This window comes from Variovorax sp. BGA-UO-ETr-C22 (assembly GCF_059567965.1).
This window is the reverse complement of the sequence record NZ_JCAQPA010000011.1, coordinates 1047611-1943825: the sequence shown is the minus strand read 5'-3', so window position 1 is coordinate 1943825 and position 896215 is coordinate 1047611. Positions and strand designations below refer to the sequence as shown.

Below are 896215 nucleotides of genomic sequence, written 5' to 3'. Positions count from 1 at the left end.
CCGCATCGCGCCGGTCGCCCATTACCCCGACCTGCTGCTCGAAACCCTGCGCGCCAGCGCGCCGCCGGCCACGGCCGAGCCCACGGTGGTGGTGCTCACGCCCGGCATGTACAACAGCGCCTACTTCGAGCACGCGTTCCTGGCCCAGCAGATGGGCGTGGAGCTGGTCGAGGGACAAGACCTGTTCGTCAAGGACGACTTCGTCTACATGCGCACCACGCGCGGCCCGGTGCGGGTCGACGTGATCTACCGCCGCGTCGACGACGACTTCCTCGACCCCGAGGTGTTCCGCCCGACCTCCACCCTCGGCTGCGCGGGCCTCATGCGCGCCTACCGCCAGGGCAACGTCGTCATCTGCAATGCCGTGGGCACCGGCGTGGCCGACGACAAGTCGATCTACCCCTACGTGCCGAAGATGGTCGAGTTCTATCTCGGCGAGAAGCCGATCCTGAAGAACGTGCCGACCTACATGTGCCGCAACAAGGACGAGCTGCAGTACACGCTCGACAACATGAAGGACCTGGTCGTCAAGGAGGTGCATGGCGCCGGCGGCTACGGCATGCTCATCGGCCCGGCCGCCACGCAGGCCGAGATCGAAGACTTCAAGAAGGCCGTCATCGCCAAGCCCGACGGCTACATCGCCCAGCCCACGCTGAGCCTGTCGACCTCGCCGACCTTCGTCGACGCCGGCATTGCGCCGCGCCACATCGACCTGCGCCCCTTCGTGCTCTCGGGCAGCGAGGTGCAGATGGTGCCCGGCGGCCTCACGCGCGTGGCACTGAAAGAAGGGTCGCTGGTGGTCAACTCGTCGCAGGGCGGCGGCACCAAGGACACCTGGATTCTCGAAGCGGACCGCACGGCCAAGCCGAAGGCGGCCACGCAGTCGCAAAGCCAATCGCAGTAGGAGCACAAACGATGCTGTCCCGCACCGCAGACCACCTCTACTGGATGTCGCGCTACACCGAGCGTGCCGAGAACACGGCGCGCATGCTCGACGTCAACTACCAGACCTCGCTGCTGCCGCAGTCGGCCGAGGTTGCCAAGTACGGCTGGCAGGGCGTGCTCTCGATCAGCGAATTGCTGCCCTGGTACAGCAAGAAGTACGACCAGATCACGCCCAACGAAGTCATGGAGTTCATGGTCAAGGACGAGAGCAATCCGTCGTCGATCGTCTCCTGCCTGAAGGCCGCCCGCGAGAATGCGCGTGCCGTGCGCGGCGCGCTCACCACCGAGGCCTGGGAAACGCAGAACACCACCTGGCTCGAAGTGAACCGCATGCTGCGCGCCGGCGACTTCGAGCGCGACCCGGGCCAGTTCTTCGAGTGGGTCAAGTTCCGCTCGCACCTGTCGCGCGGCGTCACGCTGGGCACCATGCTCCAGGATGAGGCGTTCTACTTCTCGCGCCTGGGCACCTTTTTGGAGCGTGCCGACAACACGGCGCGCCTGGTCGACGTGAAGTTCCACGCGCTCAACAGCGAGTTCTTCGGCGCCGCCACCGAGGAAGACCAGGAGTACGACTTCTATCACTGGAGCGCGATCCTGCGCAGCGTCTCGGCCTTCGAGGTCTACCGCAAGGTGTATCGCGACGTGATCAAGCCCGAGCGCGTGGCCGAGCTGCTCATTCTTCGCGCCGACATGCCGCGCTCGCTGCACGCGAGCCTGGTCGAGGTGGTCAACAACCTCGCCAAGGTGCAGAACGAGCAGAGCGCCGAAACCCAACGCCGCGCCGGCAAGCTGCTGGCCGACCTGCAGTACGCACGCGTCGACGAGATCCTGGCGACGGGCCTGCACGCCTACCTCACGCAGTTCCTCGATCGGGTGAACGAGCTGGGCGGGCGGATCAGCCAGGACTTCCTGGTGCCGGCGCACTGACGGTGCATTGAATCGACGTCCTGCGGGCCCAGGCCGGCCCCGGGACCTCGCACCCCCGGCGGTAGCATTCGAGTTCGATCTCGATCCAAGTTGCTGACCGCAGGGAGTTCTCATGAAGAAATCAATGCTTGCCCGTGATGGCAAGTGGAAGGCCGCCGCCTTGGCGGCTGTCGCGTTGCTCGCCGGCTGCGACCAGGCCGCCTCACCGAAAGAACAAGCCTCCGCGCAGGCATCGACGGCCGTCGTCGTCGATGCCGCCACGGGATTGCGCTGGCTGCGCTGCGCGCTGGGGCAGACCTGGCAGGGTGGTCGCTGCGTCGGCGAGGCCGAAGCCCTGAGCCTGATGGACGCGCAGGAACGCGTGCAGGCGCTCAACGCCAAGGGCCATGAAGGCATCTCGCAATGGCGGCTGCCCACCATCGTGGAGCTGGCGGCGCTGCGGCGTTGCGACCATGGCCTGGTCGACGAGACCTTCACGCTCGAGCTGAGTCCCGAACGGGAGCCCGTCACCGTGCCCCGGTGGTGCGCCCGCCAAACCTCCGTTCCCACCATCGACAGCGCGCGCTTTCCCGATACGCCGCTGCGCAAGTTCTGGTCGGGCTCGGGCAGCGAGGCTGCGCAGCACTTCTATGCCGTGGACTTCAGCAATGCGTGGATCGGCCAGAACGAGGCGGCCGAGGCCACCCACGCCGTGCGGCCGGTGGCCGACCACTGACCTCCCGCTACTTCGAGAACGACTCCACCACCACCGGAATCTCCGGCGCCTGCCACCGGTAGCTGTCGCCCAGCACATTGCGTTCGGCCTTCTGCCCGCTCCAGCGGATGCCCAGCAGGTCCATCAGGCTCCAGCCGGCCCAGTCCGCGCGAAAGGGCTGCTGCGTGGCGGCGTCGGTGGGCAGCGGCTCGCGGTTGCGCCAGACGACGGCCGGGATGCGGTAGCCCGAGGCGGTGGCGGGGCTGTGGCCTGCGCGGTTGCTGCCGTGACCGACTTCCTGACCGTGGTCCGACAGGTACATCCAGGCGCGGTAGTCCTCCGGCTTGCCGGTGCTGCGGGTCTGCTGCAGCAGTTCCGACACCACGAAGTCGTGGTACAGCAGAGCCGCGTCGTACTCCTGGCGGAAGTGGCGCACCCAGGCCGAGCGGCCGTCCTTCACGAGGCCGTTCTCGACCGCGTCGACGCTGTCGTCGAAGGGGTTGGCGTTCTCGGGAAAGCGCAGGCTGTAGTGCGGGTGCGCGCCCATCAGGTGGACCACGATGAGCTTGCGCTCGGTGCTGGTGTCGGCAAAGGCCTCCTGCACGCAGTCGAGGATCTCGCCATCGAGCGAGGCGCTGGCGCGGCCCGGCGTGCGGTTCACCATGTCGACCACGTCGGCGTAGCGCGCGTGCTGCTGCTCGATGGCCAGGTCGTCGTGGTTGCTGATCCACCAGACCTTGTAGCCGGCGGCGCGCGCCAGGGCCAGCAGGTGGGGCGGGCTGTCGCCGTTCCCGTTGTTTCCGTCGTTTCCATTCGCGGGTTGGCCGAAATGGAACATGTTGCGCAGCGCGGGCAGGGTGCTTGCGTCCACCGACCACGCGTTGCGCAGCACGGCCATGCGGTCACCCTCCTGCGCCTTGTGCGCCTGCAGGCGCGGCGTGGTCGGGCGGCCGTAGCCGTACAGGCCCATGTTGTCGCGGTTGATGCTGTCGGTGATGACGAGCACGACGGTGGACGGTCCCTCGCGCGTGATCACCGGGGCGATCTGCCGGGCCTGGGCCATCTGCGCATCGCGGGTTTTTTCCTGGTCGGCCCAGGCGGCGCGCTGGTCCTGCAGCGACTGCGACCACTGGGTCCAGAAGACGACCGGGTGCAGCCGGCGCCAGGGTTTGCTCGCGTAGGCCACGCAGGCGACCAGCAGGATGAGCAGCAGCAGCGAGCGCACCCAGAACGGCCGCCGCGCACGCGGCGCCGTGGCACCGCGTCGCGCGAACAGGCCCGCCAGCAGGCCCGCCGCCACGAGTGCGGCCGACCAGACGACGGCGGAGCGCCAGTGCATGCGCAGGTACTCGGCGCTTTCGCGTGCATTGGTGTTGGCCGCGGCGCCCAGCACCATGGCGCTGTCGGGCGCGGCCTGGTAGGTGTCGAGCAGGTAGGCGCGGACCACGGCGTCCAGGCCGAAGCCCATGACCCAGAGCCACACCAGCGCCGTGCGCCAGCGCCGCAGGCGCGCGCTGTGCAGCGGCCACAGCAGCCAGAGCACGGGCGGCGCGGCGAGCACTGCGAGCTGGGCAATGCGGCGGCCGTCGTGGCCCAGGGCGATGAGTGCCAGCAGCGTTGCGCCGACCACGCCACAGGCCAGCAGGGCGCTGGAGGGAGGACGCGGGGCGTCGATGGCGGGATGTGTCAAGCGCGGCGCGGGGAGTCGAGGGCGGGCGAATTCTGCCCCGCACCCTGCGGCGACACGGCCAGTGTCCCGACCCTTGCGGGGTCTTTGGAGTGCGGCTCAGGGATATCCCCGCGGAACTTATCGGCGCTCAGCGTCCCAGAGGGGGCTTCGACCGGCATTTGCCGGACCTCCCGTGTCTTCTCGAAAGGAACCCTCGCCCCATGGCCCGATTCAGCCGCCGACTGCCCGCGCTCCTGCTCGCATTCTTCTTCTCGTGGATGGTGCTGCCGTCCGCCTTTGCCGCGCAGCCGCAGATGGTCAGTGTCGCGGTCAAGACCCTGAACATGCGCACCGCTCCCAGCCAGCGCGCCGAGGCGCACTGGACCGTGAGCCGGGGCTATCCGCTGCGCGTGATCGGCCGCAAGGGCGACTGGCTGCGCGTCACCGATTTCGAGAACGACAAGGCCTGGGTCTTCCGTTCGATGACGAACAAGACGCCGCACCACGTGGTGAAGGCGAAGACCGCGCAGCTGCGCCGCGCACCCGGCGCGCGCAGCCCGGTCGTGAAGAAGGCCGTGTACGGTGACGTGCTGCGCACCCTCGAGCGCCGTGGCGACTGGGTGAAGGTGCGCCACGAAGGCGGCGCCACCGGCTGGGTGCTGAAGCGCTCCCTCTGGGGCTGGTAAGCGCGCGCCCGCTCAGGTCGCGGTGGCCTGGCGCACGGCGCGCTCCCAGCGCGCCATCGATTCCTCGGCCTGTGCGCGGCCCATGGTCGGCATGAAGCGGCGCTCCACCTTCCACAGCTTCGAGAGCTGGCGCGCGTCGGTGTAGACGCCGGTCGACAGCCCCGCGAGGTAGGCCGCGCCCAGCGCGGTGGTCTCGACAACCTCGGGCCGCACCACCGGAATGCCCAGCAGGTCGGCCTGGAACTGCATCAGCAGGTCGTTCACGCTCGCGCCGCCATCCACGCGCAGCTCGGCCACGGGCTTGCCGCCCGCGGCCACCGCGTCGCGGCTCATGGCCTGCAGCAGCGCGGCGCTTTGGTACGCGATGCTTTCCAGCGCGGCGCGCGCGATGTGCGCGACCGTGGTGCCGCGCGTGAGCCCGGTGATCGTGCCGCGCGCGTCCGCGTCCCAGTAGGGCGCGCCCAGGCCGGTGAAGGCCGGCACCATCATCACGCCGCCGGCGTCGGGCACGCTCTCGGCGAGCGACTGCACCTCGGCGCTGCCCTTGATGGCCTTGAGGCCGTCGCGCAGCCACTGCACCACGGCGCCGCCGACGAACACGCTGCCTTCCATCGCGTACTGCGGGGTCGCGTCGACCTGCGCGGCGCTGGTCACGAGCAGGCCGTTGTGCGAGGGCTGGAACGCGCCGCCCGTGTGCATCAGCAAAAAGCAGCCGGTGCCGTAGGTGTTCTTGGCCATGCCGGCCTCGAAGCAGGCCTGGCCGAAGAGGGCGCTCTGCTGGTCGCCGGCCACGCCGCCGATGGGCAGCGCGTGGCCCAGCAGCGCGGCGTCGGTGTCGGCAAAGTGCGAGCTCGAGGGCTGCACCTTCGGCATCAGCGCGGCGGGAATGTCCAGTGCCTTCAGCAGGTCGGCGTCCCAGTCGTTCGCGTGCACGTTGAAGAGCATGGTGCGCGAGGCGTTGCTCACGTCGGTCACGTGCACCTTGCCGCCGGTGAGCTGCCACATGAGCCAGCTGTCGACCGTGCCGAAGGCGAGTTCGCCGCGTTCGGCCTGGGCACGCGCGCCGGGCACGTTGTCGAGCAGCCAGCGCAGCTTGGTGCCCGAGAAATACGCGTCGATCACCAGGCCGGTTTTTTCGCGGATGGTGTCGCTCAGGCCCTGCTCGCGCAGCTGCGCGCACAGCGGCTCGGCGCGGCGGTCCTGCCAGACGATGGCGTGGTGCACCGGCTGGCCGGTGGTGCGGTTCCACAGCACGGTGGTCTCGCGCTGGTTGGTGATGCCGATGGCGTGGATGTCGGCGGGCTGCAGCTTCGCCTTGGCCAGCACCTCGCGCGCGGTGGCCAGCTGGCTGCGCCAGATTTCCATGGGGTCGTGCTCGACCCAGCCCGGCTGCGGGTAGATCTGCGTGAGTTCCTTCTGGGCGATGGCGACGATGCGGCCTTCGCGGTCGAACACGATGCTGCGCGAGCTGGAGGTGCCCTGGTCCAGGGCAAGCAGGTAGGTGGTCATTCGATGAGTCTGATGGGGTTCAGTTGTCGCGCGCGATCTCGAGGCGCACCTGCGCGGCATGCAGCAGGTCGGGGAAGGGCGGCGGCGGCGCGGCGTCGGTGAACAGGCGGTCGATCTGCGAGAGCGTGCCCAGCTGGATCATGGCCGGCCGGTTGAACTTGCTCGCGTCGGCCGCCAGCCACACCTCGCGCGCCTGGGCAATGATGGTCTGTGCGACCTTCACCTCGCGCAGGTCGAAGTCGCGCAGCGAGCCGTCGGCCTCGATGCTCGACACGCCGATGAGCGCGATGTCGACCTTGAACTGGCGGATGAAGTCGATGGTGGCCTCGCCCACCACGGCGCGGTCGCGCGGGCGCACCGAGCCGCCGGCCACGATCACCTCGCAGGCCGTGTTGCCACTCAGGATGGTCGCCACGTTCAGGTTGTTGGTGATCACGCGCAGGCCCGTGTGGCGCATCAGCGCCTTGGCGATGGCCTCGGTGGTGGTGCCGATGTTCAGGATCAGCGAACAGTCGTTGGGCACCAGCTCGGCCACGCGGCGCGCAATGCGCGCTTTTCCGTCGGCGTTGAGCGTTTCGCGCTGCTGGTAGCCGATGTTCTCGGTGGTCGAACTGGGCACGCGCACGCCGCCGTGGAAACGCGTGAGCAAGCCCGCATCGGCCAGCCGCTGCACGTCGCGCCGCACGGTCTGCAGCGTGACGCCCAGCATGTCGGCGAGCTGTTCGACGGTGACCGAACCGCGCGCGCGCACGGTGTCGAGGAGGTTGATCTGGCGCGGGTTGGAGTTCACAGAGGCGTCGTGGAAAGCGGAAAGACTGGGGTCGAGGGTACAGGCCGCGTCACTTTAAAACGAAAGAAAACGAAGCCGAGTAAGGGAAAACTCGGAGGAAAATCGCGCCAAAAGGAATCCAAATGAAAAAACGCGAAAATACAATCTCGGCCTTTGCTGACAAAAGTCACGAACCTACGGACCTCCAGCCTGTGACCGATTTCTCCTCTCCAGCGGCCGAACCCGCCACCGATTGCGATGTGCTGATCGTCGGCGGTGGCATCAACGGCTGCGGCATTGCGCGCGACCTGGCCGGCCGGGGCTGGCGCGTGGTCCTGTGCGAGAAGGACGACCTGGCCTCGCACACCTCGTCGTCTTCCACCAAGCTGATCCACGGCGGGCTGCGCTACCTCGAGTACTACGAGTTCTCGCTGGTGCGCAAGGCGCTGCAGGAGCGCGAGGTGCTGCTCAAGAGCGCGCCGCACATCATGTGGCCGCTGCGCTTCGTGATGCCGCACGACCCCTCGATGCGCCCGGCCTGGATGATCCGCATCGGCCTGTTCATGTACGACCACCTGGCCAAGCGCGAGGTGCTGCCGCCGTCGCGCGGCATCGACCTGCGCCAGCACCCGGCCGGCGCGCCGCTCAAGGCGCAGTACAAGCGCGGTTTCGTGTACTCCGACGGCTGGGTCGACGACGCGCGGCTGGTGGTGCTCAATGCCATCGATGCGCGCTCGAAGGGCGCCGAAGTGCTCACGCGCACGCGCTGCATCCATGCGCAGCGCGGCGCCGACGGCTGGGTCGCGACGCTCGAAGGCCCCGATGGCGCGCACCGCACCGTGCGCGCGCGCGCCGTGGTGAACGCGGCCGGCCCGTGGGCCGAATCCTTCCTGCGCGGCGTGGCCCAGTCGGCGCGCGGCGAGGCGCTGGCCACCAAGAGCCTGCGGCTCGTGAAGGGCAGCCACATCATCGTGCCGCGCCTGTTCGACCACGACCACGCCTACATCTTCCAGAACCCCGACAAGCGGATCATCTTCGCCATCCCCTACCAGGGCGCGTTCACGCTGATCGGCACCACCGACATCGAGATCAGCGGCGACGACCCCGGCGCCGCGCGCATCGCGCAGGAAGAAATCGACTACCTGTGCACCCAGGCCAGCCGCTACTTCGACAAGGCCATCGTGCCGGCCGACGTGGTGTGGACCTACTCGGGCGTGCGCCCGCTGCTGGACGACGCCTCGGGCGACCCCTCGGCCGTCACGCGCGACTACCTGCTCGAATCGAACACCACCGCCGCGCCGCTGCTGTCGGTGTGGGGCGGCAAGATCACCACCTTCCGCAAGCTGGCCGAGGATGCGGCCGACGAGGTCGGCAAGATGCTCGGCCAGTCGAACGCCCAGCGTCCGGCCTGGACCGACGGCGCCTTCCTGGCCGGCGGCGACCTGTCGGCCTGGATCGGCGCGCCCAAGCGCCCCGACGACGACTTCGGCCGCTTCGTGGCGGCCGTTCAGGCGAAGTACCCCTGGCTCGACGCCCAGGTCGCGCTGCGGCTGGCGCGCGGCTACGGCGCGCGCGTGGCCGAACTGGTCGGCGAGGCGCAGTCGCTGGCCGACATGGGCGCCGAGGTGGCGCCCGGCCTGTACGAGCGCGAGCTGCGCTTTTTGCAGGCGCGCGAATGGGCCGTGAGCTCGGACGACGTGCTCTGGCGCCGCACCAAGCTCGGCCTGCACTACACGCCCGCCGAGCGCGAGCAGGTGGCGATCTGGCTGCAGGCCAACGCAAAGAACAACAACGACACCGTGGAAGTGGAGGTGAGCTGATGCAGCTGACTCTGGAGCGCGTCACCAAGAAGGTCGGCGCGCAAACCTGGCTCTACGAGCAGAGCATTGCGCCCAAAAGCGGCGCGGTGACCGTGCTGCTCGGTGCCACGCAGGCCGGCAAGACCAGCCTGATGCGCCTCATGGCCGGGCTCGACACGCCGAGCACCGGGCGTGTGCTGGTGGACGGCAAGGACGTCACCGGCACGCCGGTGCGCGAGCGCAATGTCGCGATGGTCTATCAGCAGTTCATCAACTACCCCTCGCTCAAGGTGGCCGACAACATCGCCTCGCCGCTGAAGCTGCGCGGCGAATCGAACATCGACGCGCGGGTGAAGGCGCTGGCCGACAAGCTGCACATCGGCATGTTCCTCGACCGCTACCCGCAGGAGCTGTCGGGCGGCCAGCAGCAGCGCGTGGCGCTGGCGCGCGCGCTCGCCAAGAACGCACCGCTCATGCTGCTCGACGAGCCGCTGGTCAACCTCGACTACAAGCTGCGCGAAGGCCTGCGCGAAGAACTCACGCAGCTCTTCGCCACCGGCGACTCGACCGTCATCTACGCCACCACCGAGCCCGGCGAAGCGCTGCTGCTGGGCGGCTACACGGCCGTGATGGACGCCGGCGAGCTGCTGCAGTACGGCCCGACCGCCGAGGTGTTCCATGCGCCGCAGTCGCTGCGCGTGGCGCGCGCCTTCAGCGATCCGCCGATGAACCTGCTGGCGGGCACTGCCGCGGCCGGTCGCGTGCAGCTCGCGGGCGGGCCCGCGCTGACGCTGGCCCTGCCGGAAAGCGTGTCGGGCACGGTCACGGTCGGCCTGCGCGCGAGTGCCTTGAACGTGAACGCGGGGGAGGGCGACATCGCCTTGCCCGGCAAGGTGGAGCTGGCCGAAATTTCGGGCTCCGACACCTTCGTGCACGTCGACACGGCGGTGGGCGAACTGGTGGCGCAGCTCACCGGTGTGCACCGCTTCGAGCTGGGCGCTTCGATCACGCTGTACTTCAGCGCATCGCAGGCCTATGTGTTCGATGCCAGCGAAAAGCTGGCACTGGCGCCGGCTTGGCGCAAAGGAGCTTGAGATGGCACGCATCGATCTCGACCTGGCCCACGCCTACCGCGCCAACCCCACGCAGGACAGCGACTACGCGCTGCTCCCGCTGAAGATGAGCTTTCGCGACGGCGGCGCGTACGCCCTGCTAGGCCCCTCGGGCTGCGGCAAGACGACCATGCTCAACATCATCTCGGGCCTGCTCGTGCCTTCGCAGGGCAGCGTGAGTTTCGACGGCCGCGACATGACGCGCGCCACGCCGCAGGAACGCAACATCGCGCAGGTGTTCCAGTTCCCGGTGATCTACGACACCATGACCGTGGCCGAGAACCTCGCGTTCCCGCTGCGCAACCGCAAGGTGCCCGAAGACCAGATCAAGAAGCGCGTCGGCGAGATCGCCGAAATGCTCGACATGAGCGGCCAGCTCAACCAGCGCGCGGCGGGCCTGGCGGCCGATGCCAAGCAGAAGATCTCGCTGGGCCGCGGTTTGGTGCGCAGCGACGTGTCGGCGGTGCTGTTCGACGAACCGCTCACCGTGATCGACCCGCACCTGAAGTGGCAGCTGCGCCGCAAGCTCAAGCAGATCCACCGCGAGCTCAAGCTCACGCTGATCTACGTGACGCACGACCAGGTCGAGGCGCTGACCTTCGCCGAAGAGGTGGTGGTCATGACGCGCGGCAAGGCCGTGCAGGTGGGCAGCGCCGAGGCGCTGTTCGAGCGGCCGGCCCACACCTTCGTGGGGCATTTCATCGGCTCGCCGGGCATGAACTTCTTGTCGGCCCACAGCGCCAACGGCGCACTCGAAGTGGCGGGCACGCCGCTGGTGCCCACGCGCGAGCTGCCGCCCGGCGCGCTCAAGATCGGCATCCGGCCCGAGTACCTGCGCCTGTCGAATGCGGGTGCGGCCGGCGCCGTGCCGGCGGTGGTGAAGCAGGTGCAGGACGTCGGCACGCACGCGATGCTCAGCGCCGAAGTCGACGGCGGCGTGGTCAAGGTGCGCATGCATTCGGACGAACAGCCGCCCTCGGTGGGCGACACGGTGTGGCTGCGGGTGCTCGACACCCACACCTGCTACTACAAGGACGAGGAACTGGTCGCATGAACCCGACGAACAAGCCGATCAACCAGAAGGCGTGGTGGCTCGTGCTGCCGGTGCTGATCTGCGTGGCCTTCTCGGCCATCGTGCCGCTGATGACGGTGGTCAACTACTCGGTGCAGGACATCATCTCGCCCGATCGGCGCGTGTTCGTCGGCACCGAATGGTTCGCTGCCGTGATGCGCGACGACGAGCTGCACCAGGCGCTGTGGCGCCAGCTGGGCTTCTCGCTGTCGGTGCTGCTGGTCGAGATTCCGCTGGGCATCGCGCTCGCGCTGTCGATGCCGGCCACCGGCTGGAAGTCGTCGGCGGTGCTGGTGGTGGTGGCGCTGTCGCTGCTCATTCCATGGAACGTGGTGGGCACCATCTGGCAGATCTACGGCCGTGCCGACATCGGCCTTTTGGGCCACGCGCTGCAGGTCATGGGCATCGAATACAACTACACCGGCAGCGCGACCGACGCCTGGCTCACGGTGCTGGTGATGGACGTGTGGCACTGGACGCCGCTGGTGGCCTTGCTCTGCTACGCCGGCCTGCGCTCGATTCCCGACGCCTACTACCAGGCCGCGCGCATCGACGGCGCCAGCAAGTTCGCGGTGTTCCGCTACATCCAGCTGCCCAAGATGCGTGGCGTGCTGATGATCGCGGTGCTGCTGCGCTTCATGGACAGCTTCATGATCTACACCGAGCCCTTCGTGCTGACGGGCGGCGGGCCGGGCAACGCGACCACCTTCCTGAGCCAGTACCTCACGCAGAAGGCCGTGGGGCAGTTCGACCTCGGGCCGGCGGCGGCGTTCTCGCTGATCTATTTCCTGATCATTTTGTTGTTCTGCTTCGTGCTCTACAACTGGATGCAGCGGGTCGGTACGCAAGAAGTGGAGAAAGAACAATGAACGAAAAACGCTTCCACAAGCGCAGCATCTTCTTGCTGCTGTACATCCTGTTCGCGCTGTTGCCCATCTACTGGATGGTCAACATGAGCTTCAAGACGAACGAGGAGATCCTGTCGAGCTTCTCGTTCTTCCCGCAGCAGCTCAGCTGGGCCAACTACGCGCGCATCTTCACCGACGAGTCGTGGTACTCAGGCTACATCAACAGCCTGATCTACGTGGCGATCAACACGGTGATCTCGCTCACCGTGGCGCTGCCGGCGGCCTACGCGTTCTCGCGCTATTCGTTCCTGGGCGACAAGCACGTGTTCTTCTGGCTGCTGACCAACCGCATGACGCCGCCCGCGGTGTTTTTGCTGCCGTTCTTCCAGCTGTACAGCACCGTGGGCCTCATGGACACGCACCTGGGTGTGGCGCTGGCGCACCTGCTGTTCAATGTGCCGCTGGCGGTGTGGATTCTCGAAGGCTTCATGAGCGGCATCCCGCGCGAGATCGACGAGACGGCCTACATCGACGGCTACTCGTTCCCGCGCTTCTTCCTCACCATCTTCCTGCCGCTCATCAAGGCCGGCGTGGGCGTGGCGGCGTTCTTCTGCTTCATGTTCAGCTGGGTCGAGCTGCTGCTGGCGCGCACGCTCACGAGCGTGAACGCCAAGCCCATCGTGGCGACGATGACGCGCACGGTGAGCGCCTCGGGCATGGACTGGGCGACGCTGGCCGCGGCCGGCGTGCTCACCATCGTGCCTGGCGCGATCGTGATCTGGTTTGTGCGCCACTACATCGCAAAAGGCTTTGCGATGGGCCGCGTCTAAGGAGACCGAGACATGTTCGACTGGATGGTCTGGACCACCCCGGTGGCCGTTTTCTTCAGCTGCATCGCGCTCATGCTGGTCGGCATGACGGTGTGGGAATTCAAGTCGCCCACCACGATGCGCCGCGGCTGGCTGCCCATTGCCACCACGCGCGGCGATCGGCTCTTCATCGGCCTCTTGTCCGCGGCCTACGTCAACCTGATCTTCGTCGGCCTGGCCGGCAAGGTGCAGGAGTGGCTGAGCCTGGAGGCCGAGCCCTCGATCTGGATCGGCTTCGTGCTGTCGATGCTCGTGCTGGCGCTCGTGATGCGCAAAGGCTAGCCCACCGATTTCGTCAACGCGTCCGGCTCTCCGCCTCCCCGGAGCCGCGATGAAAAAACCGGGGAAGCACAACCGAGGAGACACATTCATGAAGATGCGCTACACGGCATTGGCAATGGCGGCGGCGATGGTCGCCGCGCACGGCGCATGGGCCGCAGAGCCCGAAGCCAAGAAATGGATCGACAGCGAGTTCCAGCCGTCGACCCTGAGCAAGGACCAGCAGGCGGCCGAGATGAAGTGGTTCATCGACGCGGCCAAGAAGCTGCAGGCCAAGGGCGTCAAGGAAATCTCGGTGGTGTCGGAGACCATCACCACGCATGAATACGAATCGAAGACGCTGGCCAAGGCCTTCGAGGAAATCACCGGCATCAAGGTCAAGCACGACCTGATCCAGGAAGGCGACGTGGTCGAGAAGCTGCAGACCTCGATGCAGTCGGGCAAGTCGATCTACGACGGCTGGATTTCCGACTCCGACCTGATCGGCACGCACTACCGCTACGGCAAGATGATGAACCTCACCGACTACATGGCCGGTGCGGGCAAGGAGTACACCAACCCCGGGCTCGACCTCAAGGACTTCATCGGTACCAAGTTCACCACCGCGCCCGACGGCAAGCTCTACCAGCTGCCCGACCAGCAGTTCGCCAACCTGTACTGGTTCCGCGCCGACCTGTTCGATCGCAAGGACCTGAAGGACAAGTTCAAGGCCAAGTACGGCTATGACCTGGGCGTGCCGCTGAACTGGAGCGCCTACGAGGACATCGCCGAGTTCTTCAGCGTCGACGTGAAGACCATCGACGGCAAGCCGATCTACGGCCACATGGACTACGGCAAGAAGGACCCGTCGCTGGGCTGGCGCTTCACCGATGCGTGGCTCTCGATGGCCGGCACCGCCGACATCGGCACCCCCAACGGCATGCCGATCGACGAATGGGGCATCCGCGTGGCCGACGACAAGTGCACGCCCGTGGGCGCGGCCGTGTCGCGCGGCGGTGCGACCAACTCGCCGGCCGCCGTGTACGCGCTCACCAAGTACATCGACTGGATGAAGAAGTACGCGCCCAAGGAAGCCATGGGCATGACCTTCGGCGAAGCCGGCCCGGTGCCCGCGCAGGGCCAGATCGCCCAGCAGATCTTCTGGTACACGGCCTTCACGGCCGACATGACCAAGAAGGGCCTGCCCGTGGTGAACGAGGACGGCACGCCCAAGTGGCGCATGGCGCCCGGCCCGAACGGCCCGTACTGGAAGCAGGGCATGCAGAACGGCTACCAGGACGTGGGTTCGTGGTCGTTCTTCAACGGCCATGACGCCAACAAGACCGCCGCCGCCTGGCTCTACGCCCAGTTCGTGACCTCCAAGAGCGTCTCGCTCAAGAAGACCATCGTGGGCCTGACCCCGATCCGCGAATCGGACATCCAGAGCAAGGCCATGACCGACATGGCGCCCAAGCTGGGCGGCCTGGTCGAGTTCTACCGCAGCCCGGCCCGCGTGGCATGGACGCCCACCGGCACCAACGTGCCCGACTACCCCAAGCTGGCGCAGCTGTGGTGGAAGAACGTGGCCGAGGCCGTCACGGGCGAGAAGACCCCGCAGAAAGCCATGGACAACCTGGCCGACGAGATGGACAACGTGATGGGCCGCCTGCAACGCGCCGGCATGGCCCACTGCGCGCCCAAGCTCAACGCCAAGGGCGACCCGAACAAGTGGCTCAGCGACCAGCACGCCCCGTGGAAGAAGCTGGCCAACGAGAAGCCCAAGGGCGAGACCATCGACTACAACAAGCTGCTGAGCGCCTGGAAGGCCGGCAAGGTGCGCTGATCGGCGCTTCGCCAGCAGCAATTGCAAACAAGGGCCGCGCCGCGAGGTGCGGCCCTTTTTCGCTTTCTGGCGCCTTGGTTCGTCGGATTCACGCGACGCCATGACCTATGGCAGATGCACCTTTGAAAAGGTTCGCTTACATTCGACGGCCCCCGCCACGGCCCGCCAGTGAATCCAAGTTCTTCCAGCCCCACCGCCAGCCCTCCTGCCACCCCGAGCGCGCGTGTCAAACGCGTCCTGCTGATCCAGTACTCGCAGACCGGGCAACTCGACCGCGTGGCCGGGCAGATCGCCGCGCCGCTGCGCGCCGACCCGGGCATCGAACTGCGCGTGGAAACGTTGCGGCCGCTGCAGCGCTTTCCCTTTCCCTGGCCCTTCCTGACCTTCTTCGACGCGTTCCCCGAGTCGGCCCACCTGAAGCCGGGCCCGCTGGCGCCGCTGACGCTCACGGGCGACGAAGACTTCGACCTCGTCATCCTGCCGTACCAGGTCTGGTTCCTGGCGCCTGCGCAGCCGGTCGTGGCCTTCCTGCAGCACCCCGTGGCGGCACGGCTGCTCAAGGGAAAACCCGTGGTCACGGTCATCGCCTGTCGCAACATGTGGCTGCTGGCCCACGAAAAGCTCAAGGGCCTGCTCGCCGCCACCGGCGCGCGCCTGATCGACAACGTGGTGCTCACCGACCCGGGCCCCACGCTCGCCACCTTCTTCACCACGCCGGCCTGGCTCATCTGGGGCCGCAAGCGCGGCTTCTGGGGCATGCCCGACGCGGGGCTGAGCGAGGAACAGATCCGCGGCTGCGGCCGTTTCGGCCGGGCCCTGCGCGACGCGCTGCACGCAGGCCGCGAGCAGGGCGATGCGCCCTTGCTGGCCGGGCTGGGCGCGGTGCGCGCCCAGGCGCGGTTGCTCATCAGCGAGAAGGCCGGCACGCGCAGCTTCTACCTGTGGGGCAAGCTGATCATGGCGGCCGGCGGGCCGGGCGCGGCGGTGCGCAAACCGCTGCTCTTGCTGTACGTGCTGTTTCTGCTGGCACTGATCGTCACCGTCGTGCCGGTGAGCCTGACGCTGCAGGCCCTGCTGCGGCCGTTGTTCCGAGGGTGGCTGACTAAAATGACGGCTCAATTCGAGCGCCCGTCGGGCTCTGCCACGGACCGGCTCCCTCTCTATGACGACTGATGTTTTCCTGACCCGCACCGCTGCCTTCCTGCCTTTTTCTCCGGTCAGCAACGAAGACATCGAAGAAGTGTTGGGCCGCATCGGCGGCAAGGTGTCGCGTGCGCGACGCCTCATCCTGCGCAGCAACGGCATCCAGTCGCGCCACTACGCCATCGACCGTGCCACCGGCCAGCTGGCCATGACCAACGCACAGCTCACCGCCGCGGCCATCCGCGCGCTGGGCGACGACATCGGCCAAGTCGACTGCCTGGTCACCGGCACCTCGCTGCCCGACCAGCTCATGCCCAACCACGCGGTGATGGTGCACGGCGAACTGGGCTGGCCCCGGCTCGAGGTGGTGGCCTGCGCCGGCATCTGTCTGGCCGGCGCGGCGGCGCTCAAGCATGCGTGGCTGTCGGTGCGCGCGGGCGACGCGCGGCGCGCGGTCGCCACGGGCTCCGAGCTGGCCTCGGCTGTGATGCGCGGGATCAACTTCGAGGCCGAGCTCGAGCACAAGCTCGAAGCGCTCGAAGCGCGCCCCGAGATCGCCTTCGAGAAAGACTTCCTGCGCTGGATGCTGTCCGACGGCGCCGGCGCGGTGCTGCTGGAGCGCGAGCCGCGCGGGCCGCTGTCGCTGCGCGTCGAATGGATCGAGCTGTCGTCGGCGGCGCACGAGCTGCCGGTGTGCATGTATGCCGGCGCCGACAAGAACGAACAGGGCGGCCTCGACGGCTGGGCCCGCACCTCGCCGGCCGACTGGCAGCGCGACTCGACCTTCGCCGTCAAGCAGGACGTGCGCCTGCTCAACGACAACATCGTGCGCGCCACGCTGGCCGAGCCGCTGGCCGCCATCATCGAGCGGCGCGGGCTCAAGACCGACGACATCGACTGGTTCCTGCCGCACCTGTCGTCGCACTATTTCGTCGAACCCGTGGCAGCGAGCCTGGCGTCGCTGGGCCTTCCGATTCCGCGCGAGCGCTGGTTCAGCAACCTCGCGACCAAGGGCAACACGGGCTCGGCCTCGCCGTACATCATGCTCGACGAGCTGTTCCGCTCGGGCCGCATCAAGCCGGGCCAGAAGCTCCTGATGTTCGTGCCCGAAAGCGGCCGCTTCTCGAGCGGCTTCATCTACCTGGAGGCTGTGTAGCCATGGACCTCGATGCCGTGCCGCAAGAGGGCAACGCAACCCTCGCAGGCCATTCCAAGCTGATGTACGCCCGCGACGCGCAAGGCCGCGTCGTCACCACCACCTCGAAGGGGTGGGAGGCGGAAGAGATCGTCACCAGCCACGCGGTCGATGTGCTCATCGAGCAGGCGCAGGAGGCCAAGGCGCGCGTGAAGGCCGGGCTGGCCTCGCCGCTCGAATACTGGATGTACGAGCGCCGCATGGACGTGGCGCTGCTCTCGCAGACCAGCGGCTTCTGGCAATGGCGCGTGCGCCGCCACCTGCAGCCGCGCCATTTCGCCGCGTTGTCGCCGGCCCAGCTCGCCCGCTACGGCCAGGCGCTGGGGCTGCCCGTTTCCACCCTGCAAGGCCTGCCGTGAACTTCCAACACCAACAGGCGGCGCACTGCGAAAGCGGCGTCATCTCCAGCCTCATGCGCCACCACGGCGCGCCGATGAGCGAGGCGATGGCGCTCGGGTTGTCGTCGGCGCTGTCCTTCGCCTACCTGCCGTTCATCAAGCTGTCGGGCCTGCCGCTCATCTCGTACCGCATGCCGCCCAAGGCCATCATCAAGGGCCTGCTGGCGCCGATGGCTGCGCGCTTTCGCTTCGAGACCTTCCGCAGTCCGCAGGCCGGGCAGCAGCGGCTGGACGCGCTGCTGGCCGACGGCCAGCTCGTGGGCCTGCAGACCTCGGTCTACTGGCTGCCGTACTTTCCGCCGAACATGCGCTTTCACTTCAACGCGCACAACCTGCTGGTCTACGGCAAGGACGGCGACGACTACCTGATCAGCGACCCCGTGTTCGAGGAGCCCGTGCGTTGCGCCAGCGAAGACCTGTCGCGCGCGCGCTTCGCCAAGGGCGTGCTGGCACCCAAGGGCCTCATGTACTACCCGCAGGCCATCGAGCGCAAGGCGGTCGACGCCGCCTCGGTGACCCAGGCCATCCGCAAGACCGTGCGCAACATGCTCGCGCCCGTGCCCATCGTGGGTGTGCGCGGCATGCGCACGTTGGCCAAGCGCATGCAGAAGCTGTCGCCCAGCGATCCGCGCAGCGTCGACTTCATCGGCCACCTGGTGCGCATGCAGGAAGAGATCGGCACGGGCGGGGCGGGCTTTCGCTTCATCTACGCGGGCTTCCTGCAGGAGGCCGCGCAGCTGCTCGACAAGCCGCAGCTGACGCAGATGTCCGAACGCCTGATCGCCATCGGCGACGGCTGGCGCGCGTTCGCGCTCAAGGCGGCGCGCATGGTCAAGGGTCGCGAGCCGGTCGATCCGGTCGCACTCGCGGGCAAGCTGCGCGAGCAGGCGCAGCAGGAAGAAACCTTCTTTCGCGACCTCAAGGCCGCCGTCGCCTGATGCTCGAGCTTCACCAGCTCGGCTACCGTTACCCGCACGCTGACAAGGCCGCGCTGGCCGACGTGTCGCTCGCCGTGCCGCGCGGTTGCGTGCTGGGCCTGCTGGGGCCGAATGGTGCCGGCAAGACCACGCTGATCTCGCACCTGTCGGGCGCGCTCGCGGTGCAGTCGGGCGACATCCGCATCGATGGCCAGCCGTTGCAGCAGGTGCGCGCCAAGGCGCCCACGCGCATTGCCGTGGCGCCGCAGGACCAGGCCTTCTACCCGATGCTCACCGTGGCCGAGAACCTGGCCTGCTTCGCCGCGGCCGGCGGCCTCTCGGGCGCGCGAAAGAAGGCGCGCATCGACACCTGCACGCAGTTCGCGCAGCTCGAACAGTTCGCGGGCGTGCGTGCCGAGCGGCTCTCGGGCGGCCTCAAGCGCCGGCTCAACCTCGCGATCGCCTTGCTGCCCGAACCCGAGCTGATGCTGTTCGACGAGCCGACGGTGGGCGTCGATCCGCAGTCGCGCGCCTTCATCCTCGATGCCATCAAGAGCCTCGCGCAGGCCGGCGCGGCGGTGATCTACGCCTCGCACTACATGGAAGAGATCGAGGCCATCGCCGACCGCGTGGCCATCCTCGACCAGGGCCGCGTGCTGCGCGAAGGCCCGCTCGACGCGCTGCTGTCGCAAAGCGCGATGCTGCTGACCCTGGCCGCCGACGGGCTCGACGCGCAGAGGCTCTCGCGCTTCGGCACGGTGGAGCAGGGCGCGGCGCACTGGCGCATCCACCTGAACGCGGGCACCGGCCCCGGCCCCGTGCTGGCCGCGCTCGAAGCCGAAGGCATCGAGGTGCGCCAGGCCGAGTTCGGCCGGCACGACCTCGAGCAGCTGTTCATGGCGCTCACGCACCGCTCGCTGCGCGACTGACCGAACGCCATGCTCCTAGCGCTCATCAAGAAGGAACTGCTGGCCCTCGTGCGCGACATGCACGGGCTGGCCGTGCTGTTCGTGATGCCGATGGTCTTCATCGTGCTGATGTCGCTCACGCTGAAGGACATCTACCGTCCGCCGCTGGCCGAGCTGAGTTACGCGGTCGATGCGCGCGACAGCGGCACGCCCGCCAAATGGCTGCTGCAGATCTGGCAGCGCAGCCACGGCGCGCCGCAGCCGCTGGGCAGCGACTGGCAGGCGCGGCTGCGCAGCGGCACGCTCAAGTACGTGATCGTGCTGGAGCCGGGCCTGTCGGACGAACTGGAATCGGCCGCACTCTCCACGCGCGCCCACATCCGCCTGCTCGCCGAACCCGGCATCGACGCCAACCTGTTCAACGCGCTGCGCGCCGAACTCATAGGCGCCTCGGGCGAACTCAAGGCGCGGCTCGCGCTGGCGGTGCCCGGCACGGCCAGCCCTGCGCCCGACGCGTCCATCCAGGCGATGGTGCAGGCCGAGCGCTTTGCCACCGCCGGCCCGCGGCCCACGTCGGTGCAGCAGAACGTGCCGGCCTGGCTGGTGTTCGGCATGTTCTTCGTGGTGGCCTCGCTGTCCAGCCTGTTCGTGCAGGAGCGCGGCTCGGGCGCGCTCGGCCGACTGCAGAGCCTGGGCGTGTCGCGTTCGATGCTGCTGACCTCCAAGGCCTTGCCCTACCTCGGCGTGAACGCGCTGCAGGCGCTGCTGATGCTGGCGGCGGGCATCTGGTTCATGCCGCTGATCGGCGGCGATGCGCTCTCGCTCGCGGGCATCCACTGGGGCGGCCTGCTGCTGTCGCTGGCGGCCGTGAGCCTGGCGGCGGTGAGCCTGTCGCTGGCGGTGGCCTGCCTCGTCAAGAGCCATGCGCAGGCCGCCACGCTCGGGCCGATGGTGAATGTGCTGATGGCGGCGGCGGGCGGCATCATGGTGCCCAAGTTCGTCATGCCGGGCTTCATGCAGCGCATGGTCGAAATCTCTCCCATGAACTGGGGGCTCGAAGCGCTGCTCACCGTGCTGCTGCGCGGCGGCGGCGTGGCCGAGGTGCTGCCGCAGGTCGGCCGGCTGGTGGCGTTCGCGGCCCTCATGTTCTTCGTGGCTGTCTTTCTGTTTCGCAGGCGCGCACCGTGACGAGCACCGTTTCTTCTCCTGAATTCATCGCCCGCCTCAAGGCCCTTGTGCTCGAGGCTGTCGAAAAAGACGCGCCGCCCGGCGGCCTCGGCGACGACGAGCCGCTGTTCGGCCCCGAGGCGCGGCTGGACCTCGATTCGCTCGACGCGCTGCAGGTGTCGATGGCGATCCAGCAGCACTTCGGCCTCCGCATGCCCGACAGCAAGGACACGCGGCGTGCCATGACCTCGATCGCGCACCTGGCGGAACACCTGGTGCAAGCGGGCAAGGCATGAGCCTGATGCCGGTGTACCTGGCCGGCATGGGCCTGGCCTGCGTGCTCGGCGACGATGTGCCGTCCGCGCTCGCGGCGCTGCGGCGCGGCGGCGTGCCGCCCACGCCGGTGACGGTGGCCGAGGGCCTGCAGTGGCCGGTCTACACGCTGGCGGTGCCGCCCGGTGACTGGGCGCAGCGCGTGCAGCACACGGTGCGCCGCGTGGTCGCGCAGACCGGCGAGGGGCTGGACCGGCAGGGGCCTCTGTTCGTGGCCTCGTCGTCGCTCGACATCGGAGCCATGGAACATGCGCAGCACGACGCGCGGCTCAGCGGCGACCTGCAGGATTTCGCCGACATCGCCGCCGCCGCGCTCGACTGGCAGGGCCCGGTCTTCACCGTCTCGACCGCCTGCACCTCGGCGCTCAACGCGATGCTGGCAGCGGCCGACATGGTGCGCGCGGGCGAGGCGCGCGAGGCGCTGGTGATCGGCGCCGAACTCGACAACCGCTTCACCGTGGCCGGCTTCGGCGCGATGCAGCTGCTGGCGCCCGACAGCGCACGGCCCTTCGGTGCGGGGCGCCAGGGGCTGGTGCTCGGCGAAGCGGTGGCGGCGCTGCGGCTCGGATCGCTGCCCGCGCGCTGGGCGCTGCTGGGCGGCGCCAACGTGGTCGACGGCCGCAACCCCTCGGGCACCGAGGCGAGCGCGGTGCGCGCGATGTGCCGCGACACGCTGGCGCGCAGCGGCCTGCAGCCCGCGGACATCGACCTCATCAAGGTGCAGGCCGCCGGCAGCCCGGTCAACGACGCGATCGAGGTCGAGGCGCTGCGGCAGGTGTTCGCGCCGCTGCCGCCGCTGGTGTCGCTCAAGTCGGCGATCGGCCACACGCTGGGCGCGGCCGGGGCGGCGGAGCTGGCCCTGCTGGTCGGCTGCATCGAAGGCGGCGCCTGGCCGTCGGTCGGTTACGCGCTGGACGAGACGCTGGGCATCGCGCTGAGCGACGGGCCGCCGGCGCGGCTGCGCCACATCCTGCTCAACGTGGTGGGCTTCGGCGGCGGGCATGCGTCGCTGGTGCTCAAGGATTGCAACGCCGCATGACCACACCGACTTGGCGCACTGTCGCGCACGTCGTGGCGCATCCGCCGCCCGACGACTGGCGCGACGCGCTCGCGACCCGCCTGGGCCGCCGGCCGCGCCGCGTCGGCCTGTGGACCGAGCTGGCGATGTACGGCGCGCTGCGCTGCCTCGACGCGGCCGGCGAAGCCGCGCTGCCGGCGGGCGCGCGCCTGCGCGTGACCAGCCGGCGCGGCGCATGGGAGGCCACGCGCGCGGGGCTGGCGCAGCTCGACGCGGGCTTGCCGATGCCCTTCACCTTCATGCAGGGCCAGCCCGCGCTGATGCTGGCCGAGGTCGGCCGCAGCCTCGACTGGCAGGGCGATGCGAGCTTCATGCTGTGCCGCGATCTCGCACGGCCGCTGGCGCTGTCGCAGCTGGGTGCGGGGCGCGACGGGTTGCTGTTCGGGGTGGTGGAGGAGACGTTCGGCGACGTGCCGCCGCGCTCCGAATGGTGGCGGCTGGTGCCAGCCGATCAAGCGGCGATCGAGCGCTGAAGGTTCTCGCGCGCTCGCGCTTCGAGCAGTGCGTGCAGGCGCGGCGTGGCGTAGATCGCCGGGCGAGCTAGAAAGCGCTGGAGGATCGCGCGCCGGCGCGGCAGGCGAATCTCCTCGGGAACGAAACCGTATTCCGCATGCACCTGGCGCTCGTACTCGTCGAAGCGCGCGCGCTCGGCGCCGAGGATCGACAGGTCGATGTCGATCAGCAGTTCGGCGTCGCGGCCCTCGGGCACGGCGTCGTGGCGCGTGGCCATGACGAGCACGTGGACGCGTTCGGCCGACGCATCGCTCGCGCCGGCCGCCTGCAGTGCCTGTCGCGCCCAGTCGGCGCTGCGGGCTTCGTTGTCGTGCGCATGCACGTCGTAGATCGCATCGTGGAACCACAGCGCCAGCGCGACTTCGCCGGGGCGTTCGGCGAGCGCCTGTTCCCGGTCGAACCACGCGAGGCATTCGCCCAGGTGCTGCATCGTGTGGTAGTGGCGCTGCGGCTCGCCGTAGCGGCGTTGCAGTTCGAGCCGCAGCGCGTCGTCGGGCGTGGCCACGCCGAGCGCCTGCCAGGCGGCGTTCCAGTTCGCGTGCAGCGCCTGCGGTGTCATCGCGGTTACTGCTCCATCGCGGCCTTGACCTCCTGGCCGAGGTCGAGCACCGACATCGCGTAGTAGCTGCTCCAGTTGTAGCGCGTAATCACGTAGAAGTTGCGCGTGCCGGCGACGTAGGTCGGCGGCGCGTCGAGGCCGTTCTGCAGCTCGATGAGCGCCAGCAGACCCTTGTGCTTCAGGCCTTCGCCCTCGGGCACGGCACCGGCCGCCACGAAGCTGTCGGCGCTGAAGGTCGGCAGGATGTCGGGCGCCAGCAGCAGCGCCTTCTTCAGGCGCGCTTCCTCGAAATGCACCGGATAGATCGACGGCATGCCCGGCGTCCAGCCGAAGCCCTTGAAGTAGCTCGCCACCGAGCCGATCACGTCGACCGGGTTGTTCACGAGGTCGATGCGGCCGTCGCCGTCGAAGTCGACCGCGTACTTGGCGATGCTGCTGGGCATGAACTGCGGCATGCCCATGGCGCCGGCGTAGCTGCCCACGGGCGTGAGCGGGTCGTCGGCGGTGCGGCTTTCGGTGCTCAGGAAGCTTTCGAGCTCGCCGCGGAAGAAGGCGATGCGCTCGGCCGCGCGCGGGTGGCCCTGCGGGAAGTCGAAGGACAGCGTGGCCAGCGCGTCGATCACGCGAAAGTTGCCCATGTTGCGGCCGTAGATGGTCTCGACGCCGACGATGCCGACGATGATTTCCGGCGGCACGCCGTAGGTGGCCTCGGCGCGCGCGAGCGTCTCGGCGTTGGCGCGCCAGAAGCGCACGCCGGCCGCGATGCGCACCGGGTCGATGAAGCGGCTGCGGTAGGTCTGCCAGTTCTTCACGGTGCCGACGGGGCCCGGCAGCATCAGGCGCGGCACGTTGGGCAGAAAGCGCGCGGCACCGATGGTGGCGCGCACCCAGTCGCGGTCGAGGTTGCGGCGCTGGGCGACGTCGTCGGCGAACGCCATGGCGTCGTCCCGCGTGGCGTACGGGGTGCTGCCGCGCACCGGCGTGACGGCGGGGCGGCCATTGGCCTGGGGCTTCTGGGCCAGGGCGCCCGTGGGCCAGGCGACGCAGGCGGCGAGGAGGGCGGTGGCGGCCACTGCGGCGCGCAAGGGCGTGGGAAAGGCGTGTGACATGGGCACGATTGTGCCGCCCGTGCGCATGCGCACTTTCGGGGGACACATGTGGTTGCAGCCGCGCTTCAGGCGCGCGGCGGCGTGGGCGGCCAGGGCAGCCGGCGGAACTCGGCGCGCAGCGCGGCGAGCGAGGCCGATGGGCCGGACGCGGCGGGCGCGTAGCGCTGGGCTTCGAGCTTCAGCAGCCAGTCGCGCACGGCCTGCGCGGCGGGCCCGAAGCGGGCGTCGGCGGCCTGGGCCATCTGACGCGGCGGCGCCGTCTCGGGCAGCGGCAGGCCGGCCTTGGCCAGGCGCGCTCGGGCCCGGCCCAGCAGGCGCAGCCACGGGTCGTGCCGGCTGCGCTCCCACAGCGTCCAGCCGGCGCCGGCCAGGCTCGCGGCCACCAGCAGGTACAGCAGCACGTAGCCCAGGTCTTCCAGGCTCGGGGCGTTGAAGCCGAGGGTCTTGAGCAGGTCGAGCTGGCGGCTCTGCGTGTAGTTGAGCACCCACTGGTTCCAGCCGTTGTTCACGGCCTCCCAGGCGGCGCGCAGGTTCTGCACCAGCGTCGGGCTCATGACGCCGATGGCGCCGGCCAGCAGGCCGGGCTGCGGCGTGAGGCGCTGGAACTGCCCGATGCGCCCGGGCGCGACCGAGCCGGTCGGGTCGACGCGCACCCAGCCCGCACCTTCTTGCCAAACTTCGGCCCAGGCGTGCGCGTCGCTCTGGCGCACCACCCAGTAGTTGTCGACGTTGTTGAGCTCGCCGCCCTGGTAGCCGGTGACGATGCGCGCCGGAATCTGCAGATTGCGCATCAGCACCACGAAGGCCGAGGCGATGTGCTCGCAGAAGCCTTCCTTGCGGTCGAACCAGAACTCGTCGGCGGTCTCGTCGCCGTACACGCCGGGCTCCAACGTGTAGGTGTAGCCGCCGGTGCGCAGGCGTCGCAAGGCGGCCTGCACGAAGGCGTTGGCATCGGCGCCGGCCAGCGCGGGGTCGGCGCGCATCTGGGCGGCGAGCGCGGCGGTGCGCGGGTTGCTGCCGGGCGGCAGCACCAGGTAGGGCTGGAGCCGGCCACCGGTGCGCACGATCGGGCCGCTCTGGAACTGTGGATGGCTCTCGGCGCGGTAGCGCACGAGGTCGGTGATCGGCCGGTTCACGAACCACTGCAGGTCGGGCGTGCCGGTGACCTCGTAGCCGGGCACCTCGGGCGCACGTGGCGCAGCGTCGAGCGTGAGCAGCCACGGGCGCTGGCTGGCTTCGAGCGTGACCTCGTAGCGCACCGGCTCACCGCGCGTGCGCAGGTTCGGCATCGCCTGCCCGCTGCGCGCCCAGGTCGGCAGTGCGGTCCACTCGCGGCCGTCGAACTGCGCCAGCACGGGGCCGCGGAAGTACAGCTGGCTCTGCGGCGGCGCGCGGTTGTCGTCGAACTTGATGCGTGCCGCGATGCTCCCGTCGAGCGCCAGCTCGGCGATGGTGCCGACCCGCATCGTGTTCGACAGGCCGGTGCGCCCGGCCATGGCGTCGCCGGGCGTGCCCCACAGCGGTGCGAAGCGCGGGAACAGCAGGAACAGCGCGAGCATCACCGGTGCCCCCGCCAGCGCCATCCAGCCGGCCATGCGCGCGGCCTGCATCAGCGGCGGCCGGCCCACCGGCATGTGGGCGTTGACCAGCGCCGTCAGCAGGCCCAGCAGCGCCAGCAGCATGGTGAAGGCGGTGAGCAGCGACTGCGAATAGAAGAAGTTCGTGAGCATCGCGAAGAAGCCCAGGAAGAAGACCACGAAGGCGTCGCGCCGGGCGCGCAGCTCCAGCGTCTTGAGCGCCAGCAGGCACACGACCAGCGTGACGCCCGCGTCGCGGCCCAGCAGCGTGCGGTGGGTGGCGTAGGTGGCGGCCAGCGCCAGCGCCAGCAGCGCGATGCGCCACCACTTGCTGGGCAGCGGGCGCGCCTGTACCGCCAGCGAGGCGCGCCACAACAGCACCATGGCGGTGATGGCCGAGCACCACCACGGCAGCTCGTCCACCTGCGGCAGCAGGATGAGGCCGATGACGCACAGCAGGAACAGCGTGTCCCGTGCGTCCCTCGGCAGCGCGGTGAGTTCGCGTACGACCCGGTTCATGCGGCGACCCCGTTCATGCGCACAGCGCCAGCGCTTCGAGGCAGGCGCGCCGGTGCGCCTCACCCTGCGACGGTTTCACCGTGCGGCCGGCGACGCGCACGCCGTAGTCGACGCCGAGCCGGTCGGCCATCAGCACCCAGGCGCACAGGCGCGACAGGCGGGCCTCGGTGTCGGGCAGCGCGGCGGCGTGCGCGTCGAGCCAGAGCTCCTCGCGCTGCGTGTGCTGCGTGTCGCGGCTCACCAGGTCTTCGGAGCCGTTGGCCTGCGCGCGGGCGGCCTTCTTCCAGACCACGAGCTTGAGCGGATCGCCGCGCCGGTAGGCCCGCACACCGTCGTATTCGCCGGCGTTCTGCGCCCGCACCGCGGCCGATGCGGCGGCGGGCCCCGAGAGCGGCTCGCCCGCCGGCAGCGGCGGCGGGTGGGCCTCGGGCGTCGGGTACACGAGCAGCTGCGCGGCCGGGCGCCAGACGGTCCAGACGCGGAAGGTACCGAGCGGAAAGCGCGTCTCGGCGGTCAGCGGCGGCACCGGGTGCAGGCCGCGCCGCTCGGGCTGGAAGGCGATCTCCACCGTGGCCGTGCCTTCGGCGGGCACGTCGGTCCAGGCCCACTGGCCGCTGCCGCGCACGGCCATGCCGATGCCGTAGCGCACGCTGCGCCGTTCGTTGTGCAGCACCACGCGCAGCACCGCCGCGGCGCCCGCGAACTGCGCTTCGGGCGGCACCATGCGCAGCGCCAGCCCGCGCAGCGTGGCGTGGCACACATGCATGCCCACGGCGACACTGCCCGCCAGCAGGAAGGTCAGCAGGTAGCCCAGGTTGAGCTGGTAGTTGATCGACGCCACCAGCAGCACCAGCAGCGTGGCCGCCAGCGTCCAGCCGGCACGCGTGGGCACGATGTAGACGTTGCGCTGGGTGAGTTCGAGCGTGTCCGACGGGGCCCGGCGCGAGAGGAACCAGCCGTCGATGCGCGAACGCAGGACGCCGACAGGGTTCACGGCAGCGGCACCGCGGCGATCATGGCGCGCACCTGTTCGACGGCGCCGCGGCCGGCGTCGCCCACGGGCGTGAGGCGGTGCGCGATGGTCTGCGGCAGCACGGCCTGCACGTCGTCGGGCGCCACGTAGTTCCGGTTGGCCAGCAGCGCCTGCGCCTTGGCGGCGCGCAGCACGGCGATGCCCGCGCGCGGCGACAGGCCCTGCAGGAACCAGCGGCCCGAGCGGGTCGCGGCAATCAGGTCCTGCAGGTAGTTCAGCAGCGGCTCGGCCGCATGCACCTGTTGCACGCGCTGCTGCAGGGCGGTGAGTTCGCCGGCGGTCAGCATCGCGGGCAGGCCGGCGAGCATCTCGCGGCGGTCGGCGCCGGCCAGCAGCTGGCGCTCGGCCGCGCGGTCGGGGTAGCCCAGCGAGATGCGCATCAGGAAGCGGTCGAGCTGCGACTCGGGCAGCGCGAAGGTGCCGAGCTGGTCCTGCGGGTTCTGCGTGGCGATCACGAAGAAGGGCGAGGGCAGGGGGCGGGTCTCGCCCTCGACCGTGACCTGCTTTTCTTCCATCGCCTCGAGCAGCGCGCTCTGGGTCTTGGGGCTGGCGCGGTTGATCTCGTCGGCCAGCAGCACCTGCGCGAAGATCGGCCCGGGGTGGAACACGAAGGCCTGCTGGCCCCGGTCGTAGATCGCCACGCCCGACAGGTCGCCCGGCATCAGGTCGGCCGTGAACTGCACGCGCGAGAACTGCAGGCCGAAGGTGTGCGACAGCGCATGGGCCAGGGTGGTCTTGCCGACCCCCGGCACGTCCTCGATCAGCAGGTGCCCGCCCGCCAGCAGACAGGCCACGCAGTCGCGCACCTGGGCCTCTTTGCCAACAATCACCGTGTTAAGCTGACTCAGCAAAGTGGCTAGCTTCGCAGCAACGTCCATATTTGTATCCATATGCAAACGATACCGTAAGACCTTGCGGCCCCATGCTGCGTGAGGTCTAGACGCGACGACACGAGACACGGCGAGAGATGGGCAAGACAGGCTACTTCACGCATCGCGACTTCTGGAAGCACGACATGGGCAACGGGCATCCCGAATGCCCCGAGCGGCTGGATGCCATCGAAGACCGGCTGCTGTTGACCGGCGTCGGCGACGCGCTGGCGCGGGGCGAGGTGCCCCTGGCCACGCTGGAACAGATCACCCGGGCCCACAGCCACGCGCATGTCGAACACCTCGAGGAGCTGCAGCAGCGCCTTGTGGCCGATGCGCCCGCCGGCGGCCCCGACCATGCGCAGGTCGACCCCGACACCGTGCTGACCCGCTTCACCCTGCTGGCCGCGCGCCGCGCCGCGGGTGCCGCCGTGGCGGCCACCGATGCCGTGATGGCCGGCGAGATCGAGAACGCCTTCTGCCCCGTGCGCCCGCCGGGCCACCATGCCTGCCGCGAGCAGGCCATGGGCTTTTGCTTCTTCAACAACGTGGCCATTGCCGCGCTGCACGCGCTCGAGGTGCACGGGCTGGACCGCGTGGCCATCGTCGATTTCGACGTGCACCACGGCAACGGCACCGAGAACATCCTGTCGAACGATCCGCGCGTGCTGATGGTCGGGTTCTTCCAGCATCCGTTCTATCCGTACAGCGGCACCGAACACCCGGCGTCGAACATGCTGAACCTGCCGATCCCGGCCTACACCAAGGGCATGGACGTGCGCGAGCTGGTCGAGGCGATCTGGATGCCCCGGCTCGAGGCCTTCAAACCGCAGATGGTGTTCATCAGCGCCGGCTTCGACGCCCACCGCGAGGACGAACTGGGCCAGCTCGGCCTGAACGAAAACGACTTCGCCTGGATCACTGGCCGCGTGCGCGATGTCGCCAAGCGCCATGCGCGCGGGCGCATCGTCTCGCTGCTCGAGGGCGGCTATCACCTCGATGCCCTGGCGCGCAGCGTGGAAGCGCACATCCGCGTGCTGGCGGACCTGTAACCCGGTTGGCGCCCGCGGGGCGCCCTGTTTCTTTCACCGATGAATTTCAATTTCGACGACTTCCTCCAGCGCCTGCGACAGGTCGACGCGCACGGCCTGGGCATCGAACTCGCCGTGCTCGTGGCCTGCGTGGGCGTGGCATGGGCGGTGTGCAAATGGTTCGGGCGCGACCAGCCCAAGGATTCGATCTGGTTCGGCGAGCGCACCTTCGACGGCCTGCTGTTCCCGCTGCTCGCGCTGGTGCTCACCGGCATTGCGCGTCGCCTGGCGCTCGACCTGCTGCCCGTGGTGCTGGTGCTGCGCATCGCCGTGCCGGTGTTCCTGTCGCTGGCGGTCATCCGGCTGTTCGCGCGGGTGCTGCGGGCCGTGTTTCCCACCTCGAGCCTGGTGCGGCTGATCGAGCGCACCATCTCTTGGCTGGCCTGGATCGCCGCCGTGCTGTGGATCGTCGGGCTGCTGCCGCCGGTGCTGGCCGAACTGGACGACATCACGCTGGCCTTCGGCAAGACCCGCGTGAGCCTGCAGACCATCATCCAGGGCGCGCTGTCGGCGGGGCTGGTGCTGATGATCGCGCTGTGGATCTCCAGCACCATCGAAAAACGCATCCTGCGCGAGGCCGTGAGCGACCTGTCGATGCGCAAGGTGGCGTCGAACGCGGTGCGCGCCTTCCTGCTGCTGATCGGCCTCTTGTTCGCGCTGTCGGCGGTGGGGGTCGACCTCACGGCGCTGTCGGTGCTGGGCGGCGCGCTCGGCGTGGGCCTGGGCTTCGGCCTGCAGAAGCTGGCGGCCAACTACGTGAGCGGCTTCGTGATCCTGCTGGAGCGCTCGATCCGCATCGGCGACAACGTGAAGGTCGACACCTTCGAAGGCCGCATCACCGACATCAAGACGCGCTACACGCTCATCCGCGCGGGCAACGGGCGCGAGGCGATCGTGCCGAACGAATCGCTCATCACCGGCCGGGTCGAGAACCTGTCGCTGGCCGACCGCAAGTTCAACATCACGACCAACATCGTGGTCGGCTACGAGAGCGACGTGGCGCAGGTGCAGGGCATCCTGTGCGACGCCGCCAAGGCCCAGCCGCGCGTCATGACCGACCCGGCGCCCATCGCCTACCTCGTCACCTTCGCGCCCGACGGCCTGGAATTCAGCCTGAACTTCTGGGTCGCCGACCCTGACAAGGGCAAGGACAACGTGCGCTCGGCCATCAACATCGCCATCCTCGAAGGACTGCGCGCCGCCCGCATTGACATTCCCTATCCGCAGCGGGTGCTGCGAGTGGAATCTTTGCCGGCGGGAGTGGCCGCAGCGCCTCCCGCTGTTTTATAATCACGGAAAAGCACGATCGTTCTTTTTTGGCCCTCGAGGCCGACAAGAAGAATGGAGAGGCAGCCAAGGCCGGCGTCCTAAAATGGCAGGCTGCTCTCGAAGCCCCCCTTTTTGCAATCCAATGGAGTCAAGTCAATGAAGGTTCTTGTGCCTGTCAAACGGGTCGTCGATTACAACGTGAAGGTGCGCGTCAAGAGCGACGGCACCGGGGTGGACATTGCCAACGTCAAGATGAGCATGAACCCCTTCGACGAGATCGCTGTCGAAGAAGCGGTTCGCCTGAAGGAAAAGGGCATCGTGACCGAAGTCATCGCCGTCTCGTGCGGCGATGCCAAGTGCCAGGAAACCCTGCGCACCGCGATGGCCATCGGTGCCGATCGCGGCATCCTGGTCGAGACCGCTGAAGAGCTGCAGCCGCTGGCCGTGGCCAAGCTGCTCAAGGCGCTGGTCGACAAGGAACAGCCCCAGCTCATCATCCTCGGCAAGCAAGCCATCGATGACGACGCCAACCAGACCGGCCAGATGCTGGCTGCCTTGGCCGACCTGCCCCAAGCCACCTTCGCCTCGAAGGTCGACCTCGCAGCAGACAAGGTCACCGTCGCACGTGAAGTAGACGGCGGCATGGAGACCTTGACGCTCACGCTGCCCGCGGTCATCACGACCGACCTGCGCCTGAACGAGCCGCGCTACGTCACCTTGCCCAACATCATGAAGGCCAAGAAGAAGCAGCTGGACACCTTCAAGCCCGAAGACCTGGGTGTGGACGTGAAGCCCCGCCTGAAGACCCTCAAGGTCAGCGAGCCCCCGAAGCGTGGCGCAGGCATCAAGGTGCCCGACGTTGCCACCCTGGTGGACAAGCTCAAGAACGAAGCCAAAGTGATCTGAGGAAGAAACGAACATGACCGCACTCGTCATTGCCGAACACGACCACGCCAGCATCAAGCCGGCCACCCTCAACACCGTGACCGCAGCCCTGGCTTGCGGTGGCGACGTCCACATCCTCGTGGCCGGTGCCAACGCCGCCGAAGCCGCCAAGGCCGCCGCGCAGATCGTCGGCGTTTCCAAGGTGATCGCCGCTGATAGCGCATCGCTGGCCGAGAACCTCGCCGAGAACGTCGCAGCGCAAGTGCTGGCGATCGCCGGCAACTACAGCCACATCCTGTTCCCCTCGACCGCCAACGGCAAGAACGTCGCGCCGCGCGTGGCCGCCAAGCTCGACGTGGCGCAGATCAGCGACATCACTTTGGTTGTCAGCCCCGACACGTTCGAGCGCCCGATCTACGCCGGCAACGCCATCGCCACCGTGCAGAGCACCGACGCCACCAAGGTGATCACCGTGCGCACGACCGGCTTCGACGCAGCAGCCGCCACCGGTGGCAGCGCCACCGTTGAAACCGCCGAAGGCGTGGCCGACAGCGGCAAGAGCGCCTTCGTCGGCCGTGAAGTCACCAAGAGCGACCGCCCCGAACTCACCGCCGCCAAGATCATCGTCTCCGGTGGCCGCGCGCTGGGCAGCGCCGAGAAGTTCAACGAAGTGATGACGCCGCTGGCCGACAAGCTCAACGCGGGCCTGGGCGCCAGCCGCGCCGCCGTGGATGCAGGCTACGCCCCGAACGACTGGCAAGTGGGCCAGACGGGCAAGATCGTCGCGCCGCAGCTGTACATCGCCGCGGGCATCTCGGGCGCCATCCAGCACTTGGCCGGCATGAAGGACTCGAAGGTCATCGTCGCGATCAACAAAGACGAAGAAGCACCGATCTTCTCGGTGGCCGACTACGGCCTCGTGGCCGACCTGTTCACGGCCGTGCCGGAACTCGTGAAGGCGCTCTGATCGCTTCAACGCATTGAGCCAGAAGGCATCGTTCGCGATGCCTTTTTTACATCTGCCGCCCCCCACCGCGGCCCCTGGAGAGAAGACATGAGCTACACCGCCCCCCTCAAGGACATGCTGTTCGACATCGAACACCTGGCCAACATCGGCGAGATCGCCAAGCTGCCCGGCTTCGAAGACGCCGGCCTCGAAACCGCACAGGCCGTGCTCGAAGAGTGCGCGCGCTTCAACCAGGACGTGGTGGCGCCGCTGAACGTCGAAGGCGACCGCAACCCTTCGTCCTTCAAGGACGGCGAAGTCACCACCAGCAAGGGCTTCAAGGACGCCTTCGCGCAGTACGTGTCGGGCGGCTGGCAGGGCCTGCAGCATCCGGCGGACTTCGGCGGCCAGGGCCTGCCCAAGACCATCGGCGCGGCCTGCGGCGAAATGCTCAACTCGGCCAACATGAGCTTCGCGTTGTGCCCGCTCTTGAGCGACGGCGCCATCGAGGCGCTGCTCACGGCCGGCTCCGACGAGCTCAAGGCCGTGTACCTCGAGAAGCTCGTGAGCGGCCAGTGGACCGGCACGATGAACCTCACCGAGCCGCAGGCCGGCAGCGACCTGGCCATGGTGCGCAGCCGCGCCGAGCCGCAGCCCGACGGCACCTACAAGGTGTTCGGCACCAAGATCTTCATCACCTACGGTGAGCACGACATGGCCGAGAACATCGTGCACCTCGTGCTGGCCCGCGTGAGCGGCGCGCCTGAAGGCGTGAAGGGCATCAGCCTGTTCGTGGTGCCGAAGTTCATGGTCAACGCCGACGGTTCGCTCGGTGCGCGCAACGACGTGCACTGCGTGAGCATCGAGCACAAGATGGGCATCAAGGCCTCGCCGACCGCCGTGCTGCAGTACGGCGACAACGGAGGGGCCGTGGGGTACCTGGTGGGCCAGGAAAATCGCGGCCTCGAGTACATGTTCATCATGATGAACTCGGCCCGCTATGCGGTGGGCATGCAGGGCATCGCGATCGCCGAGCGCGCCTACCAGCACGCCGTGGCCTACGCGAAAGACCGTGTGCAGAGCCGCCCGGTCGATGGCTCGATCAACGCCAGCGCGCCGATCATCCATCACCCCGACGTGAAGCGCATGCTGATGACGATGCGCGCCTACACCGAGGGCTGCCGCGCGATGGCCTCGGTGGCCGCCGCTGCGTACGACGCCGCGCACCACCACCCCGATGCCGAGGCGCGCAAGCAGAACCAGGCCTTCTACGAATTCATGGTGCCGCTGGTGAAGGGCTACAGCACCGAGATGAGCCTCGAAGTGACCTCGCTCGGCGTGCAGGTGCACGGCGGCATGGGCTTCATCGAGGAAACCGGCGCGGCGCAGTACTACCGCGACGCCAAGATCCTCACGATCTACGAAGGCACCACCGCGATCCAGGCCAACGACCTCGTGGGCCGCAAGACCGCGCGCGACGGCGGTCGGACCGCCAAGGCCATCGCCGCGCAGATTGAGAAGACCGAGGCCGAGCTCGCCAAGAGCGACAGCGCTGCGGCCGCAGCGGTCCTCAAGCGCCTGACCGCCGCGCGCCTGGCCTTCATCGACGTGGTCGACTTCGTCGCCGGCCAGACCAAGGCTTCGCCCAACGCCGTGTTCTCGGGCAGCGTGCCGTACCTGATGCTCGCGGGCAACCTCGTGGCCGGCTGGCAGCTCGCGCGTTCGCTCATCGTGGCGCAGGACCAGGCCTCGCACAACGTCGACGTCGCCTTCATGCAGGCCAAGATCGCCACCGCGCGCTTCTACGCCGAGCACATCCTGAACAAGGTGCCGGGCATCCGCGACAGCATCGTGGAAGGCGCCGAGAGCGTCACGGCGCTGGCGCTCGAAGCGTTCTGACGCACACGCCGCTGTCGCCGATCTGACGAGCGGCAGCGGCCCCTTGCTCTTATAAAACCGAACCCCTTCCCGGAGACGACATGTCCAAGCTGCCTTCTGTTCTCGCGAACCTCCCGCTGCCGATCATCGGCTCGCCGCTCTTCATCATCAGCAACCCCAAGCTCGTGATCGCGCAATGCAAGGCCGGCGTGGTCGGCTCGATGCCGGCGCTCAACGCCCGCCCGGCCGCCCAGCTCGAAGAGTGGCTGATCGAGATCACGGAGGAGCTGGCGGCCTACAACAAGGCCAACCCGGACAAGCCGGCCGCGCCCTTCGCCATCAACCAGATCGTGCACAAGAGCAACGACCGCCTGGAGCACGACATGGAGATGGTCGTGAAGTACAAGGTGCCGATCGTGATCACCTCGCTGGGCGCACGCACCGACGTGAACGACGCGGTGCACAGCTACGGCGGCGTGACCTTGCACGACATCATCAACAACAAGTTCGCGCAGAAGGCGATCGAGAAGGGCGCCGACGGCATCATCGCCGTGGCGGCCGGTGCCGGCGGCCACGCGGGCGTGAAGAGCCCGTTCGCGCTGGTGCAGGAAATCCGCCAGTGGTTCGACGGCCCGATCGCGCTGTCGGGCTCCATCGCCTCCGGCGGCGCGGTGCTCGCGGCGCAGGCCATGGGCGCCGACTTCGCCTACATCGGCACCGCCTTCATCGCGACCGAAGAAGCGCGCGCGAGCGAGGAGTACAAGCAGGCCATCGTGGACGGCAACTCGGACGACATCGTCTATTCGAGCCTGTTCACCGGCGTGCACGGCAACTACCTGGCGCCCAGCATCGTCAAGGCCGGCATGGACCCGGCCAACCTGCCCGAAGGCGACGTGACGACCATGAACTTCGGCGGCGGCGAAGGCAGCAAGGCCAAGGCCTGGAAAGACATCTGGGGCTCGGGCCAGGGTATCGGCGCGATCACCGAAGTGGCGAGCGCGGGTGCCTTCATCGAGAAGCTCAAGCGCGAGTACCAGGAAGCACGACAGCGATTGGCACTTTGAACAGTTCGCACGCACCGGCATCGACCTCCGCTGCGAGCGGTGGCGGCGGGGCCGTGCCTGCGCGGCAGGGGCGCATGCCGCTGCTCGACGTGGTCAAGGGCCTGGCCTGTGCGCTGATCGTGGGGCACCACCTGGCGCGCTACGGCCCGATGCCGGCCGGCGCGCAGGTGCTGGCGCCCGATTTCTTCGGCTGGCTGGCGAATGACGGTCGGCTCGCGGTGCAGGTCTTTCTCGTGATCGCCGGCTTCCTGGCCACGGCGAGCCTGGCGCCCGACGGCGTGCTGCGCGTGGACCGGCCGTTCTCGCGGATCTTCCAGCGCTACGGCCGGCTGGTCATGCCGTACCTGGCGGCGCTTACGGTGTGCGTGCTGGTGGCCGAGGTGGCGCGGCCATGGCTGGGTGAAGAGGTGGTGCCGGCAGAGCCGAGCCTCGGTCAGCTGCTGGCGCACGGGCTGCTGCTGCAGGACCTGCTGAACTACGAGTCGCTGTCGACCGGTGTCTGGTACGTGGCGATCGACTTCCAGCTGTTCGCGCTGGCGCTCGCACTGGTCGGGCTGCCCGCCGTGCTGCGACAACCCACTTCGGCCGCGCGCTGGGCGCCGGTGGCGCTGGTGTTCATCGTGGCCGTGGCGTCGCTCGCGCTGTTCAACCGGCAGGCGCGGCTGGACGAAACGGCGTTCTATTTCTTCGGCGCCTACGGGCTCGGCATGCTGGCCTTCTGGGTCGGCCGCGCCACGCGCACCAGCACCTGGTGCAGCGCCGTCGCGCTGCTGGCGCTGGTGGGGGCGGGCGCGCTCGCCATCGACTGGCGCAGCCGCATCGCCATTGCGCTGGTGACTGCGCTGTTGATCGCGGTGGCGCAGCGCCAGCGGTGGCTGTCGCCCGCGCACTGGCCCGCGGTGGCCGTGCCGCTGCAGCAGCTGGGGCGCATTTCGTATTCGCTGTTCCTGATCCATTTCCCGGTGCTGCTCGCCGTGAACGCGCTGGTGGCGGGCCTGGGGCCGCACGGGCCGTGGGTCGACCTGCTGGGCATGGTCGCGACTTTCGGCCTGTCGGTGGGCGCCGCGGTGCTGCTGTACCGCGGGGTCGAAGCCCGGCCGGCCTCGCTGCGCAGCGTCTGCACACTTTTTGCCGCATTGCTCGTCAGCGGCCTCATCGTGTCGTACTGAAGCGCGCCGCACCCGCTGCGGTGCGGCCCTTTTTCTTCCCATTCCTTTGCAAATCTGTTGCCTTCGGGCTTCAGAGCGGGCAGTCTGCGCGAACTGCCCCTGTTGTGTATGATTGTGAATCTTTCAGTAAATACTGAAAATACACAAAATCAAGGAATGACAGAACCATCGCCGCCACGATCGCCGTTGAAGGCTTTCACGTCGCCCGACATCGGCAGCGTGGTGCAAGGCGTCGCGGCGCTCGCGTGGCTGCCGCAGGCGGCGCTGCTGGCGATGGCGGTGCAGGGCCTGGCCAGCGGCGAGGGCATGGCGGCCGTGCTGTGGCCGGCGGTGGGCATCCTCTTGCTCGGCCTGCTGCGCGCGGGCTGCGAAGCCTGGGGCGTGCGCCGCACCTTCGGACGCGCGCGGGCGCAGCTGACGGGCTTGCGTGCACAGACCGCGTCCGCATTGGCGGCGGGTTCGCCGCTCGACCGTGAACGCGCGCCTTCCGGCCTTGCGGCCAGTGTGCTCGCCGAACAGGCCGAGGCGCTGGTGCCGTACCTCGTGCGCTACCAGCCCGCGCGCTGGCGCGCGACGGTGGTGCCGCTCTTCCTGCTCGCGGCGGTGGCCTGGTTCTCGTGGGCCGCGGCGCTGGTGCTGCTGGTGGCGGCGCCGCTGATTCCGATCTTCATGGCCATCGTCGGCTGGCGCGCCAAGGCGGCCAGCGAGGCGCAGATGGTCGAGATGGGCGGCATGAACGCCTTCCTGCTCGACCGCCTGCGCGGCCTGGCCACGCTGCGCGCGCTCGACGCGGTCGATGCCACTGCCGACCGGCTCGGCGCCTCCGCGCAGTCGCTGCGCCAGCGCACGATGGCGGTGCTGCGCATCGCGTTCCTGTCGTCCGCCGTGCTGGAGCTCTTCTCCGCGCTGGGCGTGGCGCTGGTCGCGGTCTACATCGGTTTTCATCTGCTGGGCTCGCTCGGTTTCGGCGCCTGGGGCCAGCAGCTCAGCCTGGGCGAAGGCCTGTTCGTGCTGTTGCTGGCGCCGGCCTTCTTCGAGCCGCTGCGCGAGCTGTCGGCGGTCTGGCACGACCGCGCGGCCGGCGAGGCGGCGCTGCAGGCGCTCGATGATCTGCAAGGCGGCGCGCTGCCGTTGCCCGGCGCGGGCGTCGCGGTCACGCGTGCGGCGACCGGCGTCGCCGGGGCAGGGGCCGCGCCGGCGGTGACGGTCCACGGGCTGCATTTCTCCTGGCCCGGCGAGTCGACGCCGCTCTTCGATGGCTATGAATTGCGCATCGGCGCCGGCGAGCATGTCGCGTTGGCCGGCCCCAGCGGATCGGGCAAGACCGCGCTGCTCTCGCTGCTGGCCGGGCTGATGCCGGCCACGCGCGGCGAGATCGCCATCGGCGGCGTGCCGCTCACCGAACACACGGCCGCCGCATTGCGCCAGCGCACGGCGTGGATGGGGCAGAAGCCCCACGTCTTCGCCGGTTCGGTCGAAGCCAACGTGGCACTGGGCCGTGCCGACATCGGCGCGCCCGAGGTCGCCGAGGCGATGCGTTTCGCGGCGCTCGACGACGTGGCGCAGGCCCATCCCGGCACCGCGCTGGGCGAGGGCGGCAGCGGCCTGTCGGGCGGCGAGGCCGTGCGGCTGGCGCTGGCGCGCGTCGCGGTGCATCCGCATGCCGACCTGATCCTGGCCGACGAGCCCACGGCCCACCTGGACACCGCCACCGCCGCGCGCGTGGCCGACGCACTGGTGGCGCTCGCCCGTGGCCGGACCTTGATCGTCTCGACCCACGACCCGGTGCTGGCCGCGCGCATGGACCGCACCGTGAACCTCGGCCCCGAGCCGCTGGTGGAGAAGGCCGCATGAGCCGCCACGCCACCCGTTCCCCCCGCTGGCGCGACCTGCGCCTCGTGCTGCGTCCCTTCCTCGCGACCCAGCCGCGCGCCTTGCTGTTGGGCTGCCTGCTCGCGGCCGTCACCGTGCTCGCGGGCATGGCGCTGCTGGGCCTGTCGGGCTGGTTCATCACCGCGACCGCGCTCGCCGGCTTGCATGCGGCCACGGCCTTCACCTTCGATGTCTTCATGCCCTCGGCCGGCATCCGGCTGCTGGCGCTCGGGCGCACGGGGTCGCGCTACGGCGAGCGGCTGGTCACGCACGACGCCACCTTCGCCGTGCTCGCCGAGCTGCGCGTGCGGCTGTTCCGCGGCTGGGCACGCCCCGAGGCCGCGCGCGACCTGCTGATGCGGCCGGCGCGGCTGCTGTTCCGCCTCACGGCTGACATCGACGCGCTCGAGTCGCTCTACCTGCGCCTGTTCGTGCCTGCTGCTGCGGCGCTCGGCGCGGCGCTGCTGGCGGGCATCGTGCTCGGCTTCATGCATGTGGGGATGGGCGTGGCGATCGCGCTCTGGCTCTGCGCCGTCGGCTGGGGGCTGGCGTTCCTCATCGCGCGGCGTGCACGGCAGCCGGCGCGGCAACGCGCGCATGCCGTGGAGGCGCTGCGCGCGCGGGCTGTCGACCTGGTCGCAGGCCAGGCCGACCTTGCGATGGCAGGCCGGCTCGACGCCCAGCGCACCGCGCTGATGAATGCCGATGCGCACCTCGCGCAGGCCGATCTCGCACTGAACAAGCTCGAAGCCGCGGCCGGTTTCGCCTACGGCAGCGCGGGCACGCTGACGCTGGTCGGCGTGTTGCTGGCCGTGGGCGCGCTGGTGAGCGAGGGCGTCATCGGCGCCCCCGGCGCGGCGCTCGCGCTGCTGATCGCGCTCACTGCCACCGAACCCTTCGCGGCGCTGCGGCGTGGCGCGCTCGATGCGGGGCGCACGTGGCTGGCCGTGCGCCGGCTGGCGCCACGGCTCGACCCTTCAGTGGAAGAGGGCGCGCGCGCCTCTCGCACCGCACAGACGGCGGCCGTGCAGGTCGACCAGCTCACCGTCATGCACCCCGGCAGCCTGCTCGAAGTGCTCAGCGGCGTGTCGTTGCATCTGAACGCGGGCGAACGCGTCGCGCTGGTTGGCGCCAGCGGCGCAGGCAAGTCCACGCTGCTTTCCGTGATCGCCGGCGACCTCACGCCGCGCGCCGGCCAGGTGCAGGCGCAGCCGGCCTGCCTGCTGACCCAGCGCACCGAACTTTTCCAGGACAGCCTGCGCGACAACCTGCGCCTGGCCGATCCGCAAGCGAGCGACGAGCGCCTGTGGGCCGTGCTGCACGCCGCCGGCCTCGACGCCGACGTGCGCGCGCTGGCCACCGGCCTCGACACGCGCCTGGGCGAAGGCGGCCTGGGCCTCTCGGGCGGGCAGTCGCGCCGGCTCGCGCTCGCGCGGCTGCTGCTGCGCCCGGTGCCGCTGTGGCTGCTCGACGAACCGACCGAGGCGCTCGACGCCGCCACCGCGCACGACGTGCTGCAGCGCCTGGCGCAGCAGGCCGGCCCGCGCACGCTGCTGATCGCCACGCACCTGCGCCGCGAAGCCGCGCTGGCCGACCGCCTCGTGTGCATGGTGCAGGGTCGCATCGTCGCCGACCTGCGCCGTGGCACGGAGGCCTTCGAGGCTGCGCTGCGCGGCCTGCGCCCCGATTGATGAGTTGACCGACCGAGCAACGAACGAACAGAGAACACATAAAGGAAGCCCCCATGGACCTTGACATCGTCGCGCTCTCGCGCCTGCAGTTCGCCGTGACGGCGCTGTACCACTTCCTGTTCGTGCCGCTCACGCTCGGACTGTCGATCATCCTGGCCATCATGGAGACGGTCTACGTGATGACCGGGCGCGTCATCTGGCGCGACATGACCAAGTTCTGGGGCGTGCTGTTCGGTATCAACTTCGCGATGGGCGTGGCCACCGGCATCGTGATGGAGTTCCAGTTCGGCATGAACTGGAGCTACTACAGCCACTACGTCGGCGACATCTTCGGCGCGCCGCTGGCCATCGAAGGGCTCATGGCCTTCTTCATGGAAGCGACCTTCGTGGGCCTGTTCTTCTTCGGCTGGGACAAGCTCTCCAAGGTGGGCCACCTCACGGCCACCTGGGCCGTGGCCATCGGCTCCAACTTCTCGGCGCTGTGGATCCTCATCGCCAACGGCTGGATGCAGAACCCCGTGGGCGCGGCCTTCAACCCCGCGACCATGCGCATGGAAGTGACCGACTTCGCCGCCGTGCTGACCAACCCCGTGGCGCAGGCCAAGTTCGTGCACACCGTGTCGGCCGGCTATGTGTGCGCCGCGGTGTTCGTGCTCGGCGTGTCGGCGTGGTACCTGCTCAAGGGCCGCCACATCGAACTGGCCAAGCGCTCGATGACCGTGGCCGCGTCCTTCGGCCTGGCCGCCGCGCTGTCGGTGGCGGTGCTGGGCGACGAGAGCGGCTACCTCTCGGGCGAACACCAGAAGATGAAGCTGGCCGCCATCGAAGGCATGTGGGAGACGCAGCCCGCGCCCGCCGCCTTCACCGTGATCGGCTTCCCCGACCAGAAGGCGCGCGAGACGCACTACGCGATCCACATCCCGGCGGTGATGGGCCTCATCGGCACGCGCTCGCTCAACACCGTGATGCCCGGCATCGACGAGCTCGTGAAGCGCGCCGAGGCCCGCATCCGCGAGGGCCTGAAGGCCTACGACGCGTTGCAGAAGATCCGCGAGGCCGGCGGCGCCGACAAGGTCACGCAGGGCGTGCGCGGCGACTTCGAGGACAACGGCATCAACATGGGCTACGCGCTGCTGCTCAAGCGCTACGTGGACGACCCACGCCAGGCCACCGACGAGCAGATCGCCAAGGCCGCGTGGGACACCGTGCCGCAGGTGGCGCCGCTGTTCTGGCTGTTCCGCGTGATGGTGGGCATCGGGATGCTGCTGATCCTGCTGACGGGCACCTTCTTCGTGCTGTCGGCGCGCCGTGCGCTCGACCGCCACCGTTGGCTGCTGAAGGTCGCGGTGTGGGCGATTCCGCTGCCGTGGATCGCCATTGAATCCGGCTGGCTGGTGGCGGAGTTCGGCCGCCAGCCCTGGGTGATCGAAGGCGTACTGCCGACCGCGGTGGCCGTGTCGAACCTGGGCGTGACGACCTTGCTGATCACGCTCGCGGGCTTCATCGCGATCTACACGACGCTGCTCATCATCGAGATGAAGCTGATGCTCAAGGCCATCCGCAAGGGCCCTGAGGTCGAGCATGCGCCCACCGAGGGTGATGCGCGCTCGCACATTCCACCGGCGCGTGCCGCCACGTCTTCCTCTTCTGCCTCGACCGGGAGCGCCGCATGATCCTCCACACACTCCTCGACTACGACACCCTGCGCTTCATCTGGTGGCTGCTGATCGGCGTGCTGCTGGTCGGCTTCGCGGTGACCGACGGCTTCGACCTGGGGGCCGGCATGCTGCTGCCCTTTGCCGCGCGCAACGACATCGAGCGGCGCGTGGTCATCAACAGCGTGGGCCCGGTGTGGGAGGGCAACCAGGTGTGGCTCATCCTGGGCGGCGGCGCCGTCTTTGCGGCCTGGCCGCAGCTGTACGCCGTGTCGTTCTCGGGCTTCTACCTGGCGATGTTCGTGATCCTGTCGGCGCTGATCCTGCGGCCGGTGGCCTTCAAGTTCCGCAGCAAGCGCGAGTCGCCGCAGTGGCGCGCGCGCTGGGACGGCGTGCTGTTCTTCAGCGGCTTCGTGCCGGCGCTGATCTGCGGCGTGGCCGTGGGCAACGTGCTGCAGGGCGTGCCGTTCCGCTTCGGCGCCGACATGCACATCTTCTACGACGGCAGCTTCTTCGGCCTGCTGAACCCCTTCGCCATCCTCTGCGGGCTGGTGTCGGTGGCGATGCTGGTGATGCACGGCGCGGCCTGGCTGCTGCTCAAGACCGCCGGGCCGGTGGCCGAGCGCGCACGCAGCTACGGCATGGTCGCGGCGGTGCTCACGCTCGTGTTCTACGCGCTGGCCGGCGTGTGGCTGGCCATGGGCATCGGGGGCTTTCGCATCAGCAGCGTGGTCGACGCGGTGGGCCCGTCGAACCCGATGCTCAAGACCGTCGAGCTGCATGCCGGTGCCTGGATGGGCAACTACGCGGCGCACCCCTGGACCATCGCCGCGCCGGCAGCAGGCTTCGTCGGCACGCTGGGTGCATTGCTCGGGCTGGTGCTGCGCCGGCCGGGGTTCGCGCTGCTCACGGCGGCGCTGGGCATCGCCGGCATCATCCTGAGCGTGGGCGCGTCGATGTTCCCGTTCATCCTGCCCTCGTCGATCGATCCGCGCGCCAGCCTCACGGTGTGGGATTCGTCCTCGAGCCACCTGACGCTGTTCATCATGCTGGTGGTCACCGCGATCTTCATCCCGATCATCGTGGCCTACACCACCTGGGTCTACCACGTGCTGTGGGGCAAGGTCGACGAGCAAGCCATCCGCGACGAGAGCGGACACGCCTACTGAAACGGGAAGGAAAAAGACATGTGGTACTTCGCCTGGATCCTCGGCCTGCCGCTGGCCGCCGCCTTCGCCGTGCTCAACGCCATGTGGTACGAGCTGATGGACGACGAGGCCATCCGCAAGGAAAAGCTCGGCACGCCGGAAACCCCGCAGGGGCAGGAACGGCTGTGAAGGTGTAGCTCTTCGTCCCGCGCGGCTCAGTCTTCGCCCGCGGGGCCCTTGCTCTTCTTTGACGCACCGCCCGTGAGGCGGTCCTTGAGCGTCAGCACTTTCGTCACCGTCGCGCCCATGCCCATGAGCTGCATCGCAGTCTCGGGCGCCAGCCGCTGCACGTCGTCGAACCATTTCATCAGCCGGTCGATCAGGTCGTGCATCTCGCGCATGCGGGCCTGCGCGTGGCGCTCGGCATCGCTGGTGGGCGATTCGAGCAGCGCGTTGCGCAGCATCGAGAGCGTGGGCTCGATCTCGCGGCGGCGGCGCTCCTCGGCCAGCACGCGGAAGATTTCCCACACGTCCTTGGGCGCCTCGAAGTACTCGCGGCGATCGCCCGCGTGGTGGCGCAGGTGCACGAGGCGCCAGGCCTGCAACTCCTTCAAGCCCATGCTCACGTTGGAGCGCGAGAACTCCAGCAGCTCGGCGATCTCGTCGGCATTGAGCGCGCGCTCCGACAAGAAGATCAGCGCGTAGATCTGGCCGACGGTGCGGTTGATGCCCCACTTGCTGCCCATCTCGCCGAAGTGGGCGACGAACTGGCGGTTGAGGGGAGGGAGGTCGGGTGCGGAAGCCATGCGGCGGATTGTCGCGCCGGATTGCTGGACGTACGGAAGTTTCCGAAAACCCAGCAAGGCAGCGGGGTGCATGAATAACTAGTTTCGGTGATGGGTGAGAAACAAATTATTTACAAAAATAAACGTTTCCTGACGGTTTGCCCATTTCTGGTGCATTCGACCTCCCATTTCAAGGTTTTTCTCCCCATGAACAAAGCACATCGCAGCCTCTGGAACTCGTCGTTGGGGGCCTGGGTGGCTGTTTCCGAGAACACCCACGCCCGCGGCAAGAAGAGCCACCGGGCGGTGGCGCGGGCGGCGGGCGCGGCGTCGCTGCTGATGCTGGCCGGGGCGTCGTTCGCGGGGGGCGATGGGGGCGGAGGGGGTTTCCTTATCAACGGCAGCTATGGCGCGGGGCACACGGCGGGCAACAGCACGACCGGTGAAGGCGGTCATGGGGGGCAGGGCGATCAGTCCGCCGCGGGTGCCGCCGGGGGCGCCCTCGGTGCCAACGGAACGAACGGGGCTGCGGCGTCGAGCGGCAACAACCCGGACAGGCTCGACGGCAGTGGTGGCGGCGGCGGCGGTTCCGCCCGGACCGGCTCCGCGCCTGTCACCACCTCGATCAAGGCCGGTAACGGCGGCAACGGGGGGACCGGCGGCTACGCCGGCTCAATAGACCCTGGCGGTGCAGGCGGCGGCGGCGGTGGTGGCAGTGTGCTCGCCACCCAATCGTTCGAAGTCAAGACGACGGGGGTGCTCCTCGGCGGCGATGGCGGCAACGGCGGCGATGCGTTCACAGGCACTTCGTCCCTGAAGGGGACTGGCGGCGGCGGCGGCGCAGGCGTGCTGGTGGTGCCTGTGGGCGGCGTGACGATCACCAACGCCGGCTCAATCGCGGGCGGCAACGGCGGCAAGGGCCTGGCCGCCCGAGGAACCCATCCGATTGTGAACGTGACGGTCTATGGCGGTGCCGGCGGCAACGGTGAAGGCGGCGCGCAGGGCGGCACGCAACTGGGTGCGTATGCGCAGGGCGGCGCGGGCATCGTCGGCAGCAATCTCACCATCGTCAACAGCGGCATCATTTCCGGTGGACTCGCAGGCGACGGGGTGACCCGCGCCAATTCGCTCCAGCTGGGCGGCAGCAACAACTCGCTCACGCTCCAGGCAGGCTCCGTGCTCAACGGCGGCGTGGTCGCCCAGGGCACGGGCAACACGCTGCGCCTGGAAGGTACGAACATCGAGGACGACGCGTTCCAGGGCTTCTCGCGCATCCATGCCGCCAGCGGCAGCCAGTGGGCGCTGACAGGCGCGTTCCTGCCCACGGGCAATCTCGCGATCACCGTTGACGGCAGCGGCGCGACGCCCGCGCAGTTGGCGATGAACGGCTTCATCTCCGGCATCGGCAGCCTCACGGTCGACGGCGGCGGCACACTGGCGCTGGGCAGTCCCAACGCGTACCTCGGCGGAACCACGATCAAGACAGGCACCACGGTGCAGATCGGCACGGCCGGCGCGCTCGGCGCCGGCACGGTCACGCTCGACGGCGGCACGCTGGCCGCCACCTCGAGCCTCGACCTGACCAACAACCTGACCTTCGCGACCGGCCAGCGCAGCACGGTAGCCGCCGCAGGCGGCAAATCACTCGGGATCGGTGGCAGCCTGTGGCTGGGCGCCGGGGCGACCGCCGTCTTCGGTAGCGCCACCGAGAACGGCACTGTGCGCCTGGGCAGCGGCACCACCACCGTCACCAGCAATGCGGCGGTCGTCGTGGCCGGCGGCACGCTGCAGGTGTCGGACGCGGCGCGCGCCGGCACGATCCTCGCCACCGTGGCGTCGACCACCGTGGAGGCGGGGGCCACGCTCGACCTGAACGGCTACACCATCACCATCGGCAACCTGCAGGGCGCCGGCACGCTGAACACCCGGACCGGCGCCGGCTCGGCCCAGGCCACGACGGTGCGGTCCGGCAACTTCTCCGGCGCGATCACCGGCACGGGCCAGCTCGTGAAAACGACGGCGGGCACGCTGACCCTGACGGGCGCCAGCACCTACACCGGCGGCACGACCATCAGCGCGGGGACGCTGCAGATCGGCGACGGCGGCAGCCTCATCGGCAACGTGGTCAACCACGGCACGTTGGCTTTCGACCGCACCGACAGCAGCACCTTCTCCGGCGCCATCAGCGGCGCGGGCGACGTGACGAAATGGGGCGCCGGCACGGTCACGCTCTCGGGCAACAACACCTACCAGGGCGGCACCACCGTTCGCGGCGGCACGCTGCGGTCCGGCACCGCATCGGCCCTGTCGCAGAACACGGCGTACACCGTGCTTGGCGGCGTGCTGGACCTGGGCAGCTTCAACCTGCGTGCATCGAGCCTGTCGGGCACCGCAGGCACCGTTCAGCTGGGCAGCGCCACCCTGACCGTCGGGTCGGCCAACGCCAGCACCACCTTCGCAGGCAGCATCGACGGCACGGGCTCGCTGGTCAAGGAAGGCTCCGGCACCTTGACGCTCTCGGGCTCGAACACCTACACCGGCGGCACGACGGTCAGCGCGGGCACCTTGCAGATCGGCAGCGGCGGCAACAGCGGCAGCATCACTGGCGACGTCACCAACCACGCGACGCTGGTCTTCAACCGCGCCAACGGCACCGCTTTCGCGGGCAACATCAGCGGCGTCGGCAGCGTGACGAAAACCGGCACGGGCATGCTGGTCTACACCGGCAGCGCCACGCACGCCGGTGGCACCACCATCGACGGCGGCACCCTGCAGATCGGCAATGGCGGCACTGTCGGCAGCATCACCGGTAACGTCAGCAACAACGCGGCACTGGTCTTCAACCGATCGAACGATGCGGCTTTCGCGGGCAACATCACCGGCAGCGGCAACGTGACGAAGACCGGCGCGGGCACGCTGGTCTACACCGGCAATGCCTCGCACACCGGCGGCACGACCATCGACAGCGGCACCCTGGAGATCCGCGACAGCGGCAGCATCGTCGGCAACATCGCCAACAACGCCGCGCTGGTGTTCAACCGCAGTGCCGACACCACCTTCGCCGGCAACATCAGCGGCACCGGCAGCCTCCTGCAGAAGGGAGCACGCAAGCTGACCCTGACCGGCGACAACACCTTCACGGGCACCACCACCGTCGTGGCCGGCAACATCCTGCAGATCGGCGCGGGTGGCACCACCGGCAGCATCGCAGGGAACATCGCCAACGACGGCGACCTGGTCTTCGACCGCGCGGACAGCCTGAGCTACGCAGGCGTCATCAGCGGCTCCGGCACCCTGTCCAAGAACGGCGTGGGCGTGCTGGAACTGACGGGCGCCAGCACCTACAGCGGCGCGACCGAGGTCAACGCCGGCACGCTGCGCGTGAACAACACCACCGGCAGCGCCACGGGCACGAGCACGGTGCAGGTCAAGAACGGCGCCACGCTCAGCGGCGGCGGCAGCATCGCGGGCCAGGTCACCATCGCCAACGGCGCGACGCTCGCACCGGGCAGCAACCTCGGCACGCTGACCACCGGCATGCTGCGCTTCGACCCGGGCGCCTTCCTGAGCTACGAGCTGGGCCAGGCGGGCGTGCCGGGTGGCCCGCTCAACGACCTCGTCAAGGTCAACGGCGGCCTCGTGCTCGACGGCACGCTCACCGTGGCGCAATCGGCCGGCGGCACCTTCGGGCCCGGGCTGTACCGCTTGATCAGCTACACCGGTTCGCTGGTCGACAACGGCCTGAACATCGGCACCGCGCCTGCGGGAACGGCCACGGGCGACCTGTACGTGCAGTCGTCGGTGCTCGGCGAGATCAACCTGATCAACAGCAAGGGCGTGTCGCTCGGTTTCTGGGACGGCGCGGGCGGCGACGCCACCCAGTACAACGACGGCAAGATCGGCGGCGGTTCCGGCACCTGGCGCATCGGCCGCTCCGGCCTCAACGACCCGTCCGACAGCTGGACCGGCGCCAACGGCAAGACCAACACCGGCTGGCAGCAGAACCAGTTCGCGCTGTTCGGCGGCGCGGCCGGCACGGTCCGGGTGGACAACACCGGCGGCGCGATCAGCATCGATGGCGCGCAGTTCTCCACCAGCGGCTATCTCGTCACCGGCGACGCGCTGACGCTGGGCAACGCCAACACCGTCATCAAGGTCGGCGACGGCACGGCCTCGGGGGCGCAGATGCAGGCCACCATCGCGTCGGTGCTGACCGGCGCGGGCGGCCTCACGAAGGACGACCTGGGCACGCTGATCCTGAAGGGCGCCAACACCTACACCGGCGGAACGCTCGTGCGCGCCGGCACGCTGCAGGGCGACACCACCAGCCTGCGCGGCGCCATCGTCAACGACGCCCGGGTGGTCTTCGACCAGGTGGCCGGCGGCAGCTTCGCGGGCACGATGAGCGGCGCGGGCAGCCTGCGCAAGATCGGCGGCGGCGAGCTGCTGCTCACCGCGGCCAACAGCTACAAGGGTGGCACGCAGGTCGATGGCGGCAGTTTGAACGTGGGCGCCACCGGCGCGGTCGGAACCGGCCCGGTGTCGGTGAGCGGCGGCGCTGGCTTGTTTTTCAGCGGCAGTGCGCAGGCGGAAAGCCTGCAGATCACGGCGGGCAATGTTCCGCAGGCCAGCGGCGGCTTCGTCCAGTTCCAGGACAACGCCTCGGCTGGCAACGCGATGCTCGTCGCGGGCGCCACCGGCTCGATCGAATTTCGCGGCAACGCGACAGCGGGCAACGCCACCATCGAGAACCGCGGTGGCGAAGTCACCGTCTCGTTCGACGCCACCGCAGGCAAGGCTCACATCACCAACTTCGCCGGCGGCTGGACCAACCTCTGGGACAACGGCTCGGCCGGACAGGCGACGATCGTCAACGAGGACCGCGGCACGTTGGACATTCAGCACGACGCGACGGCCGCTCAGGCGCGTGTGGTGAACAAGGCGGGTGGCACGGTTCGCATCGCCCGACTCGCGGCTGCTGGTACGAGCATCGGCGCATTGGAAGGCGCCGGCCGCGTGCTGCTCGGCGCCAAGGCGCTGACAACGGGCGCTCTCAACACCGACACGGAAATCTCGGGTGTGATCTCCGGTGTCGGTGGCTCGCTCGTCAAGGTCGGCACGGGCACGCTCACGTTGTCGGGCGAGAACACCCACACCGGCGGAACGGCGCTGCGCCAGGGTCGCCTGAACGTGGGCCACAGCCAGGCACTGGGCACCGGCACGCTGTCGATGGACGACGACACCACGCTGGGCTTCAGCGCGAACGGGCTGACGATCGCCAACACGATCAAGCTGACGGGCAACAACGACCCGGTCATCGATACCGGTGCGTTCAGCGGCACGCTGAGCGGTGCGATCAGCGGTGGCGGCTTCATCACCAAGCAGGGCACGGGCACGCTGACGCTGTCGGGCGTCAACACCTACACCGGTGCGACGAACGTGGCGCAGGGCACGTTGAAGGCCGGCGCGGTGAAAACGCTGAGCGCGGCCTCGGCGCACAGCGTGGCCGCGGGGGCCACGCTCGACCTGGCGGGCTTCAATCAGACCGTGGCATCGCTGGCGAACAGCGGCACCGTGTCGCTGGCCGCTGTGATCGCAGGTACGACGCTGACCGTCAAGGGCGCCTACGTTGCCAACAACGGCGTGCTCAAACTGAGCACGGCACTCAACGGCACCGGTCCCTCCGACCGCCTCGTGCTCGATGGCCCCAGCGCCGTCGCCAGCGGCAAGACCCAGGTGCAGATCAGCAACCTCGGCGGCCTGGGCGCACTCACGAGTGGCAACGGCATCGAGGTCATCACCGCACAGAACGGCGCGACCACCACCGCGCAGACCACCAAGGACGCCTTCTCGCTGGCCGGCGGCCACGTCGACGCAGGCGCCTACGAGTACCGCCTGCATGCCGCCGATGCGAAGGGTGCAGGCGAGAGCTGGTACCTGCGCTCCACCACCGACGCGGTGGCGCCGGGCCAACCGGTGGGCGTGCCCGTCGTCACCTACCGCCCGGAAGCCGCGCTGTACGCCGCGCTGCCGGGCCAGCTGCGCCAGGGCAACCTCGCGATGCTGGGCGACGTGCGCAAGCGCGTGGGCGACGACGATGTGAAGGGCACACCGAGCGGATCGGACCGCCGCGCCTGGGCCCGCGTGCTCTCCACCGACATCGATATCCGGCAGGGCGGCACCGTCTCGCCCGTCAGCAAGGGCCGCCTCACCGGCTTCCAGGCTGGCACCGACCTGCTCGCCACGCCGAACTGGCGCGCCGGCCTGTACGTCGGCCAGCTCGACGGCGATGCCCGCGTGAGCGGCTTTGCCAGCGGCATCCGCCACCTCGCGGTGGGCCGCAACGACCTGCGCAGCCAGTACGTCGGCGTGTACGGCACCTACACCGCCGACAGCGGCTTCTATGCCGACGCCGTGGTGCAGTCGGGCCGTCACCGCTACACGGTCGAGCCGATGCTCGGCGCGGGCGTGGGCGGCAAGGGGAACAGCCTGCTGGGCTCGATCGAAGTGGGCCAGTCCTTTGCGATCGGTGGCAGCGGCTGGCGCATCGAGCCGCAGCTGCAGCTGATCCACCACCACATGGACCTGGGCAACTCGGCCATCGTCGGTGCCATCGCGCAACCCCAAGCCGACAGCGGCTGGATCGCCCGCGCGGGCGTGCGGGTCAAGGGCCAGATCGACACCGGCCTGGGCGTGCTGCAGCCCTACGGCCGCGTCAACGTCTACAAGACCTCGAGCGGCACCGACATCGCACGCTTCGTGAACGGCGCGACCACGACCGACATCGCGGCACCGACCGGCGGCACCAGCACCGAACTCGCAGGCGGCTTCACGTTGGCGCTGAGCCAGGCGACCAGCCTGTACGGCGAAGTCGGCAAGCTGTGGTCGTCGGGTGGCGATGCCAAGGTGAAGAGCTCGATCAACGGCTCGCTCGGCGTGCGGGTCAAGTGGTAGGCGGGTAGCTTCAGGCCTCGGGGTCGGGTCCAGGACGCCGCCGGTACGACCCCGGCGCCCCACCGGTCCAGGTCTTGAAGGCGCGCTGGAATGCCGCGCTGTCCGAGAAGCCCAGCTCTTCGGCCAGTGCCGCCAGTGGCACGGTGCTGGTGTTCAGGCGCACGATGGCCACGTCGCGCCGCAGCTGGTCCTTGAGCGACTGGAACGAGGTGCCCTCGGTCGCCAGGTGGCGCTGCAGGGTGCTCACCGACATGTGCAGGCTGCGCGCGGCCGTGGCCAGGTCGGCCCAGGCCGGACGGTGCTGTTGCAGCACGGTGCGCACGCGCGCGCTCACGGCCAGCTCGCCCAACGGCGGCAGGATCACGTGGGCCGGCGCGGCGGCCAGAAAGTCGCGCATGGCCCGCGCGTCGCGGCGGATCGGCGTGGCCAGCGCGCTGGCGTCGAACCACACGGCCGACAGCGGCTGGCCGAACTGCAGCGGCGCGGGAAACACCTTGTTGTAGCGCGCCGCGTAGGGCGGCTGCTCGAAGCCGAAGTCGAAGCGACGCGCCGTCAGCCGGCCGCCGTGCAGCCAGGCAAAGAGCCGCCAGTACACGCGCAGCATCAGCTCGTGCAGGAAGTTCAGCGGCGCGCTCGGCATGCCCTGCACCCGCAGGCCGAAGCCCGCGAGCGGCCCTTCGTGCAGCAGCACCATCTCGAGGTCGTCCTGCAGCAGGCTGAAGGTGCGGGCCACGCGCCGCAGCGCCACTTCGAGCGTGGGGGCGCCCATCGTGGCGCGGGTCATGAGCGCGAAGCTGCCGCAGCGCAGGCGGCGCGACAGGAAGCACAGGGCCTCGTCGTCCAGCCGCTCCATCAGCAGCGCGAACAGCGCCACGTACTGCTCGGCCGTGACCCGCGCGCCCGGCGCGTCGAGCAGGGCGGGGGCGATGCCTGCGTCCTGCAGCGCGGTGTCGATGCAGATGGGCGCGTTGTTGCCGCGCGCGCGCACGCCCGAGAGCATGCCCTGGACGAACACGATCGGGATGGTGACGGGCGGTTGCAGCATGCGTGAGCGGATCAGACCCGGTGGCGGCGCGGGTGTCGATTGAGGTTTTCTGCCATGCGGGCGATGCGATGCGCAATCGCCGCGGCACGGCGCGGTTTCTACCATGCGCCTACACAAGAACCGAACGGAGACAACCGCCATGTACCTGACCCAGTCGCTGCACCGCAGCGTGCAGCAGCACCCCGACCGGATCGCCGTGCGCGCCGCCGGCCGCACCCTGAGCTTTCGCGCCTATGCCGAGCGCGTCGCGCGCCTGGCGGGCGCCCTGCAGGGGCTCGGCATGCAGCAGGGCGACCGCGTCGCCATGCTGGCGCTCAACTCGGCGCGCTACCTCGAATACCAGATGGCCGTGCCCTGGGGCGGCGGCGTGCTCAACCCCTGCAACATCCGCTGGTCGGCGGCCGAAATTCTGTACTCGCTGGACGACTCGGGCTCCACGCTGCTGCTGGTGGACGACACCTTCCGCCCGGTGGTCGAGCAGATGCGCGGGCAGGCCACCAGCCTGCGCGAGGTGATCTATTGCGGCGACGGCCCGACGCCGCCCGGCATGCTCGGCTACGAGGCGCTGCTGGAGGCCGCCTCGCCCGTGCCCGACGCGGGCCGTTGCGACGACGACCTGGCCGGCATCTTCTACACCGGCGGCACCACGGGCTTTCCCAAGGGCGTGATGCTGAGCCACACCAACATGGGCAGCTCGGGGCTGGCCCTGCATGCCGAAGGCTTGGCCGCGCCCGACGGCTGCTACCTGCATGCCGCGCCGATGTTCCACCTGGCCGACATGGGCCTGGCCGCGCCGCACTGGCTGGAGGGCAACACGCACGCGATCATTCCGGCGTTCAGCCCCGAGGCGGTGCTGAACGCCATCGAGCAGGACCGCGTCACGCACGCGCTGCTGGTGCCCACCATGATCCAGATGCTGGTCGACCATCCCGCGATGCGCGAGCCGCGCGACCTCAGCAGCCTGAAGTGCATCACCTACGGCGCCTCGCCGATCTCGGAGGCGGTGCTGACCCGCGCGATGGCCGCCTTTCCGGGCGTGGACTTCGTGCAGGCCTACGGCATGACCGAGCTGTCGCCGCTGGCCACCGTCAACCCGGCGCGCAACCACACGGCCGAAGGCCAGCGCCGGGGCAAGCTGCGCTCGGCCGGCCGCGCCAGCTACTGCACCGAGGTGCGCATCGTCGACGGCGAGGGCGTCGAGGTGCCGCGCGGCACCGTGGGCGAAGTCGCGGTGCGCGGGCCCAACGTGATGCAGGGCTACTGGAACCAGCCCGCGCAGACGGCCGCGGCCGTGCGCGGCGGCTGGATGCACACCGGCGACGGCGCCTACATGGACGACGACGGCTACATCTTCGTGGTCGACCGCCTGAAGGACATGATCATCAGCGGCGGCGAGAACATCTATTCGGCCGAGGTCGAGAACGCCATCAACCAGCACCCGGCCGTGGCGGCCTGCGCGGTCATCGGCATCCCCAGCGAGGAGTGGGGCGAGGCCGTGCATGCAGTGCTCGTGCTCAAGCCGGGCCAGCAGCTGGCGGCCGACGCGCTCATTGCGCATTGCAAGGCGCTGATCGCCAACTACAAATGCCCGCGCAGCGTGGCGGTGGTCGAGGCGCTGCCGCTGTCGGGTGCGGGCAAGGTGCTCAAGACCCGCCTGCGCGAACCGTTTTGGCAAGGGCGCCAACGAAGCGTAGCCTGACGGATTTCGAACTCTCTCTTCCTTCCCATTCATTCATTTCAGGAGCCTCTCATGAGCCAGGATGTCCACGTCGTCGGTGTCGGCATGATCCCCTTCACCAAGCCGGGCGCGAACCAGCCCTACCCGCAGATGGCCGCGCATGCGACCAACGCCGCCTTGAAAGACGCCGGCATCGGCTATGAGCTGGTGCAGCAGGCCTACGTCGGCTACGTGTACGGCGATTCCACCGCCGGCCAGCGCGCGCTGTACGAAGTGGGCATGACCGGCATTCCGGTCGTCAACGTCAACAACAACTGCTCCACGGGCTCGACCGCGCTGTTCCTCGCGCGCCAGGCCGTGGCCAGCGGCGCGGCCGACTGCGTGCTGGCGCTGGGCTTCGAGCACATGAGCCCCGGCGCGCTGGGCGCGGTGTTCAACGACCGCCCGAGTCCGTTCGATCACTTCGAGTCGATCACCGACGAGCTGGTCGGCAACGAGCAGGTGCCGCTGGCGCTGCGCTACTTCGGCGGCGCGGGCCTGGCGCACATGCAGCAGTACGGCACGCAGATGTCGACCTTCGCGAAGATCCGCGCCAAGGCCAGCCGCCATGCGTCGAACAACCCGGTGGCGCTGTTTCGCACCGTCGTCACCGAAGACGAGGTGATGGCCGCGCCCGTCATGTGGCCCGGCGTGATGACGCGGCTCATGGCCTGCCCGCCGACTTGTGGCGCGGCGGCGGCCATCGTCTGCTCGCCGCGTTTCGCCGAACGCCACGGGCTGGACCGCAGCGTGCGCATCAAGGCCCAGGCCATGACCACCGACCGCGCCATCACCTTCGAGGCGCGCGACATGCGCGAGGTGGTCGGCTTCAGCATGGCGCAGGAGGCCGCGCAGAAGGTCTACGACGCGGCCGGTGTCGGCCCGCAGGACATCGACGTGGTCGAGCTGCACGACTGCTTCGCGCACAACGAACTCATCAGCTACGAGGCGCTGGGCCTGTGCCCGGTGGGTGGCGCGGAGAAGTTCGTGGTCGATGGCGACAACACCTACGGCGGCAAGGTCGTCACGAATCCGTCGGGCGGTCTGCTGTCGAAGGGCCACCCGCTCGGTGCGACGGGGCTCGCGCAATGCACGGAGCTGGTTCAGCAATTGCGCGGCACGGCCGACAAGCGCCAGGTCGAAGGCGCGCGGATGGCGCTGCAGCACAACCTCGGGTTGGGCGGCGCCTGCGTGGTCACGCTGTACGAACGCGTCTGAGGGCAGCGCAGATGATCGACAAGAAATGGATCGGCCATGAGTTGCCCGCGTCGGTGCTGCCCATCGAGCGCAGCCGGCTGCAGTTCTTCGCCAAGGCCATCGGCGAGACCGACCCGGTCTACACCGATGCCGCCGCCGCGCGCGACGCCGGCTACCCCGACCTGCCCGCACCGCCGACCTTCCTGTTCGCCGCCGAGCTGGACTCGGGCGCGTCGGACCAGTTGCTCACCGACCTGCAGATTCCGTTGTCGAAGCTGCTGCACGGCGAGCAGAGCTTCAGCTACCACCGCCCCGCCTGCGTGGGCGACACGGTGACGGTGCGCTCTACCATCAGCGACATCTACGACAAGAAGAACGGCGCGCTCGAATTCGTCGTCAAGACCTCGCGCGCCACCAACCAGCGCGACGAACTCGTGGCCGAGCTGCGCACGGTGATCGTCTGCCGCCACTGAAGAAAGAACGAGCGATGACCCTCCGCTACGACACCGTCCAGGTCGGCGACGAACTTCCCGCGCTGCAACTCCCGCCGGTGAGCCGCACCACGCTCGCGCTCTTCGCGGGCGCCTCGGGCGACCACAACCCGATCCACATCGACACCGACTTCGCGCGCAAGGCCGGCATGCCCGACGTGTTCGCGCAGGGCATGCTGGGCATGGCCTGGCTCGGCCGGCTGCTCACGCAATGGGTGCCGCAGGCGCAGCTGCGCCGCTTCGACGTGCGCTTCCAGGGCATCACGCACCTGGGCCATGCCGTGCGCTGCACCGGCCGCGTGGTCGAGAAGCTGGAGAACAACGGTGAGCGCTGCGTGCGCGTGGAAGTGCTCAGCGCCAACCAGCACGGCCAGACGCGCATCGCGGGCGAGGCGCTGGTGGCGCTGCGCTGACCCCTTGAACGAACGAATGAAAGAAGAGAGAAGAGACATGACACCCAAACTCGAAGGCAAGGTCGCCCTCATCACCGGCTCGGGCCGCGGCATCGGCCGCGCGATCGCCCTGAAGCTCGCCAGCGAAGGCGCGCGCGTCGTCGTCAATGACCTCGACGCCGCACCGGCCGAAGAGACCGTGCAGGCCATCCGCGCCGCGGGCGGGCAGGCCGTGGCCTGCGTCGGCAGCGTGTCCGCGCCGGACTTCGCCGAGCGCTTCGTGGGCACGGCGGTGAACGAGTTCAAGGGCCTGGACATCATCGTCAACAACGCCGGCTACACCTGGGACAGCGTGGTGCAGAAGATGACGGACGAGCAGTGGTACGCCATGATCGACGTGCACCTGACGGCGCCGTTTCGCATCCTGCGCGCCGCGCAGCCCGTGATCCGCGCGCTGGCGAAAACCGAGGGCGAAGCGGGCCAGCGCGTGGTGCGCAAGGTGGTCAACATCTCGTCGGTGGCCGGGCTCTTCGGCAATGCGGGGCAGGCCAACTATTCGACCGCCAAGGCCGGCATCGTCGGCATGACGCAGACGCTGGCCAAGGAGTGGGGCCGCATGAACGTCACGGTGAACTGCGTGGCCTTCGGCTTCATCCAGACGCGGCTCACGGCCAGCACGGCCGAGGCCACCACCGCGAACATCGAGGGGCGCGAGATCAAGGTCGGCGTCAACCCCGGCCTGCTGGCGATGATGGAACAGTCGATCCCGCTGGGCCGCGGCGGCACGCCCGAAGAGGCGGCCGGCGCGGTGTACCTGCTGTGCGCGCCCGAGTCGGACTACGTGAGCGGCCAGACGCTCATGTGCACCGGCGGGCTCACGGGGATCTGAGATGCAGTTCGAAGAAGGCATTGCCTGGGGCGTGCAGGACGGCATCGGCCGCATCGTGCTGAAGCGGCCCGAACGCGCCAACTCGGTGTCGCTCGCAAGCAGCCATGCGCTGGCGCGCGCCATCGACGAGGTGCTCGAAGCGGCGCCGCGCGCCATCCTGCTGACGGGCGAGGGCCGCGTGTTCTGCGCGGGCGGCGACATCGACAGCTTCGTGGCGGCCGGCGACAAGCTGCCCGAGCTGGTCGACGCCATCCTCGACCGGCTGCATCCCGCGCTGCTGCGGCTGGCGCAGAACCCGACGCCGCTGGTGGTGGCGGTGAACGGCACGGTCGGCGGCGCCGGCGTGGGGTTGGCGCTGTGCGGCGATTTCGTGCTCGCCACCGAGTCGATGAAGCTGCGCACCGGCTACGCGGCCATCGGGCTGTCGCCGGACGCGGGGAGTTCGTATTTCCTGTCGCGGCGCATCGGGCCGGTGCGCGCGCAGCAATGGCTGATGCTGAGCGACCCGATCGACAGCGCGCGCTGCCTGGCGGCTGGCGCGGTCGATGCGTTGTACCCCGATGCCGAGCTGGCGGCGGCTGCGGAAGCGCTGGTGACGCGGCTGGCGAACGGTGCCACCGCATCGTTCGCGGGCATCAAGGCGCTGTGCGGTGGTGCCACCGCGCGCCCGATCGAAGAACACTTCGAGATGGAACACCGCCTGCTGCGCCAACGCGCGGGCAGCGCGGACGGGCGCGAAGGCGTGAAGGCCTTCACCGAGAAGCGCGCACCGCGCTTCTCGGGCCGCTGAGCCCGGCGGGCTCAGCTCTTCTTCTTGAAGAGCTTCGTGAGGCCCCACAGCGCGGCACCGCCCGCCACCACGGCGACCTTCGCGAACTTGGCCAGGAAGGCGAGGGCGACCGCGAACAGGCCCAGCTTCTTCGCGGCCGCGCCGGCCACCAGCGCGGCCAGGCCGTAGGCGGCGACCTTGTCGGTGGACGAATTGAAGTCCGCGTACTTCTTGCCGTCGTCGTACTGCAGCGCGCCGAGCAGCTTGGTGGCGTCGGGCTTGTACTTCTCGAGGTCGTTCGCGTTGGTGATGAGGTTCAGGCTCAGGTAGCCCTCGCGGCCCAGCGCGTAGGTGTTGTAGTTGACGCCGGGGTTGCCGCCGTCGCTGCCCTTCTTCTTCGACAGGGCCGACCACACCAGCCGGTGCGTCGCGGCGTCGTACTGCGGCTTCTGCGCCCAGCCCGTGACCTCGATTCCCGGGATGCCGCGCTTGGCGCGTTCCTCGTTCGCGGCCTCGGTGCCTTCCTTCAGGCTCGTGAGCAGTTCGTCGGCGTTCCAGTCCTTGGCGTCGTCGTCCTTGATGTAGCCTTCTTTCACGAACTTCACGACCGCCATCCAGTCGCCGTCGTCGGCGGGAAAGATCGCGCCGATGAAGGTGTCGTCGGTGCGGTTGCCCATGCTGCGCATGAGCTGCGCGGCGGCGGGCGTCGGCACCCAGACGTAGCCGGCGGGCAGCTTCAGGTGGGCCTGGTCGCGCAGGGTGATGTCGGCGGGGCCGGCTTTCTGCACGGCCTTGGCGGCCTTGAAGGCGGCTTCCTGTTCGGCTTCGAGCGAGCTCGCGGTCGAGGCGGTGGGGGCCGTGGTGGGGGATGCGGCGTTGCTGATGTGGGTGGCCGTCAGGGCGCACGCGAGCAGCAAGCCGGCCGTCAGGCGGGCAGTATGAATACGCAAGTTCTCTCTCCTCGGTTGTTGTCGTTTCTGGTGAGACGCGAGGAGTTTATCGGCGCGCAAAGCCGCGCCGGCCGTGGGTTTCAGGGCCAGGGCGTGGGCGGCGGAATCTCGCACACGGGCTCGACGTCGATGCTCTTGAAGTCGGCCGGTGAGACGATTTCCAGGTACTCCATGTCGGGCGAATAGTCGAAGAGAAAGTGGCGGATGCCGGGGCGCTGGTGCACCACGTCGCCGGCCTCGACGCGCGTCTCCTGGTCCTCGTACATGAAGCGGGCCCAGCCCTTGAGCATGATGACGATCTGGAAGTCCGCCTCGTGGCGGTGCCAGCCGGTGCCCGCTTCCGGTGCCATGTTGGCCTTGACCAGGTGCGCGATCACCTTGCCGTGGGTGGCGGCCGCAATGCCGAGGTCGCGGTACAGGAAGAAGTCTCGCAACCCGCCCGAGACGTACTCGGTGTCACCGGGCTTGACGTGGGAGAACTGGGTGGCGGTTCGGTCCAGCATGGGCGCTCCTTCGCGGGGGATGATGCTGCGATGCAGCATGCATAAACCGTTCCTGCGCACGGCCCATTGCTTGACGGCCCGTGGGCCGCTCCAGATACTCAACCGCATGGTTCACTCAGATGCACTGGACGCCGTGTTTGCGGCCCTGTCCGACCCGACCCGCCGCAGCGTGCTCGAAGCGCTGGGCGAGGGCGGCCTCAGCGTGACCGAGCTCGCCGAACCGCACGGCATGTCGCTGACCGGCTTCATGAAGCACCTGCGCGTGCTCGAAGGCGCCGGCCTCATCTCGCGCACGAAGGCGGGCCGCGTCGTGCGCTGCGAGCTGTCGCCGGGCCCGATGCAGGAGGCCGCCGTGTGGCTCTCGCGCTACGAGAAGTTCTGGACCGGCCGCCTCGATGCCCTGGCGCGCTTTCTCTACCACCAGGAGGACACCGAATGGCGAAACCTTCCCCCGGCACCAACGCCGGCCCCGGCACCGATCGCCCCTCGCTCACGCTCCGGCGGCACTTCCGCGTCAGCCCCGCCAAAGTCTGGCGCGCGTGGACCGACCCGCAAGCGCTGAAGCACTGGTTCGGCCCCGAGGAGATCGTCGACGTGCCGCTGGCCGAGGTCGACCTGCGCGTGGGCGGGCGCTTTCGCGTGACCATGTTGGCGGCCGACGGTGAGACGCACGACGTGAGCGGCACGTACCTCGAGGTCGTGCCCGAGCGCCGGCTGGTCTTCAGCTGGGCCTGGCGCAGCACGCCCGAGCGCGAGTCGCGCGTCACCGTGCAACTCGAACCCGATGCGGGCGGCTGCGAGCTCGTGCTCATGCACCAGCAGTTCTTCGACGAAGCGGCGCGCGACGGCCACAACCATGGCTGGACCGGCTCGCTCGTCAAGCTCGAGCGTTGGCTGGCCGGCGGCGACACCGGGTGACCGAACAACCGACGGCGATCGCCGATACGCTCGACGCGATCTACCGCAGCGAGTCGCGGCGCATCTTCGCCACGCTGGTGCGGCTGCTGGGCGATTTCGACCTGGCCGAAGAAGCCCTGCACGACGCCTTTCGCGCCGCGCTCGAACAATGGCCGCGCGAAGGCGTGCCGGCCAACCCGCGCGCCTGGCTGGTGTCGGCGGGGCGCTTCAAATCCATCGACGGCATCCGTCGGCAGGCGCGCTTCACGGCGTGGGACGACGCCACCGCCCACACCGACACGCTGGCCGACCCTGCGCCCGCCTGGCACGAGGCTGACCCCGATGCCGACGCGCTCGAGGACGACCGCCTGCGCCTGGTCTTCACCTGCTGCCACCCCGCGCTCGCGCCCGACGCCCAGGTGGCGCTCACGCTGCGCGAGGTCTGCGGGCTGGCGACCGAGGAGATCGCGCGCGCCTTTCTCGTGCCCGCGCCCACCATCGCGCAGCGCATCGTGCGGGCCAAGGCGCGGATCCGCGATGCGGGCATTCCATACCAGGTGCCGGGTCTGGCCGAGCTGCCCGAACGGCTCGACGCCGTGCTGCGCGTGGTGTATCTCGTGTTCAACGAAGGCTACGCGGCCTCGTCGGGCCAGAGCGTGACGCGCGCCGACCTCTCGGCCGAGGCGATCCGGCTCGGGCGCTTGGTGGCCGAGCTGCTGCCCGACCCCGAGGCGCTGGGCCTGCTCGCGCTGATGCTGCTGCACGACGCGCGCCGCGCCGCGCGCACCTCGGCGCAGGGCGAGCTCGTGCTGCTCGACGCGCAGGACCGCAGCCTGTGGCACCGCGGGCAGATCGGGGAGGGCGCGGCGCTGGTCGAGCGTGCGCTGCTGTCGCGCCGCTTCGGTCCGTACACCTTGCAGGCCGCCATTGCCGCGGTGCACGCCGAAGCACCCGAGGCCGCCGCCACCGACTGGCCGCAGATCGTCGGCCTGTACGACGTGCTGCTGCGGCTCGACCCCTCGCCCGTGGCCGAGCTCAACCGCGCGGCGGCCGTGGCGATGAGCGATGGGCCGGCGGCCGGGCTGGCGCTGATCGACGCGCTGCTCGCGCGCGGCGAGCTGGCGAAGTACCACCTGGCTCACGGCGCGCGTGCCGAACTGTGCCGGCGCCTGGGCCGTACCGATGACGCGCGTGAGGCTTATCTGCAGGCACTGTCGCTGGTCCGCCAGCAGCCCGAGCGGCAGTTCCTGGAGCGGCAGCTGGCCTCGCTGCCTGACACGAAAAATTTTTGACAGCCCTTGTCGATTCCGGCCGTCGCCGTTCGACCAGTGATGTCCTCACTCACATCTGCAAGGAGATTCCGCATGAAATACCTCTGCCTCGTTCATTGCGACGAAGCGGTGCTTCGCGCGCTGCCGCCCGACGAGCGCCGCGCGCTCAATGCCGACTCGATGGCCTACGACCGCCTGCTCGAAGCCGCCGGCCACTTCATCGCCGCCGAGGCGCTGAGCCCGGTGCGCGCCGCCAAGGTCGTGCAGGTGCGCCAGGGCCAGCGCTCGCACGTCGACGGCCCGTATGCCGAAGCGCGCGAGCAGCTGTGCGGCTTCATCCTGGTCGAGGCACGCGACCTGAACGCCGCGATCCAGCTGGCGGGCCGCATTCCGATGGCGCGCTACGGCGCCATCGAAGTCCGTCCCATCGACGTCATGGAAATGATCGAAAACCCCGAGGGGAATGCCGCATGAGATACCTTTGCCTGATCTACGGAACCGACGCGCAGACGAGCCACTTCTCGGCGCAGGACATGGACCACTACATCAACGAACACATCGACTACGACGCCCATCTGCAGGCGCTCGGCAAGCTCGTCGTGGCCGAGGCCTTGCAGCCGGCCGGCACGGCGGTCACGGTGCGCATGCGCAACGACAAACTCTCGGTCACCGACGGGCCGTTCGCCGAAACCAGCGAGCAGCTGGGCGGCTTCTACCTGGTCGAGGCCGACAGCGAAGAAGAAGCGCTGCAGCTCGCGGCCGGCATTCCCTCGGCGCGCTTGAGCAGCATCGAGGTGCGCAAGGCCTGGTCGGCAAGCGACAGCGGAGCCGGCCCATGAGCGGCGCACTCGACCGGGCGGCACCCGCCCGCGCCACGGCGCGCGAATGGACCGGGCTGGCGGTCATCGCGCTGCCGTGCATGCTCTATTCGATGGACCTCACGGTGCTGAACCTGGCGATCCCGTCGATCAGCGAAGACCTCAAGCCCACCGCCTCGCAGCTGCTGTGGATCGTCGACATCTACGGCTTCTTCGTGGCCGGCCTGCTGGTCACCATGGGCACGCTGGGCGACCGCATCGGGCGGCGCCGGCTGCTGCTGATCGGCGCGGTGGCGTTCGGCGTGGCCTCGGTGCTGGCGGCCTTCTCGACCAGCGCGAACATGCTGATCGCCACGCGCGCGCTGCTGGGCGTGGCGGGGGCGACGCTGGCGCCGTCCACGCTCTCGCTGATCCGCAACATGTTCCTCGACCCGGCGCAGCGCACCGTGGCCATCGGCGTGTGGATCTCCAGCTACTCGGCCGGCGCCGTCATCGGCCCGGTGCTGGGCGGCGTGCTGCTGCAGTTCTTTCCGTGGGGTTCGGTGTTCCTGATCGGCGTGCCGGTGATGGTGCTGCTGCTGGCGCTCGGGCCGTGGCTCTTGCCCGAGTACCGCGACCCCGACGCGGGCGCGCTCGACCTGGCCAGCGTGGCGCTCTCGCTCGGCGCGGTGCTGGCGGCCATCTACGGCATCAAGCAGGTGGCGGAGCACGGGCCCGATGCGGTGTCGCTGCTGGCCATCGCGGCCGGTGCGTTGCTGGGCTGGCTGTTCGCGCGCCGGCAGGGGCGGCTGGCCAACCCGATGATCGACCTGCGCCTGTTCAAGCTGCCGGCCTTCAGCGTCTCGCTGGGGGCCTACATGCTGGCCTGCTTCGTGATGTTCGGGCTCTTTCTGTACAACGCCCAGTACCTGCAGCTGGTGCTCGGCCTGCCGCCGCTGGCGGCGGGCCTGTGGAGCATGCCGGGCGCCGGCGCCTTCATCGTCGGCTCGATGATCGTGCCCGCGCTCACGCGGCGCCTGTGCCCGGCCTACGTGATGGGCGGCGGGCTGGGCGTGGCGGCGCTGGGCTTCGGCATGCTGGTGCTGCTGCCGGCGCAGGGCGGGCTGGCCTGGATGGTGACGAGCGCGGTCATCTCCTCGCTCGGCCTGGCGCCGGTGTTCACCCTGGCCACCGACCTGGTCGTGGGCAGCGCGCCGCCCGAGCGTGCGGGCGTGGCCTCGGCCATCTCGGAGACCAGCTCCGAGTTCGGCGGGGCGCTGGGCATCGCCATCCTCGGCAGCGTCGGCGCGGCGATCTACCGGGCGGCCATGGCCGACGCCGTACCCGCGGGCCTGGCCGATGCGGCGGCGGTCGAAGCCGCCCGCAGCACGCTGGGCGGAGCAGTCGCGCTGGCCGGGGAACTGCCCGGTACCACCGGCGCCGCGCTGCTCGACACCGGGCGTGAGGCGCTGCTGCGCGCCCTGCGGCTGGTGGCCGGTCTGTGTGCCGTGGTGCTGCTGTTCGTCGGCGTGCTGGTGGCGGTGCGGCTGCGCGGGGTGGGCGCGTCGCATGCGGAAGAGGTCGCCGTACCCCCGGGCGGCGCCGCATTGCCGGAGCGTTGACGAGCCTCCATACTGGGGCTTCCACGACGCATCCCACGACCGAACGGAGGCCCCATGAGCAACGAACTGCGCAAGAAGCTGCATGACCTGGCGGAACTGTCCGACAGCACCTCCGACCCGCAGACCAAGGCCATCGTCGAGGCGATCCGGCTGCAGACGGCGGTGTTGAACGAGCGGCTGTTCAGCATCGAGCTGCAGCTCGGCGCACTCGCCAAGCGCATGGAAAACACCACCGACTGAGTCGGCTGCCGCTTTGTGGGGATAATCCCCGGCATGAGCGGCAACACCTTCGGAACTCTCTTCGCGGTCACCAATTTCGGCGAGTCGCACGGCCCGGCCATCGGCTGCGTGATCGACGGCTGCCCCCCGGGCATGGCCCTGAGCGAGGCCGACATCCAGGGCGACCTCGACCGCCGGCGCCCCGGCACCAGCCGCCACGTCACCCAGCGCAACGAGCCCGACGCGGTGCAGATCCTGTCCGGCGTGTACGAGGGCAAGACCACCGGCACGCCCATCGCGCTGCTGATCCAGAACACCGACCAGCGCAGCAAGGACTACGGGCAGATCGCCCAGCAGTTCCGCCCCGGCCACGCCGACTTCACCTACTGGAAGAAATACGGCATCCGCGATCCGCGCGGCGGCGGGCGCTCCTCGGCACGACTTACCGCACCCATGGTTGCCGCCGGTGCCGTTGCCAAGAAGTGGCTGGCCGAAAAATACGGGATGGTGTTCCGCGGCTGCATGACGCAGATCGGCGAGATCGCCATTCCCTTCGAGAGCTGGGACCACGTCCCGAACAACCCCTTCTTCGCCCCCATCGCCGACGTGAGTGCGCTGGAGGACTACATGGATCGCCTGCGCAAGGCCGGCGATTCGTGCGGCGCGCGCATCCGCGTCACCGCCACCAACGTCCCCGTGGGCCTGGGCGAGCCGCTCTTTGACAAGCTCGACGCCGAGATCGCCTACGCCATGATGGGCATCAACGCGGTGAAGGCGGTCGAAATCGGCGCCGGCTTCGACAGCGTCACGCAGCGCGGCACCACGCACGGCGACTCGATCACGCCGACCGGCTTCCTCAGCAACAACGCGGGCGGCATTTTGGGCGGCATCAGCTCGGGGCAGGACCTCGAAGTGAGCATTGCGATCAAGCCCACCAGCTCGATCATCAGCCCGCGCCAGTCGATCGACGTGAACAACAACCCCGTTGAAGTCATCACCAAGGGCCGCCACGACCCCTGCGTGGGCATCCGCGCCACGCCCATCGCCGAAGCCATGCTCGCGCTGGTGGTGATGGAACACGTGCTGCGCAACCGCGCGCAGTGCGGCGACGTGAACCCGCCCGTCGAGAAGAGCGAAGCTGCGTCGCCGCAGTCGTCCTTCCTCTAGGGCTTGCTGACACTGTGCAAGGGGTCGCGAAGCTCGCCACAGCCCGCCCATCAAGGCGCGTGACGCCGTGCGTGCGTCCGCACGCACAAGGAACGCAACGCCGAGGGGCGGGCTGTGGCGAGCTTCCCTTCGGGTTGCTTCGCAAAGGGGCCGTCTGCGGCGTTGCCCGCGCTTGCAAGGCTTCGGCCTTGCTGCGCGCGAGCGCCTTGCAGCCAGCCCCTTTGCGAAGCAACGCGATCCCCTTGCACAGTGTCAGCAAGCCCTAGGTCGACGCCGCCACCTGTGGCCGCCGGGCGCGGCCACCTGTTGGCATTCGCTGGCCTGTCGGCCAGCTACTTCGCGCACATCGGTTTCTTCAATCCGTACCTGCCGCTGTGGCTCAAGGACCTGGGCCTGCCGATCTTCACGATCAGCCTGCTGGCCTCGGTGCAATCGATCACGCGCGTCTTCGCACCCTATGCCTGGGGCGCGCTCAGCGACCACACCGGCCAGCGCGTGAAGCTGCTGCGCTTCAGCGCCGCGGTGGCGCTGGCCAGCTCCTTCGGCCTGTGGTGGCATGGCGGCGCCTGGTGGCTCGCGCTGGTGCTGCTCGTGATGTTCACGCACACCAGTTCGATGATGTCGCTCACCGAAGCGGCCATGGCGCAGATCGTCGCGGGCGACTGGGGCCGCTACGGGCGCATCCGCCTGTGCGGCTCGGCCGGTTTCCTGGTCACCGTGTTCGTCGCGGGCGAGTGGTTCGAGCGCTTCGGCATGAAGCACTTTCCGTACTGGGCCGCCGGCACGCTGGCCGTGGTGCTGCTCGCGACCATGAAGCTGCCCGACCTGCGCGAGCCGCCGGCCGCGCACGACGCCGTGAAGGAGCCCATCGGCCCCGTGCTGCGCATCCCCGCCGTGCGCTGGTTCTTTGCCTCGCTGTTCTTCCAGGTGATGTCGCACTTCTCGGTGTACGCGTTCTTCTCGCTGTACCTCGATTCGATCGGCTACGGCAAAAGCACGATCGGCCTGCTGTGGGCGCTGTCGGTGGTGGCCGAGATCGTCTGGTTCTTCCTGCAGGGCCGGCTCATCGGCCTGTTGCCGATGCCGCGCTGGATGCTGGTGTGCGGCATCGCGGGCGTGGCGCGGCTCGGCCTCACGGCCGGGCTCGGCGGCTTCATCGCGGCGCTGGTCATCGCGCAGTGGCTGCATGCGCTGAGCTTCGCGGCGCACCACACGGCCTGCATCGCCGTGGTGTCGCGCCGCTTCCCCGGCCACCTGCGCGGACGCGGGCAGGCGCTGTTCACGGTGATCGGCTACGGCTTCGGCGGCGTGCTGGGCGTGCTGCTCGGCGGGGCGGTGGCGCAGGAGCTGGGGTATCGCACGATGTTCGCGCTGGCGGCGGTGCTGGCGGTGGCGGGGACGCTGTGTGCGTGGCGGATGGTGAGGCTGGAGCGGGCGGCAGTTCGCGCCGTCTAGCGTTCACGCAAAAGAAAAGCGCGTTGCACCGCAAATGCGGCGCAACGCGCCGTGCGCGAATGTGAACGGCGCCGGCACGTGCCGGCGCCGCACAATCAGGGCACCAGACCGATCTGGAGGTAGCCGGTGACCGGGTTGGTGCGTGCACCCACGACGACCGACAGCGTGCCGTCCTGCATCGCGAAGTAGCGGTCGGTGCCGCCAAGATTGACGCCCTTCAGCGCGGGAATCGAAGCGCTCACTGCATTGAGGCCGTAGCTGATGTTGGAGGCGGTGCCGTCAGCCTTGATCAGCGCTGCGGTATACGTCGTCGCGTCGAAGCCAAAGGTGCCCCAGGTGCCCTTGTTGTCTCCACCGCGCGCCGTGGTGTTGAGCCACGTCGACGAATCGATAAGGCCGATGCGGAATATGGAGTCGTTTGGCGCAGCGGAGTTGATGCCCGCCGCGATGTAGACCTTCTTTCCGTCCACCAAGATGACCGACAAGGCGCCCTTGTCGTTCGCGTTGGCCACGTTCACGGTGCTCCACGAACCGGCGGACGAACCAGCCGAAATCGCGTAGGTTGCGATCGAGGCAGGTGGGCAGGCTGCAATGGAGGTGATGGCAATCTCATTGCACATAAGCAGCGATGTGCCGCCTCCCGTCACTTGAACCTGACGGATCTGCGAGTCGACCACACCCGGCCGCATATTGATGCCGAAGCGGATGTAGATCCCGTCGAGCGCACTCTGGGTCGCCACGACGGCGCGGGACCCAATGAATGGCTGGACAGCGTAGCTGCCCGGGACCTGCGCAACCTGAAACGGGAACGAGCCCACCACGGCGTCGGTAACCAGCCTGAACCGGCTGTTGTTTGTCGCCGCCGTATTGCGCGAACTCTTGAAGACATAGGTTCCCGGCTGCGCAGCATCGGCGCTGAACGAGTCCGACACGGCGAGGCCGGTTTCGTCGGTCATCGCGTAAGACATCGTGTCGAAATTGAGCGCGAGCGTCTGCTGGCTGCCGTTCGTTGCGAACACCTTGTAGGACTGGTTCCGGGCATCGCCGGGCGACACGTTGAACACAACGTCCTTGACCTGCGCGCTGTTGGCGGAGGCCTTGGCCGTGACGGTGAACACGCTGGCAGCGGTGGTTTCATTGGCGAGCTGCGCGGACCACTTCAGGCTCGAGATGTCCGTCTTGCGCAGGCTCACGGAACCGGCCGGCGACGAACTGCTGCTCCAGTCGGCGCCGAGGTTCGGAACCACGGCGACCGTGTCGCCGGGCTTGACGGCGTACTGGCCGCTGCCATTCGCCTCAACGGCGTTGCCATTGACGGTCACGCTGACGGCGAGCGCGACAGGCGTGGGCGGAAAGATCGGAAAACCGCCTCCTCCGCCTCCGCCCCCACCACCTCCGCATCCCCCCAATCCCCCCGCCAAGATGGCCGTTCCGGCCATCCAATAAAACGATTTCATTACAAAATTCCCTTGATTATTTGAATGTCCCGATCGCTGAAATTGCGACCAATGACATACAAATCGTAAGTGAAATGCTATGAAGTTTCGGGATGTACGAGCGAGGGTAATCCTTTAGGGTGCGGAGGCGGCGGCTCCTGTTTGCTTCCTATTTCTTCTTGCGCTTCGGGGTGCTGTTGCTGCTCTTGCCGCCCCCCACCTCCTTCTCGAACACCGCAAAGTACTCCGAAGCCATCTTGCGCAGCGAGCGCCCGATGTTCGCGTAGTCGTACTCGTTGAGGTTGGCCAGCGACACGCGCCCCGACGGGTGCTTGCCGCCGAAGCCGCGACCGGGCAGCAGCACGATGCTGGTTTCGGCGGCGATGCGGAACAGCGCCTCATTCGGCTGCAGCTTCGTGAGGATCCACTTGCCGAAGCGCTCGCCGTGCATCTGCGTGGCGATGTCCTGCAGGTCGAGCAGGTGGTAGTAGCTCACCGAGTTCGGGTCGGGCTGCAGCGGCAGGCCGAGCTCGCGGTACAGCGCTTCCTTGCGCCGCGAGACGATGTGCTTCATCGACTTCTTGTAGGTCTCGCCTTCGTCCATGAGGCAGAACAGCGAGAACATCACCATCTGCGCCTGCACGGGCGTGGAGAGGCCGGCCGTGTGGTTCAGCGCCACGGTGCGGCTGTCGGCCACGAGGCGGTCGATGAACTTCAGCTTGCGCGGCTCGGTGGTGATGGAGCTGTAGCGCGCGTCGAGTTCCTTGCGCTTGGCCTCGGGCAGGGCGGCGATCTTGCGGTCGAGGATGTTGTCCTCGTGCGTGGCGACCACGCCCATGCGCCAGCCGGTGGCGCCGAAGTACTTCGAGAACGAATACACCAGGATGGTGTTTTGCGGGCAGATCGCGAACAGCGACAGGAAGTTGTCGGCGAAGGTGCCGTACACGTCGTCCGTGAGGATGATGAGATCGGGCCGCTGCTTCACGATGTCGGCGATGTAGCCCAGCACCTCGTCGCTGATCTTCACCGACGGCGGGTTGCTCGGGTTGCACAGGAAGAAGGCCTTGACCTTCGGGTCGAGCAGCTTCTGCAGCTCCTTCTTGGTGAACTGCCAGTTGTTCTCGGGCGGCGCATCGATCAGTGCTTCGATGAGCTGGTAGTCGTTCAGGTGCGGGATCTCGATGTAGGGCGTGAAGATCGGCATGCCCAGCGCGATGGTGTCGCCGGGCGACAGCAGGTGGTTCTCGCGCAGGCTGTTGAACAGGTAGGTCATGGCGGCGGTGCCGCCTTCCACCGCGTACATGTCGAACTTGCCCACGAAGGGGTGGGTGCCGATCATTTCCTTGTGGATGTACTGGCCCACGACGATCTCGGTCAGGCGCAGCATGCGGTCGGGCACCGGGTAGTTGCAGCCCAGGATGGCCTCGCACATCTCGTAGATGAAGTCGCCGGCCGACAGGCCCAACTGGTCGCGCACGTAGGACACGGCGGCCTCGATGAAGCGCACGCCGGGCTCGCCCTCGTGCGACTTGGCAAAGAGCTCGAAGCGCGCCTCGATGCCCTCGCGCTGCGGAAAGCCGCCCACGTCCGCCATGTAGATGTACGAGCGCTCGGCCTCGGTCATGGCAAAGAGGCCGAACTGGAAGAAGCCGTGGCGCGGGGTGGTGGCCAGGAAGTTCGGGTTGCCGCGGCCGGCGTTGAGCATGAGGCGGTCACTCTGTCGTGCGACCTGGATCAGCGCATCCTTCAGTTCGAACGGGCTCAGGCCGCCCAGCTTTTTCACGTCGCCGAAATCCATGGAGTACTCCTTGGTTGATAAAAAGAAAGAAGAAAGAAGAAAGAAAAGGGAAGGCGCGGTGCTCAGACCAGTGCCACGATCAGCGGCCCCAGCAGCGTGAGGAACACGTTGGCCAGCGCGTAGGTGATGGCGAAGGGCACGGTGGGAATGGCGTTCTCGGCCTTGCCCAGCACTTCGCCGAAGGCCGGGTTGGCGCTGCGCGAGCCGCTCAGCGCGCCCGCAAACACGGCCGTGTTGTCGTAGCGCAGCACGTAGCGCCCGAACAGCATCGTGAGGATCATCGGCACGAGCGTGACGACCACGCCGACGCCGAAGATGGTCAGGCCCAGCTCCTTGATGGTCTGCACGGCCTGCAGGCCCGACGTCAGGCCGACCACGACCACGAAGCCCGCCAGGCCCAGGTCTTTCAGCAGCTGCACCGCGCTGGGCGGCAGCGCGCCGAAGGTCTGCTTCTTCGCGCGGTACCAGCCGAACAGCAGGCCCGACAGCAGCGCGCCGCCGCCGGCGCCGAGCGTCAGCGGAATGGCGCCGATCTTCACGCTCAGCAGGCCGACCAGCAGGCCCACCACCAGGCCCGCGCCCAGGTACACGAAGTCGGTCTTGGCGCTGGGCACGATCACGTCGCCGACGAGGGACGCGACGCGCTTCACGTCCTGCTCGGCGCCGAAGATCGACACCAGGTCGCCCACCTGCACCACGGTGTCGGGCTTCATCGGCAGCACCTGGCCCATGCGACTGAGCTGCACCACGAAGATGCCGTGGCGCACGCCGCCGGCGGTGGCCTGGCGGATCTGGTCGACGGTCTTGCCGCCGAAGTCCTTGTTGGTGAGCACGATCTCGCGCTTGTTCAGCGTCAGCTCCATGCCGTCGACGGCGTCGACCTCCTTGCCCAGCAGCGGCGCGCTCGCCACCACGGCGTCGCGCCGGCCCACGGTGAGCACGTAGTCGCCCTGGCGCAGCACGAGCGTGGGGCTGACCTCGACGAACTTGCCGTCGCGCTTCACGCGCTCGATGGTGATGGTGGTGGCCGGGTTGGCGTTCTCGATGTCGGCCACCGTGCGCTGCGGATCGCTCGTGAGCTGGTAGATGCGCCCGACCAGCGAGGGCGCGGCTTCTTCCTGGTCGGGGCCGAGCATCTTCACGCCGGCCTGCATCGCGGTCTCGGCCGCGATCGCGTCGTCGCGGATGCTGCGGCCCATGAGCTTGGGCAGGATGTTGACGCACACGATGATCGCGCCGAACGAGCCGAACACGTAGGTCACGGCGTAGCCGATGGCCACGTTGCCCTGCAGTCGCGCCGTCTCGGCCGCGGCGAGCCCGAGCTTGCCGATGGCGTCGCCCGCGGTGCCGATGATGGCGCTCTGCGTGAGGCCGCCGGCCGCCACGCCCGCCGCCAGGCCCTTGTCGAGCCCGAACAGCTTGGCCATGACCACCACGGTCGCCAAGCCCGTGGCCGCCATCACGGCGGCCAGGATGATCTCCTTGATCGACTGCTTGCCCAGCGAGCTGAAGAACTGCGGCCCGCTCTCGAAGCCCACGGCGTAGATGAACAGCGCGAACAGCACGGCCTTCACGCCGCCGTCGATCTGCACGCCGACCTGGCTGACGATCACCGCCACCAGCAGCGAGCCGGCGACGCCGCCGAGCTGGAACTTGCCGAACTTGATCTTGCCGATCCAGTAGCCGACCGCCAGCGAGAGGAAGAGCGCCATTTCGGGCGACTTCTTGAAGAGTTCATGCAACCATTCCATAGAGGAAGTCCTTTCAAGGCATCAATGAGAAGAAGAGAGAAGAGAAGGGCGTGGAGCGTCTCGGGTCGTTGTCTTACTTCGCGTGCTGCACCAGGCCGGCCAGGGCCACGATCAGCGGGCCCATCAGCGGCAGCACGACGTTCGAGATGGCGTAGGTGATCGTGTAGCCCAGCAGCGGCGTGGCGTTGCCCGCGGCGTTCTGCACGGCGCTGAGCGCGGGCGTGCTGCACTGCTGGCCGGCGATGGCGCCCAGCAGCACCGGCGCCTCGAGCTTGAGCAGGCGGTGGCCGACGAACAGCGAGATGCTGGCCGGCACCACCGCGACGGCGATGCCCACCAGCGGGAGCGCAACGCCGAACTTCTGGACCAGCGCCAGCGCCTGCGGCCCCGAGGCCAGGCCCACGCAGGCGATGAAGGTGGCCAGGCCCAGGTCCTTCATGAGCGCCAGCGCGTCGGCCGGCACGCTCAGGCGGTGCGGGTGCTTCGACTGGTACCAGCCGAAGGCCAGCCCCGTGAGCAGCGCGCCGCCGCCGGTGCCGAGCGAAAACGGAATGCCGCCGAGCTTCGCGCTGAAGCTGCCGATGAACACGCCCAGCAAAATGCCCGCGGCGGCGAAGCTGATGTTGCTGCGCGTGGAGGCGATCACGCGGTCGCCGACCTGCGCGATGGCGCTCGCCACCTCGGGCGCGGGGCCGTAGAGCTTGAGCACGTCGCCGCGCTGCAGCGTCAGCGCGTTCACGAGCGGCATCGCGTGGCCGTCGCGCGCCACGCCGATCACCTGCACGGCGGACGGCAACTCGTTTTCCAGCATGCGCAGCCCGCGGCCGAACCATTCGCGGCGGTTGGCGACGACCTCGGTGGTCTCGACCACGGTGTCGAAGGCGGTGGTGTCGGCGAACTCGCGGCCCAGCAGCTCGCCCACGTTGACGAGCGCGCTGCGCCGGCCGATGGCCAGCACCTGGTCGCCCACGCGCAGGTGCAGTCCAGGCTCGACCGCGAGGCTCTGGCCGTCGCGCACCACGCGCTCGATGCTGGCCTGCCGCCCGAGGATCGACGTCAGTTCGCCGACCGAGCGGCCACGACCCACGGTGACGCGGAACACGCGCCCGACCATCTCGGGCGTGGCGCTGGCGGCGTCCGGGTCGTCGGCGCCGCCGCCCATGGTCTTCCAGAGCTTGTCGGCTTCGGCGCGCAGGTTCACGCGCAGCAGCAGCGGAAACACCTGGCTCGTGACCACCACGATGGCGATGAGCCCGAAGACGTAGGTGATGGAGTAGGCCGTGACCACGTTGGCCTGCAGCTGCGCGATCTCGGCGGCGGGGAGCGAGAGCTTCGAGATCGCGTCGGTCGCCGTGCCCACCACCGCCGATTCGGTGGCCGCGCCGGCCATCAGCCCGGCGGCCGTGCCGCGGTCGAGCGACAGCAGCACCGTGGCGCCGAGCACCAGCGCGAGCACCACCACCACCTCGACCAGGCACAGCAGGCCCAGCCGCAAGCCCTTGGCGTCGAGGTTGGCGAAGAACTGCGGGCCGCCCGCGTAGCCGAGCGCAAAGATGAAGAGCATGAAGAACACGTTCTTCACGCTGTCGTCGAGCCGGATGCCCAGTTGGCCGACCACCAGCGCGGCAATCAGCGTGCCGCAGATGCCGCCGAGCTGGATCGGGCCGAAACGGATCTGGCCCACCGCGTAGCCGATGCACAGCACCAGAAACAATGCGATCTCCGGACTGTTTCTGAGTATTTCCACAAGGTGGCCGAACATCTGCCGCGATCCCTCCGGGTTATTTGTTCATTCGAGCGCGTCGGCGGATCGCAACGAAAAAAGGAGCACTGCATCCATTGGCATCAACGGCTGGCGAGTGGTGGGGCTCCAGCGAAAACTTTATTTTTCGTTTTGCGAATTGCCGATTCTTTGCATCTTCGATGACGATAAATCAACATCTATGACAATTGTCAAAATCAGAAAAGAATTGAGCGAGCGGCAATAGAAACGAGGCCGTTTGAATTACAAATTACGCGCTGCACGGAATCCTCCGTCGCAGTCAGCTCTGACCGCACGAACCTGTCCGGCCTCGGGTTTCCGATAACTCAAGTTGCTTGATTTAGTCGGTCGACTGCTCGATAGTCCCCCTCGTCCGAATGCCTTCCCGCTCGTTGGCGGGTGGTCATCCGGTTCCATAGCAAGTACGGCAGGCGCTGTGCGCCCGCCCCCCTGAAGGAGACAACCTCATGTTCATCAGCCCGCGCTTCGTTCCCGCCCTGGCCGTCCTGGCCCTTGCCGCATCGGCCACGTCCACGGCCCTGGCCGCCGACCCGCCCGTCATCGGCCTGGTCACCAAGACCGAGACCAACCCCTTCTTCGTGAAGATGAAAGAGGGCGCGCAGGAGGAGGCCAAGAAGCTCGGCGCCAAGCTGCTGTCGGGGGCTGGAAAGGCCGACGGCGACAACGCGGGCCAGATCACGGCGATGGAAAACATGATCGCCGCCGGCGCCAAGACCATCCTCATCACGCCCAGCGACGCCAAGGCCATCGTGCCGGCGATCAAGAAGGCGCGCGACAAGGGCATCATGGTGATCGCGCTGGACAGCCCGGCCGATCCGCCGGACGCCACCGACGCGCTCTTCGCCACCAACAACTACACGGCCGGCGTGCTCATCGGCGAATACGCCAAGGCCGCGATGGCCGGCAAGACGCCCAAGATCGTCGCGCTCGACCTGCTGCCGGGCCATCCGGTGGGTGCGCAGCGCCACAACGGCTTCATGAAGGGCTTCGGCCTGCCGGCCAACGACGCCAAGTCGAACGAGCTGTCCAAGTCGCCCGAGATCGTCTGCATGGCCGACAGCTTCGGCGACCAGGCCAAGGCGCAGACCGTGATGGAGAACTGCCTGCAGAAGGCGCCCGACGTGAACCTGGTCTACACCATCAACGAGCCCGCCGCGGCCGGTGCCTACAACGCGCTCAAGCGCGCGGGCAAGGAAAAGGGCGTGATGATCGTTTCGGTCGACGGCGGCTGCCAGGGCATCAAGGACACGGCCGCCGGCATCATCGCCGCGACCTCGCAGCAGTACCCGCTGAAGATGGCCGCCATGGGCGTGGCCGCGGGCGTCGAATTCGCCAAGACCGGCAAGAAGGCCTCGGGCTACGTCGACACCGGCGTGACGCTCATCGCCGGCAAGAGCGTGGCCGGCGTCGACAGCAAGGACACCAAGACCGGCACCGAGCTGTGCTGGGGCAAGAAGTAAACGGCCCCGGTCTATAGGGAGGCACACCGATGGCGAAATCTCCGACGCACCACATCCCGTGGGGCGCCCTCGGGCCGTGGCTGGCCCTGCTCGGCGCCTGCATCTTCTTCGCGACGCAGTCCGAGCGTTTTCTCACGGGCGGCAACCTGTCGCTGATCCTGCAGCAGGTGATGGTGGTGGGCGTGATCGCCATCGGCCAGACGCTGATCATCCTCACGGCCGGCATCGACCTGTCGTGCGGCATGGTGATGGCACTGGGCGGGATCATCATGACGAAGTTCGCCACCGAGCTCGGCATGCCGGTGCCGCTGGCCATCCTGTGCGGCATCGGCGTGACGACGCTTTTCGGCCTGCTCAATGGCCTCCTGGTCACGCGCATCAAGCTGCCGCCGTTCATCGTGACGCTGGGCACGCTGAACATCGCGTTCGCGATCACGCAGCTGTACTCGTCGTCGCAGACCATCACCGACCTGCCCGCCGGCCTCACGGGTCTGGGCACCACCTTCACCATCGGCAGCGCCGAGGTGGCGTGGGGGTCGGTGCTCATGCTGGCGCTCTATGCGCTCGCGTGGTTCGTGCTGCGCGAGACGGCGGCCGGCCGGCATGTCTACGCGATCGGCAACAACGCGGAGGCCACGCGGCTGGTGGGCATTCCCACGCAGCGCGTGCTGCTCGCGGTGTACGTGGCGGCGGGCGTGTTCTACGGCATCGCCTCGCTGCTGTCGGTGGCGCGCACCGGCGTGGGCGACCCGAACGCGGGCCAGACCGAGAACCTCGATGCCATCACGGCCGTGGTGCTCGGCGGCACCAGCCTCTTCGGCGGGCGCGGCATCGTGCTGGGTTCGCTCATCGGCGTGCTCATCGTGGGCGTGTTCCGCAACGGGCTCACGCTGATGGGCGTGTCGTCGATCTATCAGGTGCTGGTGACGGGCGTGCTCGTGATCCTGGCGGTGGCGGCCGATCAACTCTCGCGCAAGGGAGCCCGCTGATGAACACCGTGGCCAATCCCAAGATCGTGATGCAGGCCAAGGGCCTGGTGAAGCGCTACGGCCAGGTCACCGCGCTCGACGGCGTCGACTTCGAGCTGCGCGAAGGCGAGATCCTCGCGGTGATCGGCGACAACGGCGCGGGCAAGTCGTCGCTCATCAAGGCGCTGTCGGGCGCCATCGTGCCCGACGAAGGCCAGATCCTGCTCGACGGCGCGCCGGTGCATTTCCGCAACCCGCTCGATGCGCGCCGCGCCGGCATCGAGACGGTCTACCAGGACCTCGCCGTCGCGCCCGCGATGACCATCTACGAGAACCTCTTTCTCGGCCGCGAACTGCGCCGCCCCGGCTTCCTGGGCAATGTGCTGCGCATGCTCGACAAGAAAAAAATGCTGCTCGAAAGCACGGTGCGCATGGCCGACCTGAAGGTCGGCATCCAGTCGATGACGCAGGCCGTCGAAACGCTCTCGGGCGGCCAGCGCCAGTGCGTGGCCGTGGCGCGCAGCGCGGCCTTCGCGCGGCACGTGGTCATCATGGACGAGCCCACTGCCGCGCTCGGCGTGAAAGAGGGCAACATGGTGCTCGAGCTGATCCGCCGTGTGCGCGAGCGCGGCCTGCCCGTGGTGCTCATCAGCCACAACATGCCGCACGTGTTCGAGGTGGCCGACCGCATCCACGTGGCGCGCCTGGGCAGGCGCGCGGCCGTGCTCAATCCGAAGAAGATCAGCATGAGCGACACCGTGGCCGTGATGACCGGTGCCATGACCGCCGACCAGTTGCCTGCGGAGGCGCATGCTTGATACCGATGCCCTCGAGCGCCCGTCGGCCTTGCTGCGTCCGCGCGGCTCCAACCAGGTGGGCATGCGCCAGTTCAACGAGCGCGTGGTGCTGCAGGCGCTGCGCGTGCACACCAGCCTGCCCAAGGCCGACCTCGCGCGGCTCACGGGCCTGAGCGCGCAGACCATCGGCCTCATCACCGCGCGGCTCGAGGACGACGGCCTCATCGTCAAGCAAAGCCGCGTGCGCGGGCGCATCGGCCAGCCCTCGGTGCCGCTGGCGCTGAACCCCGACGGCGCCTTTGCCATCGGCGTGAAGCTCGGGCGGCGCGGGGCCGAGTGGCTGCTGATCGACTTCGCGGCGCGGGTGCGCGAGCACCACGCGATCCGCTACGAATTTCCGGACGCTGCGGCGCTGCTGCCCGTGATCGCCGAGCACATCCACCGCCTGCGCGACGGGCTCGGGCCGCTGGCCGCGCGCAACGTGGGCGCGGGGCTGGCGGCCCCGTTCCAGCTTGGCGGCTGGCACCGCACACTGGGGCTGTCGAAGGCGCAGTCGGACGAGTGGAACCAGATGGACCTGCTGGCCGAGGTGCGCGCGCGCACCGACGTGCCCGTGGGCTTCGCGCGCGACACCGTGGCGGCCTGCGTGGCCGAGCTGGTGACGGGGCGCGGGCACGACCTCAAGAGCTTTCTCTACATCTTCGTCGACACCTTCGTGGGCGGCGGGCTGGTCATCAACTCGCACCTGCACACCGGTGCGCACGGCAACGCGGGCGCGCTCGCGTCGATCCCGATGCGCACCGAGAAGCCCTCCGAAGGCCTGTCGACGCAGGTGGTGGCCGAGGCGTCGCTGTGGGAGCTGGAGCAACGCCTGCGCGCCGAAGGTCTCGACGCCACGGCGGCCTACGACGACCGCGCGCTCGAAGCGCCGTTCGCCACTGCCACGCAGGCCTGGCTCGGCAGCGCGTCACGCGCGCTGGCGCATGCCATCGTTAGCAGCACGGCCGTGCTCGACCTGGCCGACGTGGTGATGGACGGCTCGATGTCGCGCGCGCTGCTCGACGCATTGCTGGTACAGACCCGCACGGCACTCGCGCAGTGCAACTGGGAAGGCCTGTGGGCGCCGCAGCTGCATGGGGGCCGGGCGGGGGCGCAGGCGTGTGCGCTCGGCGGCGCGATGCTGCCGCTGCACGCCAACTTTGCGCCGGACCACGATGTGTTTTTGAAGGCGGGGTGAGCCGCTCAAAAGCTCAGAGATTTGCTGAGGCGTGCAGGTCGCGCGGCAGTCGCAGCGTGCTCGCGCGTGCGCCTGCGGGGCACGGCCCGTCGGAGTAGGCCGCATCGCCCTCGGGCATGACGCACTTGTGCACCTCGACGACGGCAGGCACGGACTTGGCTGCGGGGGCGATCACTGGGGGCTCGAAGTGCGTGTTCGTCAGCGTGGCAGGTTCCTTGGATGTGCGGGTCACCGCATCCGGGAGCGTTTCGCGGGCGGCCGATCTGTCGGGCTCGGCCTCGACCGGAACGACTGCCGTGGTCAGGAGCGCAGCACGCGCCGCGCTCTCGTGCACCAGGTCTTTCAAGGTCACATAGAAGAGCGACATCGCCACCAGCGCCACGCCCAGGCACGGGGCCCAGTACCGCCGGGGGTCACCTGCAGGCGGGCGGGCCCGCGGAGTCAGCGCCGCGGCCATGCCAGGCCTCCGTTCTGCAACACGCCGGCCAGCTTCGCGATGCCGCCGGTGCCGCTTGCGGCCCGGCCGATCAGCGCGCCGCCGGCGGCGCCTGCGATGACTCGCATCAGGAACGACCGGCAGCGGCCCGCGGCCAGCAACAGCAGCACGCCGGCGCCGAGCACGACGAGGTGTTCGCCGGGGTAGTCGGCGCGCGCCGCATCCACCTGCTTGATCTTGTCGATCGTCTGTTCCAGGTCCATGGCTGAAGCTCCTTGTCGTGTTCAGCCGTTCTTACCGGTGGGCGCCGGGCTCCGCTGTAGGCCGGCACCATGCGCGGTGACGGAATCCGCCGCGAAAACGCCGTGGAGAAAGCCGCATCGCACGGGAAGCGGGGCGCTCTCGATAATGCAACCCGCTTGTAGAGAACCCCACAGAAGCACAGAAGTAGAGAAACGCGAAATGAGTGCAGCAGATTTTCTTTTCGCCCCCGAGGTGCAAAAGCTCTTGATGGTCGCCTACGCGGCGCCCCAACAACCTCTGTCTTCCAGCGAGCTGGTCCATCGCTCGAAGCTCGACACGGCCGATGCGGAGCGCACCCTGGCGCATCTCGTCGGCAGCGGCATCCTGAAGAAGCAAAAGCCGAAGGCCGAGGAGGCCGAGACCTTCTCGATCGACCGCGCGTTCGTCTTCCACGACGAACTGCGCAATATCGCGCTCAAGTCGTTCGCCGCGGCCGAGCCGGTTCGCGCGATGCTGCGCGGCAAGTTCAAGGCCTCGGTCGTGCGCGCCTTCGTGCTCGCAGAGGACGAAGACGGCACCCTGGAGCTGCTCGTCGTGCACGGCCAGTCGATGCCCGACGAAGCCACCCTGGCGGCCGCCTGCCGGAAGCTCTCGAAGAACATCCACCGCCACCTGAAGGTGCACGTCATCTCGAACGCGAAGTTCAACGGCCTCACGCCGCGCGATGCGCTCATGCCGAAACCCGCGGCGCTCGAGATCATCAAGCCCGGGGATACGAAGGCGCCGCTGCCCGTCGAGAAGGTCGGCCTCTTGCAGAGCGCGAGGAAGAAGTTGGCGACGCTGTCGCGTTCGTCGGCGTGATCGCCTGGCTTTTGTCCTGTGAGGCCAGCGGCCGTTGCAGGCCGCGACGGACCCCGACGTGTTCCTGAAGGCCGCCTGAGCCGGGGGAGGAGGGCGTGCTGGGGGACAATCGAAGCAACCCCCTCGACATCACAGCATCCCACGACCATGTCCCGCCTCGACGACCCCCGCCACGACGCCGAAGTCGGCTCCCGCGACAGCACCCTCGACACCACCCGCATCGACGACGTGCGCATCGGCGCCGTGCGTCCCCTTATGACCCCCGCGCTGCTGCAGGAGCGCGTGCCCGTGCGCGACAACACGCTCGCGCTGGTCGAAGGCAGCCGCGCGGCCATCGCCGACGTGCTGCACGGCCGCGACGACCGCTTGGTGGTCGTGGTCGGCCCGTGCTCCATCCACGACCACGACCAGGCCATCGAGTACGCGCAGCGCCTGAAGAAGGTGGCCGATTCACTGCAGGACGACCTGCTCATCGTGATGCGCGCCTACTTCGAGAAGCCGCGCACCACCGTCGGCTGGAAGGGCTACATCAACGACCCGCACCTGGACGGCAGCTTCGCCATCAACGAAGGCCTGGAGCGCGCGCGGCGCCTGCTGCTGGAGCTGACCACGCTGGGCCTGCCGACCGGCACCGAGTTCCTCGACCTCTTGAGCCCGCAGTTCATCGCCGACCTGATCGCCTGGGGCGCCATCGGCGCGCGCACCACCGAGAGCCAGAGCCATCGGCAGCTGGCCTCGGGCCTGAGCTGCCCGGTCGGTTTCAAGAACGGCACCGACGGCAGCGTGAAGGTGGCGGCCGATGCCATCCTGGCGGCCCGCGCGCCGCATGCCTTCATGGGCATGACGAAGATGGGCATGGCCGCGATCTTCGAGACGCGCGGCAACGACGACTGCCACGTGATCCTGCGCGGCGGCAAGGCGCCCAACTATTCGGCGGCGGATGTCGCTTCGAGTTGCGAGGCGCTGCTGGCCAACGGCCTGCGCCCCCAGGTGATGATCGACGTCTCGCACGGCAACAGCAGCAAGCAGCACCAGCGCCAGATCGTGGTGGCCGAGGACGTGGCCACGCAGATCGTGGCCGGCGAGCGGCGCATCACCGGGATCATGATCGAGAGCCACCTCGAGGAAGGCCGGCAGGACCTGAAGCCCGGTGTGCCGCTGAAGCATGGCGTGTCGATCACCGATGCCTGCATCGGCTTTGCGCAGACGGTGCCGGTGCTCGAGGGGCTGGCGTCGGCGGTGAAGGCGCGGCGGCGGTTGGCCAAGGCCTGAGGCTGACGCGGGGGCTGGGCGACTCCCTGCCGTCTGCGCCCGGGCGGGTCCGGGCAACGCTTTGAGCCGGCCCGCATCGACTTCCTGAGGCTGCCCAGCCTCGGGCGCCACCAAGCCCTGCGCTTGTTGCGACCACTTCCCCACCCGCTATCGACCACACCAAGGCCTCCGCTTCGCGGAGGCAGGGGCGTCTTGACTGTGGCGGAAATGTAAACAATGCAAACAGTTTTCCAATTGTTACGAGAACTAGATCACGAAACTTGAGCCGAGGCGCCGTGAATCCGAGGGCAAACGGGCCGGTTGTGGGGCATCCTTGCGCCACTTTGTAGTCAAAACGTATGCAAAATGATTACAAAATGCCGACCTGTCAGGTCTTATTGATTACATTTGGAGTGCTTTCATGCTCAAGCTCGCAGTCGCCGCGGCGGCCACCGCCACCCTCGTTTTCGCATCCGGTTCGGCCCTGGCTGACACCGCCGGTGCCAGCTTCCAGGTCAAGATGACCATCGTGCGCAGCTGTGCGGTGACGGCCGGCAGCGCCTCCGACATCAGCCTGGGCACCTCCGTGCAGCCCACCGCCACCAACCAGACGGGCAACAACACCATCTCGGTCACCTGCTCCAAGACCACGCCCTACACCGTCGGCCTGCTGCCTTCGTCCACCAACGGCGGCACCACCGACGGCACGGGTGCCATGTCGTCCGTCGCCAACTCGGCCACCAACACCGACAAGGTGCCCTACGCGCTGTACTCCAACGCGGGCAACAGCACCGTGTGGGGCAACACCACCGGCACCGGCGCCAATGTGGTCGGCGGCACGGGCACCGGTGCGGCGATCACGCACACGGTCTACGCCAAGAACACCAACGCCAACTTCACCCCGGACAGCTACGCCGACACCGTCACGGTGACGGTCACGTACTGAGCCCGTACCCGTACTGAATCGTGAGACGTGCACTTGCCATCCTCGGACTGTGGGGCGCATGCCTGCTTGGCGGCGGTGCGGTCCAGGCGGCCGGCCTGCAGGTCTCGCCGGTCACCCTGACACTGGCGCCGACACGGCAGGGCGACGGGCTCTGGCTCAGCAACACGGGAACGGCGCCGCTGGACGCGCAGATCCGCGTCTTCCGCTGGACGCAGGTGGACGGGCAGGACCGCATGGAGCCGGCGGACGGACTGGTCGTCAGCCCGCCCATGCTGCAACTGCCCACCGACGGGCGGCAACTGGTGCGCGTGATCCGCAACGGCCCGCCCCCCGCGGGTCCGGCGGAAGAGGCCTACCGCGTGCTGGTGGATGAGCTGCCCGTGCCCCAGGCGGCGGGTACCGCGACGGATGGCAAGAAGAGCAACCTGAACTTCGTGATGCGGCACTCGCTGCCCATCTTCGTGTCCCCGGCGGGCGCGGAGCCGGCCCCCGCGCAGTTGCGCTGGAGCCTGCGGCGCGAGGACGGCAAGGCCGTGCTGGAAGTCAGCAACAGCGGCGGGGTGCATGCCCAGCTGGCGGACCTCGTGTTCACCGGCGCGGACGGCCGCGCCGTCGCCGCCTACACCGGCTTGCTGGGCTACGTGCTGCCCGGCGCCACCATGCGCTGGCCGCTGAAGACGTCGCCCGCCGCCCTGGCTGGCGCGGGTCGCTGGCAGGTCATGATCGATGGCAGAACGACGGACGCCAACCTCGCGCCGCTGGCGCGCTGAGCGGGCCGGGTTCGCTGCGAGGGCCTTGCTGGCTCCGTTTGCACTGGCCCTGACCACGCTCCCCGCCCACGCAGCGCCCGCCGCGCAGTCCGTGCCGGGGGCCATGACGCTGTACCTGGAGGTCAGCCTCAACGGCATGGCGCGCGGGCTGCACCCGTTTCGCCTGCAGGCCGGGGCCTTGTCGGCCTCCCGCGCGGTGCTGCGTGAGCTGAGTTTTTCCCTGCCTGACCACGGCGGCGAATGGCTGCCCCTGCGCGACCTGCCCGGGCTCTTGGCCGACTACGACGCCGCGCGCCAGCAACTGAGCCTGACCGCGCCGCTGGCGATGCTGCAGCTGCCCACGGCCACGGTGGGGCAGGCGGCAGTCACCGCGCAGCCCTTGAGCACGTCCACCGGCCTGCTGCTGAACTACGACCTCTATGGCACCCAGGGCCGGGGCGGCAGTGCCAGCCTGAGCGCCTTCGGCGAGCTGCGCGCCTTCCGCGGCGCCAGCGTGCTCAGCACCACCTGGCTGATGCAGCGCACGCACGACACCCAGGGCTGGAAGGACCAGTCCGTGCGCATGGACAGCACCTGGAGCATGGCCTTCCCCGACAGGATGCTCACCCTGCGCGTGGGCGACACGCTCACCGGCGCCGTGCCCTGGTCGCGCGCCACGCGCATCGGCGGCATCCAGCTGTCGCGCGACTTCGGCCTGCAGCCTTACCGGCAGACCGCGCCGCTGCCCAGCTTCATCGGTTCGGCCACGATGCCTTCGGACGTGGAACTGTTCATCGACGGCATCCGCCAGTACAGCGGCCAGGTGCCGGCGGGGCCCTTCCAGCTCAACGCGCTGCCGCGCATCAACAGCACGGGCACGGCGCAGGTGGTGGTGACCGACGCGCTGGGCCGCGCCGCCACGCTGAGCTTCTCGCTCTTCGACAGCAGTCGTCTGCTGGCGCCCGGGCTGAGCGACTGGACGGTGGACCTGGGCGTGGTGCGCCGCAACTACGGCCTGCGCTCCTTCGACTACGGCAAGCAGCCGGTGCTGACCGGCACCTGGCGCCGCGGCCTCAGCGACAGCTTCACGGTGGAGGCGCATGGCGAAGTGACGCGCGGCCTGGCGCTGGCCGGCGCCGGGGGCGTGTGGCAACTGGGCGCGGCGGGCACGCTGTCGGCGGCGCTGGCGGGCAGCCGGCACGACGCCGACGCCCCCGGCGGCAGCCGCAGCGGCACGCAGACCAGCCTGGGCTACCTGTGGCGGCAGGAGCGCCTGTCGGTGGGTCTGAACGGCTCGCGGACCCAGGGCGACTACCGCGACGTGGCCACGGCCTACGGCTCGGCACCGGCCAAGGGCAGCGCCAGCGCGAGCGTGGGCTATGACATGGGCGGCCTGGGCAACGTCAGCGTCAGCTACCTCTACCTGCGGCCGGTGGGGCAGAACGCGTCGCGCTATGCCAGCGTGAACTGGTTCCGTTCGATCGGGCGCACGACCTCGGTCTCGGTGGGCATGAACCAGAACCTGGACAAGCGCAGTGACCGCGGCATCTTCGTCGGCCTGAGCTGGTCGTGGGACGCGCAGACCAGCGTGAGCGCCGGCGTGCAGCGCAGCGGCGACCAGGGCACCGTGGGCACCGTCAGTGCGCAGCACTCCCCCTTCGGCGACGGCGGCTGGGGCTGGCGCGCCACCGCGCGCACGGGCGGCGGCACGACCGGCGGGCAGGCCGAAATCAACTACCTGGGGCCCTACGGCCGCGTGCAGGCCGGCGTGAGCGAGATGGGCGGCGGCCGCGCCAGCCGCTACGCCTACGCCTACGCCGGCGCCAGCGGTGCGCTGGTGCTGATGGGCGCCGGGGTGCTGGCTGCGCGGCGCATCGACGACGCCTTTGCGGTGGTGGACACCGACGGCGTGGCCGGCGTGCCCGTGAAGCTCGAGAATCGCCCGGTGGGGCAGACCAACTCGCGCGGGCTGCTGCTGGTCGTGCCGGTGAACGCCTACCAGAACAACAAGCTGGCGATCGACCCGATGGACCTGCCCGCCGACGTGCGCATCGAGCGCGCCGAGAGCCTCATCACCCCGGCTGGCCGGTCGGGCGCGCGGGCGCATTTCGGCATCACGCCCGTGCGGGCCGCCCACGTGGCATTGATGGACGCGCAGGGCCAGCCCTTGCCGCTGGGCAGCCGCGTGCAGGTGAACGGCCAGGAGGGCGGGCAGGGTGGCGGCGCGGTGGTGGGCTACGACGGCTGGGTGTACCTGGACACGCTGGACGTGCGCAACACGCTGGCCGTGCGCACGCCCGACGGCGCGGTGTGCCGGGCGCAGTTCGACTGGCGGCGTCCCGAGGGCGGTGGTTTGCAGAAAGAGCGGTTGACATGTGGACGTTGAGATTCGTGAAACTGGCGCTGGCCTTCTCATGCCTGCTGGGCATGGGCGCGGCGCATGCCGACCCGAGCTGCTGGGTCGCCAGCCAGCCCAGCTTCGCCTTCGGCACCGTCACGGCGTCGGCGGCGACGGACACCACCGCCACGGTCGGCTTCGCGTGCCAGAACGACACCGGCCAGACCATGTACTTGAGCTACTGCGTGTACGTTTCCCAGGGCAACGAGATCGCCGGCTACGCCCCGCGCTACATGACCAACTGGAACGGTTCGCAGATGGCCTACAACATCTATGCCGACGCGGCCCGCAGCGGCATCGTCGGCCCGCCGCCGGGCGGTGGCACCTACGCCAGCGCGGGTGGCACCTTCGTGCTGCCGGCCAGCGGCGGCAACGTCGCGTTGAACATCCCGCTGTATGGCCGCGTGCCGTCCGGGCAATCGCTGGCGGCAGGCAGCTACCAGGCCAACATCTACAACTCCGAGGTCGTCTGGGGCATGAAGAGCGGCAACGCGCCCGACAGCTGCACCGCGAGTTCGGCCAAGTACGTCGGCAGGACGAACTTCTACACGCAGGTCACGGCCCTCTATTCCAACGCCTGCACCGTTAGCGTGGCGGCCACCGATCTGGACTTCGGCAGTGCCAGCTCGCTGAGCGCCGCGGTCAACGGCACGGCCGCCATCACGATGGCCTGCCCGCCCAGCACCGCCTGGAAGGTGGGACTGAGCAATGGCGTGAACGTGGCGGGAACACAGCGGCGCATGGCGGGCGGCACCGGTGACTACATCCAGTACGAGCTGTACCGCGATGCCGCGCGTTCGCTGCGCTGGGGCAACACCGTCGGCACGGACACGGTCGACGGCAGTGGCAATCCCGGCAGCAGCATTCCGGTCTATGGGCGGGTGCCGGCCCAGACCAATGTGACGCCGGGCAGCTACAGCGACACGATCACCGTCACCGTGACCTACTGAATAATCGCCATCGCTTCGGGCCCGGGCCGCGCATCAGATCGGCGCGTAAGTCCCCGTGCCGTCCGGCCAGGCCGTCAGCACCTCGTACCCGTCGGCCGTGACCGCGACCATGTGCTCCCACTGCGCGGACAGCGAGCGGTCCTTGGTCACGACGGTCCAGCCGTCGGCCAGCTGCTTCGTTTCGGCGCGGCCCGCGTTGAGCATCGGCTCGATGGTGAAGACCATGCCCGGCTCGAGCACCAGGCCCGCCCCGCGCCGCCCGAAGTGCAGCACCTGCGGTTCGTCGTGGTAGATGCGGCCGATGCCGTGCCCGCAGTATTCGCGCACCACGCTGAAGTGCTCGCGCTGCGCGACCGACTGGATCGCGTGGCCCACGTCTCCCAGCGTCGCGCCGGGCTTCACCTGGCGGATGCCGGCGCACAGGGCTTCGTAGGTCGTCTCCACCAGCCGGCGCGCGAGCACGCTGGGCTCGCCGACGAAGAACATGCGGCTGGTGTCGCCGAACCAGCCGTCCTTGTTGACGGCGACGTCGATGTTGACGATGTCGCCCGCCTTCAGGATCTTGTCGGCCGAGGGAATGCCGTGGCACACCACCTGGTTCACCGAGGTGAGGATGGTTTTCGGATAGCCCAGGTAGCCCACGTTGGCGGGAATGGCGCCTTGCACCTTCACGATGTGTGCGTGGCAGAGGCGATCGAGCGCTTCGGTGCTCACGCCGGGCACGACGTGGGGCTCGATCATCGCCAGGACCTCGGCGGCCAGCTGTGCGGCGCGCCGCGCCATCACCAGCTCTTCGGCGGACTTGAGTGGAACGTCGTGTGCCATCAGTGCTGCTTGCCGTTCGCGGGGGCGCGGGGCTTGCCCGGTGGCGCCGCAGTGACTGTCGCGGCAATGTCCAGCCCGCCTGAAAGCTCGGCCTGGATCAGCAGCTGGCAGACCTCCCGGTAATCGAGGTCGGGATGCATCTCGGTCAGCATGCCGACCCGCATCCAGTGCTCTGCCTGCGCATTGATCGACCGGCTGAGGGCGTTGCCCGCCACGCGCAGGTTCTCGTGCATCAGGTCTGAAATCTTGACGATGCCCATGGGCCACCTCTGTATGAAACGTATATGAATTGTATGCGTTTCATATGGTCGGGTGTTGGGGGCCGGTCTACGCGCTCTTGTCCCGCGCGATCAGCAGGTTGCGCGCTTCCACCAGCAGCGGCTTCACGGTCTCGAAGGTCGCGGCGCTCGGGTTGATCACGCTCACCCAGTACATCTTTGCGTACACCGGGTGCGGCATCAGCCGGTCGAGCGCGGTGTAGTCGATGTCAATTGGCGGCTGCTCGCCGAACAGCGCGCGAAAGCTCTCCTTGCCCACGCCGACGTTCAGGCGGAACACGCCGGGCCGGTTCAGCTTCGAGGCGCTGTCGAAGTCGTTGTCCTTCGTCACGATCGTGGCGAAGGGGAACTTGTTGTCCGCGCCGTGGAAGAAGAAGGTGTTGTCGTCGGCCACTTCGAAATGGCCGCCGCCGAGCATGTCGATGAGGTGTTGGGTGATGTCGTCTTCGGTCATGGAGATTGGATGAGGTCAAGGCTTCCAGCGCCGCAGGCCGAGTTCGTCGGCCAGTGCCTGGTAGGCCTTGATGCGCGCCTGCACGTAGTCGTCGAGTGCGGCGCCGGTGAGCGCGAAAGGATAAAGGCCGTGCCGTTCGCGCAGGGCCGCGTAGCTTGGCGCGGCCGTGGCCTCGGCGAAGGCGGCGGTCCAGGCGCGCACGGCGGCGTCGGGCACGTTGGCGCTCAGGTAGACGCCGCGCACGGTCGGCCAGACGATGTCCGCGCCTTGCTCGCGCGCGGTGGGCACGCCCGTGAGCGCACCGCCCAGCCGCGCTTCGGACAGCACCGCAAGCAGGCGCAGCGGCGCGCCGCCGGCGATGGCCTGCAGCGCCTCGGCGGCGTCGCCCGGGAACGCGTCGACGTGCTTGCCCTGCAGCGCGCCCAGCGCATCGCCGCCGCCTTCGAAGGACACGAAGCGCATCGCCTTCGGCGCGCCGCCGGCCGCGCGCACCAGCAGCGCGGCCTTCACCCAGTCCTGGCTGCCGACCGTGCCGCCCGCGCCGAAGACCACGCGCGACGGGTCCTGGCGCAGCGCGGCGATCAGGTCCTGCAGGCGGCGGTAGGGCGAGTCGCGGTGCACGGCGACCACGCCGTAGTCGGTGCCCAGCGTGGCGATCCAGCGCACGGCCGAGGGCGGGTGCGGCCCGAAGCGGCCCTGCGCGAGGTTGAGCAGCGAGCCGCTGGAGAACGCGACCAGCGTGCCCGGCCCGCCGAGCTGGCCGCTCGCGATGCGGTCGAAGGCCACCGCGCCGATGCCGCCCGGCAGGTAGCGCTGCGCGAGCGGCGTGCGCGCGGGGCGCACGGCCTGCAGCGCATCGCGCGCCAGCGCGCAGGTCAGTGCGAAGCCGCCGCCGGCCTTGGCGGGAATCACGCATTCCGCCGGGCCTTCGGACACATCGCCCGCGGCCGCCGTCGCCTGCAGCGCGACAGGCGCGAGCCACGCGGACAGCGCGCGCAGCGCATGGCGACGGGTGAAGGCAAAGGGGCGTGGCATCGAAGGGAAGGAGGGGGCGGTTCACCCCGCAGGCCGGGGCCACCAGATGATGGCATGCAGGCCCGGCCCCGCGCCGCGTGCTTCGAGCCGCAAGTCGCCGCGGTGCCGCTGCGCGATGGAACGCACGATCGCCAAGCCGAGCCCGAAGCCGCCCTGGTCCGCGCGCGTGCCGCGCCGGAAGCGCTGGCCCAAGGTGGCGCGCTCGTCCTCGCTCAGGCCGGGGCCGTCGTCCTCCACGTTGAGGCTCCAGCCCGCGGCGTCGCCGGCAGCAAACAGCGTGATGGTGCCGGCCGCCGGCGTGTAGGCGATGGCATTGGCCACGAGGTTGCTCAGCGCCTCGCGCAGCAGGCCCCGGTCGCCCACCGCGTGCAGGTCGGGCGAGGGCGCGTGGATGCCCAGGTCGATGCGCTTGGCGCGTGCCAGCGGCAGCAGGTCGACCGCCACTTCGCGCAGCAGCTCGGCGGTGTCGAATTCGGCCGGCGCCACGGCCACGGTGTCGCTGCGGCCCAGCGCCAGCAGCTGCTGTGCGCTGCGCGTGGCGCGGCCGATCTCGGCGCCGAGCGCGTCGAGCGCGGCGCGCACCTGCGCGGGGTCGTCCTCGCGGCGCGCGTAGTCGGCCTGCATCTGCAGCGTGGTCAGGTGCGTGCGCAGCTGGTGCGAGGCGTCGTCCAGAAACTGCCGTTGTTGTGCGACCAGTTCCTGCGTGCGCGCCATCTGCTGGTTCACGGCGGCGACCAGCGGGCGCACCTCGGCGGGCAGGTCGGTCTCGGCGATGCGCGTGAGGTCGTCGGGCGTGCGTGCCTGCACCTCGCGCGCCAGCCGCGACAGCGGGCGCAGCGCCGCCGCCAGTGCCAGCGCGGTGCCGCACAACAGCATCGCGAGGATCAGCCCGTCGCGCAGCGCGGCGCTGCGCACGAAGCGGCTTGTGAAATCCTGGCGCGAGCGCGTGCTCTCGCCGACCTGGATCAGCACGCTGCGCCCGGTGCTGCCGGCCGGCGCGCGGTCCAGGTCGCGCCGGTAGGCCGCGAGCCGCACGGCCTCGCCGAAGTAGGTGGCGTCGTAGAAGGCCGGCACGCCCATCGCCGGCTCGACGGGCGGCGCGGGCAGGTCGGCGCTGCCCAGCTCCACCAGCCCGTCCGAGGTCGCGACGCGAAAGAACACCTGCCCGCTGGCCGTGAGCTCGAAGAACTCGAACATCGTGTACGGCAGCTCGACCGACAGCCCGCCCGAGGCCGTGGAGATGTTCGCGTCGATCGACTTGAGCGCGCCGAGCAGCGAGCGGTCGTACGCCGCGTTGGCGGCGGCCAGCGCGTCGTGCCGCGTCATCCACAGCTCGATGCCCGTCACCAGCAGCAGGGCGGGGAACAGCAGCAACGCGAGCCGCTGCCACAGGCTGGTGCGGCGCAGGCGGTCGGTGAAGCGGCGCAGCGCGCTCACTCAGTCCGCTTCCAGCACGTAGCCCAGGCCGCGCAGCGTGACGATGCGCACGCCGCTGCCATCGAGTCGCTTGCGCAGCCGGTACACCAGCACCTCGATGGCTTCGAGGTGCACCTCGTCGTCGTCGGAGAACACGCGGTCGAGAATCTGCTGCTTCGACAACGGCTCGCCGCTGCGCTGCACCAGCGCGCGCAGCACCGCCTGTTCGCGCGGCGACAGCGCGAGCGCCTCGCCGCCCAGCGTGAACTGCCGGCGCGCGCCGTCGTACACCAGCGGCCCGCAGGCCAGGCGCGGATGCTCCACGCCGCGCGCGCGGCGCACCAGCGCGTGCAGCCGCGCTTCCAGCTCGGCCAAGGCGAAGGGCTTGGCGAGGAAGTCGTCCGCGCCCGCGTTGAGGGAGGCGACGCGCTCGTCCAGCGAATCGCGCGCCGTGAGGATCAGCGCCGGCAGCCGCTGGTCGCGTTCGCGCAGTCGCTGCAGCACCGTGTGCCCGTCCATGCCGGGCAGGCCCAGGTCGAGCACCAGCGCGTCGTGGTCGCGCTGCTGCAAGGCCCGGTCGGCCAGCCGGCCGTCGTCCACCCATTCGACCTGGATGCCCGCATGCTCCAGCGCCTTGCAGAGCCAGGTGCCCAGGGTGTGTTCGTCTTCGGCCAGCAGGATGCGCATGGCGCCGATGCTAGGGCCTGCCTGCCTCAATCAGGCTTGATGTTTGCCCGGGCGATGACCTTTTGCCAGCGATTCTGTTCTGCGGTGATGAACTGCGCGAACTGCTCCGGCGTGCCGCCCACGGCCTCGGCCGCATCGGCCGTGAGGCGCTGCATCGAGTCGGGCGATTTCACGGCCTTCATGGTCTCGGCCGAGAGCTTGGCCATCTGCGCGGGCGTGATGCTGGCCGGCGCGAGCATGCCGTACCACTGCGTCATCTCGAAACCGGGGAAGCCTTGCTCGGCCACGGTCGGCACGTCGGGCAGTTGGGCGAGGCGCTTGGCCGAGCCGGTCGCGATGCAGCGCACCTTGCCGGCCTTGATGAACGGAATGATCGCCGCCGCGCCGATGGCCGAGGCATCGAGCCGGCCCGAGAGCAGGTCGGTCACCATCGGGCCGGTGCCGCGGTAGGGCACGTGCAGCATGAAGACCTCGGCCGTCATCTTCAGGTACTCGAAGGCCAGGTGGCCGGCGCTGCCGTTGCCGGCCGAGCCGTAGCTCAGCTTGCCGGGCTTGCTCTTGGCATAGGCGATGAACTCCTTGAGGTTCTTCGCCGGCACGTCGGGGTGCACCACGTAGAGGCTGGGCACCTTGGCCAGCAGGCTCACGGGCTTGAAGTCCTTGTTCGCGTCGTAGGGCAGCTTGGCGAAGATGTAGGGGTTCACGGCCAGCGTGCCGATGTGGCCGAGGATCAGCGTGTGCTGGTCGGTGGCGCGCGCGACTTCGCTCATGGCGATGTTGCCGGCCGCACCGGGCTTGTTGTCCACGAACACGCTCTGGCCCAGCGTGCGCGACAGCTCGGCGGCGGTGGAACGCGCCACGATCTCCGAGCTGCCGCCCGGCGCGAAGGGCACGACGAAGCGGATCGACTTGCTGGGCCAGGCATCTTGCGCGCAGGCCATCGAAGGCAGCAGACCGCCGAGGGTGAGGGCGCCGCCGGCTTGCAGCCAGCGGCGGCGGCTCAGGGGAACGTCGGTGGGGAAGCGGTCGGACATGGCTTGTCTCCAGTATTTTTTGGATGGAAGCCCGCATCCTGCCGGGCGGATGCTGTCGGAATGCTGTCAGTGCCTCAGATCAGGTTGCGCATCGCCTGCGCCGTCTCGCGCAGCACGGGCAGCACGCGCGCCACCGCGTCTTCCGAACTCTCGTGCCCCATCGGCATCGTGATGTTGAGCGCGCCCACCAGCGTGCCGTGGCGGTCGCGCAGCGGCACGGCGATGCCGCGCGAGTTCAGGTCGAGCTGCTGCTCCGACAGCGCCCAGCCCTGGGCGCGGATGCGCGCCAGCTCGAGCTTCATGCGCTCCATGCTCGCGATGGTGTGCGAGGTGAACACCGTGAGCTGGCGCGTGGCCAGCCAGTCGTTCAGCTCGGCGTCGCTGCGCAGCGCCAGCATCAGCATGCCCGAGGCCGTGACCTGCGCAGGCACGCGCGCGCCGAGCACATAGCCGGTGCTCATGCTGCGGTTGGGGCCGTTGCGCGCGATGTAGACCACCTCGTCGCCGTCCATCACGCTGAGGTAGGCGATCTCGTTGGTGCCCGCCGCCACGCGTTGCAGGAAGGGCTGCACCACGCGCGGCAGCCGGGCCGATTCGAGGTACGACTGCCCCAGGCGCAGCACGCGCGGCGTGAGCCAGAAGAGCTTGCCGTCGCTGGCCACGTAGCCCATGTGCTGCAGGGTGAGCAGGTAGCGCCGCGCGGCGGTGCGCGTCATGTTCGTGCGCTGGCCGGCCTGGCTGGCCGTGAGGCGCGGGTTGGCGTCGTCGAAGGCCTCGATGATGCTCACGCCGCGCTCCAGCCCGGCGATCCAGTCGCGCTTGTCCAGGCCGGCGGGCGGCGTCGAGTCGTCGGGGCTGGTGCTGTTCATGGGCGGAAGTGTGCCCGCGTCCGGTGCGGCGGCGGGGTCCGAATGGCTAAGTAAAAACCCGCAATTTGATCGATTAGCGAACTTAAAAGATCGATCATCGAGCGTTTGATGCTCCGTATGCCAGCAGGCCGAGCGCGAAGGGACTATAAAGCCCGCTGTTCCGCCCCGAAACGAGCGATTGACGAACGGAAGCACGCCCATGAGCCCATTCATCACTGGCAGCACCCAGGCCTACCTCATCCCCGGCGACCCGGTCCGCAACGTGCGGCTGCCGCGCATGTTCAACGCGGCCTTCGCGCGCTACGGCATCGACGCGGTGCTGGTGCCCATGCAGGTGCCGGTGCGCGACTTCGCGGTGTTCATGAAGTCGGCCTTCCTGGCGCGCAACGTGCGCGGCATGGTGATCGCGCCGCCGCACAAGCCGCGCGTGGTCGACCTGCTCGACGGCTGCGGCCTGTTCGGCCGCGTGGCGGGCTCGGTCAACGTGGTGCGCCGCACCGAGGGCGACCAGCTCGAGGGCGACCTGTTCGACGGCGAAGGCCTGATCGGCGCGCTCGACCGCTGCAACGTGCCGTTCCGCGGCAAGCGCGTGCTGATCCTCGGCGCGGGCGTGAGCGCCGCCGCCATCGGCGTGGCGCTGGCCGAAGGCGGCACGGTGAATGGCGCCGAGCACATCGCCTTCTTCGACACCGCCTCCGGCAAGGCCGCGGGCGTGGCCGCCAAGCTCGACGCTTTCTTCGATGCGACCGTGGTCGCAGTCGACAGCAACGCGCCCGAGGGCTACGACCTCGTGATCAACGCCACGCCGCTGGGCCTGGCCGAAGACGACGCGCTGCCGTTGGACGTGGCGCGCATGGAACCGCATGCGGCGCTGTTCGACATCCTGCTGCGCAACCAACCCACGCCGCTGGTGCGTGCGGCACGTGCGCGTGGGCTCAATGCGCAGGCCGGCTTCGAGATGCTGGTGCAGCAGATGCCGCACTACTTCCGCTACTTCGGTCACATCGACGCGGCGGATGCGATGCAGGCCGACGCCGACTTCCTGCGCGAGCTCATCTATCCGCCGGCGATGCACGCCGAGATCGCGCACCCGCTGCGCTACCAGTCTCCGAGCGTGGCCTGAGCCCGCACCTTCTTCCTGAACGAAACGACGCCCATGATCTCCGGCAAGACCACGCTCATCGCCCACATCGGCTACCCCACCGAAGCCTTCAAGGCGCCGATGATCTACAACCCCTGGTTCGACAAGCAGGGCATCGACGCGGTCGTCGTGCCGATGGGCGTGAAGCCCGAGGACTACGCGGTGTCGCTCGCGCAGATCTTCAAGTTCTCGAACCTGCGCGGCGCCTTGGTCACGATGCCGCACAAGGTCACGACGATGTCGCTGGTCGACGAGGTCACGCCCACCGCGCGCGTCGCGGGCGCCTGCAACGCCGTGCTCAAGCGGCCCGACGGCAGCCTGCTGGGCGACCAGTTCGACGGTGCGGGCTTCGTGCGCGGCGTGGAGCGCAAGGGGCGGCTGTTCAAGGGCACGCGCGTGCTGGTGTCGGGCACGGGCGGCGTGGGGTCGGCCATTGCGGCGTCGATCGCTGCGGCCGGCGCGGCCGAGCTGATGCTGTTCGACATGAGCGACGCCTCCGCGCAGGCGCTGGCCGCGCGGCTGCGCGAGCACTACCCGCAGATGAAGGTCACCACCGGCTCGAAGGACCCGGCCGGCTACGACGTGGTCGTCAACGCCACGCCGCTGGGCATGAAGGACACCGACCCGCTGCCCTTCGACGTGGACCGCATCGCCCCCGAGACCTTCGTCGGCGAGGTCGTCATGAAGACCGAATACACGCCGCTGCTGCAGGCCGCCAAGGCCAAGGGCTGCCAGGTGCAGGTCGGCACCGACATGCTGTTCGAGATGATCCCGGCCTACCTCGAGTTCTTCGGCTTCGGCACCGCCTCGCCCGAAGAGCTTCGTGCCGTGGCCCAACTGAAATACTGAAAACACCGGACCCCGCATGAGCATTTTTGAAGGCTTCCTTTCCACCTCCGAGACGCTGGGCGCCTTCAGCGACCGCGCCTTCGTCGACGCCATGCTGCGCTTCGAGGCCGCGCTCGCGCGCGCACAGGCGGCCGAGGGGCTGATTCCCGAGAGCGCCGCGCATTCGATCGTCGGCAGCTGCAAGGTCGAGCTGTTCGACGTGGCCAAGATCGTGCGCGAGAGCGGACGTGCGGGCAGCGTCGCCATCCCGCTGGTGAAGGCGCTGCGCGAAGCGGTGGGCCTGTTCAATGCCGAGGCGGTGCCCTTCGTGCACTTCGGCAGCACCAGCCAGGACGTGATCGATAGCGCCATGGCGCTGGTCACGCGCGAAGCCGTCGCGCTGGTCGAGGCCGACCTCGCCAAGGCCGCCGACGCACTGCTGCGCCTGGCGGTGCAGCACGCCGACACGCCGATGCTCGCGCGCACGCTGATGCAGCCGGCCTCGGTCACCAGCTTCGGCTTCAAGTGTGCCGGCTGGGCCGCGCCGCTGGTGCGCAGCCGCACCCGCCTGCGCGCCGCCGCGAAGCACGCGCTGCAGCTGCAGCTCGGCGGCGCCGTCGGCACGCTGGCGCAGATGAAGGGGCAGGGCGCCGCGGTGCGCCAGCGCATGGCCAAGGAACTCGGCCTGGGCGACCCCGGCGCCACATGGCACACGCAGCGCGACGAATGGGTCGCGCTTGGTTGCGAACTCGGCCTGCTCACAGGCAGCCTGGGCAAGGTCGCGGTCGACATTTCGCTGCTCGGCCAGTACGAAGTGGCCGAGGTCGCCGAGCCCAGCGAACCCGGGCGCGGTGGCTCGTCGGCGATGCCGCACAAGCGCAACCCCGTGGCCTCGATGGTCGCCATCGCTGCCGCGCACCGCGCGCCGCAGCGCGTGGCCGCCTTGCTCGGCGCCATGCCGCAGCAGCACGAACGCGCGCTCGGCGCCTGGCAGGCCGAGCTGGCCGAATGGCCGCAGCTGTTGATGTCGGCGCACGGCAGCGTGCGCGCCATGGCCGGCGCGTTGCCCGGCCTGCAGGTGGACGCCGCGCGCATGCGCGCCAACATCGATCGGCTGCGCGCCGAGCTGCCGCGCGACGCGGCCGACGAATGGTTCGATCCCGCACTCGCCGTGAATGCGGGGCAGATCGCTGTGGCAGAGGTGAAAGCCCTGCAAGCCCAACTCTCATCCGACAAGGAACTCTCGCCATGACCGCCCCCGACACCCCGAGCAATCCTTACGAAGACGGCCTCGTCAACCGCCGCCGCGTGCTCGGCGACGCGTGGGTCGACAAGTCGCTCGCCAACCGCAACGGCTTCAACGCCGAGTTCCAGGAACTCATCACGCGCCACGCGTGGAACGACATCTGGGGCCGGCCCGCGCTGGGCGACAAGACGCGCCGCTTCATGGTGCTGTCGATGATGCTGGGCATCCATGCCTACGAAGAATTCGCGATGCACGTGCGCGCCGCGCTCGACGGCCCGCCCGAGTCGCGCCTCACGCCCGACGAGATCAAGGAAGTGATCATGATGGCCGCGATCTACTGCGGCGTGCCGGTGGCCAACCACGCCTTCGGCATCGCGACGAACATCCTGCGCGAGAAGGGCCTGCTGCCGCCAGTGGCGGCGCAGTGAGCGCGACGGAAGGCCGGGGCGGAAAGGGCCGCTTCGACGTCGGCTTCACCTTGCTACTGCCGCTGCTGCTTGCGGCGCAGCCGGTCGCCACCGACAGCTACCTGCCGGCGCTGCCCGCCATCGCGGGCGAGCTCGGTTCGGCCAGCACCAGCCTCACGCTGTTCGTGCTGGCCTTCGGCTTTGCGCAGCTGCTGTGCGGTCCGCTGGCCGACCGCTTCGGTCGCCGGCCGGTGCTGCTCGCGGGCCTGGGCTGCTACGCCATCGCGGCCTTCGGCGGCGCGTTCGCCGGCAGCGTGGCGGTGCTCGCGGGCTGGCGCACGCTGCAGGGCTTCTCGATGGCGGCGATCCTCGTGTGCGCGCGGGCCGCGGTGCGCGACCTGTACCCGGCGCACGAAGGCCCGCACGTGATGGCGCGCGGCCTCACGGGGCTGGGCGTGGTCGGCCTCATGGCGCCGCTGCTCGGTGCCTGGCTGGTGCAGGGCGCGGGCTGGCGCTGGGTGATGGTGGCGATGGCGCTCTATGCCGTGGTGCTGTTCGCGCTGTGCTGGCGCTCGTTCGGCGAAACGCGCCGGCCGTGGGGCGAGGGCGAATCGTCCGCGCCGCGCGGCAGCACGCGCGCCGTGTTCGCGAGCCGCGCCTTCCGCGCCTGGGCCTCGGTGGCGGCCGCCACTTATGGCGGGCTGTTCTGCTTTCTGCTGCTCTCGCCGATGGTCTACATCGGCTACCTCGGCTGGTCGCCCGCGTGGTACGGCTGGATTCCGGCCGGAGGCTCGCTGGTCTACATCTTCAGCACCACGATGTGCCGCAGCCTGCTGCGCCGCTTCGGGCCGATGCGCACCGTGCGCCTGGGCGCGGTGCTGAGCATCACCGGCGCCGTGATCCAGGCGCTGGGCTGCTGGCTGATGCCGCACAGCGCGGTGCCGCTGCTGGCGGGCCACGCCGTGTACTGCCTCGGCCACGGCATCCACCAGCCCTGCGGGCAGGCCGGTGCCGTGGGCGACCTGCCGCACCTGGCGGGGCGGGCCGTGTCGTGGTCCGGTTTCGGCATGATGATGGTCGCGTTCTGCGTGGGGCAGGTCGCCGCGCTGTTCGTCGACACGCGCTTTTCGTACGGCGCCTGGCCGATGGTCGTGCCGATGCTGATGGCCGGCACCGTGCTGCTGGCCATCGCGTTCCTGTGGCTGCCGCGCCTTGCGCAACCTGCTTCTCCATCCTCCCCCCAGAAGGACTCCACACCATGACCACTTCCTCCCCCCGCCTGAATGTCGTGCGCGAAGGCGACGGCCCCTTCGTCGTGCTCAGCCATGCGCTCGGCTGCGACTTGCACATGTGGGACGGCGTGGCCGCGCAGCTCGCGCGCGCCCACACGGTGATCCGCTACGACCACCGCAACCATGGCGGCTCCGAGGTGGTGCCCGGCGTGCTGCGCGTGGAAACGCTGGCGCAGGACGCGTCCGAGCTGATCGCGCGCGAGACGGGCGGCGAGCCCGTGCACTTCGTGGGCCTGTCGATGGGCGGCATGACCGCGCAGGCGCTGGCGGTGCGGCACGCCGCGCAGCTCAAGACCGTGGTGATCGCCAATTCGGCCGCGCACTACCCCGACCAGGCCCCGTGGCGCCTGCGCGCGGAAACCGTGGCCGCCAAGGGCGTGGCCGCCATCGCCCCGGGCGCCGTGGCGCGCTGGCTCACGCCGGCCTACGCCGCCACGCCCGAGGGCGCGGTGGCCGCGCGCACCTTGCACGACACGCTGGTGCGCACCGATGCGCAGGGCTACATCGAGAGCTGCAACGCCGTGGCCGCCATCGACTTTCGCGACAGCAACCGCCGCATCGCCACGCCCACGCTGGTGATCGGCGGGCTGCAGGACGAGGCCACGCCCCTGGCCATGTCCGAGGCCATGGTGGCGCAGATCCCGGGCGCGCGGCTGGCGACCATCGACGCCGCGCACCTGAGCGCGGTGGAGCGCCCGGTCGAGTTCGCGCAGATGCTGATCGATTACTGGCGCAGCCTCTGAAAAAACGCCCGGCCCGCACCCCCGTGTGGGCTAGGTGTAACCCCTATTTCGTGCGAATGATGATCGGTGGCGTGCGATCATCGATCAGGTGGGGCTGATTTGCGTTGTGGCGCGCCCGGGCTCTTTCTACAGTCCATCCCCATGCACCGCGCCATTGCCACCGTCTCGCTCAGCGGCACCCTCCGCCAGAAGCTCGAAGCCATTGCGGCCGCGGGCTTCGACGGCATCGAGCTGTTCGAAGCCGATTTCGTCAACTTCCGCGGCACCGCCGCCGAGCTGCGCGGCCTCGTGGCCGACCTGGGCCTGTCGATCGACCTGTACCAGCCGTTTCGCGACTTCGAAGGCATGCCCGAAGCGCAGTTCCACCGCAGCCTGGAGCGCGCCGAACGCAAGTTCGACCTCATGGAAGCCATGGGCGCGCCGCTGGTGCTGTGCTGCTCCAACACCTCGCCGCTGTCGGTGAACGATCCGGCGCGCGCCGCCGCCCAGCTGCACGAACTGGCCGAGCGCGCCGCGGGCCGCAACCTGCGCGTGGGCTTCGAGGCGCTGGCCTGGGGCCGCCACACCTCGCGCTACGCCCAGGCCTGGGACATCGTGCAGCGCGCCGACCACCCGCACCTCGGGCTGATCCTCGACAGCTTCCACACGCTGTCGCTGAAGGACGATCCGGCGGGCATCGCCGCGATTCCGGGCGAGAAGATCTTCTTCGTGCAGATGGCCGATGCGCCGCTGTTGTCGATGGACGTGCTGCAGTGGGCGCGCCACCACCGCTCGTTCCCGGGGCAGGGCGATTTCGACGTGGTCGGCTTCTTCGAACAGGTGCTGCGCGCGGGCTACACCGGGCCGCTGTCGCTGGAGATCTTCAACGACATCTTCCGCGAGACGCCGAACCGCCGCACCGCCGTCGATGCGATGCGTTCGCTGCTGTACCTCGAAAGCGAAACGCGCGAGCGGCTCGCCAGCGGGAATACCCCCGTGCAGCCGCAGCGCGTGGAGCTGTTCAACCCGCCGCCCGCGCCGGCGCTCTCGGGGCTGTCGTTCATCGAGTTCGCGGCGGACGAGGCTTCGGCCGCCACGCTCGGCGCGCTGCTCGGGCAGCTGGGCTTTCGCCGTGTGGGGCGCCATCGCTCCAAGGCCGTCACGCTGTACCGCCAGGGCGGCATCCACTTCATCGTCAACGCGCAGCCCGATTCGTTCGCGCGCCAGCGTTTCGAGGCGCACGGCACCTCGGTGTGCGCGCTGGGCGTGCGCTGCGCCGACCCGCTCGCGGCCGTGGGCCGCGCCAGCGCCATGCGCTCGCAGCGCCACGACAGCCCGGTCGGGCCGAACGAGCTGCGCGTGCCGGCCATCGTGGCGCCGGGTGGCAACCTGATCCATTTCGTGCCCGAGGCGCTGGGCGCCAACGGGCTGTACGAGACCGACTTCATCCTCGAGGACGCGGGGCCGGGCGACAGCGATGCCGGCCTTACGCGCATCGACCACGTCGCGCTGGGCCTGGCGCTCGACCAGCTCGACACCTGGGTGCTGTTCACGCGCGCCGTGCTCGGCCTGGAGCCCGGCGAGAGCCTGGAGCTGGCCGACCCCTTCGGGCTGATCCGAAGCCGCGGCGTGGCCAATGCCGACCGCAGCCTGCGCCTGGTGCTGAACGTGTCGCTGAGCCAGCGCACGCGCACCGCGCGCACGCTGAGCGTGACCGGCGGCGGCGCCGTGCACCACATCGCGCTCGATTGCGAGGACATCTTCGACACCGTGGCCCGGCTGCGCGCCAACGGCACGCGCTTTGTGCCGATCTCGGACAACTACTACGACGACCTGGCCACGCGCATCGACGTGGCGCCCGAGCTGCTGGCGCGCATGCGCGAAGCGGGCGTGCTGTTCGACCGCTCGGCGGCCGGCGACTACCTGCACATCTACACCGAGAGTTTCGACGGTGGCCTCTTCTTCGAGGTCGCGCAGCGCGTGGGCGGCTACGACGCCTACGGCGCGCTCAACGCACCCGCGCGCATGGCGTCGCAGGCGCAGCAGCCCCAGCAAGACTGATCCACAAGACCGATTTTTTCCCTCGCATCCGACACCTTCGTCACACCACTGGAGACAACCCATGGCCCACCCATCCGCCAAAGAGCCGCAAGGCAAGCACCAGTCGAGGAAAGCCGCCGCCAGCGGCTGGATCGGCTCGGCGCTGGAGTACTACGACTTCTTCATCTACGCCACCGCCGCGGCGCTGATCTTTCCGCAGATCTTCTTTCCCAAGGGCGACCCGACCACGGCCATCATCGCGTCGCTCGCGACCTACGGTGTGGGCTATGTCGCGCGCCCCATCGGCGCCTTCGTGCTCGGCCATTGGGGCGACACGCACGGGCGCAAGCAGGTGCTGGTGCTGTGCATGTTCCTGATGGGCTTCTCGACCGTGGCCGTGGGCCTCTTGCCGACCTACGACCAGGTCGGCCTGCTGGCCCCGGCGCTGCTGGTGTTCCTGCGCCTGGTGCAGGGCTTCGCGGTGGCCGGCGAGATCTCGGGTGCGAGTTCGATGATCCTGGAGCACGCGCCGTTCGGGCGCCGAGGCTTCTTCGCGAGCTTCACCTTGCAGGGCGTGCAGGCCGGCCAGATTTTGGCAGCCGCCGTGTTCCTGCCGCTGGCGCACTACATGCCTGAAGAGTCCTTCAACTCGTGGGGCTGGCGCATTCCGTTCCTGCTGAGCTTCATCGTGATCGTGGCCGGCTACATCATCCGCCGCGAGGTCGACGAGACGCCGGCCTTCGCCGAAGTCGACCAGAAGGGCGAAGTGGCCAAGGCGCCGATCGTCCAGGCGCTGACCGACAGCTGGGGCGACATGCTGCGCGTGATCTGCATGGCGCTGATGAACGTGATTCCCGTGGTCGCCACCGTGTTCGGCGCGGCCTACGCGGTGCAGGCCGCCTACGGCATCGGCTTCCAGAAAGACGTGTACCTGTGGATTCCCGTGCTGGGCAACATCCTGGCCGTGCTGGTGATCCCGTTCGTGGGCAACCTGTCGGACCGCATCGGCCGCAAGCCGCCGATCATCGTGGGCGCCCTGGCTTCGGGCCTGCTGTCGTTCGTGTACCTGTACGCCATCAGCATCAAGAACGTGCCGCTGGCCATCTGCATGTCGCTCTTGATGTGGGGCATCGTGTACCAGGGCTACAACGCGACCTTCCCGAGCTTCTACCCGGAGCTGTTTCGCACCCGCAACCGCGTGTCGGCCATGGCCATCTCGCAGAACATCGGCACCACCTTCACCGCGCTGCTGCCGGCGCTGTTCGCCGCCGTGGCGCCTCCGGGCTCGACCAACATCTGGTTCACCGTGGGTGCCATCACCTTCGCCGTGACCGTGCTGGCCGCGCTGGCCGCCATGAGCGCCCGCGAGACCTACCGCGTCCATATGCACGACCTGGGCAACCCGAACGCGGTGCCGGTCGACAAGGTCGAGTACGACCGGCTGCGCGAAGAAACGCTGGCCAGCGCCCGCACGGAGCGCGAGCGCCGCAAGGCCATGGCCTGAAGACCCCGCGCGCACAAAGGGGTTGTGGCGCCATGAAGAATGGCACCATGACCGCCCATCTCAAGATCGATTTCGTTTCCGATGTGTCCTGCCCCTGGTGCGCCGTGGGCCTCGGCTCGCTCGAGGCCGCCCTGAAACGGGTGGCGCCGGAGGTCACGGCCGAACTGCATTTCCAGCCCTTCGAGCTGAATCCGCAGATGCCGCCCGAAGGCCAGGACACCTTCGAACACCTGAACCAGAAGTACGGCTCCTCGCGCGAGCAGCAGGCCCAGGCCCGCGAGGCGATCCGCCAGCGCGGCGCGGCCGTCGGCTTCGAGTTCAGCGCCGGGGGCCGGCCCCGCGTGTACAACACCTTCAACGCCCACCGCCTGCTGCACTGGGCCGAGCTGGAAGACCCGGCCAAGCAGGTGGCGCTGAAGAAGCTGCTGCTGAAGGCCTACTTCACCGACAGCCAGAACCCTTCGGACATCGAGGTGCTGGTGCGCGCGGCGACCGAGGCGGGGCTCGACGCGGCGCGGGCCCGCGAGATCCTGGCCGGCGACGAGTTCGCGCAGGAAACCCGCGAACGCGAGCGCCTGTACACCGACGCCGGCATCCATTCGGTGCCCGCGATCATCATCAACGACCAGCACCTGATCTCCGGCGGCCAGGCGGTCGAGGTGTTCGAGCGCGCGCTGCGGCAGATTGCGGGCGCGGAGCCCAGCCGTACCGCCACGGCCTGAAGGCGAAGGGCCGCGGCCCCGGCGTTTCGTCCTGAAACGAAGCTGACCTTCAGCTTTACCTGAGCGCGGCCCGAGGTCGGTCAACCGCCTACATCGCGAAGCGGTTGAAGGGCGCATGATCGACCGCATGCCGTTTCCGAAGCTGCACCGCTCGCGCGCGATCGCCGTGACGCTGGCCGCCGTGCTGGCGCTCACCGCCTGCTCCACCGGCCTGCTGCGCCCCGAGGGCCTGCCGCTCACGGCGTTGGGCCATGCCGCCGACACGCCCGCTGCGCAATTGCGCTGGCTGGACCGCGTGAGCTGGGGCGCCAACGCCGGCAGCCAGGCCGAACTGGCGCGCGACGGCCTGCCGCGCTGGATGGGCCGCCAGCTGCGCCCCGCGCCGCGCCCGCTGCCCGCGGCGGCGCAGGCGCAGATCGACGCCATGGCCATCTCGCGCACGCCGCTCGATCAGCTCGTCTTCGCGCTCGACGCCCGGCGCAAGGCCGCCGATGCCTTGCCCGACGAAGAAGCGAAGAAGGCCGCACGCACGGCCTACCAGCAGGAACTCAACACCCTCGCGCGCGAGGCGCAGCAGCGCTTCCTGCTGCGCGCGCTGTACTCGCCGAACCAGCTGCAGGAGCAGATGACCTGGTTCTGGATGAACCACTTCAGCGTCAGCATCCGCAAGGACCTGGTGCGCGCGATGGTCGGCGACTACGAAGAGAACGCCATCCGCCCGCATGCGCTCGGCAAGTTCCGCGACCTGCTGGGCGCCACCGCGCGGCATCCGGCCATGCTGCGCTACCTCGACAACGCGCAGAACGCCGCCAACCGCATCAACGAGAACTACGCGCGCGAGCTCATGGAGCTGCACACGCTGGGCGTGGGCGGCGGCTACACGCAGGCCGACGTGCAGGAGCTGGCGCGCGTGCTGACCGGCGTGGGCGTCAGCGTGCAGCCGCCCGACGCGGCGCCGCCCGCGGTGCGCCCGGCCGTGCGCGCCGACTACGTGCGCCAGGGCCTGTTCGAGTTCCACCCGAACCGGCACGACTACGGCCCGAAGACCTTCCTGGGCCAGCCCATTCAAGCGCGCGGCCTGGCCGAGGCCGACGAGGCGCTCGACCGCCTGGCGCGCGCGCCGGCCACCGCGCGCTTCATCTCGCGCAAGCTCGCCGTGTACTTCGTGGCCGACGAGCCGCCGCCCGCGCTGGTCGAGCGCATGGCCGCCACCTTCACGCGCAGCGGCGGCGACATTGCGGCCATCTTGCAGACGCTGTTCGAATCGCGCGAGTTCGCGGCCTCGCTGGGTCGCAAGTTCCGTGACCCCGTGCACTACGTGGTGGCGGGCGTGCGGCTGGCCTACGACGAGCGCGTGGTGCTCAACACCACGCCGATGATCGGCTGGATCAACCGCATGGGCGAGACCCTGTATGCCCACGAGACGCCCGACGGCTACCCGCTCAACGAGGCCGCCTGGGCCAGCGCGGGGCAGATGAACACCCGCTTCGAGATTGCGCGCGCCATCGGCACGGGCGGCGCCGTGCTGTTTCGCACCGACGACAAGGCGCCGCTCGAGAAGCCGCCGTTTCCGCCGCTGGCCGAGTCGCGCGCCGTGCATGCGCTGCAACCCGGCCTGAGCGCCGACACGCAGCAGGCGCTCGCACAGGCGAAGAACCCGCCGGAGTGGAACACCTTCCTGCTCGCATCGCCCGAGCTGATGCGGCGCTGAAAAGAGGGACCGCCATGCAACGTCGACACCTGCTGCAACTCATCGCCGCCACGCCGCTGGCCGGCGCCGCCGCGCGCGTGGTTGCCGCGCCCGCGGCCGAGGGCACCAAGCTGCTCGTCGTGTTCCTGCGCGGCGCCTACGACAGCACCAGCCTGCTGGTGCCCACCGCGAACAGCGACTTCTATTACGCCTCGCGGCCCAACATCGCCATCCCCCGGCCCGGCACGCCCGACGGTGCGTTGCCGCTGGACGGCGGCGACTGGGGCCTGCACCCCGCGCTCGCGCAGAGCGTGCTGCCGCTGTACCAGCGCAAGCAGGCGGCCTTCATCGCCTTCGCCGGCACCGACGACCTCACGCGCAGCCACTTCGAGACGCAGGACGCCATCGAGCTCGGCGTGGCCCCCGACAACGCGCGGCGCGACTACCGCTCGGGCTTTCTCAACCGGCTGGCCGGCGTGCTCGGCGCCGGGCCGCTGGCCGACGTGTCGCCCATCGCCTTCACCGACCAGCTGCCCATCGTGCTGCGCGGCGACGACGCCAAGGCCGCCAACATGGCGCTCGCGGGCGTGGCGCGGCAGGCCCTCGATGCGCGGCAGAGCCAGATCATTGCGTCGATGTACCGCAACACCGCGCTCGCGCAGCCCGTGGCCGAGGGCTTCCAGGTGCGCGACGAGGTGGTGCGCGCCATGCAGGCCGAGATGGACGCCGCCAGCCGCAACGCCATGAGCCCCAAGGGCTTCGAGCAGGTCGCGCGCCGCATGGCGCTGCTGATGCGCGAGCGCTACGACATCGGCTTTGTCGACGTCGGCGGCTGGGACACCCACGTGGGGCAGGGCGCGGCCAAGGGCTACCTGGCCAACCGCTTCGAAGAGCTGGGCCGCGGCGTGGCCGGCTTCGCGCAGGAGATGGGCGAGCCCGCCTGGCGCCAGACCGTGGTGGTCGTCGTCAGCGAGTTCGGCCGCACCTTCCGCGAGAACGGCAACCGCGGCACCGACCACGGGCACGGCACCGTGTACTGGGTGCTCGGCGGCGGCCTGGCCGCGCAGGCGGGCGGGCGCGTCGTGGGCGAGCAGCAGCCGCTGACGCAGGCCACGCTGTTCCAGAACCGCGACCACGCGGTGCTCAATGAGTACCGGGCGGTGCTGGGCGGGTTGTTCCAGCGGATGTACGGGCTGTCGACGGCGCAGGTGGCGCGGGTGTTCGGCGGTGCGACGACGAAGGACCTGCGGCTGGTCTGACGGCCCCGAGGGCAACCCTCATTCCCGATCTTTTCCGGACGCGTCGTTCGTCCCCGCTACCGCGCGGCCGCACGGACAAGCGTCGCCGCATTTACTTGTTTTCGGGGATGGTCCCGGCGCACGGCAATTACAAAAATAGACATTCAGAAACAATTGGGCGCTCCAGCCGGAGAGCGGGTTTCTCCAAAGAGGCGTCGGATGCTTTCCAAGCGAGTGAGTTCTTACGGGCGCTGCAGCGCCATGGCCGGTGTGATCGTGCTGCTGGCGGCCTGCGGCGGTGGTGGGGGAAGCGGCGGTGGCGCGGGTTTCCTGCCGATCGTCGCGCCGGCACAGCCGCAGCCCGAGCCGGCGCCTCCCGTGGTCGTGACCCACACGGTCGGCGGCACCGTCACTGGCCTCACCGGCAGCCTGGTGCTCCAGAACAATGCGGGCGACGACCTGAAGCTCACGGCCGATGGCAAGTTCACCTTTACCACCGCGCTCGTCGAAGGTGCGGCCTACGAGGTCAGCGTACGCACCCAGCCGCTGTGGCAGTTCTGCACCGTCAGCAAGGGCAGCGGCAAGGCGGCGGCCGACGTCGGCGACGTGGCGGTCGCGTGCTCGGCGGTGCAGGCGCAAGTGTCCACGTTCGCCGGATCGGGTACCACCGGCTCGGTCGATGGCAACGGGACCGCCGCATCGTTCTACCTCCCGTACAGCGTGGTCGTCGGCAAGAGCGGCGGCCTGCTCGTGTCCGACGTAGGAACCAATCTCGTGCGAAAGATCTCGCCTGCCGGCGATGTCTCGATCTTTGCGGGCGGCGGTGCCGGTGGTGGCTCGGGGGATGGCAACGGCACGGCCGCATCGTTCGCGGGGCTGGCCGGTCTTGTGCTGGATGCTACGGGCAATGCCTATGCAACGGAATTCAACGGCAACCGCATCCGCAAGATCACGCCGGCAGCTGACGTGACCACGTTCGCCGGGAACGGCAACAGCAGTTCGCTCGATGGTCATGGCACTTCCGCCACGTTCAATGCACCTGCGTCGGTCGCTACAGATGCCGCCGGCAACCTCTACGTGACCGAACTCTTCGGCGCCGTCATTCGCAAGATCACGCCTGCTGGCGACGTCACCACGCTGGCCGGTTCGGGTGCGCTGGGTTTCGCCGACGGCACCGGGAGCGCGGCGTCTTTCAATATGGCCTATGGCATCGCGGTCGACGCGGGCGGGACCGTCTACGTTGCCGATGGCGGCAACAACCGCATCCGCAAGATCACGCCCGGTGGCGTGGTCACGACGCTGGCGGGTTCGGGCCAGGCCGGGGCGGCCGACGGGGCCGGCAACTCGGCATCTTTCCACCAGCCGAGCGGCCTGACGGTGGACAGAGACGGCATCATCTACGTGGCCGACACGGGCAACAGCCTGCTGCGCAAGATCACGCCGGCGGGCGTGGTCTCCACGATCGCCGGCCAGCCTGGTGTGCTGGGCGCGCAGAACGGCATCGGCACAGCAGCCACGTTCAAGCAGCCTTATGGGGTGACGGTGGATGCCGCTGGCAATCTGTACGTGGCCGACACCTTCAACAACCTGATCCGCAAGGTCACGCCGGTTCGCACGCCCTGATACCGAGGCATCGCGTCAGCCTCGGTGAGGGCAGGGGCCGCCATGCGACGGCCACGCCACCGAGAATCGGCGCATGCCTCACGCCGTCTCCCTCCTTCGCGCCGCGCGCCTCGCGCGAAGCGCCAAGCCTTTTCTTGCCCGTGGCGGTTTCAAGCGCGAGCGCTGTGCGGGCTGCCGCCTGGTGCCCAGCCACTGCATGTGCGCCGTGCGCCCTCCGGTGGCCACGCGCGCGGGGGTGTGCCTGCTCATGGCCGACATCGAGCCGCTCAAGCCCACCAACACCGGGTGGCTGGTGGCCGATGTGGTGGCCGACACCTTCGCCTTCGGCTGGGCCCGCACCGAGACCGATCCCGCGCTGCTGGCGCTGCTGGGCGACCCGCAATGGCAGCCCTATGTGGTGTTCCCGGGGCAGTACGCGGCGCCCGAGCGCGTGGTGCTGGGGGTTCCTTCGTCGCCTGATCCGGCCGGTGGCGGTGTCGCGAAGCGTCCGCTCTTCATCCTGTTCGACGCCACCTGGGGCGAGGCCCGCAAGATGTTTCGCCGCAGTCCCTACCTCGACCGGCTGCCGGTGCTGAGCCTGCAGCCCGAGCAGATCACGCAGTACAAGCTGCGCAACTCCGGCCGCGGCGACCATTTCTGCACCAGCGAGGTGGCGGCGATGTGCATGGACCTGGCCGGCGAGCAGGCTGCGCAGCAGACGCTGGACGCTTACCTGGGCGTGTTCACGCACCACTACCTGTGCGCGAAGAACCAGCAGCCGGTGGCGTGGGACGGCGCCGCGCACCAGCGGCTGCGCGAGGTGGCCGCGCGGCGCGATCAGGCCGCCTGAGACGGCCCGCTTCAGCGCAGGTCGAACAGCGCCGCCGCGTTGCCCCAGGCGATGCGCTGCGCCACGGCGGGCGGCAGGTCGCCCAGCCAGGTGCGGTAGCCGCGCATGATCTCGTCGTAGGCGCTCCAGCGCTGGTTGACCCAGGTGTCGGAGCCGACCATGAAGCGATCGGGGTGCTTGAGGATCAGCGCGCGCCACTCGGGGCACAGGCGCCCGCCCTCGCAGGTCAGGCCGGGGCGGTACGAGAGTTCGCCCATCAGCAGCGGGTAGCGCTCCAGCATCGCCTGCACGCGCTCGACCGGCGTGCCGCCGATGCCGGTGTGGGCCCAGATGAGGCGCAGCGCACGGCCCTTCGACGGCGCGTTCGCCATCAGCAGGTCGACGGCCACGTCGTCCACGTGCGCGAGCACGGCGAGTTTTTTCTCTTCGGCCAGCGCGATCAGCTTCTTCGCCACGGGGCCGTTGGCGTTGGCGCTTTCGTACAGGTGGAATTCGCCGAGCCCGCGGTAGGGGCCGCTGGCGGTGCCGCGCGCCAGTTCGGCCAGCACCATCTCGTGGATGCTTTCGTCGCGGAACCAGTTGTTGTAGTCGTCGCGGTTGCGGTACAGGCGCACGAAGGGCACCACGGTGACGCCGGCGGCGCGGGTCTCGCGCGCGGCGGCCAGGGTCTGCGTGCCGGCATTGGGCCGCGAGTTCGCGATGATGGCCTTCACCTGGTTGCGCTGCATGCGCGCGAGCGCCTCGGTGGGCGGGAAGGGGCCGGCGGTGCCGTCCCAGGCTTCCTGGTTGTAGTGCAGGTGGGTGTCGAACAGCGGGCCGTCGTACGGCGCGGCGGTTTGCCCGTGGGCTTGGGACAGGGCCAGGGCCGCGCAGGCGGCGATGCGGGCAATGAAGCGCATGGGGTTCTCGCGGTGAGGGCCAGGGAGCCGGATTACATCACCCCGGATCACCGCATCGGCACAGCCGCGCCCTTGTCGCCGGGCGCGACCTCGAGGCGATCGCGCGGGCCGGCGTCAGCTGCCGGCCGGGTGCGTCGTCGCCTTGCGGCTGCCATCCAGCGAGTACAGCTGCGGGCGGTCTTCCACCGCGACCGCCACTGCCTCGGTGCCGTGCTCCGCGGCGCGCGGTTGCCGGTACAGCTCGTTCTCGAGCCGCCGGGCACGTTCCGCGTACATGCGGGCGAGGGCGCTGTGATGCTCTGCGGCAGCCTGGTGTTCGATGCGTGCCATCTGCGCCTCTTCGAGCAGTGCCGAGGCACGTTTCAAATAGGCCGTGTGGGTGGGCCGAAACAAGAAGTCGAACATGGTTTCACACTCCTTTCCGCTGCAACAACGGTGCAATCATTGTGAACGAATGGCCTCAAAACGCCATCGATTCCTGTGGCTGCGACGCATCGAAGAAGCGTTCTGTTTCACTTGAGTCAGACAGAATCGGTGGCGAAGAGAGAGGGTTCGATCACCGATGAGCAATGAGGTTCGTTTTTGTCTGGAATACCGGCTTGCCGAAGGCGGGCCCGCGCATGCCGTGCAGACCGCGTGGATGGTCGATTCACCGGCCACGCGTGCGCAGATCGAGGAAATGATTGTCAACGCGCGCGCGATGAATGCCGCGCAGGCGAAGTGGTGGGTGGAGGAGCGCCAGGGCGGCGACGCCCCGCGCTGAAACGGCCCGGCGGGCCTCAGTCGCGCATGTTCGCGAACTTCACCAGCGTCGCGTACTTGGCCGTGTCCTCGCGCATGATCTGCCCGAGGTCTTCCTTGCCCGTGGCGGGAATGGAGCCGCCTTCTTCCAGCCGCCGGCGGATCGCCGGGTCGGCCAGGCCGGCCTGCAGCGCCGCGCGCAGGCTCTGCACGATGGGCGCGGGCAGGTCCTTCGGGCCCGCGAGCGCGAACCAGCCGCTCAGTTCATAGCCCTTCAGCTGCGGATGCTCGCCGAGCGCCGGCACCTGCGGAAGACCAGGGAAGCGCTTGGCCGACGACACACCCAGCGGCACGATCCGCCCGCCCTGCAGGAACGGCGCCGCGGCGGTGGGCGACACGATCGCGAAGTCGAGCGTGCCGCCGACCAGGTCGCTCGTGAGCGGCGCAGTGCCGCGGTAGGGAATGTGCGTGAGGAACAGGCCCGCGCGCTGCTTGATCTGCTCGCCCACGAAGTGCAGCGTCGAGCCCACGCCCGAGCTGCCGTAGCTGTACTTGCCGGGGTTGCGTTTGGCCAGGGCGATGAACTCGTCGAGGTTCTTCACGCCCACCTTCGGGCTCGCCACCAGCAGCACGGGCGCGACGGCGAGCAGGCTGACCGGGGTCAGGTCTTTCACCGGGTCGTAGCGCTGTCCGGGGTTCACGAGCACCGTGGCCGCCATCTCGTTGCTGGAGCCGGCCAGCAGCGTGTAGCCGTCGGCCGGGCTGCTCACCGCGCGCTGCGCGGCGACCACGCCCGCGGCGCCGGTCACGTTCTCGACCACCACCGTCGCGCCGAGCTTGGCCGACAGGATGTCCGCCGCCACGCGCGCGGCCATGTCGACCGAGCCGCCCGGCGCGTAGCCGACCAGCAGCTTGATGGGCTTGGCGGGGTAGGTACCCTGCGCGAACGCGGGGGCGGCGGCACAGAAGGCGGCGGCGCCGAGCGCGCTCAGTGCCACGCGGCGCGAAACGGAAGAAGCAAGACGGGTCATCGCGGTTCCAGTACGGGGAAGTGGGAAAAGGAAAAAGCCCGCTCAGGCCTGCGCGGCGAGGAAGCGGCGCACCAGCTGCACCCAGTAGCTGGCCGCGATCGGCAGGATCGCGTCGTTGAAGTCGTAGCCAGGGTTGTGGACCATGCAGCCGCCGGTGCGGTGGTGCTCGCCTTCGCCGTTGCCCACGATCAGGTAGCTGCCGGGGCAGCGCTCGAGCATGAAAGAGAAGTCTTCGCTGCCCGTGAGCGGCGCCAGCGGTGGCAGCAGGCCGTCGTCGCCCAGCCAGTCATGCGCGACCTGCCGTGCGAAGCGGGTGGACTCTTCGTCGTTCACCAGCGCGGGGTAGCGCCAGTGGTAGTCCACCTCGGCCTTCACGCCGAGCGTGACGGCCTGCGCCTGCGCCAGCTCGGTGATGCGCTCGCGCAGCATGGCGCGGATCTCGGGCCGGTAGGCGCGCACCGTGAGGCGCATCTGCACGCTGTCGGCAATCACGTTGGGCGCGTCGCCGCCGTGGATCGCGCCCACTGACACCACCGCCATCTCGCGCGGGTCGACGTTGCGCGACACGATGGTCTGCAGCGCCACGACGATGTGCGCCGCCGCCACCACCGGGTCGGCCGACAGGTGCGGCGCCGAACCGTGCCCGCCGCGCCCCGTCACCGTGATCGTCACCGAGTCGGACGAGGCCATGAACGAGCCTTCCTTGAAGCCGAACTTGCCCGCCGGAAAGCCGGGCATGTTGTGCAGCGCGAAGATGGCGTCGCAGGGAAAGCGATCGAACAGGCCTTCTTCGACCATGCGGCGCCCGCCGCCCAGGCCTTCCTCGGCCGGCTGGAAGATCAGGTGCAGCGTGCCGTCGAAGCCGCGCTCCTGCGCGATGACGCGCGCGGCGGCCAGCAGGATGCTGGTGTGGCCGTCGTGGCCGCAGGCGTGCATCTTGCCGGGCACCTGGCTGGCGTAGGGCAGGCCGGTGGCTTCCTGGATCGGCAGCGCGTCCATGTCCGCGCGCAGGCCCAGGCGCCGCGTGCCCGTGCCGCATGTCAGCGTGGCGACCACGCCGGTGCCGGCCAGGCCGCGGTGCACTTCGTAGCCCGAGTCGGCCAGGCGCGTGGCCACCAGCTCGCTCGTGACGTGCTCTTCGTAGGCCAGCTCGGGGTGGGCGTGAATCTGGTGGCGCAGGCCGACCATCTCGGGCGCGACCTCGCGCACGGCGGGCAGCACGCTCTCGAGGGCGGCGGCGTTGTCGACGGTGTAGGTCGTCATGGGGGAATCTGTCTCCTTGCTGTCTTGCGGCGAGTCTAGGAATTCGCTGCCCGCCGGGGCAGACAGGCGCCGCCATGCGGGGGCGGGCGCAGCCTGTCGCTGCGGACGGCTGCGGATAATCGGCCGCCATGAAGCTGCACCAGCTCCGCTATCTCGCCGCCGTCGCCTCCGAAGGCAGCATCCGCGCCGCCGCGCGGGCACTGGGCGTCACCCAGGCCACGGTCACGCAGGGCCTGCGCGAACTCGAGGCGCATGCGCAGGTGGCGCTGTTCACGCGCCACGGCGGCGGCATCGCGTTCACGCCGGCCGGCCTGGAGCTGCTGGAGCATGCGCAGCGCGTGCTGGCCCAGCTGCGCCAGGCCGAAGACACGCTCTCACGCCACCGCGACACCGGTGCGCAGCAGCGCCTGACCGTGGCCATCACGCCCTGGATCACGCAGACCCTGCTGCCGCGCGTGGTGTCTCTGTTTCGCGAAGAGCTGCCGCACGTGCAGCTCGAGATGTTCGACGGCCTGTCGGCGCTCAGCTATCCGCGGCTGCGCGAAGGCAGCCTCGACCTGCTGATCGGCCGCATCGGCCCCGACGAGGCCATGCAGGGGCTGCAGGCGCAGCCGCTGTTCCGCTACGACATGACGGTGGTGGCGCGCCGCGGCCACCCGCGGGCCGGTGCGCAGTCGATGGCCGAGCTGCTGCAGGACGACTGGGTGCTCAACTTCACGCCGGGCGAGGGCGCGAGCTTTCTCGACAACCTGTTCCGCCAGCACGGCCTGGCCGCGCCCGTGCAGCGCATCCAGCTGGCCCATTCGCCGTCCATGATGCTGGGCCTCGTGCGCAAGACCGACATGCTCACCTTCTGCCCCTGGCCGCTGGTGGAAACCGAGAGCCTGCGCCATGCGCTCGTGACCTTGCAGCTGCGCGAACGCTTCCACAGCAACGTGGTGGGCATCGTGCGCCGCGCGCAGGAGGCGCCGTCGCACGCGGCGGCGCGCTTCATCGCGCACTTCCTGGCGCAGCTGCCGGCGTGGCAGGCCTCGGACGATCCGGAGCTGCGGCGGGTGCTGCACTCGGTGGATTTCATCGAGGCGGCGCCTCACCCGTGATAGTCGCTCCACGACATGCGCACCATGCCCGGCGGCGTGGGCGCGCCGGCTGAGGCCAGCGTCACCGGCGGGTCGTCGTCCACGCGGCTCCTGGCGCGCGAATCCCAGTCGTCGAGAAAGACCTGCTGGTAGTACTGCGCCACGTCTTCGTTGTGGATGATCAGCCCGGCGTCGCGGTTGCGCAGCACGCCGTCGCCCGACCAGTTGGTGCTGCTCACCAGCACCGCCTGGCCGTCCACGATGATGCCCTTGTTGTGGATGCTGCCCTGGACGCGGAACACGTCCTGGTTGCAGCCCGCCTCGACCAGCTTGCGGATGTTGTCGGCCGCGCTGGTGCTGCCCAGGATGATGCGCAGGTCGAGGTCCGGCTCGGTGCTGCGCTGCGCCAGCTTGCGCAGCAGCGCGCGAAAGTCGGCGTCCTTGTCGGCATCGCTCCAGGTGATGTAGGCGAACTGCAGGTACAGCGAGACCTGCGCGCTGTCGATGAGCGCGTTGATGTGCGGCAGGTAGTTGTCCGGCGTGAGCACGGGCTGCACTTTCACCGTGGTCTTCACCGCGGGCAGCCGCGCGGGTTCGACCGGCACCACCGGCCCCGCGAAGGCCACGGCCTGCTCCAGCAGGTGGTCCAGCGGCACGAACACGTCGGGCAACGTGAGCTTGGGCGCCACGTCCAGCGCCGCGTCGGCGGCGCCGTCGGCTTCTTCCTTCTCCGAAGCCTTGAGGTCGTGCAGGATGTACTTCTCGAACACCTTCGAGAGCGCGGCGTCGCTGCAGATCACGTGCCATTCTCGGTTGCCCTTGCTGAACATGCCCTTGGCCTGCGCGGGCGTGGCCACGGGGTCGATGTCGGGCTGGCTGCGCTTGCTCCAGTTGCCGCTCGACAGCCAGAAGGCCTTGTGGTCGCGCACCGCCACTTTCTCGTGGTACGCGCTGGCGAAGCGGCGGCCCTTGCCGCACTGCACGAGCCAGGCGGTGAAGTCGGCCTCCTGCTGCAGCTTGCGCAGCTTCTTGCGGATGACCTGTTCTTCTTTCGTCATGCCGTCGTCCCAGCTCAGCGCCGCCGCGATGCCGCCGTCGCGCACGAGGTCGATGAAGACCTGGGCGACGTGGTCGGCGTTGAAGTCGTACATCGCCACCGACAGCGAGCGCGTGGTGCCTTCGAGAAAGGGCCGCAGCACCGGCCACCCCGCATCGGGGCCGACGTGGCACAGGAAGGGCTGCTTCACGTTGTAGACCTTGTCGATGGGCTGGCCTGCAGGCGGCTTGTAGACGAGGCCGACGGCCGCTTCGGCGAGCGCGTTCACCGTGTCATCGAAGTCCGCGCTGGCGGCCAGCTGTCGCGCGGGGTCGGCCTGCATCACGCAGACGCGGTAGGGGCCCAGTTGCCGGGGCGCGCGCTCGGCCACGGGCACCTCCGACAAGGGCCGCTTGCGGTCGACCAGCACGATCACGGCGGGCTCGCGCAGGAACCGGCCGTCGACCAGCGGAAAGCCCGGCTCCGCCGCCACGTAGCCGGGCAGGGCGGCCAGCTGCGCCTGGTGGGTGGCGATCACCGTCCGGACCGCCGCGCGCGCGGCATCGTCGAGCACTTTCATGGAAGCTCCTTGGGCTGGTTTGTGGTGCACGCGCATGCGGGCGCCTGCCGGCATGGCATGCGCGAAGGCAGCGACCCGGGCGGGTCGCGTGTCAGGAGATGTTGGGCAGCCGGCGCGACAGCTCGACCGACTCGACGGCCGGGTCGGCTTCGAGCTGCTGGAGCTTGTCGAGCGGAATCTCGGCCGAGAACAGGCCCGGCGAGATGTCGGCGCGCGCGGCGATGTAGTCCGGTCGCTCGGCGCCCTCGCACAGCTTGACCAGCACGACGACGCGCTCGCCCGACACCGGCGCGGGGGCGGCCGAAAAGTCGAGCTTCTTGAGCGAGCGCAAATCGATGGGCATGAGAGGGCAGATGGGGGCGGGAACACAGATTACACCCCCCGCTCGGGTTCGGCACAACCGCACCGGGCGTGGGGGTCATGGCTGGATCGTCAGATCGCGCCGCTGCTGGCGCGGCCGTCGCCGCGCTGCGGGTCCCAGCCGGCCGGCCCCGCGCCGGGCTTGACGCCCGCCTTCAGTTTGGCGCGGATGTCGGCGATGGCCAGCTTCTTTCCCGCTTTGTGGGCCTTGGCCAGCATCAGCGCGACCAGCCCCGTCACTGCCGGCGCCGCCATGCTGGTGCCCGACTTCTTCACCATGCCGTCCTTCGTGCGCGACTGCGCGGCCTTCACCTGCACGCCGGGGGCGCTGACCTCGGGCTTGGGCCGGCCGTCGCGCGTCGGGCCCGCGCTCGAGAAGCTGGCGGCGGGCTCGCCTGTCTTGCGGGCGTCGTACGCACCGACCACGATCGACAGTTTTCCTGTCGACAGCGAGCCCAGCAGGTGCGACTTCACCGGCTGGCCGAAGTACGACTGGCCGCTGTCCAGGCGCTCGAGCCACGCATGGAACGGTACGTCGTCGGCGGCCAGGGCGTGCAGCCGCACCTTGAACTCGCCGTCGGGCCAGTTGGGTGCGAGCCAGATGCCGATCACGTTGTCCTTGTTGTTCGGGTCGGTGATGCGGCTGCTGAGGAACGCGGCGATCTCACCGTTGCCTGCGCCGAGCGGAAAGTTCTCGCCCGGCGCGACGCTCGCCAGCACCTCGCCGTCGGGGCCCAGCAGCTCGGCGCGCAGGCGCTGGCTGCCGCCGTACCAGAGCTCGAACTCGCCGCCCTTGCCGTTGACCAGGGTCCACGACACGTCCAGGTGCCCGTTGCCGGGCACCGTGCCCGCCGTGTGCGTGTTGTCTTCCTGCGAATTGCCGGCCGCCAGCACGATCGCGCGGTTGGGCTTTTGCGACACCAGCGCGTCGAAGCCCTGTTCGACCAGCGAGGTGCCGTCGTGCGGGCCGCCGTTGGTGCCCAGGCTCAGGTTGACGACGCAGGGCCTGTCGCCGGCGCGGTCGAAGATGAACTTCACCGCTTCGAGCATCTGCACCGAATCGCCGAAGGAGCTGAACACGGCGTTGTGGCCGGTCCAGGCGATGTCGCGGGCCGACATCTCGACGAAGATCAGGTCGGCCTTCGGTGCCACGCCGGGTTGCAGCGACCCCCGGCCGTTGCCGCCGGCGATGTCCATCACATGCGTGCCGTGCGAACCCGGGCTGCCCGGCATGCCCGCACCGGGGTCGTAGCCCAGCGCCTTGTACGGGTCGGCCTTCTTCAGCGCCTTGTCGATGTCCGCCGCCTCGAAGAGCCGGCCGTAGCCGTAGGGACTGTTCGCCTTGGCCGGCGCGCCTTGCTGCCACAGGGCCAGCAGGCGCGTCTTGCCGTTGGCCTTGACGAAGTTCTGGTGCGCGAAGTCGCCGCCCGAATCGACCACGCCGATCACCACGCCGGCGCCGCCCGCCGTGCCGGCGAGCGCGGGGTTGTCGGCCTGCACGCCCATCGAGGCGATGGTGTTGTTCAGCGCCGGCAGCACGGGCTGCGAAGCCTTCATGCTGAGTACGGCCGGATGCTGGCGGATGGCCTCGGCCTTGCCCAGCGGAATGCGGCCCGTGACGAGCACCGTGCCGTCGTCGGCGGTGCCGATGTCGGAACCCGCATCGACGTCGGGAATGTCGGCCCACTCGGCATGGCTGGTGACGCGCGCCACCACCGGCACCGAGTCGCCGTCGGCGGACGAGATGGGCATGCTCTGCTTGCCCGCGCGGCGGTTCATCACCGCCAGTTGGAGGCGCGGGTCCATCGAGGTCTCGACGTCCATCGGCAGGCGCTGCAATTGCGCGAGCCCGAAGGTCGACACCGGCGAGAGCCGCGTGCACAGCGCGTCGGCCGTGCCGGCGAGCGCGGCGGTGAGGGCAGGGGAGGCTTCGCCCGGCAGGTGGCCCGCGGCGGGCGCGTCGGCGTGGGCCGACTGCGCCACCATCGCGGCGGCCATCTCCGGTGGGAGGTCGACCCAGCTGTTGAGCAGCTTGATCTGCCCGGTCACGTGGAGCCGCACGCTGCCGGACGACAGCGCCGGCGTCAGCACCCCGTGCGGCATCCTGGGGACTTTCGTATCAGCGGGCGAGGGCTTCTTCGCGGCGACGCGCTTCTTGGCTGGGGCCATCGGTCGGATCTCCTTGCGCAGGGGGACGGGTGGGTACCGCGAGGTGTAGCAGATTGCCGTGTCATCTGTCACCCCGGCTTGGGCAAGGAGGCGGTCAGAATCGCCGCATGAAAGTGGTGTTCAAGCTTCTGTTCGCGTACCTGGTGGCGAGCCTGGTGTCGACGGGCCTGGCGCTGGTTCTCTTTCCGCCGCACGCGCATGTGCCTGCGGTGGTGGTGCTGCTCGCGTTTCCGCTGGTGCCGTGGACCTTGCTTGGCAACCTCGCGAGCGAGGGATTCAGGGCCAGGGAGGTGTTGCCGCTGCTTGTCTTTGTGTTGGCGTTTGGTGGCGTGGCCTGGCTGATGTTGCGCGCGTCATCGAAGGCCGCGCAGCGATAGCAACGCCGGGCTCACTTCGCGCCGATCTCGAAGACATCGCCGTTCGTCGGCGTCGCGTTCTCGTGGTAGATGTCGTAGAGGTACTGCGCCAGGTCGGCCGGCGCCACGTCCGGCGGAATCGCGAGCTGGGCGAGGCCCAGTTTTCCGTCGGCACCGACCCAGTGGCTGCGCCAGCGGGCATCGGTCATTTCGACGCGCAGGGTGCGGCCGAACACGTTGAAGAGGTGGCGCATCGTCGGGGCTCCGGGCATGCATGAAAAGAGATGAGGGGACAGCCACTGTAGCGCCCTCGTCGTATGCACAATGGGCCGAATCGCCCGTCACATCCACTCCAGAGTCCGCATGGCAGACCCCAACGTACGCAAGACCTACGAAGCGGCCGTGGCCGAGCTGGGGCCTGCCGCTGCGCGGATGCTGGCCGATGGTGTGAATGAAGAACAGGTGGCGCGCTGGATCTTCGCGCAGCGGGACGATCTCAAGCTGCATTACCGCGCGCTGACGCCCTCGCACGAGCTGCAGGCCCTCGAAGCCAGGTCGCACAGCCGCTACGGCAACACGCTGGGCCCGTCGATCGAGCAACTGCGCAGCGCGGGAAAGTCGTGGCGGGACATCATCGATTCGGCGGCACGGCCGGGGACTCACTACCGCCAGGGCGATTGATCGTTCGTTCGCTACGTGCCGCTGCGCCAGCGGCCAGAGCTCGCGCAGACCTGCGCCGGTTCGCTGTTCACCCGGACCTGTTCTTCATCGAGCTGCGACGCGGTGACCGGATCGACATCGAAGCCGATGCCGAGCAGGCGCGCCACCTGCGCGTCTTCGATCGACAGTTCCCAGGTCAGAAACAGCTGCGTGCGATCGAGCGAAGACGGGAAGTCGGCCGCGTCGAAGCCGTGGTCGCTGCCGCGTGGCACCACGGCGTGGGGCTGGCCGGTGTCGAACAGCAGGGCCGTGCCCCGGGTGAGCGGAATGCGATGGCCCGTGACGGGGAAATGCACGTCCAGGCCCTTGTCTTCGCTGAGGAACAGGTTGCAGAAGGCCGCGCCGCCGTACTGCGCGCCGTCGTGGTGGTAGCGGGCGCCGCGGCAGGCCATCAGGGCGACGTCGCTGGCCGGCAGCAGCGACGCGGGCAGGCCCAGCGTGCCGAGCCAGCCGGACATCGCCTGCACGCACTGCGCGTAGTCGGGCCAGCGCGTGCGTGCGCGGGCCAGCGGCATGGGCTCGACATCGCCGGGTTCGAGCGGCACGTTCGTGGCGATCTCCCGCTGCCAGTCGGCCACGAGGCGCGCCGGGGGCTCGGGCACGTCGAGCTGGGCCGCATGCACGATGCCGCTCACGCTGCGGCTGCGCAGCGTGTCGCCGTGCCAGAAGTAGGAGGTCAGCAGGTCGTGCATGCGGGGGCTTTCAAGGCACGGAGGGTACACGCGGCGCGGCGCCGGGCACCGGGGAGCGACGGCCGATGCGGCATACTCCCACCCCCTCCCAACTCGCCAGAATTCCGCTGAATGGACAAGGAAGTCGACCCCTCCGTGCTCGCCGCCATCGATGAGATGCGGCTCTCCGGACCGCGCCTCACGCCGGTCGAAATCGTCGCCAAGATGGGGGTGTTCGACGCACGCGACAAGCCGTTCGAGCACGCCTGGCTCGCCACCGGCGACAACGTCATCGCCACCATCTGGGGCGAGTACGTGAGCGTGGCGGCCGGTGGCCGCTGGTTCTACCTGGAATCGCTCGACGCCCAGCGCCGCCCCGGCGGCGGCGTGCGCAGCGCCCAGCAGGCGCAGCGCGCCAAGGACCGCCTGGCCCTGCTCAAGCGCACCTTCGACGCCGGCCAGGGCTTCCGCGCCGTGCTGCAGACCAACCGCGTGGCCATTGCCGAGCTCGAGAGCAACAAGAGCGCCAAGGTATCGACCCGCGTGCGCGACGACGCCGAATGGCACGTCGCGAGCTGGGAACCCGAGCAGCAGCTCGCCGTGCTGGTGCGCGGTGCGCGCGGCTGGGTGCCGACCGAGGCCGACATCACGGCCGCCAAGGCCCGTGGCGGCGTGCCGGCGGCCGACGACGCCGACGCGGCCCCGGCCGGCCCGACCACGACGGACGCCGTGCAGGCCGCCGCCATGGCCTATGTCATGGGCCATTTCAAGGGCTACGGCTACAACGCGGAAGACGTCACCAGCAAGGCGCTGGGCTACGACATCGAGGTGTCGAACGCCAAGGGCGCGATGCTGCTCAAGGTGGTCGTGAAGGGCACCGCCCCGGCGCTGCCGACCTTCGCGCTCACGCCCGACGAAAGCATGTGCGCCGTGCGCGAGCCGCTGTGGCGCCTGCTGGTGGTGGCCGACGCGGGCAGCGCGACGGCGGCGCACAAGATCTACAAGCCGACCGAAGTGGACCAGGCGCCGGGCTTCCAGCGCAAGGCCTGACGGGCCTCCCAGGCCACGCCGCGGCTGCACCAGTGCGCCGCGGGCGTTTCCAAATTCTTACAACTGAGCCCCCGGAAACCCGTCGTTTCCAACGGTAAAGTTCCGCCGTCCGGCGCGAACAGTTCGTGCCTTCGCCCCTCTGTTCGCCCCCTTTCATGTCCAACCTCATCGTGCACGGCGGTACGCCCCTTCGCGGCCGCATCATTCCCTCCGCCAACAAGAACGCGGTGCTGCCGGTGCTGTGCGCCACCTTGCTCACCGGCGAGCCGCTACGGCTGCACGGGGTGCCCGACATCACCGACGTGCGCAAGATCCTCGACATCTTCCGCACGCTGGGCAGCGAGGTCCGCATGGACCACGAGAGCGGCACGCTCGAGCTGCACCACCGCGCCACCACCTTCGATGCGGCGCTCCACCGCCTGCCTGAGGAAATGCGCTCGTCGATCATGCTGGTGCCGCCGCTGCTGGCGCGCTTCGGCGTGGCGCGGCTGGAGGACAACGTCAAGGGCTGCACGCTGGGCGTGCGCGAGATCGATCCGCACGTCGAGGTGTTCCAGCGCTTCGGCGGCCAGGTGGAGCGCACCGAGGGCTCGCTGCTGGTGTATGCGCCCGGCCGGCTCACGCCCACCGACCACTGGCTGGACTACGCCTCGGTGACGACCACCGAGAACTTCGTGCTGTGCGCGGCCGCCGCGGACGGCACCTCGACGCTCACCAACGCGGCCTCGGAGCCGCACGTGCAGGAGTTCTGCCGCTTCATGGCCATGATCGGCGTGCGCATCGAAGGCATGGGCACCTCGCGGCTCACGGTGCATGGCGGGGGCGCGCTGGGTGGCGGCGAGTTCCGCTTCGATGAAGACTTCCACGAGATCACCACCTTCCTGGCGCTGGGCGCGATCACGGGCGGCGATGTCGTGGTGCGCAACAGCGCGCCGGGCAACTTTCCGCTCATCGACCGCACCTTTGCCAAGTTCGGCGTGCAGATCGAGCATGCCGACGGCTGGTCGCGCGCCATCCGCAGCGGCCCGCTGAAGGTGCAGACACCGTTCACCAGCAACGTGCTCACCAAGGTGGAGGCCGCGCCGTGGCCGTACTTCCCGGTCGACCTGCTGCCGATCTTCATTGCGCTGGGCGTGCGTGCGCAGGGCAATGCGATGTTCTGGAACAAGGTGTACGACGGCGCATTGGGCTGGACCGGCGAGCTGTCGAAGTTCGGCGCGCACGTGTTCTCGTCCGACCCGCACCGGCTCATCACCTTCGGTGGCCACGCGCTCACGCCGGCGGTGGTCGAGAGCCCCTACATCATCCGCGTGGCGATCGCGCTGTTCATGGTGGCCGCGAGCATTGAGGGCAAGTCCGAGATCCGCAACGCCACGCCGATCCGGCGCGCGCATCCGCGCTTCGTGGAAAACCTGCGCAGCCTGGGCGTGCAGGTGGAGTGGACCAGCGAGGAGTGAGCCTGCGGCAGGCTGCGCGCTGCTGCTGACCTGTCCCGCTGCCCGATGACCCCGCGGGCGCCGCGCTCAACGGCTTGGCCGGACAATGCCGTGCATTCGACACACGGACACAGGAGCGCACCCCGAATGACGACGTTGCAACAGATCCTCGGCACCGAACTTCCCTTGATCCAGGCGCCGATGGCCGGCGCGCAGGGCAGTGCGATGGCGATCGCGGTGTGCAACGAAGGCGGCCTGGGGTCGCTGCCAGGCGCGATGCTCGGGCCCGACGCGATGCGCCGCGAACTCGCGGCAATCCGTGCGGGCACCGGCAAGCCCTTCAACGTCAATTTCTTCGCCCACACCCCGCCCACGCCGGATGAGGCACGCGAGGCCGCCTGGCGTGCCGCGCTGGGGCCGTACTACGCCGAGTTCGGCATCGACCCCGCGGGCATCCCGACCGGCCCCGGGCGCAACCCCTTCAGCGCCGAGGTGGCCGACCTGCTGGCCGAGTTCAAGCCGCCGGTGGTGAGCTTCCATTTCGGGCTGCCGCCCGAGCCGCTGCTGGCCAAGGTGCGCGGCTGGGGCGCGAAGGTGCTGGTTTCGGCCACCACCGTCGACGAAGCGCTGTGGCTCGAGGCGAAGGGCGTCGACGCGGTCATCGCGCAGGGGCTGGAGGCCGGCGGGCACCGCGGCCATTTCCTGTCGCACGACCTGACGAAGCAGCTCGGCACCTTCGCGCTGCTGCCGCAGCTGGTGCACGCATTGAAGGTGCCGGTGATCGCAGCCGGCGGCATCGCGGATGCCGACGGCGTGGCCGCGGCCATGGCGCTGGGCGCCGCCGGCGTGCAGGTCGGCACGGCCTACTTGCTGACGCCCGAGGCCATGACCAGCGCGCTGCACCGCGCGGCGCTGAAGAGCGAGGCCGCGCGCCACACGGCGCTCACCAACCTGTTCACCGGCCGACCCGCGCGCGGCATCGTCAACCGCGTGATGCGCGAGCTGGGCCCCATCGGCCCGGCGCCGGAATTTCCGCTCGCCACCTCGGGCATCGCGCCGCTGCGCGCCAAGGCCGAGGCGCAGGGCAGTGGCGACTTCTCTCCGCTGTGGTCGGGGCAGAACGCCACCGGCTGCCGCGAGGTGTCCTCGGCCGAGGTCACGCGGGCGCTGGCCAAGGGCTTTCGCTGAGCCGCGCCATTCGTCCGTCATTTTTTCGAAACCCTTCCGCCCCATGACATCGCTCCATCTGCCCCTGCAGTTCCTGCACCACCCCGCACCCTCGGGCGGCCCTGAACCCTGGCTGCTCGTGCTGATGCACGGCGTGGGCAGCAACGAGCAGGACCTGTTCGGCCTGGCGCGCATGATGCCGCCGCAGTTCCACGTGCTGAGCCTGCGCGCGCCGTATGTGCTGTCGCCCGGTTCCTACGCGTGGTTCGAGTTCCAGGTGCTGGCCGACGGCGGGCGCCGCATCGACGAAGAACAGGAGCGCGAAAGCCGCTTTCTCATCGGCGAGATGGTCACGTCGGCGTCGCAGCAGCTGGGCATTCCGCCCGAGCGCGTGGTGGTCGGCGGCTTCAGCCAGGGCGGGATCATGTCGCTGTCGCTGCTGCTCACGCAGCCCGAGAAGCTGCGCGCCGCGCTGGTGTGGCACAGCCGGCTGCTGCCCGAGGTGGTGCCGCACATCGCGTCGCCCGAGGCCTTCGCGGGCAAGGCGCTGTGGGTGAGCCACGGCAGCGCCGACAACGTGATTCCGCCGAGCGCCGCGCAGGCCACGCGCGAGCTGGCGCGCGGGCTGCCGCTGGCGCTGTCGGGCTCGGACTTCCCGGGCGCGCACGAGATCCGCCCCGCCGAGCTGCAGGGCACGCTGGCGTGGCTGCAGGCGCTCAGCGCGCCAACAGCCGCGCCATGACCATCGCCTCCATTTCGGCGACCCAGGCGTCACCCGTCGCGTCGTCGGGCTGCACCAGCAGCCGGTAGCGGCGCCCGCCCCAGGCCGCGGTCAGCAGCGCCTGCACGGTGGCGGGCGAGGGCGGCGGCTGCAGGTCGCGGCAGGCGGCGAAGGCCTGCGTCCAGCGCGCGAGCAGTTCGTCGTACACGCGCCGGTGGTGCTTGGGCTCGGCCACGCGGTGTTCGAGCATCAGCATCTCGTGGTCGAAGGCGGGCAAGCCGTCGGTGCGCGTGTCGCAGGTGAGGCGCACGAGGCGCTGCGTGCGTTCGCGCCAGTCGATGCCTGAAGGCGCGATCACGTCTTGGTCGAGCCGCGCGAGCAGCGCCTCGACGCAGTGGCGCACATAGCCCGAGAGCAGGGCTTCCTTGTCGGGAAAGTAGTCGTAGAAGGTGCCGACGGCGATGCCGGTTTCGAGCGCCACGGCGCGCGTGGTCACGCCTTCCCAGCCCTGCGCGCGCCAAATCCGAACAAAGGCGTCGTAGATGGCCTGCACGGTGAACTTGCCGCGCGCCTGCGTGGGGCGTTTCAGGGGCTTGGAGCGGGGTGCGGCGGGCATGGACCGGGTTTCCGAACCCGCGGCGAAGCGGGCCGTCCTACAGTTTGCGAATGAACAACGCATTCACTTTAACCCGCCTCGAAACGCGCAAGAACGCACTCGGAACCACCCGCATCGTCACCTCGGAAGACGCCGGCAGTTTGCAGCCGGGCGAGGTGCTGATGCAGATCGAGCGCTTCTCGCTCACCACCAACAACATCACCTACGCGGCCTTCGGCGATGCGGTGATGAAGTACTGGCAGTTCTTTCCCACCGGCGACGCCGACTGGGGCCACATGCCGGTCTGGGGCTTTGCCGACGTGGTGGCGTCGAACGTCGAAGGCGTGGCGGTGGGCGAGCGCTTCTACGGCTATTTCCCCATTGCGAGCCACCTGCGCATGCAGCCGGTGCGCGTGACGCCGCGCGGCTTCTACGACGGCGCGGCGCACCGCAGCGAACTGGTGTCGGCCTACAACCAGTACATGCGCTGCAGCCACGACGCGGGCTACGTCGCCGCGCTGGAGGACTACCAGATGCTGGTGCGTCCGCTGTTCATCACCTCGTTCATGCTGGGCGACTTTCTCGAAGACAACGCCTTCTTCGGCGCGACGCAGGTGGTGGTGTCGAGCGCGTCGAGTAAGACGGCGTTCGGCACGGCCTTCTGCCTCGGCCGCCGCGAAGGCCTGCAGCTGATCGCCGCCACCTCCGAAGGCAACCGCGCCTTTGTCGAGGCGCTGGGCTGCTACGACCGCACGGTGGCCTACGGCGAGATCGCCACGCTCGCGGCCGACGTGCCCACGCTGTACGTCGACTTCGCGGGCCACGACGACCTGCGCGCCACCGTGCACCACCACTTCGGCGAATCGCTGGTGTACGACTGCTATGCGGGCTCGGCGCAGAAGACCGAATTCCTCGGCGACACCAGCGCGCTGCCCGGCCCCACGCCGAAGCTCTACTTCGCGCCCGTGCAGATCCGCAAGCGCAATGCCGACTGGGGCCCGCAGGAGGTCAACCGCCGCTTCAACGACGCGCAGGGCCGCTTCATCGCCGAGCTGAGCCCCCCGGGCAACCGCTGGATGACGCTGGCGCAGGGCCGCGGCTTCGCGCATGCGCAGGCCGTGATCGCCGACCTGCACGCGGGCCGCGTCGATCCGCGCGAGGCGCATGTGGTGCGCATTGGCGGCGCGTGACGGGCTGAGCAACTGAACTTCGGCGCGGGTGGGGCGTCACAGGGGGTTACGAGAACGTGGCGATCGTGCGGGCCGTGCAGGCCATCCTGGTGCACCATTGCCTTTCGTCTCCCCACTGCCATCCCGCAAAAGGAAACCGCCCATGTCCGACGCCGACTCCCCCCGCGACACCCCCGAATTCCGACCCCGCAAGGAAGCGCCGATGGGCACCATCGTCGGCTTGGCGCTGGTCGTGCTGGTGGCGGCTTATTTCGGCTGGCGCTGGTACCAGCAGCAGCAACTGGCGCCGCTGCCGACCGCGCCCGTGGCCGTCGCCCCGAACGACGCGCCCCCCGAGCCGCCCAAGGCCGAAGAGCCGAAGGGCCCGCAGAACCCGGTCGAGGCGCTGGCCCCGCCCGATGCCGCGTTGCCCGCACTGGCCAGTTCCGATGCGCGCGTGATGAAGGCGCTCACCGAGCTGCTGGGCGGCAAGGCCGTGGCGGCCTACCTGCAGTCCGACGGCGTAGTGCGGCGCTTCGTCGCCACCGTCGACAACCTGCCGCGCGAGCAGGCACCCGCCAGCAAGTGGCCGGTGCAGCCCGCGCCGCAGCGCTTCATCACCGAGGGGCCGCAGCAGGGCGGCGTGCAGACCATCGCGGCGAACAACGCCGCGCGCTACAACGGCATCGTGATGCTGGCCGGGGCGGTCGATCCGGCCAAGGCGGCGGCGGTGTATGCGCGGCTGTACCCGCTGTTCCAGCAGGCGTACGAAGAGCTGGGCTATCCGGGCCGCTATTTCAACGACCGCTTCATCGCCGTGATCGACCACCTGCTGCAAGCGCCCGAGCCCACGGGACCGGTGCAGGTGAAGCTGGTCGAGGTGAAGGGCGACATTCCCTCGCAGCGGCCCTGGGTGCGCTACGAATACGCCGACCCGAAGCTCGAATCGCTCTCGGCCGGCCAGAAGATCCTGGTGCGCATGGGGCCCGAGAACGAGCGCAAGATGAAGGCCAGCCTGCGCGGGCTGCGCGCGCAGATCGCCACCGGCGAGATCGCGAAGAAGAAGCAGCCCTGAGGCGCGATGCACTGACAGCGCCCCGCCTGCACGCCCTGTAGGCGCGGGCCGATTGCATGCGGCGCGAAGGGTCGAGATGATTTGCGCCTACGACTTCGAGGGCAAGCCATGAACCTGATGAGCGTCGATCTTTACCAGAGCACCACCGACCCCGGGAAATTCCTGGCGCTTCCCGCCGGCACCGACCCGACCGAACTCATGGGCCCGATGACCTTCGATCGGGACTACGCGCACATCAAGCGCTACCAGGCGGCGTTCGCGTTCGATCCGTCCGAAATCTACGCGGGCGTGAACGCCGCGAAGATCGCCGCGGACCTGCTCACCGTGAAGTGGGCGATGTACCGCCGCGAAGGCTGAACGGCGGGCGGCTTGCGCCGCCTCGCCTTCGTCAGGCCTCTTCGGTTTCCTGGTACTCGCCCACCGGCACGCAGCTGCAGAACAGGTTGCGGTCGCCGTAGACGTTGTCGACGCGCCCGATCGGCGGCCAGTACTTGGCCTGCTTGAGTTCGGCCAGCGGGAACGCGCCGAGTTCGCGCGAGTACGGGTGGCTCCACTCCGTGCCGAGCAGGCTGGCGGCGGTGTGCGGCGCATGCTTGAGCGGGTTGTCGTCCTTCGACCAGACGCCTTCTTCCACGCGGCGGATCTCGCCGCGGATGGCGATCATCGCGTCGACGAAACGGTCGAGCTCGGCCAGCGGTTCGCTTTCGGTGGGCTCCACCATCAGCGTGCCGGGCACGGGGAAGCTCAGCGTGGGCGCGTGGAAGCCGTAGTCGATGAGGCGCTTGGCCACGTCTTCGGCGGTCACGCCGCTGGTGTCCTTGAGCGGGCGCAGGTCGAGGATGCACTCGTGCGCGACGTGGCCGTTGGGGCTCGCGTACAGCGTAGGGTAGTGGTCCTTCAGGCGCGCGCTGATGTAGTTGGCGCTGAGGATGGCCGTCTCGGTCGCGGCCTGTAGGCCCTTGGCGCCCATCATGCGGCAGTACATCCAGCTGATCGGCAGCACGGCCGCGTTGCCCAGCGGCGCCGCCGACACGGCGCCCACGCCGTTCGAGGGCACGCCGGCCGTGGCGTGGCCCGGCAGGTAGGGCACGAGGTCTTCGACCACGCAGACCGGACCGACGCCCGGGCCGCCACCGCCGTGCGGAATGCAGAAGGTCTTGTGCAGGTTCAGGTGGCTCACGTCGCCGCCGAATTCGCCTGGCGCGGCCACGCCGACCAGCGCGTTCATGTTGGCGCCGTCGACGTACACGCGGCCGCCGTGCTCATGCACGAGCTCGCACAGTTCCTTCACGCGGGTTTCGAACACACCGTGCGTGCTGGGGTAGGTGATCATCACGGCGGCCAGGTGGGCGCTGTGCTTTTCGCAGGCGCGCTTCAGGTCGTCCATGTCGACGTTGCCTTGCGCGTCGCAGGCCGTCACCACCACCTGCAGGCCCACCATCTGGGCGCTGGCCGGGTTGGTGCCGTGCGCCGACGAGGGAATCAGGCAGATGTTGCGGTGGCCCTGGCCCTTGGCTTCATGGAAGGACTTGATGGCCAGCAGGCCCGCGTACTCGCCCTGCGAGCCCGCGTTGGGCTGCAGGCTGATGCCCGCGTAGCCGGTCGCTTCGCACAGCCAGGCGCGCAGCTGCGCGTCGAGCTGGGCGTAGCCCTGCAGCTGGTCGGCGGGCGCGAAGGGGTGGATGTTGGCGAACTCGGGCCAGGTGATGGGGATCATCTCGCTTGTCGCGTTGAGCTTCATGGTGCAACTGCCCAGCGGGATCATGCTGCGGTCGAGCGCCAGGTCCTTGTCCGACAGGCTGCGGATGTAGCGCAGCATCGCGGTTTCGCTCTTGTGGGTGTTGAACACCGGGTGCGTGAGAAAGGCGCTGGTGCGGCGCAGGTCCTCGGGAATCAGCGGCGTGGTGTTGGCGGCCAGCTCGTCGAAGCGCGGCATCGCAGTGCCGGCGGGCACGAACAGGGCCCACAGGGTTTCGATGTCGGCGCGCGTGGTGGTCTCGTCCAGCGAAATGCCCAGGTGCTGCTGCAGGCGCTGGCGCAGGTTGACGCCGCCGGCTTGCGCGCGCTCGATGATCGCGGCCGTGTCGTCGCCGGTGCGGATCGTCAGCGAGTCGAAGGCGGTGGTGTTCACCGGCTCGCGGCCCATCTGCGACAGGCCCTTGGCGAGGATGGCGGTGAGCACGGCCACGCGCTGCGCGATGCGCGTGAGGCCGTCGGGGCCGTGGTACACGGCGTACATGCTGGCGACCACGGCCGGCAGCACCTGCGCGGTGCAGATGTTCGACGTGGCCTTCTCGCGGCGGATGTGCTGCTCGCGCGTCTGCAGCGCGAGGCGGTAGGCGGGCTGGCCGTGCGTGTCGACGCTCACGCCGACGAGGCGGCCGGGCAGCGAGCGCTTGAACGAATCGCGGCAGGCCAGGTAGGCAGCGTGCGGGCCGCCGTTGCACAGCGGCATGCCCAAGCGCTGCGTGGTGCCGCAGACGATGTCGGCATCGAACTCGCCGGGGGCGACCAGCAATGTGAGCGCCAGCAGGTCGGCCGCGACGATGAAGGCGGCATCGCACTGGTGCGCGTGGCCCGCGAGCGGGCGCAGGTCGTGCACGTGGCCGGTGGTGGCGGGGTACTGTGCGAGCACGCCGAAGAACTCGCCGCTCACCATCAGGTGCGGCAGCGTTTCGGACACCGTGCTCACCTTGACTTCGATGCCCAGCGGCGCGGCGCGGGTCTTGATGACTTCGATGGTCTGCGGGTGGCAGTCGCCCGACACGAGGAAGACGTTGCTCTTGCTCTTCACGCTGCGCTTGGCGAGCGTCATGGCTTCGGCCGCGGCCGTGGCCTCGTCGAGCATCGAGGCGTTGGCGATGGCCATGCCCGTGAGGTCGCACACCATCGTCTGGAAGTTGAGCAGGGCTTCCATGCGGCCCTGCGAGATCTCGGCCTGGTAGGGCGTGTAGGCGGTGTACCAGGCGGGGTTCTCCAGGATGTTGCGCAGGATCACGCCCGGCGTGTGCGTGCCGTAATAGCCCTGGCCGATGAAGCTCTTGAACACCTTGTTCTTCGACGCCAGCGTCTTCAGTTCGGCCAGCGCGTCGGCCTCGGTGACGGGCGCGGGCAGGCGCATCGGCCGGGCGCGGCGGATGGCCGCGGGCACGATGCCGTCGATGAGCTCCGCGCGCGTTTCCGAGCCGATCACCGGCAGCATGCGCGCCTCGTCCGCTGCATCGATGCCGATGTGGCGGGCGAGGAATTCTTCGGCGTTCTCTAGTTCTTGCAAAGAGGGAAGGGCGGGAATCGGCATGGCGGTGAAGGCTCGGGGGAGAAGGAACGAAGGTGCGAGGAAGCTGCTGTTCAGCGGATCAGGATTCGGCGGCGAACTTGTCGTAGCTGGCGGCGTCGAGCAGGGCGTCGAGCTGCGCGGGCTCGCTCAGCTTGACCTTGAAGAACCAGCCGGCGGCCAGCGGGTCGCTGTTGGCCAGCGACGGGTCGGCGCGCAGCGCTTCGTTCACTTCGGTGATCTCGCCCGACACGGGCATGAACACATCGGCGGCGGCCTTCACCGACTCGACCACACCGGCGACCTCGCCCTGCGCGAAGGTCTTGCCCACTTCAGGCAGGTCGACGAACACCACGTCGCCCAGCGCGTCCTGCGCATGCACGGTGATGCCGACGGTGGCGGCGCCGCCTTCGGCCGCCACCCATTCGTGGTCCTTGGTGTATTTGATGCTCATGAAAAAACTCCTCGTGGAAAAAATGGAATCGGGGTGCAGAGCCTAGCCGGGTCTGCGGGGTTCAGTGTCGGTCAGCCGCGGTAGTAGCGCGTCGGCACGAAAGGCATGGTCGAGACTTCCATCGGCACCGGCTTGCCGCGCACGATGGCCTGCACGCGCGTGCCGGGCTCGGCGAAGGCGGCGGCCACGTAGCCCATGGCCACGCAGCGGTCGGCCGTGGGGCCGAGCAGGCCGCTGGTGACGGCGCCGATGTCGTGCCCTTCGAGCGACTGCAGCAGCGTGCCGTCGCGCACCGGAATGCGTTCGAGTGCCACGAGGCCGACGCGCTTGCGCGTGAGCGTCTTGTGGTCGGTGTGGCCGGCCGCGCCCGAGGCGACGGCGGCGAGCTGGGCCAGCACCTTGGCCGCGCCCGGAAAGCCGCCTTCGCGCGCGCCGCCCGCGCGGCGCACCTTCTGGATCGCCCAGTTCAGCGAGGCTTCGACCGGGGTGGTGGTGGTGTCGATGTCGTTGCCGTACAGGCACAGGCCGGCTTCGAGCCGCAGCGAGTTGCGCGCGCCCAGGCCGACGGGCTTCACTTCGGGCTGCGCGAGCAGCAGGCGGGCGAGGGCGTCGGCGTCTTTGCCGGCCACCGAGATCTCGAAGCCGTCTTCGCCGGTGTAGCCGCTGCGGGTGACGAAGGCGGCGATGCCGCCGATCTGCACCGCGCCGCCGGTCATGAACACGAAGCGCTCGATGCCGGGCGACAGGCGCGCCAGCGTGGCCGCGGCCTGCGGGCCTTGCAGCGCGAGCAGGGCGTGGTCGGGCAGGGGTTGCACCTGGCAGCGCGCGCCGATCCTGGCCTGGATGTGGGCGATGTCGGCCACCTTGCAGGCGCCGTTCACGATCACGAAGAGCGAACCGTTGCCTTCGTTGAAGAACATCAGGTCGTCGAGGATGCCGCCCTCGTCGTTCAGCAGCAGGCCGTAGCGCTGCTTGCCGGCGGGCAGGTCGACCACGTCGACGGGCATCAGGGTTTCGAAGGCGGCGGCGGCATCGGGGCCGACCAGGCGCAGCTGGCCCATGTGCGAGATGTCGAACAGGCCGGCTGCGTCGCGCGTGTGCTTGTGCTCGGCCATGAGGCCGGCGGGGTACTGCACGGGCATGGAATAGCCGGCGAAGGGCACCATGCGGGCGCCGAGCTCCACGTGCAGGTCGTACAGCGGGGTCTTGAGAAGTTGGGCGTCGGAAGCGGAAGAAGCGGCCACGGGGCACTCCAAAGGGGCAGTCGAAATCCATGGCTGCAACGCCACGGGCCACCCCTGCTGTCCGCTTTACCTGAGAGATTCGCCCCACGATCGGGGTTTGCTCCTTCGGTGGGCCGCATGCAATGCCACGGCCTCTCTCCAGCAAGGAAACGCCGGTGGTTGCCGGCGTCTTGTCAGTCCTTTTGCCTGAGCGTTCGGGGAACCCCTGCGCCTTCGGCGGCCCCGTCGCGCGGGGCTCTCTCCTGACCCGGCGAGTGTAGTGGATCGCGGGGCCGGGGCTGGTGGCTCAGTGCACGGTTTCCGCCGGCGGCAGCAGCTTGTCGATGCGCTCGCGCAGCGAGTCGGCGCGCTCGGGGCCGGCGGCCTTCTCGATCTCGGAGAGCATCAGCGCGGCGATGGTCAGCATGGCCTCGCGGTCGCGGGCCTCGCGCAGGGCGTCGCGCATCTGGTTGGCGAAGCGCGGGTCGCGGCGCACGAACATGCGTTCGCAGATGTCGAACAGGAACATGCGCGTGGTGGCCAGCGAGCGCTTGCCGTCGAAGCTGTCGGCCGAGGTGGCGACCTGGATCGGCTCGGCGGCGGTGACGGGCGTGGGGGCCGGTGCGGGCGGTGGCGCGACCGGGCGCGCGACCTGCAGGTAGCCGCGCTGCATCAGCCCCTGGATCGCCTGCTCGGCCTCGACGCGGCTGGGGAACAGCGGGCTGAAGTCGGTCAGCGAGCGCCGGCCGTCGGCCATGAGCAGCAGGGCGCGCTCACGCTGGCTGAGCGTGCGCTGCCCGGCCTGGAGTTCGTCGCGTGCCTTCTCGGTCTTGGTGGGGAACATGGCGGCCACAGCTTTCGGAGGTCGAAGGCTGCAGCATCGTTGCAAGTGGTGACATCTTCGTGAACCATTTGCCTTACAGGGACAAGGCGGTGCGCGTCAGTTGCCCGCGCTCTCCTTGCGGATCAGCCAGCGCGTGCCCACGCGCTGCAGCTCGAGGGTCTTGCGGTCGGTCTCGGTGAGCGCGTCGGCGCTGTAGACCTGCCGGAACTGCGCGCTGGCCGAGGTGCCCTGGACGCTGATCACCAGCCCCTCGATGCCCACGCTGATGCGCGACTTGCCCGTGATGCGGGCGCGCCGGTCGGCCTCCCAGCGCTCGCGGGTCTGGCCGCGCGCGGGGGTGAAGTCGCTCGCGTAGGCGGCGAGGTAGCGCTCGACGTCGCGCGCGGACCAGGCGGCGGCCCAGGCGCGCACGGCGCTTTCCACTTCGGCGAGGTGGGTGACGGGATTGGCGGGGGCGGCTGCTGGTGCAACGGCTGCAACGGCTGCAACGGGCGCGGCGGCCGGCGTGGCCGCGATACCGGCGGTGGCCAGCAAGCCGGCAGCGACAAGGCTGCTGCCCTGGGCGACGATTCGGTGCATGGCGTCCTTCTCTTTCCTTCTTCTTGTCTGTCAGGCTCGACGTCGAAGCTTGCGTCGATTCTGGCAGTGAAAGAGAGCGCGTGCGGCGTTGAATCGCCCACGGATTTCAGTGGTCCGTGGTTCAGGGCGCGTGCACAGGACACCGGGTGCTTCCCTCCGCGAATGTCCCCCGCCTTCGGCTCCTCCTTGATTTCGCTGCGGGAAGCACCCAGTGCCCTGTGCACCGGGTGCGCGGGGCAGAGCTCAGGCCGCCGCAGCCTCGCCCGCCATCACCTGCACCGTCCGATTGCGCAGCCGCAAGGCCAGCACGGTCGCGACGCACAGCACGCACAACACCACCGTGAGCGTCACGCCGAGCCCGCGTGCATCCGACAGCAGGCCGAACAGCGGCGACACCAGCCCGCCGACCGAGAGCGCGAGGCCGAGCGTGATGCCGCTGGCCGTGGCCGGGTTGCGCGGCAGGTAGTCCTGCGCGAGCGTCACCTGCGCGGCGAAGGGCAGGAACATGCTCATGCCGAGCCACGCGGTGCAGGCCAGCGCCGCGCCGGGCGTGGAGGAGAGCACGAGGCCCGCCATGGCCGGCAGCGCAAGCAGGTAGCCGCAGCGGATCGTGCCCATGCGCCCGATGCGGTCGCCGAGCCAGCCGCCGGCCAGCGTGCCCACGGCCCCTGCGGCGGTGAAGGCGGTGAGTGCCGCGGCGCCCTGGAAGGTGCTGCCGTGCAGGTCGCGCGTGATGCGCAGCGAGAGCATCGACAGCACCGTGACGTACGGGATCGACCAGCCCACGATGGTCGCCACCAGCAGGCTGAAGGCGCGCCAGTCGTTGTGCGGTTTGAGCACCTGGGCGCGGGCCTGCGCGGCCCGCGCCGCCGTGGCCGCGTGCTGGGCGGCCGCGCTGCGCCGCGCGTTGGCCGCGACCCACACCACGCCCATCGCCACCGCAGGAATGCCCAGCAGATAGCTGCGCGAGAGGCTGCCGCCGCCGACCACCGTGGCCGCCAGCACGGGTGCGAACGAGGCGCCGATGGTGCCGCCCACCGAGAACACGCTCATCGCCTTCTGCGAGGCGCCGCCGGCCGCGCGCGCGGCCACGGTGGCGGGCGGGTGGTAGGCCGCGATGCCCAGCCCGCACAGCGCGACCGCGATCCAGGTCAGCAGGTAGCTCTGGCTCAGGCCCGCCAGCACCACGCCCAGCGCCGCCACCAGGAAGCCTACGGGCACCAGCCAGGCACGCGGGTGGCGGTCGGCGTACAGGCCGAACAGCGGCTGCACCACGCTCGACAGCCCGGTGGCCGCCAGCATCAGGCCGCTCACGGCCGTGTAGCTGTAGCCGCGCTCCAGCACCATGAAGGGCAGCAGCGCGGGCACGAGGCCCTGGTAGAGGTCGTTGACGGCATGGGTGCCGGTGAGCAGCCCGAGTCGGCGCGTGTTCATGCGATGGCTTCTTTCTTCGATGTCCGGTTTGAGAAAAAGGGAGGAAAAGCCATCGTAGGAAGACACGGAAAGATGTTCTCGCTACGAATGTGCAAACATCGTCGTGAAATGGACAAACTGAATCTGCGCCCCGACGAGGGCGAATCGACCCCGCGCGCCGTGGCCGTGCTGGCCACCGATCCGGCGGGCGACGCCTTCATTCCGCCGCATGCGCACCGGCGCGGGCAGCTCATCCACGCGATCTCGGGCGTGATGATGGTCGGCGCGGCGGCCGGCAGCTGGGTGGTGCCGCCGGGGCGCGGCGTCTGGGTGCCGCCGGGCATGACGCACCAGATCCGCATGGCGGGCGAGGTGAAGATGCGCACCGTCTTCGTCGAGCCCGGCACGCGCGCCGACCTGGGCGCCGAGTGCCGCGTGATCCATGTGGGTGCGCTGTTGCGCGAGCTGATCGTGGCGGCCGTGTCGCTGCCGCTGGACTACCCGCCGGGCGGGCGCGACGAGCGCGTGATGGAACTGATCCTCGACGAGATCGAGGCCGCGCCCGCGCTGTCGCTGCATGTGCCGATGCCGCGCCACGCACGCCTGGCCGCGCTGTGCGAGGCGTTGATCCGCGACCCCGCGCAGCCCGCCACGCTCGACGGCTGGGCCGCGCGGCTGCACATGAACGCGCGCACGCTGGCCCGGTTGTTCGAACGCGAGACCGGCATGACCTTCGGCGCGTGGTGCCGCCAGGCGCGGCTGCTGCTGAGCCTGCCGCGGCTGGCCGCGGGCGCGTCGATCCTGGAGGTGGCGCTGGCGCACGGCTACGAGAGCCCGAGCGCCTTCACCGCGATGTTCCGCCGCACGCTCGGCGTGCCGCCGAGCCAGTACCTGCACCCGCCGGCCTGAGGCGGGTGAAGGCGGGGGGCGGGAGCGGCCTGCGCCGCTACTTGAACCCGAGCGCGCGCGGCAGCCAGGTGCTGAGCATCGGCACGAAGGTCAGCAGCATCAGCACCGCGCCGTGCGCCCACAGGAAGGGCACCAGCTCCTTCACCAGCGCCGACATCGGCACCTTCGACACGTTGCAGGTCACGAACAGCAGCCCGCCCACCGGCGGCGTGATCATGCCCAGCGTGAGGTTGAAGATCACGATCATCGCGAAGTGCACCGGGTCGACGCCCAGCTTGATCGCCACCGGCGCAAGAATCGGCGCCAGCACCATCACGCCCGGCAGCGGCTCGATGAAGATGCCGAACAAGAGCAGGAACACGTTGACGATGATCAGGAACATCCACGGCGAGAGGTTCATGCTGATGAGCCATTCGGCCATCTGCTGCGGAATGCCCTCGATGGTCAGCACCCAGGCGAACGAGGCCGACAGGCCGATGATGATCAGCACCGACGCCGACAGCAGGGCCGAGCGCGACAGGATGTCGGGCAGCATCTTCCACTCGAGCGTGCGGTAGATGAACTTGCCGCACACCAGCGCATAGAACACCGCCACCACCGAGGCTTCGGTGGGCGTGAACCAGCCGGCGCGCATGCCGCCCAGGATGACCACCGGCAGCAGGATGGCGGGAATCGCCTTCCACGTCGTGATGAGGATCTCGCGCAGCGGCGGCGTCTGGCCGTCGCCCTTGTAGTTGCGCTTCTTCGAGACGTAGAAGTTCACGACGCACATCGCCACCGCGATCAGGATGCCCGGCACGATGCCGGCCACGAACAGCTGGCCGACCGACACCGTTTCGTCCTGCAGCGCGTAGATGATCATGATGATCGAGGGCGGAATGATCGGCCCCACGATGGCCGTGGAGGCCGTCAGCGCCGCCGCGTACGAGCGGTCGTAGCCGGCCTTGTCCATCATCTTGATGAGCATCGAGCCGGGGCCGGCCGCGTCGGCCAGCGCCGAGCCCGAGATGCCCGAGAAGAAGGTCAGCGACACCACGTTGGTATAGCCCAGCCCGCCGCGCCGGTGGCCGACGAACTGGCCCGCGAAGCGCAGCAGCACCTCGGTGAGCGAGCCGCCGCTCATGAGCTCGGCGGCCAGGATGAAGAAAGGCACGGCCATCAGCGGAAAGCTGTCGATGCCGGTGAAGGTTTCCTTCAGCAGCACCATCAGCGGGTAGCTTTCCGCGAGGATCAGGGTGGCGGCCGTGGCCAGGCCGAGCGCGAAGGCCACGGGCACGCCGATGGCCAGGAACACGCAGGCGGAGACGATCAGGACAATGCTGGCATCCATGGTCTTCTCCTTACAGCGAGGCCGACGCGTTGGCGTCGAAATGCGCGTCCGACGCGAACTCGCGGTTCAGCACGTAGCCACGCACCACCAGCAGCCAGTGCACGATCAGCAGCACGCCGCCGATCAGCATCGCGCTGTAGATGTAGGCAAACGGAATCTGCGTCACGGCGGTGAGCTGGAACATCGTGCGTTCCATGTAGAGCCAGCCGTACCAGACCATGAAGCCGAAGAAGGCGAACAGCAGCCCGGCCACCACGATGCGCACCGCCACGGCCGCCGGCCGGGGCAGGGCATCCTGCAGGTTCTCGACGGCGATGTGGCCGCCGTAGCGCAGCACGGGCCCGGCGCCCAGGAAGGTGAGCCAGATCATCATGTGGCGCGACACCTCTTCGGCCCATTCGATCGACTGGTTCGTGGTGTAGCGCAGCACGACGTTGGTGAAGATGATGACGGACATGGCCGCCAGCAGGAGGATCAGCGCCCACCGGTTGGCGGCGAGAAAGTAGCGCTCGAAGGCTTGCACGTTGTGGTTCTCTGTGGTGTCGGAAATGCGAAGCGCCCGGCACACTGAGGCGGGCCGGGCGCGGTCGGGGCGGAGCGGTCTTACTTGACGTCCGTGATCTTCTTGATGTTGTCGGCGCCGAATTCCTTGGCGTAGCCCACGTAGGCCGGCTTCAGGGCTTCGCGGAAGGCCGCGCCGTCGACGGTGCGCGTGACCTTCATGCCGTCTTTCTCAAGCTGGGCGATGCCGTTGTTCTCGTCGTCGTTGACCTTCTTGCGCTGTGCGATCGAGGCCTTCTTCGCCGCTTCGGTGAACACCTTCTTGTCGGCGTCCGAGAGCTTGTTCCACACCTTGGGCGACAGCAGCAGCAGCGCCGGCGAGTAGACGTGGCCCGTGAGCGACAGGTGCTTTTGCACCTGCGAGAACTTCGAGGACAGGATCACCGGAATCGGGTTTTCCTGGCCGTCGACCGTGCCTTGCTGCAGCGCGCCGAACAGTTCCGGGAAGGCCATCGGCGTGGGCAGGATGCCGAAGGTGCGGTAGCCGTCCATGTGCACCTTGTTTTCCATGGTGCGCATCTTCAGGCCGGCCGCGTCGGTGGGCTTGACGATGTCGCGCTTGCTGTTCGTCATGTGGCGAAAGCCGTTTTCGGTCCAGGCCAGCGCGATGATGCCCTTGCTCGGGAATTTGGTCAGGATGTCCTGGCCGATGGGGCCGTCCATGACCTTGCGGGCATGGTCGTAGTCGCGGAACAGGAAGGGGATGTCGACGATCTTGACCTCGGGCACGAAGTTGCCCACGGGGCCGGTCGAGGTGTTCAGCAGGTCTTGCGTGCCCAGCTGGATCGCTTCGATCTGCTCGCGCTCGCCGCCCAGCGCCGAGTTGGCGAAGTGCTGGCACTTGAAGCGGTTCTGGGTGTTCTTCTCGACCTCTTCGCAGAACACGGTGGAGCCCACGCCGTAATGCGATTCCTTGGACGTCGCATAGCCGATCTTGAGAACGGTGGGTTGCTGCGCGAAGGCGGCGGTGCCCAGGGCGAGCGAAAGGCAGGCGGCGGCGATGTGGCCGAATTTCATGGTGTCTCCGGGGAGTTGGGGGTCGAAAGCGCGTCAGGCGCAGGTCAGGAAATGACTATGCACCAATAACCAGTTTGACCGCGTCGGGACTTTCACGGACGTAGGCGCGGATCACCGCGTCGAAGCTCTCGTCGGCCGTGAGACCGAGGGCCCGGGCGCGCGGCGTGTCGAAGCGCCCGGGCCAGGTTTTCACGATGCGGCGGATGGCGGCGTCGGGCGTGCGGTCGAGCAAGTCGGTGGCGGCGCGGCCGGCCACGCGTTCGAGCGCGGCGGCCATCTCGCCCACGGTGGTGGCCAGCGAGGGCAGGTTGAGCGCGGTGCGCGGGCCCCAGTCGGCGTCGCTGGCTTCGGCGGCGCGCACGATGCCTTCGATGGTCCGAGCCGGCGAGGCGATGGCCACGGGCGTCTCGTCGGGCACCGGGCAGGCCGCGCGCAGGCCGGCGAGCGGCTCGCGGATCATGCCGCTGAAGAAGCCCGAGGCCGCGCCGTTGGGCAGGCCGGGGCGCACGCTCACCGTCATGAGGCGCACGCTGCGCCCCTGCACGAAGCCCTTGCGCGTGTAGTCGGCCACCAACTGCTCGCCGATGAATTTCTGGATGCCGTAGCTGGTCTGCGGCGTGGGCAGCGTGTGGTCGTCGATGAGCGCGGGCAGCGGCTGCTCGGGCGAATCGCCGAACACCGCGAGCGAGCTGGAGAACACCAGCACCGGGCGCGTGCCGAGCGCGCGCAGCTTCTCGAGCAGGCCGTGCGTGGCGGCGAAGTTGCTGCGCATGCCCAGGTCGAAGTCGGCTTCGCATTCGCCGCTGACGGCGGCGGCAAGGTGGAACACCGCGTCGGCCTCGCGCCAGAAGGTGGCGCCGTCGTCGGCCAGCTGGGCGTTGAGGTCGCCGGTGGCGGCCGCGATGCGCGGGTTGGCCGCGAGGTCGGGCGGCGGCGGGGCGCGGTCGACCAGCGTGATGCGTGCGATGTCGCGGGCGGGCGCGCCGGCGAGCGAGAGCTGGCCCAGCGCCAGGAGGGTGCGCGCCAGGCGCGCGCCGAGAAAGCCGGCGCCGCCGGTGATGACGATGTGCATGGGGTCCTGTCTCCTTGTGTCGCGAGGATAGCGTCGGTGGTATCGCACAATTTGCGCATGCCCATGCTGCCTCCCGATCTCCTCGCCACCCTGCGTTTGCCTGTGCTGCAGGACGCCGACCTCGACACCCAGGCTTCCTTCTTCAAGCGGCCGGAGGTCCGTGCGCTCTACTTCGAGGTGGTGGAGGGCTCGGCGAAGGACGAGGTGCTGCGGGCCGCCATCGCGCGGCTCGGCGAGCTGCATCCGCACCGGGCCGCGTTGCTGGCGGTGTTCTGCGGCGCGTTGGTCGAGAACGGCGCCGATCCGCAGCTCATGTTCGACGCCGTGCGGCAGCTGGCGGGGCGCCTGCTGGCGTCGTTGGCGCCGTACTGCGCGGCGCAGCCGTACGAACCCGACGAGGAGGACGAGGAACCACGGGACGAGGCGGAACTCGCCGCCTGGCAGGCCGCCGAAGCGGCGCTCGCGGCGCTGTCGCCGCAGGCGCGTTTCGAGATCGATGCGCTGCAGCGCGCGGTCGACCTGCTGGTGCTGCCGCTCATGACCATGGTGGTGCGCGATGTGCGCAATCACCAGTCGCTGGTGGCGGACGCAGGCCTGCTCGCGCACATCGAGGCGATGTACGCCAACGACTCGCTGCCCTTCGAGGCCTTGCACTTCCTGCGCGCCGCGGCCCAGCTGTCGTACGAGGACGAGCTGGTGGTCCTGCTGCCGGCGTCGCGCGCGGGCATGGTCGTTCGCGCCCAGGGCATCAACAACAACTTCCACGCCTTCTCGCTGCTGCAGGACCTGATGGAAACGCATGCCCAGACGCTGGGCATCCGGCAGCCGCCGCGCACGCGCCGCGACGAGGACAGTGATGCCGCCGCCTTCCTCTGGCTGCAGGCGACGGCCTTCGCCCAGGGCGAGCTGGTGGACCGCATGGCGTGGTCCTGGGGCGAAGGCACGCTGCGCGAGAACGCGCGCCGGCAGGGGCGGCTGGTGCTCGTCGCACTGGAGACGGACGACAAGCCCGCACGCGGCTGGACCGGGTTCACCCACGTGTTGCACGCCGAGCAGAACCCGCAGGTGTCGCTGGTGCACTTCCTCACGCCCGACGAGGTCGCCGCGTACCTCGCCTGAAGCGCCATGAAGAAAGCCCTCCGAAGAGGGCTTTCATGCATCGACGCGTTGGGGCTTACATGCCCACGTAGTTCGGACCGCCGCCGCCTTCGGGCGTGACCCAGACGATGTTCTGCGTCGGGTCCTTGATGTCGCAGGTCTTGCAGTGCACGCAGTTCTGCGCGTTGATCTGCAGGCGCTCCTTGCCGGCGCTGGCTTCGTCGGGCACGAACTCGTACACGCCGGCCGGGCAGTAGCGGCTTTCGGGGCCGGCGAACTTGGCGAGGTTGACGTTGACCGGCACCGACGCGTCCTTCAGCGTCAGGTGGGCGGGTTGCTGCTCTTCATGGTTCGTGTTGCTGATGAACACGCTGGAGAGGCGGTCGAAGGTGAGCTTGCCGTCCGGCTTCGGATAGACGATGGGCTTGCACTCGGCGGCCGGCTTCAGGTACTGGTGGTCGGGCTTGTTGCGGCGCAGGGTCCATGGGATGTGGCCCTTGAGCAGCCATTGCTCGACGCCGTTCATGACCGTGGCGATGCCCAGGCCCTTCTTGAACCAGGCCTTGAAGTTGCGCGCCTTGTTCAGCTCGGTGTAGAGCCAGCTCTTCTCGAACGCGGCGGGGTAGGCCGTGAGTTCGTCGTGCTGGCGGCCGGCCATGACCGCGTCGAACGCGGCCTCGGCGCACAGCATGCCGGTCTTGATGGCGGCGTGGCTGCCCTTGATGCGGCTCACGTTCAGGTAGCCGGCCTCGCAGCCGACCAGCGCGCCGCCCGGGAACACCGTCTTGGGCAGCGACATCAGGCCGCCGGCCGTGATGGCGCGCGCGCCGTAGCCGATGCGCTTGGCGGGCTTGATGCCCTTGGCTTCGTCGCCCTCGAGGTACCAGCGGATGTTGGGGTGCAGCTTCCAGCGCTGCATTTCCTCGAACGGGCTCAGGTACGGGTTGCTGTAGTCCAGGCCCGTGATGAAGCCCATCGTGACCTTGTTGTCCTCCATGTGATAGAGGAACGCGCCGCCGTAGGTGTTGTTGTCCATCGGCCAGCCGGCCGTGTGCAGCACGAAGCCGGGCTGGTGGCGCTTGGGATCGATTTCCCAGACTTCCTTGACGCCCAGGCCGTAGGTCTGCGGGTCGCGGCCTTCGTCGAGCTTGAACCTGGCGATGAGTTGGCGGCCCAGGTGGCCGCGCGCGCCTTCGGCGAACACCGTGTACTTGCCCAGCAGTTCCATGCCGAGCTGGAAGTTCTCGGTGGGTTCGCCGTCCTTGCCCACGCCCATGTTGCCGGTGGCCACGCCGCGCACCGAGCCGTTCTCGTTGTAGAGCACCTCGGCGGCCGGGAAGCCGGGGAAGATTTCCACGCCGAGGTTCTCGGCCTGCTGCGCCAGCCATTTGGTGAAGGCACCCAGGCTGATGATGTAGTTGCCGTGGTTCTGGAAGCAGGCCGGCAGGAAGGCGTTAGGCGTGCGCAGGCCCGACTTTTCGCTCAGGAACACCATGGCGTCGTCGGTCACGGGCTGGTTCAGCGGGGCGCCGAGTTCCTCCCAGTCGGGCAGCAGCTCGTTGAGCGCGCGCGGGTCCATGATGGCGCCCGACAGGATGTGCGCGCCGGGCTCGGAACCCTTCTCGAGCACCACGACGGAGATTTCCTTCTCCTGCTGGGCGGCGAGCTGCTTGAGGCGGATCGCGGTCGAGAGGCCGGCGGGGCCGCCGCCGACCACGACCACGTCGTATTCCATGGCTTCGCGAGGGCCGAACTGGGCGAGGATTTCGTCGTGCGTCATGTGGGTTGGGTCGATAATGATTTTTAGAGGCGCGGGGGCGTCCCGGTTCGCCGGGCATTTTATGCGGCGTCCGGCGGTGGCCTTGTCGCCCGCAGGCGAGGCACCCTGCGTCACCTGCGCGACTCCACAGGATTCAGCTCATGGCTTACAGCATCGATCTCTCCGGCCGCGTGGCTTTCGTCACCGGCGCCTCCAGCGGACTGGGTGCCCAGTTTGCCAAGACACTGGCCCGTGCCGGCGCCGCCGTGGTGCTGGCCAGCCGCCGCGTCGAGAAGCTCAAGGAGCTGCGCGCGCGCATCGAGGGCGAGGGCCATGACGCCCACGTGGTCGAGCTCGACGTGACCGACATTGGCAGCATCAAGGCCGCCGTCGCGCGCGCCGAGACCGAGGTCGGGCCCATCGACATCCTGGTCAACAACTCGGGCGTGAGCGCCACGCAGCGCCTGCAGGACGTCACGCCCGAGGACTACGACTACATCTTCGACACCAACGTGAAGGGCTCCTTCTTCGTCGCGCAGGAGGTCGGCAAGCGCATGCTGGCGCGCGCCCAGGGCAAGGCGCCGGGCACCTACATCGGCGGACGCATCATCAACATCGCGTCGTCAGCGGCGCTGAAGGTCATGCCGCAGATCGGCACCTACTGCATGAGCAAGGCCACCGTGGTGCAGATGACCAAGGCCATGGCGCTCGAATGGGGCCGCTTCGGCATCAACGTGAATGCGCTGTGCCCGGGCTACATCACGACCGAGCTCAACGAGGAGCACTGGAGCACCGAGGGCGGCGCCAAGCTGGTCAACATGCTGCCGCGCAAGCGCGTGGGCAAGCCCGAAGACCTCGACGGCCTGATCGTGCTGTTGGCCAGCGGCGAGAGCCATTTCGTGAACGGCGCGGTCATCGCCGCCGACGACGGGTTCGCGATCTGAGCCCCCGGGCCTGGATCGGCATTGCCGCCGGCCTGGGCGCAGGCGCGCTCTGGGGCCTGGTGTTCGTGGCGCCGCGCATGGTCGGCCACTTCGGCATGGTCGACATCACAGCGGCGCGCTTCGCAGTGTTCGGCGCGGTGTCGGCGCTGGCGGTGTTCGCACGGCCCGCGGCCGTGCGCTGGCCCACGGGCCGGCAGGCGCTGGCGGCGCTCGGCCTCAGCGTGCTGGGCTTCAGCGGCTACTACCTGCTGCTGGCCTTCGGCATCGCGGCGGCGGGCACCGAGGTGCCCAGCCTCATCATCGGCACCATTCCCGTCTGGATGATGCTGCTGGGCCGGCCCGCGGGCCTGCACATGCGGGCCTTGCTGCCCGGCCTGCTGCTCACGGGCGCGGGCATCGCGCTGATGATCTGGGGCGCGTGGTCGGCGCAGCACGGCGCGGGCGGTGGTGGCGGCGCGCGCTTCGGCTGGGGCATCGCGCTGGCGCTGTGTTCGATGGTGAGCTGGACGGTCTACGGCCTGCTCAACGCCGCCTGGCTGCAACGGCACCGCGAGGTGCATGCGGCCGACTGGGCCAACTGGCTGGGCATTGCCACCGGCCTCGGGGCCTTGCTGCTGTGGGCTGTGGCGGGCAGCGATGTCGCCACGCTGCAGTCGCAGCCCGACGGCATGCTCTTCATCTGGATCGCGCTGGCGAGCGGCTTCGGCTCGTCGTGGCTCGCGACCATTCTCTGGAACGTCGCGAGCCAGCGCCTTTCGGCCAGCCTGTGCGGCCAGCTCATCGTGAGCGAGACGCTGTTCGCCTTGCTCTATTCCTTCCTCTGGGACGGCCGCTGGCCGCAGGCCACCGAGTGGGTGGCGGCGGCGCTGTTCGTCCTGGGCATCCTCGCATCCATCAAGGCCCACCGATGAGAATCGAAATCCCCGAAAAGAAGAAGCTCGTGTATGAAATGTCGATCCCCATCCGCTGGGGCGACATGGACGCCATGGGCCACCTGAACAACGGCACCTACTTCCGCTACCTCGAAACGGCGCGCATCGACTGGATCCGCTCGCTCGGCGTCGAGCCCACGCCGGGCGGCGAGGGCATGGTGATCGTCAACGCCTTCTGCAACTTCTACCGCCAGATCGAGTACCCGGGCAACGTGCGGATCCAGATGTACGTGAGCGACCCGGGGCGCACCACCTTCGAAAGCTGGGCCACCATGGTCCGCGAGGACGCGCCCGACGTGCTCTGCGCGGCCGGCGGCGCCACCACCATCTGGGTCGACTTTCCGAAGCAGAAGGCGCTGGCGCTGCCCGACTGGCTGCGCGAGATCGTCAGCGACTGAGGACGCGCTGACGCGTCTGCGAAAAAAAGCTCAGGCCGGCCGCAGCACGATGCGCGCCTCGAAGCCGCGCGCCATGCCGGGCGGCGGCGAGGCCAGTTCCAGCGTCGCGTTGTGCTTCTCGACGATGGTGCTCACGATCGACATGCCCAGGCCGTAGCCGGCGCGGTCCGAGCCGTGGCGCACATGGCGGTGGTGCAGCGACTGCAGCTGTTCGGGGCTGACACCCGGGCCGCCATCGCGCACCGCGAGCACGCAGGGCGCCGCCACCTCGATCGTCACGCGGCCGTCGCCGCTGTAGCGCAGCGCGTTCTCCACGAGGTTGCGCAACGCGATCGCCAACGCGTCGACATCGCCGAAGGCCACGGGCGCCGCGCTGTCGGGCACCTTGAGCTTCAGGCGTTCGTTGATGTGCGGGTCTTGCCAGAACTCCTGCGCCACCGTGCCCGCCAGCTGGACCAGATCGACCCGTGCCCGCGCGAGCGAGGCGCCCGATTCCGCGCGTGACAGCTGCAGCAGCTTTTCAGCACGGTGGCTCAGCATCTGCAGCGCCTGCAGCGCGCCTTCGACGTCGGCGCGCTTCAGGTCGTGGTCGAGCGCGGTCTGCAGCCGCAGGCGCGCGGCGGCCAGCGGCGTGCGCAGTTCGTGCGCGGCATTGGCGGCCAGCGCGCGCTCCACGTCGAGCGACTGCGACAGCCGCTGCAGCAGCCGGTTGACATGGTCGCCCACCGCGCGCAGTTCCTGCGGCAGGCCGGGCAGGGTGATGGGGCGCAGGTCGGCGCCGTTGCGCTTTTCGATCTCGGCGGCCAGCTGCTGCAGCACGCGCAGCTCGGTGCGCGCCACCCGGCGCAGCACCAGCGCCAGCAGCGGCAACACCGCGCCGAGCGGGATGATGAGGCCGAACAGCGTGCGGTTCAGCGCGCGGCGGCGTTCGTCCAGCGGGTCGGCCACCTGGAAGTACAGGCCCAGCGTGGGATGGCGCACGGTGTAGATGCGCCAGGTCTGGTTGTTGGCGAAGCCCGCGGCCAGCGGCACATCGAAGGCGTCGTCGGGCGCTTCGGCCGAGCGCAGCAGCACGTGCTCGTGCACGTCGACCACCTGGTACATCACGGCGTCTTCGGAGAACAGCTGCTTGGGTGCGATCAGCGGCGTGTCCTGCTTGCCGCTTTCATGGCGCAGGCGCAGCTTCTCGAGCTCCTGCACCGCCATGTCGAACATGCGGTGCGACACCTCCACCAGCTCGTTGTCGAAGTTGTGGTTGATCTCGCGGTCCACGTACCAGACCACGGCGAGCACGCACAGCAGCCACACGCCGCCGACCCACAGGATCAGCGTGCGCGTGAGGCGCCCGGCCAGCGAATCGCGGCGGTCGCGCAGCAGGGCGCTGGTCATTCCTCGTCGTCCGCAGAGAACGACAGCCGGTAGCCCAGGCCGCGCAGCGTCTGGATGTGGCTGCGCCCGAGCTTGCGCCGCAGCCGGCTGATGAACACCTCGAGCGTGTTGCTGTCGGCCTCGTCGCCGAAGCCGTACAGCGCGTCGGCCAGGTTGTCGCGCGTGTGGATGCGTTCGGGCCGCGTGGCCATCACGCGCAGCAGGGCCCATTCCTTCTGCGTGAGCACGACGGGCACGCCGTCCTTGCGCACGCGGTCGTGGGCCAGGTCGATCTCCAGCGTGCCCAGCTGCAGCACCGGCGAGGTGTTGGCGCTGCGCCGGCGCTCCACGGCGCGCAGCCGCGCCAGCAGCTCGGCCGGGTCGTAGGGTTTGATGAGGTAGTCGTCGGCGCCCGCGTCGAGCCCGCGGATACGGTCGGTGACCTGGTCGCGCGCCGTGAGCACGATGACGATGGGCGGCTCGCGCAGCGCACGCACCTGCGGCAGCAAAGAGAGGCCGTCGCCGTCGCCCAGATGCAGGTCGAGCAGCACCGCCGCGTACTGCACCGAGAGCAGGGCGCCGCGCGCCTCGGCCAGGCTGGGGGCCACGTCGACGACGAACGCCTTGGCGACCAGGTAGCTGCAGACCGCGTCTGCCAACGAACTGTCATCTTCGACCAGCAAGATTCGCACGCGGTGGCCCTTACAAAAACTCGAAGTCTAGCGCCGCCCCTCTGGCGATCGCGTCAGGAATCGTTCAGGTCGCTTCAGACTGGGTTCATCCCGCGTGCGTAGGCTCGCGCCAGTCTGTTCCGAGGCCTGTTTTTCTTCATGACCCGTCGTACCCCGCATCTCCGTCTCGGAGCCCTGACCTTGCTTGCCCTGGCCCTGCTGATGATCTGGGACGCCCTTGGCGGCGACCTGCCGCTGGCCCGCCTGGCCGGCACGCCGATGGGCTTTCCCTGGCGCGAGAACCCCTTCCTGGTGCACGTGATGCACGAGGGCGCGAGAAACCTCAGCTGGCTGCTGGTGATCGGCCTGTTCGCCGCCATCCGCTGGCCCGTGGGCGTGCTGCGGCGCCTGGACACGGGCGCCCGCGTGCAGCTGGCGCTGACGGTGCTGGCCTCGGTGCTGGCCGTGAGCCTGATCAAGCACGCGAGCGACACCAGCTGCCCCTGGGACCTGAAGGAGTTCGGCGGCGTGGCGCGCTATGTGTCGCACTGGGCCTGGGGCCAGGACGACGGCGGGCCGGGCGGCTGCTTCCCGGCCGGCCATGCCTCGGCCGCCTTTGCCTACCTCGGCGGGTATTTCGTGCTGCGACATGTGGCGCCGCGTGGGGCCATCGTGTGGCTGTGTGTGGCGCTGGTCGCCGGGCTCGTGCTCGGCGTGGCGCAGCAGATGCGCGGCGCGCATTACATGAGCCACACGCTGTGGACCGCCTGGGTCTGCTGGAGCGTCGGCTTCCTCATCGAGCTGGTGGCGACGCGCCGCCGGACGTCCCCTCCCATCGAGCGCACCGCGCCCCTGCATGCAAGCCCTTGATTTCGCCCTGTTCAGCTGGATCAACGCCTCGGCCTCCGCGCCGGCGTGGAGCCTGCGCTTCGCGATGTTCGCGTCCGACGTGCTGCCGACCCTGCTGGCGCTGTCCATCGCGGCCGCCGCGGCCTTCGATCGCCGCTGGCGCCACGCCTTCTTCACCGCACTGGTCAGCGTGCTCGTCGTGTGGCTGGTGGTGAACGTGTTCCGCTCGGTGCTGCCGTTCCCGCGGCCCGCGTTCTACGGCCTGGGCATCCAGTGGGTGCCGCAGGGTGCGCGCCCGGGCTTCCCCAGCCTGCATGCGGCCGGCACGTTTGCCGCCGCCTTCTCGCTGTGGTGCCTGCCCTGGCGCACGCCGATGCGGCTGGCCCTGGTGGCGGCGGTGGTGGTGGCCTGGAGCCGGCTGTACCTGGGCCTGCATTTCCCGACCGATGTGACGGCCGCCGCGATCCTGGCGGCGCTGGTCTCGATCGTGGTGGAGCGCGGCATCAGCCGCCCCGCCGGCCGCGCGGTGTCGCGCAGCCCGCGCTTGCGGCTGCTGCGCCGCGCGCGCGTCGGCCGAGCCTGAATGCGCTCTGAATGAACTGTTCAGGCTCTCTTCAGGCACGCTGCCTACATTGGCGGCATGTCTGTTTCGCGTCTCGACTCCGCGCTCCTGGCGCGTGCTCCCAGCCGATCTGAATCCCGTCCCGCGCCGCTGTCGGATGCGGGCGCCGCCGGCACTTTCTGGCAACGCATCGACCGCTGGATCTCGCAGCCCCGCTCGACGCGGCAGGTGATCGTCTGGCTCAGCCTGTACCTCGGCCTCACCGCCAACTGGCCGCTGCTGAACGACCTGGCCCGCCTGGGCGGCGCGCCCAGCACCTACATGCCGACCATCGCCGCGCTGGGGATGCTCACGTTCTGCGGCACCGTGGCGATGCTGTCGCTCACGGCCTGGTCGCGCTGGATGAAGCCGTTGTGGCTGCTCGTGGTCGTGATCGCCGCGGTGGCGCAGCACTACATGCTCCAGTACCGCGTGGTGATGGACCCGAGCATGATCGCGAACGCGTTCCAGACCGACCCCAATGAAGCGCGCGACCTGCTGAGCGGGCGCATGGCCTTCAACGTGCTCGTGGTCGTGCTGCCGGCGGCCTGGGCGATCTGGCGCGTGCGCATCGTGCCGATGGGGCTGCTGTCGCACGTCTGGCGCAACGCGCTGCTGCTGGTGCTGGCCGCCGTCGTGGCGGTGGTCACGGCCGTGGCCATGAACCGGCAGCTCGCGCCGCTGATGCGCAACAACGTGCACCTGCGCTACATGATGAACCCGATCGCCAGCCTGTACTCGGCCGGCGCCGTGGTGCTCAAGCCGATGTTCAAGCGCAGCAGCAAGCTGATCCCGATCACCGCAGGCACGGCGCTGGGCGCGAGCTATGCGGCGCAGAAGCGCCCGCCGCTGTTCGTCGTGGTGGTGGGCGAGACCGCGCGGTCCGATCACTTCGGCCTGAACGGCTACGCCCGCGACACCACGCCCGAACTCGCCAAGCGCAACGTGCTGAGCTACCGCGAGGTGCGCTCGTGCGGCACCAACACGCTGGCCTCGGTGCCCTGCATGTTCTCGCCCCTGGGCAAGAGCGGCTACGAGTCGCGCAAGGACGAGTACGAGAACCTCATGGACGTGCTGCAGGCCTCGGGCCTGGCCGTGTTCTGGCTCGACAACCAGGCCGGCTGCAAGGGCGTGTGCGCGCGCATCCCGAACGCCTCGGCCTTCGACGGGCTCGATGCGGCCACCAAGAAGGCCCTGTGCGACGGCGAGGAATGCCTCGACAACGTGATGCTCACGGGCCTCGATGAACGCATCGCCGCGCTGCCCGCCGAGCGCCGCGCCAAGGGCGTCGTGCTCGTCATGCACCAGATGGGCAGTCACGGCCCGGCCTACTACAAGCGCTCGGCGCCCGAGCTGAAGCGCTTCACGCCAGAGTGCAAGACCAACGCGCTGGCCGAGTGCGCGCATGCCGAGCTGATGAACGTCTACGACAACTCGATCGCGCAGACCGACCATTTCCTCGGCCAGACCATCGACTGGCTCCAGACCCAATCGAAGCAGTACGACACGGCGCTGCTGTACATGAGCGACCACGGCGAGTCGCTGGGCGAATACGGGCTGTTCCTGCACGGCGTGCCCTACAGCTTCGCGCCCGATGCGCAAAAGCACGTGCCCATGGTCACCTGGTTCGGCGACGGCATGAGCGAGCGCCGCAAGCTCTCGCGTTCGTGCATGGAGGCGGGCCTGGACGCGCCGCTCACGCACGACAACCTCTATCACACGGTGCTGGGCCTGATGGACGTGACCACGCCCACCTACAAGCCCGCGCTCGACGCGCTGGCCTCGTGCCGCGGCAAGGCCTGAGCGCGCCCGCAGCTTCGGCTTCTTACTTCTTTTCGCGCGGCAGCCGGCCCATCAGGAAGAACTCGGGGTTCGGCTGCATGCCGCTGAAGCTGGCCAGGCGGTTGCTCAGGCCGAAGAAGGCGGTGATGGCCGCGATGTCCCAGATGTCCTCGTCGTCGAAGCCGTGCGCGTGCAGCGGCCCGAAGTCGCGGTCGTCGATTTCGTGCGAGCGTTCGCAGACCTTCATCGCAAAGTCGAGCATCGCGCGCTGGCGCTGCGTGATGTCGGCCTTGCGGTAGTTCACCGCCACCTGGTCGGCCACCAGCGGTTTCTTCTCGTAGATGCGCAGCAGCGCGCCGTGCGCCACCACGCAGTACAGGCATTGATTGACCGCGCTGGTGGCGGTGACGATCATCTCGCGGTCGCCCTTGGTGAGCGAGCCTTCTTCCTTCAGCATCAGCGCGTCGTGGTACGCGAAGAAGGCCCGCCACTCGGCGGGGCGGCGCGCAAGGCCGAGGAACACGTTGGGCACGAAGCCGGCCTTTTCCTGCACGGCGAGGATCGCGGTGCGGATGTCGTCGGGCAGGTCTTTCAGTTCGGCGAGGGGGTAGCGAGGGGCGTTCATCTGCTTGTCTCCTGGGGATCGGTCCCGGGATCATAGGCAACGGCGTCCGGGCCTGCAGCGAGCACCGCCAGGTCGCTCTCGTCCTTGAGCCCCACACCGCTCAGCCCCCGACGCAGCGATTCGCGCACCAGCCACGCGAGCTTGAAGGCGGCCTGCGCGTACGACAGCCCCTCGGGCCGCACGTTCGAGATGCAGTTGCGTTCGGCGTCGTGCCGGCCGCGGCGTGGCGAATGGGTCAGGTAGATGCCGAGGCTGTCGGGCGAGCTCAGGCCCGGGCGTTCGCCGATCAGCATGATCGACAGCCCCGCACCGACCGCTTCGCCCAGTTCGTCGGCCAGTGCCACGCGCGCCTGGGTGGCGATGAACACAGGCGACAGGCGGGTGCCGGGCGGCAACTGCGGGCGCAGCGCGGCGAGCAGCGGCACGGCGTGGCGGGCGACGGCGAGGGAGGAGAGACCATCGCCGATCACGAGGCAGACGTCGCACCCGCCCACGGGCCGATCGTCGCGCAGGCGCGCGGCGTCTTCGGTATCGAGCTGGCGGCCGAGGTCGGGGCGGCGCAGGTAGGTGGTGCGGTCGGGCGCGCGGCTGCGCACGCGATTCACGTCCCACTGGTCCGCGCGCAGTGCGGCATCGAGCGCGTCGACATCGAGCGCCGCATGGATCGCGTCGCGCGCCATCGCGTGGGCCCAGCCGAAGCGCAGCGTTTCGTCGGTGGGCATGCCGGCACCGGCGCGACCGAGTGCGAGCCGCGCGGGCGTGGCGGCGCGCCATTGCGCCCAGGGGTTGGGGGTGACGGGTGAATCGCTCATGGGGCCAGCGCGGACAGCCCGCCCATGTCGCTCAACAGCCGGTTGGCCGTGGGCGGCGCGAGCCGCCCGGTGGTGTCGGTGATCTGCATGCGTTGCAGCCAGGCCTCGAACTCGGGCGCGCGCTTCAGGCCCAGCGTCTCGCGCAGGAAGAGGGCGTCGTGGAACGAGGTGCTCTGGTAGTTGAGCATCACGTCGTCGGCGCCCGGGATGCCCATGATGAAGTTGATGCCCGCGGTGCCCAGCAGCACGAGCAGCGTGTCCATGTCGTCCTGGTCGGCTTCGGCGTGGTTGGTGTAGCAGATGTCGCAGCCGATCGGCAGGCCCATCAGCTTGCCGCTGAAATGGTCTTCGAGCCCGGCGCGGATGATCTGCTTGCCGTCGTACAGGTACTCGGGGCCGATGAAACCGACCACGGTGTTGATGAGCAGCGGCTGGTAGCGCCGCGCCAGCGCATAGGCGCGCACCTCGCAGGTCTGCTGGTCGACGCCGAAATGGGCGTTGGCCGAGAGCGCGCTGCCCTGGCCGGTCTCGAAGTACATGAGGTTGTTGCCGACGGTGCCGCGCGAAAGCGACTGCGCCGCGGCATGGGCCTCGTCGAGCAGCGCGGGCGTCACCCCGAACGACAGGTTGGCCTGCTCGGTGCCCGCGATCGACTGGAACACGAGGTCGACCGGCGCGCCGGCCTCGGCGAGCTTCAGCGTGTTGGTCACGTGCGTGAGCACGCAGCTTTGCGTGGGGATCTCGAAGCGCTGGATCACCTCGTCGAGCATGTGCAGCAGGCGCCCGAGCACCGGCAGGCTGTCGGACACGGGGTTGATGCCGATGACCGCGTCGCCCGCGCCGTAGAGCAGGCCGTCGAGCGTGGAGGCGGCCACCCCGCGCAGGTCGTCGGTGGGGTGGTTGGGTTGCAGGCGCACGGACAGGTGGCCGGGCAGGCCGATGGTGTCGCGAAAGCGCGTGACCACGTGGCACTTCTTCGCGACCGCGACCAGGTCCTGGTTGCGCATGAGCTTGGACACGGCTGCCACCATCTCGGGCGTGAGGCCCGGTGCCAGCGCGGCGAGAGCCTCTGTGGTGGCTTGTTCCGACAGCAGCCAGTTGCGGAAGTCGCCGACCGTGAGGTGCGCGACCGGCGCGAAGGCCTGTGCATCGTGCGTGTCGATGATGAGCCGCGTGATGTTGTCCTGCTCGTAGGGAATCAGCGCCTCGGTGAGGAACTGCTTGAGTGGCGTGTCGGCCAGCACGTGGCGTGCGGCCATGCGCTGCTGCGCGGTCGCCGCGCCGAGGCCCGCGAGGTAGTCGCCCGAGCGCGCGGGGCTGGCGCAGGCGAGCACCTGCCGCAGGTCGTCGAAGACGAAGCTTTGGCCAGCAATGGTGGTGCGGTAGCGCATCTTTTTATCAGGGCGTGGAAGACAGCATCGCGTCCGGCGCGGCGGCATCGCGCTGCGCCGAGGTGAGCAGGAAGTAGCCGTAGGCGGCCGCCATCAGCACGAGGAACAGCACCGTGAGCATCGGGTTGAACCAGACCATCGCGCCCAGGCACACCAGACCGAGCCCGAGCGCGATGGCCGGGAACACGGGATAGAAGGGCGCGCGGTAGGTGCGCAGCAGGTCGGGTTCGGTGCGCCGCAGCTTGAACAGCGCGGCCATCGAGACCAGGTACATCACGATCGCGCCGAGCACTGCCATGGTGACGATGTTGGCGGTGAGCGTCTGCCCGCCGAACTGCACCCACTCGTCGCTGAAGATGGCGGCGATGCCGACCACGCCACCGGCCAGCAGCGCGCGATGCGGCGTGTCGAAGCGCGGGCTCAGGCCGGCGAAGTAGGCCGGCAGGTAGCCGGCACGCGCGAGCGCGAAGATCTGGCGCGAGTAGCCCATGAGGATGCCGTGGAACGAGGCGACCAGGCCGAACAGGCCGATCCACACCAGCATGTGCAGCCAGCCGCTGTTGGCGCCCACCACCGCCTTCATCGCTTGCGGCAACGGGTCGTTGATGTTCGCGAGCTGGCGCCAGTCGCCCACGCCGCCCGCGAAGATCATCACGCCGAACGCCAGCAGCACCAGCGTGACGATGCCTGTGGTGTAGGCCAGCGGAATCGTGCGGTGCGGATCGCGCGCCTCTTCGGCCGCCATGGCCGCGCCCTCGATGGCCAGAAAGAACCAGATCGCGAACGGGATCGAGGCGAAGATGCCCGACACCGCCGCGCCGTTCAGCACGTTGCCGCCGGCCCATCCGTGGGCCACGAAGTTCGCCATCGACCAGCCCGGTGCGACCACGCCCATGAACACCAGCAGTTCGAAGATCGCGAGCACCGTGACGAACAGCTCGAACGCCGCCGCGATGCCGATGCCGATCCAGTTCAGCCCGATGAAGACCACGTAGGCCCCCACCGCGAACCACTTCGGGTTGATGCCCGGGAACTGCACGTTGAGGTACGCGCCGATCGCCAGCGCGATGGCCGGCGGCGCGAAGACGAATTCGATCAGCGTCGCGAAGCCTGCGACGAAACCGCCGCGCGGCCCGAAGGCGCGCCGCGCATAGGCGAAGGGGCCGCCCGCGTGCGGGATGGCGGTCGAGAGCTCGGTGAAGCTGAAGATGAAGGTCGTGTACATCGTCGCCACCAGCACCGTGGCGACCAGGAAGCCGAGCGTGCCGGCCGTGTTCCAGCCGTAGCTCCAACCAAAGTACTCACCCGAAATGACGAGGCCGACCGCGATGCCCCACAACTGAACGGGACCGAGGACTTTCTTGAGATGACCGGTGCCGGTGGCAGGGGCCGGCGGAGCGTCGTTGGAGCGCATGGGGGCTTCCTCTCTGGGCGGATGGTGACAGTGCACCCCTCCCAAAGCAAGGGCCGTTCCATCGGATACATCGGCGTACAGGGAGCTTCACGGGGGCTGTCCATAATCGGCAGCTTTTCAACCACCGAGGTGTTTCGTGAAGTCATTTTTCTGTGCCGCGCTCGTGTCCGTCCTTGCCATTCCCGCCGCCTTTGCGCAGTCCGCGGCGGTCACCACGCCCAGCGGCCTGATCTACCAGTCGATCAAGGAAGGCACCGGCGCATCGCCCGCCGCCACCGACGTGGTCAAGGTCCACTACCGCGGCACCTTCCCCGACAGCGGCAAGGAGTTCGACAGCTCGTACAAGCGCGGCGAACCCACCGAGTTCCCGCTCAACGGCGTGATCCCGTGCTGGACCGAAGGCGTGCAGAAGATGAAGCCGGGCGGCAAGGCCAAGCTGACCTGCCCGGCGTCGATTGCTTATGGTGCGCGTGGTGCGGGCAACGGCTTGATTCCGCCGAATGCGACGCTGAATTTCGAAGTCGAGCTGGTGTCGGTCACGAAGAGGTAGCGGCCGAGGCCGGTCAGGACCGGCCTGGGCAATGAGCGGTGCGTGCAGTCCGTCACGCTGCTCGCTTCGCAATAGTTGCCCGATTCTTTCCTCTCGTTTTTGCGCGCATAGGCCTCCCACAATCCGCGGCCTGACTCCTGATCCACAGGAGCGGCTTCAGGGAGGAACACATGTCCGCATTCAGTGCTGCGCCGACGCGCACCCTTCATATCACTGGCACCGCCACTCTGATGTTTCCGGGCCGCGTGGTGCCCTCATGTGCAGTCGGATTTGTCGAGGTGCACCATGAGCGCTAAACAAATCATCGAGGACCACGACAAATGGCGAAAAGGCGCAGGCGGCGCACCGGCGGGTCTTTCCGGTCAGAGCGACGGCAATGCCTACGCTGGCCTCGACCTGAATCTGGTCACTTTCTCGTCGAGCGCCTTCAGCGGCAGCAGCTTCACATCGACCACTTTTCAAGACGCCGTCTGGACCGCATGCCAGTTCAGCGGTTGCTCCTTCAGCCAGTGCGACATGCAGCGGATCGCGATCAGCGGATGCACCTTCGTGGACTGCACTTTCAGTGCGGCGCAGCTCAAGGCCAGCACGCTCAGTGATTGCACCTTCACTCGATGCAACTGGACCGAACTGAACTTCGATGCGAGCCATTGGTCAGGTCTGAAGTTGCTCGAGTGCAGAGGCACGCAAGTGAGTGCAACCAACCTGCAGGGCGAGCAGGTCGACTTCACGGGCAGTCAGTTCGAAAACATGCAGCTGACCAACGCGCGCATTAACTGAGGCTGCAGGATGCAGCCGCTCCCACTCACCCCGGCTGATACTGATACAGCCAGGTCTCCGTCAACGTCTGGTCCCCGTTCTTCAGATACAGCCGCATGTCGACCGGCTCCGTGCCCTCGGGCGTGAAGTCGAACTGTGCGCGCCAGTGGCCAGGCACGCCGTTAGGCACGGCTTCGGCGAATACGTAGGAGAACTTGCCGCGCGGCGCGGTGAGCACCAGTTCGGGCTTGACGCCGAAGGGCACCGTGGTGAGTGGCTGCCCGATGAACTCCACCATGAACTTGCGCACGCCCTGCGGGCGCGGTTGGCCCGGTTGGCCGCCGCGGCCGATGCGGGTGGCGACGCAGCGCGCGAGCGGTGACGGAAAGGGCTCCTGGTCGGTCCAGTGCAGCCGGTATTGCAGGCTGTAGCTCGCGCCGGCTTTTGCATCGGCCTTGGGCACCCAGAAGGCGACGGTGTTGTCGTGGATCTCGTCGTCGGTCGGGATCTCGATGAGCTGGACCGAGCCTTCGCCCCAGTCGCCCAGCGGTTCGATCCACAGGCTGGGGCGCTTCTCGTAGTTGACGCCGTCCTGGTAGTGGTCGAAGTTGCGGTCGCGCTGCAGCAGGCCGAAGCCGCGCGGCCTTGTGTCGGCGAACGCGGAGGCGCGGGTCTGCGTGGGGTTGTTGAGTGGTCGCCAGATGCGCTCGCCCGCGCCGTTCCAGATCGCGAGGCCGTCGGAGTCGTGCACCTCGGGGCGCCAGTCGATGGCGGTGGGCTTGATGGTTTCCGAGTACCAGTACATCGACGTGAGCGGCACCAGGCCCAGGCGCGACACGTCGCGGCGCAGAAAGATGCGCGCGTCGATGTCCATGATCACGGCCTTGCCGCGCTGCATGACGAACTTGAACACGCCCGTGACGCTCGGCCCCTCGAGCAACGCGTAGACGGTCATCGTGGTGGTGTTGCCTGCGGCCGGCGTTTCGAAATAGAAGCGCGTGAAGTTCGGGAACTCCTCGGGCTTGTCGGGCACCGCGACGTCGAGCGCGATGCCGCGCGCCGACAGGCCGTACTGGTAGAGCTCGCCGATGGCGCGGAAGTACGAGGCGCCGAGAAAGGCGACCCAGTCGTTCTTCTGCCAGTCGAGCTTGCCCTGGTCGCCCAGGCGACTTTCCTGCAGGCGAAAGCCCGCGAAGCCCGCGCCCTCGGGCAGGGCGCGCGCGGGGCTGTCGGCGGGCATCGAGAAGTACGTGGGGCTGTAGAGCACCTCGCGCGCAAAGCTGTCGCCGCCGGCGGTCTCCAGCATGTGCATGCGCACCGGGGTCTGGAAGAAGCGGCCGAGGTGGAAGAACGTGACGGGAAACGCGCCGGGCCCGTCGCGGAAGAGGGCGTTGGCGGGGTCGAAGCGGATCTTGCCGTGCGCGTCGTAGTCGATGCGCTCCAGCACCTGCGGTGCCAGCGGCGCGGCGGCGGTGTAGGGGCGGGCTGCGAGGCGCTTGGCCTGCGCGACGAGCGCATCGAAGGAGAAGGGCGCCGGCTGGCTCAGTTGCAGGCCGTTGGCGGCCAGCGCCTCTTCGGGCAGTCCCAGGGCGGCGAGTGCGGCGGCGGCACTGCCGGCGGCGAGGAAGGATCGGCGATCAAGCATGGGTTCTTGAGGGGCGGCGAAAGCCTTTGGAGGAGAAGGGAAAAGAGAAGCGTCGGGGAGACGGGGGAAAAACAACGCCAAGCATGCCCCGGACCACAGGGTACGGCGCGTCAGCCATTCCGCGCAAACGGGGCCGGACAAGGCCCCGCGCTGTCTTGCGGCAGCGGGTGCCGATCGGGCCCTTTTCGGGGCGTCGGCGGGTATTCTCGCGCCATCGAAAGTGCCTGGAGACAAAGGACATGTACACGGAACAAGGCGGCGAAGGCCCGGACCTGCTGGTGCTGCTGCACGGTATGGGCGCGACAAGCGCGGTGTGGTCGCCGCTGTGCGCGCAGGCGGATGCGCGATGGCGCGGCCGTTGGCTTGCGCTCGACCTGCCCGGGCACGGCGCATCGGACCGGCAGGCCTCCTACGCCATCGGCCAGCACGCCGCCACCGTGGCGCGTGCGGTGCTGCCGCATCTGCAGCCTAAAGGCCGGCTTGTGGTGCTCGGCCATTCGCTGGGCGGGGTGATCGGCCTGGCGCTTGCGACGGGATGGTTCGGCGTCGCGCCGCATGCGGTGTTCGCGGCGGGCATCAAGGTCGGATGGAGCGATGAAGAAGTCCGCCGCATGGAGACGCTGGCGACGCAGCCTACCAAGCGTTTCGCGACGAAAGATGAGGCAGTTGACCGCTACCTGAAGGTCTCTGGCCTGGCCGCGATCGCCGACGCGACGGCGCCCGTCGTGGCGCGCGGCGTGACGCAAGAGGACGAGGGATGGCGCCTCGCCATGGACCCGCGCGCCAATGCCGTGGGCAAGCCGCCGCTGTCCGAACTGGTCGGCCTGGCGCGCTGCCCGATTCACCTCGGCCAGGGCCGCCACGATGCGCTGGTCACCCTCGAGCAGACCCGCTCCCTCGACCCCGATGCCCGCGACCTGGGCCCGCATGGCCACAACGTGATGGTCGAGGCGCCCGGCGCGGTGTGGGACTGGATGGCTTCGCTCAGCTGAGCCGGTCGCCGGCGCGGTGGATCGGCACCGTCACCCGCACCTCGGCCGCGCGTGCCCGCAGCTGGCCGCAGCCGCCGTCGACATCCTGGCCGGCGGAGTAGCGCAGCTTCGTGAGGATGCCGCGTTCGTGCAGCGTGCGGGCCATCTGCTCGCAGCGCTCGCGCGACGGACGGCCGAAGGCCACGCCGTCCACGGTGTTGAACGGGATCATGTTCAGCACGCCGTACTTGCCCGACAGCAGACGCACGATGCCCTCGATCTCCTCGGGCCCGTCGTTCACGCCTTCGAGCAGCGTCCACTGGTACTGGATGGGGTAGCCGGTGGTGCGGGCGTAGTGCTCGCCCGCGTCGATGAGGGTTTCGGGCGTCAGGTTCGGCGCGCGCGGCAGGAGCTTCTTGCGCAGCTCGGCATTGGTCGTGTGCAGCGAGAGCGCCAGCGCGGGCCGCACGCGCGCCTGCAGCAGCCGCTCGAACACGCGCGGGTCGCCGACGGTGGAGAACACCAGGTTCTTGTGGCCGATGTTGCCCACGGTGCCGAGCAGCTCGATGGCCTCGATCACGTTGTCGAGGTTGTGCGCCGGTTCGCCCATGCCCATGAACACCACCTTGCGCACCGGCCGGCGCAGGCGCGCGAGGGCGACCTGCGCAACGATCTCGGCGCTCTCGACCTGGCGCAGCAGGCCGTCGCGGCCCGTCATGCAGAACTGGCACCCGACGGCGCAGCCGACCTGCGACGAGACGCACAGCCCATCGCGTGGCAGCAGCACGCTTTCGACCGTCTGGCCGTCGGCCAGCGCAACGAGCAGCCGCTCGGAGCCGTCGGCGCCGGGATGCACCGCATGGATCCGCGCCAGGCCCGCCAGTTCGGCCTCGATGGCCGGCAGGGCCTCCATCAGCGACGACGGGAAGAAGGTGGCCGGCAGGCGCCTGCCGCTGTTGCGTGGCAGCGCATGCGACCACAGCCGCAGGATGCGCTGCTCGTGGCTGGGACCGGCCCCGGCCTCGCGGAGTCGTCGTTTCAGTTCGTGGATTCGCATGCGCGGCGTGGGGCAGAGGGGCTCTGGTCTCGGGAGCGCCGATTGTGCACGGCAGGCGTGCGAAGGCGCAGCGCGCCGGAAGCGGTGCGCTGCGCCTTCGTGTGCGCGAATTGGAACAAAGGGGAGGGCCGTTGCCGGCCTCTCCCGCCTTCGGTCAGCCCAGCAGGCCGTGCAGGATGTTCGTCACGGGCGCCAGCGCGGAGCCTGTGCCGCTGTGGTCGAGCAGGCTGGTGATCGGGGCCACGACCTCGCACACCAGCGGCGTGACCGCGTGCTCGACGGTGTTCACCACCTCGGCGACCACCGGGGCAACTGCCGAGCTGGCGCCGGCCAGGATGTCGGCCGCGGGCACCGCGGCGCCGGATGCGGCTTGCGTGGCCTCGGCCACGACCGGTGCCACGGCATCGCTTGCATGGCAGAGCACCGACGACACCGGCTCCAGGATGTCTGCGACGGGGCCCTTGCCTCCGAGCAGGCCGCCGAGCAGGCTGCCCACGAGGCCGTCTTCGCCGACGATGCCGCCGAGCAAGCCGCCTTCGCCGCCACCGAGGACGCCGCCCAGCAGGCCGTCGTCACCGAGCACGCCGCCGAGCAGGCCACCGTCGCCGCCGAGGACACCGCCCAGAAGGCCGTCGTCACCGAGGACGCCGCCGAGCAAGCCACCGTCGCCACCGAGGACGCCGCCCAGCAGGCCGTCGTCGCCCAGCACGCCACCGAGCAGACCGCCGTCGCCGCCGAGGACGCCGCCCAGCAGGCCGTCGTCGCCCAACACGCCACCGAGCAGACCGCCGTCACCGCCGAGGACGCCGCCCAGCAGGCCGTCGTCACCCAGCACGCCGCCGAGCAGACCGCCGTCACCGCCGAGGACGCCACCCAGCAAGCCGTCGTCGCCCAGCAATCCACCGAGCAGACCGCCGTCGCCGCCGAGGACACCGCCCAGCAAGCCGTCATCACCCAGCACGCCGCCAAGCAATCCGCCGTCGCCGCCGCCGAGCAGGCTGCCCAGAAGGCCTTCGTCACCCAGCAAGCCGCCGAGCAGGCCTCCCTCGCCGCCGAGGACGCCACCCAGCAGGCCGTCGTCACCCAGCACACCGCCGAGCAGGCCACCGTCGCCACCGAGGACGCCGCCCAAGATGCCGTCGTCGCCGAGCAAGCCACCCAGCAGGCCGCCGTCACCGCCGAGCAGTCCGCCCAACAAACCATCGTCACCCAGCACGCCGCCGAGCAAGCCGCCGCCGTCGCCGCCAAGGACGCCATTCAACAGGCCGCCGACCGGGCCTTCGGCACCGAGGATGCCGTCGTCGCCCAGCACACCGCCCAGCAGGCCGTCGTCACCGAGGACGCCACCCAGGAGCCCGTCATCGCCCAGCAGGCCGCTGAGCAAGCCGTCTTCGCCGCCGAGCAGGCCCGCCAGCGGGGTCGCGTTCAGCAACGAGCCGACCGCGCCGTCGGGGCCGAGCAGGCTGTCCACGAGTCCGTCGCCACCGAGCAGTCCGCCGGTGAGGCCTTCGCTGCCGAGCAGGCCGGACAGGGCGCCGTCGCCGCCGAGCACGCCGCCCAGGATGCCTTCGTCACCGAGGAGGCCGTTGACCAGGCCGTCGTCGCCCAGCACGCCGCCAAGCAGGCCGCCCTCGCCGCCGAGGACGCCACCCAGCAGGCCGTCGTCGCCCAGGACACCCCCGAGCAAGCCACCTTCGCCACCGAGGACGCCGCCCAGCAATCCGTCGTCGCCGAGCACACCGCCGAGCAGACCGCCATCGCCACCGAGCAAGCCGCCCAACAGGCCATCGTCACCCAGCACACCGCCAAGCAAGCCGCCTTCGCCGCCGAGGACACCACCCAGCAGGCCGTCATCGCCCAGCACACCGCCGAGCAGGCCCCCGTCGCCACCGAGCAGACCGCCCAACAGGCCGTCGTCACCCAGCACACCGCCCAGCAGGCCGCCTTCGCCACCGAGCACGCCGCCCAGCAAACCGCCATCGCCCAGCACGCCTCCCAGCAGCCCGTCATCGCCCAGCAACTGCCCGATCAATCCGTCTTCGCCGAGCACGCTGCCCAGCAGGCTGCCGTCACCCAGCAGCCCCTCGAGCACCTGGCCGACGACGCCGTCCGTGCCGAGCAGGTCGTCCACGAGGCCGTCCAGGCCCAGCGGGGTGGTGATGCCGCCGAGCAGGCCTTCGCTGCCCAGCACGTTCTCCAGCGCATTGCCCAGCGCGTCGGTCAGGTAGTCGACCTGGCCGATCAGCGAGCCGACGAGGGCGTCGGTCAGGCCTTCGCCGAGCAGGCCGTCGACCACGGGGGTCAGCACGCCGCCCACGTGAACGGCAATGTTTTCGACCGCGTTGTCCACCGGTTCGAACTCATTCGGATCGTTGGGCTTGAACTCCTCGCCTGTGACCGGCGAGAGCAGGTCGTCGACCAGGTCGGTGAGGCCGTCGGCCACGGGCATCAGCGAGGCCAGCGTGCCCGACGAGTCGGAGGCGCTGCGCACGTTGGCCGCACCGCCGCCCAGGCCGAGCGCGTTGTCGAGGGCGCCCAGCAGGTGCCCGGCGAGGCCGTCGCCCGGATCGAGCAGGTGGTCTGCGTCGGCGTCGGCATCCGCGTCCGAATCGGCGTCCGCATCAGCGTCGGCGTCTGCATCCGAATCCGCGTCGGCGTCCGAATCGGCATCGGCATCGGCATCGGCATCGGCGTCTGCATCCGAGTCGGCGTCGGCGTCAGCATCGGCATCCGAGTCGGCGTCCGCGTCGCTGTCGCCGATGCCCGAGACGAACAGCGGGAACCCGCCGCCGTCGCCGCCGCCACCACCGCTCAGCGCGGCGCCCAGGCCGATGGCGCCCAGCGCGCCGAGTGCGAATTCGCCCAGGCCGATGCCGCTGCCGGCCGCGGTCTTTTTGCTCACGGCGAGCGCGGCGGCTTCCGCGTCGCTGTCGGGCGAGGTGACATCGAGGTTGCCGGCGGCCACGTCGACGTTCACCTGCTCCAGGCCACTGGACAGCTTGGTCGAGGTGATGGTGGCGTCGGTGCCGCCCGCGAACACACCGGCCAGCGGCGCCTTGTTGGTGGCCGAGCCGGGGAAGAGCACGTTGGCCTGCCCGCCGTCGGGCACGATCACGCGGTCGCCGGCGATGAGGGTCTGGTTGCCGTCCACCGGCATGCGAAATCCGTCGCGCATGACGACCGTGCCGGGCGTGGCGTTGGACAGGGTGCCCAGGCTGGTCGGCCCGGCGGGCGCGGCCATGGGGGCGCCCGATCCGACGGGGCCCAGGGGGGTGACGCTGGCCTGTGCAAGCACCACGGGGGCGCCGCTTTCGGCGGCGGCGGGGATCGAAGCGATCGGCGATACGGTGGTGGTCATGCGGCCTCCTCGTCAAATAAATGACTACAGAGGGCAACATGCGTGCCGCCTTCGACTTCAGCCGTCAGCGACGGGCCGAAAACGCCGTATCCCGTTGATTCAAAAAGACTTTTGTGCGAATGACCCTGTCAGGCCCGAGGTGCAAAACGGGCAGCTGTCGCCACTCGTTACGTAACACGGCGCACGCTTTGACCGGAACGCCGGGCGCGTTCAGCGCGGTTCAGCCGCGCAGCCGGAGCTGCAGGCTCTTCAGGTTGGCCAGCCACGCAAGGTAGTCCTCGTCGTCCTCGCCCAACTCGGCCCAGGTGTCGTGGCCGTCCGCGTCGGGGTCGTCGAGGATGGCCTGCAGCGCGTCGGCGGCGGCATGGCGCAGGTCGGTGGGCGGCGCGGCCTTGCCGGCGCACCAGTCGACGGCGTCCGGGTGCACGTCGGCGCTGCCCTGGCCGGCGAGCAGCGCCAGCACTTCGGCCGCGGCGACGGTGCCTTCGGTCGAACCTGAATCCAGCGTCTCGCGGATGAAGGCGAGCGCGTCATCGGCTTCCTGCAATTCCGTCAGCCAATCGAGTGCCTCGTCGTTGCCGAAGCCTGCTGTCGACCATGTACCCATTCGTTTGACTCCCGTGTGTGGCGTGTCGCGGTGCGGCCACGGTTTGAAGATGCGGTGATGCTAGCGGTGCGAATCTCGTGATCGCGCGGCCTCGCAGAATTCGTCAGAATGCCAGGCGACGCTTCCCAGTAGCATGGCCGCGCTCCTGACATGGGGGCGCGTGATCATCCAGTCCGTGAGCCGCCGGGGAACACTTCCCTTGGGCCGGCGTTGCGGCGGTGTCCTTCCAGGACACGCCGCGGTCACGGCCGATCTGCCGTGCATGGCCCACGGAAGCAGATGCCGGGCCGCTTACCCATTCACAACCACGGTTTCAGGGAGAGATTCAGCATGTCATTCGTTTTTTCGTCGTTCACCGATCACCTGGGCGCGTTGCCGCCCGAACGCGCGCGCCACGGCGATGCCTTGCGCGCACGCGTGCAGCAACAGGTGCAGGCGCCGTTGCATGCCGACCTGTCGGCCTTTTCCTTCCTGCCCGACCAGGCAGACCACCCCGACCACGAGGACGCGCCGCAGGTGTTCGCGCAGGCGGTCGAGCAGATGTACCTGCCCAAGCCGTGGCTGGGCGACGAGATTCCGCTGTTCTTCCTCGGCTACCACGCGATGAACAGGCTCAGCGGCAAGCGCACTTCGCAAGGCCTGCTGCTGACCGACCAGGCCGTGTACGTGCAGGACGACTTCACCGTGCTGTCGGCCGCACCGCCACCGGCGCAGGGCCATACCTTGCCGGCGCGCGCGGACGATGCGCCTTCGTTCGTCTCGACGCTGCTCGCGCGCTTCAAGGCGTGGAAAGACTGGTCCGGCGTGGCCGACGCGCCCGAGCCGGTGCTGCTCAAACGCTGCGGCGAGTTGCTGGCGCCGACGGTCGCGGCGGTGGTCGCGTACCACGCGGAAAACGGCAGCCAGCGGCAGGCGCAGCAGCGCGTCTGGACGCTGGCCGAGCTGGTGGCCGACCACGGCGCGACCGACACCTTGCTCGACCCCGCCAACCCGAAGCTGGCCAAGAAGCTGGGCAAGGTGACGGACAAGTTCCAGATTCCCGCGGGCGAGACGCTGCAGTTCGCGCTGGCCGACTTTCCGCTCTTCGGCGGCCCCTACGGCGTGGCGCTGACTGCGCAGGCGCTCTACGGCAAGGACCTGATGGAGTCGCCTCTGCGCATCGCGCTGGAGCGCGTGGAGGCGCGCGCGCTGCAGATCGGAGAGAAGGGTGACCAGCTGCTGACGGGCTCGACCCCGCCCATCGCGCTGCCCGCGCACATGAAGGAATCGCTGCGCGCACCCTTCCTCGCGTTCCTGCAGCAGGAGATCGCGCGCCTGCAATCTCGGGCCTGATTCGCCCACGCGCCATTCAACAAGTTTCGGAGGAGTTTTCATGGGGTTCAAGGACACGCTCGCGCACGCGATGCTCGACAACGACAAGCTCAAGTTCGACGCCGCTGCGCCCGCGCTTCCCGCGCAGGAGCAATGGCTGGTCACGCTGAGCACGCCGCTGTCGGCCTTCAACGGCGACTGCGTGAACGCGGTGCTCACCGGCAAGGACAACGACACCCTGCGCGAAGGCATCGCGCAGGTGTGGAACGTGAGCGACCGCGCGAGCTTCGAGCAGACCGCGCGCTGGCTGACCGAGGAAGGGCAGCGCGCGAAGTACCTGCCGGCCTGGAAGGCCATCGGCGCGATCGATGCGGCGGTGCAGTCCACGCCCGGCGTGCTGCGCCTGGTCATGGACGCGTGGTTTCCCGCGTTCTTCCAGATCAAGGCGCGCGAGCACCTGGACATGCGGGCGCTGTCCGCGCAGACCGGGCACTCGAGCGCCGAGCTGAGCCAGCTGATGACCGGCAGCCAGAGCTGGGTCCAGGCCCTGCGCAAGCACTTCGGCGTGGCGCCGGATCAGCTGACGAGCCTCGTGGCCTGGGACGCGGTGCGCCTGGCCAACCTGTCGCGCTGGGCCGTGCAGCTGGGCTTCATCGAACGCGCGGAGTTCGCGGACTTTGCGGGCGGTCTGGCATCGCAGGTGCGCGCGGCCTATGCCAACTGGTCGCAGGTGAGCGCCGCGTACATCGCGGCGGGCCTGATCTGGCAGTACTCCGATGCGCGTGAAGAGCATCTGCTGCGCACCAACCGCCTGCTGCTGAGTGACACGCGCAGCCCGTGGCGCAGCGTGCCTTTCGCCTGAAGAGGTCCTAGTCCTTCGCCCTCAGCGCATACACCGCGTAGATCGGCACGCCGAGAAAGAACAGCACCATCGGCGCGAACAGCGTGTAGGGCCAGCCGATGCCTTCCATCACGCGGTAGGTGCCGTCCAGGTGCAGGCGCGGATGGGGCTGCGTGAGGTCTTCGTACCGGCGCAGGCCCCACTGGAACTCCGCGCCGGTCGCGCGCACCGAAGGATGCTGGCGCGCGCGGCCCACGGCCAGCCAGCACATCGCGTCGAAGGCCAGCACCGAACCCGCAGGCGCGCGCTCGCCGAAGGTGGTGAACACGGCGTTCACCTGCTCGGGCGTGAGGTACATCAGCACGCCCTCGGTGAACAGGAAGACCGGCTGCGCCTGGCGCTTGCGCGGCAGGCCGAGCTGCTCCCACCAGCCGGGCGCCGTGAGGTCGAGTTCGCGCAGGTCGTGGCGCGGATGCGTGTCGGGCAGCAGCTCGCGGCGCAGGGCCAGCACCTCGGGCAGGTCGGCGTCGGTCATGCGCGACTTGCCGTCGTCCAGCCATTGGAAGTAGTGGCTCAGGCCGCAGCCCAGGTTCACGACGCGCGCGCCTGGGTGCAGCTTGAGGAAGTCCTGCGCCAGGCTGCGAAAGCGCCGCGTGCGCGCGAGGATGCCGTAGATGGTCGTGCGGTCGTCGGGCAGGGCGTGGTCGTCGTCGCGGATTTGTTCGAGGATGCCGGCGGCGTAGGCGTCGCGCACGGCCATCTGCGGAAACAGCGCATCGCCCGAGGCCCGCGCGGCCAGCGGAATCCGCAAGGTGGACGGCACGGCCGAGAGCTTGCGCGCGGATTTGCCGGTGGTCATGAATGCGGGGGCAGGGCCATGCGCAAAGTCTGGCCGCTCCCGCGCGTGCGGGCAAGTCAGTCTTTGGTGTTGCCCGCGGGCGGGCGCTGGCGGGCGAGGTGGCGGTACACGGTGCTGCGGTGAACGCCGAGCCGGCGGGCCGCGCGCGCCACGTCGTGGTCGCAGGCGCGCAGGGCTTCGTCGATGGCGTGGCGGGTGATGGTCTGCAGGGGTGCGTCGGGTTGCGACAGGGTGGCTTCGTTGAAGTCAGCGAGGGGAGCGGCGTCTTGCAGGTGCGCGGGCAGCGCATCGGCCGTCACCGCGTCGCCCGGGTCGGCCAGCGCCACGAGTGCGCGCAGCACGCTGCGCAGCTCGCGCACGTTGCCGGGCCAGCGGTAGGCCGCCAAGCGCTCGAGCGCGTCGTTCTCCAGGCACAAGTGCTTGGCGGCGCCGCCCGATTCGAGGAACAGCCGCGCGATCAGCGCGCGCCGGTCGGCGCGTTCGTGCAGCGCGGGCAGGGCGACGGTGAAACCGGCCACGCGGTACATCAGGTCGGCGCGAAAGCGCCCGGCCTCGACCAGCGCGGGCAGGCCGGCGTGCGTGGCACACACCAGGTCGAAATCGACCGCCACGCCCTGGCCACCGCCCAGCGGCGTGACCACGCGGCCTTCGAGCACGCGCAGCAGGCGCGTCTGCAGCGCGAGCGGGATCTCGGCGATCTCGTCGAGAAAGAGCACGCCCCCGTGCGCTTCGCGGATGCGCCCCGGCATGCCCTTGCGGCGCGCGCCGGTGAAGGCGCCTTCTTCGTAGCCGAACAGCTCGGCCTCGATCAGCGTCTCGGGCAGCGAGGCGCAATCGACTGCCACGAACGGGCCCGCGCTGCGGCGGCTGGCGGCGTGCAGGCGGCGCGAGAACACCTCCTTGCCGCTGCCGGTCTCGCCGTTCACCAGCACCGGCACGCCTTCGTTGAGCACGCGCACGGCGCGCGCCAGCAGCGGGCGCACGACGTCGTCGTTGTCGACGGGGGAGGCGCTCGCGGCCATCACCTGTCGCTCACCGGTGCGGCCCGTGCCGCTGTTCGCCGTGCCCGTGCGCTCCATGACGGTCGCGATCTGCCGTCCGCCCGGCAGCGTGAGCAGGCTGCGCCGGTGCTCCATGCGCGGCCACTGCGCGCCCAGGAATTCTTCGGCGTCGAGGTCGAGCAGGCCCTCCCACGAGCGCCCGAACAGGTCGAGCGCCACGCGGTTGGCCGCCACGATGCGCCCGCCCTCGATCACCATCAGCCCTTCGCGCGCGGTGCCGATCAGCGCGGGCCGCGCGTGGAAGCGCAGCACATGGCCCGAGGCCTCGGCCAGCAGCATGCGGTGCTCGACCTGCTGCGCCGCCATGCGCACCAGGCCCAGGGCGTGGTGGTTCACGCGCGCGGTCTCGCCCGAGATGTCGAGCGCGCCGGCCAGCTCGCCGCGTCCGCTGAAGATGGGCGCCGCCGCGCAGCCCAGCCGGCCGTTCTGCGCCAGGTAGTGCTCGCCGCCCAGCACCATCAGCGCCACACGCTCGGCCAGCGCCGTGCCGATGGCGTTGGTGCCGCGGTGGCTCTCCGACCATTCCACGCCGGGCTGCAGCGCCACGCGCTGGGCCTTGGGCAGGAAGTCGGGGCTGCCGATCTCTTCGAGGATCAGGCCGCTGGCGTCCGACAGCGCGACGATGCAGCCGTTGCCCACCGCGTGCTCGGCGAGCCCGTCGAGCTCGGGCTGCGCGCAGCTGAGCAGGCGCATCGCCTGCTCGCGCCGCTCGTTCAGCAGCGAAGGCGCCATCGGCGTCGGGTCGATGCAGTGCGGATCGACCGGCCGGCTGCGCTGCCACGAGCGCGAGATGTGCGGCGCGATCCACGGGGCCGGGTCGCGGCCTTGCGCGAAGAACAGCTCGCGCGCCTGCGCGACGCTGACCGATGGCGCGGAAGCTTCACTCGTCATGCGTGACTCCGTGGACGGGGATTGCAGGCGATTCGCCTTGTGCGACATCGTAGTCGCCGCCGTCGCGCCCATCTGTCGCAGATTGCGAATGGAAACCCTCTGCGCGGGCCGCGCCCCTGTGGCGCGGGGCTTGGGGATTGTCCCGATCCGCGCGGGTATGCCGCTTGCGGTGCCTGTGCGGGCCGCCGCATGTCGCGGCGCCCGTTCATACCTTACCCAACGGAGACAACCCATGGACATGCTCGAACCGGGCAAATTCGGTACCGCGGTGCCTTTCAAGAAGCGCTACGGCAACTACATCGGCGGCGAATGGGTCGCGCCGGTGGAGAACCAGTATTTCGGCAACATCACGCCCGTCACCGGCAAGGTCTTCTGCGAAGTGCCGCGCTCCAGCGCCGCCGATATCGAGCGCGCACTCGACGCCGCCCACAAGGCCAAGGGCGCCTGGGGCCGCACCTCGACCACCGAGCGCGCCAACATCCTGAACCGCATCGCCGACCGCATGCAGGAAAACCTGGCCATGCTGGCGGCGGCCGAGACCTGGGACAACGGCAAGCCGATCCGCGAGACCATGGCCGCCGACCTGCCGCTGGCCATCGACCACTTCCGCTACTTCGCTTCGTGCGTGCGCTCGCAGGAGGGCGGCATCAGCGAGATCGACCACGAGACCTTCGCGTACCACTTTCACGAGCCCATCGGTGTGGTCGGCCAGATCATTCCGTGGAACTTCCCGATCCTCATGGCCGTGTGGAAGCTCGCGCCCGCGCTGGCGGCCGGCAACTGCGTGGTGCTCAAGCCCGCCGAGCAGACGCCGGTGTCGATCCTGGTGCTGATGGAGGTCATCGGCGACCTGCTGCCGCCGGGCGTGCTGAACGTGGTCAACGGCTTCGGCGTGGAGGCGGGCAAGCCGCTGGCGTCGAGCAACCGCATCGGCAAGATCGCCTTCACCGGCGAGACCACCACCGGCCGGCTGATCTCGCAGTACGCGAGCCAGAACCTCATTCCGGTCACGCTGGAGTTGGGCGGCAAGTCGCCCAACATCTTCTTTGCCGACGTGATGGAGCGCGACGACGCCTTCTTCGACAAGGCGCTCGAAGGCTTCACGATGTTCGCGCTGAACCAGGGCGAGGTCTGCACCTGCCCGAGCCGCGCGCTGATCCAGGAGTCGATCTACGACCGCTTCATGGAGCGCGCACTGAAGCGCGTGGCCGCGATCAAGCAGGGCAGCCCGCTCGACGCGGCCACCATGATCGGCGCGCAGGCCTCGAGCGAGCAGCTCGAAAAGATCCTGTCGTACCTCGACATCGGCCGGCAGGAGGGCGCGCAGGTGCTCATCGGTGGCGAGCGCCAGCAACTCGACGGCGATCTGGCCGACGGCTACTACGTCAAGCCGACCGTGTTCCGCGGCCACAACAAGATGCGCATCTTCCAGGAGGAAATCTTCGGACCGGTCGTGTCGGTCACCACCTTCAAGAACGAGGAAGAAGCGCTGGCGATTGCCAACGACACGCTCTACGGCCTGGGCGCCGGCGTGTGGAGCCGCGACATGAACCGCGCCTTCCGCATGGGCCGCGGCATCCAGGCGGGGCGCGTGTGGACCAACTGCTACCACCAGTACCCGGCGCATGCGGCCTTCGGCGGCTACAAGCAATCGGGCATCGGGCGCGAGAACCACAAGATGATGCTCGACCACTACCAGCAGACCAAGAACCTGCTCGTGAGCTACAGCGAGAACAAGCTGGGCTTCTTCTGATGACCGTCGAGGTCCTGCGCGTCACCGCGACCGACGCGGCGCTCGCGCTCATCGACGACCTCGCCGCACGGCACGGCCCGCTGATGTTCCATCAGTCGGGCGGCTGCTGCGACGGCAGCGCGCCCATGTGCTACGCGCAGGGCGAGTTCATCGTGGGCGACTACGACCGGCTGCTGGGCCCCATCGGCGGCATGCCGTTCTACATCAGCGGGCCGCAGTTCGAGTACTGGCAGCACACGCAGCTGATCATCGACGTGGTGCCGGGGCGCGGCGGGATGTTCTCGCTGGAAGGGCCGCTGGGGGTGCGCTTCCTGACGCGCTCGCGGCTGTTCACGGAGGCGGAGTGGGCGGTGCTCGAGGCGGAGGCGGCGGGGTAGGGCCCCGGCCGGTCGTCAGTTCGACGAGGCGAGCAGCTGCCGCACCAGCAGCTGCGTCGCCGGCGTCAGCGCCGCGCCCGTCTTCGTCGCCATCAGCAGGCGCCGCGTGGCCCACGCGTCCTTCAGGTGCACCACCTTCAGGTCGAGCGCCGCCACCTGCGCCTTGCAGGCGGCCAGCGGCACCACGCCGATGCCGAGGTTGGCCGCGATCATGTGGCACATCGCATCGAAGCTGCGCACCTGCACGCGCAGGCGCATCGGAATGCCCGCTTGTTCGGCCGCGCGCGAGGTCAGTTCGAGCAGCGAGCTGCTGCGGTTCAGCCCCACGAACTCGTGCGCGAGGCAGGTCTTGAAGTCGACCTGCTTCGCACGCAGGCGAGCCAGCGGGTGCGGCCTGGCGCACAGCACCACGAGCTCGTCGGTCTGAAAGGGCGCGACGTCCAGGCCGTAGGCGGGCGTGTTCTCGGCGAACACGCCCACGTCGGCGAGGCCGTCGACCAGCGCGCGCACGATGTCGCCGCTCAGTTGCTCCTCGACCTCGACGCGGATATCGGGATGCTGTCCCAGGAACGCCGCCAGCGTGGTCGGCAGGAACTCCGTCAGTGCCGACATGTTGGCCCACAGCCGCACGTGGCCGCGCACGCCGCTGGCGTAGTCGCCCAGCTCGTTGCTGAACTGCTCGAAGCCCTGGAAGAGGCGCATCGCATGCTGCATCGCCACATGCCCGGCCGGTGTGAGCGCGATGCCCTGGGCGCTGCGTTCGAGCAGCTTCGACCCCGTGGCGGCTTCGAAGTCGGACAGGCGTCGACTCGCCGCCGAGAGCGCGAGGTGACACGCCTCCGCACCCTTGGTGATGCTGCCCGACTGCGCCACTGCGCAGAACAGACGCAGCGTCACGAAATCGACACGCGCGGGGTTGATGGTGCTGGCCATCGGCGGATTCTAGAGAGCGCGCCAGTGCCGAAAGTCATGTGCATGGGTTAAAAGAATTTTTGACATGTTATGTCGCTGCACCTATAGTGAATCCATCGAAGCATCGCGCGCTTCCCACGGTAGACAACCCAAAGGAGAGGTATGCAATCACTGCTGGATCAACTCGAAGGCCTCGATGTGCTGGCCGGTGCCGCGATGGGCGGGCTGTCTGTTCAGCTGCAGCCGATTCCGGGCAGTACGCCGGTGGTGCAGGTGAGCATCGAAGGGCGTGACGAGCTGCCGATCTTCGTCACCAGCTCCGACATGCAGATCATCTGCATCTGCTACCTCTGGACCGAAGAAGACGTGAAGCCCGCGCGGCGCACCGAGCTGCTCGAATCGCTGCTCGACCTCAACCCCTCGGTCCCGCTGTCGTCCTTCGGGCGCGTGGGCGGGCGCTACGTGCTCACGGGGGCGCTGGGGCGCAACGCGAGCGTGGAAGACATCGCACGCGAAGTGGCCGTGCTCAGCGACAACGCGCTCGATGCGCTCGACGCCTTGTCCGAATTCCTGAATTAAGCGGAGATCATCATGACAGTCATCAAGAAGCTGGTCACCTTGCTGCGCGGCAGCGCCCGCGAAATCGGCGAGAGCGTGATCGACAGCAACGCCACGCGCATCTACGAGCAGGAAATCATCGACGCCAAGCACAGCATCGAGAAGGCCAAGGGCGACCTCACGGGCGTCATGGCCAAGGAGATGCAGTCGGCCCGCGAAATCGAGCGCCTGAAGGGCGAGGTTTCGCGCTACGAAGGCCTGGCGCTCGAAGCCCTCAACAAGACCCAGGAAGGCCTGGCGCTCGACGTGGCGGCCAAGGTCGGCACGCTCGAGCAGGAACTCGAGGAGCAGGCCAAGGCCCACGCCTCGTATGCGCTGCAGGTGTCGCGGCTCAAGGACCTGATCAAGTCGGCCGAGGCGCGCATCCGCGAGCACGAGCGCGAGATCGGCATCGCCAAGACCACCGAGAGCGTCTACCGCGCCACGCAGTCGATCTCCGAGAACATCGGCAGCGGCGGCTCGCGCCTGGCCAGCGCGCGCGAGTCGCTGGAACGCATCCGCTCGCGCCACGAAGACCTGTCCGACCGCATGACGGCGGGCCAGCAGCTCGAAGACGAATTCGGCCACAGCGCGCTCGAGAAGAAGCTGGCCGCGGCGGGCATCGGCAACGATGCCGACCGCACCGGCAAGGTGATGGAGCGCATCCGCGCCCGGCAGGCCAAGCCGTCCGAGTCGCCCAAGCCGTCCGAACCGGCGTCGGAGTGACGATGGTGCGGGTCAAGCCGGTACGCTGGCAAGGCTCGGACGAGGCGATCCGCGCGGTCCAGGTGGCCTTCGACGTGGAAGAGGCCGTGCTCGAGGCCGTGCGCACCGCGGCGTTCGAGCAGCATGTGTCCACGCCCGACCAGATCCGGCAGGTGCTGGGGCTGGCGACCACCTCGAAGCCAAAGCGGCCGCGCCTGACGGTGTCGTTGAACACGGCCGACTACGAATTCCTGGCGGCGCGCTATGGTCTGTCACCTGACGACCGCCTGGCCATCAAGGAGAGGGCCACGCGCGAACTGATTGCCTTTGCAGGCAAGGCGAACAAGAAGAACACCGGCACGAAGAAGCCGGGCGGCAGGTAAGAAGAAAAGAGAACAACAACCAACCCGCACGCGGGAGGATCAATGGGCGATTTCATGGGAGCGGTGACGGGGTACCCCACCGCGATCTACACGGTGCTGCTCGGCGTCGTGGTGATCTATTGGGTGCTCGCGGTGGTCGGCATGGTCGACTTCGAGAGCAGCGGGATCGACGTCGACCTGCAGACGCATGCCGACGGCGACACCAGCGACATGGGCCAGATCGCGAGCTACGTGGTCGCCTTCGGCCTGAACGGCGTGCCGTTCTCGGTGGCCGTGAGCCTGCTGGTGCTCGTGGCCTGGACGCTCTCGTGTCTGGGCGGCGAGTGGCTGCTGCCGCTGGTGCCGACGATGGTGCTCAAGCTGGTGGCCGGCACGGTGCTGCTGGTGGCCAGCGCGGCCCTTGCCATCCCGGTGACGGCGGTGGCCATCCGTCCGCTCAAGGGCCTCTTCGTGAGCCACACGGCCGTGAGCAATGCGGCGCTGGTGGGCCAGGTCTGCCGCGTCGTCACCGGCGTGGTGAACGAGAAGGACGGCCGCGCCGAAGTGGCGCGCCGCGGCGCCAGCCTCAACATCCGCGTCTGGGCGCCCACGCCCAACGCCCTCAAGCGCGGCTCGCACGCGCTCATCCTCGAATACGACGAGGTGGCCGCGCGCTACCTCATCGCGGCGCACGAAGACATCGTCTGAGAAGGCGTGAACGACCCCGCCATGTCCGCTCATCGGCCACGCCGGATTCACTCACACCTTCTGCCCGCGCGCATCCCTCACCCAAGTTCGTTCGCTCGCTCTTAAAGCATCTGGAGAAAAAATGGAGCCCATCATCTTCGCCGTGGTCATACTGGCCGTCGTCATCCTCGGCCTGTTCGCGATGTTCGCCAAGTTCTATCGCAAGATCGAACAGGGCCACGCACTCATCGTGAACACGCTGCGCGCCGAGCCCGAGGTCACGTTCACCGGCCGCATGGTCTACCCGATCATCCACAAGGCCGAGCTGATGGACATCTCGGTCAAGACCATCGAGATCGACCGCTCGGGCAACGAAGGCCTCATCTGCCGCGACAACATCCGCGCGGACATCAAGGTGAAGTTCTTCGTGCGCGTGAACAAGACCGCCGACGACGTGCTGAAGGTGGCGCAGGGCATCGGCTGTGCGCGGGCCTCCAACCACGAGACGCTCGAAGAGCTGTTCTCCGCCAAGTTCTCCGAAGCGCTCAAGACGGTGGGCAAGTCGATGGACTTCGTCGACCTGTACCAGGCGCGCGACGGCTTCCGCGACGAGATCATCAGCCAGATCGGCAACGACCTGTCGGGCTACGTGCTTGAAGACGCCGCCATCGATTACCTCGAGCAGACCCCGCTGTCGGAGCTGGACGCCAACAACATCCTCGATGCGCAGGGCATCAAGAAGATCACCGAGCTGACGGCGGTCGAGCACGTGCGCACCAACGAGCTGCGCCGCAACGAGGAAATGCAGATCAAGAAGAAGAACGTCGAGACGCAAGAAGCACTGCTCGAACTCGAACGCCAGCAGGCCGATGCCACCGCGCGCCAGCAGCGCGAAATTGCCAGCGTGCGTGCCCGCGAAGAAGCCGAAACCTCCAAGATCCAGTCCGAAGAGCGCACCAAGTCCGAAACCGCGCGCCTGATGGCCGAGCAATCCGTCTCGGTGCAGCAGGAGAACGTGCAGCGCGAGAAGGAAGTGGCCGAGAACAACCGCAAGCGCGCGGTGGCCATCGAGGAAGAAAAGGTCACGCGCGCCCGCGACCTCGAAATTGTCGATCGCGAGAAGGAAGTGACCCTGCAGCGCATCGAGAAAGACAAGGCCGTCGAAGTGCAGAAGAAGGCCATTGCCGACGTGATCCGCGAGCGCATCGTGGTCGAGCGCACCGTGGCCGAACAGGAAGAAGCCATCAAGGAACTGCGCGTGGTGGCCGAGGCCGAGCGCACCAAGAAGTCGGTCGTGATCATGGCCGAGGGCCAGGCCGAAGAGAAGATGGTGCTCGACGTGAAGGCCGCCGAAACGCAAGAAAAGCGCGCCCGTCACAAGGCCGCCGAAGAACTCACGCTGGCCGATGCCAAGCTCAAGGTGGCCGAGCGCGACGCCGAATCGAAGAAGCGCGAAGCCGAGGGCGTGGAAGCCATTTCCGCCGCACCGGGCCTGGCTGCCGCCAAGGTCGAAATTGCCACGGCCCAGGCCAAGCTCGCAAGCTTCGAAGCCGAGGCTTCGGGCAAGGAAAAGCTGGGCCTGGCCGACGTGCATGTGCGCCAGGCCGATGCCGACGCGATCCTCAAGGCCGGCCAGGCCGATGCGCAGGTCATCGAGGCCCGCTCGCAGGCCGAAGCGGCCGGCATGCGTGCCAAGTTCGAGGCCGAAGCCTCGGGCAAGGAAAAGCTCGGCCTCGCCGAAGTCAACGTGCGCACGGCCGACGCCGAAGCCACGCTCAAGTCGGGCCAGGCCGATGCGCAGGTCATCGAAGCGCGCTTCAACGCCGAGGCCAAGGGCCTGCACGAGAAGTTCGAGGCCATGAAGTCCATGAGCCCCGAAACCCGCGACCACGAAGAGTTCCGCATGCGCCTGGAAAAGTCGCACATCGAAACCATGAAGGGCATCGACGCGCAGACGTCCATTGCCAAGGAACAGGCCGACGTGCTGGGCACCGCGCTCGCCAACGCCAAGATCGACATCGTGGGCGGCTCGGGCGACTACTTCGACAGCTTCGTGCGCTCGCTCTCCGTGGGCAAGGGCATCGACGGCGTCATCTCCAAGAGCCAGGCCGTGCAGGTGGCCTTCAAGGAACAGCTCTCGGGCGAGCGCGACGTGGTGAAGGACCTGCGCGACATCGTCGGCGCACTGGGCAACTCGTCGGGCGAAATCCAGAACCTCAGCGTCGCCTCGCTGATGAGCAAGATCGCCAACGACGGCACCGAAAGCCAGAAGTCGGCGCTGCAGAACCTAATCTCCTCCTTCCGCAACTGAGCCGGGGGCGCGCGATGAACCCGAACCTGAAGTGCAGTTGCGCCACCCATGCTGCGATGCAGCCCGTCGCGCTCGCCGAGGCCTTGCTCGGCGTGCAGTGCGGCGACTGCCACGGCATGGTGATGGACATGGACGACTGGCGCAGCTGGAAGGCCGCTGACCCGAAGCGCGTGCCGCATGAGGTCGACGATGAAGTGATCGAGGTGTTCGACGTCGCCGCCGTGCGCCACTGCCCCGAGTGCGAGCGCCTGATGCAGCGCTTGCGCGTGAGCGCGGGCCCCGACTTCCGCATCGACCGTTGCGTCGCCTGCCAGAACCTCTGGTTCGACCAGGGCGAATGGCGTGCCCTCGTGAGCCGTGGCCTGGCCGGCCGGCTCGACGAGCTGCTGTCCGACGGCTGGCAGCGCCGGCTGCAGACCGAGGAGGTGCGCGAGGCGCGCCTGGCCGCGCTGCGCCGCCGCTACGGCGACGACTGCATCGACGAGCTGGACCGCATCCGCGCCTGGCTCGACACCCAGCCTCACCGCGACGAATTGCTCGCACTGCTGCGCGCGGACTGACCGCGCCGATCCATGCAATCCACCGACGACACCGCAGCGCCGCCCGGCGCCCAGGCCCCCATCGACCCCACCGAAGCGCTGGTCTCCGGCAGTGGCAGCTACGACCTGCTGAAGAAGCGGCTCGAAACCCAGGGCGAGGGCCTGCTCAAGAAGACGCAGGCGCTCAACGAGCAGCGGCTGGCCGAGTTCGGCCGCTCCGACCAGGCGCTGATTTTGCGCACCCGCGCGCGCACCGAGAACAACGCCGTGGCGCGCGACATCGTGCGCATCGGCGACCTGCTGCTGTTCGGCTACAACGTCTTCATCGGCCTGCGCAAGGAAACGGCCGTGGGCGACGTGTTCGGCCTGTACCGGCTCGCATCGCCGGGCGAAGCCGCCACCGAGAACGACGAGCTGCAGCCCGTGCCGCTGGCCGGCACCTTCCTGGAAGACGCGCGTTTTGCCTCCGACTTCCGCGAGCTCTACGCCTACTACAAGCAGGCCACGCTGCTGCAGCTGCGCGTCACGCAGGACAAGCTCCTCGCCTCGTTCCAGATCGGCCAGCAGCTGCACGACGTGCGCGTGTTCCGCTGGGCCATCGAGCGCAACGGCAACATCAACTACATCGACAACCGCGGCGAGCGCGACATCGCCTTGCCCGCGAGCCACGATTTCGAATGGACCGTGGCCACGCGCGAAGACCACGTCGGCGGCAAGCATCCGCACGTGAACGTGCTCGACACGGTGTTCGTCGAGACGCTGGGCGGCGACCTCACGGTCAAGATCGAGAACAACACCGAGACCGGCCTGGGCATCTACAGCGAGCCGGTGGAGGACAAGAGCCAGTCGCTCACCGACGCCGAGATTGCCTGGGCCAAGCTGGGCATGCTGATCCTGCTGCGCGTGAAGCCCTACCGCGAGCAGGTCACGCGCTACCTGGTGTTCAACATCCGCACGCAGCAGGTCGAGCGCATCGACGCCATCGGCGGCTCCTGCGTGCAGCTGCCCGAAGACCACGGCATCATTTTTCCGGGCGGCTACTACCTGCAGTCGGGCGAATACAAGCGCTTCGACCTGCCGGCCGAGGTGGTGGAAAACCTGCGTTTCAAGCGCATGCTGCGCTCGCCCAACGGCGAGGACGTGGCTTATGTGTTCTACGACCCGAAGCCCGGGCGCTATGCGCTCTTCAACTACAACCTGATCGACAAGAAGCTCGCCACGCCGATCATCGCCAACGGCTACGCGCGCTTTGCCGACGGCCGCATGCTGGTGTTCAACGGCGACGACGTCGAGCCCACGCGCGTGCACCCGATGCAGCTGTGGCAGACGCCCTTCGCCAGCGAAGAGCACGTGAGCGCGCAGCCGCCCGCCACCGGCTTCTTCGGCAAGATCGGCAACGCGGAGCTGGTGCGCGGGGTGAGCGATCTCATGGGCATCGCCCGCGCGGTGCGCGAGCAGGCGCCCACGCGCGCCGCCTACGAAGACCTGATCCGCCAGTGCACCCGCGTGAGCGACGCCTACTTCTGGCTCGACGCGCCCGAGGCCACCGGCCTGATGGGCGAGCTGCGCAGCATCGCCGAGGTGGCGCGCAGCACGCTGGCCGAGTTCGAGAAAGTCGACACCATCCGCCGCGAAACCGCGCGTGCACTGGCCCGCGCGGAAGACGAGCAGCATGCGCTGCTGGTCGACATTGCCAGCACCCTCTGGCGCGCGCCCGACGATTTCGTGAAAGCGCTGGGCCGGCTGCGCGAACGGCGCGGCGCGCTGCAGATGCTCAAGGAGCTGCGCTATGCCGACCTGCCGCGCATCGCCGCGATGGACGCCGCGCTCGAGGTCGAGCAGCAGCGCATCGGCGAGCGCGCGATGCAGTTCCTGGCGGCCGACACGGCCTTCCACGGCCAGCGCCAGGCGCTGGACAAGCTCGCGCTCGAACTGCCCAACCTCGCCACCTCGCCCGCGCTCGGCCAGATGCTCGCCACGCTCGACGAGCAGGCGGCCGGTCTCGACCTGCTGACCGAGCAGCTGGGCAGCCTGCCGGGCGGCGATGCGGTGATCCGCACGTCGATCCTGGACCGCATCTCGCTGATCTACGCCGACATCAACCGCATGCGCGCCGATGCGCGCGCGCGGCGCAAGTCGCTGGGCGCGACCGAGGCGCGTGCCGAATTCGGCGCGCAGTTCAAGCTCTTCAGCCAGGCGGTCGAGAACGCGCTGGAGTTCGCCGACACGCCCGAGAAGTGCGACGACGCGCTCACGCGGCTGCTGGCGCAGCTGGAGGAAATCGAAGGCCGCTTCGCCGAGCAGGAAGACTTCCTGGCCGACATCGCCGAAAAGCGCGAGACCGTGTACGAGGCGCTGTCCGCGCGCCGCCAGAGCCTGGTCGACGCGCGCCAGCGCCGTGCGCAGGGCGTGGTCGACGCGGCAGGGCGCATCCTCGACGGCATTCCGCGCCGCATCGCGCAGTTCGGCGACCTGACGCAGGTCCACAGCTACTTCGCGGCCGACCCGATGATCGGCAAGCTGCACACGCTGATCGCCGACCTGCGCACGCTGGGCGCCGCGGTGCCGGCCGATGAACTCGACACGCGCCTGAAGACCGCACGCGACCAGGCGCTGCGTTCCATCCGCGACAAGCGCGAGCTGGTGAGCGAGGGCGGCGACACGCTGCGCCTGGGCCGCCACGCCTTCACCGTGCACCGCCAGCCGGTCGACCTGACGCTCGTGGCCCGCGACGAGGGCATGGCCTACCAGGTGACGGGCACCGACTACCAGAGCCCGGTCGACGAACCCCGGCTGCTGCCGCTGCAGCGCTACTGGAACCAGTCGCTGGTGTCCGAGACGCCCGAGCTGTCGCGCGCGGAATACCTCGCCGGTCGGTTGCTGGAGGCGCTGCTCGACGGCAAGGCCGAGCGCACGTGGGCCGAGGTGCTCACGCTGCTGGCCGAAGACCCGCTGCATCCGCAGCTGCTCGACATGGTTCGTCGCTTTGCCGCGGCGCGCTACCAGGAGGGCTACCAGAAGGGCATTCACGACGACGACGCGATGCGCCTGCTGGGGGCGCTCGTCGGCATGCAGGACCAGGCAGGCCTGCTCGCCTGGGGCCCGACCGAACGCGCGCTGGCCTTGCTCTACTGGCAGCACGGCCACCTGATCGCGCACCGCGAATCGATGCTGCGCCGCGCGCGTGCCGCGATGCAGATGCTGGCGCTGTTTGGCCGGCGAGACGCGCTGGAGCAGCTCGAAGCCGATATCGCGCGTGCCTTGAACCACTTCGCCCGCGACGTGGTGCCCGACCTGCTGCCGCCGGCCGACGCTGAAAACGATGAGGAACGCGATGCACGCGACGGCCGCGTGACCACCCTGTGCGACCAGGCCGCCGCATACCTCGTGCGCGAGCTCGCCGGCCCACATGGCGGCGAGACCTGGGCCGTGTCGGGTGCAGGCGAAGACCTCGCGGCGGCGTTGCTGCGCGAGCTGGAGCGCGGCGGCCGGCGCGACGCGTGGCAGCACGACCTCGATGCCGCACCGCCGGCCGAGCGCTGGCGCCTGGCGCGCGACTGGGTGCGTGCCTACGCGACGCACCAGGCGCCGCAATCGGTCGACTGGACCGACGACGCGGCCAGCGTGCTGGCCATGCCGTTGCAGCGCACCCGCGTCAACGCGGCGCTCGACCGCACCGTCGAGGGCCTGCGCGGCGAGCATCCGCGCGTCGCCGAAGGGCGCCTGACGCTGAACCTCAACGACTTCTGGCGCCGCTTCCTGTTCCACACGATGCATGCAGTACCGGGCTATGAGGCACTGCACAGCCTGCGCCACGAGCTGCTCGAGCGCGAGAAGGCGCGGCTCAAGTTGAGCCAGTTCCAGGCCAAGCCGCTGTCGACCTTCGTGCGCAACCAGCTGATCGACGAGCTTTACCTGCCCCTCATCGGCGACAACCTGGCCAAGCAGATCGGCTCGGCGGGCGAGGGCAGCCGCACCGATCGCATGGGCCTGCTGCTGCTGATCTCGCCGCCCGGCTACGGCAAGACCACGCTCATGGAGTACGTGGCCGACCGCCTCGGCCTGATTTTCGTGCGCATCAACTGCCCGGCACTCGGCCATGGCGTGACGGCCATCGACCCGGCCAACGCGCCCAACAGCGCGGCGCGGCAGGAGCTGGAGAAGCTCAACCTGGGCCTGGCCATGGGCAGCAACGTGATGCTGTACCTGGACGACATCCAGCACACCAGCCCCGAGTTTTTGCAGAAGTTCATCGCGCTGGCCGACGGCACGCGCCGCATCGAGGGCGTGTGGAACGGCGAACCGCGCAGCTACGACATGCGCGGCAAGCGCTTCGCGATCGTGATGGCGGGCAACCCGTACACCGAGTCGGGCGACGTGTTCAAGATCCCGGACATGCTGGCCAACCGCGCCGACATCTACAACCTGGGCGACGTGCTCTCGGGTCGCGAGGCGGCGTTCGCGCTCTCGTACATCGAGAACAGCCTGACCTCCAACCCCACGCTGATGCCGCTGGCCTCGCGCGACCCGAAGGACGTGCAGCTGCTCGTGAAGATGGCCCAGGGCCACGACGTGCCGAGCAGCGCGCTCTCGCACGCCTACAGCTCGGTGGAGCTGGAAGAGATCAAGGCGCTGCTGCAGCGCCTGTTCCGGGCGCGCGACCTGCTGCTGAAGGTGAACCTCGCGTACATCGAATCGGCCGCGCAGCAGGAGACCTACCGTGTCGCGCCGCCGTTCAAGCTGCAGGGCAGCTACCGCAACATGACCAAGCTCGCCGGCAAGATCACGCCGCTGATGCGCGACGACGAGCTCGACGCCTTGCTGCGCGACCACTACCGCGGCGAGGCCCAGACGTTGACCACCGGCGCGGAAGAAAACCTGCTGCGCCTGGCCCAGCTGCTCGGCAGCCCGACGCCGGAGGAGAGCGCCCGCTGGACCGCCATCTGCGACGAGTTCGTGCGCCAGCGAAAGCTCGGCGGCGCCGATGTGGACGGCAGCCAGCGCATCGCGAGCAGCATGCTCGACGTGGCGCGCGCGGTCGATGCACTCAAGCCCGAACCCAAGCCTGCCGCCGAGGGGCCGAACGAGAGCCAGCGCCTGGCCGACGCCATGCTGCAGATCGCCGTGACCTACCGCGAGCTGATCCTGCCGCTGGTGACCGCCACCGAACGCCGGCTCGAACTCGACCGCTCGATCAAGCAGGACATGGAGCGCCTCGCCGCCGAGGTGCAGGCCACGCGGGCCGCGCCCAAGCGCGTGCCACCGCCACCATCTCCGCCCAAAGCCGACAAGGATCACTGATGTCCGCATTGCCCGAACTGCTGGCCCAACTCGACGCCACCCTGGCCGACACGCGCCTGAGCGACGACGAGCGCCGTGTGCTGGTCCACACCCTGCGCGAGGCCTCGCCGCCCGAAGACGGCCTGCGCCAACTGCGCAACCGCGCCTTCGACCTCGTACGCTCGCGCACCGCCGACCCCGAGCAGCTGTCGCTGCTCAAGTGGCTCGAAGGCGTGGTGCGCGCGATCGACACCGGCCGTTCGCCCGACAGCGTCACGGTGCGCTCGCAGGCCTACTTCAGCCCCGGCACGGCCTGCCTGCAGGCGATCAACCAGCAACTGAGAACGGCGAAGCGCGCGGTTGACCTGTGCGTGTTCACGCTGTCGGACGACCGCATCACCGCCGAGGTGCTGGCGGCGCACCGGCGCGGCGTGACGGTGCGCTTCATCACCGACAACGACAAGGAATACGACCGCGGCAGCGACGTCGGCCAGCTGCGCGCGGCCGGCATTCCGGTGGCGGTGGACCGTACGGAGGCCCACATGCACCACAAGTTCGCGATCTTCGACGGCGCGCGGCTGCTCAACGGCAGCTACAACTGGACCCGCAGCGCCTGCGAGTACAACGAGGAGAACCTGGTGCTGAGCAACGACCCGCCGCTGGTGCGCCGCTTCGCGGACGAATTCGACACCTTGTGGAAAGAACTGCAGGCCCCCTGATGCCAAGACGAATCGACTACGACTGGGAGCTGCCCGCCGCCATGCAGCAGCGGCTGGGCGGCAGCACTTACGGCGCGCAGCGCATCATCCATGAGCAGGAGCACCTGATGGTGATCCTGCACGAGCCGCCCTCGGGCACCGGCGCCGAACGCAAGCCCATCGTGTTCCTGCGCAAGCCGGACGGCGCGTGGCTGCACAAGGGCAACAACCCCGGCGAGCGTGCGCTCGCCAAGCTGCTCGAAAGCTACCGCGCGGCGTTCAGCACCTTCGAGATTCGCCACCAGGCCGCCGAGACCTCGGAAGACCTGTTCCAGATCCTCGGCCCGCTGATCCCGCTCACCCGCGCCGCGCGGAACATGCAGGACACCCTGCAGGCCGCGCGCGATGCGGTGAAGGGCGACCTGATGCTCATCGACCAGCGCGACCTTGCGGTGGAAATTGCGCGCGGCTTCGAGCTGCTGCTGGCCGACACGCGCATGTCGCTCGACTACCGGCTCGCACGCGCCGCCGAGGCGCAGGCGCACTCGGCCCTCGAGATGAGCCGTGCGCAGCACAAGCTCAACACCATCGCCGCGCTGACCTTTCCGCTCATGGCCGTCGGCGCGGCCTTCGGCATGAACCTGCACAGCGGTGTGGAGAACCTGCCGTCGTGGGTGTACTGGCTCATCTTCGCGGCCGGCATCTGCCTGGGCGTGATGCTGCGCGGCTGGGTCAAGACGCCGGCCGAGCCGCCGGTGGTTGCCAAGCCTGCGTCCACGCTGAAGAAAAAGTAGGGCGTACCGCAGGGTCTTCGCGTTTCGCGAAGGCCTGCTGCCATCCGAGCAATTCCGTTCATCGCCATCTGTTCCTAGAGTCGGGGCAACCCACCTGGAGACAGACAAAGATGAACGCACTCGAAGGCCTGAAGGTGCTGGAGCTCGGCCAGCTCATCGCCGGCCCATTCGCCGGCAAGACGCTCGCCGAGTTCGGCGCCGACGTGATCAAGATCGAGCCCGCCGGCGTCGGCGACCCGCTGCGCAAATGGCGGCTCTTGCGTGACGGCACCTCGGTGTGGTGGGAGGTGCAGTCGCGCAACAAGCGCTCGGTGTGCCTCGATCTGCGCAGCGCCGAAGGGCAGGAGGCCGTGCGCGCCCTGGCGCTCGAGGCCGACGTGCTGATCGAGAACTTCAAGCCCGGCACGCTCGAAGGCTGGGGCCTGGGCTGGGAGCAGCTGCATGCGCTGAACCCGCGGCTCATCATGCTGCGCATCTCGGGCTACGGGCAGACCGGCCCCTACCGCGACAAGCCGGGTTTCGGCGTGCTCGGCGAATCGATGGGCGGGCTGCGCTACCTCAGCGGGGAACCCGGCCGGGTGCCGGTGCGCGTGGGCGTCTCGCTGGGCGACACGCTGGCCGCGCTGCATGGCGTGATCGGCGTGCTCACGGCGCTGCACCACCGCACGGCCCACGGCGGCGAGGGGCAGTTCATCGACGTGGCGCTGTACGAGTCGGTTTTCAACGTGATGGAAAGCCTGCTGCCCGAGTACGACGCCTTCGGTGCCGTGCGCGAGCGGGCCGGCAGCGCCTTGCCGGGCATCGCGCCGACCAACGCCTACCGCTGCAGCGACGGCCACTACGTGCTGGTGGCGGGCAACGGCGACAGCATCTTCCGCCGGCTGATGCGTGCCATCGACCGCGCGGACCTGGAGAACGACCCCGGCCTCGTGCACAACGACGGCCGCGTGCTGCGCGTGGAAGAGATCGACGCCGCCATCGAAGCCTGGACCCTGCAGCGCAGCCGCGACGAGGTGCTGGCCGTGCTCGATGCGGCGGGCGTGCCGGTCGGTCGCATCTACACGGTGGCCGACATTGCGACCGATCCGCAGTACCTGGCGCGCGAAATGATCGTCCAGGCGCGCGGCTCCGATGGCGCGCTGCTCAAGGTGCCGGGCGTGGTGCCCAAGCTCAGTGCCACGCCAGGGCGTATCGCGCATGCGGCGCCGCGCCTGGGCGAACACACGACGGACCTGCAGCGCGCGGGCTGGCCGGTGCGTGGTGTGGAAAGCGAGGCCGCATGAAAACCGGCAATGGCACGCGGCTGTTCATCAACGAAGTCGCCACGCGCGACGGCTTCCAGATGGAAAGCCGTTTCATTCCCACCGACGACAAGGTCGCGCTGATCGACCGGCTCGGCACGCTCGGCTACGCCAAGATCGAGGTCACCTCGTTCACTTCGGCCAAGGCCATTCCCGCGCTGCGCGACGGCGAAGAAGTGATGCAGCGCATCGCCCGTCGGCCCGGCGTGGTCTACACCGCGCTCGTGCCGAATGTGCGCGGCGCCGAGCGCGCACTCGAAAGCCGTATCGGCGAGTTCAACATCGTCATGTCGGTCAGCGAGACGCACAACCTCAGCAACCTGCGGATGACGCGTGAGCAGTCGTTCGCGCAACTGACCGACGTGATCGCGCTGGCCAAGCAGGCGAGGGTGCCGGTGAACGTGTCGCTCTCCTGCGTGTTCGGCTGCCCGATGGAAGGCGACGTGCCGCTCGAGACGGTGCTCGGCTGGACCGACCGCTTCGCGGCACTGGGCGTGCAGGGCCTCACGCTGTGCGACACCACGGGCATGGCCTATCCCACGCAGGTGCACGCTGTGTGCGAGGCCGTGCGCGCGCGGCATCCGGCATTGGAATGGACGGCGCATTTCCACAACACGCGCGGCATGGGCCTGGTGAACGCCATCGCCGCGGTCGAGGCGGGCATCCGCCGGCTCGACATGTCGCTTGGCGGTATCGGCGGCTGTCCCTATGCGCCGGGTGCGACGGGCAACGTCGCGACCGAGGACGTGGTCCACATGCTGCAGTGCATGGGTTACGACACCGGCATGGACCTCGATGGCCTGATCGGCGCTGCGGCTGAACTCGAATCGCTCGTGCAGCACGCGCTGCCCGGCCAGGTCTCGCGCGCCGGCCACCGGCTGACGCGCCATGCGCCGCCGGCCGATTTCAACGCCATCGTCGAGCGCGCAAAGGCGCGCGCCATCAAGAAGGAGAACGCATGATCGACCACCTGGATCACCTGGTGCTCACGACCGCGAACGAGGAAGCCTGCGTGCGCTTCTACGTCGAGGTGCTGGGCATGACGTTGGAAACCTTCGGCGCCGGCCGCAAGGCCTTTCGCTTCGGCAACCAGAAGATCAACCTGCATGTGAAGGGCCACGAATTCGAGCCCAAGGCCGAGCTGCCCACGCCCGGTTCGCTCGACCTGTGCTTCATCGCCAGCGTGCCGCTCGAAGAGGTCATCGCGCGGCTGCAGGCGCAGGGCGTGCCGATCCTCGAAGGGCCCGTGATGCGCACCGGCGCCACGTCGCGCATCCGCTCGGTCTACGTGCGCGACCCCGAACTGAATCTCATCGAGATATCGGAGCTGGTGCCCTGACGCCTACAGCCCGAAGACAGCCCACAAAAAACCACCGGAGACAAACCCATGAAACCCGCTCACCGCCTGCTCGCGGTCGGCCTCGCGCTGGCCGCTGCCGCCTCGCACGCCGACACCTGGCCTTCCAAACCCCTGACCTTCGTGGTGCCGACGGCGCCCGCGGGCTCCACCGACATCATGGCGCGGCTGGTCGCCGACCCGCTGCAGCGCGCGCTGGGCCAGCCGGTCGTGGTCGACAACAAGCCCGGCGCCAGCGGCAACATCGGCACCGAGTTCGTGGCCCGCGCCGCGCCCGATGGCTACACGCTGCTGCTGCAGTACTCGGGCTACCACGTCGGCAACCCGTCGCTGTACCCGAACCTGCGCTGGAGCCCGACCAAGGACTTCGTGCCGGTGGCGATGGTGATGCGCGCGCCGCACGTGGTCGCGGTGAGCGGCAAGCTGCCGGTGACCTCGATGAAGGAACTCATCGAGTACGGCAGGAAGAAGGAGGGCGGCCTGTTCTACGCCTCGTCGGGCAACGGCTCGATCCAGCACATCGCGGGCGAGCTGCTGTCGCGCCAGACCAGGCAGCCGGCCACGCACGTGCCCTACAAGGGCTCGGGGCCGGCCATCAACGACCTGGTGGCGGGCAATGTCGACATCTTCATCACCACGCCGCCCTCGGTCATCGGCCACTTCGCGGGCGGGCGCATCAAGGCGCTGGCGTACACGGGCAGCAAGCGGCACGCGTCGATGCCGAACGTGCCGACTTCGGCCGAGGCCGGGTTGCCGGGCTACGAGGTCGAGTCGTGGTTCGCGGTGTTCGCCCCGGCGAAGACGCCGCCCGAGGTGGTGAACAAGCTCAGCGCCGATATCAGGAAGATCGTCGAGAGCGAGGCCTTCCGCAAGAAGGTGGACGAGCAGGGCGCCTTCGCGACCTACATGGACCCGGCCACGCTGGGCCGGTTCGTCGACCAGGAACTCGCGGCCTGGTCGAAGGTGATCAAGGGCGCCGACATCAAGCCGGAGTGAACGCCCCCGGCCAGGCTCAGGGCTTGACGCCCAGCACCGACAGGATCACGGCCGCAAGGCCGAGCGCCACGGGCACCTGGTGCCCGGCCAGCGCGCGGGCCTGGGCCACGGACAGCCTGGTTTGCTGAAGGAGGTTCTTTTCCGAATGAAGGGGTGTGGACATGGTGTCTGCTCCTGTGGGGGCGAACGGTGTGTTCGCGTGGGTTCCACGATAGGCCTCTCAACCGGCGATGGCGCATGGCTTTTGTCGACACGGCGTTTCCGTTTTCGCAACGATCCGGGGGCTCTGGCAGGGAACTTCTGCTCAGAACTCAGAATGGAGTCATGCAACGGAAAGAACGAAACACGCACATGAAGGGCTTGACGATGCGCAGGGCCACCCCGGCGGATGCGGTGCCCTGGCCGCTCCTGTTCGACGCGGACGGCCCGCGCCCCGAGATCGAAAAGTACCTGCTGCGCGGCGAGCAATGGCTGGCCGAACAGGCGGGCGAGGTCGTCGGCCAGATGGTGCTCATGGCCACGCGCGTCGACACCTGGGAAATCATGAACATCGCCGTGGCCGACGCCCACAAGGGCCAGGGCATCGGCACCGCGATGCTGAAGAAGGCGAAGGTTCTTGCCAGGCAGCGCGGCGCGCACCGGCTCGAAGTCGGCACGGGCAACAGCAGCCTGCGCGAGCTGGCCTTCTACCAGCGCTTCGGCTTTCGCATCGTCGGGGTCGACGTCGACTACTTCGTGCGCCGCTGGGGCAGGGCGACGAAGCAGAACGGCATTCCGCTGCGAGATCTGGTCCGCATGGAGATGGCTCTATCGCGCGCCGCAGGCTGATCGGCCCGCACAACGACAGCGCCGAGCGGGCGCAGGACACTGGGTGCTTCCCGCAGCGAAATCAAGGAGGAGGGGCGAAGCCCCGGGGGACATTCGCGGAGGGAAGTACCCGGTGGCCTGTGCACGCGCCCTGAAAAAAATCACCCCGCGATCAGCTTCTGCACCAACTCCGCAGTCGTCGCCGCCGCGTACTTGCGCATCAACCGCGCCCGATGCAGTTCCACCGTGCGATGGCTGATGCCCAGCGCCTTCCCGATCTCTTTGGATGTCAGCCCGCGCATCACCTGCGCCGCCACCTCGCGCTCGCGCGGCGTGAGCTCGGCCTTCACCGCGCGGCGCGAGCCCAGGTCTTCGAAGGTCCAGATGCCGGCCTCATGCGGCGCCGCGCGGTTCATCGCGTGCCCCGTGACGTGGCACCAGAAAGTCTCGCCAGCCAGCGCGCCGTGCAGCCCGCCCAGCCGCTTCATCATGCGGTTGTCCGCATAGTGGCCGCTGGCGTTCAGAAAGGGCTCCATGCGCTTGCCGATGCGCTCGAACTCGGCCACGCTCGGGTACAGGATGCTGAACGAATGCCCGACCAGCGCAGAGGGCTCCGCACCGAAGATCTCGCACACGCGCTGGTTGCAGGCGACGATGGTGCGGTTGCTCGAGACCACCATGCCGACGGGTGCATGTTCAAAAGCCAGCCGGTAATCGATCTCGGGCATCGGGGGTCACCATTACGAAATACTACGTATACGAGTAGGTAGTATCGTTGAAGCCTTTCCCACCCACTCTCCACCACCCATCAAGGAGCCCGAGTGAACAAGATTTATCCCTCCGCAGACGCGGCACTCAAGGGGGTCGTGGCCGACGGGCAGACGCTCGCGGTCGGCGGCTTCGGCCTGTGCGGCATTCCCGAAGCGCTGATCGACGCGCTGAAGGATTCCGGCGTGCAGAACCTCACCGTCATCTCGAACAACGCGGGCGTCGACGGCTTCGGCCTCGGCAAGCTGCTCGAGACGCGCCAGATCAAGAAGATGATCGCGTCGTACGTGGGCGAGAACAAGGAGTTCGAGCGCCAGTACCTGGCCGGTGAACTGGCCCTCGAATTCACGCCCCAGGGCACGCTGGCCGAGAAGCTGCGCGCCGGCGGTGCCGGCATTCCGGCCTTCTTCACCAAGACCGGCGTGGGCACGCAAGTGGCCGAAGGCAAGGAGCTGCGCGAGTTCGGCGGCGAGACCTACGTCATGGAGCACTCCCTGGTGCCCGACGTGGCGCTGGTCAAGGCCGACGTGGCCGACAAGGCCGGCAACCTGCGCTTCCGTCTCACGGCACGCAACTTCAACCCCGCCGCCGCCATGGCCGGCAAGGTCTGCATCGTCGAGGTCGAGAAGATCGTCGAAGTGGGCGAGCTGGCCCCCGACGATATCCACCTGCCGGGCATCTACGTGCACCGCCTGGTGCTCAACGCCACGCCCGAGAAGCGCATCGAGAAGCGCACCGTGAGCGCCTCGGTCGATGCCGCCGCCGCCAAGGTCGAGGCCCAGACCGCCATCGCCCAGGCCGCCGCCGGCAGCGAATCGGCCGTGAAGGCCGTCAACAAGAAAGAAGGAGCCTGAGATGCCCTGGACCCAAGACCAGATGGCGGCCCGCGCCGCGCAAGAACTCGAAGACGGCTTCTACGTCAACCTCGGCATCGGCATTCCGACGCTGGTGGCCAACCACACCGGCACCAAGGAAGTCTGGCTGCAGAGCGAAAACGGCATGCTCGGCATCGGCCCGTTCCCGACCGAAGACAACGTCGACGCCGACCTCATCAACGCCGGCAAGCAGACCGTGACCACGCTGCCCGGCTCGGCCATCTTCGGCAGCCATGACAGCTTCGCGATGATCCGCGGCGGCAAGATCAACCTGTCGATCCTGGGCGCGATGCAGGTCAGCGCGAAGGGCGACCTCGCCAACTGGATGATCCCCGGCAAGATGGTCAAGGGCATGGGCGGCGCCATGGACCTCGTGGCCGGCGTGAAGCGCGTGATCGTGCTGATGGAACACGTGGCCAAGAAGAAGGACGGCACCGAAGACCTGAAGATCCTCGAGCAGTGCTCGCTGCCGCTGACCGGCGTGGGCGTGGTCGACCGCATCATCACCGACCTGGCCGTGATGGACGTCGTGCCCGAAGGCCTCAAGGTGATCGAGCTGGCGCCGGGCGTGAGCTTCGATGCGCTGCAGGCCAAGACCGGTGCGAAGCTGATCCAGTAAGCAATTCGCACAAGGTCGCGAACGCAACGACGACAACAAGGGCAGGGCCGCGCAAGCGGACCCTGCCTTTTTCATTTCCTCTTTCCCCTGAAGGGTTGACGTATGGCAACGAGTGAAGAAGTCCTGGCCGGTCTCTGGCAACTGGCGGGGCTGCCCGCCGAGGCGCTGGCCTTCGCGCGGCTCACGGGCGCCGACCCGGTGCTGCCGTCGTCCTTCGCGGTCGGCCTCGCGGCGCAGGCCAGCATCGCCGCCGCCGCGCTCGCGGCCTGCGAGCTGGGACACCGGCGCGGCGTGGCGCGGCAAGAGGTCGCGGTCGACACGCTGCATGCCGCGCTCGACTGTACGGGCTGGTTCAGCCTCGACGGCCGCGTGCCCGATCTGTGGGACACCTTCTCCGGCATGTACCGCTGCGCCGACGGCTGGGTGCGCATCCACGCCAACTTCAAGCACCACCGCGAAGGCGCGCTGCGCCTCATGAAGCTGGACCCGGCCAGCGCCACGCGCGCCGACGCCGAGGCCGCGATGGCCGGTTGGCGCGCGATCGATTTCGAATCGGCCGCCGCCGCCCAAGGCCTCGTGGCCACCGCGCTGCGCCGCTTCGACGAATGGGACGCCACGCCCCATGGGCAGGCGATCGCGGCCCAGCCGCTCTTCACCATCGAGCGCATCGGCGATGCACCGCCGCGCGTGCTGCCGCCGCTGCAGGGCGACCAGTGCCCGCTCGAAGGCCTGCGCGTGCTCGACCTCACACGCATCCTCGCGGGACCGGTCGGCGGCCGGGCGCTGGCGGCCTATGGCGCCGACGTGATGCTGGTCAATTCGCCGAACCTGCCGAACATCGAATCCATCGCCGACACCAGCCGCGGCAAGCTCTCGACGCACGTGGACCTGTGCACGGATGAAGGTCGCGCCGTGCTGCACGGCCTCGTCGCCGACGCGCATGTCTTCGTGCAGGGCTACCGCCCCGGCGGCATCGCGGCGCTGGGCTTCGGCCCCGAGGCGCTGGCGCGCGAGCGGCCGGGCATCGTCTGTGTCTCGCTCACGGCCTACGGCACGCAGGGGCCGTGGGCCGATCGGCGCGGCTTCGATTCGCTGGTGCAGACCGCCATGGGCTTCAACCATGCCGAAGGCGAGGCCGCGGGCGACGGCAAGCCGCGCCCGATGCCAATGCAGATCCTCGACGAAGCCAGCGGCTACCTGATCGCCCTGGGCGCCGCCGCGGCACTGTGGCGCCAGCAGCAGGAGGGCGGCAGCTGGCATGTGCAGGTGTCGCTGGCGCAGACGGGGCAGTGGCTGCGCGGGCTGGGCCGCGTGGACGGCGGGCTGTCGATCGCGCGGGCCGATGTTGCGCCGTACGTCGAGACCTCGGCCTCGGGCTTCGGCGAACTGGCGGCGGTGCGCCACAGCGCGCAGCTGTCACGCACGCCGGCGGCCTGGCCCCGGCCGTCGATGCCACCGGGCAGCCATCCGCCGGTGTGGCCTGCCGCTGCCGGGGGATGAGAAACTGGGCGCATGGCCTATCTAGACATCGACAACCTCCAGAGCATTTTTCTTGACGACGAGGCGCTGCGCGCACGGCATCTGCAGCGCCAGCCTTGCGGGGCCCTGAACATCACGAGCGGCCGCATCGTGGCCTGCGATCCGCTGGTGCAACCCGAGCGCGAGCCTTTCGTTCGCAGCGTGAGCGGGCGGGGCGCATTCCCCGTCGAGATGCTGCAAGGTGGCGGCCGCCATGCACTGGCCGTGCTGTGGCTGCGTGAGCGAGGCAGCCTGCAGGCGAACGATCTGCACTGGGAGGCGGCGCTGCTCGAAGGGCAATCGCAGGACGAACTCGGCAGCGACGAGTTCTATGGCTACCCGGTCGATGCCGGCGTCGGCTGCTTCATGGACGCCGACGGCGCCAAGGCCATGGCCGAGCGCGAGGCGCGCGAGTCCGCCACCAACCCCGAGTACGTGAGCTACTACGACGACGTGCTCGGTGCTGACCTGGCTTCGTCCGACATCGCCGACCACTACCCGCTGGGCGCGGGCAGCGCGAACAACGTGCTGATCTTCAGCGCCGGCTGGGGCGACGGCAGCTACCCGAGCTTCTGGGCGCTCGACGCGGCGGGCGAACCCGTGGCGCTCGTGACCGATTTCATGGTCATGCAGGGCGGCGACGCGCGCGACGAGGACGACAAGCGCGGCGACGCCTACCTGGCCAGCCTCTCGCCCGAGAAACTGGCGGCGCTCGAGGCCTTGGGCGCGGCGGCGGTCCAGGGCGATGCGGCGGCGATCCAGCCCCTGCTCGCCGGCGGGCTCGCGCAGCCCAACGAGATCATCCCCTCGCTCGGCGAGACCGCGATCATGAGCGCCATCCGCATGAACCAGCTCGACGCGCTGCGCGTGCTGCTGGCGGCGCTGCCGGGCCAACTGCCAATGCCGCCGCAGTTCTACCGGATGGACGAGGAGGAGAGTTACCTCGACTACGCGCGCCGGCTCAAGAAGCCGCGCGTGGAAGGGCTGATCGAGCTGCTCGAAAAGGCGGCGGCGCCGGCGCCGACGGCCAAGCCTGGATTCCTGAAGCGCCTGTTTTCCTGAGAGTGCGAACTTGAACCGTCAAGAACTCCTTGACGGTTGCTTCTTCAATCGCGAATCGGTCACTTCGTGTTCGCCGTGCTGTCAGGTAGCAGGACTTGCTGTTGCGCCGTGGCCGTCGCGCGCAGAAATTCCCACACCGTCTGCATGCGCGCCAAATGCTTGGTCTCCGCCGGCATCGACATCCAGAAGGTCCGCGTGAAGTTCGCCGCGTCCGGCAGCACCGGCTTGAGCGCGCGGTCGTCCTGCGCGATGAACGCCGGCAGCACCGCGATCCCCGCACCCGCCGCCACCGCCCGGTGCTGCGCCAGCACGCTGGTGCTGCGCAGCGCAAAGCTGTCGGGGCGGTGCAGTTCGTCCAGGTACTGCAGCTCCTTGCTGAACAGCAGGTCGTCCACGTAGCTGATGAAGGTGTGGCCGCGCAGGTCTTCGCGCGTCTTGATGGGCTTGTGTGCGGCCAGGTACTGCTTCGAGGCGTACAGGCGCAGCGTGTAGTCGGTGAGCTTGGTCACCACCACCGGCCCGCGCGCCGGCCGTTCGAGCGAGATCACGATGTCGGCCTCGCGCCGCGACAGGTGTACCAGCCGCGGCATCGCGAGCAGGTCGATGGTGAGCTTGGGGTGCTGCACCGCGAACAGCGCCAGCTGCGGCGCCAGCACCACGGTGCCGAAGCCCTCGGTGGCGCCGATGCGCACCAGCCCCGACAGGCCTTCCTGCGAGGCCGGCGCAGTGCTCTCCACGGCCTGAAAGGCGCTCTCCATCGCCTCGACCTGGGGCTGCAACCGGCGGCCGGCCTCGGTGAGCCGGTGGCCGCCGGCCTCGCGCGAAAAGAGGGGCGCGCCCACCTCCTTTTCGAGCGCCTGGATGCGCCGCGCGACGGTGGTGTGGTCGACCTCCAGCCGGCGCGCCGCGCTCATCAGCGTGCCCGAGCGGGCGAGTTCGAGAAAGTAGCGCAGGTTGTCCCAGTCCATGTGCGTCCGGCCTTGTGTGCGGTGGGATGCGGTGCTTTGCATTTTTGCAAAGCGATGACGCATATTTGTCTATTGTCATGGCAAATCTGCAAAGCTAGGATGCAGGCTGCACCGGTTCGAACCGGTCCCGTATTCACAGGAGACAAACCCCCATGGACGCCACCACCACCCCCTCGACCCAGGTCGCCACCGTCAAGCTGCTGATCGGCGGCAAGTTCGTCGAATCGAAGACCACCGAATGGCGCGACGTCGTCAACCCGGCCACGCAGCAGGTGCTGGCCCGCGTGCCCTTCGCCACGCAAGCCGAACTCGACGCCGCCGTGGCCTCCGCCAAGGAAGCCTTCAAGACCTGGCGCAAGACGCCCCTGGGCGCGCGCGCCCGCATCTTCCTGAAGCTGCAGCAGCTCATCCGCGAAAACATGGGCGAGCTGGCCGCGATCCTCACGGCCGAGCAGGGCAAGACGCTGCCGGACGCTGAAGGCGACGTGTTCCGCGGCCTCGAAGTGGTCGAGCACGCCTCGAACATCGGCAACCTGCAACTGGGCGAGCTGGCCAACAACGTGGCCAACGGCGTCGACACCTACACGCTGCTGCAGCCGCTGGGCGTGTGCGCCGGCATCACGCCGTTCAACTTCCCCGCCATGATCCCGCTGTGGATGTTCCCGATGGCCATCGTCACCGGCAACACCTTCGTGCTCAAGCCCTCCGAACAAGACCCGATGGTCACGATGCGCCTGTGCGAACTGGCGCTCGAAGCCGGCGTGCCGCCCGGCGTGCTGAACGTGGTGCACGGCGGTGAAGCGGTCGTCAACGGCATCTGCGACCACAAGGACATCAAGGCGATCAGCTTCGTCGGCTCGACCAAGGTCGGCACGCACGTCTACAACCGCGCCACGCTGGCCGGCAAGCGCGCGCAATGCATGATGGGCGCGAAGAACCACGCCATCGTGATGCCCGACGCCAACAAGGAGCAGACGCTCAACGCACTGGCCGGCGCGAGCTTCGGTGCAGCCGGTCAGCGCTGCATGGCCGTGTCGGTCGCGGTGCTGGTGGGCGAGGCGCGCAACTGGGTGCCCGAACTCATCGAGAAGGCGAAGACGCTGAAGATCGGCGCGGGCACTGAAAAGGGCGTGGACGTGGGCCCGCTGGTGTCGTGCGCAGCGTACGACCGCGTGAACAGCCTCATCGAACGCGGCGAAGCCGACGGCGCCAAGCTGGTGCTCGACGGCCGCAAGCCCACCGTGCCCGGCTACGAGAAGGGCAACTTCGTCGGCCCGACGATCTTCACCGGCGTGAAGCCCGGCATGACGATCTACGAACAGGAAGTGTTCGGCCCCGTGCTGTGCATTGCCGACGCCGAGACCATCGACGAAGCCATCGACCTGATCAACAGCAACCCGAACGGCAACGGCACGGCGATCTTCACGCAGTCGGGCGCCGCGGCGCGCCGCTTCCAGGAAGACATCGACGTGGGCCAGGTGGGCATCAACGTGCCGATCCCGGTGCCGGTCCCGATGTTCTCGTTCACCGGTTCGCGCGCTTCGAAGCTCGGCGACCTGGGCCCGTACGGCAAGCAGGTCATCATGTTCTACACGCAGACCAAGACCGTGACGGCACGCTGGTTCGACGACAGCACCGTCTCGCACGGCGTCAACACCACGATCAGCCTCAAGTGAGGCAGGGGCTTCGTGTCTCAGCCTGGGCCGCCGCGGCGGCGCTTGCCCTGCTGGCCGGCGGGGCGCGGGCGGCCGGCTCCGACGAGCCGGTCGACTGCAATCCCAACGGCAACCAGCAGCAGATGAACGACTGCGCGCTGCGCGATTTCCGCGCGGCCGACGCCGAGCTCAACATCCGCTACGGCGAGGTGATGAAGACGCTCTCGCCGCAGATGCGCGTCGCGCTGCGCACCGAGCAGCGGACCTGGCTCAAGGGCCGCGACCCCGGATGCAAGCGGGCCGCAAAGGCGAACGAAGGCGGCTCGATCTGGCCGCTGGTGTTCAACGCGTGCCTGGAAAAATCGACCCGCAAACGCACCGCCGAACTGGACCTCTGGAAGGGTCGTCAACCATGAATTTCGAACTGTCCGAAGAACAGAACGCCTTTGCACAGACCGCGCGCGATTTCGCGCAGGCCGAGTTCGCGCCGCACGCCGCGCAGTGGGACGCCGAGGCGGTCTTTCCGCGCGAGGCCATCGCCAAGGCCGGCGAGCTGGGCTTTTGCGGCCTGTACGCGCCCGAGCGCATCGGCGGCCTTGGGCTGCCGCGGCTCGACTCGGCGCTGGTGTTCGAGGAAATGGCCGCGGTCGACCCCTCGACCACGGCCTTCATCACGATCCACAACATGGCGACGTGGATGCTCGGCACCTGGGCCACCGATGCCGTGGCGCAGCAGTGGGGCGAAGACCTCACGAGCGGGCGCAAGCTGGCGTCGTACTGCCTGACCGAACCGGGCGCGGGCTCCGACGCTGGGTCGCTCAAGACGCGCGCCGAGTTGCAGGGCGCCGAATACGTCATCAACGGCAACAAGGCCTTCATCTCCGGCGCCGGCTCGACCGACGTGCTGGTGCTCATGGCCCGCACGGGCGGCGCAGGTGCCAGCGGCATCTCGGCCTTCGCGGTGCCGGCCGACGCGCCCGGCGTGAGCTACGGCAAGAAGGAACACAAGATGGGCTGGAACAGCCAGCCCACGCGCACCATCAACTTCGACAACGTGCGCGTGCCCGCGCAGAACCTGCTGGGCAAGGAAGGCGAGGGCTTTCGCATCGCCATGAAGGGCCTTGACGGCGGGCGCATCAACATCGCGACCTGCTCGGTGGGCGCGGCGCAGGGCGCGCTCGACGCAGCGCGCCGCTACCTGCACGAGCGCCAGCAGTTCGGCAAGCCGATCGCGAGCTTCCAGGCGCTCCAGTTCAAGCTGGCCGACATGGCGACCGAGCTGGTGGCCGCGCGGCAGATGGTGCGGCTGGCCGCCAGCAAGCTCGACGCGGGCCATGCGGATGCGAGCACCTATTGCGCGATGGCCAAGCGCTTCGCGACCGACGCGGGCTTCAATGTCTGCAACGACGCGCTGCAACTGCACGGCGGCTACGGCTACCTGAGCGAGTTCCCGCTCGAGCGCCTGGTGCGCGACACGCGCGTGCACCAGATCCTCGAAGGCACCAACGAAATCATGCGCGTCATCGTTGCGCGAAAATTGCTGGAAGGCGACAGCGACATCCGCTGACCCCGCCGCACCCAGGACCTGAAAACAATGACCGACAACGTAGTTCTCTTCAACGAAATCAAGACCGCCGGCGGCCAGCGTTTTGCCGTGGCCACGCTCAATGCGCCGGCTTCGCTCAACGCGCTGTCCGTGGACATGGTGCGCCTGCTCACGCCCAAGCTGCGCGAATGGGCGGCCGACGCCGGCATCGTCGGCGTGCTGCTCGACGCGGCGGGCGAGAAGGCCTTCTGCGCCGGCGGCGACCTGCGCCAGCTCTACCAGACGCTGCTCGACTGCGGTCCCGAACGCAACACCTACGCTGAAGACTTCTTCCGCGAGGAGTACGAGCTCGACCACCTGATCCACACCTTCCCCAAGCCCTTCCTGTGCTGGGGCCACGGCATCGTGATGGGCGGCGGCGTGGGCCTGCTGGCGGGCGCCTCGCACCGCGTGATGACGCTGCAAAGCCGCATCGCCATGCCCGAGATCAACATCGGCCTGTACCCCGACGTGGGCGGCAGCTGGTTCCTGCGCCGCACGCCGGGCCGCACGGGCCTGTTCCTGGCGCTCACGGCCGCCAACATCAACGCGCACGACACCATCTTCTGTGGCCTCGCCGACGTGCTGGTGCCGCACGAGCGCAAGGGCGCGGTGATCGAGGCCATCGCGTCCACGCAGTGGGCCGGCGGCGACGCCAAGGCCGACCGCGCCACGCTGTCGCGCATCCTGGCCCAGGCGGGCGAGGGCGCCGAAATGCCCGCGTCGAAGGTGCGCGAGCACTACGACACCATCAACGCGCTGATGGCCGGCGACGACCTGCTCGACATCGCCAGGCGCCTGCGTGACGTGCAAAGCGACGACGCCTGGCTGCAGACTGCTTCGAAGACTTTCACCAAGGGCGCGCCGAGCTCCATCGCGCTGAGCTTCGAGCTCTGGCAGCGCGTGCCGCGCATGTCGCTGGCCGAGGTGTTCCGCCTCGAGTACTGGGCGTCGCTGGGCTTTTGCGCGAACAAGGATTTCGCCGAAGGCATCCGCGCCGTGCTGGTCGACAAGGATCGCAACCCGCGCTGGAACCCCGCCACGCTCGAAGAGATCACGCCGGCCTTCGTCGAAGACCACCTGCGTCCGCGCGGCGAGATGCCGGCGGAACTGGCCTCGCTGACCTGACCGGCCCCATTCCCTGCACAGAACAACGGAGACAAGACACATGAAGATCGCATTCATCGGCCTGGGCAACATGGGCGGCCCGATGGCCCTGAACCTGCACAAGGCAGGCCACACGCTCAGCGCCTTCGACCTCTCGGCCGAAGCCTGCAAGAAGTTCGCTGCCGCAGGCCTGCCGATCGCCAAGTCGGCGGCCGAGACCGTGGCCGGCGCCGAGGTGGTGATCAGCATGCTGCCCGCCAGCGCGCACGTCGAGGGCCTGTTCCTCGGCGGCGCCGGCAAGCCCGGCCTGCTCGACAGCATCCAGGCCGGCACGCTCGTGATCGACAGCAGCACCATCGCCGCTGCCACCTCGCGCAAGGTGGCCGAGGCCGCCGCCGCCAAGGGCGTCGCGATGATCGATGCGCCCGTGTCGGGCGGCACCGGCGGCGCCATTGCCGGCACGCTGACCTTCATGGTCGGCGGCGACACCAAGGACCTGGAGCGCGCGCGCCCGGTGCTCGAGAAGATGGGCGCCAACATCTTCCACGCCGGCGCGGCCGGTGCGGGCCAGACCGCCAAGATCTGCAACAACATGCTGCTCGGCATTTTGATGATCGGCACCTCGGAAGCGCTCGCGCTGGGCGTGGCCAACGGGCTCGACCCGAAGGTGCTGTCCGAAATCATGCGCCGCAGCTCGGGCGGCAACTGGGCGCTCGAGAAGTACAACCCCGTGCCCGGCGTGATGGAAGCCGCGCCGGCCTCGAAGAACTACGCCGGCGGCTTCGGCACCGACCTGATGCTCAAGGACCTGGGCCTGGCGCAGGAGAACGCCACCGCCGTGCGCGCGGCCACGCCGCTGGGCGGCCTGGCGCGCAGCCTGTACGCGGCGCACAGCCTCGCGGGGCACGGCGCGCTCGATTTCTCGAGCGTGCTGAAGCTGGTTCAGAAGGCCGGCTGAACGGCGCGCCGGCCGCGCCGCGCCATCGCGAGCAGCAGGCCGGCCGCCACGAGGTTGGCGCCGATCGCCACGACGATCGGCAGCAGGTAGCTGCGCGTGAGGTCGAAGGCGAAACCCGCGGCGCTCGGCCCGATCAGCGTGCCGATGGCCACGCTGGTGTACAGGATGCCGATGATCGCGCCGATGTGGCGCCCGCCGAACCAGTCCATCACCAGCGCGGGCAGCAGCGCCACGAAGCCGCCGTAGAACACGCCGTAGGCAAAGGCGAACAGGGCCAGCCCCCAGAACCCGCCCGACACGGCCCACACCACCAGCGACAACGCCATGCCCGCCGACATCAGCGGCAGCGCATGGTCGCGGCCCATGCGGTCGGCCAGCCCGCCCAGGAAGAAGCGGCCCGCCGTGCTGCCCACGCCGATCGCGCCGAGCAGCAGCACCGCCGACGACGCGGCCACGCCGTGGTCGAGCGCGTAGGGCACCAGGTGCACGAAGGGCACGAACAAGCCGAACGAGCTGACGAGGCAGGCCGCGTACAGCCCCGCGAAACGGCCTGAGCCCGCGGCCTCGCGCACCGAGGCGCCGGGCGGCAACGCGGTGGGCGCTTGCGCCTGCGGCGGATCGCCATCAGGTCCGAGGCCGCGTGCGCGCGGGTCGTTCTCGACCAGGAGCGCCATGCCCACGCCCACCACGGCCGCGAGCACGCCGAGCGCCAGGTAGGCGTCGCGCCAGCCCAGCGTGTCGATGAGCCACGAGGCCAGCGGCGGCATGGCCAGCGTGCCCACGCCGATGCCGCTCACGGCGAGCCCCGAGGCGAAGCCGCGCTGGCGCACGAACCAGCGCTGCACCGCGCCCAGCACCGGCACGTACGAGGCGCCCACGCCGAGACCGACGCCGAGTCCGTAGGCCCAGAAGATCTGCGTCAGGCTGCGCGCCTGCCCCGCGAGCACCAGCCCGAGGCCGACCAGCACCATGCCCGCGACCGCGAGTCGCCGCGCGCCCCAGCGGTCGGCCAGCGGGCCGCTGAACACGCCGAGCCCGAAGTACAGGAAGCCGGCGAGCGAGAACACCAGCGACACCTCGCCGCGCGAGGCGCCGAAGTCGCGCTGCAGCGCATCGAGGAACGCGCTGAAGGTGTAGGCGCAGCCGAAGCCCACGAACATCACGGCGAAGGCGCCGGCGACCACGAGCCAGCCGTGGAAGAAGCGAGGGCGCGGCGCGGCGGGGGAGTCGGGCGTGTTCGGCGATGTCATGGGGCGATCCGTGGTGGTGGTCGATCTTCAGGCCGTGCACCACCACGCACTGGCCGGATTCGGACGTGATCCTCCCGCCATCGGGTTCACAGCAATTCGATCCCCGGCAGGCTCTTGAAGCAGCTCTCGCGCGTGACGCGCACGAAGTCGTCCAGCCAGGGCCGCGCCGACGTCGCCTGCGTGCAGGCCATGTACAGCCGCCCCGTCAGGCCCCGGGCGCCCACGCGGCGCGCCGTGACGTAGCCGCGGTCGAGGTAATTCTGCACCGCCCACAGCGGCAGCGTCGCCACGCCGCGCCCGCTGGCCACCAGCTGCAGCATTGCCACCGTGAGCTCGGTCGTGCGCCGGTGCGCGGGCTCGACGCCGGCGGGCGCCAGCACCTGGCGCACGATGTCGAGCATTTCGTCGGGCACGGGGTAGGTGATGAGCGTCTGGTCGGCGAAGTGCCGGGCCGTGAGGTGCGCCTTGGCCGTCAGCGCATGGTCGTTGGCGAGCAGCGCGACGATCTCGAAGCGGAAGAGCGCGTGGTAGTCGACCGTTTCATCGGGGTCTTCCTCGGAGACGATCGCCACCTCGGCGCGGTTCTGCATCACGAGCGCGATCGGGTCGGGGTGGAAGCCCGAGACGATGTCCAGCTCGATCTCGGGCCAGCGCTGGCGGAAGGCGTCCATCGCGGGCATCAGCCAGTCGAAGCAGGTGTGGCACTCGACCACGATGCGCAGCTGGCCGCTGCGCCCCAGCGCCAGCCGCGCCACGTCGCGCTCGGCCTCTTCGACGAGCGGCAGCGCGGTGTCGGCCAGCTGCAGCAGCCGCAGCCCCGTGGTGCTGAACTGCGGCGGCACCGACTTGCGTTCGAACAGCTGCGCGCCGTAGCGCTCTTCGAGCAGCTTGATCTGGTGCGACAGCGCCGACTGCGTGAGGTTGAGCAGCTGCGCCGCGCGCACCAGGCTGCCGGTGTCGCGCAACGCGGCCAGCGTGCGCAGGTGGCGGATCTCGAGGATGGACTGCATCATGAAAATGATTCAAGCGAACGGGCAAAAGGTTTCGTTTGAATCATATGCTCCAAACGCCGACCATCACCGGTTTCCAAGACCAGCGACCGGATTACCTGCAATGACCACCCGTACCCACACCCTCGGCTTTCCGCGCATGGGCGCCCACCGGGAACTCAAGTTCGCCCTCGAGAAGCACTGGCGCGGCGAGACCGGCCACGCCGCGCTCGAAGCCGTCGGCGAGGCGCTGCGCGCGCGCCACTGGCAGGCGCAGCGCGACGCGGGGCTCGACTTCGTGACCGTGGGCGACTTCGCCTTCTACGACCACGTGGCCAACCACATCCAGCTGCTGGGCTGCGAGCCGGCGCGCTTCGGCTTCAGCGGCGACGAGCCCGAGCTGTCGCGCTACTTCAAGATGGCGCGCGGCGTGGAAGACGAAGCGGGCCACGTGCACGACGACAGCTGCACCCACGGCGCCGAAGGCACCTTCGCGCTCGAGATGACCAAGTGGTTCGACACCAACTACCACTACCTCGTGCCCGAGTTCGATGCGGCCACGCAGTTCAGGCTCGCGTCCACGCGCCTGTTCGACGAGGTCGCGCAGGCGCAGCAGGCCGGCCACGCGGTCAAGGCCGTGCTGCTCGGGCCGCTGAGCTTCCTGTACCTGGGCAAGGAAAAGGCGGCGGGCTTCGACCGCTTCTCGCTGCTCGAATCGCTGCTGCCCGTGTACGAGCAGGTGCTCGGCCGGCTCAAGCAGCAGGGCGTGGAATGGGTGCAGATCGACGAGCCGATCCTGGGCCTCGACCTGCCCGAGGCCTGGCGCAACGCCTTCGAGCGCGTGTACTGGCAGATCGCGCGCAATGCGCCGAAGCTGCTGCTGGCGAGCTACTTCTCGCCGCTGTCCGAGAACCTGCGCCTGGCCTGCCAGCTGCCCGTGGCCGGCCTGCACGTCGATGCCGTGCGCGCGCCGCAGGAGCTGACCGGCGTGGCCGACTGGCTGCCGGCGCACAAGGTGCTGTCGGTCGGCGTGGTCGACGGCCGCAACATCTGGCGCACCGACGTCGACGTGGCGCTGGGCAAGCTCAGGCCCGTGGCCGAGAAGCACCAGGGCGAGCTGTGGATCGCGCCGTCGTGCTCGCTGCTGCACGTGCCGTTCAGCCTCGCGGCCGAGACGAAGCTCGACACCGAACTGAAGTCGTGGCTCGCCTTCGCGATCGAGAAGCTCGACGAGCTGCGCGTGCTGCGTGCGGCCGTCGAGGGCAACGAAGCCTCGGTGGCCGCCGAACTCACGGCCGCCCGTGCAGCCGTGGCCGCGCGCCGCGCCAGCCCGCGCGTGCACCGCGCCGACGTGGCGTTGCGCCTGGCGCGCAGCGTGGCCGGCGACGACCGCCGCGCGTCCGCTTTCCCGCAGCGCCAGCAGCTGCAGCGCACGCGCTTCGCACTGCCCGCGCTGCCGACCACCACCATCGGCTCGTTCCCGCAGACCGCCGAGATCCGCGCAGCCCGCGCCGCCTTCAAGCGCGGCGAGCTCGATGCCGCCGGCTATCGCGAGAAGATGCGCGCCGAGATCGCACTGGCCGTGCGCAAGCAGGAAGAACTCGGCATCGACGTGCTGGTGCACGGTGAGGCCGAGCGCAACGACATGGTCGAGTACTTCGGCGAGCAGCTCGACGGCTTTGCCTTCACCGCCAACGGCTGGGTGCAGTCGTACGGCTCGCGCTGCGTGAAGCCGCCGGTGATTTTCGGCGACGTGGCGCGTCCGGCCGCGATGACGGTCGAATGGACTGCTTATGCGCAGAGCCTCACCAAGTTGCCGATGAAGGGCATGCTGACCGGCCCCGTGACCATCCTGCAGTGGTCCTTCGTGCGCGACGACCAGCCGCGCGCCACCACCTGCGAGCAGATCGCGTGGGCGATCCGCGACGAGGTGAACGACCTCGAGGGCGCGGGCATCGGCATCATCCAGATCGACGAACCCGCCATCCGCGAAGGCCTGCCGCTGCGCCGCGCGGGCTGGCCGGCCTACCTGAAGGCGGCCACGCGCGCCTTCCGGATCAGCGCCTCGGGCGTGCGCGATCAGACGCAGATCCACACTCACATGTGCTATTCGGAGTTCAACGACATCCTGCCGGAGATCGCCGCGATGGACGCCGACGTGATCACCATCGAGACCAGCCGCTCGGACATGGAGCTGCTGCGCGGCTTCGGCGGCGAGGGCGGCTTTCGCTACCCGAACGAGATCGGCCCCGGCGTGTACGACATCCACTCGCCGCGCGTGCCCTCGGTCGACGAGATCGTGCGCCTCATGCGCAAGGCCGCGCAGGTGGTGCCGGGCGAGAACCTCTGGATCAACCCCGACTGCGGCCTCAAGACCCGCGGCTGGCCCGAGACCGAGGCGGCGCTGTCGAACATGGTGGCGGCCGCGAAGCTGCTGCGCGGGGAGCTGGCGCAGGCCTGATGAAGGGCGCGGGATCGGGGCGTGCCAATAATGCGGGATGTCCTTGCTGTCCCGCCTGTCGTCGCCCCGTTGCCTCTTGTTGCTGTCGTTGCTCCTCGCCCCCTTGACGGGGTGGACGCAGGACCGCGCGCAGGCCTTGCTCCAGTTCGAGGGCGTGCAGGCGCGCTACCAGAACGCCTACGGCCCCGGTGCCGTGTCGCGCGGCGCGCGCGAGCTGCTGGAGCCGCCCGACCTGGCCATGGCCGAGAAGGCCCTGCAGTCGCTCGACGTGGCGGCCGGTCGTGCCTTCGACGTGAACGCCTCGGTGGCCGCGATCCGTCAGGACGTGGCGGCGGCCGGGCAGGGCGCCGCCGCGCCGGCGCCGCAGGTGCTGGAGGCCGTGGCGCGCCTGGCGAAGCTGCGCGCCGACTACGCCGCGATGGACGAGCCCGGCAAGGTGACCTTCTTCCATCAACAGCACGCGCGGCCGGCCGACCCGGCGCGCGTCGAACTGCTGTCGCGCATGACGGTGGCTGAGGCGCGCGAGATCGATTTCTCGAGCCAGCTGCTCATGAGCGCGGTGGTCAAGCAGCTGGCGCGCGGGAATGCCGGGCAGTTCAGTTCGCTGCCCGACCGCACGCTCGACACCGCGCTCGACTCGCTCTGGTCGCGCGGCGTCACCTCGCCGCGCCCGCGCAACCTGATGACCGTGGCGCGCGAGTTCGAAAAGCTGGTCACGCAAGCGCTGCTGCTGGCGCTGCCCGACGCCGACGTGGCCGCCTTGCTGGCCTGGCGCAACGAACCGCAGGCCGCCGCCGAACGCGAGGCGCTGCTCGGCAGCTACCGCGCCGAGGTCAAGGGCAGCGGCGCGGTCGCGATCCGCACGCTGGTGCGCAGCTGGGGGCGGCCCTGAGACTTGACGAAAGCGCGCCAAAGTTTGCAAACTCGGGGGCGTTTGTACGAAAAAGTTTCACGCGAACCCCGCATGTCGGAAAGTTCCCCGTGATTGTTTCAATTCCGTGAACACTGCGATTCAGATTGACTGGGGTTTACCCTAGGAATTTGGCGCACACTTCAGGGCATCCAAAGCCCGATCAAGAAGGAATTGAAATGAAGACCTCGAACATCCTCGCCGCCGCCGCTCTCTCCCTGCTCGCCGCCGCTGGCGCCGCCCACGCAGAGACCTACGAAGGCGTTCACGCCGTGACCTCCGGCTACAGCCGTGCCGACGTGGCACCGCAAGCCGTGGCCGCCGCCCGTGCCGGCAACGAATACAGCGACGCCGTGTCGGCCAGCGTGGCCCCCGTGCTGGCCTCGTCGGTGGACCGCGCCTCGGTCCGTGCCGAAGCCGTGGCAGCCGCCCACGCTCCCGGCCAGAACCTGCGCCGCGAATCCTTCGCCGGCAGCGTGATCCCCTCGCAGGCACGCAGCTTCACGCGCCAGGCTGGCCTGTGATCGACGGCGGCGCGAGCCGCCTCGGTTAGCAAGACCACCACCCGAAAAGACCGGACCGTGCGACAGCACCGTCCGGTTTTTTCACGTCTGTGCTGTGCTCAGGTGCGCCGATGGCTGCGGTGGCAGTGGCAGTCGGGCGCGTGGTCGTCGACGATGCCCGTGGCCTGCATCCAGGCATAGACGATCACCGGGCCGACGAACTTGAAGCCGCGTTGCTTCAGTGCCTTCGACATCGTTTCGGACAGCGGCGTCTGCGTGGGCACCGTGCCCGTCGTGTTGACGACCGGCTGGCCGCCCGCCAGGCCCCAGACGAAATCGGAGAAATCTTCGCCCGCCGCCTGCATGGCCAGGTAGGCCTTCGCGTTGCCGATGGCGGCCTCGATCTTGGCGCGCGAGCGCACGATGCCCGCGTTTTGCATCAGGCGCTCGACGTCGGCCGGCGTGAAGCGCGCCACCGTCTCGGGCACGAAACCCTCGAAGGCCGCACGGAAGGCGTCGCGCTTGCGCAGGATGGTGAGCCACGACAGGCCGGCCTGGAAGCCGTCGAGCATCAGCTTTTCCCACAGCGCGCGGCTGTCGCGTTCGGGCACGCCCCATTCGGCGTCGTGGTAGCTGGCCAGCAGCGGATCGGTGCGGGCCCAGGCGCATCGCGGGGGCGAAGATTGGCTGTCGTTGTGAGGCATGGCTCGGCTATCGTCGGGGGATGTTTCGGAATGAGGGGGTGACCCTGATGCAGCAGTCTCGTTTTTCATTGTCGGCGCTTTCGCTGGCCCTCATGGCGCTCGCCGTCGCTGTCCCGGCCGGTGCCGAGACCCTGAAGAAGCCAGCGCTCGACCAGCTCGCCGCCGCCTGGAAGGGCGGCCGCACGGCGCCCGATTTCAAGGCCTTTCTGGCGCAGGCCGCGCAGGCCCAGCTCGCGCTGCAGCCCAGCGTGGCGGCCTACACCGGCGGCAAGGCGCTGGCGGGCGACGACCTTGTCAACATCGCGCGCCTGCTCGGCCTGTACAACCGGCTGCAGAACCAGCAGGCCGTGATCGCCAGCATCGGCACCATGGTGGCCTTGCCCACGGTACGCAACGTGCAGGTGCCGCCGAACGAGAGCCCGCCGATGGTCGCGTTCGGCCAGCTGGTCGAGAAGATGGCGAAGGATTTCGGGCTGGGCTACCGCAACGTCGACGGCCGCATCTTCGAGGTGAGCCTGAAGGGCCGGGGCAGCGAGGAGTTCGGCATCCTCACGCACGCCGACGTGGTGCCGGCCGTGCTCTCCGAATGGGTGCTCGACGACGGCACGCGCCTCGATCCCTTCGCGATGACGCGCGTGGGCGACTTCCTCTACGGGCGCGGCACCATCGACGACAAGGGCTCCATCGCCGCCGTGCTCTACGCCATGAAGGCCGTGAAGGACAGCGGCCTGCCGGTGGAGCGCGGCGTGCGCCTGATGATCGAGACCACCGAGGAAACCGGCGGCGACGCGATGCAGTACTACCGCGACAAGACGCCGCTGCCGGCCTACAACATCGTGCTCGACAGCAAGTACCCCGCGGTCGTGGCCGAGAAGGGCTCGGGCGCGCTCAAGGTGTTCTTCCCTGCGGAAGCGGCCGACCCCGCTGCAATGGCCACCACCGCCATCGCCGCGATGAGCGGCGCGGCCTCGGCCAACGCCATTCCCCAGACCGCGACCGCCACGCTCAAGGGCGGCGACCTCGCGGCCGTGGCCGCGAAGCTCGAGGCCGCCAAGGCCGCCTTCGTGCGCAAGTACGAAAGCCAGGGCGGCAAGTTCGCGATCGATATCGCGCGCGGCGCCGAGGCCGTCGAGCTGAAGGTCACGGGCACCTCGGCCCACGGCTCGCGGCCCGAAGAGGGCGTGAACCCCGTGCCGCGTCTGGCGCTGTTCCTGAAGGAGTCCGGCGTGCCGCTGGCGGCCAACCCCTACCTGCGCGCCGTGCAGTACATCGACGCGCTCTACGGCACCGGCTACCTCGGCGAGAAGATGGGGCTGGGCTACCAGGACGACTTCATGGGCCCGCTCACGATGTCGCCCACGCTGGTGCGCATGGGCGCCGACGGCCGCCTCGAGGTGACGGCCAACGTGCGCATGCCGCGCGGCCGCACGCCCGACGAACTGAAGGCGCAGGTGGCGGCCAAGGTCAACGGCTGGGCCACGGCCAGCCAGGTGAAGCTGGAGCTGGCCTACGACCAGGGCAACTGGATGGCGCGCGATCCGAAGGGCGCATGGCTCTCGACCCTGCTCAACATCTTCGGCGACACCACCGGCCTCGAAGCCAAGCCCGTGCCCACCGCTGGCAGCACCACGGCCAAGCTGATGCCCAACGCCATCAACTTCGGCCCCGCGATGCCCGGCAAGAAGTACACGGCGCACAACGCCAAGGAATACAAGGAAGTGCCCGACCTCGACGCCGACATGCAGATGTTCACCGAGATGCTGGTACGCATCGGCAACCTGCAGCAGATGCAGTAGTGGCCCGCGCTGCGGCGCGGCGCGTCAGGATTTCGATTTCGCAAGGGGCACCAGCGGTGCCCCGTTCTTCGTCTTGGCCTGGATTTCCGCGATGGTGCGCCGCATCGCGACGAAGCGTTTGGCGGAGCTCGGCGGGGTGCTCATGAAGCCCTTCTTTTTCGCGCCGGCCGTGTGCACCCCGAGTTCGCGCCAGATCCGTTCGGCGCCGTCGATGTCGTAGCCCGCCGCGGCCACCATGTAGAGGCCGAGGTAGTCGGCCTCGGCGTCGAACTGCTGCGAGAAGGGCGACGACAGCGCCTCTTGCGCCAGCCCGGTGCCGCCCAGCGCGCCATCCACGATGCCGGCCGCGATGCCCACCGCGCGCGTCTTGCCGCCATGCGACAGCACGCCGTTGGCCAGCTCGTGCCCCAGCACGATCGCGAGGTCGCGGTTGTCGGGAAAGAAGCGCATCAGCGCCGAGTTGACGACGATCTCGTGCCCATCGTTCTCCGCATGGACCTCGTTCTTCATGCGCGTGACGGCGGTGTAGTTGCACGCCGTGGTGTACGGCAGGTGCAGCGCCGTCGACTGGCCCTCGCGCTGCACCATGGCTTCCAGCCAGCCTTCGCGCCGGGCGGGTTTGGCGCGCGCGGCGTCGACCAGCACGTCGTTGAGCCGATCGATCCCTTTCTCGCCGGCGGGCAGCGGCTTGCCGCCGACGGACAGCAGCACGTCCCCGGCGCGCAGCGGTGTGGCCGGCGCTTGCTTCCGGTCGAGCGTCCACAGCACGGTCAGCCGGTCGTCCAGGAGCAGGGCCTGTTTCACCGCCGCGCGTTCTTCCTTCTCGAAGCTCCACAGGCTGGCGATGTGCGCGCCCAGGCTGGCCCGCACGTCGCCACCGCAGAACGGCGCGCTGTGCTCCAGGAGCGGGATCGCCACGTCGTCGAGCCGGCGCTGCAGCGTCATGCGGTGGTTCAGCGACAGCGAGTGCTGCAGGGCCTGCTCCTGCACGACGTCGGGGTCGTCGCTGGCCGGCCGGATGGAGGCGGCGCAGGCCGTGAGGACAAAGGTGGCCGCGATCGACGCGCAGGCCGGGAAGAAGGACGGGCGAGGTGTGTTCATTCGCTCAAGAGGTGCTCGGCATCGGTCGCATCCAGGCGCGGACGCGATGCCGGATGCCGTCGGGGGAAGGGGGATGTCCCGGCAGCGATGGCGACCGGGATTTCCAGGCAAGGCGAGGTGTCCCGCCCGCTGGAATTGTGGGAGCGCCAACGCGCTCCAAGCTGAAGATCAGATGAAGGCTCAGCCCGTCTTGCGTGAACGCAGCGTGGCCGAGGGCAGCTCGCCGAAGCGCTGCTGGTAGGCCGCGGCGAACAGGCCGAAGTTGGCGTAGCCCCATGCCTGCGCCACCGAGCGCACCGTCGCGCCGGCGTCGGCCATCAGCAGCTCGGCGCGCACGCCCTGCAGGCGTTGCTCGCGCAGCGCGCGCATCGGCGTGGCCTGGCGGTATTCGCGAAAGGCGCTGTTCAGCGTGCGCACGCTGACGCCCGCCACGCTTGCCAGTTCGCCGAGCGTGGGCGCGTGCTGGGCGTGCTCGCGGATGTGGCGCTCGGCCGCCAGCACATGCCGCGGCGCCATGCGGTGCTGCACGGCCTCGGCCGGGTGCGCCAGCTGCTCGCGCCACTGGGTCAGCACGTGCACGCCGATCATCTCCTCGAGGTGCCGCCCCAGCGGGCCGCTGTCGACCGCCTCGGGCAGCTCGGTGACGCAGCGGCAGGCATACGACAGCAGCGCGATCCAGGTCGAATGGGCGCCGCCGAACTTGAACTTGCGCGTCCACAGCCGCTCGTCGGCGGGTGCGCCGAACCAGCGCGCGTGCAGCGCGGCCAGCGCGTCGTGCGAGAAGCTGAGGTTGACCTGCAGGTGGTTGGCATCGAAGTCCACCCAGTAGTGCGTGCGCGAGGTGTCGACCACGAAGGCGTCGCCCACGCCCGTGTCGGCATAGGCGTTGGCTTCGGACCAGTGGCGGCCCGCGCCGCGCACGGTCGTCAGCACCATGCCGACGCCGCTGTCGGGCGAGAAGTCCTTGATGTTCACCGGAATGCCGTAGTGGAAGCGGCTCAGCGTGAAGTGCCCGATGCGCGTGGCGTCGAGCACCGAGTCGGGCGTGCGCGCCCGCCCGATGGGCGTGACGCGGTAGGGCATGTAGATGCGGTCCGACCAGCGCCGGATGTCGTCCCAGTCGTGCGAGGCCACCAGGCGGTGGCGCTCGCTCGGCTGCCCGCGGGCGTCGGTGACCAGCACGTTGCGGATCGCATCCATCGCGCACCTCGGTTCAGGAAGAAGAAGGTGCACGCCCGGGGGCGCGCACCGCTCAACGGTTCAGCGGTGATGGTAAACCGCGGTCTCGAAAGCCACGAAGCCCGGGTAGCTCGCGCAGTCCTGGAAGGGCAGGATCTGCGTCGCCCAGTAGCCGCCGATGCCGTTCTCGCGGTCGATCCAGAAGAAGCTGTTGGCCAGGCCCGCCCACATCAGCGAGTTGGCGGGGCGGCCCGTGGGCGCGCGCTCGCGGTTGGTCATGAAGGTGTAGGCCCAGCCCTTGTCGGTGCCGGGCAGGAACTCGCCGGTGTTGCTCAGCGCCGGCACCGACGTGCGCCAGCCGCCCACCGACAGGTCCATGGCGGCCAGGCCGTCCTGCGCCATGCGCTGCACCGTGTCGGCCTTCAGCACGCGCCCGTGCGGCCCGGCGCCGTCGTTCAGCACCATGCGGATGAACTTCATGTACTCGCCCACGGTGGCGTACAGGCCGTGGCCGCCCATGTCCATCGGCGGCGGCTCGGGCAGCACCAGCTCGGGCAGCGGCGTGAGCCGGCCGTCGGCCGCGCGGTCGTGGATGGTCACGCGGCGCGCCTTCATCGACTCGGACATGCCGAAGCCGATGTCCTGCATGCCCAGCGGCTCGAAGACGCGCTCCTTCATCACCTCACCCAGGCGCTTGCCGCGCTGCTGCTCGACGATGCGGCCCAGCCAGTCGATGTTGGCGCCGTAGGTCCAGGCCGCGCCCGGCTCGTGCAGCAGCACGGTGCGGATCGATTCGAAGCTGCCCGACACCACCGTGGGAATGTTCAGCGCGGCGCGGTACTTCAGGTCGTCTTCGCTGAAGAACTCGTAGCCCAGGCCCGAGGTGTGCAGCATCAGGTCGTTGACCGTGATGCGCCGGCGCGGCGCGCGCGTGCGCGGCCGGCCGTCGGCGTCGAAGCCGTCGAGCACCTGCAGTTCGTCGATCTCGGGCACGTAGGCGCCGGCCGGGTCGGTGAGCGAAATCTTGCCTTCCTCGACCAGCTGCATCGCGCAGGTGCCCGTGATCGCCTTGGTGGTCGAGAAGATGGCGAACACGCTGTCGGTGGCCATCGGCCGGTCGAGCCCGAGTTCGCGCGTGCCGGCGGCGCCTTCGTAGAAATTGCCCGTGCGGTCGGTCGCCATCGCGACGACGCCGGGGGCGCCGCCGTGGCGGTGAACGGTCTGGTGCAGCGTTGCGTCGAGCGCGGTCTTCAGCCTGTGCGAGGTCATGCCTTCTTGTCTCCTGTGTGAGGAGGCCGGGCGGTGTGTGAAGGGTTGCCTGCGCGCCGGCCTGCCATGCGAAATTCCGCAGGCAGCGGCAATCTAGGGCCGCGGGCTCATCGATCCTGTTCGCAAATGGCAGGCGGCTGTGCGGGTCTGGCAGTCATTGCACGCGCGCGACCCGCGACGCGCGACGCGCGTTTCAGTCCACGCCGTTGGCGCGCAGCACCGCCTTCAGCCGCCGCACCTCGTGCTGCAGGTCGAGGATCAGCGCGGCGGCGTCCAGGTTCACGCCGAAGTCGCGTTCGAGCCGGCGCGCTTCGAGCGCGTGCTGCAGGTCGGTGCTGGAGAACTCCCAGCGCTCGGGCGGTGCGTCGGTCGTGCTGACCTGCACGATGCCCACTTCGACCAGCTGCACGACCCAGGCGGTGTCGGCGCCGCAGGCGTGCGCCAGTTCGTTCGCGGCCAGCGGGTGCGAGACGCCGATGGCCGTGGTGGTGGTCACGGAAGAAAAGTTCGCCATGCTCAGACTCCCAGGTGCTGGCGGGGGTTGAACGAGGAGGTCGCCTGCGCGAGTTGTGCGTAGGCGTTGCGCGCGGCCTCGCTGTCGGCGGGCGGCAGTGCGATCTCGAGCAGCAGGTACAGGTCGCCGGGCGTCTTGCCCGCGAAGCCGCGGCCCTTGAGCCGCAGCTTCATGCCACCGCGCGCGTTGGGCGGCACGGTGACCTCGACCACGCCGCCGGTGGGCGTGGGCACCTGCACCTGCGCGCCCAGCGCGGCTTCGGCGGGCGTGATGGGCAGCGTCATGTACAGGTCGCGCTCTTCCACGCGGTACAGCTTGTGCGGCGCGATGCGCACCTCGAGGTACAGGTCGCCGGCCGGCTCGCCGCCGTGGCCGGGCATGCCCTGGCCCGCGAGGCGGATGAACTGGCCGGGGTGCACGCCGGGCGGGATCTTCACGGCGAGCGTGCGGTTCTCCCACTGCGGACGGCCCTGCGTGTCGATCGTCTGGGCGCGCAGCGTGAGCTCGCGTTCGGCGCCGTTCAGCGCGTCTTCGAGCGTGATCTCGATGGCCGCATGGTGGTCTTCGCCGCGCGCGCGGTAGTTCTGGCGCGTGGCGCCGCGCCGCTCGGCGTCGCCGAACATCGACGAGAAGAACTCGCTGAAGTCGGCGTGGTCGGCCGGGCCCTGGCGCGGGCCGCGGTGAAACTCGTAGCCGGTGTCCCAGCCGGGCGGCGGCTCGAAGCTGCCGTCGGGGCGGCCGCCGCGCGCGACACGGTCGGCCAGCGCGTCGTAGGCGGCGCGCTTCTCTTTGTCGCCGAGCACGTCCTTGGCCTCGTTGATGTCGCGCATGCGCTGCTCGGCGTCGGGCTCCTTGCTGACGTCGGGGTGGTACTTGCGGGCGAGCTTGCGGTAGGCCTTGCGCACCTCGTCGTCGGACGCGGTGCGTTCGACGCCCAGTGCGCTGTAGTAGTCCTTGAATTCCATGGTGGTGGTGATTCCTTTCAGGACGGCGTACAGATCAACCGGGAGCCAGGTCAGGCCAGGGCTGCTCCGCCGTCGGCTTGCCGCTGTTGCAGCGGCGTCACGGCCCATGTGGGGCCGGCACGTGTGAAGCGCAAGGGTTGCGCGTTGCCGAAGATGCTCGCATCGACCGCCACGCCCAGCAGCGCGGCCAGCGCATAGAGCGTGCCGCCGTGCGCCACCACCAGCACCGGCGCGGGCTGCGCGGCGAGCGCGGCAGCCAGCGCCTGGCGCTTGCGGTCGACGAACTGCGCCAGCGTCTCGCCGCCCTCGGGCTCGCAGGCCCAGTCGATGTGGGCCGACGAGGTGCCGATGAGCGCGCCGAAGTTGCGCTCGCGCAGGTTCTCGTGCGCGCTGGGCACGAGGCCCAGGGCGCGCGCCACGGTGTGGGCGGTGTCGAAGGCGCGGCGCGCGTCGCTGCACACGATGGCGCCGATCGGCTCGCCGGCCAGCAGCTCGGCCGCCTGCACTGCCTGCTGCTCGCCGAGCGCGCTCAGGGGCTCATCGGGCGCCTGGAAGACGCGCAGCGCGTTGCGCCCGGTCTGGCCGTGGCGCAGGAAGTAGAAGTGGTCGCAGGCCGGGGCGAGCGGCTGCTCGGCGGCCAGGCGGTTGAGCAGGTCGATGCCTGTGGCGGCGTGGGCGGGAAAGGGGACGGTGGTCGAGGACATGGTTCAGTACGCCAGCTGCAGCGGCTTGCCTTCGCGCTGCGCCTGCACGTCGGCCGGGTGGAAGGGCAGCGGATGCCACTGCTTGGCCGCGAACAGCGGCAGTTGGTCATAGGCGCGCGGCGAGGCGAGGTCGCTGCTCTGGCCGTAGGTGAGCAGGCCTTGCGCCACGGGGCCGCGCGCGTCGAAGGTCACGACCTGCATGTAGCTGCTGCCGTAGTTGACGGCGTAGCCCTTCGGGTCGATCAGCGGCTGGCCTTGCGATTCGAGCTTGTTGAGCACGCCCTCGAATTCGTCGCCGCCGGGCAGCGCGATCTTCTGGCCGCGCACGGTGCGCGACTGCGGCACGCCCAGCGCCACGTCGGGGGCGAAGCCGGCGGTGCGCACGGTGCCGACCGCGTCGCCCAGTGCCTTGAACACCGCCTCGCGCGTGGCGGGCGTGGCCATGTCCAGGCCGGTGGGCGTGGTCACGGGCTGCGCCGGGTCGAAGGGCACGCGCCAGACCTTCGGCAGGTCCTTGGCCTTGCGCCAGAACTCGCGGAACAGCGCCGCGCCCTTCGACTCGGCATTGCTGGTGCGGTCCCAGGCGGAGAGCACGCGGCAGCCCAGGGCCTGGTCGGCGTTCAGCGCGGCGCCGGTGGCGGTGCACGCGGCCTTCAGGTCGTCCATCACCAGCATGCCGGCGAGGTTCCTGTCGCGGAAGATCACGCTGCGCAGCTCGGCCGCGCCCATGCGGTTGCCCGGCAGGCCGTCGGTGCCGGCCAGTCGGCCTTCGATTTCCATGATGCCGCTGCGCGTGCGCAGCCGCTGCGGCACGCCGACGGGGCCGACCAGCGGCGACACGCCGGCCATCGGCGGCACGCGCGGGTTGCTGAGCCAGAAGCTGTCGTTGCTGTTCTGCACCCAGTCGGGCGTGACGACGACCGGCATGCGGGCCGGCGCGATGATGCCGGGCGCGGCGGCGCCGGGGTCGCGGTGCCAGGCGCAGGCGCTGCGCGAGCCGTCGAGCACGGGCAGGCCGGCGGCGTTGAGCAGTGCAGCGGCGGCCGGCGAGGGCGCGCAGGCCTTGAGCATCTCGGCCGACACGTCGGGCACCACCGACAGGTCGGCGTACATCGCGTTGCCCTCACGGTCGGCTGCCAGGGTGTTGATCCACGGGATGCCCTGGTTGCCCATGGCGGCGCGCAGCTCGGCGACGTTGCGGGCCCGGCCCATCTTCATCCAGCTTTCGGCCGAGCGCACGTTGAGCGTGTTGGCGTCGCGGATCGCATAGGCCTTCTGGGCGGTCCAGCCCAGGCCGGCGCGCGGCAGCGAGACCACGGGGCCCCAGTCGGTGGCGTAGAAGGTGTGCTGCACGGGCGCGCCGCCCGCCGTGGCGGCGGCCGGCAGTGCGACGGTGCGCGCGACCATCTTCTTCGGCTGGCCGTCGACCCAGTACACGGTCGGGTCGTTGGGGTCGAGCTTGAGTTCGTACAGCGTGAAGCGCTTGCCGGTCGACACGGTGTGGGTCCAGGCCACGTCCTTGTTGAAGCCGATCGACACCACCGGGCTCAGGCCGCCGGTGGCGCCCATCACGTCGAGCTGGCCGGGGATGGTCAGGTGCATCTGCCAGAAGCGGTTGGTGCCGTTCCAGGGGAAATGCGGGTTGCCCAGCAGCAGGCCCTTGCCGTCGGGCGTGGCGTTGCGCCCGAAGGCCCAGCCGTTGGAGCCCAGCTCGCCGCCCTCGGGGTTGGCGTTGAAGCTGTGGCGGCCGATCTCGGCCACCGCCTGCTCGAGCGCGACCGGCGCCGCGCCGGTCTTGGCGCCCGGGGCCGGCGGCACGGCGGCCAGCACCGCGCCGGCCAATGCGCCCAGGCCGCCCTGGATCATCGATTGCTCGGTGGCGCGCGCCAGGTCGGCGGCCGTCATCGGGCGCACCCAGGGTTTGCCGCGGCAGGCTTCGGGCAGGCCGCCCGGGCCCGCGTCCTGCAGGTAGCGGTTGTAGCCCGCCACGTAGCCGCGCAGCGCGGCCTTCACCTCGTCGTTGGTGGTGGCCGCCGCGCGGGCCAGCGCCGCGTCGTCCATGTGGTAGCGCACGAACAGGTCGATCTGCGCGTTGGGCATGCGGCCCAGGCCGAAGTCGCCGGTGTTCTGCGCCCCGAGGAACTGCGCGCGGTCGCCGCGCAGCGTCAGCAGGTGCTCGGCGGTCTGGCAGACGTTGTCCTGCGCATGCGCGTAGGCGGTGCCGTAGGCCAGGCCTTCGTAGTCGGGCGCCGTGATGTGCGCGATGCCGAAGGTGGTGCGCTCGATGCTCACGCTGCGGCTGCCGGGCGGCGGCGTGCTGGCACAGGCCCCGAGCAGGGCGACCAGGCCCAGGGAGAGGGCCGTCAACGAGAACCGGGAGCGCGAGGTGTTCGAAGTCATGGGGCGGGCGTGGTGGGAAAAGGGTCGAAAAAGAGGGACCGATTAGAGGATGAACCTCCGCCGCGCACTGTCGCCAGCGCGGCACGCCTTGCCGCTCAGTTCAACCGAACTTCATGCCCCTGGGCCGTGCCTGCAGCCGGTGGATGTAGGCGTCGAGCTTCGGGCGGTTGGTGCGCCCGCCGAAGGCGCGGTGCCAGATGAGCATCGAGCCGATCATCACGTCGGCGGCCGTGAACTGGGCGCCGAACAGGTAGGGGCCGTCGCCGAGTTCGCGTTCGACGGCGTCCTTGGCCTGCTCGAAATCGGTCCAGCCGCGCGCGCTGTTATTGCTCTTGATCTTCAGCAGGCTGTCGCCCATCGAGGGCTCCAGCTGCGCGGTCGAATAGACCATGAGCGACAGGTAGCGCCCGCGCTCGGGCGTGCCCACGGCCGGTGCCAGGCGCTTGCCGGGGTACTTCTCGGCGATGTACATGCAGATGGCCGCGTTCTCGAAGATGCGCGTGCGGCCGTCGACCAGCGCGGGCAGCTTGCCGGCCGGGTTGATCTTCAGGAACTCGGGGCGCTTGTGGGCGCCCTCCCGGATGAGGGTGGGCACGATCTCGTAGTCGACCTCGGCCTCGTCGAGCATCCACTTGGCGACCTGCGCACGGCTGCGCGGGTCGAAATACAGCTTCATCGCCATGCGGGGTCCCCTTTGTCAGGTGGGTGAGATGGGCGGGTTGTCAGAACTTGGGAATGCGCAGGGTCTTGCTGATCATCAGCGTGCCCGAGAGCGCGAACAGCAGCACCAGCGGGTGCAGCTGCCAGGGGCCGAGCGTCCAGGCGCCGCCCCACACGTTGGCGCCGAGGGCGCCCTTCGAGGCCGCGTAGGCCAGCACGCCCACCAGCACCACGCTGGTCGGGATCGGCGTGCCTTCGAAGTACTTCACCTTGTCGGCGCCGGCCGAGAGGGCCTCGGCCGTCACGTTGTAGCGCGCGAGCCGGCTCACGCCGCAGCCGACGAAGTAGATGAGCACCGCGCAGTCCCAGCCGCCGTCCAGGCCGGCGGCGAAGCCGAGCGCGGCGGGCAGCACGCCGAAGGAGATCACGTCGGCCAGCGAGTCGAGTTCGCGTCCGAGCGCGGACTGGGTCTGGCGCCAGCGCGCGATGCGGCCGTCGAGCACGTCGAAGATGAAGGCGGCCGGGGCGAGCGCCGCGGCCCAGTAGAAGTGGGCGAGCGACTGGCTGCGCATGAAGGCCATCGCGAAGAACACCGCCCCGACGCCGCAGGCCGCGTTGCCGAGGGTGAACACATCGGCCAGGTGAAAGCCGCGGATCATCGAGAAGTGCTTGCGGGCCGGCGGGGACGAAGGCGTGGTCATGAGGCGGGGAAAGCTGCGAAAGGAACCGCACCTTAACCCAAGCGGGGCCCGCTTTTTGTAGTCGCGCGCCGACGCCCCGTCGGCGCCCTCAGGCGGCTGGCTGCGCCTTGGCCTCGACGATCCGCGCGAAGCGCCCGAGCAGGCCCGCCGCCGCGTCGGTGGGGCGCACGCCTTCGCGCAGCGCCGCGGCATCGAGCCCGTCCGCGGCCAGGTCGCGGGCCAGCAGTTCGATGTAGCCGCCCATGGTCGTTGCGTCGAACTCGGGGTGGAACTGCAGGCCCCAGGCCTGCGCGCCCACGCGGAAGGCGTGCACGGGTTCGTGCGCGCTGTGGGCCAGCTTCACCGCGCCGTCGGGCAGGCGCAGCGCGCTCTGCCAGTGGATCGCCTGCGCCGGGAACTGCGCGGGCAGGTCGCCCAGCAGCGCGTCGCCGGCGGCGGCTGCGTCGAGCGTGACGGTGACCGTGCCAACTTCGGGGCCGCCCGGGTGGTGCCCGGCCTCGCCGCCGAGTGCGTGCGCGAGCAGCTGGTGGCCGTAGCAGATGCCGAGCACGGGCGTGTCGCGCGCGACCAGTTCGGCGAGCCAGGCGGCGGTGGTTTCGCTCCAGGGTTCGCGGTGCGACACCATCGCGTGCGAGCCGGTGACGACCACGCCCGCGACCTGGCCGGGCGCGGGCAGCGTGTCGCCGCGGCGCGGGTCGACCACCACGAGGGGCAGGGTCTGCGTGCCGAGGCCGTCGGCGATCCAGTGCTCGAAGTCGCCGCGGCCTTCGCGCAGCGCGTCATGGGTGTCACCGACCTTGACGATGACCAGGGGATACGGGGGCGTGCTGTGCATGGCGTCGATCATGCCGCAGCCGCCGTGCGCCGGTCAGCGCCGGGACGATTCCCGACGGTGCAGCAGGTCCATGAAGGCGCGGCCCACGGGCGAGGGCGAGCGCCCCGCGCGCGTGACCAGCCCGATGGGCCGCGACATCAGCGGACGCTGCAGCGGCACGGTGGCCAGCTCGTCGTTCTGCGACAGCTGCAGCGCGAGCCGGGGCAGGGCGGTGAGCCCCAGCCCGGCCGCCACCAGCGCGCCCGCCACGGCCACGCTCGGGTATTCGAGCGCGGGCTGTACCTGCAGGCCGCGCTGCAGGAAGGCGGCGTCGGTGATCGGCCGGATGCTGCTCTGGAAGCTGCTCGCAATGAAGGGCCGTGTCGCGAACACCGACCACGACACCGAGGCGCGCGCGGCCAGCGGGTCGTCGCACCGGCACAGCAGCACGAAGGGGTCGTCGCGCAGGTGGCGGTACAGCAGGGGCTCGTGCGTGCCGGGGCGCACGCTGAGGCCGAAGTCGGCACGGCCTTCGTCCACCGCGGCGCGCACCGCCTCGGCCGGCCCTTCGATCAGCGAGAACTGCACCTGCGGATGCTGCTGGCGGAACTCGGCGATGGCGCCGGGCAGCAGCGCCACGCCGGTCGAGGGCAGCGCCGCGATGGTGAGGTGGCCGCTGCGGCCTTCGAGGAACTGCGACAGCTCGCTGAACGAGCTGTTGAAGTTCTCCAGGATGCGCAGCGCGATCGGCAGCAGCTCGCGCCCCGCCGGCGTGAGTTCGACGTGCCGCGTGTCGCGGTCGAACAGGCGCGCGCCCACCAGGTCTTCGACGATGCGCACCGTGCGGCTCAGCGCCGGCTGCGACACGTGCAGGGCCTGCGCGGCGGCGCGGAAGTTGGTGGTCTTCGCGACTTCGACGAAGGCCTCGAGCTGCTGCAGCGTGATGTCGACTCGCACGGACGCGGCCTTCCCGGAGTGGCTGTGGATTGATCCATCCAAGTTATCACAGATATAGGAATATTGTTCTTCACAGATCAATGCGCGACGCCGAGACTGGCGCATTCGATACACGGAGACAAGGGGCCCACGCGCCCCCGTGACATGGACACCAAAATTCTGGAAGGCATCCGGGTGCTCGAGCTCGGACAGGTGCTGGCGGGGCCCTTCGCGGGCGCGATCCTGGCCGACCTCGGCGCCGACGTCGTGAAGCTCGAGCGCGTCGAGGGCGGCGACGACGCGCGCCACATGGGCCCGGCCTTTCGCCACGGCGACGCGCTCAACTTCCACGTCTTCAATCGCGGCAAGCGCTCGGTCGCCATCGACCTGAAGAGCGAAGAGGGCATGGCCGCCTTCGAGACCCTGGCGGCCGGCGCCGACATCCTCATCCACAACCTGCGACCGGGCGTCACGCAGTCGATGGGCATCGACGGCCCCTCGCTGTGTGCGCGCCATCCGCGGCTCATCTACTGCGAAATCTCGGCCTTCGGCCACACCGGCCCGCTGCGCATGCAGCCGGGCTACGAGCCGCTGATCCAGGCCTTCAGCGGGTTGTCGAGCATCAACGGCGGGCCCGACGATCCGCCCATGCGCACCGGTGCCTCGGTCTGCGACCAGGGCACCGGCATGTGGGCCGTGATCGGCGCGCTGGCGCTGCTGCAGCGGCGCCACCTCACGGGCCGGGGCGGCGTGGTGAGCACTTCGTTGCTGGAGACCGCGCTGGTCTGGACCGGCCAGAAGGCCGACGCCTACGTCAACGAAGGCCGGCTGCCCGAGCGCCACCGCTCGGGCCATCCGGGCTTCGTACCTTACGAATCTTTCGATACCGCCGATGCGCCGCTCCTGATCTGCTGCGGCAACGATCGGCTCTTCGCCAAGTTCGCGCACGAACTCGGGCGCGACGACTGGACCACCGACGCGCGCTTTGCCGGCAACCGCCAGCGGCTGCAGCACAAGGTGGCGCTGTTCGACGAGATCGGCCCGCTGCTGCGCGCGCGCACCCGCGCCGACTGGATGGCGCGCTTCACTGCCGCCGGCGTGCCCTGCGCGCCGGTGCACACCGTGCCCGAGGCCGTCGCGCATCCGCAGGTCGAGGCGCTGGGCATGCTGCAAGCGGTGCCGGGCGAAGACTTCCGCCTCACGGCGCTGCCGATGTCCATCGACGGCGTGCGGCCCGCGCACCGCGCGGTCGCGCCCCGGCTGGGCGAGCACAACGCGGCGCTCGGTGCGCCGCCGATGCCGCCGCGCGACGGCGCCTGAGCGGCCGCACCTTTTCCCTTCTTAAAACTACATCCCACCGGAGACATCACCCATGCGCACTTCCATCTTCCGCCTCGGCGCGGTCCTGGCCTTCGCGGTCACGGCGGCAGCATCTGCCCACGCGCAGGACTACCCCGCCAAGCCGCTCACCGTCGTCGTGCCGTTCGCGGCCGGCAGCGGCACCGACCAGCAGGCGCGCACCATCGCGCAGGCACTGACCACCGAGTACAAGGTGCCGGTGATCGTGGAGAACCGCGCCGGCGCCAGCGGCTTCCTGGCCGCGCAGTACGTCGCCAAGGCCGCGCCCGACGGCTACACGCTGCTCATGACCACCAACACCACGCACGCCGCCAATGAGCACCTGTACAAGAAGCTGCCCTACGACCCGGTGAAAGACTTCACGCCGGTCGGGCTGCTGTCCAAGGGCCACATGCTGCTGCTGGTGGGGGCCGATTCGCCGATCAAGTCGGTGGCCGACCTCGTGGCGGCGGCGAAGAAGTCGCCGGGCAAGCTCAACTTCGGCAGCGGCAGCTCGTCCAGCCGCGTGGCGAGCGAGCTGCTCAAGCAGATGGCGGGCATCGACATGGTGAACGTGCCCTACAAGAGCAACCCGATGGCCATCACCGACCTGCTGGGCGGGCAGGTCGACTTCATGTTCGCCGACGCGCCCACCGCGTTGCCGCATGTCAAGAGCGGCAAGCTGCGCGCGCTGGCCGTGAGCGGCGACAAGCGCCTGGCCGCCGTGCCCGCGCTGCCGACCGTGGCCGAGGCGGGCGTGAAGGGCTACGACATGTCGTACTGGACCGCCGTCTACCTGCCGCCGGGCGCGCCCGCGGCCGTCACGCGCAAGCTCAACGAGATGCTGGTGAAGGTGTCGGCCTCGCCGGCCATCGTGGCCTACCAGGCCATCTCCAGCGGCGAGGCCGCCACCGGCACGCCCGAGGCGCTCGCGAAGTTCCAGGCCGCCGAGTCGCAGAAGTGGGGCCGCGTGATCCGCGCCGCCGGCATCGAGCCCGAATGAGCGGCGCGATGAACCCCCCGGAGACGCACAAGAAGACCGTGCGCATCGGCGGCGCCTCGGGCTTCTGGGGCGACAGCAGCACCGGCGCGCCGCAGCTCGTGGCGCACGGTGGCATCGATTACCTCGTGTTCGACTACCTCGCCGAACTCACGATGTCGCTGCTGGCCGGCGCGAAGCTGAAGAACCCCGACGCCGGCTACGCCACCGACTTCGTCACCACCGCCATGGCCGCCGTGCTGCCCGACGTGATGCGCCAGGGCATCCGCGTGATCGCCAACGCCGGCGGCGTGAACCCGCGCGCCTGCGCCGCCGCGCTCACGCAACTGGCGGCCGGCATGGGGCTCGCGCCGCGCATCGCCGTGGTCACGGGCGACGACGCGCTGCCGCACGCCGAAGCGCTGCGCGCGCAGGGCATCGGCCACATGAGCACCGGCGCGCCGCTGCCCGAGCGCCTCGTGAGCGCCAACGCCTACCTGGGCGCCGTGCCGATCGCGCGGGCGCTCGATGCCGGCGCGCAGATCGTCATCACGGGCCGCTGCGTCGACAGCGCCGTCACGCTCGGCGCGCTGATGCACGAATTCGGCTGGGCCGATGACGACTGGGATCGTCTCGCGGGCGGCAGCCTGGCCGGCCACATCATCGAATGCGGCGCGCAGGCCACCGGCGGCCTGCACACCGACTGGGAGCAGGTGCCCGACTGGGCCCACATCGGCTACCCGGTGGTCGAATGCGCGGCCGACGGCAGCTTCGTCGTCGGCAAGCCGCCCGGCACCGGCGGGCTGGTGAGCCGCGCCACCGTGGGCGAGCAGCTGCTGTACGAGATCGGCGACCCCGCGGCCTACCTGCTGCCCGACGTGACCTGCGACTTTCGCACCGTGCAGATCGTGGCCGTGGGCGCGGACCGGGTGCGCGTCTCGGGTGCGAAAGGACGTGCGCCGTCGGGTCGCTACAAGGTCACGGCGACCTATGCCGCGGGCTACCGCTGCAACGCCGAACTGCTGATCGTCGGCTTCGACGCCGCCGCCAAGGCGCGGCGCAGCGGCGAGGCGATGCTGCGCCGCACGCGCGACCTGTTCGCGCAGCGCGGCTGGGCCGACTTCTCGGCCACCCACATCGACGTGCTGGGCGCCGAGCAGTGCTACGGCCCGCACGCCACCGCCCAGCCGCCGCGCCAGGCGGTGCTGCGCGTGGCCGTGACGCACGCGGACAAGGCACCGCTCGAACTCTTCGCGCGGGAGATCTCGGCGGCCGGCACCTCGTGGGCGCCCGGCACCACCGGCCTGGGCGGCGGGCGGCCGTCGGTGGCGTTGTCGATCCGGCAGTTTCCGCTGCTCGTGGACAAGGCGCTGTTCACGCCCGTGCTCGAGATGGCGGGCGAGTCGTGGCCCGTGGCGGTGAGGGCGCAGGCAGCGGAGGTCGCCGTGGCCGATGAGGTGGCGCCGCAGGCGGACGCCACCGACCCGGACGCGGACGACGAATGGCTCGAGGTGCCGCTGATCCGCCTGGCCTATGGCCGCAGCGGCGACAAGGGCGACGTCTCGAACATCGGCATCCTCGCGCGCGAGCCGCACTACCTGCCCGTGCTGCGCGAGCAGCTCAGCGCGCAGGCCGTGCGCGCCTACATGGCGCACCTGGTCGCAGGCGAGGTGACGCGCTACGAGCTGCCCGGCATCGGCGCCTTCAACTTCGTCTGTGAAGCGGCGCTGGGCGGCGGCGGCATGGCGTCGCTGCGCACCGACCCGCTGGGCAAGAGCATGGCGCAGATCCTGTTGTCGATGCCGGTGCGCATCGCGGCCCGCCGGCTGCGCGCAGCCTGAGCCGACGCGCCGCCGGGCCCGCGTTTTCAGCGCGGGCCCACGCCATCGCGCATCGCTTTCGGATTCGTCCGATGGCCTGCCGCGGTGGTTTTTCCTAGAGTGCTTCGTTCTCTGAGCGCTGGCCGTTTTCCGGCCGGTCTGCTCTTCCTTCTTTTCGTTAGATGGCCGCCTTTTTTGTGAAGGCGCTCGAAGCACGCCATGTCCTTGTCCAGATTCCTTTCCTTCCATCCCCGCCTGCGCGCGGGCCGCTGGCTGCTTGCCGCCGCCACGCTGGTCGCGGGCTGCGGCCCCGTCGCCGTCACGCCGTACGTGCCGCTGCCTCCGATGCCGCCGCCTTCCGAGCCGATGAACATGGCCGTGCCCGTCGCGGTGTCGGCCACGAACTCGCGCAAGGGGGCTGTGTACCGGCCCGCGCCCGCGGTGGTGCCCGAGCTGGCGCAGGTCGTGTTCTTCCGCCGCGCCACGTCCGCGCCCAGCACGGGCGCGGCGCATGTGTATGTCGACGGCGAGTTCCATGCCGCGCTGATGCCCAACGGCTTCACGCGCCTGTGCGTGGCGCCGGGCGCGCATTCGCTCGAGGCCTACATCGACGATGCGCCGCTGTACGCGGGCAAGTCGCAACCGAAGACGCAGGCCGTGCTCGAAGGCGGGCAGACGGTGTTCGTGGCCGTGTCGGAAATGGGCGAGGGCGCGCCGGTGCCCCACGGCAGGGTCGCGGCCGAGCGCCTGCTCAAGAGCGCGCGCGAGCAACGGCAGGTGATAAGCCGCGCCGTCCGCGTGCAGCCCTGCCGCGCGCCTTCGCAGCCCGCCCGCCGGGCCTGACACCCTTCAACGGATGTGCGTCGCGTAGGCCGCCTCGGCGGCCTCCAGTTGGGTCCAGAAGCCTTGCGGCGCGCGCCCGTGCAGCACCTCGTCGAGCACGCCCAGGTGCGCGTGCCAGCCGCTGGCCACGCTCAGCGTTTCCTTGCGGTCGGGCAGGCGGCGGTGCGTGAGCACCAGGTGCGTTGTTTGCGCACCCTGCGGCGACAGTTCGAAGCTGACCTCGGACGCGTCCTCGCGCTCGCTGCCCCAGCTGATGACGAGCAGGGTCGGCGGCTCGATGCGCAGCACGCGCGAGTGCTGCACATGGGTCTCGCGGTAGGCCGCGAAGCGCTCGGGCGCGACTTCGCCCGACAGCTCGGTGTGCTGGAAGCGCAGCTCGAACACCGCGCCGGGCGCCTGCGGCATCGTGCCGCCGGCCAGCCAGCTGCGGCGCTTCTCGGGATCGACGAGGTAGGTCCACACGCGGTCGATGGGGCCGGGCAGGGTGCGTTCGATGCGCAGGGTGCCGGGCTCGGTCTGCGTGCCCAGGCTGTGCTTCAGGGTCGTGGTCATGGGGCGGTGCTCCTTGGGTGAATGAGGGGAGAGACGTTGTTCACGCGCTATCGCCGGCGTCGCGCCGCAGCGCATCCGCCAGCGCGTCCAGGCGGTGGTTCCAGAAGACTTCGTACGCGCGCAGCCACGCATCGGCCGTGGCGAGCGCCGCCGGTTCCAGCCGGCACACGTGCGCGCGGCCCTGCACGGTGCGCGACACCAGCCCCGCGCGCTCCAGCGTCTTGACGTGCTTGGAGGCGCCCGCGAAGGACATGCGAAACGGCGCGCCCAGCTCGCCCACGCTGCATTCGCCCTGCGCAAGCAGCTGCAGCATGGTGCGCCGCGTGCTGTCGGCCAGGGCGTGGAACACGGCGTCGAGCCGTTCGTCTTCGATTTCAAGTTCAACCATGAAGTTGAATATAGATCGGTCCCGAAAAAAATTCAACCCAAAGGTTGAATGACGAAATGGCGTTACACCTGATACACCCGGGACGCCGTGCGCGCTCCGGGCGCTGGAAGCGCGAGGGCGGCGCTCCTACGATGCCTTTCATTCCATCCACTCGCGAAAAGAAAGACGCACGCACATGAACCCTCTGATCCAGCGCCGCACCCTGTTGCTCGCCGCCGCCGTGACCCCGCTCGCCGGCGCCTGCAGCGCATGGCCGAAGAAGGGCGCGCAGTCGGACGCCGAAACGCAGCTCGCCGAACTCGAGCGCGCCTGCGGCGGGCGCCTGGGCGTGTCGGGCTTCCACACCGGCAGCGGCGCGCGCCTGCAGCACCGCGCGCACGAGCGCTTTCCGCTGTGCAGCACCTTCAAGCTGGTGCTCGCCGCGGCGGTGCTCGAACGCAGCGCGACCGACGCCAGCCTGCTCGGGCGCCGCGTCAGTGTCGGCAAGGGCGACCTGGTGTCGCACTCGCCGGTCGCCGAGAAACACCTCGCCACCGGCATGACCGTGAACGAGATGTGCGCCGCCACCATGCAGTACAGCGACAACGCCGCCGCCAACCTGCTGCTGAAGGTGCTGGGCGGGCCGGCCGCCGTCACCGCGTTCGCGCGGCGCATCGGCGACACCACCTTCCGCCTCGACCGCACCGAGCCCGAGCTGAACACCGCCATTCCCGGCGACCCGCGCGACACGACCACGCCTGCGGCCATGTCCGACACCGTGCAGCGGCTCGCGCTGGGCGATGCGCTCGGCGTCCCGCAGCGCGAGCAGATGCGCGAATGGCTGCTCGGCAACACCACCAGCACCGAGCGTTTCCTGGCCGGCGTGCCCAAAGGCTGGCGTGTGGGCGACAAGACCGGCGCGGGTTCGTACGGCTCCACCAACGACGTCGGCGTGCTGTGGCCGCCGTCGGGCGCGCCGCTGGTGCTGTCGGTCTACCTGACCTTCCCCGACAAGGACGCGAAGGGCCGCAACGACGTGGTTGCCTCGGCCACGCGCATCGCCGTCAAGGCCCTCGCAGGCTGAGTCGGCGACGGGGCCACAATGGGCGGCCCCATCTTTCCCCCGCCCGCCCCATGGACCTGAGGTCTCTTCGCTATTTCATCGCGGTGCTCGAAGCCGGCAGCCTGTCGCGCGCGGCGGCATCGCTGTACGTGGCGCAGCCCGCGCTGACCGCGCAGATCAAGAAGCTCGAGGCCGAACTCGGCACGCAGCTGTTCGACCGCTCGCACGTGGGCGTCACGCCCACGGCCGCCGGGCTGCAGCTGTACCAGGACGCGCGGCGCCTGCTGTCGGATGCCGCGGCCATGCGCGAGCGGCTGCAGCGCGCGCCCGACGGGCCCGAGGGCTCGGTCACGGTGGCGGTGCCGTTCCTGCTGGCCTCGCTGCTGCTCGGGCCGGTGCTGGCGCGGCTGAAGCAGTCGCACCCGCGCATCCGCGTGTTCGTGATCGACGACCTGAGCCTGATGGTGCGCAAGGCCATGGTCGATCGCCGCGCCGACATCGGCCTGCTGGTCGACACCCCGAGCGTCGAGGGGTTGGATGTGCGCCCCTTCGTGCGCGAAGGCATGTTCCTCTGCGGCTTCGATGCGAAGGGCGAGGTGGCGGCACTGCTCGGAAAAAGTGCGAAGGGTGGGCGCGCGAAGAAGGGTGCGCCCGCGCGTCCTACGGTGCCTTTCGCGCGCGCCGCGAACCTGCCGCTGGTGCTGCAGTCGCGCCGCTTCAGCATTCGCCAGCGCGTCGAGGCGGCGGCCGAGGCGGTGGGCGTGGAACTCAACGTGGTGCACGAGCACGACTCGGCGCGCGTGCTGCGCTCGCTCTACCTGGCGGGCGCGGGCTTCACGGTCACGCCCGCCTGTGCGCTTGCGGACGGGCCGGGCGATCAGCCGAACTGGTTGATCGCACGCATCGTCGAGCCCGAGCTGGCGCGCACCTACCACCTGGCGACGCCGGCCGGCAAGGTGCCCGACGCGGCCACGCAGGTCGTGAGGCAGGCGCTGGCCGACGAGGCGCGCTCGATGATCGCCTCGGGCCGCTGGGACGCGCAGTTCCTCGGCGACGGCAAGCCATAGCCATCGCGGGCAGGAGGATCGTGCGCCAGGGCCATCATCTTTTGTGATGGCCGCGCATCAGCAATCGGTATTTGTTGTGCGACGGCGTTGTTTGCGAAAGTTCTCCCCACGGTGCACAGGCACCGGCCTCAAGGAGACAACTTGCCCTCACTTTCGTCCGAGGTCGCCAACGTCGGCGAACTCGCATCCCGCGCCGCCCGCCTGCATGCCCGGCAGATCGCCGTGACCAGTCCGCAGCGCGCCTGTACCTACGAACAGCTCGACCGGCGCGCCAACCGCCTGGCCAATGCCCTGCGCGGGTTCGGCCTGCAGCGCGGCGACCGCGTGGGCGTGTACCTGCCCAACTGCGTCGAGATCGTCGAGCTGGAGCTGGCCTGCTACAAGGCCGCGCTGGTGAAGGCGCCGATGAACGCGCGGCTCGCGCCGGTCGAGGTGGCCGAGGTCATCGAGAACAGCGACGCCGCGCTCATCGTCACCACCGCCGCGCGCGCCGAGACCTTCCTGCCGCTCCTGAAGGGCGCGGCCCCGAAGCTGCTGCTGCTCGACGCGGCCGAGGGCACGCCCGCTTCGTACGAAGGCCAGCTGGCGCGCGCGAGCGACGCCTTCACCTGCGAGCGCGTGCGCGCCGACGAGCTGGCGGTGCTGCACTACACCTCGGGCTCCAGCGGCGTGCTCAAGGCCGCGATGCAGACCTTCGGCAACCGGCTGGCCCAGCTGCGCAAGTTCCTCTCGCGCAGCGAAGGCCTGCGCCCCGGCGACCTGCTGGGGCTGGTGGGGCCGATCACGCACGCCTCGGGCATGCAGATCGTGCCGGCGCTGTGCAGCGGCGCGACCATCCGCCTGTTCACCGGCTTCGAGCCCGCGCGCTTCCTGGACGACATGAAGAAGGAGCGCGTGACCCACACCTTCATGGTGCCCACCATGATCAACATGCTGCTGGCCGAGCTGCAGGGCCGCTACCGGCCGCTGCCCGACCTGCAGCGCCTGGGCTACGGCGCCGCGCCGATGGCGCCCGCGCGGATCATGCAGGCGATGGACGTGTTCGGCCCCGTGCTGTCGCAGGGCTACGGCGCGGGCGAGACCACCTCGGGCGTGTGCGGCCTCTCGGTGGAAGACCACCTGTTCGCGCGCGCCGCCATGCCCGAGCGGCTGGCCTCGTGCGGCCGGCCGTTCCTCGAATCGCTGGTGGAGATCGTCGACGACGAAGGCCAGCCGGTCGCGCCCGGCGAGGTGGGCGAGATCGTGGTGAGCGGCGAGGACATCTTCGCCGGCTACTGGCGCGCGCCCGAGCTCACGGCCGAGGTGCTCAAAGAGGGCCGCTACCACACGGGCGACCTCGCGCGCGCCGACGACGAGGGCTACATCTACATCGTCGACCGCAAGAAGGACATGGTCATCAGCGGCGGCTTCAACGTGTACCCCTCGGAGGTCGAGGCCGTGCTGTACCAGCACGCGGCGGTGGCCGAGGCCTGCGTGTTCAGCGTGCCCGACGACAAGTGGGGCGAGGCGGTGGCCGCGCACATCGTGCTGAAGCCGGGCGCCTCGCCCGACACGGCCGGGCTCGACGACTTCTGCGCCGCGCGGCTCGCGGGCTTCAAGCGGCCGCGCCGCATCGAGTTCGTCGAGTCGCTGCTGAAGAACGCCAACGGCAAGGTCGCGCGCAAGGCGATCCAGACGCCGTACTGGGCCGGCCACGCGCGGCGCGTCAATTGAACAAGAGCGAAGAGAACGACATGGACACCACGCTGACCCCTTCCGCCGCAGCCACCGAGGCTTCGGCCATCCGCGCGCCGCTGTTCGACGGCCCCTTCGAAGGCTCGCCGCGCGCGGCCGAGCTGATCGCCCGCATCGGCGATTTCCTGAACGGCGAACTGGCCGACCTGGTGCGCGAGAAGGGCATCGACCACGAGCACGGCCCCGACAGGGAAACGCTGCGCCACGTCTGGCGCCGTTCGCACGCGATGGGCTTCTACGGCATGACGCTGCCACCGGCGATGGGCGGCCTAGGCCTGTCGCTGCTGGACCATGTGCTGGTGAAGGAATCGATCTACGCCAGCGGCTCGCCGCTCGCGCCGCATGTGTTCGGCGAACTCAGCGGGCCGCCGCGCGTCGGCGCACTGGCCAAGTTCGCGACACCGGAGCAGATGGCGAAGTTCATCCGTCCCGTGGCGCAGGCCGAGAAGGCGATCTGCTTCGCGCTCACCGAGGCCGAGGCCGGCTCCGATGCCGGCGCGGTGCAGACGCAGGCGCGGCGCGAGGGCGACGTGTACGTACTCAACGGGCGCAAGCGCTTCATCTCGGGCTCGCCGTTTGCCGATCTCGCGGTGCTCATGGCGTCCACCTCGGACGACCCGGCGCGCCGCGAGGTGACGGCGTTCTTCGTCGACCTGACGCAGCCGGGAGTGGAGGTGCAGGCGGGCTACAAGACCATGGCGGGCCAGTCGACCACGGGCGACATCGTGCTCACCGATTGCCGCGTGCCGGCCGCGAACCTCATCGGCGAGCCCGGCAAGGGGTTGGCGCTGGCGCTGGGGCGCATCACGGTCAACCGGCTGCTGCACTGCCCGGGCATGGTGGGGCTGGCGACCGTGGCGCTGAAGGACGCGCGCGACTACGCGCGCACGCGCCGCCAGTTCGGCCGCGCCATCGCGCAGTTCCAGGCGATCCAGCATTCGCTGGCCGACATGGCGACGCAGCTGTGCGCGGCGCGCGCGCTGATGCTGTCGACCGCGCGGCAGATCGACGCCGGTGGCGACCCGCGCGCCGAGGCCTCGATGGCCAAGCTGTTCTGCTCGGAGGCCGCGTTCCGCGTGGCCGACGCGGCGGTGCAGATCCACGGCGGCGAAGGCATCGTGCAGGGGCGGCGCGTGGAGTTCCTGTTCCGCATGCTGCGCATGTACCGCGTGCTCACGGGCACGAGCGAGATCCAGAAGAACATCATCGCGCGAGAGTTGATCGGCGATGCGGCCTGAGGCCGGACCACAAAATCAGGAGACAAGACAAGCCATGACTCTCATCAATGCCAATCGCCGCGCGCTGTGCGGTGCGATCGCGGCCTCGGCGCTGCTGCCGGCCATCGGTCGCGCGGCCGGAGCGACTGCTGCTGCCTGGCGGCCGACCCGCCCGGTCAAGTGGGTCGTGCCGTACCTGGCCGGTACCGGCCCGGACAACGGCGCGCGCATCCTCGCGGAAGCGCTCGGGCCCTTGCTGGGGCAGCCGGTGGTCATCGAGAACCGCGGCGGCGCGGCCGGCAACATCGGTGCCCGCCAGGTCGCGCGCGCCGCGCCCGACGGCTACACCTGGATCTACTCCAGCGCGCCCATGGCCGCCAACATGCGCATGCAGCAGAACCCGGGCTACGACGCGCTCAAGGACTTCCGCCACATCATGCGGCTGACCACCTCCGACGTGCTGCTGGTGGTGAATGCGGGCTCGGGCATCCAGACCCTGCAGGAGCTGGTGGCGCGTGCGCGCGCCAACCCCGGCAAGCTCGACTACGCCTCGGGCGGCGTCGGCACACCCTCGCACCTGGGCGTGGAGCTGTTCCTGCAGGCGGCGGGCGTGCAGGCCACGCACGTGCCGTACAAGGGCGCGTCGGAAATCGTCAACGCGGTGCTGGGCAACCAGGTGAACTTCGGCATGCCGATCTTCTCGGTGGCGCTGCCGCACGTGCAGGGCGGCAAGCTGCGCGCCCTGGGCGTGGCCGGTGCCAAGCGCAACGCGGCCTTGCCGCAGGTGCCGACGCTGGCCGAGCTGGGGCTGCGCGGCGTCGAGCTCACGTCGTGGGGCGGCGTCTCGGTGCCGACGGGTACGCCCGATGCCATTGCGGCGCGCATCTACGAGGTGTTCGGCCAGGCGCTGAAGCAGCCGTCGGTGATCGCTGCGCTGACGGAGCTGGGCAGCGAGGTGAGCCCGTCGACGACCGAGGCCTACGTGCAGGGCTTCGCGAACGAGATGGAACTGACCGAGCGGATGATGAAGACCGCGAAGCTGCAGCCGTTGTAAGAGGCAGGCTTCAGAGCACGAACCACCCCACGGCCACGTAGTGGCTCGTGGTGCCGGCCAACACGAACAGGTGCCAGGCGCCGTGCGCGTGGCGCAACCCCCGCCGGTTGCGATAGAACACCGTGCCCACCGTGTAGAGCACGCCGCCCGCGACCAGCCAGGCCAGGCCCGTGGCGTGCAGCTTGGCCGCCAGCGGCGCGGCAGCCAGCACGCCGAGCCAGCCCATGCCGATGTACAGCGGCAGCGAAGGCTTCTTCGCCGTGCCGGTCTCGGCGGGTTTCAGTTCGCGCCAGATGCCGAAGCACGCGGCGCTCCAGATCGCCGCGAGCAGCAGCCAGCCCCAGGGACCTTGCAGCGTGACGAGCGCGAAGGGCGTGTAGGTGCCCGCGATGAGCAGGAAGATCGCGCAGTGGTCGGCGCGCTCCCACAGGCGCTTGCTGCGGCCGCGCGTGCTGTGAAAGAGCGTGGAGGCCGCGTACAGCGCCACCGCCGAGAGCGAGAACACCAGCCCCCCCGCGATGCGTGCCGGATCGCCCGTGGGCAGCGTCTTGGCGAGCAGCAGCGCGGCGGCCGGCAGCGCGAGCAGCAGGCCGAACAGGTGGCTGTAGCCGTTGAGTCGTTCGCCGGGGTACATGAGGTGCTGAGGTGCGGTGGGGAAGTGGGCGCGTCGGGCGCACGCGGATGCTAGGGAGTGGCCATGACTGCCCCGTGACCGGGCAAACCCTGTCTGGATTCTGGTTGCAAATGTTTACATTCAGCGGCCGGGATGCATTCCCGACACCCGCCGCGTGCTTTGGCGCACCCGCGCCGGCGGGCCTTCTCACCGTGAGGGACTGCCGATGAAAAAAAGTTTGATGTCGTGGCGCCGGGCTGCTGTCCTGTGCGTCGCCATGGGGAGCGCCGCTGTCGCTTGTGCGCAAGTGCAGCAGTTCAAGTGGGGCCACATCTACGAGCCCGCGAGCATCTTTCACCAGCAGGCCGAACTGGCGGCGCGCAAGATCGCCGAGCAGTCCGAGGGCAAGATCAAGATCGAGGTGGTGCCCGCCTCGAAGCTGGGGCAGGAGCGCGACTACGCGCTGATGCTCGCCAACGATTCCATGCAGATCGCCTACGTCGGGCAGGCCACGCTGGCCGAGGGCTACCCGCCGCTGGGCCTGGGCAGCTACCCCTTCGCCTTCAAGGACCTGGACCACGTGCGCAAGTACCTCGCGAGCCCGCTGCTCGCGGACCTGATGAAGGGCTACAACGAACGCAGCGGCAACCGCATGGTCGCGTCGGTCTACTACGGCGCGCGGCAGGTGACCTCGGGCAAGCCGCTGCAGCGCCCCGAGGACTTCCGCGACCTGCGCCTGTACGTGCCCGACGCCGCGGCCTACCAGCTCTTTGCCACCGCGCTCGACGCCAAGCCCGTGTCGCTGCCGTTCAACAGCCTGTACGGCGCGCTCAAGAAGAACGAGGTCGAGGCGCAGGAGCATCCGCTGGGCACGGTGCGCGCCAAGCAGCTGTACGAGGTGCAGAAATACGTGCAGCTCACGGGCCACATCTACGACACGCTGGGCATCGTCATCGGCAAGGCCGCCTGGGCCCGGCTCACGCCGGCGCAGCAGGCGATGGTGGAGAAGACGCTGGCCGACACGGCCAAGTGGACCAACGTCGGCGTGATCGCCAGCGAGCTCGAAGACGAGCAGTTCCTGCGCGGCAAGGGCATGACGGTGCAGCCGGTCAACCGCCTGCCGCTGCTGGAGCGCGTGACGAAGCGCTCCACGCCCGAGCAGATGGGCGCGCGGCCGGGCGACTTCGCCAAGCTGCAGGCGCTGGCCGGCGCAGCGAACTAGCCCGCGCGCTGGCGGTAGCCACGCGGCGTGCTGCCGGTCCACGTGCGAAAGGCGCGGTGGAAGGCCGGCGTGTTGTCGAAGCCGACCGAGGCGGCGATGCGGTCGATGGGCTCGCGCGTCTTCACGAGGCGCTGGATCGCGAGGTCGCGCCGCAGCTCTTCCTTCAGCGCGCGAAAGCTGGTGCCCTCGGCCGCGAGCTGGCGCGACAGCGCGCGCTCCGACATGTGCACCGCGCGCGCCGCCGCGCCCAGCGTGGCGGCCGAGGCGAGGTGCGCGGCGACGAACTCGCGCACCGTGGCGCTGGTGGTGTCGTGGTCGAAGGTGACGAAGATCCAGTCGTCGGGTGCGCGGCGCACGAAGTCGAGCAGCTCGGCGCGCGTGCGCTGGAAGGTCTGGCGCAGCACCGGTTCGGCAAAGCGCACGGAAGATGTGTCTTGCTCGAACTGCAGCGGGCCCGGGAACAGGTTGGCGTACTCGTCGAAGCGCGCCGGGCGTGGGAACGCAAAGCCGACGCCCAGCACCGGCAGCTGCCGCCCCATGAGCCACGAGGCCACGCCGTGGATCAGCTTGACCATCAGCGCATGGCCGAAGGGCGTGGTGGGCCGCGCGGCCGCTTCGGGGTGCGGCGCGATGGCGATCGTGGCCACGCCGTGGGCGCGCGTCATGCGCAGGCGGTGGTCGTCCAGCAGCAGGTTCCAGAAGCGCGTGAAGCGGTACATGGCGACCATGAGCGAGGGCGCGTCGAGCAGGCTGAGCCCGAGGTACTTGAGCGCGCCCGCGCGGATCGGGCGCGACCACAGGCCCAGCATCTCGTCGCCCATGAAGAGCGACACGCACTCGTACATGCGAACGAACTGCTCGCGCGTGACGCGCGCGCCGTCCTGGCGCAGCAGCTGCGGCGAGAGGCCGGCCTGCGCGGCCAGCAGGTCGATGTCGCGCGGGCTCAGCTGGCGGCGCGCGCCGCTCAGCAGGTGCTGCAGGAAGCTGACGGCGACGGTGGCGCGCTCTGGCGGCATGACGGGTTCAAAAGACGGTTGGCGGAATCTGCAAATGAATGGGCGCGATCTGCAAGCAATGGCGCGACGCCCAGGGCTATCGTAGCCCTGAAGCGCCCCATTCCGGTGGCGGAACCCGCAATAACCCAAGGAGCCCTGCCGTGATCGAACGGAACGTCACCCTGCACATGGACGAAGAGGTCGCCGTCGTGACCCTGAACCGTCCCGCCAAGCGCAACGCCATCGACGAGGCCACGCTGACCGCGCTGGACGCCGTGTTCAGTGCGCTGCCGCGCGAGGCCAAGGCCGTGGTGCTGACCGGCGCGGGGCCGCATTTCTGTGCCGGGCTCGACCTCAAGGAACACCACGACAAGGAACGCACGGCGGTCGACTTCATGCGCGTGTGCCAGCGCTGGCACAGCACCTTCGACAAGATCCAGTACGGCGGCATCCCGGTGGTCGCGGCGCTGCACGGTGCGGTGGTCGGCGGCGGGCTGGAGCTGGCGGCGGCCACGCATGTGCGCGTGGCCGACCCGTCGACCTACTTCGCGCTGCCCGAGGGACAGAAGGGCATCTTCACCGGCGGCGGCGCGACGGTGCGCGTGGCGCGCATCATCACGCCGGGCCGCATGGTCGAGATGATGCTCACCGGCCGCGTGCTCGACGCCCGCGCCGGCAAGACGCTGGGCCTGGCGCACGAGATCGCCGCCCCCGGCGAGAGCCTGCGCGCCGCGATGGTGCTGGCCAAGCGCGTGGCGAAGAACGCGGCGCTGTCGAACTACGCGATGGTGACGTCGATCAGCCGCATCGCCGACATGTCGGCCACCGACGGCATGTTCGCCGAGTCGCTGATGGCGGCGGTGGTGCAGACCGGCGGGGAAGTGCAGACGCGGCTGGGGGCGTTCGTCGACAAGTCGCTTGCCAAGGTCACGCCCGAACAAGTCGCGGGCTGAGGCCCGGCGTCAGGCCTCGAAGGCGCGCCGCAGTTCGCTCGACAGCGTGCCGGCCAGCGCCTCGCGCTGAGGCGCGGGGCGCCAGAAGCTGCGCGTGAGGGCGCCGGCCGATTCCCATTCGGGATGGCTGCGCGCGGGCTGCACGGCGCGCACGGCGCCGGCGGCAGCACGCATCAGCGTGTCGTCCTCGTCCGCCGAAGGCGCTTCGGCCCGGATGCGCTCGACGGCCGCATGGCCGCGCCGCTCCAGCGCCTGCGCCAGTTGCAGCTGCCATGCCGCGAGCGTGAACAGCACACTGTCTTCCACCGTGAGCTCGTGCATGTCGCGCAGCTTGTTGGCCAGCTTGCGCCCGAGCGGCCCCCAGCCCTGCGACACCGCGCCGCCGATGGCGCCGCCCAATGCGGCGCCCGCGCCCAGCGACAACCCCGCCACCGCGAGGTCGGCCACCACGCCCACGGCGGCGCCGATGACCGCGCCCTTGCCCAGGCGCAGGCCCGCGTCCTTCATCGCCTCGGGGTTGAAGAAGTCGAGCGTCCAGCGGCCTTCGATGATCGGCAGCGGCGCTTCGTCGGCGTCGCCCTGGCGAAAGCCGTAGAGCGCGAGCAGGTCGTCGGTGCAGCGCTGGGCCTTGTCGAACACGTCCTTCTGCACGCCGGCGACCAGCGCCTGGCGGCGCGTGGCGTCGGCGAACTCGGCGGCGGGCACGGTGCGGCGGATGGCCGCGGCGTCGACCAGCAGGTCCGCGATGCGCGTGCAGGCCGACTGGCGGCGCGCGTCGGCCTCGGCGTCGAGTGCGTCGACCACGCCGCGCAGCGCGTCGCGGCGGTCGCGCAGCAGGGTGGCCAGGTCGTTGTAGAGGTCGTGCTCGGCGCCCACGAACGGCGCCGCCGCATCGAAGCGCACCTGCACGTGCAGGCCGTAGGCCGAGAGCAGTTCTTTCCAGGCCGGCTCGCGGCTGGCGGCGTCGCGCACGAAGTTGAGCACCGGCAGCACCGGGCGCGCGCAGGAGTTCAAGAGTTCGATCTCGTCGCGGAACTTGGGCAGCACCGGCTCGCGCACGTCGATCACGAGAAAGGCGGCGTCGATGTCGAGCATCGCGCGAAGCACCTTGGCCTCCTGCTCGAACACGCCGTGCGCCTCGGGGCCCTGCAGGAAGCGGCGGATGCGCTCGGGCGGCGTGGCCTGCTGGGCGGCGTCGAGGCCGGCCAGGTGCTCGCGCAGCGCGACCGCGTCTTCCAGGCCCGGCGTGTCGAGGAAGCGCACGGCCGGCTGGCCGTTCACCTCGAGATCGACCGACTCGACATGGCGCGTGGTGCCGGGGCGCTGCGACACCTCGCCGAAGTTCACGCGCCGCGTGAGCGTGCGCAGCAGCGAGGTCTTGCCCGCGTTGGTGTGGCCGACGACGGCAATGCGGATCGGAGTCGGGGTGGTCATGCGGTGGTGGTGCCTTCCGTGAAGACGGCATCGAGCCGGTCGCTCGCGACCACGTGGGCGAGCCCGGCGTCGCGCAGCCAGTCGCGCCAGCGCTGCGTGGCGGCGGCGTTGGGCGCGTCGGCCAGCCAGAGGCGGCATTCGCCGCAATGCGCCAGCACATCGCGCAGGAAGCGCTCGGTGCCGCGGTCGGGGCTCGAGGCCGCATGGCAGACCAGCAGCACGGTGCGCGGGTGGACCTGCGCGAGCTGGTCGAGCAGCGCGCGGCGCGCCGGGGCGCTGCCGTCGATGCGGGCCGACGATGCCGGCAGGCCGGCGGGCGGCCAGGGCAGGTCGGGCGGCAGTTCGAAGCCGACGACGAACAGGCCGTCGTGCTGCTCGGAGGCCGGCAGGCCCGCGGGCGCGGCGGGGTGCGCGCGGCCCGGGTCGGCATCGACGATGGCGGGCGGCGCCAGCGCGGCGAAGCGGGCCAGCAGCTTGCGGTAGTAGGGCGCCTGCCAGTCGGGCTGCAAGGCGGGGCGGCGATGGCGGCAGACGGCGGCGCTCAGCAGCACCAGCGCCAGGCGCGGCAGCAGGCCGTACACCGCGATGCAGCCGGTGAGCCACAGCGCCCAGGTGCGCTGGGCCGCTGCGACCGGCACCGCCGATTGCACCGTGGCCGCATCGGGCACCGGAAAACCGAACTGCGCCGGCAGCCAGCCCAGCGCCTGCACCACGCGCACGAAGAAGGCCGGTTCGAGGATGGTGGTTTCCCAGCTCAGCGTGTAGCTGCGAAAGGCGAGGGCGAACAGCATCGCGGCCAGCACCACGGCGAACGACAGCGCCCAGATGCCGTGGCTCACGAGACCGAAGGCCCAGGGCAGCAGGCGCGCACGCGTCAAGAGCCCCGTGGCCGCGCGCACCAGCTGCGGCGCCTGGCCGCGCTGGCCGCCCGCCACGCGCGCCGTGAGCGACAGCCACAGCCAGCCCAGCGAGGCCGTGCCGAAGGTGCCCGACGGCAGCCACAGGCCGGCCAGCCACAAGAGCAGCGTGAGCGCATGCAGGCCCAGCAAGCTGACGAGCGCGACGATCACGTTGATGTGGCGGTCGCTGCCGCCAACCACCTGGCCCGCCAGGCCCAGGCCCGCGATCACGACCAGCGCCACCAGCGCCAGCAGCACCCACGGCGCCCATTGCCGGCCGCGCGCGAGTTCGGCCTGCAGGCCCATGCGCTCGCCGAGCTGGCGGGCGCGTTCAACGATGCGGGTGGGGCCGTCGGCTGCGCGCGAGGCTGCGGTGCGAAGGGCCGACGCGTCGTCGAGCGGGCCGTTCTGTTCGGTCCATCGGACCGCCTCGGTGATCACCGCATCCGGAAAAGCAGGTGCGCGCAGCGCGGTGGTGGTGATCAACAGGGTCCCTTCTTCTTCGCCAATGACGCCCCGGCGCAGCAAAGCGGCGGCGGGGCGCGCAAATTATGCCCGGCGCATGCAGAAGGCCTGCCCAAGAGAAACGGGGCCGCGAACGGCCCCGTGGCGCTGCGCTTGCGGTTTCAGCGCAGGCCGAAGAACGACAGCACGGCGACGACGACCACGACCAGGCCGACGATGTAGATGATGGAATTCACGCGAAGGCTCCTTGTGGTTGGCGATGACCCAGCATCGGGCGCCCGCCGTCGCGCGGGTGTCGGCGGGGGGCGGTGCGTGCTGTAGGACTCGCGAAGCGCGGATGCGACGACAAATGCCCGGCGCGGGCGTCCGCATTCGAGCCAGGCCCGCTGTGTGACCATTGTTTGCAATGAGCGGCGGGCATCCACGCAAGACTCTGCCCCTTCCAGAAAAGGCCAGGTCATGCGGCTCACCGAGCAATCCCCGTTCACAGGTTCCCACCCCGCGCACCCCGGCGCCCGCGCGCCCCGCGGGCCCGATGCACCCGCCGCGCCGCGCGTCAACGCGCAGCTGCTGCCCACGCTGTTCGACCGCCTGCGCGACGAGGCGCCCGGCCGCACCACCGAGCTGCCGTCCGAGTACACGGCCACGCCGGCCCGGATGCGCGAGATCATCCAGCGCGACCTGGCCCTGCTGTTCAACACCACCAACGCCGAAGACCTGATCGACCGCACGCGCCATGCCGACGCGGCGTCTTCCACCGTCAACTACGGCGTGCCGCCGCTGGCCGGCAGCTACCTGTCGGAGCGCAAGTGGGCGGACATCGAACGCATCATCCGCCGCGCCATTCGCGACTACGAGCCGCGCCTCATTCCCGACAGCGTGCAGGTCGTGCCGCTCATGAAAGAAGACGGCGCGGCCGAGGCCTACAACGTGCTGCTGTTCGAGATCCGCGCGCTCATCCACCTGAAGCCGTACCCGCTGGCCTTCACGGTGCAAAGCGCGGTCGACCTCGAGACCAACCGCATGCGCATCGTCGGCGCGGCGGACTGAAGCCTGTCTGTCTCTTTTTCATTTCTCCTTACTTCAACCACGCCAGGGAAGGCTTACCGTCATGGACCCGCAACTCCTCGAGTACTACAACCGGGAACTCGTCTACATGCGCGAGGCGGCGAGCGAGTTTGCCGCTTCGCACCCCAAGATCGCCCGCCGCCTGGGCATGCACGGCATCGAGGTGGCCGACCCGTACGTGGAGCGGCTCATCGAGTCGTTCAGCTTCATGTCGGCGCGCATGCAGATCAAGCTCGATGCCGAATTTCCGCGCTTCACGCAGCGCCTGCTCGAGGTGCTGTACCCCAACTACCTGAGCCCCACGCCGTCGATGGCCGTGGCGCAGCTGCATCCCAGCGTGAAGGAGGGCGACTTCACGCGCGGCTTCGTGGTGCCGCGCGGCACGGCCTTTCATGCGCGCGTGCCCGCGGGCGAGCAGACGCCGTGCGAGTTCCGCTCCAGCCAGGACGTGACGCTGTGGCCCTTCGAGATCGCCGAGGCGCGGCTCACCGGCGCACCGCCCGACATCCCGGCGCTGGAGCGCTACGTGCCGCCGCACGTGCAGGTGACGGGCGCGCTGCGCCTGCGGCTGCGCATCGTGGGCGAGATGGGCTTCTCGGCACTGTCGGGGCTCGACCGGCTGCCCATCTACCTGCGCGGCAACGAGCAGGTGGCGTCGCACCTGTTCGAGCTGCTGCACACCTCGGCGGTCGCGACCTTCGTCGGCGAGCCGGGCCAGCTGATGGACCGCCCGCACGTCGTGACCGAAGGCGCGCTGGTGCACGAAGGGCTGGGGCCGGGCGAAGGCCTGCTGCCGCTGGCGTGGAACACCTTCCATGGCCACAACCTGCTGCACGAGTACTTCGCGTGCCCCGAGCGCTTCTACTTCTTCACGCTCACGCAGCTTGCGCCGGGGCTGGCGCGCATTCCCGGCAAGGAGGTCGAGATCGTCGTGCTGCTGAGCAAGCCGCCCGGCGCGCTGGGTGCGCTGGTCGATGCGGCGCAGTTCGCGCTGTTCAGCACGCCGGTGGTCAACCTGTTCGAGCGGCGCACCGACCGCATCGAACTCGACAGCGCGCAGACCGAGTTCCACCTCGTGCCCGACCGCTCGCGGCCGATGGACTTCGAGGTGTATTCGGTGCAGCGCATCGCCGGCCAGCAGGCGCGCACCACGGCCGAGATCGACTTCCGCCCGCTCTACCAGACGCTCAACGAAGACGAGGGCAACCACGGCCGCTACTTCTCGGTGCGGCGCGAGCCGCGGCTGGTGTCCGAAACGGCGCGCAAGTACGGCACGCGCACGCCCTACATCGGCACCGAGGTGTTCCTGTCGCTGGTCGACCAGCAGGAGGCGCCGTACCCCGAGAGCCTGCGCTACCTGTCGGTGAAGGCGATGCTCACCAATCGCGACCTGCCGTGCCTCGTGCCGCGCAACGGGCAGGCCGACCTCGCGGTGGCCGATTCGATCCCGGTGTCGGCCGTGGGCCTCATCCGTGCGCCGAGCACGCCCAAGTCGCCGTTCGCGCAGCGCGAGATCGCGTGGCGGCTGATCCGCCAGCTGGGCTTCAACCACCTGCCGCTGGCCGACATGCCGCACCGCGAGGGCGCGCAGGCGCTGCGCGACATGCTGCGGTTGTTCGTCACCGCCGACAACGACGTGCTGCGCCGGCAGATCGATTGCCTCGTCGGGTCGCGCATCGAGCCCGTGACGCGTCGCCTGCCGGGCGCGGGGCCGCTGATCTACGGGCGCGGCGTGCAATGCACGCTGAGCGTCGACGAAGAAGGGTTTTCGGGCACGAGCCCGTACCTGCTGGGGCTGGTGCTGGAGCACTACCTCGCGCGGCACGTGAGCATCAACGTGTTCACGCAGACCACGCTCGAATCGATGCAGCGCGGCACCGTCGCCAAGTGGCCCGTGCGCATGGGCGGGCGCGGCGCGGTCTAGTTTCTCCTGGGCGGGAGCGCCTGCTCCAGCAGCCACAGCATGGCCGCCCGCACCTTGGCGGCATCGGCACCGGCATCGATCTCCAGCGCCGCGCGGTCGAAGGCGGCCGACAGCAGGCGGGCGAGGGCGTCGAGCGACACCTCGCCGCGGCCCATGCCGGCGCGCGCCAGCCCCTGGCGCAGCGAGTTCGCCGAGGTGGCGTCGTCCATCGACATCATTTCCGCCAGGCCGAGCACGGCCGGCCCGTCGATCAGCAGCAGCCGGGTGCGCCCCGGCACCGTCATCGCCTTCAGGTAGGCCTCGCTGCCCACGAGCAGGGCCTCGCGCGGGCCGAGCTCGTCGGGCGTGGCCGCATCGATGTCGGCCGCGACCGCCTGCGCCTCGAGCAACAACACCTGGCGGAACAGGTCGCGCTTGTCGTTGAAGTGGTGGTACAGCGCCCCGCGCGTGATGCCGGCGGCCATGGCGATCTCGGGCGTGGAGGTGTCACCGTAGCCCTTGCTGACGAAGAGCGTGCGGGCCGCCTCGGTCAGGGCGAGGCGGGTGGTTTCGGTGCGTTCGCGGTTGGTGCGTGCCGGGGTTTTGGCCATGACCCTAATTTACATGCAGTCTGTTTGTGGATTAATATTTAACTTACATGCAGTTTGTACGTTTTATCCACGAAGGAGCCACCCCATGAAAGTGACGAGCTATTACCCGGTGATCATGACCAACGACGTGGCCGGCACCGCGGCCTTCTACCAAGCGCATTTCGGGTTTGTGTCGCTGTTCACGACCGACTGGTACGTGCACCTGCAGCTGGCGGACGATGCGTCGGTGAACCTTGCCGTGCTCGACGGCACGCACAAGACCATTCCCGCCGAAGCGCGCGGGCAGGTGGCGGGCGGGTTGCTGCTGAACTTCGAGGTGGAAGACCCCGACGCGGTGCACGAGCGCCTGAAGGCGGCGGGCCTGCCGATCCTGCTGTCGCTGCGCGACGAGGCTTTCGGTCAGCGCCACTTCATCACACGCGACCCGAACGGCGTGCTGATCGACATCATCAAGCCGATCCCGCCGTCGGGTGAATACGTCGCGCTGTACGAGGCCGGCACGTCACCAAGCTAGGCTCTCCCCCAGGCTTCGCGCACTTCGTGTCGCTGCGCCAACCCCCTTCCGGGGGCAACACCTGCGGCCCGGCAAGCCGGTTCCGCGGTGTTTCACGAAGGAGCCTTATCAGGCGCGCAGGGCTTCGTCTTCTTCGAGCCCGTCGCCCAGGAAGCCGCCGCTCTGGTGCGCCCACAGCCGCGCATACAGGCCGCCCTGGGCCATCAGCGTGCGGTGGTCGCCTTCTTCGACGACCCGGCCTTCATCGAGCACGATGAGCCGGTCCATCGCGGCGATGGTCGACAGCCGGTGCGCAATGGCGATCACGGTCTTGCCTTCCATCAGCGTGTACAGGCTCTGCTGGATCGCGGCTTCGACCTCGGAGTCGAGCGCGCTCGTGGCTTCGTCGAGCAGCAGGATCGGCGCGTCTTTCAGCATCACGCGCGCAATCGCCACGCGCTGGCGCTGGCCGCCCGACAGCTTCACGCCGCGCTCGCCCACGTGCGCCTCGTAGCCGCGCCGTCCGCCCGCGTCGCCCAGCGTCTGGATGAAGTCGTGCGCTTCGGCACGCTTCGCAGCCGCTTCGATCTGCGCCAGCGTGGCGTCGGGCCGGCCGTAGGCGATGTTGTCGGCCACCGAGCGGTGCATCAGCGAGGTGTCCTGCGTGACCATGCCGATGTGCATGCGCAGCGAATCCTGCGTGACCTTCGAGATGTCCTGCCCGTCGATGAGGATGCGGCCGCTCTCCAGGTCATGGAAGCGCAGCAGCAGGTTCACCAGCGTCGACTTGCCGGCGCCCGAGCGGCCGACCAGGCCGATCTTTTCGCCGGGCTTCACGACGAGGTTCAGGTCGTCGATCACGCGGCGGCCCGCGTCGCCGTAGCGGAAGCTCGCTTGCTCGAAGCGCACCTCGCCGTGCGGCACGTCGAGCACCGTGGCATGGGGCGCGTCGAGCACCGTGCGCGGGCGTGACAGCGTCTTCATGCCGTCCTGCACCGTGCCGATGTTCTCGAACAGGCTGGTCATCTCCCACATGATCCAGTGCGACATGCCCTGCAGCCGCAGCGCCATCGCCGTAGCGGCGGCCACCGCGCCCACGCCCACCGTGCCGTGCGACCACAGCCACAGCGCCATGCCCGCCATGCCGGCGGTGAGGCCCATGCTCAGCGTGTGGTTGACGATCTCGAAGGCGCTCACCAGCCGCATCTGGCCGTAGCCGGTCTTCATGAACTCGCGCATCGCGTCGCGCGCAAAGCCGGCCTCGCGCTGCGTGTGCGAGAACAGCTTGACGGTCGCGATGTTGGTGTAGGCGTCGGTCACGCGCCCGGTCATGAGCGCGCGCGCGTCGGCCTGCGCCTTGCCGACCTTGCCCAGGCGCGGCACGAAGTACACCAGCGAGGCGATGTACAGCGCCAGCCAGATGACGAAGGGCCACACCAGCTGCGCATCGAGCACGCCCACCAGGATGATCATGGTGGCCACGTACACGCCCATGGCCACGAGCACGTCGGCCAGCACGAACACGGTCTCGCGCACGGCCAGCGCGGTCTGCATCACCTTGGCCGTGATGCGGCCCGCGAACTCGTCCTGGTAGAAGGCCATGCTCTGGCCCAGCATCAGGCGGTGGAAGTTCCAGCGCAGGCGCATCGGCAGGTTCACCGCCAGCGTCTGGTGCTTCACGATGGTCTGCAGCGCCACCACGCCGATGCTGATCACCAGGAACGCGGCCAGCCACAGCAGCGTGTCGCCGCGCTCGGCCCACAGCTTGGACGGCACCTGGCCGCCGAGCCAGTCGACGATGCGCCCGAGGATCGCGAACAGCGCGGCCTCGAAGGTCGACATCACCGCCGTGAGCACCGCCATCGCGGCGATCTTGCCGCGCACGCCGTGCGTGCAGGCCCACAGGAAGGCAAAGAAGCCCTGGGGCGGCAGCGTCGGTTCGGCGGCGGGGTACGGGGGAAGGAGTTTTTCGAAAAAGCGGAACAAGGAATCGGTCTCCAGCAGAGCCTTCGAATGTAGCCCTGCATGCATGACCTTGCCCCGAAAAGGTGCGTTCGTGGCCGGTGCCTTCAGCAACCCTTCAGCTGCGGCGCACCTTGCTGTCGTCGGCGCGTGCTGCCTTTGTTTCCATGCCCCCCAGCCGCGCGCTCAGGAAGTCGATGAAAGTTCGCAGCTTGGGCGACATGTACTGCCGGCTCGTGTACACGGCGAACAGCGTGACCGGCGTGGCCTCGAACGCGGGCAGCAGCCGCACCAGCCGGCCCTGCGCCAGGTCGTCGTCGATGAGCCACACGGGCAGGTACGCGATGCCCATGTCGGCGCGCACCGCGTGCAGCGTGAGCGTGGTGTCGTCCGAGCGCATCGCGGGCGTGAGCCGCAGCGGGAACATGCGCCCGCCCGGCCCCTTGAGCGCGAGGTTGTCCAGGTTCACGTAGCTGGGCACGATCGCGCCCAGCTTCGCGAGGTCGGCCGGCACCGCGGGCAGGGCGCCGTGGCGCTTCAGGTAGGCCGGCGTGCCCGCGAGGTGGAAGGGCACGCGGCACAGCGGCCGCGCGATGAGCGCGGGCGAGGGCTCCTGCGTGGCGCGCAGGGCCAGGTCGTAGCCGTCGGCCGCGAGATCGACCTTGCGGTTCTCCAGGTGCATGTCGACCAGCACCTCGGGGTACGCCGCGCGGTAGTCGGCCAGCACGCGCGCAAAGCGCGGCGTGGCGCACCACACGGGCGCGCTCACCTTGAGCTGGCCGCGCGGCGCGTCGCTGGTCTGGCCGATGGCGGCTTCGGCCGCGTCGAGCAGGTCGAGCGCGCGGCGGCTCTGCTCGTACCAGGCGGTGCCGGCCTCGGTGAGGCTCAGGTGGCGGCTCGAGCGGTGCAGCAGCCGCGCACCCAGCGATTTCTCGAGCTGCGCCACGTGCTTGCTGGCCATCGGCGCCGACAGGCCCAGGCGCTCGGCCGCGGCCACGAAACTGCCGGCCTCGACGACCTCGCGGAACACGCGCAGGCTGGTCATGCGGTCCATCGATGATTTCCTGTGAAGAAAGGATTCGATGCATCGTAGCCTGTCGATTTCCTGAAAGGAAATGTCTACAGTCGATCCAACGCCTTCAAGGAGCATCGACTTGACCCACGACAACACCACGCTTTCCCGCCTGCCCACGTACTTCATCTCGCACGGCGGCGGCCCCTGGCCCTGGATGAAGAAGGAGATGGGCGCCACCTACGACCAGCTGGCCGCCTCGCTGGCCGACATGCCGCGCCAGATCGGCCGCACGCCGGCGGCCATCCTCATGGTCTCGGCGCACTGGGAGTCGCCCGTGTTCACGGTGCAGGGCAACCCGCGCCCGCCCATGATCTACGACTACGGCGGCTTTCCGGCCCACACCTACGAGGTGCGCTACGCCTCGCCAGGTTCACCTGAACTCGCGCAGCGCGTGCAATCGCTGATCGCCGCCGCCGGCCTGCCGGCGCAGATCGACCCCGAGCGCGGCTACGACCACGGCATGTTCTCGCCGATGGCCGCGATGTACCCGAACGCCGACGTGCCGGTGGTGCAGCTGTCGCTGAGGCGCGGGCTCGACCCGGCCGAACACCTGGCGCTGGGCCGCGCCATCGCGCCGCTGCGTGACGAGAACGTGCTCATCGTCGGCAGCGGCCTGAGCTATCACAACCTGCGCAACTTCGGCCCGCAGGCGCACGGCGTGTCCAAGGCCTTCGGCGACTGGCTCGACGAGACGGCGGTGCAGGCCACGCCGCAGGCGCGCGTGCAACGCCTGCAGGACTGGGCCTCGGCCCCGTCGGCGCGCGTGGCGCACCCGCGCGAGGAGCACCTGATTCCGCTGATGGTCGCGGTCGGCGCGGCCGAAGGCGACGTCGGCGAGCGCGTCTACCACGAGGACGCCTTCATGGGCGGGCTCGTGGTGTCGAGCTACCGCTTCGGCGCGGCCTGAAGGCACGCGGGCCGCGCGGCAGAATGAAGCCATGCCCACGCCCGCTCTTCCCACCCCCGACGAATCCGCCGAAGCCCGGCGCCTGATCGCCCGCATCGAAGCCCTGTCCACCTCGCACGACCCGGTGCATGACGGCATTCGCGTGCGCTGGCGCCGCTTCGGCACCGACACGACGCAGCCGCCCATCGTGCTGCTGCACGGCGGCCACGGCAGCTGGATGCACTGGCTGCGCAACGCCGAGGCGCTGTCGGCGCAGCGCACGCTGCTCCTGCCCGACATGCCTGGCTTTCACGATTCCGACGCGCTGCTGCGCGTGGCGCCCGGCGAGGACGCGCTGGTGCCGCTCCTGGCCGCGCTCGGCGGCACGCTCGATGCGCTCATCGGCGCCGGCACGCCCATCGACCTGGGCGGTTTCTCGTTCGGCGGGCTCACTGCCGCGCGCTTCGCGGTGCGGCGCGGCGCGATCCGCCGGCTGGCGCTGATGGGCAGCGGCGGCCACGGCACCTTGCGCCGCATGACGGTCGAGATGATCAACTGGCGCGCTGCCCCCGACCGCGAGACCGAGCGCGCCGCGCTCATGCACAACCTGGGCGCGCTGATGCTGCACGCGCCGGCCGCCATCGACCCGCTGGCCTTCGAGATCCACGACCTCTCGTGCCACGGCACGCGCTTTCGCAGCAAGGAGGTGTCGCTCTCGGGCGGGCTGCAGGCCGCGATCGACGCGCTGGGCGTGCCGACGCTGCTGCTGTGGGGCGAGTTCGACGTCACCGCCGATTCGCGTCCGCTGGTGGCGCAACTGGCCAGCGAAGGCCCGGGCCGCGAAGGCGTGGTGATCGACGGCGCGGGGCACTGGGTGCAGTACGAGCGCGCTGATGAGGTCAACGCGCAGCTGCTGCGCTTCCTGGGCTGAAGCGGTTCAGCCTCAGCGCAGGTAGCGCCCGTCCGCCTTGAGCATCGACAGTTCCGAGAAGGTCAGCCCGCGGTGCTCGCCGGGCCGGTACGACACGGCGATGCCGCCGAGGTCCAGCGTCTTGAACGACTCCAGGCCCTTCTGCAGCGACTCGGGCGTCGGGTTGGCGCCCGCGCGCTTCAGGCCTTCGACCATGACCTTGGCCGTGACGTAGCCCTCCAGGCTGGCGTAGCTGAACTCGGTCATGCCGATCTTCTTCATCGCCGCCTGGTACTCGGCAATCACCGGCATCGCGCTGTTCCACGGATAGGGCACGACCTGCGAGATGACCACGCCGGCCGCGTCCTTCTTGATGTCCTGGAACAGCTTCTGCCCGTTCAGGAAGGAGAACGAATAGAAGGCCGTCTCGCCGCCGGTCGCGCGGTAGGCCGCGATGAATTTCGCCGCCACGTCGTTGGTGGCCGACAGCACCACGGCCTTGGGCTTGAGCTTGGCCAGCTCGGCGGCGCGTTCGGCCGCGTCGGAGCCGTCGTTCTTGATGGCCACGCTGCCGACCATCTTGTCGCCGCGTTCGGCAATGAACTTCTGCGTGCTCTCCATCGCCGAGCGCGCGCCGGGGTTGTCGTTGTGCGCGAAGGCGATGCGCGACAGGCCGATGGTGAACAGGTGGTTCACGATGCGGCTGTATTCCTCGTCAAAGCTGATGCGCACCGGAAAACCGAACTCGCTGAACTTCACCACCGGGCCCGCGCCCGTGTACGGGCCGACGACGGGAATCTTCAGCTCGTTGGCCGCCTTCAGCGCGCCGACCGCCGACGAGGTGCCGATGGGCATCAGCACGCCCACAGCGCCGTCGCGCGCGAAGGTCTTGACGTTCTCGGCGCCCTTGGCGGGGTCGTAGGCGTCGTCGAGCTGGCGCAGCTCGACCGGGCGGCCGTTGACGCCGCCGCTCGCGTTCAGCGCGGTGAACATGGCACGGATGCCCACCAGCGGCTCGGTCGACAGCGATGCGAGCGGGCCGGTCTGCACGTAGGTCTGGCCGATCAGGAGCGGCTTGGCGGGCTGGGCCGAGGCGGGCGCCCCCGCGAAGACGAGGGCGGCGAGGGCCAGAAACCGCAGGTGAATCTTTTTGTGTCTCATGGTCACTAATTGTTAATAAACCGATCTTAAGGCGCGGGCCTTCGCAGGTAAATCGATCGCTGGTTGCGACCTGGGAAATACTGTATAAAAATACAGTTAACAACTGCAATCATGGGCCTCCCTTTCCTCGACTCCTTTTCCACCGCCGCGGGCCGCGGCGTCTGGCACGCCGACGAACTCGGCCTGGCCGACGCGCAGGTCGTGGCCACCGGGCATGCCGCGCTCGACGCCGAGCTGCCCGGCGGCGGCTGGCCCGTGGGCGCGATGACGGAGCTGCTGCAGGCCACGCCCGAGGCCCATGTCTGGCGCCTGCTGCTGCCCGCGCTGGCGCAGGCCGTGGAAGCGCGCGGCGGGCCGGTGGTGCTGGTCGGCGCACCCTACGAACCCTGCGGCACCGCGCTGGCGGCGCAGGGCTTGCCGGTGGAGGCGCTGATGTGCGTGCGCAGCGACGCCCCGGCCGCGCGGCTGTGGGCCTGCGAGCAGGCGCTGCGCTGCGCCGAGATCGCTGCCGTCGTCGCCTGGCTGCCGCAGGCCCGCGTGGGCGAGCTGCGGCGGCTGCAGCTGGCCGCCGCGCAGCACGAGGTGCTGCTGTTCGTGTGCCGGCCCGAGTCGGTGGCGCTCTCGGCCTCGCCCGCGCGTCTGCGCCTGCGCGCCGAGCGCTGCCCGGACGACCCGGCGCAGATCGCGCTGCACCTGCTCAAGCGCCGGGGGCCGCCGCTGGCCGCGCCGGTGCGGGTGCCGGCGCGCAATGCCCGCATGAGCGCGTTGCTGGCCGCCGCCCGCGTGCGGCGCCAGCTGCGCCTGCAGCCGGCCGTGACGCCGGCCGCCGCGCCGTCGGCCACGGTGGTGCGCATCGACGCATGGAAAGGAGGCCCGGATGCACTGGATCGCCTTGCAGTGGTCGTCTGAAACCGAGGACGCCGACGCCCCCGACATGCCCCCGCCCGAAGCCCTGGGCTGGTGGGCGCTGCAGTTCACGCCGCACGTCGCCTGGCAGGACGAGGCGCTGATGCTCGAGGTCTCGGCCTGCGAGCGCCTGTGGGGCGGTCGCGCGCCGCTGATGCGCCAGCTGCTGGCCCTCAACCCCGCGCCCGACGCGCGCATGCGCGGCGCGCAGGGCGCCACCAGCCTGATCGCGCTGGCGCGGCTGCGCCTGTTCGCGCGCAACGAGCACCGGCCCGCCGACGTGCCGGCCGGCCTGCCGCTGGACACGCTGACGGCCGCGCAGGGCCACCTCGACCTGCTCGCGCGCCTGGGCTGCCGCACCTGGGGCGAGGTGGCGGCGCTGCCGCGCGGCGGGCTGGCGCGGCGCTTCGGTGCCGGGCTGCGTGAGGCGCTCGACATCGCCTGGGGCCTGCGCCCCGAAAGCCACGCCTGGCTCACGCTGCCCGACGTGTTCGAGCAGAAGCTCGAACTGCCCGCGCTGGCCGAGACCGGGCCCGAACTCATGTGGTCGGCCAACCGCCTGCTCTCGGCGCTGCAGATCTGGCTGCGCGCCCGCCAGCGCGGCGCGCGCGCGCTCGAGCTGCAGTGGACGCTCGACCTGCGGCGCCTCAACGGCGTGACCCTGCCGCCGCACCAGCAGCTCACCGTGCGCACGGCCGAGCCCACGCAGGACATGGCGCACCTGCGCCGCCTGCTGTCCGAAAAACTCGCGCTCACCACGCTGGCCGCGCCCGCGAGCTGGCTGAAGCTGCGCACGCTCGAAACCGATCCGCTGGCCGGCGCCAGCACGAGCTTCCTGCCCGAAGACAACCGCAAGGGCGACAAGCTGCACGAGATGGTCGAACGGCTCAGCGTGCGGCTCGGCGCCGACCAGGTGGTGGTGCCGCTCGCGCAGGCCGACCACCGGCCCGAGCGCCAGCAGCGGTGGCGGCCCGCGCTGCAAAAAGAGAAAACGCCTGCACCCGACAAGGCCCGCAAGGACGCCGCCTCGCAGCCCGATGCGATCTACCCGCCCTGGCTGCTGCCCGAGCCCTTGCGGCTCGAGATGGACGGCGAGCGCCCGTGCTACTGCGGGCCGCTGCGCAAGCTGGTCGGGCCGCAGCGCGTCGAGGCCGGCTGGTGGGGCGGTGAAGAAGACGGCGGCCAGCCCGCGATGCGCGACTACTACGTGGCCGAAAGCCCCGAGGCCGGCCTGGTGTGGATCTTTCGCGAGCGGCCCGCCACGCGCTTTTCGTCGGGCGAGGTGCGCTGGTACCTGCAAGGCTTCTATGCCTGACCTGAGCGGCAAGGAAGAGCGCAAGCGCCAGCCCGCCAAGGTGCATGTGCTGCCGCAGCGGCTGCGCCCGGCGCCGGGCCTGCCCGGCTATGCCGAGCTGCACTGCCTCACGAACTTCAGCTTCCAGCGCGGCGCGTCGACGCCCGAAGAGGTGGTCGAGCGCGCCTACCACCTCGGCTATGCGGCGCTGGCCATCACCGACGAGTGCTCGGTGGCCGGCATCGTGCGCGCGCATGTCGCGTTGCGCGATCTGCCCGTCAAGCTGGACACCTACGAGCGCGAGCACCCGGACGAACCGCCGATCCCGCGCCACCCCGAATTCCGCCTGCTGTTCGGCAGCGAGTTCCGCTTCGAGCGCTTCAAGCTCGTGGTGATCGCGAACGACACCGAGGGCTGGGGCAACCTCTGCGAGTTCATCACCGCCGCGCGCAACACCGAGCTGCCCAAGGGCGAGTACCGCGTCGATTGGGACACGAGCGACGTCGCCTCGCTGCAGCGCTGCCAGGTGCTTTTCGTGCCGCACCGTCCGCCGGGAGGCATGCCGGATGCGGCCACCGTGCAGGAGGACCTGGCGGCGGCCAGGGCGCTGTACGGCGACAACCTCTGGCTGGCCGTGGCGCTGTTCAACGAACTCGACGACGACCTCTGGCTCGTCACGCTGATGCAGGCGGGCGAGCAGGCCGGCGTGCCGCTGGTCGCGGCCGGCGACGTGCACATGCACGCGCGCGGGCGCAAGCCGCTGCACGACGTGCTCACGGCGGTACGCGAAGGCCGCACGGTGGCCGAGTGCGGCTTCGCGCTGCAGTCGAACGCCGAGCGGCACCTGCGCCAGCGGGTGCGACTGGCCGAGCTGTACCTGCCCGCGATGCTGGCGAACACGCTGGCGGTGGCGCAGCGGTGCCGCTTCGATCCCGAGGTGATCCGCGAGACCTACAAGTACCCGCTGGAAACGCTGGGCAGCAACGAGACGGCGACGCAGACGCTGGCGCGCAAGACGTGGGAAGGGGCGCAAAGGCGCTACCCGAACGGGATTCCTGATGGCGTGCGAGCCCAGGTGCAGAAAGAGCTGGACCTGATCAGGGAGCTTGAATACGAGATGTTCTTCCTCACCGTAGAGAACATCGTCCGCTTTGCGCGCTCACAGAAAATTCTTTGCCAGGGGCGTGGGTCATCGGCCAATTCCGTTGTCTGCTATTGCCTCGAAATCACCGCCATCGACCCCGAAAAAGGCCACCTGCTGTTCGAGCGCTTCCTGAGCCGCCATCGCAAGGAACCGCCCGACATCGACGTCGACTTCGAGCACCAGCGGCGCGAAGAAGTCATCCAGTACATCTACGCAAAGTACGGCCGCGAGCGCGCCGCCATCGCCGCCGTCGTCATCTGCTACCGCTCGCGCAGCGCCTTGCGCGACGTCGGCAAGGCCATCGGCATCGACGAGCGGCTGGTCGACGAATTCGCCAAGGACCACTACTGGTTCGACGACACCGTGCTCGGCGAGCAGCTCGACAAGGCCGCCGCGCGCGTCGGGGTGAAGGAAGACCGGCTCAAGCTGGTGCAATGGATCGAGATGACGCAGCGGCTCAAGGGCTTTCCGCGCCACCTGAGCCAGCACGTCGGCGGCTTCGTGCTCACGCACACCAAGCTCACGCGGCTGGTGCCGGTCGAGAAGGCGTCGATGAAAGACCGCTCGGTCATCCAGTGGGAAAAAGACGACCTCGAGGCCATGGGCATGCTCAAGGTCGACGTGCTCGCGCTGGGCATGCTCAGCGCCATCCGGCGCGGGCTCGACCACATGAACCGCTGGCGGGGCTCGATGATGGAGATGCACCACATCCCCAACGACGACCAGAACGTGTTCGACATGATCTGCGACGCCGACACCATCGGCGTGTTCCAGATCGAGAGCCGGGCGCAGATGTCGATGCTGCCGCGCCTGAAGCCGCGCACTTATGAAGACCTGGTGATCGAGGTCGCGATCGTGCGGCCCGGGCCCATCCAGGGTGGCATGGTGCATCCGTACTTGAAGCAGCGCGAGCGGGTGGCCAAGGGCTTGGCGATCACCTATGAAAAGGAAGCACTCCGTCCGGCCTTGGAGCGCACGCTGGGCATCCCGATCTTCCAGGAGCAGGTGATGCAGATTGCGATGATCGCGGCCGGATTCTCTGCCGACGAAGCCGACCAGCTGCGTCGCGCCATGGCCGCGTGGAAGCGCAAGGGCGGCCTGGGCAAGTTCCACGACAAGCTCGTCAAGGGCATGACCGCCAACGACTACAAGGAAACTTTCGCCGAAGCCATCTTCAAGCAGATCCTCGGCTTCGGCGACTACGGCTTCCCCGAAAGCCACGCCGCGAGCTTCGCGCTGCTGGTCACCATCAGCAGCTGGCTCAAGAACTACGAACCCGCCTGCTTCCTCGCCGCACTGCTCGACTCGCAGCCGATGGGCTTCTACAGCCCCTCGCAGCTGGTGCAGGACGCGCGCCGCCATGGCGTCGAGGTGCGGCCGGTCGACGTCACGTGCAGCGAGATCGACACCACGCTCGAAGCCCGCGCGCCCGATGCACCGCGCATGCCCGCAGGCACCGACACGCGCTACGCCGAGCGCCTGGGCAACGACAACCAGCCTGCCGTGCGGCTGGGCCTGAACCGGGTCCTGAGCCTCAGCGACGCCGGCGCCAAGCGCCTGCTTGCAGCGCGTGCACAAGCGCCTTTCACCAGCACCGAAGACCTGGCCTTGCGCGCCGAACTCGACGGCAAGGACATGGCCGCACTCGCGGCGGCCGATGCATTGATGTCGCTCTCGGGCCATCGGCGCCAGCAGGTGTGGGACGCCACGGCGCAGCATCGCTCGTCGGCCCTGCTCAAGGGCGTGCCGATCCACGAACAGGCGCTGCTGCTGCCCGCCGCGCCCGAGGGCGAAGAGATCGTCGGCGACTACGCGGCGCTGGGCCTCACGCTGCGCCGCCATCCGCTCGCGCTGCTGCGCCCGCGCCTGGCGCGCATGCGGCTCCTGAGCGCGGTGGAGCTGCGCACCGCACGCAGCGGCCAGACCGTGCGCGCCTGCGGCATCGTCAAGGGCCGGCAGCGGCCCGGCACCGCCAACGGCACCATCTTCGTCACGCTGGAGGACGAGACCGGCAACGTCAACGTGATCATCTGGAGCCACGTCATCGAGGCCTGGCGCGAGCCGCTGCTCAAGTCGCACCTGCTCGCGGTGCAGGGCACCTGGCAGCGCGACGACGACAGCGGCGGCAAGGTGCAGCACCTGATCGCCACCGGCTTCAAGGACCTCACGCCGCTGCTGGGCCGGCTGGCGCAGAGCAACACCAGCCGCGACTTCCACTGAGGCATTGCGAATGCAACCGATCGTTCCATGCCTCGCGCCGCCCCTCACTTTTCGCTAACCTGTTCCTCCCATGTCCGCACTCGCCGCAACCGCCGGATTTGCCCTTGCCGATGAGGTCGTCGCCACGCCGATCGGCCCGCCGCCGCCCGCGCCCGATGTGCCCATGCCGCCACCGCCGCCGCCCGTGCTGCCGCCCGAAGGCGATCCGCCGCCGGTCATGCCCCCGGTGACAGACCCCGGTTTTCCGCCGCCGGTGAGCGACCCGCCGCCCCTGCAGACGGCCGTGCCCTTCGGCAAGCCCCACGCGCGGCGCCTGCGCGAGATCTACCGCTCGGCCGGCTGGCCCTGCTGCGACACCATCGAGGTCGAACTGCTCGCGGGCGGTTTTCTCGAGCGCGTGCGCAGTGCACTGGGCCACGAGACGCTGCGCGTGACCGATGCCGGCATTGCGCGCATCGCCACCACGCTCACGGTCAACCGCGCGGCGCTGTCGCCGCACGAGGCGCTGGTGGAGCGCGTGGCGCGCGAGATGACGCGTGGCGGTCGCATCGCCTGGCGCGGCCTGGGGCTGCGCGCCCGGCTGCCGCCGCTGGAGGAGGGCGGCAAGCCGCGCTGGTGCATGGCGCGGCCCGATGTCTTTTCGATTCGCAACACCAGCGTCGAGGCCTACGCGCATCCCATCGTGCACGAGGTGAAGGTCAGCCGCGCCGACCTGCTGGGCGACCTGCGCAAGCCCGACAAGCGCGCGGCCTATCTCGACCTGGGCGGCGAGTGCTGGTACGTGCTGGGCAACGATGCCAAGGGCCGCTGCATCGCGTCGCCCGACGATATCCCGGCCGAATGCGGCGTGATGGTGCTCGAGGGCGAGCGCCTCGTGGTGGCGCGCGCCGCGGTGCACCGCGCCTTCGAGCGCATTCCTTTTTCGGTGTGGCTGGCGCTGGCCAAGGCGCAGCCCGTGGCGGGCTTCGAGGACGACGCGCAAGACCTGCTGATCTGAGCGGCGCCCTGCAGGTGCTTCAAGTGATGGCGTCGTAGTCGCGGTGCGCGACGGCGACCACGTTGCCCGGATCGAACTGGCTCGCCATCTGGCGCAGGCCTTCCTCGCGGTCTTCACGGCTGGCCTGCGGGTCGAACATCTGGTCGCAGAACTCGAGCAGGTCGCGCACGATGCGTTCGTGGCGGTAGTAGGCGAGGGCGAGCGTGTCGACCGCCTCGGTCGTGCCGTAGCCCTGGAAGAACAGCGCTTCTTCGCGCGGCAGGTTCCACACGCCGCCGACACCGCCGCCGATGAACATCAGGTCGCGCTCCTTCGGCGCGAGGATGAGCGTGTCCCAGTCGACGATGCACAGGCGGTCGTCGTCGCCCAGCAGCACGTTGCCCGCGTGCAGGTCGGCATGGCACAGCACCTGCGGCAGCGACTTCTCGAGCAGGATCGAGGCGAGCTGTTCGCTGCGGTAGACGATCGAATCGATCTCTTCGTCGTGCGCGTCCCAGAAGGCCAGAAAGCGCTTCACCAGATCGTCGCCCGCCACGCCGTTGATGAAACGGCGCTGGTAGCGGCGCACGCCTTCGCGCCAGTGGTGCGAATAGCTTTCGCGCGGCAGGCCCGCGCGCAGCGGTTCGGGCAGCTCGGTGCGGTGGATGGCGTTCAGCGCGGTGCCGAGCAAGGTCCATTGCCGGTCCGTCGGCGTGCGCGTGAAGCCGTCAGCGCCGTCGAAGAAAGGGTAGAGCGCCCAGTCGAAGCCATGGTCCTGCACGCTGAGCCGCCGCGTGCGCGTGAGCAGCGGGGCCATCACGGCGTCGATGTCATAGGTGTGATACAGCACGGCCGGCACGTCGACCACGGCGGGTGTGAAGCCGCCTCGGCGCAGCTTGAGGAAGTACGCGCGGCCGTCCGATGCCTCGATGCGGAACGCGGCCGAATCGACGTCGGCGCCCAGCGGGAGGAATTCGGCGCGGGAGTCTTGCAGGCCCCAGTGGCTGGCGAGGCAGGCGGCGATGGCATCGTTCGACAAGGCGGGCGGCGTCAGCATGCGGGGTAGGCGTCCAGGAGTTCGTGGCGAAAGGGATGCGTGAAGTGCGAGCGGACCAGCCGGAACTCGCGCACCGTCCAGTGGATCGGTGGCAACTGCCCAGGGCACGCGGCACGCTCGCTTTTTCGCGCAATTGTGACGTGAGGCGTCCAGCCGCGAGCGTAGGAAATGAAGCCGGCTTGCTGCAGCGCGCACGTCAGCGCGTCGTGGAATTCGCGCAGCCCGTCGTGTGCGGCGGGACGAACCACGGAGACGTCGTTGGGCCAGGTGCCGGAGCTGTTGAGCGTGAGCTCCAGCGGTGGCATCGGCACGCGGGCCAGCGTGTCGCGCAGGCGTTGCTCGGCTTCTCCCTGGTGATCGGGCAGGTAGTACAGCGTGAGGTGCAGCCCCTGCGCCGCAGACAGGGTGCAGCCACGCGGCCACCACCAGTCCTCGCGGTGCGCCAGGATTTCGGCGCGCACGTTCGCCGTGGGAAAGAGGCCGATGAGGAGCTGGCGGCGGACGGCCACGGCATCACCTTCAGGCCTCGGGCGGCCACCAGTGCGCGGCCGTGGTCTGGAGCACGCGCGCGGCTTGGGCGCGAATGTCCAGGCCATCGCCATGGCCCTTGTCGCGTGTGACCTTGAAGGGCCAGGTCGACAGCCGGCCTGTCTTGCCGGTTGCGTGTGAGCGCGACTGCAACGGATGCTGTCGCGAGGAGAAAAAAAGCACCTGCGCCGAGGGCGCAGGTGGGTTGGCGGTGGTCATGGCGTCGCCTCGAATGTTGTTCTTGGAGACGAGCCATTCTAGAGAAAAGACTGTATTTATGTACAGTATATTTGCAGTCTATCGAAGATCGTTGTCCAGCAAGGCGTCGAGGTCGATGGCCGCCGCCATCGCCCGGTAGCCGGCGTCGCCGGGATGCAGGTGGTCGCCCGAATCCATGGCGGCCTTCAGCCGCGCAGGCCGGGCCGGGTCGCGCAGCAGCGCGTCGACATCGACCACCGCATCGAAGGCGCCGCCTTCGCGGATCCAGCGGTTGATGGCCTGGCGCACCTTGTCTTTCTCGGGCGAGTGGTGGCCGGCCAGCGGCGTGCCTTCGAGCGCACGCTCGTTGGGCGGAATGGTGGCGCCCACGATGCGCACGTTGTGGGCGTGGGCCATCTCGATCAGCTGGCGAAAGCCCTGGATCACGGCCTCGGCGCGCACCGCGGGTTCCTGCGGTGCAAAGGGGCCGCCGGGCCAGCCGATGTCGTTGGTGCCCAGCAGCACGACCATCGCGCGCACGCCGGGCTGCGCGAACACATCGCGGCCCGCGCGCTCGAGCGCCGCGCGGCCCATGCCGTCCTTCAGCAGCCGGCCGCCCGAGATGCCGGCGTTGAGCACGCCCACGCCGCGCGGCGCGAGCCGTTCGGCCAGCGCGTCGGGCCAGCGCGTGTGGGCACCGGGTGTCGAGCCGTTGCCGTCGGTGATCGAGTCGCCCAGTGCGACGACGGTGACGGGCGCTTGCGGCGTCTCGACGATCAGGCCGCTCACGTAGACGCGCGTGCTCCAAGAGGTGGCGGCGGCCGGCAGTCGTGCGGCGGCGCTCAGGTCGCCGTCGGCGATGTACAGCGTCTGCCGCGCGTCGAAGTGAAAGCCCGCGGGCTGGCTGGGTTCCGGCAGGTAGAGCGACACGGCCACCTCGCTCAGCGCGGGCAGCGGCAGGTCGACCGGGTCGCTCACGAGGCGCGCGCCGGGTGGCAGCGTCACGTCGCTGCGGCCACCGAAGCGCAGCACGCGGTCGGAGCCTTCGACGACTGCCGAGCCGCTCGCATGGCGGGCCACGCGCGCCGCGCCGATGTGCAGCGGCGTGGTGCCGCCTTCGTTGCTGATCACCACGCGCAGCCGCGTGCCGCCGATGCTCAGGCGCGCCACCTGGCGCAGCGTCTGCCGCTCGAAGCGGGCGGGAATGCCCAGGGGCAGCACGAAGCTTTCGTCCCACAGCGGCTGGGTGGCGGCCATCCAGCTGGGGCTCCAGTGGGTGGGCGCTGCCATGGAAGCGGTGGCGGCGCCCGCGAGGGAAAGGGCGAGCGCGCCCTGGCGCAGGAGGGAGGTGAGTCGCGAAGCGGTCATGTGAATGTCCTCAGGTGAAAGAAGTGTCGATGGGCGAACTTTCTTCCATTCGAATCGCGAGGGGTAGAAGGCAGAATGGCATGCATCGCATTCCTGATTCGAATGACCCCATGGACACCCTTCGCGCACTCTCCGCCTTCGTGCACAGCGTCGAGCTCGGCAGCCTCTCGGGCGCGGCCCGCGCGCTCGACACCACGCAGCCCACCGTGAGCAAGCTCGTCGCTGGGCTGGAGCGGTCGCTGGGCGTGCGGCTGCTGCGGCGCGCGGCCACGGGCCTGAGCCTCACGGAGGAGGGCCAGCGCTTTCACGAACGCGCGCGCCGCATGCTCGAGGACTACGGCGACGCCGTGGCCGACGCGCGCGCCCAGGTGCAGCAACCGCGCGGCCTGCTGCGCCTGAGCGCGCCGGTCACGCTGGGGCAGCGGCATCTCAACGCGATGGCGGTCGAGTTCCTGCGGCTGTACCCCGACATCGAACTGGAGCTGGTGCTCGACGACCGCTTCGTCGATCCGCGCGAGGAGCGCATCGACGTCTCGCTGCGCGTCGGCGGCGCGCTGCCGCCCGACCTCGTCGCGCGCCACCTGGGCAGCTGGCCGCGCGTGCTCGTCGCCTCGCCGGACTACCTGGCCGCACGCGGCAAGCCGCGCACGCCGCAGGACCTGCTGGCGCACGACTACCTGCGCTACGCGGCGGGCGACGACGGCGTGCTGCTCACGGGCCCCGACGGCGCGGTGGCCGTGCCGGTGCGCAGCCGCTACCGCGTCAACAACGCCGTGGCGCTGCTCGACAGCGTGCAGGCGGGCGCGGGCGTGTCGCTGCAGCCCACGTGGATGGTCGCGGACCTGCTGGCGCAGGGGCGGCTGGTGCGCGTGCTCGCGCGGCACATGGGGCCGGCGCAGGAGCTGCACCTGCTCTATGCGCCGCGCCGGCAGCTGCCGCTGCGCGTGCAGGTGCTGGTCGACTTCCTGGCGCAGCGCGTGGCGGCGCTGCCGGGTGCGGCGAAAGCGCCGCGGCGCTAGTCAGGCCGCCTTGCGGGCCACGCTCTTCGCGCGTTTGGCCGCCGCAGGCTTGTGCGCGGTCTTGCGTGCAGAAGCCGTCGACTTCGCCGCACGCTTCTTCGCCGCAGGCGGCGTGCGCTTGCCGCTGCGCAGGCTGCGCGCGAGCAGCTCGGTCAGGTCGATCACCTCGGCACCGCCCTCAGGTGCTTCTTCTTCCGGCTGCACCACCGTCTCCGTGTCGCCCGCCTTGACCTTCTTCTCGACGATCTTCATCACGGCGTGCTTGAACTCGTCCTTGAATTCGTCGGGGTTCCACGGGCCCGACATGTCGCCGACCAGCTGCTCGGCCATCTTCATCTCGGCGGCCGACAGCTTCGCGCCCTTGATGCCGGCGGCCGGCAGGTCGAGCCCGTCGGCGTCCTTGATCTCGTCGCCCCAGCGCAGCAGGTTGAGCACCAGCACCTTGCCGAAGGGAATCAGCAGTGCCAGGTGCTGCTTGGTGGCGATCACCACCTTGGCCAGCCCGACCTTGCCGGTCTTCACCAGCACCTCGCGCAGCAGCGCGTAGACCTTCTGGCCCTTGTTGATCGGCGCGAGGTAGTAGGGGCGCTCCAGGTACACGAAGGGAATCTCGCCCACGTCGAGAAAGCGCTGGATCTCGATGGTCTGCGTGGTGCGCGGGTAGATGGCCTCGATCTCCTTGGGCGAGATCACGACGTACTTGCCGTCTTCGTACTCGAAGCCCTTCACGATCTGCTCGCGCGCGATCTCCTTGCCCGTGCGCTTGTTGATGCGCTTGTAGCCCACGGGGTCCATGCTGCGCTTGTCGAGCCAGTCGAAGTCGATGCCCTGTTCGGTGCTGGCGGTGTGCAGGCCCACGGGGATGTGGACCAGCCCGAAGGTGATGGCGCCTTTCCAGAGGGTTCTCGTGGCCATGGTGTGCTTCCTTCCTTGTTCGTGGGTTCGTGGCTATCGCTTGAAGCCGAGCCGCTTCATCGCCTCGCCCAGCGGCTGGCGCGTGGTCCAGTAGGCGGCCCAGGGGTCTTCGGACTGGAACGACAGGTGCTCGCGCGCGGTGGCGATGGTCCAGTGCGCGCCGCTCTTGAGACCGGCGAGGTCGTCCCAGCGCACCGGCATCGACACGCCCATGCCGGGCCGTGCCCGCGCGGAATAGGCCGCCACCGTGGTCGCGCCCACGCCGTTGCGCAGGTAGTCGGCAAAGAGCTTGCCGACGCGGTTCGACGGCCCGCTCTTGGCCACGAACTTCGACGGGATCACCTGGGCCATGTGCTGCACGATGGCGCGCGAGAAGGCCTTCACGGTGTCGTTGTCGTAATGCATGCGCAGCGGCACGACCACGTGCAGGCCCTTGCCGCCGCTGGTCTTGAGCCACGACGCCAGTCCCAGTTCGGTGAGCAACGTGCGCATCAGCAGCGCGGCTTCCTGCACATGCGGCCACGGCGTGCCTTCGCCCGGGTCGAGGTCGAAGATCATGCGGTTGGGCCTGTCGAAGTGCGTCGAGGTCGCGTTCGAGGTGTGGAACTCGATCACGTTGAACTGCGCCGCGTTCAGCAAGGCCTCGCGCGTGCCGACCTCGAGCATCGACGGGTGGCCGGGCCACAGGGCCGGGTCGAGCTGCTTCACGCCGGCGATGTGGACCTTCTCGGCATGCTTCTGGAAGAAGATCTCGCCGCCCACGCCCTGCGGCCCGCGCACCAGCGCGCAGGGGCGGCCCTTCAGGTGCGGCAGCATGTCGTCGGCCACCGATTCGTAGTAGCGCACGAGGTCGAGCTTGGTGCGGCCCGAAGCCGCATCGATCACGCGCTCGCCGTGGCTCACGGCGACGCCGCCGACGGTGGAGGCGGATTTCTTCGACGGTGTCTTCATGGCCTTCGTGCCCTTTTCATGGGAGACAGGTGCGATGTCGCGGGGCTCTTCATGCACGATCTCCGACGCCGGCTTGTCGTCGCGCATCGCCACGAAGGACGCGTGGCGGACCTGCCCGTCCGGCGTCCATGCGGCGAAGCGCACCTCGGCCACGAGCGTCGGCTTCACCCAGTGCCGCGTGCCGCCCGGCCGGCGGCGGCCGGGCTTGGCCTCGCCGCCGGTGAAAGGCGCGTGGTCGGTGTCCAGCGCGGCGAGCTGGCGGCGAATGTCGCGCGCCTCGCGGTCGTTCCAGCCGGTGCCGACGCCGCCGACCGACACGAGCTCGCCGTTCTTCGCGTGCACGCCCAGCGTCAGGCTGCCGATGCGCGTCGGGCTGTCGGTGCGCAGCGTGTAGCCGCACACCACGAACTCCTGGCGCCGGATGCACTTGAGCTTGAGCCAGGTGTCGCTGCGGCGCGAGACATACGGCGCGTCGGCGCGCTTGGCGATCACGCCTTCGAGGTTCATGCGGCAGGCCGATTGCAGGATCGAGTCGACATCGGCCTCGAAGTCGCTGCTGAAGCGCAGGCGGCGCGTGGCGCGCGCGTCCATCAGCTGTTTGAGCAGCCGGCGGCGTTCGGCGAGCGGCGTGTGGCGCAGGTCGAAGCCCTCGAAGAAGGGCACGTCGAACAGGAACATCACGATGGGGTCGGCGCGTTCGCGGTCGAGTGCGTTCTGCAGCGCGTTGAAGTCGGGCGTGCCGTTCTGGTCGGGCACGACGATCTCGCCGTCGAGCCAGGCGTTGCCGATGCCCAGGCGCTCCAGCTCGGCCACCAGCTTCGGCAGCTTCGCGCTCCAGTCGTGGCCGCCGCGCGTGAGCAGGCGTGCCTTGCCGTTGCCGATGCGCGCCATGAGGCGGTAGCCGTCGAACTTGATCTCGAAGATCCAGTCGCCGGGCGCGCCTTCGGGCACACCGGGGGCGAGTGTCGCGAGCTGCGGCGAAAGCCTGGCGGGCAGGCGTGCCTTCACCGCGCCCGTTGCGGGCAAGGCAGGCAAGGCTTGGGCCTTGGCCTTGGCCTTGGCGCTCTTGCGCGCCCCGGCCACGCTGTCGGGCAGCGCGGACACCACGTCGTACTCGGCATGCGAGCGCGCAAAGGCATCGCGCTTCTTGAACAGCAGCCAAGGCTCCTGCCGCTCGCCGCCCTTGGCGATCCTGACGAGTTCCCACAGCCCTTCGAGCTTCTGGCCGTGCAGCCGGAACGCGAGCTTGCCCGCGGCCAGGCCCTTGCGCGGATCGCCCACCGGCTCCCAGGTGCCGTGGTCCCACACGATGACGTCGCCCGCGCCGTAGTGGCCTTCGGGAATCGTGCCCTCGAAGCCGGCGTACGACAGCGGGTGGTCTTCCACATGCACGGCCATGCGCTTGTGCGCGGGGTCGAGGCTCGGCCCCTTGGGCACGGCCCACGACACCAACACGCCGTCGAGTTCGAGCCGGAAGTCGTAGTGCAGCCGCCGCGCCGCGTGCTTCTGGATCACGAACGCGGGCGCGTGCGGCCGGGCCCTGCCGCCTTCGGCGGGTTCGTCGGTGACGGCGAAGTCGCGCTTCGCCTGGTAGGTTGCGAGGGGCGTGTCGGAACGGGCCATGGCCTCTGGTGTGCCCGCATTCGGGCCGCGCCGCATCGGCCAAGTGCCCGGTCTTCGTGTGGGCCGAGGCCGCACGCGCGCGCGAGGACGGGGCAACGGTCAGGCGGGTGCCAGACGGGTCCCACGCGCAGGCGCTGTGCCCTCCGACCGGCGCGCCGCGCGATCCGCAGAACATGGAGGCACTGCAGCCGCCAACCCGGAGGAGGCAGCCATGTGAGCCCGTGTGCATCGCACCAAGGAGACCCCATGACTTCGAAGCAGACCCCCGACCCGAAGCCGGCGAGCCCGGACAAGAACCCGCCGGAGAAGTTTCCGTTTCCCACGTCCGAGAACCACGGCAAGCCACCCACCGAGCCCGCCAAGCCGACCGAGCAGCCGTCCAGCGAAGAAGCGCTCGACAGCGGCGTGGAAGAGTCCTTTCCGGCGAGCGACCCGGTGTCGGTCACCGTCACGAAGGTCAAGCTGCCATCGGGCGATGCGGACAAGGACAAGAAGGACGAGAACAAGAAGGCCGACGCCTGAGGCCCCGATGGACCTGCGCCTGAACACCGTCATGGCCCCGGAACCCGCCACCGGCCCGGCCACGCGCCGCGTCGTCACCTGGGACGTGCGTCCGCAGGGCTACTGCAGCGAACACGAGCACGCCACGCGCGCCAACGTTGCGCAGCGCCTGGCGGCGCTCCAGGGCTGGGCGTTCGCGGGCGCCTACGATGCCAGCCAGCCGGGGCCGGACCCGCTCTACTTCGTGCCGAGCGACACGCTCACCGACCCGCACCAGGCGCGCGCCATGGGCATCGCCGGCGTGGACGACCTCTTCGGCGGCGTGGTGCCGCATGCCTTCGTCGCCACCAAGGCGATCAGCCATCCGCTCGTCGGCCCCGACGCCGTGCGGCCCCTGGGCTGGTCGGCCCGGATCGCGGTGGAGATCGGCGATGCCGCCTTGCCCGGCTTCACCTGCTTCAGCCTGGACGAGGCGCGCGTTGCGGGGAGGGCGCTGCTCGACATCGGCCGCGTGCGCCTGAAGCCCGTGACGGCGACCGGCGGGCGCGGCCAGCAGGTGGTCGACGGCATCGATGCGCTCGAGCACTGTCTCGATGCGATGGACGACCGCGCGATCGCCACTGAAGGCCTCGTGCTCGAAACCAACCTGGAACAACCCCAGACCTACAGCGTCGGGCAGCTGATCGTGGCGCAGCGTCTCGTCAGCTACTGCGGCGAGCAGCGCCTCACGCGCGACAACGCCGGGCAGGAGGTCTACGGCGGCTCCGACCTGCTGCTGGTGCGCGGCGACTTCGACGCGCTGCTGGCCCGCGTCGATCCGCCGCCGCCGCTGCGCCGCGCGATCGAGCAGGCGCGGCGCTACCACCGCGCGGTGATCGACTGCTACCCCGACTTCTTCGCCTCGCGCGTGAACTACGACGTGGCGCAAGGGCTCGACGGCCAGGGCGACTGGCGCTCGGGCGTGCTGGAGCAGTCGTGGCGCGTCGGCGGCGCCACCGGCGCAGAGATCGCGGCGCTCGAAGCCTTCCACCAGGACCCGGCGTGCCAGCGCGTGCACGCGTCCTGCTTCGAGGTGTACGGCGAGGCCGCCCGCGTGCCCGCCGGCGCCATCGTGGCCTACCAGGGCAACGACCCCGAGGCCGGGCCGCTGTGCAAATACACGGTGATCGAAAACACCACCACCCCGCATGCCGACACGCCATAGTTCCATCGACATTCCCGTGGACGGCCATCACATCGAGGGCACGCTGTTCGCCGCGTCCAGCATGGTGCCGGGCGTGTTGCTGGTGCACGGCTGGGACGGCAGCCAGGAGCAGTACCTCAAGCGCGCGCAGGAGATCGCCGCGCTCGGCTGCGTCTGCCTGACCTTCGACCTGCGCGGCCATGCGCGCCATGAAGGGCTGCGCCAGCAGGTGACGCGCGAAGACAACCTGCGCGACGTGCTCGCCGCCTACGACGCGCTGGTGGGCCACCCGACCGTCGACCCCGCGGCCGTCGCCATCGTCGGCAGCAGCTACGGCGGCTACCTGGCCGCGCTGGTCAGCGCGATGCGGCCCGTGCGCTGGCTCGCGCTGCGCGCGCCCGCGCTGTACCGCGACGGCGAGTGGGACACGCCCAAGGGCCTGCTGAGCCGCTCCGACCTCGTGGCCTACCGCCGCACGCTGGTCGGGCCCGACGACAACCGCGCGCTCGCGGCCTGCGCAGCCTTCACCGGCGACGTGCTCATCGTCGAATCGGAAGACGACCAGACCGTGCCGCACCCCGTCATCGAGAACTACCTCGCCGCCTTCAAGCGCGTGCGCTCGGCGACCTACCGCACCTTGTCCGGCGCCGACCACGCGTTGTCGCGCCTGGAATCGCGCCAGGCCTATGGCGCGCTGCTCGTGTCGTGGATCACCGAGATGACGCTGGGCGCCAGGGCGACGTCGACGCTCACCAGGCCGGTGATGAGCGGCTCGGCCTGAGGCACGCGCCGAGGCTGTAGGCCGCTTCCTTCCCGAACATGCGTGCCAGTCCATCACCACGCGTCGCGTCGCGCGCGCCGAATCCTGACCCCATGGTGACGGAGACAAAGAGATGGACTTCGAAGGCATCTACTGCTTCGATACGGCCACGGTGCGTTTCGCCGTGTACCCCGACGGTCCCGACGGCGCGCGCGTGCTGGCGCAGATTTCGCAAGACGTGCTGCACGATGCGCTCGGCGCGCAGGAAATCGGCGAGCACACGCTGCATGCCTGCAAGCGGCATTTCGACGTGATCTCGGCGGCGGCGGTAGCGCGCTTCAGGGCCGATCCGCACGGGCCCATCGTGCTGGCCTGCGCCGATTTCGCACGGATGCGTGCACCGCGCTGAGACGCGGGTGGCGGGGCGCTGTCGGGCAAAAGTTCTCGCACGGCGCTCGCACCGTGCGACCTGTCGATTTGGTTACAAAAGCAACCCATCCGGGGTGCATTTTCGAGGGCGCAACGACCTAGACTGCGCCTCGTTTCCTCAGGAGCCTTCCCATGCCCATGGACTTTCTGGAGCGCATCGAAGACGCGTCGTTCCCGATGGCGGTCCGCGACGAAGCCGACATCCACTGCGCGACGATGCTGGTCGCCGCGCACCTCATCGAAGCCGTGCTGCCACCGGCCGCCAGCGGCACCGGCCCGCGCGTCGCCGTCGTCCTGCTCATCACGCCGCAAGGGCGCGCGGCGCTGCGGTTGCGAAGGGATGCACTGCAGACCTGAGCGTGCGCCGTGTGCGAGTGAACTGACGTTAGAATCCGCGCCTGCTGCGGGTGTAGTTCAATGGTAGAACGGCAGCTTCCCAAGCTTCATACGAGGGTTCGATTCCCTTCACCCGCTCCAGCCCCCATTCCTCGGCGCCCGGCAGCCTCTCAATCGATGCCGTGCTGCCGCAGCACCTCGGCCTCATCGCCGGTGATCCAGCCGAACACCTTCGCGCTGTCCCCCTCGAGCCGCACCAGATAGACATTGGTGAAGTCGATCACCTTCTGCGCGCCCTCGACCTTGTAGATCGCTCTCCACGCCACGCGGGCGAGCCCGTGCAATTCGTCGATGGCCGAGATGTCCAGGTTGCGCACGGTCATCCGTTGCACGCCGGTGTCGCGGTAATGCTTGAACCCCTTCGCGGACACGCTCCTGAGTTCTTCATCATTCTTGCCCGTGAAGACGCCGGCGGGCGAAGCGGCAATGAAGCACGCGGCGTACAGCGCCGCCACGGCCTCCAGGTCGGCTTCGCCTGTCAGTCCCGCATTGAATTCCCGCTCATAGCGGTCGAACAACGCGCGCGTCGCAGATTGGATCGGGTGGGCTTCGGCTCCGTTGAGCATGATGACGGGCGCTCCTTGTCGGCGGCGTTTCAGACCGGATGCCCGTCATCCGATGACGGGCATCAAGGTCGAATTTCGGTGACCTTCGCACCCTGCACCGACGCACCCGCCTCCAGGCCCACATTGGTCATCACGAAGGCGACCACGGGTTGCCGGAAGGTGCTGCTGTCGACGACGCCGTTGGCACCGTAGCGTGCCAGCGCCACCGTCGCGTCGACGCCCACCGTCCAGCCCCGGCTCTGGCGGAATTTGTCCAGCGCCTCCCTGGAGGTGAACACGTAGAACACGGCCTTCGACTGCGCACCGGCCTGGAAGCCGATGGAGCCGGCGGTCGTGCTGTAGTAGCTCTGCGTGCGGCCGCCGCTGCGCAGGGCACCGCGACCATAGTCGGCGCCGATGCCGAAGCTTCCGCCCACCACGGACGGGAACACCAGCACGCCCTGCGCGCCAGCGACGAGCGCGCGCGAACCGGCGACGGTGTCATAGAGCCGGGCCAGCGACGCGTCGACCTGGGCGTCGATGGCCGATGCCGACGAGGCCGGGATGTCGTTCGCCGCGCCGGAGGGGCGGGTGACCGTGCAGCCGGTCACGGCGAGGCTCGCCGCGATGGCGGCGGCTGCGAGCAGGTGGAAAGGTGCGACGTGCATGGCAAGTCCTCCAGGAAGAAAGGGAAGGGAGACAGTGAATCGGGGTGAAGGACCTCGCCTGGTCAGACCTTCTCAGGCCTCGACGGGTTGCGAGATGCTGCACAGCGCCTCGGCGGCCGGCTTGACCTTGGGCTCCTTCACCGCGACATCGGCCAGCGCCAGGATGCCCACCAGCCGCTTGTCGCGGTTGACGATGGGCAGGCGCCGGATCTGGTGCTCGGCCATGAGCTGCGCCGCATGATCGACGGCGTCGTCCTCGTAGGCCCAGCGGATGCCGTCCGACATGACGTCGCGCACCTTGGCGTTGCCGTCGTGTCCCTCGGCGATGCCGCGCACGGCAATGTCGCGGTCCGAGATCGCGCCGATCATGCGGTCGTTCTCGCCCACCGGCATCATCCCGAAGTCGCCGTCGCGCATGCGCCTGGCGGCCTCCGCGAGGGTGGCGTCGGGACTGATGACCTCGACATCGCGGGTCATCACAGCGTTGACTTTTCGCATCTGGAATCCTTTGAAGAAGAAAAAGCAGGGTGGGCTACAGGTCTAGTCTTCTGCGCGTTGCGATGTGTAGGACAACCGCCGAAAAGCCGGTGGTGCAAAGGAAGAACGCGCGCATGCCGCAGCCTGGGCGTGTCCCCATGTCGCGAAGGGCATAGGGCTCGCCGGGGTTGATGACCGTCGCTGATGCATGCCCGCCACATCGCCCCCGCGGCGGCTGTGACCAATCGCGGCAATATCGTTACGGCCTGTTGAACCCGACGCCGAAGCCGCGTTCTCGACGCCGCGCGCGCAGGGGGCCGCTTCATCGGACCTCGCCCTGCGCCATGCCCGCGGGCCTTCGAGACAAACGCGATCACGCGCTGTTCCGCGCGTGCCCACACGCCCAGCCTGTGTCAACCCCCACCGCCGCAACACCTATGTAGGACTTCGCCCGGTCCGCGGCTGAAAAGTAGATGTGAAGTTCGCACATCTTGTTTCTCCCGGAAGCAGGGTCGGCCGCGCTTTGGGCGTACCTTTATTGCACCGCAGCACGACAAATCGAGGCGCGGACCGAGGGGTCGGGAGGTTGATTCGAGTCTCTTTCTTCACCAGACGGCATGCCGTTCGCCGGCATGCCGTCGATGTTTCCAAGAGGTGGTTATGCGAGTGTCCAGACCCATTCCTTTTCCGTCGGAACCGGGCCGACCGCGCGCCCCGGGTGCCGGAAGTGCCCGGCGCCAGCGGGGCGCCTTCGTTCCCAAGCTGGCGGCCTATGCGCTGCTGGCCTTCGTGCTGTGGCTGATGGTCGCCACGCTGGTCGAGCCACTCCTGTCCTCGCAGGCCACGCGCGCCGTGTTGCAGGCCCCGGTCGGCATCGTCACCTCGCCGATCAACGGCGTGGTGACGCAGATGGCGGTGCGCACGCGCGATGCGGTGGCGCCCGGCACGCTGGTGGCCACGGTGCGCAACCCGACCGTCAGCCAGGAGATCCTCACCACGCTGACCACGCAGCGCCTGGCCCTGCAGAGCCAGCTGTCGCAGCTGGGCAACCAGTACAAGTCCGACAGCCAGGAGATGCGCTCCATCGGCCAGCAGGCGCAGGTGACCCGCCAGGCCTCGCTGGCGCAGACCTGGGACGCCTGGGAGATCGCACAGCGCCAGCGCGACGTGGCGCACAGCGTGGTGGCCGAGCAGGAGAACAAGGTGCGCACCAACGAAGCGCTGCTCAAAGAGGGCGCCATCAGCGAACAGGTGATGAACGCGTCCGAGGCCCAGCTGAGCACCGCGCGTGCCAATGCAGCGGTGGCCGAGCAGGCCTTCGCGGGACAGGCGCAGACGGTGGCGAGCGCGGGGCAGGGCGCCTTCGTGGGCACCAGCGGCAACAGCCTGTTCCAGACGCTCGCGAGCCGGCGTGAGGCGCTGCGCAACAGCAGCGACCGCGCGCGCCAGGACGGCACCGCGATCGTCAAGCAGCTCGCGCAGATCACGCAGCTCGAGGACGAAGAGCGCCGCCGCGTCGACAAGCTCGCCGCCTACGAGGTCAAGGCGAGCCAGCCCGGCATGGTGCACACGGTGCTGGCGCCCGAGGGCGCGTATGTCACGGCGGGCTCCTCGCTGGTGCGCGTGACCGACTGCAGCCGGATCGGCGTCGTCGCCGTGTTTCCCGCGCGGCTGGCCAAGCGGCTGAGCGTCGGCTCGAAGCTCGACGTGAAGGTGGCGCAGAACGTCGACGTGCCAGCGCGCGTCGAGCAGCTGCTGCCCGTGGCCTCCGACGCACTGCAGAGCACGTACAGCGTGCCCTTCCCCTTTGCCGAGCAGGGCTCGATCTATGCGGTGGCGCGCATCGAGGCACCCGAGCCGCCGCCCTCGGAAGACGGCAGCCGCCAGACCCTGTGCGTGCCGGGCAAGGTGGTCTCGGCCAGCCTCGCCAAGGCGTGAAAAAGCATGTCGCGCAGCCCACCGAGAACGCCATGTCGATCCCTTTCTCTTTCCGTGCCGTGGCACGGTGCGCCGCCGCATCGATGGCGCTTGCCGGCATCGCTGCTGCTGCGCCTCCCTCTTCACCCGGTGCCACGCAGAAGGCCCTCGCCCGCGAGAGCTGCGACGGCCTGCGCCGCGCCGTCGCGCACGACCAGGGCGGCGCCACGTCGGGGCCGTTGTTCCTGAGCAGCTACCGCCCGGCGAACGCACAGGGCGAGCCGCCGTTCGAGCCCGCGCTGGCGGGCGCCGGCTTCACCTACGACAACGCGCTGGCCGGCATCGCACTGCTGGCGTGCGGCGAGCGCGCCGCGGCGCGGCGCATCGGTGACGCCGTGGTGCGGGCCGTGGCGCACGACCAGACGATGCCCGACGGGCGCGTGCGCAATGCCTACCGCGCCGGGCCGGTCACCGAGGAAAAGCCCGCGCTGCCCGGCCGCTGGGACGCCGGGCGCAAGCAGTGGATCGCCGATGCCTACCAGGTCAGCACCGCCACCGGCAACGTGGCCTGGGCCGCGCTGCTGCTGCTGAACCTGCACCAGGCCGAACCGACGCCCGCCTACCTGGCGACCGCGCGCCGGCTGCTGGCCTGGACCGAGCAGAACACGCGCGCCAGGAACGGCCCCGACGGCTACAACGGCGGGCGCCACGGCTGGGACAACGCGCAGCGCGCGCAGACCTGGAAGTCGACCGAGCACAACCTGGACATCGCCGTGGCGGCGGCGTGGGCCGCGCGGGCCGTGCGCGCCGACGGCCAGCCGGACGGCCCCGAGCCGCGCCAGGCGCGCACCGCGCTCGATTTCGTGGGCCGCATGTGGAACCCGTCGGAGCAGCGCTTTCACATCGGCACCAAGGAAGATGGCGCCACGATCTCCACCGAAGGCTCGGGCCTCGATGCGCAGCTGTGGCCTTTGCTCGCGGCGCCCGAAGGCTCCTGCGCCTGGGTGCGCAGCCTCGACTGGGTCGAGAAGCACCACCGCGTCGGCGCGGGCTACGGCTTCTCGCGCGAGCCCGACGGCATCTGGACCGAAGGCAGCGCGCAGGCGGCCGCCACGCTGGTGGCCCGCAAGGGCGCGGCGCCCGAGGCGCTGTGGCAACTGCTTGCATCGCAGCGCGCCGGCAACGGCCTGTACTACGCCACGCCGAGCGCGCGCATTGCCACCGGCCTGGCCATCGGCCCCGATTCGACCGGTGCCGATTTCTTCTACTACCGCTGGCCGCACCTGGGCGCGACCGCCTGGATCGCCCTGGCCGCCACGGGTTTCAACCCCTTCACCGGCAAGACCGCCGCATCGGAAGTCCCCTCATGTCCAGCCTGATCGCCACACCGGAATTCCAGCTCAACGCCCTGGTCGGGGGGCTCGCCTTGCTCCTCATGACCTGGGCCAGGGTCGAGCGCGTCACCCACCGCGTGCTGTTCGGCGCGCTCACGGCGTTGCTGCTGCTGCGCTACGCCGTCTGGCGCGTGGTCGCCACGATGCCGCCCTCGGACCTGGGCTTCGAAACGTTGTTCGCCTGGATGTTCCTGGGCTTCGAGCTCACGGCCATCGTCTACACGCTGATGTCGATCCACATGCTCATGCGGCGCCGCGACAACCGCGCGCAGGCCGACCGGGGCGAGGCCGCGTTGCGCGAACGCCATGCGCGCGGCGAGGACCTGCCGGCCGTCGATGTCTTCATCTGCACCTACAACGAAGAGCTGGCCGTGCTCGAGAAGACCATCATCGCCGCGCAGGCCATCGACTACCCGCGGCTGAACGTCTGGGTGCTCGACGACACGCGGCGCGACTGGCTGCGCGCGTACTGCGAGCGCCGCGGCGTGCACTACGCGCGGCGGCCCGACAACCGCCACGCCAAGGCCGGCAACCTCAACAACGGCCTGCGCCTGTCCGCGGGCGTGACCGACGCGCCGTTCATCCTCGTGCTCGACGCCGACTTCGCGCCGCAGCGCCAGATCGTCTACCGCATGCTCGGCCTGTTCGAGGACCGCCGCGTGGGGCTGGTGCAGACGCCGCAGTTCTATTACAACGCCGACCCCATCCAGCACAACCTGCGCGCCACCGACAGCTGGGTCGACGAGCAGCGCGTGTTCTTCGATGTGCTGCAGCCTGCCAAGGACGCGGTCGATTCGGCGTTCTGCGTGGGCACCTCGTTCATCGTGCGGCGCGACGCGATCACCGAAGCCGGCGGGTTCCCGGTCGGCAGCGTGTGCGAAGACATCCACACCACCTACCTGCTGCTGCGTCACGGCCGCATCACGCGCTGGCTGGGCGAGCGGCTGTCCAACGGGCTGTCGGCCGAGAGCATCATCGACTACATCAACCAGCGCAGCCGCTGGTGCCTGGGCACCGTGCAGCTCGCGCTGCTGCCCGACGGGCCCCTGCGCGGCCCGGGCTACAGCCTGTCGGCGCGGATGCACTTCCTGCACGGGCTGCTGCACTGGCTGGGCAAGCCCTTCATGGTGCTGGTGCTGCTGGCGCCGGCGCTGTACTGGTATGCCGGCGTCTCGGCCTTCCATGCCACGCCGCAGGCCTTTGCGGCCTACGGCCTGCCGTCGCTCGTGATGTTCTGGGCCTACAGCTACTGGGTCAGCCAGCGGCGCTGCCTGCCCGTGTTCAGCGAGGTGAGCCAGCTGGTGGCGGCGATGGCCGTGAGCGGCACGCTGGCGCGCGCGATGCTGAAGCCCTTCGGCCATCCGTTCAAGGTGACGGCCAAGGGGCTGGACCGCTCGCGCACGGTGGTGCACTGGAAGCTGGTGGCCGTCTTCGGCGGCCTGCTGGTGGCGCTGCAGGGCGCGGCCGCGATGGCGGCCCTGGGCGGCGAGGCGCTGACGCCGGGCGACCAGCTCAACCTCGTGTGGACCGGCATCGCGCTGGTGCTGTGCCTGAGTGCGCTCATGGCCTGCGTCGACCTGCCGCGCCCGCAGCAGGAAGAGCGCTTTCCCTGGCGCGCGCGGGCGCGGGTGCGCACGGCGGCGGGCGAGGGCGAGTCGCGCTTCGTCAACATCGCGGCCGACGGCGCGCTGCTCGAAGGCCGGGGGCCGCTCAAGCGCCTGCGGGTCGGGCAGCCGCTGGAGGTGCATGTCGAGCCTGTGGGCTGGCTGCCGGCCCACCTCGCCGCGCGCGGCAGGGCGGGCGCCGAGCTGAAGTTCGCCGCCACCGAGGCGCAGCGCGAAGACCTGGTGCGCCACGTCTTCAACGTGCCGCCGAGCCACGTGGCCGTGCAGGTGCGGCCCTGGCAGGCGGCGTCGGCGCTGTTCGCGAGTGCGGGCATGCGCGCGCCGGGCGCGGGCTTCGCACGCCTGTCGCTGCGCCTGCTCTTCGCGGTGCTGGCCGTGTGCATCGTGCTGGTGACGACCGGGTGCAACCTCACGCCGCCGCTCAAGAACCCCGACCTGTCGGTGCCGTCGCAATGGCCCGCTGGCACGACGGCGCCGGGCGCGCAGCCCGTGGACTGGCGCAGCTTCGTGCAGGACGAGGAGCTGCGCGGCCTGATCACCACCGCGCTCGAACAGAACCGCGACCTGCGCGCCTATGCCGCGAAGGCCCGCGAGGCGCGCGCGAACTACGCGGGCAACCGCGCTTCGCTGTTCCCGGCGCTGGGCCTGTCGGCGCATGCCCAGCGCGCGCAGACCACGCCGCAGGGCTCGCTCAGCCCGGTCGGCAACCTGCCGTCGGACGGGCGCGTGTCCAACAGCTTCGACGTGCAGGCGGGCGTGATGTCGTACGAGCTCGATTTCTTCGGCCGGCAGCAGAGCACCGCGCAACAAAGCGGCGCGCTCGCCGAGGCCGGCGACAAGGACCACGCGGCCGCGCGCATGAACCTCGTGGGCGAGGTGTCGAACGCCTACCTCACGCTGCGTGCCGACCGTGCCCTGCTCGCGCTGGCCGAGTCCAACGAGTCCGCGCTGAACGCCAATGCCGACACGATCGGTCGCGCCCGCGCCGTGGGCGGCGCCGCGCAGCTGGACGTGTACCGGGTGCAGTCGCTGCTGCAGACCGCGCGCGTGCGGCAGGAGGAATACCGCATGCGTGTCGCACAGGACCTGCAGTGGCTCAACGTGCTGGTCGGGCGCCCCGTGCCGCCCGAGACGGGCAGCGCGCGGCCCTGGCCCGAGCGTTCCACGGCGCAGGTCGCGGCCGGGTTGCCGTCCAGCCTGCTGCAGCGCCGGCCCGACCTGCTTGCGGCCTACGCGCGCGTCGAGGCCGCCAACGCCGGCGTGGGCGCGGCCAAGGCCGCGATGCTGCCGACCATCTCGCTCACGGCGCTGGCCGGCGGTGTGAGCAAGGAGCTGTCGACCCTGCTCAGCAGCGGCAACAGCAGCTGGGCCGGCGTGCTGGGCGTGTCGCTGCCGATCTTCGACTGGGGCCGCCGGTCGGCCAACGTGAGCGCCAGCGAAGAACGGCTGGCCGCCGCGATGGCCGGCTACGAGTCGGCGGCGCAGGTCGCCTTTCGCGAGGTGGCCCACGCGCTGATCGCCAGCGACCACCTGCAGCCCCAGCTGGAGGCACAGCAGGCGCGCGTGCAGGTGCTCGAGAAAGTGGCCGGCATTTCGCGCACGCGCTTTCGCAGCGGCATGGAAGACTACTTCTCGAGCCAGGATGCGCAGCGCGAGCTGTACACCGGGCAGCAGCAGCTGATCGAACTGCAGCTCAAGGCGGCGGTGAACACCGTGAACCTGTACAAGGCCCTGGGCGGTGGATGGGGCAGCGCGTAGTGCGGGGGCGTCGGCGAAGAGCGGCGATTCAGTTCACTGCACCTCGTCGCACCACACCCTGAACCCATCCAGTTCGTTGGGCCCGAAGGTGTTGGACAGCGCGACGTCGCTGGCGTCGCGCCCTTGCGCGATCAGCACGCGTCCGATGCGGGGCACGTTGTTGCGCGCGTCGAAGGTGTACCAGCGGTCGCCCAGGAAGGCCTCGAACCAGCCCGCGAAATCCATCGTGCCGTGCGGCGGCGGGGTGCCGACATCGCCGAGGTAGCCGCTGCAATAGCGGGCCGGAATGTTCAGGCAGCGGCACAGCGTGATGGCCAGGTGTGCGTAGTCGCGGCACACACCTTGCCCTTCCTTGAAGGCTTCGAATGCCGAGCGGGTGCGCCGCGCATGCGGGTAGCCGAACTCGATGTGCTGGTGCACGAAGCCGCACACCGCCTGCACGCGGCCCCAGCCGGTCGGGCCGTTGCCGAAGCGCTGCCAGGCGAAGTCGGACAGCAGGTCGGTTTCGCAGTACCGGCTGCCCAGCAGGTAGAGCAGGGTGGATTCGGGCAGGTACTCCACCGGCACCTGCGGCGCCGAGGGCACGACGATGTCGGGTGCGCCGCTGTCGTGGACCACGGTGTCCGTGCTCAGCACGAAGCGGCCCGCGGGGGCGACCAGGCGTGTGCACCAGTTCCCGAACAGGTCACGGTACGCGGTGGTGGGAACGGCCGGTTTCGTGAGCAGATGGTCCGGGCGCAGCAGGTCCGAGGCGCGCGAGTAGTGAATGCTGAGGGCCAGGATCATCGGCGTCGGCCGGGGAAACTGGTAGGCGATCTCGAAACCGAGCTGGATGTTCATCGGCCCATGATGCGCCTTCATTCGCGGGCGCGCGGGAATTCGCGGTGCGATGCCAGCGCGCGGCGGCTTTCAGGGGGCGTCGGCGGGCCCTGACGTGGCGTGGCGCTGCTCGGCGTAGGCTTTCAGCGACAGCATGGTCCGGGGCAGTCCGTGTCGCACCTGCTTGGCGACGCCCGGCCCGAACAGGAAGGCCAGGGCGCCGGTGAACCACACGCGGTGCACGACGTCCGAGCCGCTGTCCGTTGCAGACACCGTGTGCTTGAAGTGCATGCGGAACAGGGGGATGTAGCCCTGCGCGGTGAACGATTGGCCCTCGGAGCGCTCCGTGACGACCATCGGAACGCCCATGCCTTTTTGCGGAACGATCCGGCCCTTGGTGCCCACGGCGAAGGGGCCGTCGAGCCGGGCCTGCTTGGTGTCCGGGTCCCACAGGTGCCATCGGTCGACCTCGCTCCAGATGCGGTCGATGACCCGGGGCGGGACGGCGATGTGGATGCGTTCTTCGATGTGCATGGGAGGAGGGGTTGAAGGGATCGTGGAGCCTAACGCATGCCTTGCGGCTCCAGTCGTCAGCGCTCCTTGCGCAGGATGGCTTCCAGCGCCTCCATCGCCTGCGATGCCGAGGGGCTGAGGTAGCCGCCGGCGCGCCGCACGATGCCCACGCGACGGGTCGATCGCCATCCGCCGACGGGGCTGACGGGCACGAACTGCGCCGCGACCGGGGGCTCTTTCAGCACCGAGCGCGGCACCGGCATCAAGGCGCCCAGCGAGCGCACCAACGCCAGTTCGCGCTGGGATGAACGCGAGGTGCCCACCGGCGCGGGCGGGTCGAGCCGGTGCGCGCGGAAGTTCGCCTCGAACTCGGTGTGCGTCGACGTGCCGGGCGCCATGACGATCCACCGCGCCTGCGCGAGTTGGTCCCAGCCCACCTCGCGCCGGGTGCGCGCCAGCGGATGGCCGATCGGCGCCATGGGCAGCAGCGGGTCGTCCCGCAGGCCTTCCCATGCCAGCGCGGCCGCCGGCTTCTTGTGCAGGCCGGTCAGGGCGAACTCCAGCTCGCCCATGGCGACGGCCCGCGTGAGCGAGTCGGAGTTGCCACCCGACAGGTCCACGCGGATCCCGCGCTCGATGAGCGCGGCCACCACCGGCAGCACCCAGCGGTCGGGAATGCCGTCGCCGACACCGCAGCGCAGCACGCCGGCGCGCGCCTGCCGCAGGTCGCGCAGTTCCGCATGCAGGTCGGCGGCATCCAGGTCGATGCGCTGCGCCCGCTTCAGGAAGGCCTGGCCCAGCTCGGTGGGGCGCATGCCCCGGGCCAGCCGTTCGAACAGCTTGACCTTGGTGGCGCGCTCGAGCCGCGTCACGGCCTTGCTCAGGGTGCCCGGCGAAATGCCGAGGCAGGCCGAGGCATGGCTCAGCCCGCCTTCGCGCGCGATCACCACGGCCAGATGGAGGTCGTTCAAGTTCATGGTTTTCCAAAGTGGAAAAGGTCGCCACGGAATGTAGGTTGCTGCGCGCCGGGCGGCAACCTATCGTTCAGCCCCGACACCACCAGGAGACACACCCCTCATGCTTCGCAGTTCTTTCTTCCTGGGCGCCCTGTGCGCCTTGTGGGCCCTGGGGACTGCCTCGGCCTGCGCACAGGCGGCCTATCCTTCGCGCCCCATCACGCTGGTGGTTCCGTTCGCCGCGGGCAGCGGCACCGACATCGGCGCGCGCGTGCTGGCCAAGGACCTGACGGACATCCTGAAGACGCCCGTCATCGTCGACAACAAGCAGGGCGCCAACGGTGCGCTGGGAACGGCGGCGGCCGCGCGCGCGAAACCCGACGGGTACACATTGCTGATCGGCTCGGCCACGACCAACGCCGTCAATTTCTCGTTCTTCCCGGCCAGGCTCGGCTATGAACCCGGGTCGTTCGAGATGGTGGCGGGCCTGGGCACCAGTCCGATCTCGCTGTACGTCGCGGCCAACGCCAAGTGGCGCAACCTGGCCGACCTGATGGCCTACGGCAAAGCCCATCCGAACGAACTCAGGTGCGGCAGCGGCAACGCGGTGACGCAGGTGGCCTGCGAGATCTTTCGCAAGTCGGCGGGCATCGACGCCGTCACGGTTCCCTACAAGTCGAACCCGCAATCGCTGGCGGACCTGGCCGGCGGGCACATCGACTTCGCGTTTTCCGACGCGTCGGTGGCCAAGGTCTTCATCGACGGGAACAAGCTGAAGCCGCTGGCCGTGGCCGCCGCGCGGCGCTATCCGGCCACACCGGACGTCGGCACGTTCCGCGAACAAGGCATTGCCGATTTCGAGATCACCGGATGGACCGCCGTGTTCGTGCCCGCGGGCACGCCCGCGCCCATCGTCGAGACGCTGCATGCGGCCATCCGCAAATCGTCGGCGTCGCCGGAGTCGGTGCAACTGCGCGCCAGCAGCGGAACGCAGCCGCTGGCGTTCAATCTGGAGGAGGGCCGCCGCTTCGCCAGGGAAGAGATCGCCCGCTGGGCGCGCTATGTGAAGAACAGTGGCGTCAAGCCGGAGTGACGCGATGACATCGACCTCCACACCCCTGGCCGGCTTGCGCGTCATCGACTGGACCCACGTGCTGGCCGGCCCCTTCGCCGGCTACCAGCTCGGCCTGCTCGGCGCCGAGGTGATCCGCATCGAGCGCGCCGACGGCGACGACATGATTCGCGCCAAGGGCCTGGACGCCGAACTGACCGCCCTCGGACTGGGCGAGACCTTCGTGACGCAGGGCGCGGGCAAGCGCTCGCTGGCCATCGATGCGCGCGACCCGCGGGCCAAACAGGCGCTGAGCGAACTGATCGGCAGCGCGGATGTGCTGCTGGAGAACTTCCGACCCGGCAAGCTGGCGGCGCTCGACTTCGATCCGCAGCAACTGATCGCGCGCCATCCGCAGCTGGTCGTCTGCTCGATCACCGGCTTCGGCCCCGCATCGGACCGGCGCGCCTACGACCACGTGATCCAGGCCGCGAGCGGGCTCATGGCGGCCAACGCCGACCGCGACGGCAAGCCGCAGCGCGTGGGTTTCCCGCTCGTCGACTACGCCGTGGGCCAGCAGGCGGCGCTGGCGGTGATGAGCGCGCTCTACCGGCGCGACCGGCCGAGCGGCGAGGCGCGCGTGCGCGGCGAATGGCTCCAGGTGTCGATGATGGGTGCGGCGCTCACGCTGATGGCGCCCACCTACGCGGGGCCGCTGGTCAGCGGCATGGAGATGCCGCGCAGCGCATCGACCGCGTTTTCCGGCAGCCCCCTGTCGGGCACTTTCGAGGTGGCCGACGGCCAGCTGGCCATCGTCTGCAATGCGGCCGACCAGGCAAGGGGGTTGCTGAACGCGCTGCGCGAAACCGGCACGGACGCCTCGCTGCTGTCGTCACTGCACGAGGCCGCCGAGCAGCGTGATGTGCCGCGCGCGCAGGCGCTGCTGGGCCAGGCGCTGGGTGGAAGGACCACAGCCGAATGGGATGCGCTGCTGACCCGCCACGGCGTGCCCGCCACGCCGGTGGTGCGCCCCGCACAGGCGGCGGCACAGATGGCGCGCGACTGGCCGCACGTGGAACTGCCCTTGCCGAACGGCGCGCGGCGGGTGCCGGTGCCAGGCATCGGCTTCACGTCCAGCGAGCCGCTGACGCCTTCGCTGCGCGCGCCGGTGCGTCGCGGCGCGGACACACGCCGCCTCCTGGCCGAAGCCGGGCTGGAGGCGCCGACCATCGCGGCCATGCTCGCCGACGGCGCGGCGAGCGAGCCCTCGGACTGAGCGCCACGGTGGTCCCGCCGGGGCTGCGGCGCGTCCCGATTCGCCGCCGAAAGTGTGGCGAAAACGCCGAGAAAAATATTTCTCCAGGTTTTTCAGCGTCGCTGCCTGTTTCGCAGGCACCGTGTTGCAGGCCCCGCCAGGCAAGGGTTTCGCGCGCTGCGCACACGGTTTTCCACAACATTGTCCCCATCGGGATTGGAAAACCCGTCACTTCGATGTGCTAAGGCGCGAACCGGGCAGGGGCAGCCGCAGCCAGACGGTGGTGCCGGCACCGGGCGTGCTGTCCGCGCCCAGGGTGCCGTTGTGTTTCTGGACCACCGCGCGCACGACGGAAAAGCCCAGGCCCATGCGCCGCGTGCCCGTGCCCTTCGTCTCGCCGGGGGCGGCTTCCGGCGCGGTGGGCGCGCGCCGGCCGCGCGGCGCGTGGAGCAGGGCGTCGAGTTGTCCGGGCGTCATGCCCGAGCCCTGGTCGCTGACGGAAATCCGCACGCTGGTCGCATCCGCGCCGTCGGCGCCGGGTTCGATGGCCATGCCCAATTCCACGCGGCGGCCGGACGGGCTGTGGCGGATGGCGTTGTTCAGCAGGTTGACGATGGCGCGGGTCAGCAAGGCCCCGTCGGCGCGCAGGATCGTGTCGCCGGCGGCGTCGTCGATGCGGGCTTCGACGCGCACGCCATGGGACTGCGCGTAGTGCCACACCTGGTCCCTGGCATCGAGCAGCACGGCGCCGACGTGCGTGTCCGCAAAGCGGTAGTCGTCCGATTCGGCCAGCGCGAAATCCATGAAGCCCTCGGCCATCGCGAGGGTGCGCTCGGCTTCGCGGCCGATGGCCGAACGCATGTCGGCATCGGCCGTGGGATGCATCGACAGGATGCTGAGGATCGTGACCTGCGGGCTGCGCAGGTCGTGCGACAGGAACTGGCGCCACTCGTCGCGCTGGCGCTGCGCTTCGCGCTCGGCCGTGAGCTCGGGCAGCATCACGACCCAGCCCCGGTCTTCGGGCGCGTCGCCGCTGAAGGCCGCGGCCTCCAGGCGGAACACGCGCGCGTCGGGGGTCGCGTACTCGCCCTGCAGCCGGTCGGTCCAGTGGGCGGCGTCCGTGCGGGGCGGCGCACCGCTGGCGGGCGGCACGGCCAGCGGCGCGATCAGCTCGGGCAGGCGCACGCCGCGCAGCGCGGGCGGGGCAATGCCATCGTCCTCGCGCGATGGCATGGCACCGCCGCCCAGCAGCCGGAAGGCCGCGGCGTTGCCCGACCCGATGCGTCCCTCTTCGTCGCAGATCAGCATGGCCACGGGCATCGCCTGCATGGCCTTGTCCATGAGCTGCTGCATGCGCCGCAGGCGTGCAATGGCGCGGTCGAGCGCCTGCTTGGGATGCTCCGCCGGGTCGGCGGGCGCCGGCGAGCGGGCCGGCATGACTTCGAAGGTGCCGCCGGGCAGGGCGTCGAGCACCTGTGCGCGCTTGCGCAGGTAGACGAACTGCGATTCGAGACGGCGCCAGCTCCACAGCAGGTAGAGGATGGCCAGGCCGAGCATCGGCGCGACAGGCGGCAGCCAGTGGTGCCACACCAGCATGGCGACGCCGCTGATCAGCAGGCACGCGCTCGCGAGGCCGGCGGCGATCGGCAGCGCGTGCCGGCCCCGCCGGACCAGCAGCCACAGCGCGAGCCACAGCGGCACCACGGTCCAGGCCGCGTGCCACAGCGGCGGCGACACGCTCACGTTGCGCCCGTGCATCAGGTTGTCGATGGCATTGGCATGCACTTCCACGCCGGGCAGCACGCCGCGGATGCCGGCGTTGGGCGTGAGCGTCTGGTCGCCAAGGCCGGGCGCGGTGGCGCCCACGAGCAGCAACTTGTCGCGCAGCAGTTCGGCGGGCACTTCGCCGCGCAGCACGCTCACGTAGGGCACGGTGCGGTAGCTGCCGCGCGGGCCGGCGAACAGCAGGCGCAGCGGGCTCTGGCGCAGCCAGTCGACCGGCGTCGCCTCGGGGTCGACCACGGCCGGCGGGACGCGCTGCGCCATCAGCGCGCCCACGTAGGGCTGCAGCTGGTTCGGATAGCCCTCCAGCAGGTACAGCGTGCGCGCCACGCCGTCGGTGTCGGGCGCGAGGCCGGCGTGCCCCACGCCGCGGGCCTGGGCGGCAAAGTCCGGCAGCGGCGGCAGGAAGCCCGGCCATTCGTGGCTCGTGAAGGCCAGGGGGCTCGCATGCAGCAGCGGCAGGTACACGGGCAGCAGGCCCATGGCCCGCGCCAGGTGCGCGTCCTCGCGCGGGTCGGCGCTTGGCTCGGTCAGAAAGAGGTCGAGCAGCACCGCGCGCGGCGCCGCCGGCGCGAGCCGTTCGAGCAGGCGCGCGTGGGTCGCGCGGCTCCAGGGCCAGCGCCCGAGTTCGCGCAGGCTGTGCTCGTCGATGGCGATGATCAGGATGTCGGCCGACGCCCGGTGCGAGGCCAGGATCAGCAGGCGGTCGTGGATGTACGCATCCATCTGCAACAGGCCCGGGCGGTGCGCCAGGCCGAGCATGGCCAGCGGCAGCAGCAGCGCCATCAGCAGGCGTTCGACGACGAGGCGCATGCGCGTGGCCCCGCTTCAGCGCACCGGGATGTCGAAGCTTCCGCCGAAACCGGTCGCTGCGGACGCAGCACCGTCGGGGGTGGCCTGGCGCGCGCGCCAGTGGTAGCGCCCGCCGAGCGCGAAGGGGCCGACCGTCATGCCGGTGGCATAGACCGCGGGCTCGTTGACCAGCAACACGGCGAAGTCAGGGCTGCGCGCGAGTTCGAAGGTGTAGCGCTGGCCCGCGATGCCCGGCCAGCGGACCTCCACGCGCCCGTCGGGCAGTGCGGTCGACGTGCTCTGGCCGCCCGCGCCGCCTTCGACAGTGGGCAGGTAGACCGTGCCGTCGCCCGGCAGCCCTTCGAGCCGGGCGGCATCGAAGGCCGTGAGGCGCAGCTGGTACAGGCCCGATGGCAGTTCCGCCGGCACCGTGAAAGAAGGTCCCGGGCCGCGTTGTTCGTACACCGGCAGCAGGAAGCGCTCGTCGCGCGCCAATTGCAGGCGGTAGGTTTGCGCGCCCGCAACGGGCGTGAAGCGGAACGTGCGGTCGTTGCGCGCCGTCGTCTCGGGCACCAGCTGGGGCGCTGGCAGCAGGCCCTGCGCTTGCGACGGGCCGCTCTCCAGCAGCACCGCGCCGCGGCCTTCGCGCAGCACGAGCGGCGGTTCGGACTGTGCGGTGCGCTGCACCACCACTTCGCCCGAAATCACTTCGCCGGTCAGCACGCCGTCTTCGTCGCGCACGCGAAAGTGCGTGCCGCGCACGCCCAGGCCCATCGACCGCGCGCGGATCTCGAACTGCTGGTTCGGCTGCTGCTTGTGCACCTGCGATTCGACGCGGCCCTCGATCAGCCGCAGCCGCACCGTATTGGCGTCGATGGCCAGCACCTCGAGTGCGCTGCGCGAGGGCAGCACGACGCGGCTGCCGCCCGCCACCCCGAGGGTCACGAAGGCATCGGTGCCGGTGATGAGCGTGTCGCCGGCCTGGATCGGCAGGCCGGGCGTGAGGACCTGTTCAGGCACACCCGCGCGCTTGCGCGAGGCCCGGCCTTCGACCGCGGTGACCACGGCCGCGCCCTCGGGCACGAGCCGGCCGTCGGCAAAGTACAGCACCGTGCCCGGTTGCAACAGGCGCGGCTCGCCCACCTGGTTGCGTTGCTGCACTTCGGGCCAGCGCAGCGGCGTGTCCAGCTGCTGGCCCGAGATGCCCCACAGGGTCTCGCCGGGCTTCACCACGTGCGGCGACTGCGCGCTCGCCGCCGTGGCGACGAGCAGCGCGGCGCAGGCCAGGAGGCGGTGCGGGCGGAACGGGCGGAACGGGGTTGGGTGCGTCGTCGCCATCAGGAATCCGTCTGCGGTGCGTGTTGCGTGGTCTCGAGCCGGTAGCCGCGGCCGTACACCGTGCGCAGGCTCAGTCCGCTTTCGGCTTCGAGGCCGAGCTTGCTGCGCAGCCGGTAGATGTGGCTGTCCAGCGTGCGCGAAGGCAGTTCTTCGTTGCTGTAGCCGGCGCTTTCGAGCAGATGCGCGCGCGACACCGTGTCGCCCATGTGCTGGAACAGCGTCAGTGCGAGCTTGAATTCGCGGTCGGTGAGGGCATGCCGTTGCGGCGCGGCGTCATCGCCCGGGGCCGGGTGGATCAGGACGCTTTGCGACACCCGCTCGAACTCCCAGCGGCCGAAGCGCTCGCCGTCGGACGGCGCCAGCGGCACGCGCCGGGCCATCAGGCGCTGCACGCGGGCGCGCAGTTCGAGCGGTCGGAAAGGTTTGACGATGTAGTCGTCGGCGCCGAGGTTCAGTGCCTGCACCACGTCGTGCTCGGAAGCACGCGAACTCAGCATGAGCACCGGCACTTTGTCGGTCTGCCACTTGCGCAGCCACTGCAGCAATTCGACGCCGGCCAGGCCGGGCACGTTCCAGTCGAGCACCAGCAGATCGAAGCTTTCGCGCCGCAGTGCCTGTTGCAAGGTCGACCCGTTCGAAAACGTGATGCAGGTCACATTCGTCTCGCCAATTGTTAACAGCTGCTCGAGTGTCCGCACGAGATGCGAGAGCTGGTTCGGGTCGTCTTCAAGGATGGCGATGCGCATGGACTCCAGGGGTGGCGGCGGCAATTTTGACAGTGAATCCACACCCGAAATCTGACGAATTCCGTAGCGTGAACGTTAGCAACATTGTTGGCGATGGTTATGAAGTAGTAAAGAAATTCACAAATGCAGACTAAAGCTGGCTGCAAATCTGACCAAACCTCACGCCGGCCCTTCGACCCTCGAAGGCCGTCGACATCATCCGCCCCCTGTAGCGCCACCCGGCGCTCCGATCACTCCACATCTCCGGTCATCTCCGCTCGCCATGTCGCGATCCTGCGGAGTAAGGCCGGCTTGCATCCGAGGAACAGGGGAAATGAACAAGTCTTATCGATCCATCTGGAATGAGGCGCTGGGCGCTTGGGTTGCCGCGTCGGAAATCGCTTCGGCTCGAGGCAAGAAAAGCCGCAGCGCGCAACGCCAACTCGCGGCGCTGGGTCTGGGCATGCTCCTGTTGGGCGGGCCGGCGCTTGCGCAGGTCGGGGTCGTAACGACGACCCCGGACCCCAGTGCCTGGCTGACCATCGGACCGGAGCCGGGCGCGGGTGTGCCGAACAAGGGCGTGCTGATGCCGCGTGCCGCCTTGACCGACGCCACAACCTGGGGCCTGGCCGCACCGACGCCGATCGAAGGCATGGTGGTCTTCAACACCACCGCAGGCACCTCGGCCAACGGCCTCGGCGTCGGGCTGATGACCTGGAAGAACGGTCGTTGGGTGAATGTCGACGAGACACCGTACCTGCATGTGAATTCGACGGCTGTCGGCAATTCGACCCAGGCCAACTCGGGCGCCATCGGCGCCAACAGCGTGGCGATCGGCCCCGATGCGAAGGCGCTCGCGAACGACACCGTGGCCATGGGCAACGGCGCCGAGGCGCACAAGCTCGGCGACATCGCCATCGGCCGGGCTGCGATTGCAAGCGGTGGCGACCGCCTGACCGGGCCGACCGAGAACTGGAGTTCCGTGGCGATCGGCACCTATGCCTCCGCCACCGAAGGCAACTCCGTGGCGCTGGGCGGCTCGGCCAAGGCCGAGGGACGCGGCACCGCGCTGGGTTCGCGCGCCGAAGCCGGCTACGACACCGTCGCGATCGGCACGTTCGCGGGCATGGGCCGCCCCGCCAAGACCGACCCGAACGATTTCAGCAATTCGCTCAACACCTTCGTCGGCAGCGGCTCGGGTGCGAGCGGCAATGGCGCGCGCAATTCCTACGTCGGCAACCAGGCGGGTTTTGCGGTGCAGGGCGACGAGAACGCCGGCATGGGCTACGGCGCGGGCGGGCTGTCGGCCGGCAACCGCAACGTCGCGGTGGGCCAGCGCGCCGGCCAGTTCGTGACGGGCGACCAGAACATCAACCAGGGCACGATGGCGGGCTTGCAGTCCAAGGGCAGCAACAACATCGCGCTCGGCACCCTGGCCAGCGCCAACCTGGCGCTGGCCGCGCAGGACCCGAACGCCCCGATCTCCCAGGCCGCTGTGCAGGCGGCGAGCCTGGCGGCGCAGACCGAATACATGGGCTTTCTGGCCAAGCGCGGCGTGACCGAGGCCGGCCTGGCCGACGGCACCTACACCCTGGACGCCAGCGGCAACGTCATCGAGGCCAGCAGCGGCAACGTGCTGGTCACCGCCGCCGAGCTGCAGACCTCGGTCACCCAGGCGTTCCAGCGCAACGGCGTGGCCGGCATCGACGCCAGCCGCACGACGGCCATCGGCCACCTGTCGCGCGCCACCGGCGACGACGCCGTGGCGCTGGGCTCGTCGGCGGTCGCCGGCGACAAGGCCGCCGTGGCCATCGGCACGGCGAGCAAGGCTTTCGGTGTGTCCAGCGTGGCGGTGGGCGACAGCGCCTTTGCGAAGGGCGAAGCCTCCATTGCCATGGGCAAGGGTGCCCAGGCCAACGGCACGCAGTCGATCAGCATCGGCACGGGCAATGTCGTCAACGGCAACAACAGCGGCGCCATCGGCGATCCGAGCGTGATCGATGGCGCCAACAGCTACAGCGTGGGCAACAACAACACATTGGGTGCGGCGGCGAGCAACACCTTCGTGCTGGGCAACAACGTCAACGTCAACGTGGCCAACGCGACTGCGCTGGGCGACTCGACCAGCGTGACGGTGGCTGACGGCGCGGCGCTGGGCAGCAAGTCGGTGGCGAGCACGGACAAGGGTGTTGCAGGCTTCGACCCGGCGACGGGCAAGGCCTCGACAGACACCTCGGCCACGTGGAAGAGCACGCTGGGCGCGGTGAGCGTGGGCGGCAATGGCCAGACGCGCCAGATCACGAACGTGGCGGCGGGCACGCAAGCCACCGATGCGGTAAACGTCGCGCAGCTCAAGGCGGCGCAGACGCACTACTACAGCGTGAACGACAACGGCGTTGCGGGCGGCAACTACGACAACAAGGGCGCCACGGGCCTCAACGCCATGGCCTCGGGCGTCGATGCCAAGGCCGGCGGGGACCATGCGACCGCCATGGGTCATGGCGCGACGGCCGGCGGCCACTATGCGATTGCGCAGGGCTACCAGGCCAACGCGGCCGGCGCGAACGGCGTGGCGATCGGAACCCAGGCCTCTGCCGCCAAGGGCGGCACGGTGGCAATCGGCGCCAGCGCGGGCAAGGATTCGACCGTGCTGACGGGGACCTTCATCGGCTCCGGTGCCGGCAACAAGAGCGCGGGCGCGGACATCACCGCCATCGGCAACAACGCAGGGCAGGCGGCGTCGGGCAACAGCAACACCTTCATCGGGGCAACGGCCGGCAGCTCGTCGGAGGGCGACCTGAACAGCTTCATCGGCGCGGGGGCGGGCATCTTCTCCAAGGGCACCGCCAACTCGGCCTTCGGCAACCTGGCGGGCGCAAACACCGAGGGCGACAACAATGCCGCATGGGGCTTCGCCGCGGGCGCGTTCGTGAAGGGCGACGGCAACATCGGCATGGGCACTTCGGCGGGCGCCAGCGTCGTGGGGTCGGGCAATGCCGCGATCGGGCAGGGGGCGGGGCTTGGCACCCAGGGTGATGCGAACCTCGCCATCGGCGCAGGGGCGGGCTCGATCGCCAAGGGCAACAGCAACGTGGCGCTGGGCCAGAACGCCGGTCTTGCCGCCGACGGCAACGAAAACATCGCGCTCGGCCAGACGGCAGGGGCCCTGGTGAGCGGCAACCGCAACCTGGCGATCGGCTCGGCCGCGGGCCTTGCCGGCGATGTGGCCTCCGGGAACATCACGCCGACGACGGCGAGCGACACGATCGCCCTGGGCACCCAGGCATTTGCCAATGCCGAGCGCGCCATCGCGATCGGCACGGGCGCCCAGGCGCTGGGCACGCAGTCGATCAGCATCGGCACCGGCAACGTCGTCAACGGCAACAACAGCGGCGCCATCGGCGATCCGACCGTGATCGACGGCGCCAACAGCTACAGCGTGGGCAACAACAACACGCTGGGCGCAGCGGCGAGCAACACCTTCGTGCTGGGCAACAACGTCAAGGTCAACGTGGCCAATGTCACGGCACTGGGCGATTCGACCAGCGTGACGGTGGCCGACGGCGTGGCACTGGGCAGCAAGTCGGTGGCGAGCACGGACAAGGGCGTGGCGGGCTTCGACCCGGCCACGGGCCTGGCCTCGACGGACACCTCGGCCACGTGGAAGAGCACGCTGGGCGCGGTGAGCGTCGGCGGCAACGGGCAGACGCGCCAGATCACGAACGTGGCGGCGGGCACGCAAGCCACCGATGCGGTGAACGTGGCGCAACTGAAGGCGGGGCAGACGCACTACTACAGCGTGAACGACAACGGCACGCAGGGCGGCAACTACGACAACAAGGGCGCCACCGGCATCAATGCACTGGCGGCGGGCGTGGGCGCGCAGGCGAACGGCGAGCGCAGCGTGTCCATCGGCTATCTGGCCGGCGTGGGCGCCAGCGCCGGCCTGGCCGGCCAGAACAACGTGGGCATCGGCACCGAAGCGGGTGGCGGTGTCGTGGGGTCCAGCAACACTGCGGTGGGTTCCGCTGCGGGCAAGGACGTGGCGGGCAGCTCGAATGCGGCGTTCGGCATTGCGGCGGGCCAGGGCGTCCAGGGCGACTACAACCTGGCGATGGGTGTCTACAGCGGCATCGGGACCAAGGGCACCTACAACACCGCGATCGGCGGCAGCGCGGGCCAGGCCGTGAACGGCAACGACAACATCGCCATGGGCGACCTGTCGGGCTCCTCCGTCGTCGGCGATGCAAACATCGGCATCGGTGCCCTGGCCGGCGCTGGAACGACAGGCAGCAGCAACATCGCCATCGGCAGCCTGGCAGGCATCGTCGACACCGCGACGTTTGCCGGCATCACTGCCAACAACACAGTGAGCATCGGCAACAGCGCCGTGGCCAGCAAGGACGACGGCGTTGCCGTCGGTCATGGCGCGCAGGCTGCCGCCGTCAACAGCGTGGCGCTGGGCGCGGATTCGAAGACGACGCAGGACGCAGCCGCACTGGCGCTCAAGAACGCCTATGTGCCGGCAAGCGCGACGGCCGTGGCCGGCACCGCGCCGGTGGGCGAGGTGTCGGTGGGCAGCGCGGGCAAGGAGCGGCGCATCACCAACGTGGCCGCCGGGTCGGACGACACCGACGCAGTGAACGTGAGCCAGCTCAAGGGCGCGCAGACGCACTACTACAGCGTGAACGACAACGGCACGCAGGGCGGCAACTACGACAACAAGGGCGCCACCGGCCTCAATGCGATCGCGGCAGGCGTGGATGCCGTGGCCGCGGGCGTGGGCACTGTGGCGGTCGGCAACTTGGCCGGCTCGGGCAGCACGGCGGCTGGCAACTCGCACAACACCTTCGTCGGGTACGCCGCGGGCCGGCAGGTGGCGGGAGCGGACAACACGGCCGTCGGCAACAGCGCCGGTGTGTCGGTGACGGGCGGGAACAACACCGCGCTCGGGTTGAGCGCGGGCGCCCGCGTCACCGGTGACTCCAACATCGGCATCGGTGTGAATGGCGGTGCGGTCACGACCGGTTTCTCCAACGTGGGCATCGGAAGTTCTGCAGGGCAGGGCACCAACGGCGCCTTCAACGTGGCGCTGGGCGGTCTTTCCGGCGGCGGGGTCCAGGGCAGTGCCAACGTCGCGATCGGCTTGAACGCGGGCGAGAGCATCAGCGCCAGCAACACCGTCGCCATCGGCACCCGTGCCAAGGCCACGGGCGACAGCGGCGTCAGCATCGGCACCGATGCCAGCGCCACCTACGCGAACGCGGTGGCGCTCGGTGCCAACAGCGCCACGGCCTCGGACCTGGCGACGTTGAACGCGAACGCGGCCTACGTGCCGACGGGCGCGACGTCGGTCGCCGGCGCGACGCCGGTGGGCGAGGTGTCGGTGGGCCGCGCGGGCGCCGAGCGGCGCATCACCAACGTGGCGGCCGGCGCGGTCGATACGGATGCGGTGAACGTGAGCCAGCTCAAGGCCGTCGATGCGACCGCCAACGCGGGATGGAATGTGGCTGCCAATGGTGAAGCCACGGGCGGCAATGTGGCCCCAGGGGCCAAGGTCGACTTCAGCAACTCGGACAGCAACATCGCGATCACGCGCACCGGCACGGATCTCGACTTCAAGCTGGCTGACGATGTGAAGGTCAACAACAGCGTGACGGTGGGGCAGAGCGTGCTCAACACCACGGGCCTGACGGTGAACGATGGAACGACGACCACAGCCGTTGCGGCCGGTGGCGTGACCAGCGGGACGGTCAAGCTGAGTGGGGTGACGAACGACATTCAGGGGCTGAGCAACAAGACGCTGACCGATCCGAGCTTTGCGACGGTGGGCCGTGCGGCCACTGAAGAGCAGCTCAAGATCGTCAATGACACGGCCAGCGCAGGCTGGAACGTGGCGGCCAACGGCGAGGCCACGGGCGGCAATGTCGCGCCTGGCGGCAAGGTGGACTTCAGCAACTCCGACAGCAACGTCACGATCACCCGCAGCGGTACGAACCTTGACTTCAAGCTCGCTGACGACGTGAAGGTCAACAACAGCGTGACCGTGGGCCAGAGCGTTCTCAACACCACGGGTCTGACGGTCAACAACGGCACGACCACCACCGCGGTCGCGGCAGGCGGCGTGACCAGCGGGACGGTCAACCTGAGTGGCGTGACCAACGACATCCAGGGTTTGAGCAACAAGACGCTGACTGATCCAAGCTTTGCGACGGTGGGCCGTGGGGCTACGGAAGAACAGCTCAAGATCGTCAATGACACGGCCAGCGCAGGCTGGAACGTGGCGGCGAACGGCGAAGCCGCGGGTGGCAACGTCGCACCCGGCGGCAAGGTCGACTTCAGCAATTCCGACAGCAACGTCACGATCACCCGCAGCGGTACGAACCTCGACTTCAAGCTGGCGGATGACGTGAAGGTCAACAACAGCGTGACCGTGGGCCAGAGCGTGCTGAACACCACCGGTCTGACGGTCAACAACGGAACGACCACCACCGCAGTCGCGGCAGGCGGCGTGACCAGTGGCTCGGTCAACCTGAGTGGCGTGACCAACGACATCCAGGGTCTGAGCAACAAGACGCTGACCGACCCGAGCTTTGCGACCGTGGGCCGTGGGGCCACGGAAGAACAGCTCAAGATCGTCAATGACACGGCTAGCGCAGGCTGGAACGTGGCGGCGAACGGCGAAGCCACGGGAGGCAACGTCGCACCGGGCGGCAAGGTCGACTTCAGCAACTCGGACAGCAACATCGCGATCACGCGAAGCGGAACGAACCTCGACTTCAAACTGGCTGACGACGTCAAGGTCAACAACAGCGTCACGGTGGGCCAGAGCGTGCTGAACACGACGGGCCTGACGGTGAACGACGGCGCGGGCAATGTCACGACGACGTCGGCGACAGGCACGACCGTGACCAACGGCACGACCACCACGACGATGGCTGCTGGCGGTGTGACCAGCGGGACGGTCAGCCTGAGTGGCGTGACGAACGACATCCAGGGCCTGAGCAACAAGACGCTGACCGACCCGAGCTTCGCGACGGTGGGCCGTGCAGCGACCGAAGAGCAGCTCAAGATCGTCAACGACACGGCCAGCGCAGGCTGGAACGTGGCGGCCAACGGCGAGGCCACGGGTAGCAATGTCGCGCCTGGCGGCAAGGTCGACTTCAGCAACTCCGACAGCAACATCGCGATCACGCGCAACGGCACGAATCTCGATTTCAAGCTGGCGGACGACGTGAAGGTCAACAACAGCGTGACCGTGGGCCAGAGCGTGCTGAACACCACGGGCCTGGCGGTGAACAACGGCACCACGACCACCGCTGTGGCCGCAGGCGGCGTGACCAGCGGCAGCGTGAACCTCAGCGGTGTCACCAACGACATCCAGGGTCTCAGCAACACGACGTTGACCGACCCGAGCTTTGCGACGGTGGGGCGTGCGGCCACTGAAGAGCAACTGAAGAAGGTCAACGACACCGCCGGCGCAGGCTGGAATGTCGCGGCCAACGGCGAGGCCACGGGCGGCAACGTCGCGCCGGGCGGCAAGGTGGACTTCAGCAATTCGGACAGCAACATCGCCATCACGCGAAGCGGTACGAACCTGGACTTCAAGCTGGCCGATGACGTCAAGGTCAACAACAGCGTGACCGTAGGCCAAAGCGTGCTCAACACCACGGGCCTGACGGTCAACAACGGCACCACGACCACTGCGGTGGCCGCAGGCGGCGTGACCAGCGGCAGCGTGAACCTCAGCGGTGTCACCAACGACATCAAGGGTCTCAGCAACACGACGCTGACCGATCCGAGCTTCGCGACGGCGGGACGTGCAGCGACCGAAGAGCAACTGAAGAAGGTCAACGACACCGCCAGCGCAGGCTGGAATGTCGCGGCCAACGGCGAAGCCACGGGCGGCAATGTCGCTCCTGGCGGCAAGGTCGACTTCAGCAACTCCGACAGCAACGTCACGATCACGCGCAGCGGCACGAACCTCGACTTCAAGCTCGCTGACGACGTGAAGGTCAACAACAGCGTGACGGTGGGGCAGAGCGTGCTCAACACCACGGGTCTGACGGTGAACGATGGCACGACCACCACGGCTGTTGCAGCCGGCGGCGTCACCAGCGGCACCGTCAAGCTCAGCGGCGTCAGCAATGACATCCAAGGCCTGAGCAACAAGACACTGACCGACCCGAGCTTCGCGACCGTGGGCCGCGGGGCCACGGAAGAACAGCTCAAGATCGTCAACGACACGGCCAGCGCGGGTTGGAATGTCGCAGCCAACGGCGAAGCCACGGGCGGCAACGTCGCACCGGGTGGCAAGGTCGATTTCAGCAACTCGGACAGCAACATCGCCATCACGCGCACCGGCACGAACCTTGACTTCAAGCTGGCGAACGACGTGAAAGTCAACAACAGCGTGACTGTGGGCCAGAGCGTGCTCAACACCACGGGCCTGACCGTGAACGACGGCACGATCACCACGGCCGTCGCGGCGGGTGGCGTCACCAGCGGCACCGTCAAGCTCAGCGGCGTCAGCAATGACATCCAAGGCCTGAGCAACAAGACACTGACCGACCCGAGCTTCGCGACTGTGGGCCGTGCTGCGACGGAAGAGCAACTGAAGCAGGTCAACGACACGGCCAGCGCAGGCTGGAATGTCGCAGCCAATGGCGAAGCCACCGGCGGCAATGTCGCTCCAGGCGGCAAGGTCGACTTCAGCAACTCGGACAGCAACATCGCGATCACGCGCACCGGCACGAACCTCGACTTCAAGCTGGCCGACGACGTGAAGGTCAACAACAGCGTGACGGTCGGCCAGAGCGTGCTGAACACTACAGGCCTGACGGTCAACAACGGCACGACGACCACCGCAGTCGCAGCCGGCGGCGTCACCAGCGGCACCGTCAAGCTCAGCGGCGTCAGCAACGACATCCAGGGCCTGAGCAACAAGACGCTGACCGACCCGAGCTTCGCGACCGTGGGCCGCGCGGCCACCGAAGAGCAGCTCAAGCTGGTCGACGCCACGGCCAGCAAGGGCTGGAACCTGAGCGCGAACGGCGAGGCGACGCCGCAGAACATCGCGCCCGGCGGCACGGCCAACTTCGCCAATGGCGACAACATGGTGGTCACGCGCAACGGCAACACGCTGACCGTGGCCACGGCCAAGGACGTGAAGTTCGACAGCGTGACCACCGGCGACACGGTGATGAACAACGCCGGCGTGACCGTCGGCCCGAACGTCACGCTCGGTGCCACCGGCCTGACCATCGTCGGCGGTCCGAGCGTGACCACGGCGGGGGTCGACGCGGGCGGCAAGGTGATCACCAACGTGGCGCCGGGCGTGGCCGGCACCGACGCGGTGAATGTCAGCCAGCTCAAGGACACGGTCGCCGAGAGCAAGACCAAGTACTACAGCGTGAACTCGACCGGCGGCGGCAATGAGAACAACGACGGTGCCACGGGCGCCGACGCGATCGCTGCGGGCAAGGACGCACAGGCAACGGCCGTCAACGCGGTGGCGATGGGCACGGCGGCGCAGGCCGCGGGCGTCAGCGCCACGTCGATCGGCAATGCCGCCTGGGCGCTGGGCGACCGCAGCACGGCGGTGGGCTACTCCTCGACCGCGGACGGCATCGACAGCGCGGCCTTCGGCGCCTGGGCGCGAGCCGGGGGCAATGGCAGCGTGGCCGCGGGCATGGCATCGAACGCCTCGGGCGTGGCGAGCGTCGCGATGGGCGCGCTGAGCGCCGCGGCCGGCGACGTCAGCGTGGCCGTGGGCGCAGGCAGCACGGCGACCGTGGCCGGTGGCGCGGCCCTGGGCGCAGGCTCGGTGGCCGACCGCGCGGCCGGCGTGAAGGGCTATGTGCCGCCGGAGGCAACCGCCGCGCAGGCGGACGCCATCGCCGCCACCACCAGCACCACGGGTGCGGTGGGCGTGGGCGACGCCGCCCACGGCGTGTTCCGCCAGATCACCGGCGTGGCCGCCGGCAGTGCGCCGAGCGACGCCGTGAACGTGGCGCAGCTGCAGGCGGTGGCCAGCCAGGCCGCGGCGGCGGGCAGCAAGTGGATCACCGGGTCGCCGACGACCTACGTGGCGCCCACGTCCACGGGCACCGACAGCACGGCGGTGGGCTCGGGCGCGGCCGTCAAGGCCGACCAGGGCGTGGCCATCGGCACCGGTGCCGTGGTCACCACGAAGAACAGCGTCGCGCTGGGCAACGACGCCACCACGGCGGAGGCCAAGCCCACCAAGGAGGTCACGCTTCAGGGCACGACCTACCAGTTCGCAGGCACCAAGCCGGTGGGCGTGGTCAGCGTCGGTTCGAAGGATGCCGAGCGCCAGCTCACCAACGTCGCGGCCGGCGAGATCAGCGCCACCAGCACCGACGCGGTGAACGGCAGCCAGCTGTACGCGACGAACCAGGCGATCAACAACATGACCACCGGTGGTGGCGGCATCAAGTACTTCCACGCCAACTCGAAGGCGGCCGACTCGAACGCCGCCGGCGCCGAGAGCGTGGCCATCGGGCCGAACGCGGTCGCGCTGGGCAACAACGCCATCGCCACCGGCAACAACGCGCAGGCCAAGGCGGCCGGCAGCATCGCGCTGGGTGCCAACAGCACGGCCAGCACGGCCAACAGCGTGGCGCTGGGCGACGGCGCGGTGGCCAACCGCGCGGGCATGAACGGGCAGCGCGAGATGTTCTCGAACACCGTGGTGCAGTCGGCGCAGGGCGCGGTGTCGGTCGGTGCGGCCGGCAACGAACGCCAGATCACCAACGTGGCCGGCGGCACGCAGGCCACCGACGCGGTGAACGTGCGCCAGCTGCAGGCCGTGCAGCAAAGCGCGGTGCGCTACGACACGAATGTGGACGGCAGCGTCAACTACAACAGCGTGACCATGGGCAACGGGGCCTCCACCGGCCCGGTCACGGTGCAGAACGTGGCGCCGGGCGTGGCGCCCACCGACGCGGTCAACGTGCAGCAGCTAAACCAGGCCGGCGCCGCCGGCATGGCCTACACCGACGCGCGCACCAACGCGCTGGGCAACGAGCTGCGCAACACCGCCAAGAACGCCTATGCCGGCGTGGCCGCCGCCATGGCCGTGCAGATGCCGGGCACCTCGGTGCCGGGCAAGACGGTGATGCGCGTGGGCTACGGCACGTTCAAGGGCGAGAGCGCGGTGGGCATCAGCTTCCGCCGCACGGCCGAGAACAACGGCTGGAGCGTGACCGGCGGCGTGGGCATGAGCCGCGCCGGGGCCGCGGCCACGGTCGGTGCCGAGTGGGTCTTCAATTGAAGCGGGAGAGAAAAAGAATGAAGCAGATGAACCGAACCCTGTCCGCCGTCGCACTGGCGGCCTTGCTTGCGGCCCTGCAGGGCTGCGCCTCGCCCGGCGCCGCCATCGACAAGGACGCGCAGGCGCGCGCCGCGGCCGAGAAGCCCGCGGCGCCCAGGTCCGAGGAGTTTCCGGCGCTGGACAGCGCCAAGTGGAAGCAGGGCGCCTTTCCGGGCACCGAGAAGTTCCAGCGCGTGCGCCCCGGCATGGGCAAGGACCAGCTGCGCGAGCTGCTGGGCTGGCCGCACTTCAGCGAAGGCCTGTGGGGCGTGCGCGAGTGGAACTACATCTTCCACTTCTACACGGGCAAGGGCAGCGAGCACGTCACCTGCCAGTACATGGTGCGTTTCAACGGAAGCGAGCTGATGACCGGCGGCTGGTGGAAGAACCCCGACTGCGCCTTGCTCGCGCAGCCGCCGGCGGCCACGCCGATCCCGGCCAGCACCAAGCTGGCGCCGCCGCAGAAAGTCACGCTCAATGCAGACGGCCTGTTCCGCTTCGACGGCGCCTCGCTCACCGACCTGCAGCCCGCCGGGCGCGCGCGGCTGGAGCACCTGGCCGTCGAGCTGCGCAACAACTTCCGCTCGCTGCACTACATCGTGGTGACCGGCCACACCGACCGGCTGGGCGGCGACGCCTACAACGAGGCGCTGTCGCTGGAGCGCGCCAACACCGTGCGCGACCTGCTGGTGCAGCAGGGGCTGGACCGCAAGCTGATCCGCACCGCGGGCATGGGCAAGCGCCAGCCGGTGGTGTCCGACTGCGAAGGCAGCCGCAGCACGCCGGCGCTGCTGCAGTGCCTGCAGCCCAACCGGCGCGTCGAGCTCGACATCGCAGGGGAGCAGTGACGATGAACGCGCCTGCTCCCTCGGGCTACCGGATCGCGCTGGTCGACTCCGACGCCTTGCAGCGCGCCTGCACCGGCAACTCGCTGACGGCGCTGGGGGCCGACTTCATTCCCTTCGTGCGCATCGCCGACCTGATCCAGGCGCTGGAGGTGGGCCAGCGCTTCGACGGGGTGATCGTGGGGCTGCACGCCGATGCGCAGAAGACGGTCGCGCGTGTGCCCGCGATGCACCAGGCGGCCGACTGGATGCTGCCGCTGCTGTACCTCACGCACCGCTCGGAGCTGGAGAGCGTGGAGTCGGTGCCGGTCGCGGTGCGCGCGCAGCGTTCTTTCGAACTGCTGCTGACGCCCGTGTCGAACGAGGACCTGGGCGTCTGGCTGGCGTCGCTGGACGGCCGGCTGAAGCCGGCGCGGCTGATTCGCGTGGGGGCGGACGCCTGACGCGCGCCCGGGGCCCGGCCCGCTGCGGGGCCGGGCCTGTCAGCAATTCACGGCAAGGGCGGCATGGCGTGGCCGGCCTCTTCGCGTGAACTCCCTCTCCTTGACGGGTTCGCGCCCGGGCAACACCGACACCAGCCGGTAGCCCTGCTTGTAGACCGCGCGCAGCTCGTAGCCGTTCGCGGCGCACAGGTCCAGGCGCTTGCGGATGTTGGCCGCGCACACGTCGAGCACGCGCGTGCCTTCATAGGGCGTGGTCTTGTCCCAGATCGACTGCCACAGCCACTCGCGCGTGATCACCTGCCCGGCGTTGCGGAACAACGTGACGGCAAAGGCGTACTGGCGCGGCTGCAGGCGGATGCGCCGCTCGTGCAGCAGCACCGTGTGGGCCATGTCGAGAAAGCGGTAGGGGCCCCAACTCGCCGCGCCGAGGCTGGTGGTCTGCGCGGCCTGCCGGGCGCGCAGCAGCAGGGTGCGCATGCGCCAGGCCAGTTCGTTGATGGCGTCGTCGATGCCGGCGCCGTGCAGCTCGATGAAGTCGTCCCAGCCCGGCGCGTCGCGCCAGGGCATGAGCTGTTCCCAGCGCCTGTCGCGCACGATGAGCAGCGTCGGGATGTTCAGCGCCCGGCAGGCGGCGAAGAGGCTGCGCGAAGCCAGCTCGTTCTCGACCACCAGGAGCAGCAGGTCGATTGGCTGGCCGCTGTCCAGCAACGCAAAGAAGTCGCCCGCACTCGAGAACCGCAGGGTGTCGTAGCCCAGGCGGGGCAGGCTGTGCAGCAGCTGGGGTCCGGTGGTGCCTTGCGGGTCGAGCAGGGCCACGCGCGTGGTCACCGGCATGGCTCAGGACGCCTTCTTGCCGTCCCGGACCGCCAGCACCACGATGCCCACGGCGCACGCCGCGAACAGCACGCCCGTCGGCACGGCGCCCAGGGTGCCCATCAGCCAGCCGTACAGGTCGGTCAGCATGGCGATGAGCCGGTTGCCGCGGGTCTGGCGGCTCAGGTCGTTGGCGATGAATGCGTTGAACGACAGCACTGAGAAAACCAGCGCCACAAAGCCAGCCACGATCCACTTCACGATGTTTTGCTCCCTTGGTCCCCGGCGCGGCGCAGGCTGGCCGCCCGGGTCGTTCGATGCTAGCGGGGGCTTCGGGGTGGGAGTCTGATGAATTCTTTCAGCGCCGTTCGGGGCGGCGGCGGACCGGTCTTGGGGGGGAAACGGGCCGCGAAAAATATATTTCCGGGTTTTTTACCTTCGCTGCCTCTTTCGCAGGCACCGCGTTGCAGGCCCCGCCAGGCAACGGTTTCGCGCGCTGCACACACGGTTTTCCACAACATTGTCCCCACCGGATTGGGAAAACCCGTCATGGCGATGTGGTAGGGCGACGGTCGGCCCGGTGGCGGGCAAAAAAATACCCGCCGGAGCGGGTATCTCGAGGGGCCCCCGAAGGGGCGCGCTCTAAGGCAAACAGAGAGCTCTTCTTTTGCGGCCCTGTTGCGTGACAGCAAGTGCATCCTCGGCGAGGACGCGCGCCCAGCATGTCAGCTGAAAAATGTCGTAACCGTAGGACAAGTTAAAAAGTGTGAAGAATTTGGCACTTTTTCGAGCTTCGGGGGATACCCTCGGTCCGAACGATCGTGCAGAACTGTCGGTGTTGTCCGACAAGCCGGGGGCGGCCCGGGCCCTAAATTTTGCGGACTCGCTTCAAGTGCGGGTTCTCTGTGCGTGACAGCAATCCAGAGATTCAGCCCAGCATCGTGCTGGGTTTTTTTTGCGCGTTTTCCGGCGTTTTCTGGGGTTTTAGGTCCGTCAGCGCAGGAAGACATGCTCCATGAACTGCCGGATCGGGTACTGGATCACCGTCTGCACCCGCGCCGGCAGCTCCAGCGGGCGCATCAGCATCTTGAGCGTGGCGGCGGGGCTCAGGTGGGTGCGGATGGTGCGGTTCATGTGCGCGCTCAGCTGCTGCACGTAGGCCGCGTCGCCGGCGCGGTGCGGAGCGCGGGCCTGCAGCACGTGGCGGACGGCGCAGTCGGCGTCCTCGCTTTTCAGTTCCAACGTGCGCCGGCCGATGGTGCCCATCACGCGGAAGCGGTTCAGCCGCTCCTGCGCGCGGTAGCGGCGAAAGAACCGGTAGAAGTGCTTGTAGTGGTTGACCTCGTCGGTCGCGATGCGGGTGGCGAGGTCGCGCAGCACCGGCTCGGTGGTGCTGCGGGCCATGGCCCGGTAGTAGGTGGCGGTGCCGGTCTCGACCACGCAGCGGGCGGTCATTTCCAGGGCGCGGGTCGGGGCCAGCAGCTCGACCTTGCAGTAGGTGGCGTACTCGTCGAGGAAGCCGCGGTAGGCGGTCTCCCAGGGAAATTCGGGCCAGACGTGGTCCACGTAGGCGCGCAGGGCCCGGCCGTGCTGCAGCTCTTCCTGCTCCCAGTGGCTCGACAGCCACTCGGTGACTTCGTCGTCACCCCGGAAGAAATCGACCAGGTTCTGCGTGTACAGGTCGGAGCCGCTCTCGATGAAGGAGGCCGACGCCACCAGGTAGAAGAGGTTTTCGTCCGTGCGCACCTGCTCGCGTGCGATGCGGGAGAAATCGAGGTCTTCGATCTTCCAGTGTTCCGACGCCTGACCCGCCATGCGTGCTCCTTGATTCATGTTGCCGATGAAAACAGGGAAGAAGCAGGCTGCAGCCGGGGAGGGCGCGCACCGCTTCAGCCGTCCATATTAGCCCCGGCTCCCGGATCGCGCGTGCGCAAGGCCCGCGGCGGGCCCGGGCACCATGCGCAAACCTATAATCGATTGTTCAAGCAAATCAAGCAGTTAGGCCGGTTCAACGCAGTGGTTTCGACGCAGGGTCGCCATCGCCAGGCCGCCCCCGACAGCAGACGAAATCCAAAGATGAGCCAGCCCACATTCACGGTCGCGGACATCCGCAAGACCTTTCTCGATTTCTTCGCCTCCAAGGGCCACACGGTGGTGCCTTCGAGCTCGCTGGTGCCGGGCAACGACCCGACGCTCATGTTCACGAACTCGGGCATGGTCCAGTTCAAGGACGTGTTCCTCGGCGAAGACAAGCGCCCCTACGTGCGTGCCGCCTCGGTGCAGGCCTGCCTGCGTGCCGGCGGCAAGCACAACGACCTCGAGAACGTGGGCTACACCGCGCGCCACCACACCTTCTTCGAGATGCTGGGCAACTGGAGCTTCGGCGACTACTTCAAGCGCGACTCGCTGAAGTGGGCCTTCGAGTTGCTGACCCAGGTCTACAAGCTGCCGGCCGAGAAGCTCTGGGCCACCGTCTACATCGAGGACGACGAGGCCTACGACATCTGGACCAAGGAAATCGGCCTGCCGCCCGAGCGCGTCGTGCGCATCGGCGACAACAAGGGCGGTCGCTACATGTCCGACAACTTCTGGATGATGGCCGACACGGGCCCCTGCGGCCCGTGCTCCGAGATCTTCTACGACCACGGCCCCGAGATCCCCGGCGGCCCGCCCGGCTCGCCCGATGAAGACGGCGACCGCTACATCGAGATCTGGAACAACGTGTTCATGCAGTTCGACATGCAGCCCGACGGCTCGGTCAAGAAGCTGCCCGCACCCTGCGTCGACACCGGCATGGGCCTGGAGCGCCTGGCGGCGATCCTGCAGCACGTGCACAGCAACTACGAAATCGACATCTTCGACGCGCTCATCAAGGCCGCCGGCCGCGAGACCGGCACGCAAGACCTGTCGAACAACTCGCTGCGCGTGATCGCCGACCACATCCGCGCCACCTCCTTCCTGGTGGCCGACGGCGTCATTCCCTCGAACGAAGGCCGCGGCTACGTGCAGCGGCGCATCGTGCGCCGCGCCATCCGCCACGGCTACAAGCTGGGCCAGAAGAAGCCCTTCTTCCACAAGCTGGTGCCCGACCTCGTGAAGCTCATGGGCGACGCGTACCCCAAGCTGGTGGCCGACGAGAAACGCATCATCGACACGCTGAAGGCCGAGGAAGAACGTTTCTTCGAAACGCTGGCCAACGGCATGGAAATCCTCGACGCGGCGCTGGCCGGCGACGCCAAGGTGCTGCCGGGCGACGTGGCCTTCAAGCTGCACGACACCTACGGCTTCCCGCTCGACCTGTCGGCCGACGTGTGCCGCGAGCGCGGCCTGAGCGTCGACGAAGCGGGCTTTCACGCCGCCATGGAAAAGCAGAAGGCCGCGGGCCGTGCCGCCGGCAAGTTCAAGATGGACCGCAACGTCGAGTACGCCGGCGCGGGCAACACCTTCACCGGCTACGACCACCTCGAAGAAAACGCCAAGGTCGTCGCGCTGTACCTCGAAGGCGTGGCCGTCACTGAACTGAAGGAAGGCCAGGGCGGCATCGTGGTGCTCGACACCACGCCGTTCTATTCGGAAAGCGGCGGCCAGGTCGGCGACCAGGGCGTGCTCGTGGCCGAAGGCGTGCAGTTCGGCGTCGACGACACGCAGAAGATCAAGGCCGACGTGTTCGGCCACCACGGCACGCAGACCCAGGGCACGCTGAAGGTCGGCGACACGGTCAAGGCCGCGGTCGACACCGCGCGCCGCGCCGCCACCATGCGCAACCACTCGGTCACCCACCTGATGCACAAGGCCCTGCGCGAAGTGCTGGGCGACCACGTGCAGCAGAAGGGCTCGCTGGTCGACGCCGACAAGACGCGCTTCGACTTCGCACACAACGCAGCCGTCACGCGCGAGCAGATCCTCGAGATCGAAAAGCGCGTCAACGCCGAGATCCTGGACAACGCGCCCACGCAGGCGCGCGTGATGGACCTCGAGTCGGCCCAGAAGACCGGCGCCATGATGCTGTTCGGCGAGAAGTACGGCGAGACCGTGCGCGTGCTCGACATCGGCACCAGCCGCGAACTGTGCGGCGGCACCCACGTGGGCCGCACGGGCGACATCGGCCTGTTCAAGATCGTCAGCGAAGGCGGCGTGGCCGCCGGCGTGCGCCGTATCGAAGCCGTCACGGGCGCCAACGCGCTGTCGTACCTGCAGGACCTCGAATCGACCGTGCACAGCGTGGCCGCCACGCTCAAGTCGCCGGCCGCCGAGCTGCAGGGCCGCCTCTCGCAGGTGCTCGAGCAGGTCAAGACGCTCGAACGCGAAGTGGGCGCGCTCAAGGGCAAGCTCGCGTCGTCCAAGGGTGACGAGCTCATCGCGCAGGCGGTGGACGTCAACGGCATCAAGGTGCTCGCGGCCAAGCTCGACGGCGCCGACGCCAAGACGCTGCGCGACACCATGGACAAGCTGAAGGACAAGCTGAAGACCGCCGCCATCGTGCTGGCCGCCGTGGACGGCGACAAGGTGCAGATCGCGGCCGGTGTCACGGCCGACAGCATCGCCAAGGTCAAGGCCGGCGAGCTGGTCAACTTCGTGGCCCAGCAGGTCGGTGGCAAGGGCGGCGGCAAGCCCGACATGGCCATGGCCGGCGGCACCGACGCCGCGGGCCTGCCGGCCGCGCTGCAATCGGTGCAGGCCTGGGTCGCCCAACGGACCTGAGGTCCTTTCCGCTCACCACCCACACAGCACTTCATGTCCGACGCGATCCCCGGTGAAGTGCTCGTGATGGGGGCGGGCACCATCGGTTGCTTCATCGGCGGCAGCCTGGCGGCGACGGGCGTGCCCGTCACCTTCGTCGGCCGCCCGCGCGTGCTCGACAAGCTCGCGCGCCACGGCCTCACGCTCACCGACCTCGACGGCGCCCGGCACAAGCTGGCGGCGCCCACGCTGCGCTTGTGCGAGCAGGTGCCGGTGGGCGCGCGGCCCGCGCTGGTGCTGCTGTGCGTGAAGAGCGGCGCCACGGCCGAAGCGGCGCGCGAGCTGGCCTTTGCCTTGCCGGCCGGCACCACGGTGGTTTCGTTGCAGAACGGCATCTCGAACTGCGCCGCCGCGGGGCAGGCCGGCCCGTCGCTCAACATCCGCGCCGGCATGGTGCCGTACAACGTGGCCGAGATCGACGACGGCGCCTTCCACCGCGGCACGCCCGGCCGGCTGGCCGCGGAAGACGACCCTGCGCTGCGCGACTGGCTGCCCGTGTTCGAGCGCGCCGGCGTGCCGCTCGACCTGCATGCCGACCTGCTGCCGGTGCAATGGGGCAAGCTGCTGCTGAACCTCAACAACCCGGTCAATGCGCTGTCGGGCCTGCCGCTGCGCGATGAGCTCATGCAGCGCGGCTACCGCCGCTGCTTCGCGGCGCTCATCGACGAAACGCTGGGCGTGCTGCGCACGGGCGGCATCGTGCCCGCGCAGGTGGCGGCCGTGCCGGCGCGGCGCCTGCCGGGCCTGCTGCGGCTGCCCGACTGGCTGTTTCGCATCGTCGCGGCGCGCATGCTGCGCATCGACGCGAAGGCGCGTTCCAGCATGGCCGACGACCTGGCCCTGGGCCGTCGCACCGAGATCGATGCACTCTGCGGCGAGGTGGTGCGGCTCGCGCAGGAGCACGGCCTGAGCGCACCGCGCAACGCGCGCATGGTCGCGCTGCTCGAGGCCTGGCCGCAACAGCCGAAGCGCTGGACGGCGCGCGAACTGCAGGACTCGCTGGGCCTTTAGGGCCTGTTCATCCGCACACTCACTTCGCCGGAGCCTCCCGATGCCCCACCATTTCGACGACCCCGAAGAGGGCCTCGCCCGCGAGACCAGTCACCCACGCTTCGTGACGCTCGCCGCCGACGATTTCTACTACGACCAGGCCGACGACTTCAGCCCCTTCGGCAGCGACGACGGCAACGACACGCTCTCCTTGCTGGAAGACTGGTACCGCGACGGCGGCAAGAACGGCAAGGTCGCGGGCTTCCTCAAGGCGATGCTCGCCGACTGGGATTTCGGCGTGCCGGAATCCATGCACCGGGCCGATGCCGACGTGCGCGAGACATGGCTGGCCGAGGAAGACATGCACGAGACCTTCCTGCAATCCGAATGCCGCGCGCGCGTCGCGACGGCCTTCGGACAGCTCAAGATCACGGGCGAGGTCGATCCAGCGATGCGCGACGAAGCACTGGCCGCCATCGCATGCCAACTGGCGCTGAACGAGCGCGCCCGTGTGCGCCATTCCGGCTGGCCGCACGCTGACGAGAACGAGGCGCGCCTGACCTCGATGCAGGCCGTGTTGAACGCTCTCTGACGGGGCGCATCCGCCGAAGCTGCCGGGCCGTCGACGAGGCCTGGGTGCTGCTTTCCATCGACCTTCTTGCGCAAGGCCCGCGAGATGTCGTGCGCAGCAGGTCGCCGACCCTGTACCCTCGGCCCATGGCGGCTTTCAAGAGGGAGGGGTTGTCATGCAGGTCCTGATTCTCGGCAGCGGTGTCATCGGCACCTCGGTGGCGTACTACCTGGCGCGCGCCGGGCATGCGGTGACGGTGCTGGAGCGCCAGCCGGCGCCCGCGCTCGAAACCAGCTTCGGCAATGCGGGCGAGGTGTCGCCCGGCTACTCGGCGCCCTGGGCCGGGCCCGGCGTGCCGGTGAAAGCGATCAAGTGGATGCTCATGCAGCACAGCCCGCTGGTCATCAAGCCGATGCTCGATCCGGCCATGTGGCGCTGGGGCCTGTCGATGCTGCGTAACTGCACGCAGGCGCGCTACGAACTCAACAAGGGCCGCATGGTGCGGCTGGCCGAATACAGCCGCGACTGCCTGAAGGCGCTGCGCGCCGACACCGGCATCCGCTACGACGAGCGCATGCAGGGCACGTTGCAGCTCTTTCGCACGCAGGCACAGCTCGACGGCACCGCGAAGGACGTCGAGGTGCTGAAGGCGTCGGGCGTGCCCTACCAGGTGCTCGACCGCGACGGCTGTGTGCTGCATGAGCCCGCGCTCGGCGCCGTGAAGGACAAGTTCGTCGGCGGCCTGCGCCTGCCGGGCGACGAGACCGGCGACTGCTTCAAGTTCACGCAGGCACTCGCCAAGCTGGCCGAAGCCGAGGGCGTGCAATTCCGCTTCGGCGTGAACATCCAGGCCCTCGAGCACGAAGCAGGGAAGGGCGTGACGGCTGTGCGCACCGACCAGGGCAGCTTCACCGCCGACCGCTACGTGGTCGCGCTCGGCAGCTACTCGCCCGCGCTGGTGCGGCCCTTGGGCATCGACCTGCCGGTGTACCCGGTCAAGGGCTTCTCGATCACGGTGCCCATCACCGACGCGAGCGGTGCGCCCGAATCCACCGTGATGGACGAGACCTTCAAGGTCGCCGTCACGCGCCTGGGCGATCGCATTCGCGTGGGCGGCACGGCGCAGCTTTCGGGCTTCGACCTGGCGCTCGATGCGCGGCGGCGCGACACGCTCGAGCACGTCGTGACCGACCTGTTCCCGCGCGGCGGCCCGGTGCGCGACGCGTCCTTCTGGACCGGCCTGCGCCCCATGACGCCCGACGGCACGCCGGTGATCGGCGCCACCCGCGTGCCCAACCTGCTGCTGAGCACCGGCCACGGCACGCTCGGCTGGACCATGGCGGCCGGCACCGGCCGCGTGATGGCCGACCTGGTCGCGGGCAGGGCGCCCGAGATCGACATGGAAGGCCTGACCGTCGCGCGCTACGGCGGGTAGCCGCTCCACGCTTTTTCCCTCGAAGGGCGGCCCGAAACGGCCGCCCTTTTTCGTGGGCCGCGCAGCCTGGCTTCACCTCAACTAGGGTTTTTACCTAGTCATGAAGTTGTCTTCGTCGGTATTCTCGCGGTGTTCCATTAATAAATCGTTGTTTCTTTAGTGAAACAAACCACCGATTCCACGGACCCTCGATGACACACACTCGCCGCCTCGCCATCGCCGCTGCCGTCTCCCTGGCCGCCGCTTGCGCTTCCGGACTCGCCTGGGCAGACACCTACCCCAGCAAGCCGATCACGCTGGTCGTTGCCTATCCGGCGGGTGGCGACACCGACGCCCTGGCGCGCCTGTATGCCGAAAAGCTCTCGGCCCGCGTCGGCCAGCCCGTGGTGGTCGACAACCGCCCCGGCGCCAGCGGCATCATCGGCAGCGCTTTCGTGTCGAAGGCCGCGCCCGACGGCTACACGCTGCTGCTCGCGCCCAGCACCTTCTCGATCGCGCAGCTGGTGCTCAAGACCGGCAGCACCTCGGGCTACGACGTGCTCAACGGCTTCACGCCGATCGTGCAGACCGGCAACCTGCCGCTGTTCCTCGTGGCCAGCGGCGCCAAGGGCTACACCGGCCTGAAGGACGCGGTGGCCGCAGCCAAGGGCGGCAAGTCGCTGAGCTACGCCAGCCCGGGCAGCGGTTCGCCGATGCACATCCTGGGCGAGATGTTCGCCCGCGCCTCGGGCACCAGCCTGGCGCACGTGCCGTACAAGGGCGTGGCGCCCGCCGTGAACGACGTGCTCGGCGGCCACGTGCCGGTGACCTTCATCACGCTCGGCCCGGTGGCGCCCTACATGCCCAACGGCAAGATGGTTCCGCTGGCCGTGGCCTCGCGCGAGCGTTCGCCGCTCGCGCCCAAGGTGCCGACCTTCGCCGAGCTGGGCTACAAGGACGTCGAGCTCACCGCCTGGAACGGCCTGTGGGGCCCGCGCAACCTGCCGCCCGAGATCGTGAAGACGCTCAACGGCCACTTCAACGAGATCCTGAAGATGCCCGACATCGTGGCGCGCATGGCCGTGCTGGGCACCACGCCCGTGGGCGGCGACGCCGACGTGCTGGCCAAGACCAACGCCGCCGACTTCGCGCGCTTCGGCAAGGTCATCAAGGAACTCGGCATCCAGGCCGACTGAACTTCACGGAGACGCCCGCCATGACCGACCTCAAAGCCATCGCCGATCCCTCCAGCCTGCAGGCCCTGCTGGCCGAGATGCCCGCCAACCTGCTGGCCGGCCGCCGCGTGCTCGTGACCGGCGGTGCGCGCGGCCTGGGCCTGGCGTTCGCGCAGTGCGTGGCCGCGGCGGGTGCGAGCGTGGTGCTGGCCGACATCCTCGGCGAGCTGGCCGAGACCGAAGCCCAGGCGCTGCGCGATGCCGGCCGCACGGCGCACGCGCTGGCCATCGACCTGTCGGACCCGGCCTCCATCGAGGCGGGCGCCGCCGAGGCGGTGCGCCTGCTCGGCGGGCTCGATGGCCTCGTCAACAACGCCGCCATCACCAACTCGGGCGGGCGCGACGCGCACCAGCTCGAGATCGACATGTGGGACCGCGTGATGAACGTCAACGTGCGCGGCAGCTGGCTCATGGGTCGCGCCTGCCGCCCCGCGCTGGCGGCCGGCGGCCGTGGCGCCATCGTCAACCTCGCGTCGGACACGGCGCTGTGGGGCGCGCCCAACCTGCTGGCCTATGCCTCGAGCAAGGGCGCCGTCATTTCCATGACGCGCTCGCTGGCGCGCGAATGGGGCGGCGACAACATCACGGTGAACGCCGTGGCGCCCGGCCTCACGCTGGTCGAGGCCACCGAGTACGTGCCGATGGCGCGCCACCAGAAGTACCTCGAAGGCCGCGCCATCCCGCGCGAGCAGCAGGCGGCCGACGTCTGCGGCGCGACCGTGTTCCTGCTGTCCGGCCTGGCGCGCTTCGTCACCGGCCAGCTGCTCGCCGTCAACGGCGGCTTCGCGATGCACTGAACCCGTCACCACCGACCGAATTTCCCGACCAAGGAGTACACCCATGAGCGATTTGTCCGAACAGCAGAAGATCAACAACACCCTGGCGCAGCCCGAAGGCAGCAGCCTGGCCGAGTGGATGAACACCCGCATCGCCCGCTACGAAACCCGCAAGTACGACTGGGACGCGCTGAAGTTCCAGGCCGACTTCGACCCCAAGTTCCGCCGCGCGCAGATGCGCTACGTGGGCACCGGCGGCACCGGTGTCGCGGCCGACACCAACACCGTGCCCTCGGAGCACTTCACCTTCTCGACCATGGTGATCCCGGCCGGCCACGAAGGCCCGCCGCACATTCACACCGACGTGGAAGAGGTGTTCTTCCTGATCCGCGGCAAGCTCAAGGTCGTGATCGAGAAGGACGGCGAGCGCTTCGAAACCATCATGACCGACCGCGACCTGATCTCGGTGCCGCCCGGCGTGTACCGCGAAGAGATCAACATCGGCGACGAAGACGCGCTGATGTGCGTGATGCTCGGTGCCAAGAAGCCGGTCACGCCGACGTACCCCGCCGACCACCCGCTGGCCAAGATCAAGCGCTGAGCGAGCGAGCCAGCGAGCGAACAGGCCATGAGCACCGTCGACATCCCCGCGCAGACCCTGCCGGCTTCCGAGCTGGCGCGGCTCGACGCGCGCTTTCCGGCCCGCGACGTCGCGGTGGGCGGCGGCGCGGTGGTGTCGGTGCGCGAATGCGGACAGGGCCCGGTGATCGTGTGCCTGCACGGCATCGGCTCGGGCGCGGCCTCGTGGCTCGACACCGCGGCGCTGCTGGCGCCGCAGGCCTGCCTCATCGCGTGGGACGCACCGGGCTATGGCCGCTCGACGCCGCTGGCCTCGGCCGCGCCGACCGCCGCCGACTACGCCGCACGCCTTGAAGAAATGCTCGATGCGCTCTCGATCCGCTCCTGCGTGCTCGTCGGCCATTCGCTGGGCGCCATCGTCGCCGCGTCGGCTGCGCGCAGCGATGCGAGCGCCAGTGCCCGCATCCGCCGCCTCGTGCTCGTGAGCCCCGCCATCGGCTACGGCGCCGCCGGGCGCATCGACGCCCGCGCCAAGGTGCGCGCCGAACGCCTGGCCACGCTCGACGACCTCGGCATTGCCGGCATGGCCGCCAAGCGCGCGGGCCGGCTCGTGTCCGACGGTGCCAGCGAACACGCCCGCCAGTGGGTGCGCTGGAACATGGCGCGCCTGAACGACCACGGCTACTGCCAGGCCGTCGAGCTGCTGTGCAACGCCGACCTGCTGGCCGACCTGCCGCCGCCGATGCCCGTGCGCGTGGCCTGCGGTGCGCTCGACGTCGTCACGCCGCCGGCTGCCTGCGAAGAAGTCGCGCGCCGCTGCGGCGTGCCCCTCGAATTGGTGGACGATGCGGGTCACGCCGGCTATGTGGAACAACCGCAGGCCGTCGCCGCCTTGCTGCGCGAATCGCTCGCCGGCTGACCCGACACGAACAAGACAACCGAGAGGAATTCCAAGATGGCCACCGACAACGAAGTGATGGAAGAGGGCGCAGACCGCTACAACGTGCCCGCGCTGGAGCGCGGCCTGCGCGTGCTGTGCGAGTTCAGCCGCGAGAGCCGCACGCTCTCCGCGCCCGAGCTGGCGCGCCGCTTCGACCTGCCACGGTCGACCGTCTTCCGCCTGCTCACCACGCTGGAGAACATGGGCTTCCTCGAGCGCGCCGAGGGCGGCCGCGACTACCGCCTGGGCCTGGCCGTGCTGCGCCTTGGCTTCGAATACCTGGCTTCGCTGGAACTCACGCAGCTGGGCACGCCGCTGCTCAACCGCCTGTGCGACGAGCTGCGCACGCCCTGCAACCTGGTGGTGCGCGACGGCCGCTCGATCGTCTACGTCGCCAAGGTGGCGCCGGCCACGCCGTTCGCCAGCTCGGTCACGGTGGGCACGCGCCTGCCGGCCCATGCCACGGTGCTGGGCCGCATCCTGCTGGAAGACCTCACGCTGCCGCAGCTGCGCGCGCTGTACCCCGAAGACAAGCTCGAGACCTTCTCGCCGAGCACGCCCAAGACCGTGAACGAACTCTTCGACATGGTGCAGGCCGACCGCCAGCGCGGCTATGTGCTGGGCGAGGGCTTTTTCGAATCGAACATCTCGACCATCGCCGCGCCGGTGCGCGACCACAGCGGCCACATCGTGGCGGCACTGGGCGCCACCATCACCTCGGGCCACATCGACGAGAACCGCATGGACGAGATGGTGCAGCGCGTGCGCGGCACCGCCGACGAGATCTCGGGCCTGCTCAATTACTCGCCCGCACGCACCAGCAAGGTGGTACCGCTGCGCAGCGCCTGACGACTGATTTCAGATCGACCATGACGACCTTCGCCCCTTCCTCCTCCTTCTTCGCCGCCGACGCACTGGCCGGCCGCGTGGCCGTGGTCACGGGCGGGTCGTCGGGCATCGGCCTGGCCACCGTCGAGCTGCTGCTGGGCTGCGGCGCCGGCGTGGCGCTGTGCGGTCGCAACGCCGAACGGCTCGATGCCGCCGTGGCCGGCCTGCGCGCGCAATACCCCGACGCCAAGCTGTTCGCACAGACCTGCGACGTCCTCGACGCCACCTCGGTGCGCGCCTTCGCCGCCGCGAGCGAGGCCGCGCTCGGCCCGGCGTCGATGCTGGTCAACAACGCGGGGCAGGGGCGTGTGTCCACGTTCGCCGACACCGACGACGCGGCCTGGATGGAAGAGCTGCACCTGAAGTTCTTCTCGGTCATCCACCCGACGCGCGCTTTCCTGCCGCAGCTCACGGCGCAGCGCGCGGTGCTGGGCGATGCCGCCATCGTCTGCGCCAACTCGCTGCTGGCGCGCCAGCCCGAGCCGCACATGGTCGCCACCTCGGCCGCGCGCGCGGGCCTGTTGAACCTCGTGCGCTCCATGGCCACCGAGTTCGCGCCGCAGGGCGTGCGCGTCAACGGCATCCTGATCGGCCTGGTCGAGTCGGGCCAGTGGCGCCGCCGCTTCGAGGCGCGCGAAGACAAGTCGCAGGACTGGGCCGCCTGGAGCCGCCGGCTCGCCACCACCAAACACATCCCGCTGGGTCGCCTGGGGCTTCCGACCGAAGCCGCGCGCGCGATCCTTTTCCTTGCTTCACCGCTCGCGTCGTACACGACCGGCAGCCACATCGATATTTCCGGAGGCCATTCCCGCCATGCATAACCCCAACAACACCGTCACGGTCGGCGCCGTCGTCGCCGCGTTCCTCGAGCAGTGCGGCGTCAAGGCAGCCTTCGGCGTGATCTCGATCCACAACATGCCGATCCTCGATGCCTTCGCGCAGCGCGGCACGGTGCGCTTCATCTCGGCGCGCGGCGAAGCCGGCGCGGGCAACATGGCCGACGCCTATGCGCGCTCCACCGCCAGCCTGGGCGTGTGCATCACCAGCACCGGCCCGGCCGCGGGCAACATCGCCGGCAGCATGGTCGAGGCACTGACCGCCGGCGCGCCGCTCTTGCACATCACGGGCCAGATCGAGACGCCGTACCTGGACAAGGGCATGTCGTACATCCACGAGGCGCCCGACCAGCTCACCATGCTCAAGGCCGTGTCGAAGGCCGCGCTGCGCGTGCGCAGCGTCGAGACGGTGCTGGGCACGCTCAAGCGCGCGGTGCAGCTCGCCATGACGGCGCCGACCGGCCCGGTGAGCGTGGAGATCCCGATCGACATCCAGTCGGCGCTCACGACCATGCCGGCCGACCTGTCGCCGCTGCCCATCGAGCGCCCCGTGCCTTCGGCCGCCGGCCTCGATGCACTGGCCGCGCGCCTGGCCACGGCCAAGCGTCCGCTGCTGTGGGTCGGTGGCGGTGCCCGCCATGCGCGCAGTGCGATCCAGCGCCTGCAGAAGCTGGGCTTCGGCGTGGTCACGACCACGCAGGGCCGCGGCACGGTGCCCGAGGACGACGCCGGCTCGCTCGGCGCCTACAACATCCAGAAGCCCGTCGAGGCCTTCTATCAGACCTGCGACGCGATGCTCGTGGTCGGTTCGCGCCTGCGCGGCAACGAGACGCTCAAGTACGAACTGAAGCTGCCGCGCCCGCTGTACCGCATCGACGCCGATGCCGCCGCCGAAGGCCGCTGCTATGCATCCGAGGCCTTTGTCTGCGGCGATTCCGCACTGGCACTCGACGGCCTGGCCGACCGCCTCGAAGCCGCGAAGTACCAGGCCGACCCGCAGCTGCTGGTCGACCTGCGCGCCGCGCACGACCAGGCCGTGGCCACGCTGCGCGACGGCCTCGGCCCGTACGCCGAGCTCGTGCGCCAGCTGCAGTCGGTGGCCGGCCGCAAGTTCAACTGGGTGCGCGATGTCACGGTGTCCAACAGCACCTGGGGCAACCGCGAGCTGCGCGTGTTCGAGCCCAGCGCCGGCGTGCACGCCACGGGCGGTGGCATCGGCCAGGGCATGCCCATGGCCATCGGCGCGGCCATCGGCGCGGCGGTGACGGGCTCGGGCCGCAAGACCTTCTGCCTGGCCGGCGACGGCGGCTTCATCCTGAACCTGGGCGAGCTGGCCTGCATGGTGCAGGAGAAGGCGCCCATGGTCATCGTGCTCATGAACGACAAGAGCTACGGCGTCATCAAGAACATCCAGGACGCGCAGTACGGCGGCCGCCAGTGCTACGCCGAGCTGCACACGCCCGACTACGACCTGCTGTGCAAGTCGATCGCGCTGCCGCACGCCCGCGTGACAGACCTGGCCGACCTGCCGGCGCAGCTGGACCAGGCGCTGGCCGCCGACGGCCCGTTCCTGCTGGAGATCGACATGCTGTCGATCGGCGGTTTCAAGACCAGCTTCGCCGGCCCGCCGACCAACACGGTCACGCAGATTCCCGCGCTCGGCGCGGCCAAGTGAGCGAACGCGGAGTCCCACGCATGACCACTGCCATCACGCGCATCGCCCTCGTCGGCTGCGGAGCCATCGGCACCTCGGTGCTCGAACTGCTGCGCGGCGATCCCGCCCTGAAGGTGGTGGCCATCGTCGTGCCGGCCGAAGGCATCGCTGCCGCGCAGAAGGTCGCGCCCGACGCGCAGGTGGGCAGCGCCGTGCCCGCCGACGGCATCGACCTCGTGGTCGAGACCGCCGGCCATGCCGCCATCGAGGAACACGTGCTGCCCGCGCTGGCACGCGGCACACCCTGCGTGGTGGCCTCGGTGGGCGCGCTGTCGGCCACGGGCTTCGCCGAGAAGCTCGAAGCCGCCGCCGTTGCCGGCCGCACGCAGGTGCAGCTGATTCCCGGCGCCATCGGCGGCATCGACGCACTGGCCGCGGCCCGCATCGGTGGCCTGGACAGCGTGCGCTACACCGGCCGCAAGCCGCCGCAGGCCTGGAAGGGCACGCCGGCCGAGCAGGGCCGCAACCTGGACACGCTGGCGCACGAAACCGTGATCTTCGAAGGCAGCGCGCGCGAAGCCGCCTTGCTCTATCCGAAGAACGCCAACGTGGCGGCCACCGTCTCGCTCGCGGGCCTGGGCCTGGACCAGACGCTGGTGCGCCTCATTGCCGACCCGGCCACCACCGAGAACGTGCACACCGTCGAAGCCGAAGGCGCCTTCGGCAGCTTCGCGCTGACCATGCGCAACAAGCCGCTCGCGGCCAACCCCAAGACCTCGGCCCTGACCGTGTACAGCGCCGTGCGCGCGCTGCGCAACCGCGTCGCGGCCCTTGCCATCTGAGCCACCCCATGATCTCCACCGAACTCCTTCCGATCTGCATCGCCGGCGAATGGCGCCTGGGCGGCGGCGACGTCTACGAAAGCCTGTACCCGGCCACCGGCGAGCCCATCGCGCGCCTGAAGGCCGCGAGCCTGGCCGACGTCGAAGAAGCCATCGCGCGCGCCGACCACGCCTTTCGCACCAGCGGCTGGGCCCAGCGCCTGCCGCACGAGCGCGCCGCCGTGCTGCACCGCGTGGCCCAGCTGATCCGCGAAGAGGGCGAGTCGCTGGCGCAGAAGCAGCGCCTGGACAACGGCAAGCCGATCAGCGAAACGCGCAACCTCGTGGCCAGCGCCGCGGGCACCTTCCAGTTCTTCGCCGCCGCATTGGAGACGCTCGAAGAAACCATCACCCCCTCGCGCGGCGCCTTCGTCACGATGAGCGTGCACGAGCCCATGGGCGTGGTCGCGGCCATCACGCCGTGGAACTCGCCCATCGCGAGCGAAGCCCAGAAGCTGGCGCCCGCGCTGGCCGCCGGCAACGCGGTGGTCGTGAAGCCCGCCGAAGTCACGCCGCTCATGGCGCTGGAACTGGCGCGCATCTGCGAGCAGGCCGGCGTGCCCAAGGGCATCGTGAGCGTGCTGCCGGGCAAGGGCTCGGTGATCGGCGACGCGATCACGAAACATCCGCTGGTCAAGCGCGTGTCGTTCACCGGCGGCACCACCACCGGCAAGCACATCGCCCACATCGCGGCCGACAAGATGATGCCGGTGTCGCTCGAACTCGGCGGCAAGTCGCCCACCATGGTGCTCGACGACGCCGACCTCGACCATGCGGTGAATGGCGTGCTGTACGGCATCTTCAGTTCGTCGGGCGAGTCGTGCATCGCGGGCTCGCGCTTGTTTGTCGCGCGCGGTATCTACGACGAGTTCCTCACGCGACTGGCCGAAGGCGCCAATGCCTTGCGCGTGGGCGACCCGGCCTCGGAGCGCACGCAGATGGGCCCGCTCATCACGGCCAAGCACCGCGAGGGCATCGAGCGCTACGTGGATCTGGGCGTGTCCGAGGGCGGGCGCATCCGCACGGGCGGCGTGCGCCCGCACGGCGCCGACTACGACAAGGGCTACTTCTACCAGCCGACGATCCTCGAAGGCCTGACCAACAACGCCCGCATCAGCCAGGAAGAAATCTTCGGTCCGGTGCTGGTCGCGATGCCCTTCGACAACGAGGAAGAACTGATCGCGCAGGCCAACGACAGCGTCTACGCATTGGCCGCAGGCGTGTGGAGCCGCGACTTCAAGCGCGCCTGGAAGCTGGGCCGCGCGGTGCAGGCCGGCACGGTCTGGGTCAACACCTACAAGCAGTTCTCGGTCTCGACGCCGTTCGGCGGCTGGCGCGACAGCGGCCTGGGCCGCGAGAAGGGCCGCGAAGGCATCTTCCAGTACATGGAACAGAAGAGCATGTACTGGGGCACGAACGAACAACCGCTCCCGTGGGCGAACTGAACAGGAGCACACGATGAGCGTACTTGGCATCGACCAGATCACCTACGGCGCGGACGACCTGCCCGCCTGCCGCCAGTTCTTCCAGGACTGGGGCCTTTCACTCACGTCCGAAGCCGCCGACGAACTCGTCTTCGAGTGCCTCAACGGCTGCAAGGTGGTCGTTGCGGCGTGGGACAAGCCCGGCCTGCCGCCCGCGATGGAAGAGGGCCCGACGCTGCGCGAAGTGGTGTGGGGCGTGGAAAGCGACGCCGACCTGGACCGCTACGCCGCCGCCATCGCGCAAGACCCGGCCTTCACCGACACCACGGTCGACGGCGCGCGCCGCATCGGCTGCACCGACCCCAACGGCCTGGCCGTGCGCCTGCAGGTCAGCCGCAAGCGCGCGGTCGAGGTCGACTGCGGCGCCATGAACACCTGGAACGCCAAGCCGCGCGTGAACCAGCCCGCACCGATCTACGAACGCGCCACGCCGATCGAGGTCGGCCATGTCGTGTTCTTCGTGAGCGACGTGAAGGGCACGAGCGCGTTCTATGCGCAGCGCTTCGGCTTCGTGTCGTCCGACGGCTATCCGAACCGCGGTGCCTTCATGCGCTGCGCGCCCGAGGGCGGCCACCACGACCTGTTCCTGCTGCAGATCCCGTCGGGCAAGCGCGGGCTCAACCACGTGGCCTTCACCGTGCGCGACATCCACGAGGTGTTCGGCGGCGGCCTGCATTTCTCGCGCTGCGGCTGGGACACCCAGCTGGGTCCGGGTCGCCACCCGGTGTCGTCGGCGTACTTCTGGTACTTCAAGAACCCGGCCGGCGGCCTCATCGAGTACTACGCCGACGAAGACCAGCTCACCGCCGACTGGCAGCCGCGCGAGTTCGAACCCGGCCCGACCGTGTTCGCCGAATGGGCCGTCGATGGCGGCCTCGATGGCCACACGCGCCGCCAGAAGAACGCGGAAGGCCCGAAAGGTGCTTTCCTGACCGAGAAGAAATAAACCCGGTGACCCTCATGCAACGACGTTTTTCTTTCTCCCTGCTGGCCGCCGCGGCGCTGGTCATCGCCTTGCCTGCGCACGCACAGAGCGACGCGCACAAGCAGCTGTCGAGCGACCGCTTCACCATCGTCTCGCCGTTCCCGCCCGGCGGCCCGGTCGACACGCTGGCGCGCATCCTGTCCGACGGCCTGGCCAAGCGCTACGGCCAGGCGGCGGTGGTCGAGAACATGGTGGGCGCGGCGGGCAACATCGGCATCGACAAGGTCAAGCGCGCGAAGGGCGACGGCCACACGCTGCTCGTGGTGCCGGCCGGCAACCTCACGATCAACCCGACGCTGATGCCGAACTTCCCGTTCAACATCGAGAAGGACTTCGTGCCCGTCACCATGCTCGCCAAGGCGCCCAACGTGCTGGTGGCGTCGCCGGCCTCGGGCATCAAGAGCGCGAAGGAACTCGTGGCGATGGCCAAGGCCAAGCCCAACACGCTGTCGTACGCCTCGCCCGGCGTGGGCAGCGGCCTGCACCTGGCGGGCGAGCTGTTCAAGCAGCAGGCCGGCATCGACCTGCTGCACGTGCCCTACAAGGGCACGGCACCCGCGCTCAACGACGTGCTCGGCGGCTCGGTGCCGCTGATGTTCAGCAACCTGCCCGCGACCATGCCCTTCATCAAGAACGGCAAGCTCGTCGCGCTGGGCGTGACCGAGGCCAAGCGCAGCGCCGCCGCGCCCGACATCCCCACGCTGGCGGAGCAGGGCATCCAGGGCGTGACCGTGACCTCGTGGTACGGCCTGCTGGCCCCCAAGGGCACGCCGCCCGCGGTGGTCGAGCAGCTCGCCAAGGACGCCGCCGAGATGCTGGCCCAGCCCGACGTGCGCGAGCGCCTGAAGGCACAGGGCATGACCGACGCGGCCATGAAGCCCGCCGAGTTCGCTGCCCATATCCGCGATGAGACGGCCGTCTGGGCCCGGATCATCAAGGCCCGCAACATCGTGGCCGAGTGAGCCACCCCCAAGAACAAAGAGAGACAGAGACCATGCAGACAAGCGAATCCACCATCGGCATCGTCGGTGCCGGCATCGGCGGCCTGGTCGCCGCCATCGCACTGCGCCGCGCGGGGCACGACGTCGTCGTGTTCGAGCAGGCCAAGCAGTTCGCCCGCGTCGGCGCCGACATCAACCTCACGCCGAATGCCGTGCGCGCACTCGACGGCCTGGGCGTGGGCGACGCCGCCCGCGTGACGGCGGCACGCCCGTCGCACCGCATCAGCCGCACCTACGACAGCGGCGAAGAAACCTCGCGCCTCGAGATGGCCGACTCGGCCGAGCAGCGCTACGGCGCGCCGCAGCTCACCATCCACCGCGCCGACCTGCTGGCCGCGCTGGCCGACATGTTCCCGGCCGAGCGCGTGGCGCTGGGCAAGCGCGCCGAGACCATCGCGGCCGACGACCAGGGCGTGACCCTGTCCTTCAGCGACGGCACCAGCGCCCGCGTGGGCGTGCTGATCGGCGCCGACGGCATCCACTCGGGCGTGCGCACCGCGATGTTCGGCGCCGAGAGCCCGCGCTTCACGGGCATCGTCGCCTACCGCGCCGTGGTGCCCGCCGAGCGCGTGGCCGGCGTGCCCAACCTGGGCGCCTTCACCAAGTGGTGGGGCCCGAACCCGCAGAGCCAGATCGTCACCTTCCCGCTGAACCGCGGCAAGGACATCTTCATCTTCGCCACCACGCCGCAGGACACCTGGCACCTCGAATCGTGGACCGCGCCGGGCAGCGTCGACGAGCTGCGCGAGCAGTACGTGGCCTACCACCCCGAGGCGCGCGCGCTGCTCGACGCCTGCGACACGGTGCTGAAGACCGCGCTGTACGAGCGCGACCCCATGCCCGCCTGGGCGCAGGGCCGCATGGCGCTGCTGGGCGATGCCGCGCACCCGATGCTGCCCTTCATGGCGCAGGGCGCCGGCATGGCCATCGAGGACGCCGTGGTGCTGTCGCGCCACCTCGACGGCGTGGCCATGGCCGGCATTCCCGCCGCGCTGCAGGCCTACCAGACCGCCCGTATCGAGCGCGCCAGCCAGGTGCAGCTCGGCTCGCGCGGCAACAACTGGCTGCGCGAAGGCGGCAACGCCGACTGGGTGTACGCCTACGACGCCTGGGCCGTGCCGCTGGGCGTGCCGGCGCAGGGCGCCGTCGCCGCTGCCACCGCCTGAAATTCTTCCCCTCGCTATACGGAGGCTCACGATGCAACAAGACCGCTTTCTCCAACCGCACCAGGCGCGCCAGCGCCCCGCGACCACCTACGAAGACCTGCTGGGCGACGTGATCGAACGCGCCTACGCCGACGGCATCCATGACCTGCCGGGCCTGGTGCAGCGCCTGAACGACAGCGGCCTGGCCACGCCGGGCGGCCTCGCATGGACCGAGGCGCTGTACCGCAAGGAAATGGCCACGCTGGCCGCCTGAGGAGAACCACCATGACCATCGCCATCCATCCCGTTCCCGCCGATCCGGTCGACCACCTGCTCGAGATCGGCCTGAAGGACCTCTGGTACCCGATCTGCCCCTCGCACTTCATCAAGGAGAACCCGATCTCCCTGCGCCGCCTCGGCCGCAAGATCGCGCTGTGGCGCGACGGCGAAGGCGTGCTGCACGCGCTGGAAGACCGCTGCCCGCACCGCGGCGCACCGCTGTCGCAAGGCGTGGTGCTGGGCGACCGCCTCTCGTGCCCGTACCACGGCGTCGAAGTGCGCCACGACGGCGTGGTCACGCGCGTGCCCGGCAGCCCCGGCTGCAAGCTCGAAGGCTCGCGCGCCACGCGCCACTTCCACGTGCAGGAGCGCGCGGGCGCCGTGTTCCTCTACAACTCGAAGGAGCCGGTCGACATGCCGCCGCCGCTGGTGCTGCCCGAGCAGTTGACCGACGAGACCGAGTACTCGAACTTCCTGTGCTACACGGAGTGGAAGGGCGACTACCGCTACGTGCTGGACAACGTGATGGACCCGATGCACGGCACCTACCTGCACAAGCAGTCGCACTCGATGGCCGAGGGCGATTCGAGCGCCAAGTTCGGCGTGCGCCCGACCGATATCGGCTTCGTGTTCGAGAAGGAAGGCCAGCGCAACGTCAACTTCGACTGGACCGAGTGGGCCGACACCGGCATCCACTGGATGCGCCTGGAAATTCCGTACCCGAAGACCGGCGGCCCCGGCGGCAACTTCATCATCATCGGCGCCTTCTCGCCGATGGCCAACGGCATGACGGCCACCTTCTTCTGGCGCGCACGCAAGCTGTCGCCGGGCTGGGAGCGCGACACCTGGCGCTTCCTCTACAAGAACCGCCTCGAGGCGCGCCACTGGCACGTGCTGGAACAAGACCGCGTGATGCTCGAAGAGATGGAAGCCGACGCCAACCAGCACGAGAACCTGTACCAGCACGACCTGGGCATCGTCCGCCTGCGCCGCCACATGCGCAACCTCGCGCAGGCGCAACTGGCGCAAGCCGAGGCCGCCACGGCCTGAACTGCAAGCAAGCGAGCATCGCCATGTCTTCTCCCACGCTGAACGCCCTCGTGCACACCATGCGCTACGAGGCCGACGGCATCGTCAGCGTCGAGTTCCGGCCGGCCACGCCGGCGGTGGACTTTCCCGCCTTCGAGGCCGGCTCCCACATCGACCTGCACCTGCCCAACGGGCTGGTGCGCAGCTACTCGCTGTGCAACCCCTCGAGCGACCGCCAGCGCTACGTCGTGGGCGTGCTCAACGACCGCAAGAGCCGCGGCGGCTCGCGCTACGTGCACCAGCAGCTGCGCGTGGGCATGACGCTGCCCATCTCGGCGCCGCGCAACAACTTCAAGCTGGAAGAGGGCGCCGAGCGCTCGGTGCTGGTGGCCGGCGGCATCGGCGTGACGCCCATCTGGTGCATGCTGCAGCGGCTCATCGCCATCGGCAAGCCGGTGGAGTTCGTGTACTGCGCGCGCACCCGCAAGGAAGCCGCCTTCTGCGACGCCATCGAGGCGCTGGCCACCGAGAAATCGGTGCAGCTCACCTGGCACTTCGACGACGAGAAGGGCGCGCCGCCCGACCTCGCATCGATGCTGGCCGGCAAGGGCGCCACCAGCCACTACTACTGCTGCGGCCCCACGCCGATGCTCGACGCCTTCGAAAAGAGCTGCGAGCAACTGGGCTACGCCAACGCCCACATCGAACGCTTCGCCGCCGTGCATGTGGAGGCGCCCAGCGCCACGCAGACCTGCGTGGTGCAGTGCGCCAAGAGCGGCAAGAGCGTCGAGGTGCCTCCGGGCAAATCGATTCTCGACAGCCTGATCGACGCTGGCCTCAACCCCGACCACAGCTGCAAGGAAGGCGTCTGCGGCGCCTGCGAAACGGCGGTGCTTGAGGGCGAAGTCGATCACCACGACGGCATCCTCACCAAGATCGAACGTGCGTCCAACAAGACCATGATGATCTGCGTCTCTCGCTGCAAGGGCGAGCGGCTGGTGCTGGATATCTGAGCAACAAGGCCACAACCTAAAAGACGGCCGAGAGAAGAAAACCAACCGAGACATTCAATGAAAAAGTACTTGATCGCGATGGCTGCGGCCACCGCGGCTGGCGGAGCGCTGGCCCAATCTTCCGTGACGCTGTTCGGCGTCGTCGACGCCTCCGTGGTCTACACGCGTGGCAGCGGCAACGGATCGGCCCACAAGACGCAGCTGGGCAACAGCGGCAACATGTTCAGCCGCCTCGGTTTTCGCGGCACGGAAGACCTCGGCGGCGGCTACTCGGCCAACTTCTGGCTCGAGATGGGCCTGCAGAACGACAGCGGCACGGGCTTTCCGTCGAACTCCAACAACCAGGCCAGCGGCAACGGCACGCCCGGCGTGCTGAGCTTCAACCGCCGCTCGACCGTGAGCCTGGCCGGCCCCTTCGGCGAAGTGCGCCTGGGCCGCGACTACGTGCCGGCCTTCTGGAACACCGCGATCTTCGACCCCTTCGGCACCGGCGGCGGCATCGGCGCCAACCAGATCTACTTCTCGGGCCTGGGCGGCCTGGTGGCACCCACCGGCACGCGCGCCTCGAACAGCATCGGCTACTTCCTGCCGGCCAACCTGGGCGGTTTCTACGGCCAGGTGATGTACGCGATGGGCGAGAACGATTCGAACTCGGTGCTGCCCGGCACCCAGGTGTCGAACAAGCGCGACGGCCAGCACACCGGCGCGCGCTTCGGCTACCAGAGCGGCGGCCTCAACGTGGCGCTGGCCACCGGCCGCACGCGCTACGCCGCCGGCGACCTGCGCGTGACCAACCTGGGCGCGTCCTACACCTTCGATGCGGCGCTCATGAACCTCAAGCTCACGAGCGAGCTGTACAAGGAATCGAAGGGCAGCACCGACGCCAAGGGCGTGCTGGTCGGCTTCCAACTGCCCATCGGGCCGGGCGAGATCAAGGCCTCGTACGCGCGCTACAAGCTGGAGCCGCTCAATGCGGTGCTCGAGCCCACGACATCGAAGCTGGCCCTGGGCTACGTGCACAACCTTTCGAAGCGCACGGCGGTGTACGGAACCATTGCCCGCATCAGCAACAAGAACGGCGCAACGCAGGCTTTGGCCGGCGCCATCACGCGGCCCAACCGCGCCTCCAGCGGCGTCGAGTTCGGCATGCGCCATATGTTCTAGGCGCGGCAAGACAGCGCGCACCACCCCCGCAAGAGAGAGCCCCGGTCATGCAGAGCAAGAACTTCCGTTGGTACGGCGTCATCACGCTGTTCGTGATCGTGGCGATCTCTTACGTCGACCGCATCAACATCGCGGTGCTGATCACCGATGCGGCCTTTCTGAAGCACGTGGGCATCGACGCTTCTGATCGCGTGAGCCAGGGCCTCTTGGCCACGGCCTTCATGCTCGGCTACGGCATCTCGGCCTTCGTGCTCACGCCGTTCTGCTCGGCGCTGTTCGGCGTGCGGCGCAGCCTGATCTACGGCCTCATTCTGTGGGGCGTGGTGACCTGGGCCTCGCCGATGTTCAACAGCTACGGCCTGCTGCTGGCGTCGCGCGTGCTGCTGGGCGTGTCGGAAGGGCCGCTGTTCTCGCTGGCTTCGTCGTACATCAAGGCGCACTTCCAGAGTCACGAGAACGGCAAGCCCAATGCGCTGGTGAACATGGGCACGGGCCTGGGCCTGGCGGTGGGCTATCCGCTGGTGGGCTATTTGCTCACGCAGTTCGAGTGGGACAGCTCGTTCCACGTGCTGGGCGTGCTCAACATCGTGCTGGGCATTCCGCTGGTGCTGGCCTTCGTGCGCATGCCCGCGGGGCACGGCGACGGCATCAAGCCTTCGTCGCTGGGCGATGCGATGTCGCGCGTGGCCGGCATCGTGAAAGGCGCGCTGCACACGCGGCACCTGTTCCTCATCACGCTGCTCACCTCGGCGGCGCTGGCCTACCTCTGGGGCAGCAGCAACTGGCTGCCGACCTACCTGCGCGAGGCGCGCGGCTTCTCGCTGCGCGAGATGGGCTGGATTGCTTCGCTGCCGCAGTACGCCACCGTGCTCGCGGTGTTCACGGGCGGCGTGCTCATCGACAAGCTGGGGCGTGACCGCGTGCCCTTCATCTTCATGGGCGCGAGCGCGGGCGTGGCACTGTCGGTGCTGCTGGCCATCAATGCGCGCGACCCGTACATGGCCGCGACCTGCCTCGTGGCGGCGAACTTCTTCTGGGGCCTGCAAAGCCCCGCCATTCCAAGCACGGTGCAGCACTGTTCGCGGCCCGAGCACACGGCCAGTGCCTTCGGCGTGACCAACGGCGTGGGCAGCCTCGTGGCGGGCTTCATGCCGGCGCTGATGGGCGGCGTGATCACCGCGGTGTCGCATGGCTCGGGCGCGGCGAACACGGCGGTGACCGCGGCCTCGTCGGCCGCGGGTTTCTTCGCGGGCTTTGCACTGCTCATCGGCACGCAGGTCGTCGTGTTCGCGTGCGGCTTTCTGCTGTGGTGGCGCGAGCGCGCGCAACGCACCGCTGCAGTCTCTGGTTCACAGCTTTCGTAGCCTTGGTCGCAGCTTGAACCTTCGTACTGTGGCCGCTTCGTCACAGTGAAGGCCTCGTGTTTTTGTCATCTGCGTGAGCAGGTGTTTCGGTCGCAGAACCATCTTCGTAGTGCATGGCATGCGTTGCATGCCATGACGCCATTCGGCCTATCGCGCGCGAACAATTGGAGAGAGAAAAGTTCCGCGGATCGTTGAGCTCATTGCATCGATCAGCTACAACTGCGTGCACTTCAACGGACGAGGGAATGCGCGTGAAATCAACCACAAGAGCCGCAGCCAGTCTTGCCGTCGCCATCGCTTTCGCCATGGCCCCGGCCGTTCACCTGACGGGTGAACGCATCGCGTCGATGCACGGGCACTGAGCCCGGCCCGCGACACCCCACCGCGTTCACACGCTCCCCCCACACCCCGCGTCCTGACGGGAATGGCGCCGCTCGCCCCGCGCATTCTGGGACCACCGCAGCACACGCGGTGCGGTCCGGCCTGAGCCTGCGTTCCTGACGAACGGTTTGTTCGCCGGGAGGGCGCTGTGCTGCCCGCATTTCCTGTTGATCTGTCGTTCCACTCATCCCGCGCGCGTCACGCGCATCGCCGGCTATCCGCCGGTGCCTGCGGTGCGGCGCATGTTCCTTACCAAGAGTACCCAGAGGCGATCATGAAATCACTGAATACACCTGTCGTTCATTGCCTGGCCCTCACGGCCGTGACCCTTGCCGCGCTGACGGCCTGCGGCGGCGGCGGAGACAGCGGCGGTGGCGCATCGTTCGGCGGCACCGGCCTGAACGCGCCGTCGCTGGCCAACGCGCCCGCGGCCGACAGCGGCGACACCACCAAGAAGACCCCCGACGACGGCGTGCCCGCCGCACCCGAATCGGCGGTGGCCGCGGTCGATCGTTCGGCCCGGCCGATGGAGCTGCCCGACACGGTCTGGCCCGTGAACTACAAGCTGTGGTTCCGCCCCGATGCGGCGCTCAAGACGTTCGTGGGCCGCGCCGACGTGGAGATCGACGTGCTCAAGCCGGTCGACGCCATCGTCGTCGCCGCGCACGACCTCAACTTTGCGCGCGGGCGCACCACGCTGCGCAAGGTGTCCAAGCCGGGCGAGGCGATCCCGCTGATTCCCACGCCGCAGACGCGTGGCGACTTCGTGCAGCTGCGCCTGAACGACGGCCAGATCGCCAAGGGCAAGTACCTGCTGCACATGGAGTGGGACGGCAAGATCCAGTTCTCCGACGCCGAGTACTGCACGCCGGAAGTGATGGCGAAGAACCCGCTGTGCTCGGCCGCGTCGGGCATCTTCAAGGTGGGCCTTTCCACGCCCGAGGGCGTGAGCAGCGACGCCATCGTGACGCAGGGCGAAACCAACTTTGCGCGCCAGTGGTTCCCGGGCTGGGACGAGCCGGCCTTCCGCCACACCTTCGAGATCTCGGCCGAGGTGCCGGGTGACTGGAAGACCGTGTCCAACGGCGCGCAGACCGAGGCCGTGAAACTGCCCGACGGCTACCAGCGCGTGGCCTTCGAGAAGACGCCTTCGATGCCGATGTACCTGGCCTTCTTCGGCGGCGGCAAGTTCGACATCCTGGCCGACACCTTCAAGAACCCGCTGGACGGCAGCGACATGGCGCTGCGCTGGTTCACGCCGCCGGGCCGCTCCGACTGGGCCAAGTTCGCGATGGAGTGGACCAAGGTCTCGATGGACTACTACTACAAGTACACCGGCATCTCGCTGCCCTTCAAGAAGTTCGACACCGTGGCCGCCAACGACAGCTACGACAACAAGCCCAACACCGGCTTCGGCGGCATGGAGAACTGGGGCGCGATCTTCGAGTTTGCCGATGCGGTGCTCACCAAGCCCGGCGACAAGCCCACGCTGTACTCGGTGACCGTGGTCACGCACGAGGTGGCGCATCAGTGGTTCGGCGACCTCGTCACGCTCGACTGGTGGGACAACGTGTGGCTCAACGAGTCGTTCGCGCGCTGGTTCGAACGGCGCACCACGATCAAGTTCCATCCCGAGTACTACAGCTTCTCCGACTACGTGCTCGACAAGCACAACGTGATCGTGGCCGACCTGAAGCCGTCGGCCGTGCCGGTGCAGCGCAACCTGAACGACGCGGGCTCCTTCGGCTTCATCAGCCCGGCGATCTTTGTCTACAACAAGGGCAGCCACGTGCTGGAGATGGTGCAGAACTACATCGGCGAAGAGGCGATGCAGAAGGGCCTGCAGATCTACCTGAAGGACTACGCGTTCGGCAACGTCACGCCCACGCGGCTGTGGACCTCGCTGGAGAAGGCGGCCGGTGGCAAGAAGGTGAGCGAGATCGGCGACAGCTTCATCCGCCAGACCGGCATTCCGCTGCTCACGGTCGATGCGCAGTGCGCCGGCGACCGCACCTACGTGAACATCACGCAGGAGTCGTTCCCCAACCAGAACCAGTTCCCGGCCTCGACGTGGACCATTCCCGTCACGCTGGCGTACGGCGACGCAATGGAAAAGCGCGAGACCTTCGTGATGTCGAACAACGCCACGCAGGTCGAGCTGCCGGGCTGCACCGCGGTGCTCGCCGGGCCGACGGGGCAGGACTACTACGTGAGCAACTACAGCGCGCCCTCGTGGAGCAACCTGCTGGCCAAGGTGCAGAACTTCGCGGGCAACAAACCGCTGCTGCTGAACATCGAGCGCGATGCCTTCCGCCTGCTGGGCGTGGGGCGTATCACGCAGGCGCAGTACGACCAGATCAAGGGCGTGCTCAACCTGCCGGCGCCGCTGCTCGCCAAGACGCAGCTGAGCCAGCAGAAGATGGCGGCGGTGGAGGCGGGCGGCAAGGAAGAGTACCCGCACGCGCTGCGCTTCCAGGGCAAGCTGCCGCTGCGCGAGAACCAGAAGCGTTGAGTCGGATGGAACCGAACCTTCTTTCGTGAACCCCGCATGCGCCGCCCGGCGGCGCATGCGTCACTTCATTCGAATCCCATGAACACTCTTCTGAACTCTTTGCTGGCAGTGGCCTGCGTGTCACTGCTCTCGGCCTGCGGCGCGCGCGGCGGGCCCGAGACCGAACTGGTCGGCGTCTACGCCGTCGAACGCAACGGCGTGCTCAAGGAGGTCGTCAAGATCGAGCGCGACGGCGACCGCTACATCATGCGCGACAAGGTGCGCACACCCGAGTGGAGCGAACCGAAGATGCAGCTGCAGCCGGTGACGCGCGAGCGCTGGAGCCGCATCACCACCGACACGGAGAACACGTCCTTCGTCGGCATCTCGAGCGACCAGCTCGGCATCTTCAAGGTGCCGCCCGGGTGGCAGAAGAACGGCTTCAAGACGCAGACGGGCTACTTCCTGTTCTATTCGCAGGGGCCTGTGGAAGCGCATAAGCTTTGAGAGGCCAGCACCACGACAGCGCCTAGCGGGCGCAGGACACTGGGTGCTTCCCGCAGCGAAATCAAGGAGGAGGCCGAAGGCCGGGGGACATTCGCGGAGGGAAGTACCCGGTGGCCTGTGCACGCGCCCTGAACAAGAGCGCCTAGTTACGGCGCAACGATCGCGCCCTCGATGCGATGGCGTTTCAACGCATCGGCCACGAAGCCAGAAGCCTTCATCTCCTCGACAAAGGAAGAGAGCAGCGCCTGCGCCTCGGCCCCCCGGCTGGCAGGCGTGCCCATCGCCTGCTGGATCACCATGAAGCGCCCCGGCAGCACACGCACCCCCGGTGCGCGGGCCGCTTCGCCTTCGAGCAGTTGGCGGATGCCCGCCGCCACCTCGACCTCGCCTGCGCGCAATGCCGCGAGCGCAGGGCCAGCGCCCTGAAGGCGCACGATCTCGGCCGCCTTGATCTCGCGCGTGAGGAACAGGTCGTAGGCGCTCCCAGAGCCGACCGAGATGCGGTGGCCTGCGGCATCGACCTGCGCGTTGTCGGTCAGCGCAGAAGATTCGGGCACGAGGTAGCTGCCTTCGATCAGCACGTAAGGCGCCGTGAAGCGCAGCCCTTCGCTGCGCGCCGGATCGACCGCGAAGAAGCCGATGTCGGCCTTCTCGTTCTTCACCGCGTCCACCGAGGCCGCGGCCTTCTCGAACACCACCAGCTCGATGCCCACGCCAAGGCGCCGCGCGAACTCGCGGGCCAGGTCGATCGACACGCCGACGGGTTCGCCCGTGGTGGCGTCCTTGTTGGCGAGGATCGGGTTGCCGAGGTTGATCGAGGCGCGCAGCATGCCGCTGGGCGCGAAGGCGGCCACGAGGGCGGAAGAAGGCGAAGTGGTCATGGCGTCCGTTCGTCGGAAAGAGGAAGGAGGGGATGAAGGGCGCCAGTTTACGGGCCGTGGGGCGCCGGCTCAGCGTGCCGACAGGGGCTCCAGCCCCGTCTTCGCGATCGTCGGCGCCGCGGCCGGCGCGTTGAGGTAGCGGATCAGCTGGCGCGCCGCCTCCGGCTGCTTCGAGGCCGTGGCCACGCCGGCCGAGAACACCGTCACGCGCTGCACCTCGGCGGGCAGCGGGCCGATGTAGTCGATGCCCTCGATGGGCAGCAGCTCGCTCACCTGCTGCAGGCCGAGGGCCGCGTCGCCGCGCGCCACCACCGTGCCCACGCGCTCGCTCAAGATGCGCTTGCTCTTGGGCTTCACCTGGTCTTCGATGCCCAGCGTCTTGAGCAGCTCGGTCTCGTAGTAGGTGCCGCTCGCGCTTGCCGAGTAGGCGATCGACGGCGCCGCGAGCAGCGTGCGCTTGAGCGCATCGACCGTGCCGATGTCGGGCTTGGGCGCGCCCTTGCGCACCGCGAAGCCGATCGACGAGCGCACCAGGTCGACCTGGCTGCCCGCCACCACCTTGCCCTGCGCCACCAGCGCATCGAGCGCGGGGCGGGCCAGGATCACCACGTCGGCGGGTTCATTGCGGCCGAGGCGGCTGGGAATCGAGTCGCTGGCGTTGCCCATCGACGCGCCGTAGGCCGTCTTCACGCTGCGGCCGGTGCTGCGCTCGAAGCCGGGGCGCAGCTCGTTGTAGGCGGCGGTGAAGCCGCCGGAGGTCATGACGTGGATGTCGCCTGTGGCGGCGGGTGGTGTGCTGACGCAACCGGCGAGCGCGAAGGAGGCGGCCAGCGCCAGGGCGGCGCGGCGGGTCAGGGCGGAACGGGGGAAGGCGAAGGCTGTCACGGCGTGTGTCTCCTGAAGATCGTGCCGTGCCATCGTAGGGGCCGAGGCTGTCAATCGGCCTTCAGGAAATTCCGGGTTACTACCAGCGTCACGGGTCGAGTCGGGCGCCGTGATCCACGGTGGTTTCAACCGAGCCCTAGGGAAAACACCGCGAAGGCCGATCGCACATTGTCCTCGTGCGGATAGTTGCGTTTGGGGACTCTGACTACGCTTCTTCGAGCCCTCGTGAAGCGCCATCACGGCGTCTTTGTGTTGCCTCCATCGCGTGCTTGCGGCTGGAGCGGGCGATGTCGAATTTCAGATGGATCGTTTGAAAAACTCCAAGGAGACATGATGAAAAGCGTCAGATCACGCACCACACGCGGCCTTCTCGCGGCATGCGCTTCCCTGTTCCTCTGGGGATGCGGCGGGGGCAGCGGCTCCACCGCGCCTCCCTTCCTGCTTCTGCCTGCGCCTTCCACTGCGTCTTCCGATTTGCCTCCCGACCCACCTCCCACACTGCACACGTCGGAACAGTATCCGAAGATCACCTGCGAAGAGGTGATGGTCCCCATGCGCGATGGCGTCAAGCTCACGACGCAGATCTACAGGCCGGAAGGCGAGGCTGGCAAGCTGCCGGTGGTCCTGATGCGCGACCCCTATGCACGCCGTGCGGATGGAGGCCGCTGCTTCAGCGGGGCGGTGGCGATTTTTGGCAGCTTGAGCCTGGTGCCGCATGGGTACGCGGTGGTCTCGCAATCCGTGCGGGGCACCATCACCTCGGAGGGAAAGTTCGGCCTGATGACGCAGGAAGCGGACGACGGCTACGACGCCGTGGAATGGGCATGAACGCAGCCGTGGTCCACGGGCAAGGTCGGCATGACGGGTCGCTCCTATCTGGGATTCACGCAATGGCAGACAGCGATCAAAAGTCCACCTCACCTCGCGGCGATAGCGCCCACGATCACGGGGTCCGACTATCACGACAACTGGACCTATGTGAACGGGGTCTTCAGCCCCTGGTTCAATATCAGCTGGATCGCCGCGTGGTTCGGGCCGGACCAGATCATTCGCGCAGGCCAGGCGGCAAGAACGCCAAAGACAGAGATCGATGCGCAGGTGTCGGCATGGAACGCTTCGCTGGACGACATGCCGTCCTGGGCGGCCACGCTGCCGCTGACCGGCATCCCGCAGTTCAAGGCACACCAGCCCTACTTCTACGAATGGCTGGCGCATCCTGACTACGACGACTACTGGAAGAAGATGGACGTCGAGGCCAACTATGCGAACGTCAAGGTCCCGGCTTTGGTGACGGGTGCCTCGTACGATCTTTTCAACGTGGGATCGGTCAGGAGCTACCAGGGTATGCGTGTGGGCGCCGGCACCGCCACGGCCAGAAGCGGTTCGAAATTCGTGTGGAACGCGTATGGGCATTCGCCCGACACCCGCACACCGTCGTTCGGCTCGGACACACAGCCCGATGCGTTGATCGAGAAGCGCTTCTTCGACCTGCACCTCAAGGGCATCGACAGCGGCGCCGACAAGGAACCCAATGCCCGAATCTACGTGATGGTGCCGCCTGACAGCGGCGCGGCCGGAAGCGGCTTCTGGGCCAGCGGGGACGACTTCCCGCTGCCCGGCACCCAACAGGTGAAATACTTCATGTCGAGCAACGGAAGTGCCAACACGCGATCGGGAGACGGCATCCTGACCACCGATGCCTCGAAGCTGGGAACGGCAGACCGTGACCGCTTTGTCTACGACCCGGCGAAGCCTGTACCGACCGTCGGCGGCAACATCTGCTGCGACGCCGTGCGCGTGCCGGGTGGCGCGCGAGAACAAGCAGCGGTCGAGGCACGGCAAGACGTGCTGGTCTACACCAGTGCTCCCTTGGCGGCCGACGTACCGGTGGTCGGCATGGTGAAGGCCTCGTTCTGGGCGATGACCTCGGCAAAGGACACCGACTTCACGGTCAAGCTGGTCGACGTGCGACCCGACGGGCAGACCCACAACATCGTCGACCGGATCGTGCGGGCACGCTATCGGGTCGGATCGAAGTTGAAGCCTTCGTTGATCGAGCCCAACACGCCCTACCAGTTCGATCTCGAAGTGGGGAACACGGCCATGGTCTTGCCCAAGGGGCACCGCATCCGGGTTCAGATCTCGTCGTCGAACTTTCCGCTTTACGCTAGGAACCTGAACACCGGCGCGGACAACAACACCACCAGTGACTTCGTGGTGGCGAACCAGACATTGCTGCACGGACCGACGCAGTTGTCGTTCATTGAATTGCCGGTGGCACCGATCTCGAGGCCGCAGTAGCACGCTGCTCGAGGGCCCTTGCGGCTCTGGACCGCACCCGCAGGGATCCAGCGCGGTGCGTCTTGCTCGCCAGGGCCGGTTCGCCAGCCTTCGCGGGCTTGCCGTTCTTGTGCTGCCGTGGGCAGGGGGCCATCACGCGCCGTTCGCACTGCGGTGACGAAGGCCTTCCAGGTCGCGCACCAGCAGTGCGCCGTACTGCGGTTGCACCAGGCCCTCTGCGACGAGCGACTGGATGGCGTAGTTGGTGCGCTGGCGCGTGAGCCCGGCCAGTTCACCGAGTTCTTCCTGCGACATGTCGAGCACGGCCGTCCGGGTCGGATACAGCACCGGGTTGTACAGGCCGACGATGGAACGGCACAGACGCGAGACCGGGTCGATCATCCGGTCCGTCTGCACCGTGGCCATGAACTGGGCGAGACGCTCGTTGAGGTGGTCGATGATGAAGCGGTTGAAGTCGAAGCTGACCGTCAACAGCCAATGAAAGGTGGCGCGAGGAATGTGCACCACGCGGCTCGGACGCATCGCGACGAGGTCGTAGTGGCGAATCTCGCGCTTGAGGACGGAGCCCTCGCCAACCCAGCTGCCTTCCGGGATGCCGGTGAACAGCACCGACTTGCCGCTTTCAAAGTCGACGACCACCTTCAACAAACCGCTTGCGACACCGATCCATGAGTCGACGTGCCGGCCTCGGCGGGCCACCACCGCGTGCGCATCGTGGATTGTGGTGTAGGCGTCCGCAAGAATGCGGTCACTGACCGATGCAGGCAACGCCTTCATCCAGCTCATGCCGAGCAGGAATTCGGACGAAAGGCTCGAATCGGCATGCGGCTCAGGGGGGCAGACGGTCATGGCATGTCTTCAGAGTTGATCTCCGGCGCGGAGCAGCTTGTCCCCGCCGATGCCTTTGCGCAGTGCGCTCACGGCGGCCACATGCCCGAAAGGAACGATGATCCTATCGCGTTGACCGGCCTTCTGCAGCGACCTATTTTTCGCGCGGCGGCTTGGGCGGGTCCGCGTCCTTGACGGGCGCAGCCGCCGCCGGCAGCCGCCCCCGCTTCGCCAGCCCTTCGCGCAGCAGGAACTCGACCTGCGCGTTCGCGCTGCGCAGCTCCTGGGCCGCCAGCCGCTCGATCTCGGCCCACAGGGCCGGATCGATGCGCAGCGGGTAGGACTTCTTACCGGGACTGGCCATCAGGGAACAACGACGTGGCGGCGGTGAACGGGAGCCGTGGATGCATCAGGTATAGAGCGTGCCCGTGTTGACCACGGGCTGGGTTTCGCGGTCCGAGCACAGTACCACCAGCAGGTTCGACACCATCGAGGCCTTGCGTTCGTCGTCGAGCACGACGAGGTTGCGCTCCGACAGCCCCTTGAGGGCGGCCTCGACCATGCCCACCGCGCCCGCCACGATCTGGTGCCGCGCGCTCACGATGGCCACGGCCTGCTGGCGCCGCAACATCACCTGGGCGATCTCGGGCGCATAGGCCAGGTGGGTGAGCTTGGCGTCGAGCACCTCGACGCCGGCGCTGGCAAAGCGCTGGTTCAGCTCGGCCTTGAGGGCGTCGGCCACCACGTCGAGCCCAGCGCGCAGCGTGACCTCGTCGCTCTGCAGGTCGTCGCCGCTGTCGTAGGCGTAGAGCGTGGCCAGGTGGCGGATGGCGGCTTCGGACTGGATGGCGACGAACTTGTTGTAGTCGTCGATCTCGAACACGGCCTGCGCCGTGTCGTGCACGCGCCAGACCACGGCCGCGCCGATCTCCACCGGGTTGCCGCGCTTGTCGTTCACCTTCAGCGGCGGCGTGTTCAGGTTGCGCGCGCGCAGCGAGATTTTCTGGCCGGCCTGGAACGGGTTGGTCCAGCGCAAGCCCTCGCTGCGGTCGGTGCCCTGGTACTTGCCGAAGAGCGTGAGGATGATGCCCTCGTTGGGCTTGAGCATGTACAGCCCCGGCAGCAGCGAGACGCCGACGACGATCAGCAAGATGCTCAGGGGCAGCGGCATCATCCGCCGCACGAGAACCCAGGCGCCGACCGCAAGGATCAGCAGCGCCACGGCAACGATGCCGTATCCGTTGACGGACCGGTACGGCCGCTCCCTGCGGACCGGGCGAGGGATGGACGGGGTCTGCTCGTGCATGAATGCCTCCTGTTGAAAGTGATATCACTCTAATATCTTTTTGGAGGTCGTCAAGGCTTTCTTTCGCCCCGCCTTCGCGGGTTCGGCCGCGTCCCGCAGACACTGCGCAAACTGCGCGACGAGGGGCGGGCTGGCGCGTGGCTTGCGCTGCAGGAGGCCGATCTCGCGATGGAACGTGGCCTCGCCGAGGGACAGCATGCGCACGCCCGGCGGCAGCGGCAAGTGGGCCTCGACCCACGGCACGAGCGCAACGCCCAGGCCCTTGGAGGCCAGGTGGATGAGCCCGGAGATTTCGTCGACCTCGATGGCGTCGTTGACCACGAGGCCTTCGCGCTGGAGGAATCGTTCGACCATGCGCCCGCCGAACGATGCGCGGTCGTAGCGCAGGAACGGCTGTTCCTGCAGCAGCGTGCGCCAGTTCCTGCCCGGCACGCTCGCGGGGGCAATGAGCACATAGGGCTCGCGCACCAGAGTCTGCCAGGTCAGCTCGGGAAGAATGCCGAAAGGCGGCCGGATGATCACGGCCGCATCGATGCTGCCGGCGTCCAGGTCGTCCATCAGCCGCATCGACACGCCGGGCGAGATGTGCACGCGCAGCAGGGGGAAGCCGGCGCGCAATTTTTCGAGCGCCCGCGCCACCAGTGTCGGCTGCGCGGACGCAATGGCGCCGATGCGCAGCAGCCCGGCATTCGCAGCGTCGTCGGGCAGCTCGCCGAGCTTGGCGTAGAGGCCGCAGATTTCTTCCGCCCGTCCCAGCGTGGTCTCGCCCGCCGCATTCAAGGTGGCAGAGCGGCCTGTGCGGTCGAAAAGCGGGAACCCCAGGGATTCCTCGAGCCGCTTGATCTGGCTGCTGACGGCCGATTGCGTGAGGCCGATGCGCTCTCCCGCCGCGGCGAATGTGCCGTGGCGACACACGGCGATGAAGGTTCGAAGCTCGGTGATCATTCGGGATTCATCGAAATGGGTGGTGCTCAGCGATGAAATATATCGTTTTCGGTTATGTGGCCCGCTGCTTAGAGTTTGCTCACCCTGAACTCCTTGATCGATGAACCCCATGAGCACCCCCACTGCACGCATCCCGTTCCACCTGGCCTTTCCCGTGCGCGACATCGCCGAGGCGCGCGCCTTCTACGGCGAGTTGCTCGAATGTCCCGAAGGCCGCAGTTCGACCGAGTGGGTCGACTTCAACTTCCACGGCCACCAGATCGTGGCGCACCTGGCGCCCGACGAATGCGGCCACAAGACGCACAGCGCCGTGGACGGCCATGACGTGCCTGTGCGTCACTTCGGCGCCGTGCTGCCGATGGACCTGTGGCAGGCAATGGCCGACAAGCTCATCGCACGCCAGACGAAATTCGTGATCGAGCCCTACATCCGGTTCAAGGGCGAGCCCGGCGAACAGGCGACGATGTTCTTTCTCGACCCGTCGGGCAACGCCATCGAGCTGAAGTCCTTTGCGGACCTGGATTCGCTGTTCGCCGTCTGAAAGCGCCGACGTGAAAACAACCCACTGCCTTCTGGCGGCCGCAACGGCCGCGGCGCTCCTGCTGTGCGCCGGGCGTGCATCCGCCCAAACCGACGTGCTGAAGAAGATCAGGGAGTCCGGCGCCATCACCATGGGCGTGCGCGACGCCTCGGGCGCCATGTCCTTCACGCTGGGGCCCGGCAGCTACACGGGCTTTCACGTCGAGGTCTGCGAACGTGTCATTGCCGACATCGGGAAGGCGTTGCAGATCGGCAAGATCCACGTGAAGTACCAGCTCGTCACGCCGCAGAACCGCATGCCGCTCGTGCAGAACGGAACGGTCGACATCGAGTGCGGCACCACGACCAACAATGCGGCGCGCCAGAAAGACGTCGCGTTCGCCCCGACGCTCTATGTCGAGGGGGTTCGCATCGCGGTCAAGGCGACATCCGGCGTTGCTTCTGCGGCCCAGCTCGCCGGCAAGGCGGTGGCCGTCACGACGGGGAGCACCTCCGTCCAGCTGCTGAGAAAACTCAAGCGCGACAACGCCCCTGAGATCGCGCAGGTGTACGCCAAGGACAACAGCGAAGGGTTCCTGCTGCTCGAATCGGGCCGCGCAGAGGGCTTCGTCGCCGACGGGCAGATCCTTGCCACCTTGATTTCCAGGAGCAAGGAGCCGGCGCAGTACCGGTTGCTCGACCAGGTGCTCAGCGTCGAGCCGATCGCGATCATGATTCCCAAGGGCGATGCCGCGTTCAAGAAGCTGGTCGATCAAAGCGTCCTGGCGTTGGCAAGGAGCGGGGACGCCGCGCGGATCTACGACAAGTGGTTCATGCAGCCCATTGCGCCGCACGGCGCGAAGGTGGGACTGCCGGCCAGCGCCCTGACCAGGGCCGCCTGGGCCAACCCCAGCGACAAGCCGATGGAAGACTACGAGGTGCGATAGGGCGGCACCCGCAAGGCGACGAGGTCGAATCAGGCGATCAGGTCGAAGCAGCAGCCCGCGTAGTACGGCTTGTCGCCGCCATCGACGAAGGGCACCTCGATCGGCTTGCCCTCGTTGCGCCACACGTCGCGCTTGCGGTAGCCGGAGCGTGCCAGGTCGGCCAGCAGCTCGTCGTGGTGCTGGATGCGGTAGGCGCACACGGCCACGCCGATGCTGTTGAGCGTGTAGATCGTGCGCTCGGGGTGCACGGCCGTGGTGTTCATGACGATGCGCCGGGGCTTCACGGCGAGCGCGGAAAGAATCGCGTCCATGCGCACCGGCAGGTACTGCAGGCTGCCCGACACGTACAGCACGTCGCAGCCGCTCGCGTCGCGGTAGTCGGTGGTGAAGCTCAGTTGCGCGGTCGCCTCGCGCTTGACGGCCATCGCGCGGCCGCTCTCGACCACGCCGGGCACGTCGCACACGGTCCAGCGCAGGGTGTCGGGGTAGCTCAGCACGCGCCGGAAGGCGTAGTACTTGATGCCGACGTGCCCGCCCAGGTCGAACACGCGCGTGAGGCCCGCATCGATGGAGCGGCCCAGCCAGAAGAGGCCGGGGTAGTCGTAGAAATAGATCTGCGGGCTGTAGAGCTCGCCCGCGTCGGCGTTGGCGTAGCCGATGGCCTTGGAGGGCGGCGCGCCGGCCTCGGCCGCCTCGAAGCTCTCGAACGACCCCATGAAGAGGTTCTCGTCCGTGTTGTTCAGGAACTTGCGCCGGTAGGCGCTTTCGCGGGGCGGGAAGGTCAGCAGGCTTGAAAGCATGTCTCTCTCCTGTGGCTGTCCCATTCTGAGCGCAATCGGCGCCTTTGGGGGGCGATAGCCCAGTGCCGCGGGGGCGGTTACCCCGTGGGGGTTTACATGCCGCTCGCCAGCGCTGCAGCCGCCGCGCGGGTCTCCACCCCCAGCTTCTCGAAGATGTGCTCCAGGTGCTTGTTCACCGTGCGCGGGCTGGTGCCCAGGATCTCGCCGATGTCGCGGTTGGTCTTGCCCTTGGCGAGCCAGGACAGCACCTCGGTCTCGCGCGGCGTGAGGGCCGCGTCGGCCAGGCGCGCGGCCGGGCCTTCGCGCTGGAGGGCGAACAGCAGCATGGTCTCGCCCAGCGCCGCCGCGCCCAGGTTGCGCACCGACAGGCGCATGCCCGTGGCGGTGCCGATGGCGATCGACGCACCCGGCGCCAGCGCGGGCTCCACCGACGCGGGCAGGCGGCCCGGCGCCACCGGGTCTTCGAGCGCGTGCAGCCACAGCGCGGCCTGCGGCGAGCGCCAGGCGATGCGCCCGCGCGTGTCGACGAACACCACGCCCATGCCCGCTACGTCGACCGCGTCGCGCGCCATGCGCGTGATGCGGGCGTTGCGCGTGTGGGTGTGCAGCCGCGCCAGCACCTCCTGCGCGCGGATCGGCTTCACCACGTAGTCGACGCCGCCGCACTCGAAGCCCTCGACCACGTGCGCGGTTTCCGACAGGCCGGTCATGAACAGCACCGGGATGTGCGCCAGCGCCGCGTTGGCCTTGATGCGCCGGCAGGTCTCGAAGCCCGAGAGGCCGGGCATGAGGCCGTCGAGCAATATCGCGTCGGGCACCACCAGCTCGAGCCGCTGCAGCGCGGCCTCGCCGTCGGCCGCCACCAGCACGGTGTAGCCGCTGGCCTCGAGTGTGTCGCACAGCATGCCCAGGCTGCTGGGGGCGTCGTCCACCACCAGCACGACGGGGCGTTCGGATTCATGACCGGGCGAGGGGAGTGTCTGCATCTTCTGCCAGTGCGTTGCGGAGGGTGTCGAGTTCGAAGCGCGCGACCATGCCGCGCAGCCAGGTGCAGGTGGCCGCCGCGGCGGGCGAGGCCGCGGCCAGCCGGTCGAGCGCGGTGTGCAGGCCGCGCACATGGCCCATCTGCACCAGGCGCATGAGGTCGGCGCGATCGTCTTCGTTGAGCGCGAGCAGGGGCAGGCGCGGCGGGTTCGTGTCGGGGTCGGCGGGCGGCGGCAGGGCGTCGCCGATCGCCAGCCATTCGAGGCCCAGGTGCCGCTCCAGCGTGGCGATGAGTTCCGACTCGATCACCGGCTTGCCCACGAAGGCCTGGCAGCCCGCGGCGCGCAGCCGGTCGGTCTGGTTCTCGAACATGTTGGCCGAGACGATGATGATCGGCAGCTCGGCAAAGCCCGAGGCCCGCACCGAGCGCGCGGTCTGCCAGCCGTCCATGTCGTCCATCGTCAGGTCCAGCAGGATGGCCGAGGGCAGCTCTTCGCGCAGGCTGTCCAGGCACTCGGTGCCGCTGGCCGCCTCTCGCACCGTGAAGCCCAGCGGTGCGAGCATGCCGGCGAGCATCTGGCGCTGCACCGGCTGGTCGTCCACCACCAGCAGCGTGCGGCGCTCGCCCAGGTAGCCCGACACCGGTTCGCGTGAGCCCGCCTGCGGGCCGGGGTCAGCCACCTCACGCAGGTACACGCGCACGCTGAAGGTGCTGCCCGCCGAGGAGGTCGACGCCAGCTTGAGCTCGCCGCCCATCAGCGAAGTGAGCAGCCCGGTGATCGTCAAACCCAGCCCCGTGCCCGGCTCGCCGCGCCGGCGGCCCGCGGCGCCGCGCTCGAAGGGCAAAAAGATGCGCTGGCGGTCCTGCGGCGCCACGCCGATGCCGGTGTCGACCACGTCGAAGCGCAGCACCTCGCGCCGCGCGTCGACGTGCAGCGTGACGGTGCCGCTGTCGGTGAAGCGCACGGCGTTGGTCAGCAGGTTGATGAGAATCTGGCGCAGCCACTTCACGTCGGCATGCACCCACGGCGGCAGCCGGCCCGCATGCGTGTAGACGAACGCCAGGCCCTTGGCCTCGGCCTGCGGCCGCACCATCTGCACCACCTGGTCGAGAAAGGCCGGCAGCGCCAGCGGCGAGGGCTCCAGCTGCAGCCGGCCGGCCTCGATGCGCGCCAGGTCGAGCAGCCCGTCGATGAGGCCCAGCATGTGCTCGCCGCTGCGGTGGATGGTCTGCACCGCCTCGCGCGGTGGCAGGGCCGCGTCGCCGCCCTTGAGCAGGATCTGCGAGTAGCCCAGGATGCTGTTGAGCGGCGTGCGCAGCTCGTGCGTCATGCCGGCCACGTAGCGGGTCTTGGCCTGGTTGGCGGCCTCGGCGGCTTCCTTGGCGGTCTGCAGCGCGGCATCGGTGCGGCGGTGCGCTTCGATCTCCAGGGCCAGCAGGTTGTTGTGGCGGTTCGATTCTTCCTGCGCCATCTGCCGGCTCTCGCTGCCCAGCACCACCCACCACGCGGCCACGGCGGCGATCACCGAGAGCAGCGCGAACACTTTGAGAAAGGCCGTCGCCATCGCCGAATCGATGGTGCCCGCGATGGCCTCCTGCGCGTAGACCACGCCGACCACGGTGGCGAGCAGCGCGATCAGCGAGGTGGCGACCAGCAGGTAATGCGCGACGCGGAAGTTCAGCCGCGCCGACAGCGCGGGCGGCAGCAGCGCCTGCAGCCAGCCGCTCATCTGCTCGGCGGCGCGCGAGTCGGTCTTGCAGCGGTCGTGGCAGCGCGATTCGAGCGTGCAGCACAGCGAGCAGATCGGCGCGCTGTAGGCCGGGCAGTGCGCCATGTCTTCCGACTCGAAGCTGTTGTCGCACACCGAGCATTTCACGCTCTGGCCGGGCGTCCAGCGGTCGATGTCGGTGCGCGCCAGGTAGTAGCGTCCGCGCGTCTGCCATGCCAGCAGCGGCGACACGGCCATGGCGGTGGCCAGCGCGATGAAGGGCGAGAAGGCCCGCGCCCACTGGCCCAGCGCGCCCGAGTAGGCCAGCATCGCGAGCGCCGCCGCCACCAGCATCGCGACCAGGCCCACGGGGTTGATGTCGTACAGGTGCGCGCGCTTGAACTCGATGGTCTTCGGGCTCCAGCCCAGCGGCTTGTTGATGACCAGGTCGGCCACCAGCGCGCCGACCCAGGCGATGGCGATGTTGCTGTAGAAGCCCAGCACGTGCTCCAGCGCGGCGAACACGCCCAGCGCCATCAGCAGGATGGCGATGGCCACGTTGAACACCAGCCACACCACACGCCCCGGGTGGCTGTGCGTGAGCCGCGCGAAGAAGTTCGACCACGCGAGCGAGCCTGCGTAGGCGTTGGTCAGGTTGATCTTCATCTGCGAGACCACCACGAACAGCACCGTGATGCCCAGCACCCACGCCGGGTCGCGCAGCACGTACGAAAAGCCCGTGAGGTACATCTGCGTGGGCTCGATCGCGTGGTTGGCCGGTATCTCGTGCTGCAGCGCCAGGAAGGCCAGGAACGCGCCGCCCATCATCTTCAGCATGCCCGGCACGATCCAGCCCGGCCCCGCGACCAGCACCGCCGTCCACCAGCGCCCGCGGTTGGCGGCGGTCTTCTCGGGCAGGAAGCGCAGGTAGTCGACCTGCTCGCCGATCTGCACCACGAGCGAGAAGGCCACCGTGGCGGCAGCGCCGAACATCAGCGGATCGAAGCCGCTGCTGTCCGAGGTGCGGCCCACCAGGCCGGTGAAGTCGGCATACAGCTCGGGCTTCTTCACCATCACCGCGATGAAGGGGCAGACGAACAGCACGATCCAGATCGGCTGCGTCCACAACTGCAGCCCCGAAATGAGCGTGATGCCGCGCGCCACCAGCGGAATGATCACGATCGACGACACCAGGTACAGCAGCCACAGCGGCCAATCGAGGTACATCTGCAGCGCCAGCGCGAGGATGGCCGCTTCGAGCGCGAAGAAGATGAAGGTGAAGCTCGCGTAGATCAGCGAGGTGAGCGTGGAGCCCAGGTAGCCGAAGCCCGCGCCGCGCGTGAGGAGGTCCATGTCCACGCCGTGGCGCGCGGCGTAGTACGAGATGGGCAGGCCCGTGAGGAAGGTGATGAGCCCCACCACCAGGATCGCCCACAGCGCGTTCGAGAAACCGTAGCTCAGCGCGATCGCGCCGCCGATGGCCTCCAGCGCCAGGAACGAGGTGGCGCCGAAGGCCGCGTTGGCCACGCGGAACTCCGACCACTTGCGAAAGCTGCGCGGCGTGTAGCGCAGCGCGTAGTCCTCCAGCGTTTCGTTCGCGACCCAGGCGTTGTAGTCGCGGCGGATGCGAAAGATCTTCTGTCCGGAGACGGATGTCATGGCGGGTTCTCGCGGCGGCGGCAACGGTGGCATGCGGCAGGTACAGCAAGAAGCGCTCCCTGCTGTCTCGTGCCTTGTCTGCTCGCGAGTCTGCGGCCCGGGCAGGGGCGCATCGCTACGTTGAATGACGTATTCGCGCAGAGGCAAGTGATTTCTAAAGTACCAGCCATGGTGCTCGCAGCACCGTCCGATGCACTGCGATGGTGCGCGGCTCACTCTTCTTTCAACCTGCCTGGAGTTCCTGATGTCGCGTGATTCCGATCCTTCTTCCCTCGATGCCATGGCACTGCGCCGCCGCCGCCTGCTGCAGGGCGCCGCCGCGCTGCCCGTGATGGGCCTGAGCGGCCTGAGCTTCGGCCAGGGTCAGTTCCCCACGGCCAAGGTCAACACCACCAAGCTCGCGGTGACCGACACCGAAGTCACGGTGGGCCAGCTGCATTCGTCCACCGGCACGATGGCCATCTCGGAGACGGGTTCCATCCAGGCCGAGCAACTGGCCATCGACCAGATCAACGCCATGGGCGGCATCCTGGGTCGCAAGATCAAGGTCATCAAGGAAGACGGCGCCTCCGACTGGCCGACCTTCGCCGAGAAGTCGAAGAAGCTGCTGGTCAACGACAAGGTCGCGGCCGTGTTCGGCTGCTGGACCAGCGCCTCGCGCAAGGCCGTGCTGCCGGTGTTCGAAAAAGAGAACGGCCTCCTGTACTACCCGACCTTCTACGAAGGCCTGGAGCAGAGCAAGAACGTGATCTACACGGGCCAGGAGGCCACGCAGCAGATCATCTGGGGCCTCGACTGGGGCGCGAAGGAGAAGAAGGCCAAGACCTTCTTCCTGGTGGGCTCCGACTACATCTGGCCGCGCACCTCGATGAAGATCGCGCGCAAGCACATCGAGAACTTCCAGAAGGGTTCGGTCAAGGGCGAGGAGTACTACCCGCTGGGCCACACCAACTTCAACTCGCTGATCAACAAGATCAAGGTCGCCAAGCCCGACTGCATCTTCGCGGCGGTGGTGGGCGGATCGAACGTGGCCTTCTACAAGCAGCTCAAGGCCGCGGGCATCACGGGCGACAAGCAGTTCCTGCTGACGCTGGCCGTGACCGAGGACGAAATGACCGGCGTGGGCGGCGAGAACTTCGCGGGCTTCTACTCGTCGATGAAGTACTTCCAGACGCTGGACAACGAGAACAACAAGAAGTTCGTGGCCGCCTTCAAGGCCAAGTACGGCAAGGACGCGGTGATCGGCGATGTGACGCAGGCGGGCTACCTCGGTCCGTGGCTGTGGAAGGCTGCGGTGGAGAAGGCGGGCAGCTTCGACATCGACAAGGTGGTGGCGGCGTCGCCGGGCATCGAGCTGAAGACGGCGCCGGAAGGCTACGTGAAGCTGGACGCCAACCACCATCTGTGGAGCAAGGCGCGCATTGGGCAGGGGCAGCTCGACGGCAGCTTCAAGGTCGTTGCGGAATCGGGCGAGCTCATCAAGCCCGATCCGTTCCCCAAGGGGTATCAGTAACTCCCCCGAAGCGGCTCACTTCGTGTAGCCGCCTCCCCCTCAAGGGGGCGACACCTGCGGCCCGGCAAAGCCGGTTCCGCGGTGTCTCACGACTTGTTCCCTGACCCTTACCGGATATTGCGCAATGAGCCTCTCGGACATGATGAACATCGGCCTGATGCAGGGCTTCGCGGGGCTGAGCCTCTTCGCGGTGCTGCTGCTCATGGGCCTCGGGCTCGCGATCATCTTCGGGCAGATGGGCGTGATCAACATGGCGCATGGCGAGTTCATGACCATCGGCGCCTACTCGATCTTCCTGGCCGCGCAGGTGACCGAACGCATGGCGCCCTCGCTCATGCCGTACTACTTTCCGATCGCGATCGGGCTGGCTTTCGTGTTCGCCTTCATCGCGGGCTGGCTCGTGGAGTGGGCGCTGATCCGCCACCTGTACAAGCGGCCGCTCGACACGCTGCTCGCCACCTGGGGCGTGAGCCTGGGCCTGCAGCAGATCTTTCGCACCTTCATCGGCCCGAAGGAAGTGAGCCCCACGCTGCCCGAGTGGCTCATGGGCTCGTGGACGCCGCATGAAGGCCTGGACATCCCGATCAACGGCCTCTTCGTGCTGGCGCTCACCGCGCTGGTCACGGGCGGCGTGCTCATCGCCTTGCACAAGAGCCGCTGGGGCCTGCGGGTGCGCGCCACCGTGGCCAACCGCACGATGGCCAATGCCACCGGCATCGACACCAAGAAGACCGACCGCCTCACCTTCGCCATCGGTTGCGGCATTGCCGGCGTGGCGGGCGCGGCCTTCACCACCATCGGCTCGACCGGGCCGACCTCGGGCTCGCTGTACATCGTCGATGCGTTCCTGGTCGTCACCTTCGGCGGCGCGGCCAGCCTGCTGGGCACCGTGGTTTCGGCCTTCGGCATTGCGCAGACCCAGTCGATCTCGGAGTTCTTCATGACCGGCTCGATGGCCAAGGTGCTGACGCTGTCTTTGATCGTGCTGATTCTCATGATGCGACCGCAAGGACTTTTCGCAGTCAAGGTCCGCCGCTGAACCCGAATCCTTCCCGGAGAACCTCCCGATGAATTTCCTCAAGGCCTCGATCCGGCGCTACCAGCTCGGCAGCCTCCTGCTGCTGGTGCTGCTGCTCGCGGTGGTGCTGCCGCTGTCACTCGACATCTTCCGCCTCAACCTCGTGGGCAAGTACCTCACCTATGCCTTCGTGGCCGTGGGCCTCGTCATGGTGTGGGGCTACGGCGGCGTGCTGAGCCTGGGGCAGGGCGTGTTCTTCGGCATCGGCGGCTATGCGATGGCGATGTTCCTGAAGCTCGAAGCGTCGGACCCCATCACCACCAAGATCCAGTCGACGCCCGGCATTCCGGACTTCATGGACTGGAACCAGATCACCGAGCTGCCCGCGCTGTGGCTCCCGTTCAAGAGCCTGCCGCTGAGCCTGGCGCTGGTGGTTCTGGCGCCGATGGCACTGGCCTGGCTCATCAGCTTCGCGATGTTCAAGCGCCGTGTGGGCGGCGTGTACTTCGCGATCATCACGCAGGCGGTGGCGCTGATCTGCACCGTGCTCATCATCGGCCAGCAGGGCTACACGGGCGGCGTGAACGGCATGACCGACCTGAAGACGCTGCTGGGCTGGGACACGCGCACCGACAGCGCCAAGTACATCCTCTACTACGTCTGCGTGGGCCTGCTGGTGGCGAGCATCCTGCTGTGCCGCTGGGTGCAGACCAGCAAGCTCGGCACGCTGCTGCTCGCCATGCGCGACAAGGAAGACCGCGTGCGCTTCTCGGGCTACGACGTGTCGAACTTCAAGGTCTTCACCTTCTGCCTCGCGGCCGGGCTCTCGGGCATCGGTGGCGCGATGTTCGCGCTGCAGGTCGGCTTCATGTCGCCGAGCTTCGTGGGCATCGTGCCCTCGATCGAGATGGTGATCTTCTGCGCCGTCGGCGGCCGCATGAGCCTGGTGGGCGCGGTGTACGGCGCGCTGCTGGTGAATGCGGGCAAGACGCTGTTCTCCGAGAGCTTTCCCGACCTGTGGCTGTTCCTGATGGCCGCGCTCTTCATCGGCGTGACCATGGCTTTCCCGATGGGCCTGGCGGGCCTGTGGGAAGACACGATCAAGCCGTGGTGGGCCTCGCGTCGCCAGGCCCTGCGCGACGCCGCGGTGAAGCCGCCGCCCGCCGCCGTGTCGGCCCCTTCACCCGTCGCCGCGCCGCAGGCCGAGCCCGTGCTGCCCGAAGGCATCGGCCGCCAGCGCGCCTGACCGACACCGGAGCCCCACCCCATGAGCAACACCGACTTCGCACTCGCCGTGGAAGACCTCAGCGTCTCCTTCGACGGCTTCAAGGCCATCGACGACCTGACGCTGTACATCGACAGGAACGAGCTGCGCGTGATCATCGGCCCCAACGGCGCCGGCAAGACCACGCTGCTCGATTTGATCTGCGGCAAGACGCGCGCCAGCGCCGGCAGCATCAAGTTCAAGAACACCGAGCTCACCAAGATGGCCGAGCACAAGCGCGTGCGGCTGGGCATCGGGCGCAAGTTCCAGACGCCGTCGATCTACGAGAACCTGAGCGTGTTCCAGAACCTGGAGGTGTCGTTTCCGAAGGGGCGCTCGGTGTTCGGCGCGCTGGCCTTCCAGTGCGACGACGAGGTCAAGGGCAAGGTGCAGGCCATCGCCACGGAGATCGGCCTGGCCGACAAGCTCGGCACAGAAGCCGGCCTCCTGAGCCACGGCCAGAAGCAGTGGCTGGAGATCGGCATGCTGCTGATGCAGGAGCCCGAACTGCTGATGCTCGACGAGCCCATTGCAGGCATGAGCGCGCGCGAACGCGAACTCACGGCCGACCTGCTGCAGCGCATCTGCCGCAACCGCGCCGTGATCGTCATCGAGCACGACATGGCCTTCGTCAAGCAGATCGCGCACAAGGTCACCGTGATGCACCAGGGAAAGATCCTCGCCGAAGGGCCGATGGAGAAGGTGCAGGCCGACCCGAAAGTCATCGACGTCTACCTGGGCCACTGAACCATGAGCACCATCATGCTGAAGGTCGACGACCTGCACACCGCCTACGGCCAGAGCGAGGCGCTGCACGGCATCTCGTTCGTGGGCCATGCCAACGAAACCATCGCCATCATGGGCCGCAACGGCATGGGCAAGACCACGCTGTTCAAGAGCCTCATGGGCGTGCTGCCGATCAAGAGCGGACGCATCGAAGTGGCGGGGCAGGACGTGTCGCGCGACGAGAGCTTTCGCCGCGTGGCCAAGGGCATTGCGTATGTGCCGCAGGGCCGGATGATCTTCCCGACGCTGACGGTGGAAGAGAACATCCAGACCGGCCTGGAGAACTCGAAGACCCGCCGCATCCCCGAGGAAATCTACGCGCTCTTCCCCGTGCTGTGGGACATGAAGAGCCGCAAGGGCGGCAACCTCTCGGGCGGCCAGCAGCAGCAGCTGGCGATTGCGCGCGCGCTCGTCACCGACCCCAAGGTGCTGCTGCTCGACGAGCCCACCGAGGGCATCCAGCCTTCGATCATCAAGGACATCGCCAAGGCGCTCAACGAGATCCGCAAGCTGCGCGGCATCACCATCGTCGTGTCCGAGCAGGTGCTGAGTTTCGCGATGGACGTGGCCGACCGGCTGTTCGTCATCGAAGGCGGCCGGCTCGTGCACGAGACCGCGCGCGACAAGACCGATGTGGATCACATCAAAGCTTATCTCTCTGTCTAACCACAACCCCAGGAGCCACTGCACATGACGGACACGCTGATCAAGGTCGACCTGACCAAGCCGCCCACCGAGAACGAGAACATCCACAACCGCTGGCACCCGGACATTCCGATGGCCTGCTGGGTCAACCCGGGCGATGACTTCATCCTCGAGACCTTCGACTGGACCGGCGGCTTCATCAAGAACAACGACAGCGCCGACGACGTGCGCGACATCGACCTGAGCACGGTGCACTACCTCTCGGGCCCGGTGGGCGTGAAGGGCGCCGAGCCCGGCGACCTGCTGGTGGTCGACCTGCTGGACATCGGCGCCAAGCAGGACAGCCTCTGGGGCTTCAACGGCTTCTTCTCGAAGAAGAACGGCGGCGGCTTTTTGACCGACCATTTCCCCGAGGCGCAGAAATCGATCTGGGACTTCAAGGGCATGTTCACCAGCTCGCGCCACATCCCGGGCGTGAACTTCGCGGGGCTGATCCACCCAGGCCTCATCGGCTGCCTGCCCGACAAGCCCATGCTCGACATGTGGAACGAGCGCGAGAAGGCACTCATTGCCACCGACCCGGACCGCGTGCCCGGCCTTGCCAACCCGCCGTTCGCCGGCACCGCCCACATGGGCAAGATGACCGGCGAGGCGAGGGCGAAGGCCGCCGCCGAGGGCGCGCGCACCGTGCCGCCGCGCGAGCATGGCGGCAATTGCGACATCAAGGATCTGTCGCGCGGCTCGAAGGTGTTCTTCCCCGTGTACGTCGACGGCGCGGGCCTGAGCGTGGGCGACCTGCACTTCAGCCAGGGCGACGGCGAGATCACCTTCTGCGGCGCCATCGAGATGGCCGGCTGGGTGCACATGAAGGTCACGCTCATCAAGGGCGGCATGGCCAAGTACGGCATCAAGAACCCGATCTTCAAGCCCAGCCCGATCACGCCGCAGTACAACGACTACCTGATCTTCGAAGGCATCTCGGTCGACGAGAGCGGCAAGCAGCACTACCTGGACGTGAACGTGGCCTACCGCCAGGCCTGCCTGAACGCCATCGAGTACCTGAAGAAGTTCGGCTACTCGGGCGCGCAGGCCTATTCGATTCTGGGCACGGCGCCGGTGCAGGGCCACATCAGCGGCGTGGTCGATGTGCCCAACTCATGCGCCACGCTGTGGCTGCCCACGGGCATCTTCGACTTCGACATCAACCCGAACGCCTCGGGGCCTGTGAAGTTCATCGACGGCAGCATCGACATGCCGCTGTCGCACGACCTGCGCTGAAGCCATGCCGACCTACGACTACGCCTGCGCGCAATGCGGCGGCTTCGAATCGCTGCGGCCTTCGGGCCAGCGCGACGAGCCCGCCGCCTGCCCCGATTGCGGCAGCGCCTCGCCGCGCGTGTTCACGGCCGCGCCGCGCCTGGCGCTGATGGCCGCCGACACGCGCCACGCGATGGCCACCAACGAACGCGCGCGCCACGAGCCCTCGAGCTCACGCGATTACGCGCGGCTGCGGCATCCCTCGGGCTGCGGCTGCTGCTCGGGATCGTCGCGGCGCAGTGCCACGCAGACCGCGCCGAACGGTGCGAAATCGGCCCCGTCGCGGCGGCCCTGGATGATCTCGCACTGAGGGTCCGGTGTGCATTCCTTGCATGCGTACAGCGCATGCAAGGAATGCCGGCAGCGAGAACTTTCTCGTGCGTTCCCTCTGGAGGAGAGGGTTCCGGCCGCCGCATCGCATGCGCGGGCGGCGCGCGATTGTTTCAATCCCGTGAACGCCGCGATTCCTTTTGCTGCGGTTTTTTGGGGCGCTTCAGGTTCAAACTTCATCCCATCAACACACCACCTGAAGGAGATTGAAATGAATGCCTCGAAGACCCTCGCTGCCGTTGCGCTCTCGCTCCTGGCTGTTGCCGGTGCCCACGCCGAAACCTACGACGGCGTGCACACCGTGCACTCGACCCTCTCACGTTCGGACGTCGCGTCGCAAGCCGTGGCCGCCGCTCGTGCCGGCAACGAGTACAGCGACGGCGCCACCGCCGGCGCACAGACCTTCACCTCGACCGCCGACCGCTCGACGATCCGCGCTGAAGCCGTCGCCAAGGCCCACGACCCGCTCGCCAGCCTCGACCGCCGCGCGTTCTACCGCGACGAAGTGCCGGCCGCTTACAAGAAGCCCAGCGTGTCGTTCACGCGCCAGGCTGGCCTGTAAGCCAAGCCACTGTGGCAAGCCGATGCCTGCATCGGCTGCCTGAAGAACGAACGGGCCCTCGCGGCCCGTTTTTTCGTTGGGGCGTCGCGCGTCAGGCTGCGTGTGCAAGGACGTTGACAAGCTTCCCGAACGGATCGCGGACATAGAAACGGCGCACACCCCAGGGTTCGTCGACCGGGCCGTATTCGATGGCAAAGCCGGCAGCCTGCATGCGCGCAAGCGCGGTGTCGACATCGTCGACTTCGATGGAAAGGTCGGGCACCGGCGTGCCCGAACCGCCTTCAGACGCAAAGCTGACCTGCACGCTCATCTCGGCCTGTGAACCGTAGGTGCGTATCCAGCCGTGGTCCATCAGCAGATCGAGGCCGAGCACGTCGGCGTAGAAGACCTGTGCGCGCGCCACATCCTGCGTCGCGAAGTTGGCGACCAGTCGTTTGACTTTCATTGTTTGGAACTCTCTTCGGCGGTTTCGGGTGCGATGCGGAAAGCCTTGGGCTTGCCGCCGGATTCGGCATGGAGCAGGTCACCTTCGATGCGGATGCGGGTCCACGTGTCGATGATGCCGTCGGCGCCGATCAGTTCGATGCTGTCGCCAGACAGTACCCGGTAGCGAAACGACGGCGCGCACTGCGGGCCATCGTGCGTGCCCAGCACCGCGCGAAGGAATCCGTTCGATGCGAACCAGTAGATCTCGACCTGGGTGTCGGAGATTAGTTGCAGCCGGCGGTCGATGGGGAGGGCGGTGGTCATGAGAGATGAGGGGGCGGGTGTCACCACAAGGCAGCCAATTCCGAATGAGGAGCGGCCGAATATAGAAGACCCAGCATGCCTGGCCAGCCGCGTGCGTGAAACCGCCATCGAGGGCGGGTAAGCTCGCGGCCCATGAAGCGCAACAGCACTCCCCGCACGTCCAAGTCCACCGGCGGCAAGGCTGCCGCGGCGCCCGCCGCCGAGGCATCCGACGTCCCGGTGTCGGCCGTGCTGGCGCGCATCGAAACCCTCTGGTCCTCGCTCGGCCCCGTGGGCCAGCGCATCGCCGATTTCATCGTGAAGAACCCGCGCGAAGTGGTCCACATGTCGGTGAGCGAGGTGGCCGAGCGCACGGGGTCGAGCGAGGGCAGCATCGTCGGCCTGTGCAAGAACCTGGGCGCCACGGGCTTCCAGCAGATCAAGATTGCGCTGGCGCAGGAGATCGTGCGGCCGGTGCAGTTCATCCACGAAGACCTCGATCCGCAGGACAAGGCCGACGCGGTCATCCGCAAGATCTTCCAGAGCAACGTGCAGACGCTGCACGACACGCAGTCGATGCTCGACGCGAAGGCGATGGAGCGTGCGGTGCAGCTGTTTCGCAAGGCCGAGCGCATCGAGATCTACGGCATCGGCAGTTCGGCCACCATCGCCGAGGACGCGCACTACCGCATGCTGCGCATCGGCCTCAATGCCAAGGTGGTGGTCGATTCGCACGTGCAGGCCATCAGCGCCTCGCTCACGAATGCGAAGACGGCGGTGCTGACGATTTCGCATTCGGGCAGCACGCACGAGACGGTGACGGCCACGCGCCTTGCGAAGGAGGCCGGCGCCGCCACGGTGTGCATCACCAACTTCGGCAAGTCGCCGATCCAGGCCTTTGCCGACGTGCTGCTGTTCACCATGGCGCGCGAAACCAACTTCCGCACCGAGGCGATGACGAGCCGGCTAGCGCAGCTGGCGATCATCGACGTGCTGATCGCCTGCCTGGCGCTGTCGGACTACGACACCTCGGTGCGCACGCTGCGCCAGACCTTCGACGTGCTCTCGCTCAAGCGGTACTGAGGCGCGGGTTCCACTGCTTCTGAGACGGGCGGCACGAGCAGCCCGGCCACCGTGGGCGCCACCGCCCCCGGCGATTCACCCACCAGCACGCAGGCCAGGCCGAGCCGCGCAGCGCCTTCGCCGTCGGTCAGCGGGTTGTCGCCGACCACCACCGTGCGCCCGGCGCTCGCGCCGAGGCGGCGCAGGCCTTCTTCGAACAGCAGCGGCGCGGGCTTGCCGACCACGCACCACGGCTGCACGCCGCTGGCCGCGACCACGGCCGCGAGCAGCGCGCCGGTCTCGGGCACCACGCGGCCTTGCGGGCCCGGGTGCGTGGCGTCGGCATTGGTCACCATCAGCCTGGCGCCGCGCCGCAGTGCGTTCGCGATGACCGACAGGCGCGTGTGGCTGAAGTGCATGTCGAGCGCGAGCAGCACGACGTCGGCCTCGGCTTCCGCGGACACCAGCTGGCAGCCCTGCGCGCGCGCGTAGCGCTGCAGGGCAGGGCTGGCGGCCAGCAGCACGCGCGCCTGCGGATGCTGCAGTACCAGCTGGCGCACCGCGAGTTCGCCGGCTAGCACGATGCGCTCGGGCGGCACGCGCAGGCCCAGCTTGCGCAGCCGCACCGACAGGCCCTGCGCCGTGTGTGTGGAGTTGTTGGACACGATGGCGTAGCGGTCGTGGAAATGCGCCAGCAAGCGGGCTGCGCCGTCGATGGCTTCCTGCTGGCGCACCAGCGTGCCGTCGAGGTCGACCAGCAGGTGGCGGGCCTGCGCCAGCGCATGGACGGCGCCTGCGTTCGTGGTCCCTGTTGTCGTGTGATGCGTGCTCATGGATCTCCGGGAGTGGGGCCGTCTTGAGAGGCTCGGCCGTGGCGGCGGATTCTATTGAATATTGCTCAGTGATATTTGAATTTTGAAATGAGCTTATTTCATTTCCCTGTCATCTGCGGCTCCTAAAGTTCTCGTCATCGGGGCGTTGCAACCGCACGCCCACCGCTTTCCAAACGAAGGAACCGACCATGAAAAAGCTCCTGGCCCTTGCGGCCGCCGCCCTCTCGCTGACTGCCGCGCTGCCGCTGGCCGCGCAAGCCCAATCGGTGGCCGACGGCTCGCGCGAGCGGCCACTGCGCGTGCTGCTGATCCCGGCCGACGGCGGCACCGAGTCGGGCACCAAGGCCGACTACGCGCCGGTGTTCAACGCCATCACGCGCAGCACCGGCCTGAACTTCGACCTCAAGGTCGGCCAGTCGTACGGCGCGGTGGTCGAGGGCATGTGCAACCAGCTCGCCGACATCGCCTTCTTCGGCCCGGTGTCGTACGTGCAGGCGAACAAGCGCGGCTGTGCGCAGCTGCTGGCCGTGGGCGTGGAGAAGGGCGCTTCGGTCTACTACGCGGGCATGTTCGCCAAGGCCAACGCGCCCATCGCGTCGGTCAAGGACCTCAAGGGCAAGCGCGTGGCCTTCGGCGACGTCAACTCGGCCTCGAGCTTCACCTTCCAGGTCGCGATGCTGCTGGACGCCGGCATGGACCCGGCCAAGGATCTCGGCGCCATCCGCATGACCGGCAGCCACGCCAGCAGCCTGGCCGCGCTGGTGCAGGACCAGGTCGACGTGGCCTCGCTCTCGTTCGACTCCTACGAGAAGGCGGTGAAGCAGGGCGTGGTCGACCCGAAGACGGTGAAGGTGGTGGCGCGCAGCATGGCCATTCCATACCCGCCGCTGGCGCTCAACTCGAAGCTGCCCGAGCCACTGAAGGCGAAGCTGAAAGACGCTTTCCAGACCGTGAACAAGGCCCCCGGCGTCACGCCCGACATGATCCGCGGCTACGGCGGCGGCAAGATCGACGGCTACGACACCAAGTTCTCCGAAGCCGAGTTCAACGTCGCCGCCGAAAAGCTCGGCCTGCTGACCGACGAGCTCAAGGGCCGCATCCTCGCCAAGTCCGCCGAGCGTTGAGCGTCGCCATGCTGAATTTCGAATCGGTCGCCATGCACTACGCCGACGGCACGCGCGCGCTCGACGGCGTGTCGCTGCAGGTGCCGGCGGGGCAGTTCTGCGTGGTGCTGGGCGCCTCGGGCGCGGGCAAGTCGACGCTGCTGCGCATGGCCAACGGGCTGGTCAAACCCACGCGGGGCACGGTGCAGGTCGAGGGCGTGCAGATCGCTGCCCACTCGCTGGCCCGCATCCGCCCGCGCATCGGCATGATCCACCAGCAGTTCAACCTGGTGCTGCGTTCCACGGTGGCCGACAACGTGCTGGCCGGTGCGCTGCCCGCGGTGCCGACGTGGCGCGCGCTGCTCGGCCTGTTCACCGATGCGCAGCGCGCCAAGGCCTGTGCGCTGATCGAATCGGTCGGCCTGCAGGAGCAGCACCCGCTGCGCCGCGTGAGCGAGCTCTCGGGCGGCCAGCAGCAGCGCGTGGGCATTGCGCGCGCCTTCATGCTGGAGCCGCCGCTGGTGCTGGCCGACGAGCCGGTGGCCAGCCTCGACCCCCAGACCAGCCACGACGTGCTGTCGCTGCTGCGCACGCAGGCCCGCGAGCGCGGCACCACGGTGCTGTGCAGCCTGCACCAGATCGAGCTGGCCTGCGAGTTCGCCGACCGCATCGTGGCGCTGCGCCACGGCGCGGTGGTGTTCGACGGCGCGCCCGCGGCCTTCGACCCGAAGGTGTTCGACGCGGTCTACGGCCGCACGCCGGCGCCCGCACGGCCCGCGCCCGAAGCGCCGCTGCCGCTGCATGCCGGTGCGCTGGAGCTGGTGCCATGAGCCGCCCCGCATCCGCCTGGGACCTGCCGCGCCCCTTCGGCGCCCGCAGCCTCGCCGTGCTGCTGCTCGTGGTGGTGGTCGGCTTCTTCGCCGGCCAGCGCGTGGAGATGGGCCGCATGCTGTCGCTCACGGGCGAGGGCGTGCTCGCGGCCGTCGGCCTGCGCGAGCAGTCGCAGGTGCTGTCGGGCCTGGGCACCATCGCCAGGTCGCTCTTTCCGCCACAGGTGTCGGAGCGCACCGAGGTGTCGCGCATCGAAGGCTTCGACCGCGAGCGGCTGCCGTGGTTCTCGCACGTCGAGATGGAGGAATCGCGCCAGCCCAAGCTCAACCCGCAGACGCTGCAGATGGAAGAGGTGGTCGACCGGCGCGAGGTGCTGGTCGAGCCCTTCGGCTACCTCTGGCACGTGGCGGTGAAGATGCTCGAGACCTTCGAGATCGCCATCTGGGCGACGCTGCTGGCCATCGTGCTGAGCGCGCCGCTGGCCTGGTGCAGCGCGAAGAACTACACGCCGAACCGCGCCGTCTACACGCTGGCGCGCGGCGTGGTCGGCATGTTCCGCGCGGTGCCCGAGCTGGTGAGCGCGCTGTTCCTGGTGCTGGCCTACGGCTTCGGTCCCATCGCCGGTGTGCTCGCACTGGCACTGCATTCGGCGGGCTTCCTCGGCAAGTTCTACGCCGAAGACATCGAGACCGCCGACGACAAGCCGCAGGAGGCGCTGCGGGCCATCGGCGCCAGCAAGTTGAAGGTGATGCGCTTCGCGGTGCTGCCGCAGGTGATGCCGCAGTTCATCGCCTACACGCTGTACATCCTCGACCGCAACGTGCGCATGGCCACCGTGGTCGGGCTGGTGGGCGCGGGCGGCATCGGCCAGGAGCTGAAGGGCCGCTACGACATGTACAACTACGCGCACGTCGGAACGATCCTGATCGCGATCTTCCTCACGGTGCTCGTGCTCGACAGGGTCGCAGCCCGGCTGCGCAGCCGCTATGCCTGAGCGCTGACACCCTCCCATCCGCCCACTTCGGGCACCCGAGTTCTCCCGTTTCTTCCCGTTCCGGTGCAAGCCCTTCGAGGCCTGCACGGCCCGGCTTCGCCCGGCTTTTCTTCCCACGCCCCTTCGATCCAGAAAAGGACACCTTCATGACCTCACGTTCTTCCCGGTATGGCCTCGCTGCGGCGGGCTTTCTCCTGTGCCTGAGCCTTGCCGCGTGCGGCGGCGGAGGGGGCGGTGGCGGCGGCCTGCCGGTGCTGCCGCCCACCGGCCCCACGCCCCCGACCACCACGCCGGAGCCACCCGCCCCGACGCCGGCGCTGAAGTGCGCGCCCTGAGCCGCGCGCCGCCTTTATTCCCACGCTTTCCATTTCTTCTCTTTTTGTCCTCGCGTTGAAAGACTCCCCATGAACCCCTCCAACCGTCGCGATTTCTTCCGCAAGTCGGCCGGCGCCGTCGGTGCGGCCTCGGCCCTCACCCTGCTGCCGCCCACGATCCGCAAGGCGCTCGCCGTCGAGGCCGCGGTCGACACCGGCACCATCAAGGACATCAAGCACGTCGTGATCCTGATGCAGGAGAACCGCAGCTTCGACCACTACTTCGGCACGCTGCGCGGCGTGCGCGGTTTCGGCGACCGTTTTCCGATTCCGCTGGCCAACGGCAAGTCGGTGTACTTCCAGTCGAACCCCGCGGGCGGCGCGGAGATTCCGCCGTTCCGCCGCGACTCGACGATTGCCAATGCGCTGATCGGCTCGGGCACGCCGCACAACTTTCCCGACCAGCAAGCCGCATGGAACCAGGGAAAGATGGACCGCTGGATCCAGTTCAAGAACCAGGCCACGATGGGCTACTACCTGCGCGAGGACATCCCGTTCCAGTTCGCGCTGGCCGATGCCTTCACGGTGTGCGATGGCTACCACTGCTCCATCCTCACCGGCACCGACCCGAACCGCATCGTGTTCTGGTCGGGCTCCAACTTCAACCCGGAGCTGCGCAAGAAGGGCATCAACAGCACCGACACCGACTCCGAACCCGTGAACTCGCGCTGCTGGCCCAAGCCGTCCAACTGGGTGGCGAACCGCCCGCAGGAGGCCGACGGCTCCGGCCAGAAAGACCCGATCACGGGCGACTACAACTACAAGTACGTCAACAACGCCTTCAAGTGGGACACGCTGCCCGACGTGCTGCAGAAGAAGGGCGTCAGCTGGCACATCTACCAGAACATGAACAACAACTGGACGGGCGCCATGCACGGCTGCCTGGCCTTCGAGAGCTTCCGCACCGCGCAGCCGGGCTCGCCGATCTATGAGCACGGCCTCACGGGCGGCCCCGACACGGCCGACGGCGCCACCAACTTCCTGGCCCAGCTCAAGCAGGACGTGATGACGGGCAAATTGCCGGACGTCTCGTGGGTGCTGCCCACGCAGGCGCTGGCCGAGCACCCCGGCAGCAGCGAAGGCACGGCCGGCGCCGCCGACTTCATCGCCGACGTGCTGGACGCGCTCACGTCCAACCCGGCCGTGTGGAGCAAGACCGCGCTGTTCGTGACCTTCGACGAGAACGACGGCTTCTTCGACCACCTGGCCATGCCGGCCGTGCCCTCGTACGACGCCAACGGCACGCTCATGGGCAAGTCGACCGTGCCGCTGGAGGGCGAGTACTTCGACGCCTCGGTGGGCAGCTACCTGGCCGCCGCCGACAACACCACCACCGGCAAGATCCGCCCCTGGGGCCTGAGCTCGCGCGTGCCGATGTACGTGGTCTCGCCGTGGAGCAAGGGCGGCTGGGTCAACTCGCAGGTGTTCGACCACACCTCGGTGGGCCGCTTCCTCGAGAAGCGCTTCGACATCACCGTGGATGCGATCAGCCCGTGGCACCGCGCCGTGTGCGGCGACCTCACGACCTGCTTCGACTTCGTGAGCCCGAACGATCCGGTCGTTCCCAAGCTGCCCGACACGAGCAACTTCCCCGCGATCAATGCGGCGCAGCGGCTGCTGCCCACGGCCCCCGTGAGAAACGCCCCCGCCACGCCGCAGCCGCTGTACCAGGAGACCGGCACGCGCTTCTCGCGCGCGCTGCCTTACGAGCTGCACGCCAGCGCGCGCGTCGAGCCGCGCGGTCTGGTGCAGCTGGTGTTCGCGAACTCCGGCACACAGGGCGCCGTGTTCCATGTCTACGACAAGCTGCACCTGGATCGCATCCCGCGCCGCTACACGGTCGAGGCCGGCAAGCAGCTGGCCGACTACTGGAACACCGGCGCCAGCGACAGCGGCAAGTACGACCTGTGGGTCTACAGCACCAACGGCTACGTGCGCAGCTTCCAGGGCGACGCACTGGCCTTCGACACCGCCGGCTTCAAGCCCGAGGTGCAGGTCTGCTACGAGCCGGTCGACGGGCAGGTCTACCTGAAGGTGCACAACAACGGCAAGGCGGCCGGCAAGGTCACCGTGACGGCCAACGCGTACCGCAACGACGGCCCCTGGACGCTCGAGGTCGCGCCGGGTGCCACCGGCATGCTGCATTGGAGCCTGGACAAGAGCGGCTGCTGGTACGACTTCACCGTCAGCGCCGGGCACACCGAGCGCCGCTTCGCGGGCCGCGTCGAGACCGGCAAGCCCGGCGTGAGCGATCCGGCCATGGCCCTGCACCTGAAGGCCTGAGCGTCATGAAGCGAAAGAACAGCACGCACACCCTGCTCGGGCTGGCCGTGGCCCTCGGCTCGGTGGCCGGCATGGGCATCGCCTCGGCCCAGCCGATCACCTGGGACCCGGCCAAGGGCAACCTGGGCATCGGCGACAAGGCCGGCACCACCGGCGTCACTGGCAGCAACGACCTGGCCTTCGGCAAGGGCGCGGGCAACAACGTCAGCACCAACTGGAACCTGGCCATCGGCGAGGGCGCCGGCACCGGCGTCTCGGGCAAGAACGCCAACCAGGCCATCGGCTACTACGCGGGCACCAACGTGGTCGGCGGCTGGAACCAGTCGATGGGCCGCAGCGCGGGCCAGAACGTGACCGGCGACTACAACAACGCCGTCGGCTTCTGGGCCGGCACCGACGTGAAGGGCAACGGCAACGAGGCCTATGGCAGCAACGCCGGGCGCAACGTGACCGGCAACGCCAACCAGGCCTACGGCGGCGATGCGGGTCGCAACGTGACCGGCAGCAACAACCTGGCCACGGGGCAGGGCGCGGGCAGCGGCGTCACCGGCTCGGGCAACCAGGCCTCGGGGCAGATGGCCGGCGCGCAGGTGGCGGGCAGCAACAACGTGGCCATGGGCCAGGCTGCGGGCGGCGGCGTGCAGGGCAACCAGAACCTGGCGTTGGGCACGGCGGCCGGCCAGGGCGTGGTGGGCAGCCACAACATCGCGCAGGGCAGCGGCGCAGGCCAGAACGTCATGGGCAGCGGCAACATCGCCATCGGTGCCGACGCCGGCGTGTACGTCAACGCGAACCAGGCGATCTCGCTGGGCAGCGCGGCGCGCGCGAGCGCCGACAACGCCATTGCCGTCGGCAGCAACGCATCAGCCTCGCACGCCAACAGCGTGGCGCTCGGTGCGGGCAGCACGACCACGCGCGGCGCGCAGTCGAACTACGTGGCCGTGGGCATGATCGGGCTGCAGTCGTCGGTCGGCGAAGTGGCGCTGGGCAACCGCCAGCTCACCGGCGTGGCGCCCGGCAGTGCGCCCGATGACGCGACCAACGTGGGCCAGGTGCAAGGCATGGTGCAGCAGGGCGTGAGCGCGGCCAACGCGTACACCGACACCGTCGCGGCACAAGGACTGCCGCTGGGCAAGGCCTACACCGACTTCACGGCCGCGCGCCTGCAAAGCCAGATGGACGAGAACGCGCGGCGTGCCTATGCGGGCATTGCAGGCGTTGCCGCGATGGAGGCCGCGCCGGTCGTGCCTGGGAAGATCAGCTATGCCGTGGGCTTGGGCAACTTCCGCAGCGAAAGCGCGATGGGGGGATCGATTCGTCGGACCTCGCAGGATGGGCGCTACAGCGTGACGCTGGGTGTGGGTGCGAGCAGTTCGGGCGTGGTGAGCCGGGTGGCGTTCACAGGGGTGTTCGACTGAACTCGTTCAGGGCGACGATCCCGCCGACGGGGTACCTTGCTCCGCGAATGTCCCCCGGCCTGCGGCCTCCTCCTTGATTTCGCTGCGCAAGGCACCCCATCGACGTGATCGTCCTCAGTGCAGTCGTTGATCGGCCCGCACCACGACAGCGCTCGGTGTGCGCAGGACACTGGGTGCTTCCCGCAGCGAAACCAAGGAGGAGGGCGTGAGGCGCAGCCCCGGGGGACATTCGCGGAGGGAAGTACCCGGTGGCCTGTGCACGCGCCCTGAAGAAACTCACTCCCGCGTGAGAACGAAGTGTTTGCGAATCCCGTCAGCAGCGGAAGGCGCGATCCACAGATCGAACTCACCCGGCTCGACAACAGGCTTCATGTCCCGCCCCAGAAACTGCAGGTCGTCATTGCCGACAGCGAACTCGACCACCTCCGACGCCCCCGGCGCAATCCGCACCTTGCGGAAGTTCTTCAGCTCGCGCACCGGCCGCGTCACGCTCGCGGCGCGCTGCGCCAGGTACAGCTGCACCACTTCTTCCGCTTCGCGCGTACCCGTGTTGGTGACGGTGGCGCGCACGCGCAGGGTGTTGCCCATGGCTAGGCGGTCCGTGCTCAGCTCGACCTGGTCATAGCGCACCGGCGCATAGCCGATGCCGAAACCGAAGGGGTACAGCGCCTCGTTCGTCGCGTCCAGGTAGCGGGTCTTGAAGGCCGTGCCCGGCGCGCTTTCGGGCGAGGGGCGGCCGGTGCGCTTGTGGGCGTAGTAGTAGGGCACCTGGCCAGCAGTCTGCGGAAAGCTCACGGGCAGGCGGCCCGAGGGGTTGGCGTCGCCGAACACCACGTCGGCAATCGCGTGGCCGGTCTGCACGCCGAGGAACCAGGTCACGAGAATGGCGCGCGCATCGCGCACCGCCCCCTTGAGCGCCATCGCGCGGCCGTTGCTCAGCAGCACGACCACCGGCTTGCCGGTCGCGGCCACGGCTTCGGCCAGGTCCTGCTGGGCCTGCGGCAGGCCGATGTCGCTGCGCGAGCGCGACTCGCCCGACATCTTCTGGCTCTCGCCGATAGCCAGCACCACCACGTCGGCGTCGCGCGCGGCGGCCACGGCGGTTTCGATGCCGCCGGGCAGCGGCGACTCGACGTTCGCACCGCGCGTGACGGTCAGCCGCGAGGCCTCGGTGCCCAGCGCGGCGTGCAGTCCTTCGTCGATGCCCACGGGCGCGGACTGGCCCGGGAACAGGCTCCAGGAGCCCATCAGGTCCTTCGTGCCTTCGGCGAAGGGGCCGATCAGCGCGATCTTCTGCGGGCCGGTTTTCGCGAGCGGCAGCAGCTGGCCTTCGTTCTTCAGCATCACGATGGAGCGGCGCGCGCTCTCGCGGGCCAGCGCGATGAACTCGGGGTTCTCCACGCGCTGCGCGGCCGGCGGGCCGTCGAGGCCGCGCATCGGGTCGTCGAAGAGGCCGAGCTTGAGCTTGACCCGCAGCACGCGCCGCACGGCCTCGTCGAGCCGCGCCATCGGCACCTCGCCCGAGGCCACGAGGTCGGGCAGGTGGCGGATGTACAGGCCGCTTTGCATGCTCACGTCGGTGCCGGCCATGAAGGCCAGCTTGGCGGCCTCGCGGCCGTTGGCGGCGTGGCCGTGCTCGATGAGCTCTTCGTCGGCCGTGTAGTCGGACACCACGAAGCCCTTGAACTTCCACTCGTCGCGCAGCACGCCGGTGAGCAGCGCGGGGTTGGCGGTCGAGGGCACGCCGCCGATCTCGTTGAAGGCGCTCATGACCGACAGCGCGCCCGCATCGATCGCCGCACGGAACGGCGGCAGGTAGACCTCGCGCAGCGTGCGCTCGGAGATCTCGCTCGTGTTGTAGTCGAGCCCGCCCTCGGCCGCGCCGTAGGCCGCGAAGTGCTTGGGCGTGGCCAGCATCGAGTCGGCGTTCGCGAGGCTGCTGCCCTGGAAGCCGCGCACGCGCGCCGCCGCGAACTGGCGCGCCAGGTACGGGTCTTCGCCCACGCCTTCGAGACCGCGGCCCCAGCGCGCGTCGCGCGCGATGTCGACCATCGGCGCGAAGGTCCAGCGAAAGCCGTCGGCCGTGGCCTCGACCGCCGCCGCGCGCGCCGTGCGCTCGGCCAGCGCGGGTTCCCAGCTCGAGGCCTCGGCCAGCGGCATCGGGAAGATGGTGCGAAAGCCGTGGATCACGTCGGCGCCGAAGATCAGTGGAATGCCCAGCCGCGACTCGCGCACCGCCACCTGCTGCAGCCGCCGCTTGCCTTCGAGGCCGGCGTTGTTGAACAGGCCCGTGAGGCGCCCGTTGCGCACGTCCTCGGTCTCCTGTTGCCCGTTGCGCCAGCCGGCCTGCGGGTTGTTCGGGATGTTGATGTCGGCCGGGCCGTAGAGGCTGAGCTGGCCGGCCTTTTCCTGCAGCGTCATGCGCGCGATCAGCGATTCGATGCGGGCTTCGGCGGCGTCGGAGGGCTGGAGGTTTTTCGGAACGGACGCCGCGATGGCGGGGAGGGAGAGGGCGGACAGGACGAGGGCGAGAACGGCGGCTTTTCGAACATGCATGGCCGCCTATTCTGCAGACAACCCCCACCAGCCCCGGCCAGCGGGTTTCCGCCCTGGGCGTAGGGCCTTGTCCGACCCGGGCCGCTTCAGGCCCTGCCGGTCAGTCGGCACCCAGCCGCAACCGGCTGGGCAGGCGCTTCTCGATGGCGAACTTCAGCAGCGCCGCGCAGCGGAAGATGCCGTGCGCGAACTTGCCGTAGGGCAGCGTGAGAAAGAGCGCCATCACCACGCCCAGGTGCACCGCCAGCAGCAGCGCCATGAAGCGCGTGTCGCGCCACGCGAGCAGGGCCAGGCCCGTGAGGCTGGTGAGCAACAGCAGGGCGATGAAGCCGCGGTCCATCGGCCGCTGCGCCGCGTCGCCGTGCGCGGCGTGGCGCCGCAGGTTGAGCCACAGCAAACCGACGGGGCCGATCACGAGGCCGATGCCGCCCGTGGTGCCCAGCAGCACGGGCAGGCTCGTGAGCGCATAGGGCGCATGCAGGTCGAACAGGTAGTGGTAGAGCGTTGCCACGCAGGTGGAGGCGAAGCACAGCATGAAGCCGTGGAAGGTGAAGTGATGGAAGCGCCGGCGCCAGAGCGTGAAGCGGTCGTCGGCGTTGTTGCAGCCTTCGCCATGGCCGCCATCGAGGTACTTCAGGCGCAGCGCGTCGTGCGCGGCTTCGGCGCTCGCCGCGCGGCGCACGCCTGGCAGGTCGGGCGCGTTGCCCGGGTCGTTCGCGGGGGAAACCTCGCGCCAGAAGCGGCGCGTGCCCATCGCCAGCGCGAACATCACGAACAGGAACACCGCGCCGAACACCAGCGCGAGGAAGTTGTGCGGAAAGATCGCGTAGAAGTTGCCCGCGAGCGGCGCGTGCACGAGCGAACCCGACATCGCCACGGCCAGCACAAGGAACAGCGCGAGCCCACCCGCCAGTGCCAATGCGACGGTGAGCCCGGCCCGCTTGTAGAGCGCACCCATCGCGGGCGGCCAGGCGTAGTCGTGGTAGGTCTGCAAGCGCACCTGCGCCATCGCCTGTGGCACGTTCACGGCGAACTCGTGCGGCGGTGCGTACTGGCAGGCATGCAGGCAGGCGCCGCAGTTGTGGCACAGGTTGGCGAGGTAGTGCGTGTCGGCCTTGCCGAACTCGAGCCGGCGCGTCATGGCGGGGAACACGGCGCAGAAGCCTTCGCAGTAGCGGCAGGCGTTGCAGATCTGCAGGATGCGCGCGACTTCGCCTTCGGAGGCGGTCAACGGCAGCGCGGGCTGGATCGGGATGATGCGCGACGGGGTGCTGCCGATGCCATCGGCATCCGCACGGGCGCGTGCGACGAGGTCAGTGAGCTGCTGCAAGGGCGGTCTCCGGGGATTTCTTTGAAACGTTCTTGGCGGCCTTCGCGGCCTGCGTGCCGGCGATGCGCCCGAAGGCCGTGCCGATGCTCATGCCCACGCCGGCCGTGTAGCCCTGGCCCAGCACGTTGCCGGCCATCATTTCGCCGGCCACGAAGAGGTTGGGGCTCGGGCGTCCGCCGAAGCGCACGGCGGCGGTCTCGTCCACCTTCAGGCCGAGGTACGTGAAGGTGATGCCGGGGCGCACGGGGTAGGCGTAGAAGGGCGCGGTGTCCAGCGGGCGCGCCCAGTGCGTCTTGGCGGGCGCGAGGCCTTCGGTGTGGCAGTCGTCCAGCGCCGTGTGGTCGAAGCGGCCGACGCGGCAGGCGGCGTTGTAGTCCTGCACGGTGCGCACGAAGGTGGCCTCGTCCAGGCCGATCTTCTGCGCCAGTTCGCCGAGCGTGTTCGCCTGCGTGCCGGGGAACACGGGCGGCATGAAGCGCCCGACCGCCTGCTGGTCAATGACCGACCACGCGATCTGCCCCGGTTGCTGCGCCACGAGCCGGCCCCAGATCGCATAGCGCTTGGGCCAGAAGTCCTCGCCCTCGTCGTAGAAGCGCTGCGCGTCGCGGTTGACCACCACGCCGAGCGACACGCAGTCGATGCGCGTGCAGATGCCGCCGTCGTACAGCGGTGCGCGCGCGTCGATGGCCACCATGTGGCCCTGCGACGGGTCGCCGATGCTGTCGGCGCCCGCGTCGATCATGTGCCTGAGCAGCACGCCCTGGTTGAAGCGCGTGCCGCGGATGAGGAAGTTGTCGGCCGGCCACTCGCCGCGCTCGTTCCGGCCCCAGGCCTCGCGCAGCCAGTCGCGGTTCGATTCGAAACCGCCCGAGGCGAGCACGCAGCTCCTGGCCGCGATGCGCTCGCCGGCCTCGGTGCGCACGGCCACGAAGCGCTCGCCCTCGAGCTCGACCGAGGCCACGGGCGTGTCGTAGCGGATCTGCACGCCGAGCGCTTCGGCGCTGCGGTAGTAGGCGTTGACGAGCGCCTTGCCGCCACCCATGAAGAAGGCGTTGGTGCGCGCCACATGCAGCGCACCCGACAGCGGCGGCTGAAAGCGCACGCCGTGGCGGCGCATCCAGTCGCGGCAGTTCGAGGAGGCGCGGATCACGAGGCGGGCCAGGCGCTCGTCGGTGAGGCCGCCGGTCACCTTCAGCAGGTCTTGCCAGTACTCCTCTTCAGGGTAGGCCTCGACCAGCACGTCCTGCGGCGCGTCGTGCATGCAGCGCAGGTTGCGGGTGTGCTGCGAATTGCCGCCGCGCCACTCCTTGGGCGAGGCCTCCAGCAGCAGCACCGAAGCGCCGGCCTCGCGCGCCATCAGCGCGGCGCACAGCGCGGCATTGCCGCCACCGACAACCAGTACGTCTATCACTCGTGGGTCTCCTTGGAATGCAGGAGACTTTAGGGAGCATGGCCTTCACGCGAAAGGCCGAAAGAGGCAACAGGTGTTCAGCTTTCGAGAAGACTTGCGCCGGCCCAGCGGCCTTCGCTGACCAGCGTGCGCGCCGTTTCGGCGACCACCACGCGCGCGGCCAGTGCGGCGGGCGAGAGCTCGTCGTCCGACAGGCTCACGAGCAGGTTGCGGCGCCCCACGTGCGCATCGGAAATCTGCGTGAGCTCGAGGTCGTCGCGGTCGTGCCGCGCCGTGGCGGCGCCGGGCTGGATGGTGGCGCCGTGGCCGGCGCGCACCGCGTCCATCAGCAGTGCCAGGCCGTCGACCTCGGCCACGATGCGCGGCGCCACGCGCGCCCGCGCGAAGGCGGCCATCAGCGTGGCGCGCAGGCCGTGGCTGCCGCTGGGCAGGATCAGCGGCACCTCGGCCAGCTGCGACAGGCGCACCTTCTTGCCGGTGGGGCGCGGTGTGAGTGCGGGCGACGCGATCACAAAGAGCTTTTCGGCCAGCAGCGGCGACACGCTCCAGCGCCGCGGCGTGTCGGTCTGGAACAGCACGGCCAGGTCGAGCTGGCGCGCGTGCAGCATGGTCGTGAGGTGGCCCGACAGCGCCTCGACCATGTGCAGCCGCACCTCGGGGTAGCGCGTCTGCATGGCCTGCATCAGCGGCACGCCCAGCACGGTGGCGGTGGTGGGCGCCAGGCCCACGCTCACATGGCCCGACAGCCGCGCCTGCTGCGCCGCGCGCACGGCGTCGTCGGCGTGGCGCAAGGTGAGTTGCGCCTGGTGCAGGAACGCCAGGCCCGCGTCGGTGGGCATGACGCCGGTCGAGTGGCGGCGCAGCAGGCGGGTCGAGAGTTCGCTTTCGAGCCGGCTGATCTGCTGGCTCAGCGCCGAGGTGACCACCCCCAGCTCCACCGCCGCGCGGCCCATGCTGCGCAGCTCGCAGACCTTGACGAAGTAGCGCAGTTGTCTCAGTTCCATCCGCGCATCATGGCGCAGGCACGGCGGCGGGCTGGCCGCGCCGCAGCAACAGCCATCCGAACAGTGGGGCGGTGATGTACATCACGACCGAGTAGATGGCGGCCGGCAACGCGAGCGGAAAGCTCCCCAGCACGCTCACCGCGATGAAGATGGCCAGCGTGGAGTTGTGGATGCCGATCTCGTAGCTGATGGCGGTGGCCAGCGGCTTGTCCAGGCCGGCAGCGCGGCTCAGGTAGTAGCCCGCCAGCAAGCTCACGAGGTTGAACAGCAGCACCGGCACGCCGATCTCGGCGAAGGTGGTGGTGATGTTCTTCCACTCGTTGGCGATGGCGAGCACCGTGACCACCGCGAGCACCACGGCGCTGAAGATCTTGGTCGGCTTTTCCATGCGCGCCGCGAAGCCGGGCTTTCGCGACGCGACGACCATGCCGATGGCCACCGGCACCAGCACGATGGCGATCACCTCGACCAGCTTGCGCGTCTGCAGCGGCACCACTTGGCCGCTCTGCGCGAAGTGGCCGATGGCCCAGTTGGCGATGAGCGGCAGCGTGATGATCGACAGCAGCGTGTTCACGGCCGTGAGCGAGATGTTCATCGCCACGTTGCCGCCGAACAGGTGCGAGAACAGGTTGGCCGAGATGCCGCCCGGCGAGGCCGCCAGCAGCATCAGTCCAATGGCGAACACCGGCGACAGGCCGAAGCCCACGATGATCGCGTAGCAGGCCAGCGGCAGGCCGATGACCTGCAGCACGAGTGCGATGGTCACGGCCTTCGGGTGCTTGAACAGACGCCGGAAGTCCTCGAGCGAGAGCGACAGCCCCAGCCCGAACATCACGAGCGCGAGCGCGCCGAACAGGAACCGGGTCACGATGAGCGTGGTGTCCATGCGGTGGTGTCTCCTCTTGGGTTCTTCTGCTTAAAAAAATGGCTGCCGGCACCCGTCGCGCGGGCGCTGGCAGCCGTACAAAACCGGGATCGACGCGTCTCAGAACGTGTTCACGGCCTTTTCATGGTGCCCGCAAGGCAGCAAAGCGTCGCAATCTAGGCGCGCGCCGCAGTCCAGGCTGATGCCTGGACAAGGTGCGCAACGACGAGTGCGGCGCTTTGCTGCCTTGCCCGAAGGGTTGCCCCGCAAAGCTGGCATCTGCGGCGTTGCAAATGCTCGCCGGGCCACCAGCCCGGCTGCGCTTTGCGCCTTGCACCTGCCAGCTTTGCGGGGCAACGGGCACCATGAAAAGGCCGTGAACACGTTCTCATTGTTTGTAGCTGTCGTCGATGCGGTCGAGTTTGCGGATCAACGAAGGCCAGACGAACATGCCGCCCAGGCCGCCGCTTTGCACCTTCATGGCCTGGCCCACGCCGTCGATGATCCTCGGGTCCACGTGCGTGAGTTCACCGCCGCCGGCCTGCGCGGCGATCTGGATCTGGCAGGTGTTCTCGAAGGTGTACATCGAAAGGAAGGCGTCGGCAATGGTCTTGCCGCAGGTCAGCAGGCCGTGGTTGCGCAGCATGAGGAAGTTGGCGCTGCCCATGTCGGCCTGCAGGCGCGGCTTCTCGTCGTCGCGGAAGGCCACGCCTTCGTAGTCGTGGTAGGCCAGCGAGGCCAGCACGAAGGTCGACTGCTGGCTGATGGGCAGCACGCCGTTCTTCTGCGCGCTCACGGCAATGCCGGCGCGGGTGTGGGTGTGCAGCACGCACTGGATGTCCTCGCGCGCGGCATGCACGGCGCTGTGGATCACGAAGCCGGCCGGGTTCACGGGGTAGGGCGAGTCGATGATCTTGTTGCACTGCTGGTCGACCTTGACCAGGCTCGAGGCCGTGATCTCGTCGAACATCAGGCCGTAGGGGTTGATCAGGAAGTGGTGCTCGGGGCCGGGCACGCGCGCGCTGATGTGCGTGAAGACGAGGTCGCTCCAGCCGTACAGCGCCACCAGGCGGTAGCAGGCGGCGAGGTCGACGCGCAACTGCCATTCTTCGGCGGAGACGAGCTTCTGGATTTCGGAGGCGGAGGTGGCGTTCATGGGGGTGTCCTTTGTCTTGATCAAGCGGTGGTCGGCTCTTGCAGCACCGTCTTGTAGACGCTCTGCTTGGGCTGCGCCATCAGGCGGCGCAGCATGGGCTCGAACTCGCTGATGGGCAGGGTCTCGGCCTTGGGGTCGAAGGCCGGGTTGTCGTAGAGCGCGCAGAACTCGGCCGTGCGCTCGTAGTGCGGGTGGTCCTTGAAGCTGTCGCGCATGTCGCGGTCCAGCCCGATGTGGTGGAAGAAGTAGTGGCCCTGGAAGATGCCGTGGTTCTGCACCATCCAGTGGTTGGCCTCGCTCACGAAGGGCTTGAGGATGGCGGCGGCGATGTCGGGGTGGTTGAAGCTGCCCAGCGTGTCGCCGATGTCGTGCAGCAGCGCGCACACCACGTACTCCTCGTCGCGGCCGTCGCGCAGCGCGCGCGTGGCGGTCTGCAGCGAGTGCGTGTAGCGGTCGACCGGAAAGCCGCCGTAGTCGCCTTCGAGGATCTGCAGGTGCTTGATCACGCGCGCGGGCAGGCCGCCCGCGAACTGCATGAACTCGCCGCCGATCAGTTGCCAGTCTTCGCGCGTGCTGTCCTGCATGCGCTTGAAACTTGCCCGTGCGTTCATCGTGTGGGGTCTCCGTTCTGGGGGGATGGCGGCCACTGTAGACCTGCGCTTGACCTTCAACTGTCAAGAATTTGACAATGCGAGGTTCTGGTAAACCCGCCTCCGGGCGCCTTTCTCTTCTCATGGCCACCTCGACCAAGCCGCGCCTGTCGGCCGCGCACCGCGCCGCGCTCGACGGCAACCCCTGGTTCACCAGCATGCCGCGCGCACAGCGCGACGCGCTGCTGGGCGCGGCCGAGCTGCTGCATGTGCGGCGCGGCACCATGGTGTTTCGCCAGGGCGACCCGATCCATGCGGCGGGCGGCGGTTTCTACGGGCTGGTGGCGGGCACGATCAAGATCTCGTCGCTGCGCCAGGACGGGCGCGAGGCGATCCTGGCGGTGCTGGAGCCGGGCAACTGGTTCGGCGAGATCACGCTCATCGACGGCTCGCCGCGCACGCACGACGCCACCGCGCTCGAAGCGCTCGACCTGCTGGTGGTGCCGCCCGAGGCCTTCGTGCGGCAGATGCGCGACGTGGTGTTTTCCAACGCCATCGCCGCCATGCTGGCCGCGCGCGTGCGCATGCTCTACGGCCTGGCCGAAGACGCCACCTTGCGCAGCCTTCGCGCGCGCGTGGCGCACCGGCTGCTGGTGCTGGCACGCGGCGACGCCACGCAGTCGGTGCACCTGCGGCACGAACTCATGCTGTCGCAGGAGGCGCTGGCCATGATGCTCGGCGTGACGCGCCAGACGCTGTCGAAGGAACTCAACGCGCTGGCCACCGAGGGCGTGGTGTCGCTGGGCTACGGGCGCATCGAACTGCGCTCGCTCGAGGCGCTGCAGGGGCTGGTGCGCACCGGCTGAGGGTCTTGTCACAGCGCGGGCAGGGCGCAGGCGTATAAGACTTTCCCGGTCCGTCATTCCGGCGGCCCGGTGTCTTATTTCTTCACTGGAAGGTGGCGAATCATGAGCAACAACAAACCGACGGTCGTCCTGGTCCATGGTTTCTGGGGTGGTGCGGCGCACTGGCACAACGTCATCGTGGAGCTGCTGCGCAAGGGCCACACGGCCATCCGCGCGGTCGAGCTGCCGCTGACTTCGCTGGCCGACGACGCCGAACGCACGCGCAAGATGGTGGCGCAGGTGCAGGGGCCGGTGCTGCTGGTCGGCCACTCGTACGGCGGCGCGGTGATCACGCAGGCCGGCGACCTGCCCAACGTGGTGGGGCTGGTCTACATCGCCGCCTTCGCACCCGACGCGGGCGAAAGCCCCGGCGGCATCACGCAGGAGCATCCGCCGGTGGCCGTGCCCAACCTGGCGCCCGACAGCGACGGCTACCTGTGGGTGATACCCGAGAAATACCACGAGAGCTTCTGCCAGGACCTGAGCGCCGAAGAAGGCCTGGTGATGGGCCTGACGCAGAAGGCGCCGCTGGCCAGCACCTTCGGCGACACCATCACGGCGCCGGCCTGGAAGAAGAAGCCCTCGTGGTACCAGATCTCGAGCGAGGACCGCATGATCTCGCCCGTGAACCAGGAGCGCATGTCGGCGCGGCTGGGCGCGAAGAAGGTCATCACGCTGGCGGCCAGCCATGCCTCGCTGGCCTCGCAGCCGCAGGCCGTGGCGGCGCTCATCGACGAAGCCGCGAGCGCTGCCTGAGGCCGGCTACGCGCAGCGCTCCGTGCGCTGCGCACTTGTCGGGCGGGCCCGCCAGCCGAGGAACGCCACGGCGCAGGCCGCCGCGATGACGATCGCCACGGCCACGCCCATCACCGAGAAGAAGGCCTGGTCGAAGGCCGTGTGCGCGAGCGCCACGAGCTGCGAGGCGATCGGCGCGGGCAGCGTTTCTGCGGCCAGCAGCGCGGCATCGATGCTGTCGCCGGCCGAGGCCGGCACGGCCAGGCCGTCGGGAATCACCAGCGCGGCGGTGTAGCTCGCCGAGAGCACGCTGCCCAGCAGCGCGATGCCCAGCACGCCGCCGAGTTCGTACGACACCTCCTCGATCGACGCCGCCATGCCGGCGTGTTCGACGGGCGCGTTGTTCATGACCGCGTTGGACGCCGCCGTGATGGTCGCGCCCACGCCCAGCCCCAGCAGCACCAGGATGGCCGGCTTGAGCAGGCCTGCGGCATCGACCGCCAGTGCCAGCGCGCACAGCGCCAGCGCCGTGGTCACGAGGCCGCCCAGGATGACGGGGCGCGAGCCGATGCGTGCCAGCAGCAGGCCCGCGAGCGGCCCCGCCACGAAGGCGGCCAGCGGCAGCGGCAGCAGGGTGAGGCCCGCCTGCAGCGGCGTGAGGCCGACCACGAGCTGCAGCCGCTGGCTGAACACCAGCTCGACACCGATCAGCGCCACCGAGGCCACGATGGCCGCGATCACGCCGCCCGAGAAGTAGGCGTTGCGGAACAGGCGGAAGTCGATCAGCGGCGCGCTGCTGCGCCGCTGGCGCCGCACGAACAGGGCCATGGCCACCGCGGCGAGCGCGCCGGTGATGGCGGCCGCCGTGACCGAGGGCGCGAACTTGGTGAGTTCCTTGATGGTCAGCACGAGGAAGACCAGCCCCGCCAGCACCTGCACCGAGCCGATGAAGTCCCACGGGCGCGTGCCGGTGTTCTTCTGCGTCGGCAGCAGCCACAGGGCCAGCACCAGCGCGAGCACCACCACGGGCACGTTGATGAGGAACACCGAACCCCACCAGAAGTATTCGAGCAGCACGCCGCCCACGACCGGCCCGAGCGCCGCGCCGCCCGAGGCCACCGAGGCCCACACGCCGATGGCCACGGCGCGCTCGCGCTCGTCGGTGAACACCAGCCGCAGGATCGCCAGCGTGGCCGGCATCATCATCGACGCGCCCACGCCCAGGAGGGCCCGCGCGGCGATGAGGACGGCCGGGTTCGGCGCGTAAGCCGCGCACAGCGAGGCCACGCCGAACACGGAAAGACCCGCGACGAACATGCGCCGGTAGCCCACGCGGTCGCCCAGCGCGCCCATGCCCAGCAGGAAGCCGGAGACGACCACTGTGTAGGCATTGAGGATCCAGAGCTTCTCGGTGGCCGACGCGGCCAGGTCGTGCGTGAGCGTGGGCAGTGCCGTGTAGAGCACGGTCATGTCGACCACGATCAGCAGCAGCGCCATCGAGACGATGCCGAGCGTGATCCATTTCTTGGCGGTGGGGTTCAAGCCGTTCATGGCGTGGCCCTCCGGTCGTGCGGCTGTGCGGTGGTGCCGTCCAGTTCCTTGAGCATCGTCACCGAGACCGTCTCGCAGCCGTGTGCATGGAAGAAGTCGTGCGCGCGGGCGTTGCCGATGCCGCTTTCGAGAAAGAGGCGCTGGATGCCGCGGCGCTGCAGCTCGGCGCAGACCCAATCGAAGAGTTGGCCGCCCAGGCCCAGGCCCTGGAAGCGCGCATCGACGACGAGGTCGTCGAGCGTCGCGAAGCTGCGCGCGGCGCGGCGGGTGTCGTCGATGGACACCAGCGCGAAGCCGGCCAGTGCGCCATCGGTTCGCGCGACGGCCACGCGCGCGGTGGCGGTGGCCGGGTCCAGCGCCAGGGTCTCGCGCACTTGCGCCATGAAGACGGCGGGCAGGTCGGCGCGCCATTCGCCGGGGGCCACGGCGCGCTGCTCCTGCAGTTCCGAGTGGGAGATGTAGGAAGGGGAAAGTTGCTGCAGGAACAGGGCGGTCAACGCCTGCGCCTGGGAAGGATCGCTGCACCAGCTCAGTTCGAACGCCGGTGTCGTCTTGTTGTTTGCATTCGTCATGGCGCCATGTTGCGCCATTAAAATGAATGAATAAAGATGAAATCCATCTGATAAATAGATGAGTAGGTGGCCGAAATGGAATGGACCGTCGACCAATTGCGCCAGTTCGTGACGACCGCCGAGTGCGGCTCGTTCTCGGCCGCGGCGCGCCACCTGGGCAAGGCCCAGTCGGCCGTGAGCACCGCCATCGGGCTGCTCGAAGTCGACCTCGGCGTGGCCCTGTTCGACCGCTCGCGCCGCAACGCGCAACTGTCGGACGCGGGCCGGGTGCTGCTGCTCGAAGCGCGCGAGCTGCTGCGGCAGGCCGAGCAGCTCGACCAGCGCGCCCGCTCGCTGCATGAAGGCGACGAGGCTGCGCTGTCGCTGGCGCTGGACGAAGCCCTGCCGTACACCGCCATCGGGACGCTGATGCGCGAGCTGTCGGTGAAGTTTCCGAGCCTCGAACTCACGCTCTTGAACGGCACCGCGACCGAGGTGGCCGACTACGTCGAGCAGGAGCGCGCCAGCGTGGCCTTTCACTTCGACCGTGGCCCGGTGCGCGCCAGCTTCGACCAGCGCCACATCGGCAGCGTGCGCCAGGGCGTGTTCGTGGCCAGCGACCATCCACTGGCCGATGGCCGCACGGTGCGGCGCCAGGACCTGGCGCGGCAACGCCAGCTGCTGATGCACGCGGACGACGTGCACGAGGTGGCCTACAGCCCGCGCGTGTGGCGTTCCGACAGCTTCTACAGCACGGCCGAGATGGTGGCCGACAACCTGGGCTGGGCCGTGCTGCCCATCAACATCGCGCGCTACGAAGGCTTCAGCAAGGCGCTGAAGGAAGTGCCGTGCCCGTCGCTGGCCTTGCCTCGGCTGTCGGTGCGCATGCTGTGGCTGCAGGGGCGCCCGCTCGGCGCGACGGCGCTGTATGTGCAGCAGCGCTTCACCGAGCTGCTGGGGGACGGCGCCGTGTGAGGCGCGTCAGCGGAGCACGCGGCCGTCGGCCGAGATGCTGATCAGGTCGATGCTGCGCACGTTGTCGCGCAGGCCGGGGCGCAGGTTGATGCGGAAGCCGCCGACGTCGTAGTCGGTCATGGCCGTCATCGTGCGCTGCAGCGTCGCGGTGTTGAAGCCGCGGCCCGCGCGGCGCACCGCCTCGCCCGCGGCCTTGGCGGCGATGAAGCCCTCGAGCCCTTCGTACGACGCGGTCTGGTCGGAGTTGTCGACCGCCGCGAGGTACTCCTTGACGATCGGAATGGCCGAGGGGCGCGGCGAAGGCACCACCTGCGAGATCACGATGCCGCCGATGTCCTTGCCCAGTTCGGCGTAGAGCGGGTCGATGCCGACGATCGAGAAGGCCATGAAGTTGCCCGTGTAGCCGCTCTTGCGCAGCTTGCGGATGGCGCTGGCCGTGGTGCCCGAGAGCGACACCAGCACGATGGCCTGGGGCGTCTGCTGCTGCACGGTCTTCAGCGCGGCGTCGAGCTTGTCGGCGCCGGCGGGCACCAGCGCGCTGGCGACCAGCGGCGGCAGCTTGAGCTCGGTGACGGCCTGCTGCACGGCGGCCAGGCCGGCGCGGCCCATGGCGTCGTCGTCGCCCACCAGCGCGATGCGCTGTTGCCCCACCGTGGCGCACTGGCGCACGATCTTGAGGGCCTCGTCGATCATGCCGGGGCGCACATGGAACACGTTCGGGTGCTCGGGGCCGCGCAGCGTGTCGGAGGCGGCGAAGGGCGCAAAGAGCAGGCTGCCCTGCTGCGTGGCCACCTTGGCGCCGGCCTCGCTGCTGGCGGTGCCGACAAAGCCGAACAGCATGTCGGCCTTGTTCGCGCCCAGCAGGGTGCGGGCGTTGGTGGTGGCGCGCGCGGCGTCGTAGCCGTCGTCCAGTTGCAGCAGCTTCAACTGCAGGCCGGTGGCGGCGTTGCGTGTGTTGAAGTCGCTCACGGCGAGCCGGCTGCCGGCCGCGAAGGCGTTGCCGATCTCGTTGGCGCTGCCGGTGAGCGGCACCGACTGGCCGAGCAGGACGACGCGGGCCCCGGCGGCGGCCGGGCGTGGCGTCTGTGCCAGCAAGGGACGGGTGATGCCGAGGCCGCTTCCCAGAAGCAGCGTTGCGGAGGCTTTTCCCAGCCATGTCCTGCGAGACGCGTTCATTGGCTACCTTTTGCTAACAATAGTAAAAAAGTGTAGCAATTTCGAGGCCAGGGCGGAAGGCGCGGGTGCTCCAGAATTGCCCTGATGAAAACAACTGTGTCCTGGGTTCTGGGAGGGATGTGCGCGGCGCTCGGCGGGTGCGTCGTGCCGCCCCCATCGAAGGTGGTGGAAAAGGCGCTGCCCGCGCCGGAGGTCTTCGTGCCCGTGGCGGCGCCGCAGCCGCCGCAACCGATGATCGAGCCGCCACCCCTGCCGCCGCCATCGACGATCGAGCCGCCACCGCTGCCACTGGCGGGGCCGCCGATGGCCTTGCCGCCGGGGCCGACCCTCATGGCGGCGCCGCGCGCCGATTCGCGCGTTGCGGCGGACGCGGTCGTGACGGAGCCGGTGATCCGCCAGCGCCGCTACCCCAGCTATCCGTCCGCGCTGGTGGAGGAGGGCATCGAGGGCCTGGTGGTCACGGCCTTCTTCGTCGGCGTGGACGGCAAGCCCGAAGACATCCGCGTCGAACGCTCGCCGCACCCGCTGCTGTCGCAGGCGGCGACCGATTCGCTCAAGGGATGGCACTTCGACCCGGCGCGCACCGCGGACGGGCGTGCGGTGCGCGCCCGCATGCGGCTGCCGTTCCGCTTCAAGCTCGTCGAGTGAGCGGGGGAAGGTGACGCGCGCTCAGGCGCGTTTTTCGAACACCAGGTCCCACACGCCATGGCCCAGCTTGAGGCCGCGGTTCTCGAACTTGGTGAGCGGGCGGTACGCCGGCTTGGGCGCGTAGCCGGTGTCCGGCGCGGTGTTGTGCAGCAGTGGCTCGGCGCCCAGCACTTCGAGCATCTGCTCGGCGTAGGGCTGCCAGTCGGTGGCGCAGTGGATGTAGCCGCCGGGGCGCAGGTGCTGCGCCAGCTTGGTCACGAACTCGGGCTGGATCAGGCGGCGCTTGTTGTGGCGCTTCTTGTGCCACGGGTCGGGAAAGAACACATGCACGCCGGCCAATGTGCCGGGCTGCAGCATGTGGTCGATCACGTCGACCGCGTCGTGCGCGCAGATGCGGATGTTCGAGATCGACTGCTCGCCGATGCGCTTGAGCAGCGCGCCCACGCCGGGCTCGTGCACCTCGCAGCACAGGAAGTTGGTCTCGGGCAGCACCGTGGCGATGTGCGCCGTGGCCTCGCCCATGCCGAAGCCGATCTCCAGCACCGTCGGGCCCACGCGGCCGCCGAAGGCCGCCGTGAGGTCGAGCCGCTCGGGCGTGTAGGGCACGAGGAACAGCGGGCCCAGCTCGGCGAAGGCGCGGGCCTGGCCGTCGGTGGTGCGGCCGGCGCGCTTCACGAAGCTCTTGAGGCGGCGGTGCAGCGGATGCGGCTTGCCGTCGGTGGCGTCGTCTTCGGGGGATGCGGGCAGGTCGTCGCCGGGCGGGAGGTCGTTGGACACGGTGTCGGGAATGTTCATGAGGGCCGCGAATTGTAGAGATCGCGCCATTCGGGCACCCAGCCGGCCAGGGCGGCGGTGCAGTGGGCGGCGGCCGTGGGGCGCAGGCCGAGCGCGCGCGCGGCGGCATCGAGCGCGGCCAGCGCGGCCTGCGGCGTGGCGGTGTCGATGGCCGTGGCGCCGTTCTGCTTGGAGAGCTTGTCGCCGTCGGCGCCGCGCACCAGCGGCGTGTGCAGGTAGCTCGGCGTGGGCAGGCCGAGCGCCTGCTGCAGCAGGATCTGGCGCGCCGTGTTGTCGGCCAGGTCCTCGCCGCGCACCACGTCGGTCACGCCCTGTTCGGCGTCGTCGACCACGACGGCCAGCTGGTAGGCCCAGGGGCCGTCGGCGCGGCGCAGCACGAAGTCGCCGACCTCGCGCTGCACGTCCTGCCGCTGCGGGCCGAGGCGGCGGTCGTGCCAGTGCAGGTCGCCGGCCGGCATGCGGTGCGCGGCAAAACGCCAGGCGCGCGCGGGCTTGCCGTGCAGGCCATCGCGGCAGGTGCCGGGGTAGACGCGCTCGCCGTGGCGCTCGTGCGCATGGCCGAGCCGGGCCAGGGCCAGGTCGATGTCCTTGCGCGAGCAGCCGCAGGGGTAGGTGAGGCCGCGCGCCTGCAGTGCGGCCAGCGCCGCTTCATAGTGCGCGGTGCGCCGGGTCTGCCACTCGGGAGGTTCGTCGGGGAGCAGGGCGCAGTCGGCGAGCTGGCGCAGGATGTGCTCGCCCATGCCGGGCAGGCAGCGCTCGGTGTCGGCGTCCTCGATGCGGACCAGCCACCGCGCACTGTCGCCGCGCGCACGCACGTCGAGCCAGCTCGCGAGCGCGGCCACCAGCGAGCCGGCGTGCAGCGGGCCGGTGGGCGAGGGGGCGAAGCGGCCGGTGGCCCGCATCCTTTCTTGGAGGACTTAGAGAACGGCCAGGGCCAGCGAGAGGCCCGAAACGAAACCGTCTTCCACGCGATGGCCGATGCACCAGTCACCGGCGATGCCGATGCGCGCCTTGGCGTCCCACAGGTGGGTCTGGCCCACGGGCACTTGCGTCTGCGCCTCGGGCCAGCAACGCGCCTTGGCGTGGCTGGGCGTGGCGTGGATGCCGGTGATCTCCGAGAAGGCGCGCAGCAGCTTGGCCTCGATGCGGGCGGGCGTGTCGCGCAGGTGTTCTTCCGACCATTTGGCGCTGGCCTGCAGGGTCCAGCGCTCGACGCGCTCGCGGCCGGGCTTGGACGATTCGCGCGCCAGCCAAGCCACGCGGTGGTGGGTGCTGCGCGCCACGTTCCATTGCGGGCCGAGGTGCGACATGTTGGCCTGGTTGGCCTGGGGGAAGGCGATCATCAGCGTCCAGCAGGGCGCGATGCGCACGGGTTCGATCTTGCGGCTCAGCGTGGCCGAGCGTTCGCCGCCGGCCAGCAGCTCGCGGGTGCGTGCGGGCGGCACGGCCAGCAGCACGGCGTCGAAGCCGGAGTACACGTGCTGCGAATCGTCCGCGCCGGCGGTGCGCAGCTGCCAGCGGGTGGCGTCGAGCGCGTCGGGCTCGATGCGGGTGACCTGGGTGCCGGTGATGAGGTGTTCGCCCAGCGGCGCGGCCCAGTGGGCCACGAGCGCGTCCATTCCGGGCTGGGCGACCCAGTGCGGCTCCAGCGAGGGCAGCGCCGCCTCGGCCACGCGGCCGTGGGCGTCGAGCACGCGCACGAGGTTGGCGCTCCAGGGGCGGCACAGCGCGGGCGTGGTGGCGAGCACCTGTGCAAAGCGCGGATCGCGCACGGTGAAGTATTGGGCGCCGCTGTCGAAGCGGCCGAAGGCGGTGTCGATGCTCGCCATCCGCCCGCCCGGCGTGGCCTCGCGTTCGAACACCGTGACACGGTGCCCGGCCTGCATCAGCGTGCGGGCACAGGCCACGCCGGCAATGCCGGCGCCGATCACGGCGAAGTGGCGGGCGGCGGCGGGAGTTCGGTGGCGGTCGGCGGTGGCGCGGGCTTTGGCTTTGGGCATGGCGGACTCTTTTCTTTTGACAGGGTGATGACGGAGGAGGCCGTGCACACTCTACCTCGGTCTGCGCGCGTCCCCGGGCTGGGGGCGACCCTTATGCAGCCGCGTATTGCGGCCGCGCATCGCGTGGCGTTCAGCGGCCCCGGTGCCGTTCGAGCAGCGCCTTGCGCGTGCCCTCGTGCTCGAACTGCGCGAGCCACCACTCGAGCGCGCGCCCCGGCTTGCCCGCGCTGCGCACGCGCCACGCGCAGTGCATGGTGCCCAGCGGCGGCTGGCGTTCGGTCTGCAGCTCGACGAGGTGGCCGGCCTCGATATAGGGCCGCGCCATCGGCTCGGGCAGAAAGCCGCCGCCGAGGCCGTGCAGCTGCGCGGCGATCTTGGCCTGCATGCTGGGCACGGTGAGCACGTCCTGCCCGCCGACGAGGTTCACGGTCATGCTCGGCCCGCTGCGCACCGAGTCGGCCGCGGCCACCGCGCGGTGCTGGCGCAGCACCGCGTCGCTCAGCGGCTGCGGCAGGCGCGCAAGCGGATGGTGCGGCGCCACCGCGAACACGAAGCGCAGTTCGCCGATCGGCCGGCTGCGGATGCCGGTGGCGGTGAAGGCCAGGCTCGCGGCATCGAGCACCGCGCCGATCGCCAGGTCGGCCTCGCCGCTGGTCAGCGCCTCGATGGTGCCCAGCAGGGTTTCGTCGCGCAGCTTCAGGCGCGTGGGCGGCTCGAGCGCGAAGAAGGCGGTGCACAGGTCGAGCAGCGGGTCGCGCGCGATCACGCTGTCGACCGCGATGGTCAGCATCGGCTCCCAGCCGGTGGCCACGCGCTTCACGCGGTTGGCCACGGCGTCGATCTCGCCGAGCAGGCGCGCAGCCTCGCGCAGCAGTTCGGCGCCGGCCTCGGTGATGCGCGCCTGGCGCGCGCTGCGGTCGAACAGCAGCACGTCCAGCGCGTCCTCGATCTGGCGCACGCGGTAGCTCAGCGCGCTGGGCACCAGGCCGAGCGCGCGCGCGGCGGCGGCGAAGCTGCCGGTGGTGGCCACCGTCTGCAGCATGGCCAGCGCGTCGGGGGTGAGGACGTCTCGGGCGCTCGTCATGGGGTGGGCTCCATCATTCAAATAATTTGAATGATGCCATCAAAACCGGGCGTCTTTCAGAGGGGGATGGAGGTCCAGAATTCTTCTCATCCGCTGCGCATCCGGCGCGGCCCACGACGAAAGCCCCGGCGCCCGAACCGGGTGGGGCAGCAAGGAGTTCGATATGTTGCAAGTGCGTAAATCCCAGGAACGCGGTTATGCCGACCATGGCTGGCTGCGCTCGTTCCACAGCTTTTCCTTCGCCGGGTACTACGATCCGGCCTACATGGGCTTCGGCAACCTGCGGGTGATCAACGAAGACCGCGTGGCGGCGGGCGCTGGCTTCGGCACCCACGGCCACCGGGACATGGAGATCATCAGCTACGTGCTCTCGGGCGAACTCGCGCACAAGGACAGCATGGGCAACATCGAATCCATTCCGCCGGGCGACGTGCAGCGCATGAGCGCCGGCCGTGGCGTGATGCACAGCGAGTTCAACCACAAGGCCGACCAGACCACGCACTTCCTGCAGATCTGGATCGAGCCCAAGGAACGCGGCATCGCCCCCGGCTACGAGCAGAAGCAGTTCAGCGACGCCGAAAAGCGCGGCACCCTGCGCCTGGTGGCCTCGCCCGACGGCCGCGACGGCTCGGTGACGGTGAACGCCGACGCACGCCTGTTCGCCGGCCTGTTCGACGGCAGCGAAACCGCCAGCCTGGCGCTCGACCCGCAACGCAAGAGCTACGTGCACCTGGTGCGCGGCGAGCTCGAAGTCAACGGCCAGAAGCTCGTGGGCGGCGACGCCGCGATGCTCGAAGGCGAATCGCAACTCACGCTCGGCGCCGGCACCGATGCCGAAGTGCTGGTGTTCGACCTGACGGCCTGAGACGGCGTCTTTTTTCCTTTCTTTGTTCCTTTCGCTTCAACAACCAACGAGGAGTTTCACCATGGCCATTACCACCACAACCACCGCCCCCAACGCTGCCCAGGACACCCTGGCACTCATCGGCCGCGTACTGCTCGCTGCGCTGTTCGTGCCCGCAGGCTTCGGCAAGCTCATGGGCTTCGCCGGCACCGTGGGGTACATCTCCTCGGTGGGCGCACCGCTGCCGCAGGTGGCGGCGGTGATCGCGATCGTCGTGGAGCTGGGGCTCGGCCTGCTGCTGCTGGTCGGCTTCAAGACGCGCCTGTCGGCGATCGTGCTGGCGATCTTCACCGTGGCCGCAGCCGTGATGTTCCACAACTACTGGGGCATGCCCGCCGACAAGGCCTTCGTGAACCAGCTGATGTTCTTCAAGAACATCGCGATCGCAGGCGGTCTGCTCGCATTCGCCGCCTTCGGCGCCGGCCGTTTCAGCATCGATAAAAAGTAAGCTCGCTCCCCTCCAGGCCGCGCGCACCTCGTGGGCGCGGCCTGCTGACTTCATTGCTTCTTTGAGGAAATCCGTTTCATGGCAAACATCGTCGTTGTCTTCCATTCCGGCTACGGCCACACCCAGCGCGTGGCCCAGGCCGTGGCCGACGGGGCGGGCGCGCAGCTGCTCGCCATCGACGCCGACGGCAACCTGCCGGCCGGTGGCTGGGAGACGCTGGCCGCGGCCGACGCGATCATCTTCGGCTCGCCGACCTACATGGGCGGCGTGAGCTGGCAGTTCAAGAAATTCGCCGACGCGTCGTCCAAGGTCTGGTACACGCAAGGCTGGAAAGACAAGCTCTTCGCCGGCTTCACCAACAGCGCCACGATGAACGGCGACAAGGTCACGACCATGACCTACCTGTGGACGCTGGCCATGCAGCACAGCGGCATCTGGGTCAGCATGGGCATCCTGCCGACCAACAACAAGGCGGCCACGCGCGACGCGATGAACTACGTCGGCGGCTACGGCGGCCTGCTCACGCAGTCGCCCTCGGACGCGAGCCCGGCCGAGATGCCCAAGGGCGACCTGGAAACCGCGCGTGCCTTCGGCGAGCGCGTGGGCGCGGTGGCAAGATCGCGAGGCTAGAACTCACCCCCAGGCTTCGCGCACTTCGTGTCGCTTCGCCAACCCCCTCGCCGGGGGCGACACCTGCGGCCCGGCAAAGCCGGTTCCGCGGTGTCCCGCGAATGGGCAGCGACGCACGAAGCCAATCCATGATTCACGGAGAAACACGATGACCGACACCATCCCCGAAATCCAATTGCTGCGGCCCCACGACAAGGACCTGGGCGGTGGCTTCAACGTGCGGCGCGTGCTGCCGGCGGCGCAGCGCCGCTCGGTCGGGCCCTTCGTGTTCTTCGACCACTTCGGCCCGGCCACCGAGCAGCCCGGCAACGCGCACGACGTGCGGCCGCACCCGCACATCGGCCTGTCGACGGTCACCTACCTGTTCGAGGGCGCGATGATGCACCGCGACAGCCTCGGCAGCGTGCAGGAGATCCAGCCCGGCGCCATCAACTGGATGACCGCGGGGCGCGGCATCGTGCACTCCGAGCGCAAGCCCGAGCGCCTGCTGGCCGACACCTTCGTGAACCACGGCCTGCAGCTGTGGGCTGCGCTGCCGCAGGCCCATGAAGAGGTCGAACCCAGCTTCGAGCACACGCCGGCCGACGCCATTCCCGAACTGACGGTGCAGGGCGTGCCCGTGCGCGTGCTGGTGGGCGAGGCCTTCGGCGTGCGCTCGCCGGTGAAGACGCTGGCGCAGACGGTCTACCTGGACATCGCGCTGCCGGCCGGCGGCCGTTTCGAGCTGCCCGCGCTGGCGCCCGAACTGGCGGTCTACATGGTCGACGGCGATGCGAGCGTGAACGGCGAGCCGGCGCCCGCTCACACGATGGCGGTGCTGCCGGACGGGCAGGGCGCGGTGTTCACTGCCGACGCCGCCGTGCGCCTGATGGTGATCGGCGGCGAGCCGCTGGACGGCCCGCGCTACATCACCTGGAATTTCGTTTCGAGCCGGCGCGAGCGCATCCTCGAGGCCGGTGCCGACTGGGCCGCGCAGCGCATGGGCCACGTGCCCGGCGAGACCGAGTTCATTCCGCTGCCGGGCAAGCCCTTCGGCGTGCGCGAGCCCGACACGGGCACGACGCCGGTCTGAACCTCTTGCCTACTGCTTGATGCCGATGTCCGGGTCTTCCGAGGCCCGGGCGCTGGCGTCGGAGGCGCGCGCGCTGAGGTCGGGCGCCAGGGCCCGGCGGCCGTCGAACACGAAGCAGTCGCCGTGGTAGTGCGCGCCGCCGACGTCCTCGAAGTACTTGAGGATGCCGCCTTCGAGCTGCAGCACGTGCTCCACGCCTTCCTCGCGCATGAGGATGGCGGCCTTCTCGCAGCGGATGCCGCCGGTGCAGAAGCTCACCACCGTCTTGCCCTCGAAGTCGGCGTGGTGCGCCTTCAGGGCGGGCGGGAATTCGGTGAACTTGGTGATGCGCCAGTCGATCGCGCCGTCGAAGGTGCCTTCGTCGACCTCGAAGTCGTTGCGCGTGTCCAGCATCACGATCTCGCGGCCTTCGTCGTCGTGGCCCTGGTCGAGCCAGCGCTTGAGCGTGGGCGCGTCCACGCCGGGCGCGCGGCCGGCGGCGGGCTGGATCGCGGGGTGGTCCATGCGGATGATCTCGCGCTTGAGCTTCACCAGCATGCGCCGGAAGGGCTGCGTGGCCGACCAGCTTTCCTTGGTTTCGAGGTCGGCAAAGCGCGCATCGGCGCGCAGGTCGGCCAGGAAGGCGTGGATGGCCTGCGCCGTCCCCGCCAGAAACAGGTTGATACCTTCGGGCGCCAGCAGGATCGTGCCCATGAGGCCCAGGGCCTGCGCGCGCTCGCGCAGGGTCTCACGCAGCACGGGGCTGTCGTTGATGCCCACGAACTTGTAGGCGGCGATATTCAAAATCTCTTGCACGGGGCGGGATTGTAGGGATCGTCACACCACATCGTGGAGGGCGGCTTCCTACAATCGACGGATGTTTGTTCACCTGCGTCTGCACACCGAGTTTTCCGTCGTCGATGGCACGAATCGAATCGACGAAGTCATCAAGGCCGCCGCTGCCGACAAGCAGCCCGCGCTGGCCATCACCGACCTGAACAACCTGTTCGGGACGGTCAAGTTCTACAAGCAGGGCCGGGGCAAGGGCGTCAAGCCCGTCATCGGCGCTGAAATCTTCATCGACGGGCTGGGCAAGGAGCCCGGCGCGCTGACCCGCCTCATTCTGCTGGTGCAGAACATGGAGGGCTACCTCAACCTGTCGGAGCTGCTGGCCCGGGCCTGGACGCAGAACGTGAGCCGCGGCCAGTCGCAGGCGGCCTGCAAGCTCGAATGGCTGCAGGAGCTGCAGGGCGGCCTGATCGCGCTGTCGGGCGCACAGGCCGGGCCGCTGGGCCAGCCGCTGCTGCAGGGCCAGGAAGAGCGCGCCGCCGAACTGGCGCTGCAACTGGCGGGCATGTTCCCGCACCGTTTCTACATCGAGCTGCAGCGCGCCGGCCGTCCCGAGGACGAGCCGCACGTGATCGCCGCCGTGAAGCTCGCGGCCCGCCTGAAGCTGCCGGTGGTCGCCACGCATCCCGTGCAGTTCGCCGAACGCCAGGACTACGAGGCGCACGAGGCGCGCGTGTGCATTTCCGAAGGCGAAATCCTCGGCAACCCGCGCCGCGTGCGCAAGTTCACCGAAGAGCAGTACTTCAAGTCGAGCGCCGAGATGCAGGCGCTTTTTGCCGACGTGCCCAGCGCGCTGGCCAACACGGTCGAGATCGCCAAGCGCTGCAACCTCACGCTGGTGCTCGGCAAGCCGCAGCTGCCCGACTTTCCCACGCCCTTCATCAGCGAAGGCGTGCGCATGCCGATCGGCGAGTTCTTCCGTCAGGAGTCGTTCGAGGGCCTGGAGGTGCGGCTGAAGCACCTGTACCCCGACGAAGCCAAGCGCGAGGCCGAACGGCCGCGCTACGTGGAGCGCCTGGAGTTCGAGATCAACACGATCCTGAACATGGGCTTCCCCGGCTACTTCCTGATCGTGGGCGACTTCATCAAGTGGGCCAAGGAAAACGGCTGCCCCGTGGGCCCGGGCCGGGGCTCGGGTGCCGGCTCGCTCGTGGCCTACGCGCTGAAGATCACCGACCTCGACCCGCTCGAATACAAGCTGCTGTTCGAACGTTTCCTGAACCCCGAACGCGTTTCGATGCCCGACTTCGACATCGACTTCTGCCAGGGCAATCGCGACCGCGTGATCGACTACGTGAAGGACAAGTACGGCCGCAACGCCGTGAGCCAGATCGCCACCTTCGGCACCATGGCCGCGCGCGCGGCCATCCGCGACGTGGGCCGCGTGCTGGACATGAGCTACATGTTCTGCGACGGCATCAGCAAGCTGATCCCGAACAAGCCGGGCATGTCGGTCACGCTGCAGTACCCGCCCGCGACCAAGATCGAAGGCGACAAGAACAACTACGCCATCGAGATGGAGCCGCAGCTGGCGGAGCGCATCGAGAAGGAAGAAGAAGTGCGCATGCTGGTCGAGCTCGCGCAGAAGCTCGAAGGCATGACCCGCAACATCGGCATGCACGCCGGCGGCGTGCTCATTGCGCCGGGCAAGCTCACCGACTTCTGCCCGTTGTACCAGCAGCCCGGCAGCGAATCGGCCGTGAGCCAGTACGACAAGGACGACGTCGAAGCCATCGGCCTCGTGAAGTTCGACTTCTTGGGTTTGGCCACGCTCACGATCCTGGAGATCGCGCGCGAGTTCATCATGAAGCGCCACAAGGGCCAGGAGAACTTCGCGTTCGAGAACATCCCGCTGAACGACGGGCCGACCTACCGCCTGTTCTCCGACGGCAAGACCGAGGCCGTGTTCCAGTTTGAATCCCGTGGCATGCAGGGCATGCTGAAGGACGCGCGGCCCACGCGCCTGGAAGACCTGATCGCGCTGAACGCGCTGTATCGCCCGGGCCCGATGGACCTGATTCCCAGCTTCGTGGCACGCAAGCACGGCCGCGAAGACGTGGAGTACCCGCACCCGGCCGTGGCCGAGATGCTCTCCGAGACCTACGGGATCATGGTCTACCAGGAGCAGGTGATGCAGACCGCGCAGATCCTGGGCGGCTACTCGCTGGGCGGCGCCGACTTGCTGCGTCGCGCGATGGGTAAGAAGAAGCTCGAGGAAATGGCCGAGCACCGCGAGAAGTTCCGCGCGGGCGCCCTGGCCACGCACGGCATCGTGCAGGACAAGGCCGACGAAATCTTCGACTTGATGGAGAAGTTCGCGGGCTACGGCTTCAACAAGTCGCACGCCGCCGCCTACTCGCTGCTGGCGTACCACACGGGCTGGCTCAAGGTCCACTACACGGCCGAGTTCTTCTGCGCCAACATGACCGTGGAAATGGACGACACGGACAAGCTGAAGCTCTTGTTCGAAGACGCCCAGAAGAATTTCAACATCACCTTCGAGCCGCCGGACGTGAACCGCGGCAACTACCGCTTCGAGCCCGTCACCAACCGGATCATCCGGTATGGCCTGGGCGCCGTGAAGGGCACGGGCCAGCTCGCGGTCGAGGCCGTGGTGCGGGCGCGCGAAGAGGGCGGGCCGTTCAAGAGCCTGTACGACTTCTGCGTGCGCATCGACCGCCAGCGCATCAACAAGCGCACGGTCGAGGCGCTCATCAAGGCCGGCGCGTTCGACGCCATCCAGCAGAACCGCGCCTCGCTCATCGCCTCGGTCGACCGCGCCTTCGAGTTCGCCATTGCCACGGCGGCCAACGCCTCGCAGGCCGACATCTTCGGCGACTGCGAGCACGGCTCGGCCACGCAGGAACCCGACCTGGTCGATGCCACGCCCTGGGGCGTGAAGGAGCGCCTGACCTTCGAGAAGACCGCCGTGGGCTTCTACCTGTCGGGCCACCTGTTCGACGAGGTCTCGCACGAGGTGCGGCGCTTCTGCAAGCGCGAGATCGGCGACCTGCTCGACAGCCGCGACCCGCAGGTCATCGCCGGCATCGTGAGCGACTTCCGCGTCATCAACGGCCAGCGCGGCCGGCTGGCGATCTTCAAGCTGGACGACAAGTCGGAGTCCATCGACGCCACGGCCGACGAGGCGCTCATCAACGCCAACCGCAACACGCTGAAGGACGACGAGCTCGTCATCGTGAGCGGCAAGCTGCAGCCCGCGCGCGGCGGCTTCGAGGCGCGCTTCCAGGTGCAGCAGGTGTGGGACCTGGCCTCGGCGCGCTGCCGCTTCGGCAAGTTCCTGCGCGTGGCGGTCAACGGCAAGGTGCCCGAGATCGCGCGCCTCCTGAAAGACTTTCCGGCGCGCACCGAGCAGACCGAGGTCGGTGACCTGGTGCATGGCCTGCCCGTGCGCCTGTCGATGGCGCGGGGCGGGGCGCAGGTCGAGCTGCAGTTGGGCGAGCGCGCCAAGTTCTTCCCGACCGATGCGGCGCTCGCGAGCTGGACCGCGCAGGCCGAAGCGGGCAAGGCGCAGGTCGTCTACGATTGATCGGGCCGCGCGGCCCCGGGGAACCTCGGGGCCTGCGCGCGGTCCATCAGTCTGTTGCAACCTGGCCTTGGGCCACTCACAGGAGGAATGACCGCATGCATTTCAAGAAGATCCTCAAGACCACCGCGTTGACGTTCGGCGTGGCGCTGCCCATGGCCGCGGCCTGGGCCCAGTACGCCGGCCCGAGCTCGGTGCCGAACCTGACGGTCAAGCAGCTGATCGAGACCGGCCAGGACGACCAGCACGCCACGGTGCGCGGCTTCATCGTTTCGCACGACGGCGGCGAGCACTACACCTTTGCCGACGACACGGGGCGCCTGAAGGTCGAGATCGACGCCAAGTACTTCCCGCCGGGCGTGAAGATCGACGACAAGGTGCGCGTCGAGCTCAGCGGCGAGTTCGACAAGGACCGGCTCACCGGCAAGACCGAACTCGACGTCAAGCGCGTCATCACCGTCCTGCGCTGACCCCCGCCTTTTTCCCGAGCACCTGCTCGACCTGGTCGAGCACGGCCTCGGGGGCGTGCAGCCAGTCCTTGGCCAGCACCTGCATCACCTGCCAGCCGAAAGCGTCGAGGATGCGCGGACGCGAGACGTAGCGTTCCAGCACGTTGTGGCGTGTGCCTTCTTGCGCCGCACCGTCCACGAGGAGGCCCAGCGCATAGTGGCCCTGGCCCGATGCGCGCACCGCGAGGTCGCAGCGAAAACGCGACTGTCCCACCTGTTCGTCCACCGCATGGCCGCGTGCGCGCAGCGCCTGCGCGATCTGCGCCGTGACCTCGTCCGTGCGCGCCTGCCGCGCCACGTGGCCACGCGCCAGCGGGTTCATGCCTTCGAGCACGCGCCGCGCCGTGTCCTCGTCGCCGCGTGACAGGCACTCGGCATAGCGCAGGAAGTTCTTCAGCGCCGCCGCGCCTTCGTTGTGGTCGTTGGTGATCGCCTCGTGGCGGATGGTCGAGACCACTGCCATGTGGTGCTTGGCACGGCTGAAGATCACGTTCAGCCGCTTCTCGCCGCCGCGCTGGTTGATGGGACCGAAGTTCATCAGCATGCGGCCCTCGGGGTTGGGGCCGTAGCAGATGCTCAGGATGATGATGTCGCGCTCGTCGCCCTGCACGTTCTCCAGGTTCTTGATGAAGAGGCCGCAGAACTGGTCGTCTTCCTCGCGCACGTACTCGGCCTCCAGCCGCGCCGCAAAGTCGGCATCGACCGCGCCGAGCGCGTTCAGCTCTTCCTCGATCTCGCCCTGTTGCGCTTCCGAGAATGCCACGATGCCCAGGCTGCGCCCGGTCTCGCGCCGCAGCAGCTCGCGCACCAGCTGCGCGATGTGGCGCGCCTCGCCGTCGTTGATGCGGTTCTCGTACACCGCATCGGCCACGCGGTGGAAGCTGATGGCGCGCGAGAGCAGGGCGTCGACCTGCGCCTTCACGGACTCGTCCGTCGGGCTGCGCGACTGCACCACGATCTCGCCGCGCTCGGGCGCGGGCAGGCTGCGGTCGGGAATGGTGTACAGGTTGCCCGCGTAGAAGGCCGCGTTCGAAAAGCCGATGAGCGATTCGTAGCGACTGCGGTAGTGCCAGGCCAGCAGCGTGGCCGGCAGGTTGCGCGCGCCCTGGTTCAGCAGGCTGTCGGCATCGAGCACGACGGCGATGCGTTCACCTTCCTCGCCGTTCTCTGCATCGTCGCCTGCGACCGACACGGTGTCTTCCTCGGCGTCGCGGCCCGACGAGAAGAAGCTCGTGGGCGGCAGCTGCATCTCGTCGCCCACCACGATGATCTGCGGCGCGCGGTACAGCGCGGGCACGGCTTCCTCGACCGGGATCTGGCTGGCCTCGTCGAAGATCACCACGTCGAACAGGTCGGCCGCGAGCGGCAGCGTGTCGGACACCGACAGCGGGCTCATGAGCCAGATGGGCTTCATGTCGCGCACCACGCGGCCGGTGTCGCCGCTGGCGAGTTCGCGGATCGCCTTGTAGCGCATGGTCTTGCCGAACTCGTGCTCGAGCTCGCGGCGGCCGGCGTTGTAGCTCTTCTTGAAGACCTTGCCGTCGGCGTCGAGCTGGCTGGCGGGCAGGGCGCTCTTTTGCACGTGGTCGCGGAAACGCTGGCGCACTGCGGCGGCGAGCGTGCGCGCATTGCGTTCGAGCAGCTTGCGTTCGCCTTCGCCCAGGCGCTGCGCATGGCGCGCGAGCGTGGCGCCGTCGAAGCGCGGCAGCCAGCGCTCGGTGCGGTACACGCGCTCCAGCCCTTCGCGCGCGACGGCGTACTCGATGGCCTCGGGCGGCAGCGGCAGGGTGCGCAGCGCGGCGGCCACGGCGGGGTCGGCGTCGGCCAGTTCCTGCAGCGGCTGGAGCACCGACGGCAGCGCGTCGGCCTGGTCGCGCAGCGTGCGAGCCAGCGCGTCGAGCGCGTCCAGCGGTTGTGCACCGGCGTCGTGCAGCAGGTCGTGCCAGAGGGCGTCGAGCGTGTCGACGCGCGGCGCGGCGGCGACGAGCTGTTCGACGCTGCGGCGGCCCGCGTCGGTGCTCAGGTGGGCCTGGAAGGCCGCGCGCAGGCCGGCACCGGCGTCGATGCCGCGCATCGCCTGCAGCTGCAGGGCGAAGGCCTCGGCGTCGGTGCAGCCGTAGTCGGTCTCGAGGCGCGCCGCCTGCTGGTCGAGCGCGGTGCGCGCGGCCTGTTCGGCGCGCAGGTCTTCGAGGATCTGGCTGGGCTGCGGACGCACGGCATGCGCGGCGAAGTCGTAGCGGCGCTTGAGTTCGCCCGACAGGCGCCACCACGAGGGCTGCAGCCAGCGCAGCAGCGAGCCCTGCTGCGCGCGGGCCTGCGCCAAGGCAGCTTCGGTGTCGCCGGGCGAGAGCTTGTCGCGCCAGTGGGCGGTGCGCTGCAGCTGCGCGTCGAGCGCCTGCTGCAGCGTGCGTCTTTCGTTCAAGGCGTGGCCGAGCGCGAGGCTGCTCGGGTGCGCCGCATCGAGCAGCGCCAGCTGGCCACGCGCGGCCAGCGCGGCGACGCTGCGCGCATCGGCCACCACGGCCAGCGCATCGCGCCACAGCACGCCGGCCTCGGCCAGCGGCGGCCAGGCGTCGACCAGCGCATCGCGGCAGGGCGCGCTCAGGTCGATGGCGCGTTCGCTGCGCTCGACCAGCCGCGCCAGCGGTTTCTCTTGCGCCAGCAGCGAGGGCGCGAGCTGCGCAAACACATGCTGCGCGAAGCTGGGCGCGCCCAGGCTTTCGGTCACGGCCAGGTGCAGGCGCGACACCAGCTCCGCATGCCGGCGCCAGGCCGCAAAGGCGGGCAATGCTTCGGCCTGCAGCGGCGTGAGCGACGGGTCGCAGGCCTTGAGCGCCACCAGCCGCGAGAGCAATTCGCGCAGCGTCACCGCGATGTGTTCGGGCACGTCGTGCATGGCGGCGTCGAAGCGCTCGAGCGCGCGCAGGTCGAGGTCCATCGCGTCGAGCACCTGCGTGCGCTCGGTGCTTTCCTGCGCCAGCGTGCCGGGCGCTTCGAGCCACAGCTCGTAGGTCTTGCGCAGGTTCTGCACGAAGGCCTTCTTGTCGCCCTGCGAGTCGTGGATCATGCAGCACAGCTCGTCCAGCCCCTGCTGGCGCAGGCGGTGGAACACCACGTCGATGGCGGCGCGCTTCTCGCACACGAACAGCACGCGCTGGCCGCGGCCCACGTAGTCGGCGATCAGGTTGGTGATGGTCTGCGACTTCCCCGTGCCCGGCGGGCCCTGGATGATGTAGCTGGTGCCGGTGCGCGCCAGCGCCACCGCGGCGGTCTGCGTGGCGTCGGCCTGCACCACGGGCCACTGGTCGGCCAGTGGCAGGGCGGGCGGCGTCTCGCCGTCGACGCGGCGCGGCTGCAGCGAGAACACGCGGTCGAAGGCCTCGCTCGCCAGGTCGGATTCGGCCAGCCCCGAGTAGTCGCGCACCAGCGACATCTTGCGGTGGTTGAAGTTGCCCAGCGTCACGGCCGTGAGGTCGATGTCCCACTGGTAAGGGTTGCCGCTGCTCTCGCGCAGCGCGAAGGTCTTGCGCTCGGTGTCGTCGACCGCGGTGGCCGCCATCTGCGGCGCGCGCGGCTGCGGCGAGCCGCCGACGGCCTCGCGCACCGGCAGCGGCACGGGGCGCACGCGCGCATGGAACAGCTGCAGCCCGCGCGGGCGGAAGTCGTCCTGCGCGTAGCTGAAGTCTTGCGAGGCCACCGGCACCGCCGAGGGCGAGCGCATGCGCGTGCGGCGCTTGAACTGTTCGAGCCGCTGGCGCGCGCGCTGGTGCATCACGGCAATCTCGGGCTGCTTCACGAGCCGCAGCTGCACGCCGGGCTCGCTCTGCGCGATCTGCGCCGACAGCTGGGCGTGGAACTGTTCGAGCGAGGTCTCGCGCAGGTCCACCGCCTCGGGCAGCGCGATGCCGTAGAGCTGGCGCAGGTGATGGCGCAGCGTGGGGTTCACCTGCGCCTCGCTGGCCGAGGCTTCGAGCAGGTACTGGTCGCGCACGCCTTTCTTGCGCGTGAGCTCCACCGGCAGCATCAGGAGCGGCGAGGCGATGCGCTCGGCGCGTTCGGCCTCGCCCTCCTTGAGGTTGTGCCAGCGCAGGAAGGCGATCACCAGCGACAGCTGCGAGAAGCCGTACTCGGCCCGGTCGCGCCGCGCCTCCTGCAGGATGCGGTCGAGCGCGCCGGGCAGGTAGGGCTGGTCTTCGAAGCGCAGCCAGCGCGCCAGTGGCACGGGGTCGCAGCTGGCGATGTCGGCGGCAAAGCGGCCGTCCCACACGCACAGCTGGTCGGTGCGGATGCTGTTCAGGTCGACCACCAGCGGCACGCTGGCGACGGTGAGGTTCACATGCGCCTGCGTCGGCTTGAAGTACAGCAGGCGGTTGCGCCGCGAGAGGTCGAACAGCCGGTCGCGCAGGTGCAGCTGGATCGCCTGGCGGCGCTGGCCTGCGCCGTCCCTTGCCGGTGCGATGCGGTCCAGGCCGAGGTCGACGGGCTGGTCGCGGTAGGTCTCGAGGCGGCGGATGACCGAGGGCAGGTCGCGTGCGCGCTCGTGGCGGTCGAGCGCGGTCATCTCGAAGATCACGGCGGCCACCACCGGGTGCAGCCGGCGGTTCAGCTCGAACAGGTTGCCGCGGTGCGTGGCAAAGCGGGTCAGGTCGTCGCCGTCGGTGAAGTCGAGCCCGCAGGACAGGCTGGCCAGCACCTGGCCCAGGCACAGGATGTCGCCGAGCGCGTCGTGGTGGCCCAGGCGCAGCTCCCACGCGGCGTAGCCGGGCAGGTAGACGGGGCGCGTGGGCACGGTGTCGGGCCCGGCCTCGGGCATCACCGCAAGGTTCTCGAGCGCGACGCCGGCGTCGGCATCGACGGTCAGGCGCGTTTCGCCGACCACGCGCAGCACGGAGGCGGCGGGTTGTTCGAGTGGCGCGATGGCCTCGGGGTGGCGACGTGGTGCCGTGCCTTCAGGCTGGACGAGTGCCAGCGCGGGTTCGGCGGGCGCGTCGGTCACGCGGTAGGCGAAGGCGTTGCCGAGCGCGGCGACGTGGCCGAGTTCGTGCAGGGCCGAGACCTCGCGCAGCAGCGGCAGCACGAGCTTGAGCACGTCGTCGGTCTGCAGGCCGCCGTGGGCCTCGGCGGTGGCGAGCAGTTGCAGGAGCGGGGCGGGAGCGAGGGTCATGCGGCGGCGGCCTGCGAAGAAGACGACGGGGTGGTGGCGGCCTTGTCGAGCAAGGCGGCGGCGTCGCGCTTGACGCGGGTGAAGTTGCGCTTGGACAGGCCCAGGTCCTTCAGCACGCGCTGTTCGAAGGGCGTGTCGCAGCCGAGCGCATCGGCCAGGCCCAGCGCGGCGGCGAGGGTGACGTCGTCCATCTCGGGATCGGCGGCGACGAAGTCGACCAGCACGCTGGCCAGGTAGTCGTGCAGGCCGGTGGGCGCGGGCTCGGGCGGCGGCATCGCCGACGTGGGCGCTGCGAAGTCGGGGAAGAAGCGGCGCGCATGCGCCAGCAGCGAGTCCGACTGCAGCACGGGCCGTTGCAGCAGCTGCGCCAGGGTGCCGCGCGTGAGCGCGCTCACACGCTGCTGGCCGAGCATGTCGAGCGTGCCCAGGTCGAGCGGGCCTTCGAGCGCGGCGGCCAGCCATTCGTCGGCGTCGTGCTCGCGGCCGGCCCACAGGCGCAGCGCGCGGGCGCGCACGAACACCTCGGGGTGGCTCACGCCGCGCGTCTGCAGCGCCTTGTTGCCGGGATCGGCGCAGATTTCTTCGGCCTGCGCCAGGTAGCTCGCCACGTTGACCTGCGTGAGGCCGGTCTCGATCTTGATGAGCGCACTTACGGCGGGCTCGAGCGCGCCGCAGGCCACGCAGCCGCCGCGGTCGGCAAAAGCCTCGGTGTACAGCGCATGGCGCCGCGCGGCCTGCAGGTGGCTCGCGTCGGCGCGCGGGTCGGCCGCCGTGGCGTGCAGCAGGCGGTCGACGACGTGGTGCTTGCCGCCGTCGCGCTCCCACAGCAGGTAGTGCGCCAGCTCGTGGCCGAGCACGGCTTGGCGCTCGGGCGACTGCAGCTTTTCGAGCAGCGGGCCCGAGAGCACGATGTGCGCCTCGCCCGGCACGACGTAGATCGCGGCGTTCATGGCCGCGCCGTCGCCGGACGGGGCCTGGTAGAGCGTGATGCGCGCCGTGACGCCCAGCCGCTGCGCGGCCAGGGTGGCGTCCGCGTGCAGGTCGGGGTGCGCGTCGGCGTCGAGGCGGTAGGCGCTGCGCAGCAGCTCGGCGCGCATGGCGGCCGTGTGTTCTTCGCGCGCTTCGGCCGAAGCGGCCCAGCGCCAGGCCTCGGGTTCGTTCGCCTGGAGGTGGGCGGCCAGTGCCTGCTGGTAGGGCAGCGGCGTCAGGTCTTGGAGGCGAACGGCAGGGAAAGAGTCGACCATGTCAGGAGCGCCAGCAACAATGAGTTGCCGACGATCCTAAACGAGCGGGTGGTGTCGCTTGCAATCACCCACGATGTGGGTGACCGCAACTGTCAGCGCTTGGGCTTGAGCGTGACGATGAGCGACGGGAAGATGCGCCCGTCCGTGTCGCGCGGCAGCTTGTCGGTCTTGCGCAGGCCGCGTTCGGCCGCTTCGTCCCAGGCCGGCAGGCCGCTGGACTTGGCGAGCTTGACGCCGACGATGGTGCCGTCGGGTGCCAGTCGCACTTCGAACTCGGCCTCGGGGTTGCCGTTCACGCTGTCGGCATCGGGGAAGGTGATGTTCGGGCGCACGGCGGCAGCGATGCGGCCGGCATAGCCGCTGGACGGGCCGGACGAGCGCTGGGCGTTGCCCTTGGCATCGTCGCTGCCGCTGGCGCCCGCCAGGCCTTGCATGCGCTTGAGCGTCGCGGCGCGGTCGGCGGCGGCCTGCTTGGCGGCCGCTTCCGCCTTCTTCGCTTCGGCCTGCTTGGCTTCGGCTTCCTGCTGCTTCTTCTGCTCGGCCAGCTTCTTCTGCTGCTCTTTCTTGCGCTCGGCTTCGTCCTCGGCGCGCTCCTTGGCCTCGAGCTCCTTCTTCTTTTGCTGCTGCACGCGCTGCTGCTCGAGCTCGCGCTCCTTCTGCGCCTTCTGTTCCTTGAGCTTCTTCTCGCGCTCCAGCGCGATGTCGGGCGCAGGGGCGGGCGCCGGCTCGGGCGGCTTGACGGCCGGGGGAGGCGGCGGGGGCGGAGCGGGTGCAGGCGGCGGCGGTGCGGGCACGGGCGCCGGCGGCTCCGGCACCGACAGGCGCGGGGCGGCCTGCATCACCGTGGTGGACCACAGCTCTGCATCGACTGCGCCATCGTCGGCTTCGCTGCGCCAGCGTACGCCCCAGGTCAGGGCGGCGATCAGCAGCGCATGGGCAATGAGGGCGAGCGCAACCGCGCGGGGCGTGCCGCGTTGCGGCGGCGGCGCGAACTCGGGGCGATCCAGGGCGAGCGACATGCCTTATTTGCCGCCCGTGGTCGTGACCGACAGCCCCACGCGCTCGATGCCGCTGCGCTTGAGCTGGTTCATCGCCTTCACGACGGTTTCGTACTTCACCGACTTGTCGGCGCTGATGACCACGGGGCGCTGGGCGTCGCCGCCTTGCGCGGCCTTGGCCGCCGAGCCGATCTGCGTCATGGGAATCGACGCGCCGCCGGTGCCGGTGGACGGGTCTTTCTTGATCTGCACTTCGTCGTCGCTCTTGATGACGATCTCGATGGGCTTGTCCGGCTGCTTGTTGGCCCGATCGACCGTGGGCAGGTTGATCACGCTCGGCGTGATGAGCGGGGCCGTGACCATGAAGATGATCAGCAGCACCAGCATCACGTCGATGAACGGGACCATGTTGATCTCGTTGATCGTGCGGCGGCCGCGGCCCCGGGATGAAACGGCGGGCATGTCGTCGCGTCCTTTGTCTTGTGCGCGCCGCTCTTCAGCGGTTCGCGGCGGTGACCGAGGCGGCGGGCGTCACGGCGCCGGGGTTGGCCGAGAGGTTGCGCTGCAGGATGTTGGAGAACTCTTCGATGTAGGTCTCCAGGGCGATGGCGATCTTGTCGATCTCGCGCGCGAAGCGGTTGTAGCCGACCACCGCGGGAATGGCGGCGAACAGGCCGATGGCCGTGGCCACCAGCGCTTCGGCGATGCCGGGCGCCACGGTGGCCAGCGTCACCTGCGTGAGGGCGGCCAGGCCGGTGAAGGCATGCATGATCCCCCAGACCGTGCCGAACAGGCCCACGTACGGCGACACCGAACCGACGGTGGCCAGGAACGACAGGTTCTGCTCGGCCGCGTCGAGTTCGCGCTGGAAGCTCGCGCGCATGGCGCGGCGGGCGCCGTCGAGCAGCGTGGCCGCGTCGGTCACGTGGCGCTCGCGCAGCTTCTGGTACTCGCGCATGCCGGAGGCGAAGATGCGCTCCATGGGGCCGGCGAACTTGGCGTTCTGCGCGGCCGAGGCGAACAGCTCGTTCAGGCTGGTGCCCGACCAGAACTCGCGCTCGAAGTCGTCGTTGAGCACGCGGATGCGCTTGAGGGCGAAGTACTTGCGGATGATGGCGGCCCAGCTGGCGACCGACACGATCACCAGCAGCAGCACGACCAGTTGCACCACGAAGCTGGCGTGGAGCAGGAGATTGATGATGGAGAGATCTTGGTTCATGGCTTGAAAGGTTGAGTCATGGAGCCGCTGGAGTGCTCGAGGGTTCCCGAAACTTGGGCCGGAATGCGCGCAGGGCGCAAGGTGGCGGCGTCCACCCAGCCGATGCGGATCGTGCCTTCGCACAGCAAGACCGGTGCCGCGGCCCCGGTGCGTTCTTGCTCTGTTTTTGATAGCACGCGCTGACCGATTATCAACGACGCGGTGCCCAGTTGCCGCAGCTCGGCTGTAACCAGCAGTTCATCGTCCAGCCGCGAGGGCCGATGGTATTTGAGCTGCGTTTCGCTCACCACGAACTGGCCGCCGGTGGCTTCCTTGAGCTTGCGCTGCTCGACGCCCAGGGAGCGCAGCCACTCGGTGCGACCGCGCTCCATGAACTTCAGGTAGTTGGCGTAGAACACGATGCCGCCCGCATCGGTGTCTTCCCAGTAAACGCGGATCGGAAACTCGAAACTCATTGGGCGATCATGGCCCGCAGGCGCTCGACCGATTCCTGCAGGTGCGCCATCGAACTGGCGGTGGAGAAGCGCACGAACTTCGCGGTCTCTGCCGTGCCGAAGTCGCGGCCCGGCGTCACGGCCAGGTGGGCGCGCTTCATGGTCTCGAAGGCGAAGTCCCAGCTGCCCGAGATGCCGAGCTTGTCGGCCACGCTCGTGCAGTCGGCCCAGGCGTAGAAGGCGCCGTCGGGCACCACGGGCACGTTCAGGCCCAGCGCGTTCAGTTGCGGAATGAACCAGTCGCGGCGTGCCTTGAACTCGGCGCGGCGGCGTTCGTACTCGGCGATGCTCTCGGCCTCGAAGCAGGCCAGCGCGGCGTACTGCGACACTGTGCTCGCGCAGATGAAGAGGTTCTGCGCCAGGCGCTCGACCACCGGCACCAGCACTTCGGGCACCACCAGCCAGCCGAGGCGCCAGCCGGTCATGTTGAAGTACTTGCTGAAGCTGTTGATGCTGATGACGTTGTCGTCGATGGCCAGTGCCGTCTGCCCGAAGGCATCGTCGTACGACAGGCCCAGGTAGATCTCGTCGATCAGCGTGATGCCTCCGCGCTGCGACACCACCTCGTGGATGCGGCGCAGCTCGTCGGGCGCGATCGAGGTGCCGGTCGGGTTCGAGGGCGAGGCCAGCAGCACGCCGCGGGTCTTGTCGGTCCAGGCGGCTTCGACCTTGGCGGCGGTGAGCTGGAAGCGCTCCTCGGCCGTGGTCGGCACCAGCACGGCCTTGCCGTCTGCTGCGCTCACGAAGTGGCGGTTGCAGGGGTAGCTCGGGTCGGGCATCAGGATCTCGTCGCCCGATTCGATCAGCGCGAGGCAGGCCAGTTGCAGCGCGGCCGAGGCACCGGCCGTGACGACGATGCGGCGGGCCGGCACGTCGACATTGAAGCGCTGCTTGTACCAGCCGCTGATGCGCTCGCGCAGGTGGTCCAGGCCGGTGGCCTGCGTGTACTGCGTGGCGCCGGCGCGCACGGCGCGGGCGGCCGCTTCCTGCACGAGGGGCGGGGCGGTGAAGTCGGGCTCGCCGATGTTCAGGAAGATCATCGGACGGTCGGTGTGGGCCACTTCGCGTGCGAGCACACCAGCGGCTTTCGCCACCTCCATCACGTAAAACGGTTCGATGCGCTGCGCGCGCGTCGAGATCCTCATGGGCGCGCCTTGCCGGTGGCCCGGTCGGCTTCCACTTCAAGCGGGCGCAGCTGCGGTGCCAAGCCGTTGAGCACGGCGTTTACGTACTTGTGGCCGTCGGTGCCGCCGAATTCCTTGGCGAGTTCGATGCACTCGTTGAGCACCACACGCCAGGGCACGTCGGGGCAGTTTTGGAACTCGTACACGCCGATCCACATCACGGCGTGCTCGATGGGCGAGATTTCGGTGAACTTGCGGTCCAGCAGCGGCAGGATCAGTGCGTCGAGCTGTTCGGCGCCGTTGATCGAGCCGTGCAGCAGCGCGTCGTAGTGCGCCGCGTCGGCCTTGTGGAAGCCCGCGAGATCGCGCGTGAAATGGTCGATGTCGGTCGGGTCGTTGCGGCCCACCAGGTGCTGGTAGAGCGCCTGCAGCGCGAACTCGCGCGCGCGGCTGCGGTTCGACTTGGCCGCGGCCTTGCGTGCGCCCGTGCTGGTGAGGCCGGTGCGCGACTGGCGGGGCTTGGCGGACTTGGAGGTGTCTTCGGTCATGAAAGGGTGGCCAGCAGTTGTGCCATCTCGACCGCCACCTGGGCTGCGTCGCGGCCCTTGTCGGTCTGGCGGGCGACGGCCTGTTCGAGGTTTTCGGTCGTGAGGATCGCGTTGGCGATGGGCAGGCGGTAGTCGAGCGCGACGCGGCTCACGCTCGCGCCCGATTCGTTGGCCACCAGTTCGAAGTGGTAGGTCTCGCCGCGGATGATGCAGCCCAGCGCCACGAGCGCGTGGTAGCCGCCGCGCTCGGCGAGCGCCTGCAGTGCCACGGGCACTTCGAGCGCACCGGGCACCTGCACATGATGGATGTCGGAGGCGGCCACGCCGAGCGCCTCGAGCTCCGACAGGCAGGCCGTTGCCAGTGCGTCGGTGATGTCGGCATTGAAGCGCGCCTGCACGATGCCGATGCGCAGGCCTTTGCCGTTGAGGGTGATTTCGCCCTTGTTGGAACCTTGCATGGTCGTTCAGTCTTTCGTGAGGTAACCGGCGATCTCGAGGCCGAAGCCGGCGGCCATGCTCGGCATGCGACGCGGCGCGCCGAGCAGGTTCATCTTGTGCACGCCGCATTCGCGCAGGATCTGCGCGCCGATGCCGTAGTTGCGCAGGTCCATGCGACCGCGCTCGGGCGCTTGCGCGGGGCGCGCGGTGCCGTCGAACTGCGCGAGCAGCTCGGCCGCGGTTTCGCCGCAGTTCAGCAGCACGGCCACGCCCTTGCCTTCGTTCGCGATGTGCGAGAGGCTGGCGTCCAGGCTCCAGGAGTGCATCGGGCGGTTGACTTCGAGCGCGTCGAGCACCGACAGCGGCTCGTGCACGCGCACCGACACCGTCTCTTCGGGGGCCCACTGGCCGCGCACCAGTGCCAGGTGCACGCCGCGGCTGGGCTTGTCGATGAAGGCGTGGGCCGTGAAGGCGCCCCAGTTGGTTTGGATCTCGCGGCAGCCGACTTTTTCGACCAGCGATTCGACGCGGCTGCGGTGCTCGATGAGCGCGGCGATGGTGCCGATCTTGAGGCCGTGCTCGGCCGCGAAGATCTGCAGGTCGGGCAGGCGGGCCATCGTGCCGTCTTCGTTCATCACCTCGCAGATCACCGAGGCGGGCGAGCAGCCGGCCATGGCGGCCAGGTCGCAGCCGGCTTCGGTATGGCCGGCGCGCATGAGCACGCCGCCGTCCACCGCCTGCAGCGGGAAGATGTGGCCGGGCTGCACCAGGTCGGCGGCCACGGCGTTGCGTGCCACGGCGGCCTGCACGGTGCGGGCGCGGTCGGCGGCCGAGATGCCGGTGGTCACGCCTTCGGCCGCCTCGATGGAGACGGTGAAGGCGGTGGAATGCTTGGCGCCGTTGCGCTGGACCATCGGCGGCAGCTGCAGCCGCTCGCACATCTCGCGCGAGAGCGTGAGGCAGATCAGGCCGCGCGCGTGGCGGGCCATGAAGTTGATGGATTCGGCGGTGATGTGGTCGGCGGCGATGACGATGTCGCCTTCGTTCTCGCGGTCTTCCTCGTCCACGAGGATGACCATGCGGCCAGCGGCCAGCTCGGCCACGATGTCTTCGACCGGGGAGATCGGTGCGGGTGCACGGTCGGCGCGCGAGGCGCCGATCGGCGTGACGGAGGCGTTCATTTCGAAGTGTCCTTGGGAGACGTGGAAGACGTCAGAGAGGGGGTGAGCATGCCGGCCTGAAGCATGCGCTCCACGTAGCGCGCCACGGTGTCGATTTCGAGGTTGACCTTCGAGCCGGCCTTCAGGCCGCCGAGGGAGGTGTTTTCCACGGTGTGCGGGATCAGGTTGATGCTGACCTCGGCGCCATCGGCAATGTCGCTCACGCTGTTGACCGTGAGGCTCACGCCGTTGATGGTGATCGAGCCCTTGTAGGCCAGGAAGCGGGCGAGGGCAGGCGGTGCGACCACGCGCAGCTCCCAGCTTTCGCCGACCGGCGCGAAGAAGCTCACGTGGCCGATGCCGTCCACGTGGCCCGAGACGATGTGGCCGCCGAGGCGGTCGCTCGCGCGCAGGGCCTTCTCGAGGTTGATGCGGCTGCCTTCGTCGGTCAGGCCGGCCGTCTTGTCGAGGGACTCCGCGGAAATGTCGATGGTGAATTGCCCGCGTTCAGGTGCGAGCGTGGTGACCGTCATGCAGGCGCCGTTGAGCGCGATGCTGTCGCCGAGCCCGACGTCGTCGAGGTAGCCGTCGGGCACCTCGATGCTGAGTCGCTTGCCGTAGGAGGAGGAGGTGCCGAGGTCGTGGATGGCGGCGATGCGCCCCACGCCGGTGATGATTCCGGTGAACATTTCCACATTTTCGCAGACATCGAGGGGTCTTCGGCCCGAAGGGCCGGTTTGCGGCTGCGAATGTGCCGCGCCGCGCCGCGTCGGCGGCGGCTCAGAAGCGGTCGCGGCCGGCGACGCGCGCGACGATGCGCAGGTCGGGCCCCAGCATGTCCACCGACTTGAATTCGAGCGGCAGCGCGCCTGCGAGCGAGGTGAGTGGGCCTTCGGCATGCAGGTGGCTGGCGATGTCGAGTCCGCTGCCGATCAGCTTGGGCGCCAGGTACACCAGCAGCTCGTCCACGCAGCCTTCGCGCAGCAGCGAACCATTGAGCTTGTGGCCCGATTCGACGTGCAGCTCGTTGACGCCGCGCGCCGCGAGGTCCTGGAGCATCGCGGGCAGGTCGACCTTGCCGTGCAGGTTGGGCAGGCAGGTGATGGTGGCGCCGCGGGCTTCGAGCGCGGCTGCCTTTTCTTCGTTGTGGCGGCTGGCGGCGTAGATCCAGGCGGCGCGGCCAGCTATGAAAATGTGAGCGTCGGGCGAAGTCTGGAGATGGCTGTCGACCACCACGAGGTGGGGCTGGCGCGGTGTGTCGACCAGGCGCACGTCCAGGCGCGGGTTGTCTTCGAGCAGCGTGCCGACGCCGGTCAGCACGGCACCGGTGCGGGCCCGCCAGGCGTGGCCGTCGGCGCGCGCGGCCTCGCCGGTGATCCACTGGCTCACGCCGTTGTGCAGGCCGGTGCGGCCGTCGATCGAGGCGGCGATCTTCATTCGAACCCAGGGCTGCTGGCGGATCATGCGGCTGAAGAAGCCGATGTTGAGCTCGCGGGATTCGTCGGCGCCCGGGCCGACTTCGACCTCGACGCCTGCCGCGCGCAGCCGCTCGAAGCCTTGTCCCGCCACGAGCGGGTTCGGGTCGGCGAGCGAGGCCACGACGCGGCGCACGCCGGCGGCGATGAGCGCGTCGCAGCAGGGGCCGGTGCGGCCGTGGTGCGAGCAGGGTTCGAGCGTGACGTAGGCGGTGGCGCCCGCAGTCGAATGGCCCTGGGCCTGCGCGTCGCGCAGCGCCATCACTTCGGCATGCGGGCCGCCGGCCTGTTGCGTGTGGCCCTGGCCGATCACGTGGCCGTCGGCGTCGCATAGCACGCAGCCGACGCGGGGGTTCGGGTCGGTCAGGCGGATCGCGGAAGCGGCCAGCCGCAGGGCGGTGGCGATGTGGGAGGCGTCGTGTCGGGAAGAGGACATGCCGGGTTCGTTCACGCCTTCTCGGGGGTCAGATGTCGCGCAGCAGCTGCCGGAACTCGTCGACGTCCTCGAAGCTGCGGTACACCGAGGCAAAGCGCACGTAGGCGACCTTGTCGAGTTTCTTGAGTTCGCGCATCACGAGCTCACCGACTTTCGTCGAATCGATTTCGCGCAGTCCGCTGGCCAGCAGCTTTTGTTCGATGCGCAGCAGGGCGTTGTCGATCTGCTCGATGCTCACAGGGCGCTTGCGCAGCGCCAGCATCATCGAGGCGCGGACCTTGGTCGAGTCGAAGTCGGCGCGGCTGCCGTCCTTCTTGACCACGACGGGGAAGTTGACGTCGGGGCGCTCATACGTGGTGAAGCGCTTGTCGCAGGCGCTGCACTGGCGGCGCCTGCGGACGAAGTCGGCGTCTTCCGAAACGCGGGTCTCGACGACCTGCGTTTCGAGATGACCGCAAAAAGGGCATTTCATGCGGCCAGTGCTTCTCTTCTTCTATTTACGAAATCAACGGTAGACAGGGAAGCGGCTCGTCAAGGCGTGGACCTTGGCGCGCACCGCGTCGATGTTCGCCGCGTCGCGCGGGTTCTCGAGCACGTCGGCCACCAGGTTCGCCGTGATGCGGGCCTCTTCGTCCTTGAAGCCGCGCGTGGTCATGGCGGGGGTGCCGATGCGCACGCCGCTGGTGACCATCGGCTTTTCCGGGTCGTTGGGGATCGCGTTCTTGTTGATCGTCATGTGGGCGGCGCCCAGCACGGCTTCGGCTTCCTTGCCGGTGATGCCCTTCGAACGCAGGTCGACCAGCATGACGTGGCTTTCGGTGCGTCCGCTCACGATGCGCAGGCCGCGCGCGGTGAGGGTGTCGGCCACGATCTGGGCGTTCTTGACCACCTGTTGCTGGTAGGCCTTGAACTCGGGCGTCAGGGCTTCCTTGAACGCGACGGCCTTGGCGGCGATCACGTGCATCAGCGGGCCGCCTTGCAGGCCGGGGAAGATGGCGCTGTTGATCGCCTTCTCGTGCTGCGACTTCATCAGGATGATGCCGCCGCGCGGGCCGCGCAGGCTCTTGTGCGTGGTCGAGGTGACGATGTCGGCGTGCGGCACCGGGTTGGGGTACACGCCCGCGGCCACGAGGCCGGCGTAGTGGGCGATGTCGACCATGAAGATCGCGCCGACGTCCTTGGCGACCTTGGCGAAACGCTCGAAGTCGATGTGCAGCGAGTAGGCCGAGGCGCCCGCGATGATCAGCTTGGGCATGTGCTCATGCGCCTTGCGTTCCATCGCGTCGTAGTCGATGGCTTCGTTGGCGTCCAGGCCGTAGCTCACCACGTTGAACCACTTGCCGCTCATGTTCAGCGGCATGCCGTGGGTCAGGTGGCCGCCTTCGGCCAGGCTCATGCCCATGATGGTGTCGCCGGGCTTCAGGAAGGCGAGCATCACGGCTTCGTTGGCCGAGGCGCCGCAGTGCGGCTGCACGTTCGCGGCGTCGGCACCGAAGATCTGCTTGACGCGGTCGATGGCCAGTTGCTCGGCCACGTCGACGTGCTCGCAGCCGCCGTAGTAGCGCTTGCCCGGGTAGCCTTCGGCGTACTTGTTGGTGAGCTGCGAGCCCTGGGCCTGCATGACGGCCGGCGAGGCGTAGTTCTCGCTGGCGATCAGCTCGATGTGATGTTCCTGGCGCGCGTTTTCGGCTTGAATCGCGGCCCAGATTTCGGGATCGGTCTGTTCGACCAGGATATTGCGTTGGTACATGGCAGTCCTTTGAAGACGAGGTCCTTGTTCAACCAAACAAGGGCTGCCCAGGCGAACGGCTGAACGCCTGTTGTGGCCAGGCGGCACGCTTCCCAGTGGTATTCCACGTCAGCGCGTGGCACCTTTTTCAGGGTGCTGCGCCTATCGCCAGTCGCGTACAGGCCGAGTGTAGCGCAGGCCCGCACGCATCCGGGCGGGGAAGGCCGGCAAGGCCTCAGGAAACTGCGGAGAGCAGGGCGACCTTGGCCGGCTCGCTGCCGGTGGCGGGCTCTTCACCCGCGGGCTTGGCCGGTGCCACGACCGGAATCGGCTGTGCGCGCGCCGTGGTCGGCGGCGGCACGACCATCGTCGACGGCGCACGGCCGGCGGCGACCTGACGCAGGCGCTCGTGCTCGGCCAGCACCTTGGCGGCATAGCCGCCGTCGTCGTCGAGGTTGGCGGCGCCCACGTAGTAGCGCAGGCCGCCTTCGAGCGAGCCGGCGCGGGCGATGCATTCCTGCAGCACCTTCACGCCGACGCGCATGTTGGTCACGGGGTCGAAAGCGGTGAGCGTGCCGCCCGCGCTTTCGTACTTGTCGCCGTGCACGCGCGTCATGACCTGCATCAGGCCCTGGGCACCGACATGGCTTTGCGCGAACGGATTGAAGCTGGACTCGATGGCCATGATGGCCAGGATCAGCGTCGGGTCGAGCTTGGTGCGCTTGCCGATCTGGTAGGCCTCGGAGACCAGCACGCTCAGCGGCTCGGCCGCAACGCGGTACTTCTTGCTGAGCCAGTAGGCCACCGCCGCCTGCTGCTTGGGCAGCTCGTCGGGGCTCGCGGCCGTGGTGCGCTCGATGGCGGTCGGCTCGAGGTCCGTGGGTTCGGGCGCGGGCTTGCGCGACTGCAGCCAGCCCATCAGTTGCTCCTCGCCGGTCTTGCGCAGGTCGGGACGCGCCACGAGGGCGAGGGCCGCGAACACGATGGCCAGGCCGACCAGTGCAAACCCGTTGTGGGTGATTTCAAAAAAGCCGTCTGCCACATCGGACACGAAGGTCCGTAGCCCGCGGGCTGTGGCATCAAACGCCTTGCTCATCGCTTTTTTCCTTTCTGTGCGGCACCTGGCATGCAGCGCCTGAAAGGGCGGTGGATGAAGGCAGCGGCGCTTGGATTGGTATGTACGAATCAGGCTCCGCGCATGGAGGGGGTGTGGGGTAGGGAGCGCGGCGGCCTGATCACGCCGGTGGAATTCGGCAGCGGATTCAGGGAGGCCCTGCTGCGTCCGGCAGCAAGGGCAGGCGGGATTCTATCGTGGCTAAATACACGGTCAAGCATAAGGATTTTGTTTCATATGTTAATAAGTGCTTGAAGAATCCCCCCGTCCGAGGGGCTTCCAAGGGGGGAGGGTCTACGGGAAATCCCTTGGAAAAAGGGATTTGCAAAGGAAGGGTGAGACGCCTAATCTGGACGGGCCTGAGGTTTCAGGCGTTTTTCCGAAGTCAGGCAGTCCGAGGTGCAAGTCAAGGACTCGAACGATGGAGGACTCCACGGCGGCAATCTCTTGCTGCCAGCACGGCGGGAACCATTACTTCCGGTCGCGCGAATCGATGGCATGGGTTTTGAGCCCGCCATCAAGCCCGGTGACAAGACACTTCGTCGACTCACCGGGCTTTCTTGTTTTCGGGGCGCGCACTTTCGGCCTATCCATGCCGGCGGTGATTGCCTTCGCATCACAACGCCTCGCCAAAAGGGAACGCATTCACGTTTCGGCAGACTTTGTTGGCATCTGTTTGCGGCACACTTCTGCGGATGGATGCTGCTTCGATCAAACAGAACAAATGGGTGCGGCGTGGGGTCGTCGCGTTGCTGGTGGTGTTGGCCCTGTGGGCCATCGCGTGGCTGGCGGTGCCGCCGATCGCCAAGAGCCAGCTCCAGAAGATCGCGAGCGAAAAGCTGGGCCGGCAGGTCACCGTCGGCAAGATCGACTTCAAGCCCTGGACGCTCGAGCTCGCACTGAATGACCTGCGCATCGCCACCGCCGACGGCAAGCAGCCGCAGGTGGCCATCAAGCGCATCTATGCCGACGCCGAATTGCAATCGCTGTTCCGCCTGGCGCCCGTGATCGACGCGGTGACGGTCGAGGCGCCCGCCGTGCTGCTCACGCACCTGGCCGATGGCAAGTACGACATCGACGACATCCTGGCCAAGCTGGCCTCGGGCCCGCCGCCCGATCCGAAGGCCGAGCCCGCGCGCTTCGCGATCTACAACATCTCGATCAAGGACGGCGCGGTCGATTTCGACGACCAGACTGTGAAGCGCCGGCACGAGCTGCGCGGCTTCATGCTGAACGTGCCGTTCCTGAGCAACCTCGCCTCCAAGCGCGAGATCAAGACCGAGCCCAAGCTGGCCTTTGCGCTCAACGGCAGCCAGTTCGACTCGGCCGCCTTCACGACCCCGTTCGCGCAAAGCCGCAAGACCGACGCCCACGTGCAGTTCAAGGGGCTCGACCTCGTGCCCTACCTGGGCTACATCCCCGGCGGCCTGCCGGTGAAGCTGCAGGCCGGCAGCCTCGATGCCGACCTGAAGATCGATTTCCAGCAGACCAACACCATCGGCCTGAAGATCACCGGCACGGTCGAGGCCCACGGCGCCAAGCTGGGCGACGCCCGCGGGCGCGACCTGCTGGGCTTCGACTCGCTCAAGCTGGCGCTGGCCGACGTGCGGCCGCTGGAGTCGGTGTTCCACCTGAGCGAGGTCGCGCTGGCCAAGCCGCAGCTGGTGGTGGCGCGCGATGCTGCCGGCCAGCTCAACCTGATGGCCACCGACCCCGCGACCGGCGCGGCCGAAAAGGCGGCGCCGCTGCCCGCGCCCGCCGCCAGCGTCCCGGGCGGCAAGCCGGTCGCCGAGAAGCCCAAGCTCAAGGTGCAGGTCGACAAGATCGCGCTCGACGGCGGCCGTGTCGGCTGGCGCGACGAAACCGTCAAGCCCGCCGCGGCCATCGACCTCACCGACCTCGGCATCAACCTCACGGCCGTCACCTGGCCCATGGAAAAGCCCGCGCAGTTCGACGGCAGCACCGCCGTCGCGGGCGCCACGCTGAAGTTCAGGGGCAACGCCACCGACAAGGTCGCCGACGTGCAGACCGAGGTCGAGGCGCTGCCGCTGTCGCTGGCCGCGCCGTACCTGGCGCAGAGCCTGGAGCCCACGCTCGACGGCAAGCTCAGCGGCCAGATCGACGTGTCCTGGGCCCAGCCCGACCTGAAGTTCAAGGCGCGCCGCCTCGCCGCCGACGGCCTGGCGCTGACCCAGGCCAAGACCGCGCTGGCCAGCGTCGGCCGCTTCGAGCTGGTCGACGCCGAGGTCGACATGACGAAGCACACCTTGAACATCGCGTCGTTCACCGCGACCAACCCCAAGGTGAGCGTCGAGCGCGACAACGAGAAGCGCTGGATGTTCGAGCGCTGGCTCAAGACCCCGGCCGGCGGCGCCAAGGTGGCGGCGCCCAAGCCGGCCGACGCCGGCGCGGCGCGCCCCAACAGCGCCAACACCAAGCCCTGGGCGCTGACCCTGGGCACGCTGGCGGTCGACAACGGCAGCCTGTCCTATGCGGACAAGGCCGGCTCGGCGCCGGTGGCGATCGAGGTCACGGCCTTCAAGCTGCTGGCCCAGAAGATCGCACCCGACACCAACACCGTCTCGCCGCTGCAGGTGTCGGGCCGCATCGGCGCCGGCCGCCGCGCGGACCCGGGACGCTTCGACTACAAGGGCAACATCGTGCTCAAGCCGCTGGCGGCCGAGGGGCGGCTCGAGGTGGCGTCCTTCCCGGCGCATGCCTTCAAGGCCTACTACGCCGACGCGCTCAATGTGGACATCCGCCGAGCCTTCGCGAACTACCGCGGCACGGTGCGCTACGCGAGCGCACCGGCCGGCATGAGCCTGAAGCTGGCCGGCGACACCGCGCTGGACGACTTCCGCGCCAACAGCGTCTCGCTGACCCAGTCGCCGGGCTTCGACCGCGGCAACAGCCAGCTGCTGAGCTGGAAGACCCTGAGCCTGCGCGGCCTGCAGGTCAGCCTCGCACCCAACGCGGCCCCGACGGTGGACGTGCGCGAAACCACGCTGACCGACTTCTTCGCCCGCGTGATCGTCGACCCCTCCGGCCGCCTGAACCTGCTGAGCTTGACCAAGAAGGGCGAAGAAGCCTCGAAGGCCGCCGCGGCCGCCGCCACCGAAGCCAGCACCAGGAAGGGCCCGGGCGGCACGACCACCACGACCCGCGCGCCGGCCGCCTCGGCACCGCAGCGGGCTTCGGGCGGTGCGCCAGTGTCGTCCGAAGCCATGGTCGGCGGCGCGCCCGAGCCTGCGCCGGCCGCGTCCGCACCGGCCGTGGCTGCCGCGCCGGCAGCCGACAGCGGGCCGGCGCCGGTCATCAACTTCGGTCCGATGAGCCTGGTCAACGGCAAGATCGATTTCACCGACCTGTTCGTCAAGCCCAACTACTCGGCCGACCTGAGCGAACTGACCGGCAAGCTCAGTTCCTTCTCGTCGAACCCGCCGAACGGGCAGGGCGGTCGTCCGGCGCTGGCCGACCTCGAGTTGCGCGGCAAGGCGCAGCAGACCGCGGCGCTGGAAATCACCGGCAAGCTCAATCCGCTGGCCAAGCCGCTCGAACTCGACATCACGGCCAAGATGCGCGACCTCGACCTGGCGCCGCTGTCGCCGTACTCGGTGCGCTATGCGGGCCACGGCATCGAGCGCGGCAAGATGAGCATGGACGTCAACTACAAGATCGCGCCCGACGGCCAGCTCACCGCCACCAACAAGCTGGTGCTCAACCAGCTGAAGTTCGGCGACGAGGTGGCCGGCGCGCCCAACAGCCTGCCCGTGCGCCTGGCCGTGACGCTGCTGGCCGACCGCAACGGCGTGATCGATGTCGACCTGCCGCTGCGCGGCTCGCTCAACGACCCGCAGTTCAGCATCGGCCCGCTGATCTTCAAGGCGGTGGTCAACCTGATCGTCAAGGCCGTGACCGCGCCGTTCAGCCTGCTGACCGGCGGCTTGGGCGGTGGCGGCAGCGGCGACTCGAGCGCCATCACCTTCGAGCCTGGCAGTTCCACGCTCAGCAGCGGCGCCAAGGAAAGCCTGGACAAGGTCGTGAAGGCCCTGACCGAGCGGCCGACGCTGCAGATGACGGTGGTGGGTACCTCCAGCCTCGAAAAGGAACGCGACGCCTACCAGCGCCAGCGCCTGCGCCAGCTGACCCAGGCCGAGAAGCGCCGTGTCGCGGTGCGCGGCGGCCAGACCGGCACCGAGGTGGCGCCGGTGACCGATGCCGAATACCCGGAGCTGCTCACGGCCGTCTACAAGCGCTCCGACATCACCAAGCCGCGCAACATGGTCGGCCTGGCCAAGGACCTGCCGGTGAAGGAAATGGAAAACCTGCTGCTGGCCAGCGTGCCGGTCGACGAGGAATCGATGCGCCAGCTCGCCGTCGAGCGCGGCGCCGTGGTGCGCGACTACCTGCTGGCGCAGAAGCTGCCGAGCGAGCGCCTGTTCCTGGGGGCCGTGCGCACCACGGCCAGCGGCAACGACTGGAAGCCCGGCGCCGAGCTGAGCCTGACCATGAAATAGCCGGCGGGGCTTGGCTTTCGCCTCGCCTTGCCATATATCTTGCGGGCCCTTTTCAACCCGCTGAACGGTGCGCGCCGCAGTTCCGACACGGAATTCGGCGGGCTGTTCGCCAACTGGGTGAAAATGTCGATGTGCGCCGGCCTTTGCCGGCGCCTTCGCTTTCTCTACCAAGACAACGATTTCGCGCAGTGACCTCTACTTCTTCCAAGCCACACGACCTCCAGGCCCTCGACACGCTCACCGGCGGCGCCTTCACCGCGCCGACCTCGGGCGAGCGCGCCGCGCGCATCCGCGACTGGCTCGCGGGCAACCCTTCGTCCGAGCAGATGCAAGAGGTCTTCAAGGAGTTGAGCGGCCGCGACAAGGGTGCCGCGCGCCTGCTGCGCGAAAAGCTCGACGAAATCAAACGCGCCAAGGGCCAGGAAGCCATCGCCGCCGAATGGGCCCAGAAGGCCGAGACGCTGCTGGCGCAGTCCAAGCTCAACATCGCCGACGCACTGGCCTGGCAGCGTGACGCCGCCAAGGCCGGCGCGCCGCTGTCGCGCGAACCGCTGGCCGGGCTGAAGGCCCAGTTGGCCGAGCGCGTCAAGGGCATCGAAGACCTGCAGCACCGCGCGCAGGTCCACCGCGAAGCCGCCGTCCTGCTGGCGCAGCGCTTCGAAGTGCTGTCCACCAAGGGCTGGAAGGACGCCCAGGCCGCCGAGGAATCGCTGCGCGCCGACGTGACCCACTGGCAGCAGCAGGCCGCCGACATCGTGGCCGATGCCAACTGGAACAGCCTCGACGCCAAGTTCGCCCCTCAGCTCGAAGCCTCCAAGTCGCAGCTGCTCGTGGTGTCCGATTCGTTCCACGGCGCGCTGGCGCAGGCCGTTGCCGCCGCGGCCGATGCCGCCGCGCCGCTGCCGCCGGTGCCTGTGTGGGCCGACGAACTGCGCGCCGCGCGCGGCGAAGTGGTGGCGCCCAAGCCCGCCGCGCCCGCCCGTCCCGCCGCACCCAAGGTCGACCCGGCCGTGCGCGCCGCGGCGCAAGACGCCGTGCAGGCCGCCCTCGCCAAGCTCGAACAAGAAACCGCCGAAGGCCACGGCAAGGCCAGTGCCGGCGCCGCCGCTGCGCTGCGCGCCGTGCTCAAGGAACACGGCAAGCTGGTCGACGCGCCGCTCGAAGCCCGCGTGCATGCCGCACTGGTCGCCGCCGGCGAACTCGAAGGCTGGCAGCGCTGGAGCGCCGACAAGGTCCGCGAAGACCTCGTCGCCAAGGCCGAAGGCCTGCTCAAGCGCCCCGAAGGCCAGGCCCTTGGTGGCCGCAAGATGCAGGAAACCCTGCGCGCCCTGCGCGACCAGTGGAAGCAGGCCGACCAGGGCGGCGTGCCGAACCACGCGCTGTGGAAGCGTTTCGACGAAGCCTGCAACGAAGCCCACAAGGTCGTCGAGGCCTGGCTCGAGAAGGTGCGTGCCGATGCCGCCGAACACCGCGCCCTGCGCGTCGCGCTGATCGAAGAGGTCAAGGCCTGGGCCGCCGCGCATGCCGGCGCCACCGACCTGAAGGCGCACAACCGCGCGCTGCACCAGTTTGCCGACCGCTGGCGCGATGCCGGCCACGTGGGCGAGAAGGTGTTTGCCGAGCTGCAACCGCTGTGGAACGAAGCCTTCGGTGCTGCCCGTGCCCCGTTCGAAACCGCGCAGAAGGCCAGCGTCGAACGCCGCCAGGCCATGATCGCCGAGGCCACAGAGCTGGGCGCCCAGCCGATGCTGCGCATCGACGCCGTGAAGGCGCTGCAGCAGCGCTGGCAGCACGAGGCGCAGAGCGTGCCGCTCGACCGCCGCCACGAACAGAAGCTGTGGGACGCGTTCCGCGCACCCATCGACGAAGCCTTCAACCGCAAGACGGTCGAGCGCGAAAAGGCATCGGCCGCCATGAGCGAGCACGACCGCCATGTGCTCGAAGCCTCCAAGGCGCTCGACGCGGCCAATGCCGGCGGCGACGCACAGAAGATCCGCGCCGCCATCGCCGGCCTCGAGGCCGCACTGCGCGGTGAAGTGCCCGCGCCGGCACCCGCCACCACGAGCGACGGCCCCTCGGTCGGCGCGACCGGTGTCGAAGCCCCCGGCCAGGCTGCTGCCGAGTTCGGCGAAAGCGCCGAGCAGACGCCGGGTTCGAGCGATGCCGAAGCCACGCCGTCCGCACCCGCGGCAGCAGTGGCCGACGCGCCCGACCTGGTCGCTCCCGCAGACGGCGCCGATGCCTCGGCCCGCAGCGATAGCGCCGCGCACGAAGCAGGTGAAGCCGCAAGCGTCGCGCCGGCCGCGCCGCCGAAGCCCGCACCCAAGCCCGTGGTCGCCATGCGTGGCGACGACCGGCCCAGCAGCAAGAAGGCCGAAGCAGCACCGGCCGCTCGCGGCACGGGCCGCTTCGGTGATCGCCGCGACGGCGGTCACCCCGGAGCCGGCGGCCCCGGCCGTCCGAACGACCGCGGCGGCCCGCGTCCCGATGCCCGTGGTGGCGATCGCGGCGCGCCGGGCGGTGGCCGTTTCGGCGACCGTCCGCCGCGCGAAGACCGCGGCCCGCGCTTGGGCGATGCCGCCTTCCGCGCGCAGCGCGAAGCGCTCGAGCGCGCCGACTTTGCGCTGCGCAAGCTGGCCGCGCAGGCCCATGGCGAAGCGCTCACGCAGGTGCTCGGCGCCTGGGAGCAGCGCGATGCCGCCCGCCTGCCGAGCGTGCAGGAACTGGGCCGCGCCGTGACGCCGGCCGTGCGCAGCCAGTGGTCGCAAGCCGTGGGTACCGCACCGACGGCCGCCGCGGGCGATGCCGCCGAAGCGCTGCTGCGCCTGGAGATGGCCGCCGAAGTGCCGACGCCCGCCGAGCAACTCGACGCACGCCGCGCGCTGCAGCTCAAGCTGCTGACGAAGCGCGGCGATCCGACGCCGGCCCAGACCTGGGGTCAGGACGCCGGCAAGGTGCTCGCCGCTGCGCACGACGCCGCCACCGCGCGCCGTCTGCAGAACGCGCTGAAGGCCTTGCTGCGCAAGTAAGGCGCCCGCGCGCGTTCATGAGAAGGAGCCCGCCGCGTGCGGGCTTTTTCATGTGTGTCGACCCGTCCCGGCTCAAGGCAATTTGGCCAGGATCTTGTCCATTTCTCCGGCGGTATAGGCGCGCAGGGAGCGCGTGCGCACATTGCCCTGCATGGCGATGGCCAGACTGAATGCACAGAGCGCCTGCTCGTCCTCGGACTCCAGCACACAGACCACATCGCAGTCGCCCATGGTCCAGAAGATCTCACGCATGTTGACGCCGAGCTTCTGGGCGGTTTCCTTGGCGGCGGCAGCGCGTTTGGTGGTTTCCTTGACGCTCTGGATGCCCTTGTCCGTGAAGCTCAGCATGCCGATATAGGTCACCATTTTCTGCTCCTGTGTTGTTATCCGCGGGGGCGAATCACATGAAGCAACGCCGCCCCCGATGGCGACGCTCCAGGTCATCAGGCGCGCAGCGACGCTGTGGAGGTCGATGGCCGCAGCGATGCTACGCCTGAGGCCTGCAAAGGCAAGGCGCTCCCGATCAGCGCCTACTCAGGACGAGGTATGCGGACCGCGATCGCGCGCGCAAGCAAGGAAACCAGATGTGAGGGGCGGTCAGGCCTGCGCAGGCCGAAAGAACGCATCGAAGAGAACCAGCACCGCCGGGAAGTCCCGCGCGAAGTTCGGGCGGTTCACGAAGTAGGCCTCGCAGGCCACCGCGAAGAACTCGCTGATCGAGGTTGCACCGTAATCGTCGAGCCAGGGCGGCTCGGCGCCGAAGCGCTCGGCGAGGATGGTCTTCTCGCGGAAGTCGTCGTAGGCCGGCTGCAGCACGGCCATCCAGGCCGCACGCGCCTCGCGTGCGCTGCGCCGGCCCATGAAGCCGGCCGGCAGCGGCGGGCAGCCGTCGGCGATGCCGTTGCGCATGTCGATCTTGTGGGCGAACTCGTGGATCACGACGTTGTAGCCGCCCTCGCTGCTGACGCTGCTCGCGAGCACGTCCTGCCAGCTGAGCATCACGGGGCCCTGGTCCATCGCCTCGCCGGCGACGACCTCTTCGTATTCGTGCACGACCAGCGCGTCATCGACGACCTTGCGCGGCGCCACCACCTCGGACGGGTGCACCACGATGCCGACGAAATCGTCGTACCAGTCGAGCCCGTCCTTCAGGTGCAGCACCGGCAGCACGGCCTGCGCCGCGATGGCCAGCGCCACCTCGTCGGTGATGACGAAGCCCTGCGTGCCATGGAATTCCTTGTCCCGCAGGAACTCGGCCGCGAGCGTGCGCAGCTGTTGCTGCTGCGCGGACGGCAACGCGCCCAGGAAGGCGTAGCGCGTGAGCGTGGCGCGCCAGGCGGCGTCGGGAATCGGGGGCAGGGTGCGCAGCCGGCGCAGCCACTTGAACATCGGCGTTCGGTGTGCTTACCGCAGGTCGACGCGCTGCGCGCCGGCGGCCGACAGGCACAGCAGTTGCGCGCGCGCCGGATGGGCGGCGGCGTCCCAATCGCTCAGCACGATGCGACGCAGGCCGTGGCCCAGGTCGTGGACGGCGGGGCGGTGGGTGTGGCCATGGATCAGCGCGCTGGCGCCCGCGTGCTGCAGCCATTGGCGGGCAGCGTGGGCGTCCACGTCGGCCCAGAGGGCCGAGGGGTCGCGCTTGCGGTCTTCGCTCTGTGCGCGGATGGCGCGGGCAAGCGCGCGGCGCTCTTCCAGCGGGCGCGCGAGGAACGCGGCCTGCCATTCGGGCGTGCGCACCTGGGCGCGAAACTGGAGGTAGTCGGTGTCTTCGAGGCAGAGCGCGTCGCCATGGCTCAGCAGCCAGCGTTCGCCGTGCAGCACCAGCACCGTGGGGTCGTCGAGCAGCGTCAGGCCGCTTTGTGCGGCAAAGGCCTTGCCGACGAGGAAGTCGCGATTGCCGTGCATGAAGAACACCGGCATGCGCTGCGCGGTGCGCTGCAGCAGTTCGGCGCACTGCGCCTCGAAGCCGGGCTGGGCGGCGGCATCGTCGCCCACCCACACCTCGAACAGGTCGCCGAGGATGACCAGCGCATCGGCCGGCGTGGTCTGCAGGTAGCCCTGCCAGGCCTCGAAGGTGGCCAGCTCGCTGGCCTGCAGGTGCAAGTCGGAAATCAGGTCGACGGTGCGCCACGCGGGCGGCGCCACCAGCTCGGAGAAAGCCGGGTTCGCCACCGGGGTCATGCCGCTGCGCCGTGCCTGAAGTGCATCACTCGACAGTGACGACTGCCTTTTCGATCACGACGTCCTCGAGGGGCACGTCGTCATGGAAGCCCTTGCGGCCCGTCTTCACGGCCTTGATCTTGTCGACGACATCGGTGCCGCCCGTGACCTTGCCGAACACCGCGTAGCCCCAGCCCTGGGCCGAGGGGGCGGTGTGGTTCAGGAAGCCGTTGTCGGCCACGTTGATGAAGAACTGGGCGGTGGCCGAGTGCGGTGCGCTCGTGCGGGCCATGGCCACGGTGTAGTTGGCGTTCTTGAGGCCGTTGTTGGCTTCGTTCTCGATCTCGGCGCCGGTGGGCTTTTGCTTCATGCCGGGCTCGAAACCGCCGCCTTGCACCATGAAGCCGGGGATCACGCGGTGGAACACCGTGTTGTCGTAGTGGCCCTTCTTCACGTACTCGATGAAGTTGGCGGTCGACTTCGGTGCCTTCACGCCGTCGAGTTCGAGCGTGATGACGCCGTAGTTCTTGATGTGCAGTTCGACTTGGGGGTTGCTCATGAGTTAGCTCCTTTTTCGGAAACGGGATTACTTCGCCAGCGTGGCGGACTTGATGGTGAGGGTTTCGACGGGCACGTTCTGCATGCCGCCCTTGTTGCCGGTCTGCACGGCGCGGATCTTGTCGACCACGTCGGTGCCGGCGACGACCTTGCCGAACACGGTGTAGCCGTAGCCGTCGGGGTTGGGCGCGTTGAGCGAATCGTTGTTCTTCACGTTGATGAAGAACTGCGAGGTGGCCGAATTGGGGTTGCCGGTGCGGGCCATCGCGATCGTGTACTTGTCGTTCTTCAGGCCGTTGTTGGCCTCGAGCGGGATCGGCGGGCGCGTGGGCTTTTGCTGCATGTCGGCCGTGAAGCCGCCGCCCTGGATCATGAAGCCGTCGATGACGCGGTGGAACACCGTGCCGTCGTAGTGCTTGTCCTTGACGTACTGCAGGAAGTTTTCGACCGTCTTGGGGGCCTTGGCCGCATCGAGCTCGACCACGATGTCGCCCGCCGAGGTGGCGAGCTTGACGCGCGGCGCCGCCTGCTGGGCGTGCGCGCCGGCGGCGGCACCGAGGGCCAGGGCCGCGGCCAGTGCGAGGGCGCCGCGGCGGCTGAAACGGGAAAGTGCAGAGGTCGTCAAATGAGGCTCCGTGTGCGGGTGGAGGGGAGGGCGGTGGGCCTGCGATGGCGCAGGTTGGGAGGCAACTGTGTGCGCACCGCCGGATTGCAAGAGGCTGTTACTTGGTCGTGCGGCCCACAGGCTTGCGCACTTCGGGCGGCGCGGCCGGCAGCACGGCCGCATCGGCCGCGGCCTTGGGCGTGAAGATCTGGCGGATCAGCGCGAGCTTGGGCGCGACGCTCGCATTGGTGGTGGCGAACTGCTGGGCGCGCTGGTATTCCTGGGCCGCCAGGCGTGCATACACGTCGCCGAGGTTCTCGTGCGCGGTGGCGTAGTTGGGGCTGAGCTTGAGCGCGGTTTCGAGCGCGGCGCGGGCCTGGTCGAACTTGCTTTGCGACGCGTACAGGGCCGCGAGGTTGTTGTACGGCTCGGGCAGTTCAGGGAAGTCCTGCGTGAGCTGCGTGAACGCGGTGATCGCGTCGGCGGTCTTGTTCTGCTCGGTGAGGATCACGCCGCGCAGGAAGCGCATCTGCGGGTCGCGCGGCTTGCCGGCGATGTAGGTGTCGGCCTTGGCCAGCGCCTCGGCGGACTTGCCCTGGCGCAGCAGGAGGTTGACGTCGTCGTAGTCGTTGGCGTGCGCGGCGAAGCCCCACAGACCGAACAGCAGTGCAAAGGCGATGGGGAGTCTGGAGAACGCGGCGTGCTTCATGAAGCCTCGGCAGGATTGGGGGGGGAGCGGGGGCCTGGAGAACACCCGGATGCTGCGCGGCGGCAGCCGTTTATACTGCGTCGCATTGTAGCCGAGGGGCCACGTCGAACCCCTCGTAGCCACGCCCCCCGTCACCCCTGAAATACACCGTTGCTCGCCCGTACCGCACGTGCGCGAATCAACGCTTTCCGAGTCCCATGAGTCTGCGCATCTACAACACGCTGTCGCGTGAATTGGAGGATTTCTCCCCCCTGCAACCTGGACAGGTTCGCATGTACGTGTGCGGCATGACCGTCTATGACCTGTGCCACATCGGCCACGCCCGCATGATGATGGCGTTCGACGTGGTGCAGCGCTGGCTGCGCGCCAGCGGCTATGCCGTGACCTACGTGCGCAACATCACCGACATCGACGACAAGATCATCGCCCGTGCGGTCCAGCGCGGCATCACCATCCGCGCGCTGACCGACGAGGTGATCGCGGCCATGCACGAGGACATCGGTGCGCTGCGCATCGAGCCGCCCACCATCGAGCCGCGTGCCACCGAATACGTGCCGCAGATGCTCGGCATCATCGAGACGCTGGAACGCAAGGGCCTGGCCTACCGCTCGGACAACGGCGACGTGAACTACGCCGTGCGCAAGTTCCCCGGCTACGGCAAGCTCTCGGGCAAGTCGCTCGACGAACTGCACGCCGGCGAACGCGTCGCGGTGCTCGACGGCAAGCAGGACCCGCTCGACTTCGTGCTCTGGAAATCCGCCAAGCCGACCGAGCCTGACGACGCCAAGTGGGACAGCCCCTTCGGCACCGGCCGTCCGGGCTGGCACATCGAGTGCTCGGCCATGAGCTGCGCCACGCTCGGAGAGACCTTCGACATCCACGGGGGCGGCGCCGACCTGCAGTTCCCGCACCACGAGAACGAAATCGCGCAAAGCGAAGGCGCCAACGGCAAGCCGCTGTCGCGCTTCTGGGTGCACAACGGCTTCGTGCGCGTGGACAACGAGAAGATGTCCAAGAGCCTGGGCAACTTCTTCACCATCCGCGAAGTGCTGCAGAAGTACGACGCCGAGAGCCTGCGTTTCTTCCTCGTGCGCACGCATTACCGCAGCGCGCTGAACTACAGCGACGCGCACCTCGACGACGCGCGCAACTCACTCAAGCGCCTGTACACCGCGATCGACCTGGTGGCGCCCGCGACCGTGGTCATCGACTGGACGCAGCCCCACGCGGCGCGTTTCAAGGCGGCAATGGACGAGGACTTCGGTACGCCCGAAGCCATCGCCGTGCTGTTCGAGCTGGCCGGCGAAGTCAATCGCACGAAGTCTGCAGACACCGCAGGCCTGCTCAAGGCGCTGGCCGGCACGCTCGGGTTGCTGCAAGGCGATCCGAAGGCGTTCCTGCAGGCGGGCACCACGCTCGACGAAGCCACCATCCAGGCGAAGATCGATGCACGCGCGGCGGCCAAGGCGGCGAAGAATTTCGCCGAAGCCGATCGCATTCGGCAGGAACTCCTCGAGCAGGGCATCGTGCTCAAGGATTCGCCCACGGGAACGACCTGGGCGGCTGCACAGTGAACGGAACGACGAACCCCGTACCCGCCACCCAGCAGACCAGCGTGCGCATCTACACGCCGGACTATTGGGAGGAAGCCTGCAAGCACCTGGCCAAGAAAGACCGCGTGATGAAGCGGCTCATTCCGAAGTTCGGCGAGGCCTGCCTCGAATCGCGCGGCGACGCCTTCACCACGCTGGCGCGCAGCATCGTGGGCCAGCAGATCTCGGTGAAGGCCGCGCAGTCGACCTGGGACAAGTTCGCGGCGCTGCCGCGCAAGCTCACGCCGGCCAACGTGCTCAAGCTCAAGGTCGACGACATGCGCGGCGCCGGGTTGTCGGCGCGCAAGATCGAATACCTGGTCGACCTGGCCCTGAATTTCGATTCGGGCACCGTGCACGTCGATCGCTGGAAAGACATGTCGGACGAACTCATCATCGAGGAGCTCGTGGCCATCCGCGGCATCAGCCGCTGGACCGCCGAGATGTTCCTCATCTTCCACCTGATGCGCCCGAACGTGCTGCCGGTCGACGACCAGGGCCTGCTCAACGGCATCAGCGTGAACTATTTTTCGGGCGACCCGGTCAGCCGCAGCGATGCCCGCGATGTCGCCGTGGCCTGGGCGCCGTATTGCAGCGTGGCGACTTGGTATATTTGGCGATCGCTGGACCCCGTGCCGGTCGTTTACTAAGGATCACCCCCAGGCTTCGCGCACTTCGTGTCGCTTCGCCAACCCCCTTCGAGGGGGCAACACCGCAGGCCCGGCAAAGCCGGTTCCTCGGTGTTTCTGGAATAAATGCAAAAGAGCCGGATGGCCGGTCAATTGATGAAATAAACAGGAGAAGACGTTGGCGAAACGAACCTTCCTCGACTTCGAGCAGCCCATTGCTGAACTCGAAACAAAGATCGAAGAACTGCGTTATGTACAGACCGAATCGGCGGTCGACATCTCGGAAGAAATCGATCAGCTCGGCAAGAAAAGCCAGCAACTCACCAAAGACATCTACAGCGACCTGACGCCCTGGCAGATCACCAAGATCGCGCGGCATCCGGAGCGCCCGTACACGCTCGACTACGTCAACGAAATCTTCACGGACTTCGTCGAGCTGCATGGCGACCGCCATTTCTCGGACGACCTGTCGATCGTCGGTGGCCTGGCGCGCTTCAACGGCGTGCCCTGCATGGTGCTCGGTCACCAGAAGGGCCGCGACACGAAGGAGCGCACCGCGCGCAACTTCGGCATGAGCAAGCCCGAGGGTTACCGCAAGGCGCTGCGTCTCATGAAGACGGCCGAGAAATTCAAGCTGCCGGTGTTCACCTTCGTCGATACGCCCGGCGCCTACCCCGGCATCGACGCCGAAGAGCGCGGCCAGTCGGAAGCCATCGGCCGCAATATTTTCGAGATGGCGCAGCTCGAGGTACCCATCATCGTCACCATCATCGGTGAAGGCGGTTCGGGCGGCGCGCTGGCCATTTCGGTCGGCGACCAGCTCGTGATGCTGCAGTACTCGATCTACTCCGTGATCAGCCCCGAAGGCTGCGCGTCCATTCTCTGGAAGACCAGCGACAAGGCGCAGGAAGCGGCCGATGCACTGGGCATCACGGCGCACCGTCTGAAGGCGCTGGGCCTGGTCGACAAGATCGTCAACGAACCCGTCGGCGGCGCGCACCGCGACCATCGCCAGATGGCTGCATTCCTCAAGCGCGCGCTCAACGACGCCTTCCGCCAGGTCAGCGACCTGAAGACGAAGGAACTGCTGGACCGCCGCTACGAGCGCCTGCAGAGCTACGGCCGGTTCAACGACACCAAGGCCGACAACAGCCGCTGAGCGGCTTTCCCTTTTCCATCATGAGCGAAGCCTTCGAACGCGCCATGGCCGCGTTCGAACCGGCCTGCCTGCCGCTGGCCGTCGGCTTCAGCGGCGGTGCGGATTCGACCGCCTTGCTCGCGGCCTGCGCGGCGCGTTGGCCGGGGCAGGTGATCGCCTTTCACGTGCACCATGGCCTGCAGACAGCGGCCGACGACTTCGAGCGGCAGTGTGCGCAGGTCTGCGAACAGCTCGGCGTGCCGCTGGTGACGCACCGGGTCGACGCGCGGCATGCCTCAGGCGACAGTCCCGAGGATGCGGCACGACGCGCACGCTATCAGGCGTATGCCGCCATGGCGCAAGCCGATGGGGCGCGGCCTGCCGTGTCGTCCATTGCGCTGGGGCACCATGCCGACGACCAGGTCGAAACACTGCTGCTGGCGCTGTCCCGCGGCGCCGGCCTGCCGGGCCTGGCCGCGATGCCTGCGCATGCTGTGCGCGACGGATTGAACATCCATCGACCGTTGCTTGCGGTGCCGGTGGCCGATATCCGGGACTGGCTTGCGCACAAGCAGTTGCCGTGGATCGAAGACCCGAGCAACGCCGACGCACGCTACACCCGCAACCGCATTCGCGCCGTGCTGCTGCCTGCATTGGCAGAAGCCTTTCCCCAGTTCCGTGCCACCTTCGCGCGCAGCATCGGCCACGCGGCGCAGGCTCAGCAACTGCTGGGCGAACTGGCGACGCAAGACCTCGCCGCGGTAGGCGAGCCGCCCCAGATCCGACCGCTGCAGGCGCTGTCCCGCGCGCGGCAGGCCAACGTGCTACGTCACTGGCTGATGCAGTCGCACGGCTGCGCACCGAGTGCGGCGCAGCTCGACCAGCTGCTGGACCAGGTCCGCGCTTGCACCACGCGCGGCCACCGCATCCACCTCAAGGTGGGCGCGGGCTTTGCCGAGCGCAGGGGAGAGCGGCTGCATTGGTACAATGCCCCGCCCTCGCTGAAGACTTCGCTCTGACGGCTTGCAGGGCGCCGCTTTCCAGGCGGCCCTTTATCTTTCTCTGATTTCATCCATGGCATTGATCGTTCACAAATATGGCGGCACGTCGATGGGCTCGACCGAGCGCATCCGCAATGTCGCCAAGCGCGTCGCCAAATGGGCGCGTGCGGGTCACCAGATGATCGTGGTGCCCAGCGCCATGAGCGGCGAAACCAACCGCCTGCTCGGTCTTGCCAAGGAGCTCTCGCCGGGCAAACCCGGCGTGGCCTATCACCGCGAACTCGACATGCTCGCCGCCACCGGCGAACAGGCCTCGTCGGCACTGCTGGCAATGGCGCTGCAGGCCGAGGGCGCAGAGTCTGTGAGCTACGCGGGCTGGCAGGTGTCGGTGCGCACCGACAACTCGTACACCAAGGCCCGCATCGAGAGCATCGACGACGCCAAGGTGCGCGCCGACCTCGCGGCCGGCCGTGTCGTGGTCATCACCGGTTTCCAGGGCGTGGACGACGAGGGCAACATCACCACGCTGGGCCGTGGCGGCAGCGACACCTCGGCCGTGGCCATCGCAGCGGCCATGAAGGCCAGCGAGTGCCTGATCTACACCGACGTCGACGGCGTCTACACCACCGACCCGCGCGTCGAACCCGATGCGCGCCGCCTGACCACCGTGAGCTTCGAAGAGATGCTCGAGATGGCCAGCCTCGGCTCCAAGGTGCTGCAAATCCGCTCGGTGGAATTCGCCGGCAAGTACAAGGTGCCGCTGCGTGTGCTCTCGAGCTTCACCGCATGGGACATCGACATCAATGAAGAGGCCAAGTCCGGCACGCTGATCACTTTCGAGGAAGACGAAAACATGGAACAAGCCGTCGTATCCGGCATCGCATTCAATCGCGACGAAGCCAAGATCTCGGTGCTCGGCGTGCCCGACAAGCCGGGCATCGCGTACCACATCCTCGGTGCCGTGGCAGACGCCAACATCGAAGTCGACGTGATCATCCAGAACCTCAGCAAGGACGGCAAGACCGACTTCAGCTTCACCGTGCATCGCAACGAGTTCGCGCGCACGGTCGAGCTGCTGGAGTCGAAGGTGATGCCTTCGCTGGGCGCCACCGAAATCGTGGGTGACACCAAGATCTGCAAGGTCAGCATCGTGGGCATCGGCATGCGCAGCCACGTGGGTGTCGCGAGCAAGATGTTCCGTGTGTTGAGCGAAGAGGGCATCAACATCCAGATGATCTCGACCAGCGAAATCAAGACCTCGGTCGTGATCGACGAAAAATATATGGAATTGGCGGTGCGCGCACTGCATAAAGCGTTCGATCTGGACCAACCGAGCGCTTAAGTAATGGCATAATTGCGGTTGCTTTCAGGAACTGTGACCGAGTGGCCGAAGGTGCTCCCCTGCTAAGGGAGTATGGGGTGTAGAGCCTCATCGAGGGTTCGAATCCCTCCGGTTCCGCCAAAATGAAGAAGCCCCGTTGATCGTTTGATCGGCGGGGCTTTTTTCTTGCTCTGGGAATGCTGCCAGCATGGCTTTGAAGCCATCGGCGGCTTTTTTTTCGTCTTCGTTCTCCGACTCTGCGAGGTCTTCGGCCATCGCGGTCATGAACGCATGCACGGGGTCTTCTCCGAGGACGGCTCTGAGTTTTCCTCTCACGCGCCAGTTGCAGGGGCGTGTTCCCTGTTTCATTTGGATCAGTGTCGGCGCGGCCATGTCCAGTAGTTTTGCCAGTTTGGCTTGGCTGCCTGCGACTTTGGCTGCTGCTTCGATGAGTTCTTTTGCGTCCATGGGTGTAGCAATTTGCTTCTGGGTGTGATAGGCTGCTACCTATAGCAATTTGCTACTGGTAGCTGATTGCTCATTTTAGGAGCCGCCATGTCCCTTGCCCATATCTCATTCGCTGCTGAAGAGCGGCACATTGCCTGTCCTCCCCCACCTGCTTCGGCTAACGGCTCGGTCCTGAGCTTGGCGGCTCCTGCTGAGCCCGGGGTGGGGGTGGACACCTCTAGCGCTCGGGTTCGCGCCAGAGTTCGTAAGGGTCGGGCTGTGCAGCTTGATCTCTTCTCTCGGGCGGACGGCGGGTCTTCATCCGTTTCATCGTCCATGCAAGCGCGAGCACGGCTACGCCGAAAGCTAGTGATACGGCCAGCAGTAGGCCTAGGACCGGTGGTGCGTTCATTTCCGAAGGGTAGCGCGTAACTCGCCAGCTCGTAGCTCTGCGAGTCAGGGTTACCGGCTGGCACGTTCGCCAGTTCATCGCTCAAACCGGAGCCTATCCATGTCGAATTTTTCCTCCACCCTCCAAGTCCTCGTTATCGAGGAACAGACAGCAAAAAAGGTCAACCCGGACACGGGTCTGCCCAACAAGTGGAAGGTCGCACGCTGTGCGCTTCTCGATGACGCGGGCGAGGTCATCAACGTGGGTCGCCTGCGTGTTCCTCGCGACCTCGACGCCACCATCGCGCGCGGCACCTTCCGCGCTACCTTCGCCCTCGGTGTGCCGGACTGGGGTGACAGCAAGGGCGACATCATGGCCATGCTGACGGCCCTCACGCCCGTCCAGCTGCGTGCACAGCAGATCGGTGCTGCTGCCCCCGCTCCTGCTGTTTCGGGCACGTCCAAGATCTGACCGTGGTCCTCTCGTTTGAGACAGCCACCCTCGTGCTCTGCCTCTCGGTGGTGCTCTTGGGTGCTGGTGTCGGCTACTGCCGTCATCGTTGGGGCGCGTAATGACTGACCTGCAATTCGATCAGCTGCACGCCACGCTCAACGGCATTGGCGTCGTCATCATCTTTGCGCTCGGCTACATCGCGGGGCACATGCAATGACCAACCGGCTCATCGCATGGGCGCTGTTTCTCTCGTGCTGCTGGGGCGTCTACTCGTGGGCGCGCACGTGGAAAAACCCGTTCGCTGCGGTCCCTTCGGTCACCTCCGTCATGCCCGCGATGACGGACTGTAAAGAGGATTGCACGCAATGACCGGCATCGTTGCAGCGATGTTCGCCGCCTGGGCGCTCGGTTACGTCGCCGGCTGGAAGGTGCGCATGATCAAGGCGGCGTTCTATGCGGCGTAGCGGCGTGCCCCGGCTGTCCGAGCCCGTCGCTTTTCAGTTTGAAAAACTGGTGGGGCAAGCAGGGCGGTGGGCAACTTTTTTCGCAGAAAAAATTGTCCACGGCATCGCGCGTCAGTCGGAGTGTGGTCAACCCACGCACCCCGCAGGGGCTGTCCACACGCTTGACGTGTGGGCAGGTGGGTTGTCCACACGGGAGAGACTGGCGCGGCCTCTGAACACCCTTGCTCGCACCACAGCAAGCGGCGGTTCCCGAAGGAAACCGCAGGTTTCTGTAGGGAAGCGTCGCCGCCCCCACCGCGCGCTGCCGTCGTGCCGTGCCCATCGTCCTCGTTCTCTCCAGCCTTCAGCCGTGAGCGTTGCGTGCAGCGTTCATGGCCGCACGGTTGGTGCGGTTCAACCTCAACTAGGAGAAGTCAAGTGAACAAGTTTTCTCGTTTCGCCAAGCGTGCCGCTGCTGCGGTGGTTGCTGCTGGTGCCAGTGTTGCCGCGCTGGCTGCGGACCCCACCACCGCCCAAGAGGCTTTCGGTCAGGCCAGCACGGCCAATTCCGGCTTCGGCCCGGGCATGTGGGGTCTCGCAGCCGCGACGGTCGGCATCTTGATCGGCGTCAAGTGGATCAAGCGCGGTCGCGGCGCTGCCTAAGCCTCGGGCTTTTTCTGCTGCACACCCCTCGGGGTGTGTAGTGGTGAACGTCTGGAGCCCGTATGCATCGCTTAGCCCTCGTCCTTCTGGTACTCGCGCTCTCTGCGTGTGCCTCTTCGCATCGCTCTGCTGACCCTTTCAAGGATCGCATTCGCGCTTGTGGCACCGTCATCGGCACATGTGGGAGTCAGGTGTGGTGATGGTTTCTAGGTTGCTTCGATTCATCGCTGGCGCGATGCTCTTAGCTGCTTTTGGGAGTGCTCACGCGCTTTTGCCGGTGGCGCAGTGGCAGTATCGTCCCTACCCTGCGATGGGCATCGGCAACGGGCTCTATCCGTCGCCTGCTACGTTATGCGATGCCTATGCGGGCAAGCTGAAAGAAGTTCGGCAAGCTTCAAACCCGTCGCTGTCTGTTACGACGAGCGTGGCAAGTATCAGTTCGGCGGTCAATCCGGGTTCTTGTACGGTGACTGTTCGCTATGCCTCGGACAGTTCGGCGAATGAGACGCAAAATTTCGAGTGGGTCGGTAATCAATGTCCGGCATACAGCACGTCTGTCTCCGGAGGGTGTCAGTGCAACACTGGCTACAAGGAGAGTGGCGCTCAGTGTGTGCCGGACGTGAACAAGTGCACCCCGCAGATGAACAAGCCGCAAACGGTCAATTGGACGCTCGGCTGGACACGAACACCGGATGACAACGATTCGCGCTGGGTTGGTGGGCAAATGTCTGTGCCGCCGTCTGGTGGTATGGCATGTGTCGATGGCTGCGAAGTGGGGATCAACCTCACGTTGAGTGGTCCTCCGCAAAAGTCGCAGGTGCCGGGGGCGAACGGTCTCTATCGTGTGACGGCGCCGTTTGAGGGACTGGGGCGGGGCAGTGAGTGCACGCAGAACACCAAGGACACGGATAAGAGCACGCCGATCATGCCCTGCCCGGGTTATGTCGGTGAGGTTGATGGGAAGCTGGGTTGCTATGGCACAGCTGAGAAGCCGGTAACCACCGTGGATAAGCCTATGCCGGGTGGTCAAGCTCCGATTGCAGGGAACCCTCCAGCGGGCACGCCTGCGCCTGCTAGTAGCGGTGTCGGGCCGACGACGGGCGCAGGTCGTACCCCGACGACGGGCACGGGTGGCAACGATGGTGGGCCTGCAGCGGCGGCTACGGGTGGCAAGGGCGGCGGGGGAGGTGGCTCAGCGAGTGGTACTGGTACGACAAAGAACGCTGAGGGCAAAGAGGAGAAAGACCCATGTGGCGCGCCGGGTCAAGCTGTTTGCGCGGTGAAGGTTGACGAGAAGGGCATGCCTGAAGGTACGGGCACCACGTTTGACGATGCGAAGGCGAAGCTTGAAGAGACCAAGGGAAAGAATGAGCAGCAGCTAGCTAAGGCCTCAGGTCTGGGCGACAAGGGATTTCTGGAGCCTGCGCGCAATTTCTTTTGGGCGCCTCCCATTGCTGCATGTCAGGCGATGGTGTTGCCTCCCGTCTTCAACGGATTGAGTGTGGACCCTTGTGGTGTTGTGGATGGTGGTCGCACCATCATGGGTTTTCTTTGGGCTGCTGGTGGCCTGTTTTTGTGCCTCGGCATGATTAAAAGGAGCGTTTGATGCCATTGCTTGCTGCATTCATTGGGTCATTGGCCAGTGGGCTTGCGACTCTTCTGGCCACTCAGATGGCCTACACCACGGCATTGAAGGTTGCGGCTTACGCGACGTGGATCACCGTCGCTGCGGTCTTCTTTGCCTCGGTTTTCGTTTGCTGCTCGTCGCTGTATTCGATGATGAGTAATGCGTTCGGCACTGGTGGTGGGCAGAACAATTGGATTCAAATGTTCTGGGTTGGCCTTGGGATGTTCATCCCTGGCAATGCGAGTGCGGTGATCTCATGCGTTGCTTCGGTTTGGGTCGGTACGTCTGTGTGGCGCATTCAGCGTGTTGGTATCGAGAGTTTCTCGAAGTGAGGGCCGGTGATGTTGCTAGACCTCGCGTTGCTGCTCTTTGTGATGCTTCTTCTGGGCTGGTGCGGGATCATCCTCACGGCTTGTTTGCTGGCTCTCTGGGAGTCTCGTTATGAGTTGTGGCATGTGGCTCGGAACCTTTGGGCTCGTGGTGTTCGGAGCGTCGCTGCTAGCAGAGGTTGTTGCCGATACGCGCGACTACGTGCGGCGTGGATTCGTCGCTAGGCGTCCGGGGCGCTTCATGTTCCCTGGCTTCTTCGCGTTGCTGTTCTTTTACGTGCTCGGGTTGCTTGTGCAATGACCGACTACGCGCTGACCGGAAAGAAGGGCACCGGCAAGAGTAAGAACGCAGTCCGTCTCATCCGTGATAGATACCTGCGAAACAAGCGCAGGGTTGCGACGAACCTTGACATTGATCTGTTGCAGATGTTTGGGGCTCAATCGCGATGCACTTACGTTCGCGTGCCCGATAAGCCTAGTGCGTTCGATTTGCTTGCCGCTGGGCACGGGAACCCCGACACCTACGATGAAGATGAGAACGGGGGCATGTTCCTTGATGAGCTTGGCACGTGGCTCAACACCAGGACCTATGCTGACAAGGGCCGCGCTGATGTCCTTGATTTTTTCGCCCATGGTCGTAAGCATGGGTGGGATAACTGGTACATCATGCAGAACATCGGCCAGATCGATAAGCAGGTGCGCGAGTCGTTCATTGAGCAGACTGTGCGGCACACGCGATTCGACAAAGTGCGTGTGCCCTTCGTTGGTGGTCTGCTGTCGGCACTGTTTGGCGAGAAGGCGGGTTTTCTTCCTCGCTTCCACATGGCCGTGTATCGCATGGGCACGAACCCGCAGGATCTCGTTGCCAATCGCGCGACGTTCGTGGGCAAGGATCTGGAGAAGTGCTACGACACGCGGCAGGTCTTTCTCGTGGACTACCCCCATGGCACGCACTCGGTGCTGTCGCCCTGGCACACACACGGGCGCTATCTGGCTACGCCTGAGAAAACGTTATTGCAACGATGTGGCGAATGGGTTCGGGCCTTTCTCCATGTTGCGCCGCCCCCGCCGCTTGTGCGTCCGATCGCGAGGACACGGCCTGATGACGGCTGGTCTCGGGTTGCACGCCTGTGCCGATCCCTTTCTCCTGAACAGGCCCTCTGGGTCATGGCGAGGTATGCGCGGGCAAGTGGCGCGCGGTAGACCTGCGTTAGCGGGTCGGACGCGCGGCGCGCAGCGCCGCGCTAGATTTATCCAATAAACACTTTGGTACATCGGCGATTTCGACGCCACAAAGAGTGAGGCCCGCGACTGTCGGCAAACAGCCCGGGCCTCGTGACCACCACTAGGAGTAGTAGCGATGGCGATCATGATTCTCGACCACTTCGGGAAGTCGGTAAAGACTGCGGATTTTGTGTCTGGCCGCGCGCAGGGTGTGCGCGCTTACAGAGTCAAGCGCACTGGGCCGTTCAGGGTCAAGGGCCACGATCTTGGCAATGGACACCTCGAGGTGAGCTTTCGCCGCGGCGATGTGACGTATGAGCTCGACTGGAATCGCGTGATGATCCTCGACCATTTGGAGATGATGGATCGGTGGCGTGAAGAGTGCGAGGAGGAGCGCAGGCAGCGTGCCCTCAAGGTGGCCGCCAATCGCGCCAAAACGCGCGTTAGACAGCGTTGCAAGGCCATGGGGGCCGACACCTTGCTGACGCTCACGTACAAGGCCAATGAGACCGACCTGCAGCGTTGCAAAGCAGACCTCAAAGAGTTCAATCGCCGCATGCTGCGCGTGCTGCCTGATTTCTGCTTCATCGCGGCATTCGAGCACCAGGATCGTGGGGCATTGCATATCCACATGGCGACCCGTCGCATCCCGCGTGAGCTCAAGCGCTTCAATTCGACCGGGCAGGCGTACTACGTGAACAGCTACAACGTTATCCGGGCTGTGTGGCGCTCGGTCACCAAGGGGCGTCAAGGCAACATCGACGTGCAGCGCACCAAGCGCAATTCCACGCGCTCTCCGGCGCGCATCGCGACCTACATCGCCGGGTACATCATCAAAGAGTTCGCCGAGGGTGAGAAGTGGACCAACCGTTGGACCCAGTACGGGAAATGTGATGTGCCGGCGCCCGTCGACTTGGGCACCGTCGACAACGCTCTCGACGGGCTGACTACTGCCGTTGCTTGCCTGAACGGTGGCCACGTCATTGTTGATTTCGTTTTTTCGAAGTGGGGTGATTGGGGCTACATCTCGGCCGAGTCGCCTCCTAAGCGGAAGTCGTAAAACCCTGTTACATATGAGATATGGTTGTGGTGTCTCTGGGCCTAAGCGCGTAGGGGTTGGGCGTGTCTAGCGTTGGAGGTCGCGCCGTTGATCCCGCCTCGTGGAACGAGTTATGCCGATGATCGGATACGCGCGTGTGTCTACGCGTGAGCAGGAAACTGATTTGCAACTTGATGCTCTCCACCGAGCCGGTTGCGACGTTATTTTTCAGGAAAAGGCGAGCGGCGCGTCACAGCGAGGGCGGCCTGAGTTGGCGCGCTGCATTTCGTCGCTGACGCGGGGGGATGTGCTGGTGGTCTACAAGATAGACCGCATCGCGCGCAGTCTCTTCGATCTGCTCGACATATTGCGTCGGCTGGAGCGCGTCGGGGCGACTATCAAAAGCGTCACCGAGCCACTTGATACGACGAACAGCATGGGGGTCTTCGTCGTGCAGATACTGGGGGCTGTTGCCCAGTTGGAGCGGTCGATGATTCGTGAGCGATCTATTGCTGGCCAGCTCGCTGCCCGTGAACGGGGTAGGGTGCCAGGGCGAGTGCGGAACCTAGATCCCGAGACCGAGGCTCAGGTGGTTGCCGAATATCGCGTTGGAGGTGTGACGTACGGTGAGGTTGCGCGCAAGCACGGTGTTTCCGAGTCTGTTGTGAAGCGTGCGGTGTATCGCGTCACGAAGGGTCCGGACTACCTGAAGCGCGTCAAAATCTAGCGGCGAAAACATCCGGTTCCGCCAGGATTGGCTTCCTGATCACCTTGCAGTGATCAAACAGCCCAAAAGAGCCCCGCCAGTCGGGGCTTTTTTGCGTCCGCGCGCGACGCGTGCGCGTGGCTGCCCGCCGAAAAGGCGAGGCGATGTCTTCAGGACGGCTGCGGTTCGAGCGCGGACAGCGTCGCGATCGGCGCTGCGCCCACATGCAGTTCGCAAGGATCGCAAGGCACCGCAATCTGCCGGCCGTCGAAGCGCACCCGCACATGCGGATAGGTCGCTCCGGTGATGGTGCCGAGCCGGCCTTCGCAGACGACGCGATCGCCGCGACGGAACGACCGGCCGAACCGGAGCTTGATTTTTTCAAAACTCATTTCAGTGTCTCCTGGGTGTGCATCCGATGCTCAGCGCACCGGGTCGGGTTCGAGCGGTGGCCGCACGAGGGTCGCGGCCGTGTCCTGGAGGATCAGCGCGTGATCCGGGTCGTGGCTGAGGTAGGGGCTGGTCAGCAGCTGTCCGATCAGCCGGTCGAAGTGGTAGCGGACCTTGGCCGGCTCGGGGTGTGCGGCGTACAGCGCGCGCAGCATCGAGACGACGGCGCTGGTCTGCGTGGTCAGGACCTCCATGGAACCCAGGCGGCCCGCCGCTTCGAAAACTGCTTGTTGATCTGAGGGGGGCATCCGGGCCTCCTTTTTGGGGCGTTGGTGTGTCCAACGCAAAAAGAGGCTGAAAGGCTTACTTCGAGAGGCGTACTCCCCAGAATTGGTGATGCCTTGCCTTTGATTTGTGACTTATTTCACGAATTTCGATTCACTGCCGCTGAGCGGGCGCAGACCCCAACACCTCCGCCAGCACCCGCAAAGCGTCGGTCGCCAGGTCCGCAAAGCGCACCGAGCAGGCCAGCATGAGGTTCAGCGGCAGCCCGAAATCCTCGATCAGCGTGCCCTCGGGGTCGCGCAGGCTGCCGTCCGGGTCGCGGCCGACGACGCCGGCCGTGGCGGCGCGCTGCGCATAGGTGCCCGGCGGAACGCCATAGGCGGCTACCGGAAGACCCAGGGCGATGGCCACGCCGACCTCGAACACCGTGCCCGAGTCGGGCTCCAGCCCGCGAAACGGCGCGAGGTTGGCAATGACGCCGTCCGCCGACCGCAGCAGCTTCATGTTTTCCTCGTAGATCCGGCGCGCGGGGTCGGGGCCGGCCGCCTTGCCGTCGAACGGCGGCACGGCCGTCATGCCGAGCGCGTCGCAGGCCAGGGCCAGCGCGGCAAAGTACTGCGCGGCGTCGGGCCGGAACACGTCGGGGCCGGCAAGGTAGACCCGTGGACGCGTGGAAGAGGAGGGCATCTGTCGAGTATGCGACCGCCCCCGGCCAGCGCCAACGGGAAGGGCTGCGGCCCGGTTGGTTACTTCTTCATCGCCTTGACTTCGGCCATGCCCTTGCTTTCGTCTGCCTTGGCCTGCTTCACGCAGGTCGACTTGGCTTCGCCCTTCTGGTCGTCGCATCTTTCCTTGGCGACGCTGTAGGCCACTTCTACCTTGGCTTCGGCCACCTTGCGTGCGTTGCCGTCGCTGGGCTTCATCTTCTGGTCGAGCTCGGCCTTGGCGATCTTTTCCTTGCCCTTGGCTTCCTCGACGCAGACGTCCTTGGCGTTGTCCTTCATGGCATCGCAAGCGGCGCGGTCGGTCTTGTAGTCGGCCGAGATCTTGTCGCGGGCCGCCTTGTATTCGGCGACCGCCGGATCGACGGTGGCCGCGGGCGGCGGATTCACTTGCGCTTGCACCGACACAGCCGTGAGACAGGACACGGCAACGGCGCACATCCACATGAGCTTTCTTTGCATGGTCATCTCCTTGAAGGCGCCGGCGGTTGCCTCGTTGCGACAAGCGCAAGAGAACCGGCGCCCGAAAACCATCCTAGGAACCGACGGCGCGACAGCGGTAGGACGCCTCGCGAAGCCGCCGTCAGCGCATGCTGACGCTCAGTGGCCTTCCGTTGTAGCCTGCGCGCGCATCTCGCTGCGCAGGGCGCGCTGTCCCGAGGCCAGGGCGAGCTCGTAGCTCTCGACCGGGTCGAAGGCGCAGCGAAGGACGGTGGGATGCGCACCGTCGGTGTCGGTTTCGAGCAGCCGCCAGACAAAGGATCCGGGAGCCGGCTCGTCGATGATGAGTTCGATCGGATGTGTCATGGCCCCACCATGTCCGCTCGCGTGGTGCCTGTCTGTAGGCGAAGGCCGACCGATGCCGCGCCGCGTCGTCAGAACCCCCAGATCTGGTGATGGCCGCACAGTCGCTGCGAGGGGACACTGCAGCCTCGCGCGCGAAGCCTGGGTGATGATTCGGGCATGCTTGCCCCCTGTCCGAACGGTCCTGATGCCCGCTTTCCCTCCCCACCCCGACGGCCCGGCGATGACGCCGCCGCCCAGCCCCGACCTGCCGGCGCCCGTGCTCATCGTCGAGGACGACGCGCTGATGCAGCGGCGCATCGTCGGCATCCTGAACCAGCTGGGCTACGGCAACGACGTGCTGGTGCTCGCGGCCACGCTGGCCGATGCGCGCATCGAACTCGCGCGCCAGTCGTTCGCGCTGGCGTTGGTCGACCTGGGCCTGCCCGACGGCAACGGCGTGGAGCTGATCGCGCAGATGAGCGCGCCGACCGGTGCGGCAATGAGCGCCGACGACGGCCCCGGCATCCTCGTGATCTCCGCCTGGAGCACCGACGACCTCATCCTCAACGCGCTGCGCGCCGGCGCCACCGGCTACGTGCTCAAGGAGCGCGACGACCTGGAGTTGCTGCTGTCGATCCGCAGCGTGCTGCGCGGCGGGGCGCCGATCGATCCCTTCATCGCGCGCCGCATCCTCGACCTCACGCAGGCGCCGCCGGCCACGCCGGGGCGCGTCGGCGAAGATGTGCTGACCGCGCGCGAACTGCAGATCCTCCAGCTGGTTGCCGAAGGCCTGACCAACCGCGAGATAGCCGAGCAGATCTTCCTGTCGCGGCACACCGTCGAATGCCACATCAAGAACATCTACCGCAAGCTCACCGTTTCCTCGCGCACGCGCGCCGTTTTTGCAGCGCGTTCGCGTGGCTTGCTGGCCTGAGCCTGTGGTGGTTGTTCGCGCACACGGCATGGGCGGCCGAGGCGTGCGCGCCGCACATCGACAGCGTGCGGGCCGTGCGCGCCGCCGCCGGCGCGGGGCCTGAAGCACCGCCGCCCATCGACGGCTGGCAGCCGGTGACGCTGCCCGACCACTGGGCCAGGCGCTGGCCCGGCTTCGAAGGCATCGTGTGGTACCGCATCGACTGGCAACGCCCCTGCGCGGGCCGCGACGACGCGCCGCAGCTGGGCGTGGCCTTCGACTACCTGAGCATGGCCGGCGCGATCTCGCTGAACGACAACCTGCTCTGGCGCGACGCCAGCCTGGTCGAGCCGCTGAGCCGCAGCTGGAACACGCCGCGCGTCTTCTTCCTGCCGGCCGCCGCGTTGAACCCCGGCACCAACACGCTGTGGGTGCAGGTGGTGGGCGGCAGCATGTACGGCTCGGGGCTGGGCCGCGTGGTGCTCGGCCCGGCGGACGCGGCGGTGGCGTACCACGACGAACGCCGCCTGTTCGCGCGCGTGCTGCCCGCGGTCAACCTCGTCATCTCGATCACGCTGGGCTGCTTCTTCCTCGTGCTGTGGCTCATGCGCCGGCAAGAGGTCGCCTACGGCTGGTATGCGCTCAGCGCCATCGCCTGGCTGGTGTTCGCGAGCAACACCGTGGTCAGCACCCTGCCATGGCCGTTCGCCTCCACCGACGCCTGGTCGCGCTGGATCACGGCCTGGATGGTCCTGTACGTGAGCTGCTTTTGCATGTTCATGTGGCACTTCGGCGGCCAGCGCTTTCCGCGCCTGAGCCGCGCACTGTGGGCCGTGGCTGCGCTGGCCGTGGCGGCGATCGCACTGCTGCCGCAGCCCGCGCTGTCGGTCGCGACGCTGGCGGTGTTCATCGCGTACTCGCTGCTCTTCATGGCCGTGTGCGTGCAGTTCATCCTGCGCGCGCTCGATACGAAGAAAACCGAGCACCTGCTGCTGGCCTTGTGCGCCTTCGGCTTCCTGGTGGCCGCGGTGCACGACGCGCTGATGATCCTGCGCGTCATCGACGACCGTTTCGGCTACACCGTGGTCACGGCGCCGCTGATCATGATCGGCATGTCGCTGATCCTGGCGGGCGGCTTCACGCGCAGCCTGCGCCGCGTCGAGAACTTCAACGACGACCTCGCACGCGAAGTGCGCGGCGCGCGCACCGAGCTGGCCGACACGCTCAGCCGCGAACACCGGCTCGAACTCGACAACGTGCGGCTGCACGAGCGCCTGAGCGTGGCGCACGACCTGCACGACGGCCTGGGCAGTTCGCTGGTGCGCTCGATCGCGCTGGTGGAGCAGTCGGGCGAGGCGCTGCAGCGGCCGCAGTACCTGTCGATGTTCAAGTCGCTGCGCGACGACCTGCGCCAGATCATCGACACCCACAGCGGCGGCGCGGCCCCGGTCGCCGCCACGCCCACGCAATGGCTGGCGCCGATGCGCCACCGCTTCGGCCGCCTGTTCGAGGAGATGGGCGTGCGCAGCCACTGGCAGACGCCCGCGGCCTGGCCCTGTGCGCTGTCTGCGCGCCAGGTGCTGGGCCTCACGCGCCTGCTCGAGGAGGCGCTGGCCAACGTGGTGAAGCACAGCCGTGCGCGCACCCTGCGCGTGCAGCTGATGGCCGACGGCGAAGCGGGTGTGCTGCTGAGCGTCGAGGACGACGGCGTGGGCTTCGACGCGGTGACGGTCGCCTCATCGATCGGCGGGCTGGGCCTGCGCAGCATGCAGGCGCGCATGGCGCGCATCGGCGGCACGCTGCAGATCGACGCGGGCGATGGGGGCACGCGGCTGGCGGCGAGGGTGCAGGCACCCGTGACAGGCGCTGGCAGCAGCTGAGGCCCGCTGCGCGCGTGATCAGCGCGCCTTGCGGAACGCGCGCACCTCGGGCGCGGGGTGATCCTCGATGTGCTGTAGCAGGAAGTCCAGAAACTCCTGCGCCGACGGCGAGAGCCCCCGGTCCTTGTTGAGCCACACCTGGAACTTGCGGCTGAGCACGGGCGTGACGAGCGGACGGAATTCGAGCTGCTGGCGCTGGAGCAGCACGCCCGCATAGGGCAGACAGGTGGTCACGCCCAGGCCGTGCTCGACCATGCTCAGCGCCGTCGTCAGGAAGGCGACTTCATGCGTCGGGCTGAATTCGAGCCGGCCGGGCGATGCATACAGCTCGGCGCTGAGCAGCTGCGTGTACTCGCCCTGCAGCGAGATCACGGGGTAGCGGACCAGGTCGCTCCAGGCGACCCGCTGCTTTTTGGTCAGCGGATGCCCCGGGGGCAGCACCGCCAGAAAGGGCAGGGTGAAGAGCGTGCGCGCCACCACGTTGGCAGGGGCGTCGCGCTCGGGGCCGATGGCCAGGTCCACGTCGCCGTTGATGAGCCGGCCCAGCACGCTTTCGACCATCGAGTCCTGCAGGCGCACGCGGATGCCGGGGTACTTCCGGGCGAAGGCGGCCATGATTTCCGGCATGACCGTGCACGCCATCACCTGCGGCACCGCGATGCGCACGGTACCGGTGCGCAACTCGCGCAGGTCGGACACCGCATCGAGCGCCATGCCCAGGTCCTGGAGGATGCGCTCGGCCATCGGCAGGAACACCTCGCCCGCGCTGGAGAGCTGCAGCTTGCGCGTCGTGCGATGAAGCATCTGCACGCCCAGGTTCGACTCCAGGTCCTTGATGAGGCCGCTCAGCGCCGACTGCGTGATGTGCAGCCGCAAAGCCGCTTCGGTCACGCTGCCGGCGCGGGCCACCGCGATGAAGGCGCGCAATTGGCGCAACGTGACATTCATCGGTTTGTCCGATAAGTGGGAAAGAAATATCTGATTGAACCATGAATGAAGCTCGCATCCAATCGCAGCGCCATCACAACAACCACTGCCAGGAGACATCGTTCATGCCCGTTTCTCATCGCCTTGCGCGCCGCGGTTTTCTTTCGCTCGCGGCCGCTGCCCTTGCTTTCGCGGGGGCTCCCGCGCAAGCGCAGGCGCAGGCCTTTCCGTCCAAGCCGATCAAGTGGATCGTCGGCTACCCCGCCGGCGGCGGCAGCGACTTCCTGGCCCGCACCATCGGCGCGCAGATGTCGGTCCAGGCCGGCCAGCCGGTGATCGTCGACAACCGGGCCGGTGCCGGCGCCATCATCGGCGCCGAGGTCACGGCCCGGTCGCCGGGCGATGGCTACACCGTGTTCACGGCCGACAACGGCGTGCTCGTGTACAACCCCGCGCTCTACAAGAAGCTGCCCTACGCCGTCGACCGCGACTTCTCGATGCTCGGCCTGATGGCCCGCACGCCGCTCGTGCTGGTGGCGGCGCCGTCGACGAACCTCAAGACCATCGGCGCCCTGATGGAGCAGCTCAAGAGCAAGCCGGGCACGCTGTCGTACGCCTCGCCGGGCAACGGCAGCCCGCACCACCTGGCAATGGAGCTGTTCCTGAGCCGCAGCGGCCTGTCGACCATGCACGTGCCGTACCGCGGCGCCGCGCCCGCGCTGCAGGACGTGATGGGCGGGCAGGTGCCGCTGATGGTGGTGGACACCTCGTCGGGGCTCAGCGCCATCCAGTCGGGCAAGGTCATTCCGCTGATGGCCTTCAGCGCCAAGCGCCTGCCGATCCTGCCCGCCGTGCCCACGGTGGGCGAGCAGGGCTTCAAGGATTCGGAAGCCTACGCATGGCAGGGGCTGGTGGTGCCGGCCAGCACGCCCGCCGCGATCCAGGAGCGCCTTTCCAAGGAGATGCAGGCTGCGCTGGCCAACGAGGGCGTGCGCAAGAAGCTGCAGGAAGGCGGCTGGGAGCCGGTGCCGAGCGACAGCGTGCTGATGAAGACCTATGCCTTCGCCGAGACGAAGAAGTGGCACGCGCTGATCCGTGAGCGTGGCATCTCGCTGGACTGAAGACGCCGCCTCATGAGGGGGCGGGCCGCGGCGCGGCGGCGGTGTTGTAGCCTGTCGCCCCATGGATTCCCTCATCGCCGCCTCCGCGCGCGCGCTCGCTGCCGGCGACGCGCTGGGTGCCCTCAAGCGCGTGGCCCTGCGCGACGACCCGCCCGCGCTCGCGCTGCGCGGCATCGCCATGGCCCAGCTCGGCGAGCACCCGCGTGCGCGCGAGCTGCTGCGGCGTGCCGCGAGCGGCTTCGGTGCGCACGAAGAACTGGCGCGCGCACGTTGCGTCGTCGCCGAGGCCGAGGTGGCACTGGCGATGCGCGACCTGGGCGGCTCGCCGCGCGCGCTGACCGCGGCGGCCGCCACGCTCGAGGCGCGCGACGACCTGGCCAATGCGCTGCAGGCGCGGCTCATCGCGGCGCGCCGGCTGCTGCTGCTCGGCCGGCTCGACGAGGCCGCCGCCGCGCTGTCGCTGCTCGACGGGCACAGCCTGCCGCCGTTGCTGTCGGCGGTGGCCGAGCTGGCGTCGGCGGAGCTGGCCTTGCGTTCGCTGCGCACCGCCGCGGCACGCGCGGCGCTCGACCGCGCGCACGACGCGGCCTGGCGTGCGCGTGTGCCGGCGCTGCTGGCCGAGGTGGCGGAGGCGCGCGCCGCGCTCGAACGTCCCGCCGCACGGCGCATCGCTGCAAGCGGCGAGCAGGCCCTGCGCCTCGACGAAGTCGAAGCATTGCTTGCGTCCGATGCGCTCGTCGTCGATGCCTGCCGCCGCGGCGTCGGGGGCGGCGACACCTGGCGCTCGCTTGCACGCCGGCCCGTGCTGTTCTCGCTGGCGCGTGCGCTGGCTGCGGCCTGGCCCGGCGATGTCGACCGCGACGCGCTGATCGCCGACGCCTTCCGCACCCGCGACCCCGACGAAACGCACCGCGCGCGGTTGCGCGTCGAGATCGGCCGGCTGCGCGCGCTCGTCAAGCCGATGGCGCGCATCGAGGCCACGCCGCAGGGCTTCATCCTCCAACCTCTGGATGCGCGTCCGGTCGTGGTGCTGGCACCGCCCATCGACGGCGAGCAGGCCTCGCTGGTGGCGCTGCTGTCCGACGGCGCGGCCTGGTCGACCTCGGCGCTTGCGCTGGCCCTGGGCGCGAGCCAGCGCACCGTACAGCGCGCGCTGGCAGAGCTCGAGGCCGAACGGCGCGTGCGCGCCATCGGGCAGGCCAGGGCGCGCCGCTGGCTGGCCCCGCCGCTGGCGGGATTCACGACGATCTTGTTACTCCCCGCTGCGCTGCCGATTGAATAGAGTCGGGCTCATGCGCTACCCCTTGTGGCGCACCTACAGGAGCCCACCATGAGCAGTAGCAGTCAGAGCAAGAAGGCAGGCAAGGACCGTTTCGAAGGCGCGGTGCAGGCCGCGCAGATCGTGCGCGAGTACGGCCCGTTCGAAGGCGTGGAGCGCATCCACGGCGTGACGCACGACGGCCACCAGGTGTGGGCCGCCACCGGCGGGCAACTGGTCGCCTTCGACCCCGCGAGCGGCAAAGCCACGCGACGGATCGACGTCGCCTGCGACGCCGGCACCGCCTTCGACGGCACCTGCTTCTATCAGATCGTCGAGGCGCGCATCGACAAGATCGACGCCGCCACGGGCAAGGTGCTGGCCTCGATTCCCGCGCCCGGCAACGGCTCCGACTCGGGCCTCACCTGGGCCGAAGGCAGCCTGTGGGTGGGCGAGTACCGCGACCGCAAGATCCACCAGATCGACCCGGCGACCGGCGCGATCCGCCGCACCATCGAGTCGAACCGCTTCGTCACCGGCGTGACCTGGGTCGACGGCGAACTCTGGCACGGCACCTGGGAAGGCGACCAGAGCGACATCCGCCGCATCGACCCCGCCAGCGGCGACGTGATCGCGCGGCTGGAAATGCCCAGCGGCGTCGGCGTGAGCGGCCTGGAGTCCGACGGCGCGGGGCTCTTCTACGCCGGCGACGGCCGGGCCAGCAAGGTCCGCGCGGTGCGGCGCCCGAAGACGGCCACGGCCTGAACGAAACGCAAGCCAAGGAGCACACCATGAACACCCCAGTGAATCACCCCGTCGTGACCCCCGAGCGCTGGATCGACGCGCGCAAGTCGTTGCTGGCGCGCGAAAAGGAGCTGACCCAGCTGCGTGATCGGATCGCCGAGGAGCGCCGCGCGCTGCCGTGGACCCGCGTCGAGAAGGTCTACGTCTTCGACACGCCTCAAGGCCGTCGCCCGCTGGCCGACCTGTTCGAAGGCCGTCGCCAACTGCTCGTACAGCACTTCATGTTCGGCCCCGACTGGGAGCAGGGCTGCCAGAGCTGCTCGTTCATGGCCGACCATTCCGACGGCATGCGCGTGCACCTCGCGCACCGCGACGTCACGCTGGTGGCCGTCTCGCGCGCGCCGCTGGCCCACATCGAGGCCTTCCGCCGGCGCATGGGCTGGCAGTTCGCCTGGGTCTCGTCGCACGACAACGACTTCAACCACGACTTCGGCGTGAGCTTCACGCCCGACGAAATGGCCAGCGGCGCGGTCGCCTACAACTACGTGAAGCAGCCGTTCCCGAGCGAGGAGGCGCCCGGCGTCAGCGTGTTCTTCAAGGACGACGCCGGCGACGTGTTCCACACCTACTCGACCTACGGTCGCGGCGTGGAAGTGATGATGGGCACGTACAACATGCTCGACCTCGTGCCCAAGGGCCGCGACGAGCACAACCCGTCCTACGCGATGGACTGGATTCGTCACCACGACCGCTACGAGCCCACGCCCGTTGCGGCGGCGGGTGGCTGCTGCCACGCGCAGTCGTAAAGAAGCGCGCGACCTGGCGTGCCGATCGGTCCGCACCATGGCAAGCCTCTGGCCCTGGCTGGCGGTGGCGGGAATGGGCGTCCTGCACGGCCTGAACCCCACCACCGGCTGGATGTTCGCCGCCGCGTGGGGCCTGCGTTCGCAAGACCGGGCGCAGGCGCTGCGGGCGCTGTGGCCGATCGGTGTCGGGCACGTCGCCTCAGTGGCGCTCGTGGTCGTCGCGGTGGCCTTCGGCCTGTCGATGGAGCGGGGCTTGCTGCAGTGGCTGGCCGGCGGGCTGATCGCGGTGGTCGCGCTCGTTCACCTGTCGGGGCGCCTGCCCGCCATGGCGCGTGCGCCGGCGGGGCATGCGGGGCTGGCGCTGTGGTCTTTCATGATGTCCACCGCGCACGGTGCCGGGCTGATGCTGGTGCCGGCGCTGATCCCGCTGTGCATGGGCGATGCAGCGAAGGGCGCGATGAGTGGTTCGCTCGTGCCGGCGCTCGCCGCCGTCGCGCTCCACACGGCGGCGATGCTGGCCACCACCGGGCTGATGGCCGTCGGCGCCGGGGCGGGCGTGGGCTGGCTGCGGCGCTTCACACGGCGATCACCTGCGATGCCGCACTGAACGCGCGATGCGCGCAAAGCGCATAAGCAAACGCGAAAACCGGCGTTCCATTCGAACGGCCTGCGGCGCAACACTCGAAAGCTCTCGACCCCACAGGCCTTCGGATGCCCGGTACCTTCACTTCCCCGCGCAAGCGGCTCGGCTTCTTCAGCCGGCTGCTCGACGATGCCCCCGCCGCCGAGCGCTACCGCCTTGTCACCGCGCAGATCGCCCACGCCGAGGCCTTCGGCTTCGATTCCGCGTGGGTGGCGCAGCACCATTTCCATGAGCACGAGGGCGGCCTGCCGTCGCCCTTCGTCTTCCTCGCCCACGTCGCCTCGCGCACGCGGCGCATCCGCCTGGGCACAGGCATCGTCACGCTGCCGCTGGAGAACGCGGTGCGCACGGCCGAAGACGCGATCGTGCTGGACCTGCTTTCGGGCGGCCGGCTCGAAGTGGGCGTCGGCACGGGCGGCACACCGGCGTCCTTCGCGGCCTTCGGGCTGGACAGCGACGACCGCGCAGCGCTGTTCGAGCGGCAGCTCGCCACGGTGCGCGACGCCTGGGCCGGCCGGCCGCTGCCCGGCGGCGACACGCTGTACCCGGCGGGCGCGCAACTGCTCGGCCGGCTCTGGCAGGCCACGTTCTCGGTGAGCGGCGGCACGCGCGCGGGCACGGCCGGCGACGGGCTGATGCTTTCGCGCACGCAGCCGCGTACCGCGCAGGCGCCCGATGCGCCGCTGGCCGATCTGCAGGACCCGATCATCGACGCCTACCTGGCCGCACTGCCGCCGGGCCGCACGCCGCGCATCGTGGGCTCGCGCAGCGTGTTCGTGGCGGACACCCGCAAGGAGGCGCTGCGCCTGGCCGAGGCCGGGCTGCGCCGCGCGGTGGTGCAAGCCGCCGCCACGGGGCAGATCGGCCTGGCCGACCGCGTCCGCACCGATGCGCCGCTCGAGCAGCTGATCGCCGCGTACGACGTGCATGTCGGCGCGCCCGACGACGTGATCGCCTCGCTGCGCGCCGACCGCACGCTCGCGCGCGTGACCGACCTCGTGTGCCAGGTGCATTCGGTCGATCCGCCGCACGCAGCCATCCTGCGTTCCATCGAACTGACCGCCACGGTCGTCGCACCGGCCCTGGGCTGGGCGCGCGACACGGGCGTGCCGGACCTTCAATCGCTTGCGCTTCTCTAGGCTGTTGCTTCCATGAATGCCGTTGTTTCTTCTTCTCCCGTTCCCGAGGCTGTCGACGTGATCGACCAGCTGGTGGGCATTGCGCCCGGCAGTGCGCTCGACCGCTTGCGCGCGCAGCGCGAGCAGGCGCGCACGCAGGCGCAGCAGAGCTACCTGGCGCTGTTCGCGCCGGCCGAGCCCGTGGCCGGTGACTTCGAGATCGCGGATCGCTTCGCCATCGCGGCCTTCGTCGCCGGATTGCACGGGCAGCCCGAGGTGGCGCGCCTCTATGCCGAGGCCTTGGCGGGGCAGGGCGTGGCGAGGGCCATCGAGGCCGAGGTCGCACGCGGTGCCGCGCAAGGGCCGTATGGCCACTATCCAGAAGGTCCGCTGAGCGTGGAAGACGCGGCCGGCCCGGTCTACGCCGTCGATGCGGCGCAGCGCGCGGTGCTGGGCGAACGGCTGTCGGCTGGCCTTGCGCATGCGCACCTGCTGGTCTTCCACCCGCGCGACGCCAGTCCGGCCGCATTGCAGGCGCTGCTCGATGCGGGATGGCGCACCACGGAGATCGTCACGTTGTCGCAGCTGGTGGCGTTCCTTGCGTTCCAGATCCGCGTCGTCATCGGCCTGCGCGCGCTGGCCACCCCTTCTGCATGAGCGCCCCATGAGCACCGAATCGACCCTGACCCATCCCGGCAACACGCATCCGCGCACCTTCACGCAGGCGCAGCTCGAATGGCTGCCCTGGCTTGAACCGCTGCCGGAGGACGAGCTGACCGAGCGCCACTACGCGGGCCTCGTCGACGCGTCGCGCGCCAAGTCGCCGTACTTCCGCCTGCTGGCGCGCGACCCCGACATCCTCGGCGCGCGCACGCGCACCGACAAGGACATCTTCTACAACCCCGACGCCGGCCTGCCACGCGCCGAGCGCGAGCTCTCGGCCGCCGCGGCCTCGCGCTTCAACGGCTGCATCTACTGCGCCTCGGTGCATGCGCGCTTCGCCTCGCATTTCTCGCAGCGCACGGACGACGTGCAGCGCCTGCTCGACGAGGGCGTGCAGGCCGACCTGGGCGCGCGCTGGAATGCGATCGTGCAGGCGTCGGTCGCGCTGTCGGCCACGCCATCGACCTTCGGGACCGCGCACGTCGACGCCTTGCGCGCACAGGGGCTGGACGACCTGGCGATTGCCGACGTCGTGCACGGCGCGGCCTTCTTCAACTGGGCCAACCGGTTGATGCTGTCGCTGGGCGAGCCGCAGGAGCCCGCTGCCGCCTAGGCGCGGATCACCGCGCGCAGATTTGTTGCGGCGGCAAGTGAGCGGGATCACAGTCGGGCGTGCGGCGTGCCCGTCGGTCGGCACGATGACCCGCATGCACACCGACGCTCCTGGGTACGCAACGACACGCCACGGCCGCGCGCCCGGCCCGGCATTCGGCAATCCTTTCGTCCGCTGCCGATGCGGACTGGCCGGCCTGGAACGCATCCACCGACGGTCGTGGATGAAGTTCCTGCCCGGCCTGCGCTTCTATCGCTGCAGCAGTTGCGGCAAGCCGCAACTGGCGCCGAAGCGCGCGGTGCGCGACGCGGTCATCGCGCACAGGAGCGAGCAACAGAACCTGCGCTAGCTGGTGTGGTATCCCGCAAATAGCTGGGCATGAAATCGCGCTTTTCACGCCAGGGCGGCGTTGCAAATCCTCGCCAGGACGCTGCTGGCGCTCAGGCGTCGTCGTCCGACGTCTTTGCCTGCAACTGCTGCTGGCGTTCGGCAATCGCCATGTCGCGCGCCACCTCGTAGCCGAGCGTGCGCACCGAGAACGAGCGGCTCACGCTGCCCTTGCCTGCCGTGTAGGTGATCGCCACCCAGTAGCCGGGATGGCCCGCGCGCGGCGTCTTGAACTGCACGCCGCTGATGCCGCTCGTGTTGTTGCGTCGCACGATCTCCGACTTCGAGCGCTTGGGCGGCAGTGTCGCTTCGTCGTCGGGCGGCGGGCGCCGGCGGATGGCTTCTTCGGCGGGGTGCAGCCGCGCGAGGCCGACCATGCGGCCGAGCTGGCGTTGCCGCTCGCCGATGGCATGCGCGCGGGCCGCGGGGCCCCAGTCGGCGAGGTCGAACTCGGCGCGCAGGATTTCCTCGTTGCCGAGGTAGGTCTTGGCCAACCAGGCCACCGGCTTGCCTTGTGCGGACAAGCGGCTGAAGACGCCGGGCTCGCCCGTCTTGTTGTTGCTGCGCAGGGTCTGCGCGCGGTCCTTGCGCGCGACCGGCGGATGCTCCTTCACGATGGTGTCGCGCCAGGCCTGGGCGCGTCGCAGCGCCTGCTGGGGGCCGCCGTAGCTGGCGTGGCCGAAGAGACGCGCGTAGCGCACGCCGTTTCGCACGAGCGACACCTCGAAGCCCCAGGGGCGGGGCGAAATGCCATACATGTCGACGGGGTTCGGAATTCCTTTGGGCATCGTCGGTGCTGTCCTTGTGTCAGGGCCGATGAAGGCGGCGTGTCATGGCGCTTCGGGGCTGTCGCCGTTCCAGGCACAGAGCTCGTCCGAGAGCTCGTGGGCGTCCGGCGGCAGGCTGCCGAAATCGGTCGAGGCGAAGGTCGGCGGCACGTGCACGCCCTGGTCGTCGCGGCGCACCAGCCCGCGGCTTTCCATGTCGCGCATGGTCTTGTTGACGACCTCGCGCGAGAGCCCCGAGTACGACGCGATCACCGCCTGGGTGATGCGCTTGTCGTAGCCGCCCGTGGCGGCCGGCGCCAGCTGCGTCAGCTCGTGCAGCACGCGGCTCACGAGGCTTTCGGACGACAGCGACGAGATGCGGCGCAGCTGCCCACGCACCATGGCGACGCGCTTCATCGCGATCTCCAGCAGGCCCATGGTCACCTCGGGGTACAGCGCGCACAGCCGGCGCACCGCGGCCACCGGCAGGTGGTAGACCGACGAGGGCAGGGCGGCCACCAGCGTCGAGGTGGCCTGGTAGCTGTTCTCGCCCAGCGAGGGGCCGAGGAAGAAATCGCCCCGGCGGATGAAGTCGGTCGTCACGTCCCTGTCGACCGCGCGCAGCAGGCCCGTGGCCACGCAGTAGATGCGGTCGGTGTGCGTGTCCGCCTGCAGCACGATCTCGTTGCGCCGGTAGGAATGCAGCGCGCTGCTGCGAATCAAGGCGGCGCGCTCGTCGGGCGGCACGCTGGCGATCAGGGGATGGAGATACATGGCCCAGGGGGTTGCGAGACCATCGGCGGTTCGTTCTCATGGGCGAATCCACGGGCGGCGGTCAAGGAACAGGACGGTGCGGCGCCCCCGGGGCGACTCGCCATCGGGCGCCCCTTCGCCGGGCCGGGCTGCGACGGGCTGAAGACGGCAAGGCCATCTCAGCCGGGCTGGAGCTGCGCGAACAGCGTGTCGATCCGGGCCCGTTCCTCGGCGCCTCGCAGACAGCGCTCGCGCAGCCACAGGGCATCTCCCTGTCGCGCGATGCGCAGGTCGTACACGTGCTCGATGTCGTCCACCACGACGTCGCCCGCAGGCCGCCCCCTGACCGTGGGCGCGGGATGCGGTTGTGCGGCCCACAGCGCCAGTTCGATCTCGGCCGGGCTCATCGGCCCGCTGTCGCGCAGTGCGATCCAGTCGGCATGCAGCTGCGGCTGCGCGGCGATGCCCTTCACGAGGATCGGCTCGCGCCCGAGCGCGGCCAGCAGGTCGTCCAGCCGCGCATGGCGGGTTCGCAGCAGAAAGCAGTCGTCGCGCAGGCAGCTCAGGTCGGTGTCGCCCGACGGCGGGAAGGCCGCGAAGAGCCGGCGCCGGATCTCGCGGCTCACGCCCGCCGCCACCTCCGGGCCGTCGGTGTCGGCCAGTTGCGCCAGGTTGGCGATGAAGACCAGCGCACACACCCGGTCCGCCGGCGGCGGGGGAGAAGCAGGCCGCACCACTTCGGCATCGCGGCGCAGCGCTTGCAGGCAGGACGCCAGCGCTGCGCGCCATCGCGTGCCGAAAGGTTCGAGTTCCGTGAAAAACAAGGCAGCCATTTCATCCCCAGTAGAGAGAGTTCCGGTTGACGTTCGATCCGAAGGAATGCTACGAATCGCGCCCTTCTTTGACATTCGCTTTCGCGGCGCGGATGTGTCGCGAGTCACATCCGGATGCAATTGCCCGCCGCGAGCGCCGGCCGAAGGGCGAAGCGGGCCTGGACCGGCCCGCCGACCGGCGATCGGCAAGGCCTGGAACCGTGGCTTGCGCCGGTGGGCGCTGTGCGCCATCCCCCCGAACACCCGGGCTGTTATCTCTGTTATCGTTTGTAAAAATTATCCGAGGTCCACGCGGACCTGTCAGGAAAAAAATCGGGAGTTCCCGTTCGTGACCCGCGGCTTCTGGCGTGGCGCCGGCTGCATGGAGGAAGAGGGGCGTGCCGCATGTCCGACACCGACAGTCGCATCCAGCGCTTTCACACCGGCATGGTGTCGCGCAAAGACGGGTTCGCCTTCTGGGCCGACGAGATCGGCCCGCACGTGGGGCGGCTGGACAGCCCCGAGCGCAGCCACTTCCAGCAGGAACTCACCATCGTCGACACGGCCGGGATGGCCTTCATGCGGGTGCACGGCAGCGGCGCGACCATCGAGCGCACGGGGCCGAGCCAGCTCATGGGCGCCGAGGTCTATCCCTATCACCTGCTGATCAAGCTCGACGGCGGCTTGGCCATCAGCGAGCAGCGCCAGCGCATCGAACTGGCCGCGGGCGACATGGTCCTGATCGACTCCTGGCAGCCGCTGCGCCTGCGCTCGACCGAGGCCACCAACTCGTGGACGCTGGGCCTGTCGGAAGCGGTGGTGAACCGCTGGCTGCCGCATGCGGACCAGTCCACTGACCTGCGGCTGGCCGGCGCCAAGGGCTGGGCCGGGATGCTGTCGGGCTACCTGCGGGCGCTGGATGTCGAGCACCTGTGCAGCATCCAGAGTCCCGCGCAGCGCCAGCTGCTCGGTGAGCACTTGATGTCGATGCTGTCGTTTTCGCTGGAACAGAACGGCCTGAGGGCGCAGCCGGGTGCGCTGGGCGAGCGCGTGTCGCCGCGCGACGGCGACCTGCACGCCCGCATGCGGGCCTGGATTCGCGAGCACCACGCCGACACCGAGATCGACGCGCAGAAGCTGGCCGCCAGCTTCAACGTGTCGGTGCGCTACGTGCACAAGGTGTTCGCCAAGGCCGCGCGCGGCATGACCTTTCTCGAAACCCTGCAGAACGACCGGCTCGAGGCCGCGGCCCGCATGCTGCGCAGCCCCGAGGGCGCGCGCAGGTTCGTCGCCCAGGTCGCCTACGACTGCGGCTTTGCGGACCCGGCCTATTTCGGCCTGGTCTTCCGCAAGAAGTACGGCTGCACGCCGCGCACCTTTGCCCTGCAGCAGGGGCAGGCCGCGGCAGACGGCACGTTGCTCGTCAGCTGACCGGCGCGCCGCCGGCCCGGCCGCCCTGGCCGGTGGATGGGGGCATGGCGTGGCCGTCGTGCCCGATCCTCATATTTCTGTTCTCTTCATTCATACCTGTGAAATTTATTTGGGAATAGATTCACTTCCCAAGGAATTGCGCAGGTTGGAAATGCATTCGTAAAAAAATGCGTCTGCCTTCAACAATTCAGAGCAATTTATTCCTGAAGGGTTGAATGATGAAAGTCGATTTCCCCGCCAACGGGGCAAAAATAGAAGTTTGTGACGCCACGGTGTGCAAGGTAATTTTCAATGTTTGAGCAAAACTCCCCGCACATTGCAGTGTTGGACCCCTCTCCCCGAACGCGGTGGCACGCCAGTCGTGCCGTCAAGATGCTGGGTTATACGCCCGTCGCATTTGCGCATGTCGACGAATTGATTTCGCAGGTGGCGCCCGGCGGTAATTTCGAGGCGCTGCTGCTTTCAATTCCGTCGGCGCCCGACGATGTGCAAAAACTCGTGGGCCAGGTGCGTGAAACGCTGCGTTATCACACGCCATTGATCATGAGCGCGCGCAAACGGCAGATCCGCGGGTTGTCGCTGTTGCATGCCGGCCCCGACGACGCCGTGCTGCCGGAGCCGTCGACCTTCGAGGAGATGTACTTCATGCTCGAATTCTTCCTGCGCCAGCGCAACCGGCCGGTGGTGCCGCGCAGCCTCGACTGGCAGGAATTCAGCCTGTTGTCGCCGTTCGACATGGTCGACGTGGCCGGCACCGAGATCCGCCTGACGCCGATCGAGTTCGACCTCGCGGCCGAGTTCTTCCGCCACATGAACCGGCCGCTGGACCGGGAGCACCTGGAAATGATCGGCTGGCAAAGCGGCGTGGCCGCCGGCTCGCGCACGCTGGACGCCAACGTGTCGAAGCTGCGCCGCAAGCTCGGGTTGTATGTCGACCAGCCGCACGGCCTGTCGTTGCACGCGGTGTGGGGCATGGGCTATCAATTGAGCCAGCTGGGCAAGCGCGAGGCGCCCGGCACCTGGACGTTCCCGGCGGATTTCCGGGTGGCGTCGGCCGCGCCGTCGCAGCTGTCGACCTGAGCGGCGATTCAGCGCGCGGGTGGCTGCTGCTGTTGCGGTTGCGCCAGCACCCAGCGCGCGAGCACCTGCGCATCGGCCTCCGACACCAGCGACTGGCGCGGCATGATCACGCGGCCCCAGGTGCCGACGCTGCCGTTGCGGATCTTCTCGGCCAGCCGTGCCGGCGCGGCGGCGTCGCCGCGATAGCGCTCGGCGATCTGCGCGAAGCCCGGCCCGACCTGCTTGTGCACCAGGCCATGGCAGGCCATGCAGGCGTTCTTGCGGGCCAGGTCGACAGCGGAAAGTTGCGGCTGCTGGGCTGCGGCACCGAAGGATGCCGCGGCGAGTGCGATCGAGAGAAAGTGGGGAGCGGAAAGCCGGGGAATACAGGGCATGGAGGGGAAACCGGGGAGGGGTGAAAACTGTACCTTGCCCTGTCGCAGACCCCGGATCGCCGCCCGAATGCCCCGTCTGGAGGTCGTCTCTCATTCGCGACAAGTCGATTCAAGAGTAACTATATGTATGGTTAAATCCCTCGCAACTACCGCGAAGAGGACGAGGGATTCCCATGAAGCTGCCGCTCAGCATTGCATTGGCCACCGTGGTTCTGGCCGGATGCGCCAGCGCACCGCCGCCCGGGCCCGGCCAGGGCACCGGCATGTCGTATGTGCCGATGGTGGCCATGGAAGGCGTGGACAAGGTGCGCTACGACAGCGACGTGGCCGACTGCCGCACCGCCGCCACCCGCATCACCGCGCGCAGCGAATCGGGTGACGCCATGTGGGCCGCGCTGGGCCTGGGCCTGATCACGGTGCACGGCCAGGGCATCGTCGCCGCGGCCTCGTACACCGGCATCAGCGCCGCCGTCATCGACTGGAACACCCGCCCCAGCAGCGCGCTGATCGCCGAGCACCAGCAGATCGCCATCGTCCATTGCATGGCCAAGCGCGGCTACCGCAACCTCGACCCGAACGTGCAGGACACGTTCTACGGCAACACCTTCAACCCCGTGCTTGCGCTCAAGCCGCGCCGCACCGGCATCGACACCTACAACGTCGAACGCCTGGCCAAGGCCGGTCGCTGCAACGTGCAGCCGCGCGCCGAGCTGACAGCCAAGGGCCCGGGCTACGAGAGCTACAGCGTGCCGTGCACCACTGGCGTGGCCTGGGCCGTGCGCTGCGAGTTCGGCAACTGCCGCGTGCTGGCGCAAACGCCGATGCGCCCCACGGCGCCCGTGCGCCGCTCCTGAGCCGGCCTTTCCCGCTCCCGGCTCACTTCACGACCATGCCCTTGAGCGCCGGGTCGGGCGGCGGGGGCTTGAGCTTCATGTCGCGCAGCGTCTTCACGAGCAGCTGCGCGATCATCATGTTGCGGTGCCGCTTGCTGTTGGCCGGGATCACGTGCCAGGGCGCGTGCTCGCTCGAGGTGGCGGCCAGCGCGTTCTGATAGGCCTTCTGGTAGTCAGCCCACTTGGTGCGCACCTCGAGGTCGCCCATGCTGAACTTCCATTGCTTGCCGGGCGTGTCGATGCGGGCCTGCAGCCGTTCGCGCTGCTCGTCCTTGTCGATGTGCAGCATGCACTTGACGACGACGGTGCCGGTCTCGGTGAGCAGCCGCTCGAAATCGTTGATCTGCGCGTAGCGGCGGCGGGCCTCGTCGCCGTCGATCCAGCCTTCGACCACGGGCACCAGCACGTCCTCGTAGTGGCTGCGGTTCCACACCATGATCTCGCCGGTGCGCGGCACGGCGGCGTGGCAGCGCCAGAGGTAGTCGTGCGCGCGTTCGTCCTCGCTCGGCGCCTTGAAGGCCGTCACCCGCACGCCCAGCGGCGAGGTGCGCGAGAATACCCAGCGCACCGTGCCGTCCTTGCCGCTGGTGTCCATGCCCTGCAGCACCAGCAGCACCTTGCGCCGGCCTTCGGCGTGCAGCACGTCCTGCAGTTCGTCGAGCTCGACGGCCAGGGTGTCGAGCTCGGCGCGCTGGGCCGACTCGTCGCCCGTGAGAAAGGGCGAGTCGTCGGGGTCGATGCGCGAGAGCTTGAACTTGCTGCCGACGCGGTACTTCTTGAACTTGGACATCTGCGAGCGCTCCGTCAAAAAAGAAACGAAGCCCACAGGGTACGCGAATCAGCGCTGCGGGCGCCCGCGTGGCGGCGGGTGGTCGTCGTCGCCGTTGCTTTCGTCGATCGACGCGCTCCAGCGGTTGTCCCACTCGGCCTGGTGGCGCACGCCGTCGATCTCGCGCCGGTCGCGCTTGGTCGGGCGGCCCTGCTCGATGGCCAGGGCCGGCTCGCTGCCCATGCGGCGCTGCTCGCGGAAGGCGGCCTGCGCCGCCAGGCTCTCGGGCGTTTCCTCGTACAGCTGCTGGGCCACGGGCGCCGGGCCGCGCTGGCCGCTGAGGCCGCGCACGGTCACGGTCCGCGTGAGCGGGCCCAGGCGCATCGCGACGGTGTCGCCGGCCTTGACCTCGCGCGAGGCCTTGGCGACCTCGCCGTTCACCTGGATGCGGTTCTTGCCGATTTCGTCCGCGGCCAGCGAGCGGGTCTTGAAGAAGCGGGCGGCCCAGAGCCACTTGTCGATGCGCAGACGGTCCATGAAGGTCGGAAAAGAAAGGTCAGCCATTGTGGCGCGACAGCGGCAGCCGCACCACGGCGTCGAGCCCGGTCACGCGGTCGGTGCCGCCGGGGTTGGGTACCGTGCGGTTGTCCAGGCTGATGCGTCCACCCAGGGCCAGAACGATCTCGCGGCAGATCGCCAGGCCCAGGCCCGAGCCGCTCGCGGTGTTGCCGGCCGAGAACGGCGCGAACAGGCGCTGGCGCAGCTCGGCGGAAATGCCCGGGCCGTCGTCGCGCACGGTGAGCACGGCCTCGTCGCCCTCGGCTTGCACGCGCACCGAGAGTGGCGCGCCCGTGGGGCTGTGCTTGATGGCGTTGTGCAGCAGGTTGCGCGTGAGCTCCTGCAGCATCCACTGGTGCGCGCGCACGGTCACGGCGTCGTCGGCGGCCAGCTCGAAATCGAGCGCCTTGTCGGCCACCAGCGGCGACAGGTCGAGTGCGATGTGGCGCACCACGTCGCCCAGGTCGAGCAGCGCCGACTCGGGCTGCTGGCGCAGCTGTTCCACCTTCGCCAGCGACAGCATCTGGTTGGCCAGCGTGGTGGCGCGCTCGACGGTCTGGCTGATTTCGACCAGCGCCTGCTCGGGTGCCACGTCGCCGCGGCGCGCCGATTGCACCTGCGCCTTGAGCACCGCCAGCGGCGTGCGCAGCTGGTGGGCGCTGTCGCGCACGAAGCGCTTCTGGTGATCGAGCAGCCGCTGCAGCCGGCCCATGACCTCGGTGGTGGCGTCGATCAGCGGGCGCAGCTCGGCCGGGGCGCCGGGCGCGTCGATGGGCGAGAGGTCGTCTTCGGGGCGCCGCTCGATGGCTTCGCCGAGCTCGCGCACCGGCCGTGTGGCGCGCTGCACCACGACCACGGTGACCAGCGCGATCACGCCCATCAGCAGCAGCTGGCGCCAGAGCATGTCGAGCAGCAGCTTGCGCACGAGTGTCTCGCGCAGCTCCAGCGTCTCGGCGACCTGCACCACGGCCATGCCACGGCCGCGCGCGCTGGCCACCGGCTGCAGCATCACGGCGACGCGCACCGGCTGGCCGCGAAACTCGGCGTCGTAGAAATCGACCAGCGCCGCGTACGCCCCGCGGTCGGGGATGCGCCCGCGCCAGAAGGGCAGCTCGGCAAAGCCCGAGACCATCTCGCCGTCCAGCGCCGAGACGCGGTAGAACAGCCGGCTGCGGTTGTCGGCCTCGAAGGCCTCGAGCGCGGAGTAGGGCACGATCGCGCGCAGCCGCGCCATGTCGTCGTAGCCTTCCACGTCGAGCTGCTCGCCGATGGTCTTGGCCGAGGCCAGCAGCGTGCGGTCGTAGGCGGTGGTGGCGGCCGCCAGGCTCTGGCGGTACAGACTCACGCTGTTGATCACGACGAACACCGCGACCGGCACCAGGATGCCCAGCAGGAGCCGCGCGCGCAGGGACGACATCGTGCGCCGCAGGGCCGCCCTCAAGTCTCGGCCCGCAAGAGATAGCCCAGGCCGCGCATCGTCATCAGCACGGTGCCGGTGCCCACCAGCTTCTTGCGCAGGCGGTACACGACCACCTCGATGGCCTCGTACTGCACCTCGGATTCGCCCGGGAACACCAGCTCGAACAGGCGCTCCTTGGTGACCGCGTGGCCGGGTTTCATCATCAGCGCCTTGAGCAGCGCGAGCTCGCGCGGCGTGAGCTCGAGCAGTTCCGAGCGGTGGTAGACGGCGCCGTTGTCGGGCTCGAAGCGCAGGCTGCCGACCTCCAGCGGGTTCAGCGTGGGGTCGGGCCCCGCGCTCAGGCTGCGCCGGCGCAGTGCCCGGATGCGGGCCTCGAGCTCGTCCAGGTCGAAGGGCTTGGGCAGGTAGTCGTCCGCGCCGGCGTTCAGGCCCATGATGCGGTCGCCCACCGTGCCGCGCGCGGTCAGCAGCAGCACCGGCGTGCGCAGGCCCTCGGCGCGCGCCTGGGCCAGCACCTGCAGGCCGTCGACGTGCGGCAGGCTCAGGTCGAGCGCGACCACGTCGGGCTCGACGGCGCGCCACTGCGCGATCGCCTGCGCGCCGTCGCCGCAGATGCGCACGTCGATGCGGCGGCGCCCGAGGGTGCGCTGCAGGGTGATTTGCATCGAGGGGTCGTCTTCGACGAGCAGCAGCTTCATACGGGCAGGGGGTCGGTACTTCGGTGTTTTCCCCAGTCTGGTGGACAGCCAACTGACAGCGGGGCGGCGCATGATAGCGGCTCAGGTCCAAGTCAGGTTCCATCCGTTCCCAAGTTCTCAGGAGACACCAACGATGCGTCGCGATACCTTTTTGAAGTCCCTGGCCGCACTGGCCGCTGCCGGCGCCTTGCCGCTGTCGGCGCGCGCTGCCGCCAACGTCAAGATGATGATCCCGGCCAACCCGGGTGGCGGCTGGGACACCACCGGCCGCGCGCTGGGCAAGGCCCTGACCGACGCCAAGGTGGCCGACACCGTCGCCTACGACAACAAGGGCGGTGCCGCCGGTGCGCTGGGCCTGGCCCAGTTCGTCAACGGCTCCAAGGGCGACGCCAACGCGCTGATGGTCATGGGCTCGGTCATGCTGGGCGGCATCATCACCGGCAAGCCGCCGGTCAACCTGTCGCAGGCCACGCCCATCGCGCGCCTGACCACCGAATACAACGTGTTCGTGCTGCCGTCGAACTCGCCCTTCAAGACCATGAAGGACGTGGTCGAGCAGCTCAAGAAGGACCCAGGCAGCGTCAAGTGGGGCGGCGGTTCGCGCGGCTCCACCGAGCACATCGCCGCGGCCATGATCGCGCAGAAGGTCGGCGCCGATCCGTCGAAGATCAACTACGTGGCCTTCCGCGGAGGTGGTGAAGCCACCGCCGCCATCCTGGGCGGCAACGTCACCATCGGCGGCAGCGGCTACAGCGAGTTCGCCGAGTACATCGCCGCCGGCAAGATGAAACCCATTGCTGTCACCTCCGCCCAGCGCCTGCCGGGCATCAATGTGCCGACCCTGAAGGAACAGGGCATCGACGTCGAGATCGGCAACTGGCGCGGCGTGTACGGCGCGCCCGGCATCTCGGCCGAGCAGCGCAAGGCCCTGACCGACATGGTGCTGGCCGCGCTCAAGAGCCCGTCGTGGGCCGAGTCGCTCAAGAAGAACGACTGGACGCCGGCCGTGCTGTCGGGCGATGCCTTCGCCAAGTTCGTCGACGACGACTTCGCCAGCCTGCGCGCCATCATGGCCAAGTCCGGCATGGTCTGACCTTGGTTCGCCCCCAGGCTGCGCGCACTTCGTGTCGCGCGCGCCAACCCCCTTCCGGGGGCAACACCCGCGGCCCGGCAAAGCCGGTTTGCGGTGTTTCTGGAAGGGGCCTTCTTCTTCCCCACGACTGCGGGAGCAAAAAATGACAACTCCAGAATCCTCGGTCTCACATTCCGCTGAGGCCACCTCCGGCGCGGCCCGCTGGCCGCAATACGTCGTCGGCCTCGGCGTGCTGCTGACCGGCGCTGCGCTGGCCTTCGGCGCCATCGGCATTTCTTCCGAAGCCGGCTACGGCGGCGTCGGCCCCAACTTCCTGCCCTGGATGGTCTCGGTCGTCTTGATGGTCTGCGGCGCGTGGATCACCTGGGAAGCGTTCAGCGGCGGCTTCCGCGAGCTCGACGCGCCCTCCGGTGCCGACACCGCCTACTGGCCCGGCTTCATCTGGGTGGCGGCGGGCCTGCTGCTCAATGCGGCGCTCATCACCAGCATCGGCTTCATCCTGAGCTGCGCGCTGTGCTACCTGCTGGCCGTGCAGGGCCTGCGTCGCGCCGCCGGGCAGGCCAAGGTCAACGCACCGGCCACCTGGGTCACCGATTTGGTGACCGGCCTGGCGATCTCGGCCCCGGTCTTCTGGATGTTCACCAAGTTCCTGGCCATCAGCCTGCCGGGTCTCACCAGCACCGGCTGGATCTGAGCGGAGCCACGCCAAATGGATATCTTCAACGCACTGATGACCGGCTTCGCGGCCGCGATCACCCCCATCAACCTGCTGTGGTGCCTCATCGGCTGTGCCCTGGGCACGGCGGTGGGCGTGCTGCCCGGCATCGGCCCCGCCGTGGCGGTGGCCATGCTGCTGCCGATCACCGGCAAGGTCGACATCACGGCCTCGATGATCTTCTTCTCGGGCATCTACTACGGCGCCATGTACGGCGGCTCGACCACCTCGATCCTGCTGAACACGCCCGGCGAAACCGCCAGCATGGTCACGGCGATGGAGGGCAACAAGATGGCCAAGAGCGGCCGCGCGGGCGCCGCGCTCGCCACCGCGGCCATCGGCTCCTTCGTGGCCGGCACCATCGCCACCGTGGTCGTCACGCTGTTCGCGCCCTTCGTGGCCGACTACGCCGTGCGCCTGGCGGCACCCGAGTATTTCCTGCTGATGCTGCTGGCCTTCACCACGGTGAGCGCGGTGCTGGGCAAGAGCACGCTGCGCGGCATGACGGCGCTGTTCGTCGGCCTGGCCATCGGCTGCGTGGGCCTGGACCAGATCACCGGCCAGGGCCGCTACACCGGCAACATGCCCGAGCTGCTCGACGGCATCGAGATCGTGCTGGTGGCGGTGGGCCTGTTTGCGGTGGCCGAGGTGCTGTATGCCGTGCTGTACGAAGGCCGCGTGGTCGAGGGCCAGAACAAGCTGACCCGCGTGCACATGACCGGTCGCGACTGGAAGCGCTCGATTCCCGCCTGGCTGCGCGGCGCGGCCATCGGCACGCCCTTCGGCTGCATTCCGGCCGGCGGCACCGAGATCCCGACCTTCCTGAGCTACGCCACCGAGAAGAAGCTCGCGAAAGACCCGCAGAACAAGGCCGAGTTCGGCACCACCGGCGCCATCGAAGGCGTGGCCGGCCCCGAGGCCGCCAACAACGCCACCGTGACCGCCGCGCTGATCCCGCTGCTCACGCTGGGCATTCCCACGTCGAACACCACGGCCATCATGCTGGGCGCGTTCCAGAACTACGGCATCCAGCCGGGCCCGCAGCTGTTCACGACCTCGGCCGCACTGGTCTGGGCGCTGATCGCCTCGCTGTACATCGGCAACCTGATGCTGCTGGTGCTCAACCTGCCGATGGTCGGCCTGTGGGTCAAGCTGCTCAAGATCCCGAAGCCGCAGCTGTACGCCGGCATCCTGATCTTCGCGACCGTCGGTGCCTACGGCATGCGCCAGAACACCTTCGACCTGTTCCTGCTGTTCGGCATCGGCCTCCTGGGCGTGGTGATGCGGCGCTTCGACTTCCCGACCGCGCCCGTGGTGGTCGGCATGATCCTCGGCCCGCTCGCCGAAGCCAACCTGCGCAACGCGATTGCCATGGGGCAGGGCAGCCCGATCGTGTTCTTCCAGCGCCCCGAGTCGATCGTGGTGATCATCGCCATCGTCGCCGTGCTGGTGCTGCCGCGCCTGGCCAAGCGCATGAGCGAACGCAAGCTGAAGCGATTGGCGCAGCTGGACGCCTGACGCGACCGACCCTCTTTCTCGGTTCACATGCCGCGGGCGATTGGCGCCCGCGGCATTTTTTTTGAATGCGCCTGCGGCGCCAAGGGGCTTGACTGCGCAGTCATCACCGCGCCGCCGCATGTCCCCAGAATGGCGGCTTCGTTCGGGGTACCGCTTGCATCGCCCGCATTCCATGCCCGGTACGGCGGGGGTGTGACGAGGTATTCCCATGAAGAGTCCACAGACTCTGGCCTGGCTGCTGCTTGCTGCCAGCGTGGCGGCGGAAGTCGCCGGCACCATCGCCCTTCGCCATGCCGAAGGTTTCACCCGCCTGTTGCCATCGCTGCTCACCGCCGCCTGCTACGCCGGCGCGATCTGGCTCATGTCGCTCGCGGTGCGCGTACTGGATGTGGGGCTGGGCTACGCGGTCTGGGCCGGTGCCGGCACCGCGCTGATCGCGGTCGCCGGCATGGTCTGGTTCGGTGAAGCGGTCACGCTGACGCGCGTGGTCGGCCTGCTGGCCATCGTGGCGGGCGTGGTGGTGCTGAACATCGAGGCGCGGTAGCGGGCCCACCGCTGCCCGCGCTCGGAGGTCTCAGCGCTGCGGCGCCTCGACCAGGTCGTCGTCGATGTGCGGATCGGCCGGCTGTCCGCGCACCTTGCGCACGGTGCGGCGGATCCAGTGCTCGATGTCGTCCACGTAGGTGAACACGGCCGGCACCACCAGCAGGCTCAGCACCGTGGAGGTGATCAGCCCGCCGATCACCGCCATCGCCATCGGCGAGCGGAAGCTCGAGTCGGCGGTGCCGAAGCCCACGGCAATGGGCAGCATGCCGGCGCCCATGGCGAGCGTGGTCATGATGATGGGCCGCGCGCGCTTGTGGCAGGCGTCGCGCAGCGCGTCCCAGCGGCTCATGCCGTGGTCGCGGCGCGCCACGATGGCGTACTCCACCAGCAGGATCGAGTTCTTCGTGGCGATGCCCATCAGCATGATCAGGCCGATCAGCGAGGGCATCGAAAGCGCCTTCTGCCCGATCAGCAGGCCCACGAAGGCGCCGCCCAGCGCGAGCGGCAGCGCGCACAAGATGGTCACCGGGTGCAGGAAGTCCTTGAACAGCAGCACCAGCACGATGTAGATGCACAGCACGCCGGTCAGCATGGCCAGGCCGAAGCTGGCGAACAGCTCGGTCATCACTTCGGCGTCGCCCACCTCGGCGATGCGCACGCCGGGCGGCAGCTTCTGGATCGAGGGCAGGGCCTCGACGGCCGTCTTGGCGTCGCCCAGGCCCACGCCCGACAGCTCGATCTCGAAGTTGACGTTGCGCGAACGGTCGTAGCGGTCGATGACGGCCGGGCCGCCTTCCATCGTGAGCGAGGCCACCTGGCTCAGCATGACGGGGCCGCGTGCGCCCGGCACCGACAGGCGCCCGATCAGGTCGAGGTCTTGCCGCGCCGAGTCTTCGAGCTTCACCACGATCGGCACCTGCCGCTGCGCGAGGTTGAGCTTGGCCAGCGCCTGGTCGTAGTCGCCCAGCGTGGCCACGCGCAAGGTCTCGGCGATGGCCGAGCTGGTCACGCCCAGGTCGGCGGCGCGCGCGAAGTCGGGGCGCACGGCGATCTCGGGGCGGATCAGGCTCGCGGTCGAGGTGATGTTGCCCAGTCCGGGAATGGTGCGCAGGTCTTTCTCGACCGCGCCGGCGGCAGCCGACAGCGCCACCGGGTCTTCGCCGGTGAGCACCAGGATGTACTTCTCGCCCGAGCCGCCCAGGCCCACGGTGCTGCGCACGCCGGGCAGGGTTTCGAGCGCGGTGCGGATCTCTTTCTCGATCAGCTGCTTGCGCGGCCGGTCGCCGCGTGGGTCGAGCTGGATCGTCAGCGTGGCCTTGCGCGTCTCGGGCGTGCCGAAGTTCGCGAACGGGTCGCCGCCGGCGCTGCCGCCCGCCACCGTGGTGTAGACGCTCTTCACGTGGTGGATCTGCATCACGCGGCGGCGCGTTTCCTCGGCCGCGGCCGTGGTCTGCGCCAGCGTGGAGCCCGGCGGCAGCGACAGGTAGACCTGCGTCTGCGAGTTGTCGTCGGCCGGAATGAAGCCGGTCTTGAGCAGCGGGATCATCGCCAGCGAGCCGAAGAAGAAGAGGGTGGCCATCACCATCGTCTTGAAGCGGTGGTGGGTGCTCCACTCCACGGCGCGCATGTACCAGCGCAGCCAGCCGGGCTCCTTCTCCTGCGTGAGGATGGGCTTCATGATGTAGGCCGCCATCATCGGCGTGAGCACCCGCGCCACCACCAGCGAGGCGAACACCGCAAGCGACGCGGTCCAGCCAAACTGCTTGAAGAACTTGCCGGCCACGCCGCTCATGAAGGCCGTGGGCAGGAACACCGCAATCAGCGTGAAGGTGGTGGCGATCACGGCCAGGCCGATTTCATCTGCCGCCTCCATGGCCGCCTGGTACGGCGACTTGCCCATGCGCAGGTGGCGCACGATGTTCTCGACCTCCACGATGGCGTCGTCCACCAGGATGCCGACCACCAGCGAGAGCGCGAGCAGCGAGATAACGTTGACCGAGAAGCCCAGCAGGTGCATGCCGATGAAGGCCGGAATCACCGACATCGGCAGCGCCACCGCCGAGACGAAGGTGGCGCGCCAGTCGCGCAAGAAGAGCCACACCACGATCACCGCAAGGATGGCGCCCTCGTACAGCAGGTGCAGCGAGCCGTCGTACTCTTCTTCCACCGGGTCGACGAAATTGAAGGCCTCGGTCAGCTCGATGTCGGGGCGCTGCACGCGCAGGTCGGCCAGCGCCTTCTGAATGGCGCGGCCCACTTCGACCTCGCTGGCGCCGCGGCTGCGGGCCACCTCGAAGCCGACCACCGGCTTGCCGTTGAGCAGCGCAGCGGCGCGCGGCTCGGCGATGGTGTCGCTGATGCGCGCCACCTGGTCCAGGCGGATGCGGCGGCCGTCGCTCAGCGCGATCTGCATGTCGGCGAGCTGGTCGGCCGACTGCACGGTGGCCATGGTGCGCACCGGCTGTTCGCTGCCGCCCAGGTCGATGCGCCCGCCCGCGCTTTCGGTCTGCACCTGGCGCAGCTGGCGCGAGATGTCGGCCGCCGAGGCGCCCAGCGCCTGCAGCTTGGCCGGGTCGAGGTCGATGTGCACCTGGCGCGTGACGCCGCCCACGCGGTTCACCGCGCCCACGCCGGGCAGCGCGAGCAGCTTCTTGGTGATGTCGTTGTCGACGAACCAGCTCAGCGCCTCGTTGTCCATGCGCGAGGACGCGATGGTGAAGGCCAGCACCGGCTGGGCCGCGAAGTCGAGCTTGGTGACGACCGGGTCGCGCACGTCGGCGGGCAGGTCGGCGCGCACCTTCTGCACGGCCGAGCGCACGTCGTCCACGGCCTCCTGCACGGGCTTCTCGAGGCGGAACTCGACGATCAGCGTGGCGGCGCCGTCCTGCACCTTGGTCGTGATGTGCTTCAGGCCCTGGATGGTGGCGATGGAGTTCTCGAGCTTGCGCGCGACGTCGGTCTCCAGCTGCGAGGGCGCGGCGCCCGGCAGCGAGGCCGAGACGGTGACGGTCGGCAGGTCGATGTCCGGGAAGTTCTGCACCTTCATGGCGTTGAACGACAGCAGCCCCCCGAAGGTGAGCAGCACGAACAGCATCACCGCCGGAATGGGGTTGCGTATGGACCAGGCGGAAACGTTCATGGCGTGTTCCTTGTGTTGGCTTACTTGGGCGAAGGCGCGGAGGCCCCCGCCTTCGCCGGGGTGGCGGCCGCGGCGGCCGCGGGCGTGGCGTCCACCACGCGCACCAGGTCGCCATCGTTGAGGAAGCCCGCACCCTGCACCACGATCTGCACGCCGTCGGGCAGGGCGCTGGTGATCTCGACGCGGTCCTTCAGGCGGCGGCCGGTCTGCACCTTGAGCTGCGCCACGCGGCCGTCGGGCAGCAGCGTGAAGACGTTGTTGAAGCCGTCGCGCGGCACGATCGCGCTTTGCGGCACGGTCGGCGCGGAGCTGCGACCGAGTTCGAAATCGCCGCGCGCGAACATGCCGGCCTTCACGCCGGTGTTCTGCTGCACGTTGGGCAGGTCGACGTAGACCAGCGCCGCGCGCGTCTGCGGATCGACCGTGGGCGCGATGCTGCGCACCGTGCCCTTCACCTGCGCGCCGCTGGCGCTGACCACGAAGGCCGGCGTGCCCACGGCGACGCGGCCCAGCTCGGCCGAGGTGACTTCGGCGCGCCACTCGAGCCGGCCCTGGCGGATCAGCCGGAACAGCTCGGTGCCGGCGCCCACCACGCTGCCCACCGTGGCGGTGCGCGCGGAGATCACGCCGTCGTCGGGCGCCAGCACCTGCGTGTTGCGCCCGCGCACCTGCTGCGCGGCCAGCACGGCCTCGGCCGCCTCGGCGCGCGCCTTGGCGGTCTGCTCGGTGGTCTGGTACTGGTTGATCTGCTGCTGGCTCAGCGCGCCCGTGGCCTGCAGCGTGCGGGCGCGTGCGGCGTTGCCGGCGGCGTCGGCGGCCGAGGCGCGGGCCTCGGCCAGCGAGGCGCGTGCCTGCGCGATGTCGGCCTGCACCGTCTCGGGCGAGAACACCGCGAGCACCTGGCCCTTCTTTACGGTGTCGCCCACGTTGACGCGCACCTCGGCCAGCTTCAGGCCGTTCGATTCGGAGCCGATCACGGCCTCCTGCCAGGCCGCCACGTTGCCGTTGGCGGCCAGCGTGACGGTCAGCTCGGTGGCTTCGGGTTTGGCGACCGAGACGGTCAGGGCCGGGCGCTGCGCGGGGCCTTTTGCCGCAGGTGCAGCCTTGTCGTCGGCCGGCTTGCGGGTGAGCCACAGGCCTGCGGCGACAACGACGACGAGCGCCAGCAGCGCGAGGACAAGGGTGGAACGCTTCATTGTTTTCATGGCGACGTCGCGACCTTGGCGGCCGGGGTGGTGGTCATAGAGGACGATGCTTCGGCGGGGCGGCTCCATCCGCCGCCCATCGAGCGGTACAGGGAGACCCAGGCTTCGGTGCTCTCACGCTGAAGCGAGACGCGCGCGGTCTGCGCGGCGAACAGCGTGCGCCGCGAATCCTCGAGCTCGAACAGGCTGGCCAGGCCGCTGCTGAAGCGGGCCTGGGTGGCGTCGAACGAGGCCTGGTAGTTTTTCACCGCGCTGTCGGCGTCGGTGCTGCGGGCGGTGGTGGCGTCGAGGTTCACCAGAGCTTCCTCGACCTCGCGCACCGCCTGGCGCACGTTGGCGCGGTAGAGCGACACGGCTTCGGTGTAGCGCGCCTTGGCCGCCTCGGCGTTGGCCGCGCGCGCGCCGCCGTCGAGCAGCGGCACGGTGAGCGACAGCGGCCCGACCGTCCAGGTGTCGAGCGATTCGCGGAAACCGCTGGTGCGGATCTGCATGCGGCCGATCGAGCCCGAGAGCGTGAGCTTGGGATAGCGCTCGGCCTCGGCCGAGCCCACCTCGGCGCTGGCCGCGGCCACGCCGAGTTCGGCCGCGTACACGTCGGGCCGCTGCGAGAGCGCCTGCGCCGGCACGCTGGCGATGGCGCCGACCACCGGCAGCGCGCGCTGCGTGGGCGAGGCCGCGAGCTTCTGCGCGAGCGTGGGTTCGTCGAGCCCGCTGAGCGCCACCAGCGCCTTGCGCTGCACCGCGCACAGGGCGCGCTGTTGCGTGAGTCGGCCTGAGGCGTCGGAGGCGCTGGCACGCGCCAGCGCGGCATCGGCCGGCGCGGTGAAGCCGGCGCGTGCCGACAGGTCGGTAAGCCGCGCTGTTTCGCCGCGCGACTTGGCATCCGACTCGGACACGTTCAACTGCTGCTGACAGGCGCGCTCGGCGAAGTAGGCATTGGCCGTTTCGGCCGCCACGGCGACGCGGGCGTCGTGCCACTTGGCGGTGGCGCTGTCCAGCTTCTGCTGGGCCGCATCGCGGTCGGCGCGCAGGCGGCCGAACAGGTCGATCTCCCACTTCGATTGCAGGCCGGCCTGCAGCGTGGTGACCGGCGCGGTGGAGGCGCTGCTGCTGCTACTGGAAGAACCGCCCGATCCGAACGACGAGCCCGACACGCCGCGGCTGGCCGACGCCGTGCCGTCCAGGCTGGGCAGCAGCGCCGCGCCGGCCTGCACGCGCGTGGAGCGCGCCTCGGCCACGCGCGCCGCGGCGCTGGCAAGGTTGGGGCTGGCGGTTTCAGCGGCGGCGATCAGCTCGACCAGCAGCGGGTCGTCCAGCTGGCGCCACCACTCGGCCAGCGCGGCGAGCGAGCCGCCGTGGGGCAGGGGCGCGTGCCACTGCGCGGGGAAGGGCGCCTGCACCGCGGCGGGCGGGCGCGTCAGGCCGCAGCCGGCAAGGCCGAGGCCCAGCGGCAGGCTCAGAACAAGGGCAATCCGTCGGAGTCGTCTCATGGCTTCTTTCTCTGCTCGGCGGCCACCTGGCGGCGGCGTGCGGTTTCGGCCTGGACCAGCGCCATCGCGTAGCCCGTGAGCCGGTCGGCCCAGGTGTCGATGGCGCGCGGCGTGCGCAGCAGCGACGGGCGCAGGGCCTCGATGAAATCCTGGCTCACGTACAGCTGCATCGACAGCCCGGTGATCGCGAAGGTCAGGCGGTGGATGTCGTCGTCGGCGCGCTCCACCTGCAGGTGGCGGCACAGCAGCTCGACGATGGCGCGGTGCGGGCCCTTGATGTCGCGCTCCAGTTCCTTGGCCCACTGGCTGGTGGGCTCCAGCATTTCGCGCATGTGCAGCTGGATGCACTGGCGCACGATCTCTCCTTGCTTGAGCGGATCGATCATGGCCGCCATGCAGATGCGCAGCGTGGCTTCGAGCGACTGGCCGGGCACGTTGCAGGCAGCGACCAGGTCGTTCGAATCGCTGCCCATCGGCTCGTTGAAGGTGGCGGAGTACAGCCCCTCCTTGTCGCCGAAGTAGTAGCTGATGGCCGACACGTTCACGCCGGCCTCGCGCGCGATCTCGCGGATCGAGGTCTTGGCGAAACCGTTCTGGGCGAACAGCCGCAGCGCGGTGTGCAGCAGGCGGTGGCGCGCCTCGGCGCCGTCGCTGCGGGGAGCGCGGCGCGGCGATGGCACGGGCGTTGGCGTGAGGGGATCCCTGGCGTTCATCGGCGCGATTAGAGCATGATTGAAATCAAACGATTGATTTACTTAAGGCTTGCTGAAGGCTTTTGTTTTTGGTTGCATGTGGGCCTGCGCGCGGCAGGGGCGGGTGCCGCACACAGTACGATCCGCGCATGTCCGTCGCTCCCTCTGCCGCCGCACCGCCGCCCGCCTTGCCCCTGGACGCCGAAGGCATCCTGGCGCTCGCCGCGCGCTCGATGTTCCATCTGTTTTCGAGCATCAGCCAGGGCATGTTCCTGGTCGACCGCAGCGGGCGCATCGTCTGGGTGAACGAGGGCTACCGCCGCTTCCTGCCGGCGCTGGGTTTTTCGTCCATCGACGAGTTCATGGGCCACATGGTCGAGGACGTGATCCCCAACACCATGATGCGCCGCGTGCTCGAAACGGGCGAGCCGATCCTCATCGACCTGTTGACCAACAAGGCCGGCACCTTCGTGGTCAGCCGCATCCCGCTGCGCGAGGAGCGCGAAGACGGGGAGGGCCTGGGCAAGGTCATCGGCGCCATCGGCATCGTGCTGTTCGACCAGCCCGAGACCACGCTGCAGCCGCTCATCAGCAAGTTCGCGCTGCTGCAGCGCGACCTGGACGACGCGCGCCGCGAGCTGGCCAGCCAGCGCAACAACCCGCTGTACCAGCACGCGCCCGACGGCCAGCGCCGTTCCAAATACACCTTCGCGAGCTTCATCGGCAGCAGCCCGGCGGCCGTGGAGGTGAAGCGCCACGCGCGCCGCGCCGCGCAGTCCACCAGCCCGGTGCTGCTGCTGGGCGAGACCGGCACCGGCAAGGAGCTGCTGGCGCATGCGATCCATGCGTCGTCCACGCGCGCCAAGGGGCAGTTCGTCAGCGTCAACATCGCGGCCGTGCCCGACACGCTGCTCGAGGCCGAGTTCTTCGGCTTCGCGCCCGGCGCCTTCACCGGCGCCGACAAGCGCGGGCGCGAAGGCAAGTTCAAGCTGGCCGACGGCGGCAGCCTGTTCCTCGACGAAATCGGCGACATGCCGCTGGGCCTGCAGGCCAAGCTGCTGCGCGCGCTGCAGGAAGGCGAGATCGAACCGCTGGGTTCCAACAAGCTGATTCCTTTCGACGCCCGCGTGATCGCCGCCACCTCGCGCGACCTGCCCGAGCTGGTGCGCCGCGGCCTGTTCCGCGAAGACCTGTATTACCGCCTCAACGTGCTGCCGCTGCGCGTGCCGCCGCTGCGCGAGCGGCGCAGCGACATCCCGGCGCTGGTCGAGGCGCTGGGCGAAGACATGGCGCTGCGCAGCGGCGAGGCACCGCCCGAGCTCACGCCCGACGCGCTCGCGCTGCTGGCCGGCCAGCACTGGCGCGGCAACATCCGCGAGCTGCGCAACGTGCTGGAGCAGGTGACGATGCGCAGCGACTCGCAGCGCATCGACGCGGCGCAGCTCGAACGCATCCTGCGCGAGGCCGGGTTGGAGCAGATCGAGGCACCCGACACCTCGCACAGCCTGCGCGACGTCGACCAGGAGGCGGCGTTGCTTCGGCCGCTGTCGCAGCAGGTGGCCGAGCTGGAACGCAAGGCGATCGCCGCCGCGCTCGAAAGCACCGGCGGCAACAAGCTCGCGACCTCGCGGCTGCTGGGCATTTCGCGCGCCACGCTGTATGAACGTATGACGGGGATGGGACTGTCATGAGCGTGAAGGCGCTGCGTTCCACTTTCGGCCCGAACTGCCACTGGTGCGGGCTGCCGATGGATTTCGACGAGCCGCACGGACGCCCCGAGTCGGCCACCATCGAACACCTGCTCGACGCCACGATGGGCGGCGTGCGCCAGCAGAAGCACCGGCGCCTGGCGCACGCGGTGTGCAACCACACGCGCAACGAGCTGCGGATGCGGGCCGAGCGCGAGTTCGAAAGCTGGCTCGCGGCGCGCCGCGACTCTGCTGGGAAACCCTGACTGATCAGCAGACAGTTGTCTGAAAACAAGACAGAGCAAATGCACTGAAATCAGGCGAAACCGGTTGCGCCCGAATGAGGAAGCCTTTGTTATCAATGGCTTAGGCGGGTGGCACGAACTGTGCAATATTCAGTCACCTTTATCAGGAGACAAGACATGCACCGTCGCCACCTCATCGCCCTGGCCGCCCTGGGCGCCACCGTTGCCACCATGCCCGCCTGGGCTCAATCGAACGAGATCCGCATCGCCCACGTCTACAGCAAAACCGGCGCGCTGGAGGCCTACGGCAAGCAGACGCAGACCGGCCTGATGATGGGCCTGAACTACGCCACCGGCGGCACGATGATGGTCAACGGCAAGAAGCTGGTGGTCATCGAGAAGGACGACCAGGGCAAGCCCGACCTGGGCAAGTCGCTGCTGGCCGCCGCGTACTCCGACGACAAGGCCGCGCTCGCGGTCGGCCCGACCGCTTCGGGCGTGGCGCTGGCCATGCTGCCGGTGGCCGAGGAGTACAAGAAGATCCTGATCGTCGAGCCCGCCGTGGCCGACTCGATCACCGGCGACAAGTGGAACAAGTACATCTTCCGCACCGGCCGCAACTCGAGCCAGGACGCCATCTCCAACGCCGTGGCCATCGACAAGGCCGGTGTCACCGTCGCCACGCTGGCGCAGGACAATGCCTTCGGCCGCGACGGCGTGAAGGCCTTCGGCGCCGCGCTGAAGAAAGCCAAGCTCGCGCACGAGGAGTACCTGCCGCCCGCCACCACCGACTTCACGGCCGGCGCGCAGCGCCTGATCGACAAGCTCAAGGACCAGCCGGGCCGCAAGATCATCTGGATCGTCTGGGCCGGCGCGGGCAATCCGTTCAAGATCGTCGACCTCGACCTGAAGCGCTACGGCATCGAGATCGCCACCGGGGGCAACATCCTGCCGGCCATGGCAGCCTACAAGTCGCTGCCGGGCATGGAAGGCGCGGCCTACTACTACTTCGGCATTCCGAAGAACCCGGTGAACGAGGCCATGGTTGCGGCCCACTACAAGGAATTCAAGACGCCGCCGGACTTCTTCACGGCCGGCGGCTTCTCGGCCGCGATGGCAGTGGTGACGGCGCTGAAGAAGACCAACGGCGACACCGGCACCAACAAGCTCATCAGCACCATGGAAGGCATGAGCTTCGACACGCCCAAGGGCAAGATGACCTTCCGCAAGGAAGACCACCAGGCGATGCAGTCGATGTACCACTTCAAGATCAAGGCCGACCCCGCGTTCGCGTGGGGCGTGCCGGAGCTGGTGCACGAGATCAAGCCCGAAGAGATGGACATCCCGATCAAGAACAAGCGCTGATCACGGCGCTGATCGTTCCCTGAACCCGCGGCGCGCATGCAGGCGCCGCACCCTTTTCGCCCCGGATGGCCGCCGGGCGAAGCGCCAGCCTGCGTTCGCGCACGGCGGCGCGCTCCACGGTCGATTCGTCAGTCTGCAAGCAAGCGTTCGATACACAAACCAATAGGAGACAGCGATGCCAGCGATGCGATGGAACAACTGGAAGGGGTTTGCCGCAGCAGCGGTGATCACGGCGGCGGCGCAGGCCGCGACGGCGGCCGTGCCGCTGCCGGCACTGGGCGCCAACCCGGCGGAGGTGAGCGTGTCCGGCCTGTCGGCCGGCGGCTTCATGGCGGTGCAGCTGCACGTGGCCTACTCGGCCACCTTCAAGCGCGGCGCGGGCGTGGTCGCTGGCGGTCCGTACTACTGCGCCGAAGGCTCGGTGCTCAACGCCACCGGGCGCTGCATGACGCACAGCACCAGCATCCCGGTGTCGACGCTCGTGAGCACCACCAACAGCTGGGCCGCCAGCGGTGCGATCGACCCGGTGTCGAACCTCAGCAATTCCAAGGTCTACCTGTTCTCGGGCACCTCCGACAACACCGTCAAGCAGCCGGTGATGGACGACCTGAAGACGTACTACCAGAGCTTCGTGCCGGCCGCCAACACGGTCTACAAGAACAACCTCGGCGCGGGCCACGCGATGGTCACCGACGACTACGGCGGCGCCTGCAGCACCACGGCTGCGCCGTACATCAACAACTGCGGCTTCGACCTCGCGGGCGAGATCCTCACGCAGCTGTACGGCCCGCTGAACCCGCGCAACAACGGCGCGCTGGGCGGCACCTTCACCGAGTTCAACCAGTCGGAGTTCGTCACCGGCCACGGCGTGGCCGCCACCGGCTGGCTCTACGTGCCGCAGGCCTGCACCACCACCTCGTGTCGCGTGCACCTGGTACTGCACGGCTGCAAGCAGAACTACACCGACGTGAGCGACCAGTACGTCAAGAAGACGGGATACAACCGCTGGGCCGACACCAACAACATCATCCTGATCTACCCGCAGACCAGCACCGCGGCCACCAACAGCTGCTGGGACTGGTGGGGCTACGACAGCGCCAACTACGCCAAGAAGTCGGGCCCGCAGATGGCCGCCATGAAGGCCATGATCGACCGCGTCACCGGTTCGGCCGGCGGCGGCGGGCTGCCGGCGCCCACCGGCGTGGGCACCTCGGGCGCGACCAGCAGCAGCATGGTGATCGGTTGGGCCGGCGTCTCGGGCGCCAGTGGCTACAACGTGTACCGCGGCGGCAGCAAGGTCAACGCCTCGCCGGTGGCCGGCACCAGCTACACCGACACCGGCCTGGCCGCGTCGACCACCTACAGCTGGACCGTGGCCGCGCTGAACGCGAGCAACGTCGAAGGCGCGATGTCGGCGGCCGCCACGGGCGCGACCACGGCGGGCCCGGGCGGCGGCGGGACCTGCTACACCGCGAGCAACTACGCGCACACCATGGCCGGGCGTGCCTATGCGCTGTGGGGGCTGACCTATGCCAATGGCTCGGGCCAGTCGATGGGCCTGTGGAACATCTACGCCATGACCACGCTGAAGCAGACGGGCACCAACTACTACGTGATCGGCACCTGTTGAGGCCGCTCACCCATCGCTGATTTTTTCGATTCGCAAGGACCTTTCCACAATGCTTGAGACCCGGGATCTGACCATCCGCTTCGGAGGGCACGTGGCCGTCAACAGCGTGAGCTGCGCATTCGCGCCAGGCACGCTGACGGCCATCGTCGGCCCCAACGGCGCGGGCAAGACCACTTACTTCAACCTGATCTCCGGGCAGCTCAAGGCCACGGCCGGCACGGTGTCGCTCGACGGGCAACCGTTGTCGCACCTGTCGCCGTCGGCGCGCACGCACGCCGGGCTGGGGCGCGCGTTCCAGCTCACCAACCTGTTCCCCAACCTCACGGTGCTGGAGAACGTGCGGCTCGCGGTGCAGGCCACGCGCGCCGGCGCCCACCGCCACGGGCTCAACCTGTGGAGCATCTGGAGCGACCACAAGGCGCTGACCGAGCGCGCCGAGCAGATCCTGGCCGACGTGGCGCTGGAGCCGCGCGCCCACGCCACGGTGGCCAGCCTGCCGCACGGCGACCAGCGCAAGCTCGAGGTGGCGCTGCTGATGGCGCTCGAACCCAAGGTCTTCATGTTCGACGAGCCCACGGCCGGCATGCATGCGGCCGAGGCGCCCGTCATCCTCGACCTGATCCGCAAGCTCAAGCAGGACAAGACCAAGACCATCCTGCTGGTCGAACACAAGATGGACGTGGTGCGCGAACTCGCGGACCGCATCATCGTGCTGCACAACGGCACGCTCGTGGCAGACGGCGAACCGGCCGAGGTGATCGCCTCGCCGGTCGTGCAGGAGGCCTACCTGGGCATCGCGAAGGAGGCCGCATGAGCACCGAGAATTTGCTGACCCTCGAAGGCGTGCAGACGCACATCGGGGCGTACCACATCCTGCACGGCGTCGACCTGGCCGTGCCCAAGGGCCAGCTCACCATGCTGCTGGGCCGCAACGGCGCGGGCAAGACCACCACGCTGCGCACCATCATGGGCCTGTGGCATGCGTCGCAGGGCAGGGTGCAGTTCGCCGGCAAGGACATCACGGCCCTGCACACGCCGCAGATCGCCGAGCTCGGCGTGGCCTACGTGCCCGAGAACATGGGCATCTTCTCCGACCTCACGGTGAAGGAGAACATGGTGCTGGCCGCGCGCGGCGCGAAGAACGCCGACGCCATCGACGACACGCGGCTGAAGTGGATCTTCAAGCTCTTTCCCGCGGTCGAGAAGTTCTGGAACCACCCGGCCGGCAAGCTGTCGGGCGGACAGAAGCAGATGCTGGCCGTGTCGCGCGCCATCGTCGAGCCGCGCCAGCTGCTCATCATCGACGAGCCCAGCAAGGGCCTGGCGCCCGTGATGATCAACAACATGATCGAGGCCTTCGGCGAGCTCAAACGCAGCGGCGTGACGATCCTGCTGGTCGAACAGAACATCCACTTCGCCCAGCGCCTGGGCGACACCGTCGCGGTGATGGACAACGGCCGCGTGGTGCACAGCGGCTCGATGGCCGCGTTCTCCGCCGATGCGCAACTGCAGCAATCGCTGCTCGGACTCGCCCTATGAAACTCGACTTCGACTGGAAGCCACTGCTTCTTGCCCCCATCCTTGCGCTCGTCGCGCTGCCGCTCACAGGCTCGGTCTCGACCTGGCTCACGCTCACGGTGGCGGGGCTGGCGATGGGCATGATCATCTTCATCATCGCCTCGGGCCTCACGCTGGTGTTCGGCCTGATGGACGTGCTGAACTTCGGCCACGGCGTGTTCATTGCGCTGGGCGCCTTCGTGGCCAGCAGCGTGCTCGGCCTCATGGGCGACTGGACCGGCTCGGGCGAGTTGTGGCGCAACCTCGTGGCCGTGTTCCCGGCCATGCTCGCCGCGATGGCGGTGGCCGGCGCCATCGGCCTGGCCTTCGAGCGCTTCATCGTGCGGCCGGTGTACGGCCAGCACCTGAAGCAGATCCTCATCACGATGGGCGGCATGATCATCGGCGAGGAGCTCATCAAGGTGATCTGGGGCCCGGCGCAGATTCCGCTGCCGCTGCCCGAGGCGCTGCGCGGCTCGCTGCTGGTGGGCGACGCCGCCATCAGCAAGTACCGCCTGCTCGCGGTGGCCGTGGGCGTGGTGGTGTTCGGCGTGCTCGCCTGGACGCTGGGCCGCACCAAGATCGGCCTCTTGATCCGCGCCGGCGTGCAGGACCGCGAGATGGTCGAGTCGCTGGGCTACCGCATCGGGCGCCTGTTCGTCGGCGTGTTCGTGGTGGGCAGCGCGCTGGCCGGCCTGGGCGGCGTGATGTGGGGGCTGTTCCAGCAGAACCTGGTGCCGCAGATGGGCGCGCAGGTCAACGTGCTGATCTTCATCGTGATCATCATCGGCGGGCTGGGCTCGACCGGCGGGGCGCTGCTCGGCGCGCTGCTGGTGGGACTCATGACGAACTACATCGGCTTCCTGCTGCCCACGCTCACGCAGTTCGCGAGCATCTTCCTCATGGTGGCCGTGCTGCTGTGGCGCCCGCAGGGCGTGTACCCCGTGGCGAACCGTTGAGGAGAAAGCCGTCATGTTCCTGAAACGACTTCTGTCCAACGACATGCCGCGCAGCCGCCTGCTGGCGCTGCTGCTGCTGGCCCTGTTCCTGGCGCTGGCGTTCGCGCCGTTCCTGTTCCCGGGCGTCAAGGCGCTCAGCGTCGCGGCCAAGATTCTGGTGTTCGTGGTGCTGGTCGCGAGCTTCGACCTGCTGCTGGGCTACACCGGCATCGTGAGCTTCGCGCACACGATGTTCTTCGGCATCGGCGCCTACGGCATCGCCATCTCGGCTTCGCGGCTGGGGCCCAACTGGGGCGCGGTGCTGGTGGGGCTGGGCGCGTCGCTCGCGATCTCGCTGGTGCTCTCGCTGGCCATCGGTTTGTTCTCGCTGCGGGTGCGCGCGATCTTCTTCGCGATGATCACGCTGGCCGTGGCCTCGGCATTCCAGACGCTGGCTTCGCAGCTGTCGGACTTCACCGGCGGCGAAGACGGCCTGACCTTCAAGCTGCCCGAGCTGATTTCGCCGAGCTTCGAGTTCGCCGAAGAGCCCTTCCTCGGCGTCTCGCTCGACGGGCGCTTGCTGTGCTACTACCTGCTGTTCGTGGCGGCGGTGGTGCTGGTGCTGGCGATGCTGCGCATCGTGAACTCGCCCTTCGGCCGCGTGCTGCAGGCCATCCGCGAGAACGAGTTCCGCGCCGAGGCCATCGGCTACCGCGTGGTGGTGTACCGCACCACGGCGGCCGTGCTGTCGGCGTTGTTCGCCACGCTGGCCGGCGCGATGCTCGCGATCTGGCTGCGCTACAACGGGCCCGACACCTCGCTGAGCTTCGAGATCATGATCGACGTGCTGCTTATCGTCGTGATCGGCGGCATGGGCACGATCTATGGCGCGGCCATCGGCGCGGTGCTGTTCGTGGTGGCGCAGAGCTACCTGCAGGACCTGCTGCGCCTGGGCAACGAGGCCGCCAGCGGCCTGCCATGGCTTGCGGCGCTGCTGTCGCCCGACCGCTGGCTGCTGTGGCTGGGCGTGCTGTTCGTGCTGTCGGTCTACTACTTCCCGACCGGCATCGTCGGCAAGCTGCGGGCGAGGGCGGCGAAATGAGCGACGGCAACAACAACAGCACCATGACGCCGTCATCGCACATCTCGCCGACATCGCACTACGCGCAACTCGCAGGCCGCGAAATCCACTGGCTCGACTGGGGCCCCGCCAACGCCCCCGTCGTCATCGCCTGGCACGGCCTGGCGCGCACCAGCCGCGACATGGACGAGCTGGCGCAGCACTTCGCGGCGCGAGGCTTTCGCGTGATCTGTCCCGACACGTTGGGGCGCGGCCTGAGCCAATGGAGCCCGTCGCCCGACGAGGAATACACGCTCGCGTTCTACGCACGGCTGGCCAACGCGCTGTGCGACGAACTGCGGCTGGGCCGCGTGCACTGGGTGGGCACCTCGATGGGCGGCGCGATCGGCACGGTCTGCGCATCGGGCCTGTTCGAGCCGCGCATGAAGGCACGCATCGCCAGCCTCACGCTCAACGACAACGCGCCGCAGCTCGCGCAGGCCGCCATCGAGCGCATCCGCGCCTATGCCGGCGACCCGCCGGCCTTCGCGACGGTGGCCGAGCTGGAGGCCTTTTTTCGCACGGTCTACAAGCCCTACGGCTGGCTCAGCGACGCGCAGTGGCGCCGGCTGACCGAAAGCTCCACGCGCCGCCTGGCCGACGGCCGCGTCACGCCGCATTACGACCCGGCGATGGTCAAGCAGTTCAGCGCGCACGACAACGACTACCTGATCTGGCCGCACTACGACGTGATCGAGGCGCCGGTGCTGTGCCTGCGCGGCGCCGAGTCCGACCTGGTGCTGCCCGAGGTGATCGAGGAGATGCACCGGCGCGGGCCGGGCGCGGCCGGACGCCTGCAGGTGATCGAGGTGCCGGGCTGCGGCCATGCGCCCGCGCTCAACGTACCGGAACAACTGGACCCGATCGAGGGGTTTATCCGCGCGGCCGGTCGTTGAAGGCACGGCGCGCTCACAATCGCGCCGACTTCAACTCCAAGATCACCTCGCCATGGCCCTCTCGATGTACGACCTGTCCGTGCCGGTTTTCATCCGCGGACTCGGGCAACTCACCCACCTGCTCGACAAGGGCCTCGCGCATGCGAAGGCCCAGGGCATTGATCCGGCGACGCTGGTCGACGCGCGCCTCGCGCCCGACATGCTCACGCTGGCCGGCCAGATCCAGCGCGCGAGCGATGCTTCCAAGCTGGGCACGGCGCGCATCGCGGGCATCACGGCGCCGAGCTTTCCCGACGAGGAAAAGACCTGGGACGAGCTGCTGGCGCGCATCGTGAAGACGCAGGATTTCCTGGCCAGCGTGGACCGTGCGCTCATCGACGGCCACGAAGAACGCCCCGTGACCATCAAGGCACGCGAAGGCGAGGCGCACTTCACGGCGCAGCGCTACCTGCTGCAGTTCGCGCTGCCGAACTTCTTCTTCCACGTGACCACCGCCTACGACGTGCTGCGCCACGAGGGCGTGCCCATCGGCAAGCTGGACTACCTCGGCCGCTTCTGAGTTCGCTCAGGCGCGGCGGGCCGCCAGCGCGTACATCAGCGGAATGCGCGGCATGCCTTCGGGCGGGGCCATGCGCCGTCCGTCGAGCTCGCGCATGCCCTCGAAGGGCTTCCAGCCGTTGGTGTACGGGTACTCCTCGAAGCGCTCGATGGCCAGGCCCGCCTGCGCGAGCGCGGTCGTCACCTGGCCCACGCCCCAGGTGAACTCGAAGCTCGGGTGCGGGTTGCGAAAGCCCTGCACGCCGGGCATCGGCCGGTCGTCGGCCACGAGGCCGTCGCCCGACTCGGCGACGTAGTCGCCCACGCCTTCCTCGGGCACGGGCGCGTCGTTGAAGTAGTCGTAGTGAAACTTCCACTGCGGGTCGAACACCAGCGCGAACGGGTGGAACTCGACGATCACGAAGCGCCCGCCGGGCTTGAGCAGCTGTGCCACGCCGCGCGCCCAGGCGCCGATGTCGGACAGCCAGCACAGGGTGCCGTACGAGCAGAACACGAGGTCGTGGCGCTCGCCGCGCGCGGCGGCGGCCTCGAAGTAGTCGTAGACGTCTGCACGTTCGAAGCGCGCCGCAACGCCCGACTCGGCCGAGAGCCGGGTGGCGAAGTCGATGGCCTCGTCGGAAATGTCGACGCCGGTCACGCGGGCGCCGCGGCGCGCGATGCTCAGGCTGTCCTGGCCCGCGTTGCACTGCAGGTGCAGCACCGACAGGCCGTTCACGTCACCGAGCAGGGCGCTTTCCTCGGGGAACAACGTGGAGCCGCCCGCGCGGAAGAAGGCGGCCTGGTCGCCCTTGTGGCTGTTGTGCGCCACCGTGGCGGCGTTCCACGACTGGCGGTTGGCTTCGTGCAGGTCTTTCTTCATGGCGTGGTCGCGTCGGGTCGGGTGGGCCAGCCCGCCAGGTGGCGTTCGGCGATGCCCGCGAGCGCGGTGATCCACGCCGGGCTGTCGTTGAGGCAGGGGATGTAGCCGAAGCGCTCGCCGCCCGCGTGCAGGAAGGCTTCGCGGCCTTCCATGGCGATCTCTTCGAGGGTTTCGAGGCAGTCGGCCGGAAAGCCCGGGCACACCACGTCGACGTGCTTCACGCCGCTCGCGCCGAGTTCGCGCAGGGTGGGCTCGGTGTAGGGCTCCAGCCATTTGGCGCGGCCGAAGCGCGACTGGAAGGTCGTGCGGTACTGCGTGGACGCCAAGCCCAGCCGTGCCGCGAGCAGGCGCGCGGTCTCGAGGCACTGCGCCTCATAGGGATCGCCCAGCGCGATGTTGCGCGCGGGAATGCCGTGGAAGCTCATCACCAGCAGCTCGCCGCGGCCTTCGGTCTTCCAGTGCTTCTCGATGCCCTGGGCCAGTGCCTCGATGTAGGCCGGGTCGTCGTGGTACTGGTTGACGAAGCGGAACTCGGGCACGTGGCGCTGGCGGCGGCTCCAGGCGTTCACGGCGTCGATCACGCTGGCCGTGGTGGTGGCCGAGTACTGCGGGTAGGCCTGCAGCACCAGCACGCGCGTGGCGCCCTCGGCCTGCAGCGCATCGAGCCGCGAGGCGATCGACGGGTTGGCGTAGCGCATCGCGTCGCGCACCGTCACGCGGTGGCTGCGTTCGCCGAGCCAGCCGGCCAGCAGGGTGGCCTGCTTCTGGGTCCAGACCTTGAGCGGCGAGCCTTCGGGCAGCCAGATGCTGGCGTACTTCGCGGCCGACTTCGCGGGCCGCGTGCGCAGGATGATGCCGTGCAGGATCAGCGCCCACAGCGCCCTGGGAATCTCGACCACGCGCGGGTCGCCCAGGAAGTCGGCGAGGTAGGGGCGCACCGCGGCGGCGGTGGGGGCATCGGGCGAACCCAGGTTGCACCAGAGCACGGCGGTGCGGTCGTTCTTGCGGTCAGCGGGGGCGAGAGGCATGCGATATTCTCGGGCATGACTTCCGCTTCCCCTGCGCCCGGCGGCGCCACGCCGCTCGACATCTCGCGCATCTCGGCGATCACGCTCGACCTCGACGACACCCTGTGGCCGATCTGGCCGACCATCGAACGCGCCGAGCGCGTGCTGCACGAATGGCTGCTGCGCGAGGCGCCCAAGACGGCCTCGCTGCTGCTCACGCCGGGCGTGCTGCGCGAGTTGCGCGAAGCCACCGCCAAGGAGCGCTCCGACCTCGCGCACGACCTGAGCGCGCTGCGCCGCGAGTCGATCCGCACGGCGCTCGTGCGCGCGGGCGAAGACCCGGCGCTGGCCGACCCGGCCTTCGACGCTTTCTTTGAAGAGCGCCAGCGCGTCACGCTGTACGACGACGCACTGCCGGCGCTGAAGTGGCTCAGCGAGCGCTACCCGCTGGTGGCGGTGTCGAACGGCAACGCCGACCTCCACAAGACCGGCGTCGGCCGGTGGTTCCGCACCGCCTTCAATGCGCGCGCCTTCGGCAGCGGCAAGCCGCACGCGCCGATCTTCCGCGCCGCGGCGGCCTCGGTCGGCCTGCTGCCGAAAGACGTGCTGCACGTGGGCGACGATGCCGCGCTCGACGTGGTGGGCGCGCTCAACGCTGGCATGCAGGCCGCCTGGCTGGTGCGCGACGAGCGCCCGTGGGAACACGGCGCGCGTCCGCAGCTGATCGTGCCCAACCTGCACGCGCTGTGCATCGCGCTGGGCGCTTGAAGGTCAGCGGAACACCGGCCGGAAGAAGCTGCGTTCGTAGCTAACGATGCAGCGCGTTTCTTCGGCATAGCGGAAGGCGGCCTGGCAGTCGGCGTCCTGCATCGAATCGGCCCGGTAGGTCTCGTACGCGGCCAGGCTCGGGAAGCTGAACATCGCCAGCGCGACGTTGTTCGCGCCTTCGGACGGCAGGAAGTAGCCGTGGTGCTGGCCGCCGAATTTCTCGACCAGCGGAATCCAGAGCTTGCCGTAGTGCTCGAATTCCTTGAGCTTGAAGGGATCGACGATGTAGCGCAGGTAGCAGGTGATCATGGGTGAGGAATGTCAGGGGACTATCGGCGCGGCCCGAGCGGCGCGCGGCTGCCCGGACTATAGTTTTGCGGCTGCCTCCTTTCACCGCTTTCGCGCGAATTTCCTCCCATGCATCTTTCCACCTGGCTCCTCTTTTGCGGCGTGACCCTGGTCGTCGTCTTCACGCCCGGTCCGGCCGTGCTGCTCGCGGTCTCCAACGCCATCTCCGTCGGCCCACGTCGCGCCATGATCAGTTCGCTGGGCAACGCCTGCGGTCTCTTCCTGGTCTCGGCCGCCGCGATGGGCGGGCTGGGCGTGGTGCTCAACACCTCGGCCACGGCCTTCATGGTGCTGAAGGTGGCGGGCGCGGGCTACCTCGTGTACCTGGGCATCCGGCAGTGGCGCAGCCGCACGAGCGTGTTCGCCGAGCTGCAGCCTTCGGGCGCACCGGCGCCTTCGCGTTCCGCGCGCCGGCTGTTCGGGCACGGCGTGACGGTGGCGCTGACCAACCCGAAGGGCATCCTGTTCTTCTCGGCGCTGTTCCCGCAGTTCCTCACGCACGACGCGCCGATCCTCACGCAGTTCGCCGTGCTCACCACGACCTTCGCGGCTGGCTCGGTGCTGGCGCATGGTTCGTACGTGCTGCTGGCGCGCCTGCTGAAGAAGCAGTTCGCGAACCCCAAGCGCGCGCAGCTGTTCAACCGCGTGTCGGGCGGCGCCTTCGTGCTGCTGGGGTTGAGCCTGCTGCGCCTGCGCAACAAGACGGCCTGAGAAGGCCGCCGGCTTTCTTCAGTCGAGCCCGAAGCGCTCGCGCAGCGCCGCGCAGAAGTCGGCGGTGCCGCTGAGCGAGAGCGTGAGGGTGTCCAGGCGCGGGTTGTCTTCCCGCGTGCGCTGCACGTCGCAGTCCCACCCCGCACCGTCGTCGAGCGCGCCGCGCGCACCGGGGAAGGTGGCCTCGGCCCAGGCCAGCACCTGCGCGATCTCGGCCTCCACCTCGGGCGTGCGCTCGGGCGGGGTCGAGGCCATGGCGTCGAAGGTGCCGTGGTCTTCGGTGTCTTCGCTGTAGTCGAAATCGAGATAGCGCAGGGTCGTGGTCATGGGGTCACGGCGTGGCAAGTGCGCGCGCGACGGCCAGTCCGTTGAGGACGGCGCCTTCGAGCGTGGCGGGATAAGGGCCTTCGGTGTAGTCGCCGCAGGCCTGCAGCCCCGGCGCGATGGCGGCCGGCGGGCGGGCCAGGCCGGGCGTGCAGGCGAAGGTGGCGCGTTTTTCGACCACGGTCTGGATCGGCGTGAGGCCGGGCTGCCCGAGCTGCGCGCCGGCTTGCGCGAGCACCTGTTTCTCGAGCATCTCGCGCGGCGTCTCGTTGGCGCTCACGACGAAGGCGAGCACGCCTTCTGGTCCACCGAGCTGGCCGCGGTCGAACACGAACTGGGCCGGTGCGCTGCCCGGCTGGCTGCGCAGCGCGAGCATCGGCTCGGCCAGCGGCGCAGCGCCGCGCACGTAGACCGTGGCAATCGCCTCGAAGCGCAGCGATTCGGTGACGTTGCACCAGCGCGAAGCGGCCGGCAGGCCGGTGGCACGCACGAGGCGCGCGGCGTCCCAGGGCGCGCAGGCCAGCACGGCCTGGTCGAAGAGCTCGTCATCGACGCGCCACCGGTCGCCCTCGGGCGCGATGGCGCGCACGCGGTGGCCGATGCGTGCGGTGGCGCCGTGCCGCGCGAGCCACGCCAGCGCGGCATCGGGCAGCAGGGCGCCGAGGTCCACGCGCGGCAGCAGCAGGTCGGCGCCGCCGCGCCCGCTGAACAGCGCGTCGTGCAGCACGCGCAGGAACACCTGGCCGCTCGATTGCGGCACGGGCGTGTTGAGCGCCGAGACGCACAGCGGCTCGATGAGTTCGTGCATCACGCGCGGCGTGAGGCCGGCGCACAGCGTGGCAACGCTGGTGCCGGGCGCGCAGCGAAAGCCCGCGAGGCGCCAGCGCACGGCGGTGGCCAGCAGCGCGGCCTTGTCGCGCCAGCTCCAGCCGCGCGCGGTGAAGATGCCGATGAGCAGGTCGAGCGGCGGCGGCCGGCCTGCGGGCAGCTGCAGCCCGCCGCCGTCGGCAAAGCGCAGCGACAGCGGCAGGCGCTGCAGGGCGGTGTCGACGTCGACCCCCACGTCGCGCATGAGCGCCAGCGTGGCGGTGTAGGCGCCGATCAGGATGTGCTGGCCGTTGTCCAGCGCCATGCCGTGCATGTGATCGACCCGCCGCGCGCGTCCACCTGCCATCGGCGCGGCTTCGAACAAGGTGACGGCGTGCCCGAGGCGCGTGGCCTCGACGGCGCAGGCCAGGCCGGCCCAGCCGGCGCCGATGACGGCGAGCCTCATGGGCACGAAGGGTGGGGCGTCATATCCGGCCGAGGGCCTGGACTTTCCAGGCCAGCCAGAACTTGCGCACGGGCGTCAGGCTGATGCGCTGGTTGAGCACCTGGAAGTCGTCGCGCTCGATCTCGCGCAGCAGCGTGCGGTAGATGCTGGCCATCATCAGGCCGGGCTTCTGCGTGCGGCGGTCGGCCAGCGGCAGCAGGGCCAGTGCTTCGTCGTAGGCGGCGTGGGCGCGCTGGGCCTGGAACTTCATGAGCGCGACAAAACGGTCGGAGTGCACGCGGTTCAGGATCTCGTGCGCCTTCACGTCGAACTGCTGCAGCTCGTTGACGGGCAGGTAGATGCGACCGCGCAGCGCGTCTTCGCCAACGTCGCGCAGGATGTTGGTGAGCTGCAGCGCCAGGCCGAGCTTGTGGGCGTAGGCGGTGGTCTGCGGATCGGTCTGGCCGAAGATGCGCGCCGCCACCTCGCCGACCACGCCGGCCACCAGATGGCAGTAGCGCGCGAGGCCGGGAAAGTCGAGGTAGCGGGTCTGGTCCAGGTCCATCTGGCAGCCGTCGATCACTTCGTTGAGCTGGCGCGCCTCGATGCCGTAGGTGGCGGCATGCGGCATGAGCGCCTGCATGACCGGGTGGCGCGGCGTGCCGGCGAAGGCCTGGGCGACTTCGGTGCGCCACCAGGCGAGCTTGGTGGCGGCCACGCCGGGGTCGGAGACCTCGTCGACCACGTCGTCGACCTCGCGGCAGAAGGCATAAAAGGCCGTGATCGCGGCGCGCCGCGGCTTGGGCAGGAACAGGAAGGCGTAATAGAAACTGCTGCCCGAAGCGGCGGCCTTGTCTTGCACGTATTGCTCGGGATTCATCGGGGAGGCGCTGCTTTCATGGGCCGTGATTGTCTCCGCATCCGCCATGCCTTCCAGAGCAGCACGGGCGCGTCGGCCTTGCCGACGGTGGGGCGCTGCGTGAAGGTGTCGAAGCCCAGGTCCTCGATCTTGTCCAAGATGCGCAGGCCGCCCTGCACGACCAGGCGCAGCTCCCAGCCCACGCGGCCCGGCAGGCGGTGCACGAGCGGGGCGCCCTCGGTCATGAGCTCGCGCGCCCAGAAGGCCACCACTGCTATCAGATTGATAGCTTCCTGCGGCGGCGGCGCGGAAGACAGCGGCGCGAAGACCTTGAAATGCTCGGACGTCAGGCCGCGCCGCGCGCAGTCGGTGCGCGGAAAGTAGAAGCGCCCGCGCGGCAGGTCGACGCTCGGGTCCTGCCAGAAGTTGATGAGCTGCAGCGCGCTGCAGATGGCGTCGCTCTGGGCCAGCGCCTGCGCATCGGTCACGCCGTACAGGTGCAGCAGCAGCCGGCCGACCGGGTTGGCGGAGCGGCGGCAGTAGTCGAGCAGCTCGGCGCGGTCGGCGTAGGTGCCGCGGTCGCGGGTCTTTTCGATGTCCTGCATGAAGGCGCTGAGCAGGTCGGCAAGCAGGTCTTCGGGCAGGCGGTACTGGGCGATGGCCCAGGCCAGCGGGCCGAACACGTGGGGCCAGCGCGAGTCGGGCAGTGCTTCGCCGCGCGCGGCGGCGGCCAGTTCCTCGCGGTAGGCGCGCAGCTCGGCCAGGCGCGCATCGGGCGAGGCGTCGCCCTCGTCGGCGATGTCGTCGGCCGTGCGCGCGAAGTGGTAGATCGCGGCGATAGGCGGGCGCAGGTGCGGCGGGCACAGCCACGAGGCCACGGGGAAGTTTTCGTAATGGGCCGGCGCGGCGGCATGACGAGGATTGGCAGGAGGAGTGGCGGACACGCCACGATTGTCGGCGACGTCATGTCCGGGCACTATGCTGGCGGCGTCGCCACTTTCCATCTCTCTTTCGCCCATGACGATGAAAGCAACTGCCGCGGCTTCCGGGACTTCGCTTTCCGCTTCGGGCGACACGGCACACGCGGCCGGGCCCGGTTTGATGATCGCGGCGCTGGGCGTCGTCTTCGGCGACATCGGCACCTCGCCGCTGTACGCCTTCAAGGAGACGATGAACCCCGAGCACGGCGTGCCGTTCTCGCCCGACGCGGTGCTGGGCCTGCTCTCGCTGATCTTCTGGGGCTTGATGTTCGTGGTGACGCTCAAGTACGTGGTGTTCGTGCTGCGCGCCGACCACGACGGCGAGGGCGGCATCCTGGCGCTGCAGGCGCTGGCGCGCAACGCCGTTTCCGGCCCGAAGACCCGGCCCTGGGTGTGGCGCGGGATCGGGTTTTTGGGCCTGGTGGGCGCGGCCATGTTCTATGGCGACAGCCTGATCACGCCGGCGATCTCGGTGCTGTCGGCGGTCGAGGGCCTGGAGGTGCAGGCGCCGGTGCTGCAGCGCGTGGTGATCCCGATCACGCTGGCGATCCTCGTCGGGCTGTTCATGGTGCAGAAGAAGGGCACGGGCGTGGTCGGCAAGATCTTCGGGCCGGTGATGCTGCTGTGGTTCCTGGTGCTGGGCGTGGCGGGGCTGTGGCAGGTGCTGCAGCAGCCGCAGGTGCTGGCGGCGCTCGACCCGCGCCGGGCGGTGGGCTTCCTGGTCGAGCACCGGGCGCAGTCGCTGGCCGTGCTGGGCGCGGTGTTCCTGGCGTTCACGGGCGGCGAGGCGCTGTATGCCGACATGGGGCACTTCGGCGCCAGGCCGATCCGTCTCGCGTGGCTCTTCATCGCACTGCCGGGGCTGGTGCTCAACTACTTCGGGCAGGGCGCGCTGGTGCTGGCGAACCCGGCGGCCATCGACAACCCGTTCTTCCGGCTCTTTCCCTCGTGGGGCGTGCTGCCGATGGTGGTGCTGGCCGCCATGGCCACGGTGATCGCGTCGCAGGCGGTGATTTCGGGCGCCTTCTCGCTCACCGCGCAGGCGATGCGCATGGGCTACCTGCCGCGCATGCGCGTGGTGCAGACCTCGGGCACGGCCATCGGGCAGATCTACGTGCCCGCGGTCAACTGGCTGCTGATGGTCGGCGTGCTGCTGCTGGTGCTGGGCTTCCGCAGTTCGGGCGCGCTGTCGGCGGCGTATGGCATCGCGGTGTCGATCACGATGGTGACGACCACATTGCTGGCCGGCATCGTGGCCTGGGGCCTGTGGCGCTGGAACAAGGTGGCGGTGGCGGTCGGCGTGGCGGCCTTCGCGGCGGTCGACCTGACCTTCGTGGTGTCCAACAGCCTGAAGGTCGCCGAGGGCGGCTGGCTCACGCTGGCGGTGGCGGCCGGGGTGATGGTGCTGTTCACCACCTGGGCCAAGGGCCGGCGCCTGGGCCTGGAAGCGGCGGCGGCCGACAGCCTGCCGCTGCGCCCCTTCGTCGAGTCGCTGGCGCTGAACATGCCGCACCGGGTGAGCGGCACCGCCGTGTTCCTGAACCCCGACGCCACGGCGGTGCCGCACGCGCTGCTGCACAACCTCAAGCACAACCAGGTGCTGCACGAGCAGGTGATCGTGCTGCGCGTGCTCTCGTGCGACACGCCGCGCGTGGACGCGCGCCTGCGCATCGAGGCCGAGCAGCTGATGGACGGCATCTGGGTGGTCACCGCGCGCCACGGCTTCATGGAGCGCGCCGACGTGCCCGAGTTCATCCGCATCCTGGCCTACCAGAAGACCCTGGCCATCGACTCGATGAAGACCTCGTACTTCGTCTCCCGCGCCTCGGTGGGCGAGGAGAACCTGCCGGGCATGAACCCGGTGCGACGGGTGCTGTTCGGCTGGCTGCAGCGCAACGCGGGCCGGGCATCCGATTACTTCGAGCTTCCTGATAACCGGCTGGTTGAAATGGGGCAGAGAACTTAGCGTGAGCATGGTCAACTGACCGGCGGGTCATTGACACTGTTTAACGTTTACCCTAGATTACTAACCGGTGGGTCATTAATGACCCGGTTCCTCTCTTCTTGGGTGTCTCATGACCGCCTCCGCCGCCTCACTCCGTGCCCGCAGCGCCGCCTGGCTGCTGCTTCCCGCCATCTTTCTGGCCGGCTGTTCGCCGAAACCGCCTGCCCAGGAGCCCGTGAGGGCGGTCAAGTTCGTGACCGTCGGCACCAGCGACTACGACGCCCAGCCCGAGTTCTCGGCCGAGGTGCGGGCCAGGGTCGAATCGCGCCTGGGCTTCCGGGTGGCGGGCAAGATCATCCGCCGCCAGGCCGAGCTCGGCCAGCACGTGCAGGCCGGCCAGGTGTTGGCCCAGCTCGATCCGCAGGACTACCGCCTGGCCGCCGAGGCCGCCCGCGCCCAGCAGGCCGCCGCGCTGACCAACCGCGACCTCGCGGCCGCCGACCTCAAGCGCTACACCGAGCTGCGATCGCAGAACTTCATCAGCGGTGCCGAACTGGAACGCCGCGAAACCACCTGGAAGGCCGCGCAGGCCCAGCTTGAACAGGCGCAGGCGCAGCTGGCCTCGCAAGGCAACCAGGCCAGCTACACGACGCTGGTGGCCGACGTGGCAGGCATCATCACGGCCATCGAGGCCGAGCCGGGCCAGGTGGTGCAGGCCGGCACGCCGGTCGTGCGCATCGCCCAGGACGGCGCGCGCGACGTGGTGTTCGCGGTGCCAGAGGACCGCGCCGCGCTGATCAAGCCCGGCTCGCCGGTCGCGGTGCGCGGCTGGTCCGGCGGCGAGGTGCTGCAGGGCCAGGTGCGCGAGGTGGCGGCCAGCGCCGACGCGGTCACGCGGACCTACTCGGTCAAGGTGTCGATCGACGCCGCGACCTCGCCGGCGCTCGGCGCCACCGTCTATGCTAGGCCGCAGGCCCTGGCGCGCACCGACGTCGCGGTGATCAAGCTGCCGACCAGCGCACTGCGCCAGGAAGGCAAGGGCTCGGCGGTCTGGGTGCTCGACAAGGACAGCATGACCGTGCGCTCGCAGCCGGTGCAGGTGGTCACGGCCGACGGCAATGAAGCGGTGATCGGATCGGGCCTGTCGACCGGAATGATGGTCGTGGCCGCGGGCGTGCACGTGCTGTCGCCGGGGCAGAAGGTCACCATCTACCAATCGAAGGAGGCCATGGCGGCCGCCGCCAATGGCCAGCAACAGGCGCAGGCGAAGCAGCAGGCCGTCGAGGCCGTGGCCGCGACGAAGAAGGAGATCGCAACGGGTGCCGCCAAATGACGGAAGGCCCAGCGACCCCCGCGACAACCCCGGCGCCTGAGTCTGAGTACAAGTCGCCCGGCTTCAATCTTTCCAAATGGGCGTTGGACCACGCGCCCCTCACGCGCTACCTGATGGTGGTGCTGATGGTGCTGGGCGCCTTCGCGTACTTCCAGCTCGGCCAGGACGAAGACCCGCCGTTCACCTTCCGTGCCATGGTGGTGCGCACCTACTGGCCCGGCGCCACCGCGCAGCAGGTGGCCGAGCAGGTCACCGACAAGCTGGAGCGCACGCTGCAGGAAGCGCCGTACGCCGACAAGATCCGCAGCTACTCCAAGCCGGGCGAGTCGCAGATCATTTTCCAGATCAAGGACTCGTCGAAGGCCGCCGAGGTGGCCAACGTCTGGTACACGGTGCGCAAGAAGATCGGCGACATGCGCGGCACCTTGCCCGCGGGTGTGCAGGGGCCGTTCTTCAACGACGACTTCGGCGACGTCTATGGCGTGATCTACGCGCTGGAAAGCGAAGGCTTCAGCTACGCCGAGCTCAAGACGCTGGCCGACGACGTGCGCCAGCAGCTGCTGCGCGTGAAGGACGTGGCCAAGGTCGACCAGTTCGGCGTGCAGGACGAGAAGGTTTTCATCGAGATCTCGCAGAAGCGCCTGGCCCAGCTGGGGCTCGACTTCAACGCCGTGCTGGCTCAGCTCGGCTCGCAGAACGCGGTCGAAAGCGCCGGCACGATCCAGTCGCCGCTGGACGTGGTGCAGGTGCGCGTGGGCGGCCAGTTCACCAGCGTCGAGCAGCTGCGCGAGATGCCGATCCGCGGCAGCTCGGGCAACCAGATCAAGCTCGGCGACATCGCCGAGATCCGCCGCGGGTACGTCGATCCGCCGGCCGTCAAGGTGCACCACCAGGGCAAGGAAGTGATCGCGCTCGGTGTGTCGATGGCCAAGGGTGGCGACATCATCGCGCTGGGCAAGGCGCTCAAGGCCACCACCGCCACCATCGACCAGCGCCTGCCGGCTGGCGTGAAGCTGGCGCAGGTGCAGGACCAGCCGGTGTCGGTGGCCAGCTCGGTCAACGAATTCGTCGGCGTGCTCATCGAGGCCGTGGCCATCGTGCTGGCCGTGAGCATCATCGCGCTCGGCCTGCACAAGGGCGGGCGCTTCGGCTGGTACATCGACATGCGCCCCGGGCTGGTGGTGGCGATCACCATTCCGCTGGTGCTGGCCGTGACCTTCCTGGCCATGAACTACTTCGGCATCGGGCTGCACAAGATATCGCTGGGGTCGCTGATCATCGCGCTCGGCCTCCTGGTGGACGACGCGATCATTGCCGTGGAGATGATGGTGCGGAAGATGGAAGAGGGCTACGACAAGGTCCGCGCCGCCACCTTCGCTTACGACGTGACGGCCAAGCCGATGCTCACGGGCACGCTCATCACGGCGGCGGGCTTCCTGCCGATCGGCATCGCCAAGTCGGTGACGGGCGAATACACCTTCGCGATCTTCGCGGTGACGGTGATCGCGCTGGTGCTGTCGTGGATCGTGTCGGTGTACTTCGTGCCGTACCTGGGCACGCTGTTGCTCAAGGTGAAGCCGCACGACCCCGACGCGCCGCCGCACGAGCTGTTCGACACGCCGTTCTACAACAGCTTCCGCCGTGCCGTGAACTGGTGCGTGCAGCACCGCTGGCTGACCATCGGCGCCACCGTGCTGATCTTCGCGCTGGGCATCGTTGGCATGGGCAAGGTGCAGCAGCAGTTCTTCCCCGATTCGAGCCGGCCCGAGATCATGGTGGACATCTGGTTCCCCGAAGGCACCTCGTTCGCCGCCAACGAAGAGGTGGCCAGGCGCGTCGAGCAGCGCGTGATGAAGGAAGAGGGCGTGAAGACCGTCAGCACCTGGATCGGTTCCGGCGTGCCGCGCTTCTACCTGCCGCTGGACCAGGTCTTTCCGCAGACCAACGTGTCGCAGCTCATCGTGCTGGCCAAGGACCTGAAGGTGCGCGAAACGCTGCGCCTGCGCCTGCCCGCCTTGCTGGCCGAGGAATTTCCCGAGGTGCGCGGCCGCGTCAAGCTGCTGCCCAACGGCCCGCCGGTGCCGTACCCGGTGCAGTTCCGCGTGATCGGCACCGAGCCCGCCCAGCTGCGCGCCCGCGCCGACGAGGTGAAGGCCGTGCTGCGCGAGAGCACCAACATGCGCGGCGTGAACGACAACTGGAACGAGTCGGTCAAGGTGATCCGCCTGGAGATCGACCAGGCCAAGGCGCGCGCGCTTGGCGTGACCAGCCAGGCCATCGCCCAGGCCTCGCGCACCATGTTCAGCGGCACCACGGTCGGCCAGTACCGCGAGAACGATTTGCTGATCGACATCGTGCTGCGCCAGTCGGCCGACGAACGCGAGGCGATCTCGGACATCGGCAACGCCTACATCCCGACGACCACGGGCCGTTCGATCCCGCTCACGCAGATCGCCCGTCCGGTGTTCACCTGGGAACCCGGCGTGATGTGGCGCGAGAACCGCGACTACGCGATCACCGTGCAGGGCGACGTGGTGGAAGGCCTGCAGGGCGCCACCGTGACCGAACAGCTGCTGCCGAAGCTGCGCCAGCTCGAAGCCGGCTGGCATGCGGCCGGGCAGGGCGGTTACCGCATCGAGGTGGCGGGCGCCGTGGAGGAAAGCTCCAAGGGCTCGGCCTCGATCGTGGCGGGCGTGCCGATCATGCTGTTCCTGGTGTTCACGCTGCTGATGCTGCAGCTGCACAGCTTCAGCCGCTCGCTGCTGGTGTTCATCACCGGCCCGATGGGCATCGCCGGCGTGGCTGCCGCGCTGCTGCTGCTGAACCGGCCTTTCGGCTTCGTGGCGCTGCTCGGCGTGATCGCGCTGATGGGCATGATCCAGCGCAACGCCGTGATCCTGATCGACCAGATCGAGCTCGACCGCGCCGCCGGCGTGCCGGCCTGGGACGCGATCGTCGAATCGGCCGTGCGGCGCCTGCGCCCCATCGTGCTGACCGCCGCGGCGGCGGTGCTGGCGATGATCCCGCTGTCGCGCAGCGTGTTCTGGGGCCCGATGGCCGTGGCCATCATGGGCGGGCTGATCGTGGCCACCGTGCTGACGCTGCTGGCGCTGCCGGCCATGTATGCCGCGGCCTTCCGCATCAAGCGGGAGCCGCAAACCGCTGCCGCCTGACAAGGCGCTTTTCACGGGCCGTTTTCGCGCGGCCCGTATCCCTTGCGCGAGAGTGGGTGAAATCCCCCAAAGGGGGAAGCCGGAAGGCCCCCATTCTTGCGTTTAAAATGCGCGGTTGACCGATTTCAGGCGGACGGTCTTGGGCCAGCGGTTTTTCCGCAGCGCCGAGGCCGTCCGCCTTTGCATTCACCTGAAATTTGGCATCGCGCGGGTGGCGAAATTGGTAGACGCACCAGGTTTAGGTCCTGACGTTCGCAAGAACGTGCCGGTTCGAGTCCGGCCCCGCGCACCAGCCACACCCCTCACAAGGAAGACACCATGACCGTGAACGTTGAAACTCTCGAGAAGCTCGAACGCAAGATCACGCTGACCCTGCCGGTCGGCACCATCCAGAACGAAGTCGATTCGCGCCTCAAGAAGCTCGCGCGCACCGTCAAGATGGACGGCTTCCGTCCCGGCAAGGTGCCGATGAACGTCGTGGCCCAGCGCTACGGCTACTCGGTGCACTACGAAGTCATGAACGACAAGGTCGGCGAGGCCTTCTCGCAAGCCGCCAACGAAGCCAAGCTGCGTGTCGCCGGCCAGCCCCGCATCACCGAAAAGGAAGAGTCGCCCGAAGGCCAGCTCGCCTTCGACGCGGTCTTCGAAGTGTTCCCCGAAGTCAAGATCAACGACCTGTCGGGCGCTGAAGTCGAGAAGCTGTCGGCCGAAGTCGGCGACGAAGCCATCGACAAGACCCTGGACATCCTGCGCAAGCAGCGCCGTACCTTCGCCCAGCGCGCCCAAGACGCCGTGGCCGAAGACAACGACCGCGTGACGGTCGACTTCGAAGGCAAGATCGACGGCGAGCCCTTCCAGGGCGGCAAGGCCGAAGACTTCCAGTTCGTCGTCGGCGAAGGCCAGATGCTCAAGGAATTCGAAGACGCCGTGCGCGGCATGAAGTCCGGCGACAGCCGCACCTTCCCGCTGTCGTTCCCGGCCGATTACCACGGCAAGGACGTGGCCGGCAAGCAGGCCGACTTCATGGTCACCGTGAAGAAGATCGAAGCCTCGCACCTGCCCGAAGTCAACGAACAGCTGGCCAAGTCGCTCGGCATCGCCGAAGCCACCGTGGAAGGCCTGCGCGCCGACATCAAGCGCAACCTCGAGCGCGAAGTGAAGTTCCGCCTGCTGGCCCGCAACAAGAACGCCGTGATGGACGCCCTGGTGGCCAACGCCGAACTCGACCTGCCGAACGCCAGCGTGCAGTCGGAAGTCGCCCGCATGATCGAAGGCGCCCGCGCCGAGCTCAAGCAGCGCGGCATCAAGGACGCCGACAAGGCCCCGATCCCCGAGGAAGTGTTCCGCCCGCAAGCCGAGCGCCGCGTGCGCCTGGGCCTGGTCGTGGCCGAGCTGGTGCGTGCCAACGAACTGCAGGCCAAGCCCGAGCAGATCAAGGCCCACATCGACGAGCTGGCCGCCAGCTACGAGAAGCCGCAAGACGTCGTTCGCTGGTACTTCAGCGACAACAACCGCCTGGCGGAAGTCGAAGCCGTGGTCATCGAGAACAACGTGACCGACTTCGTGCTGGGCAAGGCCAAGGTCAACGAAAAGTCGGTGTCGTTCGACGAACTGATGGCGCAGCAGCAGTAAGCTGGTTTCCGTCGCTGCATGCAGCAACGCCGATGGGGCTTGTGCTTTGCGGCACGAGCCCCATTTCACTCAGGCGTACAGTTCAATCAGAGCGAACGAATCCATTTTCCGGAGAGCAAATTCATGAGCGCACAGGAAATTCAAGGCCTCGGCATGATCCCGATGGTCGTCGAGCAGTCGGGCCGCGGCGAGCGGTCCTATGACATCTACTCGCGTCTCCTCAAGGAACGCATCATCTTCCTGGTCGGCGAGGTCAACGACCAGACCGCCAACCTCGTGGTGGCCCAGCTGCTGTTCCTCGAGAGCGAGAACCCGGACAAGGACATTTCGTTCTACATCAACTCCCCGGGCGGCAGCGTGAGCGCCGGCATGGCGATCTACGACACCATGCAGTTCATCAAGCCATCGGTGTCGACCATGTGCCTGGGCTTCGCGGCCAGCATGGGCGCCTTCCTGCTGGCGGCCGGCGAGAAGGGCAAGCGTTTCTCGCTGCCCAACTCCAAGATCATGATCCACCAGGTGCTCGGCGGCGCGCGCGGCCAGGCCACCGACATCGAAATCCATGCGCGCGACATCCTGCGCACCAAGGACCAGATGAACCGCATCCTGGCCGAACGCACCGGCCAGCCGCTGGAAAAGGTCAAGTCGGACACCGAGCGCGACTATTTCCTGACCGCTGACGAGGCCAAGGATTACGGCCTGGTCGACCAGGTCGTCGCCCAGCGCGGTTAAAGCCGCCCGGCGCCGCGGGCGCCAGAATGGCAAAAACGGCGTTTCCCACACGGGAAACGCCGTTTTTGTTTAGTTATCATTGTCCATACCCTGTCACGAGGCAAAAGTCCATGGCCGAAAAAAAAGGCACCTCCAGCGAAAAAACGCTTTATTGCTCGTTCTGCGGCAAGAGCCAGCATGAGGTCAAGAAGCTGATCGCGGGCCCTTCGGTCTTCATCTGCGACGAATGCATCGACCTGTGCAACGAGATCATCCGTGACGAGCTGCCGGCCGGTGAGGAAGCGCGCGACGCGCGCAGCGACCTGCCCACGCCGCTGGAGATCAAGACCAACCTCGACAACTACGTGATCGGCCAGGAGCCGGCCAAACGCATGCTGTCGGTGGCGGTCTACAACCACTACAAGCGCCTGCGTCACAAGGAAAAGAACACCAAGGGCGACGAGGTCGAGCTCAGCAAGAGCAACATCCTCTTGATCGGCCCCACGGGTTCGGGCAAGACGCTGCTGGCGCAAACGCTCGCGCGCATGCTCGACGTGCCCTTCGTGATGGCTGACGCCACCACGCTGACCGAAGCCGGCTACGTGGGCGAGGACGTCGAGAACATCATCCAGAAGCTGCTGCAAAGCTGCAACTACGAGGTCGAGCGCGCCCAGCGCGGCATCGTCTACATCGACGAAATCGACAAGATCTCGCGCAAGTCCGACAACCCCTCCATCACCCGCGACGTGTCGGGCGAGGGCGTGCAGCAGGCGCTGCTCAAGCTCATCGAAGGCACCATGGCCAGCGTGCCGCCCCAGGGTGGGCGCAAGCACCCGAACCAGGACTTCCTGCAGATCGACACGACCAATATCCTGTTTATCTGCGGCGGCGCCTTTGCCGGCTTGGAGAAGGTCATCGAAAACCGCACCGAGGCCTCGGGTATCGGCTTCGGCGCCGCGGTGAAGAGCAAGGCCCAGCGCAGCATCACCGAGGTGTTCCGCGAAGTCGAGCCCGAAGACCTGATCAAGTTCGGCCTGATCCCCGAACTCGTGGGCCGCATGCCCGTGGTCGCCTCGCTGGCCGAGCTGAGCGAAGACGCGCTGGTGCAGATCCTGACCGAGCCCAAGAATGCGGTAGTGAAACAGTTCACCAAGCTGCTGCAGATGGAGGGCGTGGACCTCGAAATCCGTCCCGCGGCGCTCAAGGCGATCGCCCGCAAGGCGCTGGCCCGCAAGACCGGCGCGCGCGGCCTGCGCTCGATCCTTGAACAGTCGCTGATCGACACCATGTTCGAATTGCCGAACGCGACCAATGTCGACAAGGTGGTGGTCGAGGAATCGACCATCGACGAAAACAAGCCCCCGCTGCTCGTGTACCGCGAAACGGCGAAAAAGGCCTAAAGGACAAGGACGCTCATGTCTGGTCATACCCCATTGCCCCCCGAAGCCCTCGACCTGCCGCTGCTGCCGCTGCGGGACGTCGTGGTGTTTCCCCACATGGTGATCCCGCTCTTCGTGGGTCGCCCGAAGAGCATCAAGGCGCTCGAGCTGGCGATGGAGGCCGAGCGCCGCATCATGCTGGTGGCCCAGAAGGCCGCCGCCAAGGACGAGCCCTCGGTCGAGGACATGTTCGAGGTCGGCTGCGTCTCGACCATCCTGCAGATGCTCAAGCTGCCCGACGGCACCGTGAAGGTGCTGGTCGAAGGCCAGCAGCGCGCCCGCGTCAACCGCATCGATGACGGCGAGACGCATTTCTCGGCCAACGTGACGCCCGTCGAGGCGCCCGAAGGCGGCGAGAAGGGCACCGAGGTCGAGGCGCTGCGCCGCGCCGTGATGCAGCAGTTCGACCAGTACGTCAAGCTGAACAAGAAGATCCCGCCCGAGATCCTGACCTCGATCTCGAGCATCGACGACGCCGGCCGCCTGGCCGACACCATCGCCGCCCACCTGCCGCTCAAGCTGGACAACAAGCAGGCGGTGCTCGACCTGGACGACGTCAAGGCGCGCCTGGAAAACCTGTTCGGCCAGCTCGAACGCGAAGTCGACATCCTGAACGTCGACAAGAAGATCCGTGGCCGCGTGAAGCGCCAGATGGAGAAGAACCAGCGCGACTTCTATCTCAACGAGCAGGTCAAGGCCATCCAGAAGGAGCTCGGCGAAGGCGAAGAGGGCGCGGACATCGAGGAGATCGAGAAGAAGATCAAGCTCGCCAAGATGTCCAAGGAAGGCCTGAAGAAGGCCGAGGGCGAGCTCAAGAAGCTCAAGCTCATGTCGCCCATGTCGGCCGAAGCCACGGTGGTGCGCAACTACATCGACGTGCTCATCAGCCTGCCGTGGAGCAAGAAGACCAAGATCAAGCACGACCTGGCCAATGCCGAGGCCGTGCTCAACGCCGACCACTACGGCCTCGAGAAGGTCAAGGACCGCATCCTTGAATACCTCGCGGTGCAGCAGCGCGTCGACAAGGTGAAGGCACCCATCCTGTGCCTCGTGGGCCCGCCGGGTGTTGGCAAGACCTCGCTGGGGCAGTCGATCGCGAAGGCGACCGGCCGCAAGTACACCCGCATGGCGCTGGGCGGCATGCGCGACGAAGCCGAGATCCGCGGCCACCGCCGCACCTACATCGGCGCGCTGCCGGGCAAGGTGCTGCAGGGGCTGAGCAAGATCGGCACGCGCAATCCGCTGTTCCTGCTCGACGAAATCGACAAGCTGGGCACGGACTTCCGCGGCGACCCGTCGAGCGCGCTGCTCGAGGTGCTCGACCCCGAGCAGAACCACACCTTCGGCGACCACTACGTGGAAGTCGACTTCGACCTGAGCGACGTCATGTTCGTCGCCACCTCGAACTCGATGAACATCCCGCCGGCGCTGCTGGACCGCATGGAAGTCATCCGCCTCTCGGGCTACACCGAGGACGAGAAGACCAACATCGCGATCAAGTACCTGCTGCCCAAGCAGATGAAGAACAACGGCGTGAAGGACGACGAACTGGCCGTCACCGAAGCCGCCGTGCGCGACATCGTGCGCTACTACACGCGTGAAGCCGGCGTGCGTTCGCTCGAGCGCGAGCTGTCCAAGATCTGCCGCAAGGTGGTGAAGGGCCTGCTGCTCAAGCAACTGACGCCCAAGGTCACGGTCGACGGCGAGAACCTCAACGAGTTCCTCGGCGTGCGCAAGTACAGCTTCGGCCTGGCCGAGAAGCAGAACCAGGTCGGCCAGGTGGTCGGCCTTGCGTGGACCGAAGTCGGCGGCGACCTGCTGACGATCGAGGCCGTGACCATGCCCGGCAAGGGTGTGATCAGCCGCACGGGTTCACTCGGCGACGTGATGAAGGAATCGGTCGAGGCTGCGCGCACCGTGGTGCGCAGCCGCTCGCGCCGCCTGGGCATCAAGGACGAGGTGTTCGAGAAGCGTGACATCCACATCCACGTGCCTGACGGCGCGACGCCCAAGGACGGCCCGAGCGCGGGTGCGGCGATGACGACGGCCTTCGTGTCGGCGCTCACGGGCATCCCGGTGCGCGCCGACGTCGCGATGACCGGCGAGATCACGCTGCGCGGCGAGGTCACGGCCATCGGCGGCCTGAAGGAAAAGCTGCTGGCGGCCCTGCGCGGCGGCATCAAGACCGTGCTGATCCCCGAAGAGAACGCCAAGGACCTGCAGGACATTCCCGAGAACGTGAAGAACGGCCTCGAGATCGTGCCGGTGAAGTGGATCGACAAGGTGCTCGAGATCGCGCTCGAGAAGATGCCCGAGCCGCTGTCCGACGAAGAGGTGGCCGCTTCGGCTGCTGCGGTGGCCGAACTGGCCAAGCAGCGCGCCGGTGCGCCGGCCGTCGAAGGCTCGGTCAAGCATTGATCGATTGATTGCAGAACTTGTGAAGCCTCAAAAAACTGGTATATAATTTGAGGCTCGAAACGCGGGAATAGCTCAGTTGGTAGAGCGCAACCTTGCCAAGGTTGAGGTCGAGAGTTCGAGACTCTTTTCCCGCTCCAGTTTTGAAAAAGGGAAGCAAGCAGCTTCCCTTTTTTTCGCAGTTCGATTTCGTTATTCAGCGTGGCGCGATAGCAAAGCGGTTATGCAACGGATTGCAAATCCGTCTAGCCCGGTTCGACTCCGGGTCGCGCCTCCACCCTCTCGTCAAGACCGATCGGCTCCGATACACAAGCCCCGCCAACCGACGTTGCCGGGGCTTGTTTCATTTGGGTTATCGTCGATGTTCAACCCGAGGCCCGGATGGTGAAATTGGTAGACACATCGGACTTAAAATCCGCCGCTTCCTTAATCGGGGCATACGGGTTCGACCCCCGTTCCGGGTACCACCATATTTACAAGGGAGTATTTGATGCCTCGCTACAACGCTCCATTTGAGATCCATGTGCATGGCGATGTGCCGCTGCGCTCGGACGTGAGCTTCGAGCAGATCCAGGAGGCGCTGCGGCCGCTCTGGAAATACGCAGGCGCCAAATCGCTGGCCGACGGTGCCACCAGCACCTACGAAGAAGAACCCGGCATCCGCTTCGAGCAGAAGGACCACACGCTGCAGATCTGCTGGACCGTGCCGGGCGACGAAGACTTCCGCCAGGCGCTCGACGAGATGTGCATGGGCCTGAACGAACTCTCCGAGCGCGGCGCCGCGATCGAAGTCACCTTCTACGACACCGATTTCGACGAAGAAGAGGGCGACCCTGACGAAGAGTCGCGCGACGACTTCCTGATGCTGTTCGTGGGCCCCAACCCGGCCGCGATCATGCAGGTGCAGCGCGACCTGCTGGTCGAAGACGTGGTCAACCTCATGGAACGCCACTTCGACGGTGCCGAACTCGGCGGTGTGGTTGCCGAGATCGATCGCCTCTTCAGCGACCGTTTCGACGCGCTCGTGAACTCGCTCGAAATCGGCAAGCGTCCGCGCGGTGCCGGTGGGGCCGGCGGCGGCAGCGGTGGTGGTCACGGCGGTGGCCGTCGTCCGCGCCACCTGCACTGACCTTTCCCTTACCGCCCGGTCCCAAGGCCGCATGGCCCTGTTCCCAGCCTCCGCGTTGCGCCCCGGCGTGCGCAAGCGCGAGGTGTTCGGCTGGGCGATGTACGACTTCGCCAACTCAGGCTACACCACGGTCGTGATCACGGCGGTGTTCGCCGCCTACTTCGTCGGCGGCATCGCCAAGGGCGCGCCATGGGCCACCTTCGCGTGGACCGCGGCCCTCAGCACCTCGTACGCCATCGTGATGCTCACGATGCCCGCCATCGGCGCCTGGGCCGACCTGCGCGCCGCCAAGAAGCGCGTGCTGGTCATGACGACCACGGGCTGCGTGCTCGCCACGGCGGCTCTGGCGCTCACGCCGGGCTTCGCGGGCGGCCCGATGGGCGTTGCGCTCGCGATGGCGCTGGTGATCGTCTCCAACGCGTTCTATTCCTACGGCGAGTCGCTGACGGGCGCCTTCCTGCCCGAGCTGGCGACGGCCGAGGGCATGGGCAAGGTGAGCGGCTGGGGCTGGGCCTTCGGCTATGTCGGCGGCATGCTGGCGCTGGGGTTGTGCCTGGCATACGTGCTGTGGTCGCAGGCGCGCGGGTTGCCGGCGGCGCACTTCGTGCCGGTCACGATGCTGATCACGGCAGCGATCTACGGCGTGGCCGCCTGCGTCACCTTTGCGCTGCTGCCCGAACGCGCCGTGCCGCAGGCCAGTCGAGGCGAGGAAAGCGCCTGGCGGCAGTTGCGCGCCACCTTCCAGCAGGCCCGCGCCTACCGCGACTTCATGTGGCTGCTGGTCTGCACCGTCTGCTACCAGGGCGGCGTGGCGGTCGCGATCACGCTGGCCGCGATCTACGCCGAGCAGGTGATCGGCTTCGTCGCGAGCGAGACGATGGTGCTGATCTTCGTGCTCAACGTCGCGGCCGCGCTCGGCGCCTTCGCCTTCGGCTACGTGCAGGACCGCATCGGCCACAAGGTGTCGCTGGCCGCCACGCTGCTCGCGTGGATCGCGGTGTGCGTGATTGCTGCATGGGTCACGACCAAGGGCGGCTTCTGGTGGGCCGCCGCCATCGCGGGGCTGGCGATGGGCTCGAGCCAGTCGGCCGGGCGCGCGATGACGGGCTACCTCGCGCCGCCGCAGCAGCTGGCCGAATTCTTCGGGCTCTGGACTTTCGCCACGCGTCTGGCCAGCATCATCGGCCCGCTGAGCTTCGGTGCGATCACCTGGGCCACCGGCGGCAACCAGCGCATCGCGATCCTCTCGACGGCTGTGCTGTTCATCGGCGGGCTGTTGCTGCTGCTGCCGATCGATATGCAACGCGGCCGCAAGGCCGCGCTGCAGGCTCGCTAGCTACTCAACGACGCTCAGGGCAGCTTGTCGCCGAACAGGCTGTCGCGCGTGAGCGGGTAGCCGGCTTCCGGCGCGTAGCGCTTGATCCAGTTGTCGGGGTTCTTCACGCGCGCAGCGAACGCCGCCAGGTCCGAGCGATCGAGCGAGCCGTTGTAGATCGCGTTGGTCTGATTGGCCGGGCTCACGGTGAAGCTGAACGCCGTGCCGGCCGTCGTGAGCGCATCCGGGATGGTGCCGGCGGCGCCGCCGAGCGTGATGCTCGCCAGGTAGTTGCCGACCGCCGTGATCTTGCCGGCCTTGCCTTCGCCCAGGCCTTCGATCGTGCCGCCCGCGATGGCATAGACGGTTTCCGACTTGCCGATGCCGCCCGGCGAGCCCAGCGTGAAGCCCTTGTCCGCGATCGGACTGCCCACGACGTCGGTCTGGATCGTCACGATGGTGCCGGCCGGCAGGTTCTGGTTCGCGGTCCAGAAGAAGGCCGTCTCGTTGGTGATGTCGGTGAACTCTGCCGCGTCCTTCTTGCGGTCGCGGTCGGTGAACAGCACCTGCGTGCCGCCATTCACCGCCTTCAGCAGCACGAAGGCATAGGCGTCGGGCACCTCGGCGTTGGCGGCCATGAAGAGCAGGTCGCCGGCCGCCAGCGGCGTGGGTACGCCGGCCGTCGTGAAGCCCAGCGTCGCCGTGTCGTTGATGCCCGCGAAGGCGTTACCGGCGGCGTCGGTGATGGCGTCGGCATCGACCGTGACGTAGTAGCCGGCATTCATCGCGAGCTTGGCCGTGGGCACCAGCGTCAGCACGTTGAACGCCACCTGCACGCGCGCGGCGGGGCTGTTGGCGTGGAAGGTCTCGATCACCGTGCCGTCAGCCGCATGCAGCACGATGCGCCCGGACCCGAGGCGCACCGCCTCGTTGAACGACAGGATGATCGAGGTGTCGAGGTTGACGCCCACGCGGCCGGCCGGCGGCGACGCCTTCTGCAGCTTCGGCGCGGCCGTGTCGACCCACGGCGCGCCCAGGCGCACGACGAAGCCGTCGAATTTCTGCTCGGCGGCGGGCAGGTCCTTCGAGGCCGTCTTGCCGTCCCACTTGGTGTCGCCGTTGTCCAGCAGCAGCTGCACCTGCGTGCCGGCTTTCACCGGACCCGGCACCTCGACGACCGATTCGAAGCTGCCGCCCGTGGCCTTGCGCAGCGCGTCGAGGTCGTTCGACAGTTCGATGGGCGCGCTGTTCGGGTTGCCGTCCCAGGCGAACAGGGCGAAGTTGCGGTCCACCTCCGGCACGGCCGCGCCCGCGGGCCCGGCAACGATCAGATAGCTGCCGTCGGTGCCCTTGTCGATCGAGCGGATGCCGCGGCCGCCCAGCTCCAGTTCGATGGGAGTGCCGAAGACGGCCTGGGTGGCGGTGCCGGCCATCAGCGCGGCATGGTTCTGCAGCGGCACGATCAGCGCCTTGGCGCGCACCGAGGCGCCGGTCTGCGGCGCACGGAAGCCCAGCCACAGGGCGGTGTCGCCGGGCGCGCTGGTCATGCCTTCGATCGAGAAACCGTCGACACGCTCCGGCACGACGCCGGCAGCGGCCGACACGGCAAAGCCGAAGTGGTTGGCGCCGAGCCCGTGGGCGTTGCCCGTGTCCCAGGCGATGAGCTGCGCTTCGAGCAGCGAGAACTGGCCCACGTAGTCGAAGGTGGTGGCCGCGCCGGTGCCGCCGACTTTCACCGCGAAGAGGTGCGAGCGGTCGGCCGCCGCGTCGCCGCCGTCCTTCTTGTTGCTGTTGGATCCGGTGAAATAAAGCGTGTCGCCGATGCGCGTGCCGGCTTCGAGGTCGAGCTCCTTGGCGAGCTTGGGGCCTTCGAGCTTGTAGCTCCATTCCTTCACCGCGGCGCCGCCGGCGCGCGGGTACACGCGCAGCACGTTCGCTTCGTCGTCCGCCACCAGCATGAAATCACCGGGCAGGGCGAGGGCGGTCGATGCGTCGGACGAGCCTTCGGTGGTGCCTGCGTTGGGCGTGAACTGCGCCTTCGACACGAGTTGGTCGGGCTCGGGCTGTACCACGGCGGGCGGCGTGGTCGGCGGCGGGTTGGCGACCGGCGGGAAGAACCCGCTGAAGCCGCCGCCGTCACCGCCGCCGCAGGCAGCCAGCAGGATCGAGAGGGTGCCGGCGAGCAGCATGGGGCGGAAGGGGATGCGGGTTGAGTGGGAAAGCGAACTCATGGTGCGTGGCCGTTCTTTGGAACAAACCGCGCATGCTGTTACTTTCGTATGACGGGTCCGTGAATGACCCGCCGGGTTTCAAGTGCGCCTCAGGGCGTCTGCTGCAGCGACTTGGGCACCTTGTAGCGCTCGCCGTCATAGCGCAGCGTCACGGTGCTGAACTTGGCGGGCAGCGCTTTCTCGACGCAACCCTGGTCTTCCTGTTCCTGCGCGCGGCTTTGCACCAGCGTACGCGACAGTTGCAGGTCGGCCAAGCCGTTGCTCGTGGTGCGGGCGACCGACAGCATGGTGCGCAGCTTCTCGAAGTGGCCGGTGCAGGTGGCGTCCCAGCCGCCGTTGTCGTGGTCGAGCTCGATCTCCTGCAGCACCTGCTGCAGCTTGTTGCCGCGCTGCACGTACAGGCGCACGGTCTCGCTGGCCTGCGGGCCCGAGGTCGGGCTGTTGCCGCGGTAACGCACGCGCAGGCCGAAGGCGCGCGTGTCGGGCGACAGCACGTAGCGCGAGGTGTCGACGCGGATTTCCTGGATCGAGGTGGTGGCGTCTTCGTCGAGCGCCTCGGGCAGGAAGATCCGCCCGATCACGGTGTCGCGGTCGGTGTTGCCGTTGTCGGGCCGCTGGATCAGCAGCAGCGCGAGGTCGAAGACCTTGGCGCCCTTGTCCGTGGTCTCGCGCGGCATGGGCAGCACCACGATGCTGCGGCCGGGAAACGCCGGCCAGACCTTGCATGCGGCCAGCCGCTCGTCGAGCGGCTGCTTCGGATAGAGCTTGGCGTGCATGCGCTCGGCCAACCCGCTTTCGCAGGCGGCGTGGCCCAGGCCGGCGGCCGAGGCCAGGCCCAGCAGGACCAGTGCATGACGCAGGAAGAAGAGGGCGCGCATGGCGGGTGAGTGGATGTCAGGCAGCGTTCGCCGCCGACACCGAAGCGCCTCGCGCGCGTGCAGGCAGCCAGCGCGCTGCGGCGGCTTCGAGCACCGCCAGGTCGCCGCTGCTCTCGAGCACCAGCGCGCCTTCGCTGCCGTCGTCGGCCAGCCGGCCGAGCGACGCCAGCACGCGACGCGTCTGCTGCGCGACCGGCGCGCCGGTGTCGATGAAGCGCAGCGTCGCCGGTGCGTGGCGCTGCAGTTCGTCTTTCACGAGCGGGTAGTGCGTGCAGCCGAGCACCACGGTGTCGACCTGGCCCGCGCCGTCGCCGAAGGGGCCGGCCTGCGCCATGTAGCGCGCACACAGCGCGGCGATGCCGGGGTTGTCGAAGCCTTCGATGGCCTTCACGAGACCGTCGCACGGCACGGGCCGCACGGTGGCCGAGCCGCCAAAGGACTCGCGCAGGGCCGCGTACCGGGCGCTGGCCAGTGTGCCGCGCGTGGCCAGCACCGCGATGTGGCCCGTGCGGCTCGTCGCCACGGCGGGCTTGAGCGCCGGCTCCAGGCCCACGATGGGCAGCGCGGGGAATTCGGCGCGCAGCACGTGGATCGCCGCCGTGGTGGCCGTGTTGCATGCCACCACCAGCGCCTTGATGCCGTGCGCACGCAGCAGGTGTTCGACCACCTGGCGCGAGTGCGCAATGACGTAGGCGTCGCCGCGCTCGCCATACGGCGCGTTCGCGGTGTCGGCGAAGTAGACGAAGCGTTCCGTCGGCAGCTCGGCCTGCAGCGCGGCGAGCGTGCTCAGCCCTCCGACGCCGCTGTCGAACACGCCGACCGGGTTCAAGCGACTTCCAGCGGAATGGTCTTGAACTCGCCGCTGGCGATGCGCTTTTGCCACTCGGCCGGGCCGGTGATGTGCGCGCTGGTGCCGCCGGCATCGACCGCCACCGTCACGGGCATGTCGACCACGTCGAATTCGTAGATGGCTTCCATGCCCAGGTCCGCAAAGCCCACGACCTTGGCGGTCTTGATGGCCTTGCTCACGAGGTAAGCGGCGCCGCCCACGGCCATGAGGTAGGCGCTCTTGTGCTTCTTGATGGCTTCGATGGCGACCGGGCCGCGCTCGGCCTTGCCGATCATGGCGATCAGGCCGGTCTGGGCCAGCATCATCTCGGTGAAGCCGTCCATGCGCGTGGCGGTGGTTGGGCCGGCGGGGCCCACGGCTTCGTTGCCGACCGGGTCGACCGGGCCGACGTAGTAGATGACGCGGTTTGTGAAATCGACCGGCAGCTTCTCGCCCTTGGCCAGCATGTCCTGGATGCGCTTGTGCGCGGCATCGCGGCCGGTGAGCATCTTGCCGTTCAGCAGGATCGTGTCGCCCGGCTTCCAGCTCGCCACTTCGGCCGGCGTGAGCTTGTTCAGGTCGACGCGCTTGCTCTTCTTCTCGTCGGGTGCCCAGTTCACGTCGGGCCACAGGTCCAGCGACGGCGGATCGAGGTAGACCGGGCCGCTGCCGTCCATCACGAAGTGCGCGTGGCGCGTGGCGGCGCAGTTGGGGATCATCGCCACGGGCTTGCTGGCCGCGTGCGTGGGGTACATCTGGATCTTGACGTCGAGCACGGTGGCCAGGCCGCCCAGGCCCTGCGCGCCGATGCCCAGGGCATTGACCTTCTCGAACAGCTCGAGGCGCAGCGCCTCGACCTTGGTGAGCTCGGCGCCCGAGGCGGCCTTGGCCTGCAGCTCGTGCATGTCCAGGTCGTCCATCAGGCTTTCCTTGGCCATCAGCGCGGCCTTCTCGGCGGTGCCGCCGATGCCGATGCCCAGCATGCCGGGCGGGCACCAGCCGGCGCCCATGGTCGGCACGGTCTTGAGCACCCAGTCGACCACGCTGTCGCCGGGGTTCAGCATGACCAGCTTGCTCTTGTTCTCGCTGCCGCCGCCCTTGGCCGCGACCGTCACTTCGACGGTGTTGCCGGGAACGATCTCGGTGAAGATCACCGCGGGCGTGTTGTCCTTGGTGTTCTTGCGATCGAACTGCGGGTCGCCCACGACCGAGGCGCGCAGCGTGTTGTCGGGGTGGTTGTAGCCGCGGCGCACGCCTTCGTTGATGGCGTCGTCCAGCGAACCGGTGAAGCCGCCCCAGCGCACGTCCATGCCCACCTTGAGGAATACGTTGACGATGCCGGTGTCCTGGCAGATCGGGCGGTGGCCCGTGGCGCTCATCTTGCTGTTGGTCAGGATCTGCGCAATGGCGTCCTTGGCGGAGGGGCTCTGCTCGCGCTCATAGGCCTTGGCCAGATGGGCAATGTAGTCCGCGGGGTGGTAGTAGCTGATGTACTGGAGCGCGGCGCTGATCGATTCGATCAGGTCGGCCTGCTGGATCGTGGTCGTCATGGTGGGGAATCTTCTTGGAGGGGGAACGCCCTCGATTATCTCAGCCACCAATACCGCAGGCCGGCGCCGGGCGAAAGAGCGCCGGCGCGGGGGGAGGCCGTGTTACCGGGCCGCGGCGCGCGCCTGCGCAATCCAGCCGTCGAAGGTCGCCTGGTGCACCCGAATCCACCCGTCGGTGTGGCGCGTCACATCCTGCATGCTGTTCGCGCCTTCGCTCATGCGCAGGTTCTGCGCGTTGATGTCGCTGATCGGCAGCTTCATCACCTCGAACAGGCGGCCGGCGGCGGGGTTCTTCTCGATGAAGGCCCGGTTGGCGACGATGCGCTGTTCGTTGGCCAGGAAGCCGTAGTTGCGGCCGTTGGGCAGCCGGGTGTCGACCTGCGCGCCGGCCTGCGCGGGCGAGAAGGGTACCTGCAGCCAGACCACGTCGGCGCCCGGGCGCAGCACGGCGCTGACCCAGTAGGGCGTCCACGTGTAGTAGAGGATCGGCTTGTCCTGCTTGAAGCGCGCGATGGTGTCGGCCATGAGCGCGGCGTAGCTGCCCTGCTTGTGGGTCACGCTGTCGCGCAGCTGGTAGGCGTTCAGGTGGTTCTCGATGGCCAGTTCGCAGCCCCAGCCGGGGTTGCAGCCGGTGAGGTCGGCCTTGCCGTCGCCGTCGGCATCGAACAGCTTCGCGATGGCCGGGTCCTTCAACTGCGCGAGGTTCGTGATGTTGTATTGCTCGGCGGTCTTGCGGTCGATCAGGTAGCCCTGCACCGCGCCGTCGGAGTACGTGCCCTGGCGCCACAGCTTGGCGTCGCCGCCGCTGTTCTTGTAGAAGTCGGCGTGCAGCAGGCTCCAGTGGTTGGCCATGAAGGTGGCGTCGCCATTGGCAATGGCCAGGTGTTCGGTGGCGGGCTCCAGGTCTTTCATCGGCTCGACCTTGTAGCCGAGCTTCTCGAGCGCGCGCATCACCAGCAGCGTCTGGAAGGCTTCCTCGGCGAGCGAGCTTTTCAGCGGCTGAACGGTGATGCCCTGGCCGGGCAGGTCGTTGGCGGCCTGTGCGGTCGCACCGAAGGCGACGAAGCCCAGCGCCAGGAGGCCGCGGGCAAGGAAGAGGCGGGTGGTCTTCATGCGTGAATGTCCTCCGGGGCGGTCAGTGCGCTTGCGTGGAAAGGGCGGGCACGGCGTCGTTGGCGTGCTGTTGGCCGCGCGAGGGCGTGCCTACGAGGCGCTGCAGCAGGCGCAGCGCGAAGCCGGCCGGGCCGGTGTGCCACCAGCGGTGGCCGGCGCTGCGGCGCGACTTGCCCATGGCCTGCGTCAGGCGGTCCAGCGTGATCGCCAGCAGCACGATGCCCAGGCCGCCGACGGTGGCCAGGCCCATGTCGAGCCGGCCGATGCCGCGCAGCACCATCTGGCCCAGGCCGCCCACGGCGATCATCGAGGCGATCACCACCATCGACAGCGACAGCATCAGCGCCTGGTTGATGCCCGCCATGATCGAGGGCATGGCCAGCGGCAGCTTCACCTTCACGAGCATCTGCCAGGGCGAGGCGCCGTAGGCGCGCGCGGCCTCGATGAGGTCGGGGCGCACCTGGCGCAGGCCGAGGTTGGTCAGGCGCACCAGCGGGGCGAGCGCGAAGACGATGGTCACGATCACACCCGGCACGTTGCCGATGCCGAACAGCATCACCACCGGCACGAGGTACACGAAGGCCGGCGTGGTCTGCATCGCGTCGAGCACCGGGCGCATCACGCGCTGGGCGCGGTCGTTGCTGGCCAGCAGCACGCCCAGCGGCAGGCCGATGACCATGCAGAACACCAATGAGGTCAGCACCAGCGACAGCGTGACCATCGCTTCGGGCCAGATGCCCAGCACGGTCACCAGCATCAGCGACACGACGGTGCCGACGGCCAGCGCGCGGCCGGCAAACTGCCAGGCGAGCAGGCCGATGAGCGCGATCATCGGCAGCGCGGGCAGGGCGGTGAGCAGGCCCTGCACCGAGTTGAGCGTGCTGTCGATCGGCAGGCGCACGGTCTGGAAGAAGGGCCGGAAATGCTCCACCACCCAGCCGAGGCCCTGGTTGATCCAGGCCTCGACGGGCAGCGAGCCGTCCCACAGGCGGTGCAGCGCGAAGCCGTTGGTGGCGGTGTCGGCTTGCCCCGCGAGGGCGTGCGCGGTGTTCGCCGGCGCATCGAGCCAGGCGCTGGCGGTCGAGGTGTCAGGCGCGGCCGAGATGGCTTCCCACGGATCGAGGGCCGCAGGGGGCGCGGCGGGCGTGTCCAGGACGGGGGTGTCCAGCAGGGGCGCGTTCAGGTCGGAAGGCAATGTGGTGTCGTTCATCGTTCAAGGTCCTTCGTGAATTCAGTGCGGCTCGGCGGCGAGTGCGGGCGCGGCGTGCGGCGAGACGGGCTCGATCGGTGGCGTGTCGCGGTCGAGGAAGCGCAGCAGCGTCGTCTTGCTGATCGCGCCGCAGAAACGGCCGTCACCGGCCACGACCGGCAGGGCGCACGGCGCCTGCGCGAGCTGGCCGATCAGGCCGGCCACGGGGGCTTCGGCGTCGATGCGCGGCAGGTCCTCGAGGAAGGCGTGCTGCAGCCCGAGCGGGCCCGAATGCCCGTCGAGCGCACCGCGCAACGTGTCGGCCGACACCACGCCCAGGAAGCGCTTGGTCGGGCTGGTCACGTAGGCGAAGTCGCGGTCCTGGTCTTCGAGCAGCTTGAGCGCCGCGCGCGCGCCGCGCTCGGGGTGCTCGCACACCACGGTGAGCGACTTGCGCGCGATGTCGGCCGCCTTGAACACCGCCGCCGCGTCCACGCCGCGCACGAAGCTGCGCACGTAGTCGTCGGCCGGACTGCGCAGGATCTCGTCGGGCGTGCCGACCTGGATCACGTGGCCGTCCTTCATGATCGCGATGCGGTCGCCGATGCGCATGGCTTCGTCCAGGTCGTGCGAGATGAAGACGATGGTGCGCCGCTGCACCTGCTGCAGCCGCAGCAGCTCCGACTGCATCTCGGTGCGGATGATCGGGTCGAGCGCCGAGAAGGCCTCGTCCATCAGCAGGATCGACGGGTCGGACGCCAGCGCGCGCGCCAGGCCCACGCGCTGCTGCATGCCGCCCGACAGCTCGTCGGGGTAGCTGTCGCCCCAGCCCGAAAGGCCCACCTGCGCGAGCGCGAGGTCGGCTTGCGCGAGGCGGTCTTTCCTGCGCGTGCCCGACAGCTCCAGGCCGAAGGCGGTGTTCTCGCGCACCGTCATGTGCGGCATGAGCGCGAACGACTGGAACACCATGCTGATGTCCTTGCGGCGCAGCGCGCGCAGCTTGCTGTCGGAGTGCTCGTTGATGTCGGCGCCGTCGATCACGATGCGCCCGGCGGTCGGCTCGATGAGCCGGTTCAACAGGCGCACCAGCGTCGACTTGCCCGAGCCCGACAGGCCCATGATCACGAAGATCTCGCCGGCCTGGATCTCGAAGGTGGCGTCGAACACGCCGATCGACTGGCCGGTCTTCGCCAGGATTTCCTTCTTGGAAAAACCTTGGCGGACCAGCTCGAGGGCTTGTTCGGGCGAGTCGCCGAACACCTTGAAGACATGGTCGATGAGAATTCCTTTGGCCATATGCCGGGGCTCCTTGAGTGAAGGGTGGACACAGCACCGCCCCGGAGGGCGGCAACGGCCACGCCATCAGCCCGATGAGGGAGCTGCCCGACAGCGCGCATGAAGATTGCGCATGCGCATGCAATGGCCCGGCGAGCCCCGAGGGCTGCCGACAGGCACTGAAGACGACTTGGCGACGAAGCCAGTGCCCGCCGGATGCTTCATTCGCAGACAACGGGCCTGGTCGAGGGGCGCCGCCTGGATGAGCGTGACGTGGCAATGGGGCCGGAAAAAAGATCCGGCCGGTTTGCCGGGCTGGGCCCGGCGTGAAGGGCCTTGCACCGCGACGGGATTCGCTGATCCGCGAGTAGTGCAAGGGTGACCAACATGACTTGTTGGTCGTCGGAAGCCGCTGATTATAACTTTTTGGCATGACGCGAGTCAACCCGCAGGCGTATCGTGTCTGTGGGACCCGGGCGAAAGGCCTCGTCAGATGCGAGCCATTCTTATCGAGCTGATACTCGGCACTGCGCCCGATAAGCGGCGCAACCATCCAAGACTGCGGAGCCATTTTTCTCATGACGACTTCTCCCAAGACCCGTGCCGAGCGCGACACCTTCGGCCCGATCGACGTGCCGGCCGACAAGCTGTGGGGCGCGCAGACGCAGCGCTCGCTACAGAACTTCGACATCTCCGGCGAGCAGCAGCCGCGCGAAATCATCAAGGCGCTGGCCCAGGTCAAGCGCGCATCGGCCGTGGTCAACCACGCGCTGGGCCTGCAGGACGAGAAGAAGACCCACGCCATCGTGGCCGCGGCCGACGAGGTCATTGCCGGCAAGCATCCGGGCGAGTTCCCGCTGGTGGTCTGGCAGACCGGCTCGGGCACGCAGAGCAACATGAACGTCAACGAGGTGCTGGCCAACCGCGCCAGCGAACTGCTCGGCGGCGAGCGCGGGGAAGGGCGCCTGGTGCACCCGAACGACGACGTGAACCGCAGCCAGTCGAGCAACGACGTGTTCCCCACCGCCATGCACGTGGCGGCCGTCGAGGCCATCACGCACAAGCTGCTGCCCGCCATCGCCAAGCTGCGCGGCACGCTGGCGAAGAAGGCCGAAGTCTTCGCCGACATCGTGAAGATCGGCCGCACCCACCTGCAGGACGCCACGCCGCTCACGCTGGGCCAGGAGTTCTCGGGCTACGTGGCGCAGCTGGCGCACGGCGAGGCGCACGTGCGCGCCGCGCTGCCGCACCTGTGCGAACTGGCGCTGGGCGGCACGGCCGTCGGCACCGGGCTCAACGCGCCCAAGGGCTACGCGGAGCAGGTCGCGGCCGAACTCGCGAAGCTCACGAACCTGCCGTTCGTCACGGCGCCGAACAAGTTCGAAGCCATGGCCAGCGTCGACGCGCTGGTGCACGCGCACGGTGCGCTCAAGACGCTCGCCGCCAGCATGAACAAGATCGCCAACGACGTGCGCTGGCTCGCGAGCGGCCCGCGCAGCGGCATCGGCGAGCTGAGCATTCCCGAGAACGAGCCGGGCTCGTCGATCATGCCGGGCAAGGTCAACCCGACCCAGAGCGAGGCCGTGACGATGCTGGCCGCGCAGGTGTTCGGCAACGACGTGGCCATCAACATCGGCGGCGCCTCGGGCAACTTCGAGCTGAACGTGTTCCGCCCGATGGTGGCGCACAACTTCCTGCAGAGCGTGCGCCTGCTAGCCGACGGCATGGTGAGCTTCAACGACCATTGCGCGGTGGGCATCGAGCCGAACCGCGAACGCATCACGGAGCTGGTGCAGCGTTCGCTGATGCTGGTGACGGCGCTGAACACGCACATCGGCTACGACAAGTCGGCCTACATCGCCAAGAAGGCGCACAAGGAAGGCACGAGCCTGCGCGAGGCGGCGATTGCGTCGGGGCACCTGACGGCCGAGCAGTTCGATGCGTGGGTGGTGCCGGAGAACATGACCGGTCGCTGATCCGCTCCGCAGCCCCTAATGAAAAAAGGACCCGCGAGGGTCCTTTTTCGTTGCCGGCCGAGCGATCAGTAGCCGATCGTGTAGCGCTGGCGCGAGTGCGCAGGCTTCTCGAGCTCGTCGATGAATGCGATCGCGTAGTCCTCGAAGCTGATCCAGCTGCGGCCTTCGGCGCTCACCAGCAGCTCGTCCTTGCCGAGGCGGAACTTGCCCGTGCGCTCGCCTTCGACGAACTCGGCGGAGGGCGACAGGAAGGTCCAGTCGAGGTCCTTCTCGCTGCGCAGCGCATCGAGGAACACGCCGCCGGCCGTGGCTTCGGCGCGGTAGGCATCGGGGAAGTTCGGCGTGTCGATCACCTTCAGGCCGGGCGCTGCGAACAGGCTGCCGGCGCCGCCGACCACCAGCAGGCGCTTCACGCCCGCGCGCTTCACGGGCTCGATGACGGCCGCGGGCGGCACGGTGGCGAAGTGCGCGGCGCTGAACACGGCGTCATGCCCGGCCACGGCCTTTTCGAGGGCGGCGGCGTCGAGCGCGTCGATATCGACGGTCTTGACGTTGGCACGGCCGGCCAGCTTCGCGCTGGCGTGGCGGGCGATGGCCGTCACGGTGTGGCCGCGGCGCAGCGCTTCTTCGAGAAGGCGACCGCCGGCACGTCCGGTGGCGCCGAGGATGGCGATGTGGCTCATGAGGGACTCCAGTCAAAAGTTGGGAAGGGGATGAACCGCATCTTAGGTTTCTGGTTTCGAAAGAAATACCTCGAATTCCGCGCTTCTTTATTCCTAAAATCGTTCGAATGGACCGATTGAACGCAATGCGGGTGTTCGTGACCGTGGTGGACGCGGGCAGCCTCTCGGCCGCGGCCGACAAGCTCGACCTGTCGCGCCCGGTGGTCACGCGCTACGTGGCCGAACTGGAGCAATGGACCGGCGCACGCCTGCTGCACCGCACGACGCGCCGCCTCAGCCTCACGGCGGCGGGCGAAGAGCTGCTGCCGCGCTGCCGCCAGGTGCTCGAACTCGCGGGCGACATGCAGGCGGCGGTGCGCCATCCGGCCGAGGCGCCCAGCGGGCAGCTGCGCATCACCGCCAGCACCTCGTTCGCGCAGGCGCAGCTGGCCGGCGCGGTGGCCGACTACGTGCGGCGTTACCCGGGCGTGGCGGTCGACCTGGTGCTGCTCGACCGCGCGGTGAACCTGGTGGACGAGCGCATCGACCTCGCCATTCGCGTGTCGTCCGAGATCGATCCGAACCTCATCGCACGCCGGCTCTCGGTGTGCCGCTCGGTGGTCTGCGCGACGCCCGATTACCTGAAGGCGCACGGCCAGCCGCAGCGCGTGGAAGAGCTGGCGCAGCGCAACTGCCTCACGCACTCGTATTTCGGCCGCAGCCTGTGGAACTTCACGCGCAAGGCCGACGGCCTGCCGGTCTCGGTGGCCGTGGCCGGCAACCTCTCGACCAACGACGCGGCCAGCCTGATGGCGCTGGCGCGGGCCGGGGCGGGCATCGCGATGCTGCCCACCTATCTGACGTCGGGGTTGTTGCAATCGGGCGAGCTGGTGTCGCTCTTTCCCGATCACGAGCCGCAGGTGCTGGGGGTGTACGCGGTGTACGCCTCGCGCAAGCACATGCCGTCTGCGCTGCGCACCTTGCTCGATTTCCTGGCCGAGCGCTTCACCGAAGTGCCGGCCTGGGATGCGCCCTCTTAGTGGTGGGCGTTGGCGGCGGCCGCCTCGTTCATGAGCTTGTCGGTGTAGGCGATGGCCATGGCCGAGAACAGGAACGCGATGTGGATCACGGTCTGCGCGATCAGCACCTTGTCGGTGTAGTTGTCCGCGTTGATGAAGGTCTTGAGCAGGTGGATCGAGCTGATGCCGATGATGGCGGTGGCCAGCTTCACCTTGAGCACCGAGGCGTTCACGTGGCTCAGCCACTCGGGCTGGTCCTGGTGGCCTTCGAGGTCCATGCGGCTCACGAAGGTCTCGTAGCCGCCCACGATCACCATGATCAGCAGGTTGGAGATCATCACCACGTCGATCAGCGCCAGCACCACCAGCATGATCACCGTCTCGTTGAGCGCGCCGACCGGGGCGGTGGTCTTGTAGCCGATGCTCGCGATGAGGGCCTGCAGCGCGTCCTTGTTGCCGAAGGCGGCTTCGACCAGGTGCAGCAGCTCGACCAGGAAGTGCACCACGTACACGCCCTGTGCCACGATCAGTCCCAGGTACAGCGGCAGCTGCAGCCAGCGGCTCGCGAAGATGAGCCGGGGCAGTGGCTTCAGCGGGGAACTGCGTGCTGGTACGGGCGCGTTCCGGGCGTCGAAAGGATCGGGGGCGGACATGAAGTAAGAAGACAGATGTAAAAAGTCGGGCGATTCTAGAGGTCTCCCAGTGACGCACTCGTGATAACCCTGCGAACTAACATCGACCCCGTCAGTGGCCCGTAAGTGCGTGCCCCGACATTACGGCCGCATTCAATCAGGAGACAAGAGCATGAGCAGCGCATCGAAGAACATTGAATCCGTCCTGGTCGAGAACCGCGTGTTCCCGCCCGACGCCCGCGCCACCGAAGGCGCCCGCATTGCCGGCATGGCCGCCTACGAGGCGCTGTGCAAGGAAGCCGAGCAGGACTTCGAAGGCTTCTGGACCCGCCTGGCCAAGGACAACCTCCAGTGGACCAAGCCCTTCACCCGCACCCTGGACGAATCGAAGGCGCCGTTCTACGAATGGTTCGGCGACGGTGAGCTCAATGCCAGCGCCAACTGCCTGGACAAGCACATCGGCACCCCGGTCGAGAACAAGACCGCCATCGTCTTCGAAGCCGACGACGGCGCCGTCACCCGCGTCACCTACAAGGAACTGCTGGCCCGCGTGAGCCAGTTCGCCAACGCGCTCAAGGCGCAGGGCATCCGCAAGGGCGACCGCGTCATCATCTACATGCCGATGACCATCGAAGGCGTGGTCGCCATGCAGGCCTGCGCGCGCATCGGCGCCACCCACAGCGTGGTGTTCGGCGGCTTCTCGGCCAAGGCGCTGCAGGAACGCATCATCGACGCGGGCGCCGTGGCCGTCATCACCGCCAACTACCAGCTGCGCGGCGGCAAGGAACTGCCGCTCAAGGCCATCGTGGACGACGGCATCGCGCTGGGCGGCTGCGACACGCTCAAGACCGTGCTCGTGTACGAGCGCACGCCCACCGCGTGGAACCGCGTCGAGGGCCGCGACAAGACCTTCACCGAAGCGCTGGCCGGGCAGAGCACCGAGTGCGCGCCCGTGCCGGTCAATGCCGAGCACCCGCTGTTCATCCTCTACACCTCGGGCTCCACCGGCAAGCCCAAGGGCGTGCAGCACGCCACCGGCGGCTACCTGCTGTGGGCCAAGCTCACGATGGACTGGACCTTCGACATCCGCCCCGAAGACATGTTCTGGTGCACCGCCGACATCGGCTGGATCACCGGCCACACCTACGTCGCCTACGGCCCGCTCGCGGCCGGCGCCACGCAGGTCGTGTTCGAAGGCATCCCGACCTTCCCGCATGCGGGGCGCTTCTGGGAAATGATCCAGAAGCACAAGGTCTCGATCTTCTATACCGCGCCCACCGCGATCCGCTCGCTCATCAAGGCGGCCGAAGGCGACGAGAAGGTGCACCCGAAGAACTGGGACCTGACCAGCCTGCGCATCCTCGGTTCGGTCGGCGAGCCGATCAATCCCGAAGCGTGGATGTGGTACCACCGGAACATCGGCGGCGAGCGCTGCCCGATCGTCGACACCTTCTGGCAGACCGAGACCGGCGGCCACGTCATCACGCCGCTGCCGGGCGCCACGCCGCTGGTGCCGGGCTCGTGCACCTTGCCGCTGCCGGGCATCATGGCCGCCATCGTCGACGAGACCGGCAAGGACCTGCCCAACGGCGCGGGCGGCATGCTGGTCATCAAGCGGCCATGGCCCTCGATGATCCGCACCATCTGGAACGACCCCGAGCGCTTCAAGAAGAGCTACTTCCCCGAAGAGATGGGCGGCACGATCTACCTGGCCGGCGACGGCGCGGTGCGCAGCGCCGACCGCGGCTACTTCCGCATCACGGGCCGCATCGACGACGTGCTCAACGTGTCGGGCCACCGCCTGGGCACGATGGAAATCGAATCGGCGCTGGTGTCCAAGACCGACCTCGTGGCCGAAGCCGCGGTGGTGGGGCGTCCCGACGACGTGACCGGCGAGGCCGTGTGCGCCTTCGTGGTGCTCAAGCGTGCGCGCCCGACCGGCGAGGAAGCCAAGCAGATCGCCAACGAGCTGCGTGCCTGGGTCGCCAAGGAAATCGGCCCCATCGCCAAGCCCAAGGACATCCGCTTCGGCGACAACCTGCCCAAGACGCGCAGCGGCAAGATCATGCGGCGCCTGCTGCGCAGCATCGCCAAGGGCGAGGCGATCACGCAGGACACGTCGACGCTGGAGAACCCGGCGATCCTCGATCAGCTGTCCGAGACGAACTGAACCCCGGGATTGGCCGAATCCGGCCATTCCGGAACAGTTGTCACGAACCTGCTGTATCGAGGTGTAGGACATGGCCGTTTGTGCGGCCATGTGCACCAAAGCGGCCTCCTGGCTGAGGTAAAACCGATGTCGTCACCGCGTGCCCTGACAGGCGCGCGGCTTTTGTCATCGTGATCGGTTGTTTGCAAGGAGGCGCCACATGGGCGTGAGATCCGCTTTTCTTTTTGTCATCGTGCTGCTCATCGCGGGGCTCGCCGCGCTGAACTGGGGCACGCTGTCCGCACCCACCGACGTGTGGCTGGGCTTCATGAGCGTGTCGGCGCCGCTGGGGCTGATCATGCTGGGGCTCACGGCCGTGCTCGCGGCCTTCTTCCTCGTGTACGTGCTGTACCTGCACAGCTCGGTGCTGCTGGAGACCAAGCGCCACACGAAGGAAATGCAGACCCAGCGCGACCTCGCCGACAAGGCCGAGGCCTCGCGCTTCACCGAGCTGCGCAACTTCCTGGAAGCGCAGGAGAAGCAGCACATGTCGCACAACGCCGACCGGCACACGGCGCTGCTGGCGCGCATGGATCAGCTGGAAAGCGCGGTCAAGCTGCGTTCGGACCAGACCGACAACACGGTGGCGGCGCACATCGGGCAGCTCGAAGACCGCATCGAGCGCCGTCCGGTGCCCAGCGACATCAACCCGAGCATCTGAGCGGGCGCGCCGCGCGCTTCGCTTCTCTGATTACTTCGTCGACAACACCCAGGCCGCGAGCTTCTTCGCATCGGCTTCGCTGACCTGGTTGTTGGCCGGCATCGGCACCGGGCCCCACACGCCCGAGCCGCCCTTGATGATCTTGGTGGCCAGCGAGTTGGCTGCGCCCTTGTCGTCCTTGTACTTGGCCGCGATGTCCTTGAACGACGGCCCGAGCACCTTGCGTTCGACCGCGTGGCAGCTCATGCAGTTCTTCGACGTGGCGAGGGCCAGGTCGGCAAAGGCGGGCGCCGCGAGGCCGAGGCCCAGGGCTGCCATCAACATCGTTCTTTTCATGGGGACTGTTTTCGTAAGGGCTGAGTTACATTCGATCCAACGCGATTGTAGGTAGCGCGGTGCACACGCACCGGCGGCGATACCGACCAACTCGGAGGGTATTCGCGATGTGGTTTCTGCTCTTGGGCCTGCTCGGTGTAGCCCTCAAATATTTCGAAGTGGGCATGGTCGCCGGCTGGAGCTGGTGGATCGTGCTGAGCCCGTTCGCGCTGGCGCTGGCCTGGTGGGCCTGGGCCGATTCGTCGGGCTATACCAAGCGCAAGGTCATCGAGCGCGAAGAGCGGCGCAAGCAGGCGCGCATCGACCGCCAGAAGACCAACATGGGCCTGCGCACCAGCAACGGGCAGCAGCGCCCGCGCCGCTGACCGCGCGGCTCCGTCACCCGCGCCGCATGCCGACAGGACGCGCGCCATGGACGACGAAGCCGCCACCCACGCCTTGCTCGTCTTCGGGCTGTCGCTGCTGGTCGGGCCGGCTGTCGGCGCGCTGGTCGGGCGTTTCAAGACCTTCTTCTGGGGCGCAGGCATTGGCGCCTTGCTGATCGGCTGCGCCGGCCTGTACGGCGCGGTCACGGTGGGCTGGCAGCGCTACCAGTCGATCGCGGGCACGGCCAGCACGCAAGGCAGCCTGGTCGAGTTCGTGGAAGAGCGCAGCAAGGACAGCAAGGGCTACGTCACCACCACGCGCGCGCCCCTCGTCGAATACACCGCCGCCGACGGGCAGAAGCGCCGCGTCAAGGGGCTCGGCGGCAGCCTGTCGGACAAGGAGTGGGGCGACGCGGTCGAGGTGCGCTACCGCACCGCCGACCCGGCCCAGGCACTGGTGGCCGACTTCCAGAACATGTGGGGCATCGTCTGGGGGCTCGGCCTCTTCGGCGGCTTTCCGACGATGTTCGGCCTGTTCTTCACCGGCATGGCGCTCAAGGAAGGCCGCAGGGGCCGGCCGGCGCCGGTGCGCGAGCCGACGCCCACGCAGAAGACATGGCGCACGCGCGGCACGGTGCTGGCGAACGTGGTGTTCCTGGCCGGCTTCGCGCTGGTGTTTCTCTATCCCGACGACAGTGCGATGAAGCAGTTCGGTGCGGGTTTTCTCACCATCGGCGCCGGGGCGCTGCTGCACTTCGTCGTGCAGAGCTTTCCCCCGGCGATGGATTTCGAAGCCCGGGCCATCTTCGCGATCGTCGGCCTGGGTTTTGCGGCCTTCGGCTACGGCGCGTGGATGATGGGCTGATGCCGCGTCAGAACTTGTCGAGCACCGCGCCCGAGCTTGCGCTCGAGGCGTTGAACGCGAACTTGGCCTGCACGCCGCGCGTGTAGCGCGGGGCCGGCGGCGTCCAGCCTTCGCGGCGCTTGGCGAGTTCGGCTTCGGGCACGTTCAGTTCGAGCACCAGCTTGTGCGCGTCGATGGTGATCGAGTCGCCTTCGTTCACGAACGCGATGGTGCCGCCCGCCGCCGCTTCCGGCGCGACGTGGCCGACCACCATGCCCCAGGTGCCGCCCGAGAAGCGGCCGTCGGTGATGAGGCCGACGCTCTCGCCCAGGCCCGCGCCGATCAGCGCACCCGTGGGCGCCAGCATTTCCGGCATGCCCGGGCCGCCCTTGGGGCCGAGGTAGCGCAGCACCATCACGTCGCCGGCGACGATCTTGCCGGCCAGGATGGCCTGCAGCGCCGACTGCTCGTCGTCGAACACGCGCGCCGGGCCGGTGATGACCGGGTTCTTCAGGCCGGTGATCTTAGCCACGGCACCTTCGGGCGACAGGTTGCCCTTCAGGATGGCCAGGTGGCCTTCCTCGTACATCGGGTTGTCGATGGGGCGGATCACGTCCTGGTCGGCGCGCGGCACGTCGGGCACGTCCTTGAGCACTTCCTCGATGGTCTGGCCGCTGATGGTGATGCAGTCGCCATGCAGCAGGCCGGCCTTGAGCAGCACCTTCATCACTTGCGGAATGCCGCCGGCCTGATGCAGGTCGACCGCGAGGTACTTACCCGAGGGCTTCAGGTCGCAGATCACGGGCACCTTCTTGCGCATGCGCTCGAAGTCGTCGATGGACCACTCCACGCCAGCCGCGTGCGCGATGGCCAGGAAGTGCAGCACTGCGTTGGTCGAGCCGCCGGTGGCCATGATGACCGCCACCGCGTTCTCGATGGCCTTCTTGGTCACGATGTCGCGCGGCTTCAGGTCCTTCTTGATGGCCTCGATCAGCACCTTGGCCGATTCCTTGGCCGAGTTGGCCTTCTCGTCGTGCGGGTTCGCCATGGTCGACGAGTAGGGCAGCGAGATGCCCAGCGCCTCGAACGCGCTCGACATCGTGTTGGCCGTGTACATGCCGCCGCACGAGCCGGTGCCGGGAATGGCGCGCTTCTCGATCTCGTGCAGGTCCTCGTCGCTCATGTTGCCGGCGGCGTTCTGGCCCACGGCCTCGAACACGCTGACGATGTTCAGGTCCTGGCCCTTGTAGCGGCCCGGCAGGATGGTGCCGCCGTAGACGTAGATGGCGGGCACGTTGGCGCGCAGCATGCCCATGAGGCCGCCGGGCATGTTCTTGTCGCAGCCGCCGACCACCAGCACGCCGTCCATCCACTGGCCGCCGACGCAGGTCTCGATGCAGTCGGAGATGACTTCGCGGCTCACCAGCGAGTACTTCATGCCTTCGGTGCCCATGGCCATGCCGTCGGAGATGGTGGGCGTGCCGAACACCTGCGCGTTGCCGCCGGCTTCCTCGATGCCCGCGATGGCCGCGTCGGCCAGCTTCTGCAGGCCCGAGTTGCAGGGCGTGATGGTGCTGTGGCCGTTGGCGACGCCGACCATCGGCTTCTTGAAGTCGCCTTCCTCGTAGCCCATGGCGTAGAACATCGAGCGGTTGGGGGCGCGGCTCTTGCCTTCGGTGATGTTCGCGCTGCGGCGGTTGATCTGGATGGTCTTGGTGTCCATGGTGTCTCTTCTGTCGTGGGAGATCGTGAGGGGAGTGCCAAGTATCGGACTTCTGATTGATTGGTTCCAATCCAATTTGAAGCGCGGATTGATATGCTTGGCATATGAATGAAGCCCTCATCGACCTGCGCGCCTGGCGCCAGTTCGTGGCCGTGGCCGAAGAACTGCACTTCGGCCGCGCCGCCCAGCGTCTGCACATGACGCAGCCGCCGGTCACGCAGGCCATTGCCCAGCTCGAAAAGACGCTGGGCGTGGTGCTGTTCGACCGCACGCGCCGCCGCGTGGCGCTCACGCCGGCCGGCGAGGCGCTGCTGCCCGACGTGCGCGAGCTGCTGGCGCGCGCCCAGGCGCTGCCGGCGCGGGCGCGTGCGGCGGCAGCGGGGCAGGTGGGGCGGGTGCGCATCGCCTTCGTCTCGACGGTCGGCTTCGAGCAACTGCCGGCCTGGGTGCGCGAGTTCCGCGTGCTGTGCCCCGAGGTGGCGCTGGAGCTGGTCGAGGCCACCGGCGACGTGCAGCTCGAAGCCTTCGCGCGCGGCGAGATCGATGCCGGCCTGATGCTGCATTCGCCGGGCGCCGCGCCGCCGGGGCTGGCCTGCCTGCCGGTCGAGGTGGAGCCGCTGGTGCTCGCGCTGCCGGCCCAGCATCGGCTGGCCGAGGCGCGCCCCGTGCCGCTGGCCGAGGTGCTGGACGAGCCGCTGGTGATCTTTCCGCGCCGCATCGTGCCCTCGCTGCACGACGCGATCTTCGACCTGTACCACGCGGCCGGGCGCACGCCGCAGGTGGCGCAGGAAGCGATCCAGATGCAGACCATCGTCAACCTCGTGTCGGGCGGCATCGGCGCGGCCTGGGTGCCGCACAGCGTGATGCAGTTCCGGCGCGCGGGCGTGGTCTACCGGCAGGTCCACGAGTTCAAGGGGGTGGGGCGCCGGCGCGTGACGCTGCCGGTGTGCGAGACCAGCCTCGTGTGGCCCGCGCAGGCGGCGCACCCGGCGCTGGCGCGCTTCGTGGCCTTCGTGCGCGAGCGGGCCGGTCGCGTGACGGTGTAAAGCTCAGGCGCTGCGCGCCGCCCGGCCGGCGGGCGAGGGCGCATCGAGCGAGGCCGCCAGCAGCGTGTCGAGCCAGCCCGCGAAGGCCTGCACCCGCCGCGACAGATTGCGACGGTGCGGGTAGACGAGGTGCACCGGCAGCGGCTCGGCGCGCGCGTCGGGCAGCACTTCCACCAGTTCGCCGGCCGCCAGGTGCTCGCGCACGTCGTAGGCCGGGATCTGGATCAGGCCCAGCCCCGCCAGCGCGCAGGCGATGTAGGTCTCGGCGTTGTTCGCCGCCACCTGGCTGCGCAGGCGCAGCACCTGGGTCTCGCCGTCGCGCACTTGCCATTCCCAGGGTGCGGCCCGGCCGCTGGTCGGCGAGGCGTAGTTGACCGCCACGTGCTGCGGCAGGTCGGCCGGCGTGCGCGGCGTGCCGTGGCGCGCGAGGTAGGCGGGGCTGGCGCAGTTGATGAGCGTGAAATGCCCCAGCGGCCGGGCCACGAGGCTGCTGCTGGCGAGCGGGCCGACGCGCAGGGCGCAGTCCACGCCTTCGAGCACGAGGTCGACCGCGCGGTCGCTGGAGCCCAGTTCGAGCTCGACCGCCGGGTGGCGTGCAAAGAAGTCGGGCAGCGCCGGCGCGATCAGCAGGCGCGCGATGCGGCTGGGCACATCGACCTTGAGCCGGCCGCTCACGCTGCTGTGCGCAGGCTGGAACTGCTGCTCCATGTCTTCCATGTCGGCCACCAGCGCACGGGCCCGCTCGAGCAGCACCTCGCCGTCGGGCGTGAGGCCCACGCGGCGCGTGGTGCGGTGCAGCAGGCGCGAACCCAGGCGCGCCTCGAGCTGCTGGATGGCGGTCGAGATGGTGGCACGCGGCAGCGCCAGCCGGTCGGCGGCGCGCGTGAAGCTGCCGGTTTCGGCCACGCGCAGGAAGACCTGGAGGAGTTCGATGCGGTCCATGCGGCGGTGGCTGATTGTTCGTGGTTTTCTGAACAGTCTAGCCTTGAATGAATGATTTATCTGCAACTTGGCGATCAATAGACTGAAGGCTCGTCACACATCCCGTCCCGGGTCTTTCACTCACGCAGAGGAATCCATCCATGTCCGCACGCACGCTCACGAACAAAGTCGCCGTCATCGCCGGCGGTGGCAAGAACCTCGGTGCCCTCATCGCCCACCAGCTGGTGGACGGCGGCGCCCGCGGCATCGCCATCCACTACAACAGCGACGGCTCGCGCGCCGAAGCCGAGCAGACGGCCGCCGCGCTGAAGGCCAAGGGCGCCGACACGCTGCTGGTGCAGGGCGACCTCGCGGTGGTCGAGAACAACGTGAAGCTGTTCGATCAGGCCGTGAAGCACTTCGGCCAGGTCGACCTGGCGATCAACACGGCGGGCGTGGTGATCAAGAAGCCGATCCTGGACATCACCGAAGCCGACTACGACAAGAGCTTCGACGCCAATGCCAAGGCGGCCTTTTTCTTCATCCAGCAGGCCGGCCGCACGCTGGCCGACGGCGGCAGCATCGTGACCCTGGTGAGCTCGCTGCTGGCGGCCTACACGCCGTTCTATGCGATCTACCCGGCGGCCAAGGCGGCGGTGGAGCACTACACGCGCGCGGCCTCCAAGGAGTTCGGCGACCGTGGCATCTCGGTGAACGCCATCGGCCCGGGCCCGATGGACACGCCGTTCTTCTACGGCCAGGAAAGCCCCGAGGCCGTGGCGTACCACAGCAGCGCCGCCGCGCTCAGCAAGTACTCGAAGAAGGGCCTCACCGACATCGAGGACATCGCGCCCATCGTGCGCTTCCTGGTCACCGAGGGCTGGTGGATCACGGGCCAGACGATCTTCGCCAACGGTGGCTACACCACGCGCTGACCCGCCGATATCCGGCAAGATGCGCCCAGGAGGACAACGCAGATGCACACAGTCATGGTGATGGGGGGCGGCTTCGCGCTGCTGGTGGTGTTTCTTCTGGCCGGCCGCTTCATGGGCGACGGCTCGTCGATGGCGCTGGCCGCGGCGGCCAAGTGGTTCATTCCGGCGTGGTTCGTCGGCGCGGGCATCAACATGGCCGTGGGCGTGCTCAAGGCCGGGTACTCGGTGGCCGAGGAGCTGCCGATCTTCCTGTTCATCTTCGCGGTGCCGGCCGGGGTGGCGGGGTTGTTGTGGTGGAAGTTCGGGCGCTGACATTGCCCTGAATGCCCCCGCGGCCGCGGCGTCATTGCGCCACGGCACAATCGTCGGATGCTCATGTATCCGCAGATCAATCCCATCGCCTTGCAGCTGGGGCCGGTGGCCATCCACTGGTACGGCCTGACCTACCTTGCGGCCTTCGCGCTGTTTTACTTTCTGGGCACGCGCCGCCTGCACCACGAGCCGTTCCGCTCGCTGGCCACGGCCGGCGTGTGGCAACGCAAGGACATCGAGGACATCCTGTTCCTGGGCGTCATGGGCGTGATCGTCGGTGGCCGGCTCGGCTACTGCCTGTTCTACAAGCCCGAGTACTACCTCACGCACCCGCTCGAGATCCTGTACGTGTGGCAGGGCGGCATGAGCTTCCATGGCGGCCTGCTCGGCGTGATCGGCGCCATGGTGTGGTTTGCGCGCTCGCGTGCGCGGCCGTTCTGGCAGGTGATGGACTTCGTCGCGCCCTGCGTGCCGACCGGTCTGGCCGCGGGCCGTGTGGGCAACTTCATCAACGGCGAGCTGTGGGGCCGCTTCAGCAGCCCCGATCTGCCCTGGGGCATGGTGTTCCCGCAAAGCGGCTCGATGCTGCCGCGCCATCCGTCGCAGGTGTACCAGTTCCTGCTCGAAGGGCTGCTGCTGTTCGTCGTGATGTGGCTCTACGCGCGCAAGGAGCGCAAGCAGGGGCAGGTGGCCGCCGTGTTCCTCATCGGTTATGGCGTGCTGCGCTTCGTGGCCGAGTACTTCCGCGAGCCCGACGATTTCCTGGGCCTGCGCGCGCTCAGCCTGAGCCAGGGGCAGTGGCTCAGCGTGCCGATGGTGATCGCCGGCATTGCGCTGTGGTTCTGGTTCGGCCGTGCTGGCAAGACGGGCAGCGTCGCGCGCGCCTGACCTCTCCACACCCCGCACAACGCGGCGCAGCACCTTTGGGTGCGCGCCGCTTTTTTTCGTCGATCTCAGGGTAATTCCGGGCCGCAAGGGCAGGGCGCGGCCCTTGCATTGCGTTAACCATGCACTCACAATTATGCGTAATTACAGGAAATTACGCGAAACGCCCACCGACTTTCCGAGTCCTTCACGCATGCGCCTGGTCCCCAATTCCCTCCACGACGAAGTCGCCGCCACGCTGCGCGAGCAGATCTTCGACGGCACGCTGTCGCCCGGCAGCTTCGTGGACGAGGTGGCCCTGTGCGAGCGGCTTTCGATCTCGCGCACGCCGCTGCGCGAGGCGCTGAAGGTGCTCACGGCCGAAGGCCTGCTGCGCCACGAGCCGCGCCGCGGCTGCTTCGTGAACGAGGTGACCGAGCGCGACCTGGACGAAATCTTTCCGGTCATCGCGCTGCTCGAAGGTCGCTGCGCCTACGAGGCCGCGCGCAACGCCAGCGACGCCGAGTTGAACGAGCTCGACGCGCTGCACGAGCGCCTGGTGCGCCATGCCAAGGCGCGGCGCATCAACGACTACTACGCCACCAACCACATCATTCACGAGGCGATCATCAAGCTCGCCGACAACAAGTGGCTGGCCCAGGTGATCGGCGACCTGCGCAAGATATTGAAGCTGGCGCGGCTGCAGCAGCTGCACGCGCCGGGGCGGCTCGACCAGAGCCTGTCGGAGCACCTGGCCGTGTTCGCGGCGCTCAAGGCGCGCGACAGCGAAGGCGCCGACGCCGCCATGCGCACCCACATGACGCGCCAGCGCGAGGCCTTGCGCGAAGTCATGCAACAGCAGAAATCCAGGGTGATGCCGTGACAGGCGCCACCCATCCAGCCAACGGCACAGGAGCAGATCGATGAGTGCGACCGAGTGGTTCCAGGCGCGCCTGCGCATGGGCGAATCGTCCAAGGTTCCCGTGGCGAGCAACGGCGCCACGAAAGGCCCGGCCCGTCACACGCCCAAGCCCAGCGCCCGCACCACCGCCGAGCGGCTGCAGGCCACGCTGCGCAAGGCCGACGAGGCGCTGTCGCCGCGCACGCTGCGCCGCGTGCTGGCCGAACTTCAGGCGGTGATCGATCCGCGCGTGAGCGAGGTCGAGGGCGGCCGCCGCGCCCATGCCATCGCGCAGGCCTACGCCGGCGCCTCGCCCGAAGAGCGCCGCGACTACTGGGCGCTCATGAGCGAGCATTTCGCCGCCGATGCGGGCAAGCTCAAGAGCGCGCGCGACCAGCACCAGAGCGCCGTCGGCACCCCCGACGAAGGGCAGGCCGAGCTGCGCCTGCGCCGCGCGCTGGTGTCGCCGCGCATGCGGCTGCTGCAGCGCTTCGCGGTCGAGCCCGGCGGCATGCGCTTTTTGGTCGACCTGCGCGCCGACCTGCTGCCGTGCCTGAAGTCCGACAAGCGCCTGCTCGCGCTCGAGGCCGAGCTGGAGCACCTGTTTTCCACCTGGTTCGACGTGGCTTTTCTCGAGCTGCGCCGCATCGATTGGAACTCGCCGGCCTCGCTGATCGAGAAGCTCATCCGCTACGAGGCGGTGCACGACATCAAGAGCTGGTCCGACGTGAAGAACCGCCTGGACGACAGCGACCGCCGCTGCTACGGCTTCTTCCATCCGCGCCTGCCGAACGAGCCGCTCATCTTCGTCGAGGTGGCGCTGGTCGACCGCATCAGCGAAGGCATCATGCCGCTGCTCGACGAGGCCGCCGTGCCGGTGCAGCCGGCCAAGGCCACCACCGCGATCTTCTATTCGATCAGCAACACGCAAACCGGCCTTCGCGGCGTGAGCTTCGGCGACTCGCTCATCAAGCGCGTGGTCGAGACCCTGCAGGACGAGCTGCCGCGCCTGAAGACCTTCGCCACGCTGTCGCCCATTCCGGGCCTGCGCGCGTGGCTCGCCAAGAACGCCGGCGAACTGCTGCCGCGCCTGGACGAGAAGCGCGAAGCCGAACTCGGCCGCCTCGTCGGCTCGGTGCCGCCCACGGCCGAGCGCCTGCTGGCAGCGGTTGATGCAGCAACAGAACTCGACGCGAAATCGCCGCTGCGCCAATGGCTGCTGCAGGCCACCGCCGAGTACCTGGGCCGCACGCTGGTCGACGGCACGCCGGCCGACCCGGTGGCGCGCTTCCACCTGGGCAACGGCGCGCGCGTCGAGCGGCTCAACTGGGCCGGCGACCCGTCGGCCAAGGGGCTCAAGCAGTCGTACGGCCTCATGGTCAACTACCTGTACGACCTCAAGCGCCTGGACCGGCATCGCGCCTGGCTGGCCGAAGGCAAGATCGCGGTTTCGGGAGACATCGAAGGCCTGTTCCTCAAAAAAGGCTGAGTCCGTTCGCTTTGCCGCGGCAGCGCTGCGGCCCGCACCTTGACCGCCGGAGGGCGGCAACATCTACAACGACGACGACAGGAGACGAGACAGATGACGCAACAGAGTTTTCAACGACGCGATGTGCTGCGCGTCGCCGCAGCAGCCGGGGCCGTGGCCCTGTGCGGTGGCGCACGTGCCCAGGGCTGGCCGACCAAGCCCGTGACCATGGTGGTGCCGTTCCCGGCCGGCGGAGGCACCGACGCCTTCGCGCGTCCGCTGTCGGCCCAGTTCTCCCGCGCGGCGGGCCAGACGCTGGTCATCGACAACCGCGGCGGCGCGGGCGGCACCGTGGGCGCGAGCATCGCGGCCAAGCTGCCGGCCGACGGCTACTCGCTCTTCATGGGCGCCGTGCACCACGCGATCGCACCGTCGATCTACCCCAAGCTCGACTACGACCTCGAGAAAGACTTCGTGCCCCTGATGCTGCTGGCCAACGTGCCGCAGGTGGTGGTGGTCAACCCGAAACGGGTGCAGGCCGCGACCATCCAGGAGCTCATTGCCACCGCCAAGCGCAACCCCGGCAAGCTCAACTACGGCTCGGCCGGCTCGGGCACCTCGCACCACCTGGCGGGCGAGCTGTTCAAGCTGCAGACCGGTACCTTCATCACCCACATCCCGTACCGCGGCGCGGGCCCGGCGCTGTCCGACCTGATCGCGGGCAACGTCGACCTGATGTTCGACGGCCTGGGTTCCTCCGCGCAGCACATCAAGGGCGGCCGCATCAAGGCGCTCATGGTGGCCGGCGCCAAGCGCAACCCCGCGTTCCCCGACGTGCCCTGCGCCGCCGAAGTCGGCCTGCCCGACTACACCGTGACCACCTGGTACGGCCTGTGGGCGCCCAAGGGCACGCCGGCCGAAGCGCAGACGCAGATCATCGACACGATGAAGAAGGCGCTGGGCACCGAGGAGCTGAAGGCCATCTGGGCCCAGAACGGCTCCGAGATCCCGAACGTCACGAACGCCGCCTACGGCCGCTTCGTCAACGCCGAGATCAAGCGATGGGCCACGGTCGTGAAGGCCTCGGGCGCCAAGCTCGAATGAGCGAGCGGCAGGTCTCGCTGCGCCGCGAAGGCGCCGTGGCGCTCGTCACGCTGTCGAACCCGGGGCGTCTCAATGCGATGACGCGCGCCATGTGGCGCGAGTTGCGCGCGGTGTTCGACGGGCTGCACAGTGACACCGCGCTGCGCTGCGTCGTCGTGCGCGGGGAGGGCGGTGCCTTCTGCGCGGGCGGCGACATCTCCGAGTACCCCTCGTTCCGCTTCGAGGAAGCGAGCCTGCGCGAATTCCACGAGAACGAAGTCTGGGCCGCGCTGCAGGCGATGCTCGACTGCCCGCTGCCGCTGGTGGCCCAGATCGAAGGCGCTTGCATGGGCGCCGGCGTCGAGATGGCCAGCTGCTGCGACATCCGCCTGGCCGGTGCGTCGGCGAAGTTCGGTGCACCCATCGCGAAGCTGGGCTTTCCGATGGCGCCGCGCGAAGCCGCGCTGGTGCATGGCGCCATCGGCGACGTGCTGGCGCGCGACATGTTGCTGGCCGCCGGCGTGCATGGCGCGCAGCGGCTGTACGACGCCGGCTTTCTGCTGCATGTGCTGCCCGACGCCGAGGTGCCGGCCGCCGCGCAGGCGCATGCCGCGCGCATTGCCGCGCTGTCGCCGCAGGCCGCGCGCCTGCACAAGGCCACCTTCACCGCACTGAAGCGCGGTGGCGCGGCGGCGCAGCAGCTGCTGGCCACCGCGTACGACTATGCCGACACCGCCGAGCACCGCGAAGGCATCGATGCCTTCCTGGCCAAGCGCCCTCCGAATTTCCGCTCTTCCTGAGCCTGCCGTTCGATGATGACGAAGATGATGAAGACGAAGTCCTCCCCCAACGCCAACCTGTTCGCCGCCTTGCGTGCGGCCTTTCCCGCCGACCTCGACGCCATTGCCGTCGAGACCGAGAATGGCCTGCATTACTCGTGGCGCGACCTCGACCGCGCCAGCGCGATGATCGCCAACCTGCTCGACGGCCTGAAGCTCGAGAAGGGTGCGCGCGTCGCCGTGCAGGTCGAGAAATCGGTCGAAGCCATGCTGCTGTACCTCGCGACCCTGCGCGCGGGCTACGTGTTCCTTCCGCTCAACACGGCCTACCAAAGCGCCGAGATCGAGTACTTCATCGGCAACGCCGAGCCCGCCGTGGTCGTGTGCACCGGCCGCAACGCGGCCTGGGTGCGCCCCATCGCCGAGGCGGCCGGCACGCGCCATGTGTTCACGCTGGACGACGACCGCACCGGCACGCTGCTCGACGCGGCGGCGCGCTGCAGCGACCGCCACACCGTGGCGGTCAAGAAACCCGACGACCTCGCCGCCATCCTGTACACCAGCGGCACCACCGGCCGCAGCAAGGGCGCGATGCTCACGCACCGCAACCTGCTGTCGAACGCCGAAGTGCTCAAGGACTACTGGGGCTGGACGAAGGGCGACGTGCTGATCCACGCGCTGCCGATCTTCCACGTGCACGGCCTGTTCGTGGCGCTGCACGGTGCGCTGCTCAACGGCAGCAAGATCCTGTGGTTCTCGAAGTTCGACCCCAAGCGCATCGTCGCCAAGCTGCCCGAGGCCACCGTGTTCATGGGCGTGCCCACGCTCTACGTGCGCCTGCTGGCGGAGCCGGGCCTCACGCGCGAGGCGGTGCGCGCCATGCGTCTGTTCGTCGCGGGCTCGGCGCCGCTGCTCATCGAGACCTTCGACGAATGGCGCGAGCGCACCGGCCACACCATCCTGGAACGCTACGGCATGAGCGAGACCGCCATGCTCACGTCCAACCCGTATGACGCCAAGAAGGGCGAACGCCGCGGCGGCACCGTCGGCTTCGCATTGCCCGGCGTGCAGCTGCGCGTGCGCGACGACGAGGGCAAGGACCTGCCGGTGGACGAAATCGGCGGCATCCAGGTCAAGGGCCCCAACGTGTTCGCCGGCTACTGGCGCATGCCCGAGAAGACGAAGGAAGAGTTCACCGCCGACGGTTTCTTCAAGACCGGCGACGTGGGCAAGATCGATGCGCGCGGCTACATCACCATCGTCGGGCGCAGCAAAGACTTGATCATCAGCGGCGGCTACAACGTCTACCCGGCCGAGATCGAGGGCTACATCAACGAGATGGCCGGCGTGGCCGAAAGCGCCGTCATCGGCGTGCCGCATCCCGACTTCGGCGAAGTGGGCGTGGCCATCGTGATCCCCAAGGGCGGCGCCACGATCGACGCCGACGCCATCGTGGCCGAGCTCAAGGCCAAGCTGGCGAACTTCAAGATCCCCAAGCGCTGCTTCGTCGTGCCGGAACTGCCGCGCAACACGATGGGCAAGGTGCAGAAGGCGCTGCTGCGCGCCGAGCATAAGGGGCTGTTCGCAGCCTGAGCCCCGCCGTGCGCCCGGGCGTCAGGCGGCGGGTGCGAGCCCGTTCATCAGCCCGCTGCGCGCGTGGCAGTTGATGTACTCGTAGCTTTGCTCGTCGGCCTTCAGCACCGACACCTCGTGGTACAGGCGCAGGCGCAGCTCGAAGTTCAGCGCCTGCACGTAGCGCATGAAGCTGCCGAAGATCGCGACGTGCGTCGGATGCGACTCGGCCCAGCGCTCCATGTCGGCCAGCGAGCGCCAGTAGCTCAGGCCGAAGGACTTCTGCAGCGGTGCACCGTGTGCGTCGAGGTGGTGCATGAAGCGGTTGCTGTAGCAGCCGATGGGCAGGCCCTGGTCGCGCAGGAAGGCCATGCCTTGGCGCAGCACCGGGGCCATGTCTTCCAGGTAGCGCTGGCGTTCCTGGCCGGTGGTCTCGGTCCATTCCTGGCCCGAACGGATCATCGCGAGGTGCGTGTGGCCCGCGATGCGCACGCGCTGGCCTGACGCAGGCGTGCCGGCGATCACCGCGCGCGTGCCCGAAGGCGCGAGCGCGTCGGCCTGCGCGAGCGGGAGTCGATCGCGCATCGACCCCCAGTAGCCGTGCTCCTGCAGTTCGCCGCTCACACCGCCCATCACCACGCCGATGCCCTCGAGGCGGTCGGGCGTGCTGAACAGGGTCTCGAAGTGCGCAGCACGCGGGGATGCGATTTCGCGGAAGTAGCCGAGGCCTTCATGCAAGCGCTCGTCGGCGTTCCACCAGGCCTCGATGGCGGGCGTGGCACACCAGCGCGCGAACGCCGCTGCATCGCACCAGTAGGCGATGGCGATCAGGTTGTCGTACCCGTCGGCGTCCACGCAATGGGCCAGATCGTGGTGACCGGGGCCGTCGGGCAAGGCGAAGTCGCCAGCGATCTTCAGGAGCGCGGCGCAGGACCGACCCTGCATCGCCGGGCCGCGCGACTGCACGCCGAAGTAGCCCATCACGACCTGGGTCGTCGCCGCGGGCGCGCGCGCCGACCAGCCGGGGTAGGGTGGGGTGTGGTCGTCTGCCACGCGGCGCTCGCGGGTGCGCGGGCAGCGCAGGTGCTCGGGGATGGCCGATTCCATGGTGCGGCTCCGTGGTCGGCTCAGGCCACGACCGGCTCGGGCACGCTGCCCTCGGGCTCCGGCGTGAGCTGCACCACCACGGGCGTGCGCCGCGTCTTGTTCAGCAGCAGCTGCGTGACGTCGGGCCGCGAATAGTGGCCGCTCGGGTCGGCCGCCGCCTTGGCGAGCGCGATCATGCCGAGGTCGATGTCGGCGACCACCAGGCCTTCGGCGTCTTCGGCCAGCGGCGTGCCCAGTGGCGAACCGTCCGGGCCGTAGATGCGCGCATGGCCGCCGCCGACGCCCAGCATCTGCCGCTTGCCGTCGTCGGTGCACATCAGCTCGCTCATCGCCTTCGATACCGTGGCGCAGGGCGCGATGACGAAGCAGCCGCCCTCGACCGCATACACCTGGCTCGCGGCGTTGTTGACCTCATGGCCCAGCGCGTACGCCGCGCCGCGGTAGAGCGAAAAGCTCGGCCATGCACCGCAGTGGATCTGCTCGTTCTGCGCATACATCGCGTACTTGCTCAGCGGCTGCAGGTGCTCCCAGCAGCACAGCGAGCCGATGTTGCCCAGCGGCGTCTGGACCACGTGCAGGTCGGCGCCGTCGCCTTCGCCGAACACGGTGCGTTCCACGTGCGTGGGCTTGAGCTTGCGGCGCGTCTGCACGGTGCGGCCCTGGTCGTCGATCAGCGCCTGCGCGATGTACAGGCTGCCCGCCGCTTTTTCGCTGTAGCCGAGCGAGAGCCAGATCCTGTGCTGGCGCGCCGCAGCCTGCAGGCGCTCGAACTCCGGCGAGCCGATGACCAGCGAGTTGTCGTGGTAGCGCTGCACGAACTGCATGCCCCAGGCCGGGGAATCGAGCCAGACCCACCACGGGTAGCCCGGCACCCAGGTCTCGGGAAAGGCGATGAGCTGCACGCCCTGTTTCGCGGCCTGCGCCATGAGGTCGATGGTCTTGTCGATGGTGGCGTCGAGGTCGAGGAACACGGGCGCGGCCTGCACGGCGGCGACGCGGAGCTTGGGGTGGATGGTGGTCGGCATGGGGTGTTCTCCGGGGGGCAATGAACGTAACGAAATCCCCACTGTGCGCACCGGGTTTGCGCGGTGGCATGCGGGTTGCATGAAGCGTAAATTCGCGCCGCCGGAACGCCTTGACCCGGATTGGCGGCGTTCTTGTTCCAGCGTTGCATGTGCCTTGCGAAGGCCTTCCGAGGACCCCGATGACCCCCTTGCTCAGCACCGATGCCGTCCCGCGCGACCAGCGGCTCGCGTACTGGACCGACATGATCTGCAACGTCTACGTGCAGCTCGAGTGCGACGCGGTGCGCACCGGCGACGGCGGCGATTTCGAGGGCAGCATCCGCCAGCACGCGCTGCCCGGCCTCGGCATGTCGGTCGTGACCTCGCGGGCGCAGAAGGTGATGCGCACCCCGGGCCACATCGCGGCGTCGAGCGACGACTGTTTTCTCGTGAGCATCCAGGCGCGCGGGCAGGGCGTGGTGCGCCAGGACGGGCGCGACGCCGTGCTCGGCGCCGGCGACTTCGCGCTGTACGACAGCACGCGGCCTTACCAGCTGCTGTTCGACCAGCCCTTCGAGCAGATCGTGCTCAAGCTGCCCGGCGAGCGGCTGCGCAGCGAACTGCGCGACACCGAAGCGCTCACAGCCACCACGGTGTCGGGGCGCGAGGGCGCGGGGCACCTGCTGCTGGGCATGATCCGCACGCTGCGCGAGGACTTCGACGCGCTGCAGCCGGCCTCGGCGCTGGCGGTGGCTCATGGCGTGCAGAACATCTTGGTGGCCGGCTTGCAGACGCTGCCTGCAGCGCACGCACCGGCGCTCAGCAAGCTCACGGCGTACCACCTCGCGCGCGTGAAGCAGCGCATCGACGAGCAGCTGGCCGATCCGACGCTGGCGGTGGGCACGCTGGCGGCGCAGCTGGGCATGTCGGTGAGCCACATCCACCGCGTGTTCAAGAGCGAGCCGCTGACGCCCTCGCAGTACATCTGGGAGCGCCGGCTCGACGCATGCAGCCGCGACCTGCTGGAGCCGCGCCTGGCAGGGCGGCCCGTGGGAGAGATCGCGTACGGGAGGGGGTTCAACGACGCGGCGCACTTCAGCCGCGCGTTTCGCGAGCGCTTCGGATGTTCGCCGCGCGAATGGCGGCAGCAGCGCTCGCCGCAATGACCGCGGCCACGGCGCAGCGGCCGTCGCCGGGGTGACCAGGCCTTCTTACTGGACCAGCAGCACCGAGATGTCGGTCTCGGCCACGACCTTGGTCGCGACCGAGCCCATCAGCGCGCGGCCCAGGATGCCGTGGCCGTGCGTGCCGAGCACGATCAGCTCGGCCTTCGATTCGGTGGCCGACTTGAGGATTTCCTCGGCCGCGTGGCCGTGGCGCGCGTCGGCGGTGAAGTTGGCCACGCCTTTCTCGGCGAACCAGGCCTTCACCGGGTCGAGCACCTTGGCGTTTTCCTCGGCGTAGTACTCGGTGACGATTTCCTTGCTCAGGTGGCGCGCCACGTGGCCGGAGATGCCGGTGCAGACATTGACCACCACCAGCTCATGGCCGTCCACGAACATGGCGCGGTTGGCGAGCAGGTAATTGAGGGCCTTTTGCGTATAGGCGCTACCGTCGACTGCAATGAGGATTTTCATGGCTTTCCTTCTACGACTGTGAACAAGTGCCGCATAGGATGGCACAGGAAAGCCACGGGGTGTTTGATATGCCTCAGCCCCGCAGGCCCTTCCAGAGCATGTAGGCGGCCAGCAGGTACAGGATGCTCGCGAACACGCGCTTGAGCTTCTTCACCGGCAGGCTGTGTGCGGCCCTGGCGCCCAGCGGGGCGGTGAACACGCTGCAGGCCGCGATCACCACGAGCGCGGGCAGCCAGATGTAGCCGAAGGCGCCGGCCGGCAGGCCCTGCACCGACTGGCCGCTGAGCACATAGCCCAGCACGTTGGCCACCGCAATGGGAAAGCCCAGCGCCGCACTGGTCGCCACCGCGTTGTGGATCGCCACGTTGCACCAGGTCATGAACGGCACGCTGATGAAGCCGCCGCCCGCGCCCACCAGGCCCGAGATGAAGCCGATGGTGCCGCCCGCCGCGAGCTGGCCGCCGGTGCCCGGCATCTGGCGCGTGGGCTTGGGCTTCTTGTCGAGGAACATCTGCGTGGCCGAGAAGCCCACGAACAGCGCGAAGAAGATGGCCAGCGCCGTGCCCTTGAGCAGCGCGAACACGCCCAGGCTGCCCGCGAGGCTGCCGATGACGATGCCGGGGGCCAGGCGCTGCACGATGTCCCAGCGCACCGCGCCGCGCTTGTGGTGCGCGCGCACGCTGGACACCGACGTGAAGATGATCGTCGCCATCGAGGTCGCGATCGCCATCTTCACCGCCAGGTCGGCCGGCACGCCGCGCTGGCCCATGATGATCGTGATGAACGGCACCATCAGCATGCCGCCGCCGATGCCCAGGAGGCCGGCGAGGAAGCCGGTGCCCAGGCCGAGCGCGGCGAGTTCGGCGATCAGGAGCGGGTCGAGCAGGGCAGCGAGGTTCACGGGAGGATGGGGAAAGAACGAGCGGCTGAAAAAGCAACGGCCCCATGCGGTGAAGCAGGGGGCCGTGGCAGGAAAAGGTGTCTGCAGATGGTGTGCCGGACCCGCATCCTGAACCAGGGTTCAGGTGGGCGAGGGCAGCAGGACTTCGGGTTCATCTGACGCGAGATGATCACGCCCGTCAAGCGATGTACCAAGCCCGGCTCCGGAGAGCATTGGAACAAGGAAATATTAAGCCCGACACGTCTGCAGACAAAACGGATTTTACGCCCCGGATGTGCCGGGCCGCGTGCCTTCAGAGCAAATGTCCATCGCCCGCCAGGGCCTGATCGAGTCTTTGAATGAGCTGGGCGGCCTGCGGGTCGGTGTCACCGGAGGTTTCGTCGGTGCTCGTTGCAGGTGCAACGGCAGGGGCCGGTGCGGCGGCAGCAGCGGCAGAACTGGCCTGTTGGGCCGCGAGATCGAAAGCCAGGTTCAGCGAGGCGAGCACGGCGATGCGGTCGCGGGCCTTCACCTTGCCTGCGTCGCGGATCTTGCACATGGCCGCGTCCACGCGGTCGACGGCCTCGCGCAGTTGCGCTTCGCCGCCGTCGGGACAGCCGAGCAAGTAGCTCTGGCCCATGATCTGTACTTCAATCTGCTTCATGCGTGATGGGAATCTTCGGAAGGGGGTTCGGCCGGCAGTCGTTCGAGCAGGGCATCGAGGCGGGTGCGGGCCGCGGCGAGCCGCGACTTCAGGCCGTCGCGTTCACGCGTGAGCGCATCGACCTGTTCCTGCAGCAGCGCGTTGGTGCGCTGCACCTCTTCGTGACGCACGAGCAGGCGTTCCACACGCTCGGCGATCTGGTCGATGGGGCTGGAGGCGGGCATGGTTGGCGATTGTAGTTTCCCGGGAATTCGGAACATCCGGCACACCGCGCGGGGCGCGCACCGGACGTGGCCGAGATTCTGGGGCCTGCGCCGTCCGTGATCAAACCCGGTGTGGCGTGGCCGCCCCGTGGGCCTAAAATCCTGCCCGTTGGTGCTCGCGGCGTGGTTCGCACGGCGCAGTTCAACGGGAAGCAGGAGTGGACGCCCCCCGGGGCCGAAGCCGCCTGCGCTGCCCCCGCAACGGTCAAGCAGACGACGCCGCAACGCGTCACCCCTTTCCATCCAGCCACTGGGCGCCCTGAAACAGGTGCCTGGGAAGGCGGCAAAGGGTCGATCTGCCAGCCCGGATACCGGCCAACAAGGCGGCTGCCGCATCGGCAGCCATGACGCCCATGGCGCCGGCGGGGAAGCCGGCCAGGGCATAGAAGTTCGTTCGGTTCACCCCATGATTTCCTGTGTTTCCCTCTCCAGCGGCCGCGCCAGCGTGCGCCGCAACCGTCCCGCGTGCCTGCCGCTGACGCTCGCCCTGGCCTCGGCCTTCGGCGGCCTGGCCCTGGTGCCGCTGGCCGCGCAGGCGCAAGCCGCCGCAACAGCATCTGCCACGCTCGACGAGACCGTCGTCACCGCCAACCGCACGCCGCAGGCGCTGTCGGACCTGGTGGGCGATGTCTCCATCATCGACCGCAAGACCATCGAGCGCAGCGGCGCCACCGGCGTGGCCGACGTGCTGGCGCGCCTGCCCGGCATGGAGATCTCGCGCAGCGGCGGCGTGGGCAACGCCACCAGCGTGTTCATCCGCGGCGCCGAATCGCGCTTCACCGCGGTCTACCTCGATGGCGTGCGCATCGATTCGCAATCGACCGGCGGCGCCGGCTGGGAAGGCATTCCGCTCGCGCAGATCGACCGCATCGAAGTGCTGCGCGGCCCGGCCGCCGCGGTGTACGGCTCGGACGCCGTGGGCGGCGTGATCCAGCTCTTCACGAAGCGCGGCGAGGAGGGCGTGTCGCCCTACGCCGGCATCGGTTTCGGCAGCCACGGCCTGCGCCGGATCGAAGGCGGCGTGAGCGGAAAGTCGGGCCTGCTCGACTACTCGTTCGGCGTGGCGCATGAGGAAAGCAAGGGCTTCAACATCCAGCCCATCGCCAAGCGCACGCCCTCGAAAGACGGCTTCACCAACCCCGACCGCGACGGCTACCGCAGCACCTCGGGCAACCTGAAGCTGGGTTTCCAGATCACGCCCGACCAGCGCATCGACGCCACCTTGCTCACCAGCAACACCGAAGCGGCCTACGACCCGTCGGTGAGCTTTCGCACCAAGCCGCCGATCACCTTCCGCGACGACGTGTCGACCAACGAACTGCGCACCGCCGGGCTGACCTGGTCGGCGAAGTGGAACGACATCTACAGCACCCGCCTGCAGGTGACCGATTCGCAGACCGTCTACAAGACCCAGCCCTCGTTCTATCGCACCGAAACCCGTCTGCGCGGCTACCTGTTCCAGAACGAATTCCGCTTCGGCGCGCACCTGGTGACCGCCACGCTCGAGCGCCGCGAAGACGCGCTCGAAAACGCGCCCACCACCTCGGCCAAGCTGTTCTCGCGCGACCGCTCGCAGAACGCCGCCGCACTGGGCTACGGCTACGTGCAGGGCCCGCATTCGCTGCAGCTGCACGTGCGCCATGACGACGACAGCGAGTTCGGCGGCAAGACCACCGGCAGCGCCGCCTACGGCTACGCGATCACGCCGAGCCTGCGCGCCACCGTGTCGGCCGGCACCGCATTCCGCGCGCCCACGCTGTACCAGCGCTTCAGCGAGTACGGCCTGGCGAGCCTGCAACCCGAATCGAGCCGCAACGTCGAGCTGGGCCTGCAGTACACGGCCGGCGCCACGCAGGCCGGCATCGTGCTGTACCGCAACCGGGTGCAGAACCTCATCGTGTTCGACGGCAGCGCCAAGGGTTGCCAGTCGTCGTTCGGCTGCTACGCCAGCACGGCGCGTGCGCGCTACCAGGGCGTGACGCTCACGGGCGGCCACCGCATCGGCGACGTCACGCTGCGCGCCTCGCTCGACTACCAGGACCCGCGCGACCTCGCCACCGACCACCTGCTGGCACGCCGTGCCCGGGCCCACGGCACGCTGGGCGCCGACTGGCGCATCGCCGGCTGGACGCTGGGCGCCGAGCTCCAAAGCTCGGGCAAGCGCTACGACGACGCGGCCAACACCGTCAAGCTCGGCGGCTACACGCTGCTCAACCTGTCGGCCAGCAAGCAGATCATGCGCGACCTGAACCTGGTGGCGCGCGTGGACAATGTGGGCGACAAGGACTACCAGTTCGCACGGCTCTACGCCACCGGGGGCCGCACCGCGTACGTCGGACTCAAGTGGACTCCGCAGTAAACACCCGTCGCTCCTCGCCCGGCGCAGCCGTCACCTGCGCCGCGGTGCTCGTGGCCGCGCCGGCCTCGGGGCAGGGCAAGACCACGGTCGCGGCCGCGCTCGCGCGGCTGCACGTGCGCCAGGGCCGCCGTGTGCGGGCCTTCAAGTGCGGTCCCGACTTCCTCGATCCCCACTGGCTCGCGCTGGCCACCGGCGCGCCGGTGCATTCGCTCGACCTGTGGATGACCGGCGAGGCCGACTGCCGCGCGCGCCTGCATGCCGCCGCGAGCGAGGCCGACCTGGTGATCGTCGAAGGCGTGATGGGCCTGTTCGACGGCACGCCCAGCGCGGCCGAGCTGGCCGAGCGCCTGGGCCTGCCGGTGCTGGCCGTGATCGACGCGCAGGCCATGACCGGCACCTTCGGCGCGCTGGCCTACGGCCTGCAGAACTTCCGCCCGGGCCTGCCCTGGGCCGGCGTGCTGGCCAACCGCGTGGCCGGCGAGCGCCACGCCGACATGCTGAAGGACGCCTTGCGCGAACCCGGCGACTGGCTCGGTGCCTTGCCGCGCAGCGCCGATTTCGCACTGCCCGAACGCCACCTGGGGCTGGTCGGCGCCGCCGAACTCGGCGATGCGATGGTGCGGCTCGACGCCGCGGCCGATGTGCTCGCCGCCACGCCGCTGGGGCAGCGCTCGCCCGGGCAGCTGCCGCAGGTGCGCTTCGAGCACGCGCCGACGGCGCCCGTCGCGCCGCTGCTGGCCGGACGCACCGTCGCCATCGCGCGCGACACGGCGTTCTCGTTCATCTACCCGGCCAACCTCGAGGTGCTCGAGGCCCTCGGCGCGCGGCTTGCGTTCTTCTCGCCGCTGGCCGACGAGCCGCTGCCGCCCTGCGACGCCGCCTGGCTGCCCGGCGGCTACCCCGAACTGCACGCGGCCGTGCTGTCGGCCAGCGACCGGCTGCGGCTCTCGCTCGCCAACCACGTCACGGCCGGCAAGCCGATCTGGGCCGAGTGCGGCGGCATGATGGCGCTGTTCGACGAACTCGCCACGCGCGACGACGCCGAGCCGACCGACGTGCACCGCCTCTGGGGCGTGCTGCCGGGGCGGGCGGTCATGCAGAAGCGGCTGGCCGGCCTCGGCCCGCAGCAGCTCGACCTGGGCGCGCATGCCCTGCGCGGCCACACCTTCCACTACTCGCGCTGCGAGACGCCGCTCGCGCCCGCCGCGCGCACCGTCGGCACGCGCGGCGGCGAGGCGCTGTACGTGCACGGCCCCGTGCGTGCGAGCTACTTCCATGCGTGGTTCGCGTCCAGCCCGGAAGCGACCGCGCGGCTCTTCAGCGCCATGCCCCTCGAACTCGACAGCCACGCCGCACAGGCGCCCCCCGATGCCCCTCACTGAGCACGAATTCATCCTCGGCGGCCAGAAAAGCGGCAAGTCGCGCCGCGCCGAACAGCGCGCGGCCGACTGGCTGGCGTCCGGGCCCGCATCGCGCCGCGCGGTGCTGATCGCCACCGCGCAGGCCCACGACGACGAGATGCGCGAGCGCATCGCGCGCCACCAGGCCGACCGCGCCGAGCGCGTGCCCGGTCTGCAGACCCTCGAGGAGCCGATCGAGCTGGGGCGCGCCATCGTCACGCAGAGCGCGCCCGACACGCTCGTGGTGGTCGACTGCCTCACGCTGTGGCTCACCAACCTGCTGATGCCGCTGCGCACCGAAGGCGCCGCGGTGGTCACACGCACGCCCTCGGCGCACGCCACGCTGCTGCTCATCGCGCTGCGCGAGGCGCGCGGGCCGGTGGTGCTGGTCGGCAACGAGATCGGCCTGGGCGTGATCCCGCTGGGCCGCGAGACCCGCGCTTTCGTCGACGTGCTCGGCCGGCTGAACCAGGACGTGGCGGCCGCGTGCCACCGCGCGACGCTGATGGTCGCCGGCCTGCCGCTGACGCTGAAGGCGCCTGGCGCATGAGCTTCGATCGCATGAAGACCTGGCTGCGCGCGTCGTTGCTCGGGCTCGCCCTGGTAGTGGGCGCGCAGGCGGCGCAGGCCGTCGACGTGGTGGATGAACGCGGCGTCACCGTGCACCTGGCGCAGCCGCCGCAGCGCATCGTCTCGCTGCTGCCGTCGCTGACCGAAGGCGTCTGCGCACTCGGCGCCTGCGACCGCCTGATCGGCGTCGACCGTTATTCCAATTCGCCCGCTCAGGTGCGCGCGCTGCCGCAGCTCGGCGGCGGGATCGACCCGAACGTCGAAGCCATCGTCGCGCTCAAGCCCGACGTGGTGCTGCTCGCCAAGTCGTCGCGTGTCACGCAGCGGCTCGAAGCGCTGGGCCTGAAGGTGATCGTGCTCGAACCCAAGAGCCACGCCGACGTGCGCCGCGTGCTGGGCGCGCTCGACCAGGTGCTCGGCACGCACGAGGCGTCCGCCGTGTGGCGCGCCATCGACGCGGCCGTGTCGGCCGCGGCGCAGTCGCTGCCCGCCAGCGCCAAGGGCCTGCGCGTGTACTTCGAGGTCAACACCGGCCCTTACGCGGCAGGCGACTCGTCCTTCATCGGCGAGACGCTCGCGCGGCTGGGCGTGAAGAACATCGTGCCGGCGTCGCTCGGCCCCTTTCCCAAGCTCAACCCCGAGTTCGTGGTGCGTGCGAACCCCGACCTCATCATGGTCAGCGTGCGCAGCGCGATGGGTCTGGAGCAGCGACCTGGCTGGGGCGGCATCCGCGCGGTGCGCGAAGGCCGCGTGTGCCGCTTCGACGCCGAGCAGACCGACGTGGTCGTGCGCCCCGGCCCGCGCATGGACGAGGCCGCGCGCCTGATGGCGCAGTGCCTGGCGGACAAGGGGCGGTGAGCGGCATGCATTCCGCCCATCTGCGTCGCGTGTTGCTGCTCGGTGCCGGCTTGCTCGTGTTGGGCGCGGCGCTGCTGCTCTTCGGCCTAGGCATCGGCAGCACCGGTTTCCAGAGCCTGCTGTCCGCGCGGCACGACCCGGTGGCGCTGCAGATCGTGTGGGACATCCGCCTGCCGCGCACCCTCGGTGCATGGCTGGCGGGCGCGCTGCTCGGGCTTGCGGGCGCGGTGGCGCAGGGCCTGTTCCGCAACCCGCTGGCCGACCCGTACCTGCTGGGCAGCGCCTCGGGCGCGTCGCTCGCCGTGGCGCTGGCGCTGATGCTGTTCGGCGGCTCCGTCACCAGCACGCAATGGGTGATGCGCCTGGGGCTCACCGGCGCGGCTTTTGTCGGTGCCGTGGCCGCGGTGCTGCTGACGCTCACGCTGGCGCGTGGCGTGCAGCAGACCCTGCGGTTGCTGCTGGCGGGCGTGATCGTCGGCGTGGTGCTGGGCGCCGCCAAGGACCTCATCACCATCGCCTCGGCCGACATTCTTCAGGCGTTGCAGGGCTTCGTCCTCGGCAGCACCGGCCTGGTCGGCTGGGCCGCCTGCGCCGTGATGGCGGCGGTCGGCGCGGCCTGCCTGCTGCTGGCCTGGGCGCTCGCGCCGGTGCTCGACGGCTTGGCGCTGGGCGAGGCCACGGCGCGCAGCCTGGGCCTGCCGCTGGGCGCCATGCGCGCCGCGCTGGTGGCGGTGCTGGCGCTGGCGACCGGCGCCGCCGTCGCGCAGACCGGCCTCATTGCTTTCGTCGGCCTGGCCGCGCCGCACCTGGTGCGCTCGGTGGTCAAGACCACGCACGCGCGGCTGATCGTGCTGTCGGCGTTGATGGGCGGGCTGCTGCTGATGGCGGCCGACCTGCTGGCGCGCTGGCTGATTGCACCGCAGGAGCTGCCAGTGGGCGTGCTCACGGCCGTGCTCGGCGGCAGCTACCTGCTGTGGCTGATGCACCGGCGCGGCGCGAAGGGAGGCGGCATATGAGTCGCACCTCATCCGCCGCACTCGAAGCGCGCAGCCTCAGCGCCACGCTCGGGTCGGTCGAGGTGCTGCACAGCATCGACCTGTCGCTCGCGGCCGGCCGCTGGACCAGCATCGTCGGGCCGAACGGCGCCGGCAAATCGACGTTGTTGAAAGCGTTGGCAGGGTTGCTCGCACATCGCGGCGAAGTGCGGCTCTTCGGCGAGGCGCAGGCGGCCGTGCCGGCCCGCGTGCGCGCACGGCGTCTGTCGTGGCTGGGCCAGAGCGGCACGGGCGAGGGCAGTGCCGACGACCTGATGGTCTACGACGTCGCCATGCTGGGGCGGCTGCCGCACCAGCGCTGGCTCGCGGCACCCAGCGAAGCCGATCGCGATGCCGTCGAACGCGCACTGCGCAGCACCCAGGCCTGGGACTGGCGCGACCGTCCGCTGGGGCAGCTGTCGGGCGGCGAACGCCAGCGCGTGCTGCTGGCGCGTGCGCTGGCGGTCGAGGCCGAACTGTTGCTGATGGACGAGCCGCTGGCCAACCTCGATCCGCCGCATCAGGCTGACTGGATGCAGACGGCACGCGAACTGGTCGCGCAAGGCCGCACTGTGGTCAGCGTGCTGCACGAGCTGCCGATGGCGCTGGCTGCGGACGAATTGGTGGTGATGAATCGGGGGCGGGTGACGCATCACGGTGCTTGCTCCGACCCTGAGACTCACCAGGCGCTGGAGCAGGTGTTCGACCATCGCATTCGCGTGCATCGCGTGGCGGACCAATGGATCGCGTTGCCGTTATGAAGCCTCGCGCATCAAGTCATTCGGGGCGCGCTCCCGCCGACGGGGCACCTTGCTCCGCGAATGTCCCCCGGCCTGCGGCCTCCTCCTTGATTTCGCTGCGCAAGGCACCCCATCGACGTGAGCGTGATCCAGTGCGGTTGTTGATCGACCCGCACAACGACCGCGCTCGGTGTGCGCAGGACGCTGGGTGCTTCCCGCAGCGAAATCAAGGAGGAGGGCGAAGCCCGGGGGACATTCGCGGAGGGAAGTACCCGGTGGCCTGTGCACACGCCCTGAACCACAAGAACACCCAAGAACGGAACCCCTCATGCAAATAGAAACCCCTCCCAGCGAAAAGCCCTACGAAAAGCCCGAAGGCGAACGCCGCGGCATCGTCATCGTCAACACCGGCGACGGCAAGGGCAAGAGCACGGCAGCCTTCGGCCTCGCCCTGCGCGCACACGGCCGCGGCAAGGCCGTGAAGATCTACCAGTTCATGAAGGTGCCTTCGGCGCGCTTCGGCGAGCACCGCATGTTCGAGCAGATCGGCATTCCCATCGAAGGCCTGGGCGACGGCTTCAGCTGGAAGAGTCAGGATCTCGAGCGCTCGGGCCAGCTCGCGCGCGACGGTTGGGAAAAGGCCAAGGCCGCGATCCTGTCGGGCGACTTCTTCCTCGTGGTGCTCGACGAGATCACCTACCCGCTGATCTACGGCTGGCTGCCACTCGAAGGCGTGCTCGAGACCTTGCGCGCGCGCCCCAAGCACGTGCACGTCGCTCTCACCGGCCGCCGCTGCCCGCCCGAGATCATCGAGCTGGCCGACACCGTCACCGAGATGCAGATGGTCAAGCACGCGTTCAAGGCCGGCATCCCGGCGCAGCGCGGCATCGAGGACTGAACCCGATGGTGGCGCATGCGTTCGCGGCCGACGAGGCGAAGGCGGTGTACCGCGCCATCCACGAGCGGCGCGACATGCGCCACTTTGCGGGCGGCGAGGTGGCGCCCGAGGTGCTGCGCCGCCTGCTCGACGCCGCGCACCATGCGCCCAGCGTCGGCTTCATGCAGCCGTGGCGCTTCATCCGCGTGCGCGGCGAAGGGTTGCGCCGGCAGCTGCATGAGGTGGTCGAGCGCGAACGCGTGCTCACCGCCCGCGCGCTCGGCCAGCGCGAAGATGAGTTCATGCGCCTCAAGGTGCAGGGCGTGCTCGACGCGGCCGAGCTGCTGGTGGTGACGCTGGCCGACGGTCGCGAGCCACATGTGTTCGGCCGCCGCACCTTGCCGCAGATGGACCTGGCCTCAGCCTCCTGCGCCATCCAGAACCTCTGGCTCGCGGCGCGCGCCGAAGGGCTGGGCATGGGCTGGGTGTCGCTCTTCGATCCCGTCGAGCTGGGCGTGCTGCTCGGCCTGCCCGAAGGCGCGGAGCCGATCGCCTTGCTGTGCCTGGGCCCGGTGCATGCGTTCTACGAAGAACCGATGCTGCAACGCGAGCGCTGGGCCCGGCGCGCGCCGCTGGCCTCGTTGGTGTTCGACGAAAGCTGGGGCCGGCCGTCGGACCTGTTCGATCCTTCTTCCACTTCATCTTCTTGCGTGGAGCCCACCTGATGCTGGCCTTCGACACCGTTCTCTTCGAGCTCGCGCGCCTGTTCCTCTGGCCCGTGACGCTCGGCGTGCTGCTGTCTTTCGTCTATGCGGTGTACTGCCTCGGCGCCTTCGGCATCGAGTGGTGGCAGCGCCGACGCGACCCGTCGCGCGCGCTGGTGCTGCAGCCTCACGCGCAAGCCAGCCAGGAGCAGATGGAATTGGTCGTGCTCAAGCAGCTCGAAGGCGTGCGCCTGTGCAGCCGCGTGGCGCCGATGCTGGGGCTGATCGCCACCATGATCCCCATGGGCCCGGCGCTCGTGGCCGTGGCCTCGGGCGAATCGCAGGGCGTGGCGCAGAGCCTGGCGCCCGCGTTCGCGGCCGTGATCGTGGCGCTGGCCTCGGCCTCGATCACCTTCGTGGTCTACACGGTGCGCCGCCGCTGGCTCATGCGCGAGTTGGTGATGCTGCTCGACGCGCGGGACCGGCTGTCATGAGCCGGCGCCAGTTCTCCATCCTGAGCAGCCTGGACAGCGACGATGACGACCCAGTGCTCTCGACCATCAACCTGATCGACGTCTTCATGGTCGTCATCGGCATGCTGATGATCGCGGTCATCAACAACCCGGTGAATCCGTTCTCGCAGGACAAGGTGACGGTCATTCGCCACGAGGGTCAGCCCGACATGGAGATCATCACGCGCGAAGGCCAGAAGGTCACACGCTTCAAGGCCAGCGGCGCAACGGGGCAGGGCGACGGCGAAAAGGCGGGCACCGCCTGGCGCCTGAAGGACGGCACGATGATCTACGTGCCGGCGGACGCGGTGCCGGCGTCGGGCGGGAAGTGACGCGGCTTTTCGTCTTCTGGCTCGGGCTCCTGTGCCTGATGGCGCAGCCTGCGGTGGCGGCCGGGTCGCGTGTGGTGGTGCTGAGCACGGCGCTGGTGTCGCCTGCGCGCGCGGTACGGCTGCAAGCGGCGGCGCGTGAAGCTGGCGTACCGCTGCAGGTGGTGTCGGCTGCGCAGGACACGCCCGAGGCGTTGGCTACCGCACTCGATGGCGCGCGCCTGCTGGTCATCGATGCGCCGCACCTCAGCGTCGCCCAGTCGGCGGCGGCGCGCTTCGGCGATGTCATCGCGCGAACCTCCGTTCCCTATGTGCAGATCGGTGAATTCGCGCTCGTGGCGAAAGGCCAGAAGCCAGCCGAGGTGCCGCCGCTCGCGGCCGAGCGCGGCGTCGATACGGTCTGGGCGCAGCGCCTGCGCGCCTACTGGCGTTTCCCGGGCGAAGCGAACCTGAAGGCCTCGGTGCAGGCGATGGCACGCGTCGGAGATGCCGCCGGGCTGCCCGACCCCGTGCCGTTGCCGCTCGCGGGCTTCTATCACCCTGACTGGCCGCGCGTCGAAAGCAGCATCGCGGCCGTGGAGGCATTGCCGGGCGGGCAGGGCACCGTCGCCATCGCCGTCAACAGCGCCACGCTCACCAGCGACGACACCGGCTGGCTCGACGGCCTGATCGGCACGCTCGCGCAGCGCGGCCTGCGCGCCTACGCCTTCTACGGCCCACGCCAGCAGAAGGACCTGTTCTTCCGCATGACGCACGCCGGCGAGGGCGAGCGTCGCGTCGCCGACCTCCTCGTCAACGCCGCGCTGGTGTTCAGCCCGAACGAACGCAAGGCCGAACTCGAACGCATCGGCGTGCCCGTGCTGCAGACGCTGCCCTCGCTGGCCATGGACGCGGCGCAGTGGGCGCGCAGCAAGGACGGCCTCGCGCAGACCGACATCGCGGCCTACTACAGCCCGAGCGAACTCGCGGGCATGACCGACCCGATGCTCGTCACCGCGCGCGACGCCGCCACCGGCAGCCTGCAGCCGCTGCCCGCGCAGATCGACGCCGTGGCCGACAAGGCCGCTGCGCTGCTGCGCCTGCGGCGCACGCCCGCCGCCGAGCGCCGCGTGGCGATGCTGGTCTACAACTACCCGCCGGGCGAGGCGAACTTCGGCGCGTCGTTCCTCAACGTGCCGCGCAGCGTCGACCGGATGCTGTCCGCGATGCAGGCGGCCGGCTATCGCACCGAGGCGCCGGGCGCAGACAAAGTCATCGCGCAGGTGCAGGCCACGATGAAGGCCTACTACCCGACCGCGCAGGGCGGCGACGCGCTGCAGCCGCTGCTCGACCAGGGCCTGGCCGACACGCTGCCGCTGTCGCAGTACCTCGCCTGGTTCCGCGCGTTGCCCGCCGACACGCAACGCCGCATCGAAGCCTACTGGGGCCCGCCCGAGGCCTCGGCCATGTTGCGGCCTGTGGCCGGCGCACCGGCCTTCGTGGTGCCGCGCGTGCAGTTCGGCCAGGTGGTCGTGCTGCGCCAGCCGCCGCGCTTCGAGCCCGGCACGCAGGTGGCCGACAAGGCGCAGCAGGTGTACCACCGCGCGGCCGTGCCGCTGAGCCACGGCTACCTCGCGACTTATCTCTGGCTGCGCAGCCGCTTCGGCGCCGATGCGCTGGTGCATGTGGGCACGCACGGCACGGTCGAGTGGTCGGCGGGCAAGGAGCGCGGGCTCTCGGTACAGGACGATCCGCTGCTCGCGCTCGGCGACGTGCCCAACGTCTACCCGTACATCATGGACAACCTCGGCGAGGCGACCACCGCCAAGCGCCGCGGCCGCGCGACCATGGTGAGCCATTCGACGCCGATGTTTGCGCCTGCGGGCTTCCGACCCGGCGTGCGGGACATGCACGAGCGCCTGCACGACTGGGAAACGCTGTCGCCCGGCGCGGTGAAGACCGCGCTGGAGCGGCGCCTGACGGCCGACTTCGTCGCGCAGCACTACGACCGCGACTTGCAATGGACACCCGCGCGCATCCGCGCCGATTTCACCGGCTTCATTGCCGTGCTGCACCCGTACCTCGACGAGCTGGCGCAGACCGCGCAGCCGCTGGGCTTGGCCACCTTCGGCGAGGCGCCCGATGCGCAGCGGCGGCGCCAGACGATCCTGCAGATCCTCGGCAAGCCCGTGGCGCAGGCGATGGGCGAAGACCTCGACGAGATGTTTCTCACCGACGCGCAGGGCATCGCGGCCTCGAAGCCGGCGCGCTGGCTGGAGGCCGTGCTGGCGGGCAACGACACGGCCGACGCTGAACCGCTGCGCACCCTGGCCGCACGGGCCCGCGCGCTCGACGCCGTGCTGGCCCACAACGAGGAAATCGAAGGCCTGCTCACCGCACTCGATGGCCGTTACCTGAAATCGCGCTACGGCGGCGACCCGGTGCGCGACCCCGACAGCCTGCCGACCGGCCGCAACCTCTACGGCTTCGACCCCAGCCGCGTGCCCACGCGCGCCGCCTGGGACACCGGCGTCGCCGCGATGGACGACTGGATCGCCGCGCATGCCCGCACCCACGGCGGCCGTGCGCCGCAGAAGATCGCCTTCACGCTCTGGGCCGGCGAGGCCTCGCGCCACCAGGGCGTGACCGAGAGCCAGGCCTTCCACGCGCTGGGCGTGAAGCCGCGCTGGGACGAGGCGGGGCGCATGGTCGGCATCGAGATCGTGCCGGCCGCGGTGCTGAAGCGGCCGCGCATGGACGTGCTGGTCAGCGTCACCGGTTCGTACCGCGACCAGTTCCCGCACGTGATGCGCTGGCTCGACGAGGCTGTGCAGCAGGTGGCCGCGCTCGACGAGCCCGGCAACGCCGTCGCGCAGCACAGCGAGGCGATGGCGCGCACGATGCGTGCCGGGGGCGCGACGGCGACCGAGGCGCGGCGCTGGTCGACCGCGCGCGTGTTCTCGAACGAGCAGGGCAGCTACGGCGCCGGGCTCGAGGAAGCGGTGCTCGCCACCGAACTCTGGAAGGGCCAGCAGCGCGGCGGCGGCGACGCGCAGATGGCCGGGCTCTACATGGACCGCATGGGCCATGCCTACGGGCGCGGCCTCGACGGCGCCACGCGCCCGGGCGCATTCGCGGGCAACCTCGCGCAGGTCGATGCGGCGCTGATGGCGCGCACCTCCAACCTGTATGGCGTGCTGACCAACGACGACCCGTTCCAGTACCTGGGCGGCATCGCGCTGGCCGTGCGCCATCTCACGGGCAAGGACCCGGCGCTGTACGTGCAGAACCTGCGCGACGGCGCGGCCGTGCGCACCGACACCGCCGCCGGCGCCATCGCACGCGAGATGCAGACGCGCTACCTGCACCCGCAATGGATCGAGGCGCAGAAGGCCGAGGGCTACAGCGGCGCGCTGCAGGTGCTCAAGACCGCGCAGTTCCTCTGGGGCTGGCAGGCGACCGCGCCCGCCGCCGTGCGCGCGGACCACTGGCAGTCGCTGCACGAGGTGTATGTGCGCGACACCTACAAGCTCGGCACGCGCCAGTGGCTGGAACGCGAGAACCGTGCCGCCTTCGCGCAGACGCTGGAACGCATGCTCGATGCCGTGCGGTTGAACTACTGGAAGCCCGATGCCGCGACGCGGCGCGAACTGGCGCAGGCCTACACGGAGGCGGTGCGCGCCACGGGGCTGCGGGAGCGGAACGAGGCGGTGCAGCGGTTTGCGCAGGCTGCGTTGGTGGCGTCGCCTGTCACTGCCCCTGCACCGGTCGTCGCCGCACCCGCCATCACGCCCGTCGAAGCGACCCAGCCCGTACCCGAATCGCCCGCCGCAGCGGACTTCGCGCAACCGGTGGCCGGCCTGCAACTGAAGCCCGTCGCCGACACCCCATCGCCCCCGCCGCCGTCCGCCGTGCTGCCGCGCCTGCTCGCCGCATTCGGCGCCGCCTTGTTGCTGGCCATCGGCGCGCTGGTGCAATGGCGGCGCGGCCGGGCCGTGCCCGCCGCCTGATTCACGAGAATGCCTGCCATGCCCGCGCTCGATCCCTTCACCGTCTTCGCCCTCGCGCTGGTCGCCGCCTTGTGGCTGGCACTGGCCGTCGACCGCTGGCTGGGCGAGCCGCCCGCCGCACTGCATCCGGTCGTGTGGATGGGCCGCTACCTGGACTGGATCGGCAGCCGCCTCGCGCCGCGCGCCGCCGACGCCAGGCCGCGCGACCTGCCGGGCTTCGCGATGGGCGCGCTCGGCTGGTGCGTGGGCGCGATGGCGGCGTTCGCCGTCGCGTCGGCGGTGCAGAGCCTGGCGATGCAATGGCTGCCGGTCTGGGGCATGGCCGTGGTGCTCGGGCTCGCGTTCAAGCCGCTCTTCGCGTGGCGCATGCTGCGCGACGAGGTGCAGGCGGTCGAAGCCGCGCTGGGCGAATCGCTCGACGCAGGCCGCGCCCGGCTCGCGCGCCTCGTGAGCCGCGATGTCTCGGTGCTGAGCGAGCGCGAGGTGCGCGAGAGCGCCATCGAGTCGCTGGCCGAGAACCTCAACGACTCGCTGGTGGCGCCCGTGTTCTGGTTCGTGCTGTTCGGCCTGCCGGGCGCGGCGCTCTACCGCTTCGCCAACACCGCCGATGCCATGTGGGGCTACCGCGGCGAACGCGGCGGACGCGACTGGACCTGGTTCGGCAAGTGGGCCGCGCGCGCCGACGACGTGCTCTCGTGGCTGCCCGCGCGCCTCACCGTGCTGCTGCTGGCCCTCGCGGCCGGCCGCTGGCCGCGCGGCGTGGCCCGCGAGGCGCGCCGCACGCCATCGCCCAACAGCGGCTGGCCGATGGGGGCGATGGCGCTGCTGCTGGGTGTGCGGCTTGCGAAGCCGGGTGTCTATGCGCTGAACGGGGAAGGGCGCTCCGCCACATCGGCCGACACTGCGCGCACCGCGCAGCTCGGTGAACGGGCGGCGTGGGGGCTGGCGGTGATCGCCTCGCTGGCGATGCTGTCGCCGTTGCTGGCGAGGTGGGCATGACGAATCCAACCATGGTGCATGGCGGTCCCGACGAGACGGGTGCCGCGCCGCACGACTTCTCGACCAACGGCAACGCGGTCGGCTCGTGCCCCGCGGTGCTGGCTGCGCTGCGCGAAGCGGACGCGGCGCACTATCCCGATCCGCGCTACACCGCGCTGCGTTCCGCGCTCGCCGATTTCCATGGCGTGTCGGTGGAGCGCATCGCGATCGCCGCGAGCGCGAGCGAATTCATCCACCGCATCAGCGCCGCCGTGGCGCAGGATGGCGGCGGAGAGGTCTGGCTGCCCGCGCACAGCTACGGCGACTACGAACGCTCGGCCTTGGCCTGGGGCCTCGGCGTGCGGCGCGCACCCGAGGGGGGCGACGGCGCCGCGCTGCGCTGGTGCTGCGAACCGTCGAGCCCATTCGGCCAGCCGCAGCCCGACATCGCGCAGCATGCCGCGAGCGATGCCATCTGCGTGCTCGACATGGCCTACGAGCCGCTGCGCCTCGAAGGCCAGCCCTCGCACGACGCCGCACAGCGCGACCGCCTCTGGCAGCTGTGGACGCCGAACAAGGCCATGGGCCTCACGGGCATCCGCGCCGCCTACGCCATCGCGCCTGCGAACGTCGACGTGGCCGGTCCGCTGCTGGAACGGCTCGCGCGCCTCGCGCCGTCGTGGCCGCTGGGCACGCACGGCGTCGCGCTGCTCACGACCTGGACCAGCGACGAAGCGCAAGGTTGGCTCGCGCGCAGCCTCGACATCCTGCGCGACTGGAAGGCGCGGCAGCGCGCCGTCTGCGAATCGCTGGGCTGGCAGGTGCTGCCGGGCGACGCCAACTTTTTCGGCGCACGGCCCGACACGCCATACCCGCCCCGGGCCGCCGCGCTGCGCGCCGAGGGCATCAAGCTGCGCGATTGCGCCTCCTTCGGCCTGCCGGGGCACCTGCGCCTGGGCGTGCTGCCGCCGGCCAGCCAGCAGGCCTTGAAGGCCGCGTGGGCGAGGGCCGGCGCCGCACGACACAGCGGCTGAACGCACCTCGCACCACAATAGGGCCGTCTCAAGAAAAGGAAAACGAACAGGCCCATGCTCTACGCCATCACCACGCTCTTCCTGTGCCAGCTCGCCGGCGAACTGCTCGTGCAGTGGCTGTCGCTGCCGATTCCCGGTCCGCTGATCGGCATGCTGCTGCTCTTCGTCGGCCTGCTGGTGCGCGGCGGCGTGCCGCAGGTGTTGACCGACACCTCGGGCCACCTGCTGCGCAACCTGATGCTGCTGTTCATCCCGGCGGTGACCGGCGTCATGCTGCATTTCGAGCGGGTGGGGCGCGAGTGGCTGCCGTTCCTCGCGGCGGGTGTCGTGGGAGGCGCCTTCACCATGGCGGTGACCGCGCTCACGCTGCGCTGGATGATCCGCATCACGGGCAAGGACGCCGAATGAACGCGCCCGCCAAACTGTCTGAGATCTGGGTCTTCCTGGCCCAGTCGCCGCTGCTGTGGCTGTCGCTCACGCTGCTGGCCTACCTGGGCGCGCTGTGGCTGCATGCGCGCAGCGGGCGCAACCCGATGGTCAACCCGGTGCTGGTGTCTGTGATCGTCATCGTGGGCGTGCTGCTGCTCACGCGCACGCCGTACGACACGTACTTCGAGGGCGCCAAGTTCGTCCACTTCCTGATCGGCCCGGCCACCGTGGCACTGGCCGTGCCGCTGTACAGCCAGGTCGGCCGGCTGCGGCGCCTGTGGCTGCCGATCGGCGTGGCGCTGCTGGTGGGCTCGGTGGCTGCCATCGTGTCGGCCATCGGCATCGGCTGGTTGCTCGGCGGTTCGCACGAGCTCCTGATGTCGCTCGCGCCCAAGTCGGCCACGATGCCGATCGCGATGGGCGTGGCCGAAAAGATCGGCGGCCTGCCGTCGCTGGCCGCCGTGGCCGCGGCCATCGCCGGCATCTCGGGCGCGATCATGGCCACGGGCTTGCTGAATCTGCTGCGCATCAAGGAACCCGCGGTGCGCGGCTTTGCCGTCGGCATGGCGGCACACGGCATCGGCACCGCGCGTGCCATCCAGGTGAACGAGACCGCGGGCGCGTTCTCGGCGCTGGCGATGGGGCTCAACGGCATCGCGACCGCGCTGCTGGTGCCGCTGATCGTGAAGCTGATGACCGTCTGACATCCATTCATCCCATCCATCGAGGAGCACGACCCATGTCCGAGTACACCGCCGAGATCGTCTGGGAGCGGGGCGATCAGGATTTCCTGGCCAACACTTACAGCCGCCACCACGTGCTGCGCTTCGATGGCGGCGCGCAGGTGCCGGGCTCTTCGTCGCCGCACGTGGTGCCGCTGCCGTTCTCCGACGCGTCGGCGGTCGATCCGGAAGAGATGTTCGTGGCCTCGCTGTCCAGCTGCCACATGCTGTGGTTCCTCACCATGGCAGTGAAGCGCAAGTTCGTGGTCGACCGCTATGTCGATGCGGCCACGGGCGTGATGGAGAAGAACACCGAAGGAAAGATGGCGATGACTGTGGTCACGCTGCGCCCGCAGGTGAGTTTCTCGGGCGAGAACCTGCCCACGCGGGAGCAGATCGAACACATGCACCATCGGGCGCATGAGGAGTGCTTCATTGCGAATTCGGTGAAGACCGAGGTGCGGTGCGAGCTGGTCGACTGACAAGAATCGCTCTCCGCACGCCTTGGCAGCGCTGATCCAGCCCTGAGAGGAGGCTGGGAAAGGCGCCCCTCAGCGCCGCTGCAACCTCGGATTCTTCGCAAACAGATCCGCCGCCCAGTCCACGAACGCCCGCACCTTCGCGCTCAGGTGCCGGTTCGGCGGGTACACCACGTGGATCGGCAGCGGGTCGCGCTGCCAGTCGGCCAGCACCTCGACGAGTTCGCCGCTTTCCAGCAGCGGCTCGGCGGTGAAGGTGATGCACTGTGACAAACCGAAGCCCGCGAGCACGGCCGTCATGTGGGCGTTGCTCTCGTTGACCGACACGCGGTAGGGGCCGTTGAGCTCGATGTACTCGTCGCCCTTCTTGAACTCGTGCGGGTACACGCGCCGGGTGGTGCCCGAGAAGTAGCTCACGACGTGGTGGCGCTTCTCGATGTCGTTCGGATGCTGCGGCGCACCATAGCGCTTGATGTAGGCCGGCGAGGCCACGGTGACGAAGTGCAGGGTGCCGATGCGGCGCGCCACCAGCGACTGGTCGTTGAGCTCGCCGGCGCGGATCACGCAGTCGACGTTGTCGCTGATCAGGTCGACGGTGCGGTCGCTCACGCCCAGGTCGACCTGGATGTCGGGGTAGCGGTCGCAGAAGCTGGCCAGGTTGGGCAGGATGATCTGCTGCGCCACCGAGGTGCCCACGTCGATGCGCAGCCGCCCCGTGGGGTTGGCCTGCGCGTTCGTCATGCTGGCTTCCATGTCGTCGAAGTCGTTCAGCAGCCGCGCGGCGCGCTCGAAGTAGGCGGCGCCGTCGGGCGTGACGGTGACGCGCCGGGTCGTGCGGTTGAGCAGCTTCACGCGCAGGCGCGATTCCAGCGCCTGGATCTGCTTGGTGACGGTGCCCTTGGGCAGGGCCAGAGAGTCGGCGGCACGAGTGAAGGTGCCGGCTTCGACCACGCGGACAAAGATCCGCATTGCCTGGATTTGATCCATCGAATGCCTGTTCAGGGAGACCGGCGTATGCCGGAAGGAGGCGGATTCTCACACAAGGAATGCGCCCCTACGGTATGCCCGATTGTTCTCCGTTTGGAAACAGAGTAGGGCTGTGTTTCCTGTTTCAACGCGCTTGTAGCGCCTTATATTTCAACCATCGCCCATCCCCCTGAGGTCGCCCATGTCACCCCGTCCATCGTCCCGGTTCGCTGAAGCTGCTGCGCTTGCCGCGGCGCAAGGCGTGGAGTCCGATCTGTCGATCGAGCTGCCCGGCCGCGAGCCCGTGGCTGCCCGTGTCTACGGTCAGCGTCCACGGGGCGAGACCGTGCCGCTGGTGCTGCACTTCCATGGCGGCACCTTCATCTGCGGCAACCTCGACAACGGCCGCAACGTGGCCCGGCTGCTGGCCGGCGCGGGTGCGGTGGTGGTTTCACTGGACTACCCGCTGGCCCCGGCAGCCCCGTTCCCGGAACCGGTCGAGGTGGGTTATGCGGCGCTCGAATGGCTCTACAAGCAGCGCGTGAAGCTCGGCGGCAAGGGCGCCCAGGTGTACCTGGCCGGCGAAGAGGCCGGTGGCAACCTGGCGGCCAGCGTGGCCCTGGTGGCCCGCGACCGCGCCCATCCACCGCTGGCAGGGCAGATCCTGCTGTCGCCCATGCTCGACCCGTGCGCCGGCACCGCCTCGCTGCGCAATGCCACGAATGATGCCGCCGAGTGCCGTTGGGCCACGGGCTGGGCCAAGTACCTGAGCTGTCCCTCGAACGCCACGCACCCCTATGCGGTGCCGAGCGGATCGCTGCGGCTGGCCGCCCTGGCACCGGCGCTGGTGCTGGTCGGGCCCGACGACGCGATGCGTGACGAGGCCATGACCTTCGCGGGCCGCCTGCGCTCGGCCGGCATCGAGGTCACGAGCAGCGTGCTGACCGGCGCCGACAACTGGCCCAAGGCGCTGTACGACACCGAGGCCGTGGGATGCGCATCCTGCGAAGCCAGCGTGCAGCAGCACTTCCGCGAGTTCTTCAGCGCCACCACACCGCCCCCGGCGGTCCCTGAGCCCAGCTAGGCCCGCGAGGGTCCGCTCCGCCCCCTGAACCAAGCCGCCGCCTCCACCGAGGCGGGTGGCAGGGCTTTCTGTTCTCTGAATTCCGCCTCCTGACGCCGCCGGCGCCGGGATGGCCTGTTGCATCCCGAAAAAGTCATCGAGAAGGACGAACCATCATGTCGAACAAGAACGAACAATCGCTGTCTTCCATCACCCGTAAGGGGCTGTGGCCCGCCGTGACCGGCCTCACCGCGGTGCTGGCCGTGGCCGCCGCGGTGGTGGGCATGTACAGCTTCAAGGCCGAGGCCACCGCCCCGGTCGCCGCGCAACAGGGCACGCCGGTGTCGGTTGCCACCGTGGCGTCGAGCGAGATCAACGCCTGGGACGAGTTCTCGGGCCGCCTCGAAGCCGTGCAACGCGTCGATGTGCGCTCCCGCGTGGCAGGCGCCGTGCAGGCGGTGCACTTCCGCGAAGGCGCGCTGGTGAAGCAGGGCGACCTGCTCATCACCATCGACCCCGCGCCGTACGCCGCCGAGGTGGAGCGTGCCGAGGCGCAGGTGGCCTCGGCGCAGGCCCGCCAGGCCTTCAGCCGCAGCGAGCAGGAACGTGCCCGCCGCCTGTGGGACGAGCAGGCCATCGCGCAGCGTGAACTCGACGAGCGCGTGAACGCCGGCCGCGAAGCCGAAGCCAACCTGCGCGCCGCGCAAGCCTCGCTGCAGACCGCACGCCTGAGCCTGGGCTACACCCAGGTGCGCGCGCCGGTCTCGGGCCGCATCGGCAAGCTCGAAGTGACCGTGGGCAACCTGGTGGCCGCCGGCCCCGGCGCGCCCGTGCTGACCACGCTGGTGTCGGTGAGCCCGATCTACGCGAGCTTCGATGCCGACGAGCAGGTCATCACTCGCGCGCTGAAGGACCTGCCGGCCAACGCCGGCGCCCGCGGCCAGATCGACACGATCCCCGTGCAGATGGGCACCGCCGGCCTCGAAGGCACGCCCTTCACCGGCAAGCTGCAGCTGATCGACAACCAGGTCGACGCCCGCAGCGGCACCGTGCGTGTGCGTGCTTCGTTCGACAACAAGGACGGCGCGCTCATTCCCGGCCAGTTCGCCCGCATCCGCATGGGCCAGGCCCGCAACGACACCGCGCTGCTGGTGAGCGAGCGTGCCATCGGCACCGACCAGAACAAGAAGTTCGTGATGGTCGTGGGCGACGACAACAAGGCCATGTACCGCGAGGTGACGCTGGGCGCGCCCATCAACGGCCTGCGCGTGGTGAGCAAGGGCCTGAAGGCCGGCGACCGCGTGGTGGTGAACGGCCTGCAGCACATCCGCCCGGGTGCGCTGGTGGTGCCGCAGACCGTGACGATGGACGCCAAGCTCGATACGAAGCAACAACAACCGGAACGCGTGGCCGAGGCCGCGAAGTCCTGATTTCGGAGGAGGGCGCCCTGGCGCCCGCCGGAGAACCAACATGAATCTCTCAAAATTCTTCATCGACAGGCCGATCTTTGCCGGCGTGCTGTCGCTACTGATGCTGATCGCCGGCCTGATTGCGCTGCGCGGCCTGCCGATCTCGGAGTACCCCGAAGTCGCGCCACCTTCGGTGGTGGTGCGCGCAACGTACCCTGGCGCCAACCCGAAGGTGATCGCTGAAACGGTGGCCACGCCGCTCGAAGAGCAGATCAACGGCGTCGAAGGCATGCTCTACATGGGCAGCCAGGCGACGACCGACGGCGTGATGACGCTCACCGTCACCTTCCGCCTCGGCACCGATCCCGACAAGGCCCAGCAGCTGGTGCAGAACCGCGTCTCGCAAGCCGAGCCGCGCCTGCCCGAAGAAGTGCGGCGCCTGGGCATCACGACCGTCAAGAGCGCGCCCGACCTGACGATGGTGGTCCACCTCGTCTCGCCGAACAACCGCTACGACATCAACTACCTGCGCAACTACGCGGTGCTGAACGTGAAGGACCCGCTGGCGCGCATCGAAGGCGTGGGCCAGGTGCAGATCTTCGGCGGCGGCGACTACTCCATGCGGGTCTGGCTCGACCCGCAGAAGGTCGCGCAGCGTGGCCTCTCGGCTTCCGACGTGGTGGCTGCCATCCGTGGCCAGAACGTACAGGCCGCGGCCGGCGTGGTCGGTGCATCGCCGGGCCTGTCGGGCGTGGACATGCAGCTGTCGATCAATGCGCAAGGGCGCCTGCAGAGCGAAGAAGAGTTCGGCGACATCATCGTCAAGAGCGGCACCGACGGCGCCGTGACCCGCCTGCGCGACATCGGCCGCCTCGAAATGGGCGCCGCCGACTACTCGCTGCGTTCGCTGCTGAACAACGACCCGGCCGTCGGCATGGGCGTGTTCCAGGCGCCGGGCTCCAATGCGCTCGACATCTCGTCCAACGTCCGCAAGACGATGGAAGAGCTCAACAAGAACATGCCGGAAGGCCTGGAATACCGCATCGCCTACGACCCGACGCAGTTCGTGCGTGCGTCGATCGAGTCGGTGATCCACACGCTGCTCGAAGCCATCGCGCTGGTGGTGCTGGTGGTGATCCTGTTCCTGCAAACGTGGCGCGCGTCGATCATTCCGCTGCTGGCCGTGCCGGTGTCGGTGATCGGTACCTTCGCGGTGCTGCACATCCTCGGCTTCTCGATCAATGCGCTGAGCCTGTTCGGGCTGGTGCTGGCGATCGGCATCGTGGTGGACGACGCCATCGTGGTGGTGGAGAACGTCGAGCGCAACATCGAAGCCGGGCTCACGCCGCGTGAAGCCACGTACCGCGCCATGCGCGAAGTGTCGGGCCCCATCATCGCCATCGCGCTGGTGCTCGTGGCCGTGTTCGTGCCGCTGGCGTTCATCAGCGGTCTCACGGGCCAGTTCTACAAGCAGTTCGCGGTGACCATCGCGATCTCGACGGTGATCTCGGCCATCAACTCGCTGACGCTGTCGCCCGCTCTTGCGGCACTGCTGCTGCGCGGCCACGACCAGCCGAAGGACGCGTTGACGCGCGGCATGGACAAGGCCTTCGGCTGGCTGTTCCGCGGCTTCAACAAGTTCTTCCATCGCGGCTCCGAGGCCTACAGCGGCGGCGTCAAGCGCGTGATCTCGCGCAAGACGCTGATGCTGGTGATCTACCTCGCGCTGGTCGGCGTGACCTTCGGCCTGTTCAAGGCGGTGCCCAGCGGCTTCGTGCCCGCGCAGGACAAGCAGTACCTCATCGGTTTTGCCCAGCTGCCCGACGGCGCCACGCTCGACCGCACGGAAGAGGTGATCACCCGCATGGGCGAGATCATGAAGAAGAACCCGAACGTGGAAGACGCCATTGCCTTCCCGGGCCTGTCGATCAACGGCTTCACCAACAGCTCGAACTCGGGCATCGTGTTCGCCACGCTCAAGCCCTTCGACCAGCGCAAGCGCGAAGACCAGAGCGGCGGTGCGGTGGCCGGCCAGCTCAACGGTGCGTTCTCGAGCATCCAGGACGCGTTCATCGTGATGTTCCCGCCGCCGCCGGTGGCAGGCCTGGGCACGACCGGCGGCTTCAAGCTGCAGATCGAAGACCGCGCCTCGGTCGGCTACGACCAGATGGACGTCGCGGTGAAGGCCTTCATGGCCAAGGCCTATGCGGCGCCTGAACTGACGGGCATGTTCACGAGCTGGCAGGTCAACGTGCCGCAGCTGTACGCCGACATCGACCGCACCAAGGCGCGTCAGCTCGGCGTGCCGGTGACGGACATCTTCGACACGATGCAGATCTACCTCGGTAGCCTGTACGCCAACGACTTCAACAAGTTCGGCCGCACGTACTCCGTGCGCGTCCAGGCCGATGCGCCTTACCGCGCCCGTGCCGAAGACGTGGGCATGCTGAAGGTGCGCTCGACCTCGGGCGAGATGGTGCCGCTGGCCGCGCTGATGAAGGTCAATTCGACCTTCGGCCCGGAACGCGCCATGCGCTACAACGGCTACCTGGCCGCTGACATCAACGGCGGCCCGGCCCCCGGCTATTCATCGGGCCAGGCGCAGGACGTGATCACCAAGATCGCGGCCGAGACGCTGCCCAAGGGCGTGAGCTTCGAGTGGACCGAGCTGACGTACCAGGAAATCCTGGCCGGCAACTCCGCCTTCCTGGTGTTCCCGCTGGCGATCCTGCTGGTGTTCCTGGTGCTGGCCGCGCAGTACGAAAGCCTGACGCTGCCGATCGCGATCATCCTGATCGTGCCGATGGGCATCATGGCCGCGATGGCGGGCGTGTGGATCTCGGGAGGCGACAACAACGTCTTCACGCAGATCGGGTTGATCGTGCTGGTGGGGCTGAGTGCGAAGAACGCGATCCTGATCGTGGAGTTCGCACGGGAGCTGGAGTTCGCCGGACGCACGCCGATCCAGGCCGCGATCGAAGCCAGCCGCCTGCGCCTGCGCCCGATCCTGATGACCTCGCTGGCCTTCGTCATGGGTGTGCTGCCCCTGGTGCTCTCGACCGGCGCCGGCTCGGAGATGCGCAAGGCGATGGGCGTGGCGGTGTTCGCCGGGATGATCGGCGTGACAGCCTTTGGCCTGTTCCTGACGCCGGTGTTCTATGTGCTGATGCGCCGCCTGGCGGGCAACCGGCCGCTCAAGCTGCATGGCGAAGTGCCGCACGGTGACGACTTCGTGTCGGCCGACCACCCCGTGGCCTCGTCGCACGGTGGCGGCGGTGGCGGGCTGCACCCGGTGCCGGCCTCGCCGCGCCCCTCGCATGGCGCGCATGACTGATCGACAAGAAGAAAGAAGGTTGTCCATGACATTCGCAATCCCAACCCTGATGCGCCCCTTGCGCGCCGCCGTGCTGCCGCTGGTGGCGGCCCTGGTGCTGGCCGGTTGCGCCAGCGTGCCTTCGGGCATGCCCACGGTGCCGACCGCGGCGCAGTTCAAGGAACAGCCGGGTGCCACGGCGCCGGCCGGCTTCACCCGGGCCACGCCCGCCGAGGCGCAGCCGCGCGGCGAGTGGTGGCTGGCGTTCAACGACCCGGTGCTCAACACGCTGATCCAGCGCGCCGAGGTCGACAACACCAACATCCAGGCCGCCGCCGCGCGGCTGGCCGAGGCCCGCGCGCTGGCGCGCAGCGCCCAGGCCGACCGCCTGCCGCAGATCGGCCTGGGCGCCGGCGCCAACCGAGGTGCGGGCCTGGACAAGGCCACGGCCAGCACCCGGCCGGGCACCATGACCAACATCGGCGCCACCTTCTCGTACGAGGTCGACCTGTTCGGGCGCCTCTCGGGCGCGGCCGATGCGGCCAAGCTCGACGCGGCCGGCCGCGAGGCGCTGCTGCAAAGCACGCGGCTCGCGGTGCAGGCCGAGGTGGCGCAGACCTACCTGCAGCTGCGCGCGCTCGACGCCGAGCGCGTGCTGGTGCGCGAATCGGTCGCCGCCTACCGCGACACGCTGCGCCTGACGCAGCGCCGCCAGCAGGCCGGCGACATCGCCGAGCTCGACGTGGCGCGCGTGCAGACCGAGGTGTCGTCCACCGAGTCGGACGCGCTCGCGCTCGACCGCCAGCGCGCGCAGGTGGAACACGCGCTGGCCGTGCTGGTGGGCGATTCGGCCTCCAGCTTCGGCATGCGGCCCGACGACTGGGCGACCGCGCTGCCGGTGATCCCGCCGGGCGTGCCGTCCACCGTGCTCACGCGCCGGCCCGACGTGTCGGCCGCGCAGAGCGCCGTCATGGCGGCGCAGGCCCGCGTGGGCGTGGCGCAGACCGCGTGGTTCCCGAACATCTCGCTGACCGGCGCGGCCGGCTACGCCTCGCCCGAGATCGGCGACCTCTTCAAGTGGTCGGCCCGCTCGTGGGGCGTGGGCGCGCTGCTGTCGCTGCCGATCTTCGACGGCGGGCGCCGCGAGGCCGGCGTGCAGGGCGCCAACGCCCAGCTCGACGGCGCGCTCGCCAGCTACCGCTCGCAGGTGCTGGTGGCGTTCCAGGAGGTCGAAGACCAGCTGGCGGCCATCCGCATCTTGCAGGAGCAGTCGGTGGTGCAGGCGCAGGCCGTGACCTCGGCCCAGCGCGCCACCAGCCTGTCGGACACGCGCTACCGCAATGGCTACGTGAGCCAGCTCGACCTGCTCGACGCGCGCCGCAGCGAGCTGCGCAACCGGCGCCAGGCGCTGCAGGTGAAGTCGGCCCAGTACCAGGCGACGGTGGGGCTGATCCGCGCCATCGGCGGCGGGTGGGAAGTGCCGGCCACGGAGAAGGTGGCGACCCGCTGATCGGGTCGATCCGGGCTCAGGCGCTGCTGCTGCCCGGGCCCGGATGCGTCGCCGTGGCGGCCGCCTGTTTCAGCGCCACCGCCCCCAGCGCGAGCGCGCTCGAATAGCTGGCTTGCGGGCGCGCAGCCACCCGCAACGGCCGATAGCCGAGCGTGTCGGAGGTGCTGCCGGTGTCGTGGACGGCTTCGAGCAGGAGCCAGTAGAACCGGCCCGGCTCGCGTTCCTCGACCGTCAGCGCCAGATCGTTGAGGGCGGACATGGCTTGGCGGAGGCGGCCCGCAGCGGGCCGCACCCCTTGGTACGTCCGATTCGGCTTTCCGGATTCGGTTCAGCGCTCAACGACAATCCCCGGATGAGTTCTAGAGCGACAAGCGGGCCGGCGCGCTGCGTCATGGTCCTGGGCACCACCAGCGGCGCCGGCAAGAGCTGGCTGGCCACCGCGCTGTGCCGGTGGTATGCCCGCCAGGGGCTGCGGGTGGCGCCGTTCAAGGCGCAGAACATGAGCAACAACGCCCGCGTGGTCGAGGGCGGCGAGATCGGCAGCGCCCAGTACTTCCAGGCCCTGGCCGCCCACGCCGTGCCCGACGTGCGCATGAACCCGCTGCTGCTCAAGCCCGAGCGCGACACCCACAGCCAGGTGGTGCTGATGGGGCAGGTGAGCGAGGCGCTGTCGACCCTGCCGTGGCGCGGGCGCAGCGAACGCGTCTGGCCGCAGATCGCGCAGGCCTTCGACGAACTGCGCGCCGAGAACGACGTGGTCGTCATCGAAGGCGCCGGTTCGCCGGCCGAGATCAACCTCATGGCCAGCGACATCGTCAACCTGCGCGTCGCCCGCCACGCCAATGCCCGCTGCCTGCTGGCGACCGACATCGACCGCGGCGGCGCCTTCGCCCACCTGTACGGCACCTGGGCGCTGCTGCCCGAGGCCGACCGGGCGCTCATCCATGGGTTCGTGCTCAACAAGTTCCGGGGCGACGCGTCGCTGCTGGCGCCCGCGCCGCAGCAGCTGCAAGAGCTGACCGGTGTGCCCACCGTGGCCACGCTGCCCATGTGGTGGCAGCACGGCCTGCCCGAGGAAGACGGCGTGTTCGACGACCGCAGCCGCGCCAGCGGCGTGGTCACGCGCACGGTGGCGGTGGTCGCGTACCCACGCCTGAGCAATCTCGACGAGTTCCAGGCGCTGAAGAACGTGCCCGGCGTGCGCCTGGTCTGGGCCCGCACGCCGGCCGACGTGGCCGGCGCCGACTGGATCGTGCTGCCGGGCTCCAAGCACACGAGCGGCGACCTGGCCTGGCTGCGGGCGCAGGGGCTGGACCGCGCGGTGGCCGAGCATGCGGGGCGCGGCGGTGCGGTGCTGGGCGTGTGCGGCGGGCTGCAGATGCTGGGCGAGGCGCTGGTCGATCCGCACGGCATCGACGGCAACGCACCCGGGCTCGGCCTGCTGCCGCTGGTGACCGTGTTCGAGCGCGAGAAGACGGTGCGGCACCGCGAGGCGACCTTTTCCGGCGACCTCGTGGCCGGCCCCTGGGCTGCGCTGGCGGGCGTGCGCATCGCCGGCTACGAAATCCACCACGGCCAGACGGCCGCCCACCCCCAGCTGGCCCACGACGGCCGCGCCGTGATGCCCGAGGGCCTGGCCTGGCAGAACGCGCGCGGCAACGTGCTGGGCCTCTATCTGCACGGCCTGTTCGAGGACCCGGCCGCGCTGCAGGCGCTGTTCGGCACCACGGCGCCCACGCTGGACGCCACCTTCGACGGCCTGGCCGACTTCATCGACACCCACTTCGACGCCGGCGTGCTCGCCGGCTTGATCGCATGACCGACACCGATTTGATCCCTGCCATTCCAGACATCGCCGACGCCACGCTCGCGGCCCGCCTGCAGGCCGCGCTCGACAACAAGACCAAGCCGGTCGGCGCGCTGGGCCGCCTCGAAGCGCTGGCGCTGCGCATCGGCACCATCCTCGGCTCCGATCAGCCGGTGCTCGATGCCCCGCAGATGCTCGTGTGCGCGGGCGACCACGGGCTGGCGGCGCGCGGCGTGTCGGCCTACCCGAGCGACGTGACCTGGCAGATGGTCGAGAACTTCCTGGCCGGCGGCGCGGCCGTCAGCGTGCTGGCGCGCCAGCACGGCCTGGCGCTCACCGTGGTCGATTGCGGCGTGCGGCGCGATTTCCAGCCGCGCCCCGGCCTGGTGTCGCGGCGCATCGCCGCCGGCACGGCCGACGCCTCGGCCGGCCCCGCCATGACGCCCGAACAGTGCGCCCAGGCCATCGCCAACGGCCGAGAGGTGGTGCGTGCACTGCCGGGCAACGCGCTGCTGCTGGGCGAGATGGGTATCGGCAACAGCTCGTCCGCCGCGCTGCTGCTGTCGCGCCTGGCCGGGCTGGACATCGGCCTGTGCACCGGTGCCGGCACGGGGCTCGACGCCGACGGCCTGGCGCGCAAGCGCGAGGTGCTGCGCGAGGTGCTCGACCTGCACGCGGGCGCGACCGCGCCGCTCGACGCGCTGGCCGCGTTCGGCGGCTTCGAGGTGGCGACGCTGGTCGGCGCGGTGCTGCAGGCGGCGCAGGAGCGGCGCGTGATCGTGGTGGACGGCTTCATCGCCAGCGCCGCCGTGCTGGTCGCCCAGGCGATCCGCCCGCAGGTGACGCAGCGCTGCGTGGCGGCGCACAGCTCGGCCGAGCCGGGGCACACGCTGCTGCTGAAACACCTCGGGCTCGAGCCCTTGCTGAACCTCGACCTGCGCCTGGGCGAAGGCTCGGGCGGCGCGCTGGCGTGGCCGCTGCTCGAATCGGCCTGCCGCATCCTGCGCGAGATGGCGAGCTTCGAATCGGCGGGCGTGTCGCGCCAGCAATGAACGGCGTGCGCCATTTCCTGCTGGCCGTTCAGTTCTTCACCCGCGTGCCGGTGACGGGAAAACTCGCGGCCTGGGTCGGCTTCAGCCCGCAGATGCTGCGCGCGGCTGCGGCGCACCTGCCGGCCATCGGCTGGATCGCCGGCGGGGTGGCGGCGGCCGTGTTCGTCGCTGTGGGAGCGGGCCTGCCGGGCGTGGCAGGGGCGTTGGTCGCGGCGGTGCTGAGCACCGTCGCCACCGTGATGCTCACAGGCGCCTTCCACGAAGACGGCCTGGCCGACGTGGCCGACGGCCTCGGTGGTTCGGCCAGCCGCGAGCGCGCGCTGGAGATCATGAAGGACTCGCGCATCGGCGCCTTCGGCGCGGTCGCGCTGGTGCTGGCGCTGGGCCTGAAGTTCGGCCTGCTGGCCGCGCTCGCTGCGCGCGGGCTGGACGTGGCGGCGGTGTCGATCGTCGGCGCGCATGTGCTGTCGCGGCTGGTGCCGCTGTTCCTGATCCGCTGGCTGCCCTACGTGGGCGACAGCAGCGGCAGCAAGGCCAAGCCGCTGGCTGACGCGATCAGCGGTGGCGCGCTGCTCGTCGCCGTGCTCTGGACCGCACCCGCCGTGGCGCTGCTGCTGTGCGCGCACGACGCGGTGCACGTGGGCGCGGCGCTCGTGGCGCTGGTGCTCGCCGGGGGCTGGATGGCGCGGCTCTTCGCGCGTCGGCTGCAGGGCTTCACGGGCGACGGGCTCGGCGCGACGCAGCAGGTGTGCGAGCTGGCGATCTACCTCGCGTTGGCGTGGAAGGCATGAGCGCCGCGACCGCCCAGCTCTGGCTGCAGCGCCACGCGCCGGTGATCGCGCCGTCGGGCCTGTGCTACGGCGCGACCGACCTCGACGCCCATGCGGACGGCACGCAGGCCGCCGCCGCGCGCATCGCGGTGGTGCTGCCAGCCGGCATCGCGCTGTGGAGTTCGCCGCTGCGGCGTTGCGCGATGCTGGCCGATGCCATCGTCGCGTTGCGGCCCGATCTGTCGGTGCGGCGCGATGCGCGACTGGCCGAGATGAATTTCGGCGCCTGGGAAGGGCGCCTGTGGTCGGCCGTGGCCCGCGAGGAATTCGAGGCCTGGACGAATCGTTTCGCCGACGCCCCCGCAGGAGGCGACGGCGAGAGCGTGCGCGCCTTCATGCAGCGCGTGGCTTTGGCGCACGCCGACTGGCGGGCGACCGGCGCCGATGCGCTGTGGGTCACGCATGCCGGCGTGCTGCGCGCGGTGCAGTTGCTGTCGCAGGGCGTGACGTGCCCCGAACGGGCCGATCAATGGCCCAACGACGCGGCGGCCTTCGGCGACTGGCGCGTGGTCGCCGCGCCGGTCGGCTGACGAGGCGCTGTCAGTTCTTGGCGCGCCACTGCTCGCGCCAGAGCCGATCGAGCTGCCCCGCGAACTGCGGCGAGGGGCCACCCAGGAGCTGGTTCTGCCCGTTGCGCTGCACCAGGCCATAGAGCCGGCCCGAGCCCTGGTCGTACAGCGCGATGGCGTTGTGGTCGTAGCAGTCGTGCGGCTTGCAGAAGGCGTGCAGCAGGTAGCGCGTGCCGTCCACCGTCACCCACTGCGGCTCGGGCGCCGGGCCTTCGCGGCGCACCAGCCAGCGCTCGGTCTCGCGCGTGCCCAGCGCGGCGCGCCAGGCCTTGTCCATCGCGGGGCCTCGGGCGAGGGCGGCCGGGCTGCCCGTGGCGGGGGCCGGCGGCTTGGGGGCGGCGGTCGCGGGTTCGGCGGGCGGCGCCGCGGCGCGCGCCGGACCGTCGCAGCGCCAGTAGCGCGGCTTCATCAGCTCCGGCCCCAACTGGCCCACGACCGGCTTGTCGGCCTTCAGCGTGATCGACTGGCCGCGCGCATCGCGAAAGACCAGGAAATTCATCATCGCGTTGTCGCCCTTGCCCACGCGGCTCATCAGCGCCACGTCGAAGTTCGGCGGCGGCGGCTGGTTGCCGAAGAAGCTGTGCGCCGTGTCCGGCTGGCGGCCGACCACGCGGCGCTTGCCGCGCTCGGCGATCAGCATGTCTTCGCGCACCTGCAGCGTCGGTGCCGCTGCGTCGGCGCAGTTGGCGGACCAGCGTCCGCCGTAGAGCGCCATCGTCTCCGGCGGCAGCACGCCGTCGCGCGACCAGGCGGCGCCCGCGCTGCCCAGCGCTGCGAGAAAGAGGAGGGCGGCGGAAGGCGTCTTCTTGAAAGTCGTTGTCGTCGTCATGTGCGAGGTGGTGTGTGCCGCTCAGGCGGTCTTGGGGGCCGGCGTCTTGGGCTTGAACGAGCAGAAGGTGGAGACCGCGCATTCCCAGCAGCGCGGCTTGCGCGCCACGCAGACATAGCGCCCGTGCAGGATCAGCCAGTGGTGCGCGTGCAGGCGGAATTCGGGTGGGATGCGCTTTTCGAGCTTGAGTTCCACGTCCAGCGGCGTCTTGCCGGGCGCAAGCCCGGTGCGGTTGCCGATGCGAAAGATGTGCGTGTCGACCGCGATCGTCTCTTCGCCGAAGGCCACGTTGAGCACCACGTTGGCCGTCTTGCGCCCCACGCCCGGCAGCGCTTCGAGCTCGGCGCGCGTGCGCGGCACCTCGCCGCCATGCAGCTCGACCAGCATGCGGCAGGCCTCCATCAGGTGCTTGGCCTTGCTGCGGTACAGCCCGATCGTCTTGATGTACGACTCCAGCCCTTCCACCCCGAGGTCGAGGATCGCCTGCGGCGTGTTCGCCACCGGATACAGCCGGCGCGTCGCCTTGTTCACCCCCACGTCGGTGGCCTGCGCCGACAGCAGCACGGCGGCCAGCAGCTCGAAGGGCGTGGTGTATTCGAGCTCCGTGCGCGGCTCGGGGTTGGCGGCCTGCAGGGTGGCGAAGAAGAGGGGGATGTCGGATTTTTTCATGGGTCGTGGGGGCCGCCGTTCATTGCAAGGGGCTCGCGGGGCGCATGCCGCACAAGGCAGGGCGAGCACCGGCGTTTCCGGCGATGGATGCAATATATCGTCGAAAAGCCATGGCCCTACGCAGCTTTCCTGCCCGGGCTTTCGCGACAATGACGCCCAGAAAGTGAGACTGACCATGCAATTCGCCTCCCGCCTCGACAACGTCGAAACCTCCGCCATCCGCGAACTCTTCAAGCTACTGGGCAAGCCCGGCATCATCAGTTTTGCGGGCGGCTTTCCCGACAGTGCCATGTTCGACGTCGAGGGCCTGAAGGAGGCGAGCCAGAAGGCGCTGGCCGAAGAGCCCGGCGCGGCCTTGCAATATGGCGCCACCGAAGGCTACGAGCCGCTGCGCAACCAGCTCAGTTCCTTCATGAAGACCAAGGGCGTCGATGTCGATCCCAGCGGCCTGATCGTCACCACCGGCAGCCAGCAGGCGCTGGACCTGCTGGGCAAGACCATGATCTCGCCTGGCGACAAGGTGATCGTCGAGGGCCCGACCTTCCTGGCCACGATCCAGTGCTTTCGCCTGTACGGCGCGCAGCTCATCAGCGCGCCCATCGACGCCAACGGCGTGAAGACCGACGAGCTCGAGAAGCTCATTGCCGAGCACAAGCCCAAGTTCGTCTACCTGATCCCCACCTTCGGCAACCCCAGCGGCGCGATGCTGACGCTGGAGCGTCGCAAGAAGGTGCTCGAGCTGGCCGTGAAGTACCAGACGCTGATCGTCGAGGACGATCCCTACGGCGACCTGTACTTCGGCGAAGCGCCGCCGCCCTCGATCATGTCGCTGAGCAAGGACGTGCCCGGCAGCCGCGAACTGCTGGCGCATTGCGGCAGCCTGAGCAAGGTGCTGAGCCCCGGCCTGCGCATCGGCTGGATGATCGCGCCGCCCGAGCTGCTGGCCAAGGCGACGATGTGCAAGCAGTTCAGCGATGCCCACACCAGCACCTTCGCGCAAGCGACGGCCGCGCAGTACCTCAAGAGCGGCCGCATGCCCGGCACGCTGGCGCATGTGCGCGAGGTCTACGGCCAGCGCGCGCAGGCCATGGGCGCTGCGCTGACGCGCGAGCTGGGCGATGCGGTGAGCTTCACGCAGCCCAACGGCGGTTTGTTCTTCTGGGCGCGCCTGACGGGCGCCAACGGCAAGCTGGCCGATGCCAACGAACTGGCCAAGCGTGCGATCGAGAAGCTGGTGGCTTTCGTGCCCGGCGCGCCGTTCTTCGCCGAGAAGCCCGATGTGGCGACGCTGCGCCTGAGCTTCGCCACGGCCGACATCGAGAAGATCGAAGAAGGCGTGAAGCGCCTCGGCCAGGCCCTGTAACGCCGACGTTCAGGGGGACCGGTGCAGGCGGGGCGCCGCCAGCAGGTCCAGGTTGTCTGAAATGGCCGCATCCACGTTCGGATAGCGGCCTTTCATTTTGGAGAGCGTCATGATGGTCTGCAGTGCCTTCAGGTCCTTGACCGACGGCGCGACCTTGATCTGCGCAATGGCCGCCGGGGCGTTGCCGCCGTTCACCAATGCCATCACCTTGCTTGCCCAGTCGTTTGCGCGTGCCATGTCTTCACCTGCTTTCCATTTGAACCGCCGACTTTACACAGCGGGTTACCATCACCCATGAGAAAAACCTTCCAGCTTCAGGTCGAGGGCAAGCACCCCGACCGTCTCCTCGAAGCCGTCAAGCACGAGATTCGCAAGTACATCAAGCGCGAGCGCCGCCGCGACCTGCCCGAAGGCGCCGACTTCTGGGACTTCGACTGCCGGTTCGGCGCCGCCCAGGAATCCGCCGAAACCATCCACCTCACAGCCATCACCGGCCTCATCGACGGTGTGGTGAAAGAGGGCGGCAAGCAGTTCTACATCGAAATCCTGGCCAAGCCCGGCAAGCGCCAGCCACGGCCCGCGGGCGCGCCCGCGCACACCGAGAACGACGACGAGGAGTAAGCCCCGTCAGATCAGCGCCTGCGCCAGCCGCAGGCCATGCCGCTGCTCCACTTCCTGCAGCGAGCGCGCAATCGACGGGTGCAGCCGCACCCCGTTCGCCGATTGCGCTTCCCGACGCTTCAACCCGCCTTCGCCCGGCAGCCGCACAGGCCTTGCCGGGTCGATGGGCGCGTTGTCGCGGCATTTCTCGGCCACGTGGTCCATTTGGCGCAGGAAGGCCTCCTTGCCGCCGAAGGCGTGGAGGTCGTGCAGCGTGAGGTGCACCGTCGCGCCCCAGCCTTCGGGCGGGTCGGCGCGGCCGTGGCCTGCGAGGCCGGCCGTGAGCGTCTCGACCAGCAGCGCCATGCCGTAGCCCTTGTGGCCGTGGCTCAGGCCGCCCACGGGCAGCAGCGTGCCGGGCGGCTGGTCGAACAGCACCTGCGGGTTGTTCGACGGCTTGCCGGAGGCATCGATGAGCCATTCCTCGGCGAAGGTCTCGCCGGCCGCGCGCTTGCGGTTGCTCATGCCGTTGGTGGTGATCGAGGCCGAGATGTCGACCATCACGCCGCCATGCGAGAGCGGAAAGCCCATCGCCAGCGGATTCGGCGTGAACACCGCCTGCGTGCCGCCGAAGGGCGCGACGCTGGCCGTGTTGGGGTCGGAGCAGGCCAGCAGCATCAGCATATCTTCCTGCAGCGCGCGCAGCATGTAGACCGCGAGGCAGGCGATGTGGTGGCTGCGGCGGATCACGAGCGAGGCGGTGCCCAGTTCGCGCGCACGCGGCACCAGCAGGTCCATGCCCTGGTCCATGAGCCAGGGGCCGGGCAGGCGCTTGCCGTCCCACAGCACGGCGGCGGGGCGGTCGGACAGCACCTCGGGCGCACCGTCGCGCGTCATGCCGCCCGATTCGATTTCTTTCACATAGCCGGCCAGCAGCGCGAGGCCGTGCGTGTCGTGGCCCAGCAGGTCGCCTTCTACCAGCGTGCGCGCCACGCTGTCGGCCATCGAGGCCGCGAGCCCCGCCTTCTGCAGCAGGGCGCTGGCGTAGTCGCGCAGCGCGTCGGCGCGGTACAGCGGGGCGGCGTCGGTCATTTCAGGATTTCCAGCACGCGGTCGAGCCCGCCTTCGTTGATCGCCACCATGGCCTGCTCGCGCACCTTCGGCTTGGCGTGATAGGCCACCGACAGCCCGGCCTCGCTCATCATCGGCAAGTCGTTGGCACCGTCGCCCACGGCGATGGTTTCCTGCGGCGAGATGCCCATGAGCGAGGCCACTTCGAGCAGCGTGCGGCGCTTTTCGGCGCCGTCGCAGATGTCGCCCCAGCTCTGCGTCACGACCTGGCCGGTGAGCTGGCCGTCGGCTTCGTCGAGCAGGTTGGAGCGTGCGAAGTCGATGCCCAGGCGGTCCTTCACGCGGTTGGCGAAGAAGGTGAAGCCGCCCGACACCAGCAGCACCTTGAGGCCTGCCTTCTTGCAGGCCGCCACCAGTTCGGTGGCGCCGGGGTTGAGCTTCAGGCGCTCGTCGTACACCTGCTGCAGCGCGGCCACGGGCACGCCCTGCAGCAGCGCCACGCGGCGGCGCAGGCTTTCCTTGAAGTCCTTGATCTCGCCGCGCATCGTGGCTTCGGTGATCGCGGCCACCTCGGCCTTCTTGCCGACGGCATCGGCGATCTCGTCGATGCATTCGATGTTGATCAGCGTCGAGTCCATGTCGAACGCGATCAGCTTGAAGTCGGCGAGCTTCAGCGGCGGCTTCACGCGCTGGAGGACGAGGCCGGGAGAGATTTCAGTCGTAGCGCTCATGCGGGGGCGGTTTCCTTGACGAGGGGTTGTCCGAGGCTGCGCAGCACGTCGCGCACCATTTGCGCGCGGTCCTTCGGCTCCTTGAGTTCGCGCTCGATGCGCAGCTTCTCGTTGCCGGCGAGCTTGATGTGCTTGTTCTTCTGGATCAGCTGGATGATGGCCATGCCGTCCACCGGCGCGTCCTTGCGGAAGGTGATGTTGATGATGCCCGGCGCCGCGTCGACCTTGACCACGCCGTAGGGCCGCGCGAGCACGCGCAGGCGGTGCGTGTCGATCAGCGTCTGCGCCTGCGGCGGCAGCTTGCCGAAGCGGTCGACGATTTCTTCCAGCAGCGTGTCGATCTGGTCCGGGTTCTTCGCGGTGGCGAGCTTCTTGTAGAACGACAGCCGCAGGTGTACGTCGCCGCAGTAATCGTCGGGCAGCAGGGCCGGGGCGTGCAGGTTGATCTCGGTCGTGACCGACAGCGGCGAGAGCAGGTCGGGCTCCTGTCCGGCCTTCAGCGAGCGCACGGCTTCGCTGAGCATCTCGTTGTAGAGCTGGAAGCCGATCTCCATCATGTTGCCACTCTGGTTCTCGCCGAGCACCTCGCCGGTGCCGCGAATCTCCAGGTCGTGCATCGCGAGGTAGAAGCCCGAGCCCAGTTCTTCCATCTGCTGGATGGCTTCGAGCCGCTGCGAGGCCTGCTTGGTCAGGCCCTCGGTGTCGGGCACCATGAGGTAGGCATAGGCTTGGTGGTGTGAGCGACCGACGCGGCCACGCAGCTGGTGCAGCTGCGCCAGGCCGAACTTGTCGGCGCGGCTCATCACGATGGTGTTGGCGGTGGGCACGTCGATGCCGGTCTCGATGATGGTCGAGCACAGCAGCATGTTGTAGCGCTGGGCCACGAAGTCGCGCATCACGCGTTCCAGTTCGCGCTCGGGCATCTGGCCGTGGGCCACGGCGATGCGGGCCTCGGGCAGGATTTCTTCCAACTTCTGGCGCCGGTTCTCGATGGTCTCGACCTCGTTGTGCAGGAAGTAGACCTGCCCGCCGCGCTTGAGCTCGCGCAGCACGGCTTCGCGGATCACGCCCGTGCCCTCGTTGCGCACGAAGGTCTTGATGGCCAGCCGGCGCTGCGGCGCGGTCGCGATCACGCTCAGGTCGCGCAGGCCTTCGAGCGCCATGCCCAGCGTGCGCGGAATCGGCGTGGCGGTGAGCGTGAGCACGTCGACCTCGGCGCGCATCGCCTTCATCGCCTCCTTGTGGCGCACGCCGAAGCGGTGCTCCTCGTCGATGATGAGCAGGCCCAGGTTCTTGAACTTGACCGACTGCGAGAGCAGCTTGTGCGTGCCCACCACGATGTCGACCTGGCCCTCGGCCAGGCCCTTGGCGGCGGCCGTGATTTCCTTGGCCGAGCGGAAGCGGCTCATCTCGGCCACCTTCACCGGCCACTTGGCGAAACGGTCGACCAGCGTCTGGTAATGCTGCTCGGCCAGCAGCGTGGTGGGCGCCAGGAAGGCCACCTGTTTGCCGCCGGTGACGGCGATGAAGGCGGCGCGCAGCGCCACCTCGGTCTTGCCGAAACCCACGTCGCCGCACACGAGGCGGTCCATCGGCTGGGGCGAGATCATGTCCTGCACCACGGCGTGGATCGCGGCCTTCTGGTCGGCCGTTTCCTGGAAGCCGAAGTCGTTGGCGAACACCTCGTAGTCGGCTGGCGAGTAGCGGAAGGCATGGCCTTCACGCGCGGCGCGGCGCGCGTAGATGTTGAGCAGCTCGGCGGCCGAGTCGCGCACCTGTTCGGCGGCCTTGCGCTTGGCCTTTTCCCATTGGCCGGAGCCCAGCTTGTGCAACGGCGCCTCGTCGGCGCTGACGCCGGTGTAGCGGCTGATCTGGTGCAGCTGGCTCACGGGCACGTAGAGCGTGGCCTTGTCGGCGTACTCCAGGTGCAGCATTTCCTGCAGCAGCGGCTTGCCGTCGGCGCCTGTGCCCTGGCCCAGGTCCATGTGGATCAGGCCGCGGTAGCGGCCGATGCCGTGCGCGGAGTGCACCACCGGATCGCCCACGTTGAGTTCGGACAGGTCCTTGATCAGCGCCTCGACGTCGCTGACCTGCTCCTGCTTCTTGTTGCGCCGGCGCGTGGTGGGCGCGGTGGCGAACAGCTCGGTCTCGGTGACGAAGTCGATCGCCTGTTCGCGCCACGCGAAGCCCGAGGCCAGCGCGGCGGTGGCGATGCCGATCTTTTCGTCGCCCGAGGCTTCGAACTCGGCCAGCGAGTCGAAGGCCGGCGGGTTCACGCCACTGGCGCGCAGGAAGTCGAGCAGGCTCTCGCGGCGGCCGTCGCTTTCGGCGATCAGCAGCACGCGGTGCGGCGTGGCGGCGATGTGGGCCTTCAGGCCGACCAGCGGGTCTTCGGCGCCGCGCACGACGGCAAAGGGCGGCAGCTTGTCGAACTCTGCGTAGGGCGCGTCGGTGGCGATGTCGCCGCGAATGGCCAGCTGCGCGTGCGGCTTGGCGCGCTGGTAGAACTGCTCGGCATTGAGGAACAGCGCCTCGGGCGGCAGCGCGGGGCGCTCGGGGTCGCCCTGCACCAGGCGGTAGCGCTCGTTGGTGTCCTGCCAGAAGTGCTGGAACGCGGGTTCGAGGTCGCCGTGCAGCACGACGGTGGCGTCGGGGCCGAGGTAGTCGAACACCGTCGCCGTCTCGTCGAAGAACAGCGGCAGGTAGTACTCGATGCCGGCGGTGGCCACGCCGTTGCCCATGTCCTTGTAGATGCGGCTCTTGGTCGGGTCGCCCTCGAGCAGTTCGCGCCAGCGGCTGCGAAAGCGCGCGCGGGCGTCGTCGTCCATCGGGAACTCGCGGCCCGGCAGCAGGCGCACCTCGGGCACGGGATACAGGCTGCGCTGGGTGTCGGGGTCGAAGGTGCGGATGGAGTCGATCTCGTCGTCGAACAGGTCGACGCGGAACGGCACCGGCGATCCCATCGGGAACAGGTCGATCAGGCCGCCACGCACCGCGTACTCGCCCGGACTCACGACCTGCGTCACGTGGCTGTAGCCGGCCAGCGTGAGCTGCGCCTTGAGCTTGGACTCCTGCAGCTTCTGCTTGGCCTTGAACTGGAAGGTGTAGCCGGCCAGGAAGGCCGGCGGCGCCAACCGGTACAGCGCGGTGGTGGCGGGCACCAGCACCACGTCGGCCTCTTTCTGGCTGATGCGCCACAGCGTGGCCAGGCGCTCGCTGATGAGGTCCTGGTGCGGCGAGAAGCTGTCGTAGGGCAGCGTTTCCCAGTCGGGGAAGAGGGCGCAGCGCAGCTCGGGGGCAAAGAAGGCAATTTCGTCGATGAGCCGCTGGGCGTCGTTCGCGTCGGCGGTGAACATCGCGGTGGCGCGCCCCGCGGCCTTCTCGCGCATGCCGAGCTGGGCCAGCATCAGCGCATCGGCCGACAACGGGGGACGCGGCAGCGTGAAACGCTTGCCCGCCGGGAGAAGGGGGAGGTCCATGGAGCGGTTCGAAAAATGCACGACACCCCGCGCCGGACGGCGAGGGGTGTGCGAATGTCAATTCTAGAATGGCGGCCCCTTATCCGCTTGTCGGCCATCGGCCCGTGCCGCACCCTCCATGTCTTCTTCCCGTTTCTACGTGCTGATCCCCTGTGCCGGTTCCGGCCACCGCGCCGGCGGCGCGCAGCCCAAGCAGTACCGGCGCCTGGCGGGCCAGTCGATGGTGGCCCACACGGTGGACGCGTTTCGTGCGCTGGCCGGGCGTTTCGCGGGCGTGGCCGTGGTGGTGTCGCCCGACGACCGCGAGGTGCAGACGGCGTTGCCGCGCTTCCCCGTGACCGGCGAGTACCTGCTGCGCGTGGGCGGCCTGACGCGCGCCGCTTCGGTGCGCAACGGCCTGGCGGCGCTGCGCCAGAAGGGCGCCGGGCCGCACGACTGGGTGCTGGTGCACGACGCGGCGCGCTGCCTGGTCACGTCCAGCCAGATCGAGGCGCTCATCGCCGCCTGCGAGCACGACGCCGTCGGCGGCCTGCTGGCGCAGCGGCTGGCCGACACGCTGAAGGTGTCGTCGACCGACAGCCGCTCGACCCAGACCCTGCCGCGCGCCGACAAGTGGCTGGCGCAGACACCGCAGATGTTCCGCATCGGCATGCTGCTCGACGCACTGGAGCGCGTGGGCGACGTGGTGACCGACGAGGCCAGCGCCATCGAGAGCCTCGGCCTGGCGCCGCTGCTGGTGCCCGGCAGCGCGCAGAACTTCAAGGTCACCTTCCCCGAAGATTTCGCACTGGCCGAGGCGGTGCTGCTCGGCCGCAAGAAGGCCATGGCATGACGACGACACCGTTCAACATCCGCATCGGCGAAGGCTGGGACGTCCACCAGCTGGTGGCGGGGCGCAAGCTCATCCTGGGCGGCATCGAGGTGCCGCACACCACCGGCCTGCTCGGGCATTCGGACGCCGACGTGCTGCTGCACGCCATCACCGACGCGCTGCTCGGCGGCGCCGGGCTGGGCGACATCGGCCGGCATTTTCCCGACACCGACGCCCAGTTCCGTGGCGCCGATTCGGCCGTGCTGCTGGCCGAGGCGGCGCGCCGCGTGCGGGCCGCCGGCTGGGAGATCGGCAACGTCGACAGCACCGTGATCGCGCAGGCGCCCAAGCTGGCGCCGCACATCCCGGCCATGTGCCAGCGCATCGCCGACACGCTGGGCATCGCGCTCGATCAGGTCAATGTGAAAGCCAAGACGGCCGAGAAGCTCGGCCCGGTGGGCGAGGGCCGGGCGATGGAAGCCCGCGCCGCGGTGCTGCTGCACCGCTGACGCGCGTCCTCAGGCGACCTGCTTCTTGCCCGGCACCTCGCCGGGCTTGCTGCTGCCCGCCGGCATCGCGCGCGGCATCCGGATGTGGGCCGCGAGGCCCCGGCCCGGCGTGCTGGTGAGCGCGAAGGTGCCGCCCATGCGCTCGATGTTCTTCGCCACGATCGACAGCCCCAGGCCGGCGCCGGCCGCCGAGGTGCGCGCCGCGTCGCCACGGAAGAAGGGCTTGGTCAGCTGCACGAGCAGGGCGGGCTCGACGCCCGCGCCATGGTCGCGCACCTTGATCAGCACCGCGTCGTTGTTGGCCTGCGCCTGGATCGTGACGTCGGCCACGCCGGTCGACGGTGTCTTGCCGTAGCGCCGGGCGTTCTCGACCAGGTTGGAGATCACGCGCGTGAGCTCCACCTCGTCGCCCATCACCTTCAGGTCGGCGGGCACGTCGACGTGGATGTTCATCTCTTCGTAGTCCTGCACGGCGTAGGTGCAGGCGTCGATCACGTCGCGCAGCAGCACGGGGCGCTGGTCGACATGGTCGGGGCGGGCGTAGTCGAGGAACTTGTCGATGATGGCGTCGAGCTGCGCGATGTCGGCGGCCATGTGGTCGCGCGCGTCTTCGTCGGCCACGCTCATCTCGGTTTCGAGCCGCAGCCGGGCCAGCGGCGTGCGCAGGTCGTGCGAGATGCCGGCCAGCATGATGGCGCGGTCCTGCTCGATCTTGGCGAGCTGGTCGGCCATGCGGTTGAAGCCGATGTTCACCGCGCGGATTTCGTTGGTGCGGGCGCGCTCGTCGAGCCGGTGCGCCTCGTACTCGCCCTCGCGCACCTGCAAAGTAGCGCGCGACAGCTGCTTGAGCGGCAGGTTGATGAGCCGCGTGATCAGCGCCGCGCCCGCGAGCGACAGCGCCATCGCCGTGCTGAGCCAGACCAGCCAGGTGCGCCCGCCCACGCGGCTGAAGCGCGTGGGATCGAGCAGCAGCCAGTAGGTGTCGCTCTCGATGGTGAAGCCGATCCACAGGCCCGGCTCGTCGTTCACGCGGCTGGCGACGGTGGTGCCTTCGCCGAGTTGAGCGATCAGCTCTTCGGTGACGCGCTCGTCGAGCGCGCCGCTGGTGTAAGGCTGGAAGCGGTCGTTGGGCTCGCGCGGCAGGATGCGTACGCCTTCCTGGTCGGCCAGCGTCTTGATCAGCGAGACCCGCGTGATCGCGTCCGAGTACACCAGCGCCGCGCGTGTGAGGTTCACGAGCGAGGCGATCTGGTGCCCGGTCTGGATCGCGCGCGGCTCGTATTCGAGCGAGCGGAAGGTCTGCAGCCACGCGACCGTGCAGCCGATCAGCAGCAGTGCGAGCAGGAAGAAGGTGCGCCAGAAAAGGCTGAAACCCAGCTTGAGGCCGGGGCGGCGGTCACGCTGCGCGCTCGCTTCGAGCGGGCTCGGCATCGTGACCTGTGCCCCGTCCTCCTGGGCCGGGTCAGGTCGGGCGGAATGGAGGCCGATGGCCACCTCTCAGCGGATCGTCAGGCCGTGCCGTCCGGCACGAACACGTAGCCCACGCCCCAGACGGTCTGGATGTAGCGCGGCGCCGCGGCGTCGGACTCGACCAGCTTGCGCAGGCGCGAGATCTGCACGTCCAGGCTGCGGTCGAAGGGCTCGAATTCGCGTCCGCGTGCCAGCTGGGCCAGCTTTTCGCGCGACAGCGGCTGGCGCGGGTGGCGCACCAGCGCCTTCAGCATCGCGAACTCGCCGGTGGTCAGCGAGAGTTCTTCGCCGTCCTTCTTCAGGGTGCGCGAGCCGAGGTCGAAGGCGAACGGGCCGAAGGTGACGGTCTCGTTCTCGGTGGAGGGGGCGCCGGGCGCCTCGAGCGGCGGACGGCGGCGCAGCACGGCGTGCACGCGGGCCAGCAGTTCGCGCGGGTTGAAGGGCTTGCCGAGGTAGTCGTCGGCGCCGACTTCGAGACCGACGATGCGGTCCACGTCCTCACCCTTGGCGGTGAGCATGATGATCGGCGTGCGGTCGTTGGCGGCACGCAGACGGCGGCACACGGAGAGGCCGTCTTCGCCGGGCATCATCAGGTCGAGCACGATCAGGTCGACCGTGTCGCGCAACAGGATGCGGTTGAGCGCCTTGCCGTCCTCGGCCACGATCACTTCGAATCCTTCCTGCGTCAGGTAGCGGCGCAGCAGGTCGCGGATGCGGGCGTCGTCGTCGACGATCACGATCTTGTCGGTGCGAGCGGGAACTTGAGTCATTTCTACAACGTTGAATTTGTAACAGCGCCGATTCTGAAGGCGTTAGGACCCCATTGCTGCCGAATTCCGTAGTGGTTGACACTAAGTTACACAACTTGCGGCCGCTCGCCGTCTGGTCATCCGGGCTTTGCCCGGCGGTGGCACAGTCCGTGCTGCCTTATGACGATTGCGCGATGAGACCTTCTTTTTCTGCCTTGCCTCTGCTTTTTTTCGCATGCGCCTGTGGTGCGACGTCCGTCGCTTCCGAAGGGTTTTTGCGGGTCAGTGAAGGGCGCCGCAGCGAAGTGCGCGATGCCGTGGCCGCGCACCGGGCGGCCCAGCGGGAAGAGCAGCGCCGCGGCGAAGCGCTGGCGGGGCGCCGTCTCACGGCGGGCGAACTCTTCGAGCTGAGGCAGCAGGTCCGGGGGCAGTGGGTGCCCGCGGGAACGGGTGTACTTCTGAATTCGGCAGAATCACAGCCTGCCGAGCGCATCGTGCCGGTACCGCAGCCCGTCGCCAGTCCGCAAACCGCGCCGCGCAGCCTGCGCCACTGAAGAAGAAGGCGCGGGCGAGGGCTTTCCTCGCATCCACCAGGGAGAAATCTGTCTTGAAGACTGTTCAATTGATCGCGGCCTGCGCCGCGCTGACCTTTGCCGGGGCCGCCTTGGCCCAGAATGCCGTCATGCCTGCTCCACAAAACGTGCTCCAGCTGTCGGCTTCCGGCACCGTCGAAGTTCAGCAAGACCTGCTGAGCATGACCCTCGTCACCACGCGCGACGCCGCCGAGGCGGGCACCGTGCAGACCCAGCTCAAGACCGCGCTGGACGCCGCGCTGGCCGAGGCCAAGAAGAATGCACAGCCGGGCCAGCTCGACGTGCGCACCGGCAACTTCAGCCTCTCGCCGCGCTACACCAAGGACGGCAAGATCAACGGCTGGCAGGGTTCGACCGAACTCGTGCTCGAAGGCCGTGACTTCGCGCGCATCACCCAGACGGCCGGGCGCATCAGCACGCTCAGCGTGGGCAACGTCGGTTTCGGCCTGAGCCGCGAGCAGCGCGCCAAGACCGAGACCGAGGCGCAGAACATCGCCATCGACAACTTCAAGCAGAAGGCCGGCGAATTGGCCAAGGGCTTCGGCTTCGGCGGCTACACGCTGCGCGAGGTGTCGGTGAACGCGAACGACAGCGGCCCGATCCGTCCGCGCGTGATGGCCATGCAGGCCAAGTCGTTCTCGGCCGCCGATTCGGCCGTGCCGGTGGAAGCGGGCAAGACCAGCGTGGTCGTGAACGTCTCCGGCTCGGTGCAGCTCAAGTAAGAAGGCAAAGAGCGCAGCGCTGGCGGGCGAGTGCCGCCGGCGTTTTTTCGTTGTCTCTGTTTATTTACTGAGCCGTCCAGCCGCCATCCATGGCCCAGGCGACGCCCCGCACCTGATCGGCCGCGGGAGAGCTCAGGAAGACGGCCAGCCCGCCCAGTTGCTCGACCGTCGTGAACTGCAGCGAGGGCTGCTTTTCCCCCAGCAATTCGTTCTGCGCCTGGAGGGCCGAAATGCCTTCGCGGGCCGCGCGGTCGTCGATCTGCTTTTGCACCAGCGCCGTGAGCACCCAGCCCGGGCTGATCGCGTTGCAGGTGACGCCGGTGGTGGCGGTTTCGAGCGCCACCGACTTGGTCAGGCCGACGATGCCGTGCTTGGCTGCGACATAGGCGGACTTTTGCGCCGAGGCCACGAGCCCGTGCGCCGACGCCACGTTGATGATGCGGCCCCAGTTGGCCTCGCGCATCGCGGGGATCGCCAGACGCGTCGTGTGGAAGGCGCTCGTGAGGTTGATGGCGAGGATCGCGTCCCAACGTTCGGTCGGGAAGTCCTCGACCTTGGCGACGTGCTGGATGCCGGCGTTGTTGACGAGGATGTCGACACGGCCGAACTTCGACGCCGCGAACTTCATCATGTCCTCGATCTGGTCGGGCTTGCTCATGTCGGCCCCGTGGTACTCGGCACGCACGCCGAGCGCCTCGATCTGGGTCTTTGGGGTGTCGGCGTCGCCGAAACCGTTGAGCACGATGTGTGCGCCCTGTTGGGCCAGCGCCTTGGCGATGGCGAAGCCAATGCCACTGGTGGACCCCGTGACAAGCGCGGTTTTGCCTTTGAGCATGAAGATCAATCTCCGGATGAATTAGGATGCAACGAGACCATTATCCGCACCCGAACCCCTCCGTTTCCATGACAGAACCGACCCTTCACGACGTGGCCTGCAACGACGCCCAGGGCGGTCATCGCATGGCCTATTGGCAATGGGGCGACGCGCACAGCGCGCATGTCGTGGTCTGCGTGCACGGGCTGACCCGGCAGGGCCGCGATTTCGACGTGCTCGCGCAAGCCATCGTGGCGCGCGCGGGCGGCGACGTGCGCGTGGTCTGTCCCGACGTGGTCGGGCGCGGCCGCAGCGACTGGCTGCGCGACCCTGCTTTCTATCAAGTGCCTGTGTATGCGGCCGACATGGTGGCGCTGATCGCGCAACTGCACGGCGAGCATCCCATCGACACGCTCGACTACGTCGGCACCAGCATGGGCGGGCTGATCGGCTTCGTGCTGGCCGGCCACAAGGAGCTGCCGCTGCCGCGGCCCATTCGCCGTTTCGTCGCGAACGATGTCGGCCCCACGGTCGAGCCCGCCGCCATCCAGCGCATCGGCGCGTATGTGGGCAAGAGCGGCCGGTTTCCGAGCGTGCAGGCTGCGGCCGATGCGATGTGGGCCCTGTCGACCACGTTCGGGCCGCACACGCCCGAGCAGTGGCGCGCGCTGTCGCAGCACATGGTGGTGCCGGCTTCTGAGCGCAGCGCCGACGGTGCCGCCAAGACCGCCAGTGCCGGCCCGGTGGGCGAGGGCGCCTGGGTGCTGCACTACGACCCGGCCATCGGCGTGCCGTTGCGGGCCATCACGCCCGAGATCGCGGCGCAGGGCGGGGCGGTGATGTGGAGCCTGTACGACGCCATCGAGGCGCGCGCGCTGCTCACGCGCGGCGCGGCGTCCGACCTGCTGTCGCCCGAAACGGCGGCCGCGATGACGCAGCGCGGGCCGCGTGCCACGCTCGTCGAGTTCGAGGGCGTGGGGCACGCGCCGACTTTCGTCGATCCCGCACAGGTCGCCGTCGTCACGAATTTCCTGTTCGATTGAGGGCATCGTGAAGCGAGAGTCTGCGAACCTTCAGACGGCACCCCTGTCCGACGGCGTCATGGTCGATTACCCGCTGTCGGCCGCCACGGCCGACCGCTCGCCGGTCATGGAGAACATGCTGGCGCGCGCCCGCGCGTTCGCCGAGCCGCTGATCGCCGACGAAAAGCTCGACACCGGCGAGAACACGCTGGCGCACGCCGATGCGGTGGCCGCCATCGTCGCGAAGATGGGCGGCTCCGAGGCGATGCAGGCCGCGAGCTACCTCGTGTATTCGTGCCAGCACCTGAACCGCCCGCAGGAAGTGATCGCCAAGGTTTTCGGCGACAACTTCGCGGCGCTCGCGGTCGAGACCACCAAGCTCGTGCGCGTGCAGGAGCAGGCGCGCACCGCCTCTCAAGGGCACCACGCCGAAGGCGCCGGCGCACAGACCGAGAACGTGCGCAAGATGCTGCTGGCGTTCTCGCGCGACTTGCGCGTGGTCATGCTGCGGCTGGCCTCGCGCCTGCAGACGCTGCGGCACGCGGCAGCCAGCAAGCAGCCCGCGCCCGAGAGCGTGGCGCGCGAGTCGCTGCAGGTGTTTGCGCCGCTTGCGAACCGGCTGGGCATCTGGCAGGTGAAGTGGGAGATCGAAGATCTCTCGTTCCGCTTTCTCGAGCCCGAGACCTACAAGCTGATCGCGCGGCTGCTCGACGAGAAGCGCATCGAGCGCGAAGGCCACGTCGAGCAGTTGCGTTCGCAGCTGGAGCACGAACTGCAGGCCGAAGGCGTCAAGGCCACGGTGCAGGGACGCCCGAAGAACATTTACAGCATCGTCAAGAAGATGCGCGGCAAGTCGCTCGACTTCGAGCAGGTCTTCGACATCCTCGCGCTGCGCGTGGTGGTGCCGGACGTGAAGGACTGCTATGCCGCGCTGGCCTGGGTGCACTCGCACTTCCAGCCCATCGACGAGGAGTTCGACGACTACATCGCGCGGCCCAAGCCGAACGGCTACCAGTCGCTGCACACGGTGGTGCGCGAGATCGTCGACGGCAAGGTGGGCAAGCCGATCGAGATCCAGATCCGCACCGAGGAAATGCATGACCATGCCGAGCATGGCGTGGCGGCGCACTGGGCCTACAAGGAAGCGGGCCACAAGGGCTACGCCGGTGTCTGGGCGAGCGGCGAGTACGACGCCAAGATTGCCGTGCTGCGCCAGCTGCTGGCCTGGGAACGCGACCTGTCGGGTGGGTTGCAGGGGCAGGGGCTGTTCGACGACCGCATCTATGTGCTCACGCCCGATGCCGCCATCGTCGAGTTGCCGCAGGGCGCGACGCCGGTCGACTTCGCCTATACGGTGCACACGACGCTGGGGCATCGCTGCCGCGGTGCGCGTGTCGATGGCGCGATGGTGCCGCTCAACACCCCGCTGTCGAACGGGCAGACGGTCGAGATCATGGCGGCCAAGGAAGGCGGTCCGTCGCGCGACTGGCTGAATGCGGAGCTCGGTTATCTGGCGAGCCACCGCGCACGCGCCAAGGTGCGCGCCTGGTTCAACGCGCAGATCACGCACGAGACCGTGGCGCGCGGACGTGAAGCCGTCGAGAAGCTGCTGCAGCGCGAAGGCAAGACGGCCATGCGGCTCGAAGACCTGGCGTCGCAACTCGGCTTCAAGTCGGCGGATCATCTGTTCGAGGTGGTCGGCAAGGACGAGTTCTCGCTGCGCAACATCGAGACGCTGCTGCGTCCGCCCGAGCCGGCGCTGAACCCTGACGACGGCGTGCAGATCAAGAAGGCGCGCGGCAGCGAGAAGTCGGGCAAGGGCGGCGTGCTCGTGGTGGGCGTGTCGTCGCTGATGACGCAGCTCGCCAAGTGCTGCAAGCCGGCGCCGCCGGATGCAATCCGTGGCTTCGTCACGCGCGGCCATGGCGTCAGCGTGCATCGCGCAGATTGCAGCAACTTCCGCACGATGGCCGCGAAGGACGGCGAACGCGTGATCGATGTCGAATGGGGCCTGCCGAAGAAGGGCGCCGATGCGCCGGTCTATGCAGTGGATGTGGCTGTGGAAGCAGCCGACCGCCAAGGGTTGCTGCGCGATATCTCCGACGTGTTTGCACGCGAAAAGATGAACGTGATCGGCGTGCAGACGCAGTCGATCAAGGGCACGGCGTGGATGACGTTCACTGTGGAAATCGCCGATGCCGCGCGTTTGACGCAGGTGTTGAGTGTGGTGACTGCAGTGACTGGTGTGCGATCTGCACGTCGGCGCTGAAAAGGGCCATTTCTCCTGCTATACTCGATGCTTCTCTTAGGCGCGTAGCTCAGTTGGTTAGAGCACCACCTTGACATGGTGGGGGTCGTTGGTTCGAATCCAATCGCGCCTACCAAATTCAAACACGGGTTGCAGCGATTTCGCTGCAACCCGTTCGTCGTTTGGACGACGTGTTTGTCTCTGGATTCGCCCGGTCGTCCTGAGTGATCGGCGCAAGCGAAAACCCCTTTCACGGGCGGCCCTTCGCGCGGTGCAGGCAAGGTGCCTGAGCCATGTGGTTGTGCTACCTTGAGCGGTCTGCCAACCTTCTCGAATTTCCTTGATAAGCGATCTGATGAATACGCGATCAACGTCTGTTGATCGGGCGCACGCCGACCACCGCGTGGCCGCATTGCTCAAGCAAGCCCCTCTTGAATTCGCGCGCGCGGTCTACGGCATCAATGATCTTGTCGCCGGCCGCGCCGATACCATGGCTGCACGCGAAGTGGCGCGTGCGCAACGACAGGGCATGCCGGTGACCGAGGAGCGCGCCGAGCAGCGCGCACGCGCCTATCTTCCGACGGCGGGGCAGGAGCATTGCCCCCGGTGCTGGGTGGTCTACGGGCAGAAGATCCCGCTGCGATTCAGGCTGTCGACCCCGGAGCGTCCCGAAACTGCAGCGTGTCATGCGTGCGGTGCCGAGTACGCGACGGCGCCGGACGCCTGAAGAAGAATCACGGTCAGGGTAAACCTTGTCGCGATGCAGCAAAACCGCTCCCTAGAATCATCCGATGACATGGGCGTCCATGTGAAGGAGTCTGTAGTGCAGAGCAAGAAGTCCGGGGTGAAGCCGGTCCAGCGTGTGATCAAGAAGTACCCCAACCGACGGCTCTACGACACGGAGACATCCACGTACATCACGCTGACCGAGGTCAAGCAGCTGGTCATCAAGAACGCGCAGTTCGTGGTGCGCGACGCCAAGACTGGCGACGACCTCACGCGCAGCATCCTGCTGCAGATCATCCTGGAAGAAGAGGCCGGCGGCGCGCCGATGTTCACCGAGCAGGTGCTGGCCAACATCATCCGTTTCTACGGCCAGGCCATGCAGGGCTACATGGGCCCGTACCTCGAGAAGAACATCCAGGCCATGACCGAGATGCAGGCCCAGCTCGCCGAAAAGGCCGAAGGCCTGACGCCCGAAATGTGGTCGCGCTTCATGACCATGCAGTCGCCGATGATCCAGGGGCTGATGGGCAACTACGTCGAGCAATCGAAGAACGTCTTCCTGCAGATGCAGGAGCAGATGCAGAAAAACACCGAGCAGGTGCTGGGCGCCTTTGGCATCAAGCGCCCCTGAGCGCCGCGCGGCGGCCCGCCTGAATGGGGTGACTGCCCGATGAATGCCCCGCTGTCACCGATAGCTGGGACAATAGAGGCCTATGAGCGAAGTTGCCTCCCCTGAACGTACCGTCACGCCGACCGCCCCCAAGGTCGGCTTCGTCAGCCTTGGTTGCCCCAAGGCCTTGACCGATTCCGAATTGATCCTGACCCAGCTGAGTGCCGAGGGCTATCAAACCGCCAAGACCTTCGAGGGCGCCGACCTCGTCATCGTCAACACCTGCGGCTTCATCGACGATGCGGTGAAAGAAAGCCTGGACACCATCGGCGAAGCGCTCGCCGAGAACGGCCGTGTGATCGTCACCGGTTGTCTGGGCGCCAAGACTGGCGACCAAGGCGGCAACCTCGTTCGCCAGATGCACCCCAGCGTGCTGGCCGTCACCGGCCCGCATGCCACGCAGGAGGTGATGGATGCCGTGCACGCCAACCTGCCGAAGCCGCACGATCCGTTCATCGATCTCGTGCCGAACACCTTCGGGGTGGCCGGTCTCAAGCTGACGCCGCGGCACTACGCCTACCTGAAGATCAGCGAAGGCTGCAACCACCGTTGCACCTTCTGCATCATTCCCTCGATGCGCGGCGACCTGGTCTCGCGTCCGGTGGGTGATGTGCTCAGCGAAGCCAGGGCCCTGTTCGAGGGCGGCGTGAAAGAGCTGCTGGTGATCAGCCAGGACACCTCGGCCTACGGCGTCGACGTGAAGTACCGCACCGGCTTCTGGGATGGCAAGCCGGTCAAGACCCGCATGCTCGAACTCGTGCGCACGCTAGGCGAAATTGCCGAGCCGTATGGCGCCTGGGTGCGCCTGCACTACGTGTACCCGTATCCGAGCGTGGACGAAATCATTCCGTTGATGGCGAGCGGCCTGGTGCTGCCGTACCTCGACGTGCCGCTGCAACACAGCCACCCCGATGTGCTCAAGCGCATGAAGCGGCCGGCCAGCGGCGAGAAGAATCTGGAGCGGATCGCGCGCTGGCGCGAGACCTGCCCCGAGCTCGTGATCCGCAGCACGTTCATCGCCGGGTTCCCGGGCGAGACGGAGCAGGAGTTCGAGCACCTGCTCGACTTCATCCGCGAAGCCGAGATCGATCGTGCGGGCTGCTTTGCCTACAGCCCGGTCGAGGGCGCCACTGCCAATGACATTCCGGGCATGCTGCCCGAGGCCGAGCGCGAAGCGCGCCGCGCCCGCTTCATGGAGGTGGCCGAGGCCGTGTCGATCGCCAAGCTGCAAAAGCGCATCGGCTCGACGATGCAGGTGCTGGTCGATTCAGCGCCGGCGCTGGGCCGCAAGGGTGGGGTGGGGCGCACGTACGCCGATGCACCGGAGATCGACGGCACTGTTCGCCTGTTGCCGCCTGAAAAGATCAGCAAGACGATGAAGGTCGGCGAGTTCACGCGTGCACGCATCGTGGGCGCTGAAGGCCACGACCTGATCGCGTTGCCCGTTTGATGCACCTGATTCAAATGGCCAAGAAAAAAGCCACCGGAGGCCGGTGGCTTTTTATAGAAGACCTGGTAAGGGTCTGTTCAATCTTGGTGCCCAGAAGAGGACTCGAACCTCCACGATGTTACTCGCTAGTACCTGAAACTAGTGCGTCTACCAATTCCGCCATCTGGGCTGATTTTGCTTCTCAGCAAAGACTACGATTATATACACAAATTTGGCGCGCTCTTTTGAGCGTGTCGAAATTTCAGCTTCTGCGCGACATCGCTCGTGCGGCGGGTGTCCTGCCGAAGGCGGGTGGGTGCGATCGTGCGTGCATGGCCGGCGTCGAGGGGTGCGATCTGACGATCGCGTCGCCCGTTTGATGCAGTTTCGAGCGGCCATGAAAAAAGCCACCGGAGACCGGTGGCTTCAATCGGATGACCTGGTAAAGGTCTGTTTAAACTTGGTGCCCAGAAGAGGACTCGAACCTCCACGATGTTACTCGCTAGTACCTGAAACTAGTGCGTCTACCAATTCCGCCATCTGGGCCCACATGACTGCAGAAGCAGCCACGTTTTGAATTTCAGGAAAGAAGGAGATCATATCAAAAATAATGTCACTTCCAGCAGCTTGTTGGATGAAATCGAAGGAACTGTTCAAGGACATCGCGACGGGCACGGCTTCGTGCAGCGCGACGACGGCGAGGCAGACATCTACCTGCCGCCGAACGAGATGCGCGCGGTGCTGCACAAGGATCGCGTCAAGGCGCGCATCGTGCGACAGGACCGTCGCGGCCGCCCCGAGGGGCGCGTGGTCGAGATCGTCGAGCGGCCAGAGCAGCCCATCATCGGCCGCCTGTTGCACGAAGGCGGGATCTGGCTCGTTGCACCGGAAGACAAGCGCTACGGTCAGGACGTCCTGATCCCGAAGGGCGCCACCGGCCCCGCCAAGGTGGGCCAGGTGGTGGTCGTCCAGCTCACCGAGCCGCCGGCCTTGTTCGGTCAGCCCGTGGGCCGCGTGAGAGAAGTGCTGGGTGAGATCGACGACCCCGGCATGGAGATCGAGATCGCCGTGCGCAAGTACGGCGTACCGCATGAGTTTTCCGCGGAGTGCCTGGCGCAGGCCAAGGCCCTGCCCGAGAAGGTGCGCCCCGCCGACAAGAAGGGCCGCATCGACCTCACCGACGTGCCGCTCGTCACCATCGACGGCGAAGACGCCCGCGACTTCGACGACGCCGTGTACTGCGAGCCCGCGAAGGTGGGGCGCGGCAAGGGCTGGCGCCTGCTGGTCGCCATCGCCGACGTCAGTGCTTATGTGCAGACCGGCTCGGCCATCGACATCGATGCGTACGACCGCGCCACCAGCGTCTACTTCCCGCGCCGCGTAATTCCGATGCTGCCCGAGAAGCTGTCGAACGGCCTGTGCTCGCTCAACCCCGAGGTCGAGCGCCTGTGCATGGTGTGCGACATGCTGGTTGCGGCAGACGGCGAGATCTACGCCTACCAGTTCTATCCCGCCGTGATGTTCAGCCACGCGCGCTTCACGTACACCGAAGTCGCCGCCATCCTCGGCAACACGCGCGGGCCCGAAGCGGCCAAGCGCAAGGACCGCGTCAAGGACCTGCTGAACCTCGCCGACGTCTACAAGGCCCTGCTCAAGCAGCGCGGCAAGCGCGGCGCGGTCGACTTCGAAACCACTGAGACGCAGATCATCTGCGACGACGCCGGCCGCATCGAGAAGATCGTGCCGCGCACGCGCAACGAGGCGCACCGCCTGATCGAGGAGGCGATGCTCGCCGCCAACGTCTGCAGCGCCGACTTCATCGCCGAAGGCAAGCACCCGGGTCTGTTTCGCGTGCACGAAGGCCCGACGCCCGAGAAGAAGGAGATCCTGCGCGGCTACCTGAAGGCCATGGGTGTCGGCCTGAGCATCACCGACGAGCCGCGTCCCGGCGAGTTCCAGGCGATCGCCGAAGCCACCAAGGAACGCCCCGACGCGCAGCAGATCCACACCATGCTGCTGCGCTCGATGCAGCAGGCGATCTACACGCCGATCAACAGCGGTCACTTCGGCCTGGCCTACGAGGCCTACACGCACTTCACCAGCCCGATCCGTCGCTACCCCGACCTGCTGGTGCACCGCGTGATCAAGGCGATCCTCGGCAAGACGCGCTACCAGTTGCCGATGCTGCCCACGCCCGGCGAGGCGCATGCCAAGCTGGCCAAGCGGCTCGCCTCGCGCGTCAAGGCGCCGACCAACAAGCCGCAGAAGGCGACCGTCGCGCCCAGCAAGGAAGTGCTGGCCTGGGAAGCCGCCGGCCTGCATTGCAGCGCCAACGAGCGCCGCGCCGACGAAGCCAGCCGCGACGTCGAGGCCTGGCTCAAGTGCAAGTACATGCGCGAGCACCTCGGCGAGGAGTACGGCGGCGTGGTCACCGCAGCCACCACCTTCGGCATCTTCGTCACGCTCGATGCGATGTACGTCGAAGGCCTGGTCCACATCACCGAGCTCGGCGGCGAGTACTTCAAGTTCGATGAGATGCGCCAGGAACTGCGCGGCGAGCGCACCGGCATCCGCTACGCCATTGGCACGCGGGTGCGGGTGCAGGTGAGCCGCGTCGACCTCGATGGCCGCAAGATCGACTTCCGCCTCGTGCGCGAAGGCGAGGACCTGACTTCGCGCGCCATGAAGGACAAGGGCGGCGCGCCGGTGAAGGCGTCGGCCAAGCGAAGCTCCCGCCACAAGGCGGAGGCCGGTGGCGAGTCGCGTTCGGAGCACGGTGGCGGCGGCGCTGCTGCGGTGCCCGCAGGTCCGCAATCGGCCATGCAGGCCTTCAAGTCGGCGGTGAAGAAAGCCGCCAACAAGATGCAGGGCAAGGGCCGCAAGCCCCGCCGCGGATGAGACGCGCCGTGCACACTACCGGTTTGCTTACCGTGTGTATGGATCAGTTGAAAAGGAGACTTGAAGCATGAGCGTGGAAAACAACAAGGGTCGCATCGCGATCGTCACGGGCGCGGGGTCGGGCATCGGCCGTGCGGCCGCGCTGACCCTGCTGGCGGACGGCTGGAGCGTGGCCCTTGCGGGGCGCCGCCTCGAGCCGCTGGAGCAGGTGGCGGAAGAATCGGGCGCGGGTGCGCGTGCCTTCGCGGTGCCGACCGACGTGGCCAATGCCGACTCGGTGCAGGCGCTGTTCGGCGCCACGGTCGAGCGCTTCGGGCGCGTCGACCTGCTGTTCAACAACGCCGGCGTGGGCAACCCGCCGGGACCGTTCGAGGACTGGACGCCCGAGCAGTGGAAGGGCGTGGTGGACATCAACCTCACCGGCATGTTCTTCTGCATCCAGCAGGCTTTCCGCACGATGAAGGCGCAGACGCCGCGGGGCGGCCGCATCATCAACAACGGGTCGATCTCGGCGACCACGCCACGGCCGAATTCTGCCGCCTACACCTCGACCAAGCACGCGGTCGAAGGGCTGACCAAGACTGCTTCGCTCGACGGCCGCAAGTACGACATCGCGGTGGGGCAGGTGGACGTGGGCAATGCCATGACCGAGCTGGCCGCGCGCATGGCCACCGGCGTGCCGCAGGCCAACGGCGAGCTCGCGATCGAGCCGCTGATCGACGTCAAGATCGTCGGCCAGTCGGTGCTCTACATGGCGAACCTGCCGCTGGAAGCCAACGTGCTCTTTCACACCATCATGGCCACGAAGATGCCCTTCGTCGGGCGCGGCTGAGTCCTGCGCTCAGTCGGGCGCGCGGCGGGCCAGCGGGCCTGCCGTGAGCGGGGCCGCATCGGCCGGCCACAGGTCGGCGATGCGGCCGTGCTGCCAGACGGCTTCGCACGCTGCCTCGAACGCGGGGCGGCGCATCGCGAGCGCCGCCCCGATCATGCCGGCGAGCACATCGCCGGTGCCTGCGGTGGCGAGGCGGGCATTGCCGGTCGGATTGATGACCGGCGGTTCGTCGCTCGCGTCGGCAATCACTGTTCCAGACCCCTTGAGCACTGTCACCGCGCCGAAGCGCGATGCCAACGCGCGGGCCGCGGCCAGGCGGTTGGCTTGCACGCCACCCGTCGTGTCGCAGAGCAGGCGCGCGGCTTCCAATGGATGCGGCGTGATCACGGTGGGAGCGCCGGCCCGGCTTCGCGCGACCAGTTGCACCTGAAGTGACGGATCGGCGGCGATGGCGTTGAGCGCGTCGGCGTCGAGCACCAGCGCGGCGGCCATCGACAGCACGCGCGGCAGCAGTTCGCGCACGGCATCGCCGCCACCGCAGCCGCACACGACCGTCATGCCCGCGAGGTCCAGCGCGTGGGCGTCGCGCAGCATCAGCTCCGGCTGCGAGGTGTCGACCGGCGCTGCGCGGGGATCGAGCAATCCGACGAACACGCGTCCCGCGCCCCCATGGAGCGCGGCCGAGCCGGCCAGCAGCGCAGCGCCGGCTATGCCCGAAGCGCCGCCGATCACCGCGACATCCCCGTAGCTGCCCTTGTGCGAGGCGTGGGTGCGCGGCTGGATATCGGGCGCGCCTGCGAGGCGGGCCGTCGCTCGCTCCTGGATGAAAGCGCTGCAACCCAGGTCGTCGAACCACACCGTGCCGGCTGCGTCGCGGCCTTGCGCCGTGAACAAGCCGGGTTTCAGCGTGAGGAAGGTGAGGGTGGTGCGGACCGATGCCGATGCTTGATCTGTGTTGGAGGCCCGCATGCCGGTGTCGGCGTCGAGGCCCGAGGGCACGTCGAGGCTGAGCACCGGTGGTGCGCCCGTGTGCATCCGCGCAAGCCATTCGGCCATTGCGCCCGACGGCGGGCGGGTCGATCCGATGCCGAGCAGCGCATCCACCGCCAGCTCGAAGCTTGATGGTGGCGCCGAAGCGAAGGTGACGCCCGCATCGCGCGCACGCTGCAGCGACGCCTTGGCATCCGGTGGCAGCCGGCCTTCATCGCCCACGAACGTGACGACCGGAAAGAAGCCGCGATGCCGCAGTTGCGCCGCGGCTTCGAAGCCGTCGCCGCCGTTGTTCCCCGGTCCACACGCGATCCAGATCGTTCGCGCGTGCGGCGCGAGCGCCATCGCGAGCCGTGCGGCAGCGAGGCCGGCGCGCTGCATCAGCGTATGAGGGGGAAGGGCGGAGGCTGCTGCCTGCTCGATGCGACGCGTGGCGGCGATGTCGAACAGGTCGGCGGCGCTGGCGGACGTGATGCGATGCATCGAGCCATTGTGCCGCCGGCGCCGCGCCTCCTATCATCGACCGATGATGCTCAAGACCTTCGGCTGGTTGCTGGTTCTGCTGCTGGCGTGCCTGGCCGGGTTCGTTGGCACGGCCGCAGCGATGATCGCCGGCGTGGCCTGGGCGGTCGGCCTGCTGATCGTGGTGTGGGGGCTGTTCCTGCTGGCCGAGCTGTTGCGCCGGGTGCCGCTGCGCGACGTCGCCTGGGCCCTGGGCGTGGGCTATGGCATCGGCGTGATCCGGTGGCTCGACGTGCCGGTCGAGGCAGGGTCCGGTACGCAGTGGCTAATGCTGGGCCTGGACCTGCTGGTGCTGGGGTTCTTCGGGCTGATCGCGCCGGCGATCCTGGGGTTGATCGCCCAACGCTGGGCACCCCGGCCCGAACTGCCGGCGGAAAAACGGGCCACCCCCGAGCAACTGCGCCGCTGGGGTCCTAAAGACTGAGCCGCTCGATCCCCAGGCCTTCGAGGTCGATGCCGGGGTCTTGTCCTGAGATCAGGTCGCCGAGCACGCGCGCGCTGCCGCACGACAGCGCCCAGCCGCTCGAGCCGTGGCCCAGGTTGAGCCACACGCCGGGAATGCCGCTGGCACCCAGCACCGGCGGGCCGTCGGGCAGCATCGGGCGGGCGCCCTTCCATTGCTGGATGCCCGACTGCAACGTGGCAGCGCCGGGGAACCAGTCGTGTAGCACCTTGTAGAGCGTCTGGATCGCGGCCGGGCTCATGGCGTCGGGCGAGCCGCCGATCTCGGCGCTGCCGGCCACGCGCACGCGCTGGCCCAGGCGGGAGATGGCGACCTTGTAGCGCTCGTCCATCACCGCGCTGCGCGGCGCATTGAGCGGCTCGCGCACCGGGGCGCTGACCGAGTGACCGTAGACCGGCGCCAGCGGGATGCGCAGTCCCAGCGGACGCAGCAGCGCGGCGGACGACAGGCCGGCGCAGACCACGATGGCGTCGAACTGCAGCGCGTCCGAGCCGCTGGCCAGCGTCAGCGAGGTGGGCGCGGCGCGGCTCAGCGGCGCGATGTCGCAGTTGAAATGGAACTGCGCGCCCAAAGCCTCGGCTTCCCACTTGAGCAGTAGCGCGAACTGGCGGCAGTTCGCGACCTCGTCTTCTGGCAGGTGAATCGCGCCTGCCAGCGGGGTGTCGGGGTTGAGCGCGGGCTCGATCAGGCGGGCCTCGTCGGCGTCGATCTCGCGGAACACGCTGCCGGCCGAACGCAGCACCTCGAGTCCGGGCTGTACCAGTTTTTTCTCGCGCTTGGAACGCAGCAGCACCAGGTAGCCGTCGCTGCGTTCGTAGCTCAGCTCGCGCGCTTCGGTCACCGCGTGCAGCCGGGTGCGGCTGTAGAAAGCCAGCCGCTGCATGCGGGCGCGGTTGGCCAGGTAGGTCTCGAGCTTGCAGGCCTTCTGCCAGCGCGACATCCAGCTGAGGTCGCGCGAACTCAGCGGCCAGCGCAGCTTGATGGCGCCGTGCGAAGACAGCAGCGAGCGCAGCACCTTGCCGCGCATGCCCGGTGCGGCCCACGGCGTGACATAACCCGGCGCGACCACGCCGGCGTTGGCGAAGCTGGCCTCTTCGGCGGCGGCGCCGCGGCGTTCGAACACGCTCACTTCATGGCCGTCGGAAACCAGTTCCCAGGCGGTGGTGACGCCGACGATGCCGGCGCCCACGATCGCGATTTTCATTGAAATGTTCTAGATAAAAGAAGCGGCTGACGCCCGTGAGGCGGGCGGTGACAGCGGTTATTTCTGTAGCGTGCGTTCGGCCTGGAGGGCCACCGCGAGCACGGCGTCGTCGTGCATCGCGCAGTGCCACAGCATCAGGCCGACCGGCAGTTCGCCGTCGGCGTGGCAGGGCAGCGAAATGGCGCAGCCGTCGAGCATGTTGACGATCGACGGGTTGCGCAGCAGCAGCGCGTTGACGCGGAAGAATTCGTCGTCGCGCTCGGCCCCCGGTGCCACGCTGGCGATGGACGGCGCCGTGATCGGCACGGTTGGCGACACCACGGCGTCGAACGGTGCCAGCGCCTTCTCGACGCGGGCGATCCAGTCGCGACGGGCGCGGACCAGGTCGATGTACTCGTGCGCCTTCATGCCCGCGCCGCGCAGGATGCGCTGCGCCACGCGCGGGTCGTAGCCGGCGCCGCTGCGCTCCAGCAGCAGCCTGTGCCAGGCGTACGACTCGGCCGCCGAGAAGCCGCCGGTGGCGTTGATGGCCTGCAGGTCGGCCAGCTCGGGCAGTTCGATCTCGTGGATATGAGCACCCGTGGCGTGCAGGGTGGCCAGGGTGCGCTCGAAAGCCGTGGCCACGGCAGGCTCGAGGTCGTCGAGGAAGACGTTCTTCACGACGGCCAGTCGGTAGGCCGACAGCGGCGCCGAGCCGGGCGTGACTTGCCGCGCCGAGAGAATCTCGTGCGCGGTGACGGCGTCGCGCACCGAGCGGGTCATGGCGCAGACGGTGTCGAGCGTGGTCGACAGCGGCAGCGCGCCGTCGGCCGGCGTGAGGCGGGCGGTGTTCTTGAAGCCGACGATGCCGTTCAGCGCCGCCGGAATGCGGATCGAGCCGCCGGTGTCGGAGCCCAGGCCGATGAAGGCCGCGCCGCTGGCCACCGAGATCGCCGCGCCGGACGACGAGCCGCCCGGAATGCGTGGCGTGGCGGTGTCGCTCACGTTGGCGGGTGTTCCGTGGTGCGGGTTGACGCCGACGCCGGAAAAGGCGAACTCCGTCATGTTGGTGCGCCCGGTCAGCACGCCGCCCGCGGCGCGCAGCCGTGCCACGGCGAGCGAATCGGCCGGGGCGGCCGGTGCGTGCGAGAGCACGGCCGATCCGGCGGGTGTCGGCTGGCCGGCGATGTCGAACAGATCCTTGCTGGTGAAGGCAAGCCCGGCCAGCCGGCTTTCGGGCACCGATGCGGCGGCGGCCGCGCGGGCCTCGTCGAACATCGTGCGGGTGAAAACGTGGGCGCAGGCCGGGGATTCGGAGAGGGCGATGGCGCGCTCCATTTCGGTGCGCGCATCGGAACCGCCAGCCAGAAGGGTGAGACGGGTGGCGTGAAGGTCGTTCATGGCGTCGAGGGTACCTTGGAACGGCTCGGTTCGAGGGAGGAGGGGGTGGCCGCCGTGCTATACTCTTTGGGTTTCGCTGGTTATGCGACAGTTTTGTCGCCGCCAGTCAAGCACATCCGCAAACCGGCCCAATCAAGGTGTTGCGACCCCGTCGAAGGGGCGCAAAACGGGCTGGATTTTAGACCCAACCTTTGGAGTAAATTCAATGTCGACCACCATGCGCGAAATGCTGGAAGCCGGTGTCCACTTTGGTCACCAAACCCGCTTCTGGAACCCCAAGATGGCTCCGTTCATCTTCGGTCACCGCAACAAGATTCACATCATCAACCTGGAAAAGTCGCTCCCGATGTTCCAGGATGCGATGAAGTACGCCAAGCAACTCACGGCCAACCGCGGCACGATCCTGATGGTCGGCACGAAGCGCCAGGCCCGTGAAATCGTGGCTGCCGAAGCTCGCCGCGCTGGCGTGCCTTTCGTCGACACCCGCTGGCTCGGCGGCATGCTGACCAACTTCAAGACCGTCAAGACCTCGATCAAGCGTCTGAAGGACATGAAGGCCCAGCAAGAAGCCGGCCTCGACAGTCTGAGCAAGAAAGAGCAGCTCACGTTCTCGCGCGAAATCGCGAAGCTCGAGAAGGACATCGGCGGCATCCAGGACATGGCTGCGCTGCCCGACGCCATCTTCGTGATCGACGTGGGCTTCCACAAGATCGCCGTGGCCGAAGCCAAGAAGCTCGGCATCCCGCTGATCGGCGTGGTCGACTCCAACCACTCGCCCGAAGGCATCGACTACGTGATCCCCGGCAACGACGACTCGTCGAAGGCCGTCACGCTGTACGCCCGCGGCATCGCCGACGCGATCATCGAAGGCCGCAACAGCGCCGGTGGTGACGTGGTCAAGGCCGTTGCCGAAGGCAGCGGTGACGAATTCGTCGAAGTCGAAGAAGGCGCTTCGGCCTGATAGGCGCGTTCGCGAGCCTGAAGAAGGGGCTTTGGTGCCCCTTTTTTTTAACCTGATTTTTGGATTTACGGAGATACACAAATGGCTGCAATCACCGCAAGCATGGTCGGCGAACTGCGCGCGAAGACCGATGCGCCCATGATGGAATGCAAGAAGGCCCTGACGGAGGCCGACGGCAACATGGAAAAAGCCGAAGAGCTGCTGCGCATCAAGCTCGGCAACAAGGCTGGCAAGGCATCGGGCCGCATCACTGCTGAAGGCGTGGTCACGGCTTTCGTCGACGGCGCTGCCGGCGGCATGATCGAAATCAACTGCGAAACCGACTTCGTCACCAAGAACGACAGCTTCCTGGCCATGGCCAACGCTGCCGCGATGCTGGTCGCCAAGAACAACCCGGCCGACATCGCCGCACTGGGCGCGCTGGCTTACGAGCAGGACGGCTTCGGCCCCACGCTCGAAGACGTGCGCAAGGGCCTGATCGGCAAGATCGGCGAGAACATGAGCTTCCGCCGCTTCAAGCACTTCACGGGCAACGGCAAGCTGGCGTCGTACCTGCACGGCACGCGCATCGGCGTGATGGTCGAATTCGAAGGTGACGACACCTCGGCCAAGGACGTCGCGATGCACATCGCCGCCATGAAGCCGGTCGCCATCCAGGCATCGGACGTGCCCGCCGACCTGATCGAAAAAGAGCGCGCAGTGGCCGCCGGCAAGGCTGAAGAAGACCGCAAGACGGCCGAAGCCGAAGGCAAGAAGCCGCAGCCGGCCGACATCGTTGCCAAGCGCATCGAAGGCGGCGTGCAGAAGTACCTCAAGGAAGTCTCGCTGCACAACCAGCCGTTCGTAAAGAACGACAAGCAGACCGTCGAGCAGATGCTCAAGGCCGCCAACACCACGATCAAGGGCTTCACCCTGTACGTGGTCGGCGAAGGCATCGAGAAGAAGGTTGACGACTTCGCTGCCGAAGTCGCTGCCCAGGTCGCTGCTGCCAAGGCTGCCGCCTGATCCGGCGGGCCTCCAAGCGGCGGTGCGCGACAGCGTGCCGCCGCTTTTTCACCGCCACGTTTTACACTCGCCCCCGCCAACCCCCTAAGGAAAATGCCCATGTCTGATGCCCGCCCAGCCCACAAGCGAATCTTGTTGAAGCTGTCGGGTGAGGCACTGATGGGCGATGACGCCTTCGGCATCAACCGCGCCACCATCGTGCGCATGGTCGAAGAAGTGGCCGAGGTCGTGAACATGGGCGTCCAGGTGGCGGTCGTGATCGGCGGCGGCAACATCTTCCGCGGTGTCGCGGGAGGCTCCGTCGGCATGGACCGCGCCACGGCCGACTACATGGGCATGCTGGCCACCGTCATGAACTCGCTGGCCCTGGCCGACGCCATGAACAAGCAGGGCCTCGTGGCCCGCGTGATGTCCGCCATCGCCATCGAACAGGTGGTCGAGCCCTATGTGCGCCCCAAGGCCCTGCAGTACCTCGAAGAGGGCAAGGTCGTGGTGTTCGCAGCCGGTACCGGCAACCCCTTCTTCACGACCGACACGGCCGCCGCGCTGCGCGGTGCCGAAATCGGCGCCGAGCTGGTGCTCAAGGCGACCAAGGTGGACGGCGTCTACACCGCCGATCCCAAGACCCACCCCGAAGCCACGCGCTACGCCTCGCTCACCTTCGACGAGGCGATTGCGCAGAATCTCGGCATCATGGACGCCACGGCCTTCGCGCTGTGCCGCGACCAGAAGCTGCCGATCAAGGTGTTCTCGATCTTCAAGAACGGCGCCCTCAAGCGCGTCGTGATGGGCGAGGACGAGGGCACGCTGGTGCATGCCTAGGAGTAATTGAGATGACCATTGCAGACATTCGCAGTGCGACCGACGCGAAGATGAACCAGTCGCTCGCCGCCTTCCAGAACAACCTCACCAAGATCCGCACGGGCCGTGCCAACTCGGCGCTGCTCGACTCGATCCACGTCGAGTACTACGGCTCGCAGGTGCCGCTGAGCCAGGTGGCCAACGTGTCGGTGCTCGACTCGCGCACCATCAGCGTTCAGCCCTGGGAAAAGGGCATGGGCGCCAAGATCGAGAAGGCTATCCGCGAAAGCGACCTGGGCCTGAACCCGGCGTCGATGGGCGACCTGATCCGCGTGCCGCTGCCCGCCATGAGCGAAGAGCGCCGCAAGGAAATGACCAAGCTGGTCCGCAACGAAGGCGAAAGCGCCAAGATCGCCACGCGCAACCTGCGCCGCGACGCGAACGAAGCCGTCAAGAAGCTCGTGAAGGACAAGCTGGCCTCGGAAGACGACCAGAAGCGCGCCGAAGGCGACATCCAGAAGGTCACCGACAAGCACATCGCGGAAATCGACCGTCTGGTCGCCGCGAAAGAAGCGGAGATCATGGCCGTTTGAGGCTCCGCATGGCCTCTTCGCCGCAGACGACGCCCCCTCCGCACCACGTTGCCATCGTCATGGATGGCAACGGCCGGTGGGCCACCAAGCGCTTCCTGCCTCGCGTGGCGGGGCACAAGCAGGGCGTGGAGTCGCTGCGGCGCTGCGTCAAGGCCTGCGCCGACCGTGGCGTGGGCGTGCTCACCGTGTTCGCGTTCTCCTCGGAGAACTGGAACCGTCCCCCTGAAGAAGTCTCCGGGCTGATGCAGCTGATGGTCGGGGCACTCGCACGCGAAGTGCCGCGGCTCAACGCCGATGGCGTGCGGCTGCACTTTGTGGGTGAACGCGCCGGTCTGTCCGACAAGATGGTGGCCGGCCTGGTGTCGGCCGAGCAGACCACGGCCCACAACTCACGGCTGATTCTCAACATCTGCTTCAACTACGGCGGGCGCTGGGACATCGCACGCGCCGCGGCCAAGCTCGCCGAGCAGGGCCTGCCCATGACCGAGATGAACCTCGATCGCGCCATGGCGCTGGCCCACGTGCCCGACCCCGACCTGTTCATCCGTACGGGTGGCGAGCAGCGGCTGTCGAATTTCCTGCTTTGGCAGAGTGCCTACGCCGAGCTGTTCTTCAGCGACAAGCTGTGGCCCGAGTTCGACGAGGCTGCGCTGGACGAGGCCATTGCCGCGTTCCAGGGTCGCGAGCGTCGCTTCGGCCAGACCTCGGCGCAGGTCTCGGCTTCCGCGGCCTGACAACGGCCCGACACCACCTTCCGCATGCTCAAACAACGCATCCTCACGGCGATCGTGCTGCTCGCGATCCTGCTGCCGGCGCTGTTCTACCGAAACCACATTCCCTTCGCCTGCGTGATGCTGGTGCTGATCGGCGCCGCCGCGTGGGAGTGGGGGCGCCTGAACGGCTATGGGCAGGGCATGTCGCTGTTCCTGGGCGCCGAGATGGTGGCGCTGTGCGGGCTGTCGTGGTGGCTGGGGCTGCTGGAGCAGCGCCTGTTCGTCATGTGGTCCCTGGCCAGTGCGGCCTGGGTGCTCGGCGGCGCGGCGTTGCTGCGCGTCGCGGTGCCCGGCTGGCCGCGCATTCCGCGCGGGCTGCGGCTGGTGGGCGGCCTGCTGGCGCTGTGGGTCGCATGGCTCGCGGCGGTGCAGGCGCGCATGGTCGGCATCAACTTCCTGCTGTCGATTCTGGTGCTGGTCTGGGTGGCGGACGTGTTCGCCTATTTCGCCGGCCGCGCCTTCGGCCTGAAGTTCACGCGCGCCAAGCTGGCGCCCGCCATCAGTCCCGGCAAGAGCTGGGAAGGTGTCTGGGGCGGCATGGCGGGCGTCATCGTGCTGGCGTTCGCCTGGGTCTGGGCCGACAAGAGCCTGGGCGCCACGGTGCCTAGCCTCTACACCCGCCTGCATGAGCGCGGCTGGTGGCTGCTGCTGATCGGGGCGGTGTTCCTGGCGGCGATGAGCGTCGTCGGCGACCTCGTCGAATCGCTGATCAAGCGCAGCGCCGGCGCCAAGGACAGCAGCTGGCTGCTGCCCGGCCACGGCGGTGTGCTCGACCGCGTGGATGCCCTCTTGCCGGCACTTCCCATCGCCATGATGCTGGCTTTCCTGTGAACACTCCCAAACAACGTGTCACGGTGCTTGGCTCGACCGGTTCGGTCGGTGTCAGCACGCTCGACGTCATTGCCCGCCACCCCGAACGTTTCGAGGTGTTTGCGCTCTCGGCGGCCACCAAGGTCGACGAGCTGCTGGCCCAATGCGCGCGCTTCTCGCCGCGCTTCGCCGTCATGGCCAGTGCGCCGCATGCCGCGCTGCTGGCCGAAAAGCTCAAGCAGAACAACCTGCCGACCCGCGTCCTGATGGGCGACGATGCTCTCGAAAGAATAGCGTCGGACGTCGAAGTCGACGCCGTGATGGCCGCCATAGTCGGTGCCGCCGGTCTGGCGCCGTGCCTGGCCGCCGCGCGAGCCGGCAAGCGCCTGCTGCTGGCCAACAAGGAAGCCCTGGTCGTCGGCGGCGAGCTGTTCATGCGCACGGTGCAGGAGGGCGGCGCCACGCTGCTGCCCATCGACAGCGAGCATTCGGCCATCTTCCAGTCGCTGCCCGAAGACCCGTCCACCTGGGCGCGGCGCATCGACAAGATCATCCTGACGGCCTCGGGCGGCCCGTTCCGCACCCGAGCACCCGACACGTTGGGCGCCGTGACGCCCGAGCAGGCCTGTGCGCACCCGAACTGGGTCATGGGCCGCAAGATCTCGGTCGACTCGGCAACGATGATGAACAAGGCGCTCGAGGTGATCGAGGCGCGCCACCTGTTCGGCGTGTCGCCGGAGCAGATCGAGGTCGTCATCCACCCGCAGAGCGTGGTGCATTCGATGGTGCAGTTCACCGATGCCTCGGTCATCGCCCAGCTCGGCACGCCCGACATGCGCGTGCCGATCGCGGTCGGGCTGGCCTGGCCGGAGCGCATCGAGAGCGGGGCGGCACGGCTCGATTTCCGCCAGATGGGCTCGCTGACCTTCGACGCGCCCGATCCTGCGCTGTTCCCCGGGCTGGGCCTGGCATGGCAGGCCTTGCGCGCTGTGTCGGGCACCACGGCGGTGCTGAACGCGGCCAACGAGGTGGCGGTGGCCGCCTTTCTCGACCGGCGCCTGCGTTTCGATCGCATTCATGCGGTCAACCTGGAAACTTTGGAGGCGGTCATACCCTCCAAGCCGGCATCGCTGGCGGATCTGCTGGCGCTCGACGCCAGCGCCCGCGAGGCGGCCAATGCCGCCGCGGCACGTTTCGCGGCCTGATTCCCTACAGCGCAGAGGACCCCGATGCTCACCGTCATAGCTTTTGTGGTCGCTCTCGGCGTCCTCATCGCGGTCCACGAATACGGCCACTACCGCGTGGCCGTGGCCTGCGGCGTCAAGGTGGAGCGCTTCTCGGTCGGCTTCGGCAAGGCCCTCCTGCGCTGGCAGCCCAAGCGCCAGCATCCGGGACAGCAGACCGAGTTCGTGATCGGCGCCTTTCCCTTCGGCGGCTACGTCAAGATGCTCGACGAGCGCGAGGGCCCCGTGGCCCCCGAAGAGCGGCACCGCGCATTCAACACCCAGCCGCTGCGCTCGCGCGCGGCCATCGTGGCCGCCGGCCCGATCGCCAACTTGCTGCTGGCGGTCGTGCTGTACACCGCGGTCAACTGGATCGGTGTCGACGAGCCCGTGGCCAAGCTGGCCCGGCCGGTGGCGGCATCGCTGGCCGAGGCGGCCGGCCTGCGCGGCGGCGAACACATCACCCAGGCCGGGTTCGACGGCGACCTGTCGCCGGTCCAGTCTTTCGAAGACCTGCGCTGGCGCATGACGCGCGGCGCGCTCGATGGCCGCGACCTCACGCTCGAAGTGGCGGGCGAGGGTGGTCGCCCCGGCCGCCAACTGGTCCTGCCGCTGAGCCGCATGGAGGCCAAGGACGCCGATCCGCAGATGTTCCGCAAGATCGGCGTGGTCGCTCCGCTGACCCGTCCCGAGATCGGCGAGGTCATGGCGGGCAGCGCGGCGGAGCGTTCGGGCCTTCGCCACGGCGACCTGGTCCTGGCCATTGGCGACACACCCATCCTCGACGGGCAGCGGCTGCGCGAAGTCATCCGGGCCTCGGTCGATGCCACCGGGCAGGCGCGCACGCAGACCTGGCAGCTCCAGCGTGGCGGCCAGCCGCTCTCGCTCGAAGTCAAGCCGGAAGTGCGCGAAGAGGGCGCTACCAAGGTCGCGCGCATCGGCGCCTACGTCGGCGCGCCGCCCGAGATGGTCACGGTGCGCCAGGGCGTCATCGACGGCGTCTGGCGTGGCGTGGTGCGCACCTGGGAGGTGTCCGCGCTCACGGTTCGCATGATGGGCAAGATGCTGATCGGCGAGGCCTCGATCAAGAACCTGAGCGGTCCCTTAACAATTGCTGATTACGCCGGCAAGTCCGCCAGCCTCGGTCTGACGCAGTACCTGGTCTTTCTCGCTCTCATCAGCGTGAGCCTCGGGGTGCTCAACCTGATGCCGCTGCCGGTCCTCGATGGGGGGCACCTGATGTATTATCTTTGGGAGGGCCTGACCGGGAAAAGCGTCTCCGACGCCTGGATGGAACGGCTGCAGCGTGGCGGTGTCGCCTTGCTGCTGGTGATGATGTCGGTCGCACTCTTCAACGACGTCACGCGGCTCTTTGGTTAACTTTCTGCCGGCCCTTTCCGTGCCGGCCCAATTCACAGATGAACACAAACTTCAGTCGCTTTCGCCTGCGTAGCGTTGCCGCGGTGGTGGCCAGCACGCTGGCGGCCACGGCCGCTTGGGCCGTCGAGCCTTTCACGGTGCGCGATATCCGCGTCGAAGGCTTGCAACGCGTCGAGGCCGGCACGATCTTCGGGTCGCTGCCCTTGCGTGTGGGCGACACCTACAGCGACGAACGCGGCTCGGCCGCGATCCGCGCGCTGTTCGACCTGGGGTTGTTCAAGGACGTGCGAATCGACGTCAACGGCAACGTGCTGGTGGTGATCGTCGAAGAGCGGCCCACCATTGCCGACGTCGACTTCGTCGGCGCCAAGGAATTCGACAAGGCGGCGCTGCAGAAGGCGCTGCGTGAAATCGGGCTGGCCGACGGCCGCCCGTACGACAAGGCCCTGGCCGACCGCGCGGAGCAGGAGCTCAAGCGCCAGTACGTGAGCCGCAGCCTCTACAACGCGAATGTCGTGACCACCGTCACGCCCATCGAGCGCAACCGCGTGAACCTGACGTTCACCGTGACCGAAGGCGAGTCCGCCCGCATCCGCGAAGTGCACGTGGTCGGCAACAAGGCCTTCAGCGAATCGACGCTGCTGAGCCTGTTCGACCAGGACAGCGGCGGCTTCATGAGCTGGTACACCAAGTCGAACCAGTACTCGCGCGCCAAGCTCAACGCCGACCTCGAGACGCTGAAGAGCTACTACATCACCCGCGGCTACCTCGAGTTCCGCATCGATTCGACCCAGGTCGCCATTTCGCCGGACCGCAAGGACCTGAGCGTCACGGTGAACATCACCGAAGGCGAGAAGTTCGTGGTGGCGGGCATCAAGCTCGACGGCAACTACCTGGGCCGCGACGACGAGTTCAAGTCGCTCATCACGATCAAGCCCGGCGAGCCCTACAACGGCGAGCAGGTCACCGAGACCACCAAGGCCTTCAGCGACTACTTCGGCACCTTCGGCTACGCCTTCGCCCGCGTGCAGGCGCGTCCGGACATCGACCGCGTGAACAACCGCGTCACGCTCACGCTGCAGGCCGAGCCCTCGCGCCGCGTGTACGTGCGCCGCGTGTCGGTCGGCGGCAACAACAAGACGCGCGACGAAGTGATCCGCCGCGAGTTCCGCCAGTTCGAAGCCTCGTGGTACGACGGCGACAAGATCAAGGTCTCGCGCGACCGCGTGGACCGCCTGGGCTTCTTCACCGAAGTGAACGTCGAGACCCAGGAAGTGCCCGGCTCGCCCGACCAGGTCGACCTGACCGTCAACGTGGCCGAAAAACCCACCGGCACGCTGCAGCTGGGCGCCGGCTACTCGAGCGCGGAAAAGGTCGCGCTGACCTTCGGCATCTCGCAGGAGAACGTGTTCGGCTCGGGCAATTTCCTGGGCGTGCAGGTCAACACCAGCAAGTACAACCGCACGCTGTCGCTGACCACCACCGACCCGTACTTCACGAAGGACGGGATCTCGCGCACGATCAGCGTGTACCACACGACGACGCGTCCGTACTCCACGAACGAAGACGGCGACTACAAGCTGGTGAACCAGGGCGCCTCGATCCGTTTCGGCGTGCCGTTCAGCGAACTCGACACCGTCTTCTTCGGCGTCGGCCTGGAGCGCTACGCGTTCGACCCGAACCGCTCGGCGCTCGCCGGCCTCACCACGCCGCAGTCGTACCTGAACTACTTCCATTGCGGCAAGGACGCGACCGGCTGGTTCGTCACCAGCTGCGACCAGAAGAGCGTCTGGGGCATCCCGTTGACCGTGGGCTGGGGCCGCGACAGCCGCGACAGCGCGCTGGTCCCGACCACCGGCCGCCTGCAGCGCGCCAACCTCGAGTTGGGCGTGGGCGGCGACATGAAGTACCTGAAGACCAGCTACCAGTACCAGCAGTTCTTCGCGATCAACAAGCAGTACACCTTTGCCATCAACGGCGAAGTGGGCTATGCCAAGGCCTTCGGTGGCAAGGTCTACCCGATCTTCAAGAACTTCTACGCCGGTGGCCTGGGTTCGATCCGCGGTTTCGAGCAGAACTCGCTGGGCCCGCGCGACCAGCCGCTGCTCGGCCAGACCGAAGGCGCGGCACTGGGCGGTACCAAGAAGGCCATCTTCAACGCCGAGCTGAGCACGCCGTTCCCCGGCGCCGGCAACGACCGCACGCTGCGCCTGTACGGCTTCTTCGACGTCGGCAACGTGTTCGGCTCCCGTGCACCCAACGTGACGGACGAGCAATGGAAGGCCCAGAAGAAGCTGCGCGCCTCGGTCGGCCTGGGCATCAGCTGGATCTCGCCGCTGGGCCCGCTGCGCCTGGCCTACGCCTTCCCCGTCAAGTCCCAGAAGGAAGTGACGGATCCGAGCACCGGGTTCGTCGTGATCCCGAAGGATAGAATTCAGCGCCTCCAATTCCAGATCGGAACGTCTTTCTAAATGAAGCATTTGATTCGCGCCGCCGCCGGCGCGTTCCTGATTCCCGCTTTTGCCCTCATGGCTGCGCCCGCGCAGGCCCAGGAAAGCTTTCGCATCGGTTTCGTGAACCCCGACCGTGTGCTGCGCGAAGCGCAGCCGGCCAAGACCGCGCAAGCCAAGCTCGAGGCTGAGTTCCTCAAGCGCGAAAAGGACCTGACCGTGCAGGGCGATGCACTGAAGACGGCCTCGGAGAAGTTCGAGCGCGAGGCACCGACCCTGTCGGAAAGCCAGCGCGTCTCGCGCCAGCGTTCGCTGGTCGACCAGGACCGCGACTTCCAGCGTAAGCGCCGCGAGTTCCAGGAAGACCTGAACGCGCGCAAGAACGAAGAGCTCCAGCAGGTCTACGAGCGCGCCAACCGCGTGGTCAAGCAGGTCGCCGAAGCTGAAAAGTACGACGCCATCCTCCAGGAAGCGATCTACATCAACCCGAAGCACGACATCACCGACAAGGTGATCAAGGCGCTCAACGCGTCGGTCGGCTCCTCTGCGCCTGCGGCCGGCAAGTAACGCCGCGAACCGGCGTGTCGCTGCAGCTCGGAGCCATCGTTGACGCCCTCGGGGGCGAGCTTCATGGAGATGCCACGCTGTCCATCGAGCGGCTCGCGCCGCTTCAGAATGCACAGCCCGATGCGCTCAGCTTCCTGAGCCATCCCAAATACCAGCAGGAACTGGCCGCCTCCAAGGCGGCCTGTGTCATCGTGTCGCCCGCCATGCGCGAGGCTGCCGCGGCGCGTGGCGCCTACATCGTCACGCCCGACCCGTACTACTACTTTGCGCGCCTGACGCAGCTGTGGAAAGCGCACCATGCGCGCCCGGAAGCCGATCGCATCCATCCTTCCGCCGTGATCCATCCCGAAGCTCAGGTCGACGCCACCGCGCGCATCGGCGCGCTGTGCGTGGTGGAGCGGGGCGCGCGCATCGGTGCGGGCACCGTGCTGAAGTCGCGCGTCACGGTCAGTGAAGACTGCACCATCGGCGAGCGCTGCCTGCTGCACCCCGGCGTGGTGATCGGGGCCGACGGCTTCGGCCTCGCACCGCACCAGGGCGCCTGGGTCAAGATCGAGCAGCTGGGCGCGGTGCGCATCGGCAACGACGTCGAGATCGGTGCCAACACCTGCATCGACCGCGGTGCGCTCGACGACACCGTGATCGAAGACGGCGTGAAGCTCGACAACCTGATCCAGATCGGCCACAACGTGCGCGTCGGCAAGCACACGGCGATGGCGGGCTGCGTCGGCGTGGCCGGCAGCGCCACCATCGGCGCCCACTGCACCTTCGGCGGCGGTGCCATCGTGCTGGGCCACCTCACGGTGGCCGACGGCGTGCATGTGTCGGCGGCGACCGTGGTGACACGCTCCATCCGCAAGGCCGGCCAGTACACCGGCATGTTTCCGATCGATGACAATGCGAACTGGGAAAAGAATGCGGCAACACTCAAGCAGTTGCACAGCCTGCGCGAACGACTGAAGGCGCTGGAAAAAGCCCCCTCGAAACAATGACGACGATGCAGGAACAGAACACCATGACGGACACGACGCTCGATATCCACCAAATTCTCAAGTTGCTGCCGCATCGCTACCCGTTTCTCCTGGTGGACCGGGTGTTGAGCATGGAGAAGGGCAAGCGCATCACGGCGCTCAAGAACGTGACGATGAACGAGCCCTTCTTCAACGGCCACTTCCCGCACCGTCCGGTGATGCCGGGCGTGCTGATGCTCGAAGCCATGGCGCAGGCTGCGGCGCTGCTGTCGTTCCGTTCGCTGGACATCGTGCCCGACGACAACACCGTCTACTACTTCGCGGCCATCGACGGCGCGCGCTTCAAGCGCCCCGTGGAGCCGGGCGATCAGCTCACGCTGGAAGTCGAGATCGAACGCATGAAGGCCGGCATCTCGAAGTTCAAGGGCCGTGCGCTCGTGGGCAGCGAGCTGGCGTGCGAAGCCTCGCTGATGTGCGCCATGCGCCAGATCAACAGCTGATCCGGCTCATCGTCTCTTGCAAGGCATGACCCAGGTTCATTCGACCGCGATCGTCGACCCGAAGGCCCAGCTCGACGCCTCGGTGTCGGTCGGTCCCTACACCGTGATCGGTCCGCACGTGCGGATCGGCGCGGGCACCACCATCGGCGCGCATTGCGTGATCGAAGGGCGCACCACCATCGGGCGCGACAACAGGATCTTCCAGTTCTCGTCGCTCGGTGCGATCCCGCAAGACAAGAAGTACGCGGGCGAGCCGACCGAGCTGACCATCGGCGACCGCAACGTGATCCGTGAGTTCTGCACCTTCAACCTCGGCGTGCCCGGGGCAGGGGGCATCACGCGTGTCGGCAACGACAACTGGATCATGGCGTACACGCACATCGCGCACGACTGCCGGGTCGACAACCACACGACGCTGTCCAACAACACCACGCTGGCCGGGCACGTGCATCTGGCCGACTGGGTCACGATCGGCGGCCTGACTGGCATCCACCAGTTCGTTTCGGTCGGTGCGCACGCCATGGTCGGTTTCGCGAGCGCGATCTCGCAGGACGTGCCGCCGTTCATGCTGGTCGACGGCAATCCGCTGGCGGTTCGCGGCTTCAACATCGTGGGTCTGCGCCGGCGCGATTTTTCGGCGCAGCGGCTCGCGGCGGTCAAGCAGATGCACCGCCTGCTGTACCGCCAGGGCAAGACGCTCGAAGAGGCGCGCGCCGCCATCGCCGAGCTCGCAGCGGAAATGCCCGAGGCCGCCGGCGATGTCGCGCTGATGGAGGCCTTCCTCGCTCATTCAACGCGCGGCATCGCGCGCTGACATGGGCGCGATGAGCACGAACGAACAGCGCCGCTTCGCGCTGGTCGCGGGCGAAGCGTCCGGCGACCTGCTCGCGGGTTTGCTGCTCGACGGCCTCGAAGCCCGCTGGCCGGCCTTGCAGACCGTCGGCATCGGCGGCCCACGCATGCTGGCCCATGGCTTCCAGAGCTGGTGGCCGCAGGAAAAGCTGGCGGTGCGCGGCTACATCGAGGTGCTTCGGCACTACGCCGAGATCGCCGGCATCCGCCGCCAGCTCAAGGCCCGGCTGCTGCGCGAGCGCCCCGAGCTGTTCATCGGCGTCGATGCGCCCGATTTCAATCTTGACCTCGAAGCCGGCCTGCGCAGCGAGGGCATCAAGACGGTCCATTTCGTCTGTCCCTCGATCTGGGCCTGGCGCGCCGACCGCATCGACAAGATCCGCGCCGCCGCCGACCACGTGCTGTGCATCTTCCCGTTCGAGCCCGAACTGCTCGAAAAGCAGGGCGTGGCCGCGAGCTACGTGGGCCATCCGATTGCCAACGTGATCCCGATGACGCCCGACCGCGCCGCCGCCCGCGCCGCACTGGGGCTGGACCCCGAGGCGCAGGTCGTCGCGTTGCTGCCTGGCAGCCGCCGCTCCGAGATCCGCTACCTCGCGGCCCGCTTCTTCGCGGCCGCGGCGCTGATGCAGAAGGCGAAGCCGAAGCTGCAGTTCATCGCGCCGATCCTGCCGGGGTTGCGCGCCGAGGTCGAAAGCCTGCTGCAGGCCGCCGGCATGGCAGGGCGGGTGAAGCTGCTCGACGGCCAGTCCCATGCCGCGCTCGCCGCCTGCGACGTCACGCTGATCGCCAGCGGCACGGCCACGCTCGAGGCGGCGCTGTTCAAGCGCCCGATGGTCATCGCCTACAACATGAACGGGCTCTCGTGGCGCCTCATGCAGCGCAAGCAGCTGCAGCCCTGGGTGGGGTTGCCGAACATCCTTTGCCGCGAGTTCGTGGTGCCCGAACTGCTGCAGGAAGCCGCTTCGCCCGAGGCCCTGGCCAACGCCACGCTCGAATGGCTCGACGCGCCCGCGAAGACGCAGGCGCTGCAACAAAGATTTTCAGCGCTGCATGTGCAATTGCAGCGCGACACGCCCACACTGTGCGCCGATGCGATCCAGAAAGTTCTTGAAGGCTGAGCAGGCCCCGCTGGTGTGGGACGCGCCCGGCTTGATGGCGGGCGTCGACGAAGCTGGGCGCGGGCCGCTGGCCGGCCCCGTGGTGGCCGCGGCCGTGATCCTCGACGACCTACGCCCGATCCGCGGCCTGGCCGACTCCAAGACGCTCACGGCGCTGCAGCGCGAACGCCTGCACGACCAGATCCTGGCCAAGGCGCTGTGCTGCTCGATCGCCCAGGCCTCGGTCGAGGAGATCGACAGCCTCAACATCCTGCAGGCCACCATGCTCGCGATGCGTCGTGCGGTCGAAGGCCTACGGCTCAAGCCCGTCAAGGTGCTGGTGGACGGCAACCGCCTGCCCCGGCTCGACGTGCTGGCCGAGGCCATCGTCAAGGGCGACGCGCGGGTCAAGGCGATCTCGGCCGCCTCCATCCTGGCCAAGGTGCACCGCGACCGGCTCTGCACGCAACTGCACGACGAATTTCCGCACTACGGCTTCGCCGGCCACAAGGGCTACGGCACGCGCGAGCACCTCGAGGCGCTCCAGCGCCACGGGGCCTGCGTGCATCACCGCCGGTCGTTCAGCCCGGTGGCGGCGGCGCTGGCGCGCACGGCCGCAGAAACTTCAGGCGTCGACGTCTTGGCCGGCGAGGTTTCGGTCGCCCACGTGATCGGCGCCGCCGAAAACAACAGCGCACGCCTCGATCCGCGCGCCGCCCCCTGAGCTCGCCATGACCACCGACACCGGCCCGAGCCACATCAGCTCGCGCGACAACCCCTTGCTCAAAGAACTGCGCAAGCTCGCGCAAGACCCGGGCGCCTATCGCAAGCTCGGCCGGCTCTGGCTCGAGGGCGACCACCTGTGCCGTGCGGCGCTGGCCCGCGGCGTCCGGCCGGCGGTGGCGGTGTTTTCGGAAGCGTTCTGGCCCTCGGCACCCGCCGAATGGGTACAGAGTGCTATCAAAACGGTAGTGGTCGCCGACGACCTGCTGCGCGCAGTGAGCGGCCTGGAGTCACCCGCGCCGATGGGCTTCGTGCTCGACCTGCCGCCGCGGCCCGAAATCCTGCCCGACGCCCCGAGCGTGGTGCTCGACCGCCTGCAGGATGCCGGCAATGCCGGCTCCATCCTGCGCAGCGCGGCGGCTTTCGGCTTCACCCAGGTGATCGCGCTCAAGGGCACGGCCGCCCTGTGGGCGCCGAAGGTGCTGCGCGCCGGCATGGGGGCCCACTTCGGCCTACGGCTGGTCGAAGGCGTGGACATCGACGCGCTCGATGCGCTGCGGGTGCCGCTGGTGGCCACCAGCTCGCACCGGGGTGAATGGCTGCACAAGGCCGACCTGCCGCACCCCTGCGCCTGGCTGATGGGCCACGAGGGGCAGGGCGTTTCGGCCGCGTTGGAGGCCCGGGCCGCCCACCACATCCGCATTGCGCAACCGGGCGGCGAGGAGTCGCTCAACGTGGCGGCGGCGGCCGCCATCTGCCTGCACGCAAGCGGAGCAGCCCTGCAGGCCAAATAACACACCCAGTCCGAGCTACAATCGGGGGCTTACTCGCAAATCAGCGTCGCCCGGCCGCCTTCAACGCCAAAATCCCCTTAAGCAGCAGTCCGCAGGCAACGCGCCTGGGGCTCCGGGCGACCGTAACCATCCGGAGAACCCAGTGCTTTTGTCTCTCAAGGGAAGTTTCCCGCCCGCCATCCTGGCGCTCGCAGACGGCACGGTCTTTCTCGGCAACTCGATCGGAGCCGCCGGCTCCACGACCGGTGAAGTGGTGTTCAACACCGCGATGACCGGTTACCAGGAAATCCTCACCGACCCCAGCTACTGCCAGCAGATCGTCACCCTGACGTATCCGCACATCGGCAACTATGGCGTCAACGGCGAGGACATCGAAGCCGACAAGATCCATGCCGCGGGCCTGATCATCAAGGACCTGCCCCTCGTCGCTTCCAACTTCCGCAAGACCGCCACGCTGACCGAGTACCTCGTGTCCGGCAACACGGTGGCCATTGCGAACATCGACACCCGCAAGCTCACGCGCCACCTGCGCACCCACGGCGCGCAGAACGGCTGCATCCTGGGCCTGGCCGCGGGCGAGACCGTGACGCAGGCGCTGATCGACAAGGCCATCGCCGCCGCCAAGGCCGCGCCCAGCATGGCTGGCCTCGACTTGGCCAAGGTGGTGTCGGTCAAGCAGACCTACGAATGGACTGAAACCGAGTGGAAGCTTGGCGCGGGCTACGGCGTGCAGATCACGCCGCAGTTCCACGTGGTTGCGTTCGACTACGGCGTCAAGAAGAACATCCTGCGCATGATCGCGCAGCGCGGCGCACGCATCACCGTGGTGCCGGCGCAGACGCCCGCGGCCGACGTGCTCAAGCTCAAGCCCGATGGCATCTTCCTGGCCAACGGCCCCGGTGACCCGCAGCCCTGCGACTACGCCATCAGCGCCGTCAAGGAACTGATCGAAACCGGCATCCCCACCTTCGGCATCTGCCTGGGCCACCAGATCATGGCGCTCGCCTCGGGCGCCAAGACCTTCAAGATGAAGTTCGGCCACCATGGCGCGAACCATCCGGTGAAGGACCTGGACAACGGCCGCGTGAGCATCACCAGCCAGAACCACGGCTTCGCGGTCGACGAGAAGTCGCTGCCGGCCAACCTGCGTCCCACCCACATCAGCCTGTTCGACAACACGCTGCAGGGCCTGGCGCGCACCGACAAGCCCGCGTTCTGCTTCCAGGGCCACCCCGAAGCCTCGCCGGGCCCGCACGACATCGGCTACCTGTTCGATCGCTTCACGGCACTCATGGAAAAGCACAAGACGGAGAACAAGAATGCCTAAGCGCACCGACCTCAAATCGATCCTCATCATCGGCGCTGGCCCGATCATCATCGGCCAGGCCTGCGAATTCGACTACTCCGGCGTGCAGGCCTGCAAGGCGCTGCGCGAAGAGGGCTACAAGGTCATCCTGATCAACAGCAACCCCGCGACGATCATGACCGACCCGGCCACGGCCGACGTCACCTACATCGAGCCCATCACCTGGCAGACGGTTGAAAAAATCATCGCCAAGGAACGCCCCGACGCGATCCTGCCGACCATGGGCGGCCAGACCGCGCTGAACTGCGCGCTCGATCTGTGGCGCAACGGCGTGCTCGACAAGTACACCGGCACGGCCACGAACCGCCCGATCGAGCTGATCGGCGCCACGCCCGAAGCCATCGACAAGGCCGAAGACCGCCTGAAGTTCAAGGACGCGATGACCAAGATCGGCCTGGGCTCGGCGCGTTCGGGCATCGCCCACACGCTCGACGAGGCGTGGGCCGTGCAGAAGACGGTCGGCTTCCCGGTCGTCATCCGCCCCAGCTTCACGCTGGGCGGCACCGGCGGCGGCATCGCCTACAACCCGGAAGAGTTCGAGACCATCTGCAAGCGCGGCATCGAAGCCTCGCCGACCAACGAGCTGCTGATCGAAGAGTCGCTGCTCGGCTGGAAAGAGTACGAGATGGAAGTCGTGCGGGACAAGGCCGACAACTGCATCATCGTCTGCTCGATCGAAAACCTCGACCCGATGGGCGTGCACACCGGCGACTCGATCACCGTGGCCCCCGCGCAGACGCTGTCCGACAAGGAATACCAGATCCTGCGCAACGCCTCGCTGGCCGTGCTGCGCGAGATCGGCGTGGACACCGGCGGCTCGAACGTGCAGTTCTCCATCAACCCGAAGGACGGCCGCATGGTCGTCATCGAGATGAACCCGCGCGTGTCGCGCTCCTCGGCGCTGGCCTCCAAGGCCACGGGCTTCCCGATCGCCAAGGTCGCGGCCAAGCTGGCTGTGGGCTACACGCTCGACGAGCTGCGCAACGAGATCACCGGCGGCGCCACGCCGGCGTCGTTCGAACCGTCGATCGACTACGTGGTCACCAAGATCCCGCGTTTCGCTTTCGAAAAGTTCCCGCAGGCCGACTCGCGCCTCACGACGCAGATGAAGTCGGTGGGCGAGGTGATGGCCATGGGCCGCACCTTTCAGGAATCGTTCCAGAAGGCCCTGCGCGGCCTCGAAGTGGGCGTCGACGGCCTCAACGAAAAGACGCAGGACCGCGAAGTGCTCGAGAAGGAACTGGGCGAGCCCGGTCCCGAGCGCATCTGGTACGTGGGCGATGCCTTCGCCATGGGCCTGAGCGTGGACGAAGTGTTCGCGCTGACCAAGATCGACCCATGGTTCCTGGTGCAGATCGAAGAGATCGTGAAGATCGAACTCGAACTGGAAACCAAGTCGCTGGACAACATCGACAAGGACACGCTGCTCGCTCTGAAGAAGAAGGGCTTCTCCGACCGTCGCCTGGCAAAGCAGCTGAAGACCACCGACACGGCCATTCGCGAGAAGCGCCGCGCCCTGGGCGTGCGCCCGGTCTACAAGCGCGTGGACACCTGCGCAGCCGAGTTCGCGACCAACACCGCCTACATGTACTCGACCTACGAGGACGAGTGCGAGGCCGACCCGACGGACAAGAAGAAGATCATGGTGCTCGGCGGCGGTCCCAACCGCATCGGCCAGGGCATCGAGTTCGACTACTGCTGTGTGCACGCCGCGCTCGCCATGCGCGAAGACGGCTACGAGACCATCATGGTCAACTGCAATCCCGAGACCGTGTCGACCGACTACGACACCTCGGACCGCCTGTACTTCGAGCCGTTGACGCTCGAAGACGTGCTCGAGATCGTCGACAAGGAAAAGCCGCTCGGCGTGATCGTGCAGTACGGCGGCCAGACGCCGTTGAAGCTCGCGCTCGACCTCGAAGCCAACGGCGTGCCGATCATCGGCACCTCGCCCGACATGATCGACGCGGCCGAAGACCGTGAGCGCTTCCAGAAGCTGCTGCACGAGTTGGGCCTGCGCCAGCCGCCGAACGCCACCGCGCGCACCGAACCCGAAGCGCTCGAAAAGGCTGCGGCACTGGGCTATCCGCTGGTGGTGCGTCCGAGCTACGTGCTCGGCGGCCGTGCGATGGAAATCGTGCACGAGCAGCGCGACCTCGAGCGCTACATGCGCGAGGCCGTGAAGGTCAGCAACGACTCGCCGGTGTTGCTTGACCGCTTCCTGAACGACGCCGTCGAATGCGACGTCGACTGCATCCGTGACGCCGAAGGCGGCACGCTGATCGGCGGCGTGATGGAACACATCGAACAAGCCGGCGTGCACTCGGGCGACTCCGCCTGCTCGCTGCCGCCCTACAGCCTGAACGCCGACACGGTGGCCGAGCTTAAGCGCCAGAGCGCTGCCATGGCCGCTGCGCTGAACGTGGTCGGCCTGATGAACGTGCAGTTCGCCATCCAGCAGAAGGACGGCAAGGACGTCATCTACGTGCTCGAAGTGAACCCGCGTGCCTCGCGCACCGTGCCTTACGTGAGCAAGGCCACGGGCATCCAGCTGGCCAAGGTGGCGGCACGCTGCATGGCCGGCCAGTCGCTCGCGTCGCAGGGCGTGACCAAGGAAGTCACGCCGCCGTACTTCAGCGTGAAGGAAGCCGTGTTCCCGTTCGTCAAGTTCCCGGGCGTGGACACCATCCTCGGCCCCGAGATGAAGTCGACCGGCGAAGTCATGGGTGTGGGCAAGACCTTCGGCGAAGCCTTCGTGAAGTCGCAGCTGGGCGCGGGCACGCTGTTGCCCAAGTCGGGCAAGGCCTTCATCTCGGTGAAGAACAACGACAAGGCACGTGCCGTCGAAGTGGCGCGCGGCCTGGCCAAGCTGGGCTTCGAGCTGGTCGCCACCAAGGGCACCGCCGCGGCCATCAGCGCTGCCGGCATCGCCTGCGAGACGGTCAACAAGGTGACCGAAGGCCGCCCGCACATCGTGGACATGATCAAGAACAACGAGATTGCCTTGGTCATCAACACGGTGGAAGAGCGCCGCAACGCGATCACCGACTCGCGCCAGATCCGCACCTCGGCACTGCTGGCGCGCGTGACCACCTTCACCACGATCTTCGGCGCCGAAGCCGCGGTCGAAGGCATGGGCTTCATGGACGAGCTGGGCGTGATCTCGGTGCAGGAGATGCACGCGCAGCTGGCCGCCGCCTGACCGGGCACCGCCATGGAAACGCAGCTGGTCGAACTGGACCTCGCGGACTGGAATGCGGCCACGCCCAACGAGACGTGGATCGCGGAACTGGAAGCCGGCAAGGTGCTGTACTTCCCGCGGCTGGGCTTCGAGCTGCTGCCTGAAGAGCGCAGCCTGCTGACGCCCAGCCTGCTGTCGCCCGACGTGCGCAACATCAGCCTCGACGCCCACGGCAAGCTCAAGGGCGCCGTGGGTGACGAGGCGGTGCAGCGCGCCGCGGCGGCGATGGTGAAGCGTTTTCGCACGCAGGCGCAGCAGCTCATCCATGGGCTGCTGCCGCACTACACGCCGGCCTTGCGCCTGGCGCCGACCAGCTACCGGCCGGCCCAGGTCGAGACGCGCGTGCAGTCGTGGCGCGCCGACGACCGACGCCTGCACGTCGATGCGTTCCCGTCGCGCCCCAACTACGGCGAGCGCATCCTGCGCGTGTTCACCAACGTCAATCCCGACGGCGCACCGCGCGTGTGGCGTGTGGGCGAGCCTTTCGAGGACGTCGCCAAGCGCTTCCTGCCGCGGGCCAAGCCCTATGCGCGCTGGCAAGCCAAGTTGCTGCAGGCGCTGCACGTCACCAAGTCGTTCCGCAGCGAGTACGACCACCTGATGCTGCAGCTGCACGACGGCATGAAGTCGGACATGGCGTACCAGGAAAACTCGCCCCAGGAAACGGCGAAGTTCCCGCCCGGTTCGGCGTGGGTGTGCTTCTCGGACCAGACCTCGCACGCCGTGATGGCGGGCCAGTACATGCTCGAGCAGACCCTTCATCTGGCCGCATCGAAGCAATACAATCCCGAATCGAGCCCGCTCGCCATCCTGAGCCGGCTGACCGGACGCACACTCGTCTGATCAATTCCCTCAATCGACCGCCGAACGGCAGCGTTCGGCGGTTTCGCTTTATGGAGAACCAACAACATGGCCACCATTCCGATCACCAAGCGCGGCGCTGAAAAACTGCGCGCCGAACTGCACCAGCTCAAGACGGTCGACCGTCCCTGGGTCATCAACGCCATTTCCGAGGCACGCGCCCAGGGCGACCTGAGCGAAAACGCCGAGTACGAAGTCGCCAAGGACCGCCAGGGCTTCATCGAAGGCCGCATCCAGGAAGTCGAAGGCAAGCTCTCGGCCGCGCAGATCATCGACCCGAGCGAGCTCGATGCCGGCGGCAAGGTGGTGTTCGGCTCGACCGTCGAACTCGAGGAAGAAGAGTCGGGCGATGCCGTCAAGTACCAGATCGTGGGCGAAGACGAAGCCGACCTGAAGCTCGGCCTGATTAACATCTCCAGCCCGATCGCACGCGCGCTGATCGGCAAGGAAGAGGGCGACACGGCCGAAGTGCAGGCGCCGGGCGGCCTCAAGCGCTACGAGATCGTGGCGGTCCGCTACCTCTGAACGGGCGAATGAAAGACCGCGTCGCGCTGATGCTGGCGGCCCTCTGGTGGGGCAGCCTCAGCACCATCGGCTTCCTGGTCGTGCCGATGCTGTTCGCCCGGCTCGGCAACCCGGCGGTGGCCGGCAATTTCGCGGCCCAGTTGTTCGAGGCGCAAAGCTGGATCGCCATCGGCTGCGGGCTGATCCTGCTGATCCATTTCCGCCAGAAGGCCGACGACGGCATGACCGGGCCGGTGTTGACGGCCATCTTCCTGGTGCTGGCGGCGCTGCTGCTGGCGCTGTTGCAGCAGTACGCCGTGGCGCCGCGCATCATGGCGCGCGACAACCTCAAGCTGTGGCACGCCGTGGGCACGGGCATGTACTTTGTTCAGTGGGCGTGCGTCGGCACGTTGCTGTGGCGCATGGGCGCCGCCGCTCGGGCGCCACGCTGAACCGGGGCGGCGACACGGATCGCCGCCGCCTCCGGCTTTACTCTTTCCAGTGCTTGGCGACCCAGCTCGCCGGCCGGATGTAGCGGAAGGCGCGGTTGCGCCGTCCCGCCAGCGCATCGGGCGGGTTGCACTCGCCGTGGAACACCATCACGCGGGCGCCTTCGGGCACGAAGGGCTCTTCCCAGTAATTGGTCGGCCAGGTCGGGATGCCGTGGTACTTGAAGCTCGGGCACCAGGCCGCCGGCCAGTAGGCCAGCTTGCCCTGCTTGTGCAACACGTCCGACAGGTAGGCCTGCTCGTTGCGGTATTCGGCCTGCACCTTGTCCATGTTGGCGCGGAAGTACGCCAGCACGTCGGCGTGGGCGCCCAGCTCGAAGCGGTAGACCGATGAATTGCCCGTGATCCGCTCGCGCCGCCAGGGGCGGGCGTAGTCGTGAATGATCAGGAATTCGCCGGGCTGCTCGAAGAAGGCGTCCAGGCTGCCGACGATGACCACGTCGACGTCCAGGAAGAGGGCGGTGCCGCGCAGGCCGTGCAGGTCCTGCTCGAAGGTCGTGAGCTTCTTCCAGGCGCCGTCACGCTGGCCCGGGGCCAGCTGGAGGTTGAGCGGCGGAATGGGCAGGCACGTCACTTCGGGGCGGATGCCGTTGCCATCGTCGGTCAGGCAGACGAACTTGAAGTCGCCGCTGAGGTGGCGGCGCACCATGGCGTAGAGCCGGTTGACGTACTCGGGGCCGTACTTAGTGCCCCACTTCATGCAGAGGATATGGCGCTGGGCGCCTTGCGCTGCCACCAAGTTCAGTCCGCCTGGTTGCGTTTCTTGGCCGACAGCGGGCGCTTGGCCTTGGCGCGCTTGATGGTGCCGCCAGGGGTGAGGCGCTGGTTGCCGAGCACGCGCAGGGTCTTGATTTCGGGGCGCTGGCCGCCGCGCTTGCTGTACTTGACGATCTTCACGTCCCGCGGGCCGGGCATGCGGTCTTCGTCGATGACACGCTCTTTTTCGGGCTTCGGGCGCCACAGCACGAGCAGCTTGCCGATGTGCTGGATCGGGGCGGCGTCGAGCTCGTCGGCGAGCTCCTGGAGCATGGCGTCGCGGGCGAGGCGGTCGTCGGAGAAGACGCGCACCTTGATCAGGCCATGGGCCTTCAGGGCCGCGTCGGCCTCCTTTTTCACGGCAGGGGTGAGCCCGTCTCCACCGACCATGACGATCGGATCCAGGTGGTGAGCTTCGGCGCGGTGCACCTTGCGCTCGGCAGGGGTAAGTTGAATGGCGGGCATCCCCGTATTATCGACGCGTACACGAACACCCTCATGAGCACCAAAGCCAAAAGCAAAAAAGTCAACAAGGCGTGGCTTCACGACCACATCAACGACCCCTACGTGAAGCTCGCGACCAGAGAGGGCTACCGCGCCCGCGCGGCTTACAAGCTCAAGGAAATCGACGAGTCGCTCGGGCTGGTCAAGCCCGGCCAGCTGGTGGTCGACCTCGGCTCGACCCCGGGCGCCTGGAGCCAGTACCTGCGGCGGCGCATGTCGCCCGGCGGGGCGGCGGTCGGCGACCTCAACGGCACCATCATCTCGCTCGACCTGCTGCCGATGGAGCCCATCGAAGGCGTGACCTTCCTGCAGGGCGACTTCCGCGAAGACGCACTGCTGGCGCAGCTCCTGGCGGTGCTGGACGGCCGCAAGGCCGACTTGGTGGTGTCCGACATGGCGCCCAACCTGTCGGGCATCCATTCGGCCGACGCTGCCCGGGTGGCGCACCTGATCGAGCTGGCCATCGACTTCGCCCAGCACCACATGAAGCCCGAAGGGGCATTGGTGGCCAAGGTCTTCCACGGCAGCGGGTACGACGAATTGGTCAAGATGTTCAAGGCCAATTTCCGCGTCGTGAAGCCGCTCAAGCCCAAGGCATCGCGCGACAAATCGGCCGAGACCTTCCTCATCGGCAGGGGATTGAAGGCGCTCGATACGCATTGATACCTTGCCGCAGCGTGCCCTCCAGGGGCGCAAACCCTTGTCAGCCTATGGCTGCTATAGGGAAATGTCCGCTTTTCGCAGCTTGAAAAGCCTAAAATGGGGCGCAATTGCGTACCCTCAGCGCGTATTTCATATTCCCGTCACGCGCTTTCGACTGGAGCTTCGTTTGAACAATCAGTGGTTTTCCAAAGTTGCCGTATGGCTCGTCATTGCCATGGTGTTGTTCACTGTGTTCAAGCAGTTCGACACCCGCGGTGGCGTCGGCTCGGGAACGGTGAGCTATTCCGAGTTCCTGGACCAGGTCCGCAACAACCAGATCAAGAGCGCCATCATTCCTGAAGGCGCCGGCGGCGGCGAGATCGTCGCCGTCACCAACGACGATCGCAAGATCCGCACGACCGCCACGGTCCTCGACCGCGGCCTCGTGGGCGACCTGATCGACCACAACGTCAAGTTCGACGTCAAGCCGCGCGAAGAGGGCTCGCTCCTCATGACCCTGCTGGTCAGCTGGGGCCCGATGCTGCTGCTGATCGGCGTGTGGATCTACTTCATGCGCCAGATGCAGGGCGGCGGCAAGGGCGGGGCGTTCAGCTTCGGCAAGAGCAAGGCCCGCATGATGGACGAGAACAACAACACGGTCACTTTCGCCGACGTCGCAGGCTGCGACGAGGCCAAGGAAGAAGTCCGTGAAGTCGTCGACTTCCTCAAAGACCCGCAACGCTTCCAGAAGCTCGGCGGCCGCATTCCGCGCGGCCTGCTGCTGGTCGGCCCTCCGGGCACCGGCAAGACGCTGCTGGCCAAGTCGATCGCCGGCGAAGCCAAGGTGCCGTTCTTCTCGATCTCGGGTTCCGATTTCGTTGAAATGTTCGTCGGCGTGGGCGCGGCCCGCGTGCGCGACATGTTCGAGAACGCCAAGAAGAACGCGCCTTGCATCATCTTCATCGACGAAATCGATGCGGTGGGTCGCCAGCGCGGCGCCGGCCTCGGCGGCGGCAACGACGAGCGCGAGCAGACCCTCAACCAGATGCTGGTCGAGATGGACGGCTTCGAAACCAACCTCGGCGTGATCGTTGTGGCTGCAACCAACCGCCCCGACATCCTCGACGCCGCACTGCTGCGCCCGGGCCGTTTCGACCGTCAGGTGTACGTCACGCTGCCCGACATCCGCGGCCGCGAGCAGATCCTGGCCGTCCACATGCGCAAGGTCCCGCTGGGCCAGGACGTGAATCCGAGCGTGATCGCCCGCGGCACGCCCGGCATGTCGGGTGCCGACCTGGCCAACCTGTGCAACGAAGCCGCCCTGATGGCCGCCCGCCGCAATGCGCGCGTGGTCGAGATGCAGGACTTCGAGAAGGCCAAGGACAAGATCTTCATGGGCCCCGAGCGCAAGAGCATGGTCATGCCCGAGGAAGAGCGCCGCAACACGGCCTACCACGAGTCCGGCCACGCCCTCATCGGCAAGCTGCTGCCCAAGTGCGACCCGGTCCACAAGGTCACGATCATTCCGCGTGGCCGCGCCCTCGGCGTGACCATGAGCCTGCCGTCGCAGGACCGCTACAGCTACGACCGCGAGTACATGCTGAACCAGATCAGCATGCTGTTCGGCGGCCGCATCGCCGAAGAAGTGTTCATGCACCAGATGACCACCGGCGCCAGCAACGACTTCGAGCGCGCGACCTCCATCGCCCGCGACATGGTCACGCGCTACGGCATGACCGACGCGCTGGGCCCGATGGTCTATGCCGAGAACGAAGGCGAAGTGTTCCTGGGCCGCTCGGTCACCAAGACGACCAACATGAGCGAACAGACCATGGAAAAGGTCGACGGCGAGGTGCGCCGCATCATCGACGAGCAGTACGCCCTGGCGCGCCGCCTCATCGAAGAGAACAGCGACAAGATGCACGCCATGGCCAAGGCGCTGCTCGAATGGGAAACCATCGACAGCGAACAGCTCGACGACATCATGGCCGGCCGCGCACCGCGCCCGCCCAAGGACTGGACGCCGCGCATTCCGCCTTCGGGCAGCGGCGGCAGTGGTGGCACGCCGGCCGTCAATCCTGACCCGGCGCCGACCGCCGCTTGAGGTGGACTTGAAATCAAGCAACAACGGGGCCCCTGGCCCCGTTTTCCATGGTGAGCCAGATGGTGCGGTTTGGCAGACCTCGCGTTTCAGGATTGACCTCGCGCAGCCGCGCGTGATGGGCATCGTCAACGTCACGCCCGACTCCTTCTCCGACGGCGGCGCGCATGCGTCGACCGAGACGGCGCTGAAGCACTGCGAGCAGTTGCTGAAGGAGGGCGCCGACATCCTCGACATCGGCGGTGAATCGACCCGCCCCGGCAGCCCCGCCGTGCCGCTCGACGCCGAGCTGGCGCGCGTGCTGCCCGTGGTGCGCGAGGCCGTGAAGCTGAACGTGCCGCTGTCGATCGACACCTACAAGCCCGAGGTGATGCGCGCCGTGCTCGACCTGGGCGCGGACATCGTCAACGACATCTGGGCGCTGCGCCAACCCGGCGCGCGCGAGGCCGTGGCGGCGCACCCGACCTGCGGCATCTGCCTGATGCACATGCACCGCGACCCGCAGACCATGCAGACGCTGCCGATGCAGGGCGACGTGATTCCCGAGGTGCTGGCTTTCTGGGACGCACAACTGGCGCCCCTGACGGCGCTGGGTATCGACCCTGCGCGCATCACGCTCGATCCGGGCGTCGGTTTCGGCAAGAGCGTGGCGCAGAACTTCGCGCTCCTCGGTCGACAGCGGGAATTGTTGGCAACCGGTTACCCCTTGTTGCTAGGTTGGTCCCGCAAGTCCTCCATCGGGGCCGTCACCGGCATCGACAATGCATCCGGGCGTACCGTGCCCAGCGTGGCAGCCGCCGTGCTGGCCGTGGACCGCGGTGCGGCGGTCGTGCGGGTGCACGACGTACGCGACACCGTCGCCGCCCTCGCCGTATGGCGTGCCATGCGCGCGGAAGCACCGCAAGAACACCTTCAAAGAGCAACAACATGACCCGTAAGTATTTCGGCACCGACGGCATCCGCGGCACGGTCGGCCAATCGCCCATCACCCCCGATTTCGTGCTGCGCCTCGCACACGCCGTCGGCCGCGTGCTCAAGAAAACCCAGGCCCGTCCCACGGTGCTGATCGGCAAGGACACCCGCATCTCGGGCTACATGCTCGAGTCGGCGCTCGAGTCGGGCTTCAATTCCGCCGGCGTCGACGTGGTGCTGCTCGGTCCGCTGCCCACGCCGGGCGTGGCCTACCTCACGCGCGCCCAGCGCGCCAGCCTGGGCGTGGTGATCAGCGCCAGCCACAACGCCTTTCCCGACAACGGCATCAAGTTCTTCAGCGCGCAGGGCACCAAGCTCGACGACGCCTGGGAGCTGGCCGTCGAGGCCGCGCTCGAGGAAGAGCCCGTCTGGGTGGATTCGGCCAACCTGGGCAAGGCCCGCCGCCTCAACGACGCGGACGGCCGCTACATCGAGTTCTGCAAAAGCACCTTCGCCAACGACCTGTCGCTGCGCGGCATGAAGCTGGTGGTCGATGCCGCCCACGGCGCGGCCTACCAGGTGGCGCCGAACGTGTTCCACGAACTGGGCGCGGACGTCACCAGCATCGGCTGCGCGCCCGACGGGCTCAACATCAACAAGGGCTTCGGCGCCACGCATCCCGAGGCGCTGGTCGCCACCGTGACGGCTCAGAAGGCCGACTACGGCATCGCGCTGGACGGCGACGCCGACCGGCTGCAGCTGGTCGATGCCACCGGCCGCCTGTTCAACGGCGACGAGCTGCTGTACCTGATGGTGGCCGAACGCATCGCGCGCGGCGAGAAGCCGGCGGGCGTGGTCGGTACGCTCATGACCAACAAGGCCGTCGAGATGGCCCTGCGTGCGCAGGACATCGAGTTCGTGCGCGCCAAGGTCGGCGACCGCTACGTGCTCGAGGAGCTCGACAAGCGTGGCTGGCTGCTCGGCGGCGAGGGCTCCGGCCACCTGCTGGCGCTCGATCGCCACACCACGGGCGACGGCATCGTCAGCGCGCTGCAGGTGCTGCAGGCCTGCGTGCGCAGCGGCAAGACGGTGGCGCAGCTGCTCGAAGGCGTCACGCTGTTCCCGCAGACGCTCATCAACGTGCGCCTCGCGCCCGACCAGGACTGGAAGAGCAACCAGGCGCTCGCCAGCGAAACCAAGCGCATCGAGGCCGAGTTGGGCGATGCGGGCCGCGTGCTGATCCGTGCGAGTGGCACCGAGCCGCTGGTGCGCGTGATGGTCGAGGCGCGCGATCCGAAGCAGTCGCAGTCCTGCGCCGAGCGTCTCGCGGCCACGCTCAAGCCTGCCGCATGACGACGACGGGCCGCATCGAAACCCGCCTGGCCGACTACCGCGATCCGCTGCAGGCTGCGGCCGTGGTCGAACTGCTCGACAGCTACGCGCGAGACCCCGCCGGCGGTGGCACGCCGTTGCCCGCATCGGTGCGCGAAGGCCTGCCTGCCGCGCTGGCGGCGCGTCCGCAGGCGTTCAGCGTGCTGGCCTTCGACGGCGACACGCCCGTGGGCCTGATCAACTGCATCGAGGGTTTCTCGACCTTCGCATGCCAGCCCTTGGTCAATGTGCACGACGTGGTCGTGCGCGCCAGCCACCGCGGCCAGCGCGTGGCGCAACAGATGTTTGCGCAGGTCGAGCGGGAAGCCCGCCGGCGCGGCGCCTGCAAGCTCACGCTCGAGGTGCTGTCGGGCAATGCGCCCGCGCTGCGCAGCTATGAGCGCGAAGGCTTCGTCAGCTACCAGCTCGACCCGGAATTCGGTCACGCCGTCTTCCTGCAGAAGAAGCTCTGACCGACTCGGGCCAATGAAAATGCCGCCGACGCGCAGGGCGTGGGCGGCATGGCCGAAGCAGAAAAGAGAAGGGCGCGGCGAACGCGCCCTTTCTTTTTTCCGGATCAGAAGCGCGTGACAGGCGCGTCGGCGGTGGCACCCGACTTGTCGGCGGCGTACTTGCCCAGCTCCCACTTGGCGATCGCGTTGCGGTGCACTTCGTCCGGACCGTCGGCAAAGCGCAGGGTGCGCGCCTGGGCATAAGCCGAGGCCAGCGGGAAGTCGTCGCACATGCCGCCGCCGCCGTGGACCTGCATGGCCCAGTCGATGACCTGGCAGGCCATGGTGGGCGCCACCACCTTGATCATGGCGATCTCGGTGCGCGCGACCTTGTTGCCGGCCACGTCCATCAGCCAGGCGGCCTTCAGCGTGAGCAGGCGGGCCATGTCGATCTTGCAGCGCGCTTCGGCGATGCGTTCCTGCGTGACGGTCTGCGAGGCGACGGTCTTGCCGAAGGCCACGCGCGACGAGGCGCGCTTGCACATCAGCTCGAGCGCGCGCTCGGCCAGGCCGATCAGGCGCATGCAGTGGTGGATGCGTCCGGGGCCAAGGCGACCCTGGGCGATCTCGAAGCCACGGCCTTCGCCCAGCAGGATGTTGCCCACGGGCACGCGCACGTTCTCGAAGTACATCTCGACGTGGCCGTGCGGCGCGTCGTCGTAGCCCATCACGTTCAGCGGGCGCACGATGCGGATGCCCTTGGCATCGGCCGGCACGATGACCATGCTCTGCTGCGAGTGCTTGGGCGCTTCGGGATCGGTCTTGCCCATGGTGACGAACACGGCGCAGCGCGGGTCGGCGGCGCCGGAGATCCACCACTTGTGGCCGTTGATGACGTACTCGTCGCCCTGGCGCTCGATGCGGGTGGCGATGTTGGTGGCATCGCTGGAGGCGACGTCAGGTTCGGTCATCGCGAAGGCCGAGCGGATCTGGCCTTCGAGCAGCGGCTTGAGCCAGCGCGCCTTGATCTCTTCCGAGCCGTAGCGGGCGATGGTTTCCATGTTGCCGGTGTCGGGCGCCGAGCAGTTGAAGGCTTCCGATGCCCATGGCACCCGGCCCATGATCTCGGCCAGCGGGGCGTATTCCTGATTGGTCAGGCCCGCACCCTCATAGCCCGAGGCCGAGGCGCTGTCGACTGGCAGGAACAGGTTCCACAGGCCTTGTGCCTTGGCCTTGGCCTTGAGCTTCTCGACGGTCTGCAGGGCGCTCCAGCGCTTGCCGGCGACCGTGTTGGCGGCCAGTTCGGCGCTGTACTCGGCTTCGGCCGGGTAGATGTGGTCTTCCATGAAGGCGAGAACGCGCTTCTGAAGCTCCTTGGTTTTGGCCGAATATTCGAAATCCATGCTGTCTCCTGGTGGGGTTAAGGGGGAGGGCTGGCTATGCCTTTTGGGCAAATTGCCAGGCCATCTCGGCCATCGGCCGTGCGCCACGGGCGGACGCCACGGCTTGCTCGCTCGATGCGGTACCGGCTTCGACGCGTTTCGCAATGCCCTGCAGGATGGCGGCCATGCGAAACAGGTTGTAGGCCTGGTAAAAATTCCAGTCGGGCGCCAGCGCCTCGGGCGTGCTGATGCGCGTGCGCTCGCAATAGCGGGCGATGTATTCGCTCTCGGTGGGAATGCCCAGCGCCGCCACGTCCACGCCGCCGATGCCGCGGCCGGTGGTGGGGGGCATGTGCCACGACATGCAGTGGTAGCTGAAGTCGGCCAGCGGGTGGCCCAGCGTGGAGAGCTCCCAGTCGAGCACCGCGATGATGCGCGGTTCGGTGGCGTGGAACATCACGTTGTCCAGGCGGTAGTCGCCATGCACGATGGAGACCTTGCTCTCGTCGCGTGCGCTCGCCGGCATGTGGGCGGGCAGCCAGTCGATCAGGCGCTCCATGGCCTCGATGGGCTGCGAGAGTTCGCCGGCGCCGTCGGCCGAGGCCTTGTACTGTTTGCTCCAGCGGCCGATCTGGCGCTCGAAGTAGTTGCCGGGCTTGCCGTAGTCGCCCAGGCCGCGGGCGGCGAAGTCGACCGTGTGCAGCGCCGCGATGACGCGGTTCATCTCGTCGTAGTAGGCGGCGCGTTCGGCGTTGCTGAAGCCGGGCAGCGACTGGTCCCACAGCACGCGGCCCTGCATGAACTCCATGATGTAGAAGGCGCGGCCGATGATGGACTCGTCTTCGCACAGGCAGTACATGCGCGGCACGGGCACATCGGTGCCCTGCAGGCCGCGCATCACCTTGTATTCGCGCTCGACCGCATGGGCCGAGGGCAGCAGCTTGGCGACCGGGCCGGGCTTGGCGCGCATCACGTAGCTCTGCGTGGGCGTGACGAGCTTGTAGGTCGGGTTGGACTGACCGCCCTTGAACATCTCGACCGTCAGCGGACCCTGGAAGCCCTCGAGGTTCTTTTCGAGCCAGGCCGCAAGCGCGTCCACGTCGAAGGTGTGCTGTTGGGACACCGCGCGGGTGCCGATGAAACTGGAGAAGTCCTGGCTCATGTCGAATCTTTTTAGTTGTCTGCTTCAGAGATGTGCATCAGCGCCGAGCGGTCCAGCACGATCAGTCCGGCCGGCTCGATCCGGATGGTGCCCTCGCGCTCCATCGTCTTGAGTTCCTGGTTGACCCGCTGGCGCGAGGCGCCGAGCAGCTGCGCGAGTTCTTCCTGCGCCAGTTGCAGGCCGATGCGCGTCTGACTGCCGTCGTCCAGGTTGGGCACGCCGTAGCTGCGCACCAGATGGATGAGCTGCTTGGCCAGGCGTGCGCGCAAGGGCAGGGTGTTGAGGTCTTCCACCAGCCCGAAGAGCGTGCGGATGCGGCGTGCCTGCAGCCGCATCAGCGCTTCGTACAGCTCGACGTGCGTGGCCAGGATCTTCTGGAAGTCGGCCCGCGCCACGCACAGCACGGTGGTGTCGCCGTGCGAGTACGTGTCGTGCGTGCGCCGCTCCCCGTCGAACATCGCCACGTCGCCGAACCAGATGCCCGGCTCGACGTAGGTCAGCGTCACCTGCTTGCCCGACACCGCGGTCGAGCTCACGCGCAACGCCCCCTTGGCACAGGCGATCCAGTGCTCGGGCGGGTCGCCGCGCGCGGCGAGCAGGTCGCCGTCCTTGTAGCGTTTGACAAAGGCGCATCGGAGGATGTCGTGCCGTAGCGATGGAGATAGGGAAGAAAACCAGCGACCACTGTTGATCGCTTCACGTTCTTCGATGGTAAGAATGGGGTCGTCCATGGTCTGTCCTCTCGGCGACTGAAAAGCTGTGGGGTGTCTCGGGAGCGACGCCGTGAGGCGTCACTCGTAGCGTGGCGGTGTCTTGTCGAGGAACGCGGCAATGCCGATGCCCGCGTTCGCGTGGTGCAGGTTGCGCACGAAATGATCGCGCTCCTGCGATAGCTGCGACGCCAGTGTGGCGCCGCGCGCGTCGCTCAGCAGCTCCTTGATGCTGGCCAGCGAGTTCGGTGCGCGCGCGTTCAGGCGGGTGGCCAGGGCCAGCGCGCCGGCCAGCGCCTGTCCGCTGTCGGTGAGCTCGTTGACGAGGCCGAAGGCATGCAGGCGCGCGGCCTCGATGCGCTCGCCGTTCATCAGCCATTCGCTCGCCAGCTGGCGCGGCAGCGCCTGCCCGAGGTGCCAGCTGAGGCCGCCGTCGGGCGACAGCGCCACATTGCTGTACGAGGCCGCGAACACGGCGTCGCGCGCGGCCACGACGAAGTCGCAGGCCAGCGCGAGCGAGAAGCCGGCGCCGGCCGCCGCACCCTCGACAGCCGCGATGACCGGCTTGGGAAAGGTGCGGATCGAGTCGATCCAGTTGTGCAGGCCCTCGATGCTCTCGGCCTGCACGGAGCGGTCGAGCTGGCGGTTGGCCAGCAGTCGCTGCAGCGAGCCGCCGGCGCAGAACCACGCGCCTTCGCCCACGATGACGACGCTGCGGATCTCGTCGCTGCTCTCGGCGCCGTTCAGCGCCTCGATGCCGGCGGCATAGATCTCGGGGCCCAGTGCATTGCGCTGGGTCGGGTTGACGATGGTCAGCACCATGGTGCTGCCTTCGCTGGTGCTCTTGAGTTCGGCGGTCATGGCGTGTGTGCCTGTTCGTTCGTTATTTATTCTTCTTCGTGCAGCAGGCTCAGGCCCAGCGCGCCGCGGCGGCGCAACCACGGGCTCGGGCGATAGCGCGGGTCGCCATACACGGTCTGCAGGTTGAACAGCACCTCGAGCATGTTGGTCGGTCCGTAGAGGTTGCCCATGGCGAGCGGGCCGCGCGGATAGCCCAGGCCCAATTGCACGGCGGTCTCGAGGTCGGCCGGCGTGCACACGCGCTGCTGGCACATGTCGGCGGCGATGTTGACGATGGCGCCGATCACGCGCTGCGTGACGAAGCCGCCGCTATCGCGGATCACGCTCACGGCCTTGCCGTCGCGCGCGAAGAGGGCGTGCGCGGCGTCGCGCACGTCGCGGCGCGTGGCCGGGTTGGTGGCGAGCACGCGGCGCTTGGTGGCGGCGTCGTCGATCAGCATGTCGATGCCGACGGTGCGCGTGGCGTCCAGCCGCTCGACCGCCGCGACCGTCGTCACGTCGAAGCCCAGCGGCGCGACCAGGATGATCGACTGCGGTGCGGGAGCGCTGCCGCTGTCGATCTGCGCACCCAGCGTGTTCACCAGGCGCAGCAGTTCGGCGCGGCGCGCGGCACGCGGCGACACCCAGACCGCGGGCGTGCCTTCGATCACCGGCGCCGGCGCTTCGGGCGTTTGCTGCATCACGCCGTTTTCATAGCGGTAGAAGCCTTCGCCCGTCTTGCGGCCGAGTGCGCCGGCGGCCAGGCGCTGCGCGGTGATCACGCTCGGGCGGAAGCGCGGCTCTTCGAAGTACTGGTGGTAGATCGACTCCATCACCGGATGCGACACGTCGAGCGCCGTGAGGTCGAGCAGCTCGAACGGGCCGAGGCGAAAGCCTGCCTGGTCCTTCAGGATGCGGTCGATGGTGGCGAAGTCGGCCACGCCTTCGCCGACGATGCGCAGCGCCTCGGTGCCGTAGCCGCGGCCCGCGTGGTTGACGATGAAGCCCGGCGTGTCCTGCGCCTGCACGGCGCTGTGGCCCATCTGCGTGGCGTAGCCGGCCAGCTTCTGGCAGACCTCGGGCGAGGTCTTGAAGCCCGCCACCACCTCGACCACCTTCATCAGCGGCACGGGGTTGAAGAAGTGGAAGCCCGCGAAGCGCGCGGGTTGCTGCAGGCCGGCCGCGATGGCGGTGACCGACAGCGACGAGGTGTTGGTGACCAGCGTGGCGGTGGGCGCGACCACGTCCTCGAGCTCGCGAAACAGCGTGCGCTTGACCTCGAGGTTTTCGACGACGGCCTCGACCACGAGGTCGCAGCCTGCGAGCGCCTGCATGCCGTCGACCGCCTTCACGCGCGCCACATAGGCGTCGCGCGTGGGGGCGTCGATCTTGCCCTTCTCGTGCAGCTTGCTCCATTGGGCGGCGAGGGCTTCGCGGCCACGCTCGGCGGCACCGGCGAAGCTGTCGAGCAGCAGCACTTCGCTGCCGGCCTGGGCGGCGATCTGCGCGATGCCGCGCCCCATGGCGCCGGCGCCGATCACGCCGATTCGGGGGTAGTTCACTGTCATGGGATCAAGGTTCTCATGGGTTGGTGGGTGTCCGGGGCGGCCACGCCGGCGCGGGTGCGCGACGCGGACGAAAGCTCCGATTTTGCAATCTCGCGGGAGGCCCGCGCCCCGGGTGTTACGCGGGGCATCGGAATCAGGCCGGGCGGCGGCTGCGGTCGATGGCGATGCTCAGGCCCATCGCCAGCAGCATCAGTGCAAAACCGACCCGGCTCATCCACTCGGTGGCGTCGTTCGCCAGCAGCCAGCCGCCCAGCGCCGCACCCAGGGCCTGGCCGATGTAGATGCCCGAGCTGTTGAGCGCCACCGAGCCCGGCGCCAGGGCGGGCGCCAGCCCCACGAGGCGCGCCTGCTGCGAGGAGTTGGTGGCGAAGCAGCCCAGGCCCCAGGGCACGAGCACCACCGCGAGCCACGCCAGCGTGCTGGCCAGCGGCCACAGCAGCAGGCTGAGCGCGATCAGCCCGGTCGTCAACAGCACCATGCGCCCGGCGCCGACGCGGTCGATGTAGCGGCTCACCACCATGTTGCCCAGCAGGCCAAAGGCGCCGAACAGCGCCCACATCAGGCTCAGCGTGTTGGCGTCGGCGCCGAAGCCCTGCTTGAGCAGCGGGCCGAAATAGCTGAACAGCACGAACTGGCCGACGCCCTGCAGCGCCGTGACCGACACGATGCCCATCAGCACCGGGCTGCGCAGCACGCGCGACCAGGCCGCGGCCGTGAGTGCGGCGGGCCGGATGCCGTTGGGCAGCGTGAGCCAGACCGAGGCGGCGCTCACGACGCTGAGCGCCGCGATGGCCATGAAGGCCATGCGCCAGCCCAGGTGGCCGCCGATCAGCGCGCCGATCGGCAGGCCCAGCACCGAGGCCACCGACCAGCCGAGAAAGACGAAGGTGACGGCGCGCCCGCGCTGCTCGGGCGGCACCAGCATGCCGGCGCAGGCCGCGGCCTGGGGCGTGAAGATGGCGGGCGCGATCACCGTGAGCATGCGCACCGGCAGCAGCGCGCCGAAGCTGGGCACGAGCGCCGCAACCACGTGCCACGCGGCGTACCAGAGCAGGGTGAGGGCGAGCAGCTTGCGGCGGTCCCAGCCGGCGACCGCGGCGGCCAGCAGCGGGGCGCCCAGGCACATCACGAAGGCGGCCGCACTGATCAGCTGGCCGGCCGTGGCGACCTTGATGGCCAGCGAGGCGCTGATTTCATTGAGGGTGCCCGGCACGACCATCACGCCCGTGCCGATCACGAAATTGCCGGCCAGCAGCGCCCAGAGCGCGCCTCGCTGCGGCGCGGGCCGGCTCATGCGTTCACCGCCGGACCTGCAGCGCGCCGGGGTTCACGATGTTCGTGGGGTTGCCCTTGATGAAGCTCACGACGTTGTCGAACGCCTGGCCGAAGTAGCTTTCGTAGCTTTCCTGCTCGACGTAGCCGATGTGCGGCGTGCAGATGCAGTTTTCGAGGCGCAGGAGCGCATGGCCCTGCAGCGGCGGCTCGCTCTCGAACACGTCGATGGCCGCCAGTCCGGGGCGCCCGCGGTTGAGCGCGGCCAGCAGGGCATCGGCTTCGACCAGCTCGGCGCGCGAGGTGTTGACGAACAGCGCCGTCGGCTTCATGCGCGAGAGGTCTTCGAGCTTGACGAGGCCCTGGGTGTCCTCGTTGAGCCGCAGGTGCACCGACAGCACGTCGGCGGCGGCAAAGAATTCGTGGCGGTTCTGCGCCACCTGGAAGCCGTCGGAGCGCGCCTTGGCGCAGCTGGCCTCGCGGCCCCAGATCACGACCTGCATGCCGAAGGCCTGCCCGTAGCGGGCCACCAGCTGGCCGATGCGGCCGTAGCCCCAGATGCACAGCGTCTTGCCCTTGAGCACCGAGCCCACGCCGAAATTCGGCGGCATCGATGCCGACTTGAGGCCCGACTGCTGCCAGGCCCCGTGCTTGAGGTTGCTGATGTACTGCGGCAGGCGGCGCATGGCCGCCATGATCAGCGCCCAGGTGAGTTCGGCGGGCGCCTGCGGCGAGCCCGAGCCCTCGGCCACCGCCACGCCGCGTTCGGTGCAGGCCGTGACGTCGATGTGGCCGCCGACGCGACCGGTCTGGGAAATCAGCTTGAGCTTGGGCAGCTTCTCGATCAGCTGGCGGGAGATCTGGCTGCGCTCGCGGATGAGCACGATGACGTCCGCATCCTTGAGGCGAACCGACAGCTGACCGATGCCCTTGACCGTGTTGGTGTAGACCTTGGCGGCGTAAGCGTCCAGCTTGGCAGCGCACTGCAGCTTGCGCACGGCGTCCTGGTAGTCGTCGAGGATCACAATGTTCATGGCATGCCATTGTGCCTCGCAGCATCGGCACGTCGCACGTGTGAACGTTTGGATACCCCGTGCCAAATGGCGCCCGGGAGGCCTGTTTCAGACCGTTGGGGGTGAATCCGCCGTGCGCGTGCGGGGCGCACAGGCACAGCGGGTTCGTTTGCACCTTCTCAGTGCAGGTGGCTGGGGCGGGGCGTGCCGCTCCCGGTTTCCGCAGCTTCCAGCGCGGCGAGCCGGTCGAGTTCGGCGCACACGTCGGCCATGCGGCCGGAAATCACGACCCGGTTGGCGCAGCCACGCTGCGTGCCTTGGCGGTCGACCACGCGGACCACACGCAGCGGGCGTGCAGGCGCGGCGGCGGCGGATGGCGAGCTGGCAGGCGCGGAGCCGCCAGCGGGGCGCGCCGTGCAAGCGGGGCGGATGGACACGTAGCGCAGGCCGGCGGCTGCGTCGCTGCTGTCACCGTGCGACGGGCGGCGGGCGGGCATCCAGCGGGTGGCCAGCGATTGCAGGGGTGACCAGAGGTCGGCGATGGCGAGGAGGGCGATTCCCATGTGAACTCCAAAAAAGTATGAGGTTGAACACAGGCAGGATTTCTTGAATCGGCCACGACAGGGTGATGGCGACTTCGCGCCATACGCCCGCCACCTGTCGCGGCCGGATGAGGTGCTGCTTGTGGGCAGCAGGCCCGGGGCCTACATCAGCATCGTGTTGCGGATGAGGCCGACCGCGAGGCCTTCGATTTCGAAGGGCTCGCCGGGCTGGACGATGATGGTCGGGTAGTCGGGGTTCTCGGCGTGCAGCTCGATCACCTGCTTGTTGCGCTTCAGGCGCTTCACGGTGACTTCTTCGCCCAGGCGTGCCACCACGATCTGGCCGTTGCGCGCTTCCTTCGTGGCCTGCACGGCGAGCAGGTCGCCGTCCATGATGCCGGCGTCGCGCATCGACATGCCGCGCACCTTGAGCAGGTAGTCCGGCTGGCGCTGGAACAGCGTGTTCTCGACGTAGTAGGTCTGGTCGACGTGCTCTTGCGCGAGGATGGGCGAACCTGCCGCGACGCGGCCGATGAGCGGCAGCGCGAGCTGGGCCATGCCGGGCAGCGAAAGCGAGAACTGGTTGCCTTCGCGGTGCCGCGTTTCGTGGAGCGAGCGCAGCGCATCGCCCTTGAGGCGGATGCCGCGCGAGGTGCCACTGACGAGTTCGATCACGCCCTTGCGGGCCAGGGCCTGCAGGTGCTCCTCGGCGGCGTTGGCCGACTTGAAGCCCAGCTCGTTGGCGATTTCGGCGCGCGTGGGCGGCGCACCGGTGCGTGCGATGGCGCCCTGGATCAGGTCCAGGATCTGCTGCTGGCGGGCGGTAAGCTTCACTGCGAACTGCATAGTGGTTTCCTTGCGGCACTGGCTAGATATCCAGTACCTGTATTTTTAACCAGTTTTCAAAAGTTGACAAGCCATGACTCATTCCTCTTCGTCCGAGACGCGCCGCGTGGTCGTGCTGGGCACCGGCGGCACCATTGCCGGCAAGGCCGCCAGCAGCGGCGACAACATCGGCTACACCGCCGGACAGGTGGGCGTGGCGGACCTGCTGGGCGGCATCGAGGCGCCGGCCGGCGTGACGCTGGTGGCGGAGCAGGTCGCGCAGCTCGACAGCAAGGACATGGACGCCGACACCTGGCGCCAGCTGGCCGCGCGCTGCGCGCACTGGCTGGCGAAGCCTGATGTGGCCGGCATCGTGGTCACCCACGGTACCGATACGCTGGAAGAGACCGCCTTCTTCCTGCACGCCGTGCTCTCGCCGGCCAAGCCGGTGGTGCTGACCTGCGCGATGCGCCCGGCGACGGCCCTGTCGCCCGATGGTCCGCAGAACGTGCGCGACGCGCTCGCGGTGGCCTCGACCCCGGGCGCGCAGGGCGTGACGGTGGTGTGTGCGGGCGCGATCCACGGCGGCCTCGATGTGCAGAAGGTGCACACCTACCGTCTCGATGCCTTCGCGTCGGGCGATGCGGGGCCGGTCGGCTACGTGGAAGAGGGCGAAGTGCGGCGCGTTCGTGCGTGGCCGCAGGGGGCGCCGTTCGATGCGGCGCGGCTGGAGGCGGTGTCGAAGCCGTGGCCCCGCGTCGAGATCGTCATGAGCCACGCGGGCGCGAGCGGTGCGATCGTGGAGGCGTTGCTGCTCCCGTTGGCTGAGCCCTTGCGCGGACTGGTCGTGGCCACGACCGGCAACGGCACCGTGCACCACGCGCTGGAAGCTGCAGCGCTGAAGGCTCAGGACGGCGGCGTGTCGGTGTTGCGCGCCACGCGCTGCACGAACGGACGCATCCTGCCGAAACCCGGTGACGGGCTGCGGGACGCAGGCACACTCACGCCGGTGAAGGCGCGGGTCGCGCTGGTGCTGGAACTCTTGGGAGTGGCCGCCCTGCCGGAGGCGGAGGGCGGCTAGGAGAAAGGGGCTGACGAATCAGCCGCTGAATCAGCTGTTCAGTGCGGCAAGCGCGCGCTGCGTGATCTCGTCGACCGTGCCCACGCCCTGGATGGCGCGGTACTTCGGCGCGGCGACCGGGTCGGTCTTGGCCCAGGCCGAGTAATAGTCGACCAGCGGACGGGTCTGCTGGCTGTAGACGTCGAGCCGCTTGCGCACGGTCTCTTCCTTGTCGTCTTCGCGCTGGATCAGCTCTTCGCCCGTCACGTCGTCCTTGCCTTCCACCTTCGGCGGATTGAACTTGACGTGGTAGGTGCGGCCCGAGGCCGGGTGCGAGCGACGACCGCTCATGCGTTCGATGATGTCGCCGAAGGGCACGTCGATCTCGAGCACGTAGTCGAGCTTCACGCCGGCCGCCTTCATGGCGTCGGCCTGCGGAATGGTGCGCGGGAAGCCGTCGAACAGGAAACCGCCGTTGCAGTCGGGCTGCGCGATGCGTTCCTTCACGAGGTTGATGATCAGGTCGTCGCTGACCAGTGCACCCGAATCCATGATCGTCTTGGCCTGCAGCCCGAGGGGGGTGCCTGCCTTGACCGCGGCGCGCAACATGTCGCCGGTGGAGATTTGGGGAATGCCGTATTTCTGGCAGATGAAGGTCGCTTGCGTGCCTTTGCCTGCTCCGGGCGCGCCCAGCAAAATAAGTCTCATGGTGTCCTCGGAAGGTTCTTAGATTTTGTGTCGCGCCCCATGCGCGCCCTCAGGCGCGCCGAGGCGGAATTGCATCGAGGATAGCATGCGTCCCCGTGACAAATTGCCGCCGTCTCCCTCGGGGCGGCCGGCAGCTCACGCAGGCGAGCCGGCCGCGAAGACGGCGCGCACGCGTGCCAGGTCTTCGGGCGTGTCGATCCCGGGGCCCGGTGCCACATCGCTCACATGCACTGCGATGCGGTGTCCGTGCCACAGCGCGCGCAACTGTTCGAGCGCCTCGGTGGCTTCGACAGGGGCGGGCGACAGCAACGGGAATTGCCGCACGAAGCCTGCGCGATAGCCGTAGATGCCGATGTGGCGCAGCGGTGCGGGGCTGGGCAGCACCGACGGCGCCGCACCGCCCGACGAGCCGTCGCGCCACCAGGGGATCGGCGCGCGGCTGAAATAGAGCGCATGGCCTTGCGCATCGAGCACGGCCTTCACCACGTTCGGGTTCATGAAGTCGGCCAGCGAGTCGATCGCGTGGACGGCGGTGCTCATCGCGGCCTGCGGGCGAGCGGCCAGCGTGGCGGCAACGGCGTCGATCAGCGCGGGGTCGATCAGCGGCTCGTCGCCCTGCACATTGACGACGATCGCGTCGCCGTCGAGCCCGAGCTGTTCGCAGGCTTCGGCCAGCCGGTCGGTGCCGCTGGGGTGGTCCTGGCGGGTGAGCAGGGCCTCGACGCCGTGCGCCTTGCAGGCGTCGATGATGGAGGCGTCATCACCGGCCACCACCACGCGAAGGGCGCCGGACTGGCGGGCACGCTGCGCCACGCGCACGACCATCGGCAGGCCGGCGATATCGGCCAGCGGTTTGTTGGGAAGTCGCGTCGAAGCCAGCCGGGCCGGCACCAGGACGGTGAAGCTCACAGGCCCAACTCTTCGTCGGACAGCGTGCGGGCCTCGTTCTCGAGCAGCACCGGGATGCCGTCGCGCACCGGGTAGGCCAGGCGCGCGCTGCGCGAGCAGAGTTCCTGCTTCTCGGCGTTCCAGGTCAGCGGGCCCTTGGTGACGGGGCAGACGAGCAGTTCAAGCAGCTTGGTATCCATCGAGCGATGATAGCTTCGCGTCGAGGGCGGCGAAGAACGCCGGCGAGGGTTCGAAGTGCAGTGGCACGGCGAGCGCGTCGGGCGCCTGCTGCCAGAGCTTGACGGCGTCTTTTTCCGTGCAGACGAGGGGCAGGGCGGGACCGGCTGGTCGTTGCCAGCCGCTGAAATCGTGGTGGTCAGGCAGCGCGAGGGTGTCTGCGAGCGTCAGGCCGCGAGCACGCAGCATCGTGAAGAAGGCCTCCGGCCGCGCGATGGCGGCGAGCGCGATCAGGGGCTGGCCGGCGAGCGTGTCGAGCTGGATGCGCCGGCCGTCCTTCGCGAGGGCGTACGGCGCCAGTTCGCGGGTGGCGGTGTAGCCATCGGCGAAGGCGGGCCGCTCGCCGCTGTGCAGCAGCAGGTCGCAGCGACGCGGCCACGGCTCGCGCAGGGGGCCGGCGGGCAGCAGCCAGCCGTTGCCGACACCGCGGTCGTCGAACACGCAGATCTCGATCTCGCGCGCCAGCGCCAGATGCTGCAGGCCGTCGTCGCTGACGATGACCTGCATGGCCGGGTGTTGTTCGAGCAGGGCGCGTGCGGCCTCGATGCGCTGCCGGGCCACGAAGACGGGCGCGCCGGTGGCGTGGTGGATCAGCGCGGGTTCGTCGCCGACGTCCTGCGGATCGCTGTCGGCCCGGACTTCACGGCAGTCCTCGGTGCGGCGGCCGTAACCACGCGACACCACCCCCACCCGCAGGCCACGCGCCTGAAGATGGCGCACGACGGCCATGACGACCGGCGTCTTGCCGGCACCACCCGCGATCACATTGCCGACCACGATCACGGGAACCGGCACACGCTCGGTTTTCTGCCAACCCCATCGGTAGAAGGCGCGCCGCAGCGCGAAGAGGGCGCCGTAGACCTGCGACAGCGGCCACAGCAGGCAGGCCAGCGCACCGCGGCGCAGCCAGGCATCCTGCAGCCGCGCGCTGGTCGACACTCAGTGACCGGCCTGGGCCGTCGACTGGGCGGCGAAGGTGATCTGCATCAGGCCGGCGCGGCGCGCAGCCTCCATCACCGTCACCACGGCCTGGTGCGGGCTGGCGGCATCGGCGCTGATGATCACGACGCTGTCCTTGCCGCCGGTGGCGGCGGCGCCGAGCGCGGCGGCCACGGTGTCGACGCTGCGGTCCGCCAGCGGCGACTTGTTGATCACGTAGCGGCCGTCGGCCGACACCGCCACGATCACCTCTTTCGGGTAGTCGCGCTGGGCGTCGACGTCCGCGGTCGGCAGCCGCAGCTGCATCTCGGTGAACTTGCTGTAGGTGGTCGACAACATCAGGAAGATCAGCACGACCAGCAGCACGTCGATGAACGGGATCAGGTTGATCTCCGGCTCGTCGCGCGCGCCGTGGCGAAACTGCATGCGGCCCCGAGTCATAGGCTCACCCCCAGGCTGCGCGCACTTCGTGTCGCTACGCCAACCCCCTTCCGGGGGCGACACCTGCGGCCCGGCGAAGCCGGTTCCGCGGTGTCCCTGGTGTGACGGCCGTCGGTTGCTGCGATGGCCGTCATTTGCGAAGTGCGTTCAAGTGGCGCGCGAAGCGCTCGCCCGAGAGTTCGAGGTTCAGCAGGTACTCGTCGACGCGGCTGCGGAAGTAGCGCCAGAAGATCAGTGTCGGAATGGCCACGATCAGGCCGAAGGCCGTGTTGTACAGCGCGATCGAGATGCCGTGCGCCAATTGCGCCGGGTTGCCCGAACCGACGGCACCGCTGCCGGGCGACTGCGAGCCGAAGATCTCGATCATGCCGATCACCGTGCCCAGCAGGCCGAGCAGCGGCGCCGCCGAGGCGATGGTGGCCAGCGCCGGCAGGTAACGTTCAAGCTTGTGCGCCACGGTGCGGCCCGAGGCCTCCATGGCGGCGCGCAGGTCTTCTTCGGTGCAGCGCGGGTTGGCGTTCAGCGCGCGCAGGCCGGCGGCCAGCACCTGGCCGAGCATCGAGTTGCTTTCCAGTTTTGTCACGACGTCGGGGCCGGGAACCGCGCCGCGCGACACGGTGATGGTCTCGTCCAGCAGCTTCGGCGGCAGGACCTTGACGGTCTTGAGGCTGGTGAAACGTTCAATGACCAGCGCGAGTGCGATGACCGAACAGGCGAGCAATGGCCAGATTGGCCAGCCCGCGGCAACAATGATGGAAAACAAGAAAATCCTCCGGCCCGTAGACTGCAAATGCGCGGCGATTATCCACCGAGCCACCATCGGCTCGCGGCTTGTTTGCGTGTCGGCAAGGACGCACAGATTCTGTGGATAACTTTGTGATTAACCCATCGCGCAATGTCTCCGAACCCGCATGGGACGGGCTTTCCGTTAGATCGATTGAATTTTGAGCAGCACTTTTTTTAATGAAATCAACAGCTTGCACGAGAACTCGTGCATCTGTTCCACCATACCCCTCCAAAGTGGGGGGCGCGACGCCCGTTGTGGAAGAGTGGCGCTCGGAGGCGGAGGGGCGCGATGAGCTTCAGGGAGCCGAATGCCGCGCCCGGGCCGCGCGTGTGGGCCGTGGGCGCGCTGTGCCGCGCGGTGGCCGATGCGCTCGATGCGCACTTCAACCCGGTCTCGGTGCGCGGGGAAATCTCCGGTTTCTCGCGTGCATCGAGCGGTCATTGCTATTTCTCGCTCAAGGACGAATCCGGCCAGCTGCGCTGCGCGATGTTCCGTCGCGCGGCGAGTCTGCTCGACTTCACGCCGCGCGACGGCGACCAGGTCGAAGTGCGCGGCCGGCTGGCGGTGTACGAACCGCGCGGCGATCTGCAACTGGTGGTCGAAAGCCTGCGGCGCGCGGGGCAGGGCGCGCTGTTCGAGCAGTTCCTGCAGCGCAAGGCACGCCTCGAGGCCGAAGGTCTGTTCGACCCGGCGCGCAAACGCGCGCTGCCCTCCATGCCGCGTGCCGTGGGCGTTGTCACCTCGCTGGGGGCTGCGGCGCTGCATGACGTCGTGACCGCGCTGCGGCGGCGTGTGCCACATATTCCCGTGGTGCTGGCGCCGTCGGCGGTGCAGGGGGCCAGTGCGCCGGCCGAACTGGTGCGCGCCTTGCAGTCGCTGTACACGCTGGAGCCGGCCGTCGACGTGATCCTGCTGGTGCGCGGGGGTGGCTCGATCGAGGACCTCTGGGCCTTCAACGACGAAATGCTGGCGCGCACCATCGTGCAGAGTCCCGTGCCGGTGATCAGCGGCGTGGGGCACGAAACCGATTTCACCATCGCCGACTTCTGCGCCGACCTGCGCGCGCCGACGCCCACGGCCGCCGCCGAACTCGTCAGCGCGCCGCGCGACCTGTGGCTCGGCGCGCTCGACCTGCTCGACGAACGGCTCGGTGACGCGCTGGGCGGGCGGCTCGATGTGCTTGGCCAACGGCTGGACCAGGCGGCCGCGCGGCTGGGCCGCCCGTCGGGCCTGGTCGCGCGCCAGCAGTTGCGGCTGGCGCACCACGCGCAGCGGTTGCATTACGCGGTGCTGTCGCGTCGGGAGCGATTGGCGCAGGTGCCGCAGGCCATCGCCACCGATTTCTCCGCGAAGTTCGCGCGTTCGCTGACGCAGCGGCGCGAGCGACTCGAGCGCGTGGCCCTGCGCCTGCGGCTGCTCGACCCCGCCCTGGTGCTGCAGCGCGGCTACGCCTTGCTGACCGACGGCGAAGGCCGCGCGGTCGTCAGCGCAGGCAGCCTGCAGGCCGGCGATGCCGTGGTCGCACGCCTTTCCGATGGCTCGGTCGACCTGACCGTGACGCCCGGCGGCGCGACGGGAACACGTCTGACGCCGCCCCCCTGATTACTTCCTAGAATCCTTCATTCCCCACAACCAACCCACGAGAAAAAACCATGGAACATGTGCTCCCACCCCTGCCGTACGCCATCGACGCGCTGGCCCCCGAGTATTCGAAGGAAACGCTCGAGTACCACCACGGCAAGCACCACAACGCCTACGTGGTGAACCTGAACAACCTGCAAAAGGGCACCGAGTTCGAAGCGATGACGCTCGAAGAGATCGTCAAGAAGTCCAGCGGCGGCATCTACAACAACGCCGCGCAGATCTGGAACCACACCTTCTTCTGGAACTGCATGAAGCCGCAAGGCGGCGGCGCACCCACCGGCGCGCTGGCCAAGGCCATCGACGCCAAGTGGGGCAGCTACGACGCCTTCAAGGAAGCTTTCGTGAAGTCGGCCGTGGGCAACTTCGGCTCGGGCTGGACGTGGCTCGTGAAGAAGGCCGACGGTTCGGTGGACATCGTGAACACCGGCGCCGCCGGCACGCCGCTGACCACCGCCGACACCGCGCTGCTGACGGTGGACGTGTGGGAACACGCGTACTACATCGACTACCGCAACCTGCGCCCGAAGTTCGTCGAGACCTTCCTGGCCAAGCTGGCCAACTGGGACTTCGCGGCGAAGAACTTCGGCTGAAGCCGGACCTGGCGCTTGCCATGAAAAAAGCCGACCTGCGGGTCGGCTTTTTTACGCGCGCCGAGTTGCTCAGCGCTTGGCGGCCGGGAAGAGCTCGCCGCCGAGCTTGGCACCCTTCTTGATGTTCTTCTTGGCGAACCAGCCCTGGTTCATCTCGAGCACGTAGCGCACCGGCTCCTCGGAGCAGTGCGAGTTCTCGGTCATCGGCTGCATGTCGACCAGGTTGACGATGCGGCCGTCGTCGGCCACGAAGGCGGCGGTCAGCGGCAGCAGGGTGTTGCGCATCCAGAAGCACTGCGTGGCCGGCTGCTCGAAGACGAAGATCATGCCTTCGGCCTGCGGCATCGTCTTGCGGAACATCAGGCCGATCTCGCGTTCGCGGGGCGATTGCGCCACTTGCGCATCGATCTTGTAGAGGCCGACCGACAACTGCGTGCGTGCCAGATCGGTTTGGGGTTGCGGTTGGATTTGCTGCTGCGCGTGGGCCGGCGCCAGGAAGGACGCGGACACCAGAAGCAGCGCGGCGAGACGCTGAAACATCGGATGACTCTTTCGGGGCGGCGACACACGAGGTCGGCCCGTGACCAATAAAAATGCCCGCTGAAGCGGGCATTGCCGGGAGCTTGAAAGCTTACACCTTCTTGGCGGCGGCCGCGTGGGCCTTGGAGACGTGGCGCACCTTGTGCTTCTTGACCGTGTGCTTGGCCTTGGCCTTGTGGACGGCGGGAGCGGCCGGCGCTGCGGGAGCGGGTTCGGCGGCTTGGGCGAATGCACCGGCTGCGAAGAGGCCGGCGACCAGGGCTGCGATCAGCTTGTTCATGAGAAATCCTTTGAGATTGTTGATATGGATCACCTCCCTGCGGAAGGCCTCCATTCAACGGACCTCAAGAACCCCGGTTGACAGTGGTTGAACAAAACTGCGAACGAAAAAAAGCGCTCCGGAGAGCGCTTTTCTTAGGGGGCAGACCAGCTTACTTGGCGCCGGGCATGTCAGGCGTGCCGCCTTGGGTGGCCTTGCGCTTCACGCTGCCGTCCTTGTTGCGGCGACGATCGTCGCGGGTCTTGGCGCGCTTTTCGCCAGCAACGCCAGCCTTGTCGGCACCGAAGGCGCCGCCTTCAGGCGTCTTGGCGATGTCGCCAGCAGCGGGAGCCACTTGACCAGCGGGCTTGGCTTCCTTCTTGGCTTCAGCGCGAGCTTGCGGCTTGCTGTTGGTCGCGTTGCCTTGTTCGGGCGTGGTACCGGCCGGGTTCTGGGCGTACGCGCCAGCGGCGAACAGGCCAGCGATCATGACTGCGAGAAGTTTGCTCATTGATGATTCCTCTATCGAGAATTGGTTGGAAACGCCTCCCGGCGAGCAGAAGGTCAGCCAGTAACGGGCTCTATCGCCCTACGGTTGACAATTGTCCGCTGATGGGTTGCGTCTAAAATGTACAGCGATTTGTTAGCGCGCTGTACAGCGATTCTCCCTCGCTGTCTGAATTCGCAGACAGTCGTTCGAATTACGTCACTCCCGGAGTCAAGCCCCCTCATGTCCAGCTATCAGCACATCAAAGTCCCGACCGAAGGCCAGAAGATCACGGTCAACGCTGACAATTCGCTCAATGTGCCCGATCAGCCGATCATTCCGTTCATCGAAGGCGACGGCACCGGGCTGGACATCACGCCGGTGATGCTCAAGGTGGTGGACGCCGCAGTGGCCAAGGCCTACGGCGGCAAGAAGAAGATCCACTGGATGGAGGTCTACGCCGGCGAGAAGTCGACCAAGGTCTACGGCCCCGACGTCTGGCTCCCCGAGGAAACCCTGCATGCCGTGCGCGACTACGTGGTGTCCATCAAGGGCCCGCTGACCACGCCCGTCGGCGGCGGCATCCGCTCGCTGAATGTGGCGCTGCGCCAGGAACTCGACCTGTACGTCTGCCTGCGGCCCATCCAGTATTTCGAGGGCGTGCCCAGCCCGGTGCGCGAGCCGCACAAGACCAACATGGTCATCTTCCGCGAGAACTCGGAAGACATCTACGCCGGCATCGAGTTCGAAGCCGAAAGCGACAAGGCCAAGAAGCTCATCAAGTTCCTGCAGGACGAGATGGGCGTCAAGAAGATCCGCTTCCCCAACACCTCGGGCATCGGCGTCAAACCGGTTTCGCGCGAAGGCACCGAGCGCCTCGTGCGCAAGGCCTTCCAGTACGCCATCGACAACGACAAGCCCAGCGTGACCCTGGTCCACAAGGGCAACATCATGAAGTTCACCGAAGGTGGCTTCCGTGACTGGGGCTACAACCTGGCCGCCAAGGAATTCGGCGCCGAGCTGATCGACGGCGGCCCTTGGATGAAGTTCAAGAACCCCAAGACGGGCAAGGAAATCACCGTCAAGGACAGCATCGCCGACGCGTTCCTGCAGCAGATCCTGTTGCGTCCCGCCGAATACAGCGTGATCGCCACGCTGAACCTCAACGGCGACTACGTGTCCGACGCACTGGCCGCACAGGTCGGCGGCATCGGCATCGCACCGGGCGCGAACCTGAGCGACACCGTCGCCATGTTCGAAGCCACCCACGGTACGGCCCCCAAGTACGCCGGCAAGGACTATGTGAACCCGGGTTCCGAAATCCTGTCCGCCGAAATGATGCTGCGCCACATGGGCTGGACCGAAGCGGCCGACCTGATCATCAGTTCGATGGAAAAGTCGATTGCCAGCAAGAAGGTCACCTACGACTTCGCGCGCCTGATGGACGGTGCGACGCAGGTGAGCTGCTCCGGTTTTGGCCAAGTGATGATCGACAACATGTAATTGCAAGCACTGACGTCGACAAGCGTCAGGCCCACGCCAAGCCCTCGAGCTTCCGAAAGGACTCGAGGGTTTTTTCTTGCCTGTCGCATCCTCGATATCGTTATGGAAATACCTCCTTTGTCTTCCGAACGTAAGGAGCCACGGACAAACATCACAGATCGAGAGGCAGCTTCCTGCGTTTAACTATTGGTAGAAACTGTGCTGTGTTTGCCTTGCGGCAAGCCGCCAGAATCGCGCCCATTCCAAGAAGCATAGGGGGTGCAAAGTGGGGAAAAAGAACGCGGGAATCGGCGCGACAACATCGGTGGTCGCAGATGGTCCGATCGAACAAGGCGTGCGCGCTGCACGGCAGATCGCGCAATGACGATCTCTCGGCGAGCGCTGTTCGGCAAGCTCAACCTCACCTTGTTTCGCGGCATCGAATCCGCCACCGCCTTTGCCAAGCTGCGCGGCAATCCCTATGTCGAACTGACGCACTGGATTCACCAGCTCTGGCAGCTCAACGACAGCGATCTGCACCGCATCTGCCGGCACTACCAGATCGACGCGCAAGCCATCGAGAAAGACTTCGCATCGGCCTTGTCCAGCTTGCCATCCGGTGCCACCTCGCTGACCGATTTTTCCAGTCACATCGAAGCCGCCATCGAGCGCGCGTGGGTACTCTCGAGCCTTGAGTTCGGCGCGCATTGCGTGCGTGGTGCGTGGCTGCTTGCTGCGCTGCTTCAGACGCCGGACCTGCGGCGCGTGCTTCTTGGCATCTCGCCTGCATTCCAGAGAATCCCAGCAGACCAACTGACGGAGGCCATCGGTGCCATCGTGGCCGGCTCCCCCGAAGGGCAGGAAGGACCGCACGATGGCTCCGGTCTGCCATCAGCGCTGCCCGGAGAAGCCAGCGCCGCGCTCGCGGATGCGGCGTCGGACGGAAAGTCGGCGTTGCGGCGCTACTGCACGGATCTGACCGAGCGCGCATCTCAAGGGCAGATCGATCCGGTCATCGGGCGCGGACACGAGATCCGCACGATGGTCGACATCCTGCTGCGTCGCCGTCAGAACAATCCCTTGCTCACAGGAGATGCGGGCGTCGGCAAGACGGCGGTGGTCGAGGGGCTCGCGTTGGCCATCGCGCAAGGCGAGGTTCCTCCCGATCTGAAGAACTGCCGCCTGTGGAGCCTCGATGTCGGAGCCCTGTTGGCCGGCGCAAGCATGCGCGGGGAGTTCGAGTCCCGCCTCAAGGCCCTGCTGGAAGAGGCGGGCAAGTCGGTGCAGCCCGTCATCCTCTTCATCGACGAGGTCCACACCTTGGTCGGTGCAGGCGGGCAATCTGGCACCGGCGATGCCGCCAACCTGCTCAAGCCAGCGCTTGCACGAGGAACCTTGCGCACGATCGGTGCCACCACCTGGAGCGAGTACAAGCGCCACATCGAGAAAGACCCGGCGCTGACGCGACGCTTTCAGACGCTGCAGGTGGCAGAGCCCGACGAGATTGCTGCGATCGAGATGGTGCGTGGCCTTGTCGCCACCTTTGCCGAGCACCACGGCGTGCTCGTGCTCGATGAGGCTGTGCGCGCTGCTGTGACGCTGTCGCATCGCTACATCCCTGCACGCCAGCTGCCCGACAAGGCGATCAGTCTCCTGGACACCGCATGTGCGCGCGTTGCCATGTCGCTTCACGCGCCGCCGTCTGAAGTCGAGCAATGGCGGCACCGCATCGCGGCCCTCCAGGTCGAGCTCGAACTGCTGGGTCAGGAGGGTGTCGTTGCCCAGGGGAGTGATGCGAGAGCGCTGCGCCTCGACGCCGCCCGATCTCAACTCGATGCCGCGCAGCAGGCGTTGACCCTGCACGAAGTGCGATGGCAAGACGAGCTTGCACTGGTTCGCACGATTCATGGATTGAGGACAAAGAAGAGGGAGGAGGCGAAAGAGCTGAGCTGCGCCGAGGGGAATGCACCCTCGGCGCAGCTGGAGGCCCTCGAACTCGAGCTTGCCGCGCACCAGAAGGAGTTGCCTCTGATTTTTCCCCAGGTGGACGAGGCCGTGGTTGCGGGCATCGTGGCCGACTGGACGGGGATTCCCGTAGGTCGGATGGTCACCGACGAAGTCGCGGCGGTCGTTGCGCTTCAATCACGGCTGGAAGCGCGCGTGATCGGCCAGGGGCCTGCGCTCGCGGCGATCGCAGAGCGCATGCAGACGGCGCGGGCGCGCCTGACGGATCCGAACAAGCCGGTGGGTGTGTTCCTGCTGGCCGGCCCTTCGGGTGTGGGCAAGACAAAAACGGCATTGGCATTGGCCGAAGCCATGTATGGCGGTGAGCAGAACCTCATCACCATCAACATGAGCGAGTTCCAGGAGTCGCACACGGTGTCGACCTTGAAAGGCGCGCCCCCGGGTTATGTCGGCTACGGCGAAGGTGGCGTGCTTACGGAGGCCGTGCGCCGAAAGCCCTACAGCACGATCCTGCTCGATGAGGTGGAAAAGGCCCACCCGGATGTGCACGAGATCTTCTATCAGGTGTTCGACAAGGGGTGGATGGAAGATGGGGAAGGGCGTCGTGTCGATTTCCGAAACACCACGATCCTGTTGACGAGCAACACCGGTGCTGAACTCATCACCGCTCTGAGTGAAGACCCCTTGCTGACGCCCGATGTCGAGGCCCTGCGCGATGCACTCCAGCCGGCGCTGCGAACGGTCTTTCCTGCGGCCTTCCTTGGCCGGTTGACCGTCGTGCCTTACCTGCCCTTGGCCCCGGACGCACTGCGCGACATCGTGAGCTTGCACCTGGATCGGGTGGTCGAGCGCATGCATGCGCAGCATGACATTGCGCTGGACTACACGCCTGCGCTGCTCAATGAAATCGTTAGCCACTGCGGTGCCTACGAAACCGGGGCTCGCCGTCTGATCGGCTTCATCGAACAACGTCTCCTGCCGATTCTTTCCCGGCAATGGCTGGATGCCCTTCAAGCGCGGCAAAAGATCCGGCGCATGACTGCCGACGTGAAGCCGAGCGACAGCGCCAACCCGGCCTTGCAAGGAGGAGGCGCCATCGTCTGTCACACCGAGTTCGCCTGAGTCCAGCGAGCCACCTCGTTGGCGCAGGAGATGCGTCGTTGCCTCCGAAAAGGCGCGATGCCAGGTTCTTGTCTGTCTTTTTTCACCAGGGAGTTTTCATGGCCACCAACAACAACAGCAGTCAGAAGTTCATTGCCCGCAACAGGGCACCACGTGTGCAGATCGAGTACGACGTGGAAATCTACGGGTCCGAGAAGAAGATCGAATTGCCTTTCGTGATGGGCGTCTTGTCCGATCTGTCCGGCAAGCCGGCGCAGGCATTGCCTCCTGTGCCCGAGAGAAAGTTCCTCGATATCGACATCGACAACTTCGACGAGCGAATGAAGGCCATCCAGCCGCGCGTGGCATTCGCCGTGCCCAACACGCTGACGGGCGAAGGCCAGCTCATGGTCGACATCACCTTCGAGAGCATCGAAGACTTCTCGCCAGCCGCTGTCGCACGAAAGGTAGAGCCACTCAGCAAGCTCCTCGAAGCCCGCACGCAGTTGGCCAACCTGCAGACCTACATGGACGGAAAGGCGGGGGCCGAAAGCCTCGTCAACAAGCTGCTTCAAGACCCTTCGCTGATGAAGTCGCTGGCGAAATCCGCCAAACCCCGCACCGACGACCTAGACGGCGCACCTGCGTCCGATTCCGCCGCGTGACATTCAGACCAAGGAACTTCAGATGACCACCCTCATGGACAACGTGCTCGAGGCGCCCGAGGCGACGCGCTACACCGACCCCACCGACTTCTCGGCCCTGCTCGACAAGGAATTCAAGCCCAAGACCGACGAAGCGCGCGATGCCGTCGAGGCGGCCGTCAGGACACTGGCAGAGCAGGCGCTCGTCAACGCCGCAACGATGACTGACGATGCCTACAGCAGCATCGAAGCCATCATTGCCGAGATCGACCGCAAGCTGTCGGAGCAGATCAACCTCGTGCTCCACAAGGAAGACTTCCAGAAGATCGAGTCGGCCTGGCGAGGCATGCACCATCTGGTCTACAACACCGAGACGGACGAGAAGCTCAAGATCCGCTTCATGGACGTCTCCAAGGACGAAGTCCGTCGCACGCTGCGTCGCCACAAGGGAATCGCTTGGGACCAGAGCCCGATCTTCAAGCGCATCTATGAAGAGGAGTACGGCCAGCTCGGCGGCGAGCCCTACGGGTGCCTGGTGGCCGACTACTACTTCGACCACACGCCGCCCGATGTCGAGCTGTTGGGGGCAATTGCCAAGGTCTCTGCAGCATCTCACGCGCCGTTCATCGCCGGATCGGCGCCCTCGTTGCTCGGCATGGAGTCGTGGCAAGAGCTTGCGAATCCGCGCGACCTCGCAAAGATCACGTCGAACCTCGAGCACGCACCGTGGAACTCGCTGCGAAACACCGAGGACTCCCGCTACGTTGGTCTGGCAATGCCTCGATTCCTGGCCCGGTTGCCTTATGGCGTGAAAACCAATCCTGTCGACGAATTCGACTTCGAAGAGGAAACCGAAGGCGCCGATCACCGCAACTACGTATGGAGCAATGCGGCCTATGCCATGGCGGTCAACATCAACCGCAGCTTCAAGCTCTACGGCTGGTGCACGATGATCCGCGGCGTGGAGTCGGGTGGCACCGTCGAGAACTTGCCGTGCCACACCTTCCCGACCGACGACGGCGGCTTCGACATGAAGTGTCCGACCGAAATCGCGATCTCCGACCGCCGCGAGGCTGAGCTTGCGAAAGCCGGACTGATTCCGCTGGTGCATCGAAAGAACACCGACCATGCCGCGTTCATCGGTGCCCAGTCGCTCCAGAAGCCACAGGAGTACATGGACCCGGACGCGACCGCCAATGCCAACCTGTCCGCACGGCTGCCGTATCTTTTCGCCAGCACGCGGTTCGCGCACTACCTGAAGTGCATCTTGCGCGACAAGATCGGCTCCTTCAAGGAGCGCGACGAAATGCAGCGCTGGTTGAACGAATGGATCATGCATTACGTCGACGCCGATCCTGCGAATTCGTCCCAGGAAACCAAGGCCCGGCGACCCCTCGCGGCTGCCGAAGTCGTGGTGGAGGACGTCGAAGGCAATCCGGGCTACTACAGCGCGAAGTTCTTCCTGCGTCCGCATTTCCAGCTCGAAGGCCTGACCGTTTCTCTGCGTCTGGTTGCAAAGCTGCCGTCGCTCAAGGAAGCGGCCTGACACCCGGCTGCCATCGAATTGTTCGAGGAAGTGGCGCGCAGACGCCACGGCATTTCCAAGGACGCGCCATCAAGAGCGCTCGTGCATTCGTCATTTACCGACAAATTCAAACACAGGGAGTTTTCTCATGTCACAAGACATTTTTCTGAAGATCAACGGCATCGAAGGCGAATCGCAGGATTCGGACCACAAGAACGAGATCGAGGTTCTGGCCTTCAACTGGAAAGCCTTCCAGGAATCCACCATGCACGCCGGCTCGGGCGGCGGCGCAGGCAAGGCGACGGTCGAAGACCTCGAGTTCGACCACTACATCGACCGTTCGAGTCCCAACCTCATGAAGTACTGCCTGACCGGCAAGCACGTGCAGGAGGCCAAGCTCACGGTTCGCAAGGCCGGCGGCAATCCGCTGGAGTACCTGAAGTTCACCTTCTCCGACGTGATCATCACCTCGATCCAACCCTTCGGCTCGAACTCGGACGAGATGCGTGTCAAGGAGCGCGTGCGCCTTTCCTTCTCCAAGATCAAGCAGGAGTACTCCGTGCAGAACGCCCAAGGCGGCAGCGGTGGTGCCGTCACTGCAGGCTACGACATCAAGGGCAACAAGGAGTCCTGAAGCCTTCGCTTCGCCCCGGATCCGTCCGGGGCTTTTCGACTTCGGTTCGCGCAAGGGGGTTGAGGAGGCGCGAATCGAAGTCGGTTCTTTTGCGTTCCTTTTTTCAGTTTGATTCCCACATGAATCTCGACATGCCAGGGCTGTGCCAGAGTGTTGCGTCCCGACGCGGGTTGTCCAGGTGGATGTCGCGTCCCGGATCTCCATGCCTTTGGGGCTTTGCATTGGCAGTTGCATTGGCAGGGCCTTCGCCGGCATATGCGCAGTTCTCACACCCAAGAGAGCAAACCAAGCTCGATATCACGGTCACTGCGGAAGCCGGTGTCAACCCGGACGACAAGGGGAGGGCGGCACCCATCATGGTCCGCATCTACGAACTCAAGTCGGAGGCAACCTTCGAATCGGCCGATTACTTCTCGCTGCACAACAGCGACAAGACCGTGATGGGCGCCGACCTTCTGGTGCGCGATGAGTTCATCCTGCGACCCGGAGAGGCCAAGAAGATCCGGCGCATGTCGCACCCCGAGCTCGCCGCGATCGGCGTGATCGCCGGCTATCGGGAGCTTGCACAAAGCGAGTGGCGCCTTGTGCAGAAAGTCGATCCCGCCCCCGAGTCCGCCTGGTATCGCACCGTCATCCCCGCCAACAAGGTCAAGCTGGAGATCGCCCTTCAAGGCAAGGGCATCCAGCTGACGCCCATCAAGTAGCACGTCTGCGGCCCGAAAGCACAACGATCGAATCCATGAGCTGGTACAACAAAGTCGCCTGGAGCGAAGGGCTCTTCCTGCGTCCGCAGCTGTTTCAACAGCAGGAGCGCTACCTCGAACACCTGGCGCACAAGCGTGCCGCCTCGTTGACTCCCTTTTACTGGGGGTTCAACCACTACAGCATCGATGCGGAGTCGCTCTCACTGGGCAAGCTGGTGCTGGCCAGCGCGGCCGGGATCTTCTCGGATGGCACGCCCTTCGATGCACCAGGCCAGACGCTGCCGCCAGCGCCGCTCACGATCTTGCCGGAGCATCTGGAGCAAATCATTCACCTGGCGGTGCCGATCCGGACGCCCAACGGAGAAGAAACGACGTTCGATGACGCCGGCATCTCAGCGTCGTCATTGGCCCGGTTTTCGGTGTTCGATGCGGAGCTGCGCGATGCCAACTCGATCGGACAGGGGGCAAAGACCGTGCAACTGTCGCGTCTGCGCCTGCGTCTCCTTCCGCAACGCGAACTGACCGATGCCTGGATCGGCTTGCCGCTCGCCAAGGTGACGGTGCTGCGCTCGGACGGAAGCATCGCCGTCGACCCTCACCTGATTCCGCCGGTAGCCGGCTATGGCGCAAGCCCCTTGCTGGCGGACTGGATCACCAATCTGCACGGCTTGTGCAAGCTGCGCGCGCAATCGTTGGCCGCCCGACTGAGTGGCAACGATGGCAAGTCCAGCGAAGCCGCCGAAGTGTCCGACTTCCTGCTGCTTCAGATCCTCAATCGCTACGAGCCCATGCTCGAGCACTGGCTTCGGGTGCGTGAGACCTCTCCAGAGATGCTCTACACCGCCTTGCGCACGTTGAGCGGGGAGCTGGCCACCTTCGTTCGCGGAACCACCCGTCGTCCGCAACCGCATCCTGCCTATCAACACCTCGACCCGTACCTCTCCTTCAGGGAGTTGATCGGGGATGTGCAAGCCTTGCTGAACGACGTGCTCGTGCGAAGCGCCCAGAGCATCCCCTTGGCGTCAAGACCCAATGGTGTGCGCGTTGCGAGCGTCGAGCCCGCGGAGTTGCAGGGCTTCTCCAGCCTGGTGTTTGCGGTCGCGGCGCACACGCCGCCGGAACAGTTGGCGAGCCAGTTTCCCGCTCGCTGCAAGGTGGGACCGAGCGACAGGTTGACCGAGCTCATTCGATCCCATCTGCCGGGCATACCGCTGCAGACCTTGCCCGTTCCGCCGCGTCAGATTCCCTTCAATGCAGGCTTTGTCTATTTCCAGATCGACCCTCGTGGTCCGCTGTGGGAACACATGGTCAAGCATGGTGGGCTGGCGCTGCATGTCGCGGGCGAGTTTCCGGGGTTGCGCATGGAACTATGGGGCGTGAGGGAAAAATGAATCCCCTGAAATTTCCGACCCGTTTGTACGAAGGGGTCCTCTACGAGATCAAGAAGGGCGCCGAGCTCGCACTGTCGCATGGGCCTTTGCGATCGGGCAAGGGGATGGTGAGCGGAATGATTGCACTGGTGCTGGCCAACTTCAGCATGCTGGGCGTGTTGTTGTTCCAGTTTCCGGATTTCCTCAGCACACCCAAGGTGCGTGAGTACCTGAGCTTCGATGTGATGCGAATCGTGTTGCTGGGCGCGATGGCATTGTGCGGAACCTTGGCGTTGTTCAACGTTGTCTTCGGGCGGGTGCGACGCCTGTCTGCATGGGCATTGCTCTGGTTGGCCGTGGCCGTCGTGGGGTCAAAGTTGGGCGTCAGTGCAACGGGCAATGGCTGGCTTCCTGTTGCGGGGCAGTTGGCCGTTGTTCCCTATCTGGGGGTTGACTGGCTGATCTTCGATTTGCTGGCGACAACCCTGCTTTTCACCACGATCGAAAAGCTTCGGCCCCTGAAGCCCGAAATGCCCGTTTTCAGGAAAGACTGGCAGACCGACTTCATGTACTTCGTCACAGGCCACTTGCTCATTGGCGTGACGTTGTTTCTCGTCTATGCCGTCTTGTATGGCGTGAGTGGTGCACTTGCCGATCTCAATCCCGCCGCACAGGGCACATTGCGCGGCTGGGTCCGACAGCTTCCGTTCGGCTACGCACTGCTCCTGCTTTTGCTGATCACCGACTTCGGACGGTACTGGCTGCATCGCTTCTATCACGAGACAGCTATCGGATGGCGACTGCACGCGATCCATCACAGCGCCGAACACATGGACTGGATCTCGGGAAGCCGGACCCATGGCGTGGAAACGGTGATCTCGACGGTGGTGATCCTGGCGCCAGCGTTCTTGCTTGGCTTTTCACAGAGCGTGATCAACGTCTACGTCCTGATCGCGGGCGTGCAGGCCGTGTTCAACCACACCAACGCATCGGTGCGGCTGGGGCCCCTGCGCTATCTCATCGTGACACCGAACTTTCACCATTGGCATCACAGCCGAGACGCGGAAGGCCTGGACCGATGCTATGCCGCGCACTTTGCGTTCTGGGACTACCTGTTCGGTACGGCGGTCAAAGCCGACAAGAACAAGATCTGGCCGGATGGCTACGGGGTCGTCGGCGACTACGTACCGCGAGGGTTCTGGGCGCAGCAACTGCATCCGATCCGATGGTCGGGGCGGTGGGTCGATGCGCACGGCGTCGAGCACAGAGAGAACCGTTGATCGGAGGCGCAAATGACCACACCCATCACCAGCCTCCAGAAAGAGTACATCCGATTGCTCGACGGCAGCTCGGCCGCGATGACCATCGCCGGTGCGCACATGGCCTCGGGCGCCTTCGTCGGCGTGTCCTGGAAGAACCTGACCTTTGTCGGATGCGACTTCGCAGGGGACGGCAACATCAAGCTGGCGTCGATGTCGGGCTGCAAGTTCATCGACTGCCGGTTTCTGGCACCCCATCACGACTTCGGCGTGATGACCGATGTGAGCTTCACCCAATGCAGTTCGGCCGGGCGTTCGATCGTCTGTGGGGGCGATGGAAGCACCGGCGTCCTGTTTCAGGCGTGCAGCTTTGACGGCGGAAGTTCTGCACCCGCGGCGCACGAAGGCGTGGGGTGCTTGGGGGAGGTCACCTTTCGCAATTGCACAGGTCGCGGCGAAGTGCTGGTGGCCGGCACCCGTCTGACCATCGACAACTGTCGGTTCGACCACATGACCTTCGCCATCGGCCGCCAGCGTCGGCGCGGGACACCGCTGGCGGCCACCGTCCTGATCGACAACTCGCAGGGCTCCGGCGTGTGGCGAATGGTCGACTGCCGCATGAAGACCAGCCACATCCAGAACAGCAGCTTCGAGCAGATCGTCAACGACAGCTCCGAGTGCGAGGCCTGAGCAGGCTTCGCTTTTCCATCGGGCTCGGCCCGTTCATTTTTCCAACGCTCCAATGCTCTACAAAGAAGAATTCAACGAGACGCCTGCGGGAGGTGGTGGAACCGACCCGCGCGACGGATCTGGTGATGGCGAACTGTTCGGCGAGTCGGCCGATGTCGCGCATCTGGTGTCCGAGTCCTCGACGCAGGAGCGCCTGACCGCGGTAGCCGCGGCTCAGAATCCTTTGCTGGAGGCGGCCCAGCCCTTGCTGCGGGCCCTGGCAGACATGCCCGCTGCGCTGGAAAGCGACGGCGTGGCGTTGTTCCATCAGTTGCTCGAGCGCGAGGTGGCCGCTTTCCAATCCATCTGCACCACTGCGCAGGTCCGGCACGAACATGTGGTGGCCGCGAGCTACGCGCTGTGCACTGCGCTCGACGAAGCGGCCAACAGCACGCCGTGGGGCGGCGGGCAGGGCGGAGAGGCCGGTATCTGGGCTGGCCAACAGCTGGCCGCGAAATTTCACGGCGATACCAAAGGCGGTGACAAGTTCTTCCTTCTCGTCGGCCGCCTCGCCGCGAGCCCGCAAGAGCACGTGGATCTGCTCGAAGTGCTGTACCAGATCCTCGGGCTGGGTTTCGAAGGTCGCTTCAGCACCGCGGCGAACGGGCGCCGGCAGCTTGAAACGGTTCGTCATCGGCTGTTCTCTTTGCTGGGCAACGCGCGCGGCGATGTCCCGAGCGACCTGTCGCCGCATTGGAAGGGTGTGGGGGCTGGCAAGTTTCGCTTGCTGCGCAGTGTGCCGGTGTGGGTCACTGGCTCGGTGCTGACGCTGATCCTGTTCGGCCTGTTTGCCTGGTACAAGTACCAGCTGTTGCAGTCGAGCGCCGATCTGCAGCAGCGCATTGCGGCCATCGGCCGGCTGCGTCCCCCGCCGGCGCCTCCCGTCAAGCCGCTGCGCCTGAAGGAATTGCTGGCGAGCGAAATCGAGCGAGAGACGGTGAGCGTGGACGAAGACGAGCGCCGCAGCATCGTCACCTTCAAGGGCGACGAGATGTTCGTCCCCGGTCAGGCGCGCCTCAGTGCGCGGATTCTCCCCGTGCTGGCGAAGGTGGCCGACGAGATCAACCAGGTCTCCGGCACGGTTCAGATCACCGGCCATTCGGACAACCAGCCGATTCGCACGCGCGAGTTTCCCGACAACCAGGTCCTCAGCGAGAAGCGGGCACAGGCCGTGGCCGAAGTGCTGACCGGCAAGGGCGTCGTGCCGTCGCGCATCCAGACCGAGGGGCGCGGCGCCACGGTTCCCATCGCAGACAGCACCACCGCTGCGGGGCGTGCCCGCAACCGGCGCGTCGACATCATGGTCACGCAGGGCACTGGCGTCAGCGCCAGCGCCAGCGCCAGCGCCAGCGCGGGTCCAGTGAAGCAGCCAGCCGCCGCCCCGCGCTAGACGCAAGGCAGGAATCCATCACTCATGCAATATCTCAAACAGCTCCTGGCCTTCCTGTTTTCCCGACAGATGCTGGCCTTCCTCGCGATGGTGCTGCTGGCCCTCGCGATCTGGTTCATCGGTCCGCTGCTCGCGCTGGATGGACTTCGCCCCTTCGCCTCGGTCGGGGTACGCGTGACCTTCATCGTCATGCTGCTCGTGCTCGGCCTTCTCTGGATGGTGTCGGGCCCCTACAGCCTGTTGGGCGTGGCTGCGCTGTGCCTGCTCGTATGGCATGCAGGGCCTCTGCTGGCCATCGGGGCGGCGAAGCCATTGGCGCCGCTCTGGGTGCGCACCATGGTCATCTGCACCATCCTTGTGATGTACGCGGTGTACTGGCTCTACCGTCTCTGGCAGGCCTTGCGCAACAACGACGATCTGCTCGCGAAGTTCCTGCGCTTTGGCCAGGATGCCGACCAGGACGACAGCGCGAAAGAGGAGCTCAAGACAGTCACCGCCACGGTCACCCGCGCCCTGACCCAACTGAAGGGCTTGCGTGGGCGCGGCGGGCTTCGCCGGATCCTGGAGGGCAAGCGCTACCTCTACGAACTGCCGTGGTACATGATCGTCGGCAGTCCGGGCGCGGGCAAGACGACGGCGCTCCTGAACGCCGGACTGCAGTTTCCTTTGGCGCGCCAGATGGGGCACGCGTCCAGAAGCATGGTGCTCAGGTCGGAAGGCGGCACGCTGAACAGCGACTGGTGGTTCTCGAACGAGGCCGTGTTGATCGACACGGCCGGCCGCTACACCACGCAGGAAAGCAATCCGGTCTCGGACCCCATCGAGTGGCGGGGATTTCTGGGGCTGCTGCGCAAGCACCGCACGCGCGCGCCGCTCAACGGCGTCATCGTCGCGCTCAATGCGGCCGAGCTGCTCACGATGTCCGAGATGGAACGCGCAGAGCATGCAAGCATGGTGCGAGACCGGTTGGCTGATCTGCGCCAGGAGCTCGGCATCCGCTTCCCGGTCTACGTGATCGTGACGAAGATCGATCTGCTGCGGGGCTTCAGCGAGTACTTCCAATCCCTCACCAGTGAAGGCCGCACCCAGGCTTGGGGCTTCACGTTGCCATTCCACGGCATCCAGAGCTCGCGAGCGGCAGTGCGCGACCGCGAGCCGCTGCGCGCCCAGATCGAGGCGGAGCTGGCGTTGCTCAAGGGCCGTCTGGCGGCGGGCTTGCGCGCCCGGTTGAACGAGGAATTCGACGTCGACCGCCGGAAGCGCCTGTTCGCGTTGCCCCAGGAACTGGCCGGCATGTCGGCGCTCCTGGTGCCGATGCTCGACGAGATGTTCCTGGCGTCGCGTTTCGACGGAACCCAGCTGCACGACACGCTGCGTGGTGTCTATTTCACGAGTGGCGCCCAGGCCGACCTGGAAATGCCTGCCGATGCCGGCACGCTGTTTCAGCGTCTGCAGCGCAGTCTGGGCCTGGGGGCGGGCGGCGCATCTGCGGCCGGCAACGAAGAGGGGGTCAAGCCACCGGGAAGAATGGCCTCGCCCATGCGGGGACAGCAAGGGTTCTTTCTGCAGGACCTGCTGACCAAGGTGATCATTCCCGAGGCGCATCTGGTGCGCCCCAATCTGCGCTGGGAGTTCCGCTTCCGGTTGTTGCGTCTCACCGGGCATGCGCTGGCCGTGGTGATCTTCCTGTGGCTTGCCGGCGCGCTGGCCCTGAGCTTTGGCAACAACCGCCAGTACCTGAGCGCCGTGGGCCAGCGCGCCGAAGCGCTCACCGTGCAGGTGCGCCAGTTGTTCGCCGATTTCAAGCCCGCAGGGGTTCCGGACGTGCTCAGCGGGGCGCGCGAGTTGCCGGGCTATTCGGGCCTCGACATCGACAACCCGCCCGGCAGCTTTCTCTACGGCCTCTACACGGTGCCTCCGGTGCTGGATGCGGCCAGCGATACCTACGCCCAGCTGCAGGATCACACCCTGCTTCCCTCCGTCCTGCAGCGGATGGAGAGCGTGCTGAAGCAGAGCATGAACGACGGCGATGCCAAGACCGCGTACGAGGTTTTGCGTGTCTACAAGCTGCTGCACGACAAGGAGCGCTACATGCAGGGCGGAGCGCAGGATGTACGCAACTGGGTGCTGAAAGACTGGGAGAGGGCCGACAGCGCTACCGCCTTTGGCGGCCGGGCATCGATGGTGGGGCATGTCACGGCACTGTTCTCCGGTGCCCGACCGGTGCAGTCCGCATCGCTGCCCAACGAGGCGCTAGTGCGCGCGGTACAGAACTTCCTGGACAGCAATACCTCGAGTCAGCGCGTCTATGAACGGGCCAAGGCCGCCATGCTGTCCGAGGCGCCCCAGGAGTTCACTCTGGTGCGCGCGGTCGGACCCCAAGCCGGGACCGTGTTTTCCCGCGCAGGCGGGTTGCCCCTGGAAAAAGGGGTGGCAGGCCTGTTCACCTATGACGGCTACCACGAGGTCTTCAACAAGCGCTTGCCGGAATTCGTGGTGCGGGCCCTCGACGACGATGCATGGGTCATGGGGCGCGGCGCGCAGGGCGGCGCGACCTTAGTCACGCAAATGAAAACACCAGCGCTGCTCGATGAAGCGGCCCGCAAGCTGCGCAACGATCCGCTGCTCGATGACATCCGGCGCCAGTATTTGGCGGAGTACGCCCAGCATTGGGAGTCTTTTCTCGAGTCGATCCGCACCGTGAGCGGCAGCGACACCACGGGAACGAGCCTGGGCTTCGATCTGAGCGTGCTGCGGCAGCTTGCCGCGCCGGACTCTCCGCTGGCACGGTTGGCTCGCGCGGCGGCCCGCGAGACCACCTTGTCGCGCCCGCTGGTGGTTCGCACACAGGAGGAAAAAGGCTTCCTCGACAAGGCCACCGACGAATTGAACAAGCAGACCAGCGCCATCGGCAGGAACCTCGGTATCCGGGCCGAGGAGCGGCTTGAAAAGCAGATCGTCGACAACCGCTTCGCCGCGCTGCGCGAGGTCGTCACGGGTCAGGCCGACATCGGGGTGACCAGCGCCGGCGCCGCAGCGGGCAAACCGGGGCTCGAGAACATCTCTGGGCTGCTGAACGAGTTCTACACTTTGCTGGTCGTGGCAGACACGGCGCTCACAGCCGGAAGCCTGCCTCCCGGTGGTGCCGAGGTCGGCGCCCGTTTGAAGCTGGAGGCCGGCAAATTGCCGGCGCCCTTTCGCGAGGTCCTGACGGCGCTGGCCGCAAGCGGTGGCGACAAGGTGATGCTCGGTTCCACCGGCATCCTGCGCAGCCAGGCTCAACTGCAGCTCGACCGCATCATGGGGTTGATGGCGATGCAGGTCAGCGAGCCCTGCAAGCGCGGCGTGGAAGGGCGATACCCGCTGGCCGCCGTGACGCAGGACGCGTCCATCGAAGACTTTTCGCTGGTGTTCGCTGCAGGCGGTGCGGCGGATGAGTTCTTCAACAAGCACCTCGCACCCTATGTGGACATGAGCGTGCGGCCGTGGCGTTACAAGGATCCGAATGTGGCCAATGCCATGGTCGGCATCGACGCTGCGGCAGGCAACGGCGCCGGGCTGAAGCCGGCCACTTCCGGCCCGACCCTGCTCGGTGAATTGCTCAAGCTGCTGGCCCAGAGTGGTCCGAGTCTCGATGCCTTCTACCGCGCACAGCAGATTCGCGACCTGTTCTTCCGTGACGCGGGCGGCAAGAAGCTGGCCTGGAAGATCGATCTGCGTGTGCTCGAGCTCGAGCCCAGCATCACCGAACTGGTCATCGACATCGACGGGCAGGGGCAGCGCTATGTTCATGGCCCGGTGCAGGCCTTTGCCGTGAACTGGCCGGGGCCTCGCGGCGGGTCGATGGCGGAGATCACGGCCAATCCCCGCATTTCGAACCCGACCTCGACCTTCCTGGCCCATGGGCCGTGGGCCTTGTTTCGTCTCCTGGAGAAAGGGCGCATCGTGAGCACGGCCACGCCGGGGCGACTGAGTGTGGAATATGTGTTCGACGGCCGCAGGGCGTTGATCGATGTCAGTTCGGGCAGCCAGCCGAATCCCCTCGGTAGCGATGTGCTCAAGGGCTTTCGTTGCCCTGGACGCGCAGCCTGACCCATGCGGATGTGGAGCATGCTGCGTGCCGCGTGGCACGTCACCCCGCCCGCCATCTGGGGAAAACTTCCCGGTCATGCGGATTTCGTTCGCAGCGGCGTCCGCCACGGAGAGCCGGACGCGTGGATGCCCTGGCTGGCCCAGCAGTGCCGCCATGCCGGGGCTGACGCCTCTGCACGTGCCATGGCGATTCCCGTCGCCTTCGTGCTTCCGCCAGGAACGCTGGCGTTCGCGCGGCGGCGCTTCGTGCTGGGCGTGATCGCGCCCTCCGTTGACAAGGTGGGTCGGCGCCACCCGTTGCTCGTCTATCAACTGGCGCATCCGCGCTGGACGCAGGCGCATTTCGGCGCTCAGGTGCAGGAGCCCCTGGATTGGCAGTTCTGGCTTGCGCGTGCCGTGGCCCGTCATGCCTGTGTCCAGGGGGCGGCCGATCTGCGCGTGCTGGAGCGCACGGTGCGGGCGCTGTGGCGCGCGCAACCGTCGCAGGACGGGCGTGCGGCATTGAAGGACGAGAGCAACCGCGCGCATCGGCGCCGGCAGATGCAGGCATTGCTCGAACGTTGGGCGGGGCCCGCGCTGCCGGACGATCCCGCCGCGGCGCTGCAAGGCGTTCGCTTTCTGCCATGGGCTGACTGGCCGAACCGGCTGCAGGGAGCCCGAGCGGAAATGGCGTTCTGGCAGCAGGACGCGCAAGGGCGCTTCATCGGGGCGGCCAACCGGCTGCAGAAGCTGTGGGGGGACGCACCATGATCCGCATGGAGACAGGGGAAGGCGACCCCGAAAAGACCCCGTTGCGCCTGCAACTCACGCACAGCAACGGCGAGCCACGGCGTGGCGCGTTGTCGATCCCTCCCTCCGGCGCCGGCATGGCCGATGCGCTCCAGCTGTGTGGGGAGCGTCAGAGCGAAGCGCAATGGCGCGCGGCCAATCTGTGTCGCATCGCATGGAGCGAGAGTGCGGGGGAATGGCGTTTGACGAACAGCAGCCACACGCTGATGTGCGTGTGTCGGGGCGAGCGCGTGCCCGCAGGAGCGAGCGTGCCGGTCGCGCCGGGGGACACGCTGGAACTCGGGCTGTTGCGTTTCACGGTCGAGCAAGGCGCTCCGGCCGACGTGAGGAAGCCGGGCACGCAGGCGCCTGGCCGGCGCGCTTCCGCCGATGCCGACCGGGGCGCGGCGTCGCACACGCCCGCGTCCGACGCGTCGCCCTTTGATCTGCGTGTACTGGCCTTCAACGACCGTCCGGAGGGCGGCGAGCGCGACGAACACGTGGATGTGCTGGCGAACCCCTTCGGCGTTCTCGACATCGCAGGGGCGCAGCCGTCGCCCGTTGCCGATGTCCTGGCGGGGCTGCTCGGTGATGCCCCCGTGGCTGCGCAAGCACGACCTGCGGCGCGCCCGGCAAGCCCGCCGGCCCGTGGCGATGGCCGCCCGGCCAGCCTGCTCGACGAACTGCACGAGGAGTTCGTCCGCGTCGTGCGCGATCCCGCTCAACTCTCGGGGCGTGTCGACTGGGAGGGCCTGCTGGCATCGGGCAACGAAGCCGCGCCCACGCTCGACGACTTGCGTCGGCAGGCCGAGCCGTACCCGTTGCTGCGCGACATCCTGCTGCCGCGCGAGGGCATCGACCGGATCATCGAAGACTTCGAGCCCCTCGTGAGATCAGGCTTGCTCGACCAGGAGGTGCCCGAGGACGTGCTGGGGCTGTTCGCCCCGGAACTGGCGCGCGACAGCCGTGCGCCATTGCCCAGCCTGACACGGCAAGAGCACCACGACCTGTCGCCTGACAGCCATCTTCACCTGGGGTCGACAACGTCGCACCGCGTGGGCAGCGACGAAGGCGAGGGGAAGCCATGACGAAATCCCCGGAGGCCGCTCCCGTCGGGACGCTTCAAGACATGCTGGGACGATTGCGGCGTGCGCCGTGGAGGTTCGGCTTCCTGTCCCTGTTGAGGCGCTTCGGCGCGTCCCACCTGCAGCATCCCCCCGTCGGCTTGGCCAGGCGCCCTCAGCAGGAGCCGTTCCGGCTGGGGCAGGCGGCAGCCTTGACCTTCGCGCCGCGCGAAATTGCCAGCGTGGTGCTGCCCGGCGAGTCGGAGCGCCGGGTGCCGGGGGCGTCGCCGACGCGGTCCGGCAACAACCCGATGCTGCCGGTCGTGCGCCTGTACGGCCTCGGGCTCCTGGGCCCCAACGGCCCGTTGTCGCTGCACTACACCGAACTGGTGCGAGACCGCACGGAAAACCACAACGACAGCACCCTCGCGGACTTTCTCGACCTGTTCCATCACCGCTACCTGACGCACATGTACCGGGCGTGGGCGCAAGGACAGGCCGCTGCCGGGCTCGACCGGTCGGAGGACGAGGCGTTCAGCCGCTACATCGCACGCCTGACGGGGCACGACCCGCTCGAGATCCGCGATTCGGTGCTGCCCGCGCACGCCCGGTTGGCGGCCTCGACCCACCTGGCCCGCGAAGCCCGCAATCCCGACGGGCTGGCCGCCACGCTGGCGCACTTTTTCACCGTGCCCGTGCAGCTGCAGGAATTCGTGCGCCACTGGATCCGGATCGATCCCGAAGACCAGAGCCACCTGGGGCGCGCGCGGACCTCCAGCATCATGGGCGTCGGGGCCATGGCGGGGGAGGTCGTGGCCGACCGGCAGAACAAGTTCCGGCTCGTGCTCGGCCCGCTGAGCCTGGAGCAGTACCTGCGTTTCACCCCTCAGGGGCAAGACCTGGGCTTGCTCGTCGAATGGGTGCGCGGCTTTGTCGGCTACGAATTCGTCTGGGAGGTGGAACTGCGTGTGCGCAACGACAGCACCCCGCCGGCACGGCTCGACGATGCCGAAAAGCTCGGGTGGTCTACCTGGCTCGGCGGTTCCGGCCGCGCGGAAGACGGGCGGCCTGCCGTCGATGCGCCGCGTTCGACGCCCGGCTACACCGTCGGCATGGTGTTCGAGCCCGAGGCGTACATCGGCTCGCGCCATCACGGCCAGGCGACGGCAGCACGCTGAATTTTTCCCTTCGAGAAACCTGCTCCATGACCGCTCCCATCCACACCGACGCCGAGCCCACCGCCTACGCCACGCGCGCCCGCATCGAGGCGGGCGACCGGCTATCCCCCTTCAGCGCGACAGCGCCATGCGGCCCCAGCCTGGAGTACGACGCCGAGTACGCCGTTCTGCTGGCGCGCATGTCCCCGCGTGGCGATGCGCAATACGGGCAGTTCGTCGGAGCCCCCGACGCGCCGAACTGGGCCGAGATCGAACGGGACTGCCGCCGGCTGTTGTTGCGGACCCGGGACATCAATCTCTTTGTCTGGCTGTGCCGCGCACGCACCCGGTTGGCGCAGGCGGCAGGGCTTGCGCAGTCGTTGGTGCTGCTGGTCGAGGCGCTCCGGACCTGGCCCGAAGCGGTGCATCCCCAGCTGGTCATCGAAGGCGAGCGCGACCCGGCCGTGCGTGCCAATGCGCTTGCTGCGCTGGCCGATCCGGAGGGCCTGTTGAGCGACGTGCGCGAAGTGGTCATTGCCGCCAATGCCGCGCGGCACCTGACGGTGCGTGAAGTCGAGCGCGCTTTTGCAATGCCGCGGGCCCTGGATGCAGCCAGTCCCGAGGCCATGGCGCAGCAGTTGGCGGACCTCGCGGCCGCCGCGTCGGGCGACGACCAGGCGCCGCTGCGCCTGTTGGCGCAAGCGGCCGAGGCGGCGGCGCAGATCGTCGCCTGGGCTGGCCAGCACCTGGGGCCGGACGCGCCTCCACTGCATCCGCTGGTGCGGTTGCTGGCCCCGTTCCAGCGAACCGGGTCATCGGCGCCGCCTGCCGCGGCCGCAACAAGGCCTGACCCGCTTCCGTCATGGCCGGCAAGCACGCCAGCCGGTGAGGGCCTGGCGACACGCGACGACATCCTGCATGACATTCGCAAGGCCCGCCGATGGTTCGAGAACCACGAACCGAGCAGTCCTGTCGCCGTGTTGCTCAAGCAGGCCGAACGCATGACCGGCCTGCGGTTTTCCCAGGTGGCCGATGCCATTCCACTTGATCTGCTGCGCAAATGGGATGCCGACGAGGAGGCTTCGCTGTGACGCTGATCCAGGCCAATTTCCTTGTCGTCTGCTTCGCGGTCGGCGCCGCCGGCGCCTTGCTGGGTCTCTGGGTGTTCTCGCACAGGCTCGGCAGGCAACTCGACGCGCAGCGCCTTGCCTCGGATTCGGAGCGCGAACAGATGCGGCTGGCGATCCGCGCCGAGTTGGCGCTGCTCGAGCAGCAACAGACCGCACATCAGAAAGCGCAACACTTGGCCCTGACGCGGTGGCAGGCAGAGCAGGATGCGCGGCGGCTGGCTGAATGGCTGGCGCTGTCGCCAGCGCTCCCCACCTTGACGGGCAGAAGAGGAGGGCCGGTTGCGCCGCCCGTTGCACCCTCACCCCCGCAGCGGCCGAGACCATTGCCACCAGTACCGGCCTTGCACGAGGATTCGGAGTTGCAGAACTCGCCAGTCCCGTTCACGCTGCCCGCCGCCGTTCACGAGGAAGCAGAGTCGGCCCCCGAGCGCGAACTCACCGACGAAGAAATTGACGCCTTGCCGCCCGATCTGCCGGTGCCGACCCGGGTGCCGGGCCGGAAATTGCCGGCGCCCAAAGGTCCTGTTCTGCGCAATCTGTAAAAAAGACCGGCAACCTGCCGGTTTTTTTACGTCTGTCTTCGTGCTGTCGTACACGACGCATGCCTCTTGATTTGTCGAATAGGCGTCACCAAGTCTGTTGGCGTCGGCACGGTGCTTGCACGCTCTATAGAATCTTTTTCATGGCAACGAGAATTCCCAAAACTCCCAGCACCCCACCGGCGCAGAAACCGGCGGGCGACGACGGAGATTCGGTCGTTCTGGAGCGCCGCCCGCAAAAAACGGCGCCGCCCCAGATGTACCAGGTCGTCATGCTGAACGACGACTACACGCCGATGGAGTTCGTGATCGTCATCCTGCAGGAATACTTCAGCAAGGACCGAGAAACGGCGACCCAGATCATGCTCAAGATCCACCTCGATGGCCGGGGTGTCTGTGGGGTTTATTCCCGCGACATGGCGGCCACCAAGGTCAATCAGGTGATGGAGGCCGCGCAGCAGGCAGGGCACCCGCTGCAATGTGTCAGCGAACCGGTCGCGTGAACCAGTTGAATTGCACGCGCTCCAACCCATCTGAGAACTTATTTACAGCAAGGCAAAAGGAAATCACATGATTGCCCAGGAACTGGAAGTCAGCTTGCACATGGCCTTCGTCGAGGCCCGGCAGCAACGCCACGAGTTCATCACCGTGGAACATCTGCTGCTCGCTTTGCTGGACAACCCGAGCGCCGCGGAAGTTCTGCGCGCCTGCTCGGCGAACGTCGACGACCTGCGGGCGTCGCTCACCAACTTCATCAAGGACAACACGCCGCAAGTGGCGGGTACCGATGATGTCGACACCCAGCCCACCCTGGGTTTCCAGCGCGTGATCCAGCGCGCCATCATGCACGTGCAGTCCACCGGCAACGGCAAGAAGGAAGTCACCGGCGCCAACGTGCTGGTCGCGATCTTCGGCGAGAAGGATTCGCACGCCGTGTACTACCTGCACCAGCAGGGCGTCACCCGCCTGGACGTGGTCAATTTCATTGCCCACGGCATCAAGAAGAGCGATCCGCCGGAAGCCGTCAAGGGCAGCGGCGAAGCCCCTCAGGGCGAAGGCGAAGAGGGCGGCGGCGAACGCAACGAGAAGGCCTCGCCGCTCGAGCAGTTCACGCAAAACCTCAACCAGCTCGCCAAGGACGGCAAGATCGATCCGTTGATCGGCCGCGAATACGAGGTCGAGCGCGTCATCCAGATCCTGTGCCGCCGGCGCAAGAACAACCCGCTGCTCGTGGGCGAGGCCGGCGTGGGCAAGACCGCGATCGCGGAAGGCCTGGCATGGCGCATCACCCAGAGCGACGTGCCCGAGATCCTCGCCGAGGCGCAGGTCTACTCGCTCGACATGGGCGCGCTGCTGGCCGGCACCAAGTACCGCGGTGACTTCGAACAGCGCCTGAAGGGCGTGCTCAAGTCGCTCAAGGACAAGCCGAACGCCATCCTGTTCATCGATGAAATCCACACCCTGATCGGTGCGGGCGCAGCCTCGGGCGGCACGCTCGATGCGTCGAACCTGCTCAAGCCGGCGCTCTCCAGCGGCCAGCTCAAGTGCATCGGCGCGACCACCTTCACGGAATACCGCGGCATCTTCGAGAAGGACGCGGCCCTGTCGCGTCGTTTCCAGAAGGTCGACGTGGTCGAGCCGTCGGTGCAGGAAACCGTCGACATCCTCAAGGGTCTGAAGTCGCGCTTCGAGGAACACCATGGCGTGAAGTACGCCGTGGCGGCCCTGCAGGCTGCGGCCGAGCTCAGTGCCAAGTACATCAATGACCGTCATCTGCCCGACAAGGCGATCGACGTCATCGACGAAGCCGGTGCCGCCCAGCGCATCCTGCCGCCGAGCAAGCGCAAGAAGACCATCAGCAAGACCGAGGTCGAGGAAATCGTGGCGAAGATCGCGCGCATTCCCCCGGCCAACGTCAGCAACGACGACCGCAGCAAGCTGCAGACGATCGAGCGCGACCTCAAGAGCGTGGTGTTCGGCCAGGACAAGGCACTCGAAGTGCTGGCCTCCGCGGTCAAGATGGCACGCTCGGGCCTGGGCAAGGGCGACAAGCCGATCGGCTCGTTCCTGTTCTCCGGCCCCACGGGCGTCGGCAAGACCGAAGCGGCCAAGCAGCTGGCCTACATCATGGGCATCGAGCTGATCCGCTTCGACATGTCGGAGTACATGGAGCGTCACGCGGTGAGCCGCCTGATCGGCGCGCCTCCGGGCTACGTCGGTTTCGACCAGGGCGGTCTGCTGACCGAGGCTGTCACGAAGAAGCCGCACGCGGTGCTGCTGCTCGACGAAATCGAGAAGGCGCACCCGGACATCTTCAACGTGCTGCTGCAGGTCATGGACCACGGCACGCTGACCGACAACAACGGGCGCAAGGCCGACTTCCGCAACGTCATCATCATCATGACGACGAACGCGGGTGCCGAGACCATGAACAAGGCGACCATCGGCTTCACGAACGCGCGGCAGGCCGGCGACGAAATGGGCGACATCAAGCGCCTGTTCACGCCTGAATTCCGCAACCGTCTGGACGCCATCGTCAACTTCAAGGCGCTCGACGAACAGGTCATCCTGCGCGTGGTCGACAAGTTCCTGCTGCAACTGGAAACCCAGCTCAGCGAGAAGAAGGTCGAGGTCACCTTCACCGACAAGCTGCGCAAGCACCTGGCGAAGAAGGGCTTCGATCCGCTGATGGGCGCACGCCCGATGCAGCGCCTGATCCAGGACACGATCCGTCGTGCGCTGGCCGACGAGTTGCTGTTCGGTCGCCTGACCGACGGCGGTCGCCTCGAAGTCGACCTCGACGAGAAGGACGAAGTGCTGCTCGACATCCAGCCGATCCCGAAGAAGGAAGGCAAATCGAAGCCCGAAGCCGAGGAAGCCGCCACGGGCTGATCCCGCCTCTCTGAGGAGCGAAGTCAAAGGCCGGTAGCATTCGCTGCTGGCCTTTTTCTTTGGGCCGGCCGAAAACACTCCGCCTTCAACCGCTTTTGCCTTGATCCTCCCCGAACTCAGCCACGAATGGAAAACCGGCCTCTCCCTGGCGTGGAGCGGCTACATCGCCGTGCTGTCGATCTGGATCGTGATGCAAAAGCGCGCGCCGGTGTCCACCATGAGTTGGATCCTGTCGCTGGCGTTGCTGCCGTTCGCGGGCTTCATCGTCTATTACTTCCTGGGGCCGCAGCGGCTGCGCAAGCAGCGGCTCAAGCGCCTGCGCAACCGCGCGAACGCGCATGCGCAGGCCGACCTGGCGCGGCTGCGTGACGCCTCGCAGCATGCGCCGCCGGCACTGCAGCAGATGGCCCGACTGGGCACCGCCGCCTGCGGCCTGCCGGTGTCGAGCGCCACGGGCGTCGAGCTGCTCTCGGGCGGCGCGCGCACCTTCGACGCGATCTTCGAGGCCGTGCGCGCGGCGCGTGACCACATCCACCTCGAGTACTACATCTTCGAGCCCGACCGCATCGGCACCGCGCTGCGCGACCTGCTGGTCGAGCGCGCACAGGCCGGCGTGCGGGTGCGCCTGCTGCTCGACGCGCTCGGCTCCAAGCGCATCGGCCGCAAGTTCATGGCGCCGATGCACGCGGCGGGTGTGGAGGTGGCGCTGTTCCACGACACCAAGATCGGCCGGCGGCTGCGCCCCGTGACCAACTACCGCACCCACCGCAAGATCGTGGTGTGCGACGGCCGCGTGGGCTTCACGGGCGGCGTGAACATCACCGACGAGGAAGACAAGCGCACCAACCCCAAGGACGCGTACCACGACGTGCATGTGCGCATCGAAGGCAGTGCGGTGCGCTGGCTGCAGACCACCTTCCTCGAGGACTGGAGCTACGCCACCGGCGAAAAGCAGCACCGCTCCGACGCCGTGCTGGACGCGCTGCTGCCCCAGGTGGAAGCGGGCGACATCCCGGTGCAGATCGTCACCAGCGGCCCCGACAACGCCTTCGAGGCCATCCACCGCATGCACGTCGAGGCCATCCATTCGGCCACGCGCCGGGCCTGGCTCACCACGCCGTACTTCGTGCCGGGCGAGCCCGCGCTGATGGCGCTGACCAGCGCGGCGCTGCGCGGTGTCGACGTGCGGCTGCTCGTGCCGCGCCGCAGCGACTCGGCCATCGTGAGCGCCGCCGCGCGTTCGTACTTCGACGAGCTGATCGCCGCCGGCGTCAAGATCTGGGAGTACAAGGAGCGCATGCTGCACTCCAAGACGCTGGTGGTCGACGACCATTGCGCGATGATCGGCACCGCCAATTTCGACAACCGCAGCTTCCGGCTCAACTTCGAGGTCTGCGCCGTGGTCTACGGGCCCGCGCTGACCCAGCCGCTGGCGGCGCAGTTCGAAACCGACCTGCACAGCTCCGGCGCGGTGCGCGCCCACCGCCCGCAGACTTTCTGGCGCCGCCTCGGCGATGCCATTGCGCGACTGTTTTCTCCCTTGCTCTGAATGAACCACACCTTTCTCTGGCACGACTACGAAACCTTCGGCGCCGTGCCGCGCCGCGACCGTCCCTCGCAGTTCGCGGCCATCCGCACCGACGCCGAGCTCAACGAAGTCGGCGAGCCGCTGATGATCTACTGCAAGCCCGCGCCCGACTACCTGCCCAGCCCCGAGGCCTGCCTGATCACCGGCATCACGCCGCAGGTCTGCCTGGAGCGCGGCATTCCCGAGCACGAGTTCGCGGCGCACATCGAGCAAGCCTTCTCGCAGCCCGGCACCGTCGGCGTGGGCTACAACACCATCCGCTTCGACGACGAGGTCACGCGCTTCCTGTTCTGGCGCAACCTCATCGACCCGTATGCGCGCGAATGGCAGAACGACTGCGGCCGTTGGGACCTGCTCGACGTGGTGCGCCTCACGTATGCGCTGCGCCCCGACGGCATCGAGTGGCCGAAGAAGGAAGACGGCAAGCCCAGCTTCAAGCTCGAAGACCTGGCGCGCGCCAACGGCCTGCTGCACGAGTCGGCGCACGATGCGCTGTCCGACGTGCGCGCCACCATCGCGCTGGCGCGGCTCATCCGCGACAAGCAGCCCAAGCTCTTCGACTTCGCCTTCGGCCTGCACAAGAAGGACCGCGTGGCGATGGAACTCGGCCTGCCCGCGATGCGCGAGACCGCTAAGCCCTTCCTGCATGTGTCGGGCATGTTCCCGGTCGAGCGCGGCTGCCTGGCCGTGATGTGGCCGCTGGCCAGCCACCCGACCAACAAGAACGAGCTGCTGGCCTGGGACCTGTCGCAAGACCCGAGCGAGCTGCGCGACCTCGACGCCGAGACGCTGCGCCTGCGCCTGTTCACGCGCACCGCCGATCTGCCCGAAGGCATGACGCGGCTGCCGATGAAGAGCGTGCACCTGAACAAGTCGCCGATGGTGGTCGGCAACCTGCGCACGCTGGCACCGGCCATGGCCGAGCGCTGGGGCGTCGACATGGACACCGCCATGCGCCACGCCGCCATCGCGCGCGACCTGCCCGACATGAGCGCCATCTGGTCGCAGGTTTTTTCCCGCCCGAAGGAGGCGACGCCCGATGTCGATGAAGACCTCTACGGCGGCTTTGTCGGCAACGGCGATCGCCGTCGCCTGAACCAGCTGCGCGGCCTGTCGCCCGAGGGGCTCGCCAAGGAGCGCGTGGCCTTCGACGACGGGCGGCTCGAAGAGATCCTCTTCCGCTACCGCGCACGCAACTGGCCCGAATCGCTGAACGAGGAAGAAGCCGAGCGCTGGGAAGCGCTGCGCGTGGCGCGCCTGTTCAAGGGCGAGGGCGGGGCGCGCACCATCGAGGCGCTGTTCAGCGAAGTCGATGCGCTGTCCGAGAACGCCGACGAGCGCGGCGAGGAAATCCTGGGCGCGCTGTACGAGTACGCCGAGTCGATCGCGCCCGAGGCCTGAACGACCGGGGGGGCCGGCATGAACCGCGTCGCACGCCACAGGCTGTCTCGCGCAGGCATGGCGAGCGCGCTGGCCGCTGTGGTGCTTGCAGGTTGCGCCGCGGGGCCGCCGGGCCACTGCGCCGCGGGCTTCGAAGCCTTCGAGCGCGACACCCTCTATTTTGGCCGCGCCATCCCCACGGGCGGTCAGGTGTCCGACGCCGACTGGGCCGACTTTCTCGACACCCGCGTGACACCGGCCTTTCCGCAAGGCTTCACCGTGCTCGACGCCGCCGGCCAGTGGCGCAGCACGTTGGGGCAGGTGGTGCGCGAGCCCTCGAAGCTGGTCGTGCTGCTGCACCCGCGCGACGCGAAGGCCGACGCGGCCATCGCCGCGTTGATCCACACCTACCGCCAGCGCTTCGCGCAAGAGGCGGTGTTGCAGGAAAGGCAGTCCGTCTGTGCCCGTTTCTGAAGCCGCTCCTACCGTTCGCCGGCTGGTTCCCGCCGACGCGTCGGCCTACCGCGCGCTGATGCTCGACGCCTACGCGCGGCACCCCGAGGCGTTCACCTCCACGGTCGAGGAGCGCGCCAGCCTGCCGCCGGCCTGGTGGGAGACGCGCCTGCGCACGGACGCCGATGCGGCCGAGGTGGTGTACGGCGCCTTCGATGCCGCCGGCGCGCTGATCGGCGCGGCGGGGCTGGGCCGCGAATCACGGCAGCGCACGCGCCACAAGGCGAGCTTGTTCGGCATGGTGGTGGCGGAATCGGCACGGCGCGCGGGCGCCGGTCGGCAGCTGGTGGAGGCCCTGCTCGCGCATGCACGCGCGCTCGACGGCGCGCGTGTGGTGCAGCTGACAGTGACCGAAGGCAATCGCCCGGCGCAGGCGCTGTACGAGCGCTGCGGCTTCCAGGTCTTCGGCGTCGAGCCGATGGCCACCGTGCTCGATGGCGTGTTCTCGTCGAAGGTCCACATGTGGTGCGACCTCGAGGCCGCACCGTCTTCGACTTAGTCGCCGCGCTCGCGCACCATCAGCAGCGCGGGCCCGTCGGGCGTGACCACCTCGCCCAGCGCACGGAAGCCAGCCTTGGCATAGCTGCGGATCGCGCGGGCGTTGCGCGGCGACGGATCGGTCTGGATGCGCGTCACGGCCGGGTCGGCGAACAGCTGGTCCGTGAAGGCGCGGACCATCGCGCTGCCGAGTCCGCGATTCAATTGGTCCGCCTGAGCCAGGAACTGATCGATGCCGCGCGCGCCCGGGTCGCGCTCGTCTTCCCACCAGCCGTCGCCCGAATCCATCACGACGTACGACTGGATGAATCCCAAAGGCTGCCCGTCGTACAGCGCGATGTAGCCGCGGTCGGGCGAGTCAGGCGCCAGCATCGGCGTGAAGTCGGCCTCGACCTCGGCGAGCGTCGGCACCGGCGTCCACCATTCGGCCACGTGCGGGCGGCACAGCCAGTCGTGGAGCATCGCGAAATCCGTGGCGTGCAGCGGGCGGAACGAGATCGAATGCATGGCGTGCGTCCTAGCGGGAGATCCGGTCGACGATGTCCTGCGCCAGCGACGCGATGGTCAGCGGCGCGCAGCCTTCGGCGTTGTTGCTCACGGTGACGAAGGCGTTCTGCCCGGCGCCCGTGGTGCCGGCGATCACCTTGGCCAGCGCGGCGCGGGTTTCGGGGTCGGGGTCGAGCACCTTGTCGAAAGGGCCGTAGAGTTTTTCGGCGTCTTCATAACCGAAGCGGCCGTGGCGGCGGTGCAGGTTCCAGCGGCACACGAGCGGCCCGGGCCACAGCGCGCGCAGCATCGGCAGCTGGTCCTCAATGGGCGGCATCTTCGCGTGCAGGCCCATGCAGAAGGTCGCGCCCACGCTGCGCAGCATGTCGGCGAAGGCGGGGCACAGCAGCTGCGGGTCGCGCACCTCGACCGCGAGCACGGCGTCGGGCGCGATGGGCTTCAGGTCGGGCATCGCCGCCAGCATCGCGCCGATGCGGGCGATCAGCGCGGGCTGGTCGGCCAGCAGGTGCGCGGGGATCGGGCTCAGCTGGAACACCAGCGCGCCGATGCGGTGGCCCAGCCCGTCGAGCGCCGGCTGCACGAACTCCTGCAGCGCGATCTCGTGGCTGAGGAACACCGGGTTGGCCTGCGTGCCGCGGCCGCTTTCGTCGCGCACGGTGGCGTCGGTCACCAGGCTCGGGGCCTTCACGACGAAGCGGAAGTCGTCGGGCACCATGGCCGCGTAGCGCGCGTACTGGCTGGCGGTGAGGGCGCGGTAGAAGTTGCGGTCCAGGCTCACGGTGCGCAGCAGCGGGTGCTGCGCGAGCGCCGACAGGCCGTTCTTCGAGAGCACGGTTTCGGCGTAGTCGCCGTCCCAGACCAGGCCGGCCCAGCCCGGATAGCTCCACGACGAGGTGCCCAGGCGCAGCTGCGGCGGCAACTCGGCGGCGAGAGCGACCAGCGCCGCGTCGGGGGCCACCGGCTTCACGGTGGCACCGCGCGATTTCTTCGGCGAAGGCGCCGGCGCGTCGGCCGCTTCGGCCGGGCGCGGAAGTTCGGGGAGGTCGGAAAAGAGGGAGTCCTGCACGTCAGCCATGTCTGGGTCGGCATTTTCGGCCAAGCGGGGAGGCCCGTCGGCGCCGGGCACAATCCGCGCCATGACACAGTGGTTGCGTACGCGGGGCGGTTGGTGGCTGGCTTGGTTGGTGCTCACGGCCGCCGGCGCCGTGTGGTTCGCGCGCGCCGAGCTGACCCGGCTCCAGCAGGATTTCGAGACCGACGCGCGCATCGCGCACCGGCTCATGAGCCAGCAGGTGGTGCAGTACGACGCCGTGCTGGCCACGCTCGCGCTGCTGGAGCCCAACGCCGGCGCCGACTACCCGGAGCGGCGCCTGCCGTCGGTGTATTCGTCGATCCTGCGCGTGCAGCGGCGCGCGGCCGACGAGCCCTGGCCCGATGCCGCGCACGCCGACGCGCTGGCCGCCGCCGAGGCCCGCTCGCGCGCCGAACGCCGCGCCGACCTGGCCGTGCTCGATCTGCCGCATGGCCGCTACCAGCTCGTGATCGGCTCGGAGCCGCTGAGCTACGCGCTCGAGATCGACCTCGTCGGCTCGGTGCCCTGGCGCGACTGGCCGATGAACCCGCAGCGCAGTCCCGTGCGCCTGGTCCTGCAGCGCGACGGCCAGCAACTGGTGCTGCAACACGGCCAATCGGCCGCGCATGGATGGCGCTACAGCCTGAGCAAGGAACTGGCGTCGCCGAGTCAGCCTTTCGAGCTGGTGGCCGAGCGCCAGGTCGGTTGGGCCGAGCTGCCGTGGCGCACCATCGGCGGCTGGGCGGTGGCGATGGCGCTGCTGCTGGCGGGCCTGTGGGCCGCGCAACGCCAGCGCATCGCACGGCGCCGCGCCGAAGAGCTGCTGCGCCTGGGCCAGGTCGCGCGGCTCAATGCGTTGGGCGAGCTGTCGGCCGGGCTGGCGCACGAGCTCAACCAGCCGCTCACGGCCGTGCTGGCCAACGCCCAGGCCGCGCGCCGCCTGCTCGACGACGACCCGCCCGACCTCGCCACCGCGCGCGACGCGATGGGACAGGCCGTCGAGCAGGCCCGCCGTGCCTCCGGCGTGGTCGGCCGCCTGCGCCGCGTGATCGAGCGCCCCGAGGCCGGTGGCGACGTGAAGCCGCTGGTGCTGCAGGAGGTGGTGCGCAGCGCCATGCACCTGCTGGCGCCCGAGTTCGCGCGCCACGGCGTGGCGGCCCAGTTCGACGCCAGCGCGCAGGCGCCCGTGCGCGTGCAGGCCGAGGCCGTGGCGCTGGAGCAGATCGTGCACAACCTGCTGATGAACGCGATGCAGGCGCTGGACCTCGTGCCCGCGGCCGAGCGGCGCCTCGTGGTCTCGGTCGGGCGCAACGGCGAGGAGGGCGTGCTGACCGTCACCGACAACGGCCGCGGCATCGCACCCGAGGCGCTGCCGCGCCTGTTCGAACCTTTCTTCAGCACGCGCGAAGGCGGCCTGGGCCTCGGCCTGAGCCTGAGCGAAACGCTGGCCAGCGGCATGGGCGGCAGCCTGAGCGCCGCCAATGCCTCGCCGCGCGGTGCGCGCTTCACCTTGCTGCTGCCGCTGGTGGCACCTTCGACATGACCACGCCAACCACCGCCGACCAGCCGCAATCGCCCCTGATCCACCTGATCGACGACGACCAGGCCGTGCGCGACAGCCTCTCGCTGCTGATCGGCACGGTCGGCCTGCGCGTGCAGGGCTGGGCCGATCCGCAGGCCTTCATCGACGGCTTCGACCGCGCGAGCGTCGGCGCCATCGTGCTGGACGTGCGCATGCCCGGCATCAGCGGCCTCACGGTGCTTGACCGGCTGGTGGCGCAGGGCGTCGACCAGCCTGTGATCATGCTGACCGGTCACGGCACGGTCGAGATGTGCCGCCGCGCCTTCAAGGCCGGCGCGGCCGAGTTCCTGGAGAAGCCGGTGGACGACGAGCAGCTGCTCGAAGCACTGCAGCAGGCCGTGCGCCAGCATGTGCGCACGCGCGAGCGCTCGCAGGCCGACAACGCCGCGCGCGAGCGGGTGGCGCAGCTGTCGGAGCGCGAGCGCGAGGTGCTGGCCTTCATCGTGCAGGGGCTCACCAACAAGGAGATCGCGCGTGTGCTGGCGCTGTCGCCGCGCACCGTCGAGACCCACCGCGCCAACCTGTTCGCCAAGCTCGATTGCGACTCGCTGGCGCAGCTGATCCGGCGCTATGCCGTGCTGGCGTCGGATGCGGGAGAAGAGGGCGCTCCGTAGTTCTACGGAGTGCCGGGCGTAGCCGTACGAATGGTTGCAGCGGACCGTATTTTTTACAGTGACACCGTGGTCGGCACAGGCCGGCACGAACCCTCTCATCACTGGAGAAACAACACATGCAATCGATCATCCGCGTTGGCGGCCTCGCCGTTCTGCTCGCTGCTTCCGTCGCCCAGGCCCAGACGCCGGCCCCCGCTGTTCGCACCGAGAAGAACATCTCGCTCGCACTGGCCAACCAGATCGCCGCAGAAACCGTGGCCGCCTGCGCCGCCAACGGCTACAACGTGGCCGCCACCGTGGTCGACCGCGCCGGCACCGTGCGCGCCGTGCAGCGCGCCGACAACGCCGGCCCGCACACGCTGTCGTCGAGCGAACGCAAGGCCTGGACCTCGGCTTCGGCCAAGAGCCCCACGCAAGCCATGATGGAAGGCGCCCAGAAGAACCCCGGCGCCGCCAACCTCGTGTACCTGCCGGGCTTCCTGCTGCTGGGCGGCGGCGTGCCGATCAAGTCGGGCAACGAAGTGATCGGTGCCGTGGGCGTGGGCGGTGCGCCCGGCGGCCACCTCGACGAGCAGTGCGCCAACGCCGCGCTCGAGAAGGTCAAGGGCCAGCTCTGATGACGGCGCGCGGTCTCTGGTCGGCGGTGCTCGCCGCCGCGATCGGCTGGAGCGCCGCGCCCGGCGCGGCGGCCCAGGTGCCGCCGCTGGCCGCCGAAGTGCTGGCCTACGAGGGCCTGCACCGCGCCGCCTGGCACGGCGACCTGCCCAAGCTCAAGAGCCTGATCGCCTCCGGCGCCAGCCTCGATGTGCGCGACGCACGCGGCCGCACGCCGCTGCAGGTCGCCACCTACGCGCGCCAGCGCGACGCCGTGACGCTGCTCGCCAAGGCGGGCGCGAACATCGACCTGCTCGAAGACGACCGCTACGACGCCGTGACCATCGCGTCCGTGGCCGACGACGTGACCACGCTCACGCTGCTGCTGCAACTGGGCGCCAAGCCCGGGCAGGTCACCAGCCGCTACGACGGCACCGCATTGATCGCCGCCGCGCACCTGGGGCACGACGAGGTCGTGCGCCGGCTGGTCGCAGCGGGTGCGCCGCTGGACCATGTCAACAACCTGCACTGGACGGCGGTGATCGAGTCGATCGTGCTCGGCGACGGTGGCGCCCGCCACCAGCGCACGCTGGCCGCGCTGATCGCCGGCGGTGCCAACCTGCAACTGGCCGACCGCCAGGGCCTCACGCCGCTGCAGCTCGCAAAGGCGCGCGGCTACACCGCGATGGTGAAGCAGCTCGAAGCGGCACGCGCCAAGTAGCCTACAGCACCGAAAGCCGGGGCGACTCGGGGACAATCGGACCTCCCCACGAGGAACCCGCCCCATGTACATGCCTCCGCAGTTCAACGCCAAGGACCCGGCCGTCGCGCTGGGCCTCATGCGCGACCACCCCTTTGCCAACCTGATCTCGAACGACGACGAGGGCCTGCCCTTCGTCACGCACCTGCCCATCGTGGCCGAGCAGCGCGAGGGCGATGCGCTGGTGCTGCTGGGCCACTGCGCCAAGCCCAACCCGCACTGGCGCTACCTGCAGGCGCGGCCGCGCGCGGTGGTGGTGTTCCAGGGCCCGCACGCCTACCTGTCGCCTTCGGTCTATCCCGACCTGGCGCGGGTGCCGACGTGGAACTACCTCGCGGTCCATTGCACCGTCGAAGCCCGGCTCGTCGAAACGCCCGAGGCCAAGGACGCGTTGCTCAAGAAGCTCATCGGCGACCACGAGCCGGCCTACGCCCAGCAATGGAAGGACCTCGGCGAGGAGTTCCAGCGCAAGATGCTGGCCGGCATCATGGGCTTCGAGCTGCACGTGACGGCGCTGCAATGCAAGATCAAGCTCAACCAGCACCGGCCCGAATCGCACGCGGCGATGCGCGAGGTCTACAGCGCCGGCTCGGCCGACGAACAGGCGCTGGCCGTGTGGATGGACCGGCTCGGCATGGCCGTCGCACCGGAGGCGCGCTGAGATGCGGATGTTCGGATTGATCGGCCTCGTGCTCGCGCTGGTGGTCGTCGGCCTGCTGGCGAAGCAGCAGCTGTCGCGCACCGCCATCGCCAAACAACCGGCCGCACCTGGCGCATCTGCGCCGGCGGCGGTCGATGCACGCACGCAGGCGCAGCAGGTCCAGCAACAGGTCAAGGACGCCCTCGACGCCGCGGCCCAGGCCCGCAAGATGCCCGATGACAACTGAGCCGGCCGCATCGACATCGGACGCGCACTGGATGGCGCTCGCGCTGCAGGAAGCGCAGCGTGCGGCCGACGCGGGCGAGGTGCCGGTGGGCGCGGTGCTGGTGAAGGACGGCCGGGTCATCGCGACCGGCCGCAACACGCCGGTGGCGCAGCACGACCCGAGCGCACATGCAGAGATCAACGCATTGCGCGCCGGCGCCGCCGCGCTCGGCAACTACCGGCTCGACGGCTGCGAACTGTTCGTCACGCTCGAGCCCTGCGCGATGTGCGCGGGCGCGATGCTGCATTCGCGGCTGGCGCGCGTGGTGTTCGGCGCGGCCGACCCCAAGACCGGTGCCGCGGGCTCGGTGCTCGATCTCTTCGCCGAGCCGAAGCTGAACCACCACACGCGCGTGCAAGGCGGCGTGCTGGCCGACGACTGCAGTGCGTTGCTGCAGCGCTTCTTCCAGCAGCGCCGCAGCGTCGCGCGCGCGCAGGCCGAGCCGCTGCGTGACGACGCCTTGCGCACGCCTGCCGAATGCTTTGCCGCGCTCACCGATTTCGAATTCGCGCCGCATCACGCCCAGGACCTGCCAATCTTGCAAGGCTGGCGGCTGCATTGGATCGACGAAGCCGGCCCGGCCGGCAGCGATGGCCGCGTGGCCGATTGCCTGTGCTTGCATGGCCCGGGCGAGTGGGGCTACTTCTTCCGCCACCTCGTCGGCGCGCCCGGCCTGCGCACGCTGGTGCCCGACCTGATCGGCTTCGGCAAGAGCGACAAGCCCAAGCGCGAAGCCACGCACCGGCTCGAATGGCACCGCGACGTGCTGCTGGCGTGGCTCGACCAGGTGCATCCCGAGCCGCTTGCGCTGGTGCACAGCGAGGCAGGCGGAGAACTGGCCGCGCTGCTGCAAACCGCGGTGCCGGGCCGCTTCACCGCGACGCTCGCTGCCCCCGACAGCGGCGTTCGCGCCAAGGACGCCTGGCGCGCGCCGTTCCCCGACCGGGGCTACGAGGCCGCGCTGCGCGCGCTCGGTCCGCGTGCCGCATCGGGCGGGCCGACCACCGCGCAGGCCGCCACCCTGGCCCGGCAGCTCCGGGACGCAATGGGATACTCGACGACGTGACGTCCAAACATATCTACATCTATTCCCCCTCCAGTGCCATTCGCGACAAGGCCGCCTTCCGGCGCGGCGTGGCGCGGCTGAAGGCCCTGGGCCATGAAGTCGAAGTCGATGAAGCCGCGCTCTCGGCGCACCAGCGTTTCGCGGGCGACGACGCCACCCGGCTTGCCGCCATCTCGCGCGCAGCCGCCAGCGGCGCCGACGTGGCGCTGATCGCGCGCGGCGGCTACGGCCTCACGCGCATCCTCGACGCGCTGCCGTACAAGGCGCTGGCCAAGGCCATCGACAAGGGCACCGAGTTCGTCGGCTGCAGCGACTTCACGGCCCTGCAGAACGCACTGCTGGCCAAGAACGGCGCCGTCACCTGGTCGGGCCCGGCGGTCGGCGAAGACTTCGGCGCCGAAGGTGGTGCCGACGACATCATGGAAGCCTGCTTCGACGACCTGTTGAGCGGGCAGGGCGAGGGCACCGGCTGGCGCATGCCGGCGCGCGACGCCGAGCTCAAGGTCAAGCCGATCGAGGACGCCGTGCTCTGGGGCGGCAACCTCTGCGTGCTGACCAGCCTGCTGGGCACGCCGTACTTCCCGGTGGTCGACAAGGGCGTGCTCTTCATCGAAGACACCAACGAACACCCGTACCGCGTCGAACGCATGCTCGACCAGCTGAAGCTCGCGGGCGTGCTGGCGCGCCAGAAGGCCGTCGTGTTCGGCCAGTTCACGGGCGTGCGCAACATCGCCGGCTACGACCGCGGCTTCGGCATGAACACGGTGATCGACCGGCTGCGTTCAAGCCTGAAGAAGGTGCAGGTGATTGCCGGCTTGCCGTTCGGGCATGTGCAGACCAAGGTGCTGCTGCCGGTGGGGGCGAAGGTGGCGCTGGCCGCCGAGGGGCGCGACGTGTTCCTGGTGTGGGGCCATCGGCACGGCCACCATGACCATGCGCACCACGGTCACGACCATCACGGCCACGACCATTGAGCCAGCACGCAGGCGGCCACCGGTGCCGCTGCGACGCCGGCCAATCAGGACATCACTGGTTGGTGAAACGCTGATGGACGCGCGGGCCCATCGAGCCGGGCAGGCCGCCCTTGAACATGCTGTTGATTTCTTTCATCTGGCGCCGCGCGGCCGATTCGCCGTCGATGGCGCTCAGCGCGACCATCACGTCCTGACGCAGGTACCAGAGGGTCTCGACATCGACCGCAAAGCGCACGCGTTGGCTGACACGCTGGATCGATTGGCCACCGCGGCCCTGGAGCACCGACAGCATCGCCGTGCGGATGCGCCCGAGCTGACTTTCCGCAACCTGCCGCGAGCCCAGGCCGGGTACGTTCAGGAGCTGAAAAAGGCGGCGAAAGAGCAGCATGTCACGAAAAGCGTATTGCCGGGAGCTGAGACGGTCGCTACCTTAAGCCTCAGTTCGCCGGGACACAAGATGTGAAACACCGTTTCTTGTTTGCAAACAACAAGCTTTAGCGGTCTCTTTTGTTGTCATTTGAATTTTGAGCGCAAAAGTATTAAAAAACTTTGGCATTCATCTGCACGATGCGCCAAGCTGGCCCTGTCGCTGCAGCGTCAACAAGAAGCTTCTGCGGATCGTTCCTTGCATGTGAAGGCGCATGTCGGGGAAACTTCTCGCAGGAGCGGCGAAAGGTCCAGAGCAACATAACCAGCGCTTGCCGCCAAGAAAAAACAGTATGGGTGTCAATTCCACAGTCGTTTTCGCGGACTTGACCGGAAGTACCAGGGTCTTCGAGGCCATGGGGAATGCACGTGCCACCGAGACCGTGACGCGGCTGACTCAATGGATCGGACGCGTGTGCGAGGCCCACGGCGGCCGGGTCGTGAAATCGCTCGGCGACGGCGTGTTCGCCATCTTCACCAGCGGCGCCGCCGCCACGCACGCGGTCATCGAGTTGCAGCGCTACCACCAGAAACGCCTGGCCGGCTGGCCCGTGCCGCTGCGCATGGCGCTGCAGATCGGCGTGGCCAGCGGCGACGTGGTCGAGGTCGAGGGCGACTGCTTCGGCGACGCCGTCAACCTGGCCTCGCGCCTGAGCGACCTGGCCGGGCCGGGCCAGATCTGGGTCACCGAGGCGGTGATCCAGCAACTGCACGAGGGCGCGGTGCAGCACCGCGACCTCGGGCCGATCAGCATCCGCGGGCGCACCGAGATGTCGATCGTCCACCGCATCGACTGGCAGGAAGACCTGACCAGCTTCCTCACCGTGCCGGCCGCGCTGCTGCCGGCGCGCCTGCCCGATTCCACCTTCGGCCGCATCGAACTCGCATGGCTCGATGTGCGCTCCATGTTCCGCATCGACCAGCTGCCCATCCACCTGGGTCGCGTGGGCGACGCGCAGTTCGTGGTCAACGACCCGCGCGTGTCGCGGCTGCATGCGCGCATCGAGGAGCGGCAGGGCAGTTGCGTGCTGATCGACGTCAGCACCTACGGCACCTGGGTGCGCTTTCATGGCAACGGCGGGCCGAGCCACGAGATCGCGCTGCGGCGCGATGAGTGCGTGCTGCACGGCCGCGGCGAGATCGGCCTGGGCGCGCCGCTGAGCGATTTCAGCGCGCCGACCATCGCCTTCAACACGACGGGCGACGACGTGATGCTGTCGCGCCGGGCCATCGTGAACTGAAGGCCGACTGAAAATCCCGTTCACGTTTGGCAACCAGCTGGTGCGCTGCGAGGTGCACCACGCGGGGACATGTGGCGTTGCAGGACCACGCCGGCGCCGTTCGCGCCAGGCCTGGAGCCACCATGCATTCCCCAAGTGATTCTTCTGTTTTCAGATGGGCCGCCGTCGCCGCGATCGCGGCCGGCGCGCTGCTCGCCACGGGTGCCGCCAGCGCGCGCACGAGCTGGTCGGTGCAGATCGGCACGCCCGGCGCGGTCTATGCGCCGCCGTACTACGTGCCGCCGCCCGTCTATGCGTACCCGGCCCCGATCTACTACGAACCGCCACCGCCGCGGGCCTACTACCGTCCGCCGCCGCCCGTGTACTACCGGCCGGCCCCGATCTACGTCCCGCCGCGCGGGCGCCTGTACTACGGTCCCGGGTATCCCTACCGTGCGCCGAACGATGATGACGACGATGACGACCGCGATTGACCGGCGATCCGCAAGCTTGCAGGCATGCCAATTCTTGGCGTGAACTCTGACGAAAACGTCACATTCAGTCACATTTGTAAGATCAAAGAATTCATTTCATGCCTGCAGGAGGGTTCGGGCCCGGGGCATGACACTTGCCTTGCATCGTTCAACAGGCGCGCAGAGTGCCGAAGGAGCGACAAAAAATGCAGACCAGCGTTCGGCCTTTCACCGATGTCGAGGCCGCCATTGCGGCGGTGGAGGCCCTGGACGGCGAACTCCGTAAGTTCGAGCTGGCCGTGGGGGACAACCTCCAGGACAGCATCGGCCTGCAGATGGCGCAGATCACCGACCGTGCACTCGCACGCGGCTGGGAACCCAGCGGCTTCATCCAGAAGGAAGGTTTTCGCCTCTACCGCTACCGCGCGATGCGCTGAAAGGCGAGGGGAGCCGAATCAGCCCGGCGCGAGGATGCGCTCGAGCGCCCCGATGTCGATGGGCTTTTGCAGGTGGTGGTCGAACAGCACCTCGCCCGGCGCCGCATTCGCCGCGTCCCGCTCCGAAAACCCCGAGATCGCCACCAGCAGCCGCGGCGTGCCTTCGGCGGCGGTGGCACGCAGCCGGCGCGCCACCTCGGTGCCCGGAAAGTCGGGCAGGGTGAGATCGATCAGCGCCGCATCGAAGCGCTCGCCGGCCGCTGCGTCCAGCGCCTGTTGCGCCGTGTAGGTGCAGCGGGCGGTGTGATCCTGCAGCGTCAGCAGCTCCCGCAGCAGGTCGGCCGCGGCCTCGTTGTCGTCGACGATCAGCACATTCACAGTTGTTTTCTCTCGGCATCCATTGATTGCGATCCCGCAGTATCGACGCTGTGCCTACCGGAATCCGTAACAGGGGCCTTGTTTGTTACTTCCCGGTGCCGGCCGAGGCGGGCGGCGGCTGCAGCGGCAGCTCGACGAAAAAGCGCGCGCCGTGGCCCGGTGTGCTCTCCACGCCGATGCGGCCCGCGTGCAGGCTCACGATCTTGTGCGTGATGTACAGGCCCAGGCCCAGGCCGGCCGCGTGCTTGCGGCTGACGTCGGTGCGTTCGAACTGCTCGAAAATGCGCTGGTGGTCCTCGGGCGAGATGCCGATGCCCTGGTCGCGCACGCTCACGACCGCGTGGTCGCCGTCCTGGCGCACCGTCATCTCGACCGGCTTGCCGCCGCCGTAGCGCAGCGCGTTGGTCAGGAGGTTGGTCAGCACCTGTTCGATGCGGAACTCGTCCCACACGCCGCGCAGCGCCGGGGGCGCGTCCAGGCTGATGGTGCAGCCCGCGGCCTCGGCCTGGTGGCGCAGGTTGTCTACCACGGCGCGGGCCAGCTCGGCCAGGTCGACCGGCTTGGTCTGGATCGACAGCGCGTCGCGCCGCAGCCGCGTCACGTCGAGCATGTCGTCGATGAGCCGCACCATGTTGCGGATCTGGCGCTGGTCGCGCTCGATCATGGTGGGCAGCTTCTCGGGCGAGAAGCTGTCGAGCTTGCCCTTGGACAGGTGCAGCTGCCGCAGCTGTGCCTCCAGGTAGAGCGTGTTCAGAGGCGTGCGCAGCTCGTGCGACACCATCGACATGAAGTCGTCGCGCATGCGCACCGCGCGCTCCAGCTCGCGCTGCGTGTGCTGCAGCTGCTGCACCAGTTCTTCCTGCTTGCGGTGCGCGGCGGCCAGCGATTCCATTTCGTGGCGCAGCGCCTTGCGGTGCTGGTGCAGGTCGACGAACACGCTCACCTTGCTGACCACCGCGTGCGGATCGAGCGGCTTGTGCAGGAAGTCGACCGCGCCGCTTTCGTAGCCTTGGAAGGCGTAGTTCATCTCGCGCCCGGCGGCGCTCACGAAGATGATCGGGATGTGCCGCGTGCGCTCGGTGCCGCGCATCAGCTCGGCCAGTTCGAAGCCGTTCATGCCGGGCATCTGCACATCGACGATGGCGAGCGCGAATTCGTGTTCCAGCAGCAGCGCCAGTGCGGCTTCGGCCGAACCGGCGCGGTACACCAGCCGCCCGGGCGCGCGGATCAGCGCCTCGAGCGCCAGCAGGTTCTCGGGCAGGTCGTCGACGATCAGCAGCTTGCTTTCGACCTCAATGGGCATGGGCGGGCTCCAGTAGCTGCAGCAGGATGCGCAGGTCGCGCAGCCGGAGCACGTGGTCGGGGGCGTGGCGCGCAATGGCGGCGAGGGGCATGGTGGGAACCAGGGCTTCTTTCGGGTCTTGCACGGCGGTGAGTCCGCCGGCGCGGTGGATGCGCAGCAGGCCTTCGGCGCCGTCCTCGTTGGCGCCGGTCATGAGAAAGCCGGCCACCGACGGCCCGTAGGCGTCGGCGGCCGAGGCCATGAGCACGTCGATGGACGGGCGCGAGAACAGCACGGGCGGCTCGCAGCTCAATGAAAAGCGGCGCCCGCGTTCGATCGACAGGTGGTAGCCCGGCGGCGCGAAGTACAGGCAGCCGTCCACCAGCGGCATCTTGTCGAGCGCCTCGTGCACGGGAATCGGCAGGCGCTGCGCAAAGATCTCTGCCAGGTGGCTCTCGTGCGATTCGGGCAGGTGCAGCACCACCGCCATCGGAATGCGCCAGTTGGCCGGCAGGCCGTCGAGCACCGCACTGAGCGCGTCGATGCCGCCGGCCGAGGCGCCGAGCACCACGGCCTCGACGCGGCGAACCGGAAACGGACGGTGCTGCGTGCCGCCGCGCTTCATGCGACCTTGCGGTAGATGCGCTCGGCGCGCGCGTGGGCGTCGAAGCGGTCGGCGTAGCCCGAGAAGTCGATGCTTTCCTTGGAGCCCAGGCCGAGAAAACCGCGGTGCGACAGCGACTCGTGGAACAGCCCGAGCGCGCGGTCCTGCAGCTGGCGGTTGAAGTAGATCAGCACGTTGCGGCACGACACCAGCTGCGTCTCGGCGAACACGCTGTCGGTGGCCAGGCTGTGGTCGGCAAAGATCACGTCGGCGCACAGCGAGGGGTCGAAGCGCGCGGCCTCGTAGGCGGCGGTGTAGTAGTCGGAGAACGCGCTCAGGCCGCCCGCGCGCTGGTAGTTGGCCGTGTAGCCGCGGATCGCCTCGAGCGGAAAGATGCCCTGGCGCGCCTTTTCGAGCGAGGCCGGGTTGATGTCGGTGGCGTAGATCTGCGTGCGTTCGAGCAGGCCTTCCTCGCGCAGCAGGATGGCCAGCGAGAACACCTCTTCGCCCGTGCTGCAGCCCGCCACCCACACCTTGACCGAGGGGTAGGTGTGCAGGATCGGCACCACGTGCCGGCGCAGCGCCAGGAAGTAGGCCGGGTCGCGGAACATCTCGCTCACGGGAATGGTCAGGAACTGCAGCAGCTGGCCGAACAGCGCCGCGTCGCGCAGCACGCGGTCCTGCAGCGCCGAGATGCTGGGCAGCTCGAGCTGCTCCAGCGCATACAGCACGCGGCGCTTCTGCGAGGCGGTGGTGTAGTTGCGGAAGTCGTAGCTGTACTTGAGGTAGATGGCCTCCATCAGCAGGCGCAGCTCGATCTCGGTGTCGCTCAGCGGCTGGGGCTGCATGGGGGCGGTGGCCGGGTCCTGCAGCGCGGCGGGGAGGGGCTTGCGGGTCACAGGCGCTCCATCTTCGGCATCCACACGCGCAACAGCGAGAACAGGCGCTCCAGGTCGACCGGCTTGGCCAGGTAGTCGCTGGCGCCGGCGGCCAGGCACTGGTCGCGGTCGTCCTTCATGGCCTTGGCGGTGATGGCGATCACCGGCATCTTCGCGAAGCGCGGGTCGGCGCGCAGGTGGCGCGTGGCTTCCAGACCGTCCATCTCCGGCATCATCACGTCCATCAGTACGAGGTCGATCTCGCGGACCTGGTCCAGGCGCTCCAGCGCCTCGCGGCCGTTGCGCCCGATCTCGACCGTGGCGCCGCGCTGCTCCAGCGCGCTGGTGAGCGCGAAGATGTTGCGCACGTCGTCGTCCACCAGGAGGATGGTGCGGCCCTCGAAGATGCGGTCGCGCCCGCGCGCCGTCTTCAGCATGCCCTGGCGTTCGCTGGACAGCGAGGCCTCCACCTTGTGCAGGAACAGCGTCACCTCGTCGAGCAGCCGCTCGGGCGAGCGCGCGCCCTTGATGATGATCGAGCGCGAGTAGCGCTGCAGCTCGGTTTCTTCGTCACGCGTGAGGTTGCGCCCGGTGTAGACGATGACCGGCGGGAACGACACGATCTCTTCCGCCGCCATGGCCTTGAGCAGCTCGCTGCCCTGCATGTCGGGCAGCCGCAGGTCGGTGATCATGCAGTCGAACACGCGCGTGCGCAGCAGCGCGAGCGCCTCCTCGCCGGAGCCGACTGCGACGATCTCGATGTCGTCGTCGCCGATCAGCCGGATCACGCTCTCGCGCTGCAAGGCGTCGTCTTCCACCAGCAGCACGACCTTGACCTTCTGCGTGAGCTTTTCTTCCAGCCGGCCGAACACCTTGGTCAGCTCCTCGCGCGTGGCCGGCTTCAGCGCGAAGCCGATGGCGCCCATGTGCAGCGCCGCGGCCTGCGCGTTGTCGGCGGCCGAGACCACGTGGATCGGGATGTGGCGCGTGTGCGGCGAGTCCTTGAGCTTTTGCAGCACGTCCAGGCCGGTGCTGTCGGGCAGGCGCATGTCCAGCAGGATCGCGTCGGGCACGAACTGCGTGGCCAGCTCGAAGCCGTCGGCCGCGCCGTGCGCCACCAGGCAGCGGTAGCCCAGCTCGTGCGCCAGGTCGTACAGGATGTGGGCGAACTGCGGCTCGTCCTCGATGACCAGCACGCGGCGCACCTGGTCGCGCGGAATCGAGCGGTCGTCCGCGAAGCGCGGGGCCGGCACCACGGGCGCCGGGGCAGGGGGCGCGAGCGGCGGCGGCGACAGCACGGCGGGCGCATGCGAAGACGAAGACGTCGACACCGAACGCAGCGTGCCCACGGGCACGGCCGGCGCCGGCATCGTCTGCGGCGCACGCGGCGGCAGCTGCAGCGTGAAGGTGCTGCCCTGGCCGGCTTCGCTCTTCACCGTCAGCGAGCCGCCCAGCAGCTGCGTGAGGTCGCGCGAGATCGACAGGCCCAGCCCCGTGCCGCCGTAGCGCCGGCTGGTGGTGCCGTCGGCCTGGCGGAAGGCCTCGAAGATCAGTTCGTGCTGCTGCGGGTCGATGCCGATGCCCGAGTCGTGCACCGCAAAGGCCGCGCCGCCGTCGGCGGTGGCCGACACCGTGAGCGCCACTTCGCCGCGCTCGGTGAACTTGATCGCGTTCGACAGCAGGTTCTTCAGGATCTGCTCCACGCGCTGCCGGTCGGTGACCAGCAGGGCCGGCGCGTCGGGCCGCAGCTCCAGGCGGAACTCCAGGTTCTTGTCGGTCGCGAGCGGGCGGAAGGTGCTTTCCAGGCTCTGGGCCAGCTTGTCGAGCGGCACCTCTTCGGGCACCAGCTCGAGCTTGCCGGCCTCGACCTTGGCGATGTCCAGGATGTCGTTGATCAGCACCAGCAGGTCGTTGCCCGAGGCGTAGATCGATTCCGCGAACTTCACCTGCTCCAGCGACAGGTTGCCCTGCGGGTTGTCGCCCAGCAGCTTGGCCAGGATGAGCGCGCTGTTCAGCGGCGTGCGCAGTTCGTGCGACATGTTCGCGAGGAACTCCGACTTGTAGCGGCTGGCGCGCTGCAGCTCGTCGGCGCGGTCTTCCAGGTCGCGCTGCACGCGGCGCAGCGCGGTGTTGCGCTGGTCGAGGGCTTCGGTGCGCTCGGAGAGCTGGCTGTTGGTCTGTTCCAGCTCGGCCTGCTGGTTCTCCAGCATGGCTTGCGAGGCGCGCAGGGCGCGCGACTGTTCTTCGAGCTCTTCGTTGGCGGTGCGCAGCTCTTCCTGCTGCACCTGCAGTTCCTCGTTGAGCTGTTGCGTTTCGGCCAGCACGTCCTGCAGCTGTTCGCGGTAGCGCGCCGCCGCCAGCGAGGTGCCGATGTCGTCGGCCACGAGGTCGAACAGCTGCTCGCTGCGCGCGTCGGGCGTGCCCGGCAGGCCGAGTTCGAGCACGCCGTTGACGGCGCCATCGGCCGCCACCGGCAGCAGCAGCACGGCCTTGGGCGTCATCTCGCCGAGGCCGGAGTTGACCTTCAGGTAGTCGGCCTGCACCGGATCGATCAGCATGCGGCGCTGCTCGGCCGCCGCCTGGCCGACCAGGCTTTCGGTGGGGGAGAACACCTGCGGCGAGGCTTCGGCCTCGCTCGAGAAACCATAGCTCGCGGCGCGGCGCAGCGGGCCGTGGCGTTCACGCACATAGAGCGCACCGACCGAGCTGCCCAGGTGGCGCGAGAAAAATGCCAGGATCTTGCGGCCCATGTCCGGCGCGCTGAGTTCGCCGACCAGCTCGCCCACCAGCTCGGTCTGCGCATTGCGCAGCCAGGCCTCCTGCGACAGCCGCTCGGCGTGGGCCGCCTGCTCGCGCAGCACCACGTCGTAGCTGTCGGACAGGCGCATCAGCTGCCGGCGGCCGAAGAACGCCACCAGGCCGGAGTACACCAGCGTGAACAGAAGGAACAGCCCGACCACCCACCAGCTCGTGCGGTTGGCCTCGGTGTTGCGCTGGAAGCGCAGCGTCTGCTCGGTGTCCATGAAGGCCGTGAACTCGGCGCGCAGGTCGTCGGTCAGGCGCTTGCCGCGGCCCAGCCGGACGGTGGCCTGCGGATCGATGCCGTTGCGCCGCGCCTCGATCATTTCCCGTGCGAAGGTCAGCCACGACTCCTGCAGGCCGACAATGCGGTCGACACGCTCCACCTGTTGGCGGTTGTCCGACACTTGGCGGCGCAGCGCGTCGGTGTCGGCCTTCAGGCGCGGCAGGGCGGACTGGTAGGGCTCGAGAAAACTCTCCTCGCCGGTGATCAGGAAGCCGCGCATGCCCGTTTCCATGTCGATGGAGCGGCGTTGCAGTTCGCTGGCGGCGCGCGTGACCTGGTCGGTGTGCTCGACCCAGCTCAGGCTCGTCAGCAGGTACAGGATCAGCGCGACGAACGCCACGGCGCCGATCAGTCCGCCCAGCAGCGGCAGCTTGAGGTTGCGGCTGAGCAGGCGGTCGAATTCGACGGGGTCGATCGCGGAGGGAGTTTTCATGAATGCATTTGTAAGCAAAACTTGTCAAGTCTTGCCGAAAAAGATCATTTGACCTGTCGGAGAAGGCCTCGATACCGATTTGTGTGACGTATTGCCGCATTCGGTGCTCGCTATACTGTGATTTCATCCAGTATCGGCAGCATGCCTTCCGACCTCCATTCCGCCCCGTCAGCCGCCGTTTCGGCGGCGCACGTCGTGTCCGTCAAGGCCTTGTGCGCCTTCGGCGCGAAGGCGGGCGATCTTGACCTGCGCTTCGTGCCCGCGCCCAGCGCGCTCGAAGGCATGGCCGGCCACGCACTGGTGCAGGCCCGGCGCGGCGGCGACTACCAGAGCGAGGTGCCGCTGGCCACCACCTGCGGCACGCTGCGCGTGCGCGGCCGGGCCGACGGCTACGACCCGGCGCAGGCACGGGTGGAAGAAATCAAGACCTTTCGCGGCGACTTCGACGCCATCCGCGCCAACCACCGCGCGCTGCACTGGGCCCAGGTGCGTTGCTACGGCTGGATGCTGTGCGAGCAGGAAGGGCACGAGCACCTGACCGTTGCGCTGGTCTACCTCGACCTGGCCAGCGGCGACGAAACGGTGCTCGAAGAGCAGCACACCCGCGACACCCTGCGCACGCACTTCGAAACTTTGTGTGCCTGCTACAGCGACTGGGCGCAGCGCGAGGCCGCGCACCGCGGCGCGCTCGACGACGCACTGACGCAACTCGAATTTCCCCACGCCGACTTCCGCACCGGCCAGCGCGAACTGGCCGAGGCGGTCTACCGCGCCGCCGTGGGCGGGCGCTGCCTGCTGGCGCAGGCGCCCACCGGCATCGGCAAGACGCTGGGCACGCTCTTTCCGCTGCTCAAGGCGCGCGCGGCACACAAGCTCGACAAGGTGTTCTTCCTCACCGCCAAGACCTCGGGCCGGCCTGTGGCGCTCGACGCCTTGCGCGTGCTGGGGCAGGGCGGCGCGCACCGGCCGCGCGTGCTCGAACTCGCGGCCCGCGAGAAGGTCTGCGAGTACCCCGACCGCGCCTGCCACGGCGAGGCCTGCCCGCTGGCGCGCGGCTTCTACGACCGCCTGCCCGCCGCGCGCGCCGAGGCCGAGCAAGTCGGCTGGCTCGACCGCGAGGCGCTGCGGCGGGTCGCGCTCGCGCACGAGGTCTGCCCCTATTTCCTGGCGCAGGAAATGACGCACTGGAGCGACGTCGTCGTGGGTGACTACAACTACTACTTCGACAGCAGCGCGTTCCTGTTCGCCAGCATGAAGGACGCCAACTGGCGCGTCGCCGTGCTGGTCGACGAGGCCCACAACCTGCTGGAGCGCGCACGCGGCATGTACACCGCGAAGCTCGAAGGCGCGGCGCTCGAAGAAGCGCACCGCGCCGCGCCGGCCGCCGTGCGCGGCCCGCTGGCGCGGCTGTTCCGCGAATGGGACACGCTGCAGCAGGCGCAAACGGCCGGCTACGACACCGCCGACGAGATCCCCGAGCGCTTTTTGCGCACGCTGCAGGCCGCCAACACCGCGATGGCCGAGCACTTCGCCGCCACGCCCGATGCGGCGCAGGGGCCGCTGCAGCGCTTCTTCTTCGACGCGCTGCACTTCGCGCGGCTGGCCGAGGTCTTCGACAACCACTCGGTGTTCGAGCGCACGCTGGGCGCCACGCAGGAACAGCGCGGCCTGGCCATCCGCAACCTCGTGCCCGGGCCCTTCCTCGAAGGCCGCTTCGCCGACGCGGTGTCGGTCACCTGCTTCTCGGGCACGCTCGCGCCGTTCGCGTTCTACCGCGACGCACTCGGCCTGCCCGAAGACACGGCGCTGCTGGACGTCGAATCGCCGTTTCGCGGCCAGCAGCTGCGCGTCGAGGTGGCGACCGGCGTCTCCACGCGCTTTCGCGACCGCGCCGGCTCGCTGCGCCATGTGACGGACATCATCGGCGCGCAGTTCGAACGCCTGCCCGGCAACTACCTGGCCTTCTTCAGCAGCTTCGACTACCTGGACAAGGCCTGCGCCGCGTTCTCGCTGCGCCACCCCGGCGTGCCCGTGTGGACGCAGACGCGCGGCATGCGCGAAACCGACCGCCACGATTTCGTCGCGCGCTTCGAGGAAGGCGGGCAGGGCATCGGCTTCGCCGTGCTCGGCGGTGCCTTCGGCGAGGGCATCGACCTGCCGGGCAGCCGGCTCATCGGCGCCTTCGTCGCCAGCCTGGGGCTGCCGCAGTACAACGAGCTCAACGAGATCACGCGCGAGCGCATGCAGTCGCGCTTCGGCAAGGGCTACGAGTACACCTACCTCTACCCGGGCCTGCAGAAGGTGGTGCAGGCCGCCGGCCGCGTGATCCGCACCGAGGCCGACACGGGCGTGCTGCACCTGCTCGACGACCGCTTTGCGCGCGCCGAGATCCGCGAGCTGCTGCCGCGCTGGTGGCATGTGCAGCTGGCCGGGGAGGCCGGGGAGGTCGGGGAAAACGATGCGCGCCACCCGACGCCTTGAGCACGCCGGCCAGCCCGACCTGTTCGGCGAGGCGCCCGTGGCGGCCATCGAGGGCCTGCGCTACGAAGCCGGGTTCCTGTCGCGCGACGAAGAGGCCGGCCTGCTGCGCATCGTGCAGGGCCTGCCGCTCAAGGAGATGCGCTACAAGGAATACACCGCCCGCCGGCGCGGCACCAGCTTCGGCGGCAGCTACGACTTCGACACCAACCGCCTCAAGCCCGGCGCGCCGCTGCCCGAGGCGCTGCATCCGCTGCGCGCAAAGGCCGCCGCCTGGGCCGGCCTGGCGCCCGAAGACCTCACCCACGTGCTGATCGCCGAGTACCGCCCCGGCACGCCGCTGGGCTGGCACCGCGACGTGCCCGACTTCGAGGACATCGTCGGCGTCTCGCTGCACGGCGACGCGGTGATGCAGTTCCGGCCGTATGTGCCCGGTGCGCCCGCGTCGGGGCCGGCCGCGCTCGAATTCCTCATCGAGCCGCGCTCCGTGTACCTGCTGCGCGGGCCGGCGCGCTGGGCATGGCAACATGCCATCGCCCCGACCGAGGGCCTGCGTTATTCGATCACCTTGCGTACCCGGAGACCCCGCGCGCCATGAACCGCACCACCTTCCTCAAGCTGCTCACGCACCACCTCTTTCCCGTGCTCAAGGCCGAAGGCTTCCAGGGTTCGGGCCAGACGCTGCGGCGCATCGACGGGCCGGTGATCCACGTGTTCAACGTGCAGGGTGCGAGCGGCGGCAAGGCCTGTTACCTGAACCTCGGCGCGCACCTGGACTTCTTGCCGCCCGAGGGCGGAACGCCGGTGGCGCCCGAGGCGCTCGAAGAATCGCACTGCGTGTTCCGCGACCGCCTGGACCCACCGCCCGGCGCCGCATTCGGATGGGCCTATGGCGAGACGAAAGAACAGGCCGAAGAAAACGTCGAATTCATCGTGAGCGAGTGGGAAGGGCCGGGGCGTACTTTCTTCGCTCGGCATGGCAGCTATCCGCAGAGCTTCGAACAGATGCTGCGCGAGACCGACCCGCACCAGATCCATGCGCGCACCGCTTTGCACTTCGCACGGATCGCGGTGCACCTGGGCGACCGCGCACGGGCACAGGCGCTGGTCGAGGCGGGGCTCGCGCGGGCGCCGGAACGCGCCACGGCCCTGAAGGCCGACCTCGCGAACGTGTTGTCGGCCTGAGCGCGCACGACAGACTGCGCTGACGCGCAGCGCCTGCCTCTTCCGACCCATGGCGCCGCACAGGCGGCCAGCATGAAGGCTTCTTTCATCCCATTTGATTGAAGGAGCGCAGACATGCCAAGAGGCGACAAGTCGTCCTACACGGACAAGCAGAAACGCAAGGCCGAGCACATCGAGGCAGGCTACGAGCACCGCGGCGTGGCCAAGGGCGAGGCCGAGCGCCGCGCCTGGGCCACGGTGAATGCCGAGACCGGCGGCGGCAAGAAGAGCGGTGCGGGCCGCGGCAAGGCCGAGAACCACGGGCCCTCGCGCAAGGGCGGGCGCCTCGGTGGCGCCGCCGCGGCGAACCGCACCGCCGCCGAACGTTCGGCGTCCGCGAAGAAGGGCGCAGCCACGCGCAAGCGCAGCGCCGAGAAGCGCGGCTGAAGCCGGTTGCGAATACCAGCCATATCTTCTGTCCGAAAAGCGGAGTCCACCCACCACACACCCTGAAAAGCGGACATTCCTTCGCCATCTGTGACGGCAGCCGGACAACTTGTGTCGGCCCTCCGGTGACGCGACCCTGCAGGAAGTCGCCAGCTTGCGCGACGTTGCCCTGAACGCACGCGCTACGCCGCCCAACCTCGGTCATTCCGCCTTCTTTTTGCACGCGTTCCGGGCGTTTGCCGGGGCGCGGTCGCGTCGATACGATCCGCCGCCTTGCCCTCCAGAAAGGAACGCGCGGGTGCCTCCCTCGAACGTTTTCTCCCCCACGACCGCGCCAGCCGCCGCAGGTGCCGATGCCGCCAATGCCAACGCCGACTGGCAACAGCGCAGCCGCCGCCACGTCTGGCACCCCTGCACTCAGAGCATCCGCCTCGACGTGGCGCCGCCGCTGCCCATCGCGCGGGGCGAGGGCGTCTGGCTGACCGACCATGAAGGCCGGCGCTACCTCGACGCCACCAGCTCGTGGTGGGTCAACCTGTTCGGCCACGCGCACCCGGCGATCAACGCCGCGCTGAAGGCGCAGCTGGACACGCTGCCGCATGTGATGCTCGCCGGCTGCACGCACGCGCCGGCGGTCGAGCTGGCCGAGCGGCTGGCGGCGCTCACGGGCCACGCGCTGGGTCATTGCTTCTATGCCTCCGACGGCGCCTCGGCCGTGGAGATCGCGCTCAAGATGAGCTTCCACGCCTGGCGCAACGCGGGCCGCGCCGGCAAGCGCCGCTTCGTGGCGCTGCGCGGCGGCTACCACGGCGAGACGCTGGGCGCGCTGCACGTCACCGACGTGCCCGTGTTCCGCGACGCCTATGCGCCGCTGCTCGCCAGCGCGCACCTCGTGGCCTCGCCCGATGCGCGCGCCGCGCGGCCCGGCGAAGACGCCGCTGCGGTGGCGAACCGCGCCGCCGACGAACTCGAGGCGCTCCTGGCCGCGCAGCACGACAGCATCGCCGCCGTGATCGTCGAGCCGCTGGTGCAGTGCGCCACCGGCATGGCGATGCACGACCCGGCCTACCTGCGCCGCGTGCGTGCGCTGTGCGACTGCTTCGGCGTGCACCTGATCGCCGACGAGATCGCGGTCGGCTGCGGGCGCACCGGCACCTTCTTCGCCTGCGAGCAGGCCGGCATCTGGCCCGACTTCCTGTGCCTGTCGAAGGGCATCAGCGGCGGCTACCTGCCGCTGGCGCTGGTGATGACGCGTGAGGCCATCTACCAGGGCTTCGTCGACGACGATGCCGCGCGCAGCTTCCTGCATTCGCATTCCTACACCGGCAACGCGCTGGCCTGCCGCGCGGCGCTCGCCACGCTCGATCTGTTCGAGCAGGAAGACGCGCTGAACGGCAACAAACACCGCGCCGCGCGCCTGTTCGCTCGCCTTCGCGAGGGGCTGGCCGGCCAAGCCGTTGATCACCTGCGCCAGCGCGGAATGATCACGGCCTTCGACGTGCGCGAGCCCGGCGCGCGCTTTGCCGAGCGCTTCCACCTCGCGGCGCGCGACCACGGCCTGCTGATGCGGCCCATCGGCGCCACCGTGTACCTGATGCCGCCGTACGCCATCGCCGACGACGAGATCGACCAGCTCGTGGACGGCACGCTCGCGACGCTCGAAGCCGTCACCACCGCATCCGGCGCCGTCGCCGAAGAAGGAGCCCGCGATGCTGCGCTTGCTTGAACGCCTGCAGGACGAGATCACCGCGCTCGACGCGCGCTCGCTGCGCCGCCGCCGGCAGATCGCCGAAACCGCCTGCGCGCCCGAGCAGATCCTCACGCTGGCCGGCGCCGCCGCGCCGCGCACCATGCTCGGCTTCAGCAGCAACGACTACCTGGGCCTGGCCGCGCACCCCGCGCTGGCCGAGGCACTGGCCGAAGGCGCGGCGCGCTACGGCACGGGCAGCGGCGGCTCGCACCTGATCCTGGGCCACTCGCGTGCCCATGCGCAGCTCGAGGAGCGCCTGGGCGAATGGATGGCGCCGCACATTCCCGATGCGCGCAGCCTGTTCTTCTGCACCGGCTACATGGCCAACCTCGCGGTGCTGTCGGCGCTGGGCGACGGCGAGGCGGTGATCTTCTCGGAGACGCTGAACCACGCCTCGCTGATCGACGGCGCGCGGCTGGCCCGCGCCCGCGTGGAACGCTACCCGCACTGCGACCTGCAGGCGCTCGACGCGCAGCTGGCCGCCTGCGACGCGCCGGTCAAGATCATCGTGAGCGACGCCGTCTTCAGCATGGACGGCCACATTGCCCCCGTGGCGGGCCTGCTGGCGCTGGCCGAGCAGCACGACGCCTGGCTGGTGATCGACGACGCGCATGGCTTCGGTGTGCTCGGCGCCACCGGCCGCGGCGCACTGCAGGCGCTGGCGCTGCGCTCCGAGCGGCTGGTGCTGATCGGCACGCTGGGCAAGGCGGCCGGCGTGTCGGGCGCGTTCGTGGCGGCGCACCGCACGGTGATCGACTTCCTGGTGCAGCGCGCGCGGCCCTACATCTTCACCACGGCCGCACCACCGGCGGTGGCGCATGCGCTGCTCACCAGCCTGGCGCTCATCGAGGGCGAGGAGGGCATGCGCCGCCGCGCGCAACTGCGCGCCCGCATCACCCAGCTGCGCAGCGGCCTCAGGCAGGTGCTGCCGGCCGACGGCAGCGCCTGGCTGGCCGATTCGCCGACCGCGATCCAGCCGCTCATCGTGGGCGACAACGCGCGCGCGATGCAGACCATGGAACGGCTCGACGCGCACGGCCTGCGCGTGGGCGCGATCCGTCCGCCCACGGTGCCTGCCGGCACCGCGCGGCTGCGCATCGCGCTGTCGGCCAGCCACACCGAGGCCGACGTGGCGCGGCTCATCGGCGCGCTGGGCGAGGCCCTGGCCGAACCGTGGCCGGAGGCGGCATGACGACGGCAGCAGCTGCGACACAGCGCCGCTGGTTCGTCACCGGCACCGACACCGGCGTGGGCAAGACGCTGGTGAGCAGCGCCATGCTCGCGCTGCTGGCCGCCTCGGGCCTGCGCGCGGTCGGCATGAAACCGGTGGCGGCGGGGCTCGATGCCATCGACGGCGAATGGCGCAACGAAGACGTCGAGCGCCTGCAGGCGGCCGGCAATGTCGACGCGCCGCTGGCCTGGCGCTGCCCCTATGTGCTGAAGGCGCCGATGTCGCCGCACCTGGCGGCGCGGGAAGAGGGCGTGCAGGTCGCGCTGCCCGTGCTGCTCGATGCCTTCGAGCGGCTGTCGGCGCAGGCCGATGCGGTGGTGGTGGAAGGCGTGGGCGGCTTCTGCGTGCCGCTGGGCGACGATCTGGACACGGCCGACCTCGCGGTGGCGTTGGGCCTGCCCGTGATCCTCGTGGTCGGGCTGCGGCTGGGGTGCCTCAACCATGCGCTGCTCACCGCCGAGGCGATCCGCGCGCGCGGGCTGGTGCTGGCCGGCTGGGTCGCGAGCGTGGTCGAGCCGCAGATGCTCTCGCCCGAAGGCAACCTGCAGACGCTGCGCGCCCGGCTCGGTGCGCCGCTGCTGGGCGTGGTGCCGCACCTGGCAGAGCCCTCGGCGGCGCGCGCCGCCGAACACCTCGACCTGCGTGCGCTGCGGGCGAGCGCGGCCCATGCCGCGCGTCGCACCGAGGCCCCGCTCGTGTCAGCCGCGACGGCCTGAGTCGGCCAGCCGCTGGGCGCGCACGCCGCCCTGGCGCGCCAGCATCCAGCCCGGGTACTCGGGCGCCAGCGCGCTCGCCTTGTCGAGCGCTGCCAGTTCGTCGGCCGTGAGCTTCACCTCGGTGGCGGCGATGTTGTCGTCCAGCTGGTCGATGCGCTTGGCGCCGACGATCACGCTGGTCACTACCGGCTGGTGCAGCAGCCAGGCCAGCGCGATCTGCGCCACCGACACGCCGCGCGGTTCGGCGAACTGGCGCATGAGGTCGATGCAGTCGTAGGCGCGCTCCACGTTCACCGGCGGAAAGTCGAAGCTCGCGCGGCGGCTGCCTTGCGCGGTGGCGGTGTGGCGGTCGACCTTGCCGCTGAGCAGGCCGCCGGCCAGCGGGCTCCAGACCATCAGGCCGAGCTGCTCGCTGCGCAGCATCGGCACCAGCTCGCGCTCCAGGTCGCGCCCGGCCACGGTGTAGTAGGCCTGCAGCGACTCGAAGCGCGCCAGCCGGTCGCGCTCGGCGATGCCCAGCGCCTTGGCGATCTGCCAGGCGGCCCAGTTCGACACGCCCACGTAGCGCACGTGGCCCTGGCGCACGAGGTCGTCGAGCGCGCGCACCGTTTCCTCGATGGGCGTGATCGGGTCGATGCCGTGGATCTGGTACAGGTCGATGTGGTCCAGCTGCAGCCGCTTCAGGCTGGCCTTCACGCCGTCCATGATGTGGTAGCGCGAGGCGCCGGCCGAGTTCACGCCCTTGCTGCCGGTTTCGCCGAGCACCTTGGTCGCGACCACCACGCGGTCGCGCGGCACCTTCAGGTTCTTCAGCGCCTGGCCGGTGATGGTTTCGGACAGGCCTTCGGAGTACACGTCGGCCGTGTCGATGAAGTTGATGCCCGCGTCGAGCGAGCGGCCGATGAGGCCTTCGGCCTCGCCTTGCTGCAGCTGGCCGATGTGGTCCCAGATGCCCGGCGCGCCGCCGAAGGTCATCGTGCCGAGGCAGAGTTCGGAAACCAGGAGGCCGGTGCGGCCGAATTGGCGGTATTGCATCGAAAGTTGTCCTTTGGGTGGGGAGGGGCCGTCCGGCGTGACGGATGGCCGGCGGTTGCGAAAAAGTATCCCGCCGGCGCGCCCCGGCGGGCGAGCGCGTTTCTGCAAAGTCTTTGCCTATTTCTCCAGACCTCGTGCGCAGGCCGTGCGAAGGAGAGGATGCGACGCTAAGCTGCGGGCAGCCCAATCCTCCATGGCCGTCACCGCGGCCGCTCCCCTTTGTCAGAGGCCTACCCATGTCTGATGACCCCCCCGACACCGCCACCGTCCTCGCCATGCCGATGCCGCTGGAACCCGAACTCGATGCCGCCCGCGAAGAGCTGGTGCAGCTCATCCGCCACATCACGCGCGGGCAGGACGGCACGGTCGAATGCGCCGTGCCCGGCCTGCAGGTGCACTGCATCAGCAAGCCCGACGGCCCCAAGCACGGCTTCGCGACGCCGGCGCTGGGCCTCATTGCGCAGGGCTCCAAACGGATCATCGTGGGCGACGACATCTACGTGTACGACCCCATGAACTACCTCGTCACCTCGGTCGACCTGCCGGTGTGCGGCCAGGTGTGCGTGACCAGCGAGAACGAGCCCTACCTGGGCGTGCGGCTGGAGCTGGCGCTCGACGAGATCGGCGACCTCATCGGCGACGAGAAGCTGCCGGCCAAGGCCAACGCGCCGGCCTCGCGCGGCATGTACGTGAACCGCATCGCCATGCCGGTGCTGGAGCCCGTGCTGCGCCTGCTGCGGCTGCTCGACACGCCCGAGGACATTCCGATCATGGCGCCGCTCATCAAGCGCGAGATCATGTACCGCCTGCTGGTGAACGGCGAGGGCGCGCGGCTGCGCCAGATCGCGCTGCACGACAGCCACACGCAGCGCATCGCCAAAGCCATCAGCGCGCTGCGCACCAACTACGCGCAGTCGCTGCGCGTGGAAGACATGGCGCGCGCGGTGCACATGAGCGTGTCGTCGTTCCATCACCACTTCAAGGCCGTGACGGCGATGAGCCCGCTGCAGTACCAGAAGCAGCTGCGCCTGCAGGAGGCGCGCCGCCAGATGCTCATTGCCGGCACCGACGTGGCCAGCGCCGCGCACAACGTGGGCTACGAAAGCCCTTCGCAGTTCGCGCGCGAGTACGGCCGCATGTTCGGCGCGCCGCCGCTGCGCGACAAGCGCCGCTGGCTCGGCGAGGCCGGCAACGACGCGACCTCGATGGAAGCCGCGTAGGCCGCCCACGGCCCCGCGCGAGGGGTCTTTCAACATAGCACCTGCCGCGATTTCTTGCGTCGTCGTGGAAATGCAGGTTTCGCAAATTCTCGCTATCGTTTTGTTCGCTGCAGCACCCGTCCGCCCGTGGAGGCGGGACTACTCAACAACTCGGAGAGATGCATGCTTTGGGAAAAGAAGCTGGCGCAGTGGAGCGCCGCGGTCCGTGCACGGGCGAACCTGCCCGCGCGGCTCACCTTGTGGGACGGCCAGTCCTACGACTTCGGTGACTTCAGCGGACCGGCGGTCACGCTGCACGTGAAATCGCCCGCGGCGCTGTCGCTGATGCTGCAGCCCACGCTCGACAACCTGGGCGAGGCCTACGTCAAGAGCAAGATCGACATCGAAGGCAAGCTCAGCGACGTGATCGACATTGCCTACGGCCTGGCGAAGACCTCGCTCGACAAGCCCGGCGGCGCGCTGCAAAGCATGGCCCGCTACTTCGCGCACACCAAGTCGTCGGACAAGAAATCCATCGAGTACCACTACGACGTGTCGAACGCGTTCTACCAACTCTGGCTCGATGCGAACATGGTCTATTCGTGCGCCTACTTCGAGAACGGCGACGAAGACCTGGCCACCGCGCAGCTGAAGAAAATCGACCACATCCTCACCAAGATCGAACTCCAGCCCGGGCAGACGCTGCTCGACATCGGCTGCGGTTGGGGCGCGCTGGTGATCCGCGCGGCGCAGAAGTTCGGTGCGCGCTGCGTGGGCGTCACGCTGTCGCAGAACCAGTTCGACCTGGCAACCGAGCGCGTGAAGGCCGCGGGCCTGCAAGACCGCATCGAGATTCGCCTGCAGGACTACCGCGACGTGACGGGCCAGTTCGACCGCATCACCAGCGTCGGCATGTTCGAGCATGTGGGCCGCAAGAACCTGCCCGAGTACTTCAAGCGCGTGCAACAGCTGCTGGCCGACGACGGCATCGTCATGAACCACGGCATCACCTCGTCCGACCCCGAGGGCGGCGGCGTGTCGTACGGCGGCGGCGACTTCATCGACCGCTACGTGTTCCCCAACGGCGAGCTGCCGCACATCAGCCTGGCGCTGCAGGCCATGCAGCAGGGCGGGCTCGAGGCCTTCGACGTGGAGAACCTGCGCCGCCACTACGCGCAGACGCTGCGCCACTGGAGCGACGCCTACGAGGCCCGTGCCGACGAGGCGCGCGCGCTGGTCGACGAAGAGAAGTTCCGCATCTGGCGCATCTACCTTGCGGGCTGCGCCTATGCCTTCGAGAACGACGACGTGGCGATCTACCAGATCGTGGGGCGCAAGGCGGGCAGGGCGGCAAGCACGCTGCCATGGTCGCGCCGCTACATCTACGAAGGAAGGCACGAATAAACCTACTGCGCGCCCCGATCTCGCATCTGCGGTCCTCACCGTACGGGTGTACGGTTCCGGTCCTCGACGCGACCTCGGGGCGCTCGCTACGGTTTCTTCGCGCCTTCCAGGCGCCCATGGATTGTTGCTTTGCTACTCGAGCGTGAAGCCGATCTTCACCGTCACCTGCCAGTGCGCGACCTTGCCGTCGACCACATGGCCACGCGTCTCGGTGACGGTGAACCACTGGATGTTGCGCACTGTCTCGTGCGCCTTCGCGATGGCGGTCTGCACCGCGTCCTCGATGCTGGTCTTGGACGAGCCCGTCAGCTCGAGCGACTTGTAGACATGGTTCGACATGGCGGCTGCTCCTTGGGTGGTTGCGTGCCCATCGTAGCCAGTGCACGGGGGGCGGGGCAACTCCTTTGAGCGCGCGGATGCGATGCAAAACGCATCAGGACATTCGCAATCCGTCGTTGGCAAGGGCGAAGGTGCTTCGCAGAATCGGCGGCATCGAACCAGGGAAACCGCCCGTCATGCCACTGCACACCGTCGCCTCTTCATCCCCGGCCGCACAGGCCCGCCACGTCCTCGCGCTGACCGCCATCGCCTGGTGCATCGCGCCGGCGTCGCCGCATGAAGTGGCACGCCGTGCGCCGCATGGCCATGTGCCGCTGCGCGTGCGCAGGAGGCTGCACGCCACGGCCGTGGCGGCACTCCTGCCTTATGCATGGTGAGCCGCGCGACCCCGCAGATTCCAGATATCGATAGAGGAATTCAGCGCAAACGGCCCGCGCGATGGCTCGCAGAATTTGAAGCACACCCGCTTCCACTGCGTCATCGCCGAACACCGTGTCCTACTCGCTCTCCCTGCTCGACAAGAGCCTGATCCCCGAAGGTGCCGATGCCGCGCAGGCGTTCCAGCACACCATCGCGCTGGCCCGGCGCGCCGAACGGCTGGGCTACCGCCGCTACTGGCTGGCCGAGCACCACGGCAACCGCACCTACGCGGGTTCGGCACCCGAGGTGCTGGCCTCGCACCTGCTCGCGAAGACCTCGCGCATCCGCATCGGCACCGGCGGCGTCATGCTGCAGCACTACAGCCCCTTCAAGGTCGCGGAGACCTTCAAGGTGCTGGCCTCGCTGGCGCCGGGCCGTGTCGACCTGGGCATCGGCAAGGCGCCGGGCGGCCTGCCGCTGACCAGCAAGGCGCTGCAATCGCTGCACGATCCGGTGAAGGCGAAGGCCCTCGATTTCGAAGCGCGCCTGCGCGAGCTCGATGCCTTCCTGCACGATGGCGTGCCCGCCGACCATGCGCTGGCCGGCGCCGTGGCCACGCCGTTCCCGCCGGTGGCGCCGCAGCGCGTGCTGCTCGGCGGCAGCCCCGAGAGCGCGCTGCTCGCGGCGCGGCTGGGCTGGCAGTTCGTCTATGCGGGCCACTTCAACGGCGACCCCGTGAACATCGAACAATCGATCGACGCCTACCGCGGCGCGACCGGCCGCGCACCGCTGCTCGCGCTGTTCGCCTTCGCCGCCGAAACGCACGACGAGGCCGCCGAGCGCGTGGGCGCGCTGCGCAGCTTCCGCGTGACCTTGCCCACGGGCCAGAGCGTGAACCTGCCGAGCCTCGAGGCCGCCGCCGAGTTCGCGCGCCAGGCCGGTGCCAGCGACTACCGCACCGAGGAACGGCGCCCGCATGTCATCGCCGGCACCGGCGACGAGGTGCGCGACGCGCTCGAGGCCCTCAGCGCGCGCCACGGCATCGAGGAGTTCGTGATCGACATCCCAGTGGCGGACTTCGGCGCGCGCGCCACGGCGGTCGAACTGCTGGCGCAGGCCCGCGAGCCTGCACTGGCCTGAGTTTTTTCTTTTTCCCATCACAAGAACGATCGTCATGAGCAACATCCAGTTCGGCGTCATGCTGCAAGGGGCCGGCAGCCACATGAATGCCTGGAAGCACCCGGGCGGCCCTGCCGATGCCAGCGTCAACCTCGACTTCTTCATCCGCAGCGCGCAGAAGGCCGAGGCCGCGGGCATCGCCTTCGCGTTCGTCGCCGACGGGCTCTACATCAACGAGAAGTCGATTCCGCACTTCCTCAACCGCTTCGAGCCGATCTCGATCCTGTCGGCGCTGGCCGCCGTCACCTCGAAGATCGGCCTGGCGGGCACCATCTCCAGCTCGTACAGCGACCCGTTCACGGTGGCGCGCCAGTTCGCCTCGCTGGACCTCATCAGCGGCGGGCGCGCGGGCTGGAACGTGGTGACCACGCCGCTGGAAGGCAGCGCGAAGAACTACAGCCGCACGCATCCCGAGCACGCGCTGCGCTACGAGATCGCCGACGAGTACCTGGCCGTGACGCAGGGCCTGTGGGACAGCTGGGACGACGACGCCTTCGTGCGCGACCGCGAGAGCGGCCGCTTCTTCGACCGCGACAAGCTGCACACGCTCGACCACAAGGGCCGCTTCTTCCAGGTGGCGGGGCCGCTGAACATCCAGCGCTCGCCGCAGGGCCAGCCCGTGATCTTCCAGGCCGGCTCGTCCGACGCGGGCATCGGTCTGGCGGGCAAGTACGCCGATGCGGTGTTCACGCATTCGCCCTCGCTCGAAGACACGCGGGCCTTCCTCAAGCAGGTCAAGGCCAGTGCCGTGGCGCAGGGGCGGCAGGCCGGCGATGTGAAGATCTTCCCGGGCATCGGCCCCGTGGTCGCCGCCACCGAGGCGGAGGCCGAGGCCAAGTACCTCGCCATCCGCGCACTGCTGACGGTGGAGGAAGCATTGGCCTACCTGGGCCGCTTCTTCGACCACCACGACTTCAGCCAGTACCCGCTCGATGCGCCGTTCCCCGAACTGGGCGAGATCGGCCGCAACAGCTTTCGCTCGACCACCGACCGCATCAAGGCGAATGCCAAGGCCAAGGGCCAGACGCTGCGCGAGGTGGCACTCGAAGTCGCCACGCCACGCACGCAGTTCGTGGGCACGGGCGAGCGCATCGCCGACGAGATCATCCGCTGGGTGGACGAGGGCGCGGCCGACGGCTTCATCCTCGGCTTCCCGGTGCTGGGGCAGGGCCTGGACGACTTCATCGAGTTCGTGGTTCCCGCGCTGGAGGCGCGCGGCCGCTACCAGCGCACGCTGCCCGGCCAGACCCTGCGCGACCACCTGGGCCTGCCGCGCAAGGCGAGCCGCCATGCCGCGCCGCAGGGCGGCGCCACCGCCGAGCGCAAGGCCGCCTGATGGGCGCCGCGCTGCCACGACCGGCCCTGAAGGACATCCACCGCGTCGAATCGACCATTGCCGGCTACGGCGACGAATTCATTGCGCTGCGGCGCGACATTCACCAGCACCCCGAGCTGTCGTTCAAGGAGCACCGCACCTCGGCGCTCGTGGCCGAGAGGCTCGCGGCCTGGGGCTACGAGGTCGCGACCGGCCTGGCCGGCACCGGCGTGGTGGGCACGCTGCGGCGCGGGTCGGGGCGCAGCCTCGGCATCCGCGCCGACATGGACGCGCTGCCGATCCACGAAGCCACGGGCCTGCCGTATGCGAGCGAGAACGCGGGCGTGATGCATGCGTGCGGCCACGACGGCCACACGGCGATCCTGCTCGCGGCGGCGCGCTTCCTGGCCGAGGCGGGCAGCTTTCGCGGCACGCTGCACCTGATCTTCCAGCCCGCCGAAGAACTCGGCGCGGGTGCGAAGAAGATGATCGACGAGGGTCTGTTCACGCGCTTCCCGTGCGATGCGGTGTTCGGCCTGCACAACTGGCCCGGCGTGAGCACGGGGCATGTGGGCTGTGTCACCGGCCCCGCGATGGCGGCCATCGACCAGGCCCACATCACGGTGCGCGGCAAGGGCGGCCACGGTGCGCAGCCGCACGAGACGGTCGACCCTGTGGTCGCGAGCGCGCACCTGATCGCGGCGCTGCAGACGGTGGTGGCGCGCAACGTCGATCCGCTCGACATGGGCGTGGTCACGGTCGGCTCCATCCACGGCGGCGAAGCCTCCAACGTGATCCCGAACACGGTCGAGCTCAAGCTCACGGCACGCTCGTTCAAGCCCGAGGTGCGCGCGCTGCTGGCACAACGCATTCCCGCGCTGGCACGGGCGCAGGCCGAGAGCTTCGGTGCGCAGGCCGAGGTGGACTACCGGCCGGGCTTTCCGCCGGTGGTCAACCACGCAGAGGAAACCGCCTTCGCGCGCGCCGTTGCACTCGACACCTTCGGCGCGCAGCGGGTCGACCCGGCCTTCCGCCCGCGCACCGCCAGCGAAGACTTCGCCTACATGCTGCAGGCCCGCCCCGGCAGCTACGTGTTCTTCGGCAATGGCGAAAGCGCCTCGCTGCACAGCCCGCGCTACGACTTCAACGACGCGATCCTTGCGCCCGCGGCCGTGTACTGGGCCCGGCTGGCCGAGCGCTTTCTTTCCGCCGACGGCGACACCCAGGAAACCACCCCATGAGCGAACAGTTTCTCTACACCACGCCGCTGGACCCGCTGGCCCGGCCGTTGATCGAAGGGCTCACCTTCGAGTACGACAGCCGCTACGGCGACGTGCTGCGCGAGCCCGGTGCACCGCGCGAGATCGACCGCTACCCGCCCGAGGTGTTCGCACCGCCGCACGGCAACTTCGTGCTGCTGCTGCGTGACGGCGTGACGATCGGGGGCGGTGCCTTCATGCGCCACGACGAGCGCACCGCCGAGCTCAAGCGCGTGTGGACGCACGGCGCGCTGCGCCGCCAGGGCCTGGCCAGCCGCGTGCTGGCGGAGCTGGAGGCGCAGGTGCTGCGCCAGGGCTACGAGCGCATCTACCTCACGACCGGCTTTCGCCAGCCCGAGGCCGTGGGCCTGTACCGCAGCCATGGCTACACGGCGCTCTTCACCGACGACGCCGACCCCGAGACGCCGCGCAAGCTGCCGTTCGAGAAGCACCTGGCGCAGTGGGCCACGCAAGGCCGCGTGGGTGCGGCACTGAGCGGGGCGGTGTCGCGATGAACACGACCACCGTGCTCGACGCCGGTCCGGAGCCTCGTACCCCCACGGCACCCCTGCGCCGCAGCGATGCGGCACCGCCCGCCAAGGGCGACTACTCGCACTTTCGCATCGTCCCCGCGACCTACCCGGCGCGCACCGTCGGCACCGTCTTCGCGGTGGCGGTGATCGGCCTCGTGCTGCATTCGGTGCTCACCAACCCGCGCTGGGGCTGGCCGGTGTTCGCGCAGTGGTTCTTCTCGGAGCCGGTGCTGGCCGGGCTGGGCCGCACGCTGCTGCTCACGGCGCTGGGCGCGGTGCTGGGCTTCTTCTTCGGCACCGGGCTGGCGCTGGCGCGGGTGTCGCGCTCGCCGCTGCTGGCGCGGCTGGCCTGGGTGTTCACCTGGCTCTTCCGTTCGGTGCCGGTGATCGTGCTGCTCTTGATCATCAACAACCTGGGTTATCTGTACGAGACCGTGTCGCTGGGCGTGCCGTTCACCGACCTGACCTTCTTCTCGTACCCGACCACGCAGCTCATCAGCCCCTTCGTGGCGGCGCTGCTGGGTCTCACGCTGAACCAGGCGGCGTTCGCCTCGGAGATCGTGCGCGGGGGCATCCTGTCGGTGGACCAGGGCCAACTCGAAGCAGCGGCTGCGCTGGGCCTTTCGCGCCGGCGCCAGGCCTCGCGCATCGTGCTGCCGCAGGCCATGCGCAGCATCCTGCCGACGGCCTTCAACGACATCATCGGGCTGGCCAAGGGCACCTCGAACCTCTACATCCTGGCGCTGCCCGAGCTGTTCTACACGATCCAGATCATCTACCGGCGCAACCTGGAAGTGATTCCGCTGCTCATGGTGGCGACCGTGTGGTACCTCGTGATCCTCACGGTGCTGTCGGTGGCGCAGCACTACATCGAGCGGCATTTCTCGCGCGGGGCGCTGCGCCATGCGCCGCGCTCGTGGCTGGGCGGCGTGGTGCACGGGCTGTGGGCGCGGGGCAGGGCGCCGGCCGTGGTGCCCGTGTCGGCACCGGCGCCGGCCCCCGCGCAGGTGCCGCGCTGGAACGGCTCGCGCGCGCCCGGTGGCGAGGTGACGATCCACGGCGTGTCCAAGCGCTTCGGTGCGCTGCAGGTGCTCGACGACGTGACCTTCACCGCGCCGCGCGGCAGCGTCACCGTGATCCTCGGCCCCTCGGGCTCGGGCAAGTCGACGCTGCTGCGCACCATCAACCACCTGGAGCGCGTGGACGACGGCTTCATTGCCATCGACGGCGAACTCATCGGCTACCGGCGCGACGCCGACACGCTGTACGAGCTGCACGAGAAAGACATCCTCGCGCGCCGCGTCGACGTGGGCATGGTGTTCCAGAACTTCAACCTGTTCCCGCACCTCACGGTGCTAGAGAACATCGTCGAGGCGCCGCAGTCGGTGCGCGGCCTGCCGCGCGCCGAGGCCGAGGCGCTGGCCACCGACCTGCTGGCCCGCGTCGGCCTGGCCGACCGCAAGGACGCCTACCCGCGCCAGCTCTCGGGCGGCCAGCAGCAGCGCGTGGCGATCGCGCGGGCGCTGGCGCTCAAGCCCAAGGTGCTGCTGTTCGACGAGCCCACCTCGGCGCTCGACCCCGAGCTGGTGGGCGAGGTGCTCGCGGTGATCGAGGAGCTGGCGAGCTCCGGCACCACGCTGGTCATCGTGACGCACGAGATCGGCTTCGCCCGCGAGGTGGCCGACACCGTGGTCTTCATGGAGCAGGGCCGCATCCTCGAGACCGGCACGCCCGAGCAGATGTTCAACGCGCCGAGGCATCCGCGCACGGCCGAGTTCCTGGCCAAGGTGCTCTGAGTTTTCTTTCCCTTTTTCTCTTTCTCCAACCGACCGCTTTCATGACCCATCGACGCCTTCTCCTGTCCGTTCTCCTGGCGGCCTTGCTGCCGATCGCCGCCACGGCCCAGACCGCCCCGGCGCCCGACCTGAGCCCCGAGCAGCCCGGCCGCCCGCGCGCGCAGAAGATCGACGAGGCCGTGCGGCTTGCGAAGGACTTCAAGTTCCTCAAGGAAGGCGTGCTCGTCGTGGGCACCACCACCGGCCGGCTGCCGTTCGCGGCCTACGCCACCGACACCAAGACGCCCGTGGGCAACGCGCCCGACATCGCGCAGCTCGTGGCCGACAGCCTGGGGCGCAAGCTGGAGCTGGTGTCCACCGCCTGGGCCGACTGGCCGCTGGGCCTGCAGTCGGGCAAGTTCGACGTGGTGGTGTCGAACGTGACCGTGACCGAGGAGCGCAAGGAGAAGTTCGACTTCTCCACCTACCGCAACGACCAGCTGGGCATCTACGTGAAGTCGGACAGCAAGCTCGGGCCGATCAAGGAACCGAAGGACATCGCGGGCCTGAAGCTCATCGTGACGGCCAGCACGAACCAGGAGCAGATCCTGCTGCGCTGGAACAAGCAGAACCTCGCCGCCGGCCTCAAGCCCATCGAGATCCAGTACTACGACGACGATGTGGTGCAGCGCCTGGCCATCCAGTCGGGCCGCGCCGATGCGTACGTGGGCCCCAATGCCATCGCGGCCTACGAGGCGCGCGACGGCAAGACCCGGCTCGCGGGCCTGGTGTCGGGCGGCTGGCCGCTCAACGCCGAGATCGCCGTCACCTCGCGCAAGGGCTCGGGCATTGCCGAGGCCGTGACGCTCGCGCTCAACACGCAGATCAGGAACGGCAACTACGGCAAGGCGCTGTCGCGCTGGAACCTGGCGTCCGAAGCGATCGAGGTGGCGCGCACCAACCCGCCCGGCTTGCCGAAGAACTGAGGGAGGGGACCATGTCGCTCAAGAAAAAACTGGGGGCGCTGGCCGCCCTCGGGCTGATGGCGTTCGCGCCGGCGCACGCCGCCGACACCTTCGACTTCAGCCCCGAGCAGAAGGGCCGCCTGCACACCGGCAAGGACGCCGAGGCCGTCAACGCCATTCCACCGAGCTTCAAGTTCGTGAAGGAGGGCGTGCTGACCATCGCCATCGCGCCGTTCGCGCCGCCGATCTCCACCTACGCCACCGACGCGAAGACGGTGGTGGGCTTCGACCCCGACTTTGCCCATCTCATCGCCGAGGCGCTGGGCCTGAAGCTGGAGCTGCGGCCCGTCGCCTGGGCCGACTGGCCGCTGGGCCTGAGCTCGGGCAAGTACGACGCCGTGATCTCCAACGTGGGCGTGACCGAGCAGCGCAAGGAGAAGTTCGACTTCTCGACCTACCGGCTCGGGCTGCACGGCTTCTATGTGCGCACCGACAGCGCGATCCAGTCGATCAAGGAGCCGAAGGACGTGGCGGGCCTGAAGCTCACGACCGGCGCGGGCACCAACCAGGAGCGCATCCTGCTCGAGTGGGACCGGCAGAACGTGGCCGCGGGCCTGAAGCCGGTGTCGATCCAGTACTACGACGACGATGTGACGCGCTGGCTGGCGGTGACGACGAAACGCGTCGATGCCAACTTCAACCCCAACGCGCCGCAGGCCTACGAAGCCGCGAAGAACGGGCAGCTGCGGCTGGCCGGCACCGTGAACGCGGGCTGGCCGCTCAAGTCGGACGTGGCCGTGGCCACGCGCAAGGGCAGCGGGCTGGCGGTGGCGCTCACCACCGCGGCCAACAACCTGATCCGCAACGGCACCTACGCCAAGGCGCTCGCGCGCTGGCGCCTGGCCGAAGAGGCGCTGCCGAAATCGGAGGTCAACCCGCCGGGGTTGCCGAAGTTCTGACCCTGCGAGCGACACGACCATGACCATCCACCACATCGGTTTTCTCACGCCCGGCAACTACGACGAGGCCGACCCGCACGCGGGCCTCGAAGCCGCGCTGCGGTTGTTCGAATTCGGCGAGCGGCGCGGCTTCGACAGCGCCTGGGTGCGCCAGCGCCACCTGGAGCGTGCCGTGTCTTCGGCGCCGACCTTCCTGGCCGCCGCCACGCAGCGCACGCGCCGCATCGAACTCGGCGCGGCCGTGATCCAGATGGGCTACGAAAACCCGTTCCGCCTCGCCGAAGACCTGGCCACCGTCGACGTGCTCTCGCGCGGCCGCCTGCAGGTGGGCCTGAGCGCGGGCGCGCCGCCGCACGGTGCCTTGCTGGGCGGGCGCTTCCAGGACGCGCCGCCGGCCACGGTCGACTTCACGCACAAACGCGTGGCGCGGCTGCGCGCCAACCTCGAAGACGTGCTGCTGGGCGACGAGGACACGGTGGTCGAATCGGCCGGCGGGCGCGTGCGTCCGCGCGTGCAGCCCTATGCGCCCGGCCTCGTCGGGCGGCTCTGGTACGGCGGTGGGTCGCTGCGCTCGGCCGAATGGGCGGGGCGCAACGGCTTTCACTTGCTGCTGGGCAACGTGCTCACGGGCGAGACCACCGACGACTTCCTCGAGGCACAGACCGGCCTGGTCGAACGCTACCGCGCCAGCGAAGTGCCGGGCGCACGGCGCGGGCGGATCGCGCTGGGCCGCGTGATCGTGCCGCTCGATGGCGCTGATGCGGCCACGCGGCGGCGCTATCGCGCGTTCGCCGCGGGCCGCGTCGAGCGCACCCTGTCGCCGCAGGGCGAGCGCCGCACGCTGTTCGCCGGCGACCTCGTGGGCAGCGCCGACGAGATTCTGGAGCGCCTGCACCGCGACCCCGTGCTGCCGCTGGTGAGCGAACTGCGCGTGGAGCTGCCCTACAACTTCGACAGCGAGGCCTACGAACAGATCCTGGACGACCTGGCGGTGCGCATCGCGCCCGAACTGGGCTGGCGCGTGCGCGCCGAACTCCCTCACAAGGAAGTCGCACTCGCCTGAGCCTCAGACGCTTTGCGCATGCGCTTATCGCAAACGCTTCGTTGGTGATCGCGGGTGGCCTGCCTACAGTTCGCTCTGATCTGTTTCTGATGTCTTCCATTCAACACAAGGAGTCCCGCATGTCGATCTTCAGCAGATGGTGGCGCGCCGCGTCCCTCGCCACGCTGACCTTTCTGGCCACCGCGCCCGCCGCCTTTGCCCAAGCCTCGGCCGACGGCAGTGGTCCGCTGGTCACGACCGACTGGCTCGAAAAGAACCTGCGCAATCCGAAGCTGCGCGTGATCGAGGTCAGCGTGAACCCGGGCCTGTACGAGCGCGGCCACATTCCGGGCGCGGTGAACTTCTCGTGGCACAACGACCTCAACGACCGCGTGCGCCGCGACATCGTGAGCCAGGCCGAGTTCGAGAAGCTGCTGTCGGCGGCCGGTGTCGACAAGGACACCACCGTCATCCTCTACGGCGACACCAACAACTGGTTCGCCGCCTGGGGCGCCTGGGTGTTCGACCAGTACGGCGTGCAGAACGTGAAGCTGCTCGACGGCGGGCGCAAGAAGTGGGAGGCCGAGAACCGCGTGCTCGACAACCGCGCGCCCGAGCATGTCGCCACGCGCTTCAAGGTGACGCAGCCCAACCCGCAGCTGCGCGCGCGGCTGGCCGACGTGCTGGCCGTGGCCGAGGGCCGCTCCGACGCGAAGCTGGTCGACATCCGCTCGGCCGACGAATACAGCGGCAAGATCTTCGCGCCGGCGGGCGCCGCCGAGCTGGCGGTGCGCGCGGGCCACGTGCCCGGCGCGGCCAATGTGCCCTGGGGCCGCGCGGTGAACGAAGACGGCACCTTCAAGTCGGCCGCCGAGCTGAAGGCGATCTACGCGGCCGTGGGCATCGACGGCAGCAAGCCGGCCATCACCTACTGCCGCATCGGCGAGCGCTCGAGCCATACGTGGTTCGCGCTGCACAAGATCCTGGGCTACAAGAACGTGCGCAACTACGACGGCTCGTGGACCGAGTACGGCAACGCCGTCGGCGTGCCGGTCAACAACCCGGCCGGCACGGTGTGGGCGTCCAAATGATTGAGTTGAGGTGAGATGAGTTCGAGGTGAGTCGGCGTTGGAGGGACCTCGCGGCCTCTCTGATGAGCGACATTGGGCGAGCCCTCGGGCTCGCTTTTTTTTGGACCCAAGAAAGAGGAACCGGGGCATGTCCGCTTCGTCAATCCATGCGGCGCCTGTGCCGCTTTCTCGCACGGGCCTGGCCGCTGCGGTCGTCGTGTTGTTGCTGGTCGCCGCCAGCGTGCACCTGCTCGGCGAGCGCAGCGGCGGCCGCGCGCTGGCCTTCGCGCTCGGACTGGGCGCGGTGCTCGGCGTGGTGCTGCAGCGTTCGCGTTTCTGCTTCTACTGCCATGCACGCGACTACTTCGAAGGCGGCGACGCACGCGGCCTGCTGGCCATCGTGGCCGCGCTGGCGGTCGGCACCGTGGGCATGCACGTCGTCATGACGGGCTGGCTGCCGGTGCCGCAGCCGGGGCGATTGCCGCCCGATGCGCACATCGGGCCGGTCAGCGGCGCCCTGGTGCTCGCGGGGCTGGCCTTCGGCGCGGGCATGGTGGTGTCGGGCTCGTGCATCAGCGCGCACTGGTACCGGCTGGGCGAAGGCTCGCCGACCGCGCCGTTTGCATTGCTCGGTGCGGGCGCGGGATTCCTGCTCGGCTTTGCGAGCTGGAACTGGCTCTACAGCGCCACCATCGCCACCGCGCCCGTGGTGTGGCTGCCGCATCACCTGGGCTATGCGGGTTCGGCGGCGCTGCAGCTGGCGGTGCTCGCAGCGCTCGCGGCCTGGCTCTGGCGGAAGCTGCCGGTGGGCGAGGCGGCGTCGCCCGCACCGCGCAGCTTCATCGACGCCGCGCGCCGCCTGCTGCACGGGCGCTGGCCGTATGCGTGGGGCGGCCTCGCGGTCGGTGCGATCGCCGTGATCGTGGTGCTGCGGCTGCGCCCGCTGGGCGTGACGGCCGCGCTCGGCAGCGCCGCGCGCGACCTCGGCAACGCGCACGGCTTGCTGCCGCAGCGCCTGGACGGGCTCGACGGCTTCGGCGGCTGCGTCACGGCGGTGGTCGAAAGCCTCTGGCAGACGCCCAATGCACTGCTGGTTGGCGGTCTCGTGGCCGGCGCGCTGGCCGCGGCGCTCGCGAGCGGGCAGTTCAGGCCCGCGTGGCCGAGCGTGGGGCAGGTGGTGCGTGGCCTCGGCGGCGGCGTGCTGCTGGGGTGGGGCGCGATGACCGGGCTGGGTTGCACGGTGGGCAACCTGCTGTCGGGCACGATGGCTGGGGCGCTGTCGGGCTGGGTGTTCGGCGCGAGCGTGCTGCTGGCGGTGTGGGGCGGGCTGCGATTGAAGCGTCTTGCTGTGAGGGCGTAGCGCCCGGTTCATCGTCGCGCGGCAGACACCGCATTTCCATATGCGGAGTCCTTCTTTCGGGACGGCGCGGGGCAGGGCACAGTCCCTCACGCACAGGCACAGGACAACGCCGCCCCGCGCGGTCGTCCGCCTGTCTTCTCTTCCAAAGAACACCCGAGGGATTCCATGCTCCGACCACTCCTGACCGCGGCCCTGCTGGCCGCCGGCCTGCTGCAGGCGCCTGTTGCCGCCGCCGAAACCGTGCGCTGGGCGCGCAGTGCCGACCCCGCCACGCTCGACCCGCATGCGGTCAACACCGGCACCAACTTCGGGCTGCTGCACCAGATCTACGAACCGCTGATCCTGCGTGGCGCCGACAGCAAGCTGCAGCCCGCGCTCGCCACCTCGTGGAGGCTCACGGCCGACCCGACGGTGTGGGAGTTCAAGCTGCGCCCCGGCGTCAAGTTCCATGACGGCGCGCTGCTCACGGCCGACGACGTGGTGTTCTCGCTGCAGCGCGCACAGGCGCCGAGCTCGGCGCTCAAGTCGCTGCTGTCGTCGGTGGCCGAGGTGAAGAAGGTCGACCCACTCACGGTGCAGGTCAGGACCAAGGGCCCGAACCTGATCTTCCCGAACAACCTCACGAACCTCTTCATCCTCAACGAGGCCTGGGCCAAGGCGAACAAGGCCGAGCAGTCGCAGGACGTGGCCAGCAAGACCGAGAACTTCGCCACCCGCAACGAGAACGGCACCGGCCCCTACGTGCTGGCCTCGCGCGAGGTCGATGCGCGCACGGTGCTCAAGCAGTTTCCGCAGTACTGGGGGCGCGGCCAGTTTCCGCTGGACGTGACCGAGCTGGTCTACGTGCCGATCAAGTCGCCCGCGACGCGCGTGGCCGCGCTGCTGTCGGGCGAGGTCGATTTTGTTCAAGACCTGCCGGCGCAGGACGTGGGCCGCCTGAAGGCCGACAAGCGCCTGCGCGTGACCGAAGGGCCCGAGAACCGTTCGATCTTCCTGGGCCTGAACGTGGGCGCGAAGGAACTCAAGTACGCCGACGTGAAGGGCAGGAACCCGCTGGCCGACCCGAAGGTGCGCGAGGCCATCGGCCTGGCCATCGACCGCGACGCGATCAAGACGGCGGTGATGCGCGGCCTGTCGAACCCCTCGGGCATCATCGCGCCGCCGTTCGTGCACGGCTACGAGAAGGGCTTCGCGGCCTACCCGAAGGCCAACGCGGCGCAGGCGAAGAAGCTGCTGGCCGAGGCCGGCTACCCGAACGGCTTTGCGATCACGCTGCACACGCCGAACGACCGCTACGTGAACGACGAGGCCATCAGCACGGCGGTGTCGGGCTTCCTCGGGCGCATCGGCATCAAGACCACGGTGGCGGCGCGCCCGATCGCGCTGCACAGCACGGCCATCAACTCGGCCGACACCGACTTCTACCTGTTCGGCTGGGGCGTGCCGACCTACGACTCGGCCTACATCTTCGACTACCTGGTGCACACGCGCGGCAAGGACGGCCGCGGTCCGACCAACGCCACCGGCTACAGCAACGCCGAGGTCGACGCGCAGATCGCGTCGCTGGCCGCCGAGAGCGACAAGGCGAAACGCGACGCCACCATCAAAGCCATCTGGCAGACGGTGCAGAAGGAGCGCATCTACATCGCGCTGCACGACCAGGTGCTCAACTTCGCCTCGACCCCGAAGCTCGACATTCCCGTCAGCCCCGACGGCAGCGTGTTCTTCAAGAACGTGAAGGTGGCGAAGCCCTAAGCACACACACGCACGCACACCATGTGGGTTCATCTCTTGCGCCGGCTCGGCCAGTCTGTGCTGGTGCTGCTGGCGGTGTCGTTCGTGTCCTTCCTGGTGTTCCGCCACATCGGCGACCCGACCATCAGCCTGCTCGGCGAAGACGCCACGATCGAAGAACGCGCCGCGCTGACGGCCGAGCTGGGCTTCGACCGCCCGGTGCCGGTGCAGTACCTGCGCTACGTCGGCCATGCGCTGCAGGGCGACCTGGGCGTGTCGTACCGGCTCAAGCGGCCGGTGGTCGAACTCATCGCCGAGCGGCTGCCGGCCACGTTGGAGCTGGCGCTGGTGGCGGCCGTGCTGGCGGTGGCGGGCGGCGTGGCGCTGGGCGTGTACACCGCGATCCGGCGCGACAGTGTGGCCAGCCGCGCGGTCATGGCGGTGTCGCTGGTCGGCGTGTCGCTGCCGACCTTCCTGATCGGCATCGGGCTCATCTACCTGTTCGCGGTCGAGCTGCGCTGGTTGCCGTCGTTCGGGCGCGGCGACACAGTGCAGCTGGGCAGCTGGAGCACGGGGCTGCTCACGGCCTCGGGCTGGGCCTCGTTGCTGATGCCCGCGCTGACGCTGGGCCTGTACAAGCTGACGCTGATCATGCGGCTGGTGCGCGCCGAGATGCTGGAGGTGCTGCGCGCCGATTACATCCGCTTCGGCCGCGCGCGCGGGCTGCGCGAACGCGACCTGAACTACGGCCATGCGCTGCGCAACACGCTGATCCCGGTCATCACGATCACCGGGCTGCAGATCGGTTCGCTGGTGGCCTTCGCCATCGTCACCGAGACGGTGTTCCAGTGGCCGGGCGTGGGCCTGCTGTTCATCACCTCGATCCAGGGGGTGGACGTGCCGGTGGTGGCGGCCTACCTGCTGCTGATCGCGCTGCTGTACGTGGCGATCAATTTCATCGTCGACCTGCTGTACGTGCTGGTCGATCCGCGCCTGCGACGCGCCTGACTCCTTTCTTGTTTTTTCGAATGACGCTTCCTTCTCCGACCGGCGCCCCCGCACCGCGCCGCTGGCGCAACGCCGAGTCGCCCGTGCTGCGCGCCTTCGCACGCTCGCGCACCGTGCAACTGGCGGCCTTCGTGCTGCTGCTGGTCGCGTTGGCCTCGCTGTTCGCACCGTGGATCGCACGGCAAGACCCCTTCGACCCGGCCGTGCTCGACCTGATCGACGCCTTCACGCCGCCGGGGCAGCAGGGCGCCTCGGGCGCCTTCTATCCGCTGGGCGCCGACGACCAGGGGCGCGACGTGTTCTCGGCCATCCTCTACGGGCTGCGCATGTCGCTGCTGGTGGGCGTTAGCGCGGTGGGGCTGTCGCTGGTCATCGGCGTGCCGCTCGGGCTGGCGGCCGGCTATGCGGGCGGCTGGTTCGACACGCTGGTGATGCGCGTGGCCGATGTGCAGCTGACCTTTCCGGTGCTGCTGGTCGCGCTCCTGATCTTCGGCATTGCGCGCGGCCTGCTGCCCGAGGGCTACCGTGACGACATGGCGGTGTACGTGATCGTGGCGGCCATCGGGCTGTCGGAATGGGTGCAGTACGCGCGCACGGTGCGCGGCGCGGTGATGCTCGAGAAGCACAAGGACTACGTGGCCGCCGCGCAGATCATCGGCCGCTCGCGCACCGGCATATTGGTGCGGCACATCCTGCCGAACCTGCTGGCGCCGGTGCTGGTGATTGCCACCATCAGCTTCGCGCTGGCCATCGTGGCGGAGTCGACGCTGTCGTACCTGGGCGTGGGGCTGCCGCCCACGCAGCCGTCGCTGGGCACGCTGATCCGCATCGGGCAGGGTTTCCTGTTCTCGGGCGAGTGGTGGATCCTGCTGTTTCCCGCGCTGGTGCTGCTGGCGCTGGCGCTCTCGGTCAACCTGGCGGGCGACTGGCTGCGCGACGCCTTGAACCCGAGGCTGCAATGAGCGCGCGCGACCCCTCGCCATCGCCTCGTGGCGAAACACCCGTGCTGCGCGTGCGCGGGCTGGACGTGGCCTTCGACACGCACCGGGGCACGGTGCAGGTGCTCGATGGTGTTTCGTTCGATATCGCGCCGGGCGAAATCCTGGGCGTGGTCGGCGAGTCGGGCGCGGGCAAGTCGATGGTCAGCGCGGCCGTCATCGGGCTGGTGCCGCCGCCGGGGCGCATCGCGGGCGGCACGGTCGAGCTGCACGGCGAGCGCATCGACACGCTGCGCGGCGAAGACATGCGCCGCGTGCGCGGGCGCCGCATCGGCAGCGTGTTCCAGGACCCGCTGACCAGCCTGAACCCGGTCTACCCGATCGGCCGGCACCTCATCGAGACCATCCGCACGCACCTGCCCGTGAGCGAGCAGGAGGCGCGCCGGCGCGCGCTGGCGCTGCTGGCCGACGTGGAGATTCCCGACCCCGAAAGCCGCATCGACCAGTACCCGCACCAGTTCTCGGGCGGCATGCGCCAGCGCGTGGCGATTGCGCTCGCGCTGTGCGCCGAGCCGCAGCTGCTGATTGCCGACGAGCCCACCACCGCGCTCGACGTGTCGGTGCAGGCGCAGGTGATCCGCGTGTTCCGGCGCGTCTGCCGCGAGCGCGGCACGGCCGCGATGCTCATCACGCACGACATGGGCGTGATCGCCGAGGCGGCCGACCGCGTGATGGTGATGTACCAGGGCCGCGTGCTCGAGACCGGCCCGGTGCGCCAGGTGCTCGACCGCCCGCGCGAGCCGTACACGCGCGCACTGATGGCCGCGATTCCCTCGGTGCACGACAGGCTGCATCGGCTGCCGGTGCCGGAGATCGGCGCGGACATCGCCGTGGCCGCCGCGCTGCCGCCCGCGCAGGCCGAGACCGTGGCGGCGCCAGCATTGGCCGACAGCCCGCCGCTGATCCGCGTGCAGGGCCTGTCGCGCGAATTCGATCTCTCGGCCGGCTGGCTCGTGCGCACGCTCGCGCGCCAGCCGAAGAAGGTGCTGCACGCGGTCGACGGCGTGAGCTTCGACATCGCGCGCGGCCGCACCTTCGGGCTGGTCGGCGAATCGGGCTCGGGCAAGTCGACCGTGGCGCGCATGATCGCCGGCCTCACGCGGCCCACGGCCGGCAGCGTGCATTTCGACGGCATCGACCGCTGGGGCGACGCCGCGCAGACGGCCGCGTTGCGGCGGCGCTTCCAGATGATCTTCCAGGACCCGCACGCCAGCCTCAACCCGCGCTGGCGCGTGGACCGGCTCATCGCCGAGCCGGTCGAGGTGCTGGGTCTGGCCGCCAGTGCCGACGAAACCGCCGAGCGCGTGGCCCAGGCGCTGCGCCGCGTGCGCATGTCGCCCGACGACGGACGGCGCTACCCGCACCAGTTCTCGGGCGGCCAGCGCCAGCGCATCGCCATCGCGCGGGCCTTGGCGAGCCAGCCCGAGTTCATCGTCTGCGACGAACCGACCTCGTCGCTCGACGTCTCGGTGCAGGCCCAGGTGCTGAACCTCATGCGCGACCTGCAGGACGAGTTCGGCCTGACCTACCTGCTGATCAGCCACAACCTCGCGGTGATCCGCCACATGTGCGACGACGTGGGCGTGATGCAGCGCGGGCGGCTGGTGGAGCAGGGCAGTGCGGCCGAGGTGCTCGATGCGCCGAAGCACGCCTACACGAAGGCGTTGATGGCGGCGGTGCCGGACATGCGGCACGCACCGGCCGCGGCCGTGCTCACCACGGCATGAAGTGCCCTCAGGGCACGCGCTGCAGCTGCTCCCGCAGGATGCGCCGGATCTCCAGGATCGCCAGCGGGTGCTCCTGCACGCTGTGCGCCGACGGAATCACCAGCTCCGACACCGCGCCGTCGAGGTGCGCGCTGGTGTAGGGAACGATGCCGTCGCTCGACTCGGCCAGCGGCAGGCCCGGGGTGTCGTTGCCGATGATCGAGTGGTAGCGCACCTTCGGGCTCAGCGGCAACCCGGACGACAGGCGCACGAAGGCATCGCGGTCGCTGAGGTTGTCGATGCTGTTGGGAATGCGCAGCGGGCCCATGTCCTGCGAACTGGGCGCCACGCGCATCAGCTCGCGCGAGATGTCGTTGAGCTGGCCCAGCATCGCCACCGGCAGCGTGATGAGGTTGGCCACCCAGCGCGAGATGCGCTTGTTGGCGAACGAGGTGCCGCGGTGCGGCGACGCGATGAAGATCGCATCGCTGACCTGGGGCAGCGGCTCGAAGCGCAGGTAGGGCCCCAGCCCTTCCTCGATGCGGCGGCGCTGCGCGGCCGGCATGGGGTAGCCCTCGCGCAGCGCGTCCCACAGCACGTCGCCCGACGAGGACACGAGCAGGCGCGAGAGCACGCCGCCCATGCTGTGGCCGATGAGCGTGACGTTGCGCGACGCCTCGGCACGGCCCTGCGGATCGAAGTGCGCCAGCGTCTGCGTGATGGCTTCGCGGATGGCCAGGTTGTTCAGCGGCAGCGGCGCGTTGGTCGGGTAGTACACCTGCCAGATCTGGTAGCGGCGGCGCAGCGTCTCGTCGCCGAGCACCTCGTTCGCGACGTTGATCCAGGCCTCGGGGCTGCTGGCCAGGCCGTGCAGCATGACGATGGTGCGGCGCTTCGGGTCGTAGGGCTGCATCAGGTAGATGTGCGGCCGGGTCAGGCCCTCGGCGCCGCCGAACAGGCTGCGCAGCGCCTGCAGCGCGAAGTCGGAGCGGGCCAGCCACAGGCCGTAGCCCGAGGTGAAGTTGGCGGCCAGCGGAATCTCCTCGCCGGCCAGCCGGATCGTGCTGGTGCGGTAGGGGTCGAACACGGCGATGCGCAGCGTGCGCGTGGCCAGCACGTCCTGCAGGGTGGCGCCGTCGAACTGCAGCAGCGCGGTGAGGGCGGGGAAGGGCGTCTCGCTGAAGGGCGGGGCGTCTTCGTCGGCCTGCGCCGCGGTCGGGCGGTCGTCGCCCGCGGCGACCAGCTCGGCGCCGAAGCCGTCGCGGCGGTAGATGTTGCGCAGGCCCGAGAAGGTCAGCGAGGCGGCGGGAATCAGCTCTTTCGGCGGGGGCGCGTCGGGTGCGAGCTGCAGCGCCGACAGGTCGGCGTCGATGCGCCAGCCGCTCACCTGCGGAATGGCGGCCACCGACATGTCGCTCTTGCGGTAGCGGCTGAACAGGCCGGTGATGGCGCGCTGCACCGCGTAGTTGTAGTAGTCGCGCACCTGCGTCTGGCGGTCTTCGAAGGCGCGGTCGCGCGGTTTGCGCGCCGTGTGGAACAGGTAGGCGTAGGCGTGGCGCGCGGTTTCGAGCCAGGCCTCGATGGCCTCGGGCGCCATGGGCTGCGCGGCCGAGCCGCCGGCGCCGCCCGCCAGCGCGAGCTGCAGCCACACCTCGGACAGCGCCGACATGCGTTGCTCGTCGCTCAGGCCGGCGGAGGTGGTGAGGTTCTGGCGGCAGGCGCGGCCGTCCTTGCGGCACTGGTCGGCGTCGGAGCCGATGACGCGCAGCACCTCTTGTGCGGAACTGCTGAGCTGGCCGGTGGTGAGCACGTCGCCGCGCCGCTGCGCCAGGTAGTCGGCCGGCGAGATGGTGCCGACGGTGACGCCCGCGCAGCCCGTGAGCAGCGACAGCGCCAGCAGCAGGGCGGGGAGGAAGCCGATGCGCCTCATGGCGCCACGCCCGGCAGGCCGTTTCGGATCGCCTGCGAGAAGTTCACGCCGGGCTGCTGGTCGGTGGCGATGGCCCGGTCGGTGATGCGGCCGCCGGCGCGCAGCGCGTCCATGCTCAGGCCGGGCGTCAGGCCGCCCACGTCGTGCAGGTATTCGGGCAGGTAGCCCGAGGCCAGCAGGCGGTAGTCCATCGGCAGGCCGGGCACGACGTGCCTGGCGAGGCTGTAGACGATGGTCGTGCAGTTGGCGGTGAGCGTGTTGTAGAAGCTCGGCGCGCGCGCCAGCGCATTGGCCTCGCCCACGTAGCCCAGGAACAGCGAGCGCATCTCGGCCTGCGGCAGGTGCACGCGGTACATGTAGACGTCTTCGCCGCGCACGTTGGTGCGCACGCGCAGGATGTCGTGCTCGTCGGCCGCCACGAGGCTGTTCTCGAACTGCTTGAAGAAACCGCCCACGGACGAGAAGCTCTCGCCGCGCTCCTTGCGGATCTCGATGGAAAAGGTGACGAACTGGCCGTCATCGAAACCGAAGGACACCAGCGTGTGGGCGATGGCCGGGCCGGTCCAGTACGACAGCGACACGTCGACCGAGCGCAGGCGGTCCAGGTCGTAGCGGCGCGTGTCCCAGCGCACGGTGTAGTCGGTGTCGCTGCGCCAGTCGAAGTTGCGCACGTTCTCCATCGTGACCACGTTGCCCTCGACGCGCGGCGTCAGGTAGCGGGCCACGTCGTCGGCCCATTCGCGATGCTGGGAGGGCGCGATGGTGCCCCACCACTCGAGCAGCACGACGAAGCCGATGGCGTAGGCCAGCAGCGAGCGGCCGGCCTTGCCGCGCCACAGCAGCACGATCGCCGCCAGGCCGAAGAGGCCCCACAGCACCATCGCGCCGACCTTGACCGGCAGCGTCGCGGGCAGCTGGTACCAGAGGGCCGCGCAGGCCCAGGCGGCCGACAGCAGCACGGCGAGGCTCACCAGCAGGCGGCCGAGGGAACGCAAAAGGATTCGGAACATGAAGAAACGCGCGGGTGGAGGGCGGCCGATTCTCGTCGAGTTGCAGCCGCCGCCGTCGGGCTACAGCGGGTAAGTCACCAGCTTGAAGTCCGGGTCCTCGGGGAAGGACTTCACCGAGAAGCCCAGCCGCCGCACCAGCTTGAGCATGTCGGGGTTGCCGGCCAGCACCAGCCCGTCCATTTCCGAGAGGCCGCGGTCGCGCGCCACGTCGATGATGCTTTCCATGAGGCGCGAGCCGATGCCCTTGCCGCTGAACTCGTCGGCCACCACGAGCGAGAACTCGCAGCTGGTCTGGTCGGGGTTGGTGATGTAGCGCGACACGCCCACGATGCGCTCGCTCTCGAGGATGCTGCCGTCGGGCGCGGTGCTGCGTTCCATGATGGTGGCGACCAGTGCCATCTCGCGGTCGTAGTCGATGAGCGTGAAGCGCGACAGCATCGACGGCGGCAGCTCGTGGAAGCGCGAGACGAAGCGGAACCAGCGGCTCTCGGGCGACAGGCCCTGCACCAGCGCCTGCAGCATCTGCGCGTCGTTCGGATGCACCGGCCGCACGACGTACGCGCCGCCACCGGGCAGCGGCCATTCGCGCCGGTAGCGCGCCGGGTACGGCATGATGGCCAGGTGCTGGTAGCCGTTGCCCACCGGGCCCGCCACGGCTTGCGTGCTGCTGTCGACCACGATGCGCGCATCGACCGACACCGCGCCGTGCTCGTCCACGATGATGGGGTTGATGTCCATCTCGCGCAGCTCGGGCAGCTCGCACACCATTTCGGACACGCGCAGCAGCACGTCTTCGATGGCCTCCATGTTCACGGCGTTGGCGCCGCGCCATTCGCCCAGCGTCTCGGCCACGCGCGAGCGCTCGATGAGGTGGCGCGCCAGGAACTGGTTCAGCGGCGGCAGCTCCATCGCGCGGTCGTTCATGAGCTCGATCATGGTGCCGCCCGCGCCGAAGACGATCACGGGGCCAAAGGGCTGGTCGGTGACCAGGCCCACGTAGATTTCGCGCCCGCGCCGCGCGCGCACCATCTTCTGCACGGTCACGCCGTTGATGCGGGCATCGGGCGCCAGGCGCGCCACGCGCTCCATCATCTCCAGGTAGGTGTCGCGCGCGCTGGTGCCGTTCATCACGTTCAGCGCCACGCCCTCGACGTCGGACTTGTGCGAGATGTCGGGCGAGTCGATCTTCAGCGCCACCGGAAAGCCCAGCTGCGTGGCGATCATCATGGCTTCGTTGGCGCTGCGCGCGAGCAGGGTGCGCGTGATCGGGATGTGGAAGCACGACAGCAGCGACTTCGACTCCATCTCGGTCAGCACCTTGCGCCGCTCGGCCAGCACGCTTTCGATGAGCAGGCGCGCGCCGTCGATGTCGGGCTTGGCCAGCGCCGACAGCGGCGGCGGCGTCTGCTGCAGCAGCTGCTGGTTCTGGTAGAAGGCCGCGATGTTGCCGAAGGCGCCCACGGCCGCCTCGGGCGTGCGAAAGCTCGGGATGGTGGCCTCGGCCAGCACGGCCCGCGCGTTGCCCACCGACGCGTCGCCCATCCAGCACGACAGCAGCGGCTTGGGCATGGGGCGCGGAATGTCGGCCAGCGCGCGCGCCGTGGCGGCCGCGTCGACGCCGGCCTTGGGCGAGAAGATGGCGAGCACGCCGTCGATCTGGCTGTCGGCCGAGGCGGTGTCGATGGCGGCGCGAAAGTGCGCGGGCGTGGCGTCTTCCGACAGGTCGATGAGGTCGGTGAGCGACGCGAGCGCCGGCAGCGAGGGCTGCAGCGAGCGCTGCGCGGGGGCCGAGAGGCGGCCCAGGTCGAGGCCGATCTCGTTGATCCAGTCGGCCGCGAGCACGCCGGGGCCGCCGCCATTGGTGACCACGGCCAGCCGCTTGCCCACCGGCCGGTAGCGCGAGGCCAGGCACTTGGCGGCCGAGAACAGCTCGACGAAGGAGCGCACCCGCACCGCACCCGCGCGGCGCAGGGCGGCGTCGAACACATCGTCGCTGCCCACGATGGCCGCGCTGTGCGTCTGCGCGGCCTCGTTGCCGGCCGGCTTGCGGCCCGCCTTGAGCACCACCACCGGCTTGGCGTGCGAGGCCGAGCGCAGCGCGCTCATGAAGCGGCGCGCGTCGGCAATGCCTTCGAGGTACACGATGATGCTGTGCGTGCTCGAATCGTTGGCCAGGAAGTCGAGCACCTGCGGAATGTCGACCGAGGTGTGCGGCCCGAGCGACACCACGCTCGAAAAGCCCACGCCGTTCTGCCGTGCCCAGTCGAGCATCGACGCCGTGAGCGCGCCCGACTGCGACACCAGCGCCAGCGGCCCGGTGCGCGCGAGCGGGCCGGCCACGCTGGCGTTCAGGTGCAGCGGCGGGCGCTGGAAGCCCAGCGAATTCGGGCCCAGCAGGTGCACGCCTTCGCGGCGCGCGATCTTGCGCCACTGCGCGGCCTGCTCGGCGGCGATGCCGGTGGAGATGACCACCGCGGCCTTGCAGCCGATGCGCCCCGCGATCTCGAGGGCGGCCGCCACGTCGTGCGGCGCCAGCGCGATCAGCGCCAGGTCGGCATGCGTCTGCGCCAGCTCTTCGAGCGTGCCCTGGGTGCGCACGTCCAGAAAGCGCAGCGTGCCGTCGAAACGGTCGGCCCGGAAGGCTTCGCGCAGCGTGCGGCCCAGGGCGGTCTGGCCCCCCGGATCGCTGGGCTGGCCGACGAAGGCCACGATCGACGCCGGGGCGAACAGGGGGGTCAGGAAATGCTTGTCCATGCCCTAGTTTGCCCGGATCGGGGCGTGCCGCAAGCACCGCGTGTACACTCGCCGGCTCATGTCGTGCCTTTCACTTTCCCCTGTTGCAGCATCCAGCGCCGCCGTTGTCGGCCGCACGATGCCGTTCGCCGCCTGCGTGCGAACGAGCGACGCAGTGAATGCACGAATGATTACCACCATGACCGCCGCGGCCCCCTGAGCACGCGCAGGGTGGCCGCTCCGGCAGCCACCTGGTGTCTCTTCTCCCGAATGAACGAAACCCAGCTGGCAGCTGGGTTTTTTTGTTTTTGTCTTGTTCGTTCGTTGTTTGGAGAAGCCCATGTACCGCGATCCCGTCTCGTCCTTCCTGCCCCAGCCCAGCCATCCTGCGGCCATTCGCCCCCTGCGCGTCGGCATGATCGGCATCGGCACCGTGGGCGCGGGCACCTTCCGCGTGCTGGCCCGCAACCAGGACCTCATCGCCGCCCGCGCCGGGCGCGGCATCGAGGTGACGGTGGTGGCGGCGCGCAACCTCGCGCGCGCCCAGGGCATCGTGGGCGAGGGCGTGGCGCTCACGGCCGACCCGATGCAGGTGGCCACGGCCCCCGATGTCGACGTGGTGGTCGAGGTGGCCGGCGGCACCGGCCCGGCGCGCGACTGGGTGCTGGCGGCCATCGCCCACGGCAAGCACGTGGTCACGGCCAACAAGGCGCTGCTGGCCGTGCACGGCCCCGAGATCTTCGCCGCCGCCAGCGCGCACGGCGTGGCCGTGATGTATGAAGGCGCGGTGGCGGTGAGCATCCCCATCGTGAAAGCGCTGCGCGAGGGCCTCACGGCCAACCGCATCGAATGGGTGGCGGGCATCGTCAACGGCACGACCAACTTCATCCTGAGCAAGATGCGCGACGAAGGCCTGGACTTCGGCGACGCGCTCGCGCAGGCCCAGGCGCTGGGCTATGCCGAGGCCGATCCGGCCTTCGACATCGAGGGCGTCGACGCCGCCCACAAGACCGCGCTGCTGGCCGCCAATGCCTTCGGCATGCCGGTCCGCTTTGCCGATGCGCAAGTCGAAGGCATCACCGCGCTGCAGCGCCTGGACGTGGCCTGCGCCGAGCAGCTGGGCTTTCGCGTCAAGCTGCTGGGCGTGGCACGCCGACGTGAAGAAGGCGTGGAGCTGCGCGTGCAGCCCGCGCTGGTGCCGGCGACGCACCTGCTCGCGCAGGTGAACGGCTCGATGAACGGGATCATGGTCAAGGCCGACGCGGCGGGCGTCACGATGTACTACGGCGCGGGCGCCGGCTCGGAGCAGACCGCCTCGGCCGTGATCGCCGACCTGGTCGACGTGGCGCGCCTGGACGGCACCCACGCCGGCCAGCGCGTGCCGCACACGGGCTTTCATGCGCATGCGGTGCGCGAACTGCCGGTGCTGCCGCGCGCGGCCGTGCGCAGCGCGCACTACCTGCGCGTGCCGGTGCAGGCGGCGGCCGACATCGCGGCCGTGGCCGACCTGCTGGCCGCGCAGTGGCTGCCGGTGCGGCAACTGGTGCTGGCGAACGGGCCGGCGGATGCGGCGCCGCAGGTGCTGGTGATCACCGAATCGGCGCTGCAAAGCGCGGTCGATCTCGCCTTGCACGCGTTGCAGACGAGCCCGGTCGTGGCCGGGCCGGTGATCGCATTGCGCGTGGAAACGCTGGACGACTGAAGGGCGCTCAGGGGGCGGACGCGGGTGCGCGCAGGCGCGGCTCCCAGTCTTCGACGCGCCCCGCATCCACGCGCTTGCGAAACGTGGCGCGCCAGCGCTCGGCCAAGGCGGGCAGGGCGGCGGCCTGTTCCCATTCGGGCGCGAAGCGCGCCTCGCGCGAGAACAGCAACGCGATGAGGCGCGACAGCGGCCAGTCCGGGTGCGGGCGTTCCACGCGCGTGACCATCGCGCCGGCCCGCACCCAGCCGGGTTCGAGCACGCGGTAGTACCAGCCCGTGCAGCCGCGCGCCTGCATCTCGCGCGCCATGCCGGGCCTGCCGAAGTGGGCGTCGAGCTTCCAGCACGGCTGCCGGCCCTGCGACACCTGCACCCGCGCGTCGCCAAGCTGGACCACGTCGCCGATGCACACGGTCGATTCGTCCCAGCCCGTGGTCGAGATGTTCTCGCCGAAGGCGCCCGCGTGCGCCAGCAGGTCGGTGTGGCAGCCGCCCGCCGCCCAGCTAGCGTAGTGCTCGCGCGGGTAGTGGTGCACGGCCTTCTCGACACCGCCGTGGATGCGCAGGTCGGCCTGCGCGTCGCCCTGCAGGCCGGTGGGCGACAGCCACAGCGCATCGGCAGTGGGCACCTTGCGGATGCCGCTGCGCGTGCGGCCGTCGGGCAGCAGGGCCACGGGGCCGACCAGCAATGCGTCGATGGGCAGGGCGGGCTGCGTCATGCGAGCTGAGCCAGCCATGCGGTCAGCATGCGCGTCGCGGCATCGGAGCGCACCTCGGCCAGCTCGGCGCTGCGGGCGCGCAGCGCGGGGATGTCGATGCCGGCCGTGGCCAGTTCGTGGTGGTGCCCGATGAGCCAGGGCTCGATGCGTGCGGGATCGGCCTCGGGGTGGAACTGCAGCGCCAGCGCATGGCGGCCGTGGCGGAAGGCCTGGTGCGGCGTGCGTGCGGTGCTCGCCAGCAGTTCGGCGCCGGGCGGCAGGTCGAAGGTGTCGCCGTGCCAGTGCAGCACGGGTTCGCCGTCCAGCGCCGCGAGGCACGAGGCCCGGCCCGCCGCGCTCAGGTCGACCGGTGCCCAACCGATCTCCGTGTGCCCCGACGGGTACACGCGCGCGCCGAGCGCACGGGCCATGAGCTGCGCACCCAGGCACAGGCCCAGCGTCGGTCGCTGCAGCGCCAACCGTTCGCGCAGGCCGGCGATCTCCTCGGCGAGCCAGGGGTAGGTCGCCGTGTCGTACGCCCCGATGGGGCCGCCGAGCACCACGACGAGGTCGGCGTGGCGCCACTCGTCGGCGCTGAGCGCGGACGGGCCCGCCTGCCGGTAATCGATGGCGTGGCCGGCCTGGGTGAGCAGGTTCGTGAAGCGCCCGAGGTCTTCGAAGGCGAGGTGTTGCAGGGCGATGCATGGCATGCGGCGAGTGTCCTTTCTTCTTTCAGGCGCGGCAGGCGGTGTCGTCGCAGGGGCCGTCTGGCGACGCCTCGTACGCAGGCTGCGCGATGAGATGCGCGGGCGCCTCTTCGGCCGCAAGCTGCCCGATGGCGGCGCCCAGCGCCATGTCGTCGAGCAGCCCGAAGTGGCTCAGCCGCAGGCGGCCCTGCCGGTCGATCAGCACCGTGCTCGGCGTGCCTTGCCACTGGTAGTCGCGCATCGTGGCGGGGATGCCGCCGGTGGGCGAGGGCTGGTCGATGCCGATGGGAAAGCCCAGGCGGTACTCGCGCACGAAGGCGTCGAGCGCGGCCGGCGTCATGACGTCGTGGTGCTCGAACACCGAGTGCAGGCCGATCACCGCCACGTCTTTCGCGGCGAACAGTTTCTGCGTCTTCTTCGCCTGCGGCAGCCCGTGCGACACGCAGGCCGGGCACAACATCTGGAACGCGTGCAGCACCACGATCCGGCCCCGCAGCGACGCGAGCGTGACGGGCGCATCGGTGTTGAGCCACTGCGCGACCTGCAGCTCGGGTGCCTCGGGGTGCGGCCAGGCCATGTCAGGCCGCCTCGGTGCGCAGCTTCACCTGCGGGAAATCCACCGGCACCTGGAACGCCACGTTCACGTAGTTGGTGAACAGGTTCAGTGCGACGTGGGCCAGGATCTCGACGATGTGCCGGTCGTCGAAGCCCACGGCACGCAGGGCCTGCACGTCGGCGTCGTTCACCTGGCCGCGTGCATCGACGAGCTTGAGCGCAAAGCGCAGCGCCGCCGCGGTGCGCGGGTCGGCCGATTCGCCGGCCTGCGCGGCCGCCATGTCGGCGGCCGACACGCCCGCCTTGCGGCCCAGCGCGGTGTGCGCCGCGAGGCAGTAGTGGCAGGCGTTGCGGTCGGCCACGGCCACGGCGATCTGCTCGCCGAGCTGCGCCGGAATGACGCCGCCGCCGAGCGCGCCGAACGATCCCCACAGGCTGCGCAGCGCCGCGGGCGAGTTGGCGACGGCGCGGAACATGTTGGGCGTGGCGCCGAAGGCTCCGTGGATTTGAGAGAGCAAGACCTGGGCGTCGCCGGTGGCGGCGGTGTCAGTGACGAGGTTGACGCGGGGCATGAAGACTTCCTTTCGGTGATGACGATGGAGGCAGTGTCTTCCCGGAATCCGTATGATTTGAACGCTTTCATCCATTCAACATACCTTTTCGTCCAATGCCGAGCGCACCGCCACCGCCGCACATCGACAGGCTCTCGTCCCTGCTCGAGCGTTTCCGTGTCCGCGCCCACCTGTTCCACACGGGGCCGCTGTGCGGCGTGACGCACTTCGCGGCGAAAGAGGGGCGCAGCTTCCTGCATGTGATGCGGCGCGGCGAGATGGTGGTCACGCATTCGGCGCCGTCGGTGCGTTCGGCCGGCGTGCCGCGCAAGCTGGTCGTGAAGGAGCCCAGCCTGCTGTTCTATCCGCGCCCGCTGGCGCACGACTTCCACAACGCGCCCACCGAAGGCTCGGATTTCGTCTGCGCCACGGTCGACTTCGACGGCGGCGAGGCGCACCCGCTGGTGCGCGCCTTGCCGCCGCTGGTGCGGCTGCCGCTGCATGCGGTCGACGGTCTCGAAGCTTCGCTGGCATTGCTGTTCGCGGAAACCGGGCGCGTGCTGTGCGGGCACCGGCTGCTGGCCGACCGGCTGTTCGAGGTGGTGCTGATCCAGCTGCTGCGCTGGCTGCTCGACCATCCGCAGGAGAGCGGCGTGCCCGCCGGCCTGCTGACGGGCCTGGGCGATCCGCAGCTGGCGCGCGTGCTGGTCGCGCTGCACGAGCGCCCGGGCGAGCCGTGGCCGCTCGAACAGATGGCCACCGAGGCCGGCATGTCGCGCAGTGCGTTCGCGGCGCGCTTCAAGTCGGTGGTGGGCGCGACGCCCGCCGACTACCTGGCGCAGTGGCGCCTGACCATCGCGCAGGCCGAGCTGCGCACGGGCGCGTCGGTCAAGACGATTGCCGACAGCCTCGGCTACGCGAACGCCTCGGCGCTGTCGCGCCTGTTTGCGCAGAAGGTGGGCGTGTCGCCGCGCGAATGGCTCGCGCGGCAGTCTTCTTGAACGTTCAGTTCGCGGCGCGCAAAAAGCGCTCGGTCAGCAGCACCCAGTAGGCGCCGCCCACGGCAACGTTGCTGTCGTTGAAGTCGTAGCCCGGGTTATGGACCATGCAGGCGCCATGCGCGTCGCCGTCGCCATTGCCGATGAGCAGGTAGCAGCCGGGCACGCGCTCCAGCATGAAGGCGAAGTCTTCGCTGCCCGGCAGCGGCGGCGTCTGCCACGTGACCTGCGCCGGGCCCACGAGTTCTTCGGCCACGGTGCGCGCGAAGGCGGTTTCTTCAGGTGTGTTGACCAGCACCGCGTAGCCGGGCCGCCAGTCGATCTGCGCCTGCACGCCGAAGCTCTCGGCCTGCGCGGCCACCAGCGCCTTGATGCGGGTTTCGATCTTCTTGCGCACGTCGCGGTCGAGGGCGCGCACGCTCAGCTCGAGCACGGCGCCTTGTGGGATCACGTTGTTGGCCTTGCCCGCATGGATGGCGCCCACCGTGACCACCGCCATCTGCAGCGGATCGATGTTGCGCGAGACCACGCTCTGCAGCGCCATCACGATGCTGGCCGCGGCCACGATGGGGTCGGCCGCGCGGTGCGGCATGGCGCCGTGGCCGCCCACGCCGGTGAGGGTGATGGTGGCGTAGTCGGACGAAGCCATGGCCGGGCCTTCGCGCATCGCCAGCCGGCCCTGCGCCATGCCGGGCATGTTGTGCATCGCGAAGATGGCGTCGCAGGGGTAGCGCTCGAACAGGCCGTCGTCGATCATGCGCACCGCGCCGCCGCCGCCTTCCTCCGCGGGCTGGAAGATCAGGTTCAGCGTGCCGTCGAAGCGCCCGCGTTCGGCCAGGTGCTGCGCCGCCGCCAGCAGCATCGCCGTGTGGCCGTCGTGGCCGCAGGCGTGCATCACGCCCGTGTGTTCGCTGGCGTAGGCCAGGCCCGTGGCCTCGTCGATGGGCAGGGCGTCCATGTCGGCGCGCAGGCCGAGGCGGCGCGTGCCGTTGCCGCGCACCAGCCGGCCCACCACGCCGGTGCCGCCCACATGGCGCTCCACGGTGTAGCCCCAGGCCTGGAGCTTGTCGGCCACCAGCGCCGAGGTGCGGTGCTCGTCGAAGCCGAGTTCGGGGTGCTGGTGGATGTCGCGGCGGATGCCGATGAATGTGTCGGCGCTGGCGTGCAGGTCGTTCAGGAGGGCGGTGGTGCTCATTGGGGTTCCAGTCGGATGGACTTGGCGATGTCGCGGTAGCGCGCGGTCTCGGCTTCGTAGAACTTCGCCGATTCGGCCAGCGTCGTCTGCGGCGAGGCCAGCTGTGTCTGGGCCGCGAGCTGCTCGCGCACGCTCGTTTCCTTCAGCGCCGCGCCGACGGCCTGGTGCAGCTTCTGCACCACGTCTTCAGGTGTGTTCTTGCGCACGAAGAAGCCGCTCCAGGTCTTGTAGTTGACGTTCTTCAGCTCCTTGCCTTCGCTGGCGGTGGGCACGTTCTTCAGCAACTCGGAGCGCTGCCCGCCGAGCTGGCCGAGGATCTTCAGCCGGCCCTGGTCGGCCAGCGCGCCCATGGCGGCGCTGTAGACCAGCACGGCAAAGTCGACCTGGCCGCCGCCGATGTCCTGCAGCAGCGGCGCATTGCCCTTGTAGGGCGCGTGCATGAGCTTCACGCCGGTGTCCAGCTGCACCTTCTCGAGGATCAGGTGGTAGAGCGAGCCGATGCCCACGCTACCGTACGACAGCGGCTTGTCGGGCGACTTGCGCGCCAGCGCAATGAGTTCGTCGACGCTGTTGGCCGGCAGGTCCTTGCGGGCGACGAAGACCATCACCGCCTCGGCCACCGGGTGCACCATGCGGAAGTCTTCGGCCTTGAGCTTCACGGCCGCATTGGCCAGCGGCGCAAGGATGATCTCGTTGGGCGAGCCCTGGAAGAGGTAGTAGCCGTCGGCCGGCGCGGCCAGCACCTTCTGCGCGGCCATGGCGCCGCTCACGCCGCCCAGGTTCTCCACGACCACCTGCTGGCCCAGCGCCTTGCCCAGCGGCACGGTGAAGATGCGCGCGGTGGCGTCCGAAGGGCCGCCGGCCGGGTAGGGAACCATCAGGTTCACGGGCTTGGCGGGAAAGCCGTCGGCGCGGGCGGGGCCCGTGGCCAGCAGCATCAGCCCGCAGCCGAGCAGCAGTGCGGATCGGAAGAGCGAAGTCGTCGTCAAAGTCATGTCTCCTGGGGTGGTGCCGGCTCGTGGGGCCGGATGCAGGGGAATGCTAGGAGCGGCTCGACGCAACGTCCAATGCATTGTTGGCTGCATTAGCATGAGTCCAATGCATTCATGAAAACGAGGTTTTCGCCATGACGCTGGTTCAACTGAGGCACCTGATTTCGCTGGCCCACACGGGCTCGTTCAGCCAGTCGGCGCAGGCGCTGCACCTGACGCAGCCCGCGCTCAGCCGCAGCGTGCGCGCGCTCGAGGACGAGCTGGGCATGCCGCTGTTCGACCGCATCGGCCGGCGCAACGAGCTCACGGTCTTCGGGCGCGAGGTGCTGGAGCGCGCGCGGCTTTTGGTGTCGGAGGCCGAGGCGCTGCGCGACCGCGGCCGACAGATGCGCGAAGGCGAGGGCGGCACGGTGCGCATCGGGCTGGGCTCGGGGCCGGGCGCGCTGCTGATGACGCCCTTTCTGCTGCACATGGCGACGCACCACCCGGCGGTGCGCACCGTGATCGCGCGCGGCAGCACCGACCTGCTGGCGCAGGCGCTGCGCGAGCGCAGCCTGGACGCGCTGGTGGTCGATGCGCGCGCGCTCAAGCCCGCGCCCGACCTGGTGCTGACCCACGTGTACGAGCTGCGCGGCGCCTTCCTGTGCCGCCGCGGCCATCCGCTCACGCGGCTGCGCAAGGGCGTGAGTTTCGAGGCGGTGCAGCGCTACCCGATCGCCTCGACGCCGCTGAGCGACGAGGTGGCGCGCGGGTTGGTCGAAACCTACGGCCCGCAGGCGCATCCTGCCAACTGCGTGACCCTGCAGTGCGAGGAGCTGCCCAGCATCGCGGACGTGGTGCGCCAGAGCGACACGGTGCTGCTCGCGGTGCACGAGTCGGCACCCGACCTGGTCGAGCTGCGGATGGAGCCACCGATGCGCGGCACGGCGCGCTTCGGGCTGGTGACCTTGCGCCAGCGCACCGAGGCGCCGGCGCTGGCAATTCTTCGCCGGCTGATGAAGGAACGGATGGCGGGGGCGTAGGGCGCCGTCTGCTCAGGACGCCGCCTGTGCCGACAGCGCAAGCTGGAGTTCGTCCAGCAGGTCCGCCACGCGCATGTGATCCGAAGCGGTTTCGCCGCGGGCGATTTCCTCCAACGCATCGGCGGGCGCTGCCACGGCCGCAGCGTCGACCATCAAGGCCGCGCCCCTGATGCGGTGCGCATGGTGCGCCGCACTCGCGGTGTCGCCGGCAGCGAACGCCCGGCGCAGCGCTGCAAGGTCTTCCGCCATGGCCTCGTGAAACTGCGGCGGCAAGGCCGTGTCGGGACGTTGCGGCGACGACGGCGTTCCGCCCAGCCAGAGCTGCAGCATGCTCGACAGTTCGTCCAGCCGCAGCGGCTTCTTGAGCACGCCGTCCATCCCGCTTTCCATGCATTCATCGAGGTGCGCCGAGTCGGTCGCGGCCGAGATCGCGATCACGGGCAGATGGGTGGCGCCGTCCTCGCGCTCGCGCTGTCGGATGCGGCGCGTCGCTTCGTAGCCGCTCATCCCGGGCATGTGGCAGTCCATGAGCACGAGCGCAAAGGGATGCGGTGGCGCGAGGGCGGCCAGTGCCGCCGCGCCGTCGGCTTCGACCCGGGCGTCGTAGCCCAGCACGCGCAACTGCTCCGCGATGATGAACTGGTTGCCCGGATGGTCCTCCACGACCAGCACGGTGGCCACAGGACCGGAAGACGGTTTGCCATGTGCCGCAACGGCGTCCCTGGACAGTTCTTGTGGGGGCGACACAAGCTTCACCGGCAGGGCGAACTCAACCGAGGTGCCCGCCCCGAGCCGGCTGGTCAAACGGATCTCGCCGCCCATCAACTCGACCAGCTCCTTGCAGATGGTCAGCCCCAGGCCGGTGCCGCCAAATCGCCGCGTGGTCGAGTTGTCGGCCTGCGAATAGGCATCGAAGAGGGTGGCCTGCTGCGAGGGCGCAATGCCGATGCCGGTGTCGCTCACCGTGACCGTCAGCAGGCCGTTCATGTCGCCATCGTCCAGAAGCTCCAGCGTCACGTCGATGCGCCCGCGTTCGGTGAACTTCACGGCATTGCCCAGCAGGTTGAGCAACACCTGCCGCAACCGCGTGGGGTCGATCAGCACCTGCCGGCCCGACGGGTTGTGCGTGCGCACCGCGATGACCAGCGGCTTGTCCTGCGCGTTCACGCGCGCCACATGCGCCACCTTCTGCGCCAGCGCGTCGACATCGGTAGGCACCAGTTCCAGCGCGAGGCGCCGGGCGTCCAGCTTCGAGAGGTCGAGCACATCGTCCAGCAGCGACAGCAGCGACAGCAGGGCTTCGGCGGCCGCCGAGGCGGTGCGCGTGAAGCGCTTCTGGCGCGCATCCAGCGGCGTGTGCGCCAGCATCTCGATGGAGGCCAGCACCGCGTTCATGGGCGTGCGGATCTCGTGGCTCATCACCGCCAGGAAGTTCGACTTGGTGCGCTCGCTCTTCTGTGCGGCGCGCTGCGCCACGCGGGCGCGCCAGGCGAACCAGCCGAGCAGCACGACGCCGCCGAGCAGCAGCAACAGCTGCGGCAGGCGGTAGCGCACGATCGACAGCAGCGACGGTTCGCCGAAGTCGGTCTGCTCCAGCCACCGGTCGTTCATCTGGCCGGTCTCCGCCGCCGAGAGGCTGGCGAGCGACTTCTCCACGATGGAATGCAGCAGCGGCAGGTCGGCGCGAACGCCCATCTGGGCCACGTACAGGAGATCGCCGATCGTGCCGGAGATGCTCAACTGGCGCGCATGCCTGCGACGCATCATGGGCAAAAACACCGCGTCGGAGCCGATGGCGGCGTAGGCCTCGCCGGTGATCACCGCATCGAGGCTTTCCATCGGCTCGCTGGTGGGCAGCACGCGCACGCCGGGGTAGCGCTCGGCGAAGACATGGGCGTAGGTGCCTCCGCCGCGCACGGCCGCCACCTTGCCGTCCAGGTCCTTCATGTGCAGGACGAAGGGGGCGTCGGTGCGCGTGACGATGATCGTCTGCGCCACGAAGAAGGGATCGGTCAGGCGCAGCCGGGCGCCGACCTCGCGCGTGGTTCGCTGGGCGCTGGCGTTCGGGAACATGTCGACCTTGCCGTCGAGGAAGGCCTGCTGGGCTTCCTGCCAGTCGGGGGTGGCGTGCAGCTCGAAGCGCAGGCCCGACTTGCGGGCGACCGCGTCGAGGTACTCCGCGATCAGTCCCTTGTAGCGGCCGTGCTCGATGGACTCCAGCGGGCTCAGCCGCGTGTCGGCGGCATAGCGCACGACGGGGTTGGCCTTCATCCAGCGCTGTTCCTCGTCGGTGAAGAGGGGCTGCGCCTGCGCCCAGGCAGGGCCGGCGGGGAGGGCCATCGCGCCGCACATCGTCCACCGGGCCGCTCGCCCGAGAGCGCGCCAGGGATTCATGTCTTGTCCAGCTGGTGGCGGATCTTGAACAGCTCGTTGTCCGTGCGGATGCCCAGCTTGCGGAAGGCCGCGTGTTTCTGCGTGCTGATGGTGTTCACGTTGCGAGAGAACTTCGTGGCGATCTGCGTGACCGACAGGCCTTCCAGGCAGCAACGCAGCACCTCGCGCTCGCGCGGGGACAGCAGCGGGTTCTTCGTGAGCGCCTCGGCGTCGGTGTGGGGCGACGCGGCCTCGGAATGGGTGGCGATGTCCGCCGCCATGTCGGGATGCAGGTGGATGCGGCCCTTGCCCACCGTGCGCACGGCCGCCACGAGCTCGTCCAGTTCCTGGCTCTTGCCGACATAGCCGCGCGCGCCGGCTTTCAACGCCAGTGCCACGGTGGCCGCGCTGTAGTGCGCGGAGATGACGATCGTCCGGCTGCGCGGATGCCGGACCTTCAGTGCCCGCAGGAGGTTGAGCCCGTCGATGTCCGAAGGGCCGAGCGAGAAATCCACGAGCACGACATCCGCCGCCACGGTGGCCAGGGCATCGAGCAGTTCGCGGCTGGTGGCATGGCTGCCGACCACCGACAGGTCGGGCTCGTCCGCCAATCTTGCGATCAGGCCATGCCGGACGACCGCGTGGTCGTCGAGCACCATCAGGCGCAGCGGCTGCGCGGCGAGGTGGTGTGCCATGAGGACCCTCCCAGTGGGCGGATCGTAGGCCGCTCGCTCCCGCGTCGACACCATCACAACGAGGGGATGCGTGGGCGCATGCCGCGCGAGCCCGCGCTGGCTTGTGGCTCGAATTTTCGAACGATCCCTAAGTCGACCTCCCGATTTTTCGTGGCATTTCTATATCGGGAAAAGCACTCGAAAAGAACAATTCACCGGAACAAAACACGCCGCCGCTCACACGCTTTCCGTGCGCACTTTCAAGGGCACTCGCTGCAAGAGGCGCAAGGCCCTTGCAACGCGAAACCCGATGCATCGGCGGTTGGATTGGGTTCGTTGCGGTGCAGTCAAACGCATCGTTTCGAGGCCATGGGTGGGGTTCAACGAATCCTTCGTTGAACCCTTTTTTGAAGTTCTTGAGGACATACCAGTGAAGAAAATTGCAACCCTTGCCGCAGCCACCTGCGCGGCTGCCGTGATGTTCGTGCCCGGCCAGGCGAGCGCCGACAGTGCCGAGCTCCGGATCGCCGGCATCATCGTGCCGGCCGCCTGCACGCCCGTTTTCACAGGCGGCGGCGTGGTCGACTACGGCAACATTCCCTCCGGCTCGCTGAATCCGACGGCCCAGACCACGCTCGCGGACAAGTCGACCCAGCTGACGCTGACCTGCGATGCGCCTGTGCTGTTCGGCTTCAAGGTGATCGACGAACGCGCTGCAACGGCGGTCGCCGCGTTGGAAACCATCCCGGGGTATGCCACGAATGCGAAGTTCGGCCTGGGCGCTGTGGATGGCAAGAACATCGGCGCCTATTCGTTGCAGATCACGAAAGAGACGGCCGATCAAGGCAGCACCAAACACATCAACAGCGTGGACGGCGGCGCCACCTGGTCGGACTTTGCGGGCGGCATGACCGGCGACGGCGGCACGCTCGTTGCCTTCGCCGCCAGTGCCACGGGAACGGTGCCGGGCGCCCACACCGCCATCACGGCCGACATCCGTGTGGTGACTGCCATCGACAAGGGCAGCAACCTGCCGCTGACCCAGCAGATTCCGCTGGATGGCCTGTCGACGTTCGAACTCGTCTACCTGTAAGCGGCGACTGACGAACAGCCCGCTCGTCCATTTGCATTCTCGATTCTTCCGCCGTCAAAGGCCGCGTTTCGGGACCATGGACGGGCTTCAAACAATCCTTCGTTGAAATCTCTTTCGAAGTTCTTGAGGAAATATCTGTGAGGAAAATTGCAACTCTTGCCGCTGCCGCCTGCGCGGCCGCCGTGATGGTCGTGCCCGGCCAGGCGAGCGCCGACAGTGCCGAGCTGCGGATCGCCGGCACCATCACGCCATCCCCTTGCACGCCCGTTTTCACGGGCGGTGGCGTGGTCGACTACGGCAACATTCCCGCCAGCTCGCTGAACCCGACGGCCCAAACCACGCTCGCGGAAAAGTCGATCGAACTGATCATGACCTGCGATGCGCCTACGCGGTTCGGCTTCAAGGTGATTGACGAACGCGCCGCGAGCGCGATCACTTCGCTTGAAACGATCCAGGGGGCCGCCCCGAACATGAAGCTCGGCTTGGGCACTTCGGATGGCAAGAAGATTGGCGCCTATTCGTTGAAGCTCCTGGGTCTGATCACCAGTGAAGGCGGCGCGTATATCGTTCAGAGCGATAACGGCGGCACCAGCTGGAGCCAAGTTGGCTCAAAATCTGCCCTGGTTGCTGATGGGAGCAGGCTCATTGGGGCCGTCAACAGCTCCACGACCACGACGCCGAATCCCCACAAGTCCATCACGACCACGATCGGCGTGGTGACCGCCATCGACAAGAGCAACAACCTGCCGTTGACCCACGCGATCCCGCTGGATGGCCTGTCGACCTTCGAACTCGTCTACCTGTAAGCCACACGGCTGTATCGGGCGGGCCTTCCGCCCGATACAGGGTGGTGCCGGGCAGGGCGCTTGGCGCAACCCTTTCCAGGACATCCCGTTCTCGAGCCCGCTGCGGCATTGAGCACCGGCCGGCATCGCGTCCGGACCGTTCGGGATCGACGCGGTGCCACGGCTGGCGAACGGCCCGTCGGTCCCTCCCCATTTTTGATTCTTCTCGAAAGCGCCCCTTTCGAGACGGCGGACGCGCTCGTCCGACCACAGGAAAGAGAACCGTGAACTTCACTCCCGCCAGATTTGTTTTCGCACTGTCCGCCTCGGCCGCATGGATCGCGGGCCTCGCCCCGCTGCCGCTGCATGCCGCGGGCATGCTGCCGGAGACCTCGGTCGTCATCGTCAACGAGAGCGATGGCGAGGCCAGCATCAACGTCAAGAACACGGATGCCAAGCCGGCGCTCATGTTCACGTCGCTGACGGGCATCCCCGGGGACGACGACACCCTGCTGATCGTGACCCCGCCGGTCGCCCGGGTCGAGCCGGGTGAGACGCAGCTGGTGCGTTTTCTGCTGCAGACCAAGGAGCCGCTGAAGACGCAGCGCCTGCGGCGCGTGATCTTCGAAGGCATCCCGCCGAAGAACACGGAACCGGGCCTGCGCGTGACCATGAACGTGCGCCAGAACCTGCCGGTGCTGATCCACCCCAAGGGCTTGGCGAAGGACGACCAGCCATGGAAGCGACTGAAGTGGTCGGTCGGGACCGGCACGCTGCGCGTCGTGAACGACAGCCCGTACGTGGTGCGCCTGGCCACCGCGGTCCAGTTGCTGCCGTCGACCGCGACGGTCGAGTTGCCGCGCCCCCATGTGCTGCCCGGCGAGACGGTGGAAGTGCCCCTGCCGGCCGCTGCGAAGGGGGCCACCACGGTGCGGCTGGTGCCAGCGACGGTGTACGGCTTCACAGTGGCCAGCTACGACGTCAGGCTCGCGGCGCACTGACGATGGCTGGGCTGTCGTCCTTGCGCACCGTGGCCCCGGCGGCCGCCATGGGCGAGCGCGCGAAAGGCACTTCGGCCGGCCTGCCGGCGATGCTCTGCGTGCTGCTGGCTTCTCCGTCGGCCTTTGCCCTGGCCGGTGAGGATCGCGCCGACGTCATCGAGCAGTTCATCAAGGAAAAGCAGGGCGCGGGCTTCGACCTGGACGTGCTCAGGCAGCGCGGCATCGACCCGAAGCTGGCGGACTACTTCCGGCACGAAGCCCGTTTTCGCGCCGGGACGAGCGTGGTGACGTTGTTCGTCAACGGCGAGCGGCGCGGGCTGGTGCCTGCCACCTTCGATGCGGACGGCCGCCTGTGTTTCGACGAGACGCTGCGGGACAAGGCCGGCCTCGTCGCAAGCCGCGGGGCGGGCGACGCAGCTGCGGGCGCCACGGCCTGCGACGAATTCCAGCGCCAGTTTCCCAGCACGATCGTCGAGCTGCGCCCCGGCAGGGACGAGGTCCGCCTCATCGTGCCGACCGACGCGTTCCGGGCCCGCGAGCGCGCCGACACCTTCAGCAGCGGCGGCGTCGCCGGCCTGCTGAACTACGACCTGCTGACGATGGACAGCCGCCATGCCGGGGGCACCAGCAGCTTCCATTCGCTGGGCACCGAGGCCGGCCTGAACGTCGGCGACTGGATTTTCCGCAGCCGCCAGAGCTACACGTCGAACAACGGCAAGGAAAAGCTCCAGCACCTGTATGCCTACGGCCAGAAGACGCTGATCGGCCTGGGCTCGACGGTGCAGGGCGGCCAGATCACCATCGCCAGCTCGATCTTCCCGGGCGATCCGATCCTGGGCGTGCAGATCGTCCCGGAGGACGCCCTGCGCGCGGACGCACGCGACAACGGCGCCGTGGTCGAAGGCATCGCCCACACGCAGGCCCGCGTCGAGGTGCGGCAGAACCACGCGCTCATCTACTCGACGGTCGTCCCGCCGGGGCCGTTTTCGCTGACGGGCCTGCCGCTGCTCAGCGGCGCGAGCGACCTGGAAGTCACGGTCATCGAGGCCGACGGTTCCCGGCGGCCGTTCACGGTGCCCGCCGCCGCCCTGGGCGCGACCGCGCTTCGCACGACAGCGGGCTACTCGTTCGCGGTCGGACGCTACCGCCCGTACGCCCACGGTGAGCGCCAAGACAAGCCCTGGGTTGCGACCGGCACCGGCACCTGGGCCCTGGACAAGCGCACGCATCTGACGGCGGGTGCCATGGTGGCTTCGCGCTACCAGGCCGCGGCATGGGCGGTGAGTCGCATGGTGGTGCCAGGCACGATGGCGGGGTTTCGACAGGCCGTGTCCAACGCCACAGGGGAGGGCGTGCGTGGCACGCAGGTCAACGCGTCGGTGAGCAGCGTGATCTCGCCCGCCTTGTCTGCGTCGATGAGCGCCACGCAGCAGACCCGGGGCTACCGCGCCCTGGCGGACACGATCAATCCGAACCTGTTCGATACCACCTGGACGCGCCAGCGCTACAAGGGCCAGTACACGGGCTCTGTCGGCTGGACCCACGCAGACTTCGGCGCTTTCCGGCTGGCCTACTCGGCCTCCTCGAGCTTCGACGGACGCCACATCCAGCGCGTGATCGGCTCGTGGGTGAAGTCGTTCCGGCACGCCACCGTGTCGCTCAACCTGGAACGCAGCACGGGCGACCTGGGGCGCTTCGACAACCGGCATGCGGCCTATGTCACCGTGAGCATTCCGCTGGGCTCGAAGACGGTGAAGACGTACGTCAACCGCTACGACGACCGGACCCGCGCCGGCGTCACGCTCAACGAGCGCATCAACGACACCACGAGCTACCAGGTCTCGGCCGAGCGGGACAGCCGCGACGGGCGCAACGACTTCGCGGGGCGTCTGAGCCTGCTGCCGCGCTACACGCAGGCCAACCTGGGCTTCTCGCGCAACGGCGCGAGCACCACCTACAGCGGGCAACTGCAAGGCGGCATCGTCGCCCACAAGGACGGCGTCACGTTCTCGCCGTACCCCGTGCAGGACACCTTCGGCATCGTCTCGGTGGGGGGCGTGTCCGGCGTCCGGATCGGCACGCCGCAAGGCCCGGTGTGGACCGATGCGTGGGGGCGCGCGGTGGCCCCGCAGCTGTTCCCGTACCACACGAGCCGGCTGGAGATCGCGACCCGGTCGCTGCCCCGCAACGTCGACCTGGTGAACGGCTACCAGGAGCTGGATGCGGGCCGCGGGTCGGTGAACCACATCCGCTTCGGCGTGGTCAACGCCCGCCGGGTGCTTTTGAAAGCCATCGGTCCCGCAGGGCAGGCGCTCGAGAAGGGCGGGGCGGTGGTCGATGGCAACAACCAGTACGTCACCTCGGTCGTTGACGGCGGGCAGGTCTTTCTGCCCGACGTGCGGGACGGCGCGGACCTGCGGGTCACGCTGTCGAACGGCGACAGCTGCAGGCTCGCGTTTTCGCTGCCGGACAAGCCCGACGCCTCCGCCTACTTTGAATCGGCCGATGCCACCTGCACGGCCATGGGAGCACACCAATGATCACGATGAAAAACCTGCGCCGAATGGGCGCGATGTTCGGCATGGCAGTTGCCGCGCTGGCAACAACACCGGCGCATGCACAGGCCTCGGCACGCTGCGATGCGCAACTGAGCGAGTCGCTCGTCGACTACGGGCGGATGACCCGCGCACAGCTGCTGGAACGCCAGCCTGACCCCGCCCGGGCCTCGCTGGGCAAGCGCCTCGTGACGCTCACGGCGGTGTGCGCCGAACGCACGGCAATGGCGCTGTCGTTCCAGGGCGCGGCCGCGGACGACTCGGGCTTCCGGTTTGCCGGGAACGGCTGCTTCACCCTGCGGATCGTGCAGGCGCAGCTCGACGGCAGGCCGGTTCGCCTGGCCGGATCGCACGCGGACGCCACGAACTCGGCCCCTTCATCGCTCCTTCGACCCGGCGACCGGATGTCGCCCATGGACGGCGCGGGCCTGGCCCAGGGCCAACGCCTCACGGTGCAGCTCGAGATCGAGCCCTTCGTGGGAGTTGCTGCCACGCGCGTGGGTGCCGAGAGCACCTGGGAAGGCGCGGGGCGTTTCGAAGTTCTGAGCCGTTAGCCCGTCATCCGGCGCACAGGCCACCCATTCGGTTCGCCCACAAGGCGATTCGACATCCGATCCATCTACCTCTGGAGCGACCCTTGAAGCAGAGCCATTGCACAGTCCACACCGCCATTCCCTCCACGCTGCGGCTGCCCATCACCTGGGGCGAGCCCGTGTGCGCCACCATTGCGGTGATCGACCCGGAACTGCGGCCTCGACAGCAGATGGGGCGGGCCATCCGCAGGCTCGGCCATTGGCCGCTGGTCTTCACCAGCGCATTGGAGTTGATGCAGGCGTGCCGCTACCTCAACCTTCGCTTCGACGCCGTGGTCGTGGCCTGCCCGGTGGACGCGGGCGCCGCGGGCGCACTGATCGCCCAGGTGCGGGAGCAGGTGGGCCCGGAGTGCCCCCTGGTCCTGAGCGGCGGCAAGCGCGGTCTGCGCGAACTGGCGGTCCTGCATGCACGCGAACCCGACCACGTGGAGGTGACGCCGTCTTCGTTCGAAGAGGCGTACCTCCTGATGCGGTGCTTCCTGCAGTGGCAACGGGCACGGGTGGCGGGCCAGTTCGTCGAGTGGGGTGCGTTCCGCTTCGACCTGTCCGCGGACAGCGCGCAGGTGGCCGGCATCCGGGTCGAATTGACGCCCAATGAGTTCGACCTGGCCATCGTGCTCTTCAGGAACGTCGATCAGGTCCTGACCCACCACGCACTGCGCGCGCTGGTCTGGGACAGCGGCCATCGCTGCGGCTCCGGGGTGCTTTCCACGAACGTGTGCGGCCTGCGCCGCAAGCTCGGCCTGGGCGCCGGACGCCATGGGTTGGAACTGCAGGCGGTCCCGGGGCAGGGCTACCGGCTGAGCACCACGGCCAGCGCGCCGGAAGAGAACAGGCGCCGGCAGCGGGAACCCGTCCGAAGGGCAGGGGAACGCGCGTGGGGGAGCGCAGCCGCTGCGCCGGGTTCGGCCGCCTGAGCGAAAGGCGATCGGCCTAGGCGCTCGTGGGAGCGGCAGCTTCCGCCGCATCGGGCCGCGCCAGCCCCGACGCCACCGCCGCCAGGATGCCGCGCAGCCATCGGTGCGCCGGCTCGTGCTGCGAGCGGTCGTGCCACAGCTGGTAGAAGCGCATGCGCGGAAAGCCCTGCGGCGCGGGCACCGCCACCAGCGGCAGCGTGTGCACGAACTGCATCGCGAAATGGCGCGCGGTGGTGAAGACCAGGTCGGTGCCCACCAGCAGGTGCGGTGCCACGGTGAAGTAGGGCACGGCAATGCAGGCCTCGCGCGTCTGGCGCAAGGTGGCCAGGTGCGTCTCGACCACGCCGCGCTGCGACGCCGCATACGGCGTGGGCACCACGTGGCGCGCCGCGATGTAGCGCTCCATCGTCATGGCGCCCTTGGCGGCCAGCGGGTTGTTCTTGCCCATGAGGCACATCAGGTCGTCTTCGAGCAGCAGCGACAGGTGCAGCCGGTCGGGCGGCTGCGGCCAGTTGCCGATGACGATGTCGAGCTCGCCCTGGGCCAGCGCGCGCTCGTAGTCGTAGGTGACGCTCAGCGGGTGCACCACCAGCCGCGCATGCGGCGCCTCGGCGCGGAACCGCGTGGTCACGTCGGCCAGGAAGCTCATCGCCAGGTAGTCGGGCAGCGCGAGGTGGAAGGTCATCGCGCTGGAGGCGGGCTCGAACTGCTCGGGGCCCGAGAGCATGCGGTCGATTTCGAGCAGCGCGCCGCGCGCGCGGTCGCGCAACTGCAGCGCCCGCTCGGTCGGCACCATGCCGCTGCGCTCGCGCACCAGGATGGGATCGGCGAACACCTCGCGCAGCCGGCGCAGGGCGGTGCTGATGGCAGGCTGGGTCTGGTTCATCCGCACGGCGACCCGGGAGACGCTGCGTTCGGCCACCAGGGCGACCAGCACGCGCAGCAGGTAGGTGTCGACGGGGGCGTGGGAGCGTGACATGGCGGCAGGGCGGAAAAAAATGCCTCTGGGGGCGTTGCCGGCGGCAGGACCCTCATTGCAAACCGTTATGTCGCACATTCTAGAGAGCGTGATCCGGGGCCGCGATATCTGCCTACAGTTCGCCACCAGCGGGAACGGCAGCCGCAAGCGGACCCACAGAAGGTCCCAGGCGGCGCATCCCGTCCACACCTAGAAATGGAGACAACCATGAGCATGGACGCCACGATGGCGCCAGTCCGGGAACCCACCGCCACGGCGGAACTGGACGGCATCTACCGCAAGATCATCTTCCGCCTGATTCCCTTCCTGATGCTGCTGTGGGTGCTGGCCTGGATCGATCGGGTCAACATCGGCTTCATCAAGCTGACGATGCTGGACGACCTGAAGTGGAGCGAAGCGGCCTACGGGCTGGGCGCGGGGATCTTCTTCCTGGGCTACTTCTTCTTCGAGGTGCCCAGCAACCTGCTGCTGCAGAAGATCGGCGCCAAGAAGACCATCATGCGCATCACGATCGGCTGGGGCCTGACCTCGATCGCCACGATGTTCGTGAAGAGCACCGAGATGTTCTACCTGCTGCGCTTCCTGCTGGGCGTGTTCGAGGCGGGCTTCTACCCCGGCATCATCCTGTACCTGACCTACTGGTTCCCCGACAGCCGGCGCGCCAAGGCCTTCGGCATGTTCATGTCGGCCTCGGCCTTCGCAGGGGTGATCGGCGGGCCGCTGGCCGGCACCATCATGAACAACATGCATGGCGTGAACGGCTGGGCCGGTTGGCAGTGGGTGCTGCTGCTCGAGGGCATTCCCTCGGTGCTGGCCGGCATCGCCACCTACTTCTACCTGACCGACCGCCCCGAGCAGGCCCACTGGCTCACGGCGCGTGAACGCCAGCTGGTGCACGACGACCTGGAACGCGACCGCAAGACGCTGGGCCACCGCGAGCACAGCATGCTGGCCTCGCTGAAGAACGGCAAGTTCTGGCTACTGATCCTGATCTTCTTCTGCATCATCGCGGCGAACTCGTCGCTCACCTTCTACGGCCCGACGCTGGTGAAAGAGATCGGCTTCACCAACCCGCTGACCGTGGGCTGGATCATGGCCGGCGCCTACCTGTGCGGCGCGGCCGGGATGATCTGGAACGGCTTTCACTCCGACCGCCACCAGGAGTCGCGCTACCACTGCGCGCTGGCCGCGGCGCTGGGTTCGGGGGCGTTGCTGGTGGTGGCATTGTTCCTGCGCCAGAGCCCGGCCCTCGTGCTGGCGGGCCTCACGCTGGCCATCGTCGGCACCATGAGCGCGATCCCCGTGTTCTGGCAGATGCCCAACCGCTTCCTGGCCGGCACCGCAGCCGCCGGCGGCGTGGCGCTGATCAACTCGATCGCCAACCTCGCGGGCTTCGGCGCGCCGTGGATGCTGGGCCTCATCAAGACCGCTACCGGCAGCCTGGCGCCGGGCCTGTATGTGGTCGCGGCGGTCGAAATCTGCGCCACCGTGCTGATCCTGCTGTTCGTGCCGCGCCTGCACAAGACGCCCGCGCGCTGATTCCTTCCACCCCTTCGTCCGTCTGTCTGAATACAAAGGAGATGCTCTCCATGCCTTCCCACGCCCATCGTTTCGACCTCGAGGCGCTCAACGCCATGGACTGCGACGCGTTCGTCGCCGCACTCGGGCCGACTTTCGAGAATTCGCCCTGGGTCGCACGCTCGGCCTGGTCGCTGCGGCCCTTCGCCACCATCGACGCGCTGCACGAAGCCATGCTCGACGTGGTGCGCCGCGCACCCGACGCCCAGCAGCTGGCCTTCCTGTGCGGCCACCCCGAGCTGGCGGGCCGCGAAGCCCAGGCCGGCACGATGACCGCCGAGTCGGTCGGCGAGCAGGGCAGTGCGGGCCTGAACGCCCTGAGCCGCGAAGAGATGGCCGAGATCCAGCGGCTGAACCGCGTGTACCGCGAGCGACACGGCTTTCCTTTCATCATCGCGGTGCGGCGCAGCACCAAGGGCCAGATCTTCGAGGCGCTGCGCAGCCGCGCCGCCGAATCCACCGAAGCCGAGCGCCGCGCGGCGCTGACGCAGATCGGCCTCATCACCCGCGGGCGCATCGACACGCTGCTGGGTGCGTCCATCTCCCAAGGAGCGGTCCATGCCTGAGAAAGAAATTTCCCTGCCCGCGCGCCGTCGCTTCGCGCTGTCGGGCCTCGCGCTCGGCGCCGCAGCCCTGGCGCCCCACGGTGCTGTTGCACAAACGGCCGCACCCGCCGGCCCGGCCCAGGCCAGCGGCCCCATCGTGCTGCACGGGGTGAGCCCGCGCCTGACCGTGCACGCGCTCGACACCTTCCACGGTGCCGCGGCGACCGGCCTGCGTATCGATCTCTCGGTGCGCGAGGGCGACGGCTTCAAGCTGCTGCGCACCGTGACCATGAACGGCAACGGCCGCTCCGACGAGCCGCTGCTGATCGGCGACAGCTACCGCGCCGGCGACTACGAGCTGCTGCTGCACGTGGACGAGTACTTTGCGCGCAAGCAGTCGCGCCTGCCCACGCCGCCGTTCCTGTCGAAGCTGCCGGTGCGCATCCGCGTGGCCAACGTGGCCGAGCGCATCCACCTGCCGATCCAGTTCGGCCCGTGGAGCTACACCTACTCGCGCGGCAGCTGACCAAGCAGGCCCCGTTCGTTCCCTTCGTCCGCAAGGAGTTTTCTTCGTATGACCGGCATCACCACCCACGTGCTCGACATCACCACCGGCCGCCCGCTCGTCGGGCTGAAGGTCGACCTCTACGACGTGGCGACCACGCCGCCGACGCGCCTGAACAGCACGCGCACCAACGCCGACGGCCGCACCGACGCGCCCATGCTGCCCGCCGCCTCCGCGCGCACCGGACAGTTCGAGCTGCAGTTCCACGTCGGGGACCACTTCAAGGCCGCCGATGCGCTGTCCGACGTGGTGCCCGTGCGCTTCGCCATCGCCGACGCCGCGCAGCACTACCACGTGCCGATGCTGTGCGCGCCCTGGTTTTTTTCCACCTATCGCGGCAGCTGACCGCGGGAGCTTTTGCTGAATGACCACATCGCATGACCCCCACGCAGGTGCGTACCTGCTCGACTCCATCCGCCTCGCCATGGGCAACATCCGCGAGCGCAAGACCTGGCCCTTCGGCGCCGTGATCGCACGCGACGGCAAGGTCATCGCCACCGCCGTCAACGAGGTGGACGCCCTGTGCGACCCCTCGGCCCACGCCGAGATGCAGGCCGTGCGCGCCGCCGCCAAGGCCCTGAAGAGCACCGACCTGTCGGGCTGCACCGTGTACGCCAGCGGCTACCCGTGCTCGATGTGCCTGACGGCGATGTACCTGTCGGGCGTGAAGGAGGTCTTCTACGCCTACTCGAACGAAGACGGCGAACCCTTCGACCTGTCGGCCGCGCGCGGCTACGTCGAGATCGCCCGGCCGCTGGAGCAGCGTGAGATGAAGCTGCATTCGCTGCCGGTGCGCGATGAGGCCGATGAGGACTTGTACGAGGCGTGGCACAAGGTGGCGCAGCCGGCGGGTTGAGCCAGAGACAGCGCTGCGCCCGGGCCTGCCGGGCCGATGCTGCGTGCCATACTGCCCGCGTGTTCACGTGGCGCAGCAGCCATCGAGGAGAAAGACGCACATGGTCCAGCAGGCCAAGCGCAGCGCAACCACCGTCGGGGCCATCCTCGCCTCGGCGCGACAGCTGTTCATCGAGCGGGGGTTCGCGGCCGTCAGCATCGACGACATCGCGGCCGGTGCAGGGATCGCCAAGGGCGGCCTGTATCACCACTTTCGCGCCAAGCACGACGTCTTCGAGGCCGTGCTCGATGCGGTGCAGGCCGAGCTTGCGGCGGAACTCGGCACGCGCATCCAGCGCATCGAAGGGCACCGTTCGCCCCACACCATCGCGACCAACCTGCGCATCTACCTCGAAGCGGCCACGCAGGAAGGCCTGCGCCAGCTGATCCTGGTCGACGGGCCCGTGGTGCTCGGCTGGGAGCGCTGGCGCGGCATCGACGACCGTCACTTCATGGACTCGATCCGCACCGGGCTCGTGGCCATCATGCCGGCGGGCACGCCATCCGAAGAGATCGAAGCCGCCACGCGGCTCATCGCCGGTGCGGTGGCCGAAGCGGCGCTGGCCTGCGGGGCCGCGCAAGACCCATTGGCCGCGGTGCAGCTGCACTGCCGGTTGCTCGAAACCATGCTGTGCGGGCTGCGGCAACACGGGTTGGGTTCGTCCCCGGATTGACAAACCGACTTTGAGTCGGTAAATTTTCTCCATCGCATCCGATGGAGACAGACATGGCGTTTCCTGGCAAGACCGATCCCGCCGACCCCGCCCTGGGCACCGAAGCGTTGTTCGCGCGGTACCACGTCGGATGGGAAACGCGCGACCCCGACCGCATCGCGTCACTGCATTCCGAAGACACGACCTACTGGCTGCACGACGGCTCCGCGCCGGTGCGCGGGCGCGAAGCGCTGCGCCAGTACTGCGTCGGCGTGTTCGCCCGCTATCCCTTCAGTTTCGAGCTGCGGCGCAGCCTGTTCGGCGCGCGGCACTGGGTGCTGGAGTGGGTGATGGTGCTGCCGCTGAAGGACACGGCAGGGCAGCCGTTTACCGCGCGCGTCGAGATGCTCGACGTGGTCGACGTCAACGACGCCGGCGAGGTGACACGCAAGGACGTCTACATGAACGGCGCCCAGTCGCAGGCCGCCTTTGCGCGCGCGGGCATCGCGCCCGGCCAGCCGTAGCCGTCTCGTTCTTGAAGCATCGCACCCGCTTCCGGCTTGTTGGAAGCGGGCAGGGCGCTGCCGCGCCCGATCGACTGACGGTTACCACCTTCCAGGAGCACGCCATGCAAACCCGCCCGCATCACACGTTCTGGCCCCGGCGCCTGCCTCGCGCCTTGCACGCGGCGCGCACGCCGCTGTGGGACAACCTCGCGGTCAATGCCCGCCGCTTTCCCGACAAGGCGGCGCTCATCTTCATGGGCCGCACGATGAGCTATGCACAGCTGTGGGCCGCCGTCGAACGCCTGTCGGCCGGCCTGCATGCGCTGGGCGTGCGCCCCGGCGACCGCGTGCTGCTGGCGATGCAGAACTGCCCGCAGCTGGTGATCGCGCATTTCGCGATCCTGCGCGCCGATGCCGTGGTGGTGCCGGTCAACCCGATGAACCGCGCCGAGGAGCTGAAGCATTTCATCGTCGATCCCGATGCGCAGGTGGCGATCGCGACGGCCGACCTCGCGGTCGAGCTTGCGAAAGCCAGCGATGCCTTGCCGCAGGCGCAGCAGCTGCGCCACCTCGTCGTGACCCAGTTCACCGATGCCTTCGACCCAGCCGCGCTGTCGGAACAGGACATGCCGGCAGCCTGGGCACCATGGCTGCTGCCGCGACGCGAACTGCCGACGCTGGCCGGTGGCGCGGTGCATGCGTGGACCGACTGCCTGGCCTGCGAAGCCGCACCGCCCGTGGCCCGCGCCGATGCGGACGCACTGGCCCTGTTGCCCTACACCAGCGGCACGACCGGCCTGCCCAAGGGCTGCCTGCTCAGCCACGCGAACGCGATGCACAACGCGATGGCCATCAACGCCTGGGGCAACGTGACGCCGCAGAGCATCCACCTCGTGGCCGTACCGATGTTCCACATCACGGGCATGGTCGGTGTCATGCACGCGGCGATGCAGGTGGGCGCCACGGCCGTGCTCATGCCGCGCTGGGACCGCGAGCTGGCGGGGCGGCTGATCGCCACGCACCAGGTCACGCACTGGGCCAACATCCCGACCATGGTCATCGACCTCTTGGCCAGCCCGAACGTGGCGCGCTTCGACCTGTCGAGCCTGGTCGCCATCGGCGGCGGCGGGGCGGCGATGCCGCAGGCGGTGGCGCAGCGGCTGTTCGAGCAGTACGGCCTGCGGTATGTCGAGGCCTACGGCCTCACCGAAACCGCGGCACCCTCGCACTACAACCCGCCCGACGCGCCTAAGCTGCAGTGCCTGGGCATCCCGTTCATGAGCACCGACGCGCGCGTGATCGACCCCGACACGGGCCGCGAGGTCGCGCCGGGAGCGCAGGGCGAGATCGTGATCCACGGGCCGCAGGTCTTCGCGGGCTACTGGAAGCGGCCGGCGGACACCGAGGCCGCCTTCGTCGAGACCGACGGCAAGCGATTCTTCCGCTCCGGCGACATGGGGCATGTGGACGGGGAGGGCTACTTCTTCGTCACCGACCGGCTCAAGCGGATGATCAACGCGAGCGGCTTCAAGGTCTGGCCGGCCGAGGTGGAAGCGCTGATGTTCCGCCACCCGGCGATCCAGGAGGCCTGCGTGATCGCGACCCGGGACGCCTACCGCGGCGAATCGGTCAAGGCGCTGGTGGTGCTCAAGCCTGCGCAAGCGCCGGTGAGCGCGCAGGACATCATCGACTGGTGCGCCGCGAACATGGCGGCGTACAAGGCGCCGCGCGTGGTGCAGTTCGTCGACGCGCTGCCCAAGAGCGGCAGCGGCAAGGTGATGTGGCGGGCGTTGCAGGAGGCGGAGGCCGCCGCTTGAAGCCACTCACGCAGATGGACTAGGGCGAACGACGACCGGCGCATGCTGCGCCATGAGCCCGGCGACCCACTCGATGAACGCGCGCAGCTTGGCGCTCACATGCCGGTTCGGCGCGAACGCCACGTACAGCGGCATCGGATCGAGCTGCCAGTCTTCGAACAGCGGCACCAGTTCGCCGCGCGCCCGGTGCGGGGCTGCCATGTAGTCCGGCAGCCAGAGGATGCCCAGGCCCGCCAGCCCCGCTGCAAGGTAGGCATTGCCGTCGTCGACCGAGAGCACGTAGCGGCCCTGCACGTCGACGCGCTCGCCGCCCCGGCGCATGGCGTACGGAAAGGTCTTGCCGTGGCGCGACCACAGGAAGCCGACGATGCGGTGGTGCGAGTCTTCCAGCTCGTGCGGGTGCGCGGGCGTGCCTGCCAGTTCGAGGTAACTCGGCGCCGCATAAACCCCGAGCTGCAGGTCGCCCACGCGGCGGGCCATGAGCGAGGGGTCGGTGAGTCCGCCGCCGCGCACGACGCAATCGACGTTCTCGCCGATCACATCGACCATGCGGTCGCTCACGCCCATGTCGAGCTGGATGTCGGGGTAGCGCGCATGGAAGGCCGGCAGCGCGGGCACGAGGATCATGCGGGCCAGCGGGCTGGGCACGTCCACGCGAAGGCGGCCGCGGGGCAGGGCGGCGGCACTCGACAGGCTGGTCTCGGCGTCGTCCAGGTCGGCCAACAGCCGCACTGCACGCTCGTAGTACGCCGCGCCATCGGCCGTGACGTTCACCTTGCGTGTCGTGCGATTGAGTAGCTTCACACGCAGCCGCGCCTCCAGCTGCTGCACGAGCTGGGTCACGCTGGTCTTGCTCATGTGCAGCGTGTCGGCGGCCTTGGTGAAGCTGCCGGCTTCCACCACGCGGGTGAAGGCCTGCATTGCATCGAAACGGTCCATGGGAGGGCTCCTGCGCGGCGATTGTTTGGGATCTGCAAACAGTGATTGTTGGCTTTGCCCGTTTATCGATGGCGCATGGCTTCCTAAAGTCCCTGCATCGTCCTCACTCACCGCAGAAAGAAAACACCCCATGGCCTCCTCACGCGACGTCGTTTTTCCACCCGGGCGCCAGGCGCTCTACGAACGCAACCGCTATTCGCCAGCCATTCGCTCCAACGGCTTCCTGTTCGTGTCGGGGCAGGTCGGCAGCCGCGAAGACGGCTCGCCGGAACCTGAATTGGAGGCGCAGGTGCGGCGCGCCTTCGACAACCTGAACGCCATCCTGAAAGCCGCGGGCTGCACCTTCGACGACGTGGTCGACGTGACGGTCTTCATCGTCGACCCGGAATCGAACTTCGAAACGATCTGGAAGCTGGTGCCTGAGTACTGGGGCGAAGCGCCGCACCCGACGCTGACCGGGATCGGCGTGACGTGGCTCTATGGCTTCCAGTTCGAGATCAAGGTGATTGCGAAGCTGCCGGATGGGAGCACGCTGAGCTGATTCGACTCGGGGCCACTTCGCCCAGGTCTGAAATGAAGGGCTGGGCGAAGTGCGAAGGCCGGAAGGGCATTTGGCTCGGGTCGAGGACTGCCAAGGCTCTCTGGTTCATAGCGGCAAACGGTCCGCATCCACACAAGTAATTTTACATAATGCACATTGTGTTCAATATGAATGGGCTACCGTAAAGTTGACGGGACTCAGGAAACCCAGGCAAGCATCCCGCAAGCCCAACCCGTCAAGAAAGGAACGCCCACAAGTGACATCGAACGTCCTTGCCGGCCAGGAGGAAATGAGCCGCTGCTTCTGCTGGCGATCGAGCACGGAAGGATCGACCGCTTGTTCTTCCTTGCTGTTGGCAACCGCTGCCTCTCTGGCAGTACTCGCCATGGCCGCACCCGTCTATCTTCTCGGGCTTGGTCTGGCGAGCCTTGCCTCGCTCGCGAGCGGCGCGAACCCGTTTTCATCCGGCGTGTTCGTTGATCCGGCGATCTGGATCCCGCTGTTCGGGACGAGCGGCCTCGCGGGTCTCATGCTGCTGGTCGCGACTTCGCGAAAAACGGTCATCGCCTTCAGCTTCGATTCGGAAACCAGGCAGCTCAGTTATGTCGAGACGGCGCCACTGCGAAAGCTGTGCACCACCGTGGTCCCGTTTGAGTCCATTCGCGCAGTGACCCCCACGGCGCTCACCAGCTACGCCACTGCGGGTTATCTCAGCGTGGTCACGCGCTTGCCAGGACAGGATGAGAAGTCCCTATGGCTGGGCAACGATATTCCAGTGGAAAGCCTTCAAGAGCACTGCATATGGCTGTCCAGATACCTGGGCGACCGTGTTCACCCTCTGCTGCGTCAGGATTGCTGAGGCCTGCGGGCACTCACCACTTCCCATCCTTCGGCACCGCCTTCACCGCATTCGCCTTCGCATCCCCAGCTGCCTTGATCAGTTCCGCAGACTCCGCCCGGTTGGCCTTCACTGCAAAGTCGACCGCAGTCATGCCGAGCTGGTTCTTCATCGCCGTATCCGCGCCTTCAGCCAGCAGCAGCTTCACGGCGTCGTTCGATCCGTACATCGCGGCCATCATCAGCGGCGTGGTGCCGTTGGGCGACTGGGCGTCGATGAAAGCGTGGTTCTCGAGCAGGAGCTTCATGATCGACAGCTGCCCGCTGCTGGCGGCGTAATGCAGCGGTGCCCAGCCGGTCTTGTTGACGGCGGCGTCGCGCTTGAGCAGTTGCACCACCAGGTCCTGCTGGCCCTTGATCGATGCCAGCATGAGCGGCGTTTCGTCCTTGGCGTTGGCCAGGTCGACGTTGAGCTGCGGCGACTCCATCAGCACCTGAATGACCTTCGGCGACGGCTCGCGCAGCGCGAGCATCAAGCCGGTCTGGCCGTGCTCGTCGCGCGTGTTCGGGTCGAAGCCGCGGTTCAGCAGGGTGCGCACACCGCTGGCGTTGTCGCCGCGCACGGCGCGGAAAAAGTCTTCGAACGAACCCGCATGCGCTGCAAAAGATGCAGCCATGACAACAAGATATATCGACTTTTTAAAGTAGTCTTTCATGATTTGACTTCCCTGAACAATGTTTCGAAGTTGTCGCTTGTCGCCTTGGCGATGTCCTCTACGGGCATTTGTCGCAGTTCGGCGATCTGTTGCGCCACGAAGGGCACGTACGACGGGTTGTTGGTCTTGCCTCGGTACGGCACGGGCGCCAGGTAGGGGCTGTCGGTCTCGATCAGCATGCGGTCCAGCGGCACGAAGGCCGCCACGTCGCGCAGGTCCTGGGCTTTCTTGAAGGTCAGGATGCCCGAAAAGGAGATGTAGAAACCCAGGTCGAGCGCGGCGCGTGCCACCTCGGCGGTTTCGGTGAAGCAATGGAACACGCCGCCGGCCGCCCTGCCCGCGCCGTCTTCGCCCTCCTCCTTGAGGATCGCCAGCGTGTCGGCCGAGGCGTCGCGGGTGTGGATGATGAGCGGCTTGCGGGTCTGCTGCGCGGCGCGGATGTGCACGCGGAAGCGGTCGCGCTGCCACTCCATGTCGGCGATGCTGCGGCCGCCCTTGCGCTCTTCCATCTGGTAGTAGTCGAGGCCGGTTTCGCCGATGGCCACGACACGCGGGCGCGCCGACAGGCGCACCAGGTCTTCCACGGTGGGCTCGGCGATGTCCTCGTTGTCGGGGTGCACGCCCACGCTGGCCCAGAAGTTGTCGTAGCTGGCGGCCAGGGCCTGCACGTCGTCGAATTCCTCGAGCTTGGTGCAGATGCACAGCGCCCGGTCGACCTTGGCGGCGGCCATGGCGGCGCGGATCTGGGGCATCTGGTCCGCGAATTCGGGAAAGGTCAGGTGGCAGTGGGAGTCGGTGAACATCGGAAAGGATGAAGTGCGGCGCGCCTGTGGGAGATCGCGCCGTGTCCGGAGTTCCGCGTCACGGGGACGGCGGCGGAGAAAGAACTCAGATGGTCTGGGTCGGGCGGTCGGAGGCCATGGAGCCACCGAGCGCAGCTTCGATGCGCGCCTTCAGCTGGCGCGACTTCTCGTCCGAGGGAAAGCGCACACCGACGCCCGGCGCCCGGTTGCCGGCGGCGCGGGCCGGCGTGATCCAGGCGACCTTGCCAGCCACCGGATAGCGCTGCGGGTCTTCGGGCAGCGTGAGCAGCACGTAGACGTCGTCGCCCAGCCGGTATTCGCGCGTGGTCGGAATGAAGATGCCGCCCTCGGCAAACAGCGGGATGTAGGCCGCGTAGAGCGCGCCCTTTTCCTTGATGGCGAGCTGGATGACGCTCGGCCGGGCGGGCGTGGCAGACAAAGCGGCAGCGGCGGGAGCGACAGGTTGGTTCATGGGCGGCGAGCGGCAGAGTTTAGGGTGCTTCGCGCCTCGCTCACAAGCGCTTCGAGCATGAGGCCGGCGTTGAACGGGTGCTCGGCGGTCCGCGCGGCGGCGGCGAGCGACTTCGACCAGCGCGCCAGCGCCAGCTTGTGCGGGGCCGGTGGCAGGTCGGCCGCGTCGAAGAAACGGGGTTCGGCGCCATGGCCCACGGCCATGAGGTCGTGGCAGAGCTTTTGCAGCGAGACGACGGCCTGGGCCGGCGCCTGGTCGGCCAGCGCGCCCACGTCGCCGCGCGACACGGCCTTGGGCAGCAGCGACCACGCCTTGGGCGACTGGCCCGAGCGCGCCAGCCGCAGCGCATCGCTGGGCCGTCCGCCTGCGGCACGCAGCAGCTGCGCGGCGTCGGCGGCGGGCACCTCCTGCGCTACCAGCCAGGCTTCGGCCTCGGCGGTTTCGGGCCACGGCAGCGTGAAACCCAGGCAGCGGCTGCGGATGGTCGGCAGCAGCTGCCACGCGGCCTCGCTGGCGAGCACGAAGCGCACGTCGCCGACGGGTTCTTCCAGCGTCTTGAGCAGCGCGTTGGCGGTGATGGTGTTCATGCGCTCGGCCGGGTACACGAGCACGACCTTGCCGCGGCCGCGTGCGCTGGTGCGCTGGGCAAAGCCGACGGCGTCGCGCATGGCTTCGACGCGGATCTCGCGGCTGGCCTTGCGTTTCTTGTCGTCGATGTCGGACTGCGCCTTTTCGTCGAGCGGCCAGCCCAGTTCCTGCATCGCGACCTCGGGCATCAGCACGCACAGATCGGCGTGGGTGCGGACCTCGATGGCGTGGCAGCTCGCGCAGTGGCCGCAGGCGGCACCGCCCTCCTCCACCGGCTGTTCGCACAGCCAGGCGGCGGCGAGCGCCAGCGCGAGTTCGTACTGGCCGATGCCCGACGGGCCTTGCAGCAGCCAGGCATGGCCGCGCTGGCGCAGCAGTTCGGCCAAGGGCTGGCGCAGCCACGGGGTCAGCGTGTTCACCGGCTCGCTCATCGCGCGGCTCCCTGCACCGGCGACAGCACGCCGCGCGCCACCAGTGCGGTGTCGATCTGCTGCCAGACCTGGTCGCGGGCCTGGCTCGCATCGATGCGCACGAAGCGCGACGCATCAGCGGCGGCGCGGGCCGCATAGCCCTGCGCCACGCGGCGGAAGAACTCGACGGGCTGGGCCTCGAACTTGTCGGGCACGCGCGCGCCGGCCAGGCGTTGGGCGGCGATCTCGGGGGCGAGGTCGAACCACACGGTCACTTGGGGTTGCAGCAGTTGCGAAGCCGGCAGACCGGCCCGACCCGCCTGCACCCACTGTTCGAGCGTCGCCAACACGGCGGTGTCGAAGCCGCGTCCCGCGCCCTGGTAGGCGAAGGTGGCGTCGGTGAAACGGTCGCACAGCACGACCTCGCCGCGCGCCAGCGCCGGTTCGATGACCTGGGCGATGTGGTCGCAGCGCGCCGCGAACACCAGCAGCGATTCGGTCAGCGGGTTCATCGGCTGCTCGAGCACCAGCCCGCGCAGCGTCTCGGCCAGCGGCGTGCCGCCAGGTTCGCGCGTGCGCACCACGGTGCGGCCCTGCGCCTTGAAGCGGGCTTCCAGCGCGTCGAGGTGGCTCGACTTGCCCGCGCCGTCGATGCCTTCCAGCGTCAGAAACAGACCGCCATTGCTGATCGAACTCATTGGGTCGCCTTGGGTTGGGAGCTGCTGCCACCGCCTCGCTGATAGCGGTTGACCGCGCGGTTGTGGTCGTCGAGCGAGCTGCTGAACTGGCTCGTGCCGTCGCCGCGCGAGACGAAGTACAGCGACTTGCTCTGCGCCGGCTGCACGGCCGCCAGCAGCGCGGCCTTGCCGGGCATCGCGATCGGCGTGGGCGGCAGGCCGCCGCGGGTGTAGGTGTTCCAGGGCGTGTCGGTCTGCAGGTCGCGCTTGCGCAGGTTGCCGTCGAAGGCGGTGCCCATGCCGTAGATCACGGTCGGGTCGGTCTGCAGCGGCATGCCGATGCGCAGCCGGTTGGTGAAGACGGCGGCAATCTCCGCGCGGTCGTTGGCCTTGCCTGTCTCCTTTTCGACAATGCTGGCCAGAATAAGCGCCTCATCGGCCGATTTGAGCGGCAAATCGGCCGCGCGCGCCGCCCAGGCGGCCTCGAGCTTCTTGTCCATGGCCCGCATGGCGCGCTGCAGCAGTGCGATGTCGGTCGAGCCCTTCGAGTAGGTGTAGGTGTCCGGGAAGAAGCGGCCTTCGGGGTGCAGGCCCGGCTTGCCCAGCGCGGCCATCAGCGCGTCTTCGCTCATGCCCACGCTGTCGGGCTTGAGCTGCTCGGCCTTGGCGAGCGCGGCGCGCACCTGGCGGATGTTCCAGCCTTCGACCAGCACCACGCTGCGCGTGGCTTCCTCGCCGCGCACCAGGACGTTGAGCAGCAGTTTGGGCGTGACACCGCGTTCCAGTTCGTAACTGCCGGCGCGCATCTGGCGGTCTTGCCCCGAGACGCGGAACCACAGGTACAGCAGCTGAGGCTGCACGTCGACGCCGGTGTCGGCCACGGCCTGCGCGATGCCGCGCGGCGTGGTGCCGGGCTCCACCGACAGGTCGACGCTGGGCGTCGGCAACTTGAGCGGCTGGTGCACCCACCAGAGACCGGCGCCGCCGAGCGCCAGAACGGCCAGGGCCACGAGCAGGAAGAGCGTGAGGAAGAAGCTGCGCACGAATCCGAGGAAAAGACGGAGGAAGAAAAAGAGCTGGCAAGCAGATGGACACCGACCCGCGGGAACGGCCGGCCCCGTCGCTGCGACGGGGAATCCCTGCCGCCCCGAAGGAACAGGCACGGCCATGATAATTCAGCGATGACCACAGTCGTTCTCAACGGGGTGAGCACCCTGCCCCACCTCGGCGTGATCCGCGCCGAAGGCCCCGATGCCGCCAGCTTTCTGCACGGCCAGCTCACGCAGGATTTTTCTCTGCTCGGCGCCACCGAAGCCCGCCTGGCGGCGCTCTGCACGGCCAAGGGCCGCGTGATCGCCAGCTTCATCGGCATCCGCCCGCAACCCGAACTCATCCTGCTGGTGTGCAGCCGCGACATCCTGGCGGCCACGCTCAAGCGCCTGTCGATGTATGTGTTGCGCGCCAAGGTCAAGCTGACCGACGCCACCGAGCAGTTCGCGCTGCACGGCGTGGCCGGCACCGCCCTGACCGCCAACGGCCTCGATGCGGCCCTGCCGCCCGGACGCCGCACGGCCATCGGCGAAGACATCAGCGTGGTGTCGCTGTACCCGGCCGACGGCGTGCCGCGCGCGCTGTGGATCGCGCCGGCCGACCAGAAGGCGCCCGTGGGCCCGACGCTCGACGCCGCCTTGTGGCCCTGGAGCGAGGTGCGCAGCGGCATCGTCACGCTGACCACGCCGGTGATCGAGGCCTTCGTGCCGCAGATGATCAACTACGAGTCGGTGGGCGGCGTGAACTTCAAGAAGGGTTGCTACCCCGGCCAGGAAATCGTGGCGCGCAGCCAGTTCCGCGGCACGCTCAAGCGCCGCACCTACCTCGCGCAGACCGACGCGCCGCTGGCCGCGGGCCAGGAGGTGTTCGCAGCCAACGACGCCGAACAGCCCGTGGGCACCGTGGCGCAGGCCGCGCCCGCGCCCGATGGCGGCTGGTCGGCGCTCATCTCCATCCAGATCGCCGCGCTCGAGGCCGGCGGCCTGCACGCGGGGGCGCCCGGCGGACCGGCGCTGTCGGTCGAGCCGCTGCCCTACCCGCTGCTCGAAGACATCTGATTTCCCCTGCGTCCCTGCCTTCTTTCCGGGGGCGCTTGGCGCTGTCTCACCGACAGCGCCATTTTTTTGCGCGACGCTTAACCCCGTTCGCGAGGCCCCGCCGTAGAAGCCTGCATCGATCCACTCCTGGCAAGGAAGCCACCATGATGCAGCGCAGACTTCTCCTCACCACCGTCCTGGCCCTGACCGCGCTGTCGGCGGGGGCGGAAAGCCCGATGCGGCCGTACCCCTCCGGTGCCAGCCGCATCGGCGGCCTGATGAACATCAGCATCGTCGACCGCACGAGCGGCGCCGAGCTGCCGATCTACCGCCACCGCGGCGAGTACTGGGTGGCCGGCCGCCCCGGCGCGCGCTATGCGATCCGGGCACGCAACGCGATGGGCGAACGCATCATGGCCGTGATGTCGGTGGACGGCGTCAACGTCGTTACCGGCGAAACCGCCGGCGTCGGCCAGAACGGCTACGTGTTCGGCCCGCGCGAGCGCAGCGACATCGCGGGCTGGCGCAAGAGCGATTCGCAGATCGCGGCCTTCGAATTCGCCGCCGCCGGCAACTCCTACGCGAGCCGCACCGGCCGCCCCGACGACGTGGGCGTGATCGGCGTCGCGATGTTCCGCGAACGCCGGCCGGAACCGCCGCCGCCGGTCGTGACGCCGTATCCGTCGCGTGACGAGTACAGCGGCGGCAACAGCAGCCGCGAACGGCGCAGCGAGGCGCCGCCGGCACCGTCGTCGATGGGCGATGCGCGCGCCAAGGCGGCCCCACCCGCAGGCAGCGCCGGCAATGCCGACATGGCGGCCGAGTCGTCCGCCGGCGCCATGGCCCGCCAGTCGGCGCCCAGCCCGAGCCTGGGCACGGCCCACGGACGGCGCGAGACCTCGTATGTCGGCAAGACGACCTTCGAGCGCGCCAGCTCGCAGCCCGACGAGGTGATCCGCATCCGCTACGACAGCCGCGAGAACCTGGTCGCCGCGGGCGTCATCCCGGTGCCGCAGCGCTGGCCGCGCCCGTCGGGCCCGTCGCCCTTCCCGGGCTCGGACCCCGGCTACGTGCCGGACCCGCCGGCCCGCTATTGATTGAAGGCGCGGCGCTCAGCGCAGCGCGCGCCGCATCTCGATGTGCGCGATGCCGGCTTCCTCGAAAGGCTGGCCGTGCACCGCGTAGCCCAGCCGCGCGTAGAAGCGCTCGGCGCTGCGCTGCGCATTGAGCGCCACCTCGCGGTCGCCGCGCGCGCGGGCCGCGTCTTCGAGCGCCTGCACCACGGCCGCGCCGTGGCCGCCGCTGCGCAAGGTGCGGTGCACCGCCATGCGGCCGATGTGTGAGACGCCGTCCTCGGCGGGCAGCAACCGGCCGGTGCCGATGACCTGGCCGAGCCGGTTGCGTGCCACCGCGTGCAGCACGACCGCGTCGTGCGCGTCCCACTCCAGCTCCTTGGGAATGTTCTGTTCCTCGATGAACACGGCGCGGCGCAGCGCGCTCGCGCCTTCGCCGAGCGTGGCCCAGTCGCCGGTCTCGACGGTGCGCATCGGCTCGCCGGCCTCGAAGGCCGTCAGCGTCTCGCGCAGGGCCGCGGGCACCGGCTTCGAGGTCTGCGTGGCCGGGTCGGCGAACACGTAGACGAGCTCGCAGCCCACCAGGAACTCGTCCTGGCGGAACAGGCCGCCCTGGAAAATGATCGACGAGTTGCCGATGCGCGCGCACTTCATGCCCACGTCGATCACGTCGTCCATGCGCGCGGAGGCGCGGAAATCGATGGTCGCCTTGCGCACGTACAGGTCGCCGCCCAGCGAGTGCATCGCCTCTTCGTACGGCAGCGCCATCGCGCGCCAGTAGTCGGCAATGGCGGTGTCGAAGTACATCAGGTAGTGCGCGTTGAAGACGATCTTCTGCATGTCCACCTCGGCCCAACGCACGCGCAGACGGTGGAAGTAGTGGAAGTCCTCGCGGCGGACCGGGGTGTTGTTGTTCTCGCTCATGGGTTCAATGCCTCTTTCAGTGCGCGGGCCGCGTCGTTCTGCGCCTGCAGCGCCTCGGGAATCGCCCGGCCCATCTTGATGAATTCGTGGATCACGCCACGGTAGATTTCCAGGTCGACCGCCACGCCCGCGGCGCGCAGCTTGTCGGCGTAGGCGATGCCTTCGTCCACCACCGGGTCGGCCTCGGCCAGGCCGATCCAGGCCGGCGCCACATCGTCGACGTCGTCGGCCAGCAGGGGCGCGAAACGCCAGTCGTCGCGGTCGGCGGGCGTGTTCACGTACTGGGCGAAGAAGAAGTCGATCATGGCCTTGGTCAGCAGCGGGCCGTCGACATGGCGTCGGTGCGACTCAGTGTCCTGGTGCGCGGCCATGCCGGGGTAGATGAGCAGCTGCAGCGCCACCGGCAGGCCGGCATCGCGCGCCAGGATCGCGCACACGGCCGCCAGCGTGCCGCCCGCGCTGTCGCCGCCCACTGCCAGGCGCGTGCCGTCGAGACCGAGGCTGGCACCTTGCGTGGCGATGAACTGGAAGGCGTCCCAGGCATCGTTCGACGCGGTCGGAAACTTGTGCGCGGGTGCGAGCCGGTAGTCGACCGACACCACCGCGCAGCCGCTCTTGAGGCTGAGCACGCGGCACAGCGTGTCGTGCGTGCGGATGTTGCCGACCGTGAAGCCGCCGCCGTGGAAGTACACGAGCACGGGCAGCACCTCGGCCGACGGCGCATACAGCCGCGCGGGCATGGCATGGCCGTCGCGCGCGGCGATGTGGAAGTCTTCGATGCGCGCCAGTTCGGGCTTGGGCACCTCGAGCACGCCCGCGCCCTTTTCGTATGAGGCCTTGGCTTCGTCGGGCGTGAGCTGGTCGAGCGGCGGATGGCCCGCGCGCGCCATGCGCTCGACCACACCGGCCATCTTCGGGGTGAGCGCGGGTTGCGCGAGGCGGTTCGCTGTCGTGGTCGTGCTCACTTGAAAGACACCACCACCGGTTGCATGCGCGACAGCCCTTCGTAGCTCACCACCACCGTTAGCCCGGCCTTGGGTGGCAGCAGCGGCGAGAACGAGCCCAGGCTGATCAGGTCGCCCGGCTTCAGCGCGATGCCTTCCTTGGCCAGCGCGCCGGCCAGCCACACCACGGCATTGAGCGGGTGCTCGAGGATGTCGGAGCCCTTGCCGGTCGCCAGCTCCTTGCCCTGCCCGTCCTTCATGACCACGCGCATGTCGCGCAGGCTCTCGAGCATCCAGGACTGGCCGTCGGCCGTCGCCGGCACATCGACCGGCAGGCCGCGCACGCCGAGCCGCGCGCCGACGTTGATCGCGGCCACGCCCGGGCCGTTGAGCTTCGAGGGCGTCTGCACCGCGAGGTCGGGCAGCTCGATGAAGGGAATGAGCTGGTCGATGTTGGCCAGCACCTCGGCCGGCGTCTTCGCCTTGTGGATGTCGGCGCTCTTCACGCGCACCAGCATGTCGGCCTCGAACAGAGGCCGTGCGCCGAAGGCCGCATCGACCACCGCGCCGCTGTCCAGCAGCATGCGCTGGTAGAGCACGCCCCACACCGGCTGGTCGTAGTTGAAGCGCTTCTGCACCGCGGGGTTGGTCAGGCCCGCCTTGTAGCCGACCACGTCACCGAGGTTGCGCGCATGCAGCACGTTGAGCTTGGCGCGCGTGCAGGCGGCGTCGGCCTCGCTGAGGTTCTCGAAGTCGGCGGCGGGCGTGCGCGCTGCCTGCGCGGCGGCGAAGTCGGCCACCTGGGTGTCGCTGAGGCAGGCGGCCTGGACCGAAGCGGCCAGCAGCGCTGAGCCCAGTGCGACAGACGCAAGGGTTTTGTTGGTGGGCAAGAATGTCCCCTCTTGTTAGATTCGAACGGTCAGCAATCGTACTGCCCTCGGGCGTTCCCCCTCATGGCCCTCATCCAATACCTCACCCAGATCCAGTTCGAATTCGGCGCCATCAAGCTCCTGTCGAGCGAGTGCGCGCGCATCGGCATCAACCGCCCCCTGATCGTCACCGACGCCGGCGTGCGCGCGGCCGGCGTGCTGCAGAAGGCGCTCGACGCCATCGCCGATCTCGAGGTCGCGGTGTTCGACCAGACGCCCTCCAACCCGACCGAGGCCGCGGTGCGCGCCGCCGTCGAGCTGTACCGCAGCGGCCGCTGCGACGGCCTCATCGCCGTGGGCGGCGGCTCGGCCATCGACTGCGCCAAGGGCGTGGCCATCGCGGCCACGCACGACGGCCCGCTCAAGACCTACGCCACCATCGAAGGCGGCTCGCCCAAGATCACCGAGCGCGCGGTGCCGCTCATTGCCGTGCCCACCACCAGCGGCACCGGCAGCGAGGTGGCGCGCGGTGCCATCGTCATCGTCGACGACCACCGCAAGCTCGGCTTCCACAGCTGGTTCCTCATGCCCAAGGCCGCCATCTGCGACCCCGAGCTCACGCTCGGCCTGCCGCCCCGGCTCACGGCCGCCACCGGCATGGACGCCATCGCGCACTGCATGGAAACCTTCATGTCGGCCGCCTTCAACCCGCCGGCCGACGGCATCGGCCTCGACGGCCTGGAGCGCGCCTGGGGCCACATCGAGCGCGCGACGAAAGACGGCAGTGACCGCGAGGCGCGACTGAATCTCATGAGCGCGTCGATGCAGGGCGCCATGGCCTTCCAGAAGGGCCTGGGCTGCGTGCACTCGCTGAGCCACAGCCTGGGCGGCGTCGATCCGCGCCTGCACCACGGCACGCTCAACGCCCTCTTCCTGCCGGCCGTGATCCACTTCAATTCGGGCGCCGAATCGGTGCAGAAGGAACAGCGCCTGCAGCGCATGGCGCAGGCCATGCACCTGGACTCGGCCGGCGACCTCGGCCACGCGATCCGCGACATGAACGCGCGCCTGGGCCTGCCCAAGGGCCTGGCCGAAGTGGGCGTGACGCCCGCGATGTTCGAGCAGATCATCGACGGCGCCATGGCCGACCATTGCCACAAGACCAACCCGCGGCTGGCCACGCGCGACGACTACAAGGCGATGCTCGAAGCGTCGATGTAAAACCTTTGCGTCACTCCTGCTGCGCAGGCGTGCATTCGCTTTCACAAAAGGCCGTTTCGACGGCCTTTTGCCTGTGGCGCGTCATGGATGTGACACGCGGCGTTTTCATACTGGCTTGGCCCCATCTGCAGAGGCTTCGCATCCGTGAAAGCCCGAGGGGTCAGGGAAGTGTCGAATGCCGCGTACCGTCCAAGTCCATACCGTCCTGAGCACCGAGCAACTCAAGTTCCGCGCGATGCGGGGGCACGAAGGACTCTCGCAACTCTTCGAGTTCGAGGTCGACATGGTCAGCACCAGCTTCAACCTCGACCTGAAGCGCCTGCTCGGCACCTCGCTCACGCTGGCCATTGCCGACGACGGCACAACGCGCTACCTCAACGGCACCGTGGTGCGCTTCGAGCTCGTCGGGCGCGCCAACGAAACCGGCCGCCACTACATCTACCGCGCGCTCGTGCAGCCCTGGCTGTGGTACCTCACGCGCACCACCGACTGCCGCATCTTCCAGAACCAGAGCGTGCCGGAGGTGCTCGACGCGGTGCTGGGCAAGTACGGCTTCCAGTTCGAGAAGCGCCTCACGGGCAGCTACCGTCCGTGGGAATACTGCGTGCAGTACCAGGAGAGCGACTTCGCCTTCGTGAGCCGCCTCATGGAGCATGAAGGCATCGCCTACCACTTCGAGCACGGCAACGGCTCGCACCTGCTGGTGCTGGCCGACGACACGGGCGGCTACCACCCGCTGCCGGGCCACGCGCGCATTCCCTACCGCCCGCGCGACCGCGTGGTGAATGCGCTGGAGCCCTGCATCGACCGCTGGCGCGTGGCCGAGCAGATCACCTCGGGCCGCGTGATGCTCGACGACTTCGACTTTCGCAAGTCGCGCGCCTCGCTGCAGAGCGTGCAGCAGGACCCCAAGGGCCACGACCACGCGACCTACGAAGTCTATGAATGGCTCGGCGGCTACAGCGAGCACCAGCAAGGCGACGCCTACGCGAAGATCCGCCTGCAGGAGCTGCAGTGCGCGCACGAGCTGGCCTCGGGCCACACCAACGTGGTGGGCATGGCGCCGGGCCACCTGTTCGAGATGACGCACTGCCCGCGCGAGGCCGACAACCGCGAGTACCTCGTCACCGGAACGCGCTACGACCTGCGCGAGCCCGAATACTCGACCGGCGGCAGCAGCGAATCGGTGTGCGAGTTCGACTTCACCGTGCTCCCATCGGCCGTGCCCTACCGCCCTGCGCGCACCACGCCGCGCCCGCGCACCAACGGTCCGCAGACTGCCACCGTGGTCGGCCCCGAGGAGATCTGGACCGACCGCTTCGGCCGCGTGAAGCTGCAGTTCCGCTGGGACCGCTACGGCCAGTCGGACGAGAACAGCTCGTGCTGGGTGCGCGTGTCCAGCAACTGGGCCGGCGCCAACTACGGCACCATGCACATGCCGCGCGTGGGCCAGGAAGTGATTGTCGATTTCATCGGCGGCCAGCCCGACCGCCCCATCATCACCGGCCGCGTCTACAACAGCGACCAGATGCCGCCGTGGGAGCTGCCCGCCAACGCCACGGCCAGCGGCATCCTCACGCGCTCCAGCACCGGCGGCGCGGCCAACCAGGCCAACATGCTGCGCTTCGAGGACCGCGCGGGCGCCGAGCAGATCCTGCTGCACGCCGAGCGCAACCTCGACGTCGAAGTGGAAGCCGACGAGACCCACACCACCGACGGCACCCGCACCACCCTCATCAAGGGCCACGAGTCGGCCACCTACCAGGACGGTGAGACGCGCGACATCACTGCCGGCGCGACGGAGACCATCACCGGCGGCGACACGCGCGACGTGACGGGCGGCTTCAGCGAAACCGTGAGCGGCGGCGTGACGCAGCGCATCACGGGCGGCAAGACGCGCACGCTCAGCGGCGGGCTCAACGACACCATCTCCGGCGGCGTGACCCTCGCCATCAGCGGCGGCTTCAACGGCACCATCGACGGGCAGGAAATCCGCTTCGTGAGCGCGGGCCGCAACGACACCATCAACACGTCGAACACCGTGCATGTGAACGGTCCGTCGAACACCACGGTGACCGGCCCCACGGTCCACACCTCGCCGGACGTGACCTTCAACACCACGAACCACATCCACAACACGACGCAGCACGTGATCAACACCAACGTCTACAACACGACGTCCAACACCTACAAGAACATCACGAACGACTACACGAACAACTCGAAGACCTACATCAACAACTACGCCAAGAGCAACGACTGGCGCTGGTACCGCGCGGGCGGCGTGGGGGCGCGTTTCTCGGCGGTCGGGCTGGCGCTCGACCTGTGGGGGCTGCGCCAGCAGAACTACATCCTCAACTCGCAGTTCTCGGGCATCCGGCTCGACGTGGCGGTGTTCCGCTCGCAGAACTCGGCCACCGAGATCGAGGGAAAGATGCTCAAGGTCGCGAACATCGGCATGAAGATCGCCAGCGGCGGCCTGGCCTTCGCCGCCAAGGCGATGACCGTCAAGGTCTGAGCCGATCGACCGACCGATGGCCGTCTGGGAACAGGTCCTCTGGAGCGTCTTCGCCGTGATGATGGGCGGGGCGCTGCTGGCCGGCGTCGCGGTGGTCGTCACGGCCACGCGCGAACAGCGAAAGTACACGCAGGAGCGGCGCATCGGCGAGCGCCTGGGCCTTGCCGGCGTGGCCACGCATGGCGTGGTGGCGCAGGTGCGGCGCTCCGAGCACCAGCTCACCAGCCCGGGCAGCCATGGCCAGTGCATGGTCGCGCTCGAATTCACGCTGCAGATGCCGCCGTCGTCCCCGGTGCCGAGCGTGGTGCTGCGCACGCTGGTCGACGAACTGCTGCTACCCCGCCTCGCGGTGCCGGGCGCGACCCTGCACCTGGTCCAGGACCCGGCGCACCCCGATGTGGTGGCGGTCGACCGACAGCGCACGCCGCTCGAAGTGACACCCGCACGGAGCTGACCCCCATTGAAAACCGTCAAGCCGCTGCGGCTGAGCGTCATCACACGCCCCTTCCTGCGGGGCCACCAGCAACGCCTGGGTGTCACGCTGATGGGCATGGTGTCGATGGACGCCGCGCCCGTGCTGCTGCCCGAGCCGGAGTTCTGGAAGATCGCTGCCGAAGAGCTCGGCCCCACGGGCGCCATCGACCTGGGCATTCCCAAACCCCACGCCGAGTTCCTGGCCACCGGCCATGCCTACACGCACCATCAGGACGACAAGACCGCCTGCGCCGTCGCGATGCGCGTAGGTGAGCTTTCTCGCCAGCTGCTGGTGTTCGGCGACCGCTTCTGGCTCGACGGCCGTGCCACCGCGCCGCAGCCCTTCGAATCGATGCGGCTCGACGCCACGCGCGCCTACGGCAGCCCCGGCTTTGCCGAGAACCCGCAGGGCATCGGCCACGCGCACGAGACCGTCAACGGCCTGCAGGTGCAGCGCCTGCCGAACATCGAAGACCCGCAGCAGCGCATCGACCGGCCCGATCGCGAGACCGAACCGGCCGGCTTCGGCCCGATCGAGCTGACCCGGCCCAGCCGCATGCGCCTGATCGGCCGGCAGTACGACGGCCACTGGCGCGAGCACCTGTTCCCCGGTTTTTCGGAGGACATGGACTGGCGCTTCTTCAACGCCGCGCCGCCGCAGCAGCGCTGGCCCGCGCGCGACCACATCCCCGGCGGCGCGCCCTACGAGATCTGGCACATGCACCCCACGCAGCCGGTGCAGCGCGGGCGCCTGCCCGACTGGCGTGCACGCGCCTTCATCGCGCGCCGAAGCGGGCCCGGCCGCGAGCCGGAACAGTTCGACGAAGTGCCCATGCGCCTCACCACGGCGTGGTTCTTTCCGCACCGCGGGCAGGTGGCGCTGATCCACCATGGCGAGATCGACATCGTGGAAGACGACGCCGACGACGTGACGCACGTGATGCCCGCCATCGAAGCCGCGGGCGATGCACCGCGCCCGCTGGCGCACTACTTCGCCCTCCTCCAGCGCCGCTGCGATCCCGAGACCGGCGCGCTGCATGCCGCCCGCGACGACGAGCTGCTGCCCGCGCAGGCCATCGGCCCGTGGCTCGATACGCTGGACGACGGCGAGGAATCCGCGCTCGTGCGCAACATGCGCGAACGCGGCGACCGGCTGCGCGCGGACATGATGCAGAAGGCGCGCGAGGCCGGCCACGATCCGCGCCTGCTGCGCGAACGGCCGCTGCCCGAGCCCTTCCGCAAGGCGCCGACGCTCGCCGAGTTGCCCGAGTTCGTCGAGCGCACGCGACGCTTCACGCAGGGCCAGCGCCAGGCGCTCGAAGACGGCCGACGCGAGCTCGAACGCGCGGGTCGGCTCAATGCGGCCGAGTCGCGCCAGGTCGGATTCGACTCGGCAGAGCTGGTCTCGAACATCGACCGCACCACGACCAAGGGCCCGCCCGCCTTCGATGCGCAGACCGTGCTGCAGGGCATGTTCGGCATCGCCGCCGCGACGGGCACGTCCGCACTGTCGCCCGCGCAGCAGCAGGCCTTCGCGGAGGTGGTCGAGAAAGGCCAGCGTGGGCTGATCGACATGTACCGCATGGGCGCACAGCACCAGTCACCGGCCGACGTGCTCGAAGGCGAACGCGCCGCCGAAGCACGCCGGCGCGTCCAGGACGCGATGGCCACCACGCGCGACCTCTCCGAGATGGACCTCACCGGCGCCGACCTGTCGGGCATGGACCTGCGCGGCGCACGCCTGCACCGCACCTTGCTCGAACACGCGAACCTCGAAGGCGCCCGGCTCGATGGCGCGGATGCCACCGAGGCCGTGCTCGTGCGTGCGCGCCTCACGCGGGCCTCGCTCGCGGGCTGCTTGCTGCACCGCGCGAACCTCAGCCTGGCCCGTTGCGTCCGCACCGTGTTCACCGGCGCGCAGCTGCACCACACCACGCTCGAGCAGACGCACTTCGACCATTGCGACTTCTCGCAGGCCTCGCTGGAGCATCTGACCGTGCTCGGCCTGCAGGTCGACCACTGCCGCTTCGATGCAGCACGCCTTTCCTACGTGACCTTCCTCGAGCAGACGCGCCTGCAGGACTGCAGCTTTCGCAACGCCGTGCTCCACAAGGTCGGGCTGATCTCGTGCATCGCCGAGCGGCTCGACTTCAGCGAGGCCAAGCTCGAAGCCTGCGCCTGGGCCCACACGCCGGGCGACACCGGCATCGTCTTTCGCGGCGCGACCCTGCACACCACCTGCTTCGTCGGCACCAGCAGCCTGCGCACCATGGACTTCGAAGACGCGACGCTGGTGCAATGCGGCCTGCGCGAGATGCCGCTGGACGGCGCGCGCTTCGTGCGTGCCACGCTCGACACCTGCGACCTGTCGGCCTGCAGCCTCACGGGCGCCGACCTCAGCGGCTGCGATGCGCCCGAAAGCCTTTTCATCCGCGCCGACTTCACGCAGGCCTCGCTGCGCGGCGCCAACCTCATGCATGCCAGCCTGCAGAAAGCCCGCCTGGTGCGCACCGACCTGCGCGAGGCCAACCTGTTCCGCGCCGACGTCTCGCAGACCCTGATCGACAGCGTGACCGACACGCACGGCGCGCACCTCGAACAGGCCAAGACCCTCCCGCGCCGCGCCGCGGACCCGGCCCGATGACGCCGGCCGAGCTGGCAGCGAAGATCCGCGGCGGCGACCACCTCCAGGACCAGGACTTCCAGGGCATGGACTTCGACGGCATGGACCTGCGCGGCGGCAGCTTCGGCGCCTGCGATTTCCGTCGGGCGAACCTGCGTGGCGCGCGGCTGGGCGAATCGGTGTTCGACAGCTGCCGCTTCGACGACGCGGTGCTCGACAGCGCCGACCTGCAACATGCCGCCTTCCACCGCTGCGCCCTGCCCCGCGCGCGCCTGCAGTCTGCGGCGATGGCCCACGCCGTCTTCTCCGAGGCCGACCTGAGCGGCGTCGACATGAGCGCGGCGCAGGCGGGCCAGGCCACCTTTCACCAGAGCACGCTCGACGGCGCGGGCTTCGGGCGTGCGGACCTCACGAAGTCGGTGTTCGGCGAATGCCGCCTCGACGGCACGCGCTTCGACGACACGGCGCTGAACACCACCGTCTTCTACCGCGCGGCGTTGCGCGGCACGCACTTCAAGGGCGCGAGCTTCCACAACGTGATCTTCGGCGAGGCCGACCTCGCGGGGCAGGACTTCTCGGCGCAGTCGTTTCATCTGTGCCAGTTCATCGATGCCGACCTGACGGGCTGCAATTTCGCCGGCGCGCGCCTGAGCCAGTGCAACTTCAAGGGCGCGAAGCTCGAAGGCGCGGTGCTGTCGGGCGTGCAGGCGCCGCAGTGCCTGTTTCCCGAAGCCGACCTGCGACGGGTGGATGCGCGCGGCGGGCATTTCGACCAGAGCCTGTGGGTCGGTGCCCGGCTCGACGACGCCGACCTGTCGGACGCGCGGCTCGAACAGTGCGTGTTCCACCGCGCAAGCTGCCGCCGCACCGCGTTCGCCCGCAGCCACCTCGTGTACGCGGATTTCTCCTACGCCGACCTCGCCGATGCCGACCTGCGCGGCGCCACCTTCCACCGCACCCAGATGCACCGCGCGATCGAGACCGGCGTGCGCTGGAGCGACCGCCTCGGCGTGCTCGACAGCGACCCGGCGCTGTTCGAGGCCGAGCGCTTTTCTGCCGCCCGTGCGAGCCGCCCGCAACGCGCCGGCCGCGACACCTTCGGCCGGCCACTGCCGCCCGATCCACAGGACACCCCGCCATGAACCAACGAGTCCTTCGCGAAGCTGCTTCGCCGCCATCGCTTACGTCAGAGACCGAGATGCACGCACTGCTGCGCAAGCCGCTGCCTGCACAAGCCGCACCGGCCTGGACCGGCAGCGCGCTCGGCACCGTCGTGCAATCGCTGCCCGACGGCCGCTTCGTCGTCGAACCACAGCCGGGCGGCGCGCCCTGGCACTGCCCGCGCGCCGCGAGCTGCCTGCTGCAACCCGCCGTGGGCGACGTCGTGCTCGTGGCCGGGCCGCAGCGCGAGCAGCTGTTCCTGATCGCCGTCGTCACGCAGGCAGACCCCAGCCAGTCGCAGCTCGTGGCCGAGGGCGACCTCACAATCCGCTCGCGGCGCGGCGGCATCGCGCTGCAGGCGTCCACGTTCGCGCTTCGGGCCGACAAGGCCACGGTGGACATCACCGACATGGCCTACCGCGGCGCCGAAGTGCGCGTGACCACGCTGGTCGCCCGCTTCGTGGGCCGCACGCTCGAGACCGTGCTCGACCGCCTGAGCCTGCTCACGCGCTCGAGCTTTCGCCTCACCGAAGAGGTCGAGCAGGTGCGCGCGGGCCAGATCGACATGCAGGCGGCGCAGAGCCTGCGCCTGCACGCCAAGAACACCTTCGTCACCAGCCAGGCGCTGGTGAAGGTCGACGCCGAACAGATCCACATGGGTTGATACCGACAAGGAGCCTGAACCATGTTCGCCAACGCACAGATGATGGGAATGGACCTCGCGTTTCCCGATGTCTGCAAGACACCGCCGGCGCTGCCCGTGCCCTACCCCAACATCGCGCTCGGGCCGACGGCCCTGCCCAACGCCTGGAACATCCTGTACGGCGGCACGCCCGTGCACAACATGGCGACCACCACGCCGATCACCAACGGCGACAACGCCGGCGTGCTGATGGGCGTGGTGTCGCAGACGGTGATGGGGCCGTCGCGCCACATCACCGGCGCGTTCACGGTGCTGCTCAAGGGAACGCCCTGCACGCGCATGACCAGCCTGGCGGTGCAGAACCGCTGCAACATCGTGGGCATGCGCATCGTGCCCAGCCAGTTCAAGGTGCTGGTGCTGGCGCCCTGAACTTCGGCGCTGCGGCTCAGTTGCCGACGTCGAACCTCGCGATCGACGCCGTGGTGCCGGTCGCGGTTCGCACGCCATCCACCGTGTAGGTCTGCTCGCGGTCGTATTCACCGGGTTTGCGCACCCAGAATGCCGCGCTCAGCCCGCCCTTGGACGAATAGGCACCGAACCAGTCGACCACCCGCCCGATGCGGCACTCCTGCCCGACCCACACCGGAACGTCACCCACGATCTCGAAGGTGTAGTGGCCGGGACCGTAGCTGGTGTAGTTGCCGCGCTCGTCGTCGCTGGTGCCCGCGGGGACCGGGCACAGCGGCGTGTCCGCGGGACCGATGTCGCGGGCCTGCCGGGTGTCGATCTTGCGCAGCGCCTGGCTCAGCGCTCGATGCAGGGCGCTGTCCAGCGTGGTCTTGGTTCCCTTCTCGTCGCTCTGCACCTTGGGGACCGAGAGTCGGTAGCGGCAGCGCACGCTGAGCTTGGGCGCCTCGCCGACGATCGTCAGCGGGCGCAGCAGGTAGACGTCGTCCACGCCGTAGAGGCTGTTCTGGTAGGCCGCATAGACGCGCCCGCGCAGGCGAATCCACTCGCCCGACTGGTTCGCGCCGCGCCCGCCGGTCGTGTAGAGGCTCGACGCGCCGCTGTCGTCGTCCGGCGTGGCCTGGCCGGGTGTAGTGAGGCCTTCGAACCGGCCGCCCTTGCGGCGAAGGACGTTGGTTTCGCCGAACAGGCCGGTGCCGCCGACATAGGTGTCGATCACGAGGTCGCGCTGGCCGTCGCCATCGACGTCCAGCAAGGTGTAGGCCGCGGCGCCGTTTTCGCCGCCGCCTTCGATGTCCGATGCCCGAAGGGCGCGCCACTCGTCGGCGGTCACGCCCTTGGGGCGGGTGGTGGGGAACTGCGCAACCGAGCCGGCCGAGTGGTCGTCGTTCCTGTTGGCGAACGCAGTGATTCCGGTCTTGATGCGCAACGCGTCGATGACCTTCTCGAGCGGAAACTCCGCATCGGTCTTGCGCATCGTCTCGACGGCCTGGCGCAGTTCCTCGAGGGCCTGCCGGTCCACGTCGTCGGGCCGGTAGGCATGGACGTCGCGCAGCTGAAGCCGGAGTGCCGCCAGCCGTTCTTCATACCGCCCGGCGATGCAGCCCGTGTCGGCAGCACACCGGTCGCGAACCTTCAGCCAGTCGAGTTGCGCGCGCCGCAGCGTGGCGCGCTGCGGTCCTTGGGCGGCGGCCAGCTTGCCGTAGACCGAGGACAGCTGGAAGTCCAGCTTGCGCAGGTTCTCGCTGGCGCAGATGGCTCTCTCGACATCGGCGGCGGCGCGGCTGCAATCGAGCCCCGCCGCAAAAGCTGGCGTGGCGACAGCGCCGAGGACCAAGAGGGTTGCGAGGGACAGGCGGTACGTCATGCCGCAGTGGAGTTTGCCACCGCAGCCCGGTCTCAATTCGCCGCCAGGCACCTCCACGCACCCAGTGTCGAGGCTGCAGGAATTTCACCGGAGGAGTTCCTCACAAGCGATGGCGTGCTGGCGACGGCGTTGTTGTCGTGCACCCATTGGTCGAGGTCCGACACGGCATTCCAATTCAATTGCATGGTGTTCAAGCCGATTCTCTTGAGCAGTGAGTTGGTGTTGTAGAAACCGTGGCTGTAATCTTCGACGAAATAGGTGCGCACCGAATTCCTGATATCGCTCGCCGTTTGCCTGCGGGCCAACTCCTTGACGAATTCACCGGCCTGGCTGCAGGGCACGAGGAAGTCCGAAGTCCCCTGGTAGATGATGATTTTCTTGCCCTTCTTGCCGGCCCTCTTCTGACTCGCCGCAGCGTCGAAGAAATTCGAGAGATCGCGCGGCGTGACATTCCAGACCGGCGCCAGCGCATCCAGCAGCCGGTGGTAACCGTCGTAATGGGCGCCCGACTGGATAGCGACATCCGCCAGGCGCCGGGACGTCGCGCCCAGCGCATCGCTCAATGTTTGATCGGACACATCCCGGCCGAACAGGCTGGTCAATATGGCCGCGCTGCTGTTCCAGTTGACCACCCAGTCATTGACCACCGACGGGACTTCCAGCGTCTTCAGCAAATTGGTTTCATCGACCGGAGGCGCACCCGCGATGATGCCGTCATACGCATCGGGCCAATTCGCCACGGCTTTCAATGCCTGCCGGCCACCGGTGGAAATGCCGACGAAATAGGTGTCGGTGGGCGCCGCGCCCGTGAGCTTTCGTGAGAGGTACAGCCCGACATCGAGCGTCTTCTTGATGGCGTCCTGTCCGAAATTCTTGACCGCCTCCTGCCTGGGCACGTCGCCGAGTTGCCTGCCTGGTTGCACGAACGCCGGATCGAACGCCTTCGACGATTCGCCTGCGCCCGCGTCGCCGAGAACGACGGCGTAATTCGACAGCGCCGGTCCTTGCCACGACGGCGAGAACTGCTGGTTGCTTTGCTGGCCTGCTGCAACGACGTCGGTATCCCAGGCAAATCCACCACCGCCGAGCTGGACGAATTTTCCATTCCATTGCGTCGGGATATAGACCTGGTAATTGATGTCGGGCACCCGGTAATCGGGCGCCTTGACGGCAGGGTCGATGCCACCGGGAGACGTGGGCTGGATGGTCCCTTTGATCAGACAGTAGGCGGGAAATGCAAGCCAGACCTGCTCGACCGACGTGATCTTGAATCCCCCGGTTCGGGGCGAAGGAAACCGGGTGCTGCGGAAATCGTTCAGCACGGCGTCGCCGTACGCCGTGCCGTTCAATTGATTGGAGCAGGTGCGCACGAGGGTGGCGGAAATATCGTTGGCTGCATGCGCCACCGAGAAAGCCCCGCCGAAAACCATCGCCACGAGAAACGATCGGGGCCGTCGCAAGGACGGCCCGGCTCCCAAAGACCTGCAGTTTTTTGTCTCGGTCAAGATGTGTCTCCGATGGATTGAATTGAATATTCACGAGCGCTCTCTTGCCTGAGGGCGCTGTACCTTCTGATGAGGCTGTGAAATTCTCAATCTCCTGGCGACGGGCCGCAGTATCCCTGCGGCGCCAATCGAATGACCTTCAGCGCGTGCGGACGCTCTATTCCAGCTTGACGCCCGCCGTGCGGATCACCTTGCCCCACTTGGTGGTCTCGGACGCGATGAAGGCGTCGAACTCCTCGGGCGTGCTGCCCGCCGGGAAGGTGCCCATGGCATCGAGCTTGGCGCGCGTCTCGTCGCTCTTGATGATGCGCGCCACCTCTTCCGACATGCGCTTGACGATCTCGCGCGGCGTGCCCGCCGGCGCCAGCATGCCGGCCCAGGTGCTGCCGGTGAAGCCCGCAAAGCCCTGCTCGATGAAGGTGGGCACGTCGGGCACCGCCGGCAGGCGCTTGTCGCCGGCCACGCCGATCAGCCGCACCTTGCCGGCCTTGCCCTGGTTGATGAGGCCCGTGGGCGCGTCGAAGAACAGCTGGATCTGCCCGCCCATCAGGTCGGTCAGCGCAGGCACCGCGCCGCGGTACGGGATGTGGATCATGTAGGTCTGCGTGAGCGACTTCCACAGCTCGCTCGTGAGGTGCGCGGCCGAGCCGTTGCCCGAGGAACCGAAGCTGATCTTGCCGGGGTGCTTGCGTGCGTAGTCGATGAGCTCGCGCGCGGTCTTGAACGGCGCGTCGTTGTTGACCGCTGCGAGCAATGGCGACACCCCCATCAGCGACACGCCCACGAGGTCCTTGCGCGGGTCGTAGGGCAGCTTGGGGTACAGCGTGGTGTTGGCCGTGTAGGCCGCGATGACGACGCCGAAGGTGCTGCCGTCGGGCGCGGCCTTGGCCACGGCATCGACGCCGATCAGGCTGTTGGCGCCGGGCTTGTTGTCGATCACCACCGGCTGGCCCAGGCGCGTCTGCAGGCCCGCCTGCACCAGCCGCGCCATCTGGTCGGTGAAGCCGCCCGGGGTGTAGGGCACGACGATGCGGATCGGCTTGCTCGGCCAGGCGCTCTGCGCGAAAGACGGTGCAGCCAGGCTGGCAGCGGCGGCCGCGGTGGCAAAGGAAAAACGGCGGCGGGAGAGCGTGGCGTGCGGCATGGTCGGGAACCCTTCGGATGGCATGGATCGGACCATTCTCGAAGCGCGCTCCTGCCCCGGCGCTCAGGGTTTGTCCCCGACGGGACAAAGCGTGTTCAGAGCGGCAGGATGTCGCGCGAGCGCCCGTCGTCGCCGAGCCAGGCCTCGAACTCGTCCGACAGCCGCGTCGCCTCGCGCGTGGCCTGGCCCCAGGCCGCGATGCGCGCCTGCGCGTCGTTCGCGAAGCGGATGAAGTCCTTGCGGTCGGGCAGCTTGCCGTGCGGCAGCGTCTTGACCCACTCGGGGTTGGGCGCGAGCACCACCATGCGGTCGAGAAAGCGCGTCGACTTGTGGCGCCAGCGCAGCCCCTTGTCGAGCCAGCCCGGCACCACGGCCTGCTGGAAGTGCGGGTACAGCACGATGCCTTCGTCGGCGGGCTGGTAGTCCAGGTGCAGGTGGTAGTCGGTGATGCCGCCGTCCCAGTAGGCGCCGCGCGGCGCGCCCGGAATGTCGTGCACCGCCGCCAGCAGGAACGGAATGGAGCACGAGGCCTGCAGCACCCGGTTGAAGTTGGCCTCGCTCAGCGCGTGCTGGCGCGTGCGGAAGTCGGTCGTGCCGAAGGGCAAGGCCGCGCCGGGCGTGGAGAACACGCAGCGTTCCAGCCAGGCGCCCAGGCTCTTGCGGTGCAGGCTGTTGCTCGCGAAGGCGCCCAGGTAGCCGACCGGCGTGCGCGCCCTGCCCTCGCGCCCCAGGATGTGGCGCCCGCGCGAGGTCACCACATGCAGCCGGTAGCGCGCATGGCCCAGCACCTCGCCGATGCGTCCACCGTAGAAGGTGTCGAGGCTTTCCGCGAAGCGTTCGCTGAGCTGGTGTGGGCTGAGCCGCTTCTGGCCCGGCGGCACCTCGAACTGCTGGCGCACGTAGTCGTGCTCGAAGCGCCCGAAGGCCGCCTCCGGGTCCGACAGGCAGGCCGTGGCCAACCGCCACGCACCGATCGACGCACCCACCAGGTCCACCGGCTGGCTCGACTGCGTGAGCCAGCGCCCGAAGATGAAGCGATCGAGCGGCCCGAGGATCAGCCCCTTGGGCCCGCCGGCCGCGCCGGGGACGGTGCGCACGTCCTGCGGGCGCAGGCCGTGCTGCTCGATGTGCTGGCGGGCCGCGGGGCCGGCGTAGATGCGCAGGGCTTTCATGCGGCACCCGTTTCAAACGGATTGAAGACCTCGACACCGAAGTCGGCGAAGTCACTCACGTTGCGCGTGACGACGGTCAGGCCGTGCTGTTTCGCCGTGGCGGCGATCATGGCGTCTTCGTACAGCGTGACGGAGCTGCGGTGCATCAGCCGGGCCCACAGCCTGAAGGTCTTCGCATCCATCGGCAGGACGTTGTACGACGCAGCGACCAGCTCGACCCATTGCTCGATCTCGTCCGCTTTCGCCGCATCCTGTTCGCGTGTGAGTTCAATGCCGGCCTGGATCTCGCCCAGCGTCACGGCCGACAGGTGAAGTTCGCTGTCGGGAATGGGCGCCAGCCACGCCAGGACGGCGCCATGAGGGCGAAGCCGACGCAGTTCTGAAATGACGTTCGTGTCCAGAAGGTACATGCTGCGCGCGCCTTCAACGGGCCGGGGTGACGCGTCGCCTGCGCGCGGCGCCGCGCTCGGGCACGAGGAACTCGGTGCGCGCCTCGTCGGTGCACAGCAGCTCCTTGAGCGAGGGTTTGGCGATGGCATGCAGCCGCCGCCATTCCGCGGCCGGCACCAGCACGGCCGCCTCGGCACCGCGCCGGGTGACCATTTGCGGCCCGTCGTTCAGACAGGCCTCCAGGAATTCGCTGAAACGCGCTTTCGCGTCTTGTACCGGCCAGGTTTTCATCGGCGCCACCCCATCAGACTAGTTAGATGACTAGTTTAACGGGACAGCCTTCGATCTGCTTGCGGTTACTTGCGCAACCCCTGCAACTTGGCAAACGCACTCGCCATCTGCCCCGCCGGCTGCGGCGAGTTGTCGCGCCGGCCTTGCTGTTGCTGGCCGCGCCCTGCCCCTTCGAAGCGGTTGTCGCGCGGGCCGTCGCGGCGTGCGGGCGCGGCGTCGAGCTTCATCGACAGGCCGATGCGCTTGCGGGCCACGTCGACTTCCATCACCTTGACCTTGACGATGTCGCCGGTCTTGACGACTTCGCGCGCGTCGTTGACGAACTTGTGGCTCAGCTGGCTCACGTGGACCAGGCCGTCCTGGTGCACGCCCAGGTCGACAAAGGCGCCGAACTGGGCCACGTTGCTCACGGTGCCCTCGAGGATCATGCCCTCGGTGAGGTCGGAGATGTCGTCCACGCCGTCGTTGAAGCGCGCCACCTTGAAGTCGGGGCGCGGGTCGCGGCCGGGCTTCTCGAGTTCGCCCAGGATGTCCTTGACCGTGATGACGCCGAACTTCTCGTTGGCGAACAGCTCGGGCTTGAGCGTCTTGAGCATGTCGGCGCGGCCCATCAGCTCGGCGATGGGCTTGCCGGTCTTGATGATGATCTGCTCGACCAGCGGATACGTTTCGGGGTGCACGCCGGTGATGTCCAGCGGGTCGGCGCCGTCGCGGATGCGCAGGAAGCCGGCGCTCTGCTCGAAGGCCTTGGGGCCGAAGCCGGTCACGTCGAGCAGCTGCTTGCGGGTGGAGAACGCACCGTTGGCTTCGCGCCAGCGCACCACGGCCTTGGCCACGCTGGCCGACAGGCCGGACACGCGGCTGAGCAGCGGCACGCTGGCGGTGTTCAGGTCGACGCCCACCGAGTTCACGCAGTCCTCGACCACGGCCTGCAGGGTGCGCGCGAGTTCGCTCTGGTTCACGTCGTGCTGGTACTGGCCCACGCCGATGCTCTTGGGGTCGATCTTCACGAGCTCGGCCAGCGGGTCCTGCAGGCGGCGCGCGATGGAGGCGGCGCCGCGCAGGCTCACGTCCACGTCGGGCATTTCCTGCGAGGCGAATTCGCTGGCGGAATACACGGAGGCGCCGGCTTCGCTCACCACGACCTTGTCGACCGTCATTTCGGGCGCACCGGCCTGCGCGGCCATCTTGGCCAGCAGCTTGATGAGGTCGCCGGCCAGCTTGTCGGTCTCGCGGCTGGCGGTGCCGTTGCCGATGGCGATCAGGTTCACGCCGTGCTTGGCGCACAGCTTGCCCAGGGTGTGCAGCGAGCCTTCCCAGTCCTTGCGCGGTTCGTGCGGGAACACGGTGGCGGTCTCGACCAGCTTGCCGGTCGAATCGACCACGGCCACCTTCACGCCGGTGCGGATGCCGGGGTCCAGGCCCATCACGACGCGCCGGCCGGCAGGGGCTGCCAGCAGCAGGTCGCGCAGGTTGTCGGCGAACACCTTGATGGCGACCTTTTCGGCGTCTTCGCGCAGGCGGGTGAACAGGTCACGCTCGGTCGACAGCGCCAGCTTCACGCGCCAGGTCCAGGCCACGCACTTGCGCAGCAGGTCGTCGGCCGGGCGAGCGGCGTGGCTCCAGCCCAGGTGCAGCGCGATCTTGCCTTCGGCGATGCTGGGCTTGCCCGGCTCGGGCTCGACGGGCAGGACGAGCTTGGCGTCGAGCACCTCGAGCGCGCGGCCGCGGAACACGGCCAGCGCGCGGTGCGACGGCACGCGGCCGATGGGCTCGTCGTAGTCGAAGTAGTCGCGGAACTTGGCGATGTCGGCGTTGTTCTCGTCCTTGCCGGCCATCAGGGTGGACTTGAGCAGGCCTTCGTTCCAGAGCCATTCGCGCAGGCGCTGCACCAGCACGGCGTCTTCGGCCCAACGCTCGGACAGGATGTCGCGCACGCCGTCGAGCACGAGGGGCACGGTGGAGAAATCGGGGCCCGGCTTGCCGTCGTCCAGCGTGGTGGCGGGTTGCAGGAAGGCCTTGGCTTCGACGGCCGGATCGAGCGTGGGGTCGGCCAGCAGCTTGTCGGCCAGCGGCTCGATGCCGAATTCGCGGGCGATCTGGCCCTTGGTGCGGCGCTTCTGCTTGAACGGCAGGTACAGGTCTTCGAGCTCCTGCTTGGTGGGCGCGAATTCGATCGCGGCGCGCAGCTCGGGGGTCAGCTTGCCCTGCTCGTCGATGGCCTTGAGCACCGCCACGCGGCGGTCTTCGAGTTCGCGCAGGTAAGACAGCCGGGCTTCCAGTTCGCGCAGCTGGATGTCGTCGAGGCCGCCCGTGACTTCCTTGCGATAGCGGGCAATGAACGGAACCGTGGCGCCTTCGTCGAGCAGTTCGACGGCGGCCTTCACCTGGTGCTCGCCGACCTTGATTTCAACGGCGAGCTGGCGAATGATTTTCTGCATGTCTTGAGCGCGTCCCTGGCAAAGCGCGGAAGTTTGCCATAGGCGACGAGGCCCCCCGCCGGGCACCGGCGCGGGATGGTTACAACGTGCTCTCGGCCGGTGCCGCGACCGCGGACTGCGGCAGCACTTCGCCGGGCATCACGAGCCGGATGCGCAGCCCGTGCGGCGCTGCATCCATGACGGCCAGCTCGCCATGCAGCGCATCGGCGCGCTCGCGCATGCTGCGCAGGCCCTTGCCGCCCGGTTCGCCGGCCGCCGCATCCAGGCCGCGGCCGTCGTCGAGCACTTCGAGCACCAGGCCGTGCGAGCGTTCGCGCGGGCCGAAGCGCACTTCCACGCGGGTCGCCTGCGAATGGCGCAGCACGTTCGACAAGGCCTCCTGCGCGATGCGGCACAGCTGCATCGCGGCCTCGGGCGACAGCGGCGGCGCCAGCACCACGTCCTGCACGTTCCACACGAGCGTGATGCCGAGCCGGTCGAACGCCGGTTGCAGTCGGTAACGCAGGTGGCCCAGGCGCTCGCCGATGCTGGTGTCGGCCTGGTCGTCGAGGGAGTCGACCGTCATCTGCAGCTCCAGCAGGCAGGCCTGCAGGGCCATCGACAGCTCGCGGGCGTCGGCGGAGCGCGGGTCGTAGCTGGCCATGAGCGCCACCAGCCGCGAGCCGACGCCGTCATGCAGGTCGCTGGCGATGCGGCGGCGCTCGGCGAGCACGGCCTGCGCCTGGCGGTAGCGCACGAGGCGGCGCCGCGTGAAATACCAGGTGGCCACGATCATGCAGAGCACGGCGACGTTCACCCCCTGCAGGGCCCAGAAGGCGGCCGGCACCTCGGTACCCAGCGTGGTGATCGCCGAGGTCGCGCGAATCACCTGCCCGACCACCGGCGTCAGGTGCAGCGCAAATGCGAGCCCGACCCACAGCAGCATCCGCTGGCGCGAGGCACGCGGCCACAGCCAGACCAGGAGCACACACCAGGCGGCGATCGAAAGCCACACGAACTGGTCCTCCAGGAAATACGGCGGGAGCGGGGGCGCGGGCGCGCGCATGGGTGGCTCCGCTGCGAACGCGGCGCGCCCGAAGCGCGCCCTAGAGCAGCCCCCGGTGCGAGGCGAAACTCACGGCCTGCGCGCGGGTGTGGGCGTGCAGCTTGCGGTAGATGTTCTTGACGTGTGCGTTAACCGTCTGGGCACTGATGGTGAGCTGCAGCGCGATCTCTTCCGTCACATATCCCGTGGCTACAAGTCGCAACACTTCGCGCTCCCGTGCCGACAGGGTCGCCTTGCTGTCCGGCGGGCGCACCGGGCTCGGATTGGCGCGCTGGTGGTCCAGGTGAACGAGCAGCCGGCGCGCCAGCCGGGGGGTGATGGCAGCCCCTCCATTCACCACCTGCAACACGGCCTGGGCATAGCTCTGGAACCAGGCGTTCTTCACCAGGTAACCCGAGGCGCCGAGCTCGAAGGCATGCAGCACCTGGGGCTCGTCTTCCAGCGCGGAAATGACGATGATCTCGGCGGCGCTGCGGTGCTTCTTGGCCTCTTCGATGAGCTCGAATCCGCTGCCGTCCCCGAGGCGGATGTCGACCATGAGCACATCGAATTCATGCTGCATCAAGAGGCGCCTTCCCTCGCGCAGGGAGCCGGCCTGGCCTTCGAGCTGGATGCGCAGATCGCCCAGCAGTTCCTGGGCGATGACACGGCGGACAAAGGGGTCGTCGTCGACGAGCAGGACACGAACGGGCTTGGTTTCCTGGCCTGTCAGGTAGTCCGGCCACGGCAGGGTATCCGCCGAGGGAGCCAGCAGCCCACCGAACTGGCCGGGATTGGAGAATTTCCTAGCGCCACCACCGACATCGGTCAATGAAATGTCGAGATCGTTTTCCATTTAAGCCCCCTTGTCACAGATAAAAGTCGCGACTTCGTGAACAAAAGTTAATCGATTTCTACTCTTTTTCCGGCTATCGGCTTTTTTGATTACCTTGGTTTCTTTCGGTTGCAATATTGCCAGATTGTGAACGAAAGTGATAGTGGCCACGAGGGAAACAGGGCCGGAAACCGGTCCCCTGCCCACGCCGAAAACGCGGCCGGGCATTGCTTTAGCCATAGCCTTGCACTACCCAGCCTGAGGCATTTTTCGATCCCTTCCCCTCGCTGAAACTGCATCCCGGTCGCAACGGAATCCATTCAATCCGTGCTCGCTGACCGTCGCTGATGGCCGGATTCCCCGGCGATCGGGTTCGTTTCAACACTATCGAGGAAGCATCATGAAGAAGACTCTTATCGCCATGGCAGTGGTTCTCGTGGCTGGCATCGGGACCGCAACCGGCAGCAGCGTGGCGCTCGCCGTCACCAACACCACGACCGGCTCCTCCAGCTCGGCAGGCTCGGTCGCCGCCAGCTCCGGAACGGGCAGCGCACTGAGCTACAACGCCGCCAGCTCCACCTCGTCGGCCACGGCCAACGCGGCGGGCGGCGCAGCAGGCAACGCCTTCCTGCGCGTCGGCGGCGCCACCGCCAGCGGCTCGGCCACCACGCAAGGACGCGTGACCAGCGTGGCAGCAACGACCGGCAACGGCGTGGCTGCAGGCGGTGCGAATGCACAGGCCAATGCGACCTCGAGCGCCAATGCGAACTACGCCGGCGGCGGCGCCAACCCCGTGAGCGGCTCTGCAGGCGGCGCAGCCGGCTCCACCACCAACAACACCGCAGCCACCGCTGCAGGTCCTGGCGGCGGTCTGGCCGTGGTGACGCGCACCTCGGGCACGACGGCCGGCTTCAGCGCCAACTCGGGCGCGGTCAACGGCATCGTCAACGGCACGACGACCTCGGCCACGTCGGGCTCGACCGGCGGTTCCACGGGCGTCATCAACTTCGCCGTGGGCAACGCAGCGGGCTTCAGCAACGGTGGCGGCACCGCCGGCGGCGCGATCTCCGGCGCAACGGCCAACGCTCCCTGAGCGATCCGGACCATCGGTTGTTGGACCAGAAACGGGGAGGGGCACGCCCCTCCCCTGCTTCCCAAAGGAGTCGAAAAAATGAAAACATTGATTGCCCTGACCTTGCTGGGCCTGTCCGCCGGCGCCTTGGCGCAGACCACGGCGGGTGGCGCCAACAACCAGTCGCAGAGTTCAGCCACCACCAACGCCCAGGGCAACACCCAGGCGGTGAACTTCAACAGCTCCGCCCCCTCGGAAGTCACCTCCCGGGCCACGGTGGACAGCAACAGCACACAGAACATCAACAACACGGGCGCGACGACCAGCACCGTCGACTACCGTGGCAGCTACACCGTCAAGAACGTGCCCTCCGTGAGCGGCCCGAACCTGACGACCAGCAATGACACCTGCATGGGCAGCACCAGCGCCAGCGCCAACGGCGCAGGGGTCGGGCTGAGCTTCGGCACCACCTGGACGGACGAGCACTGCAAGCGCCTGAAGATGAGCCGCGAGCTCTGGAACAAGGGCATGAAGGCAGCGTCGCTGGCCATGGACTGCATGGACCCGGCAGCCCAGGCGGCCCTGGAGATGACCGGCTCGAAGTGCCCGCAGTCGATGACCGCCGAAGAACGCGTGAGCGCGTTCGGACCGCAGGCCTCCTCGGCCGGCGCGCCCGTGGCGGCACGTCCGGCGGCGCCGGTAGCGCCCGTGGCCGCGGCTCCAGCACCTGCGCCAGCCCCCGTGGCGGTGGCCGTGCCCCAGCCGGTGGCGCCCGTGGCACCTGCAGCGCCTGTCGCGTTGGCGCCGGCCCCGGCCCCCGCGCCGGTCGTGGCGGTGCAGCAGCCCGCCGCACCGGCCACGCTGGTCGAGGCGATGCCCATGGCAGCCCCGGCGCAGGAACAGCCGGCACCGCAACCGGCACCGGCCGCGACCGCCGTCCCGGTGTCTGCGCCGGAGGTGGCACCGGCCCCCGTGGCCGCAGCGCCCGCCGAGGAAGCCGCGGCACCTGCGGCGGAGGCGGCCCCGGTCATTGCGAGCGCCGTGGCCCCGCAGCCGGACATCCTGGAAGCGCGCATCACGCGCCGCCTGCCGGCTGACCCGGCCGACGAGGTGGATTCGGCACTGGCCGACGCGCAATGAGGTCGGCTCTGGAGTCCATCACCATGAACACCAGGACCGTTCCTCTCTGGCTGGCCGCCTGCTGCGTGGCGACGGCGTCGGTCGCCGCCACGCCGATCATCCGCATCGAGCGGATGCCCATGGGCAGCGGCCTGCAGAACGCCAGCGGTACGGAAAACGCCGAGCCGGTGGGCGACTACGGCGTCTGGCACGTGCCGCAGTACATGCCGGGGTTCCCGACCTCGGCCACCATCTGGCCGCGCGTCGTGATCATCCAGTGCAACGTCACGCGGTGCAGCGGCTACGAGGTCACGCCCGAACTGGGTCGGGGCGAGTACCTGTTCTTCCGGCCGGCGGAAGACAGCAGCGTCGGCCGCAAATAGACAGGCGCGCAGACGCCGCTTTTTCGAACGATGCGCCGCCGGGTCCGCAAGGTCCCGGCGGCGCGCGGCCGTGTGCGTATACCCTTCGCGCATGCACAACCCCCTCGTGCGCGCCTTGCGCGCCCTGTTTCGCGCCGTTGCCACCACGATCCTCGTGCCGGTGCTGCTGTTCGAGGAATGGGGCTGGGCCCCGCTCGCGGCATTGGTCGCGCGGCTTGCGCGCCTGCCCTTCTGGGCGCGGCTCGAGAACCTGCTGCGCGCGCTGCCGCCCTGGGGCGCGCTGCTCGCGTTCTTCGTGCCGATGCTGCTGCTCTTTCCGGTGAAGCTGCTGGCGCTGTTCCTGTTCGGCCGCGGCCACGCGTTCAGCGGCATGGCCGTGCTGCTGCTGGCCAAGCTCGCGGGCACGGCGGTGGTCGCGCGGATCTTCCAGCTGGTCGAGGGCTCGCTAATGCGGCTGGCCTGGTTCGCCCGCTGGTACCCGCGCTGGAAAGGCTGGAAAGACCAGGTGCTGACACGGGTCCGCGAAAGCCGCCCCTGGCGCATCGTGCGGGCGGTGCATCGGCGGGTGCTGCGCGGCTGGCACCGGCTGCGCGCCGAGTGAATTTATTTTTACCCGGGTGTATTGTGTTTTATATTTTGCCCGGGTAATATTTGGAGATGAATCCATCTCCTTCCACCCGACGTACCCTCGTCAAGCAATACAAGGACAGCGTGCGCCCTGCCGGCGTCTTCGTCATCCGCAACCTGACGGACGGCCGCGTCTACGTGGCCGGCAGCCTCGACGTCGAAGGCGCCATGAACCGCGCCCGCTTCGAGTTGAACCTGCGCTCGCACCGCAACAAGGCATTGCAGCGCGACTGGGTGGCGTATGGCACGACGCACTTCGGTTTCGAAGTGATCGACCGGGTGAAGGAGCGCGACGACCCCGCCTTCGACCGCGCGGCGGAACTGGAAAAGCTGCTGGAGCTCTGGCGCGAGGAACTCCAGTGCACCACTGACAAGGGCTACAACACGCCATGAGCACCGACGCACTGGGCTTTTGCCTCGACCTCGGCCGCGCCCACGCCAGCCTGAGCCTCAAGCTCAACGAAGACCTGGGCGCCTTCCATGGGCTGGACTACGACGACTTCACCCTGCTCCACCTGTTGCTGCGCGCCGGCAACGGCGCCATGCCGATGGCCGAGCTGGCGCACACGCTGGGGTTGCCAATGTCGGCGCTGATCCGCAAGATGGTGCTGCTCGAAAAGACCGGCCTGGCCGAGCGCACGACGGGACCCGATGACGACCCCCAGCGCCATGCGAATATTCGCAGCGGCGGAAGGAAGTTGATGCAAGCCGCCATCACCACCGTCGAAGCGATCTGCGTCGATGCCGTGAAATCGCTGGACCCGCAACGCCTGCCAGACCTCCATGCCGCGCTGCGGGTGCTGTGCGATCACGACACGCCGCACGCCTGAACCGTCCTGCGGGTAGATTACGAACCTCGTTTCGTTCCGCCCGGATCGACAACCCAAAAAGAATTTGCATGTCACCCGACGAACTACCGACCACATTCACTGCGTTTGCCGGCTTCCAGCGCGTCGCCGCCGGCACCAAGGCCCAGGTGCTCACGCAACTGCGCGAGCGCGGCGACGCCGCCACCTGCCTCGTGTTCGACGACCAGACCGGCGAGCAGCTCGATGTCGACCTGCGCGATCCGAAGGCCATCGAGACCTCCGCGCTCGAAGCCGAGAAACACGAAGACGCACCGCGCGGCGTCGGCCGTCCGCGCCTGGGCGTGGTGGCGCGCGAAGTCACGCTGCTGCCGCGTCACTGGGACTGGCTCGGCCGCCAGCCGGGCGGCGCCTCGGTGGCGCTGCGCAAGCTGGTGGACGACGCACGCCACGTGCACGCCGACCGCGACACGGTGCGCGCCGCGCGCGAAGCCACCTACCGCTTCATGACCGCCATCGCGGGCAACCTGCCCGGCTTCGAGGAAGCCACGCGCGCGCTGTTCGCGGGCGAGCATCAGCGCTTCAGCGACCTCGTGGAACCCTGGCCCACCGACCTGCGCGTGCACCTGCACAAGCTGTCGGCCGGTGGCTGGGGTGCTGCATGAGCGCGGCGCCCGACAGCAGCAGCACCACCACCAGCCCCGGCAACCCGAGCGGACTGCGCGGCGTGCCCGTGGCGCCGGTGGGTGCGCCGCGTCCGCTGTGGAAGGTGTTCCTGTTCTTCCTGGCGCCGATGTTGCTCAGCAACATCCTGCAGTCGCTCTCCGGCACCATCAACAACGTCTACGTCGGGCAGATGCTCGGCGTGAGCGCGCTGGCGGCGGTGTCGAGCTTCTTCCCGGTGATGTTCTTCTTCATCGCCTTCATCATCGGCCTGGGCGCGGGCGCCTCGGTGCTCATCGGCCAAGCTTGGGGCGCGCGCGACGCGGCCAAGGCCAAGGCGGTGGCGGGCACCACGCTCACGGTGGGCCTGCTGCTGGGCCTGGCGATCGCGGTGTTCGGGGGCCTGTTCACCACGCCGATGCTGGCCATGCTGGGCACGCCGCCCGACGTGCTGGCCGACTCCACGCGCTACGCCCGCATCATGCTGATCGCGATGCCCGGCGTGTTCCTGTTCCTGCTGGCCACCGCCATGCTGCGCGGCGTGGGCGACACCATCACGCCGCTGCTGACGCTGCTGATTTCCACGGCCATCGGCCTGGTGGTCACGCCCGCGCTCATCCGCGGCTGGGGCGGGCTGCCGCAACTGGGCGTAGCGGCCGGCGCGTGGGCCTCGGTGCTCTCGTTCGCGGTCGCGACCACATGGCTGGGCTTCCGGTTGCGCCAGAAAAAGAGCCCGCTCGCGCCCGACGCGGAGTTCGTGCGCTGCCTGCGCATCCAGCCGCAGCTGCTGAAGGCGGTGCTGAAGATCGGCGTGCCCACCGGCGTGCAGATGATCGTGGTGGCGCTGGCCGAAGTGGTGCTGCTGTCGATGGTCAACAGCTACGGCTCCAACGCCACGGCCGCCTACGGCGCGGTGAACCAGGTGGTGGCCTACGTGCAGTTCCCGGCCATCTCGATCGCGATCACCACGTCGATCCTCGGCGCGCAGGCCATCGGCGCGGGCCGCGCCAACCGGCTGGGTGCCATCGTGCAGACCGCGCTGGGCATGAACCTCGTGCTCACGGGCGGGCTGGTGCTGCTGGGCTATTTATTCTCGCGTCCGCTGATGGGCTTCTTCATCACCAGCGCACCGGTGATCGAGATCGCGCAGAACCTGCTGCACATCATGCTGTGGAGCCTGGTGCTGTTCGGCATGGCCTCGGCGATCTCGGGGATCATGCGCGCCAGCGGCTCGGTGCTCGTGCCGACGCTCATCTCGATCGTCTGCATCCTGGGCGTCGAGGTGCCGGTGGCCTGGCTCATGAGCCGCCACTTCGGCATGGGCCTGGACGGGATCTGGGTCGCCTACCCGGTCACCTTCGGAGCGATGCTGCTGCTGCAGACCGCGTACTACCGCCTGGTGTGGCGCAAGAAACCGATCGGCCGGCTGGTCTGACCCCAACTTCGGCGGGGTTCACTCCCCGTCGAAGGCCTTCTTCACCGTGGCGATGTCGAGCTTGATCATCTTCATCATGGCCGCCATCGCACGGGCCGCCTTGGCCGCATCCTTGTCCTGGAACATGCGGATGAGCGGCATCGGCGTGACCTGCCACGACACGCCGAAGCGGTCGGTGAGCCAGCCGCACTGCACGGGCTGGCCGCCGCCCTCGAGCAGCTTGTCCCAGTAGTAGTCGACCTCTTCCTGCGTCTCGCAGGTCACGATGAGCGAGATGGCCGGCGTGATCTTGTACTCGGGCCCGCCGTTGAGCACCATGAACGACTGCCCGTCGAGCTCGAAGGTCGCCGTAAGCAGCTTGCCCTTCTTGGCGGGATTCACATCGCCCCAGAGCAGCGTGTCGGTGAGGCGCGACTTCGGAAAGATGGCGGTGTAGAACTTGACCGCCTCCTCGCCGTTGCCGTCGAACCAGAGGCAGGGAATGATCTTCTGCATGGAATCTCCTTGGGTTGAATGATGAACTGAAGGGTTCAGTATCAAAGCCGAAGCGGCGCCCTGTCAACCTGCGCCGCGGCTGTCAGTGAGAAGTTCGCAGGCCGGGCCGAGGGCCACAATGGGCCGGTCCTTCGCTTCGGAACTGCCATGTTCGCCCCTTCCAGAACCCGCCTTGGCGCCCAGGCTTTGCTGGCCGCCGCGCTCACCGCCCTGGCGGTGTCGGCCGGCGCGGCCGATGCCACCTACCCCGACGCCGCCGCCAGCGACCCCGCCAGGCTCGGCTGGATGACCGGCTCGCCGCCGCCGCCCGAGCGCACGCTGCGCTTTGAGGACGGCAGCTATTTCCAGTTTCCGGCATTGCGCTGGAGCGTGTCGAATTTCCGCCAGCTGATGCCGACCGTGAACGTGTCGCGCGGACTCGGTGCGCCCACCGCCCTGCCCCAGGCCTTGCGCGCGGACATCGACACGCTCAGCTTCACGCCTCTCGATGCGAAGACGCCCATGACCTGGGACGCCTCGCTGGCCGCCACCTACACCGACGGCATCCTCGTGCTGCACCGCGGACGCGTGGTCTACGAGCGCTATTTCGGCGTGCTGAAAGACGATGGCCAGCACGGCGCCATGTCGGTCACCAAGTCGGTGGTCGGCACGCTGGGCGCGATGCTGGTGGCCGAAGGCACGCTCGATGCCGGCAAGCCGGTGGCCCACTACGTGCCCGAGCTCGCGACCTCGGCCTTCGGCAACGCCACCGTGCGCCAGGTGCTCGACATGACCACGGGCCTGAAGTTCAGCGAGGACTATGCCGACCCGAAGGCCGAGGTCTGGGCCCATGCGCAGGCCGGCAACCCGCTGCCCAAGCCCAAGGACTACACCGGCCCGCGCAGCTACTACGAGTTCATGCAGACCGTGCAGCCCGAGGGCAAGCATGGCGAAGGCTTCGGCTACAAGACCGTCAACTCCGACGTGCTGGGCTGGGTGATCGCGCGCGCCACCAGCCGCACCGTGGCGCAGCTGCTGTCGGAGCGCATCTGGCGCCACCTGGGCGCCGAGCAGGACGCCTACTTCACCGTCGACTCCATCGGCACGCCCTTCGCGGGCGGCGGCCTGAACACCGGCCTGCGCGACCTCGCGCGCTTCGGCGAGATGCTGCGCAACGACGGCCGCGTGAAAGGCCGGCAGGTCGTGCCCAAGGCGGCCGTCGAAGACATCCGCCGCGGCGGCGACAAGGCCGCCTTCGTCAAGGGCGGCTACCCGCTGCTGCAGGGCTGGAGCTACCGCGACATGTGGTGGGTGACGCACAACGACCACGGCGCCTACATGGCGCGCGGCGTGCACGGCCAGCGCATCTACATCGACCCGAAGGCCGAGATGGTGATCGTGCGCTACGCCTCGCACCCGATCGCGGGCAACGCCGCGAACGACCCGGTGACGCTGCCGGCCTTCGAGGCGCTGGGGCGGCATTTGCTGCGCGCACCGCGCTGAAAGCAGTTACCAGCGGTAGGTCGCCGTGGCCGTCGCCGTGCGCGGGTAGCCGTAGTAGCAGTTGCGGTAACCGCAGTTCGCGAAGTACGTCTTGTTGGTCAGGTTGCGCAGGTTCAGCGCCAGGCTCCAGCGGTCGATGTCGTAGCCGAGCATGGCGTCGAACACCGTCGAGGCCGGCACCTTGCTCGGCCACGCGGCCTCGCCGTCGCCATAGTTCGAGCCCGTGTAGCGCGCGCCCAATCCCACCTTCACGCCACCGGCGAAGCGGTAGTCCGCCCACACCGACAGCCGGTGGCGCGGCACGGCCGTGGCCTGCTTGCCGATCTCTTTCGTGTTGGCGCTTGCCGTGACGATGGCCCGCGGCGTGTAGCTGTACGACGCCGTGAGGTTCAGGCGCGAGGCGATCTCGGCCGTGGCCTCGAGCTCCAGGCCGCGCACCGAGATCTCGCCCGTCTGCTTGGGCATGAACTCGCCGTCGTAGCTGATGTAGTTCTTGCGCCGCAGGTCGAAGATGGCGGCGCTGTACATCGCCTTGCTGCCCGTGGGCTGGTAGCGCACGCCGGCCTCGTATTGCTTGCCGCTTTCGGGCTTGAACGGGTCGCCCGACGCCGGGTCGATGGTGGCCGTGGGCGCGAACGATTCCGAGTAGCTCAGGTACGGCGCCCAGCCGCTCGGGTGCAGGTAGACCAGGCCGGCCCGGCTGGTGAACTTGTGGTCGCGCATGCGCTGGCGCGAGCCGTCGAGGCGGCTGTCCACGGTGCTGTCGGCGGTGTCGTAGCGCCCGCCCAGCGTCAGCGTCCAGCGCTCGCCCCACTTGATCTGGTCCTGCAGGTAGACGCCGGTCTGCGCAAGCCGCGTGATGCCGTCGAAATACGGCGCGGGCCGCTCGATTGGCCCGCCGTACACCGGCGCGTAGATGTTCAGCGGCGAGGCGCTGCCGCCGCTGAAGGTGACCTGGTCGATGCGCGTGCGCTGGTAGTCCAGCCCGACCAGCACCTTGTGCTGCGTCTCGCCCAGGCGGAAATCGGCCTGCAGCTGGTTGTCGAGTGCCAGGGCGCCGATGTTCTCGCGGCTGCCGAACACGCTGCGCGACATCTGCTGGAAGTTGAGCGGGTCGTTCGGCACGTCGGGGTTCAGCGCCATGAAGCCCTTCAGCTGCGTGCCCGTGTAGTCGAGCTTCTGGTGCGCATAGCGCGCGTTCTGCCGCACCGTGAAGGTGTCGTTGATGCGGTGCTCGAACTGGTAGCCGACCATCTGCTGGTCCTGGTCGAAGCGGTCGAAGCCGGGCTCGCCGACGAAGAGTTTCGAGGGAATGGTGGTGCCGATGGCGGTCGGATCGAGCGAGCCGACCTGCGGCCGTGCGCGCGTGTAGACCCCGCCGCGCGTGCGCGAGAACTGCGACAGCAAGGTGAGCGTGGTGTCGCCCGACGGCTTCCAGGTGAGCGCGGGCGCGATGTACATGCGGTCGTCGGCCTCCTTGCCCGCCGGCAGTTGCGCGTCGCGCACGAGGCCGGTGATGCGGTACAGCAGCTTGCCGTCGGCATCGAGTGCACCCGAGAAATCGCCCGCCACCTGCTTGCGGGCGTGGTCGCCCACCTGCAGCTGCAGCTCGCGCACGGGCTCCGCCGTGGGGCGCTTGCTGACCACGTTCACCACCCCGCCGGGGCCGCTCATGCCGTACAGCACCGACGACGGGCCGCGCAGCAGCTCGATGCGCTCGGCGCCGTAGTTCTCGGTGCGCCACACGCCCCAGGTGCTGTTGTTGCGCAGCGGCAGGCCGTCCAGGTAGAAGCCCGGCGAATAGGCGTCGAAGCCGCGCAGCGAGATCCAGTCGTAGCGCGAGTCGGCGCCGTAGGTGGTGGTCGACACGCCCGGCGTGTAGCCCAGCGCGTCCTTGAGGTTGGTGGCGCCGATGGCCTCGATGCGGTCGGCCGTGATCACCGAGATCGACTGCGGCGTCTCGATGATCGGCGTGTCGGTCTTGGTGGCGGTGGCGCTGCGTTTGGCGACATAGCCCTGCACCCGGCCCGTGGCGCTTTCCTCGCCGTCGGCCACGACGGTCACCGCCGGCAGCGTGGAGGTGCCGCCCGTGGCGGGCGCGGTCTTGATGACGGCCGCATTGCCTTCCATCGTGGCCGCCAGGCCGCTGCCGGCCAGCAGCCGGTCGAGCGCCTGCCGGGCCGTGAGGCTGCCCGAGATGGCGGGCGCGGTCTTGCCCGCGACCAGGCTCTGCTGCACGACCAGCTGGATGCGGGTCTGCCGCGCCCAGTCGTTCAGCGCCTCGGCCAGCGGCTGGGCCGCGATGCGGATCGGCTGGGGCGCGCCCTGCGCCCGGGCCATCAGGGGCGCGTTCGCCAGGGCCAGTGCAACGGCCAGGGCCAGCGGCGCGGGTGTCATCTTTGTTCTCAAGCGCTTCGTCATCGAACGTCTTCCAGGTAGTGAATGCAAATGGTTCCTATCTGGGCTGACGCACGAGCCGGCGGAATCCCCGTAGTGCCGGCGAGAAATTCTTGATTCTTTTGTTTCAGGGGGCCGGCAGGATTTCCGCGACCGTGCCGGTTTCCTTCAGCCGCACCGGCAAGGCGCTGGCCAGGGCGCGCCGCAGCGTGCGCGCGTCCCTCGGGTCGAAGGTGCCGCTCAGTCGCAGGGCCGCCACGGCCGGGTCGTTCACCACCAGGCCGGTGCTGCCGTAGCGCTCCAGTTCGGCCAGCGCGCGGGCCAGCGGTGTGTCGACGAAGCTCAGGCGGTGCTCGCGCCAGGGCGCGATGCCGTCGCGCGGCACGGCCGAGACGGCGGAGAACCGGCCCTGCGCATCGCTTTCCACCTGGCGCCCAGCGGTCAGGAAGACTTCGCTCGTCGCATCCGGCGCCCGGCGCACCACGCGCACCTTGCCCTCTTCCACCGACACCCGCGTGCCGTCGGCGCCCGGCATGCCGGGGGTGTGGCGCACGGCAAAGCGCGTGCCGACCACCCGCACGCGCAGCGGACCGGCCAGCACGTCGAACGGGCGTTTCGCATCGGACTGCACCGCGAACACCGCCTGCCCGTCGATCAGCGTCACCTCGCGGCGGTCGCGGAACAGGCGCACTTCGAGGCGGGTGGCGGTGTCCAGCCGCAGCCGGGAGCCGTCGGGCAGCGGCGCTTCGAGCTGCTGGCCGCGCCGGGTGGCGAAGGCCTGTTCGAATACGGGCTGGGCTTGCATGTGGTGCCAGCCGAGGTAGCCGGCGCCGACCGCCATGCCGGAAGCTGCCAGGACAAAAGCCGGTTTCAGGAAGCCGCGGCGCGTGGGTGCGGCGGGCGCGTGGCCTTCGAAGCCGCTGCGCCAGCCCGCGACCGTCTCGGGCGCGATCGCGTCGAAGGCGCGCCAGCGCGACTCCCATTCGCGAAACGCCTCGCCATGGCGCGCATCGGCGCCGAGCCAGGCCTGGAACGCGCGCTCGTCGGACGCGCTCCAGTGCGTGCGCTGGCGGCGGACGAACCAGTCCAGCACGTCCTGTCGCAGGCGCAGGGCTTCTTCGGACGGTGGCGACGTGAGGGTCATGACGTGGGGATCGTTCTTATGGGGGTAGACGCACGAGCGTGGTCAAACCCTGTAATGGGGCGTCTCATCTCACTCTGAACCACGGGTCCGCTCCAGGCATGCCCAGCACGCCTCCATCGCGATGCGCAGCTGCATCTCGACCGTCCGCACCGAAATGCCCATGCGCGCAGCCACCTCGGCATACGAAAGCCCGTCGAACTTGTAGAGCACGAAGGCTTCGCGGCAGCGCGGAGGCAGCCGGTCGATGGTCGCGACCATGGCCGCCATGCCCTGGCTGGACGACAGGATGGCGTCGGGTTCGAAGGTGGGCGGGCCGATGCAGTCGTCGGCGTCGGGCGGCGCGTCATCGGGCGCTGCCGTGTCGCCGCCCGCGCGCACGCTGGTGCGGCGGTGGTGGTCGGTGACGAGGTTGCGGGCCGTGCGGTACAGCAGCGCGCGCGGATCGCGCACCACGCTGCCGGTGCGCTGCGCCTCGTACACCCGCACGTAGCTCTCCTGCGCCAGGTCGGCCGCGGTGGCGCGGTCGGGAACCTTGCGGGACAGAAAGCTCAGCAGCTCGCGGTAATAGCGTTCGAACACGGGCGCACCACAGCCGGAAAGGGTTGGTCGAAGTCCAGGGGCAGGTTGGCTTCGACACGGCGTGGCTACCTGAGAGATTCAGAACAAAAGAAAACGCGAGATTATGTGCGGGTTCAACCCGCCGATCGCCGAAGGGTAGGCATTTCGCCTGCCGCGCACGGCATGCGTGCGGGCTACCCTCCCCTTCGGCCCCGTCCGGACTCGCCTGCCCTCAGTTCCCGCACGCCGGGTGCTTCTGCCCTTCGGTGGTGTTCGGCAGCCCCAGGAAGTCCAGGATGTGCGGCGTCGTGCCGTCCACCTGCGTCAATGCGGTACCCCCGAGGCTGCCCACGCAGTAGCTGGGCTTGAGCGGGTTCTGGTGGTTGTTGTTCAGGATCAGCAGCGTGCTGCGTTCGGCCGCCGTCTGTCCGCCGTGGCTGCTGCCGGTGCCGCCGTGGTCCGAGGTGACGACGATCAGCCATTCTTCATTCGCGTAGTTCGGCCGCGACGTGAGCGCCGTGAGCACCTGCTGGATCTGCTGGTCTTCGCCGGCGATCTTGCCCTGGTAGTAAGCATTGAGCGGGTCGTAGCTCGGCGCGTGCACGTCGACGTTGTGCAGGTAGTAGAAGATCGCCGTCGGCGGGTGCTTCCAGCTCAGCCAGCCCTTCACGGCATCGGTGGCCTGCTGCGAATTCTTGGCCGCGTTGGCGACCGCGAAGTCGGCCAGCGCGGGGCGCAGGTTGTGGGTGATGTTGAACCAGTCGCCCACCACCGCCGTCGTGGCCGTCGGCCAGGCCGCCTTGATCTGGTCGAACACGTGCGTCTTCTTCAGCGGCAAGGTGGTGGTGTTCGAGGTCACACCGTGCTTGTCGGCCCAGAAGCCGGTGAACACCGACGACCAGCCGGGCCCGCTCACGGTGGCCTGCTTGGTGCCGCCCGCCAGCACGTTGCCGTGGAAGGCGCCGCCAGCGATCAGCGCCGACATCGCCGGCGTCTGCACGCAGCCCGCGCACTGGATCGCGTCGCCGCGCAGACCGTCGATGCCGATCAGCAGGATGTGCTTGTTGCCGGGCACGGGGTTGGGAACGCCCTCGCCCGCGATCAGCGAATAGTGGTCGTAGGGGTTGCCGACGTAGTCGGTCTTCAGGCCGCCGATGTCGCTGGCGCGCTTGTCGCTCAGGTCGCAGCGCTGGTTGGTCTTGTGGTAGTCGAAGGACTTGCACCACGACGAACGGCTCGCGTCGGTGCAGGCGTTGGCGCAGTCGGCGGGCGTCACGGACTGCAGGGCCTCGGTGTTGTAGCCGCTGATGGCCGCATTGGGCGTGCGCGCGAAAGGCTTCAGCGGATCGGGCTTGAGGCTGTAGTGGTCATAGGGGTTGCCGGGGTAGTCGGTCTTCAGCCCGCCCACGTCGGCGGCGCGCTTGTCGCTCAGGTCGCAGCTCTGGGCGGCCTTGTTGTAGTCGAACGAGACGCACCAGGCGCCGCGTGGCGCGCCCAGGCAGGCCGACGCGCACATCTCGGGCGTGGACTGCGTCAGGTTCTCGATGTTGTTGCCGGAGATGGCTGCGTTCGGCGTGGCCGCGAAAGCGTCCAGCGAGGCAGCGCTTGCATGTCCTGCCAGCGCTGCGCACAGCAGGCCCGCCAGGGATGCACGGATCGATGACTTCATGAGGTCTCCTCATCACAGGGTCGTGGGGTGATTCCCGGGTGCCGCCTCGCCGTTTTTTCAGTGCGAGTGCAACGCCGGGCGGAGTAAATCACCGCCGCCTGCCATCGATCCAATTCAAAAATCTTCGATGTTGTATTGAGCAGAGCTATACATCGCCGCGTCACGCAACGCGGTCAGGCCGCGATCAAACCGCGCGGTTCGAGAACGCCATCACCCCGTCGTCCACGCGCCCGAGGCGCAGCAGGAGGATGTCGCGCAGGTAGTTCTGGTGGAGCTTCCACGGCGTGTGCGCGCCCTGCTTGGGAAACTTATCGAGCGAGCGCTGCACGTAGCCCGAGCTGAAATCGATCCACGGTTCAGGCGACAGGTCGGGGCCCGCGTTGTGCGGCGTGCATTGCCGCCAGCCGTGCTTGTGCATGTGGTTCAGCAGGCGGCAGACGTAGGCGCAGGTCAGGTCGCACTTGAGCGTCCACGAGGCGTTGGTGTAGCCGAAGGACGAGGCCAGGTTGGGCACGTCGCTGTACATCATGCCCTTGTAGTTGAAGGTCGCGGCGGGGTCGACGCGGCGGCCGTCCACGCTCAGTTCGATGCCGCCGAGCACCTGCAGCTCGAGGCCGGTGGCGGTGACGACGATGTCGGCCTCGAGCTCGCGGCCCGACTTCAGCCGCAGGCCCTTGGGCGTGAAGGTGTCGATGTGGTCCGTGACCATCGACGCACGCCCCGCGTTCAGCGCCGCGAACAGGTCGCCGTCGGGCACGAGGCACAGGCGCTGGTCCCACGGGTTGTAGCGCGGCGTGAAGTGCGTGGCGATGTCGTAGCCGGGCCCGAGCGCGTGGCGCACGCCGCCCAGCAGGATGCGCCTGACGCGCGCCGGCTTGCGCCGCGCGAGCCGGAAGAACAGCATGCCGAGCGTCACGTTCTTCCAGCGCGTGAGGCGGTACGCGGCCATCGCCGGCAGCAGGCGCCGCAGGCGGTTGGCAATGGGGTCTTCGGCCGGGCGCGCCACCACGTAGGTCGGCGAGCGCTGCAGCAGCGTGACGTGCGCGGCGGTCTTCGCCATCGCAGGCACCAGCGTCATCGCGGTCGCGCCGCTGCCGATCACGACCACGCGCTGGCCACTGTGGTCCAGGTCGGCAGGCCAGTGCTGCGGATGGACGGTGCGCCCCTTGAAGTCGGCCATGCCGGCGAAGTCGGGCGTGTAGCCCGCCTCGTAGCGGTAGTAGCCGCTGCACAGGAAGAGGAAGTTGCAGCGCCACTGCACGGGCCGCTTGTCGGCGCCCTGCTCCACGTCGACCGTCCAGCAGGCCTGAGCGCTCGACCAGGCGGCGCGCACCACGCGGTGCTGGTAGTGGATCTTGTCCTCGACGCCGTGCTGGCGCGCGGTGTCGCGCACGTACTGCAGGATCGACGGGCCGTCGGCGATCGCCTTGGCCTGCGTCCACGGGCGGAACACGTAGCCCAGCGTGTACATGTCGGAGTCGGAGCGCACGCCCGGGTAGCGGAACAGGTCCCAGGTGCCGCCGCTGCGTTCGCGCCCTTCGAGGATCGCGTAGCTGCGGCCCGGGCACTGCGCCTGCAGGTGGCAGGCGGCGCCGATGCCGGACAGGCCGGCACCGACGATCAGGACATCGACATGCGGCGGCGCGACGGCCGGTTGTGCTGCTTCCATCGGTGGTTTGTCTCCTGTCTCATGGCTTGTCGTTGTCCGGCTTTTCCACGGGCGTGCGCCGGATCATCAGCCAGGCGCTCACGGCACTCAGCACGGCCAGGCCGGCGCTCAGCAGCATCACCCAGCGAAAGCCCGCGACGAAGGATTCGGCCACGGCGCGCTTCACGGCAGCAACGGTGGCCGCATCGGCGCCCGGCGGTGCGCCGGCCGCAGCCAATCGATCGCGCTCGGCCGCAAGAAAAGATCGCACCTCGTCCGACGCGCCCATCGCCTGCAGCCGCTCGGCCAGCGCCGCGTCGAAGGCCCAGGCCATGATGGCGCCGAACACCGCGATCGCCAGCACCGCCGCCGCGCGCGACACCGCGTTGTTCACGCCCGAGGCCACGCCCGCGAGGTCGGGCCCCACGGCGTTCATGACCGTGGTGGTGAGCGGCGCGACCGTCACCGTCATGCCGAAGCCCAGCACCACCACGGCGGGCAGGAAGCCGCTCCAGTAGCTCGCCCCCACGCCCGGCAGCGCGAACAGCGCAAAGCCCACGGCCGCGATGGCCGGCCCGATGACCAGCGGCAGGCGCGGCCCGAAGCGGTCGACCAGCTGCCCGGCCCAGCCCGAGAGCGCGAACATCAGGAAGACGAACGGCAGCAGCGCCGCGCCCGCCACCGTGGCCGAATAGCCCTGCACCTGGATCAGGTTGAGCGGAAAGAAATACAGCCCGCCACCCAGCGCCGCGTACAGCAGCAGCGTCAGCAGGTTGGCACCGCTGAAGTTGCCGATGCGCAGCAGCGACAGCGGCAGCATCGGCGTGCGCGCCCGGCGTTCGGCGATGACGAAGCCGACGCTGCCCGCGACGCCGATCGCCAGCGCCGCGAGCACGGCCGGCGAACGCCAGCTTTGCGTGGGCGCCTCGATGAAGGCGTAGACGATGCCGCCCAGCCCGGCGGTCGCCAGCAGCGCGCCCCACAGGTCGAGCCCGCCGCGCGCCGCGGCGCCTTTGCTCTCCGGCACGTGGCGGCGCACGATCCACAGCACCAGCAGCGCCATCGGCACGTTGATGAGAAAGGCCCAGATCCACGAGAAGTGATCGACGAGAAAGCCGCCCAGCACCGGCCCCACCGCCGCCGTGATGCCGCTGAAGCCGGACCAGGTGCCGATGGCCTTGCCGCGCTCTTTTTCAGGAAACGACGCGCTGATGAGCGCGAGGCTGCCCGGCACCAGCAGCGCGCCGCCGATGCCTTGAATCGCGCGTGCGGCGATGAGCTGCTGCACATCGGCCGCGAGCGCACAGCCCACCGACGACAAGGCGAACACGACGACGCCGATGGCAAAGATGCGCCGCCTTCCGTAGTGGTCGCCGAGCGCGCCGCCCACCAGCAGCAGCGCCGCGAGCAACAAGGCGTACGACTCGACCACCCATTGCGCCTGGAAGGCCGTGGCATGCAGATCGGCCTGGATGGCAGGCAAGGCAACGTTGACCACGGTGCCGTCGATGAAGGCCATGCTCGAGCCGACGATGGCCGCGGCGAGCACCCAGGGCTTGGAGGCTTCAGGGCAGGCGCCCTCTTCCGTGGGAGATGGAGACCCATGCAGGATCAGCGTGTCGTCGCAGGGCGCCTTGCCGATCTGTGCCATGGGGCCTCCGTTCTAGCGGATGGTGGCGTGCCTTCCCCCGTCGGGGAAAGGTGAAAGCCTCAGGTCGCGCACGCCGTCGCGCCCGGGTTCGTCCGCGCCGCGTTCACGCTGCGCGCCATGGCCGCCGCCGCCGCAGCCGTCACGCGCTGCGCGCCTTGCGCCAGCGCATCCATGCCGCCGCCGGTGGCTTCGCCCGCGTCGAGGCGGCACACCAGCGTGCGCGCCTCGTCGGAGCGGCGCAGGGTCCAGGTGAAGCCGGCGTCCACGCGCCCGCCGTCCACCATCTCGAACTGGCGCACCTGCACCGCCACGCGCCACACGGGCTGCGAGGTCTGGCGGCCGCCCTGCGTGACGTCGAGCGCGCCGAGCCGGCTGGCGATGCCGCTGCCCAGTGCGTCGCGCAGCTCGTTCTCGAAGGACGAGGCCCAGCGGTGCTGCTCCAGCACGTCGACCTGCACGCCGCCGGTCGGGCGGCGCACCACCATCTGCGGGCGCGCCAGCCGCTCGGGCACGGCCACGGGCGCGAGCTCGATGTACAGCGGCGCAGCGGCATCGGGGATGCGCGGCGCGGCGTCGGTGAGCGCGGGCGGGCTGGCCAGCGTGTAGTAGCTGTCGGGCTTGCTCGCGCAGCCGGCCAGCGCCACCACCGCGGCGGCGCACGCGAGCGCGAAGGTCGTCGTCGTCTTCATTTCTTGTCGTCCGGTTTGCCGCGCAGCAGCGATTCGGGATGGCGTTCGAGGTAGTCGGTCAGCACGCGCACCGAACCGGCGGCGCGCGTCAGCTCGCGCAGGGTCTGGCGCATGTCCTGCTGCAGCGGCGAGTCGTCGGCCAGCGTGCGCTCGGCCGAGTTGACGGTCTTGCGCACGTCCTTCATGGCGGCGGCCAGCTCGGGCGTCACGTCGCTGTTGATGCGGCTGACGGTCTGCTCGGTGCTGGTGAGCGTCTTGTTGAGCGTGGCCAGCGTGGTGCGCAGGTCGGTGGCGATCTGCTCGTAGGGCACCTTGTTGAGCTTGGTGGCGATTTCCTGCACTTGCGACTGGATTTCGTCCAGGCCGTTGGCGATGGTGGGCAGCTCGATCGGGCTCTTCGACAGGTCGATCTTCGCGGGCGGCGCCTTCGGGAAGAAGTCGAGCGCCACGTAGACCTGGCCGGTCAGCAGGTTGCCGTTGCGCAGTTGGGCGCGCAGGCCCTTCTCGGCCAGGAAGCGCAGCCGTTCCTGCTGCGTCGCGCGCGACTCCGTGGCCTGTGCACCGCTCTCGCGGCGGCGCAGGCGGTCGGGGTAGATCTGCACCAGCACCGGCATGCGGAACTCGCGCTCGGCGCGGTCGAACTCGACGCCGATGGATTTCACCTCGCCCAGCACCACGCCGCGGAAGTCGACCGGCGCGCCCGGCGTGAGGCCGCGCAGCGACTGGTTGAAGTACATCAGCAGCGTCTGCGAGGGGCCGTCGGGCTCCTTCATGGCGGCGCTTTCGTCCTGCGCCAGCACGAAGGCGGTGTTCTCCTTGGCCAGCGGGCCCATGGCGTCGTCGGGCGCCTGGAAGGCGATGCCGCCGAGCAGGATGGTGGCCAGCGACTGCGTGCGCAGCGTGAAGCCGCTGGCGCTGAGCTGCGCGTCGATGCCGCTGGCCTGCCAGAAGCGCGTGTTCATGCCGACGAACTTGTCGTACGGCGCGTTCACGAACACCCGCAGCGTGACGCCGCGGCCGTCGCCGTCGAGCTCGTAGGCTGCGACCTGCCCGACCTTGATGCGCCGGAAGTACACGGGCGAGCCGACATCGAGCGAGCCCACGTCGCGCGCGCGCAGCAGGAACTGCTGGCCCGAGTCGCCGCGCGTGACGATGGGCGGGGCTTCGAGGCCGGTGAACTCGCCCGCGGTTTCCTTCTCGACGCCCGCGTCGGCGCCGATGTAGGCGCCCGACAGCAGCGTGCCCAGGCCCGAGATGCCCGAGGTGTCCAACCGCGGCCGCACCACCCAGAAGCGCGAGTCGGCCGAAGTGAAGCCCTCGGCGTCCTTGTTGAGCTGCACCAGCACGCGAACGTGCGAGCGGTCGCGCGCCAGCCGCAGGCTCTGCACCAGGCCGATCTGCACGTCCTTGTATTTCACGGCGGTCTTGCCGGCTTCGAGGCCCTCGGCCGTCTTGAAGGTGAGCACGATCTCGGGGCCGCGCTCCATGAGGATGCGGGCCACCAGCGTCACGCCGACCAGCGCGGCGACGATGGGAATCAGCCAGATCAGCGAGGGCAGCCATTCGCGGCGGCGCGCCACTTTCGGCTTCGGCAGCGCGGGCGGGGCCGGCGCTGCCGGACGGTCTTGCGGTTGCGTGTCTTCTTCACTCATGCGATTTTTTCTTCCCTGCTTTCAATCTGTCGTTCGTCCGTGTCTGCTTGCGGCACCGGGCCGTCCCACGTCAGGCGCGGGTCGAAGCTCAGCGAAGCCAGCATGGTCAGCACCACCACCGCGCCGAAGGCCGCGATGCCCACGCCCGCGGTGATGACCGCGAAGCCCTGGATCTGCACCAGCCCCGTCAAGAGCGACACCACGAACACGTCGAGCATCGACCAGCGTCCGATGATCTCGATGATGTGATACAGCTTGGCCCGCTCGCGCCGGCGCCAGTTGCTGCGCCGCTGTGCCAGCACCACAAGCAAGAGCAATACCGCCAGCTTGAACAGCGGCACCAGGAAGCTCGCGATGAACACGATGGCCGCCAGCCCCCAGGCGCCCGACACCCAGAAGTAGATGACGCCGCTCAAGATGGTGTCGTACTGCGCGCCGAACAGCGTGCGCGTAATCATCACCGGCAGCAGGTTGGCCGGGATGTACATGATGCAGGCCGCGATCAGGAAGGCCCAGGTGCGGTTCAGGCTCTGCGGCTTGCGCGTGTGCAGGTGCGTGCCGCAGCGGGCGCAGGCGTCGCCATCTTCTGCATCGCGCCAGACGGCGGTGCAGTGCGTGCAGACGTGCAGGCCGAGCGCGGCGGCCGTCGGCACCGGGTTCTCGTGGTCGTGCTCGTCGTCGGCCTGCGCCTCCCAGGGGCGTGCCGAGGCCAGGCGGGCGGGCAGCCCGCGCATGTTCATGCGCGCACCTCCGGCGCGGCTGCATCCTCTTCATCGGCCTTGCGGAAGGTCATCTCCCAGAACGCGCCGGGGTTGAACGACAGCACGGCCGTGAGCGTCACGGTGAGCGCCACGAAGGCCCACAGCGCGGGCCCCGGCACCACCGTCGCCATGCTCGACAGCTTGACGATCGCCACCAGCACGCCGAGCAGGAAGACCTCGATCATTCCCCAGGGCCGCAGCGACTGCATCATGCGCACCAGCACCGCGAAGCCCCAGGGCCGGTGCGCGCGGGCCAGCGGCACCAGCAGGTAGGCCAGGATGCACAGCTGCAGCAGCGGAAACAGGATGGTCGTGGCCAGCACCAGCAGCGCCACCGGCGACATGCCCTCGGCGCTCAGCACCACCACCGCGCCGGCCAGCGTGGTCTGGCTGCGCAGGCCCTGCAGCTCGATCTCGACGATGGGAAACAGGTTGGCGATGGCGAACATGATCAGGCTCGCGACCGTCAGCGGCAGGATGCGCCGCTGCTGCGCGCCCGGGTGCCGGTCGAGCTCGGTGCCGCAGCGCGGGCACTCGGCCACGTCGCGCGGCGCCAGCGGCGTGCGGGCGTAGACCGCGTCGCAGCCCGGACAGACCACGGTGTCAGGTACTTCCTTCATGAGGCCGTACCCTACCTTATTCAGGCATGCGGACTTGTCGTCTTCAGCCGCAGACTGCTGAAAACCGCCGCCACCGCCGCGCAGCCCGCTGCCAGCACCAGCGCCACCACCGGGCCATGCCCGCCGTGCGGGCTCCAGACGCTGAATACCGCCGCCAGCACCACGGCCCCGAGCGTCTGCCCCGTGAGCCGCGCCGTGCCGAGCATGCCGCTGGCCGCACCACTTCGGTGCGCCGGTGGCGAACTCACGATGGTGTGGTTGTTCGGCGACTGGAACAGGCCGAAGCCCAGGCCGCACAGCGCCATGCGCCAGGCGATGTCGGCATTGCCCGGGTGCGCCGGCAGCGCCGCCAGCAGCGCCAGGCCCGTGGCCAGCAGGCCCAGGCCGATGCCGCCCAGCAGCCCGTCGGGGTAGCGTCCGATGAGCCGCCCGGCGATGGGCGCCATCACCACGATGGCCAGCGGCCAGGCCGTGATCAGCAGGCCGGCCTCGATGTGGCTGCGGCCGTACACGTCGAGCAGCAAAAACGGCAGCGCGATGTAGGCCAGCATCTGCGCGCAGAACGCCGCCACCGAGGTTCCCATCGACAGCGCGAACACCGGGATGCGCAGCAGGTCGATGGGAAAGAGCGGCACCGCCTGCGTGCGCTGGCGCCGCAGGTAGACGAAGCCCACCGCCAGCCCGGCGCCCAGCGTGGCCCAGGCCGACCACGGCGTGCCCGTGGCCTGCACCCCACCCTCGCGCACGCCCAGGTGGTCCACGCCGAGGAAGACCAGCGAGAACATCAGCACGTTGAGCGTCACGTCGACCAGCGAAAAGCGCGCGCCTGCGGCCGGCGCCGAGCGGTTGAACGGCAGCGCCCGCATGCCCAGCGCGAAGGTGACGATGCCCAGCGGCACGTTGATCGCAAAGAGCCACGGCCACGACGCTACCGACAAGATCGCCGCCGCCACCGAAGGCCCGGCCACCGACGAGGTGGCCACCACCAGCGAATTGATGGCCATGCCCCGCCCCAGCTGCGCCGAGGGGAACGTGAGCCGCACCAGCGCCGCGTTGACGCTCATGATCCCCGCCGCGCCCAGCCCCTGGAGTGCGCGCGACGCGATCAGCGTGCCGAGCGAATTGGCGAAGGTCGCGGCCAGCGACGACACGGTGAACACCGCCATGCCCACCAGGTACACGCGCCGGTAGCCCACGAGGTCGCCCAGCGAGGCCAGCGGCAGCAGCATCACCAGCGTGGCGATCTGGTAGGCGTTGACCACCCAGATGGCCTGCGCCGGCGTGGCCTGCAGCTCGCGCGCGATGCCGGGCAGCGCCAGGTTGACGATGGTGCCGTCGAGCACCGAGACCGTGAGCCCGAGGATGATGACCAGCATCGCCCAGCCGCGCGCGGGCGCGGCCAGGCCGTCGAGCTGGGCCTGCGGGCCGTTGCCTGTCATGGCGACCGTCATGTCAGGCCTCCTGCGCCCTGCCCCCGGTCGGCTCCGAGCGCACACCGCCGAGCGTGAGCCAGGTCAGCACCAGCGCGATGAGCGCGCCGGCGGCCATGCCCGCCACCATCGGCAGCGGCCGGCCGTTGGAGAACAGGCCCACCACCGCCATCGCGAGCGCGCCGGTCAGCATCTGCAGCGTGCCCAGCAGCGCCGAGGCCGTGCCGGCGATGGCGCCGTGCATCTCGAGCGCCAGCACGCCGGTGGTCGGGATCACCAGGCCCATGAAGCCCGAGGCGATGAAGTACAGGACGATCAGCACCCACAGGTTGTCGCCGCCCATCGCGAAGTACACGAACATGGCGACCATCGCCACGCCGCAGCAGGCCACGCCGAACTTGACGAGGTTGACCAGCCCGTAGCGCTCGCCCAGCGAGCCCGTGAACTGCGAGGCCGCGATGAAGGCCGCCGCGTTCACGCCGAAGGCCACGCTGTACATCGCGGGCGACAGGCCGTAGTGGTCGATCATCACGAACGACGAATTGGCCAGGTAGGTGAAGAAGCCCGCCATCGCGAAGCTGCCGATGAACACCAGCCCGAGGTAATGCCAGTCGCGCAGCAGCAGCCAGTAGGCCGACAGCGCGCTGCCCAGGCTGCTTTCGACACGCTCGGAGGCCGGGCGCGTTTCGTCGAGCAGCTTGACCATCATGGCCAGGCCCGCCACCGCGGCGATGGTGACGGCCCAGAACACGCCGCGCCAGCCGGTGAAGGCGATGACCAGGCTGCCCGCGAGCGGCGCCAGGATCGGCGACACGCTGAACACCAGCATCAGCAGCGACATCAGCCGCGCGGCGTCGGTGCCGGTGTGCAGGTCGCGCACCACGGCGCGCGGAATCGCCATGCCGGCGGCCGCGCCCAGGCCCTGCACGAAGCGCAGCGCGATCAGGGTCTGGATGTCGGTCGCCAGCGCGCAGCCCACACTGGCCAGCGCGAACAGCACCAGCCCGGCATACAGCGGCGGCTTGCGCCCGACCATGTCGGAGATCGGGCCGTAGAGCAGCTGGCCCGCGCCGAGCGACAGGAAGAAGGCGGTGAGGCTCATCTGCACCGCGCCGATGTCCGCATGCAGGCTTTGCCCGATGGCGGGCAAGGCCGGGAGGTACATGTCGATCGCGAAAGGCCCGATGGCGGAGAGCAGGCCCAGCAGCAGGGCCATCTTGAAGAACGGAGAAGAACGCATTGGGTCGATTGTGGCGAAGGCTCGCAATCGGTGCAGGCGTGGGGTCGGCGGCTTTCGCCGCTAGTGCATTCGTTCTACCGGACGGTACGCCGCGCCCGCTCAGTACAGCGTGGCCTGCTGCCGCGTGGGCAGTTCGCGGTCGTAGGTGACGCCGTCGAAGGCCGCATCGGTCAGCGCCGAAAGGATGGCACCTGGCGTCGGCACGGTGCGCGGCGCGTCCGGCGGCACCGGCGCCCAGAGCTTGGAACGCTGGATGGCGCGGGAGCACTGGAAGAACACGGTCTCGACACTGATCTCGATCACACACTGCGGCGCACGCCCTTCCACCGCGAAGCGCGCGAGCAGCTCGGGCGCCACGCTGATGCGTGCGCGTCCGTTCACGCGCAGAGTCTCGCCCACGCCCGGAATCAGGAACAGCAAGGCCACGCGCGGGTCGGCCACGATGTTGCGCAGGCTGTCGATGCGGTTGTTGCCGCGCCGCTCGGGCAGCAGCAAGGTCTTCTCGTCCTGCACCGCGACGAAGCCCGGGGCGTCGCCGCGCGGCGAGGCGTCGAGCCCGCCGGGGCCGGTGGTCGCGAGCACCGCGAACGGCGACGCGGCGATCAGCGCCTGGTAGCTCGGGTGCAGGTACGGCACTTCCTTCTTGAGCGAGGCTTCGCCCGGCTGGCCGAACAGGGCGTCGAGTTGGGCGACGGTGTCGATGGTGGTCATGGGGCGATGTTCTCCTGGATCGGGGTGGATGGCGATGCGCGCCGGACACAGGCCAGCGCCGCCACCGCCAGCAACAGCGCGGCACTACCGTAGATCCACGGCGGCGAAGCGATCGGCAGCAGCACGCCGGCCAGCAAGGGCCCAGCGCCCGCGCCGATGTCGCGCCAGACCGCGCGGGCCGCGAGCGCCCGCACGCGCTCCGGCCCCGGTGTGCGACGCGCCACGATGGGCGGCAGCAGCGGCAGCTGCAGCGCGCGCAGCACCACGATCAGCGCCGCGCAGCTCCACAGCCAGCCCAGGCCGAAGCCCACGAGCGCGAGCGACGTCACCAGCGACAGGCTCACGAGCAGGCGCTCGGCGCCGAAGTGCTCCGCCATGCGCCCGCCCACCGGCCCGAGGAAGATTTCCGCAAGGTAGCGCAGCGCCATCAGCACGCCGGCCACGATCACCGCGCCGCCGGGCAGCAGGTCCTTGCCGAGGTACGACAGGCCCACGATGAACAGGCCGTCGAGCGCCAGCCCTTCCATGAAGGACCAGCCGTCCAGCGCGTTCGGCCGCGAGAAGCGCCGGGTCGGCGCGGCACTGTGGTGCGGCTTCGACGGCAGCCGCCGCGTGACGAACAGCGCGAGCAACGACACCACCGCCAGCACGCCGAAGATCGCGCGCGGCCCGACCGTGTACGCCAGCAGCGCACCGAGCGGCAGCGCAAGCACCGGCCCGGTCGCGATGAAGGCGCGCGAACGCCCGCTGCGCCGCGCGGCACCGAGCGGGTCGGCCGTGGCCAGGGCCTGCGTCGACAGGTTGAGCGCCGCGAAGCACAGGCCCCAGGTCAGCCGCAGCGGCAGCAGCGCCCAGAAACCCGAGAGCGTGGCATAGCCCAGCCCGCAGCAGGCGGCGGCCACCACGGCCAGCGTGCAGCTCGCCCGGTCGCCATGGCGCGCATAGAAACGCGCCACCCAGCCGTAGCCCGCGATGCGCACCAGCCGGTTGGCCGCCAGCAGCAAGCCGACCTCGGCCAGCGAGACGCCGAACTGCGACGCGTACATGGGCAGCAGCAGGTAGAGCACCACGTCGGCCGGCAACGACAGGCCGAGCGCCATGGCGGCGTGGCGGGAATCCAGGTCGGTGGAACGGACGGGAACGGCGGGAGAAAGCGGTGGTGCGGCGGACATCGAGCCCGTATCGTGCCCGCTCGCGCTGCCCGCCGACAAACGACATTCCCGCGCGGCATGCGTGAGAAAATCGCACGCATGCCGCTTCGCGAACCGCCCCTCCATGCCGTGCGCGCCTTCGTGGCGGCGGCCCGCCACCTGAGCTTCACGCGTGCCGCGGTCGAACTGCACGTGACGCACAGCGCGGTGAGCCGGCAGATCAAGAGCCTCGAGGCCTGCCTGGGCGTGGCGCTGTTCGAACGCCGCATCCGGCAGGTCACGCTGACGCCCGAAGGCCAGCAGTTCTTCGCGGAGACCGAGCCCGCGCTCGCGCAGATCCACGCAGCGGCCCGCGCGCTGCAGCTGCAGGGCCCGGCGCGCGCGGTGCGCATCAACGTGCGGCCGTCGTTCGCGGTGCGCTGGCTCATTCCCCGGCTGCCGTCGTTCGTGGAACGCCATCCCGATATCGAGCCGCAGGTCGTCACCAGCACCGTCATGCCCGAGCAAGCCACGGACAGCTTCGACATCGCCGTGCGCCGCGGCCTCGAGGGCTGGCCGTTGTCGATCCAGGTGCGGCCTTTCCTTGAAGACGAAGTGCTGGTGGTCGGCGCGCCGGCGCTGTTCAAGGCGCAGCCGCTGCCCGACCTGCGCGCCCTCGCCTCGCATGTGCTGCTGTCAGCGCGCACGCGCAAGGACGACTGGGACGACTGGAAGAAGCAGGTCGGCGCACCGCGCGCGCGGCCGGCTGGGCGGCTGCAGTTCGATCACCTGCACTTCGTGCTGCAGGCCGCGGTCGACGGCCTGGGCATCGCGCTGGCGCCGACCTCGCTGGTGGCGCACGACCTGGCGTCGGGGCGGCTGCAGTCGCCGCTGCCTGCGTTGCGGATGACGCTGGAGCGCTACTACTACGGCCTCGCGCCCGATGCGGCGCCCGAGGCAGTGTGCGTGGCCGAGTGGTTCGAGCAGATGAACGCGGGCTGAGGCTTCCACGTCCGTAAACGGCCAGCGGCAGACGGGCGCGGCCCCGAGGATGCGGTCTTTCTCTTCGTGTGCCGCCCCATGCCCTCGCCTCTACCCCGTTCCTTCTCCCGCCTTGCCTGGGCCAATCTTGCGGCGCAGTCCGCCGAACAACTGAGCCTCGCGGCCGTGCCGCTGGTGGCCGTGCTCGCGCTCGGCGCCGGGCCGGGCGAGATCGGCTTTCTCGCGGCGGTGCAGACGCTGCCCTTCCTGCTGGTCTCGCTGCCGATGGGCCTGCTCGCGGACCGCATGTCGCGCCGCCGGTTGATGGTCTGGGCCGAGGGGCTGCGCGCCGTGTCGCTGCTGGCCTTGCTCGGCATGGTGCTGTCGTCGACGCTGGGCATCGGCGGGCTGGCCGTGCTCGGGTTCCTTGGCGCGGTCGGCACCGTGGGCTTCAGCGTCGCGGCGCCCGCACTGGTGCCGGCCCTCGTGCCGCGTGACGCGCTGGCGCGCGCCAACGGGCGGCTGGAGTTGGCGCGCAGTGCCGCCTTTACGGCCGGGCCCGCGCTCGCAGGCGCGCTGGTCGCTTGGGCTGGTGCATCGTCGGCCTTCGTGCTGGCGGCGGTGCTGTCGGTGGCGGCCGTGGGCCTGTTGTTGCGCCTGAACGAAGCGCCCCGCCCCGCGGCTACGTCGCGCCATCCGCTGCGCGACGTGCACGATGGTGCGCGCTTCGTCTGGCAACACGCGTTCCTGCGGCCGATGCTGATGACCGGTGCGGTCTTCAACATCTCGTGGTTCGTGCTGCAGGCGGGCTATGTGCCCTATGCCGTGCGCGTGCTGGGCCTCGGCGCGCAGGCCGTGGGCTTCACGCTCGCGATGTACGGTGCAGGCATGGTGGTCGGTGCGCTGCTGACCTCGCGCGTGACGGCGCGGCTGCCGTTTGGCCGTGCGATCCAGGTCGGGCCGGCGGTGGCGGTCGCCGCGGCCGCGACGATGGCGGCCACGCTCGTCGTGCCGACCGCCTCGCTGGCCGCGCTTTCATTCTTCTTGTTCGGCGCGGGGCCGATGGTCTGGGTCATCACCTCGACCACGCTGCGCCAGAGCGTGACGGCCTCGGCGATGCTGGGCCGCGTGTCGGCGGTGTTCCTCACGGTGAATGCGGGTGCGCGCCCGGTCGGTGCAGCGCTCGGCGGCCTGGTCGGCGCCTTGTGGGGCGAGCCGGCCTGCCTGCTGCTGGCGCTCGCGGGCTTCGCGTTGCAGGCCGTGATCATCTTCGGTTCGCGCATCGCGGGGCTGCAGCAGTTGCCGGTGCCTGCGGCCTGAGCACGCCAGCTCAGAACAGCGAGCGCGTTCCGCTCGGCGTTGCGCCTTCGATGTCGAGCATGCGCAGCTTGGTCAACGCACCGCCGCCCGCCGAGAAGCCGCCCGGCTTGTTGCCCGCGGCCAGCACGCGGTGGCACGGCACGACCGGCGCGAAGGGGTTGTGGCCCATGGCCTGGCCGACCGCGCGCGACAGGCCCTTGTCGCCGAGCTCTTCGGCCACCTCGCCGTAGGTGCGCGTCTGCCCCGGCGGAATGCGCCGCGCGATCGCATAGACGCGCTGGTGGAATTCGGACACGCCGCGCATGTCGAGCTCGATGTCGCACAGATCGTCGGTCGCGCCTTCGAGCAGCGCCTGCACACCCGTGATGGCGTGCTGCGCGCGTGGCGACGGCGGAGCTTCCTGCAGGTCAGGAAAGCGCCGACGCATGCGCGCACGCGTCGCGGTCTCGCCCCGCTCTTCGGGCAGCTGCACACCGACCAGCCCCTGCGGCCCCCAGGCCAGCGCGCAGACGCCGATGGCGGTCGGGAACAAGGCAAAGCCGGATTCGGAAGGGGATGCGGCAGTCATCGGAGCATTGTGATTCAAGGTTGAAAAACGACGCGCGGACACGGGCGCGAAGCCCACTTCCGCAGAAGAGAAAAAGTACCAGCCAAACACCCCGAAATACCAGACTTTCATTCGGCGCTTCGAGGCATTTCCGCTCATCCTTTCGAACGCGCCGAACGTCGGCAAGCCGTTGTCGGACATGTGCATCGGCCCCTAGTCTCGCGCCCAGAAGTTGTCGGCTGAAATTCCAAAACAACAGGGAGACACATGCACATGAGGCCACGCGATTCTTCGCGGCCGGCGCGGCTGCGCGACCAGCGCGGACTGACGGCCATCGAGCTGATGGTCACGCTGGCGATCCTCGCGATCCTGATCGGCATCGCGGCGCCTTCGATGACGCGCTTCATCGTGCAATGGCGGCTGTCCAACGCCGTCAACGCCGTGACCGGTTCGTTGCGCACCGCACGCACCGAAGCCATCGCCCGCGCAAGACCCGTCGTCGTCTGCCAATTGCGCGCAGGCACCGAGGTCGAGTGCGAAACCGGCTCGGGCGGCAGCGATTTCGCGGCCGGCTGGATCGTCTTCGCCAAGAACGACCGCGACGGCGACTTCGCCTATTCCGAGTCCACAGACGAAGTGCTGTTGCGACAGGACGCACTGCCTAGCATCGCGAAGATTGCCCTGGGCAAAGCCGGCCGCTTTGTCTTCCTGCCCAATGGTCTGGTGAGCTCGGGGAGCAACAGCATCACGGTCGAGGCCCCCGGTTTCGAAACAGCCAGTACCACCCCATGGGCACGCAAGACGCTGTGCATCAGCAAGCCCGGGCGCATCCGCTACGCCGCGGATGGCGAAGATTGTTCGGGCAACGACGAATGAAGCGCCCCACACAACAGCGCGGTGCCACCCTCATCGAGGTGCTGGTCGCCATCGTCATCCTGGCCATCGGCCTGTTCGGCATGGCCGGCCTCACCTCGGCGGCCCTCAAGTACAACCAGTTCTCGCGCATGCGCGCCACGGGCCTGAGCCTGGTGAACGACTACGCGGAACGCGCCCGCGCCAACCTCGCCGGCTTTGCCGGCTACACCCACGCCAAGGCCTACAACGCCAGCACGCGCGAGGCTGCCTCCACGGACCCCACGCCGCCGCCCGCCGCGTGCGAGGTCGACACCTCCGTTCCCGACAGGCCGGTCAACACCTGTGGCGCGGCCATTGCCGCCTACGACCTCGCGCAGTGGCTCACGAATGTCGGGAACCGGCTGCCCGGCGGCACGGCCTACGTCACGACGGAACTGGTCGACGCGGCCTCCGGCGTGAACGGCCTGCCGGCCACGCGCGTGCTGAACATCTGGCTGATCTGGCGCGCCATCGCGGAGGACACGGGCTTCGCGCTGCACCAGACCTGCCCCATCGCCGGCGCCAACATCGCGGCCCCGACAGAGGTGAACTGCATGTACTTCCGGGTCACGCTGTGAGCACCGTCTTCACTGCACTCCCACGCACGCGCAACGCGGCCCGCGGCTTCACGCTGATCGAGCTGATGATCTCGCTGACGATCGGGCTGGTGATCCTGGCCGCCGCCCTGTCCACGTTCTCGACCTCCAGCCGCAGCAGCCAGCTGTCGCAGGCCGAGACGCAGTTGAACGAGGACGGCATCCTCGCGCTCAACCTGATCCAGCAGCAGCTCAAGCAGGCCGGCTATTCGCAGCAGCTCATCCCGAGCAACGGCGCCACGGTGATGGGCAACTACGCCGGCCCCGCCGTGCGCGGATGCACCGGTGGATTCACCGACGCCGCAGCCGCCTTCGACAAGCTGTCGTGCACGGGCAAAGGCAGCGACGCCATCGCCATCCGCTACGAAGCCACCACCGACAACACCATGCCCACGGGCACCGACGCCAAGCTGGCGAGGAACTGCCTGGGCAACGGCATCAACGCCCTCACGCCGTCGCAGGTGAACCCGCCGCCCACGCCGCCCCCCGGCGCGCCCCCCGGCGCGCCCCCACCCGCCAACTACGCACTGGCCGACAACCGCTATCTGGTGACAGACGCGAGCACGGCGCCGATGCTGTCCTGCCGCGGCATGGAAAAGCGCGACGCCGTCAACGCCATCGGCCCCTCGCAACCGCTGCTCGCCAACGTCGAGAGCATGCGCATTCTGTACGGCGTGGCCAGCCGTCCCAGCATCGAACTGGCGGCCACCTACGACCCGCTGCGACACCAGATCGTCAAGTACCTCGATGCCGCGGGTGTCGATGCCCTGCCCGGCAGCGGCGTCCTTGCCGATCTCGCCGAAGACCGCTGGAGCCGCGTGCTGAGCGTGCGCGTGTGCCTGCAGATGCGCAGCGACCGGCCGGTGCGCGACGTGCCCGACGGTGGCCTTGCCTACAAGCGATGCGACAACACCGACCGCACCAGCACCGACGGCTACCTGCGCAGGACCTTCACCACCACGGTGCTGCTGCGCAACCGCCTGATCACCCCATGAACACGAAGCCATCCCCTCTTCCGCGCCGCGTCGCCGGCCGTGCGTACGAACGCGGCGTGGTCCTGATCGTCACGCTGGTCCTGGTCGTGATCCTGTCGCTGGTCGGCACCTTCGCGATCCGCAATGCCACGCAGAGCGAGCGCAGCGTGAACGGCATCCGATCAGCCGAAGTGGCCCGCGAGGCCGCGGAGACCGCGCTGCGCTTTTGCGAACAGGTGGCCATCTTCGACGGCGACGACAAGGACTACACCGACTACGCCTCCGTCGGCATGCGCACCCGGAGCATCACGACCCCCATCGGCTCGGAGTTCGACGAAACCGCGGCATGGCGCAAGAAGGCCAGCTGGGTCGGCAACGGCGCAATCGTCGTTCCGAAGGCCTACGTCAACAAGAAGCCCACCGGCACCGCGGTCGACGCGACGCCCCTGGAGATCGAACCGCGCTGCCTCATCCAGAAGATCGCCACCACCTCGACGCCCAAGCTGACCGGCTACCTGATCACCGCCCGGGGCTTTGCCAACAACGCCAGGTTCGAGACGTCGACCGGCGTCGCCACCCAGGGCGCCGAAGCCTGGCTGCAGTCCGTGCTGACGCGCGACAAATGACTTCATGACCTTCATCGCCATGACACGCCTGCCTTCTGCTTTTTCGCGCTCCCGCCGCGGCTTCACGCTGATCGAAGTCATGGTCGTCGTCGCGATCGTCGCCATCCTGGCCGCCATCGCGCTGCCGAACTACCAGGAGCACGTGCGCCGCTCCAAGCGCGCCGAAGCCCAGGGCATCCTGATGGAGGCCGCGCAGTTCATGCAGCGCTACTACTCGGCGAACGACCGCTACACCGCTGCCGCGGGTGATGCCGGCGAGGAGACCGAGCAGAAGAAAGGCGCAGAGAGCCTGTTGCCCAAGGCCTTGCAGCAGTCGCCGAAGTCCGGCGCCGCCAACTACACCATCGCCGTCTTCGCGCGCGACACCCCACCCAGCTACATCCTCAAGGCCACCCGCACCGGCAGCATGACCGGCGACCGCTGCGGCACGCTGACCTTGAGCGGCCTGGGTGTGAAGGACATGGATGACGAGGTCACGGGACTGCTGACGAAGGAGTGCTGGCGATGAATCTCGCACGCCGTCCTCAGCGCCCCACTTTCAACCGCAGGGAAAACCGCATGACCGCCACGCGCCCGCTTCTTGTTCCGGCACCCGCCAAGGCTGCACGCATGCGGCGAGCCTTCGTCAGTCTCGCTGCCGCGTGGAGCGCGGCGCTTCTTCCCGTCGGCGACGCGCTGGCCGCCACGACGCCGAGCCAGACCCCGCTGTACAACGCCGTGCCGGGTGCCAAGCCCAACCTGATGTTCGTTTTGGACAACTCCGGGTCAATGGACGACGAGATGCAGGACGGGTATGCGGTCAACGACCAGTGCAAGGGAGCAGAGAAGAATTGCGAGGGCAAGTTCGGGTGGTATTCGATGCGGTCCAGCAACATCAACACCCAGTACTACAACCCGGCGATCACCTATAGCGCCAGAGTCGATGCGACCGGAAAGGAAAAGCCCAACCCGGTTTCTTTCGTGGACAACCAATCGTCCACCGACAGAAGGCCCTTGCACGAAGCGGGGATGACGACAAGCACCAAGAAGTTCATCTACGTTCTGTGCAAGAACAACGACTGTTCCAGCGAGGCCAATCGAACAGTTGGCACCATCGGGGCGCTCGATGTCGGCAATGTCCCCTTGCCACCCGGACACAGGCGAACCGACTGCGGGAGCGCCAACGAATGCACCGCGGCGTTGGAGCGCAAGAACATCGCGAACTGGTACATGTGGTACCGCAACCGCGCACTCGCCGTCAGCACCGCGCTGGGCCTGGCGATGCAGAGCTACGACAACAAGTTCAGGGTCGGGTACGTTCAATACAACCAAAGCGTGGCGGAAGTAGATCCGAGAAACCCGGCCAAACCCGCCGAGCACATCGTCAGCGGCGTCAACTACTTCAAGGACGAGTCCACCGCTTCGGGACAGAAATGGAAGTCCAGGTTCTATAGCTGGATCTACGACATCGTCCCCAACGGAGGAACGCCGAGCCACAACGCCCTGAGACTCGCCGCCGACTATTACGCCGGCAAGGAGACCGCGACCTATGCGACCTCCTCGCTGACCCACCCCTGGAAGAACGATCCGAACGACGTGACGAGCGGCGAATTGAGCTGCAGACGCGCTTACGCCATCGTGCTGTCCGATGGCGCCTGGAACTCGGGCACGGCACAAGACATCGACACGCGCTACACAGCCACGACCGCCAGCACCAACTACGACGGCAAGCCTTCCGGCAGTGCAGCGAAATTCAAATACGACCCCAAGGGCGCTCCTGCCCACGACAGCCTGGACCTGCCCCAAAGGTTGAGCGCCAGAAACCTCTACATCCCCTACAGCGATGGCGGCACCAGCAGCAACGGTTTCGCCGACCTCACGGCCCGCTACTTCTGGCACACGGATTTCTCCAACACCCTGTCCAACGACGTGCCACCCGTGGAGGGCCAGCACAACCCCACCTTCTGGCAGAACATGACCACGTACACCATCGGCTGGGGCCTCACGCCCTCGGGCGACTCACCCCTCAAGAAAGGGCTGACGTGGGCGCAGATCGAGAAGTACAACAGCGACTGGCTCGCCGGCAATCCGGCCACGCCGCCGCAGTGGGCAACCGGCAACCTGAACCTCGACGGATCGGACGCGGGCGACGCCCGGCGCGTCGACGACTTCATCCGTGCCGGCTTCACCGGCGGCGGCCGTGCCTACAGCGTGTACTCGGGCGAGGACGTGCGCCGCGCGCTCGACAACGCCTTGAGCAGCATGGTCGGCTCCGGCAACGACGCCGGCGTGGCCGTATCGGGCAACAGCAACGAGTTCCAGACGCTGCAGGGCCAGTACAAGTACACGACCGAATACCAGACAGCCGACAACAGCGGCGACATCAAGGCCTTCGCGCTGAATGCCGACGGCGCCAACGCTGTCTTCGACGATGCAGGAAAGCCGAAGCCGGCCTGGTCTGCCAATGCCAGGATGCCGGCCGTGGACAAGCGCACGATCCTTGCCCTCTCGAACTACGACCCCAACGCCCCCGGGAGCGCCCAGCGCACGGCGCTCACCTACGGCACCCGGCTGAGCGACCTGCCGAACGATCTCCAGGCCCTGCTGAATGCCGACAAGCAGCAGTCCACCGACGAACGCTTTGTCCGCTACCTGCTGGGCGAGGACCCGCAGAAGGATGTCGGCGGCACGGTCTACCGGCTGCGCAGGCAGCCCATCGGCGCCTCGGTCAACTCACCGCCGGTGTTCGTGGGGGGACGCTTCGACATGGGCTACGGCACCTTCGGCGCGGTCGACGGCAAGGACACCTATGCCGACTACAAGGCGCTCAAGACCACGCGCCCTCCCACCATCTTCGCGGCCACCAACAACGGCAAGGTCCATGTGCTGAACGCCGGCAGGAGCGACGCTGCAGGCAGCGAGCTGGCCGCGTTCATGCCCAAGGGCGCCATGGCCTCGCAGATCGACCTCGCCGGCGCGAACTTCCGCTTTCGCTACACGCTCGACGGCCCGCTGGTCGAGCAGGATGTGTACGACAGGAACGGCCAGACCCCGGCCGGCGAAAAGAACACCTGGCGCCAGCTGGTGCTGGGCACGGGCGGACGCGCGGGCCCTTTCATGTACGGACTGGAATCGCCGTTGAACAACGCCGACCGGACCCCGGGCAAGGAACACTTCCTCTGGGAAGTGAACAACAAGCACAAGGACTATCCCCACCTGGGCCATGTGACCAACAACCCCGCCGCGGGCCAGCTGGACGACGGCACCTGGGTGATGCTGACCGGCAACGGCCACTACCCCGAAACGCAGAAGGTCGGGCTGTACGTGGTGGAGGCGCTCACCGGCAAGCTCAAGCAGTTCATTCAACTCCCCACGGGCTATGGCGGCGAGGTCAGCGGCGGCAACCGCGGCCTGGGTGGCGTGGTCGCGGTGCGGGACAGCACCCGCCGCATCGTGGCAGCCTACGCCGGCGACGCCAACGGCAACCTGTGGCGCTTCGAACTGCGAAGCGCGAAGTTCGCGGCCTCCGTTCCCAGGCGGCTGTTCACCACGCCACAGGGCAGAAAGCAGCCCATCTATGCCGCGCCGACCTGGCAGGTCCACCCGGGCGACGGAAGCACCTGCACCTACAGCGCCACCTCGCAGTGCGGCGCCATCGTGGTGATCGGCACGGGCATCCTGCTCGACGAAGACGACCTGGCCATGCCAGCCACGAAGCAGGCCCTCTACGGCCTCTGGGACCAGACCCCGATCGGAGGCGACGACAAGGCCGGCGCCGTCGCGCTCAGCACCTCGAACCTCGTGACGCAAACCATCATTCCTGTGGCGAAGACCGGCGCCGGCATCGAGGAGGGAAAGGACTTCTACCAGCTCAGCACGAATGCCGTCGATTGGAAAACCAAGAAGGGATGGCAACTGAACCTCGGCACCATCACCCACCCCGGCGCGATGGCCAACGGCGAGCGCGTGGTCGGCGACCTCGCCAACCTGGGCAGCAGCGTGATCGTCTCGTCCTTCCTGCCGGAGGACAAGAAACAGGGCATCGAGTCCTGCACGGCCACGGGCAGCCTGCCCAACATCATCTATGTGCTCGACGCCCTCACCGGCAAGAACAAGAACTCCTTCGACATGGATGGCAACGGCAGCTTCGACGCGTATTCGGTCGTCTCGATCCCTAGCGGCGGCTTCACGCGCGGCAACGTGAACTCGCGCAACATGGTCGGCCAGCCCAACGAAGGCCAGCCGGACGGCAAGCCCAGGAGCAGCTGCACCAACGAAACCGGCTTTCTCACCGGCGTGGGCGGCACGCAGAAAGCCGGTGACGGCTGCCCGGACTCCCGCACCTGGCGCCGCAGCTGGCGCCAGGTGGTCTCGCCACCCTTCTGAGTTCCGAAAGAGAAAGCCGCAGCCGCCTCAGAGCATCATGTGCCGCGCCAGCAGCACCGCCACATGCACCGCCTCGCGCTGCGCCCCGTCGCCGATCTGGTGCCTGCAACTCGTGCCGTCGGCCACCACGATCGCATTGGGCTTGGCGCGGATGGCGGGCAGCAGGCTCGCCTCGGCCATCTGCATCGACACCTCGAAGTGGCTCGCCTCGTAGCCGAAGCTGCCGGCCATGCCGCAGCATGAGCTTTCGATCAGTTCGGGCTCGGCACCGGGAATCAGCTTCAGCACCTCCATGATCGGGCTCACCGCGCCGAAGGCCTTCTGGTGGCAGTGGCCGTGCAGCAGGATCGGTGCGGTGGCCGGCTTCAGTGCGAGTTCGAAGCGGCCGGCCTTGCGTTCGCGGGCGATGAACTCTTCGAACAGCAGCGCCTGCTTCGCGACGGCCTGCGCCTTGTCGCCGAAGCCCATCACCAGCGTTTCGTCGCGCAGCGTGAGCAGGCACGAGGGCTCGAGCCCGACGATGGGAACGCCGGCCTGCGCCAGCGGCAGCAGCGCGTCGATCAGCGCCCCGGCGCGCACCTTGGCCTCGTCCACCATGCCGCTGGCCAGGAAGGTCCGGCCGCAGCAGTGGTGCCCGCCGCCCTTCTCCACCGTGTGCAGCGCATAGCCCGCGGCGTGCAGCACGCGCGCCGCCGCAAAGACGTTCTCGCTTTCGAAGGTGCCGTTGAAGGTGTCGACGAACAGCACGGCGACCTTCTCGCCGCGCGCTGCGGCAGCCAGCACCGAGGCCTGATCGGAAAACAGGCCGGCCGCCACCGCGTCCTTCGCCCGCCAGAAGGTGTCGGTGCGCCACTCGGGCAGTGAGCGCTTGGCCGAAAAGCCCAGCATCTTCTCGCCCAGCCATGCCGCGCCCGGCACGCGGTTGCGCAGGTTCAGCAGCCAGGGCATGCGGCTGGCGCGGTGCGCGTAGTCGGGCATGTAGGCGACCAGCCTGTCTTTCAGCGTGTGGCCGTGGCGCTTCTTGTAGTGGTCGAGAAACTCGACCTTCATCTTCGCCATGTCGACGCCCGTCGGGCAGTCGCGCTTGCAGCCTTTGCAGCCCACGCACAGGTCCATGGTCTCGTGCATGGCCTCGCTGGTGAAGGCGTCGGCGCCGAGCTGGCCCGACAGCGCCAGGCGCAGCGTGTTGGCGCGCCCGCGCGTCAGGTGCTGCTCGTCGCGCGTCACGCGGTAGCTGGGGCACATGGTGCCGGCGTCGAACTTGCGGCAATGGCCGTTGTTGTTGCACATCTCCACGGCCTTGGCGAGGCCGCCGGTGCTGTCGCCGCCCGTGCCGGGCGCGGTGGTCACCTCGGTCACGGGGTCGGCGTTGACGTTCCATCCCGACCAGTCGAGCACGGGCTTGAGCTCGATGCGGCGGTACGGCTTCGGTGCCGTCGGCGGCGCAAAGCGGAACAGCGCGCCGTCGTCCATGCGCGGCGGGTCGATGATCTTGCCGGGGTTGAACAGGCCGATCGGATCGAGCTGCTGCTTGATCGCGCGAAAAGCCTCGTTGATCACCGGTCCGAACTGCCATTCGATCCATTCGCCGCGGCACAGGCCGTCGCCGTGCTCGCCGCTGAAGGCGCCCTTGTACTTGCGCACCAGCGCGCTGGCTTCTTCGGCAATGGCGCGCATCTTGGCCGCGCCGTCGGCGCGCATGTCGAGAATGGGCCGCACATGCAACGTGCCGACCGAGGCATGCGCGTACCAGGTGCCACGGCTGCCGTACTTCGCGAACACCTCTGTCAGCGCGTCGGTGTATTCGGCCAGGTGTTCGAGCGGCACCGCGCAGTCCTCGATGAAGCTCACGGGCTTGCCGTCGCCCTTGAGGCTCATCATGATGTTGAGGCCGGCCTTGCGCACTTCCCACAGGTTCTTCTGCCGACCGTCGTCGGGCATCTCGACCACGCTGCCGGGCAGGCCGAGGTCGCCCATCAGCTCGACCAGCTGCTTCAGCTGCGGCAGCAGCGCGGCCTTGTCGGCGCCCGAGAACTCGACCAGCAGGATGGCGGCGGGCTTGCCGATCAGCGCCGTTTCCACGGTCGGCTTGAACGCAGGGTTGGCCAGGCTCAGCTCGATCATCGTGCGGTCGACCAGCTCCACCGCCGTCGGCCCGAGCTTCACGATGTGCTGCGCTGCGTCCATGGCCGCATGGAAGGTCGGGAAGTTCACGATGCCCAGCACCTTGGCGCGCGGCAGCGGCGCCAGCTTGAGCTTTAGGCTGCGCGTGTAGGCCAGCGTGCCCTCGGCGCCGATCAGCAGGTGCGCGAGGTTCACGCTGCCGTCGGCCGTGTACGGCTTCTCGCTCTGGTTGTCGAAGATGTCGAGGTTGTAGCCCGCCACGCGGCGCATCACCTTGGGCCAGTGCTGCGCCATGGCGTCGCGGTGCTCTTGTGCCAGCCCGTGCACGAACTGCGCTATGCCGGCCGCGCGCGCACCGAGCGTGCCCAGCGGACCAAATTCGACCAGCTCGCCACTCGACAGCCACGCGCTCGCACCGAGCACGTTGTGCACCATGTTCCCGTAGGCGATGGAGCGCGAGCCGCAGGAGTTGTTGCCCGCCATGCCGCCCAGCGTGGCCTGCGCGCTGGTCGACACATCGACCGGGTACCACAGCCCATGCGGCTTGAGCTGCGCGTTCAGGTGGTCGAGCACCAGGCCGGGCTCGACCGTGGCGGTGCCCTCTTCCACGTTCACCTCGAGCACCTTGCGAAAGTGCTTGCTGTTGTCGATCACCAGCGCCGCGCCCGTGGTCTGGCCGCACTGGCTGGTGCCACCGCCGCGTGCCAGCACCGGCACCTTCAGGTCGCGCGCGATGTCGATGGCGGTGGCGATGTCGCGCTCGTTCGTGGGCACGAAGGCGCCGACCGGCGTGATCTGGTAGATCGACGCGTCGGTGGCGTAGCGCCCGCGCGAGCCGTCGTCGAACAGCACCTCGCCCTGCGTGTCGGTGCGCAGCCGGCGCGCCAGCAGTTCGCAGGTGTCGTTGGGCGGAAGAACGGTTCCGGCTGGCTGCATGTGGCTGGCGGGATCGATGCGCATGGTGGGGTGTCAGCTCGCTTTGTTGGTGGTGCTCTTGCTCTTGGCTTGCGGGTAGATCTGCCCGGCGCGCAGCAGCTCCAGCACGGTGTCGCGCTTGCGCAGCACGTGCGCCGTGAGCACCTTGCGCATGGCCTGCGCGTCGCGCGCGGCCAGCGCCTGCACCATCTGCTCGTGCTCCTCGACCGCGTGCTTCCACTTGGTCTCGTCCTGGTTGGTGCGAAAGCGCAGCGACTGCACGCGGGCGTTGATCGAGCGGTAGGTGTTCGACAGCACCGGGTTCGCCGCCGCGTCGTTGATGGCCGTGTGGATGCGCGCGTTCAGGCGGTAGTAGCCCGACAGGTCGCGCCGCGCGAAGCAGGCCATCATTTCGTAGTGCAGCGCGCGCACCTCGGCCAGTTCCTCGTCGGTGATGCGCTTGGCCGCCAGCTCGCCCGACATGCCCTCGAGCATCGCCAGCACCTCGAAGGTGTTGAGCACGTCGGCCTCGGTGAGCTTCACCGCCACCGCGCCGCGATTGGGCAGCAGGTCGACCAGCCCCTCGGCCGCCAGCAACTTGATGGCCTCGCGCAGCGGCGTGCGCGACACGTTCAGCTGCAGGCACAGCTCGCGTTCGTTGAGCTTGGCGCCGGGCGCGATGCGCCCCTCCACCAGCATGGTGCGCAGGCGCGACGCCACCTGGTCATGCAAGGCCAGCCTGGAGATTTCGATGATTTCAGCGGTCATATGGGGTTCCCTTGTCTGCATTTTGAATGCAAAAAATAGCCGGTACAACCAAGGTTGATAGGTATAAACCAGCATACATAAATGCATTTTGAATGCAAAACTGAGCGCACAAGGAGAGCCCATGCTGCAACTCGACATCCACCCCACCGGCCGTCACTTTCTCCAGATTCCCGGCCCCAGCCCGGTCCCCGACCGCATCCTGCGGGCCATGAGCCTGCCCACCATCGACCACCGCGGGCCCGAGTTCGGCACGCTCGGTTTGAAGGTGCTCGGCGGCATCAAGGAGATCTTCAAGACGAAGCACCCGGTCGCGATCTACCCCGCCTCCGGCACCGGTGCATGGGAAGCCGCACTCGCCAACACGCTCAGCCCCGGCGACCACGTGCTCATGTACGAGACCGGCCACTTCGCATCGCTGTGGCAGAAGATGGCCACGCGCCTGGGCCTGTCGACCGAGTTCCTGGCCTACACCGGTACCGACGCCCACCTGCCGAATGCGCCCAGCTGGCGCCGCGGCGTGCAGGCCGAGCTCATCGAGGCGCGCCTGCGCAAGGACACCGAGAAGAAGATCAAGGCCGTGTGCGTGGTGCACAACGAGACCTCGACCGGCGTCACCTCCGACATCGCCTCGGTGCGCAAGGCCATCGACGCGGCGGGCCACCCCGCCCTGCTCATGGTCGACAGCATCTCGGGCCTGGCCAGCGCCGACTACCGCCATGACGAATGGGGTGTCGACGTCTGCGTGAGCGGCTCGCAGAAGGGCCTGATGCTGCCGCCCGGCATCAGCTTCAACGCGCTGTCGCCGCGTGCCCTCGAAACCGCCAAGCACGCCAAGCTGCCCAAGGCCTTCTGGGCCTGGGACGAGATCGTCGAGATGAACAAGGACGGCTACTGGCCCTACACGCCCAACACCAACCTGCTGTACGGCCTCTCGGAATCGCTGGACATGATCCTCGGCGAAGGCCTGGACAACGTGTTCGCGCGCCACCAGCGCTGGGCTGCCGGCGTGCGCGCCGCGGTCAACACCTGGGGCCTGCCGATCCAGTGCGCCGACCCGTCCGTGTACTCGCCCGTGCTCACCGGCGTGATCACTCCCGAGGGTGTCGATGCCGACGCCGTGCGCCGCCTGATCCACCAGCGTTTCGACCTTTCCTTGGGCACCGGTCTGGGCAAGCTCAAGGGCCGCATGTTCCGCATGGGCCACCTGGGCGACAGCAACGACCTCACGCTCGTGGCCATGGTCGCGGGTGTCGAGATGGGCATGAAGCTCAGCGGCATCAAGCTGGCGGGCAGCGGCGTGCAGGCGGCAATGGACTATTTCGCGAGTCACCAGGCTGCACCGGTCGGCCTGCAAAAAGCAGCCTGAACCCGGCGCACGCCAACCCACACGGGCCGCAGCGCATCGCTCGAACGATGCGGCGGCCCACCACCCTGCCGGGCCCGCGCAAGCGGCTCCCGGCACGCATCGGATTCCCCAACCGACGGAGACAAAGAAGATGCAAAGACGTTCCCTGATCCAGGCCGCCGCCGGCGCGGCCGCCACGCTGGGCGTGCCCCGGCTGTTCGCGCAGGAGTGGCCCACGGGCCCCGTGCGCATCGTGGTGGGCTTTCCACCCGGCGGCGGCACCGACGCGCTCGCGCGCGTGGTCGCGCAGAAACTCACGACGATGTGGGGCCAGCAGGTCATCGTCGAGAACAAGGCCGGCGTCGCCGGCGTGCTCGCGGCCGACTACGTGGCGCAGCAGCCCAGCGACGGCAGCACCCTGCTCATGGCCCACATCAACAGCCACGCACTCGCGCCCAGCCTGCAGCCCAAGCTGCGCTACAACGTGGAGCGCGACTTCGTGCCGATCGTGCTCGTGGGCGTCACGCCCAACCTGCTCATCGCCAACCCGGGCCAGAAGGCCCTCAGCGTGAAAGACATCGTCGCCGCCTGCAAGGCTGCGCCCGGCACCGTGAGCTTCGGCTCCGCCGGCGCGGGCTCGGCCCAGCACCTGGCGCTGGAGATGTTCAAGCTGCAGGGCGGCGTCGATGCGCTGCACGTGCCGTACAAGGGCAGCGGCCCGCTGCTGGCCGACCTGATGGGCGGGCAGATCCAGTACAGCTTCGAGACCATGACCGCCGCCACCCCGCACGTGAAGAACGGCCGCGTGCTGGCCGTGGCTCAGACGCGCACCAAGCGCGCCAAGGGCCATCCGAACGTGCCGACGATGCAGGAGCAAGGCTTTGCCGGCTTCGAGGCCACCACCTGGTACGGCCTGGCCGGCCCCGGCAAGCTGCCCCCGGCCATCGCGCAGAAAGTGAACCGCGACGTCAACACCGTGCTCGCGATGCCCGATGTGCAGGAGCGGCTCGACACCTACGGCGCGGAAGACGGCGGTGGTTCGCAGGACAAGTTCAAGCAGTTCATCAGCACGGAGATCGCCAAGTGGGCGAAGGTGGTGAAGGACGGCAAGGTGCAGGTCGAGACTTGACAGTTGTCGTTCAGGGCGACGCTCCCGCCGACGGGGAGCCTTGCTCCGCGAATGTCCCCCGGGGCTGCGCCCCTCCTCCTTGATTTCGCTGCGCAAGGCACCCCATCGGCGTGAGCGTGTTCAGGGCGGTCGTTGATCGAGCCAGCACAACGACAGCGCCCAGCGTGCCCAGGACACCGGGTGCTTCCCGCAGCGAAATCAAGGAGGAGGCCGCAGGCCGGGGGACATTCGCGGAGGGAAGTACCCGGTGGCCTGGGCACGCGCCCCGAACGAACGAACCCCAAAGAAACTGAGAAGATCCAAAAATGACGCCCGACCAAAAAGCCCTCACCGAAGCCCTCATCGCCGCACGCCAGGCCAACCGCACGCTCGACGCCACGCCCTGGACTGACGCCCTGCCAGACGCAACGCAAGCCTACGAAGTGCAAGACGCCGTAGCCGCAGCCCTCGGCTGGTTCAACGGCGTCCCGAAGACATGGAAGTCCGGCGGCGGCTCCCGCAGCGCCACACTCACCCACGCCCCGCTGCCCCCGTCCGGCGTGCGCCAAAGCCCCGCCAACTTCAGCGACCTCACATTCCACACCCCCGGCATCGAGGCAGAAATTGCATTGCGACTCGGCCAGAACGTGACACCCGCCCAAGCCGCCGCACTCGACCACGACAACTCGGCAGCGCTCATCGACGCCATGACCGTCTCCGTCGAAATCGTCGATGCGCGTTGGCAAGACCTGGCCGCCACACCCGCCCTGCTGCGCCTGGCCGATTCGCAAGTCCACGGCGCACTCGTGCTCGGCGACTGGCAACCGTACGCCGCCGTCGACTGGGCCTCGCAGCGTTGCGAAACGAAGATCGGCGACGCAGAAACGGTCGTGCGCGAAGGCACGCATCCGCTGGCCGATCCGGCCTGGCTGCTGCCCATCTGGTTGCGCCACCTCACGCGCCACGGCCAGACCGTGCCCGCCGGCACCGTCGTCACCACCGGCTCGTGGGTCGGCGTGCTGCCCTGCCGCCGCGGCGATCAGGTGACGGCCGAATTCCCCGGCATCGGCGCCGTGCGCTTGAGCGTGTAACGCCCGCCGCCCACGCCCGAACACGCCACCAGGAAGTCGAGCACCGCCCGCACCCGCGCGGGCAGCGTGCCGGCCTTGCCGATGTACACCGCGTGGATCGGCTCGATCTCGCCCGGGTTGAACTCCTCGAGCAGCGGCACCAGCCGGCCGGCATCGATGTCGTGCTGGATGTGATACAGCGACAAGCGCGCCACGCCCGCCCCCGCGATCGCCAGCTGCCGCAACGTCTCGCCGTCGCCCGCGCGCACCGGCCCCGCCACCGGCAGCATCACCATGCGGCCATCGACACGCAATGGCCAGTCGGGCGTGTTGCGCCGGTAGCTCCAGCCCAGCCGGTTGTGCGCCTCCAGCTCCTGCGGCGTGCGCGGCGTGCCGTACTTCGCCAGGTAGTCCGGCGCGGCCACGATGGACTGACTGGTTTCGCCCAGGCGCCGCGCCACCAGGTCGGACGACGGCAACTGGCCCCATCGGATCGCAATGTCGGCACGCTCGTCCATCAGGTCGACGATGCGGTCTGTGAGCGCAATGTCGAGCGTGATCTGCGGATGCATCTCGAGCAGGCGCGGCACCAGCGGCACCAGCTTGTGGTGCCCGAAGGACACGCTGGCGTTGATGCTCACACGCCCGCGCGGCGCCGCGCCGGCCGCGGCGCAACGCTCGGCCTCGTCCATGTCGGCCAGCACGCGCGTGCTGCGCTCGTAGAAATGCAGCCCCTCGGGCGTGAGCTGCAGCTTGCGCGTGGAACGGTGCACCAGCTGGATGCCCAGGCGCAGCTCGAGCCGCGCCACCAGCTTGCTGACGGCCGAGGGCGTCATGTCCAGCAGCCGCGCCGCCGCCGAGAAACCACCCGCCTCCACCACTTGCACGAAGGCCTCCATTTCGCCGGAGCGGTTGACGTCGATGCGGGGCATGGGCTTCCTTAGCTGTGACTTGAATTCACAAGTGCATGTACTGGCGGCATTCTAGTCATCGAGGCCGATCGTCCGCACAGTACAGGCATCATGCCCATCGCTCTCCTTGCCCTCACCGCCGGTGCCTTCGGAATAGGCACCACCGAATTCGTCATCATGGGCCTGCTCATGCAGGTGTCGACGGATCTTCACGTCTCCATCACGGCCGCCGGCCTGCTGATCTCGGGCTACGCGCTCGGCGTCGCGGTCGGCGCGCCCGTGCTCACCATCGCCACCCGCAAGCTGCCGCGCAAGACCGTGCTGCTCGCGCTGATGGCGATCTTCACGCTCGGCAACCTCGCCTGTGCGCTCGCGCCCAACTACGAAATGCTGATGGCCGCGCGCGTCATCACCTCGCTGGCGCACGGCACCTTCTTCGGCGTCGGCTCGGTGGTGGCCACCGGCCTCGTGGCACCCGAGCGCCGCGCCTCGGCCATCGCGATCATGTTCACCGGCCTCACCGCCGCCACGCTGCTGGGCGTGCCGGCCGGCGCATGGCTGGGCCTGCAACTGGGCTGGCGCTCGACCTTCTGGGCGGTGACGCTGATCGGCGTGCTGGCCTTCGTGGTGCTCGCGGCCTTCGTGCCCCGCATGAAGGGCGAGGCCAAGCCGGCACCGCTGCGCGAAGAGCTGGCCGTGCTCGCCCGCCCGCAGGTGCTGCTGGGCCTGGCGATGACGGTGCTCGGCTTTGCCGGCGTGTTCGTGGTCTACACCTACATCCAGCCGCTGCTGACGCAGGTCACCGGCCTGTCGGAATCGGCCGTGTCGCCGATCCTGCTGGTGTTCGGCGGCGGCCTGGCCGTCGGCAACATCCTGGGCGGCAAGCTGGCCGACCGCGCACCGATGGCCGCCGTGCTCGGCACGCTGGTGGCGCTGGCCGTGGTGCTCGGCGCGATGCAGTTCACCATCGGTACGCCGTTCACCGCCGTGGTGTTCGTCGGCCTGCTCGGCGTGGCCTCGTTCGCCACCGTGGCGCCGATGCAGCTGCGCGTGCTCGAGAAGGCTTCGGGCGCGGGCCAGAACCTCGCCTCGAGCCTCAACATCGCAGCCTTCAACCTCGGCAACGCGCTGGGCGCGTGGGTCGGCGGCGTGACCATCGACCACGGCCCGGGGCTGCGCGCGCTGGGCTGGGTGGCCGCGCTGCTCACGCTCGTGGGCCTGGCGATCGCGCTGTGGAGCCGCGCGCTCGACCGTCGCGCACAGAAGACCGGTCAGCTGCCGGCCGACGGCGCCGCTTCTTCCGCACGGGCCTGATCCGCAACCCCCAGGCGGCGCGCGAAGAACGAAAGAATCTCGTCGCGCGCCGCAATGGTCGGCTGGCCGGCCTCGTCGATCAGGTGTGCCGTCACCACGCTGTGCGGGCTCGCGACCACCTGCGAAAAGAACGACGGCAGGTCGCGTGTGTTGGCCGCGCTGTCGGGCAGCACGCGGGCCACGAAGCGGTCGCCCAGCGCGTCGGCATAGGCCGCGAAACGCTGGGCCCGGCAGAAGCGGTCGCCCTCGAAGCGGTAGGCCATCACGGTCAAGTCCTCGCGCTCCAGGCGCTGGCGCACCTGGGCAATCTCTTCCGGCGAGATCTCGATGCCGCCGGGGTTGTCCAGCGGCAGCGACGGCTGCGACAGCACGGGTGCGAGCACTGCCGGCTCCAGCATCATGGTGAGCGCGAAGTTGCCGGTGAAGCACATGCCGATGGCGCCCACGCCCGGCCCGCCGCACTCCGCATGCGCCAGCCGCGCGAGCGCGCGCAGCCACTGCGTCACCGGGCTCGAGGCGTTGCCCGCGAAGGCGCGGAACTCGGCGCTCACGCAGGCGCGCTGGAACACGGCCTCGCCCTCTTCCGCGTCCGGCACCGCACCGTCGCGGCCGAACATCGACGGCATGTAGACCGCGAAGCCGGCGTCGCGCACCCAGCGGGCGAAACGCGCCACGTGCGGGCTGATGCCGGGCATCTCGGTCATAACGATCACGGCCGGGCCGGTGCCGGCAACGTAGACCGCTTTGGTGGCGCCGTCGAGCGTGATCTCGCGGCGGGTGAAGTCGTCGAGCGGGTCGGTCATGGCGAGTTCTCTCTAGCGTGCAGGTGGGCACCGTGAGGAGCAAGGGCAAGGATGTGGGACACGAAGGCACTTTCGGTGTTGCGACGATGCCCATTGCACCCGAGCACGCACTAGACTGCCAGTGTCCATTCAGACGCCTATCGGGCGTTTTCTGCCATGCACGATTTCACCGTTCTCGTCCTTCCGGGCAGCTTCGCCACCAGCACCGCCGTCACGCTCGACGTGCTGGCGGCCGCCGCCACGCTCGCACCGCGCCACCAGATGCCCCGCCCCACCTGGCGCGTGGTGTCGCCCGATGGCGGCAGCGTGCCGCTGAGCAACGGCCTGCGGGTCGACACCCTCGCCATGCCCCGCCGCGCGCGCGCCGACGGCTCGACCTGGATCGTGCCCGGCCTCGGTGTCGACAAGCCGGCCGACCTCGCACTGCGCCTGACCGACGACCACGCCCGCGCCGCCATCGATGCGGTGCGGCGCCATGCCGCACGCGGCGGCGCGGTCGCGGCCTCGTGCTCGGCCGTGTTCCTGTTGCAGGCAGCCGGCCTGCTGGCGCAGCGCCGCGTCACCACCTCGTGGTGGCTGGCGCCCGAGCTGCGCCGGCTCGAACCGGCCTGCCATGTCGATGCCGACCGCATGGTCTGCGCCGACGGGCCGGTGAGCACCGCGGGCGCGGCCTTTGCGCAGTCGGACCTCATGCTGCACCTGCTGCGCACGCGCTTCGGCCCCGCGCTGGCCGAGGCCGTGAGCAAGGTGCTGCTGATCGACGGCCGCCAGGCGCAGGCCCCGTTCGTCGTGCCGTCGATGCTGTCCAACGGCAACGAGCTGGTCGCGCGGCTCACGCGGCGCATCGAGGCCGCGCTGCCCACGCCGCCCAGCGTGGCCGCGCTGGCCGAAGAGTTCGCGATGTCGCAGCGCACGCTGGCCCGGCGCGTGCGTGCCGCCACCGGCCTGGGGGCGCTGGCGCTGGTGCAGAGCGTGCGGCTGAACCGCGCGCGCCTGCTCATCGAGAGCAGCCGCATGACCATCGAGCAGGTCGCGGCGCAGGTCGGCTACGAAGACGCCACGGCGCTGCGGCGGTTGATGCGCAAGTCGGCCGGTGCGCCGCCGAGCCGGTTTCGGTCGGTCTTGCAGACGACGTGACGCGGTTGCCGCAGAATGCGCCGCACCATGAATCGTCCGCTTGTCATCGTTCGTCCCGCCACCGCAGCCGATGCGCACGCGCTCGCCGCGCTGGCGATTCAGGTCTGGCTCGACACCTATGCCACCGACGGCGTGAACGACCTGCTGGGGCGTTACGTGCTGTCGACCTTCACGCCGGCAGCGTTCGCTGCATGGGTTGAGGCGCCCGATGCCGCGCTGCAAGTAGCGCAGGTCGACGGCCATCTCGTGGGCTACGCGCTGCTGCAATTCAGCGCCGCGCAGCCACTGGCGCCGGGCTGCGACACCGAGCTGCGCACGCTCTATGTGCAGTCACCGTTCGCGCGCAGCGGCGTCGGGTCGATGCTGCTGCGCGAAGCCCGCAGCGCCGCCCATGCGCGCACAGGCAGCGACGGCCTGTGGCTCACCGTGAACGTGAAGAACCTGCGCGCCTGCGCGTTCTACGAAAAGCACGGGCTGACCGTGACGGGGCTGACGCAGTTCGTGCTCGGCGACGAACGTCACGACAACTACGTGATGGCCACGCCGCCCCGTTGAGCGCGCAGCTGATCAGCCCAGTGGCAGCTCGATGCACGCCGCCAGCGGCACCTCCGTGATGCGCTCGCTGCTCGCCACGACCACGGCCCGCCCCGGCTGCGCCATGCGCCGTTCGATCGCCTGCCACAGGCCGTGGATCGAACGCGCGTCGAGCGCACCCACTGGGTCGTCGAGCAGCACCACGGGCCGCCCCGACGCGAGCGCGGCGGCCAGCCCGACCTTGCGGCGCGAACCGGTCGACAGCATGAACATCTGCTTTTCCAGGTGCGGCACGAGAGAGAAGGCCTCGACGAGGCGCTGCCACTCGGCCTTGTCGAAACCCGCATCGCCCTCGCCCAGCAAGGCCGTGCAGGCCTGCACGCTGAGCGCGTCGAAGGCTTCCGACGCCGGCTCGCAGAAGAAGACCTGGCGCCGGTAGGCGGCGGGTTCGGCGTCGAGCGCCACGCCGGCCGCGCGCAGTTGCCCGGCCGATGCGGGCTGCTGCCCCGCGAGCACGCGCAGCAAGGTCGACTTGCCGCTGCCGGTGTCGCCGTACAGCAGCGTGACGCCCTCGCCGATGCTGGCGGACCAGCGGTCGGCCAACGCAGGCTGGTCGGGGTACGCGAAGCGCAGGTTCTGGATCTCGAGGAGAGAGGGAGCTATGGAAAGCCTCATGCGGAATTTGTATCTGTAACGCTAGACTGAACGCCATTTGTAACCGCACCCGCCGCGAGTCGGGCAGGACAGGACACAACGCCGTGAGTCTCTCCGATCTTCTGGGCAGCGCCTGGCAGGGCCTGCACGCCGCATCGACCCCCGACGAAACGCACGCCGCCGAAGGCCTCGAGGACTGCCTCGTCTTCTTCGCCTGGAGCGACGGCACGACGCAGGCACGGGTGCTGTCCGGACGCGGCAAGGACCTCGAGACCGCCTGGGCGCAAGGCGCGCAGGCGCTCGAAGCGCAGGCCACGGGCGTGCCGCGTGACCTGCGCGTCGACTGGGTCCGCCGCCTGCGTCCGCTGCGCTGGGCCGCGTTCAAGGACAGCCTGGGCGTCCCCGCCGCCGAAGGCCTGGCCTTCGACGCGCGATGCGAGTCCGCCCTGCTCGCCCCGCAGGTCGACAGCCAGCGCCACCGCCTCCTCGACGCCCCCACCGACGACGACACCACCGTGTGGGCCTTCCAGACCCGCGCGGTGTACGTGGACGCCAGCGGCGTGCACGTCCTCGCCGCCGACGGCCATCGCGAGCCGCAGCCCATCGACGTGGCCTTGCTGCGCCGCCTCGTCGCGGCCGGCGCCGACCATCTCGCCGCCCGCGTGCAAGCGGACGGCACGCTCGCACCGAGCACGCCCGATGCCGACGCCCCCCGCGCCGCCGACCACGCGCACGCCGTGCGCGCGCTGCTGGACGCCTGGGACCCCGCGCAGGACGAAACCCGGCAGGCCGCGATCCACCGCGCACTCGCGCGGCTGACGCGCACGCTGATCCGGCCGGCCGCGCTGCCCAACGGCACGCACGTCGCCTGCCTCGTGGAGCCCGGCAGCAGCGACACCTCGCTGGGCGCCAACGCCGCCTGCATCGGCGCGCTGGTGCGCTACACCGAGCTCAGCCGCGACCGGCGCTACCTGCCCCTGCTCGACCAGCTCGCGCGCACCGTGCTGCACATGCAGGACCCGATCTCCGGCCGCTTCGCCCACGCGCTGCACCACCCGTCGATGGCGGAGAAGGCCGAAGCGCCCGGCGATGCGCGCGAGGACGACCAGGCCGTCGTCGCATTGCTGCGCCTGTACGCGCTGACCGGCAACCGCCGCTGGTTCGGCGCCGTCGAAAAGGCCTTCGAGCACTTCGTCGCCGCCAGCTACGCCAACGCACAAGACCACGCGCTGTGCCGCGCCACCAGCGCGTTCGCGCGCTACCGGCCCGAGCCGCGCCACTTCCAGTTCGGCCTGCAGAACCTCCACGCGTCGCTCGACTTCGCGCTCGCACAGACCACCGCCGTGGCGGCCCTGCCGGCTCAACTGGCGGCCGGTGCCGAACTGGTCGCGCGGCTCGACGCCAACCCCGCCCAACAGCCGCTGCTCGACGGGCTCGACCGCGTCGCGCTGCACCGTGCGCTGCTGCACAGCATGCAGCGCCTCGCGGACAGCCACGCCGGGCCCGAGCGTGCAATGTTCTTCGCGCAGTCAGCGGCCGCCGAAGGCAGCTTCTTCGGCGACACGGCGCAGGCGCTTGCCGACGCCATGGCCTGCCTGAAGCTGATGCAGTCGCCGGCCGGCGCGCCGTTGCGCGACGAGGCCCTGGCCGAGGCCGTGCGCACCGCCGCGCGACAGCCGCTGGCCGACGCGGTGCTCGACGCCGTGCCGCGCGACGTCCGCTTCACCCACCCGCTCACGCTGGGCCCGCTGCGCCTGCTCGGCGCGCGCGTGCGCCCGCGCGAGATGACCGGCCCCGGCCCGCTCACCGTCGAGACCTGGTGGCAGGCCGACGCGCCCGTCGACACCGACTGGCGCCTGGACATCGGCACGCGCCCCGCCACTTGCGTCACCGCGCCGGCCTGGGGCCTGTCGACCGGCCACGCGCCCTGCCAGGGCCGCCATCCCGTCAGCCGGTGGACGCCGGGCAAGGTCTACCGCGACGTCCACGTGCTGCGCCCGCCGCTGGCCACGCGGCTGTACGACGTCGACATGCAGATGGAAGCCGGCCTGATCGGCCCCGGCCAGCGCATCGAGCGCCTGCGCATGCCGCGCTTCTTCGACTTCGTCGTGCAGGAAGGCAAGGCCTCGCCGGCGCCGACGTGGCGCTACCCGGCGGTGCCGCGCTACCGCGTCGTCGCGCCCGCGTCGCTGCCGCCCGACCAGCCGGGCGAGCCGCGGCAGACCTGGAACGCCGCGCAGATCGAAGCCGTGACGGGCGGCACATGGCATGTGGCCCCGCCGCCGGGCTGGTTCATTCGCTCGCTCACGCGCGGCGAAGGCCACACGCCGCTGGTGCCGCCGCCCACGATGTTCGTCGCCTCCGACTACTGGACCCTGGCGACCCACGAGCGCTTCGGCGACAACGAGGGCGAGCGCAACTGGGACTGGTCGGAGTCGGTCGCGCGCATGCAGCCCACGCTGGCCGGCGCGGTGCTGCGCAAGCCCGTGCCGGGCCTGGCGCCCGACTTCCCGGTGCTGCTGGTCGACGACCCGATCCAGGCGCTGGTGGAGCTGGGCATTGCCGCGCGCGAACGGCTGCAGGGCAAGGTCATCGGCATCACGGGCAGCGCGGGCAAGACCTCGGTGTGCCACATGCTCGACCACGCCTTCGCGCCCACGCACACCCGCTTCGCGACCATCGACAACTACAACTCGCGCGTGGGCATGCTGTCGATGCTGGCCAACGCGCCCGCGCAGACCGACCTGGTGATCCTGGAGGTGGCCGTCAGCGCGATCAACGCGGTCGACTACCAGAACATCAAGCGCGTGCGGCCCGACCTGGCCGTGCTCACGAACATCACGGCCTCGCACCTGGGCGAAGGCGAAACAGTGATGGACGTCGCACGGCGCAAGGCCAACATCTTCGAGGGCATGCAGCCCGGCGCCTGGGCCGTGATCTGCACCGACACCGACCACTTCGACTACCTCGCGGAGCGTGCGCGGGCGCGCGAGCTGCGTGTGCTGACCTACGGCAGCGCCGCATCGGCCGACTTCCGGCTCGACGCGCACGACCCGGCCACCGGCCACGTCCGCGCCAGCCGCCCCCACAGCGACGGCCAGCGCTTCGAATACACGCTCGGCGCCAAGGGCCGCCACATGGCCGTCAACAGCCTCGTGTGCTTCGCCGTGGCGCATGCGCTGTCGCTCGACAGCGGCCGCGTGCCCGAGCAACTGGCCTCGTTCGCCGCCGTGAAGGGGCGCGGCCATGAGCTGTCGTTCACCCTCGACCACAGGCGCTTTCGCGTCATCGACGAGTCGTACAACGCGAACCCGCTGTCGATGACCGCGGCGCTGGCCTCGCTGGCCGAGCAGCCCGACGAACAAGGCCGCAAGCTGCTCGTGCTCGGCGACATGAAGGAGCTGGGCGACGACACGCAGCGCCACCACGATGCGCTCGTCGAGCCCATCGTCCAGTGCCACCCGGCGCGCGTGTTCCTGCTGGGCGAGTGCATGACGCGGCTGCACGAGCGCCTCGCTGCCGCCTTGCCGCAGGGCGCCACCGTGCAGGCCTTCGACACGCTGGAGGCGCTGGAGCGCGCGCTGCTCGAACAGGTCGCCACCGACGACACCGTGCTCTTCAAGAGCTCCAACGGCACGGGGCTGTGGCAGATCGTGCGCAACATGACCGAGCTGCAGGAAGAAGAAAAGGAAAAGGAGCAGCAACAACAGGCACGCCGCGCGCGCGAACGCGCGGCAGCGGCGGCTGCTGCTGCCGCGGCAATGCCGAAACCGCCCGTGCTTCCTCCCATGCCCCAGCCGCCCGCCGTCGTGATCCGGCGCACCGGTTCGCCGGCGGAGACCGCGCAGCCCACGCCGAGCTGGGTGCTGTACGACCTCACGCACGACCGGCTGCTGACGCATCAGCCTTCAGAACACAGCTTTGTGCCCGCCTCGCTGTCGAAGCTGGTCACCGCCGCGCTGGTCGAGCAGAAGCTGCGCGACGACCGGCTCGACCGCCATGCCGAAGCCGTGCAGGTGCCCGTCGACCCCGTGCCCGCGCGCGACGATCCGTCGGCCACGCTGTATGCGGCCGATGCGCCGCCGCTGCCCGTGCATCGCCTGCTCGAAGCGGCACTGGTCGTGTCGTCCAACAAGGCGGCGCTCACGCTGGCGTCGTGGCACAGCGGCGACTTCGACAGCTTCGTCGCGGCGATGAACCGCCAGGCGCAGGCCTGGGGCATGCATGACACGCACTTCGCCTGCCCCGCCGGCCTGGTGCGCACGGCGCGCACCACCGCGGTCGACATGCTCACGATGGCGCGCCATGTGCTGCGCGACTTTCCGGCGCTGCTCGAGATGGCCGGCAAGGACCGGCTCGACGGCGTGCCCGCCGAAGCCCCGAGCACCAACCTGCTGCTGGGCCGCGTGCCCGGCGTGGACGGCCTGAAGACCGGCTCGCTGCCGGGCCTGGGCGCGCACCTGATCGCCACCGCGCAGCGCGACCAGCGCCGGCTGGTGTCGGTCGTGCTCGGTGCGCCGGATCGCCAGACCTGTGCGCGGTTGTCGGCGTTGCTGTTGCAGCGCGGGTTCGAGACGCCGGCGGCGCCTGGATTGCAGTAGCGGGGTCAGCGCCCGGCGGCGGCTGCGTCCAGCGGCGACAGCCCCTTCACCCACTCGAACACCGCCGCCACGTTCGGATCGTCACGCCGCGCCTGCGGGCACACGAGGTAGAACGGCGAGCCCTGCAGCACCGGTCCGAAGGGCTGCACGAGGTTGCCCGCGCGCAGTTCGTCGGCGATGAGCGCCAAGCCCATCAGCGCCACGCCCTGCCCCTGCAGCGCGGCCGAGACGGTGTGGGTCTCGTCGGAGAACACGGGGCCGGCCGTCACGTCCAGGCCGGGCACCTGGGCCACCTGCTGCCATGCGGCCCAGGTGCCCGGTTGGGTCTTGCTGTTCGGCACCGCGAAATGCAGCAGCGTGTGCTTCACGAGGTCGGCCGGGCGGCGCAGCTTGAGCGCGGGGCTGCAGGCTGGCGCGAAAACGGTGTCGAACAGCTTCTCGGCCACCAGGCCCGGCCACTGGCCCTTGCCGTAGCGGATGGCGACGTCGGCCGTGAGGCCGTCCAGCGGCACGGCGTCGTGCGAGGCGTGGATGCGCAGGTCGAGCCGGGGGTGCGCCGCGCGCAGCGCCCCCACGCGCGGCAGCAGCCAGCGCGCGGCGACGGCGGGCGTGGTCGACAGCGTGATGGCGCTGCGCTCGGGCGGCGCACGCAGGCGCGCCACGGCCTGCGCCATGGCAGCGAACGAATCGCTCAGCACCGCCTGCAGCTCGCGGCCCTGCGGCGTCAGCACGAGCTGGCGCGGCTGGCGCACGAACAGCGCCACGCCCAGCGACTCTTCGAGCTGGCGCACCTGGTGGCTGATGGCGGTGGGCGTGACCGACAGCTCGTTCGCCGCGAGCTTGGCGCTGCAATGGCGTGCGGCGGCCTCGAAGGCGCGCAGCGAGGCCAGCGGAGGCAGGGAATGCAGGAGGGCCATGGCGTGCTGATAGATGAATTGAATTTTCTGCAGCGAGAAAAATTCGTCGTTTGTCCGGCCATGGATGCTTCGATAGATTGGGAACCGTGTCAAGCAGACAGCTGAATTCCCTTCATCCAACCGAGGACCACGCCATGACCACCACCACCCTGCTCCACATCGATGCCAGCCCCCGTTCCGGCCGTTCGGGCGCCGTCGTCCACGGCTCGCATTCGCGCCGCCTGAGCCACCACTTCGTCAGCACCTGGCAGGCGGCCCGCCCGCAGGACGAGGTGATCTACCGTGACTTCGGCATCGCGCCGCCGCAGGCGGTCACCGGTGACTGGATCCACAGCGCCTACACGCCCGCCGAAGCGCGCGAACCCTGGATGCACGAGGTGCTGGCCGAAAGCGACACCTTCATTGCCGAGCTGCGCCGCGCCGACGTGATCGTCATGGGCACGCCCATGTACAACTACAGCGCCCCGGCCACCGTGAAGGCGTGGATCGACAACATCGTGCGCGTCGGCGAGACCTTCGACATGGACCCGAGCCTGGACGACCCCTACGTGCCGCTGCTGGCCGAGCGCCCGCGCCGCACGGTGCTGCTCACCGCGCACGGCAGCAGCGGCTTTGGGCCCGGCGACATGCAGGCGCACCTGAATTTCCTGGTGCCGGGGGTGAAGGCCGCGTTGGGCCTGGTCGGGCTGCGCGAGGTGCACGACATTGCGGTCGAACATGCGGAAGACCGCGGCGACCTGCTGGAGCGGTCGATGGCCGAGGCGCTGTCGGGCATCGAGCAATTGGTGCGCGACCTGCAGGCGAAGGTGCAGGCCGGCTGAGCGCGGCCCCTCGCGAAGACGGGCCGCCTCTTCAGGAAAGGATCAAGCCGAGCGCAGCTGCTCGCGCAGCTTCTGGCCGATCTCGGGGCGCTCGAGGAACGGGTCGGCCGGGTTGGTGATCGACACGATGTTCTCCATGCGGCTCTTCACGTTGCCCAGCGCCTTGGGGTGGCTGAACACGTAGAACTGGTTGTCGCTGATGGCCTCGAACACCTTGTGCGCCACCTCGGCGGCCGTGATCTTGCCGCTGCTCACCGCCTTGTTGCTCATGGCCTGGCCGATGAGCTGGCTCTTGGTGAGCTCGGTGTCCTTCGGTGCGTTCGGGCGGTTGCGCTCGCTGCTCGTGATGCCGGTGGGCACGAAGTACGGGCACAGCAGGCTGGCGCCGATCTGGTCGGTGACCAGGTTCAGGTCCTGGTACATGGTTTCGGTCAGGCTCACAACGGCGGCCTTGGCCGCGTTGTAGATGCCCATGTTGGGCGGCGTGAGCAGGCCGGCCATGCTGGCGGTGTTGGTGATGTGGCCGCGGTAGCTCGGGTCCTTGGCGGCGGCCTCGAGCATCATCGGCGTGAACAGGCGCACGCCGTGGATCACGCCCCACAGGTCAACGCCCAGCACCCATTCCCAGTCGGCGACGGTGTTTTCCCACACCAGGCCGCCGGCGCCCACGCCGGCGTTGTTGAACACGAAGTGCGGCGCACCGAAGCGCTCCTTGACGGCGGCGGCCAGCGCTTCCATCTGGGCCGCGTCGGACACGTCGACCTTGCGCGCCAGCACCTGGACGCCCAGGGCTTCCATTTCTGCCTTGGCTTTGTCGAGTGCGTCCTGCTGCACGTCGACCAGCACGAGGTTCATGCCGCGGGCGGCGCCGATGCGCGCGCATTCGAGGCCGAAGCCCGAGCCTGCGCCGGTGAGTACGGCGGTCTTGCCCTTGAAGTCCTGGATCATTTGCCGGTGTCCTTCTTGCTTTGAATGTGTCTGACGATGAAGCGGAAGCCCCTATTGAAATACGGAACGCGCGCCGGCGCAGTCACGAAGGTGCCCCGACCCGCGCCCGCATCGGGCGTTTTCAGGCCTCTGCTTTCTTCAACACATACCCGATGCGCGGAAAGTGCACATGCACCGTGCCCGTGCGCTCGCTGCTGCGCTCCAGCGTGTAGTGGGTGCGCGTGGCGGCCACCAGCGCGCCCGCCGTCTCCTCGAGGCCGAAGCTCTCGGCGCGGATGGTGACGGCGCTGCCCAGCGCAATGCCGTGGTCGTCCTGGAAGGTGCTGTCGGTCAGCAGCGTGTGCGGCGTGGCCGCCTTGGCGACGGCGATGGCCTCGTCGCTGGAGAACTTCGACGAGGTGCCGTGGCCGATGGCCGCCATGCGGTCCATCCAGTCGAGCACCGCAGGCGTCAGATCGAGGATGCCCTTCACCGCCTCGATGCGGCGCGTGTACCACAGCGGGTGGTAAGCCGAGAAGTCGGCGATGCACGGCACTTCGCCCAGCAGGAAAGGCTTGTCGTCGAGCATGTCCGACAGGCGGCGCAGGTACGACTTGTAGGCGCCGGTGGCGTCGGCCGGGCGCAGGCGCGTCATGTTGCCGGCGCTCATCTTGCCGCGGTCTTCGCCGAAGGCCTTGATGGCTTCGGGCGGGGCCTTGGCGAACACTTCGGCGGCGCCTTTGGGCTGCAGACTCCAGGCCATCGCGGCCCAGAACAGCGAGGTGTCGGCCCACTGCGCGAGGATGCGCGACATGCCTTTTTCGGGCTGCGGGTAGAGCGTGGGCTCGGGCTGCAGGTGCTCCAGCACGTCGGCGATGAGCGCGCTGTCGCAGTACATGTCGGCGCCGATCTGCAGGAACGGCGTCTTGCGGTAGCCGCCGGTGAGCACTTCGACGTCGGGCTTGGGCATGATCGGCGGAATGAAGACCGACTTCCACGGCAGCTTCTTCGCGCCGAGGATCGTGCGCACCTTTTCCGAGAACGGCGAGGTGGTGTAGTGGTGAAGGATGAGGTCGGCCATGGTGTCTTTCGTGGAGGTGTTCTTGTCGGGGCTCAGCGCGGCTGCGCCCGCTGGATGATCGAATCGAAATCGGCGCCCGCGCCCAGCGTGCCGAAGGCCTGGCCCCAATCGCCGCCCAGGCGCGAGGCGCAGAAGGCATCGGCCACGGCGGCGGGCGCGGTCTGCACCAGCAAGGCGGCCTGCACGGCCAGCGCCACGTCCTGCGCGAGGCGGCGCGCCTCGGTCTCGGAGGCCATGGCCTCGATGCGCGCGGGCAAGGCATCGGCCAGGCGGTCGAGGGCGGGCTGCTGGCCGCGCGCAGGGGCCAGCTCGTGCGCCAGCGCGGCCACGGCGTCGCCCTTGCGCAGGCCGCGCAGCAGGTCGAGCGCCATGATGTTGCCGGCGCCCTCCCAGATGGAGTTGAGCGGCATCTCGCGGTAGATGCGCGCGAGGATGCCCTCGCCGCCCTCTTCCACGTAGCCGTTGCCGCCCAGGCACTCCATGGCCTCCTGCGCGAAGTGGCTGCCGCGCTTGCAGATCCAGAACTTGGCGACCGGCGTGAGCAGGCGCGCCATCAGGTTCTCGTGCGCGTCGGCCTGGCGGTCGAAGGCCCGTGCGAGGCGAATCGCCAGGGCGGTGGCGGCTTCGCTTTCGAGCGCGAGGTCGGCCAGCACGTTCTTCATGAGCGGCTGTTCGACCAGCGGCTTGCCGAAGGCCTGGCGCTGCGCCGTGTGGTTCAGCGCGATGCCCAATGCCTGGCGCATGAGGCCGCTGGTGCCGAGCGAGCAGTCGAGCCGTGTCATCGTGCCCATCTCGAGGATCTGCGGAATGCCGCGGCCCTCCTCGCCCACGAGCCAGGCGCTGGCGCCGTGGAACTCGACCTCGGAGCTGGCGTTGGCCTTGTTGCCGAGCTTGTCCTTCAGCCGCTGGATGTGGATGGCGTTGCGCGTGCCATCGGGCAGCACGCGCGGCAGGAAGAAGCACGACAGCCCGGCCGGCGCCTGCGCGAGGATGAGGAAGGCATCGCACATCGGCGCCGAGAAAAACCACTTGTGGCCGGTGATGGCGTAGCGCTCGCCCCAGGCGTCGCTGCCGTCGCGCACGGCCTGCGTAGTGTTGGCCCGCACGTCGGAGCCGCCCTGCTTCTCGGTCATGCCCATGCCCATGGTCACGCCGGGCTTGTCATGCAGCGGCTTCAGGGCGGGGTCGTACCAGAGGCTGGCGAGCTTCGGGCCCCAGTCGGCATGCACGCCCGCGTTGCCGCGCAAGGCGGGCGTGACCGCGTAGGTCATCGAGATCGGGCACAGGATGGACGGCTCCAGCTCGGTGAAGAGCATGAAGCCCGCCGCGCGCAGCACGTGCGGCGAGGCGGATGTGCCGGTCCACGGCGTGCCATGCAGGCCCGCGCCCACCGCGGCGGTCATCAGCGCGTGGTAGCTCGGATGGAACTCCACCTCGTCGATGCGACGGCCGAAGCGGTCGTGCGTGCGGAGTTCGGGTGTGTGGATGTTGGCCAGCCGCGCATGCGTCTGCATGGCGGCCGAACCGAGGGTGGCGCCCAGCTCGTGCAGCTGCGTGGTCTGCAGCGCGGGCGCGTTGAACTTCAGCGCATCGCGCAGGGAGCGGTGGGTGTCGAAGAGGTTGTAGTCGACCAGCGGCGTGGGCTGGTTGAAGACCTCGTGCGTCGTGTCCATGACCGGCCTCCTTGCCGTGCGTTTCAAGCCATCAAATGAGCTTGACCAATTGCTTGCCGAAATTCTTGCCCTTGAGCAAACCCAGGAAGGCCTCAGGGGCAGCTTCGATGCCCTGCGCGATCGACTCGCGCGGCTTGAGCTTGCCCGTGCCCACCAGCGTGCCGAGTTCGGTCAGCGCCTCGGGCCACACCTCCATGTGCTCGCTGACGATGAAGCCCTCGATCTTCAGGCGGTTGATGAGGATCAGCGCGGGGTTCGCCAGCGGCAGCGGCTGGCCGTCGTAGCCCGCGATCATTCCGCACAGCGCCACGCGCGCGAAGGCGTTGGTGCGCAGCAGCACGGCGTCGAAGATGTAGCCGCCGACGTTCTCGAAGTAGCCGTCGATGCCGTTCGGGCAGGCTTCCTTGAGCGCGGCGCTCATGGTCTTCACGTCGGGGTGCTGGCGGTAGTCGATGCAGGCGTCGAAGCCGAGCTCGTCGGTCACGTACTTGCACTTGTCGGGGCCGCCCGCGATGCCGACCACGCGGCAGCCGCGCGCCTTGGCCAGCGCACCGAAGGCGCTGCCCACGGCGCCACTGGCGGCGGTGATGACCACGGTTTCACCGGCCTTGGGCGCGATGATCTTCACCAGGCCGTACCAGGCCGTCACGCCGGGCATGCCGACGGCGCCGAGGTAGTGCGACAGCGGCACGTGCGTGGTATCGACCTTCTTCAGCGCGCCGGGCTGCGAGGCATCGACCACGCTGTATTCCTGCCAGCCGCCGAAGCCGACGACCTTGTCGCCCACGGCGAACTTGGGGTGCTTGCTCTCGACCACCTCGCCGACCGTGCCGCCCTGGAACACCTGGCCCACGGGTTGCGGCTGCGCGTAGCTCTTCGCGTCGTTCATGCGCCCACGCATGTACGGATCGAGGCTCATGTAGTGGTGGCGCACCAGCACCTGGTTGTCGGCGAGCGCGGGCGTCTCGACAGTCACCAGCTTGAAGTTGCTGGCCGTGGCTTCGCCCTCGGGGCGGTTGTCGAGGTGAATCTGCTTGTTGGTGGGCATGAAGGTCTCCGGGGGAATGGGATGTCAGTCGGTGGATGGCGGACGCATCGCGTTGGCGCTGGCGGGGCCGGTCGGCAGCCGGCGCTTCACGTACTTGAAGGTGCCGGTGGCATGGGCGCACACGCGCTCCTGCTCGTCATAGATCTTGGCTTCGGTGAAAGCCAGCGTCGCGGTGCGGTGCAGCAGCGTGCCGCGTGCGTGCAGCGGGCCGACCGACGGTTGCATGAAGCTGGTCTTCATCTCGATGGTGACCACGCCGGTCTCGGGCGCCACGCTGCGCGCGGCCGCCGCCATGGCGATGTCGAGCAGCGTCATGCAGGCGCCGCCGTGCGTCACGTCGAAGGTGTTCAGGTGCTCGGGCTTGGCGGTGTAGATGATCTCGGACTGGCCGTCCTCGAACTTCGTGAGCTCGAAGCCGAGGTGGCGCGCGAACGGAATCTGGCTCGTGTACGAGCGGATGTTGATGTCGCTGGACTTTTCAGGCGAATCGGACATGTCAGGCCGCACCCAGCACCACGCTCACGCCGCCATCGACCGCGACCCACTGGCCGGTGATGTGCTTGCCGGCGTCGCTCGCGTACAGCAGCGTCAGGCCCTTCAGGTCTTCGTCGTCACCCAGGCGGCCCAGCGGCGCCGAGGCGGCCATGTGCTCTTCGCCCAGGGTCTTGATCAGGCCGGCCGCCATCTTCGTCATGAAGAAGCCCGGGCAGATCGCGTTCACGTTGATGTTGTACTTGCCCCATTCGGCGGCCAGCGTCTTGGTGAAGCCGATCACCGCGGTCTTCGAGGTGTTGTAGGCCAGCGTCTGCATGCCGGGCGGGTTGCCGTTCAGGCCCGCGATCGAGGCGATGTTGATGATGCGCCCGCGCTTCTTCGGGATCATGTAGCCGTTGGCAACCTGCTGCGCCAGGATGAAGTAGCCGCGCACGTTGAGGTTCATCACCTTGTCCCAGGCCTCGACCGGATGGCTCTCTGCCGGCGAACCCCAACTGGCGCCGGCGTTGTTGATGAGGATGTCGACGCCGCCCATGCGCTGCAGGGTTTCGTCGGCCAGGCGGCGGGTGTCCTCTTCCTTGGAGCAGTCGGCGGCGATCCAGCGCGCGTCGATGCCGGCGGCCTGCAGCTCGGCGGCGGCCTGTTCCAGGTCGTCGGCCTTGCGCGAGCTCAGCATGATCTTCGCGCCGGCTTCGCCCAGCGCATGGGCCATCTGCAGGCCCAGGCCGCGCGAGCCGCCGGTGATGAGCGCTGTCTGGCCCGTGAGGTCGAACAGCTGTTGGGTGGTGCGGGGCTTCGTCATGTCGGTGTCTCCGGTGTGGATGATGAAAGAAGAGGGTTGCGTTGGCGGTGAAGGCGGTGGCTTCGGGCCGTCAGGACGCGGTGTCGTCGGCCTCGACGGCGGCGGCCTTGCCGGCGGCCACGGCTTTTTTCAGTCGGCGCCAGTCGGCCTGGTTCACGTCGGCATAGCCTTCGGCGAAATCGGCGAGCGCCGTGTTGAAGCTCCTGGAGCGCCCCAGGTAGCCGTCGATGGCCCAGGCGTCGCCGCCCTTGGCATGCGCGCGGGCCAGGCTGTAGCCGCAGGCTTCGGCGAACTCGAGCAGGTCGACCGGCTTGAAGTCCTCGAGCTTGTAGGAGGCCTTCATGTCGCGCAGCTGCCGCACGTAGAAGCCGCGCCCGCCCGGTCCCTGGGCCCAGCCCAGGAAGACATCGCTGGCGGCCTGTGCCAGCCGCTGGCCCTGCACCACGCGCTGGCCCGGCGACGCCGTGTCCGGTGCCACGCCCAGCGGGGCTTCGAGCACCGACTCGCCGGCCTCCTTGCACTGCAGGAACAGCGGGTGCGCGCGGTCGGCCACGAACAGCAGCAGGAAGCAGCGCCGGCCGACCGAGCCGACGCCGGGCGTGAGCACCGCGACGTCATGCAGCTCGTAGCGGTCGAACAGCCGCTGGCGCTCGGGCGGCAGGCTGGCGCGGTACTGCGCCAGGAAGGCCGGCAGCCCGGCGCGGAAGCGCTTGATTTCCCGCGCCGTCGCGCGGGCGTCGTGGTACACGAAAGGCGGCTGGTCGCGGATCATGAGGCGGCCGTCGACCGTCTCGGTCGCGCTGTCGGCGAACACGCGCGAGGTGCTGCGGCGCGCCTTCTTGATGACCGCGAGCTCGGTCGCGTCTTCGGCGCCGAGCTTCAGCAGGGTTTGCGACGTGAGCCGCGCGTACCAGGCCTCCAGCGTGTCCATGCGCGCGAAGGCCCGCATGCGGTCGCGGTAGGCCTCGGCCAGCTGCTGCACGGCCTCGCGCCCGATGCGCGGCTTGAAACCCCGGTCGCGCGCGGCCACCACGAAGGAGGTGGCCAGCCGGCGCACGTCCCAGTCGAAGGGCCCTTGCAGGGTTTCGTCGAAATCGTTGATGTCGAAGACCAGCGCGCGCTCGGGGCTGGCAAAGAAGCCGAAGTTCGCGAGGTGCGCATCGCCGCACAGCTGCGTCGCGATGCCGCTGTGCGGCAGCCTGGCGAGGTCGTTCGCCATCAGGCTGGCGGCGCCGCGGTAGAACGTGAAGGGGCTGACCAGCATGCGGCCGTGGCGCACCGGCACCAGCTCGGGCACGCGGCCGCGGTTGGAGGCCTTCAGCCACCCGAGCGGATCGCGGTCGGCGGCGTCGGGCCGGGGCACCTGCGCCCACTGGCCGAGCGCACAGCGCTGGCGCTGCGCACGGCCGAACGCCCGCCGCTCGGCCGGTGAGGCCGTGGCGTCGGGCGCGTGGGGTTCAGAGCTCATAGTCCATGCACTGGCGGGCTTCGCGCACGGCGCCGATGAAGGGCTTGAGCGCCACGTGCTGCGGGTGGTCGGCGTAGGCCGCCAGCGCGGCGGCGTCGGTGAATTCCGAGTTGAGGATCAGGTCGTAGGTGGCCTCGAGCCCGGGCTGGGCAATGACCACCTCGAAACGGTGCGTGCCGGGCGAGAGCGTCGCGCAGGCGTCGAGCAGCGCCTTGGCCTTGAGCAGGTTGGTCGCCTTGTCGGCGCCCTCGGCGTGCTCCTTGAACTTCCACATCACGATGTGCTTGAGCATGGTCGGTCCTTGCCTTGTTTCTTACTTGAGCCGCGAACGCACGTAGATGAGCACGACGCCCACCGCGGCGACCACGACGCCGGGCAAGGCCATCGACCAGCCCAGCGCGGGCTCGGTGCGGCCCGTGGCGATGCCCAGGATCACGAGGAACAGGCCGCCGTAGATCAGGATCCAGATCCACTTCTCGAGCCGCGCATGCGGCTTGGGTGGTTTCGGCGGTTGGGCGGCGGGCGGGGGTGAGTTCGGGGCGGCGTTGGCCATTGTCAGAAAGCGTCCTCGGGCAAAGCGGTACAGGTCGGGTCACGGGTTTCGACCACCTGGAGCCAGGCACCGATTTTCGGCAGCTCGTAGTGGAAGAAATAGTCCGTGGCGCCGATCTTGCCAGCTGTTACCGCCCTCGCCTTCTGCGCGTCGATTTCCAGGGCCCGCAGCGCCACGTCGAGCCAGATCCAGGCCAGCACCGTGTGGCCGAAGGCCTGCATGTAGGGCAAGGCGTTGGCCAGCGCGTCGGCCGGGTCGCCGGTGAACCAGGCGGCCTCGGTGGCGCTGCCGATGCGCTGCAGCGCGGCGCCCAGCGCCTTGGCGTGGGGCGCCAACGCGGGCACCTTGGCCGCGCGGCCGATGGTCTCGGTGACGCGGCCGGCCAGCAGTTGCAGGCCGCGGCCCTTTTCCATCAGGACCTTGCGCCCCAGCAGGTCGGCCGCCTGGATGCCGTGCGTGCCCTCGTGGATCATGTTCAGGCGGTTGTCGCGCCAGTACTGCTCCACCGGAAAGTCGCGCGTGTAGCCGTAGCCGCCGTGCACCTGGATCGCCAGCGAATTCGCCTCCAGGCACCACTCGCTGGGCCAGCTCTTGGCGATGGGGGTGAGCACCTCCAGCAGCAGCCGGGCGTCGTCGGCCTGTGCGGCGTCGCCGGTCTTCTGCGTGTCGACCAGGCGCGCGCAGTACAGCTCCAGCGCCAGCGCGCCCTCGCAGTACGCCTTCTGGGCCAGCAGCATGCGGCGCACGTCGGCGTGCTCGATGATGCGCACCTGCGGCGCGGCCGAGTCCTTGGCCACGGCGGCGCCGGCGGCCTCGGGTTTCTTCACCAGCCGGCCCTGCGGGCGGCTCTTGGCGTAGTCGAGCGAGGCGTAGTAGCCGGCCATGCCGAGCATGGTGGCGGCGGTGCCGACGCCGATGCGGGCCTCGTTCATCATGTGGAACATGCAGTGCAGGCCCTTGCCGGGCGCGCCGACCAGGTAGCCCACCGCGCCGGCCTTGCCGCCGACCGGGTACTTGCCTTCGCCGAAGTTCAGCAGCGTGTTGGTGGTGCCGCGCCAGCCGAGTTTGTGGTTCAGGCCGGCCAGCGCCACGTCGTTGCGCTCGCCGGTGAGTTCGCCCTGCGTGTCCACCATTCGCTTGGGCACGATGAACAGCGAAATACCGCGCGTGCCCGGAATGAGCTTGCCGTTCTCGTCGGGGATCTTGGCCAGCACGATGTGCACGATGTTCTCGGTCAGCTCGTGGTCGCCCGCCGAGATCCACATCTTGTTGCCCGTGAGCCGATAGCGCGGGCCCAGCGGGTCGTCTTGAAAGTCGGCGCCGTCGGGCACGGCGCGCGTGGCCACGTCGCTCAGCGACGAGCCGGCCTGGGGCTCCGACAGGCACATGGTGCCGGCCCAGCGGCCCGAAAATTCGTTCCTGGCGAATACCTCTTTCTGCATCTCGGTGCCGTGCACCATGAGCAGGTTGGCGTTGCCGCTGGTGAGCATGTTCGAGCCGATGCTCACCGAGGCCATCGCGAAGAAGCTGTTGGCCGCCGCCTGCACCGTGTAGGGCAGCTGCATGCCGCCGATGTCGTAGTCCTGTGCGGCGCTCAGCATGCCGGACTCGACGAAGGCCTTGTGCGCGTCGTGCGTGGCCTGCGGCAGGATGACTTTCTCGCCGTCGAAATGCGGCTCCTGCATGTCGACGGTGCGGTTGAACGGCGCGTACTTTTCGCGCGCGATGCGCTCGCAGGTGTCGAGCACGGCGTCGAAGGTCTCGCGCGAGTGGTCGGCAAAACGCTCGCTCTGGTTGAGCTTCTCGGCGTCGAGCCAGTCGTAGAGCAGAAAGTCGAGGGTGGGACGCAGGCTCATGGTGATGTCTTCTTCAGGCTACGACTTCGCGGGCGACGAAGTCTTCTTCGGGGAATCGGGCAGCTTGGCGATGGTGCCCTGCGCCAGCGCGCAGAGCTTCTCGGTGCCGTCGTCGGCCACCGCCATCACCTCGCAGGTGCACACGGCCTGCGAGCTGCCGGTGTGCACGGCCCGGGCGCGCGCAATCAGCCGCTGGCCGATGGCGGGCCGCACGTAGTTGATCTTGAATTCGGAGGTCACGACCGGCACGCGCAAGGCGCTGCCGCCCGCGAAGGTCAGCGCGTTGTCGGCCATGTAGCTCACGATGCCGCCATGGGCGAAACCGTGCTGCTGCTTCAGCTGCGCGCCGAGCGGCAGCTGGAGCTCTGCATGGCCCGGCGCGAGTGCATGCAACTCGGCGCCGATCAGCACGCTGAAGGGCTGCGCAGCCAGCACGCCGCGGCCATACTCAAGGACAGCCAGGACGGCTTCGGGCGAGACCTCCTCCTGGTCATTGCCCAAGCCGGACATGGTTACAGGACCTCGAACACGCCCGCGGCGCCCATGCCGCCGCCGATGCACATCGTGACCACGACCTTCTTGGCGCCGCGGCGCTTGCCTTCGATGAGCGCGTGGCCCGTGAGGCGCTGGCCGCTCACGCCGTAGGGGTGGCCCACGGCGATGGCGCCGCCGTTGACGTTCAGGCGGTCGCCCGGAATGCCCAGCTTGTCGCGGCAGTAGATGACCTGCACGGCGAAGGCTTCGTTCAGCTCCCACAGGTCGATGTCGTTGACCGTGAGGCCCAGGCGCTTGAGCACCTTGGGAATGGCGAAGACCGGGCCGATGCCCATTTCGTCGGGCTCGCAGCCGGCCACGGCGAAGCCGAGGAAACGGCCCAGGGGCTTCAGGCCCTTCTGCTGGGCGTACTTCTCGTCGACCACCACGCAGGCGCCGCCGCCGTCGGAGAACTGGCTGGCGTTGCCGGCCGAGATCAGGCCGCCGGGCATGGCCGAGCGGATGCCGCTGATGCCTTCCTTGGTGGTGCCGGGACGGATGCCTTCGTCGTTCTCGATCGTGACTTCCTTGGTGCGCAGGCCCATCACGGGGTCGGCCACGCCGGCCAGCACGGTGATGGGGGCGATCTCGTCCTTGAACTTGCCGGCTTCGAGCGCGGCGGTGGCGCGCTGCTGGCTCTGTGCGCCGTACTCGTCCATGGCGTCGCGGCCGATGTTGTAGCGCTTGGCGACCTGCTCGGCGGTCTGCAGCATGTTCCAGTAGATCTCGGGCTTGTGCTTCACGAGCCACGGGTCGGCCAGCATGTGCGTGTTGGCTTCGTTCTGCACGCACGAGATGCTCTCGACGCCGCCGGCCACGTACACGTCGCCCTCGCCCGCGATGATGCGCTGGGCGGCGGTGGCGATGGTCTGCAGGCCCGACGAGCAGAAACGGTTGATGGTCATGCCCGAGGTGGTGACCGGCAGGCCGGCGCGCAGTGCGATCTGGCGCGCGATGTTGGAACCGGTGGCGCCTTCTGGCGTGGCGCAACCCATGATGACGTCGTCGACCGAGGCCGGGTCGATGCCGGCGCGCTGCACCGCGTGTTGCACGGCATGGCCGCCCAGCGTGGCGCCGTGCGTCATGTTGAAGGCACCCTTCCAGCTCTTCGCGAGCGGCGTGCGGGCGGTGGAAACGATGACGGCGCTGGTCATGGTGAGGTCCTTTGAAGATGGAAGGGAAAAGAGGGAAAAGACGAGGTCGTCATTGCGCCGGCGCGGCCGCGTGGGTGTTGCGCAGGAGCTGGTGATAGAAGCCGATCATCTCGCCGTAGTTCGAGATGGCCAGGCGTTCGTTGTTGCCATGGAAGCGCGCCAGGTCCTCGCTCTTCACCCGGAACGGCGAGAAGCGGAAGACGGCATCGCTCACGAGGCTGAAGTGGCGCGAATCGGTGGCGGCGGTCATGAGGCCGGGTGCCACCACGGCATCGGGGAAGCTCTGGCGCACGGCCTGCTGGATCGCGCGGTAGCCGGTGCTGTCGGTGGGCGACACCGGCGAGGGCTCCGAGTTGCCGGGGTACGGCTTGATCTTGATGTCGTCGTCGCCCAGTGCCTTGCGCAGGTGCGCCTCGACGCTGGCCAGCGTGTCGCCGGGCAGCACGCGGAAGTTGACGGCGGCCTCGGCGCGGCCGGGCAACACGTTGTCCTTGTTGCCGGCGCGCACGATGGTCAGCGCGGTGGTCGTGCGCAGCATGGCGTTGCTGCTCGGGCTCTTCTCGAGCTGGCCGCGCACCAGCGGCTCGGTGAGCCACAGGTTCGACAGCATGACGCGGTTGACGCCGCCCATCTCAGGGGCGAGCGCGCCGAACATCTGGCCTGCCACACCCTGGATGCCACCGGGCATCGACGTTCCTTCGAGCCGCGCGAGCGCGGCACTCATGCGGCCGATGGCGCTCTTTTGCGGCGGCATCGACGAGTGGCCGGGCGCGGTATCGAGCGAGAGGAAGAAGGTGCCGTAGCCCTTCTCCGCCAGGCCAATGAGCGCCGCAGGTTTGCTCAGGCCGGGCAGCACGCCGTCGAGCACGAGCAGGCCTTCGTCGAGCACCCAGTCGAGCTTCACGCCGCGCGACTTGAGCAGTTCAGCGATGGGCTGCGCGCCGCGCAGGCCGCTCACCTCTTCGTCGTCGCCCATCACGAGGTAGACCGTCTGCTTCGGCTGGAAGCCGCTGCCGATGAGCAGCTCGATGGCTTCCATCTGCGCAAACAGGTTGCCCTTGTTGTCGAGCGTGCCGCGGCCCCAGACGAAGCCGTCCTTGATCTCGCCCGCGAAGGGATCGACCGACCAGGCCTTTTCGGTGCCGGGCGCGATGGGCACCATGTCCTGGTGCGCCATGAGCGCGATCGGCTTGGCCTGCGCGTCGGTGCCGGTCCAGGTGTAGAGCAGGGCCTTCTGGCCCACCACTTCCTTCTTGAGGGTGGCGTGGACCTTCGGGTACTGCTGCGCCAGGTAGGCGTGCAGCTTGTCGAACTCGGCCAGGTTGGCGGCCGGGTCGTCCAGGCTCGACACCGTGCGGATCGGAATCGCGCCGGCCAGCCGCTTCGCAGCGGCCTGCAGGTCGATCTCGAGCTTCGGTGCGGGGGCCACCGCGAGTTGCTGCGATGGCGTGGTCCAGGTCTTGACCGCCACGGCCGCCACCAGTGCCAGGAGCACCAGCAGCAGCCCGAGGAAGATGCGTTTCAACATGGGCGGTCTTGATCCTGGGTTCAGTCGTCTCAGCTGAAGGACTTGCCTTCGGCCACCAGCTTCTGGATCAGCGGTGCGGGCTGCCAGAACTCGGCGTCGTCGCGCGGGTTCTGCGCAAAGCGCTTCATCGTCTCGGCCACGTTGTACAGGCCGACCTGCGAGGCGTAGTGCATCGGGCCACCGCGGTAGATCGGGAAGCCGTAGCCGGTCAGGTACACCATGTCGATGTCGCCCGACTTGGAGGCAATGCCGTCTTCCAGGATGTGCGCGCCTTCGTTGACGAGGGCGAACACCAGGCGCTGCACGATTTCCGTGTCGGAGATCTTGCGCGGCGTGATGCCCAGTTCCTTGCGGTGGTCCTCGATCATCTTGTTGACGAGCTCCGACGGAATCGCGTCGCGCTTGCCGGCCTGGTAGTCGTACCACCCTGCCCCGGTCTTCTGGCCGAAGCGGCCCAGCTCGCACAGCTTGTCGGCCGTGCGGCTGTACTTCATGTCGGCACGCTCGACGGCGCGGCGCTTGCGGATCGCCCAGCCGATGTCGTTGCCGGCCAGGTCGCCCATGCGGAACGGGCCCATGGCGAAGCCGAACTTCTCGATGGCCTTGTCGACCTGCTGCGGCGTGGCGCCTTCGTCCAGCAGGAAACCGGCCTGGCGGCTGTACTGCTCGATCATGCGGTTGCCGATGAAGCCGTCGCACACGCCCGACACGACGGAGGTCTTCTTGATCTTCTTGCCGATGGCCATCACGGTGGCCAGCACGTCCTTGGACGTGGCCTTGCCGCGCACCACTTCGAGCAGCTTCATCACGTTGGCCGGGCTGAAGAAGTGCATGCCGACCACGTCCTGCGGACGGTCGGTGAACGAGGCGATCTTGTCGACGTCGAGCGTCGAGGTGTTCGAGGCCAGGATGGCGCCCTTCTTGGCGACGCGGTCGAGTTCCTTGAAGACCTTTTCCTTGACGCCGATTTCTTCGAACACGGCTTCGATGATGAGGTCGGCGTCCTTCAGATCGTCGTAGCTCAGCGTGGTGCTCAGAAGCGCCATGCGCTGCTCGTACTTGTCCTGCTTGAGCTTGCCCTTCTTGACCTGGGCTTCGTAGTTCTTCTTGATGGTGGCAATGCCGCGGTCGAGCGCCTCTTGCTTCATCTCGAGGATCTTGACGGGGATGCCCGCGTTCAGGAAGTTCATCGAGATGCCGCCGCCCATGGTGCCGGCGCCGATCACGCCCACGGCCTTGATCTCGCGCTTGGGCGTGTCTTCGGGCACGTCGGGAATCTTGCTCGCGGCGCGCTCGGCCATGAACAGGTGGCGCAGGGCCAGCGATTCGGGCGTGAACATCAGCGCGGTGAAGAGGCGCCGCTCTTCGGCCATGCCGTCGTCGAACTTCATCTTGGTCGCGGCCTGCACGGCGTCGACGCACTTCAGCGGCGCGGGGTAGTTCTTCGACATGCCGCCGACCATGTTCTTGGCGAACTGGAAGTAGGCATCGCCTTGCGGGTGCTTGCACGGCAGGTTGCGCACCAGCGGCAGCTCGCCGCCCTTGGCTGCGACCGATTTGGCGAACTCGACGGCTTCGTCGAACACCGATTCGGCCGAGGCGGCCAGCTTGTCGAACAGCTTCTGGCCCGGCAGGCTGGCGAGCAGTTCGCTCTTCACCGGCTCGCCGCTGACGATCATGTTGAGGGCGGTTTCCACGCCGAGCACGCGCGGCAGGCGCTGCGTGCCACCGGCGCCCGGCAGCAGGCCGAGCTTGACTTCGGGCAGTGCCACGCTGGTGCCGGGAGCGGCCACGCGGTAGTGGCAGCCCAGGGCCAGCTCCAGGCCGCCGCCCATGCACACGGAGTGGATGGCTGCGACGACAGGCTTGGGCGAGGCTTCGAGCGAGAGGATCACGCTCAGCAGGTTGGGCTCTTGCAGCGCCTTGGGCGTGCCGAATTCCTTGATGTCCGCACCGCCCGAGAACGCCTTGCCGGCGCCGGTGATGACGATGGCCTTGACGGCGCTGTCGGCATTGGCCTTGGACAGGCCGTCGGTGATGCCGATGCGTGTCGAGAAGCCGAGACCGTTGACCGGCGGGTTGGTCAGGGTGATCACGGCGACATCGCCGAGCACTTTGTATTCAGCCGTCATGCTGCGTTCCTTGGTGTGTGAAGAAAAAGAAGAAAAAGCACGAGTGTTCTTTTTCGAAGATTCTAGGCGTTTTGCGTGGCCGAACAATGGCACGCAGTCGCTGTCGGGACAAGGGCCTCAAGAGAGAGCCGGACTTTCCAGGAACACCGCGGAACCGGCTTTGCCGGGCCGCAGGTGTTGCCCCCTGCAAGGGGGTTGGCGCGCGCGACACGAAGTGCGCGAAGCCTGGGGGTTTGCTTAAACCTCCAGCCACTCCCTGCGGGTGGTGCCGTCGGCGCGCAGGCTGTCGGGCGTCCCGTCGAACACGATGCTGCCGTGGCCCATGACGAGCGCGCGGTCCGAAATCTGCATCGCGATGGTGAGCTTCTGCTCGATGAGGAGCACCGAGATGCCCTTGTCCTTCAGCGTGCGCAGGTACTGCCCCACCAGCTCGACGATCTTGGGCGCGAGGCCTTCGGTGGGCTCGTCGATGATGATCAGGTCGGGGTCGCCCATGAGCGTGCGGCACAGCGTGAGCATCTGCTGCTCGCCGCCCGAGAGCACGCCGGCCTCGGTGTGCTGGCGCTCCTTCAGGCGCGGGAACATGCCGTACATGTCGTCGAACGACCAGCGGCTGCCCTTGCCCGAGCCCTTCTGCCCCAGCAGCAGGTTCTGGTGCACCGTGAGCTTGGGGAAGATGTCGCGGTTCTCGGGCACGTAGCCGATGCCCATGTGCGCGATCTCGTAGGCCTTGCGGCGCAGGATGTCGCCGCCCTTCCACTGCAGCGTGCCCTCGGCATGCACCAGGCCCATGATGGCCTTGGCGGTGGTCGAGCGGCCCGAGCCGTTGCGACCCAGCAGGGCCACGATCTCGCCCGGGCGAACGTCGAAGGAAACGCCATGCAGCACATGGCTCTTGCCGTAGTAGGCGTGGATGTCGTGAAGCTTCAGCATGTCAGTGTCCCGCCCCTTGCGCGTCGGCAACCGACGAACCCAGATACGCCTCCTGCACGCGTGCATTGGCGCGCACGGCAGCCGGCGTGTCGAAGGCGATGACTTCGCCGTAGACCACCACGGCGATCTTGTCGGCCAGCCCGAAGACCACGCCCATGTCGTGCTCCACCGTCAACAGCGTCTTGCCGACGGTGACGTGCTTGATGAGCGAGATGAAGTGCGAGGTCTCGGTCTTGCTCATGCCGGCCGTGGGCTCGTCCAGCAGGATCACGCCGGCGCCGCCGGCGATGGTCACGCCGATCTCGAGCGCGCGCTGCTCGGCATAGGTGAGGTTCACCGCATGCACGTCGCGCTTGCGCTCCAGGCCGATCTGCTTGATGAGCTCTTCGGTGCGCGCGTTGGCGTCGTCCAGGTTCGAGAGAAAGCGCAGAAAGGTGTACTTGTAGCCCAGGCTCCACAGCACGCCGCAGCGCAGGTTCTCGAAGACGCTGAGCTTCGGGAAGATGTTGGTGATCTGGAAGCTGCGCGACAGCCCCAGGCGGTTGATTTCATAGGGCTTCTTGCCGTCGATGCGCTGCCCGTTGAGCAGCACCTCGCCGCTGGTGGGCGTGAGCCGCCCGCTGATCAGGTTGAACAGCGTCGACTTGCCCGCGCCGTTCGGCCCGATCACGGCGATGCGTTCGCCGGCCTTCACCGCCAGGTCCACGCCGCGGATGATTTCGGTCTTGCCGAAATTCTTGCGCAGCGCCTTCAGTTCCAATGCGTATTGCGCGCTCATTTACGCCGCCTCCCGACGTTTGATTTCTGCTTCGATCTCTTCCTGCGCCTGGCCCCAGACCCGCACGAAGCGGCGCCGTGCCACCTCGAGCAGGCCCAGGCCCACGGCCAGGATCGCGATGGCGCCCAGCCAGCTGGTCACGCCCGCCGTGTTCAGCAGGGTGCCGAAGAACTTCAGCTCGGGGCCCATCGCCGCGTTGAGCTGGATGTGATAGATCATCTCGATCAGCGCGGCAGCGCCGACCACCACCGGCACCAGGGCCACGGCGAGCGCGGCGTACAGGCCCCAGAAGCGGTTGAACTTGCCGAACTTGGCCACGCGCAGGTTCATCATGACCAGGCTGGCGATGCCACCGGGGGCAAACATCACCATGAACACGAACACCAGGCCGAAGTACAGCTGCCAGGCCTTCGACAGTTCGGACAGCAGGATCGAGGCGAACACCAGCAGCACCGCGCCGATGATCGGGCCGAAGAAGAACACCGCGCCGCCCAGGAAGGTGAACAGCAGGTAGCCGCCCGAGCGGATGGCGTTCAGGCTGTCGGCCGCGTTCACGATCTCGAAGTTGATCGAGGCCAGGCCGCCGCCGATGCCGGCGAAGAAGCCCGCGATGATGAACGCGAAGTAGCGCACGCGCTGCGTGTTGTAGCCGATGAACTCCACGCGCTCCGGGTTGTCGCGCACCGCGTTCAACATGCGGCCCAGCGGCGTGCCGGTGAAGGCATACATCAGGGCGGTGCACACGAAGCAGTACGCGGCGATCAGGTAGTACACCTGGATTTGCGGGCCGAAGGTGAAGCCGAAGAAGCTCGGGCCGTACACGCGGTCGGTGGTGATGCCGCCCTCGCCGCCGAAGAAGCTGGGGAACATCAGCGCCATCGAGGCCACGAGCTCGCCGATGCCCATGGTGATCATGGCGAAGGTGGTGCCCGACTTCTTGGTGGTCACGAAGCCCAGCAGGATGGCGAAGAACATCCCCGCCAGCCCGCCGACAAGCGGAATGAGCACCAGCGGAATCGTCGGGCCGCCCTTGGTCGCCATGTTCATCGCGTGGATCGCAATGAACGAACCCAGGCCGGTGTACACGGCATGGCCGAAGCTCAGCATGCCGCCCTGCCCCAGCAGGATGTTGTAGCTCAGGCAGATGATGATCAGGTAGCCCATCTGCGAGAGCATCGTCAGCGCCAGGCTGCTCTTGAACAGCATCGGCGAGATGATCAGCACCAGGGCGAACAGCGCCCAGACCAGGTAGCGCCCGATGTTCCAGGGCTTGAAGCGGTAGTACCGCGTCGGGGTCGTCGGTGAAGTGGTGGTTGCGGTGGTCATGGTGTCAGTCCTCCCGGGTGCCCAGAAGACCCTTCGGGCGGAAGATGAGGATCAGCACGAGGAACAGGTACGGCAGGATCGGTGCGACCTGCGAGATGGTGAGCTTGAGCAGCTCGTAGCCGAAGGTCTGGTCGGTCACGGCCACGCCCAGGGCCTGCAGCGCGGTGGCCAGCGAGTGGTCCAGCGCCACGGCGAAGGTCTGGATGATGCCGATCAGCAGCGACGCCAGGAAGGCGCCGGCCAGCGAGCCCATGCCGCCGACCACCACCACCACGAAGATGATGGTGCCGACCGAGCCGGCCATGGCCGGTTCGGTGACATAGGTGTTGCCGCCGATCACGCCCGCCAGGCCGGCCAGCGCGGCGCCGCCACCGAACACCAGCATGAACACGCGCGGCACGTTGTGGCCCAGCGCCTCGACCATGTCGGGGTGCTTCAGCGCCGCCTGGATCACGAGGCCGATGCGGGTGCGCGTGAGCAGCAGCCACACGGACACCAGCATCAGCATCGCCACCAGCATGATGAACGAGCGCGACTTGGGGAACTGCGTGCCGTACAGCGAGAACAGCGGCCCCTGCAGCGCCTCGGGCAGGCCGTAGGGCACCGTGGAGCGGCCCCAGACCAGTTGGACCAGCTCGAGGATGAGGTACGAAAGACCGAAGGTCACCAGCAGCTCGGGCACGTGGCCGAACTTGTGGACCCGGCGCAGGCTGTAGCGTTCGAAGGCCGCGCCCAATGCACCCACCAGCAGCGGCGAGAGAAAGAGCGCGGGCCAGAAGCCGACGATGCCTGACAGGGTGTAGGCGAAATAGGCGCCCAGCATGTAGAAGCTGGCGTGTGCAAAGTTGAGCACACCCATCATGCTGAAGATCAGCGTAAGGCCAGAGCTCAGCATGAACAACAGCAGGCCGTAGCTGACGCCGTTGAGCAGTGAGATGACGAAGAATTCGACGTTCATCGGTCTTCCGTGTCGGTTGAAAAAGAAAGAGGCCCGAGTGTTGAAGTCGGGCCTCGACCGGTCAGGGGGCGATCAGCAGGCGATCAGGAGGCGCCGCCGGGTCGCTTCATCTGGCACGAGGTGGGCGTGCTCGAGACGTAGGGCTCGTAGTACTTGACCGGTGCCAGCGTGTAGCCGGTGTTCTCCGGGCTGTACGGGCTCTTCGCGTCGGCCTTCTGCCAGCGCGTGATCCACAGGCCCTGCTGCAGCTGGTGGTCGGACTTGCGCATCTCGACGTCGCCGTTGAAGCTCTTGAACTTCATGCCTTCCATGGCGGCGGCCACCTTGACGGGGTCGGTCGACTTCGTGCGCACGAAGGCTTCGGCGAGCATCGCGTACACGGTGTACGGCGAGGTCGTGTACAGGTCTTCGTTGAAGCGCTTCTTGAACTCGTTCATCATCGGCGCGATCGGGCCCGGCGCGTTGTAGTGGCTGTAGCCCACCATGTAGACCTTGCCGTCCGAGGCCGCGCCCATGGCGGTCGGCGTGCCGTTGGTCACGGCGTAGTAGGTGTAGAACTTGACGTTCAGGCCTGCGTCGTTGGCCGACTTGATGAGCAGCGCGAGGTCGGAACCCCAGTTGCCGGTGATGACGGTGTCGGCGCCCGAGGCCTTGATCTTGGCGATGTAGGGCGCGAAGTCGCGCACCTGGGCCAGCGGGTGCAGGTCGTCGCCGACGATCTGCACGTCGGGGCGCTTGGTCTTGAGGTTGTCCTTGGCGTACTTCGCGACCTGCTGGCCGTGCGAGTAGTTCTGGTTGATCAGGTAGACCTTCTTGATGTCGGCCTGGTCCTTCATGAAGGTGGTCAGGGCTTCCATCTTCATGGAGGTGTCGGCGTCGAGGCGGAAGTGCCAGTAGCTGCACTTGCTGTTGGTCAGGTCGGGATCGACGGCCGCGTAGTTGAAGTACACGACTTCCTTGCCCGGGTTGCGGGCGTTGTGCTTCTCGAGCGCGTCCATGATGGCCAACGCCGGGCCGGAGCCGTTGCCCTGCACCACGTAGCGCGCGCCCTGGTCCATGGCCGAGCGCAGCGCGGCGGTGGTTTCCTGGGGGCTGAGCTTGTTGTCGATGCCGATGACCTCGAACTTCACGCCGGCCACGTTCTTCTTGTTGAATTCTTCGGCCAGGAACTGGAAGGTCTTGAGCTGGTTGGTACCGACGGCCGCCATCAGGCCCGACAGCGGGTCCAGCCACGCGATCTTGACGGTCTCACCCTTCTGGGCAAGGGCACCGGTGGCACTTGCCGCGAGCACGGCGGCGGTAGCGATCTTCAGAGCGAACTTCAATCTATATCTCCTGGTCAAACCGATATCAAAAACGCTGCACAAGCGTACAAGTCTTTGCCCCCCCACCCCTCAGGGAATGCCCGTAAGGAAGGGGCTGCAAAGGCACGTATCTATCGCGCAGGCGACAGTGCATTTCCTTCTTTTGCTACCCGGCGGTAGGTATCTTCTACCGATAGGTAGGAAATGCGTTCACAAAGACGCCTAGGGGCGCTTCATCTGGCAGGTCGTGGGCGTGCTCGCCACATACGACTCGTAATACTTCACGGGGACGTTGGTGTAGCCGGTGTTCTCGGCGTCGTAGGGGTACTTGGCGCTGGCCTTCTCCCAGCGCGAGATGTACAGGCCCTGCTGCAGCTGGTGGTCGGCCTTGCGCATCTCGACCTCGCCGTTGAAGCTCTTGATCTTCATGCCCTCGAGCGCCGCGGCCACCTTGACGGGGTCGGTCGACTTGGTCTGCACGAAAGCGGCATCGAGCAATGCGAAGGTGTGATAGATCGAGGACTGCGTCAGGTCGTCGTTCATCTTCTTCTTGTAGCCGGTCAGCAGCCGCTGGATTTCGCCGCCCATGTTGTAGTGGGCATAGGCCACGGTGTAGACCTTGCCTGCCGAGGTGGCGCCCATGGCCGTGGGCGTGCCGGCGCCCGGTGCGTAGTACGTGAGGAACTTGACGTCCAGCCCCGAGTCGTTCGCCGCCTTGATGAGCAACGAGAGGTCGGAGCCCCAGTTGCCGGTGATGACCGTGTCGGCGCCCGAGGCCTTGATCTTGGCGATGTACGGCGAGAAATCGCGCACCTGCGCGAGCGGGTGCAGGTCGTCGCCCACGATCTGGATGTCGGGGCGCTTGGTCTTGAGGTTGTCCTTGGCGAACTTGGACACCTGCTGGCCGTGGGAGTAGTTCTGGCCCAGGATGTAGACCTTCTTGATGTCGGCCTGATCCTTCATCCAGGTGGTCAGCGCTTCCATCTTCATGGAGGTGTCGGCATCGAGGCGGAAGTGCCAGTAGCTGCACTTGCTGTTGGTGAGGTCGGGATCGACCGCCGCATAGTTCAGGTAGAGCAGCTCCTTGCCGGGATTGCGCGCGTTGTTCTTCTCGACGGCGTCGATGATCGCGAGCGCCGGGCCCGAGCCGTTGCCCTGGGTGATGTAGCGCGCGCCCTGGTCCTGCGCCGAGCGCAGCGCCGCGGTGGTCTCCTGCGGGCTCAGCTTGTTGTCGATCGCGATGATCTCGAACTTCACGCCCGACGCATTCTTCTTGTTGAACTCGTCAGCCAGGTACTGGGTCGTCTTGAGCTGGTTGGTGCCCACGGCCGCCATGAGACCCGACAGCGGGTCCAGCCAGGCGATCTTGACGGTTTCGCCCTTCTGGGCGAACGACGCTGAAACACTCACCAACATGGCGCAGGCGGCCACTGACTTGATACCGAAGTGCATGAAGAGTCTCCTGGTTGAAAGGCGGGACGCCAGCGTACAAGCGCCCTTTTCTTCGCCGCACAGGGAATGCCCGGAAGGAAAGCCGCCGGGGCGGCCTTCCTATCGCGTGCGCGACAGTGCGGGTGGGCTTTGACCGTGCTTCAGAGGCCCGGCAGCTTGTAGTCCTTGAGCAGTTCGCGAAGCTTGGTCTTGAGGATCTTGCCGGTGGCGCCGATCGGAATGGCCTCCACGAACACCACGTCGTCCGGGATCTGCCACTTGGCGGTCTTGCCCTCGTAGAACTTCAGCAACTCCTCGCGGGTGACTTCGGCGCCGGGCTTCTTCACGACGGCGATGATCGGGCGCTCGTCCCACTTGGGGTGGAACACGCCGATGCAGGCCGCCATGGCGATGGCCGGGTGCGCGACGGCGATGTTCTCGATGTCGATGGAGCTGATCCACTCGCCGCCGGACTTGATCACGTCCTTGCTGCGGTCGGTGATCTGCAGGTAGCCCTCGGCGTCGATGGTGGCCACGTCGCCGGTGGGGAACCAGCCCCGGCCTGCGGCGTCGGCGACCAGCGGGTTGCCGCCCTCGCCCTTGTAGTACTCCTTGACGACCCAGGGGCCCTTGACCAACAGGTCGCCGTAGGCCTTGCCGTCCCAGGGCAACTCGTCGCCGTTGCCGTCGACGATCTTCATGTCGACGCCGAAGATGGCGCGGCCCTGCTTCATGCGGATCTGCAGCTGCGCGTCGGCGGGCAGCGACAGGTGCTTGTTCTTCAGCGTGCACAACGTGCCCAGCGGGCTCATCTCGGTCATGCCCCAGGCATGCAGCACCTCGACGTTGTAGTTCTCCTGGAACGCCGTGATCATGGCCGGCGGGCAGGCCGAGCCGCCGATGACCGTGCGGTTCAGCTTGCTGAACTTCAGGCCGTTGGTCTGCATGTGGCCCAGCATCATCTGCCACACGGTGGGCACGCCGGCCGCGAAGGTCACGCCTTCGGCTTCGATCAGCTCGTACACCGACTTGCCGTCCAGCGACGGGCCCGGGAACACGAGCTTGCAGCCCACCAGCGCGGCCGAGTACGGAATGCCCCAGGCATTGACGTGGAACATCGGCACCACCGGCAGCACCGAGTCTTGCGCCGAGATGCGCATGACATCGGGCAGCGCGGCAGCGTAGGCATGCAGCATGGTCGAGCGGTGGCTGTACAGCGCGGCCTTCGGGTTGCCCGTGGTGCCGCTCGTGTAGCACATGCTCGAGGCCGAGTTCTCGTCGAAGGTGGGCCAATCGTAGGTGGTGGACTGCGTGCCGATCCAGGCCTCGTAGCTCACGAGGTTGGGCACGCCGCTGTCGGCCGGCAGCTTGTCGGCATCACACAGTGCAACCCATTTCCGGATCGTGGGACAACGCGCATGCACCGCTTGCACCAGCGGCAGGAAGCTCAGGTCGAAGCACAGGATCTGGTCTTCGGCATGGTTGGCGATCCACGCGATCTGGTCGGGGTGCAGGCGCGGGTTGATGGTGTGCAGCACGCGGCCGCTGCCGCTCACGCCGTAGTACAGCTCCAGGTGGCGGTAGCCGTTCCAGGCCAGGGTGGCGATGCGGTCGCTGAACAGCAGTTGCTCGCCATCCAGCGCATTGGCCACCTGCCTGGCGCGCGATGCGATGTCGCTCCAGGTGCAACGGTGGATATCGCCCTCGACACGGCGCGAGACGATCTCGCCGTCGCCGTTGTGGCGCTCGACGAACTCGATCAGCGACGAGATCAAAAGCGGTTGGTCTTGCATCAAACCCAGCATCTACGGACTCCTATGTGAAATGACTTCAAAAAGCGTTGCGAACGAGAGATTCACGCAAGCTTCGGCCACTTGCACAATGACACAAACCCGCACTGCATGATTGAACGAAGCGGCTCTTCAAGGGACGTTCGCCGGCGTGATCTTTGCCGCCGTTGGCGTGGCATCCAGCAGCATCTGCGAAGGCCACGTTCCCCAGGTTGCACCGAGTTCGGGCGTGTTCGGATCGCCGTTGCGCATGAAGGCCCCGACGCTGGCCATGACGGCCTTCGACAGCGCCACGCGCCCCTTCTCGTTGGCCTTGCCGCCCATCACGTTGCTGAGCAGCGAACCCTCGAAGTTGCCGAACACGAACGGCAGGTCGAAAGCGTGCGATGCGCCGTACACGTCGTTCCACGGCGCGGCCTCCTGCGACCAGTCGAGGCGGTAGTGCCAGATGTTCGACTGGCGCGTCTTCATGGTGTTGAGCAGGTTGTCGCGGTTGGCCTCGAACAGCCCCTTCGTGATGAGCGCGGTGGCCGCGTTGTAGCCGGTGCCGGCCTTGTCTACCGGAAGGTAGAACGGGTCGATGATGTGGTTCACCGTGAGCGTGGGCGCAGCATCGGGGTTGAAGTTGAACATCATCGAGAAGCGCGGGGCATCGGTGACGATCCAGCCCGACGTCGGGAAGCCGATGGTGCCCAGCAGCGACGCGAAGAGCTTGCCCTCGTCGCGCGTGTTGCCCGCGAGCATGGGCACCTTGACGTACTTGTCGGCCGCGATGGCGCCGATCGGGTCCGCCGGCAACACCGTGCCATCGGGAATCGGCGCCACGTTGCCCTGCCCGGCTGCCGTGACCTTGGTCAGCAGCGCCCCACCCTCCTGCGCACGCAGGTACTCGGCGATCTGCGCCGGCGAGCGCGTGCCGATATACACCTTGGCCGCCGCTTCATCGGCCACGGTGCCGTCGGCGACAAGCAGCTTTTCGAGGATCGTCTGGCCCTGCGTCAACGAGGCCGAAGCCGGCTGCAGCGTCGGCAGCGTCCCGGGCGGCAGATTGGTCTTGAGCGAAATGCCACCACTCATCTCGAAGGCCTTGTGGAACAGGCCCTTGGCCATCGGCGAGGTCATCACCGCCAGCAGGTTGGTCGCACCGGCCGACTCGCCCGACAGCGTGACGTTGCCCGGGTCGCCGCCGAAGTTGGCGACGTTGCCCTGGATGAAGCGCAGCGCCGCCATGTTGTCCAGCAGCGCGAAGTTGCCCGAGTCGTCGCCCGCGCTGCCGCCCGGCCGCAGCTGCGGCATGTTCAAAAAGCCCAGGATGCCCAGGCGGTAGCTGGCGGTGATGACCACCGCATTGGTGGCCTTGGCCAGCGCCGCGCCGTCGTACAGCGGATCGGCCGTGTAACCCGAAATGTTGCTGCCGCCATGGATGAACAGCAGCACCGGCAGGTTCTTCTCGGTGGTGGCCGGGCGCCATATGTTGACGAACAGGCAGTCTTCGCTGCCGACCGGCTTGCCCAGGTTGGTGCCGATGGTGGCGTCGTAGGTGTTGCTGGTGCCGGGACTGAAGATCCGGCCGATCTGCAGGCAGGCGTTGCCGAAGGCCTTGGCCGGGCGGATGCCGGTCCAGGCTTCGGGCTCGACCGGTGCGCGCCAGCGCAGTGCGCCGACCGGCGGCTGGGCGAACGGAACACCCTTCCAGGACCAGGTGCCATTCTTGGCGCTGTCGTCCGTGCCCTCGACCTTGCCGGCCGTGGTCTGGCGCACCATGGGGCCGTCGGCGGCGGGTGCCGGAGCGGGCGCGGGTGCCGGAGCCGGTGCAGGCGGCAACACGGGAAAGGCGGTCGCCCCGGACGAACCGCCACCGCAGGCTGCAAGCGCCGCCGCGGCGGCCAGCGTGGCCACGGTGGCGATGGCGCGCGCCATCGCCGTCTGTCCTGCCGCACCCTGGTTTTGTGCTGTTGTCGTTGTCTTCATGTTTTGTCTCCACACCGGGTTAATCGGAATTCCTGGCTTGGCGCGCGGCACCCATACTCCGGGCCGCCGTGCACTGGAAAAATTCTAGGAACCGGCCCCGTTTTCACCGCTATCGCAAGCGAGCCAATCGAATGACTTCAGAAGCCTCCCTGCCGCGCCATTCGCGCCGGCCGTCGCGCCGCCCCGGCTGTCCGCAGCCCGAGCTGCGCACCAGCTCGGCCGCATGGCTGGAGGGGGTGCTGTCGATGTTCGAGGCCGAGGGGCTGAACGTGCCCACGCTGCTGCGCGATGCCGGCTTCGACCCCGACTCGCTGCACCGCCAGAACGCGCGCATCCCGGTCGACGAGATCTCCGTGCTGTGGCAGGTGGCCGTGGCGCACGCCGGGCGGCCCACGCTGGGTCTGGACCGCGACCTGGCCGCCACGCACAGCAAGCTGGGCACCGTGGGCCACGCCATGGCCTGCAGCCCCACCCTGGGCGCGGCGCTGACGCGGCTCACGCGCTACATGGCCGTGATCTCCGACGCCACCGCGTTCTCGCTGCAGTCCGACGCGCGCGGCTGCTGGATGGTCATGGAACACACCGGTGGCAGCCTGCCGATTCCGCGCCAGCGCGTCGAGTACGCCCTGCTGACCGTGCTCATGCAGTGCCAGTGGCTCACGCGGCGCGAGCTGCAGCCGCTGGCCATGGAATTCGTCTACCCGCCGCCGGCCAACGACCGGCTGCACCGCCAGGCCTTCGGCTGCGAGATCCGCTTCAACGCGCCCGCCAACCGCGTGCTGCTGTCGTCGGCCGACATGACCATGCCGCTGCCCACCCACCACCCGGCGCTGGGGGAGATGCAGGAGCACCTGCTCGACGACCAGCTCAACCTGCTGGGCCAGACCACCACCGCCAGCCTGGTGTGCGCCGAGATCGCGCGCCGGCTGCAGCACGGCGAGCCGCGCCGCCAGGACGTGGCCTCGGGCCTGGGGCTGGCCGACCGCACGCTGCAGCGCCGCCTGCAGGAGGAGTCCGTGTCGTTCCAGGCACTGCTCGACCGCACCCGCCGCGAACTCGCCAAGCAGTACCTGGCCGAACAGCGCCACACGCTCGCGGACGTGGCCGACCGGCTGGGCTTCGTGGACGTCAGCAACTTCTTTCGCGCCTGCAAGCGCTGGTTCGGCCTGCCGCCGGCCCAGTACCGCGCCAGCCTCGCGCTCGACGGCGCCGGGGCGCTGCGCGGCGCGCTGCTGAACTGAGCGGCGGCACCCGCCCCACGCGCCCGATGGCCTCCGCGGCCAGGGGTTTCGCGCGCTGCCGGACAATCCGGGCATGAGCTTGTTAGCCGAAGACACCCCGGTCGCCGACCTGGGCCTGCGCTGGAAGCCCGGCTTCTCGACGCTGGGCCCCGCCTTTTTCACCGAATTGCGCCCCACGCCGCTGCCCGACCCGTACTGGGTCGGCCACAGCGACGCCGTGGCGCGCGAGCTGGGCCTGCCGCCCGGTTGGCGCGAGTCGGACACCACACTCACCGCCCTCACCGGCAGCCTGCCGGTCGCCGGTACGCGGCCTTTCGCCACGGTCTACAGCGGCCACCAGTTCGGCGTCTGGGCCGGGCAACTGGGCGACGGGCGCGCGATCCTGCTCGGCGAGACCGAAGGCGGGCTCGAGGTGCAACTCAAGGGCGCGGGCCGCACGCCCTATTCGCGCGGCGGCGACGGCCGCGCCGTGCTGCGTTCGAGCATTCGCGAGTTCCTGTGCAGCGAGGCCATGCACGGCCTGGGCATTCCGACCACGCGCGCGCTGTGCGTGACCGGCTCGGACGCCCGCGTGCGCCGCGAAGAGCTGGAAAGCGCAGCCGTGGTCACCCGCGTGGCGCCCAGCTTCATCCGCTTCGGCCACTTCGAGCACTTCGCCGCCAACCAGCGCGAAGACGAGCTGCGCGCGCTGGCCGACTACGTCATCGACCGCTACTACCCCGAATGCCGCGCCACCGCGCGCTTCAACGGCAACGCCTACGCCGCCTTCCTCGAGGCCGTGAGCGAGCGCACCGCCGCCCTGCTCGCCCAGTGGCAGGCCGTGGGCTTTTGCCACGGGGTGATGAACACCGACAACATGAGCATCCTCGGGCTCACCATCGACTACGGGCCGTTCCAGTTCCTCGACGGCTTCGATCCGCGCCACATCTGCAACCACAGCGACACCCAGGGCCGCTACGCCTTCAACCAGCAACCCAACGTCGCCTACTGGAACCTGTTCTGCCTGGCGCAGGCACTCTTGCCGCTGATCGGCGACCAGGAAATCGCCGTGGCCGCGCTGGAGTCGTACAAGACCGTGTTCCCCAACGCCTTCGAAGACCGCATGCGCGCCAAGCTGGGCCTCACGACGCCCGCCGAGGGCGACCGGGCGCTGATCGAGGGCGTGCTCAAGCTGATGGCGGCCGAGAAGGTCGACCACACCATCTTCTGGCGCCGCCTGTCGAACCACATGGCCGACGGCAACGTGGAGCCCGTGCGCGACCTGTTCCTCGACCGGGCCGGCTTCGATGCCTGGATGCTCTCTTTTTCGGAGCGCCATGCACAATCGCAGCGCGCCGAAGCGGCAAAATTGATGCTGCAGTCGAACCCCAAGTTCGTGCTGCGGAATCACCTGGGCCAGCAGGCCATCGAAGCCAGTCAGCAAAAGGACCACGCGGGTGTGGCAACCTTGCTGACGCTGCTCCAAACCCCATGTGAAGAACACCCCGGTGCCGACGACTACGCCGGCTTCCCGCCCGACTGGGCCTCCACGATCGAAATCAGCTGCTCCTCATGACCACGCCCGTTCAGAAAACCGACGCCGAATGGAAAGCCCTGCTCGCTGAAAAGGGCGCCGAACCCGCCGCCTTCGAGGTGACGCGCCACGCCGCCACCGAACGCCCCTTCACCGGCAAGTACGAAGCCCACTGGGACGACGGCACCTACCACTGCATCTGCTGCGGCGCCAAGCTGTTCGAAGCGGCCACCAAGTTCGACGCCGGCTGCGGCTGGCCCAGCTTCTCGGAAGAAGCGGTGCCCGGCGCCATCCGCAACATCGTCGACCGCTCGCACGGCATGGTGCGCACCGAGAACGTCTGCGCCAATTGCGGCGCCCACCTGGGCCACGTGTTCCCCGACGGCCCCACCGAAACCGGCCTGCGCTACTGCATGAACTCGGCGTCGCTCGACTTCCAAAAGAAATGAAACTGCTCCTCGACTTCTTCCCGATCCTGCTGTTCTTCGGCGCCTACAAGTTCGCCGACATCTACACCGCCACCGGCGTGCTGATGGCCGCCACCGTGGTGCAGATGGCCGTCATCTACGCGATGGAGCGCAAGCTGCAGGCGATGCAGAAGGCCACGCTGGTGCTGATCCTGCTGTTCGGCACGCTCACGCTGGTGCTGCACGACGACCGCTTCATCAAGTGGAAGCCCACGGTGCTGTACGGCGCCATGGCCGTCGCGCTGGCGGTGGCGCTGTGGGCGCTGAAGAAGAACTTCCTGAAGATGCTGCTGGGCGCGCAGCTCGAACTGCCCGAGCGCATCTGGGGCCGGCTCAACGTGGCGTGGATCGGTTATTGCCTCTTCATGGCGCTCATCAACGGCTACGTGGCGGCGTACTTCACGACCGAGGCCTGGGTCAACTTCAAGCTCTGGGGCTACGTGTTCCCGATCGTCTTCCTGGTGGCGCAGGGCCTGTACATCGCGCCGCACCTCAAGGAAGACAAGCCGACCGCATGACGACCACCACCATTCCCCTGCCCACCGTGGCCGCGCTCGAGGCGGCGCTGCGCGCATCGCTTTCGCCCACGCAGCTCGAAGTGATCGACGAAAGCGCCGCCCACGCGGGCCATGCGGGCGCCAACGCTGAGGGCTACGGCACGCATTTCCGGGTGCGCATCGCCTCCCCGCTGTTCGACGGAAAGCCCCGCGTGGCGCGGCATCGGCTTGTGTATGATGCCCTCCAAGTTTTTATCGCACAGGGTCTGCACGCCATCGCCATCGAGGTGCTCTGAGTCGTCCAATCGGTTGCTTGCCGCGTTCGCCGCGGCCGCCCACCCTCTCCTTCTTTTCTCCTGATTCCTGCTTTCTTTCCCGCGCCTTTTCCTACACGCGCATTTCCTCTCCAGCCTGATATTCATTTCATGAAAAAACACATCTTGCAGGCCGTTGCGGCCGCAGCGCTGATCGGTGCACTCCCCCTGTCGGCCCTGGCGCAGAACGCAGCCATCGTCAACGGCAAGCCGGTGCCCAAGGCCCGCATGGACGTCCTGGCCCAGCAGCTGGCTGCCGCCGGCCGCCCGGTGACGCCCGAGATGCAAAGTCAGCTGCGCGAGGAAATCGTGGCGCGCGAAGTGTTCATGCAGGAAGCGCAGAAGCAAGGCCTGGACGCCACCGAGGACTACAAGAACCAGCTCGAACTCGCCCGCCAGGCCATCCTGATCCGCGCGCTGTTCGAGAACTACCGCAAGACCAACGCGGTGTCCGACGCCGACGTGAAGGCCGAGTACGACAAGTTCGTGGCAGCCAACGGCGGCAAGGAATTCAAGGCCCGCCACATCCTGGTCGAGACCGAAGACCAGGCCAAGAAGATCATGGCCGACCTGAAGAAGGGCGCCAAGTTCGAAGACATCGCCAAGAAGCAGAGCAAGGACCCGGGTTCGGGCGCCAACGGCGGCGACCTCGACTGGGCCAACCCCGCCAGCTTCGTGCCCGAGTTCTCGGAAGCGATGATCAAGCTCAAGAAGGGCGAGACCACCCCTGCCCCGGTCAAGACCCAGTTCGGCTACCACATCATCCGCGTCGACGACATCCGCCAGGCCCAACTGCCGAAGCTGGAAGAAGTGAAGCCGCAGATCACGCAGCAGCTGCAGCAGCAGCGCCTGCAGAAGTACCAGGAAGACCTGCGCGCGAAGGCCAAGGTCGAGTAAGCCTGCGGCCCATCGCCCAAGAAAAAGCCCCGCAATCGCGGGGCTTTTTTCATTGCGGCGTGATGTTGAAGTCTTTGACGAACCGGGCGTAGTCGTTCGACTCCTTGCGCACGAAACTTGTGAAGTCCGCCGTCGAGCCGCCGATGACTTCCAGGCTGAGGTCGGTGAACTGCTTTTGCGTGTCGGCGTTCTTGAGCAATGCCTGCACCTGCTCATTGAGCTTTGCGATGACCGGCGCGGGCGTTCCGGCCGGCGCCACCAGGCCGACCCAGCCCATGAAGCGGTAGCCCGGCACACCGGACTCGGCCACCGTCGGCACGTCGGGCAAGGTCGAGACGCGCTTGTCGCCCGTGACCGCCAGCGCCTTCAGCTTGCCGCTCTTGGCGTAGGGCACGGCAGTCGGCGAGGTCTCGAACATCATGTCGATCTGGCCGCCGACCAGGTCGGACAGCGCGGGCGCCCCGCCCTTGTAGGCCACGTTGAGCAAGTCGGTGCCGGTCATCTGCATGAAGCGGCGCGCCGCCACGTCCTGCGGGCCGCCCACGCCCGAGGTGCCGACACTGAGCTTGCCGGGGTTGGCCTTGGCATAGGCCACCAGTTCGCCGACGTTCTTGAACGTCCATTTGGGATTCATGATGAGCACGTTGGGCTGGTCGGCCACGCGGATCACGGGCGCCAGATCCTTGATCGGGTCATAGGGCAGCTTCGCGAACATGTGCGCGTTGGAAGCCAGGCCGGTGTGCACCATCAGCAAGGTGTAGCCGTCCTTGGGGGCCTTGGCGACGTAGTCCATGCCGATGTTGCCGCTGGCGCCGGGACGGTTGTCCACCAGCACGGGCTGGCCCAGGGCCGTCGAGAGCTTCTGGCCGACCAGGCGCGCCGTCATGTCGATGCTGCCGCCCGGCGGGAACGGCACGACCATGCGGATCGGCTTGGACGGATAGGCGTCCTGCGCGTGGGCGACGGGGACGATGCACGCCAGGCCGGCGGCAAAGCACGCGAACGAGGCGAGCGGGAAACGGAAGCGCTGGGTCATGAGGTTCTCCGGAGTTTCTTGAGGGTGGGCAGACGGGTCAATCGGCGGTGGCGCGCAGGGTGCGTTCGATGTCGGCGGCCCACGCGAGCAGCGCGGCGTCGCGCATCGGCAGGCCAGCAAGGCTCAGGCCCACGGGCGCTTCGCCGGCCGCGTGGCAGGGCAAGGAGATGGCGCAGCCGTCCATGAAGTTGACGATGGAGGGGTTGCGCAGCATCGCGGCGTTGACGGCGACGTACTGCGCCTCGTCGGCTTCGAGGGCCTCGATGCGCGGCGCCACCAGCGGCACGGTCGGCATGAGCCAGCCATCGAATTCGCCCAGGCGCGCGACCACGCGGCGCTGCCAATCGGCCCGCTGCGCCTGCAGCACGAGGTAGGCGCGCGCCGTGAAGTCCTTGCCGCGCAGGATGCGGCTGAGTACGCGCGGGTCGTAGCCGCTGCCGCTGCGTTCGATCAGCTCGGCATGCCACGCCCATGACTCGGCGGCGCTGAAGCCGCCAGCGGCGTTGATGGCGGCGAGCTCATCGAACTCGGGCACCGCCAGTTCGACCAGCTGCGCACCGGCGGCCGAGAGGCGCTGCAGCGCACGTTGGAAGGTTGCAGCGACGTGCGCGTCCATGCCGTCCTGCACCAGCGTAGTCGGCACCGCGAAGCGGGCCTGGCGCAGGTGCTGCGTTCGGGGCGCCTCGGACACGCCGGACAGCACCGCATCCATCGCCGCGCAGCCGGCCACGTCGAGCGCCATCACGCCGACCGCATCGAGGCTGTGCGACAGCGGCACGAGCCCGGTGCCGGGCATGCGGCGCGCCGTCGGCTTGAAGCCGGTGATGCCGCACAGCGCCGCCGGAATGCGCGCCGAGCCGCCCGTGTCGCTGCCGACGCTCGCAACGCACATGCCGTCGGCCACCGCCACGGCCGCGCCCGAGGACGAGCCACCGGGAATGCGCCGCTCGCCGCGCTGCCACGGATTGGCCGGCGTCCCGTAGTGCGGGTTGAGGCCGAGGCCGGAGTACGCGAACTCGGTCATGTTCGTCTTGCCGACCAGCACCGCGCCGGCCGCCAGCAGGCGCCGCACGGCCTCGGCATCGTGCGCGGCGGGCGGTGCGTCGCGCAGCACGACGGAGCCGGCGGTCGTCGTTTCGCCGGCCACGTCGAACAGGTCCTTGACCGAGACCGGCAGGCCTTCGAGCGGAGAACGCACGACGCCGGCTTCGCGCAGGCTGTCGGAGGCGCGCGCGAGGTGCCGGGCACGGTCTGCCAGCACGCGCGTGAAGGTGCGCGCGCCTTCGCCGGCGGGATCGGCGATGCGTTGCAGCGCCGAGGCGGTCAGCGCGGCGGAAGTGGTGCGGCCTGCGGCCAGGTCGGCGCGGGCGGCTTCGAGGGAGATCGCGGCGGGCATGTGCGGTCCTCGTGCGTCAGGCGACGATCGGCAGCGAGACCGCGCGGTACTCGTGCGTAATGCGGCGGCCGGTGTGCTCGTCCACCAGCTCCATGCGAAAGCGCGCCGCCGGGCGGATGCCGCCGATGGCGCCGACCGTGCCGCAGGTCATCGCGAAGCCGTCGGCCGGCTCGCCGTCGGCCGCGGCGCAGCGCGCCAGCAGGTCGGCCGGCGGGCGCAGCGCGGCCAGCGTGCCTTCCTGGTACAGGCGCCATTCACCGCCCTCCTCGATCCACGAACGCAGCACCAGCGTGTCCCAGCGGCCCTGCACGTCGGCCAGCCGCCAGGCGCTGCGCGCCACGGGCTTCACGCAGATCTGCTTGGACAGCGCCACGCTGTGCGCTTCCAGCGCGCGGTCGGTGTGGTCCGAGCCGATCGAGACGAAGAACTCGCCCCCGTGCAGGAACAGCAGCGGCTCGACCTCGCCCGAGGTGTCGGCCCCCACCACCTGCACGACGTCGGCCTGGCTCAGCTGCTGGGTGGCCACCCGGTAGAACAGCGGCACGGCGCTGGGCGCGGGCACGCCCAGCTCGGCGAGTTCCTCGATGTGGTGCTCGATGGCGGCGATGTCACGCCCGGTCCAGCCGGCGATCACGAGGTGCCGGGCCTCGAAGCTCAGCGTTTGCGGGGCATTCCCCTCGGGAAGTTCGAAAGACAGTTTCATGGGTGGCAGCTCGATTGAAGTTTCAGTGAAATTTCACAACGATATTACAGTGAGTCCACAGAAACTTCAAAGGGATTTCCCGCAGGTACCATCGGGGAACTCCACCATGACCCTCCCGCCCCGATGAACGCAGCCACGCCCGCCCGCAAAGCCCCCGTCCGGCGGCCCGAAGCAGCCATCTCCCTCAACGAAACCGCCTACCTGCGCCTGAAGGAAGCCCTGGTGACCCTGGCCTACAAGCCCGGGGAATACCTCAACACCGCCCAGGTGATGGAGCGGCTGGGCGTGGGCCGCACGCCGGTGAACCAGGCGCTGCACCGCCTGTCGGCCGAGGGCCTGGTCCGCATCATTCCGCGCAAGGGCGCGATGGCTTCGCCGCTGTCGATCAACGACGCGCTGGAGCTCATCGAGGTCCGGCTGGTGAACGAGGTGCTGTGCATGCGCCTGGCCGCGGCGGCCATCACCGAGGCCGAGCTGGCCGAGCTGCAGGCCATCGCCGAACAGTTCGAAGCGGCGGCGCAGCGGCGCGATGCGATGTCGGTGATGAACCTGGACCGCCTCTTCCACGAAAAGATCGCGGCGGCAGCACGCAACGCGATGCTGCAGGACATTCTGAGCGTGCTGCACGCGCGCTCGCAGCGCTTCTGGGCGATCTCACTGGCGGCCGAGGGGCACCTGGCGGAGGTGATCGAGGAGCACCGCACCATCGTCGCCACGCTGCAGCGGCACGACGCTGATGCAGCGGCCGAAGCGGCGAAGACGCATGTGCTGTCGTTCAAGGCGTCGATGCTGAACAGCCAGCGCTGATTGACGGCGCTTCAGGCGCACCCCCCATGAAAAATGCCCTCCAGACCAAGCCTGGAGGGCATTTTTTATTGACCTGATTCAGGCCGCTCGCACGGCCTGAGGGCGTCCGATCAACCCACCCACTTGCGCGCGTTGCGCCAGATCTGCATCCACGGGCTCAGCTCGCTCTTGTCACCCGAGGTCCAGCTCATCTGGATGTTGCGGAACACGCGCTCCGGGTGCGGCATCACGGCGGTGAAGCGGCCGTCCGGCGTGGTGACCGAAGTCAGGCCGCCCGCGCTGCCGTTCGGGTTGAACGGGTACTGCTCGGTCGGCTGGCCGTGGTTGTCCACGAAGCGCATCGCTCCGATGGCCTTGGCGGCGTCGCCGCGGTGCTTGAAGTTGGCATAGCCCTCGCCGTGCGCCACCGCGATCGGCAGGCGGCTGCCGGCCATGCCCGCAAAGAAGATGCTGGGCGACTCGAGCACCTCGACCATCGACAGGCGCGCCTCGAAACGCTCGCTCTGGTTGGTGGTGAAGCGCGGCCAGGCCTCGGCGCCCGGGATGATGTCGGCCAGCTCGGCAAACATCTGGCAGCCGTTGCACACGCCCAGGCCGAAGGTGTCGGCGCGGCCGAAGAAGGTCTTGAACTGCTCGGCCAGCTTCGGGTTGAAGGTGATGCTGCGCGCCCAGCCGATGCCCGCGCCCAGCGTGTCGCCGTAGCTGAAGCCGCCGCAGGCGACCACGCCCTTGAACGCGGCCAAATCCGCCCTGCCCGTCTGCAGGTCGGTCATGTGGACGTCGAAGGCCTCGAAGCCGGCTTCGGTGAAGGAGTAAGCCATCTCGACGTGCGAGTTGACGCCCTGCTCGCGCAGGATCGCGACCTTGGGGCGCGACTGCAGGATGGCCGGTGCCACCGGGGCGTTCGGCAGGAACACATGCATGCCCGGGTCGTTCGCCACGCCCGCCGCGGCGTGCTCGGCATCGGCGCAGGCCGGGTTGTCGCGCTCGCGGGCGATCTTCCAGCTGACCGAGTCCCAGACCTGGTGCAGGTCGTGCAGCGAGGCGCTGAACACCGACTTGGCATCGCGCCAGACTTCGAGCTTGCCCTTGCCGGCGTCCATGGCCGAGCTGGCCGGGCGGGTCTTGCCGACGAAGTGGCTGTGCGTGCTCAGGCCGTGGGCGCGCAGCACCTGCATGACGTCGTTGCGCTCGGCCGTGCGCACTTGCAGCACCATGCCCAGCTCTTCGTTGAACAGCGCCTTGAGCGTGAGCTCTTCGCGGCGCGCGCTGACCTGCTGCGCCCAGTTCTTGGCGTCGCCGGTTTCCATGCGGCTGTCGGAAATGCCGTCGCCTTCGGTGACCAGCATGTCGACGTTCAGCGCCACGCCGACGTGGCCGGCAAAGGCCATCTCGCAGGCGGTGGCGAACAGGCCGCCGTCGCTGCGGTCGTGCATCGCGAGGATCTTGCCATCGGCGCGCAGCGCGTTCACGGCGTTGACCAGCGCGACCAGCTGTGCCGGGTCGTCGAGGTCGGGCACGGTGTCGCCGCTCTGGTCGAGCGTTTGCGACAGGATGCTGCCCGCCATGCGGTGCTGGCCACGGCCGAGGTCGATGAGCACCAGCGTGGTGTCGTCTTCGGTCGCGTCGAGCTGCGGCGTGAGCGTGCCACGCACGTCGGCCAGCGAGGCGAAGGCGGTGACGATCAGGCTCACGGGCGAGGTGACCTTCTTGGCTTCGCCGTTGTCCTTCCACTGCGTGCGCATCGACAGCGAATCCTTGCCGACCGGAATCGACACGCCCAGCGCCGGGCACAGCTCCAGGCCCACGGCCTTCACGGTCTCGTACAGCGCGGCATCTTCGCCGGGCTCGCCACACGCAGCCATCCAGTTCGCCGACAGCTTGACGCGCGACAGCTCGATCGGCGCGGCCAGCAGGTTGGTGATGGCCTCGGCCACGGCCATGCGGCCCGAGGCCGGCGCGTCGAGCGCGGCCAGCGGCGTGCGCTCGCCCATGCTCATGGCTTCGCCGGCGAAGCCCTTGTAGTCGGCCAGCGTCACGGCGCAGTCGGCCACAGGCACCTGCCACGGGCCGACCATCTGGTCGCGGTGCGTCAGGCCGCCCACGCTGCGGTCGCCGATGGTGATGAGGAAGCGCTTGGACGCCACGGTCGGGTGCGACAGCACGTCGATGGCGGCCTTCTGCAGGTCGACGCCCGTGAGGTCGAGCGGCTTGAAGCTGCGGGTGACGGTCTTCACGTCGCGGTGCATCTTGGGCGGCTTGCCCAGCAGCACGTCCATGGGCATGTCGACGGGCTGCACCGCCGCGCCTTCGTCGGCCACCAGCAGCTGGCGCTCTTCGGTCGCCACGCCGACCACCGAGAACGGGCAGCGCTCGCGCTCGCAGAAGGCCTTGAACTGTTCGAGCGACTCGGGCGCGATGGCCAGCACGTAGCGCTCCTGGCTCTCGTTGCACCAGATTTCCTTCGGTGCCATGCCCGACTCTTCGAGCGGCACGGCGCGCAGGTCGAAACGCGCGCCACGGCCGGCATCGTTGGTCAGCTCGGGGAAGGCATTGCTCAGGCCGCCGGCGCCCACGTCGTGGATCGCGAGGATCGGGTTGGCCGCGCCCTGCTGCCAGCAGTGGTTGATGACCTCCTGCGCGCGGCGTTCGATTTCGGGGTTGCCGCGCTGCACCGAGTCGAAGTCGAGTTCGGCCGCATTGGCGCCGGTCGCCATCGAGCTGGCGGCGCTGCCGCCCATGCCGATGCGCATGCCGGGGCCGCCGAGCTGGATCAGCAGCGAGCCGGCCGGGAACTGGATCTTCTTGGTCTGGGTAGCGTCGATGCTGCCCAGGCCGCCCGCGATCATGATGGGCTTGTGGTAGCCGCGCTGCACGGTATCAAGGTCGCTCGCCACGGCCTGTTCGTATTCGCGGAAGTAGCCCAGCAGGTTGGGACGTCCGAATTCGTTGTTGAACGCGGCGCCGCCCAGCGGGCCCTCGGTCATGATCTGCAGCGGGCTGGCGATGTGCTCGGGCTTGCCGTAGTGGCCCTCTTCCGGCCAGAGCTTCGACACGGTGAAGCCGGTCAGGCCCGCCTTGGGCTTGGAGCCGCGGCCGGTGGCGCCTTCGTCGCGGATTTCGCCGCCCGCGCCGGTCGATGCGCCGGGGAACGGGGAAATGGCCGTCGGGTGGTTGTGCGTCTCGACCTTCATCAGCACATGGCTCAGGGCGCTATCTTTTTGATAGCTTTGCGAGCCATTCGCCGGAATGAAGCGCTCGATGGTCGCGCCTTCCATGACCGAAGCGTTGTCCGCATAGGCGATCACCGTGTGCTGCGGGTTCTGCTTCTCGGTGTGGCGGATCATCGAGAACAGGCTCAGCGGCTGGGCCACGCCGTCGATGGTGAAGTTGGCGTTGAAGATCTTGTGGCGGCAGTGCTCGCTGTTGGCCTGCGCGAACATCATGAGTTCGACGTCGCTGGGGTTGCGGCCCAGGCGGGTGAAGGCTTCGACGAGGTAATCGATTTCGTCTTCCGCCAGCGCCAGGCCGAAGCCGGTATTGGCTGCCACCAGGGCGTCGCGCCCGCCCGTTTGCACGTCGACCTGCGCCATCGGCTGGGCCGGCAGTTCGCTGAACAGGCTGGCCGCCTGCTCGACGGTGGCCAGCACCGATTCGGTCATGCGGTCGTGCAGCGGGCCGGCCACGGCGGCCAGGGCGTCGCCCTCGAGCACGGGGGCCTTGCCGATCAGCGGCGCCTTGAGCTTCAGGTGGTACTGGGTGACGCGCTCCACGCGGCGCAGCGCCAGGCCGCAGTTGTGGGCGATGTCGGTGGCCTTGGAGGCCCAGGGCGACACGGTGCCCAGGCGGGGCGTGACGACCACCGAGGCGCTCGCCTTGGCCGTCGGGGCCTCGAAGGGCTCGCCGTAGGTCAGCAGCGCGGCAAAGCGCTCGCGGTCGGCGTCGCCCAGCGACGCATCGGTGACCACCAGGTGCACGAAACGGGCCGAAATGCCCTCGATGCGCGGCTCGATGGCCTGCAGCTTCGGCAGCAATTGCCGCGCACGGAAGTCGCTGAGTGCGCTGCCGCCCTCGAACATGGTTACGACAGGAAGGGCTTGGGGTGCGGGCTGCGTCACGGTCGATGGGGCCTCGGGGGGCGCGTTGGAAATCAAGGAATCGAGGCGGATGGCCGCTGACTGGGGTCATCCGCGTTAACCCGGAATTTTAGCTTGCCGAATGGGATAATTCGGGGCATGAGCATTACCTACAAAGACGCCGCAGGCATCGAAGCCATGCGGGTCGCCTGCCGCCTCGGGTCCGAGGTGCTGGACTACCTCACGCCCTTCATCAAGCCCGGCATCACGACCAACGACGTGGACCGCCTGGCCGCCGAGTACATGGTCAAGCAGGGCACCACTTCGGCCACGGTGGGCTACATGGGCGCCAGCAGCGTGCCGTTCCCGAAGTCGCTGTGCACCTCGGTGAACCACGTGGTGTGCCACGGCATTCCCAATGACAAGCCCCTGAAGAAGGGCGACATCATGAACGTCGACGTCACCGTCATCAAGGACGGCTGGTTCGGCGACAACAGCCGCATGTTCGTGATCGGCGACGCCTCCATTGCCGCCAAGCGCCTGTGCAACGTCACCTTCGAAGCCATGTGGCACGGCATCCTGCAGGTGCGCCCCGGCGCCCACCTGGGCGATGTGGGCCATGCGATCCAGAAATTCGCCGAGGGCCAGGGCTTCTCGATCGTGCGCGAGTTCTGCGGTCACGGCGTGGGCCAGCGCTTCCACGAAGAGCCCCAGGTGCTGCACTACGGCCGCCCGGGCACCATGGAAGAGCTCAAGCCCGGCATGATCTTCACCATCGAGCCGATGATCAACGCCGGCAAGCGCGATGTGAAGGAAGACTTCAAGGGCGGCCAGTACGACGGCTGGACCATCGTCACGCGTGACCATTCGCTGTCGGCCCAGTGGGAGCACACGGTGCTCGTCACCGAGACCGGCTACGAGGTGCTGACGCTCTCCGAAGGCAGCCCGCCGCTGCCGGCCTTCGTCACCTCCACCAAAACCTGACGCGCCCCAGCGCGCCCCCGCCGTGATCGAAGCAGCCAAGATCGACGTGGCGACGCTGCGCGAAGCCTATCGCGCGAAAAAGCTCGCCCTTTTCGACACCCTGCGCTTCGCACGCGCGCCCACCCGCAGCGTCCACACGGTGCTGCGCCAGCTCTCGGCGCTGGCCGACCAGACGCTGACCGCGCTGTGGAACGAGGCCGGCTTCGGCGACGCCTTCGCGCTGGCCGCGGTGGGCGGCTACGGGCGCGGCGAGCTGTTTCCGTACTCCGACGTCGACGTGCTGCTGCTGCTGCCGCCCGAGGGCCAGGACAGCGGCGTCGAGCCGGCCCGCATCGAGGCCTTCATCGGCCAGTGCTGGGACGCCGGCCTCGAGATCGGCTCCAGCGTGCGCACGCTCGAGGAGTGCCTGGACGAGGCCGCCAAGGACATCACGGTCCAGACCTCGCTGCTCGAATCGCGCCTGATCACGGGCGACAAGAAGCTCTTTGCGGCCTTTCGCCGCCGCTTCACCCAGGCCATCGATCCGCAGGCCTTCTTCGTGGCCAAGTCGCAGGAAATGCGGCACCGCCACCAGAAGTTCGACAACACGCCCTACGCGCTCGAACCCAACTGCAAGGAATCGCCCGGTGGCCTGCGCGACCTGCAGACCATCCTCTGGATGAGCAAGGCCGCCGGCTTCGGCAGCCGCTGGGACGACCTGGCCAAGAACGGCCTGGCCACGCCCTTCGAGGCGCAGCAGATCAAGCGCAACGAGGCCCTGCTCTCGCTCATCCGCGCCCGCCTGCACGTGATTGCCAACCGCCGCGAAGACCGGCTGGTGTTCGACCTGCAGACCGCCGTGGCCGCGAGCTTCGGCTACGAGAGCGAGTCGCAGCGCAAGTCGAGCGAGGCGTTGATGCGTCGCTACTACTGGGCGGCCAAGGCGGTGTCGCAGCTCAACCAGATCCTGCTGCTCAATATTTCCGAGCGGCTGCAGCCCATCGACGAGCAGCCCACGACCATCAACGAGCGCTTCTACGAGCGCGCCGGCCTGATCGAGATCGCCAGCGACGACCTGTACGAGCGCGAGCCGCACGCGGTGCTCGAGACCTTCCTGCTGTACCAGAAGACCATCGGCGTGAAGGGGCTGTCGGCGCGCACGCTGCGTGCGCTGTACAACGCGCGCCATGTCATGGACAGCAAGTTCCGCAACGACCCGGTCAACCACGTGACCTTCATGCGGATCCTGCAGCAGCCCTACGGCATCACGCATGCCTTCCGGCTCATGAACCAGACCTCGGTGCTGGGGCGCTACCTGCGCGTGTTCCGCAGCATCGTGGGGCAGATGCAGCACGACCTGTTCCATGTGTACACGGTCGACCAGCACATCCTGATGGTGCTGCGCAACGTGCGCCGCTTCTTCATCGCCGAGCATGCGCACGAGTACCCAGGCTGCTCGCAACTCGCGGCCGGCTGGGACAAGCCCTGGATTCTTTACGTCGCCGCCCTCTTCCACGACATCGCCAAGGGCCGCGGCGGCGACCACTCCACGCTCGGCGCGCGCGACGTGCAGCGCTTCTGCAAGCAACACGGCATTGCGCGCGAAGACGCCAAGCTCATCGAGTTCCTCGTGGCAGAGCACCTGGTGATGAGCCAGGTCGCGCAGAAGCAGGACCTGGGCGACCCCGAGGTCATCGGCGCTTTTGCCAAGCGCGTGGGCAACGAGCGCTATCTCACGGCGCTGTACCTGCTGACGGTGGCCGACATCCGCGGCACCTCGCCGCGCGTGTGGAATGCCTGGAAGGGCAAGCTGCTCGAGGACCTGTATCGCTTCACCCTGCGCGCCCTGGGCGGTCGCATGCCCGACCCGGACGCCGAGGTCGAGGCCCGCAAGCGCGAAGCGCTGGTGCAGCTCGCCCTGCACGCCCAGCGCTTCGAGGCGCACAAGGCGCTGTGGGACACGCTCGACGTCGGCTACTTCATGCGCCACGACGCCACCGAGATCGCCTGGCACGCCAAGCAGCTGTCGCGCTTCGTGCCGCCGAAGAACGTACCCATCGATCCGAAGGCCCTGCCCATCGTGCGCGCGCACCTGTCACCGGTGGGCGAAGGGCTTCAGGTGGTGGTCTACACACCCGATCAGTCCGACCTGTTCGCGCGCATCTGCGGCTATTTCGACCAGGCGTCGTTCAGCATCCTGGACGCCAAGGTCCACACCACGAGCAACGGCTACGCGCTCGACACCTTCCAGGTGGTGACGACCTTCCAGCCCGACCACTACCGCGACCTGATCAGCATGGTCGAAACAGGCCTGGCGCAAACGCTCACCGAGGCTGGCGCCCTGCCCGCCCCCAGCATGGGGCGCGTGTCACGCCGGGTGCGCAGCTTTCCGATCAAGCCGCGCATCAGCCTCGTGCCCGACGACAAGGCGCAGCGCTGGCTGCTCAGCATCTCGGCCAGCGACCGCGCGGGGCTGCTGTATTCGGTGGCACGCGTGCTCGCGCGGCATCACCTGAACCTGCAGCTGGCGAAGGTGACGACCCTGGGCGAACGGGTGGAAGACACCTTCCTGATCAGCGGGCCGGAACTGCAGGGCCAGAAGACGCAGCTGGCCATCGAGACCGACCTGATGGAGGCGCTGGCCTCCCAGTGAGGCCGCTGAATGGGCGTGTGCGGCTCAGCCGCAGTACGCGCCGAGGATGCGACCCGTGGGATCGACCTGCGCGTTGAGCCGCGTCGCATCCTGCGCCGGGTCGGCCGGTGCCGTGGCCGGTACGGTGCGGGCGGTTTTCGCGCCGGCGCGCTGGCGCATTTCTTCCAGCAAGGGGCGCGTCGCCTGCATGCCCAACGCAAAGCGCACTTCCGGCGCCTGGCAACTTTCGGGTGGCGGCGCGAAGCTCGGCGGCGCCGGCACTTCGGAGGTGAGCGGCCGGTCCTTGGGCGGGGCCTCGCAGCCCGCGAGCACCGCAGCCAGGGCCGCAGCCGTCAGAAGAAACCCGTGCCGGCCAAACGTCATGCGCATCTTGTCTTGCTCCTTGAAACCAGCCTGAAGCTTAGCCGCCCGCGGAGGCCCGCTCATGACCCCTTGCGCTGCAGCGGCGACAACAGCCCCAGGCGGATGCCCGTGATCACGGCCTCGGTGCGATTGTGCACACCCAGTGCCTGGAACAAGGTGCCGATGTACTCCTTCACCGTGTGCTCGGACAGGCCGAGCTCGCGCGCGATCGACTTGGTCGGCAGCCCGCGCGCCAGGCCGTGCAAGGTGTCGGCCTGGCGAGGGCTGAGTGTCGGCCTGGCGGTGCTCTTCGACCCCAGGTGCAGGATTTCCTGCGGCAGGTAGACCTCCCCCGCCAGCACGGTCTCGAAGGCCTGCTTCAGGAAGTCGGCCGGCATGCTCTTGGGCACGAAGCTCATGGCGCCCGCCTCCAGGCAGCCACGGATGATGTCGACATCCGTCGATGCCGACACCACCACCGCCGCGATGTCGGGCGCCGCCGACTTCAGGCGCACCAGCGCATCCAGACCGTACTCGCCGCGCAGTTCGAGATCGAGCAGGCAGATCGCCAGGTCGGGGTGGCGCAGCGCCAGGGCGCAGGCCTCGTCGACCGTGGCGGCTTCGAAGATTTCGGCACTGCGTTCCATGCTCTCCAGCAGCATGCGCAGGCCCGCGCGAAACAACGCGTGGTCGTCCAGCGTCATCACTTTCATGGCACACCCCCTTCGGCCTTTCTGGCCGATATGCACCCTCATTCTGACGCTGGCGCACACGGGTGCAGCCGCCGCGCGTCGGAACTAGATCACCCTCCATGCAAAAAACTACCAGCCCCTGCGAAGGAGGGGTTGGGTGCCTGGCGCGTTTCGAGGAAATTCAGAGCCGACCGCTGTTGTCGCCAAAGGGGGCCGACCATGAACGCCAGTTTTCAAGACCGCCTGATCTCGCTTGTCGCCGGATCGCAGCCCCAATGGAAATCCGAACTCGCCCGACAGTGCGGCGTCAGCGCCCCCACCGTGATCCGCTGGCTCACCGACCGGCACAGCTGCGCAGGCACCCTGCACCTGCATGCGATCGCCGCGTACTTCGAGGTGCCGGCCCGGTGGCTGGCTACGGGCGACGGCCCGGAGCGGGTCCGCACGCGGCGCTCACATTGAAAGGGTTGTAAGCGGACTTCTGTGAACGGGCGCGCAGGCGGCAAGCCGGTCCCGCCCATGGCGTATGCTGAAAGGCCGCGCACGGCACCGCCGGCGCGCTCCCTTTCATCACCCGCTTTCGACATGAGCACCTCTTCCCATCCCCTCGCGGGCCAGCCGGCCCCGTCTGATCTGCTGGTGGACGTGCCGCGCCTCGTCTCGGCCTACTACACCGGTCGCCCCGACCCGGCCGTGCCAAGCCAGCGCGTGGCCTTCGGCACCTCGGGGCATCGCGGCTCCTCGTTCGACGACGCCTTCAACGAATGGCATGTGCTGGCCATCAGCCAGGCCATCTGCGATTACCGCAAGCAGCAAGGCATCGACGGCCCGCTGTTCCTGGGCATCGACACGCACGCGCTGTCCACGCCCGCCTTCGCCAGCGCGGTCGAGGTGCTGGCGGCCAACGGCGTCGAGCTGATGCTGTCGAAGGACGACGAATACACGCCCACGCCGGCCGTGTCGCACGCCATCCTGGTCTACAACCGCGGACGCACCAGCGGCCTGGCCGACGGCATCGTGATCACGCCTTCGCACAACCCGCCCGAGAGCGGCGGCTTCAAATACAACCCGCCCAACGGCGGCCCCGCGGGCACCGACATCACCTCCGCCGTCGAAGCCGCCGCCAACCGGATGCTGGCGAACAAGCTCGAAGGCGTGAAGCGCATGCCGCTGGCGCAGGCGCTGAAGGCGTCCACCACGCACCGCCACGACTACCTCAACACCTACGTCGAAGACCTGGCCCAGGTGCTCGACATGGACGCGATCCGCGGCGGAACCATCGACCTCGGTGTCGATCCACTGGGCGGTGCCGGTGTGCGCTACTGGCCGGCCATTGCCGCGCGTTACAAGCTCCAGCGCCTGAACGTGCTGAGCCAGGCGGTCGACCCGACCTTCCGCTTCATGTCGCTCGACTGGGACGGCCGCATCCGCATGGACCCGTCGTCGCCCGACGCGATGCACGGGCTGGTCGCGCTGAAAGACCGCTTCGGCATCGCCTTCGCCTGTGACACCGACCACGACCGCCACGGCGTGGTCACGCGCAGCGCGGGCCTGATGCAGCCGAACAACTACCTCGCGGTGATGGTCGACTACCTCTTCACGCACCGCCCGCACTGGCCAGCGCAGGCGGCCGTCGGCAAGACCGTGGTCAGCAGCCGCATGATCGACCGCGTGGCGGCGCGGCTGGGCCGCCCGCTGTACGAAGTGCCGGTGGGCTTCAAGTGGTTCGTCGACGGGCTGGTCGACGGCTCGCTGGGCTTCGGCGGCGAGGAAAGCGCGGGCGCCACCTTCCTGCGCCACGACGGCAGCGCGTGGACCACCGACAAGGACGGCATCGTGCCCGCCCTGCTCTCGGCCGAAATCGCCGCACGCACGGGTCGCGACCCCGGCGAGCGCTTCACCGAGCTGACGCAGGCGCTGGGGCGCCCCGTGTCCGACCGCGTCGACGCGCCCGCCACGCCCGAGCAGAAAAAACGCCTGTCGGCCCTGTCGCCGCAGCAGATCACCTCGACCACGCTGGCCGGCGAGAAGATCGAGAACGTGCTGAGCCACGCCCCGGGCAACGGCGCGGCCATCGGCGGCGTGAAGGTCGTCACCGAGAACGGCTGGTTCGCCGCGCGGCCGTCGGGCACAGAGAACATCTACAAGATCTACGGCGAGAGCTTCCTCGGCGACGACCACCTCGCGCGCATCCTCGGCGAGGCGCAGCAGGTGGTCGACAAGGCGCTGTCGGCGAGCTGACGCGAGGCAACAGCGCGTGGACACGCTGGTGCTGCGTCTGCAACCGGGCGACGACCTGCGCGCGGCGCTCGACGCCGTGCTGAAGCAACCCGGCATCGGCGACGCGGCCTTCGTGGTCTCGGGCATCGGCAGCCTGCGCGGCGCGAGCATCCGTTTCGCGGGCGCCGAGACGGTGACGCGGATCGAAGGCGACCTTGAAATCCTCACGCTCGCCGGCACGCTGTCACCCGATGGCTCGCACCTGCATCTCAGCGTGTCGGACGGCACCGGCCACGTGTCGGGCGGCCATGCCACGCCGGGCTGCGTGGTGCGCACCACGGCGGAGATCCTCGTGGCGGTGCTGCCCGAATGGCACTTCTCGCGCGAGCCCGATGCGCAGACCGGCTACGCCGAGCTGGTGCCCAGGCGCCGCTCCAGCCAGACGCTGTAGCGCGACAGCCCGAAGCACAGCAGCCAGTAGACAGCTGCCACGAACAGGTAGCCCTCGAGGTAGAACGGCCGCCAGACCGGGTCGCCGCCCAGCGCCAGCCCGAGCGCGCCGGTCAACTCGAACAAACCGACCACGGTGACCAGCGAGGTGTCCTTCAAGGTGCCGACCACGCTGTTGGTCAGCGCGGGCACGACGAGGCGCAGCGCCTGCGGCAGCACGATGTCGCGCTGCACCGGCCAGCGGCCAAAGCCCAGCGCCATCGCCACCTCGGTCTGCCCACGCGGCACGGCCTGCAGGCCGCCGCGGATGATCTCCGCCAGGTAGGCCGCGACGAACAGCGTGAGGCCCATGAGCACGCGCACCAGCACGTCGGGTTGCCAGCCCGCGGGCCACAGCAGCGGCAGCAGGAACGAGGCCATGAACAGCACCGAGATCAGCGGCACACCGCGCACCAGCTCGATGTAGCTCGCGCTCAGCGTACGCACCACGGGCCATTCGGAGCGCCGCCCCATCGCGAGCAGCAGTGCCAGCGGAAAGGCCAGCGCCAGCCCGACCACCGCGAGCCCGATGGTGAGCGGCAGGCCGCCCCAGCGGCTGGTCGGCACCGTGCTCAGCCCGGCCACGCCGCCGTGCATCAACCCGACGAACAGCAGCAAGGCCACGCTCCACAAGGGGGCCAGCCACCAGCGCCAGCTGCGCGGCCAGGCGCTGAGCACGGTCACCGCCGACAACACGACCACCGCGACAGCCGGGCGCCATTGCTCTTCGTACGGAAAACGCCCGAAGAGCATGGGCCGCCACTTCTCGGCCACCACGCCCCAGCAGGCGCCGTGCTGCACCGCGCGGCAGGCGTCGGCGTCGGGGCGGAACACGGCGTGCACCACGCCCCATTCGAACGCGTGGAAGCCGGCCCAGGCCAGCAGGCCCAGCAGCAGCACCGTGGCCAGCGCACGCAACGGCGAACCCCACAGCTCGCTGCGCCACGCGATGGGGCCTTGCGCGACGTTTCTCATCGCCAGCCTCGCAGCGCGACGCGCGCGTTGTAGCGGTTCATGCCGAAGGAGATCACGAGCGACAGCAGCAGGTACACCGCCATGATGATCGCGATGCACTCGAAGGCGCGCCCGTTCGAGCCGATGGTGGTGTTGGCCACCGACACCAGCTCCGGATAGCCCACGGCCACGGCGAGCGACGAGTTCTTGGTGAGGCTCAGCAGCTGGTTGGTGAGCGAGGGCACGATCACGCGCAGCGCCTGCGGCAGGATCACGATGCGCAGCTGCTGCACCGACGACAGGCCCAGCGCCTGCCCCGCCAGCACCTGCCCCTGCGACACCGAGAGGATGCCCGCGCGCACGATCTCGGCAACGAAGGCCGCCGAGTACAGCGACAGCCCGGCGACGATGGTCACGTACTCCGGGCTCAGCGCGGCGCCGCGGCTCACGCCGAAGTCACCGCGCTCGGGCCATTCGAAATGCGTGGGCCACCCGCCGCCCTCGCCCGCCACGGGCCAGGGCACGCTGAGGCCGCCCTTGCTGAGCCACACGCCCGGCAGCAGGTGCACGGGCTCGGTCGGATCGGGCAGCAGGTTGGCCATCGCGAACGCCAGCATCAGCAGCTGCACCAGCAGCGGCACGTTGCGCAGCAGTTCCACGTACGCGGTGCAGATGCCGCGCAGCAGCACGTGCGGCGCGAGCCGGCCGATGCCGATCAGCGTGCCGAGCACCACCGCGAAGACGGCCGCCGGCACAGCCGCGCGCACGGTGTTGATCAGGCCCGCGAGGAACGCGCGCCACGACGGCTGGCTGGCGTCGAAGTCGAGCCAGCCCTCGCTGATCGAGAAGCCCGCAGGCTCGGTAAGAAAGTCGAAGCCCGAACGCACGCCGCGTGCGCGCAGCACCTCGAGCGCATGGTTCACCACCCAGAAGGCACCGGCCACGACGGCCAGCACCAGCAGGGCCTGCACGAGCCAGGCCAGCCAGGCGCCGCGGCGCGAGGCCTGCCGACTCATCGAACAGGAGGTGCGTAGATCAGGCCGCCCTTGCTCCACAGATTGTTGGAGCCGCGCGGCAGCTTGAGCACCGACTTCGGTCCGACGTTGCGCTCGAACATCTCGCCGTAGTTGCCCACGGCCTTGATGGCGCGGTACGACCAGTCCTTGTCGAGACCCAGCAGCTTGCCGAGGTCTTCGCCGGCGCCGAGCAGGCGCTGCTGCGCCGGGTCCTTGCTGCCGGCCTTGAGCTGGTCGGCATTGGCCTGCGTGACGCCGAACTCTTCCGCCTCGATGAGCGCGTTGGGCACCCACTTGGCGATGGCGAACCACTCGTCGTCGCCGCGACGCACCAGCGGCGCGAGCGGCTCCTTGGAGATCAGCTCGGGCAGGATGAGGTAGTCGTCGGGGTTGGGCGCTTCCTTGTTGCGCAGGCCGGCCAGCGCCGAGGCGTCGGTGGTGAAGGCCTGGCAGCGGCCCGAGAAGAAGGCCTTGAACGAGGCCTCGAAGCTCTCGAACACGACGGTCTTCACCGGGATGTTCTGCGCGCGGAAGTAGTCCGACACGTTCTTCTCGTTGGTGGTGCCCGACTGCGTGCAGATGGTGGCGTTCTTGAGCTGCTTGGCGCTCGTCACCTTGAGCTTCTTGGGCACCAGGAAGCCCTGGCCGTCGTAGTAGGTGATGGTGGTGAAGTTGAAGCCCAGCGAGGCGTCGCGTGTGAGCGTCCAGGTGGTGTTGCGCGCGAGGATGTCGATCTCGCCGGCCTGCAGGGCCGAGAAGCGCTGCTGCGAGTTCAGCGGCACGAAGTCGACCTTCTTGGGATCGCCCAGCACGGCCGCAGCGATGGCGCGGCAGGTGTCGACGTCCAGGCCCGACCAGTTGCCCTGCGTGTCGGGGGCCGAGAAACCGGCCACGCCGTTGGTCACGCCGCACTTGACGGTGCCGCGCTGCTTGACCGCGTCGAGCGTCTTGCCGGCGAAGGCCGGGGCCGCGGCGGCCAGCGCGAGAACGCAAGCGGTGGCGAGCAGTGCCGGGCGGAATCGGGTGCTTGTCTTCTTCATCATCATTGGTGTGTGCTCCTCAACAGTAGGCAAAAGGCAGTGTACGGGGCGATGCAGGCCGACGACAAAGAACCCTGCGTTGGATACATATGTCGAACGGCTTCCCGACGGCAGGCCGGTTTGCCTCGCAGTTTCACTACCATACGGCCCTTTCATCACTCCCAAACAGGAATCACACCATGGTCAAGTCCGACGACACCGGCAAGCTCATCCTGCGCGTTGCGCTGGGCATCCTCATCCTGCTGCATGGCATTGCCAAAGTCGGCAAGGGCGTCGACGGCATCGGCGGCATGCTCGCGTCGCACGGCGTGCCCGCGGTGCTGGCCTACCTGGTCTACGTGGGCGAGATCCTGGCGCCGGTGCTGCTGATCGTCGGCCTGTTCACGCGGCCCGCCGCGCTGGTCGTGGCCATCAACATGGTGGTGGCGATCTGGCTGGCCCACCGCAAGGACCTGGGCGCGCTGAACGGGCAAGGCGGCTGGGCGCTGGAACTGCAGGGCATGTTCCTGTTCGCGGCGATCTCGCTCGCGCTCACGGGTGGCGGGCGCTTCGGGCTCAACAACAAGTAAGCGAAGAGGCGACTGGCGAATCAGTCGTCGTCGGCCGCATCGAGGCCTGGGAACAGGACCTCGGTGTAGCCGAAGCGCGAGAAATCGCGCACCCGCATCGGGTACAGCTTGCCGAACAGGTGATCGACTTCGTGCTGCACCACGCGCGCATGGAAGCCGTCGGCGGTGCGGTCGATCGGGTCGCCGTACAGGTCGAAGCCCGTGTAGCGGATGTGGGCGAAGCGCGGCACCACGCCGCGCAGGCCGGGCACCGACAGGCAGCCTTCCCAGCCCTCTTCCTCTTCATCGCCCAGCGGCGTGATGACGGGGTTCAGCAGCACGGTGCGTGGCACTGGCGGTGCGTCGGGGTAGCGTGGATTGACGGTGTCGGTGCCGAAGATCACCAGTTGCAGGTCGACGCCGATCTGCGGCGCCGCAAGGCCGGCGCCATTGACCGCCTGCATGGTCTCGAACATGTCGCGCACCAGCAGGTGCAGTTCGTCGGTGTCGAAAGCGGCGACCGGCTGCGCGGTGCGCAGCAGCCGGGGGTCGCCCATCTTGAGAATTTCGCGGAAGGCCATCGCGCGATTATCGCGAGAGCCTCAGGTCACGATCAGGGGATACCCCCTTGGTTGTCCTTCGAGTCCGGCGAGGTCCACAGCCGTGCAGGGCCGCGGGGCATCTGCTGCGGATGCGAGGGCGTGATGCCGGGCACGCCCCCCCCGCCGGGTCGCACCGGCGGCACCACGGCAACTGGCGGACGGCCACCGCCCCAACCCGGGCGGGTCGTCGGGTACGAGGGTCGCACGCCGGGGTACGGGTAAGCCGGCCGACGGCCGTCGTAATAAGGACGGCGGTCGTAGTACGGGCGACGGTTGTCGTAGTAGCCGCCACCCTGGATGTAGACCGGCGCCGGCACCACCACGGGCCCCGGATCGGAGTAGTACGGTTCGGAATAGCCGCCGGAGTAGTACGGATCGCCAGGAACGGCCACGCAGCCGCTCAGCAGCGCGATGCCGCCGAGTGCGAGGCTGGTAGCGAGAACACGAATTTTTTGCATGAGAGACTCCTTGTCGGCCTTCTGTGATCGTTCAACGCCCGCTTGTAGACCCTGTTGACTGCGCTGGTGTGAAGTCGCGTAACGGCCGGTAAGGGCCTCGGCCCCGGGCGCCGGTCGATTCAGGCGTCGGGCGCCGGCGGAACACCGCTGGCGAGGATCTCCAGCATACGCGCCTCGTCGATCACCGTGACGCCGAGGTCGCGCGCCTTGTCCAGCTTGCTGCCGGCCTCTTCCCCGGCCACGAGGTAGTGGGTCTTCTTGCTGACGGAGCCGGCCACCTTGGCGCCGGCTGCCTCCAATTTATCCTTCGCTTCGTCGCGGCCCAGCGTAGGAAGGGTGCCGGTGATCACGAAGGTCAGTCCCGCCAAAGGCTTGGGCGCACGGGTTTCGGGCTCGAACTCTTCCCAGGTCAGGCCGCAGGCGCGCAGCTGCTCGACCACCTCTCGGTTGTGCGGCTGGTCGAAGAAGGTGCGCAGGCTCTGGGCCACCACCGGGCCGACGTCGTTGACCTCGAGCAGCTGCTCCTCGGTCGCGTCCATGATGGCGTCGAGCTTGCCGAAATGCTTGGCGAGGTCTTTCGCCGTGCTCTCGCCGACGTGGCGGATGCCCAGGCCGAACAAAAAGCGCGGCAACGTGGTCTTCTTCGAGGCTTCGAGCGCATCGACGAGGTTCTGGGCCGACTTCTCCGCCATGCGGTCCAGGCCCGCCAGCGTGACGAAACCGAGCTTGTAGAGGTCGGGCAAGGTGCGGATCAGGTTGGCATCGACCAGCTGTTCGACCAGCTTGTCGCCCAGCCCGTCGACATCGACCGCGCGCCGCGCCGCGAAATGCAGGATGGCCTCCTTGCGCTGCGCCGCGCAGAACAGGCCGCCGGTGCAGCGGTAGTCGACCTCGCCCTCCTCCCGCACCGCCTCGGAATCGCACACGGGGCACTTGTGCGGCATGGTGAAGACCGCGCCGCGCTGGTCATCGGGCTTGGCCAGGCTGTCGGGCGCCACGCCCACCACTTCGGGAATCACGTCGCCGGCTCGGCGCACGATCACCGTGTCGCCCACGCGCACGTCCTTGCGGCGGGCTTCGTCTTCGTTGTGCAGCGTGGCGTTGGTCACGGTCACGCCGCCCACGAACACCGGTGCCAGCTTGGCCACCGGCGTGAGCTTGCCGGTGCGGCCCACCTGGATCTCGATGCCGACCACCTCGGTCAGCTGCTCCTGCGCCGGGTACTTGTGGGCCACGGCCCAGCGCGGTTCACGCGAAACAAAACCCAGCTGCCGCTGCAGCTCCAGGCTGTCGACCTTGTAGACCACGCCGTCGATGTCGTAAGGCAGCGCATCACGCTGGCGGCCGATGGCTTCGTGAAATGCTATCAATTCAATAGCGCCAGTCGCCCGCACGGTCTGCGTGGCCACCGGAAAGCCCCAGGCGTGGAACTGCTGCAGCCAGTCGAACTGGGTCGCGATGTCGGGGCCGCCTTCGGTCGCGGGCGAAACCTCGCCCAGGCCGTAGGCAAAGAAGCTCAGCGGGCGCTCTGCCGCGATCGCCGGGTCGTGCTGGCGCACCGCGCCGGCCGCCGCGTTGCGCGGGTTGACGAACACCTTCTCGTTCTTCTGCCCGGCGGCGATCTTCTGGCGCTGGCGCTCGTTGAGGGCATCGAAATCGGCGCGCTTCATGTAGACCTCGCCACGCACCTCGACCACGGGCGGGGCGGCGCCCTTGAGCTTGAGCGGAATCTCGCGCACGGTGCGGATGTTCTGCGTGACGTCCTCGCCCACCTCGCCGTCGCCGCGCGTGGCGGCCTGCACCAGCACGCCGTGCTCGTAGCGCAGGCTCATGGCCAGCCCGTCGAACTTGAGTTCGCAGACGTAGCCGATCTGCGGCGCGTCTTCGGCCAGGCCCAGCTCGCGGCGCACGCGTGCGTCGAAGGCGCTGGCGCCGGCGGGCGTGATGTCGGTCTCGGTGCGGATCGACAGCATCGGCACCCGGTGGCGCACCTTGGCCAGGCTGTCGAGCACGGTGCCGCCCACGCGCTGCGTCGGCGAATCGGGCGTGCGCAGTTCGGGAAACTCGGTCTCCAGCACCTGCAGGCGCTGGAACATCTTGTCGTACTCGGCGTCGGGCAGCTCGGGGGCGTCGAGCACGTAGTAGAGATGGGCGTGGCGATGCAGCTGCTCGCTCAGTGCGGCGGCTTCGCGTGCCGCTTCGTCGCGCGTTGTCATGGGGGGTCCCTCGGGAAAAAGACGGATCAGCTGAAGAGGCGACGCGCCAGCGGCGAACCCGCGGCGAGATCGCGTGCGTCGAGCGTGTCGTACAGCTGCTCGAGGTCGGTGCCGATCACGTCCATGGTTTCGTCGCGCAGCAACTGGCCGTCGCTGTCGGTCACCACGCCGTCCATCTCGCGGGCGAGCGTGGCAGCAGCTTCACGCATGCGGCGGAACGGCTCTTCGCCACGATCGACCTGCGGCACATCGAGGCTCAGGCTGAGCTCGCGAATGGCCGATTGCGCCGGATCGTCGGCCAGCGCGGCCTGGGTGTCGAACGAGAGCCCGAGGATCGGTGGCAGGCCGGCCTCGCTGGTCGGCAACACCATGCGGCCCGGAATGATCCCGGCCACGAAGCCCAGCCGCGCGGCGTTCTGCTGCACGTAGCCCGGGCTCCAGGCCGCGTGCAGCGCGCGCAGCACGAAGCCCAGCTGTGCGTCGTGCGCGCTGGCGAACTGGTCGAGTTCGCGGGCGCGCGCCACTTCGTCGAGCATCTCGGGAAACTCGGGCGCGCCGTTCACGGCATCGGCAAAGGCCTGCGCCTTGACCACGAACTCGGAGTACTCGATCTCGTTGAGCGCCCCGGTGCGGTTGGCCAGCTGCACGCCGACCTGGAACGCGCGGTAGCGCTGTCCGGGCGCCGGCGGCTCCCACTGGCTGGTGAGGTCGTTCAGGCCTTCAATGGCCACCGGCTTGCTGCCGGCGCGGCGCGTCGACGGCATCGACGCTAGCGCGGCATCGCCCGAGGCCAGTCCTTCGAGCGAGATGGGCGCGATCACGTCGATCAGCGGATCGAGCCCGCCACGGCGCTCGCCGGTGGGCACGGGCACGCCGCTGGGCGCCGGCAGGTCGGGGTCGAACAGCGGCTCGTGGCGGTCGCTGCCGGCCACCTGGCTCGGGTCGGCATGGAGCATCGGCTCCACGCCGCCGTCGCTGCCGCCGGCCAGCGCGCGCTCGGCTTCGGCCAGGGCGACATCGACCGCATCGGGCTGGCGCGGCGCATTGCGGCGCGACATCAGGGTGTTGTAGGCCACGACGGCCGCGAGAACGAGGCCGCCGAGGATCGCCAGGGCGAGGGTGAGATTGCTCATGCGCGCGCCTGCCTTATGCCGCTTCGACCATCGAGACCGCCGACTCCATGTCGACCGCAACGATGCGCGACACGCCCTGCTCCTGCATGGTCACGCCGATCAGCTGTTCGGCCATTTCCATGGCGATCTTGTTGTGGCTGATGAAAAGGAACTGGGTTTCACGGCTCATGGCGGAGACGAGTTTGGCATAGCGTTCGGTATTGGCGTCGTCCAGCGGCGCATCCACTTCGTCCAGCAGGCAGAAAGGCGCCGGGTTCAGCTGGAAGATGGCGAACACCAGCGCAATGGCCGTGAGCGCCTTCTCGCCGCCCGAGAGCAGGTGGATGGTCTGGTTCTTCTTGCCGGGCGGCTGGGCCATGACCTGCACGCCGGAGTCGAGGATTTCGTCGCCCGTCATCATCAGCTTGGCGTTGCCGCCGCCGAACAGCTCCGGGAACATGCGGCTGAAGTGCTCGTTGACGATCTTGAAGGTGCCGCCGAGCAGGTCTCGCGTTTCGGCATCGATCTTGCGGATGGCGTCTTCGAGCGTGCCGATGGCTTCGTTCAGGTCAGCCGACTGGGCGTCCAGGAAGATCTTGCGCTCGCTCGCAATCGCGAGTTCGTCGAGCGCGGCCAGGTTGACGGCGCCGAGCGCGACCACCTCGCGGTTCAGGCGGTCGATTTCGCTTTGCAGGCCGGTCAGGCGCACCTTCTCGGTCTCGATCGATTGCGCCACCGCTTCGAGGTCGGCACCGGCGTCGTCCAGCAGCTGCTGGTACTGCTCGACGCCCAGGCGCGCGGCCTGCTCCTTGAGCTGGAATTCGGTGATGCGCTGGCGCAGCGGATCGAGTTCGCGCTCCAACTGCAGCCGGCGCTCGTCGCTGGCGCGCAGCTTGAGCGTGAGGTCGTCGTACTGGCTGCGGGCCGCGCCCAAGGCGGTCTCGCGCTCCAGCTTGAGCGACAGCGCGTCCTGCAGGCCGGCTTGCGCGGCGGCGTCCGACAGGCGGCTCAGCTCGGCGCGGGCGCGCTCGTCTTCGTCGGTCAGCGCGACGGTCTGTTGCGAGGCGGTTTCGATGCTGCGGTTCAGTTCGCCGCGGCGCGCTTCGAGCGTGCGCTGCGAGAAGGTGGCTTCCTGCGCCTGCCGCTCGAGGCTGCGGTGCTGCTCGCGGCTGGCCGTGAGCGCGCGGCCGGCCTCGATCACGCGCTCGTCGAGCTGCGCATGCCGCTCCTGGCTGTCGGCGAGCTGCATATCAAGCTCTTCGAAACGACCTTCGGCGGCGATGCGCTTTTCCTGCAGTTCTTCGAGCTGGGCATCGACCTCGCCGAGGTCGGCGGCCAGCTGCTGGCTGCGCGCGCGGGTCTGTTCGGCGAGCTGCGTCATGCGCAGCGTCTCGACCTGCAGCTCATGGGCGCGCGACTGCGTTTCGGCGGCTTCGCGGCGGGCCGTGACGAGGCGCTGTGCAGCGTCGCCATAGGCGGCTTCGGCGCGGACCAGCGCGGTGCGCGCCTCTTCGTTGATGAGGGTCTGGGCCTTGAGCTGGCGCTCGAGGTTTTCCATTTCCTGCTGACGAGCCAGCAAGCCGGCCTGCTCGGAATCGGGCGCGTAGAAGTTCACGCTGTGCGACGACACGGCATGGCCGCTGCGCACGTAGATCACCTCGCCGGGCTGCAGCGTGGCGCGCTGGGCCAGCGCCTCTTCGAAAGTCTCGGCCGTGTAGCAGCCGTGCAGCCAGTCGTTCAACAAGGCTTGCTGGCCGGCGTCGTTCAGGCGCAGCAGGCTCGACAGCTTGGGCAGCGCGCCCGCGCCCTGCGGCACGCCGGCGGCGGGCGGGCTGTAGAAGGCCAGCTTGGCGGGCGGTGCGTCGTTGCCGAAGGCACGCACCATGTCGAGCCGGCTGACTTCGAGCGCGCCCAGGCGCTCGCGCAGTGCGGACTCGAGCGCGTTCTCCCAGCCCTGTTCGATGTGGATGCGGCTCCACAGGCCCTGCAGGCCGTCGAGGCCGTGCTTGGCGAGCCAGGGGGCGAGCTTGCCGTCGGTCTTGACCTTCTCCTGCAGCGCACGCAGCGCTTCGAGGCGGGCCGAGAACTCGGCGTGGCGGGCGCCCTCGGTGTTGACAGCCTGCTGCTTGGCGCGGCGGTCTTCGTCGAGCTGGGGCACGGTCTCCTGCAGTTCCTGCAGGCGGGCGTCGGACTCGCTGGCGGTTTCCTGTGCCGCGGCCAGCTGCTCCTGCATGTCGGTCAGCCGGTCTTCGTCGGGCGCGGCCAGTGCGTTCCGGTCGGCGCGCAGGCGTTCGCTGCGCAGCGTGAGCTGGCGGCTCTGGTCTTCGATGTTGCGCTGGTCGGCGGCCAGCACCTGGATCTGCTGCTGCACCTGCGACACCGTCGCGCGCTGGGTGTTGGCTTCGTTCTGCGCACGCTGCACGGCCTCTTCGAGGTCGGGCAGGCGCGCGTCGTGCTCTTCGAGCTGGGCGGCCAGCAGGATGGCCTGCTCTTCGGCATCGACGCCGGCGCCGGCCAGCGTCTCGATCTCGGCCTCGGCTTCTTCGCGGCGACGGCCCCACTGGCCCATCTGCTCGCGCAGTTGCACCAGACGCTGTTCGACACGCTGGCGGCCTTCGACCACGAAGCGGATCTCGCCTTCAAGCCGGCCGACTTCAGCGCTGGCTTCGTACAGCTTGCCCTGCGCCTGGTTCACCAGGTCGCCGGCACCGTAGTGGGCCTGGCGCACGGTTTCGAGTTCGGACTCGATGCGGCGCAGGTCGGCGGTGCGCGATTCGAGGTCGTTGATGGCCTTTTCCGAGTCGGCCTTGATCTTGGCCTGGTCGGCATCGCTTTCGCCGCGCTTGAGGAACCACAGCTGGTGCTGCTTCTTCGTGGCGTCGCCCTGCAGCGCGTTGTAGCGCGCCGCCACCTCGGCCTGCTTCTCGAGCTTCTCGAGATTGGCATTGAGCTCGCGCAGGATGTCTTCGACGCGCGTGAGGTTCTCGCGCGTGTCGCCCAGGCGGTTCTCGGTTTCGCGGCGGCGCTCCTTGTACTTGGAGACACCCGCGGCCTCTTCGAGGAACAGGCGCAGTTCTTCGGGCTTGGATTCGATGATCCGGCTGATCGTGCCCTGGCCGATGATGGCGTAGGCGCGAGGCCCGAGGCCGGTGCCGAGGAACACGTCCTGCACGTCGCGGCGACGCACCGGCTGGTTGTTGATGTAGTAGCTGCTGGTGCCGTCGCGCGTGAGCACGCGGCGCACGGCGATTTCGGTGAACTGGTTCCACTGGCCGCCGGCGCGGTGGTCGGCGTTGTCGAACACCAGTTCGACGCTCGAGCGGCTGGCCTGCTTGCGGGTGGTCGTGCCGTTGAAGATCACGTCCTGCATCGACTCGCCGCGCAGTTCCGACGCACGCGACTCGCCGAGCACCCAGCGCACGGCATCCATGATGTTCGACTTGCCGCAGCCGTTCGGCCCCACCACCCCGACCAGTTGGCCCGGCAGCAGGAAGTTGGTGGGTTCGGCGAACGACTTGAAGCCCGAGAGCTTGATGGAGTTAAGACGCACGACTTGTCGCCCTGCCTTGGCGTAGCGCCAAGGTATTGATTTGTAAGGAAAATTGCACGGGCCCGCAGCTTGAAGCGGGCCGCCGCCCCAGCCGTGGATGATAACGTCAGGGCATGAGCGATTCCCCGGCTTCTCCCCTCGCGGCGCGACGCACCTGCCTACTGGCAGGCACCGCGGCCGCCCTGCTCGCGCCGCTGGCGCTGACGGGCTGTTCCTCCTTCCGTTCCACCGAGCGCGCCGAGCCCTACGGCAACCAGGAATGGCTGCAATCGGGCACCAACCGCATCGCCAACCTGTCGCTGCGCGACAACCTGCAATCGGTGCGCCGTGTGCAGACCACCTTGTACCGGCGCAACCCGCGCGAATGGCGCAAGTCGGCCGCCAGCATGGAAGAAGCCACGCAGCGCACCTGGGACGCGGTCCTGCAGGGCACGCCGTTGCCCGAGCTGCGCGGCGCCACCGGCATCGACGCCATCCGCCTGGCCTTCGAAACCGGCCCGCAGGCCTACCAGGGCGACCGCGTGGCGGCGCTGGTCGTCGGGTGGGCCTCGATGCTCAAGCAGGCCAACGGCAACACCTGGGACCAGACCATGATCGACGGGGTCGACGCCGAGAACAGCTACCGCACGGCGCGCAACTTCGAGATTTCGCTCTGGCTCATTTCTTCCAAGACCGGCCCCGACGGCCAGCCACTGCTGCTGGCCACCGAGATCAGCGAGCGCGGGCGCAACCTCGTGGCCGATCGCGAACTGTCGAAGGTGGTGGCACGGCTCGACCTGCTGGCCGCGCAGGCCGACGAGAAGTACCGCCGGGCGGCCCTCGACTTCGGCCAGAACTGGGTGATGGGCGTGGTCATGCCGCTCTTCACGCTGATACCCAAGTAGGCTCTTCGCATCGGAAATATGTTTCCGAAATAGGCATTTGCGGTAATATCTTTCCGTGGACAAGCAGGAACTCATCACCGCCCTCACGGCGCGTCGCGGGGCCACCGGCCTCACGAACGCGGAGATCGCCTTGCGTTCGGGGCTCACCGAACGCTCGGTGCGCAATGCCCTGAGCCTGAAGGGCAATCCGCAGCTGTCGTCGCTGCTCGCGCTGGTCGATGCGCTGGGGCTCGAACTGCAGCTCGCGCCCAAGGGCTTCGGTGAAGGCACGGCCGTCGATCCCGGCTACCGACCGGTCGCCACGCGCGTCGGTCGGGCGCTGGCCGAAGCGCCCGCCGCGCCGCCCTACGTGCGGGGCCGCCGCTCTCAGCCATGAACGTCAAGATCCTCGAGATTTCGCTCGGCGTGCACCGCCTCGGCAAGCTGTTCCAGTACGCCGACCTGTGCCGTTTCGTGGCGGAGCCCGAGCTGATCGCCAACCCGCCGCCCGGCGTGCTTTCGCTGTCGATGGTCGCGAGCGACCCGGCCGCCCAGGCCGCGTTGTGGAGCGACGTGAAGAACCCGTTGTTCAACGCCCAGGGCGGCCAGTTGCCCGGCTTCTTCCAGAACCTGCTGCCTGAAGGCGTGCTGCGCAGCCACATCGCGCAGCTGCGCGGTTGCCGCGAGAACGACCACTTCGAACTGCTGGCGGCCTGCGGCGGCGACCTGCCCGGCGCCGTGGCCGCGCGCCCGGTGTCGGTGGACCGTGGCACGCTGCAGCGGCTCATCACGCAGGACCAGGACGCGCTAGAGATGTCGGTGGTCGAGTTGCCGATGCCGCAGGGCATCTCGGTCTCTGGCGTGCAACCCAAGCTGGGCCTGCGTCGCCAGGGCGGACGCTACGTGGCGCGCGTGCGCGCCGGCGCCAGCACACGCGTGATCGCCAAGCTGCCGGTGGCCGGCCGGCCGCACATGCCGCAACTCGAGATGCTTTCGCTGCAGATGGCCGGGGTGGCGGGTGTCGAGGTGTGCCACGCCGAACTCGCGCCGCTGTCGGCCATTGCGGCGGAGCACAGCTATGCGTTGCCGGACGAACCCGAGTTCCTGGCCGTCACGCGCTTTGACCGGGACGGTGCGCGCCGCATCCATTTCGAAGACTTCGCGCAGGTGCTCGCGGTCGACCCGATGCACAAGTACAGCGGGAGCTACCTCGACATGGCGCTCGCGATGCGTGCCTTTCCATCGTTGGGCGAAGACGCCGTGCTCGAACTGGTGCGCCGGCTCGTGGTCAACGACCTGCTGGGCAACCCGGATGCCCACCTGAAGAACTTCGGCGTGCTGTATCCCGACGGCATTGCGCCGCGATTGGCGCCGGCCTACGACATCGTGGCCTATGCGGCGCTGCAGGGCGTCGAGGGCCATGCGTTGCCGCTGTTGCCGGCTCCGGTTAGCGCCACCGCTGCGCGTCGCACCGCGATGTTCACGCCCGCCAACGTGCGCGCCTTCTGCTTCTCGGCCGGCGTGCACGAGCCGCGCATGCGACGCGTGGTGGCCGACACGGCCCGCCTCGCGCGTGACCAGTGGCCCGCGATGATCGACGCCTCGGCACTGCCGGCTCCGTGGAAGAAACGGCTGCAGCAGCGCCTGCAGGCACATCCCTTGCTGCAGGGCATGAGCAAGCGGGGTCGCTAGCCACGATAGCGCGACAGGCGACCCCTAGAATGAATCCGCCCTCCCCCACCCCTCAACCCATTCGAGGCAGCAACCACTCATGAGCTCTATCAACTTCATTGGCGGCGAGAAAGGCGGCGTCGGCAAGTCGGTCACCGCACGCGTGCTGGCCCAGTACTTCATCGATCGCAGCCGCCCTTTCACCGGCTTCGACACCGACCGTTCGCACAGCTCTTTCACGCGCTTCTACGAGGGCTTTGCCTCGCCCGTGGTGGTCGACAGCTTCGAAGGCCTGGACACGGTGGTGAACGGCTTCGAGACCAACCCGAAGCAGAGCGTGATCGTCGACCTCGCAGCGCAGACGCTGGCGCCGCTGTCGCGCTGGATCAAGGAATCCGACTTGTTCGACGTGTTCGAGGAGATCGACGTCACGGTCAACTTCTGGCACGTGCTGGACGACGGCAAGGACTCCACCGACCTGCTCGGCACGCTGATCGACACCTTCGGCAACCGGCCCAACTACATCGTGGTGCAGAACTACGGGCGCGGCAGCGACTTCGGGATGCTGCTGGCGTCGCAATCGCTGTCGAAGGCCAATGCGAATGGCGCGCGCGTCATTGCCTTGCCGCGCCTGCATGAGGCCAGCATGCGCAAGATCGATGCGCAGAACACGAGTTTCTGGAAGGCGGTGAACGACCGCGAAGGGCCGCATGCGCTTGGGTTGCTGGAACGGCAGCGCGTGAAGTCTTGGCTGGCTACTGCCTACGCTGCGTTTGATACGCTGCCTCTTTAGGCCTTTCGGGAGCGCCCGACAGGCGGCACGGCGTGGTCGGCCCCACTGTGCCGGCCGCTTCGCGGCTTCCCTGCGGTGCTCGCGTTTCGCGGGGTCTCGCAGAACTCGCTTCGCTCAAACAGCTGCGAGCCCTGATCCGCGAAACGCTGCGCTCCTCGGCGGCACAGAGGGGCCGCCCACACCGCACCGCCTGCCGGGCTTCGGGGTAAGGCGAATGCCCTGCCCCTCGTAAGGAAGAACGAACTGGCAGGGCCTCAGATCATCCCGCCGTTGATCGAGATCACCTGACCCGTGATGTACGCGGCTTCATCGCTTGCCAGGAATGCCGCCAGCGCCGCCACTTCCTGCGGCGTTCCGGCACGCTTCACGGGCACCATCTGGTTGATGAGCGCGGGATCGAACACCGCATCGGCCATCGGCGACGCGATGATTCCCGGCGCGATCGCGTTCACGGTCACGCCGCGCGAGGCTACTTCGAGCGACAGCGCCTTGGTCGCGCTGTTCAGCGCGCCCTTGGCCGCGGCGTAGTTCACCTGTCCCTTGTTCCCCGCGATGGCGGCGACAGACGAGATGTTCAGCACGCGACCCCAACGGGTGCGCATCATCGGCAGAAGCAGCGGCTGGGTCACGCGGAAGAATCCGTTCAGCGACACGTCGATCACCTTGTGCCATTGCTCGGCGCGCATGCCGGGCAGCACGGCGTCGTCGTGCACGCCCGCGTTGTTGACGAGGATCTGCACCGCGCCGCCTTCGAGGATGCGTGCGCAGCCGGCCGCGCAGGCCTCGTCGCTGCGCAGGTCGAACACATGGCATTCCGCCTTGCCGCCGGCGGCGGTGATCGACGCGGCCAGTTGCTCGATGGCCTCGGGCCGCGAGTTCGCATGCAGCAGCACGGTGGCGCCGTCGCGCGCAAAACGCTCCGCCATGGCCGCGCCGAGCGCGCCGCTGGCGCCGGTGATCAGTGTGCGTTTTCCTTCGAAACTCATGACGGTGTGCTTCCCATGTCCGCCAGCGGCGTGTTCAAGACCACCACGGCCCGGCCCTCGGCCAGCAGGCGGCCGTCGTCGGCCGCCACCGTGAATTCATACAAGACCTGCCGGTCGTCGCCGGACAGGCGCTTCGCGCGCACCTGCAACGCTCCGGCGATGTCGTCCAGCCTCGCCACCGCCAGCTTCACGTTGCGTGCACTGGCCAGGAAGCCGGCCGACGGTGTGCTGCCTTCGGCGGCCAGCAGGCCGCCGTGCAGCGCCATGGCCTGCGCCGCGTACTCGATGGCGTTCGGCGCGAGCAGTCCGCTCTCGGTGCGCAGCGGGTTGTCCGCGTGGCTGTGCGTCGTGGTGCTGCAATGGATCGATTCGGCGTCCCAGCCTTCGAGGCGCTCCAGCAGGCACATGCTGCCGCTGTGCGGAATGCGCGCGGCGATGCCCGCACGGTCGAGCGTCTGCGGTGCCGTCAAGCGACAGTCTCCAGGTCGGCCACCAGCAGCACGTTGGCGAACGGCGTGCCTTCGCTCATCGGCATGCTTTGCACGCGGAAACCCAGGCGCTGCAGCACGGCGATCCACTCGGCCAGCGGGCGGCCCCAGGTCGGGGAGACCTTGTGGCCGCGGATGCGCGTCACGGTGCGATCGACCCACTGGCTGATCGCGAAACCACGCGTGCTCGACGCATCGCCCACGCGCAGCAGCAGGCGCGCCTTCGGGTTGCCGCCACGGCGCAGCGCGTCGCGCACGCGGGTCAGCACGCCCTCCTGCGCCGCAAGGTCCACGTAGTGCAGCACGTCGAGGATCACGACCAGGTCGCAGTCGGGCAAGGCGGCCGAGCACATGTCGGCGCACACCAGCCGCGGCGTCGGTTTCAGATGGCCGACCGACGCCTCGGCGCGCGCCACGTCCTTGGGCATCAGCTCGATGCCCGTGTAGTCCGCGGCGGCCGGCGTGGCGGCCCATGAGGCCGGCCAGCGGCCCTGTTGCTGCATCGCGCTCATCGACGCCAGCAGGCTCACGAAGAGGCCTTGGCCGCAGCCGATGTCGACCACGCGCCGGTGCTGGGCGTCGATCAGCCCGCGTTCGAGCAGGCCGCGGAACACCGGGTCGCGCCCGAGCTTGCCGCGTGCGAACTGCCAGGCGAAGGTGCCGCCCTTCTTGTAGGGCACGGTCGCGGCTTCGTGCAGCTCGCGCCAGGCTTGATCGGTGGTCATCGTCGATGGCATCACGGCGCTCATGCGGTCTTCAATCCTTCAGGCAGGGTCACGGCGCGCAATCCATCGGCGCGCAGGCGTTGGAGCAACAAGGGCAGGACTTCCAGCAAGACGGGTTGCCCCGCCGCGGTGCGCGCGGCATTGCCGTCGTGCAGCAGCAGGATGTCGCGCGCCTGCAAGTGGCGGGCGAGGCGCGCCATCACCTTGGCGGCGTCGCCTTCGCGGGTGTCGAAACCGCGCCGCGTCCAACTCACGAGCGAGAGGCCGAGGCGGTGCAGCACGGGTTCGAGGAAAGGGTTGCGCAGGCCGGCGGGCGCGCGGAAACAGGTCGGGCGCTGGCCGGTCACGTCGGTCAGGATGTCTTGCGCGCGCGCAATCTCCGCCGCGAAGCCGCGCGGGCCGAGGAAGGAGAAGTTGTGCCGATGCCGCGCCGTGTGGTTCTGGATGCTGTGGCCGCGCGCGACGATCTCTCGCGCCAGCGCCGGGTGCGCCTGTACGCGTTCGGCGATGCAGAAGAAGGTGGCGCGCTGGCCGTGGGCGTCCAGCAGGTCGAGCACGCGAGGCGTGACCTCGGGCTCGGGCCCGTCGTCGATGGTGATCGCCACCTCGCGACGCGCACCGGCCGCCTCCGGCAGGCGCGTGACGTTCGGGCCGAGCAGGTTGCTGCGCGGCGTGAGGCCCGCACCGGTGATCAGCGCATGGTTCAGCACCACCGCGCCGAGCGCCCAGGGCCATGCGCCCGGCACCAGCACGCCCGCGCCCAACGCGGCCACATGCACGGCCGCGCTGGCGCGCATGGCCGGCGGCCAGGGCCAGGACTCGGAGGCGGCAGAACGGGTGGAAGGGGCGGAAGGCGACGACATGGTGGGCCCGGATTTTCCCATCAGCGCGACCGCTGCGGGCTCGGGCCCTTCCCGGGCGCCACGTTGCGCGCGAACGCGGCCGACAGCAGCAGCGCCAGCAAGGCGCCCGGCGCGACCACGCGGCCGATGGACGACAGCGCCGGAATGTCCGAGATCGCGATCAGTCCGAACGACACCACCGTCGTGAGGTTGGCCAGCATCAGCGAAGCCAGCGTGTCTTCGTCGGCGCGCCCGGTCGTTCGCAGCTGGTCGAAGAAGAGCGCGTAGTTCGATCCCACGGCGACGATCAGCAGCAGCCCCACGAGGTGCAGGATGCCGAGCGCCGCCTGCGCCAGCGCCATGCCGCCCAGCGTGAGCACCACCGCGAACAGCAGCGGCTGGCACACGGCCAGCAGGCGGCGCCACGAGCGCAGGTACACGCCCAGCAGCACCACCACCGCGAGCGCACCCAGCAGCACCTGCACGAAGGCCTCGTGCAGGTAGCGCTGGTAGAGGCCGCCGAGTTCGCGCCCGACGTCCACCACCTGCACCTCGGGCAACCCGGCCAGCGCCTCCTCGAGGCGAGCCTGCTCAAAGCCCGGGCCGGGATGCAGCACGACCAGCGTGGACCAGCCACCGCCCGGTCGCTCGTACATCAGCGTGTTGACCACCGAGCCCAGCGGGCCGCCCATGAGGTCGGCGCGCTGCACGGGCGCTTGCTTGCGCGCGGCCTCCACGTCGGCCACGAAGGGGCCGAGGCGCGATGCCGGCAGCGGCAGGCCCTTGGTCGCCTCGGCCAGGTTGGCGCGCAGCGTGTCGGCGTCGGGCAGGCTGGCCTGGCGCGCCGTTTGCGCGGCCACGCTGGGCAGCACGCGGGTCACGGCTTCGTAGCCGCTGAGCTCGCCCTTGTCGACCAGCGCATCGAGGCGCGCAGCCGCGGCCTCGGTGTGGCGCAGTGCGGCCTGTTCGTCGTCGCCGAAGGCCACCACGAGCACGCCGCCGTCGCTGGCGCCGATGTCCTTGCGCAGCATCTCGTCGAGCTGCTGGGCCGAGCGCGGCACGGGGCTCATCGCGCTCAGGTCGGCGCGCCACAGGTGGCCGCCCTGCCACAGCACCAGCGCGAGCGCCGCCACGCCGAGCGCCGCCAGCGGCCAGCGCAGGCGCGGCAGGCCGCGCACCAGCAGGCCGGCCAGGCGAGCCATGTGCCGACGCATGCCCATGCCGGTCGCGCCATCGGGTGCCAGCACGGGCAGCACGTAGCGCGTGGCGAGCGCGGCCGACACCAGCCCGGCGATCGAGAACACGCCCAATTGCGCCAGCCCCGGAAAGCCCGAGAACACCAGCGCCGCAAAGCCGCACACGGAGGTCAGCAGGCCCAGCCGCACGGTGGGCCAGTGCACCTCGCGCCAGCGCTGCCAGCCGGTGCCGGCCACGGCCGCGCCGCGTGCCTGGATCAGGTAGTAGATGGCGTAGTCGACCGTCTCGCCGATCAGCGTGCTGCCGAAGCCCAGCGTGAGCCCGTGCACCGAGCCGAACACCAGGCTGACCGACGCGGTGCCCACCACCACGCCCGTGGCCACCGGCAGGAAGGCGATGACCAGCGCGCGCGGCGAGGCAAAGGCCAGCAGCAGCAGCACGCTCATCACGATGCCGCCCACCACCGCGAGGTGGATGGCTTCGGTCTTGATCTTTTCGCGGCTCATGACCGAGAACACGGGCGGCCCGCTCAACAGCAGCTTCGGCGCGGCCTCGCCCATGCCACGCGCGGCGGATTCGTAGGCAGCCTGCACGCGGGCGATGGCGACGGCCTGCGCATCGAGGTCGCCGCCGGCCGCGCGCGTGGTGGCGATCATGAGCGCACGCGGCGCCTCGCGCGACATCCAGACGCCGGCCTCGCTGCGCGGCGCGCTGGCCGGCACCAGCTCCATCGCGATGCGTTGGGTCTCGCCCGTCGGATCGCTGTCGAGCAAGGGCTTGATCGCGTTGCCGGCCGGCGTGCCGAGCATCGACAGGGTGTCGACGATGGCTTCGCGCAGCCCTTCGGCGGTGAACTGCCCCGGCATCACGCCGGACGAGAGCTGGTAGCGGTGCTGGAACACCCAGGTGCCGGCCTCGCTCCAGTCGCTCACGTCGCCGTTCTGCACCAGGTCGAAGAGCTGGCTCTCGCGCATCGCCTTGCCGACGGCGCGCGAGACCTCCGCACGCTGTTCGACGCTGCCGCCCTCGAAGCCCAGCATCAGCGTGCGCGAGGCCACGCCGCTTTGCAGCTGCTCGATCAGCACGCGCTGGCGCAGGTCAGGGCTCTTGGGAAGAAAAGCCGACAGGTCGGCGCCGATCTGGGTGCGCGCGATGACGACCGCGCCGAGGGCCACGACCAGCAACCACGCCAGCAGAACGACGATGCGGCGCGACCACCCCGGCGGGCCGCCCGCCTGCGCCAGGCTCACGGCGTCGCGCGCCCGGGAGCGCCGGCCGGCAGCGCCGACGGCGGTGCGTTGGGCGAGATGTGCATGACCGAGCGGTCACCGCCCACGAACTCCATCTCCAGCCCCAACACCTCGCTGTTGCGGCCGGTGATGCGCATGCTGCGCACCTGCGCGGCCAGCCGGCTGTCGTTGGGCGTGAGGTCGAGCGTCCACTTGCCGGCGGCGCCGGTCACGGTGCTCTTGAAGTAGCGCTGCAGCGTGGCGCCGTCGCCGCTCAGCGTGCCGCGCATGGCTTCGACCAGGCCCAGCAGCTCGGGCATGCTGTCCAGCGCCAGCGTGCGGTTGCGGTTGCCGCGCGACAAGGTCAGCGTGTTGCCGTCGACGGACATGGTCTCGATGCGCGGCGACAGCGTGCGGCGCACCAGCTTGTCGGGCGCCTCGAAGCTCAGCGTGCCGCTCGCGTCGAGCGGGCCTTCGAGGCCGTGCACGAAGCGCTGCTCGGTGAAGCGCGCCTCGCCGCTCTTCTGCCGGGCCAGCAGGCCCATCAGTTCGGGCAGGTCGAATGCCGCCCAGGCCGGCGCGGCACAGAAAGCCACCGCCAGCACCACCACCCTGCAAAGCCGATCAAGCCGCATCTTCGAGCCAGAAATCATGAAAGTTGAACCAGTTGTACGGGTAGGCGCGGCACAGCGCCTCGAGGCGGGCCACATAGGCTTCGACCGCGCTTCGGATGCGGCGTTCACGCTCCGCGGCATCGGCGAACGGCGTGCCGAAGTCGGCCAGCGGGTCGAACCGGACATCGTAGCGGGCACCGCCGCCGTACATGCCGGCCATGAAGAACACCTTGCGGCGCAGCAGCGCCGCCAGCCGGAACGGGCCATCGTTGAAGACGGCCGGCTGCCCCAGGAAAGGCAGCACGATGTTGTTGCCGCGCTGGTTTGCCGGCTGCTCCTCGCTGCCCGGCAGCGTGCGGTCGGCCAGCATGCCGCCGAGGCCGCCGCCGTCGAGCCAGTCGCGCAGCGCGAGCATGGAATGCGGCCGGCCGAGCGCGATCACGTGGGGCCGCATCTCGGGCAGCGCGATGGCGTTCAGGATGGCGGTGATGCGCTGCGCGTTGTCCGGGTACATCAGCATCGCCAGCCGCATGCGGTTCTGGTGCTTTTGCTGCTTGCAGGCGCCGAGCACCTCGAAGCTGCCGATGTGGGCGCCGAGCAGGAAAGCGCCCCGCCCTTCGGCCGCCTCGGCCTCGATCGGGCCGTTGCCTTCGATCTTCAGCTTGAACAAGTCCATGCGCCCGCGCAGGAAGTACACGCGGTCGAGCACGGTGGAGGAAAACGCGTGCAGCAGGCGGTAGCCGTCGACCCAGCCCGCGCGCGGGCCGATGGCCCTGAACAGGTAGCGCTTGATGTAGCGGCGCGGTGCCGGCGCGAACAGCAGGAAATACAGGCTGATCGGCGGCAGCAGCAGCCGCGTGACGTGCCGTCCGCACACCAGCGCCATGAGGCAGATGAAGCGCAGCGCCAGCATGTTGCTGCGCTCGGGCGCGCGCGCCCAGTCGCCCTGCTGGGCCGCCGGGCGGGCAGTCTGCCGCGCCGCTTCGTCCACGGCGCGCGTTTCGGCGTCGGTGTGCTTCATCCCGCCGACTCTGGCACAGCCGTCCAGCGGCCGGTGACAGCCGCCACGCCGTCACAGCGCACGTCGAAACGCACGCCGCGGCCGGTGCCGGCCTCGGGATGCAGCTCGATGGACAGCGTGCTGCCGGGGCGCACGGGCGCCAGGAACTTGGCGGCCGCGAGCGTCGGGCTCGGGCCGAGCCGTGCCGACAGCGCCGGCACGCGCCGCACGACCTCCATGACCTCCGCCAGCAGCAACGCGCCGGGCACCAGCGGCTGGCCGGGGAAATGACCGGCAAAGGCCGGATGGTCGACCGGCACCGTGTGCGCCATCTGCACCGGGGTCTGGTCGTCGGCCAGCTGGGCCAGCGCAAATTCGCGCAGCGCCCGCACCGTGAGCTTGCCCGTGCCTTCGCGCGGGAAGGCCTTGACCTGCACCACGCGGCGCGGCACGAACACTGGCTCCAGCCGTTGCCGCAGTGCAGCAATGATGTCCGCCGCCGACAGCGTGGGCGCGACCACGAACGCCACCGGCCGCACCACGCCGTCGGCCACCTCGTCGGGCAGCCAGAAGGCGCCGTCCTCGACGCCGGCAATGCTGTTGAGGTGGTAGTTCAGGTGCGCGAGCGAACTGCGCCGCCCGGCGACGTGGATCAGGTCGTTGGCGCGGCCGAACAGGCGAAAGCGCCGTGCGTCCAGCAGCTCGAGCACGTCGGCCATGGGCGTCGGCTCGGGAATGAAGTCGCCGCTGAAGATGAAGCGCTCGGGTCCGTCACCCTCCCCCGGTTCCGCATGCACACGGATCTCGCCGAAGGTTTCCCAGATTTCGCTCTCGGTCGTGCGGCGCGTGGCCACCTGGCCCGATTCGGTGCTGCCGTAGATTTCGAGCAGCACGCCGCCCAGTGCCTGCTCGGCCTGCGCGGCCAGCTGCGGCGACAGCGGCGCGGTGGCCGACAGGATCAGGTCGACCGGTGGCAGTTCGATGCCCGACAGCAGCAGCGTCTTCAGGTGGAACGGCGTGGTCACCAGCGCGCGCGGGCGCGGCACCGAGGCCAGCGCCTTCGCGACGTCGGCCGGAAAGAACGGCCGCCCGGTCTCAAAAGCCGCGCCACCGAGCATCGCGAGCAGCACCGACGACTCCAGGCCGTAGCTGTGCTGCACCGGTACGGTCGCCACCAGCGTGAGCCCTTCGAGCGTGGGCCGCTGCAGCACGCGGCACAGCCGCTCGACCGCCACTTCGACGTCGCCGACCAGCGTGCGCCAGGCTTTGGCATGCGGTTGCGGCACGCCGGTGGAGCCCGACGTGAGCAGGCTGGCCGCATGCCGGCCGCCGTCGATGGCGGGCACGGGCGCATCGCCGGCCGGGCCGGGCATGGCCTCGACCTGCAGGCGTCTCATGCCGGGCGTCTCGAGCTTGGCGTCGTCGGTCAGCGCGAACAGGTGGGCGCCGCCGGTTTCGGTCAGGCGCGCCAGCGTGTCCGGCCGCGCATCGGGCGGCAGCAGGCTGGCATGGCCGCGCACCAGCGCGGCGCCCAGGCTCACGGCGAAGGCGTAGCGATCGAGGCAGAGGTTGACGGCAGGCCCCTCGGCAGGCAGTGCGGGCGCGAGGCGCGCGACATCGGCCAGGAACTGGCGCGTGCTGACCGGCTGGCCGGCGCGCCAGGCCAGGGGCGCGTCGGGGTTGCGGTCCGCGAGCAGCGGCAGGAAGGAAGAAGAAGCGGTGTCGGGGGTCACGCGGGCAGCGCCTGTTTCATTGGCCGCCAGCGCCGTTGTCCACCGTCGAGGTGCCGTAGAACGCGCGCACCGCATCGACGAGGCGCGTGCGTTCGAATTCGGGATGCAGGCGGTAGCGCACGAGGTGCTCGCCCACGAAAAGCAGCGCCACGCTCAGCGGCGACAGCACGTTGGCCAGCAGCGACCAGGCCGAGAACGGCATCGTCAGGTAGACCACGATCGACGAGACGACCACCACGGCGAAATACACCGTCCAGATCTGCGTGAGGCGCGTCGTGTACGACAGCATGTGCCCCTTCAGCGGGTGCACGCGCTGCGCGAACTGGGTGATCAGCGGCAGGCCCTTGCCGCGCAGCGTCGAGCCGAACCAGCCGCACAAGGCGCCGTTGATGCCGATGTGCTGGAGCACGTACAGGCGGTTCGTGTCGCCCGCCTCACCGAGGAAGACGAGCGAGAAGCCGCCGATGCCCAGCGCCGCCGCAATGGCCAAGCCCCAGCGGCCGAACCAGCTGGCGGCGCAGCCCATGGCGGCGATCCACAACGGGCCGAGCAACACCACCACAGCCCAGGGCTCGGTGGCGTGGAACAGCGTCATCCAATGGGAGAGGCCGGCATACGTGACCCCTACCAGCAGCAGGAGGACGAGTCGCCATCGGGACATGGATCAGGTGGCGCTGCGGTGCTCGGCGACGTGGGTCGCGAGCGTACGCAGCGACTGGAAGATCTGCTGGTTGCGCTCGTCGTCCGAGCGCAGCTGGAAACCGTAGCGGCGCGAGACTTCGAGCGCGACTTCGAGGATGTCGATGGAGTCGAGGCCCAGACCTTCGCCGTACAGCGGGTCGGTGGGAACGATCTCTTCAGGTGCGACCTCGAGATTGAGCGCGTTCACGAGCAACACGGCCAGCTCTTTTTCGATCGGCGACTGTTCGGATGCATCGCCAGTGGCGGGAATGGGGGGCTGAGCAGTCGATGACAAAAAAACCTCCTGAACTTTTTTCCTGAACGACCGTGCGGGGTCGTGAATTATAGGAGTGGCGGTTGATTAGACTGCGCGCTTCGATACGACCCGGAGCGCCCCATGGCCGACCCCCTTCTGATCGCACGCCACGACACCATCGAGTGCACCCTCCTGCCCGGCCTGGCCAACCGCCACGGCCTGATCACCGGCGCCACCGGCACCGGCAAGACCGTCTCGCTCCAGACCATCGCCGAACAACTGTCGAACATCGGCGTGCCGGTGTTCATGGCCGACGTCAAGGGCGACCTGACCGGCATCAGCCAGAAAGGCAGCGTCGGCGAGAAACTGGCCGCCACGCTCAAGGAACGCGGCATCGACGTGCCCGAACCCGCCGCCTGCCCCGTCACGCTGTGGGACGTGTTCGGCGAACAGGGCCACCCGGTGCGCGCCACCGTGTCCGACATGGGCCCGCTGCTCCTGGGCCGCATGCTCGACGTGAACGAAACCCAGGCCGGCGTGCTGAACCTGGTGTTCAAGATCGCCGACGACAGCGGCATGCTGCTGCTCGACCTGAAGGACCTGCGCGCCATGCTGCAGTACGTGGGCGAGAACGCGAGCCAGTTCACCACCGAGTACGGCAACATCAGCGCCGCCAGCGTGGGCGCGATCCAGCGCGGCCTGCTGCAGATCGAGACCCAGGGCGGCGACAAGTTCTTCGGCGAGCCGATGCTCAACATCACCGACTTCATGCAGACGGTGGGCGGCAAGGGGGTGGTGAACATCCTGGCGGCCGACAAGCTCATGAATTCGCCGCGCCTGTACGCCACCTTCCTGCTGTGGATGCTGTCGGAGCTGTTCGAGCAGCTGCCTGAAATCGGCGACCCTGAGAAGCCGAAGCTGGCCTTCTTCTTCGACGAGGCCCACCTGCTGTTCAACGAGGCGCCCAAGGCGCTGGTCGAACGCATCGAGCTCGTGGTGCGGCTGGTGCGTTCCAAGGGCGTCGGCGTGTATTTCGTCACGCAAAACCCGCTGGACATTCCCGACTCGGTGCTGGCCCAGCTGGGCAACCGGGTGCAGCACGCGCTGCGTGCCTTCACGCCGCGCGACCAGAAGGCCGTGAAGGCCGCCGCCAGCACCATGCGCCAGAAGCCCGGCCTGGACATCGAGACCGCCATCACCGAACTCGCCGTGGGCGAGGCGCTGGTGAGCTTCCTGGACGCCAAGGGCCGCCCCAGCATCACCGAGCGCGTGTACGTGCTGCCGCCGGGCAGCCAGCTCGGCCCGATCACGCCCGAACAGCGCAAGGCGCTGATCGCGGGCTCGCTGGTGGCGGGCGTGTACGAGAAGACGGTCGACCGCGAATCGGCCTACGAAAAGCTCAAGGGCCGCGCCGAGAGCGCCCCCGATGCGCCGGCCGCCGGCGCCAAGGGCGGGGCCGCCGCGGAAGAATCGTCCGGCATGGGCGGCATGCTCAACGACATGCTCTTCGGCAGCACCGGCCCGCGCGGCGGCAAGCGCGACGGCCTCGTGCAGACCATGGCCAAGTCGGCGGTGCGCACCATGGGCACGTCGGTGGGCAAGGAGATCCTGCGCGGCGTGCTGGGCGGGATCTTCGGCAGCAAGAAGCGCTAAAAGTAGAAAGCGACTCGCTACCAGCGCAGCAGGCGCGGCCCCAGTGCCGCGCCCAGCAGCACCGGCACCGCGATCCCGCTCACGTACCAGACCGCGAGGAACGGCGCGGTCAGCTCCATGCAATGCAGCGCGTAGACCGACGCGCCCACGCCGCCGGCCAGTGCGCCGGCCGCGGCCCCGGCCAGCGCGGGCCGCGTCGGCGCCAGCCCGCGCAGCGCCACGAAGGTGGCCGCGAACACCGGCAGCGCCATGAAGCCGATGCTCAGGGCGCAGATGCGCCACGACTGGCCCATCAGCAAGGGCATGCGCTCCTCGATCGGCACCGAGAACCAGACGAACGCCGCCAGCCCCCAGATCCCCAACACCGGCAGCACCCCACCCCACCACGCGTGGCGCATCCGCACGCCGGGCCGGGCCAGCCGCTGCACCGTCACGAAGGCCGCCGCCGCGATGCACAGCGGAAACAGCACCTTGACCCAGAACATCGGCCAGAACATCGCCTGCACCAGGTCGGGCCGCAGCCCGTACTCGCCGAACAGGATCACGAAGGACAGCGGCAGCGCGGCCAGCACCGCCAGCCCGATGCGCCCACTGGCGCTGCGCCGCGGCACCGCCACCTCGCCGGCGGCCAGCAGGTTCACGAGGTCGTCGGTCTTCATGGCGTGGCCCCTCCCCCGAACTTCGCGGCCAGGGCCTTCAGGCCCCGGTGGATGCCGACCTTCACCGCCGACTCCGACATGCCCGTGAGGCTCGCCGTCTCGGCCACCGAGAGGCCTTCGATCTTCACGTGCACGATGGGCAGGCGCTGACGTTCGGGCAGCGTCTGCAGCAGCCCGCCGAGGTCGCGCTTCGCGTCGCTGGCCTCGGTGGCCGACGCGGCGAACACGGCCAGGTCGTCGTCCAGCGGGTCATGCAGGTCCTCGCGGACCGACTTGGCGCGCAGCAGGTCGATCATCTTGTAGCGCGCAATGGCATGCACCCAGGCCGTCAGCGGCTGGTCGCTCTGGTAGGTGTGGCGCTGGTTGTGCATGGCGAGCAGGCATTCCTGGACGAGGTCTTCCACTTCATCGGGCCAGCCGAACAGGCGCTTGCCCAGAAAAGCACGCAGGTGCGCACTCAATTTCTGCAGGAACTCGCGGTACGCGCCGGCGTCGCCATCGAGGCCGCGAAGGAACAGGCGGCGCAAGGCCGCTTCCGCGTCGCTCGGTGTCGTCCTGCTACCTACGGTGTTTCGTGCCATCGGGCCGGCCGGTTACAGCCTGGTGAAAAAAGATTGCAAGGGATTGTGCCGCGCCCCCGGGGCAAGGCTTGCGCTAAGCTGCCCCGATGCTGGCCGGACTCGTCTCGCACCCCTGGGCCTACCCGGCGCTGGAGGCGGCGCACATCGTGGGCATCGCGCTGCTGTTCGGCGGCCTGCTGGTGTTCGAGCTGCGCGCCCTCGGCCTGGCCCGCGAGCTGCCGGCGCCGCTGCTGGCGCGCCTCACGCTGCGCCCCGCCCTGCTGGGCTTCGGCCTGTGCGCGCTGACCGGCCTGACCATGTTCGCCAGCCAGCCGGGCGAGTTGTTGAGCAACACGGCCTTTCGCGTGAAGCTGCTGCTGATCCTGCTGGCCGGCCTCAACGCCGCCTGGTTCCACCTGCGCGGCGACCTCGGCGGGCAGAGCGGATTCGCCAGGTTTCAATGCCTCCTGTCTTTGGGGTTTTGGCTCGCTGTCATCATCTGCGGGCGCTGGATTGCCTATGTCTGACCAAGGAGAACGCGATGCTGCATCGACGCATGTTCGTGACCGGTTCGATCGCACTGGCCCTGCCCGCCTGGGCCCACCACGGCTGGAGCAGTTTTGACCAGGAGCGCCCGCTGTACCTGGAGGGCCGCGCCACCAAGGTGAGCTGGCGCAACCCGCACGGCGAGCTGGAGATCGAGCTGCCCGAGAACCTCGCGCTGCCGCCCGACCTGAAGCAGCGGCCGCTGCCGAAGCAAAGCGCCACGGTCGACGGCGCGGCGCTGCTGGCCAAGGCGCAGTTGCCGACGCGGCGCGACCGCAAGTGGCAGATCGAGCTGGCCCCGCTCACGCGGCTGCAGGCCTGGGGCGTCGAGGAGATCAAGCCCGGCACGCCGGTGGCGGTGCTCGGCTTCACCTTCACGGGAGAGAGAGGCGACGCGGTGCTGCGCGCCGAGTACCTGTTCGTGCACGGCAAGACCTACGGCCTGCGCTCGTCGCCTGCCTGAATGCCAGTGCGGCCAGGCCGCGCGGGCCCTCGCTTGCCAGCCGCACAAGTGCTCGGTACATTGCATTTTTTGAGGGCCTCAAATGTCCGCAGACAGTACCGCGATCCCTTCCGCCTTGCCGACAGCGACTGGCGCGAGCCCGACGCAGAACCCTCCGCTCCACCCCTCGTCCTCGACCGGCCACATCCGCCTGACCTCGCATGCCGGCGGCTTCGGTGCCCTGCCCATCCATTGGGGCGCGGCCACCGCCACCGAGCGTGGCCCTGTGGTCGGCACCACCACCAAGCGCGCGCACCGCAACGTGATCGGCACCCACAGCGGCTCGTACAGCGTGTACCGCGCGCTCGCCGTGGCGGCCGGCGCCCTGAAGCGCGAGCACAAGGCCGACCTCACCAACACCGCGCCCACCGACGTCATCGGCCCCTATCCGCAGTGGAGCGAGCCCGGGCGCATCGTCTCGCTCGACCCCTGGGGCGCGCTGGTGGCCGACGTGTTCTCCACCGAACTTGCGGCCGGCTACGACATCCGCCCGACCATCGCGATCACCAAGGCGCATGTGATCCTGCCCGAGGTGATCGAGGCGCTGCAAAGCGGCCGCCTGAAGGCCGACGGCCACTTCCTCACCACGGGCGGCGCGGCCATGGTGACCAAGGCGGCCATCGAACCCGTGTGGTACCTGCCCGAGGTGGCGCGCCGCTTCGGCTGCTCCGAGACCGACCTGCGCCGCACGCTCTTCGAAGAGACTGGCGGCATGTACCCCGAGCTGGTCACGCGCTCCGACCTCGAGGTGTTCCTGCCACCCATCGGCGGGCAGACGCTCTACATCTTCGGCAACCCGCGCGACCTGGCCAACCCGGACGTGGAACTCACCGCGCGCATCCACGACGAGTGCAACGGCTCCGACGTGTTCGGCTCCGACATCTGCACCTGCCGCCCCTACCTCACGCACGCGATCGAAGAGTGCATCCAGGGCGCGCAGCGCGGCGGCGTGGGGCTCATCGCCTACTCGCGCAAGGAAGGCCGCGCGCTCGGCGAGGTGACCAAGTTCCTCGTCTACAACGCCCGCAAGCGCCAGGTGGGCGGCGACACGGCCGACCAGTATTTCGCGCGCACCGAGTGCGTGGCCGGCGTGCAGGACATGCGCTTCCAGGAGCTGATGCCCGACGTCTTCCACTGGCTGGGCATCAAGAAGATCCACCGCCTCGTGTCGATGAGCAACATGAAGTTCGACGCCATCACCGGCTCGGGCATCGAGATCGGCGAGCGCGTGAACATTCCCGACGAACTGATCCCGGCCGACGCCCGCGTCGAGATGGACGCCAAGATGGCGGCCGGCTACTTCACGCCCGGCCCGGTGCCGGACGCAGAGGAACTGAAAAAGGCCAAGGGCCGGGGATTGAGCGAATGAGCCGAAGCACCGACATCGACCTGCCCGCCGACGGTTCCGGCAGCCTGCGCCCCGGCGGCGCGGGCAATGTCGACCCGTCGATCGAATTCACTCCCGACACCGGCCACCCGGCCGGCGCCGCCAGCCTGCTGCGCACCACCACCGCCATCCGCCAGCGCGCGGGCGCCCTGCTGGCGCGCGCGCGCCGCGGCGAGTCGCAGTGGTTCCGCATCGGCAGCGACGACGCGCTCGAAGACGCGGCGCGCACCGTGGCCGAGGTCACGCGCGAGCGCTACCCCTGGGACACCATCCCGTACCACAGCCGCTGGCGCCACTTCGAGGCCGGCGGCGTCGACCGCCGTCTGCAGCTCGACGCGCTGCTCGGCAAGGGCCTCGACGCCCGCCAGCGCGCCCGCGCCCACATCGACCTCACGCTGGTGAGCGTGCTGCTCGACGCCGGCGCCGGCCCGACCTGGCACTACACCGAACCGGCCACCGGGCTGCGCTTCACGCGCTCCGAAGGCCTGGGCGTGGCGTGCTTCCATGCGTTCACCAGCGGGCTCTTCTCGTCCGACCCGAACCACCCGCTGCAGGC

The 896215-nt window shown here is 68.6% G+C and carries 819 protein-coding genes, 9 tRNA genes, 2 pseudogenes and 4 riboswitches (2 of these 834 cut by a window edge); of the genes and pseudogenes, 485 read left to right on the top strand and 345 right to left on the bottom strand.

Annotation, left to right across the window (positions count from 1 at the left end; translation table 11 throughout):
• From AC57B8_RS29125 to AC57B8_RS29115, 3 genes are all read left to right on the top strand, one after another.
• Positions 1-904: the 3' portion of a circularly permuted type 2 ATP-grasp protein gene (locus AC57B8_RS29125; protein WP_062476766.1), read on the top strand. The gene continues 593 nt to the left of window position 1, outside the view; only the last 904 of its 1497 coding nucleotides appear in the window; its start codon lies off the left edge, out of view; it ends in the stop codon at positions 902-904.
• Positions 905-915: 11 nt separating this feature from the next.
• On the top strand, positions 916-1872 hold the full coding sequence (locus tag AC57B8_RS29120) for an alpha-E domain-containing protein (RefSeq protein WP_062476763.1): 957 nt from the start codon (positions 916-918) through the stop codon (positions 1870-1872).
• Between the two features lie 124 nt (positions 1873-1996).
• Positions 1997-2587 carry an Lcl C-terminal domain-containing protein gene (locus AC57B8_RS29115; RefSeq protein WP_496481509.1) on the top strand — a complete coding sequence of 197 codons (591 nt, stop codon included), beginning with the start codon at positions 1997-1999 and terminating at the stop codon, positions 2585-2587.
• A 7-nt stretch (positions 2588-2594) separates the two neighbouring features.
• Here the strand turns inward: AC57B8_RS29115 and AC57B8_RS29110 are convergent, their stop codons facing one another.
• Complete coding sequence (locus AC57B8_RS29110; protein ID WP_496481508.1) at positions 2595-4256, bottom strand: sulfatase-like hydrolase/transferase; 1662 nt, start codon at positions 4254-4256, stop codon at positions 2595-2597.
• A 200-nt stretch (positions 4257-4456) separates the two neighbouring features.
• Here AC57B8_RS29110 and AC57B8_RS29105 point away from each other — a divergent pair, with 200 nt between their 5' ends.
• Positions 4457-4921, top strand: coding sequence for an SH3 domain-containing protein (locus AC57B8_RS29105; protein WP_496481507.1), 465 nt, complete (start codon positions 4457-4459; stop codon positions 4919-4921).
• A gap of 12 nt (positions 4922-4933) precedes the next feature.
• On the opposite strand, the gene glpK is transcribed toward AC57B8_RS29105, so the two are convergent.
• Together glpK and AC57B8_RS29095 are read right to left on the bottom strand one after the other, a co-directional pair.
• Positions 4934-6430 carry a glycerol kinase GlpK gene (glpK, locus tag AC57B8_RS29100; RefSeq protein ID WP_496481506.1) on the bottom strand — a complete coding sequence of 499 codons (1497 nt, stop codon included), beginning with the start codon at positions 6428-6430 and terminating at the stop codon, positions 4934-4936.
• A gap of 19 nt (positions 6431-6449) precedes the next feature.
• Complete coding sequence (locus AC57B8_RS29095) at positions 6450-7220, bottom strand: DeoR/GlpR family DNA-binding transcription regulator (protein WP_062476748.1); 771 nt, start codon at positions 7218-7220, stop codon at positions 6450-6452.
• Between the two features lie 122 nt (positions 7221-7342).
• Between AC57B8_RS29095 and glpD the strand changes: the two genes are divergently transcribed.
• From glpD to AC57B8_RS29015, 16 genes are all read left to right on the top strand, one after another.
• Positions 7343-9019, top strand: coding sequence for a glycerol-3-phosphate dehydrogenase (glpD, locus tag AC57B8_RS29090; protein WP_496481505.1), 1677 nt, complete (start codon positions 7343-7345; stop codon positions 9017-9019).
• Entirely contained in the window at positions 9019-10092 is a 1074-nt protein-coding gene (locus tag AC57B8_RS29085) for an ATP-binding cassette domain-containing protein (protein WP_495304522.1), read from the top strand. Before glpD ends, AC57B8_RS29085 begins: the two co-directional genes overlap by 1 nt.
• A gap of 1 nt (position 10093) precedes the next feature.
• On the top strand, positions 10094-11164 hold the full coding sequence (locus AC57B8_RS29080) for an ABC transporter ATP-binding protein (RefSeq protein ID WP_062476739.1): 1071 nt from the start codon (positions 10094-10096) through the stop codon (positions 11162-11164).
• Positions 11161-12051 (top strand): carbohydrate ABC transporter permease, encoded by an 891-nt coding sequence (locus AC57B8_RS29075; protein WP_062476737.1) that lies wholly within the window; start codon positions 11161-11163, stop codon positions 12049-12051. Before AC57B8_RS29080 ends, AC57B8_RS29075 begins: the two co-directional genes overlap by 4 nt.
• Positions 12048-12860 (top strand): carbohydrate ABC transporter permease, encoded by an 813-nt coding sequence (locus AC57B8_RS29070; RefSeq protein ID WP_496481504.1) that lies wholly within the window; start codon positions 12048-12050, stop codon positions 12858-12860. Before AC57B8_RS29075 ends, AC57B8_RS29070 begins: the two co-directional genes overlap by 4 nt.
• A 12-nt stretch (positions 12861-12872) precedes the next feature.
• The gene (locus AC57B8_RS29065; RefSeq protein ID WP_095744796.1) at positions 12873-13181 is read left to right on the top strand and encodes a DUF2160 domain-containing protein; all 309 of its coding nucleotides are present in this window, start codon (positions 12873-12875) and stop codon (positions 13179-13181) included.
• A gap of 88 nt (positions 13182-13269) precedes the next feature.
• Entirely contained in the window at positions 13270-15000 is a 1731-nt protein-coding gene (locus AC57B8_RS29060; protein ID WP_070059465.1) for an ABC transporter substrate-binding protein, read from the top strand.
• A 168-nt stretch (positions 15001-15168) separates the two neighbouring features.
• Positions 15169-16173, top strand: coding sequence for a dialkylrecorsinol condensing enzyme (locus AC57B8_RS29055; RefSeq protein ID WP_260684963.1), 1005 nt, complete (start codon positions 15169-15171; stop codon positions 16171-16173).
• Positions 16163-17299, top strand: a complete 1137-nt coding sequence (locus AC57B8_RS29050; RefSeq protein ID WP_496481503.1) for a beta-ketoacyl-ACP synthase III — start codon at positions 16163-16165, stop codon at positions 17297-17299. The genes AC57B8_RS29055 and AC57B8_RS29050 overlap by 11 nt, the downstream gene beginning before the upstream one ends.
• A 2-nt stretch (positions 17300-17301) precedes the next feature.
• Complete coding sequence (locus tag AC57B8_RS29045) at positions 17302-17697, top strand: DarG family dialkylresorcinol biosynthesis protein (RefSeq protein ID WP_095947356.1); 396 nt, start codon at positions 17302-17304, stop codon at positions 17695-17697.
• Positions 17694-18674, top strand: a complete 981-nt coding sequence (gene darH / locus AC57B8_RS29040) for a BtrH-related acyltransferase DarH (RefSeq protein WP_095947357.1) — start codon at positions 17694-17696, stop codon at positions 18672-18674. Before AC57B8_RS29045 ends, darH begins: the two co-directional genes overlap by 4 nt.
• Entirely contained in the window at positions 18674-19582 is a 909-nt protein-coding gene (locus AC57B8_RS29035; RefSeq protein ID WP_159277463.1) for an ABC transporter ATP-binding protein, read from the top strand. Before darH ends, AC57B8_RS29035 begins: the two co-directional genes overlap by 1 nt.
• A 9-nt stretch (positions 19583-19591) precedes the next feature.
• A complete protein-coding gene (locus AC57B8_RS29030; protein WP_496481502.1) occupies positions 19592-20749 on the top strand; it encodes an ABC transporter permease in 1158 nt (385 codons plus the stop codon).
• Positions 20746-21024, top strand: coding sequence for an acyl carrier protein (locus tag AC57B8_RS29025; RefSeq protein ID WP_139706326.1), 279 nt, complete (start codon positions 20746-20748; stop codon positions 21022-21024). Before AC57B8_RS29030 ends, AC57B8_RS29025 begins: the two co-directional genes overlap by 4 nt.
• Positions 21021-22100 carry a beta-ketoacyl synthase N-terminal-like domain-containing protein gene (locus AC57B8_RS29020; RefSeq protein WP_496481501.1) on the top strand — a complete coding sequence of 360 codons (1080 nt, stop codon included), beginning with the start codon at positions 21021-21023 and terminating at the stop codon, positions 22098-22100. Before AC57B8_RS29025 ends, AC57B8_RS29020 begins: the two co-directional genes overlap by 4 nt.
• A complete protein-coding gene (locus AC57B8_RS29015) occupies positions 22097-22612 on the top strand; it encodes a hypothetical protein (RefSeq protein WP_390344918.1) in 516 nt (171 codons plus the stop codon). The genes AC57B8_RS29020 and AC57B8_RS29015 overlap by 4 nt, the downstream gene beginning before the upstream one ends.
• Here AC57B8_RS29015 and AC57B8_RS29010 read toward each other — a convergent pair.
• The 5 genes from AC57B8_RS29010 to AC57B8_RS28990 form a co-directional block, all read right to left on the bottom strand.
• The gene (locus AC57B8_RS29010) at positions 22591-23211 is read right to left on the bottom strand and encodes an HD domain-containing protein (RefSeq protein ID WP_496481500.1); all 621 of its coding nucleotides are present in this window, start codon (positions 23209-23211) and stop codon (positions 22591-22593) included. The two genes, AC57B8_RS29015 and AC57B8_RS29010, sit on opposite strands and share 22 nt — an antisense overlap.
• A gap of 5 nt (positions 23212-23216) precedes the next feature.
• Positions 23217-24320 (bottom strand): lytic murein transglycosylase B, encoded by a 1104-nt coding sequence (mltB, locus tag AC57B8_RS29005; protein ID WP_062482271.1) that lies wholly within the window; start codon positions 24318-24320, stop codon positions 23217-23219.
• 65 nt (positions 24321-24385) lie between these two features.
• Positions 24386-26416, bottom strand: a complete 2031-nt coding sequence (locus tag AC57B8_RS29000; protein WP_496481499.1) for a transglutaminase TgpA family protein — start codon at positions 26414-26416, stop codon at positions 24386-24388.
• A gap of 13 nt (positions 26417-26429) precedes the next feature.
• A complete protein-coding gene (locus AC57B8_RS28995; protein ID WP_369647561.1) occupies positions 26430-27410 on the bottom strand; it encodes a DUF58 domain-containing protein in 981 nt (326 codons plus the stop codon).
• A complete protein-coding gene (locus AC57B8_RS28990) occupies positions 27407-28327 on the bottom strand; it encodes an AAA family ATPase (protein WP_070059454.1) in 921 nt (306 codons plus the stop codon). Before AC57B8_RS28990 ends, AC57B8_RS28995 begins: the two co-directional genes overlap by 4 nt.
• An 89-nt stretch (positions 28328-28416) precedes the next feature.
• On the opposite strand from AC57B8_RS28990, the gene AC57B8_RS28985 reads away from it, so the two are divergent.
• From AC57B8_RS28985 to cydX, 12 genes are all read left to right on the top strand, one after another.
• Entirely contained in the window at positions 28417-29370 is a 954-nt protein-coding gene (locus AC57B8_RS28985) for a histone deacetylase family protein (RefSeq protein WP_496481498.1), read from the top strand.
• A gap of 39 nt (positions 29371-29409) precedes the next feature.
• Positions 29410-30699 (top strand): mechanosensitive ion channel domain-containing protein, encoded by a 1290-nt coding sequence (locus AC57B8_RS28980; protein WP_492678110.1) that lies wholly within the window; start codon positions 29410-29412, stop codon positions 30697-30699.
• A 135-nt stretch (positions 30700-30834) separates the two neighbouring features.
• Entirely contained in the window at positions 30835-31584 is a 750-nt protein-coding gene (locus AC57B8_RS28975; protein WP_070060185.1) for an electron transfer flavoprotein subunit beta/FixA family protein, read from the top strand.
• A gap of 13 nt (positions 31585-31597) precedes the next feature.
• Entirely contained in the window at positions 31598-32530 is a 933-nt protein-coding gene (locus AC57B8_RS28970; RefSeq protein WP_496481497.1) for an electron transfer flavoprotein subunit alpha/FixB family protein, read from the top strand.
• An 87-nt stretch (positions 32531-32617) separates the two neighbouring features.
• Positions 32618-34408 carry an acyl-CoA dehydrogenase gene (locus AC57B8_RS28965; protein WP_496481496.1) on the top strand — a complete coding sequence of 597 codons (1791 nt, stop codon included), beginning with the start codon at positions 32618-32620 and terminating at the stop codon, positions 34406-34408.
• Between the two features lie 80 nt (positions 34409-34488).
• Positions 34489-35451 carry an NAD(P)H-dependent flavin oxidoreductase gene (locus AC57B8_RS28960; RefSeq protein ID WP_062482679.1) on the top strand — a complete coding sequence of 321 codons (963 nt, stop codon included), beginning with the start codon at positions 34489-34491 and terminating at the stop codon, positions 35449-35451.
• A 74-nt stretch (positions 35452-35525) separates the two neighbouring features.
• Positions 35526-36620 carry an acyltransferase family protein gene (locus AC57B8_RS28955; protein ID WP_496482245.1) on the top strand — a complete coding sequence of 365 codons (1095 nt, stop codon included), beginning with the start codon at positions 35526-35528 and terminating at the stop codon, positions 36618-36620.
• A 156-nt stretch (positions 36621-36776) separates the two neighbouring features.
• Complete coding sequence (cydD, locus tag AC57B8_RS28950) at positions 36777-38474, top strand: thiol reductant ABC exporter subunit CydD (RefSeq protein ID WP_496481495.1); 1698 nt, start codon at positions 36777-36779, stop codon at positions 38472-38474.
• Positions 38471-40183 carry a thiol reductant ABC exporter subunit CydC gene (cydC, locus tag AC57B8_RS28945; protein WP_496481494.1) on the top strand — a complete coding sequence of 571 codons (1713 nt, stop codon included), beginning with the start codon at positions 38471-38473 and terminating at the stop codon, positions 40181-40183. The genes cydD and cydC overlap by 4 nt, the downstream gene beginning before the upstream one ends.
• Before the next feature lie 53 nt (positions 40184-40236).
• Entirely contained in the window at positions 40237-41856 is a 1620-nt protein-coding gene (locus tag AC57B8_RS28940) for a cytochrome ubiquinol oxidase subunit I (protein WP_095947372.1), read from the top strand.
• Positions 41853-43007: a cytochrome d ubiquinol oxidase subunit II gene (cydB, locus tag AC57B8_RS28935; protein WP_062475791.1), complete on the top strand. Its 1155-nt coding sequence runs from the start codon at positions 41853-41855 to the stop codon at positions 43005-43007. The genes AC57B8_RS28940 and cydB overlap by 4 nt, the downstream gene beginning before the upstream one ends.
• Positions 43008-43025: 18 nt before the next feature.
• Positions 43026-43175, top strand: a complete 150-nt coding sequence (gene cydX, locus AC57B8_RS28930; RefSeq protein WP_062475789.1) for a cytochrome bd-I oxidase subunit CydX — start codon at positions 43026-43028, stop codon at positions 43173-43175.
• 26 nt (positions 43176-43201) lie between these two features.
• Here the strand turns inward: cydX and AC57B8_RS28925 are convergent, their stop codons facing one another.
• Complete coding sequence (locus tag AC57B8_RS28925; protein ID WP_496481493.1) at positions 43202-43792, bottom strand: GbsR/MarR family transcriptional regulator; 591 nt, start codon at positions 43790-43792, stop codon at positions 43202-43204.
• Between the two features lie 186 nt (positions 43793-43978).
• Between AC57B8_RS28925 and AC57B8_RS28920 the strand changes: the two genes are divergently transcribed.
• Positions 43979-50725 carry an autotransporter-associated beta strand repeat-containing protein gene (locus AC57B8_RS28920; protein ID WP_496481492.1) on the top strand — a complete coding sequence of 2249 codons (6747 nt, stop codon included), beginning with the start codon at positions 43979-43981 and terminating at the stop codon, positions 50723-50725.
• A 10-nt stretch (positions 50726-50735) separates the two neighbouring features.
• Here AC57B8_RS28920 and AC57B8_RS28915 read toward each other — a convergent pair whose 3' ends face one another.
• Positions 50736-51770, bottom strand: a complete 1035-nt coding sequence (locus tag AC57B8_RS28915) for an AraC family transcriptional regulator (protein WP_496481491.1) — start codon at positions 51768-51770, stop codon at positions 50736-50738.
• A gap of 139 nt (positions 51771-51909) precedes the next feature.
• Between AC57B8_RS28915 and AC57B8_RS28910 the strand changes: the two genes are divergently transcribed.
• From AC57B8_RS28910 to AC57B8_RS28885, 6 genes are read left to right on the top strand one after another with little or no spacing between them, the layout of a single operon-like run.
• Positions 51910-53469, top strand: a complete 1560-nt coding sequence (locus tag AC57B8_RS28910) for a long-chain-fatty-acid--CoA ligase (protein ID WP_496481490.1) — start codon at positions 51910-51912, stop codon at positions 53467-53469.
• Positions 53470-53520: 51 nt separating this feature from the next.
• Positions 53521-54705: a lipid-transfer protein gene (locus AC57B8_RS28905; protein WP_095744816.1), complete on the top strand. Its 1185-nt coding sequence runs from the start codon at positions 53521-53523 to the stop codon at positions 54703-54705.
• Between the two features lie 11 nt (positions 54706-54716).
• Complete coding sequence (locus tag AC57B8_RS28900) at positions 54717-55157, top strand: MaoC family dehydratase N-terminal domain-containing protein (RefSeq protein WP_070059441.1); 441 nt, start codon at positions 54717-54719, stop codon at positions 55155-55157.
• A gap of 14 nt (positions 55158-55171) precedes the next feature.
• Complete coding sequence (locus AC57B8_RS28895) at positions 55172-55588, top strand: MaoC family dehydratase (protein ID WP_496481489.1); 417 nt, start codon at positions 55172-55174, stop codon at positions 55586-55588.
• Positions 55589-55625: 37 nt separating this feature from the next.
• On the top strand, positions 55626-56456 hold the full coding sequence (locus AC57B8_RS28890; protein WP_496481488.1) for an SDR family NAD(P)-dependent oxidoreductase: 831 nt from the start codon (positions 55626-55628) through the stop codon (positions 56454-56456).
• Position 56457: 1 nt separating this feature from the next.
• Positions 56458-57246 carry an enoyl-CoA hydratase/isomerase family protein gene (locus AC57B8_RS28885; RefSeq protein ID WP_496481487.1) on the top strand — a complete coding sequence of 263 codons (789 nt, stop codon included), beginning with the start codon at positions 56458-56460 and terminating at the stop codon, positions 57244-57246.
• An 11-nt stretch (positions 57247-57257) separates the two neighbouring features.
• On the opposite strand, the gene AC57B8_RS28880 is transcribed toward AC57B8_RS28885, so the two are convergent.
• Together AC57B8_RS28880 and AC57B8_RS28875 are read right to left on the bottom strand one after the other, a co-directional pair.
• Positions 57258-58175, bottom strand: coding sequence for a DUF2167 domain-containing protein (locus AC57B8_RS28880; protein ID WP_496481486.1), 918 nt, complete (start codon positions 58173-58175; stop codon positions 57258-57260).
• An 80-nt stretch (positions 58176-58255) separates the two neighbouring features.
• Positions 58256-58678 (bottom strand): cupin domain-containing protein, encoded by a 423-nt coding sequence (locus AC57B8_RS28875; RefSeq protein ID WP_496481485.1) that lies wholly within the window; start codon positions 58676-58678, stop codon positions 58256-58258.
• On the opposite strand from AC57B8_RS28875, the pseudogene AC57B8_RS28870 reads away from it, so the two are divergent.
• The 9 genes and pseudogenes from AC57B8_RS28870 to AC57B8_RS28830 form a co-directional block, all read left to right on the top strand.
• Positions 58575-58964, top strand: a pseudogene (locus AC57B8_RS28870) (ArsR/SmtB family transcription factor); the annotation flags it as partial. The gene AC57B8_RS28875 and the pseudogene AC57B8_RS28870 sit on opposite strands and share 104 nt — an antisense overlap.
• A 149-nt stretch (positions 58965-59113) precedes the next feature.
• On the top strand, positions 59114-59596 hold the full coding sequence (locus AC57B8_RS28865) for an SRPBCC family protein (RefSeq protein WP_496481484.1): 483 nt from the start codon (positions 59114-59116) through the stop codon (positions 59594-59596).
• The gene (locus AC57B8_RS28860) at positions 59593-60867 is read left to right on the top strand and encodes an RNA polymerase sigma factor (protein ID WP_496481483.1); all 1275 of its coding nucleotides are present in this window, start codon (positions 59593-59595) and stop codon (positions 60865-60867) included. The genes AC57B8_RS28865 and AC57B8_RS28860 overlap by 4 nt, the downstream gene beginning before the upstream one ends.
• A 72-nt stretch (positions 60868-60939) precedes the next feature.
• Positions 60940-61320, top strand: a complete 381-nt coding sequence (locus tag AC57B8_RS28855; protein ID WP_139703818.1) for a YciI family protein — start codon at positions 60940-60942, stop codon at positions 61318-61320.
• Entirely contained in the window at positions 61317-61685 is a 369-nt protein-coding gene (locus AC57B8_RS28850) for a YciI family protein (RefSeq protein WP_095744823.1), read from the top strand. The genes AC57B8_RS28855 and AC57B8_RS28850 overlap by 4 nt, the downstream gene beginning before the upstream one ends.
• Complete coding sequence (locus AC57B8_RS28845) at positions 61682-63265, top strand: MFS transporter (RefSeq protein ID WP_496481482.1); 1584 nt, start codon at positions 61682-61684, stop codon at positions 63263-63265. Before AC57B8_RS28850 ends, AC57B8_RS28845 begins: the two co-directional genes overlap by 4 nt.
• Before the next feature lie 54 nt (positions 63266-63319).
• On the top strand, positions 63320-63505 hold the full coding sequence (locus AC57B8_RS28840; protein ID WP_062475744.1) for a hypothetical protein: 186 nt from the start codon (positions 63320-63322) through the stop codon (positions 63503-63505).
• A 33-nt stretch (positions 63506-63538) separates the two neighbouring features.
• Positions 63539-64651 carry a chorismate synthase gene (aroC, locus tag AC57B8_RS28835; RefSeq protein WP_095947386.1) on the top strand — a complete coding sequence of 371 codons (1113 nt, stop codon included), beginning with the start codon at positions 63539-63541 and terminating at the stop codon, positions 64649-64651.
• A 282-nt stretch (positions 64652-64933) separates the two neighbouring features.
• Positions 64934-66106 (top strand): MFS transporter, encoded by a 1173-nt coding sequence (locus tag AC57B8_RS28830; protein ID WP_496481481.1) that lies wholly within the window; start codon positions 64934-64936, stop codon positions 66104-66106.
• Positions 66107-66201: 95 nt separating this feature from the next.
• On the opposite strand, the gene AC57B8_RS28825 is transcribed toward AC57B8_RS28830, so the two are convergent.
• The 4 genes from AC57B8_RS28825 to aspT (AC57B8_RS28810) form a co-directional block, all read right to left on the bottom strand.
• On the bottom strand, positions 66202-67563 hold the full coding sequence (locus tag AC57B8_RS28825) for a hypothetical protein (RefSeq protein WP_496481480.1): 1362 nt from the start codon (positions 67561-67563) through the stop codon (positions 66202-66204).
• 148 nt (positions 67564-67711) lie between these two features.
• Complete coding sequence (locus tag AC57B8_RS28820; RefSeq protein WP_496481479.1) at positions 67712-69340, bottom strand: bifunctional aspartate transaminase/aspartate 4-decarboxylase; 1629 nt, start codon at positions 69338-69340, stop codon at positions 67712-67714.
• Between the two features lie 62 nt (positions 69341-69402).
• Positions 69403-71091: an aspartate-alanine antiporter gene (gene aspT / locus AC57B8_RS28815; protein ID WP_496481478.1), complete on the bottom strand. Its 1689-nt coding sequence runs from the start codon at positions 71089-71091 to the stop codon at positions 69403-69405.
• A 73-nt stretch (positions 71092-71164) separates the two neighbouring features.
• Positions 71165-72853: an aspartate-alanine antiporter gene (aspT, locus tag AC57B8_RS28810; RefSeq protein WP_496481477.1), complete on the bottom strand. Its 1689-nt coding sequence runs from the start codon at positions 72851-72853 to the stop codon at positions 71165-71167.
• A gap of 467 nt (positions 72854-73320) precedes the next feature.
• Here aspT (AC57B8_RS28810) and AC57B8_RS28805 point away from each other — a divergent pair, with 467 nt between their 5' ends.
• Genes AC57B8_RS28805 through AC57B8_RS28790 form a run of 4 tightly spaced genes read left to right on the top strand, consistent with a single transcriptional unit; the run spans position 73321 to position 77336 of the window.
• Positions 73321-74334 (top strand): sugar ABC transporter substrate-binding protein, encoded by a 1014-nt coding sequence (locus AC57B8_RS28805; RefSeq protein ID WP_070059427.1) that lies wholly within the window; start codon positions 73321-73323, stop codon positions 74332-74334.
• A gap of 29 nt (positions 74335-74363) precedes the next feature.
• Positions 74364-75323: an ABC transporter permease gene (locus AC57B8_RS28800; protein WP_095947395.1), complete on the top strand. Its 960-nt coding sequence runs from the start codon at positions 74364-74366 to the stop codon at positions 75321-75323.
• Complete coding sequence (locus AC57B8_RS28795) at positions 75323-76120, top strand: ATP-binding cassette domain-containing protein (RefSeq protein ID WP_496481476.1); 798 nt, start codon at positions 75323-75325, stop codon at positions 76118-76120. The genes AC57B8_RS28800 and AC57B8_RS28795 overlap by 1 nt, the downstream gene beginning before the upstream one ends.
• Positions 76113-77336 (top strand): ROK family transcriptional regulator, encoded by a 1224-nt coding sequence (locus tag AC57B8_RS28790; protein ID WP_496481475.1) that lies wholly within the window; start codon positions 76113-76115, stop codon positions 77334-77336. Before AC57B8_RS28795 ends, AC57B8_RS28790 begins: the two co-directional genes overlap by 8 nt.
• A 13-nt stretch (positions 77337-77349) precedes the next feature.
• Here AC57B8_RS28790 and AC57B8_RS28785 read toward each other — a convergent pair whose 3' ends face one another.
• Positions 77350-77793 (bottom strand): hypothetical protein, encoded by a 444-nt coding sequence (locus tag AC57B8_RS28785; RefSeq protein ID WP_496481474.1) that lies wholly within the window; start codon positions 77791-77793, stop codon positions 77350-77352.
• The gene (locus AC57B8_RS28780) at positions 77778-78035 is read right to left on the bottom strand and encodes a hypothetical protein (RefSeq protein WP_496481473.1); all 258 of its coding nucleotides are present in this window, start codon (positions 78033-78035) and stop codon (positions 77778-77780) included. Before AC57B8_RS28780 ends, AC57B8_RS28785 begins: the two co-directional genes overlap by 16 nt.
• A gap of 199 nt (positions 78036-78234) precedes the next feature.
• Between AC57B8_RS28780 and AC57B8_RS28775 the strand changes: the two genes are divergently transcribed.
• From AC57B8_RS28775 to AC57B8_RS28750, 6 genes are all read left to right on the top strand, one after another.
• Positions 78235-78876: a hypothetical protein gene (locus AC57B8_RS28775; protein ID WP_496481472.1), complete on the top strand. Its 642-nt coding sequence runs from the start codon at positions 78235-78237 to the stop codon at positions 78874-78876.
• A gap of 147 nt (positions 78877-79023) precedes the next feature.
• Positions 79024-80148, top strand: a complete 1125-nt coding sequence (locus tag AC57B8_RS28770; RefSeq protein ID WP_496481471.1) for a 3-deoxy-7-phosphoheptulonate synthase — start codon at positions 79024-79026, stop codon at positions 80146-80148.
• A 400-nt stretch (positions 80149-80548) separates the two neighbouring features.
• Complete coding sequence (locus tag AC57B8_RS28765; protein ID WP_070059417.1) at positions 80549-81073, top strand: Csu type fimbrial protein; 525 nt, start codon at positions 80549-80551, stop codon at positions 81071-81073.
• Positions 81074-81093: 20 nt separating this feature from the next.
• Complete coding sequence (locus tag AC57B8_RS28760) at positions 81094-81843, top strand: fimbrial biogenesis chaperone (RefSeq protein ID WP_172438275.1); 750 nt, start codon at positions 81094-81096, stop codon at positions 81841-81843.
• 25 nt (positions 81844-81868) lie between these two features.
• On the top strand, positions 81869-84208 hold the full coding sequence (locus AC57B8_RS28755; protein ID WP_496481470.1) for a fimbria/pilus outer membrane usher protein: 2340 nt from the start codon (positions 81869-81871) through the stop codon (positions 84206-84208).
• Positions 84196-85170 carry a Csu type fimbrial protein gene (locus AC57B8_RS28750; RefSeq protein ID WP_082818355.1) on the top strand — a complete coding sequence of 325 codons (975 nt, stop codon included), beginning with the start codon at positions 84196-84198 and terminating at the stop codon, positions 85168-85170. Before AC57B8_RS28755 ends, AC57B8_RS28750 begins: the two co-directional genes overlap by 13 nt.
• Before the next feature lie 33 nt (positions 85171-85203).
• On the opposite strand, the gene map (AC57B8_RS28745) is transcribed toward AC57B8_RS28750, so the two are convergent.
• The 8 genes from map (AC57B8_RS28745) to AC57B8_RS28710 all read right to left on the bottom strand — a co-directional run bounded on the left by map (AC57B8_RS28745) (position 85204) and on the right by AC57B8_RS28710 (position 91768).
• The gene (gene map / locus AC57B8_RS28745; protein WP_139703851.1) at positions 85204-85995 is read right to left on the bottom strand and encodes a type I methionyl aminopeptidase; all 792 of its coding nucleotides are present in this window, start codon (positions 85993-85995) and stop codon (positions 85204-85206) included.
• The gene (locus AC57B8_RS28740) at positions 85995-86255 is read right to left on the bottom strand and encodes a ParD-like family protein (RefSeq protein ID WP_062482851.1); all 261 of its coding nucleotides are present in this window, start codon (positions 86253-86255) and stop codon (positions 85995-85997) included. Before AC57B8_RS28740 ends, map (AC57B8_RS28745) begins: the two co-directional genes overlap by 1 nt.
• Before the next feature lie 67 nt (positions 86256-86322).
• Positions 86323-86727 carry a DUF6194 family protein gene (locus AC57B8_RS28735; RefSeq protein ID WP_496481469.1) on the bottom strand — a complete coding sequence of 135 codons (405 nt, stop codon included), beginning with the start codon at positions 86725-86727 and terminating at the stop codon, positions 86323-86325.
• A 15-nt stretch (positions 86728-86742) separates the two neighbouring features.
• Complete coding sequence (locus AC57B8_RS28730) at positions 86743-87762, bottom strand: Bug family tripartite tricarboxylate transporter substrate binding protein (protein ID WP_496481468.1); 1020 nt, start codon at positions 87760-87762, stop codon at positions 86743-86745.
• Between the two features lie 21 nt (positions 87763-87783).
• Entirely contained in the window at positions 87784-89199 is a 1416-nt protein-coding gene (locus AC57B8_RS28725) for a sensor histidine kinase (protein WP_496481467.1), read from the bottom strand.
• A complete protein-coding gene (locus tag AC57B8_RS28720) occupies positions 89200-89865 on the bottom strand; it encodes a response regulator (protein WP_062482520.1) in 666 nt (221 codons plus the stop codon). It lies immediately after the preceding gene.
• 26 nt (positions 89866-89891) lie between these two features.
• On the bottom strand, positions 89892-90899 hold the full coding sequence (locus AC57B8_RS28715; protein ID WP_496481466.1) for a Bug family tripartite tricarboxylate transporter substrate binding protein: 1008 nt from the start codon (positions 90897-90899) through the stop codon (positions 89892-89894).
• Positions 90900-90973: 74 nt separating this feature from the next.
• The gene (locus tag AC57B8_RS28710; protein WP_056573982.1) at positions 90974-91768 is read right to left on the bottom strand and encodes an IclR family transcriptional regulator domain-containing protein; all 795 of its coding nucleotides are present in this window, start codon (positions 91766-91768) and stop codon (positions 90974-90976) included.
• A 199-nt stretch (positions 91769-91967) separates the two neighbouring features.
• On the opposite strand from AC57B8_RS28710, the gene AC57B8_RS28705 reads away from it, so the two are divergent.
• From AC57B8_RS28705 to AC57B8_RS28645, 13 genes are all read left to right on the top strand, one after another.
• Positions 91968-92891, top strand: coding sequence for a shikimate dehydrogenase family protein (locus tag AC57B8_RS28705; RefSeq protein WP_496481465.1), 924 nt, complete (start codon positions 91968-91970; stop codon positions 92889-92891).
• 33 nt (positions 92892-92924) lie between these two features.
• Positions 92925-93758, top strand: coding sequence for a shikimate dehydrogenase family protein (locus AC57B8_RS28700; protein ID WP_496481464.1), 834 nt, complete (start codon positions 92925-92927; stop codon positions 93756-93758).
• A 16-nt stretch (positions 93759-93774) separates the two neighbouring features.
• A complete protein-coding gene (pcaB, locus tag AC57B8_RS28695; protein WP_159277419.1) occupies positions 93775-94989 on the top strand; it encodes a 3-carboxy-cis,cis-muconate cycloisomerase in 1215 nt (404 codons plus the stop codon).
• Positions 94986-95411, top strand: a complete 426-nt coding sequence (locus AC57B8_RS28690) for a carboxymuconolactone decarboxylase family protein (protein WP_095947412.1) — start codon at positions 94986-94988, stop codon at positions 95409-95411. Before pcaB ends, AC57B8_RS28690 begins: the two co-directional genes overlap by 4 nt.
• Positions 95408-96652 carry an MFS transporter gene (locus tag AC57B8_RS28685; RefSeq protein WP_496481463.1) on the top strand — a complete coding sequence of 415 codons (1245 nt, stop codon included), beginning with the start codon at positions 95408-95410 and terminating at the stop codon, positions 96650-96652. The genes AC57B8_RS28690 and AC57B8_RS28685 overlap by 4 nt, the downstream gene beginning before the upstream one ends.
• Positions 96649-97425: an alpha/beta fold hydrolase gene (locus AC57B8_RS28680; protein WP_492695523.1), complete on the top strand. Its 777-nt coding sequence runs from the start codon at positions 96649-96651 to the stop codon at positions 97423-97425. Before AC57B8_RS28685 ends, AC57B8_RS28680 begins: the two co-directional genes overlap by 4 nt.
• Positions 97426-97566: 141 nt before the next feature.
• Complete coding sequence (locus AC57B8_RS28675) at positions 97567-99465, top strand: bifunctional sugar phosphate isomerase/epimerase/4-hydroxyphenylpyruvate dioxygenase family protein (protein WP_496481462.1); 1899 nt, start codon at positions 97567-97569, stop codon at positions 99463-99465.
• 61 nt (positions 99466-99526) lie between these two features.
• A complete protein-coding gene (locus AC57B8_RS28670) occupies positions 99527-100948 on the top strand; it encodes an MFS transporter (RefSeq protein ID WP_496481461.1) in 1422 nt (473 codons plus the stop codon).
• 47 nt (positions 100949-100995) lie between these two features.
• Entirely contained in the window at positions 100996-101670 is a 675-nt protein-coding gene (locus tag AC57B8_RS28665) for a DsbA family oxidoreductase (RefSeq protein WP_496481460.1), read from the top strand.
• A gap of 115 nt (positions 101671-101785) precedes the next feature.
• The gene (locus AC57B8_RS28660) at positions 101786-103381 is read left to right on the top strand and encodes a DUF1800 domain-containing protein (RefSeq protein WP_496481459.1); all 1596 of its coding nucleotides are present in this window, start codon (positions 101786-101788) and stop codon (positions 103379-103381) included.
• 14 nt (positions 103382-103395) lie between these two features.
• Entirely contained in the window at positions 103396-104619 is a 1224-nt protein-coding gene (locus AC57B8_RS28655) for a DUF1501 domain-containing protein (protein ID WP_496481458.1), read from the top strand.
• Positions 104620-104817: 198 nt separating this feature from the next.
• Entirely contained in the window at positions 104818-106221 is a 1404-nt protein-coding gene (locus AC57B8_RS28650; RefSeq protein ID WP_496481457.1) for an NHL repeat-containing protein, read from the top strand.
• Between the two features lie 73 nt (positions 106222-106294).
• Complete coding sequence (locus AC57B8_RS28645) at positions 106295-107050, top strand: tRNA-uridine aminocarboxypropyltransferase (protein WP_496481456.1); 756 nt, start codon at positions 106295-106297, stop codon at positions 107048-107050.
• Between the two features lie 11 nt (positions 107051-107061).
• Here AC57B8_RS28645 and AC57B8_RS28640 read toward each other — a convergent pair whose 3' ends face one another.
• Together AC57B8_RS28640 and AC57B8_RS28635 are read right to left on the bottom strand one after the other, a co-directional pair.
• Positions 107062-107949 (bottom strand): amidohydrolase family protein, encoded by an 888-nt coding sequence (locus AC57B8_RS28640; protein WP_496481455.1) that lies wholly within the window; start codon positions 107947-107949, stop codon positions 107062-107064.
• A 114-nt stretch (positions 107950-108063) separates the two neighbouring features.
• Positions 108064-108354 carry a hypothetical protein gene (locus AC57B8_RS28635; RefSeq protein ID WP_062474377.1) on the bottom strand — a complete coding sequence of 97 codons (291 nt, stop codon included), beginning with the start codon at positions 108352-108354 and terminating at the stop codon, positions 108064-108066.
• Positions 108355-108511: 157 nt separating this feature from the next.
• On the opposite strand from AC57B8_RS28635, the gene AC57B8_RS28630 reads away from it, so the two are divergent.
• Positions 108512-108712, top strand: coding sequence for a hypothetical protein (locus AC57B8_RS28630; RefSeq protein WP_062474379.1), 201 nt, complete (start codon positions 108512-108514; stop codon positions 108710-108712).
• Positions 108713-108728: 16 nt separating this feature from the next.
• Here AC57B8_RS28630 and AC57B8_RS28625 read toward each other — a convergent pair whose 3' ends face one another.
• Both AC57B8_RS28625 and AC57B8_RS28620 read right to left on the bottom strand, forming a co-directional pair.
• Positions 108729-109721 carry a tripartite tricarboxylate transporter substrate-binding protein gene (locus tag AC57B8_RS28625; RefSeq protein ID WP_495309860.1) on the bottom strand — a complete coding sequence of 331 codons (993 nt, stop codon included), beginning with the start codon at positions 109719-109721 and terminating at the stop codon, positions 108729-108731.
• A 42-nt stretch (positions 109722-109763) separates the two neighbouring features.
• Entirely contained in the window at positions 109764-110984 is a 1221-nt protein-coding gene (locus AC57B8_RS28620) for a M20 aminoacylase family protein (protein ID WP_496481454.1), read from the bottom strand.
• Between the two features lie 128 nt (positions 110985-111112).
• On the opposite strand from AC57B8_RS28620, the gene AC57B8_RS28615 reads away from it, so the two are divergent.
• The gene (locus AC57B8_RS28615) at positions 111113-112084 is read left to right on the top strand and encodes a LysR family transcriptional regulator (RefSeq protein WP_307694040.1); all 972 of its coding nucleotides are present in this window, start codon (positions 111113-111115) and stop codon (positions 112082-112084) included.
• Here the strand turns inward: AC57B8_RS28615 and AC57B8_RS28610 are convergent.
• The 3 genes from AC57B8_RS28610 to AC57B8_RS28600 all read right to left on the bottom strand — a co-directional run bounded on the left by AC57B8_RS28610 (position 112075) and on the right by AC57B8_RS28600 (position 116208).
• Positions 112075-113679 carry a phospholipase D-like domain-containing protein gene (locus AC57B8_RS28610; RefSeq protein WP_496481453.1) on the bottom strand — a complete coding sequence of 535 codons (1605 nt, stop codon included), beginning with the start codon at positions 113677-113679 and terminating at the stop codon, positions 112075-112077. The genes AC57B8_RS28615 and AC57B8_RS28610 overlap by 10 nt on opposite strands.
• Before the next feature lie 91 nt (positions 113680-113770).
• Positions 113771-114022, bottom strand: a complete 252-nt coding sequence (locus AC57B8_RS28605) for a cell division protein FtsQ/DivIB (RefSeq protein WP_070095020.1) — start codon at positions 114020-114022, stop codon at positions 113771-113773.
• Positions 114023-114111: 89 nt separating this feature from the next.
• Positions 114112-116208, bottom strand: a complete 2097-nt coding sequence (locus AC57B8_RS28600; protein ID WP_496481452.1) for a S8 family serine peptidase — start codon at positions 116206-116208, stop codon at positions 114112-114114.
• A 107-nt stretch (positions 116209-116315) separates the two neighbouring features.
• Between AC57B8_RS28600 and AC57B8_RS28595 the strand changes: the two genes are divergently transcribed.
• Positions 116316-116585 carry a hypothetical protein gene (locus tag AC57B8_RS28595; protein ID WP_496481451.1) on the top strand — a complete coding sequence of 90 codons (270 nt, stop codon included), beginning with the start codon at positions 116316-116318 and terminating at the stop codon, positions 116583-116585.
• Positions 116586-116596: 11 nt separating this feature from the next.
• On the opposite strand, the gene AC57B8_RS28590 is transcribed toward AC57B8_RS28595, so the two are convergent.
• Complete coding sequence (locus AC57B8_RS28590; protein ID WP_143599026.1) at positions 116597-116818, bottom strand: DUF7661 family protein; 222 nt, start codon at positions 116816-116818, stop codon at positions 116597-116599.
• A gap of 109 nt (positions 116819-116927) precedes the next feature.
• On the opposite strand from AC57B8_RS28590, the gene AC57B8_RS28585 reads away from it, so the two are divergent.
• Complete coding sequence (locus tag AC57B8_RS28585; protein ID WP_496481450.1) at positions 116928-117245, top strand: hemagglutinin; 318 nt, start codon at positions 116928-116930, stop codon at positions 117243-117245.
• Between the two features lie 11 nt (positions 117246-117256).
• Here the strand turns inward: AC57B8_RS28585 and AC57B8_RS28580 are convergent, their stop codons facing one another.
• On the bottom strand, positions 117257-117976 hold the full coding sequence (locus AC57B8_RS28580) for a hypothetical protein (RefSeq protein WP_496481449.1): 720 nt from the start codon (positions 117974-117976) through the stop codon (positions 117257-117259).
• Positions 117977-118087: 111 nt separating this feature from the next.
• Between AC57B8_RS28580 and AC57B8_RS28575 the strand changes: the two genes are divergently transcribed.
• The 4 genes from AC57B8_RS28575 to AC57B8_RS28560 all read left to right on the top strand — a co-directional run bounded on the left by AC57B8_RS28575 (position 118088) and on the right by AC57B8_RS28560 (position 122350).
• Positions 118088-119005, top strand: coding sequence for a protein NO VEIN domain-containing protein (locus AC57B8_RS28575; RefSeq protein WP_070059389.1), 918 nt, complete (start codon positions 118088-118090; stop codon positions 119003-119005).
• A gap of 155 nt (positions 119006-119160) precedes the next feature.
• Positions 119161-120462 carry a UDP-N-acetylglucosamine 1-carboxyvinyltransferase gene (locus AC57B8_RS28570; RefSeq protein WP_495263756.1) on the top strand — a complete coding sequence of 434 codons (1302 nt, stop codon included), beginning with the start codon at positions 119161-119163 and terminating at the stop codon, positions 120460-120462.
• Between the two features lie 126 nt (positions 120463-120588).
• Positions 120589-121629, top strand: coding sequence for an NAD(P)H-dependent flavin oxidoreductase (locus tag AC57B8_RS28565; protein WP_496481448.1), 1041 nt, complete (start codon positions 120589-120591; stop codon positions 121627-121629).
• Between the two features lie 43 nt (positions 121630-121672).
• A complete protein-coding gene (locus tag AC57B8_RS28560; protein ID WP_496481447.1) occupies positions 121673-122350 on the top strand; it encodes an alpha/beta hydrolase in 678 nt (225 codons plus the stop codon).
• Here AC57B8_RS28560 and AC57B8_RS28555 read toward each other — a convergent pair.
• Positions 122325-122945 (bottom strand): TetR/AcrR family transcriptional regulator, encoded by a 621-nt coding sequence (locus AC57B8_RS28555; RefSeq protein WP_496481446.1) that lies wholly within the window; start codon positions 122943-122945, stop codon positions 122325-122327. The genes AC57B8_RS28560 and AC57B8_RS28555 overlap by 26 nt on opposite strands.
• A gap of 50 nt (positions 122946-122995) precedes the next feature.
• Between AC57B8_RS28555 and AC57B8_RS28550 the strand changes: the two genes are divergently transcribed.
• From AC57B8_RS28550 to AC57B8_RS28540, 3 genes are all read left to right on the top strand, one after another.
• Positions 122996-124114, top strand: coding sequence for a DUF2855 family protein (locus AC57B8_RS28550; RefSeq protein ID WP_496481445.1), 1119 nt, complete (start codon positions 122996-122998; stop codon positions 124112-124114).
• Between the two features lie 142 nt (positions 124115-124256).
• Positions 124257-125168, top strand: a complete 912-nt coding sequence (locus tag AC57B8_RS28545) for a DUF3014 domain-containing protein (protein ID WP_492695562.1) — start codon at positions 124257-124259, stop codon at positions 125166-125168.
• A gap of 108 nt (positions 125169-125276) precedes the next feature.
• Positions 125277-125525 carry a hypothetical protein gene (locus AC57B8_RS28540; RefSeq protein ID WP_496481444.1) on the top strand — a complete coding sequence of 83 codons (249 nt, stop codon included), beginning with the start codon at positions 125277-125279 and terminating at the stop codon, positions 125523-125525.
• A 31-nt stretch (positions 125526-125556) separates the two neighbouring features.
• Here the strand turns inward: AC57B8_RS28540 and gcvP are convergent, their stop codons facing one another.
• The 6 genes from gcvP to AC57B8_RS28510 form a co-directional block, all read right to left on the bottom strand.
• Entirely contained in the window at positions 125557-128466 is a 2910-nt protein-coding gene (gene gcvP, locus AC57B8_RS28535) for an aminomethyl-transferring glycine dehydrogenase (RefSeq protein ID WP_354346471.1), read from the bottom strand.
• 58 nt (positions 128467-128524) lie between these two features.
• A complete protein-coding gene (gene gcvH, locus AC57B8_RS28530) occupies positions 128525-128896 on the bottom strand; it encodes a glycine cleavage system protein GcvH (RefSeq protein WP_062474411.1) in 372 nt (123 codons plus the stop codon).
• A 71-nt stretch (positions 128897-128967) separates the two neighbouring features.
• Positions 128968-130140, bottom strand: a complete 1173-nt coding sequence (gene gcvT, locus AC57B8_RS28525) for a glycine cleavage system aminomethyltransferase GcvT (RefSeq protein ID WP_492726009.1) — start codon at positions 130138-130140, stop codon at positions 128968-128970.
• 47 nt (positions 130141-130187) lie between these two features.
• Positions 130188-130292: riboswitch (glycine riboswitch) on the bottom strand.
• A 12-nt stretch (positions 130293-130304) separates the two neighbouring features.
• Positions 130305-130395: riboswitch (glycine riboswitch) on the bottom strand.
• A gap of 31 nt (positions 130396-130426) precedes the next feature.
• Positions 130427-130963, bottom strand: coding sequence for a hypothetical protein (locus tag AC57B8_RS28520; protein WP_496481443.1), 537 nt, complete (start codon positions 130961-130963; stop codon positions 130427-130429).
• A 96-nt stretch (positions 130964-131059) separates the two neighbouring features.
• Positions 131060-131542: a L,D-transpeptidase Cds6 family protein gene (locus AC57B8_RS28515; protein WP_496481442.1), complete on the bottom strand. Its 483-nt coding sequence runs from the start codon at positions 131540-131542 to the stop codon at positions 131060-131062.
• A 243-nt stretch (positions 131543-131785) separates the two neighbouring features.
• Complete coding sequence (locus AC57B8_RS28510) at positions 131786-132976, bottom strand: MFS transporter (RefSeq protein ID WP_487847267.1); 1191 nt, start codon at positions 132974-132976, stop codon at positions 131786-131788.
• Positions 132977-133084: 108 nt separating this feature from the next.
• Here AC57B8_RS28510 and AC57B8_RS28505 point away from each other — a divergent pair, with 108 nt between their 5' ends.
• On the top strand, positions 133085-133864 hold the full coding sequence (locus tag AC57B8_RS28505) for an AraC family transcriptional regulator (RefSeq protein ID WP_062474418.1): 780 nt from the start codon (positions 133085-133087) through the stop codon (positions 133862-133864).
• Positions 133865-133901: 37 nt separating this feature from the next.
• Here AC57B8_RS28505 and AC57B8_RS28500 read toward each other — a convergent pair whose 3' ends face one another.
• The 4 genes from AC57B8_RS28500 to denD all read right to left on the bottom strand — a co-directional run bounded on the left by AC57B8_RS28500 (position 133902) and on the right by denD (position 137844).
• Entirely contained in the window at positions 133902-135194 is a 1293-nt protein-coding gene (locus tag AC57B8_RS28500) for a TRAP transporter large permease (protein WP_062474420.1), read from the bottom strand.
• 10 nt (positions 135195-135204) lie between these two features.
• Entirely contained in the window at positions 135205-135717 is a 513-nt protein-coding gene (locus AC57B8_RS28495; RefSeq protein ID WP_062474469.1) for a TRAP transporter small permease, read from the bottom strand.
• Positions 135718-135797: 80 nt separating this feature from the next.
• Complete coding sequence (locus AC57B8_RS28490; protein ID WP_062474422.1) at positions 135798-136772, bottom strand: TRAP transporter substrate-binding protein; 975 nt, start codon at positions 136770-136772, stop codon at positions 135798-135800.
• Between the two features lie 55 nt (positions 136773-136827).
• Entirely contained in the window at positions 136828-137844 is a 1017-nt protein-coding gene (gene denD, locus AC57B8_RS28485) for a D-erythronate dehydrogenase (RefSeq protein WP_070059377.1), read from the bottom strand.
• A gap of 57 nt (positions 137845-137901) precedes the next feature.
• Between denD and AC57B8_RS28480 the strand changes: the two genes are divergently transcribed.
• Positions 137902-138963, top strand: a complete 1062-nt coding sequence (locus tag AC57B8_RS28480; protein ID WP_496481441.1) for a hypothetical protein — start codon at positions 137902-137904, stop codon at positions 138961-138963.
• A 55-nt stretch (positions 138964-139018) separates the two neighbouring features.
• On the opposite strand, the gene AC57B8_RS28475 is transcribed toward AC57B8_RS28480, so the two are convergent.
• Positions 139019-140722: an electron transfer flavoprotein-ubiquinone oxidoreductase gene (locus AC57B8_RS28475; RefSeq protein ID WP_095947441.1), complete on the bottom strand. Its 1704-nt coding sequence runs from the start codon at positions 140720-140722 to the stop codon at positions 139019-139021.
• 140 nt (positions 140723-140862) lie between these two features.
• Between AC57B8_RS28475 and AC57B8_RS28470 the strand changes: the two genes are divergently transcribed.
• The 3 genes from AC57B8_RS28470 to AC57B8_RS28460 all read left to right on the top strand — a co-directional run bounded on the left by AC57B8_RS28470 (position 140863) and on the right by AC57B8_RS28460 (position 142975).
• Positions 140863-141645, top strand: a complete 783-nt coding sequence (locus AC57B8_RS28470; RefSeq protein ID WP_369647498.1) for an SDR family oxidoreductase — start codon at positions 140863-140865, stop codon at positions 141643-141645.
• Positions 141646-141722: 77 nt separating this feature from the next.
• The gene (locus AC57B8_RS28465; RefSeq protein ID WP_235926640.1) at positions 141723-142556 is read left to right on the top strand and encodes a DMT family transporter; all 834 of its coding nucleotides are present in this window, start codon (positions 141723-141725) and stop codon (positions 142554-142556) included.
• Positions 142553-142975 (top strand): acyl-CoA thioesterase, encoded by a 423-nt coding sequence (locus AC57B8_RS28460; RefSeq protein WP_307694017.1) that lies wholly within the window; start codon positions 142553-142555, stop codon positions 142973-142975. Before AC57B8_RS28465 ends, AC57B8_RS28460 begins: the two co-directional genes overlap by 4 nt.
• A gap of 30 nt (positions 142976-143005) precedes the next feature.
• Here AC57B8_RS28460 and AC57B8_RS28455 read toward each other — a convergent pair whose 3' ends face one another.
• Together AC57B8_RS28455 and AC57B8_RS28450 are read right to left on the bottom strand one after the other, a co-directional pair.
• A complete protein-coding gene (locus AC57B8_RS28455) occupies positions 143006-144364 on the bottom strand; it encodes an ATP-binding protein (RefSeq protein ID WP_495263769.1) in 1359 nt (452 codons plus the stop codon).
• On the bottom strand, positions 144361-145035 hold the full coding sequence (locus AC57B8_RS28450; RefSeq protein WP_062474437.1) for a response regulator: 675 nt from the start codon (positions 145033-145035) through the stop codon (positions 144361-144363). Before AC57B8_RS28450 ends, AC57B8_RS28455 begins: the two co-directional genes overlap by 4 nt.
• A gap of 138 nt (positions 145036-145173) precedes the next feature.
• On the opposite strand from AC57B8_RS28450, the gene AC57B8_RS28445 reads away from it, so the two are divergent.
• The 3 genes from AC57B8_RS28445 to AC57B8_RS28435 are packed head-to-tail and all read left to right on the top strand — an operon-like array spanning position 145174 to position 148267.
• A complete protein-coding gene (locus tag AC57B8_RS28445) occupies positions 145174-145884 on the top strand; it encodes a phosphatase PAP2 family protein (RefSeq protein ID WP_495263770.1) in 711 nt (236 codons plus the stop codon).
• Complete coding sequence (locus tag AC57B8_RS28440) at positions 145871-146446, top strand: phosphatase PAP2 family protein (protein ID WP_496481440.1); 576 nt, start codon at positions 145871-145873, stop codon at positions 146444-146446. The genes AC57B8_RS28445 and AC57B8_RS28440 overlap by 14 nt, the downstream gene beginning before the upstream one ends.
• Before the next feature lie 57 nt (positions 146447-146503).
• Positions 146504-148267, top strand: a complete 1764-nt coding sequence (locus AC57B8_RS28435; protein WP_496481439.1) for a phosphoethanolamine transferase — start codon at positions 146504-146506, stop codon at positions 148265-148267.
• A 22-nt stretch (positions 148268-148289) separates the two neighbouring features.
• Here the strand turns inward: AC57B8_RS28435 and AC57B8_RS28430 are convergent, their stop codons facing one another.
• Genes AC57B8_RS28430 through eat form a run of 4 tightly spaced genes read right to left on the bottom strand, consistent with a single transcriptional unit; the run spans position 148290 to position 152488 of the window.
• Complete coding sequence (locus tag AC57B8_RS28430) at positions 148290-148871, bottom strand: peroxidase-related enzyme (protein ID WP_062474448.1); 582 nt, start codon at positions 148869-148871, stop codon at positions 148290-148292.
• Complete coding sequence (eutC, locus tag AC57B8_RS28425; RefSeq protein ID WP_496481438.1) at positions 148868-149683, bottom strand: ethanolamine ammonia-lyase subunit EutC; 816 nt, start codon at positions 149681-149683, stop codon at positions 148868-148870. Before eutC ends, AC57B8_RS28430 begins: the two co-directional genes overlap by 4 nt.
• Positions 149680-151074 carry an ethanolamine ammonia-lyase subunit EutB gene (locus AC57B8_RS28420; protein WP_496481437.1) on the bottom strand — a complete coding sequence of 465 codons (1395 nt, stop codon included), beginning with the start codon at positions 151072-151074 and terminating at the stop codon, positions 149680-149682. Before AC57B8_RS28420 ends, eutC begins: the two co-directional genes overlap by 4 nt.
• A gap of 7 nt (positions 151075-151081) precedes the next feature.
• Entirely contained in the window at positions 151082-152488 is a 1407-nt protein-coding gene (gene eat, locus AC57B8_RS28415; RefSeq protein ID WP_496481436.1) for an ethanolamine permease, read from the bottom strand.
• A 136-nt stretch (positions 152489-152624) separates the two neighbouring features.
• Here eat and AC57B8_RS28410 point away from each other — a divergent pair, with 136 nt between their 5' ends.
• Positions 152625-153038, top strand: a complete 414-nt coding sequence (locus AC57B8_RS28410; RefSeq protein ID WP_496481435.1) for an FKBP-type peptidyl-prolyl cis-trans isomerase — start codon at positions 152625-152627, stop codon at positions 153036-153038.
• Positions 153039-153323: 285 nt separating this feature from the next.
• Positions 153324-153818 carry a pentapeptide repeat-containing protein gene (locus tag AC57B8_RS28405; protein ID WP_496481434.1) on the top strand — a complete coding sequence of 165 codons (495 nt, stop codon included), beginning with the start codon at positions 153324-153326 and terminating at the stop codon, positions 153816-153818.
• Between the two features lie 25 nt (positions 153819-153843).
• Here AC57B8_RS28405 and AC57B8_RS28400 read toward each other — a convergent pair whose 3' ends face one another.
• On the bottom strand, positions 153844-155442 hold the full coding sequence (locus AC57B8_RS28400) for an OpgD/OpgG family glucan biosynthesis protein (protein ID WP_496481433.1): 1599 nt from the start codon (positions 155440-155442) through the stop codon (positions 153844-153846).
• Positions 155443-155681: 239 nt separating this feature from the next.
• On the opposite strand from AC57B8_RS28400, the gene AC57B8_RS28395 reads away from it, so the two are divergent.
• Positions 155682-156434: an alpha/beta fold hydrolase gene (locus AC57B8_RS28395; RefSeq protein WP_496481432.1), complete on the top strand. Its 753-nt coding sequence runs from the start codon at positions 155682-155684 to the stop codon at positions 156432-156434.
• On the opposite strand, the gene AC57B8_RS28390 is transcribed toward AC57B8_RS28395, so the two are convergent.
• The 3 genes from AC57B8_RS28390 to AC57B8_RS28380 form a co-directional block, all read right to left on the bottom strand.
• On the bottom strand, positions 156427-157470 hold the full coding sequence (locus AC57B8_RS28390) for an RNA methyltransferase (RefSeq protein ID WP_496481431.1): 1044 nt from the start codon (positions 157468-157470) through the stop codon (positions 156427-156429). The genes AC57B8_RS28395 and AC57B8_RS28390 overlap by 8 nt on opposite strands.
• Positions 157471-157624: 154 nt before the next feature.
• Positions 157625-160828: a hypothetical protein gene (locus tag AC57B8_RS28385; protein ID WP_496481430.1), complete on the bottom strand. Its 3204-nt coding sequence runs from the start codon at positions 160826-160828 to the stop codon at positions 157625-157627.
• A gap of 220 nt (positions 160829-161048) precedes the next feature.
• On the bottom strand, positions 161049-161435 hold the full coding sequence (locus AC57B8_RS28380; RefSeq protein WP_496481429.1) for a DUF4259 domain-containing protein: 387 nt from the start codon (positions 161433-161435) through the stop codon (positions 161049-161051).
• 330 nt (positions 161436-161765) lie between these two features.
• Here AC57B8_RS28380 and AC57B8_RS28375 point away from each other — a divergent pair, with 330 nt between their 5' ends.
• The gene (locus AC57B8_RS28375) at positions 161766-162767 is read left to right on the top strand and encodes a hypothetical protein (RefSeq protein WP_496481428.1); all 1002 of its coding nucleotides are present in this window, start codon (positions 161766-161768) and stop codon (positions 162765-162767) included.
• A gap of 40 nt (positions 162768-162807) precedes the next feature.
• Positions 162808-163608 (top strand): DUF1266 domain-containing protein, encoded by an 801-nt coding sequence (locus tag AC57B8_RS28370; protein ID WP_496481427.1) that lies wholly within the window; start codon positions 162808-162810, stop codon positions 163606-163608.
• Positions 163609-163615: 7 nt separating this feature from the next.
• Here the strand turns inward: AC57B8_RS28370 and AC57B8_RS28365 are convergent, their stop codons facing one another.
• Entirely contained in the window at positions 163616-164446 is an 831-nt protein-coding gene (locus AC57B8_RS28365; protein ID WP_369647484.1) for a class I SAM-dependent methyltransferase, read from the bottom strand.
• Positions 164447-164502: 56 nt separating this feature from the next.
• Positions 164503-166398, bottom strand: a complete 1896-nt coding sequence (locus tag AC57B8_RS28360) for a sigma-54-dependent Fis family transcriptional regulator (RefSeq protein WP_496481426.1) — start codon at positions 166396-166398, stop codon at positions 164503-164505.
• Positions 166399-166630: 232 nt separating this feature from the next.
• Here AC57B8_RS28360 and adh point away from each other — a divergent pair, with 232 nt between their 5' ends.
• The gene (gene adh, locus AC57B8_RS28355) at positions 166631-168151 is read left to right on the top strand and encodes an aldehyde dehydrogenase (protein ID WP_496481425.1); all 1521 of its coding nucleotides are present in this window, start codon (positions 166631-166633) and stop codon (positions 168149-168151) included.
• Complete coding sequence (locus AC57B8_RS28350; RefSeq protein WP_496481424.1) at positions 168151-168528, top strand: DUF779 domain-containing protein; 378 nt, start codon at positions 168151-168153, stop codon at positions 168526-168528. Before adh ends, AC57B8_RS28350 begins: the two co-directional genes overlap by 1 nt.
• A gap of 15 nt (positions 168529-168543) precedes the next feature.
• Here AC57B8_RS28350 and AC57B8_RS28345 read toward each other — a convergent pair whose 3' ends face one another.
• On the bottom strand, positions 168544-169461 hold the full coding sequence (locus AC57B8_RS28345; protein ID WP_354347730.1) for a LysR family transcriptional regulator: 918 nt from the start codon (positions 169459-169461) through the stop codon (positions 168544-168546).
• Positions 169462-169602: 141 nt separating this feature from the next.
• Between AC57B8_RS28345 and AC57B8_RS28340 the strand changes: the two genes are divergently transcribed.
• The 13 genes from AC57B8_RS28340 to AC57B8_RS28280 all read left to right on the top strand — a co-directional run bounded on the left by AC57B8_RS28340 (position 169603) and on the right by AC57B8_RS28280 (position 185067).
• A complete protein-coding gene (locus AC57B8_RS28340; protein WP_062476391.1) occupies positions 169603-170019 on the top strand; it encodes a YjfI family protein in 417 nt (138 codons plus the stop codon).
• 12 nt (positions 170020-170031) lie between these two features.
• Entirely contained in the window at positions 170032-170763 is a 732-nt protein-coding gene (locus tag AC57B8_RS28335) for a PspA/IM30 family protein (RefSeq protein WP_496481423.1), read from the top strand.
• Between the two features lie 2 nt (positions 170764-170765).
• Positions 170766-171125, top strand: coding sequence for a hypothetical protein (locus AC57B8_RS28330; protein WP_062476395.1), 360 nt, complete (start codon positions 170766-170768; stop codon positions 171123-171125).
• Between the two features lie 42 nt (positions 171126-171167).
• The gene (locus AC57B8_RS28325; RefSeq protein ID WP_095744901.1) at positions 171168-171812 is read left to right on the top strand and encodes an OB-fold-containig protein; all 645 of its coding nucleotides are present in this window, start codon (positions 171168-171170) and stop codon (positions 171810-171812) included.
• Between the two features lie 121 nt (positions 171813-171933).
• Complete coding sequence (locus AC57B8_RS28320) at positions 171934-174102, top strand: flotillin family protein (RefSeq protein ID WP_062476401.1); 2169 nt, start codon at positions 171934-171936, stop codon at positions 174100-174102.
• A gap of 14 nt (positions 174103-174116) precedes the next feature.
• Positions 174117-174662: a TFIIB-type zinc ribbon-containing protein gene (locus AC57B8_RS28315; RefSeq protein ID WP_070059348.1), complete on the top strand. Its 546-nt coding sequence runs from the start codon at positions 174117-174119 to the stop codon at positions 174660-174662.
• Positions 174663-174674: 12 nt separating this feature from the next.
• Entirely contained in the window at positions 174675-179942 is a 5268-nt protein-coding gene (locus tag AC57B8_RS28310) for a DNA repair ATPase (RefSeq protein ID WP_496481422.1), read from the top strand.
• Positions 179942-180640, top strand: a complete 699-nt coding sequence (locus AC57B8_RS28305; protein WP_070059346.1) for a phospholipase D-like domain-containing protein — start codon at positions 179942-179944, stop codon at positions 180638-180640. The genes AC57B8_RS28310 and AC57B8_RS28305 overlap by 1 nt, the downstream gene beginning before the upstream one ends.
• Positions 180640-181413 (top strand): magnesium transporter CorA family protein, encoded by a 774-nt coding sequence (locus tag AC57B8_RS28300; RefSeq protein ID WP_095744903.1) that lies wholly within the window; start codon positions 180640-180642, stop codon positions 181411-181413. The genes AC57B8_RS28305 and AC57B8_RS28300 overlap by 1 nt, the downstream gene beginning before the upstream one ends.
• A gap of 110 nt (positions 181414-181523) precedes the next feature.
• Positions 181524-182696 (top strand): CaiB/BaiF CoA transferase family protein, encoded by a 1173-nt coding sequence (locus tag AC57B8_RS28295; RefSeq protein ID WP_496481421.1) that lies wholly within the window; start codon positions 181524-181526, stop codon positions 182694-182696.
• Positions 182693-183676 carry a hydroxymethylglutaryl-CoA lyase gene (locus tag AC57B8_RS28290; protein WP_496481420.1) on the top strand — a complete coding sequence of 328 codons (984 nt, stop codon included), beginning with the start codon at positions 182693-182695 and terminating at the stop codon, positions 183674-183676. The genes AC57B8_RS28295 and AC57B8_RS28290 overlap by 4 nt, the downstream gene beginning before the upstream one ends.
• Positions 183673-184053 (top strand): VOC family protein, encoded by a 381-nt coding sequence (locus tag AC57B8_RS28285; protein WP_496481419.1) that lies wholly within the window; start codon positions 183673-183675, stop codon positions 184051-184053. The genes AC57B8_RS28290 and AC57B8_RS28285 overlap by 4 nt, the downstream gene beginning before the upstream one ends.
• A 48-nt stretch (positions 184054-184101) precedes the next feature.
• Positions 184102-185067, top strand: a complete 966-nt coding sequence (locus tag AC57B8_RS28280) for a Bug family tripartite tricarboxylate transporter substrate binding protein (protein ID WP_496481418.1) — start codon at positions 184102-184104, stop codon at positions 185065-185067.
• Between the two features lie 16 nt (positions 185068-185083).
• Here the strand turns inward: AC57B8_RS28280 and AC57B8_RS28275 are convergent, their stop codons facing one another.
• Positions 185084-185230: a hypothetical protein gene (locus tag AC57B8_RS28275; protein ID WP_167395007.1), complete on the bottom strand. Its 147-nt coding sequence runs from the start codon at positions 185228-185230 to the stop codon at positions 185084-185086.
• 188 nt (positions 185231-185418) lie between these two features.
• Here AC57B8_RS28275 and AC57B8_RS28270 point away from each other — a divergent pair, with 188 nt between their 5' ends.
• Positions 185419-185895 (top strand): GNAT family N-acetyltransferase, encoded by a 477-nt coding sequence (locus AC57B8_RS28270; RefSeq protein ID WP_496481417.1) that lies wholly within the window; start codon positions 185419-185421, stop codon positions 185893-185895.
• 140 nt (positions 185896-186035) lie between these two features.
• Here AC57B8_RS28270 and AC57B8_RS28265 read toward each other — a convergent pair whose 3' ends face one another.
• On the bottom strand, positions 186036-186602 hold the full coding sequence (locus tag AC57B8_RS28265; RefSeq protein WP_062476432.1) for a LuxR C-terminal-related transcriptional regulator: 567 nt from the start codon (positions 186600-186602) through the stop codon (positions 186036-186038).
• Positions 186603-186695: 93 nt separating this feature from the next.
• Here AC57B8_RS28265 and AC57B8_RS28260 point away from each other — a divergent pair, with 93 nt between their 5' ends.
• The 4 genes from AC57B8_RS28260 (at position 186696) to AC57B8_RS28245 (ending at position 190716) form a co-directional block, all read left to right on the top strand.
• On the top strand, positions 186696-187496 hold the full coding sequence (locus AC57B8_RS28260; protein WP_496481416.1) for a CoA transferase subunit A: 801 nt from the start codon (positions 186696-186698) through the stop codon (positions 187494-187496).
• A gap of 1 nt (position 187497) precedes the next feature.
• Positions 187498-188136, top strand: coding sequence for a 3-oxoacid CoA-transferase subunit B (locus tag AC57B8_RS28255; protein ID WP_056573812.1), 639 nt, complete (start codon positions 187498-187500; stop codon positions 188134-188136).
• A gap of 102 nt (positions 188137-188238) precedes the next feature.
• Complete coding sequence (locus tag AC57B8_RS28250) at positions 188239-189636, top strand: CoA transferase (RefSeq protein WP_496481415.1); 1398 nt, start codon at positions 188239-188241, stop codon at positions 189634-189636.
• A gap of 12 nt (positions 189637-189648) precedes the next feature.
• A complete protein-coding gene (locus tag AC57B8_RS28245) occupies positions 189649-190716 on the top strand; it encodes a DUF4241 domain-containing protein (RefSeq protein WP_496481414.1) in 1068 nt (355 codons plus the stop codon).
• Positions 190717-190775: 59 nt separating this feature from the next.
• On the opposite strand, the gene AC57B8_RS28240 is transcribed toward AC57B8_RS28245, so the two are convergent.
• Positions 190776-191684 (bottom strand): LysR substrate-binding domain-containing protein, encoded by a 909-nt coding sequence (locus AC57B8_RS28240; RefSeq protein WP_495304602.1) that lies wholly within the window; start codon positions 191682-191684, stop codon positions 190776-190778.
• 152 nt (positions 191685-191836) lie between these two features.
• Between AC57B8_RS28240 and AC57B8_RS28235 the strand changes: the two genes are divergently transcribed.
• From AC57B8_RS28235 to mmsB, 5 genes are read left to right on the top strand one after another with little or no spacing between them, the layout of a single operon-like run.
• A complete protein-coding gene (locus AC57B8_RS28235; protein ID WP_095947476.1) occupies positions 191837-193360 on the top strand; it encodes a CoA-acylating methylmalonate-semialdehyde dehydrogenase in 1524 nt (507 codons plus the stop codon).
• The gene (locus AC57B8_RS28230; RefSeq protein WP_496481413.1) at positions 193357-193755 is read left to right on the top strand and encodes a lysozyme inhibitor LprI family protein; all 399 of its coding nucleotides are present in this window, start codon (positions 193357-193359) and stop codon (positions 193753-193755) included. The genes AC57B8_RS28235 and AC57B8_RS28230 overlap by 4 nt, the downstream gene beginning before the upstream one ends.
• Positions 193752-194906, top strand: coding sequence for an acyl-CoA dehydrogenase family protein (locus AC57B8_RS28225; RefSeq protein WP_070059332.1), 1155 nt, complete (start codon positions 193752-193754; stop codon positions 194904-194906). Before AC57B8_RS28230 ends, AC57B8_RS28225 begins: the two co-directional genes overlap by 4 nt.
• A gap of 27 nt (positions 194907-194933) precedes the next feature.
• The gene (locus tag AC57B8_RS28220) at positions 194934-196052 is read left to right on the top strand and encodes an enoyl-CoA hydratase/isomerase family protein (protein WP_496481412.1); all 1119 of its coding nucleotides are present in this window, start codon (positions 194934-194936) and stop codon (positions 196050-196052) included.
• A 40-nt stretch (positions 196053-196092) separates the two neighbouring features.
• Positions 196093-196989, top strand: a complete 897-nt coding sequence (mmsB, locus tag AC57B8_RS28215; protein ID WP_496481411.1) for a 3-hydroxyisobutyrate dehydrogenase — start codon at positions 196093-196095, stop codon at positions 196987-196989.
• On the opposite strand, the gene AC57B8_RS28210 is transcribed toward mmsB, so the two are convergent.
• Both AC57B8_RS28210 and AC57B8_RS28205 read right to left on the bottom strand, forming a co-directional pair.
• On the bottom strand, positions 196974-198239 hold the full coding sequence (locus AC57B8_RS28210) for an MFS transporter (protein WP_496481410.1): 1266 nt from the start codon (positions 198237-198239) through the stop codon (positions 196974-196976). The genes mmsB and AC57B8_RS28210 overlap by 16 nt on opposite strands.
• 86 nt (positions 198240-198325) lie before the next feature.
• A complete protein-coding gene (locus AC57B8_RS28205; protein WP_070059328.1) occupies positions 198326-199252 on the bottom strand; it encodes a LysR family transcriptional regulator in 927 nt (308 codons plus the stop codon).
• Positions 199253-199352: 100 nt separating this feature from the next.
• On the opposite strand from AC57B8_RS28205, the gene metE reads away from it, so the two are divergent.
• The 3 genes from metE to AC57B8_RS28190 all read left to right on the top strand — a co-directional run bounded on the left by metE (position 199353) and on the right by AC57B8_RS28190 (position 203123).
• Positions 199353-201689 (top strand): 5-methyltetrahydropteroyltriglutamate--homocysteine S-methyltransferase, encoded by a 2337-nt coding sequence (gene metE / locus AC57B8_RS28200; RefSeq protein WP_496481409.1) that lies wholly within the window; start codon positions 199353-199355, stop codon positions 201687-201689.
• A 37-nt stretch (positions 201690-201726) separates the two neighbouring features.
• Positions 201727-202581 carry a hypothetical protein gene (locus tag AC57B8_RS28195; RefSeq protein ID WP_496481408.1) on the top strand — a complete coding sequence of 285 codons (855 nt, stop codon included), beginning with the start codon at positions 201727-201729 and terminating at the stop codon, positions 202579-202581.
• 197 nt (positions 202582-202778) lie between these two features.
• A complete protein-coding gene (locus AC57B8_RS28190; protein ID WP_062481853.1) occupies positions 202779-203123 on the top strand; it encodes a hypothetical protein in 345 nt (114 codons plus the stop codon).
• A 98-nt stretch (positions 203124-203221) separates the two neighbouring features.
• On the opposite strand, the gene AC57B8_RS28185 is transcribed toward AC57B8_RS28190, so the two are convergent.
• The gene (locus tag AC57B8_RS28185; protein WP_496481407.1) at positions 203222-203806 is read right to left on the bottom strand and encodes a DNA-3-methyladenine glycosylase I; all 585 of its coding nucleotides are present in this window, start codon (positions 203804-203806) and stop codon (positions 203222-203224) included.
• Positions 203807-203853: 47 nt separating this feature from the next.
• Between AC57B8_RS28185 and AC57B8_RS28180 the strand changes: the two genes are divergently transcribed.
• Complete coding sequence (locus tag AC57B8_RS28180; protein WP_496481406.1) at positions 203854-205602, top strand: dipeptidase; 1749 nt, start codon at positions 203854-203856, stop codon at positions 205600-205602.
• Positions 205603-205626: 24 nt separating this feature from the next.
• Here AC57B8_RS28180 and AC57B8_RS28175 read toward each other — a convergent pair whose 3' ends face one another.
• The 11 genes from AC57B8_RS28175 to AC57B8_RS28125 form a co-directional block, all read right to left on the bottom strand.
• Positions 205627-206703, bottom strand: a complete 1077-nt coding sequence (locus AC57B8_RS28175) for a M48 family metalloprotease (protein ID WP_496481405.1) — start codon at positions 206701-206703, stop codon at positions 205627-205629.
• A 180-nt stretch (positions 206704-206883) separates the two neighbouring features.
• On the bottom strand, positions 206884-207903 hold the full coding sequence (locus AC57B8_RS28170) for an AraC family transcriptional regulator (protein ID WP_496481404.1): 1020 nt from the start codon (positions 207901-207903) through the stop codon (positions 206884-206886).
• A 60-nt stretch (positions 207904-207963) separates the two neighbouring features.
• Complete coding sequence (locus AC57B8_RS28165; protein WP_496481403.1) at positions 207964-209151, bottom strand: serine hydrolase domain-containing protein; 1188 nt, start codon at positions 209149-209151, stop codon at positions 207964-207966.
• A 193-nt stretch (positions 209152-209344) separates the two neighbouring features.
• Positions 209345-209665 (bottom strand): chaperone modulator CbpM, encoded by a 321-nt coding sequence (locus AC57B8_RS28160; RefSeq protein ID WP_495271597.1) that lies wholly within the window; start codon positions 209663-209665, stop codon positions 209345-209347.
• A 2-nt stretch (positions 209666-209667) separates the two neighbouring features.
• A complete protein-coding gene (locus AC57B8_RS28155; protein ID WP_496481402.1) occupies positions 209668-210630 on the bottom strand; it encodes a DnaJ C-terminal domain-containing protein in 963 nt (320 codons plus the stop codon).
• Between the two features lie 50 nt (positions 210631-210680).
• Positions 210681-211334, bottom strand: coding sequence for a histidine phosphatase family protein (locus tag AC57B8_RS28150; RefSeq protein ID WP_492726112.1), 654 nt, complete (start codon positions 211332-211334; stop codon positions 210681-210683).
• Positions 211335-211337: 3 nt separating this feature from the next.
• Positions 211338-213734: a penicillin acylase family protein gene (locus AC57B8_RS28145; RefSeq protein WP_496481401.1), complete on the bottom strand. Its 2397-nt coding sequence runs from the start codon at positions 213732-213734 to the stop codon at positions 211338-211340.
• Positions 213735-213834: 100 nt separating this feature from the next.
• Positions 213835-214416, bottom strand: coding sequence for a glutathione S-transferase family protein (locus AC57B8_RS28140; protein ID WP_070059319.1), 582 nt, complete (start codon positions 214414-214416; stop codon positions 213835-213837).
• A 40-nt stretch (positions 214417-214456) separates the two neighbouring features.
• Positions 214457-215095 (bottom strand): CDP-alcohol phosphatidyltransferase family protein, encoded by a 639-nt coding sequence (locus AC57B8_RS28135; protein ID WP_062475593.1) that lies wholly within the window; start codon positions 215093-215095, stop codon positions 214457-214459.
• Positions 215096-215183: 88 nt separating this feature from the next.
• Positions 215184-215942 carry a glutamine amidotransferase gene (locus AC57B8_RS28130; RefSeq protein WP_496481400.1) on the bottom strand — a complete coding sequence of 253 codons (759 nt, stop codon included), beginning with the start codon at positions 215940-215942 and terminating at the stop codon, positions 215184-215186.
• A 21-nt stretch (positions 215943-215963) separates the two neighbouring features.
• Positions 215964-216866: a LysR family transcriptional regulator gene (locus tag AC57B8_RS28125; protein WP_496481399.1), complete on the bottom strand. Its 903-nt coding sequence runs from the start codon at positions 216864-216866 to the stop codon at positions 215964-215966.
• 144 nt (positions 216867-217010) lie between these two features.
• On the opposite strand from AC57B8_RS28125, the gene AC57B8_RS28120 reads away from it, so the two are divergent.
• The 4 genes from AC57B8_RS28120 (at position 217011) to AC57B8_RS28105 (ending at position 221825) form a co-directional block, all read left to right on the top strand.
• Positions 217011-218165, top strand: a complete 1155-nt coding sequence (locus AC57B8_RS28120; protein ID WP_496481398.1) for a CaiB/BaiF CoA transferase family protein — start codon at positions 217011-217013, stop codon at positions 218163-218165.
• 52 nt (positions 218166-218217) lie between these two features.
• Positions 218218-219186 carry a Bug family tripartite tricarboxylate transporter substrate binding protein gene (locus tag AC57B8_RS28115; RefSeq protein WP_496481397.1) on the top strand — a complete coding sequence of 323 codons (969 nt, stop codon included), beginning with the start codon at positions 218218-218220 and terminating at the stop codon, positions 219184-219186.
• Positions 219187-219194: 8 nt separating this feature from the next.
• Positions 219195-221003 (top strand): acyclic terpene utilization AtuA family protein, encoded by a 1809-nt coding sequence (locus AC57B8_RS28110; RefSeq protein ID WP_496481396.1) that lies wholly within the window; start codon positions 219195-219197, stop codon positions 221001-221003.
• 198 nt (positions 221004-221201) lie between these two features.
• Positions 221202-221825: a hypothetical protein gene (locus AC57B8_RS28105; RefSeq protein ID WP_369632407.1), complete on the top strand. Its 624-nt coding sequence runs from the start codon at positions 221202-221204 to the stop codon at positions 221823-221825.
• A 6-nt stretch (positions 221826-221831) separates the two neighbouring features.
• Here the strand turns inward: AC57B8_RS28105 and AC57B8_RS28100 are convergent, their stop codons facing one another.
• Together AC57B8_RS28100 and AC57B8_RS28095 are read right to left on the bottom strand one after the other, a co-directional pair.
• A complete protein-coding gene (locus AC57B8_RS28100) occupies positions 221832-222377 on the bottom strand; it encodes an SRPBCC family protein (RefSeq protein ID WP_496481395.1) in 546 nt (181 codons plus the stop codon).
• 40 nt (positions 222378-222417) lie between these two features.
• Positions 222418-222765 (bottom strand): ArsR/SmtB family transcription factor, encoded by a 348-nt coding sequence (locus AC57B8_RS28095; RefSeq protein ID WP_070059311.1) that lies wholly within the window; start codon positions 222763-222765, stop codon positions 222418-222420.
• A gap of 175 nt (positions 222766-222940) precedes the next feature.
• On the opposite strand from AC57B8_RS28095, the gene bla reads away from it, so the two are divergent.
• The 5 genes from bla (at position 222941) to AC57B8_RS28070 (ending at position 228879) form a co-directional block, all read left to right on the top strand.
• Complete coding sequence (gene bla / locus AC57B8_RS28090; protein WP_496481394.1) at positions 222941-223828, top strand: class A beta-lactamase; 888 nt, start codon at positions 222941-222943, stop codon at positions 223826-223828.
• A 50-nt stretch (positions 223829-223878) separates the two neighbouring features.
• Positions 223879-224874: a LysR family transcriptional regulator gene (locus tag AC57B8_RS28085; protein WP_496481393.1), complete on the top strand. Its 996-nt coding sequence runs from the start codon at positions 223879-223881 to the stop codon at positions 224872-224874.
• Between the two features lie 141 nt (positions 224875-225015).
• Entirely contained in the window at positions 225016-226587 is a 1572-nt protein-coding gene (locus AC57B8_RS28080; protein ID WP_496481392.1) for an AMP-binding protein, read from the top strand.
• A 20-nt stretch (positions 226588-226607) separates the two neighbouring features.
• Positions 226608-227846, top strand: a complete 1239-nt coding sequence (locus AC57B8_RS28075; RefSeq protein WP_496481391.1) for an acyl-CoA dehydrogenase family protein — start codon at positions 226608-226610, stop codon at positions 227844-227846.
• A 34-nt stretch (positions 227847-227880) separates the two neighbouring features.
• Positions 227881-228879 (top strand): tripartite tricarboxylate transporter substrate binding protein, encoded by a 999-nt coding sequence (locus AC57B8_RS28070; protein WP_496481390.1) that lies wholly within the window; start codon positions 227881-227883, stop codon positions 228877-228879.
• 10 nt (positions 228880-228889) lie between these two features.
• On the opposite strand, the gene trhA is transcribed toward AC57B8_RS28070, so the two are convergent.
• Complete coding sequence (gene trhA / locus AC57B8_RS28065; protein WP_354347693.1) at positions 228890-229513, bottom strand: PAQR family membrane homeostasis protein TrhA; 624 nt, start codon at positions 229511-229513, stop codon at positions 228890-228892.
• Positions 229514-229718: 205 nt separating this feature from the next.
• Between trhA and AC57B8_RS28060 the strand changes: the two genes are divergently transcribed.
• Positions 229719-230714, top strand: a complete 996-nt coding sequence (locus tag AC57B8_RS28060; RefSeq protein ID WP_492678398.1) for a TRAP transporter substrate-binding protein DctP — start codon at positions 229719-229721, stop codon at positions 230712-230714.
• Here AC57B8_RS28060 and AC57B8_RS28055 read toward each other — a convergent pair.
• The gene (locus AC57B8_RS28055; RefSeq protein WP_496481389.1) at positions 230711-231730 is read right to left on the bottom strand and encodes an AraC family transcriptional regulator; all 1020 of its coding nucleotides are present in this window, start codon (positions 231728-231730) and stop codon (positions 230711-230713) included. The genes AC57B8_RS28060 and AC57B8_RS28055 overlap by 4 nt on opposite strands.
• 140 nt (positions 231731-231870) lie before the next feature.
• Here AC57B8_RS28055 and AC57B8_RS28050 point away from each other — a divergent pair, with 140 nt between their 5' ends.
• Positions 231871-232662 carry a crotonase/enoyl-CoA hydratase family protein gene (locus AC57B8_RS28050; RefSeq protein WP_354347690.1) on the top strand — a complete coding sequence of 264 codons (792 nt, stop codon included), beginning with the start codon at positions 231871-231873 and terminating at the stop codon, positions 232660-232662.
• A 9-nt stretch (positions 232663-232671) separates the two neighbouring features.
• Here the strand turns inward: AC57B8_RS28050 and AC57B8_RS28045 are convergent, their stop codons facing one another.
• The 3 genes from AC57B8_RS28045 to AC57B8_RS28035 all read right to left on the bottom strand — a co-directional run bounded on the left by AC57B8_RS28045 (position 232672) and on the right by AC57B8_RS28035 (position 235921).
• The gene (locus AC57B8_RS28045) at positions 232672-234096 is read right to left on the bottom strand and encodes a GTPase/DUF3482 domain-containing protein (protein ID WP_496481388.1); all 1425 of its coding nucleotides are present in this window, start codon (positions 234094-234096) and stop codon (positions 232672-232674) included.
• Positions 234093-235481, bottom strand: a complete 1389-nt coding sequence (locus tag AC57B8_RS28040) for a DUF2868 domain-containing protein (RefSeq protein ID WP_496481387.1) — start codon at positions 235479-235481, stop codon at positions 234093-234095. Before AC57B8_RS28040 ends, AC57B8_RS28045 begins: the two co-directional genes overlap by 4 nt.
• Before the next feature lie 140 nt (positions 235482-235621).
• Positions 235622-235921, bottom strand: a complete 300-nt coding sequence (locus AC57B8_RS28035) for a hypothetical protein (protein WP_493192591.1) — start codon at positions 235919-235921, stop codon at positions 235622-235624.
• Here AC57B8_RS28035 and tssE point away from each other — a divergent pair.
• Positions 235920-236510, top strand: a complete 591-nt coding sequence (tssE, locus tag AC57B8_RS28030; protein ID WP_496481386.1) for a type VI secretion system baseplate subunit TssE — start codon at positions 235920-235922, stop codon at positions 236508-236510. The two genes, AC57B8_RS28035 and tssE, sit on opposite strands and share 2 nt — an antisense overlap.
• Positions 236511-236571: 61 nt before the next feature.
• On the top strand, positions 236572-238452 hold the full coding sequence (gene tssF, locus AC57B8_RS28025; RefSeq protein WP_095744941.1) for a type VI secretion system baseplate subunit TssF: 1881 nt from the start codon (positions 236572-236574) through the stop codon (positions 238450-238452).
• Here the strand turns inward: tssF and AC57B8_RS28020 are convergent.
• Complete coding sequence (locus AC57B8_RS28020) at positions 238449-239042, bottom strand: TetR/AcrR family transcriptional regulator (protein WP_139706177.1); 594 nt, start codon at positions 239040-239042, stop codon at positions 238449-238451. The genes tssF and AC57B8_RS28020 overlap by 4 nt on opposite strands.
• An 85-nt stretch (positions 239043-239127) precedes the next feature.
• On the opposite strand from AC57B8_RS28020, the gene AC57B8_RS28015 reads away from it, so the two are divergent.
• Positions 239128-239556, top strand: coding sequence for a VOC family protein (locus AC57B8_RS28015; RefSeq protein WP_495299584.1), 429 nt, complete (start codon positions 239128-239130; stop codon positions 239554-239556).
• Positions 239557-239664: 108 nt separating this feature from the next.
• Here AC57B8_RS28015 and AC57B8_RS28010 read toward each other — a convergent pair whose 3' ends face one another.
• Both AC57B8_RS28010 and AC57B8_RS28005 read right to left on the bottom strand, forming a co-directional pair.
• Positions 239665-241521 carry an ATP-binding cassette domain-containing protein gene (locus AC57B8_RS28010; protein WP_492685391.1) on the bottom strand — a complete coding sequence of 619 codons (1857 nt, stop codon included), beginning with the start codon at positions 241519-241521 and terminating at the stop codon, positions 239665-239667.
• A 94-nt stretch (positions 241522-241615) separates the two neighbouring features.
• Complete coding sequence (locus tag AC57B8_RS28005) at positions 241616-242551, bottom strand: LysR family transcriptional regulator (protein WP_095947509.1); 936 nt, start codon at positions 242549-242551, stop codon at positions 241616-241618.
• Between the two features lie 100 nt (positions 242552-242651).
• Here AC57B8_RS28005 and AC57B8_RS28000 point away from each other — a divergent pair, with 100 nt between their 5' ends.
• Both AC57B8_RS28000 and AC57B8_RS27995 read left to right on the top strand, forming a co-directional pair.
• A complete protein-coding gene (locus tag AC57B8_RS28000; RefSeq protein ID WP_496481385.1) occupies positions 242652-243479 on the top strand; it encodes a DODA-type extradiol aromatic ring-opening family dioxygenase in 828 nt (275 codons plus the stop codon).
• Between the two features lie 31 nt (positions 243480-243510).
• Positions 243511-244389 (top strand): alpha/beta fold hydrolase, encoded by an 879-nt coding sequence (locus AC57B8_RS27995; protein WP_496481384.1) that lies wholly within the window; start codon positions 243511-243513, stop codon positions 244387-244389.
• Between the two features lie 12 nt (positions 244390-244401).
• Here the strand turns inward: AC57B8_RS27995 and AC57B8_RS27990 are convergent, their stop codons facing one another.
• Positions 244402-245529 (bottom strand): ABC transporter substrate-binding protein, encoded by a 1128-nt coding sequence (locus AC57B8_RS27990; RefSeq protein WP_492726158.1) that lies wholly within the window; start codon positions 245527-245529, stop codon positions 244402-244404.
• Positions 245530-245640: 111 nt separating this feature from the next.
• Here AC57B8_RS27990 and imuA point away from each other — a divergent pair, with 111 nt between their 5' ends.
• The 4 genes from imuA to AC57B8_RS27970 all read left to right on the top strand — a co-directional run bounded on the left by imuA (position 245641) and on the right by AC57B8_RS27970 (position 252090).
• The gene (gene imuA / locus AC57B8_RS27985) at positions 245641-246438 is read left to right on the top strand and encodes a translesion DNA synthesis-associated protein ImuA (RefSeq protein ID WP_307693945.1); all 798 of its coding nucleotides are present in this window, start codon (positions 245641-245643) and stop codon (positions 246436-246438) included.
• Positions 246407-247750 carry a Y-family DNA polymerase gene (locus tag AC57B8_RS27980; protein WP_307693944.1) on the top strand — a complete coding sequence of 448 codons (1344 nt, stop codon included), beginning with the start codon at positions 246407-246409 and terminating at the stop codon, positions 247748-247750. The genes imuA and AC57B8_RS27980 overlap by 32 nt, the downstream gene beginning before the upstream one ends.
• Complete coding sequence (locus AC57B8_RS27975; RefSeq protein ID WP_496481383.1) at positions 247743-251093, top strand: error-prone DNA polymerase; 3351 nt, start codon at positions 247743-247745, stop codon at positions 251091-251093. The genes AC57B8_RS27980 and AC57B8_RS27975 overlap by 8 nt, the downstream gene beginning before the upstream one ends.
• A gap of 70 nt (positions 251094-251163) precedes the next feature.
• Positions 251164-252090, top strand: a complete 927-nt coding sequence (locus AC57B8_RS27970; protein ID WP_496481382.1) for a hypothetical protein — start codon at positions 251164-251166, stop codon at positions 252088-252090.
• Positions 252091-252109: 19 nt separating this feature from the next.
• On the opposite strand, the gene AC57B8_RS27965 is transcribed toward AC57B8_RS27970, so the two are convergent.
• The 4 genes from AC57B8_RS27965 to AC57B8_RS27950 all read right to left on the bottom strand — a co-directional run bounded on the left by AC57B8_RS27965 (position 252110) and on the right by AC57B8_RS27950 (position 255220).
• On the bottom strand, positions 252110-253126 hold the full coding sequence (locus AC57B8_RS27965; RefSeq protein WP_496481381.1) for a phosphotransferase enzyme family protein: 1017 nt from the start codon (positions 253124-253126) through the stop codon (positions 252110-252112).
• Positions 253120-253635, bottom strand: a complete 516-nt coding sequence (locus tag AC57B8_RS27960; RefSeq protein ID WP_496481380.1) for a 2'-5' RNA ligase family protein — start codon at positions 253633-253635, stop codon at positions 253120-253122. The genes AC57B8_RS27965 and AC57B8_RS27960 overlap by 7 nt, the downstream gene beginning before the upstream one ends.
• A gap of 10 nt (positions 253636-253645) precedes the next feature.
• Complete coding sequence (locus tag AC57B8_RS27955; protein WP_489057116.1) at positions 253646-253873, bottom strand: hypothetical protein; 228 nt, start codon at positions 253871-253873, stop codon at positions 253646-253648.
• 78 nt (positions 253874-253951) lie between these two features.
• Complete coding sequence (locus AC57B8_RS27950; protein WP_496481379.1) at positions 253952-255220, bottom strand: SGNH/GDSL hydrolase family protein; 1269 nt, start codon at positions 255218-255220, stop codon at positions 253952-253954.
• A gap of 110 nt (positions 255221-255330) precedes the next feature.
• Here AC57B8_RS27950 and AC57B8_RS27945 point away from each other — a divergent pair, with 110 nt between their 5' ends.
• A complete protein-coding gene (locus AC57B8_RS27945; protein WP_496481378.1) occupies positions 255331-256239 on the top strand; it encodes a LysR family transcriptional regulator in 909 nt (302 codons plus the stop codon).
• On the opposite strand, the gene ku is transcribed toward AC57B8_RS27945, so the two are convergent.
• Positions 256240-257154 carry a non-homologous end joining protein Ku gene (gene ku, locus AC57B8_RS27940; RefSeq protein ID WP_062472415.1) on the bottom strand — a complete coding sequence of 305 codons (915 nt, stop codon included), beginning with the start codon at positions 257152-257154 and terminating at the stop codon, positions 256240-256242.
• A 33-nt stretch (positions 257155-257187) separates the two neighbouring features.
• Complete coding sequence (gene ligD / locus AC57B8_RS27935) at positions 257188-259728, bottom strand: DNA ligase D (protein ID WP_496481377.1); 2541 nt, start codon at positions 259726-259728, stop codon at positions 257188-257190.
• A gap of 246 nt (positions 259729-259974) precedes the next feature.
• Here ligD and AC57B8_RS27930 point away from each other — a divergent pair, with 246 nt between their 5' ends.
• The 6 genes from AC57B8_RS27930 to AC57B8_RS27905 all read left to right on the top strand — a co-directional run bounded on the left by AC57B8_RS27930 (position 259975) and on the right by AC57B8_RS27905 (position 263078).
• On the top strand, positions 259975-260250 hold the full coding sequence (locus AC57B8_RS27930) for a hypothetical protein (protein WP_307693935.1): 276 nt from the start codon (positions 259975-259977) through the stop codon (positions 260248-260250).
• 7 nt (positions 260251-260257) lie between these two features.
• On the top strand, positions 260258-261433 hold the full coding sequence (locus tag AC57B8_RS27925; RefSeq protein WP_095744960.1) for a DUF3182 family protein: 1176 nt from the start codon (positions 260258-260260) through the stop codon (positions 261431-261433).
• Positions 261417-262193 carry an alpha/beta hydrolase family protein gene (locus AC57B8_RS27920; RefSeq protein WP_496481376.1) on the top strand — a complete coding sequence of 259 codons (777 nt, stop codon included), beginning with the start codon at positions 261417-261419 and terminating at the stop codon, positions 262191-262193. Before AC57B8_RS27925 ends, AC57B8_RS27920 begins: the two co-directional genes overlap by 17 nt.
• A 112-nt stretch (positions 262194-262305) precedes the next feature.
• Positions 262306-262581, top strand: coding sequence for a hypothetical protein (locus AC57B8_RS27915; RefSeq protein WP_496481375.1), 276 nt, complete (start codon positions 262306-262308; stop codon positions 262579-262581).
• A gap of 152 nt (positions 262582-262733) precedes the next feature.
• Positions 262734-262958, top strand: coding sequence for a hypothetical protein (locus AC57B8_RS27910; protein WP_062472399.1), 225 nt, complete (start codon positions 262734-262736; stop codon positions 262956-262958).
• A gap of 46 nt (positions 262959-263004) precedes the next feature.
• Positions 263005-263078: transfer RNA gene (locus AC57B8_RS27905), tRNA-Gly, on the top strand.
• A 29-nt stretch (positions 263079-263107) separates the two neighbouring features.
• On the opposite strand, the gene AC57B8_RS27900 is transcribed toward AC57B8_RS27905, so the two are convergent.
• The 3 genes from AC57B8_RS27900 to AC57B8_RS27890 all read right to left on the bottom strand — a co-directional run bounded on the left by AC57B8_RS27900 (position 263108) and on the right by AC57B8_RS27890 (position 264708).
• Complete coding sequence (locus AC57B8_RS27900; protein WP_496481374.1) at positions 263108-263563, bottom strand: DUF6841 family protein; 456 nt, start codon at positions 263561-263563, stop codon at positions 263108-263110.
• 62 nt (positions 263564-263625) lie between these two features.
• On the bottom strand, positions 263626-264210 hold the full coding sequence (locus tag AC57B8_RS27895) for a BPSL1445 family SYLF domain-containing lipoprotein (RefSeq protein ID WP_095744962.1): 585 nt from the start codon (positions 264208-264210) through the stop codon (positions 263626-263628).
• 72 nt (positions 264211-264282) lie between these two features.
• Positions 264283-264708, bottom strand: a complete 426-nt coding sequence (locus AC57B8_RS27890) for a CBS domain-containing protein (RefSeq protein ID WP_496481373.1) — start codon at positions 264706-264708, stop codon at positions 264283-264285.
• Positions 264709-265347: 639 nt separating this feature from the next.
• Between AC57B8_RS27890 and AC57B8_RS27885 the strand changes: the two genes are divergently transcribed.
• Genes AC57B8_RS27885 through AC57B8_RS27875 form a run of 3 tightly spaced genes read left to right on the top strand, consistent with a single transcriptional unit; the run spans position 265348 to position 271381 of the window.
• Positions 265348-266625, top strand: coding sequence for an HlyD family secretion protein (locus AC57B8_RS27885; protein ID WP_496481372.1), 1278 nt, complete (start codon positions 265348-265350; stop codon positions 266623-266625).
• A 32-nt stretch (positions 266626-266657) separates the two neighbouring features.
• Positions 266658-267983, top strand: coding sequence for a hypothetical protein (locus AC57B8_RS27880; RefSeq protein WP_496481371.1), 1326 nt, complete (start codon positions 266658-266660; stop codon positions 267981-267983).
• On the top strand, positions 267971-271381 hold the full coding sequence (locus AC57B8_RS27875) for an efflux transporter outer membrane subunit (protein ID WP_496481370.1): 3411 nt from the start codon (positions 267971-267973) through the stop codon (positions 271379-271381). The genes AC57B8_RS27880 and AC57B8_RS27875 overlap by 13 nt, the downstream gene beginning before the upstream one ends.
• A gap of 33 nt (positions 271382-271414) precedes the next feature.
• On the opposite strand, the gene AC57B8_RS27870 is transcribed toward AC57B8_RS27875, so the two are convergent.
• The 3 genes from AC57B8_RS27870 to AC57B8_RS27860 form a co-directional block, all read right to left on the bottom strand.
• Positions 271415-272221 (bottom strand): transglutaminase-like domain-containing protein, encoded by an 807-nt coding sequence (locus AC57B8_RS27870; protein ID WP_496481369.1) that lies wholly within the window; start codon positions 272219-272221, stop codon positions 271415-271417.
• Between the two features lie 69 nt (positions 272222-272290).
• Positions 272291-272734, bottom strand: coding sequence for an SRPBCC family protein (locus AC57B8_RS27865; RefSeq protein ID WP_496481368.1), 444 nt, complete (start codon positions 272732-272734; stop codon positions 272291-272293).
• Positions 272735-272790: 56 nt separating this feature from the next.
• Positions 272791-273690 (bottom strand): LysR family transcriptional regulator, encoded by a 900-nt coding sequence (locus AC57B8_RS27860; protein ID WP_496481367.1) that lies wholly within the window; start codon positions 273688-273690, stop codon positions 272791-272793.
• 100 nt (positions 273691-273790) lie between these two features.
• Between AC57B8_RS27860 and AC57B8_RS27855 the strand changes: the two genes are divergently transcribed.
• Both AC57B8_RS27855 and AC57B8_RS27850 read left to right on the top strand, forming a co-directional pair.
• Positions 273791-274762, top strand: coding sequence for a Bug family tripartite tricarboxylate transporter substrate binding protein (locus tag AC57B8_RS27855; protein ID WP_496481366.1), 972 nt, complete (start codon positions 273791-273793; stop codon positions 274760-274762).
• Positions 274763-274766: 4 nt separating this feature from the next.
• Complete coding sequence (locus AC57B8_RS27850; RefSeq protein ID WP_496481365.1) at positions 274767-275996, top strand: CaiB/BaiF CoA transferase family protein; 1230 nt, start codon at positions 274767-274769, stop codon at positions 275994-275996.
• Positions 275997-276203: 207 nt separating this feature from the next.
• On the opposite strand, the gene AC57B8_RS27845 is transcribed toward AC57B8_RS27850, so the two are convergent.
• The 3 genes from AC57B8_RS27845 to AC57B8_RS27835 are packed head-to-tail and all read right to left on the bottom strand — an operon-like array spanning position 276204 to position 280633.
• Positions 276204-278570, bottom strand: a complete 2367-nt coding sequence (locus tag AC57B8_RS27845; protein ID WP_496481364.1) for a CHASE2 domain-containing protein — start codon at positions 278568-278570, stop codon at positions 276204-276206.
• A gap of 15 nt (positions 278571-278585) precedes the next feature.
• On the bottom strand, positions 278586-279887 hold the full coding sequence (locus AC57B8_RS27840; RefSeq protein WP_496481363.1) for a FecR family protein: 1302 nt from the start codon (positions 279885-279887) through the stop codon (positions 278586-278588).
• On the bottom strand, positions 279887-280633 hold the full coding sequence (locus AC57B8_RS27835) for a response regulator transcription factor (RefSeq protein WP_496481362.1): 747 nt from the start codon (positions 280631-280633) through the stop codon (positions 279887-279889). The genes AC57B8_RS27840 and AC57B8_RS27835 overlap by 1 nt, the downstream gene beginning before the upstream one ends.
• Before the next feature lie 313 nt (positions 280634-280946).
• Here AC57B8_RS27835 and AC57B8_RS27830 point away from each other — a divergent pair, with 313 nt between their 5' ends.
• The 3 genes from AC57B8_RS27830 to AC57B8_RS27820 are packed head-to-tail and all read left to right on the top strand — an operon-like array spanning position 280947 to position 293235.
• Entirely contained in the window at positions 280947-291908 is a 10962-nt protein-coding gene (locus AC57B8_RS27830) for an ESPR-type extended signal peptide-containing protein (RefSeq protein WP_496481361.1), read from the top strand.
• A 26-nt stretch (positions 291909-291934) separates the two neighbouring features.
• Positions 291935-292795 (top strand): OmpA family protein, encoded by an 861-nt coding sequence (locus AC57B8_RS27825; RefSeq protein ID WP_496481360.1) that lies wholly within the window; start codon positions 291935-291937, stop codon positions 292793-292795.
• A 2-nt stretch (positions 292796-292797) separates the two neighbouring features.
• Entirely contained in the window at positions 292798-293235 is a 438-nt protein-coding gene (locus tag AC57B8_RS27820) for a hypothetical protein (protein WP_062474559.1), read from the top strand.
• 39 nt (positions 293236-293274) lie between these two features.
• Here the strand turns inward: AC57B8_RS27820 and AC57B8_RS27815 are convergent, their stop codons facing one another.
• From AC57B8_RS27815 to AC57B8_RS27805, 3 genes are all read right to left on the bottom strand, one after another.
• The gene (locus tag AC57B8_RS27815; RefSeq protein WP_496481359.1) at positions 293275-294069 is read right to left on the bottom strand and encodes a winged helix-turn-helix domain-containing protein; all 795 of its coding nucleotides are present in this window, start codon (positions 294067-294069) and stop codon (positions 293275-293277) included.
• Between the two features lie 3 nt (positions 294070-294072).
• Positions 294073-294309 carry a hypothetical protein gene (locus AC57B8_RS27810; RefSeq protein ID WP_095744972.1) on the bottom strand — a complete coding sequence of 79 codons (237 nt, stop codon included), beginning with the start codon at positions 294307-294309 and terminating at the stop codon, positions 294073-294075.
• Positions 294310-295041: 732 nt separating this feature from the next.
• The gene (locus tag AC57B8_RS27805) at positions 295042-295863 is read right to left on the bottom strand and encodes a ferritin-like domain-containing protein (RefSeq protein ID WP_496481358.1); all 822 of its coding nucleotides are present in this window, start codon (positions 295861-295863) and stop codon (positions 295042-295044) included.
• Between the two features lie 261 nt (positions 295864-296124).
• Between AC57B8_RS27805 and alaS the strand changes: the two genes are divergently transcribed.
• From alaS to AC57B8_RS27690, 23 genes are all read left to right on the top strand, one after another.
• Entirely contained in the window at positions 296125-298749 is a 2625-nt protein-coding gene (gene alaS, locus AC57B8_RS27800) for an alanine--tRNA ligase (protein ID WP_496481357.1), read from the top strand.
• A 33-nt stretch (positions 298750-298782) separates the two neighbouring features.
• A complete protein-coding gene (locus AC57B8_RS27795) occupies positions 298783-299799 on the top strand; it encodes a 2-dehydropantoate 2-reductase (protein WP_496481356.1) in 1017 nt (338 codons plus the stop codon).
• Between the two features lie 40 nt (positions 299800-299839).
• Positions 299840-300370 carry a MolR family transcriptional regulator gene (locus tag AC57B8_RS27790; RefSeq protein WP_496481355.1) on the top strand — a complete coding sequence of 177 codons (531 nt, stop codon included), beginning with the start codon at positions 299840-299842 and terminating at the stop codon, positions 300368-300370.
• A gap of 154 nt (positions 300371-300524) precedes the next feature.
• Positions 300525-301784, top strand: coding sequence for a D-amino acid dehydrogenase (locus tag AC57B8_RS27785; RefSeq protein ID WP_062474571.1), 1260 nt, complete (start codon positions 300525-300527; stop codon positions 301782-301784).
• A 191-nt stretch (positions 301785-301975) separates the two neighbouring features.
• On the top strand, positions 301976-302959 hold the full coding sequence (locus AC57B8_RS27780) for a Bug family tripartite tricarboxylate transporter substrate binding protein (RefSeq protein WP_062474573.1): 984 nt from the start codon (positions 301976-301978) through the stop codon (positions 302957-302959).
• A 20-nt stretch (positions 302960-302979) separates the two neighbouring features.
• Positions 302980-303795, top strand: coding sequence for an SDR family oxidoreductase (locus AC57B8_RS27775; protein WP_496481354.1), 816 nt, complete (start codon positions 302980-302982; stop codon positions 303793-303795).
• Positions 303796-303838: 43 nt separating this feature from the next.
• Positions 303839-304375, top strand: coding sequence for a cupin domain-containing protein (locus tag AC57B8_RS27770; RefSeq protein WP_062474577.1), 537 nt, complete (start codon positions 303839-303841; stop codon positions 304373-304375).
• Positions 304376-304402: 27 nt separating this feature from the next.
• Positions 304403-305272 carry an alpha/beta fold hydrolase gene (locus AC57B8_RS27765; protein WP_496481353.1) on the top strand — a complete coding sequence of 290 codons (870 nt, stop codon included), beginning with the start codon at positions 304403-304405 and terminating at the stop codon, positions 305270-305272.
• Positions 305273-305308: 36 nt separating this feature from the next.
• Positions 305309-306142: an IclR family transcriptional regulator gene (locus AC57B8_RS27760; RefSeq protein ID WP_070060330.1), complete on the top strand. Its 834-nt coding sequence runs from the start codon at positions 305309-305311 to the stop codon at positions 306140-306142.
• Between the two features lie 20 nt (positions 306143-306162).
• Complete coding sequence (locus tag AC57B8_RS27755) at positions 306163-307002, top strand: SDR family oxidoreductase (protein ID WP_496481352.1); 840 nt, start codon at positions 306163-306165, stop codon at positions 307000-307002.
• Positions 306995-308692 (top strand): thiamine pyrophosphate-binding protein, encoded by a 1698-nt coding sequence (locus AC57B8_RS27750; RefSeq protein ID WP_159272144.1) that lies wholly within the window; start codon positions 306995-306997, stop codon positions 308690-308692. Before AC57B8_RS27755 ends, AC57B8_RS27750 begins: the two co-directional genes overlap by 8 nt.
• 20 nt (positions 308693-308712) lie before the next feature.
• Positions 308713-309513: an aspartate dehydrogenase gene (locus tag AC57B8_RS27745; RefSeq protein WP_062474588.1), complete on the top strand. Its 801-nt coding sequence runs from the start codon at positions 308713-308715 to the stop codon at positions 309511-309513.
• A gap of 8 nt (positions 309514-309521) precedes the next feature.
• Entirely contained in the window at positions 309522-310997 is a 1476-nt protein-coding gene (locus AC57B8_RS27740; RefSeq protein ID WP_307637017.1) for an aldehyde dehydrogenase, read from the top strand.
• Positions 310998-311010: 13 nt separating this feature from the next.
• A complete protein-coding gene (locus tag AC57B8_RS27735; RefSeq protein WP_492695782.1) occupies positions 311011-311982 on the top strand; it encodes a VOC family protein in 972 nt (323 codons plus the stop codon).
• 14 nt (positions 311983-311996) lie between these two features.
• Positions 311997-312983, top strand: a complete 987-nt coding sequence (locus AC57B8_RS27730) for a Bug family tripartite tricarboxylate transporter substrate binding protein (RefSeq protein ID WP_496481351.1) — start codon at positions 311997-311999, stop codon at positions 312981-312983.
• Between the two features lie 32 nt (positions 312984-313015).
• On the top strand, positions 313016-314188 hold the full coding sequence (locus AC57B8_RS27725; protein WP_496481350.1) for an FAD-dependent monooxygenase: 1173 nt from the start codon (positions 313016-313018) through the stop codon (positions 314186-314188).
• A gap of 31 nt (positions 314189-314219) precedes the next feature.
• A complete protein-coding gene (locus tag AC57B8_RS27720; RefSeq protein ID WP_062474598.1) occupies positions 314220-314441 on the top strand; it encodes a recombinase-like helix-turn-helix domain-containing protein in 222 nt (73 codons plus the stop codon).
• Between the two features lie 11 nt (positions 314442-314452).
• Entirely contained in the window at positions 314453-315496 is a 1044-nt protein-coding gene (locus AC57B8_RS27715; RefSeq protein WP_496481349.1) for a Rieske 2Fe-2S domain-containing protein, read from the top strand.
• A gap of 23 nt (positions 315497-315519) precedes the next feature.
• Positions 315520-316488, top strand: coding sequence for a PDR/VanB family oxidoreductase (locus tag AC57B8_RS27710; protein WP_447787624.1), 969 nt, complete (start codon positions 315520-315522; stop codon positions 316486-316488).
• 57 nt (positions 316489-316545) lie between these two features.
• Positions 316546-317652 carry a porin gene (locus AC57B8_RS27705; RefSeq protein ID WP_496481348.1) on the top strand — a complete coding sequence of 369 codons (1107 nt, stop codon included), beginning with the start codon at positions 316546-316548 and terminating at the stop codon, positions 317650-317652.
• Positions 317653-317699: 47 nt separating this feature from the next.
• Complete coding sequence (locus AC57B8_RS27700) at positions 317700-319016, top strand: MFS transporter (protein ID WP_496481347.1); 1317 nt, start codon at positions 317700-317702, stop codon at positions 319014-319016.
• 655 nt (positions 319017-319671) lie between these two features.
• Entirely contained in the window at positions 319672-321909 is a 2238-nt protein-coding gene (locus AC57B8_RS27695) for a M1 family metallopeptidase (RefSeq protein ID WP_496481346.1), read from the top strand.
• A gap of 78 nt (positions 321910-321987) precedes the next feature.
• Complete coding sequence (locus AC57B8_RS27690) at positions 321988-322395, top strand: hypothetical protein (RefSeq protein WP_487847160.1); 408 nt, start codon at positions 321988-321990, stop codon at positions 322393-322395.
• 146 nt (positions 322396-322541) lie between these two features.
• Here the strand turns inward: AC57B8_RS27690 and AC57B8_RS27685 are convergent, their stop codons facing one another.
• Positions 322542-323276, bottom strand: coding sequence for a transporter substrate-binding domain-containing protein (locus AC57B8_RS27685; protein ID WP_496481345.1), 735 nt, complete (start codon positions 323274-323276; stop codon positions 322542-322544).
• 69 nt (positions 323277-323345) lie between these two features.
• The gene (locus AC57B8_RS27680; protein ID WP_495261746.1) at positions 323346-324194 is read right to left on the bottom strand and encodes a substrate-binding domain-containing protein; all 849 of its coding nucleotides are present in this window, start codon (positions 324192-324194) and stop codon (positions 323346-323348) included.
• A gap of 297 nt (positions 324195-324491) precedes the next feature.
• Between AC57B8_RS27680 and AC57B8_RS27675 the strand changes: the two are divergent.
• Positions 324492-326462 (top strand): annotated as a pseudogene (locus tag AC57B8_RS27675) (CocE/NonD family hydrolase).
• Positions 326463-326594: 132 nt separating this feature from the next.
• Here AC57B8_RS27675 and AC57B8_RS27670 read toward each other — a convergent pair.
• The 4 genes from AC57B8_RS27670 to AC57B8_RS27655 all read right to left on the bottom strand — a co-directional run bounded on the left by AC57B8_RS27670 (position 326595) and on the right by AC57B8_RS27655 (position 329541).
• Positions 326595-327311, bottom strand: coding sequence for a Crp/Fnr family transcriptional regulator (locus tag AC57B8_RS27670; RefSeq protein WP_095947560.1), 717 nt, complete (start codon positions 327309-327311; stop codon positions 326595-326597).
• Positions 327312-327444: 133 nt separating this feature from the next.
• Positions 327445-327654 carry a type II toxin-antitoxin system antitoxin gene (locus AC57B8_RS27665; protein WP_496481344.1) on the bottom strand — a complete coding sequence of 70 codons (210 nt, stop codon included), beginning with the start codon at positions 327652-327654 and terminating at the stop codon, positions 327445-327447.
• A 45-nt stretch (positions 327655-327699) separates the two neighbouring features.
• The gene (locus AC57B8_RS27660) at positions 327700-328596 is read right to left on the bottom strand and encodes an SPFH domain-containing protein (RefSeq protein ID WP_095744991.1); all 897 of its coding nucleotides are present in this window, start codon (positions 328594-328596) and stop codon (positions 327700-327702) included.
• Positions 328597-328620: 24 nt separating this feature from the next.
• On the bottom strand, positions 328621-329541 hold the full coding sequence (locus AC57B8_RS27655) for a LysR family transcriptional regulator (protein WP_062474621.1): 921 nt from the start codon (positions 329539-329541) through the stop codon (positions 328621-328623).
• Between the two features lie 109 nt (positions 329542-329650).
• Between AC57B8_RS27655 and AC57B8_RS27650 the strand changes: the two genes are divergently transcribed.
• Together AC57B8_RS27650 and AC57B8_RS27645 are read left to right on the top strand one after the other, a co-directional pair.
• Positions 329651-330082, top strand: coding sequence for a VOC family protein (locus AC57B8_RS27650; RefSeq protein WP_062474623.1), 432 nt, complete (start codon positions 329651-329653; stop codon positions 330080-330082).
• 94 nt (positions 330083-330176) lie between these two features.
• Entirely contained in the window at positions 330177-331007 is an 831-nt protein-coding gene (locus tag AC57B8_RS27645) for an amino acid ABC transporter substrate-binding protein (protein WP_496481343.1), read from the top strand.
• 29 nt (positions 331008-331036) lie between these two features.
• Here AC57B8_RS27645 and AC57B8_RS27640 read toward each other — a convergent pair whose 3' ends face one another.
• The 3 genes from AC57B8_RS27640 to AC57B8_RS27630 form a co-directional block, all read right to left on the bottom strand.
• Positions 331037-331807 (bottom strand): TIGR04325 family methyltransferase, encoded by a 771-nt coding sequence (locus AC57B8_RS27640; RefSeq protein ID WP_496481342.1) that lies wholly within the window; start codon positions 331805-331807, stop codon positions 331037-331039.
• 92 nt (positions 331808-331899) lie between these two features.
• A complete protein-coding gene (locus AC57B8_RS27635; protein ID WP_307693863.1) occupies positions 331900-332793 on the bottom strand; it encodes a response regulator transcription factor in 894 nt (297 codons plus the stop codon).
• Positions 332765-336160: a hybrid sensor histidine kinase/response regulator gene (locus AC57B8_RS27630; protein ID WP_496481341.1), complete on the bottom strand. Its 3396-nt coding sequence runs from the start codon at positions 336158-336160 to the stop codon at positions 332765-332767. The genes AC57B8_RS27635 and AC57B8_RS27630 overlap by 29 nt, the downstream gene beginning before the upstream one ends.
• Before the next feature lie 244 nt (positions 336161-336404).
• On the opposite strand from AC57B8_RS27630, the gene urtA reads away from it, so the two are divergent.
• The 8 genes from urtA (at position 336405) to AC57B8_RS27590 (ending at position 343595) form a co-directional block, all read left to right on the top strand.
• On the top strand, positions 336405-337673 hold the full coding sequence (gene urtA / locus AC57B8_RS27625; protein ID WP_062478305.1) for an urea ABC transporter substrate-binding protein: 1269 nt from the start codon (positions 336405-336407) through the stop codon (positions 337671-337673).
• Positions 337674-337797: 124 nt separating this feature from the next.
• Positions 337798-338712: an urea ABC transporter permease subunit UrtB gene (gene urtB / locus AC57B8_RS27620; protein WP_139701702.1), complete on the top strand. Its 915-nt coding sequence runs from the start codon at positions 337798-337800 to the stop codon at positions 338710-338712.
• Between the two features lie 28 nt (positions 338713-338740).
• Positions 338741-339937, top strand: a complete 1197-nt coding sequence (gene urtC / locus AC57B8_RS27615; RefSeq protein ID WP_496481340.1) for an urea ABC transporter permease subunit UrtC — start codon at positions 338741-338743, stop codon at positions 339935-339937.
• A gap of 21 nt (positions 339938-339958) precedes the next feature.
• The gene (gene urtD, locus AC57B8_RS27610; protein WP_095744996.1) at positions 339959-340702 is read left to right on the top strand and encodes an urea ABC transporter ATP-binding protein UrtD; all 744 of its coding nucleotides are present in this window, start codon (positions 339959-339961) and stop codon (positions 340700-340702) included.
• Positions 340703-340717: 15 nt separating this feature from the next.
• Positions 340718-341407 carry an urea ABC transporter ATP-binding subunit UrtE gene (gene urtE, locus AC57B8_RS27605; RefSeq protein WP_070060401.1) on the top strand — a complete coding sequence of 230 codons (690 nt, stop codon included), beginning with the start codon at positions 340718-340720 and terminating at the stop codon, positions 341405-341407.
• A gap of 24 nt (positions 341408-341431) precedes the next feature.
• The gene (gene fmdA, locus AC57B8_RS27600) at positions 341432-342664 is read left to right on the top strand and encodes a formamidase (protein ID WP_095947569.1); all 1233 of its coding nucleotides are present in this window, start codon (positions 341432-341434) and stop codon (positions 342662-342664) included.
• Positions 342665-342668: 4 nt separating this feature from the next.
• Positions 342669-343013: a zinc ribbon domain-containing protein gene (locus AC57B8_RS27595; protein WP_496481339.1), complete on the top strand. Its 345-nt coding sequence runs from the start codon at positions 342669-342671 to the stop codon at positions 343011-343013.
• 231 nt (positions 343014-343244) lie between these two features.
• The gene (locus AC57B8_RS27590; protein WP_492678531.1) at positions 343245-343595 is read left to right on the top strand and encodes an alpha/beta hydrolase; all 351 of its coding nucleotides are present in this window, start codon (positions 343245-343247) and stop codon (positions 343593-343595) included.
• A 91-nt stretch (positions 343596-343686) separates the two neighbouring features.
• On the opposite strand, the gene AC57B8_RS27585 is transcribed toward AC57B8_RS27590, so the two are convergent.
• A complete protein-coding gene (locus AC57B8_RS27585; protein WP_095947572.1) occupies positions 343687-344040 on the bottom strand; it encodes a VOC family protein in 354 nt (117 codons plus the stop codon).
• Positions 344037-344345 (bottom strand): hypothetical protein, encoded by a 309-nt coding sequence (locus tag AC57B8_RS27580; RefSeq protein ID WP_495304689.1) that lies wholly within the window; start codon positions 344343-344345, stop codon positions 344037-344039. Before AC57B8_RS27580 ends, AC57B8_RS27585 begins: the two co-directional genes overlap by 4 nt.
• A 132-nt stretch (positions 344346-344477) precedes the next feature.
• On the opposite strand from AC57B8_RS27580, the gene AC57B8_RS27575 reads away from it, so the two are divergent.
• Entirely contained in the window at positions 344478-345407 is a 930-nt protein-coding gene (locus tag AC57B8_RS27575) for a MurR/RpiR family transcriptional regulator (RefSeq protein ID WP_223301301.1), read from the top strand.
• On the opposite strand, the gene AC57B8_RS27570 is transcribed toward AC57B8_RS27575, so the two are convergent.
• Positions 345344-346219: an HAD-IIA family hydrolase gene (locus AC57B8_RS27570; RefSeq protein WP_496481338.1), complete on the bottom strand. Its 876-nt coding sequence runs from the start codon at positions 346217-346219 to the stop codon at positions 345344-345346. The two genes, AC57B8_RS27575 and AC57B8_RS27570, sit on opposite strands and share 64 nt — an antisense overlap.
• A 188-nt stretch (positions 346220-346407) precedes the next feature.
• On the opposite strand from AC57B8_RS27570, the gene AC57B8_RS27565 reads away from it, so the two are divergent.
• From AC57B8_RS27565 to AC57B8_RS27540, 6 genes are all read left to right on the top strand, one after another.
• Positions 346408-347343, top strand: coding sequence for a phosphate/phosphite/phosphonate ABC transporter substrate-binding protein (locus AC57B8_RS27565; protein WP_095947575.1), 936 nt, complete (start codon positions 346408-346410; stop codon positions 347341-347343).
• A gap of 8 nt (positions 347344-347351) precedes the next feature.
• Positions 347352-348152, top strand: a complete 801-nt coding sequence (gene phnC / locus AC57B8_RS27560) for a phosphonate ABC transporter ATP-binding protein (RefSeq protein WP_496481337.1) — start codon at positions 347352-347354, stop codon at positions 348150-348152.
• On the top strand, positions 348149-349147 hold the full coding sequence (gene phnE / locus AC57B8_RS27555) for a phosphonate ABC transporter, permease protein PhnE (protein ID WP_139706725.1): 999 nt from the start codon (positions 348149-348151) through the stop codon (positions 349145-349147). Before phnC ends, phnE begins: the two co-directional genes overlap by 4 nt.
• Before the next feature lie 146 nt (positions 349148-349293).
• The gene (locus AC57B8_RS27550; RefSeq protein WP_083259093.1) at positions 349294-349482 is read left to right on the top strand and encodes a hypothetical protein; all 189 of its coding nucleotides are present in this window, start codon (positions 349294-349296) and stop codon (positions 349480-349482) included.
• A 69-nt stretch (positions 349483-349551) separates the two neighbouring features.
• Positions 349552-351804: a phosphocholine-specific phospholipase C gene (locus AC57B8_RS27545; protein WP_496481336.1), complete on the top strand. Its 2253-nt coding sequence runs from the start codon at positions 349552-349554 to the stop codon at positions 351802-351804.
• 5 nt (positions 351805-351809) lie between these two features.
• A complete protein-coding gene (locus AC57B8_RS27540; RefSeq protein WP_496481335.1) occupies positions 351810-353222 on the top strand; it encodes a YadA family autotransporter adhesin in 1413 nt (470 codons plus the stop codon).
• Positions 353223-353498: 276 nt separating this feature from the next.
• Here AC57B8_RS27540 and AC57B8_RS27535 read toward each other — a convergent pair whose 3' ends face one another.
• The 7 genes from AC57B8_RS27535 to AC57B8_RS27505 all read right to left on the bottom strand — a co-directional run bounded on the left by AC57B8_RS27535 (position 353499) and on the right by AC57B8_RS27505 (position 362155).
• Positions 353499-355778 (bottom strand): glycoside hydrolase family 3 N-terminal domain-containing protein, encoded by a 2280-nt coding sequence (locus AC57B8_RS27535; protein WP_496481334.1) that lies wholly within the window; start codon positions 355776-355778, stop codon positions 353499-353501.
• A gap of 100 nt (positions 355779-355878) precedes the next feature.
• Positions 355879-357108, bottom strand: a complete 1230-nt coding sequence (gene tcuB, locus AC57B8_RS27530) for a tricarballylate utilization 4Fe-4S protein TcuB (RefSeq protein WP_496481333.1) — start codon at positions 357106-357108, stop codon at positions 355879-355881.
• A complete protein-coding gene (tcuA, locus tag AC57B8_RS27525; RefSeq protein WP_496481332.1) occupies positions 357092-358519 on the bottom strand; it encodes an FAD-dependent tricarballylate dehydrogenase TcuA in 1428 nt (475 codons plus the stop codon). The genes tcuB and tcuA overlap by 17 nt, the downstream gene beginning before the upstream one ends.
• Before the next feature lie 77 nt (positions 358520-358596).
• Entirely contained in the window at positions 358597-359523 is a 927-nt protein-coding gene (locus AC57B8_RS27520; RefSeq protein ID WP_496481331.1) for a LysR family transcriptional regulator, read from the bottom strand.
• Positions 359524-359530: 7 nt separating this feature from the next.
• Entirely contained in the window at positions 359531-360409 is an 879-nt protein-coding gene (locus AC57B8_RS27515; protein ID WP_496481330.1) for a bile acid:sodium symporter family protein, read from the bottom strand.
• Between the two features lie 367 nt (positions 360410-360776).
• A complete protein-coding gene (locus AC57B8_RS27510; protein WP_062478349.1) occupies positions 360777-361544 on the bottom strand; it encodes a class II aldolase/adducin family protein in 768 nt (255 codons plus the stop codon).
• 20 nt (positions 361545-361564) lie between these two features.
• On the bottom strand, positions 361565-362155 hold the full coding sequence (locus AC57B8_RS27505) for an HD domain-containing protein (protein ID WP_139706971.1): 591 nt from the start codon (positions 362153-362155) through the stop codon (positions 361565-361567).
• A gap of 122 nt (positions 362156-362277) precedes the next feature.
• On the opposite strand from AC57B8_RS27505, the gene AC57B8_RS27500 reads away from it, so the two are divergent.
• The gene (locus tag AC57B8_RS27500; protein WP_095745012.1) at positions 362278-363000 is read left to right on the top strand and encodes a Crp/Fnr family transcriptional regulator; all 723 of its coding nucleotides are present in this window, start codon (positions 362278-362280) and stop codon (positions 362998-363000) included.
• 102 nt (positions 363001-363102) lie between these two features.
• Complete coding sequence (locus tag AC57B8_RS27495) at positions 363103-363795, top strand: alpha/beta hydrolase (RefSeq protein WP_062478359.1); 693 nt, start codon at positions 363103-363105, stop codon at positions 363793-363795.
• A gap of 6 nt (positions 363796-363801) precedes the next feature.
• On the opposite strand, the gene AC57B8_RS27490 is transcribed toward AC57B8_RS27495, so the two are convergent.
• The gene (locus AC57B8_RS27490; RefSeq protein ID WP_496481329.1) at positions 363802-365325 is read right to left on the bottom strand and encodes an MFS transporter; all 1524 of its coding nucleotides are present in this window, start codon (positions 365323-365325) and stop codon (positions 363802-363804) included.
• Positions 365322-365897 (bottom strand): GNAT family N-acetyltransferase, encoded by a 576-nt coding sequence (locus AC57B8_RS27485; protein ID WP_496481328.1) that lies wholly within the window; start codon positions 365895-365897, stop codon positions 365322-365324. Before AC57B8_RS27485 ends, AC57B8_RS27490 begins: the two co-directional genes overlap by 4 nt.
• 75 nt (positions 365898-365972) lie before the next feature.
• Here AC57B8_RS27485 and AC57B8_RS27480 point away from each other — a divergent pair, with 75 nt between their 5' ends.
• Positions 365973-366851 carry a LysR family transcriptional regulator gene (locus AC57B8_RS27480; protein WP_095745016.1) on the top strand — a complete coding sequence of 293 codons (879 nt, stop codon included), beginning with the start codon at positions 365973-365975 and terminating at the stop codon, positions 366849-366851.
• 6 nt (positions 366852-366857) lie between these two features.
• On the opposite strand, the gene AC57B8_RS27475 is transcribed toward AC57B8_RS27480, so the two are convergent.
• The gene (locus tag AC57B8_RS27475; protein WP_495266496.1) at positions 366858-368027 is read right to left on the bottom strand and encodes an ABC transporter substrate-binding protein; all 1170 of its coding nucleotides are present in this window, start codon (positions 368025-368027) and stop codon (positions 366858-366860) included.
• 144 nt (positions 368028-368171) lie between these two features.
• Between AC57B8_RS27475 and AC57B8_RS27470 the strand changes: the two genes are divergently transcribed.
• Entirely contained in the window at positions 368172-368675 is a 504-nt protein-coding gene (locus AC57B8_RS27470; protein ID WP_496481327.1) for an energy transducer TonB, read from the top strand.
• 21 nt (positions 368676-368696) lie between these two features.
• On the opposite strand, the gene trmB is transcribed toward AC57B8_RS27470, so the two are convergent.
• From trmB to AC57B8_RS27450, 4 genes are all read right to left on the bottom strand, one after another.
• Entirely contained in the window at positions 368697-369470 is a 774-nt protein-coding gene (trmB, locus tag AC57B8_RS27465) for a tRNA (guanosine(46)-N7)-methyltransferase TrmB (RefSeq protein ID WP_487847138.1), read from the bottom strand.
• The gene (gene gluQRS, locus AC57B8_RS27460; protein WP_496481326.1) at positions 369467-370372 is read right to left on the bottom strand and encodes a tRNA glutamyl-Q(34) synthetase GluQRS; all 906 of its coding nucleotides are present in this window, start codon (positions 370370-370372) and stop codon (positions 369467-369469) included. The genes trmB and gluQRS overlap by 4 nt, the downstream gene beginning before the upstream one ends.
• A 15-nt stretch (positions 370373-370387) precedes the next feature.
• Entirely contained in the window at positions 370388-371470 is a 1083-nt protein-coding gene (locus AC57B8_RS27455) for an NAD(P)/FAD-dependent oxidoreductase (protein WP_496481325.1), read from the bottom strand.
• 130 nt (positions 371471-371600) lie between these two features.
• Positions 371601-372554 carry a LysR family transcriptional regulator gene (locus AC57B8_RS27450; protein WP_095947849.1) on the bottom strand — a complete coding sequence of 318 codons (954 nt, stop codon included), beginning with the start codon at positions 372552-372554 and terminating at the stop codon, positions 371601-371603.
• Between the two features lie 163 nt (positions 372555-372717).
• Here AC57B8_RS27450 and AC57B8_RS27445 point away from each other — a divergent pair, with 163 nt between their 5' ends.
• The 4 genes from AC57B8_RS27445 (at position 372718) to AC57B8_RS27430 (ending at position 375608) form a co-directional block, all read left to right on the top strand.
• Positions 372718-373419 carry a pirin family protein gene (locus AC57B8_RS27445; RefSeq protein ID WP_492678573.1) on the top strand — a complete coding sequence of 234 codons (702 nt, stop codon included), beginning with the start codon at positions 372718-372720 and terminating at the stop codon, positions 373417-373419.
• 61 nt (positions 373420-373480) lie between these two features.
• Positions 373481-373906 (top strand): DoxX family membrane protein, encoded by a 426-nt coding sequence (locus tag AC57B8_RS27440; RefSeq protein WP_492685478.1) that lies wholly within the window; start codon positions 373481-373483, stop codon positions 373904-373906.
• 78 nt (positions 373907-373984) lie between these two features.
• Complete coding sequence (locus AC57B8_RS27435) at positions 373985-374536, top strand: flavodoxin family protein (protein WP_159272099.1); 552 nt, start codon at positions 373985-373987, stop codon at positions 374534-374536.
• A gap of 148 nt (positions 374537-374684) precedes the next feature.
• On the top strand, positions 374685-375608 hold the full coding sequence (locus AC57B8_RS27430) for a pirin family protein (protein ID WP_095745023.1): 924 nt from the start codon (positions 374685-374687) through the stop codon (positions 375606-375608).
• 9 nt (positions 375609-375617) lie between these two features.
• On the opposite strand, the gene AC57B8_RS27425 is transcribed toward AC57B8_RS27430, so the two are convergent.
• Positions 375618-376403: a sulfurtransferase gene (locus AC57B8_RS27425; protein WP_496481324.1), complete on the bottom strand. Its 786-nt coding sequence runs from the start codon at positions 376401-376403 to the stop codon at positions 375618-375620.
• A gap of 61 nt (positions 376404-376464) precedes the next feature.
• Between AC57B8_RS27425 and dnaE the strand changes: the two genes are divergently transcribed.
• Positions 376465-379983 (top strand): DNA polymerase III subunit alpha, encoded by a 3519-nt coding sequence (gene dnaE, locus AC57B8_RS27420; protein ID WP_496481323.1) that lies wholly within the window; start codon positions 376465-376467, stop codon positions 379981-379983.
• Positions 379984-380078: 95 nt separating this feature from the next.
• Positions 380079-380450, top strand: a complete 372-nt coding sequence (locus AC57B8_RS27415) for a YgiW/YdeI family stress tolerance OB fold protein (protein WP_083259096.1) — start codon at positions 380079-380081, stop codon at positions 380448-380450.
• Here the strand turns inward: AC57B8_RS27415 and AC57B8_RS27410 are convergent.
• The 15 genes from AC57B8_RS27410 to AC57B8_RS27340 all read right to left on the bottom strand — a co-directional run bounded on the left by AC57B8_RS27410 (position 380434) and on the right by AC57B8_RS27340 (position 397614).
• Positions 380434-385653 carry an AAA domain-containing protein gene (locus tag AC57B8_RS27410; protein ID WP_496481322.1) on the bottom strand — a complete coding sequence of 1740 codons (5220 nt, stop codon included), beginning with the start codon at positions 385651-385653 and terminating at the stop codon, positions 380434-380436. The genes AC57B8_RS27415 and AC57B8_RS27410 overlap by 17 nt on opposite strands.
• Positions 385650-386897 carry a SprT-like domain-containing protein gene (locus tag AC57B8_RS27405; RefSeq protein ID WP_496481321.1) on the bottom strand — a complete coding sequence of 416 codons (1248 nt, stop codon included), beginning with the start codon at positions 386895-386897 and terminating at the stop codon, positions 385650-385652. The genes AC57B8_RS27410 and AC57B8_RS27405 overlap by 4 nt, the downstream gene beginning before the upstream one ends.
• 92 nt (positions 386898-386989) lie before the next feature.
• Positions 386990-387916, bottom strand: a complete 927-nt coding sequence (tolA, locus tag AC57B8_RS27400) for a cell envelope integrity protein TolA (RefSeq protein ID WP_159277190.1) — start codon at positions 387914-387916, stop codon at positions 386990-386992.
• 3 nt (positions 387917-387919) lie between these two features.
• Positions 387920-388357, bottom strand: coding sequence for an ExbD/TolR family protein (locus tag AC57B8_RS27395; RefSeq protein WP_070060386.1), 438 nt, complete (start codon positions 388355-388357; stop codon positions 387920-387922).
• A gap of 34 nt (positions 388358-388391) precedes the next feature.
• The gene (gene tolQ / locus AC57B8_RS27390) at positions 388392-389114 is read right to left on the bottom strand and encodes a protein TolQ (RefSeq protein ID WP_070060387.1); all 723 of its coding nucleotides are present in this window, start codon (positions 389112-389114) and stop codon (positions 388392-388394) included.
• Positions 389111-389569, bottom strand: a complete 459-nt coding sequence (gene ybgC, locus AC57B8_RS27385) for a tol-pal system-associated acyl-CoA thioesterase (RefSeq protein ID WP_070060388.1) — start codon at positions 389567-389569, stop codon at positions 389111-389113. Before ybgC ends, tolQ begins: the two co-directional genes overlap by 4 nt.
• Positions 389566-390753, bottom strand: coding sequence for a pyridoxal phosphate-dependent aminotransferase (locus AC57B8_RS27380; RefSeq protein WP_062481568.1), 1188 nt, complete (start codon positions 390751-390753; stop codon positions 389566-389568). Before AC57B8_RS27380 ends, ybgC begins: the two co-directional genes overlap by 4 nt.
• A complete protein-coding gene (nusB, locus tag AC57B8_RS27375) occupies positions 390750-391280 on the bottom strand; it encodes a transcription antitermination factor NusB (RefSeq protein WP_369647275.1) in 531 nt (176 codons plus the stop codon). Before nusB ends, AC57B8_RS27380 begins: the two co-directional genes overlap by 4 nt.
• Positions 391277-391738, bottom strand: a complete 462-nt coding sequence (gene ribH / locus AC57B8_RS27370; RefSeq protein ID WP_070060391.1) for a 6,7-dimethyl-8-ribityllumazine synthase — start codon at positions 391736-391738, stop codon at positions 391277-391279. The genes nusB and ribH overlap by 4 nt, the downstream gene beginning before the upstream one ends.
• Before the next feature lie 6 nt (positions 391739-391744).
• A complete protein-coding gene (gene ribBA, locus AC57B8_RS27365) occupies positions 391745-392899 on the bottom strand; it encodes a bifunctional 3,4-dihydroxy-2-butanone-4-phosphate synthase/GTP cyclohydrolase II (RefSeq protein WP_496481320.1) in 1155 nt (384 codons plus the stop codon).
• Entirely contained in the window at positions 392896-393567 is a 672-nt protein-coding gene (locus AC57B8_RS27360) for a riboflavin synthase (protein WP_492685487.1), read from the bottom strand. Before AC57B8_RS27360 ends, ribBA begins: the two co-directional genes overlap by 4 nt.
• Before the next feature lie 91 nt (positions 393568-393658).
• Entirely contained in the window at positions 393659-394789 is a 1131-nt protein-coding gene (gene ribD, locus AC57B8_RS27355; RefSeq protein ID WP_496481319.1) for a bifunctional diaminohydroxyphosphoribosylaminopyrimidine deaminase/5-amino-6-(5-phosphoribosylamino)uracil reductase RibD, read from the bottom strand.
• Positions 394790-394817: 28 nt separating this feature from the next.
• Positions 394818-395261 (bottom strand): transcriptional regulator NrdR, encoded by a 444-nt coding sequence (gene nrdR, locus AC57B8_RS27350; protein WP_007836918.1) that lies wholly within the window; start codon positions 395259-395261, stop codon positions 394818-394820.
• 33 nt (positions 395262-395294) lie between these two features.
• Entirely contained in the window at positions 395295-396539 is a 1245-nt protein-coding gene (gene glyA / locus AC57B8_RS27345) for a serine hydroxymethyltransferase (protein ID WP_307693835.1), read from the bottom strand.
• 38 nt (positions 396540-396577) lie between these two features.
• Positions 396578-396704: riboswitch (ZMP/ZTP riboswitch) on the bottom strand.
• 49 nt (positions 396705-396753) lie between these two features.
• A complete protein-coding gene (locus AC57B8_RS27340) occupies positions 396754-397614 on the bottom strand; it encodes a lytic transglycosylase domain-containing protein (protein WP_062481551.1) in 861 nt (286 codons plus the stop codon).
• Between the two features lie 713 nt (positions 397615-398327).
• Between AC57B8_RS27340 and AC57B8_RS27335 the strand changes: the two genes are divergently transcribed.
• Together AC57B8_RS27335 and AC57B8_RS27330 are read left to right on the top strand one after the other, a co-directional pair.
• The gene (locus AC57B8_RS27335; protein ID WP_496481318.1) at positions 398328-402149 is read left to right on the top strand and encodes a DUF748 domain-containing protein; all 3822 of its coding nucleotides are present in this window, start codon (positions 398328-398330) and stop codon (positions 402147-402149) included.
• Positions 402150-402337: 188 nt separating this feature from the next.
• Positions 402338-405178, top strand: coding sequence for a DUF349 domain-containing protein (locus AC57B8_RS27330; protein ID WP_496481317.1), 2841 nt, complete (start codon positions 402338-402340; stop codon positions 405176-405178).
• Positions 405179-405250: 72 nt separating this feature from the next.
• Here the strand turns inward: AC57B8_RS27330 and AC57B8_RS27325 are convergent, their stop codons facing one another.
• The 6 genes from AC57B8_RS27325 to AC57B8_RS27300 all read right to left on the bottom strand — a co-directional run bounded on the left by AC57B8_RS27325 (position 405251) and on the right by AC57B8_RS27300 (position 409209).
• A complete protein-coding gene (locus tag AC57B8_RS27325) occupies positions 405251-405544 on the bottom strand; it encodes a GYD domain-containing protein (RefSeq protein WP_095745032.1) in 294 nt (97 codons plus the stop codon).
• Positions 405545-405775: 231 nt separating this feature from the next.
• Positions 405776-406567 (bottom strand): M90 family metallopeptidase, encoded by a 792-nt coding sequence (locus AC57B8_RS27320; protein WP_496481316.1) that lies wholly within the window; start codon positions 406565-406567, stop codon positions 405776-405778.
• 15 nt (positions 406568-406582) lie between these two features.
• Positions 406583-407359, bottom strand: a complete 777-nt coding sequence (locus AC57B8_RS27315; RefSeq protein WP_496481315.1) for a UDP-2,3-diacylglucosamine diphosphatase — start codon at positions 407357-407359, stop codon at positions 406583-406585.
• Positions 407360-407384: 25 nt separating this feature from the next.
• Entirely contained in the window at positions 407385-407897 is a 513-nt protein-coding gene (locus AC57B8_RS27310) for a peptidylprolyl isomerase (RefSeq protein WP_070060416.1), read from the bottom strand.
• Between the two features lie 27 nt (positions 407898-407924).
• Positions 407925-408521 (bottom strand): peptidylprolyl isomerase, encoded by a 597-nt coding sequence (locus AC57B8_RS27305; RefSeq protein ID WP_496481314.1) that lies wholly within the window; start codon positions 408519-408521, stop codon positions 407925-407927.
• Positions 408522-408618: 97 nt separating this feature from the next.
• A complete protein-coding gene (locus AC57B8_RS27300; protein ID WP_062480948.1) occupies positions 408619-409209 on the bottom strand; it encodes a tetratricopeptide repeat protein in 591 nt (196 codons plus the stop codon).
• Positions 409210-409406: 197 nt separating this feature from the next.
• Here AC57B8_RS27300 and cysS point away from each other — a divergent pair, with 197 nt between their 5' ends.
• The 6 genes from cysS (at position 409407) to AC57B8_RS27270 (ending at position 415031) form a co-directional block, all read left to right on the top strand.
• On the top strand, positions 409407-410783 hold the full coding sequence (gene cysS, locus AC57B8_RS27295) for a cysteine--tRNA ligase (RefSeq protein WP_496481313.1): 1377 nt from the start codon (positions 409407-409409) through the stop codon (positions 410781-410783).
• Entirely contained in the window at positions 410780-411451 is a 672-nt protein-coding gene (locus tag AC57B8_RS27290) for a DNA-3-methyladenine glycosylase family protein (protein WP_095947831.1), read from the top strand. Before cysS ends, AC57B8_RS27290 begins: the two co-directional genes overlap by 4 nt.
• A 157-nt stretch (positions 411452-411608) precedes the next feature.
• The gene (locus tag AC57B8_RS27285; RefSeq protein ID WP_056582036.1) at positions 411609-412589 is read left to right on the top strand and encodes an acetyl-CoA carboxylase carboxyltransferase subunit alpha; all 981 of its coding nucleotides are present in this window, start codon (positions 411609-411611) and stop codon (positions 412587-412589) included.
• 20 nt (positions 412590-412609) lie between these two features.
• Positions 412610-413587 carry a tRNA lysidine(34) synthetase TilS gene (gene tilS / locus AC57B8_RS27280; RefSeq protein ID WP_496481312.1) on the top strand — a complete coding sequence of 326 codons (978 nt, stop codon included), beginning with the start codon at positions 412610-412612 and terminating at the stop codon, positions 413585-413587.
• A gap of 55 nt (positions 413588-413642) precedes the next feature.
• Positions 413643-414911, top strand: coding sequence for an aspartate kinase (locus AC57B8_RS27275; RefSeq protein WP_496481311.1), 1269 nt, complete (start codon positions 413643-413645; stop codon positions 414909-414911).
• Positions 414912-414938: 27 nt separating this feature from the next.
• Positions 414939-415031, top strand: a tRNA-Ser gene (locus tag AC57B8_RS27270).
• Here the strand turns inward: AC57B8_RS27270 and AC57B8_RS27265 are convergent.
• Complete coding sequence (locus AC57B8_RS27265) at positions 414999-415358, bottom strand: hypothetical protein (protein ID WP_496481310.1); 360 nt, start codon at positions 415356-415358, stop codon at positions 414999-415001. The two genes, AC57B8_RS27270 and AC57B8_RS27265, sit on opposite strands and share 33 nt — an antisense overlap.
• Before the next feature lie 490 nt (positions 415359-415848).
• Here AC57B8_RS27265 and AC57B8_RS27260 point away from each other — a divergent pair, with 490 nt between their 5' ends.
• The 8 genes from AC57B8_RS27260 to AC57B8_RS27225 all read left to right on the top strand — a co-directional run bounded on the left by AC57B8_RS27260 (position 415849) and on the right by AC57B8_RS27225 (position 422233).
• Positions 415849-416199, top strand: a complete 351-nt coding sequence (locus AC57B8_RS27260; protein ID WP_496481309.1) for a hypothetical protein — start codon at positions 415849-415851, stop codon at positions 416197-416199.
• 863 nt (positions 416200-417062) lie between these two features.
• Positions 417063-417287: a hypothetical protein gene (locus AC57B8_RS27255; protein WP_496481308.1), complete on the top strand. Its 225-nt coding sequence runs from the start codon at positions 417063-417065 to the stop codon at positions 417285-417287.
• Between the two features lie 211 nt (positions 417288-417498).
• Positions 417499-418893, top strand: coding sequence for a hypothetical protein (locus tag AC57B8_RS27250; protein ID WP_496481307.1), 1395 nt, complete (start codon positions 417499-417501; stop codon positions 418891-418893).
• A 65-nt stretch (positions 418894-418958) separates the two neighbouring features.
• Complete coding sequence (locus tag AC57B8_RS27245) at positions 418959-419246, top strand: hypothetical protein (RefSeq protein WP_496481306.1); 288 nt, start codon at positions 418959-418961, stop codon at positions 419244-419246.
• Between the two features lie 121 nt (positions 419247-419367).
• The gene (locus tag AC57B8_RS27240; protein ID WP_496481305.1) at positions 419368-419544 is read left to right on the top strand and encodes a hypothetical protein; all 177 of its coding nucleotides are present in this window, start codon (positions 419368-419370) and stop codon (positions 419542-419544) included.
• Complete coding sequence (locus tag AC57B8_RS27235; protein ID WP_496481304.1) at positions 419541-420446, top strand: zonular occludens toxin domain-containing protein; 906 nt, start codon at positions 419541-419543, stop codon at positions 420444-420446. Before AC57B8_RS27240 ends, AC57B8_RS27235 begins: the two co-directional genes overlap by 4 nt.
• 157 nt (positions 420447-420603) lie before the next feature.
• Positions 420604-421527: a rolling circle replication-associated protein gene (locus AC57B8_RS27230; protein WP_496481303.1), complete on the top strand. Its 924-nt coding sequence runs from the start codon at positions 420604-420606 to the stop codon at positions 421525-421527.
• 118 nt (positions 421528-421645) lie between these two features.
• On the top strand, positions 421646-422233 hold the full coding sequence (locus AC57B8_RS27225) for a recombinase family protein (protein ID WP_496481302.1): 588 nt from the start codon (positions 421646-421648) through the stop codon (positions 422231-422233).
• Positions 422234-422382: 149 nt separating this feature from the next.
• Here AC57B8_RS27225 and AC57B8_RS27220 read toward each other — a convergent pair whose 3' ends face one another.
• The 5 genes from AC57B8_RS27220 to AC57B8_RS27200 all read right to left on the bottom strand — a co-directional run bounded on the left by AC57B8_RS27220 (position 422383) and on the right by AC57B8_RS27200 (position 424416).
• Positions 422383-422604: a hypothetical protein gene (locus AC57B8_RS27220; RefSeq protein WP_095745044.1), complete on the bottom strand. Its 222-nt coding sequence runs from the start codon at positions 422602-422604 to the stop codon at positions 422383-422385.
• A gap of 30 nt (positions 422605-422634) precedes the next feature.
• Entirely contained in the window at positions 422635-422910 is a 276-nt protein-coding gene (locus AC57B8_RS27215; RefSeq protein WP_070060422.1) for a hypothetical protein, read from the bottom strand.
• A gap of 130 nt (positions 422911-423040) precedes the next feature.
• Entirely contained in the window at positions 423041-423574 is a 534-nt protein-coding gene (locus AC57B8_RS27210) for a nucleoside 2-deoxyribosyltransferase (protein WP_095745045.1), read from the bottom strand.
• Between the two features lie 59 nt (positions 423575-423633).
• Positions 423634-424071 (bottom strand): hypothetical protein, encoded by a 438-nt coding sequence (locus AC57B8_RS27205; protein WP_493192501.1) that lies wholly within the window; start codon positions 424069-424071, stop codon positions 423634-423636.
• 138 nt (positions 424072-424209) lie between these two features.
• Positions 424210-424416 (bottom strand): hypothetical protein, encoded by a 207-nt coding sequence (locus AC57B8_RS27200; RefSeq protein WP_095745046.1) that lies wholly within the window; start codon positions 424414-424416, stop codon positions 424210-424212.
• 184 nt (positions 424417-424600) lie between these two features.
• On the opposite strand from AC57B8_RS27200, the gene AC57B8_RS27195 reads away from it, so the two are divergent.
• Together AC57B8_RS27195 and AC57B8_RS27190 are read left to right on the top strand one after the other, a co-directional pair.
• A complete protein-coding gene (locus tag AC57B8_RS27195) occupies positions 424601-425329 on the top strand; it encodes a LuxR C-terminal-related transcriptional regulator (RefSeq protein WP_496481301.1) in 729 nt (242 codons plus the stop codon).
• 11 nt (positions 425330-425340) lie between these two features.
• Entirely contained in the window at positions 425341-427188 is a 1848-nt protein-coding gene (locus AC57B8_RS27190) for a sensor histidine kinase (RefSeq protein ID WP_496481300.1), read from the top strand.
• A gap of 18 nt (positions 427189-427206) precedes the next feature.
• Here AC57B8_RS27190 and AC57B8_RS27185 read toward each other — a convergent pair whose 3' ends face one another.
• A complete protein-coding gene (locus AC57B8_RS27185) occupies positions 427207-428136 on the bottom strand; it encodes a LysR family transcriptional regulator (RefSeq protein ID WP_095947825.1) in 930 nt (309 codons plus the stop codon).
• 104 nt (positions 428137-428240) lie between these two features.
• On the opposite strand from AC57B8_RS27185, the gene AC57B8_RS27180 reads away from it, so the two are divergent.
• The 9 genes from AC57B8_RS27180 (at position 428241) to AC57B8_RS27140 (ending at position 435430) form a co-directional block, all read left to right on the top strand.
• Positions 428241-429236, top strand: coding sequence for a Bug family tripartite tricarboxylate transporter substrate binding protein (locus tag AC57B8_RS27180; RefSeq protein ID WP_496481299.1), 996 nt, complete (start codon positions 428241-428243; stop codon positions 429234-429236).
• Positions 429237-429297: 61 nt separating this feature from the next.
• On the top strand, positions 429298-430518 hold the full coding sequence (locus AC57B8_RS27175) for a helix-turn-helix domain-containing protein (protein WP_496481298.1): 1221 nt from the start codon (positions 429298-429300) through the stop codon (positions 430516-430518).
• 48 nt (positions 430519-430566) lie between these two features.
• A complete protein-coding gene (locus tag AC57B8_RS27170; protein ID WP_496481297.1) occupies positions 430567-431259 on the top strand; it encodes a Vgb family protein in 693 nt (230 codons plus the stop codon).
• Positions 431260-431285: 26 nt separating this feature from the next.
• Positions 431286-432044 (top strand): DUF899 domain-containing protein, encoded by a 759-nt coding sequence (locus tag AC57B8_RS27165; RefSeq protein ID WP_496481296.1) that lies wholly within the window; start codon positions 431286-431288, stop codon positions 432042-432044.
• Between the two features lie 37 nt (positions 432045-432081).
• Positions 432082-432651 (top strand): hypothetical protein, encoded by a 570-nt coding sequence (locus AC57B8_RS27160; RefSeq protein WP_496481295.1) that lies wholly within the window; start codon positions 432082-432084, stop codon positions 432649-432651.
• A gap of 104 nt (positions 432652-432755) precedes the next feature.
• Complete coding sequence (locus AC57B8_RS27155; protein ID WP_496481294.1) at positions 432756-433826, top strand: putative FMN-dependent luciferase-like monooxygenase; 1071 nt, start codon at positions 432756-432758, stop codon at positions 433824-433826.
• A gap of 12 nt (positions 433827-433838) precedes the next feature.
• Positions 433839-434462, top strand: coding sequence for a CMD domain protein (locus AC57B8_RS27150; protein ID WP_496481293.1), 624 nt, complete (start codon positions 433839-433841; stop codon positions 434460-434462).
• 7 nt (positions 434463-434469) lie between these two features.
• On the top strand, positions 434470-435081 hold the full coding sequence (locus tag AC57B8_RS27145; protein WP_496481292.1) for an alkylhydroperoxidase domain protein: 612 nt from the start codon (positions 434470-434472) through the stop codon (positions 435079-435081).
• 94 nt (positions 435082-435175) lie between these two features.
• Entirely contained in the window at positions 435176-435430 is a 255-nt protein-coding gene (locus AC57B8_RS27140; RefSeq protein ID WP_496481291.1) for a hypothetical protein, read from the top strand.
• Between the two features lie 91 nt (positions 435431-435521).
• Here AC57B8_RS27140 and AC57B8_RS27135 read toward each other — a convergent pair whose 3' ends face one another.
• The 3 genes from AC57B8_RS27135 to AC57B8_RS27125 all read right to left on the bottom strand — a co-directional run bounded on the left by AC57B8_RS27135 (position 435522) and on the right by AC57B8_RS27125 (position 437821).
• The gene (locus tag AC57B8_RS27135) at positions 435522-436256 is read right to left on the bottom strand and encodes an AP2 domain-containing protein (protein WP_496481290.1); all 735 of its coding nucleotides are present in this window, start codon (positions 436254-436256) and stop codon (positions 435522-435524) included.
• A gap of 42 nt (positions 436257-436298) precedes the next feature.
• Positions 436299-437009: a Crp/Fnr family transcriptional regulator gene (locus AC57B8_RS27130; protein ID WP_095745057.1), complete on the bottom strand. Its 711-nt coding sequence runs from the start codon at positions 437007-437009 to the stop codon at positions 436299-436301.
• Positions 437010-437167: 158 nt separating this feature from the next.
• Positions 437168-437821 carry a hypothetical protein gene (locus AC57B8_RS27125; RefSeq protein WP_496481289.1) on the bottom strand — a complete coding sequence of 218 codons (654 nt, stop codon included), beginning with the start codon at positions 437819-437821 and terminating at the stop codon, positions 437168-437170.
• 384 nt (positions 437822-438205) lie between these two features.
• Between AC57B8_RS27125 and AC57B8_RS27120 the strand changes: the two genes are divergently transcribed.
• Together AC57B8_RS27120 and AC57B8_RS27115 are read left to right on the top strand one after the other, a co-directional pair.
• Complete coding sequence (locus AC57B8_RS27120; protein WP_062481146.1) at positions 438206-439231, top strand: AraC family transcriptional regulator; 1026 nt, start codon at positions 438206-438208, stop codon at positions 439229-439231.
• 372 nt (positions 439232-439603) lie between these two features.
• Positions 439604-440311, top strand: a complete 708-nt coding sequence (locus tag AC57B8_RS27115) for a winged helix-turn-helix transcriptional regulator (protein ID WP_185993578.1) — start codon at positions 439604-439606, stop codon at positions 440309-440311.
• An 8-nt stretch (positions 440312-440319) separates the two neighbouring features.
• Here the strand turns inward: AC57B8_RS27115 and AC57B8_RS27110 are convergent, their stop codons facing one another.
• Positions 440320-440685 carry a c-type cytochrome gene (locus tag AC57B8_RS27110; protein WP_139705347.1) on the bottom strand — a complete coding sequence of 122 codons (366 nt, stop codon included), beginning with the start codon at positions 440683-440685 and terminating at the stop codon, positions 440320-440322.
• A 173-nt stretch (positions 440686-440858) separates the two neighbouring features.
• On the opposite strand from AC57B8_RS27110, the gene AC57B8_RS27105 reads away from it, so the two are divergent.
• Entirely contained in the window at positions 440859-441539 is a 681-nt protein-coding gene (locus AC57B8_RS27105; RefSeq protein ID WP_062481152.1) for a hypothetical protein, read from the top strand.
• Between the two features lie 22 nt (positions 441540-441561).
• Here the strand turns inward: AC57B8_RS27105 and AC57B8_RS27100 are convergent, their stop codons facing one another.
• The 4 genes from AC57B8_RS27100 to AC57B8_RS27085 are packed head-to-tail and all read right to left on the bottom strand — an operon-like array spanning position 441562 to position 445023.
• Entirely contained in the window at positions 441562-442368 is an 807-nt protein-coding gene (locus AC57B8_RS27100) for a PPK2 family polyphosphate kinase (RefSeq protein ID WP_159277166.1), read from the bottom strand.
• Between the two features lie 48 nt (positions 442369-442416).
• Positions 442417-442884 (bottom strand): RNA-binding S4 domain-containing protein, encoded by a 468-nt coding sequence (locus AC57B8_RS27095; RefSeq protein WP_062481157.1) that lies wholly within the window; start codon positions 442882-442884, stop codon positions 442417-442419.
• Between the two features lie 19 nt (positions 442885-442903).
• Complete coding sequence (locus tag AC57B8_RS27090) at positions 442904-444322, bottom strand: sensor histidine kinase (protein ID WP_496481288.1); 1419 nt, start codon at positions 444320-444322, stop codon at positions 442904-442906.
• A 20-nt stretch (positions 444323-444342) separates the two neighbouring features.
• Positions 444343-445023, bottom strand: coding sequence for a response regulator transcription factor (locus AC57B8_RS27085; protein WP_062481159.1), 681 nt, complete (start codon positions 445021-445023; stop codon positions 444343-444345).
• Positions 445024-445156: 133 nt separating this feature from the next.
• Here AC57B8_RS27085 and AC57B8_RS27080 point away from each other — a divergent pair, with 133 nt between their 5' ends.
• The 4 genes from AC57B8_RS27080 (at position 445157) to AC57B8_RS27065 (ending at position 448893) form a co-directional block, all read left to right on the top strand.
• Positions 445157-446116 (top strand): Bug family tripartite tricarboxylate transporter substrate binding protein, encoded by a 960-nt coding sequence (locus AC57B8_RS27080; RefSeq protein ID WP_070060440.1) that lies wholly within the window; start codon positions 445157-445159, stop codon positions 446114-446116.
• 142 nt (positions 446117-446258) lie between these two features.
• Positions 446259-446810 (top strand): tripartite tricarboxylate transporter TctB family protein, encoded by a 552-nt coding sequence (locus AC57B8_RS27075; protein ID WP_139705342.1) that lies wholly within the window; start codon positions 446259-446261, stop codon positions 446808-446810.
• 15 nt (positions 446811-446825) lie between these two features.
• On the top strand, positions 446826-448349 hold the full coding sequence (locus AC57B8_RS27070) for a tripartite tricarboxylate transporter permease (RefSeq protein ID WP_095745061.1): 1524 nt from the start codon (positions 446826-446828) through the stop codon (positions 448347-448349).
• 208 nt (positions 448350-448557) lie between these two features.
• On the top strand, positions 448558-448893 hold the full coding sequence (locus tag AC57B8_RS27065) for a DMT family transporter (RefSeq protein ID WP_369632617.1): 336 nt from the start codon (positions 448558-448560) through the stop codon (positions 448891-448893).
• 30 nt (positions 448894-448923) lie between these two features.
• Here the strand turns inward: AC57B8_RS27065 and AC57B8_RS27060 are convergent, their stop codons facing one another.
• From AC57B8_RS27060 to AC57B8_RS27045, 4 genes are read right to left on the bottom strand one after another with little or no spacing between them, the layout of a single operon-like run.
• Positions 448924-452034 (bottom strand): efflux RND transporter permease subunit, encoded by a 3111-nt coding sequence (locus AC57B8_RS27060; RefSeq protein WP_495264624.1) that lies wholly within the window; start codon positions 452032-452034, stop codon positions 448924-448926.
• A gap of 20 nt (positions 452035-452054) precedes the next feature.
• Positions 452055-453239, bottom strand: coding sequence for an efflux RND transporter periplasmic adaptor subunit (locus AC57B8_RS27055; protein ID WP_496481287.1), 1185 nt, complete (start codon positions 453237-453239; stop codon positions 452055-452057).
• Entirely contained in the window at positions 453236-454729 is a 1494-nt protein-coding gene (locus tag AC57B8_RS27050) for an efflux transporter outer membrane subunit (protein ID WP_496481286.1), read from the bottom strand. Before AC57B8_RS27050 ends, AC57B8_RS27055 begins: the two co-directional genes overlap by 4 nt.
• Entirely contained in the window at positions 454726-455442 is a 717-nt protein-coding gene (locus tag AC57B8_RS27045) for a TetR/AcrR family transcriptional regulator (protein WP_070060446.1), read from the bottom strand. Before AC57B8_RS27045 ends, AC57B8_RS27050 begins: the two co-directional genes overlap by 4 nt.
• Before the next feature lie 128 nt (positions 455443-455570).
• Here AC57B8_RS27045 and AC57B8_RS27040 point away from each other — a divergent pair, with 128 nt between their 5' ends.
• The 10 genes from AC57B8_RS27040 (at position 455571) to AC57B8_RS26995 (ending at position 465419) form a co-directional block, all read left to right on the top strand.
• Positions 455571-457112, top strand: coding sequence for a sigma-54 interaction domain-containing protein (locus AC57B8_RS27040; RefSeq protein ID WP_062475896.1), 1542 nt, complete (start codon positions 455571-455573; stop codon positions 457110-457112).
• Positions 457109-457375, top strand: coding sequence for a hypothetical protein (locus tag AC57B8_RS27035; protein WP_095745066.1), 267 nt, complete (start codon positions 457109-457111; stop codon positions 457373-457375). The genes AC57B8_RS27040 and AC57B8_RS27035 overlap by 4 nt, the downstream gene beginning before the upstream one ends.
• A 156-nt stretch (positions 457376-457531) precedes the next feature.
• The gene (locus tag AC57B8_RS27030; protein ID WP_070060448.1) at positions 457532-458719 is read left to right on the top strand and encodes a substrate-binding domain-containing protein; all 1188 of its coding nucleotides are present in this window, start codon (positions 457532-457534) and stop codon (positions 458717-458719) included.
• 175 nt (positions 458720-458894) lie between these two features.
• A complete protein-coding gene (locus AC57B8_RS27025; RefSeq protein WP_496481285.1) occupies positions 458895-460349 on the top strand; it encodes an extracellular catalytic domain type 2 short-chain-length polyhydroxyalkanoate depolymerase in 1455 nt (484 codons plus the stop codon).
• 49 nt (positions 460350-460398) lie between these two features.
• A complete protein-coding gene (locus AC57B8_RS27020; protein ID WP_062475886.1) occupies positions 460399-461163 on the top strand; it encodes an ABC transporter ATP-binding protein in 765 nt (254 codons plus the stop codon).
• Complete coding sequence (locus tag AC57B8_RS27015) at positions 461160-461888, top strand: ABC transporter ATP-binding protein (protein ID WP_159277159.1); 729 nt, start codon at positions 461160-461162, stop codon at positions 461886-461888. Before AC57B8_RS27020 ends, AC57B8_RS27015 begins: the two co-directional genes overlap by 4 nt.
• Positions 461885-462865, top strand: a complete 981-nt coding sequence (locus AC57B8_RS27010; protein ID WP_070060451.1) for a branched-chain amino acid ABC transporter permease — start codon at positions 461885-461887, stop codon at positions 462863-462865. Before AC57B8_RS27015 ends, AC57B8_RS27010 begins: the two co-directional genes overlap by 4 nt.
• 13 nt (positions 462866-462878) lie before the next feature.
• A complete protein-coding gene (locus AC57B8_RS27005) occupies positions 462879-463946 on the top strand; it encodes a branched-chain amino acid ABC transporter permease (protein WP_062475876.1) in 1068 nt (355 codons plus the stop codon).
• Positions 463943-464860: an alpha/beta fold hydrolase gene (locus AC57B8_RS27000; protein ID WP_496481284.1), complete on the top strand. Its 918-nt coding sequence runs from the start codon at positions 463943-463945 to the stop codon at positions 464858-464860. Before AC57B8_RS27005 ends, AC57B8_RS27000 begins: the two co-directional genes overlap by 4 nt.
• A 52-nt stretch (positions 464861-464912) precedes the next feature.
• Entirely contained in the window at positions 464913-465419 is a 507-nt protein-coding gene (locus tag AC57B8_RS26995; RefSeq protein WP_496481283.1) for a DUF1993 domain-containing protein, read from the top strand.
• A gap of 6 nt (positions 465420-465425) precedes the next feature.
• On the opposite strand, the gene AC57B8_RS26990 is transcribed toward AC57B8_RS26995, so the two are convergent.
• Positions 465426-466277, bottom strand: a complete 852-nt coding sequence (locus AC57B8_RS26990) for a class I SAM-dependent methyltransferase (protein ID WP_496481282.1) — start codon at positions 466275-466277, stop codon at positions 465426-465428.
• Positions 466274-467305: a ferrochelatase gene (gene hemH, locus AC57B8_RS26985; protein WP_496481281.1), complete on the bottom strand. Its 1032-nt coding sequence runs from the start codon at positions 467303-467305 to the stop codon at positions 466274-466276. Before hemH ends, AC57B8_RS26990 begins: the two co-directional genes overlap by 4 nt.
• Positions 467306-467320: 15 nt before the next feature.
• On the opposite strand from hemH, the gene AC57B8_RS26980 reads away from it, so the two are divergent.
• Complete coding sequence (locus AC57B8_RS26980) at positions 467321-468052, top strand: HAD family hydrolase (RefSeq protein WP_447743727.1); 732 nt, start codon at positions 467321-467323, stop codon at positions 468050-468052.
• Between the two features lie 3 nt (positions 468053-468055).
• On the opposite strand, the gene AC57B8_RS26975 is transcribed toward AC57B8_RS26980, so the two are convergent.
• Positions 468056-468361, bottom strand: a complete 306-nt coding sequence (locus AC57B8_RS26975; RefSeq protein ID WP_062475864.1) for an NIPSNAP family protein — start codon at positions 468359-468361, stop codon at positions 468056-468058.
• Positions 468362-468469: 108 nt separating this feature from the next.
• Here AC57B8_RS26975 and AC57B8_RS26970 point away from each other — a divergent pair, with 108 nt between their 5' ends.
• Positions 468470-469111, top strand: a complete 642-nt coding sequence (locus AC57B8_RS26970) for a LysE family translocator (protein WP_496481280.1) — start codon at positions 468470-468472, stop codon at positions 469109-469111.
• Between the two features lie 18 nt (positions 469112-469129).
• On the opposite strand, the gene AC57B8_RS26965 is transcribed toward AC57B8_RS26970, so the two are convergent.
• From AC57B8_RS26965 to hpnC, 4 genes are read right to left on the bottom strand one after another with little or no spacing between them, the layout of a single operon-like run.
• On the bottom strand, positions 469130-469438 hold the full coding sequence (locus tag AC57B8_RS26965; protein ID WP_496481279.1) for a hypothetical protein: 309 nt from the start codon (positions 469436-469438) through the stop codon (positions 469130-469132).
• 4 nt (positions 469439-469442) lie between these two features.
• Positions 469443-470708 carry a hydroxysqualene dehydroxylase HpnE gene (hpnE, locus tag AC57B8_RS26960; protein WP_496481278.1) on the bottom strand — a complete coding sequence of 422 codons (1266 nt, stop codon included), beginning with the start codon at positions 470706-470708 and terminating at the stop codon, positions 469443-469445.
• A gap of 19 nt (positions 470709-470727) precedes the next feature.
• On the bottom strand, positions 470728-471567 hold the full coding sequence (hpnD, locus tag AC57B8_RS26955; RefSeq protein WP_062475853.1) for a presqualene diphosphate synthase HpnD: 840 nt from the start codon (positions 471565-471567) through the stop codon (positions 470728-470730).
• Positions 471564-472490, bottom strand: a complete 927-nt coding sequence (hpnC, locus tag AC57B8_RS26950; protein ID WP_496481277.1) for a squalene synthase HpnC — start codon at positions 472488-472490, stop codon at positions 471564-471566. Before hpnC ends, hpnD begins: the two co-directional genes overlap by 4 nt.
• A 79-nt stretch (positions 472491-472569) precedes the next feature.
• Between hpnC and AC57B8_RS26945 the strand changes: the two genes are divergently transcribed.
• The 13 genes from AC57B8_RS26945 to AC57B8_RS26885 all read left to right on the top strand — a co-directional run bounded on the left by AC57B8_RS26945 (position 472570) and on the right by AC57B8_RS26885 (position 487639).
• The gene (locus AC57B8_RS26945) at positions 472570-474492 is read left to right on the top strand and encodes a potassium transporter Kup (RefSeq protein ID WP_496481276.1); all 1923 of its coding nucleotides are present in this window, start codon (positions 472570-472572) and stop codon (positions 474490-474492) included.
• A gap of 109 nt (positions 474493-474601) precedes the next feature.
• Entirely contained in the window at positions 474602-475804 is a 1203-nt protein-coding gene (locus AC57B8_RS26940) for an efflux RND transporter periplasmic adaptor subunit (RefSeq protein ID WP_139703705.1), read from the top strand.
• Entirely contained in the window at positions 475801-478977 is a 3177-nt protein-coding gene (locus tag AC57B8_RS26935) for an efflux RND transporter permease subunit (RefSeq protein WP_496481275.1), read from the top strand. Before AC57B8_RS26940 ends, AC57B8_RS26935 begins: the two co-directional genes overlap by 4 nt.
• A gap of 205 nt (positions 478978-479182) precedes the next feature.
• Positions 479183-479269, top strand: a tRNA-Leu gene (locus tag AC57B8_RS26930).
• A 26-nt stretch (positions 479270-479295) separates the two neighbouring features.
• A complete protein-coding gene (tig, locus tag AC57B8_RS26925) occupies positions 479296-480609 on the top strand; it encodes a trigger factor (protein WP_153284507.1) in 1314 nt (437 codons plus the stop codon).
• A gap of 123 nt (positions 480610-480732) precedes the next feature.
• Positions 480733-481341 (top strand): ATP-dependent Clp endopeptidase proteolytic subunit ClpP, encoded by a 609-nt coding sequence (gene clpP / locus AC57B8_RS26920; RefSeq protein WP_095745077.1) that lies wholly within the window; start codon positions 480733-480735, stop codon positions 481339-481341.
• A gap of 110 nt (positions 481342-481451) precedes the next feature.
• A complete protein-coding gene (gene clpX, locus AC57B8_RS26915; protein WP_062475840.1) occupies positions 481452-482720 on the top strand; it encodes an ATP-dependent Clp protease ATP-binding subunit ClpX in 1269 nt (422 codons plus the stop codon).
• 15 nt (positions 482721-482735) lie between these two features.
• Entirely contained in the window at positions 482736-485177 is a 2442-nt protein-coding gene (gene lon, locus AC57B8_RS26910; RefSeq protein WP_139703709.1) for an endopeptidase La, read from the top strand.
• A 61-nt stretch (positions 485178-485238) separates the two neighbouring features.
• A tRNA-Gly gene (locus tag AC57B8_RS26905) sits at positions 485239-485314 on the top strand.
• 63 nt (positions 485315-485377) lie between these two features.
• Positions 485378-485451: transfer RNA gene (locus AC57B8_RS26900), tRNA-Cys, on the top strand.
• A gap of 98 nt (positions 485452-485549) precedes the next feature.
• Positions 485550-485641 (top strand) — tRNA-Leu (locus AC57B8_RS26895).
• 23 nt (positions 485642-485664) lie between these two features.
• Positions 485665-486303: a DUF6806 family protein gene (locus AC57B8_RS26890; RefSeq protein ID WP_095745079.1), complete on the top strand. Its 639-nt coding sequence runs from the start codon at positions 485665-485667 to the stop codon at positions 486301-486303.
• Positions 486304-486334: 31 nt separating this feature from the next.
• Positions 486335-487639, top strand: a complete 1305-nt coding sequence (locus AC57B8_RS26885) for an MFS transporter (RefSeq protein ID WP_496481274.1) — start codon at positions 486335-486337, stop codon at positions 487637-487639.
• Positions 487640-487653: 14 nt separating this feature from the next.
• Here the strand turns inward: AC57B8_RS26885 and AC57B8_RS26880 are convergent, their stop codons facing one another.
• The 7 genes from AC57B8_RS26880 to proV all read right to left on the bottom strand — a co-directional run bounded on the left by AC57B8_RS26880 (position 487654) and on the right by proV (position 496704).
• A complete protein-coding gene (locus tag AC57B8_RS26880) occupies positions 487654-489849 on the bottom strand; it encodes an Ig-like domain-containing domain (RefSeq protein ID WP_496481273.1) in 2196 nt (731 codons plus the stop codon).
• Between the two features lie 89 nt (positions 489850-489938).
• A complete protein-coding gene (locus AC57B8_RS26875; RefSeq protein WP_496481272.1) occupies positions 489939-490727 on the bottom strand; it encodes a PA3715 family protein in 789 nt (262 codons plus the stop codon).
• Positions 490728-490743: 16 nt separating this feature from the next.
• Entirely contained in the window at positions 490744-491556 is an 813-nt protein-coding gene (murI, locus tag AC57B8_RS26870) for a glutamate racemase (protein ID WP_496481271.1), read from the bottom strand.
• On the bottom strand, positions 491553-493106 hold the full coding sequence (locus AC57B8_RS26865) for a fumarate hydratase (protein ID WP_496481270.1): 1554 nt from the start codon (positions 493104-493106) through the stop codon (positions 491553-491555). Before AC57B8_RS26865 ends, murI begins: the two co-directional genes overlap by 4 nt.
• A 102-nt stretch (positions 493107-493208) precedes the next feature.
• Positions 493209-494219 (bottom strand): glycine betaine/L-proline ABC transporter substrate-binding protein ProX, encoded by a 1011-nt coding sequence (gene proX / locus AC57B8_RS26860; RefSeq protein ID WP_496481269.1) that lies wholly within the window; start codon positions 494217-494219, stop codon positions 493209-493211.
• A gap of 22 nt (positions 494220-494241) precedes the next feature.
• Positions 494242-495429 carry a glycine betaine/L-proline ABC transporter permease ProW gene (gene proW / locus AC57B8_RS26855; protein ID WP_496481268.1) on the bottom strand — a complete coding sequence of 396 codons (1188 nt, stop codon included), beginning with the start codon at positions 495427-495429 and terminating at the stop codon, positions 494242-494244.
• Positions 495430-495450: 21 nt separating this feature from the next.
• The gene (gene proV / locus AC57B8_RS26850) at positions 495451-496704 is read right to left on the bottom strand and encodes a glycine betaine/L-proline ABC transporter ATP-binding protein ProV (protein ID WP_496481267.1); all 1254 of its coding nucleotides are present in this window, start codon (positions 496702-496704) and stop codon (positions 495451-495453) included.
• 557 nt (positions 496705-497261) lie between these two features.
• Here proV and fumC point away from each other — a divergent pair.
• Positions 497262-498659 (top strand): class II fumarate hydratase, encoded by a 1398-nt coding sequence (fumC, locus tag AC57B8_RS26845; protein WP_496481266.1) that lies wholly within the window; start codon positions 497262-497264, stop codon positions 498657-498659.
• Positions 498660-498724: 65 nt separating this feature from the next.
• Here the strand turns inward: fumC and AC57B8_RS26840 are convergent, their stop codons facing one another.
• Complete coding sequence (locus AC57B8_RS26840) at positions 498725-499342, bottom strand: NAD(P)-dependent oxidoreductase (RefSeq protein WP_496481265.1); 618 nt, start codon at positions 499340-499342, stop codon at positions 498725-498727.
• Between the two features lie 107 nt (positions 499343-499449).
• Here AC57B8_RS26840 and AC57B8_RS26835 point away from each other — a divergent pair, with 107 nt between their 5' ends.
• Complete coding sequence (locus tag AC57B8_RS26835) at positions 499450-500361, top strand: LysR substrate-binding domain-containing protein (RefSeq protein WP_492695947.1); 912 nt, start codon at positions 499450-499452, stop codon at positions 500359-500361.
• On the opposite strand, the gene AC57B8_RS26830 is transcribed toward AC57B8_RS26835, so the two are convergent.
• The gene (locus tag AC57B8_RS26830) at positions 500358-500993 is read right to left on the bottom strand and encodes a YqhA family protein (protein WP_062475803.1); all 636 of its coding nucleotides are present in this window, start codon (positions 500991-500993) and stop codon (positions 500358-500360) included. The genes AC57B8_RS26835 and AC57B8_RS26830 overlap by 4 nt on opposite strands.
• 151 nt (positions 500994-501144) lie before the next feature.
• On the opposite strand from AC57B8_RS26830, the gene acs reads away from it, so the two are divergent.
• A complete protein-coding gene (acs, locus tag AC57B8_RS26825) occupies positions 501145-503142 on the top strand; it encodes an acetate--CoA ligase (RefSeq protein ID WP_496481264.1) in 1998 nt (665 codons plus the stop codon).
• Positions 503143-503341: 199 nt separating this feature from the next.
• Positions 503342-503842, top strand: a complete 501-nt coding sequence (locus tag AC57B8_RS26820) for a hypothetical protein (protein WP_062482638.1) — start codon at positions 503342-503344, stop codon at positions 503840-503842.
• Positions 503843-503872: 30 nt separating this feature from the next.
• Here the strand turns inward: AC57B8_RS26820 and AC57B8_RS26815 are convergent, their stop codons facing one another.
• Positions 503873-504178 (bottom strand): c-type cytochrome, encoded by a 306-nt coding sequence (locus AC57B8_RS26815; RefSeq protein ID WP_095745089.1) that lies wholly within the window; start codon positions 504176-504178, stop codon positions 503873-503875.
• A 107-nt stretch (positions 504179-504285) separates the two neighbouring features.
• Between AC57B8_RS26815 and AC57B8_RS26810 the strand changes: the two genes are divergently transcribed.
• Both AC57B8_RS26810 and AC57B8_RS26805 read left to right on the top strand, forming a co-directional pair.
• Positions 504286-504543: a TIGR04438 family Trp-rich protein gene (locus tag AC57B8_RS26810; protein ID WP_062482640.1), complete on the top strand. Its 258-nt coding sequence runs from the start codon at positions 504286-504288 to the stop codon at positions 504541-504543.
• Between the two features lie 46 nt (positions 504544-504589).
• Positions 504590-505408, top strand: coding sequence for a DUF3592 domain-containing protein (locus AC57B8_RS26805; RefSeq protein WP_496481263.1), 819 nt, complete (start codon positions 504590-504592; stop codon positions 505406-505408).
• A 7-nt stretch (positions 505409-505415) separates the two neighbouring features.
• Here the strand turns inward: AC57B8_RS26805 and ilvD are convergent, their stop codons facing one another.
• A complete protein-coding gene (gene ilvD / locus AC57B8_RS26800; protein WP_495304756.1) occupies positions 505416-507110 on the bottom strand; it encodes a dihydroxy-acid dehydratase in 1695 nt (564 codons plus the stop codon).
• 104 nt (positions 507111-507214) lie between these two features.
• Between ilvD and AC57B8_RS26795 the strand changes: the two genes are divergently transcribed.
• Positions 507215-508156 (top strand): LysR substrate-binding domain-containing protein, encoded by a 942-nt coding sequence (locus AC57B8_RS26795; RefSeq protein WP_491513770.1) that lies wholly within the window; start codon positions 507215-507217, stop codon positions 508154-508156.
• A gap of 3 nt (positions 508157-508159) precedes the next feature.
• On the opposite strand, the gene AC57B8_RS26790 is transcribed toward AC57B8_RS26795, so the two are convergent.
• A complete protein-coding gene (locus AC57B8_RS26790) occupies positions 508160-509098 on the bottom strand; it encodes a LysR family transcriptional regulator (RefSeq protein WP_496481262.1) in 939 nt (312 codons plus the stop codon).
• 140 nt (positions 509099-509238) lie between these two features.
• On the opposite strand from AC57B8_RS26790, the gene AC57B8_RS26785 reads away from it, so the two are divergent.
• The 8 genes from AC57B8_RS26785 to AC57B8_RS26750 all read left to right on the top strand — a co-directional run bounded on the left by AC57B8_RS26785 (position 509239) and on the right by AC57B8_RS26750 (position 517012).
• Entirely contained in the window at positions 509239-510012 is a 774-nt protein-coding gene (locus AC57B8_RS26785; protein WP_070060483.1) for an SDR family oxidoreductase, read from the top strand.
• Positions 510013-510054: 42 nt separating this feature from the next.
• Positions 510055-510324 carry a hypothetical protein gene (locus tag AC57B8_RS26780; RefSeq protein ID WP_495271439.1) on the top strand — a complete coding sequence of 90 codons (270 nt, stop codon included), beginning with the start codon at positions 510055-510057 and terminating at the stop codon, positions 510322-510324.
• A 57-nt stretch (positions 510325-510381) separates the two neighbouring features.
• Positions 510382-511212 (top strand): prolipoprotein diacylglyceryl transferase, encoded by an 831-nt coding sequence (gene lgt / locus AC57B8_RS26775; RefSeq protein WP_496481261.1) that lies wholly within the window; start codon positions 510382-510384, stop codon positions 511210-511212.
• Positions 511213-511402: 190 nt separating this feature from the next.
• Positions 511403-512071: a GntR family transcriptional regulator gene (locus tag AC57B8_RS26770; RefSeq protein ID WP_062480546.1), complete on the top strand. Its 669-nt coding sequence runs from the start codon at positions 511403-511405 to the stop codon at positions 512069-512071.
• A gap of 40 nt (positions 512072-512111) precedes the next feature.
• The gene (locus tag AC57B8_RS26765) at positions 512112-513578 is read left to right on the top strand and encodes a malonyl-CoA decarboxylase (RefSeq protein WP_095947769.1); all 1467 of its coding nucleotides are present in this window, start codon (positions 512112-512114) and stop codon (positions 513576-513578) included.
• Between the two features lie 93 nt (positions 513579-513671).
• Positions 513672-514661, top strand: coding sequence for a Bug family tripartite tricarboxylate transporter substrate binding protein (locus AC57B8_RS26760; RefSeq protein ID WP_496481260.1), 990 nt, complete (start codon positions 513672-513674; stop codon positions 514659-514661).
• Positions 514658-515440 (top strand): enoyl-CoA hydratase/isomerase family protein, encoded by a 783-nt coding sequence (locus tag AC57B8_RS26755; RefSeq protein ID WP_496481259.1) that lies wholly within the window; start codon positions 514658-514660, stop codon positions 515438-515440. The genes AC57B8_RS26760 and AC57B8_RS26755 overlap by 4 nt, the downstream gene beginning before the upstream one ends.
• 27 nt (positions 515441-515467) lie before the next feature.
• Positions 515468-517012: a malonate--CoA ligase gene (locus AC57B8_RS26750; protein WP_496481258.1), complete on the top strand. Its 1545-nt coding sequence runs from the start codon at positions 515468-515470 to the stop codon at positions 517010-517012.
• 21 nt (positions 517013-517033) lie between these two features.
• Here the strand turns inward: AC57B8_RS26750 and AC57B8_RS26745 are convergent, their stop codons facing one another.
• Together AC57B8_RS26745 and AC57B8_RS26740 are read right to left on the bottom strand one after the other, a co-directional pair.
• On the bottom strand, positions 517034-518098 hold the full coding sequence (locus tag AC57B8_RS26745; RefSeq protein WP_496481257.1) for a phenylacetaldoxime dehydratase family protein: 1065 nt from the start codon (positions 518096-518098) through the stop codon (positions 517034-517036).
• 20 nt (positions 518099-518118) lie between these two features.
• The gene (locus tag AC57B8_RS26740) at positions 518119-519123 is read right to left on the bottom strand and encodes a carbon-nitrogen hydrolase family protein (RefSeq protein ID WP_496481256.1); all 1005 of its coding nucleotides are present in this window, start codon (positions 519121-519123) and stop codon (positions 518119-518121) included.
• A gap of 179 nt (positions 519124-519302) precedes the next feature.
• On the opposite strand from AC57B8_RS26740, the gene AC57B8_RS26735 reads away from it, so the two are divergent.
• Entirely contained in the window at positions 519303-520268 is a 966-nt protein-coding gene (locus AC57B8_RS26735; RefSeq protein WP_496481255.1) for an AraC-like ligand-binding domain-containing protein, read from the top strand.
• Between the two features lie 45 nt (positions 520269-520313).
• On the opposite strand, the gene AC57B8_RS26730 is transcribed toward AC57B8_RS26735, so the two are convergent.
• The 4 genes from AC57B8_RS26730 to AC57B8_RS26715 all read right to left on the bottom strand — a co-directional run bounded on the left by AC57B8_RS26730 (position 520314) and on the right by AC57B8_RS26715 (position 522507).
• Positions 520314-520739: a universal stress protein gene (locus tag AC57B8_RS26730; RefSeq protein ID WP_062480532.1), complete on the bottom strand. Its 426-nt coding sequence runs from the start codon at positions 520737-520739 to the stop codon at positions 520314-520316.
• A gap of 73 nt (positions 520740-520812) precedes the next feature.
• Positions 520813-521640 (bottom strand): sulfite exporter TauE/SafE family protein, encoded by an 828-nt coding sequence (locus tag AC57B8_RS26725; protein ID WP_062480530.1) that lies wholly within the window; start codon positions 521638-521640, stop codon positions 520813-520815.
• A gap of 292 nt (positions 521641-521932) precedes the next feature.
• Positions 521933-522283 carry a cell division protein ZapA gene (locus AC57B8_RS26720; RefSeq protein WP_139703757.1) on the bottom strand — a complete coding sequence of 117 codons (351 nt, stop codon included), beginning with the start codon at positions 522281-522283 and terminating at the stop codon, positions 521933-521935.
• Positions 522280-522507 (bottom strand): hypothetical protein, encoded by a 228-nt coding sequence (locus AC57B8_RS26715; protein WP_056581479.1) that lies wholly within the window; start codon positions 522505-522507, stop codon positions 522280-522282. Before AC57B8_RS26715 ends, AC57B8_RS26720 begins: the two co-directional genes overlap by 4 nt.
• 132 nt (positions 522508-522639) lie before the next feature.
• Positions 522640-522880, top strand: a riboswitch (cobalamin riboswitch).
• A 72-nt stretch (positions 522881-522952) separates the two neighbouring features.
• On the opposite strand from AC57B8_RS26715, the gene AC57B8_RS26710 reads away from it, so the two are divergent.
• The 16 genes from AC57B8_RS26710 to AC57B8_RS26635 all read left to right on the top strand — a co-directional run bounded on the left by AC57B8_RS26710 (position 522953) and on the right by AC57B8_RS26635 (position 539563).
• Positions 522953-524905, top strand: a complete 1953-nt coding sequence (locus AC57B8_RS26710; RefSeq protein WP_496481254.1) for a TonB-dependent receptor domain-containing protein — start codon at positions 522953-522955, stop codon at positions 524903-524905.
• Positions 524890-526287: a cobyrinic acid a,c-diamide synthase CobB gene (locus AC57B8_RS26705; protein ID WP_496481253.1), complete on the top strand. Its 1398-nt coding sequence runs from the start codon at positions 524890-524892 to the stop codon at positions 526285-526287. The genes AC57B8_RS26710 and AC57B8_RS26705 overlap by 16 nt, the downstream gene beginning before the upstream one ends.
• A complete protein-coding gene (locus AC57B8_RS26700; protein WP_159271953.1) occupies positions 526274-526855 on the top strand; it encodes a bifunctional adenosylcobinamide kinase/adenosylcobinamide-phosphate guanylyltransferase in 582 nt (193 codons plus the stop codon). Before AC57B8_RS26705 ends, AC57B8_RS26700 begins: the two co-directional genes overlap by 14 nt.
• An 11-nt stretch (positions 526856-526866) precedes the next feature.
• Positions 526867-527733: an ABC transporter substrate-binding protein gene (locus AC57B8_RS26695; RefSeq protein WP_496482244.1), complete on the top strand. Its 867-nt coding sequence runs from the start codon at positions 526867-526869 to the stop codon at positions 527731-527733.
• Positions 527734-527738: 5 nt separating this feature from the next.
• Positions 527739-528749, top strand: a complete 1011-nt coding sequence (locus AC57B8_RS26690) for a FecCD family ABC transporter permease (protein ID WP_369647212.1) — start codon at positions 527739-527741, stop codon at positions 528747-528749.
• A complete protein-coding gene (locus AC57B8_RS26685; protein WP_496481252.1) occupies positions 528746-529528 on the top strand; it encodes an ABC transporter ATP-binding protein in 783 nt (260 codons plus the stop codon). The genes AC57B8_RS26690 and AC57B8_RS26685 overlap by 4 nt, the downstream gene beginning before the upstream one ends.
• 307 nt (positions 529529-529835) lie before the next feature.
• Entirely contained in the window at positions 529836-530405 is a 570-nt protein-coding gene (cobO, locus tag AC57B8_RS26680) for a cob(I)yrinic acid a,c-diamide adenosyltransferase (RefSeq protein WP_062479880.1), read from the top strand.
• A 5-nt stretch (positions 530406-530410) separates the two neighbouring features.
• Complete coding sequence (gene bluB, locus AC57B8_RS26675) at positions 530411-531109, top strand: 5,6-dimethylbenzimidazole synthase (protein ID WP_496481251.1); 699 nt, start codon at positions 530411-530413, stop codon at positions 531107-531109.
• The gene (locus AC57B8_RS26670) at positions 531109-531582 is read left to right on the top strand and encodes a MotA/TolQ/ExbB proton channel family protein (protein WP_159271949.1); all 474 of its coding nucleotides are present in this window, start codon (positions 531109-531111) and stop codon (positions 531580-531582) included. Before bluB ends, AC57B8_RS26670 begins: the two co-directional genes overlap by 1 nt.
• Positions 531579-531932 (top strand): DUF2149 domain-containing protein, encoded by a 354-nt coding sequence (locus tag AC57B8_RS26665; protein WP_099796761.1) that lies wholly within the window; start codon positions 531579-531581, stop codon positions 531930-531932. The genes AC57B8_RS26670 and AC57B8_RS26665 overlap by 4 nt, the downstream gene beginning before the upstream one ends.
• A complete protein-coding gene (gene cobN, locus AC57B8_RS26660) occupies positions 531929-535918 on the top strand; it encodes a cobaltochelatase subunit CobN (RefSeq protein ID WP_496481250.1) in 3990 nt (1329 codons plus the stop codon). Before AC57B8_RS26665 ends, cobN begins: the two co-directional genes overlap by 4 nt.
• A gap of 18 nt (positions 535919-535936) precedes the next feature.
• Complete coding sequence (gene cbiB / locus AC57B8_RS26655; RefSeq protein WP_496481249.1) at positions 535937-536917, top strand: adenosylcobinamide-phosphate synthase CbiB; 981 nt, start codon at positions 535937-535939, stop codon at positions 536915-536917.
• On the top strand, positions 536914-537930 hold the full coding sequence (locus tag AC57B8_RS26650; protein WP_496481248.1) for an aminotransferase class I/II-fold pyridoxal phosphate-dependent enzyme: 1017 nt from the start codon (positions 536914-536916) through the stop codon (positions 537928-537930). Before cbiB ends, AC57B8_RS26650 begins: the two co-directional genes overlap by 4 nt.
• 54 nt (positions 537931-537984) lie before the next feature.
• Entirely contained in the window at positions 537985-538338 is a 354-nt protein-coding gene (locus AC57B8_RS26645; RefSeq protein WP_496481247.1) for a CidA/LrgA family protein, read from the top strand.
• Positions 538335-539063 (top strand): LrgB family protein, encoded by a 729-nt coding sequence (locus tag AC57B8_RS26640; protein WP_496481246.1) that lies wholly within the window; start codon positions 538335-538337, stop codon positions 539061-539063. Before AC57B8_RS26645 ends, AC57B8_RS26640 begins: the two co-directional genes overlap by 4 nt.
• 35 nt (positions 539064-539098) lie before the next feature.
• Positions 539099-539563, top strand: a complete 465-nt coding sequence (locus tag AC57B8_RS26635; RefSeq protein WP_496481245.1) for an OsmC family protein — start codon at positions 539099-539101, stop codon at positions 539561-539563.
• A gap of 69 nt (positions 539564-539632) precedes the next feature.
• On the opposite strand, the gene AC57B8_RS26630 is transcribed toward AC57B8_RS26635, so the two are convergent.
• Positions 539633-540547, bottom strand: a complete 915-nt coding sequence (locus tag AC57B8_RS26630; protein WP_495263722.1) for a LysR substrate-binding domain-containing protein — start codon at positions 540545-540547, stop codon at positions 539633-539635.
• 181 nt (positions 540548-540728) lie between these two features.
• Here AC57B8_RS26630 and AC57B8_RS26625 point away from each other — a divergent pair, with 181 nt between their 5' ends.
• From AC57B8_RS26625 to AC57B8_RS26610, 4 genes are all read left to right on the top strand, one after another.
• Positions 540729-541610: an alpha/beta hydrolase fold domain-containing protein gene (locus tag AC57B8_RS26625; RefSeq protein ID WP_496481244.1), complete on the top strand. Its 882-nt coding sequence runs from the start codon at positions 540729-540731 to the stop codon at positions 541608-541610.
• Positions 541611-541765: 155 nt separating this feature from the next.
• A complete protein-coding gene (locus AC57B8_RS26620; protein WP_062479898.1) occupies positions 541766-543019 on the top strand; it encodes an efflux RND transporter periplasmic adaptor subunit in 1254 nt (417 codons plus the stop codon).
• 40 nt (positions 543020-543059) lie between these two features.
• On the top strand, positions 543060-546332 hold the full coding sequence (locus tag AC57B8_RS26615) for an efflux RND transporter permease subunit (RefSeq protein WP_496481243.1): 3273 nt from the start codon (positions 543060-543062) through the stop codon (positions 546330-546332).
• A gap of 25 nt (positions 546333-546357) precedes the next feature.
• Positions 546358-547821 carry an efflux transporter outer membrane subunit gene (locus AC57B8_RS26610; protein ID WP_159271940.1) on the top strand — a complete coding sequence of 488 codons (1464 nt, stop codon included), beginning with the start codon at positions 546358-546360 and terminating at the stop codon, positions 547819-547821.
• A gap of 16 nt (positions 547822-547837) precedes the next feature.
• Here AC57B8_RS26610 and AC57B8_RS26605 read toward each other — a convergent pair whose 3' ends face one another.
• Positions 547838-548080 carry a hypothetical protein gene (locus AC57B8_RS26605; RefSeq protein WP_496481242.1) on the bottom strand — a complete coding sequence of 81 codons (243 nt, stop codon included), beginning with the start codon at positions 548078-548080 and terminating at the stop codon, positions 547838-547840.
• 93 nt (positions 548081-548173) lie between these two features.
• On the opposite strand from AC57B8_RS26605, the gene AC57B8_RS26600 reads away from it, so the two are divergent.
• The 4 genes from AC57B8_RS26600 to AC57B8_RS26585 are packed head-to-tail and all read left to right on the top strand — an operon-like array spanning position 548174 to position 552040.
• Positions 548174-549640, top strand: coding sequence for a cobyric acid synthase (locus tag AC57B8_RS26600; protein WP_496481241.1), 1467 nt, complete (start codon positions 548174-548176; stop codon positions 549638-549640).
• Positions 549637-550680, top strand: a complete 1044-nt coding sequence (gene cobT / locus AC57B8_RS26595) for a nicotinate-nucleotide--dimethylbenzimidazole phosphoribosyltransferase (protein WP_496481240.1) — start codon at positions 549637-549639, stop codon at positions 550678-550680. Before AC57B8_RS26600 ends, cobT begins: the two co-directional genes overlap by 4 nt.
• Positions 550677-551471, top strand: a complete 795-nt coding sequence (locus AC57B8_RS26590) for an adenosylcobinamide-GDP ribazoletransferase (protein ID WP_496481239.1) — start codon at positions 550677-550679, stop codon at positions 551469-551471. Before cobT ends, AC57B8_RS26590 begins: the two co-directional genes overlap by 4 nt.
• Complete coding sequence (locus tag AC57B8_RS26585; RefSeq protein WP_496481238.1) at positions 551468-552040, top strand: histidine phosphatase family protein; 573 nt, start codon at positions 551468-551470, stop codon at positions 552038-552040. The genes AC57B8_RS26590 and AC57B8_RS26585 overlap by 4 nt, the downstream gene beginning before the upstream one ends.
• A 10-nt stretch (positions 552041-552050) precedes the next feature.
• Here the strand turns inward: AC57B8_RS26585 and AC57B8_RS26580 are convergent, their stop codons facing one another.
• Together AC57B8_RS26580 and nth are read right to left on the bottom strand one after the other, a co-directional pair.
• Positions 552051-552908 carry an Ivy family c-type lysozyme inhibitor gene (locus AC57B8_RS26580; RefSeq protein ID WP_496481237.1) on the bottom strand — a complete coding sequence of 286 codons (858 nt, stop codon included), beginning with the start codon at positions 552906-552908 and terminating at the stop codon, positions 552051-552053.
• Positions 552909-552929: 21 nt separating this feature from the next.
• Positions 552930-553577, bottom strand: a complete 648-nt coding sequence (nth, locus tag AC57B8_RS26575) for an endonuclease III (RefSeq protein ID WP_062480730.1) — start codon at positions 553575-553577, stop codon at positions 552930-552932.
• Between the two features lie 175 nt (positions 553578-553752).
• On the opposite strand from nth, the gene AC57B8_RS26570 reads away from it, so the two are divergent.
• Positions 553753-554940 (top strand): aminotransferase-like domain-containing protein, encoded by a 1188-nt coding sequence (locus AC57B8_RS26570; protein ID WP_369632674.1) that lies wholly within the window; start codon positions 553753-553755, stop codon positions 554938-554940.
• A 9-nt stretch (positions 554941-554949) separates the two neighbouring features.
• Here the strand turns inward: AC57B8_RS26570 and AC57B8_RS26565 are convergent, their stop codons facing one another.
• Positions 554950-555177, bottom strand: coding sequence for a hypothetical protein (locus AC57B8_RS26565; RefSeq protein ID WP_013541760.1), 228 nt, complete (start codon positions 555175-555177; stop codon positions 554950-554952).
• Between the two features lie 57 nt (positions 555178-555234).
• Here AC57B8_RS26565 and AC57B8_RS26560 point away from each other — a divergent pair, with 57 nt between their 5' ends.
• Positions 555235-555561: a DUF6172 family protein gene (locus AC57B8_RS26560; RefSeq protein WP_496481236.1), complete on the top strand. Its 327-nt coding sequence runs from the start codon at positions 555235-555237 to the stop codon at positions 555559-555561.
• A gap of 6 nt (positions 555562-555567) precedes the next feature.
• On the opposite strand, the gene AC57B8_RS26555 is transcribed toward AC57B8_RS26560, so the two are convergent.
• From AC57B8_RS26555 to mfd, 3 genes are read right to left on the bottom strand one after another with little or no spacing between them, the layout of a single operon-like run.
• A complete protein-coding gene (locus tag AC57B8_RS26555) occupies positions 555568-556632 on the bottom strand; it encodes an Ldh family oxidoreductase (RefSeq protein ID WP_496481235.1) in 1065 nt (354 codons plus the stop codon).
• Positions 556629-557342 (bottom strand): phosphoserine phosphatase SerB, encoded by a 714-nt coding sequence (serB, locus tag AC57B8_RS26550; protein WP_496481234.1) that lies wholly within the window; start codon positions 557340-557342, stop codon positions 556629-556631. The genes AC57B8_RS26555 and serB overlap by 4 nt, the downstream gene beginning before the upstream one ends.
• Positions 557339-560821: a transcription-repair coupling factor gene (gene mfd, locus AC57B8_RS26545; protein WP_070060516.1), complete on the bottom strand. Its 3483-nt coding sequence runs from the start codon at positions 560819-560821 to the stop codon at positions 557339-557341. Before mfd ends, serB begins: the two co-directional genes overlap by 4 nt.
• A gap of 118 nt (positions 560822-560939) precedes the next feature.
• On the opposite strand from mfd, the gene ispD reads away from it, so the two are divergent.
• Positions 560940-561653 carry a 2-C-methyl-D-erythritol 4-phosphate cytidylyltransferase gene (gene ispD / locus AC57B8_RS26540; protein ID WP_496481233.1) on the top strand — a complete coding sequence of 238 codons (714 nt, stop codon included), beginning with the start codon at positions 560940-560942 and terminating at the stop codon, positions 561651-561653.
• Positions 561650-562141 carry a 2-C-methyl-D-erythritol 2,4-cyclodiphosphate synthase gene (gene ispF / locus AC57B8_RS26535; protein ID WP_070060518.1) on the top strand — a complete coding sequence of 164 codons (492 nt, stop codon included), beginning with the start codon at positions 561650-561652 and terminating at the stop codon, positions 562139-562141. Before ispD ends, ispF begins: the two co-directional genes overlap by 4 nt.
• A 9-nt stretch (positions 562142-562150) precedes the next feature.
• Here ispF and AC57B8_RS26530 read toward each other — a convergent pair whose 3' ends face one another.
• Together AC57B8_RS26530 and ompR are read right to left on the bottom strand one after the other, a co-directional pair.
• The gene (locus AC57B8_RS26530; RefSeq protein WP_062480711.1) at positions 562151-563572 is read right to left on the bottom strand and encodes a sensor histidine kinase family protein; all 1422 of its coding nucleotides are present in this window, start codon (positions 563570-563572) and stop codon (positions 562151-562153) included.
• A gap of 77 nt (positions 563573-563649) precedes the next feature.
• Positions 563650-564381, bottom strand: coding sequence for an osmolarity response regulator transcription factor OmpR (ompR, locus tag AC57B8_RS26525; protein WP_007837017.1), 732 nt, complete (start codon positions 564379-564381; stop codon positions 563650-563652).
• Positions 564382-564476: 95 nt separating this feature from the next.
• Here ompR and AC57B8_RS26520 point away from each other — a divergent pair, with 95 nt between their 5' ends.
• Both AC57B8_RS26520 and AC57B8_RS26515 read left to right on the top strand, forming a co-directional pair.
• Positions 564477-564914 (top strand): hypothetical protein, encoded by a 438-nt coding sequence (locus tag AC57B8_RS26520; RefSeq protein ID WP_223301309.1) that lies wholly within the window; start codon positions 564477-564479, stop codon positions 564912-564914.
• Between the two features lie 53 nt (positions 564915-564967).
• Positions 564968-565675, top strand: coding sequence for an SIMPL domain-containing protein (locus tag AC57B8_RS26515; RefSeq protein WP_062480709.1), 708 nt, complete (start codon positions 564968-564970; stop codon positions 565673-565675).
• A gap of 64 nt (positions 565676-565739) precedes the next feature.
• Here AC57B8_RS26515 and AC57B8_RS26510 read toward each other — a convergent pair whose 3' ends face one another.
• Positions 565740-566510, bottom strand: coding sequence for a 3-hydroxybutyrate dehydrogenase (locus AC57B8_RS26510; RefSeq protein WP_095747591.1), 771 nt, complete (start codon positions 566508-566510; stop codon positions 565740-565742).
• A gap of 68 nt (positions 566511-566578) precedes the next feature.
• Between AC57B8_RS26510 and AC57B8_RS26505 the strand changes: the two genes are divergently transcribed.
• From AC57B8_RS26505 to rimO, 6 genes are all read left to right on the top strand, one after another.
• On the top strand, positions 566579-567532 hold the full coding sequence (locus AC57B8_RS26505; protein WP_496481232.1) for an alpha/beta fold hydrolase: 954 nt from the start codon (positions 566579-566581) through the stop codon (positions 567530-567532).
• 58 nt (positions 567533-567590) lie between these two features.
• A complete protein-coding gene (locus AC57B8_RS26500) occupies positions 567591-569780 on the top strand; it encodes a RelA/SpoT family protein (protein ID WP_062480706.1) in 2190 nt (729 codons plus the stop codon).
• Positions 569781-569818: 38 nt separating this feature from the next.
• A tRNA-Val gene (locus tag AC57B8_RS26495) sits at positions 569819-569895 on the top strand.
• Positions 569896-570162: 267 nt separating this feature from the next.
• Positions 570163-570486, top strand: coding sequence for a hypothetical protein (locus AC57B8_RS26490; RefSeq protein WP_496481231.1), 324 nt, complete (start codon positions 570163-570165; stop codon positions 570484-570486).
• Positions 570487-570555: 69 nt separating this feature from the next.
• Positions 570556-571116: a polyhydroxyalkanoate synthesis repressor PhaR gene (gene phaR / locus AC57B8_RS26485; RefSeq protein ID WP_062480702.1), complete on the top strand. Its 561-nt coding sequence runs from the start codon at positions 570556-570558 to the stop codon at positions 571114-571116.
• 82 nt (positions 571117-571198) lie between these two features.
• Positions 571199-572605, top strand: coding sequence for a 30S ribosomal protein S12 methylthiotransferase RimO (rimO, locus tag AC57B8_RS26480; RefSeq protein WP_496481230.1), 1407 nt, complete (start codon positions 571199-571201; stop codon positions 572603-572605).
• A gap of 84 nt (positions 572606-572689) precedes the next feature.
• Here rimO and AC57B8_RS26475 read toward each other — a convergent pair.
• Positions 572690-572774 (bottom strand) — tRNA-Leu (locus tag AC57B8_RS26475).
• 271 nt (positions 572775-573045) lie between these two features.
• A tRNA-Leu gene (locus AC57B8_RS26470) sits at positions 573046-573130 on the bottom strand.
• Between the two features lie 81 nt (positions 573131-573211).
• On the opposite strand from AC57B8_RS26470, the gene rnr reads away from it, so the two are divergent.
• Together rnr and AC57B8_RS26460 are read left to right on the top strand one after the other, a co-directional pair.
• Entirely contained in the window at positions 573212-575482 is a 2271-nt protein-coding gene (rnr, locus tag AC57B8_RS26465; protein WP_070060522.1) for a ribonuclease R, read from the top strand.
• Between the two features lie 67 nt (positions 575483-575549).
• A complete protein-coding gene (locus AC57B8_RS26460) occupies positions 575550-576314 on the top strand; it encodes an SDR family oxidoreductase (protein ID WP_496481229.1) in 765 nt (254 codons plus the stop codon).
• Between the two features lie 9 nt (positions 576315-576323).
• Here the strand turns inward: AC57B8_RS26460 and AC57B8_RS26455 are convergent, their stop codons facing one another.
• Complete coding sequence (locus tag AC57B8_RS26455; RefSeq protein WP_496481228.1) at positions 576324-577787, bottom strand: NAD(P)H-hydrate dehydratase; 1464 nt, start codon at positions 577785-577787, stop codon at positions 576324-576326.
• A gap of 43 nt (positions 577788-577830) precedes the next feature.
• Here AC57B8_RS26455 and AC57B8_RS26450 point away from each other — a divergent pair, with 43 nt between their 5' ends.
• Complete coding sequence (locus AC57B8_RS26450) at positions 577831-578250, top strand: hypothetical protein (RefSeq protein ID WP_496481227.1); 420 nt, start codon at positions 577831-577833, stop codon at positions 578248-578250.
• Here the strand turns inward: AC57B8_RS26450 and AC57B8_RS26445 are convergent.
• Together AC57B8_RS26445 and AC57B8_RS26440 are read right to left on the bottom strand one after the other, a co-directional pair.
• On the bottom strand, positions 578240-579493 hold the full coding sequence (locus tag AC57B8_RS26445) for a D-amino acid dehydrogenase (protein WP_496481226.1): 1254 nt from the start codon (positions 579491-579493) through the stop codon (positions 578240-578242). The two genes, AC57B8_RS26450 and AC57B8_RS26445, sit on opposite strands and share 11 nt — an antisense overlap.
• A 57-nt stretch (positions 579494-579550) precedes the next feature.
• Positions 579551-580873 (bottom strand): amidase, encoded by a 1323-nt coding sequence (locus AC57B8_RS26440; RefSeq protein WP_496481225.1) that lies wholly within the window; start codon positions 580871-580873, stop codon positions 579551-579553.
• 205 nt (positions 580874-581078) lie between these two features.
• Between AC57B8_RS26440 and rpsB the strand changes: the two genes are divergently transcribed.
• From rpsB to AC57B8_RS26335, 21 genes are all read left to right on the top strand, one after another.
• Positions 581079-581834, top strand: a complete 756-nt coding sequence (gene rpsB, locus AC57B8_RS26435) for a 30S ribosomal protein S2 (RefSeq protein WP_062471618.1) — start codon at positions 581079-581081, stop codon at positions 581832-581834.
• Positions 581835-581915: 81 nt separating this feature from the next.
• The gene (gene tsf, locus AC57B8_RS26430; protein ID WP_493192431.1) at positions 581916-582839 is read left to right on the top strand and encodes a translation elongation factor Ts; all 924 of its coding nucleotides are present in this window, start codon (positions 581916-581918) and stop codon (positions 582837-582839) included.
• Between the two features lie 99 nt (positions 582840-582938).
• On the top strand, positions 582939-583661 hold the full coding sequence (pyrH, locus tag AC57B8_RS26425; protein ID WP_095947731.1) for a UMP kinase: 723 nt from the start codon (positions 582939-582941) through the stop codon (positions 583659-583661).
• Positions 583662-583672: 11 nt separating this feature from the next.
• Positions 583673-584233, top strand: a complete 561-nt coding sequence (gene frr / locus AC57B8_RS26420; RefSeq protein ID WP_062471609.1) for a ribosome recycling factor — start codon at positions 583673-583675, stop codon at positions 584231-584233.
• Between the two features lie 8 nt (positions 584234-584241).
• Entirely contained in the window at positions 584242-584967 is a 726-nt protein-coding gene (uppS, locus tag AC57B8_RS26415) for a polyprenyl diphosphate synthase (RefSeq protein ID WP_159271921.1), read from the top strand.
• A 24-nt stretch (positions 584968-584991) separates the two neighbouring features.
• The gene (locus AC57B8_RS26410; RefSeq protein ID WP_496481224.1) at positions 584992-585837 is read left to right on the top strand and encodes a phosphatidate cytidylyltransferase; all 846 of its coding nucleotides are present in this window, start codon (positions 584992-584994) and stop codon (positions 585835-585837) included.
• Positions 585834-587021 (top strand): 1-deoxy-D-xylulose-5-phosphate reductoisomerase, encoded by a 1188-nt coding sequence (gene ispC / locus AC57B8_RS26405; RefSeq protein WP_496481223.1) that lies wholly within the window; start codon positions 585834-585836, stop codon positions 587019-587021. The genes AC57B8_RS26410 and ispC overlap by 4 nt, the downstream gene beginning before the upstream one ends.
• 24 nt (positions 587022-587045) lie before the next feature.
• Entirely contained in the window at positions 587046-588419 is a 1374-nt protein-coding gene (gene rseP / locus AC57B8_RS26400; RefSeq protein ID WP_496481222.1) for an RIP metalloprotease RseP, read from the top strand.
• 38 nt (positions 588420-588457) lie between these two features.
• A complete protein-coding gene (gene bamA / locus AC57B8_RS26395) occupies positions 588458-590890 on the top strand; it encodes an outer membrane protein assembly factor BamA (protein WP_062471595.1) in 2433 nt (810 codons plus the stop codon).
• Positions 590891-591436: an OmpH/Skp family outer membrane protein gene (locus AC57B8_RS26390; RefSeq protein ID WP_070060531.1), complete on the top strand. Its 546-nt coding sequence runs from the start codon at positions 590891-590893 to the stop codon at positions 591434-591436.
• A 14-nt stretch (positions 591437-591450) separates the two neighbouring features.
• Positions 591451-592428 carry a UDP-3-O-(3-hydroxymyristoyl)glucosamine N-acyltransferase gene (gene lpxD / locus AC57B8_RS26385; protein WP_495267249.1) on the top strand — a complete coding sequence of 326 codons (978 nt, stop codon included), beginning with the start codon at positions 591451-591453 and terminating at the stop codon, positions 592426-592428.
• Positions 592425-592907 carry a 3-hydroxyacyl-ACP dehydratase FabZ gene (fabZ, locus tag AC57B8_RS26380; protein WP_255221048.1) on the top strand — a complete coding sequence of 161 codons (483 nt, stop codon included), beginning with the start codon at positions 592425-592427 and terminating at the stop codon, positions 592905-592907. The genes lpxD and fabZ overlap by 4 nt, the downstream gene beginning before the upstream one ends.
• A gap of 25 nt (positions 592908-592932) precedes the next feature.
• Positions 592933-593721: an acyl-ACP--UDP-N-acetylglucosamine O-acyltransferase gene (gene lpxA / locus AC57B8_RS26375; protein WP_095745191.1), complete on the top strand. Its 789-nt coding sequence runs from the start codon at positions 592933-592935 to the stop codon at positions 593719-593721.
• A 10-nt stretch (positions 593722-593731) separates the two neighbouring features.
• Positions 593732-594880 (top strand): lipid-A-disaccharide synthase, encoded by a 1149-nt coding sequence (lpxB, locus tag AC57B8_RS26370; RefSeq protein WP_095947873.1) that lies wholly within the window; start codon positions 593732-593734, stop codon positions 594878-594880.
• Positions 594852-595583: a ribonuclease HII gene (gene rnhB, locus AC57B8_RS26365; protein WP_496481221.1), complete on the top strand. Its 732-nt coding sequence runs from the start codon at positions 594852-594854 to the stop codon at positions 595581-595583. The genes lpxB and rnhB overlap by 29 nt, the downstream gene beginning before the upstream one ends.
• A 7-nt stretch (positions 595584-595590) precedes the next feature.
• Positions 595591-596376, top strand: a complete 786-nt coding sequence (locus AC57B8_RS26360) for a TrmH family RNA methyltransferase (RefSeq protein WP_496481220.1) — start codon at positions 595591-595593, stop codon at positions 596374-596376.
• 142 nt (positions 596377-596518) lie between these two features.
• Positions 596519-597703 carry a glutamine-hydrolyzing carbamoyl-phosphate synthase small subunit gene (carA, locus tag AC57B8_RS26355; protein WP_095745192.1) on the top strand — a complete coding sequence of 395 codons (1185 nt, stop codon included), beginning with the start codon at positions 596519-596521 and terminating at the stop codon, positions 597701-597703.
• Positions 597696-600944 (top strand): carbamoyl-phosphate synthase large subunit, encoded by a 3249-nt coding sequence (gene carB / locus AC57B8_RS26350; protein WP_496481219.1) that lies wholly within the window; start codon positions 597696-597698, stop codon positions 600942-600944. Before carA ends, carB begins: the two co-directional genes overlap by 8 nt.
• 12 nt (positions 600945-600956) lie before the next feature.
• The gene (gene kdoO / locus AC57B8_RS26345) at positions 600957-601826 is read left to right on the top strand and encodes a Kdo hydroxylase KdoO (protein ID WP_496481218.1); all 870 of its coding nucleotides are present in this window, start codon (positions 600957-600959) and stop codon (positions 601824-601826) included.
• Between the two features lie 66 nt (positions 601827-601892).
• Entirely contained in the window at positions 601893-602369 is a 477-nt protein-coding gene (greA, locus tag AC57B8_RS26340) for a transcription elongation factor GreA (RefSeq protein ID WP_056518766.1), read from the top strand.
• A gap of 8 nt (positions 602370-602377) precedes the next feature.
• Complete coding sequence (locus AC57B8_RS26335; protein WP_496481217.1) at positions 602378-602800, top strand: DUF4149 domain-containing protein; 423 nt, start codon at positions 602378-602380, stop codon at positions 602798-602800.
• A 37-nt stretch (positions 602801-602837) separates the two neighbouring features.
• Here AC57B8_RS26335 and AC57B8_RS26330 read toward each other — a convergent pair whose 3' ends face one another.
• Together AC57B8_RS26330 and AC57B8_RS26325 are read right to left on the bottom strand one after the other, a co-directional pair.
• Positions 602838-603557 (bottom strand): glycosyltransferase, encoded by a 720-nt coding sequence (locus AC57B8_RS26330; RefSeq protein ID WP_167395020.1) that lies wholly within the window; start codon positions 603555-603557, stop codon positions 602838-602840.
• Between the two features lie 41 nt (positions 603558-603598).
• Positions 603599-604078, bottom strand: coding sequence for a YhbY family RNA-binding protein (locus AC57B8_RS26325; protein WP_062471564.1), 480 nt, complete (start codon positions 604076-604078; stop codon positions 603599-603601).
• A 33-nt stretch (positions 604079-604111) separates the two neighbouring features.
• Between AC57B8_RS26325 and AC57B8_RS26320 the strand changes: the two genes are divergently transcribed.
• From AC57B8_RS26320 to AC57B8_RS26300, 5 genes are all read left to right on the top strand, one after another.
• Positions 604112-604780 carry an RlmE family RNA methyltransferase gene (locus AC57B8_RS26320; protein WP_095947720.1) on the top strand — a complete coding sequence of 223 codons (669 nt, stop codon included), beginning with the start codon at positions 604112-604114 and terminating at the stop codon, positions 604778-604780.
• 166 nt (positions 604781-604946) lie between these two features.
• The gene (gene ftsH / locus AC57B8_RS26315; RefSeq protein ID WP_062471558.1) at positions 604947-606863 is read left to right on the top strand and encodes an ATP-dependent zinc metalloprotease FtsH; all 1917 of its coding nucleotides are present in this window, start codon (positions 604947-604949) and stop codon (positions 606861-606863) included.
• Between the two features lie 115 nt (positions 606864-606978).
• Entirely contained in the window at positions 606979-607791 is an 813-nt protein-coding gene (folP, locus tag AC57B8_RS26310) for a dihydropteroate synthase (protein WP_496481216.1), read from the top strand.
• Complete coding sequence (gene glmM / locus AC57B8_RS26305; protein WP_369647160.1) at positions 607788-609125, top strand: phosphoglucosamine mutase; 1338 nt, start codon at positions 607788-607790, stop codon at positions 609123-609125. The genes folP and glmM overlap by 4 nt, the downstream gene beginning before the upstream one ends.
• Positions 609122-609616 carry a GNAT family N-acetyltransferase gene (locus tag AC57B8_RS26300; protein WP_307693722.1) on the top strand — a complete coding sequence of 165 codons (495 nt, stop codon included), beginning with the start codon at positions 609122-609124 and terminating at the stop codon, positions 609614-609616. The genes glmM and AC57B8_RS26300 overlap by 4 nt, the downstream gene beginning before the upstream one ends.
• Positions 609617-609720: 104 nt before the next feature.
• Here AC57B8_RS26300 and AC57B8_RS26295 read toward each other — a convergent pair whose 3' ends face one another.
• The 9 genes from AC57B8_RS26295 to lexA all read right to left on the bottom strand — a co-directional run bounded on the left by AC57B8_RS26295 (position 609721) and on the right by lexA (position 618930).
• A complete protein-coding gene (locus AC57B8_RS26295; protein WP_062471546.1) occupies positions 609721-610998 on the bottom strand; it encodes an acyl-CoA dehydrogenase family protein in 1278 nt (425 codons plus the stop codon).
• 34 nt (positions 610999-611032) lie between these two features.
• Complete coding sequence (locus tag AC57B8_RS26290) at positions 611033-612139, bottom strand: phosphotransferase (RefSeq protein WP_139706561.1); 1107 nt, start codon at positions 612137-612139, stop codon at positions 611033-611035.
• A gap of 11 nt (positions 612140-612150) precedes the next feature.
• Positions 612151-612870 carry a Crp/Fnr family transcriptional regulator gene (locus AC57B8_RS26285; RefSeq protein ID WP_496481215.1) on the bottom strand — a complete coding sequence of 240 codons (720 nt, stop codon included), beginning with the start codon at positions 612868-612870 and terminating at the stop codon, positions 612151-612153.
• A 60-nt stretch (positions 612871-612930) separates the two neighbouring features.
• A complete protein-coding gene (locus AC57B8_RS26280; protein ID WP_062471537.1) occupies positions 612931-613710 on the bottom strand; it encodes an oxepin-CoA hydrolase, alternative type in 780 nt (259 codons plus the stop codon).
• Between the two features lie 26 nt (positions 613711-613736).
• Positions 613737-615257: a 3-hydroxyacyl-CoA dehydrogenase gene (locus tag AC57B8_RS26275; protein ID WP_496481214.1), complete on the bottom strand. Its 1521-nt coding sequence runs from the start codon at positions 615255-615257 to the stop codon at positions 613737-613739.
• A 133-nt stretch (positions 615258-615390) separates the two neighbouring features.
• The gene (locus AC57B8_RS26270; RefSeq protein WP_496481213.1) at positions 615391-616551 is read right to left on the bottom strand and encodes an MFS transporter; all 1161 of its coding nucleotides are present in this window, start codon (positions 616549-616551) and stop codon (positions 615391-615393) included.
• A 4-nt stretch (positions 616552-616555) separates the two neighbouring features.
• Positions 616556-617563, bottom strand: coding sequence for a D-2-hydroxyacid dehydrogenase family protein (locus tag AC57B8_RS26265; RefSeq protein WP_062471528.1), 1008 nt, complete (start codon positions 617561-617563; stop codon positions 616556-616558).
• Positions 617564-617721: 158 nt separating this feature from the next.
• Positions 617722-618105, bottom strand: a complete 384-nt coding sequence (locus AC57B8_RS26260; RefSeq protein ID WP_496481212.1) for a hypothetical protein — start codon at positions 618103-618105, stop codon at positions 617722-617724.
• A gap of 141 nt (positions 618106-618246) precedes the next feature.
• The gene (gene lexA, locus AC57B8_RS26255; RefSeq protein WP_062471522.1) at positions 618247-618930 is read right to left on the bottom strand and encodes a transcriptional repressor LexA; all 684 of its coding nucleotides are present in this window, start codon (positions 618928-618930) and stop codon (positions 618247-618249) included.
• A gap of 73 nt (positions 618931-619003) precedes the next feature.
• Between lexA and AC57B8_RS26250 the strand changes: the two genes are divergently transcribed.
• Positions 619004-619990: an asparaginase gene (locus AC57B8_RS26250; protein WP_496481211.1), complete on the top strand. Its 987-nt coding sequence runs from the start codon at positions 619004-619006 to the stop codon at positions 619988-619990.
• Positions 619991-620020: 30 nt separating this feature from the next.
• Here the strand turns inward: AC57B8_RS26250 and adk are convergent, their stop codons facing one another.
• From adk to AC57B8_RS26220, 6 genes are all read right to left on the bottom strand, one after another.
• Positions 620021-620677, bottom strand: a complete 657-nt coding sequence (gene adk, locus AC57B8_RS26245) for an adenylate kinase (protein WP_496481210.1) — start codon at positions 620675-620677, stop codon at positions 620021-620023.
• Positions 620678-620812: 135 nt separating this feature from the next.
• Entirely contained in the window at positions 620813-621586 is a 774-nt protein-coding gene (kdsB, locus tag AC57B8_RS26240) for a 3-deoxy-manno-octulosonate cytidylyltransferase (protein ID WP_070060548.1), read from the bottom strand.
• Entirely contained in the window at positions 621583-621765 is a 183-nt protein-coding gene (locus AC57B8_RS26235; RefSeq protein WP_013541700.1) for a Trm112 family protein, read from the bottom strand. Before AC57B8_RS26235 ends, kdsB begins: the two co-directional genes overlap by 4 nt.
• The gene (gene lpxK / locus AC57B8_RS26230) at positions 621746-622741 is read right to left on the bottom strand and encodes a tetraacyldisaccharide 4'-kinase (protein ID WP_496481209.1); all 996 of its coding nucleotides are present in this window, start codon (positions 622739-622741) and stop codon (positions 621746-621748) included. The genes AC57B8_RS26235 and lpxK overlap by 20 nt, the downstream gene beginning before the upstream one ends.
• A complete protein-coding gene (locus AC57B8_RS26225; RefSeq protein ID WP_062471507.1) occupies positions 622742-623167 on the bottom strand; it encodes an ExbD/TolR family protein in 426 nt (141 codons plus the stop codon).
• A gap of 145 nt (positions 623168-623312) precedes the next feature.
• Positions 623313-623945 (bottom strand): MotA/TolQ/ExbB proton channel family protein, encoded by a 633-nt coding sequence (locus AC57B8_RS26220; protein ID WP_070060550.1) that lies wholly within the window; start codon positions 623943-623945, stop codon positions 623313-623315.
• Positions 623946-624257: 312 nt separating this feature from the next.
• On the opposite strand from AC57B8_RS26220, the gene xseA reads away from it, so the two are divergent.
• Entirely contained in the window at positions 624258-625571 is a 1314-nt protein-coding gene (xseA, locus tag AC57B8_RS26215; protein ID WP_496481208.1) for an exodeoxyribonuclease VII large subunit, read from the top strand.
• A 50-nt stretch (positions 625572-625621) separates the two neighbouring features.
• Complete coding sequence (locus tag AC57B8_RS26210) at positions 625622-626203, top strand: superoxide dismutase (protein WP_095745206.1); 582 nt, start codon at positions 625622-625624, stop codon at positions 626201-626203.
• A 69-nt stretch (positions 626204-626272) separates the two neighbouring features.
• Here the strand turns inward: AC57B8_RS26210 and AC57B8_RS26205 are convergent, their stop codons facing one another.
• From AC57B8_RS26205 to AC57B8_RS26195, 3 genes are all read right to left on the bottom strand, one after another.
• Positions 626273-626743: a DUF192 domain-containing protein gene (locus tag AC57B8_RS26205; protein WP_496481207.1), complete on the bottom strand. Its 471-nt coding sequence runs from the start codon at positions 626741-626743 to the stop codon at positions 626273-626275.
• A gap of 91 nt (positions 626744-626834) precedes the next feature.
• A complete protein-coding gene (locus tag AC57B8_RS26200; RefSeq protein WP_070060553.1) occupies positions 626835-627023 on the bottom strand; it encodes a hypothetical protein in 189 nt (62 codons plus the stop codon).
• Between the two features lie 151 nt (positions 627024-627174).
• Positions 627175-627513, bottom strand: coding sequence for a hypothetical protein (locus tag AC57B8_RS26195; protein WP_062471494.1), 339 nt, complete (start codon positions 627511-627513; stop codon positions 627175-627177).
• Between the two features lie 219 nt (positions 627514-627732).
• Here AC57B8_RS26195 and icd point away from each other — a divergent pair, with 219 nt between their 5' ends.
• The 22 genes from icd to AC57B8_RS26085 all read left to right on the top strand — a co-directional run bounded on the left by icd (position 627733) and on the right by AC57B8_RS26085 (position 655914).
• Entirely contained in the window at positions 627733-628992 is a 1260-nt protein-coding gene (gene icd, locus AC57B8_RS26190) for an NADP-dependent isocitrate dehydrogenase (RefSeq protein WP_062471491.1), read from the top strand.
• 360 nt (positions 628993-629352) lie between these two features.
• Positions 629353-632058 carry a type VI secretion system ATPase TssH gene (gene tssH / locus AC57B8_RS26185; protein ID WP_496481206.1) on the top strand — a complete coding sequence of 902 codons (2706 nt, stop codon included), beginning with the start codon at positions 629353-629355 and terminating at the stop codon, positions 632056-632058.
• Positions 632059-632156: 98 nt separating this feature from the next.
• Entirely contained in the window at positions 632157-632702 is a 546-nt protein-coding gene (tssB, locus tag AC57B8_RS26180) for a type VI secretion system contractile sheath small subunit (RefSeq protein WP_159277076.1), read from the top strand.
• A gap of 34 nt (positions 632703-632736) precedes the next feature.
• Entirely contained in the window at positions 632737-634227 is a 1491-nt protein-coding gene (tssC, locus tag AC57B8_RS26175) for a type VI secretion system contractile sheath large subunit (RefSeq protein ID WP_496481205.1), read from the top strand.
• A 127-nt stretch (positions 634228-634354) separates the two neighbouring features.
• On the top strand, positions 634355-634840 hold the full coding sequence (locus AC57B8_RS26170) for an Hcp family type VI secretion system effector (protein WP_062471480.1): 486 nt from the start codon (positions 634355-634357) through the stop codon (positions 634838-634840).
• A 119-nt stretch (positions 634841-634959) separates the two neighbouring features.
• Positions 634960-635544 (top strand): type VI secretion system lipoprotein TssJ, encoded by a 585-nt coding sequence (gene tssJ / locus AC57B8_RS26165; RefSeq protein WP_496481204.1) that lies wholly within the window; start codon positions 634960-634962, stop codon positions 635542-635544.
• A gap of 35 nt (positions 635545-635579) precedes the next feature.
• Positions 635580-636935 (top strand): type VI secretion system baseplate subunit TssK, encoded by a 1356-nt coding sequence (tssK, locus tag AC57B8_RS26160; protein WP_496481203.1) that lies wholly within the window; start codon positions 635580-635582, stop codon positions 636933-636935.
• A complete protein-coding gene (locus AC57B8_RS26155; RefSeq protein WP_496481202.1) occupies positions 636932-638194 on the top strand; it encodes a sterol desaturase family protein in 1263 nt (420 codons plus the stop codon). The genes tssK and AC57B8_RS26155 overlap by 4 nt, the downstream gene beginning before the upstream one ends.
• Before the next feature lie 12 nt (positions 638195-638206).
• Positions 638207-638863 carry a hypothetical protein gene (locus AC57B8_RS26150; protein ID WP_496481201.1) on the top strand — a complete coding sequence of 219 codons (657 nt, stop codon included), beginning with the start codon at positions 638207-638209 and terminating at the stop codon, positions 638861-638863.
• A gap of 52 nt (positions 638864-638915) precedes the next feature.
• Complete coding sequence (gene tssL, locus AC57B8_RS26145) at positions 638916-640292, top strand: type VI secretion system protein TssL, long form (protein WP_496481200.1); 1377 nt, start codon at positions 638916-638918, stop codon at positions 640290-640292.
• Positions 640293-640316: 24 nt separating this feature from the next.
• Positions 640317-644384, top strand: a complete 4068-nt coding sequence (gene tssM, locus AC57B8_RS26140; RefSeq protein WP_496481199.1) for a type VI secretion system membrane subunit TssM — start codon at positions 640317-640319, stop codon at positions 644382-644384.
• A gap of 18 nt (positions 644385-644402) precedes the next feature.
• Complete coding sequence (gene tagF, locus AC57B8_RS26135) at positions 644403-645134, top strand: type VI secretion system-associated protein TagF (protein WP_496481198.1); 732 nt, start codon at positions 644403-644405, stop codon at positions 645132-645134.
• Positions 645131-646240, top strand: a complete 1110-nt coding sequence (locus AC57B8_RS26130; protein ID WP_496481197.1) for a TagK domain-containing protein — start codon at positions 645131-645133, stop codon at positions 646238-646240. The genes tagF and AC57B8_RS26130 overlap by 4 nt, the downstream gene beginning before the upstream one ends.
• Positions 646237-647394: a type VI secretion system baseplate subunit TssG gene (gene tssG, locus AC57B8_RS26125; RefSeq protein WP_496481196.1), complete on the top strand. Its 1158-nt coding sequence runs from the start codon at positions 646237-646239 to the stop codon at positions 647392-647394. The genes AC57B8_RS26130 and tssG overlap by 4 nt, the downstream gene beginning before the upstream one ends.
• A 26-nt stretch (positions 647395-647420) precedes the next feature.
• Complete coding sequence (locus tag AC57B8_RS26120; RefSeq protein ID WP_496481195.1) at positions 647421-648464, top strand: type VI secretion system protein TssA; 1044 nt, start codon at positions 647421-647423, stop codon at positions 648462-648464.
• On the top strand, positions 648461-649045 hold the full coding sequence (locus tag AC57B8_RS26115) for a hypothetical protein (protein WP_496481194.1): 585 nt from the start codon (positions 648461-648463) through the stop codon (positions 649043-649045). Before AC57B8_RS26120 ends, AC57B8_RS26115 begins: the two co-directional genes overlap by 4 nt.
• Before the next feature lie 140 nt (positions 649046-649185).
• Positions 649186-649545: an ATP-dependent Clp protease adapter ClpS gene (gene clpS, locus AC57B8_RS26110; RefSeq protein WP_062471456.1), complete on the top strand. Its 360-nt coding sequence runs from the start codon at positions 649186-649188 to the stop codon at positions 649543-649545.
• Positions 649546-649612: 67 nt separating this feature from the next.
• On the top strand, positions 649613-651934 hold the full coding sequence (clpA, locus tag AC57B8_RS26105) for an ATP-dependent Clp protease ATP-binding subunit ClpA (RefSeq protein WP_496481193.1): 2322 nt from the start codon (positions 649613-649615) through the stop codon (positions 651932-651934).
• Between the two features lie 100 nt (positions 651935-652034).
• Complete coding sequence (gene cls, locus AC57B8_RS26100) at positions 652035-653483, top strand: cardiolipin synthase (RefSeq protein ID WP_062471451.1); 1449 nt, start codon at positions 652035-652037, stop codon at positions 653481-653483.
• Positions 653484-654923 (top strand): exodeoxyribonuclease I, encoded by a 1440-nt coding sequence (gene sbcB, locus AC57B8_RS26095; protein WP_496481192.1) that lies wholly within the window; start codon positions 653484-653486, stop codon positions 654921-654923.
• A gap of 18 nt (positions 654924-654941) precedes the next feature.
• On the top strand, positions 654942-655376 hold the full coding sequence (locus tag AC57B8_RS26090) for a DUF3574 domain-containing protein (RefSeq protein WP_496481191.1): 435 nt from the start codon (positions 654942-654944) through the stop codon (positions 655374-655376).
• Positions 655363-655914, top strand: a complete 552-nt coding sequence (locus AC57B8_RS26085) for a GNAT family N-acetyltransferase (RefSeq protein WP_496481190.1) — start codon at positions 655363-655365, stop codon at positions 655912-655914. Before AC57B8_RS26090 ends, AC57B8_RS26085 begins: the two co-directional genes overlap by 14 nt.
• Here the strand turns inward: AC57B8_RS26085 and AC57B8_RS26080 are convergent.
• Both AC57B8_RS26080 and AC57B8_RS26075 read right to left on the bottom strand, forming a co-directional pair.
• The gene (locus AC57B8_RS26080) at positions 655911-656420 is read right to left on the bottom strand and encodes a GNAT family N-acetyltransferase (RefSeq protein ID WP_496481189.1); all 510 of its coding nucleotides are present in this window, start codon (positions 656418-656420) and stop codon (positions 655911-655913) included. The genes AC57B8_RS26085 and AC57B8_RS26080 overlap by 4 nt on opposite strands.
• A 10-nt stretch (positions 656421-656430) precedes the next feature.
• Entirely contained in the window at positions 656431-657495 is a 1065-nt protein-coding gene (locus AC57B8_RS26075) for a DUF72 domain-containing protein (protein WP_496481188.1), read from the bottom strand.
• A 61-nt stretch (positions 657496-657556) separates the two neighbouring features.
• Between AC57B8_RS26075 and AC57B8_RS26070 the strand changes: the two genes are divergently transcribed.
• The 8 genes from AC57B8_RS26070 to AC57B8_RS26035 all read left to right on the top strand — a co-directional run bounded on the left by AC57B8_RS26070 (position 657557) and on the right by AC57B8_RS26035 (position 664008).
• A complete protein-coding gene (locus AC57B8_RS26070; RefSeq protein ID WP_496481187.1) occupies positions 657557-659035 on the top strand; it encodes a sensor histidine kinase in 1479 nt (492 codons plus the stop codon).
• Positions 659032-659688: a response regulator transcription factor gene (locus tag AC57B8_RS26065; RefSeq protein ID WP_095745220.1), complete on the top strand. Its 657-nt coding sequence runs from the start codon at positions 659032-659034 to the stop codon at positions 659686-659688. Before AC57B8_RS26070 ends, AC57B8_RS26065 begins: the two co-directional genes overlap by 4 nt.
• A gap of 116 nt (positions 659689-659804) precedes the next feature.
• Positions 659805-660305, top strand: coding sequence for a GlcG/HbpS family heme-binding protein (locus AC57B8_RS26060; protein WP_056581174.1), 501 nt, complete (start codon positions 659805-659807; stop codon positions 660303-660305).
• Positions 660305-661003 carry an ankyrin repeat domain-containing protein gene (locus AC57B8_RS26055; RefSeq protein ID WP_070060562.1) on the top strand — a complete coding sequence of 233 codons (699 nt, stop codon included), beginning with the start codon at positions 660305-660307 and terminating at the stop codon, positions 661001-661003. Before AC57B8_RS26060 ends, AC57B8_RS26055 begins: the two co-directional genes overlap by 1 nt.
• A 64-nt stretch (positions 661004-661067) precedes the next feature.
• A complete protein-coding gene (locus AC57B8_RS26050) occupies positions 661068-661703 on the top strand; it encodes an FMN-binding negative transcriptional regulator (protein ID WP_492696098.1) in 636 nt (211 codons plus the stop codon).
• A 7-nt stretch (positions 661704-661710) separates the two neighbouring features.
• Complete coding sequence (locus AC57B8_RS26045; RefSeq protein ID WP_370681691.1) at positions 661711-661929, top strand: hypothetical protein; 219 nt, start codon at positions 661711-661713, stop codon at positions 661927-661929.
• On the top strand, positions 661919-663034 hold the full coding sequence (gene tadA / locus AC57B8_RS26040) for a tRNA adenosine(34) deaminase TadA (RefSeq protein ID WP_496481186.1): 1116 nt from the start codon (positions 661919-661921) through the stop codon (positions 663032-663034). Before AC57B8_RS26045 ends, tadA begins: the two co-directional genes overlap by 11 nt.
• Entirely contained in the window at positions 663031-664008 is a 978-nt protein-coding gene (locus AC57B8_RS26035) for an LD-carboxypeptidase (RefSeq protein WP_495304826.1), read from the top strand. The genes tadA and AC57B8_RS26035 overlap by 4 nt, the downstream gene beginning before the upstream one ends.
• Before the next feature lie 52 nt (positions 664009-664060).
• Here the strand turns inward: AC57B8_RS26035 and AC57B8_RS26030 are convergent, their stop codons facing one another.
• Positions 664061-664396 (bottom strand): hypothetical protein, encoded by a 336-nt coding sequence (locus tag AC57B8_RS26030; RefSeq protein WP_062480058.1) that lies wholly within the window; start codon positions 664394-664396, stop codon positions 664061-664063.
• Positions 664397-664727: 331 nt separating this feature from the next.
• Here AC57B8_RS26030 and AC57B8_RS26025 point away from each other — a divergent pair, with 331 nt between their 5' ends.
• The 3 genes from AC57B8_RS26025 (at position 664728) to AC57B8_RS26015 (ending at position 666564) form a co-directional block, all read left to right on the top strand.
• Complete coding sequence (locus AC57B8_RS26025; protein ID WP_062480056.1) at positions 664728-665675, top strand: adenylate/guanylate cyclase domain-containing protein; 948 nt, start codon at positions 664728-664730, stop codon at positions 665673-665675.
• A 122-nt stretch (positions 665676-665797) separates the two neighbouring features.
• Positions 665798-666148, top strand: coding sequence for a hypothetical protein (locus AC57B8_RS26020; protein ID WP_307583582.1), 351 nt, complete (start codon positions 665798-665800; stop codon positions 666146-666148).
• A 185-nt stretch (positions 666149-666333) separates the two neighbouring features.
• Positions 666334-666564, top strand: a complete 231-nt coding sequence (locus AC57B8_RS26015; protein WP_070060568.1) for a hypothetical protein — start codon at positions 666334-666336, stop codon at positions 666562-666564.
• An 18-nt stretch (positions 666565-666582) separates the two neighbouring features.
• On the opposite strand, the gene AC57B8_RS26010 is transcribed toward AC57B8_RS26015, so the two are convergent.
• The 5 genes from AC57B8_RS26010 to AC57B8_RS25990 all read right to left on the bottom strand — a co-directional run bounded on the left by AC57B8_RS26010 (position 666583) and on the right by AC57B8_RS25990 (position 673224).
• On the bottom strand, positions 666583-666942 hold the full coding sequence (locus tag AC57B8_RS26010) for a response regulator (RefSeq protein WP_070060569.1): 360 nt from the start codon (positions 666940-666942) through the stop codon (positions 666583-666585).
• Positions 666943-667027: 85 nt separating this feature from the next.
• Positions 667028-668245, bottom strand: coding sequence for a hybrid sensor histidine kinase/response regulator (locus tag AC57B8_RS26005; RefSeq protein WP_496481185.1), 1218 nt, complete (start codon positions 668243-668245; stop codon positions 667028-667030).
• Positions 668235-668849 carry a chemotaxis protein CheB gene (locus tag AC57B8_RS26000; RefSeq protein ID WP_095947690.1) on the bottom strand — a complete coding sequence of 205 codons (615 nt, stop codon included), beginning with the start codon at positions 668847-668849 and terminating at the stop codon, positions 668235-668237. The genes AC57B8_RS26005 and AC57B8_RS26000 overlap by 11 nt, the downstream gene beginning before the upstream one ends.
• Positions 668846-669676 carry a CheR family methyltransferase gene (locus AC57B8_RS25995; RefSeq protein WP_062480071.1) on the bottom strand — a complete coding sequence of 277 codons (831 nt, stop codon included), beginning with the start codon at positions 669674-669676 and terminating at the stop codon, positions 668846-668848. The genes AC57B8_RS26000 and AC57B8_RS25995 overlap by 4 nt, the downstream gene beginning before the upstream one ends.
• 47 nt (positions 669677-669723) lie before the next feature.
• Positions 669724-673224, bottom strand: a complete 3501-nt coding sequence (locus AC57B8_RS25990; RefSeq protein ID WP_496481184.1) for a response regulator — start codon at positions 673222-673224, stop codon at positions 669724-669726.
• Between the two features lie 141 nt (positions 673225-673365).
• On the opposite strand from AC57B8_RS25990, the gene AC57B8_RS25985 reads away from it, so the two are divergent.
• The 7 genes from AC57B8_RS25985 to bioD all read left to right on the top strand — a co-directional run bounded on the left by AC57B8_RS25985 (position 673366) and on the right by bioD (position 681010).
• Positions 673366-675705 carry an ATP-dependent DNA helicase gene (locus AC57B8_RS25985; RefSeq protein WP_496481183.1) on the top strand — a complete coding sequence of 780 codons (2340 nt, stop codon included), beginning with the start codon at positions 673366-673368 and terminating at the stop codon, positions 675703-675705.
• Positions 675683-676300, top strand: a complete 618-nt coding sequence (locus AC57B8_RS25980; RefSeq protein WP_496481182.1) for an alpha-ketoglutarate-dependent dioxygenase AlkB — start codon at positions 675683-675685, stop codon at positions 676298-676300. Before AC57B8_RS25985 ends, AC57B8_RS25980 begins: the two co-directional genes overlap by 23 nt.
• Positions 676297-676887 carry a DUF4304 domain-containing protein gene (locus AC57B8_RS25975; RefSeq protein ID WP_496481181.1) on the top strand — a complete coding sequence of 197 codons (591 nt, stop codon included), beginning with the start codon at positions 676297-676299 and terminating at the stop codon, positions 676885-676887. The genes AC57B8_RS25980 and AC57B8_RS25975 overlap by 4 nt, the downstream gene beginning before the upstream one ends.
• A 114-nt stretch (positions 676888-677001) precedes the next feature.
• Complete coding sequence (locus tag AC57B8_RS25970) at positions 677002-677313, top strand: plasmid stabilization protein (RefSeq protein WP_496481180.1); 312 nt, start codon at positions 677002-677004, stop codon at positions 677311-677313.
• Positions 677314-677611: 298 nt separating this feature from the next.
• On the top strand, positions 677612-679039 hold the full coding sequence (bioA, locus tag AC57B8_RS25965; RefSeq protein WP_496481179.1) for an adenosylmethionine--8-amino-7-oxononanoate transaminase: 1428 nt from the start codon (positions 677612-677614) through the stop codon (positions 679037-679039).
• Entirely contained in the window at positions 679023-680255 is a 1233-nt protein-coding gene (gene bioF / locus AC57B8_RS25960) for an 8-amino-7-oxononanoate synthase (RefSeq protein WP_496481178.1), read from the top strand. The genes bioA and bioF overlap by 17 nt, the downstream gene beginning before the upstream one ends.
• The gene (gene bioD / locus AC57B8_RS25955) at positions 680252-681010 is read left to right on the top strand and encodes a dethiobiotin synthase (protein ID WP_369628815.1); all 759 of its coding nucleotides are present in this window, start codon (positions 680252-680254) and stop codon (positions 681008-681010) included. Before bioF ends, bioD begins: the two co-directional genes overlap by 4 nt.
• Here bioD and AC57B8_RS25950 read toward each other — a convergent pair.
• Positions 680993-682045 (bottom strand): aldo/keto reductase, encoded by a 1053-nt coding sequence (locus AC57B8_RS25950; protein WP_496481177.1) that lies wholly within the window; start codon positions 682043-682045, stop codon positions 680993-680995. The two genes, bioD and AC57B8_RS25950, sit on opposite strands and share 18 nt — an antisense overlap.
• A gap of 236 nt (positions 682046-682281) precedes the next feature.
• Here AC57B8_RS25950 and AC57B8_RS25945 point away from each other — a divergent pair, with 236 nt between their 5' ends.
• Positions 682282-683265: an AraC family transcriptional regulator gene (locus AC57B8_RS25945; protein ID WP_496481176.1), complete on the top strand. Its 984-nt coding sequence runs from the start codon at positions 682282-682284 to the stop codon at positions 683263-683265.
• Positions 683266-683427: 162 nt separating this feature from the next.
• On the top strand, positions 683428-684648 hold the full coding sequence (locus AC57B8_RS25940) for a class I SAM-dependent methyltransferase (protein WP_496481175.1): 1221 nt from the start codon (positions 683428-683430) through the stop codon (positions 684646-684648).
• A gap of 132 nt (positions 684649-684780) precedes the next feature.
• On the opposite strand, the gene AC57B8_RS25935 is transcribed toward AC57B8_RS25940, so the two are convergent.
• Positions 684781-684987 carry a dodecin gene (locus tag AC57B8_RS25935; protein WP_062482179.1) on the bottom strand — a complete coding sequence of 69 codons (207 nt, stop codon included), beginning with the start codon at positions 684985-684987 and terminating at the stop codon, positions 684781-684783.
• 176 nt (positions 684988-685163) lie between these two features.
• On the opposite strand from AC57B8_RS25935, the gene AC57B8_RS25930 reads away from it, so the two are divergent.
• From AC57B8_RS25930 to AC57B8_RS25860, 15 genes are all read left to right on the top strand, one after another.
• Positions 685164-685364, top strand: coding sequence for a hypothetical protein (locus AC57B8_RS25930; RefSeq protein WP_062482175.1), 201 nt, complete (start codon positions 685164-685166; stop codon positions 685362-685364).
• Between the two features lie 115 nt (positions 685365-685479).
• Positions 685480-686487 (top strand): LLM class flavin-dependent oxidoreductase, encoded by a 1008-nt coding sequence (locus tag AC57B8_RS25925; RefSeq protein WP_070060580.1) that lies wholly within the window; start codon positions 685480-685482, stop codon positions 686485-686487.
• 34 nt (positions 686488-686521) lie between these two features.
• A complete protein-coding gene (locus tag AC57B8_RS25920; protein WP_496481174.1) occupies positions 686522-687862 on the top strand; it encodes an LLM class flavin-dependent oxidoreductase in 1341 nt (446 codons plus the stop codon).
• Positions 687862-689082 (top strand): M20 aminoacylase family protein, encoded by a 1221-nt coding sequence (locus tag AC57B8_RS25915; protein ID WP_341891606.1) that lies wholly within the window; start codon positions 687862-687864, stop codon positions 689080-689082. The genes AC57B8_RS25920 and AC57B8_RS25915 overlap by 1 nt, the downstream gene beginning before the upstream one ends.
• Entirely contained in the window at positions 689079-689615 is a 537-nt protein-coding gene (locus tag AC57B8_RS25910) for a GNAT family N-acetyltransferase (protein ID WP_496481173.1), read from the top strand. Before AC57B8_RS25915 ends, AC57B8_RS25910 begins: the two co-directional genes overlap by 4 nt.
• Complete coding sequence (locus AC57B8_RS25905) at positions 689612-691429, top strand: amino acid ABC transporter permease/ATP-binding protein (RefSeq protein WP_496481172.1); 1818 nt, start codon at positions 689612-689614, stop codon at positions 691427-691429. Before AC57B8_RS25910 ends, AC57B8_RS25905 begins: the two co-directional genes overlap by 4 nt.
• A 41-nt stretch (positions 691430-691470) precedes the next feature.
• A complete protein-coding gene (locus tag AC57B8_RS25900; protein WP_139706246.1) occupies positions 691471-692394 on the top strand; it encodes an ABC transporter substrate-binding protein in 924 nt (307 codons plus the stop codon).
• An 11-nt stretch (positions 692395-692405) separates the two neighbouring features.
• Positions 692406-693332 (top strand): ABC transporter substrate-binding protein, encoded by a 927-nt coding sequence (locus AC57B8_RS25895; protein ID WP_496481171.1) that lies wholly within the window; start codon positions 692406-692408, stop codon positions 693330-693332.
• Positions 693333-693351: 19 nt separating this feature from the next.
• On the top strand, positions 693352-694395 hold the full coding sequence (locus AC57B8_RS25890; protein WP_487847004.1) for an LLM class flavin-dependent oxidoreductase: 1044 nt from the start codon (positions 693352-693354) through the stop codon (positions 694393-694395).
• Positions 694396-694514: 119 nt separating this feature from the next.
• Entirely contained in the window at positions 694515-695465 is a 951-nt protein-coding gene (locus AC57B8_RS25885) for a sulfurtransferase (protein ID WP_496481170.1), read from the top strand.
• 127 nt (positions 695466-695592) lie between these two features.
• The gene (locus AC57B8_RS25880) at positions 695593-696804 is read left to right on the top strand and encodes a YeeE/YedE thiosulfate transporter family protein (RefSeq protein ID WP_496481169.1); all 1212 of its coding nucleotides are present in this window, start codon (positions 695593-695595) and stop codon (positions 696802-696804) included.
• A gap of 165 nt (positions 696805-696969) precedes the next feature.
• Positions 696970-698559: an ABC transporter substrate-binding protein gene (locus AC57B8_RS25875; protein WP_496481168.1), complete on the top strand. Its 1590-nt coding sequence runs from the start codon at positions 696970-696972 to the stop codon at positions 698557-698559.
• A gap of 21 nt (positions 698560-698580) precedes the next feature.
• Positions 698581-699546, top strand: a complete 966-nt coding sequence (locus tag AC57B8_RS25870) for an ABC transporter permease (RefSeq protein ID WP_496481167.1) — start codon at positions 698581-698583, stop codon at positions 699544-699546.
• 20 nt (positions 699547-699566) lie between these two features.
• Positions 699567-700508 carry an ABC transporter permease gene (locus tag AC57B8_RS25865; protein WP_354346998.1) on the top strand — a complete coding sequence of 314 codons (942 nt, stop codon included), beginning with the start codon at positions 699567-699569 and terminating at the stop codon, positions 700506-700508.
• Entirely contained in the window at positions 700505-702271 is a 1767-nt protein-coding gene (locus tag AC57B8_RS25860) for a dipeptide ABC transporter ATP-binding protein (RefSeq protein WP_496481166.1), read from the top strand. The genes AC57B8_RS25865 and AC57B8_RS25860 overlap by 4 nt, the downstream gene beginning before the upstream one ends.
• 7 nt (positions 702272-702278) lie before the next feature.
• Here the strand turns inward: AC57B8_RS25860 and AC57B8_RS25855 are convergent, their stop codons facing one another.
• The 3 genes from AC57B8_RS25855 to AC57B8_RS25845 are packed head-to-tail and all read right to left on the bottom strand — an operon-like array spanning position 702279 to position 707944.
• Positions 702279-704180: an esterase/lipase family protein gene (locus AC57B8_RS25855; protein ID WP_496481165.1), complete on the bottom strand. Its 1902-nt coding sequence runs from the start codon at positions 704178-704180 to the stop codon at positions 702279-702281.
• The gene (locus AC57B8_RS25850; protein WP_496481164.1) at positions 704177-705190 is read right to left on the bottom strand and encodes an Lnb N-terminal periplasmic domain-containing protein; all 1014 of its coding nucleotides are present in this window, start codon (positions 705188-705190) and stop codon (positions 704177-704179) included. The genes AC57B8_RS25855 and AC57B8_RS25850 overlap by 4 nt, the downstream gene beginning before the upstream one ends.
• Before the next feature lie 60 nt (positions 705191-705250).
• Positions 705251-707944, bottom strand: a complete 2694-nt coding sequence (locus AC57B8_RS25845; protein ID WP_070060594.1) for a bifunctional acetate--CoA ligase family protein/GNAT family N-acetyltransferase — start codon at positions 707942-707944, stop codon at positions 705251-705253.
• A gap of 319 nt (positions 707945-708263) precedes the next feature.
• Here AC57B8_RS25845 and AC57B8_RS25840 point away from each other — a divergent pair, with 319 nt between their 5' ends.
• Positions 708264-709625 carry a homoserine dehydrogenase gene (locus AC57B8_RS25840; RefSeq protein ID WP_496481163.1) on the top strand — a complete coding sequence of 454 codons (1362 nt, stop codon included), beginning with the start codon at positions 708264-708266 and terminating at the stop codon, positions 709623-709625.
• A gap of 7 nt (positions 709626-709632) precedes the next feature.
• On the opposite strand, the gene AC57B8_RS25835 is transcribed toward AC57B8_RS25840, so the two are convergent.
• From AC57B8_RS25835 to AC57B8_RS25820, 4 genes are read right to left on the bottom strand one after another with little or no spacing between them, the layout of a single operon-like run.
• Positions 709633-710340 (bottom strand): MOSC domain-containing protein, encoded by a 708-nt coding sequence (locus AC57B8_RS25835; RefSeq protein ID WP_496481162.1) that lies wholly within the window; start codon positions 710338-710340, stop codon positions 709633-709635.
• On the bottom strand, positions 710337-711029 hold the full coding sequence (locus AC57B8_RS25830) for a glutamine amidotransferase (RefSeq protein ID WP_496481161.1): 693 nt from the start codon (positions 711027-711029) through the stop codon (positions 710337-710339). Before AC57B8_RS25830 ends, AC57B8_RS25835 begins: the two co-directional genes overlap by 4 nt.
• Positions 711030-711051: 22 nt before the next feature.
• Positions 711052-711603, bottom strand: a complete 552-nt coding sequence (locus tag AC57B8_RS25825) for a peroxiredoxin family protein (RefSeq protein WP_496481160.1) — start codon at positions 711601-711603, stop codon at positions 711052-711054.
• A 1-nt stretch (position 711604) separates the two neighbouring features.
• On the bottom strand, positions 711605-712153 hold the full coding sequence (locus AC57B8_RS25820) for a carboxymuconolactone decarboxylase family protein (protein WP_307583653.1): 549 nt from the start codon (positions 712151-712153) through the stop codon (positions 711605-711607).
• A 95-nt stretch (positions 712154-712248) separates the two neighbouring features.
• On the opposite strand from AC57B8_RS25820, the gene AC57B8_RS25815 reads away from it, so the two are divergent.
• The gene (locus tag AC57B8_RS25815) at positions 712249-713133 is read left to right on the top strand and encodes an AraC family transcriptional regulator (protein ID WP_496481159.1); all 885 of its coding nucleotides are present in this window, start codon (positions 712249-712251) and stop codon (positions 713131-713133) included.
• Positions 713134-713137: 4 nt separating this feature from the next.
• On the opposite strand, the gene AC57B8_RS25810 is transcribed toward AC57B8_RS25815, so the two are convergent.
• Positions 713138-714325, bottom strand: coding sequence for a M20 aminoacylase family protein (locus tag AC57B8_RS25810; protein ID WP_496481158.1), 1188 nt, complete (start codon positions 714323-714325; stop codon positions 713138-713140).
• On the bottom strand, positions 714322-715320 hold the full coding sequence (locus tag AC57B8_RS25805) for a tripartite tricarboxylate transporter substrate binding protein (protein ID WP_496481157.1): 999 nt from the start codon (positions 715318-715320) through the stop codon (positions 714322-714324). Before AC57B8_RS25805 ends, AC57B8_RS25810 begins: the two co-directional genes overlap by 4 nt.
• A 131-nt stretch (positions 715321-715451) precedes the next feature.
• Here AC57B8_RS25805 and AC57B8_RS25800 point away from each other — a divergent pair, with 131 nt between their 5' ends.
• Positions 715452-716339, top strand: a complete 888-nt coding sequence (locus tag AC57B8_RS25800; protein ID WP_095745258.1) for a LysR family transcriptional regulator — start codon at positions 715452-715454, stop codon at positions 716337-716339.
• Positions 716340-716351: 12 nt separating this feature from the next.
• Here AC57B8_RS25800 and AC57B8_RS25795 read toward each other — a convergent pair whose 3' ends face one another.
• Both AC57B8_RS25795 and AC57B8_RS25790 read right to left on the bottom strand, forming a co-directional pair.
• A complete protein-coding gene (locus tag AC57B8_RS25795) occupies positions 716352-718679 on the bottom strand; it encodes an ATP-binding protein (RefSeq protein ID WP_496481156.1) in 2328 nt (775 codons plus the stop codon).
• A gap of 50 nt (positions 718680-718729) precedes the next feature.
• Entirely contained in the window at positions 718730-719407 is a 678-nt protein-coding gene (locus AC57B8_RS25790; protein WP_496481155.1) for a response regulator, read from the bottom strand.
• Positions 719408-719759: 352 nt separating this feature from the next.
• On the opposite strand from AC57B8_RS25790, the gene AC57B8_RS25785 reads away from it, so the two are divergent.
• The 6 genes from AC57B8_RS25785 to AC57B8_RS25760 all read left to right on the top strand — a co-directional run bounded on the left by AC57B8_RS25785 (position 719760) and on the right by AC57B8_RS25760 (position 726330).
• A complete protein-coding gene (locus AC57B8_RS25785; RefSeq protein WP_157755060.1) occupies positions 719760-720479 on the top strand; it encodes a DUF1120 domain-containing protein in 720 nt (239 codons plus the stop codon).
• Positions 720480-720616: 137 nt separating this feature from the next.
• Positions 720617-721285, top strand: coding sequence for a DUF1120 domain-containing protein (locus AC57B8_RS25780; RefSeq protein ID WP_496481154.1), 669 nt, complete (start codon positions 720617-720619; stop codon positions 721283-721285).
• Positions 721286-721548: 263 nt separating this feature from the next.
• The gene (locus tag AC57B8_RS25775; RefSeq protein WP_496481153.1) at positions 721549-722265 is read left to right on the top strand and encodes a fimbria/pilus chaperone family protein; all 717 of its coding nucleotides are present in this window, start codon (positions 721549-721551) and stop codon (positions 722263-722265) included.
• A 2-nt stretch (positions 722266-722267) separates the two neighbouring features.
• Complete coding sequence (locus AC57B8_RS25770) at positions 722268-724805, top strand: fimbria/pilus outer membrane usher protein (protein WP_496481152.1); 2538 nt, start codon at positions 722268-722270, stop codon at positions 724803-724805.
• Positions 724802-725374 (top strand): DUF1120 domain-containing protein, encoded by a 573-nt coding sequence (locus AC57B8_RS25765; protein WP_496481151.1) that lies wholly within the window; start codon positions 724802-724804, stop codon positions 725372-725374. Before AC57B8_RS25770 ends, AC57B8_RS25765 begins: the two co-directional genes overlap by 4 nt.
• An 83-nt stretch (positions 725375-725457) precedes the next feature.
• Entirely contained in the window at positions 725458-726330 is an 873-nt protein-coding gene (locus AC57B8_RS25760; protein ID WP_496481150.1) for a winged helix-turn-helix transcriptional regulator, read from the top strand.
• A 16-nt stretch (positions 726331-726346) separates the two neighbouring features.
• Here AC57B8_RS25760 and AC57B8_RS25755 read toward each other — a convergent pair whose 3' ends face one another.
• Complete coding sequence (locus AC57B8_RS25755; RefSeq protein WP_496481149.1) at positions 726347-727309, bottom strand: LysR family transcriptional regulator; 963 nt, start codon at positions 727307-727309, stop codon at positions 726347-726349.
• Positions 727310-727516: 207 nt separating this feature from the next.
• On the opposite strand from AC57B8_RS25755, the gene AC57B8_RS25750 reads away from it, so the two are divergent.
• The 8 genes from AC57B8_RS25750 (at position 727517) to AC57B8_RS25715 (ending at position 733867) form a co-directional block, all read left to right on the top strand.
• Positions 727517-728848, top strand: a complete 1332-nt coding sequence (locus AC57B8_RS25750) for an MFS transporter (protein WP_496481148.1) — start codon at positions 727517-727519, stop codon at positions 728846-728848.
• Between the two features lie 50 nt (positions 728849-728898).
• A complete protein-coding gene (gene uraD, locus AC57B8_RS25745) occupies positions 728899-729453 on the top strand; it encodes a 2-oxo-4-hydroxy-4-carboxy-5-ureidoimidazoline decarboxylase (RefSeq protein ID WP_496481147.1) in 555 nt (184 codons plus the stop codon).
• On the top strand, positions 729446-729958 hold the full coding sequence (locus tag AC57B8_RS25740) for a hydroxyisourate hydrolase (RefSeq protein WP_493192340.1): 513 nt from the start codon (positions 729446-729448) through the stop codon (positions 729956-729958). The genes uraD and AC57B8_RS25740 overlap by 8 nt, the downstream gene beginning before the upstream one ends.
• A gap of 48 nt (positions 729959-730006) precedes the next feature.
• Positions 730007-730342, top strand: a complete 336-nt coding sequence (gene uraH / locus AC57B8_RS25735; RefSeq protein WP_307638214.1) for a hydroxyisourate hydrolase — start codon at positions 730007-730009, stop codon at positions 730340-730342.
• A 19-nt stretch (positions 730343-730361) separates the two neighbouring features.
• On the top strand, positions 730362-730853 hold the full coding sequence (locus AC57B8_RS25730) for a nucleoside deaminase (protein ID WP_070060610.1): 492 nt from the start codon (positions 730362-730364) through the stop codon (positions 730851-730853).
• Positions 730854-730953: 100 nt separating this feature from the next.
• Positions 730954-731565: a TetR/AcrR family transcriptional regulator gene (locus AC57B8_RS25725; RefSeq protein WP_496481146.1), complete on the top strand. Its 612-nt coding sequence runs from the start codon at positions 730954-730956 to the stop codon at positions 731563-731565.
• A 53-nt stretch (positions 731566-731618) separates the two neighbouring features.
• On the top strand, positions 731619-732068 hold the full coding sequence (locus AC57B8_RS25720) for a nuclear transport factor 2 family protein (protein WP_307638209.1): 450 nt from the start codon (positions 731619-731621) through the stop codon (positions 732066-732068).
• A 104-nt stretch (positions 732069-732172) separates the two neighbouring features.
• Positions 732173-733867 carry a long-chain fatty acid--CoA ligase gene (locus AC57B8_RS25715; RefSeq protein ID WP_496481145.1) on the top strand — a complete coding sequence of 565 codons (1695 nt, stop codon included), beginning with the start codon at positions 732173-732175 and terminating at the stop codon, positions 733865-733867.
• Positions 733868-733873: 6 nt separating this feature from the next.
• Here the strand turns inward: AC57B8_RS25715 and AC57B8_RS25710 are convergent, their stop codons facing one another.
• Complete coding sequence (locus AC57B8_RS25710; protein ID WP_496481144.1) at positions 733874-734806, bottom strand: LysR family transcriptional regulator; 933 nt, start codon at positions 734804-734806, stop codon at positions 733874-733876.
• 130 nt (positions 734807-734936) lie between these two features.
• Between AC57B8_RS25710 and AC57B8_RS25705 the strand changes: the two genes are divergently transcribed.
• Both AC57B8_RS25705 and AC57B8_RS25700 read left to right on the top strand, forming a co-directional pair.
• Positions 734937-735347 (top strand): RidA family protein, encoded by a 411-nt coding sequence (locus AC57B8_RS25705; RefSeq protein WP_496481143.1) that lies wholly within the window; start codon positions 734937-734939, stop codon positions 735345-735347.
• Between the two features lie 256 nt (positions 735348-735603).
• Positions 735604-736206: a hypothetical protein gene (locus AC57B8_RS25700; RefSeq protein WP_496481142.1), complete on the top strand. Its 603-nt coding sequence runs from the start codon at positions 735604-735606 to the stop codon at positions 736204-736206.
• Between the two features lie 13 nt (positions 736207-736219).
• Here the strand turns inward: AC57B8_RS25700 and AC57B8_RS25695 are convergent, their stop codons facing one another.
• The 6 genes from AC57B8_RS25695 to mltG form a co-directional block, all read right to left on the bottom strand.
• Complete coding sequence (locus AC57B8_RS25695; RefSeq protein ID WP_496481141.1) at positions 736220-736900, bottom strand: ankyrin repeat domain-containing protein; 681 nt, start codon at positions 736898-736900, stop codon at positions 736220-736222.
• Positions 736897-737703 carry a TatD family hydrolase gene (locus tag AC57B8_RS25690; RefSeq protein WP_139705956.1) on the bottom strand — a complete coding sequence of 269 codons (807 nt, stop codon included), beginning with the start codon at positions 737701-737703 and terminating at the stop codon, positions 736897-736899. The genes AC57B8_RS25695 and AC57B8_RS25690 overlap by 4 nt, the downstream gene beginning before the upstream one ends.
• An 85-nt stretch (positions 737704-737788) precedes the next feature.
• Positions 737789-738175 (bottom strand): PilZ domain-containing protein, encoded by a 387-nt coding sequence (locus AC57B8_RS25685; protein ID WP_307638204.1) that lies wholly within the window; start codon positions 738173-738175, stop codon positions 737789-737791.
• Positions 738172-739194: a DNA polymerase III delta subunit-related protein gene (locus AC57B8_RS25680; protein WP_496481140.1), complete on the bottom strand. Its 1023-nt coding sequence runs from the start codon at positions 739192-739194 to the stop codon at positions 738172-738174. The genes AC57B8_RS25685 and AC57B8_RS25680 overlap by 4 nt, the downstream gene beginning before the upstream one ends.
• Complete coding sequence (tmk, locus tag AC57B8_RS25675; protein ID WP_307638295.1) at positions 739191-739862, bottom strand: dTMP kinase; 672 nt, start codon at positions 739860-739862, stop codon at positions 739191-739193. The genes AC57B8_RS25680 and tmk overlap by 4 nt, the downstream gene beginning before the upstream one ends.
• A gap of 5 nt (positions 739863-739867) precedes the next feature.
• Positions 739868-740893, bottom strand: coding sequence for an endolytic transglycosylase MltG (gene mltG, locus AC57B8_RS25670; RefSeq protein ID WP_496481139.1), 1026 nt, complete (start codon positions 740891-740893; stop codon positions 739868-739870).
• A gap of 138 nt (positions 740894-741031) precedes the next feature.
• On the opposite strand from mltG, the gene ygfZ reads away from it, so the two are divergent.
• Together ygfZ and AC57B8_RS25660 are read left to right on the top strand one after the other, a co-directional pair.
• Positions 741032-741958, top strand: coding sequence for a CAF17-like 4Fe-4S cluster assembly/insertion protein YgfZ (gene ygfZ / locus AC57B8_RS25665; protein WP_070060618.1), 927 nt, complete (start codon positions 741032-741034; stop codon positions 741956-741958).
• A 146-nt stretch (positions 741959-742104) separates the two neighbouring features.
• A complete protein-coding gene (locus AC57B8_RS25660) occupies positions 742105-743034 on the top strand; it encodes a hypothetical protein (RefSeq protein WP_139705823.1) in 930 nt (309 codons plus the stop codon).
• Between the two features lie 15 nt (positions 743035-743049).
• On the opposite strand, the gene AC57B8_RS25655 is transcribed toward AC57B8_RS25660, so the two are convergent.
• From AC57B8_RS25655 to AC57B8_RS25645, 3 genes are read right to left on the bottom strand one after another with little or no spacing between them, the layout of a single operon-like run.
• Positions 743050-743934 (bottom strand): YbgC/FadM family acyl-CoA thioesterase, encoded by an 885-nt coding sequence (locus tag AC57B8_RS25655; RefSeq protein ID WP_095745275.1) that lies wholly within the window; start codon positions 743932-743934, stop codon positions 743050-743052.
• On the bottom strand, positions 743931-744845 hold the full coding sequence (locus tag AC57B8_RS25650; RefSeq protein ID WP_492685712.1) for an alpha/beta hydrolase fold domain-containing protein: 915 nt from the start codon (positions 744843-744845) through the stop codon (positions 743931-743933). The genes AC57B8_RS25655 and AC57B8_RS25650 overlap by 4 nt, the downstream gene beginning before the upstream one ends.
• Positions 744846-744895: 50 nt before the next feature.
• A complete protein-coding gene (locus tag AC57B8_RS25645) occupies positions 744896-745768 on the bottom strand; it encodes a 2-keto-4-pentenoate hydratase (protein WP_496481138.1) in 873 nt (290 codons plus the stop codon).
• 63 nt (positions 745769-745831) lie between these two features.
• Between AC57B8_RS25645 and gbd the strand changes: the two genes are divergently transcribed.
• The 7 genes from gbd (at position 745832) to AC57B8_RS25610 (ending at position 754816) form a co-directional block, all read left to right on the top strand.
• Positions 745832-746968, top strand: coding sequence for a 4-hydroxybutyrate dehydrogenase (gene gbd, locus AC57B8_RS25640; protein WP_496481137.1), 1137 nt, complete (start codon positions 745832-745834; stop codon positions 746966-746968).
• Positions 746969-747143: 175 nt separating this feature from the next.
• Positions 747144-749486, top strand: a complete 2343-nt coding sequence (locus tag AC57B8_RS25635; RefSeq protein ID WP_496481136.1) for a type VI secretion system Vgr family protein — start codon at positions 747144-747146, stop codon at positions 749484-749486.
• A 16-nt stretch (positions 749487-749502) separates the two neighbouring features.
• Positions 749503-749940 carry a hypothetical protein gene (locus tag AC57B8_RS25630; RefSeq protein WP_495262958.1) on the top strand — a complete coding sequence of 146 codons (438 nt, stop codon included), beginning with the start codon at positions 749503-749505 and terminating at the stop codon, positions 749938-749940.
• A 6-nt stretch (positions 749941-749946) separates the two neighbouring features.
• Positions 749947-752604, top strand: a complete 2658-nt coding sequence (locus tag AC57B8_RS25625; protein ID WP_496481135.1) for a DUF2169 family type VI secretion system accessory protein — start codon at positions 749947-749949, stop codon at positions 752602-752604.
• A complete protein-coding gene (locus AC57B8_RS25620; RefSeq protein ID WP_496481134.1) occupies positions 752601-753725 on the top strand; it encodes a pentapeptide repeat-containing protein in 1125 nt (374 codons plus the stop codon). Before AC57B8_RS25625 ends, AC57B8_RS25620 begins: the two co-directional genes overlap by 4 nt.
• Positions 753722-754408 (top strand): DUF3540 domain-containing protein, encoded by a 687-nt coding sequence (locus AC57B8_RS25615; RefSeq protein ID WP_496481133.1) that lies wholly within the window; start codon positions 753722-753724, stop codon positions 754406-754408. The genes AC57B8_RS25620 and AC57B8_RS25615 overlap by 4 nt, the downstream gene beginning before the upstream one ends.
• Positions 754409-754429: 21 nt before the next feature.
• Complete coding sequence (locus tag AC57B8_RS25610) at positions 754430-754816, top strand: DUF4150 domain-containing protein (RefSeq protein ID WP_056580973.1); 387 nt, start codon at positions 754430-754432, stop codon at positions 754814-754816.
• 16 nt (positions 754817-754832) lie between these two features.
• Here AC57B8_RS25610 and AC57B8_RS25605 read toward each other — a convergent pair whose 3' ends face one another.
• The 9 genes from AC57B8_RS25605 to AC57B8_RS25565 form a co-directional block, all read right to left on the bottom strand.
• Complete coding sequence (locus AC57B8_RS25605; protein WP_496481132.1) at positions 754833-756221, bottom strand: lysozyme inhibitor LprI family protein; 1389 nt, start codon at positions 756219-756221, stop codon at positions 754833-754835.
• A gap of 32 nt (positions 756222-756253) precedes the next feature.
• Positions 756254-757726, bottom strand: a complete 1473-nt coding sequence (locus AC57B8_RS25600; protein WP_496481131.1) for a tannase/feruloyl esterase family alpha/beta hydrolase — start codon at positions 757724-757726, stop codon at positions 756254-756256.
• Between the two features lie 157 nt (positions 757727-757883).
• The gene (locus tag AC57B8_RS25595) at positions 757884-758870 is read right to left on the bottom strand and encodes a tripartite tricarboxylate transporter substrate binding protein (RefSeq protein WP_496481130.1); all 987 of its coding nucleotides are present in this window, start codon (positions 758868-758870) and stop codon (positions 757884-757886) included.
• Positions 758871-758965: 95 nt separating this feature from the next.
• Positions 758966-760042 carry a patatin-like phospholipase domain-containing protein gene (locus AC57B8_RS25590; protein WP_159271828.1) on the bottom strand — a complete coding sequence of 359 codons (1077 nt, stop codon included), beginning with the start codon at positions 760040-760042 and terminating at the stop codon, positions 758966-758968.
• Complete coding sequence (locus tag AC57B8_RS25585) at positions 760039-760452, bottom strand: type II toxin-antitoxin system VapC family toxin (protein WP_496481129.1); 414 nt, start codon at positions 760450-760452, stop codon at positions 760039-760041. The genes AC57B8_RS25590 and AC57B8_RS25585 overlap by 4 nt, the downstream gene beginning before the upstream one ends.
• A gap of 13 nt (positions 760453-760465) precedes the next feature.
• Complete coding sequence (locus AC57B8_RS25580; RefSeq protein ID WP_056580961.1) at positions 760466-760723, bottom strand: type II toxin-antitoxin system Phd/YefM family antitoxin; 258 nt, start codon at positions 760721-760723, stop codon at positions 760466-760468.
• Between the two features lie 65 nt (positions 760724-760788).
• Positions 760789-763164 carry a Tex family protein gene (locus AC57B8_RS25575; protein WP_496481128.1) on the bottom strand — a complete coding sequence of 792 codons (2376 nt, stop codon included), beginning with the start codon at positions 763162-763164 and terminating at the stop codon, positions 760789-760791.
• 79 nt (positions 763165-763243) lie between these two features.
• The gene (locus tag AC57B8_RS25570; RefSeq protein ID WP_496481127.1) at positions 763244-764158 is read right to left on the bottom strand and encodes a sensor histidine kinase; all 915 of its coding nucleotides are present in this window, start codon (positions 764156-764158) and stop codon (positions 763244-763246) included.
• Between the two features lie 91 nt (positions 764159-764249).
• Complete coding sequence (locus AC57B8_RS25565; protein WP_062472928.1) at positions 764250-765044, bottom strand: LuxR C-terminal-related transcriptional regulator; 795 nt, start codon at positions 765042-765044, stop codon at positions 764250-764252.
• Between the two features lie 379 nt (positions 765045-765423).
• Here AC57B8_RS25565 and AC57B8_RS25560 point away from each other — a divergent pair, with 379 nt between their 5' ends.
• The 8 genes from AC57B8_RS25560 to AC57B8_RS25525 all read left to right on the top strand — a co-directional run bounded on the left by AC57B8_RS25560 (position 765424) and on the right by AC57B8_RS25525 (position 771128).
• Positions 765424-766116 carry a hypothetical protein gene (locus AC57B8_RS25560; protein WP_062472930.1) on the top strand — a complete coding sequence of 231 codons (693 nt, stop codon included), beginning with the start codon at positions 765424-765426 and terminating at the stop codon, positions 766114-766116.
• A gap of 78 nt (positions 766117-766194) precedes the next feature.
• Positions 766195-767235 carry a hypothetical protein gene (locus tag AC57B8_RS25555; protein WP_496481126.1) on the top strand — a complete coding sequence of 347 codons (1041 nt, stop codon included), beginning with the start codon at positions 766195-766197 and terminating at the stop codon, positions 767233-767235.
• Between the two features lie 23 nt (positions 767236-767258).
• Positions 767259-767597 carry a hypothetical protein gene (locus tag AC57B8_RS25550; protein ID WP_062480212.1) on the top strand — a complete coding sequence of 113 codons (339 nt, stop codon included), beginning with the start codon at positions 767259-767261 and terminating at the stop codon, positions 767595-767597.
• Between the two features lie 91 nt (positions 767598-767688).
• A complete protein-coding gene (locus AC57B8_RS25545; RefSeq protein WP_095745288.1) occupies positions 767689-768198 on the top strand; it encodes a hypothetical protein in 510 nt (169 codons plus the stop codon).
• Between the two features lie 56 nt (positions 768199-768254).
• Positions 768255-768617, top strand: a complete 363-nt coding sequence (locus AC57B8_RS25540; protein WP_496481125.1) for a GIY-YIG nuclease family protein — start codon at positions 768255-768257, stop codon at positions 768615-768617.
• Positions 768614-769054 (top strand): MarR family winged helix-turn-helix transcriptional regulator, encoded by a 441-nt coding sequence (locus AC57B8_RS25535; protein WP_496481124.1) that lies wholly within the window; start codon positions 768614-768616, stop codon positions 769052-769054. Before AC57B8_RS25540 ends, AC57B8_RS25535 begins: the two co-directional genes overlap by 4 nt.
• A gap of 68 nt (positions 769055-769122) precedes the next feature.
• On the top strand, positions 769123-769695 hold the full coding sequence (locus AC57B8_RS25530) for a DUF2239 family protein (protein ID WP_070060635.1): 573 nt from the start codon (positions 769123-769125) through the stop codon (positions 769693-769695).
• Entirely contained in the window at positions 769692-771128 is a 1437-nt protein-coding gene (locus AC57B8_RS25525; protein ID WP_495304003.1) for an MATE family efflux transporter, read from the top strand. The genes AC57B8_RS25530 and AC57B8_RS25525 overlap by 4 nt, the downstream gene beginning before the upstream one ends.
• A gap of 18 nt (positions 771129-771146) precedes the next feature.
• Here AC57B8_RS25525 and AC57B8_RS25520 read toward each other — a convergent pair whose 3' ends face one another.
• Positions 771147-771623 carry a VOC family protein gene (locus AC57B8_RS25520; RefSeq protein ID WP_095745292.1) on the bottom strand — a complete coding sequence of 159 codons (477 nt, stop codon included), beginning with the start codon at positions 771621-771623 and terminating at the stop codon, positions 771147-771149.
• 147 nt (positions 771624-771770) lie between these two features.
• On the opposite strand from AC57B8_RS25520, the gene AC57B8_RS25515 reads away from it, so the two are divergent.
• Positions 771771-773105, top strand: a complete 1335-nt coding sequence (locus AC57B8_RS25515) for a serine hydrolase domain-containing protein (protein WP_496481123.1) — start codon at positions 771771-771773, stop codon at positions 773103-773105.
• A gap of 6 nt (positions 773106-773111) precedes the next feature.
• Here the strand turns inward: AC57B8_RS25515 and AC57B8_RS25510 are convergent, their stop codons facing one another.
• The 14 genes from AC57B8_RS25510 to AC57B8_RS25445 form a co-directional block, all read right to left on the bottom strand.
• Complete coding sequence (locus AC57B8_RS25510; protein ID WP_496481122.1) at positions 773112-775526, bottom strand: TonB-dependent siderophore receptor; 2415 nt, start codon at positions 775524-775526, stop codon at positions 773112-773114.
• A gap of 103 nt (positions 775527-775629) precedes the next feature.
• Positions 775630-776646 (bottom strand): FecR family protein, encoded by a 1017-nt coding sequence (locus AC57B8_RS25505; RefSeq protein WP_496481121.1) that lies wholly within the window; start codon positions 776644-776646, stop codon positions 775630-775632.
• 69 nt (positions 776647-776715) lie between these two features.
• Positions 776716-777225 (bottom strand): RNA polymerase sigma factor, encoded by a 510-nt coding sequence (locus tag AC57B8_RS25500; protein ID WP_307583739.1) that lies wholly within the window; start codon positions 777223-777225, stop codon positions 776716-776718.
• 211 nt (positions 777226-777436) lie between these two features.
• Positions 777437-778873 carry a PAN domain-containing protein gene (locus AC57B8_RS25495; RefSeq protein ID WP_496481120.1) on the bottom strand — a complete coding sequence of 479 codons (1437 nt, stop codon included), beginning with the start codon at positions 778871-778873 and terminating at the stop codon, positions 777437-777439.
• 184 nt (positions 778874-779057) lie between these two features.
• Positions 779058-780542 (bottom strand): flavin-containing monooxygenase, encoded by a 1485-nt coding sequence (locus AC57B8_RS25490; protein ID WP_496481119.1) that lies wholly within the window; start codon positions 780540-780542, stop codon positions 779058-779060.
• Between the two features lie 19 nt (positions 780543-780561).
• Positions 780562-782172: an MFS transporter gene (locus tag AC57B8_RS25485; RefSeq protein ID WP_496481118.1), complete on the bottom strand. Its 1611-nt coding sequence runs from the start codon at positions 782170-782172 to the stop codon at positions 780562-780564.
• 59 nt (positions 782173-782231) lie between these two features.
• Positions 782232-782861, bottom strand: coding sequence for a PqiC family protein (locus AC57B8_RS25480; RefSeq protein WP_496481117.1), 630 nt, complete (start codon positions 782859-782861; stop codon positions 782232-782234).
• Entirely contained in the window at positions 782858-784513 is a 1656-nt protein-coding gene (locus tag AC57B8_RS25475) for a PqiB family protein (protein ID WP_496481116.1), read from the bottom strand. Before AC57B8_RS25475 ends, AC57B8_RS25480 begins: the two co-directional genes overlap by 4 nt.
• Positions 784510-785247: a paraquat-inducible protein A gene (locus AC57B8_RS25470; protein ID WP_095747606.1), complete on the bottom strand. Its 738-nt coding sequence runs from the start codon at positions 785245-785247 to the stop codon at positions 784510-784512. The genes AC57B8_RS25475 and AC57B8_RS25470 overlap by 4 nt, the downstream gene beginning before the upstream one ends.
• A 2-nt stretch (positions 785248-785249) precedes the next feature.
• Positions 785250-785894 carry a paraquat-inducible protein A gene (locus tag AC57B8_RS25465; RefSeq protein ID WP_062480238.1) on the bottom strand — a complete coding sequence of 215 codons (645 nt, stop codon included), beginning with the start codon at positions 785892-785894 and terminating at the stop codon, positions 785250-785252.
• A 20-nt stretch (positions 785895-785914) separates the two neighbouring features.
• Positions 785915-787345, bottom strand: coding sequence for an MFS transporter (locus AC57B8_RS25460; protein ID WP_496481115.1), 1431 nt, complete (start codon positions 787343-787345; stop codon positions 785915-785917).
• A 1-nt stretch (position 787346) separates the two neighbouring features.
• Complete coding sequence (locus AC57B8_RS25455; protein ID WP_167395025.1) at positions 787347-788564, bottom strand: multidrug effflux MFS transporter; 1218 nt, start codon at positions 788562-788564, stop codon at positions 787347-787349.
• Between the two features lie 99 nt (positions 788565-788663).
• The gene (locus AC57B8_RS25450; protein WP_496481114.1) at positions 788664-789275 is read right to left on the bottom strand and encodes a pyridoxamine 5'-phosphate oxidase family protein; all 612 of its coding nucleotides are present in this window, start codon (positions 789273-789275) and stop codon (positions 788664-788666) included.
• Positions 789272-790447: an MFS transporter gene (locus AC57B8_RS25445; RefSeq protein WP_070060646.1), complete on the bottom strand. Its 1176-nt coding sequence runs from the start codon at positions 790445-790447 to the stop codon at positions 789272-789274. Before AC57B8_RS25445 ends, AC57B8_RS25450 begins: the two co-directional genes overlap by 4 nt.
• A gap of 78 nt (positions 790448-790525) precedes the next feature.
• On the opposite strand from AC57B8_RS25445, the gene AC57B8_RS25440 reads away from it, so the two are divergent.
• Together AC57B8_RS25440 and AC57B8_RS25435 are read left to right on the top strand one after the other, a co-directional pair.
• Positions 790526-791407 carry a LysR substrate-binding domain-containing protein gene (locus AC57B8_RS25440; RefSeq protein ID WP_496481113.1) on the top strand — a complete coding sequence of 294 codons (882 nt, stop codon included), beginning with the start codon at positions 790526-790528 and terminating at the stop codon, positions 791405-791407.
• Positions 791408-791485: 78 nt separating this feature from the next.
• Positions 791486-792706, top strand: coding sequence for an MFS transporter (locus AC57B8_RS25435; protein ID WP_496481112.1), 1221 nt, complete (start codon positions 791486-791488; stop codon positions 792704-792706).
• Between the two features lie 10 nt (positions 792707-792716).
• On the opposite strand, the gene AC57B8_RS25430 is transcribed toward AC57B8_RS25435, so the two are convergent.
• On the bottom strand, positions 792717-793274 hold the full coding sequence (locus tag AC57B8_RS25430; RefSeq protein WP_492742896.1) for a methylated-DNA--[protein]-cysteine S-methyltransferase: 558 nt from the start codon (positions 793272-793274) through the stop codon (positions 792717-792719).
• Between the two features lie 252 nt (positions 793275-793526).
• Between AC57B8_RS25430 and AC57B8_RS25425 the strand changes: the two genes are divergently transcribed.
• From AC57B8_RS25425 to AC57B8_RS25400, 6 genes are read left to right on the top strand one after another with little or no spacing between them, the layout of a single operon-like run.
• Positions 793527-794129: a GspH/FimT family pseudopilin gene (locus AC57B8_RS25425; protein ID WP_492742858.1), complete on the top strand. Its 603-nt coding sequence runs from the start codon at positions 793527-793529 to the stop codon at positions 794127-794129.
• On the top strand, positions 794126-794725 hold the full coding sequence (gene pilV / locus AC57B8_RS25420; RefSeq protein WP_496481111.1) for a type IV pilus modification protein PilV: 600 nt from the start codon (positions 794126-794128) through the stop codon (positions 794723-794725). Before AC57B8_RS25425 ends, pilV begins: the two co-directional genes overlap by 4 nt.
• Complete coding sequence (locus AC57B8_RS25415; protein WP_496481110.1) at positions 794722-795738, top strand: PilW family protein; 1017 nt, start codon at positions 794722-794724, stop codon at positions 795736-795738. Before pilV ends, AC57B8_RS25415 begins: the two co-directional genes overlap by 4 nt.
• On the top strand, positions 795735-796343 hold the full coding sequence (locus AC57B8_RS25410) for a PilX N-terminal domain-containing pilus assembly protein (RefSeq protein ID WP_496481109.1): 609 nt from the start codon (positions 795735-795737) through the stop codon (positions 796341-796343). Before AC57B8_RS25415 ends, AC57B8_RS25410 begins: the two co-directional genes overlap by 4 nt.
• Before the next feature lie 4 nt (positions 796344-796347).
• Positions 796348-796851 (top strand): type IV pilin protein, encoded by a 504-nt coding sequence (locus tag AC57B8_RS25405; RefSeq protein WP_496481108.1) that lies wholly within the window; start codon positions 796348-796350, stop codon positions 796849-796851.
• A gap of 50 nt (positions 796852-796901) precedes the next feature.
• The gene (locus AC57B8_RS25400) at positions 796902-800708 is read left to right on the top strand and encodes a pilus assembly protein (protein WP_496481107.1); all 3807 of its coding nucleotides are present in this window, start codon (positions 796902-796904) and stop codon (positions 800706-800708) included.
• Positions 800709-800735: 27 nt separating this feature from the next.
• Here the strand turns inward: AC57B8_RS25400 and AC57B8_RS25395 are convergent, their stop codons facing one another.
• Together AC57B8_RS25395 and AC57B8_RS25390 are read right to left on the bottom strand one after the other, a co-directional pair.
• Positions 800736-803792, bottom strand: coding sequence for an FAD-binding and (Fe-S)-binding domain-containing protein (locus AC57B8_RS25395; protein WP_496481106.1), 3057 nt, complete (start codon positions 803790-803792; stop codon positions 800736-800738).
• Positions 803793-803801: 9 nt separating this feature from the next.
• Positions 803802-804515: a GntR family transcriptional regulator gene (locus AC57B8_RS25390; protein WP_307638171.1), complete on the bottom strand. Its 714-nt coding sequence runs from the start codon at positions 804513-804515 to the stop codon at positions 803802-803804.
• A 121-nt stretch (positions 804516-804636) separates the two neighbouring features.
• Between AC57B8_RS25390 and AC57B8_RS25385 the strand changes: the two genes are divergently transcribed.
• The 3 genes from AC57B8_RS25385 to AC57B8_RS25375 all read left to right on the top strand — a co-directional run bounded on the left by AC57B8_RS25385 (position 804637) and on the right by AC57B8_RS25375 (position 808059).
• Positions 804637-805881: a pyridoxal-phosphate-dependent aminotransferase family protein gene (locus AC57B8_RS25385; protein WP_307638170.1), complete on the top strand. Its 1245-nt coding sequence runs from the start codon at positions 804637-804639 to the stop codon at positions 805879-805881.
• Between the two features lie 130 nt (positions 805882-806011).
• A complete protein-coding gene (locus tag AC57B8_RS25380; RefSeq protein ID WP_070060655.1) occupies positions 806012-806989 on the top strand; it encodes a Bug family tripartite tricarboxylate transporter substrate binding protein in 978 nt (325 codons plus the stop codon).
• A 305-nt stretch (positions 806990-807294) separates the two neighbouring features.
• Positions 807295-808059, top strand: coding sequence for a fumarylacetoacetate hydrolase family protein (locus tag AC57B8_RS25375; RefSeq protein ID WP_496481105.1), 765 nt, complete (start codon positions 807295-807297; stop codon positions 808057-808059).
• Here the strand turns inward: AC57B8_RS25375 and AC57B8_RS25370 are convergent.
• Positions 808008-808970, bottom strand: coding sequence for a LysR family transcriptional regulator (locus AC57B8_RS25370; RefSeq protein ID WP_496481104.1), 963 nt, complete (start codon positions 808968-808970; stop codon positions 808008-808010). The two genes, AC57B8_RS25375 and AC57B8_RS25370, sit on opposite strands and share 52 nt — an antisense overlap.
• 90 nt (positions 808971-809060) lie before the next feature.
• Here AC57B8_RS25370 and AC57B8_RS25365 point away from each other — a divergent pair, with 90 nt between their 5' ends.
• Positions 809061-810263, top strand: coding sequence for an MFS transporter (locus AC57B8_RS25365; RefSeq protein ID WP_496481103.1), 1203 nt, complete (start codon positions 809061-809063; stop codon positions 810261-810263).
• Here the strand turns inward: AC57B8_RS25365 and AC57B8_RS25360 are convergent.
• Positions 810221-811066: a dienelactone hydrolase family protein gene (locus AC57B8_RS25360; protein WP_496481102.1), complete on the bottom strand. Its 846-nt coding sequence runs from the start codon at positions 811064-811066 to the stop codon at positions 810221-810223. The genes AC57B8_RS25365 and AC57B8_RS25360 overlap by 43 nt on opposite strands.
• Before the next feature lie 156 nt (positions 811067-811222).
• Here AC57B8_RS25360 and AC57B8_RS25355 point away from each other — a divergent pair, with 156 nt between their 5' ends.
• Positions 811223-812203 (top strand): GlxA family transcriptional regulator, encoded by a 981-nt coding sequence (locus AC57B8_RS25355; protein ID WP_496481101.1) that lies wholly within the window; start codon positions 811223-811225, stop codon positions 812201-812203.
• 27 nt (positions 812204-812230) lie between these two features.
• Positions 812231-812758 carry a GNAT family N-acetyltransferase gene (locus AC57B8_RS25350; protein WP_496481100.1) on the top strand — a complete coding sequence of 176 codons (528 nt, stop codon included), beginning with the start codon at positions 812231-812233 and terminating at the stop codon, positions 812756-812758.
• A 12-nt stretch (positions 812759-812770) separates the two neighbouring features.
• Here the strand turns inward: AC57B8_RS25350 and AC57B8_RS25345 are convergent, their stop codons facing one another.
• On the bottom strand, positions 812771-813412 hold the full coding sequence (locus tag AC57B8_RS25345) for an ABC transporter ATP-binding protein (protein WP_496481099.1): 642 nt from the start codon (positions 813410-813412) through the stop codon (positions 812771-812773).
• Between the two features lie 83 nt (positions 813413-813495).
• Here AC57B8_RS25345 and AC57B8_RS25340 point away from each other — a divergent pair, with 83 nt between their 5' ends.
• On the top strand, positions 813496-817992 hold the full coding sequence (locus tag AC57B8_RS25340) for a Mur ligase family protein (protein ID WP_496481098.1): 4497 nt from the start codon (positions 813496-813498) through the stop codon (positions 817990-817992).
• Between the two features lie 5 nt (positions 817993-817997).
• On the opposite strand, the gene gcvA is transcribed toward AC57B8_RS25340, so the two are convergent.
• On the bottom strand, positions 817998-818909 hold the full coding sequence (gene gcvA, locus AC57B8_RS25335) for a transcriptional regulator GcvA (RefSeq protein ID WP_496481097.1): 912 nt from the start codon (positions 818907-818909) through the stop codon (positions 817998-818000).
• Between the two features lie 134 nt (positions 818910-819043).
• Between gcvA and AC57B8_RS25330 the strand changes: the two genes are divergently transcribed.
• Positions 819044-819730, top strand: coding sequence for an FMN-dependent NADH-azoreductase (locus tag AC57B8_RS25330; protein ID WP_496481096.1), 687 nt, complete (start codon positions 819044-819046; stop codon positions 819728-819730).
• Positions 819731-819772: 42 nt separating this feature from the next.
• On the opposite strand, the gene AC57B8_RS25325 is transcribed toward AC57B8_RS25330, so the two are convergent.
• From AC57B8_RS25325 to AC57B8_RS25220, 22 genes are all read right to left on the bottom strand, one after another.
• On the bottom strand, positions 819773-820678 hold the full coding sequence (locus tag AC57B8_RS25325) for an SDR family oxidoreductase (protein WP_062471360.1): 906 nt from the start codon (positions 820676-820678) through the stop codon (positions 819773-819775).
• 121 nt (positions 820679-820799) lie between these two features.
• Positions 820800-821738, bottom strand: a complete 939-nt coding sequence (locus AC57B8_RS25320) for a glutathione S-transferase family protein (RefSeq protein ID WP_496481095.1) — start codon at positions 821736-821738, stop codon at positions 820800-820802.
• Between the two features lie 32 nt (positions 821739-821770).
• Entirely contained in the window at positions 821771-823411 is a 1641-nt protein-coding gene (locus AC57B8_RS25315; protein ID WP_496481094.1) for an isovaleryl-CoA dehydrogenase, read from the bottom strand.
• A gap of 31 nt (positions 823412-823442) precedes the next feature.
• Entirely contained in the window at positions 823443-824459 is a 1017-nt protein-coding gene (locus tag AC57B8_RS25310; protein ID WP_307638157.1) for an NADP-dependent oxidoreductase, read from the bottom strand.
• A 24-nt stretch (positions 824460-824483) separates the two neighbouring features.
• Positions 824484-824954 (bottom strand): PaaI family thioesterase, encoded by a 471-nt coding sequence (locus AC57B8_RS25305; RefSeq protein WP_082817985.1) that lies wholly within the window; start codon positions 824952-824954, stop codon positions 824484-824486.
• A 1-nt stretch (position 824955) separates the two neighbouring features.
• Complete coding sequence (locus tag AC57B8_RS25300; RefSeq protein WP_095745325.1) at positions 824956-825756, bottom strand: SDR family oxidoreductase; 801 nt, start codon at positions 825754-825756, stop codon at positions 824956-824958.
• 70 nt (positions 825757-825826) lie between these two features.
• On the bottom strand, positions 825827-827224 hold the full coding sequence (locus tag AC57B8_RS25295; RefSeq protein WP_496481093.1) for a DUF2252 domain-containing protein: 1398 nt from the start codon (positions 827222-827224) through the stop codon (positions 825827-825829).
• Positions 827214-827516 (bottom strand): Dabb family protein, encoded by a 303-nt coding sequence (locus AC57B8_RS25290; RefSeq protein ID WP_062471343.1) that lies wholly within the window; start codon positions 827514-827516, stop codon positions 827214-827216. The genes AC57B8_RS25295 and AC57B8_RS25290 overlap by 11 nt, the downstream gene beginning before the upstream one ends.
• A 21-nt stretch (positions 827517-827537) precedes the next feature.
• On the bottom strand, positions 827538-827777 hold the full coding sequence (locus tag AC57B8_RS25285; protein WP_492726796.1) for a hypothetical protein: 240 nt from the start codon (positions 827775-827777) through the stop codon (positions 827538-827540).
• Positions 827778-827779: 2 nt separating this feature from the next.
• A complete protein-coding gene (locus AC57B8_RS25280) occupies positions 827780-829633 on the bottom strand; it encodes an acyl-CoA dehydrogenase (protein WP_496481092.1) in 1854 nt (617 codons plus the stop codon).
• An 18-nt stretch (positions 829634-829651) separates the two neighbouring features.
• Positions 829652-830143 carry a PaaI family thioesterase gene (locus tag AC57B8_RS25275; RefSeq protein WP_496481091.1) on the bottom strand — a complete coding sequence of 164 codons (492 nt, stop codon included), beginning with the start codon at positions 830141-830143 and terminating at the stop codon, positions 829652-829654.
• Positions 830144-830145: 2 nt separating this feature from the next.
• Positions 830146-831321: an acetyl-CoA C-acyltransferase gene (locus AC57B8_RS25270; RefSeq protein WP_062471327.1), complete on the bottom strand. Its 1176-nt coding sequence runs from the start codon at positions 831319-831321 to the stop codon at positions 830146-830148.
• Between the two features lie 49 nt (positions 831322-831370).
• Positions 831371-832849 carry a M20 family peptidase gene (locus AC57B8_RS25265; RefSeq protein ID WP_496481090.1) on the bottom strand — a complete coding sequence of 493 codons (1479 nt, stop codon included), beginning with the start codon at positions 832847-832849 and terminating at the stop codon, positions 831371-831373.
• Positions 832850-832878: 29 nt separating this feature from the next.
• Positions 832879-834981, bottom strand: a complete 2103-nt coding sequence (locus AC57B8_RS25260; protein ID WP_496481089.1) for a 3-hydroxyacyl-CoA dehydrogenase NAD-binding domain-containing protein — start codon at positions 834979-834981, stop codon at positions 832879-832881.
• Between the two features lie 237 nt (positions 834982-835218).
• Entirely contained in the window at positions 835219-835914 is a 696-nt protein-coding gene (locus AC57B8_RS25255; protein WP_062471318.1) for an ABC transporter ATP-binding protein, read from the bottom strand.
• A 1-nt stretch (position 835915) separates the two neighbouring features.
• Complete coding sequence (locus AC57B8_RS25250; RefSeq protein WP_062471315.1) at positions 835916-836692, bottom strand: ABC transporter ATP-binding protein; 777 nt, start codon at positions 836690-836692, stop codon at positions 835916-835918.
• The gene (locus AC57B8_RS25245) at positions 836693-838018 is read right to left on the bottom strand and encodes a branched-chain amino acid ABC transporter permease (RefSeq protein WP_496481088.1); all 1326 of its coding nucleotides are present in this window, start codon (positions 838016-838018) and stop codon (positions 836693-836695) included.
• A gap of 4 nt (positions 838019-838022) precedes the next feature.
• A complete protein-coding gene (locus AC57B8_RS25240; protein ID WP_062471309.1) occupies positions 838023-838976 on the bottom strand; it encodes a branched-chain amino acid ABC transporter permease in 954 nt (317 codons plus the stop codon).
• Between the two features lie 83 nt (positions 838977-839059).
• Positions 839060-840301 (bottom strand): branched-chain amino acid ABC transporter substrate-binding protein, encoded by a 1242-nt coding sequence (locus AC57B8_RS25235; RefSeq protein WP_062471306.1) that lies wholly within the window; start codon positions 840299-840301, stop codon positions 839060-839062.
• 201 nt (positions 840302-840502) lie between these two features.
• Positions 840503-841732 (bottom strand): branched-chain amino acid ABC transporter substrate-binding protein, encoded by a 1230-nt coding sequence (locus tag AC57B8_RS25230; RefSeq protein ID WP_062471303.1) that lies wholly within the window; start codon positions 841730-841732, stop codon positions 840503-840505.
• A 140-nt stretch (positions 841733-841872) separates the two neighbouring features.
• Positions 841873-843516, bottom strand: coding sequence for a 3-(methylthio)propionyl-CoA ligase (locus AC57B8_RS25225; protein WP_354346835.1), 1644 nt, complete (start codon positions 843514-843516; stop codon positions 841873-841875).
• A gap of 117 nt (positions 843517-843633) precedes the next feature.
• Positions 843634-845472, bottom strand: coding sequence for a carboxylesterase/lipase family protein (locus AC57B8_RS25220; RefSeq protein WP_496481087.1), 1839 nt, complete (start codon positions 845470-845472; stop codon positions 843634-843636).
• Positions 845473-845621: 149 nt separating this feature from the next.
• Between AC57B8_RS25220 and AC57B8_RS25215 the strand changes: the two genes are divergently transcribed.
• The 6 genes from AC57B8_RS25215 to AC57B8_RS25190 all read left to right on the top strand — a co-directional run bounded on the left by AC57B8_RS25215 (position 845622) and on the right by AC57B8_RS25190 (position 850401).
• A complete protein-coding gene (locus AC57B8_RS25215; protein WP_496482243.1) occupies positions 845622-846713 on the top strand; it encodes an AraC family transcriptional regulator in 1092 nt (363 codons plus the stop codon).
• Between the two features lie 73 nt (positions 846714-846786).
• Positions 846787-848268 carry a protein adenylyltransferase SelO gene (locus AC57B8_RS25210; protein ID WP_496481086.1) on the top strand — a complete coding sequence of 494 codons (1482 nt, stop codon included), beginning with the start codon at positions 846787-846789 and terminating at the stop codon, positions 848266-848268.
• Complete coding sequence (gene msrB / locus AC57B8_RS25205) at positions 848265-848675, top strand: peptide-methionine (R)-S-oxide reductase MsrB (RefSeq protein WP_062471289.1); 411 nt, start codon at positions 848265-848267, stop codon at positions 848673-848675. The genes AC57B8_RS25210 and msrB overlap by 4 nt, the downstream gene beginning before the upstream one ends.
• On the top strand, positions 848672-849211 hold the full coding sequence (locus AC57B8_RS25200; RefSeq protein WP_062471286.1) for a septation protein A: 540 nt from the start codon (positions 848672-848674) through the stop codon (positions 849209-849211). Before msrB ends, AC57B8_RS25200 begins: the two co-directional genes overlap by 4 nt.
• Positions 849208-849486, top strand: a complete 279-nt coding sequence (locus AC57B8_RS25195) for a BolA family protein (RefSeq protein ID WP_056580792.1) — start codon at positions 849208-849210, stop codon at positions 849484-849486. The genes AC57B8_RS25200 and AC57B8_RS25195 overlap by 4 nt, the downstream gene beginning before the upstream one ends.
• A 129-nt stretch (positions 849487-849615) precedes the next feature.
• The gene (locus AC57B8_RS25190) at positions 849616-850401 is read left to right on the top strand and encodes a peptidylprolyl isomerase (RefSeq protein ID WP_062471282.1); all 786 of its coding nucleotides are present in this window, start codon (positions 849616-849618) and stop codon (positions 850399-850401) included.
• Between the two features lie 49 nt (positions 850402-850450).
• On the opposite strand, the gene AC57B8_RS25185 is transcribed toward AC57B8_RS25190, so the two are convergent.
• The 3 genes from AC57B8_RS25185 to AC57B8_RS25175 are packed head-to-tail and all read right to left on the bottom strand — an operon-like array spanning position 850451 to position 853536.
• On the bottom strand, positions 850451-851437 hold the full coding sequence (locus AC57B8_RS25185; RefSeq protein ID WP_496481085.1) for a Bug family tripartite tricarboxylate transporter substrate binding protein: 987 nt from the start codon (positions 851435-851437) through the stop codon (positions 850451-850453).
• Positions 851438-851474: 37 nt separating this feature from the next.
• Positions 851475-852833, bottom strand: a complete 1359-nt coding sequence (locus AC57B8_RS25180) for an amidase (RefSeq protein ID WP_496481084.1) — start codon at positions 852831-852833, stop codon at positions 851475-851477.
• 16 nt (positions 852834-852849) lie between these two features.
• Positions 852850-853536 (bottom strand): DUF2848 domain-containing protein, encoded by a 687-nt coding sequence (locus AC57B8_RS25175; protein WP_496481083.1) that lies wholly within the window; start codon positions 853534-853536, stop codon positions 852850-852852.
• Positions 853537-853659: 123 nt separating this feature from the next.
• On the opposite strand from AC57B8_RS25175, the gene AC57B8_RS25170 reads away from it, so the two are divergent.
• Complete coding sequence (locus AC57B8_RS25170) at positions 853660-854343, top strand: GntR family transcriptional regulator (RefSeq protein WP_095745340.1); 684 nt, start codon at positions 853660-853662, stop codon at positions 854341-854343.
• A 110-nt stretch (positions 854344-854453) separates the two neighbouring features.
• On the opposite strand, the gene purL is transcribed toward AC57B8_RS25170, so the two are convergent.
• Positions 854454-858422 (bottom strand): phosphoribosylformylglycinamidine synthase, encoded by a 3969-nt coding sequence (gene purL / locus AC57B8_RS25165; protein ID WP_496482242.1) that lies wholly within the window; start codon positions 858420-858422, stop codon positions 854454-854456.
• Positions 858423-858578: 156 nt separating this feature from the next.
• On the opposite strand from purL, the gene map (AC57B8_RS25160) reads away from it, so the two are divergent.
• Both map (AC57B8_RS25160) and AC57B8_RS25155 read left to right on the top strand, forming a co-directional pair.
• Positions 858579-859403 carry a type I methionyl aminopeptidase gene (map, locus tag AC57B8_RS25160; protein WP_062471267.1) on the top strand — a complete coding sequence of 275 codons (825 nt, stop codon included), beginning with the start codon at positions 858579-858581 and terminating at the stop codon, positions 859401-859403.
• Between the two features lie 22 nt (positions 859404-859425).
• A complete protein-coding gene (locus tag AC57B8_RS25155) occupies positions 859426-862035 on the top strand; it encodes a [protein-PII] uridylyltransferase (protein WP_062471264.1) in 2610 nt (869 codons plus the stop codon).
• Between the two features lie 24 nt (positions 862036-862059).
• On the opposite strand, the gene AC57B8_RS25150 is transcribed toward AC57B8_RS25155, so the two are convergent.
• Together AC57B8_RS25150 and AC57B8_RS25145 are read right to left on the bottom strand one after the other, a co-directional pair.
• Positions 862060-862404: a hypothetical protein gene (locus AC57B8_RS25150; RefSeq protein ID WP_056580768.1), complete on the bottom strand. Its 345-nt coding sequence runs from the start codon at positions 862402-862404 to the stop codon at positions 862060-862062.
• A gap of 53 nt (positions 862405-862457) precedes the next feature.
• On the bottom strand, positions 862458-863090 hold the full coding sequence (locus tag AC57B8_RS25145; RefSeq protein WP_496481082.1) for a response regulator: 633 nt from the start codon (positions 863088-863090) through the stop codon (positions 862458-862460).
• A 198-nt stretch (positions 863091-863288) separates the two neighbouring features.
• Here AC57B8_RS25145 and AC57B8_RS25140 point away from each other — a divergent pair, with 198 nt between their 5' ends.
• From AC57B8_RS25140 to AC57B8_RS25130, 3 genes are all read left to right on the top strand, one after another.
• Positions 863289-863531: a helix-turn-helix domain-containing protein gene (locus AC57B8_RS25140; protein WP_062471259.1), complete on the top strand. Its 243-nt coding sequence runs from the start codon at positions 863289-863291 to the stop codon at positions 863529-863531.
• A gap of 123 nt (positions 863532-863654) precedes the next feature.
• Complete coding sequence (gene pgm / locus AC57B8_RS25135; protein ID WP_496481081.1) at positions 863655-865310, top strand: phosphoglucomutase (alpha-D-glucose-1,6-bisphosphate-dependent); 1656 nt, start codon at positions 863655-863657, stop codon at positions 865308-865310.
• A 16-nt stretch (positions 865311-865326) separates the two neighbouring features.
• Complete coding sequence (locus tag AC57B8_RS25130) at positions 865327-865740, top strand: PPC domain-containing DNA-binding protein (protein WP_496481080.1); 414 nt, start codon at positions 865327-865329, stop codon at positions 865738-865740.
• Here AC57B8_RS25130 and AC57B8_RS25125 read toward each other — a convergent pair.
• The 3 genes from AC57B8_RS25125 to AC57B8_RS25115 are packed head-to-tail and all read right to left on the bottom strand — an operon-like array spanning position 865695 to position 868788.
• Positions 865695-866753: an amino acid ABC transporter permease gene (locus AC57B8_RS25125; protein ID WP_496481079.1), complete on the bottom strand. Its 1059-nt coding sequence runs from the start codon at positions 866751-866753 to the stop codon at positions 865695-865697. The two genes, AC57B8_RS25130 and AC57B8_RS25125, sit on opposite strands and share 46 nt — an antisense overlap.
• Positions 866750-867748 (bottom strand): amino acid ABC transporter permease, encoded by a 999-nt coding sequence (locus tag AC57B8_RS25120; RefSeq protein ID WP_496481078.1) that lies wholly within the window; start codon positions 867746-867748, stop codon positions 866750-866752. Before AC57B8_RS25120 ends, AC57B8_RS25125 begins: the two co-directional genes overlap by 4 nt.
• Positions 867745-868788 carry an amino acid ABC transporter substrate-binding protein gene (locus AC57B8_RS25115; protein ID WP_496482241.1) on the bottom strand — a complete coding sequence of 348 codons (1044 nt, stop codon included), beginning with the start codon at positions 868786-868788 and terminating at the stop codon, positions 867745-867747. The genes AC57B8_RS25120 and AC57B8_RS25115 overlap by 4 nt, the downstream gene beginning before the upstream one ends.
• A gap of 179 nt (positions 868789-868967) precedes the next feature.
• On the opposite strand from AC57B8_RS25115, the gene AC57B8_RS25110 reads away from it, so the two are divergent.
• Positions 868968-869357, top strand: coding sequence for a DoxX family protein (locus AC57B8_RS25110; protein WP_062471245.1), 390 nt, complete (start codon positions 868968-868970; stop codon positions 869355-869357).
• Between the two features lie 20 nt (positions 869358-869377).
• On the opposite strand, the gene def is transcribed toward AC57B8_RS25110, so the two are convergent.
• The 5 genes from def to smc all read right to left on the bottom strand — a co-directional run bounded on the left by def (position 869378) and on the right by smc (position 877274).
• The gene (def, locus tag AC57B8_RS25105; protein WP_070060694.1) at positions 869378-869917 is read right to left on the bottom strand and encodes a peptide deformylase; all 540 of its coding nucleotides are present in this window, start codon (positions 869915-869917) and stop codon (positions 869378-869380) included.
• Positions 869918-869949: 32 nt separating this feature from the next.
• On the bottom strand, positions 869950-870396 hold the full coding sequence (locus tag AC57B8_RS25100) for a hypothetical protein (protein WP_492734589.1): 447 nt from the start codon (positions 870394-870396) through the stop codon (positions 869950-869952).
• 119 nt (positions 870397-870515) lie between these two features.
• Positions 870516-872612 carry an NAD-dependent DNA ligase LigA gene (gene ligA / locus AC57B8_RS25095; RefSeq protein WP_496481077.1) on the bottom strand — a complete coding sequence of 699 codons (2097 nt, stop codon included), beginning with the start codon at positions 872610-872612 and terminating at the stop codon, positions 870516-870518.
• Positions 872613-872638: 26 nt separating this feature from the next.
• Positions 872639-873745 (bottom strand): cell division protein ZipA C-terminal FtsZ-binding domain-containing protein, encoded by a 1107-nt coding sequence (locus AC57B8_RS25090; protein ID WP_062471237.1) that lies wholly within the window; start codon positions 873743-873745, stop codon positions 872639-872641.
• Between the two features lie 13 nt (positions 873746-873758).
• Complete coding sequence (gene smc / locus AC57B8_RS25085; RefSeq protein ID WP_496481076.1) at positions 873759-877274, bottom strand: chromosome segregation protein SMC; 3516 nt, start codon at positions 877272-877274, stop codon at positions 873759-873761.
• A 113-nt stretch (positions 877275-877387) separates the two neighbouring features.
• Between smc and AC57B8_RS25080 the strand changes: the two genes are divergently transcribed.
• The 4 genes from AC57B8_RS25080 to AC57B8_RS25065 all read left to right on the top strand — a co-directional run bounded on the left by AC57B8_RS25080 (position 877388) and on the right by AC57B8_RS25065 (position 880601).
• Positions 877388-878158 carry a hypothetical protein gene (locus AC57B8_RS25080; protein WP_496481075.1) on the top strand — a complete coding sequence of 257 codons (771 nt, stop codon included), beginning with the start codon at positions 877388-877390 and terminating at the stop codon, positions 878156-878158.
• 55 nt (positions 878159-878213) lie between these two features.
• Positions 878214-878534 (top strand): helix-turn-helix domain-containing protein, encoded by a 321-nt coding sequence (locus AC57B8_RS25075; RefSeq protein WP_496481074.1) that lies wholly within the window; start codon positions 878214-878216, stop codon positions 878532-878534.
• Positions 878531-879829, top strand: a complete 1299-nt coding sequence (locus AC57B8_RS25070; RefSeq protein WP_496481073.1) for a type II toxin-antitoxin system HipA family toxin — start codon at positions 878531-878533, stop codon at positions 879827-879829. The genes AC57B8_RS25075 and AC57B8_RS25070 overlap by 4 nt, the downstream gene beginning before the upstream one ends.
• Positions 879830-879908: 79 nt before the next feature.
• Entirely contained in the window at positions 879909-880601 is a 693-nt protein-coding gene (locus AC57B8_RS25065; protein WP_062471226.1) for a P-loop NTPase family protein, read from the top strand.
• 254 nt (positions 880602-880855) lie between these two features.
• Here AC57B8_RS25065 and fabG read toward each other — a convergent pair whose 3' ends face one another.
• The 10 genes from fabG to AC57B8_RS25015 are packed head-to-tail and all read right to left on the bottom strand — an operon-like array spanning position 880856 to position 890391.
• A complete protein-coding gene (gene fabG / locus AC57B8_RS25060; protein WP_159271769.1) occupies positions 880856-881587 on the bottom strand; it encodes a 3-oxoacyl-ACP reductase FabG in 732 nt (243 codons plus the stop codon).
• Entirely contained in the window at positions 881584-882057 is a 474-nt protein-coding gene (locus tag AC57B8_RS25055; protein ID WP_354342045.1) for a hotdog family protein, read from the bottom strand. Before AC57B8_RS25055 ends, fabG begins: the two co-directional genes overlap by 4 nt.
• Positions 882054-882824 (bottom strand): class I SAM-dependent methyltransferase, encoded by a 771-nt coding sequence (locus AC57B8_RS25050; protein WP_496481072.1) that lies wholly within the window; start codon positions 882822-882824, stop codon positions 882054-882056. Before AC57B8_RS25050 ends, AC57B8_RS25055 begins: the two co-directional genes overlap by 4 nt.
• Entirely contained in the window at positions 882821-883663 is an 843-nt protein-coding gene (locus AC57B8_RS25045; RefSeq protein ID WP_496481071.1) for a polysaccharide deacetylase family protein, read from the bottom strand. Before AC57B8_RS25045 ends, AC57B8_RS25050 begins: the two co-directional genes overlap by 4 nt.
• Positions 883664-883683: 20 nt before the next feature.
• Positions 883684-886089 (bottom strand): MMPL family transporter, encoded by a 2406-nt coding sequence (locus AC57B8_RS25040; RefSeq protein ID WP_496481070.1) that lies wholly within the window; start codon positions 886087-886089, stop codon positions 883684-883686.
• The gene (locus tag AC57B8_RS25035; RefSeq protein ID WP_139701610.1) at positions 886086-886721 is read right to left on the bottom strand and encodes a LolA-related protein; all 636 of its coding nucleotides are present in this window, start codon (positions 886719-886721) and stop codon (positions 886086-886088) included. Before AC57B8_RS25035 ends, AC57B8_RS25040 begins: the two co-directional genes overlap by 4 nt.
• Positions 886693-887703 carry a lysophospholipid acyltransferase family protein gene (locus AC57B8_RS25030; RefSeq protein ID WP_496481069.1) on the bottom strand — a complete coding sequence of 337 codons (1011 nt, stop codon included), beginning with the start codon at positions 887701-887703 and terminating at the stop codon, positions 886693-886695. The genes AC57B8_RS25035 and AC57B8_RS25030 overlap by 29 nt, the downstream gene beginning before the upstream one ends.
• A complete protein-coding gene (locus AC57B8_RS25025; protein WP_496481068.1) occupies positions 887700-889415 on the bottom strand; it encodes an AMP-binding protein in 1716 nt (571 codons plus the stop codon). The genes AC57B8_RS25030 and AC57B8_RS25025 overlap by 4 nt, the downstream gene beginning before the upstream one ends.
• 16 nt (positions 889416-889431) lie before the next feature.
• Positions 889432-890076 carry a COG4648 family protein gene (locus AC57B8_RS25020; protein ID WP_307588320.1) on the bottom strand — a complete coding sequence of 215 codons (645 nt, stop codon included), beginning with the start codon at positions 890074-890076 and terminating at the stop codon, positions 889432-889434.
• A 3-nt stretch (positions 890077-890079) separates the two neighbouring features.
• Positions 890080-890391, bottom strand: a complete 312-nt coding sequence (locus AC57B8_RS25015) for a phosphopantetheine-binding protein (protein WP_062482694.1) — start codon at positions 890389-890391, stop codon at positions 890080-890082.
• A 102-nt stretch (positions 890392-890493) separates the two neighbouring features.
• Between AC57B8_RS25015 and AC57B8_RS25010 the strand changes: the two genes are divergently transcribed.
• Complete coding sequence (locus tag AC57B8_RS25010; RefSeq protein WP_307693558.1) at positions 890494-892005, top strand: helicase HerA-like C-terminal domain-containing protein; 1512 nt, start codon at positions 890494-890496, stop codon at positions 892003-892005.
• 17 nt (positions 892006-892022) lie between these two features.
• On the opposite strand, the gene AC57B8_RS25005 is transcribed toward AC57B8_RS25010, so the two are convergent.
• Both AC57B8_RS25005 and AC57B8_RS25000 read right to left on the bottom strand, forming a co-directional pair.
• Positions 892023-892664, bottom strand: coding sequence for an NrsF family protein (locus tag AC57B8_RS25005; protein ID WP_496481067.1), 642 nt, complete (start codon positions 892662-892664; stop codon positions 892023-892025).
• Positions 892661-893245: a sigma-70 family RNA polymerase sigma factor gene (locus AC57B8_RS25000; RefSeq protein ID WP_496481066.1), complete on the bottom strand. Its 585-nt coding sequence runs from the start codon at positions 893243-893245 to the stop codon at positions 892661-892663. The genes AC57B8_RS25005 and AC57B8_RS25000 overlap by 4 nt, the downstream gene beginning before the upstream one ends.
• An 86-nt stretch (positions 893246-893331) precedes the next feature.
• Between AC57B8_RS25000 and AC57B8_RS24995 the strand changes: the two genes are divergently transcribed.
• The 4 genes from AC57B8_RS24995 to AC57B8_RS24980 all read left to right on the top strand — a co-directional run.
• On the top strand, positions 893332-893751 hold the full coding sequence (locus tag AC57B8_RS24995) for a hypothetical protein (RefSeq protein ID WP_159276923.1): 420 nt from the start codon (positions 893332-893334) through the stop codon (positions 893749-893751).
• 14 nt (positions 893752-893765) lie between these two features.
• On the top strand, positions 893766-894233 hold the full coding sequence (locus tag AC57B8_RS24990; RefSeq protein ID WP_495262505.1) for a DUF6152 family protein: 468 nt from the start codon (positions 893766-893768) through the stop codon (positions 894231-894233).
• Between the two features lie 82 nt (positions 894234-894315).
• Entirely contained in the window at positions 894316-895641 is a 1326-nt protein-coding gene (locus AC57B8_RS24985) for a GTP cyclohydrolase II (protein ID WP_307693554.1), read from the top strand.
• Positions 895638-896215 carry the start of a URC4/urg3 family protein gene (locus AC57B8_RS24980; RefSeq protein ID WP_070060745.1) on the top strand. 826 nt of this gene lie beyond the right edge of the window, so 578 of the gene's 1404 nt are visible here — the first part of the coding sequence; its start codon is at positions 895638-895640; its stop codon lies beyond the right edge, outside the window. The genes AC57B8_RS24985 and AC57B8_RS24980 overlap by 4 nt, the downstream gene beginning before the upstream one ends.

Bases quoted from the DNA above. Each gene is read 5' to 3' on its own strand.
- AC57B8_RS29120 (WP_062476763.1), top strand. From the start codon at position 916: ATGCTGTCCCGCACCGCAGACCACCTCTACTGGATGTCGCGCTACACC.
- AC57B8_RS29115 (WP_496481509.1), top strand. From the start codon at position 1,997: ATGCTTGCCCGTGATGGCAAGTGGAAGGCCGCCGCCTTGGCGGCTGTC.
- AC57B8_RS29105 (WP_496481507.1), top strand. From the start codon at position 4,457: ATGGCCCGATTCAGCCGCCGACTGCCCGCGCTCCTGCTCGCATTCTTC.
- glpK (WP_496481506.1), bottom strand. From the start codon at position 6,430: ATGACCACCTACCTGCTTGCCCTGGACCAGGGCACCTCCAGCTCGCGC.
- glpD (WP_496481505.1), top strand. From the start codon at position 7,343: ATGAAAAAACGCGAAAATACAATCTCGGCCTTTGCTGACAAAAGTCAC.
- AC57B8_RS29085 (WP_495304522.1), top strand. From the start codon at position 9,019: ATGCAGCTGACTCTGGAGCGCGTCACCAAGAAGGTCGGCGCGCAAACC.
- AC57B8_RS29080 (WP_062476739.1), top strand. From the start codon at position 10,094: ATGGCACGCATCGATCTCGACCTGGCCCACGCCTACCGCGCCAACCCC.
- AC57B8_RS29075 (WP_062476737.1), top strand. From the start codon at position 11,161: ATGAACCCGACGAACAAGCCGATCAACCAGAAGGCGTGGTGGCTCGTG.
- AC57B8_RS29070 (WP_496481504.1), top strand. From the start codon at position 12,048: ATGAACGAAAAACGCTTCCACAAGCGCAGCATCTTCTTGCTGCTGTAC.
- AC57B8_RS29065 (WP_095744796.1), top strand. From the start codon at position 12,873: ATGTTCGACTGGATGGTCTGGACCACCCCGGTGGCCGTTTTCTTCAGC.
- AC57B8_RS29060 (WP_070059465.1), top strand. From the start codon at position 13,270: ATGAAGATGCGCTACACGGCATTGGCAATGGCGGCGGCGATGGTCGCC.
- AC57B8_RS29050 (WP_496481503.1), top strand. From the start codon at position 16,163: ATGACGACTGATGTTTTCCTGACCCGCACCGCTGCCTTCCTGCCTTTT.
- AC57B8_RS29045 (WP_095947356.1), top strand. From the start codon at position 17,302: ATGGACCTCGATGCCGTGCCGCAAGAGGGCAACGCAACCCTCGCAGGC.
- AC57B8_RS29035 (WP_159277463.1), top strand. From the start codon at position 18,674: ATGCTCGAGCTTCACCAGCTCGGCTACCGTTACCCGCACGCTGACAAG.
- AC57B8_RS29030 (WP_496481502.1), top strand. From the start codon at position 19,592: ATGCTCCTAGCGCTCATCAAGAAGGAACTGCTGGCCCTCGTGCGCGAC.
- AC57B8_RS29020 (WP_496481501.1), top strand. From the start codon at position 21,021: ATGAGCCTGATGCCGGTGTACCTGGCCGGCATGGGCCTGGCCTGCGTG.
- AC57B8_RS29015 (WP_390344918.1), top strand. From the start codon at position 22,097: ATGACCACACCGACTTGGCGCACTGTCGCGCACGTCGTGGCGCATCCG.
- AC57B8_RS29010 (WP_496481500.1), bottom strand. From the start codon at position 23,211: ATGACACCGCAGGCGCTGCACGCGAACTGGAACGCCGCCTGGCAGGCG.
- mltB (WP_062482271.1), bottom strand. From the start codon at position 24,320: ATGTCACACGCCTTTCCCACGCCCTTGCGCGCCGCAGTGGCCGCCACC.
- AC57B8_RS29000 (WP_496481499.1), bottom strand. From the start codon at position 26,416: ATGAACCGGGTCGTACGCGAACTCACCGCGCTGCCGAGGGACGCACGG.
- AC57B8_RS28990 (WP_070059454.1), bottom strand. From the start codon at position 28,327: ATGGACGTTGCTGCGAAGCTAGCCACTTTGCTGAGTCAGCTTAACACG.
- AC57B8_RS28985 (WP_496481498.1), top strand. From the start codon at position 28,417: ATGGGCAAGACAGGCTACTTCACGCATCGCGACTTCTGGAAGCACGAC.
- AC57B8_RS28980 (WP_492678110.1), top strand. From the start codon at position 29,410: ATGAATTTCAATTTCGACGACTTCCTCCAGCGCCTGCGACAGGTCGAC.
- AC57B8_RS28975 (WP_070060185.1), top strand. From the start codon at position 30,835: ATGAAGGTTCTTGTGCCTGTCAAACGGGTCGTCGATTACAACGTGAAG.
- AC57B8_RS28970 (WP_496481497.1), top strand. From the start codon at position 31,598: ATGACCGCACTCGTCATTGCCGAACACGACCACGCCAGCATCAAGCCG.
- AC57B8_RS28965 (WP_496481496.1), top strand. From the start codon at position 32,618: ATGAGCTACACCGCCCCCCTCAAGGACATGCTGTTCGACATCGAACAC.
- AC57B8_RS28960 (WP_062482679.1), top strand. From the start codon at position 34,489: ATGTCCAAGCTGCCTTCTGTTCTCGCGAACCTCCCGCTGCCGATCATC.
- AC57B8_RS28955 (WP_496482245.1), top strand. From the start codon at position 35,526: ATGCCGCTGCTCGACGTGGTCAAGGGCCTGGCCTGTGCGCTGATCGTG.
- cydD (WP_496481495.1), top strand. From the start codon at position 36,777: ATGACAGAACCATCGCCGCCACGATCGCCGTTGAAGGCTTTCACGTCG.
- cydC (WP_496481494.1), top strand. From the start codon at position 38,471: ATGAGCCGCCACGCCACCCGTTCCCCCCGCTGGCGCGACCTGCGCCTC.
- AC57B8_RS28940 (WP_095947372.1), top strand. From the start codon at position 40,237: ATGGACCTTGACATCGTCGCGCTCTCGCGCCTGCAGTTCGCCGTGACG.
- cydB (WP_062475791.1), top strand. From the start codon at position 41,853: ATGATCCTCCACACACTCCTCGACTACGACACCCTGCGCTTCATCTGG.
- cydX (WP_062475789.1), top strand. From the start codon at position 43,026: ATGTGGTACTTCGCCTGGATCCTCGGCCTGCCGCTGGCCGCCGCCTTC.
- AC57B8_RS28925 (WP_496481493.1), bottom strand. From the start codon at position 43,792: ATGGCTTCCGCACCCGACCTCCCTCCCCTCAACCGCCAGTTCGTCGCC.
- AC57B8_RS28920 (WP_496481492.1), top strand. From the start codon at position 43,979: ATGAACAAAGCACATCGCAGCCTCTGGAACTCGTCGTTGGGGGCCTGG.
- AC57B8_RS28915 (WP_496481491.1), bottom strand. From the start codon at position 51,770: ATGCTGCAACCGCCCGTCACCATCCCGATCGTGTTCGTCCAGGGCATG.
- AC57B8_RS28910 (WP_496481490.1), top strand. From the start codon at position 51,910: ATGTACCTGACCCAGTCGCTGCACCGCAGCGTGCAGCAGCACCCCGAC.
- AC57B8_RS28905 (WP_095744816.1), top strand. From the start codon at position 53,521: ATGAGCCAGGATGTCCACGTCGTCGGTGTCGGCATGATCCCCTTCACC.
- AC57B8_RS28900 (WP_070059441.1), top strand. From the start codon at position 54,717: ATGATCGACAAGAAATGGATCGGCCATGAGTTGCCCGCGTCGGTGCTG.
- AC57B8_RS28895 (WP_496481489.1), top strand. From the start codon at position 55,172: ATGACCCTCCGCTACGACACCGTCCAGGTCGGCGACGAACTTCCCGCG.
- AC57B8_RS28890 (WP_496481488.1), top strand. From the start codon at position 55,626: ATGACACCCAAACTCGAAGGCAAGGTCGCCCTCATCACCGGCTCGGGC.
- AC57B8_RS28885 (WP_496481487.1), top strand. From the start codon at position 56,458: ATGCAGTTCGAAGAAGGCATTGCCTGGGGCGTGCAGGACGGCATCGGC.
- AC57B8_RS28875 (WP_496481485.1), bottom strand. From the start codon at position 58,678: ATGCTGGACCGAACCGCCACCCAGTTCTCCCACGTCAAGCCCGGTGAC.
- AC57B8_RS28865 (WP_496481484.1), top strand. From the start codon at position 59,114: ATGGCGAAACCTTCCCCCGGCACCAACGCCGGCCCCGGCACCGATCGC.
- AC57B8_RS28855 (WP_139703818.1), top strand. From the start codon at position 60,940: ATGAAATACCTCTGCCTCGTTCATTGCGACGAAGCGGTGCTTCGCGCG.
- AC57B8_RS28850 (WP_095744823.1), top strand. From the start codon at position 61,317: ATGAGATACCTTTGCCTGATCTACGGAACCGACGCGCAGACGAGCCAC.
- AC57B8_RS28845 (WP_496481482.1), top strand. From the start codon at position 61,682: ATGAGCGGCGCACTCGACCGGGCGGCACCCGCCCGCGCCACGGCGCGC.
- AC57B8_RS28840 (WP_062475744.1), top strand. From the start codon at position 63,320: ATGAGCAACGAACTGCGCAAGAAGCTGCATGACCTGGCGGAACTGTCC.
- aroC (WP_095947386.1), top strand. From the start codon at position 63,539: ATGAGCGGCAACACCTTCGGAACTCTCTTCGCGGTCACCAATTTCGGC.
- AC57B8_RS28825 (WP_496481480.1), bottom strand. From the start codon at position 67,563: ATGAAATCGTTTTATTGGATGGCCGGAACGGCCATCTTGGCGGGGGGA.
- AC57B8_RS28820 (WP_496481479.1), bottom strand. From the start codon at position 69,340: ATGGATTTCGGCGACGTGAAAAAGCTGGGCGGCCTGAGCCCGTTCGAA.
- aspT (WP_496481478.1), bottom strand. From the start codon at position 71,091: ATGGAATGGTTGCATGAACTCTTCAAGAAGTCGCCCGAAATGGCGCTC.
- aspT (WP_496481477.1), bottom strand. From the start codon at position 72,853: ATGTTCGGCCACCTTGTGGAAATACTCAGAAACAGTCCGGAGATCGCA.
- AC57B8_RS28805 (WP_070059427.1), top strand. From the start codon at position 73,321: ATGTTCATCAGCCCGCGCTTCGTTCCCGCCCTGGCCGTCCTGGCCCTT.
- AC57B8_RS28800 (WP_095947395.1), top strand. From the start codon at position 74,364: ATGGCGAAATCTCCGACGCACCACATCCCGTGGGGCGCCCTCGGGCCG.
- AC57B8_RS28795 (WP_496481476.1), top strand. From the start codon at position 75,323: ATGAACACCGTGGCCAATCCCAAGATCGTGATGCAGGCCAAGGGCCTG.
- AC57B8_RS28790 (WP_496481475.1), top strand. From the start codon at position 76,113: ATGCTTGATACCGATGCCCTCGAGCGCCCGTCGGCCTTGCTGCGTCCG.
- AC57B8_RS28785 (WP_496481474.1), bottom strand. From the start codon at position 77,793: ATGGCCGCGGCGCTGACTCCGCGGGCCCGCCCGCCTGCAGGTGACCCC.
- AC57B8_RS28780 (WP_496481473.1), bottom strand. From the start codon at position 78,035: ATGGACCTGGAACAGACGATCGACAAGATCAAGCAGGTGGATGCGGCG.
- AC57B8_RS28775 (WP_496481472.1), top strand. From the start codon at position 78,235: ATGAGTGCAGCAGATTTTCTTTTCGCCCCCGAGGTGCAAAAGCTCTTG.
- AC57B8_RS28770 (WP_496481471.1), top strand. From the start codon at position 79,024: ATGTCCCGCCTCGACGACCCCCGCCACGACGCCGAAGTCGGCTCCCGC.
- AC57B8_RS28765 (WP_070059417.1), top strand. From the start codon at position 80,549: ATGCTCAAGCTCGCAGTCGCCGCGGCGGCCACCGCCACCCTCGTTTTC.
- AC57B8_RS28750 (WP_082818355.1), top strand. From the start codon at position 84,196: ATGTGGACGTTGAGATTCGTGAAACTGGCGCTGGCCTTCTCATGCCTG.
- map (WP_139703851.1), bottom strand. From the start codon at position 85,995: ATGGCACACGACGTTCCACTCAAGTCCGCCGAAGAGCTGGTGATGGCG.
- AC57B8_RS28740 (WP_062482851.1), bottom strand. From the start codon at position 86,255: ATGGGCATCGTCAAGATTTCAGACCTGATGCACGAGAACCTGCGCGTG.
- AC57B8_RS28735 (WP_496481469.1), bottom strand. From the start codon at position 86,727: ATGACCGAAGACGACATCACCCAACACCTCATCGACATGCTCGGCGGC.
- AC57B8_RS28730 (WP_496481468.1), bottom strand. From the start codon at position 87,762: ATGCCACGCCCCTTTGCCTTCACCCGTCGCCATGCGCTGCGCGCGCTG.
- AC57B8_RS28720 (WP_062482520.1), bottom strand. From the start codon at position 89,865: ATGCGCATCCTGCTGGCCGAAGACGAACACACCCTGGGCACCTGGCTC.
- AC57B8_RS28715 (WP_496481466.1), bottom strand. From the start codon at position 90,899: ATGTCCGACCGCTTCCCCACCGACGTTCCCCTGAGCCGCCGCCGCTGG.
- AC57B8_RS28710 (WP_056573982.1), bottom strand. From the start codon at position 91,768: ATGAACAGCACCAGCCCCGACGACTCGACGCCGCCCGCCGGCCTGGAC.
- AC57B8_RS28705 (WP_496481465.1), top strand. From the start codon at position 91,968: ATGAGCCCATTCATCACTGGCAGCACCCAGGCCTACCTCATCCCCGGC.
- AC57B8_RS28700 (WP_496481464.1), top strand. From the start codon at position 92,925: ATGATCTCCGGCAAGACCACGCTCATCGCCCACATCGGCTACCCCACC.
- pcaB (WP_159277419.1), top strand. From the start codon at position 93,775: ATGAGCATTTTTGAAGGCTTCCTTTCCACCTCCGAGACGCTGGGCGCC.
- AC57B8_RS28690 (WP_095947412.1), top strand. From the start codon at position 94,986: ATGACCGCCCCCGACACCCCGAGCAATCCTTACGAAGACGGCCTCGTC.
- AC57B8_RS28680 (WP_492695523.1), top strand. From the start codon at position 96,649: ATGACCACTTCCTCCCCCCGCCTGAATGTCGTGCGCGAAGGCGACGGC.
- AC57B8_RS28675 (WP_496481462.1), top strand. From the start codon at position 97,567: ATGCACCGCGCCATTGCCACCGTCTCGCTCAGCGGCACCCTCCGCCAG.
- AC57B8_RS28670 (WP_496481461.1), top strand. From the start codon at position 99,527: ATGGCCCACCCATCCGCCAAAGAGCCGCAAGGCAAGCACCAGTCGAGG.
- AC57B8_RS28665 (WP_496481460.1), top strand. From the start codon at position 100,996: ATGACCGCCCATCTCAAGATCGATTTCGTTTCCGATGTGTCCTGCCCC.
- AC57B8_RS28660 (WP_496481459.1), top strand. From the start codon at position 101,786: ATGATCGACCGCATGCCGTTTCCGAAGCTGCACCGCTCGCGCGCGATC.
- AC57B8_RS28655 (WP_496481458.1), top strand. From the start codon at position 103,396: ATGCAACGTCGACACCTGCTGCAACTCATCGCCGCCACGCCGCTGGCC.
- AC57B8_RS28650 (WP_496481457.1), top strand. From the start codon at position 104,818: ATGCTTTCCAAGCGAGTGAGTTCTTACGGGCGCTGCAGCGCCATGGCC.
- AC57B8_RS28645 (WP_496481456.1), top strand. From the start codon at position 106,295: ATGCCTCACGCCGTCTCCCTCCTTCGCGCCGCGCGCCTCGCGCGAAGC.
- AC57B8_RS28640 (WP_496481455.1), bottom strand. From the start codon at position 107,949: ATGCGCTTCATTGCCCGCATCGCCGCCTGCGCGGCCCTGGCCCTGTCC.
- AC57B8_RS28635 (WP_062474377.1), bottom strand. From the start codon at position 108,354: ATGTTCGACTTCTTGTTTCGGCCCACCCACACGGCCTATTTGAAACGT.
- AC57B8_RS28630 (WP_062474379.1), top strand. From the start codon at position 108,512: ATGAGCAATGAGGTTCGTTTTTGTCTGGAATACCGGCTTGCCGAAGGC.
- AC57B8_RS28625 (WP_495309860.1), bottom strand. From the start codon at position 109,721: ATGACCCGTCTTGCTTCTTCCGTTTCGCGCCGCGTGGCACTGAGCGCG.
- AC57B8_RS28620 (WP_496481454.1), bottom strand. From the start codon at position 110,984: ATGACGACCTACACCGTCGACAACGCCGCCGCCCTCGAGAGCGTGCTG.
- AC57B8_RS28615 (WP_307694040.1), top strand. From the start codon at position 111,113: ATGAAGCTGCACCAGCTCCGCTATCTCGCCGCCGTCGCCTCCGAAGGC.
- AC57B8_RS28610 (WP_496481453.1), bottom strand. From the start codon at position 113,679: ATGAAAGTGCTCGACGATGCCGCGCGCGCGGCGGTCCGGACGGTGATC.
- AC57B8_RS28605 (WP_070095020.1), bottom strand. From the start codon at position 114,022: ATGCCCATCGATTTGCGCTCGCTCAAGAAGCTCGACTTTTCGGCCGCC.
- AC57B8_RS28600 (WP_496481452.1), bottom strand. From the start codon at position 116,208: ATGGCCCCAGCCAAGAAGCGCGTCGCCGCGAAGAAGCCCTCGCCCGCT.
- AC57B8_RS28595 (WP_496481451.1), top strand. From the start codon at position 116,316: ATGAAAGTGGTGTTCAAGCTTCTGTTCGCGTACCTGGTGGCGAGCCTG.
- AC57B8_RS28590 (WP_143599026.1), bottom strand. From the start codon at position 116,818: ATGCGCCACCTCTTCAACGTGTTCGGCCGCACCCTGCGCGTCGAAATG.
- AC57B8_RS28585 (WP_496481450.1), top strand. From the start codon at position 116,928: ATGGCAGACCCCAACGTACGCAAGACCTACGAAGCGGCCGTGGCCGAG.
- AC57B8_RS28580 (WP_496481449.1), bottom strand. From the start codon at position 117,976: ATGCACGACCTGCTGACCTCCTACTTCTGGCACGGCGACACGCTGCGC.
- AC57B8_RS28575 (WP_070059389.1), top strand. From the start codon at position 118,088: ATGGACAAGGAAGTCGACCCCTCCGTGCTCGCCGCCATCGATGAGATG.
- AC57B8_RS28570 (WP_495263756.1), top strand. From the start codon at position 119,161: ATGTCCAACCTCATCGTGCACGGCGGTACGCCCCTTCGCGGCCGCATC.
- AC57B8_RS28565 (WP_496481448.1), top strand. From the start codon at position 120,589: ATGACGACGTTGCAACAGATCCTCGGCACCGAACTTCCCTTGATCCAG.
- AC57B8_RS28560 (WP_496481447.1), top strand. From the start codon at position 121,673: ATGACATCGCTCCATCTGCCCCTGCAGTTCCTGCACCACCCCGCACCC.
- AC57B8_RS28555 (WP_496481446.1), bottom strand. From the start codon at position 122,945: ATGCCCGCCGCACCCCGCTCCAAGCCCCTGAAACGCCCCACGCAGGCG.
- AC57B8_RS28550 (WP_496481445.1), top strand. From the start codon at position 122,996: ATGAACAACGCATTCACTTTAACCCGCCTCGAAACGCGCAAGAACGCA.
- AC57B8_RS28545 (WP_492695562.1), top strand. From the start codon at position 124,257: ATGTCCGACGCCGACTCCCCCCGCGACACCCCCGAATTCCGACCCCGC.
- AC57B8_RS28540 (WP_496481444.1), top strand. From the start codon at position 125,277: ATGAACCTGATGAGCGTCGATCTTTACCAGAGCACCACCGACCCCGGG.
- gcvP (WP_354346471.1), bottom strand. From the start codon at position 128,466: ATGCCGATTCCCGCCCTTCCCTCTTTGCAAGAACTAGAGAACGCCGAA.
- gcvH (WP_062474411.1), bottom strand. From the start codon at position 128,896: ATGAGCATCAAATACACCAAGGACCACGAATGGGTGGCGGCCGAAGGC.
- AC57B8_RS28520 (WP_496481443.1), bottom strand. From the start codon at position 130,963: ATGTTCCCCACCAAGACCGAGAAGGCACGCGACGAACTCCAGGCCGGG.
- AC57B8_RS28515 (WP_496481442.1), bottom strand. From the start codon at position 131,542: ATGCACCGAATCGTCGCCCAGGGCAGCAGCCTTGTCGCTGCCGGCTTG.
- AC57B8_RS28510 (WP_487847267.1), bottom strand. From the start codon at position 132,976: ATGAACACGCGCCGACTCGGGCTGCTCACCGGCACCCATGCCGTCAAC.
- AC57B8_RS28505 (WP_062474418.1), top strand. From the start codon at position 133,085: ATGGACAAACTGAATCTGCGCCCCGACGAGGGCGAATCGACCCCGCGC.
- AC57B8_RS28500 (WP_062474420.1), bottom strand. From the start codon at position 135,194: ATGGATGCCAGCATTGTCCTGATCGTCTCCGCCTGCGTGTTCCTGGCC.
- AC57B8_RS28490 (WP_062474422.1), bottom strand. From the start codon at position 136,772: ATGAAATTCGGCCACATCGCCGCCGCCTGCCTTTCGCTCGCCCTGGGC.
- denD (WP_070059377.1), bottom strand. From the start codon at position 137,844: ATGCACATCGTCATCACCGGCGGCGCCGGCTTTCTCGGCGCGCGCCTG.
- AC57B8_RS28480 (WP_496481441.1), top strand. From the start codon at position 137,902: ATGCCCATGCTGCCTCCCGATCTCCTCGCCACCCTGCGTTTGCCTGTG.
- AC57B8_RS28475 (WP_095947441.1), bottom strand. From the start codon at position 140,722: ATGACGCACGACGAAATCCTCGCCCAGTTCGGCCCTCGCGAAGCCATG.
- AC57B8_RS28470 (WP_369647498.1), top strand. From the start codon at position 140,863: ATGGCTTACAGCATCGATCTCTCCGGCCGCGTGGCTTTCGTCACCGGC.
- AC57B8_RS28465 (WP_235926640.1), top strand. From the start codon at position 141,723: ATGGTCGGCCACTTCGGCATGGTCGACATCACAGCGGCGCGCTTCGCA.
- AC57B8_RS28460 (WP_307694017.1), top strand. From the start codon at position 142,553: ATGAGAATCGAAATCCCCGAAAAGAAGAAGCTCGTGTATGAAATGTCG.
- AC57B8_RS28455 (WP_495263769.1), bottom strand. From the start codon at position 144,364: ATGACCAGCGCCCTGCTGCGCGACCGCCGCGATTCGCTGGCCGGGCGC.
- AC57B8_RS28445 (WP_495263770.1), top strand. From the start codon at position 145,174: ATGACCCGTCGTACCCCGCATCTCCGTCTCGGAGCCCTGACCTTGCTT.
- AC57B8_RS28440 (WP_496481440.1), top strand. From the start codon at position 145,871: ATGCAAGCCCTTGATTTCGCCCTGTTCAGCTGGATCAACGCCTCGGCC.
- AC57B8_RS28435 (WP_496481439.1), top strand. From the start codon at position 146,504: ATGTCTGTTTCGCGTCTCGACTCCGCGCTCCTGGCGCGTGCTCCCAGC.
- AC57B8_RS28430 (WP_062474448.1), bottom strand. From the start codon at position 148,871: ATGAACGCCCCTCGCTACCCCCTCGCCGAACTGAAAGACCTGCCCGAC.
- eutC (WP_496481438.1), bottom strand. From the start codon at position 149,683: ATGAGCGATTCACCCGTCACCCCCAACCCCTGGGCGCAATGGCGCGCC.
- AC57B8_RS28420 (WP_496481437.1), bottom strand. From the start codon at position 151,074: ATGCGCTACCGCACCACCATTGCTGGCCAAAGCTTCGTCTTCGACGAC.
- eat (WP_496481436.1), bottom strand. From the start codon at position 152,488: ATGCGCTCCAACGACGCTCCGCCGGCCCCTGCCACCGGCACCGGTCAT.
- AC57B8_RS28405 (WP_496481434.1), top strand. From the start codon at position 153,324: ATGAGCGCTAAACAAATCATCGAGGACCACGACAAATGGCGAAAAGGC.
- AC57B8_RS28400 (WP_496481433.1), bottom strand. From the start codon at position 155,442: ATGCTTGATCGCCGATCCTTCCTCGCCGCCGGCAGTGCCGCCGCCGCA.
- AC57B8_RS28395 (WP_496481432.1), top strand. From the start codon at position 155,682: ATGTACACGGAACAAGGCGGCGAAGGCCCGGACCTGCTGGTGCTGCTG.
- AC57B8_RS28390 (WP_496481431.1), bottom strand. From the start codon at position 157,470: ATGCGAATCCACGAACTGAAACGACGACTCCGCGAGGCCGGGGCCGGT.
- AC57B8_RS28385 (WP_496481430.1), bottom strand. From the start codon at position 160,828: ATGACCACCACCGTATCGCCGATCGCTTCGATCCCCGCCGCCGCCGAA.
- AC57B8_RS28380 (WP_496481429.1), bottom strand. From the start codon at position 161,435: ATGGGTACATGGTCGACAGCAGGCTTCGGCAACGACGAGGCACTCGAT.
- AC57B8_RS28375 (WP_496481428.1), top strand. From the start codon at position 161,766: ATGTCATTCGTTTTTTCGTCGTTCACCGATCACCTGGGCGCGTTGCCG.
- AC57B8_RS28370 (WP_496481427.1), top strand. From the start codon at position 162,808: ATGGGGTTCAAGGACACGCTCGCGCACGCGATGCTCGACAACGACAAG.
- AC57B8_RS28365 (WP_369647484.1), bottom strand. From the start codon at position 164,446: ATGACCACCGGCAAATCCGCGCGCAAGCTCTCGGCCGTGCCGTCCACC.
- AC57B8_RS28360 (WP_496481426.1), bottom strand. From the start codon at position 166,398: ATGACGAGTGAAGCTTCCGCGCCATCGGTCAGCGTCGCGCAGGCGCGC.
- adh (WP_496481425.1), top strand. From the start codon at position 166,631: ATGGACATGCTCGAACCGGGCAAATTCGGTACCGCGGTGCCTTTCAAG.
- AC57B8_RS28350 (WP_496481424.1), top strand. From the start codon at position 168,151: ATGACCGTCGAGGTCCTGCGCGTCACCGCGACCGACGCGGCGCTCGCG.
- AC57B8_RS28345 (WP_354347730.1), bottom strand. From the start codon at position 169,461: ATGGCCAGCACCATCAACCCCGCGCGTGTCGATTTCGTGACGCTGCGT.
- AC57B8_RS28340 (WP_062476391.1), top strand. From the start codon at position 169,603: ATGCAATCACTGCTGGATCAACTCGAAGGCCTCGATGTGCTGGCCGGT.
- AC57B8_RS28335 (WP_496481423.1), top strand. From the start codon at position 170,032: ATGACAGTCATCAAGAAGCTGGTCACCTTGCTGCGCGGCAGCGCCCGC.
- AC57B8_RS28330 (WP_062476395.1), top strand. From the start codon at position 170,766: ATGGTGCGGGTCAAGCCGGTACGCTGGCAAGGCTCGGACGAGGCGATC.
- AC57B8_RS28325 (WP_095744901.1), top strand. From the start codon at position 171,168: ATGGGCGATTTCATGGGAGCGGTGACGGGGTACCCCACCGCGATCTAC.
- AC57B8_RS28320 (WP_062476401.1), top strand. From the start codon at position 171,934: ATGGAGCCCATCATCTTCGCCGTGGTCATACTGGCCGTCGTCATCCTC.
- AC57B8_RS28315 (WP_070059348.1), top strand. From the start codon at position 174,117: ATGAACCCGAACCTGAAGTGCAGTTGCGCCACCCATGCTGCGATGCAG.
- AC57B8_RS28310 (WP_496481422.1), top strand. From the start codon at position 174,675: ATGCAATCCACCGACGACACCGCAGCGCCGCCCGGCGCCCAGGCCCCC.
- AC57B8_RS28305 (WP_070059346.1), top strand. From the start codon at position 179,942: ATGTCCGCATTGCCCGAACTGCTGGCCCAACTCGACGCCACCCTGGCC.
- AC57B8_RS28300 (WP_095744903.1), top strand. From the start codon at position 180,640: ATGCCAAGACGAATCGACTACGACTGGGAGCTGCCCGCCGCCATGCAG.
- AC57B8_RS28295 (WP_496481421.1), top strand. From the start codon at position 181,524: ATGAACGCACTCGAAGGCCTGAAGGTGCTGGAGCTCGGCCAGCTCATC.
- AC57B8_RS28290 (WP_496481420.1), top strand. From the start codon at position 182,693: ATGAAAACCGGCAATGGCACGCGGCTGTTCATCAACGAAGTCGCCACG.
- AC57B8_RS28285 (WP_496481419.1), top strand. From the start codon at position 183,673: ATGATCGACCACCTGGATCACCTGGTGCTCACGACCGCGAACGAGGAA.
- AC57B8_RS28280 (WP_496481418.1), top strand. From the start codon at position 184,102: ATGAAACCCGCTCACCGCCTGCTCGCGGTCGGCCTCGCGCTGGCCGCT.
- AC57B8_RS28275 (WP_167395007.1), bottom strand. From the start codon at position 185,230: ATGTCCACACCCCTTCATTCGGAAAAGAACCTCCTTCAGCAAACCAGG.
- AC57B8_RS28270 (WP_496481417.1), top strand. From the start codon at position 185,419: ATGAAGGGCTTGACGATGCGCAGGGCCACCCCGGCGGATGCGGTGCCC.
- AC57B8_RS28265 (WP_062476432.1), bottom strand. From the start codon at position 186,602: ATGCCCGAGATCGATTACCGGCTGGCTTTTGAACATGCACCCGTCGGC.
- AC57B8_RS28255 (WP_056573812.1), top strand. From the start codon at position 187,498: ATGCCCTGGACCCAAGACCAGATGGCGGCCCGCGCCGCGCAAGAACTC.
- AC57B8_RS28250 (WP_496481415.1), top strand. From the start codon at position 188,239: ATGGCAACGAGTGAAGAAGTCCTGGCCGGTCTCTGGCAACTGGCGGGG.
- AC57B8_RS28245 (WP_496481414.1), top strand. From the start codon at position 189,649: ATGGCCTATCTAGACATCGACAACCTCCAGAGCATTTTTCTTGACGAC.
- AC57B8_RS28240 (WP_495304602.1), bottom strand. From the start codon at position 191,684: ATGGACTGGGACAACCTGCGCTACTTTCTCGAACTCGCCCGCTCGGGC.
- AC57B8_RS28235 (WP_095947476.1), top strand. From the start codon at position 191,837: ATGGACGCCACCACCACCCCCTCGACCCAGGTCGCCACCGTCAAGCTG.
- AC57B8_RS28225 (WP_070059332.1), top strand. From the start codon at position 193,752: ATGAATTTCGAACTGTCCGAAGAACAGAACGCCTTTGCACAGACCGCG.
- AC57B8_RS28220 (WP_496481412.1), top strand. From the start codon at position 194,934: ATGACCGACAACGTAGTTCTCTTCAACGAAATCAAGACCGCCGGCGGC.
- mmsB (WP_496481411.1), top strand. From the start codon at position 196,093: ATGAAGATCGCATTCATCGGCCTGGGCAACATGGGCGGCCCGATGGCC.
- AC57B8_RS28210 (WP_496481410.1), bottom strand. From the start codon at position 198,239: ATGACATCGCCGAACACGCCCGACTCCCCCGCCGCGCCGCGCCCTCGC.
- AC57B8_RS28205 (WP_070059328.1), bottom strand. From the start codon at position 199,252: ATGATGCAGTCCATCCTCGAGATCCGCCACCTGCGCACGCTGGCCGCG.
- metE (WP_496481409.1), top strand. From the start codon at position 199,353: ATGACCACCCGTACCCACACCCTCGGCTTTCCGCGCATGGGCGCCCAC.
- AC57B8_RS28195 (WP_496481408.1), top strand. From the start codon at position 201,727: ATGTCCTTGCTGTCCCGCCTGTCGTCGCCCCGTTGCCTCTTGTTGCTG.
- AC57B8_RS28190 (WP_062481853.1), top strand. From the start codon at position 202,779: ATGAAGACCTCGAACATCCTCGCCGCCGCCGCTCTCTCCCTGCTCGCC.
- AC57B8_RS28185 (WP_496481407.1), bottom strand. From the start codon at position 203,806: ATGCCTCACAACGACAGCCAATCTTCGCCCCCGCGATGCGCCTGGGCC.
- AC57B8_RS28180 (WP_496481406.1), top strand. From the start codon at position 203,854: ATGCAGCAGTCTCGTTTTTCATTGTCGGCGCTTTCGCTGGCCCTCATG.
- AC57B8_RS28175 (WP_496481405.1), bottom strand. From the start codon at position 206,703: ATGAACACACCTCGCCCGTCCTTCTTCCCGGCCTGCGCGTCGATCGCG.
- AC57B8_RS28170 (WP_496481404.1), bottom strand. From the start codon at position 207,903: ATGGATGCGATCCGCAACGTGCTGGTCACCGACGCCCGCGGGCAGCCG.
- AC57B8_RS28165 (WP_496481403.1), bottom strand. From the start codon at position 209,151: ATGACCTCGCACAGGCTGAAGACCGCGCTCGACGCAACGCTGCACCAG.
- AC57B8_RS28160 (WP_495271597.1), bottom strand. From the start codon at position 209,665: ATGGCGAACTTTTCTTCCGTGACCACCACCACGGCCATCGGCGTCTCG.
- AC57B8_RS28155 (WP_496481402.1), bottom strand. From the start codon at position 210,630: ATGGAATTCAAGGACTACTACAGCGCACTGGGCGTCGAACGCACCGCG.
- AC57B8_RS28150 (WP_492726112.1), bottom strand. From the start codon at position 211,334: ATGTCCTCGACCACCGTCCCCTTTCCCGCCCACGCCGCCACAGGCATC.
- AC57B8_RS28145 (WP_496481401.1), bottom strand. From the start codon at position 213,734: ATGACTTCGAACACCTCGCGCTCCCGGTTCTCGTTGACGGCCCTCTCC.
- AC57B8_RS28140 (WP_070059319.1), bottom strand. From the start codon at position 214,416: ATGGCGATGAAGCTGTATTTCGACCCGCGCAGCCGTGCGCAGGTCGCC.
- AC57B8_RS28135 (WP_062475593.1), bottom strand. From the start codon at position 215,095: ATGACCACGCCTTCGTCCCCGCCGGCCCGCAAGCACTTCTCGATGATC.
- AC57B8_RS28130 (WP_496481400.1), bottom strand. From the start codon at position 215,942: ATGATCGACGCCATGCACAGCACGCCCCCGTATCCCCTGGTCATCGTC.
- AC57B8_RS28120 (WP_496481398.1), top strand. From the start codon at position 217,011: ATGGACACCAAAATTCTGGAAGGCATCCGGGTGCTCGAGCTCGGACAG.
- AC57B8_RS28115 (WP_496481397.1), top strand. From the start codon at position 218,218: ATGCGCACTTCCATCTTCCGCCTCGGCGCGGTCCTGGCCTTCGCGGTC.
- AC57B8_RS28110 (WP_496481396.1), top strand. From the start codon at position 219,195: ATGAACCCCCCGGAGACGCACAAGAAGACCGTGCGCATCGGCGGCGCC.
- AC57B8_RS28105 (WP_369632407.1), top strand. From the start codon at position 221,202: ATGTCCTTGTCCAGATTCCTTTCCTTCCATCCCCGCCTGCGCGCGGGC.
- AC57B8_RS28100 (WP_496481395.1), bottom strand. From the start codon at position 222,377: ATGACCACGACCCTGAAGCACAGCCTGGGCACGCAGACCGAGCCCGGC.
- AC57B8_RS28095 (WP_070059311.1), bottom strand. From the start codon at position 222,765: ATGGTTGAACTTGAAATCGAAGACGAACGGCTCGACGCCGTGTTCCAC.
- bla (WP_496481394.1), top strand. From the start codon at position 222,941: ATGAACCCTCTGATCCAGCGCCGCACCCTGTTGCTCGCCGCCGCCGTG.
- AC57B8_RS28085 (WP_496481393.1), top strand. From the start codon at position 223,879: ATGGACCTGAGGTCTCTTCGCTATTTCATCGCGGTGCTCGAAGCCGGC.
- AC57B8_RS28075 (WP_496481391.1), top strand. From the start codon at position 226,608: ATGGACACCACGCTGACCCCTTCCGCCGCAGCCACCGAGGCTTCGGCC.
- AC57B8_RS28070 (WP_496481390.1), top strand. From the start codon at position 227,881: ATGACTCTCATCAATGCCAATCGCCGCGCGCTGTGCGGTGCGATCGCG.
- trhA (WP_354347693.1), bottom strand. From the start codon at position 229,513: ATGTACCCCGGCGAACGACTCAACGGCTACAGCCACCTGTTCGGCCTG.
- AC57B8_RS28060 (WP_492678398.1), top strand. From the start codon at position 229,719: ATGAAAAAAAGTTTGATGTCGTGGCGCCGGGCTGCTGTCCTGTGCGTC.
- AC57B8_RS28055 (WP_496481389.1), bottom strand. From the start codon at position 231,730: ATGCCGCCAGAGCGCGCCACCGTCGCCGTCAGCTTCCTGCAGCACCTG.
- AC57B8_RS28045 (WP_496481388.1), bottom strand. From the start codon at position 234,096: ATGACCACCCCGACTCCGATCCGCATTGCCGTCGTCGGCCACACCAAC.
- tssE (WP_496481386.1), top strand. From the start codon at position 235,920: ATGCGGCTCACCGAGCAATCCCCGTTCACAGGTTCCCACCCCGCGCAC.
- AC57B8_RS28035 (WP_493192591.1), bottom strand. From the start codon at position 235,921: ATGACCTGGCCTTTTCTGGAAGGGGCAGAGTCTTGCGTGGATGCCCGC.
- tssF (WP_095744941.1), top strand. From the start codon at position 236,572: ATGGACCCGCAACTCCTCGAGTACTACAACCGGGAACTCGTCTACATG.
- AC57B8_RS28020 (WP_139706177.1), bottom strand. From the start codon at position 239,042: ATGGCCAAAACCCCGGCACGCACCAACCGCGAACGCACCGAAACCACC.
- AC57B8_RS28015 (WP_495299584.1), top strand. From the start codon at position 239,128: ATGAAAGTGACGAGCTATTACCCGGTGATCATGACCAACGACGTGGCC.
- AC57B8_RS28005 (WP_095947509.1), bottom strand. From the start codon at position 242,551: ATGGACCGCATGACCAGCCTGCGCGTGTTCCGCGAGGTCGTCGAGGCC.
- AC57B8_RS27995 (WP_496481384.1), top strand. From the start codon at position 243,511: ATGCCCACGCCCGCTCTTCCCACCCCCGACGAATCCGCCGAAGCCCGG.
- AC57B8_RS27990 (WP_492726158.1), bottom strand. From the start codon at position 245,529: ATGAGACACAAAAAGATTCACCTGCGGTTTCTGGCCCTCGCCGCCCTC.
- imuA (WP_307693945.1), top strand. From the start codon at position 245,641: ATGGGCCTCCCTTTCCTCGACTCCTTTTCCACCGCCGCGGGCCGCGGC.
- AC57B8_RS27980 (WP_307693944.1), top strand. From the start codon at position 246,407: ATGCACTGGATCGCCTTGCAGTGGTCGTCTGAAACCGAGGACGCCGAC.
- AC57B8_RS27975 (WP_496481383.1), top strand. From the start codon at position 247,743: ATGCCTGACCTGAGCGGCAAGGAAGAGCGCAAGCGCCAGCCCGCCAAG.
- AC57B8_RS27970 (WP_496481382.1), top strand. From the start codon at position 251,164: ATGTCCGCACTCGCCGCAACCGCCGGATTTGCCCTTGCCGATGAGGTC.
- AC57B8_RS27965 (WP_496481381.1), bottom strand. From the start codon at position 253,126: ATGCTGACGCCGCCCGCCTTGTCGAACGATGCCATCGCCGCCTGCCTC.
- AC57B8_RS27955 (WP_489057116.1), bottom strand. From the start codon at position 253,873: ATGACCACCGCCAACCCACCTGCGCCCTCGGCGCAGGTGCTTTTTTTC.
- AC57B8_RS27950 (WP_496481379.1), bottom strand. From the start codon at position 255,220: ATGACCGCTTCGCGACTCACCTCCCTCCTGCGCCAGGGCGCGCTCGCC.
- AC57B8_RS27945 (WP_496481378.1), top strand. From the start codon at position 255,331: ATGGACACCCTTCGCGCACTCTCCGCCTTCGTGCACAGCGTCGAGCTC.
- ku (WP_062472415.1), bottom strand. From the start codon at position 257,154: ATGGCCACGAGAACCCTCTGGAAAGGCGCCATCACCTTCGGGCTGGTC.
- ligD (WP_496481377.1), bottom strand. From the start codon at position 259,728: ATGGCCCGTTCCGACACGCCCCTCGCAACCTACCAGGCGAAGCGCGAC.
- AC57B8_RS27930 (WP_307693935.1), top strand. From the start codon at position 259,975: ATGACTTCGAAGCAGACCCCCGACCCGAAGCCGGCGAGCCCGGACAAG.
- AC57B8_RS27925 (WP_095744960.1), top strand. From the start codon at position 260,258: ATGGACCTGCGCCTGAACACCGTCATGGCCCCGGAACCCGCCACCGGC.
- AC57B8_RS27920 (WP_496481376.1), top strand. From the start codon at position 261,417: ATGCCGACACGCCATAGTTCCATCGACATTCCCGTGGACGGCCATCAC.
- AC57B8_RS27915 (WP_496481375.1), top strand. From the start codon at position 262,306: ATGGACTTCGAAGGCATCTACTGCTTCGATACGGCCACGGTGCGTTTC.
- AC57B8_RS27910 (WP_062472399.1), top strand. From the start codon at position 262,734: ATGCCCATGGACTTTCTGGAGCGCATCGAAGACGCGTCGTTCCCGATG.
- AC57B8_RS27900 (WP_496481374.1), bottom strand. From the start codon at position 263,563: ATGCTCAACGGAGCCGAAGCCCACCCGATCCAATCTGCGACGCGCGCG.
- AC57B8_RS27895 (WP_095744962.1), bottom strand. From the start codon at position 264,210: ATGCACGTCGCACCTTTCCACCTGCTCGCAGCCGCCGCCATCGCGGCG.
- AC57B8_RS27890 (WP_496481373.1), bottom strand. From the start codon at position 264,708: ATGCGAAAAGTCAACGCTGTGATGACCCGCGATGTCGAGGTCATCAGT.
- AC57B8_RS27885 (WP_496481372.1), top strand. From the start codon at position 265,348: ATGCGAGTGTCCAGACCCATTCCTTTTCCGTCGGAACCGGGCCGACCG.
- AC57B8_RS27880 (WP_496481371.1), top strand. From the start codon at position 266,658: ATGTCGATCCCTTTCTCTTTCCGTGCCGTGGCACGGTGCGCCGCCGCA.
- AC57B8_RS27875 (WP_496481370.1), top strand. From the start codon at position 267,971: ATGTCCAGCCTGATCGCCACACCGGAATTCCAGCTCAACGCCCTGGTC.
- AC57B8_RS27870 (WP_496481369.1), bottom strand. From the start codon at position 272,221: ATGAACATCCAGCTCGGTTTCGAGATCGCCTACCAGTTTCCCCGGCCG.
- AC57B8_RS27865 (WP_496481368.1), bottom strand. From the start codon at position 272,734: ATGCACATCGAAGAACGCATCCACATCGCCGTCCCGCCCCGGGTCATC.
- AC57B8_RS27860 (WP_496481367.1), bottom strand. From the start codon at position 273,690: ATGAACTTGAACGACCTCCATCTGGCCGTGGTGATCGCGCGCGAAGGC.
- AC57B8_RS27855 (WP_496481366.1), top strand. From the start codon at position 273,791: ATGCTTCGCAGTTCTTTCTTCCTGGGCGCCCTGTGCGCCTTGTGGGCC.
- AC57B8_RS27850 (WP_496481365.1), top strand. From the start codon at position 274,767: ATGACATCGACCTCCACACCCCTGGCCGGCTTGCGCGTCATCGACTGG.
- AC57B8_RS27845 (WP_496481364.1), bottom strand. From the start codon at position 278,570: ATGCGCCTCGTCGTCGAACGCCTGCTGATGGCGCTGCTGCTGCCGCTG.
- AC57B8_RS27840 (WP_496481363.1), bottom strand. From the start codon at position 279,887: ATGGCGACGACGCACCCAACCCCGTTCCGCCCGTTCCGCCCGCACCGC.
- AC57B8_RS27835 (WP_496481362.1), bottom strand. From the start codon at position 280,633: ATGCGCATCGCCATCCTTGAAGACGACCCGAACCAGCTCTCGCATCTC.
- AC57B8_RS27830 (WP_496481361.1), top strand. From the start codon at position 280,947: ATGAACAAGTCTTATCGATCCATCTGGAATGAGGCGCTGGGCGCTTGG.
- AC57B8_RS27825 (WP_496481360.1), top strand. From the start codon at position 291,935: ATGAACCGAACCCTGTCCGCCGTCGCACTGGCGGCCTTGCTTGCGGCC.
- AC57B8_RS27820 (WP_062474559.1), top strand. From the start codon at position 292,798: ATGAACGCGCCTGCTCCCTCGGGCTACCGGATCGCGCTGGTCGACTCC.
- AC57B8_RS27815 (WP_496481359.1), bottom strand. From the start codon at position 294,069: ATGCCGGTGACCACGCGCGTGGCCCTGCTCGACCCGCAAGGCACCACC.
- AC57B8_RS27805 (WP_496481358.1), bottom strand. From the start codon at position 295,863: ATGGCGGGTCAGGCGTCGGAACACTGGAAGATCGAAGACCTCGATTTC.
- alaS (WP_496481357.1), top strand. From the start codon at position 296,125: ATGAGCCAGCCCACATTCACGGTCGCGGACATCCGCAAGACCTTTCTC.
- AC57B8_RS27795 (WP_496481356.1), top strand. From the start codon at position 298,783: ATGTCCGACGCGATCCCCGGTGAAGTGCTCGTGATGGGGGCGGGCACC.
- AC57B8_RS27790 (WP_496481355.1), top strand. From the start codon at position 299,840: ATGCCCCACCATTTCGACGACCCCGAAGAGGGCCTCGCCCGCGAGACC.
- AC57B8_RS27785 (WP_062474571.1), top strand. From the start codon at position 300,525: ATGCAGGTCCTGATTCTCGGCAGCGGTGTCATCGGCACCTCGGTGGCG.
- AC57B8_RS27780 (WP_062474573.1), top strand. From the start codon at position 301,976: ATGACACACACTCGCCGCCTCGCCATCGCCGCTGCCGTCTCCCTGGCC.
- AC57B8_RS27775 (WP_496481354.1), top strand. From the start codon at position 302,980: ATGACCGACCTCAAAGCCATCGCCGATCCCTCCAGCCTGCAGGCCCTG.
- AC57B8_RS27770 (WP_062474577.1), top strand. From the start codon at position 303,839: ATGAGCGATTTGTCCGAACAGCAGAAGATCAACAACACCCTGGCGCAG.
- AC57B8_RS27765 (WP_496481353.1), top strand. From the start codon at position 304,403: ATGAGCACCGTCGACATCCCCGCGCAGACCCTGCCGGCTTCCGAGCTG.
- AC57B8_RS27760 (WP_070060330.1), top strand. From the start codon at position 305,309: ATGGCCACCGACAACGAAGTGATGGAAGAGGGCGCAGACCGCTACAAC.
- AC57B8_RS27755 (WP_496481352.1), top strand. From the start codon at position 306,163: ATGACGACCTTCGCCCCTTCCTCCTCCTTCTTCGCCGCCGACGCACTG.
- AC57B8_RS27750 (WP_159272144.1), top strand. From the start codon at position 306,995: ATGCATAACCCCAACAACACCGTCACGGTCGGCGCCGTCGTCGCCGCG.
- AC57B8_RS27745 (WP_062474588.1), top strand. From the start codon at position 308,713: ATGACCACTGCCATCACGCGCATCGCCCTCGTCGGCTGCGGAGCCATC.
- AC57B8_RS27740 (WP_307637017.1), top strand. From the start codon at position 309,522: ATGATCTCCACCGAACTCCTTCCGATCTGCATCGCCGGCGAATGGCGC.
- AC57B8_RS27735 (WP_492695782.1), top strand. From the start codon at position 311,011: ATGAGCGTACTTGGCATCGACCAGATCACCTACGGCGCGGACGACCTG.
- AC57B8_RS27730 (WP_496481351.1), top strand. From the start codon at position 311,997: ATGCAACGACGTTTTTCTTTCTCCCTGCTGGCCGCCGCGGCGCTGGTC.
- AC57B8_RS27725 (WP_496481350.1), top strand. From the start codon at position 313,016: ATGCAGACAAGCGAATCCACCATCGGCATCGTCGGTGCCGGCATCGGC.
- AC57B8_RS27720 (WP_062474598.1), top strand. From the start codon at position 314,220: ATGCAACAAGACCGCTTTCTCCAACCGCACCAGGCGCGCCAGCGCCCC.
- AC57B8_RS27715 (WP_496481349.1), top strand. From the start codon at position 314,453: ATGACCATCGCCATCCATCCCGTTCCCGCCGATCCGGTCGACCACCTG.
- AC57B8_RS27710 (WP_447787624.1), top strand. From the start codon at position 315,520: ATGTCTTCTCCCACGCTGAACGCCCTCGTGCACACCATGCGCTACGAG.
- AC57B8_RS27705 (WP_496481348.1), top strand. From the start codon at position 316,546: ATGAAAAAGTACTTGATCGCGATGGCTGCGGCCACCGCGGCTGGCGGA.
- AC57B8_RS27700 (WP_496481347.1), top strand. From the start codon at position 317,700: ATGCAGAGCAAGAACTTCCGTTGGTACGGCGTCATCACGCTGTTCGTG.
- AC57B8_RS27695 (WP_496481346.1), top strand. From the start codon at position 319,672: ATGAAATCACTGAATACACCTGTCGTTCATTGCCTGGCCCTCACGGCC.
- AC57B8_RS27690 (WP_487847160.1), top strand. From the start codon at position 321,988: ATGAACACTCTTCTGAACTCTTTGCTGGCAGTGGCCTGCGTGTCACTG.
- AC57B8_RS27685 (WP_496481345.1), bottom strand. From the start codon at position 323,276: ATGACCACTTCGCCTTCTTCCGCCCTCGTGGCCGCCTTCGCGCCCAGC.
- AC57B8_RS27680 (WP_495261746.1), bottom strand. From the start codon at position 324,194: ATGGCACGGCACGATCTTCAGGAGACACACGCCGTGACAGCCTTCGCC.
- AC57B8_RS27670 (WP_095947560.1), bottom strand. From the start codon at position 327,311: ATGACCGTCTGCCCCCCTGAGCCGCATGCCGATTCGAGCCTTTCGTCC.
- AC57B8_RS27665 (WP_496481344.1), bottom strand. From the start codon at position 327,654: ATGGCCAGTCCCGGTAAGAAGTCCTACCCGCTGCGCATCGATCCGGCC.
- AC57B8_RS27660 (WP_095744991.1), bottom strand. From the start codon at position 328,596: ATGCACGAGCAGACCCCGTCCATCCCTCGCCCGGTCCGCAGGGAGCGG.
- AC57B8_RS27655 (WP_062474621.1), bottom strand. From the start codon at position 329,541: ATGATCACCGAGCTTCGAACCTTCATCGCCGTGTGTCGCCACGGCACA.
- AC57B8_RS27650 (WP_062474623.1), top strand. From the start codon at position 329,651: ATGAGCACCCCCACTGCACGCATCCCGTTCCACCTGGCCTTTCCCGTG.
- AC57B8_RS27640 (WP_496481342.1), bottom strand. From the start codon at position 331,807: ATGCTTTCAAGCCTGCTGACCTTCCCGCCCCGCGAAAGCGCCTACCGG.
- AC57B8_RS27635 (WP_307693863.1), bottom strand. From the start codon at position 332,793: ATGCAGACACTCCCCTCGCCCGGTCATGAATCCGAACGCCCCGTCGTG.
- AC57B8_RS27630 (WP_496481341.1), bottom strand. From the start codon at position 336,160: ATGACATCCGTCTCCGGACAGAAGATCTTTCGCATCCGCCGCGACTAC.
- urtA (WP_062478305.1), top strand. From the start codon at position 336,405: ATGTCGCGTGATTCCGATCCTTCTTCCCTCGATGCCATGGCACTGCGC.
- urtB (WP_139701702.1), top strand. From the start codon at position 337,798: ATGAGCCTCTCGGACATGATGAACATCGGCCTGATGCAGGGCTTCGCG.
- urtC (WP_496481340.1), top strand. From the start codon at position 338,741: ATGAATTTCCTCAAGGCCTCGATCCGGCGCTACCAGCTCGGCAGCCTC.
- urtD (WP_095744996.1), top strand. From the start codon at position 339,959: ATGAGCAACACCGACTTCGCACTCGCCGTGGAAGACCTCAGCGTCTCC.
- urtE (WP_070060401.1), top strand. From the start codon at position 340,718: ATGCTGAAGGTCGACGACCTGCACACCGCCTACGGCCAGAGCGAGGCG.
- fmdA (WP_095947569.1), top strand. From the start codon at position 341,432: ATGACGGACACGCTGATCAAGGTCGACCTGACCAAGCCGCCCACCGAG.
- AC57B8_RS27595 (WP_496481339.1), top strand. From the start codon at position 342,669: ATGCCGACCTACGACTACGCCTGCGCGCAATGCGGCGGCTTCGAATCG.
- AC57B8_RS27590 (WP_492678531.1), top strand. From the start codon at position 343,245: ATGAATGCCTCGAAGACCCTCGCTGCCGTTGCGCTCTCGCTCCTGGCT.
- AC57B8_RS27585 (WP_095947572.1), bottom strand. From the start codon at position 344,040: ATGAAAGTCAAACGACTGGTCGCCAACTTCGCGACGCAGGATGTGGCG.
- AC57B8_RS27580 (WP_495304689.1), bottom strand. From the start codon at position 344,345: ATGACCACCGCCCTCCCCATCGACCGCCGGCTGCAACTAATCTCCGAC.
- AC57B8_RS27575 (WP_223301301.1), top strand. From the start codon at position 344,478: ATGAAGCGCAACAGCACTCCCCGCACGTCCAAGTCCACCGGCGGCAAG.
- AC57B8_RS27570 (WP_496481338.1), bottom strand. From the start codon at position 346,219: ATGAGCACGCATCACACGACAACAGGGACCACGAACGCAGGCGCCGTC.
- AC57B8_RS27565 (WP_095947575.1), top strand. From the start codon at position 346,408: ATGAAAAAGCTCCTGGCCCTTGCGGCCGCCGCCCTCTCGCTGACTGCC.
- phnC (WP_496481337.1), top strand. From the start codon at position 347,352: ATGCTGAATTTCGAATCGGTCGCCATGCACTACGCCGACGGCACGCGC.
- phnE (WP_139706725.1), top strand. From the start codon at position 348,149: ATGAGCCGCCCCGCATCCGCCTGGGACCTGCCGCGCCCCTTCGGCGCC.
- AC57B8_RS27550 (WP_083259093.1), top strand. From the start codon at position 349,294: ATGACCTCACGTTCTTCCCGGTATGGCCTCGCTGCGGCGGGCTTTCTC.
- AC57B8_RS27545 (WP_496481336.1), top strand. From the start codon at position 349,552: ATGAACCCCTCCAACCGTCGCGATTTCTTCCGCAAGTCGGCCGGCGCC.
- AC57B8_RS27540 (WP_496481335.1), top strand. From the start codon at position 351,810: ATGAAGCGAAAGAACAGCACGCACACCCTGCTCGGGCTGGCCGTGGCC.
- AC57B8_RS27535 (WP_496481334.1), bottom strand. From the start codon at position 355,778: ATGCATGTTCGAAAAGCCGCCGTTCTCGCCCTCGTCCTGTCCGCCCTC.
- AC57B8_RS27520 (WP_496481331.1), bottom strand. From the start codon at position 359,523: ATGGAACTGAGACAACTGCGCTACTTCGTCAAGGTCTGCGAGCTGCGC.
- AC57B8_RS27515 (WP_496481330.1), bottom strand. From the start codon at position 360,409: ATGGACACCACGCTCATCGTGACCCGGTTCCTGTTCGGCGCGCTCGCG.
- AC57B8_RS27510 (WP_062478349.1), bottom strand. From the start codon at position 361,544: ATGAACGCCACCTCCGCCTCCGAAATCCAGAAGCTCGTCTCCGCCGAA.
- AC57B8_RS27505 (WP_139706971.1), bottom strand. From the start codon at position 362,155: ATGAACGCACGGGCAAGTTTCAAGCGCATGCAGGACAGCACGCGCGAA.
- AC57B8_RS27500 (WP_095745012.1), top strand. From the start codon at position 362,278: ATGGCCACCTCGACCAAGCCGCGCCTGTCGGCCGCGCACCGCGCCGCG.
- AC57B8_RS27495 (WP_062478359.1), top strand. From the start codon at position 363,103: ATGAGCAACAACAAACCGACGGTCGTCCTGGTCCATGGTTTCTGGGGT.
- AC57B8_RS27490 (WP_496481329.1), bottom strand. From the start codon at position 365,325: ATGAACGGCTTGAACCCCACCGCCAAGAAATGGATCACGCTCGGCATC.
- AC57B8_RS27485 (WP_496481328.1), bottom strand. From the start codon at position 365,897: ATGACGAATGCAAACAACAAGACGACACCGGCGTTCGAACTGAGCTGG.
- AC57B8_RS27480 (WP_095745016.1), top strand. From the start codon at position 365,973: ATGGAATGGACCGTCGACCAATTGCGCCAGTTCGTGACGACCGCCGAG.
- AC57B8_RS27475 (WP_495266496.1), bottom strand. From the start codon at position 368,027: ATGAACGCGTCTCGCAGGACATGGCTGGGAAAAGCCTCCGCAACGCTG.
- trmB (WP_487847138.1), bottom strand. From the start codon at position 369,470: ATGAACATTCCCGACACCGTGTCCAACGACCTCCCGCCCGGCGACGAC.
- gluQRS (WP_496481326.1), bottom strand. From the start codon at position 370,372: ATGCGGGCCACCGGCCGCTTCGCCCCCTCGCCCACCGGCCCGCTGCAC.
- AC57B8_RS27455 (WP_496481325.1), bottom strand. From the start codon at position 371,470: ATGCCCAAAGCCAAAGCCCGCGCCACCGCCGACCGCCACCGAACTCCC.
- AC57B8_RS27450 (WP_095947849.1), bottom strand. From the start codon at position 372,554: ATGACGAGCGCCCGAGACGTCCTCACCCCCGACGCGCTGGCCATGCTG.
- AC57B8_RS27445 (WP_492678573.1), top strand. From the start codon at position 372,718: ATGTTGCAAGTGCGTAAATCCCAGGAACGCGGTTATGCCGACCATGGC.
- AC57B8_RS27440 (WP_492685478.1), top strand. From the start codon at position 373,481: ATGGCCATTACCACCACAACCACCGCCCCCAACGCTGCCCAGGACACC.
- AC57B8_RS27435 (WP_159272099.1), top strand. From the start codon at position 373,985: ATGGCAAACATCGTCGTTGTCTTCCATTCCGGCTACGGCCACACCCAG.
- AC57B8_RS27430 (WP_095745023.1), top strand. From the start codon at position 374,685: ATGACCGACACCATCCCCGAAATCCAATTGCTGCGGCCCCACGACAAG.
- dnaE (WP_496481323.1), top strand. From the start codon at position 376,465: ATGTTTGTTCACCTGCGTCTGCACACCGAGTTTTCCGTCGTCGATGGC.
- AC57B8_RS27415 (WP_083259096.1), top strand. From the start codon at position 380,079: ATGCATTTCAAGAAGATCCTCAAGACCACCGCGTTGACGTTCGGCGTG.
- AC57B8_RS27410 (WP_496481322.1), bottom strand. From the start codon at position 385,653: ATGACCCTCGCTCCCGCCCCGCTCCTGCAACTGCTCGCCACCGCCGAG.
- AC57B8_RS27405 (WP_496481321.1), bottom strand. From the start codon at position 386,897: ATGGTCGACTCTTTCCCTGCCGTTCGCCTCCAAGACCTGACGCCGCTG.
- tolA (WP_159277190.1), bottom strand. From the start codon at position 387,916: ATGTCGCTCGCCCTGGATCGCCCCGAGTTCGCGCCGCCGCCGCAACGC.
- AC57B8_RS27395 (WP_070060386.1), bottom strand. From the start codon at position 388,357: ATGCCCGCCGTTTCATCCCGGGGCCGCGGCCGCCGCACGATCAACGAG.
- tolQ (WP_070060387.1), bottom strand. From the start codon at position 389,114: ATGAACCAAGATCTCTCCATCATCAATCTCCTGCTCCACGCCAGCTTC.
- ybgC (WP_070060388.1), bottom strand. From the start codon at position 389,569: ATGAGTTTCGAGTTTCCGATCCGCGTTTACTGGGAAGACACCGATGCG.
- AC57B8_RS27380 (WP_062481568.1), bottom strand. From the start codon at position 390,753: ATGAGGATCTCGACGCGCGCGCAGCGCATCGAACCGTTTTACGTGATG.
- nusB (WP_369647275.1), bottom strand. From the start codon at position 391,280: ATGACCGAAGACACCTCCAAGTCCGCCAAGCCCCGCCAGTCGCGCACC.
- ribH (WP_070060391.1), bottom strand. From the start codon at position 391,738: ATGCAAGGTTCCAACAAGGGCGAAATCACCCTCAACGGCAAAGGCCTG.
- ribBA (WP_496481320.1), bottom strand. From the start codon at position 392,899: ATGAACGCCTCCGTCACGCCGATCGGCGCCTCGCGCGCCGACCGTGCA.
- AC57B8_RS27360 (WP_492685487.1), bottom strand. From the start codon at position 393,567: ATGTTCACCGGAATCATCACCGGCGTGGGGCGCATCGCCGCCATCCAC.
- ribD (WP_496481319.1), bottom strand. From the start codon at position 394,789: ATGTCCTCTTCCCGACACGACGCCTCCCACATCGCCACCGCCCTGCGG.
- nrdR (WP_007836918.1), bottom strand. From the start codon at position 395,261: ATGAAATGCCCTTTTTGCGGTCATCTCGAAACGCAGGTCGTCGAGACC.
- glyA (WP_307693835.1), bottom strand. From the start codon at position 396,539: ATGTACCAACGCAATATCCTGGTCGAACAGACCGATCCCGAAATCTGG.
- AC57B8_RS27340 (WP_062481551.1), bottom strand. From the start codon at position 397,614: ATGAGCAAGGCGTTTGATGCCACAGCCCGCGGGCTACGGACCTTCGTG.
- AC57B8_RS27335 (WP_496481318.1), top strand. From the start codon at position 398,328: ATGGATGCTGCTTCGATCAAACAGAACAAATGGGTGCGGCGTGGGGTC.
- AC57B8_RS27325 (WP_095745032.1), bottom strand. From the start codon at position 405,544: ATGGTGACCTATATCGGCATGCTGAGCTTCACGGACAAGGGCATCCAG.
- AC57B8_RS27320 (WP_496481316.1), bottom strand. From the start codon at position 406,567: ATGTTCAAGTGGCTGCGCCGGCTGCGCACCCTGCCCCCGATTCCCGAC.
- AC57B8_RS27315 (WP_496481315.1), bottom strand. From the start codon at position 407,359: ATGACCCCGGTGGCGAACCCGGCTTTCTCCGAGCTGGTGGCGCCGCCC.
- AC57B8_RS27310 (WP_070060416.1), bottom strand. From the start codon at position 407,897: ATGAGCAACCCCCAAGTCGAACTGCACATCAAGAACTACGGCGTCATC.
- AC57B8_RS27300 (WP_062480948.1), bottom strand. From the start codon at position 409,209: ATGAAGCACGCCGCGTTCTCCAGACTCCCCATCGCCTTTGCACTGCTG.
- cysS (WP_496481313.1), top strand. From the start codon at position 409,407: ATGAGTCTGCGCATCTACAACACGCTGTCGCGTGAATTGGAGGATTTC.
- tilS (WP_496481312.1), top strand. From the start codon at position 412,610: ATGAGCGAAGCCTTCGAACGCGCCATGGCCGCGTTCGAACCGGCCTGC.
- AC57B8_RS27275 (WP_496481311.1), top strand. From the start codon at position 413,643: ATGGCATTGATCGTTCACAAATATGGCGGCACGTCGATGGGCTCGACC.
- AC57B8_RS27265 (WP_496481310.1), bottom strand. From the start codon at position 415,358: ATGGACGCAAAAGAACTCATCGAAGCAGCAGCCAAAGTCGCAGGCAGC.
- AC57B8_RS27260 (WP_496481309.1), top strand. From the start codon at position 415,849: ATGTCGAATTTTTCCTCCACCCTCCAAGTCCTCGTTATCGAGGAACAG.
- AC57B8_RS27245 (WP_496481306.1), top strand. From the start codon at position 418,959: ATGGCCTACACCACGGCATTGAAGGTTGCGGCTTACGCGACGTGGATC.
- AC57B8_RS27240 (WP_496481305.1), top strand. From the start codon at position 419,368: ATGTGGCTCGGAACCTTTGGGCTCGTGGTGTTCGGAGCGTCGCTGCTA.
- AC57B8_RS27235 (WP_496481304.1), top strand. From the start codon at position 419,541: ATGACCGACTACGCGCTGACCGGAAAGAAGGGCACCGGCAAGAGTAAG.
- AC57B8_RS27230 (WP_496481303.1), top strand. From the start codon at position 420,604: ATGGCGATCATGATTCTCGACCACTTCGGGAAGTCGGTAAAGACTGCG.
- AC57B8_RS27225 (WP_496481302.1), top strand. From the start codon at position 421,646: ATGATCGGATACGCGCGTGTGTCTACGCGTGAGCAGGAAACTGATTTG.
- AC57B8_RS27220 (WP_095745044.1), bottom strand. From the start codon at position 422,604: ATGAGTTTTGAAAAAATCAAGCTCCGGTTCGGCCGGTCGTTCCGTCGC.
- AC57B8_RS27215 (WP_070060422.1), bottom strand. From the start codon at position 422,910: ATGCCCCCCTCAGATCAACAAGCAGTTTTCGAAGCGGCGGGCCGCCTG.
- AC57B8_RS27210 (WP_095745045.1), bottom strand. From the start codon at position 423,574: ATGCCCTCCTCTTCCACGCGTCCACGGGTCTACCTTGCCGGCCCCGAC.
- AC57B8_RS27205 (WP_493192501.1), bottom strand. From the start codon at position 424,071: ATGCAAAGAAAGCTCATGTGGATGTGCGCCGTTGCCGTGTCCTGTCTC.
- AC57B8_RS27200 (WP_095745046.1), bottom strand. From the start codon at position 424,416: ATGACACATCCGATCGAACTCATCATCGACGAGCCGGCTCCCGGATCC.
- AC57B8_RS27195 (WP_496481301.1), top strand. From the start codon at position 424,601: ATGCCCGCTTTCCCTCCCCACCCCGACGGCCCGGCGATGACGCCGCCG.
- AC57B8_RS27185 (WP_095947825.1), bottom strand. From the start codon at position 428,136: ATGAATGTCACGTTGCGCCAATTGCGCGCCTTCATCGCGGTGGCCCGC.
- AC57B8_RS27180 (WP_496481299.1), top strand. From the start codon at position 428,241: ATGCCCGTTTCTCATCGCCTTGCGCGCCGCGGTTTTCTTTCGCTCGCG.
- AC57B8_RS27175 (WP_496481298.1), top strand. From the start codon at position 429,298: ATGGATTCCCTCATCGCCGCCTCCGCGCGCGCGCTCGCTGCCGGCGAC.
- AC57B8_RS27170 (WP_496481297.1), top strand. From the start codon at position 430,567: ATGAGCAGTAGCAGTCAGAGCAAGAAGGCAGGCAAGGACCGTTTCGAA.
- AC57B8_RS27165 (WP_496481296.1), top strand. From the start codon at position 431,286: ATGAACACCCCAGTGAATCACCCCGTCGTGACCCCCGAGCGCTGGATC.
- AC57B8_RS27160 (WP_496481295.1), top strand. From the start codon at position 432,082: ATGGCAAGCCTCTGGCCCTGGCTGGCGGTGGCGGGAATGGGCGTCCTG.
- AC57B8_RS27155 (WP_496481294.1), top strand. From the start codon at position 432,756: ATGCCCGGTACCTTCACTTCCCCGCGCAAGCGGCTCGGCTTCTTCAGC.
- AC57B8_RS27150 (WP_496481293.1), top strand. From the start codon at position 433,839: ATGAATGCCGTTGTTTCTTCTTCTCCCGTTCCCGAGGCTGTCGACGTG.
- AC57B8_RS27145 (WP_496481292.1), top strand. From the start codon at position 434,470: ATGAGCACCGAATCGACCCTGACCCATCCCGGCAACACGCATCCGCGC.
- AC57B8_RS27140 (WP_496481291.1), top strand. From the start codon at position 435,176: ATGCACACCGACGCTCCTGGGTACGCAACGACACGCCACGGCCGCGCG.
- AC57B8_RS27135 (WP_496481290.1), bottom strand. From the start codon at position 436,256: ATGCCCAAAGGAATTCCGAACCCCGTCGACATGTATGGCATTTCGCCC.
- AC57B8_RS27130 (WP_095745057.1), bottom strand. From the start codon at position 437,009: ATGTATCTCCATCCCCTGATCGCCAGCGTGCCGCCCGACGAGCGCGCC.
- AC57B8_RS27125 (WP_496481289.1), bottom strand. From the start codon at position 437,821: ATGGCTGCCTTGTTTTTCACGGAACTCGAACCTTTCGGCACGCGATGG.
- AC57B8_RS27120 (WP_062481146.1), top strand. From the start codon at position 438,206: ATGTCCGACACCGACAGTCGCATCCAGCGCTTTCACACCGGCATGGTG.
- AC57B8_RS27115 (WP_185993578.1), top strand. From the start codon at position 439,604: ATGCTGGGTTATACGCCCGTCGCATTTGCGCATGTCGACGAATTGATT.
- AC57B8_RS27110 (WP_139705347.1), bottom strand. From the start codon at position 440,685: ATGCCCTGTATTCCCCGGCTTTCCGCTCCCCACTTTCTCTCGATCGCA.
- AC57B8_RS27105 (WP_062481152.1), top strand. From the start codon at position 440,859: ATGAAGCTGCCGCTCAGCATTGCATTGGCCACCGTGGTTCTGGCCGGA.
- AC57B8_RS27100 (WP_159277166.1), bottom strand. From the start codon at position 442,368: ATGTCCAAGTTCAAGAAGTACCGCGTCGGCAGCAAGTTCAAGCTCTCG.
- AC57B8_RS27095 (WP_062481157.1), bottom strand. From the start codon at position 442,884: ATGGACCGTCTGCGCATCGACAAGTGGCTCTGGGCCGCCCGCTTCTTC.
- AC57B8_RS27090 (WP_496481288.1), bottom strand. From the start codon at position 444,322: ATGTCGTCCCTGCGCGCGCGGCTCCTGCTGGGCATCCTGGTGCCGGTC.
- AC57B8_RS27085 (WP_062481159.1), bottom strand. From the start codon at position 445,023: ATGAAGCTGCTGCTCGTCGAAGACGACCCCTCGATGCAAATCACCCTG.
- AC57B8_RS27080 (WP_070060440.1), top strand. From the start codon at position 445,157: ATGCGTCGCGATACCTTTTTGAAGTCCCTGGCCGCACTGGCCGCTGCC.
- AC57B8_RS27075 (WP_139705342.1), top strand. From the start codon at position 446,259: ATGACAACTCCAGAATCCTCGGTCTCACATTCCGCTGAGGCCACCTCC.
- AC57B8_RS27070 (WP_095745061.1), top strand. From the start codon at position 446,826: ATGGATATCTTCAACGCACTGATGACCGGCTTCGCGGCCGCGATCACC.
- AC57B8_RS27065 (WP_369632617.1), top strand. From the start codon at position 448,558: ATGAAGAGTCCACAGACTCTGGCCTGGCTGCTGCTTGCTGCCAGCGTG.
- AC57B8_RS27060 (WP_495264624.1), bottom strand. From the start codon at position 452,034: ATGAACGTTTCCGCCTGGTCCATACGCAACCCCATTCCGGCGGTGATG.
- AC57B8_RS27055 (WP_496481287.1), bottom strand. From the start codon at position 453,239: ATGAAAACAATGAAGCGTTCCACCCTTGTCCTCGCGCTGCTGGCGCTC.
- AC57B8_RS27050 (WP_496481286.1), bottom strand. From the start codon at position 454,729: ATGAGACGACTCCGACGGATTGCCCTTGTTCTGAGCCTGCCGCTGGGC.
- AC57B8_RS27045 (WP_070060446.1), bottom strand. From the start codon at position 455,442: ATGAACGCCAGGGATCCCCTCACGCCAACGCCCGTGCCATCGCCGCGC.
- AC57B8_RS27040 (WP_062475896.1), top strand. From the start codon at position 455,571: ATGTCCGTCGCTCCCTCTGCCGCCGCACCGCCGCCCGCCTTGCCCCTG.
- AC57B8_RS27035 (WP_095745066.1), top strand. From the start codon at position 457,109: ATGAGCGTGAAGGCGCTGCGTTCCACTTTCGGCCCGAACTGCCACTGG.
- AC57B8_RS27030 (WP_070060448.1), top strand. From the start codon at position 457,532: ATGCACCGTCGCCACCTCATCGCCCTGGCCGCCCTGGGCGCCACCGTT.
- AC57B8_RS27025 (WP_496481285.1), top strand. From the start codon at position 458,895: ATGCCAGCGATGCGATGGAACAACTGGAAGGGGTTTGCCGCAGCAGCG.
- AC57B8_RS27020 (WP_062475886.1), top strand. From the start codon at position 460,399: ATGCTTGAGACCCGGGATCTGACCATCCGCTTCGGAGGGCACGTGGCC.
- AC57B8_RS27015 (WP_159277159.1), top strand. From the start codon at position 461,160: ATGAGCACCGAGAATTTGCTGACCCTCGAAGGCGTGCAGACGCACATC.
- AC57B8_RS27010 (WP_070060451.1), top strand. From the start codon at position 461,885: ATGAAACTCGACTTCGACTGGAAGCCACTGCTTCTTGCCCCCATCCTT.
- AC57B8_RS27005 (WP_062475876.1), top strand. From the start codon at position 462,879: ATGTTCCTGAAACGACTTCTGTCCAACGACATGCCGCGCAGCCGCCTG.
- AC57B8_RS27000 (WP_496481284.1), top strand. From the start codon at position 463,943: ATGAGCGACGGCAACAACAACAGCACCATGACGCCGTCATCGCACATC.
- AC57B8_RS26995 (WP_496481283.1), top strand. From the start codon at position 464,913: ATGGCCCTCTCGATGTACGACCTGTCCGTGCCGGTTTTCATCCGCGGA.
- AC57B8_RS26990 (WP_496481282.1), bottom strand. From the start codon at position 466,277: ATGAAGAAAGACCTGCACGAAGCCAACCGCCAGTCGTGGAACGCCGCC.
- hemH (WP_496481281.1), bottom strand. From the start codon at position 467,305: ATGCCTCTCGCCCCCGCTGACCGCAAGAACGACCGCACCGCCGTGCTC.
- AC57B8_RS26980 (WP_447743727.1), top strand. From the start codon at position 467,321: ATGACTTCCGCTTCCCCTGCGCCCGGCGGCGCCACGCCGCTCGACATC.
- AC57B8_RS26975 (WP_062475864.1), bottom strand. From the start codon at position 468,361: ATGATCACCTGCTACCTGCGCTACATCGTCGATCCCTTCAAGCTCAAG.
- AC57B8_RS26970 (WP_496481280.1), top strand. From the start codon at position 468,470: ATGCATCTTTCCACCTGGCTCCTCTTTTGCGGCGTGACCCTGGTCGTC.
- AC57B8_RS26965 (WP_496481279.1), bottom strand. From the start codon at position 469,438: ATGACCACGACCCTGCGCTATCTCGATTTCGACTACAGCGAAGACACC.
- hpnE (WP_496481278.1), bottom strand. From the start codon at position 470,708: ATGAGGCTCGCCGTCATCGGCGCCGGCTGGGCCGGCCTGGCCTGCGCC.
- hpnD (WP_062475853.1), bottom strand. From the start codon at position 471,567: ATGAATCCCGAGCAATACGTGCAAGACAAGGCCGCCGCTTCGGGCAGC.
- AC57B8_RS26945 (WP_496481276.1), top strand. From the start codon at position 472,570: ATGAAAGCAACTGCCGCGGCTTCCGGGACTTCGCTTTCCGCTTCGGGC.
- AC57B8_RS26940 (WP_139703705.1), top strand. From the start codon at position 474,602: ATGACCGCCTCCGCCGCCTCACTCCGTGCCCGCAGCGCCGCCTGGCTG.
- AC57B8_RS26935 (WP_496481275.1), top strand. From the start codon at position 475,801: ATGACGGAAGGCCCAGCGACCCCCGCGACAACCCCGGCGCCTGAGTCT.
- tig (WP_153284507.1), top strand. From the start codon at position 479,296: ATGACCGTGAACGTTGAAACTCTCGAGAAGCTCGAACGCAAGATCACG.
- clpP (WP_095745077.1), top strand. From the start codon at position 480,733: ATGAGCGCACAGGAAATTCAAGGCCTCGGCATGATCCCGATGGTCGTC.
- clpX (WP_062475840.1), top strand. From the start codon at position 481,452: ATGGCCGAAAAAAAAGGCACCTCCAGCGAAAAAACGCTTTATTGCTCG.
- lon (WP_139703709.1), top strand. From the start codon at position 482,736: ATGTCTGGTCATACCCCATTGCCCCCCGAAGCCCTCGACCTGCCGCTG.
- AC57B8_RS26890 (WP_095745079.1), top strand. From the start codon at position 485,665: ATGCCTCGCTACAACGCTCCATTTGAGATCCATGTGCATGGCGATGTG.
- AC57B8_RS26885 (WP_496481274.1), top strand. From the start codon at position 486,335: ATGGCCCTGTTCCCAGCCTCCGCGTTGCGCCCCGGCGTGCGCAAGCGC.
- AC57B8_RS26880 (WP_496481273.1), bottom strand. From the start codon at position 489,849: ATGAGTTCGCTTTCCCACTCAACCCGCATCCCCTTCCGCCCCATGCTG.
- AC57B8_RS26875 (WP_496481272.1), bottom strand. From the start codon at position 490,727: ATGCGCGCCCTCTTCTTCCTGCGTCATGCACTGGTCCTGCTGGGCCTG.
- AC57B8_RS26865 (WP_496481270.1), bottom strand. From the start codon at position 493,106: ATGACGACCACGATCCAGCAGGCCGACCTGATCGAATCGATCAGCGCC.
- proX (WP_496481269.1), bottom strand. From the start codon at position 494,219: ATGAAGACCACCCGCCTCTTCCTTGCCCGCGGCCTCCTGGCGCTGGGC.
- proW (WP_496481268.1), bottom strand. From the start codon at position 495,429: ATGAACGACACCACATTGCCTTCCGACCTGAACGCGCCCCTGCTGGAC.
- proV (WP_496481267.1), bottom strand. From the start codon at position 496,704: ATGGCCAAAGGAATTCTCATCGACCATGTCTTCAAGGTGTTCGGCGAC.
- fumC (WP_496481266.1), top strand. From the start codon at position 497,262: ATGACGACTTCTCCCAAGACCCGTGCCGAGCGCGACACCTTCGGCCCG.
- AC57B8_RS26840 (WP_496481265.1), bottom strand. From the start codon at position 499,342: ATGAGCCACATCGCCATCCTCGGCGCCACCGGACGTGCCGGCGGTCGC.
- AC57B8_RS26835 (WP_492695947.1), top strand. From the start codon at position 499,450: ATGGACCGATTGAACGCAATGCGGGTGTTCGTGACCGTGGTGGACGCG.
- AC57B8_RS26830 (WP_062475803.1), bottom strand. From the start codon at position 500,993: ATGTCCGCCCCCGATCCTTTCGACGCCCGGAACGCGCCCGTACCAGCA.
- acs (WP_496481264.1), top strand. From the start codon at position 501,145: ATGAGCAGCGCATCGAAGAACATTGAATCCGTCCTGGTCGAGAACCGC.
- AC57B8_RS26820 (WP_062482638.1), top strand. From the start codon at position 503,342: ATGGGCGTGAGATCCGCTTTTCTTTTTGTCATCGTGCTGCTCATCGCG.
- AC57B8_RS26815 (WP_095745089.1), bottom strand. From the start codon at position 504,178: ATGAAAAGAACGATGTTGATGGCAGCCCTGGGCCTCGGCCTCGCGGCG.
- AC57B8_RS26810 (WP_062482640.1), top strand. From the start codon at position 504,286: ATGTGGTTTCTGCTCTTGGGCCTGCTCGGTGTAGCCCTCAAATATTTC.
- AC57B8_RS26805 (WP_496481263.1), top strand. From the start codon at position 504,590: ATGGACGACGAAGCCGCCACCCACGCCTTGCTCGTCTTCGGGCTGTCG.
- ilvD (WP_495304756.1), bottom strand. From the start codon at position 507,110: ATGGACACCAAGACCATCCAGATCAACCGCCGCAGCGCGAACATCACC.
- AC57B8_RS26795 (WP_491513770.1), top strand. From the start codon at position 507,215: ATGAATGAAGCCCTCATCGACCTGCGCGCCTGGCGCCAGTTCGTGGCC.
- AC57B8_RS26790 (WP_496481262.1), bottom strand. From the start codon at position 509,098: ATGGACCGCATCGAACTCCTCCAGGTCTTCCTGCGCGTGGCCGAAACC.
- AC57B8_RS26785 (WP_070060483.1), top strand. From the start codon at position 509,239: ATGTCCGCACGCACGCTCACGAACAAAGTCGCCGTCATCGCCGGCGGT.
- AC57B8_RS26780 (WP_495271439.1), top strand. From the start codon at position 510,055: ATGCACACAGTCATGGTGATGGGGGGCGGCTTCGCGCTGCTGGTGGTG.
- lgt (WP_496481261.1), top strand. From the start codon at position 510,382: ATGCTCATGTATCCGCAGATCAATCCCATCGCCTTGCAGCTGGGGCCG.
- AC57B8_RS26770 (WP_062480546.1), top strand. From the start codon at position 511,403: ATGCGCCTGGTCCCCAATTCCCTCCACGACGAAGTCGCCGCCACGCTG.
- AC57B8_RS26765 (WP_095947769.1), top strand. From the start codon at position 512,112: ATGAGTGCGACCGAGTGGTTCCAGGCGCGCCTGCGCATGGGCGAATCG.
- AC57B8_RS26760 (WP_496481260.1), top strand. From the start codon at position 513,672: ATGACGCAACAGAGTTTTCAACGACGCGATGTGCTGCGCGTCGCCGCA.
- AC57B8_RS26755 (WP_496481259.1), top strand. From the start codon at position 514,658: ATGAGCGAGCGGCAGGTCTCGCTGCGCCGCGAAGGCGCCGTGGCGCTC.
- AC57B8_RS26750 (WP_496481258.1), top strand. From the start codon at position 515,468: ATGAAGACGAAGTCCTCCCCCAACGCCAACCTGTTCGCCGCCTTGCGT.
- AC57B8_RS26745 (WP_496481257.1), bottom strand. From the start codon at position 518,098: ATGGAATCGGCCATCCCCGAGCACCTGCGCTGCCCGCGCACCCGCGAG.
- AC57B8_RS26740 (WP_496481256.1), bottom strand. From the start codon at position 519,123: ATGCCGACCACCATCCACCCCAAGCTCCGCGTCGCCGCCGTGCAGGCC.
- AC57B8_RS26735 (WP_496481255.1), top strand. From the start codon at position 519,303: ATGACCCCCTTGCTCAGCACCGATGCCGTCCCGCGCGACCAGCGGCTC.
- AC57B8_RS26730 (WP_062480532.1), bottom strand. From the start codon at position 520,739: ATGAAAATCCTCATTGCAGTCGACGGTAGCGCCTATACGCAAAAGGCC.
- AC57B8_RS26720 (WP_139703757.1), bottom strand. From the start codon at position 522,283: ATGAAGCAGATTGAAGTACAGATCATGGGCCAGAGCTACTTGCTCGGC.
- AC57B8_RS26715 (WP_056581479.1), bottom strand. From the start codon at position 522,507: ATGCCCGCCTCCAGCCCCATCGACCAGATCGCCGAGCGTGTGGAACGC.
- AC57B8_RS26710 (WP_496481254.1), top strand. From the start codon at position 522,953: ATGATTTCCTGTGTTTCCCTCTCCAGCGGCCGCGCCAGCGTGCGCCGC.
- AC57B8_RS26700 (WP_159271953.1), top strand. From the start codon at position 526,274: ATGCCCCTCACTGAGCACGAATTCATCCTCGGCGGCCAGAAAAGCGGC.
- AC57B8_RS26695 (WP_496482244.1), top strand. From the start codon at position 526,867: ATGAAGACCTGGCTGCGCGCGTCGTTGCTCGGGCTCGCCCTGGTAGTG.
- AC57B8_RS26690 (WP_369647212.1), top strand. From the start codon at position 527,739: ATGCATTCCGCCCATCTGCGTCGCGTGTTGCTGCTCGGTGCCGGCTTG.
- AC57B8_RS26685 (WP_496481252.1), top strand. From the start codon at position 528,746: ATGAGTCGCACCTCATCCGCCGCACTCGAAGCGCGCAGCCTCAGCGCC.
- cobO (WP_062479880.1), top strand. From the start codon at position 529,836: ATGCAAATAGAAACCCCTCCCAGCGAAAAGCCCTACGAAAAGCCCGAA.
- bluB (WP_496481251.1), top strand. From the start codon at position 530,411: ATGGTGGCGCATGCGTTCGCGGCCGACGAGGCGAAGGCGGTGTACCGC.
- AC57B8_RS26670 (WP_159271949.1), top strand. From the start codon at position 531,109: ATGCTGGCCTTCGACACCGTTCTCTTCGAGCTCGCGCGCCTGTTCCTC.
- AC57B8_RS26665 (WP_099796761.1), top strand. From the start codon at position 531,579: ATGAGCCGGCGCCAGTTCTCCATCCTGAGCAGCCTGGACAGCGACGAT.
- cbiB (WP_496481249.1), top strand. From the start codon at position 535,937: ATGCCCGCGCTCGATCCCTTCACCGTCTTCGCCCTCGCGCTGGTCGCC.
- AC57B8_RS26650 (WP_496481248.1), top strand. From the start codon at position 536,914: ATGACGAATCCAACCATGGTGCATGGCGGTCCCGACGAGACGGGTGCC.
- AC57B8_RS26645 (WP_496481247.1), top strand. From the start codon at position 537,985: ATGCTCTACGCCATCACCACGCTCTTCCTGTGCCAGCTCGCCGGCGAA.
- AC57B8_RS26640 (WP_496481246.1), top strand. From the start codon at position 538,335: ATGAACGCGCCCGCCAAACTGTCTGAGATCTGGGTCTTCCTGGCCCAG.
- AC57B8_RS26635 (WP_496481245.1), top strand. From the start codon at position 539,099: ATGTCCGAGTACACCGCCGAGATCGTCTGGGAGCGGGGCGATCAGGAT.
- AC57B8_RS26630 (WP_495263722.1), bottom strand. From the start codon at position 540,547: ATGGATCAAATCCAGGCAATGCGGATCTTTGTCCGCGTGGTCGAAGCC.
- AC57B8_RS26625 (WP_496481244.1), top strand. From the start codon at position 540,729: ATGTCACCCCGTCCATCGTCCCGGTTCGCTGAAGCTGCTGCGCTTGCC.
- AC57B8_RS26620 (WP_062479898.1), top strand. From the start codon at position 541,766: ATGTCGAACAAGAACGAACAATCGCTGTCTTCCATCACCCGTAAGGGG.
- AC57B8_RS26615 (WP_496481243.1), top strand. From the start codon at position 543,060: ATGAATCTCTCAAAATTCTTCATCGACAGGCCGATCTTTGCCGGCGTG.
- AC57B8_RS26610 (WP_159271940.1), top strand. From the start codon at position 546,358: ATGACATTCGCAATCCCAACCCTGATGCGCCCCTTGCGCGCCGCCGTG.
- AC57B8_RS26605 (WP_496481242.1), bottom strand. From the start codon at position 548,080: ATGTCCGCCCTCAACGATCTGGCGCTGACGGTCGAGGAACGCGAGCCG.
- AC57B8_RS26600 (WP_496481241.1), top strand. From the start codon at position 548,174: ATGAGTTCTAGAGCGACAAGCGGGCCGGCGCGCTGCGTCATGGTCCTG.
- cobT (WP_496481240.1), top strand. From the start codon at position 549,637: ATGACCGACACCGATTTGATCCCTGCCATTCCAGACATCGCCGACGCC.
- AC57B8_RS26590 (WP_496481239.1), top strand. From the start codon at position 550,677: ATGAACGGCGTGCGCCATTTCCTGCTGGCCGTTCAGTTCTTCACCCGC.
- AC57B8_RS26585 (WP_496481238.1), top strand. From the start codon at position 551,468: ATGAGCGCCGCGACCGCCCAGCTCTGGCTGCAGCGCCACGCGCCGGTG.
- AC57B8_RS26580 (WP_496481237.1), bottom strand. From the start codon at position 552,908: ATGACGACGACAACGACTTTCAAGAAGACGCCTTCCGCCGCCCTCCTC.
- nth (WP_062480730.1), bottom strand. From the start codon at position 553,577: ATGAAAAAATCCGACATCCCCCTCTTCTTCGCCACCCTGCAGGCCGCC.
- AC57B8_RS26570 (WP_369632674.1), top strand. From the start codon at position 553,753: ATGCAATTCGCCTCCCGCCTCGACAACGTCGAAACCTCCGCCATCCGC.
- AC57B8_RS26565 (WP_013541760.1), bottom strand. From the start codon at position 555,177: ATGGCACGCGCAAACGACTGGGCAAGCAAGGTGATGGCATTGGTGAAC.
- AC57B8_RS26560 (WP_496481236.1), top strand. From the start codon at position 555,235: ATGAGAAAAACCTTCCAGCTTCAGGTCGAGGGCAAGCACCCCGACCGT.
- AC57B8_RS26555 (WP_496481235.1), bottom strand. From the start codon at position 556,632: ATGACCGACGCCGCCCCGCTGTACCGCGCCGACGCGCTGCGCGACTAC.
- serB (WP_496481234.1), bottom strand. From the start codon at position 557,342: ATGAGCGCTACGACTGAAATCTCTCCCGGCCTCGTCCTCCAGCGCGTG.
- mfd (WP_070060516.1), bottom strand. From the start codon at position 560,821: ATGGACCTCCCCCTTCTCCCGGCGGGCAAGCGTTTCACGCTGCCGCGT.
- ispD (WP_496481233.1), top strand. From the start codon at position 560,940: ATGTCTTCTTCCCGTTTCTACGTGCTGATCCCCTGTGCCGGTTCCGGC.
- ispF (WP_070060518.1), top strand. From the start codon at position 561,650: ATGACGACGACACCGTTCAACATCCGCATCGGCGAAGGCTGGGACGTC.
- AC57B8_RS26530 (WP_062480711.1), bottom strand. From the start codon at position 563,572: ATGCCGAGCCCGCTCGAAGCGAGCGCGCAGCGTGACCGCCGCCCCGGC.
- ompR (WP_007837017.1), bottom strand. From the start codon at position 564,381: ATGACTCAAGTTCCCGCTCGCACCGACAAGATCGTGATCGTCGACGAC.
- AC57B8_RS26510 (WP_095747591.1), bottom strand. From the start codon at position 566,510: ATGCTCAAAGGCAAAACCGCGCTTGTCACGGGGTCCACCAGTGGCATT.
- AC57B8_RS26505 (WP_496481232.1), top strand. From the start codon at position 566,579: ATGACAGAACCGACCCTTCACGACGTGGCCTGCAACGACGCCCAGGGC.
- AC57B8_RS26500 (WP_062480706.1), top strand. From the start codon at position 567,591: ATGGTCGATTACCCGCTGTCGGCCGCCACGGCCGACCGCTCGCCGGTC.
- phaR (WP_062480702.1), top strand. From the start codon at position 570,556: ATGGGCGTCCATGTGAAGGAGTCTGTAGTGCAGAGCAAGAAGTCCGGG.
- rimO (WP_496481230.1), top strand. From the start codon at position 571,199: ATGAGCGAAGTTGCCTCCCCTGAACGTACCGTCACGCCGACCGCCCCC.
- AC57B8_RS26460 (WP_496481229.1), top strand. From the start codon at position 575,550: ATGAGCGTGGAAAACAACAAGGGTCGCATCGCGATCGTCACGGGCGCG.
- AC57B8_RS26455 (WP_496481228.1), bottom strand. From the start codon at position 577,787: ATGCATCGCATCACGTCCGCCAGCGCCGCCGACCTGTTCGACATCGCC.
- AC57B8_RS26450 (WP_496481227.1), top strand. From the start codon at position 577,831: ATGATGCTCAAGACCTTCGGCTGGTTGCTGGTTCTGCTGCTGGCGTGC.
- AC57B8_RS26445 (WP_496481226.1), bottom strand. From the start codon at position 579,493: ATGAAAATCGCGATCGTGGGCGCCGGCATCGTCGGCGTCACCACCGCC.
- AC57B8_RS26440 (WP_496481225.1), bottom strand. From the start codon at position 580,873: ATGAACGACCTTCACGCCACCCGTCTCACCCTTCTGGCTGGCGGTTCC.
- rpsB (WP_062471618.1), top strand. From the start codon at position 581,079: ATGTCGACCACCATGCGCGAAATGCTGGAAGCCGGTGTCCACTTTGGT.
- tsf (WP_493192431.1), top strand. From the start codon at position 581,916: ATGGCTGCAATCACCGCAAGCATGGTCGGCGAACTGCGCGCGAAGACC.
- pyrH (WP_095947731.1), top strand. From the start codon at position 582,939: ATGTCTGATGCCCGCCCAGCCCACAAGCGAATCTTGTTGAAGCTGTCG.
- frr (WP_062471609.1), top strand. From the start codon at position 583,673: ATGACCATTGCAGACATTCGCAGTGCGACCGACGCGAAGATGAACCAG.
- uppS (WP_159271921.1), top strand. From the start codon at position 584,242: ATGGCCTCTTCGCCGCAGACGACGCCCCCTCCGCACCACGTTGCCATC.
- AC57B8_RS26410 (WP_496481224.1), top strand. From the start codon at position 584,992: ATGCTCAAACAACGCATCCTCACGGCGATCGTGCTGCTCGCGATCCTG.
- rseP (WP_496481222.1), top strand. From the start codon at position 587,046: ATGCTCACCGTCATAGCTTTTGTGGTCGCTCTCGGCGTCCTCATCGCG.
- bamA (WP_062471595.1), top strand. From the start codon at position 588,458: ATGAACACAAACTTCAGTCGCTTTCGCCTGCGTAGCGTTGCCGCGGTG.
- AC57B8_RS26390 (WP_070060531.1), top strand. From the start codon at position 590,891: ATGAAGCATTTGATTCGCGCCGCCGCCGGCGCGTTCCTGATTCCCGCT.
- fabZ (WP_255221048.1), top strand. From the start codon at position 592,425: ATGACGACGATGCAGGAACAGAACACCATGACGGACACGACGCTCGAT.
- lpxA (WP_095745191.1), top strand. From the start codon at position 592,933: ATGACCCAGGTTCATTCGACCGCGATCGTCGACCCGAAGGCCCAGCTC.
- lpxB (WP_095947873.1), top strand. From the start codon at position 593,732: ATGAGCACGAACGAACAGCGCCGCTTCGCGCTGGTCGCGGGCGAAGCG.
- rnhB (WP_496481221.1), top strand. From the start codon at position 594,852: ATGCGATCCAGAAAGTTCTTGAAGGCTGAGCAGGCCCCGCTGGTGTGG.
- AC57B8_RS26360 (WP_496481220.1), top strand. From the start codon at position 595,591: ATGACCACCGACACCGGCCCGAGCCACATCAGCTCGCGCGACAACCCC.
- carB (WP_496481219.1), top strand. From the start codon at position 597,696: ATGCCTAAGCGCACCGACCTCAAATCGATCCTCATCATCGGCGCTGGC.
- kdoO (WP_496481218.1), top strand. From the start codon at position 600,957: ATGGAAACGCAGCTGGTCGAACTGGACCTCGCGGACTGGAATGCGGCC.
- greA (WP_056518766.1), top strand. From the start codon at position 601,893: ATGGCCACCATTCCGATCACCAAGCGCGGCGCTGAAAAACTGCGCGCC.
- AC57B8_RS26335 (WP_496481217.1), top strand. From the start codon at position 602,378: ATGAAAGACCGCGTCGCGCTGATGCTGGCGGCCCTCTGGTGGGGCAGC.
- AC57B8_RS26330 (WP_167395020.1), bottom strand. From the start codon at position 603,557: ATGAAGTGGGGCACTAAGTACGGCCCCGAGTACGTCAACCGGCTCTAC.
- AC57B8_RS26325 (WP_062471564.1), bottom strand. From the start codon at position 604,078: ATGCCCGCCATTCAACTTACCCCTGCCGAGCGCAAGGTGCACCGCGCC.
- AC57B8_RS26320 (WP_095947720.1), top strand. From the start codon at position 604,112: ATGAGCACCAAAGCCAAAAGCAAAAAAGTCAACAAGGCGTGGCTTCAC.
- folP (WP_496481216.1), top strand. From the start codon at position 606,979: ATGGGCATCGTCAACGTCACGCCCGACTCCTTCTCCGACGGCGGCGCG.
- glmM (WP_369647160.1), top strand. From the start codon at position 607,788: ATGACCCGTAAGTATTTCGGCACCGACGGCATCCGCGGCACGGTCGGC.
- AC57B8_RS26300 (WP_307693722.1), top strand. From the start codon at position 609,122: ATGACGACGACGGGCCGCATCGAAACCCGCCTGGCCGACTACCGCGAT.
- AC57B8_RS26295 (WP_062471546.1), bottom strand. From the start codon at position 610,998: ATGGATTTCGAATATTCGGCCAAAACCAAGGAGCTTCAGAAGCGCGTT.
- AC57B8_RS26290 (WP_139706561.1), bottom strand. From the start codon at position 612,139: ATGAGCCAGGACTTCTCCAGTTTCATCGGCACCCGCGCGGTGTCCCAA.
- AC57B8_RS26285 (WP_496481215.1), bottom strand. From the start codon at position 612,870: ATGGACGACCCCATTCTTACCATCGAAGAACGTGAAGCGATCAACAGT.
- AC57B8_RS26280 (WP_062471537.1), bottom strand. From the start codon at position 613,710: ATGACCGCCGAACTCAAGAGCACCAGCGAAGGCAGCACCATGGTGCTG.
- AC57B8_RS26275 (WP_496481214.1), bottom strand. From the start codon at position 615,257: ATGACAGTGAACTACCCCCGAATCGGCGTGATCGGCGCCGGCGCCATG.
- AC57B8_RS26270 (WP_496481213.1), bottom strand. From the start codon at position 616,551: ATGAGCCGGCCCGCGCCGCAGCGAGGCGCGCTCTGGGCGCTGCTGGCC.
- AC57B8_RS26265 (WP_062471528.1), bottom strand. From the start codon at position 617,563: ATGAACATTGTGATCCTCGACGACTACCAGGACGCCGTGCGCAAGCTG.
- AC57B8_RS26260 (WP_496481212.1), bottom strand. From the start codon at position 618,105: ATGGGAATCGCCCTCCTCGCCATCGCCGACCTCTGGTCACCCCTGCAA.
- lexA (WP_062471522.1), bottom strand. From the start codon at position 618,930: ATGCAGTTCGCAGTGAAGCTTACCGCCCGCCAGCAGCAGATCCTGGAC.
- AC57B8_RS26250 (WP_496481211.1), top strand. From the start codon at position 619,004: ATGACTCATTCCTCTTCGTCCGAGACGCGCCGCGTGGTCGTGCTGGGC.
- adk (WP_496481210.1), bottom strand. From the start codon at position 620,677: ATGAGACTTATTTTGCTGGGCGCGCCCGGAGCAGGCAAAGGCACGCAA.
- AC57B8_RS26235 (WP_013541700.1), bottom strand. From the start codon at position 621,765: ATGGATACCAAGCTGCTTGAACTGCTCGTCTGCCCCGTCACCAAGGGC.
- AC57B8_RS26225 (WP_062471507.1), bottom strand. From the start codon at position 623,167: ATGCAGTTTCGCCACGGCGCGCGCGACGAGCCGGAGATCAACCTGATC.
- xseA (WP_496481208.1), top strand. From the start codon at position 624,258: ATGAGCTTCAGGGAGCCGAATGCCGCGCCCGGGCCGCGCGTGTGGGCC.
- AC57B8_RS26210 (WP_095745206.1), top strand. From the start codon at position 625,622: ATGGAACATGTGCTCCCACCCCTGCCGTACGCCATCGACGCGCTGGCC.
- AC57B8_RS26205 (WP_496481207.1), bottom strand. From the start codon at position 626,743: ATGTTTCAGCGTCTCGCCGCGCTGCTTCTGGTGTCCGCGTCCTTCCTG.
- AC57B8_RS26200 (WP_070060553.1), bottom strand. From the start codon at position 627,023: ATGAACAAGCTGATCGCAGCCCTGGTCGCCGGCCTCTTCGCAGCCGGT.
- AC57B8_RS26195 (WP_062471494.1), bottom strand. From the start codon at position 627,513: ATGAGCAAACTTCTCGCAGTCATGATCGCTGGCCTGTTCGCCGCTGGC.
- icd (WP_062471491.1), top strand. From the start codon at position 627,733: ATGTCCAGCTATCAGCACATCAAAGTCCCGACCGAAGGCCAGAAGATC.
- tssH (WP_496481206.1), top strand. From the start codon at position 629,353: ATGACGATCTCTCGGCGAGCGCTGTTCGGCAAGCTCAACCTCACCTTG.
- tssB (WP_159277076.1), top strand. From the start codon at position 632,157: ATGGCCACCAACAACAACAGCAGTCAGAAGTTCATTGCCCGCAACAGG.
- tssC (WP_496481205.1), top strand. From the start codon at position 632,737: ATGGACAACGTGCTCGAGGCGCCCGAGGCGACGCGCTACACCGACCCC.
- AC57B8_RS26170 (WP_062471480.1), top strand. From the start codon at position 634,355: ATGTCACAAGACATTTTTCTGAAGATCAACGGCATCGAAGGCGAATCG.
- tssJ (WP_496481204.1), top strand. From the start codon at position 634,960: ATGAATCTCGACATGCCAGGGCTGTGCCAGAGTGTTGCGTCCCGACGC.
- tssK (WP_496481203.1), top strand. From the start codon at position 635,580: ATGAGCTGGTACAACAAAGTCGCCTGGAGCGAAGGGCTCTTCCTGCGT.
- AC57B8_RS26155 (WP_496481202.1), top strand. From the start codon at position 636,932: ATGAATCCCCTGAAATTTCCGACCCGTTTGTACGAAGGGGTCCTCTAC.
- AC57B8_RS26150 (WP_496481201.1), top strand. From the start codon at position 638,207: ATGACCACACCCATCACCAGCCTCCAGAAAGAGTACATCCGATTGCTC.
- tssL (WP_496481200.1), top strand. From the start codon at position 638,916: ATGCTCTACAAAGAAGAATTCAACGAGACGCCTGCGGGAGGTGGTGGA.
- tssM (WP_496481199.1), top strand. From the start codon at position 640,317: ATGCAATATCTCAAACAGCTCCTGGCCTTCCTGTTTTCCCGACAGATG.
- tagF (WP_496481198.1), top strand. From the start codon at position 644,403: ATGCTGCGTGCCGCGTGGCACGTCACCCCGCCCGCCATCTGGGGAAAA.
- AC57B8_RS26130 (WP_496481197.1), top strand. From the start codon at position 645,131: ATGATCCGCATGGAGACAGGGGAAGGCGACCCCGAAAAGACCCCGTTG.
- tssG (WP_496481196.1), top strand. From the start codon at position 646,237: ATGACGAAATCCCCGGAGGCCGCTCCCGTCGGGACGCTTCAAGACATG.
- AC57B8_RS26120 (WP_496481195.1), top strand. From the start codon at position 647,421: ATGACCGCTCCCATCCACACCGACGCCGAGCCCACCGCCTACGCCACG.
- clpS (WP_062471456.1), top strand. From the start codon at position 649,186: ATGGCAACGAGAATTCCCAAAACTCCCAGCACCCCACCGGCGCAGAAA.
- clpA (WP_496481193.1), top strand. From the start codon at position 649,613: ATGATTGCCCAGGAACTGGAAGTCAGCTTGCACATGGCCTTCGTCGAG.
- sbcB (WP_496481192.1), top strand. From the start codon at position 653,484: ATGAACCACACCTTTCTCTGGCACGACTACGAAACCTTCGGCGCCGTG.
- AC57B8_RS26090 (WP_496481191.1), top strand. From the start codon at position 654,942: ATGAACCGCGTCGCACGCCACAGGCTGTCTCGCGCAGGCATGGCGAGC.
- AC57B8_RS26080 (WP_496481189.1), bottom strand. From the start codon at position 656,420: ATGCATTCGATCTCGTTCCGCCCGCTGCACGCCACGGATTTCGCGATG.
- AC57B8_RS26075 (WP_496481188.1), bottom strand. From the start codon at position 657,495: ATGGCTGACGTGCAGGACTCCCTCTTTTCCGACCTCCCCGAACTTCCG.
- AC57B8_RS26070 (WP_496481187.1), top strand. From the start codon at position 657,557: ATGACACAGTGGTTGCGTACGCGGGGCGGTTGGTGGCTGGCTTGGTTG.
- AC57B8_RS26065 (WP_095745220.1), top strand. From the start codon at position 659,032: ATGACCACGCCAACCACCGCCGACCAGCCGCAATCGCCCCTGATCCAC.
- AC57B8_RS26060 (WP_056581174.1), top strand. From the start codon at position 659,805: ATGCAATCGATCATCCGCGTTGGCGGCCTCGCCGTTCTGCTCGCTGCT.
- AC57B8_RS26055 (WP_070060562.1), top strand. From the start codon at position 660,305: ATGACGGCGCGCGGTCTCTGGTCGGCGGTGCTCGCCGCCGCGATCGGC.
- AC57B8_RS26050 (WP_492696098.1), top strand. From the start codon at position 661,068: ATGTACATGCCTCCGCAGTTCAACGCCAAGGACCCGGCCGTCGCGCTG.
- AC57B8_RS26045 (WP_370681691.1), top strand. From the start codon at position 661,711: ATGTTCGGATTGATCGGCCTCGTGCTCGCGCTGGTGGTCGTCGGCCTG.
- tadA (WP_496481186.1), top strand. From the start codon at position 661,919: ATGACAACTGAGCCGGCCGCATCGACATCGGACGCGCACTGGATGGCG.
- AC57B8_RS26030 (WP_062480058.1), bottom strand. From the start codon at position 664,396: ATGCTGCTCTTTCGCCGCCTTTTTCAGCTCCTGAACGTACCCGGCCTG.
- AC57B8_RS26025 (WP_062480056.1), top strand. From the start codon at position 664,728: ATGGGTGTCAATTCCACAGTCGTTTTCGCGGACTTGACCGGAAGTACC.
- AC57B8_RS26020 (WP_307583582.1), top strand. From the start codon at position 665,798: ATGCATTCCCCAAGTGATTCTTCTGTTTTCAGATGGGCCGCCGTCGCC.
- AC57B8_RS26015 (WP_070060568.1), top strand. From the start codon at position 666,334: ATGCAGACCAGCGTTCGGCCTTTCACCGATGTCGAGGCCGCCATTGCG.
- AC57B8_RS26005 (WP_496481185.1), bottom strand. From the start codon at position 668,245: ATGCCCATTGAGGTCGAAAGCAAGCTGCTGATCGTCGACGACCTGCCC.
- AC57B8_RS26000 (WP_095947690.1), bottom strand. From the start codon at position 668,849: ATGAAGCGCGGCGGCACGCAGCACCGTCCGTTTCCGGTTCGCCGCGTC.
- AC57B8_RS25995 (WP_062480071.1), bottom strand. From the start codon at position 669,676: ATGCAGCCCCAGCCGCTGAGCGACACCGAGATCGAGCTGCGCCTGCTG.
- AC57B8_RS25990 (WP_496481184.1), bottom strand. From the start codon at position 673,224: ATGAAAACTCCCTCCGCGATCGACCCCGTCGAATTCGACCGCCTGCTC.
- AC57B8_RS25985 (WP_496481183.1), top strand. From the start codon at position 673,366: ATGCCTTCCGACCTCCATTCCGCCCCGTCAGCCGCCGTTTCGGCGGCG.
- AC57B8_RS25980 (WP_496481182.1), top strand. From the start codon at position 675,683: ATGCGCGCCACCCGACGCCTTGAGCACGCCGGCCAGCCCGACCTGTTC.
- AC57B8_RS25975 (WP_496481181.1), top strand. From the start codon at position 676,297: ATGAACCGCACCACCTTCCTCAAGCTGCTCACGCACCACCTCTTTCCC.
- AC57B8_RS25970 (WP_496481180.1), top strand. From the start codon at position 677,002: ATGCCAAGAGGCGACAAGTCGTCCTACACGGACAAGCAGAAACGCAAG.
- bioF (WP_496481178.1), top strand. From the start codon at position 679,023: ATGCTGCGCTTGCTTGAACGCCTGCAGGACGAGATCACCGCGCTCGAC.
- bioD (WP_369628815.1), top strand. From the start codon at position 680,252: ATGACGACGGCAGCAGCTGCGACACAGCGCCGCTGGTTCGTCACCGGC.
- AC57B8_RS25950 (WP_496481177.1), bottom strand. From the start codon at position 682,045: ATGCAATACCGCCAATTCGGCCGCACCGGCCTCCTGGTTTCCGAACTC.
- AC57B8_RS25945 (WP_496481176.1), top strand. From the start codon at position 682,282: ATGTCTGATGACCCCCCCGACACCGCCACCGTCCTCGCCATGCCGATG.
- AC57B8_RS25940 (WP_496481175.1), top strand. From the start codon at position 683,428: ATGCTTTGGGAAAAGAAGCTGGCGCAGTGGAGCGCCGCGGTCCGTGCA.
- AC57B8_RS25935 (WP_062482179.1), bottom strand. From the start codon at position 684,987: ATGTCGAACCATGTCTACAAGTCGCTCGAGCTGACGGGCTCGTCCAAG.
- AC57B8_RS25930 (WP_062482175.1), top strand. From the start codon at position 685,164: ATGCCACTGCACACCGTCGCCTCTTCATCCCCGGCCGCACAGGCCCGC.
- AC57B8_RS25920 (WP_496481174.1), top strand. From the start codon at position 686,522: ATGAGCAACATCCAGTTCGGCGTCATGCTGCAAGGGGCCGGCAGCCAC.
- AC57B8_RS25915 (WP_341891606.1), top strand. From the start codon at position 687,862: ATGGGCGCCGCGCTGCCACGACCGGCCCTGAAGGACATCCACCGCGTC.
- AC57B8_RS25910 (WP_496481173.1), top strand. From the start codon at position 689,079: ATGAGCGAACAGTTTCTCTACACCACGCCGCTGGACCCGCTGGCCCGG.
- AC57B8_RS25905 (WP_496481172.1), top strand. From the start codon at position 689,612: ATGAACACGACCACCGTGCTCGACGCCGGTCCGGAGCCTCGTACCCCC.
- AC57B8_RS25900 (WP_139706246.1), top strand. From the start codon at position 691,471: ATGACCCATCGACGCCTTCTCCTGTCCGTTCTCCTGGCGGCCTTGCTG.
- AC57B8_RS25895 (WP_496481171.1), top strand. From the start codon at position 692,406: ATGTCGCTCAAGAAAAAACTGGGGGCGCTGGCCGCCCTCGGGCTGATG.
- AC57B8_RS25890 (WP_487847004.1), top strand. From the start codon at position 693,352: ATGACCATCCACCACATCGGTTTTCTCACGCCCGGCAACTACGACGAG.
- AC57B8_RS25885 (WP_496481170.1), top strand. From the start codon at position 694,515: ATGTCGATCTTCAGCAGATGGTGGCGCGCCGCGTCCCTCGCCACGCTG.
- AC57B8_RS25880 (WP_496481169.1), top strand. From the start codon at position 695,593: ATGTCCGCTTCGTCAATCCATGCGGCGCCTGTGCCGCTTTCTCGCACG.
- AC57B8_RS25875 (WP_496481168.1), top strand. From the start codon at position 696,970: ATGCTCCGACCACTCCTGACCGCGGCCCTGCTGGCCGCCGGCCTGCTG.
- AC57B8_RS25870 (WP_496481167.1), top strand. From the start codon at position 698,581: ATGTGGGTTCATCTCTTGCGCCGGCTCGGCCAGTCTGTGCTGGTGCTG.
- AC57B8_RS25865 (WP_354346998.1), top strand. From the start codon at position 699,567: ATGACGCTTCCTTCTCCGACCGGCGCCCCCGCACCGCGCCGCTGGCGC.
- AC57B8_RS25860 (WP_496481166.1), top strand. From the start codon at position 700,505: ATGAGCGCGCGCGACCCCTCGCCATCGCCTCGTGGCGAAACACCCGTG.
- AC57B8_RS25855 (WP_496481165.1), bottom strand. From the start codon at position 704,180: ATGAGGCGCATCGGCTTCCTCCCCGCCCTGCTGCTGGCGCTGTCGCTG.
- AC57B8_RS25850 (WP_496481164.1), bottom strand. From the start codon at position 705,190: ATGTTCCGAATCCTTTTGCGTTCCCTCGGCCGCCTGCTGGTGAGCCTC.
- AC57B8_RS25845 (WP_070060594.1), bottom strand. From the start codon at position 707,944: ATGGACAAGCATTTCCTGACCCCCCTGTTCGCCCCGGCGTCGATCGTG.
- AC57B8_RS25840 (WP_496481163.1), top strand. From the start codon at position 708,264: ATGTACCGCGATCCCGTCTCGTCCTTCCTGCCCCAGCCCAGCCATCCT.
- AC57B8_RS25835 (WP_496481162.1), bottom strand. From the start codon at position 710,340: ATGACGCAGCCCGCCCTGCCCATCGACGCATTGCTGGTCGGCCCCGTG.
- AC57B8_RS25830 (WP_496481161.1), bottom strand. From the start codon at position 711,029: ATGCCATGCATCGCCCTGCAACACCTCGCCTTCGAAGACCTCGGGCGC.
- AC57B8_RS25825 (WP_496481160.1), bottom strand. From the start codon at position 711,603: ATGGCCTGGCCGCACCCCGAGGCACCCGAGCTGCAGGTCGCGCAGTGG.
- AC57B8_RS25820 (WP_307583653.1), bottom strand. From the start codon at position 712,153: ATGCCCCGCGTCAACCTCGTCACTGACACCGCCGCCACCGGCGACGCC.
- AC57B8_RS25815 (WP_496481159.1), top strand. From the start codon at position 712,249: ATGCCGAGCGCACCGCCACCGCCGCACATCGACAGGCTCTCGTCCCTG.
- AC57B8_RS25810 (WP_496481158.1), bottom strand. From the start codon at position 714,325: ATGAGCACCACCGCCCTCCTGAACGACCTGCACGCCAGCGCCGACACA.
- AC57B8_RS25805 (WP_496481157.1), bottom strand. From the start codon at position 715,320: ATGACTTTGACGACGACTTCGCTCTTCCGATCCGCACTGCTGCTCGGC.
- AC57B8_RS25800 (WP_095745258.1), top strand. From the start codon at position 715,452: ATGACGCTGGTTCAACTGAGGCACCTGATTTCGCTGGCCCACACGGGC.
- AC57B8_RS25795 (WP_496481156.1), bottom strand. From the start codon at position 718,679: ATGGCCCTCCCCGCCGGCCCTGCCTGGGCGCAGGCGCAGCCCCTCTTC.
- AC57B8_RS25790 (WP_496481155.1), bottom strand. From the start codon at position 719,407: ATGGCACACCACCTCGCCGCGCAGCCGCTGCGCCTGATGGTGCTCGAC.
- AC57B8_RS25770 (WP_496481152.1), top strand. From the start codon at position 722,268: ATGGCTGGGCTGTCGTCCTTGCGCACCGTGGCCCCGGCGGCCGCCATG.
- AC57B8_RS25765 (WP_496481151.1), top strand. From the start codon at position 724,802: ATGATCACGATGAAAAACCTGCGCCGAATGGGCGCGATGTTCGGCATG.
- AC57B8_RS25755 (WP_496481149.1), bottom strand. From the start codon at position 727,309: ATGTCACGCTCCCACGCCCCCGTCGACACCTACCTGCTGCGCGTGCTG.
- AC57B8_RS25750 (WP_496481148.1), top strand. From the start codon at position 727,517: ATGAGCATGGACGCCACGATGGCGCCAGTCCGGGAACCCACCGCCACG.
- uraD (WP_496481147.1), top strand. From the start codon at position 728,899: ATGCCTTCCCACGCCCATCGTTTCGACCTCGAGGCGCTCAACGCCATG.
- AC57B8_RS25740 (WP_493192340.1), top strand. From the start codon at position 729,446: ATGCCTGAGAAAGAAATTTCCCTGCCCGCGCGCCGTCGCTTCGCGCTG.
- uraH (WP_307638214.1), top strand. From the start codon at position 730,007: ATGACCGGCATCACCACCCACGTGCTCGACATCACCACCGGCCGCCCG.
- AC57B8_RS25730 (WP_070060610.1), top strand. From the start codon at position 730,362: ATGACCACATCGCATGACCCCCACGCAGGTGCGTACCTGCTCGACTCC.
- AC57B8_RS25725 (WP_496481146.1), top strand. From the start codon at position 730,954: ATGGTCCAGCAGGCCAAGCGCAGCGCAACCACCGTCGGGGCCATCCTC.
- AC57B8_RS25720 (WP_307638209.1), top strand. From the start codon at position 731,619: ATGGCGTTTCCTGGCAAGACCGATCCCGCCGACCCCGCCCTGGGCACC.
- AC57B8_RS25715 (WP_496481145.1), top strand. From the start codon at position 732,173: ATGCAAACCCGCCCGCATCACACGTTCTGGCCCCGGCGCCTGCCTCGC.
- AC57B8_RS25710 (WP_496481144.1), bottom strand. From the start codon at position 734,806: ATGGACCGTTTCGATGCAATGCAGGCCTTCACCCGCGTGGTGGAAGCC.
- AC57B8_RS25705 (WP_496481143.1), top strand. From the start codon at position 734,937: ATGGCCTCCTCACGCGACGTCGTTTTTCCACCCGGGCGCCAGGCGCTC.
- AC57B8_RS25695 (WP_496481141.1), bottom strand. From the start codon at position 736,900: ATGAAAGACTACTTTAAAAAGTCGATATATCTTGTTGTCATGGCTGCA.
- AC57B8_RS25690 (WP_139705956.1), bottom strand. From the start codon at position 737,703: ATGTTCACCGACTCCCACTGCCACCTGACCTTTCCCGAATTCGCGGAC.
- AC57B8_RS25685 (WP_307638204.1), bottom strand. From the start codon at position 738,175: ATGAACCAACCTGTCGCTCCCGCCGCTGCCGCTTTGTCTGCCACGCCC.
- AC57B8_RS25680 (WP_496481140.1), bottom strand. From the start codon at position 739,194: ATGAGCGAGCCGGTGAACACGCTGACCCCGTGGCTGCGCCAGCCCTTG.
- ygfZ (WP_070060618.1), top strand. From the start codon at position 741,032: ATGACCACAGTCGTTCTCAACGGGGTGAGCACCCTGCCCCACCTCGGC.
- AC57B8_RS25660 (WP_139705823.1), top strand. From the start codon at position 742,105: ATGCAGCGCAGACTTCTCCTCACCACCGTCCTGGCCCTGACCGCGCTG.
- AC57B8_RS25655 (WP_095745275.1), bottom strand. From the start codon at position 743,934: ATGAGCGAGAACAACAACACCCCGGTCCGCCGCGAGGACTTCCACTAC.
- AC57B8_RS25650 (WP_492685712.1), bottom strand. From the start codon at position 744,845: ATGGCCGGTGTGGTCGAGCGCATGGCGCGCGCGGGCCATCCGCCGCTC.
- gbd (WP_496481137.1), top strand. From the start codon at position 745,832: ATGGCCCTCATCCAATACCTCACCCAGATCCAGTTCGAATTCGGCGCC.
- AC57B8_RS25635 (WP_496481136.1), top strand. From the start codon at position 747,144: ATGCCGCGTACCGTCCAAGTCCATACCGTCCTGAGCACCGAGCAACTC.
- AC57B8_RS25630 (WP_495262958.1), top strand. From the start codon at position 749,503: ATGGCCGTCTGGGAACAGGTCCTCTGGAGCGTCTTCGCCGTGATGATG.
- AC57B8_RS25620 (WP_496481134.1), top strand. From the start codon at position 752,601: ATGACGCCGGCCGAGCTGGCAGCGAAGATCCGCGGCGGCGACCACCTC.
- AC57B8_RS25615 (WP_496481133.1), top strand. From the start codon at position 753,722: ATGAACCAACGAGTCCTTCGCGAAGCTGCTTCGCCGCCATCGCTTACG.
- AC57B8_RS25610 (WP_056580973.1), top strand. From the start codon at position 754,430: ATGTTCGCCAACGCACAGATGATGGGAATGGACCTCGCGTTTCCCGAT.
- AC57B8_RS25605 (WP_496481132.1), bottom strand. From the start codon at position 756,221: ATGACGTACCGCCTGTCCCTCGCAACCCTCTTGGTCCTCGGCGCTGTC.
- AC57B8_RS25595 (WP_496481130.1), bottom strand. From the start codon at position 758,870: ATGCCGCACGCCACGCTCTCCCGCCGCCGTTTTTCCTTTGCCACCGCG.
- AC57B8_RS25590 (WP_159271828.1), bottom strand. From the start codon at position 760,042: ATGAAAGCCCTGCGCATCTACGCCGGCCCCGCGGCCCGCCAGCACATC.
- AC57B8_RS25585 (WP_496481129.1), bottom strand. From the start codon at position 760,452: ATGTACCTTCTGGACACGAACGTCATTTCAGAACTGCGTCGGCTTCGC.
- AC57B8_RS25580 (WP_056580961.1), bottom strand. From the start codon at position 760,723: ATGAAAACCTGGCCGGTACAAGACGCGAAAGCGCGTTTCAGCGAATTC.
- AC57B8_RS25575 (WP_496481128.1), bottom strand. From the start codon at position 763,164: ATGCAGAAAATCATTCGCCAGCTCGCCGTTGAAATCAAGGTCGGCGAG.
- AC57B8_RS25565 (WP_062472928.1), bottom strand. From the start codon at position 765,044: ATGGAAAACGATCTCGACATTTCATTGACCGATGTCGGTGGTGGCGCT.
- AC57B8_RS25560 (WP_062472930.1), top strand. From the start codon at position 765,424: ATGAAGAAGACTCTTATCGCCATGGCAGTGGTTCTCGTGGCTGGCATC.
- AC57B8_RS25555 (WP_496481126.1), top strand. From the start codon at position 766,195: ATGAAAACATTGATTGCCCTGACCTTGCTGGGCCTGTCCGCCGGCGCC.
- AC57B8_RS25550 (WP_062480212.1), top strand. From the start codon at position 767,259: ATGAACACCAGGACCGTTCCTCTCTGGCTGGCCGCCTGCTGCGTGGCG.
- AC57B8_RS25545 (WP_095745288.1), top strand. From the start codon at position 767,689: ATGCACAACCCCCTCGTGCGCGCCTTGCGCGCCCTGTTTCGCGCCGTT.
- AC57B8_RS25540 (WP_496481125.1), top strand. From the start codon at position 768,255: ATGAATCCATCTCCTTCCACCCGACGTACCCTCGTCAAGCAATACAAG.
- AC57B8_RS25535 (WP_496481124.1), top strand. From the start codon at position 768,614: ATGAGCACCGACGCACTGGGCTTTTGCCTCGACCTCGGCCGCGCCCAC.
- AC57B8_RS25530 (WP_070060635.1), top strand. From the start codon at position 769,123: ATGTCACCCGACGAACTACCGACCACATTCACTGCGTTTGCCGGCTTC.
- AC57B8_RS25525 (WP_495304003.1), top strand. From the start codon at position 769,692: ATGAGCGCGGCGCCCGACAGCAGCAGCACCACCACCAGCCCCGGCAAC.
- AC57B8_RS25520 (WP_095745292.1), bottom strand. From the start codon at position 771,623: ATGCAGAAGATCATTCCCTGCCTCTGGTTCGACGGCAACGGCGAGGAG.
- AC57B8_RS25515 (WP_496481123.1), top strand. From the start codon at position 771,771: ATGTTCGCCCCTTCCAGAACCCGCCTTGGCGCCCAGGCTTTGCTGGCC.
- AC57B8_RS25510 (WP_496481122.1), bottom strand. From the start codon at position 775,526: ATGACGAAGCGCTTGAGAACAAAGATGACACCCGCGCCGCTGGCCCTG.
- AC57B8_RS25505 (WP_496481121.1), bottom strand. From the start codon at position 776,646: ATGACCCTCACGTCGCCACCGTCCGAAGAAGCCCTGCGCCTGCGACAG.
- AC57B8_RS25495 (WP_496481120.1), bottom strand. From the start codon at position 778,873: ATGAAGTCATCGATCCGTGCATCCCTGGCGGGCCTGCTGTGCGCAGCG.
- AC57B8_RS25490 (WP_496481119.1), bottom strand. From the start codon at position 780,542: ATGGAAGCAGCACAACCGGCCGTCGCGCCGCCGCATGTCGATGTCCTG.
- AC57B8_RS25485 (WP_496481118.1), bottom strand. From the start codon at position 782,172: ATGGCACAGATCGGCAAGGCGCCCTGCGACGACACGCTGATCCTGCAT.
- AC57B8_RS25480 (WP_496481117.1), bottom strand. From the start codon at position 782,861: ATGAAGACGACGACGACCTTCGCGCTCGCGTGCGCCGCCGCGGTGGTG.
- AC57B8_RS25475 (WP_496481116.1), bottom strand. From the start codon at position 784,513: ATGAGTGAAGAAGACACGCAACCGCAAGACCGTCCGGCAGCGCCGGCC.
- AC57B8_RS25470 (WP_095747606.1), bottom strand. From the start codon at position 785,247: ATGCGCGGGCTGCCCGCCCGCCTGGCCTCGGCACGCCCCTGGGAGGCG.
- AC57B8_RS25465 (WP_062480238.1), bottom strand. From the start codon at position 785,894: ATGAAGGAAGTACCTGACACCGTGGTCTGTCCGGGCTGCGACGCGGTC.
- AC57B8_RS25460 (WP_496481115.1), bottom strand. From the start codon at position 787,345: ATGACGGTCGCCATGACAGGCAACGGCCCGCAGGCCCAGCTCGACGGC.
- AC57B8_RS25455 (WP_167395025.1), bottom strand. From the start codon at position 788,564: ATGCGTTCTTCTCCGTTCTTCAAGATGGCCCTGCTGCTGGGCCTGCTC.
- AC57B8_RS25450 (WP_496481114.1), bottom strand. From the start codon at position 789,275: ATGACCACCATCGACACCGTCGCCCAACTCGACGCCCTGTTCGGCCAG.
- AC57B8_RS25445 (WP_070060646.1), bottom strand. From the start codon at position 790,447: ATGTCCGCCGCACCACCGCTTTCTCCCGCCGTTCCCGTCCGTTCCACC.
- AC57B8_RS25440 (WP_496481113.1), top strand. From the start codon at position 790,526: ATGCCGCTTCGCGAACCGCCCCTCCATGCCGTGCGCGCCTTCGTGGCG.
- AC57B8_RS25435 (WP_496481112.1), top strand. From the start codon at position 791,486: ATGCCCTCGCCTCTACCCCGTTCCTTCTCCCGCCTTGCCTGGGCCAAT.
- AC57B8_RS25430 (WP_492742896.1), bottom strand. From the start codon at position 793,274: ATGACTGCCGCATCCCCTTCCGAATCCGGCTTTGCCTTGTTCCCGACC.
- AC57B8_RS25425 (WP_492742858.1), top strand. From the start codon at position 793,527: ATGAGGCCACGCGATTCTTCGCGGCCGGCGCGGCTGCGCGACCAGCGC.
- pilV (WP_496481111.1), top strand. From the start codon at position 794,126: ATGAAGCGCCCCACACAACAGCGCGGTGCCACCCTCATCGAGGTGCTG.
- AC57B8_RS25410 (WP_496481109.1), top strand. From the start codon at position 795,735: ATGAACACGAAGCCATCCCCTCTTCCGCGCCGCGTCGCCGGCCGTGCG.
- AC57B8_RS25405 (WP_496481108.1), top strand. From the start codon at position 796,348: ATGACCTTCATCGCCATGACACGCCTGCCTTCTGCTTTTTCGCGCTCC.
- AC57B8_RS25400 (WP_496481107.1), top strand. From the start codon at position 796,902: ATGACCGCCACGCGCCCGCTTCTTGTTCCGGCACCCGCCAAGGCTGCA.
- AC57B8_RS25395 (WP_496481106.1), bottom strand. From the start codon at position 803,792: ATGCGCATCGATCCCGCCAGCCACATGCAGCCAGCCGGAACCGTTCTT.
- AC57B8_RS25390 (WP_307638171.1), bottom strand. From the start codon at position 804,515: ATGACCGCTGAAATCATCGAAATCTCCAGGCTGGCCTTGCATGACCAG.
- AC57B8_RS25385 (WP_307638170.1), top strand. From the start codon at position 804,637: ATGCTGCAACTCGACATCCACCCCACCGGCCGTCACTTTCTCCAGATT.
- AC57B8_RS25380 (WP_070060655.1), top strand. From the start codon at position 806,012: ATGCAAAGACGTTCCCTGATCCAGGCCGCCGCCGGCGCGGCCGCCACG.
- AC57B8_RS25375 (WP_496481105.1), top strand. From the start codon at position 807,295: ATGACGCCCGACCAAAAAGCCCTCACCGAAGCCCTCATCGCCGCACGC.
- AC57B8_RS25370 (WP_496481104.1), bottom strand. From the start codon at position 808,970: ATGCCCCGCATCGACGTCAACCGCTCCGGCGAAATGGAGGCCTTCGTG.
- AC57B8_RS25365 (WP_496481103.1), top strand. From the start codon at position 809,061: ATGCCCATCGCTCTCCTTGCCCTCACCGCCGGTGCCTTCGGAATAGGC.
- AC57B8_RS25360 (WP_496481102.1), bottom strand. From the start codon at position 811,066: ATGACCGACCCGCTCGACGACTTCACCCGCCGCGAGATCACGCTCGAC.
- AC57B8_RS25355 (WP_496481101.1), top strand. From the start codon at position 811,223: ATGCACGATTTCACCGTTCTCGTCCTTCCGGGCAGCTTCGCCACCAGC.
- AC57B8_RS25350 (WP_496481100.1), top strand. From the start codon at position 812,231: ATGAATCGTCCGCTTGTCATCGTTCGTCCCGCCACCGCAGCCGATGCG.
- AC57B8_RS25345 (WP_496481099.1), bottom strand. From the start codon at position 813,412: ATGAGGCTTTCCATAGCTCCCTCTCTCCTCGAGATCCAGAACCTGCGC.
- gcvA (WP_496481097.1), bottom strand. From the start codon at position 818,909: ATGGCCCTCCTGCATTCCCTGCCTCCGCTGGCCTCGCTGCGCGCCTTC.
- AC57B8_RS25330 (WP_496481096.1), top strand. From the start codon at position 819,044: ATGACCACCACCACCCTGCTCCACATCGATGCCAGCCCCCGTTCCGGC.
- AC57B8_RS25325 (WP_062471360.1), bottom strand. From the start codon at position 820,678: ATGATCCAGGACTTCAAGGGCAAGACCGCCGTACTCACCGGCGCAGGC.
- AC57B8_RS25320 (WP_496481095.1), bottom strand. From the start codon at position 821,738: ATGGCCGACCTCATCCTTCACCACTACACCACCTCGCCGTTCTCGGAA.
- AC57B8_RS25315 (WP_496481094.1), bottom strand. From the start codon at position 823,411: ATGGACACGACGCACGAGGTCTTCAACCAGCCCACGCCGCTGGTCGAC.
- AC57B8_RS25310 (WP_307638157.1), bottom strand. From the start codon at position 824,459: ATGCCCACCAACAAGCAGATTCACCTCGACAACCGCCCCGAGGGCGAA.
- AC57B8_RS25305 (WP_082817985.1), bottom strand. From the start codon at position 824,954: ATGTCCGATTCGCCTGAAAAGTCCAGCGACATCAACATCCGCTCGTAC.
- AC57B8_RS25300 (WP_095745325.1), bottom strand. From the start codon at position 825,756: ATGACGAAGCCCCGCACCACCCAACAGCTGTTCGACCTCACGGGCCAG.
- AC57B8_RS25295 (WP_496481093.1), bottom strand. From the start codon at position 827,224: ATGAGCTCTGAACCCCACGCGCCCGACGCCACGGCCTCACCGGCCGAG.
- AC57B8_RS25290 (WP_062471343.1), bottom strand. From the start codon at position 827,516: ATGCTCAAGCACATCGTGATGTGGAAGTTCAAGGAGCACGCCGAGGGC.
- AC57B8_RS25285 (WP_492726796.1), bottom strand. From the start codon at position 827,777: ATGGCCAACGCCGCCCCGAACTCACCCCCGCCCGCCGCCCAACCGCCG.
- AC57B8_RS25280 (WP_496481092.1), bottom strand. From the start codon at position 829,633: ATGAGCCTGCGTCCCACCCTCGACTTTCTGCTCTACGACTGGCTCGAC.
- AC57B8_RS25275 (WP_496481091.1), bottom strand. From the start codon at position 830,143: ATGTCCGGCTTGGGCAATGACCAGGAGGAGGTCTCGCCCGAAGCCGTC.
- AC57B8_RS25270 (WP_062471327.1), bottom strand. From the start codon at position 831,321: ATGACCAGCGCCGTCATCGTTTCCACCGCCCGCACGCCGCTCGCGAAG.
- AC57B8_RS25265 (WP_496481090.1), bottom strand. From the start codon at position 832,849: ATGTTGAAACGCATCTTCCTCGGGCTGCTGCTGGTGCTCCTGGCACTG.
- AC57B8_RS25260 (WP_496481089.1), bottom strand. From the start codon at position 834,981: ATGACGGCTGAATACAAAGTGCTCGGCGATGTCGCCGTGATCACCCTG.
- AC57B8_RS25255 (WP_062471318.1), bottom strand. From the start codon at position 835,914: ATGCTGAAGCTTCACGACATCCACGCCTACTACGGCAAGAGCCATGTG.
- AC57B8_RS25250 (WP_062471315.1), bottom strand. From the start codon at position 836,692: ATGAGCGCGCAATACGCATTGGAACTGAAGGCGCTGCGCAAGAATTTC.
- AC57B8_RS25245 (WP_496481088.1), bottom strand. From the start codon at position 838,018: ATGACCACCGCAACCACCACTTCACCGACGACCCCGACGCGGTACTAC.
- AC57B8_RS25240 (WP_062471309.1), bottom strand. From the start codon at position 838,976: ATGAACGTCGAATTCTTCGTCATCTCACTGCTCAACGGCGTCAGCTAC.
- AC57B8_RS25230 (WP_062471303.1), bottom strand. From the start codon at position 841,732: ATGCACTTCGGTATCAAGTCAGTGGCCGCCTGCGCCATGTTGGTGAGT.
- AC57B8_RS25225 (WP_354346835.1), bottom strand. From the start codon at position 843,516: ATGCTGGGTTTGATGCAAGACCAACCGCTTTTGATCTCGTCGCTGATC.
- AC57B8_RS25220 (WP_496481087.1), bottom strand. From the start codon at position 845,472: ATGAAGACAACGACAACAGCACAAAACCAGGGTGCGGCAGGACAGACG.
- AC57B8_RS25210 (WP_496481086.1), top strand. From the start codon at position 846,787: ATGAGCTTGTTAGCCGAAGACACCCCGGTCGCCGACCTGGGCCTGCGC.
- msrB (WP_062471289.1), top strand. From the start codon at position 848,265: ATGACCACGCCCGTTCAGAAAACCGACGCCGAATGGAAAGCCCTGCTC.
- AC57B8_RS25200 (WP_062471286.1), top strand. From the start codon at position 848,672: ATGAAACTGCTCCTCGACTTCTTCCCGATCCTGCTGTTCTTCGGCGCC.
- AC57B8_RS25195 (WP_056580792.1), top strand. From the start codon at position 849,208: ATGACGACCACCACCATTCCCCTGCCCACCGTGGCCGCGCTCGAGGCG.
- AC57B8_RS25190 (WP_062471282.1), top strand. From the start codon at position 849,616: ATGAAAAAACACATCTTGCAGGCCGTTGCGGCCGCAGCGCTGATCGGT.
- AC57B8_RS25185 (WP_496481085.1), bottom strand. From the start codon at position 851,437: ATGACCCAGCGCTTCCGTTTCCCGCTCGCCTCGTTCGCGTGCTTTGCC.
- AC57B8_RS25180 (WP_496481084.1), bottom strand. From the start codon at position 852,833: ATGCCCGCCGCGATCTCCCTCGAAGCCGCCCGCGCCGACCTGGCCGCA.
- AC57B8_RS25175 (WP_496481083.1), bottom strand. From the start codon at position 853,536: ATGAAACTGTCTTTCGAACTTCCCGAGGGGAATGCCCCGCAAACGCTG.
- AC57B8_RS25170 (WP_095745340.1), top strand. From the start codon at position 853,660: ATGAACGCAGCCACGCCCGCCCGCAAAGCCCCCGTCCGGCGGCCCGAA.
- purL (WP_496482242.1), bottom strand. From the start codon at position 858,422: ATGTTCGAGGGCGGCAGCGCACTCAGCGACTTCCGTGCGCGGCAATTG.
- map (WP_062471267.1), top strand. From the start codon at position 858,579: ATGAGCATTACCTACAAAGACGCCGCAGGCATCGAAGCCATGCGGGTC.
- AC57B8_RS25150 (WP_056580768.1), bottom strand. From the start codon at position 862,404: ATGCGCATGACGTTTGGCCGGCACGGGTTTCTTCTGACGGCTGCGGCC.
- AC57B8_RS25145 (WP_496481082.1), bottom strand. From the start codon at position 863,090: ATGAAAGTGATGACGCTGGACGACCACGCGTTGTTTCGCGCGGGCCTG.
- AC57B8_RS25140 (WP_062471259.1), top strand. From the start codon at position 863,289: ATGAACGCCAGTTTTCAAGACCGCCTGATCTCGCTTGTCGCCGGATCG.
- pgm (WP_496481081.1), top strand. From the start codon at position 863,655: ATGAGCACCTCTTCCCATCCCCTCGCGGGCCAGCCGGCCCCGTCTGAT.
- AC57B8_RS25125 (WP_496481079.1), bottom strand. From the start codon at position 866,753: ATGAGAAACGTCGCGCAAGGCCCCATCGCGTGGCGCAGCGAGCTGTGG.
- AC57B8_RS25120 (WP_496481078.1), bottom strand. From the start codon at position 867,748: ATGAGTCGGCAGGCCTCGCGCCGCGGCGCCTGGCTGGCCTGGCTCGTG.
- AC57B8_RS25115 (WP_496482241.1), bottom strand. From the start codon at position 868,788: ATGAAGAAGACAAGCACCCGATTCCGCCCGGCACTGCTCGCCACCGCT.
- AC57B8_RS25110 (WP_062471245.1), top strand. From the start codon at position 868,968: ATGGTCAAGTCCGACGACACCGGCAAGCTCATCCTGCGCGTTGCGCTG.
- def (WP_070060694.1), bottom strand. From the start codon at position 869,917: ATGGCCTTCCGCGAAATTCTCAAGATGGGCGACCCCCGGCTGCTGCGC.
- AC57B8_RS25100 (WP_492734589.1), bottom strand. From the start codon at position 870,396: ATGCAAAAAATTCGTGTTCTCGCTACCAGCCTCGCACTCGGCGGCATC.
- ligA (WP_496481077.1), bottom strand. From the start codon at position 872,612: ATGACAACGCGCGACGAAGCGGCACGCGAAGCCGCCGCACTGAGCGAG.
- AC57B8_RS25090 (WP_062471237.1), bottom strand. From the start codon at position 873,745: ATGAGCAATCTCACCCTCGCCCTGGCGATCCTCGGCGGCCTCGTTCTC.
- AC57B8_RS25080 (WP_496481075.1), top strand. From the start codon at position 877,388: ATGAGCGATTCCCCGGCTTCTCCCCTCGCGGCGCGACGCACCTGCCTA.
- AC57B8_RS25070 (WP_496481073.1), top strand. From the start codon at position 878,531: ATGAACGTCAAGATCCTCGAGATTTCGCTCGGCGTGCACCGCCTCGGC.
- AC57B8_RS25065 (WP_062471226.1), top strand. From the start codon at position 879,909: ATGAGCTCTATCAACTTCATTGGCGGCGAGAAAGGCGGCGTCGGCAAG.
- fabG (WP_159271769.1), bottom strand. From the start codon at position 881,587: ATGAGTTTCGAAGGAAAACGCACACTGATCACCGGCGCCAGCGGCGCG.
- AC57B8_RS25050 (WP_496481072.1), bottom strand. From the start codon at position 882,824: ATGAGCGCCGTGATGCCATCGACGATGACCACCGATCAAGCCTGGCGC.
- AC57B8_RS25045 (WP_496481071.1), bottom strand. From the start codon at position 883,663: ATGTCGTCGCCTTCCGCCCCTTCCACCCGTTCTGCCGCCTCCGAGTCC.
- AC57B8_RS25035 (WP_139701610.1), bottom strand. From the start codon at position 886,721: ATGATTTCTGGCTCGAAGATGCGGCTTGATCGGCTTTGCAGGGTGGTG.
- AC57B8_RS25030 (WP_496481069.1), bottom strand. From the start codon at position 887,703: ATGAAGCACACCGACGCCGAAACGCGCGCCGTGGACGAAGCGGCGCGG.
- AC57B8_RS25020 (WP_307588320.1), bottom strand. From the start codon at position 890,076: ATGTCCCGATGGCGACTCGTCCTCCTGCTGCTGGTAGGGGTCACGTAT.
- AC57B8_RS25010 (WP_307693558.1), top strand. From the start codon at position 890,494: ATGGCCGACCCCCTTCTGATCGCACGCCACGACACCATCGAGTGCACC.
- AC57B8_RS25005 (WP_496481067.1), bottom strand. From the start codon at position 892,664: ATGAAGACCGACGACCTCGTGAACCTGCTGGCCGCCGGCGAGGTGGCG.
- AC57B8_RS25000 (WP_496481066.1), bottom strand. From the start codon at position 893,245: ATGGCACGAAACACCGTAGGTAGCAGGACGACACCGAGCGACGCGGAA.
- AC57B8_RS24995 (WP_159276923.1), top strand. From the start codon at position 893,332: ATGCTGGCCGGACTCGTCTCGCACCCCTGGGCCTACCCGGCGCTGGAG.
- AC57B8_RS24990 (WP_495262505.1), top strand. From the start codon at position 893,766: ATGCTGCATCGACGCATGTTCGTGACCGGTTCGATCGCACTGGCCCTG.
- AC57B8_RS24985 (WP_307693554.1), top strand. From the start codon at position 894,316: ATGTCCGCAGACAGTACCGCGATCCCTTCCGCCTTGCCGACAGCGACT.